This window comes from Isoptericola aurantiacus (assembly GCF_044769875.1).
GTDB lineage: Bacteria > Actinomycetota > Actinomycetes > Actinomycetales > Cellulomonadaceae > Isoptericola > Isoptericola aurantiacus.
In genome coordinates, this window is the sequence record NZ_JBJBAE010000001.1 from 1 (window position 1) to 910103 (window position 910103).

The following is a 910103-nucleotide window of genomic DNA, read 5'->3' on the forward strand; positions in this document are numbered from 1 at the left end:
GCCACGGACCCCACGACGAGGTGCCCGGCTCCTGGTTCCGCGTCCACCACTGGGCCGTGTACGTCACCCCGTCATGGACCACCACGTCACCCGCGGTGAAGATCCGCGACGGCGTCCACACCGCCACCCCGTCCGAGGTCTCGGCGATCTCCTGCCACGACGAGTACGGCGAAGCACCCGGCTCGTCGCCACGCGTCCACCACGTCGCCTCGAACACCGCACCCTCGAACGACACGCGGTCACCCGCGGTGTACACCGTCGAGGCGTCCCACACCGGATACTCCGGCGGGCACTCCTCACCCGAGTCACCCTTCGTCCACGTCCACGACTCCGGGTTCTTCGTCACCGACGGCTTGTCGCTCAGGACGTACCCCTCCAGCGGCGTCGCCACCACCTTCACCCCGCCATCCTTCTTGCGGGACTCGACGTACTCCACGCCCTCCACCTCAGGAAGCGGAGCACCCGTGACGTTCGCCGGACCACACTCATCGGTCCACGTCGGACGCACCGGCGTCACCTCCACCAGCGGTTCGGTGAGGTCCACCGGGTCCACGCTGGTCAGCGTCGGCACGACCGGCTCGATGAGCCCGTCCTCGCCGAACGTCAGCCGGTCGATCGTGGTCTCGCGGTGGGTGCCGTCGCCGCCCGGGATCGCGAACCGGTGGTAGGCGATGTACCAGTCGTCGGTGCCCGAGACGTTGAGGATCGAGCTGTGCCCCGTGCCGAGGAGACCCTGGGAGGTGTCCTTGGACAGGATCACGCCCTGGTAGGTCCACGGCCCGTCGACGCTCTCCGACGTCGCGTACCCGACCCGGTAGTTCTCCGACCCGGTGTCGTCGATCGAGTAGGTCAGGTGATACTGCCCGTCGCGGTAGTTGACGAACAGCCCCTCACGGAAGTTCTGCAGGCCCTCGATCCGGGTGATCGTGTCCGCCTTCACGGAGCGCATGTCGTCGCTCAGCTCGGCGTACACCGGCGACCCGTTGCCCCAGAACAGGTAGTACTTCCCGGTCTCGGGGTCCCGGAACGTCGCGGGGTCGATTGCCTGACCCGAGGTGACGTCCTCGGTGTTGGTGATCATCGCCTCGGGCTCGGCGGTGAACGGCCCGGCCGGGTCGTCCGCGACGGCGACGCCGATGGTCTTGTGCCCGTAGTCGGGGTTCTGACCCGAGAAGTAGAAGTAGTACTTCCCGTCCCGCTCCGTGATGGTCGGCGCCCAGGCGTTGCCCGTGGCCCACGGGACATCCCCGTCCGCCCCGTCCAGGGTCAGGAACGGTTCGTCCGACCGCTCCCAGTCCACGAGGTTCTGCGACGTCCACACGAAGAACTCCTGACCACCCCACCCGGAGTACCCGTCGGAGGTGGCGTAGAGGTAGAACGTGTCACCGAACTGGGCGATGTTCGGGTCCGCGTAGTACCCCGGGAGCACCGGGCTGCGCATCTCGACGGCGCGGAGCGTCCACGTCCGCTGCGACCCGTCCGGCCCGGTCAGGGTGTACTCGACCGGGTCGGTGAAGTCCTGCACCGACCCGTTCGACGGCGCCACCTCGGTCCCGTCCGCGACCTGCAGCGTCGGCGCGAGGGCCGACAGGTCGGTGCCCGGCACCACCGGGAGCGTCACCGTGCTGCTCGCGGCGTCGACGATCGCGTCGACCTTGAGCTCGTCGAGCCCGACCCCCGACACGCCCGTGTGGTCGACGCCGATCGACGCGACCTCCTCGGCGCTCAGCGCCCGGTCGTAGATCCGGAAGTCGGCGACGTCGCCGGACAGGGTGTTGTCGCCGGAGTACAGCGAGCGCCCGAGGTAGTTGGCGGCGGTCGAACCGTCGCCGATGTCGCCCGGATCGATCGTGACGCCGGTCTGCCGCGCGACCTCCACGCCGTCCTCGTAGAGGACCGCGGTGTCACCCTCGAGCGTGTACGCCAGGTGCTTCCACACCCCGCGGTCGAGGTTCGACCCCTTGGTCACCGTCTGCTCGGTGGTCCAGTTGCCCGTCGCGATCGAGGTCCGGTAGGCGTTCCCGGTGGTGAACAGGTACCCGTCGCCGGCCGAACCGCTGGAGTTCCCCAGGCCGTAGACGAAGTACGGCGAGGACTGCGAGTCGTCGATCCGCACGTCCAGGGCGACGGTCACGTCCTCGACGCCGGACAGCAGGTCGTCCGGCAGGTCGACGAAGTCGTCGGTCCCGTCGAGGGCCACGCCCTCGCCGGTGAACGACGCCCCGTTCTCGAGGCTCGCCGCGCCGAACGCACTGCCCGGCGCGGTGTTGGCCGCCGTCGTGCCGGTCGTCTCGTCCAGCGGGTACCGCACCACCAGCCCGGGGATGTCGGTGGTCACGGTGACCGGCACGTCCACGCTGAACGTGGAGTCCGCCGTCGTCGCCGTGACCACGGCCGAGCCGGCGGCGACCCCGGTGACGACGCCGTCCGCGTCGACCGTGGCGACCGACGTGTCCGCCGAGGTCCACGAGACCTGCCGGGCGCTCGCGTTCGCCGGGATCACGGTCGCCGTCATCGTCCGCTCACCACCGACGGCCAGCTCGAGAGCCTCCGGCGAGACCCGGAGGTCCTCGACGGCGACCGGCTCGTCGGTCACCGTCACCACGGCGCGGGCCGGGAGCGAGACGCCCTGGGCCAGGGTGCCGGCGACCTCGAACGTCCCGGCCGCCGCGTAGTCCGCCGGGTCGACGTCGTCCCAGGTCACGGCCAGCGAGCCGGCAGACCCGTCGGCGTAGGTGACGGACACCTGCGCGGGCAGCACCGGGGCGTCACCCACCTGCACGGTGAGCTCGACGTCGTCGACGGACTCCACGACGGCGTCCGGCTGGTACTGGCGCAGCAGCCGGTCGTACTCGTCCTGCGTCACCGGCAGCACGGTCCCGTGGCGCGGGCGCGACGGCATCTCGTAGTCGCTCGACCGGACCCACTCGGCGGCGTCCAGGTCGGTCGTCTCGAACGGGACGTAGCCCCGGCCGCCGAACTCGTCGATGAACAGGTACCACCTCTCCTCGGTGTTCGACTTGAAGATGGTGGGTCCTTCTCCGCGGTCGATGCCGTCGGAGAGCGAGTTGGCCTTGCCGATGCAGTCGGTGACGAACTCGTAGTCGCCTCCGCGCAGCTCGGTGGACTTCTCGGCGGTGATGAACTTCGAGCACGGCGTGGACGAGGTGTTGTTCCGCTCGTCCTTGGTGAAGCGGTAGTACTCGCCGTCGTGCAGCGTGACGGTGGAGTCGATGACGGAGTAGCCGGGGTCGATCCAGACCTGCGGCTCGGTGAACGTCACGAAGTCGCGCGTGGTGGCGTACATCATGCGGTTGTACGAGTCGCCGGTGTGGCCCGGGTCGTCCTCGGCGTAGAGCTTCGAGGCCCAGAACACGACGTAGGCGCCGATCGACTCGTCGTAGTACGCCTCGGGGGCCCAGGTGTTGCCGGCGGTCTCGGGCGAGACCTCGACGAGGCGCTGGTCGGTCCAGTGCACCAGGTCGGTGGACTCCCACACCATGATGGAGCGCGACCCCTGCCGCTGCGCCGCGTCCCAGCCGTTGCCGTCGTAGATCCGCAGGTCGGTGGCGATCTGGTAGAACTTGTCGCCCTCCGGGGAGCGGATGATGAACGGGTCCCGCAGGCCCTCCTCACCGAGCTCGGAGGTCAGCACGGGCTCGTTGTCGTTGAGGTTCTGGTACTTCAGGGGGTCGTTGCCCTGGCTGAGGCCGAAGTAGACCTGCTCGCCGTCGGCGTAGCCCTCGCCGATGAAGTAGGAGAACAGATAGCCCTCGTAGTCCTCGACCACGGGGAGCGCCGGGACGTGCGCCGCGAACGTGCGCTGCGCGGAAGCCTCCCCGACGGTGACGGTCGCCGTCAGCTCGACGTCCTGCGCGTCCTCGCCGTGGGCGGGACGCGTGACCTCGCCGGTGGGCGTGATGGTGTCCGACGCCGTGGCCCAGGTGACCTCGGCACCGCCGGCCCCGGAGGTGGGCAACGTGAGGTTGCCGCGCACGTCGTCGAGGTTCGTCACCTCCAGGGCGTCGGCCGCCGCCTGGGCGCGCTGGGCGTCGTCCGCCGGCGGCAGCACCGTGGCGGTGATGTCCTTCGTCGCCGTCGCACCGCGGCTGTCGAGCGTGGCCGTCAGGGTGACGTCCGTCGTCGTGTCCGGAGCGCCGTAGGTGCCGTCGGCACCGAGCACGGACGGGTCGGAGCTCGCCCAGGTCACCGCCGAGCCTCCGGGAGCGGTGTCGGGCAGGTCCAGGTCGTCCTGGACGGCCGAGACGTCACCCAGGTCGAGGGCCTCGACGTCGGCGGCCAGGACCGGGGCGGCGTCGGCGATGACCAGGTCGGTGACCTCGGTCCCGGTCAGCGCGCGGTCGTAGAGCCGGAAGTCCTTCATGCGGCCCTCGAAGAGGCCGTCGGCGTCGTAGGCGGACCGGCCCAGGGCGTTCCGCGTCGTCGACCCGGCGCCGAGGTCCGCCGGCGTCAGGGTGATGGCGTCGTTGGTCGCCACGACGTCGCCGTCCTGGTAGAGCGTGCCCGTGCCGTCGCTCAAGGTGAAGGCGACGTGGACCCAGCTCCCCCGCGGGAGCGCGGAGCCCGCGCGGGTGTTCTGCTCGGCGCCCCACGCGGCGTCGGAGATCGTGGCCCGGTAGGCGGAGTCGCCCGTGCTGAACAGGTAGCCGTCGCCGGACTGCGGGCTGCCGACGGCGGTGTTGCCGAAGGTGTAGAGGAAGTAGTTGCCGGACAGGGCCGGGTCGATCCAGACGTCGGCGGCGACGGTGACGTCGGTGAGGTCCGCGACCATGTCGTCGGGCAGGTCCACGGCCGTGCCGCCGTCGAAACCGAGGCCGAGGCCGTCCCAGTCGGCGGTGCCGTCGACCGTGCCGTCCAGGCCGTGGCCGCTGGCGTCGGCGGTGTCGCCGTCGAGCGGGTACCAGGCGACCAGCCCGTCGTCGCTGGGCTCGGCGGCGGTCGCTGCGGCGGGCACGAGCGCACCCAGGAGGGCGAGGCTCAGAGCTCCGGCGAGCGTGCGGTTCCTCAGCCGGCCCGGGGCCGGAGGGCGTCCTGGTGGTACGGGGCGTGAGGTCATCGGTGACTCCTCGTCGTCGTGGCCCGGCGGCCTGTGCCGGTACCTCGTGTCCGTCGTCGGACACTCGTTGTTAACGCTAACAGGGCCATTCGTGCGGCGGAAGCGATGATCAGAAGCGAACACACCCGCCGGGACAAGGAGCGTCGAGCGTCTCTGTTCCAGCCGGATCAGGTGCTGACCGGACGAGAACAGAGACGCTCGACGCTCCTCAGGACACGGTCAGTCCGCGGCGACCTCAAGCGTGAACTCGACGGTGGCGGTGTTGCCCGCCACGTCGTGGACCACGAGCGTGTTCTCCCCCTCGACTCCGCCGAACACGCCCGGCTTCACGAAGTTGAGATCCGACCACACGTTGTCGCTGAGGTTCTTCTCCGTGCCGTTGAGCACGACCTTGTCGATCTTGCCCTCGTCATGGAGCTTGAAGCTCACCAGCGAGTACGTGCCGTCCGCACCCACCGTGAACTTCTGGCCCGACTTCACGGTCGCCGTCGGCGCCGTCGTGTCCACCACGGCCCACGGACCCCCTTGGCCGGTGCCCGGCTCCTGGTTGCGGGTCCACCACTTGGCCGTGTAGGTCACCCCGTCGTGGACGACGACGTCACCCGCGGTGAAGATCCGCGACGGCGTCCACACCGCGACGCCCTCAGCGGTCTCGGCGATCTCCTGCCACGACGAGTACGGCGAAGCACCCGGCTCGTCGCCACGCGTCCACCAGGTCGCCTCGAACACCGACCCCTCGAACGTCACCCGGTCACCCGCGGTGTACACCGTCGAAGCGTCCCAGACCGGCAAGCACGCCTCGTCCGAGTCACCCTTGGTCCAGGTCCACGACTCCGGGTTCTTCGTCGACGACGGCTTGTCCGACAGGACGTAACCCGGCAGCGGCGTCGCCACCACCTTCACCCCGCCGTCGTTCTTGCGCGTCTCGACGTACTCGACGCCCTCGACGACGGGCAGCGGAGCACCCGTGACGTTCCCCGGACCGCACTCGTCGGTCCAGGTCGGCGCCACCGGCGTCACCTCGATCAGCTCGTCCTCGGCCTCGGCGAGACGCAGGAACGTCACCGAGGAGGCCGGGAAGTCGTAGGTGAACTGGTTCGCCCCGCCGTCCCACGACCGCTCGACCGGGACCACGTGGGTCTTGTCGGCCTTGGTGTTGGTCGCCGACGGGTCGGCGACGATCTCCGTGACCGCCACGTCGGCGCCCACCTCGAACGCGCCGGTGACGTCCACCGCGGTGCGAGCGACCGAAGCCCCCGGGTTGACGACCTTGACGATCAGCTCGCCCGTGTCGTCGTCGTGGGTGACGACCTGGTAGAGCGACTTCTCGGCCGGTTCGGTGTAGGTCATCTGCAGCTCGCCGTCGAGGTAGAGCTCGATGGTGCGACCGTCGACCACGACCTTGACGTGGTAGTCCTGCCCCGTGGCGACGGACTCGCCCTCGAGGGCCGCGACCTCGGCGGCGGACCCGCCGTCGGCCCGCTGGAGGACGGAACGCGAGTTGTTCCACCCCCCGAGGTTCCACCAGTAGTAGTCGTTGGCGCCCCCGGCGGCGAAGCCGACGAGGAAGCCCTCGTTCCCGCCAGTCTTCCGGGCGTCGAGCTCGAGGGTGTAGTTCGACCAGTCGACGTCGTAGGCGCCCGTGGGCACGCTGCGGGCGTCGTTCGCCGTGCCGGACTGGACGTACTCACCACCGGTGACGGCCCACGAGCCGGCCACGGGCGACCAGCCCGAGGCGTCCTCGAAGGAGTCGGAGAACAGCTCCTCGCCGGACTCGTTGTCCGTCACGACGACGTCGTCGTACGCCGCCTGGGTGGCCCAGGTCGACAGGAAGACGCCGCCGTCGAGCGGGCCGTTCCCCTCCGCCGTCGGGCCGGAGTGCGTGCTCGGCACCACCTCGTCACCGACGTTGTTCATGAACAGGTGCTGGTTCCAGTAGTTGACCGAGCCCCAGGACTCGTCGTTGTCGAACCACATCATGTCCGGGGACCACTGGACGTAGTCCTCGTTGGCGAACATCGGTGCGTAGGAGGCGAGCTCGACCAGGTCGGAGTTGCGCTCCAGACCCGTCATGTACGCCGCCTCGGCCAGGGCGTTGCCCCAGGTGTTGCCGCGCGAGGCGTACTCACCGAGGAACACGTGCGGACCCTCGCGGTCGTAGGAGTCGTACCGCTCGGTGTTCTGCAGGAACCACGACGGGTCGTTGTAGTAGTGCTCGTCGACCATGTCGACACCCTGCTCGCGGTTGAACTCCCACAGCTCGTCGAACCGGGCGCCGGTGTCGTCCGGACCCGAGTTCGAGATGATCGTGACGTCCCACCCGTGCTCGGCGCTGGCCGCCTCGACGGCGTCCCGGAAGGCCGGGAAGTTCGCCTGGAACGTGGCGGTGTTCTCCTCGTTGCCCAGACCGATGTACCGCAGGTCGAAGGGCTCGGGGTGACCGAGCTCGGCGCGCACGGCGCCCCATTCGGTGTCGAGGTCACCCTTGGCGAACTCCACGAGGTCCACGGTGTCCTGGACCCAGCGGTCGAAGTTGGCGTCACCCTCGACCATCTCGGGGATGGTCGAGCCGCACCCGTTGGCGCCCACGGACACCACGGGCAGCGGGGTGGCGCCGAGGTCCTCGGCCCACTCCATGTACTCGAGGTAGCCGATACCGTAGGACTGGTTGTAGCCCCAGAAGTTCCAGTTGGTCGGACGCTCCTCGACCGGTCCGATGGTCTCCTTCCACTGGTAGGTCCGGCGGCGGTCCTGACCGTCGGAGCCGACGTAGGTGTCGAACGTGCCGACGTTGGTGACGCAGCCGCCGGGGAACCGCAGGAACTGCGGGTTCAGCTCGGCGACCATCTCGGCCAGGTCCTTGCGCAGCGGGCTCCTGCCGTTGACCGGCCCGACCCAGGTGTCCTGCGGGAACAGCGACACCATGTCGAGGCGCAGCGTGCCCTCGGCACCGGAGACGACCTCGAAGCGGGCGTCGTTCGCCGTCCCCGTGACCGTCAGCTCGGTCTCGTACTGCTTCCACTCGTCGGAGCCGTCGACGGCGATCGTTCCGGTCGCGTACGTCGTCCCGCCGTCGGCGGAGACCACGCGGACCGTGAGGTCCTGTGCCGCCGCGGTGCGCGCCCAGACCGAGACGTCGTAGGACGCCCCGTCCTCGACCGCCACGCCCTCGTTGTACGAGGCGTTGGACACGCCGGTGGTGCCGTCGGAGTCGACCGTCAGGTAGAACCGGTTGGACTCGTTGAGCCACTCGGACTCCTGCGACTCCACGGCGATGCTGCCGCCGCCGACCTTCGACCAGCCGGTCAGTCCGGTGAACGAGCCGTTGTCCGAGCTGTTGAACTCGAACGACCGGTTGCGGACCAGCTCGGCGTACAGGCCGCCGTCCGCCGCGTAGTTGATGTCCTCGTAGAACGCGCCGTACAGGTCGTCGCTCATCTGCGTGCGCTCGGCGTCCGTGTCGATCGCCAGCTCGTGCTCGGTCACCGAGACGGGCACGACGACGAGCCGGGCCGCATCGGTGGCGTCACCGAGGGCGAGCACACCGTCGGCCGCCTCGACCAGCGCCTGGTCCCCGACCAGCACGGCGACCTTGCCGCCACCCACGTCGGAGAGCCGCACGACGGCGGCCTCGGCACCCTCGGCGCCGACCGTCAGCCGGTCGCCGTCCAGGACGAGCGGCAGGCCGGCCGGGGTGGCCAGCGTGACCGGTGACCCCTCGCCGTCGGCGGCGGTGGCCTCGAAGCTCGTCACGCTCAGCGGACGGTCCTCGACGAGCGCCAGCCCGCCGTCGTCGACCAGGTACCGGCCGTCGGCGCCCTGCAGGGTGAACTCGCCCTCGGGGACCAGGTCGGCGCCCTCCGGCTCGACGAGCGCGAAGTAGTCGAAGACGACCTCGTGGCTGGGCGCGCTGCCCGCGGCGAGTGCGTAGAGCCCGATCTGCGTGGTGTCCGGAGCGAGCGTCGTGGTGCTCACCTCGGTCCAGTCCACGTCGTCCCACACGGAGACGGTGAAGTCGTCGCCGGACCGCTCCATGCGGAGCGTCTCCCCGGTGGATCCCTCCCGGGCCGCGAACGTCGCCGCGTAGGCGGCGCCGGTCTCGGTACCCGTCTCGATCCCGACCGGGCCGTCGGCGAACACCGACGCGTGGGTCAACCCCGCACGCACGTAGTTGTCGTCGTCCTGCCAGGCCATGATGCCCGCGCCCTGGAAGTCGGCCGTCGGCGTGGCCTCCAGCGAGGTCTGGGCGACGAAGTCCCCGGCCGGGACGTCGACGAGGAAGATGTTCTCGTAGCTGTTGTCGCCCTGGTAGGTGTCCCCCGGCTGCGACTGCAGCGTCAGCGACCCGTCGCCGAGCGACCAGGCCGAGGCCTCCTCACGGTCGATGGTCCAGCGAGGGTCCAGGTCGGAACCGTCGAACTGGTCGACCCACGCACCGTCCGGCAGCGGTGCCGCCGTCGGCGTGGAGACCGTCACCGTCGCGCTCGCCGTGCCGTACGCCGACGTGGCCGTGATCGTGGCCGCACCGTCGGCGACGGCGGTGACCACGCCGGCGGCGTCGACCGTCGCCACCGCGTCGTCGTCGGACGACCAGGTCACCGAGCGGTCGTCGGCCGTGATCGGCGTGACGGTCGCCCGCAGCGTGCCCGTGCCGCCGACGCGGAGGTTCAGCGTGGAGCGGTCGAGCGTCACGCCCTCGGCGAGGAGGTCGGGCTGGTAGGCCTCCAGCAGCGCGGTCTGCTCGTCGCCGGTGATCGGCAGCACCGTGCCGTGGCGCGGGTTGCTCGGGAGCTCGACGTCGGGGACCGAGGACCAGTCGCCCGAGGCGAGGTCGTCGGTGTGGAAGAGCATGTAGCCCTCGCCCCCGTGGTAGGACGGCTGGTCGATCATCATGTACCAGCTGTCGTCCTCCAGGGACGGGAACAGCGTCGGACCCTCGCCGTTGGTGAAGGTGCCGCCCCAGGGGTTGGGTTCGCCGACGCCGACCTGCTCGGCGATCAGGTCCCAGCCGTCACCCTCGGTGACGCCCTGCGTGCGGAACAGGTCCGGCGAGGACTCCTCCCGCACTGTGTAGTCGGCCTCGTCCTTGGTGAAGCGGTAGTAGGTGCTCCCGCCGTCGCCGTCCGGCAGCTCGGCGACCGTGGAGTCGATCATGCCGCGGCCGTCGCCCCGGTCCATGTCGATCCACACCTGCGGCTCCGAGAAGCTGCCCTCGGTGAAGTCGGGCGTGGTCGCGTACATCATGCGCTGGTATGAGGTGTTGATGTCGCGGTCCGCGGGGTCGACGTCGTCCGGGTAGAGCGCGGAGGCCCAGTAGACGACGAACTGCTCGCTGTCGGCGTCCCAGTGCGCTTCCGGCGCCCACAGGTTCCCGGCGTTCTCCGGTGCCAGCTCGATCTCGGTCTGCTCCGACCACGTGATCAGGTCAGGCGAGGACCAGACCATCATCGACCGGCTGCCCGTCTCCTGGGCGTCACCGAAGTTGCCGCCGCCGTAGATCTGCAGGTCGGTGGCGATGAGGTAGTAGATGCCGGTCTCGGGGTGCCGGACGAGGAACGGGTCCCGCAGACCCTCGGTGCCCATCGTGGACTCGAGGATCGGCTCGCCGTCGTTGAGCGTCTGCCAGGCCGTCGGGTCGTCCGACTCGCTGACGGCCAGGTAGATCTTCTCGCCGTCGGCGCCCTCCCCGGCGAAGTACGGGAAGACGTAGGCGTCGTAGTCGGCGTCGTCGACCTCGACGGCGGACGGGACGACGGCGGAGCCCGCCGTCAGGGTCGGGGCGGCGACGGCTGCCGACGCGGGCAGTGCCAGCGCCAGGGCCAACGCCACGGGCGTTGATCGTCGTACTGCTCTGTACATCGTGACTACTCCTCGGTGAGCGTGTCTCGGTACCGGATCTCACGGCCCGGGCCGGTCGGCCCGCGTCCGTGCTGGACGGCGCGTCGTCGCGCCGGCTCTCGTCGACGAGGTCGACAGGGGTTGTTAGCGCTCACAATCTGTGAGCGTCGACCGGTGCTCCTCAGGTCGGGCGGACAGGGACAGGTCGTGCCCGCCGCACCGTGACGGACACGGCGGGCACGACCGGGATCCGGGACGCTAGGTGCGTCGCAGGGTGAGCACCCGCTGCAGCACCACGAAGATCAGCAGCAGGACGCCGATGAAGATCTTGGTCCACCACGAGCTCAGGGTGCCCTCGAAGGTGATGATCGTCTGGATCAGACCGAGCACGAGCACACCGAGCACGGAACCCAGGACGAACCCGGTCCCGCCCGTGAGCAGCGTGCCACCGATGACGACGGCGGCGATCGCGTCGAGCTCCATCGCCACACCGGTCAACGAGTACCCCGACCGCGAGTACATCGCGAAGAGCAGCCCGCCCAGCCCGGCGCAGGTGCCGGAGATGACGTAGACCAGCACCTTGGTGCGGGCCACCGGGAGACCCATGAGCCTCGCCGACTGCTCACCGCCGCCGATCGCGTACACCGTGCGGCCGAACTGCGTGTAGTGCAGCAGGTAGAACGCGACGGCCACGACCACCAGCGACAGGATCACGCTCGTGGTCATCCGCCACTGCCCGCCGATCCACGTGTCCCAGCCGGCGATCGCGACGAACGTCTCGTCGGTGATCGGGATCGACTCCGGGGCGATGATGAAGCACAGGCCACGGGCGAAGAACATCCCCGCCAGGGTCGCGATGAACGGCTGCACGTCGAAGACGTGGACCATGATCCCGATGAGGAACCCGATGATCGAGCCGATGAGGATCACGCCCGGCAGGACCACGGCCACCGGGACCCCGGCGTCGAGCAGGTAGGCCGCGCTGACCGCGGACAGCGCGAGCACCGCCCCCACCGACAGGTCGATGCCACCGGTGAGGATCACGAACGTCATGCCCACCGCGAGCACGATGAGGAACGAGTTGTTGATGAACAGGTTCGCCAGCACGCCGGTCGACAGGAAGTTGTCGTAGCGGGCACCGCCGATCGCCAGGATCAGCGCGAGCACCACGAACGTGCCCAGGACCGGCTGGTAGCGGCGGTCGATCCGCAGCCGGCGGGTGATCCCGCCGAGGCCACCGCGCTGAGGACGCGGCGTGCTGGGCCCGCCGGAGCGGGTCGACTTCTTCTCCGGGGTCGCCGTGGACATCAGGCGGTCACCTCCTCGGGACGGGCCGCGCGGGCTCGGGCCCGGGCGGCGAGCTTCTCACGCACCGTCGGCGACTGCAGCAGCGTCACCGCGATCACGACCAGCGCCTTGAACAGCGGGGTCACGAGCGGGGAGATGCCCACGATGGTGACGGTGAGGGTGAGGGTCGTGATGATCAGGACGCCGACGAACGTGCCGGCCAGGGAGAACTTGCCGCCCCGCAGCGACGTCCCGCCGATGACGACGGCGAGGATGGCGTCGAGCTCGATGAACAGGCCGGCGTTGTTGGCGTCGGCCGCCATGACGTTCGAGGCCAGGATGAGTCCGGCGAGGCCGGAGAACAGCCCGGACAGCGCGAAGACCGTCCACACGATGGTGCGGGACTTGACGCCCGCCAGCCGGCTGGCCGAGGGGTTGATGCCCACGGACTCCACGAGCATGCCCAGCGCCGTGCGCCGGGTGATCGCGGCGACGAGCGCGTACACGCCGAAGGCGATGATCGTCGCAGCCGGCAGCCCCAGCCAGAACCCGGCACCGAGCGTCTTGAACGGTGCGCTGGTGACGGTGGTGATCTGCCCCTCGGTGATGAGCATCGCGATGCCGCGGCCCGCCGTCATGAGGATCAGCGTGGCGATGATCGGCTGGATCCCCACGACGGAGACGAGGAACCCGTTCCACACCCCCAGCAGCAGAGAGAGTCCCAGCGCCAGGCCGATGGCGATCAGCACCGTCGACAGCGCCCCCGGGTCCGGCGACGTCGCGATGAAGCTGAGCGACAGCGCCCCGGCGATGGCCACGACCGCCCCGACCGAGAGGTCGATGCCGCGGGTGGCGATGACCAGCGTCATGCCCAGCGCCACCAGCATCAGCGGCGCCGAGTTGCGCAGGATGTCGATCGGCGCGCCGAAGAGGTGGTCGTTCAGCACCGAGACGGCCAGGAAGTCCGGGCTGTAGACCGTGTTGGCCACCAGCAGCGCGACGAGCGCCACGACCGGCCAGAAGAGTGCGTGATGGGTGAGGCGACGCAGCCCACCCTCGGTGGTGCGCGTCGGCGCCGCCGTGGACGTCGGCATCAGTGTCCCCCTCCGCTCGCGATGAGCTCGACGACGTCGGTGACCCCGACGTCCTCGGTGTTCTTGACCTCGGCGACCTTGGTGCGGTCGCGCATCACGGCGATCCGGTGGCTGAGGCGCAGGACCTCCTCGAGCTCGGCGGAGATGAACACGACGGCCATCCCCCGGCCCGCGAGGTCGGCGACCAGGCGCTGGATCTCGGCCTTGGCGCCGACGTCGATCCCTCGGGTCGGCTCGTCGAGGATCAGCAGCTCGGGCGCGGTGGCCAGCCAGCGTGCCAGCAGGACCTTCTGCTGGTTGCCGCCCGAGAGGTTGCGCAGCAGCGCGTCCGGGTTGGCGGGCCGGATGTTGAGCGCCGCGACGTACTTCTCGACGATCTCGTCGACCTGCTTGCCGGGCAGCCGCCGCATCCACCCCCGACCGGCCTGCAGGCCGAGGACGATGTTCTCGCGCACCGTCAGGTCGCCGACGACGCCCTCGAGCTTGCGGTCCTCCGAGGAGAACGCGATGCCGCGGTCGATCGCGGAGCGCGGGTTGCGCAACCGGGTCGGTGCGTCGTCGATCGTGATCGTCCCGGAGTCGGCGCGGTCGGCGCCGGCCAGCAGCCGCGCGACCTCGGTGCGCCCGGACCCGAGCAGACCGGCCAGACCGACGACCTCGCCGGCGTAGACGTCGAGGTCGAACGGCTGCACGCTCCCCTTGCGACCCAGGCCCACGGCCTGGAGGAACGGGGTGGCGCCCTGCTCGACGTCCACGGCGTGCTCCGTGGAGACCTGCAGGTCGTCGAGCACGTCCATCGAGCGCCCGATCATCGTCGAGACGAGCTCGAGCCGGTCGAGCTCCTTCGTGAGGTACTCGCCCACGCGCTGACCGTTGCGCAGCACCGTCATCCGGTCGGAGATCTCGTAGACCTGGTCGATGAAGTGGGAGACGAACAGCACGGCCACGCCCTGGTCGCGCAGACGCCGGACGACGGCGAAGAGCTGGGCGACCTCGTCGGCGTCGAGGCTGGAGGTCGGCTCGTCGAGGATGAGCACCTTGGCGTCCACGACCATGGCGCGGCTGATCGCCACGAGCTGCTGCACGGCGATGGAGTGCGAGCCGAGCGACGAGGCGGGGTCGATGTCCAGGCCCATGGTGGCCAGGTGGTGCGCGGCCGCACGCCGGGTGGCCCGCCAGTCGATCGCTCCGAACCGCCGCGGCTCGTGACCGAGCATGATGTTCTCGGCGACGGTGAGGTTCTCGCAGAGGTTGACCTCCTGGTAGACCGTCGCGACGCCCGCGTCCTGGGCCTCGCCCGGGCCGGAGAACCGGTGCTCCTCGCCGTCGACCACGATCTGGCCGGCGTCGATGCCGTAGACGCCGGTGAGCGCCTTGATGAGGGTGGACTTCCCGGCGCCGTTCTCGCCCATGAGGGCGTGCACCTCTCCCGGGAAGAGCCGGAAGTCGACCTGGTCGAGCGCCTTGACGCCCGGGAACTCGATGGAGATCCCCGTCATCTCGACGACCGGCCGGTCCGCACTCGCAGAGCTCGTCATCGTTGACCTTCCGTGGAACGCGGCGGGGTGCTCAGTCTCGCACCCCGCCGCGGGTCTGGTCCGTGGCGGGCCTCGCGGCCCGCCACGGAGGGTCGATCAGTACTGGCGGTCGGGCAGGGCCTCGACGGCGGCCTCCTGGTCGAACGCCTGGTCCTCGACCACGATGCGCTTCTCGACCTCCTCGCCGGCGACGACCTTCTGCGCGATCTCGGCCAGGTCCGGCCCGAGCAGCGGGTTGCACTCGACGATGTAGTTGATCTTGCCGTCGGCCAGGGCCTGCATGCCGTCCTTGACCGCGTCGATCGTGATGATCTTGATGTCCTCGCCCGGGGTCAGACCGGCGGCCTCGATCGCCTCGATGGCGCCCAGGCCCATGTCGTCGTTGTGCGCGAACACCAGGTCGATGTCGTCGTACTTCTGCAGGAAGCCCTCCATGACCTGCTTGCCCTCGGTCCGGGTGAAGTTGCCCGTCTGGGAGTCGAGCATCTCGATGTCGCTGCCCTCGATCGCGGAGGCGAAGCCCTCCTTGCGGTCGATCGCCGGGGCCGACCCCGTCGTGCCCTGCAGCTCGACCATCTTGTAGCCCTCGCCGTCGTACTGCTCGACGGCCCACTCGCCGGCCGTCTGGCCCTCGAGGACGAAGTCCGACCCGATGAAGGACTCGTAGAGCGAGTCGTCCTCGGAGTCCACGGCGCGGTCGGTGAGGATCACCGGGATGTCGGCGGCCTTGGCCTCCTCGAGCACGGCGTCCCAGCCGGTCTCGACGACCGGGGAGAACGCGAGGACGTCCACGCCCTGCTGGATGTACGAGCGCAGCGCCTGGATCTGGTTCTCCTGCTTCTGCTGCGCGTCGGAGAAGCTCAGCTCGAAGCCGTTCTCCTCGGTGAGGGTGTCCTGGATGGACTTGGTGTTCGCCGCGCGCCAGCCGGACTCGGCGCCGACCTGCGAGAAGCCGATGGCGATCGTCTCGTCGCCCTCGGCCATGTCGCCGCTGTCGTCGGTCGTGGTCTCACCGCTGTCGTCGGACGGGGCCTGCTCGCTGCTGCAGGCGCCGAGCGTGAACAGTGCTGCTGCCGAGAGCGCGGCGACCGTGCCCCGCACGAAGGTGCTGCGTGCCATGTTTTTCTCCTCCTCGAGACGCCGGGCGACCGGTGCTTCCGGTCGGCGGGTCGACGTCGACCCTCCGGCAAGACTTGCGTTGTGATCGGTAACATAGCGGAGATGTGACCGGTAACTAAAGTCCTGCGGTGAGATTGGACGTCACGATCCCGTAACACCGTCGCCCCGACAGACGGGCAGCGGGTATCAGCCCTGCTGACCGGGCCCGAACCCGTCCAGCTCGGCCGCGATCATCTCCACGATGGTGTCCACGGTGACGCCGGGACCGTTGCTCAGCTCGCCGATCTTCTCCCGGTCCTTGAGGACCACGATCCGGTCGCTGAGGCGCACGACCTCCTCGAGCTGCGACGAGATGAACACGACGGCGACCCCCTCGCCGGCCAGCTTCGCCACCCGGCGCTGGATGTCGAGCTTGGCCCCGATGTCGATGCCACGCGTCGGCTCGTCGAGGATCAGGACGTGGGGCCGCGTGGCCAGCAGGCGTGCCAGCATCACCTTCTGCTGGGTGCCCCCCGACAGCTCACCGGCGGGGCGGTCCAGATCCTCGTGCCGCAGGTGCAGCGCGTCGAGGTAGGTGTCGACCACCGCCTCCTGCTCGGCCCGGGACAGGGGCCGCGTCCAGCCGCGGAGCGCCTGCAGCGCCAGGACGATGTTCTCCCGCACCGTCAGCCCGGCGACGATGCCCTCGTGACGCAGGTTCTCGCTGGACACGGCGATCCGGTGCCGCAGCGCGGCCGAGGGACCGCGCAGCTGCACCCGGGCGCCGTCCAGCCAGAGCTCGCCCCGGTCGGCGCGCTCCACACCGCTCATGAGCCGCGCGAGCTCCGTCCGCCCGGAGCCGCGCAGGCCGGCGAACCCGACGACCTCGCCCCGGGTGAGGTCGAGATCCGTGGGCTCGAGCGTCCCGCGCCGCCCGATGGACGAGGCCCGCAGCGTCACCCGGCCCGACTCCGCGTAGTGGTGCGAGAGCCGCTCGGAGTGCAGCGCCTGGAGCGCGCCGATGTCCTCGCCGATCATCTTCGAGATCAGCTCGGCCCGCTCGACCTGCGCCGTGCGGTACTCCGCCACGACCCGACCGCCCCGCAGCACCGTCATGCGGTCGCTCACCTCGAAGACCTGCTCGAGGAAGTGCGAGACGAACAGCACCGCGACGCCCTGGTCACGCAGTCGGCGGACCACCCCGAGCAGGCGTGCGGCCTCGGCCTCGTCCAGGCTCGAGGTGGGCTCGTCGAGCACGAGCACCCGCGGTTCCAGGACGATCGCCCGGGCCACCGCGACCAGCTGCTTGGTGGCGGGCGACAGCTCCTCGACCGGCGTGCGCGGGTCGACGTCCTCGATCCCCAGGGTGGCCAGCGCCGTCGAGGCACGCTCCCGGTTCCGCGCCCACCTGATGCCGAACCGCCCACGCTCCTCGTGCCCGATCATGATGTTCTCGGCCACGGACAGGTGCGGGCTCAGGTGGGACTCCTGGAAGACGGTCGCGATGCCTTCCGCGCGGCTCCGGGCCACGCTCGCCGACGTCAGGGGGGCGCCGTCGAGCAGGATCTCCCCCGCCACGATCGGCACCGTCCCGGTCAGGGCGCCGATGAGCGTGGACTTGCCGGCGCCGTTCTCCCCCATGAGCGCGTGCACCTCACCGGGGCGCAGCGTCAGGTCCGCGCCGTCCAGGACCCGCACGCCCGAGTACTCCACGGTGATCCCGTGCATCTCGACGACCGGCCGCGCCACCTGACCCACCTGGTCCACCTGTCCCACCGGCGTGCCCATCAGTCGACCTTCCTCGGCGGCGCGCTCGAGGCGCGCGTGACGATCTCGGCGGGGATCCGCGTCACGTCGGGGATCTCGCGTTCCTCGATCGCCGCCCGCAGGACGTCCACGACGGCGACGCCGAGCGCGTCGAAGTTCTGCCGCACGGTGGTCAGGGGTGGGGTGATGTGACGCGCCAGCGGGATGTCGTCGAACCCGACGACGCTGAGCTCGTCCGGCACCGAGTACCCCCGCTCGTGCAGCCCGTGGATCAGTCCCACCGCCATGTCGTCGTTCGCGACGAAGATCGCCGTGTAGTCCGGGAGCTCGCGGATCCCGCGGGCGAAGTCGTAGGCGAAGTCCGCCGTCCAGTCGCCGACCACGATGGGGCGTTCGCGGATCCCCCACGACTTCGAGCGTGCGTGGAAGGCCCGCTCGCGCGTCCGGGCGTCCAGCCAGTCGAGCGGTCCGGCCAGGTGCAGGATGTCGCGGTGCCCGAGCGAGACGAGATGGTCGACGGCCAGCACCGTGCCCGCCTGCTGGTCGACGGTCACGGTGAGGAACGTCGGGTCCTTGTCGGGCTTGACGACGAGCACGGGCACACCGACGGCGATGCGGCGCAACGCCGCGATCGACGACGACCGGGGCGCGACGACGCACAGGGCGTCGATCCCCAGCGTGATCAGGTGGTCGACGGCCTCCTGCGGGCTGATCTCCTCGCCGGCGCGCAGGAGCACCGAGCTGACCTCGTAGCCCGAGGCCCGAGCGGCGGACTCGACGGCGTAGAGCGTGCTGGTCGGACCGAACGTGACCGCGCTCTCGACGAGGACGCCGATGCGACGGCTGCGCTGGGTGGCGAGGGCTCTGGCCGTCATGCTCGGGCGGTAGCCGAGCTCGGAGATGGCCTCCTCGACGCGACGCCGGGTGGCCTCCCGGATGTTCGGGTGGTCGTTGAGCACCCGCGACACGGTCATGTGCGACACGCCGGCGAGCTGTGCGACCTGCCGGATGTTCGGCTTGTCGGCACCGGGACTCGCCATGCAGGGCCTCCATCGGGATCCGCCGGCGGCCCCAGGGGCGGCGCGGCGACCTCAGACTACCGCCAGCCGACCCCGTCGCCTGTGGGTGCACGACGCGCCGTCGGACCACAAGGTCCGACGGCGCGTCGTGCACCCACAGGCATGGGCGGGCGGGCGGGGCGGGGCGGGGAAAGGGCAGCAGGGGTCAGAGCCCCTGGGCCACCCGGTAGTAGACCTGGTTCCAGCGGACCTGGTCGGCGAACCCGCGCCGCGTCGTGGCCTCGTCGATGACCAGCAGCTCGGTGCGGGCGATCTGGGCGAACACCTCGAACGCCTCGATGCCGGCCGCCGTCGACATCACCGTGTGGTGCGCACCGCCGGCGGTGAGCCACGCCTCCGCCGACGTCGCGAAGTCCGGACGCGGCGTCCACACGGCCCGCGCGACCGGCAGGTTCGGCAGCTCCTGGGTGGGCGGGACGACGTCGACGACGTTCGCAGTCAGACGGAACCGGTCGCGCATGTCGGCCAGCGACACGACGACGGCGCCCTCGGTGGCGTCGGCGTCGAAGACCATGCGCACCGGGTCCTCCTTGCCGCCGATGCCGAGCGGGTGGATCTCGATGCGCGGCGTCGACGTCGTCAGGGACGGGCAGATCTCGAGCATGTGCGCCCCGAGGATCAGCTCCGACCCCGGCGTGAGGTCGTAGGTGTAGTCCTCCATGAGGGAGGCACCGCCCGGCAGCCCCTCACCCATGACCTTCGCGGCACGGACCAGGACGGCCGTCTTCCAGTCGCCCTCGGCCCCGAACCCGTAGCCCTTGGCCATGAGCCGCTGCACGGCGAGACCCGGCAGCTGGCGCAGCGCACCGAGGTCCTCGAAGTTCGTGGTGAACGCCTTGGCGCCGCGCGCGACCAGGAACGCCTCCATGGCGAGCTCCTGGCGGGCGGCGTAGCGCAGCGACTCGTGCCGGTCTCCCCCCGCCACCAGCTCGGGCGCGACGTCGTACAGGTCGGCGTACTCCGCGACGAGCGCGTCGACGGCGTCCTCGGAGACCGCCTCCACGGCCTCGACCAGGTCGTTGACGCCCCAGGTGTTGACCGAGACGCCGAACTGCAGCTCGGCCTCGGTCTTGTCGCCCTCGGTCACGGCCACGTTGCGCATGTTGTCGCCGAACCGGACCAGCGTGAGCTCGTGCGTGGCGGCCCAGCCCGCGGCGCCACGGATCCAGGTGCCGACGCGGCGCTGCACGGCCGGGTTCGACACGTGGCCGACGACGGTGGTCCGGGCGACGCCGAGCCGGGCCAGCATGTAGCCGTACTCCCGGTCGCCGTGCGCGGCCTGGTTGAGGTTCATGAAGTCCATGTCGATGTCGGCCCAGGGGAGCTCGACGTTCGCCTGCGTGTGCAGGTGCAGCAGCGGCTTGCGCAGCGCGTCCAGGCCGGCGATCCACATCTTGGCCGGGCTGAAGGTGTGCATCCAGGTGATGACGCCGAGCACGCCGTCGTCGCTGTTCGCCTCGAGCATGGCGCGGCGGATCGAGGCCGAGTCCTTGAGGACCGGCTTCCAGACGACGTTCGCGGGGACGTCGCCCGACGCGTCGAGCGCGGCGGCGACCTCGCGGGACTGCTGGGCGACCTGCTCCAGCGTCTCGGGACCGTACAGGTCCTGGCTGCCGGTGAGGAACCAGACCTCGCGGTCGCCGTAGGGCTTGCTCATGGGTCTTCCTTTCGAGAGGGGGCGGTGCAGCGGCCGGAGGGCTCAGCGCTGCCCGTAGACGTTCTGGTAGCGGGCGTACAGGGCGTCGACGTGCTCCTGCGCGATGGTCTCCGGCTCACCGAGCTGCCGCGAGACGTGCACCGCGCGGGCCACCTCCTCGCACAGCACCGCCGCCTTGACGGCGGCCTTGGCGTCGCCGCCGATCGTGAACGGACCGTGGTTGGCCATGAGTACCGCCTTGGACCGCGAGCCCCGCAGGGTCTCGACGATCCCGCGGCCGATGGAGTCGTCCCCGATGATCGCGAACGGCCCGACGGGGATCGGCCCGCCGAACTCGTCGGCCATCATCGTCAGGACGCACGGGATCTCCTCGCCGCGGGCCGCCCAGGCCGTCGCGTACGTGGAGTGGGTGTGCACGACGCCGCCCACCTCGGGCAGGTGGGCGTACACGTAGGCGTGCGCGGCGGTGTCCGACGACGGCGACCGGTCGCCCTCGACGAGGTTGCCCTCCAGGTCGCACACGACCATGGCCTCGGGCGTGATGTCGTCGTAGGAGACGCCGGAGGGCTTGATGACCAGCAGGTCCGGGCCCTCGGGGTTCCTGACCCTTTCGGAGACGTTGCCGGCGGTCCACACGACGAGCTCCCAGCGGGGCAGCTCGGCGTGCAGGTCGGCGACCTTCTGCTTGGCGGCGTCGACGGCGGTGCGCAGGTGGGCGGGCACCTCGGTCAGGGGCGCGTCGTGCGGCATGGGTGGCTCCCGTTTCGTGAAGAGGTCGTCAGAGGGCTTCGGTGGCGGCACGCTCGACCGCGAGGCCGGCGGAGTACCGCTCCAGGTAGGTGGTGAACCCGGCGACGTCGTCCGCGTCCGGCTCCGCGACGTCGAGGGCGACGTCGGCGAAGACCCGTTCGGCGAGGTAGGCGTCGAGCTTCGGGACCTGGCCGTCCGGGGCGACGTCGTCGACCGCGCGGGCGTACGCGGCCAGGACGGCGATGCCCCAGGCACCGCCCTCACCCGCCGTGCGGCCCACGGCCACGGGGGCGTCCACGGCGGCGGCCAGCAGTCGCTGCGCCACGCCGGCCGTGCGGAACAGGCCGCCGTGGGCGAACATCGCGTCGATCTGGACGCCCTCGCCGTGCAGGACCTTCATACCCAGCGCCAGGGTGCCGAAGGCCCCGTAGATCTGGGTCCGCATGAAGTTCGCGAGCGTCAGGCGGCTGTCGGGCGTCCGGACGACCAGCGGCCGCCCCTCGTCCAGCCCGGTGATGGGCTCGCCGGCGAGGTAGTTGTACGCGAGCAGGCCACCGCCGTCGGGCGCGCCGTCCAGGGCGGACCGGAAGAGCGCTCCGAACACGTCGTCGGCGCCGCTCGGGTGGCCGAGGGCGGTGGCGAACTCGCCGAAGATCCCCGCCCAGGCGTCGAGCTCGCTGGCGCCGTTGTTGCAGTGCACCATGGCGACGAGGTCGCCGGCGGGGGTGGTGACGAGGTCCAGCTCGTGGTGGACGCTGCGCAGCGGCTGCTCCAGCACGACCATCGCGAAGATGGACGTGCCGGCGCTGATGTTGCCCGTGCGCGGAGCCACCGCGTTGGTGGCGACCATCCCGGTGCCGGCGTCGCCCTCGGGCGGGCAGAGCAGCACGCCGGGCTCCAGGGTGCCCGTCGGGTCGAGCAGTGCGGCGCCGGCGGCCGTGAGCCGGCCGGCGTCGGCGCCGGCCGGCAGGACCTGCGGCAGCAGGCCCTCGACCTGCAGCCCGGGGCGCTTGGCGGCCACGATGTGGCGGAACTGCCCGAGCAGGCGCTGGTCGTAGTCGCGCGTCGCCGGGTCGACGGGGAACATGCCCGAGGCGTCCCCGACACCGAGCACGTGCCGGCCGGTCAGCTCGCGGTGGACGTACCCCGCCAGGGTGGTGAACGCGGCGATCTGCGGCACGTGCGGTTCGTCGTCGAGGATCGCCTGGTACAGGTGGGCGATCGACCAGCGCAGGGGGATGTTGTGCCCGAACAGCTCGGAGAGCTCGCCGGCCGCGGGGCCGGTGCTGGTGTTGCGCCAGGTGCGGAACGGCACGAGCAGCTCGCCGTCGGCGTCGAACGGGAGGTAGCCGTGCATCATCGCCGAGACGCCGAGGGCGCCGTAGGTGGTGGGCCGCACGCCGTACCGCTGCTCGACGTCGGCCACGAGCGCGGCGTAGGCGCCCTGCAGGCCCGCACGGACGGCGTCGAGCGAGTACGTCCAGACCCCGTCGACGAGCTCGTTCTCCCACGCGTGGGAGCCGGCGGCCACGGGCGCGTGGTCGGGACCGACGAGGCTGGCCTTGATGTTGGTGGAGCCGAGCTCGATGCCGAGCGTCGTGCGGCCCGCGGTGATGGCGTCCCGGATCTCGGTCGCCTGGTCGTGCAGCGTCATCGCCGTGTCACTCCTTGAGTCTGTTCTCTCCTGGGATGTTAACGCTCACATGGGCGAGGATCCAACTCCGGCCGCCCCTGTACGCTCCGGCGCTCACGGCGGCGGCGCGGTCGAGGAGCGGATCACGAGCTCGGGCTCGATGCGCTCCAGCGCCACCGGCTCCCCGGCCAGGGCCGCGAGCACCATCGCGACGCTGCGAGCGCCCAGCTCGGCGAAGTGCTGCCGGACCGTCGTCAGCGGCGGGACGAAGTACGCGGCACCCGCGACGTCGTCGAACCCGATCACCGAGACGTCGTCGGGTACCCGCACGCCGCGCTCCCACAGCGCCCGCAGCAGACCCAGCGCCAGCTGGTCGTTGCCGGCGAGCACCGCCGTCGGCCCCTCCCCCGCCACCACCGCCTCGGCCAGGTCGCGGCCCGCGGCGTATCCGTCCCCCGCCGACCACGAGCACACCCGCGGCCGCGCGGGTGTGATGCCGCGGGCCACGAGCGCCTCGCGCCAGCCCGCCGCGCGCTCGCGCGCGTCGAACCAGGCCGACGGCCCGGCCAGGTGCACCACGTCCCGGTGCCCGAGGTCGAGCAGGTGCTCGGTGGCACGCCGGGCCCCCGCACGCTGGTCGACGGCGACCGACATCGTGCGCGGGCCGCGGTCCTGCTCCGACCCGCCGTCGCTCACGTCGGCGTCCAGCGCGGCCACGACGACCACGGGCACGGGCGCGCGGAACGACTCGACGGCGGCCGCGACCTCGTCGTGCGGCGCGATCACCACGATCCCGTCGACCCCCTGCGCCATGAAGTGCTCCAGCGCCTGGTGCATCGTGTCCGTGTCGTACGTGCTCAACGTCGCCACGGAGACGAAGTACCCGCGGTCGCGCGCCGCCGCCTCCACGGCCAGCAGCGTGCTGGTCGGGCCGAACAGCGCCGATCCCGTGGTCAGCACGCCCAGCGTGGCCGACCGCGAGGTCACCAGCGCGCGCGCCGCGCTGTTGCGCCGGTAGCCGAGCTCGTCGATCGCCGCCAGCACGCGGTCGCGCGTCGCGGCACGGACGCTGGGATGGTCGTTGAGCACCCGCGAGACCGTCTGGTGCGACACCCCGGCCACGGCGGCGACGTCGGCCATCGACGGGCGCCGCGACCGGGCAGGGGCGCTTCCGCTCACTGCCGTCCGGCGGGCGGGGACGCCGCCGACCGGTCCGACCGGCGGGAGTCGACGGCGTGCAGGACCCGGCGCAGGTAGGTGTAGGTGAGCTGGCCGGCTGCCTCGTCGTACTGGGCCTCGTAGCCGTGCTTGGCGTACAGGGCGAGGTTCTGCCGCGAGTCCTTGCCCGTGAAGGCCCAGATCTCGGAGATCTGCTCGGGCAGGAACTCCAGGATGGCGAAGAGCAGCGTGGTCCCCATGCCGCGGCCCTGCTGGTCCGGGGCGACGGCGAGACGGCCGAGCGTGGCCCGCTCCCCCGAGATCTCCACCCGGATCGACCCGACCAGCCGGTGGCCGTCCCACGCCCCGATCGTGACGACGTCGTCCCGGGCCATGTCCTCGCGGAGCTCCGGCAACGTCTGCGTCAGCGGCGGGATGTTCGGGTCGCCGTACACCTGCGCCTCGGAGACGAACGCCGCGCGCCGCAGCGTCAGCAGCTCGCCGGCGTGGTGGTCCTCGACGAGGGCGATGCGGGTGGACTGGTCGCCCGACGCGGCGGCGTCGGCGGTGCTGCCGGAGGTGGCGGTGCTGTCGCTCATGGCCCCATCGTGGCAGACGGTGGGCGACAATGGCGTGCGTGAGCACGCAGCCGAACCCTTCGTCGACCACCCGGCACCCGCACGGACGGCCCACCGAGTGGGTCCTGACGCTCTCGTGCCCCGACCGCCCGGGCATCGTGCACGCCGTGAGCGGGATGCTCGCGGACCACGACGGCAACATCACGGAGTCCCAGCAGTTCGGCAACCCGGGCTCGGGGCTGTTCTTCATGCGGGTCCAGGTCGAGTCGCACGCCTCGCGCGACGAGCTGGAGGCCGCGCTGGCCGGGCTCGGGGCCACGTTCGAGATGACGTGGCGGCTCGACGTCGTGGGCCGGCCGGTGCGGACCCTCGTCATGGTCTCGCGGGCCGCGCACTGCCTGGTGGACCTCCTCTACCGCGAGCGCGACCAGGGCCTGCCCGTCGAGATCGTCGGCGTCGTCGGCAACCACGACGACCTGCGCGACATCGCGGAGTTCTACGGCAAGCCGTTCCACCACGTCCCGGTCACCGCCGCCACCAAGGCGGAGGCCGAGGCCCGGCTCCGCGACCTCGTGACGGAGCTCGACGTCGAGCTCGTGGTCCTGGCCCGCTACATGCAGATCCTCTCGGACGAGCTGTGCCGCGACCTGTCCGGCCAGGTCATCAACATCCACCACTCGTTCCTGCCGTCCTTCAAGGGCGCACGGCCGTACGCCCAGGCCCACGAACGGGGGGTCAAGCTCATCGGGGCCACCTCGCACTACGTCACCGGCGACCTCGACGAGGGCCCGATCATCGAGCAGGACGTCGAGCGCGTGGACCACTCCCGCGCCGTGACGGACCTCGTCGCCCTCGGTGAGGACGTCGAGCGCCGCACCCTCGCGCGTGCGGTGCGGTGGCACGCCGAGCACCGGGTGCTGCTCGACGGTCACCGCACCGTCGTCTTCCACTGACCTGCCCCCGGGGCTCGTGGCGCGGGCTCAGCCCACCGCCACCTCGACCAGGGTGCTCCACGGGTCCTCGAAGCGCAGCGTGCGCCCGTCGTCGCGCACGGGGACCCGGACGTGCCGCAGGCGGTCCCGCAGGGCGTCGACGTCGTCCCGGCCGGGGACGGTGATCGACACCTGGCCGAGGCCCAGCGTCGCCGCCCGCGGCCCGGCCCCGGCGCTGTTCCATGTGTTCACCGCGAGGTGGTGGTGATACCCGCCGGCGGCGACGAACAGCGCCCCGGGCAGGTCCGCCGTGACCTCGAACCCGAGGGCGCCGACGTAGAACCGCCGCGCCACCGTGAGGTCGCCGACCTGCAGGTGCACGTGACCGACCCCGGCGCCCTGTCCGGCGGCACCTCGCATCGCGGTCTCGTCCAGGTGCCGGCGCAGGTAGGTGTTCGGGTCGAACCAGTCTGAACCCATCGCCACCCGGCCGCCGGACCACTGCCACGTGTCCCGCGGACGGTCCCAGTAGAGCTCGATGCCGTTGTCCTCGGGGTCGGTGAAGTAGAACGCCCGGGACACCCCGTGGTCGGCGTTGCCGACGAACCGGGACAGCGGGTGCCTCGCAGCGTGCGCCACGGCGGCGGCGAGCGCCTCCTCGGTGTCGAGGAGCACCGCGGTGTGGAACAGCCCGGCCTGGTTCCGGGAGGTCGCCGGCAGTCCTGGCGTGTGCCGGAGCACGACGACGGGGGTCCGGCCGCGCCCGAGCACGACCCGGTCGGGTCCCCCGGTGCCGCGCAGCTCGGTCAGCGCGAGGGCCTCGCGGTAGTAGGCGCTCATGGCGGCGAGGTCGCCGACGTGCAGCGTGACGGCCCCCATCGCGGTCTCCGCCGCGAGGAGGTCGTCGCGGCGGAGGTTCTGGGCCGCGGTCACAGCAGAGCGAAGCCGGTGGTCCACGAGGTCTTCTCGCCGGCGGCCAGGGTGAGCTGCAGGAAGCCCTGGGCCTCGAGCTCGCGGGCGCGCCGCAGGCCCCCGGCGTCGACGACCCGCACGGCCGAGCCGTCGAAGGCCGCGGCGAACGCGCCCTTGGCGTCGGCGTCGTCACCTGCGACGAGCACGGTGGTCGGGACCTCCCCGACCGTGCCGGTCGCGAGCGTGGCGGCGAAGTTGGTGTTGAAGGCCTTGAGGACGGACGCACCGGGGATCGCGGCCGCGAGCTCTGCGGCGGCCGAGGAGTCCGCCGGCACGACGAGAGCGTCGAAGGTCGTGAAGTCGAGCGGGTTGGTGATGTCGACGACGGTGCGCCCGGCGAGCTGGTCGCCGTAGGTCGCCACGACGTCGTCCAGGGCGGGGTACGGCAGCGCGAGCACGACGACGGCGCCGGTGAGCGGTGCGCCGAAGGCCGTGGCGGTGACGGCCGGGTCGACCCGACCGGCCGCGGCGGCGTCGCGGGCGACGACCTGGACCTGGCTGCCCGCGGCGAGCCCGAGCCGGGCGATGGCGGTTCCCATGGTCCCGGCGCCGATGATGCTGATGCTGCTGCTCATGAGGTTTCCTCTCGGACGGCCGTCAACCCTTTGATTGACGCTACAACCAATATAGGATCGGTATAGTTGTTCCGTCAACCAATACGGGGAGGACCCATGGACGACGGCGCGGCACCGCGCTGGCTCGACGACGAGCAGATGCGCAGCTGGTTGCGGCTGCAGGCGGTGATCAGCCTGCTGCCCGCCCTCCTCGACCAGCAGCTGCGCCGGGACGCCGACCTGACCCACTTCGAGTACCTGACGCTGGCGATGCTGTCCCAGACCGAGGGCCGCTCCCTGCGCATGAGCGACCTCGCCCGCCGGACCAGCGCCACCCTCCCCCGCCTCTCCCACGTCGCACGGCGTCTGGAGGACCGGGGCTTCCTCGTGCGCGGCCCGGCGCCGGACGACGGCCGCGCCACCGTGGCGCGGCTCACCGGGGCCGGCTGGGAGAAGGTCGTGGCCAGCGCGCCCGGCCACGCACGGGCCGTGCTGGAGAACGTCTACGACGACCTCGACCGCGACGACCTGCACGCGTTCACCCGGGTCCTCGACGCCGTGCTCGCCCACGTCGACCCGCACGACGCCTTCGGCCTCCACGCCGACGAGCGGCCCTGACGGACCGCGTCCTCGGGTCGACCTGCGGTCCGGCCCGGAGGTCAGGCGGCCCCGGTGATCGCCGCCAGGATCGACTCGTGGCTGGCCGACGCCGGGAACGACCCGTTGTTGCGTCCGTGCCGCAGCACCTCGATCCGGTCCGAGACGGCGCGGACGTCGTTGAGGTTGTGGCTGATGAGGATCACGCCCAGCCCCATGTCCCGCAGCCTCTCGATGTGCGTGAGGACCTCGCCGGTCTGCGCCACCGACAGGGCGGCCGTGGGCTCGTCCAGCACCACGATCCTGGGCCTGCCGATCAGGGTCCGTGCGATCGCGACGGCCTGGCGCTGGCCGGCCGAGAGCTGCCGCAGCGTGGTGCGGACCGAGGGGATGCGCACGGTCAGCCGGTCGAGCAACCGTCGCGTCTCGACCTCCATCTCGCCCTCGTGCATCAGGCCGACCCGGTTGCGCAGCTCCCGGCCCAGGAACAGGTTGGCCGTGACGTCCAGGTTCTCGCACACCGCCAGGTCCTGGAAGACGCTGGCGATGCCGAGCCGATTCGCCGCCGACGCCGATCCGAGCGTCACCGGCCGGCCCTCGATCTCGATCTCCCCGGCGTCCGGGGACAGCACGCCGGCCACGACCTGGGCCAGCGTGGACTTGCCGGCACCGTTGTCGCCGACCAGCGCCACGACCTCGTGGGCGTGCACCTCGAGGTCGACGCCGACCAGCGCCTCGACGGCGCCGAAGTACTTGCTGACCTCGTGCAGGGCGAGCAAGGGCGTGCGGGGTACGGCCGCGGTCGTCATCGTCCTGGCGTCTCCTCGTCGGTGCGTTCGGTGCGTCGGTCGCTGTCGGGTCGGTCGAACACGTCGGTGTGCTCCAGCGCGAGCGCGACGGCACCCACCAGCTCGGCGCGCAGACCCAGGGTGGCCGGCACGACCTCGGGACCGCCGGCCTGGTTGAGCAGCGTGCGGCGTTCGAGCGCCGCACGCAAGGGTGCCAGAAAGATCTCCCCGGCCTCGGCGAGCTCACCACCGACGACGACTCCCTGCGGCCCGAGCCCGGTCGCGAGGGTCGCCACGACCGCACCGACCCGCTCCCCGGCGTCGGCCACGATCTCACGGCAGCCCGGGTCGTCGTCCCGCGCGAGCCGGACCACGTCCCGCAGGGACAGGTTGCCGTGGCTGACGCGCAACGGCTCCAGCAGTGCGGGCAGCCCGACGACGGTGTTCAGGCAGCCCCGGCTGCCGCAGGTGCAGATGCGCCCCGCCGGATCGACCTGGACGTGCCCGATCTCCCCGGCCGTGCCGTCGACACCGCGGTGCACGCGGCCCCCGATGACGATCCCGGCACCCACACCGTGGGACACGCCGACGTACATCATGTCGCGCCAGGCGCGTCCGGCACCCACCGTGGACTCCGCCAGCGCGCCCAGGTTCGCGTCGTTGTCGACGAACACGGGCCGGGACAGCCGCTTCTCCAGCACCTGGGCGATCTGCACGGCGTCCCAGCCACGCAGGACCCCGCGGACGCTGAGCATGCCCGTGGTCGGGTTGACGGGTGCCGGGACGCCCAGACCGATGCCGAGCAGCTCGTCGAGCTGGGACCCCACCCGCTCCAGCAGGTCCACGATCAGCAGCGCGGCACGGTCGAGGCTGGTGTCGGAGCGATGGTCCGCCGGCAACGGCAGGGTGAGCTCGGCGAGCACCTCCTGGCCCACGTCGGCGAGCGCCACCCGCATGGACCGGTACCCGACCACGACGCCGGCGACCAGCCCGACCCGGTGGGCCAGCGTGACGAGCTGGGCGCGGCGTCCCGTGCGCACGGTGTTGCGGACCTCGACCACCTCGGCGGCGGCGAGCTCCTTGACGATCGTCGACACGGTCGCCGGGGAGAGGCCCGTGGCCCCGGTCAGCTCGACCTGGGTGAGGCTGCCGTGCTTCTTGACGGCGTCGACCACGCGGGCACGGTTGGCCTCACGCAACGACGACTGCGTCCGCGCCATCGCCTGCCGTCCCTTCACGCCCCGGAGTGTAGAGGGTATGCCGACGGGCGGGTGGGAGGCCCCACCCGCCCGTCGGCGGTGATCATCGCACTCAGCGGGCGACCGCGGCGCGCTTCTTGTTCCAGATGTCGAAGGCGACGGCGAGCAGCAGCACCAGGCCCTTGACGACCTGCTGCCACGGCTGCGGGATGCCCATGAGCTGCATGCCGTTCGACATGACGGCCATGATCAGGCCACCGATCATGGCGCCGCCGACGCGACCCACACCACCGGTGGTGGAGGCGCCGCCGATGAAGCAGGCGGCGATGGCGTCGAGCTCGAACATGTTGCCGGCGCCCGGCTGGGCGCTGTTCATCCGCGAGGAGAACACGATGCCGGCCACCGAGGCGAGCACGCCCATGTTGACGAAGACCCAGAAGTTGATCTTGCGCACGGACACGCCGGAGAGCTCGGCGGCGTGACGGTTGCCGCCGACCGCGTAGATGTGCCGGCCGAACACGGACTTCTGGGTGACCAGCGTGTAGGCGATGATCAGCACGGCCAGGATGATGAGGACGACCGGCAGCCCGCGCGAGGACGCGAGCTGGTAGCCGAACCACATGACCACCGCGGCGACGACCACGAGCTTGAGCACGAACAGCGGCAGGGACTCCACCGACTGCTGGTAGGCGAGCTTGCCCTGGCGCGAACGCCACTGCGACACGGCGTAGCCGACGACGGCGATGCCGAAGATCACCAGGGTGAAGACGTCGTACCCGTACCCGCCGAACAGCCCGTTGAGGAACCCGTTGGCGATGTCGTAGTAGGTGCCGCCGAAGGGCGAGAGCGAACGGTTGTCCAGCACCAGGAAGGTCAGGCCGCGGAAGAGCAGCATGCCGGCCAGGGTGACGATGAAGCCCGGGATACCGACGTAGGCGACCCAGAAGCCCTGCCAGATCCCGACCAGGAGACCGACGACCAGGGCGGCCAGCACACCCGCCCACCAGGGCATCCCCTCCCGGATCACGACGGCGGCCGAGACCGCTCCGGTGAGGGCCACCACCGAACCGACCGACAGGTCGATCTGCCCGGCGATGATCACCATGACCATCCCGATCGCGAGGATCAGGATGTAGGAGTACTGCAGGATCAGGTTCGTCAGGTTGGTCGGGGACAGGAAGCTCTCGTGCAAGGCGGCGAACAGCACCACGATCGCGACGAAGGCGATGAGGATGCCGCTCTGGCGCATGTTCCGGGTCAGGGCGTCCCGGACCGAGGCGATGGCGTTCATGAGGCAGTTCCGTTCGTGGGCAGGGGCTGGTCGCGCTCGAGGGTCATGAGCTCCATGAGGCGTTCCTGCGTCGCGTCGGCGACGGGGAGCTCACCGGTGATGCGACCGAAGGCGAGGGTGTAGACACGGTCGCAGATGCCGAGCAGCTCGGGCAGCTCGGAGGAGATGACGACGACCGCCTTCCCCTCCGCGACCATCTTGTTGATGATCGTGTAGATCTCGTACTTGGCGCCGACGTCGATGCCGCGGGTGGGCTCGTCGAGGATCAGCACGTCGGGATCGGTGTACAGCCACTTGGACAGCACGACCTTCTGCTGGTTGCCGCCCGAGAGCTTGCCGACGTCGACGAGGACGTTGGGCGTCTTGATGTTCAGCGAGCCGCGGTACTCCTCGGCGACCCGCAGCTCCTCGTTGCCGTTGACCCACCCGTGGGGGGCCAGCTGCCGCAGGCCGGCCGCGGAGATGTTGTGCCGGATGTCGTCGATGAGGTTGAGACCGTACTGCTTGCGGTCCTCGGTGGCGTAGGCGATGTGGTGCTTGATCGCCTCGGCGACCGTCCGGGTCTGGATCTCCTGGCCGTCCTTGAAGACCTTGCCGTGGATGTTGCGCCCGTAGGAGCGGCCGAAGATGCTCATCGCGAGCTCGGTCCGCCCTGCTCCCATCAGGCCCGCGATCCCGATGACCTCACCGGCCCGGACGTGGAACGAGGCGTCGGTGATGACCTGGCGACCCGCCTGGGTGGGGTGGTCGACGTGCCAGTTCTCCACCCGGAGCACCTCGTCGCCGACGACGCTGGAGCGTTCGGGGTAGCGGTGCTCGAGGTCGCGCCCCACCATGCCGCGGATGATGCGGTCCTGCGTGGCGCTCTCCTCGGACATGTCGATCGTCTCGATCGTGCGCCCGTCGCGGATGATCGTGGTGCGGTCCGCGATCTCCTCGATCTCGTTGAGCTTGTGCGAGATGATGATGCAGGTGATGCCCTCGCGCTGCAGCGCGCGCAGCAGCTCGAGCAGGTGCTCGGAGTCCGTGTCGTTCAGGGCGGCGGTCGGCTCGTCGAGGATGAGCAGCTTGACCTCCTTCGAGAGCGCCTTGGCGATCTCGATGAGCTGCTGCTTGCCGACTCCGAGCTGACCGATCGGGGTCGTCGGGTTCTCGTGCAGTCCGACCCGCCGGAGCAGCTCGGACGCCCGGTGGTTCGACTCGTTCCAGTCGATGAGTCCGAGGCGACCCCGCGTCTCGTTGCCGAGGAAGATGTTCTCGGCCACGGACAGGTACGGCACCAGGGCGAGCTCCTGGTGGATGATGACGATGCCCTGGTCCTCGGAGTCCGAGATCGACCCGAACTCGGCGGACTCGCCGTCGAAGACGATCTGGCCGTCGTACGTGCCGTGCGGGTAGACACCCGACAGCACCTTCATGAGCGTCGACTTGCCGGCACCGTTCTCACCGCAGATGGCGTGGATCTCGCCCTGCTCGACGGTGAGGGTGACGTCCGACAGCGCCTTGACGCCCGGGAACTCCTTGGTGATGGAGCGCATCTCCAGAATGGTGCTCATCTGCGCTCTCGTCCCTCCTTCGGTGAGGGGTGCCGACGCGGCGGCTGGCCGACGGCGGACCCGGGGCGGGCCGCCCGTCGTGGCGGGATCGCGCACGACGGACGGCCACGCCCGTGATGGGGCAGGTCAGGCCCCGTGGATCACTCCGCGGCCTGGCCCGACGCGACCTCGTCGGCGGTGTAGTAGCCGGAGTCGACGAGCACGGGCTCGATGTCGTCCTTGAACACGGTCTCGACCTCGAGCAGGTACGACGGCACGACCTTGACGCCGTTGTCGTACGTCTCGGTGTCGTTCGCCTCGGGGTCCTCACCCTCGACGAAGGACTGCGCCGCCGCGACGGCCTGGTCGGCGAGCAGACGCGTGTCCTTGAAGATCGTCGAGGACTGGACGCCCTGGTCGATCAGCGCGATGTTGGCGATCTCGGCGTCCTGGCCGGTCACGACCGGCAGGCCGTCGTCGAGGGTCGGGCCCATGCCCGCGCCCTTGAGCGCGTTGATGATGCCGCGGGAGAGCACGTCGGCCGGGGCGAGGACGCCGTCGAGCTTGGTGTCGTTGCCGGTGTAGGTGGAGGTCAGCAGGTCCTCCATGCGGCTCTGGGCGGTCTCCAGCTCCCAGCGCTGCGTGCTGACCTGGTCGAAGTCGGTCTGCTTGGACGGGACCGTGACGGTGCCGTCGTCCATGAGGGGCTGCAGGACGGACATCGCACCGTCGAAGAAGAAGTGCGAGTTGTTGTCGTCCGGGGAACCCGCGAAGAGCTCGATGTTGTACGGGCCCTCCTCACCGGTCTCCTCGTCGTTCTCGTCGAGGTAGCCGAGACCGCGCAGCAGGGCGTTGGCCTGGGCCACGCCGACGGCGAAGTTGTCGAACGTGGTGTAGAAGTCCACGTTCTCGCTGTCGCGGATGAGGCGGTCGTAGGCGATGACCGGGATGTTCGCGGCCGCGGCGGCCTCGAGCTGGCTGGTCAGCGCCGTGCCGTCGATGGACGCGATGATCAGGACGTCGACGCCCTCGGTGATCATCGAGTCGATCTGCTGGGTCTGGGTCGGGATGTCGTCGTTGGCGAACTGCAGGTCCACCGTGTACCCGAGGTCCTCGAGCCCGGCCTCGACGTTGCCGCCGTCCTGGATCCAGCGCTCGTAGGTCTGCGTCGGCATCGCGACGCCGACCTTCACGTCCTCGTCACCGTTGCCCGCAGCGTCGTCGGAACCGCCGGAGCCTGCACCTTCACCACCGCAGGCGGTGAGGGTCAGAGCCAGCGCCGCACCCGCGGCGACCATGCCCGTCTTCTTGCCGAGTCGCATCCTCGCGCTCCTTCTCGTCGTCGAGGGTCCGACCGGCGGCGACCTTCACCGCCGGCGCCCCCGCAGGAGCCGGACCAGCACCCCGTGGGGTGACCGAGGACTACTTTCCTGTCTTCGGGTCTCGAAGTCAAAGGGTGGTGGTTACGATTCCATCACGAAGACGCCACGGCAACATCGCCGTCAGACCGGGACACAACCGGCGATCTTGCCACCCATCGGTTCGGATCTCGAAGGCAATGCCCGGCCGACGACACGACGTGGCCGGGCCGGGGAAGCCCCGACCCGGCCACGTCCCGGCAGGTCAGCCCTGCGGCTCGACCAGCACCGCGACGGTCCGCGCGGGCACCGTCACGCTGCCGGAACCACCGTCCCAAGCCGTCTCCTGCACGACGGCGTCCCCGCCGCCGGCCTGCACCGGCGAGAGCGCGAAGTGGCGCCCGGCCAGGTCCGGCACGTCGATCGTGGCTGCCTCGGGCGAGGCGTTGAACACCACGAGCGCCCCGTCCAGCGCGGGGTCCACGTCCGCGGCGACCGTGTCGTCGATCGCCATGACGATGACCCCCGGCACGGCGTCGGGCCCCGACGCGGGGAAGGACACCTTCGCCTTGATGAGCTCCGCCGACCCGAGCCGCAACAGGTCCGTGGACGAGCGCAGCTCCAGCAGCTCCCGGGCCCGGTCCGACGCTTCGGCGATGTCCGCCGCGGTCGGCTTCAGCGCCGGGTCGGCCAGCCGCGGCGCCATCACCGGCCACGTGTCCTCGTTGTCGGCGGCCATCGGCAGGCCGCGGCCGAACCCGTTGTCCTGCCCCGACCAGTCGATGGCGTTGAACCAGTCGCCGGAGTCGTAGGAGTTGCGGTCCAGCGACTTCGAGCGGAGCAGGTCCGTGCCCGCGTGCCAGAACGAGGGCGTCTGCGCCAGCGCCGTCGTCGCGAGCGAGACGGTGTTCATCCGCACCCGGTCGTCCATCGACGTGGCCTGCGGCAGCTTGAGCGTGAGCAGGTCGAACAGCGTCTCGTTGTCGTGGGCGTCGACGTAGGTGATCACCTCCTCCGGGGAGTCGGCGTACCCGGCCGGGGAGCCGCGGTAGTCGAGGTCCTCGCCCCGGGTGATCTCGCCGTCGGACGTCAGGAACGTGAAGTCCCGCAGGTTGCCGGCCAGCCCCAGGCGGACCAGGTCCGTCTGGTGCGCCAGGTCCGCCGCCTCGTCCGCCCCGCCGTCGTTGACGGAGTCCGCGTCGCCGGCCGACGCCTCGCGCCCGTTCGGGTCGGTGAAGAGCCCGGTGCCGAACCCCTGGGTGAAGGTCGAGGCGCCGTCGACGGGCGAGCCGCCGTGCACGGCGTCGCGGAGCCGGTCGCTGAACGTCCCGATCCCGGTACCGCCGAGCTGGCCCTGCGTGGCCTGCGTGAACAGGGCGTTGTCCGCCACCTCCCCGAAGTTCCAGCCCTCGCCGTACAGGTACACCGCGGAGCCGTCCACGCCGTCGGCCTCGACCGTCAGCGCGTCGAGCGCATCGCGCACGGCGAGCATGGTGTCGCGCGAGTGGTGGCCCATGAGGTCGAACCGGAAGCCGTCCACCTTGTAGTCGCGGGCCCAGGTGACCACGGAGTCGACCATGAGCTGCTCGGCCATCGCGTGCTCGGTGGCGACGTTCTGGCAGCAGGTGCTGGTCTCCACGGCGCCCGTGGTCGGGTTCAGCCGGTGGTAGTAGCCCGGCACGACCTTGTCCAGCACCGACGTGTCGCCCTGGCCGCTGGCCGCGGTGTGGTTGAACACCTGGTCCAGGACCACCTGGAGACCGGCGTCGTGCAGGGAACCCACCATGGTGCGGAACTCGCCCACGCGGGCCCCGCCCTCACGATCGACGGCGTAGGAACCCTCCGGCGTCGTGAAGTGATACGGGTCGTAGCCCCAGTTGAAGGCGTCGGAGCCCTGCACCTCGGCCACGGCCGCCTGCTGCTCGGTGGAGTCGGGGGCGAACCCGCTGAGGTCGCCCGTCGTCTCCTGGTCCGCGGGGTCCTCAGGGATCGAGGCGATGTCGAACGTCGGCAGCAGGTGCACCGTCGTCATGCCGGCCTCAGCCAGCTCGCGCAGGTGCGTCATGCCGTCCGAGCCGGACTCGGCGAACGCCAGGTAGGTGCCCCGCACCTCCTCGGGCACGGTGGCGTCCGCGATCGAGAAGTCCCGCACGTGCAGCTCGTAGATCGTCTGGTCCACGGGCCGCTCGACCACCGGCTGCGGTGTGGTGCGCCACACCTTCGGCTGGAAGGCCTTGTCGTCCAGGGAGACGACGACGGAGTGGGTCGAGTCGGTGGTCAGCGCCACCGAGTACGGGCTGGTGACGACGTTCGTCTCCATCCTGCCCGGGGTGCCCCCGCCGCCCGGCACGTACACCTCGACGGCGTACTGGTAGCGCGCTCCGTACCAGGGGTACTTCTTGTCGGTGGCCTTGCCGTCGAGGACCCACGTGCCGTCGCCGGCCCGCGCGGCGTCGAACCGGTCGGGCTCGGCACCGAGGTCGCGGCCCTGCGGCCAGACCAGCAGGTCGACGTCCTGCGCGGTCGGTGCCCACAGGGCGAACGAGGCCCACTTGCGGTTCGGGTGCACGGTGACCCCGAACGTACGGTCCGCCGCGTCCTCGGCGTACAGATCGTCCAGCACGCCCGGCACCTGGACGCCCGTGGCGGCGGTGAGGGTGTCGCCGTCGCTGCGGGTCACCAGGAGCTGGCCGGTGAGCAGGTCCTCGACCGTCGCGCGGTCCAGAGCCTCCCCGTCCGACGTCGGCACGAGCGCCGTGTGGTCGGCGAGCGCCGGGAAGTCCGCGGCGACGTCGTCGGGCACGTCACCGCCGGACTCGAGACGGTGGGAGGCCGCGCCGTCGGGCAGCTCTCCGCCGTCGGGGCCGGTGACGACCGTCGCGCCGTCGCCGGACGTGGACGCCGAGACCTCGAGGCCACCCTCCGGGGCGGTCCACAACGTCCACTCGTCGCCGGTCCCGAGATCGCCCGGCGCGAGCAGCAGGTCGGTGCGCACCCAGTGCGCGGCCTGCTGACCGGTGCCCGCGAGCGGCGGGTTCTCGGTCCCGATCGTCAGCTCGTGGGTGGCGAGGTCGTAGGAGAACGTCACGGTCTCACCCTGCCCCACGGAGAAGGAGTAGTTCGCGCCGTCGGGCGCTCCCCCGACCCCGTAGTTCTCGGCCCAGCTCAGGCCGTGGGCCGCCTTGACCTCGTAGGCGCCGCCGGGCAGCGCGTCGGTGGACCAGGTGTACACGCCGTCGCCGTCCGGGTCCTTGGCCCAGGTGGCGAGGCACTCGGGCTGCCAGTCCCCGGGGCAGCCGGCCTCCTCCTGGTAGGAGCCGGGCAGGGTGACGATCGGACCCTGCGCGGTGGACGAGAAGTCGTGGCTCACCGGGTCCCAGTAGAACGTGACCTCGCCGCCGTCGTGGGTGTAGGTGGCGTTGGGGCCGCCCGGGACGCCGCCGGAGCCGTAGTTGAGGTCCCAGGAGCCATTGATCGCGACCTTGTACTCGTAGTCCCCGGCGGGCAGGTCGAACGTGCCGGACCAGACGCCGTCGGCCCGCTCGGTGAGGCGGGCACCCTCGCAGTCGGGCGTCCAGTCGCCGGCGCAGCCCATCTCGCTGTTGTGGCTGCCCGGCACGGTGACCATGTCGATGTCGGTCTCCGGCTCCTCCTCGCCGAGGGCGCCCGAGACGTCGACGCCCACGGAGGCGAACGTCGAGGCGGCCGCGCGGTCGCCGTCGGCGTCCGTGGTCACGGCGCGGTACTCGACGAGCGTGCCCTCGGGCAGACCGTCGGTGGTGTGGAAGACGCGCGGGGTGGTGTCCTCGGCGGTCCCGAGCGGCTGCCAGTCGGTGGTGCCCACCTCGCGCCAGGCGAAGGAGGTCTCGGCCCAGGCGTCGTCGATCGCGGCACGTACAGGGGCGGTGCCCGTGACGGCGGCGCCGGCGGCGGGCGCCTCGACGGCGATGCTCCCGTCGGTCGCGGCGCCCACGGTGCGGTCGGCGACCAGCACGACGGCGGACGTGCCCGGCACGGTCAGCGTCACCTCGCCGCCGGCGTCGGCGACGACCGGGGTGCCGCCGTCGGGCCCGTACAGGACGTCGTACGTCGCACCCGGCGTGAGCGTCGTGAACGTGGCCGAACGCTCACCGGCCGCGTTGTTGAGCGCGACGAGGTGCTCGACCTTCTCGTCGCGGTCGACGCGGCTGAAGGCGTAGACGCCCGCACCGTCCGCCGCGAACCGCTCGATCTGCGCCCCGGGCCCCAGCGCCGGCGTCGAGGACCGCAGCGCCGCGAGGTCGGCGATGTGCCGGTAGAGCGGGGCGTCGGTGTCGTAGCGGTCCTGGCTGCCGGCGGTCTCACCGGTGACCAGGTCCTGGTCCGCGTACTCGGCCACCTGGGTGGCGAACAGCGTCTGGCGGGCGTCCTTGTCCCCGCCGGTGCCGGCGAAGCCCTGCTCGTCGCCGTAGTAGACCACCGGCTGGCCGCGCGTGAGGTACATGAGCTCGTGGGCGAGCTCGTCGCGGGCGAGCGGGTCGTCGGTGTTCGCCAGCATGAAGCCGACCCGACCCATGTCGTGGTTGCCGAGGAACGTCGGCAGCGCCGCCGCCGAGGTGTCCGGCGTCGTGTACAGGTCGTCGCTCGCGAACAGGCCGGCCAGGCCCTGGGCGCTGTTCCCGCTCGCGTAGCTCGTCGCCGACGCCTGGAACGCGAAGTCGAGGACCGAGCTCATGTCCGTCTCGCGCACGTAGGGCGAGAGCAGCCTGGCGTCGGCGTCGTACACCTCGCCGAACATGAAGAAGTCGTCCTTGCCCTGGGCGTGGGCGTAGTCCATGACCTCGGTGGTCCAGGTGTCCCAGAACTCCCGGTTGACGTGCTTGACGGTGTCGATGCGGAAGCCGTCGATGCCGAGGTCGACCCAGTCCTGGTAGACCTTCACGAACCCGTTCACGACCGTGGGGTGCTCGGTCATGAGGTCGTCCAGGCCGTCGAAGTCGCCGTAGGTGACGGACTCACCGCTCCAGGTCGAGTTGCCCCGGTTGTGGTAGAGCGTGGGGTCGTTGAGCCAGGACGGGACCTTGACGTCGGCGTCCTCGTCCGCGACCACCGGCGTGTACGGGAAGGACGTCGCGGCGTCGAGCTCGGGGAAGTCGCCGGTGCCCGCGTGGTCGGCGGGGTCGAAGGCGTTGCCCGCGGCGTCCGTGTAGGGAGAGGTGGCCTGGTCGATGTACGAGTACTCGCCCTCGGCGTAGTCGACGACGTCGGCCGTGTGGTTGGTGATGATGTCGAAGTAGACCTTGATCCCGCGCGCGTGGGCGTCCTCGATGAGCGCCTCGAGCTCCGCGTTGGTGCCCAGGTGCGGGTCGATCCGCGTGAAGTCCGTGATCCAGTACCCGTGGTAGCCGGCGCTCACGTCGTCACCGGTGCCCTGGACGGGCCGGTTCATGAACGACGGCGTCAACCAGATGGCCGTGGTGCCCAGGCCCTCGATGTAGTCGAGGTTGCCGTGCAGGCCGGCCAGGTCGCCGCCCTGGTAGAACCCCTTGTTCGTGGGGTCGAACCCGGAGACGAGCGGGTCGTCGCCGAGGCCCGCGGTGTCGTTGGACGGGTCGCCGTCGGCGAACCGGTCGGTCATGACGAAGTAGAACTGCTCGTCGCCGCCCGCCTGGCGCGCGGGCGGGGCCACGATCGCGTCGTCCGTGGCGGCGTCGTACTCCCCCGCCAGGTCCAGCGGTGTCAGCGCGGTCAGGTGGGTGGCGTCGTCGTAGGTGACGCGCAACCGCGAGTCGCCGCCGAGCACGAGGGGGGCGTTGTCGCCGCCGCCGTCGCGCCCGTACGCCTCGTCCCAGGCGTCGTCGATCGCGACCTTGTACTCGTAGGTGCCGGCCGGGACGTCGAACTCGGCTGTGTAGGTGCCGTCACCGGCGGGGGTGAGCTCGGTGGCGTCGCAGGCCGGGTCCCAGTCGCCGCCGCAGCCCAGCTCGGACTGCAGGTCGCCGACGAGGGCGACGGTGCGGTCCGCTGCGCCGGCCGCGGAGGCTCCTGCGAGCGCGACGCCGCCGGCGACGGCCGGGACGGCGACGGCCAGCGCCGCCAGGGAGGCGACGGCGCGGCGTGGCGCCGCGGGGGCCGGCACCGCGTGCTGCGGCACCGCGGGGGCCGGCACCGCGTGCGGTGGCGCAGGGGGGCGGGGGGCACGGGCCATGGAGGACTCCTTCGTCGACCGGGCGCGGCGATCGCGACCACGACTGACTGTACCGTTGCTGCAAGTTTGCAGCAACGGTCTGACGACGCTCCGCCCGCCGTCGACCACGGGGGTCGGCAGCAGCGTCAGCCGGCCAGGTGCCCCCACCCCGACGCCAGCTCGTCCCACGGGCCGACCGCGGCGACCTCGCCCTCGACCAGCACCACCACCCGGTCCGCCCGCGCCAGGGCCGCACCCTTCGACGTCGCCCCCACCACGGTGGTGCCGCGCTCCCGCAGCGCCGCCCACAGCTCGATCTCCGTGGCGGCGTCCAACGCGCTGGACACGTCGTCCGCGAGCAGCAGCTCGGCGTCCGCCGCGAGAGCGCGCGCCAGCGCCAGGCGCTGCACCTGTCCGCCGGACAGCCGCACCCCGCGGTGGCCGACGAGCGCGTCGGGACCGCCCGCCTCCGCCACGTCCTGCTCCAGACGAGCCGCCGCGACCGGGCCGTGCACCTCGCGCTCCTGGTCGAGGCGCACGTTGTCCGCGAACGTGCCGGACAGCACCCGCGGGAGCTGCGCGACGTACGCCACCTGCCCCGGACGCAGGAACGTCTCGGGGTCGACGACGTCCGTCCCGTTCCAGCGGACCGCCCCGGTGTGCGGCACGAGCCCGGCGAGCGCGGCCAGCATGCTCGACTTGCCGGACCCGACCTGGCCTATCAGCAGCACGAGCTCACCGCGCCGCACCGTCAGGTCGACGCCCGCCACGCCGACCGTGCCGTCGTCGTGGAGGGCCGCCATGCCGGACAGCTCCAGGCGCTCCAGGGACTCCCGCGACCCGGCCACGGGGGCCGGGGCCTCCCCCGTGACCAGGTCGACGCCGTCGGGCAGGTCCACCAGGTCCGCGCCACCCGCGAACCGGCTCGTCGCCCGCTGCCAGGCCCGCGTCCCCGGCGCCTCGGTGACCACCGCGCCGGCGACCGTGCCGAACCAGCCGAAGCCGTTCACCGCGTTCGCGACGAGCAGCGCCGTGGCGAGCTCCCACGTCCCCGTGAGCAGCCCGGCCCAGGCGGCGACCACGCCGAGCTGGATCATGACCAGCGGCACCCCGTCGAGGGCCGCCTGCACCCGGTGCTCGAACACCGCCGCCTGCACGCGCCCGGCGTCGACCTGCCGCAGGTGCGCGTGCACCTGCGGGGTGCGGGCGGCGAGCTTGACCGTGCGGGCCGAGTCGAGCGCCGAGACCAGGGCCCGGCCGAACCGGGCGCGTGCCGCCGACGACCGCGTGGCCGAGCGGCCCGCGATGGGGCGGCCGACCGCCGACGCGCCGGCCGAGACCACCATGACCGCGAGCAGGACCGCCCCGGCGAGCCACGACCCGCTGATCAGGGCGGTCACCCCCGCGAAGACGAGGCCGTTGACGAAGTCGACCCAGCGGTCGGCGTACCGCACGAACCGGTCGGCGTCCATCGCCCGGGCGACGATCTCGCCCGGCGGCGTGGCGGCCAGCCGACGCTGGCGCGTCTGGCCGGCCATCACCGACATGCGCACGCGCAGCAGCACCTCGACCCACCACCGCGGGTAGAGGTAGATCGCGGCGGCCAGCGCCAGCGGCGCCGCCACGAGCAGCACCGCGAACGTGGCGAGCAGGACGGCGGGGAACCCGTCCTCGACCCCCTCGACGGCGCGGCCCCACAGGAAGCCGGTGACGGCGCCCTGGGCGGAGACCAGGCTCGCCACGAGGAACAGCACCCCGCCGAGCAGGCCCCACGCGGGACGGACCACCAGGGCGTGCAGGATGCCGCGCGCCAGGCTCGGCCCGTCGCCGGTCTCCCGCGCCGCCGGCGGCGCACCGCGACGGCGGCGCCCGCCCACCGTCGGGGGCCCCGAGACGTCGTGCGCACCGTGCGCGCTCCCGGCGGCACCCGCGACGGCGCCCGGACCGGCCGACCCCCCGCCCGGCGTGCCGTCGCCGGGCACCTCGTCACGGTGCTCGCCGCTCGCCAGGAGGAGGTCGCGGTAGCGCCCGGGCGTGCGCGCCAGCTCGGCACGCAGGCCCTGCTGCACGACGCGGCCGTGGTCGAGCACCGCCACGAGCCCGGCCCGCTCGATCGTGGTCAGGCGGTGCGCGACGAGCACGCCGGTACGTCCCGTGAGGAGCCGCTCGGCCGCCGCGACGACACGCGACTCGGTCAGCGGGTCCATCCGGGCGGTGGCCTCGTCTAGCACGACCACCTGGACGTCGCGGACCAGGAGGCGCGCGAACGCGACCAGCTGCTCCTCACCCGCGGACAGCGTGGTGCCTCCCGGGCCCAGCAGGGTGTCCAGCCCGTCCGGGAGCCCCGCCACCCAGTCGCCCAGCCGCAGCTCGCGCACCGCCGCCTCGACGTCGCCGCGCGGGACGTCCGCGAACAGCGCGATGTTCTCGGCGAGCGTGCCCGCCAGGATCTCGGTGCGCTGGGTGACGACGCCGACCGTGGCACGCAGGTGCTGCAGATCCAGGTCGCACACGTCCACCCCGGCCAGGAACACGCTGCCGCGCTCCGGCTCGACCGCGCGCGAGAGCAGCGACGCCAGGGTCGACTTTCCGGATCCGGTCCGGCCGACGAGGGCGATCGTCTGCCCCGCCGGGACGCGCAGGTCGACGCCCTGCAGGGCGAACGTGCCCTCCGCGTAGGCGAAGTGCAGGTCCCGCAGCTCGATCCCGACCGGTCCGGCGGGGACGGCGTCGCCACCGACCGGCTCGGGCACGACGGCGAGCATCTGCCGCAGCCGCGTCACCGCGCCGACGCCCTCCTGGATGTCCGGCAGGTGGTGGACGAGGCTGTCGATCTGACCGACGAACATCGCGGTCACGAGGAACAGCGTGACCAGCCGCGCCACCGACAGGTCGCCGTCGGCGGCGAGCGCCGCACCGGCCACCGCGGTTCCCGCCAGGAGGGCGGCCAGCACCAGACCCGCGCGGCGCAGCATGCGCGTCTCGACCGCCACCACGGACCGGAACCTGGCGTGCACCTCGGCCGAGCGCTGCGCCAGGCGGCGGACGGCGAACGCCTGGCCGAGGCTCGTGCGCAGGTCGTCGCGGGCGGCCACGGACTCCTCGAACGCGGCGGCGTGGTCGGTCCAGGCGGCCTCCTCGACGACCTTGCGTCGCGCGATCTCCCCCAGCATCGGCCGTACCAGCACGCCGGCGAGCGCGGCCAGCGCCGGGAAGAGGAACCAGGCCGGCCACCAGGTCACGCCCGCCACGACCCACATCGGCACGACGCCGACCAGGGTGCGCCCGGCGCCCCAGAGCTGGCGCCGCACCAGGGTGCCCACGGCGTGGGTGTCGTCGTCCACGCGGTCGAGCACCTCCCCCACCGCCTGCTCGGTGAGGGTGGCCAGCGGCTGGTGCAGCGCGGCCGTCAGCAGGTCTCCGCGCAGCGTGCCCTCGGCACGGTCGACGACGCCGGCCCAGACGACCTGACCCGCCGAGTCGAGCAGGGCGGCCCCGACGATGCAGAGCGCGAGCAGCAGCAGGGCGGACAGCGTCGGGTCCTGCGCCAGCCCACCGGCGATGACGGTGCCCAGAGCTGCTCCGACCGCCCCGACGACGAGCGCGAGCAGCGCGACGCCCGCCAGGGGCGCCCGCAGACGCCGCCAGTCGAGACGGCGGGCAGGATCGGTCGACGGCGTCGCGTCAGGTGCCCTGGGGGGCGCGTCGGTGGCAGGTGCCTCGGTCACGAATCGAGGCTAGGCCGCATCGCCGACACCGACCAGCGATTTGACCGTCCGGGCAGGGCCCGGCACCGACCGGGACCGCCCCGAACTCCACGGGCCGGCGTCAGAGCAGACCGAGCTCGCGCACCGCGTCCCGCTCGGCAGCCAGCTCGGCGACGCTCGCGTCGATGCGCTCGCGGGAGAACGCGTCGATCTCCAGGCCGTCGACCACGTGCCAGGCGCCGTCCGACGACGTCACGGGGAACGAGCAGACCAGCCCCTCGGGCACCCCGTACTCGCCGCGGGACACGATGCCCGCGCTGGTCCAGTCGCCCTCCGGTGTGCCGCGCACCCAGTCGTGGACGTGATCGATGGCCGCGTTGGCCGCCGACGCCGCCGACGACGCGCCGCGGGCGTCGATGATCGCCGCGCCCCGCTTGGCGACCGTCGGGACGAAGTCGTCGGTGAGCCAGGCGGTGTCCGCCGCGAGCGTCGCGCCCGGGGTACCCGCGACGTCGGCGTGGAAGAGGTCCGGGTACTGGGTGGCGGAGTGGTTGCCCCAGATCGTCAGGCGACGCACCCCGGCGACCGGCACCCCCGCCTTGTGCGCCACCTGGGACAGCGCCCGGTTGTGGTCCAGGCGCGTCATCGCGGTGAACCGGTCGGCCGGCACGTCGGGCGCGTGCGCGGCGGCGATGAGCGCGTTGGTGTTGGCGGGGTTGCCCACCACCAGGACGCGGACGTCGTCGGCGGCGCCCGCGTTGATCGCCCTGCCCTGCGGACCGAAGATACCGCCGTTGGCCTCCAGCAGGTCCGCGCGCTCCATGCCGGGGCCGCGCGGGCGGGCCCCGACGAGCAGCCCCACGTTCGCGCCGTCGAACGCGCGCGTGGCGTCGTCGTGGATGTCGATGCTGTCCAGGAGCGGGAACGCGCAGTCGTCGAGCTCCATCGCGGTGCCCTCCGCCGCCTTGACGCCCTGCGGGATCTCCAGGAGCCGGAGCCGGACGGGAGTGTCCGGGCCGAGCATCGCCCCGGAGGCGATGCGGAAGAGCAGTGCGTACCCGATCTGGCCGGCAGCCCCGGTCACGGTGACGTTCACAGGTGTCCTCATGAGCCCACTCTGGCGTACCCGGCCGCGTCCGTCATCCCCTCGACCGGCGTCACGTCGTCGCGCGACGCGCCCGATATCAGGCACGGACGCCCTGGTCCGCGATACCGTGCCCGCAGGCAACCGACCGTGCGCGCCGTCACAGGAACCGTTCAGGAACCGGTGCCAGCATCGCCGCCGCGCCCCTCGGGGTCGCACCGTGCCTCACCCGACGACCAGCAAAGGACCACCATGGCCGAGCAGACCGTGACCGCCGCCGAGCTCGAGGTGGCACCGCCCCCGCCTCGTCTCTTCACCCGCATGACCGCCGAGGCGTTCGGCACCTTCGTGCTGGTCCTCGGCATCGTCGGCACCGCGACGTTCAACGCCGCCAACGGCGGGTCGATCCTCACCGTCGCCCTCGCCGGCGGCATCGCCCTCATGGCGTCCATCGGCGCCGTCGGGCACCTGTCCGGCGGCCACTTCAACCCCGCCGTCACGTTCGGCCTGACCCTCGCCGGCCGGTCCTCGTGGGCCGACCTGGTGCCCTACTGGGTCTCTCAGTTCGTCGGCGCTGCGGCAGCGGGGGCCCTGATCCTGCTGATCATCCCCGACGGCTACGGCACGCTCGTGGGCCTCGGGTCCAAGGGCGAGGTCCTGGCGGCCACCGCCAACGGGTACGGCGACCACTCGCCGATGTTCACGGTCTCCCAGGGCGGGGCGACCTTCGACCTGGCGACGGCCGCCATCGTCGAGGTGCTCATCGCCGCGATCTTCGTCGGCGTCATCCTCGGTGTCACGAACCCGCGCGCCAAGATCACGTACCCGGCCGTCATCATCGGGCTCACCCTGGGTGCCCTGCACATCGTCTCCTGGCTGGTCACGAACACCTCGTTCAACCCGGCCCGTTCGCTGGCCTCGGTGATCTCGCCGGACGCGTGGGGTGACGGCGGCGTCGGCAAGCAGCTGTGGCTGTTCATCGTGGCGCCGCTGGCCGGTGGCGCGCTCGCCGCGCTCTTCGCCCGGGCGTTCGCCCCGGTCCCGGCCGTGGCCGAGCCCGTGGAGGGCTGGGAGGCCCAGCCGGGCACCGCCCCGGCCGCGGCCGAGGCCGCCACCGTGGCGGCCGTGGCCGCCGCGACGGCCACCGCGGTCGCGGAGAAGGAGGCCGAGGTGGCTGCCGAGCCCGTCGCACCGGCCGAACCGGTCGCACCCGCCGAACCGGCCAGCACGGCCGAGACGGCCGACGTCGCACCGGCCGAGCCGACCACCGGGACCACGGACGCCGAGCCCACCACCGGCGACACCGATGCCGACACCGACCCCGGGACCGAGCCGCCGGCCCGTCCCTGACGCCGGACACCGGCCCGGACCCGACAGGTCCGGCACCCCCTGGACGCCGGGAGCGACACGTTCGCTCCCGGCGTCCGCCGTGTCCGGGTGCTCCGCCGCTTGCCGGGGAGCGAGCGCCGTCCCGGGAGGGTGCGGGCGCCCCAGGCCGGTGCGGCGCCGGTGCGCGGGCCTCAGACGCCGGGCGCGGTGACGGCCAGGACCGCCACGACCGTCGCGGCCGCCCAGCACAGGAAGACGTCGAACCCGCGGCTGCGGATCGCGAACCCCGCCGGGCCGGACGTCGACACCGCGCGCCAGGTGCCCGCGACCGCGAGCGTGGCGGCGATCGTCAACGATCCCCAGCGCGCCCCGAGGGTCAGTCCGATCCCCACCGCCAGGGCGATCCCGCCGATCGCGACCAGGATCGCGGGCACCGGGCTGTGCACGGCGCGCGTGTCGCGCGGGGCGGCGTCGACGGAGTGCCAACGCGGTGGCACGGAGGGATCGGTGTCGGGAACCACGGCGTCGAGCCTACCCGCCGGGACGGTCCGTCGGACGGCGTAGCGTGGCCCCGTGCGCTCCGAGACCGACCCCGAGACGATCCGCTCCGTGTCCGGTCCGGCACCGCCGCGCTCCGTCGTCGTCGTCGGGGCGGGGCTCGCCGGGGCGCAGACCGCGGCCGCCCTGCGGGCGCACGGGTTCACGGGCCGGCTCACGCTGCTGGGCGACGAGGGCGTTCCCCCCTACGACCGGCCGCCGCTGTCCAAGGAGCTACTGACCCGGCCCGCGCCGGTCTGGTTGAGCGACGACCTCGGCGTCGACGTGGCGGTGCTCGCCGACGACTTCCGGCCTGACGACCCCGCCGTCGAGCTGCTGCCCGGCCCCGGGGTCCGCACCGCCTCGGGTGAGCGGCTCCTCGCGGACGCCGTCGTCCTGGCGTGCGGCTCGCGTCCGGTGCTCCCGGCCGGGTGGGACGCCGACGTGCTGCACACCGCCGCCGACGCCGACCGGCTGCGGCACGACCTGCGGCCCGGCGCCCGGACGGTCGTGGTGGGAGCCGGCTGGATCGGCGCGGAGATCGCCGGGGTGGCCGCCGGGGCCGGGGCGGACGTGACGGTCGTCGAGGCCGGCGCCGCCCCGCTGGTCCGCCAGCTCGGGGCCGACGTCGGGGCGCACCTGGTGCCGTGGTACGCCGCCGCCGGCGTCCGGTTGCGGCTGCGGTCGCCGGCGCAGGAGGTGGCGCCGGGAGGCGTCACGCTCGCCACGGGCGAGCGTCTCGCCGCCGACGTCGTGCTCGCGGCGGTCGGTGCCCGGCCCGCCACCGCCTGGGTGCGCCGGGCCGTCCCCGCCGCCCTGTTCGACGCCGCCGGCGGTCTGCTGGTGGACGACGACGGCGCGGTGCCCGGCGTCCCGGGGCTGTGGGCGGTGGGCGACGTCGCCACGCGGTCCCACCCGGTGTTCGGACCCGTGCCGGGCGGGCACTGGTCCGCCGCGCTGCACGACCCGGACGCGACCGCCCGGGCCATGCTCGGCCTGGAACCCGCCGCCGCGCAGGCGCCCTACGTGTTCTCCCGGCAGCTCGGGCACGACCTGGCGCTGTTCGGCCGGCCCGACGGCGCCCCGACGGCCTGGCGCGGCAGCCCCGGTGACGGGCCCTGGGCGGCGTTCTGGCCCCGCCATGACGTGGGCGACGGGCCGTCGGGCGACGGGTCGCCCGACGGCGCCACCGCGGTGGGTGCCGTCCTGCTGGTCGACTCCCCGCGGGAGGTGGGCGCGATGCGGAAGGCGATGAACCGCCCCCACCCCCTGCGGCTGGACCTGCGCCGGGCCACCGACCCGGCGGTCAGGCTCCGGGACGCCGTCGTCACCTGAGCGACGCGGCGTCAGTGCGCGAAGTGGCGCGTCCCCGTCAGGTACATCGTCACGCCCGCGGCCTGCGCGGCGGCCACGACCTCCTCGTCGCGGATCGACCCGCCCGGCTGCACGACGGCGCGGACCCCGGCGTCGAGCAGCACCTGGAGGCCGTCGGCGAACGGGAAGAACGCGTCCGACGCCGCGACGGAACCGCGGGCGCGCTCGGCACCCTCGGCCAGGGAGTTGGCCCGCTCCACCGACAGCCGGCACGAGTCCACGCGGTTGACCTGGCCCATGCCGATGCCGACCGCGGCGCCGTCGGCCGCGAGGAGGATCGCGTTCGACTTCGCCGCGCGCACGGCCCGCCAGGCGAACGTCAGGTCGGCCAGCGTCGCCTCGTCGGCGGGCTCCCCGGCGGCCAGCGTCCAGGAGGCCGGGTCGTCGCCGTCGGCCTGGAACCGGTCGACGGCCTGGACCAGCAGGCCCCCGGAGATCGGCCGGGTCTCCACCGGGGCGGACGGCGGCGCGTCCACCGTCAGGAGTCGGATGTTCTTCTTGACCTGCAGCACCTCGAGCGCCTCGGGCTCGAAGCCCGGGGCCACGACGACCTCGGTGAAGACCGGCGCGATCTGCTCGGCCGCAGCCTTCGTGACCGTCCGGTTGGCGGCGATCACCCCGCCGAAGGCGGAGACGGGGTCGGTGGCGTGGGCGCGGGCGTGGGCCTCGGCGACGTCGGCCCCGACGGCGATCCCGCACGGGTTGGCGTGCTTGATGATCGCGACGGCCGGCTCGGCGTGGTCGTGCGCGGCCCGCCAGGCGGCGTCGGCGTCGACGTAGTTGTTGTAGCTCATCGCCTTGCCGTGCAGCTGGGTGGCCTGCGCCAGCCCGGTCACGCCGTCGGCACGGGTGTACAGCGCGGCCTTCTGGTGCGGGTTCTCGCCGTAGCGCAGGACGTCGGACCGGTCGTAGGTGGCCCCGGTGACGTCCGGCAGCCCGGACTCGACGGCGGCCTCGTCCGGCGCGTAGACGTTGGCGAACCAGGCGGAGACCGCGACGTCGTACTGCGCCGTGTGCGCGAACGCGGCGGCGGCCAGGCGCTTGCGCGCGGCGAACGTGAAGCCGCCGGCCTGCGCCGCGGCGACCACGTCGTCGTACCGGGCGGGGTCCACGACGACGGCGACGCTCGGGTGGTTCTTGGCGGCGGCCCGGACCATGGACGGGCCACCGATGTCGATCTGCTCCACGACGGCGTCCGGTGCGGCACCGGAGGCGACCGTCTCGGCGAACGGGTACAGGTTCACCACGACGAGGTCGAAGGGCTCGATCTCGAGCTCGCGGAGCTGGTCGAGGTGGTCGGCCTTGCGGGTGTCCGCCAGGATCCCCGCGTGCACGCGCGGGTGCAGCGTCTTGACCCGGCCCTCGAGGCACTCCGGGAAGCCGGTGAGCTCCTCGACGCGGGTCACCGGGACGCCCGCGTCGGCGATCCGGGCGGCCGTCGAGCCCGTGGAGACGAGCTCCACGCCGGCGCCGTGCAGCGCGGTGGCGAGCTCGACCAGGCCGGTCTTGTCGTAGACGCTGAGCAACGCCCGGCGGACCGGGTGGCGTGCGTCGTCGGCGAGCTGGACGTCGGGGTTCGCGGGTACGGCGGGCTGGGCGGCCATGATGGTCTCCTCGCAGTGGTGTGTTCGCGGAAACCCTGGCACCCAGGCGGGCGGCGCGCACGGTGTGGCCCGTCCCGGGACGGCGCCGGGCCGACCGGGTCGAGGCGGCCGCTCCCCGGTGGTTGTCCACCTTCGCCAGTCACGGCCGCCCCGATCCTACCGGTCGGTCCCTGCCGCCGGGATCAGCCCTTCACCGCCCCGGCGGTGAGGCCTGCGGCCATCCGGGTCTGCACCGTCATGAACAGGGCGATCACCGGCAGGGCGATGAGCAGGGACCCCGCCATGATCCCGCCCCAGTTCGTGGCCTGGTTGGCACCGCTGAAGTACTGCAGCCACAGCGGCAGCGTCTGGTTTCCGTCGCTCATGACGACCAGCGCGAGGGTGTACTCGTTCCACGCGAGGATCGTGGCGAAGATGGCGCCGGTCACCAGCCCGGGCCCGAGCAGCGGCAGGGTGATCCGGACGAAGGCCTGCACGCGGGTGCACCCGTCGATCATCGCCGCCTGCTCCAGCTCCTGCGGCACCCCGTCCACGAACCCCTTCAGGATCCAGATGTTGAAGGGGATGATGATCCCGACGTAGAGCACGGACAGTCCGACGACGTTGTCCAGCAGGCCCCAGCCGTCGAGCATCTTGTACTGGGAGATGAACAACGCCTCCGCAGGGATCATCTGGATCACCAGGACGCATCCGATGACGGCCTTGCGGCCACGGAACCGGAACCTCGAGATGGCCACCGCCGCCAGGAAGGCGAGGGAGACGGCCACGACCACGGAGATCGCCGTGACCTGCATGCTCACGGTCATCGCCGACCAGAACCGCTCGTCGCCGAGCACGCCCGCGAAGTGCTCGGCGGTCGGGTGGGTGGTGACGAAGACCGGCGTCGAGGACCGGAACTGCTCGTTCGGCAGCAGCGCCGAGCTGATCATCCAGTAGATCGGGAAGAACCAGAGCAGCGAGGTCACGACGGCGAAGACGTTCGCCGCCCGGCGCACGCGCCGCCCTCGCACGGGCCGCCGTCGGTCGGGCGCCGTCGGTCGGGCGCCGTCCCGTCGGACCTCACCGGCTGTCGTCTGCGGCACCTGTGTCGTGGACGTCATCCCGAGAGCTCCTTGTCGTTCCTGAACAGCTGGTGCACGTAGGGGAGCGTGACGGCCACCGTCAGCAGGAGCACGATCATCGCGGTGGCGGAGGCCATCCCGAACTCCCCCTGGCCGATGCCGAGACGGAAGATGTACGTGCCGAGCACGTCGGTCTCGTCGAGGGGTGCACCGGCGTCCTGCAGGATCTTGATCTGGGTGAACACCCGCAGGTCCCAGATGATCTGCAGCAGACCGATGAGGAGCAGGACGGGGGCGACCACCGGCACCGTGACCCGGAAGAACCTGGCCCAGACGCCCGCGCCGTCGATCTCCGCCGCCTCGTGCACCTCCGCCGGCACCTGGCTCAGCCCGGAGTACGCCATGAAGGCCACGAGCGGGACGGACATCCAGATGATGATGAGCGAGGCGATCGTGAGCATCCCCGCGGCCTGGCCGAGCCAGTTGTAGTCGTGGGGCCACCACGGCACGAGACGCTCGAGGGTCCAGTTGACGACCCCGAAGCGGGTGTCGAACAGCAGCTGCCACACGGTCAGCGAGGAGACGATCGGGATCGACCAGACCAGCAGCAGGACGGTCTGCAGCAGCAGGCGGGCCCAGGTGGACATCCGCATCATGACCACGGCGAAGAACACGCCGACGACGATGGTGACGGCCGCCGTCACCAGGCAGAAGACGATGGACCGGACGAACACCGCCCAGGTGTACGGGTCGGAGAGCACCTCGGTGAAGTTGGCGAGGCCGACGAACTCGGCGGGGGCGCCGAACTGCTGCTCGAGGCCGTAGTCCTGGAACGCGAGGACGACCTGCCGCACGAGGGGGTAGCCGAGGGCGAGGAGCACGGCGACGGCGGCGCCGAGCAGCAACAGGTAGGGCAGGGAGGAACGCCCGGTCCGGCGGGTGGCCGGAGCGTCGGGGCGTGCTCCCGAGGACGTGGCGGGTGCAGCCACTGGAACCTCCCGGGAAGACGGGGGCGGGGCGGGAACCCGGAGGCTCCCGCCCCGCGGGGACGTCACTTGTTGAGCAGTTCGGCCATGCGGGCGTCGGCCGCGGCCGCCGTGGCGGCAGGGTCCTCGCCGGAGGCGATCGCCTTCCAGAAGTCCTTGTCGAGGTTCTCGCCCTCGACGAGCGCCCAGTACTGCGCGGGCGGGGTGAGCTGGGAGCTGGCCGCCACCTCGGCGAGCAGCGCCGCGTTGTCAGCGGTGCCCTGGGCGTCGGCGAAGGTGGTGTTGCCGGGGACCCAGCCGTTCTGCGCCATCATGATCTGGAACTCGTCGGAGTAGACGAGGTCCATGACCTCGGCGGCCAGCTCCTGGTTCCCGCTCTTGGCCGCGATCCCCAGGTTCGACCCGCCGGCGAACGTCTTGCCGAGGGTGCCGTCCTCGAGACCGGGGACGGCGAAGACGCTGACCTTGTCGTTCTCACGCAGCTCCTCGGCGATGTTGGGGTACGACCAGGTCAGCCCGGAGAACATGGCCACGCGACCCTCGTTGAAGTCGTTCCAGGGCTCCTGCGCGGCGTCCACGGAGTCCTGGGCGCCGAGCACACCGGCCTCGTACAGCGCGGCGACCTGCTCGATCGCGGCCATCGACTCGGGGCTGGAGAGGTTGCCGACCCACTCCTCGCCGTCCTGCACCGCGTACTGGCCACCGTTCGTGTAGAGCCAGGCCTCCAGGGTGTGCTGGTCGACACCGGCGATGTAGGCGCCCCGGAAGTCCTCGGTCCCCTCGGGATTCGCCTCGGTCAGGGTGGCGACGACGTCGGTGAAGTCGTCCAGCGAGGTGGGCGGTTCGACGCCGGCCTTCTCGAAGAGCTCGGTGTTGTAGTAGAAGATCCGCGAGCCGGCGTAGAACGGCACCGTGTAGACCGTGTCGCCGACCGAGCCGACGTCGATGAAGGACTGGATGAGGTCGTCCCCGCCCCACCCGTCGATCTCGTCGGTGACGTCGCTGAACGCGCCGACGGCCGTGTAGGTGGGCGACTGCGTGTTGCCGACCTCGACGACGTCGGGAGTCTGCGACTCGGAGGCCATCGCCGTCTGGATCTTCTCGACGATGCCGTCCCACTGCTGGATCTCGATGGTCAGGGTGGAGCCGGGGTGCTCGGCCTCGAACTCGTCGACGAGCCAGGCCTGAGCCTCCTCGGGGACGGATCCGTCCATGAACCACGCGGTCAGGTCACCCGTCGCGGCCTCGGACCCGGCGGCGTCGCCCTCGTCGGTCCCGGAGCAGGCGGTGAGGGTGAGAGCCGCGGCGGCGGTGGCGGCGGCCGCGCGGACGGTCGGGGTCAGCTTCACGTAGATCTCCTTCGAACACGCTCGGACGTCCGTCGTGGACGCCGCGCCTGACGGCGCAGCCCGGCGTCGGTGCCGGGCACGGCGCCACTCTGGCACATTGACAGGATGCCTTACTAACCATTCCGAACGAATGTTGCGCAACTGCAACCACACCGACGGCTCGCGGCACCGCGTCGGCGCGGTGCCCGCGCGGGGTCAGCGGGGTGCGGGGACGACGTCGTAGCCGAGCAGCCGCCAGGCACGGACCGCATACCGCTCGCGGTCCTCGGCGGGGCGACGTGTGAGCGCAGCGGCCACCATCTCCACGCCGAGCAGGACGTCCTCCACCGTCGTGCCGGGCCGGGCGTCCCCGGTGGCCACCGCGGCCTCGACACGCGGGGCGAGGACGTCGGCGATCCGCTCGCGCAGGTCGACGAGCCGGGGGTCCGGGCGCACCTCCGGCGTCCCGGCGGCGAGGTCGATGCTCACCACCGAGTCGATGGCGTGCCGGGTGACGGTCCCGAGGAGGTCGACGAGGGTGGTCCCGGGATCCTCGGCGAGCTCCTCGACGATCGCGACCTGCTCCTCGAAGAGCGCGAGCACGAGCGCGAGGCGGTCCGGGAAGTGCCGGTAGAGGCTGCCCTGGCCGACGCCGGCCCGGCGGGCGACGGCGTTCAGGGGCGCGTGCGCACCGTGCTCCGCGAAGACCTCCCGCGCGGCGGCCAGCAGGGCAGCGCGGTTGCGCGCCGCGGCCCGGGGCCCGGCGTTGGCCCTGCGCGAACGCTGAGGATCCGAGGTGGTCACGGTGCTACCTTAGAACCACGAGATCCGGACAACACTGTCCGGTATGTGCTGGAGGACGTCATGGCAGACCTGACCCTGAAGAACACCGTCGCGGAGTGGCTCGCGGACCCCGAGGGCAGGGCTGCCCTGGAGCGGATGCTCGCCGAGGCCGGGCAGACCACCCGGTCGCTCGCGCCCGTCAAGCGCATGAGCTTCGAGAAGCTCATCAAGCTCTCCCGGGGCAAGTTCCCCCGCGAGACGGCCGAGCAGCTCGTCGCGGAGGTCCGCGCCGCCAAGGCCGGCGGGACCTCGGCGCCCGCTGCCGGGCCCGAGACCGAGCCGGCGCAGAGCTCTGCGACGCAGGCCGCAGCCACCGCGGAGGCGGGGGCGCCGCAGCCCGCCGACTTCGGGGAGGCGATCACCCCGGGGCGCTTCACCGACCAGACCGTCGTCGTCACCGGTGCCGCCTCCGGTATCGGCCGGGCCACGGCCTCCCGCGTGGCGCGCGAGGGGGGCCGCGTCGTCGCCGTCGACATGTCCGCCGGCGGCCTGGACGAGCTGGCCGCCGAGCTCGCCGGGGCGCTGCCCGAGGGTGCCTCGATCGTGCCCGTCGTCGCGAACATCACCGACGACGCCGCGATCACGGCGATCGTCGAGGCAGCGGGCGGACCGATCCACGCCCTGGCGAACGTCGCGGGCGTGATGGACCGGTTCGCCCCGGTGCACACCCTCGACGACGCCACCTGGGAGCGGGCGTTCGCCGTGAACGTGACCGGCACCATGAAGCTGATGCGCGCCGTCGTGCCCGGCATGCTCGAGGCGGCCGAGGGCCGCGTCGTCAACGTCACCTCCGAGGCGGGTCTGCGCGGCTCCGCCGCCGGGGCCGCGTACACGGCGTCCAAGCACGCGGTGGTGGGCCTGACCAAGAACTCGGCCTACATGTACCTGAACACCGGGGTGCGGGTGAACGCCGTCGCGCCGGGCGGGGTGCTCACCGGGATGCAGCCGACCGACGTCGACCCGTTCGGCATGGGCCGCGTCCAGGCCGGCATGGGCGTCATGGCCGACATCGCGATGCCCGAGCAGCTCGCCGCCACGATCACGTTCCTGCTCTCGACCGACTCGACGAACATCAACGGTCAGATCCTGGCCTCCGACGGCGGCTGGTCCGCCGCCTGACCCCACCCCTCGTTGTGGGCATGAAAATGACCGTCCTGACTCGGTTCAGGACGGTCATTTTCATGCCCACAACGAGGGGCGGGCGCCGCAGGACGGGCCGTCCGGGCCGTCAGCCCAGGCTCGTCCGGCGGCCGTCGACGCGCAGCCCCTCCCGCGCCACCCGCCCCACGGTCTCGACCAGCAGCGACCGCTCGGCCACCTTGATGCGCTCGTGCAGCGAGGCCTCGTCGTCGCCGTCCAGCACCGGCACCGCGGCCTGGGCGACGATCGGGCCGGTGTCCACGCCGTCGTCCACCACGTGCACCGTGCAGCCGGTGACGCGCACGCCGTAGGCGAGCGCGTCACGCACCCCGTGCGCCCCCGGGAACGACGGCAGGAGCGCCGGGTGGGTGTTCACCACCCGGCCGGGGAACCGGGCCAGGAACTCCGGGGCGAGGATGCGCATGAACCCGGCGAGCACCACCCAGTCCGGCCGGAAGACCTCGACGGCCTCGGCCAGGCCGGCGTTCCAGGCGCCACGGTCGGGAAACTCGCCGGGCGCCACGGCCACGGACGCCACGCCGGCGTCGCGGGCGAGATCGAGCGCGCCGGCGTCCGGCTTGTCCGAGACGACGCCGACGACGCGGGCGCCGTAGGCGGCGTCGTCGTGCGCGGAAAGCAGAGCGGCGAGGTTCGAACCGCCGCCCGAGGCGAGCACCACCAGGCGCACGCCGGGCGCGGGATCGACGGGATGTCCGGAGGGGGTCTGCACGGCCACCACCCTACGACGACGTCGGGGACGCTCAGGCCTGCGCGCCCGGGCCCCGACGGGCCCACGCGTGGGCCCCGCCGACCACCACCGCCGCTCCCCCGCCGACCTCCGCGGCCACCAGGGCGCCGGTCAGCAGCGGGTCCGCCCCGACCTGGGACAACGCGTCGACACCCGCGCTGCCGCCGGCCAGCCACTGCAGCAGCATCGTCACGACGCCGGCCGCCACCGCCGTCCCGGCCATCACCCAGACCAGGTCACGCACGCGCACCAGGGCCGGGTCGAGCTGCCGCCAGACGAACCAGCCGGCGACGGCGCCGCAGCCCACGACCAGCACCGGCACCCAGACCGCGTACGGCGTCGACCAGGCCTCACCGGGCAGCGCCCCGAGCATCGGCAGCGCCGGCAGCGGTCCGGCCTCCGTCCCGGCCGGGGAGAAGGCGCTCGCGGCACCCACGGCGAACCCCGGCCCGGCCAGCCACGCCGTCGCCCACACCACCAGGTTGGGCACGAGTGCGGCCTGGCCCAGGAGCAGCAGAGCCGTGCCGAGCCAGTCCGCGCCCAGACCCGCGGTGATCTCGGCCGACGTCCCCCGGCCGAGCACCAGCCAGGTCCCGGCGAGGAGCGCACCCAGGCCGACGAGCAGCGCGACGCCGACGACGCCCGCGCGCAGCCCGAGCCGCGCCGTGTCCGGCAGGTAGCGGTCGAGCCGTGGTGTGATGCCCGCCAGCAGCGGACCGTCCGGCGCGGAGAACATCCCCAGCGCCTGCCCGCCCCCACCGATCACGAGGCCGCCCAGCAGCGCCGCTCCGACCTGGACGGCGATCTCGGCGGGGTCGGCCGTCGCCGCCGTGGAGCCCAGGTCGAGCGCGACGGCGAGCGCCACCGTGCCCGCGGCGTACGTCATCGTGCCGCCGATCCACGCCGCCAGCGTCGGCACCGCCGATCGTTTCGCGGCCACGTGCACGGTGAACAGGGCCAGCGCGGTGACGCCGAGGGGCACCACCGTCACGGTGGCGCCGGACGCCGCCAGCGGGACCCCGTGCCCGAGCAGCCACAACCCGGTGGCGACGGAGACGCCGGCACCGAGCCCGCCGTCCGACCCGGCGGCCGAGGGGGCGTCCAGCACGGCCGAGACCGCGAGCAGGGCGACCACGGCGTAGGACAGCACCCACGCCTGGGCGGCGGCCCACACGCCGGACGACGCCAGCGCGAAGCGCTCGCGCACGCGGCCGGTGCGGACCGGCTCGACGACCGGGGCGGAGGTGGTCCGGGAGGTGCTGCTCACCGTCCCATGGTCACCCGTGGCGCGACTGCCGTCGGCGATCCCACGCCGGGCTGCACCGGGCCGGGGACGACGGCGCCCGCCCGGCCCGGTGGTCCGGGCGGGGCGGGCGGCGGTCGGCCTGAGAGGCTCAGAGGCTCTGCAGGATCTCCCGCATGAGCTCGGCGGTCTCGGACGGCGTCTTGCCGACCTTGACGCCGACGGCCTCGAGGGCCTCCTTCTTGGCCTGCGCGGTGCCGGAGGAACCGGACACGATGGCCCCGGCGTGACCCATGGTCTTGCCCTCGGGCGCGGTGAAGCCCGCGACGTAGCCCACGACCGGCTTGGTGACGTGCTCGGCGATGTAGGCCGCGGCACGCTCCTCGGCGTCGCCACCGATCTCCCCGATCATGACGATCGCCTTCGTGTCGGGGTCCTGCTCGAACGCCTCGAGCGCGTCGATGTGCGTGGTGCCGATGACGGGGTCGCCGCCGATGCCGATGGCGGTGGAGAAGCCGAAGTCCCGCAGCTCGTACATCATCTGGTACGTCAACGTGCCGGACTTCGACACGAGGCCGACCGGCCCGGTCCCGGTGATGGTGTGCGGGGTGATGCCGGCCAGCGACTCGCCCGGCGTGATGATGCCGGGGCAGTTCGGGCCGATCATGCGGGTGGACTTGCCCTCGAGGTAGGCGAACACCTCGGCGGTGTCCTGGACGGGCACGCCCTCGGTGATGACCACGAGCAGGCCGATGCCGGCGTCGATGGCCTCGATGCAGGCGTCCTTGGTGAAGGCCGGGGGCACGAACACCACGGAGACGTCGGCGCCGGTGGCCTCCATGGCCTCGGTGACGGTGCCGAAGACGGGCAGGGTCACGGGGTTGCCCTCGTGGTCCGTGTGCTCGACCGTCTGGCCGGCCTTGCGGGCGTTCACGCCGCCGACGATGTTCGAGCCGGCGTCGAGCATCAGGGCGGTGTGCTTGGCACCCATGCCACCGGTGATGCCCTGGACGATGATCTTGGAGTCGGAGTTCAGGTAGATCGACATGTTGGTGAGTCTTCGCTTTCCGGGCTCAGGCGTTGGCCAGCTCGGCTGCCTTGTCGGCGCCGCCGTCCATGGTCTCGGCAAGGGTCACGAGGGGGTGGTTCGCCTCGTCGAGGATCGCCCGCCCCTTGTCCACGTTGTTGCCGTCCAGGCGGACGACCAGCGGCTTGGAGGCCTCGTCACCGAGGATCTCGAGCGCACCGACGATGCCCTTGGCGACCTCGTCGCAGGCGGTAATGCCACCGAAGACGTTGACGAACACGGACTTGACCTGCGCGTCGTTGAGGATGACGTCCAGACCGGCGGCCATGACCTGCGCGTTGGCGCCGCCACCGATGTCGAGGAAGTTCGCCGGCTTGACGCCGTCGTGCTTCTCGCCCGCGTAGGCCACGACGTCGAGCGTGGACATGACCAGGCCGGCGCCGTTGCCGATGATGCCGACCTCGCCGTCCAGCTTGACGTAGTTGAGGTCGTTCTCCTTGGCCTTGGCCTCGAGCGGGTCGGCGGCCGCGGCGTCCTCGAGCTCGGCGTGCTCGGGGTGGCGGAAGTCCGCGTTGGTGTCCAGCGTGACCTTGCCGTCGAGGGCGACGATCTCACCGTCGGCCGTCTTGACCAGCGGGTTGACCTCGACGAGGGTCGCGTCCTCCTCCGAGAACACCGTCCACAGCTGCTGGATGGCCTCGGCGACCTTGTCCTTGGTCTCGGCGTCGAACCCGGCGGCCTCGACGATCTCGGCGGCCTTGGCGGCGTCGATGCCCACGGCGGGGTCGACGGCGATGCGGGCCAGCGCCTCGGGGCGCTCGACGGCGAGCTCCTCGATCTCCATGCCGCCCTCCACCGAGCACATGGCGAGGTAGTTGCGGTTCGCGCGGTCCAGCAGGACCGAGAAGTAGTACTCCTCGGCGATCTGCGCGCCCGCCGCGATCATCACGCGGTGGACCGTGTGGCCCTTGATGTCCATGCCGAGGATCTCGGAGGCCTGCTGCGCGGCCTCGTCAGGAGAGTGCGCGAGCTTGACTCCGCCGGCCTTGCCCCGCCCACCGGTCTTGACCTGGGCCTTGACGACCACGGTCCCGCCGCCGAGCTTCTCTGCGCCCTCGCGGGCCTCGTCCGGCGTCGTCGCGACGACGCCGCCCAGCACGGGGACGCCGTGCTTCTCGAAGATGTCGCGCGCCTGGTATTCGAACAGGTCCACCCTGCTGCGTCCTTCCATCGGTTGAGCCCCTGGGTCGGCAGAGGCCGGCCTGAGCGGATGTCTCGACGTCAAGACATCCGCGTTCCAGAGTAGCCCTCCCATCCTCTCCGGTGGTACGCCCCGGGGCGAAAGGAGGGACGTCCGTGACCGATGACACACCCCCGGCGCAGGGTCCGGCGCGGGTCTCGACGAGCCTCGGGCGGTCAACTCAGGTTGACAAATGCCTCGGTGTCAACCATGGTTGACACATGACCGAACAGTCCCTCGTCGCCGCGGCCTCCGGCGACGATCCCACCCAGGGCCTGCGCGCCGTGCGGTCCCTGCGCGAGCTCGCCGACCGGCTCGAGACCCTCCAGGTCCGCCGGGCCCGCGAGCTCGGCTGGTCCTGGCAGCAGGTCGCCGACCAGCTCGGCGTCAGCAAGCAGGCCGTCAACAAGAAGCACGGGAGGCGATGACCATGTTCGAGAGGTTCAGCAAGCAGGCGCGCACCGTCGTCGTGGACGCGCAGTCCGTGGCCCGGGAGACCGGCGGCACGCAGATCGACACCCGTCACCTGGTGGTGGTTCTCGCAGGGTCCGCGGGTCCCGCACGGGACGCCCTGGGCTCCGCCGGGCTCGACCCGGACGCGCTGGCCACCGCCGTCCGGGCCGACCTGCGCACCGGCGGGCTCGACGCCGAGGCGCTGGCGTCGCTGGGCATCGACCTGGAGGCGGTGCGCCGCGAGACCGACGCCACCTTCGGTCCGGGCGCCCTGGACGACGCCGGAGCCCGGCCCGGCACCGGACATGTCCCGTTCGCACGCGACGCCAAGAAGGCCCTCGAGCTCGCACTGCGGGAGACGGTCCGCCTGGGCGCCCGGAGCATCGACGGGGGTCACCTGCTGCTCGGCGTCCTGCGCGCCGACTGCCCCGGCGGCCGCGCGCTGGAACGGGCCCTGCGCGGGGCCGGGCTCGACGTCGCCACGGTGCGCACCGCCGTCGAGCAGCAGCGCCGCGCCGCCTGACCCGTCCCGTCCCGGAACAACGCCCGACGCGCTCAACCGAGGCCGGCGAGAGCCGTCGACAGCACGTCGGCGTAGACGACGATCCCGGCCATGTTCGGGTGCGTCCGGTCGGCGTGGAGCAGCCCTGTCCGGCCCCGCACCGCGTCCGCCCACTCCGCCACGACCACGTTGTCGCGGTCCGCCGCGACGTCGTGGAGCTGCGCGTTCGCGTCCGGGACCCAGTAGCTGACGCCCACGGACGTCACGAGGACCACCTGCCGGTCCGGGCCGATGATGTCCAGCGTCTCGTCGAGCGCGTCCTCGGAGCCCGCGAACTGGAACCCGCCGTTGGTGCCGAACTGCAGGACCACCACGTCCCGGAGCTCGCCCGCGCGCTCCGAGCGACGGACCAGCTCCGGGACGTCCAGCCACTTGCGGATCGGTTCGGCGTCGATGGCGATGCCCGGCAGGGCCTCGAGGACCGCCGGGGCGGCACCGGACAGGACCGAGTCGCCGAACGCGGAGATCTCGGGGCCGGCCACGGCGCCGCTCCCCTCCTTCTGCGCCGGATCGCCCCGGCCGTCACCGTCCTCGTCCGTGCCCGTCGCCGCGTCCTTCGTCCCCCCGCCCTGCCTGCCGTCCTTCTCGTCCTTCGCGGTCACCCCGCCACCGCCGTCCCGCGTGGCGGCCTTCTCGCCCGTGGCGGTCCCCCCGCCGCCGTCCCGCGTGGCGGCTTTCTCGCCCGTCGCCGCGTTGCTCCCCGCCGCCGGCCCGGCCCCGTCGGCCGCGCCGTCGCCGTCCGCGGCCTGCGCCGCCAGCACGGCCGCACCCTGCTCGACGGCGAGCTGCGCCTGCGAGACGCGGGGCGCCGTGACGACCACGACGCCGGCTGCCAGCGCCACCACGCAGCAGGCTGCCAGGGCGCTGCGTGCCACCACCGGATGCGGCGCCACGGAGCGCATCGAACCCCCGAGGCGCGCGGCGGTCGCCCGGAACCCCTGGTGACGCACCGGTGTCTCGACCCAGCGGTACGACGCCGCCGCGAGAGCCACCGTGATCCCCAGCGCCGCGGCCGTCCCCCGCCACCACGCCACGGTGCCGGGCTGGGCCGCCACCACGGCGCCGACCAGCAGCAGCACAGGCCAGTGCCACAGGTACAGGCCGTAGGAACGCTCCCCGACCCAGACCACCGGCCGCAGCTCCAAAAGCCGGACGCCCCACGTCGGCGCCGCCCGATCCGTCACGTCGGCGCAGCGGGACACGAGCACCAGGGCCAGCAGCGAACCGAGCAGGATGCCGCCCCGGTAGGTCCACGGCGAGTCGCTGTGCAGCGTGCAGAACAGCGCGAGGAGGCCGGCCGTCGCGGCCGCCGGCGCCCAGCGCGAGACCCGCGGCGGGAGCAGCCTGCCCCGCGAGACGTGGAGCAGCGCCGCAGCGGCGCCGAGCAGGAGACCGAACAGGTGGGTGCCGGTGCCGTAGTAGACCCGGGTCGGGTCGGCGGTCGGGACGAACAGCACCGCCATGGCCACGGCGGAGGCCGCGGCCCCCGCCAGAGCGAGCACGCCCACGCCCCGGACCGTCGGCACCACGGCGAGGAGCACCAGGAGCAGGACCGGCCAGGCCAGGTAGAACTGCTCCTCCACGGCCAGCGACCAGAACGGCTGGAACAGCACGGGCGCGCCGGACTCGAAGTAGCTCCGGCCCGCCGCGATCTCGGTCCAGTTGCTGGTGAAGGTCGCCGCTCCGAGCACCTGCCGGCCGATGCTGACCAGCAGGTCGGGCTGGACGACCCGCGCTGCCAGGACCGAGACGAGCACGACGACGGCGAGGGCCGGCAGCAGCCGGCGCGCACGCCGGGCCCAGAACGCGCCGAGGCGTACCCGCCCGGTGCGCCGCAGCTCCCCCACCAGCAGCGTGGTGATGAGGAACCCGCTGACCACGAAGAACACGTCCACGCCGAGGAACCCGCCCGGTACGGCCACCGGGTCCACGTGGTAGGCGATCACCGCGGCCACGGCCAGCGCGCGCAGCCCGTCCAGCCCGCGGATCCGACGGCGGTGCGGCGGGAGCGCACGCCCGAGGCGGGACCGGCGGGTGCCGGTCGCTGCGGTCGGCGTCGACGGACCGTCGCTGGTCCGCAGGGCCGGCTCGGACAGGGCGTCCATGCGCACTCCCGCTGCCGCGGCCGGCGCGGCACCGGCCTGGCCACAGGCTAGCCCCGGGACGCCGCGGTGCCGCGCTGGACGCGCGGTGTCAGAGGCGAGTCACCGGGGAGAAGCGCAGCAGCAGGCGCTTCGTCCCGTCGGCACCGAAGTCGATCTTCGCCACGGAGTTGTGCCCCGAGCCCTCGAGCCCGACCACGGTCCCCAGGCCGTAGGCGTCGTGCGTGACCCGGTCGCCGACGCTCAGCGAGGGGATGTCGGCGTCCTGACGCGGGGAGGCCGAGCCGAAGGACGCCGCACCCGATGCGGTGCCCGCCCCGGGCTTCCTGCCCGACGACGGCGCTCGCGGTGCGCCACGACGCTCGGCGCCCGCGGGGGCGTGTCCGCCGCGGGCGGCCCGCGGACCGGCGTACGAACCCCAGGCGGAGCCGCCGCGTCGCAGCGTCTGGGTCGCGGACTCGGCGCGGCGCCAGTCCATGAGCTCGTCGGGGATATCGTCGAGGAACCGCGACGGCGGGAACTCGTTCGCCATCCCGAACGCCGAGCGGGTGCCCGCGCGGGACAGGTAGAGACGCTCACGCGCCCGGGTGATGCCCACGTAGGCGAGCCGGCGCTCCTCCGCCAGCTCGGCGTCGTCGTGCAGGGACCGCATGTGCGGGAACGTGCCGTCCTCCATGCCCGTGAGGAACACGACCGGGAACTCGAGCCCCTTGGCGGTGTGCAGGGTCATCAGGGTGACCACGCCCGGGTCCTCGGTCACGCCCTCCTCCTGCTCGGCCTCCGCCTCGCCGTCGGCGACGTCCTCGGCGGGGATCTGGTCGGCGTCGGCCACCAGGGAGACCCGTTCGAGGAAGTCCGCCAGATCGCCTTCCGGGTCGGCCTGGGTGAACTCCGCGGCCACGGCGTGCAACTCGGCGAGGTTCTCCACGCGCGAGGCGTCCTGCGGGTCGTCGCTGGCCCGCAGCTCGGCCAGGTACCCGGTGCGGTCCAGGACCGCGCCGAGGATCTCCGCCGGCGTGCCGCCGTCGTCCACGAGCGCGCGCAGCTCGGCCATCATCTCGGCGAAGGCGCGCAACGGGCGCAGGGTGCGGGTCGTCATCGCCGGGATCTCGTCGATCCGGTCCAGGGCCGCGCCGAACGAGATCCGGTGGGCGTCGGCGAACCCGGCGACCAGCGACTCCGCCTTGTCGCCCAGGCCGCGCTTGGGCACGTTCAGGACGCGGCGCAGCGAGACGTCGTCGTCGAGGTTGGCCAGCGCCCGCAGGTAGGCGACCGCGTCCTTCACCTCCCGGCGCTCGTAGAACCGGGTCCCGCCGACCACCTTGTACGGCAGCCCGACGCGGATGAGCACCTCCTCCAGCGCCCGCGACTGGGCGTTGGTGCGGTAGAAGACCGCGACGTCACCGGGGCGCACGCCCGCGGTGTCCCCGAGACGGTCGATCTCCTCCGCGACGAACCGGGCCTCGTGGTGCTCGTCGTCGGCGACGTACCCGACGATCTGCGCCCCCGCCCCGGCGTCCGTCCACAGGCGCTTCGGCCGGCGGCCCGTGTTGCGCGCGATGACGGCGTTGGCGGCCGTCAGGATGCTCTGCGTGGAGCGGTAGTTCTGCTCCAGCAGGATCGTGGTCGCGTCCGGGTAGTCCTCCTCGAACTCGACGATGTTGCGGATCGTCGCGCCGCGGAACGCGTAGATGGACTGGTCGGCGTCGCCCACGACGGTCAGCTCGGCCGGGTCGAGGACGTCGGCCGCGCCGTCCGGCGCCCGGTCTGCGGGGCTCGCCGGCTCGCTCCTCGCCGGGACGCCGGTGAGCTCGCGCACCAGCACGTACTGCGCGTGGTTCGTGTCCTGGTACTCGTCCACGAGGATGTGCCGGAACCGGCGGCGGTAGTGCTCGGCCACGTTCGGGAAGGCCTGCAGCAGGTTGACCGTGGTCATGATGATGTCGTCGAAGTCCAGCGCGTGCGCCTGCGCCAGGCGTGCCTGGTAGCGCCGGTAGACGTCCGCCAGGACCGCGTCGACCTCGATCTTCGCGGCGTCGGCGATCCCGCCCCCGGCCAGGGCCCGCTCGCGCCAGCCGTCGGCCGTGGTGTCCGAGCCGATCCGCTGCGCGTAGGTGTCCGGGTCGATCAGCTCGTTCTTCAGGTCGCTGATCTTGTGCGCGAGCGAGCGCGCCGGGTACTTCTTGATGTCCAGGTCGAGCTCGCGGCACACCAGCGTGATCAGGCGTTGGGAGTCGGCGGCGTCGTAGATCGAGAAGCTGGAGCGCAGCCCGAGCGTCTTGGACTCCCGGCGCAGGATGCGCACGCACGCCGAGTGGAACGTCGAGACCCACATGCGGTGCGCGGCCGGTCCCACCAGGTGCTCCACCCGCTCGCGCATCTCGGCGGCGGCCTTGTTCGTGAACGTGATCGCCAGGATCTGGCCCGGGTGCGCCCGGCGGGTGGCCAGCAGGTGAGCGATGCGGTGGGTGAGGACGCGAGTCTTGCCCGAGCCCGCCCCCGCGACGATCAGCAGGGGTGAGCCGGCGTGCACGACGGCGTCCCGCTGCGGCTCGTTGAGACCGTCCAGCAGCGCGGCGGCCGCCTCGTCCGACGCCGGGTCGCCGGACGGCCGCGTGCCCGGCGAGGGCTGCGGCACCCAGTCCGGGGCGGCGGCGTCGTCGTCCCACCGCGGCGCGGTGGTGGGCAGGCGGGCGGTCTCCCCGGCGGTCGGCGCGTCGAGACCGGGCAGGGAGAGGCTGTCGAAGAGCGAAGTCATGGCACGTCAAGGGTAGGCGTTGAGGCCGACACCCGGGGTTGCTCCGCACCGGCGGCGGCAGGTGCTCCCCGCCGCTATCGTCTCGCCATGAGCAGCCCCGCGCCCGGCAGCACCGGCGTCACCGGCCAGGCAGCCTCCGCGCAGGAGCTGCTGGCGCACCCCCGACGCCTGGTCAACCCCTCAACGGTGGGCGGGGCGGTGGCGCTCGTCATCGGCCTCGTCCTGCTCCTCGTGCCGGCCCTGTCCCACGACCTGACCGAGACGGTCGTCGGCCTCGGGCTGCTCGTCTCCGGCGCGAACGACCTGTGGGCCGCGGTGCGCCGTCGGGTGGGGGTCCCCGCTCGGGTCGCCGCCGCCCTGCGCGGGCTCGCCTCCCTGGCGATCGCGGCGATCTTCCTGTTCTCGGCGCAGACGGCGCTCGTGGTGTCGCTGCTCATCGGCGCCGTGTACCTGTTCTTCCGCAGCCTGGTCACCCTGGTCCTCGCGGTCGCCAGCCGGGACCGCAGCCGCCGGGCGCCGCGCTACGCCGCCGGCGGGGTCGGCCTGGCGTTCTCCGTGCTGGTCCTGGTCACGCCGGGCGCCTACGTGGACTGGATCGCGGCCGTCGTCGGTCTGTTCGCCACGTTCGCCGGGACCGTCACCCTCACCTACGGCTACCGCGTGGCCTCCGGCCGGTTGCCTCCGCCCGAGGGCACGTACCCGTCCTTCACCGAGATCCTGTGGACCTGGGTGGACCACGTCGACATCGGGACCAGACGGCGGACCCTGCTGGCCGAGCAGCTCTACCTGGAGCGCCCCGAGATGGCGGCGAAGCAGATCGCCTGGTGGACGATGCTGGTGCTGAGCGTGTGCATCGCCACGCTCGCCGTGCTGCAGGACTCCACCGCCGTCGTCATCGGGGCGATGCTGGTCGCACCACTGATGACGCCGATCCTGGGCCTCGCCGCCGCGCTGGTGAGCGGCTGGGCGTACCGTGCCGTCCGGTCGCTGGTGCTCATCCTGGCCGGTACCGCCGTCGCGGTCGCCATCGCCTACGCGATCGCCTCGTGGGTGCCGATCGTCGTGCCGTTCGACTCGAACAGCCAGATCAGCTCGCGCGTGGACCCGACCCTGCTCGACATGCTGGTCGCGGTGGCGGCGGGCGCGGCCGGGGCGTTCGCCACCGCGGACCGGCGCGTCGCGTCCTCCCTGGGCGGCGTCGCGATCGCGGTCGCGCTGGTGCCGCCGCTGTCCGTCGTCGGCGTCGCCCTGTCGAGCGGTCGGCCCGGGGACGCGGCCGGCGCGATGCTCCTGTTCGCCACGAACTTCGTCTCGATCGTCCTGGCCGCCGCCGTCGTCTTCGTGTTGGCCGGCGTGGCCGAGCCCCGGCAGCTGCGGCGCGGCGGGCGACGCATCCTGCTGACGCTGACGCCGTTCGTGACGTTGGCGCTGATCATCCTGCTGCCGCTGCTGCTGACCACGGACGGCCTGCTGAGCAGCTCCTCCGATGAGCGCGCCGCGCAGGGCGCCGTCGACGACTGGCTCGACGACGACGCCTCGCTCAGCCTCACCCAGGTCGACGTCGGCACGGACACCGTGCAGGTGTCCCTGGTCGGCTCCGCCGACGACCTGCCGGCGCTGGACCCGCTGCAGTCCGCGCTGGACGACGCCCTCGGTGGTTCGTACGCCGTCGAGGTGTCCGTGACCCCCGTGGAGATCCGACGGCTTCCGGCGGCCTCCCCCTCGCCGACGTCACGCCGCGGCTGAGCCACGCGGCCCGGCCGGGCGGTCAGCCGCCGACCGCGCGCCGCCGCATCGGGGTGTGCGGGATGCCGTCCTCGAGGTACTCGGCACCGTCGGGGGCGAACCCGAACCGTGCGTACCAGCCCACCAGCGGCGACTGCGCCCCGAGGACGACGTCCTGGTGCGGCGCCGCTTCTATGGCGACGTCGAGGGCGGCCCGCAGGAGCACCCCCGACGTCCCGGTACCGCGCACGTCGGGGTGGCAGACGACCCGGCCGATGCGTTGCGCGGCGCCGTCGTCGAGCACCCGGGCCGTGGCGACGACCCGGCCCGCGTCGAGGACCACGACGTGCCGGGTGCCGGGCGCGAGGTCCCGGTCGTCCAGGTCCGGGTACGCGCAGTCCTGCTCGACGACGAACACGTCCTGCCGCAGCCGGCACAGGCCGAAGACGGTTGCGGCGTCGAGGTCGGTCAGGGGGCGGGTGAGGATCTCCACCGCGCCATCATCGCGTACGGGGCGCCGTGCGCTCAGGTCAGGGTCAGCCCGACGACCCAGGTGAGCGTGGCCAGGACACCCCCCACGAGCTGGATGCCGATCGTGATGGCCGTGGCCTGCAGGGCCGCGACCGTCGCGCGCCACGCTGCGGCCCGGTCCCGGCGGCGCAGGTACTCCACGAGGAGCACGGCGACGGCGAAGAAGAGGAACAGCCCCACCACCGGGACGACGAAGAAGCCGACGATCCCGGCCACCCCGGCGACGGCGAGCGTGGACCAGGGCACGTCCGCCCGGCGCATGTGCCGGCCGGCGACCAGCCAGTTGCCCGTCTCGGCCAGGGCGACGATCAGGGCGGCGACGGCGAAGCAGACCCATGCCGTCGTCCCGCCGGTGCCCCAGGCCCACACGAGGATCGCGCCGATCACCAGCGCGTTGCCGGGAAGGACCTGGACGACGATGCCGACCAGCCCGACGGCGATCGCGAGCCCGACGAGGACCTCGGCCAGGACGCTCATCCCGTCCCGCCACGCGCGGTGGCGGTCGGTGATGCGGGGGCGATCACCAGAAGACGGCGATGAGGATGTTGACCAGCGTCAGGCCGCCGATCGAGTGCTTGAGGCCGGGGGCGACCGCGCCGGTCCCGTTGTCCCCCTTGCTCCCCTGCCGCTTGGCGACGAAGGCGAGCACGGCGATGACGACGGTGATGGCCAGCTTGACGCCGATCTTGGCCATGTCCGGCCCGCCGTCGTCCCACAGGCCGCTCGCCTCGGCGACGCCGACCATGCCCACGCCACCGACCAGCGCCGACAGCGCCCCGTGGAACACCCCGCGGTACAGGCCCGGGGAGCGCAGGGTGGCGAGGTAGCCGCCGAGGACGATCGCCCAGCCGACGAAGTGCAGGACGGCGAAGACGTTGTAGAGGAACTCCATGTGCGCAGCCTATCGAGGTGACGCCGGTGTCAGAAACTCGCGTCGAGCCACAGCTGTCCACCCCCGGCGCGTCTCACGGAGTGACATCCGTCCCATCAGGCGGACACAGGGTTTCGCCGCCCCGCGCTCCCGGGATAGATTCACTCCCATGACCACGGCTGCGCACCACCTCACGACCACCCGTCGTGAGATGTCGGCGCGCCCGATGCACATGTCCATGTGCAGCTGTCAGTGCTGCTGTCGCTGATCGCGCCCCACCTCAGCCCCCCTCCGCACCCGCGGACCTGAGCACCGGCGCGCGCCGTCGGTCTCGGCCCACCCCTGCTGAGCCTCCGTCGTCGCGCGTCCCGCCCCCGAGGACCCGAGGAACTCCCCCAGATGACGACGCAGACCACCACCCCCGTACCCGCCGAACGTCCCGCCCGGCCCGCGCGCGCCGCCCGGCCGAACGGCCAGTGGAAGATCGACGGCACCGCCCCGCTGAACCACAACGAGGAGTTCAAGCAGGCCGGCCCGCCGCTCGAGGTGCGCGAGCGCATCGAGTCCACCTACGCCAGCGAGGGCTTCGACTCGATCGCCGACGACGACCTCCACGGCCGTTTCCGCTGGTGGGGGCTCTACACCCAGCGCAAGCCCGGGATCGACGGCGGCCGCACCGCCACGCTCGAGCCGCACGAGCTCGAGGACCGCTACTTCATGCTGCGGGTGCGGACCGACGGCGCCGCCCTGTCCCCCCAGGCGCTGCGCGTCCTGGGCGGCATCTCGGACGACTTCGGGCGCGGGACCGCCGACATCTCCGACCGGCAGAACATCCAGTTCCACTGGATCGAGATCGAGAGCATGCCGGAGATCTGGCGGCGGCTGGACACCGTGGGCCTCGAGACCACGACGGCGTGCGGCGACTCCCCCCGCGCGTTCCTCGGCAGCCCGGTGGCCGGCGTCGCCGCCGACGAGATCCTCGACGCCACCGGCGTGATCGACGAGATCAAGCGCCGGTACATCGGCGACCCTGCGCTGGCGAACCTGCCCCGCAAGTTCAAGACCGCGATCTCCGGCCACCCCAGCCTCGACGTCGTGCACGAGATCAACGACATCTCGTTGGTCGGCGTGCAGCACCCCGAGCTCGGCGCCGGCTTCGACCTGTGGGTCGGCGGCGGGCTGTCGACCGCACCGCGCCTCGGCGAGCGCCTCGGTGCGTTCGTCACCGCCGAGCAGGCCCCCGACGTCTGGTACGGCGTCATCCAGATCTTCCGCGACTACGGCTACCGCCGGCTGCGCAACAAGGCCCGCCTGAAGTTCCTGCTCAAGGACTGGGGCCCCGAGAAGTTCCGTGCGGTTCTCGAGCAGGAGTACCTGGGCTACGAGCTGCCCGACGGCCCGGCGCCGGCGCCCGCCACGCGACCCGGCGACCACGTCGGCGTGCACGAGCAGAAGGACGGCCGGTTCTACGTCGGCGCCGCCCCGGTGGTCGGCCGGGTCGGCGGCGGCAGCCTCGCCGGGCTCGCGGACCTCATCGAGTCCGTCGGCGCCGAGTCGGCACGCCTCACCGCCCACCAGAAGGTCGTCGTCCTCGGGGTGCCCGCCGACCGTGTGGACGAGCTGGTCGACGGCCTCGAGCCGCTCGGCCTGACGGCCCGCCCGTCGCTGTTCCGCCGCAACACCATCGCGTGCACCGGCATCGAGTTCTGCAAGCTCGCGATCGTGGACACCAAGGACACCGCCGAGCGCGTCATTGGCCAGCTCGAGGAGCGGCTCGGCGACCTCACCGCGGACCTCGACAAGCCGATCTCGCTGAACGTCAACGGCTGCCCCAACTCCTGCGCTCGGATCCAGACGGCGGACATCGGGCTCAAGGGCCAGATCATCACCGTCGACGGCGAGCAGATGCCCGGCTTCCAGGTCCACCTCGGCGGCAGTCTCGCCGGCCGGGGCCAGGACGCCGGCGGGCTCGGCCGCACGGTGCGCGGCCTCAAGGTCCCGGCCGCCGAGCTGGGCGACTACGTCGAGCGCGTGGTGCGCCGGTACGCCACGGACCGCGTCGAGGACGAGTCGTTCGCCGAGTGGGCGCACCGCGCCGACGAGGAGGTGCTGTCATGACAGCCGTCTCCGTCGCCCTCGGGGTCGGACCGAACGCGTCGGCCGCGTCCGCGCCGGTGTCGACCCTGGCCGGTGCCGCCGAGGCCGCCAGACGGCGTAGCGCGGCGCGCGAGCGGTCACGGGCGCGCCGCAACGCGCGCGTCGACGGCCGCGAGCGCCGCCTGCGGTCGGCCGCCGAGCTGTGCGACATCGCCCGCCAGGGCCAGGCCGAGCTCGGCGGGTCCGGCATCGGCGCCCCGGACGAGGCCTCCGCGCAGGAGGTCATCGCGTGGGCCGTCGAGCAGTTCGGCGACTCGCTGGCCGTCGCCTCGTCGATGACCGACTCGGTGCTCGCCTACCTCGTCAGCCAGGAGCTGCCGTGGGTGGACGTGCTGTTCGGCGACACCGGCTACCACTTCGCCGAGACCCTGGGCACGCGCGACGCCGTCGAGCACTCGTTGGACGTGACCGTGGTGGACGTGCGCCCGCGGCTCAGCGTGGCCGAGCAGGACGAGGTCTACGGCGCGCGGCTCTACCGCCGCGACCCGGAGGCGTGCTGCCGGATGCGCAAGGTCGAGCCGATGCGCGAGGTGCTCGGCGGGTACGAGGCGTGGGCCACCGGCCTGCGCCGGGCGGACTCGGGCACGCGAGCGAAGGCCGAGCTGGTCTCGTTCGACCACGCGAACAACCTGGTCAAGATCAACCCGATCGCCGCGTGGAGCGACGACGAGCTGGTCGCGTTCGCCCTGCGCAACGGCCTGACCGTGAACCCCCTGCTGAACGACGGCTACCCGTCGGTCGGCTGCGAGCCCTGCACCCGGCGCGTGACCGCCGGTGAGGACGCCCGGGCCGGCCGCTGGGCCGGTCTGGACAAGTCCGAGTGCGGCCTGCACATCTGAGCCCGGGCTGCGCGAGGATCTCAGGGTGACCGACCTCTATCCCCTCGGCCTGCGCGTGCGCGGCCGGCTCGTCGTCGTCGTCGGCGGGGGGCCGGTCGCGGCGCGGCGTGTCCGCGGCCTCCTCGCCGCCGGGGCGCGCGTACGCCTGGTGGCTCCCGCCGTCGTGGACTCCCTGGCCGGGCCGGTCGCCGACGGCGCGGTGGAGCACGTGGCGCGCGGGTACGCCCCGGGCGACCTCGACGGCGCCTGGCTGGTGCACACCGCGACCGGCGACCCGGCCGTGGACCGGGCCGTCGCCACGGCGGCGGAGGAGGCGCGCACGTTCTGCGTGGTCGCCGCCGACGCCACCGCCGCCACGGCCTGGGTGCCCGCCACCGCCGGGCTCGCCGGGGACGGCGAGGTCCAGCTCTCCGTCCACGCGGCCCGCGACCCGCGGCGCGCCGTCCGCCTGCGCGACGCGGTCGCCGCGTCCCTGGACGCCGGGGAGCTGCCGGTGCGGCGCGTCCGCACGGCTGACGACGGCGGGTCGCGGACGGGCCGTGTCGCCCTCGTGGGCGGCGGCCCCGGCGACCCGGGGCTGATCACCGGACGAGGACGGCGGCTGCTGGCGAGCGCCGACGTCGTCGTGGTCGACCGACTGGGGCCTCGTTCCCTCCTGGACACCCTCGCGGACGACGTCGAGGTGGTCGACGTCGGCAAGACCGCCGGCAACCATCCCGTGCCGCAGGACCGCATCAACGAGCTGCTCGTGGAGCACGCCCGCGCGGGCCGCGACGTGGTGCGGCTCAAGGGCGGCGACCCGTACTTGTTCGGGCGTGGCGGCGAGGAGCTGGCCGCGTGCCGCGCCGCGGGCGTCGAGGTCGAGGTCGTGCCGGGCGTGACGTCCGCCGTCTCCGTGCCGGCGGCCGTGGGCATCCCGGTGACGCACCGTGGCGTGGCGGCCGGCTTCAGCGTGCTCACCGCGCACGAGGCGGTCCGGGACGTCCCCGGCGGCCCGGACCACACGGTGGTGCTGCTCATGGGCGTCACGCGGCTCGCCACCACCGCCGCGGCGCTGGTCGGGGCCGGCCGGCCCGCGGACACCCCCGTCGCCGTGGTCGAGGACGGGTTCGGACCGCGCCAGCGTGCGACCCTCGGCACCCTCGCGGACATCGCCGCGCGGGCCGCCGCCGCCGGCGTGCGGCCTCCGGCCGTCACGGTGGTGGGTGACGTCGTGCGGCTCAGCCCCGACTGGCCCCCTCCTCACAGCGACGACGACGGCGCCGTGAGCAGACCGTGACAGGCCGTCACCTCGGCGTCACGCCCGGGAACGATCCGGCGCGTAGCGTGACGGGCATGACCGCTCCGACCCTGCTGGCCATCTCCCACGGCACGTCGTCGGCGACGGGGGCGGCCGCCGTCGCCGGCCTGGTCGACGCCGTCGCGGCCCGCCTGGCCGACGAGGCGCCGGTCCGCGGCGGGTTCGTGGACGTCCAGCAGCCCGACGTCCCGACCTGCCTGGCCGCGCTGCGCGAGACCTCGACCGTGCTGGTGCCGCTGCTGCTCTCGGCGGGCTTCCACGTCCACGTCGACCTGCGCGAGGACGTCGAGGCGGCCCACGCCGACGGCATCGGCGTGCGGCTCGGCGGGGCGCTCGGCCCGGACACCCGGCTCGTCGACCTGCTCCAGCGGCGGCTGAAGGACGCCGGCCTCGCGGACGGGGACGTGATCGTGCTCGCCGCCGCCGGATCCTCGGACGCTCGCGCGGTGGCCGACTGCGAGCGCACGGGCGCCCTGCTGGCCGAGCGCACCGGGCACCCCGTCCGCGTCGGCTACATCGCCAACGCCACCCCCAGGCTGGGCGACGTCGTGGCCTCCGTGCGGTTCGAGAACCCGGGTGCCCGCGTCGTCACCGCGAGCTACCTCATCGCGCCCGGTTACTTCCAGACGTTGGCCGAGGGCGTCGGCGGGGACGTCACCACCGCTCCCCTGCTCCTGCCCGACGGCGAGGCGCCGGCCGAGCTGGTCGACATCGTCGTGGACCGGTACCGCGCCGCGCGGTGAGATCCGAGGAAGTTGGTCTGGTCACCTTGACCAGACCACATGACGCGCGCACGATGGAACCATGACCCTCGTGAACGTCCAGGAGGCGAAGACCCATCTGTCCCGGTTGATCGCGCGTGCGCAGCACGGCGAAGACATCGTGGTCGCGCGCGCCGGCAAGCCCGCGGTGCGGCTGACCGCGGTGGAGCCGGTCGCGGAACGCCGTTTCGGTACCGTGCCGATCTCGCTGCCTGACGACTTCTTCTTCACGCCGCTCGACGACGGGGAGCTGGCTGCGTGGGAGTGACCTATCTGCTGGACACCCACGCCTTCGTCTGGCTGCTCGGCTCGCCGGAGCGCCTGTCGGAATCTCTCCGACCAGAGCTCGCCTCCACCGCGAACCGACTCCTGGTCTCGTCGGTTTCGGCCATGGAGGTCGCCACCAAGGTCCGTCTCGGGAAGTTCCCCGAGGCGGCCGGCCTGGTCGGCGCATGGGACCGCCGCGTGGACGACCTCGACGCCGAGACCCTCGACCTCACCACGGCGCACGCCCTCAACGCCGGTTCGATGGCGTGGGAGCACCGCGACCCGTTCGACCGCCTCCTGGCGGCCCAGGCCGTGGTCGAGAACGTCACCCTGGTCACCGCGGACCCCGCCTTCGGTACGCTGCCCGGCCTGCGCACCGCCTGGTGAGCTCCGGCCACCGCCTCAGAGCAGCCGCCGCGCCGCCGCCCACCGCGTGAGCTCGTTGCGGTTGGAGAGCTGCAGCTTGCGCAGCACCGCGGAGACGTGGGTCTCGACGGTCTTGACGGAGATGAACAGCTCCGAGGCGACCTCGCGGTAGGTGTAGCCCCGGGCGATGAGCCGCATGACCTCCTGCTCGCGCTTCGAGAGCCGGTCGAGCTCGTCGTCGGCCACGGCCACGTCTCCGGCCGCGGTGCCGAACGCGTCGAGCACGAACCCGGCCAGGCGCGGCGAGAACACCGCGTCGCCGCCGGCCACGCGCACCACGGCCCCCGAGAGGTCGGACGCCGAGATGTTCTTCGTGACGTACCCGCGCGCCCCGGCGCGGATGACCGCCACGACGTCCTCGGCGGCGTCGGAGACGGACAGCGCGAGGAACCGCGTGCCGGCGAGCAGGTCGGCGCAACGGCGGACCACCTCGGCGCCCCCGCCCCCGTTGCCACCGGGCAGGTGGACGTCCAGCAGCACCACCGGCGGCTGCTCGGCGCGCACGACGGCGACGGCCTCCTCGACGTCCGCGGCCTCGCCCACGACGCGCACCCGCGCGTCCAGGCTGGCCCGCACCCCGGTGCGGAACATGTGGTGGTCGTCGACGAGGACCACCGGCACAGGGCCGTCGGTCCGGGGGCTCTCGGTCACGAGGAGGCTCCTTCGGTCTCGGGGGCGGACGACGGCGAGCCCGCCGACGCCGGGGTGGTGGCGGTCCGCGGCAGGTGCAACCGGACCTCGGTGCCCCAGCCCGGGCGGCTGGTCACCTCGGCGGTGCCGCCACGCCGGCGCACCCGGCCGAGGATGGACTCCCGCACCCCGAACCGGTCCGGGGCGATGTCGTCCAGGTCGAAGCCGTCGCCGCGGTCGCGCACGAACACGTCCACCGCGGCCTCGGCGACCTCGAGGTACACGGTCACGGGCGGCTCGCCGTGCACGACGGCGTTGACGAGCGCCTCGCGGGTGGCCTGCAGCAGCGCGGTGGTCGCCTCCGTGGGCGGGCAGTCGCCCACGACGACGTGCTCGATCTCCACGGCCCGGCCGTCCTCGACCTCGCCGACCAGCACGCGCAGCTCGGCGGCCAGCGACGTGCCCGCGGCCGGGCGGTCGTCGTACAACCACTCGCGCAGCTCGCGCTCCTGGGCGCGCGCCATCCGCGCGACCTCCTCGGCGTCTCCGGCGCGCGCCCGGATCAGGGAGAGGGTCTGCAGCACCGAGTCGTGCAGGTGTGCGGCGATGTCGGCACGCTCGGCCTCCCGGGCCCGCGCGGCCCGCTCGTCGCCCAGCTCCCGCACGAGCCGCAACCACCAGGGCGCCAGCACCAGGGCCACCCCGACCAGCACCGCCAGGGAGGCGAGGATGACGGTCAGCAGCTCCCCGGGCGGGGTGCCCTGCACGAACAGCAGCAGGACCCCCGCGGTGACGAGCACCAGCCCGCCGGCCAGCCGCAGCAGCAGGCCGGAGCGCGGCGTCGGGGCGTCCGCCGTGCGGGCGCGCTGCACGGCGTCGAGCTGGCTCCAGGCCAACGCGGCCCCGCCGGCGACGATGAGGATCGGCAGCCACGTCGAGGGCAGGTCCCATCCGGCGCGGACGGCGAGCAGCAGCGCGGCACCCACGAGCAGCGCCAGACCGATGCCGACGTCGCGACGGGACAGGCTCCGGACCGGGCCGCTGCGCCGCAGCCGGGGCGCGAGCCGCGCGACGGTTGGCGGCCGCGCCGCGGCGGCGACGTCGCGCGGGTCGCCGGCGGGGACCGTGACCCACCAGAAGACGTACAGCGCCAGGCCCATCCCGCCGAGCAGCGCCAGGACGACGAGGGCGACGCGCACGACCCATACCGGGACCGCCAGGTGCGCAGCCACCCCCGCGCACACCCCGCCGAGCCACCGCCCCTGCCGGGGGCGGCGCAACGGCAGGCGCGCGGTCTCGATCGTGCTCACCCCCCGATCGTGGCACGTCAGGGGAGCGCCGCGCCCCGGATCCGGGGCCCCGTGCCGGTGAATCAGGGTCCGTTCAGGGCGACACCCCATGTCCGCGGCGCCGCTGCGCGGCCAGGATGGAGCCATGACCACGAACGACACTCCCCCGCCCGACGGGCCGGACGCCGCCGGGGACGGCGCCGCGAGCTCGGGCGCCCCCGCCGCCGGCGACGCCGGGCAGGCACCACCGCGCCGACCGGCCGGTGACGGCTTTTTCGACTCCGTGCGCCGCGCGGGCGTGGCCCGCTCCGAGGACCGCTGGGTCGGCGGCGTCGCCGCCGGTGTGGCCGAACGGTTCCGGCTCGACCCGCTGCTGGTGCGCGGGCTGCTCATCCTCAGCTTCTTCGTCACCGGCGCCGGGCTCGTGCTGTACGGCGTCGCCTGGGCGCTGCTGCCCGAACGCTCGGACGGACGCATCCACCTGCAGGAGGCGATCCGCGGCAGCTTCGACGTCGCGATCCTCGGCGCGGGCCTGGCGATCGTCCTGGGCATCGGCGCGGGTGGCGGGTTCTGGCCCTGGTGGGGCGGCCCCGCCGAGTGGGTGGCGACCCTGCTGTGGATCGCCTTCTGGGTCGCCGTGGTGTGGCTGATCGTCAAGCTGGTCCGGTCCCGCCGGGGACGGCCCGGTCCCGACGCCGGCGCGCCCTACGCCGGCGCGCCCGAACACCGGCCGGACGCGGCGCCGTCGAGCACGACGACGTCGGCGGCCGGGGGGTTCACCCCCGCGCCGCGCGTGCACTACGCCGCACCGGCCGCCGGACCGTATGCCGCGCCGTCGCCGGCCGGTGCGACGGCCCCCCTGCCGTCCGCCACGTCGCCGGCAGCGCCGACCGCGCCGTCGGGGCACGGCGCACCCTCGGCGCCTGCCGGTCCCCCGGTCCCCCCTCCGCCGCCGCCACCCCGGCGCACCGCAGGCGGCGGGACGGTCGGCGCCGTGCTCGGCCTGACGCTCCTGATCGGCGCGGGCCTGCTGGCCGCCGACGTCGCGCTCGGCATCACCTGGCCGCTGTGGCCGCTCTGGCTGGGCCTCACCGTCGCCGTGCTCGGCGCCGCGATCATCGTCACCGGCCTGCGAGGGCTGCGCGGGGGATGGCTCACGGCGCTGGCCGTCCTGGCCCTCGTCGGCACGGCCATCACCTGGCCGTTCGCCGACCGGCAGAGCGACTGGCCGTTCGACGACTGGGCCTGGGACGACGGCGCCCAGGTCACCACGATGTCCGGCACCGTCCTGAGCTCGGGGCAGGTGACCCCGCGGTCCACCGCCTCCGCCGAGGCCGGTGTCCGGGTCCAGTTCGGCGAGGCCCGGGTGGACCTCACCGAGCTCGACCTGACCGACGTCAGCCCGGGTGACCCCGTGGTCGTCCCGATCGACATGACGGCGGGGAGCACCGTCGTCACCGTCCCGGCGGACACGGCCGTGCAGGCCGACGTCGACGTCAGCGCCGGGACCTTCACCTGGGACGTCGGCGGCGAGTACCGCCGCGTGGACGGCTTCAGCGGGGGCCCCGCCACCTACCGCACCGACGAGGTCGACGAGGACGGCGGCGCCGTCCTGCTGCTCGACGTCGACACCCGCGCCGGACAGTTCGTGATCGAGGAGGACCGATGAGCACCGATCAGCACCGCCCCTGGGACGAGCCGGAGGCCGGAGGGTCACCGACCACCGCGTCGGCCGGGACCCCTGGTGAGACCGACACCGACGCCGTGCCGCCGACGCAGCCGCTGGTCGGCGCCTCCTCGGCCGCCACGCCCGCGTCGGCGACGGCGTCGACACCCGGGCCGGGCCCCGGCCCCGAGATCCCCGGCGCGGCCCCCGAGGGTGCGGCCCCCGAGGGTGCGCCGGTCCGGTCCGCGCCCCTGGTACGCACGGGGCCCCGCACCAGCACGATCGTGTGGGGGCTGATCGTCCTGGTCGTGGGTTCCGGGCTGCTGGCCCGCACCGCGGGGGCCACCATCGACACCGAGCTGGCGGCCATCCTGCTGCTCACGGTGGCCGGTGCCCTGCTCCTGGTGGGCTCCCTGGTCGGGGCCGCGCGCCGCCGGCGCTCCTGACCGCACCGAGAACCGGCACCGCCCGGCAGCCACCCCTCAGGGGTCGCTGCCGGGCGGTGCCGGTCCCGTCCGCGCAGGCGGGGACGTCAGGCGCGCGTCGTGCCGCCCGGCTCGTCGGTGTGGCGGGGCTCCGGGCCGGGGTTGGTGTCGTCGACAGGTCGCGTCGGCGTCGTCGGGCCGGCGGCCGGCCCGGGGTTCGTGTCCTCGTCCAGGCGGGTCGACGGCGTCGGGTCGACGGCGGTCCCCGAGCCGGTCCCGGCGGCCGGGGTCGCGTGGGGTTCGGCCGCGTGGGCCCCGGTCACCGGACGTCGCTCGGGCCCCGGGTTGGTCGTCGGGGCGGGCTCGCCCGGGGTGCGGGACAGGTCCCCGCCCGAGGAGTAGGCCGGGGTGTCGACCGCGACCGAAGGGCCTCCTGCCAGCCGTCTCAGGGCGGCGCCGATGAGGATGAACATCAGCCCGAGCCCGATCACCAGGGCGCACACCCCGAAGGCGACCACCGAGGTGAACAGCGACGCCCGCAGGAACGAGGCGTCCATGACGGTCTCGCGGGTCGGGTCCTCCTGGTCGAGCTCGGCGTAGGTCATGCCGTCGGCCATCTCGAGCGCGTGCTTGTCGATGACCTCGGCCTGGGCGTACGCCGTGAACGGCCCGGCGACCTCCTGGCCGGCGAACATGTTCGCGTCGTCCGAGACGACGATCTTCTCGTCCGCGAGCGTCTGGGACACCACGACCCAGACGACGATGCCGGCCACCACGAGGACGATGCCGGCGATGATGGAAAACATCCCGATCCCGCGAACTCCCTTGGCGGGTCGGACGGTGACTGTGCTCGACATGGCTGCGCCTCTCCTCGGTCACGCTGTCGGTGTGACGGTCCTCACGCTCAACGTAGCCGAATCCGGAAGAGTCGTCGCGGCGAAACCGCAGGTGGCGCCCGCACTTCGCCCCTCAGGGCGTGGGCGTCACTCCCACTCGATGGTCCCCGGGGGCTTGCTCGTCACGTCGAGCACCACCCGGTTGACCTCGCTCACCTCGTTCGTGATGCGGGTGGAGATCACCGACAGGACGTCGTAGGGCATGCGGGTCCAGTCCGCCGTCATGGCGTCCTCGCTGGAGACGGGGCGCAGCACGATCGGGTGGCCGTAGGTGCGGCCGTCACCCTGGACCCCCACCGAGCGCACGTCCGCCAGGAGCACGACCGGGCACTGCCAGATCTCGCCGTCCAGGCCGGCCCTGGTCAGCTCCGCACGAGCGATGGCGTCGGCGCGGCGCAGGATCTCCAGCCGCTCGCCCGTGACCTCGCCGATGATGCGGATGCCCAGACCCGGGCCCGGGAACGGCTGCCGGGCCACGATCGGCTCGGGCACCCCCAGCTCGCGGCCCACGGCCCGCACCTCGTCCTTGAACAGGGTGCGCAGCGGCTCGACGAGCTCGAACTGCAGGTCGTCGGGCAGCCCGCCGACGTTGTGGTGGGACTTGATGTTGGCCGCGCCCTCGCCGCCGCCGGACTCCACGACGTCGGGGTACAAGGTGCCCTGGACGAGGAACTTCACCTGCTCGCCGTGCTCGCCCGCGTCCGCGACGACGTCGCGCGCGGCGTCCTCGAACACCCGGATGAACTCACGGCCGATGATCTTGCGCTTGGTCTCGGGGTCGCTGTGCCCCTCGAGCGCGTCGAGGAACCGCTGACGCTCGTCCCGCACCACGAGGTGGACGCCGGTGGCGGCGACGAAGTCGCGCTCGACCTGCTCCACCTCGCCCTCGCGGAGCAGCCCGTGGTCCACGAACACGCACGTGAGCTGGTCCCCGACGGCCTGCTGCACCAGCGCGGCCGCCACCGAGGAGTCGACGCCGCCGGACAGCCCGCAGATCACCCGGGCGTCGCCCACCTGGGCGCGGATGGCGGCGACCTGGTCGGCGATGACGTTGCCCGGCGTCCAGTCGGGCGCCAGCCCGGCGCCCTCGTAGAGGAAGTGCTCGAGGATCGTCTGGCCGTGCGCCGAGTGCTTGACCTCGGGGTGCCACTGCACCCCGTACAGCCGGCGCCCCGTGTCCTCGAACGCCGCGACCGGGGACCCGGACGACGTCGCCAGCACCTCGAAGCCCTCGGGCGCGGCGTGCACGGAGTCGCCGTGGCTCATCCACGTGGTCTGGGTGACGGGCGTGTCGGCGAGCAGCACGCCGGCGGAGCAGACCTCGACCTCGGTACCGCCGTACTCGCGCGCACCGGTCTGGGCGACCGTGCCGCCCAGCGCCTGCGCCATCGCCTGGAACCCGTAGCAGATGCCCAGCACCGGGACACCGGCGTCGAACAGGGCCGGGTCCACGAAGGGCGCGCCGGTCGCGTACACCGACGACGGCCCCCCGGACAGGATGATGGCGGCCGGGTCGCGGGCGAGCATCTGCTCCGGCGTCCACGTGTGCGGGACGATCTCGGAGTAGACGTTGGCCTCGCGCACACGACGCGCGATGAGCTGGGCGTACTGGGCGCCGAAGTCCACGACGAGCACAGGGCGCGGGGTCGCGGCGGCTTCGGAGGTCTCGGGGGCGGTGGCGGGGGTCGTCACCGCACCAGGATAGAGGCCTGCCGGCGCGGTCCGGGCGCACGTCCGGCGCTCAGGACGTCGGCTCGGTCACCCTCGGTCCCTCGGCGCCCGCCGCTCGTGCGGTCAGCCGTCGAGCCGCTCGCGCAGCTCCCGCGCCGCGCGCTGCGGATCAGCGGCCTCCGTGATCGCGCGCACGACGACGACGCGCCGCGCACCCGCCGCCAGCACCGCGTCGAGCCGCTCGGCGTCGATCCCCCCGATCGCGAACCACGGGGTGGTCGGTGCGGTCCCCGCGACCTCGCGCAGCAGGTCGAGCCCGACGGCGGCGCGGCCCGGCTTGGTGGGCGTCGCCCACAGCGGTCCGACGCAGAAGTAGTCGACGTCGTCGTCCGCCTCCGCGGCGGCCGCCTGCGCCGCCGTGTGCGTGGACCGGCCGAGCGCAGGACCAGGTCCGAGCAGCGACCGGACGGCGGGCACCGGGAGGTCGCCCTGGCCCATGTGGACCGCGGGGGCGCCGGTCAGGGAGGCGACGTCCGCGCGGTCGTTGACCGCCCACAGCGCCCCGTGCTCGGCGGCGACCCGCGCCACGAGCCGCTGCAGCTCCAGCTCGCGGGCCACGTCGAGGGTCTTGTCGCGGAGCTGGACCACGTCGACGCCACCCGCCAGCGCTGCGTGCAGGAAGGACTCGAGGTCACCGCGGTCCTGCCGGGCGTCGGTGCACAGGTAGAGACGGGCGTCGGCCAGACGGGCACGTGCTGCGGCGGGGTTCATCACGGGAGAGTCTAGGGACGGCCACGATCCGAGTAGGCTGTCCGGAGCACGGGAGCCTCGCAGGGGGGCTGAGAGGGCGCCGCGCGCCGACCGTCCCACCTGATCTGGATCATGCCAGCGAAGGGAGCACCGGTGGACAGTGCCACCACCCCGCCCGAGGGCGTCCGCGACCTCGTCGTCGTGGGCGCCGGCATCATCGGCCTCGCGGTGGCCTGGCGCGCCCTCGAGGCCGGCCTGACCGTGACCGTGCTCGACCCCGACCCGGGGGACGGCTCCACGCACGCCGCCGCCGGGATGCTCGCGCCCGCCACCGAGGCGGAGTTCACCGAGCACGCCGCGCTGCGCCTGCACCTCGCCGGCGCCGAGCGCTGGCTCACCTTCGCCGCCGACCTCGAGGCGGCCACCGGCACCGGCGTCGGCCTGCGCGAGTCCGGGACGCTGACCCTCGCCTACGACGAGACCGACGCCGCGCTGCTGCGGCGCGTGCTCGCGCTGCACGTCACCCACCAGGTGGACTCCACGGAGGTGGCCGTCGCCGACGCGCGACGGCGTGAACCGTTGCTCGGCCCCCGGCTGGCCGCGGCCGCCTGGGTCGCCGGCGACCACGCCGTCGACCCGCGTGCCGCGCACGGCGCCCTGCTGCGCGCCGTCGCGGGTCACCCCGACGGCGTCGTCGTGCCCCGCACGGCCGTGCACCTCGAGCAGCGCGACGGTCGGGTCGTCGGCGCCGTGGACGACGCCGAGCACCGGCACCGGGCGGGCGCCACCGTCGTCGCGGCCGGCTGGGCCTCGGCCCCGCTGCTCGCCGGGGTGCCCGGCGTCACGGTCCCCGTCCGGCCGGTCAAGGGTCAGACCCTGCGGCTGCAGGCCGACCCGTCGCTCACCCCCGGGTACGTCCTGCGGGGCCTGGTGCAGGGGCGCCCGGTGTACGTCGTGCCCCGCGCCCCCGCGACCGACGGACCGTGGGCCGGGCACTGCGAGCTCGTGATCGGGGCGACGACCGAGGAGAACCCGGACGACCGCCGCGCCAGCGCGGGCGGGGTGTACGCCCTGCTGCGCGACGCCCGGGTGCTGATCCCCGCCGTCGACGAGGCCGCGCTCGTCGAGGTGACTCCCCGGGCACGCCCCGCCACGCCCGACAACCTGCCGCTGCTGGGCCCGACGCACGTCCCGGGCCTCCACCTGGCCACCGGCCACCACCGCAACGGCATCCTCCTGGCGCCGCTGACCGCCGACGTCGTCGTCGCCGGCGTGACGGGCTCGTGGTTCGGCGTCGACGACGCCGGGACCGACCCGGGCGCCACCCTCGCCGCCCTGCGAGCCACCGACCCGCGACGGTTCAGCCCGTCCGCCCACGACCCGCGCACCCCGGACGGAGCACCCGGATGACCACCACCGACCTGCCCGCCCCGCCGCCGACCACCGCACACGTCAACGGCGAGCCGTACGACCTGGGGGCCACGGGCGCCGTGGCGCTGACCGAACTCGTCGTGGCGCTCCTGCCCGGCCACGTGGCCGACGGCGTCCCGCGCGGCGTGGCCGCCGCCGTCGACGACGCCGTGGTCCCCCGTGGCGCGTGGGACGCCACCGTGGTCCGCGCCGGGGACCGCGTCGAGATCGTCACGGCCGTCCAGGGCGGCTGAGGAGGACCATGCCCACCGCGACCACCCCCGAGGCCCGCACCGCAGGGGCCGCCGACCCGCTCGTCGTGGCCGGGACCGAGATCGGCTCCCGGCTGGTCATGGGCACCGGCGGCGCCCACCACCTGCTCACGCTGTCCGACGCGCTCGTCGCCTCCGGCACCGCCCTGACGACCGTCGCGATGCGTCGCGTCGCACCGCGGGCCGGCGGGGAGGCCGCCCACGACGCCGGGATCTGGGGCCTGCTGGAACGGCTCGGCATCCGTGCCCTGCCCAACACCGCGGGCTGCTTCTCGGTGCGCGAGGCGGTGCTGACCGCGCAGCTCGCCCGCGAGGCGTGCGGCACGCACTGGGTCAAGCTCGAGGTGATCGCCGACGACGTCACGCTGCTGCCGGACCCGGTCGGACTCGTCGAGGCCGCCGACGAGCTCGTGCGCGACGGGTTCGTGGTGCTGCCCTACACCAACGACGACCCGATCCTGGCGCGCCGGCTCCAGGACGTCGGCTGCGCCGCGGTCATGCCCCTCGGCGCCCCCATCGGCTCCGGGCTGGGCATCCTCAACCCGCGCAACATCGCGGCCATCAGCGCCGAGGCCCGCGTGCCCGTGATCCTCGACGCCGGGATCGGCACCGCCTCCGACGCCGCGGAGGCGATGGAGCTCGGGTGCGACGGCGTCCTGCTGGCCACGGCCGTCACCCGGGCCGAGGACCCGGTACGGATGGCGACGGCGATGCGCCTCGCCGTCGAGTCGGGCCGGCTCGCGGCCGGTGCCGGGCGGATCCCGCGGCGCGAGGGGGCGCTCGCGAGCTCTCCGGACGAGGGGCGGCTCGACCTCTCGCTGTAGCCGGTCACGCCGCGCACCGCGGGAGTCCGGGGCGGCCGAGCCCCTCAGGCCTCCCGCAGCGCGCGCGCCCCGCCGACGACGGACCGCGCGTCGATCCCGGCGGCGCGTGCCACCTGCGCCACCCGCAGCGACCGGGGACCGGCGGCGCACACGAGCAGCACCGGCCGGTCGGTGGGCAGCCCGTTCAGCGCGGCTCGAGCGGCGGCGTCCGGGCCCTCCGGCGTCGTGCCGAGGAACGTCCCGCTCGGCGCCAGCCGGGCACCCTCCACGGGGGCCAGGCGGGACTCCCACTCCTCGCGCACGTCCACCAGCGCCGCAGGACGCTCACCCGTCAGCAGCTCGCGGGCCCGCGCGGGCGAGACCTCCGGGTCGGCGCGCCCGGCGTCCTGGACGGACGTCGCGGGAGCGGACGTCGCGGGAGCCAGACCGCAGAACGCGGCGTAGGCGTCGTCGCCCGGCAGCAGCGCGATGACGGGCTCGCGGGTCGGGTCCGGCCGCACGGTGAGCTCGCGCCAGTCGGGTGCGAGCGCGTCGTACACGGCGAGCCGGCCGAGCAGGGACTGCCCGACGCCGGTGATCAGCTTGACCGCCTCGGTCGCCATCACCGACCCGACCGTCCCGCACATCGCGCCGAGCACGCCCCCGGTGGCGCAGTCGGGCACCACGCCGGGCGGCGGCGGCACGGGGAAGACGTCGCGGTAGGTGACCCCGCGGCGCGTCACGGTCCCCGCGGCGCGGCCGGTGCCGTCGTCGGGCACCGTGCACCGCGGGGCGCCCCAGAACACGCTGACCTGCCCGTCGAACCGGTCGATCGAGCCCCACACCACCGGCAGCCCGAGCACCTCCGCGGCGTCGGAGACCAGGTAGCGCGTGGGGAAGTTGTCGGCGCCGTCCAGCACGACGTCGTAGCCGCCCAGCACCTCCAGGACGGTGTCCGGGGTGAGGCGCACCGGGTGCTCGACCACCTCGACGTGCGGGTTGACCTCCGCGACCGTGGCACGCGCCGAGGCCACCTTGGGCCGCCCGAGGTCGGCCTGCCCGTGGGCCACCTGGCGCTGCAGGTTGGTGACGTCCACGACGTCGTCGTCGACGATGCCGAGCGTGCCCACCCCGGCAGCCGCCAGGTACAGCAGCGCGGGGCTGCCCAGGCCGCCCGCTCCGACCACGAGCACCCGCGCGGCGGCGAGGCGGCGCTGACCGTCCGGACCCAGTCCTGGCAGGGCCAGGTGGCGGGCGTACCGGGCCACCTCGGCGTCGGACAGCTCACGGTCCGGCGCGACGAGCGGTGCGAGCACCTCGCCCGCCCCGGTCCCCGCCGCTGCCGGAGCGCCCATCACGCCGCCGCGCACCGTCACGCCCCGTACTTCAGCGCGAGCGCCGCGAGCTTGGCGTCGGCGTCGGCGTGCACACGCTTCTCGAGGACGAAGGACATGACCGGGACGACGCCGGCGAACACCATCGTGGCCAGCCGCCCGAAGCCCCAGCGCATCTTGGCCCACAGGTCCAGCACGGTGACGAGGTAGACGACGTAGATCCACCCGTGCGCGAAGGGCACCCAGAACGCGTAGTCGATGACCGCCTGCACCGGGACGACGTACTTGAAGAACAGCTCGACGCACAGGATCAGCAGCATCACACCGGTGACGATCGCGAGCACCCGGTACCGGGTCAGCGCGCCGCGGGCCTTGCGGATGGCGGTGGCCGCCTGCTCGGTGGTGGCGGTCGGGGAGTTCTGCTCGGTGCTCACGCCACCCAGGATAGGCGCGGAAAATCCGGTGCCCGACGTCGGTGGCTCGACCTACGCTGACGACCGTGCGCCCCCTCCCCCTGCCCGACCCGGGCACCCCTCCGCGATCGTCCGCGACGCGCCTGCTCACCTGGCAGGCGTGGCGGCAGCGCGACGTCCTGACCAGGTCGCTCGCGGCCGGCATCGTGTCGCTGCTGGGGTCCGCCGCGGCCCCGCTGCTGCTCGGCGAGGCGGTCGACGCCGGTCTGGCCGCCGGGTTCGGCAGCGAGCTGCTGGTCTGGTGCGGGTGGATGCTCGTGGCCGCCGCGACCATCGTCGTCTCGGGTGTCTTCAGTCACACCTACGACGTCGAGAACTGGGTGCGTGCCGCCCTCGGCTTCACCGAGCTCGTCGGGGACAAGGCCTCGCGCGCCGGGCACGCCGTGACCCGGCGCCTGCCCACCGGGGAGGTCGTGGCCGCCGTCGCCAACGACGCCCTGCGCGTGGGCGACATGTTCGCCATGGCCGGGCGGTTCACCGGCGGCGTCGTGGCCTACCTCGTGGTCGCCGCGTACATGCTCACCCAGGACCTGCTGCTCGGGCTGGTGCTGACGCTCGGCATCCCGGTGGTCGCCGCGGTGCTCGCGCTGCTGGTGCGTCCTCTGCAGCGCCGTCAGCAGACCCACCGCGAGGCCACCGGCCGGCTCACCGCGCTCGGCGCCGACACCGTCTCCGGCCTGCGCATCCTGCGCGGCATCGGCGGCGAGGAGGTCTTCGCCGGGCGGTACGCGCAGCAGTCGCAGGACGTGCGCCACCGCGGCGTCCGGGTCGCCGCCGTGCAGTCCGTGCTCGACGGCCTGCAGGTGCTCCTGCCGGGCCTGCTCACCGCGCTCGTGCTCTGGCTCGGCGCCCGCGCCGTCGTGCGCGGCGACCTCACCAGCGGCCAGCTCGTCACGTTCTACGGCTATGCCGCCTTCCTGGCCTGGCCGGTGCAGATGGCCACGCAGATGCTGCAGATGACGACGAACGCCGTGGTCTCGGCCCGCAAGATCCTCGGTGTCCTGCGGGTCACCGAGGCGACGCCGCAGGCCGCCGCGCCCGCGGACGCCCCGCCGTCGGGCAGCGACCTGGTCGACCACGCCTCCGGGCTCATCCTGAGGCCGGGCCGCGTCGTCGCGCTCGTGTGCGCCGACCCGGACGTCTCGGCACGGCTGGCCACCCGGCTGGGCCGGATCGACGACGACGTGGAGGCCGGCACCCCGGTGACCCTCGGCGGCGTGCGCCTGGCCGACCTCGACAAGGCCGCGCTGCGGCACCGCGTCGTGGTCTCCGAGGCGACGCCGCACCTGTTCTCCGGCGTGCTCGGCGAGGCCCTGGACGCCCGCGGCCGCGCCGGCGAGGCCGAGCTCCTGGCCGCGATGCTGACCGCGGACGCCCACGACGTCCTCGACTCCGTGCCCGGCGGGCTGCACGGCGAGCTCCCCGAGCAGGGGCGGTCGTTGTCCGGCGGCCAGCGGCAGCGGGTCGCGCTGGCCCGGGCCCTGCTCACCGACCCCGAGATCCTCGTGCTCGTGGAGCCCACCAGCGCCGTGGACGCGCACACCGAGGCGCGCATCGCGGAACGGGTCGCCGAGGCCCGCCGCGGCCGCACCACCCTGATCGTCACCGCGAGCCCGCTCGTGCTCGACCACGTCGACGAGGTCACGCTGCTGGACACCGCCGGCCGCGTGGTGACCACCGGCACGCACGCCGGGCTGCTGGCCCGCCGCGACGACGACGGCGCCCGCTACCGCGCCGTCGTCGGGCGCAGCATGGCCGAGCCGGACGTCACCGACCCCACCGCCCCCGTCGGCACGCCCCCGCACCGCCGGACCGACGAGGCCGGCACGACCCTGGAAGGAGCCGCGCGATGAGCGCCCCCACCGCACCGCCGTCGCCGACGGACCCGAACCGGCTCCCGATCGCCGACCGGACCGAGGTCAAGCGCACCGTCGGGCGGCTCTTCCGCCGCCACCGGGGCCGACTCACCGGCGTCGCCGTCCTGCACACCCTGGCGGCCGTCGCCGGGCTCGCCGGGCCGTTCCTGCTGGGTCGGTTCATCGACGAGGTCACCGCCGGGACCACGCTGACCACCGTGAACCGGCTGGCCCTGCTGCTGGTGGGTGCCGTCGTCGTGCAGGCCGTCGTGACCCGGTACGCGCAGCGGCTGTCGATGGTCTTCGGCGAGGGCGTGTTCGCCGAGCTCCGCGAGGAGTTCATGGACACCGCCACCCGACTGCCGCTGTCGGTCGTGGAGAAGGCCGGGACCGGCGACCTCGTGGCGCGCACCACCAACGACGTCAACAAGCTGCAGCACGCCGTGCGCTTCGGCGTCCCGCGCGTGCTGGTCTGCGTCGTGACCATCTCGCTCACCCTCGTGGCGTCCTTCCTCACCGACCCCCTCGTCGCGCTCGGGCTGCTGGTGGGTGTGCCGATCATCGCGATCGCCACCCGCTGGTACCTGCGACGGGCCACGCCGGGCTACCTGCGCGAGTCCGCCGCGTACGCGGCCGTCAACGGCACCATCACCGAGGCCGTCGAGGGGGCCCGCACCACGGACACGCTGTGGCTCGGCTCCACGATCCGGCGGCGGCTGCGCCGGGACATCGCCGAGGCGTTCGACGCCGAGAGCTACACCCTCGGGCTGCGGCTGCGCCTCATCCCCGCCCTCGACACGGCGGTGGCGATCGCGCCGATCGCCGCGATCGTCTGGGGTGGCTGGCTGGCGTCCCAGGGCGCGACGACGGTGGGTGCCGTGGCGACCGTCGCCCTGTACGCGCACCAGATGGGCGGGCCGGTGTTCGACCTCGTGTTCTGGCTCGACGAGCTGCAGGTGGCCGCCGTGGCGCTCGCCCGCGTCGTCGGCGTCGGGCTCGTGGGGCCGGACCGCACCGCCTCCGGTGCGGTGCCGACGTCGGACGAGGTGCGCGCCCACGAGGTCCGGTACGCCTACCGGGAGGGTCACGACGTCCTGCACGGGGTGTCGCTGGACCTGCGGCCCGGCGAGCGGCTCGCCGTCGTCGGGCCCTCCGGGGCGGGCAAGTCCACGCTGGGGCGCATGCTCGCCGGCATCCACCCGCCCACCGGCGGCGCGGTGACGGTCGGCGGCGTACCGCTGGTCGACCTGCCGCTGGAGGACCTGCGCGGGCACGTCGCGCTGGTCACCCAGGAGCACCACGTGTTCGTGGGCACGCTGGCCGAGAACCTCCTGCTGGCCGACACCTCGGCCTCGGAGGCGGCGTTGTGGGACGCGCTGGAGGCGGTGGACGCCCGCGGGTGGGCCGCGGCGCTGCCCTCGGGGCTGGCCACCGAGGTCGGCTCGGGCGGGCACCCGCTCTCCCCCGCACAGGCGCAGCAGGTGGCCCTGGCGCGGCTCGTGCTCCTCGACCCGCACACCCTGGTGCTGGACGAGGCGACGTCCCTGCTCGACCCGCGGGCCGCGCGGCACCTGGAACGGTCGCTCAACGCGGTGCTCACCGGGCGGACGGTCGTCGCGATCGCGCACCGGCTGCACACCGCGCACGACGCGGACCGCGTGGCCGTCGTCGACGGCGGGCGGATCAGCGAGATCGGACCGCACGAGGAGCTGGTGGCGGCCGGCGGGGAGTATGCCCGGCTGTGGCACAGCTGGCAGCACGAGTAGCCCTCCCCCCTTACCGCGAGATCGACGCACCCGTACCGAGATCGACGGACGGTACGTCGATCTCGGTACGGGTACGTCGATCTCGCGGGTGGTTGTCCACAGATCCGTCGAGGGGTCCCCGTTCACCGCGCCCGCCTGCCACGGTCGTCCCCGTGATCACGACTTCCGCAGAACCACCCGCACGCCGGAGCTCGGGCCGTCCGGGAGACCGCCGGGGCCTGGTCCCGGCGACGGTCCCTGCCTCGACGCGGTTCAGTGAACGACGACGCGCGGCGATCCGACGCCGGTCCCGGGAAGGGACGCTGGAACGGGTGCGCAAGGGTGTCTACCTCCCGCCGGTCCAGGAAGACGGCATCGCCGCCCGACACCGCGCGGAGACACTGCGCCAGATCCGCGCGGTCGACGTCCGGCTCGACGTCGACCACTGGTTCTCCCACACGAGCGCCGCGGTGCTGCACGGCTGCTGGACGTGGCGGCTGACCGACGTCGTCCACCTGACCCAGCTTCGGCCTCCGAACCTGGAGCAGTCACGGGACCGGATGCTGCGGCGCCACTGGACCGATCTCCCGGTACGCGACCGCACCGAGGTGTCCGGGGTGCCCGTGACGACCCTGGAACGCACCGTCGTCGACTGCGCGCGGATCCTGCGACCGGCCCAGGGCCTGGTCGTCGCCGACTCGGCGCTCCGCGGCGGCGCCGACCCTGCGCTGATCGACGAGATCCTGCGCGAATGTGCCGGCAGGCGGGGCGTCGTGCGAGCGCGGGAGGTCCTCGGCCTGTCCGACGTCCGCGCGGAGTCGCCCGGCGAGTCGATCCTGCGGTGGATCGTCCACGACGAGGGGCTCCCGGCTCCCCGGCCTGGGCTCGACGTCGACACGGAGCGAGGGACGTTCTGGGTCGATCTGGCGTGGCCGGAATGGAAGGTCGCCGTCGAGTTCGACGGCGCGGTGAAGTACTCGGGCGGCGCCTACGGCGACCCGTCGGCACGAGTGGTGGCGGAGAAGGCCCGCCAGGACGCCCTGGAGGAGGCGGGGTGGATCGTCATTCGCGTCGTGTGGCGGGACCTCGATGACGCTGCCGGTACGGCCGGCCGGATCCGGCGCGCCCTGTGGAGCCGGGCGCGCCCGTGATGCAGCGTTACCGAGCCCCAGGCCGCAGTCGAGATCGACGTACCCGTATCGAGATCGACGGACGGTACGTCGATCTCGGTACGGGTACGTCGATCTCGCGGGAAGGGGGTCAGGGGGAGGGCAGACCCGCGATGCCGGAGCCGATGGGATCGTCGTCGCGACCGGCGCGGTGTCCCCGGCCGCCACCGCGGTCGCGGCGCCGGGAGGTGCGGCGCCCGCCGGCCATCTCGTCGCGCACCAGGCGGACCCACAGAGCCACCGCGAACAGACCGAACACCCACCACTGCAGCGCGTAGAAGAAGTTCTGCAGGTCGACGGACGTGCCGCCGTCCAGCACCGGCCGCGGCAGCAGCGCGGGGCCGCCCTCCTCCGCCGGCACCGGGGCCGGGTCCGACGACGTCAGCACGGCGTAGGCGGTGTAGATCGGCCCGTCCCAGGTGTTCGCCAGCGCGCTCGAGGCGATGTCCTGCGTGAGCGGCGGCCCGCCCGGGTTCGGCGGGACCTCACCGGTCCGGGAGGTGGACTCGGACGCCTGCAGCCATCCGTGCACCTGCACCTCGCCCGCGGGAACGGCGAGCGCCTCCGCCCCCGGCGTGGCGGAGTCGACCCAGCCGCGCACCACCGGCAGCACCGGCGCACCGGACAGCGACGCCCACGACGCCCCGTGGGTGCCGTCCTCGGACACGCGCAGGGGGGTGAGCACCAGATAGCCCTCGACGCCGTCCAGGGACCGTCCGGCCACGAGCAGCTGGCCGTCGGGCTCGTACGTCCCGGTCACCGCCACCTCGTGGCCGACGAGCTCACCGGGGAACGGCGACTGCGGGGCCAGCACCTCGCCGAGCTCGACGGGCGCGGCCGCCGCGGCCTCGGCCGCCTCCTGCTCGGCGGCCAGGTTCGCCCGCTCGTAGGCGCGGTCGATCTGCCACACCCCGAGCCGTCCGCAGACGGCGGCGGCGAGCAGCAGCAGGAACAGGATCGCGAGCATGCGGGGCTGCCGCGCCACCGCCCAGAACGAGCGGCGGACGGGCGGGCGGGCGTCGGGCACGGCACCACGGTAGACGGCGCACGGCCCCGGACCGGCATCGCGGGCACGAGATCCTCGCCTCACCGTCCCCGGTCCCCGGCGCACAGCGTCCGACCGACGCCGGGTTCGGGCTGCGCACCCTGTCGCTCTGCGGTGGAATGAGGGCGCGGCGTCCGACGACCGGACGGCGCGAACCGGCAGCCAGACCCCGAGCCGTAGGAGCGTGCGATGAGCACCGTGTCCGTCCCGTCCGTCGACTCCTCGCCGTGGCGTGCCACCGGCGTGGCCGAGCTCTCCGACACCGACGTCGAACGCCTCGACCAGTGGTGGCGAGCCGCCAACTACCTGTCGATCGGGCAGATCTACCTGCTGGACAACCCGCTGCTGCGGCGCACGCTGGAACGGGACGACGTCAAGCCCCGGCTGCTCGGCCACTGGGGCACCACGCCCGGGCTCAACTTCCTGTACGCCCACCTGAACCGGGCGATCCGCGAACGGGAGCAGTCCACCATCTACGTGGCCGGTCCCGGCCACGGCGGCCCCGGACTGGTGGCCAACACCTACCTCGAGGGCACCTACTCGGAGATCTACACCGACATCACCACCGACGACGAGGGCATGCGCCGGCTGTTCCGGCAGTTCTCGTTCCCGGGCGGCATCCCGAGCCACGTGGCGCCGGAGACGCCCGGGTCGATCCACGAGGGCGGCGAGCTCGGCTACGCGCTGTCCCACGCCTACGGCGCGGCGTTCGACAACCCGAACCTGCTGGTGGCGGCGGTCGTGGGCGACGGCGAGGCGGAGACGGGCCCGCTGGCCACGAGCTGGCACTCGAACAAGTTCGTCAACCCCCGCACCGACGGCGTGGTGCTGCCGATCCTGCACCTCAACGGCTACAAGATCGCCAACCCGACGGTGCTGAGCCGCATCAGCGACGACGAGCTGCGCGACCTGATGATCGGCTACGGCCACACGCCGTACTTCTTCACCGGCGGGTTCGACGGCGAGGACCACGCGGCGGTGCACCGCCGGTTCGCGAAGCTGCTGGACGAGGTGCTGGAGCACATCGCCCGGATCAAGGCGGAGGCCCAGGGCTCGTCCGACGGGGGCGACGACGAGCGGCCCGCGTGGCCGATGATCGTCTTCCGCACGCCGAAGGGCTGGACCTGCCCGCCCGAGATCGACGGGCACAAGACCGAGGACTCCTGGCGCGCCCACCAGGTGCCGCTGGCCAGCGCCCGGGACACGCCGGAGCACCTGGAGGTGCTGCGCGGCTGGATGGAGTCCTACCGGCCGCACGAGCTGTTCGACGACGCCGGCGCGTTGCACCCCGAGATCGCCGCCCAGGCGCCGTCGGGCGACCTGCGCATGAGCGCGAACCCGCACGCGAACGGTGGGCTGCTGCTGAAGGACCTGCGGATGCCCGACTTTCGGGACTTCGCCGTCGACGTGCCCGAACCGGGGGCCGCCGTCGCGGAGTCCACGCGGGTGCTGGGGACGTGGCTGACCGAGATCATCCGCCGCAACCCGGACAGCTTCCGGATCTTCGGACCCGACGAGACGGCGTCGAACCGTCTGCAGGCCGTCTACGAGGTGACCGACAAGCAGTGGAACGCTGAGTTCTACGGGCCCGACGTCGACGAGCACCTCGCCCGCGCCGGCCGCGTCATGGAGATGCTGAGCGAGCACCAGTGCCAGGGGTGGCTGGAGGGCTACCTGCTCACCGGGCGGCACGGGCTGTTCACCAGCTACGAGGCGTTCATCCACATCGTCGACTCGATGTTCAACCAGCACGCCAAGTGGCTCAAGGTCACGAACCACATCCCGTGGCGGCGCCCGATCGCGAGCCTCAACTACCTGCTCTCGAGCCACGTGTGGCGTCAGGACCACAACGGGTTCAGCCACCAGGACCCGGGATTCATCGACCACGTGGTGAACAAGAAGGCCGAGATCGTGCGGGTCTACCTGCCGCCGGACGCCAACACGCTGCTGAGCACCTACGACCACTGCCTGCGCAGCCGCCAGTACGTCAACGTCGTGGTGGCCGGCAAGCAGCCCGCCCCGCAGTTCCTGTCGATGGACGAGGCCATCGCGCACTGCACGCGGGGACTGGGCATCTGGGAGTGGGCCGGGACGGAGGTTCCCGGCGAGGACCCCGACGTCGTCCTCGGCTGCGCGGGCGACGTCCCGACCCTCGAGGTCCTGGCCGCCGCGGACATCCTGCGCAACGAGCTGCCCGACCTCAAGGTCCGCGTGGTCAACGTGGTCGACCTCATGCGCCTGCAGGACGAGCACGAGCACCCGCACGGGCTGTCCGACAAGGACTTCGACGGCCTGTTCACGCCGGACAAGCCCGTGATCTTCAACTACCACGGCTATCCGTGGCTGATCCACCGGCTCACCTACCGGCGCAACAACCACCCCAACATCCACGTGCGCGGGTACAAGGAGGAGGGCACCACCACGACGCCCTTCGACATGGCGATGCTCAACGACATCGACCGGTACCACCTGGTGCTCGACGTCGTCGACCGGGTGCCGGGGCTCGGTTCCAAGGTCGCCGGGTTCCGCCAGCGGATGGTGGACCAGCGGCTGGCGGCGCGCCAGTACACCCGCTCCCACGGTGAGGACATCCCCGAGGTGCGCGACTGGGTGTGGCCGGGAGCGCGCGAGGTCGTGGGTGAGAGCGTGGCAGGACTCGGGGACACCGGGGGTGACAACGAGTAGCCCGTGAGGTCGCCGTCCCGACCAGCGGTGCGGGCGTGACGAACCCGACGCCGCCGACCCGGTGCGTCGTCCGTCCCGATGCGGTGGAATGGGTGTGACCACCCGCCGGCACGGACGAACAGGCAGGCAGTGAGCACTCGCAGCATCTACATCGCGTCCCCCGAGGGGGACACCGGCAAGTCGACCGTGGCGCTGGGGGTGCTCGATCTCCTGGTCCGCCAGGTCCGCCGTGTCGGCGTGTTCCGCGCGGTCTCCCGGGTCCCGGAACGTCCTGCGGCCGACGGCGGAGCGGGCGTCCGCGACCACGTGCTGGAGCTGATGCTCGCTCACGACGGCGTCGACCTCGACTACACCGACGCCGTCGGGGTCACCTACGACGAGGTGCACGCCGACCCGGACGCCGCGCTCTCGCGCATCGTGGACCGCTACCACCGGGTGGCGGCGCGGTGCGACGCCGTCGTCGTGCTGGGCACCGACTACACGGACGTCTCCGGCGCCACCGAGCTGGCGTTCAACGCCCGCGTGGCCGCGAACCTCGACTCCCCCGTGCTGCTGGTGGTCTCCGGCCGCGACCGCGGCGTCGAGGACGTCACCACGTTGACGCGCCTCAGCCTGGCCGAGCTGCGTGCCAACCACGCCCAACCGCTCGGCGTCGTCGTCAACCGGGCCGAGGGCGTCGTGCGTGACGCCGACGCCCGCACACGGGCGACGTTCACCGGGGACGACCTGCCCACCTGGGTGATCGGCGAGGAGCCGTTCCTCGGCGCGCCCACCGTCGCCCAGCTCGCCGACGCCGTGGACGGCACGCTCCTGCTCGGCGACCGCGACCTGATGTCCCGCGAGGCGCTCGACGTGATCGTCGGGGCGATGACGTTCGAGCACCTGCTCGGTCACCTGACGGACGGCGCCGTCGTGATCACCCCCGGCGACCGCACCGACGTCGTGCTCGGGATGCTGGCCGTGCAGGCCGCCGACAGGTTCCCGTCCCTGGCCGGGATCATCCTCACCGGCGGTCTGCGCCCCTCCGGCCGGTCCGGCCAGCTCGCCGCGGCGTTGCAGCCGCACGTCCCGATCATCGCCACGGCGAAGGACACCTACGAGGTCGCCCGCGCCGCGTCGCGCACGCGTGGCGCCATGACCACCGACGCCCAGCGCAAGCACGACGTCGCCCGCGCCATGTTCGAGCAGAGCGTGGACGGCGACGCGCTGCTGGCCCGGCTCGCCGTCGAGCGCACGCCCGTGGTGACACCGCTGATGTTCGAGCACGAGCTGGTCGAACGGGCCCGCGGCGACCGCCGGCGCGTGGTGCTGCCCGAGGGCGACGACGACCGCATCCTGCGCGCCGCGTCCACGGTGCTGGCGCGCGGTATCGCCGACCTGGTGATCCTCGGCGACGAGACGGCGATCCGCCGCCGCGCGACCGAGCTCGGCCTCGACATCTCGGCCGCGACGGTGCTCTCCCCCACCGACCCGGAGCACGTCGAGCGGTTCGCCGCCGAGTACGCCCGGCTGCGGGCGCACAAGGGCATGACGGTCGAGCGGGCCCGCGAGATCGTCACCGACGTGTCGTACTTCGGCACGATGATGGCGCACCTCGGGCTGGCCGACGGCATGGTGTCCGGCGCCGCGCACACCACGGCGCACACGATCCGGCCGTCGTTCGAGATCATCAAGACCCGACCCGGGGTGTCCGTCGTCTCCTCGGTGTTCCTCATGTGCCTGCCGGACCGGGTGCTGGTCTACGGCGACTGCGCCGTCAACCCGGACCCGACGGCGGAGCAGCTCGCCGACATCGCGGCGTCCTCGGCGGCCACCGCCGACCAGTTCGGCGTCACCCCCCAGGTCGCGATGCTGTCCTACTCGACCGGCGCGTCCGGGTCGGGCGCCGACGTCGACAAGGTCCGCACCGCGACCGACCTGGTCCGCGAGCGCCACCCCGACCTGTCGGTGGAGGGCCCGATCCAGTACGACGCCGCGGTGGACGCCTCCGTGGCGGCCTCGAAGCTGCCGGACTCGGCGGTGGCGGGACGGGCGAGCGTCTTCATCTTCCCGGACCTCAACACGGGCAACAACACCTACAAGGCGGTCCAGCGCTCGGCCGGTGCGGTCGCCGTCGGGCCGGTGCTGCAGGGCCTGAACAAGCCGGTCAACGACCTGTCCCGCGGTGCCCTGGTGGCCGACATCGTCAACACGGTGGCGATCACCGCGATCCAGGCGCAGACGACGAACGGAGAGCCCGCATGAGCATCGTCCCCGAGTCCGAGCGACCGAACCTGTACAGCGCCTACGGCGCGCACGGGTCGGTGCTGGTGCTGAACTCGGGCTCGTCGTCGCTGAAGTACCAGCTCGTCAACCCGGTGGGCGGCGAGGCGATCGCGGCGGGGACGGTCGAGCGGATCGGCGAGCCCACCGGCGTGGTCACCCACACGTTCGCCGGCAACCGCACGCACCGCGAGCTGGAGGTGCCCGACCACGGGGAGGCGCTGCGCCTGGCGCTCGGCCTGTTCGACGAGGTCGGGCCCCGCCTGGCGGACGCGGGGATCTACGCCGTCGGGCACCGCGTGGTGCACGGTGGCGCCGAGTTCTCCGGGCCGGTGGTGGTCGACGACGCGATCATCGACCGCATCGAGGCGCTGGTGCCGCTGGCGCCCCTGCACAACCCGGCGAACGTGCAGGGCATCCGGGTGGCCCGTGAGCTGCTCGACGACGTCCCGCACGTGGCGGTGTTCGACACCGCGTTCTTCCAGGCGCTGCCCGCCGAGGCGTACACGTACGCGATCGACCGGGACGTGGCGCGCGAGCACGGGGTGCGTCGCTACGGGTTCCACGGCACCAGCCACCAGTACGTGGCCGGCAAGGTCGCGCGCGTGCTGGGCCGCCGGGTGCAGGACCTCAACACGATCGTGCTGCACCTGGGCAACGGGGCCTCGGCCTCCGCGGTGCGCGGCGGCGTCCCGATCGACACGTCGATGGGACTGACGCCGCTCGAGGGTCTGGTCATGGGCACCCGGTCGGGCGACGTCGACCCGGCGGTCGTGTTCCACCTGGCCCGCAACGCCGGGATGGGCGTGGACGAGCTGGACACGCTGCTGAACAAGCGCTCGGGGGTGCTGGGCCTCTCGGGCGTCAACGACTTCCGCGAGCTGCGTCGCCTCATCGACGACGGCGACGAGGACGCCGCGCTGGCGTTCGACGTGTACATCCACCGGCTGCGCAAGTACGTCGGTGCGTACGCGGCGCTGCTGGGGCGGGTGGACGTCATCGCGTTCACCGCGGGCGTCGGGGAGAACGACGTCGCGGTCCGGGCGGCGGTCTGCGCGGACCTGGAGGGCCTGGGCATCGCGGTGGACGACGACCGCAACGCCGCTCGTGGCGGTGAACGGATCATCTCCCCCGACTGGGCCAGGACCCTGGTCATGGTGGTCCCGACCCAGGAGGAGCTGGCCATCGCCCGTCAGTGCGTGGAGGCCGTCGACGGCCTGCACCCGCCGCGGGCGGTCACCGCCGGCTGAGCCGCAGCAGCGCAGGCTCAGGCGACTCCTTCGGTCGCCCGAGCCTGCGCTTCCGCTCCACGCGCGCGCCTCGTTCCTCGGCCCCCACGCTCCGCTGCAGCTCCGGTTCAGGCGACGGCGAACACCAGCCAGGCGATCGCGAACCCCATGACGCCGATGCCGGTCTCCATGACCGTCCAGGTCCGCAGGGTGGTGCGCACGTCCATGTCGAAGAACCGGCCGACCAGCCAGAACCCCGAGTCGTTGACGTGGCTGAGCACCACGGATCCGGCCGCGACGGCGACGACGATCGCGGCGAGCTCGACCGATCCGTAGCCCCCGGCCGCCACGGCCGGCGCGACGAGCCCGGCCGCCGTCGTCAGCGCGACCGTCGCGGAGCCCTGGGCCACGCGCAGCACGGCGGCGATGAGGAACCCGGCCACGATGACGGGCAGGCCGAGGTCGCCGAGCACGTCCGCCAGGGCGTCGCCGATCCCGGTGGCCCGCAGCACCCCGCCGAACATGCCGCCGGCTCCGGTGATGAGGATGACCGACGCGACGGGTCCGAGCGCCGAGTCCAGGGTCTTCTCCAGCGCCGTGCCCTCGATGCCGCGGCGACGACCGAGCACCCAGGCGGCCACGAGCACGGTGACGAGCAGCGCGACCGGGGTCGAACCGATCAGGCCCGCGACCGCCACCACGCCGGAGTCGGCGTCGACCCAGCCGGCGGACGCCGCGGTCTCCAGGCCGGTGTTGGCGAAGATGAGCAGCAGCGGCAGCAGCAGGATGCCGACGACCGCGCCGAAGCGGGGCGGGTTCGCGGTCTGGGCGTCGTCCGCCCGGCCGAGGATCTCGGGGACGGGGAGCTCGAACCGGCGTCCGGCGAACCGCCCGAACAGGTAGGCGGTGACGTACCACGTGGGGATCGCGGCCAGCAGCCCGACGATCAGGACGATGCCGACGTTCGCGCCCAGGAACTCCGAGGCGGCGACGGGCCCGGGGTGCGGCGGGACGAACACGTGCATCACCGAGAACGCACCGGCCACCGGCAGCCCGTAGAGGAGCACGGAGCCGCCGAGGCGCCGAGCGACGGCGAACACGATGGGCAGCATCACCACGAGCCCGGCGTCGAAGAAGATCGGGAAGCCGAACAGCAGCGACGCGATGCCGAGCGCCAACGGGGCGCGGCGTTCGCCGAACCGCGCGATGAGCACGTCGGTGAGCACGGTCGCACCGCCGCTGGTCTCGACGAGCCGGCCGAGCATCGCGCCCAGCCCGACGAGCAGCGCGACGGCGGCCAGGGTGGAGCCGAAGCCGTCCAGCAGCACGTCCACGATCCCGCCGGCGGGGAGCCCCGCGGCGACGGCGGTGAGCAGGCTGACCAGGATGAGCGCGACGAACGCGTGCAGCCTGACCTTGATGATGAGCAGCAGCAGGAGGGCGACGGCGCCGGCGGCGATGGCGAGCAGCGGCCCGGCCGTCAGGGTCTGGGTCCAGTCGTCTGGGGTCATGGTGTCCTCGTCGACAAGTCGTGGGGTGGGTCGGTCAGGTCGGACCCGTGCGGGACGGGTCCGGTCGGAAGGTGCTGGGCGAGTACGGGACGGATCGGTGCAGCCCGCCGCCGGCTCAGGTCAGGTGGAGCCGCCCGACGGCGGTGTCCACGATCTGTGCGGGGTCGGCGGTCACGTTGACGGTGATCCCGGCCTCGTCGTCCTCGAGCGGTTCGAGGGTGGCGAGCTGCGACGGCAGCAGCGAGGTGGGCATGAAGTGCCCGGACCGGCCGCCCATACGTTCGGCGAGCAGCTCGGGCGGCCCGTCGAGGTGCACGAACCGGACCTGTCCGGTGGCGGAGCGCAGCACGTCCCGGTAGGTCCGTCGGAGGGCCGAGCAGGTGACGACGCCGGGGCGGCCGGACTCGGCCTCGGCGCTGAGCCAGTCGCGGATGGCGGCGAGCCAGGGGGCGCGGTCGTCGTCGGTGAGCGCGGTGCCGGACCGCATCTTGGCGATATTGGCCTCGGAGTGGAACTGGTCGGCCTCGGCGTAGTCGACGCCGAGGCGTGCGGCCAGCAGGGTCGCGACGGTGGTCTTGCCGGAGCCGGCCACACCCATGACGACGACGTGCGTGACGGCGTCGGGGGTATGGCGGGCGGTGCCCGGCGGGTTGGCGGAGACGTCGGTGTCCATGGCTCGACTTCCGTGTCGGTGGTGTGCTTCACCCGAGCATGCATGATTGGTAGCACCTTTGGCAAGCGATTGGTGTCACCAATTGCGTGAGGTGGTGCCCTCGATAGGCTCGCCCCATGCCCCGCCCCGCTCTGCACAGCGCCGTCCTCGACGCCGTCGGGCGCTCCATCACCAGCGGCGACGTCGCCCCCGGCACACCGCTGACCCTCGAGTCCATCGGCACCCAGCACGGCGTCTCGCGCACGGTGGCCCGCGAGGTCATGCGCATGCTCGAAGGGCTGGGGCTCGTCCGGTCCCGCCGCCGGGTGGGGCTCGTGGTCCTGCCCCTGGCCGAGTGGAACGTGCTGGACCCCCGGGTCATCCGCTGGCGGCTCGCCGGCCCCGGACGCGACGACCAGCTGCGCACGCTGACCGAGCTGAGGCACGCCGTCGAACCGCTCGCCGCCGCCGGGGCCGCGCGGCACGCCGGACCCGCCGAGCGGTCCGAGCTGCTGGAGCTCGCCGCGCGGATGCGGGTGCTCGGGTCCCGCGGGGACCTCGAGGAGTTCCTCGGCCTGGACATCCGGCTGCACGAGCTCCTGCTGCGTGCCAGCGGCAACGAGATGTTCGGCGCCCTGGCCGACGTCGTCGCCGAGGTGCTCGCCGGCCGCACCCACCTGGGCCTCATGCCGGCCTCCCCCGAGCCCGAGGCGCTCGACCAGCACGAAGCCGTCGCCCGGGCCGTCGCCGACGGGGACCCCGCCGCCGCCGAGACCGCCATGTCGGCCCTGGTCGGCGAGGTCCGGCGCGCCCTCGACACCCTCGGCCCGGACCCGGCGGCCACGCCGTGAGCATCCTGATCGACCCGCCGGCCTGGCCCGCGCACGACCGCCTCTGGTCGCACCTCGTCTCCGACGCCTCCCTGCACGAGCTGCGGACCTTTGCCCGGGCGGCCGGGATCCCGGACCGCGCCCTCGACCACGACCACTACGACGTGCCCGCCGAGCGCTACGAGGGCCTCGTCGCCGCCGGAGCCCGCCCCGTCGACGGTCGCGACCTGGCCCGGCGGCTCGCCGCGTCAGGACTGCGCGTCCCCGGGCACGAACGGCGCCGGGCGAAGCGCGCCGTGCTCCTGGCGCGCTGGACCCGCCTGTGGTCCGACGACGGCGGCGCCCGCGGCGCACCCACGGCCTCGACGGCCGCCGCCCTCGCCGTCGGCGAGGACCTCGTGGACCGCTGGCGCGAGCCGCACCGGGTCTACCACTCCCGCCTGCACCTGGCGGACACGCTCGACGCGCTGGAGCTGCTCGCCGGGCCCACCGGTGCACGGCCGTCATGGCTCGCGGCCGTGGCGCTCTGGTTCCACGACGCGGTGCACGACGGCGCCACCCCGGACGACGAGGAGCGCTCGGCGGCGCTCGCCCGCGGCCTGCTCGGCGCGACGGTGGACGAGCGCGGCGGGGAGCACGGCCTCACGACCCCCGAGCTGGACGAGGTCGCGCGCCTGGTGCTGCTCACCGTCGATCACCGCCCCGAGACCGGGGACGTCACCGGCGCCCTGGTCAGCGACGCCGACCTGGCGATCCTCGGCGCGACGCCGGCCCGGTACGCCCGGTACGTGGCCCAGGTCCGGGCCGAGTACGGGCACCTGAACGACGCCGCGTTCCGCACCGGGCGCGCGGCGGTCCTCGAACGGCTGGTCGACCAGCACGCCACCCAGGGGTTGTTCCGCTCCGCCGGCGCCCGCGAGCGCTGGTCCGAGCAGGCCGGCACGAACCTGCGCGCCGAGCTCTCCCGGCTCCGCGCGGAGCGGTGATCAGGGCAGGCGGAGCCTGCGCATCACCCGCATCGCCCCGGTGAGCACCCGGCTCGGGACGTCGCCGCCCACCGCGTACAGGGTGTCCATCGACACCCCCGCGCGGAGCCCGCGCTGGGCGACGACGCTCTGCGCCTCGGTCATGGCCTCGATCGCCTCACGGCCGTGCCGGCGCCCGAGCCCGGAGGCCTTCATGCCGCCCATCGGAGCAGCGGCCGAGCCCCAGGCCTGCAGGTAGCCGTCGTTGATGACCACCGTCCCGGCCTCCACCCGGGCCGCGATCCGACGGGCGCGCGCCACGTCGGCCGACCAGATCGAGGCGTTGAGCCCGAGCTCGGTGTCGTTCATCGCGTGCACCGCTTCGTCGTCGCTGGCCACGCGGGAGACGGACACGACGGGTCCGAACGTCTCCTCGCGCAGGCAGACGGCGTCGTCGGGCAGGTGGTCCAGCACCGTGGGCGCGTAGAAGAACGGCCCGACGTCGGAACGGTGGACGGCGCCGGCCAGGGCCCGGGCCCCCTTGGCCAGGGCGTCGTCGACGTGCGCGGCCACCTTCTCGAGCTGCTGCGCCGAGACGAGCGAGCCGACGTCGGCGGTGTAGTCCAGGCCGCCGCCGAGCTTCAGCGCCCGCACGGCGGGCACGAACCGTTCGAGGAAGTCGTCGGCGATGCGTTCGTGCAGGACCAGTCGCTCGATCGACATGCACAGCTGGCCGGCGTTGGAGAAGCAGGCGCGCACCACTCCGGGGACCGCGGCGTCGAGGTCGGCGTCTGCGGCCACGTACAACGGGTTCTTGCCGCCCAGCTCGAGCGTGGCACCGATGAGGCGCTCACCCGCCTTCGCGGCGACCGTGCGGCCCGTGGCGGTGGAGCCGGTGAAGGCGATGTGGTCGACGTGCTCGACCAGCTCCGCACCGATCTGCCCGCCACCGGTCACGACGGCGAGCAGGTCGTCGGGCAGGCCGGCCTCCGCGAACAGCTCGGCGGCCCACAACGCCGACAGGCTGGTCTGCGGGTCGGGCTTGAGGACGACGGCGTTGCCGGCCAGCAGGGCCGGGATCGCCTCCGACAGGGCGAGCGTCAGGGGGAAGTTCCAAGGGGCGATCACGCCGACGACGCCCACGGGGCGGCGGTGCACGCGCACGCCGGTGAGCACGGACAGCGCACCGGGCTCGCGCCGGTCGGCCAGGTACCGCCGGCCGCGCACCACGTAGTGCCGGCACGTCTGCGCGATGTCGGCGACCTCCTCGAAGGCGCTGCGCCGCGACTTGCCGGACTCCATCTGGATCAGATCGAGGATCTCCGACTGACGTTCCAGCACGAGCACGCCGAGCCGGTCGAGGACCCTCGCCCGCTCGGCCAGGGGTGTCCCGGCCCAGTCGTGCTGGGCCGCGCGCGCCCGCTCCACGGCCGCGACGACGTCGGCGGGTGCCGAGAGCGGGACGGCGGCGAGCGGAGCGCCGGTGAACGGCAAGGTCGAGCGGTGGGTGCCGCCGTCGTGCGAGGTGACGATCCGCCGCACCAGGGGGGCGACCAGATCCGGTTCGAGGACGTAGGTGGAGGCCGGGAGCTCCGGGTCGATCACGTCGTCCAGAGCCCCGTCGCTCTCGTGCGCTGTTGCCATGGGCGACACCTTACGCGCGCCGGATGACGGGCCGGTACGGTCCGCGTCAGGATCGTGTGACGTTCGCCCAGAGCGTCACGCGTCGAGCGTGCGACCCAGGACCGTGCACTCCGAGTCCGCGTAGCCCAGCGCCTCGTAGAACCCCAGCGCGGCCGGGTTGGTCGTGCGCACCATCAGCCGGACCTTGCTCGCCCCGGCCGCGCGGAGCCACTCCTCGGCGGCAGCCACGAGCCGGCGGCCCAGGCCGGTGCCCTGCGACGACGGCGCCACGGCGACGTAGTAGAGCCACCCGCGGTGGCCCTCGTAACCGGCCATGACCGAACCGACGACGCCGGCCTCGTCGTGCGCGACGAGCACCGTGGACGTCGGGTTGCGCCGTGCCGCCGCGACGTCGGCGCGGGGGTCGTTCCACGGCCGGGTCAGGTCGCACGCCCGCCAGAGCGCCACGACCTGCTCGACGTCGGCGTCGGCGACCTCACGGATCTGCCCGCCCGGAGCCGCAGCGGTCCGCGCGGTGCCCGCCACGGGCCCGGACCGCGCCGTCGTCCCGCTCACCGCGGCTGATACGGGGACATGACGACCTCGACCCGCTGGAACTCCTTGAGGTCGGAGTAGCCGGTCGTGGCCATCGCCCGCCGCAGCGCCCCCACGAGGTTGGTGGTGCCGTCGGCCTGGCGTCCCGGCCCGAACAGGATCTCCTCCAGCGAGCCGCCTGTGCCCACCGAGACGCGCTCACCGCGCGGGAGCTGGGAGTGATGGGCCTCGGGGCCCCAGTGCCATCCCTGGCCGGGGGCCTCGGCGGCACGCGCCAGGGCGGCGCCCAGCATCACCGCGTCGGCGCCGCAGGCGACGGCCTTGACGATGTCGCCCGAGTGGCCCACCCCGCCGTCGGCGATGACGTGGACGTACCGTCCGCCCGACTCGTCCAGGTAGTCGCGGCGCGCGGCCGCGACGTCGGACACCGCCGTGGCCATGGGGGCGTGGATGCCGAGGCTGAGACGCGTGGTGTGCGCGGCCCCGCCGCCGAACCCGACGAGCACGCCCGCCGCGCCGGTGCGCATGAGGTGCAGCGCGGCGGTGTAGGTGGACGCTCCCCCGACGACGACGGGGACGTCCAGCTCGTAGATGAACCGCTTGAGGTTCAGCGGCTCGGCGTTGCCCGAGACGTGCTCCGCCGAGACGGTCGTGCCACGGATGACGAACAGGTCCACGCCGGCGTCGACCACCGTCTGGTAGTGCTCCTGGGTGCGCTGCGGGGACAGCGCCCCGGCGACGGTCACGCCCGCGGCACGGATCTCCTTGAGGCGCTGCGTGATGAGCTCGGCCTTGATCGGCTCGGCGTAGATCTCCTGCATGCGCCGCGTCGCGTCGGCGGCGGACAGCTCGCGGATCTCCGCCAGCAGCGGTTCCGGGGACTCGTAGCGCGTCCACAGACCCTCGAGGTCGAGCACGCCCAGCCCGCCCAGGTTCCCCAGGGCGACGGCCGTCTCGGGACTCATCACCGAGTCCATCGGTGCGGCGACGATCGGCAGGTCGAAGTGGTAGGCGTCGATCTGCCACCCCGTGGAGACGTCCTCCGGGTCGCGCGTGCGCCGGGACGGCACCACCGCGATGTCGTCGAAGGAGTACGCGCGGCGCCCGCGCTTGCCACGTCCGATCTCGATCTCGTTGCTCACGCGGGCCAGCCTACCGGCGCACGGTGGCGCGCACCGGACCGCTGCCCGCGGTGGACGACGGCGGTCGGCCCGGGGATGTCGGTGGCTCGTGGAATCGTCCGTCGCAGCAGACCACGAGGAAGGATCCATCATGGCGGACACGGGTTGGACGGGCGGGCCGCTGCTCGGCTTCGACACCGAGACGACGGGCGTGGACGTGCGCACCGACCGGATCGTGACCGCGGCGGTGGTGGTCCGCACGGCGACCACGACCGAGGTGCGCACCTGGCTCGTCGACCCCGGCGTGGAGATCCCCGCGGAGGCGGCCGCGATCCACGGGGTGACGACCGAGCACGCCCGTGCCCACGGCCGCGCTCCCCGCGAGGCCCTGGCCGAGATCGCCGACGTCCTGACCGAGCACGGACGCGCCGGGGTCCCCGTCGTGGCCTACAACGCCTCGTTCGACCTCACGCTGCTCGACGCCGAGCTGGCTCGGCACGGCCTGCCCACGCTGCCGGAACGCCTGGGCCGGCCCGTCGCCCCGGTGCTGGACCCGCTGGTGATCGACCGCTGGCAGGACCGCTACCGCCGGGGCAAGCGGCGGCTCGGGGACCTGTGCGACCTGTACGGCATCACCGGCGAGGGTGAGCTGCACAGCGCCGACGTCGACGTGCTGGCCACGCTCGACGTCCTGGACGCCCAGGTCCTGCGGTACCCCGAGCTGCGGTCGGTGGCCCTGGACGCCCTGCACTCGGCGCAGCGGGACGCCCACCGCAGCTGGGCGGAGAACTTCAACGCCTGGCGGCAGCGCGAGGGGCTGCCGGGTCCGGGCGCCTCGACGTCCTGGCCCGTGGAGCCGCGGCAGGCGGGCTGACGGTGCCGGTACCGGGGCGCCGGCCGCCCGGCAGCCTCAGCCCACCGCGTAGTTGGGCGCCTCGACGGTCATCTTGATGTCGTGCGGGTGGGACTCGGCCAGCGACGCGGAGGTGATCCGCACGAACCGCCCCTGCTGCTGCAGCTCGGGCACCGTGCGCGCCCCGACGTAGAACATCGTCTGGTGCAGGCCGCCGACGAGCTGGTGCGCCACGGTGGCCAGCGTGCCCTTGTAGGGCACCTGCCCCTCGACACCCTCGGGCACGATCATGTCGTCGCTGGTGACCTCGGCCTGGAAGTAGCGGTCCTTGGAGTAGGACTTCTTCCCGCGCGAGGACATGGCGCCCATGGAGCCCATCCCCCGGTAGGCCTTGAACTGCTTGCCGTTGATGAGGATGGTCTCGCCGGGCGCCTCCTCGGTTCCCGCGAGCATCGACCCGAGCATCACGGCCTCGGCACCGGCCACGATCGCCTTGCCGATCTCCCCGGAGAACTTCATGCCGCCGTCGGCGATGACCGGCACCCCGGCGGCACGAGCGGCCAGCGACGCCTCGTACACCGCGGTGATCTGCGGGACGCCGACGCCGGTGACCACGCGCGTCGTGCAGATCGAACCGGGCCCGACGCCGACCTTGATGCCGTCGGCACCGGCGTCGACGAACGACTGCGCACCCTCCTTCGTGGCGACGTTGCCGCCGATGACCTGGACGTGCCGGGTCGCCGGGTCGGACTTGAGCTTGCGCACCATGTCGACCAGCATGCGGACGTTCCCGTGCGCGGTGTCCGCGACCAGGACGTCCACGCCGGCCTCGACCAGCGTCGTCGCCCGCTCCCAGGCGTCACCGAAGTACCCGATCGCGGCCCCGACCAGGAGCCGCCCCTGGGAGTCCTTCGACGCGTCGGGGAACTGCTCCGACTTCACGAAGTCCTTGACGGTGATGAGCCCGGCGAGGTGACCGTCGTCGTCGACGAGCGGCAGACGCTCGAGCTTGTGCTTGCGCAGCAGTGCCGTGGCGTCCTCGCGCGATATCCCGGCCCGGCCGGTGATGAGGGGCTGCGGGGTCATGACCTGCGCCACGGTCGTGGTGGCCCACTGCGCCACGGGCGTGAACCGCAGGTCGCGGTTGGTCACGATGCCGACGAGCCGGCCGGCGTCGTCGAGCACGGGGAAGCCGGACACGCGGTACTCGCCGGCGCGCTGGTCGAGCTGCTCCAGCGTCGCGTCGGGACCGATGGTGACCGGGTTGGAGATGATGCCCGTCTGGGTGCGCTTGACCAGGTCCACCTGGTAGGCCTGGTCCGCGATCGACAGGTTGCGGTGCAGCACCCCGAGGCCGCCCTGACGCGCCATGGCGATCGCCATGCGCGACTCGGTGACGGTGTCCATCGCCGCCGAGACGAGCGGCACCTTGAGGGAGATCTCCCGCGTGAGGCGGGAGGTGGTGTCGATGTCCGTCGGCGCGAGGTCGGAGTACCCCGGCAGCAGCAGGACGTCGTCGTAGGTCAGGCCGAGGAATCCGAACGGGTCGTGCGCTGGCGAGGTCGTCTCCGTCATGTGCCGAGTCTACGGCGCGCGCAGCCCCGCCCCGAGGTGCGGTCCGTCACGCGACCACCCCGCCCGGCGACGTCGGAGCCGGGGCGGGGGCGGCCGCCGTGCCGGGTCGGCGACACCCCGGGGTCGGCTGCCGGACGGTCAGGACGACACGACGGCGAGCACCTCGTGCAGCAGGCCGGTGAACGACCGCACGCGCTGCACCTGCGGGGTGAGCGGGAGCTCGCTCGCGGCGTCGTCGCGCCGCAGGCCGACGAAGATCGGCAGGTCGGGGAACCCGTCGTGGACCGCGTGCACGAGGTCGAGGTCGGGCTTGCGCTGCGTCGTGGCCAGGACCATCGCGGCGGGCCGGACCATCGTGACGAGCTCGAGCGACCGGTGCGTGCTCGCGGGGCCGGTCACGATCCGGGCGGTCTTGCCCTTCGAGGTCAGCGCTGCGGCGAGCGTGTGGGCGGACAGCGGCACGGCCTCGTCCGGCGCGGCGAAGATCAGCACGATGTTGCGCATGCGGCTCGGGTGGTTCGCCGGCGGGCCACCGTTCTGCACGACCGCCTGCTCGAACGCCTCGGTGAACGCGCGCAACGCCTGCAGGGCGGCCGTGGCGAGCACGATCTCGGGCACGGCGCCCGGACCGGCGAGCACGGTGCGCTCCGCCACCCGGTTCCAGGCCGGCTCCAGCAGGTGGGCCCACCACACCGCCGGGTCGCTCCCGGCGGGGATGCGCAGCAGGTCGTCGCACCGCGCCTGGTCGTAGGACAGGGCGGCGTCGACGACGGCCGAGACCTTCCCGGAGGTGTTCTGGCCGGACGGGGACGACGGCGCGCCGGGGCGGGTGCCCTGGCCGCCGCCGGGCAGTGCTCGCAGGTGCGCCCGCGCCCCGCGCGGTCCCTCGTCGGCAGCGGCGCCGGACGACGTCGACGGATCCTGCTCGTCGTCCGGTGCGGGTTCCGGGGTGGGCGGGCCGGCCTTCTCGGCCTCGGCGAGCTCCTCGAGGTCGGCCTCGAGCGCGGCCTCGGCGGCGTCGACGGGTGCGACGCCCTCCAGCGTGAGCCGCCGCATGACGAGCAGCCGGGCGACGTCCTCCGGCGTGTACCGGCGGTGGGAGCCCGCGGTGCGGTCCGACGGGCCGAGCCCGTAGCGCCGGTCCCAGGTGCGCAGCGTCGCCGGAGCGACGCCGAGGCGCCGGGCGACGGCCGCGACGGCGAGGCCGGGGCTGGACAGGCGTGACCCACCCGATTCCTGAGCGGGTCGCGAGTTGGTCATGCCCCGATTCTGCCCAGGGCGCACCGGGCCCGCCACTGCGACCCGCGGCGCGTCAGGATCCGACGCGGGATCGTTCCCGAAAGCGCGCCACCTGCGACAACAACCGGTTCATGCCCTGGTCAACCGCCCGAGGCGACCCCCTTGCGACCAACTTCCCCCGAAGCCTTGAACAACTTCTGCACAACTTGTAGGTTGTTCGCCATGACGGAGATCTCAAGGCTTCCCGGCCCGGTGATGGAACTGTGGGAGTGGCAGTACCAGGGTTCCTGCCGCGACGCGGACGACACCCTGTTCTTCCACCCCGAGGGTGAGAGGGGTTCGACCCGCCGCCGACGGGCCGAGGCGGCCAAGGCGATCTGCCGATCCTGCCCCGTGATGATGGAGTGCCGCGAGCAGTCGCTGCGCGTCCGCGAGCCGTACGGGGTCTGGGGCGGGCTCAGCGAGGACGAGCGGTCGGCGGTCCTCGCGGGCCGCGAGCGCAAGGTCGGCTGAGCATCCAGGACACGACGAGGCCCCGCATCGATGACGATGCGGGGCCTCGTGCTCCGGGCGAGCGCCTCGTTCCTCGGCCCTCACCCTGCGCTTCGGCTTCGGTCAGCCGACGGTTCGGCTTCGGTCAGCCGACCACGACGGCGAGGATGTCGCGCGCCGAGAGGACCAGGTAGTCCTCACCGGAGTACTTGACCTCGGTGCCGCCGTACTTGCTGTAGATGACCTTGTCGCCGACCTTCACGTCGACCGGGACGCGGTTGCCCTGGTCGTCGAAACGGCCGTCGCCGACCGCCAGGACCTCGCCCTCCTGGGGCTTCTCCTTGGCGGTGTCCGGGATGACCAGGCCGGAAGCGGTCGTGGTCTCGGCCTCGACGGCCTTGACGACGATCCGGTCCTCGAGCGGCTTGATGGGGACCGACACGTCGGACCTCCTTGTTCGCGATGACTTGCTGGACTGGGACGCGCCCTGTCGCTGGCCGTCGTCGCGGGTGCCGGCTCAGCGTCGTGCGCTGGGACCAAATCTAGGCAGCCGTTAGCACTCTGACAAGTCGAGTGCCAGAGTTTCGCCGAGAGCCTGTCCCGCTCCCCGCCTGAGACGATGGCCCCATGGACGTGGCCTCCCTGACCAAGCTGCTCAGCCCCGAGGGCTGGGCGCTGCTCAACGCCCTGCCGCCCTACGACGAGTCGCAGGCGATGGCGCTGGCCACGCGGCTGCGCGACGGCGGGGTCGACCCCGACCTGGCCGCCGCCGCCCTCACCCAGTCCCGGCTGCGGGCGAAGGCGCGCACCAAGCTCGGTCCGTTCGCCGACGCCATGCTCTTCACGCCGGCCGGGCTCGAGCAGGCGACGCGGCTCGTCGTCGCCGCCCTGCACGCCCGCCGCTATCTCGCCGCCGGGGTCACGCGGGTCGCGGACCTGACGTGCGGCCTCGGTGCCGACGCCCTCGCCTTCGCCGGGGTGGGCCTCGACGTGCTGGCCACCGACGTCGACGAGGCCACCGCGGCGCTCGCCACGGTCAACCTCCGGGCCTTCCCCGAGGCCGTGGTCCGGCACGCCGACGGCCTGACGCTGGACCTCGCCGCCGAGGGCGTCGACGGCGTCTACGCCGACCCCGCCCGGCGCACGCGGGGCGGCAGGCGGGTCTTCGACCCCGCCGCCTACGCTCCCCCGCTCGACGCCGTGTGGGACCTGCGCAGCCAGGTCCCGGCGCTGGGCATCAAGGTGGGGCCCGGGATCCCCCACCACGGGTTGCCGGCGGACGCCGAGACGCAGTGGGTCTCCGTGGACGGTGACGTGGTCGAGGCCGGGCTGTGGTTCGGCCCCCTCGCCCCCGACGGCCCCGGACGGTCGGCGCTCGTGCTGCGCACCGACGACAACGGCACCCCGGCGGACGGCACCGCGACCGGCAGCGTCTCGCGCACCCTGCGCGCCGGGGACGACGCCGACCTGGTGCCCGACGTCGGTCCCGTGGGCGCCTACCTGTACGAACCGGACGGCGCCGTGGTCCGGGCCGGGCTGGTGGCGCACGCCGCCGCCGAGCTGGGCGGACGTCTCGTGGACCGCACCATCGCCTACGTGACGACGGACTCCCCCGCGCCCGCGCCGTCGTCGGGCACCGCCGCGCTGGCCACGGGCTACCGCGTGGTGGACGTCCTGCCGTTCAACCTCAAGAAGCTGAAGGCCTACCTGCGCGAACGCGACGTGGGGCGCCTGACCGTCAAGAAGCGCGGCACCGCGGTGACGCCGGAGCAGCTGCGCTCCCAGCTCGCCCTCAAGGGCGACGCCGCGGCCACGCTCGTGCTGACCCGCGTCGCGGGCCGTCAGCACGTCCTGGTCGTCGACCCCCTGCCGAGGTAGGCAACATCCCCGCGAGGTAGGCACGGAAGCGGCGAGGTAGGCACCACGCCCGACGGCACCGATCGCCCCCTCCCGGGAGCGCAGCACGCCCCAGGCGTGGAAGCATGGCGCCATGACGCTGGACTTCGCGCTGTCCCGCAGGTCGAGCGTCGGCCTGGAGTGGGAGCTCGCCCTGGTCGACGCCGACTCGGGCATCCTGCGCCAGGTGGCGCCCGCGGTGATGACCGAGCTCGGTCCCGACTCGCGGGCCCGTCACGTCAAACCCGAGTTCCTGCGCAACACCGTCGAGATCGTCTCCGACGTCAACGACACCGTCGCCGGCGCGATCGCCGACCTGCAGAGCGGCGTCGCCCGGGTCCAGGAGATCATCCGCCCCATGCGCGCCGAGCTCATGGGCGCGGGCACCCACCCGTTCGCCCCCTGGTCCCAGCAGCAGGTGACCGACAAGGAGCGCTACGCCACCGTCGTGGACCGCGCTCAGGTCTGGGGGCGCCAGCAGGTCGTCTACGGCGTCCACATGCACGTCGGCATCGAGGACCGGGACAAGGTGCTGCCGATCGTGCGCTCCCTGCTGGTCTACGTGGCCCATCTGCAGGCCCTGTCGGCGTCGTCGCCGTACTGGGACGCGGCCGACACGGGGTACGCCTCCATGCGCGCCCTGATCTTCCAGCAGCTGCCGACGGCGGGCCTGCCCTACCAGTTCACGGCCTGGGACGAGCTGGAGGGCTACGTCGCGGACATGCTCAAGACGGGCGTGATCGACGACTTCACCGAGGTGCGCTGGGACATCCGGCCGGCCCCGCACTTCGGCACCGTCGAGGTGCGGATCTGCGACGGCACCTCCAACGTCGCCGAGCTGGCCGCCCTCGGCGCGCTGGTGCACTGCCTCGTCGAGCACTTCTCCACCCTGCTCGACGAGGGCCGTGCGCTCCCGGTGATGCCGCGCTGGTACGTCCACGAGAACAAGTGGCGGGCCGCCCGCTACGGCATGGACGCCATCATCATCCTCGACGCCGACGGCAACGAGGAGCTGATCACCGACGCGCTGCCCCGCCTGCTCGACGACCTGGCGCCGGTGGCCGAACGGCTCGGCTGCGCGGCCGAGCTCGACGGGATCCGCGACATCGTGCGGCTCGGAGCCTCCTACCAGCGCCAGCGGGCGGTGTCGGCCGCGCACGGCGGCGGGCAGCGGGGGCTCGAGGCCGTCGTCGGGGCGCTGGTGGCCGAGCTGCATGCGGGCCGTCCGCTCGACCCGGCGGTGCTCGGGGCGGGATCCCCTAGACCGTGACGGTGGTCAGCGGCATCGAGGAGTCCACCCCGATGTCCAGGTCCGACGGCGGCAGCCCGGCGCGCACGACGGCGGACCCGAGCGCAGCGATCATCGCGCCGTTGTCGGTGCAGTAGCGGATCGGGGGGATGCGCAGGTCGATGCCGGCCTCGGCGCAGCGCTCGGCGGCCAGGTCACGGAGCTGGCTGTTGGCGGAGAAGCCCCCGCCGATGATCAGGGTGGAGACGTCGTGCGCCCGGCAGGCGGCGATGGTCTTGGCGGTGAGCACGTCCACGACGGCGGCGGCGAACGAGGCCGCGACGTCGGCCACGGGCACCTCCCGCCCGGCGTCCTGACACGACTCGACCCACCGCGCCACCGCCGTCTTGAGCCCGGAGAAGCTGAAGTCGTAGGCGTGCTTCTCCTGGTCCTTGCGCGCGGTGAGGCCGCGCGGGAAGCGGATCGCCTCGGGGTCGCCCTCGCGGGCCAGACGGTCGATGTGCGGGCCTCCGGGGTAAGGCAGCCCGAGCAGGCGGCCGACCTTGTCGAAGGCCTCCCCCGCCGCGTCGTCGAGCGTGGAGCCGAGCTCGGTGACCCCGGTGGCGATGTCGTCGACCAGCAGCAGCGAGCTGTGCCCGCCGGAGACGACGAGCGCCATCGACCGCTCGGTGAACGGCCCGTCCACGAGCTGGTTGACGGCGGCGTGCCCGATGATGTGGTTGACCCCGTACAACGGCTTGCCGAGGCCGATGGCGAGCGCCTTGGCCGCCGCGGCGCCGATGGTCAGCGGGCCGACGAGCCCCGGTCCGGCGGTGACGGCGATCGCGTCGACCTCGGACAGGTCGACGTCGGCCTCGCCCAGCGCGCGGCGGATCGTGGGGACCATGGCCTCGAGGTGAGCCCGGCTGGCCACCTCCGGGATGATCCCGCCGTAGCGCGCGTGGGCGTCCATGGAGCTGGCCACCGCGTCGAAGAGCAGCGTGTCGCCGCGCACGAGGGCGACGCCGGTCTCGTCGCAGGAGGTCTCGATGCCGAGCACCAGGGGTGCTCCGCCGGTCACGTCGGTCATGGGGACCATGATGGCATCGCCGTGGCCCGGCCGAGGCGAGCACGGGCATCGGCGGCGCGCTGACCTGGGTCGAAGCGGTAACACGACCGTTACGTCGTGCTGACGGCGGGGACACCTCGGCGTACTTAGGTTCATCTGAACCTAAATCCGGTCCCGGGCCCACCCGGACCCCGCCACGAACGGAGCACGTCATGCGTCTACGGACACACGCCGGCACGAGAAGTCTCGGCGTCCTCTCGCTCGCAGCACTGGCCGTCACCGCCCTGGCCGCCTGCGGCGCCCAGGTCGACTCCGTGGGCGCGGACCCCTCGGCGTCGGGCGGCGACTCCTGCGTCGACACCTCGGGCGACAGCGTCAAGATCGGCTTCCTCAACTCCCTGTCGGGGACGATGGCGATCTCCGAGCAGACCGTCCACGACTCGCTGCAGCTCGCGGCGAGCGAGATCAACGCCGACGGCGGGGTGCTCGGCAAGGAGCTCGAGATCGTCACCGAGGACGGTCAGTCCGAGCCCACCGTGTTCGCGGAGAAGGCCACCAAGCTCATCACCAGCGACTGCGTCGCCGCGGTGTTCGGCGGGTGGACGTCGGCGTCGCGCAAGGCGATGCTGCCGGTCTTCGAGTCCCAGGACTCGCTGCTGTTCTACCCGGTGCAGTACGAGGGCCTGGAGGCCTCGCCCAACATCTTCTACACGGGCGCCACCACGAACCAGCAGATCGTGCCGGCACTGGACTACCTGGCCGAGCAGGGTGTCGAGTCGCTGTTCCTCGTCGGTTCGGACTACGTGTTCCCGCGCACCGCGAACAAGATCATCAACGCCTACGCCGAGGCGCACGGCATCGAGGTCGTCGGCGAGGAGTACGCCCCGCTGGGCCACACCGACTTCTCGACGATCGTGAACAAGGTCAGGTCGGCCGACGCCGACGCGGTCTTCAACACCCTCAACGGCGACTCCAACGTGGCGTTCTTCAAGGAGTACTCCAACGCCGGGCTGAGCGCCGACGAGATGCCCGTGGTCTCGGTGTCCATCGCCGAGGAGGAGATCGGCGGCATCGGCGTCGAGAACGTCGAGGGCCAGCTCACCGCCTGGAACTACTACCAGACGGTCGACACCCCCGAGAACGCCGCCTTCGTGGAGGCGTTCAAGGCCGAGTACGGCGACGACCGCGTGACCTCCGACCCGATGGAGGCCGCCTACGACTCGCTCTACCTGTGGAAGGGCATGGTCGAGAAGGCCGAGTCGTTCGCGGTGGCGGACGTCCAGGAGGCCGCCGACGGCGTCTCGTTCGACGCCCCCGAGGGCACCGTGACGGTGAACGGGGACAACCACCACATCGCCAAGACCGCGCTCATCGGCCGCATCGGCGCCGACGGCCTCATCCACACCGAGTGGAGCTCCGACGGCCCGATCGAGCCGGACCCCTTCCTCGAGGGCTACGACTGGGCCGACGGCCTCTCCTGACCCGCATCGGACCGACGATCGGACACTGACGATGGACATCCTGCTGAACCAGCTCTTCGCGGGCCTGAGCCTGGGCTCGGTCCTCCTGCTGGCCGCCCTCGGCCTCGCGCTGACCTTCGGCCAGATGGGGGTCATCAACATGGCCCACGGCGAGTTCATGATGGCCGGCGCCTACACCGCGTTCGTGGTGCAGGGCGTCGTCGGCAGCGCCGGGGTGAGCCTGCTGGTCGCCCTGCCGCTGGGGTTCGTGGTCGGCGGTGTCCTCGGGCTGGTGCTCGAGGCGACGCTTATCCACCGGATGTACCACCGTCCGCTGGACACCCTGCTCGTCACCTGGGGTGTGGCCCTCGTGCTGCAGCAGGTGGCGCGCGACGTGTTCGGGGCGCCGAACGTCGACGTGACCGCACCGGAGTGGCTCTCCGGTGCGGTCACGCTCGGCGGGATCGACCTGCCGAAGACCCGCCTGTTCATCCTGGCGGTCGCGGTCACCTGCGTCGCCGCGCTGGCCTTCGCGCTGAAGGCCACCCCGCTGGGCCGCCGGATCCGGTCCGTCGTGCAGAACCGGGACCTCGCCGAGGCGTCCGGCATCAGCTCACGCGCCACGGACCGCACGACCTTCTTCATCGGGTCGGGTCTGGCCGGCATCGCCGGTGTCGCGCTCACCCTGCTCGGGTCGATCGGACCCACGCTCGGCACCAACTACATCGTCGACGCCTTCCTCGTGGTGGTCGCCGGGGGCATCGGGCAGATCAAGGGCACCGTGATCGCGGCGACCGCCCTGGGCCTGATGCAGGCCTTCTTCGAGTACTCCACGACGGCGTCCGTGGCCAAGGTGCTCGTGTTCGTCGTGATCGTCGCGTTCCTGCAGGTCCGCCCGCAGGGACTGGTCTCCATGAGGACGAGGAGCCTGGCATGAGCACCACCGCACTCACCGACCGCCTGTCCGCGCTGCTGCGCCCGGGCCGCACCCGTGCCCTGTCCGGGTTCGCGTTCGCCGCGATCCTGCTGTTCGCCGTGGCCCCCCTGCTGCTCAGCCCGTTCCGGCTGGGTCTGCTGGCGAAGTTCCTCTGCCTCGCGATGGTCGCCGTCGGCATCGGGCTCGCCTGGGGCCGCGGCGGCCTGCTCACCCTCGGCCAGGGGGTGTACTTCGGACTCGGCGCCTACGTCATGGCCATGCACCTGAAGCTGGCCGACGCCGGACCGGGCGGCGTGCCGGACTTCATGAGCCTGTACGGCACCGGTGAGGTGCCGTGGTGGTGGGAGCCCATGCGCTCACCGGTCGCCACGATCGCCCTGATCGTCCTGGTCCCGGCGGCCCTGGCCGGGCTGCTCGGCTGGGCCGTGTTCACCCGCCGGGTCCGCGGCGCCTACTTCGCGATCCTGTCCCAGGCGCTGGCCGCGGCGTTCGCGATCCTGCTCATCGGTCAGCAGCAGACCACGGGCGGCACCAACGGGCTCAACGGCTTCCGGGCCTTCTTCGGCTACGACCTCACCGACCCGGTCAACCAGCGCATGCTCTACCTCATCGCGGCCGGCGTGCTGCTCGCGATGGTCCTGGTGGCCCGCCAGCTCATGGTCTCCCGGTTCGGCGAGGTGCTGGTCGCCGTGCGCGACGCCGAGGACCGCGTGCGGTTCCTCGGCTACGACCCGGCCGCCGTCAAGACGGTGGTCTACGTGGTGGCCGCCGTGATGGCCGCGATCGGCGGCGCGCTGTTCGTACCGATCGTCGGCATCATCTCGCCCGCCGACGTCGGCGTGGTGCCTTCCATCGGGTTCCTCGTGGGCGTGGCGATCGGCGGCCGCGCCACGCTGCTCGGCCCGGTGCTCGGCTCGATCGCCGTCAGCTGGGCCCAGACGAGCATGTCCGAGCAGTTCCCCTCGGGGTGGATCTACTTCCAGGGCGCGCTGTTCATCGTCGTCATCGCCTTCCTGCCCGGGGGCCTCGCCTCCCTGGTCCGGCGACGGCGCCGCGGCAGCACCCCGCCGGGCGCACCGGCGGACGGCGGCGACGGCGGCTCACCACCGCCCGACGCGCCGGCCCCCGACCCGACCGAGCCCGTCCGCGCCGAGCACCACCCGACCGAGTCCGACCGCGAACGTGCCGGACAGCCCGAGGGGAGACCCGCATGACCAGGACCCCGGCTCCGATCGAGTCCGGCACCGAGTCCGAGGCCGCGGCCGACGCGCTGCTCGGCTCCGACACCCGCCGGTTCCGGCACGACTACCTCGAGGTGCGCGGCCTGCGCGTCACGTTCGGCGGGTTCGTCGCCGTGCGCGACGTCGATCTCACGGTCACCCAGGGCGACCTGCGGTTCCTCATCGGCCCCAACGGCGCCGGCAAGACGACGCTCATCGACGCGATCACGGGCCTGGTGTCAGGTTCCGGGTCGGCACGGTTCGGCGGCACGGAGCTGCTCGGCCGCGGCACCCACCGCATCGCGCGCCAGGGCGTGGGCCGCACCTTCCAGACCGCGAGCGTGTTCGAGGAGCTCACGGTCCTGCAGAACCTGGACATCGCGGCCGGCGCCCGACGCGGGCCGCTGACGATGCTGCGACGGCGGCACGACGTGCCCGAGGCGGTCGAGCACGCGCTCGAGCTCGTCGGGCTGGCGCACCTGCGCGACACCCCGGCAGGGGTGCTCGCCCACGGGCAGAAGCAGTGGCTCGAGATCGGGATGCTCCTGGTCCAGGACGCTCACCTGCTGCTGCTCGACGAGCCCGTGGCCGGCATGACGCACGCCGAGCGGGAGGCCACGGGTGAGCTCCTGCGCCGCATCGGCTCGCAACGGGTGGTCGTGGTGGTCGAGCACGACATGGAGTTCCTGCGCTCGTTCGCCGACTCCGTGACCGTCATGCACCAGGGCCGGGTCCTGGCCGAGGGGACCGTGGCCGAGGTGCAGAACGACCCCGCCGTGGTCGAGGTCTACCTCGGGGGCCCGACCGAACCCGCAGCACCGGCCCAGCAGCCCGCCACCGAGCGCACCCCGACCGCGAAGGAGGACGCCTGATGCTCGAGCTCACCGGCCTCAGCACCGGCTACGGACGGACCGCCGTCGTCCACGACGTCGACCTCACGGTGCCCGACGGCGGTCTTACGGCCGTCCTCGGTCACAACGGCGCCGGCAAGACGACACTGCTGCGCGCCGTGCTGGGCCTGCTGCCCGTCCGGTCCGGCACCGTGCGCCTCGCGGACGACGACGTCACGCGGTGGGCGCCGCACCGCCGCGTCCGACGCGGTGTCGCCTACGTCCCCCAGGGCCAGCAGTCGTTCGGCCAGCTCACCGCCAAGGAGAACCTGCAGGTCGTCGCCGACGCCCACGGCGCAGCCGGCCGCCGCCGCACCGCCGACGCATTGGCACTGTTCCCCGCGCTCGAACCCTTGCTGGGCCGCCAGGCCGGGCTGCTCTCCGGCGGCCAGCGCCAGCAGCTCGCGATCGCCCGGGCCCTGGTCACCGGACCGCGGCTGCTGGTGCTGGACGAACCCACCGAGGGCATCCAGCCGAACGTGGTGCGGGAGATCTACGCCGCGATCACCACGCTGCTGGGCACCGGAGACCTGTCCGTGCTGCTCGTCGAGCAGCACATCGGCTACGCCGTCGAGCACGCCGGCCAGTACGCGGTGATGACCTCCGGGCGGATCACGCACCGCGCGCCGGGCGGCGCCACGGCCGTGCCGGACGCCCGGGAGGCGATGGCCCTGTGAGCCCCCGTGAGGCCGGCCCGGCCCGACGGCGGGGGGCGCCGTGCACCTGACGCCCGCCGACACCGAGAAGCTGCTGCTCGCCGTGGCCGGCATGGTCGCCCGCGACCGGCTGGACCGTGGCGTCCGGCTCAACCATCCCGAGACCGTGGCCCTGTTGTCCTGCTGGGTGCTGGAGCGCGCCCGGGAGGGTGCCGACGTCGCCGCGCTGATGCGCGACGGCACGGCCGTCCTCACGCGCGACCAGGTGATGGACGGCGTGCCGGAGATGCTCACCGACGTCCAGGTCGAGGCCACCTTCCCCGACGGCCGCAAGCTCGTCACCCTCCACCACCCGATCCCGTAGGAGCACCCGTGAGCGCCCACAGCACCGCCGGCCCCGGCGCGGTCCGCGTCGTCCCCGGCCGGATCGAGCTCAACGCCGACCGCACCGCCACCGAACGACTGCGGCTGGTCGTCACGAACACCGGCGACCGGCCCGTCCAGATCGGCTCCCACCTCCACCTGCCCGACGCCAACGCCGCGCTCGACCTCGACCGCGCGGCCGCCCACGGCTACCGGCTCGACGTGCCGGCCGGGACGTCCCAGCGTTTCGAGCCGGGCGTCAGCCGGGAGGTCGACGCCGTCGCGCTGCGCGGCGCACGCCGCGTGCCCGGCGTCCAGCGGCACAAGCCCGACGACGGGCAGATCGAGCCCGTGGCCCCGGCACCGGCGGCCCCGTACGGGTCACCGTCCGACGGCGGCAGCGGCACTCCCGGCACCGGGCCGGTGCGCTGATGGTCTGGGTGGACCGCGAGCGCTACGCCGCCCTGTACGGCCCGACCGTCGGCGACCAGGTCCGGCTGGGCGACACCGACCTGTGGATCGAGATCGCGGAGGACCGCACCGCCGGCGGGGAGGAGGCGGTGTTCGGCGGCGGCAAGACCATCCGCGAGTCGATGGCACAGTCGACCCGGACCCGTGCCGAGGGTGCGCTCGACACGGTGATCACCAACGCCGTCGTGCTCGACTGGTGGGGTGTGGTGCGTGCCGACGTCGGGCTGCGCGACGGCCGCATCGTGGCGCTCGGGCGCTCCGGCAACCCGGACGTGGCCGACGGCGTGCACCCGGACCTGGTCATCGGTCCGTCCACGGACGTGATCTCCGGCGAGGGCCGGATCCTCACCGCCGGCGGGTTCGACCCGCACGTGCACCTGCTGTCCCCCTCGGCGCTGCACGAGGCGCTCGCCACCGGCATCACGACCGTCGCCGGCGGCGGCACCGGGCCCTCGGAGGGGTCCAAGGCCACGACCGTGACCCCGGGGGCGTGGCACCTGCGCAGGACGCTCCGGGCGCTGGACCCGGTCCCCCTCAACGTCCTGCTGCTCGGCAAGGGCAACACCGTCAGCGCCGAGGCCCTCGCGGAGCAGGCGCTGGCGGGTGCGGGCAGCTACAAGGTGCACGAGGACTGGGGGTCGACGCCGGCCGCGATCGACGCGTCGTTGCGCGCGGCCGACGAGTGGGGCGTCCAGGTCGCCCTGCACTCCGACTCGCTCAACGAGGCCGGGTACGTGCAGTCCACGATCGACGCCATCGACGGGCGCGGCATCCACGCGTACCACGTCGAGGGGGCCGGTGGCGGGCACGCCCCGGACATCCTGACCATCGCGTCCCTGGAGCACGTGATCCCGGGGTCGACCAACCCGACGCTGCCCCACACGGTGAACACGGTGGCCGAGCACCTCGACATGCTCATGGTCTGCCACCATCTCAACCCGGCCGTCCCCGAGGACCTGGCGTTCGCCGAGTCCCGGATCCGTGCCACCACCATCGCCGCCGAGGACGTGCTGCACGACATGGGCGCGATCTCGATCACCTCCTCGGACGCGCAGGCGATGGGGCGCATCGGCGAGGTGATCGCGCGGACCTGGCAGGTGGCCCACGTCATGAAGCACCGGCGCGGGTCGCTCGGGAACAGCGAGCCGGCCGACAACGAGCGGGCCCGGCGCTACGTGGCCAAGTACACGATCAACCCGGCGATCGCCCACGGGGTCGACGGCGAGATCGGCTCGGTGGAGCCCGGCAAGCTGGCCGACCTGGTGCTGTGGGACCCGCGGTTCTTCGGGATCCGGCCCGAGCTGGTGATCAAGGGCGGCGTCATCGCGTGGGCGGCGCTCGGCGACCCGAACGCCTCGATCCCCACCCCGCAGCCGGTGCTGCAGCGTCCCGCCTTCGGGGACGCGATCGCCGCCGACGTCTCGGTCGCCTTCGTCGCCCCCGCCGCGATCGAGGACGGCCTGGCCGACCGGCTCGGCCTGCGACGGCGGCTGGCGCCGATCACCTCGACGCGCGGCATCGGGAAGTCCGCGATGCGCAACAACGACGTCCTGCCCCGCATCGACATCCGGCCGGACACGTTCGAGATCCGCATCGACGGCGACGTCGTCGAGCCCGCACCCGCCGCGAGGCTGCCCCTGGCGCAGCTCTACTCGATGTTCTAGGCCCGCCCGTGACCTCCGCGACGCTCCTCCCCCTGCCGGGCACGCCCGTCGGTGCCCCGGTGAGCCCGACCGCGCCCGATCCCACGTCGGTCGCCCTGCTGCTGGCCGACGCCCGCCTGCCGGGTGGCGGGCACGCGCACTCGGCGAGCCTGGAACCCGCGCTCCTGGGTGGGCTGCCGGCGTCGCAGGTCCCGGCCTGGATGGTGGGCCGCGCGACGACGGTCAGCCTCGTCGAGGCGGGCACCGCCGTCGTCGCGGCCCATGCCCTGACCACCGGCGCGCGGGCGCCGCACGACGACCCCGACGCCGGCGCCGTCGCGCTCGCCGCCGTGGGCCGCGCCTGGGCCGCGCGGACACCGTCGGCCGCGCTGCGCGACGCCGCCCGCCTGCTCGGACGTGGCTACCTGCGCGTGGCCAGGGCGCTCTGGGGCGGCCATCCGGCCGTGGCCGCCGCGACGGCGCTCGCGGCCCGCGACGGCGGGATTCCCCGCGCCGTCGTGCTCGGCGCGGTCGCCGCGGCGTCCGGCCTGCCGCCCGCCGACGTCGTGCGCCTCACCGTGTACGACGACGCGCAGACGGCGGCCTCCGCCCTGCTCAAGCTCGAGCCGTCGGACCCCCTCGTCTCCGCGCGGTGGGTCCTGGACGCGTGCGCCGCCGCGGAACCTCACGTGCCCCGTGTCGCCACCTGTACCACCCCGGAGTCGATCCCCGCCTCCGGAGCCCCGCAGACCGAGGGCTGGGCCGAGACCCACGCCCTCCAGACCCAGAGGTTGTTCCGTGCCTGAGAACCCTGTGCCACCGACCGCCCCCGCCACCGCCGTCCCGCCGGCACCGTCGGCCCCTGCGCGCCCGCTACGCCTCGGCGTCGCCGGTCCCGTCGGGGTGGGCAAGTCGTCGCTGATCGCCACCGTGTGCCGTGCGCTGGCCGACGAGCTGGAGATCGGTGTCATCACCAACGACATCTACACCGACGAGGACGCCCGGTTCCTGCGGTCGGCCGGGGTCCTGGACCCGGAGCGCATCCGAGCCGTGGAGACGGGGGCGTGCCCGCACACCGCGATCCGGGACGACGTGACCGCGAACCTGCTGGCCGCCGAGGACCTGGCCGCCGACTTCGACCCGCTGGACCTCGTCGTCATCGAGTCCGGCGGCGACAACCTCACCGCGACCTTCTCCCCCGCGCTGGTGGACGCCCAGATCTTCGTGCTCGACGTCGCGGGCGGCGGGGACGTCGCCCGCAAGGGCGGCCCCGGGATCGGCCGGGCCGACCTGCTGGTGGTCAACAAGACGGACCTGGCGCCCTACGTGGGCGTCGACGTCGAGCAGATGGTCGACGACGCCACCGCCGCCCGCGAGGGACGCGCCGTCGTCGCCCTGTCCCGCACCGACGACGCCTCCGTCGCGGCCCTGCGCACCTGGGTTCTCGGTGTCCTGGCGGCCTACCGGGGCGGCGAGCACGTGGCCCAGGACCCGGGGCCGATGGCGCCCCACTTCCACGCCGACGAGGGCGACGGTGTGCTCCACAGCCACGCCGACGGCGACGACGCGCACCACCACGAGCCCGGGCACGCCCATGACCACGACCACGCCGCCACGGCCTGAGACCCGGGTGACGACCGCCGTCGGCGTCACCCGGCCGGAGCGGCCCGGGGCACCCGTGCGGGTCGTCGCCTCCGACGGTCTGCTCGCCGTGCGGACCGTCGGGCGGACGGCGGACCGCGCCGAGGTCGCCCTCGTGGCCACGGGGGCGATGCTGCTGGGCGGCGACCACGTCGTGGTCCGGGTCGACGTCGCCGCGGGATGCCGGCTGCGGATCACCGACGTCGGCGGGACCGTCGCCTACGACGGCGAGGGCGCGGCCTGCCGCTGGGACGTGGAGGTACGGCTCGGCGACGACGCACGGCTGGAGTGGTACGGGATGCCGTTCGTGGTGTCCGACGGCGCCGACGTGACCCGGTCGACCACGGTCGCGGCGGGTGCGCGGACGCGCCTGGTGCTGCGCGAGACCGTCGTGCTGGGCCGCCACGGTGAGCGCGGCGGGCGGGTCGTGCTGCGCAGCGACCTGCACGACGACGCCGGTCCGCTGCTGGTCGAGGAGGTGGTCGCCGCGGGCAGGAGTCCCGTCCCCGGCGTGCTCGGGGGCCACCGCGTCCTCGACACCCTGACGGTGCTGGACGGGACCGACGAGTCCGACCTCCCGGCCGGGTCTGCCTCCCGGGCAGCGGTCGCCGCCCCGGTCGACGGCGCGGTCACGCTGCGTCTGGACCGCGGCGGCGCCCTCACCCGGTGGCTCGGCCCGTCCGTCCACCTCAGCCCCGTCGAGCGTGCGCTCGACCCTCGACACCCCCTGGAGGAGAGATGACCACCACCGCCACCGAGCCGGTCCGCCGGCGCGTGACCGTCCCGGTCGTCGCGAGCCTGCACGCCGCCGGCGTCACCGGGCTGGCGGTCGTCGCCGTCCTGACGGGGGGCGAGACCGCCGTGCTGCTCACGCTCGGCCTCACCGCGTACGGGCTGGGCCTGCGGCACGCGTTCGACCCGGACCACATCGCCACGATCGACAACACCACCCGTCGGTTGGTCCGGACCGAGCGCGACGCGCGCGGTGTGGGGCTGTGGTTCTCCCTCGGGCACTCGACGGTCGTGCTGGTGGCGGCGCTGCTGCTCACGGCGGGCGTCCGAGCGCTGGCACCTCTGCTCGACGACGAGGGCTCGATGCTGCACCGCGTCACCGGTGTGTGGGGGCCGCTCGTCGCCGGCACGTTCCTGCTCGTCATCGGCACCGTCAACGTCGTGCTGCTGCGCCGGGCGCTGCGCCCCGCGGACCCCGGCACGGTCGGCCGCGCCGGGGTCCCGCCGTCGGACCGGCCGGTGGGCGGGGGCCCGGTCACCTGGCTGCTGCGTCGGGTCGAGTGGGCCACCGACCGGCCACGCCGGATGTACGGCGTCGGCCTGCTGTTCGGGCTCGGGTTCGACACCGCCACCTCGATCGGCCTGCTCTCGATCGCCGCCGCGACGACGCTGGACCACGACAGCTGGTACGCGGCGCTGCCGCTCGCGCTGCTCTTCGCCGCCGGGATGTCCCTGCTCGACTCCGCCCAGGGGGCGGTCGCCCGCCGCGTGTACACCTCGGCCCGCACCACGCCGCACGGGCGGCGGCGGGTGCGCTACGACGTCGTCGTCACCGCGGTGTCGGCACTGGCAGCGTTCGTCATCGCCACCGTCACGCTGCTCCAGACCCTGGCCGAGCACGTACCGGCGGCGGCTGCCGTCCCGGGGGCGGCAGCGAACCTCGACCCGTACGGCGTGGTGCTCACGGTCGTGCTGCTGGCGGCCTGGGGGACCGGGGCGCTAGTCCTGCGCCAGTCGCGCCGTGAGGCGTGACAGCACGTCCCGGCCGCGCGCGGAGAGGTAGACCCGGATCACCCGGCGGTCGAGGCCGTCGACCTCCCGGAAGACCAGGGCGTTGGTCGCCAGGGCGTCGACCCGGCGACCCAGGGTCGCCTTGTCGGTGACGGTGGCCTCCCGCAGCTCCGACATCGTCAGGCCGTCGGGCTCCCCGGTCGAGTCCAGCGTGTCGAGGACGAGCCACTCGTCGAGCGTGAACCCCTCGGAACGGAGCACCTCGCCGGCGCGGCGGGAGGCGCGGCGCGCACCCAGCACGGACTCGCGCAGCACGGCGGCAGCCAGCGCCGACTCGACGCCGGTGTCCCCGACCGTCTCGCGTGGTGTCCGCATGCTGATCACTTCCTCCGTGTGCTCGTAGAATACCCGCCAACACAGGCCGGGGCCTGCGGGTCCCCCGCATGGACGGGACGAGATGTCTGACTTCGTCGTCGGCGTCCTGCTGCACTTCCAGGGACCGGGAGGGATCTACGGCCCGTCGTGCCAGGCCGTCACCGAGCTCGCCGTCGCCGAGATCAACGCGACCGGCGGGGTCCTCGGCCGCCCGGTGCGCGCCGAGCTCATCGACGCCGGGCAGCCCACGAACAGCCTGCGGCACCAGCTCGGTAGGGCCCTCGACGCCGGCCGGCTCCACGCGCTGACCGGATGGCACACCTCGGCCGTGCGCAACGCCGTCGTGCCCGTGGTCCAGGAACGCGTGCCGTACGTCTACCCCGCGGCCTACGAGGGCGAGGAGACCCGGTCCGGCCTCTACGTGACCGGCGAGGTGCCCTCGGCCCAGCTCTTCCCGGCGATCCGCCGGCTCCGCGCCACCCGCGGGGTGCGGCGCTGGTTCGTCGTCGGCGACGACTACGCCTGGCCACGGGGGACGTTCCGCGTGCTCTCGCAGCAGATCGCCGAGCTCGACGCCCGGTTCGCGGGGGCGCGGTTCCTCCCGGCGACGGGCGCCTCGGCAGCGCAGCTCGCCGCGACGCTCGACGCGGTCGAGGCCGCCCGGGCGGACGGCGTCCTGCTGCTGATGGTGGGGCAGAACGGGATCCGCTTCAACCGCGGGTTCGCCCGCCGCGGCCTGCACGAGCGCGTGGTGCGGCTGAGCACGCTCATGGAGGAGAACATGCTGCTGGGCAGCGGGGCAGGAGCGACGGCGGACCTGTACTCGGCCGGCGGGTGGTTCCGGAGCCTGGCGACCGGGGAGGCGCTCGACCTGATCGGCCGCTACGTGGCCCATCACGGGAGTCACGCACCGGCGGTCGGGGCTGCCGCAGAGGCCTGCTACGAGGGGATCTTCGCGCTGCGCTCGATCGTGCAGCGAGCCGGGAGCGCGACGGTGGCCGCGACGGACCGCTCGGTGGACGGTCTGGTGTACGAGGGTCCGCGCGGTCCGATGCAGTTCGCCGGCAACCACGCCGACCAGCGGCTCTACCTGGCGCGTGCCGACGGCGTCGACTTCGAGCTGCTCACCGAGCTGTGACCTGTGGTGGACGTCACGGCACTTGCCGGAATCATCCGGTTGCATCGATCTGTTGCCCGGAGCATGACCGACACGCTTCTCGAGTCCACGCCCCTCGCCATCGACGAGGCGGCCGCGGACCGCATCTTCCGCACCGCTCGCACCACCTCGCAGTGGTCCGACGCCGAGGTGTCCGACGCCCGGCTCGAGGCCGCCTGGGACCTGGCCAAGCTCGGCCCGACGGCGATGAACACGCTGCCCCTGCGCTGGCTCGTCGTCCGGTCCCCGGAGGCCAAGCAGCGCCTGGTGGCGCACATGGCGGACGGCAACAAGCCGAAGGTCGAGGCGGCGCCCGTCTCCCTCGTGCTGGCGGCGGACCCGGCGTTCCACGAGCACCTGGACGAGCTCTTCCCCGTCTACCCGGGCATCCGCGAGCAGCTCGCCCCGGCCGCCGAGCAGCGCGGCGACATGGCGCGGTTCAACGCCCTGATCCAGGCGGGCTACGTCATCGTGGCGCTGCGCGCCGTCGGCCTGGCCGCGGGCCCGATGAACGGCATGGACACCGCCGGCATCGATGCTGAGTTCTTCGGCGAGTCCGGCTGGCAGTCGCTCATGGTCGTCAACGTCGGCGAGGCCGAGGGCGAGGGCTCGCCGTACCCCCGCAACCCGCGGCTGAGCTTCGAGCAGGTCGCCGAGGTTCTCTGACCGACCCCGCACGTTGTGGGTATGAAATCGACGGTCCTGGATCGATCCAGGGCCGTCGATTTCATACCCACAACATCCGTGCGGCGGTCAGCCGCCCGTGGCGACGGGGCGGTTCGGGTCGTTCGACCACTGCGACCACGAGCCCGGGTACAGCGCGGCGGTGACCCCGGTCGCGGCCAGCGCCGCGACCTCGTGCGCGGCCGTCACCCCCGAGCCGCAGTAGACGCCGACCTCGCCCCGGCCCGTCGCTCCCAGGCCGGCGAAGCGCTCGGCGAGCTCCGGCGTCGTGCGGAACGTCCCGTCGTCGGCGAGGTTGCCGGTCGTGGGCGCCGAGACCGCGCCGGGAACGTGCCCCGCGCGCGGGTCCACCGGCTCGACCTCGCCGCGGTAGCGTTCCGCCGCGCGCGCGTCGAGCAGCACCCCGGCCCGCGCCAGGTCCGCGGCGTCGTCGGCGTCCAGCACCGGCATCCCGCCGGGGTGGACGACGACGTCACCCGGCTCCCGGACCGTCTCCCCCGTCTCCAGGGGCAACCCGGCGCGCTCCCATGCGGCCAGGCCGCCGTCCAGCAGCCGGACCTCGCGGTGCCCGAACCACCGCAGCACCCACCAGGCGCGCGCCGCCGAGGTTCCGCCCACGGCGTCGTACACGACCACCCGGGAGTCCCGGCGCACGCCCCAGCGGCGGGCCGCCTGCTGGAGCTCGGCCGCCGAGGGCAGCGGGTGCCGCCCCTCGGCGGGCGACGGCGCGGACGCCAGCTCGGTCTCCAGATCCACGTACACCGCCCCCGGCAGGTGCCCGGCCGCGTAGCGCTCGCGCCCGTCCGTGCGCCCGAGCTCCCAGCGCACGTCGAGCAGCACGGGCGCTCCCCCGGCCGGGTCCTCGAGGCCGCCGAGCTGCAGGTCCGCCGCCACCGTGGCGACGTCCACCAGCACGTCGTGGCGGGCGTCCTCCGGTGCGCTCACGCCGCGTCCCCGCGGCCTTCCGTGCCGTCGCCCACCCCGTCGCCCGGCGTCGACCCGCCGGGTGCGTCCGGCGCGTCCGGGTCACCGGCAGCGGCGAGGTCCATCCGCATCGTCCAGGCGTCCTTGTCCTCGGGCTGGTAGTACCGCTTGCGGATCGTGAGCCGCTCGAACCCGAACTGCTCGTACAGCGCGATCGCGTGCGCGTTGTCCACCGCGACCTCCAGGAACAGCGCCCGGGCGCGCAGGGCGCGCGACCGGTCGACGAGGGCCTGCAGCAGCGCGCGCCCCACGCCGCGGCTCTGGTACTTGCGGGCGGTGCCGAGGGTCATCACCTGGGCGACCTCGCCGTCGAACCACAGCCCGGCGTAGCCGATCACGGGCCGCCGTCCGACGCCGTAGCGCTCGGCGGCGTCGGCGGGCTCCGCCACGACGTACCAGCGGCCGAGGCCGGCGAGCTCGTCCGCGAGCATCCCGTAGGTCCAGGCTCCCGGACCGAACAGCTCGTGCTCCAGCTCCAGCACGCGGTCGAAGTCGGCGCTGCCCAGGGGGCGCAGCCGCACCGCCAACGGGTTGTCCGTCATCGTGCACCCCCGAGCGCCCGCCGGGCGCCGGCCGGTTCCTGCACGTCCGGCCGGCGCAGGTAGAGCGGCTCGGTCGGCAGGTCCTCCCCCGCCGCCCGGCGCGCCAGGGCGAGCCGGGCCAGGACGGTGGCGTCCGGCAGCAGGGGGGCGTCCTCGTCCGGCGGCAGGTGGTCCGCGTACAGCGCGGCGCCCTCGCCGACGACGACGAGCCGGCCCCCGTCCGGTGCCGCACCGAGGTGGTTGGCCGCGACGTCGGCCGCCCGCCCGACGTCGGGGCCGAGCAGCGTCTCGACGACGGGCACACCGTGCGGGCCCTCGTGCGCGACGACGCGGTAGCGGGACCAGTACACCTCCTTGCGGCGGGCGTCGGAGGCCGCGAGGACCTCGTCGCCCGGCTGCAGGCCGAGGTCGGCGACCGCCTGGACGGCCAGCGCGTCGATGCTGGGCACCCCGAGGAGCTCGATGTCCAGGGCCAGGGCCAGGGTGCGCGCCGTGACCAGGCCGACCCGCAACCCGGTGAAGGGTGCGGGGCCGGTGCCGCCGACGACGGCGGTCAGGTCGGTGCGCTCCAGGCCGGCGTCGTCGAGGACCTGGGCGACCAGCGGGGCGAGGGACTCGGCGTGCCGCCGGCGTTCGTCGGACGTGCGTGCGGCGAGGCGACCGCCGTCGTCGTCCACGAGTGCGACGGCCACGGCCGCGGAGGTGTCGAGAGCGAGAACTGGCACGGTCCCAGCCTACGGCGCGCGGCACCCGATGCCGACGCGGCCACGGCGGGGCTCCGGCGGGATCAGCCCGGCAGCAGGGCCGCCAGGTCGACACCCGCCCAGCGCGGCCCGACGCCCCGCAGCACGGCGTGCCGGACCCCGGCCTCGGGGGCGTCCAGGTCCACGTCGCCGCCGCGGGGCCGCTCCAGGTCGATCTCCAGCCGGTCCTCGGTCAGCGCCTCGGCCAGGCCGCGGCCCCACTCGACGACGGTCACGGAGTCCGCCAGGGACGAGTCCAGGTCCAGGGCGTCCAGCTCGGACAGGTCCCCGAGCCGGTAGGCGTCCGCGTGCACCAGCGCGGGCCCCGACGTCCCGTCGGCGCGGGGTAGCGGCGGGTGCTCGCGCGCCACGATGAACGTCGGGGACGCCACCTGGCCGCGGATCCCCAGCGCGGCGCCGAGCCCCTGGGTCAGCGTGGTCTTCCCGGCACCGAGGTCCCCGGTGAGGATGACCAGGTCCCCGGCCCGCAGCACCCCGGCCAGGGCGGCGCCGAGCGCGCGGGTGGTCTCCGCGTCCGGCAGGTCGGTCTCGGTCTGCACGACGGCGTCGCTCACGGCTGCGCCTCTCCTTCGGTCGGTCGGTGGTCGCCCAGGTAGACCCGCGGGACGCGGGTGCCGAGACGGGTCACGATCTCGTAGCTGATGGTGCCGGCGGCGTCGGCCCAGTCCTGGGCGTTCGGCACGGTCGCCCCGTGGGCGACGCCGTCGGAGGAGCCGAACAGGGTCACGACGTCGCCCGCGCGCTCGGCCGCGCCCGGGCCGAGGTCCAGCACGAGCTGGTCCATGCACACCCGCCCGGCCACGCGCAGCACGCGGGCGTCGGTCCCCGTGCCGACGGCGACGGGTCCGCCCGGTCCCGCCGACCCGCCCGAGCCGTGGCGCGGCACGCCGTCGCCGTACCCGACCGGGACGAGCCCGACGGTGGTGTCCTGCGCGGTCGTGTACAGGTGGCCGTAGGAGACGCCCTCGCCGGCCGCGACCTGCTTGACGTTGGCCAACCGCGCCTGGAACGTCATCACGGGGCGCAACCCGTGCTCCCCCGGCGCGCCCAGCAGCGGACCCGGCGCCATGCCGTACATCGAGATGCCCGTGCGCACCAGGTCGTGGTGCAGGTCGGGTCGGGTCAGGGTCGCCGCGGAGTTCGCCAGGTGCCGCACCTCGGGCCGCAGGCCGGCGCCCTCGACCAGACCCAGCGCCGCGTCGAACGCGGCGGCCTGGCGCGCGATCGAGGGGTGGCCCGGCTCGTCCGCGCACGCCAGGTGGGAGAACACGCCGACCACCCGCAGCTCCCCGGACGCCTCGGCGGCGGCCGCGCGTCGCAGCACGCCCGGCAGGTCGCCCATCGTCACGCCGCCCCGGGACAGCCCGGTGTCGACCTTGAGCTGCACCCGTGCGGTCCGTCCGGCAGCGCGGGCACCGGCCACGGCCTCCTCGAGCGCCCACGGCGCCGCGACGGTCACGTCGACGTCCGCGCGGACCAGGTCCGCGAACGGCGCACCGGGGGCGAGCAGCCACACCAGCACCCGCGCGTCCACCCCGCCGAGCCCGGCACGCAGCGCCAGCGCCTCCTCCGCCGTCGCCACCCCGAGCCACGTCGCGCCGCCCGCGAGCGCCGCGCGGGCCACCGGGAGCATGCCGTGCCCGTACCCGTCGGCCTTGACGACGGCCATGAGGGCCGACGACGGCGCGTGGCCGCGCAGGGCGCGCACGTTGTCGGTGACGGCGTCGAGGTCGACGACGGCACGGGCGGGTGCACCGTCGGGGAAGGGCGGGAAGGTCACGCCCGCGATTCTCTCACTCGTCCCCGAGGGGACCCGCAGGCTCCGCGCGCGTGCCGGGCACGTCCGGTCGTCCGGGCGGCCCGGACCACTCGGCGAGCCGGCGCCGCGAGACGAACCGCCGGGGCTCTCCGGTCAGCGGGTCGTCGAACGCGAGCGAGCGCGCCAGGAGCTGCAGCGGACGCTCCGGGTCGTCCGGGGCGTCCGCGCGGAGCTCGGGCCAGAACGGGTCGTGCAGGATCGGCAGTCCCAGGGACGCCAGGTGCAGCCGGAGCTGGTGGGTCTTGCCGGTGCGGGGCTCCAGCCGGTACAGCCCGAGACCTCGCGTCTCGTCGCGGTCCACCAGGTCGATCCACGACTCGGCGTTCGCCTCGCCCGGCACCTCCTCGGCGCGCACGACGCCGCGGCGCTTGACGATGCGCGACCGCACCGTGCGGGGGAACGGCGGTGCGCCGTCGTCGTCCACGGCGCCGCCGTCCGGCAACGGAGCGACGGCCTCGTAGACCTTGCGGGCCCGGCGCTCCTGGAAGACGAGCTGGTAGGCGCCGCGCACCGCGGGCCGCACCGTGAGCACCAGGACGCCCGCCGTCGGGCGGTCGAGCCGGTGGGCGGGGACCAGGTCGGGCAGGTCGAGCGTGCGGCGCAGGTACGTCAGCACGGTCTGCGTGACCCACCGCCCGCGGGGCATCGTCGCCACGAGGTGCGGCTTGTCGACCACCAGCAGGTTCTCGTCGCGGTGCAGCACCTCGAGCTCGTCCAGCGCGGGGACGTCCGGCTCGTCGGACGGCGGGTCGCGGTACAGGTAGAGGAAACCGCGCGGCTCGTACGGGGTGTCGGCGGTGACCGGGGCGCCGTCGCCCGTGACGACCTCGCCGGCCGCGACCTTCTCGCGCAGGCGGGCGCCGTCGTCGGCGAACCGGGCCAGCAGGTAGCCGAGCGCCGTGGGATGCCGGGCCACCGTGGCGGCGTCGTGCGGCAGGACCAAGCGCGTGGGGTTGAGGCCGTCGCGCACCGGCAGCGGCGGGACGTGCTTGCGCGGGCCGCGACGCGGCGGCGTCGGGTCCGGGGAGGCAGGCACGCGTGGCATGCGGTCATTGTCCCGTGCCGTCACCACCCTGTAAGGCACGCGGGCCTGTGCGAGGCCGGGGCGGCGGACGAGACTGGAGGTATGAACCGCCGACCGCACCACACTGCCGTGGCCCTGGCCGCAGCCGCCACCCTCGCCCTCGCGGGATGCGCCGCCGACCCCGAGACCGCCGAGCCCGCCTCCGGGGCCGCCGAGGACACCGCCTCCGAGCCGATGGACGACGCGTCCGAGGACATGGCCGACGACGAGACGGCCGAGGACATGGCCGAGGACACGTCCACCGACGCCGTCTACGACTTCACCGCCACCACGCTGGACGGCGGCACGTTCGAGGGCTCGTCCCTGGAGGGCTCCCCCGCCGTGCTGTGGTTCTGGGCGCCCTGGTGCCCCACGTGCATCATGCAGATCCCCACCGTGACGGGGCTGGCCGAGGACTACGGCGACGACGTGGCGGTCGTGGGCGTCGGCGGGCTCGACGACGCCGCGGCGATCAGCGACATGGCCGAGAAGAACATCTCCGGCATCACGCACCTGGTGGACGACGCCGGCGAGGTCTGGCAGCACTTCGGCATGACCCAGCAGTCCACGTTCGTGGTCCTGGACGCCGACGGCGAGATCGTCGTCGAGGGCTCCGTGCCGGAGACCGAGCTCGAGTCCGTCGTCGCCGACCTCGCGGGCTGAGCGCGTGCTCGGCGACGGCGCCTTCGCGCTCGCCCTGGGCGCGGGTCTGGTGGCCGCGGTCAACCCCTGCGGGTTCGCCCTCCTGCCCGCCTACCTGGCCACCCTGGTGCGGCCCGACGACGGCCGGGCCGCCGCCGTCGGGCGCGCGCTGCGCTCCACGGCGGCGCTCACCCTCGGGTTCGTCGCCGTGTTCGGGGTCTTCGGGCTCGCCGTGGCCCCGGTCGCGAGCTCGGTGCAGCGGTACCTGCCGGCGTTCACGCTGGTCCTCGGCGTGGTGCTCGCCGCCGCGGGGGTCTGGGTGCTGGCCGGCCGGGAGCTGCCCGGCCTGCGCCTGCGGCGCACCGGGAGCGGCAGGCCGCTCACGGACCGCTGGTGGTCGGTGGTCGGGTTCGGCGCGTCCTACGCCCTGGCGTCGCTGACCTGCACGATCGCGCCGTTCCTCGCCGTCGTGGTGACGGCGTTCCGCGCCGGGTCGGTGCTCCAGGGGGTGGCCCTGTTCGCCACCTACGCCGCCGGGATGGCGCTGCTCGTGGGGACGGCCGCCGTCGTCGTCGCGACGGCCGGGGCGGGGGTCGTGGGACGGGCCCGGAGCGCCGGTCCGGTGCTCGCGCGCGTCGGCGGCGGCATCCTGCTGGTCGCCGGCCTGTACGTGGCCTGGTACGGGTTCTGGGAGCTGCGGGTGCTGGCCGGCGGCGCCGGGGGCGACCCGGTGGTGGCCGCCGCGTCCTCGGTGCAGCGCTGGCTCGCCTCGATCGCGCAGGACCTCGGCGGGGCGGGGCTCCTCGCGGTGCTCGTGGTGGTCCTGGGGCTCGCCGGCGCGTCCACCTGGTGGCGGCGGCACCGGTCGGGGCGCACCGGGCACGACGCCGCACCGGACCGGACCTAGCCGTCCGGTTCGCCAGGGGCGAGGATGGGGGCCATGGACATCTACGACATCCCCTTCGACCGCATGGACGGCACGACGGCCACGCTCGCCGAGCACCGCGAGGACGTCGTGCTGGTGGTCAACGTGGCCTCCCGCTGCGGGCTGACACCCCAGTACTCGGCGCTGGAGGAGCTGCAGAAGACCTACGCGGACCGCGGGTTCACCGTCGTCGGGTTCCCCTCCAACCAGTTCCTGCAGGAGCTGTCCACCGACGAGAAGATCGAAGAGTTCTGCTCGACCACCTACGGCGTCACGTTCCCGGTGGTCTCCAAGGTCAAGGTCAACGGCAGGAACGCCCACCCGCTGTACGCCGAGCTGACGAAGACGCCCGACGCCGGCGGGCACGACGGCCGGATCCGGTGGAACTTCGAGAAGTTCCTCGTGCTGCCCGGTGGCGAGGTGCGCCGGTACTCCCCCAAGACCGTCCCCGACGACCCGCAGATCGTCGAGGTCATCGAGAAGCACCTGCCGCGCTGAGGACGGGACCGGGTCAGCCGCCGGGGACGGGTGTCCGACCGGCGTCGTCGACGTGGCGGGCGGACGTGCGCGACGTCAGGAGCAGGCCGACCCCGCCCGCGAACCGCACCCGGTGGAACGACGGCGCGCGGGCCACCTCCTGGAAGCCCCAGCGACGGTGCAGGGCGATCGAGGCCGTGTTGCGGGCGTTCACCGTGTAGTGGACGCGGTCGGTGACCGGGCCGAGCCAGTCCAGGCGCACCGCCGTCAACGCGGTCCCGACGCCCCGTCGTCGCCACGCCGGGTGCACCGTCACCCCGCCGAGGTAGTGCCCCGCGGGGGCCACGCCGTCGGACCGGCCGAACAGGTGCGTCTTGGCCCAGCCGACGACGACGTCCCCGGCCCGGGCGACGACCACGAGGCGGTCCGGGTCGAGGACCGCCGCGCGCAGCCCCTCGACGTGCGTGGGCCTGCCGGCGGCGGCGTCGACCCGCGCGACCGCGGCGAGGTCGGCGATCGTCGCCTCGCGGATCTCGAGGCCATCGATGCCCCCGTCCGACGGTCCGCGGGGCGCCGGTTCGTCCATGGCCCGATCCCATCACAGGTCGGAGCCTTCGTGCCGGTCACCGGCTCACCGCAGGGACAGCAGCTCCGCCACGGTGCCGGGCACGGCCTCGGCCACGTCCAGGGCGGCCACCGGCCCGCCCGGGTTCGCCCGCTGGGCCGCGAGGCCGTGCACCACGGCGGCACCGGCGGCGACCTCGGCGGCCAGCGCCGGGTCCGCGACCACCTCGGCCGACCGTCCGGCGAGCATCGTGCCCAGGATCCCCGACAGGACGTCGCCCGCCCCGGCGGTGGACAGCCAGGCCGGTGCGTCGGCCTGCGCATAGGTGACGCCCGCCCCCACCACCACCGTGACGGCGCCCTTGAGCAGGATCGTCGCCCCGGTGAGCTCGTGCGCCCGCCGCGCCCACCGCATCGGTTCCGCCTCGATCTCGACCCGGTGGACGTCCTCACCGTGCCGCCGCAGCACCGTGCGCAGCTCCCCGGCGTGCGGCGTCAGGACGAACCACGGCGGGCACGACTCCGCCACGAGCCCCAGGCCCCCGGCGTCGACGACGGCGGGGACGGGACCGCGCGACAGCCCGGCCAGCTCGCCGCGCGCTGCGGCCAGCCCGGCCCGCCCACGGTCCGACTGACCGTCGTCCGCGTCGTCGGCCGCCGGCGGGACCCCCGGCCCGACGATCCACGACTGCACCCGGCCCGGCGCGGTGACCACCTCGGGCCGGGCGGAGAGCACCGCGCGGGCTACGGTCGCCGGACCGCGGTAGCGCACCATGCCGACGCCGGTGCGCACGGCGGACGAGGCCGCGAGCACGGCGGCCCCGGGGAACGTGGACGTCCCCGCCACGAGTCCGACGACGCCCCGGGTGTACTTGTGGTCGGCGGGGCCCGGGACCGGCCATCTCGACGCCACGTCGGCGGGATCGAGCCGGTGCACCTCGGGAGGCCGCTCGAGGCTCAGCCCGATGTCGACGACGGTCACCTCACCGGCCAGGTGGGCCGCCGGCGGGAGCAGCAGCCCCGGCTTGGCGGCGCCGAACGTCACCGTGCGGTCGGCGGCCAGCACGGGCCCGGGGACGGTCCCGTCGTCGACCCCGATGCCCGAGGGGGTGTCGACGGCGACGATCCACGGCCGCCCACCCGCGGCCGCCCCGCTGTTCGCCGCACCCACCCCCGCTGTGGGCATGAAATCTGCACGCATGGATCGTTCCATGCCTGCAGATTTCATGCCCACAGCGGGGGTGAGGGCGTCCACGGCGGTGACGATCTCGGCGGCGACTCCCCGCAGCGCCCCGGAGGCCCCGATCCCGACCAGTCCGTCGAGCACGACGTCGGCCCCGGCGACGTCCCGGGCCGCCGCCCCGAGCCGGTCAGGCGCCGCGGCGAGATCCACGACGCGACCGCCGGCCGACCGCAGGGCGTCCAGACCCCCTGCGTGCGTGCGCTGCCCGGTCAGCACCGCGTGGACGTGCAGGCCGCGCCCCGCGAGCACCGCACCCGCGTGCAGCGCGTCGCCCCCGTTGTTGCCCGACCCGGCCAGGACGGCGACGCGAGCGCCCCGCAGGGTCCGTCGTCGGGCACGCAGGTCGGCCAGGACCTGCACCGCCAGGGCGAAGGAGGCGCGTTGCATGAGCGGCACCCCCGCCCGCAGCAGCGGTTCCTCGGCGGCGCGGACGTCGGCAGCGGACCAGGCACGGATCATGTCTGGCATCCTCCCGCGACACGGGCGCGGGCGCAGCGAGAGGAATAGGCTCTGGCCATGCGATTCGGACTGTTCATCCCGCAAGGCTGGCGCATGTCCCTCACGGACGTCCCGCCGGAGCAGCACTGGGAGACGATGCTCTCCCTCCTGCACTACGCCGACAACGCGGCGGCCGGCGAGGCCGTCCCCGGCGGCGAGTGGGCCTGGGAGTCGGTGTGGGTCTACGACCACTTCCACACCGTCCCCGTGCCGAGCACCGAGGCCACGCACGAGGCCTGGTCGCTGATGGCGGCGTTCGCGGCGGCCTCGCAGCGCGTGCGGCTGGGGCAGATGTGCACGTGCATGGCCTACCGCGAGCCCACCTACCTGGCCAAGGTCGCCTCCACGGTGGATGCGATCTCCGGCGGCCGCGTCGAGATGGGCATCGGGGCCGGCTGGTACGAGCACGAGTGGCGGGCCTACGGCTACGGCTTCCCCCGTGCGGGCGAGCGACTGCGCGCCCTGGACGAGGGCGTGCAGATCATGGAGCGCATGTGGCGCACCGGGTCCTCCGGCACGTTCGACGGTCAGCGGTACCAGGTCGACGGCGCGCTGTGCTACCCGCAGCCGTTGCAGCAGCTCCCCGTGGGCGACGGCGGGGCGGAGGTGCCGAGCATCCCGCTGTGGATCGCCGGTGGCGGGGAGAAGAAGACCCTGCGCATCGCCGCGCAGCACGCCCAGTACACGAACTTCTCCGGCACCCCCGAGGAGTTCGACCACAAGTCGCGCATCCTCGAGCAGCACTGCGCCGACGTCGGGCGTGACTTCGGCGAGATCACGCGGTCGGCCAACTACAACGTGGTAATCGGCGAGAACCAGGCCGAGATCGACGACAAGCTGGCCTGGGTCGACGCCCACTTCGCGAAGTACGCACCCGGCGAGCAGGGGCACCGCGAGAGCTCGCTGTGGCGGCACGGGCTCATGGTGGGCACGCCCGAGCAGCTCGTGGAGAAGCTCACCGAGATGAAGTCCCGCGGCATGACGTACGCGATCACCTACTTCGCGGACGCCGCACGCGACCGGGACCAGATCGAGCTCTTCCAGCGGCAGGTCATCCCCGAGCTCCAGGACTGACCCCACCCCTGGTCCCCGAGCACGCCGTGGGGCCCGTCAGCGTGACCGGACGGGCCCCACGGCGTGCTCGGGGACGAGAGGGGATCAGCCCTCGGCGACGACCATCGCGGAGGAGATCCCGGCGTCGTGGGAGATCGAGAGGTGCCAGTGCGCCACGCCGAGCTCCTCGGCACGAGCGAGCACGGTGCCGCGCAGCTCGACCTGCGGCGGGCCGCCCACGATCCGGTGCACCGTCGCGTCGTGCCAGTGCATGTTCCCCGGGGCACCCAGCGCCTTGGCGATGGCTTCCTTGGCCGCGAACCGGGCGGCGAGCGACGACGGCGGCAGGTCGCGCTCTGCCTCCGTGAACAGCTTCTCCCGCAGCCGCGGCGTCCGCTCGAGCGTCGCCATGAACCGGTCGACGTCGACGACGTCGATCCCCACCCCGATGATCACGTGGTCACCGGCCTCACTCGACCGTGACGGACTTCGCCAGGTTGCGCGGCTGGTCGACGTCCAGCCCCTTGGCCGTGGCCAGGGCCATCGCGAAGATCTGCAGCGGGACGACGGCGAGCAGCGGCTGCATCAGCGTGGGGGCGCGCGGGATCCAGAAGACCTCGTCGGCGTGCTTGAGCACCTCGTCGTCGCCGTCCTCGGCGATCACCAGCGTGCGAGCGCCGCGCGCCCGGATCTCCTGGATGTTCGAGACCACCTTGGAGTGCAGCTGGTCGCGGCCGTGCGGGGACGGCACGACGACGAAGACCGGCTGCCCGGCGTCGACCAGGGCGATGGGTCCGTGCTTGAGCTCGCCGGCCGCGAACCCCTCGGCGTGGATGTAGGCGAGCTCCTTGAGCTTGAGCGCCCCCTCCATCGCCACGGGGTAGCCGACGTGCCGGCCGAGGAACAGCACCTTGTCGGCCGCGGACATGGACCGGGCGGTGGCCCGCACGTACTCGCCGCGCTCGATGACGGTCTGCACCTTGCGCGACATGTTCCGCAGCTCGTCGAAGAGGAGCGCGACCTCGTCGGGAAACTTGTTCCCCCGCAGCTGGGCCAGGTAGAGGCCCAGGATGTAGGCGGCCGTGATCTGGGCGAGGAAGGCCTTGGTCGAGGCGACGGCGATCTCGGGCCCGGCGTGGGTGTACAGCACGGCGTCGGACTCGCGCGGGATCGTGGACCCGTTGGTGTTGACGATCGCCACGACCTTGGCGCCCTGCTCCCGCGCGTGGCGCACGGCCATGAGGGTGTCCATGGTCTCGCCGGACTGGGAGATCGCCACCACCAGGGTGCGCTCGTCGACGATCGGGTCGCGGTAGCGGAACTCGTGGGCCAGCTCGACCTCGACGGGGATGCGGCACCAGTGCTCGATCGCGTACTTGGCCACGTGCCCCGCGTACGCGGCGGTGCCGCAGGCGATGACGATGATCTTGTCGACGCTGCGCAGCACGGACTCGTCGATGCGCAGGTCGTCCAGCACGATCCGCCCCGAGGCGTCGGTGCGGCCCAGCAGGGTGTCGGCCACCGCCTGCGGCTGGTCGTGGATCTCCTTGTCCATGAACGAGTCGAACCCGCCCTTCTCGGCGGCCGCGGCGTCCCAGTCCACGGTGAACCGCTTGCCCTCGGCGGGGCGGCCGGCGAAGTCCGTCACCGCGACGGCACCGGGGGTGATCGTCACCACCTGGTCCTGGGCGAGCTCCAGGGCCTCCTTGGTGTAGGCGACGAACGCCGCGACGTCGGACCCCAGGAAGTTCTCGCCCTCGCCCAGGCCCACGACCAGCGGGGAGTCGTGGCGGGCGCCGACGACCGTCTCGGGGGCGTCGGCGTGGACGGCCAGCAGCGTGAACGTGCCCTCGAGCGCACGGGCCGTGGCGGCCATCGCGGCGGTGAGGTCCCCGGCCGCGCGGTACTCGCGTGCCAGGAGCTGCGCGGCGACCTCCGTGTCGGTGTCGGACAGGAAGGAGACGCCGTCTCGCTCCAGCCCCTCGCGCAGCTCCCCGTAGTTCTCGATGATGCCGTTGTGGATCACGGCGAGGCGTCCGTCGTCCGCCAGGTGCGGATGGGCGTTGACGTCGGTCGGGCCGCCGTGCGTGGCCCAGCGGGTGTGCCCGACGGCGGCCGTCGCGGCCGGCAGGGGCGTCGCCTCGATCTCGGCGACGAGGTTCGCCAGCTTGCCCGCCTTCTTCGCGGAGGCCGCGGTGTCCCGGCCGGGACCGACCAGCGCGACACCGGCCGAGTCGTAGCCGCGGTACTCGAGCCGCTTGAGGCCTCCGAGGACCACCTCGAGGGGACGCTCCGAGGAGGCCGGCAGACCGGTCCCGCCCTGCCCCTCGGCACGAACCGAACCGGTGTATCCCACGATGCCGCACATGCGCGGGAGTCTACCCGCGGGCGTCCGGGAGCCCGTCCGGCCCGGTGGGGCGGATTGCGCCCTGCCCCCGGGACTCGGGCAGAATCGGCCAGGTGACCTCGACGAGCTCGCCCCACCCCGTACCCGGCGGCCCCGTGCCGCCGCACCCGTTGAGCGAGCACCTGTCCCGCTTCGCGCCGGCGTCGCCGTACGTGGACTTCGACCGCGCCACCTGGAGCCGGCTGTCGGAGCAGACGCCGCTGCCCCTGACGGACGAGGACGTCACCCGACTGCGCGGCCTGGGCGACCCGATCGACCTGGCGGAGGTGGACGCCGTCTACCGTCCGCTGTCGCGCCTGCTGAACCTGTACGTCACGGCGACGGCCGGGCTGCACCAGGCCACCTCGACGTTCCTGGGCGAGGATCCGCCCCGCACCCCGTTCGTCATCGGTGTCGCGGGTTCGGTGGCCGTCGGCAAGTCGACGACGGCGCGGCTGCTGCGCGAGATGATGGCCCGCTGGCCGGAGACGCCCCACGTCGAGCTGATCACGACCGACGGCTTCCTCTACCCGAACGCCGAGCTCGACCGCCGCGGGCTCATGGAGCGCAAGGGGTTCCCCGAGTCCTACGACCGCCGCGCGCTCATCCGGTTCCTGTCGAGGATCAAGGCCGGCCAGGCGGAGGTCCGCGCCCCGGTCTACTCGCACGTGGTGTACGACATCGTGCCGGACGCGGAGACGGTGGTGCACAAGCCGGACGTGCTCATCGTGGAGGGCCTGAACGTGCTGCAGCCGGCGCGCCCGTCGGCCTCCGACGGCTCCACCGTGGCCGTCAACGACTTCTTCGACTTCTCGATCTACGTCGACGCCCGCACGCGCAACATCCGCCAGTGGTACGTGGACCGCTTCCTCAAGCTGCGGCGGACGGCGTTCAGCCGGCCCGAGTCGTACTTCCGCCGCTACGCGGAGCTGTCCGACGCCGAGGCGACGCAGCGCGCGCTGAGCATCTGGGAGTCCATCAACGCGGTGAACCTGGAGCAGAACGTCCTGCCGACCCGCGGCCGCGCCACCCTGGTGATGACCAAGGGCGCCGACCACTCGGTGCAGCGGCTGCGGCTACGCAAGCTCTGAGGGCTCGGACTCCGGCGCGGTCGCCACGGGAGCGGCCTCGCGCATCTCGTCGAGCACCTCCTCGCGCGGGGTGAACCTCTGCACCACACGGTCCACGATCAGCCCGAGCAGACCGCCACCCACGACCCCGACGACCATCGCGAGCAGCGGGTCGTGTCCCAGCACCTCGGCGGCCGCGATCCCGATCAGCGTCGAGTACCCCGCCCACAGCACGGCCGCGACCCCGGAGAAGGTCATGAACCGCCGTTGCGGGTAGCCGAGCGCACCGGCGGTCATGTTGACCGCCACGCGACCCACCGGGACGTAGCGTGCCGCGATGATGAAGGCGGCACCGCGCCGCGCCAGCGCCCGGCGCGCCCAGGAGACGGTCTTGCGACCCCGTGCGCTGCGCATCCCCGCGAGGCGCTCAGTGCCGTACCGCCGTCCGATGAGGTAGGCCACCTGGTCACCCGACCAGGCTCCGACGGCCGCGACGGGCACGACGAGCCACAGCCACGGCAGGCCGGTCGCCTGGGCCGAGATCACGAGCGTGACGAGCACCGACTCGCTCGGGATCGGCGGGAAGAACCCGTCCACGAACGCCGAGACGAACATGGCCGGGTAGATCCACAGGGACGCGGCCATCTCGAGGATCCATCCCTCGAGCTGCTCCAGAAAGGCGGTGACGGCCGGCACGCGGTTCCTCGTTCGTCGGCCGGGCACGGCCCGGCGGCGGGCGGCACCGATCGGTGCCGTGCACCAGCGTAGAGGCCGGGTGGCTCCCGCGGCATCGGGGATGTCCCGGGGTGTCCCCTGAACGACGAACGTTCACAGCGGATTCACACCCGGCGCACGACGGCGCCACCGGAGAGGTCAGGGCAGGTCGAAACCGAGACCCTCGGCGGCGGGCGCCGGATCGGGTCCAGTGGCCCAGTACCGGGCGAGGTTGTCGTCGGAGGTCAGCGAGCGTGGCTCGGCGGAGTCGAGGTAGAGGCGCCCACCCAGGTGGTCCGTCTCGTGCTGGACGATGCGCGCGGGCCAGCCCGTCAGCACCTCGTCCACCGCGGAGCCCGTCTCGTCCCGGGCGACGAGCCGCACCGCCCGGGGGCGCGCCACCACGGCCTGCCAGCCGCGCACGGACAGGCATCCCTCGAAGTAGGCGACGCGCGCCGGAGCGGCACCGTCGGCTCCGAGCCCGCCGGTCGTCCCGCCGTCGGGCAGCGCCTCGTAACGAGGGTTGACCAGCACGCGGAACGGCAACGGGGTGCGCTCGCGTTCGTCCCCCGGCACCCCGGCGTCCTCGCAGACGGCGATCGCGAGCCCGATGCCGATCTGCGGAGCGGCCAACCCGACCCCGGGGGCCGCGTGCATGGTGCGGCGCATCGTCTCCAGCAGGCGGCCGAGCTGGTCGCCGAGCTGTCCGTCGTAGACGGCGGCCGGACGGCGGAGCACCGGGTCTCCGGCCTGCACGATCGGCAGCACCCCCGGTCGGTCCGGGTGCGCCCAGGCGATGTCGAGCAGCTCGGAGACCGACTCGACGAGCGCGGGGACCGGCTGCCCCGTCCAACCGGTCACAGCGCGAGCTGCTCCCGCACGACGGCGGCGAGGGTCTCGGCGACGCCGTCCGCCTGCGTCTGGGACGCCGCCTCGACCATGACGCGGACCACCGGCTCCGTGCCGGACGGGCGCAGGAGCACCCGCCCGGTCTCGCCGAGGAGCGACTCGGCGTGGGCGACGGCGGCGAGCAGGACCTCGTCGTCGTCCGCGCGACCCTTGTCGACGCCCTTGACGTTGACGAGGGTCTGCGGCAGGCGCGGGATCTCGTCGGCGAGGTCGGCCAGCCGACGCCCGGTGGCCTTGACGCGGGCGGCCAGGTGCAGGGCCGTCAGCACGCCGTCGCCCGTGGTGGCGTGCTCGGCGAGGATGATGTGCCCCGACTGCTCGCCCCCGAGCCCGTAGCCGCCGGACCGCATCTCCTCCAGCACGTAGCGGTCGCCCACGGCGGTCTGCAGCGTGGCGATCCCGGAGTCCTTCATGGCCAGCAGCAGGCCGAGGTTGCTCATCACGGTGACCACGAGCGTGTCACCGGGCAGCCGACCCTCGTCACGCAACGACCGCGCCAGGATGCCGAGGATCTGGTCGCCGTCCACCAGCACCCCGCCGTGGTCGACGGCGAGGCAGCGGTCGGCGTCGCCGTCGAACGCCACGCCGAAGTCCGCCTCCGCGGCCACGACGACGGCCTGCAGCTGCTCCGGGTGGGTGGAACCCGCCTTCTCGTTGATGTTGCGCCCGTCGGGGCTGGCGTTGATGACGACGACGTCGGCGCCGGCCTCACGCAGCGCCTCCGGGCCGACCTGGCTCGCCGCGCCGTTGGCGGCGTCGACGGCGATCCGCAACCCGTCGAGCGGCCGGTGGTCCGGCGTCGTGCCGACGCTGGCCGTCAGGTGCTGGACGTACTGCTGGGCGGCGATGCCGGAGTCGGACCGGATCCGGCCGACCTCGGCGCCGACCGGGCGCGTCCGCTCGGCACCGAGGTTCGCCGCGATCTCGTCCTCGACCCGGTCGTCGAGCTTGAGGCCGCCACGCGTGAAGAACTTGATGCCGTTGTCGGGCATCGGGTTGTGCGAGGCGGAGACCATGACGCCCAGGTCGGCCTGCATCGCGCTGACGAGGTGCGCGAGCGCCGGGGTGGGCACCACGCCCAGGTCCACGACGTCGACTCCCGAGCTCGCGAGGCCGGCCGTGACGGCGGCCGACAGGAACTCGCCGGAGGCGCGGGGGTCGCGCCCGATGACGGCCTTGGGCCGGTGGCCGGTGTCGGTCCGGGCGGCCAGCACGTGCGCGGCGGCGCTGCCGAGGTCGAGCGCGAGCTCGACCGTCACGTCACGGTTCGCCAGACCTCGGACACCGTCGGTGCCGAACAGTCGTCCCATCGCCTCGTCCTTCCTCGGTGACACTCGCTCGATCGTAGTGCGCCCCGGCCACGGCCGGTGACGGGGTACCCGACCGGCGCCGGAGATGCGGACGGCCCCGCCGGCAGGTGCCGACGGGGCCGTGCGCGGAAGCGACGGATCAGCGCTTCGAGTACTGCGGAGCCTTGCGGGCCTTCTTGAGACCGGCCTTCTTGCTCTCCACGGCGCGGGCGTCGCGCGTGAGGAAGCCGGCCTTCTTCAGGGCCGCACGGTTCGCGTCGCGGTCGATCGCGTCGAGCGCGCGCGAGATGCCCAGGCGCAGCGCGCCGGCCTGCCCGGACGGGCCGCCACCCGAGATGCGGGCGACGACGTCGAAGCGGCCCTCGACCTCGACCAGCTTCAGCGGGTCGTTGACGAGCTGCTGGTGCACCTTGTTCGGGAAGTAGTCCTCGAGGGTGCGGCCGTTGATCTTCCACTGGCCGGTGCCGGGGACGAGACGCACGCGCGCCACGGCCTCCTTGCGGCGACCCAGGGCCTGGCCCGGGGCAGTGATGGACTGACCGCCGTTGGCCACGGGGGCAGCGGTCTCGGTGGTGTAGTTGCTGGGCGTGTTCTCGTCCAGCTCGGTGTCGACGGTGGTGTCAGCCACGGTGTTTCCTTCGCTCGGCATCGGGCAGCGGCTCAGGCCTGCTGCGAAAGCTGGGTGATCTCGAAAGGCTGCGGGGTCTGGGCCGCGTGGGGGTGCTCCGCACCGCGGTAGACCTTCAGCTTCTTGAGCTGCTCGCTCCCGAGCGAGTTCTTGGGAAGCATGCCGCGGACGGCCTTCTCCACGGCCCGCTCCGGGTTCTTCTCCAGGAGCTCGCCGTACGGGACGGCGCGGAGGCCGCCCGGGTAGCCGGAGTGGCGGTAGGCGAGCTTGTCCTCGCGCTTGTTGCCGGAGAGGGCGACCTTGTCCGCGTTGATGACGATGACGAAGTCACCGCCGTCGACGTGCGGCGCGAAGGTCGGCTTGTGCTTCCCGCGCAGGAGCGTGGCGACCTGGCTGGCCAGGCGGCCCAGGACGACGTCGGTCGCGTCGACGACGTACCAGTCACGCTGGATGTCGCCGGGCTTCGGGGTGTACGTACGCACGGTTCGTAACCTTATTTCTGGTCGGTGTCCTCGGGCGAGAAGCGGCGCCCGATGAGTCTGGTGTTGTGCGCGGGGCTCCGATGGCGTCCTGGCCTTGCATCGTCCGACGGTGGGAACGCGGACGGTGCGGGACGCCGGAGGCATAGCACAACGACGGTTCAGTCTAGCGGCAAGGATTCACGCCGGTCAAAGCGACGTCGGTCACGCACCGCGCGGCGCCGCGCACGTCCGTGGTGCGCCGTCGGCGCCCCAGGTGCACGGTAGAGGCATGAGCGAGGACACATCGGCGACACGCCCCGACCCCGAGCGCGGGGCGGAGGGCGACGGCGACCAGCTCCCGGTCGAGGACACGCTCCTCGACCGGGGCACCCGGGACGTGTTGGACGAGGGCTACTCCCCTCCCGAGCGCCCCCGCAGCAACCACTGGGGCGAGACCGCCTGGGAGGAGTCGGCCGGCGAGCCGCTCGACCGGCGGCTCGCCGAGGAGGAGCCCGACCTCTGGGAGGACGGCGCGTCGGACCGCACCGACACCTCACGGGCCGGCCGGCTCGTGGCCGACGCCGACGCCGACCCGAACGAGGACGGCGGCCGGGACAACGACCTGTACGGGACGGACGCCGGCGTCGACGGCGCCGGCGCGACGGCGGAGGAGGCCGCCGTGCACTGGGTCGAGGAGCCCTGACCCCGGCCGGGCACGCGGACCGGGGTGGAGCTCGCGAGAGGGGTGCCCCTACCCCGCGGGCCGGGGGTCGACCTCCTCGGGCGACCGGCGGGCCCTGATCCGCGCGGCCCGGGCCGCGAGCTCGTCGTCGGCCGGGTAGTCGACGCTCTCGAGCGTCAGCCCGCGTGCGGGGGCGACGGCGGCCGCCGCGGACCGGTCACGACCGACCAGGACGCGCTGCGCCTCGTCGGTGCCGACGCGCCCCTCCCCCACAGCGAGCGACATCCCCACCAGGGCCCGCACCATCGAGTGGCAGAACGCGTCGGCGACGACGGTGGCCACCACCAGCCCGGCGTCCGGACCGTCGGCCGGACGCTCCCAGGTGAACCGGGTCAGCTCCCGGATCGTCGTCGCCCCCTCGCGGGGACGGCAGTAGGCGGCGAAGTCGTGCAGGCCGAGCAGCGGCCGCGCGGCCGCCTCCATGGCCGTCGTGTCCAGCCGGCGGCGGTGCCACAGCACCCACTCGCGCGTCAGCGGGTCGCGCAGCCCGTGGTCGTCCGCGATCCGGTACCGGTAGGTGCGCGCCGCCGCGGAGAACCGGGCGTCGAACCCGGCCGGCGCCTCGGCGGCCCCGTGCACGACGACGTCGGGCGGCAGCACGCCCGCCAGGCGGTCCACGAGCGCCCGGCCGGGGCTCCGGTCCGACCGGCCGGGCATGGCCGCCCACCGCGCGGCGGGCAGGTCGACGTGCGCCACCTGCCCGCGGGCGTGCACGCCCGCGTCCGTGCGCCCCGCCACCGTCAACCGGGGCCACGGCAGGCCGAGGGGCTCGCTGCGCACGATCGTGGCCAGCGCGTCCTCGAGCACGCCCTGCACCGTCCGCAGACGCGGTTGCGCCGCCCACCCCGCGAAGTGCGTGCCCGCGTAGGCGAGGTCGAGGCGTACGCGGACGGTGCCGCCGTCGGACGTCGGTGCCGGTGTCGTCGCGCTCACCGGTCCATTGTCCCTGGAAGATGGGGGCGTGACCGAACAGCTGACCCTCGCCGTCGACTGCGGCGGCAGCGGCATCAAGGCGAACGTGCTCGACGACGCCGGGACCGCGCACGCTCCCGCGCTGCGGGTCCCGACGCCGTACCCTCTGCCGCCCGAGCTCCTCGTGGACACGATCGCCGAGATCGCGACCCGGCTCCCGGGAGCGCACCGCGCCACGGTGGGCATGCCGGGGATGATCCGCCACGGCGTCGTCGTGCACACCCCGCACTACGTCACGCGCTCCGGACCCCGCAGCCGTGTCGACCCCGAGCTCGCCGAGCGCTGGCGGAGCACGGACATCCGCGCCGCGCTGCAGGCCAGGCTCGGGATGCCCACGCTCGTGCTCAACGACGCCGAGGTGCACGGCGCGGGTGTGATCTCCTCCTCCGGCGTCGAGCTCGTCCTCACGCTGGGCACCGGGCTGGGCGCGGCGATGTTCGACGGCGGACGTCTCGCCCCGCACCTGGAGTGGTCCCGCGCCCCCGTGCGGCGCGGCACCTCCTACGACACCTACCTGGGCGAGCCCGAACGCCGGCGGCTCGGTGACGGCCTCTGGTCGCGCCGTGTCGTCGCCGTCGTCGACGGGCTACGCCCTGTGTTCTGGTGGGACCGGCTCTACCTGGGTGGGGGCAACGCCCGGCGGCTCAGCCCGACGGCGCTGCACCGGCTCGGGGAGGACACCGTGATCGTGCCCAACTCCGCCGCCCTGGTGGGCGGCGTCCGGGCGTGGGACCTGCCGCTGCCCTGACCGTTCAGCGGGATCCGACGGCGGCACCGGCCGCCCGGCCGGCGGACACGGCGGCGTGGGCCTCCAGGACCGCACGGGTGAACGCGACCGGTGCGTCCAGGCTGACCAGGTGCCTCGCGCGGGGCACGACGACGATGCGGGCGTCCGCACCACCGGACCGGGCCGCCGCGAGCATCGAGCGCTCATGACCACGGAAGTGGTCCCACTGGCCGTTGACCAGCCGCACCGGGCTGTCGGACGCGGCGAGCGCCGCCCGGGCGTCGACCTGCGCCATCGCCTCCAGGATGTCGCCCATCGCGTCGAGGGCGAACCCGCCGGCGGCCAGGTCGTGGACCGAGTCGGCGTCGAGCGTGGACCGCACCAGCGCCTCGTTGAGGCGAGCCCCGCTGTCCGGCCATCGCTCGATCCGCCGGGCGATCCGCAACCAGGCCGCCCGCAGCGGCGTGTCGGGGCTCGTGCAGCAGGAGGCCGCCACCAGCCCGGCGCACTGCTCGGGATGCCGGGCACGGTGCTCGATCGCGACGTAGCCGCCCAGCGACAGTCCCACCACCAGGGCGCGGCCGCCGACGTCGTCGACGGCCGACCGCACCGCGGCGACGGCGTCGTCGAGACCGAACCGCACGCCGCGGCGGGTGCCATGCCCCGGCAGGTCCGGGGCGAGGGCCGGGATGCCGGCAGCATCGAGCGCGCGCAGCTGGCGGCGCCACATCGTGGCCGACGTGCGCGAGCCGTGCAGGAGCACCACCGGGAGCATGGCCCCACCGTAGGGACGCCGAGGGCCCCGCACCATCGGTGCGGGGCCCTCGGCGTCGTGCGCGGGAGCGGGAAGGACTCAGTCCTCCTTCGTCTCCTCGGTCTTCTCGGCCGGAGCCTCGGTCGCGGCGTCCGCGGTGGACTCCTCGACGGCGGGCTGCTCCTCGGCCGGCTTCTCCTCGGCGGGCTTGGCCTTCTTCGAGGACTTCGCCGACTTCTCGGTGGCCTTGGTCGCCTCGTTCACGACGGCCTGCTTCGGGCTCACCGGCTCGGTCACGAGCTCGATGACCGCCATCGGGGCGTTGTCGCCCTTGCGGTTGCCGACCTTCGTGATGCGGGTGTAGCCGCCGTTGCGCTCGGCCATGGCCGGGGCGATCTCGGTGAACAGCGTGTGCACGACGGACTTGTCGCGCACCACCGTCAGCACCCGGCGACGGGCGTGCAGGTCACCGCGCTTGGCGAAGGTGATCAGGCGCTCGGCCACCGGACGCAGGCGCTTGGCCTTCGTCTCGGTGGTGGTGATGCGGCCGTGCTCGAAGAGCGCCGTCGACAGGTTCGCGAGGATCAGGCGCTCGTGAGCGGGGCTGCCACCGAGCCGCGGACCCTTGGTGGGGGTAGGCATTTCTGGTTCTCCTTGAGGGTGGTTCCGCGCCGCGCGGCCCCGTCATGTCGAGCGGGGCCGCCGCGGGCGCGGTACGTCAGTACTGCTGCTCGTCGGTGTACGCGGCCTCGTCGTCCCCGCCGCCGAAGTACTGCGCGCCGGACGGGTCGAAGTCGAGCGGGGAGTCCTTGAGGGCGAGGCCCAGCTCCGCGAGCTTTTCCTTGACCTCGTTGATCGACTTCGCGCCGAAGTTGCGGATGTCCAGCAGGTCGGCCTCGCTGCGGGCCACGAGCTCGCCGACCTGGTGGATACCCTCACGCTTGAGGCAGTTGTACGACCGGATGGTGAGGTTGAGCTCCTCGATCGGCAGCGCCAGGTCCGCAGCCAGCGCGGAGTCCGTCGGCGACGGGCCGATCTCGATGCCCTCGGCCTCGACGTTGAGCTCCCGGGCGAGGCCGAAGAGCTCGACGAGCGTCTTGCCGGCCGACGCGAGGGCGTCGCGCGGCTCGATGGCCTGCTTGGTCTCCACGTCGACGACGAGCTTGTCGAAGTCCGTGCGCTGCTCGACACGGGTCGCCTCGACCTTGTAGGTGACCTTGAGGACCGGCGAGTAGATCGAGTCCACCGGGATACGGCCGATCTCGGCGTCCGCCGTCTTGTTCTGCGCCGCGGACACGTAGCCACGACCCCGCTCGACGGTGAGCTCGATCTCGAGCTTGCCCTCGTCGTTGAGCGTGGCGATGTGCAGGTCCGTGTTGTGGACCTCGACGCCCGCCGGCGGCACGATGTCCGCCGCGGTCGCCGCACCGGCGCCCTGCTTGCGCAGGTACATCACGACCGGCTCGTCGTTCTCCGAGGAGACCACGAGGTTCTTGATGTTGAGGATGATCTCGGTGACGTCCTCCTTCACCCCCGGCACGGTGGTGAACTCGTGGAGCACACCGTCGATGCGGATGGAGGTGACCGCGGCGCCCGGGATGGACGACAGCAGCGTGCGGCGCAGCGAGTTGCCGAGCGTGTAGCCGAAGCCCGGCTCGAGCGGCTCGATGGAGAAGCGCGAGCGGTACTCCGAGATGACCTCTTCGGTCAGCGTGGGGCGCTGTGCGATGAGCACTGTGTTGGTCCTTTCAGTGTGCGTCCGCCATATGACGCATCACGGATCCGCGTTCTGGCGCGGCCCCGGGCGGGACTCGGTCCACCCGACCCGGGGAGCCTCGACCGCCGGACCCGCGGCACGACGACCGACGGGAGCTGTGCAGGTGCTCCTCGCCGCCGGCGTGCCGCGGTCCCGGCCGGGCCGTGGCCGGGGTGGATCAGACGCGGCGACGCTTCGGGGGGCGGCAGCCGTTGTGCGCCTGGGGGGTGACGTCCTGGATCGAGCCGACCTCGATGCCGGTCGCCTGCAGGGAGCGGATCGCGGTCTCGCGACCGGAACCCGGGCCCTTGACGAAGACGTCGACCTTCTTGACGCCGTGCTCCTGGGCACGGCGCGCGGCCGACTCCGCAGCGAGCTGCGCGGCGTACGGCGTGGACTTGCGGGAGCCCTTGAAGCCGACGTGGCCGGCGGACGCCCACGAGATCACGGCGCCCGACGGGTCGGTGATCGAGACGATCGTGTTGTTGAAGGTGCTCTTGATGTGCGCCTGGCCGTGCGGGACGTTCTTCTTGTCCTTGCGGCGCGGCTTGCGCGCGGCGGTGGCGCGAGTCTTGGGAGGCATGTGTGTTGATACTCCTGGTCTGAGGTCGTCGGACCGGGGCGAAGGTCAGCCGGGCTGACCCGCTCCACGGACTGCTGACGTCAGCGGGCCTTCTTCTTGCCCGCGACGGTGCGCTTCTTGCCCTTGCGGGTACGCGCGTTGGTCTTGGTGCGCTGACCGCGCACCGGCAGCCCGCGACGGTGACGCAGACCCTGGTAGGTACCGATCTCCACCTTGCGGCGGATGTCGGCCGCAACCTCGCGGCGGAGGTCACCCTCGAGCTGGTAGGTACCCTCGAGGTGCTCCCGCAGCGCGACGAGCTCGGCGTCGCCGAGGTCCTTCACGCGCAGGTCCGGGGAGATCCCCGTGGCCGCGACGGTCTGCTCGGCTCGGGTACGCCCGACGCCGTAGATGTAGGTGAGCGCGACCACGACCCGCTTCTCGCGGGGGAGGTCGACGCCGACAAGACGTGCCATGTGCCTTCCGGCTCCCTGTACTTCGTCCAGAGGTCTTCCGCACCGCCTTCCCGCGAGATCGCGGGCCCCGGCCCCTGGACCGAGGGTTCCACCGCTGCGAGGCGGCTTCGTGGTGGTGCGCTGTCCCGTCGTGCCGCTAGGACGACGACGGGGTGGTGCTCGCGATCAGCCCTGGCGCTGCTTGTGGCGCTGGTTCTCGCAGATCACCATGACGCGACCGTGCCGGCGGATCACCTTGCACTTGTCGCAGATCTTCTTGACGCTCGGCTTGACCTTCATCAGTGTTCCTCCGCCACCTCCGAGCCGGTCCAGGACCGGCCGCACGGGCGGCGATGTCGATCGGGTGGGGGGATGACGACTACTTGTAGCGGTAGACGATCCGGCCACGGGACAGGTCGTACGGGCTCAGCTCGACCACCACGCGGTCCTCCGGGAGGATCCTGATGTAGTGCTGCCGCATCTTGCCCGAGATGTGCGCGAGAACCTTGTGCCCGTTGGCCAGCTCCACGCGGAACATCGCGTTCGGCAGGGCCTCGATCACGCTGCCCTCGATCTCGATGACACCGTCCTTCTTTGCCATGTCCTCCGCTAACTCTCGTCTGTGTCTTTCGACGGACTGCTGCCACGCACGAACACCCTGGCCGCGGCCGTGCCACGGAAGAGCGTCGGGGACGTGGATCGCGTGCTTCCGTTCGCCGACCGACGCCCCGGCCCCAGATCGGGAAGGCTCCCCGGACGGGGACCACCAGGACGGGCACACGAACGGACTACACCCGACTGATCATCCTACCCCTTGTGGACCGGACGGCAAACCTGACGTCCGTCACACCGCGTCGGGTCACCCCTCGACGGCCCCGGCGTCGAGGTCCACCGGCCGTACGCCGAACGGCGCCAGACCCGCGGCACCGAGATCGTGCGCGGTCAGCACCGCGATCCCCTCGTCCAGCACCGCCACCGTGTGCTCCCAGTGCGCCGCCCGCGAGCCGTCCACGGTGACCACGGTCCACCCGTCCGCCAGCTCACGCGTGGCGGGGCCACCCCGGGTGATCATCGGCTCCACGGCGAGGCACAACCCGGGGCGGACACGCGGCCCGCGGTCGGACGAGCGGAAGTTGAGCACGTCCGGCGGCTGGTGCATCGCCCTGCCGATGCCGTGGCCCGTGTACTCCTCGACGATCCCGTAGGGCACGCCGCCCAGCGCGGTCGCGGCCTCGACCGAGGCCTCCACCGCGGCACCGACGTCGCCCACCCGCCGGGCAGCGGCGAGCGCGGAGATCCCCGCCCACATCGCCGTGCGGGTCACCCGCGACAGCCGCGCGTCCGCGGGGTCGGCCAGGGCTGCCGTCGGTTCGGCGTCCACGTCCAGCGGCCCGTCCGACCCGAGGACGAACGTGAGCGCCGCGTCCCCGTGCCAGCCGTCGACGATCGCACCGCAGTCGACCGACACGACGTCGCCGGCCAGCAGGATGCGCTCCCCCGGGATGCCGTGCACGACCTCGTCGTCGACCGACGTGCAGATCGTCGCCGGGAACCCGTGGTAACCCAGGAACGACGGCGAGGCCCCGGCCGCCGCGATCGACCGTGCGGCGACGGCGTCCAGGTCGGCCGTCGACAGGCCGGGCCGTGCCGCGCTGCGCACCGCGTCGAGGGCGTCCGCCACGACGAGCCCCGCCCGGCGCATGAGCAGGATCTCCTCGCGGGACTTCAGCTCGACCCGGGGCTGGGAACGGAACACCCTGCGACGACTCCTCAGCCGAGCTGCTGCGCCAGCGCGGCGACGATGCGGTCGGTCACCTCGGAGATGTCACCGATCCCGTCGACCTGGGCCAGCAGACCTCGCTCGGCGTAGGCGGCGGTCAGCGGCGCGGTCTCGGCGTCGTAGATGTCCAGTCGCCGGGCGATCGCGTCCGGGGTGTCGTCCTCGCGGCCCTCGAGCTCGGCACGCCGGGCGATCCGTCCCAGCAGCTCGTCGCGGTCCGCGGTGAGCTCCACCACGCCGTCGAGCTCCCAGCCGAGAGCGTCCAGGATGCCGTCCAGCGCCTCGACCTGGTGGGCGTTGCGCGGATAGCCGTCCAGGAGGAAGCCGGTCTTGACGTCGTCCTCGGCGAGGCGGTCGCGCACCATCGAGTCCGTGACCTCGTCGGGCACGAGCTCACCCTTCGCGGAGTACTCCTGGGCCAGCCGGCCCAGCTCGGTGCCGCCCGCGATGTTGGCGCGGAAGATGTCACCCGTCGAGATCGCGGGAATGCCGAAGACCTCGGCCAGACGGGCCGCCTGCGTGCCCTTGCCCGCGCCCTGGGGGCCCATGATCACCAGGCGGGTCACCCGACCCTCCTCGCTCGGGGAGCCGTGCAGCTCGCGGCGGGTGGTCGGCGTGGTCGACTCGGTCAACGGAGGAACCCTTCGTAGTGTCGCTGCTGGAGCTGGGAGTTGACCTGCTTCACGAACTCCAGGCCGACGCCGACGATGATGAGGATCGACGTGCCGCCGAACGGGATGTTCGTGGTCACACCCAGGAGCACCAGCACCAGCGTCGGGATGAGAGCGACGATGGCGAGGTAGAGCGCACCGGCCGACGTGATGCGGGTGATCACGAAGTCCAGGTACTCGGCCGTGGGCCGGCCGGCGCGGATACCGGGGATGAAGCCCCCGTACTTCTTCATGTTGTCGGCGACCTCGTCCGGGTTGAACGTGATCGACGTGTAGAAGAAGGCGAAGAACACGATCATGAGGACGTACAGCGCGATGTACAGCGGCTGGTCCTGCTGGGCGAGGTTGTTCGAGATCCACACGACCCAGCCGGCCGTCTGGTCGCCGAACTGCGCCAGCAGTGCGGGGATCGCGAGGATCGACGCCGCGAAGATGACCGGGATGACGCCGGCCATGTTGATCTTGATCGGGATGTAGGTGCTCGTGCCGCCGTACATGCGGCGGCCCACCATGCGCTTGGCGTACTGCACGGGAATGCGCCGCTGCGACTGCTCGACGAACACGACCATGCCGATCACCAGGATGATCACGGCGATCATGACGATGAAGTTCAGCGGTCCGTTGGCGCCGCCGGCGATCGACCACAGCGCGGTCGGGAAGCTCGCCACGATCGAGGTGAAGATCAGCAGCGACATGCCGTTGCCGATGCCCTTCTCGGTGATGAGCTCGCCGAGCCACATCACGAGACCGGTACCCGCCGTCATGGTCACCACCATGAGGAACGCGGTCAGGAAGCGGTCGTCGACGACGACGTCGACGTTGCAGCCCGGGAAGAGCAGCCCGGTGCGGGCCGTGGTGATGATCGTGGTGGACTGCAGGATCGCCAGGGCGATGGTCAGGTAACGGGTGTACTGCGTCAGCTTCGCCTGACCCGACTGCCCTTCCTTGTGCAGCGCCTCGAACCGCGGGATCACCACGCGCAGCAGCTGCACGATGATGCTGGCCGTGATGTAGGGCATGATCCCGAGAGCGAAGACCGACAGCTGCAGGAGTGCTCCACCGCTGAAGGTGTTGACCAGTCCCAGGAGCGAGGTCTCGCCCTCCAGCACCGCCACGCACTGCTGGACGTTGCCGTAGTCCACCCCGGGCGTCGGGACGAAGGACCCGACACGGAAGAGCGACATGATCGCGATCGTGAACAGCAGCTTGCGCCGCAGGTCCGGTGTCCGGAAAGCCCGGCCGAATGCGCTGAGCACCTATCCTCCTGACCCGCCGCGGCGGGGGTTCTCGTTCCGCCGGTGTCCCGGCGAGGTATGGCACACGTCCGTCGTGGACGCTGTCCGCGACGTCGGTGGGCCGACTCGGTCGTGGTCCGCCGGCCTGCCCGGCGTCACCGCGCGCTCCGCGTGCGGTGCGGACCGTGACGGATTCTACGTGCCTCGAGGGGTGACCCGGGCCACGTTCGTCGGTCGAACGTAGCAGATACGGGCCACGCGCCCCTCGGACGTCCGGAGTCCCGGACCGCCGTCACCCGGCCCGGGACAGCACACAGGGCCGGCAGCGCGCAGCGCCACCGGCCCCATGTCCGGACTCAGTCCTCGGAGACCGAACCGCCGGCCGCCAGGATCTTGTCCTTGGCGGAGCCGGAGATCGCGTCGACCGCGACGTCCAGCTTGACGGTGATCTCACCCGTGCCGAGCACCTTCACCGGCTGACCCGCACGGACCGCGCCCTTGGCGGCGAGGTCCTCGACGGTGACGGAGCCACCCTCGGGGTACAGCGCGGCGAGCTTGTCCAGGTTCACGACCTGGAACTCGACGCGGAACGGGTTCTTGAAGCCACGCAGCTTCGGCAGGCGCATGTGCAGGGGAACCTGCCCGCCCTCGAAGCCCGCGGGCACCTGGTAGCGAGCCTTCGTACCCTTGGTACCGCGGCCCGCCGTCTTGCCCTTCGACGCCTCACCACGACCCACACGGGTCTTGGCCTTCTTGGCGCCGGGAGCCGGACGCAGGTGGTGGACCTTCAGCGGCTGCGCCGCCTTGTTCTCGGTGCTGTCGGCCATGCTCACTCGACCTCCTCGACGGTGACGAGGTGCGCCACCGTGGTGACCATGCCACGGATCTCCGGGCGGTCCTCCTTCACGGCGGTGTCGCCGATCCGCTTGAGGCCGAGGGTCCGCAGCGTGTCACGCTGGTTCTGCTTGCCGCCGATGGCGGACTTGACCTGGGTGACCTTCAGGCGAGCCATCACGCACCCACCTTCTCGTCGCCCTTGCCCGACTTCGCGGCGAGACCGGCGGCCTGCGCACGCAGCAGCGGGGCCGGAGCCACGTCCTCGAGCGGCAGCCCACGGCGCGCCGCGACGGCGGCCGGCTCCTCGAGACCCTTGAGGGCCGCGACGGTGGCGTGCACGATGTTGATCGCGTTCGAGGAACCGAGCGACTTGCTCAGCACGTCGTGGATACCGGCGCACTCCAGCACGGCGCGCACCGGACCGCCGGCGATCACACCGGTACCCGGAGAGGCGGGACGAAGGAAGACGACCCCCGCGGCCTCCTCACCCTGGATGGGGTGCGGGATGGTGCCCTGGATGCGCGGGACGCGGAAGAAGTTCTTCTTCGCCTCCTCGACACCCTTGGCGATCGCCGAGGGCACCTCCTTGGCCTTGCCGTAGCCGACACCGACGGTGCCGTCGCCGTCGCCCACCACGACCAGCGCGGTGAAGCTGAAGCGGCGGCCGCCCTTGACGACCTTGGAGACGCGGTTGATCGTGACGACGCGCTCGACGAACGCGTTCTTGTCGTCCCGCGGGTTGTTGCGGCGGTCGTCGCGCCGGTTCGAGCGGCGACCGTCGTTCTTGGACTCGTTGGCGCCCTGGGGGGCGCCGGTGTTGCGCTGCCCTGCAGCCATCAGAGGATCCTCATCTTCCGTGCGAACTCGGGGTGGTCGGCCATCACAGGTCCAGCCCCTTCTCCCGGGCGCCGTCGGCGACCGCAGCCACCCGACCGTGGTACTTGTTGCCGCCGCGGTCGAAGACCACGGCGTCGATCCCGGCGGCCTTCGCACGCTCGGCGACGAGCTCGCCGACCTTGCGGGCCTTGGCGGTCTTGTCGTCGTCCGACGCACGCAGGTCGGCCTCGAGGGTCGAGGCGGAGACGACGGTCTTGCCGACCGTGTCGTCCACGACCTGGGCGACCATGTGCCGCGACGACCGGGTCACGACGAGGCGCGGACGCTCCGTGGTGCCCTTGATCTTCTTGCGCAGGCGCAGGTGACGGCGCTGACGAGCGACGGTCTTGCCCTTGCCCAGAACCTTGAGAGCCATCACTTACCAGCCTTTCCGACCTTGCGACGGACGACCTCGTCGGCGTACCGCACACCCTTGCCCTTGTACGGCTCGGGCTTGCGGATCTTGCGGATGTTCGCAGCGACCTCGCCGACCTGCTGCTTGTCGATGCCGGCCACCGAGAACTTCGTCGGGCTCTCCACCGCGAAGGTGATGCCCTCCGGTGCGGAGACCTTCACCGGGTGCGAGAAGCCGAGGGCGAACTCGAGGTCCTGCCCCTTGGCCGCCACGCGGAAGCCGGTGCCGACGATCTCGAGCTTCTTTTCGTAGCCCGCGGTCACGCCGGTGATCATGTTGGCCAGCAGGGTGCGGGTCAGGCCGTGCAGGGCACGCGACTCGCGCTCGTCGTCAGGACGGCTGACCTTGAGGCTGCCGTCGTTCTGCTCGACGGTGATGGGGGCGGCGACCGTGTGCTCCAGGGACCCCTTGGGGCCCTTGACGGTCACGAGCGCGCCGCTGATGGTGATCTCCACGCCGGACGGGACCGGAACGGGGAGCTTGCCGATTCGAGACATGGCGTCTCTCCTTTCCGGATTACCAGACGTAGGCGAGGACCTCGCCGCCCACACCCTTGGCCTGGGCCTGACGGTCCGTCAGGAGGCCGGAAGAGGTGGACAGGATGGCCACGCCGAGGCCGCCGAGGACCTTGGGCAGGTTGGTGGACTTCGCGTAGACGCGCAGGCCGGGCTTCGACACGCGACGCACGCCGGTCAGGGCGCGCTCGCGGCTCGGGCCGTACTTGAGGTTGAGGGTCAGGTCCTTGCCCACCCTCGCGTCCTCGACGGTCCAGCCGGTGATGTAGCCCTCGCTCTGGAGGATCTCCGCGATGCGCGACTTCAGCTTCGAGAACGGCATGGTGACCGTGTCGTGGTGCGCCGAGTTCGCGTTGCGCAGACGCGTCAGCATGTCTGCGATCGGGTCGGTCATAGTCATTGGGCTCTTGCCCTTCCTCGCCGGGGTATCCGTGCGGTGCTCGACGAGCACCGCACGGACCTACGGCGTAGTGGTTTTACCAGCTGCTCTTGGTGACGCCGGGGAGCTCGCCACGGTGGGCCATCTCCCGCAGGCAGATCCGGCACAGGCCGAACTTGCGGTAGACCGAGTGCGGCCGGCCGCAGCGCTGGCACCGGGTGTAGGCGCGGACGGCGAACTTCGGCTTGGCGTTCGCCTTGTTGATCAGGGCCTTCTTCGCCATGTCAGCTGCCTTCCTTGAAGGGGAAACCGAGACGGCGCAGCAGGGAGCGGCCCTCGTCGTCGGTCGTCGCCGTGGTCACGACCGTGATGTCCATACCGCGGACGCGGTCGATCTTGTCCTGGTTGATCTCGTGGAACATCGACTGCTCCGTGAGACCGAACGTGTAGTTGCCGTGGCCGTCGAACTGCTTGGGCGACAGCCCGCGGAAGTCGCGGATGCGCGGCAGCGCGACCGACAGCAGACGGTCGAGGAACTCCCACATGCGGTCACCGCGCAGCGTGACGTGGGCGCCGATCGGCATGCCCTCGCGCAGCTTGAACTGGGCGATCGACTTCTTCGCCCGGTTGATCGCCGGCTTCTGACCGGTGATCGCGGTCAGGTCGCGGATCGCGCCCTCGATGAGCTTCGAGTCCTTGGCGGCGTCACCGACACCCATGTTGACGACGATCTTCGTCAGACCGGCGACCTGGTGGATGTTGGAGTGGCCGAACTCCTCCTGGAGCGCCGAGAGGATCTCCTCGCGGTACTTCTGCTTGAGGCGCGGCACGTCCGGGGCCACCGGGACGTCTTCGTGAGTCGTCGCAGCCATATCAGATGTCCTTCCCGGAACGCTTGGCGTAGCGGACGCGCACCGTGCGGGTGCGACCATCCTGCTCGACCTCCTCGAGGCGGAAGCCCACGCGGGTCGGCTTCTTGGTCTCGGGGTCGACCAGCATCACGTTGGACACGTGGATCGGCGCCTCGACGGTCTCGATGCCACCCGTGCGCGTCCCGCGCGCCGACTGGCCCGCCTTGACGTGCTTGGTCACGCGCTGGATGCCCTCGACCACGACACGGTCGGTGTCGGAGAGGACCTCGAGCACGCGGCCCGTCTTGCCCTTGTCGCGACCGGCGACGACGATCACCTGGTCGCCCTTCTTGATCTTCGCCATGGTCAGAGCACCTCCGGAGCCAGCGAGATGATCTTCATGAAGCGCTTGTCGCGCAGCTCACGGCCGACCGGGCCGAAGATGCGGGTGCCACGGGGCTCCCCGTCGTTCTTGAGGATCACGGCGGCGTTCTCGTCGAACTTGATGTAGGAACCGTCGGGACGACGGCGCTCCTTGACGGTCCGGACGATGACGGCCTTGACCACATCGCCCTTCTTCACGTTGCCGCCCGGGATCGCGTCCTTGACGGTGGCGACGATGGTGTCGCCGATACCGGCGTAGCGACGTCCGGATCCACCGAGAACGCGGATGCAGAGAATCTCCTTGGCACCCGTGTTGTCGGCGACCCGCAGTCGCGACTCCTGCTGGATCATCGATTGATCTCCTGTCGTCGAGCTGGTTCTCGGCCCGGGTGGTCCCGGGCGAGCCTGGCCGAACGGATAGTTTGCTGTGGCACGGGCCGGTGCATACGTGTGTCACACCGGTCCCGGCCGGGGAAGGTCAGGACTACTTGGCCTTCTCGAGGATCTCCACCAGACGCCACCGCTTGGTCGCGGACAGCGGGCGGGTCTCCATGATGACGACCAGGTCGCCGGTGCCGGCGGTGTTCTGCTCGTCGTGCACCTTGACCTTGTTGGTACGGCGCATGACCTTGCCGTAGAGCGGGTGCTTCACGCGGTCCTCGACCTCGACGACGATGGTCTTGGCCATCTTGTCGCTGACGACGTAGCCGCGACGCACCTTGCGGGATGCCCGCTCCTCGGTGGTCACCGTCTCGGTGTTGTCACTCATCAGTGCCTCACTCACTCACGCTCGGGGCCGTACGGATGCCGAGCTCGCGCTCGCGCAGGACCGTGTAGATCCGCGCGATGTCGCGCTTGACCGCCTTGAGGCGGCCGTGCGACTCGAGCTGGCCGGTGGCGGCCTGGAAGCGAAGGTTGAAGAGCTCTTCCTTCTGCTCCTTGAGCTTCGCCACGAGAGTCTCGTCGTCGAAGCCGTCGAGGTCGGCGGGGGCAAAGCCCTGGGTACCGATAGCCATCAGTTCGCACCACCTTCGCGCACCACGAAACGGCACTTCATGGGGAGCTTGTGCATCGCGCGGCGCAGGGCCTCGCGTGCCAAGTCCTCGGGGACACCGGCCAGCTCGAAGACGATACGGCCGGGCTTGACGTTGGCCACCCACCACTCGGGCGAGCCCTTGCCGGAACCCATGCGGGTCTCGGCGGGCTTCTTGGTGAGCGGGCGGTCCGGGTAGATGTTGATCCAGACCTTGCCGCCACGCTTGATGTGGCGGGTCATCGCGATACGAGCAGCCTCGATCTGCCGGTTGGTGACGTAGGCGGGCTCGAGAGCCTGGATGCCGTAGTCGCCGAACGAGATCGTGGTGCCACCCTTGGCCATGCCGGAGCGCTTCGGGTGGTGCTGCTTGCGGTGCTTGAGCCTGCGGGGGATCAGCATGACTCAGGCCTCCGTTCCGGACTCGGGGGCCGCGGCCTGCTCGGCCGGGGCCGGCGCGTCGGACGCTGCGGGCGCCTCGGCAGCGGACTGCTGCTTCGGCTGCGCCGGACGCTCGTTGCGGTCGTTGCGGCGAGGCCCACGACGCTCGCCACCACGGGCACCACGGCCCTGGCGCGGACCGGCGGCGGCCTGCTGCGCGGCGAACTCCTTCTCGGTGAGGTCGCCCTTGTAGATCCAGACCTTGACGCCGATACGACCGAAGGTCGTGCGGGCCTCGAAGAAGCCGTAGTCGATGTTCGCGCGCAGCGTGTGCAGCGGCACACGACCCTCGCGGTAGAACTCCGACCGGCTCATCTCGGCGCCGCCGAGACGACCGGCGACCTGGACGCGGATGCCCTTCGCCCCGGCGCGCTGCGCGGACTGGATGCCCTTGCGCATGGCACGGCGGAAGGAGACACGGCTCGCCAGCTGCTCGGCGATGCCCTGCGCGACGAGCTGAGCGTCGATCTCCGCGTTCTTGACCTCGAGGATGTTCAGCTGGACCTGCTTGCCCGTGAGCTTCTCGAGCTCGCCGCGGATGCGGTCGGCCTCGGCACCACGGCGACCGATGACGATGCCGGGACGCGCCGTGTGGATGTCCACGCGGACGCGGTCACGCGTGCGCTCGATCTCGACCTTGGAGATGCCGGCCCGCTCGAGGCCGGTGCTCATCAGCTTGCGGATCTCGACGTCCTCACGGACGTAGTCGCGGTACCGCTGACCAGGCTTGGTGCTGTCGGCGAACCAGCGCGACCGGTGGTCGGTGGTGATGCCGAGGCGGTACCCGTGCGGGTGAATCTTCTGCCCCACTATCGGGCCCCTTCCTTCTGCTCACGCGGTGCGACGACCACGGTGATGTGGCTGGTGCGCTTGAGGATCTGGCTCGCACGCCCCTGTGCCCGCGGCCGGAACCGCTTGAGCGTCGGCCCCTTGTCCACGTACGCCTCGGAGACCACGTACTCGGTCTCGTCGAAGCGCTCGCTCGCGCGGTCGGCCTTCACCCGGGCGTTCGCCACGGCAGACTCGACGACCTTGCGGACGGGCTCGCTCGCGGCCTGCGGCGCAAACTTCAGCACCGCGACGGCCTCGCCGGCCTGCTTGCCACGGATGAGGTCCACGACGCGCCGGGCCTTCTGGGGCGTGACACGGACGAACCGCGCCTGCGCCTTGGCTTCCATTGCTGTCCTGCTTCCTTTTCTCAGACCGTCGGGATCGACGCCGCTCAGCGGCGACGGCCCTTACGGTCGTCCTTCACGTGGCCGCGGAAGGTCCGCGTGGGGGCGAACTCGCCCAGCTTGTGGCCGACCATCGACTCGGTCACGAAGACCGGGACGTGCTTGCGACCGTCGTGCACGGCGAAGGTGTGACCGAGGAAGTCGGGCGTGATGACCGACCGACGGGACCAGGTCTTGATGACGTTCTTGGTCCCCTTCTCGTTCTGGACGTCCACCTTCTTCTGCAGGTGGTCGTCGACGAAGGGGCCCTTCTTCAGGCTACGAGGCATCTGTCAGGCTCCTTATCAGCGCTTCTTGCCGGTGCGACGACGGCGGACGATCAGCCGGTCGCTGGACTTGTTCGGACGGCGGGTCCGGCCCTCGGGCTGGCCCCACGGGCTGACCGGGTGGCGACCACCGGAGGTCTTGCCCTCACCACCACCGTGCGGGTGGTCGACCGGGTTCATGACGACACCGCGGACGGTCGGGCGGACGCCCTTCCAGCGCATGCGGCCGGCCTTGCCCCAGTTGATGTTCGACTGCTCGGCGTTGCCCACCTCGCCGACCGTGCCGCGGCAGCGGAGGTCGACGTTGCGGATCTCCCCGGACGGCATGCGCAGCTGCGCGTACGGGCCGTCCTTCGCGACGAGCTGCACCGAGGCGCCCGCGGAGCGGGCGATCTTGGCGCCGCCACCGGGGCGGAGCTCCACGGCGTGGATGACCGTACCGGTCGGGATGTTGCGCAGCGGCAGGTTGTTGCCGGGCTTGATGTCGGCGCCGGGGCCGGCCTCGACGGTGTCACCCTGCGACAGCTTGGTCGGCGCGATGATGTAGCGCTTCGTGCCGTCCGCGTAGTGCAGCAGCGCGATGCGCGCCGTGCGGTTCGGGTCGTACTCGATGTGCGCGACCTTCGCCGGCACGCCGTCCTTGTCGTGACGACGGAAGTCGATCACGCGGTAGGCGCGCTTGTGGCCACCGCCCTTGTGGCGGGTCGTGATCCGACCGGAGTTGTTGCGACCGCCCGTCTTCGACAGGGGACGGACCAGCGACTTCTCCGGCTCCGAGCGCGTGACCTCGACGAAGTCGGCGACGCTCGAGCCACGGCGGCCGGGCGTCGTCGGCTTGTGCTTACGGATTCCCATGGAAGTTGTCCTCGATCTGCTCTCGTCCGGCTCAGCCGACCGGACCACCGAAGATGTCGATCGAACCCTCGCGGAGGGTGACGATCGCACGCTTCGTGTCCTTGCGCTTGCCCAGGCCGTAGCGCGTGCGACGCGCCTTGCCCTTGCGGTTGATCGTGTTCACCGAGGCGACCTTCACGCCGAACACCTGCTCGACCGCGATCTTGATCTCGGTCTTGTTGGAGTCCGGCGCCACGACGAAGGTGTACTTGCCCTCGTCGAGGAGGTTGTAGGACTTCTCGGAGACGACCGGCGCGATCAAGATGTCGCGCGGGTCCTTCGTCACGGCGGTCACTTGGTGGCCTCCTTCTCGGACGCAGCCTCGGCGGCCTCGGTCTCCGTCGCGACGGCCTTCACCGACTTGCCCGTGGTCGGGCCCGCCAGGAACGCCTCGAGCGCGCCGGAGGTGAAGACGACGTCGTCGGAGACGAGCACGTCGTAGGTGTTGAGCTGGTCCGCGGTCAGCAGGTGGACCTGCTCGACGTTGCGGAGCGACTTGATGGTCAGCTCGTCGGAACGCTCGGTGACGACCAGCACGTGCGTGCGGTCGGTCAGCGCGGCGATCGTGGTCAGCGCCTTGCGGGTCGACGGCACGCCGTCGATCCCGAAGCCCGAGACCACGTGCACGCGGCCGGCGCGGGCCCGGTCGGAGAGGGCACCGCGCAGGGCGGCGGCCTTCATCTTCTTCGGGGTGCGCTGGTCGTACTTGCGCGGCTGCGGGCCGTGGACGGTGCCACCACCGGCGAACTGCGGGGCGCGGGTCGAACCCTGGCGGGCGCGGCCGGTGCCCTTCTGCTTGTACGGCTTCTTGCCACCACCGCGGACCTCGCCGCGGGTCTTGGTGGACGCGGTGCCCTGTCGCGACGCGGCGCGCTGGGCGACCACCACCTGGTGGATCAGCGGGACGTTCGTGGCGACGTCGAACACCTCGGCCGGGAGCTCGGCGGTGCCGGCCTTCTTGCCCGAGGCGTCGAGCACGTCGACAGTCTGGTCAGCCATCGGTCTCAGGCTCCCTTCGCGGCAGTACGGACGAGGACGACGCCGCCCTTGGGGCCGGGGACCGCGCCCTTGACGAGCAGCAGGCCCTTCTCCGCGTCGACCGCGTGGACGGTCAGGTTCTGGACGGTCTTGCGGGCGTGGCCCATCCGACCGGCCATGCGCATGCCCTTGAAGACGCGCGACGGCGTGGAGGCGCCACCGATCGAGCCGGGCTTGCGGTGGTTGCGGTGCGCACCGTGGGAGGCGCCGACGCCGGAGAAGCCGTGTCGCTTCATGACACCGGCCGTGCCCTTGCCCTTGGTGGTGCCGACGACGTCGACCACGGCACCGGCCTCGAACACGGCGGCGGTGATCTCCTGGCCGAGCGTGTACTCGCCGGCGGACTCGGTGCGGACCTCGGCCACGTGACGGCGCGGCGTGACGCCGGCCTTCTCGAAGTGGCCCTTGAGGGGCTTGGTCACCTTGCGCGGGTCGATCTGCCCGGCGGCGAGCTGGACGGCGGCGTAGCCGTCGGCCTCCGCGTCGCGCACCTGCGTCACCACGTTGGTGGGGACGGCCACGACGGTGACCGGGACGAGCTTGCCTGCCTCGTCCCACGTCTGCGTCATACCGAGCTTGGTGCCGAGCACCGCGGTCACGTTCTTCTGCTGGTTGCTCATATCTCTTCCAGCCTCAGAGCTTGATCTCGATGTTCACGTCCGCGGGCAGGTCGATACGCATCAGCGAGTCGACGGCCTTCGGCGTGGGGTCGATGATGTCGATGAGCCGCTTGTGCGTACGCATCTCGAAGTGCTCGCGGCTGTCCTTGTACTTGTGAGGCGACCGGATGACGGTGAAGACATTCTTCTCCGTCGGCAGCGGCACCGGACCCACGACCGTCGCACCAGCGCGAGTGACCGTGTCGACGATCTTGCGCGCCGAGCTGTCGATCACCTCGTGGTCGTAGGACTTGAGCCGGATGCGGATCTTCTGTCCCGCCATGGCGTCGTCTGACTCTCTCTCTCGAACCGCTACTGTCCGACCCCCGCGCTCGGGCGTGTCGTGTGTGACGACAGACCCGGGCGCACACCGAACCGGCGTGGGGCCGTTGGATGTGGTCCGCGGTGCGGACCACGACGTTGTGCAGAGCCTGTCGAGCCGTGTGTCTCGTGGGGCGCTCGTGCGTGTCGACAGCCGGCATCCCCACGTCCCCCTCACGCGGAGGGGGGCCGCTCCAGGTACCACCACCGACCGGAAGGCCGTGGCGTGTACCGCGGTGCTACACACTGTTCGACACGAGAAAGAACGCGCCCGTGACAGGCAACCTGACTAGTGTTGCACACCAGGCGCGCCGGGCCAAGTCCTCCCAGGTGTGACCTGCGCCGTATCACGGCCGCCTGCACGGCTCTCCCCTCCCACGAGGCGACGTCTCGCCGCCCCGCCCGCCGGCGCGACGCCGTCGGGCCGCCTTGTCGAGAGGAAGTGGTGGGCATGTCAGGCACCGACCGTCCCGCGGAAGGCTGGACGTACTGCGACGTCAGGCCGCGGTCCGCGCCGGACCTCGCGCCGGACCTCAACCCGCGTCGCGCATCGCTCATCCGGGTCGTCCGGGCCAAGTGGGTCAACGGCACCGTGCTGCACTACCGCCTGACACCTGCGGACGAGCAGGCAGGCGGTCCACCGCCCCAGCTCGACGCGGTGCGCGACGCCTTCGCCGCCTGGAAGGCACTGGGTATCGGTCTGGACTTCGTCGAGGTCGCCGACCCCGCGGCCGCCGAGGTCCGGGTGACCTTCGACCAGTCGGACGGCAGCTGGTCGTACGTGGGTCGCGACGTGCTCGGCATCGCCCACGACGAGCCGACCATGAACTTCGGCTGGGACCTGACCACGCCGTGGGGTCGCGTCACCGCGCTCCACGAGATCGGCCACACCCTGGGGTTCCCGCACGAGCACCAGAACCCGAACGCCGGCATCGTCTGGGACGAGCCCCGGGTGATCGCCGAGTTCTCGGCACCCCCCAACAGCTGGTCCGAGGCGCAGGTCCGGCACAACATCCTGCGCAAGCTCGACCCCGCCGAGGTCGAGGGCTCGACCTGGGACCCCGAGTCGGTCATGCACTACCCGTTCGACCCGGGTCTCATCCTGCAGCCGGAACGGTACGGTCGCGAGGGTGTCCCGGCCCCGGACGGCCTCTCCGAGGACGACGAGGCGTGGGTGCTGCGGTGGTACCCCGGCCTGGAGCCCGACCCTCCGCGCCTGGAACCCGGCAGGTCGGTCCCCCTGGAGCTCGCGGCCGGCGGCCAGGCCGACCTCGTCGTGGAGCCGGCCGCGACGCGCGACTACCGGATCGGCACCTTCGGCGACGCCGACACGTTGCTCGTCGTCTTCGAGGAGGTCGACGGCGAGCCGTCGTTCCTCGCCGGCGACGACGACAGCGGCCAGGACCGCAACGCGCTCGTCACCGTCCGGATGCGCGCGGGACGCCGCTACGTCGTCCGGGTCCGGCTCTACTCCGCGTGGACGTCGGGATCCACGGCGGTCATGCTCTGGTGAGCACGACGAAGGGGCCCAGGCGTCGTGCGACGCCTGGGCCCCTTCGTGCGCCGGTCGGCGGCGGGGCGGACCCCGTCACGCCGACCGGCAGGCGATCACTTGGTGATCTTGGTGACGCGACCCGAACCGACCGTGCGACCACCCTCACGGATGGCGAAGCCGAGGCCCTCCTCCATGGCGATCGGCTGGATCAGCTCGACCGACATCTCGGTGTTGTCGCCGGGCATGACCATCTCGGTGCCCTCGGGCAGCGTGATGACGCCGGTGACGTCCGTGGTCCGGAAGTAGAACTGCGGACGGTAGTTCGAGTAGAACGGGTTGTGACGGCCACCCTCGTCCTTGCCCAGGATGTAGACCTGCGCCTCGAAGTTCGTGTGCGGGGTGATCGAACCCGGCTTCACGACGACCTGGCCGCGCTCGACGTCCTCGCGCTTGAGACCACGCAGCAGCAGACCGGTGTTGTCGCCCGCCTGGGCCTGGTCCATCTGCTTGTGGAAGGTCTCGATACCGGTGACGGTCGTCTTCTGCGGGGAGCGGATGCCGACGATCTCGACCTCGGAGTTGATGTCGAGCGCGCCGCGCTCCACCTTGCCGGTGACGACGGTGCCGCGACCGGTGATGGTGAAGACGTCCTCGACGGGCATGAGGAACGGCTTGTCGAGGTCGCGCTGCGGCTCCGGGACGTTCTCGTCCACGGCCTCCATGAGCTCCACGATCTTCTGGGTCCACTCGGGGTCACCCTCGAGGGCCTTCAGACCGGAGACGCGGACGACCGGAGCGTTGTCGCCGTCGAACTCCTGCGACGACAGCAGCTCGCGGACCTCCATCTCGACGAGCTCGAGGAGCTCCTCGTCCTCGACCATGTCGGACTTGTTCAGCGCCACGAGCAGGTAGGGGACGCCCACCTGGCGGGCCAGGAGGACGTGCTCGCGCGTCTGGGCCATCGGGCCGTCCGTCGCGGCGACCACGAGGATGGCGCCGTCCATCTGCGCCGCACCCGTGATCATGTTCTTGATGTAGTCGGCGTGACCCGGGGCGTCGACGTGCGCGTAGTGACGGTTGGGCGTCTCGTACTCGATGTGCGCGATGTTGATCGTGATACCGCGCTGCTTCTCCTCGGGCGCGGCGTCGATCGTGTCGAAGGCCTGGGCGGTGTTCGCCGGCAGGTCCGGGTACGTCTCGGCGAGCGTCTTCGAGATCGCAGCCGTCAGCGTCGTCTTACCGTGGTCGACGTGACCGATGGTTCCGATGTTGACGTGCGGCTTGGTCCGCTCGAACTTGGCCTTAGCCACTGGGGTCCTCCTGGGACTTGGGTAGATGTTCCGAACGTTGCGAGTGTCGGCCGATCAAGCCTAACCCTCGGGGCGTTGCGGTTTCCTACAGGTTGATGGTTGTGCAGGTGTTCGACCTGTGGGGACTCACTCGCCCCGGGTCTTCTTGATGATCTCCTCAGCCACGGCCTTGGGAACCTCGCCATAGCTGTCGAACTGCATCGAGTACACGGCGCGGCCCTGCGTCTTGGAACGCAGGTCCCCGATGTACCCGAACATCTCGCTCAACGGTACCTGGGCGCGAACGACCTTGACGCCGGTCGCGTCCTCCATGGACTGGATCAGCCCACGCCGCGAGTTGATGTCGCCGATCACGTCGCCCATGTACTCCTCGGGCGTGCGCACCTCGACGGCCATGATGGGCTCCAGCAGCACCGGGTCGGCGCGTCGGACACCCTCCTTGAACACCATGGAGCCGGCGATCTTGAACGCCATCTCCGAGGAGTCGACGTCGTGGTACGCACCGTCGAGGAGCGTGGCCTTGACGCCGACGACCGGGAAGCCTGCCAGCACACCCTGCTGCATGGCCGCCTGGATACCGGCGTCCACCGACGGGATGTACTCGCGCGGGATCCGGCCACCGGTGACCGAGTTGTCGAACTCGTAGAGCTCGCCCTCGGTGGTCTCCAGCGGCTCGAAGGTCACCTGGACCTTCGCGAACTGGCCGGAACCGCCGGTCTGCTTCTTGTGCGTGTAGTCGATCTTCTCCGCCTTGCGACGGATCGTCTCGCGGTACGCGACCTGCGGCTTGCCCACGTTCGCCTCGACCTTGAACTCCCGCTTCATGCGGTCGACCAGGATGTCGAGGTGGAGCTCGCCCATACCGCCGATGACGGTCTGGCCGGTCTCCTCGTCCAGCTTGACGCGGAACGTCGGGTCCTCCTCGGCGAGCTTCTGGATCGCCGTGGAGAGCTTCTCCTGGTCCGCCTTGGTCTTCGGCTCGATCGCCACGTCGATGACCGGCTCCGGGAAGGTCATCGACTCGAGGATGACCGGCGAGTCCGGTGCGCTCAGGGTGTCACCCGTGGTGACGTCCTTGAGGCCGATGAAGGCGTAGATGTGGCCGGCCTGTGCCTCGGGGACCGGGTTCTCCTTGTTGGAGTGCATCTGGAAGAGCTTGCCGATGCGCTCCTTCTTGCCCTTGGTCGTGTTGAGGACCTGGGCGCCCTGCTCGACCCGGCCCGAGTACACGCGCACGTAGGTGAGCTTGCCGAAGAACGGGTGCGAGGCGACCTTGAACGCCAGCGCCGAGAACGGCTCGCCGGCGTCGGAGTGACGCTCGATGACCTGCTCCTCGTCCTTGACGTCGTGGCCCTGGACGGCCGGGACGTCGAGGGGCGAGGGGAGGTAGTCGATCACGGCGTCGAGCATGGGCTGCACGCCCTTGTTCTTGAACGCCGAGCCGCACAGGACCGGGAAGGCCTCCGAGTTGACGACCAGCTTGCGGATGCCGCCCTTGATCTCGTCGATCGTCAGCTCTTCGCCGCCCAGGTACTTCTCGAGCAGCTCCTCGTCGGACTCCGCGACGGCCTCGATGAGCTCGCTGCGGTACTCCTCGGCCTTGGCCTGGAGGTCCGCCGGGATCTCCTCGACGTCGTACGTCTCGCCCAGCTTGGTCTCGCCGTGCCAGACGAGCGCCTTCATCTGCAGCAGGTCGACGACGCCGGTGAAGTCGTTCTCGGCGCCGATCGGCAGCTGGATGACGAGCGGCTTCGCCTTGAGGCGCTCGACGATCGTCTTCACGGTGAAGTAGAAGTCGGCGCCCAGCTTGTCCATCTTGTTGACGAAGCAGATGCGCGGGACGTCGTACTTGTCGGCCTGGCGCCAGACGGTCTCCGACTGGGGCTCCACGCCCTCCTTGCCGTCGAAGACGGCGACGGCGCCGTCGAGGACGCGCAGCGAGCGCTCCACCTCGACGGTGAAGTCGACGTGACCCGGGGTGTCGATGATGTTGATCTGGTTGTCGTTCCAGTAGCAGGTCGTCGCGGCCGACGTGATCGTGATGCCGCGCTCCTGCTCCTGCTCCATCCAGTCCATCGTCGACGCACCGTCGTGCGTCTCACCGATCTTGTAGTTGACACCCGTGTAGTACAGGATGCGCTCGGTGGTGGTGGTCTTGCCGGCATCGATGTGGGCCATGATGCCGATGTTGCGGACCTTCTTCAGGTCGGTCAGCACGTCAAGTGCCACGGTGTCTTACCCCTCGGGTCAGTGGGACGTCGGAAACCGGGGCCGGAGGCCCGGCCCCCGGCCGGATCCGGATCCGCGGACGACCCCGGGGGTGACCCGGGGTCGTCCGTGCGCATCACCAGCGGTAGTGCGCGAAGGCCTTGTTCGACTCGGCCATCTTGTGCATGTCCTCGCGACGCTTCACCGCGGCACCGAGGCCGTTGGACGCGTCGAGGATCTCGTTCATCAGACGCTCGGTCATCGTCTTCTCGCGACGGGCGCGGGAGAAGTCGGTGAGCCAGCGCAGCGCGAGGGTCGTCGAGCGCGACGGGCGCACCTCGACCGGCACCTGGTAGGTGGCGCCACCGACACGGCGGGAGCGGACCTCGAGGGCCGGGCGGACGTTCTCCAGCGCGCGCTTGAGCACGACGACCGGGTCCTGGTCCGTCTTGGCACGGACACCCTCGAGGGCGCCGTAGACGATCGCCTCGGCGGTGGACTTCTTGCCGTCGAGCAGGACCTTGTTGATCATCTGCGTGACGACGGGCGACCCGTACACGGGGTCGACGATGAGCGGCCGCTTGGGGGCCGGACCCTTGCGGGGCATCAGGCCTTCTCCTTCTTCGCGCCGTACCGGGAACGCGCCTGCTGACGGCCCTTGACACCCTGGGTGTCGAGCGCGCCGCGCACGATCTTGTAGCGGACGCCGGGAAGGTCCTTCACACGGCCGCCGCGCACGAGCACGATCGAGTGCTCCTGGAGGTTGTGGCCCACACCGGGGATGTAGGCCGTGACCTCGATGCCGGAGGAGAGCTTCACGCGCGCCACCTTGCGGAGGGCGGAGTTCGGCTTCTTGGGGGTGGTGGTGTACACACGGGTGCACACGCCGCGCCGCTGCGGGGAACCCTTGAGGGCCGGGGTCTTCGACTTCCCGGCCTTCGAGGTCCGGCCCTTGCGGACGAGCTGCTGGATCGTAGGCACTACGTCTCCGTCGTCTCTCGAGCTCACGAGGGCCGGGGCCGGCCCTCGACGGTGGTCTGTCTGGCTTGTGCGTGCCGATCGCAGGCAGCACCCGCGGCCCTCGCGGACCGCAACGCCACTTACCACCGGCTCGATGGCCCGGGTCTGCTCCCCCGCCCTCTCAGGCGGTCCGAGCGTCGTTCCCGGGATGCCCGCGCGCACAGTCGGCGGTACCTCCGGCTGGCCTCCCGAGCACCAGTTCTCGGCTGCTCAGGGCTACCAGCGGGATGCACGGCACGACGGCACGGGCACGGCTTCCAAGACTACCCGCGGGAGCAAGCGGGGTCAAAGGATGAGACGACGACGCCGGTGTGACGTCGGTCGCCTGGTTGCCGGGGTAGGCGAGAACGCCGCGAGGTAGCACTCCGGCCCGGAACGGATCCGGGCCGGGAGGTGCTACCTCGCGGCGTTCTCGCCTACCTCGCAGGGACGATCAGCGGAAGTCGCCGAAGTCCAGGTCCTCCAGCGGGATCGCCTCGCCCGAGCCCATGCCGAGCGTCGGGAAGTCGATCTCGTCGTAGCCGAAGCTCGGGTAGAGCTCGGCCTTGGCCTGCTCGGTCGGCTCCACGTCGATGTTCCGGTAGCGGGACAGACCCGTGCCGGCCGGGATGAGCTTACCGATGATGACGTTCTCCTTGAGGCCCAGCAGCGGGTCACGGCGGCCGCTCATCGACGCCTCGGTGAGCACGCGGGTCGTCTCCTGGAAGGAGGCGGCCGAGAGCCACGAGTCGGTGGCGAGCGACGCCTTGGTGATACCCATCAGCTCCGGGCGGCCGGCGGCCGGCTGGCCACCCTCCGCCACGGCCTTGCGGTTCGCGTCCTCGAAGCGGGCACGCTCCGCGAGCTCACCCGGCAGCAGGTGGGCGTCACCGGCGTCGAGCACGGTCACACGACGCAGCATCTGCCGCACGATGACCTCGATGTGCTTGTCGTGGATGTCCACGCCCTGCGACCGGTAGGTCTCCTGCACCGCGTCCACGAGCTGCTTCTGGGCGGCTCGCGGGCCGAGGATGCGCAGCACCTTCTTCGGGTCGACCGCGCCCTGGACCAGCTGGGTGCCGACCGTGACGTGGTCGCCGTCGGCGATCAGCAGGCGGGCACGCTTGGTGACCGGGTAGCGGATCTCCTCACCGCCGTCGTCCGGGGTCAGCACGAGGTGACGCGTGCGCTCCGTGTCCTCGATGGCCACGGTGCCCGTGTACTCCGCGATGGGCGCCTCACCCTTCGGCGTGCGGGCCTCGAAGAGCTCGGTCACACGGGGCAGACCCTGCGTGATGTCCTCGGCCGAGGCCACACCACCGGTGTGGAAGGTCCGCATCGTCAGCTGGGTGCCGGGCTCACCGATCGACTGGGCCGCGATGATGCCCACGGCCTCACCGATGTCCACGAGCTTGCCCGTGGCCAGCGACCGGCCGTAGCACTTGGCGCACGTACCGACGCGCGACTCGCAGGTCAGGACCGAGCGGACCTTGACCTCCTCGATGCCGGCGGCGATGACCTCGTTGATGATGAGGTCGCCCGCGTCGGAGCCCGCCTCCGCGATGACCGTGCCGTCCTTCGCCACGACGTCCGTGGCGAACGTGCGCGAGTAGATCGACGTCTCCACGCGGGCGTCCGGCACGAGCTGGTCGCCGATGCGCTCGGCGACCGGCAGCGGCAGGCCGCGCTCGGTGCCGCAGTCCTCCTCGCGGACGATGACGTCCTGCGAGACGTCCACCAGACGACGGGTCAGGTAGCCGGAGTCCGCGGTCCGCAGCGCCGTGTCCGCCAGGCCCTTGCGGGCACCGTGCGAGGCGATGAAGTACTCGAGGACGGACAGGCCCTCGCGGTAGTTGGACTTGATCGGGCGCGGGATGATCTCGCCCTTCGGGTTCGCCACGAGGCCGCGCATACCGGCGATCTGACGGACCTGCATCCAGTTACCGCGGGCACCCGAGGAGACCATGCGGTACAGGGTGTTCCGCTGGTCGCTCTCGAGGTTCTCGCGCATGGCCGCGGCGATCTTGTCGGTCGCCTGGGTCCAGATCTCGATGAGCTCCTGACGGCGCTCGTCGTCGGTGATCAGACCCTTCTCGTACTGGCCCTGGACCTTCAGCGCACGAGCCTCGTGCTCGTCGATGATCTCGTCCTTGGCCAGCGGCATGGCGACGTCCGTGATCGAGATCGTCACGCCCGACCGGGTCGCCCACCGGTAGCCGGCGTCCTTCAGCGCGTCCAGCGCCGTGGCGACGTCGACCTTCGGGTAGCGCTCGGCGAGGTCGTTGACGATCGTCGAGAGCTCCTTCTTGCCGACGACCTCGTTCTGGTACGGGTAGTCGACCGGCAGCGCCTCGTTGAAGAGCGTGCGCCCCAGCGTGGTCTCGAACAGGAGCGTCCGACCGGGCTCCCAGCCCTCCGGCGCCTCGAAGCCGCGCAGCGGCGGCACGAGGTCCGACATCCGCATCTTGATCGTCGCGTTGATGTCGAGCTCGCGACGGTCGAACGCCATGAGCGCCTCGGCCTGCGACGAGAACACCCGGCCCTCGCCCAGCGCACCCGGGCGCTCGGCCGTCAGGTGGTGCAGACCGATGATCATGTCCTGCGAGGGCATGGTCACCGGACGACCGTCCGACGGCTTGAGGATGTTGTTGCTCGAGAGCATCAGGATGCGGGCCTCGGCCTGCGCCTCGGCGCTCAGCGGCAGGTGGACCGCCATCTGGTCGCCGTCGAAGTCCGCGTTGAAGGCGCCGCACACGAGCGGGTGCAGGTGGATGGCCTTGCCCTCGACGAGCTGCGGCTCGAACGCCTGGATGCCCAGACGGTGCAGCGTCGGCGCACGGTTGAGCAGCACGGGGTGCTCGGTGATGACCTCCTCGAGCACGTCCCACACCACGGCGCGGGTGCGCTCGACCATCCGCTTGGCGGACTTGATGTTCTGGGCGTGGTTGAGCTCGACGAGCCGCTTCATGACGAAGGGCTTGAACAGCTCCAGGGCCATCTGCTTGGGCAGACCGCACTGGTGCAGCTGCAGCTGCGGGCCGACGACGATGACCGAACGGCCCGAGTAGTCGACGCGCTTACCGAGCAGGTTCTGGCGGAAGCGCCCCTGCTTGCCCTTGAGCATGTCGGAGATCGACTTCAGCGGCCGGTTGCCCGGACCGGTGACGGGACGGCCGCGGCGGCCGTTGTCGAACAGCGAGTCCACGGCCTCCTGGAGCATCCGCTTCTCGTTGTTGACGATGATCTCCGGCGCGCCCAGGTCCAGCAGCCGCTTGAGGCGGTTGTTGCGGTTGATGACGCGGCGGTACAGGTCGTTGAGGTCCGACGTCGCGAAGCGGCCACCGTCGAGCTGCACCATCGGGCGCAGGTCCGGCGGGATGACCGGTACGGCGTCGAGCACCATGGCGGTCGGCGAGTTCGTCGTCGTCAGGAACGCGTTGACGACCTTGAGCCGCTTGAGAGCACGCGTCTTGCGCTGGCCCTTGCCGGTGCGGATGATCTCGCGCAGCGACTCGGCCTCGGCGTCCAGGTCGAAGCTCTCCAGACGCTTCTGGATCGCCGCGGCACCCATCGAGCCCTCGAAGTAGGTGCCGAACCGGTCGACGAGCTGGCGGTACAGCATCTCGTCGCCCTCGAGGTCGGCGACCTTGAGGTTCTTGAACCGGTCCCAGACCTGCTCGAGGCGGTCGAGCTCGGCGTCCGAGCGCTTGCGCAGCTGCGCCATCTCGCGCTCGGCGGAGTCGCGCACCTTGCGGCGCGCGTCGGCCTTGGCACCCTCGGCCTCCAGCTCGGCCAGGTCGGACTCGAGCCGGGTGGCGCGGATGTTGATGTCGTTGTCGCGCCGGTCGGTGATCTCCTTGCGCTCCACGTCGATCTCGTTCTGGAGGTTCGGGAGGTCCTCGGTGCGCGCCTCCTCGTCCACCCACGTGATCATGTAGGCGGCGAAGTAGATGACCTTCTCCAGGTCCTTGGGCGCCAGGTCGAGCAGGTAGCCCAGACGGGACGGCACACCCTTGAAGAACCAGATGTGGGTCACGGGCGCGGCGAGCTCGATGTGGCCCATGCGCTCACGGCGCACCTTGGAACGGGTCACCTCGACGCCGCAGCGCTCGCAGATGATGCCCTTGAAGCGCACGCGCTTGTACTTGCCGCAGTAGCACTCCCAGTCCCGGGTGGGGCCGAAGATCTTCTCGCAGAAGAGTCCGTCCTTCTCGGGCTTGAGGGTGCGGTAGTTGATGGTCTCGGGCTTCTTCACTTCACCGTGCGACCAGGAACGGATGTCCTCGGCCGTGGCCAGGCCGATGCGCAGCTCGTCGAAGACGTTGACGTCGAGCAAGATGTCCTACTTCCTCAAAGCTTTTCGGATGTTTTCCGGGGTTCAGCTGGTCGCTGGATCAGATCTCGTCGACCGTGGTCGCCGAGTTCGGGCGGCGGGAGAGGTCGATGCCGAGCTCCTCCGCGGCGCGGTAGACCTCGTCGTCGGACTCCTTCATCTCGATGGAGACGCCGTCGCTCGAGAGCACCTCGACGTTCAGGCACAGCGACTGCATCTCCTTGAGGAGCACCTTGAACGACTCCGGGATGCCCGAGTCGGGGATGTTCTCGCCCTTGACGATGGCCTCGTACACCTTGACGCGGCCCGGGATGTCGTCGGACTTGATCGTGAGCAGCTCCTGGAGCGTGTACGCGGCGCCGTACGCCTCGAGCGCCCACACCTCCATCTCGCCGAAGCGCTGACCACCGAACTGCGCCTTACCGCCCAGCGGCTGCTGGGTGATCATCGAGTACGGGCCGGTCGAGCGGGCGTGGATCTTGTCGTCGACCAGGTGGTGGAGCTTGAGGATGTACATGTAGCCCACGGCCACCGGGTCCGGGAACGGCTCGCCGGAACGGCCGTCGAACAGCGGCGCCTTGCCGTCGAGCCCGACCATGCGGTCGCCGTCACGGTTCGGCAGCGTCGTGGAGATCAGGCCGCGCAGGGCGTCCTCCTCCAGACCGTCGAACACCGGCGTGGCCACCGGGACGCCCGGCTCGGAGCTCTTGGCGTGCTCCGGCAGCTTGTCGCGCCACTCCAGGTCGTCGCCCTCGGCCAGCTCCACGTCCCAGCCCCGGCTGGCGACCCAGCCGAGGTGGGTCTCGAGCACCTGGCCGACGTTCATCCGGCCGGGCACACCGAGCGGGTTGAGCACGATGTCCACGGGCGTGCCGTCGGGAAGGAACGGCATGTCCTCCTGCGGCAGGATCTTGGAGATGACGCCCTTGTTGCCGTGGCGGCCGGCCAGCTTGTCGCCCACCGTGATCTTGCGGCGGTTGGCGATGTAGACGCGCACCAGCTGGTTGACACCGGCGGGCAGCTCGTCGCCGTCCTCGCGGTTGAACTCACGCACGCCGATGACCGTGCCGGACTCGCCGTGGGGCACCTTGAGGGACGTGTCGCGCACCTCGCGGGCCTTCTCGCCGAAGATGGCGCGCAGCAGGCGCTCCTCCGGGGTCAGCTCGGTCTCACCCTTGGGCGTCACCTTGCCGACCAGGACGTCGCCGGCGCCGACCTCGGCACCGATGCGGATGATGCCGCGCTCGTCGAGGTCCGCCAGGACCTCCTCGGAGACGTTCGGGATGTCCCGCGTGATCTCCTCGGGGCCGAGCTTGGTGTCGCGGGCGTCGACCTCGTGCTCCTCGATGTGGATCGAGGACAGGACGTCGTCCTCCACGAGGCGCTGCGACAGGATGATCGCGTCCTCGTAGTTGTGGCCCTCCCACGACATGAACGCCACGAGCAGGTTGCGGCCGAGCGCGAGGTCGCCCTCGTCGGTGGCCGGACCGTCGGCGAGCACGGAGCCCACCTCGACACGCTGACCGGCGTCGACCAGCACGCGCTGGTTGTAGCTGGTGCCCTGGTTCGAGCGGCGGAACTTCGCCACGCGGTAGGTCGACGTCGTCGCGTCGTCGTTCTCGACCACGATGAGGTCGGCCGAGACCTGCGTGACCACGCCGGGCTTGTCGGCGGCGATGACGTCACCGGCGTCGACGGCGGCACGGCGCTCCATGCCGGTACCGACCAGCGGCGCCTCGGACCGCACCAGCGGCACGGCCTGGCGCTGCATGTTCGCGCCCATGAGCGCGCGGTTGGCGTCGTCGTGCTCGAGGAACGGGATGAGCGCGGTGGCCACGGAGACCATCTGGCGCGGGGAGACGTCCATGAAGTCCACGTCGGCGGCCAGGACGTCGTCCGTCTCGCCGCCCTTGGTGCGGACCAGGACGCGGTCGAGCGCGAAGGAGCCGTCCGCGTTGAGCGACGTGTTCGCCTGCGCGATGACGTAGCTGTCCTCGTCGTCGGCCGTGAGGTAGACGACCTCGTCGGTCACGCGACCCGCCACGACCTTGCGGTACGGGGTCTCGATGAAGCCGAACGGGTTGATGCGGCCGAACGAGGCGAGCGAACCGATGAGACCGATGTTCGGGCCCTCGGGCGTCTCGATCGGGCACATGCGGCCGTAGTGCGACGGGTGGACGTCGCGGACCTCCATGCCGGCACGGTCCCGGGACAGACCGCCCGGACCCAGCGCGGACAGCCGGCGCTTGTGCGTCAGACCCGCCAGCGGGTTGTTCTGGTCCATGAACTGCGACAGCTGCGAGGTGCCGAAGAACTCGCGGATCGACGCCACGACGGGGCGGATGTTGATCAGCGTCTGCGGCGTGATGGCCTCGACGTCCTGCGTCGTCATCCGCTCGCGCACGACCCGCTCCATGCGGGACAGGCCGGTGCGCACCTGGTTCTGGATGAGCTCGCCGACCGCGCGGATGCGGCGGTTGCCGAAGTGGTCGATGTCGTCGGTCTCGACGCGCACGTCGTACGGCTGGCCGTCGCGGGTGCCGGCGATGGTGGTCTTGTCGGCGTGCAGCGCGGCCAGGTACTTGATGGTCGCGACGACGTCGGTCACCGACAGCGTGCTGTCGCTCAGCTCGGCGCTGACGCCGACCTTCTTGTTCAGCTTGTAGCGGCCGACCTTCGCCAGGTCGTAGCGCTTGGGGTTGAAGTAGAAGTTCTCGACCAGCGCGCGGCCCGCCTCGACCGTGGGCGGCTCGCCCGGGCGGATCTTGCGGTAGAGGTCCACCAGGGCCTCGTCCTGCGTGTGGACGTGGTCCTTCTCGAGGGTGTCGAGGATCGTCGGGAAGTCCGCGAACTCCTCGCGGATCTCCGACTCCGTCAGACCGAGGGCCTTGAGCAGGACGGTGACGGGCTGCTTGCGCTTGCGGTCGACGCGGACGCCGACGGCGTCGCGCTTGTCGATCTCGAACTCCAGCCAGGCGCCGCGCGACGGGATCATCTTCGCCGAGAAGACGTCCTTGTCGCTGGTCTTGTCCGGGGTGCGCTCGAAGTACACGCCCGGGGACCGGACGAGCTGCGAGACGACGACGCGCTCGGTGCCGTTGATGACGAAGGTGCCGCGGTCGGTCATGAGCGGGAAGTCGCCCATGAACACCGTCTGGCTCTTGATCTCACCGGTGGTGTAGTTGACGAACTCCGCCGTGACGAACAGCGGGGCCGCGTAGGTGAAGTCCTTCTCCTTGCACTCGTCGACCGTGTACTTCGGCGGCTCGAAGCGGTGGTTGGAGAACGACAAGGACATCGACTGACCGAAGTCCTCGATGGGGGAGATCTCCTCGAAGATCTCCTCGAGGCCGGAGGCGCCGGGGACGTCGTGGCGGCCGGCCTCGAGCGCGGCGGCCACGCGGGCCTGCCAGTCCTCGTTGCCCAGGAGCCAGTCGAAGCTCTCGACCTGGAGCCCGAGGAGGTCGGGGGCCTGGAGGGGCTCGAAGATCCTGGCGAAGGAGACGCGGCGGGAGGCGGTGCGGTTCGCGATGGCGTCGGCGGACGGAGCAGAAGGGGTGCGCGAGGCAGCCAAGAGGGGTCCTTCCCTGCAGTTCGGTGGCACGCTGTACGCTTCGTCGTGCGACGGGCGCCGGACCGCGGGATGACAGCACCGTCCCGAGGGGTCACCAGGGGCGACGAGAGCGGGGCGGTTGGTCGGCGGGAGGGCGTCAGGGCACAGGCGAGCGCAAAGCGCTAGCGTAGCCGAAGTCGTCGAACAAGTCCACCCGCGTGGGCGCGCGAGCAGACGTCCTCGGCTTCGTCGTGTTCTGAGGACGTTGTCTCGGTGGCCGCCATATGCCGCCCAAGAAACGGTACCCACCAACGTTACCCGCGCCGTCGGCCCCGCGCCACCGCCATCGGGGAGCCGTTGCTCACACTCCCCCGCTCCCACACCGTTCCCTCACCTGGCCACGCTCGCGCCGGCAGCGAGGACGACGAAGGCCCGCACCCCCGAGGGGTGCGGGCCTTCGTCGTCGATCCGCGCGCGGATCACCGGTGAGTGCGGCTCACGCCGCGCGACTCACTTGAGGGTGACGGAGGCCCCGGCGCCCTCGAGCGCCTCCTTGGCCTTCTCCGCGGCGTCCTTGTCGACGCCCTCCAGGACCGGCTTCGGCGCGCCGTCGACCAGGTCCTTGGCCTCCTTGAGACCGAGGGACGTGAGCGCGCGCACCTCCTTGATGACCTGGATCTTCTTGTCGCCGGCACCCTCGAGGATGACGTCGAACTCGGACTGCTCCTCGGCAGCCTCCTCGCCGCCACCGGCGGCGGGGGCACCCGCGACGGCCACGGCGGCCGGGGCGGCGGCGGTGACGTCGAACTTCTCCTCGAAGGCCTTCACGAACTCGGAGAGCTCGATGAGGGTCAGCTCCTCGAAGACGGACAGGAGCTCGTCGGTGCTGAGCTTCGCCATGATGGCGTTCCTTTCATTCAGCGCTTCGCGGGCCGGTCGGCCCGCCAGAAGCAGGGTGGTGTGTCGGCGCTGCGCCACTCAGGCGGCAGCGCCCGCCGATTCCTGCTTCTGGCGCAGGGCATCGATGACTCGGGCGACCTGGGTCGGCTTGGCGTTGAAGACGTAAGCGGCCTGGTTGACCTTGGCCTTCATCGCACCGGCCGCCTTGGCCAGCAGAACCTCGCGGGACTCGAGGTCCGCGAGCTTCGTGATCTCCGCAGCGGTCAGGGCGTTCCCGTCGAGGACACCGCCCTTGATGACCAGTGCAGGGTTCGCCTTGGCGAAGTCACGCAGTCCCTTCGCGGCCTCGACCGGGTCCCCGGTCACGAACGCGATCGCGGAAGGACCCTGGAGGTCGGCGTCGAGACCCTCGACTCCGGCCTCCTTGGCCGCGATGGTGGTCAGCGTGTTCTTCACCACGGCGTAGGTTGCGTTGCCGCGCAGCGACCGCCGCAGCTCCTGGAGCTGCGAGACGGAGAGCCCGCGGTACTCGGTCAGCACGGCCGCGCTGGAGTCACGAAGCTTGTTCGTGATCTCCGCGACGGCGGCTGCCTTGTCCGGCCTCGCCATGGCAATCCTTCCGGTGGTGGAGCCACCGGTCACCCCGGGAAAGAGAAAGAGCCCCGGCGCAGGCGCACGGGGCTCGGATGCTCATGGTCGAGACCGTGAGATCGTCATCGTGTCACCTGCGCAGGCCTCCGCTGCTCTCGCGGGACTTCGGTCTTCGGCTTCTCGGAACGAGTCCGGGCAGCCTGGGACGACCGGCGGTCTTGGGTTACCCCAGAACTGTACACGACCAGGACGGCGCTCCGGCACCCCGGGCGCCGAGGCGCGCGTCACACGGCGGCAGTGCGCCCGTCGACGGACAGTGGCCCGAAGCACACCAGCGGTACCGGCTCGGACTCCGCAGCGACGGCACGGGCGAGCGCCGCAGCAGGGTCGGTCCCCGCCCGCAGCTCGGCGTGCAGGTGCGGCATGACGCGCGCGGCGACGTCGTCCCGCAGCGGTGCGACGGCGCTCACCACGGCGCGGGCGCCGAGCCGCAGCAGCACGCTCGTCATGCCGAGCGGCTCTCCCCCGAGCCGCACCGAGGTACGTCCGGTCTCGCAGGCGGACAGGACGACGACGGCGCCCGAGAGGTCGACGCCGTCCAGCTCGTGCGCGTACAGCGGCCCGTCGGCGAGCCGGACGCAGGAGAACAACGGGTTGTCCGGCTCGTGCACGCCGTGCGCGGCGAGGTGGACCACGTCCGCCCCGGCGATCGCCGCCGTCGTGGCCGCACAGGTCGCCGCCGCCCCGGACAACGTCGTCGCCTCCCCCCACGTCGCAGCGACGAGGCGGGCCTCCAGCTCAGCGGCACGCAGGCCGGGCCCGGCGACGACGACGGCACGGGACGCGCCGGCACCGCACCGGGACTCGTGGTCACGCAAGGTCACCCAGGAGTCGACGCCCGTCGCCACGCCCGCCCGGGACGGGAGCGAGGCCCACGGCACCGAGAGCAGCTCGCGGCGTGCCGCGACCTGCAGCGGTCCGTCCACCCCGACCGGTCGCAGCAGCAGGTCGTCCAGGCGCGCCAGCGAACGGCGGGCCGAGGTCGCGGCGACCTCCCGCATCGGTGCCGGGATGAGCGAGTTGGCCAGCACCTCGACGTCTTGCCGCACCCGCCGGGCCAGCTCCGTCACCTCGGACAGCGACCCGAGCTCGAGCATCCGTGCACCCGTGGCATCGACACGCACCGCCCGCACCCGGTCGGTCAAGAGGTACGACACCACCGTCGTGCCCGACGACACCTCCCGCAACCGGGCGGCCACCGCCCGCGCCGTGGTCGGCTCCGGCACCAAACCGTCTCCCGGCCCCGAGAGCTGCCAGGACCGCCGGCGCGCCTGGTCCTGGAGCCGGCGTGCCTCCCTCGTGCCGCGATCGGCCGCCGCACGGTCCTTCGGGTCTGCACTGCCGGCCAGCTCGCGCGCCTCCTCGGCGGCGGTGCGTGCCCGGGTCAGCAGGTAGGCGAGCTCCTCGTCCTGAGGCGGTCGCACCCGGGCGGCCCCGGCGTACGCGGCACGCCCGCGCTCGGTGGCGTCGAACACCGCCGAAGCGCGGCCCGTGGCCAACGCTGCCTCGACGTCGACCCGTGCCAGTCGGGACCCGTGCGCGGCGGCGGCCGTGACGGCGTCCACCGAACCGAGGCGCGCCCGATGGTCCGCGAGCACCCGCAGACCGCGGCGCACGGCGAGCAGGCCCCGGCGACGGTCCCCCGCTGCGAAGGCGACCTGCGCACGGACCGACTCGTGGTGGATGCGCAGCGGGAGGGGGCAGGTGGTCAGACGCCGGACGCCCGCCACGATCGACTGCGCACGCTCGACGTCGCCCGCGAGGAGCGCCCACTCCGCCGCGAGCAGCCGGGCCGCAGCTCCCGCCTCACGACTCGCCAGGACGCTGCCGTCCACTGCGGTCAGGGCGAGCGTCTCCTCGCTGCGGCGACGCAGGGTCGACCGGCGCGGGCCGGCGCGGCGGTCCAGCTCCAGCCGCGCCTCGAGCGCGACGAGCTCCGACTGCAGAGCCCACCCGTCGTTCCCGACCCGGGCAAAGACGCGGCGGGCACCGCGCGCCCAACGCACCGCCTCCTCCGGTCGCTGCAGAAGGATCGCGCACCGCGCCCGGGCGAGCAGCGCGTCAGCCTTCTCACCGGTGAGATCCTCGGCCGACAGGAGGTCGGTCGAGTCGGCCAGGGCCTTCTCCGCTTCAGTGACGAGCCCGGCGTCTAGCAGCACGTGCGCCCGGCTCACCTCCGACCAGCCATCGGGCCCACCCGGCTGCGTCGCTGCCGCTTCCTCCATGATGCGCAACGCTGCCGGGAAGTCGCCCTGCCGGTACCGGACCCAGCCCAGGTTGTGTCGTGCGAAGGCCGCATACCGATCGCTCCCCGCCGCCTCGGCGTGCCGCAGAGCCTGCTCATGATCCCGCACCGCGGCGTCGAGCTCACCCAGCTCCAGAGCCGCGGCAGCACGGTTGATGTACAAGATCGCCAGGTCCCGGTGGTCGTCCGGCGCCGCCCAGGTCAACGCGCGATCGAAGGCCTGGACCGCGGCCGCTGCGTCCCCGGACCGCAGATGGACGAGCCCCGCCTGGCCGTAGGTGAGCGCAGCCAGTCGAGGCTCGTGAGCGTCGGTGGCGACGGAGAGCGCCTCGGCGAGCAACCTCTGAGGCTCCTCGGCTGCCCCGGTGAGGGCGTGCCGACAGGCGGCCTCACCCACCAGCGACCGCACGCGGATCTCGATCACCCATCTACCGTGCCGCGTCGGGTCGAGAGACTCCACGTCGCGCAGGAGCGACCGGTAGGCCCGCGAGGCAGGGCGCGGACGTGTCGCGGCGTTGAGTTCCTGTGCCAGTCTCAGCCGCTCGTCGAACGCTGCCCTCTCCGCGATCGCAATCTCCTACCCGCCGTGCCCACCCCGAACCGCCGGCGCGAGTCCGGTCGTGGAGGTCACAGCATCCCATGCCGAGTCGACCCCGCCGGTCGATACCGTTCCCCTGGCCAGACGCGCCCGCGCGATCTGGGCCGCGAGATACGGCGCGGCGAACGACGTGCCGCTCCAGGTCGCGTACCCCCCGGTGAAGTCGTCCGGGTCGACCGTGGCGCGCATCCCGATGCGCAGACGTTCGGGCACCTGGGCCTCGGGGGTCTCGGGCCCGTCGAGCGTCGTCGGCATCGTGGACAGGACGGCGGCACCCGGGCGGACGCACGTCACCCACGGGCCGTCGTTGCTGAAGATCGCCGTCGTCCCGTCCGGGTTGGAGGCCCCCGCCACCAGCAGCGGTGGGTGCTCCTCCGAGAGCTGACCGTCGTCGATCGCCGACGGAGCTCCTGGCCCATGGTGAAGGTGCGGAGCCCACGCGGCGGGGAACATGGCGTGCGTCGTGCCGTCGTTGCCGGAGGCGGTCACGACGACGACCCCCGCGCGCCGGAGGGCGCGCAACACCCGGCGCAGCGGCCCGTCGTAGCCGTAGTCGGCCGGCTGCTCGTGGTAGTACCCCATCGCGAGCACCACGACGTCCACCGGGTGACAACCCTCCTGACCAGCGACACCGCGCCGGTGGAAGCGAAGCAGGCGGTGCAGCGTGTGCAGGACCTCCCACTCGGGGATATCCCCGGAACCGCCGAACGCCCGTACCGCCATGATCACCGCGTCCGGACAGACCTGGTGGACGACACCGGCCATGAAGGTGCCGTGCCCCGCCACCGGGTCGAGAGGCCCGGTGAGCGGGTCGACGCTCAGCCCGCCGAAGTCGGCGTCCTCGCTGTCATAGCGCGGGACGGGGAAGGTCCCGACCGGGCGACCGTCGAGGGACGCGGTGCGGACCACGACGGCGCTGTCCTGCGGGTCGTGCGGGTCGTACTCGCCGAACCACGGGTGAGAGCCCACCCCCGTGTCCACGATCGCCACGACCGGACGACGCGTGCCGTCGGCGGCCTCCCACGGGGTCGGTCCATCGTCCAGGGTCCGCCGAGGCCTGCCACCGAGATAGCGCGCTGGTGTCAGACCGCCGGTGCCGGGACGTCCGTACTCGTCGACGGCGCTGACCGGCAACGGAGTGGAACGAGGCTTGGAGACCGGCACGAACGGCAGCGGGGTCGACCGGCCACCACGCTGCGCTCGCAAGAGGTGGTCCAGCCCGACTCGCGGAGTGCGCTCCGTCCCCTCGTCGTCGGCGTCCGGCGCGTCCAGGACGCCCAGCTCCGAGGTGATGCGCTCCAAGACCTGCCAGACGTCGACCTCCACATCGTCGTCGCGCACCGGGAGCAGCCGGAGGGCGTAACCGAAGGTCTCGTCGTCGACGTCGTCGACCGCCAGGTCACCGAGCGTCCCGTCGTAGCCCACCCGGTAGCCCATCTCGCCGGCGATCCGGCGGACACCGTCGAGCCAGGTGGCCGGCTCATCCGACGATGCTGCCCCCCACTCCTCGAGCGCCACCACGGCGCGCTGGCCACCGGCCGTCAACTTGCCCACGCTCGGCGCCAGGCGGTCGCGCAACTCTTCGGGCAACTCACCTCGGACGATGAGCCGGTCGGCGACGTAGACGGTGGGATCGACGCGGGTCGCCCCCGGGCTCCGGCGGACCCGCTCGGGATCAAGGTGCCGGACGGGCCGTCGGCCCCCCGCGGCGTCGGCGATGGTCGTCTCGCTCACGTGCTCCTCCTCGAGTCAGGGCACGACGCTCCGTCCCCGTCCGTGGTCGTGGGTGTGTCGTGGTGCGGCTAGAGCTCGACGACGGGCGTGGTCACCGGTGTCTCCCCCTGGCGCACCAGCAGGCTGGCCGGGCCGCGGGGGACGTCGTCGATGACGAAGCGCCCGTCCTCGTCGCACAGGGTCGTGCGGGGGTCGTCGTCCGGGCGGCGCAGCTCGATCTCGAGCGGCGCGGCCGGCGCGAGCCAGCCGTCCACCCGCACGGTGCCCTGCGTGCCGCCCGCGGACAGGGCGATCATGACGGTCAGCCGCTCGTGGGTGAACGTGATGGTGCGCGTCTCCACCGGGGCGTCGCTGCGCACGGAGCCGGCCGGCACCTCGAGGACCTGCAGCTCCATGACCTCCGCCTCCAGCCCGGCCACCGTCATGGCGAACCGCGACCGTTCGACCAGCCCCTCGGGCACGGGGTCGAGCTGCGCGTCCAGCGCCGCGACGCGGGCCAGCAGGGCCGCGTCCAGGTCGTCGAACGGCTCGCCGGCACCCGGCACGTCGTCGAACTCGGTCATGTCCATGAGGTCTCCCCTCGGTCGGTGAGGACGGCCCGCAGCTTGGCCAGGCACCGTCCTCGAGTGGCGCCGATGCTGCCGACCGGCATGCCGATCGCGGCGGAGATCGCCTTGTAGTCCGGACGGTCCGCGAGCGAGACGAGGCGCAGCAGCTCACGGCACCGCTCCGGCAGCTCGCCGAGGGCGGCCCACAGCGACCGGTCGCGCTCGGAACGCAGCAGCTCCGCCTCGGGGCCGGGTGCCGGGTCGGGCAGCGTCGCGGAGGTCTCGGCGTCGTCGTCCGGCAGCTCGGTCCGCCGCATGTCGTCGGTGCGGTCCTTGCGCACCGCCTCCCACGCGCCACGGCGCGCGGTGACCAGCAGCCACTTGAGCGTCGCCAGGGGTTCGGTGATCGTGTCCACGTGCCGGACGAGCGCCGCCCAGGTCTGCTGCACGACGTCGTCGGCGGCGTCACGTTCCACGCCCTGGGACCGCACGGTCCGCCAGAGCAGCGGCGTCGCCTCCCGGACGAAGTCCCCGAGCGCCTCGGGGCGTCCCTCCCGGTACTCCAGCAGCGCGAAGGCGGCGCGGTCGCCGAGGCTCGATGTGTCAGGGGGGCGGTTCATGGCAGGGTCCACCTCGTCGGGGTCCGGGGCGCTGTCCGCGCTGGGGGAACGCCACGAGCCTAGGGCGGGGCGTGACGCCCCGCGGCGTCCTCCGTCTCCACCCATGAGATTTCACCCTCCGCACCCGACCTGATGTGTCATCGGCAGGGAGGGCACCGGGTCCGCCCTGATACATCGGGCCCGACAGTTCGGAAAGTTCCGGGAACGACGACGGCCCGGCACCCTCGCGCGGAGGGTGCCGGGCCGTCGTGCGGACCGGAGCGGAGGCTCAGGCCTCGGTGAGCTTCGCCGTCTTCGACTGGTCGAGCGGGATGCCCGGGCCGAAGGTCGTGGCGAGCGTCGCCTTGGTGATGTAGCGGCCCTTCGAGGACGACGGCTTCAGGCGCAGGACCTCGTCCAGCGCGGCGCCGTAGTTCTCCACCAGCTGCTCCTCGGAGAACGAGGCCTTGCCGATGATGAAGTGGAGGTTCGCGTGCTTGTCGACGCGGAACTCGATCTTGCCGCCCTTGATGTCCGAGACGGCCTTGGTGACGTCCATGGTCACGGTGCCGGTCTTCGGGTTCGGCATGAGACCACGGGGGCCCAGGACCTTGCCCAGTCGACCGACCTTGCCCATGAGGTCCGGCGTCGCCACGGCGGCGTCGAAGTCGGTGTACCCACCGGCCACCTTGGTGATCAGCTCGTCGCCACCGACCTCGTCGGCGCCGGCCGCCCGGGCCTCCTCGGCCTTCGCCGCGTTCGCGAAGACGATGACGCGGGCGGTCTTGCCCGTGCCGTTCGGCAGGTTGACCGTGCCGCGGACCAGCTGGTCCGCCTTGCGCGGGTCCACGCCCAGGCGGAAGACGACCTCGAGAGTCGCGTCGGCCTTGGTCGACGCCGTCTCCTTGGCCAGCTTCACGGCCTCGAGCGGGGTGTACAGGGTGTCGCGGTCGATCTTCGCCGCGGCGGCGCGGTACGCCTTGCTGCGCTGTGCCATCTGCATTCTCCTTGCGTGCAGTCGTGGTCGTCGGGTCTGCGCGGACCCTCCCACGTGCCCGGCGACTGTCGCCGGGTCTTGGTGCCGTGCGGCCGGACGGTGGTCCGGCGCGCGATCAGCTCTGGACGGTGATGCCCATCGACCGGGCGGTGCCGGCGATGATCTTCTTCGCGGCCTCGAGGTCGTTCGCGTTGATGTCCGGCATCTTGGTCTGCGCGATCTCGGCGACCTGGTCCTGGGTGAGCTGCGCGACCTTCACGGTGTGCGGGGTCGAGGAGCCCTTGGCCACACCGGCGGCCTTCTTGATGAGCTCAGCGGCCGGCGGGGTCTTGGTGATGAAGGTGAAGGAGCGGTCCTCGTAGACCGTGATCTCCACCGGCACCACGTTGCCGCGCTGCGACTCGGTCGCCGCGTTGTAGGCCTTGCAGAACTCCATGATGTTCACGCCGTGCTGACCCAGCGCGGGGCCGATCGGCGGGGCGGGGTTCGCGGCCCCGGCCTGGATCTGGAGCTTGATGAGGCCGGCGACCTTCTTCTTGGGAGGCATGAGTCTCCTGCTTTCTGTTCGTGGGCCGACGCCGTGGGCGATGACCCGGTTGCAATGCTGCCGTGCGCGGCGCGCCGGAGGCCCGGCGCGGCGATCAGATCTTGGCGACCTGGTTGAACGACAGCTCGACCGGGGTCTCCCGGCCGAAGATGGACACGAGGACCTTGAGCTTCTGGGCCTCGGCGTTGATCTCGGAGATCGTGGCGGGCAGCGTGTCGAACGGGCCGTCCGTGACGGTGACCGACTCGCCGACCTCGAAGTCGACCTCGATGGACGGGCGCGCCGCCGCTCCCCCGGACGCGGCACCGCCACCGGCGGCGGCCGGCTGGGCGGGGGTCTCCTCGAGCATGGTCGGCGCCAGCATCCCGAAGACCTCGTCGATCGAGAGCGGGACGGGCTGGTGGGTGTGGCCGACGAACCCGGTGACACCCGGCGTGTGCCGCACGGCGCCCCACGACTCGTCGGTGAGGTCCATGCGCACCAGGACGTAACCGGGGATCCGGACGCGGCGGACGGTCTTCTTCTGCGCGTTCTTGATCTCGGTCACCTCCTCCATGGGGACCTCGACCTGGAAGATGTAGTCCTCCATGTTCAGGCTCTGGGTGCGGTTCTCCAGGTTGGCCTTCACACGGTTCTCGTACCCCGCGTAGGAGTGGATGACGTACCAGTCGCCGAGCTGGCCGCGCAGCGTGCGCTTCAGCTCCTCGGCCGGGTCCTCGATCTCCGCGGTGACGTCGGGCTCGGAGGCCGCGGCCTCCGGCTCGGTCCCCTCCGGCACGTCGGTCGCGTCGGCGTCCTCCGTCTCCGGGGCGTCGGTGGGCACGGTGGCGTCCGCGTCAGCGGGCACGTCGAGGTCGGCCTCGGCGCCGGTGGCGTCGGGCTGCGTGGGGTCGACGTTCTCCGTCTGCTCCAGAGGATCCTGGGACACGAACGAACCTGCTTTCTGACTTCGGGATGTGGGGGTGCGTTCCGGTGCTGCTCTCGACGCGGGTCGGCTCAGCCGTCCCCGAAGAGCCAGCCGGCTCCCTGCCCGAGGACGAGGTCGAGGGCGGTGACGAACAGCATCGCGACCGTGACGAAGACGATGACGACGATCGTGTAGTTGATCAGCTCCGAGCGGGTCGGTGTGACGACCTTGCGGAGCTCGCCCACCACCTGGCGCACGAACAACGCGATACGACCGAAGAACCCACGGCGCTCCGTGCCGGCGTCGTGCGTCCCAGCGGCCTCGGCCGACGACTCGCTCACTTCGACTACCCCGTTTCGATCGGCCGCGACCGCACCGCCTGTCGGCAGCGCGCCCACGGCACAGATTCCTGGCGTTCCGGGCCACGCGCTCACGCGACCCCGCTGCGCGCGGCCCCGCGGGGGATCACGCTGGCAGGGTAGACAGGACTCGAACCTGCAACCTGCGGTTTTGGAGACCGCTGCGCTACCAATTGCGCCACTACCCTTCGTGCTGACGCCCGAGCCGACCAGCCCGTGGGCGCGGTCCAGCATGGCGGCCGTCAACCACCGAGGGACAACTCTACGCGAACCTGCGCCGTGGGTCGAACCGCGAGCAGGCGTCGTCGCTCACAGCCCGTCCCGGGATCGACCGCACGGGTGGCCCATGCAGGTGGCCCACCCCCTCGACGGTGCCAGACTGACCCCGTGCGCGACCTGGCAGAGCTCCCGAAAGCCCACCTCCACCTGCACTTCACCGGATCGCTGCGGGTGTCCTCGCTGCGCGAGATGTCCGCCGCGCACGGGATGCGGCTGCCGTCCGCGCTGACCGACGGCGTCGCGCTGCGGGTCCCGGCCGACGAGCGCGGCTGGTTCCGGTTCCAACGGCTGTACGACGCCGCCCGGCACTGCGTGCGCTCCGAGGCGGACATGCGCCGCCTGGTCGACGAGGCGGCGGCGGACGACGCCGCCGAGGGGTCCGGCCGGCTCGAGATCCAGGTGGACCCGACGTCGTACGCCCCGTTCGTCGGCGGCATCACCCCGGCGGTCGAGATCGTGCTGGACGAGGCACGGGCCGCGAGCGCCCGGCACGGGGTCGAGGTCGCCGTCGTGGTCGCGGCCTCCCGCATGCGGCACCCCCTGGACGCGCGCACGCTGGCGCGGCTGGCGGCACGGTACGCCGGTGACGGTCCCGGCGAGGTGGTGGGTTTCGGTCTGAGCAACGACGAGCGGCGGGGCGACACCGGCGAGTTCGCGCACGCGTTCCGCATCGCGCGGCGGGCCGGGCTGGCGTCCGTGCCGCACGGCGGGGAGCTGCTCGGAGCCGGTCACGTGCGCGAGGTCGTGGGCGCGCTGGCGCCCGACCGGCTGGGTCACGGGGTGCGGTCCGTCGAGGACCGGAAGCTGCTGGACTCGCTGGTCGAGTCCGGGGTGGCGCTCGAGGTGTGCCCGGCCTCGAACGTGAGCCTCGGCGTGTACGAGCGTGACGAGGACGTCCCGTTGCGCGAGCTGGTGGACGCCGGGGCGCAGGTGGCGCTGGGCGCGGACGATCCGCTGCTCTTCGGGTCGAGGCTGCTGGCCCAGTACGAGTCGGCGCGGCACGTGCACGGGTTCTCCGACGAGGAGCTCGCCGACCTCGCCCGGTCCTCGATCCGGGCCTCGCGCGCCTCGGAGTCCTCGCAGGCCGCCCTGCTGGCGGGCGTCGACGACTGGCTCGCGGCGGCCTGACCGGTGCGGCCGGACGGCACCCGGGGAGGACGCCGGACGGTACCGGAGCAGGACGCGCCGCGGCAGCGCCCGGCGTACCGTGCCAGGCATGGACCGCCCTGACCTCGGCGGCACCGACCGGGGGCCCCTCGACCGGCGTCGACCCCGGATCTTCCTCGCGGTGGCGCTCGGCGTCGTCGTGACCGTCGGGACGGTCGGGGCCTCGCACTGGCGGCCGGGCGACCGCCCCCTGGACGTCCTCGGGGTCGGGCTCGTGCTGGTGTCCCCGGTCGCCGTGGCAGCGCTGGCGCGCCGGCCGGTCCCCGCGGTGCTGACCTCGACGGCGGCGGTGGGCGCCTACCTGGCGTTCGGCTACGCGTGGGGTCCCGTGCTGGCCGGTGCGGTCGGTGTGCTCGTCGCCGTCCTCCTCACCGGTCCGCCACGGCGCGCCCGGGCGCTGGCCTGGTCCGGCGCCGTGGTCTGCTGGGGCGCCGTCGTCGCAGCCGCCGGACTGCGCGCGGACGCCCCGAGCCCGGCCGTGCTGCTCGGCGGCGCCGCGTGGACCGCCGTCGCGCTCCTGCTGGCCGGCGCGATCCGCGAACGCTTCACCCGTGCCGCCGCGCAGCGGGCGGCCCGGGCCGAGCGCGAGCGCAGCGCCGTGGCCACCGAACGGCTGCGCATCGCCCGCGAGCTGCACGACGTGCTGGCCCACTCGCTCTCGGCGATCACCGTGCAGTCCGGCGTCGGCCTGCACCTGCTGGACAGGGACCCGGAACAGGCGCGGACGGCGCTGACCGCGATCCGAGCCACCAGCCGGGACGCGCTCGACGAGGTCCGCGCCGTGCTGCAGGTGGTCCGCGCGCAGGACGGCGCCGTCGAGGCCGGCGCGCCGGTGCCCGGCCCCACCTGGGACCTGTCGACCCTGCCGGGACTCGCCGACCCGCTGCGCGCCCGGGGCGTCGTGGTCACGTTCGACCTGCCGTCCGAAAACGACGTGCCGCCGCACGTGGCCGGGATCGTGTACCGCGTGGTGCAGGAGGCCCTGACCAACATCAGCCGGCACGCCCCGCGGGCCCGGTCCGTCGTCGTCCACGTGCGGGCCGACCCCGGCGGGGTGCAGGTGCGCGTGTCCGACGACGGCGCCGGTGCCCCGGGTGCCGAGGTCGCCGACGGCGACGCACCGGACCCCGGCACGCCGGACGGCACACCGGGCCACGGGCTGCTCGGCATGCGCGAGCGGGTCGAGGGCGCCGGCGGGACGCTGCGCACCGGCCGCGACGGCCACGGGTTCGTGGTCACGGCGAACATCCCCGGGGACCGGCCGTGATCCGCGTGCTGCTCGCCGACGACCAGGCGCTGGTGCGCGGCGGTTTCCGCGCACTGCTGGACGCCGAGGACGGCGTGTCGGTGGTGGGTGAGGCGGCGACCGGCGACGACGCGGTCCGCCTGGCGCTGGAGCTGCTGCCCGACGTCGTGCTCATGGACGTCCGGATGCCCGGTCTGGACGGTCTGGCGGCGACCCGGCGCATCGTGGCCGACCCCCGGGCGGGCGGGGTGCACGTCGTCGTGGTGACCACGTTCGAGCTGGACGAGTACGTCGCCGAGGCGATCCGTGGCGGGGCCACCGGGTTCCTGGTCAAGGACACCGAGCCGGCCGACCTGCTGCGCGCCGTCCGGGTCGCCGCGGCCGGGGACGCGTTGCTCTCCCCCGGCGTGACCCGGCGGCTGCTCGCGCGCGTGGCCGCCGCGACCCAGGACGTGGCGCCCCCGGCCGGGCTCGCCGAGCTGACCGCCCGCGAGCACGAGGTCCTCGTCGAGGTGGCCGGCGGGCTGTCGAACGCCGAGATCGCCGGACGCCTGTTCCTCTCGGAGTCCACGGTCAAGACGCACGTCTCGCGGGTGATGGCCAAGCTCGCCGCCCGCGACCGCGCCCAGCTCGTCGTGGCGGCGTACGAGGGCGGCGTCGTCCGCCCCGGCTGGTCCGGCTGACCCGCGGCGGTCCGCGCCCGGCACCCCGGGACGACGTGGTCCGGCACCGGTGGGGGACGACGACGGCACCGCGGTCCGGGAGCGTGGTCGCTACGGCCCGCACCCGGCGTGGCCACGACCTCGAAGGAGACCGCCATGATCACGACCCTGACCACCGCCGCCGCCCACCCCGTCGCCTGGAGCGGCGCCGGGCCCGGGTGGTGGATCGTGTTCCCGATCCTGTGGTTCCTGCTCGTCGCCGCCGTGGTGTTCCTCGTCGCCCGTCGCGCTCGCCGCGGCTGGGGACCGTGGGGCCGCGCCGGCTCCCCGGAGGCGGTCCTCGGCGAGCGCTACGCCCGCGGCGAGATCGACGAGTCCGAGTACCGGCACCGCCGGGAGGTGCTGCGCGGCGACCGCTGACCACCGACCCGGGGCGGCGGGCATCCCCTCGGTGACCGCGCCTCGGGCGGAGGCGCGATGTCACGGAAGGGTGTCGATCGTCGGGAGATCGGCCCCGTCGGCTCGCCGGGGGCCGAGCGACAGGGCACGGTAGGAGTTCGCGGTCGCGGCTCCTGCCGCCGGCGGCCGCCCCGGGGAGAGGTGGGAACCATGAGCACGACCCTGACCGCGCTGCGCCGACGCGCCGTCGTCGCAGCGTTCGGCGTCGGTCTGCTGGTCCTGTCCGGGTGCTCGACCCTGTCCGATCTCACCCGGGCCGAACCCGACCCGGGTGCCGCGCCGTCGCCGACGTCCGAGGCGTCCGCGTCCACGGAGGTCTCCACCGCACCGACGCCGTCGGCTCCCTCGCCGGAGCCGTCCGCCACGGAGACCGCGGAGCCGAGCCCGGAGCCGTCGCCGTCGGCCACCCCGTCCCCGGAACCGTCGCCCTCGCCCAGCGCGCCCGCGAAGCAGAAGAAGAAGCCGAAGCCGGACGACGCCGCGCAGGACGACGCCACCTCGGACCAGGAGAAGTCCACCGAGGAGGCCGAGCCCGCGCCCGGCTACCCCGAGGTCGGCGCGTCGGGCGCCGAGGTCCGCGCCGTGCAGCAACGCCTGGTCGACCTCGGGTACTACCTGCCGAGCGTCGACGGCTCGTTCGGCCCGATGACGCAGCAGGCCGTCTGGGCCTTTCAGAAGGCCGCCGGGCTCTACCGCGACGCCGTCGTCGGCCCGAAGACGCAGGACGCGCTGGACCGGGGGGTGACGCCGCAGCCCGTGTCGTCGTCGGGCAAGGTCGTCGAGATCGACCTGGACCGCCAGCTCCTGCTCGCCGTCGAGGACGGTCGCGTGGTGCGCACGGTCAACGCGTCCTCCGGCAACGGCGACACGTTCGAGGCCAAGGGCCGCACGTACCGGGCCACGACGCCGACCGGGACGTTCGCGGTGTACATGGAGCGCGACTACCTGCACGAGTCGACGTTGGAGCTCGGCTCGATGTACCGGCCCAAGTACTTCACGGGGGGCATCGCGGTGCACGGGTCGGGCTCGATCCCGCCGTACGCGGCCTCGCACGGGTGCATCCGGGTGTCGAACTCGGCGATGGACTGGCTCTGGGACTCCTGGGGGATGCCGCGCGGCACGACCGTCATCGTCCACTGACCTCCCCACCGCTGTGGGTGGACGACACGCCGCTGGATCGGGCGACCCTCAGGCGTGTCGTGCACCCACAGCGAGGGAGGGCGGCGGGCGTCAGAGGGCCAGGCCCACCAGCACCGGCTCGGGCTCGAGCGTGACGCCGAAGGTCTCGCGGACGCCGTCGCGGACCGCGCGCGCCAGCGAGACCAGGTCCTGCGCCGTCGCCCCGCCCCGGTTCGTCAGCGCGAGCGTGTGCCGCGTGGACAGCCGCGCCGGGGAGTGCTCGCCGGCCGGGCCGAATCCCTTGCCGAACCCCGCGCGGTCGATGAGCCAGGCGGCCGAGGTCTTGACCCGTCCGTCCCCGGCCGGGAACCGTGGCGCCTCGGCCGGCAGCGTCTCGGCCTCCGCCGCCGACAGGATCGGGTTGGTGAAGAACGAGCCCGCCGACCAGCGGTCGTGGTCGGGGGTAGCCGCTCCCCCGACGCCGTCGAGCAGCATGCCCTTGCCCCCGCGCAGCTCCAGCACGGCCGCGCGCACGTCCGACGACGGCGCACGCTGCCCGACCTCGACCCCGAGCCGGCGGGCCAGCTCGGGGTAGGTGACCGGGTCCGACAGGGAGCCGATGCGCATCTGCAGGTTCACCTCGAGCACCACGTACCGGGGCGTCGGGTACCAGACCGCGCCGTCGGGTGACGTGGACGCCCGCATCGACTGCTTGAGCACGCTGGTGCGGTAGCCGAAGCCGAGCTCGCTCAGGGTGAGCGTGCGCCGTCGACCCGTGGCCCGGTCCCAGGTCCGCACCGAGGCGACCACGCCCGACACCTCCTGACCGTAGGCACCGATGTTCTGCACCGGTGCCGCACCGACGGTCCCCGGGATCCCGGAGAGCGCCTCCACGCCGATCCACTCGTTCGCCACCGCCTGCGCCACGAAGGCGTCCCAGTCCTGGCCGGCGGGCAGCGTGAGGTTCGCGCCGCCGCACGCCGGGCCCTCCAGCTCGCAGGAGGCCGACAGGTCCGCGTCCAGCCCGGTGCGCACGTCGCGCACGACGACGCCGTCGAACCCCTCGTCGGCCGCCAGGAGGTTGGACCCGCCCCCGACCACCAGCAGCGGCGCACCGGCGTCGTCCGCCGCACGCACGGCGTCGACCAGCTCGGCCTCGGTGGTCGCCTCGACGTACCGGTCGACGGGTCCGCCGACGCGCAACGTGGTCAGCTCGGACAGGTTGGGCGTGGTGTCGAGCTCGCGGGCGGTGCTCCCGGCGGGCTGCGCAGCGGTCTGGCTCACGGTTCCAGCGTAGACGCCGCCCGTGCAACCCCGGGCTGGTCTCGCTCAGCCGTCGGCAACCCCTCAGGGCCTCGACCCCGTCCGGGGCCGGCGCCGAGGACGCCTTCACTTCCGGCCTAGGGTGGCCGGATGCCTCCCCTCGCTCCGACGACGATCATCCCCGGGTCTCTGGCACGGAACGTCCAGCCGACCTTGATCGCACGGGACGGGCTCGTGCTCCGCCCGTGGCGCGGGGACGACGCGCCCGTCGTCCGGTCCGTGTACGGCGATGCGGAGATCCGACGCTGGCACGTCCGCAGCGTCGAGTCGGACGCGGAGGCTGCGGCGATCATCGCCGGTTGGCAGGCGGGCTGGAGCGACGAGTCGCGCGCGGAGTGGGCCGTGACGGACGCCGCCGGCGTGGTGCTGGCCAGGGCAGCCCTCAAGACGGTCGATCTGCGCGACGGCGATGCCGAGGTGGCGTACTGGACGGTGCCGGCGTCCCGTGGGCGGGGTGCCGCTCCGAGAGCGGTGGAGGCCGTCTCGTCATGGGCGTTCGCGACGGGCTTCCGACGCCTCCACCTGGAGCACTCGACCCGGAACACGGCCTCGTGCCGCGTCGCGGCCAAGTCCGGGTTCGAGCTCGAGGGGACGCTCCGGGGATCGGCCCGGCACGCCGACGGATGGCACGACATGCACGTGCACGGACGTCTGGCCGGACCCTGACGCGCCGGACCTACGCGGCCACGCTCCGACCGTCGTCGTCCCCGCGCAGCGGCCGGGCCGCGCCCGCGACGAACAGCCCCACCACCACGGGCAGGGCGAGCACCAGCAGGGCGAGCCGGTAGCCGGTCAGGTGGGCCAGGAACCCGATGAGGGCCGGCCCGACGAAGAACGCCGAGTAGCCCACGGTGGAGACGACGGCGACGCGCAGGGCGGCGCGCCGCGGGTCGTCGGACGCGGCGGACATGCCCATCGGGAAGCCGAGGCCGGAGCCGACGCCCCACAGGAAGACGCCGGCCAGCGCCAGCGGCAGGTTCGGCACCAGGGCGAACAGCGCGACCCCGACGAGCGCCGCTCCGCCGCTGACCCGCAGCACGGGGACGCGGCCGTAGCGGTCGATGATCTCCGTGCCGACCAGCCGGGTGACCGTCATGGCGACGAGGAAGACGGCGAGCGCGACGGCACCGACGCCGTCACCGGTGCCGAACCCGTCGACGGTGGCCAGGCCGACCCAGTCGTTGGCCGCGCCCTCGGTGAGTGCCGCGGCGAGCACGATCAGCCCGATGAGGAGCGTGCGCGGTTCGCGCCAGGTGGCCAGGGTGTCCTGGAGGGAGTGCCCGTGGGACGGTTCGACGGCGGTGGCCGGGTCGGCGACCGAGTCCTGCGCGCCGGCTTCCGAGACGGACGGGCCGGCGTCGCGCGCCGGCAGGAACGCCCTCACGCACAGCGCCACGGCGAGCGCGTCGAGCACGACGACGGTGACGAGGTGGACGGTGAGCGGCACCTGCGCCCAGGCGGCGAGCGCCCCGACGCCGGCCCCGGCGACGGTGCCGAAGGAGAACGCGGCGTGGAAGCGGGGCATGATCGCCTTGCCGAGCCTCTGCTCGACGACGGCGCCCTCCAGGTTCATGGCGGCGTCCCACACGCCCATGCCCATGCCACCGAGGAACAGGCCGGCGCGCACGAGCCACGGCAGATCGACGTCGATGCCGACCGTCGCGACGGTGAAGCCGACGGCCGCGACGACGGCGAAGCCGAGGACGGTGCGTGCGGCGCCGAGGCGGGAGGCGATCATCCCGGAGAGCGGCAGGGCGCAGATGGAGCCGATCGACGCGGTCAGCAGCAGCACGCCCATCTGCGCCTCGGTGAAGCCGAGGCCGTCCCGGACGGCGGGGATGCGCGACGCCCAGGTGGCCATGCCGAAGCCGGCGGCGACGAAGACGCCGTAGACGGCGACGACGGCGCCGCGCAGCCGGCGTGCGCCGGCGAGGTCGGGGGTGCTCACGGCATGACGATCCCCGAGACCGACCGCGCGGTCAAATCGATTCGACACGAGCGCGCCGGTAGGCTGTCGCCCACCCGAGACCCGGAAGGAGCCGCATGGGTCGCACACCCGGCAGGCGCCCCACGTTGGCGCGCGTCGCCGAGCGCGCGGGCGTGTCCGTCTCCACCGCCTCCCTCGCGTTCTCCGGGTCGGGGCCCATCACCCCCGAGACCCGCGACAAGGTCCTGGCGGCCGCCGGTGCGCTCGGGTACACCGGACCCAACCCGCTGGGGCGCCAGCTCCGGCGCGGCCGCTCCGGGATCGTGGGCGTCGTCATCGGCGACCAGCCGGGCCGGGCGTTCCGCGACCCCGTGGCCGTCCAGGTACTCGACGGGCTGGTGGACGTCCTCGGCACCCAGGGCCTCGGCGTCCTGCTGATCCCCGGCGTGCGCGCCGCCGAGGGCGTCGACCCCCTGCTGGAGACCGCCGGGATGGACGTGGCCGTGCTCGTCTGGGGCATCCTCAGCGACGACCCGACGCTCGACGCGCTGCAGCGACGCAACGTGCCCGTCGTCGTCGGCGAGGGGCGGGCCGTGGACGGCGCTCCGCTGGTGGCCATCGAGGACCGCGCCGGTGCGGCGGAGGCCGTGCGGCACCTGCTCGACCTCGGGCACACGCGCATCGCCGAGATCGCGCTGCCCTTCGGGCACGACGAACGCTCCGGACCGGCCGACGCCGACCGGCTCGCCCAGGCCGACCGCACCCCCACCGTCAACCGGCTCGCGGGGGTGCGCGACGCCGTCGAGCCGGTGCTGACCTGGGAGACCCCGGCCTCGCTCGTGGAGCACGGACGCGACGCCGCCACCGAGATCCTCGGCACCTGGGTGCCCGCGGACGAACGCCCGACGGCGATCGTCGCGCACTCCGACCTCCTCGCCGCGGGCGCGGTCATCGCCGCCCGCGAGCTCGGCCTGCGCATCCCCGAGGACGTCTCGATCGCCGGCTTCGACGGCCTGGACCTGCCCTGGCTCTCCCCCGACGTGCTGACCAGCGTCCACCAGCCGCTGCGGGAGAAGGGGGCGGCACTGGGCCAGGCCGTCATCGACCTGCTCGCCGACCACGACCCGACGACGGTCACCCTGCCGGTCGGGCTGGTCCCCGGCACCACGACGGGCCCGGTACCCGCCCCGACCGCGCGGTAGACCTGCCCTCCCCCGGGCGCGGCGGGCTCTACCCGGCGGGGAGCGGGCGCAGCGCGGGGACCAGGGCCTCGGCCCGCTCCCGCGTCAGGAACGCCAGCATCGCGTCCTTGGGCCCGTGCGGGGAGTCGTAGCGGACCTCACCGGCCGGCTCGAACCCGAGGGCGACCATCCGCGCGAGCGCCGCACGGTGGCGCACGTCCGGCTCCACCACGACCCGCCGCACCGCGGGCGGCGCGAACGCGCACGCGAGCAGCGCCGGCCCGAGCTCCGCCCAGCCGGGCCGCCGCGACCCGAGGACGAAGTGCGCGCCGACGTCGCCCGGTCGCACGTCGTAGGCGGTGGCGACCGGGTCGTCCTCCGGGTGGTAGAGCTGCACCATCGCCACCGGTTCACCGGCCGAACGCACCAGGTAGGCATGGTGCGTCGGCAGGGACTCGACGAACTCGTAGGTCTCGCGCAGCTCGTCGGGCGTGAGCTCCGTCAGTCCGAAGAACCCGGCGCCGGGCCGCGTCACCCACTCGTGCAGGACGCCGGCGTCGGCCACCGGGTCGAGGACGTGGACCGTCACCCCGCCGCCGCGCCACACCTGCGCACCCCGCTCCCCCGTCAGCAGCCGGTCGGTCATGACGTCTCCCAGGTCTCGGGGCGCAGGCGCGCCCAGTCCGTCTCGATCTCGTGCGTGCCGGCCGCGGCCCACTCGGGGTGCTGGTCGGCGAAGTGCTCCGAGCGCGGGTCCCCGGCCGCGCCGAACGGCACGCCCCACCGGCTGCGGCGCCGGTCGGACAGGTCCCACACCCAGCGCGCCACCGACCCCCGCCAGGAGGCGGTGGAGACGCCCGGCACCGAGCCCGTGCAGCACACGGTGTCCGCGGAGCCACCCACCGGTGAGCGCAGGTGCCGCGGGACACGCGGCACGTCGGCCGGGTCGACGCCGGTCGCGTCGGCCAGCGCGTGCAGCGGCAGCACCGGGTGCAGCGCGCCCCAGGTGCCGCCGGGCCGAGCCCCGCGCCGTCGACGCACCCCGCCGGTCGCCGCGTCGGGCACCCCTGGAGCACCGGTCTCCCCGCCGCCGGTCGACGACGCCCGCCCGGACAGCAGGCGCCCGACCTCGACCAGCGCGGCCCGTGCCTCGGCCGCCGCGTCCAGGGGCGGATCCCACGACTCCCCGGCGGCCAGCACCCGCGCCAGGTCGTGCCCGACCGCGGCGCGCACGTCCAGCCAGGGCGCGAAGATCGCCGGCAGGCCGACCTCGGCGTGCAGCGGGTGCAGGGCCGGCGCGTCCGCCACGCGCCGTGTCAGGGCGTCGCGCCAGAGCGCGAACAGCGCGGCGTCGGCCGAGTCCGCCGCCATCGTCGCCCCGGAGGCCACCCACGTCCGCAGGCGTTCCGCGGCGGGCCCCACCCCGGCGCCCCGGACGCCGTCGAGCCACCGGACCAGCTCTGCCGCCCCGCCGTCGGACACGTCGCCGAAGACCCGTGACTGGCCGTCGGGCTGCTCGCCGGAGTCGGGTGGTGTGGCCAGCAGCGCCCGGATGCGCGCCGCGCGGTAGGGCGCGTACGCGTGGCCCAGGTCCGGCACCCGGTCGAGGTCCTCGGGGCGGTCGTTGGCGTCGACGACGGCGACGGCGATCTCGACCGCGGCGTCCGGCTCCCGCCATCGCGGTGGCCGCCACCCATGCACGACGGCGTGCGGCAGCACCCGCTCGTGCGGCGCCCGCTCGGGGACGCGCCCGGCCGTGAGGCTCAGCACCGTGCCCTCGGAGTCGGCGGTGAGCACCCTGTTGACGGGGTCCACCCAGCCCGACAGGGCCGCGGCGACGTCGTGCGCCGTCCGCGAGCGCAGCAGCCGCCGCCAGGACGCGACCCCGGCGTCGGCCTCGACGCGCACGGGCCATCGCACGGTGTGCCGGTCGGTGACCAGCGGGCCGCGCGGGGTCTCGGCCCAGGTGACCTCCACGGACGCCCCACCGCGCACGGGCACGGTCTCGGTGCCGGACTCCACGGGTCCGGCCGCGCCCGCGAGCGTCTCGGGCGTCTCGGTGAACAGCTCGACGTGGTGCGCCAGGGCGTTGGTGACGCCCCACGCCACCGAGCGGTCCTCGGCGCGGGCCGCGCCGTCGTCGGGCGTGGCGGTCCCGAGGGCGCCCGGTCCCCGGCGCGGGCCGGCGGCGGTCCCGGGTACCACCTGTCCGAAGTGCAGCACCCCGGGCACCCCGGGAAAGGCGAGGCCGACGACGTCGTAGGCGTCGCAGGCGAGCCGGACCTGCTGGTAGACGCCCGGGAGCTCGAGGAGGCGGTGCGGGTCGCCGGCGAGCAGGGGCGCGCCCGACGCCGTCCGCCACCCCGGGTGCGCCCAGGCGTTCGACCCGGAGGAGAGCCCTCGCTCCCCGGAACCGACCAGGACGTGGTCCTCGCCGAGAGCACGGGCGACGTGCTCGCGCATGAGCAGGTGCGGCCACCCGCTGAAGAGCACGTGGTTGGTCAGGAACACCCCGATCGGGGCCCAGTCGGGCCAGGGCGTGTGCTCGGTGAGCTCGCCGGGCACCGCGCCGCCGGTCGCCAGCGCGGCCATCTCCGGCGTGTCCCGCCCGCCGTCGGCCAGCCCGGCGTCGACCCCCGCGGTGTAGGCCGCCAGCCAGGCACGCTCGGGCTCCGCCAGCGCGGCGTGCACCCGGCGGGCGGTGTCGGCCAGGCGCACACGGACGGCGAACCGGTCCCACTCGAGCCCGCCCGGGCCGAACCGGGCCGCGAGCCGTCCCTCGGCCCGCCACCGGTCGGTCTCCAGCTGCCAGCCACGGTCCCGCGCGGTGACGTAGCCCTGGCCGCGGGCGAGGGAGAGCTCGTCGGCCGCGCGCACGTGCGGCACGCCCCAGGAGTCGCGCAGGATCTCGAAGCTCACCGGCGCGCCACCGGGTTCGCCATCGTGCCGGCGTAGATGAGCGAGCTCGACTGGTCGGCCAGGTCCACCATCTGCAGGGTGTTGCGCAGCTGGAGCCGGTTGAGGCACGAGTGCGCGAAGCGTGCGGCGCGCAGGTCCACCCCGGAGCGCAGGTCCGGGTGCTCGGCCTCGTGCCGGTCGAGGCACTCGCCGACCAGCGCCCAGAACCGGTCCTCGCCGAGCACGCCGTCGACGGCGAGGATGCCGGCCAGGTGCCGCAGCACGCCGTCGAACACGTCGGTGAAGATCGCCAACGCCTTCTCGGCGTCGTCCACGGGGGCGGCGACGCGCGCGACGTCGGCCGGCAACGCCCAGTCGGACAGCACCGCGACCTCCTCGCCGATGTCCTTCATGAAACTGCCCCGCACCACGCCGTCGCGCAGGACGAGCACCAGGTTCTCCCCGTGCGGCATGAACGCCAGGTCGTGGGCGCGCAGGCAGTGCACCAGCGGGTAGAGGTAGGCGTCCAGGTACGCGCGCACCCAGTCGTCCGCCGCGACGCCCGAGGTCCGCACCAGCGCCGTGACCAGCGCCCGACCCGCGGCGTCCCGGTGCAGCAGCGACGCCATGGTGGCCAGCCGCTCACCGGGCCGCGTCCGCGGCAGCGGCGACTCGCGCCACAGGGCGGCGAGCATCTTGCGGTGGGCGTTGGGCCGCGGGGTCCGGTGGTAGACGTCGCCGGTGTACCCGACCGACGCGAGCTCGCGCAGCACGCCGAACCCGGAGCCGGCCAGCGTCGGGTCCCCGGCGACCAGGTCCGCGACCCAGTCGTTGATGGCGGGCGTGGCCCGCATGTACGCCGGGCTGAGACCGCGCAGGAATCCCATGTTCTGGATCGCGAGGGCCACCTTGACGTAGTGCCGCTCCGGCCGGGTCCGGTTGAACATCGTGCGGATCGACTGCTGCGGGGTGTACTCGTCCGCGCCCGGTCCGAGCGGCACCAGGTCACCGCGCGCGACGTCGGCGGCGAACGTGACGGGCAGGCGGTGCTCGGCCTGCCAGGGGTGCAGCGGCAGGTACAGGTAGTCCGCCGGGTCCAGGCCACGGGCGGCCAGCCGGTCGGCGAACGCGGCCCGCTCCGCCCCGCCGAGCTCGGCGTCGTACAGCCCGTCCTCGGGCTGGTCGGACGCCAGCGCCAGGTGGGTGTGCGCCCGCCGGGCGGCGACCCACTGCAGCCGCAGCCGGCCCCCGCGCTCGGGGGCGAACGCCTCGTAGTCCGGCAGCGAGAAGCCGATGCGCCCGTTGTTGGCGAGGAATCCCGGGTGGCCCTCGGACATGGCGGCCTCGACCGCCTGGAAGGACTCGGCGGTCCGACGGCGGTCCTCGGCCCCGTCGGCCGGGTCCGGTACGGGCGCGGCTCCCGGGTCCGTGAGCCCGGCGGCCAGCCGTGCGACACCGGGCGTGAGCCCGGCCAGCTCGCGGTCCCGCTTGGCCATGGCGGCCGCCAGCGTCGAGGAGAGCTCCTCGAGATACGTGGCGAGCAGGTCGTCGGGGATCTGCAGCAAGGGCTGCAGCTCGGTGACGAGCTCCAGCACGTCGACCGGCAGCGGCCCCGTGGGGCCGGTCCGCCGGATCGAGCCCGGATCCACCACCCAGTGCTCCAGGGCGAACGTGCGGGCCGCGAAGGAGTACGTGCCGCCGTCCAGGGCGAGACGGTACCGGCCCGGCCCGGCCTCGACCGGCTCGAACAGGCGCTCGTGGGTCAGCTCGGCGAGCGCCTTGGCCACCAGGTGGCGGTGGGCGTGCTCGGCCAGGTCCGCGCGCAGATGGGGTGCGGGGTCGACGCCGGGGCCCAGGGGCGACGCCGCGAAGTCCTCCCGGGTGCACACGCTCAGCGCGGCGGTCTTGGCGTGCCCGTCGTCGACGACCTCGACCTCCCGCAGCACCCGGAAGCCGGCGGCGGCGTTCTTCGCCGCGATCGGGGCGTTGTGCACGTCGGGCTCGACCACGACCCTCGCTCCGCCCCGCCCGCCGGCCGCGGCGTCGGCGAGGCAGAACCGGACGACGGCCGCCATCACCGCGTCGGTCAGCCCGGGACGGCGCGCGGCCGGGTCGGCCGGCGCGGGCGCGACGAGCAGGTGCATGCCGACGTCGCCCGGCAGCGCGTCGTGGACGTCGGTGAGCAGCACGCGCGCCGGGTCGTAGGTCTCGGTGTAGACCACCGGCTCACCCGCGAGGCGCCCGAGCCAACCGTCCTGGGCGTCGTCGGCGACGACGGCGGCCAGGTAGTCGCGCACCGCGTCCACGTCGAGCCCGGTCATGTGCCACGCGGACGACGCCGGGTGGGTCAGCCAGGCCTGCACCGTGGCCGCGTCGCGCCCAGGCACCACCGGGGAGAAGGTGAGCTCACCCAGCCGGGTGGCGACGGTGAGCACGCTGGTCGGCTGCTCGGTCGTGGCGGTCACCGGACGACCTCCGGGTCCGCAGCCACCGTGGAGGCCGGGGCTCCGCCGTCGGGCACGCCCCCGGGCAGGCCGAACTGCTGGAACGCCGTACGCCGCTCGATCGGATAGGGCTCGCGTCCGGTGATCTTCGCGAGCACCACGGCGTTGCGCCACGGGCCGAACCCGAGGTCGGGCGCGGTGACGCCGTGGGAGTGCTCCTCGCCGTTGAGCGTGTGGACCCGCGCGTCGGCCGAGACCGAGTAGTCGCGCGTCGGGTCGAAGCGGCCACGGCCGTCGAGCCGCAGGCGCCCGCGCACCGGGTCGAGGAACCCCGGCACCCCGGACGCGTATCCCGTCGCCGCGACCACCGCGCGCGTCCGGTGCTCCGCCGTCGTGCCCAGCTGGCCGTGCCGGAGCGTCAGCACGTACTGCAACCCGCCGTCGTCGGCCGGCTCCGCCCGCGCGGCCACCACCTCGGTGTCGCTGAGCAGCGTCGTCGGCACCTCGCGGCCCAGCGCCGTGCGGCGGTAGAGGGTGTCGTGGATGTCGTCGACCAGGTCGCCGCTGATCCCCTTGTACAGGTTCCGCTGCTCGCGTCCCACGAGGTCCCGCAGCTCGGTCGGCAGCCCGTGGAAGTGGTCGGTGTACTCCGGCGAGGTCATCTCCAGGGTGAGCTTGGTGTACTCCATCGGGAAGAACCGCGGCGAACGCGTCACCCAGTCCAGCCGGTACTCCCCGGCGTCCTCGAGCAGGTCGCGGTACACCTCCGCCGCGGACTGACCCGACCCCACCACCGTCACGGCGCCGGACGCGCGCAGGGCGTCGCGGTGCGGCAGGTAGTCGGCCGTGTGGATCACCGGACCGGACGCGTCGGCCGCGGCGGCCGTCGTGGCCAGCTCCGCCAGCGGTGTCGGCAGGCGCGGCGAGGTCCCCACCCCGAGCACGACGTGACGCGCCCGGTACTGCTCGTGGCGCGTGCCGCCGTCGTCGGACACCTCGGCGGTGACGACGTACGTGTCGCTCGCGGCGTCGTGCTCGACGGCGACGACGCGGCGCCCCCAGCGCAGCGAGTCGAGGCGTGCGGCCACCCAGCGGCAGTACTCGTCGTACTCGGCGCGCAGCGGGTAGAACGACTCGCGCACGTAGAACGGGTACAGCCGCCCGACGTCCTTGAGGAAGGCCAGGAACGAGTACGGCGAGGTGGGGTCGGCCATCGTGACCAGGTCCGCCAGGAACGGCACCTGGATCGTGGCGCCCTCGATCATCATGCCGGGGTGCCAGCAGAACCCCTCGGCCTGGTCGAGGAAGACGGCGTGCACGTCCTCCAGCGGGTCCGCGAGCGCGGCCAGCCCCAGGTTGAACGGGCCGATGCCGATGCCGACGACGTCGTAGGTGGTCATCGCACGTCTCCCGTCGCCGTCCGGGCCAGGTGCGGGTGGACGTCCCGGCAGGGCGGTGCCGTCAGGTCCGCCAGCTCGCGGCCGGCAAGGATCCCGTGCGCGGCGTCGCGCACCAGGGTCAGGACCCGGCGCACGTCCACGACGGTGACGTCGGGGTTCAGGAGGGTGAGCTTGAGACAGGGCCGCCCGCCGACCACCGTCTTGGCGACGCTCGCGCGCCCGGAGTCGAACAGGACACGACGCACCGCCGGCACGAGGGCGTCCGCCTCGGAGTCGGTGACGCCCTCGGGCTGGTAGCGGAACAGGACGGTGGACAGGTCGGTACGGGCCACCAGGTGCAGCTCCGGGTCGGCGGCCAGGTCGGCGTGCACCGCGGCGGCCAGGTCGCACACGGCGTCGAGCATCGCACCGATGCCGTCCGGCCCGATCGCGCGCAGCGTCGTCCACAGCTTGAGGGCGTCGAACCGGCGGGTCGTCTGCAGCGACCGGTCCACCTGGTTGACCTCGGCGGTGTCCTCCGCCGGGTTGAGGTAGTCGGCGTGCCACGCCGTGCGGGCCAGGTCCGCGGGGTCGCGCACCAGCACCGCGCTGGCCGACACCGGCTGGAAGAACGTCTTGTGGAAGTCGACCGTGACGGAGCGGGCTCGCTCGATCCCGTCCAGCAGGTGGCGCCGCGTGGCGGAGACGAGCAGGCCACCGCCGTAGGCGGCGTCGACGTGGAGCCAGAGGTCCGCCGCGTCGCACCGTGCGGCGATCGCCTCCAGCGGGTCGACGCACCCGCGGTCGGTGGTGCCGGCCGTGGCGACGACCGCCATGACGACGCCGCCGTCCCGCTCGGTCGCGGCCACCGCGTCGTCCAGCGCCGCCGGGTCGAGGCGGCCGTCCTCGTCGGTGCCGACCGTGACCACCGCGTCGTCGGACAGGCCGAGGATCATCGCGGACTTGGCCACGGAGAAGTGGCTGCCCGACCCGGTCAGGATCCGGAGCCGGTCCTGGAGCCCGTGCCGCGCGACACCCGTCAGACGCCGGCCGTCCGGCCCGGTGAGCGACCGCTCCCGGGCCGCGAGCAGGGCGTGCAGGTTGGACTGCGTCCCGCCGGAGGTGAAGACGCCGTCACCGGCGGCGAAGCCGATCCGCTCCGTGGTCCAGGCGATCAGTCTCCGCTCCATGAGGGTGGCCACGGTGGACTGATCGTAGGTGTCGACCGAGGTGTTGATCGCCGCCAGCATCGCCTCGGCGCCGACGGCGGGGATCGCCACGGGGCAGTTGAGGTGCGCCGCGTAGGCCGGGTCGTGGAACCACACGGCGTGGGTGGCGTACAGCTCGCCCGCCTCGCGGAGGGCCTCGCGGGCGCCGACACCCGGGGTGTCGAGGTCGACGGCGTCCACCAGCGCGGTCAGCTCGGACCGGCTCGCGCCGCTCCACGGCTGGGACACCGCGGCGAGGCGGGTGGCGACGTCGTCGACGACGTGACGGACCGTGCGGGCGTAGGCATCGGCCGTACCGCTGGTCAGCAGTGCGTCGGTGCTGGTCAGCGTCGCGTCGGGCGGAGTGGTGGGCACGTCCGTGGGCTCCTCGCAGAGGGGATGGTTAAGTCAGGCTCGCCTAACTTAGCCTCGCCTAACCGCTGGGTCCAGACGGCGGCCACCATCCGAGACCCCGGGCCACCACCACCCTCGCGAGGTAGGCGACCTCCCGGCGAGATAGGCGGCCCGTCCGCGAGGTAAGCGACCCGACCGCGAGGTGGGCCGTCCGGAATTCCGGATGGCCTACCTCGCGGACGGGTCGCCTACCTCGCGGGGACCGTGGGGGTGGGCAGGTAGACCTCTCCCCCGGCGGCACGGAACTCGGCGGACTTCTCCGCCATGCCCGCCGCGGCCTCGGCGGCGGCGACCCGCTCCCCCTGGGCGGCGGCGTCGCCGAACTCGTCACGGATGTCCTGCGAGATCCGCATCGAGCAGAACTTGGGCCCGCACATCGAGCAGAAGTGCGCCGTCTTGGCCGCCTCGGCCGGCAACGTCTCGTCGTGGTAGGACTCCGCCAGCTCGGGGTCCAGCGACAGGTTGAACTGGTCGCGCCAGCGGAACTCGAACCGCGCCTTGCTCAACGCGTCGTCCCGCGCCGTCGCGCCCGGGTGCCCCTTGGCGACGTCGGCCGCGTGCGCGGCGATCTTGTAGGTGACCACGCCGGTGCGCACGTCGTCGCGGTTCGGCAGGCCCAGGTGCTCCTTGGGCGTGACGTAGCAGAGCATCGCTGTGCCGTACCGGGCGATCTCCGTCGCGCCGATCGCCGAGGTGATGTGGTCGTAGCCCGGCGCGATGTCGGTGACCAGCGGCCCGAGCGTGTAGAACGGCGCGCCGTCGCACAGCTCCTGCTGACGCTCCACGTTCTCGCGCACCAGGTGCAGCGGCACGTGACCGGGGCCTTCCACCATCACCTGGACGTCGTGCTCCCCGGCGCGCCGGGTCAGCTCGGCCAGGGTGTCGAGCTCGGCGAACTGGGCGGCGTCGTTGGCGTCGGCGATCGACCCGGGACGCAGGCCGTCCCCGAGGGAGAACGCGACGTCGTACGCGGCAAAGATCTCGCACAGCTCGTCGAAGTGGGTGTACAGGAAGTTCTCCTGGTGGTGCGCCAGGCACCAGCCGGCCATGATCGACCCACCCCGGCTCACGATGCCGGTCACCCGGTTCGCCGTCAGCGGCACGTACCGCAGCAGGACGCCGGCGTGCACGGTCATGTAGTCCACACCCTGCTCGCACTGCTCGATGACGGTGTCCCGGTAGATCTCCCACGTCATGCGCGACGCGTCGCCGTCGACCTTCTCCAGGGCCTGGTAGATCGGCACCGTGCCGATGGGCACCGGGGCGTTGCGCAGCAGCCACTCGCGGGTGGTGTGGATGTCGTCGCCGGTGGAGAGGTCCATCACCGTGTCGGCGCCCCAGCGGGTGGCCCACTGCAGCTTCTCGACCTCCTCCGCGATCGAGGAGTGCACGGCCGAGTTGCCGATGTTGGCGTTGACCTTCACCGTGAACGCCCGGCCGATGATCATCGGCTCGGACTCCGGGTGGTTGACGTTGTTCGGGATGATCGCCCGTCCCGCGGCGACCTCCGCACGCACCAGCTCGACGTCGATCCCCTCGCGCACGGCCACGAACCGCATCTCCGGGGTGATCTCGCCCCGGCGGGCGTAGTACCGCTGGGTGACGGTGCGGCCGGCGCGGGCGCGACGCGGCGGGCGTGCCACGCCCTGCCACTCGGCCGACGAGGCACCACGACGCCGGGCGCCACGACCGTCGTCGCCGAGGTCGCGCTCGCGTCCGACGTAGACCTCGGTGTCGCCGCGCTCGGCGACCCACGACTCCCGCAGCCCGGGGATGCCGCGGGTGAGGTCGCCCCCCGGTCCGTCGGTGCGGTAGACGCGCACGGGCGCGTTCGGAAGGCCGTCGGGCGAGTCGGCCAGGGTGATCTCGGTGACCGGGACCGTGATCCCGGAGGTGTCGTCGCGCTCGTACGCGAGCGCGCGGGCGGGGACGTCATCGTGCGACATGTGGACTCCTGCTTCCTACGCCGGCATGACCCGGTCAGGTTCGACGGTCCGAGCGGCCTCAGCTCGATCTCAGCCCTTGCCAGGGCTCCCGTGGGGATCGCACGACAACGTAGCACGCACGGCCCACCCCGCGCTGTGGGTATGAAATCTGCAGGATGACAGCGATATCGACCCGCAGATTTCATACCCACAGCGTGAGGGGTCAGTGGTGGCGGGCCCGGCGCAGCCCGTTGACCTGCATCGGGTTCACCCCCGCCGCGGCCATGAGGTACCACGACGTCGCACCGGTGTGCTGCACCTGGAAGTAGCCGAACCCGAACCCCGAGTCGAGCAGGCTCGATGCCGCGACCACCCCTGCCCGCGCCGGCAACGCCCGGCCGCCGACGGTCTGCCCGGCGCCGACCTCGGCCTGGGCCCGGCGGACCTGGGCCAGGAGAGCCTCGACGCGGCCGGCGTCGCGCCGTCCGCGGTCGCGGTCCGCGAACGCGCAGGCGAGCTGGGCGGTGCCCTCCAGCCATACCCCCTCGGGGTGCACCGGGATCCCGTTGTACGACGCCGTCGAGTCCAGGCTCGCGCTGGAGAACGTCACACCCGAGATGGTCACGCCGTCGGGCAGCTGCGAGCCGGCCGACCCCGCGCGGTCCGTCGCGGCCAGGTCGGACGCGGCCCAGTCCAGCGCCCGGCCGTAGCGGTTCTCCCGCAGGGCCAGCCAGCCCCAGGTCTGGGGGTCCAGCGGCAGGGGTTCGGGGTTGATCGCCTCGCCGTCGTTCGTGCCGGTGTAGAAGTACCCGCCGCGCGGCTCCCACATCCTGTCGACGAACCGCCGGGCATGGTCGGCAGCCCGCGCCCACCGCCGTCCACCCTCGAGGGCGCGCAACAGGCGGAAGAACGCGACGCAGTCGATGTTGTGCTCGGTGGACCCGTTGGGGACCGGGGTGTTCGCGCCGTCGACGCCGAACGAGAAGCCGCCCAGGGTGCGCTCGGACCAGGTGTTGGCCAGGATCCAGTCCCCGATGCGCACCGCCGCGTCCAGGTAGCGGCGCTCGCCGGTCGCGGCGTAGGTGTGCGCCAGGGCGATGCCAGGCCAGGCCATGTCGCCGACGGCGGTACCCAGGAACCCGAACTGCCAGCCGATGTTGGCCGTGCCGTCGGGCAGCTCGAGCCCGTACGGCTGCGGGTTGCCGTCGTAGAACGTGTACGGACCCGTGTTGTAGCCCTGCCGCAGCCGGCCGTCGTCGTAGACGGGGTCGTGCTCCTGGGCGAAGACCAGCCCGTCGGCCAGCACCCGTGCACGCTCGGTGCGACCGCCGGTCAGCGACGCGCAGATCGTCAGGGCGACGTCGTAGACGAACGCCGTGGAGAAGAGGCCGAGCTGGTCGGCGTAGGACTGGGCCATACGAGGACCGGGGTTGACGTCCGGGTAGGCGTCGGTCATGGCGTCGAGGAAGTCCTGGGCGCGCCGCACCGATCCGACGTGGTCCGGCGAGCCGCCGGCGTGGTGTCCGGGGCGCCGCCCGAGCGGACGGGCGGACGTCGCGGGGCCTGCCCAGGCCCCTCCGCCGGTGGCCACGGTCAGCGCGCCGGCGGCTCCGGCGACGAGAACGGTGCGCCGCCCGAGGGCGGGGAGCGACGGCGGTGGTGCGGAGGGCGGGTCGGCGACGGGGCCCGGCCGAGGGGTCTGGGTCATGAGCATCTCCTTTGATGTCGACGCTCCGCGTGGGAGCGCTACCAGCATCGTCAGGATACTCGTGTCACCAGACGGGGGGAAGTGCCCGGCCGACCCGGGCGGAGGGCTCAGGACAGACGGACGAGAGCCTGGGCGCGGCCCAGGACCTTGGCTCCGTCGTGGGTCACGGCCAGATCGATCCGGGCGGTGCCCGCCTCGGCGTCGAGGGCACCCACGGTGGCGGCCACCTCGACGACGGCGGTGCCGCGGGCCGGCACGGGCACCGGCTTGGTGAACCGGGTGCCGTAACGCACGATCGCCGCCGGGTCGCCGGCCCAGTCCTCGACCACGCCGATCACGGTGCCCATCGTGCACATCCCGTGCGCGATGACGCCGGGCAGCCCGACGTCGGTGGCGAAACCCTCGTCCCAGTGGATCGGGTTGAAGTCGCCGCTGGCGCCCGCGTAGCGGACCAGGGTGGAGCGGTCGAGCTCGACCGCGCGGGTGGCGACGACGTCGCCCACGGTGAGGTCGGCGAGGACGGGGCGGCTCATGCGGACTCCTCCGGACGGACCACGAGGCTGGACGTCACCGAGGCGACGTGCTCGCCCAGCTCGGCGCCCTCGCCCCCCGCGGCGTAGATCTCGCACCGGGTGCTGATCATGGAGATGCCGGCCCGCTGGGTGATCGAGTCGACGTGCAGGACCGTGCGCAGCTCGTCCCCGGCCACGATCGGGCGGTGGTGCGTGAAGCCCTCGTCGGCGTGCACCACGCGGGAGAAGTCGATCCCGGCCGCCGGGTCCGCGACGTACTGGGACTCGGCGCGCTGGGCGATCACGACGGCGAACGTGGGCGGAGCGACCAGGTCCGGATAGCCGAGACCCCGCGCCGCCACGATGTCGTGGTGCGCGGGGTGGTCGGCTCCGACGGCGGTCGAGAACTCGCGGAGCTTTTCCCGCCCGACGGCGTAGGCCTCGGTCGCGGGGTACTCGCGCCCGGCGTAGGCCGGGTCGGGAACGGTGCTCGCCACGTCGGTGTGGTCCTGCCGAGAGATCAGCGGGTCTCGCGGTGCGCGGTGTGCTTGCCGCAACGCGGGCAGAACTTCGCCATCTCCAGACGGTCCGGGTTGTTGCGCCGGTTCTTCTTCGTGATGTAGTTCCGCTCCTTGCAGTCCACGCAGGCGAGCGTGATCTTCGGGCGGACGTCCGCGCTCTTGGAAGCCATGGTGTGTCACCTCTCGCGCCCCCGGAAGGCGCAACGTGCGTCAAGGATCTGGGTGGTCCGACGCCGGCCGTCGAACCGTGTGGTGCTGTGTTCGGTAGCGAGGGCGGGGCTCGAACCCGCGACCTCACGATTATGAGTCGTGCGCTCTGACCAGCTGAGCTACCCCGCCGCGCGTGACGGAGCGCGAGACCAACCTCCGGTCGCCCGGAAGACGGTCCCGCGTCATGTCACAGAGCCCCGAAAGGGAATCGAACCCTTGACCTTCTCCTTACCATGGAGATGCTCTACCGACTGAGCTATCGGGGCGCGGGGAAGACTCTACACGGCTCCGTGCGCCCGGAGAAATCCGGGTCACGATGCCGCACCTGCGCCTTCCCCAGGTGCCGGAGGACCCTCACCGAGGTGAGGAACGCTCCGTGCGGTGGCAGGTGAGGGATTCGAACCCACGAAGTCGATGACGGCTGATTTACAGTCAGCTCCCTTTGGCCGCTCGGGCAACCTGCCGAGCGAGTTCGCGGACGAACTCGCGGAGACAACAATAGCGGGCCGAGGGGCCCGGGTGGTAATCGGCCCGAAGTGGCCCTCGTCACGCCATCCTGACAGCGCACGAGGGCCTCCCCGCGACCCCTCGGCACGGGTCTCCGTCCGACGCCCCGCCAGGACTATCCTTCACAGGTGACGGCACCTGCTGCCCCCGACCGCTGGGGCCTCCCGCTCGGGATCGGCGCCTACCTCCTCTGGGGCACGATGCCCCTGTACTTCCCGCTCCTGGAGCCGGCCGGGGCGGTGGAGATCATCGCCCACCGCATCGTGTGGTCGCTGGTCTTCTGCCTGGTCCTGCTGGCGGCCACCCGCACGCTGCGCAGCTACACCGACGTCCTGCGCCGCCCTCGCACCGTGGCCGTCCTGGCGGTCGCCGCCGTCCTCATCACGGTCAACTGGGTCACCTACGTCTACGCCGTGCTCAGCGGGCACGTGCTCGACGCCGCGCTCGGGTACTACATCAACCCTCTGGTCACCACGCTGCTCGGTGTGATCGCGCTGCGGGAGCGGCTGCGCCCGGCCCAGTGGGTCGCGCTCGGGTTCGGCGCCTCGGCCGTCGCCGTGATCGCGACCGGCGTCGGCGGGCTGCCCTGGATCTCCCTGACGCTCGCGTTCTCGTTCGGCCTGTACTCGCTGACCAAGAACCGCGTGGGTCGGACCGTCGGCGCCCTGCCGAGCCTCGCCGTCGAGACCTCGATCACCACACCGCTGGCGCTCGCCTACCTGGTCTGGCTGACCGCCACCGGCGCCTCGACGTTCGCGCAGGAGGGCGCCGGCCACCTGCTGCTGCTCGTCTCGGCGGGCGTCGCCACCGGGGTGCCGCTGCTCCTGTTCGGGGCCGCGGCCCGCCGCCTGCCGCTGTCGGTCGTGGGGATGCTGCAGTACCTCACGCCCACGCTGCAGTTCCTCGTCGCGCTGCTGGTCTTCGGCGAGCAGATGACACCGCAGCGCTGGGCCGGGTTCGTCCTGGTGTGGATCGCGCTCGTCGTCCTGACGGTCGACGCCACGCGGACGTCCCGCGCGACGAGGCTCGCCGCCCGGGCACCGGCGGCGGACCTCGACCCTGCAGGACCTCAGCAGGCCGGCCCGCGGCGCCCTCCCCGTCGCCGCTGAGGCACCGCTCCCCCACCGCGACAGGGGCCGCACGGACTACCGTGGGACCACACCCGAACACCGCACGCAAGGAGCAACCGTGGCCGACTCGTCCTTCGACATCGTCTCCAAGGTGGACCGCCAGGAGGTCGACAACGCCCTCAACCAGGCCGCCAAGGAGATCAACCAGCGCTACGACTTCCGCGGCGTCGGCGCCTCGATCTCCTGGAGCGGGGACGCGATCGTCCTGGTGGCGAACTCCGCCGAGCGGGTCAACGCGGTCCTCGACGTCTTCCAGACCAAGCTGATCCGGCGCGGCGTCTCCCTCAAGGCGATCGACACCGGTGAGGACGAGCCGCAGGCCTCGGGCAAGGAGTACCGCCTCCCGGCCACGCTCAAGGAGGGGCTGAGCAGCGAGAACGCCAAGAAGATCACCAAGCTGATCCGCGACGAGGGCCCCAAGGGCGTCAAGACGCAGATCACCGGCGACGAGGTGCGCGTGAGCTCCAAGAAGCGCGACGACCTGCAGGAGGTCATCGCCCTGCTCAAGGGCGCCGACCTGGACGTGGCCCTGCAGTTCACCAACTACCGGTGACCGCCGGCCGGCTTCCCCGGCTGGTCGCCTCGGACCTGGACGGCACGCTCCTGCGCTCGGACGGCACCGTCTCGGCGCGCACGCGGGCCGCGTTGCGCGCCGTCGAGGACGCCGGTGTCGAGGTCGTCCTGGTGACGGCCCGACCGCCCCGGTGGCTGGCCGGTCTGGCGGACTGCGTGGGTGGGCACGGACGCGTGGTCTGCCTGGGTGGTGCCGCCGTGTGGGACCTCGCCTCGGCGAGCGCGCTCGAGGTCGACGGGTTCGACGTCGACGACGTCCGCGCCCTCGTCGACGCGCTCCGTTCGGCCGTGCCCGGCGTCGCGCTGGCGCTCGAGCACGCCGACGGTCCCGTCTTCGACCCCTGGTTCCCGAAGGACGAGCCCGGGCTGCCGGCCTCGGTCCGCAGGCTCCCGGTGGAGCAGACGCTGCGTGCCACCGGCACGTCCCCGTCCCGGTCGCCGGTGGGCAAGCTCCTGGCCGTCCGTCCCGGGACCGGACTGTCCACGCGGGTCGGCGACGTCCAGCGGGGCGCCGTCGACGACGCGGCGCAGGACGCGTTCTTCGCCACCGTCCGCGCCGTCGTCGGGGACCGGGCCCACCTGGCGTTCTCGGGCGCGGCCGGTCTGGCCGAGCTGCTGGCGCCGGGGGTCACCAAGGACGCCGCCCTCGCGCGCTGGTGCGCCCGGCTCGGCATCGACGCCGACGACGTCTGGGCGTTCGGCGACATGCCGAACGACCTGCCCATGCTGCGCTGGGCGGGCCGCGGGCTCGCCGTCGCGAACGCCCACCCCGACGTGCTCGCCTGCGCGGACGAGGTGGTCGGCGGTCACGACGACGACGGCGTGGCGGCGGCGCTGGAGGGTGCGCTGCGCGCCGCCGCGGGCTGACCGGCCGCTCAGCCGGAGGGCCGCGCGGTCCGGTTCTCCTCGTGCATCCGGGAGACCTCCTCGCGCAGCGCCCGCACCTCGGCGACGAGTCCCTCGACGTCGCCGCGGCGGGCCCAGAGGTCGTCGGTGGAGTCCCGGCGCTCGGCCCGGCCCTCCTGCGCGGTCTCCTCGACGTTCTGCACGAGCCAGGACGACAACGTCGCCGTCACGACACCGAGGACGGCGATCCCGCCGAGCATCATGCCGACCGCCACGAAGCGCCCCGTGATCGTCACGGGGTAGGTGTCCCCGTAGCCGACCGTGGCCATCGTCACCAGCGCCCACCAGAACCCGTCGCCGACGTTCTGGATAGTGCTGCCCTCGGCGCCGCGCTCGGCCTCGGTGACCGCCAGCGCTCCGGCGAGCACGAGCAGGGCCGACCCGGCCACCGCATAGGTGACGACCCGGCCGCGCATCGCGTTGGCCCCCGCCCGGTTGAGCCGCTGGATCGCGGACACGAGCAGCAGCAGACGTAGCGGCCGCAGCATCGGCAGCGCGACGATCGCCAGGTCCAGCAGGTTGTGCCGCACGAAGTACCAGCGGTGGCGGGAGAGCAGCAGCCGCGCGACGTAGTCGACGGCGAAGACGAGCCACGTTCCCAGGACCGCGAACGAGCACGCCCGGCGGACCTCCGGCGCGACGTCGGGCCACACGATCGGGACGGCGTAGGCGACCAGGAAGAGGCCCGCCACGACGATCAGGGGCCACTCCATGCGCTGCTCCCAGGCGGCGACGCGGGGGTCCTCGTCGTGCTCGGGGCTCAGGGCGCGGGGCGGTGCGGAGTCGACGGTCATCCGGAGCAGCGTAGCGAAACCCCGGGGACGGCGACCGGCGCGGGGCGGGTCAGTACCGGGTGATGCCGCCCGGGCCGAAGCCGTCGCCGGCCATCCGCTCCAGGCGGGCGATGCGGTCGTCCATGGGCGGGTGGGTCGAGAACAGCTTGGCCATGCCGCCGCCGCGGAACGGGTTGGCGAGCATCAGGTGGGAGACGTTCTCCAGGTCCCGCGTCTGGGGCAGCGGGGCGGCCGCCGTCCCCCGCTCCAGCTTGCGCAGGGCCGAGGCGAGCGCCAGCGGGTCGCCGGTCAGCTTCGCGCCGTCCTCGTCGGCGTCGTACTCGCGGGTCCGCGAGATCGCCATCTGGATGAGCATCGCGGCGAACGGGGCGAGGATCGCCAGCGCGAGCGAGGCGAGCACGTTGCCGCCGTCCCGGCGGTCCCCGCCGCCGAAGATCAGCAGGAACTGGGCGAGCGACGTGACCACGCCGGCCAGGGCGGACGCCACCGACGAGGTGAGGATGTCGCGGTTGTAGACGTGCATGAGCTCGTGGCCGAGCACGCCGCCCAGCTCGCGCTCGTCCAGGATCCGCAGGATGCCCTCGGTGCAGCAGACGGCGGCGTTCTTGGGGTTGCGGCCCGTGGCGAACGCGTTGGGGGCCTGGGTCGGGGAGATGTAGAGCCGGGGCATGGGCTGACGGGCCACGGTGGAGAGCTCACGCACGATCCGGTACATCTCCGGCGCCTCGAGCTCGGTCACCGGGTAGGCGTGCATCGCCTTGATCGCGATCTTGTCGGAGTTCCAGTACCCGACGAACGTGCCGATGAGCCCGAAGGCCGTGAACAGCAGGAGCATGCCCTGGCTGCCACGGAAGAACACGGCCCACAGCCCCAGCAGGACGGCCCACAGCACGCCGAACAGCAGGACGGTCTTGAGACCGTTGAAATGGCGATGACCCACCGCTGATCTCCTTGGTTGACGACACCGGTGCAACGCGCAGGCTACGTCGCCGGTTCCCGTGCTGCCTCAGGCGGGCGTGCGCACCACGGGGTGCAGGGACAGCACGACGGCGTCGAACAGCCCCAGCATGGCCTCGCGCAGCGGGACGAACGGTGTCGTGAAGGACACGTTGAGCACCGGCTCCAGCCCGCGCCGGGCCGTCCAGTAGTCGGCCCGCAGCTCGGGCAGCAGCGGTGCGCCCTCGGCGTCGGTGCGCTCGACCTCCGTCTGCCGTACCGCGCGCAGCACCCAGCCGTCCTCGAGCTCCTGCCGGTCGACGTCCGCGCCGACCAGCGTCCCGGCCAGCCGGGCGACGAGCTCGTCGGTGCCGCCCGCCACGGCGCCCACGGGGAACACCGCCATCGTGCCCGTCAGCGCGACGTCGCCGACGTCCATCGCGAACACCGTGATCGCGGCCGCGCCCGCCTCGGCCGCGCCGCGGGCCGCCGCCGTCAGGTTGTCCCGCGCCTCCCGGCGGGCGCGCGCCCGGTCGTCGCGTCGGCCGAGGCGCTGCACGACGACGTCGCGCACCCGCGCGTCGATCGACGCCGGGTCGTCCAACGGGACGGGCCACCAGCCGTTCGGGTACACGAAGGCCCAGTGGGTCGCCGCCTCGGCGAGGTCGATCCGCTCGCTCCCCGGCTCCGGCAGGGTGTCGGCGGCACCGTCGTGCGCGGCCGGCAGGTCGGTGGGCAGCGCCACGACGTCGTTCATCCGGGGAACGCCTCGATCCAGCTCGCCCAGGCGTGCTGCTGCCGCGCGACCTCCCACCACAGGACCCCACCGTAGGCGAGGACCACCAGGGACCCGAGGCTCAACCGGAGAGCGACGACCTGCACCGCACGTCGTCCGGAGCCGTGACGCTGGAAGCCGTGGAGGACGTACCAGATCCCCCACAGGACGGCCGACGACGCGACGGCGAGCCCGAGCCATGCCACAGCGCCGATCCCCGCGGACGGCGGGACCGGGAAGTCGTCGGGGCGGCCCGCCGCCCACCAGACGTCGAACCCGTCCTGCTCGACGTCGCGCAGTGCGTCGGTCGCCATCTGGACCGCCAGCCACGCGCCGGCGGCAGCGAACATCGCCCAGGCGACCCCGATGCGGAACAGCCGCTCGGGGCCGTCGCCGGCCGCGGCGAGCACCACGGCCCGGACCGCCGGCACATGCGCCGGTCCCCGCAGGCAGAACCAGGCGAAGAAGACGACCACGGCGATCAGGAAGAGGCCGGCCACCGTCTGGGAGGGCCAGGGCGGGTCCGCGGGAAAGCTCACGACACCTCGAGCCGGGCGTAGGTCGAACCGTTCACCAGCTCGGAGATCTCGTCCTCGACGTGGTCCACGAGGTGTGAGTACGGCGTGTCGCACTCGATCTCGACGACCTCGTCGCGGGACAGGGGGAAGAGACTCAACCGCCAGGTGTGGAGCACCTGGCCGGTCGTCGCGTCGGAGGTGTCCACGACCTGCACGAGGAGCGGACCGCTGCCGGTCTCGACCGAGTCGGACGTGTAGCCGTCCACCACGACGCCAGGGATCCGCGGCACCCGTCGCGCGCCCTTGACCGCACGGCGGAACGCCTTGGTGACGTCCCCCCGCGCGCGGAAGGTCCGCACGAGAAGGCTCGCTGTCGGACGGTGGTCGTTCGCCGGATCGAACCAGATCCCCGCGCCCCAGGCGTCGCCCGCGCCCGCGGCCCGCTCGTCGACGGCCCGCACCGCGGCGATGACGGCGTCGTCGTTCTCGCCCCCCGGCACCTCGGCGGCGATGTCGCCCCAGCCGGCGGGGTTGAGCCCGGCCGGCCAGAAGATCCAGCCCGGGCGCGGCGGGAACGTGAACACCTCGTCCGCGCCGGGACGCGTCCCGTCATCCGTCATCGGTCACCACGTCTTCTGGTCACGGTAGAGCAGTGTGCCATTGCCGACGACGTCGCTGACGTACGGGGCGACGACGGTGCCCAGGGAGCCGACGGCGAGCGGGTTGAGGGAGCCCAGACGGTGCAGGGTGGCCGGGTACGCCGTCGCCCCCTGCGCGAACTGCCGGACGCCGTTCGCGTTGCTCAGCGCCTGGAAGGACCGTGCCGCGTCGGAGTGGCCCATGAAGTTCATGATCCAGGCGCGCCCCCGGAGTCCCGAGAACGATCGCACGCCCTGCTGGAACCATGTCACCGGGTTGTTCCAGCGCACGTCCGCGCTGCGGAACCCTGAGGTCGCACGGCTCCAGGTGCTCCGGACGACGTTGCGCGTCTGAGGGCTGCCGAAGCGGCTGATGTTCTGCGTGAGGCGGGTCTGCCGCGCCGCACCCTGCGCGACACCGCGGGCCCCCGTGGCCTTGAAGGCGGCGCCGGCGCCCCGGCCCACGCCGAACGTCGCCACGGCCACGACGCCGAGCAGGACGTTGACCCAGTCCCCCTCGCCGTGCAGGACGAGCGCGATGTCAGCGACCAGCGCCACGACCGTCGCCACGAGCGCGACGACCGCGAGGATCTGGCCCAGGATCGGTACCCAGCCCAGGACGAGCGCCGCGATGCCGGCCCACATGGCGATCTTCCCCGCCCACTTCGAGACGAAGCTCGCCAGGTCGGAGCCCCACTTCTCCCACCAGCCGTCGTTCAGGTCGCTGGCCTTGACGCCCTCGCGGATATCACCGGCGGCCGCTCGCGCCGCGGCGCGCCATGTCGACACGATGCCGTCGAGCTCGCCGACGGTGAGGCTCAGGGACGTGCGGGCGGTGTCGCGGGTGGAGACCTGCGTGCGCAGCATCCAGGTCGCCGCGGAGTCGACGGGCTCGCCCGTCGTGCGGGCGGTGGTGACGGCGTCGTCATAGTTGCCCTGAGCGGTGGTGACCGCCTGCTCGGCCTCGTCGAGGGCCCCCTGCGCCTCCTGCGCCCGCGTGAGGAGCGCCGCGGCGTCGTCCTGCGCCTGTCGGTGCGCCACCGCGTAGGTGGACAGCGCCGTGGCGACGGCCGAGTACCGGGTGCTCGCCTTCTGCAGCTCGGCACGGACGTCGTCCGTCTTCTCGCGCAGCGCGTCCACGGCGTCCGAGGTGAAGCCGTCCGTCTCCTCGATGACGCCGAGAGCCGCCCACGCGTCGTCCATGGCGGCGGCCACCTCGCCGTAGTAGGTCGCGGCGCTCGTCGAGACGTCGGGGTCCCCCGGCACGGGGTTCGCCGCCGCCAGCGGTTCCCAGCTCATGACTCCTCCAGCGACGTCGCGAGGTCGGAGTCCACGCCCTCGAACTGCTCGCCGACGGCACCGACGAGCTCGGCGACGTTCGCCACCGAGTCGCGCATCGTCGCGCGTCGTTCCTTCCAGTCCCCGGCGAACGAACGGATCGCCTCGGCCAGCTCGTCGTCGCCGACGGCGTCTGCGACCCGGCCTGCGTAGGTGTCCGCGGCGTCGAACTCCGCGGCGACCAGGTCGAGCTGGTCCCCGGTGTCGACCAGCAGCGCGGTGTCGAGCCTCAGATCGGTCATGTCTCCCTGCCGTCACGTGCCGGAACGAGCAGCGGGACGGCCCGCACTGGGCCGCCCCGCCGGTCGGATGTCGCCGTGCGTCAGCCGCGGATGCCCTGCGCGAGCTGGGTATCGACGTCGGACAGCGTCTGGGCCGTCTGCTCGAGGAACGAGGCCATGCCCTCCAGGCCCTCGATGGCCTGGGTGGTGCCCGTGGTGAACTCCTCGTAGGAGGTCTGGAAGGCGCCCGAGGCCTGGTCGGTGACGAACCCGGACGAGACCAGGTTGTTGACCTGGGTCTGCAGGTTCTGCAGGGTCTCGGTCAGCTGCTGCTGGCCGTTGCGCAGCTGACCGGCCTGGGACCGCAGCTCGTCGTAGGACACGTTGACGTTCGCCATGACATTGCTCCTCGTGAGTGGATGAACCCGACCCTCAGCGGTCGGTCCGTCGTCGTGACCGAGACTACTGAACCGCTGCCTCGGGCGTCGATGGGGAGTACTCCCCATCGCAGGGACACGCTACCGACCGGCGTCCGACCCGCGCCGCCTGGACGCCTGCGCGCGCCGCAGCTGGGCCAGCCTGTCCCGGCGTTCCTCGGGGCTCCACCGCGCGACCCCGTCGGCCGGCGTCACCCGGGGGGCGAACCGCGCCCGGAACGCGCGGACGCCCAGCACCGCCGACGTCGCCAGGAGGGCCGCGGCGACCGCACCGGCCGTCCATCGCGCCGCCGGGGGGACGCCGTCGAGCAGCGCGACCACGCCCGCCACCCAGGCGAGACCCGCCGGCAGCATGGCGAGGAACATGCGCCCGTCCGGGTTCCATCCCGCCGCGTAGAACCGCATCAGCACGTCGGTGAGACGACTGCGACGCACCGGCTGGAGCGACATCGCGACGCTGGTGACCGTCGGCGGGCCGAACGCCTCGCCGGGGCGCGCCCAGGTGGTGCGGGAGAGCCGCTCGGAGCGGTGGTCGGGCCGCAGCGACCGCCCCACGTACACCCACGACAGCACCATGAGGGGCCACGACGCCGTCGGCAGCAGCCAGAGCGCCGCCGGTCCCATCACCACCGCGACCAGGGGGACCAGGACGACCACCAGCACCGTCGCCTGCACGGGCGACGAGAGCATCTCGGACATGTTCCGGACCACGGCCGCCGGGTCGTCGACGGCGACGTACAGCATCGACCCCGGGTAGATCGCCAGGGCCGCCAGCCAGATGACCGTCCAGACCACACCCTGCAGCGCGTAGCCGAACGGGCGGAGCACCAACGACACCGTGGACGGCGGTCGTGCCGACGGAGACGTCGGGGCGGACGTCATGCGGGCACACCACCCGGGGCGGGCGCCAGGTAGCCTGGCCCGGCCGACCGCACGGTGGCGGTGGGCACGCACCGCGCCGACGACCCAGGGAGACGACGATGAACGACCACACGACACAGGGCGGCGACGGGGCCCGCAAGGTCCCCGGAACGTTCCTCGTCGTCGGGATCGCGGTGATCGTCGCGGGCGGCCTCCTCGCGGCGTTCGCCCCCGACCTGTTCTCGACCGTCGGCGGCTGGGTGACGGTCGCCGTCGTGGCGGTGGTGGCGTTCGGGATCGGCGTCGCCCAGCTCCTGCGCTTCATCCGCGGGGCGGCGGCGGGCGACGACGCTCACGGCTGATCCCCGGCGTCGACCGGCTCGAGGAACGTGATCGAGTCGACGATCTCGTCGAACAGCGTCGCGAAGGGCTCGGCGGAGGGCAGGTCCGGAACGTTCACCCGGACGTGCAGCAGCCTCGAACGGTCCGGGTAGGGCACGCGGTACTCGAGCCGCATCGACAGCACGTCCACCGCGTCGGCGGCGTCGCTGGTGCGCCCGCGCGTCATCTCGACGTCCCGGACGACGGGGCCGTTGCGCTGCACCGCGACCTCCCCGCCGGGGAACGCGGCCGCGAGCACCGGGCCGAGGTCCTCGGACGCCGAGGGGACCGGACCGGGCCAGGGCTCGTCGCGCATCATCATCGCCGCCGGGAACGGGACACCGGGCAGGAGCTCCAGCGAGACGAGGTAGGTGTGCACGCCGATGCCGACCGCGTCCCGCGCGGTGACGAGCAGCTCCTGGGACGCGTCCCGGCGCATCCGCGCGAGCCGGTCGGCGCCGCCGACCTGCCGGCGCACGAGCCTCTTGACGTAGGCCGCCGCCTTCGCCGGATCGTCCAGCGGGACGTTCGCCCAGGTGCCGGGCACGACGACCCGCAGGCCGACGGCCGAGGTGAGCGCCTTCGTCACGCGGCACCCCCGACGTCCACGCTGAGCCCCGCGAGCAGGTCCACGACCGCCTGCGGCATGTCGGCGAAGGTGCCGACGCTGCGGGCGACCGCGGTGACCTCGACCATGTCCCGGCAGCCGGGCGGGAACACCCCGAGCACCACCCGCTCCTCCAGCGCCGCCACGCCGTCCACCTCGTCGTCGACGTCGGCCAGCACGAGGTGCAGCCCGGCGAGGTCGCCGGCGTCCGCGACGGCGTCCACCGTTCCGGCGTGCACCACCTGACCGGGGGCGGAACCCTCGACCAGCGCCGCCAGGGACGCCTCGAACTCCCCGCGGCCGAGGTCCTCCTGCCCGACGAGCGTCACCATCGCGTCGACGACGCCGCGGGACGGCTCGTCCACGAGGGCCGCGGCCGTCAGCGCCGCGATACCGGTGCCGCGCACCGACTCCGCGACCGCGGCGAGCTGCTCGGCGAGCACGTCGAGCGTGTCGGCCCGGAGGGCCGGCTCCGACGCGGTCGCCGGGTCGTCGTCCAGGAGGGCGGACGCCGCTCCCCGCGCCCAGCCCGCGCCGTCGCCGACGTCGTCCGGCACCACCACCCAACGGGGTGGCAGCCGCAGCTCGAAGCCGTCGAGGGTCGTCATCGGACGATGTTCCTTCCGTGCGGGACGGTCAGCCGAACCATCCGGCGACCTTCATGGGAATACCCGAGATGCTGCCCCACGAGCCACCCGCCGGCTGGGAGACGACGGAGTTGCTGCTGGAGGCGACCCCCCACCCGTCACCGCCCGCGACCGACGTCCCGAACTTGTACGCGTTGTTCGTGAGGTTGACCGCCTGGTGGGTGACGGCGCCGACCGTCGCGAAGGCCGCTGCCCCGACGGTGGCGTTGTCCATCGCCAGCCCGGTGAACTTGCCGAAGTGGGTGTGCATGTCCATGACGTCGGCGTTCCCCAGGGCGAACCGTGCCGCCCCGTCCTTGTAGGGCAGCGGGAACTGCGCCGCGCGCCACGTCGACAGCGCCTTGCCGCGCTCGCCGTTCTTCAGCAGCCCGAAGACCGCCTTGTCCGTCGCGGAGCGGCCGAACGGGGACTTCAGCACGCCGGTGACCCGCTGCCCCCTGGACAGCGCGAGCGTGCGCCGGGAGCCCTTGATGAGCGCGCCGCCGAACTTCGCCTTCGCCGCGGTGCTCGACATCCTCCCGGCGGTCCGGACCACCGACCGCGCCTTGGCGTACTTGGCCACCGCGCCGATCGCCTTCCCGCCGAAGAGGCCCAGGACGCCCAGGCCGATGCCGGCCAGCGCACCCCAGCTGAACCCCTCCCGGGAGATCTTCACGATGCCCTCGACGATCGCCAGGAGGGAGCCGATCGCCGCCAGTGCGAGGAGGACCTGACCGAGGCCGGGCACCCAGGACAGGAAGATGGCCAGGATGCCCGCGACGTCGCAGATGATCTTGAAGACCTTGTAGACCGACGCCGCGACGTCCTTGATCTTGTCCCAGGTGCTGTCCTCGAGGCCGTTCACCTTCGAGCCGGTGACGACCTCGTCGATCTTGTCCTTCGCGGTCCCGGCCGCCGAGTCCTTGGCCGACTTGGCCTCCGTCCAGCGCGCCTGCCACGTGGCGAGGTCCTGCTCCAGACCGGCCACCCGGTCGTCCGCCGTCCGCAGGGCGTCGTTCGCGTCGGTCACGTCGGCGGGGGCGGCGTCGACCGCCTGCCAGTCCACGGTCTGCTGCGCCCGGAAGGCCGTCCACCGCGCCGGCCCGAGGTCGTCCTCGATCTCGGCGATCCGGGTCGCCGCGGTGTCCGAGTCGACGATCGCGGGATCCAGCGACCCCGCGTAGCCCACCAGCGCGTCACCGGTGTCCCGGTACCGCACGGTCGCCTTGGCGATGTCCTCGAGCACGTCGGAGGCGAGCCGGCGCGTCGCGTCCATCGACTGCGCCGTCGTACCGGTGTCGTCGACGATCGCCTGGAGCGTCGTCGTGGCCCGGTCGATCGCGTCGGCGATCTGGCGGTACTTCTCGCCCTTGGTGCGCACGAGCTCGGCATCGCCGTCGAGCTTGCGCCACTGCGTGTCCGTCATGGTCCTCAGGCCGCCTTCCCCGCCGACTCCTCGAGCGCCTTCGCCAGCTCGGCGTCGACCTGCGTGAACGTGTCCACGACCTGCTGGATGATGTCCTGCAGCTTCGTCACGTCGCCGGTCATCTCCTCGCGCTTGATGCGCCACTTGTCCGCGAAGTCCTGCACGACGTCGCGCAGGCCGTCGTGGCCGGTGGCGTCCGCCGCGACGTCCGCGCCGTCGCCCGCGCCCTCGAGCTCGTCCCTGATGGTCGCCAGGTCCGTCGCCAGCGTGCGCAGTTCCGCCATGTCGATCGACAGGTCGTAGCCCGCCATGACCGCCCTCTCCCTCGTGCCTTCCCGCGCGGAGCCCGGCTCGTCGCCGTCGGCCCGCTCGACCGTCGTCGCCCGAGGCTACCCAACGCCGGGCCGGGCCGGCGATGGGGAGCACTCCCCATCGCCGGCCGCTCGCTACCCCCCCTCGCCCAGGACGAGCGGGAGCTGGACGCGCGTGTGCTTGCCACGAGCCACCCACGCCCCGCGTCCGGGCGGGAACTCACCCTTGCCGGACCGCGGCAGCGACGTCTTGAGGATCGTGTCGCCGTCCAGGTTCTCCGGCTGGAGCAGCAGGCCGCGACGACCGTTCTTCACCTCGCCGAACAGCGGCCACGTCGCACCCCACGCCCCCGTCTCCGCCTCGGCGACGAGCAGGTGGTCGCTGCTGCGGATCGCCTTGGTGAGGTCCTGGATCGCCTTGTCGGCAGGGGTCTGGAGGTACTCGTTGATCGCCTCGACGACGACGACGATCCCGGGCGAGACGTCCTCGTCCTGGACGGCGGCGAGCAGGTCGGCGGCGAGCCCCTTGACCTTCTCGACGCCGGTGGCGACGTCCGCCCACGGGAGCTGGTCGGCGATGGTCGACCGGGTCTGCGCGAACAGGTAGAGCCGCGCGTCGGGAATCGCGCGCACGACGGCTCGACCGATCGTGACGAGCGCGTTGCTGCGCCCCGCCCCGGGCGGACCCGCGACGACCATCGTGCCGCGCGGCTCGAACGGCAGCGGCGCGATGCCCAGCGAGTCCAGACCGAGCACCGGCTGGCCGTCCACGGCGGGCGGCAGCTCCTCCTGGCGGTACTGCGTGGGCAGGACCCGCACCTGCGGTGCCGGCCGGACCCCGGCCTCCAGCATCGAGCGGCCCAGCTTCTCCGTGGCCGCCGCCTGCGCCGACACCGACGGCACGCCGCCGATGACGGCGACCTGGAGCTCCAGGCCGTCGAGCAGGGCCCGGCCGTTGGGCGAGTCCGCCGTGATGACGTCACGTGGAGCGTTGAACGCGAGGTATCCGTCGTCGGTCATCCGCAGCAGCAGGTTGCGCTGCACCATGGAGCGGACGTACGTGGGGACGGCGCCCGACCGGTCGGCGGTGAACACGACGTGGATGCCGAGCGCACGACCGTCGTTGAGGATGTCGCGGAACGCGTCGAACCACTCCGAGCGGCCCGCGCCCACCTCGAAGTCGTCGCGGAACGCCGGGAAGCCGTCCACCAGCAGCAGGATGCGGGGCACCCCGGGCCGCCCGGTGAGGCGCCGGTACTCGGTGACGCTGGAGGCCGACACCGCGGCGAACGCCTCACCGCGGCGCACGAGCTCGTCGCGCAGCATCCGCATCAGGCCGACGACCCTCTCGACGTCGTCGCCGCGCGCCACCGTGCCGACGTGCGGCAGGGAGGACAGCATCCGCAGCGCTCCGGCCGCGAAGTCCAGGCCGTAGACGTGCACCGGTCCGCCGCGCGGCGTGATGCCCGCGGCGGTGGCGATGCTGCGCAGCGCCGTCGACTTGCCCGCGCCGCCGGTGCCGTACACCCCGAGGTGACCGTCGATGTCGGGGTTGAAGTACACGGGCCGCTGCGCCTGCGCCTCGGGGACGTCGGCCACGCCGACGAGGATCTCCGTGTCCGTGCGCTGGTGCAGGCGGGTGAGGTCGTAGACGTCGGCGAGCGAGTCCAGCCACGGGCGCCGGGGCGCCGGCAGCCGCGCCGCCGAGAACGCCTCGGTGATGCGTGCCACCAGACGCTGCTGGTCGTTCGGTCCGAGGTCGACGTCCTCCTCGACGGCGTCGACGACGGGTTCCTCCCAGCGCTCCTCGCGCCCGAAGTGCAGGCCGGCGACGCGGATCGCGGCCCGTTCCGGCGAGCGGGTGCTCCACCCGCCGGCGTAGCCGGACTGGAACGCCTGGAGACGCCCCGGACCCGTCTTGACGACGCCGCGGCCGGGGATCGACGGGTCGATGTGCGCAGCGTCCTTGATGTCGACGACGTCGCTGGAGTCGGACTCGTCGGCCATGCGCAGCGCGACGCGCAGGTTGGTGTTGGCCCGCAGGTTGTCCTTGATGACGCCCGCGGGGCGCTGGGTCGCCATGATGAGGTGGATGCCCAGCGAGCGACCGCGCTGCGCGACGTCCACGACGCCGTCGACGAACTCCGGCACGTCCCCCACGAGGGCCGCGAACTCGTCGATGACGATGACCAGCGCGGGTGGCGTCTCCGGGTCGCCGCGCTTCTCCAGCTCCAGGAGGTCCTTGACCTTCTTGCGGTTGAACAGGTGCTCGCGGTGGTGCAGCTCGGCGCGCAGCGAGGTGAGCGCCCGCAGCACCAGGTGCGGGGACAGGTCGGTGACCAGGCCCACGCAGTGCGGGAGCTGGACGCAGTCGGCGAACGCCGAGCCACCCTTGTAGTCCACGAACAGGAACGTCACCCGGTCGGGGCTGTACTCGGCCGCCATGCCCAGCACCCACGCCTGGAGGAACTCCGACTTGCCGGCGCCCGTCGTGCCGCCCACCAGGGCGTGCGGGCCCTGGCTGCGCAGGTCGAGGTGCTGAGCGTCCAGGCCGGCCGACCCGACGATGGCGCGCAGCGACCCCGCGCGCTTGCGCGGGCTCACCTGGGTGCGGTCGTAGATCGACAGGTTCTGTCGCCAGCGCTCCACGACGGCGCCCGGGTCCTCGAACAGGTCGTGGCCCAGCAGCGCCGGCACCGACACCGACCGGGGCAGGTCGGAGGAGTCCTCGACGATCGCGCCCGCGTCGAAGACGGGCGCGAGGCGCCGGCCGTAGTCGAGCGCGGACGTGGGGTCCAGCTCCTCCAGCTCGACGTCGTCGACCCACCGGCCGAGACGGACCATGCCGACCCGCGGACCGGCCTCGCCGAGGTCGAGGAACGAGCGGCACGCCGCCGGGAGGTCCGCCGGGTCGGCGGCCAGCCACAGCGGGAAGACGCCCGCGTCGGGGCCCTGCTCCGCGAGCTGGACCAGCCGGGCCCGGTCGACGTCGATGTCGTCGGAGATGACGACCACGACGGCCGGCACGGGGGACGGCGTGCCCGCCTGCTGGGAGTCGGCGCCGACGTCGGCGCCGCGCTCCAGGGCGGCGTCGTCGGTGTCGACGGCCCCGCGGCGCCGGGCCCCCCGGGCGGCGCGCAGGCGCGTGGTGACGAGCTCCTCGAGCTCCGCGACGAGGCGGGCGGCGCCGCTGGCGGAGTCCGCGAGGTGGTGGCCTTCGATGGGGCTCTGCGGCGACGAGGTGTGCGGGATCCAGGTGAGCCACTGCAGGTGCTGCGTCCAGGCCGGGCTCACCATGCCCGTGACGACGACCTCGGCGGGCGAGTGCAGACCGGTGAGCTGCAGCAGGGCGGCGTTGACGCTGCCCACGACCCGCGCCGGCGGGCCCGCGAAGCCGACGGCGCCCGCGTCGTAGAGGTTCTCCACGACGGGAACGCCCGAGATGTCGCGGTAGGTGTCGATGACCTCGTCGAGCTTCTCGCGGTACTCCTTGATCATCGCGCCGCGGTCGGTGTCCTTGACCCGGTTGCGCGACGGCATCGTGCCGATGCCGAACCGGATGTTGAGGAAGCTCCAGTGCTCGGGGCGGCGCGTCCACAGCAGCGGGCCGTGGCGCATGGCCTCGACGAACACGTGCTGGGTGGCGGGCGCCTCGCGCAGCCGCACGGCCCGCTCGGTGTCCTCCTCACCCGCGAGCTCCTCGCGCAGCCCGTCGAGCCGTTCGGTGAAGCGCGCGATGTCGCGCTCCTTGCGCCGGCGGTCCTGACGGCCCCGGGTGAGGTAGTTGCCGGCCAGCATGAGCGGGGTCATCACGACGAAGAGCAGGGACAGGATCCTGCCGGTCGCCAGGAACATGGCCCCACCCATGAGCATCGGCGCGATCATCGCCAGCAGCGGGAACGGCTGCGGGTCGGTCTCCCTCGGCACCTCCGGCGCGTCGAACTCCGCACCGGCGTACCGGGCCTCGACCCGCGGCGAGCGCGTGAACGGCACCGGGCCCGCCTTCGGCGCGACCCCCGAGAGGTGCTGCGGGCGGCGCCGCTCGATCGTCATCGTCGTGTCGCCGACGACGACCCGCTGCGTGCCCTCGACGCGCAGGCGCTGCACGTGGTCGCCGTCCACGAGGATGCCGTTCGCCGACCCCAGGTCGACCACGTCCACGACGTCGCCGACGTCGAGGCGCAGGTGCCGCTTGGAGACCAGCGGGTCGTCGAGCACGACGTCGCTGCCCGCCGCGCGTCCCAGCACCCAGCTGCCCTCTGGCAGGTCGAGCACGGAGCCGTCGGCGAACCGCAGCGTGGCCCGGGTGTCCCGCGACGACGCGTACTCGAAGCCGGGTCGGTCGGTGTCCACCACGGCCACCTCGGCGCCCGACCCGATCCACGCCTCGCCCAGCGCGGCGTCGGCCGGCAGCCGGACCGGGGTGTCCTGCCCGGGCAGCCGCGCCTCCAGCGTGCGCGGCCGGTCCCTCGGCCCGCCGGCAGCGCCGGGGTCCACCCGGGCGATGGTCGTCGCGACCTCGCCGATCGTCGCACCGGCGTCCGCGGTGACGACCACGTCGTCGTGCGTGGTGTCCGGGCGCCGCAGCGTCACCTTGACGCGCATCGTTCTCCTCGGGTCGTGACGTCACGGGATGCAGGCAAGGGGCCCGCGGGCAGGTCGCGCCGCCAGGTCATCTGCTCCGGCCCCCCAGCAGGGCGGCGACGCCCCCGCCGACGGCGCCCACGAGGGCCCCGACGGCGGTGACGCGCCAGGTGGTCGGGTCGGTCAGCTCGCGGCCGACCGCCCGGTAGAAGTCCGCCGGGTCACCGGTGCCCGCGCCGTCCGAGACGACGCCGACGGCGTACGTCACGACGAACGCGATCGCCGCCCCGGCGACCGCGAGCACGACCACGAGCTGCCACCACGACAGGCGGGCGCCGCGGCTCACCGGGTGCCCCTCACGACGCGGCCTCGCCGTCGTCGGCGCCGTCGGCGTCGAGCAGCGGCAGGTCCTGCGCGGTCACCAGGCGGGACGCCACGGCGTACTCGACCAGCCGGGCGCGCCGGTTCGCCGCGGGCCCGCCGGTGCCACCCCGCAGGCCGCGCACGCCGATCCGGTCCAGCTTGGAGCACACGTTGTCGAGCTTGCGGTTGAAACGCGTCGTCGCCCACCCGAGCCGGGCCGCGGCGTCCGCCGAGGACGGGATCTGCGAGAGCCCCGTGCCGTCACGGCGCAGCATCGGCTCGCACAGCGCGACCACGAGCTGGCGCTGGCTGACGGTGAAGGGGATCATCCCGATCGTCGTCGCCCCGCCCTCGGGCTCCTCGGTGCGGATCTCCGCGTAGGGCGCGGGCGCCAGCCTGGCCAGCATCTCGTACGTCGTGGGTCCCGCGGTGAAGACGATCGAGGTCGCGGGGAACACGAGCGGGAGCGACGTCCCCGGCGACACCCAGGACTGCACGCCGCCCCCGGCGTCGCACACCGTCACGGCCAGGCGGGCGCCGACGTTCGCGAGCCACCACAGCCCGCCGTCGTGCGTGATCCGCAGGAACCGACGGTGCAGGTACGGGTTGTCGTCGAGCTCGAGGTCGCCCTCGCGCCCGATCTCGAACACGTCCTGCGGGTCGGGGTGGAACCACTCCCCCGCGAACTCCAGCGCCAGCTCAGCCATCGACGCACGCGATCTTCGGCTCGAACGACGGCGCGCCGTCGCGGTTGACGACCACCTCGACGCACGTCTCGCCGCCCTCGGCGCGGGGCACCGTGACCGTCGGGTCGGCCATCGTGGTGTAGGGGGAGCCCTCACCGATCGTCGGCACCCGCCACCCGTAGGTGTCGCCGTCCTGCGGCTCGGGGTTCGTCCACGTGAAGACCACGTCGTCACCCTTGACCTTGCCGGACAGCTCCCGCACGGCAGGCACGATCCCCCCGAGGTTGTCGGCCGGCGGTCCGCCGTCGTCGACCGCCGGCGCGGTGGTCTCCTGGGCCGACGGCTCGTCCTCGCCGTCCGGCCCCAGCAGGACCACCAGGAGCGCCACGACGGCCGCCACCGCCACGAGGGCCACCGCCACCAGGGCACCGACCGCCCCGCGGGACCGGCCGGCGGGCTCCGCGGCGGGCGCCGGGGCCGGCTCCGGGCTCGCGGCCGACGCGACCGCCCGGTGCACCGTGTCCCCGAGGTCGGGTGCCGGCTGCGCGGTCGCGACCGCGGCACCCTGCGGACCGGGCCGTGAGCCCGTGGCCGCCCAGCCGCCCCCGGTGGTGCCCGTCGCGCCGCCCGACGTCGGCCAGGACGTCGGGACGGAGGTCACCGACGTCGGCGACGACGCGGACGACGCACCGCCCGCCCCCGGGCCACGCGGGTCGACCGACACGACCTCCCGCAGGCGCGTGCCGACGTCGTCCTCGTCGTCCGCGCTGCCGCTCGAGGCCGCAGCGGTGTCCGTCTCGTGCACCAGCCCCGCGTCGTCCAGCAGGTCGATGGGCGTCACCGCGAACGACAGCTCCGTCTGCACCGCCTGGAGCGCGCGGGCGAACGCCAGCGCCGTCGGGTAGCGGGCGGCCGGGTTCTTCGCCATCGCCGTGCTCAGCACCCGCTCCAGCGACGCCGGGACGTCGGTGCGACCGGTGGGCTGCAGCGGCGCCGACTCGATCCGGGACACCAGGTCCGCGCTGGAGTTCGTGCCGCCCGGCACCTCGAACGGCGTCCGTGACGCCAGCAACGAGTACGTCGTCGCGGCCAGACCCCACACGTCCGTCCCGACGCCGGTGCCCGGAGGGTCGCCGAACGACTCCGGCGGGGACCAGGGGATGCTCATGCCCTCCGCGCGACCCGCGTCGTCGAGGGTCGAGGAGATGCCGAAGTCGGTCAGCGCCGGATGGCCGTACTCGGTGACCAGGATGTTCGCCGGTTTGATGTCACGGTGGAGGATGCCCGCCCGGTGCGACGTCTCCACCGCACCGGAGATCTGCACGGCGATGCGCAGCACGTCCGCGACGCTGAGCCGCTCGCCGCGGTAGCGCGACCCGAGGTTCGGCCGCGAGCAGTACTCCATCGCGAGGTAGGGGCGGCCGTCCTCCGCGACGTCCGCCTCGTACATCGTGACGATCGACGGGTGCGTGGACAGGGTGGCCATGAGGTCGGCCTCGGCGTCGAACGCCTCGCGCTGCCCCTCGTTCGTCCACTCGTGCAGCAGCACCTTGACCGCGACGCGGCGGCGTGGGCGCCGCTGCTGGTAGAGGAAGACGTCGGAGAACCCGCCCGACCCGACGAGCGAGAGGTACTCGAAGCCGTCGATCTGCGGCGGCGGCGACGGCGTGCGCTTGCTGCTCACTCAGAGGATCCCTTCGAACGTCAGCGTCACGCCGTCACCGAGGTCGACGACGTCGCCCGCGACCACGAGGACCGGCTCGCCCGGGTGCAGGCGCAGCGGCGGCTGGCCCGACCGGAGCAGGGTGGTCCCGTTGGTCGTGTTCATGTCGCTGACCAGCACGTGCCACCCCTCCAGGCGGATCTCGAGGTGCGAGCGGGAGATGTCCTGCTGCGGGCTCGGCACGGTGACCAGGCGGGGCAGGTCGTCGCCCGTGACGCGCGGCGAGCGCGGACGACGGCCCACGACGACGGGGCGGTCGAGCGCGACCCGCGGCCCGTCCGACACCACCAGCGTGCCCAACGACGGCCGCGACACCTGGCGGGCCTCGCCGTGCAGCGGCTGCGCGCACGTCGCGCAGCTGTCCCGCTGGGGCGGGTTCGGGTGCCCGAGCGGGCACTCGCGGGCGAGGATCGTGGGGCGGACCGGGGGCGGCGTGGACGCGAACCCCGGGCCGGGCGGCACCGCGTCGGTCCGGGGTGCCGCGGTGTCGGGGCCACCGCCGGGGATCGGTTCCGGGTCCGGGACCGCGGCGCGCAGGTCCGCGATCGCGGACGACAGCACGGTGCTCCCGTCGATGTCGTCCTCGGACCCGGCGGGGCCGGACGGGGCGGGCTCCGGCGCGGCGGGAGCGCCCGGGCCGGCGAACGGGGACGGCGGGGCGGCAGGGTCGCGGTGCGGCGGCGGCGTCAGCTCGACGGCCGGTGGCGCGTCCGGGGCAGAGGACGGCGCGTCGTCCTCCTGGTCCTCCTGGTCCTCCTCGTCCTCCTCCGGCGGGCGCACCGCCGCGTCCTCGACGCCGCGCATCACGGTGCGGCCCCACAGATGACCGAACCCGGTGGTCTCCTCCGGCAGCGCCTCCGCCGCCGCGCCCTGCGCCTGCGCGGCGTCGGCGGGCTCGTCGGCAGGCTCCGGCGAGGGCGACGACGCGGGGTCCGGCGTCGACGCCGACCCGGACGTGGCCGGCGCGATGGTCGCCTCCGGTGCGATCGTGGCCTCCGTGTCGACCGGCGCGAGGGGCACGTCGTGCACCGGGGCCGGCGCGGACGCCGCCGACGCTCCCACGGGGGGCGGCGCCGGGGCCGGAGACGCGGCGGACGACGGCCGGTGCCGCGGCTCCGCCTCCCAGGGCTCGTCGATGGGGAGGGGCCGCGGCGTCGCGGGCGCGGGCGCGGCGGAGTCCGTCAGGCGCCACCCCACCGACGCGGCCAGCACCACGCCGTCACCCAGCGGGAGGCCTCGCACGTCGACCAGGTCCTCGCGCGACTCCGTCACGCCGACCTGCACGGCCAGGTCCACGACGTCGTCGAACACCCGCTCCGCCCACGTCGTCACGCCGTCGCCGGACACGTGCGCGCGGCCGTCCTCGCGGGCGATCGTCACGGACGCGCCGCCCCGGGCCGCGACCTGCACGCGGCGCCCGTCGGTCACCGCCATCGCGAAGGGCGGGAGCGACGCCAGGGACGCCCCGAACGACCCCGTGAGGACCTCCAGCACCGCGACGACGCCGGAGCGCTCGCCCAGCACCGTCCACAGCTCGTCCACGAGCTCGGGCGTCACCTTCTCCGGCAGCAGCACCACGGCGCCGCCCCGCACGACGACGTAGGCCGGCCCCATCACGTACCGGGCGGTCATGTCAGTGTCTCCCTCCACGCCGCCGCGCGCGGCACCGTGTCCTCGTCGTCCCGCAGGTCGCGTGCGTCCCGCGGCGCCGTGCTCTCCAGGTCGTCGGCCAGGCCCGTCGCGTCCACCACGAGCACCGTGATGTTGTCCCGGCCGCCCGCGGCCAGCGCCTCGGCGACCAGCCGCTCGGCGGCGGTCTGCGGGTCGTGCTGCGTGAGCAGCAGGACGGCGATGCGCTCGTCCGTCAGCTCGCCCGTCAGCCCGTCGGAGCAGACCAGCAGCCGGTCGCCCGCGTGGACGGGCAGGAACCAGTAGTCCGCGTCCGGGGTCTCCGGGGCGCCCAGCGCCCGTGTCACCACGTGGCGGCGCGGGTGCGTGCTCGCCTCGGCCCGGGTGATCTCGCCCGCGTCGACGAGCTCCTGCACCTCGGAGTGGTCCACGCTCACCTGCTCGAGCTCGCCGTCGGCGAGGCGGTACGTCCGTGAGTCGCCCATGTTGACGACCAGCCAGTACGGTTCGCCGCCCTGCTCGGTCAGCACCGCCCCGGACAGGGTGGTCCCGGCACCGCGGCCGGGCGCGGTCGCGATCCCCCGCACGGCGTGGTGCGCGGCCCGGACCAGGCCACGGACCGCGTCGACGCCGACGATCGGTTCGTCCTGCAGGGGACGCAGGGCGTCCACCGCGGCCTCGCTGGCCACCTCGCCCGCGTCGTGGCCGCCCATGCCGTCCGCGACGAAGAACACCGACCCGCCGGCGAGGAACGAGTCCTCGTTGAGCGTGCGCCGGGCGCCCCGGTGCGTCGCCGCGCCCCAGAGCAGGCCCAGGTTCACCTCGACGCTCATGTGCCGGCGTCCGCCCCGAGCACGGTGAGACGCCGCTCCCCGAGCTGCACGGTCCAGCCCGCCGCGACCGTCACCGGCGTGCCGGCCGCGAGCTCGCGCACCGTCCCGTCCGGTGCGATGAGCGCGCTGCCGTTCGTCGACCGCAGGTCGGACACGGTCAGGCCGTCGGACGTGGGCAGCAGCTCCAGGTGCGTCTTGGACACCGAACGGGTCAGGTCCTCCAGACGCACGAGCTCGGCCGCGGCACCCCCGTCCTGCTGCGGGTTGCGGCCGACGAGGGTGCGCCGGGCCACGTGCACCCGGCGCTCGGTGTCGAGCTGCACCACGATGCGCGGCGGGGTACCGGTGCCACCGACCCCGCGGTGCGACGAGACGCTGAACCGGGTCTGCTCGAGATCGTCGTCGAGGTCGCCCGCCGCCGGGACCGGTGAGGCCACCGACGGCACGGGGGCGGTTCCCGGGTCGGCCGGAGCCGGGATCGCGGCCGGGGCAGGCGCCGGTGCCGGCTCGGTCGGAGCGGAGGTCGGGGTCGGAGCCGGGGCCGGGGCCGGGGCCGGGGCCGGGGCCGGGGCCGGCGACGATGCCCCGGGCACGCCGGTGATGACGCCGCCGACGGCGCGGTCGCCCGCCGGGAAGCCCCACGGGTCCCCTGCGGGCACGGCGGACGCGGCGGGCCCGCCGGGCGCGAAGCCCTGCGGTCCCCCCCCCGGCACGGGGGCGGGCGCGGGCGCGGGATGGACCGCCGAGGGCGGCCCGGCGGTGGCGCTCGCCGGGGCGAACGTCCGTGGCGGCACGTCCCGGACGTCCTGGACGACGGCGCGCGAGGCCTTGTCGTGCCAGCCCTGGCGCCGGCCCGAGGAGTCGAAGGTCGGCGACACCAGCACCAGCACCGTACCGACCACCGGCACGGAGCCGCAGAGGGCCAGCACGAGCCAGCGCAGCAGCCCCCGGCCCGCACCGATCGGCGCGCCGTCGACCGCCGACACCGTGCGCAGGCCGAGCAGCCGGCCGCCGATCGTGCGACCCGTCAGGCCGTCCGCCAGGCCGAGGCCCAGCCAGCCGAGGAGGCTCACCAGCCCGACCACGCCGTACACCACGACCAGCGTCCCGAGCAGCTCCGTGCTCGCCGCCTCCGCGCCGAGCGGGGTCGTCACCTCGGACAGCGCCGCGTACTGCTCCGGCAGGCCGGTCGCGAGACCCACCACGACCGCCACGACGAGGCCGACGAGCGAGAGCGCGAGGACGTCGAGCAGGTAGGCGCCCGCGCGGCGGCCGGTGCCCGCGAGCGGGACCTGCTGCGCCGCGGCGCCCGCCCGCAGCATGCCGACCGCGCCGTACCGGGTCTGCTCACGCACCTCCGGCTCCGTCGTCGCGTCGGTCCGCTCGGGCGGTCCCGGATTCCCGGCCGGCGCGCCCAGCGCCGTCCCGCACACGGTGCAGAACCGGCCGGCCTGTGCCTGGGCACCGCACGCGGTGCACGTCGTCGTCATCGTTCCTCCTGCTGCTGCGCACGCTGCGTGCGGCGACGCGTGCGGGCCATCCTGTCACGCACCCGGGCCGCCGCGGCACCGGTCCCGCGTCCGACGGCGCGCGGCCCGGCCGTCAGCGCCGCCCACGCGGCGGTGGGCAGCGGCGGGGCGTCCGCACCACGCACGGAGCGCAGCGAGAACCGGGCCCTGACGCGGCGACCCCACCGCGCCGAACGCTGCATGTCCCGCACCGCCGTGTCGACGTCCGCCCAGTAGGCAGCCGTCTCCGCGTCCGTCGGGGTGCCGGCGCCGAACACCACCTGGTCCGCCCGGTGGGCGAGCGCCGTCGTGGTGGTGCCGGCAGCCGCGGTGGCGGGCTGCTCGGCGAGCAGGCGTGCGCTCTCGCGCCGCGTCGCCGCCCCCGGGAGGACGGCCCCGAGGTCGGTGGCGGTGTCCAGCACCTGGCGCCAACCGCCGCTGACGCGGTCGGCGGCGACCGGGGCGGTGCGGCGGTGCCGCAGGCGGCGCGCCTTGAACAGCAGGATCGCGAGCAGCGGCGCCGCGAGCACGAGCAGCGGGACACCGACCGTCATCACGACGATCGCGACCTGCCGCCAGTCGACGGACTCCGCCTCGTCGTCGTCCTTGTCCTCGTCCTCGACCTCGCCGGCGTCCGCCTGCGGCGGCTCCTCCGGCGTCTCCGGGTCCTCCAGGACCGGCGGCTTGGGGACCTGCCGCGAGCGCGGCAGCGGCTCGACCTTGTTGTCCTCGTCCGGCACCACGTCGAACGGCACCCAGCCGTACCCCTCGAAGGGCACCTCGACCCAGGCGTGCACGTCGGCGCCGGTCACGACGTACGGCGTGCCGGGCTCCCACTCCCGGTCGTCCGGGTAGAAGCCCATGACGACGCGCGCCGGGATGCCGGCCTGCCGGGCGAGCAGCGCGAGCGCGGTGGCGAACTGCTCGTCGTCGCCCACCATCTCGTCCTGGGACAGCAGCGCGTCGATGCGGGCGGCCGAGTGGCCGGGCAGGGAGTGCGGCTGGTTGTCGAGGCCGCTGGAGTAGATGCCGGTCGCCACCAGGACGTCCCGGATGTTGGTGAGCTGCTCGAACGGGTCGGTCGCCTCCGCGGCGAACTGCGCCGCCTTCGTGGGCACGGCGTCGGCGACGTCCTTCGGATCGGGCAGGTCGACGTCCTCGATCGGTACCGTCGCGAGGTCCTCCTCGGCCGGCGGCGTCGTGACGATCGCATCCATCTCGTACGTGTCGCCAGGACGCAGACCGGTCGTGACGAGCCCGGTGCCGGAGGCTCCGTTGTAGTAGGTCGCGGCCTGGAGCGCCTCGGCCCGCTCACCGGTGAAGCGGATGCCGGCGAGCTCGCCGACATCCGGCAGCCACACGCCGTCGTAGCTCGCGATCTCGACCTCGACCTCGCTGCGGGTACCCGTGGCGACGGTGTCGATGACCTCGCCGGCCCGGTTGAACACGCCGGACGCTCCGCCGCTGGCGACGTCGTAGACGGTCCCGGCGTAGTCGTCGAGGGTGGCGAGCCGCACCCGGGCGCCCTCGGGCATCCCGGTGACGGTGAACAACGTCGTGTCGGCGTCGTCCTTGGTGTAGCCGCGGAAGCCCACCAGCGGGCTCGTGTACTGGTGCAGGTCGAACGGCGGGGTGACGACCTCGCGCAGCGCGACACGCTCCTCGCCCGCGACGGTGGCCGGGGCGACCAGGACGGCGACGACCCCGCCGAGCGCGAGCATGACGGCGCCGCCCCGGACCCGCTGCGCGCGCAGGCGCCGCGTCGCGTCACGGCTGGCGTCCGACAGCAGACGGTTCGCCTCCATGCGCGTCTCGACGGCCCGCCAGGAGGCCCACAGCAGGCCCACGACACCGACGACCAGCCCCTGGACGAGCGGGCGGGCCGGCAGGATCGTGCCGAGCAGCGCGACGCCGGCGAACGCGACGGCCACCGGCAGCAGCGCCCACGCCGCCTGGCGGGCGCGCCACGCCAGGGTGCCGGCCAGCACGCCGGTGACGGTCAGGAGCAGGTACGGCACCACCGCGAGCTCGGGGAACGAGGACAGCGGCGGCACGGTGGTGACGAACGCGTTCCACCCGCGCACCGACTCCACAGCGAGGACCTGCCACGTCTCGGGGGTGGGGACGACGCCCGCCACCGTCGTGGCCGGCAGGGCGAGCACCCCGCCGAGGACGAAGAACGCGACCACCGTGGCGCCCGCGGTGAGCAGCACGGGCCAGCGCAGCGCCGCGGCCGTCCAGGCGACGGCGAGCCCGACGGCGGCGCCGCCGAGGGCGGGCAGCAGGTAGCCGGTGGTCCCCCACGCCGGGCCGAAGCCGAGCGCGACGACGCCCAGCATCGCGGCGAGCACGACGCCGTCGACGGCACCGCCCGGCGTGAGGGCGCGGGGCCGGTCGTCGCGTCGGCGGCGGGCCCGTGTGGTCCCGGCCCGCAGCGAGGTGCGTGACGTCCCGCCGGTGCGCCCGGCCGAGCCCGTGCCCTCCGGCGGAGGGGTCGGCCGCGGGTCAGTCATAGATCCTCCGCAGGGCGCGGGGCAGGTCGGCGAGCTCGCCGAGCGTGAGCACCTGCATGTCGGCGACGCGACCGCGGCTCACGGAGCTGCCCGGCACGCAGCGCAGGGCCACGAGCCGAGCGTCCACGGGCAGCCGGACGGCGGCGGCGCGCAGGTCGGTGGGCGTGACGGTGCTGCCGACGAGCACGGAGACGACGGACGCGTCGGTCGCGGAGAGGGACGCGGCCCGCGCGACCTCGGTCAGGCTCGTGCGCGCCGGGGACAGCTCGAGCCGGGTGAGGTCGTCGAGCAGGCGCGTGCGGTGGTCGCCGCGGACACGGCCGGCCTGGACCATGACGGCCAGGCCGCCGTCCTCGCGGATGGCCTGGAGCCCGAGCGAGCCGCACACGGACACCGCGAGCTCGAACTCGTCGGGGTCGGCGTAGTCGTCGCTGCGGGTCGACAGGATGACGGCGAGCCGGGACCGGCGCGTCTCCTCGAACTGGCGCACCATGAGCTGGCCCGTGCGTGCCGTGGACTTCCAGTGGATGTGCCGGCGGTCGTCGCCCGGCACGTAGTCACGCAGGGCGTGGAACGACACGTCGGAGTCGGAGATGTCGGGGGTGACGCGACCCTCGAGGTCGTGCAGCAGGCCGGTGGACGAGCCGGACAGCGGCATGGTGCGCGGGTGGACCAGCAGCTCCTCCGGCTCCGTCCACTGCAGCTCGCGGCGCAGCAGGCCGAGGGGGTCGGCGCGCACGGACCGCACGGGCCCCAGGGGGATCACTGCCCGGCGGTGGGTCGGCACCGCGAAGATCTCCTCGTGCTCCGCGTCCGCGCGCAGCCGCGGCACCGGGAACGACGCCATCCCCTGGCCGACCTGGAGCTCCATGACCGCCGGGAGCATCGGGCGCGACGACCCGTTGCGGACCAGCAGACGGCCGACCGCGCGGTCCCCCACGACGACGCGGCGCGACGCGACGTCCAGCGTCACGTCGTAGCGCAGCCGCCCCAGCACGAACACGACGGCGGCCAGCAGCGCCACCGTCGCGGTCACCGCGACCAGTGCCCATTCCTCCCAGTGCAGCACCAGACCCGCCACCCAGGCGGCGGCGGTGAGCACCAGCACGGACCAGCCCAACGGGGAGACGACACCCAGCACCGGCCCGGCGTGCCGACGCACCGCGAGGAGACCGGACCGCGCCGACGCGGCCACGGGCGCCAGCGCGGCCCCCGCGCGGCCGCGGACCGACGCACGAGCCGCCGGTTCCGGCGCAGCCGCAGGTGCCGGGGGTGCGTCGACGTCGGCTGCCGCCGTCTCGGGGGCGGTCGTCGCCTCCGGCGCGGTGGTGGTGGTCATGGCTGCTCCGGTGAGGGGTTGGTGCGGTGCGGTCGAGGGACCCGCCTCAGGCGGTGCGGCGCTCCTGCGGCGCGGCGACGTCCGACATCAGGCGCGCGACGACCGTCTCCGCCGTGGCCCCGGCGAACTCCGCCTCCGGGTCCAGCACGAGCCGGTGCGCCCACGTCGGCAGGAGCAGGTCCTTCACGTCGTCGGGCAGCACGTAGTTGCGGCCGTGGGCGGCGGCCCACACCTTGACGCAGCGCACCAGGGCCAGCGCGCCGCGGACGGAGACGCCGACGTGGACGTCGGCGGCCTGGCGCGACTCCTCCGCGAGGCGGGAGACGTACTCCAGGATCGCGGGGTCGATGTGCGTCGAGGCCGACAAGGACGCCATCTCGACGACCGCCTGGCCGGTGATGACCGGCTGCAGGGCCGCGCTGCGGTCGCGCACCGCGGAGCCCGCCAGGATCTCGACGGTGGACACCAGGTCGGGGTAGCCGATCGACGTCTTCATGAGGAAGCGGTCGAGCTGCGCCTCGGGGAGCTTGTAGGTGCCCGCCTGCTCGATGGGGTTCTGGGTCGCGATCACCATGAACGGGGTGCCGACCGAGTGGGTGACGCCGTCGACGGTGACCTGCCCCTCCTCCATGACCTCCAGGAGCGCGGACTGCGTCTTCGGCGAGGCGCGGTTGATCTCGTCGGCCAGCACGATGTTGGCGAAGATCGGGCCCTGGTGGAAGTCGAAGCGGCCCGACTTCTGGTCGTAGATCGTCACGCCCGTGACGTCGGAGGGCAGGAGGTCCGGCGTGAACTGGATGCGGTGGTTCGTTCCCTGCACGCTCGCCGCCATCGCACGGGCGAGCGACGTCTTGCCGGTGCCGGGGGCGTCCTCCAGCAGGAGGTGCCCGTCGGCCAGCATGCACGTCAGCGCGAGCCGGATCTGGTCGTCCTTGCCGAGGAGCGCCTGGGCGACGTTGCCGACGATGCGGTCGAACGTCTGGGCGAACCAGGCGGCCTGCTCGGGGGTCATCGTGCTCATCGGTGGGTTCTCCAGATCAGGGTGCTCGGTCGGTGGCGGAGGTCGGTGGCCGTCATCGCGGCCAGGCCCGCTTCTCGAACGTCCAGTCCTTGCCGTCGACCGTCGCCCACACGTTGGCGCCGTTCATGATGCCGACGACGCAGTACAGGTCCGCGTAACCGCCGGCCTTCAGGTAGGCGGACTGGGTCGAGAAGTTGCTGGCTCCGTTCCGGTCGTTCCAGCAGCGGAAGCTGTACGTCCCGGACGGGACGTCGGCGTTGGCGTGGACACGCACGCGGGTGCAGTTGTTCGTGTTGCAGCCGTTCACCTTGTAGACGATGCCCGAGTCCGACGTCCAGATCCTGGGGTCCGGCGGGGCGTCCGTCTTGCCGGTGGCCGACCTCCAGGCCGAGCAGCCGGCGTCGTTGCAGGCGCGGGCCTGCATCGTGTACGACTTCCCGTACCCGCCGCTCACGCCGACGTTGCCGGTGCCCGTGCCGGACTTCGACTCGGAGCCGGACAGCTTCCAGGAGACCGTCCCGGACTGCCCGTTCCAGCTGCCCGGACCGCTCACGGTGAAGCGGCCGTCCGTCGCCGACGTCTTCGTCCAGCTCACGCTCGGCGTGCTCGGCGCGGAGAACGGCTTGACCGAGCTCGACGCCGGGCTCGCGTCCGAGGTGCCGCCCGCGTTCGTGGCGGTCACGGTGAAGCTGACGCTCTGACCGTCGGGGAGGCCGGTGAACGTCACGCTCCGGGCGCCCGACGTGGTCAGCCGCGAACCGTTCGAGGCCGTCACGGTGTACCCCGTGATCGGGGACCCGTTGCCGTCGGCGGCGGCCCACGTCACCACGACGTCACCGGCGTCGATCGAGGCGCTCGGGGCGGACGGCCGCAGCGGCTTGCCGTACGGGGTCACGCCCGCGCTCCGCGGGCTCTTGGCCCCCCAGCCGGCCTTGTTCTTCGCCTTCACGTCGAACGTGTAGGTCGACGTGGTGTTCAGCCCGGTGAAGGCGTAGCTGGTCGACGACGTCTCGACCGTCTGCACCTTGCTGCCGCCGGCGTAGACGTCCACCGAGTACGTGTTGATCGCGTCGCCGTTGTTGTACGGCGCAGCCCAGGACAGGTTGACCTGCCCGCCCAGCGGCGTGTCGACGCGCGTGGCGGTCGGGGCCGCCGGGGCGTCGGGCACGCCGGCCGGGATCTCGGAGGCGGACCAGGCGCCCCACTCCGAGGGGTCCGGCGCCAGGTTCTGGGCCTGCACGCGGATCTTGTAGGCGGTGCCGTTCTCCAGGCCCTCCCACACGATCCGGTTGCCCGTGAGACCCACCTTCTGCGTCTCGCCCGACGGCAGGGCCGGGGAGATCTCGAGGTTGACGGACTGGATCGGGGACCGGTCGGTGTAGGTCGCGTTCTCCCACGTCACCTCGAGCGAGGTGTCGCCGAAGACGAGCGTCGGCGCGGACGGCGGGTCCGGCTTCTCGTCGGGGCGTGCCTCGGCCGACGCCGGCGACGCCTCCGAGTCGCCGACCTCGTTCGTCGCGACCACGGTGAACGTGTACGTCACGTTGTTCGTCAGCCCGTCCAGGGTGCAGGTGGTCGTCGCGCACTGGAACGTGTCGCCCTGGCTGGAGGTCACCGTGTACCCGGTGATCTCCGCACCGTTGTTGACCGGCGGGGTCCACGACAGCACGACCGTCTCGGAGCGCACCTCCTCGACCTGCGGTGCGGCCGGCGCCTCGGGCACGCCGAGGACGGTGAGGGTGATGCGACCCTCGACCTGGCGGTCCGGGTCCTGGGTGACGTCCTGGATCCGGTACACCACGACCATCGTGCCGACGAAGCTCTTGTCGGGGCTGACGACGACCGTGTCGGCGCCGTCGAAGGTCGCCTCGCCGACGCCGGTCTCGACCGAGGTGCCGACGATCTCCAGACCTTCCGGCGCGAACGGGTCGACGTCGTTCTCCAGGACCGGCACCGTCACCGCGACGCCCTGGTGAGCGCCCTCGACGGTGTCGGGGTTGGCGCGCGGCAACGGCCGCGTCGAGGCGACCACCTCGACCGCGATCGTGCCGTCCACCGGCGGGTTCACGCCGTCGGAGACGGTGAACGGGATGGAGAAGGACGAGCCCTTGCTGATCTCCGGAGCCGCCTGGAAGGCCACCACGTCACCCGTGACGGAGGCCGAGAGCCCCTCGGGCACGGACCCGAGCGCGAAGGACAGCGCGTCCTCGGGGTTCGGGTCGGTCGCGTAGCGCGACAGGTCGACGCTGCTCTCCTCGCCGGCGGCCACCTGGCCGGACGGCGACCCCGGTTCCGGCGGCAGGTTCTCCGGCGGCAGGACGTCGATCGGCACCTGCACGAGCGCGGTGCGCGGCTCGCCGTCGGCGTCCTCCAGCCCGTCGGTGACCCGCACGCTCACGGCGGCCGGACCCACGTAGTCGGGGTCGGACACGTACGTCAGGTGCTGGGCGTCGACGATGTCGGCCGTACCGGCCACGGCGCTCGCGCTGCCCGCGTCGGCGATCGCGACGGCGCCGCCCTCGGCGACGACGACAGCGTCGGTGAGGTCGATCTTCAGGGTCTCCCCGGACAGGACCTCGAGGGCGACGAACCCGTCCTTGAGGCGCGGCGCCGGGCCGAGGTCTTCCGGCTCGTCGGCGGCCTGCGCCTCGGCGCGGTGCAGCGGCGGCACCTGGAGGAACGCCTTCGCGCTCAGGCCGTCCTGATCGGTCACGGTGTAGGTGAGCAGCTGACGCTCGTCGGTCAGGGTGACCGTGACGACGCCCTCGGCGTCCACGACGGCCCGCGGGGAGTCGACGGTGACGGTGAGATCGTCGGCCGAGCCGTCCGGGTCCTCGTCGTTCTCCAGCGCGACGATAGACACCTCGGTCGTCGAGGGCGTCACGTCGTCGGGCAGCACGACGTCGTCGCGCGCCACGGGTGCCAGCAGGGGCGCGTCCTCGGAGACCTGCACGGACACGGTGCCCATGGCCCGCGCGCCCCAGGAGTCCTCGACGGCGTAGTAGAAGCTGTAGGTGCCCTCGTCGCCCGGGGTCTCCAGGACGATGCGGTCCTGCGACACCTCGGGGTCGAGCGGGGGCTCGGCCTCGAGCGCACCCGGCACGAGGCCGATCTGGTCGCCGTCGGGGTCGGCGTCGTTGCGGAGGGCGGGCACCGCGACCCGGCGCTCGGGGCGCACGGTCACGGAGTCGTCCTCAAGAACGGGCGGGTGGTTCTTCGACGACGGCGCCGCGATGCCGATGCGGATCGTGCCGACGGCCGTCTCGCCGCGGGAGTCCTGCACGGCGTACGTCAGGGTGTCCTGGCCGGACGTGCCCCGCGTCGCGCGGAAGTCGACGTAACGGCCCTCGACGATCTCCGCGATGCCCTTCGTGGGCGGGCGCACCAGGTTGACCAGGCGCACCGAGTCGCCGTCGGGGTCGATGCCGTCGAGCGGCACCTGCACGCGGACGGTACCGCCGGAGATGACGCGCGCCTCGACGTCGTGCGGCACGGGGGCCGTGTTGTCCTCGCCACCGCGGATGTGGATCGTCACCTGGGCGGAGTCCTCCTGCCCGTTGGCGTCCGCCACCTTGTAGATCGCGTAGGCGGTGCCGTCCTCGGCGCCGGCCCGGAAGCGCAGCATGTCCTCGGCGACGAAGACCTCGCCGAGCGACGGGTCGACGCCCTGCTCCAGCTCGTCGTCGAGGATCAGCTCGAGGCCGTCCGGGTGGGTGTCGTTCGCCAGCACGGGGATGTTGACGTAGTCGCCCGTGTGCACGGTGACCTCGTCCGGCGCGGCGTGCGGCGGATGGAGCTCCTCCGGTGCGGGGACCGGCAGGATCCGCACCTGACCGGTCGCGGACTCCTCGCCGTTCGTCACCGTGTACTCCATGACGACCGGCTCGGAGATGCGCCGGGACTCCGTCACCCGGAGCATCTGGTGGCCCAGGACAGCCACCGTCACGCCGGCGTCCTCCGGCACCTCGACGGACTGCACGACGAGCACCCGGCCCGCCGGGTCGACGTCGTTCGCCAGGACGTCCACCAGCGTCGAGCCGCCCGCCGGGAGCAGGCCCGTGTCGGCCACGACCACGGGCGGTCCCGCGGCGTCGTCGGGGTCCAGGACGTCCACCCGGACGACACCCGTGGTCGAGCCCGGGCCGTCGGACACCTGGTAGAGGATGTCGTACGACCGTGGCTCGGACGCCACGAACGTGAACGTGCCGGCGTCGTAGTTCGGCGTGATCTCCGCCGGGGCGGCCTCGCTCACGGACGCGAGCCGCAGCGTGTCACCGTTCGGGTCGGAGTCGTTCTTCAGCGGCTCCACCGTCACCGGTTCGCCGGCGGGCACGACCACGTGGTCGCCCACGGCGACCGGCGGCTCCGGGGTGTCCCCGATGACGTCGACCCACAGCGTGCCGTCGACCGCGTCACCCTGGCCGTCGACCACGACGAGACTCACCTTCTTGCGGCCCGTGGCCGACCCGTCGTCCTGGAACTCGACCAGGCCGTCCGGGTAGGCGCGCACCTCGTCGCCCTTGACGGTCGAGGACGCGGTGGCCAGGTACGCGTCGTCGCCGTCCGGGTCTCGGAAGAACGGCAGGACGCGGATCTCCGCGGAGCCGCCCTGCTGCACCTTGAGCACCGGCTCGCCGGTCTGCTCGGGCGCGGAGTTCTCCTCCCACGGCACGACCTTCACCGCGACCTCGGCCGTGTCCTCGCCGCCGCGGCCGTCGCTGACGGTGTACCGGAAGCTCGCACGGCCCGTCGCGTCCTCCGGGACCACCGCCTGGAGCGCCTTGCCGCCCAGCACCTCCTGGATCGTCATGCCGTCCGGCTGGTCGCCGTCGAACGACGCCGTGATGACGTCGCCGTCGGGGTCGAGGTCGTTCGCGAGGACGTCGAGCATCGTCGCCCGCCCGGGGCGCACGCCGAACCGGTCGTCGTTGGCCTCGGGCGGGTCCTGCCGCTCACGGTCGACGATGGTGTTGTCGACCAGCTCGGGGGTGTCGTCGTCGGCGTTCTCGTCCTCGCCGTCACCCTCCTCGGGCCGTTGGACCTCCCAGTCGTCGACCTTCTCGTACTCGTCGAGCGCCATCCACAGGGTGCCCGCCGACAGGTCGTTGAGCACCACGGCGTCGCGGTTGACCCGGTACTCCAGGCGGGTGTCCGCGTCGATGCCGTCCAGCGTGCGGTCCAGGTCGGCGTCCGTGCCGGCGCAGTCGCGCAGGATCTGGCCCGTGCCGGACCACGCCCCGTACAGGCAGCCGCCGAGCTGCACCGGCGCCGCCGGGGTGCCCGATGCCCGGCGCGTCGTGGCGCTCCCACCGTCCAGCGGCTGCACGACCAGGGCCGACGCGGTCGCGTACGCGATCCCGTCGCTCTCGCGGCCCGGCTGCTGGAGTCGGGCGCCCTGCGCGTCGGTCACGGTGACGACGTCGCCGTTGGGGAGGCGCAGCCGCGCCCCCGTGCGGTCCAGCACGACCGCCTCGTCGCCGACGGTCGTCACCACGACGTCGTCGCCCGGGGCGAGGAGGCCGTCCAGCTCGATCGAGGCGGGGTCCTCATCGGGGGCGAAGGTCCACAGGGTGTCGGTCTCGGGCACGACCGCGAACGCCGTGCCGCCCTGGGCGACGACGATCTCGGCGTCGGCGTCGAGCTCGACCGTGGGGTCGGCCTCGGTCGCGTCGAAGCCGGGCAGTGCCTCGACCGTGGTGGTCCACAGCCGCCCGTCCTCGGGGTCGAGGATCGCGACCTGGCCGCCCCCGGACGCGACGGTTGCGCCCGCGGGCAGGAGTGTCGTGGACCCGTACTTGAGGCGGGCGACGTCGACGACGCTCGTGGAGCTGTTGCCGCCGTCCGCGACGAGGACGTCCCCGGCCTGCTGCTGCACGTCGAAGGACGCGCTGCCCGCCAGGAGGGTGCCGTCGAGCGCCTTCGCCTCGGTGTTGAAGCGGCCGACCAGCCCGGAGGACTCCTTGGTCACCCACACGCCGGAGTCGTCGAGGTCGACGGAGGCCGTGGCCTCGCCGTCGTAGAGCATCGCCGCCACGGCGACACCCCCGGAGACCGCCAGGACCGCCGCCGTCGAGATGCTGGTCCGACGGTCCGCGCGAAGGCGCGTCAGTATGCTCACTTCTCCCCCGAGGTGGTGGCGCGCGGTGACGTTCGCGTCAGCGACGACGAGCTCCGCGCGCACAGGATATCCATGCCCGGGTCACACGGTAGGCGACGTTCCGCCCCGTGGACAGGGGGAGTTCTCCCCATCCGGCTCGCCGGTGGGTCATCCGCCGGCAGTGTGGTGCCCACGCCGGACCGTGCCCGAGAGTTCCGCCGCCGCACGGTCCACGTCCTCGCCGACCATGCCGGCCGTGGCGCGCAACGGCCGGTAGGCGGGGACCAGGACGACGGCGGCGAGCCCGTCGTGCGCCCACACGGCCGGGACCTCCCGGTTGCCGTAGACGGCCCCGTTGGTGGTCACGCCGTCCGGCGTGCGCTGCACCACCCAGCGCGGCGAGGTGTCCTTGCGGCCCCAGACCTCCAGCTCGGTGGGCATGACCACGACGGCGACCGGGCTGCCGCCCATCGGCAGCCACCCACGGCCCGACGCACCCTGGTGACGCGCGATGTCGGGCATCTCCGCGGTGGTGAACCCTGGCACGACCACGGCCCCGGGGCGGTACCGGGCGGCGTTCGCGGCGCACCCGGCGACGCGTCGCGTGGCGGCGAGCAGCGCCAGCGCGACGATCGCCAGCACGGCCAGCAGCGCGCCCCAGAGCGTCGCAGCCTCCGATCGGCCCGACGCCAGGTCGACGGTGAGCCGCAGAGCCGACCAGAGGCCGATCACGACCAGGAGCCCGACGTACAGCGTGCGCTTGCTCCGTGCGTTCACAGGACGACCTCTCCGTCGGCGGCGGGACCGTCCCGGACCCTACCGCAGCGCTCGGCGGCACCGACCCGCCCCGCCCACAGGCTCCCGCGCGACGACGGGCCGGGACAGGACTCGCGTCCTGTCCCGGCCCGTCACGGCCCGTCCCGGCCCGCAGGTCCGGTGCGGCGCTCCGCTCAGCGGCGGCCCTTGGCGATGTCGAGCATCTCCTCGCGGGGCACGACCTTGATGCGCTGCCGGCCGTGCGGCTCGCCCAGCGCCTGCTCGTGCGCGTCGAGCAGCGAGAACTCGTCCCAGGTCACGACGTCCACGCCGCGCTCGGACAGGAAGTCCAGGATCTGCTGCGGCTCGCCGTGCGGTGCGGTGCGGCCCCCGTCGAGGTCGCCCTGCTCGTCGCCGTCCCCCGGGGCCCCGGTGACGTCCTCGACGAGGTGGCGGACCGTCTCCGAGGCGTCGGACTTGGTGTGACCGATGAGGCCCACCGGGCCACGCTTGATCCAGCCGGTGGTGTAGACGCCCGGCAGGTGCTCGCCGTCGAGGTCGACGACGCGGCCCTCACGGTTGGAGATGACGCCCTTGAGGTCGTCGAACGGGATCTCGGGCAGCGGGGACCCGAAGTAGCCGACCGCGCGGTAGACGGCCTGGACCGGCCAGTCGTGCAGCTCGCCGGTGCCCTTCACGGTGCCGTCGCCCTGCAGCGCGGTGCGCTCGGTACGCAGACCGACGACCTTGCCGTCGGCGCCGAGCACCTCGGACGGGGCCTGCAGGAAGTGCAGGTGGATCCGGCGCGACGCCGTCTGCTGCGACGGGTCGACCAGCGTCCAGTCCGTGAGCGTCTTGACGACCTGCTTGGTCTGGTTGGTCGCCTCGATGGCAGCCATCGAGCCCTCGTCGAAGTCGAAGTCCTCGGGGTAGACGACGACGTCGACGTCGGGCACGTGCCCGAGCTCGCGCAGCTCCAGCGGGGAGAACTTCACCTGGGCGGGACCGCGCCGGGCGAACACGTGCACGTCCGTGACCGGGGAGGCCTCGAGCCCCGCCTGGACGTTGGCCGGGATCTCGGTGGGCAGCAGGTCCTGCGGGTGCTTGGCCAGGATGCGCGCCACGTCGAGCGCGACGTTGCCGGCGCCGAGGACGGCGACCTGCTGAGCCTCCAGGGGCCAGGTGCGCGGCACGTCGGGGTGCCCGTCGAACCAGGAGACGAAGTCGGCGGCGCCGTAGGAGCCGTCCAGGTCGATGCCCGGGATCGGCAGCTCGGCGTCCTTGATGGCACCCGTGGAGAAGACCACGGCGTCGTAGTACTGGCGCAGGTCCTCGAGCTTGAGGTCCACGCCGTAGTTGACGTTCGCCAGCAGCCGGACGTCACCCTTGCTCAGGACCTTGTGCAGGGCGGTGACGATGCCCTTGATCCGCGGGTGGTCGGGGGCGACGCCGTAGCGCACCAGGCCGAAGGGCGCGGGCAGACGCTCGAAGAGGTCGATGCTGACGTCGAGGTCGGTCTTGGACAGGATGTCCGCGGCGTAGATGCCCGCGGGTCCTGCGCCGACGATCGCGACGCGCAGAGGTCGGGAGCTGCTCACTGCGAGGTACGCCTTCCGGATCGGGGCTTGCGTGGAGTTCGATTCTAGGAGGTTCCACCCGGTCGCAGGTGAGGGTTACCTCACTCCCGGGGCCTCGGCGACTCCAGGATGCCACATTCGTCTCGGGACCTGAACAGGCGATCTCACGATGCGGTCGCCCGGCGTTCGGGGTGTGACACCGGCCCGCACCCCGCCCCCCGCACCCCGCCCCGCGCACGGCCGCCGCGGGCGCGGCCTGCGTCAGCGCGCCAACCGCTCCACCACGGCCCCGTACAGACCCGGCGCCCGCGCGGCGGCCGGCACGACGGCCCGGCGCACCGGCGAGGTCGCGGCGGACACCAGCCCGGCCGTCAGCCACCGGTCGTCGCGCGTCAGGGCCCGCCACGCCCGCTCGTACGTGCCGCCGTCGTCCAGGTGCGCGACGGCGGCCCGTGCCTGGGCGAACCCGACCCGCAGGCCCTCACCCGTGAGCGCGTCGACGTACCCCGAGGCGTCCCCCACCAGCCGCACCCGCCCACGGGCCCGCGCCGTCGTGCGCACGCGCAGCGGCCCGGCCCCGCGCACGGGGCCGTCCGGCGCCACGCCGGCCAGACGTGCGGCGAGCTCGGGGATCGTGGCGAGCTCGCCGTCGACGTCCGTCCCGGGCGGGCCGAGCAGCGCGACACCCACCAGGTCGGGACCCACCGGGGTCACGTACGCCTCGGCGCGCGGACCCCAGTGCACCTCGACCAGGTCGGACCACGGAGCCACGCGGTAGTGGCGCCGCAGCCCGAACCGGCGCCGGCGCCCCGGACGCCGTCCGCCGGCAGGACGGGCGGGTGCCTCGAGCCCGAGCTCCCGGCGGACCCGGGAGTGCAGGCCGTCGCACCCCAGCAACCAGGCGGCCCGCACGCCGCCGGCGGTCACGCCGTCGTCGTCCTGCACGACGGCGCCCGCCCGCCGGGCCAGCACCGTGACGCCCGCCTCGAGCGCCGCGGCGTGCAGGGCGGCATGCAGGGCGGTGCGCCGCACCCCGCGCCCGGGGCCGTCGGCGAACCGGTGGTCGGCCACGCGCCCGTCCTGGCGGTAGGAGATGCCGGCCAGGTCCCACCCGGGCGGGTCGACGCCGAGGCGCCGGACGGCGGCCAGCGTGCCCGGCATGAGGCCCTCGCCGCAGGCCTTGTCGACCGGCGGCGTGCGCGGTTCGAGGACGACGACGTCGTGCCCGGCCCGCCGTGCCTCGATCGCGGCCGCGAGGCCGACCGGGCCGCCACCGACGACCAGCACGCCGACGTCGGCCATCAGCGCGGACCGGGGCCCGGGGGCGCCGTCGCGAGCCGGAGCGCGCGCTCCTCGGCCGGGATGCGGAACCCGAGCAGCAGCCACGCGTCGAGGACCGTGAACGCGACCGCGGTGATCCACGCCGAGTGCACCAGCGGCAGGGCGAACCCCTCGACCACGACGGCGACGTAGTTGGGGTGCGGGATCCACCGGTAGGGCCCCCGGCGCACCAGCGGCAGGCCCGGCACCACGATGACCCGCGTGTTCCACCGCGGCCCGAGCGTGGCGATGCACCACCAGCGCAGCGCCTGGCTCGCGACGACCAGGGCGAGCATCGGCCAGCCGAGCCACGGCAGGAACGGGCGGTCCAGGGCCACCACCTCGACCACGCAGGCCACCAGCAGCCCCGTGTGCAGGACCACCATCGGACCGAAGTGCCCGCGGCCGGACTCGATGCCGCCGCGGTCGAACGACCAGCGCGCGTGACGCGCCGAGACGATCAGCTCCGCCAGCCGCTCGAGTCCTGTCGCCAGCACGAGGGCGGCGTAGAGGGCGACGCTCATTCCTCACCCCGCAGCAGCACCAGCTCGGTCGCCACGCCAGGACCGAACGCCATGAGGACCGCCCACTCCCCCGGCGCCGGGCGCCCGGCGTCCAGCGTCGCGGCCAGCACGTGGAGCACGGACGACGACGACAGGTTGCCCTCGTCGGCGAGCACGTCCCGGGTGCGGGCGACGGCGGCCTCGGGCAGGTCGAGGGCGTCGCGGACGGCGTCGACGATCTTCGGACCGCCGGCGTGCACCACCCAGGTGCCGACGTCCCCGACCGTCAGGTCGTGCGCGGCGAGCAGGTCCTTGACGTCCCCGGCCAGGTGCGCGCGCAGCAGCGCGGGCACCTCGGGCGAGAGCATGATCGCGAAGCCGGTGTCGCGCACGTGCCAGCCGAGGTCGGTGGCCGTGCCGGGGTAGAGGCGGCTGCGGGTGCCGACCACGCGGGGCCGGGGCGGGGCGAGCGCGGCGGCGCGCGGCGCGGCGAGCGCGGCGGCGCGCGGCGCGGCGAGCGCGGCGGCGCGCGGCGCGGCGACACCGTCACCGCCCACGACGACGGCGCTCGCCCCGTCGCCGAACAGCCCGGAGGCGACGAGGTTGGCCACCGATGCGTCGTCGCGCTGGAACGTCAGGGAGCAGAGCTCGACCGAGACGAGCAGGGCGTGCCGGCCCGGATGGCCGGCGAGGTACTCGTGCGCGTGGGCCAGCCCGGCGGCGCCGCCCGCGCAGCCCAGGCCGAACGAGGGCATGCGCCGCACGTCCTCGCGCAGCCCCAGCCGGGACACGAGCGCCGCGTCGATCGACGGCGCCCCGATACCGGTGACGGACGTGAAGAGCAGCAGGTCGACGTCGGACGCCTCGATCCCGGCGTCCGCGAGCGCCCGGCGGGACGCCTGCTCGGCCAGGTCCGCCCCGCGGTCCAGGAAGTGGCCGTTGGCGGCGCCGAAGGAGATCGGGTCCGCGTACGCCTCGATCGGCAGCACGAGGTGCCGCCGCCGGACCCCCGCGGCAGCCTGCAGCCGGTGCGCCAGCAGGCGGCGGGGCCCGGACGTGGTGAGCATCGGCACGATGACCTCGGAGATCTCGTGCTGCGGGTAGGCGTCGGTCGGCAGGACGGGGGCGACGGCCAGCACACGCGACATGTCTCGCATCGTGGCACCGGGGAGCCGACGACGCGCGGCAAGGCCCCGAGCGTGCCTGCTGCACGGGCCCCGGGCGACGCCGGGCACTACGTTCGCGTCATGGCCGGACTCGGGACCCAGGTGCGCGGGATGCTGGCGTCGACCCATCCCGCGCCGGCCGCGGTGGTGACGCTGTTCGCCGGCGTGCTGGCGTTCGCGGTGCTGCCGTCCGTCGGGCGCGCGCTGCTGGTGACGGCCGCGGTCGGGGCCGGTCAGCTCTCCATCGGATGGAGCAACGACTGGCTGGACGCGGACCGCGACCGCCGCGTCGGCCGGACGGACAAGCCGGCCGTGCGCGGCGTCGTCGCCCCCGAGCAGCTCCGGACGGCCGCCCTGCTGGCCGTGGTGGGGTGTGCGGTCCTGTCCTTCGCGGCCGGGTGGGTCGCCGGGGCCCTGCACCTGGTGGCGGTCGCGAGCGGCTGGGCCTACAACCTGGGGCTGAAGTCGACGGTGTGGTCCTGGGTGCCCTACGCGGTGACGTTCGGGCTGCTGCCCGCGTTCGTCGTCGCCGGCGGCGGCGACGGGCGGGTCGTCGCCGGGTGGGCCGTGGCCGCCGCGGCGCTGCTCGGCGTCGGCGCCCACGTGGCCAACGTCCTGCCCGACCTCGAGGACGACGACGCCACCGGCGTGCGGGGCATGCCGCACCGGCTCGGCCGCCGTGCGGGCAGCGTCGTCGCGCCGCTCCTGCTGGCCTCCGGGTGCGTGGTCACCCTGGCGGGGCCACCGGGGGCACCGACCGTCGCGGCGTCGGTCCTCACCGGGGCCGCCTGCCTGCTGGCGGCGGCGGCCGGCGTCGTGGGCGTGCTCCGTCCGCGCAGCAGAGCACCCTTCGGGCTCAGCATGGCGGTCGCCGCGCTGTGCGTCGTCGAGGTGGCGCTGGCCGCGGGCGCCGTCGCGGTGTGAGGCCGCGCGGAGGACGTGGTCCCTCAGCCGTCACCCCGGGTGAGCCGCCGCGCGACCAGCCCGAGGCCGAGGAGCACGGCACCGAAGACGACGAAGAACACCCCGCCGCCCGCGCCCGAGGAGGCACCGTCGGCGTCCGCGACCCCGATCGACTCGACCCCCGGCCCCTCGCACGTCACCGTGCCGAGCATCGGGTCGAGGGCGGCCACCCGGGTCCAGGTCCCTCCGTCCGGGGCCTCGCGGACCGCGGAGCCGGCGGCGTCCGGCGCTCCGTCGACGTCGATCGACGCGTCGTCGGACACGCAGGTCATCGACCCCACGTCCACGCTGCCGGGAGCGGCCCAGAGCACCTGGGACTCGTCCAGGCCGAACACCTGCAACGCTTCGCCGGCGGCGACCTGGTCGGACGGCTCGAACGGACGCCCAGCCTCGGCCTGCGCCGACCACGGGCCCACGCCCGCCCACACGAGCACGCCGACGAGCACGATCAGCGGTGCGGCGACGAGAGCGATCCGGGAGAAGAGACGGACCGACGCCCGGCGGTTCTCCCGGGTGTGGGGTCCGCTCACGGCACCGACACCGCCTCGGGCACCCGGTGGGCACCGTCCTCGGCATCCGGAGCCACGACGACGGCGCCCGTCATCCGACCACAGGGATGTCGGTCAGGCGGAACGGCTCCGCGCCGAGGTTGTGGTTGAGCTGGACGGTGATCGTCTCGGCGTCCCCGACGCCGGGGTACACCGCGGTGAAGGTGACCGTCTCGCCGCCGTCGACCCGGCGCAGCGTGTCGAGCTCGCCCAGGGGGTTCCAGACCTCGGTCCCCGCGTCCTCGCGGACCCGGTAGTCGTACGGGTAGACGGCCGAGGAGCCGGACAGGACGGTCAGGCCCAGCATGTTCCTCGGGACCGTGACGTCGTCCCCGCGGTACGACCAGTAGCCGGCGAGGTTGCCCGGGCCGAACCCCGAGTCGACCTCGTCGTCCTCCGCCGTCACCTGCAGGTCGAGGACCAGCGACCCGTCCACCCGCCGGGCCTCCGGCGCGGTGAACCGCCAGGTGCGGACACCGCTCTCGATCACGACGCCCTCCGCGCCGGTCCCGACCGGGCCGTCCTCGAACGGGGGGAGCTTACCCTGGTCCGACACCTCCGTGCTGGTGGTCACCTCGGAGACGAGCGTCAGCTCGACCCGCCGGTTCAGCTGCCGGTTCGCGTCCGACGTGTTGGCGACCAACGGTTCGCTCTCCCCCTCGCCGGAGGCCTCCAGCGGATGGTCCGCCGTGTCGAGACGGTCGCCGAGGGCCTCGGTGACGGCGTCGGCGCGACGCTGCGACAGCTTCTGGTTGGACGCGGCGTCACCGACGTCGTCGGTGTGCCCGACCACCGACACGGTGCCCGGAGCACGGCCCTGGATCCGCCGGGCCGCAGCGTCGATCGCCTGCTGGGCGTCCGGACGCAGCGTGGCCGACGACGAGTCGAACAGGACGTCGCCGCCCAGGTTGACCGTGACCTCCTCGGTGGACTCCAGCACCGTGACCGCCCCGTCCAGCTCAGCGGTGAACGACTCCAGCGGGAGGACCGGCGCCTCCGCCACGTCGGTGGCGTCCGTGACCTCGAGCGGCCCGTCCTCCGGCTCCTCGGCCGTGGGGAGGGTCGGTGCGGGCACCTCGCCGTCCACCACGGGGACCTCGTCCAGGTAGCCGCCGGGCAGCAGCACGCCCATCGACGTCACCGAGGGCGAGGGAGCGGCATAGACGCGCTGCACCCGGAGCCCGTCGCTGCCCAGGCTGAGCAGACTCTCGCCCGCGCCCACCGGGTCGCCCTGGGCGTCCAGACCCAGGAGGTAGACCTGCTTCGACGCCAGGTCGGTCAGGCGGACGCCCCCACCCTCGACGGGCTGGTCCGCCACCTCTCCCCGGAACAGGTCGCCGATGAGGAGGTCCTCGGCGTCGGTGGTCAGGTCCATCGTCAGGACCACGTGGTCGCCCGAGCGGACCAGAGGGTGGACCGCCGCCTCCAGCTCGCCACCAGCTGCGACGAGGTCGAGCGTCTCAGCAGGGGTCGACAGGTCGGGAGCAGGAGTGCTGGGGCTCGAATCCGTGACGGCGGGTGCCGGGCCGGCGGTCTCCGTCCGGGAGTCGTCGCACGCCCCCGTCAGGCCGACCACGCACACCAGCATGACCGCCGACGGCCACCGTCCGGGACGGGGACGACGGTCCCTGACCATGACCGTCACTCGTCCGAACCATCCCACGGGCGGATTGTCGACCAGGTCGACGGCCGGTGTCCAGTCACGGGCGCTCACCCGTTCGCCGCCGACGCCGGATGCCTGGTCCGGAGCCCGCGGCGACCAGGTCCGGCCACGTTTCCCGTCCCACGATGAGAACACCCGCTCTCCACCGTCCCCGAGGGGTGAGAACGTTCCTGGCGGCGGTGGACGGAACGGTGGGAGCAGCGCATGGCAGGCCGCAGCACGCGTGTGCGGTGGTTGCCGCGCCTTCGCGACGAGATCGCTCCGCATCGTCGCGCGACCGCCGTCGGGGCCCTTCTCGCCCTCCCCTGGGCGTGGTGGGTCAGCGGGCCGGGGTGGTCCACAGCTGCCCTGCTGGTGGCGACGCTCGGCGCCGTGCCCCTGTTCGTCATCGACGTGCGCACGCACCGCCTGCCGAACGCCCTCACCTACCCGACGACCGCCGTCGTCGGCCTCCTCCTGCTCGCGGCGGGCGCCACGGGCGGCACCTGGGACGCCGTCTCACGATCCCTGCTCGGCGCCCTCGTCCTGGGGGCCGCCTACCTGCTCCTGCACCTGGTCAACCCGTCCGGCCTGGGGTTCGGTGACGTCAAGCTCTCCGTGCTACTGGGGATGCTCTCCGCCTGGTTCGGCTGGCCGGTGCTGTGGGCCACGGCGATGCTGCCGTTCCTGCTCGGCGGGGTCGTGGCACTCGGGCTGCTCGCCGCACGCCGTGCCACGCGCACGACCGCCATCGCCTTCGGCCCCTTCATGCTCGCCGGCACCGCGCTGGCGCTGACGACGGCCCGGCTGCTGGGCTGAACGCTCCTCAGACAGCCCGGTCGGCGAGAGCGGAGGCCAGGTCGGCGAACGCCGTCCGCACCGACCCCTCGGGCAGCGGCTCCAGCTCGGCGGCGGCCTCGCGCGCCCACCGGCCGGCGAGCTCACGCGTCTGCGCGAGCACCGGGTGGTCGCGCAGGTCCGCCACGACGGCGGCCAGCGCGGCGTCGTCGGAGAGATCGCCGTCCAGGCGGGCCAGGAGCTCGACGTCCGACGGCGCGGCCTCGCCCCGCGCGACCCGCCGGCGCAGCAGCAGCACCGGCATCGTGGGCACGTGCTCGCGCAGGTCGGTGCCGGGCGTCTTGCCGGACTCCGACGAGCTGGAGGCGACGTCCAGGACGTCGTCGGCGAGCTGGAACGCCACGCCGACCTTCTCGCCGTACGCGGTCACGGCGTCGACCAGCGCCGGCGGGCATCCGCCGAACATCGCCCCGAGGCGGGCCGACGTCGCCAGGAGCGAGGCCGTCTTGTCGGACAGCACCTGCAGGTAGTGCTCGACGGCGTCCTCGCCCTCGCGCGGTCCGATGGTCTCGTGCAGCTGGCCGAGGCACATCCGCTCGAACGTGCGCGACTGCAGCACGACGGCCTCCGGGCCGAGGCCGGCGACGAGCGCGGAGGCCCGGGCGAAGAGCAGGTCCCCCACCAGGATCGCGACCGTGTTGCCCCACACCGTGTGGGCCGACGGCGCCCCCCGCCGCACGGGCGCGGAGTCCATCACGTCGTCGTGGTAGAGCGAGGCGACCTGCGTCAGCTCGACGACGACGGCGGCGTCGACGAGCCGTGGGTCCGCACCGTCGCCGAGCTCCCCGGCGAGCAGGGTCAGCAGGGGTCGGAACCGCTTACCACCCGCCGCCACGAGATGCCGGCCGGCGTCGTGGGCGAGGGCGTCGGTGGAGGCGACGGCCTCGTCCAGGGTCGCGTCGACCTGAGCCATCCGGCCCGCGAGCCGGTCCGCCAGCTCCGGGTCGTTCAACGGGATGGCGGTCGGCTGGGGCGCGGTCGCTCCGGCCGAGGCGTCGGTTGCACGGGTCACGGTCCGAACCTATCTGCCCGGCCCGCACAGCAGCGAACCGAGCAGCGGGGCGTCACGGCGCGACGGGACGGAACACGGCGGCCTGGCCGACCCAGTCCAGTGCCGGACCGGGGACGATGCCGAGCAGCAGCACGCCGACGGCGCAGACCACGATCGCCACCGTCGCCGGTCCCCGGGAGGACACCACGACGACGGAGGCCCGCGTGAGGACCCGCTGCGTCACGGTGGTGGTCCCGGCCGGTGCGGGGGCGTCGGTCGGCACGTCGGTCGGTACGTCGGTGGGTGCGGAGGCGGCGGACCCGCTGCCGTCCCCGGTCGCCGCCACGTCCTGGCCCGCACCCGCGGAGCCGTCGGCGTCCGCGGCCCCCTCGGCGACGGGCGTGAGCACCATGAGCACGATGAGCCGCACGTAGAAGAAGACCGCCACGGCCGAGGCCAGCACGCCCAGCACGGCCAGCGGCCACGCCCCGGCGTCGACCGCCGCGGAGAACGCGCCGAACTTGGCGATGAACCCCGCCGTCAGCGGGATGCCCGCCATCGACAGCAGGAACAGCGAGAACGCGGCGGCGAGCCAGGGCGAGCGCCGGCCCAGCCCGGCCCACTGCGACAGGTGCGTGGCCTCGCCGAGGACGACGCCGTCGGCGTCCTGCTCACGCACCAGCGTCACGATCGCGAACGCGCCGAGCGTGGCGAGACCGTACGCCAGGACGTAGAAGAGGGACGCGCCGGCGCCCACCTCGGAGAACCCGACGAACGCCACCACCAGGAACCCGGCGTGCGCGATCGAGGAGTAGGCCAGCATCCGCTTGACGTCGGTCTGCACGGCACCGGCGACGGTCCCGATGAGCATCGTGAGGATCGCGACGGCCCACAACCCCGCCTCGAGGTCCCGGCGCAGCGGCTCGTCGAGTCCCGCCGCGAGCGTGAAGACGACGCGGATCAGCGCACCGACGGCGGCTGCCTTGACGCAGGCCGCCATGAACCCCGTGATCGGGGTGGGGGCGCCCTGGTAGACGTCCGGGGTCCAGGTGTGGAGCGGGGCGGCGCCGATCTTGAACAGCAGCCCCACGGTGACCAGCAGCACGCCCGCGACCACCAGGGCGGGCATGTCCTGCAGGACGGTGCTGTCGGGGTGCTGGAGCACGTACACGACCGACTCCAGGCTCACCGACGCGGAGAACCCGTAGATCAGCGCGATGCCGAAGAGCATCAGCGCGCTGGCGAACGAGCCGAGCAGGAAGTACTTGAAGGCCGCCTCCTGGCTGAGCAGCCGACGGCGGCGGGCCGTCGCGCACAGCACGTACAGCGGCAGGGACAGCACCTCGAGAGCGATGAACAGCACGATGAGGTTGTCGGTGGCCGGGAACAGCAGCATCCCGCCCGTGGCGAAGAGCATCAGCGGGTAGATCTCGGTCTGCTGCAGCCCCGCCTCGCGGGCGGCGTCCTCGTACGCCGTGCCGGGCACCGCCGCCGCGGTGGGCGCGAACGCGTCCTGGCCGGTGCGCGTGCGGTCGGCGACGACCAGCACCCCCAGCAGGGCGAGCAGCGCCACCACGGCCTGGATGCCCAGCGTGAACGGGGTGAGCAGGAAGGTGCCGTCGACGACGAAGGCGAACCCGTCGGTGGTCACGGTGTCCCACAGCAGCGCTACCGCGACCAGGGAACCGACCAGGGCGCCCAGCGTGAGGACGAGCTGGGTGGTGCGGCGGGCGCGCTCGGGGACGAACGCCTCGACCAGCACGCCGAGGGCACCCGCCGCGAGCACGACCAGGACCGGGCTCAGGATGCCCCAGTCGATCTCCGGTGCGACGAACTCGTTCACTGCTCGCTCCCCTCCTCAGCTCCGAGCACGGGTTCCGGGTCGGTGGCTCCGACGAGCTCGACGGAGACCTTCCCCGGCTCGCGCACGTAGTCCAGCGCAGGCCCCGGCACCAGCCCGAGCACCACCAGCGCGGCCACCAGCACGCCGGCGACCACCTTCTCCCGCGCACCGAGGTCCGTGGCGGTGGCGATCTCCGCCCGCACGTCGCCCGTGAACATGCGCTGATAGGTCAGCAGCACGTAGACGGCGGCGAGCACGACGGCCGGTACCGCGACGACCGCCGCGGCCGGCCAGCGGCCGAACGACCCCAGGAACACCATGATCTCCGAGACGAACGTCGCCAGGCCCGGCAGCGCCAGGGCGGACAGACCCGCCACGAGGAAGGTGCCGCCGAGCACCGGCGCGACCTTGCGCATGCCGCCGTAGTCGGCGATCTGCTGGCTGCGCCGGGGGTGGCGCGCGATCGCGAACCCGGCGATCAGGAACAGCGCCCCGGTCGAGATCCCGTGGTTGAGCATCATCAGGCTCGACCCCGAGACGCCCAGCGAGGTGAAGGTGAAGATGCCCAGGATGATGAACCCGAAGTGCGACACCGAGGTGTAGCCGATCAGCCGCAGCACGTCGGTCTGCCCGATGGCCAGGATCGCCCCGTACAGGATCGAGATCACGGCCAGCACCACGACGAACGGCGCCGCCCAGCGGCTCGCGTCCGGGAAGAGCGGCAGGCACAGCGTCAGCATCCCGAAGGTGCCGACCTTGTCCAGGACGCAGATGAGCAGCGTCGAGGTGCCCGGCGTCGCGTTCTGCGTGACGTCCGGCAACCAGGTGTGCACCGGGAACATCGGCGCCTTGATCGCGAACGCGAGGAAGAAGGCGCTGAACATCAGTCGTTCGGCCGTCGGGTCGAGGGGCGTGGCGGCGAGATTCGCCGTGAGATTCTCCGTGAGGAACGCGTCCTGCGGCCGCAGGCCCGTCGCGGCGTCGACCGGGACCTGCAGGTACAGCGCGATCACCGCCGCCAGCATCACGAGCCCGCCGGCCAGGGAGAAGATGAGGAACTTCACCGCGGCGTACCGTCGCTGCCCACCCTGGCCGAACCCGCCGATCAGGAAGTAGGCCGGGATCAGCATCGCCTCGAAGACGACGTAGAACAGGAAGACGTCGCGCGCCGTGAAGACCAGCACCATGAAGCTGAGCAGCACCAGCACGGTCGCCAGGTAGCGGCGCAGCCGGACGTGGTCGCCGCCCTGCTCGTGCCAGGCGGCGAGGATCACCAGCGGCACCAGCCCGACGCTGAGCCCGACCAGCAGCAGCGCCACGCCGTCGACCCCGAGCGCGTAGCTCGCGCCGAGGGCCGGGATCCAGGAGTACGTCTCGGTGAGCTGGTGCGTACCCGCGGCCCCGGTGTCGAAGGCGAGGAACGTCCCCACCAGCAGGACCACCTCGACCAGCGCACCCACCAGGGCCACCGTGCGCGCGGAGCCGGCGCGGAACGCCCCGCCGCCGCTGGCCGGGCCCGAGGCCGGGCGACCCCGCCCGACGCCCGTCAGCACCGTGGCCAGCGCCGCGACCAGCGGCCAGACCACCAGTGCCGTCAGCCAGGGAAATGTCGACATCGTCATCCCTTCCACGCCCTCAGCTCGCCGTGCCCGACACGAGCCAGATCACCAGCACGACGACGCCGAGACCACCGAGCGTCATCGCCGCGTACTGCCGCACGTACCCCGACTGCAGGCCCCGCAGGACACCGCCGAGCCGGCCGATGCCTCCCGCCAGGCCCAGCCACCCGGCGTCCACCGCCGTGCGGTCGGCGAACACCAGCGACCGGGTCAGCATGGCGCCGGGCAGCATGACGAGCGTCTCGTTGACGTCGTCCTGGTGCAGGTCCACCCGGGCCGCCCGGACCACGGCCGGTGCCGGCGGCGGCGTCGTCGGCACGCTGCGGGTGGCGAACTGCCACAGGGCCAGTGCCGCGCCGACGACCACGAGCGTCAGCGTGAGCGTCATGATCAGCCAGATCGGCAGCACCGGCTCGTGGTGCTCGGCGTGGCCCGTGACCGGCTCGAGCCACGTCACGAAGCGGTCCCCGGCGTTGAGCACGAACCCGAGCCCTGCCGAGCCGATCGCCAGGACGATCATGGGCAGGGTCATCAGCCACGGCGACTCGTGCGGGTGCCGCTCGACCAGGTCGTCCGTGGCGCGTCCGGCCTCGCTGGTCCACCGGCGCCGGCCCATGAACGTCATCGCGAACAGCCGCGACATGTAGTAGGCGGTGACACCCGCACCGACCAGCGCCGCCGTGCCGAACACCCAGGGCTGCCACCCCGAGCCCACGAACGCCGACTCGATGATCTTGTCCTTGGAGTAGAAGCCGGAGAAGGGCGGCACGCCGAGGATCGCCAGCCAACCCAGCCCCATCGTGATCGCGGTGATCGGCAGCACCCGGGCCAGGCCCCCGAAGCGGCGCATGTTCACGTCGTCGTCCATGCCGTGCATGACCGACCCGGCCCCCAGGAACAGCCCCGCCTTGAAGAAGCCGTGGGTGAGCAGGTGGAAGATCGCGAACGCGTACCCGACCGGCCCCAGCCCGGCGGCCAGCATCATGTAGCCGATCTGCGACATCGTGGAGGCGGCCAGCGTCTTCTTGATGTCGTCCTTCGCGCAGCCCACGATCGCCCCGAACAGCAGCGTGAGCGTCCCGACGATCGCGACGACGAGCTGGGCGTCGGGAGCGACCTCGAGGATCGGCCCCGACCGCACCAGCAGGTAGACGCCCGCCGTGACCATCGTGGCGGCGTGGATGAGGGCCGAGACCGGCGTCGGACCGGCCATCGCGTCCCCAAGCCACGCCTGCAGCGGCAGCTGGGCCGACTTGCCGCACGCCGCCAGCAGCAGCATCAGGCCGATCGCCGTCGTCGTGCCCTGGCCGGCGTCCCCCGCCGCGCCGAGCACGTCGCCGACGTCGAGCGTGCCGAACGTGGCGACCATGATCATCATCGCCACGATGAGCCCCATGTCACCGACGCGGTTCATCACGAACGCCTTCTTGCCGGCCACGGCGTTCGGCAGGTGGTGGTCCCAGAACCCGATGAGCAGGAACGAGGCGAGACCCACGCCCTCCCAGCCGACGAACAGCAGCAGGTAGGAGTCCGCGAGGACCAGCAGCAGCATCGCGGCGACGAACAGGTTGAGGTAGGCGAAGAACCGGCGACGGTCGCGGTCGTGGGACATGTAGGCCACCGAGTACAGGTGGATCAGCGACCCGACGAACGTGATCAGCATGACGAAGGTCATCGACAGGGGGTCCACCCGGAACCCCAGGTCGACCGTCAGCCCGCCGGCGTCGAGCCAGGTGCCGACCGTCTGCGTGCCGAGGCGTTCCTCGGCCGGCACGTCGAGCATCGCGAGCAGGACCACCAGGCCGATCACGAACGTCGCCGTCGAGGCGAGCACCCCGAGCCAGTGTCCCCACCGGTCGCTGAGGCGTCCGACCAGGAGCAGCAGCGCGGCACCGATCAACGGCGTGGCCACCAGCCACGGGACGAGGGAGAGAGTCTGCGTCGTCATCGAAGTCGTCGGCCCCTCAGCTCTTGAGCAGGTTGGCGTCGTCGACCGAGGCCGACCGGCGGGCACGGAAGATCGTCACGATGATCGCCAGGCCGACCACGACCTCCGCGGCGGCCACCACCATGACGAAGAACGCGAGGACCTGTCCGGTGATGTCACCGTGCATCCGGGCGAAGGTCACCAGCGCGAGGTTCGTGGCGTTGAGCATCAGCTCGACCCCCATGAACACCACGATCGCGTTGCGCCGCAGCAGCACCGTCGTCGCCCCGAGCGCGAACAGGATCACCGCGAGGTAGAGGTAGTTGGTCAGCTCCATCAGTGCCCCTCCTCCTCGGAGCCGTCCGCGCGGGAGGCGGGTGCACCGCGCTCCGGCCCGGGCGGCTCGTGCTCGACGAGCGTCTCCTCCGCGGTGAGCAGCTCGACGGCCGACCGCTCCTGGCCACGGATCCGCAGCACGCGCGAGACCGAGTGCTCCAGCGGGCGGCCCTGCGGGTCGAGCGCCGGGGCGTCCATCGCGTTGTGCTGGGCGTAGACGCCGGGCGCGGGCAGCGGGGTCAGCGTGCGGCCCTGCGGCAGCGCGGCCACCTTCGCCTCGGCCAGCGCCCGCTGCGTCGGCTTGCGGCCCAGCCGGCGCCGGTGGGTCAGCACCAGGCCGGCGAGCGCCGCGGTGACCAGCAGGATGCCGACCACCTCCATCGCGACCACGTAGTGCTCGAACAGCACGCGCGCGAGCGCCACGGGGTTGGTGACGGCGTTGGCCTCGGCGAGGCCCACGGGCTCGCGGAACGTGGCGCTCGCCACGACCGCGCACAGCACGGCGCCGAGCCCCAGGCCGAGCAGGACGCCGATCCAGCGCTGGCCCCGGATGGTCTCGGTCAGGGAGTCCGCGGAGTCGACCCCCACGAGCATGAGCACGAACAGGAACAGCATCATCACGGCGCCCGTGTAGACGACCACCTGCACGATGCCGAGGAACGGCGCCTCCTGGGCGACGTAGAGCACGGCCAGCCCGATCATGACGAACACGACGCACACCGCGGCGTGCACGGCCCGGCGGACCACGAGCAGCCCGGCCGCGGCGATCACCATGAGGGGGGCCAGCGCCCAGAACAGGACGGCCTCCCCGCCGGAGACGGTCATGGGCGGGCCTCCTCGGTCTGCACGGGCCGGGTGTCGACGCTGGACCGCGTCGCCGCGGCCTTCTCGGCGACGGCGCGGTCCTGGTCGGGTCGCAGCCGGTGCTGCTCCGGCGTGGGCGGCGGGGCGTCCCCGGCGACGACGGCGGCCGCGGCGTCCAGCGTCGGGTCGTCCGGACGCCGCTCGCGGACCCAGTCGACCTGGGCGGCCGTCGGGGCCGTGACCTCGCCGCGGTAGTACTCCGTGTCCGTCGTGCCCTCGACCATGGGGTGGGGGCCGGCGAGCATCCCCTCGGCCAGCGGGGCGAGGATGTCCTGCTTCTCGTAGATCATCCCGGCACGGGTGGGGCCGGCGATCTCGAAGTCGTTGCTCATCGTCAGCGCCCGCGTCGGGCAGGCCTCGATGCACAGCCCGCAGAAGATGCAGCGCAGGTAGTTGATCTGGTAGACGCTGCCGTACCGCTCACCGGGGCTGACGTGCGCCTCGGGCTCCCCCTCGACGGCGTCGGCGTTGTCCGACCCCTCGACGTAGATGGCGTCGGCCGGGCACGCCCAGGCGCACAGCTCGCACCCGATGCACTTCTCCAGCCCGTCGGCGTAGCGGTTGAGCTGGTGGCGTCCGTGGAACCGGTGCTGCGGCGGGGTCTTGCGACGCGGGTACTGCTCGGTGACGGTCGGCTTGAACATCGAGGCGAACGTCACCCCGAACCCGGCCACGGGCGCGAACAGCTCGCCCACCGGCCCCTTCGTGGGCCGCAGCGGCTCGTAGGGCTTGTCGGTCATCGCGTCTCCTCGTCGTCGACGGCGGTCGCGGTGGGATCGGGGGCGCCGGACGGATCGCCCCCCGCCGTGCCGGTGGCGACGACGGTGCGTCGTGCGCGCGGCGACGGCGGCAGCGCCTGGCCGGGCAGGGGTGGCACGGGGTAGCCGCCGGCAAAGGCGTCGAACTCCGCCGCTTCCTCCCCGCCGGCGCCGTCGACCGCCCGCCCCGGCGGCTTGCGCTCGGGCCAGAACCAGAGCACGGCGAGCACGACGGCGACGACGACCAGGATCCCGACGATCATCTGGGTGCGGGTGATGCCCGACTGCCCGGCCCACTGGAAGGAGCCCAGGACCACGACCCAGCCCAGCGCGAACGGGATGAGGACCTTCCACCCGAGGATCATGAACTGGTCGTAGCGCAGGCGCAGGAGCGTGCCGCGCACCCACACGAAGAAGAACATCAGCAGCCACACCTTGGCCAGGAACCACAGCAGCGGCCACCAGCCCGTGTTGAGCACGCCGTCACCGATGAGGGACAACGGCCACGGGGCGCGCCATCCGCCCAGGAACAGCGTGGTGGCCACGGCCGAGACGTTGATCATGGCGATGTACTCCGCCAGGAAGAACCAGGCGAACTTCATCGAGGAGTACTCGGTCATGTACCCGGAGACGAGCTCGCCCTCGGCCTCGGGCAGGTCGAACGGCAGGCGGTTGGTCTCCCCCACCATCGAGACGATGTAGATGACGAACGCCGGAGCCAGGGGGACGAACCACCAGAGGCTCGTCTGCGAGTCGACGATGGTCGAGGTCGACATCGACCCCGCCATGATGAACACGCTGACCAGGGACAGCCCCATCGCCAGCTCGTAGCTGATGACCTGGGCCGTGGAGCGCACCGCGCCGAGCAGCGGGTACGTCGAGCCGGAGGACCAGCCGCCCAGCACGATCCCGTAGACGCCGATGGACGCGCACGCCAGCACGTACAGCACCGCGACGGGGAAGTCGGTCAGCTGCAGCGGGGTGGAGAAGTCGGTGAACGGGATGGTCACGTTCGGCCCGAACGGGATGACGGCGAAGACCAGCAGCGCGCACAGCACCGAGATCATCGGCGCCAGGAGGTAGATCCGACGGTCGGCGTTCGTGACCGTCATGTCCTCCTTGAGCAGCAGCTTCATCGCGTCGCCGAGGGACTGCAGCAGGCCGAAGGGCCCGTGCCAGTTCGGCCCGGGCCGCAGCTGCATGCGGGCCACGACCTTGCGCTCGAACCAGATCGCCACCAGCACGCTCGTCAGCAGGAAGACGATGACGAGCACGGCCTTGACCAGCGTCACCCAGATGGTGTCCATGCTGAAGTCGGCCGCGACACCGGGGATCATGCGTCGACTCCCTTCTCGGCCGGGGTCACCCGGACCGGGTCGCCGGGACTCACGCCGAGCGCGTCGTGCACGCGGCACCCGCGGGAGGCCATCGGCAGCCACACCACGTGGTCGACCATCTCCGTGATGGCCACCGGCAGCGTGATCTCGCCGCGGTCCGTGGACACGGTGACCCGGTCGCCGTCGAACACGTCGAAGCCCGCGGCCGTGACCGCGCTCATCCGGGCGACCGGCGTCTTGGCGGTGCCGGCGAGGAACGGCTCGCCGTCCTGCATCCGGCCCTCGTCGAGCAGCAGGCGCCAGCTCGCCAGCACCGCGGTGCCGGTCGGCACCGACGGCGGGTCGGCGGTCGTGCCCTGGGGCGCCGGGGCGCGGTCCCCCCGCCACGGGCCCAGCGCACCGATCGCCCGGTGCGCCTGGAGGGGTTCCATGGCGCCGAGGTCGACGCCGAGGCGGGCGGCCAGCGCGTCCAGGACCCGGTGGTCCGGCAGCGCGGAGGAGTCGAGGGCCGGCCCGAAGGCCCGTACCCGGCCCTCCCAGTTCCAGTACGACCCGGCCCGCTCGGCCGGCGGGGCCACGGGGAGCACCACGTCGGCCAGGTCGGTGACCTCGGAGGCGCGCACCTCGAGCGAGACGACGAACCCGGCCGCGGCCAGCGCCCGGCGGGCGTGGTCCGGGTCCGGCAGGTCGGCGAGCTCGACCCCGCCGACCAGGGCCCCGGAGAGCTGGCCGACGCTCAGGGCGTCGAGGATGCCGGAGGTGTCGAGGCCGGGCGCCTGCGGCAGGTCGCCCTCGGCGACACCCCAGGCGGCGGCGACCTCGGCACGCGCCGCGGGGTCGGTCAGGGGACGTCCGCCGGGCAGCAGACCGGGCAGCAGACCCGCCTCGAGCCCGCCGCGCTCCCCGGCGCGACGCGGGATCCAGGCCAGCCGGGCCCCCGTCGCCCCGGCGAGCCGCAGCGCCGCGGCGCAGGCACCCGGGGAGCCGGCCAGCCGCTCCCCCACCAGCAGGACCGCGCCGTCCTGCGAGAGCGTCCCGGTGACGTCCTCGAGGGTGGACCGGTCGGCGTCCGCCGGCACCAGGTCACCCGCGGCCTGGGCGGCCAACGTGCCCAGCCACTCCGCCTCCGTGCCCGGTGCGGCCGGGAGCAGCGTGCCGTCCAGCCGGGCGAGCCCGCGGGTCGCGAACGGCGCCACCGAGAACACGCGGGTCCCCGACCGGACGCCCTTGCGCAGCCGCAGGAACGTCACCCCGGCCTCCTCCTCGGCCTCCAGGCCGACGAGCAGGACCGCGGGCGCGGCCTCGAGGTCGGAGAAGGTCACCCCGACGCCGGAGCCTGCCACCGCGTGCGCCAGCAGGTCGGCCTCCTCGACCGAGTGCACCCGGGCGCGCTGGTCGACGTCGTCGGTGTGCAGCGCCGTGCGGGCGAACCGGGACCAGGCGAAGGCGTCCTCCACCGTGAGCCGGCCTCCCGGCAGCACGCCCACACCGCCGTCGGAGGCGGCGGCGGCCAGCCCGCGGGCGGCGACCTCGAGCGCCTCGGCCCAGGACGCCACCCGCAGCTCGCCGTCGGAACGCACCAACGGTGTCGTCAGCCGGTCCGGAGCGGTCTGCCAGGTGAACGCGAACCGGTCCTTGTCGGTGATCCACTCCTCGTTGACCACCGGGTCGTTCCCCGACAGCCGGCGCATCACCTTGCCGCGCCGGTGGTCGATCCGGATCGCCGACCCGCACGCGTCGTGCTCGGAGATCCCCGGGGTCGAGACGAGGTCGAACGGGCGCGAGCGGAAGCGGTAGCGCGCACCGGTCAGGGCACCGACCGGGCAGATCTGCACGGTGTTGCCGGAGAAGTACGAGGCGAACGGCTGCCCGGAGGCGTCGGGCAGGGCGACGCCCTGCGGGATGTCGACCGGACCGGGAGCCCGGGCCGGGACGGGGTCGGCGACGGCGGAGTCCCCGTGCGTCCGCGACACCTCGGACGCGGCCGCCGCCGCACCCCGGGGCGGGGCGAAGTCGAGGATCTCCTCGTCGAACCGCCCGATCTGCTGGTCGGGTCCGCGTTCCTGGAGGTCGATGAACACGTCGCCGGCGATCTCCTCGGAGAACCGGGTGCACCGCTGGCACAGCACGCAGCGCTCCCGGTCCAGCAGGATCTGCGAGGACACCTCGATGGGCTTGGGGAAGGTCCGCTTGACGTCGGCGAACCGGGTGTCGCCCCGGCCGTTGGACATGGCCTGGTTCTGCAGGGGGCACTCGCCGCCCTTGTCGCACACCGGGCAGTCCAACGGGTGGTTCATGAGCAGCAGCTCCATGACCCCCTGCTGCGCCTTGTCCGCGACCGCCGAGGTGTGCTGGGTCCGCACCACCATGCCCGGGGTGACCGTCATGGTGCAGGACGCCTGCGGCTTCGGCATCGGGCGCAGGTTGCCCTCCCGGTCCGGCATCGAGACCTCGACCAGGCACTGGCGGCAGGCCCCGGCCGGCTCCAGCAGCGGGTGGTCGCAGAACCGCGGGATCTCGATGCCGACCCGCTCGGCCGCGCGGATCACGAGGGTGCCCTTCGGGACGGTGACCTCGACGTCGTCGATCGTGCAGGTCACCGTCTCCACCGGGGAGTCGGTCGGCTTGTCCGTGGTGGCGGTCATCAGTGGCCTCCCGCGCCCGCGAGCGCCGGCGGCGCCTGGGGCGTGTCGTCGAACAGGGTGGACCGGGCCGGGTCGAACGGGCATCCTCGCCCGTCGAGGTGCGCCTCGTACTCGTCCCGGAAGTACTCGATGCTCGACGTGATGGGCGACGTCGCGCCGTCCCCCAGCGCGCAGAACGCGCGGCCCAGGATGTTGTCGCACAGGTCGAGCAGCAGGTCGATGTCCGGGCCGGCGCCGTCGCCCGCCTCGATGCGGTGCAGGACCTGCTTGAGCCAGTAGGTGCCCTCGCGGCAGGGGGTGCACTTGCCGCAGGACTCGTGGGCGTAGAAGTCGGTCCACCGGCTCACGGCCCGGACCACGCAGGTGGTCTCGTCGAAGATCTGCAGCGCCCGCGTGCCGAGCATCGAGCCGGCGGCGCCGACGGACTCGTAGTCCAGCGGCACGTCCAGGTGCTCGGCGGTGAAGATCGGCGTCGACGAGCCGCCCGGGGTCCAGAACTTCAGCTCGTGTCCCTCGCGGACCCCGCCGGCCAGGTCGAGCAGCTCGCGCAGCGTGATCCCGAGCGGCGCCTCGAACTGGCCCGGCCGGGTGACGTGCCCGGACAACGAGAACAGCCCGTGGCCCTGCGACTTCTCGGTGCCCATCGAGGCGAACCAGTCGGCGCCGTTGACGACGATGCCCGGCACCGACGCGATGGACTCGACGTTGTTGACGACCGTCGGCCGCGAGTACAGCCCGGCGACCGCGGGGAACGGCGGCTTGAGCCGCGGCTGACCGCGCCGTCCCTCCAGCGAGTCGAGCAGCGCCGTCTCCTCGCCGCAGATGTACGCCCCGGCGCCGGCGTGCACGGTGACCTCGAGGTCGTAGCCGGACCCGTGGATGTCGGTGCCCAGGTGCCCGGCCTCGTACGCCTCGCGGACCGCGGCCAGCAGCCGGCGGTAGACGTGCAGCACCTCGCCGCGCACGTAGATGAAGGCGTGGTGGCAGCCGATGGCGTAGCTGGTGATCGCGACACCCTCGATCAGGTGCTGGGGGCTGGCGAGCATCAGGGGGATGTCCTTGCAGGTGCCCGGCTCGGACTCGTCGGCGTTCACCACCAGGTAGCGCGGGCCGCCGTCGGGCGCGGGCAGGAAGCCCCACTTCATGCCCGTGGGGAACCCGGCGCCGCCACGTCCCCGCAGGCCGGAGTCCTTGACGAGCTGGACCAGGTCGGCCGGGTCCTGCCGCAGGGCGGACCGCAGCCCGGCGTAGCCGCCGGCGGCCTCGTACGTGGCGAGCTTCCAGGAGTCCTCGGCGTCCCAGGTCGCGGTGAGCACCGGGGTGAGCAGGTCGGTCATCTCAGGCCTCCTTCCCGGTGGCGGCGTCCGGCGTGCCCGGCGTCTCGTCCGAGACGGTGCTCGGCTTGCGCTCCGCGCTGGACTGGGCGGTGCCCGTCTCGGGCGGGACCTCGGCGCCCGCCGAGTCCTCGGGGCCCACCTCGTCCGCCGTCGGGGCCGTCCAGCCCCGTTCCCGGGCGATGCGCAGCCCCTCCAGGGTGGGTCCCGCCGCCCCGACGCCCTCGTCGGCGCGGCCGTCGTCGAACCCCGCCAGGACCCGGCTCGTCTGCTTGAACGAGCACACGCTGGACGCGCCGCGCGTGGGCACGACGTCCTCGCCCGCCCGCAGCCGGTCGGCCAGGTCGGTGGCGGACTGCGGCGTCTGGTTGTCGAAGAACTCCCAGTTGACCATCACCACCGGGGCGAAGTCGCAGGCGGCGTTGCACTCGACGCGCTCCAGGGTGATGGACCCGTCCGGCGTCGTCTCGTCGTGCCCGACGTCCAGGTGCTCGCTGAGCCGGTCGAAGATGGCGTCCCCGCCCATCACCGCGCACAGCGTGTTGGTGCACACCCCGACGGTGTACTCCCCGTTGGGGTGCCGCTTGTACTGGGTGTAGAACGTGGCCACGGCCGAGACCTCGGCGGCCGTCAGCCCGAGCTGCTCGGCGCAGAACACGATCCCGTCACGGCTGACGTAGCCGTCCACCGACTGCACCAGGTGCAGCAGGGGCAGCAGCCCGGACCGCGGGTCCGGGTAGCGCGCCACGATCTGCTCGGCGTCGGCCGTCAGCGCGGCCAGCGTCTCGGCGTCGTACCCCGTGCGCGAACGCGCGCCCACCGGTTCGGCCGTCATCGGTCCACCCCTCCCAGCACCGGGTCCAGGGAGGCGACGGCGACGACGACGTCGGCCACCTGGCCGCCCTCGCACATCACCGACACCGCCTGGAGGTTGTTGAACGACGGGTCGCGGAAGTGCGCCCGGTACGGCCGCGTGCCGCCGTCGGACACCACGTGCACGCCCATCTCGCCGCGCGGGTGCTCGATCGTCTGCCACGCCTGACCGGCCGGCACGCCGAACCCCTCGGTGACCAGCTTGAAGTGGTGGATGAGGGCCTCCATCGAGGTCCCCATGATGTGGCGGATGTGGTCGAGCGAGTTGCCCTGCCCGTCCGGCCCGACGGCGAGCTGGGCGGGCCACGCGATCTTCTTGTCCGCCACCATGACCGGTGCGCCGACCGAGTCGTCGAGGCGCGTCAGGCACTGCTCGACGATCCGCAGCGACTGGTAGCACTCCTCGAGGCGCAGCACCACGCGGGCGTAGCAGTCCGCCGCGGTGTCGGTCGGGACGTCGAAGTCGTAGGTCTCGTACCCGCTGTAGGGGAACGCCTTGCGCACGTCGTACGGGTGCCCGGCCGAGCGCAGCACCGGACCGGTGACCCCGAGCGCGAAGCAGCCCGCCAGGTTGAGCACCCCCACGTCCTTGAGACGGGAGACGAAGATCGGGTTGGCGAGCATCAGGTCCCCGAGCATCGCCAGGTACTTGCGGATGCTCGGCAGCAGGGAGCGCACCTGGTCGGTGAAGTCGTCGGGCACGTCCTGCGCGACCCCGCCGGGACGCACGTACGCGTGGTTCATGCGCAGCCCCGTGACGGCCTCGAACAGACGCAGGATCTCCTCGCGGGCCGTGAAGGCCATGGTCATGATCGTCGTGGCGCCCATCTCGTTGCCGCCGGTGCCCAGGCAGACCAGGTGGGAGGCGACCCGGTTGAGCTCCATCATCAGCACCCGGATCACGTTCGCCCGTTCCGGGACGTCGTCGGTGATCCCCAGCAGCCGCTCCGTGCCGAGGCAGTACGCCGTCTCCTGGAACAGCGGCGCCAGGTAGTCCATCCGGGTGCAGAACGTGGTGCCCTGCGTCCAGGTGCGGAACTCCATGTTCTTCTCGATGCCGGTGTGCAGGTAGCCGATGCCGCACCGGGCCTCGGTGACCGTCTCGCCGTCGATCTCCAGCATGAGCCGCAGCACGCCGTGCGTCGACGGGTGCTGGGGTCCCATGTTGACGACGATGCGTTCCTCGCCGATCGCCTCCCGGGCGATCTCGTCCCAGTCGCCGCCGGAGGCCTCGAACCCTGCCACCCCGGGGCCGTAGTCCTCGGCGGCGGGTCGGGTCGAGTGCACCGGGTGCTCCTGCGCGGGCGCCGTCATGAGTACTCCCTCCTGGTGTCCGGCGGCGGGACCGTGGCGCCCTTGTACTCCACGGCGATGCCCCCGAGCGGGTAGTCCTTGCGCTGCGGGTGGCCCGGCCAGTCGTCCGGCATCTCGATGCGGGCCAGGCCGGGGTGCCCGTCGAACACGATCCCGAAGAAGTCCCACGTCTCGCGCTCGTGCCAGTCGTTCGTGGGGTACACGCCGGTGGTGGACGGCACGTGCGGGTCACCGTCCGGGCAGGCCACCTCCAGGCGGACCTGCCGACCGTGCGTCACCGACGTCAGGTGGTAGACGGCGTGCAGCTCGCGGCCGACGTCGTCCGGGTAGTGCACGCCCGACACCCCCAGCGACAGCTCGAAGCGCAGGTCCTGGTCGTCGCGCAACGCCCGGCACACCGCCACCAGGTGCTCGCGGGTCACGTACAGCGTCAGCTCCGCGTCCGCGCTGGGGCCCTCACCCTCGGCCCGACGGCGGTGGTCCGTGACCACCACGCGCTCGACGGCGTCGTCGAACCGGACGCCGGAGTCACCGAGCACCTCGGCGAGCACGTCGACGGCGTCGTCGAACCAGCTGCCGTAGGGCCGCGAGGCGGCCGCCGGCATCGTGACGGTCCGGACCAGGCCCCCGTAGCCGGAGGTGTCCCCCGAGCCGTGCACGCCGAACATCCCCGTGCGCTCGCCGACCACCTCCGCCGTCGTCCCGGGGCGTGGCCGGTCGACCTGCGACGCCGTGCCGGCCTCCCCGCCCGACCCGGTCCCCGCGACCTCCGCGCCGTCGCCCGCCGTCACCGCAGCAGCCCGATCATCTGGGACGTGGGGGTCGCCTCCAGCGCGGCCGCCTCGGCAGCCCTGGCCGCCTCGACCCGGTTGACGCCCATCGGCTCGTCCTTGATCTGCTGGTGCAGCGCCAGGATCGCGTTGATCAGCATCTCGGGGCGCGGCGGGCAGCCCGGGAGGTAGATGTCGACCGGCACGACGTGGTCGACACCCTGGACGATCGCGTAGTTGTTGAACATGCCGCCGCTGGAGGCGCACACGCCCATCGACAGCACCCACTTGGGCTCGCTCATCTGGTCGTAGACCTGCCGGACAACGGGCGCCATCTTCTGGCTCACGCGACCCGCGACGATCATGAGGTCCGCCTGACGCGGCGACGCGCGGAAGACCTCCATGCCGAACCGCGACAGGTCGAAGCGCGAGGCGCCCGCCGCCATCATCTCGATGGCGCAGCACGCCAGCCCGAACGTCACGGGCCACACGGACGACTTGCGCAGGTACCCCGCGAGATCCTCGATCGTCGTCAGCAGGAATCCCGACGGTGACTCCTCCAGTCCCATGTGCCCTCCCTCCTGGAGTTGCGGCGCCGAGGTCCCGGCGCCCTTGCCGAACGTGCTGTCAGACCCAGTCGAACCCGCCGCGCCGCCACTCGTAGACGAACGGGATGGTGATCAGCACCAGGAAGATCAGCACCGCCACCAGGCCGAACCCGGCCAGGACCGCGAAGTCCACCGCCCACGGGTAGAGGAAGACGACCTCGATGTCGAAGACGATGAACGTCATCGCCACCAGGTAGTACTTGATGGGCAGCCGGCCACCGCCGGTGGCGTGGGGGGTCGGCTCGATCCCGCACTCGTAGGCGTCGAGCTTGGCCCGGTTGTAGCGCTTCGGTCCGATGACGGCGCTCGCGCCCACGCCGCCGAGGGCCAGCACGGCCGCGATCCCCAGCAGGACCAGCACCGGGACGTACGGGTTGCTCATCGGGTCTCCTCGCCTGTCCTGCTCACGTCCGCGTCACTCCTTCGTGCCACCACGAGCCTCGTGCCGTGCGTCATGCCTTCGGAACCACCCTCGTCAGTCCGGCGATCACCCGGTCCACCCAGTCGCCGCCGCGTGGCTCGTAGCAGTCCGAGAGCAGCTTGAGCACGAACTGCATCACCACCGGCCGGGGCAGCCCGTACCGCACGCACGCCCGCATGATCGCCGGGTGCTCGATGAGCCGGACGAACCAGCGGCCCAGCGTGTAGTAGCCGCCGAGGTCGGCGCGCATCCGGTCCGCGTAGGTCGCCAGCGTGCGTTCGCGCGCGTCGTCGGTGACGCGGGTGCGGGCCTGGGCGACGGCGTCGGCCGCCACGCGCCCGGCCTGCAGCGCGTAGGCGATCCCCTCCCCGTTGAACGGGCTGACCATCCCGGCGGAGTCCCCGACGAGCACGACGCCGTCGCGGTACATCGGCGACCGGTTGAAGCCCATCGGCAGGGCCGCCCCACGGACGGGACCCACCTGGTTCTCGGGCGTGAAGCCCCACTCCTCGGGGGTGTTGCGCATCCACGCCGCCATGAGCGCGCGGTAGTCGTGCCCCGTCGCGGACTGCCGCGCCGGCGTCGAGCTCACCGAGCCGAGACCGACGTTCGCCGTGCCGTCGCCGAGGGCGAAGATCCAGCCGTAGCCCGGCAGCAGGTTGGACTCGCCGGGCACGCCGTCCCACAGCTCGAGGTGGGACTCCATGAAGGCGTCCTCGTGGCGCGAGGTGCCCTCCGTCCGGAAGTAGGTGCGCACGGCGGTGCCCATCGGGCGGTCGTCACGGCGGGTGATGCCGAGCGTCGTGGCGAACCGCGAGGACACGCCGTCGGCGGCGACCACCACGGGCGCGCGCAGGGTCCGGCCGGGACCGTCGGAGCGGCCGCGGCCGTCCAGGGGCTGGGCCGTCACACCGACGACGCGTCCGGTGTGCTCGTCCAGGACCGGCCCGGTGACCCGGGTCCGCTCCATCAGCTTGGCCCCCGAGGCCTGCGCGTGCTGCGCCAGCCGGTGGTCGAGCGAGGTGCGGGCACGGGCCAGGCCGTAGCCGGGGTACGTCGTGAGGTCGGGCCAGGCCAGCTCCCAGGACCGCCCGCCGGCCACGACGCGCAGACCCTCGTTGCGGATCCAGCCGTCGTCGGGCCGCGTGTCCAGGCCCATCCGGGCCAGCTCGGCCACCGCACGGGGGGTCAGGCCGTCCCCGCAGACCTTGTCGCGGGGGAAGGAGGCCTTCTCCAGCAGCAGGACGTCGAGCCCGGCGGCGGCGCACCAGTGCGCGGTGGCGGAACCGGCCGGACCTGCACCGACGACGATGACGTCGGCATCGTCACGCCGCTCTGCTCGCACTGCTCACCTCCGTGAAGTGAGACCCCGGCTCCCTCGCCGACGATCCTTGTGAACTCGATCACAACGTTCTGCGAGCACTCTAACCACGTTCACGGAGCCGTGTGTAGGAAGGCAAGCCTTTCCTGCGCTGCACGGGCCGGTTCCGGGCGGCTCTCCGGGCGGGTTCTCCCGGCAGGCTGGCGTCCCACCTGGTCACGACATACGGTCGACGCACGGAGCAGCACCCGCCCCTGTGAAACCGCCCGCACCGGAGGATTCCGACCATGAAGGCCATCACCGCACTCGCCGCAGGCATCGCACTGGGGTACTACCTCGGCACCGAGAAGGGCCGGGAGAAGCTCGACCAGGCCAAGAAGCTCGCGGTCGACACCTGGAACGACCCGCGCGTCCAGGAGAAGGTCGGCGAGGTCCAGGACAAGGTCAGCAAGAACTGACCGGACCCGCTGCGCCGCGCGGCCGTCAGCCGACCGGGCGGGTCGCGCGGTGCAGGGCCACGATGCCGCCCGACAGGTTGCGGTAGGACGCCTGCGCCCAGCCCGCCCGGAGCAGCAGCCGGCCCAGACCCTCCTGGTCGGGCCACGACCGGATCGACTCGGCCAGGTAGTCGTAGGAACCCTTGTCCCGTGTGACGGCACCCGCGACGGCCGGCAGCGCCCGCATGAGGTACTCGAGGTAGACCTGGCGGAACGGCGCCCACGTCGGGTGCGAGAACTCGCAGATCACGACCCGGCCGCCCGGCCGCGTCACCCGGAGCATCTCGCGCAGCGCCGCGGACGTGTCGACCACGTTGCGCAGCCCGAAGCTGATCGTCACCGCGTCGAACGCGCCGTCCGCGAACGGCAGGCGGGTCGCGTCCCCCGCCACGAACGGCAGGTCGCCCCGGCGCGACTTGCCCACCTGGAGCATGCCCAGCGAGAAGTCCGAGGGCACCACGACGGCACGCGAGTCGGCGAAGGGCTCGCTCGACGTCCCCGTCCCCGCCGCGAGGTCGAGCACCCGCTCCCCCGGCGCGGCGGCGACCGCCGCCACCGTGGCACGCCGCCACCGGCGGTCCTGACCCAGCGAGATCAGGTCGTTGGTCAGGTCGTAGCGCTCGGCGATGCCGTCGAACATCGAGGCGACCTCGGCGGGCTTCTTGTCCAGGCTGGCGCGGGGCATGGCGTCATCGTCCCACGACCCGGCCGGCACGTCCGGCCCGGTCGCCACGGTCCGCCACCGCACGGCGGCGGCGCCCCACCGGGTCCGGCACGGACCGCCTGCTTCCGGGAGGAAGGCGGCGTAGGCTGACGGCGATGTCCGCCACGCCTCACCCGGCGCCGGTCCCGCCGTCGGGCGAGCCCGCAGCAACGCCGTCGTCCGCCCCGCAGCCCCGCCCGCTCGTGGTCCGGACCACCCGGATCGACCGGCTGCCCGGCGGACCCGCCGCACTGGTCGACCTGCTCCCCGACACCCGCCCCCTGACGTGGGTCCGGCGTGGCGACGGGCTGGTCGGCTGGGGCGAGGCCCTGCGCCTCGACACCTACGGGCCCGGCCGGTTCGCCGACGCCGAGGAGGCGTGGCGCGCCACGCTCGCCCACGCCGTCGTCCGCGACGAGGTCGGCCTGCCCGGCACGGGCCCCGTCGCCTTCGGCACGTTCGCGTTCGACGACGGCGGCACCGGCGAGTCGTTCGACGGGGCCCGGCCGCAGGGGTCCCTCGTCGTGCCGCGCGTCGTCGTCGGCCGCCGCGGCGACGTCTGCTGGATGACGACGATCTCCACCGGCGGGACGCTCGACGCACCGGGGGACGACGTCCTGGCGCGCACGGCACGCGAGCCGGTGACGGCACCGGGCCGCGTCGAGATGCACGACGGCGCGGTGGACGCCCGCGACTGGCCCGCCGTCGTCGCCGAGGCCGTCGCCCGCATCCGCGCCGGCGAGCTCGACAAGGTGGTCCTGGCGCGCGACGTCGTGGCCACCACCGAGAATGCCGTGGACCCGCGCTGGCTGCTGCGCCGCCTGGCGGAGTCCTACACGTCGTGCTGGACCTTCTCCGTGGCGGGCATGGTCGGCGCCACCCCCGAGCTGCTGGTGCGCAGCGAGAAGGGGCTGGTCACCTCCCGCGTGCTCGCGGGGACCATCCGGCGCGAGGCCGGGATGAGCGACGACGACGCGCTGCTGCACGCCGCCCAGCTCGCGCGGTCCTCGAAGGACCTCGAGGAGCACGAGTTCGCGGTGAGCTCGGTCGCGGGCGCCCTCGACCCCTTCTGCTCGTCGATGAACGTCCCCGACGCGCCGTTCGTGCTGCACCTGCCGAACGTGATGCACCTCGCCTCGGACGTCACGGCCGTCCTGGAGCCGGCCTCGCGGGCCAGCTCGCTCACCCTCGCGGCCGCGCTGCACCCCTCCGCCGCCGTGTGCGGCACGCCCACGGTGACGGCCCGCGACCTCATCCGCGAGATCGAGGGCATGGACCGCGCCCGGTACGCGGGCCCGGTCGGCTGGGTGGGGGCCGACGGCGACGGCGAGTGGGGCATCGCGCTGCGGTCCGCCGAGCTCGCCGACGACCCGCACCACGTCCGGCTCTTCGCGGGATGCGGCATCGTGGCGGCGTCCGACCCGGCCGCCGAGCTGGCCGAGTCGGAGGCGAAGCTGGTCCCCATGCGGTTCGCGCTCGGCACCTGAGGACCTCGGCCCGCCCGGCGTCAGGTCAGTCCGACCAGACCTGCTCGCGGAACCCGCTCCACACCTGCTGGTCGGACGTCGCACCCAGGAACCCGATCGTCGGGTTCAGCAGCGCCAGCAGCCACCCGGTGAAGGTCGGCGGGTCCTCCGGGTCGATGATCAGCCGTTCGCCGTCCGGAAGACCGGCCGCGAGCGAGGTGATGTACATCGTGGCGTCCCCGTCGAGGCTGACCGACCCGGCGTCGGTGATGGTGCCCGCCGTGCCGTCGTCGGCGTAGGTCTTCAACCAGAACCCGTCGAGGACCACGTGGTCGGCGACGATCTTCAGCGCGGCACGCCGACCGCTCGGGGTCGACGCCGGGACGGTGACGATCGAGACCGACCGCAGCCCCTCGATGCTCAGGTCCTCGGACCGCAGCTCACCCGGCACCGAGAACACGTCGACGTCCTCGTGGCCGCCCCGGGTGATCGGTGGACCCGGTTCGTCGGGTGGCGGCAGGGCGTCGTCGGACGCCTCGCCGTCGGGCGAGCCGGCCTCGTCGTCGGCCGTGCCGCCGTCGCCGGCCGTGCGGTCGCCACCGGCCGCGCCGTCTGGCGACCCGGCGCCGTCGCCACCCGCGTCGTTCCCGGACCCGTCCGGCTCGCCGTCCGCGGGGTCCGCCGACGGCTCGGCCGTCGGGGCCTCCTCCGGCTCCGACGAGGGCTCCGACGAGGGGTCCGGCGAGGCGGACGGGTCGGGCGACGCCGCGCCGTCCGACGGTGCCGGCGTCGGCTCGGTCTCGTCGTCGCAGGTGACGGCGAACCAGTCGCACAGCAGCGGGCCCTGGGGCGTGGTACCCCCGCTCGGGGCGAGGGCGGGCTGCGAGGTCAGGGCCAGGGCGAGCGCCGCGGAGACCGCCGCCGAGCGCCGCGCCCGCCGTGAGGGTGCGGGCGGCGCCTCCGGCCCGTCGTCGTCGCGACCGACCACGGGCAGGGCGACCGTGTCGGGAACGGCAGAAGGAACGCTCGGCCCCGGCCCGACGTCGTCGGCCTCCGGACGGGGTTCGACGTCGGCGGCCGGCGTGCGCGGCACCTCGGCCCGCGGCATCCAGGACACCGCGAGGATGCCCCCCACGACGCCGAGGACCATGCCGATCCCGAAGCCGCCCAGGTTCACCCCGAGCAACGAGTACACCGACACCGCCAGCGTGAGGACCCCGTAGAACACGCGGTGCTGGGGCTGGGCGAGCAGCAACGCCCCGAGCGCGACCAGGGCGACGGGCAGCAGCGTGGACTGCATCCCCTCGATCCCGAGCTGGAGCTCGAGCCCGTCGAGGCGCAGCCGGCCCGAGAACCAGAGCGCGAGGCCGGCCAGGACCGTCAGGACGGCCCCGGCGAACGGCCGGGAGCGGCGCCACGCGGCGAACCGTTCCCGGCCGTCGCGCGGCGCCCCCGGTCCGCCCGGCGGGCGGCCCTGACGGCGGGTCAGAAGCACTCTGTGCCGTCGGTGATGCGCAGGTGCAGGTCGGACAGCTTGAACACGGCCGCCGAGGTGCTCAGGGACACCTGCTGGAGGTTCTGGATGTCGATCGAGTCGGAGTCCATGGCGAAGTCACCCTTGCTGCCCTTCGCCTTCGTGCCGACCGTCGAGGCGTCCACCCCGATGCGGATCTTGCCGAACGTCGCGGTACCGCGCAGGTCGCTCATGCCGATCTGCAGGTCGGTGGCCTCCACCGGCTTCTTCGGGTCGGTCCCGGCGGAGATGAGCAGCCCGACCGGCATGCCGGGGATCTTCACGGACTGGCACAGGTTGTCGAGCGTGGCGTCCTTGATGTTCGCGATCGCCACCGGGTGGCTCGCACCGTCGGCGTCCTGGGCGACACCGGCGTACTGGGAGAACCCGGTCCCCTCGAGCGAGTCGGCCGAGATCTTGAACTGCTGGCCGGACACCGTCATCGACACCGGGACGGCCCCCTGGGCGACGCCTCCCATCAGCACGCCGAGGACGGCGAGCGTGGGAACCGTCGCGAGGACCGCTCGGCCCCGACGGGTCCGGGTGAGTGCACTGATCTTCATCGTTCCTCCCGCAGACGTGGGGCGACCTCGTCGTCACCCGAGGGGTGACGCTACGACTCTATTGAGGGGACGTCAATAGGTAACTGAGGCCACCTCAACAAGACGCGCCCGTCCGGGACGCGTCATCGCGCACCGCCTCCCCGTCCCCGCGTGGCCCGCTCCGGGATGCCACCGCATCTATGCTCGGCACATGGCTGGATCCCGACGCACCCGTCTGAGTCCCGACGAGCGTCGCCAGCAGCTCCTCGCCCTCGGCGTCGGGGCGCTCGCCGATCACCGCCTCGAGGACGTCACGATCGAGGACCTGGCGGCCCGCGCCGGCGTCTCCCCCGGGCTGGTGCACTACTACTTCGGCAACCGCCAGGGACTGCACTCCGCCATCGTGCGGACCGCCCGCGACGCGATGCTGCACGCCACCGAGCCCCGCGCCGACCTCCCCCCGCGGGCGCGGCTGCGCGACACCCTCGACCGCTTCGTCGAGTTCGTGCGGGACCACGACGCCACGTTCTACTCCCTGGTCCGGGGTGCGGCCAGCGGCGACGAGAACGTCCGGACCACGATCCAGGAGGCCCGCGACGTCCTGGCCGGCCACCTGCGCGACGTCTTCGCCGAGATCGGCGTCGAGCCCGAGCCGCTGCTCGACGTCGCGCTGCACTCCTGGATCTCGTTCGCCGAGCAGGCGCTCGTCGACGCCGCCGACGCCCCGGACGTCCCCGCGGCCGAGCTGGCGGGCTTCCTCGAGCGCAGCGCGCTCGGGGTCGCGGCCGCCCTCGACCCCGACGCGTTCCCCGCGTCCTGACCGGCACGCGGACGGATCGCACGCTGCCGGACCACACCCCGCCGGCACGACGACGGACCCGGCGAGGCACGTCGGGTGCCTTGCCGGGTCCGGTGAACCGCGGCACGCGGCGGCACGGCCCGCTGGACCGCACCTCGCCGCGCCGGGATCCGCGGCGGCGGACCGGAAGGGGGGTGGGCCGCCGCCGCGGAGCTGTGGGGGTCAGTTGCCGAAGAGCTCCTGCAACCACCCCGGGATGTTGTCCGGCTGCGTCGAGTCGGACGATCCGCCGTCCTGCTCGGACCCGCCCTGGCCCTGCTGGCCCTGGTCCGACCCGTCGCCCTGCTGACCCGGCCAGGGAAGCTCACCCGAGTCGCCGGAGCCCTGCTGGTCCTGCGAGCCGGAGCCGGACTGCGCCGACTCGTCGCGCACGGCGAACGAGACGTCCACCGAGCTCGTCTGCCCGTCGCGGACGTAGGTGATCGTGGCCGACTCCCCCGCCGAGCGCTCACGCACGTAGGCGGTCAGCGACTCGGCGCCGTTGACGACGTCGTCGTCCACCGCGACGATCACGTCCCCGGACTGCAGACCGGCCTCGGCGGCCGGCGAGCCCGAGGTGACGTCCACGACCTCGGCGCCGCGGCGCGTGACGCCGTCGGCGGTGGCCGTGGTGTCGGTCAGCGAGACGCCCAGGAAGGCGTGCTCGGCGGTGCCGTCCTCGATGAGCTGGTCGGCGACGTCGGTGCCCAGGTTGACCGGGATGGCGAACCCGAGGCCGATCGAGCCCGACTGGCCGGCCCCGCTCGAGAGGGACGCGATGGACGACGTGATGCCGATGACGCGGCCCTGCGCGTCGAACAGCGGTCCCCCGGAGTTGCCGGGGTTCACGGCGGCGTCGATCTGGATCGCGTTGGTCACCACGACGTCGCTGCCGTCCTCGCCGGAGGCTGCGACCGGCCGGTCCAGCGCCGAGACGATGCCGGTCGTGGCGGTGTTCGCCAGGCCCAGCGGGTTGCCGACCGCCAGCACGGAGTCGCCCACCTGGACCGAGTCGGAGTCGCCGAAGGTGGCCGGCTGCAGGTCGTCCGGCGGGTCGACGAGCTCGACGACGGCCAGGTCGGTGGTCGGGTCGGTGCCGATGACGTTCGCCTCGTACAGGCGGCCGTCGCTGAGCGTCACCTGCACGGTGCCGTCCGCGGCGCCGGAGACGACGTGGTTGTTGGTGAGCACGTGGCCGGCGTCGTCCAGGACGACGCCGGAGCCCTCGGCCCCGCCGGACTGGCTCGTGACCTGGATCGCGACGACGGACGGCGCGACGGCGGCCGTGACGGCCTGCCAGTCGGGGTTCTCGCTGGTCGAGCTCGCCACCGGGGCGGCCTGGGTGTCCTGGGAGGCGCCGACCTCGGCGAGCGACGACGTCGTGGTGCCGTCGTCGAGCAGGCTCGTCAGGCCGACGGTCGCGCCGCTGGCCAGGACGGCCGCGCCGGCCGCCACGGCGACCATCGGCACCCAGCGCGGCCGCTGCCTGGTCCGCTCCGGCGCCTGGTCGGCCGGCTGGTAGCCGGAGGCCTGCTCGGCCGGCTGGTACGGGTAGCCGGACGGGTGGTCCGGGCGGTAGGTCGGCTGGTACGACGCCGGTCCGGACGTGGCGTACGCCGGGTAGGGCTGGTGCTGCGGGGCCGGGGCCGAGCCCGTCCCGTGCGGGTGGGGGCCCTGATACGGCTGCTGGCCCATGCCGGGCTGGGCGAAGGAGGCGGGCGGCACGTCCTGGCGCGGCGGCTCCTGCGGCCGCTCGGCCGACGGCTGCTGCGGCGGGGTCTGCGACGACGGGCCGGGGGCCGGCTGCCGCGCCTCGGTGGGCAGCGGCGCGGTCGGGTGCTCGACGGGGTGCTGCGGGTCCGACGGCGGCTGCTGCGGTGCGGGGTTGTTGTCGGTGCTCATGGTGCCCTCCTCGAAGTTCTGACCCCACTCAACACCGGGAGGCTGGGCCGACCCTTGGGTGAACCTGAGAATTCGCTGTCAATCACGAACCTGCAGGTCAGAGAGCTTCGATCGGCAGTTTGTGCTTCGATCGGCAGTTCGAGGTGCCGATCGAAACACAAACTGCCGAGTGAACGGCGCGCACACTCAGGAGCCGGCGTCCACGGACCGCGCGATCCGCGCCGCGAGCTCACGCGACTCCGCCCACCGGTCGGTACGCGGCACCCGCACCTCGACCACGCGCACCCCGCCGGCGGGCCGGGCCAGAGCGGCACGCAGAGCGGCGACTCCCTCGACGAGCCGGTGCGCCACGCCGTACCCCGCGCAGAGCGCACCGAGGTCGGCCCCGTGCGGGGTGCCGAAGACCCGTTCGAACGTCAGGTCCGCGTCCGGTCCGCTCGCCGCGAGCGCCCCGTGCTCCAGGGTGGCGAAGATCGAGCCGCCGTCGTCGTTGACGACCACGACGTCCAGGTCGACGGGCCGCTCGGAGGGGCCGCGCAGCAGTCCGCCGACGTCGTGCAGGAACGTGAGGTCGCCCACGAGCGCCCGCACCCGGCGCCCGGGACGTGCGGCAGCCAGCGCCACCCCGGTGGCCCAGGACAGCGTGCCGTCGATGCCCGCCAGCCCGCGGTTGGCCAGCACCTGCGGCGGCGGGCCGGAGGGCCCCGCGTCGATGCCGAGCACGAGGTCGAGGTCCCGGACCGGGTTGGACGCCCCGACCAGGAGCAGGTCGTCGGGGCCGCCGGCGGTCAGGACGGCCCGGGCGACGGCGAGCGCCGCGTACGGTCCCGGCTCCGCGTCCGCCGCAGGCCCGCCGGCCCCCTCGGCCGCTTCCGCCACGCACCGGGCCGCCACCCGTCCCGCCGTGCGCCACCGCTCGAGGAACGCCCCGCCGTCGGACGGCGCCGTGGGCTCCCACCAGCGCTCGGCGAGGCCGTCGACCACCCGCGCCGCATTGCGGGCGGCGTCGGGCCACGGCCCCCCGCCGGGTGCGACGACGGTGACGGTGACGCCGTCGCGCGCGAGCAGGCGTTGCACCGGTCGGGACAGCGTGGGGCGCCCGAGGACGACGGCGTGCTCGACGTCGGCGACCAGACCCGGTGCCCCGAGCACCGACCGCGCGGCGGCCACGGCGTTCGGTCCGCCGCAGGCACCGGAGGTGGGCTCGGCGAGCAGCGGCCAGCCGCGGGCCTCGGCGAGGCGTCGGGCGGCGGGACCCGCACCGTCCCCCGCCACGACGACGGTCCGCGCAGGGTCCCCGGGCAGCAGCGGGTCGGCCCCGGGCCCCGGCGCGGGTCGCACGACCTCCACGCCCGCCGCGGCCGGGGTCCGTTCGGCTCCCGCCGCACGGGAGCGGTGTGCCGGAGCGAGGGGCGCCAGCGGCGCCGAGGGGTGCAGGGGGTCGCGGAACGCGAGGTTGAGCTGGACCGGACCGGGGTGACGGTCGCGCAGCCCGAGGGCCGCAGCGACGGTCCGGCGCGCGGTGGCCAGCAGGTCGCGGACCTCGCCGTCGCGGCCGTCGGGCGCGGGGACGTCGACGGCGGCTCGCACCGCCGTGGCGAAGATGCCCACCTGGTCGGTGGTCTGGGAGGCACCGGTCCCCCGCAGCTCGTGCGGACGGTCGGCCGTCAGCAGGATCAACGGCAGCTCGGCGTGGTGGGCCTCCAGCACCGCCGGGTGCAGGTTGGCCACCGCCGTGCCCGACGTCGTCACCACCGCCACGGGAGCGGGTGCGGCCGGGGCGGCGCCGTCGGACGCGGCCGGGACCGCGGCGCCGCGGGACAGCCCGAGCGCGAGGAACCCGGCGGAACGCTCGTCGACACGCACGTGCAGGCGCAGCGTCCCGGCGTCGTCCGCGGCGGCCAGCGCGTAGGCCAGCGGAGCGGACCGCGACCCGGGTGCCAGGACGACGTCGCGCACGCCCTGGGCCGCGAGGTCGGCCACCAGGGCGCAGGCGGCGTCCACGGCCGGGCTGCCGGTACCGGACGCGGCGTGCCCGGGACCGGGGGGCGGTGCACCCGTCATGCGACGCGCTCCGCGGCGAGCAGGGCGTCCAGGCGGTCGTGCCGGTCGAACCAGCGCTGCTCGACCGCCGGCGGGGCCGCGACGGCGGCCAGGGCACCGGCGTCCGGGGCGGCACGTCGCACCGGCAGCACGCCGTCGACGGGCAGCAGCGGGTCGTCGGTGACGTCGTGCGCGAGGAGCTGCGAGGTGGCCAGCCCGCAGGCGAAGGGCAGCTCGGGCAGCGCCGCGGCGAGCGCCACCCCCGCCGCCAGCCCCACGGAGGACTCCAGCGCCGAGGACACCACCACGGGCAGCCCGACCTGCTCGGCGAGGTCGAGGCACGCCCGAACGCCCCCGAGGGGCTGCACCTTGAGCACGACGACGTCGGCGGCCTCGTCGCGCACGACCCGCAGCGGGTCGGCGGCGCGGCGGATCGACTCGTCGGCGGCGATGCGTACGTCGGCGCCGCGCCGTACGGCGGCCAGCTCGGCGACCGTGCGGCACGGCTGCTCGACGTACTCCAGGTCTCGCGCGGCTGCGGCGAGCCGGGGGATGCGCGCGCGGGCCTCGTCGACGGACCAGGCCCCGTTGGCGTCCACCCGGATCGCAGCGTCCGCCGTGCCGAGCTCGTCGAACGCCGCACGCACGGCGGCGACACGCTCGCGTTCGACGGCGGCGTCCTCCAGCAGCCCGTCGGCACCCCGCTGGGCCACCTTCACCTTGGCGGTGCGGCAACCGCCGGACCGCAGGACGATCTCCCGGGCCCGCTCCGGCCCGACCGCCGGGACGGTGACGTTGACGGGGACGACGTCACGGACCGGTGCGGGGAAGTCCTGATCGGCGGCCTCCCGGGCGGCGCGCAACCAGGCGAGCGACTCGGCGTCGTCGTACTCCCAGAACGGGCTGAGCTCACCCCAGCCGGCGTCGCCGCGCAGCAGCAGGCCGTCGCGGACCTCGAGGTCGCGGAAGCGGGTGCGCAGGGGCGTGGACCAGGCGAACCGGGTCTGGAGCGTCGCGGACAGGGTGGTGGCCACGTGCTCAGGGTAGGAGGTACCCGGCCGCGGAGCAGGTCTCGCGGCCGTCCGGGTACCGGCGAGCGGTGTCAGTCCGTGAACTCGTCCGGCGGCGCGGCGAACGACCACGCCCCCCGCGGTCGCACGGAGGCGACCGGCAGGGACTGCGTCGTGGCGGTGGCGCGGCGCACCTCGGCGGCGTCGTAGGCGATGAGCTCGTCGACGACCTCGTCCAGGTCGACGACCTCGGATCGATGCGGGTTCGTCGTGTCCATGGATCCATGGTGCGCTCACGATGTGCAGAACGTCGGGACGACGCGCAAGCCGGCTGTGATCGGTTGGTGGGAACCGAACTAGGCTGACCGGCGTGAGCCACCACGACGCCGCCGAGCCCGCAGTGCCGTCCCGCCCCGGGTCCCGCCCGCGCCGGGTCTCCGAGACCTTCGACGCGGAGCGCTGGCGCTCGGTGAGCGGGTTCGAGGACCTCACCGACCTCACCTATCACCGTGGCGTGGAGCGGACCGTGCACGACGACGGCACCGAGCGGGTGCGCGACCTGCCCGTCGTCCGGGTGGCGTTCGACCGTCCCGAGGTCCGCAACGCGTTCCGCCCGCACACCGTGGACGAGCTCTACCGCGTGCTGGACCACGCACGCATGACCTCCGACGTCGGCACCGTGCTGCTCACCGGCAACGGCCCGAGCCCGAAGGACGGCGGCTGGGCGTTCTGCTCCGGCGGCGACCAGCGGATCCGCGGCCGGTCGGGCTACCGGTACACGACGGCGGACGCCACCGGGCAGCTCGGCGCGGACTCCGACGCCGTCGACCCCGCGCGCGCCGGGCGCCTGCACATCCTGGAGGTGCAGCGCCTGATCCGCACCATGCCCAAGGTGGTGATCGCCGTCGTCGACGGCTGGGCCGCCGGCGGCGGGCACTCGTTGCACGTCGTGGCCGACCTGTCCATCGCCTGCCGCGAGCACGGGAAGTTCAAGCAGACCGACGCCGACGTCGGCTCGTTCGACGGCGGCTACGGCTCGGCGTACCTGGCCCGGCAGGTGGGCCAGAAGCGGGCCCGGGAGATCTTCTTCCTGGCCCGCGAGTACTCGGCCGACGACGCCGAGCGCTGGGGCGGGGTCAACGAGGTCGCCGAGCACGACGACCTGGAGGCGCTCGGGCTGGAGTACGCGCTGACGATCGCCGGCAAGTCGCCGCAGGCGATCCGGATGCTGAAGTTCGCGTTCAACCTGGCCGACGACGGCCTGATGGGTCAGCAGGTGTTCGCCGGGGAGGCGACGCGCCTGGCCTACCTCACCGACGAGGCCGTCGAGGGCCGCGACGCGTTCCTGGAGAAGCGGGACCCCGACTGGTCGCAGTTCCCCTACGCGTTCTGAGATCCCGCGCGGCGGTTCACGATCCGGTCGGTCGCGCCTTTCCACGCGCAGCGACCTACCGGCCCGCCGTCCCCGGACGGCGGCTCAGGAGGTCGACCAGGAACCGCTGCCCCGCGGCACGAGCTCGATCCAGGTGTTGCCCGGGGCCAGCTCGACCGGCTCCCCGCCCGCGGTGAGCACCACCGGGTCCTGCAGGGACTCCTTGGACCACTCGACCTCGAGGACCGACCCGCCCGAGGCGACGAGGCCGGACCCGGAGGCCACCAGCTGCGTCTCCGGGACCGCGGCACCGGAGGCGTCGCGGTAGGACGTGTCGACGACGTCGACGTCGAGCACGACCACGTTGGTCGCCGCGTGCCGCGCGCCCGAGGTGGACACCGACTCGGACGAGCCCTCGCTGCGCAGCCACGTGCCGGACTCCTCGTCCCAGTCCCAGCCGCTGGTCTGCGCCGGCGACATCACGACGTCCACCGAGCCGGCGGCCTTCCCGTCGGTCACGACCGTGCTCCGCGCCGCCGAACGCGCGAACGCGAACTGCGCCGGCGGCGGGACCGTGCGCTCGCCGTCGGCCTGGTCGAGGAACGTCTGCGGGTCGCCGACGACGTCGTGCGGCGCGAACCGCCCGGGGTCGCGGTGGAACCCGGCGTCCCCGGCGTCCATGATCACCGACTGCACCCCGGCGGCGGCGACGTCCTGGATGAAGGGCTGCTGCGCCCCGGAGTACGCGAGGATCCCGTCGAGCGGCGCGGCGATCGCGGGATCCATCGGGCGCACGGAGCGCACCGGCTCGACGGCGTCCGGGACCGTCGAGTGGAAGACCGCGACGAACCGCGTGATCCCGCCCTCGACGACCTCCTCCCACACCATGTCCGCGTCCTCGAGGCCGGTCTGCGGCCGGGCCTGCGGGGAGTTCTCGATCTTGACCGCCAGGGCGGGCCGCTCGGCCACCTTCTCGGTGGGCTCGCCCGTCAGCGGCCACACGATCGGCACGTCCGGGTCGGGAGGGTCGCCCTTGGCCTCCGCGAGCACGCTCGGCGCGACCGTCGTCGTCGGGGCGGGCTGCGGGTCCCCGGCGCTGCAGCCGGCCAGGACCAGGGCGAGCGCGGCCGCCCCGGATGCCAGGTACCCCCCGAGCCGTGGGGTCATCGTGTCCTCCAGCGTGTGTGCTGGCGCACACCCTATGTCACGGCGGCGAGCGGCCCGGGGCGGCCCGCCGGGACTCCGGCGCGGCGCACTATCGTGACCTCGTGCTCCCTGACGTCGCCGCACTCGTGGACCGCACGCGCCGCGCCCTGGACGGCGGCCCACCGGTCGTGCCGCTGCCTCTGCTGTCCGCGCAGGCCCCGCCGTCGGGCACCGCGCTGGTGGTGCGCACCTCCGGTTCGACGGGCGCGCCGCGGGAGGTGGCCCTCGGCGCGGCCGCGCTGCGGGCGTCGGCGGCCGCGACGCGCGAGCGCCTCGGCGCCGCCGGCCGCTGGGTGCTGACACTGCCGGCGACGCACGTCGCGGGGATGCAGGTCGTCGTCCGCTCCGTGCTCGCCGGGACGCCGCTGACGGCGGCCGACCCCGACGCGGCCTTCGCACCGGACGGACTGGCCTCGCTGCTCGCCGCACCCCTGGCCGGGGACGACCCCGTCTTCGTCTCGCTCGTGCCCACCCAGCTGCACCGCGTGATCGCCGCGGCCGACGCCGGTGCCCCGGCCGGGCTCCGAGCGCTCGCCCGGTGCGGCGGCGTCCTGCTGGGCGGGGCGGCCACGCCGCCGGGGCTGCTGGAGCGTGCCCGGGCGGCCGGGGTCCCGGTGGTGCGGACCTACGGCATGTCGGAGACGGCCGGCGGGTGCGTCTACGACGGCGTGCCCCTGCCCGGCGTCCGGCTGCGGCTCGCGCCGGGCCCGGCCGACGACGCATCGGGGGCGGGTGTGGTCGAGATCGCCGGCCCGACGCTGGCCACCGGCTACCTCGGGGCCGACGACGCCACCGCGGCGGCGTTCGTCGAGGGCCGGGACGGGCGGTGGTTGCGCACCAGCGACCTCGGCACCCTGACCGACGGGGTGCTGAGCGTGCTGGGACGCGCCGACGACGTCGTGGTCACGGGCGGCGTGAACGTCGCCCCGGCCGCCGTGGAGGCGGTGCTCGGCGAGCTGCTCGGCGCCGAGGTGTGCGTGGTCGGCGTCCCCGACGACGAGTGGGGGCAGGCCGTCGTCGCCGTCGTGGCCGTCCCTGCAGCGTCGGGCACGGCCCGTGGGGCGCGGCGTCCGGAGGCGTGGGGCAGGGTGCTGGACGACGACGAGCTGGCGCGGGTCCGGTCGGTCGTCGCGGATAGGGTAGGCCGGGCCGCCGCGCCCCGCCGCGTCCTGGAGGTACCCGCGCTCCCCCTGCGCGGACCCGGCAAGATCGACCGGGCCGCCGTCGTCGACCTCGTGCGCCGTGCCGGCGCCCCGCACTGAGAAGGAGCACGCATGGCCACCACCGCCGAGTGGGTCGCGGGAGCCCGGCCCCGGACCCTGCCCGCCGCGGCCGCCCCCGTGCTGATCGGCTCGGGCGCCGCCGCCCAGGTCGACGCGTTCGCCTGGCTGCCCGCCGTGCTGGCGCTCGGCGTCGCGCTCGCGCTGCAGATCGGCGTCAACTACGCCAACGACTACTCCGACGGCGTGCGCGGCACCGACCTGGACCGGGTGGGCCCGCTGCGCCTGACCGCGTCCGGCATCGCCCGGCCCCGGCAGGTCAAGGCCGCGGCGTTCGGATGCTTCGGGGTCGCAGGTCTGCTCGGGATCGCCCTGTGCGCCGTCAGCGGGCACTGGTGGCTCGTCGCCGTCGGCGCGCTGTGCATGGTCGCCGCCTGGTACTACACCGGGGGCACGCGGCCCTACGGATACTCCGGGTTCGGCGAGGTCGGCGTGTTCGTCTTCTTCGGGCTCGTGGCCACGCTCGGCACCACCTACACCCAGGCGGACCGGATCACGTGGCCCGCGGTGCTGGGCGCGGTCGGCGTGGGGCTGATCGCGTGCGCGCTGCTCATGGTCAACAACATCCGCGACATCCCCACCGACGTCGTCGCGGGCAAGCGGACCCTCGCCGTGCGGGTGGGCGACCACCGGGCCCGGCGGCTGTACGCGCTGTGGATCGTGCTGGCGGTGCTGCTCGGGCTGGCCTGTGCGCTCTGGAACCCGTGGGCGTTCGGCGTCGCCGTCCTGCTGCTGCCGGCCGTGCTGCTGGTGATCCCCGTGATCGCCGGGGCGCACGGGCGGGCGCTGGTCCCGGTGCTGGCCGGGACCGGGTTCTTCGAGCTCGCCTACGGTGTGCTGCTGGGGCTGGGTCTGGCGCTCTGAGCGACCCGGACCCCGGCGGCTGCCGGGGCTAGCGGCGGTCCGGGCTCCCGCCGTCGGAATCCACGGCGGCGTCCTCGGCAGCGGCGTCCTCGTCGATGACCTTGTTCAGGCCCTCCTTGCCCTGGGCGCGGCGCTGGGCCCGTTCGGCGATCCAGACGGCGGCGGCGTCCTTCTGCCGCGGCAGCGCCAGGTAGGCGACGGCGAACGCCACGACCACGCCGACCAGCACGAGCAGCAGGCCGCGCAGGCCGACCAGGTAACCGACGCCGAGCGCCCCGGCGAAGATCACGAGGCGCAGCACGGTGTAGATGACGAGAGGCACCCGACCAGGATAGGTCCGGTCGGGACCTGCCCGATTCGGTGGCGGGTCCCGCAGGTCCTACGCTGGGTGCATGTTCCGCGTCCTGGTGGGCCTCGTCGTCGTCGGCCTGATGGTCTACAGCCTCGCCGACCTGTCCTCGTCCGAGGAGGAGGACCGCGGCGGTCTGCCGACCTGGCTGTGGGTCGTGATCATCGTGCTGCTGCCCGTCTTCGGGCCGATCGCCTGGATCGTGACCAAGCGTGCGCGCCGCAACGGCGGTGGACGCACCGCGCGCCCGGGACGTGGACCCCGCCGACCCTCGGGACCGGTCGCGCCGGACGACGACCCGGACTTCCTGTGGCGCATCGAGCAGGAGAAGCGCCGCCAGCAGCGCCGTGACCGTGGTGAGGGAAGCCCGGACGACACCGGCGACCTCGGCTCGTCCTGACGGCTCCCGCCCTCCCCCGAGGTAGGCAACCCCTCCCCCGAGGTGGGCGACCTCCCGCCGAGGTAGGCGACCCGTGCGCCGAGGTAGGCGACCCGTGCGCCGAGTCGGCACGTTCCCCGGCCTACCTCGCGGCCACCGCGCCTACCTCGGCGAGGGGTTGCCTACCTCGCGGCCACCGCGCCTACCTCGGCGAGGGGTTGCCTACCTCGCGGGAATGCGGCCTACCTCGCGGGAGGGGTGGGTGCGCAGAGGGTGGGTGCGCAGAGGGGCGGGTGCGCGGAGGGGCGGAGGCGCTTAGGGCGGATCAGCTCAGGCCGGAGTAGGAGTGCTTGCCGTTGAAGACCAGGTTCACGCCGGTGAAGTTGAACAACACGCAGGCGTAGCCGACGACGACGAACCACGCCGCGCGGCGCCCCGACCAGCCGCGTGTGGTGCGGGCGTGCAGGTAGGCCGCGTACACGACCCAGATGACGAAGCTCCAGACCTCCTTGGGGTCCCAGCCCCAGTAGCGGCCCCAGGCGTCCTCGGCCCAGATCGCGCCGCCGATGATGGTGAACGTCCACAGCACGAACGCCACCGCGTTGAGCCGGAACGACATCGCCTCCAGGACGGTGGGCGTCGGCGTGCGGTCGAGCCACCGGAAGCCGGGGCGGGACAGGAACGGTGACCCCGCCTCGCGCGAGTCGCGCAGGAGCTGCAGCGCGGACATGACGAACGACACGGTGAAGATGCCGGTCGCGGTGATCGCCACCCCGACGTGCAGCACCAGCCAGTAGTTCTGCAACGCCGGCTGCACCCCGGTGGCGGCCACGTGGAAGACGTTGAGCCCCAGCACCAGGAACAGGGTGGCCAGGCCCGTGACGAAGGCGCCGAGGAACCGCACGTCCCGGCGCAGGTTCAGCAGGAGGAACACGGTCAGGGCGATGAACGAGCCCACCAGCGTGAACTCGTACATGTTGGCCCAGGGGGTGCGGCCGGCGGCCAGGCCGCGCAGCACGATCGCGACGAGCAGCAGCGCCGTCCCGAGCGAGGTCGTGGACATCGCGATGCCCGCGGCCCGACGGCGCGGCTCGGCCGGCGGGACCGCGCCGTCACCGGCGTCGCCGAGGGTGCTGCCCGGCGCGAGGCCCGGTGCCGCCGCCCCGACGGTGGCCCGCGAGGCGTCGCGCGCCTCGACACGCTCCCCCGTGCGGCGGCCCAGGTCGACGGCGAACGCGATCATCGCGATGGCGAGCGTGGTCGCCGCCGCCCAGACGAGCAGGTCGCTCAGCTCGGCGATTCCCATGGTCAGCCTTCCTCGGGTGGTTCGGTGGAGCGTCGGTCAGGTTCCGGTGCCGCCGCGGGTGCGGAGGCGCCCGGCGGTGCGTCGTCGTCGGTCACGATCCCGGGGACCGCGGCCAGCGCGCGGTCGACCTCGCCGTCCAGCCCGGCGTCGTCCCCGCGGGCCAGGCCGGCGACCTCGACGTGCGTGACGCCGTCGGACGTCCATGATCGCACCCAGACGCGCCGGCGGGGCAGGAACAGCGAGCCGGTCAGGCCGACCACGGCGAGCAGAGCGAAGGTGAGCACCCACGTCAGGGAGGGGTCGTGGCGCAGGTCGAGGGCGACGAACCGCGGCACGTCGCCGCCGGCCAGCGAGACCGTGCCGAGCCCGTCGGGCAGCTCGACGGTGTCACCGGGCTCGAGCAGCAGCTTGACGCGCTCGCCGTCGTCGTCGAGGGACGGGGTGAGGTTCGCGGTGTCGAGGCGGTACACGTTCTGCGGCACGCCGTCGTCCAGGCCGAGGTCGCCGCGATAGACCTCGAGGACCAGCAACGGGTCCGTGGGCAGCGGGAAGACGGACTCGGCGGAGCCGTCGTCGTTGATGACGGCGGTGGGCAGGAAGTACCCGATGAGCCCGATCTGCTCGTTGCCCGCCGAGACGTCGGGGACCTTGACCACGCCGCGGGAGGTGTACACCTGGTCCTCGGGCAGGAACGGCACGCGGCCGGAGAACGCGACCTCGCCGTCGGCGTCGGAGACCGTGATCTCCGGGGCGTAGCCGTTGCCCTGCAGGTACACCTTGGAGCCGTCGATGATCAGGGGGTGGTTGACCTTGATCGTCTCGGCGGACGCCGACCCGTCCGGCTCCGTGACCGTGACCGAGGCGGTGAAGTCGCGCGACTGCGCGAACGCGACGGTGTCGGTGGCGAACTCGGAGTCGAAGGAGTCGAGCGTCATGGAGAACGGGACGAGCGAGGCGGGATCGAACCACGCACCGGACTCGAACGTGTCGTAGTCCACGACGGCGTTGGCGAACCCGCGTCCCTCGGTGATGATCGCCTGCCCGCGGTAGTGCAGGAGCTGGCCGACCCCGACGGACACGACCAGCCCGACGAGCGCCAGGTGGAAGAGCAGGTTGCCGGTCTCGCGCAGGTAGCCGCGCTCGGCGGCCACGGTGCGGGCGGCGGGCCGGGCAGGGATCGTGCCGCGCGCCGGGCGGGCCTCCTCGGCGGCGGTGTCGACGCGGAACGTGGGCAGCCAGGCCCATCGGCCGCGCAGGTGTGCGGCGGCGGCCTCGACCGCCTCGTCCGGGTCGGCCGTCGTCGTCCCGGCCACGTGGGCGGGGAACCGTTCGAACCGGGCCGGGGTGCGCGGCGGGCGCTGCCGCAGCGCCTTGGCGTGCGCGACGGTGCGCGGCACGATGCAGCCCACCAGGGAGATCAGCAGCAGCAGGTAGATCGCCGAGAACCAGACCGAGCCGTAGACGTCGAAGAACCCGAGCCGGTCGAGCCAGTCGGAGGTGCCGGGGTGCTCGCCGATGTACTCCACCACGGCGGACGGGTCCTGGTCACGCTGCGGGAACACCGACCCGGGCACCGCGGCGACGGCGAGCAGCATGAGCAGCATGAGCGCCACCCGCATGCTGGTGAGCTGGCGCCAGGTCCAGCGCAGCGTGCCGCGCCAGCCGAGGCGGGGAGCCTGCGGGGTGCCCGACGGCGGCCGTCCGGCCGCGCCGCCGGCTCGGTCGGCGCCGGCCCGGTCGGCGGCGGTCTCCCCCGTGGTGAAGTCGTCCGCGATCCCCTCGGGGCGATAGGTCTGCCCGCTCATCACACCACCGTCGTGTATCCGCTGATCCAGCTCTGCAGCAGGCTGGTGAGAGAGCCCCACACCCCGGTGACCATCGCCAGGCCGATCGCGACCAGCAGGCCGCCCCCGATCCGCAGGATCGCCAGCCGGTGCCGCCGCAGGAACCCGAGCATCGCCTGCGAGGACTGCAGCCCCAGGGCGACGAGCAGGAACGGCACGCCCAGCCCGAGGCAGTAGGCGATGCCGAGCACCACGCCCCGCAGGGCCGACGCCTCGTCCAGCGCGAGGGACTGCACGGCGGCGAGCGTGGGCCCGAGGCAGGGGGTCCAGCCCAGGCCGAACACGACCCCGAGCAGGGGCGCGCCCCACAGCCCGGTCCGCGGGCTGACGTGCAGCCGCCGCTCGCGCTGCAGGAACCCGATGCCGCCGAGGAACGCGACACCCATGAGGATCACGACGACGCCGAGCACCCGGGTCAGCACGTCCTCGTAGCGCACCAGGACGGACCCGAGCGCGCCCGCGGCGGCCATGAGCGCCACGAACACCGCCGTGAAACCCAGCACGAACAGTCCCACGCCGGCCACGACCCGACCGCGCGCCGGTGCCGCCGGCCGGGCCGCCGTCGTCGTGCCGCCGCTTCCCGCCGGGGCCGGGCCGGCACCGGCCGCGGCCATGCCACCCACGTACCCGACGTACCCGGGCACCAGCGGCAGCACGCACGGGGAGGCGAACGAGACCACGCCCGCGACGATCGCGACGGGGACGGCGAGCAGCATCGAGCCGCTCATCGCCGTGCTCGCGAAGGCCTCCCCCATGTCAGGCGTCGTCCTGGACGCCGAGGGCGTCGTCGATGAGGCCGTCCAGGGTGGACCCGGCGACCTCGCCGACCACGCGGGAGGCGACCCGGCCCTGCGCGTCCAGGACCACGGTGGACGGCACGGCCTGCAGCGGCACGACGCCGGACAGCCCGGCCACGACCTGCCCGCTGCGGTCCTCGATGGACGGGTAGGGGATGTCGAACGTGCGCTGGAAGGCCAGCGCGGCCCCGGCGTCGTCCTCGGTGTTGATGCCCAGCAGGTGCACGCCGTCATCGGCGCGGTCCGTCGCGATCTCGACCAGGGAGGGGGCCTCGGCGCGGCAGGGCGCGCACCCGGCGTACCAGGTGTTGAGCACCACGACGTCGCCGGTCCAGTCGGCGGTGGAAACCTCGTCACCCTCGAACGTGGTGCCCTCGACGACCACGGGGTCCTCGCGCTCGTCGGGGTCCCACTGCTGCACGGTGCCGTCGCCGGAGACGAAACCCTGCCCGACGACGTCACCCGCCCCCGACTCCGCGGCGCAGCCGGTCAGGACGACGGCGGCGCTCGCGACCAGCACGGCGGCGGTGAGGCGACGCATCACGCGCCCGCCACGGGGTCCGCGCCGGCGAGGAGGTCACCCGCGGGCTCGGAGTAGTGCATCGCCACGAAGGTCTCGTCGTCGAACGTCAGGGACGTCAAGGACGCCAGGGAGCACTCGCGACGGCGCGGGTCGTGGGCGAGGCGGTGCCCGGTGTAGGACAGCCGGGTCACCCAGACGGGGAGCTGGTGGCTGACCAGCACCACCTCGTGGCCGGTGAACGCGCGGCGGGCGTCCTCGACGGCGGCGCGCATGCGAGCGGCCTGCTCGGTGTAGGCCTCGCCCCAGGAGGGACGCAGCGGGTTCCACAGCAGCGGCCAGTACTTCGGGTTGACCAGCTGGCCGGGGTTCTTGCCGATCGTGGTGCCCTCGAAGCGGTTGCCGGCCTCGATCAGGCGGTCATCGGTGGCGAGCTCGACGTCGAAGGCGGCGGCGACGGGGGTGGCCGTCTCCTGCGCACGCTGCAGCGGGCTCGCGACGACCGCGACGACGTCCCGTCCGGCGTCGGACAGGTGAGCGGCGACGCGGTGGGCCATCTGCTGCCCGCGCTCCGACAGGCGGTACCCGGGGAGGCGCCCGTACAGGACGCCGTCGGGGTTGTGGACCTCGCCGTGCCGCAGGAGATGGACGGTGGTGGTGGCCATGGCTCCCAGTGTCCCAGATGCCACGTGTGCGACCGACCGCCGAACATCCCGCGTGAGGCGAGTCACGGCGTCGTGCGCCGAACCGTCCCCGGTTGTGGACAGGGCGGCGCTGACGGCGGCGTTGCGCAGCCGCCAGGGAAGACCCGATCGGTCGACTCACCAGGGCTCCGCCAAAGTCATGAGACCAGAACGAGGTCGGTGGGCCTCTGAGGGTCTCTCGCGTGGTGGCGTAGGGCGGCGGCGATGTTGGTCCAGCCCTCGAGGCGCAGGATGTTGATCGTGGTGTTGCGCAGGCTGGCCATGACCTGTGGCGCGTTCCCGGTGCGGACGGTGGAGCAGTCCCCGTCGTAGGTGACGTCGCGGACCCAGTGCAGCCGGTTCTCGATCTGCCAGTGGTTCTGGATCCAGGTCGGTGACCGAGTCCGCGGTGCGGGCGTCGGCGCTGGTGATCAGGTAGGCGACCTCGACGGTCTTCTTCCCTGGCGGGTGATGGTGCGGCGCAGCTGTGCGACCTGGACGGCGCTGGGGAACTGGATCCAGTCCGGGATGTCGACGACCTTGATCGTGCGTGTCGCTCGGCGCTCATGCGTTGTCGTGGCCACCCGGTGGCCGGACACCCGCTCCCACGCCGACAAACCTGCAGGTCAAAGACCTAAACGGTGACTTTGCCGAAGCCCTGCCGAGCTTGGTGAGTCGACTGCGAAGTTCGCTGATGGTGACCGTCTGGTTCGCAAGCAGGACGGTGCCACGACCGTCTACCTGCCGGGCGGGCAAGAGCTCACCCTCACGGCCGGCGGGACGAAGACGGCGACGCGGTACTACAGCTTCGCTGGGCAGAGCATCGCGGTGCGTGACGGGGCCGGGTTCGACGACGTATCCACGTTGGTCTCGGATCATCACGGCACCGCAGGGCTGTCCATCACGAACGTCAGTGCCGAGGTGTCCTACCGGTACACCACACCCTTCGGCGACACCCGGGGGAGCACCCCGACGGCGTGGACCGGCGACCACGGCTTCCTCGACAAGCCCACCGACGCCACTGGGCTGACCGCCATCGGCGCCCGCTACTACGACGCTGTCCTGGGCCGGTTCATCTCCGTGGACCCCGTCATGGACCTGACCGATCCGCAGCAGTGGGCCGCCTATACCTACGGCAACCACAATCCGGCCACGTGGTCCGACCCCACGGGCCTGCTGCCCATCTTCAATACCATTCCGGGAGCCGGCGGCGGCGGCAAGCCGCACTTCAACACCCCGACCGGGCAGTACGTCCGACCTCCGGCTCCCGAGCCGGAGCCGGAGACGGTCGACCCTCCGGTCACGAACACCACCACGACGACACCGAGCACGACCCCGGACGAGCCGAGCGTTCTGGAGCAGGTCGAGACGTGGGTGCGTGACTTCGAGCACGAGCACCCGTTCTTGTCGGGTGTGCTGGGTGTCAGCGATGCCCTGGGGTGTCTGGCAGATGGTGAGTGGCAGTCGTGTGCCTGGCTGCTGGCGAACTTCATCCCGGCGGGCAAGCTCGCCAAGCTCGGCAAGACCGCGTTCGAGGCCGCGGACGTGGCCATCGCGGCCAGCAGGAGTGCTGACGAGGTCCTTGATGGCGCGACCGCGTTGTGTCGGCGCAACAGTTTTGATGCCGGCACGTTGGTGTTGATGGCCGACGGCACCCGGCGAGCCATCGAGGACGTCGGGCTCGGCGACGAAGTCATCGCCACCGATCCCGAGACCGGCGAGCAAGGCCCCCGTGAGGTCATCGACCTGATCCGCCACGGCGGCCTGCACACCATGGTCGACGTCGAACTCGCCGACGGCTCACAGGTCGACGCCACCAGTGAGCACCCCTTCTGGGTCGCCTCCGACAGCAAGTGGGTCGATGCCATCGACCTCGAGCCCGGCGACCAGCTCCGCACCCAGGCCGGCACCACCGTCACCATCGCGGACATCGACGTCACCCGCGTAGACTTGACCGCCTACAACCTCACCATCGCAGGCATCCACACCTACCACGTCGGCACCGACGAGGTACTCGTCCACAACTGTGGCCCCGCTCGCAACAAGAAGGGTCAGTTCACATCCGGTGAGAACGCCGACGCGGCCCGTGGACGAAAGACCCATTCGAACTACAGGAATGCACTAGGACCCGGGTACCGCACCGAAGACAAGCTTCCGAGCGGGCGTCGGCCCGATGCGATTGACTGGACAAACCGCGTCGTGCGCGAATTGAAGTCTGACGCCGCGAGCAGCCAGGCGACGGGCCGGCGTCAACTGCAGGGATATGTTGACGAACTTGAGAGCACTACCGGTCAGAGCTGGACTGGCTATCTGGATACGTACAGGAGGTTTGGCTGATGCCCAACTCGAACCTTGTGGAGGCATTCAAGCAAGCATTTAAGCCATTGGGATTTAAGAAAAAGGTGGCAAACTGGTATAGGTCGTCAGGAGATCTGTACACTGTAGTCGGCCTCCAAGATTCCAGTTGGGATGGGTCTAACTACGTAAATATCGGCTTCGCCCCTGTCGCCTATGCTAAATCAGGTTGGTTGGCGGATTCGAAGTGTCTTGTCAGGTTCAGAGCGGAATCGATCACCTCCATTTCTCGCGACAGTTTGATCTTGTTGTCTGGCAGGACGATGAAGGAGGTTGCAGGGGACGATCTCCGAGCGGCCGTCCTCGAACACATCGCGAATCCAGTCGCGCGAGTAGTTGACCCAGTCGAAGACATTCAGGACCTAAAGATGCTACTTCGCACCAAGGTTAGCGATCAGGTTTTCATTCATCGCGATATCAAGAAAGAACTAGACTGAAGATGCACTCAGGGCTTCGGCAAAGGCCGGCTTGTAGGAGTTTGAGGGCTCAACGCAGATGAGGGTGTAGCGCTGGCCGGCTGAGCCAGGGCTCCGGCAAAGTCGGTTGGGCGGGGCGTGAGGGGCAGCGTGACTGGCCTGGGGTAGCGGCGCGGGCGTGCTCTGACCTGGGAAGATGGGGTTTCCTACACCAATCCGTCTGCCAGGCTGGAGCACGCCCGCTTGTTCTCATGGGTCTGCCCAGAGTTTGGTTGACGCTCGGGGTGTGTGGTCATCAGGCCGCTTGTGCGGCCGCGTAGATGGTCTCAAACTCGACCGTGGTGAGGCGACCGAGGCGGCGTTGACGGCGGCGACGGTTGTACTTCGTCTCGATCCAGGTCACGATCGCCAGACGCAGGTCCTCGCGGGTGTCCCAGCGTCGGGTGTCCAGGACGTTCTTCTGCAGCAGGGAGAAGAAGCTCTCCATGCTGGCGTTGTCCCCGGCACCGTAGGAGCGTCCCATCGAGCCGACCAGGTGGTGGCTCTTCAGCAGGCTTTGGTGGCTCATGGGACATCCGGTAGGGGGCCCGTTTCGTTTGATCTCCTCGGACTCCTCGCTCGTGGTCCCCGGGCGGTCGCCGGAATCGACCTGCGCCTGGCGCACCGAGCGGCGCACGGTCTCCACGCTCAGCCCGGTCTGGCGGGCCACCGCCTCGCACGCCGCGGTCAACGACGGGTACTCCCCACGGTGCTCGGTCACCAGACGCACCGCCCGGGCCTTCACCTGCGGATCAATCTTCTTGGGCACGGGCCCATCCTTCCTGACTGTCGACTCAGAAAGGAACGGCATGAAACCTGGGGCGCTTCATCCACCTCAGCAACCGCGGGCCCACAGTCCAACGACACATCCGCGACAGCCGAGCCCGCCACCACCACCGAAGGTGCCACCAGAGCAACCACAGCAACCAGCGGAACCCCCACCCCAGACACCCTTGACCAAGAGAACCGCATAAAGCCGACCTTCCACCCTCATCAGATTGTTGTCCCGGTCAAACCTTGACCAAGACAACGCTGAAAACAACCCGAGGGATCAGTTCGTTATGCAACCGTGATCCTTGACCTCCGTCACACTCGGAATACTCCGGGACTGCCCCCGGTTCATGCATTTCGATGGACCTCGGCCGCCCCGGCGGCGGTCGGACCTGAGCACCACGACACCGACTCACAAGGAGCACCCATGGCTACGCCGCTGCCCTCGGGCCTGACCACCGGCACCTACGTCATCGACGCCGCGCACTCGACCGCGTCCTTCTCCGTCCGCCACGCGGGCATCTCGAAGGTCCGCGGCACCATCGGCATCACCTCCGGCACCATCGCCGTCGGCGAGGACCTCGAGTCCTCCTCGGTCACCGCCGAGCTCGACGCCGCCGCGGTCAGCACCGGTGACGAGAACCGTGACGGCCACCTCAAGAGCGCCGACTTCTGGCACGCCGAGGAGAAGCCCGTCTGGTCGTTCGCCTCGAAGGGCATCTCCGTGGACGGCGACGCCTACGTCATCACCGGCGACCTCACCATCAACGGCGTGACCAACACGGTGGACCTGCCGACCGAGTTCGCCGGCACCGCCACCGACCCGTTCGGCAACCCCCGCGCCGGGTTCGAGTCCGAGCTCGAGATCAACCGCAAGGACTACGGCCTCACCTGGAACGCGGCCCTGGAGACCGGCGGCATCCTGGTGGGCGAGAAGGTCAAGATCGCGCTCGACATCTCCGCCATCGCGCAGAACTGATCCGTCCGGCGTGACCGCCGCAGATCCCCGTGGGCCCGGCCCACGGGGATCTGCGCGTTCCAGGGCGTCCGCAGGCGGGAGACGGCCTACCGCGCGGAGGCCGGCGGAGCCACCACGCCGTCCGGGGCGGCGACGCCGTCGGCCCCGACGCGCTGGGCCTGCTGCGCGTTGCGTGCCGCCGCGTGGAACGCCAGGATCTGCAGCTCGCCGGCCACGTCCACGCTGCGCACCACGACGTCGTCGGGCAGCTGCAGCGCCACCGGGGAGAACGACAGGATCTCCCGCACCCCGCAGGCCACGATCCGCTCGGCCACCGGCTGTGCCGCCGAGCCGGGGGTGGCCAGGATGACCATCGACACGTCGCGGTCGGCCAGGATCGACTCCAGGTCGTCCACGTGCTCCACCGGCAGCCCGGCCGCCGTGCGCCCCACGACGGCGGGGTCGGCGTCGAGCAGCGCCACGAGCTGGAAGCCCCGGGCCGCGTAGCCGGAGTAGTTCGCCAGAGCGTGCCCCAGGTTGCCGACGCCGACGATCGCCAGGCGGTGCTCCGAGCCCAGCCCCAGCGCCGCCGCGATGTACGAGGACAGTGAGTCGACGTCGTACCCGACGCCCCGCGTGCCGAAGGAGCCCAGGTAGGAGAGGTCCTTTCGCAGCTGCGCGGGCCCCACGCCCGAGCGCTCGGCCAGCTCCGACGACGACGTCGTCGCCACGCCCTCGCGCGTCAGGTCGCGCAGGGCGCGCAGGTAGTACGGGAGCCGCGCCACCGTCGCCGCGGGCACCGTCACCTCACCGATCTCGATCACGTCCGCTCTCCTCCCGGGCGCCGGGCGAGCCGCCGCGCCAGCCGCGCGGCGTCGACACGCCAGAAACCCTGCTGCACGCCGTCCACCTCGACGACGGGCACGTAGTCGCCGTACCGCTCCACGAGCACCGGGTCGGCGTCGACGTCGACCTCCCGCCAGGCCTCCGACGCCTCGGTGCACACCGCGGCGACCACCGCCCGTGCGTCGTCGCACAGATGACAGTCCGACCTGGTGTACATCACCACCCGGCACGCTTCGTCGGGTGCGGTCTGGGGCGTGCTCACGGGGACAGCGTATCGGCGCGGATACAGTGGGCCGCATGCCGTCTCACGCCGTGCACCCGGACCGACCGCGGGCGGCCGCCTTCTTCGACGTCGACAACACGATCATCCGTGGCGCCAGCTCGTTCCACCTGGCCAGGGCGCTGTACCGACGGCGGTTCTTCGGCACCGCGGACCTGATCCGGTTCGGGTTCATCCAGGCCAAGTACCTGGTCTTCGGGGAGTCGCGCTCCCAGATCGAGACCGTGCGCAACAAGGCCCTCTCGCTGATCGGCGGGCGGTCCGTCGCCGAGATCACCGCCGTCGGCGAGGAGGTCTACGACACGGTGCTCGAGCTGCGGATCTTCCCCGGCACCAAGCGGCTGCTGGACGAGCACGTGGCCGCCGGCGACGAGGTGTGGCTGGTGACCGCCACGCCCGTGGAGATCGGGGGCCTCATCGCTCGCCGCCTGGGCGCCACGGGGTGCCTGGGCACCATCGCCGAGCACACCGACGGCTACTACACCGGGGCTCTGGTCGGCGACCTCATGCACGGGGAGGCCAAGGGCGCCGCGGTGCGCGAGCTCGCCGAGCGCGAGGGGCTCGACCTCGAGGCCTCCTACGCCTACGGCGACTCGCTCAACGACCTGCCGATGATGCGGTCGGTGGGCCACCCCTGCCCCATCAACCCCGACGTCCGCCTGCGCCGGTACGCCAAGGAGGTCGGCTGGCCGATCCGGGAGTTCCGGGGCCGCGGGCAGCGCGTGGCGGGCCGCGGCGTGCGCACCGCCTCGTGGGCGGGAGCGGCCTGGGTGGCCGGACTGGTGCTGCGCGCCGTGCAGCGCACCGTCCGGCGGCGCCTGCAGGGGCGCTGAGCCGCCCCGTCCCGGAACGCGACGAGCCCGGCACCCTGATCGGGGGCCGGGCTCGTGACGGGCGCCCGCGCGACGGCGGGCGGCGTCTCACTTCTTGTTGCGGCGCTGGTGACGCGTCTTGCGCAGCAGCTTGCGGTGCTTCTTCTTCGCCATACGCTTGCGGCGCTTCTTGATGACGGAGCCCATGAGGTCCTCACAATGCTGGTCGGTAGGTGGAGCACGGTTGGTCCGAGCTGTGCCGACCAACGCGAAAAAGTCCGTCTCTCAGAATACCCGATCACCACCGGTGCCCCGACCAGACCCCGACCGCGGCCGGGCCCGCCCCGTGACCTGTCGACCGGGAGCAGGGCGATCAGTCCAGGTAGGGGTCGCGGCCGATCTCCGGGAAGACGTGCCGGCGTGTGGCGAGGATCGCACGGTCGACGGCGTCGGACGGGTCGTAGCCGTCCTGCCAGGCGTGCCAGGCCACGTCGCCCGTGCCGAGCGTCGCCGCCGCCGGCAGGCCCGACATCTCCTCGGCGGCCTCCCGCCAGGCGGCCGGCAGCTCCATCCCCGCCGCCAACGGCACGTGCGCCGCTTCCGCCACCAGGGACGACCACACCAGCGGCACCACGTCGACGACGGCGTAGCCGCCCCCGCCGAGCGCCACCCACCGGCCGTCGCACAGCTCGTGGGCCAGGTCGTGCACCCACCGGGCCGCCTGCCGCTGCGCGTCGATACCCACGCGCAGATCGGTGAGCGGATCGTTGCCGTGGGCGTCGGCGCCGTGCTGGGAGACGATCGCGTCCGGCGCGAACTCCCGCAGCACCGTGGGCAGCACGGCGTCGACGGCGCGCAGCCACCGCGCCGAGTCGGTGCGGGGCGGCAGCGCCACGTTGACCGCGGCGCAGTGGTTCGCCCAGGGCCCCGTGTCTGCGGGGTTCCCCGTGCCCGGGAAGAGGGTGTGCCCGTCCTGGTGCACGGAGAACGTCAGCACGCGCGGCTCGTCCCAGAAGATCGCCTCCACGCCGTCGCCGTGGTGGGCGTCCAGGTCGACGTAGGCCACCCGCTCCGCGCCCGCGTCGAGCAGCCGCTGCACCGCCGCCGCGGCGTCGTTGTAGATGCAGAAGCCCGACGCCGCCCCGCGCTGCGCGTGGTGCATGCCGCCCGCGATGTTCAGCGCGTGCTCCACCTGCCCCGACCACACCGCGTCCGCCGCCGCCACCGAGGCCCCCACCAGGCGGGCCGCCGCCTCGTGCATCCCCGCGAAGACCGGGTCGTCCTCCGTGCCCAGCCCTCGCGCCAGGTCCGGTTCCCCCGTGGCCGCCGCCCGTCGCACGGCCGCGACGTACTCGGCGTCGTGCACGGACTGCACGACGGCGTCGCTCGCCGGGGCCGGGTCCACCACCTCCAGGGACGGGGAGTCGAGCAGCCCGAGCGCCTCGACGAGGCGCATCGTCAGGTCCAGCCGGGCCGGAGCCATCGGGTGCCCGTGGCCGAAGTCGTAGGTCAGGAGCTCGGGGCTCCACAGGAGCCGGGCGACGGACATCCCGCCACGGTAGCCGAACCCGTGGCAGGCTGGGCCGCACGTCTGGCGGACGGGCTGACGGACGGGACGGCGGACGAGACGAGGAGGGCGCGGCGCGTGGCACGATCGCTGCAGGACCGCGCCTCGTCGGTCCGCGAGTGGGTGGACCGCACGGCGCGCGAGTACCCCGCCCGCCTGGCGATGACGGTCTTCGCCGCCGTCATCACCCTCTTCACGCTCCTGCTGCTGCCGCCCTGGGCCACCACGTCGGACGTGGGCGCCCGGTTCGTCGACGCGCTGTTCACCGCGACGTCGGCCGTCTGCATCACGGGCCTGACGGTCGTGGACACCGCGACGTACTGGTCCGAGTACGGGCGCGCCGTCATCCTCGTCGGGATCAAGGTGGGCGGGCTCGGCGTCATGACGCTCGCCTCCCTGCTCGGCCTGGCCGTCTCGCGGCGGATCGGCCTGACCCAGAAGCTCCTCACGGCCTCCGAGACCAAGACGGGCACCACCCGGCTCGGCGAGGTCGGGTCCCTGATCCGGCTCATCATCGTGGTCTCGACGTCGATCGAGCTGGCTATCGCCGTAGTCCTGCTCCCCCGGTTCATCGCCCTGGACAGCAACCTCGGCCTGGCCGTGTGGCACTCGGTCTTCTACGGCGTCTCGGCGTTCAACAACGCCGGGTTCGTCCCGACGGCGGACGGCCTGCTGCCGTATGCGTCCGACTGGCTGGTCATCATCCCCATCACCCTGGGGGTGTTCGTCGGCGCCCTCGGGTTCCCCGTGATGCTGAACCTGCTGCAGGCCCGCCGGTACGGCCGCCGGTGGGCCCGCCACCTCTCGCTGCACACCAAGCTCACCTTCGCCACGAGCCTGGCCCTGCTGGTCGCCGGGTTCGTCACCATCGGCGCGATGGAGTGGGCCAACCCCGCGACGCTCGGCGGGCAGGACCTGCACACCAAGTTCCTGTCCGCGCTGACGGCCTCGGTGATGCCCCGCTCCGGCGGGTTCAGCACGTTCGACGTCGGCGCGATGCGCGAGGAGTCGTGGCTCGTCACCGACGCGCTGATGTTCGTGGGCGGCGGGTCGGCCTCGACCGCGGGCGGCATCAAGGTGACCACGCTGGCCGTCATGCTGCTCGCGATCGTCGCCGAGGCCCGCGGCGACCGGGACATCGACGTGTTCGGCCGCCGCATCCCGCGCGACACCATGCGGCTGTCCATCGCCGTGGTGTTCATCGGCGCGACGATGGTGCTGGCGTCCTGCATCGCCCTGGTCCGGATGACCGACTTCTCGCTGTCCCAGATCCTGTTCGAGGTGATCTCGGCGTTCGCGACCGTCGGCCTGTCCACGGGGATCACCGGCGACCTGCCCGACGCCGCCAAGTTCTGGCTGTGCGCCCTGATGTACCTCGGACGCGTGGGCACCATCTCCGTGCTCGGCGCCCTCGCCCTGCGGGACCGGCGGCGCGTCGTACGCTTCCCCGAGGAACGCCCCATCATCGGGTGAGCCGGATCGGGTGAGCCGGAGGTGGAGCAGAGGGTGGGTCCGAGGGACGAGGCCCCGCCCGTCGCGCAACCGCAGACTCACCCGACAATGGAACAGCGTGAGCCGGACAGCGTGAGCCGGAGGTGGAGCAGGACATCGAGAGGGAGACCGTGGCAGACAAGAAGGCGCAGGAGCGGGACGCAGGCGTGCTCGTCATCGGGCTGGGCCGCTTCGGCTCGTCGATCGCGACCACGCTGGACCGGCTCGGCCAGGACGTGCTGGCCGTCGAGACGGACGAGCGCCTGGTCAACCAGTGGTCGGGGCGCCTGCCCCTGGTGCAGGCCGACGCGTCCAACCCGGAGGCGCTCGAACAGCTCGGGGCCACGGACTTCGGCGTCGCCGTGGTGGGGGTCGGCACGCAGCTCGAGGCGTCCGTGCTCATCACGGGCAACCTCGTGGACCTCGGCACGCCGCAGATCTGGGCCAAGGCCGTCTCGGCCGAGCACGGCCGCATCCTGACCCGCATCGGCGCCCACCACGTCGTCTACCCCGAGTCCGACGCCGGGTCACGGGTGGCGCACCTGGTCAGCGGCAAGATGCTCGACTACATCGAGGTCGAGGACGGGTTCACCATCGTCAAGATGCGTCCGCCGCGGGAGATGCAGGGGTTCACGCTCGCGCAGTCCGACATCCGCAAGAAGTACGGGATCACGGTGATCGGCGTGAAGTCGCCCGGGATCGAGTTCACCTACGCGACGCCGGAGACGCGCGTCAGCGCCAACGACCTGCTGGTCTGCTCGGGGCACGCCGACCTGCTGGAGAGGTTCTCGGCGCGCCCCTGACGCGCCGGTCGTGTCAGCCGAGCTCGGCGGCGAGCTCGGCCGACCGGTCCCGAGCCGCCTCCAGGGCGGCCAGGAACGCCGCGCGCACCCCGCCGTCGTCGAGCCGCTTCAGCGCCTGGATGGTGGTGCCGCCGGGTGAGGAGACCTTCTCCCGCAGGATCGCGGGGTGCTCGCCGGTCTCGTCGAGCAGCCTGCCGGACCCGAGCACCGTCTGCACCGCCAGGCGCCGCGCGACGTCGCGGGTCAGCCCGAGCAGGACGCCCGCCTCGGCCATCGCGTCGACGACGTAGAACACGTACGCGGGTCCGGACCCGGCGAGCGCCCCGAAGGCGTCGATCTCCTTCTCGGTGATGCGCAGGGTCTCGCCGGTGCCGGCGAGCAGCGCCTCCACCAGCGCGACGTCGTCCTCCCCGGCGGTGGGGCCGGCGACGAGCGCGGTGACCCCGGCACCGACCTGCGCCGGGGTGTTGGGCATGGTCCGCACCACGGGCTGCCCGTCCGGCAGGTGCCGAGCATAGAGCGACAGCGGCAGCCCGACGGCGACGCTGACGACGACCGCGTCGGGTTCCAGCGAGCCCGCCACGGTGTCCAGGACGGCCGCGACGTCCTTGGGCTTGACGCCGACCAGGACGATGCGGGCCCCGGCGACGGCCTGCGCGTTGTCCGAGGTGGTGGCCACCCCGTAGCGGTCGGCGAGCTCGGCACCGCGCTCGGGACGCCGGACCGTGGCCACGACGTCGGAGGGTGCCAGCCCGGACGACAGCGCGCCCGCGAGGACGGCCTCGGCCATGGTTCCGGTGCCGAGGACGGCCACCCGGGTCCCGGCGATCTGCGTGCTCACGGGTCGTTCGCCTCCTAGAGGGGGAAGGTGCGGTAGAAGTCCTGGACGAGCTGGTCCGGCCCGGTCGCCCGGAAGACGGCGGTGCCGTTGCGCCAGGTCACGACCGACTCGCCCGCGGCGGTGCCGGGCGTGACGGCGTAGGTGCCGACGGTCTCGCCGCCGACGGTGACGTCGCCCTCGGCCGTGGGCTCACCGGCGGCCTTGAGCAGCGCGTCGAGCACCGCGGACGCGGCGTCGTCGTCGGCCCACTGCCCGGCCACGAGCGCCACCTGCTCGCCGCCGTCGGACCCGTCGGTGTACGTGACGTCCCACGCCTCGACCGCGTCGGAGTCCTCGGTCCACTCCGCGTCCTCCGTGACCTCCCCGCGCACGAGCTGGAGGGCCGAGTCCGGCATCGAGGACACGAACGCGGTCGCGCCGTCCGGCAGGGCGGCCGGCTCGGCCGTGGGCGTGGGTGCCGGTGCGGTGACGGTCACGGCGGGGAGCGGGTCGGGCTCCGGCCGGGCGAAGCCTGGCCAGACGAAGGCGGTCGCGACCGCGACCGCGACGACGACCACGAGGGCGAGGACCGCGAGGATCTTGCGGCGGCGCACGATCGCGGCCCGCGAGCTCTTGCGGTGCACCTGCTGCCCCGGGGTCCGGAACCCCGGCGACATGTACCCCGGCCTCTGGTCGACCATCGACGTCCTCCTGCTCGGCGTGCCGCCGGCCCCGCGGCGGCGTCGCGCAGCAGCCTACGGCCTCACGGACCCGCACCGGGGCTACGTCCGCGGCCCGTCGCGACACCGGTGCGTGACAGCACGGGCCCGACCGCGTGCCGACGGTCGGTGGGTGTCGGTGGCGCGCCGTAGCGTCACCGGGGTGAGCACCACGACCTCCGCGCGCTCCCGCGCCTCGAAGTCCGCCCGACCGGCGTTCCGCTGCAGCGAGTGCGGCTGGACCACCTCGAAGTGGGTGGGCCGCTGCGGGGAGTGCCAGACGTGGGGCTCGGTCGCGGAGGAGGGTCCGGCGTCGGCGGGTCCGCGCACGACGGCGGTCCATCCGGTGCGCTCCACGGCCCGGCCGATCGGTGAGATCGACGTCGACTCCGCCCGCGCCGCCCCGACGGGTGTGGCCGAGCTGGACCGGGTGCTCGGGGGTGGGCTGGTGCCGGGGGCCGTCGTGCTGCTCGCGGGCGAGCCCGGCGTCGGCAAGTCCACGCTGCTGCTGTCCGTCGCCTCGAACGCGGCCCGCGGGGTCGACGGCTCCGAGCCCCGCACGGTGCTGTACGTGACCGGCGAGGAGTCGGCAGGCCAGGTGCGGCTGCGCGCCGAGCGGATCGGGGCGGTGGCGCCGAGCCTGCTCCTGGCGGCCGAGACCGACCTGGCCACCGTGCTGGGGCATCTGGAGGCCGCCGACCCGGCGCTGCTGGTGGTCGACTCGGTGCAGACCATCTCCTCGGCCGAGGTGGACGGCGCACCGGGAGGGGTCAGCCAGGTGCGGGAGGTGGCCGGCGCGCTCATCGCCGCGGCGAAGGAGCGCCAGGTCCCCGTCCTCCTCGTCGGGCACGTGACGAAGGACGGCACCGTCGCCGGACCGCGCACCCTGGAGCACCTGGTCGACGTGGTGTGCCAGTTCGAGGGGGACCGGCACTCCCGCCTGCGCATGGTGCGCGCGATCAAGAACCGGTTCGGCCCCACGGACGAGGTCGGCTGCTTCGACCTGTCCGAGGCCGGCATCGTCGGCCTGAGCGATCCGAGCGGCCTGTTCCTGTCCCATCTCGGCGCGGGCGTGCCGGGCACCTGCGTCACGGTGACGCTCGAGGGCCGCCGCCCCCTGGCGCTCGAGATCCAGTCGCTGGTAGCTCCCTCTCCCCTGGCCAACCCACGGCGCGCCACGTCCGGCGTCGAGTCGCAGCGCCTGGCGATGATCCTGGCCGTGCTCCACCGGCACGCCGGCCTGCGCCTGGCCGACACCGACGTCTACGCCTCCACGATCGGCGGGGCCCGCGTGACCGAACCCGCCGCCGATCTCGCCACCGCCCTGGCGATCGTGTCGGCCCGCACCGGGGAGGCCCTGCCCGCGGGCACGATCGCCGTCGGGGAGGTCGGGCTGGCCGGTGACCTGCGGCCCGTCACCGGCCTGGAGCGGCGGCTGACCGAGGCGGCGCGGCTCGGCTTCACGCGCGCCGTCGTCCCCGCCGGGACGTCCGTCACCGCGCCCCGCGGACTGCGCGTCGCCGAGGCCCGGCACATCGCCGAGGCGGTCGAGCTCGCCTCGGGTGGCGGCGACCCGGCGCGTAACCGTGTCCAGGACGCCCCGGCACCGTAGAATCTCCCCGTGGCTCCCTCTTCCGCGCACCCCGACGCCCTGCTCCGGGAGACGCTGGCCGCCGTGGCGCCCGGCACCGAGCTCCGGGACGGCCTCGAACGCATCCTGCGCGGGCGCACCGGCGCCCTCATCGTCCTCGGGCTGGACAAGACGGTGGAGGAGATCTGCTCCGGCGGGTTCGTCCTGGACGTCGAGTTCTCCGCCACCCGGCTGCGCGAGCTGTCGAAGATGGACGGTGCGGTCGTGCTGGACCGCGACGCCACCCGCATCCGCCGCGCCGCCGTGCAGCTCCTGCCCGACCCCACGATCGAGACGAGCGAGTCCGGCACCCGCCACCGCACCGCCGAGCGCGTCGCCAAGCAGACCGGCCTCCCGATCGTCTCGGTGAGCCAGTCGATGCGCATCGTGGCGATCTACACCGGCAACGTGCGTCACGTGCTCGAGGACTCCGACACGATCCTGGGGCGCGCCAACCAGGCGCTCGCCACGCTCGAGCGGTACCGCTCCCGGCTCGACGAGGTCTCCGGGACGCTCTCCGCGCTCGAGATCGAGGACCTCGTGACCGTGCGCGACGTGTGCGCGGTGGTCCAGCGCCTCGAGATGGTGCGCCGCATCTCCGACGAGATCGACGGCTACGTCGTCGAGCTCGGCACCGACGGCCGCCTGCTGTCCCTGCAGCTCGACGAGCTGATCGGCGGCATCGGGTCGGATCGCGACTTCGTGGTGCGTGACTACGTGGACGTCGAGAAGACGGGGCGCACCATCGCCGGGGTTCACGCCGACCTGGCCACCCTGGACTCGACCCAGCTCCTCGACCTGTCCCAGATCGGCCGGGCCCTCGACCTGCCCGGCGCCGGTGTCGCGCTGGACGCCGCTGTGGCGCCGCGCGGGTACCGCCTGCTGTCCAAGGTGCCGCGCCTGCCGTCCGCCATCATCGACCGCCTGGTCGCCCACTTCGGCGGCCTGCAGAAGCTCCTCGCGGCCAGCGTCGACGACCTGATGGGCGTCGACGGCGTCGGTGAGCAGCGGGCGCGGGCGGTGCGGGAGGGCCTGTCCCGGCTCGCCGAGTCGAGCATCCTCGAACGCTACGTCTGACCCGGCTCGGCCGAGTCCGCGGCGCCGCCCTTCGCGCCGTCACCCTTCGACCCGCCGTCGTCCTTCGAGGACCCGTCGCTCTTCGCGTCGCCATCCTTCTCGGAACCGGCGTCCTTCGCGTCATCCTTCGCGCCGTCGCCCTTCTCGGAGCCGGCGTCCTTCGCGTCACCCTTCGATTCGTCACCCGTCGCGTCGTCGCCCTGGGCGTCCGGTTCCGGGTCCGGCGTCGGGGCGGCCTCGACCGTGACGTCGAACGGCTCGCTGTCGGCCTGGACGTCGGCCAGCGACAGCGTCGCGACGTAGTGGCCCGCGGGCAGCTTCTTGGCGGCCCCCTTGCAGCCGGGCTCGGAACGGGCCCCCGTCCATGTCGTCGTCGCCTCCCAGACGTCGTCCGGGCCGAGCAGGAGCAGCTCCTCGTCGGACTCCGCGCAGTCGGCGGAGGACCAGATCCTCGTGTCCCCTTCCGCGTCGGTGACCGTGACCTGCATGCTGGTGCGGTCCCCGTCCAGCAGGCAGGGGACGATCCCGACGTTGGTGACCCGCAGGGTGAACGGCATGGACGTGCCGAGCACGAGGGTGCTCGACGGGCTGCCGAGCTCCAGGGAGACCGCCTCCGGGCCGCAGGTCTCCGCGGGTCCGGCCGGGTCGAGCGGTGCGGGCGGCGCGGCCTTGTCCGCGGCGAGGTCGGGCCCCGGCTCGGGCCACGCCTCGCGCACGGCGTCCACCGCCCGCCCGAGCCCGAACCCGGCCGCCGACCCGGCACCGACCAGCAGACCCGTGACCAGGAGCACCAGCGCCGTGGTGCGGCGGAACCGGCGACGACGACGCAGCGCCGCCGCGGAGAGACGGGGGCGCGGCGTCGACCCGGGGGCGACGAGCCGCGACGTCGAGACGGTCCGGGCGCCCTTCGCGTGGTTCGATGCCTGCGACCGTCCCGGGCTCGCGGTGCGTCCGCGGGACGAACCGCCCCGCGCACCTCCCGAGCCGTTGCCGCCACGTCCCCCCGCCGGTGCCGACGTCGTGCGCCGGCGCGCCGACGACGAGGAGGCCCCCGATGCCCGGCCGGAGCCCGCCCCCGAACGCTTCGGGGCGGGCTTCGCAGCAGGCTTGCGGCCGGAAGTGGACGCCGGTGACCTCGTCGCGGCGGAGCTCTTCTTCGTCGAGGCCGATCCCTTGGCCGGGCGCGCCGGTGCCGTGCCCGACGACGCGCGGGAACCCGACCCCTTCGACCCGCCGGACGTACCGCCGGACCCGCGAGCCGCCGTCGACCGCCCGCCGGAACGCCCCGGCGCAGCCTTCGACGACGAGGTCCGGGGTGCGGACCGCGCGGCGGGCTTCCCCCCGCGCGGGGTGGCGCCCCGTCCTCGGTCCTTCGATGCCGCCACGACGCCCCCGACCGACTCGTCCCTTCCCTGTCGCAGGTCACGCTACGTGGGCCCGCCGCTCCCGTGACGCCGCCGCGCCGGGGCGTGGCGCACCCCGCCCGGCCAGGCACAATGGACCACCGTGGATCCACTGGTCGAGCAGGTGAGCGCCTGGTACGAGGATGCTGCGCGCGACCTGCCGTGGCGTCGCGCCGACCGCACCCCGTGGGGAGTGCTGGTCAGCGAGGTGATGCTGCAGCAGACGCCCGTCGTCCGGGTCGAGCCGGTCTGGCGCGCCTGGATGGAGCGCTGGCCCACGCCGTCCGCCCTCGCCGAGGCCCCGACGTCGGACGTGCTGCGCGCCTGGGGACGCCTCGGCTACCCGCGGCGCGCGCTGCGGCTGGCGGACTGCGCGCGGGCCGTGGTCGCGCGGCACGACGGCGCGGTGCCGGACGACGAGGACGCGCTGCGGGCCCTGCCGGGCATCGGCGAGTACACCGCCGCCGCGGTGCGTGCGTTCGCGTTCGGCCGGCGGTCCGTCGTGGTGGACACGAACGTGCGACGTGTCCAGGCGCGGACGGTGACGGGCGTCGCGCTGCCCGCGCCGTCGTACACCGCCGCCGAGCGACGGCTGGCCGCCTCCCTGGTCCCGGCCGACGACGCGGCGGCGGCACGCTGGGCGGCCGCCTCGATGGAGCTCGGGGCGGTGCTCTGCACCGCGCGGGCACCACGGTGCGGCCCGTGCCCGGTGGCGAGCCGCTGCGCCTGGCGGCTCGCCGGGTTCCCGGCGGACGAGCACGCGGCACGACGCCGGACCCAAGCCTGGCACGGGACCGACCGGCAGGTGCGGGGCCGGGTCATGGCGGCCCTGCGGGGTGCCGACGGGCCCGTGCCACGGGCGCTGCTGGCCGACGCGGGGCCGGAGCCCCAGCTCGACCGGTGCCTGGCGGGGCTGGTCGAGGACGGGCTGGCCGAGACCGACGACGTCGGTCGCTACCTCCTGCCCGCCTGACCCGGCACCCCGAGGTAGGCAAACTCTGCGCGAGGTGGGCGACCCCGACGCGAGGTAGGCAAACCTTGCGCGAGGTAGGCAAACTCTGCGCGAGGTAGGCGAACCGCGCGCGAGGTAGGGCACGCGTCCGTGCCCTACCCCGCCGCGGGATTGCCTACCCCGCGAGAAGTTGCCCTACCTCGCGAGAAGTTGGCCTACCTCGGGGCGATCAGTCGACCGGCTTCCACGGGCCGTGCTTGCCACCCGGCTCCTGGTTGCGGGTCCACCACTGCGCCTCGTACCGGGACCCGTCGTGCACCACGACGTCACCCGCGGTGAAGATCCGCGACGCCGTCCACACCGCCGTCCCGTCACCCGCCACCGCGATCTCCTGCCACGACCCCCACGGCGAGGCCCCGGGCGTCTCGGTCGTCCACCACGACGCCCGGAACACCGACCCCTCGAAGGACACCTCGTCCCCCGCGGTGTACACCCGACCCGCCACCCACGCGGGGGCGGCCAGGAGCGTGATCTCGTAGCCGGTCTCGGCGTCCCCGTCCTCCGAGGTCACCGTGACCGTCGCCGTGCCGGGCACGCCGTCGGCGTCGGTCACCGCCACCTCGGCGTACGGGTCGGTGGCCACGGCCTCGATCGCCGGCACCCCGTCGGCCACGACCTCGTAGGACGTCACCTCCGGGTCGAACCCGTCCAGGGGCTCGCCGTCGAGCGTCACCGCCGACGCCGTCGCGTCGGTGCCCGTCCCGGGAGCCTTCGCCAGCACCTCGATCTCGCTGACGATGAGGTGCGTCGCCTCGCGGGCCTCCATGACCACGCGCACCGACGCCGTCGCGACGTCGGCGGGCACCTCGACGACGGGCGCCGTGCTGCCGCCGGCGACGTCGACCGGGTCGCCGACCTGCTGCCACGTGCCGTCGACGAGCGCCTCGACCGTCAGGCTCCGCGGCCAGCTCTCCGCCGACCCGTCCCGGTAGAAGTGCGTCACCACACCGGTGACGTCGTGCTCGGCGGGCAGGGTGACCGTCAGCGTGTCGGAGGCGTTCTTGGTGCCCGAGCGCCAGTTCGACCAGCCCTTGTCCCCCAGGTCGCCGTTGACGACCCGTGACGCCGGGTAGCCCGGCTCGGTGTAGGTCGCCTCGGCGACCGTGCCCGGGGCGAGCGCCGCGTTCGTCGTCGCGGGCTCGGTGACCTGGACACGCACGGTGGCGTCCAGCTCCCGGCCCGCGCCGGCGTCGGCCGTGCCGGTCAGCTCGACCACACCGACGGCGTCGAACGCTCCGTCCGCGGCGTCGTCCCACGTCACCGGCCGCGGCACCTCGGTGCCGCCCTCGGCGACGGCCGTGACCGTCCCCGGGAGCTCGGGGGTGCCGCCCGCGTAGGCCTTGGCCCGCGCGGGGAGGGTCGCCACGAGGGTGTCGACGACGACGGTGGCCGACGCCTCGACGCTGCCGCCGCCCGGCAGGGCCACGGTGCCGGTGAGCTCCACGGTGCCGGCCTGCGCCCACGCGTCGTCCCCGGGCACGTCCCAGACCACGGGCAGCTCGCCGCGCGGCCCCTGCGGGTACACCGGGGTGACGGTGGCGGGCAGCTCGGGGGCGACGCCGGGCGTGGTGAACAGCTCGACGGGCTCGGCGCCGAGCACCGTGGCGTCGACGATCTCCCAGAGCTGGTTGGCGCCGCTGTTGGGTCCGTAGGTCCCCACCGACGAGCCGTCGGCGGTGGCCTGGCCACCCACCTCGAGCAGCGTCCCCGAGTCGGCGTTGACCAGCGTGTACTGCCCGCCGCCCGTGCTCGACAGGATCCAGCGGGCCGCCACCGGGGTGTCGGCCGCGTCGGCCGGGGCCGCCACCAGCACGGCGGAGGTGTCGCCGTCGACGGCGAGCAGCTCGCCGGTGCCCACGTTCGTCACGGCGTACCGCGCGCGGTGCGAGCCGGAGCCCTCGGGGGCGCCGAGGTCGGTGAGCGTCCACAGCTGGTCGGCCGCGGCGGCGTCGTCGGTGGAGATCTGCAGCCCGTCGGCGGCCGGTGCCAGCGAGCGGTCGGACTGGACGCCGTCGATCCGGTAGACGTGTCCGTCCTGCGCCAGCGGTGCGTCGTCGGATACCCCGGACACGCCGTCGACGACGAACGTCGTCACCGACTCGGCAGGGACCGTCAGCGTGGCGGAGGCCGCGCCGTCGTGCGTCGTGACCTCCACCGGCGAGCCCTCGGTGAGGTAGCCGTCGACGTCGGTGACCACCGGGGTGACGCTCGCGCCCTCGGCGACGTGCCCGAACCCGGACAGGTCGAGCGTGACGGACTCGGCCTGGGCCGCATCGTTGACGTGGACCACCGTCGCGCCGGTGCCGTCGCCGCGCACGGCGGCGGTGCTGCTCGTGTCGTCGACCCCGATCAGGCGGTCTCCCGGCGTGATGTAGTGCGTGAAGTTCTGCGTGACCCAGTACTTGGTGTTGGTGTAGATCGGGCAGGTCTCCAGCGTGTCCTCGGCGGTGCAGGAGAACGGGATCTGGATCTCGCCCCAGTTGGCGCCCTCGGCGCTCTCGCCGCCCGGCGCCATGTTGTCGTAGTCCTCGACCGGCTGCCAGAACACCCAGGCCGAGGGTTCGAGCTCGCGCAGGTCGTCCATGATGTGCTGCGCGCTGCCCAGGCCGGACTCCATCGACACGAAGTCCTGGCCGGTGCTGGACCAGGACCCGCCGACCTCGCTCATCCACAACGGCTTGTCCGCGGCCTTGGCCAGGTCGCGCACCGTGGTGCGCTGACCGGTGCCGTAGGTGTGGACGTTCAGCTGCGACACGAGGTCGCGCACGTCGTCCGGGTAGGCGTTCCAGTTCTGCGCGAACGTGCCCGGGTTGGTCTCGTCCATCGCCGAGATCACCGCGTCGGTGCTCGCGCCGTCGAGCGCCTCGGCCAGTGCCGGGATCACCTGGGTCTGCAGGGCGGGCGACATGTGCGCGCCCTCCTGCCGGCCACCGGTCGGGTCGCCGTCGTCGCCGAGCTGCGTCCCCCAGTAGCTGGTGTTCGGCTCGTTGAACGGGTCGATGGTGTCGACGTCGATGCCGTGGGCGTCCTCGAGCCGTTCGGTGACGCCGACGAGGTAGGCGGCGAAGTCGTCGATGCTGTCGGTCTTCAGCTGGTCCGCACCGGCGTCGAAGTTCCCCGAGACGTACCCGGACTCCGTCATGAACCAGGGCGGGGAGTTGCTGAACGTCTCCCAGTGCGTGACGTCGTCCTTGATGCGGTCCACCCACCAGCGCTGCGTGGCGTCGGCGTCCGCGTCCCAGTCGGACGCGTCCTCGGGGTCCCACCAGTCGACGTCGTCGCGCGTGGTGCCCTCGGGCGCGGACCACCAGCCGTCGACGGCGCCGCCCGCGCGCAGGTAGTCGGGCACGTCGGGGGCGTTGCCGCCGCCGATGTTGTACCGGGCGATGTTGAGGCCGAGGCCCTCGTCGCCGAAGACCATGTCGGCGAGCCGGTTCCTGATCTCGTCCGGGTAGTCACCCGTGGCGTTGGCGAACCACACGAGGCTGGTCCCCCAGCCCTCGAACGGCTCGCCCGCGTAGGACGGGTCGGGCCGCACGGTGACGGACGGCCCGCCGTCCGCGGCGGTCGGTGCGGAGGTGGGCGCGGCGGCCGGTGCGGTGGCCGCCGCCGCGGCGCCCGCGGGGCTCGCCGCCAGGCCGGCGGCCAGCAGGCCGCCCGTCAGGGACGCGACGACGCGTCGGTGTCGTGGTCGTGCCGTGTTCTGCCAGGAGCTCATCGATGAGCCTTCCTCTCGCCTCGGTGCGAATCGGTCTCGAACAGGTCGTGCAGGTCGTCGGGGTGGTGCCCGCGACCCCGCCTCGGCGGCGGGGCCGCGGGTGCTCTGGGGTGCTCAGGAACGCTCGCGGGGACGCGCCAGGACGACGACGCCGCGCGGCGCCAGCGTGTCCTGCGCGGCTGCCGTCCCGGCACCGTCGTCGGGCGTCGTGCTCACGAGCCGTTCGCCGGCCAGCCCGGTCAGGCCGACCGGCTCGTCGGTGCGGTTGACGAGGAACCAGTACTCGGCCTCGGCGGACCGGCGCACGGTGAGCTCGACACGGCCCCGCAGCGGCTCGGGCAGCTCGCTGCCGACCCCTGCGGCGTCGAGCAGCCGTCCGAGCAGCGGGCGGATCCCGGCGGCGCCGAGCCGGGTGGACACGTACGCCGCGGACCCGGCGTCGACGGGCCGCCGTGTCACCGCGGCCCGGCCCGCCTGCTGCCCGTCGAGGTAGCGCGCGAGCACCTCGGTGCCGGGCCGCACGTCGATCCGGTCGGACCACAGCGTGCCGACCGACCCGTCGTCGAGGCGCACCGCGTCACCGGCGTGCAGCGGGTTCAGCTCCTCGATGCGGATGCCGAGCAGGTCCCGCAGGGCACCGGGGTAGCCGCCCAGCCAGACGTGGTCGTCGCCGTCGACGATCCCGGAGAAGTACGTCGTCACGAGGTGCCCACCGGTGCGCACCCAGCGCTCCAGCCGGTCCGCCAGGGCGGTGGGGACCACGTGCAGCACCGGCGCGACGACGACGTCGTAGTCCGCGAGGTCCGTGCGGCCGTCGTCGAGCCCGGCCACCGTCACGACGTCGGCGCGCACCCCGGCGTCGAGGAACGCCTCGTACCAGTCGAGCGCCTCGGCGCGGTAGCGCAGGAGCTCGGTGGGGTGGGAGTCCAGCTCGGAGGCCCACCAGGAGTCCCAGTCGAACAGGATCGCTGCCCGCGCCGGGGCCCGGCGGGACCCGACGACGGGCGCCAGGTCCGCGAGGGTCCGTCCGAGGGCGACGACGTCGCGGAACAGCGCGGAGTCCTCACCGGCGTGCGGCACCATCGCCGAGTGGTACTTCTCGGCGCCGGCGGCGGACTGCCGCCACTGGAAGAAGCACACCGCGTCGGCGCCGTGGGCCACGTGGGTCAGCGAGTCCCGCGCGAGCTCACCGGGTCGCTTCGGGACGTTGACGGACTGCCAGTTGACGGCGCTCGTGGAGTGCTCCATGAGGAACCACGGGCGTCCGCCCGCCAGGCCGCTGGTCAGGTTCGCGGAGAAGGACATCTCCGCCCGGCCCTGCGGCCCGGGCTGCAGGTAGTGGTCGTTGGACACGAAGTCGATCTCGGGTGCCCACGAGGCGAAGTTCATGCCCTTCGTCTCGCCCATGACCATGAAGTTGGTGGTGACGGGGATCTGGGGGGTGTACCGCCGCAGCAGGTCACGCTCGGCGCGCAGGTGGTCGCGCAGCGCGTCCGACGAGAAGCGCTTGAAGTCGAGCTGCTGGGTCGGGTTGGGGTACGACGCCGCCAGGCGCGGGGGCAGGATCTGCTCCCAGTCCGTGTAGCGCTGGGACCAGAACGCCGTCCCCCAGGCGTCGTTGAGACCGTCCAGCGTCCCGTAGCGGTCCCGGAGCCAGGTCCGGAACGCGGCCGCGGCGTCGTCGGAGTAGTCCTCGACGTTGTGGCAGCCGAGCTCGTTGCTGACGTGCCAGGCGGCGAGCGCCGGGTGGTCGCCGTAGCGGTCGGCCATCGCCTCGACGAGGGCCAGCGCGTACCGGCGGTAGACCGGCGAGGTGGGCCGCCACTGCTGGCGGCCGCCGGGCCACAGGGTCTCGCCCGTACGCGTGACCGGCAGGATCTCGGGGTGCAGGGTGGTCAGCCACGGCGGCGGGGACGCGGTCGCGGTGGCGAGGTCCACGCTGATCCCGTGGGCGTGCATGAGGTCCATGACCTCGTCGAGCCAGCCGAAGTCCCAGGAGTCCGGGGCGGGCTGCAGGCGGGCCCAGGAGAAGATCGCGACGGAGACGACGTTGACGCCGGCGGCCTGCATGAGCCGCGCGTCCTGCGCCCAGACCTCGCGGGGCCACTGGTCCGGGTTGTAGTCCGCCCCGTAGGCGATCCGCGGCGAGACGGTCCGCTCGGGTCCGGCGAGCAGACGGCGTTCGTCGGTCATGGGTGCTCCTGGGTGCTGCGTGGTGGGTGAGGTGGGCCGGGCCCGGGGCGGACGGACCGCCCCGGGCCGCGGCGTCGGGTGCTGCTACCGGGTCACGGGTTGACGGTGAAACCCTGGTCGTTGCCGTAGGTCACGGACTTCTCCTGCCAGTCCGCGAGCCCCTCGTCGAGCGTCGTGCCGGAGACGTAGGCCTGGCCGACGGTGTCGTTGAAGATCGAGTTGGCGTAGACCTGGAAGGGCAGGTACTGCCAGCCGTCGACGACGTCGGCCGCGGACTGGGCGAGCACCTCGTTGACCTTCTGGCCGCCGAAGTAGTCGAACTCCTTGTCCTGGAACTCGTCCGACTCGAGCTCGGCGGTCGTGGCCGGGAATGCGCCGCCGTCCACGCGGGTGGCCACGCCGTCGCCCGCGTTGGCGTACTCGATGAACGCGTAGGCGAGCTCGGCGTTCTGGCTCGCGGCGGGCACAGCGAGGGAGGAACCGCCGTTCTCCGCCGTGGCGTGCGCACCGGCCTCCCACTGCGGCATCTCGGCCACGCGCCACTGGCCCGAGGCCTGCGGCACGCCGGACTCGAGGTTGGCGGGCATCCAGGCGCCGATGGTCAGCGTGGCGATGCTGCCGTCGCCCAGGCCCTGGTACCACTCGTCGCTCCAGGAGCTGACGGGGGCCAGGAGGTCCTCGTCGATGAGCTGCTGCCACACCTCGGTGAACCGCGTGGTGCCCTCGTCGGTGAAGTCGACGGTCACGTCGGTGCCGTCCACCTGGTAGGGCTGGCCGCCGGCCTGCCAGATCATCGAGGTGGTGAACCCGGCGTCACCGGTGTCGTTGGCGATGTACGCCTTCGGGTCGGCCTCGTGGATCGCGCGCGCGGCCTCGAGGTACTCGTCCCACGTGGTGGGGACGTCGACGCCGGCCTCGTCGAAGACGTCCTGGTTGTAGAACAGCGCCATGGGACCGGAGTCCATCGGCAGCCCGTAGACGCCCTCGCCGCTGTGCACCGCGTTCCACGGACCCGTGGTGAAGGTGCCGTCCAGGTCCGCGGCACCCAGCGGACCGAGGTCCGTCAGGTTCTCCGCGATCGCGAACTGCGGCACCGCGTAGTACTCGATCTGCGCCACGTCGGGCACGCCGTCGCCGGCGGCGATGGCGTTCTGCAGCGCCGTGTACTGGTCGTTGCCGGTGCCGACGTTCTCGAGGTTCACGGTGACGTTCGGGTTCTCGGCCTCGAAGTCCTCGACCACCTGCTCCAGCGTGGGCTCCCAGGCCCAGACGGTGATCTCGCCGCCGGTCTCCAGGACGGAGGCGGTGTCGACGGCCTCGGCGTCCGAGCCGGCGTCGTCGCCGCCCCCGGAGCAGGCGGCCAGGGCCAGGGAGGCCACGCCGAGCAGGGCTGTGGCCTGCAGGACGCGACGGTGCGGTGCGGTCATGAGTGTGTCCTCACTTCGTTGTTCGGTGCGAGTGGTACAGGGCGTGCGGGTGGTGCCGGTGGCCGTCATTCCTTGACGCTCCCGGCGGCCAGACCCGACTGCCAGTAGCGCTGCAGCAGCAGGAAGGCCGCCACGAGCGGCAGGATGGTCAGCAGCGACCCGGTGATCACGAGGTTGAAGATCGCCTCGCCGCCGGCGGTGGCGGCCTGCGCGTTCCAGGCGTTCAGGCCCAGCGTGAGCGGGTACCAGGTGCTGTCGCGGAGCATGATCAGCGGCAGGAAGTAGTTGTTCCAGGTCGCGACCATCGTGAACAGCAGCACGGTCACGATCCCCGGGGCGAGCAGGGGCAGGCTGATCCGGAAGAAGGTCCGGAACTCGCCGGAGCCGTCCATGCGGGCGGCCTCGAGCAGCTCGGTGGGGATCGCCTCGGCGGCGAACGTCCACATGAGGTAGAGCCCGAACGGCGAGATCAGCGACGGGATGATCACCGACCACGGGGTGTTGGTCAGGCCCATCTGGCTGAACATGAGGAACGTCGGCACGGCCAGGGCGGTGCCCGGCACGGCGACGGCGCCGATGACGACGGCGAACACCCAGCGCTTGCCCGGGAAGTCGAACTTGGCCAGCGCGTAGCCGCCGAGGATCGCCAGGAACGTCGCGCCACCGGCCCCGAGGACCACGTAGAGCAGCGTGTTGCCGAGCCAGCGCACGAAGATGCCGTCGTCGTAGGTCAGCGTGTCGGTGATGTTCTGCCACAGCGCGAAGTCGCCGCCGAACCACAGGCCGAACGAGGAGAACAGGTCGGCCTGGGTCTTGGTGGAGTTGACCAGGAGCCACGCGAGCGGGACCAGCGAGTAGAGCAGGACGACGCCGGTCAGGACGGTCAGCAGCGGGCTGCGACGCCGGCGTGGTCGATCGGGGCGCGGGGTCCGCAGGCGGGGCCCGGGGCGGCCGGAGGAGGTGACGGCAGCGGCGCCGGGGGTGCCGGGAGCAGCGGTGGGGTGCGTCATCGTCACGCCTCCTTGCGCATGCCGCGCAACTGCACCACGTAGGCGATCACCATGGTGATCAGGCCCATGATGATGGCGACGGTCGCGGAGTAGTTGTACTGCTGCCCGGAGAACGACAACGAGTAGGCGTACAGGTTCGGGGTGTACGACGTCGTGATGGCGTTCGGTGCCAGGCTCTGCAGGATGCTGGGCTCGTTGAAGAGCTGGAAGCTGCCGATGATCGAGAAGATCGTGGCGATGACCAGCGCGCCGCGGATCGCGGGGATCTTGATGGCCCGGATCACCTGCCACTGCGTGGCGCCGTCGATCTCCGCGGCCTCGTACAGCGAGTGCGGCACGACGCGCAGCGCGGCGTAGAAGATCAGCATGTTGTAGCCGACGAACTCCCAGGTCACGATGTTGCCGATCGCGGCGAGGATGAGGTCGGGCGACAGCGGGTCGGGGATCGACGTCCCGAGCAGGTCGTTGAGGTTGCCCACCAGCCCGAACCGGGTGCCGTACATGAACCCCCACATCAGCGAGGCGACGACGGCGGGGACCGCGTAGGGCATGAAGATCGAGATGCGGAAGAAGCTCGTGCCGTACAGGCGGCCGCCGTCCAGGGCGAGCGCCACCAGCAGGGCGATGCCGAGCATGATCGGGACCTGCACCACGAGGAACAGGGAGACCCGGCCCAGGCCCTCCCAGAACAGCGGGTCCTCCAGCGCACGCCGGTAGTTCTCCAGCCCGACGAAGGACGTGCCGCCCACCAGCTGGGTGCGGAACACCGACAGGTAGAGCGAGTACACGATCGGCGCGAGGAAGACCAGCGCGAACACGAGCATGAAGGGCCCGATGAACTGCCAGCCGGTCCACCGGCGCCGCCGGCGCCGCAGGGGGCGCTCCGTCGGCGCGGTGGCGGCGGCCACCGGTGGGGACGTCGTCATCTTCCTCTTCTCCCTCGAAGCAACCGCAGGTCGGCGGCCCGGGCGATGTTGACGTCAACATCGAGGACCCGAGCGACCGATGTTTACGTAAACATGGACTACGGTGATGGTGCACCCACCGGACGGCGGACGTCAACCCGGGACGGCGGGTACTCTCCGGGAGACCCGGGACACCGACGACAGGAGCCAGCACGTGAGCACGACGGCCGCCGACACCGCGGCGGCGGACGAGCCCGCCCGGCCTCGACGCGGCCGACCCGTGGGCAGGGTCCAGCGCGTCTCGATGGCCGACGTCGCGCGGCTGGCCGGCGTGTCCTCGCAGACCGTCTCGCGGGTGTCCAACGGCCACGCCGGCGTCGTCGAGTCCACCCGCCAACAGGTCCTCGACGCCATGGTGCAGCTCGGCTACCGGCCCAACAGCGCCGCCCGCGCGCTGCGCAGCGGACGGTTCCGCACCATCGGCGTCATCCTGTTCTCGCTGTCGACCACCGGCAACGTGCGCACGCTGGAGGCCGTGGCGACGTCGGCCGCCGCCCACGGCTACGCGATCACGATCCTGCCGGTCGAGGCCCCCACGGAGGGTGACGTCCGCGGCGCCTTCACCCGCCTCGGCGAGCTCGCCGTCGACGCCGTCGTCCTCCTCATGGAGGTCCACCTGCTCGACGCCGCGAACCTCACGCTGCCCACGGGAGTGCCCGTCGTCGTCGCCGACTCCGACGCCGACGAACGCTACCCCGTGGTCGACACCGACCAGGCCGACGGCAGCCGCACGGCCGTGCAGCACCTGCTCTCGCTCGGGCACCGCACCGTGGTGCACCTGGCCGGGCCGGCCGAGTCGTTCGCGAGCCAGCGCCGCGAGGACGCCTGGCGCCGCACGCTGCAGGAGGCCGGCCGGGAGGTGCCGGCGCCCTACCGGGGCGACTGGAGCGCGCAGTCCGGGTACGACGTCGGCCGCGAGATCGCCCGCACCGACGCCACCGCCGTCTTCGTCGCGAACGACCAGATGGCGCTCGGCCTGCTGCGCGCGCTCGCCGAGGCCGGCCGCGACGTCCCCGGCGACGTCAGCGTGGTCGGGTTCGACGACCTGCCCGACGCCGTGGCCTTCCGTCCGCCGTTGACGACCATCCACCAGGACTTCGCCGAGGTCGGACGGCGTTGCGTCGAGCTGGTGCTGCGCCGCCTCGCCGACGGGGGCTCCGACGGCGAGCACGGCGCCACGCTCGTGCCGACCCGCCTCGTCGAACGCGCCAGCACCGCTCCCCCGCCCGCCTGACGGGCCACCCAGCCGTTGTGGGCGTGAAATCTACCGCCCGGACGCCGTGCCAAGCGGCATATTTCACGCCCACAACGGGGGCGCGGGGGCGCGGTGCCGGGTTGTCGGCGGGTCAGAGCTCGAGCAGCATCCGGGTGTTGCCCAACGTGTTCGGCTTCACGCGGGCCAGGTCCAGGAACTCCGCCACGCCGTCGTCGTGCGAGCGCAGCAGCTCGGCGTAGACCTCCGGGGTGACCGGCGCGCCGTCGATCTCCCGGAAGCCGTGCGCGGCGAAGAAGTCCACCTCGAACGTCAGGCAGAACAGCCGCCGCAGGCCCATCCGGCGCGCCCGTAGGATCAGCTCCTCGACCAGCGCGTGCCCCAGGCCGCGTCCCGTCCACGTCGGGTCGACGGCCAGCGTACGGATCTCGGCCAGGTCCGCCCACATCACGTGCAGCGCACCGCACCCCACCACCCCGGCCTCCGCACCGGCGTCGGCCACGAGGAACTCCTGGACCGACTCGTAGTAGGCGACCCACTCCTTGGCCAGCAGGATGCGGCCGGCCGCGTAGGGCTCGACGAGGTCGTGCACGGCGCGCACGTCCGCCGGCACGGCGGGCCGGACGTGGAACGGCGCGGCGGGGTCCCCAGGCACGCCAGTACCCTACGCGGCGGGCCCGCCGACCCGGCGGAACCACGGTCCCGGACGTGTCACCGGGCGCCCGCCAGCCGTGCCGCGGTCAGCTCGTCGAGCACCAGGTCCGTGACCACCCCGGCGGCGAGCGCCGCCCGCAGCGGTGCGACCTTGTTGTCCCCGGCGGCGACGCACAGCCGGCGCGGGTAGCGCACGAGCTGGTCCGGCGTCGGTCCCGTGGCCCGGGCGTTGATCGCGATGTCCCGGAACGTGCCGTCCCCCCGCAGGAACACCGTGCACACGTCACCGGCGACGTCGTCGGCCTCGAGGGCCGCGACGTCCTCGGGGTCGAGGTAGCCGGCCGCGTACACGTGCGACGGCGTACCGCCCACGAGCGAGCCCACGGAGAAGACCGCGACGTCGGTGCGCGCCTGGACGTCCAGGACACGGCGCACGGATCGTTCCCGCCACATCGCCTCGCGGGTGGCGGCGTAGTCGAAGAACGCCGGCACCGGGAAGTAGTGCGGGTGCGCCTCGAACGGGCCGGCGAACCGGTCGAGGATCTCGCCGGCGTAGCCGACGCCGGAGGTCCGGGTGTTCGCGGCCCCGTTGAGCTGGACGACGGCGGCGCCCCGGGTGGGCTTGGCGGTCAGGTGGGCGGCGACGGCCGCGACGGTGGTCCCCCAGGCGACGCCGAGCACCATGTCCGAGTCGAACCAGCGTGTGACGAGCCGCGCGGCGGTGCGCGCCACCTGCTCCAGGCGTTCGGCCTCGTCCGCGCCGTCGGGCACCGGGACGACGTAGACCTCGACACCGTGCGCGTCGGCCAGCCGCCGCCCGAGCCCGGGTGCACGGGTGTGCGCCGGTCGCAGCGTGATCTCCACGACGCCGGTCTCCCGCGCCTGCTTGAGCAGCCGGGACACCGTGGACCGGGAGGTGCGCAGGTGGCGCGCGATGGTCTCCATCGTCATGTCCTGCAGGTAGTACATGGTCGCGGCCATCACGAGGTCGCGTTCGCGAGAGGTGGTCACGCCCCCAGTGTGACGTCCGCGACGTCGTCGTGCACGTTCGTGCACTCCGGTTGCGAGAACGTTCCCGTGATGTTCCCGTGGGGGAAGCCGAACGAAGGAGCACCACCGATGGCCAGCACCCGACTGACCGCCGAGTCGCGGTCCCGCGCGCTCGACGCGCTCGAGGCCTCGCAGACGTCGCGCAACGAGCTGGACGTGCTCGTCGTCGGCGGTGGCGTCACCGGCGCGGGCATCGCGCTGGACGCCGTCACCCGCGGCCTGTCCACCGCCGTCGTCGAGGCCCAGGACTGGTCCGCCGGCACCTCCAGCTGGTCCAGCAAGCTCGTCCACGGCGGTCTGCGCTACCTGCAGATGCTGGACTTCTCCCTGGTGCACGAGGCGTTGACTGAACGCGACCTGCTGCTCAAGGAGATCGCCCCGCACCTGGTCAAGCCCGTGCCGTTCCTCTACCCGCTCGAGCACCGGGTCTGGGAGCGGGCCTACGTCGGGGCCGGCATCGCCCTGTACGACACCCTGGCCTCCGTCGCGCCCGGCAAGCGGGCCATGCCGCTGCACCGCCACCTCTCACGTCGCCAGATCGCCCGCAAGTTCCCCGACCTGGCGCACGAGGCCGCCATCGGCGCCGTGCAGTACTGGGACGCGTCGGTCGACGACTCCCGGCTCGTCGCCACCCTGGTACGGACCGCCGTCGACTACGGCGCCCACGCCGCCTCCCGCACCCAGGTCGTCGAGCTCACCAAGAGCGGGACCGGGGCGGTCAACGGAGCCGTCGTCGTCGACCTGGAGACCGGCCGGGAGATCACCGTCCGGGCGCGCCACGTCATCAACGCGACCGGGGTGTGGACCGAGGACACCGAGGCCCTCGCCGGGGACGAGGGCGGGCTGCGCGTGCTGGCCTCCAAGGGCATCCACATCGTCGTGCCGCGCGAACGCATCAAGGGCAAGGTCGGCCTGATCCTGCAGACCGAGAAGTCGGTGCTGTTCATCATCCCGTGGTCGCGGTACTGGATCATCGGCACCACGGACACGCCGTGGGAGCAGGACCCGGTGCACCCGGTGGCCACCGCCGCCGACATCGACTACGTGCTCGACCACGCCAACGCCGTCCTGGCGCACCCGCTGTCCCGGGACGACATCATCGGCACCTACGCCGGGCTGCGCCCCCTGCTGCAGCCGGGCACCAAGGAGGGCACCGGGTCGGCCAAGGTCTCCCGCGAGCACACCGTCGCCTCCCCCGCGCCCGGGCTGACCGTGATCGCCGGCGGGAAGCTGACGACGTACCGCGTCATGGCCTCCGACGCCGTCGACTTCGCCATCGGCCAGCGCGCCAACGCGCTGCCGTCCGTGACCGCGCAGATCCCCCTGGTCGGGGCCGTCGGGCTGCAGGCGGTGCGCCGCCAGGCTCGCGCCTGGTCGCAGCGCTACGACTGGAGCCCCGCGATGGTCGACCACCTGCTGCACCGGTACGGGTCCGCGCTGCGCGAGATCGTCACGCTGTGCGAGGAGGACCCCTCGCTCGCGGAGCCGCTGGAGCACGCACCCGCCTACCTGCGCGCGGAGATCCACTACGCGGTGAGCCACGAGGGTGCGCTGCACCTGGAGGACCTGCTCCTGCGCCGTACCCGGCTCGTCTACGAGTCGGGTGACAAGGGCCGGGCCGCGCTGCCCGAGATCGCCGACATCGCCGCACCCCTGCTGGGGTGGGACGACACCGCCAAGCAGGGCGAGATCGACGCCTACCTGGCACGTGCCGACGCGGAGGACGCGGCCGCCGCCGAACCCGACGACGCCGCCGCAGGCGCTGCGCGCGGCCGGGCCGGCGACGTCGCCTCGATGCAGCCGCTGCGCACCTGACCAGACCCGGTGCGGGACCGACCCGCGCCGTCAGACGACCCGGTACACCCCGGGGAGACAACGAAGTCCGACCAGAAGGTGAGAACGACGATGTCAACGTGGGAGATCTTCGTCACCGAGTTCCTCGGGACCATGATCCTGCTGCTCGGTGGTGCCGGCGTGGTCGCCAACGCCATCCTGCCCAAGAACAAGGGCTTCAACGGCGGCTGGCTGATGATCAACTTCGGCTGGGGCCTCGCGGTGTTCGCGGGCGTGTACGTCGCCTTCGGATCAGGCGCGCACATCAACCCGGCCGTGACGTTCGGGATCTGGGCCAGCGGCGCCGAGGAGTTCGGCCCCGGGATCCCGGTCACGGCGTTCAACGGGTTCATCTACGTCACGGCCCAGATCGCCGGCGCCGCGATCGGTTCCGCACTCGCGTTCCTGGCGTACAAGAAGCACTTCGACGAGGAGGCGCCGCCCGAGGTCAAGCTCGGCGTGTTCTCGACCGGGCCGGAGATCCGCTCCTACGGCTGGAACTTCGTCACCGAGGTCATCGGCACGTTCTTCCTGGTGTTCCTCGTGCTCTCGTTCGGCAACTATCCCGGCGACCTGGGTCCGCTCGCCGTGGCCCTCATCGTGGTCGGTATCGGCGCCAGCCTCGGTGGCCCCACCGGGTACGCCATCAACCCGGCGCGTGACTTCGGCCCCCGGATCGCCCACGCGCTGCTGCCGATCAAGGGCAAGGGCTCCAGCGACTGGAGCTACTCCTGGGTCCCGGTCCTCGGACCGATCGTGGGCGGCGTCCTCGCCGGCCTCTTCGCCCCCCTGGTCGCCTTCGGCTGACCCGCACCGCCCCGGCGCCATGCCCGGCGGCGGCCGGCCGCCGACCGACCGCCGCCGGCCCGCACCGACACCGCAACGACGCACCGCAACGACGCACGAACGACACGAAGGATTGAGACCTCATGGCTGACTACGTCCTCGCCATCGACCAGGGCACCACCAGCTCGCGTGCCATCGTCTTCGACCACTCCGGCCGCATCGTCTCGACCGGTCAGCTCGAGCACGACCAGATCTTCCCGAAGGCCGGCTGGGTCGAGCACAACCCGGAGCAGATCTGGAGCAACGTCCGCGAGGTCGTCGGCCTCGCCCTGACCCGCGGCAACATCTCCCACGAGGACCTGGCCGCCGTCGGGATCACCAACCAGCGCGAGACCGCCGTCGTCTGGGACAAGAACACCGGCAAGCCGGTCTACAACGCCATCGTGTGGCAGGACACCCGCACCCAGGCGATCGTCGACGAGCTCGGCGGCGACGAGGGCCCCGAGAAGTACAAGTCCGTCGTCGGCCTCCCGCTGGCCACGTACTTCTCCGGCCCCAAGATCAAGTGGATCCTCGACAACGTCGAGGGTGCGCGGGCCGCCGCCGAGAACGGCGACCTGCTGTTCGGCAACACCGACACCTGGGTGCTGTGGAACATGACCGGCGGGACCGAGGGCGGCGTGCACGTCACCGACGTCACCAACGCCTCGCGCACCATGCTCATGGACCTGGAGACCCTGAGCTGGCGCGAGGACATCGCCGCGGACATGGGCATCCCGCTGTCGATGCTCCCGGAGATCCGGTCGTCGTCCGAGGTGTACGGCCGGGGCCGCCCCCGCGGGATGGTTCCCGGCGTCCCGATCGCCGGCATCCTCGGCGACCAGCAGGCCGCCACGTTCGGCCAGGCCTGCTTCGAGGTCGGCACCGCGAAGAACACCTACGGCACCGGCAACTTCATGCTGCTCAACACCGGCACCGAGAAGGTGCCCAGCGAGAACGGCCTGCTGACCACCGTCTGCTACAAGATCGGCCAGGCGGACCCGATCTACGCGCTCGAGGGTTCCATCGCCGTCACCGGGTCGCTGGTCCAGTGGCTGCGCGACAACCTCGGGCTGTTCGACGACGCGCCGGACATCGAGTACTTCGCGAACAAGGTCGAGGACAACGGCGGCGCCTACTTCGTCCCGGCGTTCTCGGGACTCTTCGCCCCGTACTGGCGGCCCGACGCCCGGGGCGCGCTCGTCGGCCTGACCCGGTACGTCAACCGCGACCACATCGCCCGGGCGGCGCTGGAGTCCGTCGCGTTCCAGACCCGCGAGGTCGTCGACGCGATGAACGCCGACTCCGGGGTGGACCTGACCGAGCTCAAGGTCGACGGCGGCATGGTCGCCAACAACCTGCTCATGCAGTTCCAGGCCGACCAGCTCGGCGTGGACGTCGTGCGGCCCGAGGTCGCCGAGACGACGGCGCTCGGCGCGGCCTACGCGGCCGGTATCGCCGTCGGGTTCTGGCAGGGCGAGCAGGACGTCCGCGACAACTGGGCCGAGGGGCAGCGCTGGACCCCGTCGATGGCCGACGACGAGCGCGAGCGGCTGTACCGGCAGTGGAAGAAGGCCGTGACGAAGACCTTCGAGTGGGTGGACGAGGACACCAAGTAGTCCGATGCACCTCACCCGGCGGCCCTGTCCACGCCGTCCCGCCCTGACGGGGGGATGACGTGGTCAGGGCCGTCGTCGTGGGTGGCGGTGTGGGCGGCCTGACGGCGGCAGTCGCCCTGCGCCGTCGGGGGTGGGACGTGCTCGTCCTGGAGCAGGCGGCGTCGCTGGAGCCGGTCGGCGCCGGGATCGCGCTGGCGCCCAACGCCGTCCGCGCACTGGGCGCGATCGACCTGGGCGACCGGCTGCGCGGTCTCGCCTCCCTGCAGGGCCAGGTCGGTATCCGCCGGCCCGACGGCGCCTGGTTGATGCGCGGCGACGCGGCGGCGGCCGGCCCGGACCCGACCCTCGTCCTGCACCGCGCGCAGCTCGTCGAGCTGCTCGTCGACGTGCTCGGTGAGGGGTCTCTGCGTCTCGGTACGCGGGTCACCGGCATCGAGACCGGCGGGACCGACGTCTCCGCCGTCGTCACCGCCGACGACCGGACCTGGGAGTGCGACCTCGTCGTCGCGGCGGACGGCATCGACTCCCCGACCCGGGCCGCGCTGTTCCCGGACCATCCCGGCCCGGTGTACGCCGGCGCCACCGCCTGGCGGTTCGTCACGCCCGGACCGGTCACCGTGGAGGCCGCCGAGACCTGGGGGCCCGGCTCCGTCGTCGGGACCGTCCCGCTGGCCGACGGCCGGGTCTACTGCTACCTGACCGCGACGCTGCCGCCGCGGACCCGGTTCGACGACGAGGCCGCGGAGCTGCGACGACGGTTCGCCGGGTGGCACGCGCCGTTGCCCGCGCTGCTCGCCGACCTCGATCCCTCCCAGGTGCTGCACCACGACCTGCGCCGGCTGCGCACCCCGCCGCCCCGGTTCGACGTCGGGCGCGTGGCGCTGCTCGGCGATGCCGCCCACGCCATGACGCCGAACCTCGGCCAGGGTGGCGCCCAGGCGATCGAGGACGGCGTCGTGCTGGCGACCGCGCTCGGCATCCCCGAGCGTGACGTCTGTCCGGGGCTGGCGTCGTACAGCGTCCAGCGCCACGACCGCACCCGACGGATCGCCCGGGCCTCGGCCCGCGTCGGGGCGGTGACCACCTGGCGCTCGCCGGCTGCCGTGGGCCTGCGGGAGCTGGGGCTGCGGACCGTGGGACGCCGGGCCATGTCCCGGGCGGCGGACCGGCTGGACTGGGTCCTGGGCTGGCAGCCGCCCGCCTGACGGCCGCGAGCCGTCCGTCTCTGCGGGGCGGCGCGCGATCCGTACCCTGGTCGGGTGAGCCCCACGAGCAGCCGCGAGTACACGATCCCCGGCGTCCACGTCACCGACCGCACCCTCACGGTCCCCCTCGACTGGACCGCACCCGCCGACGACCGCACGCTGAGCGTGTTCGTGCGCGAGCTGGTCGCGCCCACGAAGCGGTCCGAGGACCTGCCGCTGCTGGTGTTCCTCCAGGGCGGTCCGGGCGGCAAGGGGCCGCGTCCCACCGGCGCCGAGGGCTGGGTCGGCGAGGCCCTGAAGCGCTTCCGGGTGGTGCTGCTCGACCAGCGCGGCACGGGGCGGTCGACGGCGGTGCGGGCAGGGGCATTGCAGCGGCTCGGCTCCGCCGACGTGCAGGCGGAGTACCTGTCCCACTTCCGCGCCGACTCGATCGTGCGCGACGCCGAGCACGTGCGGCACACCGTGTACGGCGGACGACGCTGGTCCACGCTCGGGCAGTCCTACGGCGGATTCCTGACCCTCACCTACCTGTCGTCCGCACCCGACGGGGTGGCGGCGTCGTACGTCACGGGCGGTCTCGCGGGGCTCGACGCGAGCGCCGAGGAGGTCTACGAGCGCACCCAGACCCGCGTCGTCGTCAAGAACGGGCAGTACCGCGAGCGCTACCCGGCCGACGTCGAGCGGATCGGGCGGATCGCCGACCGGATCGCCGCGGGAGACGTGCGCCTGCCCGGTGGGGACCTGCTGAGCGTCGAACGGTTCCAGTCCCTCGGCATGGCGTTCGGGATGGGCCCCGGGTTCGAGCGGGTGCACTGGATCGTCGACGAGGCGTTCGACGACGGCACCCCGGACGAGCTGACGGACACGTTCCTCGCGGAGGTCGAAGCCGCGACGTCGTTCGCCACCAACCCGCTCTACGCCGTGCTGCACGAGTCGATCTATGCCCAGGGCCCGGGGCCGACGGCGTGGGCGGCCCAGCGCGTGCGCGACACCGACCCGGCGTTCGCCACGAGCGCCCGCCCGCTGCTGTTCACGGGAGAGATGATCTTCCCCTGGATGTTCGACCAGATCGCCGCGCTGCGACCGTTCCGCGAGGCGGCGCAGGCCCTCGCGGCCCGGGGCGACTGGCCGGACCTGTACGACACGGAAGTACTGGCGACCAACGAGGTGCCGCTGGAGGCCGCGGTGTACTTCGACGACATGTTCGTCGACTCCGGCCTCTCCCTGGACACCGCGGCCCGCGTGGGTGAGGCCCGCGCCTGGGTGACGAACCAGTTCGAGCACGACGGACTGCGCGCCGGCGACGTGTTCACCACGCTGCTGGACCGCCTCGACGCCCGCGGCGGTCCGCGCGCCGCCACGCCGAGCTGACTAAGCGCCGTCGAGCGTCTCTGTTCCCACGGAATCATCGGCTGTCGGCAACCACACAGAGACGCTCGACGCTCCTGACCTCTCCCTAGGCTCCCGAGCGACGCACTACCTCGCGGAACGGCTCCAGCCCCTCCGCGCCGAGCGCCGGGCCGACGACGTCGATCGCGGCGTCGGACGCCGCCACCACTTCCGCGCACGGCAGGCGGAACCCGGGCGGCCCCGGAGCCACGGCCCGGATGTCGGCTGCCGCCGTCCCGAACACGATCCGCCCGACGCCGGACCACACGAGCGCCGCCGCGCACATCGGGCACGGCTCACCGCTGGCGAACATCGTCGACCTTGCGACGGCGTCGCGATCCGCCGCGGCCACGGCCCGGACCGCGTCCAGCTCGGCGTGCGACGTCGGGTCACCGGTCTGCGCGGCGGCATTGCGGCCCGTGGCGAGCACGCGCCCGTCGGCGGCCACGAGCACCGCGCCGAACGGCTTGTTGCCCTCGGCCTGCGTCTCGCGGGCGATCTGCAGCGCCGCGGCCAGGTGCGCCCGGTCCACCGGGGACAGCTCCACCGCACTCATGCCGACAACTCTACGGAGAGCCCGCGCCCGGCCGCGCGAGCGGCGTCCACGAGCAGCCGACCGATCACGACGTCGAGCAGACCGAGGCCGACCGAGTTGAACAGGGTGATCTCCTCGGCGTGGCGCCGTCCGGGCGCCAGGCCGGCGACCACGGCCCCGAGCTCGAGCCCGAACGCCGACCGGTCCACCGCACCGTCCGCGATCGCCAGCAGCGCGTCCCCCGACTCGCCCAGCGCGGTGGACACCGAGTCCACGACGACCCGCGAGCGCGCCATCGCCTCGCCGTCGACCTCCCGGTGGTCCGGCCGCGGCGGCGCGCCGACGACGTTGACGTGCAGCCCGGGGTGGAACCACTCCCCCCGCACCACGGGTTCACGCGACGGCGTCAGCGTGCACACGACGTCGGCCGGCTCGACGGCACCGGCCGGCGAGTCCACGCGGGTCACCTTGATCTCCGGGTGGCGCGCGCCGACCCCGTCGACGAACGTCGCGGCCGTGGCGTCCGAGCGCGTCCAGAACAGCACCTGCTCCAGCGGACGCACCGTCGCGACGGCGCTGACGTGCTCGAGCGCCAGTCCTCCGGCACCCACCAGTCCCAGGACACGAGCCGACGGCGGGGCGAGCCAGCGCGTGGCGACGGCGCTGGCCGCGGCGGTGCGCAACCGGGTGGGCAGGCCGCCGTCGAGCACGGCGACCGGTGCGCCGTCGTCGGCGTCCGCCAGCACGAGCACCGAGCGCTGCGCGGGCAGCCCGCGGTCCCGGTTGGCGGGGATGTCGGCGAGCAGCTTCGACCCGGCGAGCCCGGCGCGGCGGGACACCGCCGTCATGGGCAGGAAGTGCGCGGCGTCGTCCACGGCGGCCACGGCGAGCGGGGCCTGGGACGCGGACCCCTCGGCGAGGTCGGCGAACGCCTGCTCGACGGCGTCGACGACGGCCGCGGGCGTCACCAGCCCGGCGAGGTCGGAACGGGTCAGGACGAGCGGCACGGGAGCTCCAGGGATCGGGCGGGAGGTGAAGGACGGCAGGGACGGGCCGCGAGCGGCGGTCACGCGGCCCTCCCCTGCCGCACGAACGCGGTGTTGAGCCCGGCGGGTGGCCGGCTGTGGCTGACGAACCCGGCCACGGCGAGCAGCGCCAGCACGTAGGGCAGCATCACGAGCAGGGCGAACGGCACGTCGACGCCGAGGGCCGGCAGCGTGAACTGCAGCGCCTGGGCGAGCCCGAACACGACGGCGGCGACGGCGACGCCCACGGGGCGCCAGCTGCCGGCGATGACGGCGACGACCGCGAGGTAGCCGGTCCCGGCGGTCATGTTGTCGGTGAAGGTGTGCACCTCGGACAGCGCGAGCTGCGTCCCCGCGAGGCCGGACAGCAGCCCGACCACGAGCACCGCGGCGAACCGCACCTGCAGCACCGGGATGCCGGAGCGGTCGGCGCTGGCGGCGTCCTCCCCCACGGCGTCCACGGCGAGGCCCCAGCCCGTGCGCCGCGAGGTGAGGATCGCGAGCAGGACGACGACGGCGATGAGCACGTAGGCGAGGCCGGTCTGGCGGAACAGCGCGGGCCCGAGGACGGGGATGTCGGCCAGCAGCGGGATCTCCACCCGGGAGAAGCCGGGCACCGGCGCGCCGCGCTCCAGCAGGAGGCGGGCGCCGAACGTGGTGCCGGCCAGGGCGAGGGCGTTGGCGGCCAGCCCGGTGACGATCTGGTCGGCCCGCAGGACGACGCTGAGCACGGCCTGCAGCACTCCGACGAGCAGCCCGGCGACGGCGCCGCAGGCGACGCCGTAGAGCGCCGAGCCGCTGGAGGTGGCTCCGACGACGGAGGCGAACGCGCCGGTGAGCATCATGCCCTCGACGCTCATGGTCAGGACGCCGGCGCGTTCGCCGACGAGCTCGCCGCTGGCGGCGACGAGGACGGGGACGGCCAGCGCGATGCTCGCGACCAGCAGGTCGGTCAGGGTGGGGATCACGGGGCGACCTCCGGTGCGGGGTGGGCGGCGGTACGGCCGATGGTGCGGGAGCGCCACCACGGACGACGGGTCCGGGTCGTGCGGCGCACGGTCCAGATGGCGGTACCGGCGACGCCGAGGATGATGAGGCTCTCGGCGATCTGGGTGATGGAGGCGGGCACGCCGGCGGCGAGCTGCAGGTTGATGCCGCCGGAGACGAGGAACCCGAGGGCAGCGGCGATCCCGACGGCGGCGGTGAAGGAGCCGCGGGCGAGCAGCCCGACGACGAGCCCGGAGAACCCGTACCCGGAGGCGAGCCCCTCGTCGAGCACGTAGGGCACGGAGGCCACGAGGACTCCCCCGGCGACGCCGGAGGTGGCGCCTGCCGTGGTCAGCGCGGAGAACCGCAGGCGGTCCACGGGCACGCCGAGCCGACGGGCGGCCGGTCGGGAGCGGCCGACGGCCTCGAGCCGGACGCCGGTGGCCGTGCGGCGCAGCACCACGGAGCCGACGACGGCGCCCGCGAGCGCCAGCACGACGGCGGCGGTGGCCGGGGAGTCCGGGAGGCCGAGCAGCGGGAGGTGGGCGGCCTCGACGAGCGGGGAGGACTGCGGCAGGGTCTCGGAGCTGGTGACGGGTTGGCGCAGGAGGGCTTCGGAGTGGATGGACAGCACGAGCACGGCGACGCCGACGAAGTTGAGCAGCAGCGTGGTGATGACCTCGCTGACGCCTCGGCGCACGGCGAGCCAGGCGGCGATCGACGCCCAGGCGGCGCCACCGGCCGCGGCGGCGAGGAGGAGCAGCGGCAGGGCGACGGCGGCGGGGACGCTCGGTGGCAGCGAGGTGCCGACGGCGGTCGCGGCCACGGCCCCCACCGCGATCTGCCCCTCGCCGCCGACGTTGACGAGGCCGGCGCGGTGCGCCACCAGGAACCCGGTGGCCACGAGCAGCAGCACGGCGGCGACGTTGAGCGAGGACCCGATGGCGTACGGGGTGCCGACCATGCCCTCCCACAGGGCGGTGGCGGCCTCGGCGGGGGTCGCCCCGGCGAGGGCGGCCAGTCCGGTGCTGACGGCGAGCGCCCCGAGCACCGCGGTGAGCGGGACGAGGACGGGTCGGGCGTCGAGGAGGCGGTCACGCCAGGTGGGACCCGAGGGCGCGGCCGGTGCGGGCGCCGCGGGGCCGCCGTCGTCGCCGGGTGGCGGGACGACGGCAGTGGTCGTGGAGGTCGGGGCGGTCATGCCGGGGCTCCCGTCATGAGGTGGGCGACGCGGTCGCGGGCGTCGGGGGCGTCGGTGGGTACGGGTCCGCGCAGGGCGCCCCGGTAGGCGACGTGCACCTGGTCGCACAGGACCAGCAGCTCCGACAGCTCGCTCGAGACGACGAGCACGCCGACGCCGGCGTCCGCCGCCGCGCGCAGGTGGGCGACGACGTCGTCCACCGCGCCGAGGTCGAGCCCTCGGGTCGGCTGGGCGGCGACGACGCAGCGCAGCGGGTCGAGGCTCAGCTCGCGGGCGAGGACGGCCTTCTGCTGGTTGCCGCCGGACAGCGAGGATATCGGGGCGTCGAGGCTCGCGGTGCGCACGTCGAAGCGCTCGGTCAGGTCGGCCGCGGCGGCGCGCAGGGCGCGGCGGTCGAGCAGGCCGAACCGGCGGAAGCGGTGCAGCCGGCCGAGCAGCAGGTTGGTGGTGACGCTGAGCCCGGTCACGACGGCCTCGTGGTGGCGGTCCTCCGGGACGACGCCGAGCCCGAGCGCCGTCCGGCGGCGTGGTCCCGCGCGGGTGACGTCGGCGCCGTCGAGCAGCACGGTCCCGGCCGAGGCGGGCAGCGCCCCGGACAGCGCGGCGACGAGCTCGCTCTGCCCGTTGCCCTCGACACCCGCGATGCCCACGATCTGGCCGGGGCGGATCTCCAGGTCGACGGCGTCGACGCGGCGTGCCCCGTCGGCGTCGTCCACCGTGAGCCCCTGGACCGTGAGGACAGGGTCCCCGGTCGCGGGGGCCCGCACCCGCGTGCCGGACCGTGCGGGTACCTGGGGTCCGCCGTCGTGCGACGGGCCGGCCGCGGGCACGACGCCGACGCTCGCGGCGAGCAGCGGGTCGAGGCTGGTGGCCTCCCGCCCGACCATGAGGCCCACGAGATCGGCCGACGTGAGCGCCGGTGCGCCCGGCGTCCCGGCACTCCCTTCGCGGGCCAGGGTCCCGCTGCCGGCGACCCGCCCGCCGCGCAGCACCGTCGCCCGGTCGCCGACGCGCATGACCTCGCCGAGCTTGTGGGTCACGAGCACGACGGCGGTCCCCGCGGCGGCGACGCGCCGGCACGTGGCGAGCAGGGTGTCCACCTCCTCAGGGCCCAGGACGGCCGTCGGCTCGTCGAGCAGCAGGATCATGGGGTCGTCGAGGAGGGCCTTGACGATCTCGACCCGCTGACGGGCCCCGACGCTGAGGGCCTCGGCCCGTGCGCCCAGGTCGACGTGCAGGTCGAGCGTGTCGGCGATCGCGGCGAGCCGTGCCGCGAGCCCTGCCCGGTCGGGGCGCAGGCGGCGCACGCCCCGACCGAGCAGCAGGTTCTCCTGGACCGTGAGGGTGGGGACCAGGGAGAAATGCTGGTGAACCATCGCGACCCCGCGGGCGAGCGCGTCGGCCGGGGAGGAGGGGGCGAACGTCTCCCCGTCGAGGAGCACCTCGCCGGTGGTGGGCGGCAGCGAGCCGAACACGATGTTGCACAGCGTGGACTTGCCGGCGCCGTTCTCGCCGAGCACACAGTGCACCTCCCCGGCGGCGATCTCGAGGTCGACGGCGTCGAGCGCGGTATGGGTCCCGAAGACACGGGTCACGCCCCGCAGGGCGAGCGCGGGTGACGCTGCCGTGCCGTCGTCGTGGTCGCGTGCCGGGGCCGGCGGCAGGGTCGTCGTCATGGTCGGCACCTCTCGGTCGTCCGGGTGGGTCGCGATCGTCCGGGTGACCGGATCAGTAGGGGGCGACCTCGCCGTCGGCGACCGACGCGGTGATCTCCTCGAGCGCGGCGACGGTGTCGGCGTCGTCGGTGCACAGCACGAACTCGGTGCCCTCACGGTCGGTCGTCAGGCCGAACGGCACCTGCGCGGCCTCCCAGGTGCCGTCGAGCACGGACTGCACGGCGTACTCGACCTCGGTGCCGATGTCGGTGCGGACGTAGCCGACGTACGGGCCGTCCGCGGCGCACTCACCGGGGATGGGGCCACCGATCATGGCGGCGTCGGCGTCCTGCGCGGCCTGCTCGATGCCCTGCTTGCCGAGGTTGACGATCTGACCGATCACGTCCACCCCGACGCCGTAGTTGGCGGCTGCTGCCTGCTTGGCCTTGGCGGGGTCGTTGAAGTCGCCGAGGTACTGCGGGGTGACGACCTCGGTGCCGGGCACGGCCGCCTCGGCGCCGTTCGCGAACGCGGCCGAGGCGTTGACGATGGCGGGCAGCTCGACGCCGCCGATGAAGCCGACCTTGCCGGTCTGCGAGGACAGCGCGGCGACGGCGCCGGAGAGGTACTCGGCCTCGGCCTGCTGCGGGTCGTAGTAGGCGAGGTTGTCCAGGGGTTCGGCGTCGGCCGGGCCGCCGATCTCGACGAACGTCACGTCGGGGAACTGCGGGGCGACCTTGCGCAGGTCGGCGTCCGTCTGCCCGCCCACGGAGATCACCAGGTCGGACGTGCTCGCGAACCGCACGAGGGTCTGCTCGTAGTCGGCGGCGTCGACCTCCTCGACGAACGTGAGGTCGACCTGGTCGCCGAGCTCCTCCTCCACGCGCTCGTAGCCGAGGTAGGCGGACTCCATGAACCCGGTGTCGGAGGTCGACCCGGGCAGGAACACGCCGACGGCCAGCGTCTCGTCGGCCGGGTCCTCGCCGTCGGTCTCGGCGTCGGCGGTGGCGGTGCTGCACGCGGTCAGCGCGACGAGCGCTCCGACGGTCAGTGCGCCGGCTGCGGCACGCCGGCGGAGGGTGGAGCGCCGGCGGGACGAGGGGGCCGTGGCGATGGCGGTGGGGCGGATGGTGCGCATGGTGTCCTCCTGGGCGAGTTAGCGGTATACCACTAATCGAGGAGTCTGCTGGCCCTGTGTTTCCGTCGCATCAATCAGCCGTAAATGCTGCGTGACCGTCCGGCCGCGCAGCCCCCTGCGCTCACGAGGTCTGACGCCCCCGGTTGCGCGTCCGCGTCGCTTCGACGGGGTCGATCGGCGCCGAGGCCCACGTCTGCGCGAGCGCCAGGCTGGGCTCCCGGCCGGACGTGACGTGCGCGTGCGCCAGATCGGCCACCGCGTCGGCGTCCTGGGCCTCGATCGCGGCGAGCATCGCCGCGTGCTCCTCGCACTGCTCATGGGTGTCGCGCCGCTTGGTGAGGTGGAAGAGCCAGCGCACCCGGGCGTCGAGCGGCGCGAGCATCGACTGCAGCAGAGGGTTGCCGCACGCCTGGACGACGACGGCGTGGAACCCGGCGTTGGCGGCCGCCGTCGCGGCGTCGTCCCGGCGCGCGAGCGCGTCCCGCGCGGAGTCGACCGCGGCGGACATCGCCGCGAGGTCGGCCGCCGAGCGGCGCAGCGCCGCGAGCCGGAACGCGAGCACCTCGACGCTCTCGCGCACCTCGAACAGGTGCTCCACGTCGTCCCGCGTGAACGGCGCCACCAGGGCACCCTGACGAGGCACCAGCACGACGAGCCCCTCGCTCTCGAGCTGGTGCAGCGCCTCGCGCAGCGGCACGCGGGAGACGCCCAGCTCGGTGGCGATGTCCCGCTCGACCAGACGCTGACCGGGGTGCAGGTCGAGCCCGATGATGCGCGACTTGAGCGTGGCGTACGCCGTCTCGCGCAACGAGGGGCGGGCGCCGTCGTGGGGTGCGGGGCTCAGGGTCACGTCCCGATCCTAGAGAGCCTCGGGCGCCCCGGCTCACCGCCCCCGGCGCCACGGCGTCGGCGCCACGGAACCACGCGACGGCCCGTAGCGTTGGTCGAGTCGTGGCCACCGTCCGGTGCCACCCGACCCGGAGGGAGATCGTGGACGCGGAGACGTGGCGCAACATCGCGCTGGTGCTGGGGTTCGTGCTGCTCGGAGGGGTGTTCGCCGGGACCGAGTTCGCCCTGGTGTCGCTGCGCGAGGGCCAGATCGACGAGATCGAGCGCCGCGGCCCCCGCGGTCGGCGCGTCGCCGGCGTCGCCCGGGACCCCAACCGGTTCCTGGCCGCCGTCCAGATCGGCGTCACGGTGGCGGGCTTCTTCTCGGCCGCCTACGGCGCCTCGACCCTCGCACCCGACGTCGCCCCGCTCCTGGAGGCGCTGGGGATGCCGGCCGGCCCGGCGTCCACCGCGGCGCTCGTCGGGCTCACCCTGCTCATCGCCTACGCCTCGCTGGTGCTCGGCGAGCTCGTGCCCAAGCGCATCGCGCTGCAGCGCGCCGCCCAGGTCGCGCTCGTCGTCGGGCCTCCCCTGGACCGTTTCTCCTGGCTGATGCGTCCGGTGATCTGGCTGCTCTCGGCGTCCACGAACGCCGTCGTCCGGCTGCTCGGCGGCGACCCCCAGGCGCGGGGGCAGGAGATGTCCGAGGACGAGCTGCGCAGCCTCGTGTCCCGGCATCCCGACCTGCCCCAGGAGGAGCGGGACATCCTCGCCGACGTGCTCGCCGCCGGCGACCGGACGCTCGCCGAGGTCATGCGCCCGCGCGCCGACGTCACGTTCCTGTCCGCGACGCTCACCGTCGCCGAGGCCGTCGCCGAGGTGCGTGACCTGCCGTACTCGCGCTACCCGGTGCTCGGCGAGGACTTCGACGACGTCCTCGGGTTCGTGCACCTGCGTGACCTGGTCCGCGTGCTGCACGGTGACGACGGCGGCGCCCGGCGCACCGTGCGCGACGTCGCCCGGCCCGTGCTGGAGCTGCCCGCCACCAACCGGGTGCTGCCGTCGATGTCGGCGATGCGGCGCGGCGGCACCCACCTCGCCGTCGTCCGCGACGAGTACGGCGGCACCGACGGGATCGCCACGCTCGAGGACATCGTCGAGGAGCTCGTCGGCGACATCCGCGACGAGCACGACCCCCGGCGCCGGTCGTTCGGCGACGGGGAGACCGACGCCGGCCTCACCCTCGAGGACTTCGAACGCGTGACCGGTGTCGCGCTGCCCGAGGGCCCCTACGAGACGGCGGCCGGGTACGTGCTGGCCGAGCTCGGTCGACTGGCCGAGCCCGGCGACGTCGTCGCGGTCGAGGACGGGACGCTGACGGTCACCGTGGTGGAGAAGCAGCGCATCCGCGCGGTCCGGTTCGACGGCGCTGCGGAGGCGGACGACACGGAGGCGGACGACGCGGCGAAGTCGGCCGGGCCCGACGCGGCGAAGTCGGCCGGGCCCGACGCGGCGGCCGAGGCGGACGAGGCCGAGCGCGCGACCCCGGCGGGGACCACGGGAACGGACGCCTCGCCCGCCAGGTAGGCATGGTCCTCGCGAGGTAGGCGACCGCCGAGTGCCTACCCCGCGGCAGGGTCGCCTACCTCGCGGAGGGGTCGCCTACCCCGCGGAGGGGTCGCCTACCCCGCGGTGGGGTCGCCTACTTCGCGGGGCCGGGGCGCGGGGCGTGGCGCTCCAGGAACTCGTAGACGTCGGTGTCGTCCACGCCGGGGAACACCCCGCGCGGCAGAGCCGCGAGGATCTGCTGGTGCATCCTGGCGCTGGGCCAGGAGGCCCCCTCCCACCGGTCGGCCAGGTCGGCGGGCGGACGCTGGCAGCACGCCGGGTCGGGGCAGGTCGAGGCGTGGCGCACGTGGGTGTCGCGGCCGCGGAACCACTTGGCGTGCGCGTAGGGCACCCCGACGGTGATGGAGAACTGCCGGCCGTCCGCCGCCGTCCCGGTCTGCATCGAGTCCCAGAAGGTGCCGGCCGGCGTGTCGGTGTACTGGTAGGACTCGGCGGCGCGGTCGCCGCGCGTGAAGGCCTCCCGGGCGGCCCACCACCGGCACACCGGCTGCCCCTCGATGGCGCCGGTGACGTCCTGCGGCAGGGGCAGCCCGTCGTTGGCGTACCCACGGAAGACGGCGCCGTCGTCGCCCACCCGCAGGAAGTGCAACGGGATGCCCAGGTGCACCGTGGCGAGGTTCGTCAGCCGCATGGCGGCGGCCTCGTGGGTGACGCCGAAGGTGTCGCGGAAGTCCTCGACGGCGAGGTCCTTCGCGCGCTTGCGCTCGGTGAGGAACTCCACGGCCACGGACTGCGGGATGAGGCAGGCCGCGGCGAAGTACGTGATCTCCACGCGCTGGCGGAGGAACTCGGCGTACGAGCGGGGGCGCTCGTGACCGAGCACGCGGTGGGCGATGGCCTGCAGCGCCAGCGAGCGCAGCCCGTGCCCGCCGGGGATCGAGGCGGGCGGCAGGTAGATGCGGCCGTTCTCCCAGTCGGTGACGGACCGGGCCGAACGGGGCAGGTCCCCGACGTGCAGGACCGTCAGCCCCAGGTCCTCGGCCATCCGCGCCACGGTCCGGTGGGTCAGCGCCCCGCGGGTGTAGCCGGCGCGGCGGGTCATCTCCTCGCCGAGCGCCTCGATCTGCGGCATGTGGTTGTCCCGCTCCTGGCGCTCGCGCCGGAGCATCGTGTTGGCCCGGCGCGCCTCCTCGGGGGTGGCGATCGCCTCCTCCTCGCGCCGGGCGATCTCGGCGTGCAGCCCGACGAGCTGCTCGAGGACCGGCACCGGCAGCTTCTGGCTGGGCCGGATGCCCGGCAGCCCGAGCCGCCCGAAGAGCGGGCCGCGCTGGGCACGCTCGAGGGCGATCTCGAGCTCGGCGCGCCGGGACGGCGGTTCCGCGGCCAGCAGGTCGGCGAGCTGGACCTCGAGAGCGCCGGCCAGCGCGCGCAGCAGCGACAGCCGGGGTTCACGGCGACCGTTCTCGACCAGGGAGAGCAGGCTGGGCGCGGCGTCGACGGCCCGCCCGAGAGCCTCCAGCGTCAACCCTCGGGTGGTGCGTGCGTGCCGGATGCGCCGGCCCAGGGTGATGAGATCCGGGGTGTCCGACGGCGTCGCTGCAGTCATGGCTTGACGATACGTGAAGATCCGTGATTCTTCACCCGCCGGATGATGGAAACCTGGCGCACGGAGGGCGCACGCTGTGAAGCAGGACCCGTCACCTGCAGCGGGAACACGACCACGGACGGAGCACCATGACCTTCACCGCGAATCCCCGCCGGACGCGACTCGCGCTCGCCGAGCTCGCACCCGACACGCTGACCCGCACCGGTGGCGCAGGGCTGCCCGCGACCCTCGACACGTCGTCGGACCGGGAGCCGGTCCGCGACCCGCGCGCCTGGGTGGCGCAGATCGCCGAGCTGACCCAGCCCGACGAGGTCGTGTGGTGCGACGGGTCGGCCGCGGAGAAGCAGCGCCTGATCGACGGCATGGTGGAGGCGGGCACGCTGATCCGGCTCGCCGAGGACAAGCGGCCGAACTCCTACCTCGCACGCTCGAACCCGGCGGACGTGGCCCGGGTCGAGTCGCGCACGTTCATCTGCTCCGAGCGCGAGGACGACGCCGGCCCCACCAACAACTGGCGCGACCCGGTGCCGATGCGTGCCGAGCTCGACGACGTCTTCCGCGGGTCCATGCGGGGTCGGACCCTGTACGTGGTGCCGTTCTCCATGGGCCCGGTGGGCGGACCCATCTCCCAGGTCGGCATCGAGCTCACCGACTCCCCCTACGTCGTCGTCTCCATGCACGTCATGACCCGGGTCTCCGAGCGCGTGCTCGACCTCATCGACGGCGGTCAGCAGTGGGTGCCCGCCGTGCACTCGGTGGGGTCCCCGCTGGTCGACGACGACGATACGCGGCACGAGGACGTCGCCTGGCCCTGCAACGACGACAAGTACATCGTCCACTTCCCCGAGACGCGCGAGATCTGGTCCTACGGCTCCGGCTACGGCGGCAACGCGCTGCTCGGCAAGAAGTGCTTCGCGCTGCGCATCGCCTCGGCGATGGCGCGGGACGAGGGCTGGCTGGCCGAGCACATGCTGCTCATCCAGGTCACCTCGCCCGAGCAGCGCCGGTACCACCTCGCCGCCGCGTTCCCCAGCGCGTGCGGCAAGACGAACCTCGCGATGCTCCAGCCCACGATCCCCGGCTGGACCGTCGAGACCCTCGGCGACGACATCGTCTGGATGCGGCCCGGCCCCGACGGCTCCCTGCGGGCCATCAACCCCGAGGCGGGGTTCTTCGGCGTCGCGCCCGGCACCGGCGTCGAGACCAACCCGACGGCGATCGAGACGCTCACCCACGACGTCATCTTCACCAACGTCGCCCTCACCGACGACGGCGACGTGTGGTGGGAGGGCCTCACCCCCGAGCCGCCCGCGCACCTCATCGACTGGCAGGGTCAGGACTGGACGCCCGCCTCCGGGACGCCGGCCGCGCACCCCAACTCGCGGTTCACCGTCGCGGCGGAGCAGTGCCCCTCCATCGCCGACGTCTGGGAGGACCCGGCGGGCGTCCCCGTGGACGCGATCGTGTTCGGCGGCCGCCGCGCCTCGAACGTGCCCCTGGTGGCCCAGGCCACGAGCTGGGACCACGGGGTGTTCATGGGTGCCACGATCAGCTCCGAGCGGACCGCCGCCGCCGAGGGCGCCGTCGGCGAGCTGCGCCGCGACCCCTTCGCGATGCTGCCGTTCTGCGGGTACAACATGGCCGACCACTGGTCGCACTGGCTCGACGTCGGCGCCGGGCTCGACGCCGCCAAGCGGCCCAAGGTGTTCCAGGTCAACTGGTTCCGCAAGGACGACGAGGGGACGTTCCTCTGGCCGGGCTTCGGCGAGAACTCCCGCGTCGTCAAGTGGATCGCCGAGCAGATCGACCGCGCGCGCGGCGTGCGGACCGACAGCGGCGCCACGCCGTCGGCGGTCGGGCTGCTGCCCGCGCCGGGAGCGCTCGACGTCGACGGCCTGGACGTGTCCGACGCCGACCTGACCGCCCTGTTCGACGTGCCGGCCGAGGCCTGGCGCGCCGAGGCCGCGCTCACCGAGGAGTTCTTCGACACCTTCGGTAACCGGACGCCGGACGAGCTGCGGGCCCAGCTCGCCCGGCTGACCGACCGGCTCGCCTGAGCCGGCATCGAGCGTGCCGGAATCTTCCTCACGCCGTCCGTGAGAGGGAGAATCCGGCACGCTCGATGCGCACCAGGGGTCAGTAGACCGTCCCCATGAGCTCGCGGACGTCGGTCAACGTGCCGGCCGCCAGCCGGTTCGCGCGCTCGGCCCCCCGTGCCAGCACCTCGCCGACGACGCCGGCACCGTCGGCCTGGAGCGCCCGCCGTCGGGCCCGCAACGGCCGCAGCCCCTCGACGACGGCCTCGGTCACGACCTCCTTGAGCCGCCCTGCACCGGCCGCACCGATCGACCCGGCCAGGACTTCCGGCGTCGTCCCCGCGAGGTGCGCACCGATCCGCAACAGGTTCGCGACCTCCGGCCGCTCCTCGGGCTCGTAGGTGATGTGCCGCAGCGAGTCGGTGCGCGCCCGCCGGAAGAACGCCGCCGTGTCGTCCTCCGAGGACCGCAGCTCGAGGCTGTTGCCGCGGGACGTGGACATCTTCGCGCCGTCGTGGCCCAGCACGGTCACGGACTCGGTCAGCAGGGCGTCCGGCTCGGCGAAGTAGGGCTGGGCGGCGGTGAAGCGCTGGTTGAACCGCCGCGCGACGGTCCGCGTGGTCTCCAGGTGCGGCAGCTGATCGGCACCCACGGGCACGAGGTTGCCGTGCATCGCGAGGATGTCGGCGGCCTGGTGCACCGGATAGGTCAGCAGCAGGCCGGACATGCTGCGCTGCTGGCGCCGCGCGGCGTCGACGGCCTCGGCCTTGACCGTCGGGTTGCGCTCCAGCTCGGCCACGGTCACCAGCGACAGGAACGGCAGCATGAGCTGGTGCAGGGCAGCCACTGCCGAGTGCGTGAAGATCGTGGTGCGGTCGGGGTCGATGCCGGCCGCGAGGTAGTCCAGCACCACCTCGCGCACGGTGCCGCGCAGGTCGCCGGTCTCGTCGCGGTCGGTGATCACCTGGTAGTCGGCGACCACGAGGACGACGTCGACCCCGGCGTCCTGCAGCCGCACCCGGTTGGCGAGCGTGGCCAGGTAGTGGCCCAGGTGCAGGGCGCCGGTGGGGCGGTCGCCCGTCAGGACGCGGAAGGCGGACGGGTCCTTGTCGATCCGGGCCTCGATCTCGGCGCTGCGCCGGCGCGCGGCCCGGACGGCGGGCGTCTCGGCGGTGGCGGCGGGCGTCGGTGGGGTGGCGGGGACGACGGTCATGGCGGGGCTCTCCTTCGGTGGGGAGCGGCCCACCGGTGCCCGACGTCGGCACCCACGTGGCGAGTCCCGGGCTGCGGTGGGCAGCTCGGGACTCGGGTGGCGCGGGGCGCGTCAGGTCACGGCTGCTGTCGCAGCCGCCACCAGTCGGTGCGCCTCGTCATGCCGCAACCTTAACCGTCCGCCCTCTGCGGGAACAGTGTTCGGCGGTAGATTGCCGTTCGGGGGCGAGCGCACCGGTGGGGGTCGCCGGGGAAGGAGGCGCACCGTGGAGCTGGTCGGACGCGACGACGAGCTGGCCCGGATCGACGCACTCCTGGCCGGGCGGACCGGCGAGTCGGCACTCGTCGTCGTGGGTGAGGCGGGACTGGGCAAGACGAGCCTGCTCGAGCACGCCGGACGGCGCGCACGGGACCACGGCCAGGCCGTCCGGGCGACCCGGGGCAACGTCGGCGAGCGCTCCCTGGCGTTCGCCGGTCTGCACCGCCTCCTGCACCCGCTGCTCGCGCACGTCGACAGGCTCCCCCGCCCGCAGCGCCGCGCGGTCGGCGGCGCGTTCGGGCTGACCGACTCCCGCGGTGTCCCCGACCGGCTCCACCTCGCGGCCGGGGTGCTCTCCCTCCTGGCGGATCTCGACCGCGCACCCGGCACCGGGGCGGACGGACCCCGGCGGCTCGTCGTCGTCGACGACCTCCAGTGGGTCGACGACGCCAGCCGGGACGTCCTGCTGTTCTGCGCCCGTCGACTCGTCCCGGAGTGCGGCACCGCCATGCTGCTGGCCACCCGGCCGACGGGCGCGCCGGCGGACCTGCCGACCCTCCGGCTCGCACCCCTCGCCGTCCCCGACGCCGAACGCCTGCTCGACCGCCAGCCCGTCCGGCCGACGAGCGACCGCCGGGCACTCGTCCTGGACCGCTCCGCCGGCAACCCCCTGGCGCTCCTCGAGCTCGCACGGCCCGACACCGCCACGGACGCCCTGCCCGCCTCGACGACGCTCGACGCGCGGATCGAGCACGACGTCGCCGCCCGCCTGGCTGACCTGCCGTCGCGCACCCGCGCGCTGCTCACGCTGGCCGCGGCCGCCGACGGCGACGACCTGGCGGTCGTGCTGGACGCGGCCCGTCGCTCGGGAACGGACACCACCGCGCACGACGGCGCACCCGACGTCGCGGACGTCCTGGCCGACTGGGCGCCGGCCGAGCTGGCCGGGCTGGTCCGCCTGGACGACGACAGGGTCCGCTTCCGCCACCCCCTGGTGCGCCGGGCCGTCTACGACGTCGCACCGCGGTCCGAGCGGCGGGGCGCGCACCTCGCCCTGGCCGCGGCCGCGCACGACCCCGACCGCCGGGCCTGGCACCTGGCCGCCGCGGCCGTGGGTCGCGACGGCCAGGTGGCCGACGCCCTGGAGGCCACCGCCGACCGGGCGCGGGACCGAGGCGGATGGGCCGCCGCCGCACGGGCGCTGGAGCGCGCGGGCGAGCTCAGCCCGCACCCGCAGGACGCCACCCGCCGGTTCCTCGCCGCCGCACCGGCCGCCATGTACACCGGTAGGACGGCATGGGTCGAGCAGGTCGCCGCCCGGGCCCGGGCGACCGCGGTCGACGAGACCGACCGTCTCGAGGCAGACCTCTACGCCGGGTGGGCGGTCGCGTCGTCGTACCGCCACGCCGACGCCGTCGAACGCCTCACGTCCGTGGCCCGACGAGCCGCCGGGGACGTCCCGTCGGCGCTCGCGGCGCTCGCGCCGGCCGGGGTGGCCGCCTACAACTCCGGTGACGACGCGCTCCTGGCCGCGGTGGGCGGTGCGCTGGGCCGGCTCGACGTCGACGACGACGAACCCGTGGCGGCCTGGCTCCACGGGGTCGTCGCACCGTTCGACCCGCGGTCCCGCGAGATCCTCGACCGAGCGGTCGCCGCGCACGCGGACCTCGGCATCGACGAGCTCAACGTGCTGGGCGGCGCTGCCTGGGTCCTCGACGAGTCCTCGCTCGCCGAACGCCTCCTCGCGCGGCTCCTCGAACTCTTCGCCGACGGCCCCACCCAGGGCGCGAACGCCCTGGTCACCGGGACGCTCGCCGCGGCGCGGCAGGAGCTCGGGCGGTGGGAGGAGGCGCGTGCGGGCGCGGAGGACGCGGTGGCGATCGCCGAGGAGACCGGGATGCCCGTGGTTCGTGACGCCGCCCGGACGACGTCGGCGCTGGTCGCGGCGTGCCAGGGACGCACCGAGCAGGCCCGGGAGCTCGCCGGAGCGGTGCTCGGCGGCGTGGACCCCGACGTGACACGAGCCGCCGGGATCCGCGCCCACCAGGCCCTCGGGCTGGCGGCCCTGGCCGACGGCGAGCCGGAGACCGCCTACGACTTCCTGCGCCGCGGCTTCGGGCCCGACGGGACGCCGCTGCACCGGCACGCCTCGGTGTACTCCGTCGTGCTGCTCGCCGGGGCGGCGGCCCGGAGCGAGCGGTCGGACGACGCCCGCACCGTCGTCGATGCCGTCGCCCGGGGGTGCGGCCCGCAGCCCGGCCCCCGGGTCGCCACGCTGCTGCAGCACGCGCGGGCGCTGCTGTGCGAACCCGACCGCTCCGTGCCGCTGCTCCGCGCCGCGCTCGCCGACGCCGCGGGTGCGACCTGGCCGTTCGAGCGCGCCCTGGCCCGGCTCGACCTCGGACGCGCGCTGCGCCGGGCGCGCCGCGTGAGCGAGGCCCGTACCGAGCTCAGCGCGGCGCTGGAGACGTTCGTGAGGCTGGGGGCCTCCCCCTTCGTCGAGCAGGCCGCGGGAGAGCTGCGGGCCTCCGGGGTCGCCGTGGCCGACCGCGCACCGGACGCGCTCGCGCAGCTGACCGCCCAGCAGCGCCGGATCGTGCACCTCGCGGCACGGGGGCGGACAAACCGGCAGATCGCCGAGGAGCTGTTCCTCTCCCCCCGCACCGTGGGTTTCCACCTGTATCGGGTGTTCCCCCTGCTGGGCGTGACGTCCCGGGCCCAGCTGCGCGACCTGGTGGAGCCGGCGAGCGGCTGAGCACGGACCGACGACCAGTCACCTGACAGAAGCGACGCGCCCACGGCCCGGGCGACGGTGGAGGCCCCGAGAGGACAGGACCCACCACCATGACCGAGTCGAGCACCTCCCGCCGCCCCGTGGTGTTCGTCCACGGGCTCTGGCTCCACGCCGATTCCTGGACGCCCTGGGCCGACCGCTTCGCCGAGGCGGGGTACGACCCCCACCAGCCGGGCTGGCCCGGCGACTCCGCCACCGTCGCCGAGACCCGGGAGAACCCCGAGCGCGTCGGCGGCCACGGCATCGACGACGTCGTGGAGCACTACGCGTCGTTCCTCGCCGCCCTGGCGGCCGACGGCGGGCCGTCGCCCGTCGTCGTCGGCCACTCGTTCGGCGGCCTGATCGTCCAACGGCTGCTCACCGAGGGCCACGCCGGGGCCGCCGTCGCCATCGACCCGGCGCCGATGCGCGGGAACATCCTGCTCCCGCCGAGCTCGCTGCGGGTGGCCTCCGTCGCCCTCAAGAACCCCGCTCACTTCAAGGGGTCGGTCGCCCTGACGCCCGAGGAGTTCCGGTACGGGTTCGCCAACGAGCTCTCCGACGAGGAGGCCGCCGCCCTGTTCGACCAGTGGACGATCCCCTCCCCGGGACGCCCCCTGTTCGAGGACGCCACCGCCAACCTGCTGCCGGGCTCCCCGGCACGCGTCGACACGCACAACGCCGAGCGCGGGCCCCTGCTCTTCATCGCCGGCGGCATGGACCACACGGCACCGGCCTCGCTCACCCGCACGTCCGCACGGATCTACCGCAAGCACTCCGACGCCGTGACGGACCTCGTCGAGTTCCCCGACCGCGGGCACTCGCTCACCATCGACCACGGCTGGGCCGAGGTCGCCGACGCCGCGCTCGCGTGGCTCAAGGACAAGGGACTGTGACCATGGCGTTCATCACGACCACCGACGGGATCGACCTCTTCTACAAGGACTGGGGCTCAGGGAGCCCCGTCGTGTTCAGCCACGGCTGGCCCCTGAACGCCGACGCCTGGGACCGCCAGATGTTCGCCGTCGTCGAGGCCGGGTTCCGGGCGGTCGCCCACGACCGGCGCGGCCACGGCCGGTCCACGCAGACCGCGGACGGCAACGACATGGACCACTACGCCGACGACCTCGCCGCGCTGCTCGACCAGCTCGACCTGACCGACGTCGTCCTGGTGGGGCACTCCACGGGCGGCGGCGAGGTGGCGCACTACCTCGGCCGGCACGGCTCGGCCCGGGTCCGCAAGGCGGTGCTGGTCGGCGCCGTGCCGCCGCTGATGCTGCAGACGCCGGACAACCCGGACGGGACGCCGATCGACGCCTTCGACGGGATCCGCGCGGGGCTGCTCGCGGACCGGTCGCAGTTCTACCGCGAGCTGTCGGTGCCGTTCTTCGGGGCGAACCGCGAGGGGTCCGAGGTGTCGGACGGGACGCGCGAGCAGTTCTGGCGTCTGTCGATGCAGGCCGGGCTGAAGCCCGCCTACGACTGCGTGGCGCAGTTCTCCGAGGTGGACTACACGGCCGACCTCGAGAAGATCGACGTCCCCGTGCTGGTCGCGCACGGCGACGACGACCAGATCGTGCCGATCAAGGCCGCCGGGCTGCGTTCCGCGGAGATCCTCAAGGACGCCACGCTCACGGTGTACCCGGGTGCGCCCCACGGCATCACCGGGAGCTACGAGGAGCAGCTCACCCGGGACCTCGTGGCCTTCCTGGCCCCCTGAGCGCGCTACGACGCCCCACCGGTGGGCGCCTCCTGCCGTGCGAGCACGTGCTCCAGGTCGGAGGCGTCCACGAGCGGGTCGTCCAGGTCCACGGTGATCTGCGAGTGCGCGAGCAGCCGCGCACCGCCGGTGATGGTCGAGTGCAGCGCCCCGAACTCACCGACCTGGGTGTCCTCCAGCACCGTCCCGACGAACCGGTTGCCGCGCGGAGAGATCGTCTCGAGCGACCCGCCCTCGGCGATCTGGCCGCGGCGGGACATCAGCGCCAGTCGCGCCGAGGTCCCGGTCCCCGTGGGGCTGCGGCACAGCACCCCGGGATGCACGTAGGTGGCCGACGGCGACTCGTAGCGTCCCGCACCGATCTCCCGGACGGGCCCCATGAAGTGGGCGAACGGCAGCGGACCCACGTGCCCCAGGTCGGGGTGCTCCTCGCGCAGCCCGGGCCGCGCGGCCCGCACGAACGCGTCGCCGAACGCGGTCAGCGCGATCTGGCTCTCGGCGTCGATGGTGAACCCGTACCGGCTCGCGTCGATCAGCGCGTAGTACGCGCCGGACCACACCAGGTCGAACTGGACCCGACCGTAGTGCGGCACGTCGACGGACAGCCCCTCGTCGGCCACGTAGGCGGGTTCGCCCTGGGTGGTGATCGAGGTGACCCGGCCGCCCGCCACCCGGGCGCTGATCCGCGCCAGCCCCGCCGGGGACTCCAGCACCACGTCCTGCAGCCCGTCCCCCTCGCGCAACGGGATCATCCCGCTGGTCAGCAGGGCCGTGGCGGTGCAGATCGTGTTGGACCCGGAGTACAGCGGGTAGCCCATCGCCTCCATGATGATGTAGCCCGCCTGCGCCTCGGGGTGGCTGGGCTCGACGACGAGGTCCACCGACATCGCCGGGTCCCCGTACGGCTCGGACAGCAGCAGGCGCCGCAGCCCGTCGCCCTCGTGCTGCAGGTAGCGGGCCTTCTCCAGCACGGTGGCGCCGGGCAGCGGTTCGACGCCGGCGGTGACGATCCGGCTGACGTCGCCGCCCGCCTGGGTGTCGATGAGGTGGAGCGTGCGCTCACGGTGCGACATGGGGTGCTCCTACGGTGTCCCAGTGCCGGTCGGGGACCACGACCAGCTTGCCGATGTACGTCTTGGCCATGAAGGTCCGCTGCGCCTCGTGGAAGTCGGACAGCCGGAAGGTGCGGTCCAGCAGCGGCTTGATGTCGCCGTTCTCGATGTACCGCACCAGGCGGCGGAACGCCGTGCGGGTGCCCTGGGAGGACCCGTGCAGCTCGAGCTGCTTGAGGTACATGGTGCGCAGGTCGAGGTCGACCACGGGTCCGCCGATCGCGCCGGCGGTGGTGTAGCGGCCCTCGGGTCGCAGGATGCGCAGCAGGTCGTTGAACATCGGCCCGGCCACGAGGTCCGCGACCACGTCGACCGGGGCGCCCACGACGCGCTCGGTCTCGGCCACCAGGTCGTCGGCGTCGCGCAGGATGACGTCCTCGGCGCCGATCTCGCGCAGGGCGTCCTCCTTGCCGGCGCTGGTCACGGCGTACGGGATCGCACCGCGGACCCGGGCGAGCTGCACGATCGCCGACCCGACCCCGCCGGAGGCCCCGGTGACGAGCACCCGCTCGCCGGAGGCCAGCCGTGCCCGGTCGAGCATCTGCTCGGCGGTCAGGTACGCACAGCAGAACGTGGCGAGCTCGGCGTCGGTGATGTCGCTGGTGATCTCGTAGGCGTTCTCGGCCGGCACCACCTGGTACTCGGCGTACCCGCCGTCGCGCCCGTGGCCGATGTAGTCGATGTCCGCCAGGGAGTCGTCTCCCTCGGGCCGGTTGTAGATCGAGAAGTCCACCATGACGCGTTCACCGACGCGTCCGGCGGGCACGCCCTCGCCGACGGCGACGATCACGCCGACGCTGTCGGTCCCCTGGATGCGGGGGAACTCCAGGGTGGACCGCCCCCGCCGCCAGGTGGACACCTCCGCGGCGTCGGTCTCGGTGCCGTAGGCCCCTTCCCGGACCCACACGTCGGTGTTGTTCATGCCGCAGGCGCGGACCTCGATCAGCACCTCACCCGGTGCGGGGCGGGGGGTGGGGACGTCGTCGCGGTGGACGAGCTGGTCGAGCCCCCCGTGCCCGACGAGCTGGACGGCCTGCATCTGGGCGGGTATCGGCTCCATCCGTCGAGCCTAGGGGCGGGACCGGGCCGCCGCCCCGTGAATCGCGGTCCGGTGGTGGGAGAATCGACGGCGTGTCCCAGCCAGCCCTGCCTCCTGTGCCATCCCGCGACCCGTTCGCGCACGTCGTCTACTACGAGCCGCGCATCCCGGGGAACACGGGCTCGGCGATCCGCCTGGCCGCGGTGACCGGCGCCCGGCTGCACCTGGTCGAGCCGCTCGGGTTCGACCTGTCCGAGGCCAAGCTCCGGCGGGCCGGGCTCGACTACCACGACCTGGCCGTCATGGACGTCCACGCGACCCTCGACGACGTGCTCGCCACGGTGCCCGAGGCGCGGGTCTTCGCCTTCACGGCCCACGCGACGACGACGTACACCGACGTCACGTACGCCCCCGGGGACGTGCTGCTCTTCGGCCCCGAACCCACCGGTCTGCCGGACTCGGCGCTCGACCACCCGCGGGTCACCGACCGCGTGAAGATCCCCATGCTGCCCGGACGCCGGTCGCTCAACCTCACCAACGCCGCCTCGATCGTCGTGTACGAGGCATGGCGGCAGACCGGGTTCGCCGGCGCCTGAGGAGCGCCGGCGAACCCGCCTCAGTCCGCGCCACCGCCCGGGCCGCGCCGCCGCCCGAGCCGCAGCGCCACCAGGACGCCCGCACCGGCCAGCAGCGCGACACCGACGACGATGCCGGCGAGCACCGGCGCGGACACGGCGTCCGACGACGCCTGGTCGGGCACGTCGGTCGCGGCGCCGGAGTCGCCGCTCCCCTCCGCGTCGTCGCCGGCGGACCCGGACACCCCACCGCAGACCGGTTCGGCGACACCGGCGTCCGGTGACGCCTCGTCAGCGGGCTCGTGGTCGAACGTGAAGTCACCCGAGATCGGGTGCCCGTCCGCCGAGACGACCCGCCAGGACACGGTGTACTCCCCCGCCGCGCCGAGCTCGACCGGGACGGAGACCTCGGGTCCGGAGATCACCGGGCAGTCGGTGGCGTAGTGCGAGCCGTCGGGACCGGTCACGTCGACGACGGTCGACTCCCCGCCCATGTCGAGCAGCACGTCGTTGAACGTCACCGAGACCTCGTCCACGGGGGAGGTCGCCGTCGCCCCGTCCTCCGGGTCCGTCCCCACCACGAAGTTGTGGGCCGACGCCGTCGGTGCGGCCGTCACGCAGAGCGCGACGGCCGCACCGACGAGAGCCGCGGACCGTGCCAGTCCGCGGGCGCTCATCGGGCCGAGCCGCCCGAGCGGGACCGGGACAGCGCGACGACGCCGGTGACGGCACCGACGAGCCCCAGGCCCAGGCCGACCGCACCGAGCCACGCCCCCGCGTCGCTCGAGGACGTGCCGTCGGACGCCGCACCCTGGGACGCGACGTCGTCGTCGGCAGCCGCCGCGTCGGTCGCCCCGCCGTCCGCGGCGCTCTCGGCCGTGACCGTCAGCGTCGGCGCGGGCTTCTCGGGCTCGGCGTCACCCTCGGCGACCTCCTCCCAGTCGACGACCGTGCCGTCGGAGTAGGTCTGGTGGGCCGGCAGCACGATGCTGTCGACCTCGGGCACCGGCCCGGCCGAGACGGTGAACCGCTGGAACTCCCCGGGCGCGATCGCCGCGGCGTCGTCGTCGGCGGTCCACGTGACCGTGTCGACGGCCTCGGTGATCTCGGCGCCGTGCACCTCGACCGGCTCGTCGAGCTCGGCGGTGGTGACCGTCGCGGTCCAGCCCGGGACGGGCTCCACGGACACGTGGCCGAACGGGGTGTCGGTGGGCAGGTCGACCTCGAGCTCGGTCGTCGAGGCGGTGTCGGACTCGGTGGGCACCCGGAAGGTCAGCAGCGTGTAGCTGCCGGCGGTGGCGTCGGTCGGGTCGACGGTGACGTGCGCGGAGGCCGCGCCCGCGCCGGCGACGGCGAACGTGAGGCCGAGCAGGCCCGTGCCGCCCGTGGTCAGGGCGCGGCGGAGGAAGGTGTGCATGGCAGTGGTGCTCCTGTGTGGTGCGGAGGTACGGCGGAGAGGACCCGCCCCCGGACAGGAGCGGGTCAGGCGGCGCCGGGGGCGAGGGTCGCGGCGGCGCGGCGGTCCGGCACCGGCGGACCGCGGAACCGCAGGCCGTGCCCGAGCAGGCGCCCGAGCACCCGGGAGACGACCAGGGCGTCGGCGACGACGGCGCAGGCCGGCCGCGACGGGACCGGCAGCGACGCGCGGCGCACCAGGAGGGCGACGGCCGACATCCAGGCGACGACCCAGCGTGCGGCGCGATCCCCGGACGCGAGCACGCCGGCGACCAGGGCGACCGCCACGACGTGCGCCGCGACCATGAGCAGACCACCGGAGTCGTGCACGGGGGCGGCGCTCGCCGCCGCGGCGGCGTCGGCGGAGAGGCGTCCGGCGAGGGCTGCCGGGTCCACGCCGTGCGCGGCGTGCCCGGTGAGGCCGCCCACCGACGACGCGGTGTGGGCGCCGTGCCCGACCAGGACGGACAGCTCGGCGTGCAGCAGCACCTGCAGCAGGCCGAGCACGGGCACGAGCCGCGGCAGCGTCAGCGCGCCGCGGGCCGCCCCCACGGCGGCGGGCAGCACGGAGGCCACCAGCACGCCGGCGGCCAGGGCGCTGCGCGGGACCCCGCCACCGGCGACCGCGTGCGCGGCCATGGCCATGGCCAGCGAGGTGCTGCCGACGAGCAGCGCGCGCACCAGCAGCACGGGGGTGGCCGGTGCGGTGCGCATGGCCACAGCCTAGGGCCGGGCGACCGCCGTACCGCCCCGGGACCCCGGCGTCGTGGGCGACGTCACGTCAGCAGCCAGGTCCCCGCCCGCAGCAGCAGGCGCAGGTACGACGGCGAGTCGTAGGCCCGCACGTCGTGCCCCAGCCCGCTGTAGAGGGTCCGGCCGCCGTGCTCCTCGGTGGTCCACAGGACCGGCTGCTGCTCACCGTCGTCGTCGGTGACCCACCCGAGCACCTCGGACGTCGGGGCGACCCGCAGCCCGCAGTAGCGTTCGTCCTCGACCTCCACCGTGCCGGCCCCGACGACGAGCGGGTGCCCGCCGGTGGCCAGCGTGAGCTCCGTGGGGCCGGACGGCGGATGGTAGGACTCCCCCGCCACCCAGCGGCCGCCCAGGACGTGCTCCCAGTCGGACGCGTCGCCGAACGTGTTCGCCGCCTGATGGAGCGCCAGGATGCTCCCCCCGGCGCGGGCCCACGCCGCGAGGCGTTCGTGGAACGACGACCACGCGCCGTCGTCCGGCCCGATCCCCGCCTCGAGGAAGCCCGGCCACGACGTACCGGAGTTCACCACGAGCAGGTCGACGCCGTCGAGGTCGTCCAGCGCGTCCGGGAACGTCGAGCGCACCTCGACGTCGCACCCGCGGCCTCCCACCTCCAGGTCGCCCAGCAGGTTCGCCAGGCGGTGGCTCGTCGCGGCGTGGTCGTGCCAGGGGTCCTCGTAGCGGCCGCGGCCGGTCAGGACCAGGACCCGGTGCGGGCTCTCGGCGGAGTCGTGGTGCGTCACACCACCGATCCTGTCACGGGTGCGCGCTCGCCCGCCGGACTCCGGGAGATCCGGTGACGATCGCGGTCCCGGGCAGCACGAAGCACCGCCGGCACAGCGCCTCGTAGGTGAACGTCCCGTCGTCGGGCAGCGGCTCGGAGGCCCCCAGCGGCTCGAGGAACGGGATGCCGTCACGCAGCACCTGGGTGAACGCGGCGTGCAGGTCCTGGCAGCGGTCGCACACGGCACGCCGGTAGCGCACGTCGGTGGGTCCCAGCTCGAGCAGCGCCCGGATCGTCGCGAACAGCTCGCCGCGGTGGTCCAGGTCGATGCCGCAGGCCAGCACGCGGGTGCCGCGCAGCACCAGCTCCTCGACCACCCGGACGTCGGTGGGGGTGAACATGTGGACCTCGTCGATCGCGACGACGTCCTCGGTGGTGTGCAGCAGCGGTTCGAGCGTCTCCAGCTTGATGGTCGGCACCGAAGCCCCGGTGCGGGAGACGATGCGGGCGTCGCGCACGTGCCGTGCCGACTGGACGACGGCACAGCTCAGCCGGGAGTAGGCCAGGGGCGCGACCTGCGCGATGAGGTCCAGCGACTTGCCGGATTTCATCGGGCCGAGCACCAACGACAGCTCCACCGTGGCACCCCCTGCCCTCCACGACGAGCCCCGCGCCCGTCGCACAGCACCCTAACCCTCGGACCGGGCGGGTTCCCCGGCCCGGTCGAGCCCGTTCTGGTCGAGCCCGTTCTGGTCGAGCCCGGCCCGCAGCAGCACGGACCGCGCGTGCGCGAGCAGCGGGGCGTCCACCATCCGTCCGTCCACCCGGGCGGCCCCGGTGGACGACGACGCCGCGGCCAGCACCGCGCGGGCTCGCTCCACCTCCACGGCCGACGGCGCATAGGCCTCCCGCACGACGGCGGCGTGGGTCGGGTGGACGCACATCGTGGCGGCGAATCCCACGGCGACGGCGTCGTCCGCCTCGGTGCGCACGCCGTCGAGGTCGTCGAGGTCCACGTGGACGGCGTCGAGGGCCGCCTTGCCGGCCGCCGCGGCGGCCAGCAGGACCGCCGAGCGCGCGTGGCGCGCCACGTCGCGGTAGGACCCGTCGGGCCAGCGGCTCGACGTCCCCCCGAAGGAGGCCACGAGGTCCTCGGCCCCCCACGCGAGCGCCACGACGTCGGGCCGCGCGGCGAGCGCCGGGGCGGCCAGCACGCCGGCTGCCGTCTCGCAGAGGGCGATCACGGCGTACGGTGCGCCGTCGGGCCGCAGCAACGGTCCGACGAACCGGCCGTCGGCCTTCGGCAGCATCACCATGCGGTAGGCCGTCCCGGCGAGGGCGTCGAGGTCGCGCTGCTGGTCGGCGGTGCCGACGGCGTTGACCCGCACCACCGTGCGGTCCGGGTCGAGCGGGTGCGCACGCAGGGCGTCGCGGGCCGCCGGGCGATCGGCGGGGGCGACGCCGTCCTCCAGGTCCAGCAGGACGGCGTCGGCCCGGTCGGCGGCCTTGGCGTACCGGTCGGGGCGGTCGGCGGGGCAGAACAGCAGCGCGGGACCGAGGGTGAACGGGTCGGGGCTCACGTGTCCTCCCGCGGCGTCGGGGCGTCGGCACCGGCCTGCTGGGCCTCGTAGGTCTCGTGGCCGGCGCGCGTCCAGACCAGGACCGACCGCCGGGCGCGGGCGACGACGACGTCGTCCTGGTTGCTGCCGACGTGCTCGAACGTGACGATCCCGGTCCCCGGGCGGGACGTCGAGGGCCGGCGGGCGAGCACCGTCGTCGCCCCGTACAGGGTGTCCCCGTGGAACATGGGGGCGGGGAACGTGATCTCCGTGAACCCGAGGTTCGCCACGATCGTGCCGCGCGTCAGGTGCGCCACGGACAGCCCCACCAGGGTGGCGAGCGTCAGCATGGAGTTCACCAGGGGTCGCCCGAACGGCTGGGTGGCGGCCCAGGCGGCGTCCAGGTGCAGCGCCTGGGGGTTCATCGTGACGGAGGTGAACAGCACGTCGTCGGCCTCGGTCATCGTGCGCCCCGGCCGGTGGACGTAGCGGACGTCCTCGGCGAGGTCGTCGAAGTAGAGGCCCTGCTGGATCTCGTCCCTCATGCGTCGCTCCTGCCCGTCATGACGCCAGCCCCAGGTCGCGCGCGATGACCATGAGCTGGACCTCCGTGGTGCCCTCACCCACCTCGAGGATCTTGGAGTCCCGGTAGTGGCGGGCCACGGTGTTCTCGTTGAGGAACCCGTACCCCCCGAAGATCTGGGAGGCGTCGCGGGCGTTGGCCATCGCCGCCTCGCCCGAGGTGAGCTTGGCCACGGAGGCCTCGGCCTTGAACGGCTTGCCGTGGGTGAGCTTGAGCGCGGCGTCGAGCCAGCACAGCCGGGCGGCGTGCACGCGGGCCTGCATCCGGGCGAGCGTGAAGGCGACGTGCTGGTTGGCACCGATGGCGTGCCCGAACACGTGCCGCTCCCCGGCGTACCGCAGGGCCTCCTCCAGGCAGCCCTGGGCGGCGCCGGTGGCCAAGGCGGCGAAGGCGATGCGGCCCTCGTCGAGCGCCCGCAGGAAGTTGGCGTACCCGCGTCCGCGCTCGCCGAGCAGGTGGTCCGCCGGGACCCGCACGCCGTCGAGCGTGAGCGGGTGGGTGTCGGAGGTGTGCCAGCCGACCTTGTCGTACGGCGCGCCCACCGTCAGTCCCGGCGTGCCCGCCGGCACCAGGATGGAGGACAGCTCCGGGCGCCCGTCGCCGTCGCGGTCGGTGACCGCCGTGACGGTGATGACGCTGGTGATCGGGGTCCCGGAGTTGGTGATGAACTGCTTGGAGCCGTCGATCACCCACTCGTCGCCGTCCCGCCGTGCGGTGGTGCGCGTGGCCCCGGCGTCGGACCCGGCGCCGGCCTCGGTGAGGCCGAACGCGGCGAGCGCCCGGCCGCTGGTCAGGTCGGGCAGCCACTGCTCGCGCTGGGCGGCGGTGCCGTGCCGGAAGATCGGCATGATGCCGAGCCCGACGCCGGCCTCGAGCGTGACGGCGATGGACTGGTCGACGCGGGCCAGCGCCTCGACGGCGAGGCACAGCGAGACGTAGTCCTCCCCCTGGCCGCCCACCTCGGTGGGGAACGGCAGCCCGAACAGCCCGAGCTCACCCATCTGGGCGATGATCTCCACCGGCAGGCGGCGCTCGGTGTCGTACCGGTAGGCGGCCGGTGCGACGACGTCGTCGGCGAACTCCCGGACGGTCTGGCTGAGCTTGCGCTGCCGGTCGGTCAGCGCGGTGGACGAGGTGTCGGCGATCATGACGCTCCTTCGGGTTCGACGACGGCGACCACCTGGTCGAGGCGGACCTGGTCGCCCGGGTGCACCAGGACGCGCAGGATCCCTGCGGCCGGTGCGGGCAGGGGGTGCTCCATCTTCATCGCCTCGACGACGACGGCGGCGGCGCCGGGCTCGACGGCGCCGGCGGCGTGGGTGGCGGTGACGGTGCCGGGCATCTGCGCGCGGATCTCGACCGGCCCGACGGCGGCGCCCCCGTCGCCCGGTCCGGCCGCGGCAGCGCGGTCGGCCCGGAGCATCGCACCCCGCTCAGCGCGGTCGAGCACGGTCCAGACGGTGGTGCGGCCCTCGACCGCGACCCACACGGTGTCGTGGTCGCCGGCCGCCTCCCGCACGGCCGTGACGGCCACCGTCCGCGCGCCGTCGGGCCGTGCGCCCGGCGTCACCGGTCCGATGCCCTCGGCCTCCGGCACCGGACCGACCGTGAGCAGCCGACGGTGGGCCGGGCCCGCGCCCGAGCGGCCCGGCGCGGTCAGCGACGCAAGCACTGGCATCCCGCCGTCGGCGGCGACGACGGCCCCCGAGCGAGACCCCGTCACCTCGACGTCGTGGACCGCACCGTCCGGGCCGCGCAGGCCGAGCCGCCGTGGCGCGTGCGGGGCGTTCAGGCGCCACCCGTCACCGGTCCACGGGCCGGACGCAGCGGACCCGTCGGCCTGCGGCGGTACGGCCAGCAGGGCCGCGACCACCAGGGACGCGTCCGGTGCCGCGCCGGACGCGGCGCGCGCAGGTCCCGGCGCGTCGGCAGCGACATCGGCCGCGAACCGGTCCACCAGCCCGGTGTCGAGCCGGCCGGCGCGCACGTCGTCGTCGCTGAGGAGGTCCCGCAGGAAGCCGATGTTGGTCTCGACGCCCAGCACGGCCAGTCGCGCCAGCAGCCCGTCGAGGCGGGCCAGCGCCTGAGCGCGGTCGGCGCCGTGCGCCACCGCCTTGCCGAGCATCGGGTCGTAGTCGCCGGACACCGTGTCACCGCCGGCGACGCCGGAGTCCAGGCGCAGCGGCATCGCGTCGGGACCGGCCGGCGTCCCGGCGTCGTCGACCACCAGCAGCCGGCCCACGGACGGCAGGAATCCGCGCTGCGGCGCCTCGGCGTACACGCGGGCCTCGATCGCGTGCCCGGTGAGGCGCACGTCGTCCTGGGAGAACCACAGCTTCTCCCCCGCGGCGACGCGGAGCTGGGCCTCGACCAGGTCGCGCCCGGTGACCATCTCGGTCACCGGGTGCTCCACCTGCAGACGCGTGTTCATCTCGATGAACGCGAACTCGGTGGGCGCGCCCGCGGGCACCAGGAACTCCACGGTGCCGACCCCGACGTAGCCCACCGACCGCGCCACCTCGCAGGCCGCGGCGCCCAGGCGCTCGCGGGTGGCGTCGTCGAGCGCCGGGGAGGGCGCCTCCTCGACGATCTTCTGGTGGCGACGCTGCAGCGTGCACTCGCGCTCGCCCAGGTGCACGACGCCGCCGTGCGCGTCGGCGAGCACCTGCACCTCGACGTGCCGCGGGGTGTCCACGAGCCGTTCGAGCAGCAGCCCGTCGTCGCCGAACGCGGACGTCGCCACCCGGCGGGCCGAGGCCAGCGCGGCCGGCAGGTCGGCCGGGGCGCGCACGACCTCCATGCCCTTGCCGCCGCCGCCCGCGACCGGCTTGACCAGCAGCGGGAACCCGACGTCGGCCGCCGCGGCGAGCAGCGCGTCGTCGTCCAGGGAGTCGTCGAGGGTGCCGGGCAGCACCGGGACCTCGTGCTGGGCGACGAGCCGCTTCGCGGCGACCTTGTCCCCCATGATCTCGATGGCCTGCGCGGTGGGGCCCACGAACGCGATGCCGGCCTCGGCGCACGCCCGGGCCAGGCGCGGGTTCTCCGACAGGAACCCGTAGCCGGGGTGGACGGCGTCGGCACCGGTGGCGACGGCGGCCGCGACGACGGCGTCGACGTCCAGGTAGGCGCGGGCGTCCCCGAGCGGCACCGCGACGTCGGCCTCGCGCACGTGGCGGGCGCCGGCGTCGGGGTCGGTGTGCACGGCCACGGAGCGGATGCCGAGGCGGCGCAGCGTGCCGATGACGCGGCAGGCGATCTCCCCGCGGTTGGCGACCAGCACGGTGGTGAACATGTCGTGGTGCACCCCTCTCACATCCGGTACAGCGCCGCGGCGCGGTCGGTCAGCGGGGTGCGCGCGCAGACGGCGAGCGCCAGGCCGAGCACCCGGCGGGTGTCGACGGGGTCGACGATGCCGTCGTCCCACATCCGCGCGGTCGCGTGGTACGGGTCGCCGGCCGCCTCGTAGGCGTCGCGGATCGTGGTGCGGAACGCGGCCTCGTCGTCGGTGTCCCACTCCTCGCCGCGGCCGGCGAGCTGATCCCGCTTGACGGTGGCGAGCACCGAGGAGGCCTGCTCGCCGCCCATCACGGAGATGCGGGACCCGGGCCAGGACCACAGGAACCGTGGCCCGTAGGCCCGCCCGCACATGGCGTAGTTGCCGGCGCCGAAGGAGCCGCCGACGATGACGGTCAGCTTCGGCACCCGCGCCGTCGAGACGGCGGTGACCATCTTGGCGCCGTCCTTGGCGATGCCGCCGGCCTCGGCGTCGGTGCCGACCATGAACCCGGAGATGTTCTGCAGGAACAGCAGCGGGATGCCGCGCTGGTCGCACAGCTCGACGAAGTGCGCGCCCTTGAGCGCCGACTCGCGCAGCAGCACCCCCTGGTTGGCGAGGATGCCCACGGGGTGGCCGTGGATCCGCGCGAACCCGCACACCAGCGTGGTGCCGTACTCGGCCTTGAACTCGTCCAGGCGGCTGCCGTCCACGAGCCGGGCGATCACCTCGCGCGGGTCGTACGGCTTCTGCACGTCAACGGGGACGACGTCGTACAGCCCGGCCGCGTCGAGCAGCGGCTCCCGGGCGGGCTGCACGTCCCAGGCGGGCTCCGGGTCCGGCGGGAGCGTGGCGACGATGCGGCGCACGCGGTCCAGGGCGTCGGCGTCGTCGTCGGCGAGGTGGTCGACGACGCCGGAGCGCCGCGCGTGCAGCGCGCCGCCGCCGAGCTCCTCGGCGGTGACGTCCTCACCGATGGCGGCCTTCACCAGGGGCGGACCGCCGAGGAAGATGGTGCCCTGGTCGCGCACGATCACCGTCTCGTCACTCATCGCCGGCACGTAGGCACCGCCCGCGGTGCAGGAGCCCAGCACGGCCGAGAGCTGCGGAATGCCGGCCGCGGACAGGCGGGCCTGCTGGTAGAAGATCCGCCCGAAGTGGTCACGGTCGGGGAACACCTCGTCCTGCCGGGGCAGGAACGCCCCGCCGGAGTCCACGAGGTACACGCACGGCAGCCGGTTCTCCAGCGCGATCTCCTGCGCGCGCAGGTGCTTCTTGACGGTCAGCGGGTGGTAGGTGCCGCCCTTGACCGTCGGGTCGTTGCAGACCACCATCACCTGCCGCCCGGCGACCAGCCCGATCCCCGCGACGACGCCCGCACCGGGCCACTCACCCGGGCCGTTCCCGGCGTCGTCCACGCCGTACGCCGCCAGCGGCGAGATCTCCAGGAACGGGCTGCCCTCGTCGAGCAGCCGCGCCACCCGGTCCCGCGGCAGCAGCTTGCCGCGCGCCACGTGCTTGTCCCGGGCCCGCTCCGGCCCGCCCGCCGCGGCAGCGGCCGTCCGTTCGCGCAGCGTGGCCGCGAGCGCCCGCTGCGCGTCGGCGTTCGCCCGGGCGGCGTCCGTGGCCGGGTCGACGGCGGAGGTCAGCGTGCTCATGCGGCACCGGACCCGTCGACGGCGGTCAGCCCGGTGCCGGTCGTCTCGTCCGCGGCGGCGCCCGCCGCGTCCGCGACGACGTCACGGCCGCCGAGCAGCAGCGCGAGCGCCGGGTCGGTGAGCAGCCCGCCGAGGTCGGCCAGGAACCGGGCGCCCTGCTCGCCGTCCACCACCCGGTGGTCGAACGTCAGGCTCAGGGTGACGACGTCGCGCAACGCGACCTCGCCGTCGTGCTCCCAGGGACGCCGGGCCACCTGCCCGATGCCGAGGATCGCCGACTCGCCCGGGTTGAGCAGCGGGCTGCCGGCGTCCACGCCGAACACCCCCACGTTGGTCAGCGTGAGCGTGCCGCCGGTCAGCCGCTCCGGGCGGGTGCGTCCGGCCCGGGCGGTCTCGGCCAGCTCGGCCAGCGCGCGGGCGAGCCCCACCAGCGAGAGCTCGTCGGCGTCCGGCACGTGCGGCACCACCAGGCCCCGGTCGGTCGCGACGGCGATGCCCAGGTGCACGTGAGCGGGACGCACCAGGTGGGCACCGCCGTCGGCCTCCTCCCAGCGCGTGACGAGCGCCGGGTGGTCCTCGACGAGGCCGCACACCACGCGGCCGATCACGGCGAGCAGCCCCACCTTGGTCCCGCCCGTGCGCCGGTGGGCGCGCAGCCGGTCGACCAGGGCGAGCGTGTCGGTGACGTCGCAGGTCAGGTGGACCGTGGCCTGCGGGATGGCCGCGCTGGCCGTCATCGCAGCAGCGGTGTGCTTGCGCACGCCGCGCACCGGCTCCCGGGTCTCGGCGGGCTCGGGCCGGGCGCCCGGGCGCCGTGCGCCCCGCGCGGCGGCGTCGACGTCGTCCCGCGTGATCCGCCCGTCGGGACCGGTGCCCCGGACGGCCGTGAGGTCCACACCCAGGCGCTTGGCCATCGCGCGCACCCCGGGGGCCGCCTGCCGCTCCGCCGTCGCGCGCGGGGCCACGCCGTCCGACGACGGCACGGGCGTGGGGGCGACGGGTCTGCGCGGGCGCCGGGTCGGGCGTCCCTTGCGGGCCGAGCGGGCCCCGTAACCCACCAGGTTCGGGCCGGAGCCGTCGTCGGCCGACGCCGGCTCGGGCTCCGGTGCGCCGTCGGCGGCCGGTTCCTCGGCCGGGGGGTGCTCGGCGGCCGGTTCCTCGACCGGGGGTCGCTCGGCGGCCCCCTCCTGGGCCGGGACGCCGCCGGCCGGCACGTCCGCGGGCTCGGCACCCTCCACGTCGAACGTGACCAGCGGCTCGCCGACCTCGACGACCTGCCCCTCCTCGGCATGCAGGGTCGTCACGGTCCCGGCGTAGGGCGAGGGGACCTCGACCAGCGCCTTGGCGGTCTCAACCTCGGCGATCACCTGGTTGAGCGTGACCACGTCCCCGGGGGCGACGCGCCACTCGACGATCTCGGACTCGGTCAGTCCCTCCCCGAGGTCGGGGAGCAGGAACTGCTGGGCGCTCATGCGGTGCTCCTCTCGCACGATCCCTGCGGTGCCTCGCTCCGGCAGCCCTCGTCCCTCGCGCTCCCTCCGCGGGGGCTCCTCGCGCTCATGCGGCGCTCCTCTCGGACGACCCCGGCATCGCCCGCTCGGGGCGGGCGGTCGGGACGTCCACGGGGACGCGCCCGAGCGCCTGGTCGATGCCGAAGCAGACACGGTCGAGGTCGGGCACGTGGTGGCCCTCCAGCTTCGCGGGCGGGTACGGGACGTCGTGGCCGGTGACGCGCACGGGCGGCGCCTGCAGGTGCTCGAAGCACCGCTCGGTGACGGTGGCGCAGATCTCCGCGCCGACCCCGGCCTGGCGCGGCCCCTCCTGGACGACCACCAGCCGTCCGGTGCGCCGCACGGACGCCACCACGGTGTCGGCGTCCCAGGGCGAGAGCGACCGCAGGTCGACCACCTCGACCGAGGCGCCGTCGTCGGCCATCGCCTCGGCCGCGTCGATCGCCGTGGACACGTGCGACCCCCAGGTGGCCACGGTGACGTCGGAGCCGCGGCGGACGACCTGCGCCGCACCCATCGGGCGCGTCGCGGCCAGGTCCTCGATCTCGACGGGCCCCTTGACGTGGTAGAGCCGTTTGGGCTCGAAGAAGATCACCGGGTCGTCGCTGGCGATCGCCTGGCGCAGCACCGTGCAGGCGTCCTGCGGGTTCGACACCGACACCACGCGCAGCCCGGCGGTGTGCACGAAGTACGCCTCCGGCGACTCCGAGTGGTGCTCGGCCGCGCCGATCCCGCCGGCCACGGGGATGCGGACGGTCAGCGGCATCGAGACCGCGCCACCGGTGCGGGCCCGCATCTTGGCGACCTGGCTGACGATCTGGTCGAACGCGACGTAGACGAACCCGTCGAACTGGATCTCCACCACCGGGCGGTAGCCGCGATAGGCCATCCCGATCGCGGTGCCCAGGATGCCGGACTCCGCCAACGGCGTGTCCATGACCCGCCGGGGGCCGAACTCCCGCTGCAGCCCGTCCGTCACCCGGAACACGCCGCCCAGCGCGCCGATGTCCTCCCCGAGCAGCACGACCTTCTCGTCGTCGGCGAGCGCCCGGCGCAACCCGGCGTTGAGCCCGCGGGCGAGCGTCATCGGCTCGGCCGTCATCGCGCACCTCCGCCCGCGGTCTCGAACCCGTCGAGGTACCGGGCGTACGCGTCCCGCTCGGCGGCCAGCTCGTGGTGCGGCTCGGCGTAGACGTCCGCGAAGATCGCCTCCCAGGACGGGTCCTCGATCCGGGTGATCCCGGCGCGCAGCTCGGCCGCCACCGCGTCCGCGGCCTCCTGGACGCGGGCCTCGACGGCGTCGTCGAGCACACCACGGGACCGCAGGTGGGCGGCGACCCGGGCGAGCGGGTCGCGCGCCTCCCAGTGCTCGATCTCCGCCGACGTGCGGTACCGGGTCGGGTCGTCGGCCGTCGTGTGCGGGCCGCGGCGGTACGTCACCGCCTCGATCAGGGTCGGGCCGCCACCGGTGCGGGCGCGGTGCAGCGCCTCGCGGGTGACGGCGAGCACGGCGAGCACGTCGTTGCCGTCCACGCGCACGCCCGGCATCCCGAACCCGCGGGCGCGCTCCACGAGCGGCACCTTGGACTGCAACGAGACGGGCTCGGAGATCGCCCACTGGTTGTTCTGGCAGAAGAACACCACCGGCGCGGACCAGGTCGAGGCGAACGTGAACGCCTCCGAGACGTCGCCCTGGCTGGTGGCGCCGTCACCGAAGTACGTCACCGCCACCTCGGTGTCGCCGGTGCGGCCGTCGCGCTCGGCGTCGGCGAGGATGCCCACGCCGTAGCCGACCGCCTGCACCGACTGCGCCCCGATGATGACCTGCATGGGTGCCATGCGGGCCTCGTGCGGGTTCCAGCCGGAGCCGACGGCGCCGCGCCACACGCGCAGCAGGTCCACCGGTGCCACGCCACGCACGTGCGCGACGGCGTGCTCGCGGTAGCTGGAGAACACGAAGTCGTCCTCCCGCAGGGCGCGCGCCGAGCCGACCTGCGCGGCCTCCTGCCCCAGCAGCGGCGGCCACAGGGCGAGCTGGCCCTGGCGCTGCAGCGCGGTGGCCTCGGTGTCGATACGCCGGACCACGACCAGGTCCTCGTACAGCCGCACCCACGCGGCGTCGTCGACGTCCTCGACCCACGAGTCGTAGCCGGCGTCGGGGGTGCGGATGCCGTCGGCGTCGATCAGGCGCACGGTCGCGTCGTCGCTCCCCCCGCCGCGCGGGGCACCGGCGCGGGCCGGGTGGCCGTTCGACGCCGCACGGTCGTGGGGGGCACGGTCGCGGGACGCACGGTCCCGCGCCCCGCCGTGGGCGCTGTCCGCCGAGGACGCCGACTCACCCGCTCGTGACAGGTCTCGAGTCCTCGGATCCGTGGTGCTGGGCATGGGTGGCCTCACCTCGCATCGAAGACGGCGCTCCTCGTCGAGCGCCGATGTGGCGAACGTAACGCCGCCAGGTCACACCGCACCACCGCCGTCGGACCTGCTGCGCACTGTGCTTGGTCGCATTCCTCTCGATCGAGCACTGTGCGCAACGGAGCCGACGTCGGGCTTCCTCACGCATCGGCGGCCGGAAGCGTGAGGAATCCCGACGTCGCCCGGTTAGGCTGGCAGCGTGCACAGCATCGACGCCGTGGACCTCGCACTGCTGAGGGCCCTCACGCAGGACCCGCGCGCCACCACGGTGGCCCTCGCCCAGCGGCTCGGCATCTCGCGCAACACCGTGGCCGCCCGGCTCACCCGGCTCGACGACGCCGGGGCCTTCCGCGAGTTCGACCGCTGCATCGACCCGGCCGTCCTCGGGCACCCGCTCACGGCCTTCATCGAGGTCACCGTGCACCAGCAGGAGCTCAGCCGGATCGTGGAGGAGCTCGCCCGGATCCCCGAGGTCGTCCAGGCCTACGGGCACAGCGGCCAGGCCGACCTGCGCGTGCACGTCGTGTGCCGGGACACCGACCACCTGTTCCGCATCGACGCCGCGATCCTGCGCATCGGCGGGGTGCAGCGCACCGAGACCGCGCTGTCGATGGGAGAGCTGGTGCCCTACCGCATCACGCCGCTGGTCGAGAAGTTGCGCCGCGGACTGTAGCCCGAGGCGATCGAGGGGCTATATTGTCCGTTGCTCAGTATGCTGTGTAACGGGAGGAGGCCCCGTGCCGGACCGCCGTCGATGGCTCGCACTGGTGACGGTCTCAGTGGCTGTCTCGCTCATCATCGTCGACTCGACGATCGTGAACGTCGCGATCCCCTCGATCGTCGCCGACCTGGGGATCGACTCCACCCAGGTGCAGTGGGTCCAGGAGTCCTACACGCTCGTCTTCGCCTCCCTGCTGCTGGTGTTCGGTGTCCTCGCCGACCGCTGGGGCCGACGGCGCACGATGCTGGCCGGCGTCGCGATCTTCGCCGCGTCGTCGCTGCTGGCGGCGACCGCCCCGGACGGGACCGTGCTCATCGGTGCCCGGCTCGTCCAGGGGCTGGGAGGCGCGATGATCCTCCCCACGACGCTGTCGATCATCAACGCGACCTTCCGCGGACGCGAACGCGGCATCGCCTTCGCCGTGTGGGGTTCGACCATCGGCGGCATGGCCGCCGTCGGTCCGCTGCTGGGCGGCTGGCTCACCACCGACTACTCGTGGCGCTGGGCCTTCGGCATCAACATCCCGCTGGGAGTCCTCATCCTGGTCGCCACCGTGCTCGTGGTGACCGAGTCCCGCGCCGAGGAACGGCGCGGCACCGACCTCGTGGCGGCCCTGCTGTCCGTGGTGACGTTCGGCGGGATCGTCTTCGGTCTCATCGAGGGCCGGTCGCTCGGCTGGTGGACCACCCTGGACGACGCCACCACGTGGTGGCCGTGGGACCTGTCGCCGGTACCGGTCGCACTCGGACTCGGCGTCGTCGCCGGAGCGCTGTTCGTCCGGCGAGGGCTGCGCCGCACCCGGCAGGGCCGGCCCACCCTCGTCCCCCTCGACCTGTTCACGATCGCCTCCTTCCGCAACGGCAACCTCGCCGCCCTCGTGGTCTCCCTCGGCGAGTTCGGCATCCTGCTGTCGCTGCCGATCTGGCTGCAGAACGTCCTCGGCTACGACGCCCTGGCCACCGGCTGGATCCTGGTCGCGCTCGCGGGCGGGTCCTTCCTCGCCAGCGGAGCTGCGCAGCCGCTCACCGTCCGTTTCGGCCCCGTACCGATCGTGCGCCTGGGTATCGCGGCAGAGGTCGTCGGCGTCGTCGGCCTCGGGGCGGTGATACGGCCCGAGGCGACGTGGGTCTCGTTGGTGCCGTTCCTGGTCGTATACGGCTTCGGCGTCGGCCTCGCCACGGCCCAGCTCACGGGCGTCGTGCTCGCCGACGTACCGGTGCAGGTCTCCGGCGCCGCCTCGGGGACCCAGAGCACCGCCCGCCAGGTGGGATCCGCGCTGGGCATCGCGATCCTCGGGACCGTCCTGTTCATGACCACCGCGGCGGACCTCGACGCCCGCCTCACGGACCAGGGCGTCCCCGAGGCCCAGCGGACCGCGACGGTGTCGGCGGTGGTGGACAGCGCCGGCGGCGCCATCGCCGGCCTGGAGCAGGATCCGTCCACCGCCTCGGTCGCCGACGACGCCCGTGCGGCCCTGACGCAGGGCACGCGCTACTCCGCCTGGGCGGCCGGCGGGTTCCTGCTTCTCGGGCTCGGGGCCACTCTGACCCTGGGGCGGCGCCCGCGGGAGGTGGCGGAGGTCCCGACCGGGGGCGACCGCACCTGACGGCCGATCAGCCGGTCTCGACCACCAGGTCGGCCGCGGCGCGTGTCGCGGCGACGAGCTCCGCGTTGACCTGGTCCGAGCCGCGTGCCCAGCGGGCCGCCTCGCGCGGGCTCTTGCCGAACGCCCGGTGCCGGGCCTCCAGCCGGGCGAGCCGGACGTCGTCGGGCACCTCGACGTACCAGACCTCCGCCATCCGGGCCCGGGCGGTCGGCCAGGCACCGGACGGCTGGAGCACGTAGTTCCCCTCGGTGATCACCAGGGGTACGTGGGAGGGTGCCTCGACGCCGGCCGCGACCGGCTCCTCGATCTCACGCCGGAACGCCGGGGCGTAGACCGGCGGGTCACCGGGCCGGGCGTCCGCGAGCCGGCCGATCAGCGCCGCGTACCCGGCGTCGTCGAACGTGTCGATCGCACCCTTGCGGTCCCGGGCCCCGTGCGCTGCGAGCACCGCGTCCGACAGGTGGAAGCCGTCCATACCGACGACGACGGCGAGGTCCGGTCCGAGCGCCTCGGCCAGCGCCGCCGCGAGGGTCGACTTCCCGGATCCCGGCGCGCCGACGATCCCGAGGATCGCCCGCTCTCCCGCGACCGCGAGCGCCCGCGCCCGCTCGACGAGCTCCGCCGTCGTCCCCGTCACCGGCGGGCCTCAGCGCGCACCGCGGCGAGCCACTCGCGTGGCCCGACGTGTGCCACGCGCATCGCAGCGACCTCGATCCCGGCCGCGCACGCGGCGGGCAGCGCGGCACCGTCGGCCAGCGCGACGGCGAGCGCCCCGTGGAAGGCGTCGCCGGCACCGAGGGTGTCGCGCGCCTCGACCGCCGGCACGTCCACGGTGCCGACGCCGTCGGGACCGGACCACTCGACCGGCCCGCCGCCGTGGGTGACCACCACACCGCGTGCGCCGCGGGTGTGCGCCCCGGTGGTGACGTCGTCGTACCCGGGCACCGTGAACCGGGCGGAGACCGCCGCGACGTCCGCGACGGGCAGCAGCTCGGCGAACAGCGGCCGCCAGCGACCGGCGTCGAGCAGCACCTGCGGCCGGCCAGGCAGGTCGGGCAGGTGCCCGACGGCGGCTCGCGCGATCGCGGGGTGGTGCCCGTCGAACAGGACGACGTCGGGCGCGGGCAGCGCGCCGAGCGCCGTCGGTGCCGGTGCGTCGGCCAGCGCGGCGTCGGCCGAGACGACGGACCGCTCACCGCTCGCGTCGTCGACCAGCACCGCCGAGACCGCGAGCGGGAAGTCCTCGCCGGCGACGACGTCGTGCACCTCGACCCCGCAGGCCTCCAGGTCGGCGCGGGCGGCCTGCGCGACGGGGCTGCCGCCGAGGGCGGTGACGAGCACGGCCCGGGCCCCCAGGGCGGCGGCGGTCACCGCCGCGTTGGCGGCCGGGCCGCCCGCGGCGACGTCCTGACGGGAGGCCGTGACCTTCTCGTCCCGGCCCGGGCGCCCGGCGGCGCGGTGCACGACGTCGAGCGTGGTCAGCCCGACGAACCAGCAGGTCCGCACCTGTTCACCGCCCCGTGCCGTCGACGGCGTACGGTTCGATCGCGGCGATCTCCTCCTCGGTGAGCGGGCCGGCGGCGAGCGCCCCGAGGTTGTCCTCGAGCTGGCGCACCGACGAGGCGCCGATCAGCGCGGAGGTGATGCGCGGGTCGCGCAGCACCCAGGACAGGGCGAGCTGGGCGAGGCTCTGACCGCGCCCGGCGGCGATCTCGTGCAGCGCCCGCGCCCGCTCCAGGTAGGTGCTGCTCAGGGCGTCGCTCGACAGGAACGGCGAGTCGCTGCGCGCCGCGCGCGAGCCGGCCGGCGCCTCGCCGGACAGGTACCGGCCGGTGAGCAGACCCTGCTGCAGCGGGGAGAACACGATGGTGCCCACGCCCAGGTCCTCCACGGCGTCGAGCAACGACTCGCTCTGCCGACCGTCGTACGGGTCCTCGCGGTGCGGATCCTCGATGTGCCGGTTGAACATCGAGTAGCTGGGCTGGTGGATGAGCATCGGCGTGCCGAGGTCCGCCAGGAGGCGCGCGGCGTCGCGCGTACGCGCCGGCGAGTAGTTGGAGACGCCGACGTACAGCGCCTTGCCCTGCTGCACCGCCGAGGCGAGCGCCCCCATGGTCTCCTCGAGCGGCGTGGAGGGGTCGGGACGGTGGTGGTAGAAGATGTCGACGTAGTCCAGCCCCATGCGCTCCAGCGACTGGTCGAGCGACGCCGTCAGGTACTTGCGCGAACCGTGGTCGCCGTAGGGGCCGGGCCACATGTTGTACCCGGCCTTGGTGGAGATCACCAGCTCGTCGCGGTAGGGCGCCAGGTCCCGCGCGAGGTGGCGGCCGAAGTTCTCCTCCGCCGAGCCGTAGGGCGGGCCGTAGTTGTTGGCCAGGTCGAAGTGGGTGACCCCCAGGTCGAACGCACGGCACAGGATGGCGCGCTGCGTCTCCAGCGGGTTCACGTGGCCGAAGTTGTGCCACAGGCCCAGCGACAGGGCGGGCAGGTCCAGTCCGGACCGGCCGGTGCGGCGGTAGGTCATCGAGTCGTAGCGGGTCTCGGCGGCGAGATAGCGCGGTGCGAGGGGCATGCCGCCATCCTGGCACGCAGGAGGAGCCTCGACCCTGGCACGGCGGCCGACGGGTGCACGGTGTGGCGTCCCCCCGACGGCCCCGTGGACGAGCGGCCCGCCGACGCGGCCCGGCTCCGGCTCGCCGGCGAGCCGACGTACGATTCTGGGGGGCCGGGATCGACATAGCGGGCAGAACGGGCCGGGGATCACGGCGGACGGGCGGCGAGATGGACGACGACGGCGGGGCTCGCCGGGGTGCACCGAGGTCGGTGGAGTGGGCGCTCGCCCTGGGCTTCGCGGCGCTGGTCTGCGCGCTGGTCCCGGTGATCGGCGACTGGGTCGCGGCGCCGCTCGGGCTCGCGGCGCTGGGCCTGGGGTCGCTGGGCAGCCACGTCGCCGACCGCGACGGGCGGCCCGGGATGTGGCGGGGGTTGATCGGCGCGCTGCTCGGGCTCGCCGCGCTCGCCTCCGTGCTGTTCTCCGTGGTGATCGGAGCCGTCGGCCCCTGACCCCCGTCGGCAAGCTGTGGGTGTACGACGCGCCGCTAGTTCGACGGGCATGACGGCGTGTCGTGCACCCACAGCGGAGCAGGTCAGAAGGCCGGCGGGATCGGGAAGTTCGCCCGGAACAGGTTGTCCGGGTCCCACTCGGCCTTGACCTCGCGCAGCCGCGACAACGTGGGCTCCGGGAAGGCCTCGGTCAGTCGCTCGGACCGGGTGTCCGTGTCGAAGGAGAGGTAGAGCCCCTCCGTGTGCGGCGCCATCACCTCGTCCCAGGCCGCGTCGATCCGCTCCTGGCTGGACGACATCGCCGACAGCAGGAAGTTCTGCCGCCGGTGCGCGTACGCCGTCGCGTCGTCGGGCACGTCGTGGGCGGCCCCGCCGGTGGCCCGGACCTGCAGGAAGTAGGCGTCGCCCGAGTGCGCGAGCCGCTCGAAAGCCCGGCTGGTCGCCGTGTCCAGGTGTGTCACCAGTCCCGACCGGACCGCCGGGTCTCCTCCGCCGGAGTGGTGCTTGTCCCCCGCCTGCACGACGCCGGAGTACGGCAGCAGGTACGCCTGGTGCCCGAGCAGCGGCCCGGCGTCGGCCAGCCGTTCGAGCTGCTCGACGGCGGCGTCGGTGTCGTGCCCGGCGTAGACGGTCATGAGCTGGGCCACCGGACCCTGCCCGCGGCGCGCCGGCGACAGGATGAGAAAGCTCGTCAGCTCGCGCGGGGCGGACTCGACGGCGGCGCCCCACCGTTCCAGCAGACCGGCAGTGTCGGTGGCGTCCAGCGCCATCTGGGAGAAGACCACGTTCTCCAGCGCCATGGCCTCGATCTCCACCCAGGTGACCACGCCGAGGTTGCCGCCGGCGCCGCGCAGCCCCCAGAACAGGTCGGGGTTCTCCTCGGTCGAGGCGTGGGCGACGCGGCCGTCGGCCGTGACGACCTCCGCGGCGACGACGTGGTCGATCGTCAGGCCGTAGGTCCGCCCGAGGAACCCGACCCCGCCCGCGGTGGCGAGCCCGCCGACCCCGACCCCGCCGTAGTCACCGGAGCTGATGGCCCAGCCCCGGGGTGCGAGGGCCTCGGCGACCTGCCCCCACGTAGCACCGGCGCCGAGCCGCACCCGCCGCGTCGCCTCGTCGACGACCTCGATCCCGTCGAGCGCGCCGAGGTCGATGACGATCCCGCCGTCGTTCGTGGAGCGGCCGCTGATGCCGTGCCCGCCCGAGCGGACGCCCAGCGGGACGTCCTGCGAGCGCGCCCAGCCGACGGCGTCGGCCACCTCGGCGGTGCTGCGCGGCCGCAGCACCAGGCCCGGTGCCCCGGAGCGCAGATAGTTGTGGCGCACGGTGTCGTAGGCGCGGTCGCCGGGTTCGACGGCGGTGCTCGCCAACGCGGCGGGCACCGAGTCGTACGCGATGCCCTCGCGGCGCAGCTCGATCGCGGCCCGTCCTCGGCGGGTCGCCGCGGGTGCCGTCCCGGCCGTGGCGCGCTCGCGCGCCACGAGCTCCCGGACGGCCGGGGCGATCTCCCCACCCAGGACGGCGAGCAGCTGCGGGTCGTCGGTCGCCGCGATGAAGGACCCGACGCCGTCGTCCAGGGCCAGCGCGGCCAGCTCCTCGACCCACTGGTCCACGGGGCCCTGCAGGAAGCCCCGGCGGTCCGCGACGACGGACCCCTGGATGTTCAGCAGCCGCCGGATCTCCGCCGGGTGCCGCCCGGCCTCCTCGGCCGCCTCGTCGATCACCGCGTTGCCGCGGGCCAGGTCGCCGTCCTTCAGATAGGCCAGCGAGGGCAGCCAGCCGTCGGCCTTCCGGGCGACGAGCCGCAGCAGGCGGGGCTTGTAGGCGCCCAGCCAGATCGGCACGTCGTGGGCCGGCGCGGGGCCCCGCTTGGCACCGGTGACCCGGTGGTGCTCACCCTCGGTGCGCAGCGCGCGGCGCTCGCCGGCGGCCCAGATGCCACGGATGATCTCGATCGCCTCGGACAACGCCTCGACGGACTGCCCGGGGGTGAGGCGGGTGCCGCCCATCGACTCGATGGCGTCCCAGAACCCGCCGGCGCCGAGCCCGAGGTCGATGCGTCCGCCGCTGAGCAGGTCGAGGCTGGCCACGGAGCGCGCGAGCACCGCGGGCTGGCGCAGCGGCAGGTTCAGCACGTTGCCGGCCAGGTGGATCGTCTCGGTGACGGCCGCCGCGTAGGAGATGAGTGTCCAGGTGTCGAGGAACCCCGGCTGGTACGGGTGGTCCTGGAACGTGACCAGGTCCAGTCCGGCGGTCTCGGCCGCTTGTGCCAGCCGCACCGGCTCGTGCGGGTCGCGGTTCGACGGCGTGAGGAACGCGCCGAAGACCAGGTCGTGGCCGTAGTCCGTCATGGTGGGGCCAACTCGGAGGACGACCGAACCATTCCGCACACCCCCAGCGCTGTGGGTGCACGACGCGCCGCTAGCTCTCGGGGCATGGCGGCGTGTCGTCCACCCACAACGGGGGAGTCAGGTGACGGCGCCGAGGTGCCAGGGGATGAACTCCTCCGCGCCGATGCCGAGCTCCTCGGAGACGGTCTGCTCGCCGGAGGCGACGGCCAGGATCATGGCGAGCAGCTCCGCGCCGACCTCCTCGAGGGACGCGATGCCGTCCACGATGCGCCCGGCGTTCAGGTCCATGTCCTCGCTCATGCGCTCGTACATCGGGGTGTTCGTGGCGACCTTGATCGACGGCGTCGGGCGGCAGCCGAACACCGACCCACGGCCCGTGGTGAACACGACGACGTTCGCGCCGCCGGCCACGATGCCCGTCACCGAGACGGGGTCGTAGCCGGGGGTGTCCATGAACGTGAACCCGCGGTCGGTGATCGCCTCGGCGTAGTCGTACACCGCGGTCAGGTCCGCCTGCCCGCCCTTGGCCACCGCGCCGAGCGACTTCTCGAGGATGGTCGTCAGCCCGCCGGCCTTGTTGCCCGGCGAGGGGTTGTTGTCGAGCGTGCCCTGCCCGGCGGCCATGTAGGAGCGCCACCACTCGAGCTGGTCGAGGAGCTTCTTGGCGACCTCCGGCCGCGTCGCACGCGCGGTCAGCAGATGCTCGGCGCCGTACACCTCGGGGGTCTCCGCGAGCACCGACGTGCCCCCGTAGGCCACGATCCGGTCCGACGCCCAGCCGAGCGCCGGGTTCGCGGTGATGCCGGAGTAGCCGTCGGACCCGCCGCAGTTCAGGCCCAGCACCAGCTCGGACACGTCGCACTCGGTGCGCTGCCGAGCGTTCACCGCGGGCAGCATCGCGCGGATCTCCTCGACACCGGCGCGCACGGTGGCACGGATGCCGCCGGTCTCCTGGATCGTCATCGAGCGGACCAGGGTGTCCTCGGGGATGCCGGCGAGCAGCCCCGAGCTCTCGGCCGGGTCGGGGGCGCCGATCCCCGGCATCCCGAGGTCGGCGACCGTCCCCGAGCGCGCTGCCAGCGCGGACCCGGGCACCATCTCGCAGCCCAGACCCAGCACGAGCACCGCCGCGACGTTCGGGTGCGCGGCGTACCCGCGCAGGGTCCGCAGCAGCACCTGGCCGCCCTCGGAGTCGGGGACCAGGCCGCAACCGGAGGTGTGCGTCAACGCGATGACGCCGTCGACGTTCTCGAACGCGTCCAGCTCGGACGGGGGGAACCGGTCGGCGATCATCTTCGCCGTCGACGCCGAGCAGTTCACGCTGGTCAGGATCGCCACGTAGTTGCGGGTGCCGACCCGGCCGTCGGCGCGCCGGTAGCCGCGGAACGTGGGGCGCGGGCCGTCGGGCACCGCGAGCTCCGTGTGCTCGCCGCCCAGCGGGGCCTCCCGCTCCCCCGGGTCGAACCCGAGGTTGTGGGCGTGCACGTGGTCGCCCACGGCGATGTCCACGGTGGCGACGCCGATGGTCTGCCCGTACTTGCGCACCGGGTCCCCGGCGGCCACGGCGTGCAACGCCAGCTTGTGCCCCCGCGGGACGTCGCCGTGCACGACGACGGCACTCCCGTCGGGCGCGACGGCCCGGTCGCCGGGGGTCAGGTCACGGGTCGCCACCGCGACGTCGTCTCCGTCGCGCAGCACCAGCAGGTCGCTCATCGGGTCATACCGTCCTCGCACATGGCTGCGCCCCGCCGGCGGCGGGGCGGTGGTCCACCCCCGTTCCCGGGGGCGGGTCCGTCGGGTGCGGGGCCGCCGGAGGTTCCGGTCGGCGGCCCCGCACCGTCAGGGTCAGGTGAGCTGAGGCATCAGCTCGTGGCCGAGGTGGCTCACTCGGAGGTCGCGTCGGCGACCTGCGTGAGGAAGGCGTCAGCGGCCTCGTCCGGCGTCATGGAGCCGAACAGCACCTCGGAGTTGAGGTTGATCATGATGTCCTGGACGTCACCGGCACCGTTCGGCGGGACGGCCGGGCCGTCCACGATCTCGTCCTCGAGGTCCTCCATGAACTCCGCCACGCGGGCGTCGGCGTCGGCGAGCTGGTCGGCGATGGACTCGCGGACGGTCAGGTTGGACGGCAGACCACGGTCGGTGAGCTGCATCTCCGCGACCTCCGGGTCGTTGAGCAGGAAGTCGACGAACTTGGCCGACTCCTCCGGGTGCTCGGTGGTGGCCGAGACGGAGTAGTACATGGCCGGCTTGAAGTACATGCCGGTGCGCTCGTACTCGGTCTCGCCCGGGACCCGCAGCAGCTCGAGCTCGTGACCCGAGGAGTCGCTCAGGGCGCCGAGCTGGTTGGACCACCAGATGCCCATACCGCCGGAGTTCGTGCCGAGGAGCGAGCCCTCCGGGCCGGCGTTCTGGAACTCGATGGTGCGCGACGCGTCCGGCGTGCCGCCGGACTCCTGCAGGTCCAGCCCGAGCTGGAAGAACTGCGCGACGGTCTCCTTGTCGACGCCGAGCGAGCCGTCCTCGTTGTAGAGCGCCTGGCCCTTCTGACGGGCGAGGATGCTGAGCCCGGCCTCGTTGAAGCCGATGTCCTGGGTGCCCCAGACGCCGTCACCGGCGGCCTCGGAGAGCTCCGAGGAGACCTTGACGAAGTCCTCCCAGGTCCAGGTCGTGTCGTCCGGCATCTCGACGCCGGCCTCGTCGAAGATCTGCGGGTCGGCGACCATGGCGTAGGCGTTCACACCGGTGGCCAGGCCGTAGAGCTCGCCGTCCACCCGGCCCGAGTCGACGATGGACTCGGGGATCTCGGAGGTGTCGATGTCGAGCGACTCCAGGTCGGCGAGCACGCCACGGTTGGCGTAGTCGGCGACGAACCGCTCCTCCTGGGTCATGACGTCGGGGGTGTCACCACCGGCCACCGTGGTGGCCAGCTTGTCCCAGTAGCCGCCCCAGTCGGTGTAGTCCGGGACCACCGTGATGCCGGGGTTCTTCTCCTCGAACAGGGCGATGATGTCCTGCGTGGTCTGGTGGCGGTCGTCCGAGCCCCACCACGAGAAGCGGATCTCGACGTCGCCGCTCTCGCTGCCGCCGTCGCCGTCGTCGCCGTCCCCGGCGATGCCCGAGTCGCCGGAGCAGGCGCCCAGAGCGAGGACTCCGGCCGTGGCGAAGGCCGCGATGAACGTGGCGCGGGACCGTCCGCGGCGTGTGGTCGTTGCTCGCATGATTCTCCTTGTGTGTGCGTGACGAAACGTCGTCGTTGTCATCTAGCAGCAGGCCCCACCGTCGGGACCCTGGGATCGAGCGGTTACTTGATGCCGGTCGTGGCGATCCCCTTGACCAGGTACTTCTGGCCGAAGAGGAAGATGAAGAAGATCGGGATGAGGGAGACGATCGACATCGCGAACAGCGGGCCCCACGAGCTGGAGCTCGTGGAGTCGATGAACGTCCGCAACGCGATCGGCACCGTGTACATCTCCGGATCGGTCAGGAAGATCAGCTGGCTGAAGAAGTCGTTCCAGGTCCAGATGAACGTGAAGATGGCCGTCGTGGCGAGCGCCGGCAGGGACAGCGGCAGCATGATCTGCAGGAAGATCCGCCCGTGCCCGCAGCCGTCCAGGCGCGCCGCCTCGTCCAGCTCCTTGGGCAGCCCGCGGAAGAACTGCACCATGAGGAAGATGAAGAACGCGTCCGTGGCCAGGAGCTTCGGCACGATGAGCGGCAGGAACGTGTTGATCCACTGCAGTTCGGAGAACAGGATGTACTGCGGCACGATGATCACGTGGATCGGCAGCATGATCGACATCAGCATGATGGCGAACCAGATCGGCCGGCCCCGGAACTTCAGCCGTGCGAAGGCGTAGGCCGCCATGGAGCAGGAGATCAGGTTGCCCAGCACCGACCCGAGCACGACGATCGCCGAGTTCATCAGGTAGTGGCCGAACGGGTGCAGCAGCGCGTTCCACCCGGCCGTGTAGTTGGTCAGGTCGAGCTCGGTCGGGATGAGGCCCGGCTCGCGGAAGATGATGTCGTTCGGCTTGAACGAGCTGGCCAGCATCCACAGCAGCGGGTACAGCATGATCAGGCCGAACCCGATGAGCAGCACGTGCTTGATCAGACGGCGGGCCCGCGGCCCCACCTTCCGCTTGCGCGGGACGTCGGGGACCTGGGCGGCGACCTCGGTCAGGGACCGGCGCTCGCGCACGGCCGTGTGCCGGGAGCTGTTCTCGGTGGGTGCGTCGGGGCGCACCGGGGTGTCAGTCATCGTAGAAGACCCAGTACTTGGAGGCGAAGAAGTTGACCGCGGTCATGCCCGCGACGATGAGGAGCAGCACCCAGGCCATCGCCGAGGCGTACCCCATGTCGAGGGAGCCGAACCCGCGCTGGTAGAGGTACAGCGTGTAGAACAGGGTGGAGTCGACGGGCCCGCCCGTGCCGTTCGAGATGACGAAGGCCTGGGTGAAGGTCTGGAACGCGCCGATGAGCTGGAGCACCAGGTTGAAGAAGATGATCGGGCTCAGCAGCGGGATCGTGATGTTGAAGAACTGGCGCACCTTGGAGGCGCCGTCGATGGAGGCCGCCTCGTAGTACATCGCCGGGATCTGCCGCAGGCCGGCGAGGAAGATGATCATCGGCGCGCCGAACGTCCACACGTTGAGGATGATCAGCGTGTCGAGGGCGTAGTCGGGGTGCGAGACCCAGCCGTAGCCCTGGATACCGAAGAAGCCCAGGACCTGGTTGACCAGACCGTCGGCGCCGAAGACCTGGCGCCACAGCAGCGCGATGGCCACCGAGCTGCCGAGCAGGGACGGCAGGTAGTAGACCGAGCGGTAGAAGGCCAGGCCGCGCAGGCCCCGGTCGAGCACCATCGCCAGCAGCAGCGCGGCGGCGAGCTGCAGGGGCACCGAGACGAAGACGTACCGCAGCGTCACCTTCAGCGACTGGATCCACTGCGGGTCGGAGAACATCTGCTGGTAGTTCTCCAGCCCGATCCAGCTCGGCGCCTCGAGCAGGCTGTAGTCGGTGAAAGACAGGTAGAGGGAGGCGAGCAGCGGGAACGCCGTGATGACGATCAGCCCGAGGAACCAGGGGGCGAGGAAGATCGCGGCAGCCTTGCCGTCCCCCTTGCGCAGCTCGCGGCTCGCGCCACGGGTCTTGGCGACCTCTTGGATCACAGACATGGCCGCACCTCCCCGTGCGGCGCCGTGATGGACACCATCGTCGTCCTCCCGATCGTCGTCGATCGCTAACCGCCGGCCGCCAGGACTCCGTGTCCTGAACCGGGAAACCGGTTGCTGTCGCAGAACGTATCACAGCAGGAACCGGTTTCCCATGGTGTACGGTCAGCACCTGGGACCGGAGAGCCACCAGGCGCCGGTTGTGATCAGGACGTGATCCACGCGTGATCCACGCGTGACCGAGGACGGAGGCAAAGATGCCCGGCGCGACAGTACGCCGTCCGACGGTGACGATCGCCGACGTCGCATCAGCGGCCGGCGTCTCCCGTGCGACGGTTTCCCGGGTGATGAACGGCCGGAGCACGGTCGACCCCGCCATCTCCGCACGCGTGCAGGAAGCCGCGATCGAGCTCAACTACCGGCCCAGCAACGTGGCGCGCAGCCTCTCGCTGGGCCGGACGACGACGGTCGCCCTCGTGGTGCCCGACCTCGGCAACCCCGCGTTCCAGCAGATCCTGCGCGGGGTGTCCTCCGCTGCGGGCGAGGACGGGTACCGCGTGCTCGTGGCCGACTCCGCCGAGGACCCGGCCACGGAGGCCGCGATCGCCCGCGAGGCGCGGACCCGCTGCGACGCGCTCATCCTCGTCTCGCCCCGGATGCCGGACTCGGCCCTCGACGCGCTGCTGCCCGACGTCACCCCCGCCGTCGTCGTCAACCGCGAGGTCGCCGGCGGCGCGCCCAGCCTGGTGGTGGACTACACCGACGCCATGCTGCAGGTCGTCGAGCACCTCGTGTCCCTGGGCCACCGCCGCATCGCCTACCTGGCCGGCCCGCAGGCCTCGGTCTCCGACGCCGCCCGGCGTCGCGGCCTCGCCGAGTCGTGCGCACGCCACCCGGAGCTCGAGGTCGTCGAGCTGCCCACCGGGTCCGACATCGCGGCCGGGCACGCCGCGGCACCCGCCGTCCTCGCCAGCCGGACCACCGCCGCCGTCGCCTTCAACGACCTCGTGTCGTTCGGCCTGCTCGCCGCCCTCAACGAGGCCGGCGTCGCGGTCCCCACCGACATCTCGGTGTGCGGCTTCGACGACATCGAACTCGCCCGGTACGCCACCCCGGGCCTGACCACCGTGGCGGTGCCCCAGGAGGACCTGGGGCGCCACGCCTGGAGGGAGCTCCACGCCGTGATCGACAACGCCGCGGGCGCCGCCGAGACCACCCGGTTCGGCGTCCGACTCCAAGAACGCGCGAGCACCGGGCCCGTGCCCCGCACCACCGTCAAGGCCGGGACGCCGGAGGCGGCCTCGCCCGCACCCGTGGTCGAGGCGCCCACCGAGCCCGCGTCGGAGCAGGTCCCGACCTGGACGGTCGAGCACGGCGTGCCCGTGCTGCGACGCGCGGCCGACCACGTGGCGCTGTCCCGCTACGACAGCGGCGACGCCCTGCCGACCATCCACTCCCCCCGGCCCTACCTCCACCCGGTCCACTCGCTCGCGGGCGTCCCGCTCACGGAGTCCGGCCCGGTGGACCACCGCCACCACTACGGCGTCAGCATGGCCGTGGCGGACGTCAACGGCACGAGCTTCTGGGGCGGGCGCACCTTCGTCCACGACGTCGGACCGACCCTGCTGCCCAACCACGGGCGCCAGACCTCGGTCGACACCACCATCGACCCGCTGTCCCCGAACGTCCTGCTGGACACCGTGGCATGGACCGACGAGCACGGCGGCCCGCTCCTCGACGAGCGCCGCCGCATCGGCGCCCGCCTCCTGGACGACGGCTGGGTGCTGGACTGGCGCTCCACCCTGCACGCCACGCACGGCCCGATCGAGGTCCGCTCCCCCGCCACCAACGGCCGGCCCGGCGCCGGCTACGGCGGGGTGTTCTGGCGGCTGCCGATCGCCGCCTCGACCCGCGTGCTCTCCGCCGACGGCGAGGGTCAGGACGTCGCGCACGGCTCGACGTCCCCCTGGGTCGCGTTCGTCCAGCTCCACCGCGACGCCCGCGGCGACGAGCGCACGACGACGACGCTGCTCACCCAGACCTCCCCCGCCCGGCACTGGTTCCTGCGGTCCGAGGAGTACCCGGGCGTCTGCCCGGCGCTCGCCTGGGACACGCCGCTGCAGATCCCCGCCGGTGGCACGGTGGAGACGGGCGTCGTCGCCGCGATCCTCGACCGCCCGCTCGACGCCACCGAGGCCGCCGCGCTGGCCACCGGTCTGCGCTGAGCCGCCGCCCACCCCGGAGACCCCATGAACAACGCTCGCATCGCCGTCGTCGGCATCCACGGGCACGGCGAGAAGCACGTGCAGCACGCCCTGGACCTGGCCCGCGGAACCCAGGACGCCCGTGCGCGGCTGTGCGCCGTCGTCGACCCGCACCGGCCCGCCGCCGGGCACGCCGCCCACGGCACCGGGACACCCTGGTTCCCGACCCTCGGCGACCTGCTGTCGTCGCCCGACCCCGACGTCCGCCCCGACGTCGTCGTGCTCAGCACCCCGATCCCCACCCACCTGCCTCTCGCCCGCGCGGCGATGGAGGCGGGCATGGACGTGCTGCTGGAGAAGCCGACGACGGCGTCGCTGGCGGAGCTCACCGAGCTGGTCGCCGTCACCGAGCGCACCGGGCGGCTCTGCCAGGTGGGCTTCCAGACGTTCGGCTCCCACGCCGTGCCGGCCGCCGCCGAGCTGGTCGCCCGCGGGGAGATCGGGACGGTGGTCGGCTACGGCGCCGTGGGCACCTGGGTGCGCGACGCCGCCTACTGGGGCCGCGCGCCCTGGGCCGGACGACGGCGGATGGACGGCCGCGACGTCGTCGACGGTGTGGTGACCAACCCGCTGGCCCACGCGGTGGCCACGGCGCTGCGGATCGGTGGCGCGACCCGCTCCGAGGACGTCGCCTGGGTCGACACCGACCTGTACCGGGCCAACCCGATCGAGTCCGACGACACGTCGTCCGTGCGGGTGACCGCCGCGGACGGCACCCGCTACGGGTTCGGCCTGACGCTCTGCGCCGCCGAGCGGCAGCCGGCCCGGGTGCTCGTGCTCGGCACGGCGGGAGAGGTCGAGCTCTTCTACGAGCACGACCGGCTGGTGCTGCGCAGCGAGCGCGTGACGATGGACAAGACCTACGGGCGCACCCCGCTGCTCGAGGACCTGCTCCAGGTGCGCTCCGACCCCGACCCCGAGCGCCGGCTGCTGTGCGACGTGCGCGACACGGGTGCGTTCATGCGCGTGCTCGAGGCCGTGCGCACCGGACCGGACCCGCGGCCCGTGCCGGACGGCGCCCTGACCTGGGTGGGCGAGGGTGACGCCCGGCGTCCGGTGATCCACGACGTCGAGCAGTGGTGCGAGCAGGTGGCGCGGACCCAGCAGACGTTCACGGAGCTGCACGCCCCCTGGACCGTCTGAGCCGTCGCCCCGACCCCCGCGAGGTAGACCGATGTCTCGCGAGGTAGGCAACCCCCTCCCGAGGTAGGCAACCCCCTCGCGAAAGGGTGGCCTACCTCGCGAGACATCGGTCTACGTCGCGGGCCGCCCGCCTACCTCGCGAGAGGTTGGCCTACCTCGCGGTCAGAGCGCGACGCCGAGGCTCCCGAGCGGGACCACCTGACCGGTCGCCAACGACCGGTTGCCCGCGATCCCCACGGCCACGGCACGGAGCCCGTCGCTCAGCCCCGCCCGCCGGTCCGGCCGGTGGTCCGCCGGTCCGGCGCCGGCCGTCGCGCCGCTCGCCGACCCGCGGAACAGCTCGCGCAGCATCGCGACGTCACCCTCGGCGTGCCCGGCCACCGCCGGCAGCGCCACCTCCTGGGCACGACCCCAGTGCTCCTGCACCACCAGCCGGCCCCCGCGGCGCCGCACCGCACAGCATCCGGAGGCCGCACCGTCGTGCGCACCACCGGTCGGCGCCGCGCCGGGCAGGCCCGCCTCAGAGTGGCACCGCTCGACGACGTCGAGCTCGGCGCGCCCCCGCGTGCCGTTGATCGCGACCCGGTACCCCTCCCAGGGGCTGTGGGCGGTCAGCGCGTAGGTCAGCGACGCGCCCGATCGGTACCCGACGAGCACGCTGAGCGTGTCCTCGATCGTGGCCCCCGGGCCGAACGGGTCCTGGTCGCGCCGGTAGCCGTCGGTGCGGGCCGAGTCGCCGTAGAGGGCGTCGAGCTCCGGGTCGGCGGCGAGGTCGAGCGCGTACCGCTCCCCGCCGTCGCCCGCGCCGTCGCCGTAGAACCGCCGGCCGCCCCGGGCGTGGACGGTCTCGGGGACGTCGCCGGTCCACCAGTTCACCAGGTCGAAGTGGTGGCTCGCCTTGTGCACGAGCAATCCCCCGGACACCGACTTGTCGCGGTGCCAGCGGCGGAAGTAGTCGGCGCCGTGCGCGGTGTCGAGCATCCACTCCAGGTGCACCGAGACGACGTCGCCGATCCGGCCGTCGGCCACGACCTCCCGCAGCGCGGTGTTCTGCGCCGCGTACCGGTAGTTGTGCGCGACGGTCAGGTTCCGTCCGCTGGTCCGCACGGCGTGCTGGACGGTGTACATCCCCTCGGCGTCGATGGTCAGCGGCTTCTCGACGACGACGTCGGCGCCGGCGTGGAGCGCGGCCGCGACGTGGGCGGCGTGGGCGCGGTCGGGCGAGGCGACGACCACGACGTCCGGGGCGGCGTCGTCGAGCAGGCGGGCGACGTCACCGCCGTCGTAGCCGGCCGGGTCGCACGTCCCGGCCCGGCGTGCCCGCTCGACGTGGAACGCGAGCCGGGCGGGGTTGGTGTCGCACAGGGCGACCAGCTCGGCCACGTCGGCGTGCTCGCCGCACAGCGCGTCCACGTAGAGGCGGGCGCGGTGGCCGGTGCCGACGACGGCGTAGCGGCGTCGCGCCGCGGGCTGCGGCTGCGCAGGGGTCGCCGCGGGGTTCGCCGCGGGCGAGGGCAGGGTGGACGTCATCGTCGGTCTCCTGGGTGGCGAGGAAGGGGGCCGCGGAGGGGTCAGACGAGGTCGACGCCGAGGCCGAGGTCGGCCAGGCGCACCGGGTCACCCGACTCCAGCGACAGGTTGCCGGCGTACCCGACCCCGGAGGCGCGCAGCCCGTCGAGGAACCCGGCGGCCCGGCCGAGCGGGTCGGCCTCGTCACGGCCCACGAACACGTCGCGGAGCAGCAACGCGTCCCCGCCCCCGTGCCCGCCGGCACCGAGCGCCACGATCTCGCGCTCCTGCGCCCGCTCCCAGTGCTTCTGGACCAGGAGGCGCTCGCCGGCCGGGCGCACGTCGTCGTCGGCGAAGGCGTCGGTGAGGCTCGGGTCGAGGATCGCCTTGCCGTCCCCGAACTCGACGGAGCCGCGCTCGACCACCTCGAGCTCGGCCCGCCCGCGCGAGCCGTTGACCACCACGCGGTAGCCCTCCCAGGGGGCCGACGCCGTCAGCGAGTAGGTGAGCATCGGCCCGCCGGCGTACTCCACGACCAGGCCGAGCGTGTCCTCCGTGGTGATCCCGGCGTCGAACACGGACCGGTTGCGGACGTACCCGTCGTGCGCCTGCGCCGCGGGGCCGTAGAGCTCGGAGAGGTAGTCGTCGGCCTCGACGTCCAGCGCCCACGGGTCGACGCCCTGCTCGCGCAGCGCCTGCTCCCCCGCGGTGGGCTCGTAACCGTGGGCGTGCGCGGCGTCGTCGCCGTAGAACCGGCGCCCGCCGCTCGCGAACACGCGGGTCGGGACGTCGTCGATCCACCAGTTGACCAGGTCGAAGTGGTGGCTGGACTTGTGCACCAGCAGCCCGCCGTTGTTGACCTTCTCGCGGTGCCAGCGGCGGAAGTAGTCGGCACCGTGCACGGTGTCCAGCGCCCAGTCGAAGTGGACCGAGAGCACCTGGCCGATCTCGCCGGAAGCGATGACCTCACGCAGCGCGGAGTTCCGCGGTGAGTAGCGGTAGTTGAACGTCATCGTCAGGTCGCGACCGGTCTCGGCGACGGCGTCGGCGATCTGGCGGGCCTCGGCGGCCGAGGCGGCGACGGGCTTCTCCACGACGACGTCGACGCCGGCCCGCAGCGCACGGGAGACCATGTCCGCGTGCGTGTTGTCGATGCTCGTGACGATGACGCGGTCGATGTCCTGCTCGGTGATCGCGCGCTCGAGGTCCGCGGGGACGTAGACGGGCCGGGTGCCGCCGAGCTTCGCGGCGACGCGGGACTCGTGGACGGCGGCGCGCACCGGGTTCGGCTCGACCCAGGCGACGATCTCGCCGTCGTCGGCGTGGTCGCCGACGAGCGCGGAGACGTACATCCCGGCACGGTGACCCGTGCCGACGACGGCGTAGCGGGTGCGGTCGGAGGGGGTGGAGGGCAACGTCGGACTCCTGTGTCTTCCGGCAGAAAGCGGTTTCCCACTACTGTACCCGACCGTCCGGCCCGGCGGCCGCCCGATCCGCTCAGCGCTGCGGGGTCAGCACCACCTGGCCGGCCCAGGTGAACCCGCCGCCGAACCCGAACAGCAGCGCCGGCACACCCGCGGGGATCCGGCCCGCGTGCCACCACTTCGACATCCCCAGGGGGATCGACGCGGCCGAGGTGTTGCCCGACTCCGTGATGTCGGTGACCACCACCCGGTCCTCGAGTCCCAACGACTTCGCCAGCGGCTCGATGATGCGCAGGTTCGCCTGGTGGGCCACCAGCACCTCGATGTCGTCCAGGGTGAGCCCGGCGGTCTCGACCACCCTCCGCGCACGCTCCCCGGCGCGGGTGATCGCCCACTTGAACACCGCGCGGCCGTCCTGCGCGAACCGCTCGGCCGGTGCCTCGATCCGCACCGCGGGGGTGATCTCCGGCTCCGACCCCCACACCACGGGACCGACGGCGGGCTCGTCCGCCGCCTGCAGCACCACCGCTCCCGCACCGTCGGCCGTGAGGATGCAGGTGGACCGGTCCGTCCAGTCGGTGACGGCCGTGAGCTTCTCCGAGCCGACGACGACGGCGGTACGGGCGGTCCCGGCACGGATGGCCTGGTCGGCCAGCCCGACGGCGTAGGCGAACCCCGAGCACGCCGTGTTCACGTCGATGACGCCCGGTCCGACGACGTCGCGCAGGTCCGGCTCCTCCTCGCCCTCGGGCGTGCTCGCCCCGGGCTGCACGCCGGTGCGCAGTGCGTAGGCGACGCGGCCCGCGGTGTTGGGCGAGCGGTCCATGGCCGTGGTGGTCGCCACGATCACCAGGTCGACGTCGTCGGAGGCCACCCCGGCGTCGGACAGCGCGTGCTCCGCCGCGGCGGTGGCCATGTCGGCGACCGTGACGTCGTCGGCGGCCACGTGGCGCGTGACGATGCCCGTGCGCGACCGGATCCACTCGTCGTTGGTCTCGACGAGCTGCGCGACGTCGTCGTTGGTCATGGTCCTCGCCGGCTGGTGGTGCCCGAGGCCGACGATGCGGGAGCCGGCGGCACCGGCAGGCAGGGTGAGCATGGCGTCGATCATTCCACGCCTGCCGGCCGGTGCGGGAGACGTCCCGCGTCTCAGGCCGTCAGGCGTGCAGCACCTCCACGTGGACGAACCGGCAGGTGCATCCGTCGGGTGCTCTCGGCCGGAAGTGCGGGTGACAGCCCGACCCGGGATGTCGGGCGGCGCACACCGCCCAGCACACCAGCGAAGGAGCTCGACGATGATCTCTCGACACGCACTCCGCGCGGTCGGCGGCGCCGTGGCCGCGGCCGCGGTCGGCCTGACGGCGACGCTCGCCGCCGCCCCGGCGGCCTCGGCAGCGCCGGACGACACGAGCCTCGCCGCCGTCCTCGCCCAGGACGGTGACACGTTCGACCGCAACTGGTACGACTTCGACATCCTCGACCAGGCGATCGCCACGGTCCTGGCGGCCAAGCCGGACAGCCCGGTGGCAGTCCTCGCGGACGGCGACACCGCGCTGACCGCGTTCCTGCCGAACGACCGCGCCTTCCAGCTGCTCGCCCTCGACCTCACCCACCGGTGGGAGCGGTCGGAACGGGGTGTGCTGGAGCGGATCGCCGGCGCCGTCGGCGTCGACGCCGTCGAGCAGGTGCTGCTCTACCACGTGGTCCCGGGTGCGACGATCACCTCCCGCCAGGCGCTGCGGTCCGACGATGCGGTGCTGACCACCGCCCAGGGCGCGACGTTCCGGGTGGACGTCCTCAGCCGCCGCCTCCCGCTGGTGCGGCTCGTGGACCAGGACCGCAACGACTTCAACCCGTTCCTCGTCCGGAGCAAGCTCGACATCAACAAGGGCAACCCGCAGATCGCGCACGGGATCAGCGCGGTGCTGCGGCCGCTCGACCTCTGACGGGCTCACCAGGGCCGGCGGCGTCGTGCCCGATCGGTCCCGACGCCGCCGGGACGGCCCCGTCATCCACCGGCCAGCTGGAGAACGCCGCGGCCGACGAGGATGCGGCCGGGGGCCGCCGTCGCGTGCGCAACGGCGGCCCCCGGCCGTTCCCCCGGTTCAGAGAGTGCTCAGCACTCCCCGGCCTTCTCCCACGGACCGTACTGCGACGCCCCCGGTTCCTGGTCGCGCGTCCACCACTGCGCTTCCCAGGACGCGCCGCCCCACACGACCCGGTCGCCGTCGTCGTACACCCCGGACGCCGTCCAGCCGGTGCCGCACTCGCCGGCGAACCCCGCCTCGACCCAGGGGCCGAAGGCAGAGCCCGGCTCCTGGCCGCGGGTCCACCACCGCGCCTCGTAGAGGGCGCCGCCGAACGCCACCTCGTCCCCCGCGGTGTAGGTGGCCGCCGGGTCGAACGTCGGTGCGTCGACGGGACGCTGGACGTAGAGGCGGTTCCCCTCCGGCCCCGTCCACTCCAGCTTCACCACGCCGGCCACCGCCGAGTCGGCGATCCGGGACGGGTCGGACCAGTAGCCACGGTTCGGGTTGCGGAAGAACGTCATCCACACCTGTCCGGACTCGTCGACGAACATGTTGTTGTGCCCGGAACCGACGCCGGCCGTGTAGCGCACCGAGTACGGACCCTCGAAGGAGTCGGCGACCGCGACGATCGCGTCGTACTGGTCCTGCACACCACCGGGGAGGTACGACGAGACCTGTTCGCCGTCCTCCTGCGAGGTCCGGGACCAGGCAGCCTGCATGAGGTAGTACCTGTCGCCGTACTTCGCCACCGTCGCGCCCTCCAGGTAGGGCTCGGGCTGGTACTTCTGCTGGTCGAACGACGGCAGGTCGGTCGGCGTGAGCAGGTTCTCCATGTCCTCCGTGAACTGCGCGTACTCGTGGTTGTGCAGCACCAGGTAGGCGGCGTCACCGTCGTCGAACAGTCCGCCGTCGATGTGGTAGCGCCGATCGTTGTCGGCCCGGACCGGGTCGCCGAGCGGCTTGTCGACGCTCGCCTCGATGTTGCGGTACGGCCCCTCCGGGCCACCCTCGCTGACCAGGACGAAGGACCCGATCTTGCGGGCGTCGTCACCCATCGTTCCCGCGAGGTACCAGGTGCCGTCGATGAGGTGCAGCTCGGGTGCCCAGGCCTGACCCCCGCGGGTGGCCGGGTCGTCCGCGTCGACGTACCGCTGCCAGTCGGCGACGACGGTACGGCCGGGAGCGTTCTCGTCGACGAACTCCGGTGACCACACCTTGCCCTTCGGCTGGTCCGGTCGGATGCCGGTGGTGTCCACGAGCTCCCACGGCCCGTCCATGGACGGTGAGGTCCAGACGTAGTAGCCGTCGTTCCACGGCGCCGCCTTGTCCAGGCCGGGGACCCGCGTCGTCCCGGTGGCGACGTACAGCGGCTCGCCGTCGACCTCGAACCGGTTGACGTACGTGTCCCGGATCCAGACCCGCCCCAGCTCCTCGTCCTGGGGCCGCAGCTCCAGGTCGAGAACCATCGAGTTGTCCTCGCGCGGCGTGATCTCGGACCGCTGGTCGGCGATGCCGTACGGTTCCGGGTCGGGCCAGTTCTCCGGGTAGTCCTCGACGGCGGTCAGGTCGGGCGTCGAGGTGTCCGACGGCGTCACCGCCGCGATCGCCGCCGTCCCTCCGGTGAGCGCCAGAGCGGTACCGAGGGCCAGCACCGTCGTCGTCCTCCAGGTCTTGCGCATGAGCGTCCCTTCGTCCACGGTCCGGCGCGGACGGGCGTCCACGCGACCGGCACGTCGTCGTGCCCGGCCATCGGACCGCGGCCCGATTTATCCGTCAAGAAGGCGTCATAAAGGTCGATGTTCTTCCGCGTCGGCCTGACGAAATGGCAAGGATTCGGCGTCCCGTTCCTGGCGGCTGCGTCACCGGGCACAGCGGAACCCGATGTGGGTCGTGGACGAGTCCGGTGTCTGGGGGGATCGCGCAGCGGGGCGGTAGCGCAGGCAGTACTCCGGGGCGCACAGGTGCGATCCCCCCTTGAGCACGAGGCGTTCCGGCGTCGGCGCCGCTTCTCGCGGCGCCGATCCGGGCGCGGACGCCGTGCGACCGTCGGCCGGGCTGCACCCGCAGGTGCAGGCGTGCGCAGGCTCCGCGGACGCCGCCGCGGTGAGGGCGGACACGTGGCCGTCGGTCCACGCCTCCGACGTCCACTCCCACACGTTCCCCGCCATGTCACGCAGGCCGAAGCCGTTGGGCGGGAAGGACCCCACCGGCGCCGTGCCCACCCAGCGCCCCGAGCCGGCGCCGGTGTTCCGGTACGGGAACCGGCCCTGCCAGGTGTTGGCCCGCATCCCGTCCTGCGGCTCCTCGCCCCAGGTGTACGTGGCGCCGTCGAGGCCGCCGCGGGCGGCGAGCTCCCACTCGGCCTCGGTCGGCAGGCGCAGTCCTGCCCACGCGGCGTACGCGGAGGCGTCCTCGAAGGACACCTGGACCACCGGGTGGTCGTCCAGACCGTCGACGGACGACGTCGGGCCGCTCGGTCGGTGCCAGCAGGCACCCGGCTGCCACCGCCACCACTGCCGCCAGTCGCGCAGGTCCACCGGCCCGGCAGTCGGGGTGAACACCAGCGAACCAGGCTCCAGCATCGCCGGGTCCACACCCGGCATCTCCGCAGGGTCCAGCGGGCGTTCGGCCGTGGTGACGTACCCGGTGTCCGCCACGAACCGCGCGAACTCGGCGTTGGTCACCTGGGTGCGGGCGATCTCGAACGAGGCGACCGACACCTCGACGACGGGGCCTTCCTCGGGGTAGAAGCGTTCCGAACCCATACGGAGAGTCCCGCCGTCGATCGGCACGAGCTCCGCCGTCGGGCCCCGCCCAGAACGTGCCGTCATCGCCAGTTCGCTCCCATCACGTAGACCGCGCAGGCCAGCCCGATCACCAGACCGGTCGCGGTCAGCAGCCCGAGTGCCGTCCCGTCCACCGGGAGGCGGTCTTCCGCCGTCAGACTGTCATGCGCGTGGTGGTAGCGACGAACCGCCACCAGGTAGGCGGCCGACGCCGTGCCGATCCCGACGGCGCCGAGCAGTGCGACCGACGGCCCCAGCACCTCCGCCGCGAAGCGCACCGCGATCGCCGCCGCCACCCCGAGGGCCAGGCAGGTGCGGCGCCAGGCGAGCAGGGTCCGTTCCGGCTGCAGCCCCGGGTCGTACGGGGTGTCGTCCACCGTCATACGAAGACACCCGCCACCAGGAGCAGCATCGCGATCCCGGCCCCCGAGCCCAGCACGACGCCCGTCGACGGCCCCGGCAGCCGCCGATCCTCCCGCAACGCCCGCTCGGTCCGCGCCCAACCACGCCAGGCCTGCACCAGGGCCGACAACCCCAGCAGCACGAACACCCCCGCCGATGCCGCCCGGAACCCCGGCGCCACCGGCACCTCCAACGCCTCCAACGCCACCCCTGCCGCGAACATCGCCAACGACGTGCGCACCCACGCCAGATACGTCCGCTCGTTCGCCAGGCTGAACCGTGGGTCCGGCTCGCTGCCCACCGAGTACACCGACCGGGGGAACCGCTCGCTCACGACGGCCGCCCGGCGATGTCGTCGCCACGTCCCGCCGGGACCGGCTGGCCGGGGTGCGGCTCGTCGCCGACGGCGGCCTGGGCGTCCCAGAGGGCGACCTCGAGGCGGGCGCGGACCTCGGCGTACGCGGGGTCGTCGGCGACGTTGTGCAGCTCGTCCGGGTCGCGCTCGGTGTCGTAGAGCTCCCACTCGCCGGGATACGTGAAGGCGCCGGTGCCCGCCAGGCCCAGGCCGTCGTTGTAGAAGTAGATGAGCTTGTACCGCTCGTCGCGGTAGCCGTAGTGCGCCGGGGCCTTGTGGAACCCGTCGTCGTGCTCCCAGTAGCGGTAGTAGAAGCCGTCGCGTGAAGGCCTGACCTCCCCCGCCAGTGTGCCGCCGTCGGCCGGGGCGCCGCCGTCGTCCCCGACCAGGTCGGGCCAGAAGGACCGGCCCTGCATGCGCGGGTGCGGCTCCACGCCCGCGGCCTCGAGGATCGTCCGCGCGAGGTCGACGTTGGTGACGATGCCGCCGTGCGCTCCCCCCGGGGGCAGGGCCCGGGGGTAGGAGAGCAGCAGCGGCATGCGGATGGACTCCTCGTACATGAACCGCTTGTCGAACCAGCCGTGGTCGCCGAGGAAGAAGCCCTGGTCGGAGCTGTACATCAGCAGCGTGTCGTCGTACTCGCCGCGCTCGCGCAGCCGGTCGACCACCCGGCCCACGTTGTCGTCCACCGAGGCCACGCAGCGCAGGTAGTCCTCCATGTACCGCTGGTACTTCCACAGCGCCAGCTCGTCGTAGGACAGCCCGGCGGGCGGGTCGACCTTGAGGTCCTCGACGGTGAGGTGCTCGGCGATACGCATCGCCGCTCGCCGGGCCGAGGAGCTCCGCGTGGCGTAGTCGTCGGTGAACGTCGCCGGCACCGGGATCGGGTCGGAGTACATCCCGGCATGGGCGTCGTCCGGCTCCCAGGGTCGGTGCGGCGCCTTGTGCCAGATCAGCAGGCACCAGGGGTCGTCACCCTCGAGCGTGTCCAACCAGCCGAGGGCGAGATCGGTGATGACGTCCGTGGCGTACCCGGGTTCGGTGCGCAGGCCGGACGCCGACAGGAACGTCGGGTCGTGGTACTCGCCCTGCTCGATGAGCACGTCCCAGTAGTCGAAGCCCTGCGGGTCGTGCCCCTCGCCGTGACCCATGTGCCACTTGCCGACGACGGCGGTGCGGTAGCCGGCAGCCCGCAGCTGCGTCACGAACGTCGGTTGCGACGCGTCGAGCGGGGTGTCCAAGGTGGTCACCCCGTTGACGTGCGAGTACGTGCCCGTCAGGATCGACGCCCGGCTCGGCGAGCACAGCGAGTTGGTCGCGTAGCAGCGGTCCAGCCGCCGGCCCGCCGAGCCGATCTCGTCGATCCGCGGGGTGGAGTTCACCACCGACCCGTACGCACCGATCGCGTGCGCGGCGTGGTCGTCGGTGAGGATCATCACCACGTTCGGCCTGGTCACGGCGCCGCCGGCTCCGCGCGGTACGTGGTCTCGTCGAGACCCGACTGGGTCGGGTCGTAGTCGACCTCGCCGACGTCGTACATGGTGGTCATCCAGTGGTAGAAGTTGTCCCCACGTTCGCGCAGCAGCTGGTAGAGCCTGCGCATCATCCGCGACCGTGTCCCGGACATCTCCGGGTGCTCGTAGACGTTCATGAGCTCGTCCGGGTCGATGTGCAGGTCGTACAGCTCGTTGGTCGAGTCCGGGTTGACCACCAGCTTGTACCGGTCCTCGCGGAGCATGCGCTGCGGGTACGGGAAGTGGTGACCGTGGAACTCGCAGACGATGTCCTCGGCCCATGGCACCTGCTCGCCCCGTGCCAGCGGTAGGAGGCTGCGCGAGTCCACGGCCGGGGCCGGGTCGATGCCCGCCAGCTCGAGGATGGTGGCCGTGCAGTCCAGCAGGCTGACGAACTCGGTGCGGACCTGTCCCGCCGGACCTCCGGGGACGCGCAGCAGCCCGGGGGTGCGGTAGATGTCCTCGTACATCGCCGGGCCCTTGTCGTGCAGCCGGTGGGCGCCGGTGAACTCGCCGTGGTCGCAGGTGAAGAACACCGCCGTGTCGTCCACCAGGCCGAGGCGTTCGAGTGCGTCCATCACGCGGCCGATCTCCCGGTCGATGAGCGCCACGTAGCCCCAGTAGACGGCGATGAGCTTGCGCGTCACCTCGATCGGCATGGTGTCGAACGTCCAGTGCGCACTGTAGTTCTGCTGCACCGGCGGCTTGCCCGCGAACGTCTCCGCGATGGACTTGGGCAGCTCCACGTCGGCCGGGTCGACCAGGTCGAAGTACTCGTCCGGCACGATGTAGGGCAGGTGCGGCCCGAAGAAGCTCAGCTCGAGGAAGAACGGCCGACGACCGGTGCGGAAGTCGTCCGCGTACCGTTCGAGCAGCTCGATGGTCCGTGTGGCCAGGTAGTGCTCGAACGTCGCCTCGACCGGCTGGTGCAACCGCGCGGCGAGCAGGTTGCCCGGGCCCCCGTTGGGCAGCGTGCCGCGGATGCGGTCGCTGATCTCGTACGGCGGCAGGCCGTGGTCCGCGAGGTACTTCAGGTAGTCGGCGTTGTCCACGGGGTTGTGCCAGCCGGGCAGGTCCGGACCGTCGAACCCGAAGTCGGCGGCGTCCTGCTCCGTCCCGGCGTGCCACTTGCCCACCAGGCCCGTGTTGTAACCCCGCTCGCGCAACGCCTCCACGAACGTGAACGTGCCCGCGGCGAGGTCCTCGCGGTAGCCCACGTTGCGCTCGTGGTTGGCGAGCACCCGGTGGCGGAAGGGTGCCTGCCCGGTCAGCAGGCTGGCGCGCGCCGGCGTGCAGATCGCCGTCGGCGTGTACCAGCGGTCGAACCGGGTGCCGGTGCGTGCCAGCTCGTCGAGCACGGGAGTCGACGCGTGCTGGTTGCCGTAGGCGCCCAGCGTGTCCACCCGGTGCTGGTCCGTCATGAGGAACAGGACGTTCCTCGGGGCGGCCTGCGCGGCGGAGCCGCTGCCGCGCAGGCCGTTCGTCGTCTCGGTCATCGCTCGATCACATACCCGCCTCGAGGAACAGGTCCCCGGTGTAGTACTCGCTCGGGTCCACGGCGCTCTCGAGCTTGCCGGCACCCACGAAGTAGTCGCCCATCACGGTGAGCCAGTCGTTCACCGTGCCGTCCTCGGTCATCGTGTCGATGTCCTCCAGCGACAGGATCTCGACGTTGGCGGCGTCGCCCTCGACGTCCTCGACGGCGAGGTCGTTGTACTCGGCCGTCGCGGCGATCGCCTCGTCCATGTTCTCGGCGCGGTACTCGATGGCCTCGCGCAGCACCGCGAGCACGCGGTCGACCTTCTCGGGGTCGTCGTCGACGAGGTCGTTGCTCGCCACGAACGCGGTCGGGAACGCCATCGTGTCCTCGAAGTCCTTGTTGGAGGCGATCTCGACGAGGTCGGGCACCTGCTCCTTGACGGTCGCCAGCGCCGGGTACCAGAAGCCCGCACCGTCGACCTGCCCGGAAGCCAGGGCCGCGACGATCGCCGACGGCTCCATCGGGACCAGCTCGATGTCGTCCTTGGTCATCCCCGCGGCGTCCAGGGCCAGGGTGAGGATCATGTCTCCCGACGTCCCCTCGGGCACGGCGACCTTCTTGCCCCGCAGGTCCTCCATCGACTCGATGCCGGGCTGGCCGACCACGCGGTCCGCCTGACCGAGCGTGTTCATGGCGACGATCTTGGCCTCGCCGGACGCGGGCAGCCAGAACGCGCCGGGCCCGATGTACCCGAAGTCGAGGTCGCCGGTCCCCAGCGCCTGGATCTGCAGGGGTCCGTTGGTGAAGCTCGGGGTGTTGGCCTCGATGCCGGCGTCCTCCCACATGCCCTGCTCCTCGGCGATGGCCAGCAGGCTCGTCCCGTTGAAGTCCGGGATGTACCCGAAGTTGACCTCGAGGGTCTCCTCGCCGGAGCCACCCTCGGCGGCACCGGTCTCGCCCGAGCACGCGGCGGTGCCCAGCGCGACGGTGGTGGCGACGACGGCGGCGCCCAGTGTCTTGACGGTGATACGCATGGTTGTCCTCTTCGTTGGGGTCGGTCAGGCCGACGGGGTGGGAGACGCGTCGGCGGCGGTGCCGGGCGTCTGGTGGTACACGGAGGTCCACACCCGGTTGCGCAGCTCGGCGAACTCCGGGCTGAGGCGTACGTCCTCGGTACGCGGGTACGGGAGGTCGACGTCGATGACGTCGTAGATCCGGCCCGGGCGGGCCGCCATCACCACCACGCGGTTGGCGAGGAACACGGCCTCGTCGACGTCGTGCGTGATGAACATGACCGTGCGCTTCTCCCGGCTCCACGTCTCCAGCAGCTGCTCCTGGAGCTTGACGCGGGTCAGTGCGTCGAGCGCTCCGAACGGCTCGTCCATGAGCAGGATGGAGGGGTTGACCGCGTAGGCCCGGGCGATGGCACAGCGTTGCTTCATCCCGCCGGAGAGCATCTTGGGCAGGGCGTCGGCGAACTGGTCCAGGCCGACCAGGCGGATGAAGTGGTCGGCCCGCTCGCGGCGCTCGGTCCTGCCGAGCCCGGCGACCTTGAGCCCGAACTCGATGTTCTTGCGGACGGTCAGCCAGGGGAACAGCGCGTACTGCTGGAAGATGACGCCACGTTCCGGGCTGGGCCCGGAGACCTCGCGGCCGTCCACCATCGCGTGCCCGGACGTGGTCTCGTCGAGGCCCGCGAGGATGTTCATCAGGGTGGACTTGCCGCACCCCGACGGTCCGACGACGGTCACGAACTCGTTGTCCGCGATGTCGAGGGAGACGCGGTCGAGGGCCACGAACTCCTCGTTCTTGAGCGGGAACGTCTTGCGGACCTCCTGCACGGAGATCTTGGCGGTCTCCCGCGAGGTGTCGAGGGTGGTCATCGTCGCTCCTGCCATCCGGTGAGCTTGGTCTCCGCCAGCAGCAGCAACCGGTCCATGATCAGACCGAGGATGCCGATGGCGATGATGCCGACGAAGATCGTCGCGAGGTCGTAGTAGAGCTGCGCCTGCTGCATGCGGTAGCCGAGGCCCGCCTGCGCCGCCAGGAGCTCTGCGGCGACGAGGGTCGCCCAGGCGGAGCCGAGACCGACGCGCATGCCGACGAGGATGAACGGGGTCGACGCCGGCACGACGACGCGGGCAAAGATGCGACCGTCCTTCGCACCGAGCACGCGGGCGGCGTTGATGAGCGTCCTGTCGACGCCGACCACGCCCTGGTAGGTCGAGATGACGCAGGCGAGGAACGCGGCGAGGAAGATGACGAAGATCTTCGGCAGCTCGCCGATACCCATGAGCACCAGCACCAGCGGCAGCAGCGCCAGCGGCGGGATGGTGCGGAAGAACTGGATCCAGGGTTCGAACAGGCCGCGGGCCACGGTGTACCAGCCCATGAGGAACCCGACCGGGATCGCGACGGCGGAGCCGATCAGGAAGCCGGTGAGCACCCGTCCGAGGCTGGCCAGGATGTCCTGCTGCAACAGCCCCTCCTGCCAGAGGTCGCCCGCCGTCGCGACGACCTCGGGCGGCGTGGGGAACTGGAAGCCGGCCAGGGCCAGCGCCCACCAGATCCCGATGCCGCCGACGATCGATGTCGCATTGAGCAGGCGGAGCCTGGTGCGCCGGTCGAGCCGGCGCCGTCCAGCGGGGCGGGGTGCTCCCGCCCCGGCCGGCACGGCGGCGTCGACGTCGGGTACCGCGGTGCCCGACGCGATCGCGGCACCGCCGTCCTCGGGACCGTTGCGGGCCACGACGTGTGGTGTGGATGTCGTCACTGTGCGCTCCTTCGCGTGTTGCGCTCATCGGAGGTCTCTGGTTCCGGATACCCGGCGAGCAGCGGGGACTGGTGGAAGATGGCAGCGAGGGCCCCCACGGCGCCGTCGCTGTCCCGGAGGCGTCCCGCACGGACCTGGCAAGGGCCGTCCACGGGGATCGAGTAGAGCTCGTAGCGCAGCGTGCGGGCCGCCTGCTCCACGATGGCGGGGGCGATGTGGGCGATCTCGCCACCGATGACGACCTCGACGGGGTCGAGCGTCATCGCCGCCGCACCCAGGACGTGCCCGACGACGGAACCGACGCGGCGCAGCACCGCGTCGACCACCGGATCGGCCCGCTCCACGGCGGCGGCCAGGTCGGCGAGGTCCGTGACGTCGGCCCCCTGGACCCGGCACGCCGCGAGGATGGCCGGCACCGAGGCGAGCGTCTCGAGGCAGCCGCGCTTGCCGCACCGGCAGACGGTCCCGGCCGGGTCGGCGGTCACGTGGCCGAGCTCGCCGGCGAAGCCGCGCGCGCCGCGGGTCAGGCGGCCGCCGACGACGAGACCTCCGCCCACGCCGTCGGACAACCGCACGTAGACCAGGTCGCTCGCGCCCTCCGGGCTGGACACGGCCTCGGCGAGCGCCGCGAGCCGGGTGTTGTTGTCGACGGTGACGGGTGCGTCGAAACGTGTCGCGAAGGAGCGGTCGACGCCGTCCGGTGTCGCGCCTCGGTTCCACGCGACGACGCTGTGGTCACCGTGACGGCCCGTGTAGGGGCCGGGGACACCGATGCCGACCGCCTGCAGGGCGTTGAGGTGGAGGCCGTGCTCGGAGCTCAGCCGATCGATCGTGTCGAACGCGAGCGAGACCCGTTCGTCCCAGGCGAGCCCGTCGTCGTAGCGTTCGAGGCCCGAGGCGAGGATCTCGTGGGAGGCGTCCGCGATGGCGACCTGGACACGTCGGTGCCCGAAGTCGACTCCCAGGTACTGCCCGGCAGACGGGTCGAGCGCGAGCCGCTCGGCGGGGCGGCCGCTGCCGCGCCGCACGGCGGCGTCGGTGTCGAGCACGACGATGGCGCCGCGGTCGAGGAGCTGTGCGGTGATCTCCGACAGCGTGGTCCGCGAGAGGCCCACGCGCTGGGCGAGCCCGGCCCGGCTGAGGGCGCCCTCGGCTCGCAGCGCGGCGAGCACCCGCTCTTCGTGGGTGCGTCGCACCAGTGCCTGCACCCCGGTCGTCGTCGACATGGCAGGGACTGTAGGCAGGCGGGAATTTTTCCGTCAACGAGGCGACAGAAAGATTCCCCTCCGAGTTCGATTCATTGCCAAAAAGAGATCGTCGGGAAACGGCCGGGGGCCGCCGTCGCGTGCGCGACGACGGCCCCCGGTCGGTCAGGACTGCTCAGGAAGCGCTCACCTCAGCACTCCCCGACCTCCTCCCACGGGCCCCACTCGGAGGCCCCGGGCTCGGAGTTGCGGGTCCACCACTTGGCCTGCCAGACGGTGCCGTCGTGCACGGCCTGGTCGCCCTCGGTGAAGATCCGGCTGGCGGTCCACAGCGCCGCGCACTGCGGCGCCGACCCGTCGGCCGGGCCCATGTCCTGCCAGGCACCCCACGGCGAGGCCCCGGGCACCTGGCCCCTGGTCCACCACAGCGCCTCGAAGACCGACCCGTCGTGCTCCACGACGTCACCCTCGGTGTAGACGGTGTCCTTCGACCACTGCGGGGCGACGACGCCGCCGTCGGATCCCTCGGTGGTGTACGCCAGGCGCGGCGCGTCCGGGGTCTCCATGCCCTCGCCGATGAAGTACGAGGTGTGCGGCGGCTGGTTGTATCCCGTGTTCTGCCAGGCCACGGCCAGGCGGTACTGGGAGTCCGACATGAGCGTGCGCAGGCGGTGCTCGGTCGGGATCACCGTGGTCGCGATCCGCAGCGCGGTCGAGTCCTCGGTGCGGGTGACGATCTCCTCGCGCCAGTCACCGAAGAGGTCCGCCTGGAGCGACGGGGTGCCCTTGGTGCTGTTGTTGGAGTAGGTGCCCTCGGCCCGGTAGATCTCGACCTCGGTCGAGCTCTCGTAGTCCCACTTGGAGATCGTCGGCACGCCGACGCCGGCGTCGGCGTCCCAGTCGTGGTCGCCGATCTCGGACAGCAGGTCGCCGTCCCACAGGGTCGTGAAGTTCGCCGCCGGGATGTCCGAGGCGATCTGCTCCCCCGCGGCCGACATCACCATGCCCACCGGCGAGTTCCAGGCGGCGTCGCCACCGATGACCCAGCCCTCGGCACCCTCGTACCGCGGGTCGATGTCGGCCATCGCGGCCCGGCCCGTGTCCACCTCGGCGGGCGTGGACCACAGGACCTCGCCCGTGGCGGCGTCGCGGAACGTGGACCCCGTACCACCGGAACGGCCGATGTCCTCGTGCGCCGAGTAGACCTCGAGGCCCGGACGCGACGGGTCGAAGTCGGAGACGTGCTGGGCGTCCCCGTGACCGAGCCCGGTGTTGTAGAGCACCGTGCCGTCGTCGTCGATGGTCTCCGACCCGAAGACGATCTCGTCCTTCTGGTCGGCGTCGACGTCCGCGATCGCGAGCGAGTGGTCGCCCTGGCCGCGGTACTCGTCCCCGGCCTCGTCGGTGTCGAACACCCAGCGCTGCTGGATCTCCTCGCCGTCGAAGTCGAAGGCGGCGATGACGATCCGCGTGTAGTAGCCACGGCTGAAGATCATCGACGGGTGCTCACCGTCCAGGTAGGCCGTCCCCGCGAGGAAGCGGTCCACCCGGTTGCCGTAGGTGTCGCCCCACGAACCGACGTCGCCGCGCGGCGGCACGTAGTCGATCGTGTCGAGCGCGACGCCGGAGGCGCCGTCGAACACCGTGAGGTACTCCGGCCCGGACAGCACGTAGCCGCCCGAGGAGCGGAAGTCGGCCCGCGCGTCGCCGATGACGGTCCCGGCGGCGTCGGTGGTGCCGTCGGCCGTCTTCATCGCCACCTCGGCCTTCCCGTCGCCGTCGTAGTCGAACACCTGGAACTGCGTGTAGTGCGCGCCGGAGCGGATGTTGACCCCGAGGTCGATGCGCCACAGCTGGGTGCCGTCGAGCTCGTAGGCGTCCAGGTAGGTGTTGCCCGTGTAGCCGCCCTGCGAGTTGTCCTTCGCGTTGGACGGGTACCACTTGACGACGTACTCGTAGTCGCCGTCCCCGTCGAGGTCCGCCACGGAGGCGTCGTTCGCGGAGTAGGTGTACGGCTGGCCGTCCTTGGTGTAGGCGTCCTCCGGCTTGTTCAGCGGGATGTCCAGCGTCTGGCCGTCCCACACGCCGAACTCGTCGGTGGCCCACCGCTCGGTGCCGTCGACGACGGCGGAGATCCGGTAGGTGGACTCCGCCGTGCCGTCCGCGTCCACCAGGTTGGTGGAGCCGGCCACCGGCTCGTCGGTGATCAGGTCGCCGTCCCGGTACACGTTGAAGACGACTGATTCGGGGTCGTCCCCGGTCATCCGCCAGCCCACGTAGATCCCGTCGGCGGACTGCGCCGCCACGGGCTGCCGGCCGATGCGCTCCGCCTGCCGCGACAGGTTCGTCACGGCGTCCGAGGTCACGGTCTCCGAGAGCTCGGAGACCCCGCCGGCGTTCACCGACGCCACCGCGTAGGTGTACCCGATCGTGGTGAGCACGTCGGTGTCGGTGTACTCCGGGTCGGCGGCGCGGTCGAGCAGCACCAGGTCGCCGTCGGAGTCCTCGCGGTACACGTGGTAGAACAGCGCGTCCTCGACGGGCTCCCAGGAGAGGTCGACGGAACGCTTCGCGATGTCGCCCACGGCCAGGCCCGACGGCGTCGCTGCGGTCGCGACGTCGTCGTCCACCGTGGTGAGCTCGACCGCGTTGGACGCGACCGACTCGTTGCCCGCCGCGTCGAGCCCGACGACGGTGTAGGTGTAGCGCAGGCCGACGTCCGCGGTGGTGTCCACGAACTCCGTCGTCGAGGCGTCCACGTCGCCGAACGCCGTCGGCTCCGCCGCACCCTCGGCGAGGCGGTACACCCGGTAGCCCTCGACCCCCTCGGCGGCGTCCCACGTCAGCGGCACGGACACGTCCGAGCCGTCGATCGTGACGTCACCGGAGGCCAGGTTCGTCGGCGCGTAGAGCAGCGCCGTGATCTCCAGGCCGTTGAGCCACCCCTCGGCCACGACGTCGAGCGTGCCGTCGGTGACGACGACCGGCTGGACGATCTTGCTGGAGGTGGCGCCCCGGCCGGCGTTCGAGGAACCGTAGTCGGTCCCCTCGATCGTCACGCCCAGGCGGGCGGTGCCGATGAGGTCACCCCAGATCACCTCGACGGCGTACGTGCCGTTCGGGACGTCGAAGCGCATCGGCTGGTCGGACCCCGGCAGCAGGAAGTCCCGCTGCAGGTCGTCGAGCGCGCCGTCGCCGGTGCCGCGGTCGCGGCCGCCCGGACCGGAGTCCGAGGTGAAGCCGTAGCCCTGCTCGGCGGTGTAGAGCGTGTTCTGGTCGAACGGCGTGTACCCGTCCTTGGTCGGGTTGCCGGCGAGCTGCATGTCGAACTTCATCAGCGGCGCCTTGGTGACCACGGTGACCGTCGCGGACGGCTCCGAGTCCCCGGCCCCGTTGACCGCCACGACCCGCAGGTCGTAGGAGGTGCCCTCCTCGAGCCCGGTGACGTCCGCCAGGCCGATCGTCGAGGTGGTGACCAGCTCGTAGTCCGCGGCGTCGGAGGCCTTGGCGAACACCTTGTAGATGTCCGCCCCCTCGACCTCGGTCCAGGTCAGCTGGACGCTCGACGCCGAGACGTTGCCCGCCACGACGCCGGCCGGCGGCTCCGGCACGTCGGCCGGCGGCTCGGCGTCCACGACCTCGTCCGCGAGCGGGATCTCCAGCTCGGCGGTGTCGAGGGCGACCAGGCGGGCCATCTGGATGGCGCCGTAGGTCTGGAAGTGGGTGTTGTCGGTCGTGCCGTCCGGCCGGTTCGGGTAGACCCCGGCCGGGACGTGCAGGAACACCGACTCGGCGGCCTCCGGCCCGATCTCGGTCAGGTACTCCCGCGAGGAGGCGGACAGGTCGACGAGCGGGGTGCCCGTCGCGGCGGCGACGTCGGTCGCGGCCTCGACGTAGTCGGGGAACGAGACGTCGAACTCACCCGTGGCCTCGTCGTACGCGAGCCGGGAGACCGGCGTGACGATGATCGGCTGGGCCCCGCGCTGCACGGCGCCCTCGATGTACGTCTGCAGGTAGTAGTAGTAGTCGCCCGCAGCGGCCCAGCGGTCGTCGACGCCGTAGCTGTTGTCGTTGTGACCGAACTGGACGTAGAGGTAGTCCCCCGGGCGGATCTGGTTCAGCACCGTGTCGAGGCGGCCCTGGCTGATGAAGTTCTTCGAGGAGCGCCCGCCGATCGCGTGGTTGTCCACCGTGACGTCGTCGGACAGGAAGCGGTCGATCATCTGACCCCAGCCGGCCTGCGGCGCCCAGTACTCGTCGTAGGTCTGCACCGTCGAGTCGCCGGTGACGAACACCGTCGGCCGGTCGCCCTCGGACCGCTCGTCCTGGCGGGTGATCGTCAGCGCGTTGACGTTCGCCGCGCTCCCGGCGATCTGCAGGTTGAGCTGGGAGTCGACGAGTGCGATGTCGAACGACATCTCCAGGTACTCCCCGGCGGCCTTCTCGGTCTGCTGGACCTTGGCCATCTGCTCGGCGGTGATCGCGACGTCGGTCGCGGCCTCCGCGTCGCCCGCGATGAGGTCGACGGTGTAGTCGCCGTTCGGCAGGTCGACGACGAGCTCGGCGCCACCGGCCGTGACGAGGTCGCCGCGCAGCGCGTTGTCGCCGCCGCGGTCGGTGGCCGTCACCGGCGTGGTGTCGACGAACCCGAGGCGGTTCTCGGCGTCGTAGGCGGTGTCGGCGTCGACGCCCACGGCGTCCGCGGCGACGTCACCCGAGCCCAGGTCGAGCTGCAGGGTGCCGGACTCCGGGAAGTCGGCCTCGCTCGCGAGCGTCCCGACCGCGGGTGCGGACGGATCGGTGGTGCCGTCGGCGGTGAGGGCCCGCACCCGGTAGTAGTTGACGACGGAGGTGTCCACGTCGGTGTCCGCGAAGTAGACCTGGCGGTCGCCGGTCTGCGCGATCTGCGTGTACTCGCCGTCGACGGCGTCGCTGCGGGACAGGACGTAGCCCGTGGCGCCGTCCACCTCGTTCCAGCGCATGACGATCTGGTCGTCGCTCGCGGAGGCGACGCGCAGGTTCGCGGGGCCGGCCGCGCCGGTCTCGTCGGGGTCGGTGGTGCCGCCGTCGTCCCCGCCGTCGCCGGACCCGTCGTCGCCGCCGTCGTCGCCGCCGTCGTCCGCGACCGCGGTGACGACGATGCCGTTCACGTAGCCGTAGCCCTTGCCGGTGATGCCCAGGTCGAGCCGGCCGTCGGAGACCTCTGCGGTCAGTGTGCCGCTGGCCGTCTGCTCGGCGTCTGCGGTGATGTTGGTGCCCTCACCGCCCTCGGGGGCGACGGTGGTGCGCACGGACGAGGTGCCGGCGAGGGTGTCGCCGGTCCAGACCTCGACCTCGTAGGTGCCGTTCGGCAGGTCGACCGCGAACTCCCAGTCGGCGCCGAGGACGAAGTCCCCGGTGAGGGGGTCGACGTCGGTGGAGCGGTCCCGGGAGGCCTGGTCGCCGGTGGTGATGCCGTAGCCGAGCTCCGCGGTGTAGGCCGTGCTCTCGGTCACCTGCTGGAAGCCCTCGGCCACGGGGCTGTCGGCCGTGCCGAAGTCGAAGGACCAGGTCTCGGGGTCCCCCTCGGCGGCGACCGCGGCACCCAGGGCCCCGGGCAGCAACGGCAGCACGAGGGCTGCGGCGGCGGCTCCGGCCACCACGGACCGGGCACGTCGTGGGGGTGGGGTGTCGGATCGGTGCTGGTAAGCGCTTACTCGCGTGGCACGCGAGCGCCTGCTGGGCTGCTGCACAGGTCACCTCGTCGTCTCGTCGTTGAGTCCGGCCGCGGGCCGGGTGACGCGCCCTCGTCGGTGAGGTTTGTTGTATGGATTTAATGAATGGATTCAATCACGCGTCGTCCGTCATCATGCCTGCTCTCGAGGTCGATGTCCAGGGCAGCTCCGCTCTCCCCGGCCGCTCCGGACCGGTAGCGTGAGCGCGACGCCGCAGGCAGAGGCTCGGAGAGGACATCGGTTTGCCGACACCATCACGCCCCACGCTGGCGGCGGTCGCCCGCGCCGCCGGCGTCAGCCTCAAGACGGCCTCCCGGGTCCTGAACGACGAGCCGCACGTGGCCGGCGCGACGCGCGCGAAGGTCCGCGCGGCCGCCCTCGAGCTCGGCTTCCGGCGCAACGCCGCCGCGGCGGACCTCGCCCGCGGTGGGGCCGCCCGGCTCGTCGGCTTCGTCACGGCGGACATCGCCAACCGCTTCTACGCCTCGATCGGCAGCGGCATCGAGCAGAGCCTCCACGGGGACGGCCTGCAGCTGATGTCGGCGAGCTCCCGGGAGGACCCCGCCCGGGAGCGGGACCTCGCCGAGGCGTTCGTCGAGCGCCGGGTCGCGGCGCTGGTCCTGGCTCCGACCGCCGCCGACCACACCTACCTCGCGCCGGAGGTGGCGGCAGGGCTGCCGCTCGTGCTGGTCGACCGCCCGGCCGAGGGCGTCGACGCCGACACCGTGGTCATCGACAACTCGGGCGGGGTCCGGCAGGCGGTCGACCACCTGGCCGCGCACGGCCACACCCGCATCGCGCTGGTCGGCGACCTGCCCCGGGTCTGGACGTTCCAGGAACGGCGCCGGGCCTTCCTCCGGGCGATGGCGGACCACGGCGTCGACGGTGCCGAACGGTGGGTCCGCGACGGGGCGCACGACCCGGCGACGGCGGCACGGTTCGTCACCGAGCTGCTCGCCTCCCCGGACCCGCCCACGGCGGTCCTGGCGGCCAACAACCTCATCACCCGGGGTGCCCTGCACGCGCTGCGGCGCATCGGCGAGCGGGCGGAAGCGCTCCCGGCGCTCGTCGGGTTCGACGACTTCGAGCTGGCGGACCTGCTGGACGTGACCGTCGTGGCCTACGACGCCGAGGAGATCGGCCGGCAGGCCGCACGGTTGGCGCTGGACCGCGCCGCGACCCCGGCGCGGCCGGTGCAGCACCGGGTCGTGCCCACGAGGCTCGTGGCCCGGGGCTCCGGCGAGCGCCCACCGGCCGCCTGACTCCCGCTCACCCGTCGGTCGCCAGCCCCGTCTCCCGGTAGAACCCCCAGATGTGGGCGCTCATGACGGCCTCGGCCCGTTCGACCTCGCCCGCCGCGACGGCGTCCAGGATGGCGCGGTGCTCGGTGCGCAGGCGCGCCGCGGTGTTCTCCCAGGACGGCAGCGCGTCGGCGCCGCGGCGCACGTAAGAGCCGACGGCGCTGCGCAGCCCGGTGAGGATCGCCTCGACGAGCTGGTTGCCGGCCCGCCGCACGATCTCCAGGTGGAACTCCTGGTCCAGCCGCACGAACTCCGCGCTGCTCAGCCCGGGCGTCTCCATCTGGACGACGAGCCGCTCCGCCTCGGCCAGAGCGCCCGGCACCGCGGGTTCCCCCGCGTCGCCGGTGCCCGCGCCGAGCGCCACCAGGGCGGCCGCCTCACGCACGGCCCAGGTCTCCAGCGTCGCGCGCGTGGCGACGACGTCGTGCACCGGCAGCGTCCCCGAGGCCACGTGGAGCCGGACGGCGGCACCCAGCCCGGCGGCCGGCCGGTCGACGACGACGGCCCCGGCGTCAGGCCCGGATCCCACGGAGGTGCGGATGATCCCCATCGCCTCGAGGATGCGGATGGCCTCGCGCACCGACGGGCGGGAGACGCCGAGCTCGTCCGCGAGCGCCCGCTCGGCGGGCAGCCGCTCGCCGAGGGACCAACGGCCGGCGGCCAGGTCGGACTCGATCCGGGCGAGGACCTTCTCGTGGGTGCGCACGCACCGATCCTAGACCGCCGTGGTCTGACCACAGCGGTCTCGTGGGCTACAGTGGTCGGACCACACCCCCGCCAGACCCACCGCCCCCGCCGAAGGAGCCGGACGTGCGCATCGCTCTCGCCGCGACCTGCATCGCGGACACCCTGTTCCCGGGCGCCCCGCGCGCCACCGTCCGACTGCTCGAACGCCTCGGTCACGAGGTGGTCTTCCCTCGGGACCAGGCGTGCTGCGGCCAGATGCACGTCAACACCGGCTACCTGGACGAGGCCGTCCCCGTGGTGCGCAACCACGTCGAGACCTTCGCACCGGTCGCGGACGGCGAGTGGGACGCCGTCGTCGTCCCGTCCGGCTCCTGCACCGGGTCGATACGCCACCAGCAGGCGATGGTCTGCCGCCGCGCCGGGCTCGACGACCTCGCCACCACCGCCGAGGCGGTGTCCGCCAGGACCTACGAGCTCTCCGAGCTGCTGGTCGACGTCCTGGGCGTGACCGACGTCGGCGCCTGGTTCCCGCACCGCGTCACGTACCACCCCACCTGCCACTCGCTGCGCATGCTGCGGGTCGGTGACAGGCCGCTGCAGCTGCTGCGCGCCGTGGCCGGCATCGACCTGGTCGAGCTCCCGGAGGCCGACTCCTGCTGCGGGTTCGGCGGCACGTTCGCCCTGAAGAACGCCGACACCTCCGCCGCGATGCTCGCCGACAAGACGGCGAACGTGCGCGCCACCGGCGCCGAGGTGGTCGCGGCGGGCGACTACTCCTGCCTGATGCACATCGGCGGAGGCCTCTCCCGGCAGCGCACCGGGGTGGGCACCCTGCACCTGGCGGAGGTGCTGGCCTCCACCCACGACGACCCGACGCCGCTCCCCCACGTCCGCTCCGGCGCGGACGCCACGGAGGTGGCCCGATGAGCACCTTCCTCGGCATCCCCGGTATCCGGCGGCGCGGCACGCACGACGACGGCGCCCCGGGCGGGCCCGCGGCCGCCGACCAGCCGTGGGGCCCGGTCCCGCACCCCGACGAGCCGCTGCGCTGGGGCGAGGCGTTCCCCGCCGCCGCGAAGCAGACGCTGCGCGACGACCAGCTGCGCCGCAACCTCGGCCACGCCACCCGCACGATCCGCGCCAAGCGGGCCGCCGTCGTCGGCGAGGTGCCCGACTGGGAGGCCCTGCGGGACACCGGCTCGGCGGTCAAGGAGCAGGTCATGGCGGACCTGCCCGACCTGCTCGCCCAGCTCGAGGAGAACGTCACCGCGCGCGGCGGCGTCGTGCACTGGGCCCGTGACGCCGCCGAGGCCAACCGCATCGTCGCCGACATCGCGAAGGCCAAGGAGGCCGACGAGGTCGTCAAGGTCAAGTCGATGGCCACCCAGGAGATCGGGCTCAACGAGTACCTGGCCGACGAGGGCATCGCCGCGATCGAGACGGACCTGGCCGAGCTCATCGTCCAGCTCGCCGACGACATGCCCTCCCACATCCTCGTGCCGGCGATCCACCGCAACCGGTCCGAGATCCGCGACATCTTCCTCGCCCGCATGGGCGACGCCCCCGAGAACCTCTCCGACGTGCCGCGCGAGCTCGCGATGGCGGCCCGCGCGCACCTGCGCCGCAAGTTCCTCTCGGCGAAGGTCGCCGTCAGCGGCGCCAACTTCGGCGTCGCGGACACCGGGACGCTCGCCGTCGTGGAGTCCGAGGGCAACGGGCGCATGTGCCTGACGCTGCCGGAGACGCTCGTGACGGTCATGGGCATCGAGAAGCTGATCCCCACCTACACCGACCTCGAGGTGTTCCTGCAGCTGCTCCCCCGGTCCTCCACCGGCGAGCGGATGAACCCGTACACCTCGCTGTGGACGGGCGTGACCCCGGGCGACGGCCCGCAGGAGTTCCACCTGGTGCTCCTCGACAACGGTCGCACCGACGTGCTGGCGGACGAGGTCGGGCGCTCTGCCCTGCACTGCATCCGCTGCTCGGCGTGCCTCAACGTGTGCCCGGTGTACGAGCGGGTCGGCGGGCACGCCTACGGCTCGGTCTACCCCGGCCCCATCGGCGCGATCCTCACCCCGCAGCTCACGGCGTCGTCCGGCGGCGTCTCGGGAACCGACGACGTCAACGCCGCCCTGCCGTACGCCTCGACGCTGTGCGGCGCCTGCTACGACGTGTGCCCCGTCAAGATCGACATCCCCTCCATCCTGGTGGACCTGCGGGCGCGCGAGGTCGACGCCGACCGCGGCAGGTCCGGCGTCGACCCGTGGAAGGCGGCCATGAAGGCCGCGTCCTGGGTGATGTCCGACGGCGGGCGGTTCGGCCTCGCCGGGCGTGCGGCCACGCTGGGCCACGGCCTGGGCGGGTCCGACGGCGTGATCTCGACGGCCCCGCCGCCGGCGTCGGCGTGGACCCGGTCGCGCGACCTGCCGGCGCCGCCGAAGCAGACCTTCCGGCAGTGGATGACCGCCCACGAGAAGGACGGAGGCGAGCGATGACCGCGCGCGAGGACGTGCTGAACCGGGTCCGGGCCGCGCTCGGTCGGCCGGGCGTCGGGACGACGGCGGCCGGTGCCGTGGGTGCGGCGCCCGCGGCGGTCGAGGTGCCCCGGGAGTACCGGTCCGCGGGCGCCGACGAGCCCGGGTCCGCTGCGGCCGTCGCACAGCTCGTGGACCGCCTGGTCGACTACCGGGCCCACGTGCACGAGGTGACCGCCGACGAGCTGCCCCGCACGATCGCGACGCTGCTGGGCGACGAGGCGTCCGTCGTCGTACCGCCCGGGATCGACGAGGGGTGGCTCGGCGCGCCGGCGGGCGACGTCGTCGTGCGCCGTGACCTGCCGGAGGCCCCGCTGTCCGCGCTCGCGCTGGACGAGGTGTCCGCCGTGCTCACCGCCGCCCGGGTGGCCTGCTCGGAGACGGGCACGATCGTGCTGGACGGCGAGCCGGACCAGGGCCGGCGCGCCATCTCCCTGGTGCCGGACGTCCACCTGTGCGTGGTGCGCACCGACCAGGTGGTCCAGACGCTGCCCGAGGCCGTGCGGATCCTGGCCGAGCACCCGGCCCGGCCGCAGACGTGGATCTCCGGGCCGAGCGCGACCAGCGACATCGAGCTCGATCGGGTCGAGGGCGTCCACGGCCCGCGCACCCTGCACGTGCTCCTCGTCTCCTGACCCGCCTGTGGGTGCACGACACGCCGTCGAATCCGTCGGCCTCGCGGCGTGTCGTGAGCCCACAGCGCGCGACGGCACAGAATGGACTCCTGTGACCGACAGCAGCCCCGCACCGCGCCCGCGCCCGCACGACGGCGAGCAGCCCGAGACCCTCTTCGACGTCCCGCCGGGCGCCCGGCGCCCGACCGCACGGATCGTGCTGCTCACCGGCCCCTCGGGCTGCGGCAAGTCGGCCCTCACCCGTCGGCTCGGGCTGCCGACGGTGGCCCTCGACGACTTCTACCGCGACCAGGACCACCCCGGGATGCCGCACCGGTACGGGATCGTCGACTGGGACGACCCGGAGAGCTGGGACGCCGACGCCGCCCTGGACGCGCTGCGCGAGCTGGCCACCGTCGGACGCGTCGAGGTCCCGGTGTACGACATCCCGACCTCGCGGCGCACCGGGACGACGGTGCTCGAGACGGCGGGCGCGCCGATCCTCCTGGCCGAGGGCGTCTTCGCCGCCGAGCTGGTGGAGCGCTGCCGCGGCGAGGGGATCCTCGCCGACGCGATCTGCCTCGTCCGCCCCCGCATCGTCACCTACTGGTTCCGCCTCCTGCGGGACGTCGCGGAGGCGCGCAAGCCCGTCCCGACGCTGGTCCGGCGCGGTCTCGGGCTGATGCGCGCCGAGCCGGCGCTCGTCCGGCGGTGGAGGGCGCTCGGTTGCCGGCCGCTGCCTCCCTCGCGCGCCGAGCGGGAGATCCGCGCGCTGGCCTGAGCCACCCTCGCGTCGAGCGTCTCTGCTTCTCCGCGATCAACGCCTGATTCCGGGAGCAACAGAGACGCTCGATCGAGAGTGAGCCGCGAAAGTGTCATGAAGACGTAACACGCAGGTCACCCGCTCCACATCACGCGGCCTCACTCTGAACTCAGGAGGTGGTCCGCATGTTCGAGCACAGCTCTCTTCGTGTCCTGTCCCTGTACGAGGGTTTCTTCTCCGGCGGTGCCCGGGTGCTGCACTCCACGGTCGTCGCCGGGCTGCACGCCCACGGCCACCAGCAGCACTCCGCCCTGAGCATCCACAGCGCCGTACGCCGGGAGACCATGCTGCAGCGGATGGAGGACGACCCGAGGTACCGCGCGCTGCGGGCCGCCGGTGTCCGCACCGCGACCCTGGGTCGCTCCACGGACGACGACCACGACCCGCGCACCTTCACCGACGCGGAGATGGAGATCGCGGCGCGGGAGGCCACCGGGGTCGACGTCGTCATGTCGCTCAAGGAGCAACCGCTCCGGCTGGCGAACCACCCCGGGTTCCCGGACCGCCCGGTCGTGGCGTGCCTGCACCGCAGCGACCCGGAGCACTCCGGCGCCGCGCTGGACGACCTGCGTACCGCCGCCGACACCGGCCGGCTGGTGGCCGCCGTCTGCTGCGCCGAGTCCACCAAGGACGCCTACGCCGCGGCGGGCGTGCCCGAGCACCTGCTGCGGGTGGTGCCCAACGGCATCGACCTGACCCGGTTCCACCCGCAGCGCCGGGTGCGCCGGATGGCGCTGCGCGGCAGCCACGGCATCCCTGCGGACGCCACGCTGGTCGCCTACGCGGCACGGTACGACGCCATGAAGAACCCCCGCCTCTTCCTGGCCGCCGCCCGGGCGTTCCTCGAGCGCGACCCGTCGGGGCAGGTCGTGATGTGCGGCGCCGGCATGACGCTCGACAACCCCGGGCTCGTGGCCGACCTGGACGAGACGTTCGGCGACCGGCCCGACCTGCTCGACCGCGTCCGGCCCTTCGGCGTCCGGCGGGACATGGAGACGGTGTTCGCCATGGCCGACGTCGTCGCCCTCACCTCGGCGTTCGGCGAGGCGGCCCCGCTGTGCCTCATCGAGGGTGCGATGTGCGGGGCGGTACCCGTGACGACGCCGGTCGGTGACAGCGCACGGATCGTGGAGGGCATCGGGTTCGTCACGAGCTTCGACGCCGTCGAGATCGCCGAGACCTGGATCGAGGCGGCCGCCCGGCGCGGTGAGCTGCGCGGGGCGTTGACGGCTGCCCGGCAGCGGTTCAGCCACGTGCGGATGCTGTCCGGTTACGCCCAGGTGCTCGAGCAGGCTTTCCGTGGGACGGGCCTGCGGGTCGCGGCGTAGTCCGTCCGGCACGACGTGGGCCCGAGGGTCCGGCGCGCGGTCGCGCTCACGGTCGCTGCGCGACCTGCGCTTCCCGTCTGACGACTGCGCGCCGGCCCTCCGGGCCCACGTCTGCTACGCCGAGTTCGTCCGTCAGCCTCGGCCCTTGCCGTGGCCACCACCGTGACCATGACCGTGGCCACCGCCGTGACCGTGCCCACCGCCGTGGCCGGGCCGGTCGTCGTCGCCGGCGTTCGGGGGCAGCGGCACCTCGGTGTAGTCGGTGTCCGAGGCCAGGTAGAAGCCCGGGTAGGACGGCTGGTTGTACGCCGTCTGCTGGCGGGCCACCTCGGCGCGGTACTGGGGGTCGTGCAGCAGCGTGTACATCTTGGTGTCGGTCACCTCCGTCGAGGCGTAGAGCCGGATCTCCGAGGAGTCGACCGACCGCACCAGGACCTCCTCCCGCCAGTCACCGAGGACGTCGGCGACGAGCCCCGCGTTGCCCTTGGTGTCGTTGTTGGTGAGGGTGCCGTCGAGCACCTTCTCCGTCCCGCTCGCCCAGTCCACGATCTTCGGCTGCCACTCGCGCACGTCCTCGGAGACGCGGTCGTAGTCGAAGATCTGGGTGGAGCCGTCGGCGGCCCAGCGCACCGACTGGTTGGTGCCCGGCGTCGACGCCGACAGGGTGTTCCAGTCGGAGTCCAGCAGCCCCGACGCGTCGGTGCCCCCGGGCATGGACGACCACATCTCGATCCCCGGCACGTCGGGGCGGACGTCACCGATCATCCCGCGGCCGGTGTCCCGGCCGGAGTACACACCCTGCAGCACCTCACCCGTGGCGGCGTCGAGCAGCGAGGTGCCGAACGGCGCCCACGTGCCGCCCTCGTGCACCATGAAGGCCTCCAGGCCGGGGCGGTCGGGCAGGATGTCCGTGACGTGCATGGCGTCACCGTGACCCAGCCCGGCCTGTGCACCGGGGTTCGACGACTCGGGCGGCAGCTCGGCGAACGCGGTCCACAGCAGCGAGCCGTCGTCGTCGATCGCGGCGGCGCCGTAGAGGATCTCCTGCTTGCCGTCGCCGTCGAGGTCGGCCGAGGACATCGAGTGCTGCCCCTGGGTGGTGATGAGCCCGAACTCGGGGTCCGTGCCGGGGGTTCCGTGCGGGCCGTCGTTGAACGGGTTGTCCATCGGGGTCCAGCCCGAGTCCACGTCCCAGCGCTTGGTCAGGTGGCGGCCGTCCCAGTCGTAGGCCACCAGCGTGGTGCGCGTGTAGTAGCCGCGGGCGAACACGGCGGACGGGTGCTCGCCGTCCAGGTAGCTCACGCCGGCGAGGAACCGGTCGACCCGGTTGCCCGGCTCGATGCGGGACATGGCGTAGTCGCCCCACCGCAGCCCGTCGTCGTACCGGGCGGGTTCGTAGTCGACGGTCTCGAGCGGCGTGCCGCTCGTGCCGTCGAACACGCTGAGGTACTCGGGCCCGGAGATGACGAAGCCCTCGAACGTGCGCAGGTCGTTGCGGCCGCTGCGCGCGGGGGCGTAGACGTCGACGAAGTACTCGGCCGTGGCCCGGGCGTCGGCCTCGGACAGCGGGTAGTCGTAGTCCGGGAGGTAGTCGGGGCTGTCCGGGTCGTCGATGCCGGGCATCGCGTCGGCGAACGCCTCCTTGAGGGTCGCGGGCCACTCGCCCGAGGCGACCTCGGGGTTCTCGGTCCAGCCGGCGAACATGTCGACCACGTGGTCGAAGTAGTCGTCCGCGCTCATGCGGTAGTCGTCGTCGTGGGTGACGCCGGCGCGGCGGTCGTCGCGCGGGATCGAGACGTACCGGGTGGACTTCTCCTTCCCGCTGCGCGTGTACCGGGTGACGTTGGTGCCGGGGGCGGTCTTGACCATGACCTCGGCCGCGCCGTCCCCGTCGAAGTCGTACACCGGGAACTGGGTGTAGTGGGCGCCGGAGCGGATGTTCACCCCGAGGTCGATGCGCCAGAGCTGGGTGCCGTCCATCTCGTAGGCGTCGAGGTAGGTGTTGCCGGTGTACCCCTTCTGGGACACGTCCTTGGCGTTGGAGGGGTACCACTTGACCACGAGCTCCAGCTCGGAGTCCCCGTCCAGGTCCGCCACGCTCAGGTCGTTCGCGGAGTAGGTGTAGTCCTCCCCGACGGGCGTCACGCCGTCGGCGGGCTTGGTCATGGGGATCGACAGGTGGTCCTCGTCCCACGGGGTGACGACGTCGGAGCGGTCGCGCCGCTGTTCCTTGCCGCCGACGACGGGCACCACGCGGTAGCGCGAGCCGGCCGCACCGTCGGTGTCGAGGTAGTTCGTGGAGTCGGTGACGGTGGCGATCCGTTCGCCGTCACGGTAGACGGCGAAGTCGGCGCCGGTCATGCCGGCCTCGGTGGCCCCGGTCACCTCGGTGCCGAGCAGGCGCCAGCCGAGGTAGTTGCCGTCCGCGGTGGGCACGGCGACGAGGCCTCGGTCGAGGTCCTCGAGCTGGGTGGTCGAGCCGGACGGCGTGTGCGCCGCGGTGTGCGCGACGGCGGCCGTCCCGGGGGTCAGGACCAGCGCGCAGGCCGCGGTCGCGGCCCCGAGCAAGGTCGTCCTGCGTGATCTCATCGGATGGCTCCCATGCATCTTTGCATCGATGGACGTGTCGCTCGGCCTGCACCCTCGCAGGACCGCCTCCTGCACCGTCACCGCAGGATGAAGCCGAGGAACCGATTTCTTGTATCGATTCATTCGTTACCCTAGGCCATCATCCGGGCGTCGTCCACGGCAGGGACGGTGGCGCGCTCAGCGCGCGGTGGACTCCCGCAGCACCACGTCGTGACCGACGGCGGCGCTCACCTCGGCGCCCTCCTCGGCCACGGCGGCGGCCACGGCCAGGCGCCCCATCTCCTCCAGCGGGATGGACACCGTGGTGACCCCCGGGACGTGGTCCCGCAGCGTGGGGATGTCGTCGAAGCCCGCCACGGGGACGTCCTGCGGCACCTGGAGCTCGAGGTCGCGCAGACGGGCCACGAGCCCGATGGCCATGACGTCACTGACGGCGAAGACGCAGGGCGGGTCCTCGCCCGCGGACCGCGCGGCCCGCGCGATCTCGGCCACCCGGTCCCCCGCCGCGTATCCGCCGTCGCGGGAGAACTGCTGCTCGACGACCTCGACGACCTCGCCGCCGCCGGAGGCCACGGCCCCGGCGAACGCCCCGGCGCGCTCCTGGGCGGTGACCACCCGTTCCGGCGAGCCGAGCACCACGAAGCGCCGGTGGCCCTGCTCCAGCAGCGCCGCGGCCAGCGCGGCGGCGCCCGCCACGTTCGGCGGACGGATCACGGTGGCGGTCCCGAGCGGCTGTCCGACGACGACGGCGCGCCCGCCGGAGGCCTGGAACGCGGCGAGCTCGTCGGCCACCGGGGCGTCCTCCGGCGCCGACCAGCGGGTGCCGGCCACGACGATGGCGTCCACCCGGTGGGCGGCGAACGCGGCGACGGCGTCCCTCTCGGCGGCCGGGTCGCGTTCGGTGGAGGCCAGCAGCACCATCCGGCCGTGCTCACGGGCCGCGGCCTGCGCCCCCGCGGCGATCGAGGAGAAGTAGGGGTCCGAGATGTCCTGCACCACGAGACCGAGCAGCCCGGTGCGCGACCTGGCCAACGCCTGGGCCTGCGCGTTGACGACGTAACCCAGCTCGGCGGCCGCGGCGCGTACGCGTTCGACCAGCTCCGCCCCGGGCTGGCGCGCGGAGCCGTTGAGCACCCGGGACGCCGTCGCCAGGGACACCCCCGCGCGGTCCGCCACGTCCTGCAGCCGTGCCCTGGCCATCTGCACCTCTTCGTCGATTCCGGTCCCGGCGCAGATCGTAGGTCGCACCGTCCGACGGCTGCTTGACGCAACGCCGCACACACCTTAACGTTAGGACGGAAAGCGCATTCCCCGCACGCCGAGCACGACCCGCACCACACCGGTGCCCTTGACGAAGGAGTCCCTCCGTGAGCACCACCCGCACCCTGCGCATCGCCATGAACGGCGTGACCGGTCGCATGGGCTACCGCCAGCACCTGCTGCGCTCGATCCTGCCGATCCGCGAGCAGGGCGGCGTCGAGCTCCCCGACGGCTCGCGCGTCCAGGTCGAGCCGATCCTCGTGGGCCGCAACGAGGCCAAGCTGGCCGACCTCGCCGCGAAGCACGACATCGCCGAGTACGCGACCGACCTCGACGGCGTCATCCACGCCGAGAGCACCGACATCGTGTTCGACGCCGCGATGACCAACCTGCGCGCCGCCACCCTCAGCACGGCCATGAAGGCCGGCAAGCACGTCTACACCGAGAAGCCGACGGCCGAGACGCTCGCGGAGGCGATCGACCTCGCCAAGCTGCGCGACGAGACCGGCGTCACCGCCGGCGTCGTGCACGACAAGCTCTACCTGCCCGGACTGGTCAAGCTGCGCCGCCTCGTGGACGAGGGCTTCTTCGGCCGCATCCTGTCCCTGCGCGGCGAGTTCGGCTACTGGGTGTTCGAGGGCGAGACCCAGCCCGCGCAGCGCCCGTCGTGGAACTACCGCGCCGAGGACGGCGGCGGCATGACCACCGACATGTTCTGCCACTGGAACTACGTGCTCGAGGGCATCCTCGGCACCGTCAAGACGGTCAACGCCCAGACGGTCACGCACATCCCCACCCGCTGGGACGAGCAGGGCAAGCCCTACGACGCCACCGCCGACGACGCCGCGTACGGCATCTTCGAGATCGCCACCCCCGACGGCGACCCCGTGGTCGCGCAGATCAACTCCTCCTGGGCCGTGCGCGTCCACCGCGACGAGCTCGTCGAGTTCCAGGTGGACGGCACGCACGGCTCGGCCGTCGCCGGGCTGTTCTCCTGCGTCTCCCAGCAGCGCGCCAACACCCCCAAGCCGGTGTGGAACCCGGACCTGCCCACCACCGAGAAGTTCCGCGACCAGTGGGCCGACGTCCCGGCCAACGCCGAGATCGAGAACGGCTTCAAGGCGCAGTGGGAGGAGTTCCTGCGCGACGTCGTCGCCGGGCGCGAGCACCGCTTCGACCTGCTCTCGGCCGCCCGCGGCGTCCAGCTCGCCGAGCTGGGCCTGCGGTCGTCGGCCCAGGGCCGCCGCCTGGACGTCCCGGAGATCTCGCTGTGAGCGCCGCGACCACCTTCCCCGGCGCCCCCGTCCTCGCGGGCTCCGGCGTCACGCTGAGGCTGCCGCGGTTCGACGACGGGGGTCGTCTCGTCGGCACCGAGGTCCGGGAGCTCAACGCACCCGGGCCCTGGCTCGCGCCGTCCGCCCCGATCAGCTCGCGCGTCGCGTTCGCCGCGGCGCACGTGGTCCCGCACGTCGGCGCCGAGAACGTCCCGGGCGCTCCCGCCGTCGTCGACTGGGACGCCACCCTGGCCTACCGGCACGAGATCTGGCGCTACGGGCTCGGCGTCGCCGACGCGATGGACACCGCCCAGCGCGGCATGGGTCTGGACTGGCCGGCCACGCAGGAGCTGATCCGCCGCTCGGCCACCGAGGCGAGGTCCGTCGGCGGGTCGATCGCCTGCGGCGCCGGTACGGACCAGCTCGACCCCGCCGTCGTCGCCGGCTGGCAGCCCGGTGACGAGGCGGCGCTGGCCGCCATCACGGACGCCTACCGCGAGCAGGTGCGCGTGGTCCAGGAGGCCGGCGCCCAAGTCATCGTCATGGCCTCCCGCGCCCTGGCGAAGGTGGCCCGCTCGGCCGAGGACTACGCCCGCGTCTACGACGCCGTGCTGGCCGAGGCCGACGAGCCCGTCGTCCTGCACTGGCTCGGCACCATGTTCGACCCGGCGCTGGCCGGGTACTGGGGCTCGGACTCCGTGGAGACGGCGACCGCCACGTTCCTGGACCTCATCAAGGCCCACCAGGACCAGGTGGACGGCGTGAAGGTCTCGCTGCTGGACGCCCAGCACGAGGTCGGGCTGCGCCGTGCGCTGGCCGCGCTCGACGGCTCGCCCGTGCGGCTGTACACCGGGGACGACTTCAACTACCCCGAGCTCATCGCGGGCGACTCCCAGGGCTACTCCGACGCGCTGCTCGGCATCTTCGCGGCGATCTACCCGGCGGCGTCCACCGCGCTGCAGGCGTTCGACGCCGGTGCCACGGGCGATCCCGAGGGCGCCGCGCGCGGGCACGCCATCCTGGCCTCCACCGAGAAGCTGGGCCGGCACATCTTCGCCGCGCCGACGTACTACTACAAGACGGGCGTGGCGTTCCTGAGCTGGCTCAACGGGTTCCAGCCGGGCTTCCAGCTCGTCGGGGGCCTGCACTCGGGGCGCTCGCTGGCACACCTGGTCACCCTGACCCGGCTGGCCGATGACTGCGGCATGCTGCTCGACCCGGACCTGGCCGCCCAGCGGCTGGGTGCGCTGCTCGTGACGAACGGGGTCGACTCGTGAGCGGGAGGAGCCGCCGCGGAGGGACGCCGAGGAACGAGGTGCACCGCAGCGAGGCACCGCAGCGGTCACGCCAGGAAGGCACATCATGAGCGACCTGAGCCGCTGCTCGCTGAACACCGCGACCGTCAAGCACGCCTCGCTGACCGAGGCCGTCGACGCCGCCGCGGCCGCCGGGATGGGCGGCGTCGGGCTGTGGCGCCACCAGGTCCAGGAGCACGGTGCCGAGGCGGCGCGCAGGATCGTCGAGGACGCCGGGCTGCGCGTGACGTCCCTGTGCCGCGGCGGGTTCCTCACGGCGTCCACCGACGAGGGCGTCCGCGATGCGATCGCGGAGAACACGCGCGCCATCGAGGAGGCCGCCGGGATCGGGACGCGCGAGCTCGTGTTCGTCGTCGGCGGCCTGCCCGGGTCCTCGCCCGAGCAGCCGCCGGCTGCCGGTACGGACCGCGACGTCGTGGCCGCACGGGGTCGGGTCGCCGACCGGCTCGCCGACCTCGCCCCGATCGCCGAGCAGCACGGGGTGCGGATCGTCCTGGAGGCGCTGCACCCGATGTTCGCGGCCGACCGCGCGGTGATCTCCACGCTCGGGCAGGCGCTGGACCTGGCCGCCCCGTTCGCGGCGTCCACCATCGGCGTCGTCGTGGACACCTACCACGTGTGGTGGGACCCGGCGCTGGAAGCATCCGTCCAGCGGGCCGGTCGTGAGGGCCGGATCGCGGGCTATCAGGTCTGCGACTGGAACCTGCCGTTCGCGACGTCCGCGCTGAACTCGCGGGGGCACGTCGGCGACGGCTACATCGACTTCGCGACCGTCTCGCGGTGGGTCGCCGAGGCCGGGTACACCGGCGACGTCGAGACCGAGATCTTCAACGAGGAGATCTGGGCGGTGGACCCGCACGAGACCGCGCGGACCGTCGCGGAGCGCTACGCGGAGCACGTGGCCCCGTACCTGTGAGCGGTGCTCCGGGAACCCTCTCGGACCGCTGTTCGTCGTACTGTGTGGCCCGCCGACGATCCCTTTCCCGTCGGCGGGCCACCAACGTTCCGAGCCGCGAGAAGGTCAGCCATGAGCTCCACCGACACCCCGATCCTGCGCGCCACCGGGCTCGCCGCCGGCTACGGCGGTCGCGACGTCGTGCACGGGATCGACCTCGAGCTGACCCACGGGGCGCCGCCGGTCGGGATCATCGGCTCCTCGGGCGCCGGCAAGTCCACGATCGTCCGGGCGCTCGTCGGGCTGGTGAAGCCGACCCAGGGGCACGTCACCTGGTCCGGCCGCACGGTCACGCGGGTCGGGCTGCGGGACAAGAAGGCGTTCCGGGCTCAGGTGCGCCGGGTCGCCCAGGAGGGCATCGCCGACGTCGATCCCCGGTCGACGGTGGACCGGGTGCTCGGCAAGGCGCTGACCGAGGCCCGTCGCGCCGGCACCCCGAACGGCAGCACCGTCACCGAGCTGCTGGCCGACGTCGCGCTCGAGGGGCGGTTCGCCCCTCGCCAGGTCGGCACGCTCGCCGGCGGGGAGAAGCAGCGGGTCGCTCTGGCGCTGGCGCTGGCCACCCGGCCGGCCGCGCTGCTGCTGGACGAGCCGCTCACCGCCGTCGACCCCGCCATGCGCGGCGAGGTAGTCCGCCGGCTCGGGGAGGCCACCGCCGCCCAGGGCACGGCCGTCCTGCTGGTCACGCACGACCTGGAGCTCGTGGAGCGCCTCTGCCCGACGGTGCACGTCCTGGCCGACGGCACGTTCGTGGCCTCCGGTCCGCTGTCCGCGGTGCTGGCCGACGCCGAGCACCCCGCGGTGCGCGGGCTGGCCGAGGCGGCGCCGCAGGCCGCGCAACGTTTTCGGTGACCACGGCGTCGCGCGGTGCCCGACTCCCCCGCGCGCCGCGGCACCCCGCCGGGTAGTCTCGATCCGGCCCTCGAAGACCCCGCGTCAGGAGTAGCGATGCTCGTCCGGCTTGGCGGTTCGATCACGGTGACCCCGTGACGCCCAGCCCCGGGGCCCCCACCGCAGCGCGCCTCGTGCGGAGCTGGACCTTCCACGACGCCGACGCGCTCGCCTGCGTGCGCGGCCACCTCCAGGAGACGCTGCGTGGGTCCACGGAGCCGTGGTGCGGCTGCAGTGCCGAGGACACGGTGCTCCAGGACATCGTCCTGGTGGCGAGCGAGCTGGCGGCCAACGCCCTCGAGCACGCCGGGACCACCGCCCGCCTGGAGCTGTGGTGCGACGGCACCACCGCGCTGATCTCGGTGACGGATCGGCTGCCGTCCGTGCCGCCCGTCCTCAGTCCCGACCGGGAGCTCGGCGAGGGCGGCTTCGGCCTGCAGCTCGCCCTGCGGGTGGCCGACGACGTCGGCTGGTACCGCACCGCCGGGGAGAAGCACGTCTGGGCGCGGTTCACGCCACGTGACTCGCGTCCGGTCGACCCCACGCTCTGACGAGCGCGGCGTGCCGACGGGGTGACGGGCACCGAGGTGGCGCCGTCGCGTCAGGGCTCGTACCGCACCAGGTCGGCCGAGCGCGCCACCACCCCGCGCAGGGCCGTCAGATCACCGCAGAGCGCGCCGACGGCCCGGGCCTGGACCACGATGTTGCCCAGCGCCGCACCCTCCACCGGCCCGGCGACGACGGGGAGCCCGGTCGCCTGCGCGGTGAGCCGGCACAGCAGCTCGTTCCGGGACCCCCCACCGACGACGTGCACGACGTCGACCTCCCGGCCGGACAGTCGTGTCACCTCGGCCAGGACCCGGCGGTAGGCGTCCGCGAGCGAGTCGAGGATGCACCGCACGATCTGCCCCACGCCGTCCGGGACGGGCTGCCCGGACGCCCGCGCGGCCTCGGCCAACCGGGCGGGCATGTCCCCCGGCGGCAGGAACTCGGGCGCGTCGATGTCGACGACGGTCCGTCCCGGTTCGGCTGCCTCCGCGGCGACGAGTGCGTCGGTGAGCGTGACCTCCTGCCCGGCCTCACGCCAGGTACGAAGGGTCTCGGACAGCACCCACAGCCCCATGACGTTCTTCAGGTACCGCACGGTGCCGTCGACGCCGAGCTCGTTGGTGACGTTCGCGATGCGGCTCTCCTCGGTCAGGACCGGGGAGTCCAGCTCGACGCCGACCAGCGACCAGGTGCCCGAGGAGACGTAGGCGAACCGCTCGTCCTGCGCCGGTACGCCGACGACGGCCGAGGCGGTGTCGTGGGACCCGACCGCCACCAGGGGGACGGCGTCGAGCCCCGTGGCGGCCTGCACGGTGTCGGTGAGGTGCCCGACGACGGTGCCCGGCTCGACCACGTCCGCCAGCCGGGAGCGCAGGTCGCCCAGCCCGGGGTACTCGCGCTGCAGGGCGTCGATCACCGGCTGCGACCACTGCCGCGTCGTGGCGTCCAGCAGCCCGGTGGTCGAGGCGTTGGTGACCTCGGCGACGTTCCTGCCCGTCAGCCACGAGCCGAGCAGGTCGGGGATGAGGCGGATCGACGCGGTGAGCGGCCACACGGCGTCGTCGCGCGCGGCCACGAGCTGGAACTCGGTGTTGAACGGCAGCGTCTGCAGCCCGTTGACCCGGTAGTGCTCGGCGGCGCCGAGGCGGTCGAGGACCTCCTCGGCGATCCCGGCCAGCCGGTGATCACGGTGGTGCCGGGGATTGCCGAGGAGCGCGCCGTCCGCCGCCACGAACCCGTGGTCCACCGCCCAGGAGTCGATCCCGATCGCCGCCACGGGCACGCCACGCTCCCGCGCGGCGAGCCCCGCCGCCCGCAGGCCGTCGAGGATCCCCCGCCACAGGTGCAGCAGGTCCCAGTGCAGGGCGGTACCCGCGCCGGCGGGGACCTCGACGGGTCCGTTGGTGAACCGTGCGACCTCGGACAGCTCGACGCGCTCCGCGCCGGCGTCGCCGTGCACGACGCCGAGCATCACCCGGCCGCTGGTGGCGCCGAGGTCCACCGCCACGAACGCTGTGGGTATGGAATCTGCAGGTTCGGATCGTTCCGAGGCTGCAGATTTCATGCCCACAGCATCGGGGGGTGCGGGGGTCACCGCAGGAACGCCTGCGCCACGCCCGCGTCGACGGGCACGTGCAAACCGGTCGTGTGCGAGAAGTCGGCCGTGCACAGCGCGAAGGCCACGTTGGCGATGTTCTCCGGCAGCACCTCGCGCTTGAGCAGGGTGCGCTGGGCGTAGAACTTGCCGAGGTCCTGCTCCTCGATGCCGTAGGTCTTGGCACGGTTGGCGCCCCACCCGGAGGCGAAGATGCCGGACCCGCGCACCACGCCGTCGGGGTTGATGCCGTTGACCTTGATGCCGTGCTCGCCGAGCTCGGCGGCCAGCAGGCGCACCTGGTGAGCCTGGTCGGCCTTGGTCGCGGAGTAGGCGATGTTGTTCGGCCCGGCGAACACCGAGTTCTTGGACGAGATGTAGATGACGTCGCCGCCGAGCTGCTGGTCCACGAGGATGCGCGCGGCGTTCTTCGCCACGAGGAACGAGCCCTTGGCCATGACGTCGTGCTGCAGGTCCCAGTCGGCCTCGGTGGTCTCGAACAGCGACTTGGACAGCGACAGCCCGGCGTTGTTGACGACGATGTCCACGCCGCCGAACGCGAGCACGGCCTCGTTCAGCGCGGCCTGGACGGCGGCCTCGTCGGCGACGTTCGCCGCGACGCCGATCGCGACGTCGGTGCTGCCGATCTCCGCGGCGACCCCCTGGGCCTTGGCGAGATCGAGGTCCGCCACGACGACGCAGGCGCCCTCGGCGGCCAGTCGCTCGGCGATGGCCTTGCCGATGCCGGACGCCGCGCCGGTGACGAACGCGATGCGCGTGGCCAGCGGCTTCGGCTTCGGCTTGCGCTGCAGCTTGGCCTCCTCCAGCGCCCAGTACTCGATGCGGAACTTCTCCGACTCGTCGATGGGGGCGTAGGTGGACAGGGCCTCGGCGCCACGCATCACGTTGATCGCGTTGACGTAGAACTCGCCGGCCACGCGGGCGGTCTGCTTGTCGGCCCCGTAGGAGAACATGCCGACGCCGGGCACCAGCACGATCAGGGGGTCCGCGCCCCGGATCGCCGGGGGCTCCTCGCCCTTCGCTCGCGCCTCGGCGGCGCCGCGCTCGTAGTAGGCGGTGTAGTCGGCCCGGTAGGCCTCGTGCAGCTCGGGCAGGCGCTCCACGATCTCCTCGACCGTGGCCGTGGCCGGCAGGTCGATCACCAGCGGCTTGACCTTGGTGCGCAGGAAGTGGTCGGGGCACGAGGTGCCCAGGGCGGCGAGCTCGGGGTGCCGCTCGGCGGCGAGGAAGTCCAGCACGACGTCGGAGTCGGTGAAGTGGCCGACCTGCGGCTTGTCCTGGCTCGCGACGGCGCGCAGGTGCGGGGCCAGCGCGGCGGCCTTGGCGCGGCGCTCGTCCTGCGGCAGGGCGCCGAAGCCGTCGAGCGTCGGGCCGAACGGCTCGGGCCGGCCGTGCTCGGCGATGTAGGCCGCCGCCGTGTCGATGATCCACAACGAGTTGGCCTCGGCCTCCTCCGCCGTGTCCCCCCACGCGGTGATGCCGTGGCCGCCCAGCACGGTGCCGATCGCCTCGGGATGCTGCGCCTTGATCTCGGCGATGTCGAGCCCGAGCTGGAAGCCGGGGCGGCGCCACGGCACCCAGACGACCTTGCCCCCGAAGATCTTCTGCGTCAGCTCCGGGCCGTCGGCGGCGGTGGCGATCGCGATCCCGGAGTCCGGGTGCAGGTGGTCCACGTGCTTGGCGTCCACCAGGCCGTGCATGGCGGTGTCGATGCTGGGGGCGGCGCCGCCCTTGCCGTGCAGGCAGTAGTCGAACGCGGCGACCATCTCGTCCTCGCGCTCGACGCCGGGGTAGACGTCCACGAGCGCCCGCATGCGGTCGAGCCGGAGCACGGCCAGGCCCTTCTCGGTCAGGGTGCCGAGGTCGCCCCCGGAGCCCTTGACCCACAGCAGCTCGACGTCCTGGCCGGTGACGGGGTCGGTCTCGACGCCCTTGGCGGACGTGTTGCCCCCGGCGTAGTTGGTGTTCTTCGGGTCGGCGCCCAGGCGGTTGGATCGGGCGACGAGGGATGCGACGGTCTCGTTCGTCATCGGTGGCTCCGGAGTGGTTCGGTTCGGTCGGGTTGCTCGCTGTGCGGCCTGCCGCGGACGGCGGACCGCTCAGGGGGGTGGTTCGTGCGCGGTGCCGACCAGGGCGTCGGCGGTGAGCCAGACGGCGATCCGCGCCAGGCTGCGCGCGCACCCGGGGTCGTCCGGCTGGTTGAGGTGGCCGTGCACGGTGCCGTCCTCGCGCACGACCAGCACGTCGGTGCCGGCGGCGGCGAGCTCGGCCGCGTACGTCTCCCCCGACGAACGCAGCGCGTCGCGGTCGGAGGTGACCACCAGGTGCGGCGGCAGCCCGCGCAGGTCCTGGCCGCCGGGGAACGCATACGGCGAGTCCGGCCCGCCGTCGTGCCCCAGGTAGTTGTCGTTCATGGCCCGCACTGCCGCCGGAGGAAAGTTCCGGTCCGGCGGCAGCGCGGAGATCTTGGCGGCCAGCTCGGGCCACGGGGTGGGCAGCTCGTAGTGCGCCACGGGGTAGGCGAGCACCACGCTGCGGGGCGCGCCCGGGCTGTCGGTGCACGACGGCGTCGCGGGCGTCGCGACGTCGTCCCCGCCGCGGTGGCCCGCCGCGGCGTCGCGCAGGCGCAGCGCCGCACCGGCGGCGAGGTTCCCGCCGGCGCTCGCCCCGCCGAGCGACCAGCGCTCCGCCGGGACGCCGAGGTCGGCCCCGACCGCCCAGCTGAACGCCCACGCCAACTCCTGCGAGGCGACGGGGAAGCGGGCCCCGTCGGCGTCGTCGAGGCCGTCGATGCCGGACGCCGCCCGGAGGCCCACCGGGGGCGCCAGCGCGTAGTCGACGCTGACGACCACCACACCTCGGCCGGCCAGGGTGCGCGCCACGTGGTCGGCCTCGGGCATGTCGAGGTCGCCGTGCACGAACGCCCCGCCGTGCGCCCACACCAGGCCCGCCACGACGGCGACGTCGTCGGCCTCGGGACGGTACACCCGCACGCGCAGATCACCGTGCGGACCGGCCAGCAGGCGGTCGGTCACGGCTGCGGCCGTGGTGGCGGTGCGGGGCATCGGCGGTGGGCTCCTGTGCGGTGGGTCAGAGGTTGGCGGGGATCTGCGTGGACTGCGGGACCTGGCCGCCGTAGCGCTCCGACTCGATCTCCTCGAGCGACCTGCCCTCGGTGTCCGGGGCGAAGATGGTCCCGATCAGCAGCGCAGCCACGAGCAGGCCCAGGATGATCAGCCCGACGCCCTGCAGGCCGATGCCGCTGAGCAGCACCGGGAAGACCAGGCTGAGCAGACCGACCATGACGCGGGCGAGCATGAACAGCACGCCCTGGGCGCTGGCCCGGTACCGGGTGGCGAAGAGCTCGGCCGTCCACAGGCCGTAGAAGGCCTGTGCGCCGAGGCCGGCCGACACGCCCCAGCCGACCGCGAAGAACAGCAGCGAGAACATCCCGGGCGGGGCGTAGATGAGGACGGCCCAGGCGACGACACCCAGCGCGGCACCGCCGAGGTACAGCCAGCGGCGGGACACCCGGTCGCCGTAGCGCATGAACCCGAAGTAGGTCGCCGCCGCGGTAAGAGTCCACACCAGCACCTGCAGGAGGTTCTGCTGGGTCGCGTCGTGCAGCCCGGCGGCGTCGTAGACGCGCGGCTGGAAGATGCCGGCCTGGCCCGCCACGGTGTTCCACAGGCCGTAGACGCCGAGCAGGAACGCCAGGGCGCCCCAGTTCCTGCGGTCGCGCAGGAGCTGGGAGATGCCGTGGAAGAACGACGGGCGCTGCCCGGCGGCGATCGACCTCTCCCGCTCGGACTTCCAGCGGCGGGACTCGGGGAGCCCGCGACGCACCCACCAGGTGATCGCCGCGATGACGAACAGGTGGGCGAAGATCAGCCGCGACCCCAGCAGCCCGAGCGGTTCGACGACGACGGCGAGCAGGAACCCCACGGCCGGACCGATGGACCACGCGAGCTGGGCGGTGCCCACGTGGGCGGCGCGGTGCTCGTTCGGCGCCTCCTCGGCGATGTAGGTCCACGACGCCGGGACACCGGCGCCGACCGCGATCCCCATGAGGATCACGCCGGCCAGCAGCAGGGCCAGGCCGCCGGAGAAGGTCACCAGCAGGCCGCCGACCATGAACACGATGAGGTCGTAGGTGTAGATGAACTTGCGTCCCAGCCGGTCGCACAGCGGACCGCCGATCGCGGCACCGATGGCTGCGCCGAACGCGTTCGCCGACAGGGCTGCGACGACGCCGACCACGCCGTCGTCGAAGCCGAAGGCCTCCTGCCACAGGGCGAGGCTCGTGGCGAGCGCGATGATGGCGCCGGCTTCGATGTAGTTCGACATGGCGACGGCGATCGTCGCCTTCCAGGCGGTGAGCGTGCGCTTCGGGGTGGTCATGCAGGGGTGTCCTTCACGTCGTCGTGCGACCCGGCCGCCGCACCCCGCAGGGGTGGCGCGGGGGCGGCGGGCAGGTCCGGGGTGCGGCGCGGCCGGGGCGTCGTCGGTCTCGGCCTGTCGTCGGGGTCAGGCCCCCCAGCCGGCCTGCTGGCCGCCGACGCGCTCGGCGGCGATCTTCGGCAGGTAGCCGGACTCGGCGAACGCCGCCATGGGGTCGGCGGGCAGGCCGCGCTTCTCGCGGTACTCGGCGAGCAGCGGGCGCACGTCGGTGTAGAAGGCGTCCATGTAGATCGCGTTGGCGGCGAGCACGTCGCCGGACTCCTGGGCCTTCGTCAGGGCGTCGCGGTCGAGCAGCAGCGCGCGGGCCGTCATCTCCTGGACGTTGAGCACCGAGCGGATCTGGCCGGGCACCTTGTCCTCGATGTTGTGGCACTGGTCGAGCATCAGCGCGACCTCGGAGCCCTCGTCGAGGCCGCCACCGCGGATCACCTCGGCCATGATGCGGAAGAGCTGGAACGGGTCGGCGGCGCCGACGATGAGGTCGTCGTCGGCGTAGAACCGCGAGTTGAAGTCGAACGAGCCGAGCTTCCCCAGGCGCAGCAGCTGGGCGACGATGAACTCGATGTTGGTGCCCGGCGCGTGGTGGCCGGTGTCCAGGCAGACGAACGCCTTCTCGCCGAGGGCGGCGACCTGGGCGTAGGAGGTGCCCCAGTCCGGGACGTCCGTGTGGTAGAACGCCGGCTCGAAGAACTTGTACTCGAGCACCATGCGCTGCTCGTCGCCGAGCCGGGCGTAGATCTCGGCGAGGGACTCGTGCAGCAGGTCCTGGCGGGTGCGGAGGTCGGCCTGGCCCGGGTAGTTGGAGCCGTCGGCGAGCCAGATCTTCAGGTCCTTGGACCCGGTGGCGTCCATGATCTCGAGGCACTCGAGGTGGTGGTCGATCGCCTGGCGGCGCACGGCGGGGTCGGTGTGCGTCAGGGAGCCGAACTTGTAGGCGTCGTCCTGGAACGTGTTCGAGTTGATGGTGCCGAGGTCGACGCCCTGGTCGTTCGCGTAGCGGCGCAGCGCGGCGTAGTCGTCGACCTTGTCCCACGGGATGTGCAGCGCGACGGTGGGCGCCAGGCCGGTCAGGCGGTGCACCTGGGCGGCGTCGGCGATCTTCTCCTCGGGGTCGCGGGGCGTGCCCGGCGTGGAGAACACCTTGAAGCGGGTGCCGGAGTTGCCGTAGGCCCAGGACGGGACCTCGATGGCGAGGCGGTCCAGGACGTCGGTGATGTCGTCGAAGCTGGGCATGGTTCCTTCTCTCAGTCCTGGTTCTCCGCGGCGTCGGCCGCGGCGAGCTGCGACTCCAGGTGGAAGACCTGGGTGAGCTCGGTCATGGTCTCGTCGGGGCCGTCGCCGTCGAAGAACTCGGCCATCTCGGCCTGCCAGCGAGCGTTGACCTCGGTCAGGCCCATCCGGGCCCGGGCGGCGTCGGGGTCGTCGCTCTCGAAGTAGCCGACGACCTGCCCGTCGGCGGAGGTGAAGATCGAGTAGTTCTCCCAGCCCGCGTCACGCAGGGCGCGCAGCATCTCGGGCCACACCTCGCCGTGGCGGCGGCCGTACTCCTCCAGCCGGTCGGGGTGGACCCGGAACCGGAACATGACCCGACGCTTGCCGTCGTCGTGCACTCGTCCTCCTCGCATCGTCATCGACGCGCGCGATGAATCGTTTCAACGTCACCAAGGTACCCGGGAGGCGCCGTGGTGCGCAAGATCCATCCTGCCCGACGGCGGGAAGCGGTTTCCACCCGGGCGGCGCGGCAGCCCGCAACCCGACCGACGAACCGATACGATCCCTGCACCGCCGCGCGTCCCGCGGCCACCCGCCCCGGGCCTGTCGACGAGGAGAGGAACCATGCCGCCGCGCACCAAGCGCAGGACGTCCATCGCCGACGTCGCGAAGCTCGCCGAGGTCTCGGTCGGCACGGTCTCCAACGTCCTCAACCGCCCCGACCGGGTCTCCCCCGCCACCCGCGAACGGGTCGAGTCCGCCATCGCCGAGCTGTCGTTCGTGCGCAACGGCTCCGCCCGCCAGCTCCGCGCCGGCACCATCACCACCGCCGGCGCCATCGTCCTCGACATCGCCAACCCGTTCTTCACCGACGTGGCCCGTGGCATCGAGGACCGCCTCGACGAGGCGGGTTACACGCTCATGCTCGCCAGCTCCGACGAGGACCCGGAGCGCGAGGCCCGCTACCTGCGCCTCTTCGAGGAGCACGGGGTCCAGGGACTGATGGTGGTCCCGTCCGGCCCGGACATCGACCACCTGCTCACCCTGCGCGAGCGCGGGCTACGGATCGTGCTCCTCGACCGCCCCTCCCCCGACCCGACCGTCTCCTCCGTCGCCGTCGACGACCGCGCCGGCGCCGCCGCGGCCGCCCGCCACCTGCTGGACCTCGGCCACGAGCACCTTGCGTTCCTCAACGGCCCGCACACCATCCGCCAGTGCGCCGACCGCTCCGCAGGACTCCGGGACGCCCTGACCGAGGCCGGGGTCGACGTCGACGAGGCGCTCGAGGAGATCACGATCACCGCGCTCAACGCCGACGGCGGCCAGGCCGGTACCGAGCAGATCCTGGCCATGGCCCACCGCCCCACGGCCACGATGTGCGTCAACGACCTCACCGCCCTGGGGGCGCTGCGCACCCTGCGCGCCGCCGAGGTCCCCGTCCCCTCCGGCATGGCCGTGGTCGGGTACGACGACGTCACGTTCGCCGGCGAGCTCGCCACGCCGCTGACGTCGGTGCGCCAGCCCATGCACCGACTCGGCCACCGCGCCGCCGACCTGCTCCTGGCCGAGTCCGAGGCACCCGAGCAGGTCGTCTTCCAGCCCGAGCTCGTGGTGCGCGAGTCCACCACCGGGACGGGCTGAGGCGATGCCGACGCGCCCTCCGGACCCCGCGGTCCTCGGCACGGCGAACGCACTGCCGACGCCGCTGTGGCGCGACCCCGTGCACGACGGCGCCACCGACCCGATCGTCGTCCGCCACCCGAGCGGCACCTGGCGCATGCTGTGGACGCAGCGCCGGCCGTCCGCCGTCGGACCGGGCGTGACCTGGGTGCACGGCACCGACCTGGGCGTGGCCGAGTCCGACGACGGCGGAGCCACGTGGCGCTACCTCGGCACCCTGGGCGCCGAGGACGGCCTGCCCGTGACCGGGACCGCGCCGCGGGACACCTACTGGGCGCCGGAGATCATCGAGGTCGACGGCACGTTCCACATGTTCCTGACCGTGGTGCCCGGCGTCCCTGACGGGTGGCCCGGACATCCCCGGTGGATCCACCACCTGACCAGCACCGACCTGGACCGCTGGACCGACCACGGCCCCCTGCCCCTGAGCTCCGAGCGCGCCATCGACGCGTGCGTGCACGCGCTGCCCGACGGCGGATGGCGGCTCTGGTACAAGGACGAGGCCGACGGGTCCACCACGTGGGCGGCCGACTCCGCCGACCTGTGGACCTGGATCGTCGGTGGGCAGGTGATCGGCGGGCGACCGCACGAGGGCGCGAAGGCCTTCCGGCTGTCCGGCTGGTACTGGATGGTGGTCGACGAGTGGCGCGGCCAGATGGTGTACCGGTCGAGCGACCTGGACGCCTGGGACCCGCAGGGCCTGATCCTCGACTCCTCCACGGACCGCCCCGACGACGTCGCACCCGGTCACCACGCGCACGTCGAGGTGCTGTCCTCCGACCCGGACGCCGACGACGCCGTCGCGTGGATCGTCTACTTCACGCACCCCGAGCGGGACACCGCGCCCGCCGAGTCCGCCGCGGCCCGCAGGTCCAGCGTGCTCGTTGCCGAGCTGCAGGTGCGGGACGGCCTGCTCGGGTGCCACCGCGGGGAGATCCGCACCCGGCTGCCGCGCTGAGGCAGCCCCGCACGGCACCACGGCCTGCCGACGACGAAGGGGCCCGCCCGGATCTCTCCGGGCGGGCCCCTTGCTCTTGCGTCAGCCGGTCAGGCCCGACGGCGCAGCCAGAGGACGGCTCCACCGGCACCGATCAGCACGAGGGCACCGATCGCGGCCCACACGACGTTCGAGCCCGTCTGCGGCAGGGCGTCGGTGTCCGCGGCGACCTGCTCCCCGACGACCGGGGACGGCGAGGTGTCGACGACGGTCTCCTGCTCGCGGACCTCGTCGTCCTCCGCCGCCGGGGGGTTGGCGCACTCCGGCGTCGCGTCCGGGTAGCTCAGGTCGACCTGAACCTCCGGGTTGACGACGAGCCGTGCGTCGATGTCGCCTCGGGTCCAGGCGTAGTTCTGGTCGGTCTGCGCCCAGGAGCCGTCGGCGAGCCGGGTCCAACCCGGCCATCCGGTCGCCGTCACGCCGTCCTCGGCCACCGAGGCGCCGGGCCACAGCGCCCGCCCGGTCAGCGTGGCGTCCTCGCCGAGCACACCGAGGGCGATCGTCGCCTCGTTCGTCCCGTCGGTCAGGACCAGGTAGACCGGGTACTGGCCGTTCTCGTCGGCGACCGCCTGGCCCTCGGGGTCGTCGAGGACGATCTCGTAGCCGATCCACGGGGCGTCGGCGACGCACTCCCCGACCGCGACGGAACCGGCGAGGGTGGCCGGCGTGGGCTCCACCGTCGGCTCCTCGGAGGGCTCCGGCGTCGGCTCCGGCTCGCACCCGCTCGGGTCGAGCGTGAAGGTGTACCACTTGACGGACTCGTCGTGCTGGGAGTGGTGGGTCAGGTAGTACCCCTCCTCGGCCACGACCTTCACGCGGACGTCACCGTTGGGCGCGTCCCACATCGAGTAGGTGAGGCCGACGACCTCGGGCAGGACCACCTCGTCGTCCTCGCTGCCGCAGACGTCGATCACCGTCGGCTCGACGGGGGTCGCGGACAGCTCCTCCCAGCAGTCCGCGAGAGGCGCGATCGTGAAGGCGTAGGTCACCGAGCCGTCGCCTACGGCCCAGCCCGCGGGGACGTCCTCGCCCCAGGCGAAGCCTTCCTCGAGCGTCACCTCGACCCGGTAGTCGCCCGCCGGCAGGTCCAGGGGGTCGGCGACGGTCTCACCGGAGGCGCCGGTGACGACGACCGTCAGGCCCTGGGCGTCGGCGACGACGACCCCGCCGGCGGTGGTCTGCTGCCCGAGATGCACGCCTTCCTGCGGCGTGCACTGCGCCTGCGTCACGTCGACCGAGGGCAGCGCGGCCGGCTGCAGGCCGCAGTCCTGCGGCGAGGCGATCGTGAAGTCCCACCGGTACTGGTCCTTGACGGTGCGCGAACCGTCGGAGACGACGCGGTAGTCACCTGGCGGGAGGTCGTCCAGGCTCAGCGTGGCTTCCTCGCCCGCACCGACGTTCGCGAAGACGACGATCTCGCCGGCGTCACCGGTCGTGCCGTCCGCGCGGTAGTAGGTCTCGGCCGTGCCGCCGGTCCCGTCACCGAGACCCTTCACCTGGAAGCTCCGGGTGCCGTGCTCGCTGCCGACGGTCACGGCGTAGGCGAAGGAGCCGCCCTGGATCTCGCCGTCGACGCAGACGGCCGGCTCGACGTCGGCCTCGAAGGACGCCTCGACAGGCTCCTCCACGGGCTCCTCGGGCGCGTCGCACCCGACCTCGACGTACCCCTCCCAGTGGTAGTTGGTGCCGGCGACCTGCGTCCACAGGATCGCCCACGACGTCCAGCCCGTCGGCCACTCGGGCTCGGTCGTCGGGTCGAAGACCTGCTGACCCGACCAGGTACCGCCCTCGCGGTGGATGTTGATCGTGGCGACCTCGCCCGACTCGAGGTTCTGGACCGTGATGTTCACGTCGTTGGCCTGGCCGCTGGGCAGGTCGTCCGGATACGTGACCGTGAGCGTGCCGTCGCAGGTGGGGGCGGGGTACTCCCAGTCCCAGTCGAAGTCGTCGGGCTCCTCGACGAGCGTCACGACGAGGTGGCTGATCGCCTGGGGCTTGCCGCTCTTGTTCGTGGCCGGCGTCTCGATCCGCACGGAGGGCGCGTCGGGGTCGACGTCCTGGGTGAGCTTCTCCCCGGACGCCTTCACGCAGTACGCGTCGATCAGGTAGCCGTCGGGCGCCGTGGCGACGACGGCGATCGGCTCGCCCTCACCCTTCGTCTCGACGACCTCGATCTCGACGTCGGGGCCGGACGAGCCCTCCTTGTGGAAGGTGCCGCCGCTCTCCTCGTACTTCACGCCGCCGGCGGTATCGCAGACGATGTCGTTGCTCGTGCCGCTCGCGACGGCACCGGGCACGCCGACGACGGCGCCGAGCATCAGGAGCGCGAACGCGGCGAGCATCGCCAGTGGGGCTCGCAGACGGGTGAGGGACATGTGGGTGGACTCGCTCTCACACGGGAGGATTCGGGTGGCCGCGGGCAGCCTAGAAGAGCCGTCGGTCCAGGTGGCGACCAGATTTCACCCTCAGGATGCGAGCCGCGGGCAACCGTGCTAGTCAGAACGGCACCAGGTCAACGATCGCGCGCCCAGGTCGATCGGAGACATCACGGACCCCGTGATACAAACGTGATCGAACTTCACCCGTCGCAGCAACCATGTTCCGCGTTTGAATCGGTTCATGCGACACTGGTCCGCATGCGACGACGCACCACCCCCGACTCCTTCGACGCCGCTGCGGTGCGGCCGTGGAACGCGCAGCTCGACGGCCTCGGCTTCGGCGGCGACTACAACCCCGAGCAGTGGCCGGCCGAGGTCCGCGAGGAGGACGTCCGGCTCCTGCAGGAGGCCGGGGTCAACGTGCTGTCCGTCGCCATCTTCTCCTGGGCCACCATCGAGCCCCGGGAGGGTGAGCTCGACTGGACCTTCCTGGACGAGACGATGGACCGCCTGCACGCCGCCGGCATCCGCGTCGCCCTCGCCACGGCCACCGCCTCGCCGCCGCCGTGGCTGACCCGCAAGTACCCGGAGATCCTGCCCCGGCTCGCGGACGGCACCGTCCTGCACCAGGGTGCCCGTCAGTCCTACGCCGTCACCCACCCGGTGCACCGGGAGTACGCCCTGCGCATGGCCGCCCGCATGGCCGAGCGATACGGCGACCACCCGGCGCTCGCGCTGTGGCACGTGGACAACGAGATCGGCTGCCACGTCCCGCGGGACTACTCCGACGCCGCGGCGGCAGCCTTCCGCACCTGGCTCGCCGACCGCTACGGCAGCGTCGAGCACCTCAACACCGCGTGGGGCACCGCCTTCTGGTCCCAGCGCTACGGCTCGTTCGACGACGTGCTGCCGCCGCTGACCGCACCGATGTTCGCCAACCCGACGCAGCAGCTCGACTTCGACCGGTTCAGCTCCGATGCGCTGCTCGAGTACTACCGAGACCTGCGCGACACCCTGCGCGAGATCACCCCGCGGGTGCCGACCACCACGAACCTGATGACGACGTCGGCCACCAAGGGCATGGACTACTTCTCGTGGGCGGACGACCTCGACGTCGTGGCCAACGACCACTACACGATCTCTGCCGATGCCGAGCGGCACGTCGAGCTCGCGCTGTCCGCGGACCTGGCCCGCGGCGTCGCCGGCGGCGAGCCGTGGATGCTCATGGAGCACTCGACGTCGGCGGTGAACTGGCAGCCGCGCAACCGGCCCAAGACCCCCGGGGAGATGCTGCGCAACTCCCTGCAGCACGTGGCCCGCGGGGCCGACGCCGTCATGTTCTTCCAGTGGCGGCAGTCGCAGGCCGGGGCCGAGAAGTACCACTCGGCGATGCTCCCCCACGCCGGCACGGACTCCGCGGTGTGGCGCAGCACCGTCGAGCTCGGGGCCACGCTGGGCCGTCTCGCCGAGGTCCGCGGCTCCCGCGTCGCCGCCCGCGCCGCCCTGGTCGTGGACTACCCCGCCTGGTGGGCGGCCGAGCTGGACTCGCACCCCACCCAGGACCTGCGCTACATGGACGAGGTCCGCGCCTGGTACACGGCGCTGTGGAACCGTGGGGTGACCGTGGACGTCGTGACCCCCCGCACCGACCTCGACGACTACGACCTCGTCGTCGTCCCCACCCTGTACCTCGTCGACGACGCCGGGGCCGCGAACCTCGCGAGCGCGGCCGAGCGGGGCGCCGTCGTCGTCGTCACGTTCTTCTCCGGGATCGTCGACGAGCACGACCACGTCCGCCTCGGGGGCTACCCCGGGGCGTTCCGCGCGCTGCTGGGCGTGCGCACCGAGGAGTTCGCCCCGCTGCAGGCCGGCGAACGGGTTGCCGTGGTCGGCAAGGCCGTCGGCGGTGATGCCACCGCCGACCTGTGGACCGAGCACACCCACGTCGCCGACGGCACGGAGGTCGTCGCCACCTACGACGACGGCACGCTGGCCGGCGGTGCGGCCGTGACCCGCCGCGACGTCGGCTCCGGGTCGGCCTGGTACGTGGGCACCCGCCTCGACCGGGCCGGCCTGGACGCTCTCGTCACGTGCCTGGTCGAGGAGTCGGGCCTCACGCCCGAGGTCGCGGCGCCGGCCGGGGTGGAGATCGTGCGCCGGCAGGCCGGCGACGGCACGACCTGGCTCTTCGCGATCAACCACACCGACGAGGCCGCAGTCCTCGACACGCCGTCCGGCACCGAGCTGCTCACGGGGAGCGCGGTGGACGGGCCGCTCGACGTCCCCGCGGGGGCCGTCCGGGTGCTGCGCACGACCGCCTGACCGCCGCAGGACGCCCGTCGGGGCCGATCGGGCCGTCGACCCTGGGCCGCTGCACCACCGATGAGGCTGACCTGAGCGCTGTGGGCGTGAAATCTACCGGTTTGGACGGGTCCAAGGCGGTAGATTTCACGCCCACAGCGCTCGGGGCGGGGCGGTGATCGGGGCGGGGCGGTGATCGGGGCGGCGCGGCGCTCGGGACCGGGCGGCGCTCGGGGACGCTAGAACGGCCAGGTCTGCAGGCGCCCGCACATCCCGTAGCGCCGGGGGCCGGGTGCGGCGTCGAGTGCCGCGACCCCGCCGTCGGCGAGGGTGACCGCCGAGGCGTCGGCCAGCGCCTCCAGGGCGGCGTCGGTCTGCCCGGAGGCCTGCACCACCGAGCCCTCCCAGGTCTCCCGCCACCCGGCCGTGCGCGGTGCCACCAGACGCGCCGCGGCATCGTACAGACCGTTCAGCGCCGCCGGGCCGTCCTGCTCGACGGCGGTCCGCAGCGCCGCGTACCCGTCCAGCGCGAGGTCCCGCCGCGCCCGGGCGGCCGCGGCGACCTCCGCGTCGGTGGCGCCGTCGTCGAGCCGGGGCAACGCCGCGGCGGACGCGTACCGCGTCGGGTCGCCGACGACGTCGGCCGGGAAGGTGATCACGGCGTCCCCGGCCTCGGGCAGCCCGGCGTTGGACATGAGCACCAGCACCTCGAGCCCCCCGTGGTTCACGGCACGGTGGATCACACCGGGCGAGAACCAGACGACGCGGCCGGGCGTCAGGGCGTGGACGGCGAACCCGTCCGGGCCGAGCGTCTCCACCTGGCCACGCCCGCCCAGCACCACGTAGGCCTCGGTCGAGGTGGTGTGCAGGTGCGGAGAACCGCTGCCGGAGGGGGCGTCGGGAGCGGGCCAGTCGTAGACCTGCAGATGACTGACGGACGTCCCGCCGGGGAACAGCGGTGGCGTCATCGCGCGGCGACGGGTTCGACGTGGCCGACCTCGACCACGTCCTCGCCGCGCAGCACGCGGCGCCCGAGCTCGGCCAGCGAGGCGCCGCGCGCGCCGTCGGAGGCACCGTCCGCGACGACGACGGCGTAGTCGAACGTCAGCGTCTGACCGGCCGCGAACGGGACCTCGGCGCTGAAGAACGGCGCCGGGCAGACGCAGGCGAACGGGTCCGAGCGCACGAACCACTGCGGCGTCCCACCCGGGTTCGTCCCCGGGTCCACCATGAGGACCGTCGACGCACGGGACCCGCCCTGCGGGCCGGGGGCTGCGCCGTCGTGGCGGCCCACGAACCCGAGCCAGTCGGCGCGCAGCCCGCGGGCGTCCTCCGCGTCGGCCAGCTGCCCCTCGCCGTCGGGCCCCGGCAGCAGCACGTCTCCCCCGGTGAAGGACCGCGGACCCCGCCAGAACAGGCCGCCGTACCCGGCGTTCTCCCGACCGTTGGTGGTGGGGCTGCCGATGTCGAGCGGGCCGTCGGAGACGTTCGTCATCACCGACCGGAACGTCAGCACCCAGGCCGTCGGATCGTCGTCGGGCACCACGACCTGCACGGTGCGCTCCTCGCGCACGACGACGTCGCCCGCCGTCCCGCCGGCGCCCGGCGGGGTGCGCCACACGAGGTCCTCGACGAACCCGCAGGGTCCGAGGGCGGTGAACTGGTCGTGCTCCATGGAACCGTCGTTGTCGAGGTCGACGTAGCCGCCCTCGGCGTGCACGTAGTTCGGCCCGCCCCAGAAGTTCCACGGACCGACGTGGGGCAGCGACCAGGCGATGCCCTTGTGCCACACGTGGTCCCACGGGCGGTACTCGCTCACCACGGAACCGGCCCGCGTGCGCAGCGGGTGCAGGTACGGGCGGGGACTCTCGTAGGGGACGTCGGACGGACGGTAGACGTAGGTGAACAGGTCGATGCCGCCACGCCGTCCGGTCATCGCCGCACCGTCGGAGTTCAGCGTCACAGCCACAGTCAGTTCCCCTCGCCGGTGTCCTTGACCGGGGGCCACGGCGCCCCCGTACCCCCCATACTGTCGTAGAACGGGTCATCGGGACAGATCTGTCCGCGGACGACCGGTTCCCCCGTGAAGGCCGACCGGTAGATCGCGGCCGCGAGCTCGAGGGTCCCGCGGGCGTCGGCCACCCCGATCGGCGGGGCCTGGCCCGCGACCAGGGCACGATACGTGGGCACGAGCTGGGCGAGGTGACCGGAGCGGCCCTCGTCGACGGCGTGATGACGCGCAGCGGCGACGTCGTCCGCCCACCACCGCGCGACCTCGTCGTGACCCGGTGCCGGCGTGACGGTCCAGTGCTCGTCGGCGTACCCGTACAGGTGGGTCAGCTCGATCGTGGCGGCCTCGGTGTCGAACCGGAGCGCGGACGTCTGGCGCGGGGACACCAGCGAGTTGGTGATGCTCGCCATCGCCCCGCCGGCGAACCGGACCATCGCCATCGAGACGTCCTCGGTATCGACGTCGCGGGCCAGGCGCCCGGCCATCGCCCGGACCTCGGTCCACTCCCCCAGGATCGACAGCATCAGGTCGAACTGGTGGATGCCGTGGCCCATGGTGGGGCCGCCCCCCTCGGTGTCGAACCGGCCCCGCCACGGCACGTCGAAGTACTCCGGCGGGCGGAACCACATCGTGTCGCAGGTGGCCACGAGCGCCCGGCCGAGTGCGCCGTCGGCGAGCATCCGCCGCAGGCGGATGGCACCCGGGCCGAACCGGTGCTGGACGATCTGCGTGAACGTGGCGCCGTCGGCGGCGGTCCGCTCGGCCTCGGCGAGCGCGTCGACCTGCGCGAGGGACAGCACCGCGGGCTTCTCGACGACGACGTGCACACCGGCCGCCAGCGCGGCACGCGCCTGGTCCAGGTGGAGGGACGGCGGTGTGCACACGTGGAGCACGTCGATCCCGCCGCCGTCGAGCAGCGCCGTCAGGTCGGTCCCGTGCTGGGCGACACCGTGCCGGGCGGCGAACTCCGCCGCACGGTCGGCGTCGATGTCGACGGCGGCGGTCAGCTCGACGTCGGCCAGCCCGTCGAACCCGGCCAGGGCGTTCACGGCGTCGGCGTGGGCGTGGGCGATGGCACCCGTGCCCAGGATGGCAACCTTCATGGGGACACTCTCTCCTGCTCGGACATCGTCAAGGTGAAGGTGGGATGAAGCGGAGCGACGTCGACCGGGCCCGACCGCACGATCACACGGTGCGGCGGCGCACCTCGACGCCGACCACGGCCAGCGCCAGCAGCCCGCCGACCACGAGCGCCAGCGGCACCAGCATCCAGACCAGCACGGCCGCCATCACGACGGCGCTGACCAGGAGCACGGAGCCGGACACGTCGGCCGAGGCGCGCTCCGACGCGACAGCGAGCACGGCGCGCGCCTGCCGCTCGGTGGCGGGCTCGCCGTCGTCGTCGGACCAGGCGCCGGCCGCCCGCAGGACGACGGCGCACGCGGCGGCCGCGCACAGCGCGACGACGAGCGCCACGATCTGCCCGCCCGGCAGGACTCCGGACGTGGCGAGCTGCCAGTCGCCGACGAGCAGCACCGCCAGCGCCGCCAGCCCCAGGCCCAGCGGCCACAGGTCGCGCGTCGCGGCCCACCACTCGGCGGCGAACCGGCGCACCGACGTCGGGCGGCCCGAGACGTCCCGGCGCAGGTGCGCGACGCCCGCCGCCAGGGCGGGGACCGACGTGACCACCGGCAGCGAGCCGATCGCGATCAGCACGCCCGTGATCGCGACCTCGGCGAAGAGGTGCAGGCTGCGCAGCAGGGAGCCGGAGGCGCCCCGGCCCGCCGACCGGGACGCCTGCCTGCCGTCGGTTCGGCGTGCCACGTCAGCCCTTGAGGCCCTGCGTGGCGACACCGTTGATGAGGAAGCGCTGGAACACGACGAAGAAGATCATCACCGGCAGCAGCGCGAGGACAGCCATGGCCATCTGCGCACCGTAGTCCGAGACGGACGTCTGGTCGATGTACTGCCGCAGCGCGATCGGCATCGTGTACAGGCTCGGGTCCTTCAGGTACAGCAGCGGGCCGAGGAAGTCGTTCCACGACCAGATGAAGGTGAAGATCGAGCTGGTCACGATCGCCGGCCGCATGAGGGGCAGGATGATCTTCCAGAACGTGCGCCAGTGCCCGCAGCCGTCGATCCTCGCCGCCTCGTCCAGCGACCGCGGGATACCGCGGATGAACTGGATCATCAGGAACACGAAGAAGGCCTCGGCCGCCAGGAACTTCGGGGCCAGCAGGGGGATGTAGGTGTCCACCAGGCCGAGATTGTTGAACAGGATGTACTGCGGGATGATCGTGACGTGGAACGGCAGCAGCAGCGTGCCGATCATCACGGCGAACAGGGCGTTGCGGCCCGGGAAGCTGATCCGCGCGAACGCGTAGGCCGCCACCGTCGAGGACAGCACCGTGCCGACCACGGACAGCACCGCGAGAAGCAGCGAGTTGTTGAAGAACGTCCAGAAGGACACGCCGCCGATGCCGCTCAGAGCGGTCGTGTAGTGCTCCATCGTCCAGACGTCGGGCAGCAGCTGGGTGTTGCCGATGATGTCGGAGTTCGGCTTCATGGACGCGAAGAGCATCCACGCGGCCGGGTAGAGCACCACGATCGTGGCCGCCACGGCGACCAGGTGGAAGATCGTCGACTTGACCTTCCGGCGGTTGCGCGCCGCGGCTCGCCGGGCGACGGCCGCGTCGTCCACGCGGGGGGTCGGGGTCTCGGTGAGCGTGGTCATCGTTCGTCTCCCGTGTAGTGGACCCAACCCTTGGAGGTGCGGAACAGCAGCAGCGTCAGCAGCGCCACCACCACCACCAGGACCCAGGCCATCGCGGAGGCGTACCCCATCTTGAAGTCCTGGAACCCGCGCAGGTACAGGTACAGCGTGTAGAACATGGTCGAGCCGGCCGGTCCACCGGTACCGCCGGAGATGATGTAGGCCGAGCTGAACACCTGGAAGGCGGCGATCGTCTCCAGCAGCAGGTTGAAGAACAGCACCGGGGACAGCATCGGCAGCGTGATCGCGCGGAACTTGCGCACCGCGCCCGCGCCGTCGCACTCCGCGGCCTCGTACAGCTCGGTCGGGATCTGCTTCAGGCCGGCCAGGAAGATCACCATGGGCGCCCCGAAGCCCCACACCCCGAGCAGGATCAGCATCGGCAGGGAGAAGGCCGGGTTGCCCACCCAGCCGCCGACGTCGATGCCGAAGAGCCGCTGGATGCGGTCCACGATGCCGTCGTCGATGAACATCACCTTCCACACGATCGCGATCGAGACCGAGGCCCCGATGAGCGACGGGGCGTAGAAGATGGAGCGGTAGGCGCCCTGCCCGCGGTGCTTCATGTTGAGCAGCATCGCGACCGCCAGCGCCGACGCGAGCTTGATCGGCGTGCCGAGCAGCACGTAGCCCGCCGTGACCTGGGCCGACTGGATGAACCGCGGGTCGTTGAACAGGTCGACGAAGTTGTCGAACCCGACCCACTCCGGCGCGGTGAAGAGGTTGTAGTCCGTGAACGCCAGGTAGAGCGAGGCGAGCATCGGGAAGGCCGTCAGGCCGACGAACCCGATGAGCCACGGGCTCAGGAAGGCGTAGCCGGCGCGTGTGTCCTCGCGCTTGTACCTGCGCTGGGGCCGGTCCTGCGGGGGGAGCCCGGTCTCGGCGTCCGTCCGCTGCAGATGCTGGGCGGGGACGGCCGGTCCGGGCGCGGCGACCGGCGCACCCGAGTCGATTGAAGCCATGGTGGAACCTCCGGGACGTGCGGTCCCGCGCCAGGAGCGCGGGACCGCACGGGGGACGGGATGCGTCAGGACTGGCCGACGGCGTCAGCGGCGAACGTGAACCACTGCTCGACGAACTCGTCGACGGTGATGTTGCCGTAGCCGAGCTCCTCGGCCAGGCGCTTGTACTCGGCCTCGATGGACCCGAAGCCCTCGACCGGCAGTGGCGCGGACTCGGTGACGTCGGCGGCGACGGACTCCTCGTAGGCGAGGACCGTCTCGTCGATCGAGCCCTCCTCGACGTTCATCGCGTCCCGCTGGGCGGCGACGGCGGGGACACCCTTCGAGGTGCCGAAGATCTCGCCGACGTCGGGGTCGTTCACGAGGAAGCTGATGAGCTCGGCGGCCTCCTCCGGGTGCTCGGAGTTGGCACCCGAGGACAGCAGCATCGACGGCTTCCAGAACTGCTGCGGGCCGCCGTCACCCGACGGCATCGGCAGCATGTGGATGTTCTCGGTGCCGGAGTCGGAGACGTACCCGGCCAGGAAGTTGTCCCAGCTGGCCTCGTTGCCGACCTCGTTGGAGGTGAAGCCGCTCAGCGGCGCGAGCTGCGTGGTCCGCTCCTGCGGGAAGAACTCACCGGCGTCGCGCAGCTCGGAGGCGAGGCCGAGGAACTCGGTCATCTGCGCCTCGTCGAAGTTCAGCGCGCCGTCCTCGGTGAACGGCTGGACGCCCTGCTGGAGCAGCCACTGCAGGAAGAACCAGAAGGTCCCGGTGTAGTCGGCGGAGCCGTAGATGGCGGGGTCCTCGCCGGCGCCGGCCGCGGACGCCTCCGCGATGAACGCGTTGAGGTCGTCCCAGGTGTAGCCCTCCTCCAGCGGCTCGACGCCGATCTTGTCGAGCACGTCGCCGTTGTAGAACATCGCCAGCGTGTTCTGGGAGGTCGGGATCCCGTACTGGGCGCCCTCGATCGCGCCGGAGCTCAGCAGCGCCTCCTCGAACCCGGAGGTGTCGATAGCGCTGCCGGTGTACTCGGACAGGTCGGCGAGCTGGCCGGTGCTGCCGTACTGGCGCAGGTAGGACAGGTCCATCTGGAACACGTCCGGCAGCGAGGAGCCGGCGGCCTCGGTGTTGCGGGCCACCCAGTAGTCGTCCCACGCCTGGAACTGGGTCTGGACGGTGATACCGGGGTTGGCCTCCTCGAAGAGGTCGATCGACTCCTCGTACTTGCTCGCCCGGTCGTCGTCGCCCCACCAGGCGATGGTCAGGGTGACGTCGCCACCGTCGTCACCGTCGCCGGAACCGGTGTCGCCCCCGCCGCACGCGGTCAGGACGAGTGCGATCGCGGCGGTCGCGGATGCCGCACCTGCGGCCTTGCGCGTGATCCTCATCGGAGCCTCCTTGCTCGGAACGTCGACGCCGAGGAGCCCCCTGTGGCTCCTCTGTCCCGCCGACTTGAAACGATACAATACAGGCTGAGGTCATCTTGTAAAGCCCCCGCGGAAAGCGCTTCATCACGATCCGGCAACAACGGGCCCGAGTGACGGGCCGTGACACGCATCACGGGGAGCGTGCGATGTGAGCGTTCACAAGTGGGGATGCTACGTCACCACGAAGCTCCCCGGCCGCCCGGGTAGTGCGAGCGACCTGCGGCGACGACCGCGTCGGGCCGGCCTCGGCCGGGGCGTCGTCCGCCCGGCGGTCGGCCCGGCCCGCCGGGCGGGCCAGGATCGCGACCTGACGATCCCGACGCTCCGCCAGGAGGGCCCCGGCGTCGCGACACGCCGAGGGCACGGCGCGCCGAGGGGTCCTCGCGACGCCGCGGGGCGCCTCAGCCCGCGGCCGGCACCCCGGCGAGCTGGTCGACCTCGGCGGCCACGGCGTCCAGGAGCCGCGGGTCCAGCCCGGATCCCCCGGGCAGCAGGCCCGGCAGCGCCGTGAGCGCGCGGGCCACGTCGGCCGGGGCCGCGTCGTCGACGGACCCCCGGCCCACCGCCCCGACCACACCGCGCAGCTCCTCGGCGCGCGGGTCGTCGACGAGCCGGCCCGCCACGGCCTCGCGGCGCACCACCTCCGACCAGCAGGCCAGCGCGTACGCCGCCCCGTGCGGCACCTCGTCGGCCGCCAGCCGGTCGGCGATCGTGCCGCCCCAGCGGTACGGGATCTTCTGCGTGCCGTCCATCGAGACCTGCACGGTGGTGTGCCCCGTGGCCGGGTTGGCGAACCGCTCCAGCAGCGACTCGCCGTACGCGCTCAGGTCGGCGCCCGCCGGGGCAGTGAGCGTCGGCAGCGCGTCGCTGAACAGCAGCTCGCGGGCCCGTGCGGCGATCGCGGGGTCGGTGACCGCCTCGGCCATCGTGACGTGCCCGGCCAGGCGGCCCGCGTAGGCCAGCAACGAGTGCGTGCCGTTGAGGAGTCGCAGCTTGGCCTGCTCCCACACCGCGACGTCGTCGGTGAGGGTCGCCCCGGCGTCCTCCCACGCGGGGCGCGGCCCGGCGAACCGGTCCTCGATGACCCACTGACGGAACGGCTCACCCACCACGAGACCCTCGTCGCGGACCCCGAGCTCGCGCTCGACGGCGTCGCGCTGCTCCGGCGTCGTGGCCGGAACGATGCGGTCGACCATCGAGCACGGGAACGTCACGTGGGCATCGATCCAGGCGCGCAGACCGGCATCGCCCGGCAGCGCCGCGTCCAGGGCGGCGAGCACGAGCCCCTCGAGCACGCGGCCGTTGTCGACCATGTTGTCGCAGGTCAGCACCGTCAGCGGCAGCGCCTCGCCCACCTCGCAGGCAGCGCGGTAGCGGGCGGCGAGTCCTCGCACGAGCAGACCGATCGCACTGGTCCCGGCCACCGACCCCACCGGACCGCCGTCCGGGTCCGCGGCCCGGCCCGGGGCCTGCTCGGCGACGAGGGCGTCCAGGTCCGGACGCACCCGGACCAGGTCCAGGTTCCCGGACCGGTCCCGGCAGTAGCCCTTCTCAGTGACGGTCAGGGTGACCAGGTGGGTGGTCGACGCCGCGATCGCGTCCAGGACGCGCGGCGTCTCCTCCGCCGGCCACGCCACGTCCAGCACGGAACCGACCAGGTCCAGCGACGACTCGTCGCGCCCCGCCGTGAGCACCGAGTACACCCCGCCCTGCGGCGCGAGCTGGTCGCGGACCGCCGCCGACCGCTGGGTGACACCGAGGATGCCCCAGCGCAGGTCGCCCCGCGAGCGGGCCGCGAGCTCGGTGAACACCGCCTGGTGCGCGCGGTGGAAGGCGCCGATCCCCAGGTGGACGATGCCCACGGACTCGGGGTTCATCGGCGCCCGGGCACCCTCGGGGACGGCGTAGCGGTGCAGACGGTCGGTCACGGGGGTCTCCTCCGGGGTGGCAGGGGTCATGGTGCCGGCGGGGGCGGTGCGGTGGACGACCGCACCACGAGCTCGACGTCGAGCGGCGGGACCGCCGGCACACCCGTGTCGGCCGCCGTGGCGACCAGGTGGTCCACGGCGGCCCGTCCCAGGGCGCGCAGGTCGACGCGGAGCGTGGTCAGGGGCGGGGTGACGAGCGCGGCGACGTAGGAGTCGTCGCAGCCGACGACGGACAGGTCCCGCGGGACCTCGAGGCCGCGGGCACGCAGGCGGTCGACCAGCCCGACGGCGACGAGGTCGTTGAAGGTGACGACGGCGGTGGCGCCGGAGGCGACGACCAGGTCGGCCGCGCTCTGCCCGCCCTCCACCTGCGGACGGAACGCCCCGAGCGGGACGATCTCGACGTCGTCGTACCCCGTCCCGGCGTCGGCGAGCCCGGCCCGACGACGCCGGTCGCTCCAGGAGCTGCGCGGACCGCCCACGTAGGCGACGCGGCGGTGCCCGAGCGCCCGCAGGTGCTCCAGGGCGCGCCGCATCCCGCCGCCGTGGTCGGCCTCCACGGCGGGGACGCCGTCGACCTGGTGGTTGACCAGGACGACCGGCCGCCCGTGCAGAGCCTCCAGCGCCCGGTCGACGGCGCGCGGCGAGCAGAGCACGACCCCGTCGGTCTGGGGGGCGAGGGCCCGCAGGGCCTCGGCCTCCAGGTCGGGGGCCTCGTCGGTGTCGACCACGAACAGACCGGCGCCGTGCTCGCGCGCCCGGGCCTGGGCGCCCTTGGCGACGGCGGCGAAGTAGGGGTTGGCGAGGTCGGGCACGACGAGGCCGTAGGCGCCGGAGCGCCCGGCACGCAGGAACGACGCGGCCCGGTTGGGCCGGTAGCCGAGGGCCCGGGCCGCAGCCTCGACCCGCTCGCGCGTGCCGACCGCGACCTTGTCCGGCGTGGCCAGTGCCCGCGAGACGGTGGAGATCGACACGCCGGCCGAACGCGCGACGTCGTGCACGGTGACCACGGGCGGACCCCCTTCTGCGAACGTTTGCAACCGGTCGATGTGCGACCAGCGTAGCGCCTTCGACGGCTGGCGCGAACGTCTGGACGGCCGTAGGATGCAAACGTTGTCATCTGACTCGACGAGGAGACGTACGTGAGCGAGCCCTGGACCCTGCACCCCGACCGGGCCCTGCCTGCGGACCCGACCACGCGCAACATCGCGCGGGAGGTGTACGGCGCGACCCGCGACCTGCCCGTCGTCTCGATGCACGGGCACGTGCCCGTGGAGTGGTTCGCCGAGGACACCCCGTTCGGCGATCCGGCGCAGCTCTTCGTCGTCCCCGACCACTACCTGACGCGGATGCTGGTCTCGCAGGGCGAGACCCTGCCGCGGCTCGGCGTCGGCTCGACGCCGGACGAGGCCGTCGAGCAGGACCCCCGCCAGATCTGGCGCCGGTTCTGCGCCGGCTGGCAGCACTTCCGCGGCACCCCCACCCGGTACTGGCTCGAGCACGCGTTCGTCGAGATCTTCGGCGTCACGCAGCGCCCGTCGGCCGAGACCGCCGACGCGATCTACGACCAGGTCGCCGCCCGCATCGCCGAGCCGGGGTTCCGCCCTCGTGCGCTGCTGGACACCTTCGGCATCGAGGTCATCGCCACCACCGACGCGGCCTGGGCCTCCCTGGAGGACCACACCCGGCTGGCCAAGGACGGCTACGGCGACCGCGTGCTGCCGACGTTCCGTCCGGACCCGCTGCTGCACCTCGACCGCGCCACCTGGCGGGACGAGGTCGCGCTGCTCGCCCGCGCCGCCGACGTCGAGGTGGACTCCTACGCGAGCTACCTGGAGGCGCTGCGCGTGCAGCGGCGTCGGTTCGTGGAGGCCGGCGCGCGGGCCACGGACCACGGCCACCTCGCCGCGGACACGACGCCGCTGGACGACGCCGAGGCGCGCCGGATCTTCGACGCCGCGCTGGCGGGCGAGGTCACGGCGGCCGAGGCCGAGGCGTTCAGCGGCCACATGCTCTTCGAGATGGCCCGCATGTCCTGCGAGGACGGTCTGGTGATGCAGCTGCACCCCGGGGTCCTGCGCAACCACGCCTCGGGGCCGTTCGCCGCGTTCGGTCCGGACAAGGGGTACGACATCCCCGCCGTCACGGAGTTCACGCGCTCGCTGCGTCCTGTCCTGGACGCGTTCGGGCACCACCCGGACTTCCGGTTCATCGTGTTCACGGTGGACGAGGACGTCTACTCGCGAGAGCTCGCCCCGCTGGCCGGCGTGTACCCCGCGATGAAGCTCGGCGCTCCGTGGTGGTTCCTCGACGCCCCGGACGCGATGCGCCGGTTCCGCGAGTCCGCGACGGAGACGGCCGGCTTCAGCAACATGAGCGGGTTCGTGGACGACACCCGCGCCTTCTGCTCCATCCCCGCCCGGCACGACCTGGCGCGCCGCATCGACGCCGGCTACCTCGCCCGCCTGGTGGCCGAGCACCGTCTGGAGCTGGACGAGGCGGTCGAGACCGCCGTCGACCTCGCCTACCGCTCCGCCCTGAACGCCTACCCTCGACCCTGACGCACGGTCGGTGCGCAGGAGCCGGGCGGGGGCCCGACCGTCCCCGCCCGGGTCCTGCGCCCGGCCCCTCGCTCGAAGGAGAGCACCCATGACCGGCACCCCGCTCGCGGACGGGCAGCTCCCGCCGTTCGAAAACGATTACCACCCCGCCTGGCTCCCGACGGCGGCGTTCGCGCCGGTCGGATGCCGGCGCCTCGCCCTGGCCGCCGAGGACCCCCACGACGACGCCGTGCTGCGCACGCTGGCCGCCGAGCTCGCCGAGGCCTGCGCGACCCACGGGGGCGCCGTCGTCGCGCCGCACGACGACCCCGACCTCCTCCTGCGTCTCGCCACCGGCAGGCTCGATGGCTACCGGGTGGTGCGGCGGCACGGCCGGGTCGTCGTCACGGCCGCCACACCGACCGCCCTGCTGCACGGGTGGTTCCACGTGGTGCGCACCGGCGAGGCGGCGTTCAGCGCCCCCGACGGCAGCCCTGCCGAGGACACCGACGAGCGCCACGCGCCGTCGTCGGACCTGCGGATGCTCGACCACTGGGACAACGTCGACGTCCACCCCGTCATGGGTCAGGTGGAGCGCGGGTACGCCGGCGGCTCGATCTTCTACGACGACGGCGTGGTGCGTGCCGACCTGTCCCGTGTCACCGCCTACGCCCGGCTCCTGGCAGCGATCGGCATCGACCGGGTCTGCCTCAACAACGTCAACGTGCACGCCCGCGAGGCGCGCCTGCTCACCGCCGACCTGCCCGACGTCGCCCGCCTCGCCGCCGCCCTGCGTCCCTACGGGGTGCGCGCCCACCTGGCCGTGAGCTTCGCGGCACCGATGACGCTCGGCGGGCCGGCGACATCGGACCCGCTGGACCCGGACGTGCGGGCCTGGTGGCGCGACGCCGCGGACCGGGTCTGGTCGGCCGTCCCCGACTTCGGCGGGTTCGTGGTCAAGGCCGACTCCGAGGGCCAGCTCGGTCCGTTCGCCTACGGCCGCGACCATGCCGACGGCGCGAACCTGCTGGCCGAGGCCGTCGCCCCTCACGGCGGGCTCGTCCACTGGCGGGCGTTCGTCTACGACCACACCCAGGACTGGCGCGACCGCAGCACCGACCGGGCCCGTGCCGCCCACGACCACTTCGCGCCGCTGGACGGCCGGTTCGCGCCCAACGTGATCGTGCAGGTCAAGCACGGCCCGCTGGACTTCCAGACGCGCGAGGCCGTCTCCCCCGTGCTCGCCGCGATGCCGCGCACCCGCCTCGCGCTCGAGCTCCAGGTCACCCAGGAGTACACCGGCCAGCAGCAGCACGTGTGCTACCTCGGGCCGTGGTGGAGCGAGATCCTGCGGTTCCGCCCGTGGGGCGAGGCTCCGGGGCCCGACGGCGGTGCTCCGGTCACGGTGGCCGACGCCGCCTCCGGGCGGGGGCCCGGCGGGCTGGGCGGCGGGTTCGCGGCGGTCTCCAACGTCGGCGACGACAGGTTCTGGACCGGGCACCCCCTGGCGCAGGCCAACCTGTACGCCTACGGCCGGCTCACGTGGGACCCGGAGCTGGACGCCACCGCGGTGCTGGACGAGTGGATCTCGCTGACCTTCCCGGCGTGCTCGCCACGGCTGCGAGCCGCCCTGCACGCGATCATGGACGACTCGTGGCGCACCTACGAGCGGTACACGGCGCCGCTGGGCGTCGGTTTCATGGTGAGTCCCCTGCGGGCGCACTACGGGCCGGACGTCGACGGCTACGAGTACTCGAAGTGGGGCACCTACCACTTCGCCGACCGCGACGGCGTGGGCGTCGACCGCACCCGGGCCACCGGCACCGGGTACACCGGCCAGTACCCGGCGCCGTGGCGGGACGTCTACGAGTCGCTCGGCACCTGCCCCGACGAGCTGCTCCTGTTCTTCCACCACGTGCCGTACTCCCACGTGCTGCACAGCGGGTCCACGGTGATCCAGCACATCTACGACACGCACTTCGCCGGTGTCGAGGAGGTCGAGGCGATGGCGGCGCGCTGGGAGGAGGTCGTCGACGAGGTGCCCGACGGCGTGGCCGCCCGGGTGCGCGAACGCCTGGCCGAGCAACGTCGGTCGGCCGTGGAGTGGCGCGACCAGGTCAACACCTACTTCTTCCGCAAGTCCGGGGTCCCCGACGCCCGCGGCCGCACGATCTACTGAGGCGGGCCGTCAGTCGGCGTCGACGAACCGCAGGCGCACCTCGGCGAGCATCGGCTTCTCGCAGCGCAGCACGACCGCCACCCACAGCACCCCGAGCAGCGCGAGGAGCGCCACGGAGCTCAGCAGGGCGAACAGCCCGGCCAGGACCACGGCGAGCAGGACCTGGAACGTCACCTTCGGCAGCCGGCCCAGGAAGTAGAGGGCCAGCCGCGCGGTGTCGCGCCCGCGGAACGCGAAGAACGAGGCGATGGCCGTCGCCTGCACCAGCCACAGCAGGATCAGCACGCTCAGGCCGAGGCCGAGGCCGACCACCCACGGGGACGCACCCTGGGCGGCGGCGTCGAGCACCGTGAACGCCACGACGGCGAGGACCAGCAGGGTGGGCACCCACAGCGTCAGCACGTCCAGGGCGTTGAGCCGGTAGCCGCGGCCGAACGCCGCCGCGGGGCCGAGGCCGTCGTCGCGGGCCTTCTCCCCGAGGGCGAAGAAGGCCGCCGAGAGCGCCGGGCCCACGAACACCGCCGCGAGCGTGCCGAGCGCGGCCGGGACCGCCCCGAACCCGAGCAGGGAGACCAGCACGGCGGTCGGGGAGACGGCGAGCGCCAGCAGCACACCCACGACGAGGAGCCGGAGGGCCGGGGAGGTCTCGCGACGCGGCGGGTCGTCGGGGTGCGGGCTGCCGGCGGTCGAGGTCACCCGCTCACGGTACCGGGGTGCGGGGTGCCGCCGGGGCGTCCCAGGGCCGCCCGTGGCTGCTCGCCGCGTCAGTCCTCGGCCAGGAGCACGACGTCGGTGGGCGCCAGGTGCAGCGGCTCGCCGCGGACGACGCGACGCCCCGTCAGCAGGTCGGTGCCCGTGGCGTGCGCCGTGACGGCGACGTCGCCGCCGGAGTGGTTGAGGACGAACGCGAACCGGCGCCCGTCCTTGACCCGCACCGCGAGCTCGACGTCGGGGGCGTCGGCGTAGGGGCCCACCAGCCCGTGGCGGTCCAGGACGCGCCGCACCACCCAGGCGATCCCGGCGTCGTCGAGGCCGGTCGCCACGTACCAGGCCTCACCGGACGTGCCGGCCCCGCCCGCTCCGCCGGGCTCGCGCGGCACGCGGTGCCGGGTCACGGCGGGCGTGCCCGCGTAGAACTCCGCACCGTAGGTACCGACCACCTCGGCCCCCTGCGGCACCAGCACCTCGAACACGAGCGAGCCACCGGCCTCGAGGACGTCGGCCCCGTCCGGGTCGGCCAGGCGCACCGGGTTGACCACCCCGGGCTCGGCCGAGTCCGTCTCCTCCACGCGGATCCCGAACAGGTCGCCGAGCGGGCCCGGGGCGTCCTGGAGCCAGGCGTTCGCGTCCTGGTCGGCGCGGCCGGACCAGAACGAGGTCACCACCGTGCCGCCGCGCGCCGCGACCGCCGCCAGCCGGTCGGCGACGTCGCCGGTCACCACGTGCAGCATCGGCGCGACGACGACGTCGTAGCCGCACAGGTCCGCCGAGGTCGCCACCACGTCGACCTGCGCGCCCGCCTGCCACAGCGCCCGGTAGTAGCCGAGCACGGTGTCCACGTACCGGGCGTGCCGGTTGAAGCCGTCGGTCATCTCGGCGACCCACCACGAGTCCCAGTCGAACAGCAGGGCGACGCGGGCCGGCGTGCGGGCGCCGACGACGGCGTCGCCCAGGTCGCGCAGCTCGGCGCCGAGGGCGGCCACCTCGCGGAACGCGCGGGTGTCGGTCCGCCCGGCGTGATCCAGGACCGCGCCGTGGTACCGCTCGCAGGCACCGCGGGACTGCCGCATCTGGAAGTACAGGACGGCGTCGGCGCCGTGCGCCACGGACTGCCAGGACCACAGCCGCAGCACCCCCGGCCGCTTGACGGGGTTGACGTCCCGCGAGGCGGTGATGGTCGGCGTCTGCTCCATGACCCAGAACGGCGCACCGTCCTTGAGCCCCCGCATCAGGTCGTGGGCGAGCGCCGTGCGGGCGTGCTCGCGCTGCCCGGGCGGGTAGTTGTCCCAGCTCGCGAAGTCCAGGTCGCCGGCCCACCGGTGGTAGTCGAGCGGCCGGAACATGCCCATGAAGTTGGTCGTGACGGGTGTGGCGGCGTCGTGGGCGCGGATCCGCGCCTTCTCGTCGCGGAAGTTCGTCAGCATGGCGTCGGACTGGAACCGCCGGTAGTCCAGCGTGATGCCCTGGAACGCCGTGTGGTCCGGTCCGCGCCAGTGCTCCGAGAGCATGTTGGGCGGGACGACCTGCTCCCAGTCGCTGAACGTGTGCGACCAGAACGTGCCGTTCCAGGCCTCGTTCAGTCGGTCGAGCGTCCGGTAGCGCTCGCGGAGCCAGACCTGGAACGCCGCACCGCAGCGCTCGCAGAAGCAGCCGCCGTCGAACCCGCCGTACTCGTTGCCCACGTGCCAGGCCACCAGGCCGGGCGTGCCGGCGTAGCGCTGCGCGAGCCGTCCGGCGAGCTCGGCGGACAGCCGCCGGTAGACCGGTGAGCTCGGGCAGGCGTTGTGCCGCTGGCCGTACAGGTGCCGGCGCCCCTGGAAGTCGGTGCGGTTGACCTCGGGGTGGGTGTGGGCGAGCCACGGCGGCAGGGCGCCCGTCGACGTCGCCAGCACGACGTCGCGACCGCCGGCCACGGCGCGCTCCACGACGTCGTCGAGCAGCGCGAAGTCGTAGACGTCCTCGGCGGGCTGCAGCGTCGCCCAGGAGAAGACGTTGAGCGTCAGCGTGTCGATCGATGCGAGGTCGAAGGCGGCGTAGTCGGCCTCCCAGACCTCGCGCGGCCACTGCTCGGGGTTGTAGTCGCCCCCGTAGCGGACGGCGGACGACGGCGGCAGGTGGGCGGGCGTGACGGGCATCGGTGTCCTCCGGGTCTCGGGTCAGGCGGTGAAGCGTCGGACGGCGTCGGCCACGACGGGGCGGGTGGTGCGGCGCAGGAAGCCCAGCCAGACGACGGCCAGGACGGCGAGCACCGCCTCGCCGGCGAACCACACGGTCCCGGCCGCCACGACCAGCAGGGCGAGGACGCCGACCGTCACCCCGGGGCGGCGCGCCAGGTAGTACAGCGCCAGCCGCGCGACGTCGCGGGTGCGCAACGAGAGCAGGGTGGCCAGCACCAGGGCCTCCAGGGCCCACAGCGCGACGCCGAGACCCACCGCACCGAGCACGACGGCGTAGGCGCCGCCGATGCCGGCGGCCTCGGGGTGCGCCATCGACGTGGCCACGACCCCCAGCACCGCCAGCGCGGGGACCCACAGCGCCAGCACGTCACGGGTGCCGAGCCGCAGCCCGCGGACGAACGCGCGCGCCGGGGCCGGTCCGTCCGCCGCCGCCCGGGCGTGCAGGGCGAACAGGCCGGCCGACCAGCAGGGCACGGCCGGGACCAGGCACAGCGGGACCAGCAGCGCGTTGCCCGACGACCGGTCCAGCAGCATCAGCAGCACCAGCGTCGGCGCCGTGCCCAGCGTGGTCAGCACACCGGTCGCCGCGTACCAGTACACCCGCTCCGCGACCCGGCTGAGCACGCCCTCGCCGAACCCGGCCCGGCCGGCCCGCGGCACGGAGCCGTCCGGGCCCTGCGCGTGCGCCGTCACGGCGCGGCCTCCCCGGTGGCACGTCCCACGATGCGCGCGTCGTCGATCCAGGCCGGCGTCTCGTCGCGCACGGGGTCCACCTCCACCAGCGTGACCTCGTGGCGCCGCAGCGTCAGCGTCAGCTCCACGCGCCCGTCGACCACGTCGGCGGAGCCGGTCTCGCGCACCGGCTCGGACGCCTCGTGCAGCAGGTCGAGCTGCCGCGCCGTCGGCGAGGCCGGCCGGCCCAGGTGCCGCCACGCCGCGTGCACGTCACCGGTCTCCTGCGCCACCCGCGACCGGTGCACGGACGCGCGCCGGCACGGCCCCCCGGCGGCGCCGGCGACGGGCACCGACAGCCGCAGCTCGTGCCGGTCCGGCTCCTGCGGGGCGTCCGTGCCGCCCACCGGCTGCCAGGCCAGGATCGCGACGCGACCGGCGTCGTCCCGGGTGACCAGGTGGTCCTCGCCGCGGCGCAGCACGTGCCTGCCCAGCCGGGCCATGAACGTGTACAGGTGGAAGACCGGCTTGCGCAGCTGCCGGTGCCCCAGCATGCCGAACCCGCCGTGCAGGATCGACGTGGGGATGCCCTCCTCCTCGAAGACGTCGCAGAACGTCCAGTACGAGAAGGAGTCCACGTGGTCCCCGCCGCCGGCGAGCACCGGCGCGAGCGACGCCGCCTGGTACGGGGTGTCGTGCACGGGGTTGTCCGGGCGGTAGCTGGTCGAGAACTCCGTGACGTGCGTCGGCAGACCCTCCAGGCGTGACCCGGCGAGGAGCCGGGCGGGAGCCGCGAACTGGTCGAGCAGCGCCCGCGGCGGACGCAACGTCTGGTACGTGCCGAACGGGACGGGCTGCGCCGGGCCGGTCGTGTACGCGTGGAAGGACAGGAAGTCGACCGGCACGTCCCGGTCGGTGACGAAGTCCGCGAACGGCACCCACCAGTCGTCCGCGCCCGGGGAGATCGCCGGTCCCCCCACCTGGAGGGAGGGGTCGATCTCCTTGATCGTCGACGCCGTCACCTCGTACAGCCGGAAGTACGCCTCGGCCGACGCGTCCTGCCAGAAGTGCGTGAGGTTCGGCTCGTTCCACACCTCGATCGGCCAGCGACGGACCTCGTCCAGGCCGTAGCGGTCGATCGCGTGCCGGACCACGGCCCGGACCAGGTCGGCCCACTCGCGATGGTCGCGGGGCGGCGTGACGTTGCCGTGCCACCAGAACACCGTCTGGTCGCCCGAAGCCAGCCCCGACGGCATGAAGCCGAGCTCCACGAAGGGCCGGATGCCCAGGTCGAGCCACGCGTCCAGGACCTGGTCGGCGTACGTGAACGCGTACCGCGTCCCGCGGTGCCCGGCGACGTCGTACGGGCGGTGGATGCCGACGTCGTCCGAGAGCAGGCCGTGACCCCGGACGAGGTCGAAGCCGATCTCGGACTGCACCTGGGCGAGCGACGCCTGGTGGTCGGCACGCAGCGCCAGGTTCACGCGGCCGGTGCCGACGCAGCGGCGCCAGGCGTCGGACAGGACGCCGACGGGTGCGGCGGGGACGACGGTCGTGGTCACGGGGGCGCTCCTCGGAGGCTGGTGGGTGGCGGTCGGGACGACGACGTCGCCGCCGGGCCGTAGCGGGCCCGACGGCGACGTCCGGGGATCACTGCTGCCGGTCGAGCGCGGTGTTGTACGTCTCGATCAGCTGCGTGGCGCCCATGCCCTCCATCTCGGCGACGTAGGCGTCCCACTCGTCGAGGGGTCGCTGACCGGTGATGAAGGCCGCGGTCGCCGCGAGCACGGCGTCCTTGAGCTGCGTGTCGAGCAGCGACGCCTGCTCGAGCTCCATCTCGTTCAGCCGCGCGGCCGGTGCCACGGGGGCGGTCTCCTTGCGGTCCAGGACCGCGCGGGTCCACTCCTTGACCTCGTCCGACATCACGGACTCGAGCAGGTCCTGCGTGGACCCGTTGGCCAGCAGGAACACACCGTTGAAGTACCCGAAGTCCGCGTTGAGCTGCTTCGGCGCGTCCGGGTTGAGGGCGTTCCAACCGATCTGCGGGTCGAGGGTCCGGGTGCCGTCGGCGTCCTTGGTGTACGTCTCGCCCTCGACCCCCCAGGCGGCGAACTCCATGCCCTCGTCGGAGTAGTACTGCCAGTCGACGTACTGCAGCAGCGCCTTGAAGTGCGGGTCCTCGGCGGCCTCGCTCGAGAGCATCAGGCCGGACGAGAGCCGGCTCGGGGCCAGGTAGTCGCCCGCCGGGCCGCCGGGGATGACGATCATGCGCAGGTCGGCGTCCTTGCCCGCCTCGTCGAACTTGGTGCGGTAGCTCGTGATCTCCTGCGTGTTGCCCGAGATCGCGGCCGACTTGCCCGAGACGAACTTCTGGATGGCCTGGTCGTCGCTCTGGGTGATCTCAGGATCCATGACACCGGCGTCGACCATGCCGGCGAGGGTCTCCACCATCTGGTGGTAGCCCTCGCGGGCGCCGTTGAACGTGAACTCGCCGGCGTCCTGGTCGTACCAGACGTTGTTGTAGCCCCATCCGCCGGCGGCGTCGAAGTTCGGGCCCATGACGTTCATCAGGGCGCCCAGAGGCTGGCTGTCGGTCCACCGGTCGGAGAACGCGTAGTCCAGGTCGGGATTCGCCTCCTGGACCGTGGCCAGGTCCGCGGCGAACTCGTCCCAGGTGGCCGGGTCCTCGGTGATGCCGGCGGCCTTCCACAGGTCGTCACGGATCACCACCGAGTACTGGACGTCGGGGATCTCCCGCACGCCGGGCAGCAGGTAGAACTTGCCGTCGTCCTGGCGCAGGTTGTCGATCTCCTCCTCCAGGCCCCAGTCCGCGATCTTCTGCTGGAAGTTCGGCATGTAGTCCAGGTAGTCGGAGACCGGGAGCAGCGCGCCGCCCGAGACGAACTGCGTCTCCTGGCCGGGATAGGTGACCGAGATGATCTCGGAGGCCTCCCCCGACCCGATGAGCAGCGACTTCTTCTGGTCCCAGTCGGCCAGCGGCACGTCCGTCCGGCTGAACGTGACGTTCTGGTTCTCCTCGAGCTGCTGGAAGATCGACCAGTCGTCCTGCACCTCGTAGTTGGGGTGGTCGCGGTACATCAGCGTGAAGTCCACCGGCTCGGTCGCCCGGAACGTGGTTCCGGCCCCGAAGTCCTCCATGGCGCCCACGGAGTGCTCGGCGTCGATGGTGGTGCCACCGCCGTCGGCCCCCTCCTCGCTGGGCTCGTCGCCGCCACCGCTGCACGCGGTCAGGGCGAGGGTCAGGGTCGTCAGGGACGCGACCGCCAGGGCGGTGCGCTGTCGGGTGTTCGTCATCTCTCTCCTCGGGTGAGCGTCATTGCTCTCGACGCACGGACTGGCAGGTTTCAGGGTTCGGGGCGGCGACGGGTGCGGGGTCGGGGTGGTGTGCCGGGCGGTCATCCCTTGACCGAGCCGAGCATCACGCCGGACACGAAGTACCTCTGGATGAACGGGTAGAAGCAGATGATCGGCAGCACCGTGAGCAGCATCGTCACCGACTGGATGTTGGCGGCGATCTGGATCGTGTCCTGCCCCGCCTCCGCCGTCGGCGAGGACGCCGCGGCGATCAGGTTGCGCAGGTAGACGGTGACGGGGAAGAGCTCCTTCTGGTCCAGGTACAGGAACGCCTGGAACCAGGAGTTCCACAGGGTGACCGCGTAGAAGAGGGTCATCGTCGCGATGACCGCCTTGGACAGGGGCAGCACGATCCGGAAGAAGATCCCGTACGTCGTCAGGCCGTCGATCGCGGCGGCCTCCTCGAGATCGGCGGGGAAGTTCTCGAAGAACGACTTCATCACCAGCAGGTTGAACACCGAGACGGCGTTGGGCAGGACGATCGCCCACATCGTGTTCCGCATCCCGAGGGTGTCCGCGACCAGGATGTAGTTCGGGATGAGCCCGCCGCTGAAGAACATGGTGAAGACGGCGATCCCGATGAACGCCGTGCGCCCCTTGAGGTGCCGGCGGCTCAGCGCGTAGGCGAACGTGGTGGTCAGGGCCATCGAGACGGCGGTGCCCACCACGGTGTACAGCACCGTGTTGCGGTAGTTGGTCCAGAACAGCGCGTCGCCCATCACCACGCGGAACGTGTCGATGTTGAACCCGCGGGGCAGGAGGTTGACCTCACCGGCAGCGATGAAACCCTCCGACGAGAACGCCTTGGCCACCAGGTTGACGAACGGGTAGAGCGTCACGGCGCAGACGCCCAGCAGGACGACCAGGTTGACCACGCGGAACGTCCGGTAGCCGGCCGTGTCCTTGACCGTGGTGGGTTCGGCGCGGACGCGCGCGAGGTCCGGGGTGGGGGTGTCGGTCACCACAGCGAGGCTCCAACCGTGCGGCGCGAGACGTAGTTCGCGGTCAGGACGAGGACGAGCCCGATGAGGGCTTCGAAGAGGCCGATGGCCGTGCCGTAGGAGAACTGCGCGGACTGGATCCCGACCCGGTAGAGGTAGGTCGAGATGACGTCGGCGGTGGAGTAGATCAGCGGGTTCTGCAGCAGCAGGACCTTCTCGAACCCGACGGCCATGAAGGTGCCGATGTTGAGGATGAGCAGGACCATCATGGTCGGGCGGATGCCGGGCAGGGTGATGTGCCAGGTCTGCTGCCAGCGGTTGGCGCCGTCGATGCGCGTGGCCTCGTAGAGCTGGTCGTCGATGGTGGTCAGCGCGGCGAGGTAGAGGATGGTCCCCCATCCGACGGTCTGCCAGACCTCCGAGCTGACGTAGATCGTGCGGAACCACTCCGGCAGCTGCATGAACGGGATGGCGTCGCCGCCGAACGCCTCGACGACCTGGTTGACGGTGCCGTTGAGCGCGGTGAGCTGCAGCACGAGCCCGGCGACGATGACGATCGACATGAAGTGGGGCAGGTAGGAGATCGTCTGCACGATCTTCTTGAACCGCCGGGACCGCAGCTCGTTGAGCATCAGGGCGAGCACGATCGGCAGCGGGAAGCAGATCGCCAGCGTGAGCAGCCCCAGCATCACGGTGTTCCAGAACACCTGCCAGAACTGCGCGTTGTGGATGAACATCTCGAAGTAGTAGAGGCCCACCCACTCGTCGCCGAACACGCTGCCGCCGGGGCGGAAGCGTCGGAACGCGATGACGTTGCCCGCCATCGGCAGGTACTTGAAGATCGCGAAGAACAGCAGCGGCAGCACGACGAACGTGTAGAGCCGCCAGTCCTTGCGGAGCGCCTGGGCCCAGCTCTGCCGGCCGTCGTTCCCGCCGCGGCGCCGACGCCGCCGGGTGCCCGGGGGCACGTCGCCCAGCCCGGTGAGCGAGGCGTCGGTCGCCGTCGCGTCCACGGGCGCGGTGGCGACCGTGCCGGTGTCTCGTGCCATGGGTGCTCCTGGTCCGTCACGTCGTCGTGCTCGGCGCGGCAGCCGTGCCGCGGTCGAAACTTTCGGCGTCGAAAACGTTTCCGACACTCGGAGGTTAGGACCTGGATCACACGGGGTCAAGCGGGGCGCAGATCACGGTCGGGTCTCATTTCCCGCGACGAGACGCCCGAGATGGTGGCGGTGAGGCGCGAGCCCGGGGCATCCGACCGGATGAAAACGTTGCGATCGCGCCGGTCACAGCCCCTTGGTGGAGTAGGGTCGGTGTCGAAAGTTGCGAAACCCACTCCTCAGCGACGGAACCTGGATGTCATCGATCGCAGGAACTCACCGACCGGACCGGCCCACCACCCCGGAGCGCGCCGGCTCGGCGCCGACCATCGCGCAGATCGCCGAGGAGCTCGGCGTCTCCGTGCCGACGGTCTCCAAGGTCCTCAACGGCCGGTCCGACGTCGCGCCCGCCACGCGCCGGCGGGTCGAGGAGGCGCTGGAGCGGCACCGGTACCGACGGCGGCGCCCCGGAGCGCCGCGTGACGGTGCGGCCCTGATCGACCTGGTCTTCCACCAGCTCGGCTCGACCTGGTCGATGGAGATCATCCGCGGTGTCGAGGAGGCCGCGGCGGCCGCGCGCACCAGCGTCATCCTCTCCGAGCTCGGGGGCCGCCACCGACCCCCGCGCGCATGGCTCGAGACGACCCTGGCCCGTCCCCCGGCGGGCGTGCTGCTGGTCGCCTCCCAGCTCACCGAGGCCCAGCGGCACCGGCTGGTGAGCCGGTCCATCCCGTTCGTCGTCATCGACACCGACGGAGACACCCCGGCGGACGTGCCCACCGTCGGCTCCGACAACTGGAGCGGCGGGCTGGCGGCCACCCGGCACCTGGTCGAGCTCGGGCACCGGCGGATCGCCGCCATCGGCGGCCCCTCCGACATGCTGTGCAGCCGGGCCCGGCTCGACGGCTACCGCAGCGCCCTGGCGGCCGGTGGCATCGCCGTCGACCCGGCGCTCCTCGACTCCGGCAACTTCTACGTCGAGCCGGGGTACGCGGCCGCCCGGCGCCTGCTCGACCGCCCCGACCGGCCGACGGCGATCTTCGCGGGGTCCGACATGCAGGCCATCGGCGTCCTGCGGGCCGCGCAGGAGCTCGGGCTGCGTGTCCCCCACGACGTCTCCGTGGTGGGGTACGACGACCTGCCGCTGGCCCAGTGGACGACGCCGGCGCTCACCACGGTCCGGCAGCCCCTGACGGAGATGGCCGCGACGGCGACCCGGATCCTGCTCGACCTCGCCGCCGGCCGGCAGCCAGAGCTGACCCGCGTGAACCTGGCGACGGAGCTCGTGGTCCGCGAGACCACGGCCCCGCCGCCCGCCCGGGGGTAGTGCCGGCCGGCCCTGCTCAGCGCTGCACGCGCGCGCTGCCGCCCGAGGCGAGCTTGGCCACCTCGGCCAGCGTCGCCGTCGTCGTGTCCCCGGGCGTGGTCATGGCGAGCGCACCGTGCGCGGCGCCGTACTCGACGGCCTCCTGCAGCGAGCCGAGCTCCAGGAGTCCGTAGGCGAGGCCGGAGGCGAACGAGTCGCCACCGCCGACGCGGTCGAAGATCTCGAGGCCCGGGCGGTGCGTGGCCTCGACGAACCCCTCGGCACGCGACCAGGCGACGGCTCCCCAGTCGTTCACCGAGGCGGACGTCACGCCGCGCAGGGTCGTCGCGATCACCTGGAAGTTCGGGTACTCGCCGGCAGCGGTCTCGATCATGGCCCGGAAGGCACCGGTGTCCAGGTCCGTCAGGTTCTCGTCCACGCCCTCGACCTCGAACCCGAGCGAGGCCGTGAAGTCCTCCTCGTTGCCGATCATGACGTCGACGTGGCGCGCGAGCCGGCGGTTGACCTCGCGCGCACGGTCGACTCCCCCGATGTCCTTCCACAGCGAGGGCCGGAAGTTCAGGTCGTAGGACACGATGGTGCCGTGCCGGCGCGCTGCGGACATCGCGGCCTCGGCCACGTCGGCGGCGGACTCGGACAGCGCGGCGAAGATGCCGCCGGTGTGCAGCCAACGGACGCCGGAGGAGAACAGCGCGTCCCAGTCGACGTCGTCGGGACGCATCTGCGAGATCGCCGTGTGCCCGCGGTCGCTGACGCCGGCCGCGCCGCGCACGCCGAACCCCCGCTCGGTGAAGTTCAGCCCGTTGCGCACCTCCCGGCCGATGCCGTCGAAGTCGCGCCACTGGACCCACGAGGTGTCCAGGCCGCCCGTGAGCATGCAGTCCTCGACGAGCCGACCGACGTCGTTGTTCGCCAGCGCCGTGACGATCGCGCCACGCAGGCCGAAGCAGCGACGCAGCCCGCGGGCCACGTTGTACTCGCCACCACCCTCCCAGACGTCGAAGCTGCGGGTGGTGCGGATGCGGCGGTCGCCCGGGTCGAGGCGCAGCATGACCTCGCCGAGGGCGACGACGTCGTAGCGGCAGTCCGCGGCGGGGCGGGTGGTGACGGACGGGTTGCTCATCGGTTCTCCTTCGTGGACGGCGCGGCCAGCGCCACGGCCTCGCCGGTGAGGCGGGTGATCTCGGCCCAGTCGCCGGCGTCGACCAGGGGCTTGGCGACCATCCAGGAGCCGCCGACGGCGAGCACGGGCTTCAGCGCGAGGTAGTCCGGCAGGTTGGTGGCGCTCACCCCGCCGGTGGGGACGAACCGCAGGGCCGGGAACGGCGCGGCGAAGGCCTTGAGCGCGGCGGGTCCACCGACGACGTTCGCCGGGAAGAGCTTGACCGTCTCGACGCCGAGGTCGAGCGCGGCCATGATCTCGGTGGGGGTGGCCACGCCGGGCAGCACGGGCAGCTCGTGGTGGCGTGCTCGCTCGACGACGGCGCGGGACAGGCCGGGCGAGACGACGTAGCGCGCCCCGGCGTCGGCGACGGCGTCCACCTGCGCAGCGGTGGTGACGGTGCCGGCGCCGACGACGACGTCGGGGCGGTCCCGGGCGACGGCCCGGATCGCGTCGAGCCCGCCGGCGGTGCGCAGCGTGATCTCGGCGACGGGCAGACCACCGGCGGTGAGGGCGTCGGCGAGCGCCAGGCCCTGGTCGGCGCCGTCGACGACGACGACGGGCACGAGCCGGTGACCTGCGAGGGTGTCGAGCACCGGGGATGACATACCTACTCCGTTTCGCTATAGTGAACGCCTGTTGTTCACTGCGAAATGCAGCCTACCGGAAGGGCCTCGTGGATCCCAGCCCGCTCGGCAGCGTCGACAAGGCGCTCCTGACCCTCGACGCCCTCGGACGGGCCGGCGCCGCCGGCGTCCCCCTCGCGGAGCTGTCCGCGGACGTCGGGGCCAACAAGTCCACCCTGCACCGCACCCTGGCCGCCCTGCGGCACCGCGGGTACGCCGAGCAGACCGACGACGGCGCCTACCGGCTCGGCCCCGCGATCCTCGCCCTCGGGAGCACCTTCCTCGCCGAGGAGAACCTGCCCGAGCTCCTGCGACCCGCCCTGGACGCCCTGCGCGACGACGTCGACGAGCTGGTCCACCTCGGGGTGCTCGCCGGCCGGGAGGTCGTCTACCTCGACAAGGTCGAGCCGCAGCGTCCCGTGCGGGTGTGGTCCGCCGTCGGGCGCCGGCGCCCGGCCGCCACCACCGCGCTGGGCCGGGCGCTGCTGGCGGCCGGGCCGCTGCGCGAGGTGCCCGACGCCGGTGCCTCCGGCGACGACGTGCTCGCCGGGTACCTGGCCCCCGGGACCACCGCGGACCGGCTGCGCGAGGCCCTGGCCGAGGCCCGCCGCACCGGGGTGGCCACCGAGACCGAGGAGAACGAGACCGGGATCGCGTGCGCGGCCGTCGCGGTGCTGCGGGCCGGCCGACCCGTCGCCGCGGTGTCGATCACCGCCCCGGTGGAACGGATGACCGGAGCCGCCCGCGCCGCGCGGACGCTGGCGCTGCGGGAGGTCGTCCCCCGGCACCTGCCACCCGGCCTGACGCTGGCCGGGCCGCCGGCGGCGTAGCGGTTCCTCAGCCTTCGCAGGCTCCAAGGGTGAGGATTCCCGACGACGCCGAGCGGCCGCGTCGCAGCTCCTCACGCATCAGCGCCCCGACGGCGCGGCCGGACGTCGGGCACGATGGCCTCATGACCCGCAACCCGCTCGACATCCTGTTCATCGGTGGCTCCGGCGTCATCAGCGCGCCGTCCGTGACCCGCGCCGTCGCCCAGGGCCACCGCGTCACCGTCCTCAACCGCGGCCGGTCGACCACCCGCGAGCTGCCCGACGCCGTCGAGCAGCTCACCGCGGACGCCGCCGACGCCGGAGCCGTCGACGCGGTGCTGTCCGGCCGCGACTTCGACGTCGTCGCCCAGTTCCGCGCCTTCTCCCCCGAGCACGTGGCCCGCGACGTCGCGCGGTTCACCGGGCGCACAGGTCAGTACGTGTTCATCTCCAGCGCCTCGGCCTACCAGACGCCGCCGTCGCGGCTGCCCGTCACCGAGTCCACCCCGCTGCGCAACCCGTTCTGGCAGTACTCCCGCGACAAGATCGCCGGGGAGGACCTGCTCGTGCGCGCCCACCGCGAGGACGCGTTCCCGGCCACGATCGTGCGGCCCAGCCACACCTACGACCGCACGCTCCTGCCCACCGCCGGCGGGTGGACCGACGTCGCCCGGATGCGCGCCGGGCGGCCCGTCGTCGTCCACGGGGACGGCACCAGCCTGTGGACGCTCACCCACAGCGAGGACTTCGCCGTCGGGTTCGTCGGGCTGCTCGGACACCCGCACGCCGTCGGCGACACCTTCCAGATCATGGGTACCCACGCCCCCACCTGGGACCAGGTCTACACCTGGCTCGGCGCCGCGGCCGGCGTGCCGGACCCGGAGATCGTGCACGTGCCCTCCGACACGATCGCCCGCGTGCTGCCCGACGTCGGGGACGGGCTGCTCGGGGACAAGGCCCACTCGATGGTCTTCGACTGCGCCAAGGTGCGCGCGCTCGTCCCCGAGTTCGCGCCCACCATCACCTACGACGACGCCGCGCACGAGCAGATCGCCTGGTACGACGCGAACCCCGCGGCACAGCAGGTCGATCCCGGGCTGGACGCGGCGTTCGACCGGCTCGTGGAGCACGCCCGGGCGCTGTGACGCGCCGCCGCGACGACCGTAGGCTCCGGGAGTGACCACACCCCTCGTGCTGCTCGACCTCGACGGCACCCTCATGGACTCCGCACCCGGCATCACCTCCTCGGCGGCGCACGCCTTCCGCGCGCTGGGGCTCCCGGTGCCCGACGCCGCGACGCTGCGCTCGTTCGTCGGCCCGCCGATCACCGACTCCTTCCCTGCCCACGGCGTGCCGCGAGAGCGTGTCGGCGAGGCCGTCGCGGCCTACCGGTCCGCGTTCACCGCCGGCGGCATGTTCGACAACGCCGTGTTCGACGGCGTGCCCGAGGTGCTGCGCTCGTTGCGTGCGGCCGGGTGCACCCTCGCGGTGGCGACGTCCAAGCCCGAGATGTTCGCCCAGCCCATCTGCGACCGCTTCGGCCTGACCGGGCTGGTCGACGCCGTGCACGGCGCCCCGCCGGACGAGGCGCGCTCCACCAAGGCCGACGTCATCGCCGCGGCCCTCGACGGCCTCGGGCGCCGGCCCCCCGGGGATGCGTCCGGAGGCCTCACCGGGTGGCCCGTGCTGATGGTCGGGGACCGCGAGCACGACGTCCACGGCGCCGCCGAGCACGGCATCGACTGCCTCGGGGTCTCGTGGGGTTACGCGGCACCGGGCGAGCTCGAGACGGCGGGCGCCGTCGAGCTGGTCGACGCGGTCCCGGACCTCACCGACGCCGTCCTGCGTCGCCTCGGCCTCGTCCGGGCCTGAGCGTCCGCCTATCCGCGGAAGGTCGGCCTACGCCGCGGAAGGTTCGCCTACGCCGCGGGAGATTGGCCTACCCCGCGGAAGGTTCGCCTGCCCCGCGAAAGGTTCGCCTACCCCGCGGGCACGACGAAGGCCCCGGAGCTCTTGTGAGGAGAGCTCCGGGGCCTTCGTCGTGGCTCAGCGCGAGCGGGTCACTCCGCGCCGGCCTGCATCTGCCCGGTGGGGGGCAGGTCGCTCACCGAGACGCCGGTGGGCGCGTCGAGCGCGGCGGACGCCCCGACGGAGACGGGTCCCCGCTCGTGCTCGGACTTCGGCACCCCGCGGAAGGTGAACTCCCCGAGGATGCCCTCGCCCTCGCCGTCGACCAGGACCATCTGCCCCGGCGACAGCTCGCCGAACAGGATCTTCTCGGACAGCTGGTCCTCGATCTCCCGCTGGATGGCGCGCTTGAGCGGCCGGGCGCCCAGGACCGGGTCGTAGCCCTTCTCCGCCAGCAGGTGCTTCGCGGCGTCGGTGAGCTCGATGGCCATGTCCTTGTCGCGCAGGCGCTTGTCGAGCTTGGCGACCTCCAGGTCGACGATCTCGATGATCTCCTGCTGCGAGAGCTGCGGGAAGACCACCGTGTCGTCGACGCGGTTGAGGAACTCGGGCCGGAAGTGCTGCTTGAGCTCCTCGTTGACCTTCGCCTTCATCCGCTGGTAGTCGGTCACCAGGTCGCCGCCGGCGTTGAAGCCGGTCTGCACGCCCTTGGCGATGTCCCGCGTCCCGAGGTTCGTCGTCATGATGATGACGGTGTTCTTGAAGTCGACCACACGACCCTGGGAGTCGGTGAGGCGACCGTCCTCGAGCACCTGCAGCAGCGAGTTGAAGATGTCCGCGTGGGCCTTCTCCACCTCGTCGAACAGGACCACGGAGAACGGCTTGCGGCGCACCTTCTCGGTGAGCTGGCCGCCCTCGTCGTACCCGACGTAGCCGGGGGGCGAGCCGAACAGCCGCGAGACCGTGTGCTTCTCCGAGAACTCCGACATGTCGAGCTGGATGAGCGCGTCCTCGTCCCCGAAGAGGAACTCGGCGAGCGCCTTGGCCAGCTCGGTCTTCCCGACGCCCGTGGGGCCGGCGAAGATGAACGAGCCACCGGGACGCTTGGGGTCCTTGAGCCCGGCACGGGTACGGCGGATCGCCTGCGAGAGCGCCTTGATCGCGGCCTCCTGGCCGACGACGCGCTTGTGCAGCTCGTCCTCCATGTGCAGGAGCTTGCTGGACTCCTCCTCGGTGAGCTTGACGACCGGGATACCGGTGGACATCGCCAGGACCTCGGCGATCAGCTCGTCGTCGACCTCGGCGACCGTGTCCAGGTCGCCCGACTTCCAGGCCTTCTCCTTGTCGGCGCGCTTCTGCGTGAGCTGCTTCTCGGTGTCACGCAGGCCCGCGGCCTTCTCGAAGTCCTGCTCGTCGATCGCCGACTCCTTCTCGCGGCGTGCCTCGGCGATCTCCTCGTCGAGCTCCTTGAGCTCCGGCGGGGCCGTCATGCGGCGGATCCGCAGGCGGGCACCCGCCTCGTCGATGAGGTCGATCGCCTTGTCCGGCAGGTACCGGTCGTTGATGTACCGGTCGGCGAGCTGGGCGGCCGAGACCAGCGCGGAGTCCGTGATGGACACCCGGTGGTGCGCCTCGTAGCGGTCGCGCAGACCCTTGAGGATCTCGATGGCGTGCTCGAGCGAGGGCTCGTTGACCTGGATCGGCTGGAAGCGACGCTCCAGGGCCGGGTCCTTCTCGACGTGCTTGCGGTACTCGTCGAGCGTGGTGGCACCGATGGTCTGCAGCTCGCCGCGGGCCAGCATCGGCTTGAGGATGCTGGCGGCGTCGATCGCGCCCTCGGCGGCGCCCGCACCGACGAGCGTGTGGATCTCGTCGATGAACAGGATGATGTCGCCGCGGGTGCGGATCTCCTTGAGGACCTTCTTGAGGCGTTCCTCGAAGTCGCCGCGGTAGCGCGAACCGGCCACCAGGGCGCCCAGGTCCAGCGTGTAGAGCTGCTTGTCCTTGAGCGTCTCGGGGACGTCCCCGCGCACGATGTCCTGCGCGAGGCCCTCGACGACGGCCGTCTTGCCGACGCCGGGCTCGCCGATCAGCACGGGGTTGTTCTTGGTGCGGCGCGACAGCACCTGCATGACCCGCTCGACCTCGAGCTTGCGCCCGATGACCGGGTCCAGCTTGCCCTCGCGGGCGGCCTGCGTCAGGTTGCGGCCGAACTGGTCCAGCACGGCCGAGCCGGAGGGCTGCCCCTCCTGCGGACCGCCGGCGGCCACGGGCTCCTTGCCCTGGTAGCCGCTCAGCAGCTGGATGACCTGCTGGCGCACCTTGTTGAGGTCGGCGCCCATCTTGGTGAGCACCTGGGCGGCGACGCCCTCACCCTCGCGGATGAGACCGAGCAGGATGTGCTCGGTGCCGATGTAGTTGTGGCCGAGCTGCAGCGCCTCGCGCAGCGACAGCTCCAGCACCTTCTTGGCGCGCGGCGTGAACGGGATGTGCCCGCTCGGGGCCTGCTGGCCCTCGCCGATGATCTCGGTGACCTGCGCGCGCACGCCGTCGAGCGAGATGCCCAACGACTCCAGCGCCTTGGCCGCCACGCCCTCGCCCTCGTGGATGAGGCCGAGGAGGATGTGCTCGGTGCCGATGTAGTTGTGGTTGAGCATCCGCGCTTCTTCTTGCGCGAGGACGACCACCCGACGGGCTCGGTCCGTAAATCTCTCGAACATGTGCTGCTCCCTCACGAGCGGCGATTCCTGCACCCCGTCGGTATGACGGCGACAGCCTGACCGCTACGACTCTATGCGGTCTGAACCGTCGCAACGGCCTCCGCATGCCCTTGTTCGCCAGGGGCGTGACGGCGCGCCCCGTTGCCGTGGTCCCGTCCGGAGGGGCATTGTCGGTGCAAGAGGTCGCCGCTCGATCGGGAGGACTCCCATGGACGACGTCGGACGCAGCACCGGTCAGGGCGAGCCCGGGGACGGTGAGGCGGTCCCGCACGGCCCCACCGCGGCCGAGCGCCACGGGCTGCCCTCTCCCGAGCACGACGACCACGGCCGGACTCCCGGCGAGAGTGCGGCGAGCGCCGAGGTCGACCCCCGCCTGGCCCAGTTCTCCGGCCACGTGGGTGAGGTCCGGGACCCGCTGACGTGGGGCCTCGACCTGGAGGACGAGGCGTTGACGGGGTGCGACGACGAGGCGGACCCGACGTCGGACCGGTTCGTGCGCACTTATCGCACGTTCGCCGGCGAGGCGTTCGAGGTGGAGACGCTGCGCCGCCGGGTGGCGGACGACGCCGTCGAGGACGTCGTGCGCGCCGCCGCCAGCGGTGCGCTGGCCGCTCCGCTGCACGCCGACATCGCCGCGCCGGTCGAGCCGGACGCCGACTCGGTGCCCCGGCTCGGGAACGACTTCGCGGACGACTACGCCGACTACCGCAGCGCGATGCGGGCGATCGTGGCCGAGGTGGACGCCGTGCCGCTCGAGCAGGCCGAGCTCGCCGTCGACGGCGACGCCCGGGTCGCGACCCGGGTCCGGGTCCGCGAGGTCACGGCGGTCCACGTCGACACGGGCGGCCGCGGCCTGGTCGTGACCGGGCCCACCGACCTCGTCGAGCGCGTGGACGTCGTCACCCGCCCGATCCGGTCCCTGCTCCACCCGCCCGGCCGGCGCTGACCGGCGTGGCGCCGACCGCCCTGCCGGTGCCCGAGGTCGGGCCTATCCTGCGCTCATGGACGGCATCGTGGTCGGCGTCAACGGCACCGTCGAGTCGGACGAGGCCCTGGACTGGGCGCTGGGCGAGGCGCGGGCACGGGAGCTGCCCCTGACCGTTGTGCACGTCGCGCCCGAGCACGACGAGGCCGCGCTCGCCGCGGTGGCCGAGGAACGCCGCGCGGTCGCGTCGGACAGCATCGAGCGGGCCCGGGCGCGCCACGGCCGCATCGTCGAGGTGACCTCCGCCGTCGTGCCCGGTCCGGCGCCCGACGGGCTGCTGGCCCTCGAGGACGGCGCGCAGATGCTCGTGCTGGGCCGACGACGGCGCAGCCGGCTGGGCCGCCGGGTCCTCGGCTCGGTCTCGACGAACGTCGTGGAGAACGCGCGGGTCCCCGTGACGGTGGTCCGGCGCCCGCACGACGGGCAGGCGCCGGGCGGCCCGCCGCCGGACGCCGTGCAGGACGCACCGCGGATCGTGGTGGGTGTGGACACCTCGGTGCCGTCGGTGGCGGCGCTGCGCCACGCGGCGACGATCGCGGCCGGGTCGACGACGGCGGTGGTCGAGCCGGTCTTCGCGTGGCAGATCACCACGCTCGCCCCGCTCCCGGGCTCGTGGGGGTGGGCACCGCCGATCGACGACTACGAGCGCTTCGCCCGCGAGCGCCTCGCCGCCGCCGTGCAGGAGGCCGGCGTCGACCTGCCTGGCGACCGGGTGCGACCGCTGGTGGTGCACGGTGCGGCGGCCAAGGTCCTCATCGAACGCTCCGCGGGCGCCGACCGGCTGGTGGTCGGCGCCCGCGGGCTGGGTGGGTTCGACCGGCTGGTGCTGGGTTCGGTGAGCCGGCAGGTGCTCGACTACGCGAGCTGCCCGGTCACGGTGCTGACCGGGTGACGGCGGGGTCCGGACCGGGCGCGTCCGGAGCAGAGCCGTCCGGAGCGGCGGGCGCCGGGTCCTCGATGCCCCGGTCGTCACGCATGAGCAGCCCGGCCATGGCGGTGACGGCCAGGATCACGGCGCCCATGATCAGGTAGGAGTGGCTGAACCCGATCGCGTCGTAGGACATGCCGAACACCCAGGAGAAGACGACGACGCCGATCTGCTTGGCCGTGTTGAAGCCGATCATGTAGGCCGTGGCGGAGATCCTGACGTCGAACATCCGGGTGAGGTACTTCCACACCGACACGAGCATCAGCGGCATCTCGAGCGCGGCCAGGAGTCGCCACAGGACGAGCAGCTCGGTCGAGGTGAACAGCGCCGACCCGACCACGCGCACCATGAGCACGAGCGCGTAGAGCTGCAGCCCACGCTTCGCGCCGATCTTGTTGATGAGGAACGGCATGGCCACCATGACCAGCGCCTCGAGCAGGATCTGGACGAACACCACCCGCGAGAAGAACACCTGCGGGTCGCCGGCGCCGGAGAAGAAGTCGGCGAAGTAGATCGCGTACTGCTGGTCGAAGACGTCGTAGAGCGCGGCGGTCCCGAACATCAGCACCATGAAGCCGACGAACGACCGGTCGCGCAGCAGCCGCCGCACTGTCGCCGTCGTCACGCGGGGCCTGTCCGGGCCGGCGGGGTCGTCACCGACGGCGGCGTCGTACGCCGCGTCGCCGGGCCTCGGGGTGCGCAGCGTGAACAGCAGGACGCCCAGGACGAGCGCGGAGAAGGTCCCGACCCACCAGACGTTGTCGGGGTTCGCCGCCCAGATGAAGCCGCCGACGAGCGAGGCGGTCGCACCGGCGACGGACCCGAAGAGGCGGACGTGCCCGTACTCGAACCGGTGGGCGCGCGCGGCACGTTCGTTGAACGCCTCGACCACCCCGACGCCGGAGTTCAGCACCAGGGAGAGGTAGATCCCGCCGACGACGGCACCGAGGACCTGGTCGAGGTTCACGATCGGCACGAACACGAACGCGAAGAAGGGCCCCATGAAGGCACCGACGAGGACGACGACGGCGAACAGGTGCTTGCGGAACCCGAGCCGGTCCTGCACGAACCCGTAGAACGGCTGCAGGCACAGCGCTGTCAGCGCCATCACTGAGTTGAGCAGCCCGATGTTCCCGGACGTCATCCCCGCCTGCTCCTCGAGCCAGGGGCCGAGGAACGTGAAGACGAGCTGCCAGATGGCGAAGTAGAAGAAGAACAGCCCACCGACGTTCCAGAAGGCCGTCTGCTTCAGCGAGGCGACGGCGCCGGACCGGGCCGGTCCGGTCTGCTCCTGCCGTGCGGTCGTGGTGGTGCTCACAGGACCGCCTCCTCGACGGCGTCCGCCAGGCCGGAGGGCGGCAGCACCTCGGTCGACGTGGGGGTGGGCCGGGTGTCGGGGACCGGGGTGCCCCAGACGGGGTCGCCGGCGGCGTCGAACGGGAGCACCTGCGCCCGGGCGTGCCGGTTCGGGTCCCACAGCGGGTCGCCGACGATCTCCGTGTAGGTGCGTGCGTGGTACACCAGCACCGTGTCGCCCTCGGGGGTCTCGGTGAACGAGTTGTGCCCCGGGCCGTACTGGCGCACGGACGGGTCGGAGACGAAGACCGGGTCGGCGGACTTGGTCCACGACGCCGGGTCGAGCAGGTCGGCGGCGGCGTCGGCGGTGAGCAGGCCCATCGCGTAGTCGATGCCCGTGGCCGCCCCGGAGTAGGTGAGGAAGACCCGGCCGCCACGGACCAGGACCGACGGGCCCTCGTTGACCCAGAAGCCCCTGGTCTCCCAGTCGTGCTCGGGCCGGGTGAGCTCGACGGCGGGGCCGGCCAGGGTCCAGGGGTTCGCCATCGGCGCGATGTAGAGGTTGGAGTGCCCCCGCACGGCCAGGTCCTGCTGCGCCCAGACCAGGTACTGCTGACCGTCGAGGACGAACGTGGTGGCGTCGAGGGCGAACGACTCCCAGCCGGTGTCGACCTGACCGCGCTCGCGCCACGACCCGGCCAGCGGGTCCTCGTCCGTGCACTCCAGCACGAAGACGCGGTGGTTGAACGTCTCGTCGGCGCCGGGGGCGTCGGCCGTGCCGTGGTCGACCGGCGCGGCGGCGTAGTAGAGGTACCAGGCGCCGCCGACGCGGTGGATCTCGGGGGCCCAGATCAGGTGGGACTGGGGACCGGTGGCGTGGTGCGTCCAGACCGTCACCTCCTCGGCCTGCTGGAGGTCGGCGAGCCGCGCGGCACGGCGCAGCACGATCCGGTCGTAGGCCGGGTACGACCCGGTGAAGTAGTACTGGCCGTCGTGGCGCAGCACGTGCGGGTCCGCGCGCTGCAGGACGATCGGGTTCGGCGCCACCTGAGCGTGGTCCGTCATCGGTGCTCCTCGGGTTTGCTGGCACAGGTGCGCCCGTCCGTCCGGCCGCGCCCGTCGACTCAGGGTAAACGATGTAATCACGTCCTCGGGCATCCGGCCCCGCCGCCCGGAAAACGCTGACCAGGCCCGACGGCACCGGTGACCAACCTCACCGGACGCCGGCGTCCGGCCACCCGCGCCCGCCGCTCCCCGCAGGCCGCCCCTCGCCGGACGAGCTACGCCGTCGTGCACGACACTGGGCGCATGCCCACCACTCCTGCCGGCCTGCTGCTCACCCCCGGCGCCGGGGCCGACCGCGACCACCGCACCCTGAAGGCCGTCGAGGAACGGCTCCGCCTGGCCGAGCCGCCCGTCCCCGTGGAACGCGTCGACTTCCCCTACCGCCAGGCGGGCAAGAAGATCCCCGACCGCGCGCCCGTGGCGGTCGCGTACGTGCGCCAGCAGGCGGAACAGCTCGCCGACCGGCTCGGCGTCGGCACCGAGCGCCTCCTGCTCGGCGGCCGTTCCTACGGCGGGCGCATGTGCTCGATGGCAGTGGCCGACGGTCTGCCCGCGGCCGGGCTGGTGCTGCTCAGCTACCCCCTGCACCCCCCGGGCAAGCCGGAGAAGCTCCGCACGGAGCACCTCCCCGACCTCGACCTCCCGGTGCTGTTCGTCTCCGGCGCCCGCGACCCCTTCGGCACCCCCGACGAGCTGGCCGCGCACACCGCGGCGATCCCCGGCCCCGTCACCCGCATCACGCTGCCCGGGACCCACGAGGTCAAGGACGACGACGCCGTGGCCGCGGCCGTCGCCGACTGGGTCGCCGCGCTCTGAGCCGGCGTCCGGCGCCACGTCCGCGGGGGGCGGCGCCGCAACGGGTGATCCCGACCGGACGAGGTGCCGCCGTCGGGCCCGGGTCGCCTAGCATGTGGTCCGACCGGCCGGACCCGGCCGGCACCTCCGCGTCGGAAGGCCCTGCGTGCCCGTCCCCCACCGTGCCGCCCGAGCCCTGCTGGCCGGCGTCCTGGGATGCGGCACCCTCGTGTGCGGCGCCGGCGCCGCCGTCGCGGACGACGACGACCTGACCGTCACCTCCGACGGCGTCTCCTACTCCGGGCGGGACGACGACCGGGACCGGTGGGACCGGGTCGGCTACTCGATCCGCAGCCTCGAGGGCTGGCAGTTCGAGTGGCTCACCGAGCCGATGGGGCGGGGCCGTGCCGGCCACGTGAGCTTCACCGAGGCGACCGCCGTCATGCCCGACGGGTACTGCGTGGTGTACGTGACCGTGCCGGGTGTCGGCGACTGGTCCGCGGAGGGCGCCGGGCCGCAGTGCACCGGTTCCCCCTCCGACGGCGCGACGCCGTCCCCCGACGACACCGCCGCGAGCAGCCCGACGCCGTCAGCCGACCCGACACCGCACCGCACGCGCCGCCCGAGCCCGTCACCGAGCGCCACGGCCTCCGCCACGCCCGAACCGGCCGAGACCGCCGCCGCGGAGCCCACGCCGACCCCGACGCCGTCCGCGTCCCCCTCGCCGTCACCCTCGGCGTCGCCGTCCCCGTCGCCCTCGCCGTCGGCCACGCCGTCGCCGAAGGCCTCCCCCACGCCGCCGCGGACGGCCGCGGCCGGCAGCGGCGACGAGGATGCCGTCGGCGCGGCCCCGGTCTCCCTCGACGACACCGGAGGCAGCCCGCAGGACGCGATCTTCCACGGCGACACCTGGGCGGCCGTCGGGCTCGTGCTCGCGGCGGCCGGACTCACCGCCGGCGGTGTCGTCGCCTGGCGGGCACGCCGCCCGGTGGGCTGAGCCTCAACGGCCGCCCGCGGGGCGTTCCGGGTAGTCGGCCGGCTTCTTGTCCAGCTCGATAGCGATCTCGCGTCGCTCGGCCAGCACACCCGCACGCTCCTCGTCGCGCTGGCGCAGGGCGTCCCGCTGGTCCTCGGCCGACAGGTGGTCCCAGTACAGCGTGCCGTCCAGGTGCTGGCTCTCGTGGGTCAGGGCCCGGGCGAAGTAGCCCTGCGCCTCGAGCTGCACCGGTCCGCCGTGCTGGTCCACGCCCCGGACCGTCACGGCCGTGCGGCGGGCGAGCGGGACGTACGCGCCGGGGACGGACAGACAGCCCTCCTCGTCGGTGACCGCCTCGCTGGACTCGTCGATCGTCAGGACAGGGTTGACCACGTGACCCACGTGCCGGTCGCCGCGCTCGTCGGTGACGTCGTAGACGAACACCCGCAGGTCCACGCCGATCTGCGGCGCGGCGAGACCCACCCCCTGGGCCACCTCCATGGTGGCGAACAGGTCGTCCACCAGACGGGTCAGCTCCGGCGTCGAGAACCGCTCGACGGCGCGCGCCGGCGTGTGCAGGACGGGCTCGCCGATCTCCGTGATGCGCCGGACGCGGCCGCGCCGCGCCTCCGGCACCTGGGCCGGGTACGGGTCCGCCACCTCGCCGAGGAGGTACGTCGTGGGGCGCCGGCGGCCGAAGGTCCAACCCATGCTCCCGAGGGTACCCGGGCGGGCGTTCATCCCATGGGGGCGATGTGCGCACCCCGGGACGCCTCCACGATGGCCGGGTCCGCCGTCGACCCCCTCAGGAGGAACCATGGCCGAGGCCCCGGACCGGCACGCTCGAGCGATGCTCCCGATCCCCGACCGGGTCGCGCCCGGCCTGACCACCTACGACGCCAAGGACCCCGACACCTCGTACCCGCCGATCCGGGCCCTGCTCCCGCCGTCCGGAGCCCCCAACGTCCTGGTCGTCCTGCTCGACGACGTCGGCTTCGGCGCCCCGAGCGCGTTCGGAGGGCCGTGCCACACCCCGACCGCCGAACGGCTGGCCTCGGGTGGGCTGCGGTACAACCGGTTCCACACGACCGCGCTCTGCGCCCCCACGCGCCAGGCGCTGCTCACCGGCCGCAACCACCACTCGGTCGGGATGGGGAGCATCACCGAGACCGCGACGTCGGCCCCCGGGAACAACGCGCTGCGGCCCAACACCAAGGCCCCGCTGCCGCTGACCCTGCGGCTCAACGGCTACTCGACCGCCCAGTTCGGCAAGTGCCACGAGGTCCCTCCGTGGCAGGCCTCACCGCTCGGCCCGTTCGACGCGTGGCCGTCGGCGGGCGGCGGCTTCGAGAAGTTCTACGGGTTCATCGGCGGCGAGAACAACCAGTGGGACCCGGCGCTGTACGACGGGACCACGCCCATCGACCCGCCGGCGACCCCGGAGGAGGGTTACCACCTCACCGAGGACCTCGTGGACCACACGATCGGCTGGATCCGCCAGCAGAAGGCGTTGATGCCCGATCGGCCGTTCTTCGTCTACCTCGCCCCGGGCGCCACCCACGCACCGCACCACGTCCCCCGCGAGTGGGCCGACAAGTACGCGGGAGCCTTCGACGACGGCTGGGACGTCCAGCGGGAGCGCACCTTCGCCCGGCAGAAGGAGCTCGGGATCATCCCTGCCGACGCCGGGCTGACGGCTCGCCACGAGGAGATCACCGCCTGGGACGACATGCCGGACGACCTCAGACCGGTGCTCGCGCGGGAGATGGAGGTCTACGCCGGCTTCCTGGAGCACACCGACCACCACGTGGGCCGGGTCGTGGACGCGATCGAGGACCTCGGCATCCTCGAGGACACCCTGATCTTCTACATCACGGGCGACAACGGCGCCTCCGCCGAGGGCACGATGAACGGCGCCTTCAACGAGATGGCCAACTTCAACGGCATGGCCGCGCTCGAGACCGCGGAGTTCCTGCGCTCCAAGATGGACGAGTTCGGCTCCCCCACGTCCTACAACCACTACTCGGTGGGCTGGGCGTGGGCGATGAACACCCCGTTCCAGTGGACCAAGCAGGTCGCCTCGCACTGGGGCGGCACCCGCAACGGCACGATCGTGCACTGGCCCCGCACCATCACCGAGCGCGGTGGGCTCCGAGAGCAGTTCACCCACGTCATCGACGTGGCACCCACCATCCTCGAGGCCGTCGGGCTCCCCGAGCCGACGATGGTCAACGGCGTGCTCCAGTCCCCGATGGAGGGCACGAGCATGCTGTACACCTTCGACGAGACCGAGGCACCCGAGCGCCACGACCTGCAGTACTTCGAGATGTTCGGGAACCGGGGCGTCTACCACAAGGGGTGGAGCGCCGTCACCAAGCACAAGACCCCGTGGGACCTGCTCGGCGGAGCGCTCCCCGCCTTCGACGACGACGTCTGGGAGCTCTACGACGGGTCGGACGACTACAGCCAGGCCCACGACCTCGCGGCGCAGCATCCCGACCGGCTGCGTCAGCTCCAGCGGCTGTGGTTGATCGAGGCCGCCAAGTACAACGTGCTGCCGATGGACGACCGCAGCGGCGAGCGTCTCGACCCCGAGCAGGCGGGACGACCCGTCCTCGTCCGGGGCAGCTCGCAGCTGTTCTTCCCGGGGATGGGCAGGCTGTCCGAGAACAGCGTCCTGAACATCAAGAACAAGTCCTTCTCCGTCACCGCCGAGGTGGAGGTGCCGCGGGCCGGCCTCGAGGGCGTCGTCATCGCCCAGGGCGGCGGCTTCGGGGGCTGGGCCGTGTACGCCAAGGACGGCGTGCTGACGTTCGCCTACAACGTGCTCGGGATCCGGGAGTTCGTCGTCAAGGCCGACGGGCCGGTCCCGAGCGGCACCCACCAGGTCCGCATGGAGTTCGCCTACGACGGCGGCGGGCTCGGCAAGGGCGGGACGGTCACGCTGTACCTCGACGGCACCCCCGGCGGCTCCGGCCGCGTCGACGCCACCCAGCCGATGGTCTTCTCCGCGGACGAGACCACCGACATCGGCTACGAGTCCGGCACGACGGTGTCCTCCGAGTACGACACGAGGAGCAGCCGGTGCACGGGGAAGATCCGCTGGGTCCAGCTCGACACCGGGACCGACGACCACGACCACTTCATCGAGCCGGCGGAGCGGCTGCGGGTGGCGATGTCCCGGCAGTAGCCACGTGGTGGCGCCGGGGCCCCCGACCCTTCGTGCCATCAGGGTGATGCGGCGCCACGGACGCGGCGGGATCGTGGCCGGGCGGCCTCGGTCGAGCGAGGTCGTCCGCGACGAGGCACAGGAGGTTTCGCAGATGACCGGCGACACGCACCGGAGGAGCTGGACATGAGTGACCTGCAGGAGGCATCCGCCGGCGACGACGTGACGATGGGCCCGATCGACTACCTCGTCGTCGAGTTCCCCGGCAACCGGATGACCGGTGAGGGCTGGCCGCTCCTCGTCGACCTCGTCGACCGCAGGATCATCCGGGTCCTCGACCTGGCGTTCCTCCGCAAGGACGAGGACGGCTCGGTGACCGGGATCAGCCTGCAGGACCTCGGTGAGGACGGGGCCGAGCTCACCGTCTTCGAGGGCGCCAGGTCCGGCCTGCTCGACGACGACGACCTGGCCGAGGCCGCCGCGGCCGTCGAGCCGGGCTGCTCGGCCGGTGTGCTCCTGTACGAGAACACCTGGGCGGCGCCCTTCGCCGCGGCGATGCGCCGCAGCGGGGCGGAGCTGGTCGCCTTCGGCCGCATCCCCATCAACGCGCTCCTCGCCGCCCTGGACACCGAGGACGACGAGTAGGACGACCCTGAGGAGGACCACCATGCCAGGACTGCTCCGCGGAGTGGCACGGACGGCGGCCATCGCCGGAACCGCCACCGCCGTGTCCAACCGGGTGTCCCGCCGGCAGGCCAACCGGTGGGCCGGACAGGCGGCGGCCGAGCAGCCGCCCCCGCAGTACTACGCCCCACCGCCACCGGCACCGGCCCCCGCAGCCCCCGCGGCTCCTGCCGACGACGTCCTCGCGAGGCTCGAGCGGCTCGGTCAGCTGCGGGATTCCGGCGTCCTGACCGACGCGGAGTTCGCCGCGCAGAAGGCCAGGATCCTCGCCGGCTGACGCGGGCCACGGGTCGCCGGCGGGTGCGTCAGGGCTTCCGGTCGGGCCGCTCGGCCCGGCGGCCCGACCGGTCCGGCCCGTCCGACCGGTCCGGCCCGTCCGGCTCCGGCCGCTCCTGGCGGCGGTCGTGCCGGCGTTCCACGCCGTGCGCGACGGCCGCCACGGTGCCCACCGTGACGGCGGACCGGACCACGGGTGCGCGCACGACGCCGCGCCTGGCGGATCGAGCAGGGCGCAGCGGCATCCGTCATCCCTCCTGCGGTTCCGCGTCCAGCGACGCGGCGATGTCCTGGAACGGGATCCGACCGGTGGCGATGACCTGGCCGCCGGCCCGGCGGGCCGCCGACGCCAACGGCGCGGCCCACAGGTTCTCCCACACCACGACCCCCGCCACGCTGCCCGGCTCCATCGCCGCGGCCAGGTGCTCGACGTCCTCGGCCGCCAGGACCTCGGCGACCTCGGCCTCCAGCCCCCGGGTGCCGTCCACCTCGAAGTCGTCGATCTCGAAGCCCTCCACCGAGCCGTCGTCCGCCTTCTGCAGGACCAGCAGGTCGAGGACACGGACGATCCCCTCGTCCGCGAGCCTGCTCAGCTCCGAGGCCGTCTCGCCGTCGAACGTGCTGCGCCCCGCGGGGAACTCGACGAGGAGGAAGTCGACAGGGCCCATCTCGTCGATCTCGCCGGTCGTCTGGCCCATGTCTGCTCCTGGTCGCTGGTGCGGGTCGGCTTCCTCCCAGCGTGCGCCCCGCGTGCCGGGCGGCGCGTCACCCCGATCGGCCGATACCTGCGGGCCCGCGCACCCGGCCGGCACGGGTCGCTCAGCCGTCGGCAGCGGTCACGCGACCGTGGGACGCCGCCTCCTGCAGGAGGTGGAAGTCCGCCTCGTTCTGGTCCGCGTACCCGGTGGCGAAGTCGGCCAGGGCGCGGTCGAAACGGTCGCTCGACCCCAGGTAGCCCGTGATCGCCGGCGCGTCCCCGGAACGGGCATGGGCCCGGGCCAGCGTCCAGCCGCAGATCTCGGCGTAGACGCCGAACCCGCTGCGGTCCATCTTCTCCAGGTCGGCCGAGACCTTGCCGTCCCACATCTGCCGGACGTAGAAGTCGTGGGGCTCGCCGTCCAGGCCGGTGGCCCGGTTCCAGCCGAGGAGGACGTCCGACGCCTCCTGGATGAGCCGCTGGCCCTCGACGACCCGGCGCCCGTCGTTGTCGTAGACGCTCGCCCCGAGGAAGGGCTCCAGCACGGACGGTCCCGCCTCCTTGATCTGGAGCACCAGGTCGTCCATCGCGTCCTGCCTGCCGACGAGCAGCAGGATCCAGCACCGCGTCCCGACGCTGCCGACGCCGACCACCTTGCGCGCCACTCCGGCGATGCGGTACGCGGACAGCAGGTACCGCTTGTCGTCCGACAGGGTGGCGAGGTAGCGCTCGTAGGCGCCGACGATCGTCTCCCGCCCCCGGGCGAGGCCCGGACCGTCCAGGAGATCCTCGAGCGGGACCACGAGCGGGGGGTCGCTGAGCGGGCGCAGCCGACCGTCCGGTCCCGTCTCGGTGTACCGGGAGAACGCGCGGGCACCGGTCTTGCGCCGGGCCTTGCGCAGGGTCTTGTGGAACCGTGCCAGGGTGTCCCCGCCCGCCGCCCGGCCCCAGCGACGCTCCAGCTCTGCCGCGTCGAGCCGCGCGTACCAGAGGTCGAGGCGCGGCATCCGGGCGAAGTCGGCGATGCTGGTGCGGTAGCTGCGGGCCGCCGACCGCGCCAGGTCCGCGTCGGTGCCCGGTGCGAGGCCCCGGTCACGGGCGGCCACGGCGAAGCTCGCGACGAGACGCTTGACGTCCCACTCGAACGGACCGGGCAGCGTCTCGTCGAAGTCGTTGATGTCGAAGACGATGTTCCGGTCCGGCGCCGCGAAACCGCCGAAGTTGGCCAGGTGCGCGTCCCCGCAGAGCTGCACGGTCAGCCCGGTGGGAGGGACCGTGGCCAGGTCCGCGGCCATGACCGCGGCCGCACCCCGGAAGAAGGCGAACGCGGACCGCAGCATCCGTCCGTACCGGATCGGGACGAGCTCTTGGACACGGTCCGCGGCCTGCCGGTCGAGGATCTCCACCGGGTCCCGGTCCGCGGCGTCCCTCGTCCGCCAGCCGGCGTGCGTGCTGCGGGGGACCCGGGCCCGGACGTCGCGCCCCCGGGCGTGCGCGGCTCGCCAGCCGTCGTCCTCACCCGGGTCGCCCGGAGTCCCGTCCCGTGCCATGCCCTCCAGTAGCGGCCTGCCGGCCCCCGGCGTCATCACCCCGCCGGGGTGAACTCCGGCACGGCGCGCGCAGGGACGGGATCCGACGGCGGCCGTCAGCCGGGCGGCAGCAGGCCGGCCCGCCGCGCCCGCTCGATCGCCTCGCTGCGCGTGTGCACGCCCAGCTTGCGGTAGACGGACATGGCCTGGGTCTTCACCGTGTGCCGGGAGACCACCAGCTCCGCCGCGATCTGCGGGAAGGACAGGTGGGTCGGCAGGTACTGCAGCACGCGCACCTCGGCGCTGGTCAGCGACGACGCCCCGGACACGTGGGTCGCGACCCGGGAGAGCAGGTCCTCCGTCTCGGCCTGCATGCGGTCGATCACCGACGAGGCCGTCGCCGGCGTCCGGGCGTCACCGGCCTCCTCCAGGAGCACGCGCGCCCGTTGCGGGTCGCCGAGGGTCAGGTTGACCCGGGCCAGGGTGAGCCTGCCGACGACGGCCTGGCAGGGGGCCGTGTCGCCCAGGAGGGCGAGGTGACGCAGGGCGCGCGCCGCCTCCCGGCGGGCGTCGGCGTAGCGACCCTCGGCGACGTACCCGGCGGTCGACGTCACGAAGACCGGCGCGGCCGTCACCACGCTGTCGAGCCGGTAGGTGGAGACGATCTCTCGCAGCTCCCGGACGTAGGAGAGCGCCCGGTGCTGGTCGCCCCGCTGCAGGGCGTCGTCGGCGAGGCCGGTCAGGCACAGCGCCCGCACCACGGGGTCGTCGAGGGCCTCGGCCCGTCGCCGTCCGGCGTCGAAGGACGTCACGCCGTCCTGCGACCGGCCGCGCAGGACGAGCGCCAGGCCGAGGTGGTAGCAGGCCAGGGCCTGCCACCGGTCGTCCGTCGCGGTGGTGGCGAGGAACGACCGTGCGACGGCCTCCACGCCCTCGAGACCGTCGCCCCCGATCGTGGCCCGCAGGAGGTCCGCGTGCGGGCGCAGTGCCGCGTTCCGGTCGGCGGCCTCCGAGGCCGCGAGCGCCAGCCGGTTCGCCGTCGTGCCGTCCCCGGACTGGATCGCGGCCCACGCCGCGCTCAGCGCGAGCCCGCAGCTGCCGCGCAGACGCTCCTCGTCGAGGCCCGCCAGCCACCGCGCCACGACGGCCCTGCGTCCGTGGCCGAGCTCCGCGACGACGTGCGGCCACACGAGATCGCCCAGCCGGTCGTCGTCGCCCGCGAGCTTGGCGTGGAGGACCGCGCCGTCGAGGTCGCCCCGCCGCTCCTCCACGAGGCTGGCCGCACGGTGCGCCGCCCGCCAGCCGGCCGGGTCGCGCTCCCGCAGGTCGTCGCCGAGGAACTGGGCGAGCAACCGGTGCATGCGGAACCGGCGCCGGCTCAGGTCCTGCGGGGCGAGGAGATGGTTGCCCGACACGAGTCTCCGCAGGCGGCCCAGGGACTCCTGCTCCCCCGTCAACGCGTCGCATCCCTCGGCGTCGAGGGACGACAGCACGGAGACCCGTCGGAGGAACCTCGCGTCGTCCGGGGACATCCGCCCGAGGATCTCCGTGCGCAGGTATTCCTCGAGGCCGGCCCCACCGGTGGCGTCCGGCATGCCCGTACGGCCGGTCAGGACGGCCAGACCTCCGAGGTAGACGGCCACGGCCCACCCCTCGGTGGTGCGGGCCAGCCGATCGAGCTGGTCGCGCGGCAACCGCACCCCGAGGAGCTCCATCAGCCGTGCGGTCTCCTCGTCGTCGAACGCCAGGACCTCCGGGCCGACGAACCGCACCTGGCCCCGTGCGTGCAGGCGCCAGAGGGTGGTCGGGACGGCTTCCCGCGTGCCGATGGCGAGCGTGGAGCCGTCCGGGAGAGAGGTGGCCAGCGACTCCACGAGACACTCCCACGGGCTGCCGGACAGGGATCCCGCGTCGTCGATGACGACGACGAGAGGCTCGGTCGCCGACGACACCGTCGCCTCGACGACGGGCAGGGTGTGCAGGTGCCACCCGACGGTGTCGACCTGCCCCGGCAGCGGCTCCGACCGTCGGCACAGCCCGGCGTCGTCCAACGCTGCGAGGAGCGTCTGGGCGAGCCAGTGGGGGTCGGCCGCGGCGCGACGCACCCCGAGCCAGACCACGGGGCGGGCCTCGCGGGCCGCCCACTGCGCGAGCGCCGTCGTCTTGCCGTAACCACCCGGGGCCTGCAGGCACAGCACGGCGGCCGGTCCCGTGCCGTCGAGGGCCGCCAGCACGCGAGGGCGGTCCAGCAGACCCCGGGTGGCCGGAGGAGGTGGCAGCATGCGTCCGGTGCGAGGAGCCGCTTCGACCACGTGGCACTCCCTTCGCCACCGATCGACACTAGCGCGGACGCCGCCACCTCACCCGGAGGGGCGGAGGGCTCCTCGGGTGAAAGTGGCCCGGCCCGGGCCACCGGACGACGAAGCCCCCCACCCGCGTCTCCGCTGGTGGGGGGCTTCGTGTGGAGCCGCCTGTCGGAATCGAACCGACGACCTGTTCATTACGAGTGAACCGCTCTACCGACTGAGCTAAGGCGGCGACGCCCGCGCGCGACCGAGCGGATGCTCGTTCAACGGGCGCGCCTACAGTACCCGACGCCGGGCCGGGACTCCAAAAGCCCGGGCCGGGCGCCGTCGTCGGTTCGGTCACAGCCGCTGAGCGCCCCCGCTGGCGGGCACGGCGCGCTCAGCAGGTGAGCCCGTCCTCCGGCACCGTGCCCTCGACGAGGTAGTCCTCGACCGCCGTCACGATGCACCCGTTGCCGTTGAGGTAGGCGGTGTGCCCCTCCCCCTCGTACGTGACCAGCACGGCGGAGTCGAGCGCGTCGGCCATCCCCTCGGCCCAGACGAACGGGGTCGCCGGGTCGTTGGTCGTCCCGATGACGACGATGGGGTCGGCGCCGGGGGCGGCCACGTCGTAGTCCCGCTCGACGGGCGGGTAGGGCCAGTCCGCGCAGGTGATCCCGCCGTAGCCGAAGAACGAGCCGAGCGTCGGCGCCTCGGCCTCGATCTCGGCCGCCTCCTTGCGCATCGTCTCGACGTCGTCGGAGCTGCGCCCGTCGAGGCAGTTCACCGCGGTGAAGACCTCGTTCGAGTTGTCCGCGAACGTGCCGTCGTTGTTGCGGCCGTTGTAGGCGTCGGCGATGTAGAGCAGCATCGTGCCGGTGCCCTGGTCGATGGCCTCGTCGAGGGCCTGCGTCAGCGCCGGCCAGTCCCGCTGGTTGTACAGCGGGTAGATCACGCCGTAGAACGCCAGCGACCGCGTGACGACCCGGTCGCCGTCGGTCGGGTACGGCCGGTCGTAGGCGGCGTCGAGCACGTCCCGCACCTGCTGCATCCCGTCGTCCACCGAACCGGTCAGCGGGCAGTCGGCCCCGCCGAGGCAGTCGGCCACGTACGCCCGCAGCGCGTTCTCGAAGCCGACGGCCTGCCCGGCGGACTGCTCGGCGGCGTCGATCGTCGGGTCGATCGCGCCGTCCAGGACGAGCCGGCCCGCACGCTCGGGGAACAGGCCCGCGTAGGTCGCCCCGAGCGACGTCCCGTACGACATCCCCAGGTAGTACAGCTCGTCGTCGCCCAGGGCGGCGCGGAGCATGTCCATGTCCCGTGCCGCGCTCTGGGTCCCGACCTCGCCGAGCAGCTCGCCGGTGTTGTCCGCGCATGCCTGCGCGTAGGCCGCGGCCCCCTCGCGCGCGTCGGCGATCCCCTCGTCCGTGGACAGGTCGTAGTCCTGGGCGAGGTAGGCGTCCTTCGCGGCGTCGTCCAGGCACGTGACCGGCGTCGAGTCCTCGACGCCGCGCGGGTCGAACCCCACGACGTCGAACGACTCCAGCACCCGGTCACCGAGGATCTCGGCGGCCGAGGCGAGGAAGTCGACGCCGGACCCCCCGGGGCCGCCCGGGTTCACCAGCAGCGACCCGGTCCGCTCGCCCGTGGCCCGGGTCCGCATGACCGAGAGCTCGATGCTGCCCGACTCCGGGTCGCTCCACGACTCCGGCGCGGTCACCGTGGCGCACTCGAACTCGCCGCGGCAGTCGGTCCACGCGATGTCCTGGGTGTAGTAGCTCTCGAAACCCTCCGGTGCGCCGGCGGCGTCCGCCGCCCCCGCGCCGCCGGTCGCGTCCTCGACCGGGGTCGAGACCTTGCCCGGGGCGTCGCCGGTGCAGGCCGACACGGTGAGCAGCAGGGCGGCCACCGCGGCCAGGGCCCCGGTGCGCCTGGCCTGCGGACGGACGGGGAGGGGGCGCGCGCGACGAGCGGGTGAAATCACCCGCTCAACCTACCGGTCTCGCCCGGCCCGGCCGCGCACCCTTCACCGAACCTCCCCGGGCCCGGCGGACGGAGCCCAGGACGGGGTCACGTCAGCCCTGCGGGCGCAGCGCCACCGTCATGGCCTCCAGGGCGAGCAGCGGCGCGACGTTGCCCTCGAGCCGCTCGCGCGCCAGCCCGACGGCGTCCATGCGGCGCACCGTCTGCTGCGGCGTCGAGTCCCGCGCCAGTGCCTCCACCGCGCCGGACTGCTCGTGGTTGACGAGCTCGACGTCGGCCCCGAGCTGGACCACCAGCACGTCGCGGTACAGCGACAGCAGGTCGACCATGGCCCGGTCCAGGACGTCCCGCTGCCGCCGGGTGGCGCGGCGCTTCTGGTCGTCCTCGAGCTGACGCAACTGCGAGCGCAGCTTGGGGGGCAACGTGTCTCCCTCCCCGACGCCCAGCGCCCGCAGCAGCTCGGCCTTCTCGGCGGCGTCCCGCTCGACGGTCGCGGCCGCCGCCTCCGCCTTGGCGACGTCGACCAGCTCGGCGGCGGCGAGCACCGCGTCCGGCACGCCCCGGATGCGGCGGGCGACGTCGAGCACCTCGGCCCGCCGCGCCCTCGCCTCGGGGTCGCGCGCCAGGCGCCGCGCGAGACCGACGTGGGACTGCGCGGCCCGGGCCGCCTGCAGCGCCACGTCGGCGTCGACGGCGTCGCGGCGCACGAGCAGGTCGGCCACGTCCCGCGCCGGCGGCACGCGCAGCACCACGCCCCGGCACCGCGAGCGGATGGTCGGCAGCACGTCCTGGACGCTCGGGGCGCACAGCACCCACACCGTGTGCGACGGCGGCTCCTCGATGGCCTTGAGCAGCACGTTGGTGGTCCGCTCGGCCATCCGGTCGGCGTCCTCGACGACGATGACGCGGTACCGGCCCACCGACGGGGTCCGTGCGGCGGCGGTGATGAGGTCACGCACCTCGTCGATGGCGATGACCACCTTCTCCGTGGCCACGACCGTCAGGTCCGGGTGGGTCCCGGCCAGCGTCGTCGTGCACGCCGGGCACCGCCCGCACCCCGTGCCGGGCGCGCCGCCGTCGGGGTCACCGGTGCACTGCAGCGCGGCGGCGAACGCCCGCGCCGCCACGGACCGCCCCGAGCCCGGGGGGCCGGTCAGCAGCCAGGCGTGCGTCATCGCCTCCGGGTGGGCCGCGGCCCGCTGCAGCAGCGCCACGGCGTCGGGCTGGCCGACGACGTCGTCCCACACGTTCATCGGGACTCCCTGCGAGGCGCGTCGCCCGCGGTCCGCACCGCTTCGGAGACCACGGGCGTGAGGTCGAGGCGGGAGGCGAGGTCGACCCGGATCTGCGCCTGGACGTCGTCGACGTCCCCCGATCCGTCGACGACGAGCCAGCGCCCGGGATCCGCCGCGGCACGGCGCAGGAAGGCGTCCCGGACCCGGCGGTGGAAGTCGTCGCCGGCGCGCTCGAGCCGGTCCGGCTCCCCGCCCCGCCGGGAGGCGGCGACGTCGGGCGGCAGGTCGAGCAGCACGGTGACGTCGGGCAGCAGTCCGTCCGTGCCCCACCGCGACAGGCGTTCGACGTCGTCCTCGGCCAGCTCGCGCCCGCCCGCCTGGTAGGCCACCGACGAGTCGAGGTAGCGGTCCGTGACGACCACGGCGCCGCGTTCGAGGGCGGGTCGGACCAGGGTGGCGACGTGGTGGGCGCGGTCGGCGGCGTAGAGCAGCGCCTCGGCCCGGGGGGCCACGTGGTCGCCGTGCAGGACGAGGCGCCGGATCTCCCGGCCCAGGTCCGTCCCGCCGGGCTCGCGGGTGACGACCACCTCGCGCCCGGTCACGGCGCCCAGCCAGTCGGCGAGCAGGCGGGCCTGCGTCGTCTTGCCGGCGCCGTCGCCGCCCTCGAACGACACGAAGAACCCGGGTGCTGTGCTCACGGCGCCACCCTAGCCGCGGGCGCCCACACGTGATCGCCCGGGGGACCGCGCCGTCGGGCCGCTGTGGTGTTCGTCGCACCGGCCGTGCTCGGCGGGCACGGGGTGCCCGACGGCGGGACGATGGGCTCAGGAGCACGACGAGCCGAGGAGACGACGATGACCGGCGAGGCGACCACGACCACGCTCACCGACGACGAGTGCTGGGAGGTGCTCGCCGCGCAGCCCGTCGGCCGGCTGGCCACGGCCGTCGCGGGCGAGCCCGACATCTTCCCCGTCTCGTTCGCCGTCGCCGAGGGTGCGGTGTTCCTCCTGACCCGGCCCGGCAGCAAGCTCGCCGAGGTCGCCGTGAACGCCCGCGTCGCGTTCGAGACCGACGAGTGGTCCGAGGAGGTCGCCGCGAGCGTGGTGCTCCACGGCACCGCCGAGATCCTCGAGCGGTCCGCCGACGTCGCCGTCGCCGAGGCCACCGGCCTGGTGCCCTACCTCGACGACGGCAAGAACGTCTGGGTGCGCATCACGCCCACCGACATCAGCGGCCGGCGCCTGATCCGCTGAGCGGCCACGCCCGGCGCGCTCACTCGCCGGGGTAGACGACCCCCAGCTCGGCGCGCACGACGTCGAGGATGCCCATCACCTCGAGCGTGTCCGACCACGGCATGCGCGGGCTCTGCGTCGCCCCCGAGGCGAGGAGCCGGGCCACCTCGGCGGCCTCGTAGGCCTTGCCCTCCCCCGCAGGCGAGGTGAAGGTCCAGGAGCTGCCGTCGGCCCGGACGACCTCGATGTCCGCGGGCCCGTTGAAGCCGCGGGGGATCTCGATCCGGCCCCGGGTGCCGATGATGCGCGCTCCCACGCTGCCCGAGGCCCCCGACGAGGTGTGCAGGATCGCCTGCGCACCGCCGTCGTAGGCGAGGATCATGCTGACGTGGTCGTCGACGCCGGTCTCGGCGAGCGTGCCGTGCGCCAGCACGGTGTCCGGGGCGCCCAGCAGGTCGTGGGCGAGCGTGATCGGGTAGATCCCCAGGTCCAGCAGGGCACCGCCGGCCAGCTCGGGGGCGAACAGCCGGTGGGACGGGTCGTAGGCGAACGGGACGTCGAACTCGGCGATCACGGTGCGCACCTCGCCGATCTCTCCGCGGGCGATCGCGCCCCGGATCGCGGCGATGTGCGGCAGGAACCGCGTCCAGACCGCCTCCATGCAGAAGACTCCGGCGGCCTCCGCGGCGTCCAGCAGCGTGCGGGACTCGGTGACCGACCGGGTCAGCGGCTTCTCCACGAGCACGTGCTTGCCCGCCTCGATCGCCAGCAGCGCGTGCTCCAGGTGGTGCGAGTGCGGCGTGGCGACGTAGACGACGTCGATCTCGTCGTCGGTCACCAGGTCCTCGTAGGAGCCGTGCGCCCGGGCTCCGGGGGCGTGGGCGTCGGCGAACGCCTGGGCCTTGTCCACCGAGCGGGACCCGACGGCGGTGACGGACGACGCCGTCCGTTCGCGGACGCCGTCGGCGAAGGAACCGGCGATGTTCCCGGCCCCGAGCACGCCCCAGCGGATCGCCGGCGCGTCCATCAGGTCGGGCACCGAACCGTCCAGGTCGGCGGTGGTCAGGCGGGCGGCGTAGGCGGCCGGGTCGACGGCGGCGGTGTCGGTCATGGGGCCACCGTATCCGTGCCGTCGGAGTAGGCCGCCGCGATGACGGCGTCGGACGCCGTCCGGACGCGTTCGAGCTCCTCCAGGCTCAGGCCGGAGGCCGCGACCACGCGTCCCGGCACCTCGACGGCCTCGGCACGCAGCGCCACCCCGTCGCTGGTGAGGTGCACCTCGACGACGCGACCGTCCGTGGCGGACCGGCGTCGTTCCAGGAGCCCCTGCCGCTCCAGGCGGCTCAGCAGCGGCGAGAGCGTGCCGGGGTCGAGGCGCAGCCGGTCGGCCAGCCCGGTCGCCGTCGTCGTCCGCCCGGCCCCCTGGTCCTGCCACAGCCCGAGCAGGACGAGGTACTGCGGATGGGTGATCCCGAGCGGCTCGAGGACCGGGCGGTAGAGCGCCACCATGGCCCGGGACGCGGCGGACAGGGCGAAGCAGACCTGCGCCTCGAGCGCGAGGGGGTCCTCCGGTCGGTCCATGCGCACAGCCTAGGTCGGCAGCCTCGGAGGACATATAGTTGGTGCACCAAGCATTTCCAGGATCGCTGCCCGAGGAGTCACCCGTGGGACTGTTCCGCCGCCGCCCCGACGACGACCGCACCTGGGGGATGCGGTTCACCGAGACGTTCCTGCCCGTGCTCGGACCCGCCTCGATCCGTCGCACGCCGCCGTCGCCACCGCGACCCGAGGACCTGGCGCGCGAGGCCCACCTGCACCACAGCTACCGGCGCGTCACCGGCGCCGACGGGCACCCCTACGTCGTCGAGCGCCGCCCCGACTGACGTCCCGCCGGCCGGTCGCGACGCCCTCTTCGCGGCGGTCCTACTTCTTGGCCGCCGGCTTCTTCGCCGCCGGCTTCTTGGCCGGGGCCTTCTTCGCGGGGGCCTTGCGCTTCTTCGGACCCTGCGCCCGCTTCTCGGCGAGCAGCTCGATCGCCCGCTCGGCGGTGATCGACTCCGGGGTCGCGTCGCGCGGCAGCGTGCGGTTGGTCTCGCCGTCGGTCACGTACGGGCCGAAGCGGCCGTCCTTGACCACGATCGGCTTGCCGCTGGTCGGGTCGTCGCCCAGCTCACGCAGCGGCGGGGCGGCCGTCCGCCCGCGGCCCCGCTTGGGCTGGGCGTAGAGCTTCAGCGCCTCCTCCAGCGTGATGGTGAAGAGCTGCTCCTCCGACTCGATCGAGCGCGAGTCCGTGCCCTTCTTCAGGTACGGGCCGTAGCGGCCGTTCTGGGCGGTGATCTCGTCGCCGGACTCGGGGTCGGTCCCGACCACGCGCGGCAGGGACAGGATCTTCAGGGCGTCCTCGAGCGTGACCGTGTCCAGCGCCATCGACTTCAGCAGCGACCCGGTGCGCGGCTTCGGCTGGGCGGCCTTGGCCTTCTTCTTCGCCGCGGCAGAGAGCTCCGGGTCGATCTCGGGCAGGTCGAGCACCTCGGTCACGAACGGTCCGTACCGGCCGTTCTTCGCGATGATCTCGTTCCCGGAGGCGGGGTCGACGCCGAGCACGCGGCCGTCGTCGGCGCCCGCGGCCAGGATCTCGCGAGCCTTGGCCACCGTGAGCTCGTCGGGGGCGATGTCCTCGGGCACGGACGCGCGGGGCGCCTTGCCCTCGGAGTCCGGCTCGGCACGCAGGTCCTCCAGGTACGGCCCGTAGCGGCCGACCCGCAGCCGGATCCCCTCCCCGATCTCGACGGAGTTGATCGTCACCGGGTCGATCTCGCCGAGGTCGGCCACGAGGTCGCGCAGCCCCCAGCCCTCGGACTCCCCCGAGCCGTCACCGAAGTAGAACCGCGTCAGCCAGGCGATGCGCTCGCGCTCGCCGGCCGCGATCTGGTCGAGGTCGGCCTCCATCTCGGCGGTGAAGTCGTAGTCGATGAGCCACGTGAAGTGCTCCTCGAGCAGCCGAACCACGGCGAACGCGAGCCAGGTGGGCACCATCGCCTGACCCTTGGTCCGCACGTACCCGCGGTCCTGGACGGTGGAGATCGTCGCCGCGTACGTCGACGGCCGGCCGATCCCGCGCTCCTCGAGCGCCTTGACCAGCGAGGCCTCCGTGTAGCGGGCCGGCGGCGAGGTCGAGTGCCCGTCGGCCGTCAGGTCGTCGCCCGTCAGCGCCTCGCCCTCGGCCATCCGTGGCAGGCGGGTCTCCTTCGGACCCGACGGCGCCGCGCCGCCGCCCTCGGGAGTCTCGACGTCCTTGGACTCCTCGTACGCCGCGAGGAACCCGCGGAACGTGATCACGGTGCCGGAGGCGGAGAACACGGCGTCGGACCCGGCCCGCTCCCCCGCGCCCGAGCCGAGAGTCGCGCCGAGCCGCACGGACGCCGTCGACCCCTTGGCGTCGGCCATCTGCGAGGCGACCGTGCGCTTCCAGATGAGCTCGTAGAGCTTGAACTGGTCGCCGGAGATCTCGCCCGCGACCTGGGCCGGGGTGCGGAACGAGTCACCGGCGGGGCGGATCGCCTCGTGCGCCTCCTGGGCGCCCTTGCTCTTCGAGGCGTACAGCCGGGGCGCGCCGGGGACGTACTCGGGGCCGTACAGCTCGGCGGCCTGGCGACGCGCGGCGTCGGTCGCCTCGGACGACAGCGCCGGCGAGTCGGTCCGCATGTAGGTGATGTAGCCGTTCTCGTACAGCGCCTGCGCGGTCCGCATGGTGGCCCGGGAGGCCATGCGCAGCTTGCGCGACGCCTCCTGCTGCAGCGTCGAGGTGGTGAACGGCGCGGCGGGCTTGCGCGAGTACGGCTTGGTCTCCAGGGAGCGGACCGTGAAGTCGGCCGCGTCCAGGCCGGCGACGACGGCGGTCGCGGCGGCCTCGTCGAGGTGCACGACGCCGGTGCGCACCTTGAGGCGGCCCAGGTCGTCGAAGTCGCGGCCCGCGGCGACCCGGTCACCGCCCAGGCCCGTCAGGCGCGCGCCGAAGGACTGTCCGGCGTCGTCACCGTCCGTGGGCGCGAAGGTGCCCGTGACGTCCCAGTAGTCCGCCGTGACGAACGCCATGCGCTCCCGCTCGCGCTCCACCACCAGACGCGTCGCCACCGACTGCACGCGCCCGGCGGACAGGCCCTGGCGGACCTTGCGCCACAGCACCGGGGAGACCTCGTAGCCGTACAGCCGGTCGAGGATCCGGCGCGTCTCCTGGGCGTCGACCAGGTCCGAGTCCAGCTCGCGCGTGTTCTCCAGCGCCCGGGTGATGGCCTCACGGGTGATCTCGTGGAACACCATGCGGTGCACCGGGACCTTCGGCTTGAGCGCCTCGATGAGGTGCCACGCGATGGCCTCGCCCTCACGGTCCTCGTCCGTGGCGAGGAAGAGCTCGTCGGCGCCCTTGAGCGCCGCCTTGAGCTCGCGCACCTTGGACTTCTTGTCCGCGTAGACCTCGTAGTAGGGATCGAACCCGTTGTCGACGTCGACGGCGAACTTCTTGTACGGCCCCTTCTTCATCTCCGCGGGCAGGTCCGACGGCTGCGGCAGGTCGCGGATGTGGCCCACGCTCGCCTCGACGACGTAGTCGTCGCCGAGGTAGCCCTGGATCTTGCGAGCCTTGGTGGGAGACTCCACGATCACGAGCTTGCGGGCCTGAGGCATCCGTTCCTGCTTTCCGACGGTGTTGGGGGTGCGGCGTCCTGTCACGGTACGACACGGACGCCGACGGCGGCACTCTACTCAGGAGTGCCGCCGTCGGCGCGTGGTCGTCCACAGCCGCTCGCCCCTCCTTCTCAGCTGGTGCGGTACAGCTTGACGTCGTCGACGTTGAGCCAGCTGCCCGCAGCGGCGTCGTCGTAGATCCCGACCTCGACGGTCCCCGAGGTGACCTCGATCCCCTCGATCGTCACGTACTGCCAGTCGTCGGTGCTCACGGGCAGGTCCGCCTGGAGCTCGGACCCGCCATGGTTCTTCGCGTACAGGTAGGCCGCGTCCTGGCCACCCCCGTTGAGCACCCATGCGGACAGGGTGTACGTGCCGTCCGGCACCCCCGAGACGACCTGGTACGCCGAGGTGGTGTACGCCGTCGCCTTCCAGTGGTTCAGGGTGAAGGAGCCGTGCGGCGACCAGGAGTCCGAGGTGAACGTGGCATCCGCGTCGGCCGGGTCCGAGGACCAGACGCCCCAGCCGGTGGGGTCGTTCGTGTAGCCGTCGTCCTCGAAGCTGCCGTTCGTCAGCAGGTTGGTGCGCCCCGGCGCCTCCCCGAAGACGTCGAGCGTCGCGAGCGCGTTCCCGTCCCAGTCGAACAACGTCTGGTTGTCCCACGGGTTGCTCAGCGTCCCGCCGTCGTCGTTGTCCTCCTTGCCGGCCTGGGTCCCCCAGTTCGCCCCGTCCACGGGGAGCCACGTCGGCTCCCACCAGATCAGCCCTCGGCCGCGCTCGTCCGGGACGTCACCGACCAGCTCGCGCAGGTCGCGCAGGTAGTCGGTCTGCCCGGCGACCGAGGCCGGGTAGCCGCCGACCGACTCCTCGGTGAAATAGAACGAATTCCCGAGCCCGTCCCCGTCCCCGGTCGTCCACCCGTACGCCGTCTCGACGATGAGGACGTCCTTGTCGTAGCGCTGGCTGATGTCGTTGAGGTTGGCCTTCAGCTCGCCCATCGTGCCGTGCCAGAACGGGTAGTACGACAGGGCGATGATGTCGAAGTCGACCCCCGCGCCGGTCACGCCGTCGAACCACCACCGGTACAGGGCGTTGTCCCCGCCCATGTCGAGGTGCAGCGCCGTCTCGATGCCGGAGGCCGCGTCGTGGACACCGTCGATACCCGCCGACAGCAGCCCTGCGAGCTGCGTGAAGTCGTCGACGCCGTCGCCGACCTTGCCGTCGTCCCACAGCACGCCCGACGAGATCTCGTTGCCGATCTGGACGATGCTGGGCGTGACGCCGGCCGCCTCCATCGCGTCCACCGAGTCCTCGACGTAGTCGTGGACCGCGTCGACGAGGTCGGCATAGCCCAGGGACTGCCACGCCTTGGGCTTCGTCTGCGTCCCCGGGTCGGCCCACCAGTCCGACAGGTGGATGTCGAGGAGGATGTCCATCCCCTGCGCCTTGGCGCGCTGCGCGACGGCGATGGTCCGGGCGAGGTCGTTCGTCCCGCCTCCGTACGGGTTGCCGTCGGCGTCGTACGGGTCGTTCCACAGCCGCAGACGCACCGTGTCGACCCCGCCGTCCGCGAGGATCTCCAGGGCGTCGCCCTCGACGCCGCCGTCGGAGAACGTCCCGCCGAGGTCCTCGACCTCCGCGAGCATCCCGACGTCGGCGCCCATGATGAAGTCGTCCCGCTCCGCCGAGGCGGGCGCGGCGACCGCGACCGTCCCGGCAACCGCTGCGAGGGCCACGAACCCTGCGATCGTGCGTCTCATGCTGCGCTCCTTTGCGTCGTTGACAGAGAGGTGGTGGTGCGGTCAGGAGGGTCGGCCGGAACTGCCGCCGAGCACCCGCAGCGACTCCAGCGCGGTCCCCGAGAAGTCGAACAGCCCGAGGTTCGCCCAGGGGTTGCCGCCGACCGCGACGTCGTCGCCGTAGGCCATCCCGGCCGGGGAGGCCCAGCTCGTGCCCGCCACGGGCAGCCAGGCCGGTTCCCAGTAGACGAGGCCGAGCCCGCGGTCCTGCGGCACGTCGGCGACCACCTGGGCCAGGTCGGCCAGGAACGCCGACTGGCCCCGGACGTCCGGCGGGTACCCGCCGGCCTCGGCCAGCTCGGCCGAGAAGATGGGGTGGTGCCCCCGCGGCGCCTCGGCGGTGAAGGCGTACGCGGTCTCGGCCACGAGCACGTCCTTGCCGTACCGGTGGCTGATGTCGGCGAGATTGTCCGCGAGCTCTGCGAGGCTTCCGTGCCAGAACGGGTAGTAGGAGAGCGCGATGACGTCGAGGTCGACGTCGCGGGCCGTCATCCGGTCGAACCAGCCGCGGTACAGCGCACCGGCGCCACCGAAGTCCAGGTGCAGCGCCACGCGGGCGTCGGTGGACGCGCGGACGGCGGACGTGCCGGCGCCGAGCAGTGCGGCCAACCGGTCGTCCGCGGCGGGGTCGGCGGGACCGAAGCTCCGCGTCGCGTCGTCGAACCGCACCACGCGCCCCTCGGGCCACAGCAGCCCGTTGGTGATCTCGTTGCCCACCTGGACCATCGACGGAGCCACGTCGGCGGCGGCGAGGGTGTCCAGGACCGACACGGTGTAGGTGTGGACCTGATCGGTGAGCCGGGAGCCCGACATGCCGCGCCAAGCCTTCGGCATCGCCTGCTTCTTCGGGTCGGTCCAGAAGTCGGAGTAGTGCAGGTCCAGCAGCAGGTCGAGACCGGCGTCCCGCGCCCGGCGGGCCAGCCGCACCGTGGTGGCCAGGTCGTTCGTCCCGCCCAGATACGGCCGGCCCTGCTCGTCGTACGGGTCGACCCAGAGCCGCAGGCGCACCGTGTCGAGGCCGGCACCGGCGAGGATCTCGAACAGGTCGCCGGGTGCGCCGTCGGCGTCCCGGTAGAGACCGCCGAGCCGCTCGACCTCCTCGGTCATGGAGACGTCGGCCCCGCGGACCGGGAGGCGCGGGTGCGGACCGGTCATGCTCACTCCTTCTCGGCGCCGGCGGCGGCGCCCGTGATGAGGTACTTCTGCAGCACGATGTAGAGGATCGTGATGGGGACGGCGAGGAACACCGCGCCGGCGGCGAACGTGGTGAAGTCGTTCGAGTACGGGTCGCTGATCATCTGGAAGAGCCCGAGCGCCACGGTCTTCTTCTCGGCGCTCTGCAACAGCAGCGAGGGCAGGATGAAGTCCATCCAGGGGACGGTGAACTGGGTGATGGCGACGAAGGTCAGCATCGGCGTCATGAGCGGCAGGATGATCCGCCGGAAGATCGTCCAGCGGCCGGCGCCGTCGAGCATCGCGGCCTCGTCGAGGCTCGTCGGCAGGTTGTCGGCGTACCCCTTCATCAGCCAGATGTTGTAGGGCAGCGCCGCCGCCACTCCGACCAGCACCAGCCCGGTCAGGGAGTCGAGCAGCCCGAAGTTCAGGAAGAGCATGTACACGGCGATCGCCGTGAGGAAGGTGGGGAACATCTGCAGGATGAGGATCGTCAGCAACCCGGCCTTGCGACCGCGGAACCGCATGCGGGCGAAGACGTAGCCGGTGAGGCTCGCGAGCACGACGCCGCCGATCATGGTCCCGACCGCGACGTAGAAGGTGTTGAGGTACCACCGGCCGTAGTCGGTGTCGGCGAAGAGCGTGACGTAGTTCGTCAGGCTCGCGTCCTCGGGGATCGGGGAGGCGTTGGCCAGCCCGCCGGTGGGGCCCAACGAGGCACCGACGATCCACACGAGCGGGAAGATGACGACCGCGGCCACGGCGGCGAGCTCGAGGTGGACCAGGACGGAGACCCCGCGGCGACGCGCACGGGACGACGCGCTGGACACCTGGCGGGACGCGGTGGTGAGGGCCATGGGTCACAGCTCCCTGATCGCTGTGGAGCGCCGCAGGTTCCAGACCGAGAACGAGGCGACGATGACGAAGATGACCATGCTCATCACGGCACCGATGTTGTAGAGGCGGTTGTCCAGCGTGAGCTTGAACAGCCAGGTGATGAGCAGGTCGGTGCTGCCGGCGAACCGGAAGTCGGGGTTGTCGGGTCCGCCCTCGGTCAGGAAGTAGATGACTCCGAAGTTGTTGAAGTTGTTCACGAAGGCCAGCACCAGCAAGGGGGCGACCGTCTTGTGCACGATCGGCAGGGTGATGTGCCGCAGCCGGTTGAACGCACCGGCACCGTCGAGCCTGGCCGCCTCGTAGTAGCTGGGCGAGATGCTGGTGAGCACACCACCGATCAGCGCCATGAAGAAGGGGAACCCGAGCCACAGGTTGACCAGCAGCGCCACCGCCCGGGCGAGGTTCGGCTGGCTCGGGTCGGTGAACCAGTAGATGCGCTCGTCGGTCAGACCGTGCTCCACGAGGAACGAGCTGATGGGCCCGAACTGACCGTTGAACATGGACCGGAAGACCAGCGCCGACACGATGGCCGGCACGGCCCACGGCAGCAGGTAGATGCTGCGCCAGACCCGGGGGAACCGGACCGTCGGGCTCGCCAGGATCACGGCCTGCAGGAACCCGGCGGCGTAGGTGGTGGCCGTCGCGAGCAGCGCCCAGACGACGGTCCAGGCCAGGACGCCCAGGAACGTCTGTGCCCAGCTCGACACGGAGAAGAGCGTGGCGAAGTTGTCGAACCCCACCCACGACACGAGGTTCTTGGGGGGCAGGTTGTCGCGGTTGTAGTCGGTGAAGGCCACCAGGACGCCGAAGAGGACCGGCAGGACCGACATGAACACGATGAGGACGATCGCGGGCGACAGGGCGATGTACGCGAACGCCGACTGCCAGAGCTCGCGGAAGTACTCGCCCGAACGCTGCGGCGGCAGCCCGGCGTCAAGACGCCGGCGGTAGACCACCGCGTCCCGGACGGACCAGACCCAGACGACCGCGAGCAGCACCAGCACGAGCAGGGCGATGATGCCGTTCGCCATGAGGACGACGGAGTTGTCGCCCTCGGACAGCCCCGTGATGCCCATCGTGCGTGGCTGGGTACCGAGGGTCACCAGTCCCCACAGTCCCTTGACGAAGAACCCGCCGTCCTCCCGCGCGGAGAAGTCCGCCGTCGGGTACCGCCCGGTGGCGAGCTCTCCGGTGACGGTCGCGGCGAAGAACGCGAAGAAGAAGGCCGCCTTGCCCGGCTGCCTGTTGATCAGCTGCCCCGCCCCCCACACCAGTGCCGAGGCGATGCCCGGCACCGGTGCGGGGAGGGGTGCGCGTCGTGCGGTTCTCATCCGGCGCGGCTCACAGGTTTCCGAGGTCCTGGTAGCCGTCGACCGCCTTCTGCGCGGCCTCGTCGGCACCGAGCAGGCCGTCCCAGACGTCGACCACCATCGTGTTGCCCGTCTCCCAGAAGTACTCCGGCACCTGCGGCAGCAGGTCGGCGTTCGCCGACTGGCTGACGATGCCGGCCACGCGATCGTCGTCGGCGAGGCCGGGGATCTGCGCGAGGTACTCCTCGTTCAGCGCCGGGATCTGGCCGGTCGAGGCGTTGATGGCCGCCGCACCCTCCGGGGTGGCGAGGAAGTTCGCGAACACCCGGGCTGCTGCCGGGTACTCGGTGTAGCCCGAGACCGCCGCGACCTGCAGCCCGGCCAGGGACGCGGCGTCGTCCCCGCCCTCGACCCGCGGCAGGGTCGTGACGCCGTACTCGAAGCCCTCGGCCTCGGCGCCCTCGTCGAACGTGCTGAAGCTCCAGGGCCCCGTGATCACGTACGGGGTCCTCCCCTTGGCGAACTCGAGCTCGATCGTGTCCCAGGTGCCGTCGGCGCTGGGCACGTCCCACAGGTCCCGCAGCCCGGCGTAGTACTCCAGGCCCGAGGTCAGCTCCGGCGACTCGAAACCCGGGTCGGCGACGTCGCCGTCCGGGTAGGCGTGCCAACCGAGCGAGGACAGCACCGAGTAGGCGTAGTAGATCTCGCCCGCCAGGAACCGGATGGTCCAGCGGTTGTTCCCCGGGTCGTTGTAGTCCTCGGCGAGGTCGGCGATCTCCTCCCACGTGGTGGCCGGCTCGTCCGACCCGGTCAGCTCCTCGAGCAGCGTCTTGTTGTAGAAGAGCGCGATCGACTCGGTGGTGATCGGCACGCCGAACATCGTGTCGTCGGCGCTGACCACGCCCGTGAACGTCGGGCTCATGCGTTCCTCGAGGCCCGCCTGGTACTCGCCCAGCGGCGCTGCGGTGCCGTCGTCGATGGCTCGGGAGAGCTGGTCGTACGGCGTGACGAACACGTCCGCCCCGTTGCCCGCCTCGCCGGCGAGCGACATCTTCTCGACGGAGTCGACCTTCGCCACGATCTCGTACTCGACGCCGGCATCGGGGTACTTCTCGTGGAACGCCTTGATGACCGCCTTGGCCTCGGCCTCCTCCTCGAACCAGACCTTCAGCGAGTCCGTGCCGGAGGCGATCGCCTCCTCCATGACGTACTCACCCGAGTCGTCGTCCCAGACGACGTCGGACTCCGCCGAGCCCTCGTCCGTCGGCTCCGCCTCCGTGTCGGCGCTGCAACCCGCCAGCAGCAGGGTGGATGCCGCGACCAGTGCTGCCGCCTTGCGACTCGTGGTGGTTCTCATCGTTCCTCCTCGTCGAAGGTCGTCGCATCGGCGCGACGACGTGATTCCGTGGTTCGGGGCTCCGGGCCGGACGGGCCACCGGCTCCGGCCGCTGCCGGCCCGGGTCCCATCCGGACGACGGCGACGTCGCCGGCGGGGACCTTGAGGTCGGGACCGACCGCGCCGCCGTGCAGCAGGTCGGTCCCCTCGACCCCGGACACCGTGGCCGCGGCCTCGGTGTGGTTGATCGCCAGGACGTAGTCCGCGTCGTGGCCGTGCCGTACCACGACCTCGACGTCCTCGGCCGTGTCCGACGGCGCGATCCCGGCGTCCGCGCAGGCGGCGGCGAGGACCGGCGCGAGTCCGTCGACGTCGAGGGGCACGGAGACGTACCACGCGACGCCGTCGCCGTGCTCGTGGCGGGTGACGGCGGGACCGCCCGCGGCACGACCGTCGGCGTGGTGCGCGGCGACCTCCGCGCCGTCCAGGGCGAGGTCCTCGGCCCAGACGGGCGCACCCAGCGCGGTCGTGGCGCCGTCGTACGTCCACGTCACGGTGCCCGACTCCCCCGCGCGCAGCGGCAGGAACTCCTCGACCCGCAGCCCGAGCACGTCGCGCAGCGGGGCGCCGTAGCCGCCCGGGTGCACGGCGTCGTGCTCGTCGACCACGGCGGCGAAGCAGGAGACGACGAGCGTGCCGCCGGCGGCGACGTACCGCGTGAGGTTCGCGGCGGCGTCGGCGGTCAGCAGGTACGACGCCGGTGCCACGACCAGCGCGTAGCGCGAGAGGTCCGCCGTCGGGTGGGCGAAGTCGACCGTCATGCCGTCGCGCCAGAGCCGCTCGTAGTAGGCGCGGGTGCGCTCGCGGTGGCGCAGGTCGTCCGAGGGCCGCCAGGGCAGGTCCTGGGCCCAGAACGACTCGGTGTCCCAGAGCAGCGCCACGCGGGCCTGCACGGTGGAACCCTGCAGCTCGGCCAGGGCGCCCACGTCGGCGCCCAGGGACACCACCTCCTGCCACACCCGCGAGCCGGTACCCGCGTGCGGCAGCATCGCGGAGTGGAACTTCTCGGCGCCGTACCGGGAGGCGCGCCACTGGAAGAACCCGACGACGTCGGCACCCCGGGCGACGTGGGCCAGCGAGTTGCGGGCCATCTCGCCCGGGCGCTTGGCGACGTTGCGACCCTGCCAGTTCACCGCCGAGGTGGAGTGCTCCATGAGGATCCAGGGCCGACCGCCGGCGACGGACCGGGTCAGGTCGGCGGCCAGGGACAGGCCGACGTGGCCGCGGGGGTCGGCGGCGGTCAGGTAGTGGTCGTTGGAGACGACGTCGACCTCGCGTGCCCACGCCCACAGGTCGGTGGTCGGGCACTCGTTGGCCATGAAGTTGGTGGTGACCGGCTTGTCGGAGTGCTCGCGGATCGCGTCCCGCTCGGCCACGAAGAGCGCCCGGAGCTGGTGGTCGGTGAACCGTGCGTAGTCGAGCTGCTGGGCCTGGTTGACGGTGGCCGGCGTCGGGCCCGGCGCCTGCACGTGCTCCCACTCGCCGTAGACCTGGCCCCAGAACCGGGTGCCCCAGGCGTCGTTGAGGGCGTCGAGCGTGCCGTAGCGGTCCGCGAGCCAGGTGCGCCAGGCGGCGACGGCGGCGTCCGAGTAGTCCTCGCCCACCGGGGCGCCGTACTCGTTGTGCACGTGCCACATGACGACGGCGGGGTGGTCGGCGTACCGCTCGGCGATCCGGCTCGCGATGTTCCGTGCGGCCGCCCGGTAGGCGGGGTGCGACGGCGAGCAGGCGCCGCGCGACCCCGGCCCCAGAGGCACGCCGTCGCGGGTCACGACGCGCGCCTCGGGGTAGGTGGCGTAGAACCAGGCGGGCGGGGCGGCGGTCGGGGTGGCGAGGTCGACCGCGATGCCGGCCGCGTGCAGCAGATCGAGCAGCTCGTCCATCCAGGCGAAGTCGTACTCCCCCTCACGGGGCTCCAGCAGGGCCCAGGAGAAGATCCCCACGCTGACGAAGTTCACTCCGGCCTCGGCCATGAGGCGCACGTCCTCGTCCCGGGTCTCGCGGGGCCACTGCTCGGGGTTGTAGTCACCCCCGTAGCCGAGGGTGCGGCCGGTGGGCCAGGTGCCGGTGTCGGCCATGGTGCTGCGTCGCCTCCGTTCGCGCCGCCGTGGCGCGGGTCGTGCTGTGAACGGTCACAGCATAGCGCGCACCGTGACCGGTCCCACAAGGCTGTCCTGGTGTCGTTACGAGACTGTGACCGCGCACGGCCGGTTGGCCGGGAGCGACACAGCCCGCGATCCGCGGTAACTACCGCCGGGTTGCCGGACACTACCTGTCGTGACCACCTCCGCCGGGACGCCCCCGGCCGCCCGCCTCGACGCCCTCTGGGACGCCTGCGCCGGTCGCGTGCAGGCGTACGCCCTGCGGCACACCGATCCGGACACCGCCCAGGACGTCGTCTCCGACACGTTCCTGGTCGCCTGGCGCCGCCTGGACGAGGTACCCGATCCCCCGCTGCCCTGGCTGCTCGTCGTGGCCCGCAACCACCTGCGCAACGCCGAGCGAGCGCACCGGCGCCGCCGGCACCTGGCCGAGACCCTCACCCGCCTCGAGACCGCCACCGCCCAGGGCGTCGGGGTGGACGCCCTGGCAGCCGAGCGGGACGGCCTCCTGCGGGCGCTCGCCACCCTGACCACCCCCGAACGTGAGGCGCTGCTGCTGGTGGCATGGGACGGGCTGACCGCGGCCGAGGCAGCGCAGGTTTCCGGGTGCTCCCGCGCCACCTTCGCCGTCCGCCTGCACCGCGCCCGACGGCGCATGGCAGCCGCGGAGAACAGCGCGGACGAACCCGGCCTCTCGGCACCCGGTCGCGACGGCGCCATCCACCCTGGACGCCGTGGTCAGGCCGACGGCCGCGTCGCCGGTCCCACCCCTTCCCGGAGGTCATCATGAGCACCTCGGACATCGACCGGCGGCTCGCCCGGATCGCCCCGGCCGCCCCGCCCGATCCCGCCCGACTCACGGCGGCACACGCCGAGCTCACCCGGCTCACCCGCCACGAGGCGACCACCGCGATCACGGACCCCCGCGAGGCACACGAGGGAGACGACGTCGGGCCGGACGAGCCGCACGACAGGTTCTCCGTCGTGGTCCCGCTTCCCGGGCCGCGACGACGCCGCCGTCCCGTGCTCGTGGCGGCCGCCGCCGGACTCGTGGTCGTGGCCGCGAGCGTCGTGCTGCCGGGCACGCGGGACGATCGGCCTGTCCCGGTCGAGCAGCCGGACACCGGTGCCGCGGCCGTCGAGGCGTGTCGCACCCGCATCGACGAGGCGTGGCCCGAGGACTCCGGCGCCGCGTACACCACGTCGGCGGTCGAGGTCCGTGGGGACGTCGTCCTGGTGTTCCTCGCCGTCGGTGACGACCCGGACCGGGTCGCCCTGTGCGACGTCGACCTGACCGGCCGCGACATCCCCGGACTCATCGGCATGAGCGACATCGCCCGCCTGCCCGTCCGCGACGACATGATCGACCATGTCGGCTCCGGCGGCGGAGGCACCCGCGGGTATCTCACCGACTGGGGCTACGTCGGCGACGACGTCGTCGGCGTCGAGGTGACCGCCGACGGCGGGACGACTGCGGCGGCCCAGGTGGTGGACGGGTACTGGGTGGCGTCCTGGTCGCCTCAGGACGACGACGACAAGGTCAGCGAGGTCACCTGGCGGCTGAGCGACGGAACCACACGCACAGAACGGGCCGATGATCTGGGCGAGCCGGCGAGCGACGGCCGACGCGACCGCGCCGACCGCGGCTGACGGGCGCGCCCCAGCGGGCTCCGCTCAGCCCCGGGGCCGCGCCGTCGCCTGCCGCAGCAGCAGGAGCAGCGCGAAGGTCACCGCCGTCGCCGCCAGCACGGCGAGCGCCCCCGCGGCGTAGGCACCGACGTCGGGCGCGATCCCGACCGAGCCCGAACCGACGAGCCGCACCCCGGCCGCGGCGGCGACCCCGCCGGCGATGACGGCGGCCAGCAGCAGCAGCCCGGCCACGACGGAGGACCCCGGGGACGCGAAAGCGCCGACCTGCGGAGAACCGGAGGCGGTCCGGTGCCGGCGGGGGGCGACGTCGAGCGAGCTCGCCGGCGTCATCGCGCACACCAGCGCACCCCAGGCCAGCACGACGAGCAGCGCGGCGACGACGTCCGAGGGCCGGTGCCACTGACCGATCAGCGTGGAGACGCCCGTCGCCGCGGTGTACGCCGCACCGGCCAGCGCCACCACCGGCCGCCAGGCCCGCGGTGTGGCCAGCAGCAGCGCCACCGAGACGGAGGCCGCGACCGTGGTGTGCCCGCTGGGCAGCGTGTTGGGGCCGTTCCAACCCTCCAGCAGGTCCGGGCGGTCGAGGATCTGGTGCTTGAGCAGCTGCGTGGTGAGGTTGGCGCCGGCCACCAGGACGACGACCTGCAGCGCGAGGACCCAGCGGCGGCGCACCACCGCGACCGCGACGGCCGCCCCGAGCCCGACGACGACGAACGCGACGGAGACGACGTCGAGCACCGGCTCGGCCACCTGCCACAGCCGGCCCTGCCCGTACTCCGCGCCCGTGAAGGCCAGCTCGTCGAGCCGCTGGCCCACGACGGTCGTGACGAAGAACCGGTACGTGGCCCACACGCCCAGCGCTGCGAGGACCGCGACGACGGCTGCCAGCGCCTGCGCACCGGCCCGGACCTGCTGGCGCGGGGGCGCCGAGACCGACGCGACCCGTCGGCTCCCGGACCGGGCGGGCGCCGGGGCGGACTCGGTGCCGGTCGGGACCTGTTCCGCGCTGCCGGGTGCGGGCCCGTCCGACGGCGGGATCGACGCAGGCCGGACCGGCGCGACACCCGGAGCGGGGACCGCGAGCGGGTTCTCACGAGTGTCGCCGTTCACGCAGGTCACCGTACCCACTCCGTGTGACGTTCAGGTGGACGAGCCGTGGGATCCGAGCGCGAGTCTGCGTCCGGACGGTCCACGCCGCCCCGTCCGGCTCAGCGCGCCAGCTCGTCCGGCAGCCCCGAGGCCCCCACCAGTGCGGGATCGTGCAGGTGGCAGGCCACCCGCCGGGCCGCCTCGACGTCGTCGCGGCCGGCCAGCGCCGTCGGGGTCAGCCCGGGGTGCACCTGGCGGCACACGTCCGTCGCGTGCGGGCAGCGCGGCGCGAACGGGCAGCCGGGCGGCATCTTCTGCATGTCCGGCGGCGCACCCGGGATGCCCGTCAGCTCGCGCCGCTCCCCGCGCAGCGGCGGGAACGAGTGCAGCAGCGCCGACGAGTACGGGTGGCGCGGGCGGCGGTAGACGTCCTGGGCACGGGCGTCCTCGACGATGTCGCCGGCGTACATGATCGCGATCCGGTCGGCGATCTCGATGAGCAGCGACACGTCGTGGGTGATGAAGATGACCGAGAACCCGAGCCGCTCGCGCAGCTCCGCGATCTCCTCGACGATCTGGCGCTGCATCACCACGTCCAGCGCCGTGGTGGGCTCGTCCATGATGAGCACCTGCGGGTCCAGCGCGAGCGCCATGGCGATCATGACCCGCTGCCGCATCCCGCCGGAGAGCTGGTGCGGGTAGTCCCGCAGCCGGTCGGCGTTGATGCCGACCATCTCCAGCAGCGCCGCGGCCTGGTCCAGCGCGTCACGCCGGCTGGTGCGCGGCTGGTGGGCGAGGATGCCGTCCGCGATCTGCCGCCCGATCCGGTACACCGGGTTCAGGGAGTTCATGGCGCCCTGGAACACGATGGCCATGTCCTGCCACCGCGAGGCCCGGAGCTCGGCGTCGGACTGGCGCAGCACGTCGGTGCGCACGCCGTCGCGGCCCGTGAACTGCACGCTGCCGGAGGTGATGAGCCCGGGGGGCGGCAGCAGCCGGGTCGCGGCGTAGGCCAGGGTGGACTTGCCGCAGCCGGACTCCCCCGCCAGACCCAGCACCTCACCGCGGTGCAGGGTCAGCGAGACGTCGCGCAGCACGTGCGTGGCGTCGTCGGTGTAGCCGTAGTCCACGGACAGGTTCTCGATCTCGAGGACCGGTTCCCCGACGCCGGGGCCGGCCTGCGGGACGTGAAGGGTGGAGGCGGTCATGAGCGCTCCTCGGAAGTCGGTCGGGCCATCGGGACGCAGCGGCTCGCGGCGGTCATGAGCGCTCCCCCCGGGTCGGACGGTCGGGATCACCCGGAGGTGTGCGGTGGGCCCCGCCCAGCACCGGGGTGAAGCCGATGCGGGGGCGGATGCGCTTGCGGCGCAGGATCCGGGCGTTCATCCCGGTGCTGCGCAGGCGCGGGTTGACGAACTCGTCGATGCCGAAGTTGACGAGCGTCAGGGCCATGCCGAGCAGCGCGATGCACAGCCCCGCGGGCACGAACCACCACCAGGCACCCCGCTGCAGGGCGAGGTTGTTCTGCGCCCAGAACAGGATCGTGCCCCAGTTCCAGTCGGAGACGGGCGTGATGCCGATGAAGGCCAGCGTCACCTGGGACAGCACGGCGAACGTGACCGTCCCGACGAACCCGGCCGCGATGATGGCGGTGAGGTTGGGCAGCACCTCGGCGAGCACGAGCCGCCAGGTGCGCTCGCCGTTGGCGCGGGCCGCCTCGACGAAGTCACGTTTGCGCAGCGAGAGCGTCTGGGCGCGCAGCACACGCGCGCCCCACGCCCAGCCCGTGATGCCGATGACCAGCGCGACGGTGATGCCCCCGGCCGTCGGGAGCTGGCCCGCGATGATGATGATGAGCGGCAGCTGCGGGATGACGAGGAACACGTTCGACAGCGCCGAGAGCGTCTCGTCGCCCGCGCCCCCGACAAACCCGGCGGTGACACCGATGATCACGCCGAGGATCGTGGCCGAGACACCCGCGATCATGCCCACCACGATCACGCCGCGGGTGCCCACGACGATCTGGGACAGGATGTCGCGACCGGTGTGGTCGGTGCCGAGCCAGTGCGCCGTCGACGGCGGCTGGAGCAGGTCGGTGGAGACCTGGTTCGGGTCGTACGGGGCGATCCAGGGCCCGATCACGGCGAGCACGCCGAAGAACAGCAGGATGCCCAGACCGGTGAGGGCCTTGCCGTTGCGCAGGAAGAGGAACTTCTTGGCCTTGCGGGGGTCGTCGTCGTGCTCGACCGCCATCTCGGCCACGGACTCGGCCTCGGTCAGCGAGGTGTCTTGCGTCATCGGATCAGCCCTCCTGACGGGTGCGCGGGTCGAGCGCCGCGTAGACGAAGTCGGCGATGATGTTGGCCCCGAGCACGGCGAGCGTGATCACCAGGAAGCAGCCCTGCATCAGCGGGTAGTCCTGGGTGTTGACGGCCTGGAAGAGCGTGTAGCCGATGCCCTGGTAGGAGAAGACCATCTCCATGATCAGCGTCCCGCCGACGACGAACCCGAGCGACAGCGCGAAGCTGGACACCTGGGGCAGGATCGCGTTGCGGGCGGCGTAGCCCACCATGACCTTGCGCTCGGGCAGGCCCTTGGCGTGCGCGACGGTGACGTAGTCCTCCGAGGAGACCGTCACCATCATGTTCCGCATCCCGAGGATCCAGCCCGCGATCGAGGACAGCACGACGGTCAGCGCGGGCAGGAACCCGTAGTAGATCACCGAGCCCACGAACTCCCACGACCAGGTGGGCACGAGGCCGCGGTCGTAGCTGCCCGAGGACGGGAACCAGCCGAGCATCACCGAGAAGACGGTGATCGCGATCAGGCCCAGCCAGAAGTACGGCACGGCGGAGAAGAACGTGGTGATGGGCAGCAGGGAGTCCGCCCAGGTGCCGCGCCGCCAGCCGATGGCGGTGCCGATCCCGGTACCGAGCGTGAAGGCGATGATCGTGGCGATGCCGACCAGCCCGACGGTCCACGGCAGCGCCTGCTGCACGATCTCCGTCACCGGCGTCGGGAAGAACGTGAAGGACAGCCCGAGGTCGCCGTGCAGCAGCAGGCCCCAGTAGTCCACGTACTGCTGCCAGATCGAGCTGTCCGTGTCGAGCCCGAACAGCACGCGGATGGACTGCTCCGCGTTGGAGTCGATCCGGCCCTGCATCCGCCCCATGAGCGCGGTGACCGGGTCACCGGGCATCAGCCGCGGGATGAGGAAGTTGATGGTCACGGCGGCCCACGCCGTGATCGCGTAGAAGATGGTGCGTCGGATCGCGAACCTCACCGCGGGCCCTCCTGGTCGGTCGTGGTGCCGTGCGGCGTGGCGCCCTCCGGCGCGCGCGTGCCCGGCGTGGCGCCGGCGCGCTCGCCGTAGGCGTCGAGCACGTCCCCGAGACGGGGCCGGTCCGGGCGGTCGGCGTACCCCCAGCAGGCGACGCCGCGACCGGCGCCGACCTGGATGAGCTCCGGCGTCTCGGTCCGGCACACGTCGGTCGCGAACGGGCAGCGCGGGTTGAACCGGCAGCCGGCGGGCGGGTCGACGAGGCTCGGGGCCTCGCCCCGCGCCCCCCGCGCCCGCGCCTCCAGGTCGTCGGGGTCCGGGGCGGAGCCGATCAGCAGCTGGGTGTACGGGTGCTTGGGGTCCTGCGTCACGGACTCGCTGTCCCCGGTCTCCACGACCCGTCCCGCGTACATGACCGCGGTCCGGTCGGCGAAGTAGCGGGCCGAGGCGATGTCGTGCGTGATGTACAGGATCGCGATGTCGAGGCGGTCGCGCAGGTCCTGCAGCAGGTTGAGGATGCCCAGGCGGATCGACACGTCGAGCATCGAGATCGGTTCGTCCGCGAGCAGCACCTCGGGGTCCGCGGCGAGCGCCCGCGCGATGGCGACGCGCTGGCGCTGACCGCCGGAGAGCTCGTGCGGGAACTTGTCGATGTACCGGTCGGTGGGCGACAGGTGCACCCGCTCCAGCACGCGCCGGATCGCCGCGTCGAGCTCGTCGCCCTTGAGCCGGCCCTGGTGGATGCGCACGCTGCGCGACAGCGTGTACCGCACGGTGTGCACGGGGTTCAGGGAGCCGAAGGGGTCCTGGAAGATCATCTGGACGCGCTTGACGTAGGAGCGGAAGGCCCGCCGGCCGCGGACGGTCGAGTCCTGGCCGTGCAGGCGCAGGTCTCCGCTCGTGCGCGGCATCAGCTGGGCCAGCAGCCGGGCGATGGTCGACTTGCCGGAGCCGGACTCGCCGACGAGCGCGACGACCTCGCCGCGGTGGATCTCGAGGTCGACGCCGTCGACGGCGTGCACGACGGCGCCCCGGCGGCCGCGCACGGGGAAGTGCTTGGTCAGGCCGGCGGTCTGCAGGACGGGCGCTCCGTCCGGCGCGCCGTGGCCGGATCCGTCCGACGGCGGCGCCGTGGCGGGTGAGCCGAGGGCTGGGGTACTCATGCGATCACCTGGGGGTCTGGGGCGGGTGCCGGGCGCCCGCCACCGGTGCGGTGGCGGCGGACGCCCGGCGGGACGGGCCGGGTCGGGTCAGTCCGAGGCCGGCTCGAGGTTCAGCAGGATCTGCGCGGCCTGCGAACCGGTCGGCTGCGGCTGGTTGTACGGGTCCTCCTCGGAGGGCCAGCCGACGTAGTTGAGCGACGAGTACTGCGCCGTCGCGGGACGGGCCCAGACGGCGATCGCCGGGACGTCCTCGACGAAGTGCTGCTGGATGGTGCCCAGCGCCTCGCTGCGCTCCGCGTCGTCGGTCGTCGCGGCATAGGTCGCCAGCGCCTCGGTGACGTCCTCGTCCTGGTACCGGCCGAAGTTCCAGGTGGCCGGCTCACCCAGGGGCTTGTACTGCGCCCCGTCCATGATGTTGGAGTACAGGTCCCAGGGGGTGGCTCCGCCGTCGGTCCAGTGCAGGGTGGCGTCGAAGTTCCCCGGCGGGATGATGTCGGCGAACCAGCCGTCGGCGTTCGCCGGCTGCACGGTGGCCTCGGCGCCGAGCTCGGCCGCCGCGTTCTTGATGAGGTCGAGCGCGGTGAGGTAGTCGTTCCACCCGGCCGGGTTGGTCAGCTCGAACGTGACGGGGTCGCCGTCCGGGTCCATGAGCTTGTCACCCACACCGGTGTACCCGGCGTCGGTGAGCAGCTGCTTGGCGCCCTCGACGTCCACCGAGTACTCCTGCCCGGCGTACTCGTCGGACACGAACTCCTCGCCGGCCGGCAGCGGCAGGCCGGTGACGCTGGTGATGGGCGGGTTCACGCCGGACGTCGCGACGTCGGTGATCGACTGGCGGTCGATCGCCATGTTCAGCGCCTGCCGGAAGGCCAGGTCGTCGAACGGCTTCTCCTCGAGGTTGAGGAAGAGCGCGTCGATGCCGAGCCCCGCGGCCGCGTACTGGTGGTAGTGGTCCGGGTCCTGGGCGATGTAGACGTTCTCGTAGTCGGCGATGAACGTCCAGCCCCACTGCGCCTCACCGGTGGTCAGGGCGGTGGTCAGGGCGTTGTTGTCGTTGTAGGACGAGTACCGCAGCTCCGGCACGGCCAGGTCACCGCCCCAGTAGTCGTCGCGCGCCACGAGGGTGGCCGCCTGCGGGGTCCAGGAGTCCAGGGTGTACGGGCCGGTGCCGACGGGGTCGGTGTTGGTGTACGTCGTCGGGTCCTCGACGTCCGCCCACAGGTGCTCCGGCACGATCAGCATGTCCGCGAGCTTGGCCTGGTTGACGAACTGCGGGGAGTCGAACGTCACGGTGACGGTGGAGCCGTCGGTGTCGACCTTCTTGATCGGCAGGGCGGAGGTGTTGATGCCCTCGAAGTCCTTGCGGAGCTGGATCGAGAACGCGATGTCCTCGGCGTCGAACGCCTCGCCGTCGGACCAGGTGATGCCCTCGTGCGGGGTGATGACGGCCTCGGTGTAGTCCTCGCTCCACTCGATGGAGTCGGCGAGCCACGGGGTGGGCTCCTCGGACGGCCGGGCGTCGTTGAGCATCATCAGCGGCTCGTAGATCACGAACGCGTAGCCCAGGGACAGCGCCGCCGACCCGGTCGCGAACGGCGACTGGTTCTCCGTCTGCGTCCCGTTCGGCATGCCGACGGTCAGGGTCTCCGTGCCGACCGCACCGCCGCTGCTCTCCGCAGCCGGTGTGCCGTCGTCGCCGGACGACTCCGTCCCCCCGCTGCAGCCTGCAGCGAGCAGGGTCACGACGGCGGCGCTCGCCGCCAGCGTGGTGAGCCGGTTCTTCCTCATGGTGTGCCTCCTTGCACTCCCGCACCGCTGCGGGAAGAGTGACGTGGTCAGTATCGGTGGATGGTCAATGCGGTTCGGTCCACGTGCTGTTCACCGGCCGGGGCCGGCGGGTGTCATGCGGGGATCACGAGCTCGACACCTCCCCGCAGGTCGCTCACCGACCGTCCGGCGCGCAGCCGGTACGTGCCGGGCGGCGTCGTCCAGCCCTGCGCGGCGGCGTCCCACACCTGCAGGGCGCGTCGCGGCACGACGACGTCGGCGGTCGCGGTCGCTCCGGGCTCGGCGTCGACGACGGCGAAGCCGCCGAGCCAGCGCACCGGCCGGGAGGGGTCCTGGGCGAGCGCGTCCGCGTCGGGCTCGACGTAGACCTGCACCACCTCGCGGCCGGTCCGGCGGCCGGTGTTGCGCACGCTCACTCGCACGCGCAGGTCCTCGGCGGGCCCACCGCCGTCGGGCGCGGTGCCCGACGCGGCGAGCGTGACGTCCTCGTAGTCCCAGGTGGTCCAGCCCAGCCCGTGGCCGAAAGGGGCGGCCGGCGCCGGCTCGCCGGACCGCCGCAGCCATCCGCGGTAGCCGACGTCCAGTCCTTCGGCGTAGTCGACGACGCCGCCGACGGGGACGGCGTGCGGCACCGGCACGTCCGCGGCGCGGGCGGGCAACGTCCACGGGAGGCGGCCGGAGGGCTCGGTGGCACCGGTGAGGATGTCCGCGAGCGCGTGACCGGTCTCCTGGCCGGCGAGCCAGCCCCACACCACGGTGGGGACGTCGTCGAGCCACGGCAGCAGCACGGGTGCGCCGGCGTTGACGACGACGACGGTGCGCGGGTTGGCGGCGACGACGCGCCGCACGAGCTCGTCCTGGTTGCCGGGCAGGTGCAGGTCGGAGCGGTCGAAGCCCTCGGACTCCACCTCGTGGGTGGTGCCGACCACGACGACCGCGACGTCGGCGGCGCGCGCGGCGTCCTCGGCGGCGGCGAGCTCGGCCTCGGGTGCCGCACCGGGACGGCGGTGCACGAGCTCGGCGCGCACGAACCGGTCGTAGCCGACGGGGTGGACGACCTGGAGCTCGGCGACGAGGCGTGCCGTCGCGCCGTCGACCGGGCGGGTGGCGGCGACGGGGTGGTTGTGGGTCGAGGCGAGGATGACGTCCTCGGTGGCGACGACGTCCCCGGTGGAGACGAGCTCGCCGTCGACGCGGACCCGGTGCACCCCGACGGTGCCGACACCGAGCTCGTGCGTGCCCGGCTCGGGGGTGTCGACGTCGACGCTGATGCGCAGCGTGGCGTCCTGGGCGCCGACCTCGTGGTACCAGCCGTCCCAGGTGGTCGCCGTCATGGTGCGCAGCACCGTTCCGCCGGCGTCGAGGACCTCGACGTGCAGGCCGGGCGCCCCCGTGAGCGGGTCGGTGCAGCGGGACAGGTCCAGCGCGGGCGGGTTGCGCCGGGCCCGCGACCCGGTGACGACGTCGACGGTGGAGCCGGCGGGCAAGGCCTCGGCGAGCGCGTCGGCCGGGTACGACAGGCTGTCCGGCAGCACGAACGACGATCCGCCGCCCTGGAAGAAGGGGTCCACGGCCGAGGCTCCGAGGAGCGCCACCCGCACGGGCTCGCCGGTCTCGGTGCCGGGGAGCGGCAGCAGGTCGGCGGCGTCCTTGAGGACGACGGCGGAGCGCGCGGCCAGGTCGCGCAGCAGGGCGGCGCGGTCCTCGGCGGCGTCGAACGGTCCCGCGGCCGACGCCGTCCCCGTCGCCGCGGCCGACGGGTCGGCCGACTCCGTGGGGAGCTCCAGCCGGCCGACACGGTGCGCGAGGCGCAGGATGCGCCGGACCTTGTCGTCGAGCTCGGCCTCGGTCACCTCGCCTGCGGCGATCGCGGGGAGCAGGCCGTCGCCCCAGGCGCCGTCCGGGCCGGGCATCTGCAGGTCGAGGCCACCGCGGACGGCGGGCGCGACGGACTGCGTGGCGACCCAGTCGGACACGACGAGGCCGTCGAACCCCCATTCCTCCTTGAGCACCCCGGTCAGCAGGGGGCGGTGCTCGAGCGCCGGAGCCGCGGTCTCGCCGTCGTCGACGCCGCTGTAGGCGCCCATCACGCTCCAGGCGCCGGCCTCGACGAGGCGCTCGAACGGGGCGAGGTAGACCTCGCGCAGCGTGCGCGCGTCGACGCGGGCCAGGTAGCGGGTGCGGTCGGTCTCGGAGTCGTTGGCGACGTAGTGCTTGACGCACATCGCCACCCCGTCGCGCTGGGCGGCGGTCACCAGGGCGACGGCGAGCTCCGCCGTGAGGTGCGGGTCCTCGCTGTAGCACTCGAAGTGCCGGCCGCCCACGGGGGTGCGCTGCAGGTTGACCTGGGGCGCCAGGACCATGTGGACACCGTGCCGGCGGGCCTCCGCGGCGAACAGCTCCCCGACGCGCCGGGCGAGCCGGGTGTCCCAGGTGGCGCCGAGCGCGGAGGGCGCGGGCAGCATCGCCGAGGGGCCGCCGTCGTAGGGGTCCCGCACTCCGACCGGACCGTCGGACATCACGACGCGACCGAGCCCGATCCGGGGCACCGCCCGCGTGGCCCACATGTCGCCACCCACCACGAGGGCGGCCTTCTCGTCGAGCGTGAGGGATGCGACGAGCCCGTCGAGCGTGGACTCGACGGCGGTGTCGCGGGGGGCGGTCTGCGTTGACACGCGGTGTCTCCTGTCTGGCGCGGCTGTGCGTCGGCTCACAGTGAACCACACTTACTGACATGTCAGTAAGTGCGGCAGATCACAGTATGGTGACAACATGACGAACGCCCCGCAGCCCCTCCGGGCCCGCCGAGTCTCCCGAGCCGAACGCCGGGAGGAGATCATCGCGGCCGCCGCCCGGGTGTTCGGATCCAAGGGCTACCGCGCCGGCTCGCTCACCGAGGTCGCCGAACAGGTCGGCATCACGCACGCCGGGGTCCTGCACCACTTCGGCAGCAAGGACAAGCTGCTGTGGGAGGTGCTGGAGTACCGCGACCGCGTCGACGTCGAGCACCTGGAGGGTCAGCACATCCCCGGCGGCGCCGACCTCTTCCGCCACCTGCTGCGGACCGCCCGGCTCAACGCCGACCGGCGCGGGATCGTGCAGGCCTACACCGTCATGACCGGCGAGTCCGTCACGGACGGGCACCCGGCGGCCGAGCGGGCCCGACGACGGTTCGAGGTCCTGCGCGGCGACATCACGGCGGCGATCCACGCCGTCGGCGCCGACCGCGGCGTGACCGTCACCGACACCGCCGCGAGCCTCGCCGCGAGCGCCATCATCGGCGTCATGGACGGCCTGCAGACCCAGTGGCTGCTCGAGCCCGAGGTGGTCGACCTGCCCGAGGCGACGACGTTCGCCATCGAGTCGATCCTGGCGACCGCGCTGGGCGGGGTGGAGCACCTTCCCTCCGGTGTGTGAGGGTCGGAGGCGTGAGCGACGTCGCCGCCCTCCTGGAGTCCACCGCCCTGCGAGCCACCCGCCGCCGCGTCGGTCTCGCCCTGGGCTACACCGCGCCGGACGGGCGGGTCACGACGTCCGCGGCCGGGCGCCTGCACCTGCCCGACGGCGCCACCCCGGACGCCGGCAGCCGGTTCGAGATCGGGTCGATCACCAAGACCTTCACCGCCCTGGCCCTGGCTCGCGCCGTGGTGGACGGTGACGTCACGCTCGACACCCCGGTCGGAGAGCTCGTCCCGGAGGTCGCCGGCCTGGGACGCGACGGGCACCCGGTCACGCTCGGCCACCTGGCCACCCACACCTCCGGGCTGCCGCGGGTGCACCTCTCCGCCCTGCGGGGCACCGTGGACGCGCTGCGCGGCATCGACCCGTACCGCGCCCACACCGAGGAGGTGTTCCTGGCCGCCGTCGCCGCAGGTCGCCTGCGACGCACCCCGGGCACCGGTCGGCCCGCCTACTCCAACAGCGGCTTCGGGCTGCTCGGCCTCGCCCTGGCCCGGAGGGCCGGCACGCCGTACGCCGGGCTGATCGGGTCGACGGTGACCGGACCGCTCGGCCTCACCGACACCGGCACCCGGGCCGAGGCGTCGCCGGAGCAGACGGCACGGACCGCCGTCGGGCACTTCCGGCGGCGCACCCCCGCGGCCGCGTGGAACCTCGACGCTCTCCCCGGTGCGGGTGCGCTGCTGTCGACCGTCACCAATCAGCTCACCTGGGCCCGCGCGCACCTGGACCCGCCCTCGGGCGAGCTCGGTGAGGCCGTGCGGCTCGCCCTCACCCCGCACGGCCGGCGCATCGGACTCGCCTGGCAGCTCACCTCGACGGCGACCGAGACGCCGGTCGGCACGGACCACGTCGTCTGGCACAGCGGCGGCACCGGCGGCTTCCGCACGATGCTCTGCCTGCGGCCCGACGTCGGGGACGCCCTGGTGCTGCTGAGCAACCACACCCGCAGCGTCGCGCTCCTCGGCTTCCGGCTGCTCGCCGCGATCCGCTGAGACGGTGGCGGTGGGCCCGGAACTAGGTCGGGCGGGTCGCGGACAGCAGTCGGCAAAGCGTCCGAGCACGTCAGACGAGCCGGGTCTCCAGGAGCGCGCCGGAGTCGTCGCAGGTGAGGTGCCCGAGCGCGCCGTTGACCAGGCTCATGTGCGGCGGGACGTGGCCGCAGTCGACGTCGGCGAGGATCGGCACACCGAGATGCCCGAGCGCGTCGAGCACCGCGGCGTCCTGGGTCAACGTGTCCGCGTCGGGCGCGGTGGTCCGGCCGACGAGGATCGCCGACGCCCCGTCGAAGAACCCGTTCAGCCGCATCCCGTGCAGGCTGCGACAGGTATCGAAGGCGTCGGCCTCGGCCGCCTCCACGTAGACGATCAGTGGCTCGTCCCCCCGGGGCCCCCGCAGGACGGACGTGTCCGCGTAGCGCGTGCCGGCCAGGTGGCACAGGGTCTCGAGGCATCCCCCGACGAGACGCCCCTTGACGTCGACGTCGCCCCCGCCGTCGAGCCGCCGCCAGGGTCCCTCGCCGTTCCAGACGTACCGGGTCGGGGTGGGGTCGTCCTCCCAGCGGTCCCAGGCCGCGACCCGATGCACACCGGCGGGTCGCTGGTGGAAATCACGAGGGGTGCGATCGCTCGCGGTCATGACCTCGAGCGGATGCACCAGGCCGCTCGCCTGCTCGTACGGGAGGTCCATGAGGTTCGGGCCGTGCACCGTCGCCCACCCCGACACCAGCGTCAGCGGGGTCAGCAGCGTGGAGATGTCCGAGAAGCCCACGACCCACGTCGGCTCGACCTCTCGCAAGGCGTCGAGGTCGAGGAGCGGGACCAGGTCGATCGCCGTCTCGCCGCCCCACGGCGGGACGACGGCCCGGACCTGCGGGTCGAGCAGCATGGCCATCAGCTCGTCCGCGCGCTCCCGCGCCGTGCCGCTGACGTGCGACGCCCCGTCCATGCACCGACCCACCTGGACGTCGAAGCCCCGGTCCGCGAGCCACGACACCACGAACCGCAGACGGCCCACCAGGGGCGCGGGGACGCCGCTCGAGGGTGCGTTCACACCGATCCGGTCTCCGGGCTGCAGAGGTCGTGGGTAGCGCATGCGCGCCAGGCTCCCACAGGCCGACGCCCGCGGTGCCCACCAGCACGGCGGGCCGGGAGGACCCGCACGCCCAGCAGTGCCAGACTGTGGACTCGTGCCTCTGCCGTCCCCACGCGACCGGGCGCGCCGCCTCCTGGCAGGTGGGCGCCGGGCCCCCAGCGCCAGCCCGCGCCGCCCCGCTCAGCTCGTCGCGCTCGGGTTCCTCGCGGCCATCGCCGCCGGGACCCTCCTGCTGCTGCTGCCCGTGGCGGCCACGGGCCGGCCCGCCTCGTTCGTCGAGGCGCTCTTCACGGCCGCGTCTGCCGCCTGCGTGACGGGCCTGGTCGTCGTCGACACCGCGACGTTCTGGTCCCCGTTCGGCCAGGGCGTCATCCTGGTGCTGATCCAGATCGGCGGGTTCGGCGTCATGACCGTCGCCTCCCTGCTGGGCCTGGTCCTCACGCGTCGGCTCGGGCTGCGTTCCCGGCTGGTCGCCGCCGAGTCCACGCACGCCGTCGGGCTGGGCGACGTGCGGCGGGTGATGCTCGGCGCCCTGACGTTCACGCTCGTGGCCGAGACGGTCCTCGCCGTCGTGCTGGCCACCCGGTTCCTGGTCACCTACGGCACCGGCCTGCGCGACGCCGTGTGGTCCGGCGTCTTCCACTCGCTGTCCGCGTTCAACAACGCCGGGTTCTCCCTGTACAGCGACTCGTTGATGCAGTTCGTGGGAGACCCCTGGATCTGCCTGCCGATCTGCGCGGCGGTGGTCCTCGGCGGCATCGGCTTCCCGGTGCTGCTCGAGCTGGTGCGCCTGGCCCGTCGCGAGCGGGTCTCCGGCCAGCGCCACCCCCTGCTCGTCCTGCGGCGGTGGAGCGTGCACGCCCGGCTGACCGTCGTCACGACGGCGGTGCTGCTCGTGGTCGGCACCGTCGTCTTCCTCACCGTGGAGTGGGCGAACCCCCGGACCTTCGGGCCGTTGGACGTCCCCGAGAAGGCCCTGGCGGCGTTCACCCAGTCCGTCATGCCCCGCACCGCAGGGTTCAACTCCGTCGACACGTCGGCTCTCAACCACGGCAGCTGGTTCTTCACCGACATCCTCATGTTCATCGGGGGCGGCACGGCCGGGACCGCCGGCGGCGTCAAGGTGGGCACCTTCGCCCTGCTCGCCTTCATCATCTGGGCCGAGCTGCGCGGCGACGCCGACGTCACCGTGTTCGACCGCCGGGTGCGCAGCGCCACGCTGCGCAGCGCGCTGACCGTCGCCCTGCTGGCCCTCGCGCTCGTGGTGCTGGCGACGTTCGCCATCGCTGTCTCGACCTCCCCGGAACGCCTCCCGCTCGATCGCGTCCTGTTCGAGGTGGTCTCGGCGTTCACCACGACCGGTCTGTCGACGGGGATCACCGCCCAGCTCGACTCCTGGCACCAGTGCCTGCTCGCGGCGCTGATGTTCCTGGGCCGCCTGGGCCCGATCACGCTGGCCACCGGCCTGGCCCTGCGCAACCGTCAGCGGGTCTACCGGCGGCCGGAGTCCGCCGTCCTCATCGGCTGAGGCCCGACGGCGCGCGGTCGCGGCGCCCGTCGGACGGCGCCGGTCACCGTCCGAAGACCTGCGTCCACCAGGGCCCGCCGGCACCGTGCACGACGCCGAGGCCGTGCCGGGTGGAGCTGCACGACAGGATGTTGGCCCGGTGCCCCGGGCTGTCCATCCAGGCCCGGACCACCCCCTCGGCGTCCGCCTGCCCGCGCGCGATGTTCTCGGCGGCCAGACCGTCCACGCCGGCGGCCTCCGCACGGTCCCACGGCGTCGCGCCGTCGGGGTCGGTGTGGTCGAAGTACCCCCGCTCGGCCATGTCGGCGGAGTGGCCCTGTGCCAGGGCGTCCAGGGAGGGATCCGCGACCAGCGCGGGGCAGCCGGCCGCGGCGCGCTCGGCGTTCACCAGCTCCAGGACCCGCGCGGCGGCGGTCCCGGCGGCATCGGCAGCACCCGGGTCGCCGACGTCGCCCGTGGGCGTGTCCGCGCCGGACGCCGAGGTCCCGTCGCCGTCACCCGCACCGCCACCGGTCCGCCCGGCCGCGCCCGTCGATCCGGCCTCGGGTGCCGGCTCGACGGCGCCCGCGCGGGCTTCGTCGTCCACGGAGCGTTCGCCCTCGACGACGATTTCGCCGCGGGTGTCGGCGTCGTCCGCGCCCGGGCTGTCGCCGTCCGGGGCCGCCGAGTCGTCGGTGTCGGTCCACGCCACGGCGATCTCGTCGGCGGGAGCCGCCGCCGCGGCACCCGCACGGTCCGGCGGTTCGGCCGGGGTGATCCGCAGCGCCCCGGGCGCGACCAGGACGACCAGGACCACCAGGGCCAGCCCCGCCCCGAACACGCCGAGGAGCACGCCGACCTGGCGCAGCCCCGCGGTCACCTCCCGACGATCCGTCACCCGCGGCACGCTACCGAGACGCGCCGCGACGCGCCCGGGGACACCGACGGATCAGGACGCGGCGCCCGTGGCACGGTCGACGACGGCGGGGTCCACCCCGGCGGCCAGGTACCGCTCGTAGGCTGGCGTGCGGTGCACCGCCTCCGCGTGCGCGTCCAGGGCGGCGCGCCGCACGGCGTCGACGTCGAGGCGGTCGACGGCGTCGCGCCGCCACCCGACGTACTGGGTCCACGACAGCGGCTCACCCTCCAGCGCGACGGGCCGGACGCCGGGCGCGTCCAGCAGCAGCGGCTGGACCAGTCCGACGGCGTGGCCGCCCCGGACCTGCTCGATGGCCGCGGCCCGCTCGGTCTCGCTGACCTCGCGGGGGGTGAACCCCGACCGGACGCAGGCGGCGACGAAGCATCGCTCGAAGCAGCCCTCGCCCGGCGCCGACAACCAGTACTCGTGGGCGAGCTCGCCGAGCGGGACGACGTCGTGGTCGGCGAGCCAGTGGTCGTCGGCGAGGAGCACGAACACGGGGTCGGTGAACAGGCGGCTCCACACGACGTCGCCGTCGGTGGGCAGCACCTCGTTCTCGCAGGCCCCGACCAGGGCCAGGTCGAGCGCACCGCTGGCCAGCCGCCGGGCCGCCTCGTCCGCCGACCACGCGGTGAACGAGGTCAGGGCCACCCCGGGCAGGTCGGCCCGCAACCGATTGAGGAAGATCCCGCCCAGCACGGTCGCCACCGTCCCCACCCGCAGCGAGGTCACGGCGTCGTCCCTGCCGGCGACGTGCCGCCGGACGTCCTCGGCGAACGCGTCCATCGCCGGGAGCAGGACGCGGGCGTGCCGCAGGACCAGGTCCCCCAGCGGGGTGGGCCGCGCGCCGCGGCGGTCCCGGACGAAGACCGAGCCCCCGAGCGCGGCGTCGATCCGGTTGAGCTGAGCGGTGAGCGCGGGCTGGGCCATGCCCAGCGCCGAGGCGGCGCGGGTGACGCTGCCGTGCTCGGCGACGGCCGTCACGAGCCGCAGGTGCCGCAGGTCGATCTCCATATCGAGATGGTATCGCCGTCATCACCTCGGGAGGATGGGTTGCAGCATCCGGGCCGACGCCGTCCGGGTGACGGACCGACCTGCGCGCGAAACACTGCACCTGGGACCAATGGTGCCTCAGGACGGCGAGAGGAGCCACCATGACCGAGCGTGTGACGTTCACCGGCAGCACCGGCCCGCGGCTGGCCGGGATCATCGACGAGCCCGTCGGCGAGGTGCGCGGCTGGGGCGTGTTCGTGCACGGGTTCACGCTGGGCAAGGACTCCCCCGCCGCGGCGCGGATCTGCAAGCAGCTCGCCGCCGAGGGCGTGGGGATGCTGCGGTACGACAACCTGGGCCTCGGCGACTCCGAGGGCGACTGGGGCGACGGGTCGTTCACCGTCAAGGTCGCCGACACCGTCCTGGCGGCCGAGCTGATGGCCGAGCGCGGCACCCCCGTCGACCTGGTGGCCGGTCATTCCTGGGGCGGGGCCGCCGCCATCGCCGCGGCGCCCGGGATCGCCACCGCTCGGGCCGTCGCGACCGTGTGCGCACCCTTCGACCCGAGCCACGCCGAGCACCACTACGACGACCTGGTCGACCAGGTCCTGCAGGAGGGCAACGCCGTGTGGCAGGTGGGAGGCAAGCGGCTCAACCTCAAGCGCGGGATGGTCGAGGACGTGCGTGCCGCGGACCTGGAGCACCGGATCTCCGAGCTCGGCAAGCCGTTGCTGGTCATGCACTCCCCGACCGACAACACCGTGGGGATCGACAACGCCAGCGCGATCTTCCGGGCGGCACGGCACCCGCGCAGCTTCGTGTCCCTGGAGGGCTCCGACCACCTGCTGACACGTCCGGGTCAGGCGCAGCGGGCCGGGCGGATCATCAGCGCGTGGGCGGACCAGTACCTCACGCAGGACTGACGCGCCGGACGACGGCGGCCGCGTGCGCTCAGGACGCGGGGGCGAGGAACCCGTCGCGGACCAGCCCGCGCACCGCGGGCAGCAGCTCAGCCGCGAGGTCCTCGGCGGGCACGGCCAGCAACGCCCCGAGCGCGCCGACGATCTGGCCGGCCGTGAGCTCGCCGTCGCAGGCCCCGACGAACGCCGCCAGCCCGGTCGACGCCTGGATCCCGCGACCGAGGCCGTCGCCCTGCCGCACGATCACCACGTTCGGGTCCGCGGCGCCGGGCGTGAGGTAGCGCTCCTCGGTGACGTCGGCGGCCGCGACGAGGCGTTCGGCGGCCAGCGCGCCGTCCGTGCGCGCAGCCAGCCAGTCGTGCGCGGCCAGCGACGCCGCCAGGTGCGTCCCCAGCGGCTGGCGCAGCGACCCGTGGTGCTCCTCGAGGCGCCGCAGGGTCGCCGAACCCGTGACCGGCCGGCGCAGCGTGACGATGCCGAAGCCGATCGCCTCGACGTCGCGCGAGGCGAAGTCGTCGAGCCAGGCACCGTAGGCGGACCCCCACGCCTCGGGTTCCCGCTCGGCGGTGGTACCGCCGTCGCGGATCCAGGTCTCGGCGTACTCGGCCGGGTCGAGCAGCTCCCGCTCGATCACCCAGCCGTCCAGGCCGGAGGCGTCCAGCCAGGCCCCGACCCTCTCGGTCCACGCCTCGCCGCGCCGGTGCTCCCAGTTGCCCAGGAGCTGCGCGACACCGCCGGGTGCCAGCACCGCCCCGACGCCGGTGATCAGGTCGCGCACGAGGTCGTCGCCGGCACGGCCCCCGTCGCGGTACTCGAACGCGCCGAGCGCCTCGGTCACGGCCGCCCCTGGCGCACCGGTGCGCGGCGTGATGACGAACGGCGGGTTCGAGACCACGAGGTCGAACCGGTCGTCGGACACCGGCTCGAGCAGGGAGCCGTACCGGAGGTCGACGTCCGCGTCCGGGGCGTTGAGCGCCGCGTTGAAGCGGGCGAACTCCAGCGCCCGGCGCGACACGTCGGTGCCGACGACGGCGTCGGCGTGCCGCGCGGCGTGCAGCGCCTGGATGCCGCAGCCGGTGCCGAGGTCCAGGACCCGGCCCACCTGCGGCCGCACGGTGATCTGCGCCAGAGTCGTGGAGGCGCCCCCGGCGCCGAGGACGTGGTCGTTCGCCAGGCGGCGTCCGGTCGCGACCTCCCCCAGGTCGCTGGCCACCCACCACTCGACGGGGCCGCCCGCGTCCGTCGCGGCGTAGGGGCGCAGGTCGACGACGGCACGCACCTCGTCGCCGTCGTCGGCGCCGGCGGCGTCCACCAGCCCGAGGGCGGAGGCGCCGGCCGTGCCGATCCCGGGGAGCGCGGCGTCGAGAGCGCCACGCGACACCGTGTCGCCCAGCAGGAAGAGCCCCGTCAGGGTCGCTCGCGCGTCGTGCCCGTGGGCCGCGACGGCGCGACGGACGGGCACGGTCTGCTCACGCAGCAGCGCGGCCGAGGCGACGTCGCCCAGCAGGTCGGACACGCCGTCGACGGTGTACCCCGCGGCCGACAGGGCCGACCGCAGCGCGGCCGCCCGACCCGCGGGCGCCGCGGGCGGCGGCTGCGGGGCCGAGGATCTCAGCCGCGGCATCCGGACTCGACGTACTCGGTGATCTGGGCGTGCGCCGTCGCCGCCTGCACCGTGTCCGCCTCGGAGAAGGTCAGCGTCATCACGGAGGCGACCTCGTCGGCGTCGTCGCTGTCGACGTCGGCGAGCGCCCCGACCGCCGCGTCCAGGTAGTCGCCCATCTCGGTCCAGCCGTCGACGTCCTCGGGGGCATCGACCGACGTGAACGCTCGCTGCGCCTCCCGGAACCCGGTGACCAGCACCCGGGGGTGGGTCTCGTCGATCGCGGCGAGAGACCGGTTCGTCTCGGCCCACGCCTCCTGCAGCTCGAGGCACGTCTTGCTGATCTGCGGCGACGGGGCGGGACCGTCGCCGTCGCCGTCGCTCATCACGAGCCCGGAGTCGATGGAGATCGCCGGCTGCGGTTCGGTGGCGGCCTCGGTGGTCCCCTCGTCCGCGCTGCACGCGCCGACCGCTGCCGCGCCGACGGCCAGCGCCACGGCGGTGGCGGCTCGGCGGACGCGCAGACGGGTGCTCGGCATCCCACCATGGTGACCCACGTCCGGCGCGGTCGGGAAATCGAGCCGTGCGGGCGTGGCCGATCTCACGGGCGGACCTGCGGACCGGTCAGGGCCGGCAGTCCTCGGCCAGATAGTGCGTGACCTGCTCGGACGCGGTGGTCATCGCGGCGGTGTCCATCCTTGCCAGAGCCGTCGCGATCGCGGACTCGACCTCCCCCTTGCCGGCACCCTCGGCGGCGTCCGCGGCGGCCGTCACGTAGGTCGCCACGGTGTCCCACTCGGCGGCGACGGCGTCCGGCGGCTCGACGGCGGTCAGTGCGGCGCGCGCGGTGGTGAAGCCGGTCCTGAGGGTGGCCGGGGACTCGACGTCCATCTCGACCTGGGCCGCCGCGGCCCGGGACCAGGCGACCTGCGCGGCGGCGCAGGACTCGGGGGAGGCGGTGGCGACCGCCGTGGCGCTCGACGCGTCCGCGCCGGCCCGGGACCCGAGGGTGTCGACGGCCGCACCGGCACCGACGCCCACGACCAGCGCGACGGCTGCCGCGCCGAGCAGGGTGGTGCGGCGGGCCCAGATCCCGGGGGCCGGGCGCCGGGCGATGCCGACGGCGGTGGAACCCGCGGCGAGGCCGGCGGCCCGCAGGTCCGCGGCGCGGGAGGCCATGGCCCGCGGGGTCGAGGCGCGCGGGGCCGAGGCACCGCGGCGCGTGCGGCGGGAACTGCGCTGGAGGGTCCCGGGCGCCGTGGCCCCGGGCGCCGGGGGCACGGGGGACGAGCCGTCGGGTGGGGAGGGCTCGGAGGTACCGGGCTCGGAGGTACCGGGCTGCGGGGCCTCACCGCTCCCGCGCGCCCGCCGGCGCCCCGCACCGGGCCGACGCAGCCCCCGGCCCTTCGTCCTGCGGGTCGCGCGGTCCTTGTCGCGGAAGGTCCCGGGAACGTCGACGCTCCCGTCGATGACGGCGTCCAGCGCCGGGACCTCGGTGCCCACCGCGGGTGGCGCCCAGGGTGCCGCTCCGGCCGTCGCGCCCCATCCCGCAGCGGGGGGAAAACCGTCCGCGGCGTGCGGGTCGGGGCCGGCGCCGTCGTCGGGGGCGTCCCAGGGAAAGCCGTGCCGACCGACCGGACCGCCCGCACCGGCGTCGGGGGGCGACGCGTCGGGACGCGCTGCGGTCGGCCTCATGGGCGAGAAGGGTACCCGGACCAGGTCCGGAAGTGTCCAGATCGTTGCCTTCCTGACCTTGACCTGAGCCGTGATTGACCGCCACATTGTGCACGTGAGCTCGATGACGGCAGGCATGTGGGTAGCGCCCGAGAAGGACCCCCGGACGACCGGAGCAGACCCGGTCGGTGAGAAGGAGACCCTCTGGGAGTACCTGTGCCGCTACCGCATGACGCTCGTCATGAAGTGCGAGGGGCTCGACGCCGAGCAGCTCGCGCGCCGCAGCGTGCCGCCGTCGACGCTGTCCCTGCTGGGCCTGGTCCGGCACCTCGCGAACTCCGAGCACCACTGGTTCGCGCGCGTGCTCGGCGGCTCGTCGGACCTCGGCCCGTTCGAGCGCCCGGGCGTGGACGACCTCGACTTCGAGGACGCCGTCGGCACCGACGACTGCGTCGCCGAGGCGTGGCGCTCCTGGCACGCCGCCGTGGACACCGCCGACGAGATCATGGCGGACGAGCACCTGGACCGAGAGGTGCCGTTCGAGGACGGCACCGTCGAGGTGCGCGACGTCGTCATCCACCTGGTCGAGGAGTACGCCCGGCACATGGGGCACGCCGACCTGCTGCGCGAGTGCCTCGACGGGCGCACCGGCCTCTGATCCGGTAGCGGGCGGGGCCGGCGGTCGCCGCTCCGACCCCGGGCTCCACCCGCGCCGGCCCGTCCCGGAACGTCCCCGCATCGACCGCGAGGCTCTGCGTTCGGGCAGGTCAGCGGATCGGCAGCAGGCGAGGCGGACCGCACACCCTCGGGACGCCGATCCTTCGAAAACGATTGCTACCGCCGCCCATCGCCGCTAGGGTCTCCGTTGAAAACCTTTTCGAAACGACGGACCAACGGCGGTCCGTCGGGGAGGAGCAGGATCAACGATGACCCGAGCACGACTCTCGAGAAGCAGGACCGCACGGAGCACCGCCGCCCTGACCGCCCTCGCTGCCCTGGCGATGACCGCCGGCATCGGCACCGGCCCGGCCCAGGCGGCCGGCTCCACCCTGCAGGACGCCGCGGCCGAGTCCGGCCGCTACTTCGGCACCGCGATCGCGGGCTACAAGCTCTCCGACTCGCAGTACACGACCATCGCGAACCGCGAGTTCGACATGATCACGGCCGAGAACGAGATGAAGCTCGACGCCCTCGAGCCCCAGCAGAACCAGTTCAACTACAGCGGCGGCGACCAGATCGTGAACTGGGCGATCAGCAACGGCAAGCAGGTCAGAGGGCACACGCTGGCGTGGCACTCCCAGCAGCCGGGCTGGATGCAGAACATGGAGGGCTCCCAGCTTCGCCAGGCGATGCTGAACCACGTCACCCAGGTGGCGACGCACTACCGCGGCAAGATCCACACGTGGGACGTGGTCAACGAGGCGTTCGCCGACGGCAGCTCCGGTGCCCGGCGCAACTCCAACCTGCAGCGCACCGGCAACGACTGGATCGAGGCGGCGTTCCGCGCCGCCCGGGCCGCCGACCCGAACGCCCAGCTCTGCTACAACGACTACAACACCGACAACTGGAGCCACGCCAAGACGCGCGCTGTGTACAACATGGTCGCCGACTTCAAGGCCCGCGGCGTGCCCATCGACTGCGTCGGGTTCCAGGCCCACTTCAACTCGGGCAACCCGGTGCCGAGCAACTACCACGAGACCCTGCAGCACTTCGCCGACCTCGGCGTGGACGTGCAGATCACCGAGCTCGACATCGCCGGCTCGGGCACCTCGCAGGCCGACCAGTTCCGCGGCGTGGTCCAGGCCTGCATGGCCGTCGCGCGGTGCCAGGGCATCTCCGTGTGGGGCGTGCGGGACAGCGACTCCTGGCGCGCGTCCGACACGCCGCTGCTGTTCGACGGCAACGGCACCAAGAAGGCCGCCTACTCCGCCGTGCTCGACCAGCTCAACAGCGGCGGCGGCAACGACAACGGCGGCGGGGACGACGGCGGCACCACGGACCCGGGCGACGGCACCTGCTCGGTGGCGGTGACCACAACCGATTCCTGGGGCGACCGGTTCAACACGACGTTCACCGTCAGCGGCGCCGACGACTGGGTCGTGACCATCGCCACCGGCTCCGGCCAGTCGGTGCAGAACTCCTGGAACGCCGACGTCTCCGGCACCTCCGGGACCCTCACGGCCACCCCGAACGGCAACGGCAACAGCTTCGGGATCACGCTGTACTCCCACGGCAACACCGCCACCCCCACGGCCACGTGCTCGTCGTCGTCCGGGGGCGGCACGACCGGCGCCTGCTCGGTCACGGTGACGCGGGGCGAGCAGTGGGGCGACCGGTTCAACGTCACGCTCTCGGTGTCCGGCAGCTCGAGCTGGCGGGTCCGGATCGGCCTGAACGGCTCCCAGAGCCTGCAGAACTCGTGGAACGCCTCGGTCTCGGGGACCACGGGCACGCTGACGGCCACGCCGAACGGGAACGGCAGCTCCTTCGGGATCACCCTGTACTCGAACGGCTCGACCGCGCTGCCGACCGCGAGCTGCACGAGCGCCTGACCCCCGCCCCCCGCTGTGGGTGCACGACACGCCGCTACGTGCCGAACGAGCACGGCGTGTCGTGCACCCACAGCGTGGAGGGGTGGCACGTTCAGCTCGAGGCCCGCACCACCAGGGCCGGTTCCAGCACCTCGTGGACGTCCTCGGTCCGGCCGCCGAGCCGCTCGCGCAGCAGCGCGACCGCCCGTGAGCCCATGACCTCGCGCTGCTGCTGCACGGTGGTCAGGCGGGGCCGCGACCGACGGGCCAGCACCGTGTCGTCGTAGCCGACGACGGCGAGATCGGCCGGGACCCGTAGACCCGCGTCGAGCGCGTGGTCGAGCACGTCGCACGCCTCGACGTCGTTGCGCGCGAACACGGCCGTGGCGCCGGTGGCGGAGAGCTCCGCGAGGTCGGCGGGTGCGGCGACGACCTGCGCGTGGTCGCCGAGCCCGGCCGCTCGCATCGCCTCCTCGTACCCGCGGCGTCGCGCGAGACCCGCCGGGCGCCGCGAGCCGTTGACGTGGGCGATGCGTTCGTGCCCGCGCGCCACCAGGTGCTCGACGACGAGCGCGGCGCCCCGCTCGTCGTCGTTGTTGACCGAGTCGATGCCGGCCACCGGCTCGGCGGTGCGGCCCACCATGACCACGGGTGCCCGGCGCGCAGCGGCGGTCAGCACCTCCTCCGGCACCCAGGACGAGACGACCACCAGCCCGTCGACGCCGAGGTCCCCGAGCTGCTGCACGCGCTCGGCGAGCCGGCCCCGGTCGCGCGAGCCGTGCGCGAGGACGACGGACAGTCCCACGGCCTCGGCCGCCTCCTCCACCGAGGCCACGATCTCGGTGTGGTACGGGTTGTCGAGGCTGGAGATCACCGCCCCGAGCAGCATGGAGCGCCCCTGCTTGAGCGTGCGAGCACTGAGCGAGGGCCGGTAGCCGACCTGGTCGGCGACGGCCACGACACGTTCCCGCGTCCGCGGGGAGACCCCCGGGTCCCCGCGCAGCGCCAGCGACACGAGCGACTTGGACACCCCGGCCGCGGCGGCGACGTCGAGCAGGGTGGGCCGGCGGGACGGGGCGGGAGGCACGGGCTCATCCTGCCCAACCACGGGCTGCGACGCGAGGCGCGGCCGCGAGCGTCACCGCGGCATCGACCGCCCGATCTGGAACGTTCCAGACGTTCCGTCCGCGTTCACCGCCCGGCCACCTCCCGGTCGTCGCCGCGTCGCCGCACCTCCCTACCGTCACCGTCGTGACGATCGCCCCGAACCTCGCGGCGCCGAGCCCCGCGACCACCGCCCCGCTGCCCGGCACCCTCGCCGACGACGACGGCGCCGCCGCCCTGCGGACCCGGCCGGCCGCGCTGCTGCTCGACTTCGGCGGCGTCGTGCTCACCACCCGCAAGCGCCCCGGCGGCATGGAGGCGATGACGCAGCACGTCGCCGACGTCCTGGCGCGCGCCGGGCACCACCGCACCACGGCCGAGCTGCTGCCCGTGCTGCGGGGCGGCAGGACGGCGCTCGCGGACTGGAAGAACGCCTCCTCGCGGCTCCTGGAGCCCGCCGAGCTGGACCATCGCACCATCTGGCGCGAGTTCTACGGCTCCCCGTTGACGGCCCCCGAGCGCGAGGTCCTCGCCGGGTCGGCCGGGTTCCTGCAGGAGACGATGACCCGCACGCTGACCGCGCACAGCGTCCGCCCGGGCGTGCGCGACGTGCTGGCGCAGGCCGCTGCGCTCGGCGTGCGCGTCGGCATCGTGTCCAACGCGCACTCCGGACGCGCGCACCGCGCGATCCTCGCCGAGCACGGCCTGGCCGACGCCTTCGCCGTGCAGGTCTACTCCGACGAGGTCGGCATCCGTAAACCCCATCCCGGCATGATCGAGCTCGCCGCCCGCGCCCTCGGCACGACGCCGGGACGCTGCTGGTACGTCGGCGACACCCTCGACCGCGACGTCGTCGCCGGGCGCCGCGTCGGTGTCGGCGCCGTCGTCCTCACCCGGGACCACCACACCGACCGCCCGCCGTTCCCGGTGGCCGAGCGGCCCGACGTCGTCCTCGACGACCCCCGCGGCCTCGTCGACCTCCTGCGCGACGCCGTCCCGCCGTCGTCCACGACCGAGCCGCCGGCACCCGGGGCGAGCCGTGCCCGCGGCCGGGCCGTCAGCGCGCTGCTGCTCGACCACGGCGGCGTGATCGCCACGTCCCGCCCCGACGAGGACGTCCGCCGCGGCTTCGCGGCCCAGCTCGCGACCCGGCTCACCGCCGCCGGCTACCCCACCGGAGCCGACGAGGCCCTCGACGTCCTCACCGCCGCCCGCGCTGCGCACAAGACGTGGAAGGCCGCGCACGAGGCGGGCACGGCGTCCGACGACGGCACCACCGTCCCCGAGATCGACGCACCGACGTTCTGGGTCGAGCTGGTGGGGCCGCAGCTCGCCCACCACGGCCCCGGCGTCCGCCACTGGCTGCGCGCCGAGGCCCACGCCCTCATGGTCGGGTACGCCCGCACCAAGTCCGTGCCCACCGTCCGGCCGGGCGTCCGCGAGCTGCTCGTCACCGCGAGCGACGCCGGCGTCCCCGTGGGGGTCGTCTCCAACACCGTCTGCGGACGCGCCGTGCGCGAGGAGCTGGTCGAGGCGGGCCTGGACGACCTGATCGGCGCGCACGTCTACTCCGACGAGCTCGGCCGCCGCAAGCCCGACCCCACCACCGTCCGCACCGCCCTGGCCGCCCTCGGCGCCGAGGCCGCGAGCGCCGTGTTCGTCGGCGACAAGCCGCAGCGCGACGTCGCCGCGGCACGCACGGTCGGCGTCGGCACCGTCGTGCTGGTGCGCGGTGGGTCGACGCCGGACGACGTCCTGGACGCGCTGCCGGCCGGCGGCGAGCACACCCCCGACCACCTGCTCGACACCATGACCGACGTCGCCGCCCTGCTGGGCGTACGCGTCGACGTCGTGCAGGGAACCCCCGCCGGCTCCGGCCGGTAGCCCGAGCGAGACCCCACCTCAGGAAGGTCCTCATGTCCAGCGACGTCACCGCGGCGGGTGCGCTCCGCACCCGGCTCGCCGACCCTCGTCCGTTGTCCGGTTCGCAGAAGCTCATGATCCTCGTGCTGTCCATGACCCTGTACGGGGTGGGCGACATCGTCGCCAGCGTGGTGCCGGAGTTCCAGGTCGGGCCGCTCGAGCTGGGCGTGTCCTACTTCTCCTTCATCGCCGTGGTGCTCGCCGCGCTGCTGAACCCGTTCTGGGTCGCCGTCGGCGCACCGCTCGGCGAGCTCGTCTTCTCCGACATGCTGCTCGGCGACTTCTCCGGGTTCGGCGAGCTCGAAGGGTTCCTGCAGACGGCCCTGGCGATCTACGTCGCCGGCTGCCTGGTGCGCAACCCGCTCAACCGCGTCCAGGTCGCCCTGGCCCCGGTCGTCATGGTGCTGGTCGACAAGGTCTCCGGCGGGATCGTCGACATCACCAAGGTCCTCGTCGGGATCGACCCCGAGACCCTCGACGAGGCGGACGGCCTGGTGGGCGCGTTCCTCGTCGCCGAGGGGCTGGACGTCGTGGTGACCGTGGTGTTCTCCGGCATCCTGTTCGGCGCCCTGCCCGCGTTGTGGCTGACGCCGCGCCTGTACGGCAAGCTCGAGCCGATCATGGGGCTGCGTCCGCGCGACCCGGAGCACCCGCCCCGGCTCACGGGCCCGAAGGGGACGCGCTTCTGGCCGGTCGCGGTGCTGGCGCTGGTCGCCGCCGCGGCGCTGGCCCTGCTGTCCCAGTGGGAGGAGTTCGTCGGCCGCGAGGGCGGCATCTCCACGATCGGCGCGTTCGAGCCGGACTTCGTCGACCGGTACGGTGACGTGTGGCTGTGGATCGCCGCCGCGGTCGCGCTGGTCGTCGGTCTCGGCGTCGTCGTGATCGTCGCGGTCGTGCGCCGTCGCCGTGCCGCCGACGCGGCCGACGCCGACACCACCGCCGGCACGCGTCGCTCGGACGACGACGAGGCGTCCTTCTGATGCCCGGCCGCGACGGAGCGCCGGCCGTCGAGGTCCGCGACCTGACGTTCCGGTACCCGGGTGCCTCGCAGGACTCCCTGCGCGGGGTGGACCTGACGATCGAGGCCGGTGACTTCGTCGCGGTCGTGGGCGGCAACGGGTCCGGCAAGACGACTCTGTGCAAGACGTTCAACGGCCTGGTGCCGCACTTCTGGGACGGTGACATCTCCGGGCGGGTCAAGGTGGCCGGGCGATCCACCGCCCGCCGCACGGTCGGCGAGATCGCGCACGACGTGGGCTACGTCTTCCAGGACTTCGGCAACCAGCTCGTGCGGCCCACGGTGCGCGACGACGTCGCCTTCGGGCCGCTGAACTTCGGGCTCGAGGACTGGGAGCCGCGCACGGACGCGGCGCTGCGCGCCCTGGAGATCGACGACGTCGCCGGCACCCACACCTGGCAGCTCTCCGGCGGTCAGCAGCACCTGACGGCGCTGGCGGGCGCGCTCGCCCTGGCCCCGTCGATCCTCGTCGTGGACGAGCCCGCCGCGGAGGTCGACCCGCGCCGGGCCACCCAGGTGTATGAGCACCTGACCCGCCTCAACTCCCAGGGCGTCACGGTGGTCGTCATCGAGCACCACGCCGATCTCATCGCCCGCTACGCGCGCAGCGTCGTGCTGATGGACGCCGGACGGGTGCGCTGGCACCTTCCGGTGGACGAGGCACTGGCCCGCACCGCCGACCTCGCCGAGGCCCACATCCCGGCCCCGCAGGTGGTGGCGCTCGCCCAGGGACTGGTCCCGGACGTGGCCGCCGGACGACGGCGTCCACCGCTGACCGTCGAGGGCTGCGCCGCGCTGCTGCAGGAGGCGGGGCGCTCGGAGCAGCCAGGTGCCGCGCTCCTGCGCACCCCGGAGCACGCCGAGGACGACGGGTCGCCGGCCCCGGACGTGACCCGCGGACGTGCCGACCGGTCCGACGTCGTCGCGCGGCTGGACGACGTGCGGTACGGCTACCGCACGATCTCCGGCGGCAAGCACACCGTGCTCGACGGCTTCGACCTGACGCTGCGCGCCGACGAACGCATCGCCCTGGTCGGCTCCAACGGCGCCGGCAAGTCCACGCTGCTCTCGCTGCTGTCCGGGCTGGCCGTGCCGGAGACCGGCACCGTCGAGGTGGACGGCCGCGACACGGGGAGCGTCAGCGCGGCCGAGCTCTCCTCCCACGTCTGCTATCTGCTGCAGCGCCCCGAGGAGATGTTCCTGACCGACTCCGTGCGGTCCGACGTCGCCATGCACCCGCTCGGACGGCAGGTCCCGGACGCCGACGCACTGGTCGACCAGGTCCTCGACCGCACCCGGCTGACCCACCTGGCCGACCGGGACGGCCGCCTGCTCTCCGGCGGGCAGCAGCGCCGGGCGACGCTCGCCGTCGGGCTGGCGATGCGGCCCCGCCTGCTCCTGCTCGACGAGCCGACGTCGAGCCTGGACCTGCGCTCGCGCGACGACGTCATCGAGATGCTCGCCGCGCTCGCCGAGCACATCCGCTGCACCGTGGTGGCCACCCACGACATGCACCTGGTGGCCGAGTGGGCCGATCGCGTCGTCGTGCTCGACCAGGGCCGGGTGGTCGCCGACACCGACCCCGCGACCCTGTTCGACTCCCCCGACGTGCTGCGTCGCGCCCGCCTCGTGCCGCCGCAGGTCACGCAGGTCGGCCACGCACTCGGGATGGACCCGCTGCCGCTGTCGGTCGGCGAGATGCACCGACGCCTGGCCCCGCTACCGACCGAGGAGCTCGCATGACGACCGTCGACGTCACCGCCCCACCGGCCGGCGCCACCTCCGGTGCCGGCAGCACCACGACCCGCAGGCGCTCCGGCCTGGACCGGATGTCCGTCGAGTGGGTCAAGCTCGAGCTGATGCGCGTCGCGTACGCCACGCGTGGCGGGTTCCTGGCCCGCCGCGACCCGCGGGCGGTGCTCGGCTGGTACGTGCTGTGCGCCCTGGCCCCGTGGTTCACCTACTCCACGCCGATCCTCCTCGCGCTGTTCGTCCTCGCGCTGGGCTGCGCGCTGGCCGCGCGGATCGGCCCGCTGCTGCTGGGGCTGTTCACGCTCGGTCTGGTGGGGCAGGCGGCGTACGTCCTGGTGCTCGTGCTGGTCCTCGGCGGGGACACGACGGCGCTGGACGGCCTGCTGCAGATCTCGCTCAAGCTCGGGGCGGTGTCGCTGGCCAGCATGGCGGCCTTCGTCTCCCTGGATCCGGAGAAGCTGTCCGACGGGCTCCAGGCGATGCGGGCGCCGGCCGTGCTCGGGTTCGCGATCAGCTACGGGTACCGGATGGTGCCGCTGCTCATCGACGAGTTCCACGACATCGTGGACGGGCACCGCCTGCGGGGCGCGCCGCACCGGGGGCACGGGTTCCTCGGCCGGCGGACGATCGGCCGGATCGGCCGGATCGCCGTCCAGGCGTTCTATCCCCTGTTCCTCAACACCGCCCAGCGCACCCGCACCACGGTCGAGGCCATGGAGACCCGCGGGTTCACGAGCGCCGGGCCGTCGGCCGCGGGACGTCGTCTCCGGCTGGCCCACCTGCGCTGGACCGTCGGCGACACGCTGCTGATCGTCGCGACGGCCGCGACGATCGCCGCGGTGTATACCCTCCTGCCGCCACGCTGACACCTCCCGCTGTGGGTGCACGACGCGCCGTCTTCGCCTGGCGAATGACGGCGCGTCGTGCACCCACAGCGGGAGAGGGGGCGGGGACCGTCAGTCGCCGGAGGCGGCCCAGAACGAGGCTGGACGTTTCGCGGATGTGACCTGCGCCACCCGGTCGTGTTGCGTAGCTCAGCGCACCGGTACCGACTCCGCGGGAGACTCCTCGTCGACGCGTGCTGCCCGCAGGCGGGACCACACCACGGCACCCATCGCGATCGCGGCGGCCGCGCAGGCGATGGCGATGCGCAGCACGTGGTTGGCGTCCTGCGGCACGCTGAGCATCACCACGGCCGGCGCGATGAGCAGCGAGACGAGGTTCATCACCTTGATCAGCGGGTTGATCGCCGGCCCCGCGGTGTCCTTGAACGGGTCGCCGACGGTGTCGCCGATGATGGTCGCCTCGTGCGCGGCGGACCCCTTGCCCCCGAACGCGCCGTCCTCGACGATCTTCTTCGCGTTGTCCCAGGCGCCGCCCGAGTTCGCGAGGAAGATCGCCATGAGCACACCCGCGCCGATGGTGCCCGCCAGGAACCCGGCCAGCGGCCCGACGCCGAGACCGAAGCCCACGGCGATCGGTGCGAACGCCGCCAGCAGACCCGGCGTCGCGAGCTCGCGCAACGAGTCCTTGGTGCAGATGTCCACGACCCGCCCGTACTCGGGCCGCTCGTCGAACGTCATGATGCCCGGGTGCTCGCGGAACTGGCGGCGCACCTCGTAGACGATCGCCCCGGCCGCGCGCGTGACGGCGTCGATCGCCAGACCCGAGAAGAGGAACACCGTGGCGGCGCCGAGGATGACGCCGACCAGCGTGATCGGCGAGATGATCTCGTAGCTGAGCATCGCGCCCACGAGCCCGCTGCCGACGGTCGCGACGTCGGCCACCGCCGTCTCGACCGCGTCCGCGTAGGAGCCGAACAGCGCCGTCGCGGCGAGCACCGCCGTCGCGATCGCGATGCCCTTGGTGATCGCCTTGGTGGTGTTCCCGACGGCGTCGAGGTCGGTGAGGATCTGCGCGGCCTCGGGGTCGGCACCCTCGGCGTGCGACATCTCGTAGATGCCCTGGGCGTTGTCGCTGACCGGGCCGAAGGTGTCCATCGCGACGATCACGCCCACGGTGGTCAGCAGACCGCAGCCGGCGAGCGCCACCAGGAACAGCGACAGCCAGATGGACCCGCCCGCCAGGAGGAAGACGCCGCAGATCGCGGCCGCGATGACGCCCGCGGTGTAGACGGCGGACTCGAACCCGACGCCGACGCCGGAGAGCACCACGGTCGCGGCCCCGGTGCGTGACGTCGCGGCGACGTGCTTGGTCGGCTTGGACTCGGTCCCGGTGAAGTAGCCGGTGATCCACAGGATGATGCCGGCCAGGACGATGCCGATGAGCACGGCGAGCGAGGCGACGACGCGCGGGTCGGAGGTGACGCCGTCCAGGTCGGCGGTGCCGCCCATCTCGGCGAACGAGGCGGGCAGGTAGACGAACGCGGCGATCGCGGCGAGGACCGCACCGACGACGGCGGAGACGTAGAAGCCGCGGTTGATCGCGGTGAGTCCGGACTCGCCGGCGCGCGTCCGGGTGATGACGACGCCGAGCAGCGCGACGAACGCTCCGACGGCGGTCACCACGAGGGGGAAGACGAGTCCCTGCTCCCCCATGACGGCCTTGCCGAGGATGAGGGCCGCGACGAGCGTCACCGCGTAGGACTCGAAGAGGTCGGCCGCCATGCCGGCGCAGTCGCCGACGTTGTCGCCCACGTTGTCCGCGATCGTGGCGGCGTTGCGGGGGTCGTCCTCGGGGATGCCCTGCTCCACCTTGCCGACCAGGTCGGCGCCGACGTCGGCGGCCTTGGTGAAGATGCCGCCGCCGACCCGCATGAACATCGCGAGCAGCGCGGCCCCGAACCCGAAGCCCTCGAGCACGGCGGGTGCGTCGCCCTTGTAGACGAGGACGACGCCCGCGGCACCGAGCAGGCCCAGCCCCACCACGGACATGCCGACGACGCCGCCGGTGCGGAACGCGATGCGCGCCCCGGCCCGGCGTCCGTCCGCCTGGGTGGCCGCCGCCGCGACGCGCACGTTGGCGCGCACGGCGAGCCACATCCCCAGGTAGCCGATCGCGGCGGAGAACCCGGCCCCGACGAGGAACGCGATCGACCGTCCGATCCGGACGCCGCCGTCGCCGGGCAGCAGGAAGAGCAGCGCGAACACGACGACGGCGAACAGCGCGAGCGTGCGGAACTGACGGCTGAGGTAGGCCGAGGCCCCCTCCTGGACGCCGCGGGCGATGTCCTGCATCCCGGCGGTGCCCTCGTCGGCGGCCAGGACCTGACGGCGCAGGGTTCCCGCGCAGATCAGGGCGGCCAGGGCGATCACGGCGATGACCGCGACGATCGTGATGCTGTCGGAACCGAGTGTGAGCATCCGTCCTCCTCGACGTGTGCCACGCACCGCGTCCCGGGTCGCCGTCGAACCGGGCGGAGCGCCTGCTGGATGACCCCGCCGTCGCCGTTGACGACGGGATGCGCGTGATTCTACTCACGTGTGACGGGTGTCACGAACCGACGGGTGCCCTGGGCACCGGCCCGGCGTCCCGGGACTGCCACGGACGGGTCGTAGACTCCCCGGGCACGACGTCGACGACGACTGGAACGGAGCGGACCGTGAACTCCCTGGTGCTGATGCTGGTGGGCCTGGCCATGGTGCTGGCCGGGTACTTCCTCTACTCGAAGTTCCTGGCCCAGCGCATCTACCGGCTCGACGCGGACTTCCGGACCCCCTCGCACGAGATGCGCGACGGCGTCGACTACGTGCCGACCAACAAGTTCGTCCTGTGGGGCCACCACTTCACCTCCGTGGCGGGCGCGGCGCCGATCGTCGGCCCGGCGGTCGCGGTGATCTGGGGGTGGCTGCCCGCGTTCCTGTGGGTCACGCTCGGCACCGTCTTCTTCGCCGGGATGCACGACCTGGGCGCCCTGTGGGCCTCCGTGCGCAACAAGGGGCGCTCGATGGGGATGCTCTCGGGCCGCTACATCGGCGCTCGCGGGCGGGCCCTGTTCCTCGTGGTGATCTTCCTGCTGCTGCTCATGGTGATCGCCGCGTTCGCGACCGTCATCAAGAACCTGCTGATCTCGACGCCGTCGAGCGTCATCCCCGTGTGGGGCGCGATCCTCGTGGCCCTGGTGATCGGCCAGATGATCTACCGCTGGAAGATCAATCTGCTGGTCACCACCGTCATCGGCGTGGTCGCACTGTACGCGCTGATCATCGTCGGCGACCGGTTCCCGGTCGAGCTGCCCGACCCGATCCTCGGGATGTCGCCCGCGACGTTCTGGATCGTGGCCCTGTTCGTGTACGCCGGGATCGCCTCGCTGCTGCCGGTGTGGGTGCTGCTGCAGCCGCGCGACTACATCAACGGCGTCCAGCTCTTCATCGGGCTGGGCATCCTGTACGTCTCCGTGCTCCTGGCGAGCCCCTCCGTCGTCGCCCCCGCGATCAACCACGACGTCCCCGCCGGGACGCCGAGCATGGTGCCCCTGCTGTTCGTGACGATCGCGTGCGGCGCCATCTCCGGGTTCCACGGCATGGTCGCCTCCGGCACCTCGGCCAAGCAGCTCGACCGCGAGACCGACGCCCGGTTCGTCGGCTACTTCGGCGCCGTCGGCGAGGGCATGCTGGCCCTCGGCGCGATCATCGCCGCGACCGCCGGCTACCGGACCCTGGCCGACTGGGAGGCCGTCTACTCGGCGTTCAACGAGGGCGGCGTCACCGCGTTCATCGACGGTGGTGCCACGATCGTCAACGACGGCCTGGGGATCCCGGCGTCGCTGTCCGCCACGATCCTCGCCACGATGGCCGTCCTCTTCGCCGCGACGACGATGGACACCGGCGTGCGGCTGCAGCGGTTCGTGGTCCAGGAGGCTGGGGAGATCATGGGCGTCACCGTCCGCAAGGGCCTCGCCACGGTGATCGTGCTGGTGGTGGCCGTGGGCCTGACCTTCAGCGCGGGGGGCGACGGCGCCGGCGGGCTGCTCATCTGGCCGCTGTTCGGCACCACCAACCAGCTCCTGGCCTCGCTCACCCTGTCGATCGTGGCCGTCATGCTGCTGCGCCGCCGGCGCAACCCCGTCGTGGTGCTCGTCCCGCTGGTGTTCGTACTGGTGATGTCCGTGTACGCGCTGATCGTGCAGCTCGGCACGTTCTACAGCGACCAGAACTGGTTCCTGCTGGCGCTCGACCTCGTCATCCTGGTGGCCTCCGCCTGGGTCGCCGTCGAGGCTGCTGCCGCGATGAACGCCGCCCGCAAGGGCACGTTCGACCCCGAGACCGACGAACCCGTGCCCAGCGGGTCCGCGGGCCGCGGAGCGGACGCCACGACCTCCACGGAACCGTGACGGGCGGCGTCGCGAGCGCCCTGACGGCCCTGTCGGCCGGGCTGCGCGAGCTCTACGAGGCGCCCTACCGGCGCACGATGGCTCGCGCCCGGCGCGACGAGGACGACCTGTTCACCCTCGTCGTCCTGGCCGAGGCGCTCGGGGTGCCCAACCCCGCCTCCTACTACACCGTGGAGATGCTCCCCCTGGTGGCCGACCGCGTGCACGAGTGGCACACCCGCCTGGGCATGGACCGGTCCCCGCTGGAGCACGTGTCGTGCTGCTAGACCTCGCCGCCCGACGCCGCGTCCTCTTCCTCGGGGGCAAGGGCGGGGTGGGCAAGACGACGGTCGCCTCCGCCGTCGCGCTGGACCAGGCCCGTGCCGGGCGGCGGGTGCTCGTGGTCTCCACGGACCCGGCCCACAACCTGGGCCACCTGTGGCAGCGCTCCGTGGGGGACGACGTCGTGCGGCTCGCGGGTGCGCCCGGCAGCGGGTCCGGCAGCTCCGGGGCCGACGACGGCGCGTGGCCCGGTGCCGGCCACGTCGACGGCGTCGAGGTGGATCCGGAGCGCACGACGGCGGCCCACCTGGCCGCGGTCCGGGCCACCCTGCGCCGGCTGATGCCGGAGCACCTGGGCGGTGAGGTCGACAAGCATCTCGACCTGGCCCGCGACGCGCCGGGCATGCACGAGGCGGCGGTGCTCGAGCGCGTGGCCGACCTGGTCGTCCTCGGCACCACGGAGTACGACCTGGTCGTGCTCGACACGGCGCCGTCGGGCCACACCGCCCGGCTGCTCTCCCTGCCGGAGACCATGAGCGCCTGGACGGACGGGCTGCTGCGCCGGCGCGACCGGTCGGAGCGGTTCGGCGGCGCCGCGCAGATGCTCGGCGGCCGGGCCGAGGCCACCGCCCGCCGCGACGCCGAGATCCGGTCGGTGCTGACCCGGCGCCAGGAACGCTTCACGCTGCTGCGCGAGGTGCTCACCGACGCCGGTCGCTGCTCGTTCGTCATCGTGCTCGCCGCCGAACGGCTGCCCGTGCTGGAGTCGATCGAGCTGGCCGGGCAGCTCGGCACGCTCGGGATCGACGTCGGGGGGCTGGTGGTCAACAAGCGCTCCCCCGCGGACGCCGGGGAGCTGCTGGCGTCCCGGCACGCCGCCGAGACCGGACACCTGACCGCGCTGCGGACGGCGCTCGGGCACCTGGACGTCGACGAGGTGCCGCTGGTGCCGGGGGACGTCGTCGGCGCCGCGGCCCTGGGCCGGTTCGCCGACCACCTGTCCTGACGCGCCGTCCCGACCCCCCGCGGCGGCTCCGTGCGAGGATTCCCCCATGCCGGAGCACACCCCCGCCACCGCTGCCCCGTCCCGCACCGAGGTGCCTGCCGCGGCCCGGGACCACACCGAGGACCTGGGCCGGTTCGTCACCGCCGCGCCGTCGTCGTACCACGCGGCCGCCGAGCTGGCCCGCCGCGCCGAGGCCGTCGGCTTCGTGCGGCTGGACGAGACCGACGCGTGGGACGTCGCCCCCGGTGGGCGCTACGTCGTCGTGCGCGACGGCTCGGCCATCGCGTTCGCCGTCCCGCCGTCGGCCGGGCCGACCACGCCGTTCACGGTGCTCGGCACCCACACCGACTCCCCCGGGTTCAAGCTCAAGCCGCGGCCCACCACCGGCCGCGACGGCTGGGTCCAGGCCGGCGTCGAGGTCTACGGCGGTCCGCTGCTCAACTCCTGGCTCGACCGCGAGCTCGAGCTCGCCGGCCGTCTCGTGCTGCGCGACGGCTCCGAGCACCTCGTGCGCACCGGACCGTTCGCGCGCATCCCGCAGCTCGCCGTCCACCTCGACCGCGCCGTCAACGACGGCCTCACGCTCGACAAGCAGCGGCACACGCAACCTGTCATCGGTCTGGGCGAGGTCAGCGACGCCGACGTGCTCGCCGAGCTCGCTGCACCGCTCGACCCTGCCGACGTCGTCGGCTACGACGTCGTCGTCGCGGACACCCAGGCACCGCGGGCCTTCGGCGTCGGCGGGGCGCTGTGGGCCTCCGGCCGCCTGGACAACCTGCTGTCCACGCACGCGGCCCTGACCGCGCTGCTCGCCGCCGACGCGGACGCCCTGACCGGGACCGCCGTCGTGGCTGCGTTCGACCACGAGGAGATCGGCTCGGCGTCCCGCTCGGGGGCCGAGGGCACGTTCCTGCCCGACGTCATCGGGCGTGTCTCCCGAGCGCTCGGCGCCGGGGGCGAGGACCGTCGCCGGGCACTGGCCGCGTCGCTGTGCGTCAGCTCCGACGTCGGGCACGCCGTGCACCCGAACTACCCCGAGCGTCACGACCCGGCCAACCACCCGGTGGCGGGCGGTGGACCGATCCTCAAGATCAACGCCAACCAGCGCTACGCCACCGACGCCCACGGCGCGGCCGCATGGCAGGCGGCCTGCGCGGCGGCCGGCGTGCCGAGCCAGGAGTTCGTCTCGAACAACGCGATCCCGTGCGGGTCGACGATCGGCCCGGCCACCGCCACACGGCTCGGGATGCGCGTCGTCGACGTCGGCGTGCCGATCCTGTCGATGCACTCCGCGCGCGAGCTGACCACCGTCGTCGACCCCTGGTACCTGACGCGGGCGATGGGCGCTGCGCTGGTGCGCTGAGGCGCGAGCCGGTCAGCGCAGGCCGAGCTTGCTGGTGCAGTGGGGCCACTGCCCCCAGCCGGCGCGGGCCTGCAGGATCTGCGCGCGCTTGGTCTGCTCCCGGGCGCCGTGGTGGTGCGGCAGCCCGGACCCGCCGACGGCGCGCCAGGTGCTCGCCGTGAACTGGTACATGCCGTAGTACCCGTTGCCGGTGGCGATGTGGACGCGCCCACCGGACTCGCACTGCGCGAGCTGACCCCACACGTCACGCGTGGTCAGGCGCTTCGCGGCGACCCAGCCGGTGCGGCCGCCGGGCAGCTTGACCTTCACCTTCGTGGTGGGGCGTTCCGTGGTGCGCGCGAGCCGCTTCGTCGTGGTGCCCAGCGCGGCGTAGGCGACCGTCCTCGACGAGGCGTTGATCCCCGCCGTCACGCGGACGCGCTGGGTGGTGTGACGCGTGCCGGTGAGGTCCCGCAGCGGGACGCCGGTCACCTTCTGCTTCGACACCCAGCCCTTGCGCCCACCGGGCAGGCGGACCTTCAGCCGGTTCGGTGACCGGTCGAGCACGACCAGCCGCGTGCCGTCGTCGGGCCGCGCCACCGTGCGGCTCGTCGCGAAGCGCTTGGTGACGCGGGCCCGGTCCGCCTTGACCCACCGCACGGCGGGCGACGTGCCGGTGCGCACGGCCCCGCCCAGCGCCGAGGTGGACACGGTGGCCGTCGTACCGGCCGCCGTCGGCGCCGGTGCGGCGCTCGCGGGCGCGACGGTCAGGGGGAGGATCGCGGCGGCAGCGACGGCCGCGACGACGGCATGCAGCCGCCGGGAAGAGGTGAGGGGCATGTCCCCAGGGAACGATGTCACGGAATGATCACGGAACCCGCGCCGGAGAGTTTCACGGAACATCCATCGGTGCTCGACGGCTTGCGCAGACCATTCCTGGCATCGCTCCCAAGCCCGCCGAACGGTCGATCGTGCGCGAACGCGGTCACGTGGGGTCAAGCCAGGCAGGGGCGTCCTCGCGGCCCCGCCGCGAGTCCCCGCGACGCCGGTGCGACACTGTCCGACGTGCCCGCCAGCCCCGCCCCGCCCACCGACCCGGACGGCCCCCACCCGCTGCTCGACGTGCTGACCGCGCACGGGGCGCGCGCGGACCGGCTGACGCACGTGCGCACCCTGCCCGCCCGCGTCGCGGAGCACGCCGACTGGCCGGCCTGGGCCGACCCGGACCTCGTCGCCGGTGCCCGCGCGCTCGGGGCGGACCGCCCGTGGACGCACCAGGTCGTCGCGGCCGAGGCCGTCCGCCGCGGCGACCACGTCGCCCTGGCCAGCTCCACCGGGTCGGGCAAGTCCCTCGCGTTCTGGCTGCCCGCCCTCACCACGGTCCGTGAGACGAGCGCCGCGCGGTCGGTCTCCCGGCAGGAGGCCGGGCGCATCGAGTCCGTCGGCCGGCACGGCACCGTGCTGTACCTGTCCCCCACCAAGGCTCTGGCCGCCGACCAGCTCACCGCGCTGACCCGCCTCCTGGATGCGTCCGGGGTCCGTGACGTGCGCGCCGCGACGTGCGACGGCGACACCCCCGCCGAGGAACGTCGCTGGATCGTCGACCACGCCGACGTCGTCCTGACGAACCCCGACTTCCTGCACTTCGCGCTCCTGCCGGGCCACCGGCGCTGGGCGCGGCTGCTGCGCGGGCTGCGCCACGTCGTCGTCGACGAGGGGCACGCCTACCGCGGCGTCTTCGGCGCCCACGTCTCGCTCGTGCTGCGACGGCTGACCCGGCTGGTCGAGCACCACGGGGGCGCCGCGCCGAGCGTCGTGGTGGCCAGCGCGACCAGTGCGGAACCCGCTGCCAGCGCCGCGCGGCTCATCGGCACCACGCCCGACGCCGTCACCGCGGTCACGCAGGACACCTCGCCGTCGGGCCGGCGCACCGTCGCCCTGTGGCGGCCGCCCGAGATCGCGTCGTACGGCCTGGAACGGCTCGGGAGCGACGACGTCGGGCCCGGTGGAGCACGCGGTGCCGCCGAGGACCCGTGGATGCTGCCCGACCCGCTGGAGCCGCACGCCGCCGAGGACGACCAGGTCCTGACCGTCGCGGGCGCCGCCGACCACCCCCGCCGGTCGGCGACGGCCGAGGTGGCCGACCTGCTCGCCGACCTGGCCGCGCAGGGTGCGCGCACCCTCGCCTTCACCCGGTCGCGCCGGGGTGCGGAGTCCGTGGCGCAGCAGGCGCGCGACCACCTGCGGCCCGTGGCCGGCGAGCTGGTCGGGCGCATCGCCGCCTACCGGGGCGGCTACCTGCCCGAGGAGCGGCGCGCCCTGGAGCAGGCGCTGCGCAGCGGGGAGCTGCTGGGCCTGGCCACCACCAACGCGCTCGAGCTCGGCGTCGACATCTCCGGCCTGGACGCCGTGCTCGTGGCGGGGTGGCCCGGGACCCGGATGTCCCTGTGGCAGCAGGCCGGGCGGGCCGGGCGGGCGGGGGCCGACGGCCTGGTCGCCTTCGTGGCCCGCGAGGACCCGCTGGACACCTACCTGGTGACGCATCCCGAGGCCGTGTTCGACGCGCCGCTGGAGGCGATCGTCTTCGACCCCACCAACCCCTACGTGCTCGCGCCCCAGCTCTGTGCGGCGGCCCAGGAGATCCCGCTGCGCACCGAGGACCTGGCCCGGTTCGGCTCCCCGGAGCAGGTGCGCGACGTGCTGGGCGTCCTGGTCGCCCGCGGCCTGCTGCGCCGTCGCCCGTCGGGCTGGTACTGGACGCACGCGCAGCCGGCGGCCGGGATGGCCGACCTGCGCGGTGCGGGCGGGCAGCCGGTCCGCGTCGTGGAGGCCACCACGGGCAGGCTGCTCGGGACCGTCGACGCCGGGTCCGCGGACGGGCAGGTGCACGACGGCGCGGTGTACGTCCACCAGGGTGTCACGTTCGTCGTGGACCGGCTCGACCTGGCCGACCACGTCGCCCTCGTGGTGCGGCGCGACGTCGACCACGCCACCTGGTCGCGCGAGGTCATGGAGATCGGCGTGGCCCGGCCGGGCGACGACGAGCACCCCGCGCCCGAGGGCTCGGCGCCGCCCCGCGAGCGCGAGTGGGGTCCCGTGACCTGGGGGCTCGGGCCGGTGGAGGTCACCAGCCAGGTCGTCAGCTTCCAGCGCCGCCGGATCCCCGACATGCAGGTGCTGGACACCGAGGCCCTGGATCTTCCCGCCCGGACGCTCGGGACCACCGCCGTGTGGTGGTCGGTGCCGGACCACGTGCTGCGGGCCGCCGGGGTCGACGCCGACGCGGCGCCGGGCGCGCTGCACGCCGCGGAGCACGCCGCCATCGGCATGCTGCCGCTGCTGGCGACGTGCGACCGGTGGGACCTGGGCGGGGTCTCCACCGATCTGCACCCCGACACCGGCGAGGCCACCGTCTTCGTCTACGACGCCTACCCGGGCGGGGCGGGCTTCGCCGAGCGGGGCTACGAGCTGGGCGAGAGCTGGCTGCGGGCGGTCCGGGACGCGGTGCAGGCCTGCGGCTGCGCCGACGGGTGCCCCGCCTGCGTCCAGTCGCCCAAGTGCGGCAACGACAACTCCCCGCTGGACAAGGCCGGTGCGGTGCGCGTCCTGGACGCGGTGCTCGCCCACGCGCCCACGGCTTCGGAGGTCACGGGGTCCTAGGATCGGGGAGTGACCATCGAGGACGACATCACCACGCTCCGCAGCACCCGCGAGTCCGCCCGTGTGGACCCCGCCAACGCCCGCTCCTGGCTGCTGCTGTCGGCCCTGCGCAGCGCCGACTTCGACGCCGCCCAGCTCTCCCGGGCCGACCAGCTCGTGCTCGACTGCGAGGACGCCGTCGACGACTCCCGCAAGGACGAGGCGCGCCGGCTGGTGCTGGACTGGTTCTCCACGGGCGGCCGCGCCTGGGTACGCATCAACGAGCGCACCGCGGACGCGTGGGCCGACGACGTCGAGGCGTTCCGGGGCGCGGCCGGCCTCCTCGGGGTCGTCCTCGCCAAGACCGAGACGCCGGAGCAGGTCGTGGACACCGTGCAGCGCCTCGGCGGGAACGTACCGGTGATCCCGCTGGTCGAGTCCGCGCTGGGCATCGAGGAGGCCGTGCGGATCGCCGCCGCACCGGGCGCCTTCCGGCTGGCGTTCGGCTCGGGCGACTACCGCCGCGACACGGGCGCCGCCAACGAGCCGCTCGCGATGGCCTACCCGCGCTCGCGGCTCGTGGTGGCCAGCCGCATCGGAGGACTGCCGGGTCCGATCGACGGACCGACGGTCGGGTCGGCCCACCCGCTGCTGCGCGAGCAGTCGAGCGACGCCGTCGCGCTCGGCATGACCGGACGGATCTGCCTGGACCTGGAGCAGCCGGCCGTCGTCAACGAGGTGCTCTCCCCCGCGCCGGCCGACGTCGCCTGGGCGCTGGACTTCCTGGCCGAGTTCGAGGCGGCCGGTGCGGTGATCCGTGACGGTTCGGACAAGCCCCGGCTGGCGCGCGCCCGGCTCATCACCGAACGCTCGAGGCTGTTCCGCGTCGAGCCCTCCTGAGGTGCCGGCGGGCCGGTCGAGCTGACCCGCCGAGCCGTCCCGGGTGGTGCACTCGCTTGACGCCAGTGCAACACCAGGGGTATGCCCACGAGCCTGCACCGGCATCAGGTGACCGAGACCGACGAGGTACACGATGCCTTGGAGGTGGCGCGCGCCGTGTCCTGGCGTCGGCTGCGGCGACCGGCTCGCCGGTGCTGACGTTGGACGAGCGGGTCACCCGGGTAGCCCAGGCCCTGAACCTGTCGGTGGCGGACCTCGTCGAACCGGAGTAGTTCTCGTCGACCTGTTCGCCGGCGACCCGGTATGCACCGAAGGCCGGAAGTGTCCTGATGCTGGACGAACCCTGGACGCCGCAGTCCGCAGCCGCTACGTTGCTCCTCGACAAAAGGTCATACGACCGTCAATCTCACGTCAAGGATAGTGACAGCACATGTGGTACCTGCCTGACCTCTTCGACGCCGACCCCGTCTTCGCGGCCTATCTGGTCGGCCTGATCCTGGCGGGTCTCGCCACGGTCGTGACCGCGGTGGTCACGACCGCCATGAAGGTCTGGGTCCGACTCCTGTCGACGCTGGCCGGGATCGCGTTGCTCGGTTACGGCATCTACCTCTACCTCTTCCTGCCCGTGGAGTACATCTTCTTCTGGTACGTCGTCCTGCTGCCCGTGGCGCTGCTCAGCCAGGCGATCAAGCTCACGCTCGCGCGACGTCGTGAAGCCGCCGAGACCGCCGAGACCGCCGGGACCGCCGGGACCGCCGCACCGGAGGCGACGGCGTCGACGGGGACGGCGACCACGGCGTCGACGGGGACGGCGAGCACGGCGTCGACGGGCACGGCGACCACGGCCGGCACCGGCGCACAGGCCGAGGCCGACCCGCCCGGCATCACCTCCGGGCGCTGACCCACGGCACGGCGGGCCTGCCGCAGGGCCGACCCGCTCCACGGCCGGCCTGCGACCTCGCCCGACCGGTCACACCGTCACTCGCGCACCCCGGCGGGCCCGGCGCGGGCCGTGGCCTCGGCGTCCCCCACCGCCGGGGGATGCCCGACGGTGCCGGTCAGGGCCCGAGCCACGGTGACCGTCACGACGCCACCGTCACCGGCCTCGCACGCCACCAGCCGAGCACCGTTGCGCTCGACGGCGCGCTGCGCCGTCGGACACGGCTCGAGGCCCCACCGCGCCGCCGAGGCTCCGGCGAGCGCGCCCAGGTCCGCGGCCGTGCGGGCGGAGGCGCGGGCCTGCTGCGCGGCGCCGAGCGTCGCGAGCGCCGTGCAGCAGAGCACGACCACCGCCGCGACGGCGAGCACGAGGACGGTCCCGGCCCCTCGCTCGCCGTCGCGGCGTCCTGTGCTCACGGCTCGACCCAGGCGACCGCCTCGGCCGAGGCCCGCAACGGCAGGTCGCTGAACCACCCGCCGGCCACCGGACGCGTGACGGTCACCCGGACCCACTCCCCCTCGTGCACCACGGTGGCGTCGGCGTCGGACCCGCCGACCCGGACCACCGCGGCCCGGATCGCGGCCGAGTCCTCGCCGACGGCCACCTGACGCGCCCCCGCCCGGGCCGCGTCCGCCGCGCGCAGCTGCGCGGAGGACGCGGCCACGAGCGTGAGCACCGCGACCAGGAGCAGGACCACCACCGGCATCCCGACGGCCAGCTCGGCCGTCACCGATCCCCGGTCCGACCGGTCGCGGCCGGTCACACCGACAGCGCCGAGCCGATGATCGACTCCAGCATCCCGCGCACGGTGTCGCTCTGGAGCACCAGGATCAGCAGCCCGGCGAACCCGACCGCGGCGATCGTGGCGATCGCGTACTCGGCCGTCGCCATGCCGGCCTCCGGGTCCCGGTCCACCGTCTGCGCGCTGACCTCCGTCTGCGCGGCACCCGTCGGCTCCTCGCACACCTCTCGTCCCTGGTCGTCGTTCATGCGATCTCCTCTCCTGACCGGGCCTGCGCCCGGTGACGAACCGCGACCGGTCGGCCACGGTGTTCCCCGGCGCGAGCGCCGGAGGCACGCTCACCCGGACAGCAGGTCCAGGCCGAGCGCGAGCAGCACGGGCGCGAGCCCGACCAGCACGAAGGCCGGCAGATAGCAGAGGCCCAGGGGAAGCACGAGGCGGACCGCGAGGCGCGCCGCGGCGGTCCGGCCGGCGGCCCGCCGTTCGTGCAGCAGGTCGGCGCCGGCCGCACGCAGGGCCTCGCCGGGGGACGCGCCGTCGGACCAGGCTCCGCGCAGCGCGCGTCGCACCGGGTCCAGGTGGGCCCCGCCCGGCCCGGCCGCCTCGTCCCACGCCGACTCCCAGTCGGCGCCGAGCCGCAGGCCGGCCGACACGGCGCCCAGCGCCCGGCCGTCGTCCCCGCCGACGGCCGACCCGACCGCGTCCAGGGCGCGCGGGACGCCCGCTCCGGAGCGCACGGCGGCCGCGACGAGCTCCAGGAGCACGACGACGTCGACCCGGTCTCCCGCGGACGACGCCGAACCGGGCCCCGCGGCCGGTGCGCTCCCCGGGTGCGTCGCACCCAGACGGCGTCGTGCTGCGGCGTGCGCCCACCACCAGGGCAGCCCGGCGAGCAGAACGAGCCCGGTCACCAGCACGAAGGTCATGGCACCTCCCCTGCCGCGCGTGCCGCGGTGACGAGCCGGCCCGTCCACCAGCGTCCGGCCAGCAGAGCCATCAGACCCAGGACGACGGCCGCCGTGCCGAACCCACCGTCCGTGGCCGTGGCCAGCGGGTCGGCACCGAGCGCCGCGCCGAACACCACACCCAGGGCCGGCAGCCACAGCAGGACCCTCGCCGTCGCGCGCGGACCGGCGAGGGAGGCCTCGCGGTCGGCACGGGCCTCGGCCCGGGCGACCAGCGCGGCACCGACGGCCTCGAGCACACCCCCGAGCGGTGCGCCGACGTCCCGGGACAGCCGCGCGGCCGCCACCACGGCCGCTGCGCCGGACCGGTCACCCACGACGCGGGTGAGCGTCTCGATCTCCGGGACGCCGTCGTGCGCGGTGGGCACCCGCAGCGCCCGGGACCACGCCGCCCCGGGCGGTGTGCCCGACCGCAGCAGACCCACGACGAGGGCGACGGCGACGCGCACCGGGTCCTCGCCGCCGCGGCGGTTCCCCCGCTTCCGCCACGTGGGCAGGCGGCGTCGGACGACGGGTCGGGCCGAGCGGTCCGCGAGCTCCTCGGCCCTGCGCCCGGGAGGCGCGGTGGCGCACCAGACCGCAGCCCCGACCAGCGCTCCCGCGGCGAGCACGCTCATGGCGCCCACCGCGCCTCGGTCCGCTCCCACGCCGGACCGGCAGAGGGCGGCGGCCCGAGCGGCCCCTCCCAGGTCGCGACGGGGCGCACCTCGAGCTCTCCCTCGTCCGACCGGTCCACGGTGGCGATCTGCGCCAGGTGCCGGACGTCCCGACGGCGCCGCAGGTGGAGCACGACGTCGAGCGCGGCCGCTGCCTGCCCGGCGACGGCCTGGCGCGGCATCCCCGCGAGCGCCGCCAGGGCCTCGAGGCGGGCCGGGACGTGCTCGGCGGCGTTCGCGTGCACGGTGGCCATCCCGCCGTCGTGCCCGGTGTTGAGCGCGAGGAGGAGCTCGCGCACCTCGGCCCCGCGGCACTCGCCGAGCACGATGCGGTCGGGGCGCATCCGCAGGGCGCCCCGGACGAGGTCGGTCAGCGTGACCTCCCCGACCCCCTCGACGTTGGCCCGACGGGCGGCGAGTCCCACGACGTGGGGATGCCGCGGCGCCAGCTCGCGCGCCTCCTCGACGGTCAGCAGACGCTCGTCCGGGGGCACGAGTGCGAGCAGAGCGGCCAGGAGCGTGGTCTTGCCGGTCCCGGTCCCACCCGTGATCAGCACGTTGGCCCGCCCCTGGACCAGTCCGTGCAGGAGCGGCGTCCATACGGGCGGGACCGCGCCGCCCGCGGTCAACGCGGCCAGGTCGAGCGTGGCCTGACGCAGCACGCGCAGGGCGACGACGGCGCCGCACGGGGCGACGGGCTCGACGGCGGCGTGCAGGCGTGTCCCGTCGGGCAACCGGGCGTCGACGACAGGGCTCGCGTCGTCGAGCCGCTGCCCGGTCACGGCCGCCATCCGCACGGCCAGTGCTCGCACGTCGGCCGGGGTCCCCAGGTGCAGATCGACCCGGTGCAAGCCGTCGCCCTGGTCGACCCAGACCTGGTCCGGGGCGTTGACGAGCACGTCGGTCACGCCGGGGAGCTCGAGCAGGGGTTGCAGCGGTCCGGCGCCGGTGAGCTCGGCGCGGGCGGCGCGGGTCAGGTCGGCCAGGGCGTCCGAGCCGAGCACCCGTCCGCTGGCCCGCAGCGCCTCGGCGACGTCCGCGTCGTCGGGCGCCTCGGCCGCGCCGACCGAGCGCAGCCGGGCCCGGACCCCGTCGAGGAGGGCAGGGTCGACGGCCGTCATGCGTCAGCCCCGACGCCGGCTCCGACCGTGGCACCAGCCGTGGCGCGCCGGGCGCTCGCCGGGGTGCCGGGTACGGCGGGCAGGGCGGCGAGCACCTGCGCCGCGGCGCGGCCCGCCGCGGTACGACGGCCGGTGCGCGGGCCGTCCCCGCGCTCGACGGCGGTGGGCTGCCGGGCGTCGCGGGCCACGGTGGCCACGACCGGGCGGCCCAGCGCCCGGCCGACCTCGGCGGCGTCGACCCGGCCCGGCCCCGGGGGCCCCGCCACGAGGTGCACGTCCGCAACGTCGAGGGCCGCGAGCGTCCCGAGGCAGGCGAGCGCACCGGCGACGCCGCAGGCGGACGGCGGCACGAGGAGCACGACGGCGTCGCACGCGGCCAGCAGGGACCGGATGGCCGGCCCCCATGCCGGGGCGCCGGGCAGATCGACCACCACGCGTTGCCCGGCCCGGACGAGCGCGGTGGTGACGTCGAGGACGACGGCGTCCTGCGGCGGGGTCGGGGCGTGCCGGGAGGCGGACAGCACGGGCACGGCCGACCAGCGGGGCAGCGCCGCCAGCAGGCCGGCGCCCTCCACCGTCCCGCGGGCGTCGGAGAGATCGGGCCAGCGGGCGCCGGGCATCCCCTCGACGCCGAGCAGCACGTCGATCCCCGGACCCGGCACGTCGAGGTCGACCAGGGTGGCCTCGCCGGTGGTCCGCCGCAGCGTGCGGGCCAGGGCCGCGGCGAACGTCGAGCTCCCGCACCCGCCGGTGGCTCCGACGACGGCGATCATCCGTGCGGGCCGCGGCGCCGCCGTCGTGCCCTGCTGCGAGGTGTGCATGCCGGCCACCCTGGCCCGACCGTGCCGGGCCGTGGAGCAGGTGACGTGCGCCCTGTGGACGGCTGCCCTCTGGGGGTGGCCGAGCACGCGGTCATTGCGCCGCGACGCCCTGTCCGGCCGTGCTACTAGGCTCGTCGTCGTGACTGTCTCACCGCAGGGCTCGTCGCGGCCCGCCGAGGAGCCGGTGGCCCGTACCAGGCAGCGGGTCGCGGCGTTCTTCGACCTCGACAAGACGATCATCGCGACGAGCTCGACCGCCGCGTTCTCCCAGTCCTTCCTCGCCGGGGGCCTCATCACCCGCGGGGACGTGCTGCGCAGCGCGTACGCGCACTTCCTCTACCTGATGGGCAACGCCGACGCCGACCAGACGGAGCGGATGCGTCAGCACCTCTCGGAGCTGGCCACCGGGTGGGACGTGGCCAGGGTCAGCGAGATCGTGGCCGAGACGTTGCACCAGCACATCGACCCGTACGTGTACGCCGAGGCGGTGGACCTGATCGCCGAGCACCACGCGCAGGGCCACGACGTGGTGGTGGTCTCGGCGTCGGGCACGGAGCTGGTGGAGCCGATCGCGGCGATGCTCGGTGCGGACCACGTGGTGGCCACCCGGATGTCGGTGGTCGAGGGGCGGTTCACCGGCGAGATCGACTTCTACGCCTACGGGGAGAACAAGGCGACGGCGATCCGTGACCTGGCCGCCGCGCGCGGGTACGACCTGGAGCGGTGCTACGCGTACTCGGACTCGATCACGGACGCACCGATGCTCGCGGCGGTGGGGCACGGCCACGCCGTCAACCCGGACCGAGCGCTGCGGCGGCTGGCCGCCGAGAACGGGTGGAGCACCCTGACGTTCGACCGGCCCGTGGCGCTGCGCCCCACCCTGCGCCCGGTCCCGGTGCTCGCCGTCGTGGGCACGCTCGCCGCGGCGGGGTCCGCCTGGCTCCTGTGGCGCCGGTGGCGGGCCCGCCTGCGGGCGGCGGAGGCCGGCACGGCGACCTGACCGGCGGCGTCGTGCGGACACCGCGGTCCTCTTGCGCACGGGCGCCGGCGGGCGTTCCATGGAAGCACGAGGACGGGACACGGGACCCACGCACAGACAGTCCACTGAGGACTCGTCGAGCGGGCTGGACCCGGTACGACGACGCGAGGACCACGCGCCTGCTACCCGCGCACCGTCCGGCGAGGACGGCGCTCGGTGGCAGGTTCCCGGGCGCCGGTCTCGTGTCCGCGAACGGCGTCGTCCACGCGTCCCCCTCCGGCGTCGCCGACCGCCGGGGCGGCGGTCGCGACCGTTCGGCCGGGCGAACCCACCGCCCGCGGGACGACGGGTTCCGGGCTGCCGTCGAGGCGGTTTGTCATCTCCCCTTACTATGACTCCTGGCGGCGTGATCCGGCTCACGGTCCGGGTCTAGACTCGCCACGGAGCGGCCCCTGCGGCACGCCCGACGGACGGAACGCGACGACGCGGAGGAACCAGTGACCGACAACCAGTCCACCAGCCCGAGCCTGGAGAACCTGCTCCACGAGACCCGGACCTTCCCGCCGAGTCCCGAGTTCGCCGCCCAGGCCAACGCCCAGGCCTCGCTGTACGACGAGGCCTCCGCGGACCGACTGGAGTTCTGGGCCCGCCAGGCCCGCGAGCTCGTGTCGTGGAAGACCCCGTTCACCGAGACGCTCGACTGGTCCGGCGCCCCCGTCGCCCGGTGGTTCGCCGACGGCACGCTCAACGCCGCCTACAACGCCGTCGACCGCCACGTCGAGGCCGGTCGGGGCGACCGCGTCGCGATCCACTTCGAGGGCGAGCCCGGCGACACCCGCACGGTGACGTACGCCGACCTGCAGCGCGAGGTTTCCCGGGCCGCCAACGCCCTGGCCTCGCTCGGCGTCGCCTCCGGGGACCGTGTGGTCATCTACCTGCCGATGCTCGTCGAGTCGGTCGTGGCCATGCTCGCCTGCGCCCGCCTCGGCGCGGCGCACTCCGTCGTCTTCGGCGGCTTCAGCGCGGACGCCCTGCGCAGCCGGATCGCCGACGCCGAGGCCAAGCTGGTCATCACGGCCGACGGCGGCTACCGGCGCGGTGCGCCCAGCGCGCTCAAGCCCGCCGTCGACGAGGCCCTCGCCCCGAAGGAGGGCGCCCCCGCCACCACCGTCGAGCACGTGCTCGTGGTGCGCCGCACCGAGCAGGACGTCGAGTGGACCGAGGGCCGCGACGTCTGGTGGCACGACGCCGTCGAGGGCGCGGACACCTTCCACGAGCCCGAGTGGGTCGAGGCGGAGCACCCGCTGTTCATCCTCTACACCTCCGGCACCACCGGGAAGCCGAAGGGCATCCTGCACACCACCGGCGGCTACCTCACCCAGGCCGCCTACACGCACAAGAACGTGTTCGACCTCAAGGCCGAGTCCGACGTCTACTGGTGCTCCGCCGACATCGGCTGGGTCACCGGCCACACCTACATCGTCTACGGTCCGCTGCTCAACGGCGCCACCCAGGTGATCTACGAGGGCACACCCGACTCGCCGCACAAGGGCCGCTGGTGGGAGATCGTCGAGAAGTACCAGGTGTCGATCTTCTACACGGCGCCGACGGCCATCCGGGCCTGCATGAAGTGGGGCGAGGAGATCCCCGCGAAGTTCGACCTGTCGTCGCTGCGCGTCCTCGGCTCCGTGGGCGAACCCATCAACCCCGAGGCGTGGATGTGGTACCGCCGGGTCATCGGTGGCGACCGCACGCCGATCGTCGACACCTGGTGGCAGACCGAGACCGGAGCCATCATGATCAGCCCGCTGCCGGGTGTCACGGAGGCCAAGCCCGGCTCCGCCCAGGTGCCGCTGCCCGGCATCAGCGCCGACGTCGTCGACGACGAGGCCCACCCCGTGCCCGACGGCGGTGGCGGATACCTGGTGCTCTCGGAGCCGTGGCCGTCCATGCTGCGCGGCATCTGGGGCGACCTGCAGCGGTTCAAGGACACCTACTGGTCCCGGTTCGAGGGGCTGTACTTCGCCGGCGACGGCGCCAAGAAGGACGACGACGGCGACATCTGGCTGCTCGGGCGCGTGGACGACGTCATGAACGTCTCCGGCCACCGGCTGTCCACCACCGAGATCGAGTCGGCCCTGGTCTCCAACGACCTGGTGGCCGAGGCCGCCGTCGTCGGCGCCGCCGACGAGGTCTCCGGGCAGGCCGTCGTCGCGTTCGTCATCCTCCGCGGCGAGCACGCCGACGAGGCGTCGACCGACGAGGGGTCGGCGCGCATCGAGAAGACGTTGCGCGACCACGTCGCCAAGGAGATCGGCCCGATCGCCAAGCCGCGCAAGATCCTCGTGGTGGCCGAGCTGCCCAAGACGCGGTCCGGCAAGATCATGCGCCGCCTGCTGCGCGACGTCGCCGAGAACCGTGAGGTCGGGGACGCCACGACGCTGGCGGACTCGTCGGTGATGAACCTGATCCAGGCGGGCCTGTCCTCCGGGAAGTCGGAGGACTGACCCGCAGCGAGCCCGCGAGCGCACCCTCGCCGAGATCGACCCACCCGTACCGAGATCGACGTACCGTCCGTCGATCTCGGTACGGGTGGGTCGATCTCGCGGTCGTGACGGAGAGTCAGTCGGCGGCGAGCGCCCGCCCCTTGCGCCGGTAGACGGACGGCGTCTCCCCCGTGAGGCGGACGAACGTGCGGGTGAAGGACGGCTGGTCGTAGAACCCCGACCGCACCGCCACCTCGGCGAGCGCCAGGTCGCTCCGGGTCAGCAGGGTGGTGGCGTGGTCAACCCGGGCCCGCAGCACGAACTGCTTGGGCGTCAGGCCGAAGACCCGCCGCATCCGCCGTTCGAGCGACCCGGTGGCGCAGCCCGCGGCGGCGGCCATGTCGGCGAGGGTCACCGCACCGTCCAGGTGACCCTCGACGAGCTGGACGACGCGCGCGAGCGAGCCGATGACCTGGTCGTCGACGTCCTGGGTGGCGAGGTCGCGGGAGGTGGAGACCAGCCCGACCACGACGCCGTCGCGCTGCACCGGGAGCTTGGTGGTCAGGTACCACCCCGGCGCACCGCCGTGCCGGCGGATGAGCTCGAGCTCGTTGCGCAGCGGCCACACCTTCTGCAGCACGTAGTCGTCCTGCTCCTCGTACCGCTCGGCGAGCTCCGGGGCGAAGAGCTCGGCAGAGGTCCGGCCGACGACGTCGCGCGGGGAGCGACGGTGGGCCCGGTCGACGAACGTGCGGTTGACCAGCACGTAGCGTCCGGTGACGTCCTTGGCGCAGAACATCGTGGTGGACAGGTCGTCCAGCAGGGCGACGAGCTCGGGAGAGAGCGCGTCCAGCAGCCGCTCCCCCTCCGGCCACAGGTCGACGGCGGACGTCGCCCGTCCTGTGCCTCGCGCCGCTGTCGCCATGGCGCGGGACGCTATCACCCGCCGGGGGCCACAATGGGAGCCGTGCGCCCTGACCTCCCGATCCAGATCGGCCCCCTGTCCCCGTCCGCCCAGGACGCCGTGCGCTCCCTCGCGGAGGCCGCCGCGGCGTCCGACGGCGTCGCCCCGTTGTCCGAGGAGCCGCTGCTGCACCTGGGCGACGCCGGTGCGGACCGCACCCACGTCGTCGTGCGCGCCACCGACGGCGCGGCGGCCGGGTACCTGCAGGTCGACCGTAGCGGCGACGTCGCGAGCGCCGAGCTGGTGGTCCACCCCGAGCACCGCCGCACCGGCGTCGGCACCCTGCTGCTGGGCACCGCCGAGCGGGACGCCCGTCTGCCCGAGCGGTCCGGCGCCCCGGACCAGCGCGGCAAGGCGCTGCGCCTGTGGGCGCACGGCGACCTGCCGGCGGCTCGCGCGTTCGCTGCCGCGCGCGGACTGCACAGCGTGCGCGAGCTGCTGTTCCTGGCGCGCCCCCTGACCGACGACGCCGCCGCGGTGGCCGCCCTCGAGGGGCTCGTGCTGCGCCCGTTCCGGCCGGGGGACGACGACGAGGCGTGGGTCGCGCTCAACGCCCGCGCGTTCGCCACCCACCCCGAGCAGGGTCGGCTCACGGTGGCCGACCTGCACGCGCGGATGCGGGAGCCGTGGTTCGACGCGGCGGGGCTCCTGCTGCTGGCGGACCCGCAGGGCCGGCTCGTCGGCTCGGTGTGGACCAAGATCGAGACCGACCAGCCGGACGGCACCCGCGACGGCGAGATCTACGCCGTCGGCATCGACCCCGACGCCCGGGGGCAGGGGCTGGGGCGGCTGCTCACCGAGGTCGGTCTGGCGCACCTCGCGGAGGCGGGCTGCACCAGGGCGGTGCTCTACGTCGACGGCGACAACGCCGCGGCACTGGCCACCTACGAGCGGACCGGGTTCACCCGGGCGGCGGTCGACGTCCAGTACGCCCGGGACTGAGGCGCGGGCGGGCGCCAGGACGGGGCCCGTGGATGTCGCGCACGTCACCCACCGTTCACCTTTCGGTGCCAGGATGGGCGCATGACGTCGTCCAGCACCGACCGGTCGGCACCGGCCCGGCCCCGCTCCGCCCGCCAGCGTGACGACCGCGGCCGGTTCGTCGCCGCCGCGACCACCACCACGTCCGAGACGCGCGCGACCGCCAAGGCGACGCCGCGCCGCATGGATCCCGAGCTCGCCGCGCACATCGCCGAGCACATCGCGGAGGACGTCGGCGACCGGCAGGTCGTGGCCGCCCCGGCCGACCTGGAGCCGCTGCCCCGGGACCGGTTCGCCGACCGGGAGCTGAGCTGGCTGACGTTCAACGAGCGGGTGCTCGAGCTGGCCGAGGACACCCGCCTGCCGCTGCTGGAGCGGGTGCGGTTCCTGGCGATCTTCGCCTCGAACCTGGACGAGTTCTTCATGGTGCGGGTCGCCGGGCTCAAGCGGCGCATGGCCACCGGCATCGCCGTCACGGCGGCCTCGGGCCTCAGCCCGCGCCGGGTGCTCGAGGGCATCGGTGAGGGCGCGCAGAACCTCATGGCGCGGCACGCCGAGGTCTTCCACCGCGACGTGCAGCCGCAGCTCGCCGACGAGGGCATCACGATCGTGCACTGGGACGAGCTGGCGGACAAGGAGCAGCAGCGCCTGCACAAGTTCTTCCGCAAGCAGATCTTCCCGGTGCTGACGCCGCTCGCCGTGGACCCGGCGCACCCGTTCCCGTACATCTCGGGGCTCTCGCTCAACCTGGCGGTGGTGGTGCTCAACCCGATCACGGGCAAGGAGCACTTCGCGCGGGTCAAGGTGCCGCCGCTGCTGCCGCGGTTCATCGCGGTGGACGACCGCGGCCGGCCCAGCGCGCCGACGCCGACCCAGAAGGGTGGGACCCAGAAGTCCTTCGTGCCGCTGGAGGAGGTCATCGCACAGCACCTGGACCACCTCTTCCCCGGGATGGAGGTGCGCGAGCACCACACCTTCCGCGTGACCCGCAACGAGGACGTGGAGGTCGAGGAGGACGACGCCGAGAACCTCCTGCAGGCCATGGAGAAGGAGCTGCTGCGCCGTCGCTTCGGCCCGCCGGTGCGGCTCGAGCTGGCCGAGGGGATCTCCCCGCGCATCCGCGAGCTCCTCGTGCGCGAGCTCGGCGTCGTCGAGGAGGAGGTCTACGAGCTGCCGGCGCCCCTGGACCTGACCGGCCTCAACGTCATCGCGGACATCGACCGGGCCGAGCTCCACTACCCGCCGTTCGTCCCGACGACGCACCGCCAGCTCGCCGAGGTGGAGTCCGCGATGCCGGGCGACGTCTTCGCGGCGATCCGCGAGCGCGACGTGCTGCTGCACCACCCGTACGACTCGTTCTCCACCTCGGTGCAGACCTTCCTCGAGCAGGCCGCCACCGACCCGAAGGTGCTCGCGATCAAGCAGACGCTGTACCGCACCTCGGGCGACTCCCCGATCGTGGACGCCCTCATCGACGCCGCGGACGCCGGCAAGCAGGTGCTGGCCCTGGTGGAGATCAAGGCGCGGTTCGACGAGCAGGCGAACATCTCCTGGGCGCGCAAGCTCGAGGAGGCGGGCGTGCACGTCGTCTACGGCATCGTCGGGCTCAAGACCCACTGCAAGCTCTCGCTGGTGGTGCGCCAGGAGAGCGACGGCCTGCGCCGCTACTGCCACGTCGGCACGGGCAACTACCACCCGAAGACGGCGCGCCTGTACACCGACCACGGCCTGCTGACCTGCGACCCGGACGTCGGCCAGGACCTGACCCGCCTGTTCAACCAGCTGTCCGGGTACGCGCCGCAGTCGCGGTTCCACCGGCTGCTGGTCGCGCCCCGCACCGTGCGCAGCGGGCTGGTCGAACGGATCGACCGGGAGGCGGCCGCGGCCCGCGCCGGGCACGAGGCGTGGGTCAAGATCAAGGTGAACTCCGCCGTCGACGAGGCCACGATCGACGCCCTGTACCGCGCCTCGCAGGCGGGCGTGTCCGTCGATCTCGTGGTCCGCGGCATCTGCGCGCTGCGCCCCGGTGTCCCCGGCCTGAGCGAGAACATCCGGGTGCGGTCGATCCTGGGCCGGTTCCTGGAGCACTCGCGCATCTACGCGTTCGCCAACTCGGCCGGTCCGGCCATCGGCGAGGGGCCCGAGACCGGTCCGGAGGTGTTCATCGGTTCGGCCGACCTCATGCACCGCAACCTCGACCGCCGGGTCGAGGCGCTGGTCCGCATCGTCGACCCCGGTCAGATCGCCGAGCTGCTGGACCTCGTCGACGCCTCGATGTCCCCGGACACCGCGACCTGGATCCTGCAGCCCGACGGCACCTGGGAGCGTCACGACGTCACCGCCGACGGCGAGCCGGCGGCGGACCTGCAGGCGGTGCTCGTGGATCGTCACCGGCGTCGTCCCCCGGGTGCCGGCGCACAGGTATGACCTCGACCCCGTCCTCGCCGCGCCCGCTGCGGACCGCCACGCCGTTCGTCGACCCGCTCGGCGCGACGTCCGTACAGCACACCCCGGTCATCGAGACCGCGGGTGCGCTGGTGTGGCGCGTGCGGCACTCCCGGCTGCAGGTGCAGCTCGTGCACCGTCCGCGGTACGACGACTGGTCATGGCCCAAGGGCAAGCACGAGACCGGCGAGTCGCTGGCCGCCACGGCGGTGCGCGAGGTCGCCGAGGAGACCGGCAAGCCGATCGTGCTCGGGCTGCCGCTGCCCGGGCTGCAGTACCTCACGCCCGAGGGCCGCGTGAAGCGGGTGCACTACTGGGCGGCGCGCCGTGCGTCGGCGACGCGGGACGCCCGCGCGCTGGCGGCCCGGTCGCCCGTGGCGCCGGTGGACAAGAAGGAGATCGACCGGTGCGAGTGGCTCGACGTGGAGGACGCGGCGGAACGCCTCACCCGCGCCACCGACCGCGGCCCGCTCGACGCGCTCGTCGAGGCCCACCGTGACGACCTGCTGGGCACGCACGCCGTGACCATCGTCCGGCACGGCCGCGCGCTGAGCCGCAGCACCTGGCACGGCGCCGAGCAGGACCGTCCCCTGACCCCGCTCGGCCACGCCGAGGCCGCGGCGCTCGTACCGGTGCTGGCGGCGTACGGCGTCGGGACCGTCGTCTCCAGCCGGTGGGAGCGGTGCGCGACGACGATGGACCCGTTCGTCCGGGCGGCCGGCCTGCGCCCGGAGTACAGCGACAACCTGGGTGAGGCCCAGCACGAGCGGTCCCCCGCCCGGGTCGCCGCCGCGGTGCGCGACCTGCTGGAGGCCCCCCGCGCGTCCGTGCTGTGCACCCACCGCCCGGTGCTGCCCACCGTGCTCGACGTGCTCGGCCAGCACTCGCGACGGAGCGTGGCCACGGCCCTGCCCCGCCGGGACCCCTACCTGGAGACGGGTGAGGCCCTCGTCGCGCACGTCGCGCCGACGCCCAGGGGCCCGCGCGTCGTGGCCGCCGAGCGGGTCGCTCCCCCGGTCTTCTGAGGCGCCGCGCCCCCACCCGGCAGGACGACGGCGCGACGGCGCGACCGCGGTGGCCGGCGTGGAGCCGGCTGACCGGTCAGCCGGCCAGCGGGAGCAGCAGGAGCGTCACGACCGCGGCGACGGCGGCCGCCGCCGGGGCGGTGAGCACCCAGAAGACGGCGATGCTGCGGGCCACGCCCCAGCGCACGGCCGACATCCGCCGCGTGGCGCCGACGCCCACGATCGCCGAGGTGATGGTGTGGGTGGTGGACACCGGGGCGTACAGGACGATCGCGTTGGCGTACAGCACCAGCGAGGCCACGGTCTCGGCGACGAACCCGCGGGCCGGGTCGAGCTCGATGATCCGCCGGCCGAGGGTGCGCACGATCCGCCAGCCTCCCGCGTACGTGCCGGCGGCCATCGCCGCGGCGGCCGAGATCTTCACCCACCACGGGATGCCGGCGTCGGCTGCCACGGCCCCGACGGTGAGCAGCGCGAGCCAGACGACGCCCATCGTCTTCTGGGCCGCCTGCAGCCCGTGACCGAGCGCCATCGCGGCGGCCGACGCCGTCTGCGCGATCCGGAAGCGGCGGTTGACGCGCGCCGGGGCGGCGTTCCGGAAGGCCCACAGCAGCGCCACCATCAGGACGAACGCCAGGGCGAACCCGACGACGGGCGAGACGAGCATCGGCAGCACGACCTTGTCGACGATCTCACCGCCGTCGACGGTCGCCCCACCGGCGAGCCCGGCCCCGAGCAGCCCACCGATGAGGGAGTGCGTGGAGGACGACGGCATGCCGAACGACCACGCCAGCAGGTTCCAGGCGATGGCACCCACCAGGGCGCCGAGCAGCACGATCAGCGCCTGGACCGGCCCCTCGCCGTCGAGGTTCACGATGGAGGTCGCGATGGTCTCGGCCACGGCGGTCCCGAGGAGCGCTCCGACGAAGTTCATCACCGCCGCCATCGCGACGGCGATCCGCGGGGTCAGGGCGCGGGTCGAGACCGAGGTCGCCACCGCGTTCGCCGCGTCGAGGAAGCCGTTGGTGCCGGCGAACGCGAGGGCCAGCGCCACGACCACGACGAGGAGCGCGAACTCCACGGTCAGGACTCCTTGAGGGCGATCGTCTCGACGAGGTTGGCGACCCGCTCGAAGGCGTCCGTGGCCTCCTCCAGGACGTCCACGACCTCCTTGAGCTTGATGAGCGTGACGGGGTCGGTGACCCGGTCGAAGAGGTGCCCGAGCAGGGAGCGGTGCAGCGTGTCGCCCTGGTTCTCGAGGCGGTTGATCTCGACGCAGTACTCGGAGAGCTGTTCGAGCCGGCGCAGCCGCGGCATGGCGTCGGCGGTGAGCTCGGCGCACCGCTGCAGGACCTGCACCTGCTCGGAGACCGCCATCGGCAGCTCCTCGATCCGGTACAGCACGATGAGCTGGCCGGCCTCGTCCATGGCGTCCATGCAGTCGTCGAGCGCCGAGGCCAGACCGTAGATGTCGTCCCGGTCGAACGGGGTCACGAACGACCTGTTGAGCCGCTTCATGATCGAGTGGGCGACGTCGTCGGCCAGGTGCTCGACCTCGGTCAGCCGCGTGACCACGCCCTCCCGCTCGAGGCGCGTGGCCCCGAGGAGCTCGGCGAGGAGGCTCGCGCCGGTGACCGTGTGACGGGCCAGCGCCGCCAGCAGGTCGAAGTAGGTCGAGTCGCGCGGGGTCAGACGCAGGCGCACGTGGGGCTCCCGAGGAGGAAGGACGGCAAGTCAGTCACAGGGTAGGGCCCGGGCGGGCCCACTCGGTGAATCCGTTCACGGAGCGGCACGTCCTTCGGGCTCGGGCACGAGGTGCGACGCCGGACCGGGAGCGCCTCTCGGCGCGTGGCCGCTCGTAGCGGCTGAAGATGGAGCCCGGGGCTACCGCGGCCCGACGCCGCGCCACCATCGTAAGGGCGGGGAGGCTAGTCGAGCGAACCCGCACGCCACAGCGCGGCGGCGTGCTCGAGCTCCCCGGCGGTGCCGACCAGGTCGGCCGCGCCCCGGGTCATCCGGGCGGCCGACCCGGGGTCGGCGACCTCGCGGGCATCGGCGTCGTAGGCGGCGCCGGTCGCGAGGATGCGGCAGAACGCGCCGGCCCGCTCCAGGGCGACGTCGAGGTCCGCGGAGTAGACGCCCGAGAGGACGGTGTCGGCGAGCGCCCGCAGGTCCTCGGGCGTGGGGGGCCGCGGGACCCCGGCCACGACCTCGTCCACGGGTGCGGCATCGACGCCCAGGCGGTAGCGCAGGCCCACGGTGCGCGGGTCCCGGCGGACCCACTCCCGCAGGGCGTACAGCCGCCACAGGGCACCGGGCAGCGTCGCGGGGGCGGCGTCGGCCCACAGCCCCGCGACGACGTCGAGCCCTTCGTCCTCGACGAGCCGCACGAGGCGGCCGACGATCTCCGGGTCCTCGGCCGCACGGGCGGCGTGGACGACGGCGTGCGCCGTGGTGTGCGCGATCTCGTCGCGCCGGGCAGGGTCGATCGAACCCGGGATCTGCTCCACGTCGCGCGGGTCGAGCATGGCCGGGCGCCGGTAACGGGGACGGTCGTTCACCCCACCAGTCTCGCAGGCCGACCGCGCGACCTGGTGCTCGCCGTGCCCGGACCGACGAGCGGACCTAGCATCGCCGACAGACGTCCCCCCGCGGGACACCTGACGGAAGGACCTGGCATGACACCCACCGGACCCAGCACGACCGGGGCGCGTGCGGCGCACCGCAAGGCGATCGGCCTGGCGGTCGCCGCCGCCGTCGGCGGCTTCCTCTTCGGCTTCGACTCGTCCGTGATCAACGGCGCCGTCGATGCCGTCGAGGGGCAGTTCGACCTGAGCTCCACGGTCACGGGGCTCGTGGTCGCGATCGCCCTGCTGGGCTGTGCCCTGGGCGCCTGGGGCGGGGGGCGGCTGGCCGACCACTGGGGCCGCACCCGGGTCATGGTGCTCGGCGCGGGCCTGTTCTTCGTCTCCTCGATCCTGTCGGCGGCGGCATGGAGCGCCCTGGACCTGGCCGCGTGGCGGTTCATGGCCGGCGTCGGGATCGGCATCGCCTCCGTGATCGCGCCGGCGTACATCGCCGAGATCTCTCCCGCCGCGATCCGTGGCCGCCTGGGGTCGCTGCAGCAGCTCGCGATCACCATCGGCATCTTCGCCGCGCTGCTGTCCGACCAGCTCATCGCCGAGGGCGCCGGCGGCGCGGACGGCACGCTGTGGTTCGGCTGGGACGCGTGGCGGTGGATGTTCCTGGTGGCCGTGGTGCCGGCGGCGGTCTACGGCCTCCTCGCGCTGGCCATGCCGGAGTCGCCGCGCTACCTGGTGGGCAAGGGCCGTGAGGACGACGCCCTGCGGGTCCTCGACTCCGTCCTGGGACCGGAGGAGTCCGCCGAGGACCGGCTGGCCGACATCAAGCGCCGCATCGCCGAGGACGCGAAGGACGAGGCCCACGGCTCGCTCAAGGGTTCGGCCCTCGGACTCAAGCCGATCGTGTGGGTCGGCGTGTTCCTCGCGATCTTCCAGCAGTTCGTCGGGATCAACGTGATCTTCTACTACTCGACGACGCTGTGGCAGGCGGTCGGGTTCGACGAGTCGCAGGCGTTCCTGGTGTCCACCATCACGTCCGTGACGAACATCGCGGTGACGTTCATCGCGATCGCCCTGATCGACAAGGTCGGACGGCGGCCGCTGCTGCTCATCGGCTCGGTCGGGATGGCGGTGACCCTGCTGCTCATGGCGCTGGCCTTCACCCAGGGGCACACCGTCACGGACTCCTCCGGCGCCGAGACCCTCGCCCTCGACGGCGCGTGGGCGACGATCGCCCTGATCTGCGCCAACCTGTTCGTGGTGTTCTTCGGCGCCACCTGGGGCCCGCTGATGTGGGTGATGCTCGGGGAGATGTTCCCCAACTCGATCCGGGCCGCCGCTCTCGGCGTGGCCGCGGCCGTGAACTGGCTGGCGAACTTCGCGATCACCCTGACGTTCCCGCCGATGCTGGACACGTTCGGCCCCTCGATCCCGTACCTCTTCTACGGGATCTGCGCGGCGCTGTCCTTCTTCTTCGTGCTGTGGAAGGTCGACGAGACCAACGGCAAGCAGCTCGAGGACATGAGCGAGGCCGTGCGGCACCGCTCCTGAGGGGGCTCACCCCTCCGGTCCGACGGCGGTCCGCCCCCTGCCCGGGGCGGGCCGCCGTCGTCGTGGGCGTGTGACCGAGACCACCGCCCGGACATTTGCTTGATGCAAGCATCTACCCTATCGTTGCGCAGAGCAACGAAAGGGAGTCGTCGTGTCCGAAGCCGCAGCCGCGCTGGTCGGCGCCCTCGAGTCCCTGTCCCGGGCGCAGCGCGACGCCGCGAGCCGCGTGGCACGCGAGCTCGACTGGCCGCGGTCCGGGCTCGGCATCGTCCGGACGCTCCGCTCGCGCGGCGCCGTCCAGCTCTGCGAGGTGTCGGAGACCCTGCGGGTCGACGCCTCCGTCGCCAGCCGGCAGGTCAGCGCGCTGGTCGACGCCGGCTACGTCCGCCGCACCGTCGACGAGACGGACCGGCGGGCACGCACGCTCGAGCTCACCGAGGCCGGGGAGCGGCTCGCCACCGAGTCCGACCGGTACTTCGACGACTTCCTCGGCGAGGCGTTCGCGGACTGGTCCGCCGACGCCCTCGACGACGCCATCGCCCAGATCCGCAACGTCGCGGCCGCCATCAGCTCCGTCCACCAGGAGGCCACGCACCGATGACCGACACCACCAGATCCCGCCAGGACACCGCGGGCTCCCCCGCCGCGGCGGTCGCCGCCGTCCCGGCCGAGCCGCTCGCCGCGTCCGGGACGCCCGACACCAAGCCCGCCATGACGCGCCGCGAGACCCTCGAGGCGCTGTCCGGCATCCTGCTCGGCGTCCTCGTCTCCCTGCTCGCCACGACCATCGTCTCCACGTCGCTGCCCCGCATCGTCGCCGACCTCGAGGGCTCGCAGCACTCCTACACGTGGGTCGTCACCGCGATGCTGCTGACGATGACCATCTCCACCCCGCTGTGGGGCAAGCTCGCCGACCTGACGAACCGCAAGGTCCTCATGCAGGTCGCCCTGATCATCACCGTGCTGTCCGCCGCGGCGGCCGGGCTGTCCCAGGACATCGAGTGGCTCATCGCCTGCCGCGCCCTGCAGGGCATCGGCGCCGGCGGCGTCATGTCGATGGCCACCGTCCTCATGGCCGACATCATCAGCCCGCGCGAGCGCGGCAAGTACATGGGCCTCATGGGTGCGGTCATGGCCGTCGCCCAGATCGGCGGCCCCCTGCTGGGCGGCGTCATCACCGACGCGGCCAGCTGGCGCTGGACGTTCTTCGTCGGCGTGCCGTTCGGCATCGCCGCGCTCATCACGCTGCAGCGCACCCTGCACCTGCCGAAGCGCGAGCGCCGCGACGTCAAGATCGACTACTGGGGCGCCTCGCTCATCGCCGTCGCGGTGGCCCTGCTGCTGCTGTGGGTCACGTTCGCCGGCGACCAGTTCGACTGGGCCTCCTGGCAGACCGCCGCGATGGTCGGCGGTGCCGTCCTCGCCCTGGTCGCCGTGATCTTCGTCGAGCGGGCCGTGTCCGAGCCGATCCTCCCGCTGCACCTATTCCGCAACCGCACGTTCGTGCTGGCCATCGTCGCCTCCGCCTCCGTCGGCGTGGCCATGTTCGGTACCGCCGTGTTCCTGGCCCAGTACTTCCAGCTCGCCCGCGGCAAGACGCCGACCGAGTCGGGTCTGCTCACCATCCCGATGGTCGTGGGCACGATGCTCGCCGGCGTCGTGCTGGGCCGCATCATCAGCGCGACCGGCCGGTACAAGGCGATCATGATCGGCGGGGCCGCGGTGCTGTCCCTGTCGCTGTTCGGTCTGTCCACCATCGCGGTCGACACCAGCTTCGTGGTGATCGGGGCCTACCTGTTCGGGCTGGGTCTGTCCGTGGGTGCGCTCATGCAGAACCTCGTGCTCGCCACGCAGAACACCCTGGACGTCCGCGAGATGGGCGCCGGCACCTCCGGCGTCGCGTTCTTCCGCTCGCTCGGTGGCGCGATCGGCGTCTCCGTGCTCGGCGCGATCATGGCCTCCACGGTCAAGACCGACCTGGCGTCCGGGCTCGCCGACCTCGGCGTCCCCGCCTCGGCGCTCGGCGGGAGCACCGGCTCGGTCCCGGACCTGTCCCAGGTCCCCGAGCCCGTGCGCGCGGTCATCGAGCAGTCCTACTCGAACGGGATCACGGAGATCTTCCTGTACGCCGTCCCCATGGCCGTCGTCTCGCTGATCGCCGTGCTGTTCATCAAGGAGATCCCGCTCGGCGAGCGGTCCGGCATCGAGCAGGCCCGCGACGTCGTGGCGCAGAACCCCAGCGCCCCCGCCGCCACGGAGATCGCCCTGGAGGCGGACGAGGCCCTGGTCGGCAGCGCCGGAGCGGGCGCCTCGGAGCGGCCGCGGGAGGTCACCCCGGAGCGCGACAACGCCTGAGGCTCCTGAGAGCTCCGCTGCCCGGCCCCGCAGGCCTGGCCCGACGCCGGTCACGCGCCGTCGAGCCAGGCCTGCGGGCCGGGCAGCAGCATCAGGACCGTCTCGATGGCGGTGGCGCCGTCGTCACCGTCATCAAATGACCCCAGCGGGCGGTTTTCACCCGCTCTGAGGCCCGGATCACCCACATTGTGACCCCGGAAGGGTCCCGGAAAGTTCTCGGGGCGACCATCATGGGTCCATGTACGCCGATGCTTCCCGCTCCACGTCACCGGACCCGCAGACCGACCCGTTCGGTGCGCTCGAACGCGAGGTGCGGGTCCTCATCCGCCGTGCGCAGTCGACCTCGGCGCAGACGGCACGCATCATCCATCCGGAGCTCGACGCGTCGGCCTACCCCCTGCTGGCGCACATCGCCGCGAACCCCGGCACGCGCGGGTCCGACCTCGCCGCGCACTTCGGCGTCGGGCGCGCCACCGTCTCGCGGCAGCTCAGCAGGCTCCACGAGCTCGGCCTGGTGCACCGCGAGACGGACCCGGAGGACACGCGCGGCCAGCAGATCACCCTCACCGAGCACGGGGCGAGCCGGTTCCGCCACGCCCGCGACGCCCGCATCACGATGCTCGAGGGGGCGCTGTCCGACTGGGAGAAGGACGACGTCGCCGAGCTCGCCCGGCTGCTCCACCACTACTCCGCCGACGTGGTGACGTGGCTCGGGTCCCAGCACGGGACCGAGGCGGTCAGCGCAGCAGCCGGTCCCGCAACGACCTGAGCGTCGCCACGTCACCGCCGTGGGCGGTGAACCAGCCGGCCGCGCCGCCGTCGTGCGCCGCCAACGCGGCCAGCACCGCCTCAATCGCGTGCGCCGGCGCCGTCAGCAGCTCCGGGGGCAGCGCGGCGACCACGTGCGCGTCCTTCCGGGGCGTCCGCGCCGTGGCCCGCGCCCGGACGATCACCGCCGGCATGTTCGCGTCGGTCCGCACGTAGTCGGCGACGATGTCGCGACGGTCCACCCCGACCAGCGCCAGCACGACGGCGACGAGCACCCCCGTGCGGTCCTTCCCGGCGGTGCAGTGCACCAGCACGGGTGCTGGGTCGGAGGCGACCGCCTCCGCACCGGCGACCAGGTGCCGCGCCCCCGGGCCGTCGAGCATCTCCAGGTAGAGGCGGCCGAGGTCGAAGGGGACGACGTCGCCCCCGGACCCTGCGCGCGTCGTCGCGCCCGTCAGGACCGGCAACGAGCGGACCTCGGCCTCCCCGGCCAGCGGGTGGGCCTCGGCGCCCTCGTCGGGGTCCCGCAGGTCCAGGACCGTCCGTGGCGGCCACGCGACGCCGTCGGGTTCGACGTCGCCCGCGCGCGGCGCGTCGGAGCGCAGGAGCACGTCCGTGCGCAGCAGGGCCGACGCCGCACCGACGTCGCGCAGGTTGACGAGGTGGTCCGGCACGGCAGAGGTCTCGACGCTCATGGGGTGACCGTAGCGGTGGTCCGCGCCGTGCGAGGGCCGGACCCGGTGTCAGGACGCCGCGGGCTCGAACGCCAGGCTCACCGAGTTCATGCAGAACCGGTCCCCGGTCGGGGTCTGCGGGGCGTCCTTGAACACGTGCCCGAGGTGGGATCCGCAGCGGGCGCATCGCACCTCGGTGCGCACCATGCCCAGCGACCGGTCCTCGATCAGCTCGACACGGTCCCCGGCCAGCGGCGTGAAGAACGACGGCCAGCCGCAGTGCGAGTCGAACTTGGTGTCGCTGCGGAACAGCTCGTTGCTGCACGCCCGGCACCGGTAGACACCCTCGCGCCGCTCGTCCAGCAGCTCACCGGTCCAGGCGCGTTCGGTGCCCGCCTGGCGCAGCACGCTGAACTCCTGCGGCGACAGCTCGACCCGCCACTCGTCCTCGCTCTTCGCGACCTCGTACGTCATGGCCACGGCAACGCCCGGCGTCCGGATGCTGTTCCCGGACGCCGGGCGTGATGGTCGGTGAGGCTCAGCGCTGGCCACGGGCCGACGGCTGGCGTCCACCCTGCGAGCGGCCGCCCTGCTGGCCCGCGCGCGCGCCGCCGGTGCCCTGACCGCCGCCCTGGCCGCCCCGGCCGCGACGACGGCGGTTGCGCCCGCCACCCGAACCCGCGGCGCCGCCGCCCTGCGAGCCGCCCTGGGAGCCCCGGCCACCCTGGCCCTGACCGCCGGAGCGCTGGCCCTGCGGCTTCTTGCGCGCAGGCTGCTGCTGCTGGACGACGGGCGCCGGCTTCACGTACGGCGCGACCTCGCCCACCAGCCCGGTCACGACCGCGTCACCCGGCGCGACCTGCTGCGGGCGCGCGGTGATCCGGGCCTTGCGGGTCAGGTCACGCACGTCGCCGCGCTCCTCGGGGAGCATGACGGTGACGACGTCGCCGACCGATCCGGCCCGCGCGGTGCGACCCGACCGGTGCAGGTACGCCTTGTGCTCGGCCGGCGGGTCGACGTGGACCACGAGCTCGACCTCGTCGACGTGGATGCCGCGGGCCGCGATGTCGGTCGCGACCATGACCTTGACGTCGCCGGAGGAGAACGCCGCGAGGTTGCGCTCGCGCGCGCCCTGGCCGAGGTTGCCGTGCAGGTCGACGGCGGGCACCCCGGCGGCGGTGAGCTGCTTGGCCAGCTTCTTGGCCTGGTGCTTGGTGCGCATGAACAGCACGCGGCGGCCGGTGCCCTGGGCGAGCTGGTGCACGACCTGCTTCTTCGCCTCCTTGTCGGCGACGGCGAGGATGTGGTGCGTCATCTGCGGCGGCGGGGCCGCGGCGTCGTCCACCGAGTGCGTGACCGGGTTCTTCAGGTAGCGCTTGACCAGCACGTCCACGCCGTTGTCCAGCGTGGCCGAGAAGAGCAGCCGCTGCCCGGTGCGCGGGGTGCGGTCCATGATCCGCTTCACGCCGGGCAGGAACCCGAGGTCGGCCATGTGGTCGGCCTCGTCGAGGATCGTGATCGCCACGTCGTCGAGCGTGAGGAGCTTCTGGTTGAGCAGGTCCTCGAGGCGGCCGGGGCAGGCGATGACGATGTCCACGCCCTGGTTGAGCGCAGTCACCTGACGCGACTGCGCGACGCCGCCGAAGATCGTCGTCGTCCGCAGGCCGAGGGCCTCGGCGAGCGGCTTCATGGTGGCGTCGATCTGGTTGGCGAGCTCACGGGTGGGGCAGAGCACCAGGGCCCGCGGGGCGGCGGCGCGCAGCGCGCGCCGGCCGGCGGCCTTGGCCGCGGCCTTCTGCCGGGCGAGCTCGGTGACGGTCGGCAGGGAGAACGCGAGGGTCTTGCCCGATCCGGTGCGGCCGCGGCCGAGCACGTCCTTGCCGGCGAGCGTGTCCGGCAGCGACGCGGACTGGATCGGGAAGGGGGTGGTGATGCCGGCGTCCGTCAGGTGCTTCACGACAGGGGCGGGCAGGCCGAAATCGGCGAAGGAAGTCAAGGAAGTGCCTCTCTGGGACGTCGGACGACGCCCTGGTCGGGGTCCGCCGCACGCAATCCGGGGGGATCTCCACGACGTGGGGCGCGCGGGATCGCGCTGCCCTCTCCCGGACATTCTCGCACGTCCGGGGCCGCGGGGGCCGCGGAGTGCCCAGCGTCACATGGTGGAATGGCCCGCGTGGACGACTTCTTCGCGACCGCCGGTGACGTGCTCGGGCAGATCTGGACGGCGGCCACCACCCCGGTGGACCCGCCCGACCAGACCGTCGTGCTCGCCGTCGCACTGGTCGCCCTGGCCGTCGTCGTGGTCACCCCCGTGTGGCGGGTGGCCCGGCACGTCGTCACGATCGCGCACGAGGGGGCGCACGCCGTCGTCGCGATGCTCACCGGCCGGCGCCTCGACGGCATCCGGCTGCACTCGGACACCTCCGGCCTGACCGTGACGGCCGGCCGTCCCCGCGGGCTCGGCATGATCCTCACGGCGTTCGCCGGCTACGTGGGGCCGGGGATCGTGGGTCTCGGGGCCGCCTGGTTGCTGCGCGCGGGCTACGCCGTCGGGCTGCTGTGGCTCCTGGTCGTGCTGCTGGCGCTGCTCCTGCTGAAGATCCGCAACTGGTTCGGCCTGTGGTCGGTGCTGGTCAGCGGCGCCGCCCTGGTCGGGGTCTCCTGGTGGCTGGACCCCGCGGCGCAGTCCGCCGTGGCGTACACCGTGACGTGGTTCCTGCTCCTGGGCGCCGTGCGCCCGGTCGTCGAGCTGCAGTCGCAGCGTGCCCGCGGCCGGGCCGGCACGTCCGACGCCGACCAGCTCGGCCGGCTCACCGGCGTGCCGGGACTCGTGTGGGTCGTGGTCTTCTTCCTGGTGACCGTGGGCTGCCTCGTGCTCGGCGCCGGGTGGATCGTCGGTCCGGTGCCCGCCTGACGACCCACCCGGGACGGCACCTCAGAGCCGGGCGTACCGGGCCCGGGCGAACGAGTACACGCCGTAGGCGGCGATGCCCACGCCGGTGACGACGAGCAGAACCGTGCCGAACGGCTGCTCCCGGATGGTGTGCAACGCGTCGTCGAGGCCTCCGGCCTTGTCGGCGTCGTGGGTGACGGCCGCGGCGACGAACAGTCCGCCGAGCACCGCGAGCGCCAGCCCCTTGGCGACGTAGCCCACCTGGCCGAGGCGCACGACGGCGGTGCCCACCGCCCCGCCGCCGGTGCCCTGCAGGTCCTCGAGGAACTTCTTGCGCCACCCCTTGACGACGTGGAAGACGCCCACACCCACGATGACGAGGCCGACGGCCCCGACCAGCCACTGGCCCGCCGTCGACTTCATGACGTCCGCGGTGAGGCTCTCCTGCTGGTTGCCGCCGCCCCCGGACCCGCCGCCGACGGCGAACTGCGCGGCGGTCCAGGCGAGCACCCCGTAGAGCACCGCCTTCGCGGCAGCCTTGAGACGGGCACCGACCTCCTTGGCGGAGTCCGTGCCGGGCACCCCGAGCAGGGCCTCGAGGAGCTGCCAGAGCGCCAGCGCGGCGAACCCGATCGTGACGACCCACAGGATGGCCGCACCGCCGGGAGCCTGTGCCAGCTGCCGGAAGGCACCGGACTGGTCGGCGCTGCCGGAGGACGAGCCGAACGCCAGCTGCACGGCGAGCACGCCGATCAGCAGGTGCAGGACGCCGGACGCCACGTAGCCCGCTCGGGCCAGCAGCTGCAGCGCGGTGCTGTGGCGTGCGCTGCGGGCTGCTCCCTCGGCCATGTGGGTCGGTGTGGAAGACAAGTGGTCACCTCCGTGTGCGCCACGACCGTCGCGGCGTGCCGGACACCATCCCGCAGATCCCACTTCTGCGCCACAGGGCGCGCAGCACGCCGTCCGGCGCGACACTGGAGTCCGGCCCGAGCGCAGGAGACCGTCATGTCATTCGTCACCCGAGGGTTCGGCGGGCGTCGTCCCGGCGGCGACCGTCCGTTGCCACCCGGGCAGTACCTCACCGAGGACTTCCCGGTGCTGTCGTTCGGCCCCACCCCGCAGGTCGACACCGCGGGCTGGGAGCTCACGGTGCGGACCGAGTCCGGCGCGGACCACCGCTGGGACTGGGCGGAGCTGCAGGCCATGGAGGCGCAGGACGTGACGGTGGACATCCACTGCGTGACACGCTGGTCCAAGCAGGACACCCGGTGGCGGGGCGTCCCGGTGGACGCGTTCCTCGAGGAGGTCGAGACCGCCGCGGACTTCGTCGTCGCCCACTCCTACGGTGGGTACACGACGAACCTGCCGCTCGACGACCTCCTCGACGGGCGGGCGTGGGTCGCATTCGCGTACGAGGACGAGCCGTTGGCGCCCGTCCACGGCGGCCCGGTCCGGCTGCTGGTCCCGCACCTGTACTTCTGGAAGTCGGCCAAGTGGTTGCGCGGTCTGACGCTGCACCTCGAGGACGAGCCGGGCTTCTGGGAGCAGAACGGCTACCACCTCTACGGCGACCCCTGGTCCGAGCAGCGGTACTCGTGAGCGCCTGGCACGCCGCCCAGGTGGTCGCGACCGAGCGCGTCACCGCGAGCGCCCGGGCCCTGACCCTCGCGGCGCCGGGGTTCGCCGGCGCGCTCGCGGGGCAGCACGTCGACCTCCGGCTCACGGCCCCGGACGGCTACCAGGCGGTGCGGTCCTACTCGCTGGCGCGGGTCGGCCGGGACGAGGTCGTGGAGATCGCGGTCGACGAGGTGCCCGGCGGCGAGGTGTCGCCGTACCTGGTCCGGGAGGCCCGGCCGGGCGACCGGATGGAGGTGCGCGGGCCGCTCGGCGGGTTCTTCGTGTGGCGTCCGGCGGACGCCGGTCCGGTCCAGCTCGTCGCCGGCGGGTCCGGGATCGTCCCCCTGGCCGCGATGGCGCGGGCGCGGGGGGCGTCGCCGTCGACGGCGGAGTTCCGCCTGCTGGCGTCGGTCCGCACACCTGCCGACGCGTTCTGGGCGGACGAGCTGGCCGCGACCGACGGCCTGACGACGACCTGGCTCTACAGCCGTGAGGCTCCGGCCGGTGCCGCCCGTCCGCCGGGTCGCCTGACGCGCGACGACGTGGTCGCCCACGCCGTCGGGCCCGACGCCGGGGCACGGGTGTTCGTGTGCGGACCCACCGGGTTCGTGGAGGCGGCCGCGGGACTCCTGCTCGACGTCGGCCACGACCCGGCGCACGTCCTGACCGAACGCTTCGGAGGTGGCTGATGGGCGCCGACGCCGATCCCGTGCCGCTCGACGGCAACTGCCTGGCCGGGCCGCTGGCCGGGCTCCTCGCGGTGGACGTCACCACGACGGCGGGGCGCTGCACGCACTGCGGTGACGTGGCGATGCTGGCACGTGCCGCGGTGTGGGCCCACCCGATGGGGTACGTGGGGCGGTGCCGCGTCTGCGGGCAGGTGCTGCTCGTCGTCGTCGAGCACCCGGACGGTGTCCGGGTCGCCGCCCGGGGGCTGTCCTGGTGGGGGCTCGGTGGCGGGGACGACGACGGCGGGCCGCCCTCGTGAGAGGACGACCCGCCGTCGGAAAGCTGTGGGGGCTGCTCAGGCCTGCTGGGGCGTGAGCACGAATCCCGGGCCCTCGGTGGAGGGCTCGGCGTCGAGCTGCAGCGTCGCCAGGGCGGTGGCTGCCTCGTTGTCGACGAAGACCTTGGTCTCGCCGGAGTCGTCGACGACGGAGTCGTCGGGCTGCGGGGCGGGGACGAGCGCGAGCTCGAAGTTCCCCGGCTGACCGGAGGACTGGGCGATGCGCAGGCCTCCCTCGCTGGGGACACCGGCCTGCTGGACCAGCGATTCGACGGCGGTGCGGGCGTTGTCCGTCACGGTGAGCACGATTGCTCCTCTCGTCGGGTACGCGACCAGTCCACCGAAACAGCACGCGGGGGCGCCGCGCAACGGTGAGACGGAATCTTCCCCATACCTCTCGCCCTTTGAGACGGCGCATGACACGGGGAGACGATCCGGCGTAGTTTGCCCTCCGGGCAGCCCGGGGAGGGGCGCAGGTCACAGCACGCTCCCCGGAGCCACCGGCACCCGTGCGGCCCCGCCCGCGTAGGCTGGCCCGCAGCCCCGTGCCCTCGTCGGGACGGCGGCGGGCCTCTAGCTCAACTGGCAGAGCAGCGGACTTTTAATCCGCGGGTTCCGGGTTCGATCCCCGGGGGGCCCACCTCGCTCGTCGAACCCGGTCAGCCATCTTGCCGGCCGGGCGCGGACACCGGTGCCGGCTCCGGCCGGTGGACGCCCCGCGGCCGGAAGCCGAGCTCCTCGCTCACTCCCACGAGGTCCGCGAGGTACCAGACGATGGCCAGCCACATCTCGGTCCCCTGCAGCCCGGGGGACGTCCCGCGGGCTCCGGCGGTGGTGGCGTGCGGGGCCCGGAAGGCGAACCCCTCGCCCGGTGTCCAGCACCGCAGCACGTCACCGAGGAGCCCCCGCGCGACGTCGACCACCTCGTCGCCGCGGTGCCCGCAGCGCCGGGTCAGCCAGAGCGGATGGGCGACGTCGAGCACGGTGCAGGCGTCCCGACGCTCGGGCCGGAACCAGCGCGGGTCGCGGACGTGCTCCAGGACGGTGTCCACGACCCGGTCGGCGTACGGCACCGGCACCCCGTGCTGGGCGAAGGTGCCGCGCGTGGTGCGGTAGTACCCGTTGACGGTCCGCAGCAGTCCCCCGGTCGGGTCGGGGGCGCCCCACATCCCGGTGCGGGGGTCGGCGTTCGTCAGCAGCCAGCCGAACAGCGCCTCGCCGGCCCCGGGGCGCCCGGGGCTCCCGAGCCGGCGGTTCTGGAGCAGCGCGGTCCCCAGGGCGTCGACGAGGTGTCCGCACGCCCAGGCGTCGCCCTGCCAGTCGAGGCCCGCGAGCAGCTCGACCACCCCGTCGGCGCCCGTCTGCGCCGCGACGGCGACCAGGTGCTCGAACCGGCTGCCCAGCAGGTCGAGGGCATAGCCGACGGCGAGCACGTGGTACGCGGCGACCGGGTCGTGCAGCGACGGCCCCGGTGCGGTGGGCAGGCCGTCGGGTCCCAGCTCACCGACGAGCCCCGTGCCCGGGTCCTGCCAGGACCGCAGCAGGGCGGCGAGGTCGTCGCCCGGCCGCTGCGGCGGCGGCCCGCCGAGGAGCAGGTCGGCGATCTCGACGGCGTCGCACTGCGCCCGGACGGTCGCCGCCGCGCCCGGGGAGTCGACGAAGAGTCCCGCACCGGCGTCCCAGCACCGGTCCAGGACGTCACCCACCTGCTCCCGCGCCGTGTCGGCGAGCTCGGCCACGGCTCCCGCCAGGTCCCGCGGGTGCCCGGTCCCCCTCGCGGCGGGTCCGGTCCGCCAGCGGATCACGCGTGCCGGGTTGCCGCCGACGACGGCCCCGGCCGGCACGTCCTTGGTGACCACCGCCCCGGCCGCCAGGACCGCGCCGTCGCCCACCTCGACGCCGTCGAGCACCACGACGTGCGAACCGATCCAGACGTCGTCGCCCACGGTGATCCCCTCGCTGACGAGCGGCTGGCGGAAGATCTCCACGGTCGGGTCGTCCATCGTGTGGTTGAAGCCCAGCAACGACGTGTGGGCGCCGATACGCACCGCGGCCCCGAGCCGGACGTCTCCCCGCACCACCGTGTACGGGTTGATCGAACAGTCCCGGCCGGTGACGAGGGTGCCGGTCAGGTAGGCGCCCGCGGCCACGTAGGACCGGTCGCCGAGCTCGAGGTGCTCGTCGGTCACCGACGCGAGCTCCGAGAGGAAGCAGTCCTGCCCGAACCGGAACCCCCGTCCGGTGGCCAACCCTTCCTGGAGCACGCGCTGACGCTCCCGCTGCTCCGGCGTCGCCGACGCGACGTAGATCCAGGGGGTGTGGTCGACCGCGGTCGGGTCCGGTCCGGTCGTCGCCTCGTGGCCCATCGCTCTCCTTCGTGGTGGGGACCTCGAGTCTCGAGCACCGCGGACGGACCGCCCACCCGGGCCACGCGGACGATCAGAACCGGTCAGGTCGGCCCCGCGGCGGCGAGCACCCGCTGGTGGCCGTGCCGCCGTCCCCGCGCCAGGATGGCCGGGTGACCACGCTCCTGCCCGCCAGCCCGGATCCCGACCACCCCGTCGTCGTCGCCCACCGCGGTTACGGCGCCGTGGCGCCGCAGAACACCCTCGCGGCGTTCGAGGCGGCGTGGCGTGCCGGGGCGCCGGCCGTCGAGCTCGACCTCCGGCTCACGCGCGACGGCACGGCGGTGGTGATCCACGACCCCGACGTCGACCAGGTCACCGACGGCTCGGGGGCCGTGGCGGACCTCGACGCCGCCACCGTGCGCGGCCTCGACGCCGGAGCGCGCTTCTCCCCCGCGTTCGCCGGACAGCGCGTCCCCGTCCTCGACGAGGTGCTGGACCTGCTCGCCGCCCGCCCCGGCACCGACCTGCTGTGCGAGTACAAGGGGGTCTGGTCGCCCGAGCAGGTCGCGAGGACGACGGCGGCGCTCGACGCCGCGGGGCTGGCCGGCCGCGTGCTGGTCCAGGGGTTCTCCCGCGAGACGGTCGCGGCCCAGCGCGAGGCCGCTCCCCACCTGCCGCGCGGGCTCCTGTGCGATGCGGCACCGGACGACCTCCTCGAGGCCGCCGGGGCGCTCGGCGCCGTGACCGTGAACCCCGCGGTGGCCGCGGTCCTGGCCGACCCCGGGCTCGTGGACCGGGCGCACGACCTCGGCCTGCGCGTCATGCCCTGGACGGCGAACGAACCGGCCGTGTGGGCGCCGCTCGTGGACGCCGGCGTGGACGCGATCATCACCGACAGGCCGGGTGAGCTCCGCGGCTGGCTGGCCGGACGCTCCGGCACCGGTCTGCGCTGACCGGCTAGAACCCGCTGTCACCACCGCCGCCGTCGCCGTGGCCACCGTCACCGGTCGGCCCGCCGTCGCCGGAGTCGGGTGCCAACCGGTGGCGGCTCGCCCCCTGCTTCTCCCGCTCCGCGGCGGACTCCTCGTCGTCGACGGCCACCTCCCCGGTCAGCCGGCGCTCGGCCCACTCCTCGCGTTCCTCGATGGCGTCCTGCCCCGGACCCTCGAAGTTCTCGCGGCGGGCCTCGGCCTCCTCGCTGCCGGTGTAGAGGCCGGCCGGCTGGACGACGGGCGGGGCGTCGGGCCGGCCGTCGGGCTCGGCGGCGGGCACCAGCACGGTCTCGTCCGCTCCGCGCCGCGGTGCGGGGACGTCACCGAGCACGACGGTCGCGTCCTGGGTCCCTGCCCCGGTCTCCGCGCCGGTCCGCCGGGACTGCCGCCCCAGCACCGACGGACGGCGGGGCCGGCCGATGCGGGAACGGCCCGGCACCACCACGGGCTCGTCCTCGGGCCGGTCGGCCCGCGGTCCCGAGGCGGAGGCCGCGGACGCGGCCGACGTGGCGCTCGACGGCGGCTCGACGGCCACGGACGGCTTCCTGCGTGCGCTGCCCGCGGGTTCGGGCTCGGCCGGCGACTCCACGGCCGGCGACTCCACGGCCGGTTCCTGCGTCGGAACCGCGCCGCCGCCCTCCGGGAGCGCGGCGGCCCGGTCGTACCGGCGCACCGGCATGGCGTACGGGGCCTCGTGCTGCAGCCAGGCCACCAGCCCCTCACGGACGTGGCAGCGCAGGTCCCACAGCGTGCCGGCGTCGGCCGCGCTGACGAGCGCCCGCGCCTGGATCCTGCCACCCGTCGCGTCCGTCACCTGCAGGATGCCGAGACGTTCGTCCCACAGCGGCGACGCGGCCAGGAGCCGGTCGAGCTCGGCACGCATCGCCGGCAGGGGGACGGTGAAGTCGACGTCGACCTCGACGGTCCCCAGCAGGTCCGCGGCCCGGCGGGTCCAGTTCTCGAACGGCGTGGTGGTGAAGTAGGTGCTGGGCAGGATGAGGCGGCGGTCGTCCCAGGCGTGCACGACGACGTAGGTGAGGGTGATCTCCTCGATGCGGCCGAACTCGCCGTCCAGCACCACGACGTCGTCCACGCGGATCGCGTCGGTGAACGCGATCTGCATCCCGGCGAACATGTTCGCCAGGCTCGACTGCGCCGCGAGCCCGGCCACGATCGACACCAGACCGGCCGAGGCCAGGATGGAGGCACCGGCCGTGCGCATCGCGGGGAAGGTGAGCAGCACGGCCGCGATCGCGATGACCACGATGACCGCGACCGTGACCCGCCGGACGATGGAGATCTGCGTCTGGACCCGGCGGGCGTGCCGGTCGTCGGCCGCGCCGGCCATCCGGGCGAGCGTGCGGTCCTCGACGACGAACGCCATGGCGCCGATCAGCCACGCCCCCGCGATGATCGTCGCGATGAGCAGGCAGTGCTCCAGGAACCCGTACCAGGCCTCGCCCTTGTGCGCCGAGAGCCGGAACGCCACCCAGACCGCGACGGTCATGACGAGGACGCGCAGGGGGTGCCGCAGCCGGGTGGCCATGTCGCTGAGCAGCGGCCGGCGGCGGGCCAGCCTGCGGACGAGGACCGAGATCAACGTGACCACGACGTAGGCAGCGACGAGCGCCGCCGCGGCCCAGACGAGCGTGACGGTCAGGGACACGGTCGACTCGACCGTGTTCGGATCGATCGTGGGGTCCTCGCCGTCCAGGAACATGCCTCCACCCTAGGGTCGCCGACCTGGGTGTGCGCTGGGTGCTCGAGCGGGACCGGCTACCCGGCGCGGCGCGGCGGGGCGTGCAGCCAGCTCCGCAGCCGGCCGGTGACGAACGGCAGCACCCAGAACGACATGATCGGCGTCAGCACCAGCGTGGAGACCAGGACGCCGAGCACCAGGGGCAGGTCGTCGAACGCGGGCAGCAGCCAGGCCACCAGTGCCGTGAAGGTCAGGTTCACCGGGAAGAAGCCCAGCCAGATCGCGACGGACTGCTTCCAGCGGGGCGGCGCGGGCAGCAGCGACGTCCCGTCGGGCTCGTCCTGGCGCACCGGCGGGTCGAACCAGCCCTCGATGCCGGTGCGCCGCGTCACGCCGTGCTCGGCCACCAGCCCCTCGCCGCGGGCCAACCAGTCGCGCCGCTCGGCCGACGTCTCCCAGGCCTCCAGACGCCCGGCGTCGGCGAAACGGTAGAGCATCACCCAGTCGGCGGACCCCTCGGCCGCGCGGATCCAGCCGGAGCCCAGGAATCCCGGCCACCGGTTCGCCAGCCGCACGCCGGCCTGCACCCAGGCCGTCACCTCGACCTCGTTCTCGGGCTCGACGACGCGATGGATCGACACGGTCACGGGTGGCGGGTTCATGCCTGCCAGTGTTGGGGGCGCAGCGCCGGCGTGCTGGCGGGGCGGCCACGCCGGGACCCGGCGTCCCACCATCCGGACCGGCGTCAGCCCCGTGCCCGCACCCACGATGTCCGGTCTTCACGGGCTGGTCGCGAACCCTCCGCCGGATGCCTGTCCGATCGGCGCGCCGTCGTCAGGGGACGCCCACATCCGCCGGTCATCCTGGACGACGGCCCCGAGACCCGAGGACTCCCCTGTGAACCGACCCCGCTTCGTGCTGCCCCGGCACCGCCAGACCCGGCCCGCCGACGGCACATCCCCCGCCCCGCGCCGCACCGGCAGGAGCCGCCGCGGCGCGCACGCGGCCGAGCGTGCACCCCGCGCGACCTCCGTGCGCGGCCCCCGTGCCGCCGTCGCCGGTGCCATGGCCCTGCTGACGATCACGGCCGGCGCCGCGACCGCCCTGTCCCCCGACGTCGCCGACGCGGAGACGTCGGCCACCGCCACGGCCGACCCGGAACCCGTCGCGACACTCGCCGCCGAGGCGGTGATGTCCGCCGACCCCGCCGTCGTCCGGGCGGCCAGCGCGCTCCAGGCGGCCGAGCAGGTGACGTCCGAGTCCACGACGATCACCCGCTCCGAGCGGCGCAGAATCGAGCAGAAGGCCGACGACGTCGTGGCGATCATGGACGCGCGGGACGACGCCCCGGCATCCCGCGCGTCGGACCGCACCCCGCTGGTGGAGGAGACCGCCGAGGCGCTCTCCGACGACGACGACGACGCCGACGCCGACGCCGACGGGCAGGGTGCGGACACGTCCGAGGAGGCCTCGCTCGCCCGCGCCACCAAGCAGCTCGACCGGCTCGTGACCCGCGCCGGGTCCGCGCCGATCGACGTCGAGGCCGCGCCGGACACGCCGGCCGAGATCACCGCCGCCGAGGCGGCCGAGGCTGCCGACGCCGCCGATCACCTGGCCGACGAGGCCGACTCGGTGGACGCCTACGCCAACGGCCAGATCCCGTCCGACGCGCTGTGCGAGCTGTCCTTCGCGCCGGGCGAGACCCTGCGGTGCGACGCCGGCGAGCAGCTCGAGCGTCTCGACGTCGCCTACCGTGCGCAGTTCGGCGAGCACCTGGATCTCACCGACTCCTACCGGTCCTACGCCTCGCAGGTCGCCACGCGGGCCACCAGGGGCTACCTGGCCGCCGTGCCCGGGTACTCCAACCACGGTCTGGGCGTGGCCGTGGACCTGGGCGGCGGGGTCGAGTCGTTCGGGACGGCCCGCTACGACTGGCTGCGTGCGAACGCCCCGAAGTTCGGTTGGGACAACCCCGGCTGGGCGCGCTCGGACGGTTCCAAGCCTGAGGCCTGGCACTGGGAGTACGACGGCCTGTAGTCCCCCCCCCCCCCCCCGGACCGACGCCTTCGGCCCCGGCGGGCGAGTCCCCGGGGACCGGCGGTCGTGAGGCTCTCCCACGGTCACACCCTCAGGTCTGGGGCGAGGGCCTGAGGACAGGGGCGAGCGCTTCCCGCAGCCCATCGGCGGAGCGATACAGCACCGTCGTCATGCCGAGCTCGGCTGCCGCTCCGACGTTCTCCTCCCGGTCGTCCACGAAGAGGCAACGGTCGGCGGGGACGCCGGCCCGTTCGGCCGCAACCTCGTAGATGCGACGGTCCGGCTTGGCCGCACCGACCAGCGCGCTGTTGACGACGTCGATCGCGAGGTCGCCCAGGCCGAGGAGCTCCAGGTCGTCGTCCAGCCACGCCGTCGCATTGCTCACGAGGACGAGCGGACAGCGCGACCGGACCTGGCGAAGAAGACCGACGACGGCCTCGTCGGCCCGGGACCCCCTTTCGGCGAACGCCACGGCCAGCTCCTGCGCCACGGCGAGGGACACCTCGGGGACCAAGCCCTGGACGATCGAGTCCGCCCACTGCTGCCTGGTGATCTGCCCGAGCAGCAGCGGCAGGTCGTTCTCCGGCGCGAACCCGATGGCCGCCGTGGTGCCCGTCGGCAGACCGGCCCGCTCCTCCAGGGAGGACACCAGGTCGTCGTCGTAGAAGCGGATCACGCCGTCGATGTCGCACAGGACGGCGTCGAAGGACCGGCCGTGGATGTCTGCTGCGGACGTCACACGCCATCACTACCACTGCCGCGCCGTGAGCACCCACGCCCACGCTGGGCCACCGGCCCGGTCCCTGCTCCACGCGCCGAGCCCGGGGCGTCCGGGCCCGGCGCGGCCCGGTGGCCGGCAGGTCAGCCCCAGCCGAGCTCGTGCAGCCGGTCGTCCTCGATGCCGAAGTGGTGGGCGATCTCGTGCACCACGGTGATCGCCACCTCCTCGGCGACCTCGTCGGTGGAGTCGCAGATCGCCAGCGTCGGGTGCCGGTAGATGGTGATGCGGTCCGGGAGCGACCCGGCCGCCCAGGCGTCTCCGCGCTCGGTGAGGGGGACGCCCTCGTACAGGCCCAGCAGGTCCGGGTCGTCGGTGGGCGCGACGTCCTCCACGAGCACGACGACGTTGTCCATCAACCGCGTCAGCTCGGCGGGCACCCTGTCGAGGCCGTCGGACACGGCCGCCTCGAACTCCTCGCGCGACATCTCCACCACGCGGCCCATCCTCTCCCACGGGCGGCGCGGCCCGGGGCGCTCCCCGGGCCGCGGACCCCACCGGTTGGGGGATGCTCGCGGCGGGCCGGTATGCTGGCCCGGCCCGCCCCCATCGTCTAGCGGCCTAGGACCCCGCCCTTTCACGGCGGTAGCACGGGTTCGAATCCCGTTGGGGGTACTGCACGGTCGCACTGCCGGATCGCGACCGTTCCGGGACGACGACGGCGCGCGGACGTCGCTCGTTCCGCCCGGGTATCGCCCTGACGCCTCGGGACGAGGTATCGCTGCTGGTCAGGAGACGATTTCAGGATCAGGCCCAGCATGAGGTACGCTTCTTCTCGGCTCGAAACGAGCCTCTCGGTCGGGAGATCCACCGATCATGGCCCTGTAGCGCAGTTGGTTAGCGCGCCGCCCTGTCACGGCGGAGGTCGCGGGTTCAAGTCCCGTCAGGGTCGCGCATGAAGCGCCCGGTTCGTCGGCAACGGCGCCCCGGGCTTTCGTGTCACGGCACGGCTCTGTAGCTCAGTTGGTAGAGCGTTCGACTGAAAATCGAAAGGTCACCGGATCGACGCCGGTCGGAGCCACTCCCTCGGAAGACCCCTGGACCACGGTCCGGGGGTCTTCTGCGTGTCCCACCGGCGGCGCCGCGACGACTCGCCGGGCCTCTGGAATTGCCTGGACCGGCGCAGACGGGTTGAGTGGGGGCACACAGACTTCGTCGAGGATCGGAGCATCCGATGACCGACTGGGACGACGGGCGGACACCGCCTGCCGATCGACCCCCCAGCATGGGCCGGCTCATGGAGCAGGTCTCCGAGCAGGCCACCCGCCTGGCGCGCGCCGAGATCGCCCTCGCCAAGGCCGAGCTGGCCGAGAAGGCCAAGAGATCCGGAGCAGGGGTCGGGCTGCTCTTCGGGGCGCTCGTCATCGTGCTCTACGCGGTGGGAGTCCTGATCTGGGCGGCCGTCTTCGGCCTGGCCGACATCTTCGGCCCGTCCGTGGCCTGGATGTGGCTCTCGGCGGTGATCATCGGCGTCGCGATGCTGCTGCTCGCCGGCCTGCTCGTGTGGGTCGCCGTCGGCCAGCTCAAGAAGGCGGCCGCGAAGCCGGAGACGATCGACCGGGTGAAGGACGACGTCGCCACGGTCAAGGAGGGGATGAAGCGGTGAGCCAGTCCACGACGAACGCGGCCTCGCCCGAGGGCGGTCCCGCCCCCACGAAGCGCGAGCTTGAGGCCGAGGTCACCCGGGCGCGCCGCGAGCTGTCCGAGGCGCTCGACGAGCTGAGCACCCGACTCTCCCCCGCCTACCAGGCGTCCCAGCTGGCTCGCGGCACCAAGCAGGCGGCGGCGGACGCCGGCGGGCTGCTCAGCGGCCAGGGCGTGCCGGACGACGGGACCCACCGGGCGCGGAACGCGAAGATTCTCCTGGGTGCGGTGCTCACGGGAGTCGTCGTGGCGACGGTGGTCGTGGTGCGCGCCGTGCGGCACTGAGCCACGACGACGCCGGTCCGGTCACCGTCGGAGGGCGCGCCCCGTCCGTCGGTGGTGTCCGGTCCGGTGCCAGGCACCACCGCGGGACGGCGGAGCCTAGTGCCGGCTCCCCGGACGCTCCGGGTCGTGGGCCGCGGCGTTCGCGGCGGCCTCGACCTCGGCGGCCTCGGACGCGGCACCGAGCAGCGCTCGGACCTCCGACTCCTTGTAGCGGCGGTGGCCGCCGAGCGTCCGGATGGACGAGAGCTTGCCTGCCTTGGCCCAACGCGTCACCGTCTTCGGGTCCACGCGAAAGAGGCTCGCCACCTCGGCAGGCGTCAACAGGACCTCGGAGTCACTGTGGAACGACATCCCCTGCACCTCCTGGCACGCGACCGCTCCGGACGGCTCCGGAGACGTGACGGCCGTGTCCTGCCATTGTGTGCAGAAATGGGGATTGAGGCGACTTGAACCGGCAGGCCCGCCCGTGAGCGGGACGCCCGGCGCGCGCAACGCCACACCGAGCCGAGTAGAGGGAATACCGCTGCAGCATGTACCGTTAGAGCCTGAACAGACGAAACTTCACCCGGGGCCGCACGTTCGCGACGTCGCCGCCCCGCTCTTACGTTGAGGGGGTCGAGCCATGGGCCGGGGCCGTCAGAAGGCTAAGCACACCAAGGTTGCTCGCGAGCTGAAGTACTACAGCCCCGAGACGAACTACCACGCCCTCGAACAAGAGCTCAAGGGCAACCAGACCGACGTCGTCACCGAGGACCGCTGGTCGGACAGTGCGGACTCCGCGTACGACAACACCTACAGCCGTTGGGACGACGACTCCCAGCGCTGACGGTCCCGGCCTGGCACGGTCGCAGGCTCAGCACCAGCTCCGAAGGGCCGGACGGCAACTGCCGTCCGGCCCTTCGTCGTGCCATGACCGGCGCGCAGCGGTCACGCCGGTTCAGCGGTAGTCGCCCACCAGGCGCACGGCGCCCGCGTGCACACCCTTGGTGCCCACCACGAGGTCGGCACCGGCGTCGGCCGGGTCGAGGTCGGCGACGCCTCCCAGCGTCCACGCCTCCACGCCCCGCGCGCGCAGCGCCGCCAGGGTCGCGTCCGCGCCCTCGGCCCCGACCACGGCGACCATCCCGACACCGAGGTTGAGGGTGTTCTCCAGGTCCCCGCGGGGCACGCCGCCCAGGTCCCGGACCGTGCGGAACACCGGCGGGACCTCCCAGGAGGACCGGTCCACCGTCGCCACGACGCCGGCCGGCAGCACCCGGGCGAGGTTCGCGGCCAGCCCGCCACCGGTGACGTGCGTGAAGGCGTGCACCTGCGCAGCCTCGTCCCGGGCCAGCGCCAGGCAGTCGGCGGCGTAGACACGGGTCGGCTCCAGCAGCTCCTCGCCGAGGGTGCGGCCGAACTCCTCGACGTGGCGGTCCAGCTCCCACCCGGCGTGCCGCACGACCGCACGCACCAGCGAGTACCCGTTGGAGTGGATGCCGCTGGAGGCCATCGCGATCAGCACGTCCCCCGCACGCACCTTGTCCGGACCCAGGACGTCGTCGGCCTCGACGATGCCCGTCGCGGCGCCGGCGACGTCGTACTCGTCCGGTGCGAGCAGCCCGGGGTGCTCCGCGGTCTCCCCGCCCACCAGGGCGGTGCCGGCCACCTCGCAGGCCTGCGCGATGCCCCGCACGATGTCGGCCACGCGCTCGGGCACCACCTTGCCGGTGGCGATGTAGTCGGTCATGAACAGCGGCTCGGCGCCGACCACGACGATGTCGTCGACCACCATGCCGACCAGGTCGAACCCGATCGTGTCGTGCATGTCGAGCGCCTGGGCGATCGCCACCTTGGTGCCGACGCCGTCGGTCGAGGTGGCCAGCAGCGGCCTGCGGTACCGCTGGAACGCGGAGACGTCGTAGAGCCCGGCGAACCCTCCGACGCCGCCCAGCACGGCCGGCCCCTGGGTGCGCCGGACCGCGTCCTTCATCAGCTCGACCGCCTTGTCGCCGGCCTCGGTGTCGACGCCGGCAGCGGCATACGTCAGGGGTTCGCTCACAGGTGGTGCTCCAGGTGGTCCGGGCGCGACGGCGTGCGCCGCAGGGGGTGGATCAGGGGTGGTCGAGCGCCGTCTGGCCGCCGACGCCGACGGAGAGCTGGGACAGCCCGTCCTCGGGCGCGCCCAGCGGCAGCTCGGCCTGCTCCAGCAGGTGCTTGCCCAGGCGCTCCTCCTCGGGCAGCTCGATCGGGTACTCGCCGGTGAAGCAGGCCGCGCAGAGCTGCGAGGCGGGCTGCTCGGTCGCGGCGATCATGCCCTCGGTGGAGATGTAGCCGAGCGAGTCGGCGCCGAGGGACTGGCCGATCTCCTCCGGCGTCAGGCCGTTGGCGATGAGCTCGGCCCGCGAGGCGAAGTCGATGCCGTAGAAGCAGGGCCACTTCACCGGGGGCGAGGAGATCCGCACGTGCACCTCGGCCGCGCCGGCCTCGCGCAGCATGCGGATGAGGGCGCGCTGGGTGTTGCCCCGCACGATCGAGTCGTCCACGACGACGAGCCGCTTGCCGCGGATGACCTCCCGCAGCGGGTTGAGCTTGAGCCGGATGCCGAGCTGGCGCAGGGTGTCCGAGGGCTGGATGAACGTGCGCCCCACGTAGGCGTTCTTCATCAGCCCCTGGCCGAACGGGATCCCCGACTCCGCGGCGTAGCCGGTGGCGGCCGGGGTGCCCGACTCCGGGACCGGCATGACCATGTCGGCGTCCACCGGGTGCTCGCGAGCGAGCTGGCGGCCCATCTCGACACGGGCGGCGTGCACCGGCCGACCCTTGATCGACGTGTCCGGGCGGGCGAGGTAGACGTACTCGAACACGCACCCGGCCCGCTCGACCGGTGCGAACCGGGTGGAGCGCAGGCCGTCGTCGTCGATGCAGATCAGCTCACCCGGCTCGACCTCGCGGACGTACGAGGCGCCGACGATGTCGAGCGCCGGCGTCTCGGAGGCGACGACCCAGCCACGCTGCGTCCTGCCGAGCACCAACGGACGCACGCCCTGCGGGTCGCGGGCGGCGTACAGCGTGCGCTCGTCCATGAAGACCAGGGAGAAGGCGCCGCGCAGCTGCGGCAGCACCTCCAGCGCGGTCTGCTCGAGCGTGTGGTCGTCGTCCCCGGTCAGGAGCGCCGTCACCAGCGCCGTGTCCGTCGTGTTGCCCCGGGCGAGCTCGCCGCGGCGCTGCGCCCCGTAGCGCTCGGCGACGAGGTCGACCAGGTCGGCGGAGTTCGTCAGGTTGCCGTTGTGCCCCAGGGCGACGGTGCCGCCGGCGGTCGCGCCGAGGGTCGGCTGCGCGTTCTCCCACGTCACGCCGCCCGTGGTCGAGTAACGGCAGTGCCCGACGGCGAGGTGTCCGGTCAGGGCGTTGAGGGCGGTCTCGTCGAAGACCTGCGAGACCAGACCCATGTCCTTGTAGACGAGGATCTGCTCACCGTTGCTGGTGGCGATGCCGGCGGACTCCTGGCCCCGGTGCTGCAGGGCGTAGAGGCCGAAGTACGCGAGCTTCGCGACCTCCTCGCCGGGGGCCCAGACCCCGAAGACGCCGCAGGCGTCCTGGGGCCCCTTCTCGCCGGGCATCAGGTCGTGGTTGAGACGGCCGTCAGGACGCAGGGGCATGCCCCGAGTATCCCACAGTGCCGCGACGACGACGGGCGCGGACCGCTGCGGTCAGCGCCGCCGCAGGCTCCGCCGGTCGGCCCAGACCGCGAGCGCCCCGGCGAGCAGGACGGTCAGGGTCGTGGTGCCCAGCGTGATCACCGAGACGAACACGCCCGGCTTGAGCAGGACGGGGCCGTCCTGGGAGGCGATGCCGGAGAGCCAGCTGCCGAGCCACAGACCGGCGACGACGCCGACGACGGCCCCCACGGTGAAGAAGGCCCGCAGCTTGGGCGCACGACGCACCCGCGTCGGGTCGACCAGCAGGTGCTCCTCGGGCTCGGTCGGGGGATCCGTCTCCGTCCCGTTCCCTGCCGGCGACTCGGCGGACTGCTCGTGCTGGGTGCTGCTCACCCGCCGAGCCTACCGTTCCTGCCCGAGGTGACGGTCGGCGGTGATCCGCCGGGACGACGCCGGGGGTGCCCGCGAGGTCGGTCTCGCGGGCACCCCCGGGGTGTCAGGTCAGCCGAGCTGCTCCCACGGCCCGTACGGGTCGCCCGGGGCCTGGTTGCGGGTCCACCAGCGCGCCCGCCACAGCTCGCCGTCGTGGACCACCGTCTCGCCGCCGGTGTACACGGTCGACGCCGTCCAGGCGCGGAACGTGCCCTCCGGCGTCGAGACCTCGGCGCCGATCTCGGCCCAGGCGCCCCACGGGCTCGCCCCCGGCACCTCACCTCGGGTCCACCACAGCGCCTCGAAGGTGCGTCCGTCGGACGTCACCACGTCACCCGCGGTGTAGACCACGTCCCGCTCCCACGGCGCGGCCGACGGCTCCTCCGTCAGCTCCAGGCCGACGAGGATCGGGTCGTGGTCGGAGGACCGGAACGGCGTCGTGTCGTACAGGTCCGTGACGTTGTAGTCGTACCGGCTGTACTCGTTCGCCACCGGCTCGTAGGCGTTGATGTTCCAGATGTCGACGCCGGACACGGCCTCCGCGGCGGCCGTGGAGGCGAGCACGTGGTCGAGCGAACCGACCTGGCCGCCGTAGGAGTACGTGTACTCCCCCGTGGTCGGGCCGAGGTCGGTGTACCCGGCATCGGTCAGCACGACGATCGGGTCCTCCTGCTCGTAGGCGTTGAAGTCGCCGACCAGCAGCACCTTGTCCGTCCCGGCCTCGGCCGCGACGTCGTCGGCGAACTCCACCAGCGCCGTCGCCTGGCGCACCCGGGACTCGTTGGAGCTCCCCTGCCCGTCGCCGGCGTCCTCGTCGCCGGGCCACGGCCCCGCCGAGCCCTTCGACTTGAAGTGGTTGGACACCACGACGACGTCGTCACCCGCGCCGTCGACGTCCCCGCCGGCGGGCTGGAACACCTGCGCGAGCGGCTCGCGGGCGTTGCCGAACGCCTCCGACCCGAGCAGGATCTGCGAGGCTCCCACCGGTTCGGCCGTGGCCGTGCGGTAGACGAACGCGTTGCGGATCACGTCCTCGTCGGACGGGACCTGCGCCGGGGAGTCCACGAACGCCCACGTGCCGGCGCCGTCCGCGTCGTTCAGGGCGTCGACCAGGTCGGACAGCGCCTGGTCGCGGTCCTTGCCGAACGCCGCCGAGTTCTCGATCTCCTCCAGCGACACGACGTCGGCGCCCAGCGCGCTGATCGCGGCGACGATCTTGGTCTCCTGCCGCTGAAGGTTCTCGGCGTCGGCGGCGCCGCGTGCCAGGCAGCCGCCACTCACGCTGATCGGGTCGCCGTCGCGGTCCGTGTAGTACGAGCAGCCCTCGAGCTGGTCACCGGTGGTGGTGAAGTAGTTGAGCACGTTGAACGTCGCGACCGTGAGGTCGCCGCCGACGTCCTGCGGGGCGGCCTCGCGCGTGTCCTCGAACGTGGCCGGCTGGGTCTCGCCGGCGTTCGACCCGGTGAGCTGGGTGGTCGGCTGGAAGCCCCAGGCGCTGTAGCGGTAGTCGAGCACCACCGGGCCGGTGAACGTCACCGAGGCGCCGACCCGTACGGGGTCGGTGCCGTTCAGCCAGGGCAGCGGGGTGCTCGAGCGCGACGCGGAGGTGTAGTCCCAGGACGACCCGTCGTCGAGCAGCACACCGCGGGCCGCGTTGTCGGCCTCCTGGGCGGCCGCCTCGTCCGACCCGGGCCGTCCCGCCGTCGTCGGCTGGACGAGCGGCGTGTCCCCGGACGCGAGCCCGACGGTCCCGTAGCGGTTGGTGGAGTAGGTGTCGGTGACGGTGAAGTCTCCGGTCGGCGCCAGGAGCATGTTCTCCAGCGCCTCACGCTCCGGCTCGGTCGCCGGCCAGGAGGTCGTGGTGGGCTTCACGGCCGGGGCGGGCTCGTCCAGCACCGTCCAGGAGGCGGCGGAGACCTCGGTGAGGCCGTAGTACTCGGTGACCTCACCCGTGACCTCGACGTGGTCGCCGACGGCGACCTCCTGCGCCGCGGCCGCGGAGTAGACGAACACGGCGTCGGACGCTCCCGGGGTGGCGTCGTCGGCCGGGTCCCCGCCGGTCCCGGCGGTCTGCAGCACGAACCCGTCGAACCCGCCGGTCGGGTAGGTGGCCGTCACCACACCGCGCGTGGTGACGTCCTGGCCGGCCAGCGGCGAGGCGTCGCCGGTGCCCTGGATCTCGGCGATCGTCGCGGTCGCGGGCTCCGGGTCCTCGGACGGCGACGGGGTCGGGGTGGGCGTCGGGGTCGGCGCCGCACCGCTGTTGGTCGGCGTGGGAGCCCCGGCCACGAAGTCCGCGGCGTTGTCGACGGTGTGGGCGTGGTCGACGCGCGCGACCGACGTGGCGTTGCCCGTGCCCGGCGCCGGACCCGATCCGAGGAACGTGTTCGTCGAGGAACCCCACCCGACGAGGTCGACGACGTCGGCGGCCGTCGCGCAGTCGGCGCCCAGGCAGGTCAGGCGGTCGGTGGAGGACACGAGCGCGACCTTGGCCCCGGAGCCCGACATGAAGATGCCGCCCTCGACGTCGGGCGTCGGCAGGTCGGGCTGGTCGGTGTCGCTGCCGTACGCCTGGGCCACGAGGAAGGAGCCCCCGGCAGGGATCTGGCCGGTGAGGTCCGTCTGGCTCGACCACGTGCTGCCGCCCGCGGAGCCGTACTGCACCGACCAGCCGTCCAGGGAGACCGCCTCGGGACCGGGGTTGTACAGCTCGACGAAGTCGCGGTCGTACGCCCCGCCGTTGTTGCCCCCTCCCCCGTAGACCTCGTCGACGAGCACGGTGGCGTCCACGGACGGCGCGGCGGCGGCGGGGGCGGCCGGCATCGCGGCCGCCGGGACGAGCAACGCCGCCAGTGCCGCGGTGTACGCGGCCGGCCGGCGGCGCGGGGTCGGTGACGTGGTGGTCACGCTGGTCCTCCTCGATCAGGGTCGACAGGGTGTGCCCAGCCAAGCACCACCGTGTGAACCACGGTTGAACCGCAGGTCACGAACGTGCTGCCGGCGCGAGGCCGCTGCGCGCGACGCTAGCCGCACCCACCGACGGGCGCACCAGGAGCGTGCGTCAGACGTCCCGCAGGAGTCCGACGACGCCGAGGATGCTCCCCCAGAACGCCAACGAGACGCCCAGGGCGATCGCCAGGCCGTGAGCGCCGGTCGCCGATCCCGCCCGGCGTGCCGTCCACGCCGCCCGGACCGCGAGCCCCGATCCCACCGCCACGAGGACGCACCCCCACCACTGCATCGGTCCATGCTGCGCGACAACCGTTGCCCGTGCCATTCGTCGCCCCGGGACATGGTTCGCGCAGCGCGTCCGCACCGTCAGCGAGGTCGCGCCGCCTGCAGGGGGAGCCAGCCGGACAGGTCGGCCCGTTCCCCCGAGGCGTGGACCCGGCCCGCGTCGACGGCGGCGGACCACGTCAGCGCGCCGGTGGCGAGCCCCAGCCAGGTCTCGACGTCCGTCTCGACCACGTTCGGCGGCGTGCCGCGGGTGTGCCGCGGTCCGGAGACCGCCTGCACGGCGCCCGCCGGGGGCACGCGCACCTCCACGGCGTTGCCGGGGGCGACGTCGGCCAGCTCCTCCAGCGTGAAGCGGACCGCCGTGGTCGTGGCCGCCCTGTCGGCGTCGCCGGCGACCCATGCGGCCACCGCGGCACGACCGGCCGCCGGATCCGTCCGTCGTCTCCCAGGCATGGGACCAGGCTAGGCGCCGCGATCAGGGGAGGGTGAACAGCACCCTGCGCTCGGCCACCGACGCCGCGGAGAGCGTCACCTTGACCCGCTCCCCCAGCGGCAGCGGCGAGCCCTCGACCCGCGCCCGCACCGCCGGCTCCCGCAGCATCACCTCGCCGCGCTGCACGCCGTCCGGCCCCGGGTCCGAGGCGTCGACCACGACACCCTCGAACCGCCGTCCGACCTTCGACGCCAGCAGCGCCGCCTCGACGATGTCGACGCACGCCCGCTCGAACGCGGCCGCCCGTGCGCTCGCCGCATGCATCGTGGCCGGCAGTCCCGGGAGCGCCGCCAGGACCCAGGCCGGCACGTCCCGGCCCGCCGACTGCGCCAGGCAGATCTCGGTGGCGTACCGGTCGGCGAGCCGGCGCAGCGGCGCGGTCACATGGGCGTACTCGGCCCCGACCGCGGCGTGCCGGGCGTCCGCCGGGACCGGCACCCGCGCGCCGCCGCCGGGCCCGGGCACGCCGAACGCGAGGTAGCCCGCCCCCCGGAACAGCGTCGTCGCCTCGCTCAGGAACGCGGCGTGGGCAGCGCGACGCGACTCGACGTGGCCGAGCAGATCGGCGTAGGAGACGTCGTCGGCCCAGTCGATGCCCAGCGCCGCGGCCGTGCGCCGCAACCGGTCCACGTCGGCCTGCTCCGGCGGCGGCAGCGTCCGCAGGATGCCCACCCCCGCGTCGCGCATCAGCCGCGCCGCCGCGATGCCGGTCAGCTGCGAGATCTGGGCGTTCCACGACTCGATCGGCAGCGTCCGGCGCAGCTCCAGCGTGAAGGTCCCGTCGGGATGGCGCAGCACCTCCTGCTCGGGGACCGCGAGCGAGATCCCGCCCCGCTCCAGCTCCCGGGCCTGCCGCAGCCTGCCGACGTCGGCCAGCAGCATCAGCGGCTCCGGGGCCGCGCCGGAGTCGAGCGCCGTCTGGGCCTCCCCGTACGTGAGCCGTGCCCTCGAGCGCACGACGGCGCGGGTCACGGCCACGCTGGTCAGCTCGCCCGAGGAGTCGAGCGACATCGTCCACAGCACAGCGGGGCGGTCCTGGTCCGGCAGCAGGCTGGCGGCGCCCTCGCCGAGCACCGCGGGGTGCAGCGGGGTCCGCGTGTCCGGGCCGTAGAACGTCACCCCGCGCCGGTGCACCTCGGCGTCCAGCGGTCCGCCCGGGGAGACGAACGACGCGACGTCCGCGATGGCGTAGCGCACCACGTACCCGTGGCCCGACGTCGTCACGTGCACGGCCTGGTCGAGGTCCATCGACCCCGGCGGGTCGATCGTGACGAAGTCGAGGTCGCGGCGGTCCTGACGGAAGTCCTTGAGGTCGCCGAGGGAGGCCACCTGCGCCTCGGCCCGGGCCTCGGCCGGGTACATCGCCGGGATGCCGATCTCGGCGCGCAGGGAGGCGAGCGCACCCGCGACGTCCTCCGGCGCTGCCGGGGCGAGGCGAAGATCTCGGATGGGCACGCCACGACCGTAGTTGCGCCAGGTCCGGGGCGCGCGGGGAGCGTGACGCGGGGCCACTCGGCCGCGGCCGACCGGGGGTGGCGCGTGCGCCGGCGCCGACGACGCGAGACGCTGTTTCGACAGGGCCGCGCACGGCAAAGTATCTTGATATCAAACCATCTTGGCGTCCTCTTCCGTCGTCCCATCTCGTCGTCCACAGGAGCACCCGCGCATGACCACCGAGTCCCGTCCCGCCGCCGGCAAGATCGTCTACACCTACACCGACGAGGCGCCGCTGCTGGCGACCTACTCGTTCCTCCCGATCGTCCAGGCGTACGCGAAGCAGGCCGGCGTCGAGGTCGGCACGCGGGACATCTCCCTGGCCGGACGCATCCTCGCCCAGTTCCCGGACCACCTCACGGAGTCCCAGCGGATCGACGACGACCTCGCCGAGCTCGGCCGGCTCGCGACCACCCCCGAGGCGAACATCATCAAGCTGCCGAACATCTCGGCGTCCGTGCCGCAGCTCAAGGCCGCGATCGCCGAGCTCCAGGCCGCCGGCTACGCCGTCCCGGACTACGTCGAGGAGCCCACCACCGACGCCGAGCGCGAGGCCCGCGCCCGGTACGACAAGGTCAAGGGCTCGGCCGTCAACCCCGTCCTGCGGGAGGGCAACTCCGACCGCCGCGCTCCGGCGCCCGTGAAGAACTACGCCAAGGCCCACCCGCACCGCATGGGCGAGTGGACCGCCGACTCGAAGACCCAGGTCGCCACCATGGGCGCCGACGACTTCTTCTCCAACGAGAAGTCCGTGACGATGCCCGCCGCCGACACCCTGACGATCCGTCTGCGCACCGCCGAGGGCACCACGGTGCTCAAGGACGGGCTGGCCGTCGAGGCCGGTGAGGTCGTGGACGCCACCTACCTCTCCGTCTCCGCCCTGCACACGTTCCTCGCCGAGCAGATCGAGCGGGCCAAGGCCGAGGGCGTGCTGTTCTCGGCACACCTCAAGGCCACGATGATGAAGGTCTCCGACCCGATCATCTTCGGCCACGTCGTCGAGGCGTTCCTGCCCCAGGTGTTCGAGCGCTACGGCGCCCGCCTCAAGGCCGCCGGGCTGTCCACCCGCGACGGGCTGGGCGGCATCCTCGCAGGGCTGGACGCTCTCGACGACGGCGCCGAGATCAAGGCCGCGATCACCCAGGGCCTCCAGGACGGTCCCGCCCTGGCGATGGTGGACTCCGACAAGGGCATCACCAACCTGCACGTGCCCTCCGACGTGATCATCGACGCCTCGATGCCGGCGATGATCCGCAACGGCGGGCACATGTGGGGTCCGGACGGCGCCGAGCACGACACCCTCGCCGTCATCCCCGACTCCTCCTACGCCGGCGTCTACCAGGCCGTCGTCGACGACTGCCGCACCAAGGGTGCCCTCGACCCCGCCACGATGGGCTCGGTGCCGAACGTGGGCCTCATGGCCCGCAAGGCCGAGGAGTACGGCTCGCACGACAAGACCTTCGAGATCCCGGCGGACGGCACCGTCGAGGTCGTCGACGGCGCCGGCGAGGTCCTGATCTCCCACGACGTCGCGGCCGGCGACATCTGGCGTGCCTGCCAGACCAAGGACGCCCCGATCCGTGACTGGGTGGCCCTCGCCGTGCGCCGCGCCCGCGAGTCCGGGACGCCCGCGGTGTTCTGGCTGGACGCCCGCCGTGCCCACGACGCCCAGCTCATCGCCAAGGTCGAGCAGTACCTGCCCGAGCACGACACGGACGGGCTCGAGATCCTGGTGATGGCACCCGCCGAGGCCACGCGGTACTCCCTGGACCGCATCCGCGAGGGACTGGACACCATCTCGGTCACGGGCAACGTGCTGCGGGACTACAACACCGACCTGTTCCCCATCCTCGAGGTCGGCACGTCGGCCAAGATGCTCTCGATCGTGCCGCTCATGAACGGCGGCGGTCTGTTCGAGACCGGCGCCGGCGGGTCCGCCCCGAAGCACGTCCAGCAGCTCCTGGCGGAGAACTACCTGCGCTGGGACTCCCTGGGCGAGTTCTTCGCGCTGGCCGCCTCGTTCGAGCACCTGGCCCGCGTCGAGGACAACGCCCGCGCGACGGTGCTGGCCGAGACCCTGGACCGCGCCACGGAGACGTTCCTCAACGAGGACAAGTCCCCGACCCGTCGCATCGGCGGGATCGACAACCGCGGCTCGCACTTCTACCTGGCTCTCTACTGGGCCCAGGAGCTGGCCGCCCAGTCCCAGGACGCCGAGCTGGCCGCGGTGTTCGGTCCGCTGGCCGAGAAGCTCACGGCCGAGGAGTCCGTGATCGTCGACGAGCTCCTGGCCGCCCAGGGCAACCCGGTCGACGTCGGCGGGTACTACTGGCCGGACGGGGACAAGGCCGCGGCCGTCATGCGGCCCTCGAAGACGCTGAACGCCGCGATCGACTCGCTCTGACCCTCCCCGTCACGCGAGGTAGGCAACCTTCCCGCGAGGTAGGCCACGGCATCGTGGCCTACCTCGCGCCGTTGTTGCCTACCTCGCGGGAAGGTTGCCTACCTCGCGGGACTCACCAGTTCCAGCCGCGCGAGCTCAGCTCGAGCTCCTCGCGCAGCCGCTCGTCCTCGCTGACGTGCGCGTCGGCGGTGAGCGGCGCGTCGGCGACGGCGAGCCCGGCGACGCGGCACGCGTCCCGCAGCATCGCGTCGTACGCGCCCTGCACCGCACGCCAGTGGTGCGCCCGGGCGTAGAGGGACGGGTCGTCGTCGACGGCGCGCAGCTCGTGGGCGAGCTGACCGAGTCGGATCTGGATCGCCAGGGTCTCCAGGGGGTCCGGGCCCGCCCGGCGACGACGTCGGCGCGCGACCGCCTCCCGGTGGGCGTCCGAGCGCAGCCAGGACCGGACGGCCAGGCCGGCCACGACCAGCCCGATCGCCGACAGGTACACCGCAAGCCACGACATCGTGCCCCCTCGGCACCATTCTAGTGACCTGCGTCACTGTCCGGCGACCCGTCCCGCACGACCGGACGAGCGGTGGGACGAAGGTTCGCCTGGCCTTGCTGGCGGGACCGCGCGCGACTCCCTAGAATGGAACTATTCCAGACAAGCACCACGGAAGACCCGCGGTGACCGCCACCGGGCGATCCCCGAGAGAGCGAGGAGCACCATGACCACCACCCCCAGCATCCACCGCAGCACCGAGCGAGCCGTCGCCTCGGAGACGCTCCACGCGAACCTGCAGCGTGTCCTCGTCGCGCTCGTCGACCTGCACCTCCAGGGCAAGCAGGCCCACTGGAACGTGACCGGCCGCGGGTTCCGCGACCTGCACCTCCAGCTCGACGAGCTCGTCGACGCCGCGCGCGAGCACAGCGACACGATCGCGGAGCGCCTCCGCGCCCTCCAGGTCGTGCCCGACGGGCGCGCCGAGACCGTCGCCACCAAGACCGACCTGTCCCCGTACCCGGACGGGCTCGTCACCGTCGGCGACACCGTGGACGCGATCGTCGAGCGCACCGCGCAGACCGTCGAGGTCGTCCGCACGGTGCACGACGACGTCGACGCCGAGGACCCGACGTCCGCGGACCTCCTGCACGAGATCATCCACGACCTCGAGAAGCAGGCCTGGATGATCTCCTCGGAGAACACCGAGGCCTGAGCGCCCCGGCCACGCACGACGACGGCGCCCCCTCCCGCGGGAGGGGGCGCCGTCGTCGTCTCCGGTCCCCGTCCACCGCTCCGGCGGCGGACAGGGACGTGCGGCGTCAGCCGAAGAGGCGGGGCAGGGTGCCCTCGTGGGCCTCGCGGGCCTCGTCGAGCGAGACCTCGAACGACTCCTGGCCGAACGCGACCGCGACGCTGTCGCCTCCGGTCTCGCCGACCGGCACGACCGGCACGCCGGCCCGGGTCGCCGCGGCGACCACCTCGGCCGCGCGGGCCGGCTCGACGGCCACGAGCGCCCGCGCCGTCGACTCGCTGAAGAGCGCCGCGAACGGGGTCACCCCGTCGCGGGACGTCATGCCGTCGAGCGACACGGACACGCCGACCCCGTAGCGCAGCGACGCCTCGAGCAGGGACTGCACCAGACCGCCCTCGGAGAGGTCGTGGGCGGCGACGGCGGCACCCGAACGCCGGGCCTCGACCAGCACGCCGGCCAGCGCACGCTCGGCGGCCAGGTCGACGCGCGGCGGCAGACCGCCCAGGTGCTGGTGCTCGACCTCGGCCCACGCCGACCCGTCCAGCTCGTCGGCCGTGGCACCGAGGAGCAGCACCGTCAGCCCGTCCGCCCGCCAGCCGGAGGGCAGTGCCGTGCGCACGTCCTCGATGACGCCGAGCACGCCCACCACCGGCGTCGGGTGGATCGAGGAGTCGATCTGACCCGGCTCCCCCGAGCCGTTGTACAACGAGACGTTGCCGCCGGTCACGGGCACGCCGAGCTCCTGGCAGGCGTCCGCCAGACCTTCGATCGCCTCGACGAGCTGCCACATCGAGTCGGGGTGCTCCGGGGAGCCGAAGTTGAGGCAGTCGGTCACCGCGAGCGGCGTCGCGCCCGTCGTGGCCACGTTGCGGTAGGCCTCCGCCAGGGCGAGCTGCGCCCCGGTGCGCGGGTCGAGCTTGCCGAAGCGGCCGTTGGCGTCCGTGGCCAGGGCCACGCCGAGCCCGGTGGACTCGTCGACGCGCACCACACCGCCGTCGTCGGGCTGGGACAGCGCCGTGTTGCCCTGGACGTACCGGTCGTACTGGTCGGTGACCCAGGCCGCGGAGGCGAGGTTGGGCGAGGCGAGCAGTCGGAGCGCGGTGCCGCGCAGCTCGGCCGCCGACGCCGGTCGTCCCAGCGCCAGTCCGTCGACGGAGGCGCGCTGCAGCTCGTCCTGCCAGGCCGGCCGGGCGTAGGGACGGTCGTAGACGGGGCCCTCGTGCGCGACAGTCTTCGGGTCGACGTCGACGATGCGCTGGCCGTGGTGGTCGATGGTCAGGCGGCCGGAGCCGTTGACCTCGCCGATGACGGAGGTCTCGACGTCCCAGCGGTCGGTGATCGCGAGGAACGCGTCGAGCTTGTCGGGCGTGACGACCGCCATCATGCGCTCCTGCGACTCCGACATGAGGATCTCGCCCGCGTTGAGCGACGGGTCGCGCAGCAGGACGTCGTCGAGGTCCACGTGCATGCCGCCGTCGCCGTTGGAGGCAAGCTCGGAGGTGGCGCAGGAGATGCCGGCCGCCCCGAGGTCCTGGATCCCCTCGACGACCTTCGCGGCGTACAGGTCGAGGCAGCACTCGATGAGCACCTTCTCCATGAACGGGTCGCCGACCTGCACCGACGGGCGCTTGGCGGGCACGCCGTCCTCGAAGGTCTCCGAGGCGAGGATGGAGGCGCCGCCGATCCCGTCGCCGCCGGTGCGCGCCCCGAAGAGGATCACCTTGTTGCCGGTGCCCGAGGCGTTGGCCAGGTGGATGTCCTCGTGCCGCAGCACGCCGAGGCAGAGGGCGTTGACCAGCGGGTTGCCCTGGTAGCAGGAGTCGAAGACGAGCTCGCCGCCGATGTTCGGCAGGCCGAGGGAGTTGCCGTAGCCGCCGACGCCGGACACGACGCCGTGCACGACGCGTGCGGTGTCCGGGTGGTCCACGGCGCCGAAGCGGAGCTGGTCCATGACGGCCACGGGGCGCGCACCCATCGAGATGATGTCGCGCACGATGCCGCCGACGCCGGTCGCGGCGCCCTGGTACGGCTCGACGTAGCTGGGGTGGTTGTGCGACTCGACCTTGAACGTCACGGCCCAGCCGTCGCCGATGTCGACGACCCCCGCGTTCTCCCCGATGCCCACGAGCAGGTGCTCGGTCATCTCGGGGGTGACGCGCTCCCCGAACCGGCGCAGGTGGTTCTTCGAGGACTTGTAGGAGCAGTGCTCGGACCACATCACGGAGTACATCGCGAGCTCCGCGGCCGTCGGACGGCGCCCGAGGATGTCGCGGATGCGCTGGTACTCGTCCGGCTTGAGCCCGAGCGCCGCGTACGGCTGGGTCTCGTCGGGGGTCGAGGCGGCGTTCTCGACGGTGTCGAGGGTCGGGCGCGGGGTCGGCACGGTCTCGGCGCGGTCGGCAGCGGCGGTCATCAGGTTCCCTCGGGTCGCACGGGGTGCCGGACCGGGTGATCACCGCGCGTGCGGCGGCCGCCGCACACCCGCAGCATCCGGCGTCGGTCCGGGCCAGGTTCGCACGCGACCCCGGTGCCCGACGTCGCGGGCCGGGCGGGGTGGCGCGCGGTCAGTCTACCGGGGCGGGGCGGGCGCCGGACCACCCGCGGCGGGGTCGGCGGCGTCGTCGACGGCGACCGTGCCCGCGGCGCCGTCGGGGGTCTCCTCGACGGAGTCGGCCATCGCGAGCAGGAACGCGCGCACGGCAGGTCGGCAGTGCTCGGGGACCTCGCGGGCGACGGCGAGCATGCGGTCGTGCACCCCGGTCAGGCGCTCGCGCACCTCGGCGTGCGCGGCGTCGGTGGCGACGACGACGACGGAGCGTCGGTCGCGCGGGTGGGGACGCCGCTCGAGCCGCCCGGAGTCGCTGAGCCGGTCCAGGAGCTTGGTGGTCGAGGCGGTGGAGATCTCGAGGTCGCTCGCCAGGCTGCGGGGGGTGACCGCCTCCCCGTGGCGCTGCGCGGCGATGACGTGGCGCAGGGCGCGCAGGTCGGTGAGGTTCATGTCCATGTCGCGCCCGGCGCGGCGTCGCATCGTCTCGTCGGCGCGGCGGAACGTCCGCAGCGCCTGCAGGAGGCGCCGCGGCCCCTCGTCGTCCTGCTCCTCGTACCAGTAGGGCTCCCCCGCCCGGTCGCTGTCGTCCGCCACGTCCGCCATGATACCTAGTTAGGCGAACTAGTTGCTTGCTAGGCTAGATATATCCAGAAGGAGGTTGGCGTGGAGGGCTCGAACGAACCAGCACGGCCACAGCACGGCGCGACGCTGCGCGAGGCGGCGAACGAGGCCTCGGGAGGCGGCAAGCGCGTCCGCCCACGCCTCCTGCTCGCCACCTACGACGCCCTCGCGGGACCGGGCTCCCCCGAGCCGCGGGAGGTCGCCGCCGTCCTCGCGGACGCCGTCGAGATGCTGCACACGGCGTTCCTGGCGCACGACGACGTCATCGACGACGACCAGACCCGGCGCGGCCGACCCAACGTGGCCGGCGTCTACGCCGCGAGCGCCCGCGAGTCCGGCGCACCGGCCACCGCCGCGCACGGCTACGGAGCCGCCGCCGGGCTGCTCGCCGGCGACCTCGCGCTGGCCTCCGCCTTCCGGGACGTGGCCCTGTGCGGCGCCACGACCGCCACGACCGCCCGCCTGCTCGACCTGTTCGACGACTCCCTGCTCGTCACCGCGGAGGGTGAGCTGCGCGACGTCTGGCACAGCATCCACCGCTCGGCCGAGCTGGACGACGTCCTGGTCACCGCCGAGCTCAAGACGGCCGCCTACTCGTTCGGGCTCCCCCTGCGCGTCGCCGCGCTGCTCGCCGGACGTGACGACCTCGACGAGCCGCTGTCCCGGCTCGGCCGCAGCCTGGGCGTGGCGTTCCAGCTCCGCGACGACGTCCTCGGCACCTTCGGCGACCCCGCGGTGACCGGCAAGCCCGTCACCTCCGACCTGCGCGCCGGTCGGTGCACGGCGCTCGTGGCGTTCGCCCGCACCACGTCCGCCTGGACCCGGATCGCCCCCCTCCTGGGGCGCCCCGACGTCGACGAGGACGACCTCGAGCGGGTCCGGGAGCTGCTGGAGGCCTGCGGTGCGCGCCAGGAGACCGAGGACCTCGCGGCGCGGTTCGAGCTCGAGGCGGTCGAGCTCGCCGAGCAGGTCGGCCTCGCCGAGCTGGTCGAGCACGTGCTCGCCCTCGGCGACGCCTCCGGTCGCCGGGACGACGCGACGAGGGCAGCATGACGCTCGTGCGGAACACGCCATCGGGCACCGGCGCCCCCTCGGCGAGCGCCTACGACGTCGCGGCGACGCGCAGCGCCGCGACCGTCGTCGACGAGTACTCCACGTCGTTCGGATGGGCCTGCCGGCTCCTCGGGCCGGAGATCCGCGACCACGTCCGCGCCGTGTACGCCCTCGTGCGGATCGCCGACGAGATCGTCGACGACATGGCGGCCGACCTGTCGACCGCCGAGCGGGACCGCGTGCTCACCGAGCTCGAGCAGGAGACGGGCGCCGCCCTGCGGCGCGGCCGCAGCGCCAACCTCGTGGTGCACGCGTTCGCCCGCACGGCCCGCCGCTTCGGCATCGGGCACGAGCTCGTGGACCCGTTCTTCGCCTCCATGCGCGCCGACCTGTCGGTGACCGAGCACGACGAGGCCAGCTTCCGCACGTACGTGCACGGCTCGGCCGAGGTGGTCGGCCTGATGTGCCTGCGCGTCTTCACCGGCGGGGACGAGGCCGCCTACGCCCGGCTGAGCCCCGGCGCCGCCCGGCTCGGTGCGGCGTTCCAGAAGGTCAACTTCCTGCGGGACCTGGCCGACGACGTCGACGAGCGCGGCCGGTCCTACTTCCCCGGTCTCGACGTCGCCACGTTCGGCGACGCCGAGCGGGACGCGCTCCTGGACGACATCGACGCCGACCTCGCGGCGGCGTCGGCCGCGATCGCGGTGCTGCCCCGCAGCAGCCGGGTCGCGGTGCGGACGGCCCACGACCTGTTCGCGGAGCTGTCGCGGCGCCTGCGCGCCACCCCCGCCGAGCGGCTGCGCCAGGAGCGCGTGCGCGTGCCCGACCCCGTCAAGGTCCGCCTGGTGCTCGCCGCCGTGGCGCGGGAGACCGCCGCCCGGAGGTGGTCATGAGGGTCGTCGTCGTCGGCGGCGGGATCGCCGGGCTGGCCACCGCCGGGCTGCTGGCGCGCGACGGGCACGAGGTCGAGCTGCTCGAGCGGCACGAGGCCCTCGGCGGCCGCGCCGGGTCCTGGGAGCATGCCGGGTTCCGGTTCGACACCGGCCCGTCCTGGTACCTCATGCCGGAGGTCTTCGACCACTGGTTCCGTCTCATGGGCACCTCGGCGGCCGCCGAGCTCGACCTGGTGCCGCCGGAGCCGGCCTACCGGGTGTTCTTCGAGGGGCACGCCGGGGCGTTGGACGTCGCCCGCTCCCGCGCCGCGAACGTCGCCGCCTTCGAGGCGATCGAGCCCGGAGCGGGCCGGCGCCTCGAGGCGTACCTGGACTCCTCCCGCGAGGCGTACGACCTGGCGCTGCGGCACTTCCTGTACACGTCCTTCGACTCCCTGCGCCCGCTCGCGCGCCGGGAGATTCTCGCGCGAGTCCACCGGCTCGCCCCCCTGCTGACGCGGTCCCTGGCGGCCCACACGGCGTCCCGGTTCGCCGACCGGCGGCTGCGCCAGCTCCTCGGGTACCCGGCGGTGTTCCTGGGCTCCTCCCCCGACCGCGCACCGGCCCTGTACCACCTCATGAGCTCGCTGGACCTCGACGACGGCGTGCGCTACCCGATGGGCGGGTTCACCCACCTCGTCGACCGCGTCGCCCGGCTCGCCGAGCAGGCGGGCGCCACGCTGCGCACCTCGGCCCGGGTGACGTCGATCAGCACCACCGGGGCCGCCGCGGGCTCCCGTGGTGCGGACGACGGCGGGGCGCGGGTCCCCGGACCGCGCCGCCCGCGCGCACGGGTCACCGGGGTGCGCTGGGAGGACGCCGACGGCACGCCGCACCGCAGCGCGGCCGACGTCGTGGTGACCGCGGCCGACCTGCACCACGTCGAGACCGAGCTGCTGTCGCCCCGCCTGCGCAGCCACGGCGCCGACCGGTGGGACCGCCTCGACCCCGGTCCGGGGGGCGTGCTGGCCATGCTGGGCGTGCGCGGCCGGGTCCCCCAGCTCGCCCACCACTCGCTGTTCTTCACCGCCGACTGGGACCGCAACTTCGGCGACATCGCGGCCGGCCGCGTGCCGGACCCGGCGTCGCTGTACGTCTGCGCCCCCTCACGCACCGATCCTTCGGTGGCGCCCGCCGGCCACGAGAACCTGTTCCTCCTGGTCCCCGTGCCCGCCGACCCGTCCCTGGGCCGCGGGGGCACGGACGGACGCGGTGACGTCGCCGTGGAGCGGGTCGTGGACGCCGCGATCGACCGCGTGGCGTCCGCCGCCGGCGTGCCGGACCTGGCCGAGCGGGTCGTCGTGCGCCGCAGCGTGGGGCCGGGCGACTTCGCCGCCGACCTGTCCGCCTTCTCCGGCAGCATGCTGGGGCCGGCGCACACGCTGCGCCAGAGCGCCATGTTCCGCGACGGCAACCTCTCGCGCCGGGTGACGGGCCTGCTGCACGCCGGCGGATCCACCGTCCCGGGCGTCGGCCTGCCGATGTGCCTCATCAGCGCCGAGCTGGTGGCCAAGCGCCTGCGCGGGGACACGAGCGCGGACCCGCTGCCCGTCCGCTCCGGTGCGGCTCTCGACCCGACGGCGTCCGACGTCGCATGATCGAGTCGTGACCTCCTTCCTCTACCTCGGGCTCCTGGTCGGCGCCCTGGCCTGCATGGCGCTGGTCGACCACCGGGCCCGGCTCGTGCTGTGGTCCGGCCGGCCGTGGCGCGCCGCGGTGGTCCTGGTGGTGGGCGCCGCGCTGTTCCTCGGGTGGGACGTCGTCGCGATCGGCGCGGGTTTCTACTCCCGCGGCGGCGCGGCCATGACCGGCGTCGAGCTGCGGCCGCACCTGCCCCTCGAGGAGCTGTTCTTCATCGTCTTCCTCTGCTACGTCACCCTCGTCCTGCACGGCGTGGCCGGCCACCTCCTCGGGCGCCGGCAGGGCGGCGCCCGCGCCCGGGACGACGCCGCGGCACCGCTGGAGGCGCCATGACGTACGCGGGCCTGGGGGTCGCCGTCGTCGCCGCGTCGGTGCTGCTCGCCGTCGTGGCCGCCGTCGTGCGGCGTCCCGGCGGGCGGTGGTGGGCGACGACGGCCGTGACCGCCCTCGTGCTGGTGGTCCTGACGGTGGTCTTCGACTCCCTGATGATCGCCGCGGACCTGTTCCGCTACGACGACGCCGAGCTGCTGGGGGTCCACCTGTGGCTGACCCCGGTGGAGGACCTCGCCTGGTCCGTCGTGGCCGCGCTGGCGCTGCCGGCGCTGTGGCTGCTGCTCACCCCGCCCGCCGCGACCGTGGAGACCGCATGACCACGTCCGAACGGTCCGGGGTGCGCACCGCCGTCGGGCAGCTGGTGGGTTCCTCCCGCCCCGTGAGCTGGATCAACACGGCCTACCCGTTCGCCGCGGCGTATCTCCTGGCCGGCGGGCTCGCCGACGACGACGGCCCCGGCCTGGTGGGGCTCGTGCTGGGCACGCTGTACTTCCTGATCCCCTACAACCTGCTCATGTACGGGCTCAACGACGTCTGGGACTACGAGTCGGACCTGCGCAACCCTCGCAAGGGCGGTATCGAGGGCGTGGTGCTGTCGCGGCGCTGGCACCGCCTGACCGTGTGGTCGGCCGTGCTGACCAACGTCCCGTTCCTGGTCTACCTCGTCGCGGTCGGCGACCCGGCGTCGACGGCGGTGCTCGCCGTGAGCGTGTTCGCCGTCGTGGCCTACTCGGCGCCGCGGCTGCGGTTCAAGGAGCGCCCTCTGCTGGACTCCGCGACGTCCAGCACCCACTTCGTCAGCCCGGCCGTGTTCGGCCTGGTGCTGGCCGACGGCCGGCTCACCGGTGCGGTGCTGGCCGCCCTGGTGGCGTTCTTCTGCTGGGGCATGGCCTCGCAGGCCTTCGGTGCCGTGCAGGACGTCGAGGCCGACCGCGCGGCGGGCATCGGGTCGGTCGCCACCCGGCTGGGCGCCGCGCGGACCGTCCGGGCGGCCATGGTCTTCTACGCCCTGGCCGGGGTGGTCCTCCTGCTCGCGGGCCCGCCCGCGGCGCTGGCGGCGGTGCTGGTGGTCCCGTACATCATCAACATCGCGAGGTTCCGCCACCTGGACGACGCCGACTGCGAGCGGGCGAACGCGGGGTGGCGGCGGTTCCTCTGGCTGAACCTCGTCACCGGCTTCCTCGTGACCCAGCTGTTCATCGCCCTGTGGATGACCGGCTGAGCACAGGCTGCCTGGCGGCCGTTGAACAAGGCTTGGACCGAGTGACCCCGGCCCGTGAAACGGGTCACATGTTGTTCACCTGGGACGCGGGGTTCCACTTATCTGTCGACCGTGCTTTGATGCGCGCGTGGAACACCTCCGACCTTTCGACCCCGGCTCCTTCTCCTACGGGCTGGCGGCATGGTCGTGGCTGGACCTGGCCGGGAAGACCCCGCGGTTCGCGACGGTCTTCGGCGACGTCATCCTGGAGTCGCTGGAGGGGTGGTGGTTCCTCGACACCGTCGAGGGCACGCTCGAGGCCCGGTGGCCCACCGCCGTCGACCTCTCCGCCGAGCTCGACTCGCCCGAGGGACGCCAGGACCTCCTGCTCGAGGACCTCGTGCTGGAGGTGGCCCGCCGCGGCGGGCTGCCCGCGGCGGACGAGGTGCTGACCTTCATGCCGCACCCCGCCCTCGGCGGCCGTCTCAGCGCCGAGACCGCCGTCCCTGTCCGCCTCGAGCTGGCCCTGCGTCTCAGCGGTGAGGTGCACCGCCAGATCGCGTCGCGACCGCAGCAGCCGCCGTCGCCCCTGCTCCTCGGTCACAGCCTGGCCGGGTACACGCCGTCCCACGCCCGCTGAGACGCCGCGACCGCTTCGTCGCGGCACCGCCGGCGCACCCGGGCGGGGCCGGCGCCGGGTTGAGCGCGCCCTGAGGTTCCGACCCAGTCGGTATCGAGTTGTGACCCGATCCGCGGCTCCTGCGGATGCGACACGGCCGTCGATGACGTGTGCTGGAAGCAACACGGAAGAGGCGGACCGTGGAGGTCACCACATGAGACGAGTACTCCTGGCGGGCGGGGCCGTCGCCCTCGGCGACGGCATGCTGCTCGGCACCACCGTCGCGCTCGGCTGGACGCTGCTGGCGGTCGTCACCGTCGTCGTCGGCGCCGCGGGCGCGGCGCTGGTCGCCGTGGCGGTCCCCGCCCCGCGGGCGCCCGCCCGCGGCGCCATGGTCACGCTGGGCCTGCCCCTGCGCGAGATCACGACGGTCGTCGACCCGGACGACCGGGCCGAGCCGCCGGTCGAGGCACGGCCCGGCACCGACCCGGACCGGGCCAGGCTGTCCGGCGTCGAACCCGACACCGGACAGCCGGCACCCGCCGCGGCCTGAGGTCCCTCAGCGGCGCGACGCCCGCAGCGACTTCTCGCTGACCGGGGCGTCGCCCGACGCCCGCAGCGCGGCGTAGTACGCCCGGGCCTCGTCCTGCCGCTCGGCCTCGGCGCCCGTGGCGATCTTGGCCCGCAGGTGCTCGGGGCCGTAACCCCAGGCGTCGACCAGGTCGAGGGCGTGCGGGCGCAGGCGGCGCAGCAGCCGGTCCACGTAGCCGGTCACGGTCCGCGCCCGCTGGTCGGACAACCGGCCGTGCAGCAGGTACCAGGCCAGGTTCCGCTCGATGACCGTCAGCCCGTAGACGTCGCGCACCCACGTCATGACCAGGCGCGTGCCCGTGTCCTCGATCTCGGCGATGGCGTCGGTGAACGCCTCCCAGCGCAGCAGGTCGGCGTGGGCCTTCGCGGCCTCCACCAGCGCCACCTGGTTCTCGTCGAGGATCCGTGCGGCGACGGCGGGCTCGGCCTTCAGCGCCGGTCGCATCGCCGTCGCGACCTCCTCGACCATCGTCGCGACCCGGTCGGCGAGCAGCTCACGCTGCGTCTCGGCGTCCCGCAGGTGCCCGGCGGCGCGGCGCGGGTCGCCGACGTCGGCGATCGCCTGGGTGACCCGGCGCAGCCCCGTGCGGTGCAGCGCGGCGTCGGTGGCGCGCTCGACGACGAACCGCGCCATCCCGGCAGGCGTCCTCGTGGCGCCCTTGACCTCGCGGCCGTAGTCGGCCACGAGCCGCCGGGCCACCAGCTGCTGCAGCACCGTGTTGTCGCCCTCGAAGGTCGCGTACACGTCCATGTCGGCACGCAGGGAGGTGATGCGGTTCTCCGTGAGGAAGCCCGCACCGCCGCACGCCTCCCGGCACTCCTGCAGCGTGTCCAGCGCGAACGCCGTAGACGTCGACTTCAGGGCGGCCGCCGTCGTCTCCAGGTCCTCGCGCCGCTCCGGGGTGTCCTGCTCGCCGGAGAAGACGTCGTCGAACAGGTCGAGCAGGCGCTCGTTGGCGAAGTGCCCCGCGTAGGCCTCCGCGATGCGCGGGAAGAGGCGGCGCCGGTGCGTCGCGTAGTCCAGCACGACCATCTCGTCGACACCCGGCCCGCCGAACTGACGGCGCTCCGCGGCGTACCTCACCGCGATGGCCAGACCGATCTTGGCGGAGTTCACCGCCGAGCCGTCCAGGGACACGCGCCCCTGCACGAGGGAGCCGAGCATCGTGAAGAACCGCCGGCCCGGGCTCTCGATCGGCGAGCTGTAGGTGCCGTCGGCGGCCACCGAACCGTAGCGGGCCAGGAGATCGGCCCGCGGGACCCGCACGCCGGTGAAGTGCAGGCGCCCGTTGTCGATGCCGCGCAGGCCGCCCTTGAGGCCGTCGTCCTCGCCGCCGACGCCGGGCAGGAAGTCCCCCGCCGTGCCGTCCGGCAGCGTCTCGCGGATCGGCACGTAGAAGCAGTGCACGCCGTGGTCCACGCCGTTCGTGACGAGCCGGGCGAACACCGTCGCCGCGGTCGCGTGCTGGGCGGCGTTGCCCAGGTAGTCCTTCCAGGCCCCCCGGAACGGGGTGTCGATGACGAACTCCTCGGTGTCCGGGTCGTACGTGGCCGTGGTGCCGATGGACTGCACGTCGGAGCCGTGCCCCGTCTCGGTCATCGCGAACGCACCCGGCACCGTGAGGTCCATCGCGCCGGGGAGCAGGCGGTCCTGCTGCTCGGGCGTGCCCAGGTGCAGGATCGCCGCGCCGAACAGGCCCCACTGGACGCCGGACTTGATCTGCAGCGACGGGTCGGCCGCCACCAGCTCGGAGAAGCACGCGAGGTTCGCACCCGGCTGGTCGCCACCGCCCAGCCGCTCGGGGTAGGCGAGCCACGCGATCTTGTCGTCGCCGGCGACCATCTGGCGCATCTGCTCGAGCGTGCGCTCGCGGTGCTCGGCCGGGGTGAGGGACTCGTCCTTGTGGTACTGCGCCTCACCGGCACGGGCGCGTGCGGTGCGCCGCAGCTCGGGCCACCGGCCCAGCAGCAGCTCGGACAGGGCGGGCACGTCGACGTGCGCGGTCGCGGCGTCGTCGGCCGAGGGCACGGACGTGGCGGTGCCGTCGGGGGAGGTCGTCGTCATCGGGACTCCTGATTCTCGGGGGTGCCAGGGGTGTCGGGGTGCCGGCCGGCCGGCGTCGCGTCGTGGTGGAGCACGCCGACCGGGCCGTTCCAGAGCCAGGTGGTCACCTGGTCGGTGAGCTCGTCGCGGGTCAGTCCCTCGGCGCGGGTGTGGCCGAGCCACCACTCGCCGGTGCCCCGCACGAACCCGACGGCGCCGGCCGCCCAGGCGGCGGCGGTTCGGGCGGGGACGTGCACGGCCTGGGCGAACGGCTCGGCCACCAGCGTGATGACCGAGTCGAGGTACGCGCCGAGCGCCTCCACCCGGCCGGGAGCGGCGTCGTCGGGGCCGTTGCCGCCGATGGCGGTGCGGGTGACGAACCAGTACACCTGCGGCGAGCTCTCGATGGTGTGCAGGTAGGTCCGCACCATGGCGCGCAGCGCGGCGTGCGGCGTGGGCGCGTCGTGCGCGGCCTCCGCGAGCCGGCGGTGCATGCCGCGGACCACGTTCTCGGCCACCGCCAGCCGCAGCCCCGACTTGTCGTCGAAGTAGCGGTAGTAGATGGACTTGGACGTGCCGGCGACGGCGGCGATCTCGTCCATGGAGGCGCCGGGGCCCAGCTCGTGGATGGCCCGGCGCGCGTCGCGGACGAGCGACGCCCGCCGTTGCGCGCGATGATCGTCCCAGCGGGTCGACCGGCCGTCCGGCCTCGCGCGGGCGCTCTCGGGGTTCGTCGTGGCCGTCATCGGCCACCACCTGCGGCTCGTCTCACGAGACTCAGAGTATCAGGTACTGTGAGTACTACCTGAAGTTCCCTCGATGTGTAAGGAAGCACGCAGTGGCCACTCGTCAGACCACCCGCACCGCAGCGGCTGCCGGCACGGCAGCAGGCCGGCAGGGCGTCCGGGACGCCGTCGTCGTCGGCGGCAACCGCATCCCCTTCTCCCGTGCCGGCAAGAAGTACGCCGACGCGTCCAACTCCGAGATGTTCACCGCCGCCCTCGACGGGCTCGTCGCCCGGTTCGGGCTGCAGGGCGAGCGCCTCGGCGAGGTCGTCGGCGGCGCCGTGCTCAAGCACTCGCGCGACTTCAACCTCGTCCGCGAGGCCGTCCTCGGCTCCTCGCTGGCCCCCACGACCCCGGCGTTCGACCTCCAGCAGGCCTGCGCCACCGGGCTCGAGGCCACCATCACCGTGGCGAACAAGATCCGGCTCGGCCAGATCGACTCCGGCGTCGCCGGCGGCACCGACACGATCTCCGACGCGCCGATCGCCGTCGGCGAGGGCCTGCGCCGCGCCCTGCTCGAGGCGCAGCACGCCAAGACCTGGCAGGCGCGCGCCAAGGCGCTCGCCAAGGTCCGCCCCGCCGACCTCAAGCCGCTGACGCCCGCCACCGACGAGCCCCGCACCGGCCTGTCCATGGGTGAGCACCAGGCGATCACGACCGCGCGCTGGGACATCAGCCGCGAGGCGCAGGACGAGCTGGCGCTGGCCAGCCACCAGCACCTCGCCGCCGCCTGGGAGGCCGGGTTCTTCGACGACCTGGTCACGCCGTTCCGCGGCCTGACCCGCGACGACAACCTGCGTCCCGACACCTCGCTGGAGAAGCTCGCCGGGCTCAAGCCCGTCTTCGGCCGCTCGCTCGGCACCCCGGCCACCATGACCGCCGGCAACTCCACCCCGCTCACCGACGGCGCCTCGACGGTCCTGCTCGGCTCGGCCGAGTGGGCCGAGTCCCACGACCTGCCGGTCCTGGCGCGGTTCGTCGACGCCGAGACCGCGGCCGTGGACTTCGTGCACGGTCACGAGGGGCTGCTGATGGCCCCCGTGCACGCCGTGCCCCGGCTGCTCGCGCGCAACGGTCTGACGCTGGAGGACTTCGACTTCTTCGAGATCCACGAGGCGTTCGCCGCCACGGTGCTCAGCGCGCTGGCCGCCTGGGAGGACGTCGACTACGGCAAGAACGAGCTCGGGCTGCCCGGCGCGTTCGGCAGCGTCGACCGCGCCAAGATCAACGTCAACGGCTCCTCGGTCGCGGCCGGTCACCCGTTCGCCGCCACCGGCGGGCGCATCGTGGCCACGGCCGCCAAGCTCGTCGCCGCCCGCGCCGCCGAGACCGGCAAGCCGTCCCGCGCCCTCATCTCCGTGTGCGCCGCCGGGGGCCTCGGGGCCACCGCCGTCGTCGAGTCCGTCTGAACGCCGAAGGGATCCTGATGACCGACCGCTACACCCAGGCCGTCAACTCCGGGTTCACCAAGACCCTCGCGACCAGGCTCGGCCTGCCCCGGCCCGCCCTGCTGCGCCGCTACCGCGCCGGCGACCCGCTCACCGTCGGGCCGGTGCTGGTGCTGTCCGACGGCGCGTCCAAGGCCGACGCCGACGAGCTCGCCCAGGTGCTCCTCGGCTGGGACGTCGACGTGCGCCGCGAGCCCTCGGGCGACCACCGTTGGGGCGCCGTCCTGCTCGTGCTCACGGAGGCCGCGCAGCCCACCGACGTCGCCGAGCCCGTGCTCGCCGCAGGGTCGGTGCTGCGGCGCCTGGCCGGCAACGGCCGCGTCGTGACGGTCTCGCGGGCCGCCGCCGACGGCGACTCCCCCGCGCTGGCCGCGACCCGGAACGGCGTCGACGGGTTCCTGCGTTCCGTGGCCAAGGAGCTGCGCGCCGGGGCCACCGGCAACGGCGTCGTCCTCAACGACGGCGTCGCCGTCAGCCACCCCTCCGCGCTCGCGACGCTGCGGTTCTTCCTGTCCGCCAAGAGCGCCTACGTCGACGGTCAGCTGCTGCCCGTCGGCGGCGCGGACACGGCGGTCGTGGACGGTCCCGGCTCCTGGGAGCGCCCGCTGGCGGGCAAGGTCGCCGTCGTCACCGGTGCCGCCCGCGGCATCGGCGCGGCCATCGCGAAGACCCTGGCACGCGACGGCGCCACCGTGGTCTGCGTCGACGTCCCCGCCGCCGGCGAGGGGCTGGCCGCCACCGCCAACGCGATCGGCGGCACCGCCCTGCAGCTGGACGTCACCGCGCCGGACGCCGGGCAGCGGATCCTGGACCACGCCCGCACCCGGCACGGCGGCCTCGACGTCGTCGTGCACAACGCGGGCATCCTGCGCGACAAGCTGCTGGCCAACATGAAGCCGGCGCAGTGGGAGGCCGTGGTCGCGGTGAACCTCGCCGCCCAGCTGCGGATCAACGAGACGCTGCTGGCAGCCGGCCTCGACGGACTGCACATCGTCTCGCTGGCCTCGACGTCGGGCATCGCCGGGAACAAGGGCCAGTCCAACTACGCGTTCTCCAAGGCCGGCGTCATCGGCCACACCCGGGCCACGGCGGCACTGCTGGCGCCGCAGGGCGGCACCGCGAACGCCGTCGCGCCGGGCTTCATCGAGACCGACATGACGTCGTCCATCCCGTTCGCGACCCGCGAGGTGGCGCGGCGCCTGCCCACGCTCGCCCAGGGCGGGCAGCCGATCGACGTGGCCGAGGCGATCGCGTTCCTCGCCTCCCCCTCCGCGACCGGTGTCAACGGTCAGGTCCTGCGGGTGTGCGGTCAGCACATGGTGGGCCGATGACGGCGGTCCCGCTGCGCACCAGCGACGGCACGACGCTCCGCGTCGAGACCCGGACGAGCCTCCCGGCGCTCGGCGGGCTGTACGCGCGCGGGGCGGCGTCGTCGGGCCGGATCGCCGCGGGGCGCGCCCTGCCGTCGCTGCCGGTGGTGGGCTCCGGACGCTCCGGCGGCACGGAGGAACCGGCCGCTGACCAGGTCCTGACGCTTCCCGACGTCGCGTACCGCGTGACGGGGGTGGCGACGGACGGCCTCGGGCGGCACCTGCACGACTACCAGCGGCTGCTGCACGAGCCCGTCGGCGACGTGCTGCCCGCCGGCTACCTGCACGTCCTGGCGTTCCCCCTGGCCACCGCCGTCATGGTGCGCCCCGACTTCCCGCTGCCGCTGCTCGGGCTGGTGCACCTGGCCAACGCCGTCGAGCTGCGCGGCCCCGTCCGGCTCGGTGACACCCTCGAGGTGCGCGCCTGGGCCGAGAACCTGCGCCCCCACCGGCGCGGCGTCCAGGTGGACCTGGTCGCCGAGGTGCGGGCCGACCGGCCAGGCTTCGACGGGTCGCCGACGACGCCGCTGTGGCGGGGCGTGTCGACCTACCTCGCCAAGGGGTTCAGCCTGTCCGTCTCCGAGGACGTCCCCGGCGGGGACGACGCCGCGGCGGAGGCGACGGCCTCCCGGTCGCAGGACTGGCAGCCGCCGCTGCCGACCGGCCGCTGGGCGCTCGGCCCGGGCACCGGCCGTGCCTACGGGGCGGTCTCGGGGGACCGCAACCCGATCCACCTGTCGGCGCTGTCAGCCAAGGCCTTCGGCTTCCCCCGCGCGATCGCGCACGGGATGTACACCGCCGCGCGGGCGCTGGCGGACGTCGGGCATGCCCGCGGCGACGCCTACCGCTGGACCGTCGAGTTCGCCAAGCCGGTGCTGCTGCCCGGCACGGTGGACGTCGCGGTGACACCCGCAGGGGCCGACGGGGGCGGCTTCGCCTACGTGGGCTGGAACGGCCGGCGGTCGCAGCGACACTTCTCCGGGGCGGTCACCCCGCTCTGAGCTCTCGGCCCACCACCGCGGACCGGGTCCCGCGGCGTAGCCTCGGGGCCATGGACGCCCTGCACGAGCTGACCGCCCTCGAGCTCCGGGACAGGCTTCGTTCCGGAGACCTCACCCCGACCGAGGTGACCGAGCACTTCCTGAGCCGCATCGCCGAGCGCAACGACGAGCTGGGGGCGTTCAGCACGGTGACCCCGGACCTCGCCCGCGCCCGCGCCGCGACGCTCGGACCGCCGTCGGGCCTCCTGTGGGGCGTGCCCACGGGCGACAAGGACCTGTGGAACCGGGCCGGGGTGCCGACGGGCTTCGGGTCGCGCGCGATGCAGGGGTTCGTCCCCGAGGAGTCCGACGAGGTGGTCCAGCACCTCGACGCCGCCGGCGTGGTCAGCCTCGGCAAGACCAACGCCCCCGAGCTCGGGTTCCCGGCCTACACCGAGCCGGTCGTCGGCCCGGTCACGCGCAACCCGTGGGACCTGACGCGTGGCGCCGGCGGGTCGAGCGGCGGGGCGGCCGCGGCGGTCGCGGCCGGGCTGGTGCCGTTCGCCGCCGGGTCCGACGGCGGTGGTTCCGTCCGGATCCCGGCCGCCGCGTGCGGCGTGGTCGGGCTGAAGCCGTCGCGCGGGCTGCTGCCGGCCGGGTCCGGGATCGAGGCGCCCGGAGGGCTGGTCGTCGACGGGCCGCTGGCCCGCACCACGGCCGACACGGCGCTGCTGCTGGAGGGGATGCTCGCGCGGCACCGCGACGGGAGCGCGCGGCACCCGTACACCCTGCGCACCCCCGTCGCGCCGGAGGGGGCGTACCTGGCGGCCGCGCAGCGCGGGGCGGCCCCGGGGCGGGACAGCGGGCGGTTCCGGATCGGCGTCACCACCTGGTCCGCCTGGGAGGACTACTACGACATCACCGTCGCTCCCGAGGCCCGCGCCGCCCTGGACGCCGGGATGTCGGCGCTGGCGGGGCTCGGCCACGACGTCGAGGACCACACCTGGGCGCCGGCGCCCGAGTACGGCGACGCGTTCCGCAGCCTGTGGATGGCGGGGGCCTCGGCGGTGCCGATCGACGACGACGACGTGCTGGACCGGCTGGAGCCGCTCACGTCCTGGCTGATCCGCCGCGGCCGGCAGGTGCCGGCCCGCGAGCTGGTCGAGGCGCTGCGCACCCTGACCGCGTTCGAGCGGCGCCTCATCGCCGGGTTCGGCGACCTCGACGTCGTCGTCACGCCGGCGCTCGCGATGACGCCGCGGCCGCTGGGCTGGTTCGACGCCGAGGACCCGGACCACAACTTCGCCCAGCAGTGCCGGTACACACCGTTCACGTCGTGGCTCAACGTGGCGGGGCTGCCGGCGATCACGGTACCGACGCACTGGACGGACGACGGCCTGCCGATGGGGATCCAGGTCATCGGGCGCCCGGGCGGTGAGCTCACGCTGCTGGCGGTCGCCGCGCAGCTCGAGGACGTGCTGCGCTGGCCGGACCGGCGCCCCCCGGTCTGGTGACTCTGGGGCGGGCGCTTCGGCAGCTCCGTGACAGCGCGCGTCGACATGTCAGCCAGCCGCGTCGTCGATCTCGCCGACGAGCCAGAGCTGGTCGACTGCGGATCCCTCGGACCAGACGTCCTCGCCGAGCGCGTATTCGCCGCCGGTCACCGAGTAGGCAGAACCCACCGACGCCACGAGGTCCCCGGACGCATCGAGGACCCCCTCACCATCCTGCGTGGCGGACCAGCCGGAGGGAAAGACCAGCCCGGTGACGAAACCGTCGCCCTCGTCGAGCGTGAAGTGGACCGGGCCGTCGCTGACGGGCGTCTCGGCCTGGAGGGTGCCCACGATCTCAGCGGTGGCCATGTCGGTCATCTCGTGGGACGTCGTGGCCGTCGGGCGGCCAGGATCGCCGTTCCCGCACCCGCTCAGCGTCGCGAGGAGCACCAGGGGAAGGAGGCAGTTCCGCATGTACTTCATGGTTTCATCCGATTTGAGGGTGTAGCAGCGGTCTGAAGCCACCGGCCGCAGCGGAGCATCGCGACCACAGTGGTCGCCGCGACGGCGAAGGGAGCGGCTCAGGCGCCCTCGGGCAGGCAGCCGAAGACCTCGTCGCCGCCCGGGCCGGCGGTGGCGAGCAGGCCGTCCAGGCCGGAGCCCTCGGGCACGGGGCGCGGGTCGTCGACGACGATCCACAGCCCGTCGACGACGTCGTACCGCGCCCGCGGGCCGTCGGCCACCAGGGCCGCGACGGCCTCGACCAGGCGCTCGACCTCCTCGCCGGAGGTCCCGACGCCCACCGAGGAGCGCACCGCGCCGGCGCCGTACCCCAGCCGCGCGAGCAGCGGGTGGGCGCAGAACCGTCCGTCGCGCACCCCGATGCCGTGCTCGGCGGACAGGTAGGCGGCGACCTGGCCCGGCTCGTACCCGGCCACGGCGAAGGTCACGACCCCGACGGCGTCGGCGGCGTCGGCCCAGAGCTGGACGACCTGGACGCCGTCGATCTCCCCGAGGCCGTCGACGAGCCGGCGTCGCAGCGCGTCCTCGTGCTCGCGCAGCGCCACCGGGTCGATCCCGGCGAGCGTCTCACAGGCGGCCGCGAGCGCCACCGCGCCGAGCACGTTGGGCGACCCGGCCTCGTGCCGGGCGGGGCCGTCGTGCCAGTCGGTGTGGTCGGTGCGCACGCTGCGCACGGCCCCGCCACCGGCGAGGTAGGGCGTGCCGGCGTCGAGCCAGTCGCGCCGGCCGACGAGCGCGCCGGCCCCGAACGGGGCGTAGGTCTTGTGCCCGGAGAACGCCAGGTAGTCGATGCCGGTCGCGGCCAGCGACACGCGGCGGTGCGGCACGAGCTGGGCGCCGTCGACGAGGATCCGGGCGCCGGCGGCGTGCGCCGTCGCGACCAGGTCGTCCAGGGGCAGCGACTCCCCCGTGACGTTCGAGGCGCCGGTCACGGCGAGCAGCGCGTAGGGGCGACCGGCGGCACGGGCCGCGGCGAGCTCGTCGCGCAGCGCGGTCACGGTCGCGGCCGCGGTGGCCCGGCCGACGACGACGGTCGCGTCGGCGGAGCGCTGCCAGGGCAGGAGGTTCGCGTGGTGCTCGACGTCGAGGACGAGCACGCGCCCGGGGGTGCCGTCGTCGGACGCGGGCACGCAGCCGGCCAGGAGGTTGAGCGCGTCGGTGGTGTTGCGCACGACGAGCGTGACGTCGTCGTCGCGGGCCCCGACGAACTCGCCGATGGAGCGCCGCGCCGTCTCGTACAGGGAGGTGGACACCTGGGAGAGGTAGCCGGCTCCCCGGTGCACGGAGGCGTACAGCGGCAGGGTGCGGGTGATCGCGTCGGCGACGCTCTGCAGCGCGGGGGCGGAGGCCGCGACGTCGAGGTTCGCGTAGGGCACGCGGCGGCCGTCGACGAGCGGTGCCGGGGTGTCGTGCCCGACCACGGGCAGCACGGGCGCGAGGGCGGCCACGGTGCCGGCCGGACAGGCAGGGGTCTCGGTGATGGCGGTCATGCGGTCCTCCTCAGTGTCCCGGGGAGGCTGCTCCCCGCGCTTGCCCGACGCCGGACGGCGCGGGGCCAGGTCGTCACCCGGGGCACCCCGCCGCGAGGGGAGGGTTGCCGGCCAGCGAGCCGGGGCTTCGCGCTGGCGCTCATGACCTGGGCACCATGCTGCGGTCGACCCCCGCCGCCGTCAAGTTCTGGGACGGTGGTCTCACGATGCGGTCAGAGCTGTCCGGATGGACGCGAACTGCTCACTGGTCGAGACGGCCGTCCCGTTCCGCGGACGCCGTGTCGTACGATCGCGGTGACCATCCCGAGCGGCCGAGTGACGTGGCACGTCGACGCCGCAGCAACCCCGCGGGACCGGGCCGCCGTCGTCGGGCAACCGCACGACGTCGCGGCACGGGACCGGGCGCGGGTGCTACCGCCACGACCGATGGGAGGAGCGACATGACCGCACCCGTGCAGGCCGCACCCGCCGAGGGCTACGCCGGAGACCTGACCCCGCAGCAGGCGTGGGACCTGCTCGCCGCCGATCCCGACGCCGTCCTGGTGGACGTGCGCACCGACGGCGAGTGGCGCGCCGTCGGCGTCCCCGACGTCGCGGAGCTCGGCAAGGACGCCGTGCTCACCCCGTGGGTGACCTCCGACGGCCGTCCCAACCCCGCGTTCCTCGCCGAGATCCAGGCCGCCGGCGTGACCACGGGCCGCCCCGTGGTCTTCCTGTGCCGGTCCGGGCAGCGCTCGATCGGTGCCGCCCGGCTCGCCACCTCGGCCGGGATCGGCCCCTCGTACAACGTGCTCGAGGGCTTCGAGGGCGCGCCCGGGTTCGGTGGCGTCCGCGACCAGGCCGGCTGGAAGGTCCGGGGCCTGCCGTGCACCACCTGGGCGGAGCGCAGCGCGTGACCCGCGCGGAGATCCCCACCGGCCCCGGCGCGAACCCCGAGCTGCTCGGCGGGGCCGGCCGCGGCCCGCTGCCCGCCACGGCCCGTCCGGCCACGCTCGCCGTGCGCGGCGGGCACCGCCGCTCCGACTTCAACGAGACCTCCGAGGGCCTGTTCCTCACCCAGGGCTACACCTACGACTCCGCGGCCGACGCCGAGGCGGCGTTCACGGGCGAGCACTCCCGGTTCGTGTACTCCCGCTACGGCAACCCCACGGTGCGGACCTTCGAGGAGCGGCTGCGCCTCGTCGAGGGGGCCGAGGCCTGCTACGCCACCACCACCGGCATGTCGGCCGTGTTCACCACCCTGGCCGCGCTGGTGCGCAGCGGCTCGCGCATCGTCTCCGCCCGCGCGCTGTTCGGCTCCACCAACGTCATCTACGACGAGATCCTGGCCAAGTGGGACGTGCAGGTCGACCTCGTGGACGGCCACCACCTGGATCAGTGGGAGGCAGCCCTCGCCACGCCCGCGGACGTCGTCTTCTTCGAGACGCCGTCCAACCCCATGCAGGACCTCGTCGACGTGCGCCGCGTGTGCGAGCTCGCCCACGCCGCGGGCGCCGTCGTCGTCGTGGACAACGTGTTCGCCACGCCGATCCTGCAGAAGCCGCTCGAGCTCGGCGCCGACGTCGTCGTGTACTCGGCCACCAAGCACATCGACGGCCAGGGCCGCGTGCTGGGCGGAGCGATCCTGGGCCCGCAGGAGTTCCTGTCCGGGCCCGTCGAGACGTTCCTGCGGCACACCGGCCCGTCGCTCAGCCCGTTCAACGCCTGGGTCCTGCTCAAGGGGCTGGAGACCCTCGACGTGCGGGTCCGTGCGCAGAACGCCGCGGCGCTGCAGGTCGCGCAGTTCCTCGAGACCGCCGACGGCGTGACCGGGGTCCGCTACCCGTTCCTGACCTCCCACCCCCAGCACGAGCTGGCGCTGTCCCAGCAGAGCGGCGGCGGCACCGTCGTCACGTTCGACCTGTTCGCCGACGACGGCGCGGGTCCCCACGAGGCCAAGAAGCGCACCTTCGCGTTCCTCGACGCCCTGCAGATCGTGGACATCTCCAACAACCTCGGTGACGCGAAGTCGCTGATCACCCATCCGGCCACGACCACCCACCGCCGGCTGGGCCCCGAACGACGGGCAGCCATCGGGATCAACGAGACCACCGTGCGGCTCTCGGTCGGGCTCGAGGACCCGCTGGACCTCGTCGAGGACGTGGCCCAGGCGCTGCACGCCTGACGGCGACCGGGCCACCGGGGGTACCGGGCCGACGGCCGGAGCCCGTCCCGACGGGCGGGAGGTGCCGAACCTCGCTACGTTCGTGTCCGACAGAGCCGACATTCGTGATCGGAGCGCCTGATGGCCATGGACCGTCCTCGACACGTCAGCGGCACGGCGCTCCGGGTGCGGCCCCGGGCCTGGATCGGCATCGCCCTCTGGGTGGTGTACGTCGCCGTCATCCTCCTGGTGCAGGGCACCAGCGGTGTGCCGTACACCGAGCTCGCCGACACCGTCGGGAACATCTGGCGCAACGGCGTGCTGTCGATCGTGCTCGCCGCGGCGGCGGTCGTCCTCATCGGCTGGCGCCTCGGCTGGCTGCGTGCCGCGATCGTGGAGCGTCCCCGGTCCCGCGCCCGGTGGACCCTCCTGGCCCCGCTGCTGTACCTGGCGATCGCGATCGGCAACGCCGTCGCCACCGACTGGTCGGCGCTCTCGGTCGGATTCGTCCTGTCCGCAGTCGTGCTCGGGGTGGTCGTCGGCTTCGGTGAGGAGATCACGTGCCGCGGTCTGCTGCTCGTCGGGTTGCGCGGCAGCACCCGCGAGGTGTTCGTGTGGCTCCTCACGTGCGTGCTCTTCGGCCTCATGCACGGGCTGAACATCGTGCTCGGCGCGGCCGTGGGAGACACGGTCCAACAAGTCGTGCTCGCCGCGATGCAGGGCAGCGCCTTCTACGTGCTGCGCCGCGTGACCGGCTCGCTCGTCTGGGCCATGGCGCTGCACGGGTTCTGGGACTTCTCGATCTTCACGCAGTCGACCTCCGGTGCCGACCAGTCGTCCCTCGGCATCCTGATGGTCCCGGCGGCCCTGCTCTCCGTGGTCGCCGCGTTCTTCGTGACCCGGGACGCCGGGCGGGAACGGGACCGGGACGAGGCGCTGACGGGCGGCTGACGTCGTCGAGGAGGAGGCCACCCCGGCCGGCGGATGAAACGTCGCGGCCGGGTGGTTGCCCACGGCGATGACTACCTCACCGCACCTCTCCGTCCTCGACCTGGTGCCGGTGCGCACCGGCCAGTCCAGCGCCCAGGCCCTCGCCTCCTCGATGGCGCTGGTGCAGCGCGCCGACGAGCTCGGGTACCGCCGCTACTGGTTCGCCGAGCACCACAACATGCCGGCGGTGGCGGCGTCGACCCCTCCGGTGATGATCGCCGCCGCCGCCGCACGCACCTCCCGCATCCGCATCGGCTCGGGCGGGGTCATGCTGCCGAACCACGCCCCGCTCGTCGTGGCCGAGCAGTTCGCCGCCCTCGAGGCGCTCGCCCCCGGCCGGATCGACCTCGGGCTGGGCCGCGCCCCGGGGTCCGACCCCGTGGTCACGGCACTGCTGCGCTCGTCCGGCCCGACGTCGGACGTGGAACGATTCCCCCAGCACGTGCGCGACATCACGGCCCTGATGCAGCCCGACGGCGCCCGCCTGCGGCTGACCGACGGCCAGGTCTACGACGTCCGGGCCACCCCCGCCGCCACGGCGCCCCCGACGGTGTGGCTGCTCGGGTCGAGCGACTACTCGGCGCGGCTGGCCGCCGAGCTCGGGCTGCCGTACGTGTTCGCGAACCACTTCTCGGGCGCCGGCATCGACCAGGTGCTCGCCCTGTACCGCGACGGTTACACCCCGAGCGAGGCCCACCCCGAGCCCCGCACGTTCCTCACCGTCAACGCCGTCGTCGCACCGACCGCCACGGAGGCCGAGGAGCGGGCGCTGCCCCAGCTCCGGGCGATGGCGCGCCTACGTACCGGCAAACCGATGGGCCGCTCCGAGACGGTCGAGGAGGCGCTGGCGAGCCCGCTCGACAGCCTGGGCGGCCAGATGGTCGCCGACATGCGCTCCCGGTGGCTGATCGGCGAGCCCGACGAGGCCCGCGCCGAGGTGGCGCGCCTCGCGGCACGCCACGACGTCGACGAGGTGATGGTGGTCCCCGTCGCCGGCACCTACGCCGGGGAGCCGCTCGAGGAGACGCCGGGCCGGGTGCAGACCCTGGAGCTGCTCGCCGGCTGACGGGCGCAGGCTCCGCCCCGGAGTGCTGCGAGGATGCCCCCATGTCCGCCGTACGCCTGGTGCGTTCCTCGAACCTGTCCCCCGCCGTCGACTACGCGTACGCGTCCGTGGTGCCCGCGGGCACGCGGCTGATCCACCTGGCGGGTGCGTGCCCGCTCGACGCGGACGGCCGGACGGTCGCACCCGGCGATACCGTCGCGCAGTCGCGCCAGGCGGTGGCGAACCTCGTGCAGGCACTGGCCGACGCCGGGGCGAGGCTCCAGGACGTGGCGTACACGCGGGTGCTGGTGGCCTCGACGGACCGGGAGGACCTGGTGGCGGCGTGGCGCGTGGTGCGGGACGCGTTCGCGGACCACGACGTGCCGAGCACGCTGCTGGGCGTGACGGTGCTGGGCTACCCCGAGCTCGTCGAGGTGGAGGCCGTCGCCGCGGTGCCGGAGGCAGTGGACGACTGACGTCGTCGTCGCTGCTCCTGGACCCGGTGGACTGGACGGCCCTGGGGCCGATCCGGCTCGTGGGCCGACCGTGCCAGGATGACGGCATGACGCCACACCCGTTGACCGCGTCGGTGTCCGTCCTGCGGGCGGACAACCCCGGGCCGATGACGCTCGACGGCACCCGCTCGGCGGTGCTTCGCGCGCCGGGCGCGCCGTCGTGCGTGGTGGTGGACCCCGGGCCGGACGACGCCGCGCACCTGGACGCGCTGGCCGCGGCCGGTCCGGTGGGCCTCGTTCTGATCACCCACCGGCACGCGGACCACACCGCCGGGTCGCCCGGGCTGCGGGATCGGACCGGAGCCCCGGTACGGGCCGCCGACCCGGAGCACTGCCACGGTGGCGACCCGCTGCGCGACGGCGAGGTGATCGAGGCGGCCGGGGTGCGGATCGAGGTGCTGGCGACCCCGGGACACACCGCGGACTCGGTCTCCCTGGTGGTCACCGCCCCCGGGGAGAACCCCGTGGTGCTGACCGGGGACACCGTGCTGGGCCGGGGCACCACCGTCATCGCGGCGCCGGACGGTTCCCTGCGCGACTACCTGGCCGCGCTGGACACGCTCGAACGGGTCGGCGGCGGCCGGCTCGGCGTCCCCGCCCACGGCCCGGAGATCCCCGACCTCGGCGTGGCGGTCCGCGGCTACCGGGCGCACCGGCTGGAACGGCTCGACCAGGTGCGCGTCGCCCTCGCGGTGCTCGGTGACGACGCCGGTACCGACGCCGTCGTCGCGCACGTGTACGCCGACGTCGACCCGTCGGTGCGGGGTGCGGCCGGCCAGTCCGTGGCGGCCCAGCTCGCCTACCTGCGCGACGACGCGCCCTGACGCCCTGGCCCGGGCGGCGGCCCCACCGGGCATGATGCCCCTATGACCGACCTCCGCCTGGGCGTGGCCCACGTACCCACCCACCCGCCCGAGAGCCTGCGCACGCTCGCGACGGCCGCCGAGGAGGCCGGCCTGGACGACCTGTGGGTCTGGGAGGACTGCTTCAAGCAGAGCGGGCTCGCCGCGGCGGCGGCCGCCCTGGCCTGGACGAGCACGATCCGGGTCGGGCTCGGGCTCATGCCCGCTCCCCTGCGCAGCACGGCGATCACCGCGATGGAGATCGCCACGCTCGCCCGGCTCTTCCCCGACCGGTTCGTCCCCGCCATCGGGCACGGCGTCCAGGAGTGGATGGCGCAGTCCGGGGTCCGGGCCGACTCCCCCCTGACCCTGCTGCGCGAGCACACGGTCGCGCTGCGCACCCTGCTCGCGGGCGAGGAGGCGACGACGTCGGGCCGCTACGTCACCCTGGACGCCGTCCGCCTCGACTGGCCGCCGCTGACCCCGGTACCGCTCTGGGTGGGCGGCGTCGGGCCGCGCACGCTCGCCCTGGCCGGCGAGCTGGGCGACGGGCTCATCCTCGCCAACGCCCTGACGCCCACCGACGTCCGCGCCGCCGTCGCCACGGCCCGCGACGCCGCCCGCGTCGCGGGCCGGGACCTGACCGACGTCCACGCCACGCTCGTCGTGGCGACGGGCCCGCGGGCGCAGGAGCGGCTCGACGCCGAGCTCCCGCAGTGGGGTGCGGAGACCGGGCGGGGCATCGGTGCGGCCGGTGACGCCGAGACGGTCGCGGCCGGGGTGCGGGCCCTGGCGGACGCCGGCGCCACCGCCGTCGCGGTCCAGCCGACGGCGGACGAGCCGGACCTGGCCGGCCTGGTGGCGTTCCTCGGCTCGGAGGTCCGGCCCCTCCTGCGCTGACCGCCCGGGCCGCCGGCAGCGCGACCTGCAGCGGCGGTGTCGGTGGCTCGATCTAGCGTGGGCGATGTCCACCCGTCGCCGAGGGAGGCCGTCATGGACTGGAAGATCGAGCTCGTCTTCGTCCCCGTCACGGACGTCGACCGTGCCAAGGAGTTCTACGAGCGGATCGGCTTCCACGCCGACCACGACCAGCGGGTCGGCGCCGACCTGCGGTTCGTACAGATGACGCCGCCCGGGTCGGCCTGCTCGATCGCCTTCGGCGAGGGCCTGGGCGTCGACCTCGAGCCCGGACGGCAGAACACGATCCAGGTGGTCGTGCCGGACGCGGACGAGGCGCTGGCGCACCTGCACGCGGTCGGTGCCGCGGCGGAGGGGGTGGACGAGCAGGCGTGGGGCCGGTTCGTCACGTTCCGGGACCCGGACGGCAACCGCTGGACGCTGCAGCAGCTCCCGCCGCGCCCCTGAACGGGACGGGACGGTCGGGCCGTCAGAGGCGCTTGCCGAAGCAGCGCTGATCGTCCTCGGCCGCGTACCGACCGTAGGACTCGATCGGCTCGTACCCGAGCGCGGCGTACATCGCCATCGCCTCGGGCTGCTCCGTGCCCGTCTCCAGCACGAACCGGCGGAACCCGACCTGGCGCGCGACCCGTTCGAGCTCACCCATGAGCCGGCGGGCGACGCCGCGGCCGCGGTACTCCTCGGCGACCCAGACCCGCTTGACCTCCGCCGTCGCGGCCGGGTGCGCGCTGCCGCGGCCCCGGCCGTCGTCGACGCCGGAGACGTCCCGCACGCTGCCGCAGCCGACCGGCACCCCGCCGACGCGCGCCACCAGCGTCACGACCACCGTCGCGGGGTCGATGACCTCCTGGGCGTCCGCGTCCCCGCCGTAGCGGCGTCCGAGCTCGGCCACCGCCTCGGCCCGCAACGCCACCGCGTCGGCGTCCTCCCAGGGCACCTCCACCACCTCGGCGGCGGCCGGCGCGTCGGTGTCCGCGACGGTGTGCAGGTCGATGCTCATGCGGCCACGAGCGAGGCGAGCACCGACGTGAAGAAGCCGAGCCCGTCCGTGCCGGCGCGCTGCCCTGCGGCGCTGTCCGGGCCGAACCCGGCCTCGACGGCGTGCTCGGGGTGCGGCATGAGCCCGACGACGTTGCCGGCGGCGTTGGTGATGCCGGCGATGTCGCGGCGCGACCCGTTCGGGTTGGTGCCGACGTAGCGGAAGGCCACCCGGCCCTCGCCCTCGAGCTCGTCGAGGGTGCGCTCGTCCGCGACGAACTGACCGTCCTGGTTCTTCAGCGGGATCGTGATGTGCTGACCCTGCTCGTACCGGTTGGTCCAGGCGGTGCCGGCGTTCTCCACCGCGAGCACCTGCTCGCGGCAGACGAAGTGCAGGTGCTCGTTCTTGATCATCGAGCCCGGCAGCAGGTGCGCCTCGGTGAGGACCTGGAACCCGTTGCAGATGCCGAGCACCGGCATCCCGCCCTTCGCGGCATCGATCACCGCGTCCATCGCGGGAGCGAACCGGGAGATCGCGCCGGCGCGCAGGTAGTCGCCGTAGGAGAACCCGCCGGGCAGCACGACGGCGTCGACGCCCTGCAGGTCGCCGTCGGCGTGGAAGAGGGCGACGGGCTCGCCGCCGGCGAGCCGGACGGCCCGCGCTGCGTCGCGGTCGTCCAGCGTGCCCGGGAAGGTGATGACGCCGATCCGCGCGGAGCTCAGCGTGGCGCTGGAGGGGCCGGCGCTCATCAGGCCACCGCTCCGGCCGACTCCTCGGAGGCGTCCGCGACCCGCACGACGTCCTCGATGATCGGGTTGGACAGCAGCGTCTCGGCGGCCTGGCGGGCGGCCTCGAGCACCTCGGGCGTCACCTCGCCGTCGACCTCGAGCTCGAACCGCTTGCCCTGACGGGCCCCGGTGAACTGGGTGAAGCCGAGGCGCGGCAGCGCCCCGACCACGGCCTTGCCCTGGGGGTCCAGGATCTCGGGCTTCGGCATGACCTCGACGACGACGCGTCCCACTTCGGGCTCCTCGGGTGCTGGGCAGCGGGCCGTCGCTCCGGGTTCCCGCTGCCGACGGCGGCACGACGGACGCGCGGGGGCAGCAGGCGGGAGCACGACGGCGGGATTCCGTCGCCGAGTCTACCGGCGTCCGGCGGTGGACCCGTCGTCCTGACCAGTTCGTGGCGCAGGCCTTCCTCGGTGTTGGTCCCGGCCGCTAGTCTGCCTCCACCACACCAAGACTGCCTGCAGGAGCACCCGTGACGTCGCCGACGCCTCCCCCCGACCCGTACCAGCCGCCCGCCTCTCCTGCCGCTCCGGCCGGGGTGGCGCCGCCCGTCCCTCCGGAGCCGGGTTCCGCGCCGTCCCCGTACGCCGAACCGGGCGCCGAGACACCGCCGGGCCCGTACCTCGGGCCGCCCGGGCAGGCCGACCCGTCGAACCCCTACGGCCTGCCGCAGGACCCCGGGACCGACGGCGTCTCGATCGCGGCGCTGGTCACGGGCATCCTCACGCTCGGCCCGGTCGCCCTCGGCCTGGGGATCGCCGGCGTCGTGCGGACCAGGAGGTCCGGCCGCCGCGGCACGGGGTTCGCCGTCACGGGGATCGTGCTCGGCACGCTGTCGACCCTGTGCTGGGCCGGCCTGATCGGCCTGATCGCGTTCGCCGTGAACAGCGACGAGTTCCAGGAAAGCTTCCAGGAGAGCTTCAACGACAGCTACAACGACTCGATGGGCCTCGACATGACGGTGGGCCAGTGCTTCGACACCCCCGAGGACCTGGTCGGCGGCGAGCCCATGGTGCCCGCAGATTGCGCCGAGCCCCACGACTCCGAGGTCTTCGCCGTCCAGGACTTCGACGACGAGCAGTACCCGGGTGACGTCGCCGTCCAGACCCGCTCCCGGGACCTGTGCATGGACGCCTTCGCCGAGTACGTCGGCACCCCGTACGCCGACTCCGAGCTGGACTTCATCTACTTCTACCCGACGGCGCCGTCGTGGAAGCTGGGCGACCGTCAGATGCTCTGCAGCGTGACCACCCTGGACGGCTCCCCGCTCACCGGCAGCATGGCCGGCGCCGGGATCTAGGACCGCTCGAGCGCCGTGCCCGTGATCCGTTCGTACGCCTCGAGGTAGCGCTCGCGGGTGCGGCGCACGACGTCGGCCGGGAGCGCGGGCGGGGGTTCCTCGCCCGCGCGGTCCCAGCCGGAGGCGTCCGAGGTGAGCCAGTCCCGCACGAACTGCTTGTCGAAGCTCGGCTGGGCCCGGCCCGGCTCCCAGTCGTCGGCGGGCCAGAAGCGCGAGCTGTCCGGGGTGAGGACCTCGTCGCCGAGCACGATGCGCCCGGTGCCCGGGCTGCCGTCGGCCGCGGCGTGGGGCACCACGCCGAACTCCAGCTTGGTGTCCGCGAGGATCACGCCGCGCTCGCGCGCGATCTCCTCGGCGCGTGCGTACACGGCCAGCGTGAGGTCGCGCAGCCGCGCGGCGTCGTCGTCCCCGAGGCGGCGCGCCACCTCCTCGAACGTGACGTTCTCGTCGTGCTCGCCCACCTCCGCCTTGGTGGCCGGGGTGAAGATCGGCTCCGGGAGCCGGGAGCCGTCCACGAGTCCGGCGGGCAGCGGGATGCCCGTGACCTCGCCGCCGGCCCGGTACTCCGCGAGCCCGGAGCCGGTGAGGTAGCCGCGCGCGACGCACTCGACCGGGAACATGTCCAGCCGTCGGCAGATCATCGCCCGGCCGGCCACGACGTCGGGCACCAGGCCGTCACCCGGCTCGGCGCTCGGCTCGACGGACACCACGTGGTTGTCCACGAGGTCCGCGAGCTGGTCGAACCACCACAGGCTGAGCTGGGTGAGCACCACGCCCTTGTCCGGGATGCCGGGGCTGAGCACGTGATCGTAGGCGGACACCCGGTCCGAGGCGACGACGAGGACGACGTCGCCCAGCGGGTGCACGCCACCGAGCGTCGGCAGGTCCGGGGCGTACAGGTCGCGGACCTTGCCGGAGTAGACGTGCCGCCAGCCGGGCAGGTCGAGCGGGCCGCCGGCGAAGGCGTCGGGCGTGAGGTCGGGGGCGTCGGTCACGGCACCTGCACCTCGCCCCGCTCGGCAGCCAGCGCGATGTCGCTGCGGTGGTGGGACCCGGGCAGGTGGATCTCGGCGACGCCCGCGTACGACGCCGCCCGTGCGGCCGCGAGGTCCGCCCCGCGGCCCACCACGGACAGGACCCGTCCTCCGGCGCTCACCAGACCGCCGTCGGACTCCGCCGTCCCGGCGTGCAGGACGTGCACGCCGTCGAGGGCCTCGGCGGCCTCGATCCCCGTGACCGGGTCGCCCCGGCGCGGCGAGGCCGGGTAGCCCTGCGAGGCGACCACGACGTTGACGACGGCGTCGTCGGACCAGTGCAACGGGGGCAGGTCGCTCAGCTCGCCCCGCGCCGCGGCGAGCAGCACCCCGGACAACGGGGTCCGCAGGCGGGCCAGCACGGCCTGGATCTCCGGGTCGCCGAACCGGACGTTGAACTCGACGACGCGCGTGCCGCGCGACGTCAGCGCGAGCCCCACGTACAGCACCCCGGAGAACGGGGTGCCTCGCCGCGCCATCTCGTCGACGGTGGGCTGGGCGATCCGGTCGACGACCTCGCCGACCAGCCCGGCCGGCGCCCACTCCAGCGGCGTGTAGGCGCCCATGCCGCCCGTGTTGGGGCCGGCGTCGTCGTCGCCCACCCGTTTGAAGTCCTGGGCCGCGACCAGCGGCACCACCGTGGTGCCGTCGCAGATGCAGAACAGCGAGACCTCGGGTCCGTCGAGGAACTCCTCGACCACCACGCGGCCGTCGGCGCCCCGGGCCTCCAGTGCGGCGGCGGCGTGGTCCAGCGCGGCGTCGCGGTCCGAGGTCACCACGACGCCCTTGCCCGCCGCGAGGCCGTCGTCCTTGACCACGTGGGGCGGGCCGAACGCGTCGAGCGCCGCCGCGACCTCGTCGGTGGTGGTGCACACGTGCGCCATCGCGGTGGGGACGCCGGCCTGCGCCATGACCTCCTTGGCGAACGCCTTCGACCCCTCGAGGCGGGCGGCCTCGGCCGACGGCCCGAACACGGGGACACCGGCGGCCCGCACCGCGTCGGCCACGCCGGCCACCAGCGGGGCCTCGGGGCCGACGACGACCAGGTCGACGCCGAGCGCCGTCGCCAGGGCGGCCACCGCCGCGCCGTCCTCGGCGTCGACGCGGTGCAGGACCGCCTGCCGCGCGATACCCGGGTTGCCGGGGGCCGCGTGCAGCTCGTGCAGCGGGGCGTCCTGCGGCCCACCGCCCGTCTCCGCGGCCAGGGAGTGGACGATGGCGTGCTCGCGAGCACCGTTCCCGACGACGAGGATCTTCACGGTCCCACAGTCTAGGCGTCCCCGGCCCGGACGCGGCGGCGTCTCAGGCCGGGACGGTGGCGTCCTGGCCCGAGGCGGCCAGGGACGTGGCGACGAACCCGGTGGTCACCAGCTCGGCGACGGTCTCGCGCAGCCAGTCCACGGCGCGCGGCGCGCGGTCCCGCCCGGTCGCGACGGCCTGGCGGATCTCGGTGAACCGCGGCTCGACGACGCGTACACCGCCGCGCTCGGCGGCCCAGCGGGTCAGGGGCTGGCGGATGCCTGCCGCCACCTCGAGCCTCTGGGCGTCGAACACGGCCGTGCCCTCGGTCCCGCGCACGACCTCGGCGTGCCGCAGGGTGCGGCTGAGGTAGAGGTCGTACGCCGACCCCTCCTTGACGCCGATCCGCACGCCGGGCGCGTCGACGTCGTCGGCGGCCCGCAGCGACGAGGCCTCCGGCACGGCGAAGACCCCCTCGATGAGCACGTACGGGTCGGTGAACGCCACCTGCTCGGCACGCTGCGGCTCCACGGCGAGGAACCCGACGTCGGCCCGGCCCTCGGCGAGCGCCGCGAAGGAGTCGCGGGCCGCGTCCACGCACGTCAGCCCGGCCGGGACACCGAGCCGGTCGGCGAGCTCCCGGGCGAGGTCGACGGTCACGCCGGCGGGCGCGTCGGGCGTGCCCTGCGCCAGCACCGGGTTGCCCAGGTTGACCACCGCCCGCAGCACCCCCGTCGGGGCCAGCGCGGCGACGACGCCCGGCGCCGTCATGCGCGCGGGTGGACCAGGTCGTGGATCGGGATGATCTCGTCGCGGCGCGGCCCGACGCCGACCGCGGAGATCCGGCAGCCGGACAGCTCCTCGAGGGCCTCGAGGTAGGACCGCGCGTTCGCGGGGAGCTCCTCGATCGTGCGGCAGCCGGAGATGTCCTCCCACCAGCCGGGGAACTCCTCGTAGATCGGCGTCGCGTGGTGGAAGGCCGACTGGTCGTCCGGCATCTCGTCGTACCGGGTGCCGTCGACGTCGTAGGCCACGCACACCGGCACCTTCTCCAGGCCGGTGAGCACGTCGAGCTTGGTCACCACCAGGTCGGTCAGGCCGTTCACCCGCGCCGAGTAGCGCGCGATCACCGCGTCGTACCAGCCGCAGCGCCGGGCCCGGCCGGTCGTGACGCCGTACTCGCCGCCGGTCTTGAGCAGGTACTCGCCGTTCGCGTCGAACAGCTCGGTGGGGAACGGTCCCTCCCCCACGCGGGTCGTGTAGGCCTTGATGACGCCGATGATCGAGTCGATCCGGGTCGGACCGACGCCGGATCCCGTCACGGCCCCACCGGCGGTGGCGTTCGACGACGTCACGAACGGGTAGGTGCCGTGGTCGACGTCGAGCATGGTCGCCTGGCCGCCCTCGAACAGCACCGTGTCCCCGGCGTCCAGGGCCCGGTTCAGCGCCAGCCCGGTGTCCGCCACCATCGGCTGCAGCCGCTCGGCGTGCGCGAGCAGCTCGTCGACGACCTCGTCGACCTCGACGGCGCGGCGGTTGTAGACCTTGACCAGCAGGTGGTTCTTCTGGTCCAGCGCCCCTTCGACCTTCTCCCGCAGGATCTTGGGGTCGAACAGGTCGGCGACGCGGATGCCGACCCGGTTGATCTTGTCGGCGTACGCCGGGCCGATACCGCGGCCGGTGGTCCCGATGCGGCGCTTGCCGAGGAACCGCTCGGTGACCTTGTCGACCGTGCGGTGGTAGCTGGCGATGACGTGAGCCCCCGACGAGACGAGCAGCCTGGACGTGTCCACGCCGCGGGCGTCCAGCGCGTCCAGCTCCTCGAACAGCACGTCGATGTCGACGACGACGCCGTTGGCGATCACCGGGGTCACGCCGGACGAGAGGATCCCCGACGGCAGCAGGTGCAGGGCGTACTTCTCGTCACCGATGACGACGGTGTGCCCGGCGTTGTTCCCGCCGTTGAACTTGACCACGTAGTCGACACGGTCGCCGAGGAGGTCCGTCGCCTTCCCCTTGCCCTCATCGCCCCACTGGGCGCCGACGAGCACCACGGCTGGCATGGATCAACTCTCCTCGTATCTGGGTGGGACCGGCACAGCCGCCGGGCCACGCCAGAGTTTACCCGGCCATGACCTGGCGCTTCGAACGGCGTGCCGGGTCGGTCCGTTCCGGGAGACGCCGGCTCAGGCGGGTCGGGGCCGCTGGGGCAGCTGCACGGGCGTGGCCCCCGACGTCGGCGAGGACTGCTCGCAGCGGTGGTCGGTGTCCACCCGGAACAGGTCGAGCGCCCCGCACACCTCCAGGACGAACAGGTCGCGCTCGTCCGCGCCCCGCAGCACCGTCGCGCCCCCACGCTTGCGCCCGGAGTCGGCCAGGGAGATGAGGAACGCCGCGCCCGTGGAGTCCATGAACGTCACCCGGCACATGTCGATGACGAGCAGCTGCCGGCGCAGCCCGACCACGCGCGCCGCGATCTCTGGAAACTGGTCCCGCTCGGCGAGGTCGAGATCACCCGCGACCACGAGCGTCGTCGTCGTCGAGGACGTCGCGATCTCGATCATGCGCACGAGCCTACCCGCGCACGGACGCCGGTGGGCGCCGATCCGGCGCAGCGGGGGTGCGCGGGACGCGCCACCTGGGAGGATGTCCCCATGACGCCCACCTCACCCGGGGAGAACCTGCTCGGCGGCCCCCCGCCCACCCTCCTGCCCGACGACCACGCGGAGGCCCGCGAGGGCCTCGAGACCGGCCAGGACCCCGCGCGCCTGGCCGCCGACCACCCCTCGGCCAGCCTCGTGTGGGCCGTGCTCGCCGAGCAGACGCTGACCGGCGAGGACGACGTCGTGCACTCCGTGACCGCGTACGCCTACGCCCGCACCGGGTACCACCGCGGCCTGGACGCGTTGCGCCGCGCCGGCTGGCGGGGCCAGGGCCCGGTGCCTGCCGACCACGTGCCGAACCAGGGGTTCCTGCGCGCGGTGCTCGCACTGTCCGAGGCGGCGCGGCGCATCGCCGAGGACGCCGAGGCCGAGCGCTGCCGGCAGCTCCTCGTGGACTCGGGCACGTCGTCCGAGGCGGTGGCCGCGCTGCGCTGACCGCCGCCGCGCGCTCACTCCTCGGCAGGGTTCGGCCGCAGCCGCGCCCAGACCAGCTTGCCGGTGCCCGAGGGACGCCATCCCCAGTCCGCCAGCCGTTCCACGATCTGCATGCCGAACCCGCCCAGGCGGTTCGGGTGTCCGTCCGTGGCCACCGGCGGCGCCGGGTTGGCGTCCTCCACCTCGATGCGCAGGCCGTCCCCGGTGTCGAAGAGGCGCAGCGCGATGTTGCCCCAGCCGTGCAGCACGCCGTTGGCCACGAGCTCGGACACGACGAGCTCGGCCGCGGCCGAGTCCGTCAGCCCCCAGGCCTGGCAGGTGCGCAGCACCGCGTGCCGCGCCCGACCGATCGAGGCCGGCTCGCTCGGCAGCAGCCAGCGGCGCGAGCGCGGGCTCAGGGCCGTCACCTGGTGGTCGGCCTCCGGATCGGGGACCCGCACGACGACGATCGCGACGTCGTCCTCCGGGGCGTCGGCGAGCCGGGAGAGCAGCTCCTCCCCCACTCCCGCCGCGTCGCGGGCGGTGATGCGCCCCGAGATCTCCACCAGGGTGTCGAGACCCTTCTTGAGCGACCGGTCGCGCCGCTCGATGAGACCGTCGGTGTAGAAGAGCAGGACGTCGCCGCGGCGCAGCACCTCGCGACTGGTGGCCCGCGGGTCGGAGCCGAACCCGACCAGCGACCCGCCCGCCCCGGAGAGCTGGTGCGCGGCGCCGTCGCGCAGCAGCAGCGCCGGCAGGTGGCCGGCACGCGTGTACTCCACCGACCAGGTGTCGTCCTCGGTCACGTGGTGCAGCGTGGCGTAGACCATCGACGCCGGCCGCGGCACCCGCATCCCCGCCACGAGCTGGTCGACACGGTCCAGGACGGTGCCGGGGGTGGTGAGCTCGTAGGCGTAGGCGCGCACCACGGACCGCAGCTGGCCCATCGCGGCCGCGGCCTCGACGTCGTGCCCGACCACGTCGCCGATCACCAGGCCCACCGTGCCGTCGGAGATCTGCAGGACGTCGTACCAGTCCCCGCCGACCTGCGCGTGCTCGGCGTTGGGGGCGTAGTACGTCCACACGTCCAGGCCGGTGACGTCGGCCTGCTCGGGGAGCATGGCGCGCTGCAGCGCCTCGGCGAGCCGGTGCTCGCGGGCGTACAGCCGGGCGTTGTCGACCGCGGTGCCGGCGCGGCGCGCGACGACCTCCACCACCGTCTCGACGTGCTCGGGGTCCGGCTGCGGCGGTGGCTCGCCCAGGTCGCCGCCCGCGTCCCCGTGCCAGGTCACCAGCAGCCCCAGCACACGGCGGCGTCCCGCGACGGCGTGCACCACGACCGAGCGTGGGATCGCTCCCGACTCGTCCACGACCCGGCGGACCAGGTCGCGGCGGAGCCAGCCCGAGGCCGACTGCGCCGGGTACACCCGCTCCAGGTCCAGGCGGACCGGGCCGTCCACCGTGCCGTCGAGCAGGTCCTGGACGTGGTCGGAGCCCACGCCGACCCCCTCGAGCCCGAGGTCGTCGACCAGGTCGCCCTCGAGCCGGTCCCCCTGCCAGGCCTCGGGCACGTAGCGGGCGTGCCGACGGCCGCGGCCCGAGGGCGGGGAGGCCACGTCGACGCCCTCGGCGTAGAGCAGCCCGTCGTCGTTCAGGTAGAACCCCGACCACGGCACCAGCGACCGCAGCAGGTCGGCGATGTCCCGCAGCGCGAGCGGGTACTCCAGGTCACCGAGGAGCTCGGTGGTCTGGGCGATGAGGTCCAGGTCCGCGCGCTGCTGCCGCTCGATCTCCAGCGACGCCAGCTGGGCGGCCTGCCGGTCGACGTACTCGGAGACGTCCGTGGTCAGGCCCACCCAGTAGGTCGGCTCGCCCTCCCCGGCGGGCAGCGGGTTGAAGTCCACCTGGAGCCAGGTGATCCCGCCGTCACGCCGGCGGGCGCTGACGATCCGCTGCATCGACCGACCGGCGACGATGTCCGCCTGCGCCTCCGCCCGGCTCGGGTCGTCGTTCACCAGCGCGAGCAGGGAGTGCGGGCCGAGCAGCGCGAGGTCGTCGACGCCGACCCCACCGAGCCGCTCGAACGCGGCGTTGACCCAGAGCACCGGCATGCCCTGCTCCCAGGGGCCGGTGATGAACGCCGGCACCGTCGTCGAGGCGAGACCTGCCGCCAGCTGCGTCGCCGAGACCGGCATGACGGTCGGCGACGGAGGCGGCAAATCGGTCATAACCCCTCCATCTTCGTCCAGTCTCGGCCAGGTTGGTGCAATCGCTGCACATTCAACCGTAGATTGGTGTCCGCCGAGATACGAGGTGAGCATCGAGCTCGAGGAAGGAGCACCGTGCAGGACGGATCGAACACGGCCCCGCACCGCCCGACGAACGGGGACGGCGCGGACCCCACGGCGCCCCGGATCGGTGACCCCGCCAGCGTCCACGTCATCCAGGGGACCTCGCGCGCCCGCGTCGTGCTCTCGGGAGAGATCGACGCGGACATCAGCGCGGAGCTCGGCGACGCGATCTCCGACGCCGAGGCCTCGGGGCTCCCGGTCGAGATCGACGCCCACCACGTCACCTTCATGGACTCGTCCGGGGTCGCGTTCCTCGCACGCCTGGCCACCCGCAGCCCGCACCGGGTCCGGGTGCTGCGCGCGCCGCCCACGGTCCGGTTCCTCCTCGAGGTCACGCGCATCGGCGAGCTGCTGGAGATCGTCGACGAGGACCCCGGCGTCGACCTGGACGTCACGACCACGCAGAACTGACGACGCCCCCCGGCCCGGCAGGGCAGGAGGGCGTCGCGTCGGCGCGGAGCGCTGATCACATCTGGTGACCGGCCGAGCGCAGCCACTGGCAGGCCTCGACGATGCGGGCGGCCATGCCGGCCTCGGCCAGCTTGCCCCAGGCGCGCGGGTCGTAGGCCTTCTTGTTGCCGACCTCGCCGTCGACCTTCAGGACGCCGTCGTAGTTGGTGAAGAAGTGCCCGGCGACCGGACGCGAGAACGCGTACTGGGTGTCGGTGTCGATGTTCATCTTGATCACGCCGTTGTCGACCGCCTCGGCGACCTCCTCGGCGGTGGAGCCGGAGCCACCGTGGAACACGAGGTCGAACGGGTTCTCCTGGCCGATCTCGTCACCGACGGCCTTCTGGATCTCACCGAGGATCGCCGGGCGCAGCTTGACGGCGCCGGGCTTGTAGACACCGTGCACGTTGCCGAAGGTGAGCGCCGTCAGGTAGCGGCCCTTCTCCCCCGCGCCGAGCGCGCGGACGGTCTTCAGGCCGTCCTCGGGCGTGGTGTACAGCTTCTCGTTGATCTCGGCGACGTGGCCGTCCTCCTCGCCGCCGACGACGCCGATCTCGACCTCGAGGAGGGTGCGGGCGGCCTGCGAGAGCTCGAGCAGCTCCTCGGCGATGACGAGGTTCTCCTCCAGCGGGATGTCCGAGCCGTCGAACATGTGCGACTGGAAGGTCGGGTTCTTGCCGGCCTTGACCTGCTCGGCCTCGAGGGCCAGCAGCGGGCGGACCCAGGAGTCCAGGTTCTTCTTGACGCAGTGGTCGGTGTGGATCGCGATGTTGACCGGGTAGTTCTTCGCGACCTCGGTGGCGTACGCGGCCAGCGCGAGCGAGCCGGACACGCGGTCCTTGATCGTGGACCCCGAGGCGTACTCCCCGCCGCCCACGGAGACCTGGATGATGCCGTCCGACTCGGCCTCGGCGAAGCCCTGCAGGGCGGCGGTGACGGTCTGCGACGACGTGATGTTGACGGCGGGGTAGGCGAACTTGCCGGCCTTCGCCCGGTCGATCATCTCGGCGTAGACCTCGGGGGTTGCGATAGGCATCTGCGGTACTCCAATGAGGGGACGTACGAGGGACGCAGCGGGCGGCGACGTCGCACGGGCGGGTCGGCCCGCATGCACCCGGATTTTCTCACGTCCGGGTCATGGCCGTCACATCTCGGCGCCACAGAGTGAGACGGCCGGGTGCTCGCCGTCGGCCCGGTGCGCTCCTCACAGGTGCTGCAGGCCCCAGGTGTGCATCGCGATCGCGGCCGCCGCGCCCGCGTTCAGCGAGCGGGTGGACCCGTGCTGCGTGATGTGCACGACGACGTCGCTCGCCTCCTGGGCGGCCGGGGTCAGCCCGCTGGACTCCTGCCCGAACAGCAGCACGCACCGGGCCGGCAGCTCCCGGCGCTCCAGCGGGACGGAACCGGGCACGTTGTCGACGCCGACGATCGGCAGGCGGGCACCGTCGTCGTCCCCGCCGGCCGCGGCCCACGCCGCCAGGGCCGCCGCGTCGGGATGGTGGTGGACGTGCAGGTAGCGGTCGGTGACCATCGCGCCGCGGCGGTTCCACCGCCGTCGTCCGACCACGTGCACGCCGGCGGCGTTGAACGCGTTGGCGGTGCGCACCACGGAGCCGATGTTGAGGTCGTGGGCCCAGTTCTCGACGGCCACGTGCAGCACCCGGCCGGGCGGGCGGCGCGCGTCCATGTCGGCGACCACCGCCCCGACGGTCCAGTACCGGTAGCGGTCGACGACGTTGCGCCGGTCCCCGTGCTCCAGCAGCTCGGGGTCGTAGCGCGGGTCGAGCCCGCCGTCGTCCCCGCGCGGCCAGGACCCGGCGCCGCCCGGCCAGGGACCGACCCCCACCTCGGGCGCCGGTGGCTCACTCATCGAGCTCGGCGCTCCGTGACGCCTCCCACCAGATCGCGGCGCCGACGACGGCGGCACCCGCCACCGCGAGCAGCAGCGGCCCGACGACGCCGACCGCGTCCGGCGGTGCCTGCAGGACGTGGTCGTCGTCCTGCCAGGGCCACAACGCCCGCAGGGAGCCGAGCATCAGGCCGGCCAGGGCCGCCATCGTCACCTGGCGGCGATGGTCGAGCAGCCAGTGCAGGAGCTTGACGAACGAGGCGAGCCCCGCGACGGCACCGAGCGCGAACGTGCCCAGGAACACCAGGTCGCGGTCGCTGACCGCCTCCTGGACCGGGATGTACAGGCCCATCACGACGAGCAGCGTGGAGCCGGAGACTCCCGGGAGCACCAGGGCGTTGATGGCGATCGCAGCGCCGACCAGCACCAGGAGCAGCGGCGGGTCGCTCGACTCGGCGGGCGGCAGGCCGACCAGGAAGAACGCGGCCACGGCGCCCGCGGCGAGCACGAGCAGGTCCAGCGGCCGGACGCGGTGCGGCAGCATGCGCAGCGGGACGATCACCGAGACCGCGATCATGCCGAAGAAGATCGAGCGCATGGTCACGGGCTCGGACTCCAGCAGCGGGGCGACGACGCTGAGGGAGGCGAACAGCACCACCACCATGCCCAGCAGGACCGGCACCAGGAACCGCCACTCGACGGCCCGCAGGGCGCGGAGGGCAGGGCGCAGACCGCGCCGCTGCGCCACGCCCTGGACCAGCTCGCGGCCGGAGTGCACCACCTGGTTCGCGGCGTTCAGGAGCCGGTCGTAGAGCCCGACGACCAGCGCGACGGTGCCCCCCGAGATGCCGGGGACCGACTCGGCCATGCCGACCAGCCCGCCCCGCAGCGCCAGTCCGAGGGTCTGCGACCACGGCTGCCTGCGGCGCGGCGGCGCGTGGCGGCGGACCGCCCCGGTGTTCGTCGTCGGTTCGGGTGGCTCGTGGGTCACGGGTGGCAGCCTACGACGCCGGTCACGTGCGGTGGCGGGCCGTCCGCCGCGATGTTGCACGGGCCCTGCGGGGGCCGTGTGGCGATACCGTGTGCACCGTGACGGAGCGCAGGATCGAGTGCTGGCTGACCGACATGGACGGCGTCCTGGTGCACGAGGACGAGGCCGTCCCGGGCGCGGCCGAGTTCGTCGCGGCGCTGCGCGCGGCGGGCCGGCCCTTCCTGGTCCTGACGAACAACTCGATCTTCACGGCCCGCGACCTCTCCGCACGGCTGGCGCGCTCCGGCATCGACGTCCCCGAGGGGTCGATCTGGACCTCCGCCCTCGCGACGGCGACCTTCCTCACCGAGCAGGTGCCGGGCGGGTCCGCGTACGTCATCGGCGAGGCGGGCCTGACCACCGCGATGCACGAGGCGGGGTACACGCTCACGGAGACGGACCCGGACTACGTGGTCCTGGGTGAGACCCGCACCTACTCGTTCGAGGCGATCACCAAGGCGATCCGCCTCATCAAGGCCGGGGCGCGGTTCATCGCGACCAACCCGGACACGACCGGGCCCTCGGCCGAGGGCCCGCTGCCCGCCACCGGGTCGGTCGCGGCGATGATCACCGCCGCCACGGGCCGCTCCCCCTACTACGTGGGCAAGCCCAACCCGATGATGTTCCGCTCGGCGCTCAACCGGATCGACGCGCACTCGGAGACGACGGCGATGATCGGCGACCGCATGGACACCGACGTCGTGGCGGGGATCGAGGCGGGCCTGGAGACGTTCCTGGTGCTCACCGGCTCGACGGCGCCCGACGAGGTGGACCACCACCCGTTCCGCCCCTCGCACGTGGTCGACTCGGTCGCGGACCTCGTCGAGCGCATCTGAGGACCGCCGCACACCCTCCGCCCGACCCGACCCGCCGTTGTGGGCGTGAAATATGCCGCCCCGAACCGCGCAGACCTGCAGATTTCATGCCCACAACGGGCACGGTTCGCGTCAGGGGGCACGGTTCGCGTCAGGGGGCACGGTTCGCGTCAGGGGGCACGGTTCGCGTCAGGGGGCGCGGTTCGCGTCAGGCGAGGCCGAGGTCGTCCAGGTCGAAGAGGTAGTGGTACGGCACCCCGAGGGCCTCGATCTTCTCCCCCGCCCCCGTGGCGCGGTCGACGATGGTGGCGCAGCCGAGCACCTCGGCGCCGGCGGCGCGCAGCGCCTCGATGGCGGTGATCGGTGACCCGCCCGTGGTGGTGGTGTCCTCGAGCACGACGACCTTGCGCCCCGTGACGTCGGGCCCCTCGATCTGGCGCTGCATGCCGTGCGCCTTGGCCGCCTTGCGGACCACGAACGCGTCGAGGTCCTGCCCGCGCGAGGCCGCGGCGTGCAGGAGCGCGTCGGCGATGGGGTCGGCGCCGAGCGTGAGCCCGCCGACGGCGTCGACCTCGGCCGTGCCGAGCCCCGCCTCCTCGAGGTGGTCCAGCAGCACGTGCCCGACCAGCGGCGCGGCGCGGTGGTGCAGCGTGATGCGCCGCAGGTCGACGTAGTAGTCGGCCTCCTTGCCGGAGGAGAGCGTCACCCTCCCGTGCACGACGGCGAGCTCCTTGACGAGCTCGAGCAGCTGCTCACGGGGGGTCGGGGAGAAGTCGGCGTGGGTCACGGGGTCAGCCTACGGCGCGCACCGGACGGGTGCGTGGAGCGCCCGCGACCGCTCAGCGGTAGTGGCCGATCGCCCGGACGGCGGACCGCGGCAGGGCCCGCAGCAGCGCCGAGCCCGCCTTGTACCGCAGCGAGGGTGTGGACAGCACGACGCCGCGGCGGACGTCGGCGAGCGCCTGGGAGACCACGAACGGGGCGTCCAGCCACCCGATCTCCGGGACGGACGTCATGTCCAGCCCTGCGCGGTCGTGGAACTCGGTGTGGACGAACCCCGGGCAGAGCGCGGTGGCGGTGACCCCCGTGCCCTTCAGCTCGACGGCGAGCGCCTCGGTGAAGGTGCGCACGTAGGCCTTGGCGGCGGCGTAGGTACCGCCGGCGGTGAGCGCCGCCACGGAGGCGACGTTGAGGACGGCCCCGCGCCCGCGGGCCGTCATCTGCCCGGTGGCGGCGTGCGTGAGCTGGACGACGGCGCGCACCATGACGTCGACCGCGGCGAGCTCCACGTCGAGCTCGCCCCCGACGAACCGTTGCGCGGTGGCGAACCCGGCGTTGTTGACCAGGAGGCCCACGGGGCGGCGCGCCTCGCCGGGCTCGTCACCGGCCACCGCCAGGCGTTCGGCGACCACGGCGACGTCGTCGGCCACCGCGAGGTCGGCCGGCAGCACCTCGACCCTCACCCCTGCGGCGGCGCGGACCTGGCCCGCGACCTGGTCGAGCCGCTCGGCGTCGCGCGCCACGAGCACGAGGTCGTGGCGGGCGGTCGCGAGCTGCCAGACGAACTCCAGTCCGAGGCCGGCGGTGGCGCCGGTGACGAGCGCGGTTCCCATGACGGCACTCTATGGCCCTAGGGTGCTTCGCGTGCGCATCGCCACGTGGAACGTGAACTCGATCCGGAGCCGGCTCGACCGGGTGCTCGCCTTCCTGGAACGCTCCGGGACCGACGTGCTGGCGATCCAGGAGACCAAGTGCCGTCAGGACCAGTTCCCGGTGGCGGCGTTCGAGGCCGCCGGGTACGAGGTGGCCGCGTCCGGCTACCACCAGTGGAACGGCGTGGCGATCGTCTCGCGCGCCGGGATCGACGACGTCGAGACGCAGTTCGCGGGCCAGCCGGCGTTCGGCACGCCGGACCAGGAGCCGCGCGTCGAGGCCCGCGCGCTGGGCGCCGTCTGCGGCGGGGTGCGCGTGTGGTCGCTGTACGTGCCGCACGGCCGGGCGCTGGACGACCCGCACTACGCCTACAAGCTGGCCTGGCTCGAGGCGCTGCGTGCCGACGCCGCCGCGCGGCTGCGGGCGGAGCCCGGTGCCCAGATCGCGCTCCTCGGGGACTGGAACGTCATCCCCCGCGACTCCGACGTCTGGGACGTGACGGCGTTCGAGGGCAGGACGCACGTCTCGACGCCCGAGCGGGAGGCGTTCGCCGCGTTCGAGCAGGCGGGGTTCGTCGAGGTGACGCGCGAGCACCTCCCGGCACCCGGCACGTACACCTACTGGGACTACCAGCAACTCGCGTTCCCGCGGGACAAGGGGCTGCGGATCGACTTCGCGTACGCCTCACCCGCCCTGGCGGACCGGGTCACCGGCGCCGCCGTCGACCGCGAGGAGCGCAAGGGCAAGGGAGCGAGCGACCACGTGCCGGTCGTGCTCGACCTCGCCTGAACCCTGTCACGACCCTGCCGTCCGGCGCCGAGAGGTTGACCCCCATGACCGACCGTCCCGAGGATCCCGAGGACCTGTCGTTCGCCACGCCCGGTCCGGGTGCGGACCCGCACGCCCGGGACGGCGTCGACGGTACGCAGCGTCCGTCCTCCGCCGCCGGAGCGCACGGCGCACGGCCGACGGCGGACGTCCGGCCGGCGGGCGACGGCGTCGCCGCTCCCGTGGACGACCCGGCGGTCTACGGGGCCCGCTGGGGAGCGCCGGGCGGGCCGACCCCGGCCGAACGCGCCGAGGCGCGACGTCGCGCGCGACGGTGGGTGGCGGGGACGCTGGGCGCGATCGTGCTGGTGGTGGCCGTCGCCGCAGGCGTCTCGTCCGTGACGACGCGGGCGCACGACGACGCCTGGGTCCCGCTGGCCGCGGACGTCACCGAACCGACCACCGCCAACGCGGTCCAGCTCGTGCTGGGTTCGTGCGTCGCCGAGGTGCCGCCCGACGCCGAGGTGGGGGTGGTGCAGGTGGTCCCGTGCACCTCCGAGCACTCGGCGCAGGTCGTGGGACGCACGGACTCCGCCCCGGACGAGGTCTGGCCCGGCGACGACGTCGTGGCCGCGCGCGCGGCACGGATCTGCACGCCGGACCTCCTGGGACCCCGGGCCGCGGGGGCGGGCGACGGCGTGGCGCTGGTCGTCTGGGCCCCCAGCGAGGCGTCCTGGGAGGCCGGCGACCGGACCGGGCTCTGCGTGGCGACCACCACAGCGCCGGCCACGGGTTCGCTGCTGGAGTGAGCCCGGTCACCCCGGTTGTGAAGGAAGCCGCGCGACCTGCACGGACGTCCCGCTCGGGCGCCTCGGTGCGCACGCTCCCATCGCACTTTCCGGGACACATCGGACAGCGTTTCCGGGCCTGATATCCGTGTTTCACCGGATATCACCGTGCAGTCGGACATCGTCTCGCCGACGAGATCCTCCACACCTCCTTCACCAGGAGGTCCGGGACTCGCCGTTATCTGATTGTGATCAGCCGTCGGGGCGCCGTTAACGTCGCTCCGTCGCCGGGAGACTCTCGGTGGCGGCCGGTCCGCAGCCGAGTGCTGCCGGCGGACCGGCGTCCTGATCAGCACCACGGCAGCAGCGGGAGAACCACTTTCGGGCGACACCATCGTCGTCCTCGGGGTTAAGCCGCCACCTGGCGGCGGGCCACTACTTCTCGGCCTCATCCGACAGCTCATCTCGCAGGCTCGAGAGGTACCCGATGCACTCCACCTCGATCGATCCTGCGCGCCCCGGCGCGGCAGTCGTCGCGAAAGCACCCTTCGTGCGCCGAGCGGTCGTCGCGATGACCCTCACCGGCGCGCTCGCCGGCGGCACCCTCGTCGCCGGTGCCGGCGCCGCCTCGGCGACGACCGACACAGCCACCACGACCACGACGGGCACGGTCGCCGCCGAGCAGACGCCGACGGTCCGCCTCGATCGGACCCGCAACAGTGCCCGCCAGGGCAAGGGCAGCACCAAGCCGAAGTTCACCGTCACCGTCCGCTCGGACGGCGCTGCGGTGAAGGGCAGAGCGGCCCTCTACATCCACGGCAGCAAGGTCGCCGCCAAGAAGCTCGGCGCCGACGGGACGACCAGCTTCCGGCCGCTGCTGAGGAACTACAAGCTCGGCCGGAACAAGGTCGTCGTCAAGGTCGCCCCGGCAGCCGTCACCGGGCTCGGCGACGTGACCAAGGTGCGCTTCGTCCAGCTCAAGGCCAAGGCAGCGCCGAACGTCGCCATTAAGCAGTCCCGCAAGTCCGGGACCAAGGGCAAGAGCGCGACCCGCCCCAAGTTCACCGTCAAGGCCGCCCGGTGGGGTGACCCCGTGCGCGGCCGGGTCGCGATCTCCGTCAAGGGCAAGCACGTCGCGACGAGGAAGCTCCACCACGGCAAGGCCACGTTCCGCCCCGGGTGGAACCACTACCGCGTCGGGAGGAACAAGGTCCGCGTCGCCGTCCTGCCGGCAGGCGGACAGGGTCTGCACAAGGTCGCCAAGGCCCGCTGGGTGAAGGCCAAGAAGAAGATCACCCGCGGGCAGAAGGTCGTTCGCGTCGCCAACCGCTACGTGGGCTACCGCTACACCTACGGCGGCACCTCGCCCAGCAGCGGGTTCGACTGCTCGGGCTTCACGTCCTATGTGTACAAGAAGGCGATCGGCAAGACACTGCCGCGCTCGTCCTCCGCGCAGCGGTCGGTCGGGCACCGCGTCGCCCGCAGCCACGCCAAGAAGGGCGACATCGTCTACACGCCCGGCCACGTGGCCATCTACGCCGGCAACGGTCGGGTCATCGAGGCGGCTCGCCCCGGCGTCGGCGTCGTCAAGCGCAGCATGTGGCAGGACAGCCCGACGTTCATCCGCGTCTGATCCGTCCCGCACCACCACGAGCGGCCCGCCCGTACCTGTCCGGTACGGGCGGGTCGCTCTCGTTCAGGAGAGCTCGAGCCCCTCGCCGCCGTCGGCGCGGTCGACGACGACCGTGCCGCCGTCGGGCACCTCCCCCGCCAGCAGCTTCCGGGCGAGCCGGTCGCCGATCTCGCGCTGCACGAGCCGCCGCAGCGGCCGCGCCCCGTAGGCGGGGTCGAATCCCTCGAGCGCCAACCACTCGCGTGCGGCGTCGGTGACGTCGAGCGTGATCCGTCGGTCGGCGAGCCGCCGTGCGAGCGCCTCGACCTGCAGGTCGACGATGCGTCCCAGCTCGGCGACGCTCAGCGCGTCGAACAGCACGACGTCGTCGAGCCGGTTGAGGAACTCCGGCTTGAAGGCGGCACGCACCGCCGTCATCACGCTCTCGCGCCGGGCCGCCTCGTCCAGCGTCGGGTCCACCAGGAACTGCGAACCCAGGTTCGAGGTCAGCACCAGGATGGTGTTGCGGAAGTCCACGGTGCGGCCCTGGCCGTCGGTGAGCCGGCCGTCGTCGAGCACCTGCAGCAGGATGTCGAAGACCTCGGGGTGGGCCTTCTCGACCTCGTCGAGCAGCACCACGGTGTAGGGCCGACGGCGGACCGCCTCGGTGAGCTGGCCGCCCTCCTCGTAGCCCACGTACCCCGGAGGAGCACCGACCAGCCGCGCCACCGAGTGCTTCTCGGAGTACTCGGACATGTCGATGCGCACCATGGCCCGCTCGTCGTCGAAGAGGAACTCCGCGAGCGACTTGGCGAGCTCGGTCTTGCCGACGCCGGTCGGTCCGAGGAACAGGAACGACCCGGTGGGCCGGTCGGGGTCGGCGACGCCGGCCCGCGAGCGCCGCACCGCGTCGGACACGGAGCGCACGGCGGCCTGCTGGCCGATGAGGCGGTGCCCGAGCATGTCCTCCATGCCGAGCAGCTTCTCGGTCTCGCCCTGCAGCATCCGGCCGGCGGGGATGCCGGTCCAGGCCGAGACGACCTCGGCCACCTCGTCCGCCCCGACCTTGTCGGCGATCATCGGTGCCTCCTGGGCGGTCTCCTCGGCGGCAGCCTCGGAGGCCTCGGCCTGCTCGGCCTCGACGAGCTCGCGCTCGACCGACGGGATCTCCCCGTACAGGAGCCGGGCGGCGGCCTCGAGGTCGCCCTCGCGCTGCAGGCGGTCGGCCTCGGTGCGCAGCTCGTCGATGCGGGCGCGCAGTTCACCGACGCGGTTGTGGCCGGCCTTCTCGGCCTCCCAGCGGGCCGTGAGCGCGGCGAGCTCCTCGCGGCGGTCGGCGAGGTCGGCGCGCAGCTTCTCGAGCCGCTCGCGCGCGGCGGCGTCCGCCGAACCCTCGGCGTCCTTGAGCACGACCTCCTCCATCTCGAGGCGTGTCACGGCACGCTGCAGCTCGTCGATCTCGACGGGTGAGGAGTCCATCTCCATGCGCAGCCGCGAGGCGGCCTCGTCGACGAGGTCGATGGCCTTGTCGGGGAGCTGGCGGCCGGTGATGTACCGGTCGGACAGCGCCGCGGCCGCCACGAGCGCGGAGTCGGCGATGGTCACCTTGTGGTGCGCCTCGTACCGCTCCTTGAGCCCGCGCAGGATCGCGACGGTGTCCTCCACGGACGGCTCGCCGACGAACACCTGCTGGAAGCGGCGCTCGAGGGCCGGGTCCTTCTCGATGTTCTCGCGGAACTCGTCGAGCGTCGTGGCGCCCACCATGCGCAGCTCGCCGCGGGCGAGCATGGGCTTGAGCATGTTGCCGGCGTCCATGGCGCCCTCGCTGCCCGCTCCGGCCCCGACGACGGTGTGCAGCTCGTCGATGAAGGTGATGACCTCGCCGTCGGAGGCGGTGATCTCCTCCAGGACGGCCTTGAGGCGCTCCTCGAACTCGCCGCGGTACTTGGCGCCGGCGACCATGCCGGCCAGGTCGAGGGCGACGAGCCGCTTGCCCTGCAGGGAGGTGGGCACGTCCCCGGCGACGATGCGCTGGGCGAGACCTTCGACGACGGCGGTCTTGCCGACGCCGGGCTCGCCGATGAGCACGGGGTTGTTCTTGGTGCGCCGGGACAGCACCTGCACGACGCGCCGGATCTCGGCGTCGCGGCCGATCACGGGGTCCAGGCGACCGTCGCGGGCCCGCTGGGTGAGGTCGCTGCCGTACTGCTCCAGCGCCTTGTAGGTGCCCTCGGGGTTCGGGCTGGCGACCCGGCCGTTCCCGCGGACGGCGGGCAGCGCGGAGCGGAGCGCGTCGGCGGTGGCGCCCGCGGCGGTCAGGGCCTGCGCGGCGGCGGACTGCCCGGCGGCGATCGCGATGAGCAGGTGCTCGGTGGAGACGTACTCGTCGCCGAGGGCTTCGGCCTCCTGGCCCGCGGCGGTCAGCACGGTCTGCATGGCGCGGGACGGCGTCGGCTGGGCGACGCCGCCACCGCTGGCCGCGGGCAGCGCCACGAGCGCGGCCCGCGTCTTCTGCCCGACCTGCTGGGGGTCGGCACCCACGGCCTCGAGCAGCCCGACGGCGACGCCCCCGGTCTGCTGCAGCAGCGCGGCCAGGAGGTGGACGGGTTCGAGCTGGGGGTTACCGGCCGCCGACGCCGACTGCACGGCGTCGCCGATGGCCTGCTGCGACATGGTCGTGAACTTGGTGTCCATGGATCCTCCGGGTCCGTCTGTGGGGTCTGACCGTGCCAACCTCGGCAAAGTTGAGTCTATTCCACTCAACTTCGGGCTGCCAGCCTGCGGGGTGCCAGGATCCGCGCGGTGGGTGATGCTGGTGGGGTGACCACCATCACGGACCTCCAGCCGCGGGCCCCGCAGCAGCCGGCCGACCGGCGGCACCGCCGGCCACGCGCCGTCGCTGCCGCGCTCGCGGCCCTCGTCGTGCTCGCGCTGGCGGGCTGCATGAAGATCGACATGGAGTTCACGCTGTCCGAGGAGGACACGGTCTCCGGGTCGATCGTCATGGCGATCTCGAACGACTTCGCCGACTCCGTCGGCATGGACCCGCAGGACCTGTGGGACTCGGCGAACCAGGGTGACGACTCGCTCACCGACGAGCTGCCCGAGGGATCGAGCGAGGAGCCGTACTCCGACGGCGAGTACACCGGCACGAGGATCACCTACGCCGACCAGCCGATCGAGTCGATGAGCACCGGCACCGACGAGCTCTCGATCACGCGCGAGGGGGACGAGTACGTCGTCCAGGGCGTCATGGACATGTCCGGGGCGGCGGAGGACGCCGAGGAGCTGGGCGACATGCCCGCCGACATGATGGAGGGCTTCGACATCCGCATCGCCGTGACCTTCCCCGGTGAGGTCGGCGAGACCAACGGCGAGGTCGACGGCACCACGGTGTCCTGGCACCCGCAGTTCGGTGAGAGCACCGAGATCCTCGCCCGGGGATCGGCCGTGGCCGGCGCCTCCGCGGGAGGGTCCGAGGACACCGACGAGGCCGCACCCGGCCAGGACGAGGCGACCGGCGGGAGCGCGGACGGCGACGACACCTCGGCCACCGACACGGCCGAGGTGTCCGACGAGTCAGGTTTTCCCTGGTGGATGGTCGGCCTGGTCCTCGGCCTGGCGATCCTCGGCGGCATCGTCGCGCTCGTGGTGCGCAACAACCGCGACCCGCGCCCGCCGTCGTCGGACCCGCAGGACGTGTTCGGACCGGGCGCACCCCGGGCGGACTACGGCCAGCCGCAGTCGCCCGCACCGCCGGTGATCCCGCCCCAGCAAGGACCTGCCGACCCGTACCGGCCGCCCGCCGACCCGAACAGCACCCCGCACGAACCGCGCTGACGTCCGGGTCGGTAGCCTCCCACCATGACGCAGCAGGACGCCGGCACCGACGCCGCGCCGAGCACCCCCTGGCACGACGACCTCCTCGGCCCGGGCTTCGAGGCCCGCACCCTCGACCTGCCCGACGGCGCGGAGGCCACCCTGGTGCGCCTCGCGCCGTCCGTCGCTCCGGGCGGTGAACCCGCACGGGTCGCGGTCCTGGCCGTCCACGGGTTTGTGGACTACTTCTTCCACCCGCACGTGGCGCACACGCTGGCCGACGCCGGGTACGCCTCCTACGCCGTCGACCTGCGTGGGCACGGACGCTCGTGGGACGCCCACGTCGCCGCGGACCGTGACCCGAACCAGGTGCCCGACATCTCCGTCTACGCCCAGGACCTCGACGTGGCGGCCGCGACGATCCGTGCCGCGGGCCACGAGCGCCTCGTCGTCCTGGGCCACTCCACGGGCGGCCTCGTCGCTCCCCTGTGGGCCGCGGGCCGCCCGGGGCGGGCCGACGCCCTGGTCCTCAACAGCCCGTGGTTCCGGCTCAACGAGCCCCGCCTCACGCGCTGGGCGGCGACCGCGCTGGTGGAGGCCGTCGCGCCCGTGGCCCCTCGCGCCGTCGTGAGCCACCTCGGCCCCGACTACGCGGCGGCCCTGCACGCCGACCACGGCGGGGAGTGGCAGTTCGACCCCGCGTGGAAGTGGCACACGCCGTTCGCGGTCCACGCCGCGTGGCTGCGCTCGGTCCTGCGGTCGCAACGTCGGCTGGCCCGCGGGTTGGACCTCGAGGTACCGGTGCTGGTGCTCGCCTCGGACCGGTCCAGCCGCGACGAGCACCTGGCCACGGACAGCGTGCTCGACGTGGCGGACATCCGCGCGCTGGCTCCGCGGCTCGGTGACGACGTCAGCTTCGTCACGATCCGCGGGGGCGTGCACGACCTGGCGCTGTCCCCCGCCGCCGCGCGCGCCGAGTACCTGCGGGCCGTGACGGACTGGCTGGGTGCGAGCGTCTGACGCCGCCCGCACCGCCGTGTCCGATTCCCGCTAGGCGCCGCTCGCCGCACGGTCCAGGATGGGTGGCATGACCACGACCGCCCCGATCGCCACGGAGCCCCGGCGCGCGCGGCGCCCGGCGCCCGTGCGACCCGGCCCGGCCGACGCCGCGTTCACCGAGCGCTACCGCGCCATCGCCGCCCGGGACACCCGGTTCGACGGCCAGTTCGTCACGGCCGTGCGCAGCACCGGCATCTACTGCCGCCCGTCCTGCCCCGCCCGCACCCCGAAGCCCGAGAACGTCACGTTCTTCCTGACCGGTGCCGCCGCCCACGACGCCGGGTACCGGGCGTGCAAGCGCTGCCTGCCGGAGGCCACGCCCGGGACCCCCGCGTGGGACCTGCGCGGTGACGTCACCGGCCGCGCGATGCGCCTCGTCACCGACGGCGTCGTGGACCGCGAGGGCGTCGACGGGCTCGCCCGTCGTCTCGGGTACAGCCCGCGTCACCTGCACCGGCTGCTCCGCGACGAGCTCGGTGCCGGTCCCCTGGCCCTGGCCCGCGCGCACCGGGCCCAGACGGCCCGCACCCTGCTGACCGGGACCGACCTGTCGGTGGCCGACGTCGCGTTCGCCGCCGGGTTCGGCAGCATCCGCCAGCTCAACGACACCGTGCGCGCCGTCTTCGCCACCACCCCGACGGAGCTGCGGTCCCGGCGTCAGGGCGGCTCCCGCGACGGTGCTCACCGGGTCGCCGGCGGCTCCACGGTCCGGCCGTCGGGGGTGCCGCACGGTGACGGTGCCGGCCCGACGCCGGAGGGGCCCGTGCGCCTCGACGTCACGCTGCCGGTGCGCGAACCGTTCGACGCGCGCGGCACCGTGGCGTTCCTCGCGGCCCGCGCCGTCGAGGGGGTGGAGACCGCGAACCTGCGGGACCCCGACGTCGTGCGATATGCGCGCACCCTCCGCCTGCCCCACGGCCCCGGCGCCGTCGAGCTGCGCGCCGGTGCCGGCGTCGGGCCCGGTCGGGTGGCCCTGCACCTGGAGCTCGCCGCGCTGCAGGACGTCGCCACCGCCGTCGCGCGCGTGCGGCGGCTGCTGGACCTCGACGCGGACCCCGTCGCCGTCGACGAGACGCTCGGCACCGACCCTGTGCTCGGCCCTCTCGTCAGGGCCACCCCCGGGCTGCGCATGCCCGGCACCGTGGACCCCCACGAGCTCGTGACGCGGGCGATCGTCGGCCAGCAGATCGCCGTCGCCGCGGCACGCACCCACCTGTCCCGCCTGACAGCGAGCGCCGGTGAGCCGTACACCGGCGGCATCGTCGGCCTGAGCCGGCTCTTCCCCACGGCGGACCGGACCGCCGACGCCGCACCCACGGTGCGGCTGCCGTCCCGGCAGCGGGCCGCGCTCGGCGCGGTCGCACGAGCCCTGGCCGACGGCGACCTCCTGGTCGACGTGGCCCAGGACGCGGAGGCACTGAGCGCCGCCCTGACGGCCTTCCGCGGCATCGGCCCGTGGACCGCCGCGTACGTGCGGATGCGCGTCCTGGGCGACCCCGACGTCTGGCTGCCCGGCGACGCCGCGCTGCGCCCCTGCACCCCCGACGACGCCGCAGCCTGGGCGCCCTGGCGGTCCTACGCCGTCGGGCACCTGTGGCGTCGCACCACCCGCACCGAGAGGACCGCACCATGAGCTCCGCCGTCACGATTGACACCCCGGACGGACCGTTCACGATCGTCGCCGAGGACGGCGTGGTGCTCGCCTCCGGGTGGACCGACGACGTCGCCGGGCTGGTCGCGCTGGTCCACCCCGACCTGCGGCCGGCCGGCCCGGTACCCGCGGTGGAGCCCGACGACGAGGACGTGGCCGGGCCCGTGCGGGCGGTGCGCGCCTACTACGCGGGCGAGGTGTCCGCCGTCGGGCAGGTCCCCGTGCGCCAGCGGTCCGGCCCGTTCCGGGAGCATGCCTGGCAGGTGCTGCGCGACGTCGCCCCCGGCGACCCGGTCACGTACGCCGAGTACGCCGACCGGGCGGGCCGGCCGGCCGCCGTCCGCGCCGCCGCCGGGGCGTGCGCCCGCAACGCGGCGGCGCTGTTCGTGCCGTGCCACCGGGTGCTGCGCAGCGACGGCACGCTGGGCGGCTTCCGCTACGGGATCGAGGTCAAGGCGTCCCTGCTGGACCGGGAGCGCGCGGCCTGAGCGTGCCGGTCGGCGTCGGGCCCGGCACCGGGCCCGACGCCGGACTCAGCGCAGGTCTTCCGGGGCGAGCAGGAACTCGGCCTCGTCGGCGATCTCACCGCCCACGGCCGCGTGGATCGCCGCCGCCGCGCGACCCACCAGGTCGGCGGCCCGCTTGCGCGCCACCACCAGGGCCGGCTGGGGGAACTCCCGCTGCGCCTCGTGCTGGTCCGGCGGGTCCCAGACGACCCGGTAGCAGATCGCTCCGCCGGCGGCCCAGGGCAGCTCCTTGACCAGCAGCGGCAGCACCTCGTCGCCGTTGACCTCGACCGTCACGTAGCCGTCGTGGCCGAGGTCGATCGTCAGCCCGTAGCCGTCCAGCACGACCGGCGCCTGCAGCGCCGCGATGTCGTAGTCGTCGGCGCGGGCGTGCAGCTCGCGCCGCAGCGCGGGATCCATCGTCTCGCCGGGGTAGAGCGGCTTCTCCGCGATGCCCTCCGGCGGCCCCTGGTAGTCGGCGCCCTGCGTGGCCAGCACGACGCGCGGGTGCACCCCCTGCAGCACGCGGTGGGCCGCCTGCGGGTCGAGCCAGACGTCGGACCAGACGGTCAGGTCGACGGCGGCACCCGGGTCGGGGCTCAGCACGACGCCGGCCCCCGCCCCGCGGCGCTCCGCCTCCGCCGGGTCCCACAGACCGGCGACGTCGAACCGGGCCGACCCGCCGAGGCGACGGGCCGCGGCGATCAGCCACCGCACGACCCGCTCCTCCTCCCGGTTCGGCAGCCCGCCCGGGAAGGACCGTGCCAGGCCGTCGCGGTCCCCGCCGTCGGGCGGCGGCGGGTCCGGCCAGCGCTCCCGCGGCGTGACGACGTCGAACACCATCGCCGTGCCAGACGGGAGACCGAGGTCGAACCCGTCCCCGGCCGGCGCGTACGGGCCGTGGACATGGCTGTGCCGCGTCAGCCGCAGCACGCCGGGCTCCCCCGGGCCGGCGATCCGACCTGCGGGCAGGTCCGCACCGGGCAGGTCCGTCGGGACGACGTCCCATCGGGTCCCGCCGAACCGGGACAGGGCCAGCACCTCCACCTCGTCGACGACGACGTCGTCCGGGACGGCGAGCAGGTGGCGCGCCTGGTGCCCCTTCGTGGTGGCGCGCGGCAGCCGTGGCAGGCGCGGGGGCGTGGTCTGGGCCATCTGGCGCAGCTCCTTCCGGGTCCGTGGCGCGGCAGGAGGGGACCCCGTGCCGTCGCGGCGGGACCGAGCGTACCGACGTCGCCCCCCGCGGTCGTCGGGGCTCATACCTCGGTGCGGTGGAAGGACTGCCAGGACCGGCTCGCCGTGGGCCCGCGCTGGCCCTGGTAGCGCGACCCGTACGTCGAGGACCCGTAGGGGTGCTCCGCCGGGGAGGAGAGCCGGAAGAAGCAGAGCTGACCGATCTTCATCCCCGGCCACAGCGTGATGGGCAGGGTGGCGACGTTGCTCAGCTCGAGCGTGACGTGGCCCGAGAAGCCCGGGTCGATGAACCCCGCCGTGCTGTGCGTCAGCAGGCCCAACCGTCCCAGGGACGACTTGCCCTCCAGTCGCGCGGCGACGTCGTCGGGCAGCGTGACCGTCTCGTAGGTGGACCCGAGGACGAACTCGCCGGGGTGCAGCACCAGGGGCTCGGCGCCGTCGACCTCGACCAGCCGGGTGAGCTCGGGCTGCTCCTGCGACGGGTCGATGAACGGGTAGCGGTGGTTGTCGAACAGCCGGAAGTAACGGTCCAGGCGCACGTCGATGCTCGACGGCTGGATCATCACCGGCTCGTACGGGTCCAGGACGACGCGTCCGGCGTCCACCTCGGCGCGGATGTCGCGGTCGGAGAGCAGCACCAGCACACGGTAGCCCGCCGACGGCGCTCGCGCGGTCCCGCCCGACCGGCTCGGCGCCCTCCAGGGGCCGGTTTCGGCATGGGCGGGTGAGTTCGGTATGATCGGCAGCGCGTCGACGCGAACGGCCCCCTCAGGGGGCCGCGAGCACGATCGTGCGGGTGTAGTTCAATGGTAGAACTTCAGCTTCCCAAGCTGACAGCGCGGGTTCGATTCCCGTCACCCGCTCCACAGCACGAAGGGCCCGGCCGATCATGCGGCCGGGCCCTTCGCCGTTCACCCTCCACCGGTGGTCTTCGGCCGGACGCTGCTCCCTCCTCGCGCGCTCCGGGCAACCGCTGGTTAGGCTCCGGAGAAGGTCGACGCCGACAGCCCGGGGGCCCTGCATGTCGTTCCGAACTCCCCTCGTCGCCGCGATGGTCGGCGCCCTGCTCATGGTGGACGCCACCGCGGCCGTCGCCGCACCCGACCCCGTCGACCGCGACGACACGGTCGGCTGGCAGTCCACCGTGGACTCTCCCGACCCGGCGCGTTCCGTCGTGGACGGCAGGTTGCGTACGGCGACGTCCTCGGTCGCCGCACGGAAGAAGGTCCACACCGTGCAGGTCGTGGTGGCCACACCCCGAGGCGTCTCCGAGGCCCGGGTCCGCCGGTGGATCCGTGACCGCGACGTCGACAAGCTGCTGCGCCGTGTCTCGGGCTACTGGTCGGAACAGTCCGGCGGGAAGATCACCGTGGTCCGGTCGGGCGCGGTCCGGCGCAGCACGATCTCCGACCCCGCGTGCCGCACGACGAAGCAGACGATCCGACAGGTCAAGAGGGCCGGGTCGAAGCACTACGGCGCCGGTTGGTACCACGCCGCGGACCGGGGACCGGGCCCCCGGTCCCACCTCGTCGTGCTGCACCCGTACGTCAAGGGTGACTATCCCGGCGGGAAGCGCTGGGGCACCACCTGCGACGGGACGATCGGGCTGGGCTCGCTGCCGTCGAAGGCCGGACGCAATTCTCCCGGCGGATGGACGTTCTCGTTGTTCGGAGGGCCGAACGGCTCTGCGAAGGCGGACCGTTGGACGAACGCCCAGTACCGGCGCGGCGTGGCCACGCTCGCGCACGAGCTCGGGCACAACATGGGTCTCGAGCACTCGGGGGCCGGCTGGTGCGCGGACAAGCGGGACGGCTACTTCCGCAGCTCGCGCTGCCATGCCCTCGAGGGCATGGACCAGCTCGACCTCATGGGTGCCGACTTCGTCTCCCGCGGCGTGACGTCCCTGTCCGGGGCGCAGAAGCGCCGCCTCGGAGTCCTGCCGTCGTCGAAGCAGCGCTACGTCACGGCGAAGGGCGGCGCCCGCACGGTGTGGATCTCCGCAAGGGACCGCACGTCGTCCCGTCCGACCCTTCTGAGGGTGCGCGACCCGCGCAGCAACCAGGTCTACTTCGTGGAGCTGCGGCGCAACGAGCCCGGGGTCAGCTACCCGTGGGCCCCGCTGCCGTTCCGCGCGGCCTCGGGCTTCACGATGCACTACGGGGTGACGGTGAGCCGGGTCGCCGGCGGCCGGTCGACCTGGGCCTACCGCGGCGAGCACCTGATCGTCCCGCTGGGGACGTCGACCAGACGGCGGTCGACGCTCCGGGAGGGCGCGAGCTTCACCACGCGCACGGGTCGGCTGCGCATCAAGGTCGTCGACGTGACGGCCGGCAAGAAGAGCGCCAAGATCCGCATCACGTTCCCGCGCCGCTGACCGACGGGCGCAGGCCGCCGGGAGGACCGGGCCGACGACGCCCGGAGGCGCTTCAGCGGCCGGGCCGGCGCCGGGGTCGCAACCGGACGTCGGGCAGCTCCGGGGCCCGCAGCGGTCCCGTCGCGTACCCCTCGACCTGCCCGAACCGGCGCCCGGCGGCGCCACGGGCGTACGCCGTCGTACCGTCGGCCTGCTCGGCGACCTGCTCCGTCCACGCCCGTCGCGCGGCGACGATCTCCTCGTGGTCGCGGCCCACGAAGTTCCACCACATCACGACGTCCTCGTCGAACGGGACACCGCCGATCAGCAGGGCCCGCACGGGCGCGGCGCCGGCGGTGAGGCGCAGGCCCCTGCGGCCCGCCGGGACGTAGGCGAGGTCCGACGGCGGGACGGGGGTCCCGGCGACGGTCGCCTCGCCGCTGTCGACGAGCACGCCGTGCTCGAAGCCGGGGTCGGTCTCCAGGTCGAGGACGGTGTGCGGCGGGAGGTCGAGCTGGGCACCGACGAGCGGGCTGAAGGTCCGCGCCGGGGACGCGAGCCGGGTGCCGGCCACGCGCAGGGAACCCATCAGCACTCGGACCCGCGCACCGTCGAGGACGGCCGTGGGCAGCTCGCCGTGGTGCTCGAACTCGGGGCGCGCGTCCTTCGCGGCGGCGGGCAGCACGGTCCACAGCTGGACGCCGTGCAGGGTCGGGGGCCGCGGGTGGGCCGCCGTGTCCGCGGGGGACTCCTCGGAGTGCGAGATCCCGTGGCCCGCGGTCATGAGGTTCAGCTCCCCGGGCCGGACCCGCTGGGAGGTCCCCAGGGAGTCGCGGTGCAGGATCTCGCCGGCGAACAGCCACGTCACGGTCTGCAGTCCGATGTGCGGGTGCGGCGGGACCTGCATGCCGCCCGCCGCCGCGACGTCGTCGGGTCCGTAGTGGTCGCAGAAGCACCAGGCTCCGATCAGCGAGCGGCGCCGCTGCGGGACGGTGCGCCGCACGGTCAGGGCGCGCGGCCCGCCGAGCGGGACCTCCCGGGAGCCGAGCAGCTCCACCCCGGTGCCGGAGCCGGCGCCGCAGACCTGTTCGGAGGGCCGGGTCTCGAGGTTGCTCATGGGCGGAGCGTAGGACGAACGGGCCCGGTACGCCGCCGAGGCCCCCCGGGGCGGCCGGGGGGCCTCGGCGTCACCGCGTTCCCCACGCGATCGCTGGCGGGGCGCCGTGTCGACGTCACGGCTCCGGACGCTCCTGTCGGGTCGGTGGGGCCTGGTGCGTCGTCACCCCGACCGGCCCGTTCTCCCCAGGAGCCCCGGACGCGGGTGGTCTTCCGGCCCCGCCGAACACCCGCGTCGTCACCCGCGGCCCGTACGTCGGTACGGATCGGTCCGTCGTTCTCCGGTCGACCGTCGTCCTGCCGTCGCGTCGTCGCGACCCGCTTCTCCGCGTGCCGGTGGCTCCCCGACGTCAAGACTGTTACCGACGTTTCTAGACCTGCATCCCGACGACTGCAAGGGGTTCGCAGGAGGTCTTGGTCGGCCACAGGTTCGTCCACAACTCGATCCGCGGAATCCCCACACCGTCCACAACGCTGTGGACAAAATCTGTGGACAGTACTCGCCTCGTGACGTTTCGCACACGAGTCCGACGAGGTCCCGCCCGGCCAGGTGGATCGGGTGCGAACACCGGGAGAACCGCCGAGAATCCGCAGGATTCCGCGGATCCTCTCCCCGGGCATCCGTCGACGGGCGCGTCACGCACGGCTGCCGACCATGCCGGACACCGGCGGTTCACCGGGATCGTCGCAGGTCGGCGGCACCGCGAGCCGCGATCCACACACCTGTGGACAACTCTGACGACGCCCCGGCCCCCTCGCCCCGGGCGACGCCCCTCAGACCCAGGCGCGCGCCGTCGTGCGGCGCTCGTCCGTCCGCCCCTCGATCTCCGCCGTCGAGGCCACGAACGCGCCGTCGTCGACCACCACGCCGCCGAGCCGCGTCTGGAGCAGCAGCATGAGACGGGCGACGAGCGCCCGCATCCTGGACCGGGCGATGACGTGGACGCCCGAGGCCTGCTCGAGCTGCAGCTCCACGGGGTCCTGCGGCGACCAGCCGACGCGGAACGCGTGCGGGCCGTACTCCCTCCAGTCGAGCCCTGCCAGGGCGCGCGGCACCCGGTCCACCCGCTCGGCGTCGACGGTGATGGCGCCGTCGTACGGGGTGGCGGCCACGAGCCGGTACGCGCCGTCGGCGGCACCCGGGGACGGCGCGTCAGCGGTGGCCACCAGGGACCTCAGGAGTCCGAGCAGGTCCGCCGACGCCATCGGCTGCGGCGAGTAGAGCGTGAGATCGACGGCGGAGGCCGGGTCGGGCCGCAGGAGCTGGCGGCCGTCCGCGAGCAGCGCGCCGGCCCGCTTGCGGGCGACCGCGACGCCGAACTGCACCAGGCGCAGCTCCTCCCCCTCGGGAAGGCCGGCGGCGAAGGCACGGGCGATCCCGTCGCGGTCCTCGAGGGACGCCGGGCGTGCGCCGCGCCGGTCGAACATGCCGTCCACGCGACCCAGGGCGTAGGCGGACGCGGGACCTTCGATGCCGACCTGCGGCGCGACCTGCGCAGCCACCGGGAACGGACCGGCCGCACCGTGCTCGGTACCGATGCCCAGCACGCCGGGCCCGGGCCGCAGGTCCTCCTGGGGGGCGGCCATGCCCCGGAACCGGGCGCCCCGCATCGGGCGCGCGGCCGCCGCGGCCTGCGGTTCCTTGAGCCACCGCACGTCCGCGAACCATGCCTCGGCCTGCTCCGTCAGCGGAGGGTGCCCGGGAGCCTCCGGCAGCACCAGCACATGGTTCGAGGCGTGCTCCGAGGGGACGAGCGCCTGCACGTACGACATGTCGCGCAACGTACTCCTCCCGGTGGCACGGGGGCACCCTCCCGTGTTACGGGCGTGTGACAGAGCCCGCGCGGCGCCTCCCGGAGCGGCTCAGGCGCCGACGTCGTGGAGGTGGTGGACGACGTCGTGCACGAAGTACCGCCCGAACGTCCGCACCGTGAACCGCGAGCCGTTCGAACGCACGCCGGTACGCCCGAGCTGCGCGGCCCCGACGGTGTCGAAGCGGGCGGAGACGATCACCCCGGCGTCGACCAGCTCGCCGGCGACGGTCGAGGGGTCCAGCCGGGCGTAGCCGCCCTCGAGGGCGGCGGCGTCCTGGTCCCAGTTCGCGAACTCGGCACCGTCGTTGCTCAGCATCAGGGACAGCCGGGCGTCGAAGACACGGAACACGTCCCGCACGTGCGCCCCGTACTCCAGCGTCGACCACACCTGCGGTGCGGGACGACGGCGGGCGTCCGGCCGCATCAGCGCGGCCCGCCACCGGGGCAGCGTGGCACGGACGGCATCGCCCACGGCGAGAGGGTCGAGCCCGTCCGGCTCGAACCCGCACTCGGGGCAGGGGCGCTCGATCACCCAGGTCCAGTCCTTGGTGTCGGGTGCGACGGCCTCGGGGACGACGCCGTCAGGCCCTGCGGACGGCGTCTCGCGCGCGGTGTCATCAGTCACACGGCGACGATACCGGCGAGTGTCCTGACAGGGGCTGCCTATGATGTCAGCATGCCCAAGATCATCGGCAACAGTTTGCACGAGCACCGCCAGATGACCCGGCACAAGCTGTTCGCGGCCCTCTCCACGCTCATGGCCGAGCGCGGGTTCGACTCGATCACGCTGGCCGACATCGCCCAGGCGGCCGACGTCGGCCGCACGGCCGTGTACAACCACTTCTCCGACAAGGAGACCCTCCTGCTCGGGTTCATCACCCACGAGACGGAGCAGTACGCCCTCACGCTGGAGCGGGCGCTGGCCGAGGTCGACGACCCCGTCGGTCAGCTGCGCACCTACATCCGCCAGCAGGCCCAGCTCACCCGCGTCTTCCACCTGGCCCCCGGCCCGGACCTGCGCACGGTGCTGTCCCGCTCGACCCAGGCACGACTGCGGGAGCACGCCGAGATCGTCGAGTCGATCCTCAAGCGCATCCTGCTCGAGGGCATCGACCGGGGCTCGTTCCCGCCCCAGGACATCGAGCCCACCGTGCAGCTCGTCAACGCCTGCCTGTCCGGGCGGCTCGTGCCCGACGAGCCCGAGGAGCGCGAACGCGTGGTCCGCGCCGCCGAGACGTTCGTCCTGCGGGCCGTCGGCGCCCGGCCCTCGATGGCGGCCTGAGTCCCGAGGGCTGCGTGCCCTCGGTCCCGGCCGAACAGCTCACCAGGCGTCGGCGGGCAGGTGGTGGTGCTCAGGCGCCGGCGGCAGGTACGGGACGGGGACCGGGGCGAGGTAGGCCCGCGCGAACTCGAGGGCGGCCACGAGGTCGCTGTGGCGCTCGTGGGCGTCCCGCGCCTTGCGCGTCGAGATCTCCAGCACGACGTCGCCGGTGAACCCGCTGTGGACGAGCTCGGTCAGCACCTTGTCGCAGTGCATGTCTCCCCGACCGGGCACCAGGTGCTCGTCGCGGACGTTGAACGTGCCGTCGGCGAGGTGGAGGTGACGCAGCCGGTCGCCGAACTCGTGCACCAGGTCGAGGCCGTCCTGCTGCGCGATGGCGGCGTGCGACAGGTCGAGCGTGACGGCGTCGTAGCCGTGCTCGGACGGGTCCCAGCCGGGCAGGTACGCCTTGAGCTCACGGTCCAGCCGGGAGTGGGGACGCCACGGGTACATGTTCTCCACCGCGACCGTGACCTCACCCTGCTGGTTGAGCTCACGCACCTGCTCCTCGAACCCGCGCGCGTACTTGTACTGCCAGCGGAACGGGGGGTGGACGACGACGGTCCTCGCGCCGAGCTCCCCGGCCATGTCCACGGCACGCGCCAGCTTGTCCGCGGGCGATCGCCCCCACACCCGTTGGCTGACCAGCAGCGTGGGGGCGTGGATGGAGCGGATGGGCATGCCGGTGTCGGAGGCCAGCCGCGAGAGCGCCTTCGGGTCCTGCGTCACCGGGTCGGACCAGACCATGACCTCGACGCCGTCGTAACCGATCTCAGCAGCCGCCTCGAAGGCGAACGCCGCGCGGCGCGGGTACACGGACGCGGTCGACAGGGTCACGGGTATCGCCGATTCGGCCATGCCACCACCTTAGTTCTCGGACCTGAACGGACGCTGAACACGCTACCCCTGGCGCCCGACCAGCGCCCGTCCCTGCGATGCGGGCCGGGCAGTCCAGGCAGTCCGGACGGGCAGTCCGGGCAGGCAACCCGGGCGTCGAAGCAAGGCCGTCGGGCAGAGCCGCCGGACAGAGCCGTCGGGCACGGACGTGCACCCCGTCGAGCACGAGGACGCTATAGAACACATGTTCGATTTCTGCTAGGGTCGGGGGCATGGCGACGGCGACGGACAGCGAGACGCGGCAGGCTCCTGCCCCGGGCGGCGCCACGAGTCGCGCGGCCGCCCCGGGTCGGACCCGTGTCCGCGTCGCGGAAGGCGCCGTGGGCGCCCTCGGCCCCGGGGACGTCCTCGCGCAGATCGACGTGCTGCTGGACGCACTCGCCGAGGTGCAGGCGGCGATCGGTGCGCTGGAGGGGCGGCGGGCCGCAGTGCTGGCGCAGCTCGTCGATGCAGCCGAGCGTTCCGAGAGCGCCGTGCTCGCCCCGACCGACCCGAGGGTTCGGCGCACCTCGTCCGCACGCCGTCGCGAGCTGGCGCGGCGCGCGGTCGTGGCGGAGGTGGCCACCACGCTGCACGTGGGTGAGCACGCGGCGGGCACGTTGTGCGACCACGCGCAGACGCTGACCACCAAGGCGCCGCAGTCGTTGGCGGCGCTGGCTCAGGGGCGTTGCTCGTGGGCGCACGCGTCCCGGGTCGCGCGTCAGGTGGCCGACCTGGCACCGCAGGACGCCCGGCGGGTGGACGCCACCGTGGCCACCGAGCTCGCTGCCGCCACTCCGGGACAGGTCGAGGCCCGGGTACGACGAACGCGCGAGTCCGTCCACCCCGAGCCGTTGGAGGTGCGCCACGAGCGTGCGGCGTCCGAGCGGGCGGTCTTCCTGGACGACGACCGCGACGGCATGGCCTGGCTCTCGGCCCGTCTGCCCGCCTCGCTCGCCCACGCCGCCTACGACCGGCTGTGCCGCGCGGCGGTCTCGCTGCGCACCACCGGCGACCCGCGCACCGCGGGCCAGGGCCGGGCCGATGCGATGGCCGCGCTGCTCCTCGACGACGGGACGCTGGAGCGATCGACCCCGCCCGCAGCCCTCCGGGGCGCCGCCGACCCGACCGGACAGGCCTCACCGACAGGTTCGGCACCTGCCGCCGTCGGCGAGGATTTCCCCACGGTTCCCGTCCCCGGCGCCGGTCTGGGCAGTCTCGCCGTGCTGGCGCGATCGCTCCGTCCGCGGGTGACCGTGACGGTGCCCGTCCTGACCCTGCTGGGCGGAGCGGACATCCCGGCAGACCTCGAGGGTTACGGGCCCGTGGACGCAAACACCGCCCGCGAGCTGGTCGCGCTGGCACCCTCGCTGCGTCGCGTCCTGACGCATCCCGAGACTGGCGTGGTGCTCTCGGTGGGCCGCGACTCCTACACGGTCCCGTCGTCGTTGAAGGCAGCGCTCGTCCGCCGCGACGCGACGTGCCGGTTCCCCGGCTGCACCGCTCCGGCCCGACGCGCCGACCTGGACCACACCCGCGCCTGGGCCGACGGAGGCAGGACGGACGCCGACAACCTCGCCCACCTGTGCCGGCACCATCACGTGCTCAAGCATCAGTCGGCCTGGACGGTGCGGACCGCCCCTCGGACACCTCCCGCACGGGGCGGCCCGACGGGCGAGCCTCCGTGGGGCGGCACCCTCGAATGGACCTCTCCGACCGGCAGGCGTCACCTCACCACCCCCGACGGCTCGCTACCCGCGAGCCTGCACCGGGAGCTGCCCGAGTCGCCCCTGCCCGCCGGCCGGGCTGGTGTCGGCTCCGATCCCCCGGACGGCGACCCGCCCTTCTGACCCGCCAGTCCGCACCACTTCTGGCCGAGGGTCGTGGCACGCGCATGCCTCGACCGGACCAGGAGCGACTCAGACCAGGATCTGCCAGACCAGGAACGACTCGCTCCTGGCAACGCGTCCCTCCGTCACCGCGACGGCGGGCCGGGTCACCCGGCTACAGTCGCCCCATGGTGCGCGCGGTGGTGTTCGACGTCGGAGAGACCCTGATCGACGAGACCCGGATCTTCTCCCGCTGGGCCGACCGCCTGGGCGTCCCGCGGGGCACGTTCCTCGGTCTGATCGGAGCCTGCGCCGCCACCGACCGCCCCCTGAGCGACGCGTTCCGCATCGCCCGCCCCGGCATCGACCTCGACGTCGAGATCCCCCGATGGGCGGCCGAGGACCCCCACGGGCTGCGGGAGAACTTCGACGTCGACGATCTCTACCCCGATGTCCGCCCGGCCCTGGCCGCGCTGCGCGACGTCGGGCTCGCCGTCGTCGTCGCCGGCAACCAGCCCCCGCAGGCCCGCGCGGCCCTGGAGGCGATGGACCTGCCGGTCGACGCGATCCGCACCTCCGACGAGTGGGGGGTCGAGAAGCCCGACCCCGCGTTCTTCGCACGCGTCGCCGACCTCACCGGGCTGGCACCGTCGGACACGGCCTACGTGGGCGACCGTCTCGACAATGACGTGCTGCCCGCCGCCGACGCCGGGATGCGGCCCGTGCTGATCCGCCGCGGTCCGTGGGGCTTCCTGCACGCCGAGCGGCCCGAGGCCGCGCGCACCGACGTCGTCGACTCCCTGCTCGAGCTGCCCGCGCTGCTCGCGTGACCGGCGCGCGCAGACGGCAGGGGCCCGGTGTCACGGCCGGCGGCACCGGCGGCTGCGGGCGGCCCCGTCATCCGAGCCGGCCGAGGGCGTCGAGCGCCAGCAGCACGCCGACGATCCCCAGGACCCATCCCGTCATCTCCTCCGCGTTCCTGGACAACCAACCCTCCAGCCGGCGCAGCACCGGGTCCACGCGGCGCGCCGCCACCAGTCGCGCGCCGAGCAGGAGCAGCGCGGGCAGCACCATGACCACGCAGTAGGCGGCCAGGACGGCCACCGATGACGCCGCGGGCAGACCCGTCGCTGTCAGCAGACCGATCGCCGCGAGATACGGCAGCATGGTGGCCACCTCGAGGGCGACCGCACCGAGCGCGAGGCCCACGACCGGCAGCGCCGAGGTGGCCGTGCCGGCCGCCGGCGCGGTGCCGCCGGCCGGTGACGCGGGACCCAGCACACGCTCGCGCCACCGGACGAGCCGACCCGGTCGGCCCCCCGGACGCTCGGCGCGGCGCGCCGCCTGTTTGCCGCCGAACCGGAAGCTGAGGACGAGCAGGCCGACCCCGACCACGAGCTGGGCCACCACCACCGGCCGCGCGTCGAGCACCTCGCCGAAGCGGTCGAGGACCGCCCCCGCCCCCAGCAGCACCGCCACACCCACCACCAGGTACGCACCGGCCACCGTCCCGAGGTAGGCCAGGAGGCGGCCGGGCCGAGGTCGGCCGGCAGCGAGCAGCAGCCAGACGGGGATCAGCAACGTGCCGAAGCTGGTGGAGTCCACCAGCGCCAGCACGACGAGCACCCCGGCCAGCGCCGGCAGTCCGCCGTCGAGGGTCGACGGGTCGACGGGGAGGTCCATGGGACGAGTCTTGCCGGGAACGGGCGGCCGGACATCCGCCACACGGATGACTCCGGCGCCACGCGGACGGTCAGCGGTCCGGGTCTGCGGGGTCTTCCGAGCCGGGAGGTCGTTCCAGGGCCGCGGGCTCGTCCTGGCCGGCCTGCTCGTCGGCGGGATCCATCTGGTTCGGGGCCAGCTCGGACTCGTCGACCTTGCCGGTGCGGAACCCCGCCCGGCTGACCAGGTGCGCGGCCACCGGCGCAGTGGCGAGCTGGAAGACCACGACCAGCGCGAGCATCGCCACGGCCTGCCAGCTCCGCACCCGCAGGGCAAGGCCGATCAGCAGCAGCACCAGGCCCAGGACCTGCGGCTTGGTCACCGCGTGCATGCGGGCGAGCAACGAGCCGAACCGCACCGCTCCGACGCCCGCGGCGAAGGTCAGGAACGCCCCCGCGAGCAGGCAGACGGCAGCCACCACGTCGGCGACGGAGGTCCAGAAGCCGGGGTCGACGCCGTTCATCGCTCCCCCTCACGGCCGGGCCGGTCGGCAGGCCCGTCGTCGGGCGCAGGGTCGTGCGCGGGGCGATCTGTCGGGCCCTGCGCGGTGCCGTCAGCGGGGCCGTCAGCGGGGCCGCCCCGTGGGGCGGTGTCCCCGGAGAGCGGCGCGGGCAACGACTCCGGCGCGGGCGGCGGGTCGTCCCGGTCCGACGGCGCGACACCGGGCTCGCCGGGGGCGTCGTCGCGACGGCGCGGCGCCGCGGGCTCCCGGGCGGCGAACCGCGCGATCGCCACCGACCCCACGAACCCGACCAGGGACAGCGCCACGAGGATCGGTATCGTCTCGGTCCGACGCAGCCAGGCGGCCTCGATCGCGATCACCCCGACCAGGGCGGCGGCAAGCAGGTCCAGGCCGATGGCACGGTCCAGCATCGACGGGCCGCGCTCGACCCGCACGAGCGCGAGCACCGCCGCGGCGGCGACCAGCACGGCCGCCGCGGCGACCACGACCGTCATCACGACGTCCATCACCCCTCCTCCCCCGTGGCCCGGGAGACCCCCGGCGCTCCCCGGCGCGCCGTCAGGCCGCACCGGGCCAGCACGTCCGCCGGGGCCAGCGCACGCAGCACCCGCTCCTCCAGGTCGAGCACGTCCGCCCGCACAGCCTCCGGACCACCGGAGTGCTCGATGTCCAGCACGTGCAGGAAGACCTGCCCGGTCCGGCGTCGCGCCTCCACGACGAGCGACCCGGGGACGAGCGTGGACAGCACCGCGGTCAGCGTGAGGAACACGTCGTCGGGGTTGCGCAGCCGGACCTCGACCACGGCGCCCCGGGGCAGCGGGCCAGGACGCAGGGCCATCCACGCGACCTCGAACGAGGCGACGACCAGGTCCGTGACGAACCGCCGCATCAACGCCGCCAGCGCCAGGGGCCGCAGCGTGGCGCGGGTCTCGATGCGGGGCAGCGGGAACACCAGGACCACGAGCGCCGCCAGCAGCGCACCGCCGACGACGTTCCCCCAGCTGAGGTCCCCCCACAGCAGCACCCACACCACGGTCAGGGCGACGACGGCGGGCCACTGCCAGGTGAACCGGTGCAGGCGGCGTCCGAGACGGCGTCGTCGGGTGTCGCTCACGGCTGCCCCCCTCCTGCGGCGTCGCCGTCGCCGGCGTCCTCGGTGACGTCGACGGACTCACCGGTGCCACGGTCCGAACCGCCGGGGAAGACGGCCTCGATGTACGTGTACCCGTCCATCGTGGTGGCCGCGGACCGTTCGGCGTACCCGTACAGCGGTCCGGCGGCCACGGTCAGCCCGAGTCCGAAGGCGACGAGCGCCCCGGCGGGCCAGGCCATGTTCCGCGGCAGCCGCATCTCCGGCTCGATCTCCGGCGGCGCCGTCTGCCAGAACGCCTTGTTCCACGCCTTGACCACGGCGTACAGGGTCAGCAACGACGTCAGCACGGCGCCGACCACGAGCGCCCAGGCCAGCGCGGAGCCGTCCTCCACCCCGGCGGTCAGCAGGCCCACCTTGCCCAGGAACCCCGACAGCGGCGGGATGCCGGCCAGGTTGATCGCGGGGACGAAGAACAGCACGGCGAGCACGGGCGCGAGCCGGGCCAGCCCGCCCAGCCGGTCCAACGACGTTGATCCGCCCCGCCACTCCACCAGCCCGACCACCAGGAACAACGCCGTCTGGACGGAGATGTGGTGGACCACGTAGAAGACGGCAGCGGCGGTGCCGGCCTCGGAGGCGAGCGAGACACCGAAGATCATGAACCCGATGTGACTGACCAGCGTGAACGACAGCAGCCGTTTGACGTCGTTCTGCGCCACGGCGCCCAGGATGCCGATCACCATCGTGGCGAGCGCGACGACGGCCAGGATCCGGTCGACCCGCACGTCGTCGGGGAAGATCAACGTCTGGGTGCGCAGGATCGAGTAGACGCCGACCTTCGTGAGCAGGCCGGCGAACACGGCGGTGACCGGGGCGGGGGCCGTCGGGTAGGAGTCCGGCAGCCAGAAGGACAGCGGGAAGATCGCCGCCTTGATCCCGAACGCCAGCAGGAGCAGCAGCTGCAGGGAGAGCCGGACCGTGGGGTCGATCTCGCCCAGCCGCACGGCGAGCTGGGCCATGTTGACGGTGCCCGTGGCGGCGTAGATCAGGGCGATCGCCGACAGGAACAGTACCGAGGAGGCCAGCGCCATGATCACGTAGACCGACCCGGCGCGGATCCGTTCGGCGGTGCCGCCCAGGGTGAGCAGCACGGCCGAGGCCGCGAGCAGGATCTCGAACCCCACGTAGAGGTTGAACAGGTCGCCGGTCAGGAACGCGTTGGCCACGCCCGCGGCGAGCACCAGGTAGGTGGGGTGGAAGATCGCCACGGGGATCGCCCCGCCGACGCGCGCCTCGTCGGAGTCGAGCTCGGCGGTGGACTCGGCTTCCCCCTCGGGGATGCCCTGGCCGAGCGAGTACAGCAGGACGCACAGCAGCATGACGCCGCTGACGGTGAGCATCAGGGCCGCGAGCCGGTCCGCCACGAGCGGGATGCCGACGGGCGCGGCCCACCCCCCGACGTCCACGACGACGGGACCCGACTCCGCGGCGACCATCAGCCCGGCCGAGGCGGCGGTCGTGGCCACGAGCGCCACGACGCTGATGATGCGCTGCGCGGTGGCGTACCTGTGCAGAGCGAGGGTGAGCCCGGCCGCGAAGAGCGGCAGCAGGACGGGCAGCGGGACGAGGGTCTCCGCGGACCACAGCGTGGGACCGGTCATCCGTCCGCCCTCCGTCCCGGCTCGGTGTCGTCGGAGTCGACCTCGTCGTGCACCTCGGCGGCCTGCTCGTCGAGCGTCTCGTCGGTCTCGTCGGCGTCGGTGTCGGTGTAGGCGGGGGCGTTGAGCGCGGCGGCGCGGGCCACCCGACGGTCCTCGACGTCGTCGGCGACCTCGTCGTGCCCGTGCAGCTGCCACGACCGGTAGGACAGCGCGAGGATGAACGCCGTCAGCCCGAGCGTGATGACGATCGAGGTGAGGATCATGGCCTGCGCCAGCGGGTCGCTCATCGGCTCGTCGGCCGGGGCGCTGCCGACGATCGGCGACGCGCCCGCCCGGCCCCCGGCCACGAGCAGCATGAGGTTGACGCCGTTGCTGAGCAGGATGAACCCCAGCAGGATCCGGGTCAGCGGCCGTTCCAGCATGAGGTAGACGCCCGTCCCGCTCAGGACCCCGACGGCGAGCACGAGGACCGCCGAGGGGACGTTCTCCAGGACGATCACCGGTCCTCACCCCCGGAGGCCGCGGCGCTCAGCTCGCGCTCGGAGAGCTCGCCCTGACGGTCGATCTCGGCGCCGAGGGTGCGCAGCACGTCGAGCACGAGGCCCACGACCAGCAGCATCACCCCGACGTCGAAGAACAGCGACGTCACGAGGTGGACGTCCCCCAGCAGCGGGACGTGGACGTCGTACGTGAAGCTCTGCAGCACCTGGTTCCCCGTGAGCAGCGCGACCAGTCCGACGCCGGCCGACAGGAACAGCCCCGTGCCGAGCAGCAGACCCGGCGGGACGGGCATCGCCTCGCCCAGCTCGTACCGGCCGCCGGCCAGGTAGCGCACCGCCAGCGCGATGCCCACCATGAGACCCGCGGCGAACCCCCCGCCGGGGGCGTTGTGCCCGCTGAACAGCAGGAAGAGCGCGAACAGCACCATGGCGTGGAAGACCAGCCGCGTCACCACCTCGAACATCACCGAGCGGCGCTCCGGGGCGAGGGTCCGCCCCGCGACCAGCCACACGCGGCCGCGCGGCGCCTGCTGCTGCTCGGACGGCGCCCGGGACATCCGCAGCACCTCGCCGCTGCGCTGCCGCAGGAACACCAGGGAGGCGACGCCGGTCGCCGCCACGAGCAGCACGGACAGCTCGCCGACGGTGTCCCACGCGCGGATGTCCACCAGCGTGACGTTGACGATGTTGCGCCCGCTGCCGTAGTCGACGGACTCGGCCGGGAAGTCGACGCTGATGGGGTCGTGCACGCGCGCCAGCGGTGCGGCCAGGGTCAGGGCCATCATCGCCACCCCGGTGGTGACGCCGACGCCGAGCCGCACCCACCGGCTGGCGGCCAGCGGGCGGTCGGTGAAGTAGGGCGGCAGCCTCCGCAGGACGAGCACCAGCACGACGATCGTCACGGTCTCGCACAGCACCTGGGTCAGCGCCAGGTCCGGGGCGCCGTGCAGCAGGAACAGCGCGCCGTTGCCGTACCCGGCCACACCGACCAGCACGACGGCCTTCAGCCGCCGCCGGGCACGCGCGGCCAGCACCGCGGCGACGGCGACGATCAGCACCACGGCCGCCTGGGCCGGCTCGTCCCACGGGACGGCGTCGGGGGCGACCGTGGTGCCGCCAAGCAGCCCGGAGAACATCACGGCGCCGGGAGCCACCGCGAGGACCACCAGGACGATGCCGAGGTAGAAGGGCAGCGAACCGCGTTGCGTGGCGGCGGTGACGTCGGCGGCCAGGTCGTCCAGGCGACGCATCCCGCGCCGGTAGACCTGGTCGGCACCGCGTGGCGACCACCGTGCCGCCTGCCACCGCTCCACGCGGACCCGCTGCTGGAACAGCAGCGCGCCGGACAGCAGGATCAGCGCGGACAGGCCGAGAGCCGGGGTGAGACCGGCCCAGAGCGTCAGGTGCCCGGCGTCGCCCGCCGGGTAGGTGTCGGCGTACGGGGCGAGCAGGCGCTCGCCGACCGACGGCGCCACCGCCACCGCGAGGCCGCCCAGGGCCAGGACCGCGGGCGGCGCGACCAGGAGCAGCGGCTGGCGGCGGACGTGCGTGACCGGGGCGACGCCGTCGGGCAGGTCGCTCTTGGTGGCGAACGCGCCCCAGACGAACCGCAGGCCGTAGGTGACCGTGAGGGCGGAGCCGACGACGACGGCCACCAGCGTCACGATCTCCAGCGCGCCCGCGCCGTGGGTGACGTCGTGCCAGAGGCCCTCCAGAGCGGCCTCCTTGGCCACGTAGCCGGCCAGCGGCGGCAGGCCGATCATGGAGGCGGTCGCCAGCGCGCCGGCGGCCGCGGTCACCGGCATGGTCCGCCACAGCCCGGACAGCCGCCGCAGGTCACGCGTCCCGGTGGCGACGTCGATCGCACCGACCACGAGGAACAGCGCCGCCTTGAACATCGCGTGGGCGCCGAGCAGCGCCAGCCCGGCCAGGGCCGCGGCACGGCTGCCCAGCCCGAGCAGGAGCACCAGCAGGCCGAGCTGGGAGACGGTGCCGAAGGCGAGCACGAGCTTGAGGTCGTGCTGTCGCAGCGCCCGGTACCCGCCGAGCAGCAGGGTGCCGCTGCCGAGCAGGACGACGATCCAGCGCCACACGGGCAGGTCGGACAGCCCGGGCGCGAACCGCGCCACGAGGTAGACCCCGGCCTTCACCATCGCGGCCGCGTGCAGGTAGGCGGAGACCGGCGTCGGGGCCGCCATGGCGGCCGGCAGCCAGAAGTGGAACGGGATCAGCGCCGACTTCGTGGCGGCCCCGGCGAGCAGGCACACGGCGGCGACGACGGCGGGGGTCCCGCTGGGCGGGTCGGCCACGACCTGGGAGACCTGCCACGTGCCCGTGGAGACCCCGAGCACGATCAGCCCGACGAGCATCACCAGGCCGCCGGCCGTGGTCACGACGATGGCCTGCATCGCGGCCCGGCGCGAGGCCTTGCGGTCGGCGTAGTGGCCGATGAGCAGGTAGGAGAAGACCGTGGTCAGCTCCCAGAACACGAAGAGCAGCAGCAGGTCGTCGGCGGTGACGAGGCCGATCATCGCGCCGGCGAACGCGGTCAGGACGCCCGCGAACCGGCCGGTCCCGGCGGCGCCGTGCTTGAAGTACGCCGAGCAGTACAGCAGCACCAGCGCCCCGATGCCGCCGACCACGAGCAGCATGAGCCACGACAGCGTGTCCAGGCGCAGGTCGATCGAGAGCTCGAGCCCCGGCACCCAGGGGATGCGGGTGACCGGGTCCGCACCGTCCAGGACCGTCGACGTGCTCGCCAGGGCGTACCCGACCGCTGCCGCGGGGCCGAGCGCGAGGACCCAGAAGGCGCGCCGACCGAGCCAGACCACCAGCGCCGGCGCCGCGAGGGCCAGCGTGAAGGTGAGGAGCAGGATCGGCAGCACGGCACTCCGTCCGGTCGACAGGCTGGGCGGGTGGAGGCCTTACTCTATCCGGCCGGTCGGGATGCGCGGGGCGAGACGCTCCGACGCTCCGGTGTGATCTCCGCCGGTCAGCCGCGCAGGGGCAGCGTCAGGCTCGTGGCGCCGTCGGCGGTGACACGGACCGGGATCCCCCAGTCCTGCTGGGCCAGGTGGCAGGCGGGGAACACCTCCGGGTCCGGCGCGCCGTCCGGGCCCAGGGGCACCTGGTCGCACGAGGCCGCCTTGGCGGTCACGTGCAGCACGCCCTCGCCGTCGCCGGGCGCGAGCCGCAGGGTCCGGGACAGGTCGGTGCCCGTGCCGCCGCCGTCGAGCAGCAGCTCGGCGGGGGTCGCGCTGATCGTGAGCTCGGTCGACGGACCGAACCGGTCGTCGAGCTTCTGGCCGGGCGCCGGCGTGAACGGCACCTCGAGGCGCAGCGTGCCGGGAGCGACGTCGGTGGCCGAGCGGACGACGCGGTGGGCCCCGGCGTCGAGCACCTCGCCCGCGAGGTCGCCGGGCAGCGCGACGCGCGTGAGGCGGTGGGCGGCGGACTCGACGACGAGCAGGTGGACCGCACCGGAGGCGGCGTCGGCCTGCACGACGACGTCGCTCGGCTCGGCCAGGCCCGTCGCCAGGGTGGTGACCTCGCCGGCCGCCCCCGAGGGGCCGGGGGTGAAGCGGCGCAGCGCGCCGTTGTAGGTGTCGGCCACGACGACGGATCCGTCGGGCAGCGTGGCCACGCCCAACGGGTGCTGCAGCAGCGCCTGGTCAGCTGTCCCGTCCCGGTGCCCGAAGTCGTACAGACCCTGGCCGACGGCGGTGCTCACGGTGAACCCGGCCGGTCCGGCCTGGACGTGACGCAGCGCCGAGGTCTCGGCGTCGGCGAGCCAGAGACAGCCGTCGGGGGTGCCGTCCGCGCCGAGCGAGGCGGTCAGACCCGAGGGCTGGGCGAACCAGGCGATGGCGCCGTCGCCGTCCTCCAGGCCCTCGTTCATGGTGCCGGCCAGCAGCCGCAGCTCGGCCCCGACCGGGTCGAACGCCCACAGGGCGTGGTGACCCGCCATCGCGACGACGAACGCGGACAGCGGCTCGGACCAGGCCACGTCCCACGGGGAGGAGAGGTTGACCCCGGTGGCCGGGTAGGTGCGGTCCGGACCGAACGGCGCGCTCGTGCCCGCCACGTTGTCCGCGGCCCCGACCATGAACTGCTCGCCCGTCCCCGCCACGGTGTACACCTGGCCGGAGTCCAGGTGTACACCGCGCAGCGCGTGGTTCACGGTGTCCGCGACGAGCACGTCGTAGCCGAGTCGCTCGCGCAGGGCCGCCGGCACCAGGCACAGTCCGTTCGGCTCGCTGAACCGCGCCTCGTGCTCGCCCGGGGACGCCGGTCCGCCGTCGACCGGCCCGCCGTCGCGCAACCCGCGCTCGCCGGAGCCGATCCGCCGGACCAGCGTCTCGCCGTCGGGCGCCAGCTCCGCCAGCGAGTGGTGCCCGGCGTCCGCGACCAGCAGGTTGCCTCCCGGCAGCGCCACGGCCTTGGCCGGGAACCGCAGGGTGCCCGACGACGGTTCCGGCGGGACGTACGGCCCCTCGCCCCGGTGCAGGGTCCCCTTCGCCTCGTGCTCGGCCACCAGCTCGGCCACCAGCGCCGCGAGCGCCGAGGCGTGCCCCTCGCCGGCCATCTGCGCCACGACGTACCCCTCCGGGTCGATCACCACGAGCGTGGGCCAGGCGCGCGCGGTGTAGGCGTCCCAGGTGACCAGGTCGGGGTCGTCGAGCACCGGGTGGCGCACGTCGTACCGTTCCACGGCGGCGGCCAACGCGTCGGGGTCGGCCTCGTGCGCGAACTTCGGGGAGTGCACCCCGACGATCACGAGCTCGTCGCGGTGCGCCTCCTCCAGCTCGCGCAGCTCGTCGAGGACGTGCAGACAGTTGATGCAGCAGAACGTCCAGAAGTCGAGGACGACGACACGGCCGCGCAGGTCGGCCAGCGACAGGTCGCGGTCGCCCGTGTTCAGCCAGCCCCGGCCGGTCAGGGCGGACGCGCGGACCTTGGGCAGCGAGGAGAGGGTGCTCACCGCACCATTCTCACAGCGCCTCGACGGCGCCCACGACGCGGACCGTGACGGGGACGCCCTCGACGGCGGGCGGCACGTCCTTGCGCGCCTGGACGCTGGCCACGTTGACCTGCAGCACCCAGTCGCGCGCGTCGCCGCGCTGCGTCAGACCGACGCCCTGCACGCCGTCGACGTGCTCCAGAGTCCGGCGCAGCGCGCTCTTGGCGGACCGCGCCTCGTCCCTCGTGACCATCGCCATGACCTCCCGGGTGCTGCTTCCATTGTGCCCCCGCCGTCCAGGGGCCGCCGCGACGTGGATCACCGCCCGCCGGGGTCGCGCCCGGCGGGCAGGTGTGGTCACGATGGGGAGATGAGCACCGAGACAGTCCCGAACCTTCTCCTCAACAGCGGCGTGTCGATCCCGCAGCTCGGCTTCGGCACGTTCCAGATCCCGCCGGAGCAGACGCGGGAGACGGTCGCCCGGGCCCTCGACGTCGGCTACCGGCACATCGACACCGCGCAGATGTACCGCAACGAGCGTCAGGTCGGCGAGGCGCTGGCCGAGTCCGGCCTGGACCGCGACGACGTGTTCGTCACGAGCAAGCTCAACAACGCGTTCCACGCGCACGACGACGCGCTGGCGGCGTTCGACCAGACGCTCAAGGAGCTGCACCTCGACCACGTGGACCTGTTCCTCATCCACTGGCCCCTGCCGGCGGTGGACAAGTACGTCGAGGCATGGGGTGCGCTGGAGGAGATCTACCGCTCCGGTCGCGCGCGGGCGATCGGGGTGTCGAACTTCGAGCCGCACCACCTGCGACGCCTCCTGGACTCCAGCACCGTGGTGCCGGCGGTCAATCAGATCGAGGTGCACCCGTGGCTCGGCAACGAGGAGGTCCGCGCCGTGGACGCCGAGCACGGCATCGTCACCGAGGCGTGGTCGCCGCTCGGCCGCGGCCAGGTCCTCGAGGACCCGACCGTGGTCCGCATCGCCGGCAACCTCGGCAGGACGCCCGCCCAGGTGGTGCTGCGCTGGCACCTCGAGCGAGGGGACGTCATCTTCCCCAAGTCGGTCACCCCGGCCCGCATCCAGGAGAATTTCGAGCTGTTCGACTTCGAGCTCTCCGAGGCGGACATGGCCGACATCACCGCCCTGGACCGCGGCGAGCGCATCGGTTCGCACCCGGACGAGATGAACGACACCGGGCGCTGACGGCCCACCACCCCGCGTTGTGGGTATGAGATCGACGGCTATGAACCGGTACAGGGCCGTCGATTTCATACCCACAACGCATGCGCCGCGCCCGCACCCGCTGCCGTGTCCGCGGGAGCGACGGTTGGCAGAATGTCGTCATGGAACGCCACACCGTGGTCGCGATCCCCGAGGGGCTGCACGCGCGCACCGCCGCCCGCTTCGCACGCCTCGCCGCCGACCAGCCCGTCGCCGTCCGCATCTCCCGCGAGGGCGCCGACCCCGTCGACGCCGCCAGCATCCTGGCGGTCATGACGCTCGGTGCCGACGCCGGCACGCCCGTCACGCTGCACGCCGGCGGCGCAGCGGGTGCCGACGGCGACGATCAGACGGACGACGCCGCCGCGAGCGCCGCGCTCGACGTCCTGGAGGAGTTCCTCACAGACCCAGGTCGGTGAGCACCGGCCGGATCGCGTCGCGGACGGCGGAACGGGCCGCGATCGGGTCGTCCTCGCTCAGGGCGAGACGGGCCAGCTCCTGACACTCGTCGAGGTCCACGCGGGCCAGCACCGCGGCGACGTCGGCCAGCGCGCGCGGGGTCATCGACAGCGACCGCACCCCGAGCCCGACCAGCACGGGCGCCAGGGTGGCGTCGGCGGCGGCCTCACCGCACACCCCGACCGGCCGGTCGTGGACGGCGGCACCGCGGCAGGTGGCGCGCACCAGCTCCAGCACCGCCGGCTGCCACGGGGTGGAGAGCGTCGCGAGCTCGCCGAGCATGCGGTCCGCGGCCATCGTGTACTGGATGAGGTCGTTGGTGCCGATGCTGCCGAAGGCCGCGTGGGCGAAGACCTCCTCGGCCCGCAGGGCCGCGGCGGGCACCTCGATCATCACGCCCGCGGTGCGCAGCCCGTGCCGGGCGCAGGAGGCCACGAACTCCGCGGTCTCCCCGGCCGTGGCGACCATCGGCGCCATGACCCACACGTCGGCGTTCTCCGCCTCGGCGGCGCGGGCGATCGCCTGGAGCTGGCGGTCCAGCACCCCGGGGCGCAGGGTCGCGGTCCGCAGCCCGCGCACGCCGAGCGCCGGGTTGGGCTCGCTGTCCGAGGTGACGAACGGCAGGGGCTTGTCGGCGCCGGCGTCGAGGGTGCGCACCACCACCTTGCGGCCCGGGAACGCCGCGAGCACCCGGCGGTAGGCCGCGACCTGTTCGGAGACGGCGGGCTCGTTCGCCCGGCCGAGGAACGAGAACTCCGTGCGGAACAGCCCCACGCCCTCCGCGGCGGCCTCGATCGCCGCCTGGGCACCGGCGGGGTCCGCCACGTTCGCCAGCAGCTCCACCCGCGTGCCGTCGGCGGTCCGCCCCGTGCCGTCGAAGGCCCGCCGCGTGGACTCGTGCTGCTGGGCGGCGGCCACCGTCTCGGGATCCGGGTCGCGCACCACGATCCCGGCCCCGCCGTCGAGCAGCACGGTCTCCCCGTCGGTGATGTCGGCCGCGCCCCGCACCGCGACGACGGCGGGGATGCCGAGCGCCCGCGCGAGGATGGCCGTGTGCGACGTCGGGCCCCCGCCGCTGGTCACGATCCCCAGGACCACCGCCGGGTCGAGCGATGCCGTGTCGGCGGGGGCGAGGTCGTCGGCGACCAGGACGAACGGATGGTCGGGGCTCGGCACGCCGGGCGGGCGCACGCCGATGAGCTCGGCGACGATCCGGTCGCGGACGTCGCGCACGTCCCGCGCACGCTCCGACAGGGGCGGGCCGATCTTCTCGAGCTGGCGCGCCATCGTCCGGGCGGCGTCCCAGATGGCCCGCTCCGGGGTGAGCCGGTCGCTGCGGATGCGGCGCTCCGCGTCGGAGGTCAGGGCCGGGTCGGCCGCCATCGCGGCCGTGACGGCGAGGAGGTCCGCGGCCGTCCCGGCCGCCCGGCCGGCGCGGTCGGTGAGCTCGTCGCGCACGGAGGCCGCAGCGCGCGTGAGCTGGACGACGGCGTCCTCGACGTCGTCACCCGCCAGCCGTGTGGTGCGCGGTTCCGGCACGCGGTCCGGCATGGTGACGGCCGGACCTGCGGCGCGCCCCGGGCTGACCGGTGCCCCGGTGAGTGTCGTGCTCATGGCTCTCGACCTCCGTACCCTGCGTACCACGTAGCCTGGGCACCACGCATCGACACGCACCGAACCGTTCGTCGCAGACTGGTGGATGCACCCGGTGGTGTCAACATCCGCCACGCGCCCGACCTGCAAGGAGACCCGATGCCGCTGACCGTCGTCGCCCCCGTGGCCGGACGGGTGGTCGCCGTGACCGACGTCCCCGACCCGGTGTTCGCCGAGGGGATCGTGGGCCCCGGCACCGCCGTGGAGCCGACGGGCTCCGACGCCGTCGCCCCGGTGGCGGGGCGACTGGTCAAGCTGCACCCGCACGCCTTCGTGGTGCAGGCGTCCGAGGGTCCGGCGGTGCTGGTGCACCTGGGCATCGACACCGTCGAGCTGCGCGGCACGGGGTTCACCCTGCACGCGGCCGAGGGCGACCAGGTCCGCACCGGTCAGCGGATCGTCTCGTGGGACCCGCAGGCGGTGCGGGACGGCGGGCGGTCGGCGGTGTGCCCTGTCGTCGTCCTGGAGGCGTCCCCGGACGCCGTCGCACTCCTCGCCGACCCCGGCACCGACGTCGGACCGGGCACGCCGCTGCTCAGCGCAGGCTGACCCCGAACGTGGCGAGCACGGCGTCGATCGGGTTGACGTAGGTCAGGCCGCTGCCGTCCGCCCCGCCCGTCTCCGAGCCGGCGAACAGCAGGCCGACCGCCACGCCGTCGGACCGGTAGACCAGTGAGCCCGAGTCGCCCCCGCGGGAGAACGGGCCGGGCGCCGTGGACTCCACCTCGATCTGCCCGTCGAAGGCCAGGACGCCGAGCTCGGGGCCGTAGCCGACCAGGACGTCGTCCATCTCGATCGCGGAGACCCGGCCGTGCGTGTGCCCGGTGGTGCGGCCGATCTTCTCCACCGTGTCGCCGGGCGCGGCCTCCGCGGTGGTCGTCACTCGCCCGACGGGGTACTCGAGGTCCACCTGCGGGTCGTCGAGCAGCGCGACGGCGGCGTCGACGGTCGCGCGCTCCCCCGCCGTCAACGGCACCACGGCCGCGACCGTCCCCACCCTGTCGGCGGGGTCCGTCCCGCCGTCCGCGGGCCCCGGCTGCAGGACGCCGTCCCCCGGGACGCCGTCGAGCACGTGGCGGTTCGACAGGGCGTACAGGGCGTCGGGGCCGCCGGGCAGGTCGTGTCCCTCCGAGCGGGCGGGGTCGACGACGACGAACCCGCCCAGGGTCCCGGCCGTGACGTCCACGTGCGCGATCGAGACGCCGGGACGCAGCGGGCGGACCCGGCCCGTCTCGCCGGCGGCCTGCGCGGTCGCCACCGGGGGCTGCGGTTCCAGCATCCCCCCGGCGGTGCTCCCGCGGCGGCCGGGTCCGAGCCGGCGGATGCGCCCCGTGCGGCGGACGTCGGGCGAGGATCCCGCCTCCGCGGCGACCCGGCGCACGACGGCACGCGCGGCGGGGACGCCGAGCCGGTAGCGCACCGCGATCTGGTAGCCGCCCGGTTCGTCCGACGGCGCCAGACCGATCGCCAGGGTGGGGGCCCGCACCGCCTCGGCGGGGGCGCACGGTGCGGCCGCAGCCTGCGGGGTGACGGCGACGCCGTAGCGTTCGGCCAGGTCACGGGCGTACGTGGCGAGGTGCGCCTTGGTCTCGCGGGCTTGCGTCAGATCCATGCGGCGAGTCTGACGGACCCGTCGGAGATCGGCGCGGCGGCACGCGGCGGCCGGACGAACCGGCGGCTCCCCCGGATCTGAGCAGGCTCTGAGCAAGACGCCGGATCCGGGGCGGTGGCCACGTCACGATCCCGGGCCGGCGGCCTCCCCACCGGCGATGAGGAATCCGACGGTCGACGACACGCGCGCCGCGGTCCGGTGGGCCCTGAACCACGACCTGCCGGCGCTGCTGGACTATCGCCAGGTGGCCCATCTCGACAGAGGCGGGCGCCGGCAGGCGGACGCGACCCTCGTCGCGCGCTGGCAGGCCGCCACCGGCCGGCGCGTACGGCCGCCCCTCGCGACGGAGCACAGCACGCCGCTCCCGCGGCGGGTGCGGGCCTGAGCCGGCCGACCCGGGGCCGGCCGACCCGGAGCCGGCCGACCCGCTGCGCCGTCGTCAGGCCCGCAGCAGCGCACCGACCCGGGTGCGGCGGGCCCGGGCCGCGGCGCCGACGCCGAGGCCGATCCCGACCAGACCCCACAGCACGACCCACGTCAGCGCCCCGGCGAGCCCACCCACCTCCGGCACGACGGCGGCGGTCAGCGCGTCGCGCGCGGCCCCGGTGGGCAGCAGGTCGCCCACGGAGACGAGCACCTGCGGGACCGTCGCGACCACACCGGTGCCGATCATGAGCACGGCGACCAGGATGCTGATCGCGCGCCCGACGTTCCCGAGCCAGGCCAGGAAGCCGAGGTGCACGGCGACGAACGAGACGGAGACCAGCGCACCGAGCAGGATCGTGCCGACCCACCCGAGGGGTGACATCCCCTCGACACCGGCGAGGATCGCGCCGACCGCGGCGCCGGTGCCGGCACCGACCGCCGCGGGGGTGGCGAGCACGGCGAGGGTCTGCCGCAGCGCCGAACGGGTCGAGCCGAGGGCCCGGGCGGCGACCGGCGGGAAGAGGGTCAGCAGCCCGAGCGCGCCGAGCCACAGCGCCACGACGGCGAACAGCGGCCCGGTGGCCCCCGTGGACAGCCCGTCCACGCCCGGCGCGGCGACCGGGTCGGACACCACGGAGGAGAGGTTCTCCCGCTGACCCTGGGTGTAGGTCGGGATCTGGTCCACGGCGTCGTCGAGGCCGCCCGCGAGGTCGTCCGCGCCGCCGGCGAGCTGCTGCACGCCGTCGGCCAGCCCGTCGGTGCCGTCAACCAGGCCGTCCGCCCCGGTGCGGAGCTGCTGCGCCCCCGTGTCGAGCCCGCCGACGCCGTCGGCCAGCGCGGAGACCCCGGACGCGAGCTCGTCCGCCCCGGAGTCGAGCCGGTCGACACCGTCCGCGAACGTGGAGACGCCGTCCGCGAGACCCGCCGCACCGTCGGCGAGGTCGCCGGCGCCACCGGCCAGTTCGGCGGTGCCGTCGGCCACGCCGTCGGCTCCGGTGGCGACCTGGTCGTTGCCGGTCGCGAGCGTCCGCAGACCGTCGGCGAGCTCCGCGTTGCCGTCGGCGATGCCGTGGGTCCCGGTGGCGACCTTCCCGGCGGCGTCGGCGAGGTCCGCGGTCCCGTCCGCGAGCGCGGTCAGCTGGCCACGCGCCGTCAACAGGTCCTCGGAGACCTGCGCGAAACCGGCCGTGAGGTCGGTGTCCGCACCCGCCAGCGTGTCCTCGACGGCGGCGAGCTGTCGGCAGGCCTCGGTGTCCGGGTCGGCGTCGCACCCGAGCGCCGCGGAGGCGTCGCCGAGGGCCGCGGCGACGGCCTCCTGGTTCTGCGTGAAACCGGCCGCGACGTCGTCCAGGCCTGCCTGGATCTCGTCCTGCGTGGGCGCCTGCGCGTCGATCTCGCCGGCCTGGTCGGCGAGCACCTGGACGCCCGCGGCGACCTGGTCCGCGCCGTCGGCCAGTTCCTCGCCGCTGTCGGCGAGGTCGTCGGCGCCGTCGGCGCTCTCCCGGATACCGGCGGAGACCCCCGTGACACCGTCGGCGACCTGACGGGCGCCGTCGGCGAGCGGCTCCGCGCCGTCGGCCACGCCGGCCGCACCGTCGGCGACCTGACGGGCGCCGCTCACCAGGGCGTCCGTCCCGGCCGCGGCCGCACCGACGCCGTCGGCGACCTGGGCGGCACCGGTGCGCAGCTCGGACGCCCCGGCCGCCGCCTCGCCCACGCCGTCGGCGTACTGCTCGACGCCGGTGGCGTACTGCCCGGCACCGGCGGCCAGGTCGTCCGCGCCGTCTGCGGCGTCGCCGGCGCCGGAGGCGAGCTCGTCCGCGCCGTCGGCAGCCTGGCCGACGCCGTCGGCGATGGTGTTGAAGCCGACCAGGACGTTGTCCACGTAGGTCTCGGTGAGGGTGGCACCCATCACGGAGGTCGCCGTGGTCGCCACGACCCGGGCCAGGGCGTCGTCGACCACGCGGCCGCCGGGCGGCGTGGCGATGTCGATCGTGGCCTGCTCGGCGTCGGCCGGGTCGTCAGCACCGGCGGAGGTGGCCGCCGCGGAGAACCCCTCGGGGATCGTCACCACGGCCGCGTAGGTGCCGTCGGCCAGGCCGTCGGCGGCGTGGTCGGCGTCCGTGACCGTCCAGTCGTAGTTGACGTCGGATCCCTCGGCACCCTCGACCAGCCCGGCGGCCAGCTGCCGCCCCAGGGGCGCCGTCTGACCGTTCACCTGGACGGGCTCGTCGTCGTTCACGATCGCCGCGGGCACGGTGTCCAGGCGGTCCAGGGGGTTCCACAGGGCGGCCAGCAGGATGCCGAGCACCAGCACGGGCAGCAGGGCGACCGCGACGATCGCCCAGGGGTTCTGGCGGACGCGGTTCATGCCCGCACCTCCGTCGAGGAGTCGTGGGTGGGTTCGGTGGGGGTCGCCGCGGAGCCGTCCGCCGCGGAGTCCTCGGGAGCGGAGTCCTCGGGAGTGGCGGTCCCGTGGTCCGCGGCCCCGGGGTCACCGGGTGGCGCGTGCTCGGGCACCGGGGGCGGCACCTCGCCCCCGTGCAGCGCGGCCGGGGCGCCCCACCCGGCGCCCACGTCGAGCACCGGGGTGCCCTGCGGCAGCAGGTCCGTGGCGGCGACGCCGGTCGCCCCGACGAGCAGCGTGACGCCGGTGGCGTGCGCGGTGGCGAAGGCCCCGGCCAGCGCCTCCCGGTCGGATCGGTCGGCCACCACGTCGGTGCGGTCGACCACCACGACGGTCGCGCCCTGGCGCACCGCGTCGGTCACGGCGCCGGCCGGGTGGCCGCCTTCGGTGACGGCGTCGACGACGGCCACCCGGGAGCGCACGGAGGCCGCACGCTCGGGCAGCACCAGACCGGTGACCTTCACCGCGCCGGCGTCCGGCGGGATCCGGCCGGCCAGGGCCAGCAGCACGGCGTTGACCGGGGCCGCGGAGTCGCCGTGGACGGCCAGCGCACCGCCGTCGGGCAGGCGCACGCTCAGCGGGCCGACCAGCGGCGGCTCACCGAGACCGGGCCCGCGCGGGCCGGCCACCTCCAGGTCGCGGGCCACGACGGCGTCGGCCCGGCCGTCGGACCGGTGGCCGGGCCACGCGGCGAGGCGCAGCTCCTTGGCGAGCCCCTCCCCCTCGACGTCGAACGTCGGCAGGAGCCGGTCCAACCAGCGCGGCATCCACCAGGCGTGGTCGCCGAGCAGCGCGAGGACGGCGGGCACCAGCACCATGCGGACGACGAAGGCGTCCACGGCGACGCCGACGGCGAGCCCGAGCGCGATGGGTTTGAGCGTCATGTCGCCCTCGGGCACGAACGCCACGAAGACGCTGAACATGATGACGGCGGCCGCGGTGACGACCTTCGCCGACCCCTGGAAGCCCGTGAGGATCGCCTGGCGGGCGCGACCGCCGTTGTGGACGTAGTCCTCCCGGATGCGGGAGACGAGGAACACCTCGTAGTCCATCGCGAGCCCGAAGAGCACACCCATGAGGATGATCGGCATGAAACTGATGACGGGGCCGAGCCGGGTGACGTTCAGCGCGTCGGCGAAAACACCGTCCTCGAAGACCAGGGTCACGGCACCGAACGCCGCCCCCACGCTCAGCAGGTAGCCGAGCGTCGCCTTGACCGGCACCCAGACCGACCGGAACACCATCGTCAGCAGCACCAACGAGAGGCCCACGACGACGAGCCCGAACGGCAGCAGCGCCGCGCCGAGCTTGTCCGAGACGTCGATCCCCACGGCGGTGAACCCGGTGACGGACAGGTCCACCCCGTAGGTGTCGAGGAAGTGGTCGTGCATGCTGCGCAGCTCGGTGACCAGCGCCTTGGTCTCCTCGGAGTCGGGTGCGCCGGTGGGGATCACCTGGATGATGCCGGTGTCGGCGGTCGCGTTCGGCGTGGCCAGCGGCACGTCGGCGACGCCGGGCAGGTCCGCGATCTCCTTCTTCAGGTCGTTCATCAGCCCGACGGGGTCGTCGCTGGTGATGATCGACCCGGTGACGATGAGGGGCCCGTTGAAGCCCTCCCCGAAGTGCTCGCTGACCAGGTCGTACGTCTGCCGCGCGGACGAGTCCTCGGGCAACGACCCGGCGTCGGGCAGCGCGAGACGCAGGTTCGTGGCGGGCAGCGCCAGGGCCCCCAGGGCGATGACCACGACCGCGATCGTCACGGCCGGTGCCCTGGTGACGCCCCGGACCCAGCCGGCGAAGAATCGGTTGCGGTGGGTGGCCGCCTCGGGCGCGGAAGGTGCCGCAGCGGCGCCGGCCGCACGCCGGCCGCGGGTGCGAGCCCGCCCCCGGCGTCGTCGCTCGCGCGGCCGCAGCCGCTCCCCGGCGATCGCCAGCAGCGCGGGCAGGAGGGTGAGCGAGACGAGGACGGCGACGCCGACGGCGCCCGCGGCGGCCACGCCCATGACCGTGAGGAACGGGATGCCCGCGACGCCGAGGCCGACCAGCGCGATCATGACGGTGAGCCCGGCGAAGATCACCGCGGACCCGGCGGTGCCCGTCGCGCGGGCGATGGACTCGCGCACCTCGATGCCCTCGCGCAGCTGCTCCTGGTGCCGCGAGACGATGAACAGGGCGTAGTCGATGCCCACGGCGAGGCCGAGCATGAGCCCGAGCATCGGCGTCGTGGAGTTGATGGGACCGAACACCGTGGCCGCCAGCAGCAGCAGCATCGAGACCCCGACCCCGAGCAGGGCGTTGACCAGCGGGAGCCCCGCGGCCACGAACGAGCCCAGGGTGAAGAGCAGCACGACCAGCGCGACGACGACGCCGACCGCCTCGACGAGGCTCAGGTGCGGGAGCTCGGTGGCGAAGAGCTCGCCGCCGAGGGACGCCTGGGAGCCCGCGGGCAGAGCCTGCGCGAGCTCGTCGGTGATCTCGGCGAGGTCGTCCTTGGTCGCGTCGCTGATCGACATCGAGTCGCCGTCGAGCTGGACCGTCACGATGGCGGCGGTGTCGTCGTCGCTGACCGGCGAGGCGCCCTGGTCGTCGTAGGGCGTGGCGACGGCAGCGACCTCGTCCAGGTCGCCGATCCGGTCGGCCGCGTCCTCGACGGGCTCGCGGACCGCGTCGTCGGTGACGACGGCGCCGTCGGGAGCGACGACCACGATCTGCGCGGAGGAACCGCTCACCTCGGGGAACGTGGCCGAGAGCTGGTCCAGGGCGTTCTGCGACTCGGTGCCGGGGATGGTGATCGAGTTGTCGAAGCCCTGGAACACGAAGGCGCCGGCCGCTCCGGTGACCACCAGGATGCCGAGCCACGCGATGACGACGAGGCGGCGCGCGGCGACGGCCCAGCGGCCGAGCGAGTACAGGACGGAGGACACGGGGGCTCCTGAGGGAGGACGACGGGCGGGAGGACTGCCGATACGTCACTGTATCCGATACAGCAATGTATCGGATCCGCCGCGACCTGGCTAGAGTGAGGTCACCGACCGACCCAGGAGGACCCCGTGACCACCGACGTGACCGCCGCTCACGCCACCAGCGTGCGCTCCCCGCGCCGGGAACGCACGCGCGAGCGCCTCCTGGACGCCGCCTTCGGGCTCTTCTCCGCCCACGGCATCCAGGGCACGTCGATCGAGGCCATCTGCGAGGCCGCCGGGTTCACGCGTGGCGCCTTCTACTCGAACTTCGAGTCCAAGGAAGAGCTCTTCCACGCCCTCGTGGACCGCAAGGCCCGCGGTCACCTGGCGGCGATCGAGTCGGCGGGGACCGGCATCGACGCCGCGGCCGTCGCCACCCCGGAAGGGCTGCGCGACGCCGTCCGCGGCATCGTGTCCTCGGTGGGTCTGGACGGGCCCGACCACCGCGACTGGTGCCTGATGCACGCCGAGTTCGAGCTGCTCGCCATGCGTGACCCGCAGGTGGCACCGCGGTACCGCGCCGAGCAGGAACGGCTGCGCCGGGAGGTGGGTCGCGTGCTCGAGGCGCTGCTGGACCGTGTCGGCCTGCGCTTCACGGTGGACACCCCCACCGCGGTCGAGCTGCTCATGGAGGTCGAGTCCGCCGGCACGCGCGACGCGGTGCTCAGCGGTCAGGACGAGGCACCGGCGCTGCGACGCATCGAGCGGGTCGTCGACCTCCTCGTCGTGGCCCGCTGACCACGACGTCGGCACCTTCTCCGCGAGGTAGGCCCGGGCCCTGCCTACCTCGCGGAGAAGCTGCCTACCTCGCGGAGAGGTGGCCTACCTCACGGGACGGGGTCAGCCGAGCACCTCGGGCAGCACCGTGTCACCCTCGCCGGCCGGCACCTCCAGCACGTGCTCGGCCAGGAACGCCAGCACCCCGGCGTACCAGACCTTCGCGTGCTGCGGCGTGAGCACCCAGTGGTTCTCCTCGGGGAAGTACAGGAACCGGTGCACCGTCGTGCCGTCGTCGGCGGCGGGCAGCCCCGAGTCGCTCAGCAGCTCGCGCCACAGGCGCAGGCCCTCCCCGATCGGCACCCGGTAGTCCTTGTCGCCGTGGACCACCAGCATCGGCGTGCGGATCTGGCCCACGAACCGGTGCGGGCTGTTGGCCGCGGCCATCTCGGCCGTCATCTCGCGCGCCCAGTACCAGGCCGCGTCCGTCGTCGGGCCGAACTGGTCCAGCGCCCACAGCGAGGCGTGGGTGACGATCGCGCGGAACCGGTCGGTGTGCCCGGCCACCCAGTTGGCCATGTACCCGCCGAACGATCCGCCCATCGCCGCCGTGCGGGTCGCGTCGATCTCCTCGCGCGCCTCGGCGGCGTCGGTGATCGCCAGGAGGTCGGTGTAGGGCGCGTCGCCCCAGGCACCCCACCCGCGCTGGACGAACTCCTGGCCGTACCCGGTGGACAACGCCGGGTCCGGCAGCAGCACCGCGTACCCGCGGGCCACCATCAGCCACGGGTTCCAGCGCCACGACCAGGCGTTCCACGAGCCGAGCGGGCCGCCGTGGATCCACAGCAGCAGCGGGGCCGGGTCCGACGGCGAGGCGTCCGCGGGCAGCGCCAGCCAGGCGCGCACGCGGGTCCCGTCGGACGCCGTGGTCTCCACCTCGGTCAGGGTGCCGGGCAGCTCCGGGGCCGCCACCGGCGAGGGCAGCACGACGGCGGGCACCGGCTCGCGCTCTCCGGGCGCCCCGGAGGCGACGAACGCCGCCAGGTCGACGCGCACGGGCTCCGACGGCGCCGCGTACGAGGTGCGCAGCGCGTACAGCGCCGCACCGTCCGGGGCGACGGCGACGTCGGTGAACGTCGCGTCGTCGGCCGTGACCTGCTCGACCGTCACCGGCCCCCGCCCGGAGCCGCCGTCGAGGGTGAGCAGGAAGACCGGGCCGCGGCCGTCGTCGTCCGCCGTCACCAGCAGCCCGGAGGAGTCCGGGAGCCAGGTCAGCGCGGAGGGCCAGCGGTCCCAGTCGTCCGCCACGACCTCGGGCTCCCCCGAGCCGTCCAGGGCGACCAGGCCGGTGCGGACCACCGGCGCCTCGTCGGGCGAGGTGATCGTCTCGGTGACGTAGGCGACGTGGCGACCGTCCGGGGAGACCACGGGCCCGGCGACCTCGGCGTCCGGGTCGTCCACCAGCGTGCGCCGCTCCCCCGTGGCGGTGTCGACCGCCACGAGGATCGTGCGGCGCGCCGCGCCGGGGTCGGCCACGCCCCACGTCGTCACGAGGGTGGCGCCGTCGGGCGACAGCGCGGCCTCGTGCTCGTCGAGCTGGCGGCCGGGGCCGGTGAGGCCGCGCAGCTCGGCCCGCTCGGACTCGCCCAGGCCGGCGAGGCTCGTGGCGAACCGGCGGTCGGCGTCCGGGCCCAGGTCGTGGTCCCAGTGCCGCACCGGGTACCCGGTGTGCCAGATGGCGTTCACCGTGCGGTCCTTGCGGGTCTTGCGCAGCGCGGCGTCGGCCTCGAGGTCGGCCGCGGACGGCAGCAGCGGCGCCGCGACCGACACGACGTCGGCGTCGCGTGCGGTGAGGATGCCGCCCAGACCCCCCGGCGCCGTCGCGACCGGGCGGGCCTCGCCACCGGGCGGCAGCAGCCACAGCGCGGACCTCGGTTCACCGGCGTCGGCGGTGGCGTCCGGGTCCGGACGGGCCGAGGTGAACAGCAGGTCACCGTCCGCGGTGAACGCCGCGGACGACTCGCCCTTGGCGCTGCGGGTCAGGCGGCGCGCGGGGGCCGACCCGGTGGGGTCCACCTCCCACAGCGCGGAGACGTAGCCCGTGCGCTCGGGATCGAGCGTCTGCACGGTGGTCACCAGCCGGGTGCCGTCGCGGCTCAGCGCCAGTCCGCCGAGGCGTCCGAGGGCGATGTAGTCGTCGAGGTCGTGGAACGGGGTGGGCGGGTTCGGGGTGGGTCCCGCGGCCGTGTCGTCAGTCACCCGTCCGGGTCTACCACACCGTGCCGGGACGAGCCTCGCCGGAGCCCGGCACGACCCCTCGGGAACGCCGGGCCGAACCGCAGGTGAACAGTGGCCGAACACCTCGTCCACAGGCAATCCTCGCCTTGAACAGAGTCTCGGGACTGCGGCAGATTCTGGACGTGAACCACCGCAGCGCCCCGACGCCCCTGCCCGCGAAGGCCGACCTCGTCGTCGTCGGCGCCGGTGCGGTCGGGCTGGGGCACGCCGTCGAGGCCCACGCCCGGGGCCTGTCGGTGCTCGTCGTGGACGCCGCGGAACGCCCCGACGGCGCCACCGCCCGGCGCGGCGGGCACGTCGCCGTCACCACGCAGGACTCGACCGCGCTCGCCTGCGCGCTGGCCGCCCGGGAGCGCTGGCTCAAGCTCGGCCGCGACGCCGGGTTCGGCGTCCACGAGACCGGTGCTGTCGTCGTGGCCCGGCACGCCGACGAGCTCGCCGTCCTCGACGACCTCGTGGCCGCCCGCGCCGGCGACGCCGTCCTGCTCGACGCCCGCAACGTCGCCGACCGCACGGCCGTCCCCGACGCCGTCGGCGGAGCCTTCCTGCCCCTGGACCTGCGGGTGCACCCCGCCTCCGCCCTCACCGCGATCGCCGACTGGCTCGGGTCCCGGCCGCAGGCCCGGGTGGCCTGGCGCACCGCCGCCCAGACCTTCGACGCCGGCAGCGGCTGCACCCTGGTGCGCACCACCCGCGGCGAGGTCGTCGCCAAGAAGGTCGTGGTGGCGGTGGGACACACCGTCGGCCGCCTCTTCGACGACGTCGGCGCGCAGCTCGTCCGGGTCGACCGGCAGATGCTGCGGGTCGCCGCACCGCGGCCCGACGACGTCGGTGCGGACCTGCGGCTGGGCTCCGGACCCGTCGTGGTGGGCCCCAGCACGGTGCTGCGTGACGCCGCCTACCGCCACTCCCGCGCGCTCGGGCAGGTCCGCGAACGCCTGCGCGCCACCCGCCCGGACCTGCTGGCCGCCGACGTACACCTCACGCTCGTGGCCCAGCCCGACGGATCCGTGATCGTCGGGGACGGCCGCGCGCCCGCACCCGGTCCGGGGCGCGCGGAGACCGTCGACGAGGGCCTCCTCGCCGAGGCGCGCGAGCTGCTGGGGGTCGAGCGGCTGACCGTCCTGGGGCGGTGGACGGCGCCCGAGGTCGTCCGGGTGCCGGGCCCGGACGCGGGTTCGCCGTTCCTGGTCCGCGAGCCGCTGCCCGGGGTGCGCACGGTGACGGTGGCCGACGGTCTGGCGACGACGACGGCGCTCGGGCTGGCGCCGCGGGTGCTCGACGAGCTGCTCTGAGCCGGACGGGCACCTCGGCGCCGCCCGGTCACCGCGCCGCGACGTGCTCCTGCTGACGCCGCCGCAGCAGCGTGTCGATGGAGACGGCGGCCGCGAGGACCACGCCGGTGACGATGTTGCGGGTCGCCGCGTCCAGGTCGAGCAGCGTGAGGCCGTTGGCGATGGACTGGATGACCAGCACGCCCAGCAGCGCCGACCAGGCCGAGCCGCGGCCGCCGTAGAGGCTGGTCCCGCCGATCACGGCGGCGGCGATGGCCGTGAGGAACAGCTCGCCACCGCCCGTGCCCTGGTTCGCCGCGGCGAGCCGGCCCGCGGCGAGCACCCCGCCGAGCGCGGCGAGCGTCGAGCAGGCGACGAACACGCTGGTCAGGACGGCACGCACGGGGACGCCGGCGAGCCGGGCGGTGCGCGCGCTGCCGCCCACGGCCCGCACGCCGCGTCCCCACCGGGTGCGGCGCAGCAGGATGTCCGCGACGGCGACCAGTGCCACCAGGAGCACCACGGACCACCCGATGCCGCGGGCCTGACCGAGGTAGGCCACCGCGCCCCCGAGCACCACGGCGGGGACGGCCGCCCGCAGCGCGACGACGGCGTAGGTCGGGGCGGGCAGGTCGGCGTGCAGGCGGCGTGCCCGCTCCACGAGCCCGACGGCGGCGGTCGCCACCACGATCAGCCCGACGCCGGCCCACGCGAGCGGTGCGGGGACGAACCAGGCCTGGGCGAACTTCACGAGCCAGGACTCGAAGGGCAGGTTGACCGAACCGTCCGGCCCGAGGACGCGCCACTGGATGCCGGCGATGACGAGCAGCCCGGCGAGCGTGAGGATGAACGCGGGCAGCCCGGCCCGCGCCACGAGCAGCCCGTACAGCAGCCCGACGGCGGCGCCCGCCGCGAGCGCCACCAGCACGCACACGGCGACCGGCAGGCCGCCGTTGACCGACCCGACGGCGACGATCGCCGCCGCGAGCCCGCCGACCGACCCCACCGACAGGTCGATCTGGCCGGCCATGAGCACCAGCACGACGCCGAGCGCGATGACGCCGATCGCGACGGACTGCAGGGACAGGTTGACGAGGTTCTCCGGGGAGAAGAACGTGGGGTCGGCCAGCCCGAACGCCACCCAGATGACGACGAGGGCGGCGACGATCGCGAGCAGCGGGTGCTCCCCGGCGCGGACGGACCGCCACAGGTCGGCGACGGTCATGGTCGGCTCCTTCGCGCGGAGATCCCGCTGACGGGTCCGGCACCGGTGATGGCGGCGAGCAGGTCCTCGGAGGTGGCGGTGGTCGCGTCGAACTCGCCGACGACGTGCCCCAGCCGGAGCACCACGATGCGGTCGGCGACGGCCTGGACGTCAGTGATGGAGTGGCTGATCAGCACCACGGCGTGATCGCCGGCCCGCAGCCGGCCGATGAGCTTGAGCACCTGGGCGGTCTGCCGCACCCCGAGCGCGGCGGTGGGTTCGTCGAGCACGACGACGCGGGGGTCGCCGAGCAGCACGCGGGCGATGGCGACGGCCCGGCGCTGCCCGCCGGACAGGGCGTGCACCGGCAGGCGGACGCTGGGGACGCGCGCGCCGAGCCGGTCGAGCAGCTCCCATGCCTGGCGTTCCATCGTGACCTCGTCGAGGAACGGCCCGATCCGGGGCTCGTGGCCGAGGAACAGGTTCTCCACGACGTCGAGGTTCTCGGCGAGCGCCAGCTCCTGCTGGACGCCCGCGATGCCGAGGGCCCGGGCGGCGGCCGGGGAGGTCAGGGTCACGGCGTCGCCGTCCACCCGCACCTGCCCGGCGTCGGGCAGGTGCACCCCGGTCAGGACCCCGGCCAGCGTGGACTTGCCGGCCCCGTTGTCGCCGACGACGGCGACCACCTCCCCGGGGTGCAGGTCGAGGTCGATGTCGGCGAGGGCCTGGGCGGCGCCGAAGCTCTTGGCGACGCCGGCGAGACGGACGACGGCTGTCACGGCGCTCCTTCCTCGGTGAGGCCGAGCCGCGCGCACGACGCGGCGTAGGCGGGGGTGCAGATCTCCTCGACCGTGTGGACCCGGCCGTCGACGATGACGCGCTGGACGTCGTCGGCCCACACGGGGGTGGGGGCGAGCACGAAGCTCTTGATGCCCCCGATGGTCGACGACGCCACGGGGGTCTCGCCGCGCAGCAGTCGCACGGCCACCTCTGCGGCGGTGCGGGCCTGCTGGTCGTGGGCCTTGGCGACGGTCATGAGCTGGTCACCGTCGACGACGCGCTGCACGGCCGCGAGCTCGGCGTCCTGCCCGGTGACCGGGGGGACCGGGTCGGCACCCGCCGCCTTGAGCGCGGCGATCGCGCCGCCGGCCAGGGCGTCGTTGGCGGCCGCGACCCCGTGCACGTGGCCGCCGAACTGGGTGTACTGCCCGCTGACCCACTCCTGGGCGCGGGTCGGGCTCCAGCCGGGGGTGTCGTACTCGGCGAGGATCTCGACGTCGGTGCCGTCCAGCGCACGGTGCACCCCGGCGGAGAGCTCGGCGGCGTTGGGGTCGGTGGGCGAGCCGTTGACGAGCAGGATCCCCGGCCTCGATGCCGACCCGGGGCCGAGGTCGGGCTCGTCCCCGTCGTCCACGAGCGATGCGAGCAGGGCGCGGCCCTGCTGGTAGCCGATCACCTCGTAGTCGAAGGTGACGTAGTAGTCGACGCGCGGGTCGTCGATGAACCGGTCGTAGGCGACGACGCCGACGCCGTGGCGCTCGGCCTCCGCGACGATGCTCACCGCGGCCGTCGCGTCGACGGCGTCCAGGACGAGCACGTCGGCACCCCGGGCGATCATGGCGTCCGCCTGCTCCTGCTGGCGGGCGGCGTCCTCGCCGGCGTTGGCGTACAGCAGCGTGCAGCCCGGGCAGCGGCGGCCGGCGACGTCCTCGAACGTCGGCCGGTCGGTGGTCTCGTACCGCGCCGTCTGCGCCTCCGGCAGCAGCAGGGCGACGGTGCCGTCGGCGTCGGCGTCGTCGGCGCCGGTGGTGCCGCACGCGGTCAGGACGGCGGCGAGCACGCCCGCAGCGACGACGGCGGACGCGGCCCGGCGGGACCGGATGCTCATGCGCCCACCCCCAGCAGCCCGGCGGCCCGGGCGTGGTCGAGCGCGACGGCGAGCGCTCCGCGCAGCTCGGCCTCGGCGCCGAACTCGGCGACGGCGACCAGGGGCGGTCCGGCCTCCGAGGGGACGGTACGCTGCTCGACCGCGGCCCGCAGCGGACCCAGCAGGATCTCCCCGGCGTCGGCGAGCCGACCCCCCACGACCAGCACCTCGGGGTCGACGAGGTTGGCGAGGTTGGCCGCGGCGGCGCCCAGGTGCGCCCCGGCGTCGGACAGCACCCGGCGGCACCCCGGGTCGCCGTCGTGCGCCCGGGCGATGACATCGGCCAGGGTGAGGTGACCGTGGCTGGCGCTCAGCATCCCGAGCAGCACCGTCGCGCCCACGAACGTCTCGAGGCAGCCTCGGTTGCCGCACCGGCAGATCGGGCCGTTCTCGTCGATGGTGACGTGGCCGATCTCCCCGGCGGCCCCGCCGCGGCCGTGCAGCACGCGCCCGCCGAGAACGATCCCGCCGCCGAGGCCGTGGGACGCGCGGACGTAGACCACCGGGTCGTGGCCGACCCCGGCGCCGTACCGGGCCTCGGCCAGGGCTCCGAGGTTGGCGTCGTTGTCGACGGTCACGGGGACGTCCAGGGCGGCGGTCAGGGCGGCGGCGACGGCGGCCCCGTCCCACCCGCGCAGCAACCCGGAGGAGGTGACGGCGCCCGAGGCGACGTCGACCGGCGCGGGCACGCCGACGCCCACGGCCAGCAGCTCACCGGCCTCGGCCCCGACGGAGGCCGCCATCTCCTGGATGAGCAGCGCGGCACGGTGCAGACCCATGTCGGCGCGGTGGTCGGGAGCGAGCGGGAGCTCCTCGCTGGCGATGATCTGCAGGGAGGCGTCGGCCAGGGCCACCCGCAGGGTCCGCGCGGAGAAGTCGACGCCGCCCACGAGCCCGAGGCTGCGGGCGAGGGTCACGAGCCGGGCACGACGTCCCGAGCGGGTGGAGGGGCTCGTGTCGAGCACCCCGGCGGCCGTGAGCTCCTTGACGATGTTGGAGACGCTGGCGGGAGACAGGCCGGTGATGCCCGCCAGCTCGACCTGGGTCAGCGAGCCGTGCTGCTGGACCGCGTTGACGATGCGGGCGCGGTTGGCCTCACGCAGTGAAGTCTGAGACCCCGGAGTCTCCCGCGTCGCTCGCACGTGACGAAGGATACCGCCCGGCATTCGGCCCGAGTCGGGCCCGCTGGTCCGCGGAAAACGGTCTCTGCGTTCACGAGATAACGCAACGGTTACGGTTCGCCGGTTCTTGAGTTCATTTCTTGACACCAAGTCCGCAGGCGCCGTTGGATGTGCTGCAGGGAGGACGGGTGCACCGACGCACCCGGTCGCGGGACGGACCGCGATCCCACATCACGGCAACGAAGGCGATGGGGAGCATGCGCAACTCACGACTCATGGCAGCGACGGCGGCAGCGGCCGTCCTGGCGCTCGGGCTGACAGCCTGCAGCGGCGACGACTCCGAGGGATCCGGCGACGACAGCACCATGTCCGAGGGCGACGGCGGCGGCGAGGTCGAGGTCTTCACCTGGTGGGCCGCCGGCTCCGAGAAGGCCGGTCTGGACGCGCTCGTCGGCGTGTTCGACGAGCAGAACCCGGACTACACGTTCGTCAACGGCGCGGTCGCCGGTGGCGCCGGGTCCGCGGCCAAGGACCTGCTGCAGTCCCGCCTGCAGGCCGGCGACCCGCCGGACACGTTCCAGGCGCACGCCGGTGCCGAGCTCCAGGACTACATCGACGCCGCACAGATCGAGGACGTCTCCGACCTGTACGACGAGTTCGGGCTCACCGAGGCGTTCCCGTCCGACCTGGTCGACCGCCTCAGCACCGAGGACGGCGCGATCTACTCCGTCCCGTCGAACATCCACCGGGCGAACGTCGTCTGGGCCAACCCGACCGTGCTCGAGGACGCCGGGCTCGACCCCGAGGCCGAGTACGCCGACATGGACGCCTGGTTCGAGGCGCTCGACGCCGTCGAGGAGTCGGGCAAGACGGCCCTGTCGATCGCCACCACGTGGACCCAGGTCCACCTGCTGGAGACCGTGCTCCTCTCCGACCTGGGTGCCGAGGCCTACAACGGTCTGTGGGACGGGTCCACCGACTGGGAGGGCGCCGAGGTCACGGCCGCCCTCGAGGACTTCGAGAAGCTGATGGGCTACACCAACACCGACCGTGACGGTCTGGACTGGCCCGACGCCACCCAGCAGGTCATCGACGGCCAGGCGGCGTTCAACGTCATGGGCGACTGGGCCGAGGCCGCGTTCCAGGAGGCCGGTTCCGAGGCCCCCGGGGACTACATCTACTTCCCGGTGCCCGGCACGGACGGCACGTTCGACTTCCTGGCCGACTCGTTCACCATGCCGGTCGGTGCCCCGAACCCCGACGGCACCAAGGCGTGGCTCGAGACCGTCGGCTCCGCCGAGGGTCAGGAGGCCTTCAACAAGGCCAAGGGCTCCATCCCGGCCCGCACGGACGCCGACACCTCGGACTTCTCCGAGTACCAGCAGACGGCCGTCGAGTCGTTCGCGAACGACACGATCGTCTCGTCCCTCGCCCACGGCGCCGCGGCCCCGGTCGCGACGCTGAACTCCATCTCGGACGCCACCAGCAAGTTCACCACCGGCGCCTCGGACCTGGCCACGTTCCAGTCCGAGCTCGCCGCGGCGAACATGTGATCGACCGGCACGACGAGGGGCCGGCCCGCCACGGGCCGGCCCCCTGCCGTGGCCGGGCCGCGCGCCCGGCCGGACCACCGCCGCCCACGCTTCCCGGAGCACCCCGGAGGGACCCATGAGACACCGCCTGCGACGGCTCGGACCGCCGCTCCTGCTCCTCGCCCCGTCGCTGATCCTGCTCGCCGTGTTCGTCTACGGCCTGATCGCGGCGAACTTCCAGACCTCGATCACGGACAACCACACCGCCGCGCAGGCGACCGGTCAGCAGCCCGTGGTGGTCGTGTGGTTCGACAACTACGTCGACCTGCTCGCCAGCGACGACTTCCAGCACTCGCTGATCAACCTGCTGCTGTTCACCGTCGTGTTCCTCGGCGGGACGATGATCATGGGCTTCGGCTGGGCCTGGCTGCTCGACAAGCCGTCCCGCGGCGAGGGCGTGTTCCGCTCGATCTACCTGTTCCCCATGGCGGTGTCGTTCGTGGCCTCCGGCGTGGTGTGGCGGTGGCTGCTCAACTCGAACCAGGGCGAGAGCGCCAGCGGCCTCAACCGGCTGTTCCAGATGATCGGCCTGGACTTCCTGCAGAACAACTGGTGGAACAACATCACGTTCGGCATCGTGGCCATCGCCATCCCGGCGATCTGGCAGCTGTCCGGCTACGTGATGGCGCTGTTCCTCGCCGGGTTCCGCGGCATCCCCGAGGAGCTGCGCGAGGCCGCGCGCATGGACGGCGCCAGCGAGTGGAAGCTCTACCGGCACGTGCTGTTCCCCCAGCTCACCCCGATCGCGCTCTCGGCGCTGATCATCATCGGCCACATGTCGTTGAAGTCGTTCGACCTCATCATGTCGATCTCCAAGCCGGCCAACTACCAGACGAAGGTCCCGGCGGTGGACATGTACCTGTTCAAGTCGAGCTTCGACTACGCGAGCGCCGCCGCGGTGGGCACGATCCTGCTGGTGATCGTCGCCGTCGTCGTCGTGCCCTACCTGGTCCGCACCAACAAGGGGAGCCACCGATGAGCGCCCACGTGGGCACCCCGGTGCCCCCCACCGACGTGGCCGGCGAACCCGTCGAGCTGCGCCGCGACACCCGGTCCCGCTTCACCGTCGGCAGGACCACCCGCTACGCCGTGATGATCCTGTTCGTCCTGATCGTGCTGGTCCCGGTCTACGTGCTGTTCGTGACGAGCTTCAAGGGTGCCGGCGACGCCTCCCCCGCCCGCGCGTGGAACCTGCCCACGGACTGGACCCTGGACAACTGGGTGGGTGCCTGGGAGGCGCTGTCGCCGTCCATCTGGCGCACGTTCCAGATGGTGATCCCCGCGGCGATCATCTCGGCCGTGCTGGGCTCCATGAACGGGTTCGTGCTGTCGCGCTGGTCCTTCCGCGGGGCCGACGTGGTGTTCACGCTGATCCTGTTCGGCATGTTCATCCCGTACCAGGCGGTGATGATCCCGCTGCTCGAGCTGATGCTGGGCGCCGGCGTCCCCAGCGGCGTGCCGTCGCTGATCATCCTGCACGTGATCTACGGGATCCCGATCACGACGCTGATCTTCCGCAACTACTACCAGACGATTCCGCACGAGCTCATCGAGGCCGGTCGCGTCGACGGTGCGGGCATGCTGCGCACCTACTGGTCGATCATCCTGCCGATCTCCGTGCCGAGCTTCGTCGTCGTGCTCATCTGGCAGTTCACGAACGCCTGGAACGACTACCTGTTCGCCGTGTTCTTCTCCTCGAGCCAGAACGGCCCGGTCACCCTGGCGCTGAACAACCTGGCCAACGGTGCCCTGCTGCAGGACTACGGCGTCTCGATGGCCGGCGCGCTGCTGGCCTCCCTGCCGCCGCTGCTGGTGTACATCCTGCTCGGCAAGTACTTCGTCGGCGGTCTGATGTCCGGCTCCGTCAAGGGCTGAGCCGGGCCGGGGGCAGCGACTCAGTCCGCCGGAGCGGGCCGGGTCGCTGCCCCGTCCAGCCAGAGCGTGTCGGACGCGTCGCGGTGCGAGCCGCTCGACCCGACGTGCTTGTCGCCGATCTGCGGCCCCTTCGTGACCACGTGCACCATCGCCATGCCGTGCCCGCGGCCGAGGCCGTAGTCCGCCTTCAGCCACTCGAGGATCGGCGCCGCCTTCGTGCCCGGACCGAACCCCCGCCCGGTCGCCTCGTCGAGCAGCTCGCGGGGCGTCTTGCCGGTCTTGCGCTCGACGGCGTCGAGATAGGCCTGGAACGACACGGGTACCTCCGTCTCCCGGACCGCCTCGTGCGGTCACGGCAGGTCAGACGGCGCGCACGCCGCGAACTCATCGCCGGCCGGGGCCCTCGCGCTCGGCCATCTTCGCGAGCATGTCGTTGTACGCGGTGAGCTCGGCGTCCCCGTCGCGCGCGGCCTGCCGGTCGCGCCGTCGGGCCTCCCGCTCGTCGGAGCGGGTCCACTGGATCGCGACGGTGATGGCCAGCGCGAGGGTGGGCAGCTCGCCGATCCCCCAGGCGATGCCGCCGCCGTGCTGCTGGTCCGCGATGGCGCTCAGGCCCCACACCCGACCCATGTTGCCGAACCAGTCGGCCACCAGCAGCGACGTGCCCGTGGTGAGCACGACGCCGAAGAACGCGTGGAACACCATGGTGGCGAACAGCAGCACCAGCCGCATCGGGTAGGTGGGTCGCTGCGGGCCGGGGTCGATGCCGACCAGGGCGTTGGCGAAGAGGTACCCCACGAGCGTGAAGTGCACGATCATCCACATGTGCCCGAGGTGGTTGGTCAGCGCGAACCCGAACAGCGGCGTGTAGTAGAACGCGATCATCCCGCCGGCGAACAGGACGGCGGCGATCACGGGCCGGGCGAGCAGCTCACCCACCCGCGAGTGCACGAGCGCCAGCACCCACTCGCGCGGCCCGCGCGAGCCGTCCTTGCGGGCCGGCACCGCGCGCAGCAGCAGCGTCACCGGCGCGGCGAGGACGAGCAGCAGCGGCACCAGCATCGCCAGCGTCATGTGCTGGACCATGTGCCCGCTGAAGGTCACGCGTCCGTAGACCGCCGCGGCGCCGTTCGTGGTCCACAGCAGCACCAGCATGCCCGCGCACCAGGACAGCGTCCGGCCGACGGGCCAGCGGTCGCCGCGACGGCGCAGCCGCACCGCCCAGCGTACGTAGACGACGATGCCCGCCAGGCAGGCGAGGCCGAACACCGGCTCCAGCGCCCACTCGGTGAGCCATCGCGACGCCGTCGGCTCCGGCGGCATCGGGTACCCGGTGAGGCGGAAGGCCGGCGAGGCGTCCACCGGGACGTCGTCGGGCACCGGCGGCGCGCTGGAACCGAGGCCCACGGCGACGCCGGAGACGGCGCCGATGACCAGCAGCTCCACGGCCAGCAGCTGCCAGAACAGGCGGCGGGCGAGCGACGGCTGCGCCGGGCCGGCGGGGGTGCTGCGCCCGGTCCCCTGCAACCTGTCGATCACCCAGGTCCGATAGCCCCAGCCGATCAGGCCGAGCACGCCCAGCAGGACCGTCTTGGTCAGGACCAGCACCCCGTAGGGCGTCAGCAGGTCGGACAGGTGCTCCATGCGGATCCACGTGTTCGCCACCCCGGACAGGGCCACCGTCACCAGGCACCAGGCGGCGATCGGCGAGTACCGCCGGACCGCGCGGGCCGCGACGTCGTCGAACCGGCCCACCACCAGCACGAACAGCGCGGCCAGCCCGCCGACCCACAGCGCGGCGCCGACCAGGTGCAGCCACATCGCACCCATCGCCAGGTAGTGGTCGGCGGCGCCCGACGCGTGGCCCGTCGTCGACTGGGCCGTCAGGGCCGCCACGGGGAGCAGCGCGGTCCACATCGCCCCCACCGGGCCGCGCACCGCCAGCGCGACCCCCGAGGTCAGCGCGGCCAGGGCGACGATGGCCACGAGGATCTTGCCGAGATCGACGTCCGCGACGAACTGCCCCAGCCCCGTGCCGAACGAGTCGGCGGCCGGGGACAACGCCGAGACCACCGAGTACTGCAGCACCAGCTCCACCACCGCCGCGACCGCCCATGCCGCCGCGGCCCACCCGGCGACGTCGAGCAGACGCCGCTGCGCCGCCCCGGGCGGGACCAGGCAGGCCGCCGCCACGAGGCAGCCGAGGGTGACCGAGACGCCGACCTCCGCCAGGACCGTGGCGACGGGCAGGCCCCAGCGGGCGAGGGCGCCCGGGTCGGAGAACGTGCCCAGCGCGTCGAACGCGTCCGAGAACGTCCCCGCGGCGAGGAGCGCGAGCACGGCGACGACGACGGCGCCCGGTCCGGCGGCCACGACCCACCAGGGGCGTGGTTCCGCGGAGACGGGCGCGGCGTCCCGGGCGCGCGGCGCGGTGGCTGTCACGTCATCCAGGGTAGGCGTCGCTCGGCGGTGCCCCGACCCCGGGGGCTGTGAGGTACGCGGCGCGCCACCGGTCAGGCGGTGGTCGCCAGGTGCTCGGCCCGGACCGGGTGGGCGACCTCCAGACCAGCGGCGAGACGTTCGAGCTCGGCGACGGCGCTGGCACCCAGGCGGTACAGCTCGTTGCCGAGCGACCCGGCGACGTGCGGTGTCAGCAGGACGCCCTCGGCGGAGTAGAGGGGGTGGCCGTGGGGCAGCGGCTCGGGGTCCGTGACGTCGAGGACCGCCCGCAACCGCCCGGTGAGGATCTCGGCCGTCAGGGCCGCGGTGTCCACGAGGGCGCCGCGGGCGGTGTTCAGCAGGGTGCTGCCGTCGGCCATGAGCGCGAGCTCGCGAGCACCGATCATGCGGTAGGTCTCCGGCAGAGAGGGGGCGTGCAGCGAGACGACGTCGGAGTCCCGCAGGAGGTCGTCCAGGGCGACCTTCACGGCACCGAGGGCCCCGGCGCCCGCCCTGTCCACGAAGGGGTCGTGGAGCAGGACGTCGACGTCGAAGGGCCGCAGCAGCTCGATCACCTGCCGACCGGTCCGCGAGGCACCGACGATCCCCACCGTCAGCCCGTTGTTGCCGCAGGCCGACGCCGGTGCTGCGGCGGCCAGGGACCCGAGGCGTCGGTAGGCGGCGGTCGCCTCGAAGACCCTCTTGCCGGCCAGGAGCACCATCGCGAGGGTGTACTCGGCCACGGGTCGGGCGTTGGCCTCGGCCGCGCTGGAGACCTGGATGCCGCGGGACCAGACCGCCTCCGTGACGAACGACTTCACGGTGCCCGCGGTGTGCACCACGGCACGCAGCCGGGGTGCGTGGGCCAGCGTCGCCTCGTCGAGGCGGGGTGCCCCCCACCCGGTGATCAGGACCTCCACCTCGCCCAGCGCGCGGAGCCCGCGGCCGTCGTCCAGATCGGTCACGACCTCGGGGTCGAGGTCGACCAGCTCCTCCAGGCGTGCCCGTGCGGGCCCGTCGAACAGCCGGTCGAGCAGGGCGGGGTCGTGCAGCGCGAACGCCGCCCGCAGCCGGTTCATGCGCCGGCCCCCGCCCGGTCCTGCGCCACGACGTCGACCTGCCCGTCACGCCAGACGACCCGGACCTGCGAGCCCTGCGGGCCGACGTCGTGCGCGACCTCCGTGACCGCGTCCACGTCCCGGACCCACGCGGATCCGCGTCCGCACAGCACCACGAGCGCCGCGACCACGTCCCCCGGGGCCAGCGCCGCCTGGCCGCGCGCCCACGGGATCACCGAGGACACGCCGAACGGGTCCGCCCCGGTGCGCCACGTCGTGCCGGCCCGCTCGAGGCCGCGCAGCCCGCGGACCAGGGACGTCAGACCGTCGGAACGGACGATCCGGACCCAGTCCGCGTCGGTCTCGACGTGGAGCGCGCGCGCATCCTGGCCCGCGAGCGCCCATCCGCCGACGTGCGCGGTCCAGGGCCCCGGGTCGGCGGGCCAGGCGGCCTCGGCGTCGAGCACCTCGGGCTCGGCGTCGCGCGCGCCCGCCGGCGGCCCGTCCGGCACCCCGGGGGCCGGCTCCCACCAGGCGAGCCTGACCTCGAACCGCCCGCGGACCACCGACGCCGTCGTGAGGACCGGACCGCGGCGGAGCGCCGACCAGCCGGCAGCGTCGGCGCTCGACGCGCCGCCTGCGGCGTCGAGCCAGTGCACCCGGGAGCGGGAGACGGCCGTGTGCCCGCCGGCGTGGACGCGGGTGATCCCGTCGCGGTGGGACGGTGCGCCGGAGCCGTCGAGCAGCGCGACGTGCGAGTCGACCGGAGCGGCGACGTCGGGACCGGACAGCTGGGGCGAGGTGACGTTGGAGTATCCGACCCTGCGGTAGAAGGGGTCGTCGGCGCGGGGGGCGACGGCGGGGTCGAGGAGCCGGTCCGAGCCGTGGTTCAGGACGCGGACGACGCCGTCACCCGTGGTGGCGGCGACGACCCAGCCCGGTGCGGGCAGGCAGGTCACGGCGTCCTCGGTCCACGCGGTCGGCACCTCGGGCGGGTCCGTCCACACCGGGTGGTCGGGGGGCAGGAGAAGTCCGAGAAAGCCCTTGCTCGCCCAGTACGGGGAGGACCCTCCGCTGTAGAGCTGTCGCACGCGGTCGAACCGGCCGTGCCAGCCCGTGGGCAGCAGGCCCTGCTCGTCGACCGCGCCCGCACGGGCGAAGTGGTCCGCGACGGCCGACGTCAGCGACCGGGTCTGGCCCGGACGCAGGGGTGTGACCCCGGCGAGAGCGCCCGCCCAGAACGGGGCCAGCATGGCGAACCGATAGGTGACCGACCGTCCCTGCAGCACCGGCGCGCCGTCGGACCCGACGAGGTGCTGGGCCTGCTCGAGGTACGCGCGGAGCCGGTCCGCGTGCCGGGTCTCGAGCGGGCGCCCGGCGATCCGGGCGCGCAGCAGCGGGTAGAGGTGCCACGCCCAGCCGGTGTAGTAGTCGTACGACTGGAGCCGACCGTCCCGGCCCCGTCCGTCGGAGTACCAGCCGTCCCCGACGTAGAGCGCCTCGGTCAGCTCGTCGTTGCGGTCGAGGTCCGCCTGGTCCCAGGGGCCGCCGACGGAGGCGAGGAAGGCTTCGACGACGTTCTGGAACCAGATCCAGTTGTTGCGGTAACCCGTCGTCCCGACGATCTCGGACAGCCAGTCCACGACACGCGCCTGGACCGCACCGTCGAGGCGGTCCCACAGCCACGGCCGGGTCTCGGCGAGCCCGATCGCGACCGAGGCCGACTCGACGACGGCCTGCCGACGCTCACCGATCCGCGGCCAGCGCTCCGGGCTGCGCGGGTCCGTCCCGTGGCGCAGGCCCTCGGCGTACCGCTCGAGCAGACCGGCCGGGTCGTCGCCCTGCTGGCCCCGGACCCGGAACGCGGCGAGCAGGAAGGTCCGGGCGAACCCTTCGAGGCCGTCGCTCCAGGCTCCGGACGCGCTGACCGGGCCCGGCAGGCGGAGCAGGCTCTGTCCGGGCGACGCGTACGGCCGGGTCGCGGCGAGCAGGTCGTCGGCGGACCTCAGCCAGTCGTCACGGCTCCAACGCCGTGTCACCTCGAGCAGGTCCGGAGGGGCAGCGGTGCACGTCACCCGTGCATCCTCGCGGGTGCCCCGCACGATCCGGCACGATCAGACATTTTCGATCATCGGCGGACGGGCTCGGTTAGGGTCGCGTCGATGGAGGTCGACGACGACGGGATCATGATGCCTCTTCCCCGAGCACGCCACGAGTACCTCCTGCGCGAGGTCGAGCTGCGCGGCAGCGTGCGCTCCGCCGAGGTGGCGGCCCACCTGGGCGTCTCGGAGGTCACGGTCCGCCGGGACATCATCGAGCTCGAGCGCGCCGGCCGGCTGGGACGCGTGCACGGAGGTGCCATCGCCCTCGGCGGAGCGCGCGGTCCGCAGGCGGCGAACGCACTCGTCGGGCTCGTGGTCCCCAGCACCGCCACCCACTTCCCGCAGGTCGTCCGCGGGATGGAGGCGCTGGCACCGTCGCTGCGCGTCCGGCTGGTCCTGGGGGTCTCGCACTACCGGCCCGACGTCGAGGTCGCCCAGGTCGACCGTCTGGTCGCCCTCGGCGTGCAGGGTCTGGTCGTCGCGCCGACGATGCGCGACCGCACGCCGGCGGAGCTGTCCGACTGGCTGCGGTCGATCCCCGTCCCGGTCGTCCTCGTGGAACGCCGCATGGACGCCACGTCACGGCTCCACGAGCTCGACGTGGCCCGGACCGACCACGCGCACGGCGCGGTCCTGGCCGTGGAGCACCTGTACGGGCTGGGCCACCGCAGGATCGCGCTCGCTGTCTACGACAGGACCCCGACGGCACGCCACGTGCGCGAGGGCTTCGCGACCGCCGTCGGACGTCTCGGGCTGGACCCGGGACCCGACGTCTCCCTGTCCAAGGGGGAGGACGACCCCGACCGGCTCGCCGCCGAGCTCGGCGAGCTCCTGGACCGGTGCCTCGCCACCGGGACGCGCGCCGTCCTCGCGCACACCGACGACCACGCGGCGCGGCTGGTCGAGGCGGCGCTCGACCACGGGCTGTCGGTCCCGGACGACCTGGCCGTGGTCGCGTACGACGACGAGAACGCCGACCTCGCCGTCGTCCCCCTGACGTCGGTCACACCGCCGCGGCGCGAGCTGGGGCGCGAGGCGCTGCGGATGCTCGTGGACCGGGTCGCCGACGGCGTCGACGGCAACGACCGGTCGCGACCTCCCCGTCACGTCGACCTGCTGCCGCGGTTGACCGTCCGCGCGTCGTGCGGCGCCTCGGGCTGACCGGTGGTCGGTCGGGACGAGGAGGACCCCGGCCGGCGGGATCAGGGCCCGCCGACCGGGGCAGGGCGACCCGGGCTGTCCGTGCCGGCTACTCCATGAGGTCGGCGGCGTTCGTGAAGAACAGCTCGACACCCTCGTCCAGGGTCGTGGCGCCGAACGCGATGTCCTGCGCGATGCGCGTGAACTCCGCCTCCACGGACCCGGCGCCCTCGGGCGGCGGCGCCGGGGCGTCGATCGCGATCTCCTCGACCTGTTCCCAGTACTCGAGGATCTCGGCGTCCATGCCCTCCGCCTGGACCGCGTCCCGGGCCGACTCGGACGTCGGCACGCCGCGCGACATGCCGAAGATCTCCCCGACCTGCGGGTCGTTGGTGATGAAGTCGATGAACTCCGCGGCTTCCTCGGGGTGCTCGCTCTGTGCGGACATCGACAGCTGCAGGCCGGGCTTGAGGTAGAGACCTCGCTGGTCCGCGGAGTCGGCGGGCGGCATGACCATCGAGAACTCGTCACCCCCGGACCCCTCGGAGAACCGCACCAAGAAGTTGTAGAAGCTGATCTCGCTGGCGCTGTAGCGGGCGCTCAGCGCGTCGCTCTCGAGCGACTCGGCCCGGTCCGGCGCCAGGAAGCCGCCGTCCTCGAACAACGGCGTCGCCCGCTCCCACCAGGCCGTCAGGTCGGCCTCGGTGAAGCCGAGCCCGCCGTCCGGGCCGTAGAGGGACTTGCCCTGCTGCAGCAACCAGATCTCGAAGACCGACCAGATCTGGGTGTACTGGTTCGACCCGCTCACGGCGGGATCGTGGTCCGCGCCCGCGGCGCCCACCTCGGACAGGAAGGCGTCGTACTCGTCCCAGGTCTGCGCCTCGGTCGGCGGTTCCACACCGATCTCGGCGAGCAGGTCGTCGTTGAAGAACGTGCCGAAGGTGGTCGTCTGCGTCGGGACGCCGAAGGTCTGCCCGTCGATCTGCGTGGCCGGCAGGATCGACTCGGGGAACGACGAGATGTCGATCGTGTCGCCGAGGTAGTCGTCGAGGGGCTGGATCTGTCCCGACGCGCCGTACTGGCGCAGGTAGGCGACGTCCATCTGGAAGACGTCCGGCAGCGAACCGCCGGCGGCCTCGGTGTTGCGCGCCGTCCAGTAGTCGCCCCAGCCGCCGTAGGAGGACTGGATCGTGACCCCGGGGTTCTGGTCCTCGTAGAGGGCGATGACCTGCTCGTAGCGGTCGGCACGGCTGGCGTCGCCCCACCAGGCGAACGTCAGGGTGACGTCTCCGTCCGCGCCCCCGGACCCGGTGCCCCCGGAGCACCCCGTGAGCACCAGGGCGGCCGCGGCCACGACCGCACCCGCGGCGCGTCGTCGCGTCCTCGTCGTCGAATTCATGTGAGCCTCCTCGCGCACGTGTACCGCCGGTCGACGGCCTGCTACCGGCAGATGCTGCCAGCGCACGGACATGCGCGAGGACGAACGGACAAAAACGTGCAACGGCTGCCGCGCGCCGGGCGTCAGCCCCAGACCAGCCCGCGTGCGGGATCCTCCAGCACCGTGGCGACGTCGGCGAGGAACTGCGAGCCGAGAGCGCCGTCGACCAGTCGGTGGTCGAAGCTCAGGGCGAGCTGGGTGACCCAGCGCGGCTTGATCTTGCCCTGGTGCACCCAGGGCTGCTGCCGGATCGCCCCGAACGCGAGGATCCCGGCCTCGCCGGGGTTGAGGATCGGGGTACCGGTGTCGATGCCGAACACGCCCACGTTCGTGATCGTGAACGTGCCGCCCGACATGGCGGCCGGCGTGGTCCGGCCGGCCCGTGCCGTCGCGGTGAGCTCCCCGAGGGCCTCGGCCAGGCCGAGCAGCTCGAGCCGGTGGGCGTCCTTGACGTTGGGGACCACGAGCCCGCGCGGCGTCGCGGCGGCGATCCCCAGGTTCACGTAGTGGTGGTAGACGATCTCCTGGGCGGCGTCGTCCCACGCGGCGTTGATCTCCGGGTGCCGCTTGATGGCCAGCAGCGCGGCCTTGGCGGCGATCAGCAGCGGCGTGACCCGCACGTCGGCGAAGTCCCGGTCGCCCTTGAGCCGGTCGACGAGCTTCATGGTCCGCGTGACGTCGACCGTGTGGAAGACGGTGACGTGGGGCGCCGTGAACGCGCTCGCCACCATCGCCTCGGCCGTGCGCTTGCGCACGCTCTTGACCGGCACGCGGGTGGTGCGGCCGTCGTCGGACACGCTGCCCGACGCCAGCCACGGCTGGTCGTCGTCCGGGTAGGTGGCCAGCGCGCGCGGTTCGGCCGAGGCCGCGTGGGCGGTCACGTCCTCGCGGGTGACGATGCCGCCCGGTCCCGTGGGATGCACCGAGGCGAGGTCGACGCCGAGGTCCTTGGCGAGCTTGCGCACCGGCGGCTTGGCCAGGACCCGCACCCGCCGGCCCGATCCGCCGCCCGACGTCGGCGCGTCCGCCGGCGAGGCGGCCGTGGGCACGCTCACCATCGGCTTGGCGAGGGACGGGCGCGCTGCGGGCTCGGGCGCAGCGGGGGCAGCGGGTGCAGCGGGCGTCGCAGGCCCGGGCGCGGCGGGCGTCGCGGGAGCGTCGGCCGGGGCCGCTGGGACCGCTGGGGCCGCCGGTTCGGAGTTCGCGGACCGGCGACGACGGCGGCACCCGCCGGCCGCCTCGCCGGCGGTGCCGTAGCCCACCAGCACCGACCCGGAGCCGGAGCTCGTCCCGTCCTGGGCCGCGGTGTCCGCGGCCGGTGCGGCGTCCTGCTCCGGCGCGGAGACCTCCCCCGGGACGGGCGCGTCCGCCCCGTCACCGGACCCGCCGATCTCGATGATCGGGGTGCCGACGTCGACGGTCGTGCCCTCCTCGGCGAGCAGCCCCGTCACGGTGCCCGCCCAGGGCGAGGGCAGCTCCACCAGGGACTTGGCGGTCTCGATCTCGACGATGACCTGGTTGACCGCGACGGAGTCGCCGACGGCGACCCGCCACTCGACGATCTCGGCCTCGGTCAGCCCCTCGCCGACGTCCGGGAGAGGGAAACGCTGGGTGCTCATTCGATCCTCCGGGTCAGTGGGCCAGCACGCGGTCGACGGCGTCGCAGACCCGGTCGACGTTCGGCAGGTAGTCGTGCTCGATCTTCGCCACCGGGTACGGCGCGTGGAACCCGCCGACCCGCAGCACCGGAGCCTCCAGGGAGTAGAAGCACTCCTCGGTCACCCGGGCGGCGAGCTCGCCGCCCGCGCCCAGGAACGTCGGCGCCTCGTGCACGACGACGCAGCGCCCGGTGCGGCGCACCGAGGCGGCCACGGTCGGCACGTCCAGCGGGGACACCGACCGCAGGTCGACGACCTCGGCGCTGGTGCCCTCGGCGGCCAGGGCGTCGGCCGCCGACAGCGCGGTGGCGACCGTCGGCCCGTAGGCGACCAGGGTCACGTCCGTGCCGGCCCGTGCGACGCGGGCCGTGCCCAGCGGGTCCGGTGCTCCGGCGTCGGACAGGATGGGTACCGGGCTGCTCAGGTCCACCTCGCCCTTGGACCAGTAGCGGCCCTTGGGCTCGAAGAAGATCACCGGGTCCGGTGAGACGACGGCCGCGCGGATCATGTCGTAGGCGTCCTGCGGCGTCGACGGCGAGACGACGCGCAGGCCGGGGGTGTGCGCGAACAGCGCCTCGGGCGACTCGGAGTGGTGCTCGATCGCGCCGATGCCGCCGCCGTAGGGGATGCGGATCACCACGGGGACCTGCACCGTCCCGCGGGAGCGGTAGTGCAGCCGGGAGAGCTGGGTGGTGATCTGGTCGTAGGCCGGGAACACGAACCCGTCGAACTGGATCTCGCACACCGGCCGGTAGCCGCGCATCGCCAGGCCGATCGCGGTGCCGACGATCCCCGACTCCGCGAGCGGGGTGTCCACCACGCGGTGCTCGCCGAAGTCCTTCTGCAGGCCGTCGGTCACGCGGAACACGCCACCCAGGCGGCCGATGTCCTCGCCCATGAGCAGGACCTTGTCGTCGGCGTCCAGCGCCGAGCGCAGACCCTCGGTGAGCGCCTTGGCGAACGGCATCGTCTGCGTGCTCATCGGGTGGCCTCCACGGTCTCGGAGCTCTGGGCGGTCTCGTCCTGGAAGGAACGGAACCACTCGCGGTCGGCCGCCACCTGCGCCTGCGGCGTGGCGTACACGTGGTCGAACATCGACTCGGCGGGCGGGGCGCCCAGGTCCCGGACCCCGGCGCGCAGCGACTCGCCGAGCGCCTCGGCCTCTGCGTCGACGCCCGCGGCCCAGGCGTCGTCCCAGCGGCCCTCGGCACGCAGCAGCGCCGCGAGGCGGTCGATCGGGTCACGCTGCCGCCAGTACTCCTCCTCGGCGCGCTCGCGGTAGCGCGTCGGGTCGTCGGAGGTGGTGTGGGCGCCCATCCGGTAGGTGTACGCCTCGACGAACGTGGGGCCGTGCCCGGCGTGCGCCCGCTCGAGCGCCTCCGCCATGACGGCGTAGCAGGCCAGCACGTCGTTGCCGTCCACGCGCACGCTCGGGATGCCGAACCCCTCGCCGCGGCGGTACAGCGGGACGCGCGACTGGCGGGTGGTGGGCTCGGAGATCGCCCACTGGTTGTTCTGGCACCAGAAGACGACCGGGGCGTCGTTGACGCCGGCGAACACCAGCGCCTCGTTGACGTCGCCCTGGCTGGTGGCCCCGTCGCCGAAGCAGGTCACGACGGCGGTGTCCCGCTCCGGGTCGCCGGTCCCGACCGCACCGTCGCGCTGGATGCCCATCGCGTACCCGGTGGCGTGCAGCGTGTGGGAGCCGATGACCAGGGTGTAGAGGTTCACGCGGTGCTCGGCCGGGTCCCAGCCGCCGTGGTCGGTGCCGCGGTAGAGCCGCAGCCGGTCCACCGGGTCGACGCCGCGGACGTGCAGCATGCCGTGCTCACGGTAGGAGGGGAAGATCCAGTCCTGCGGGGCCAGCGCGTGGGCCGGACCGACCTGGGCGGCCTCCTGACCCGTCGACTGCGCGTAGAGGCCGAGCTCGCCCTGGCGCTGCAGCGCGGTGGCCTCGTCGTCGAACCGGCGGGTCAGCACCATGTCGCGGTACATCAGGCGCAGCGCGTCGGTGCCGAGGTGACCCACCCGGTCGCGGTACGCGGCGGTCTGCGGGCCGTCGGTACGGCTGCCGTCCGGGGCGACGAGCTGCACGAGGTCCTCGACGGCTGCGCCCGCCGTCCGCGAGCTCGGGTCCGTCTGCGGACCCTGGTCCGTCCGGAGGCCCTGCTCCTGGTCCGGGGCGTCGGTGTGCACACGGTCTCCTTCCCTGCCGGGCGGCTGCGCCACGTCGAGGTCCGGTGCCCGGGTCTCGGGCGGGGAGCCGAACCTACGCCTTCGTAGCCTACGCAAGCGTAGGTTGACGGCACCCCGTCCTGGCCCCCGGCGCGGCGGCCAACACTCGACGCCGCCTTTTGGAGGATTCCTCCAACGGGGTGGATCGCGCCGCTCAGCCCGGGTAGCCGACCCCGCGGCCGCTGCGCAGCGTGTCCCGCTCACGCAGCACCGGCCAGCGGGAGAACGCGAAGACGAAGAACATGACCACGTTGACGATCGGGACCAGCCCGATGAGCACCCACCAGCCGGAGTACCCGGCCTTCTGGATGATCCGGACGTAGGCGATGAGCACGAGCAGCGCGAACAGCAGGTAGACCACGAGTGCGGCGCCGCCCACGAGCCATCCGTAGTCGTCGGCGAGCTGGTCGTAGGAGACGTCGTCCATGATCAGCAGTGTCCTCCGCCGGGTCGCCCCGGCAACCGGAGGACGGACCGACCGGTGGCGCCGTCGACGTCGCGACTACCGCCGCGCGGCCAGGAACTCCGCGATCCGGCCGATCGCCTCCTCCAGGACCTCGACGTCGGGCAGCGTGACGAGCCGGAAGTGGTCCGGCGCCGTCCAGTTGAAGCCCGTGCCGTGGGTGACCAGGATCTTCTTGGCCCGCAGCAGCTCGATGACGAACTCCTCGTCGTCGTCGATGGGGTACACCTCGGGGTCGAGGCGCGGGAAGCAGTACAGGGCACCGCGGGGCCGCACCGACGTGACCCCGGGGATCTCGTTGAGGAGCCGGTCGGCGAGCACCGTCTGCTCGTAGAACCGTCCACCGGGCACGATGAGCTCGTCGATCGACTGGTAGCCGCCGAGCGCCGTCTGGATCGCGTGCTGCGCCGGCACGTTGGAGCACATGCGCATGTTGGCCAGCAGCGTCAGCCCCTCGAGGAACTCGGAGGCGGTGTCCTTGGGCCCGGAGACCATCACCCAGCCGGCGCGGTACCCGCACACCCGATAGGCCTTCGACAGGCCGCTGAACGTCAGGCACAGCACGTCGTCGCCGGCGGCCGTGGCCGCGTGATGGTGCTCGGCGCCGTCGTACAGGATCTTCTCGTAGATCTCGTCCGCCATGATCACCAGGTCGTGGCGGCGCGCGATGTCGACCAGCGCCTCGACCATCTCCTTGCTGTACACCGCGCCCGTGGGGTTGTTCGGGTTGATGAGCACCAGGGCGTGGGTGTTCTCGGTGATCTTGGACTCGATGTCCGCCAGGTCCGGCATCCACCCGTTCGACTCGTCGCAGGCGTAGTGCACGGCCGTGCCGCCGCACAGCGTCACCGCGCCGGTCCACAGGGGGTAGTCCGGCGTGGGCACCAGGATCTCGTTGCCGTCGTCGACGAACGCCTGCAGCACCATCGAGATGAGCTCGGAGACGCCGTTGCCGATGAACACGTCCTCGACCATGACGTCGCGCAACCCGTGGGACTGGTAGTACTGCGCCACCGCGGTGCGCGCCTCGTAGATCCCGCGCGAGTCGCTGTACCCCTGCGCCTCCGGCAGGTGGTGGATGACGTCGGCCTGGATCGCCTCGGGTGCGGCGAACCCGAACGGGGCGGTGTTGCCCACGTTCAGCTTGAGGATGCGGTGCCCCTCCGCCTCGAGGCGCTGGGCCTCGACGAGGATGGGGCCGCGGACGTCGTAGCGGACGCCGCGGAGCTTCTGGGACTGCCGGATGGTGCGCACCGCCACATCCTCTCAGGGAGCGGCGGCGGGCGACACGGCCGATCCGCGACGAATGGCCCTCTGCTGCAGCCGGGAGACCGCGGCCAGGACCGACGGCGGGACGGGAGCGCCGATCGACAGCGGGCTGGGCTCGGGGTCGCCGGCCGTGACCGCCAGCGGCAGCACGCCCGCCCACACGCCGTGGTCCTCGCCGTCCCCCGGGTCCTCGCCCGCCCCGCCGGCGCGCACCTTGACGCTGACCCGGTCGAGCGGGACCTGCAGCACCTGCGTGGCGGCGACCTCCTTGGCCGTCATCTCGCGCACCTCGGCGCGGCGTCCGGGCATGAGGTGGTCGCCGATCTGCCACAGCGCCTCCGTCCGGAGCGCGCGGGGCACCACGGTGGCGCGACCGGCGATCATCACCGAGCGGTAGTCGGCCGAGCTGTCGTGCAGCGACCGGGCGTAGACGAGCGCGTCGAGGTGGGTGATCGCCACCGACACCGGTACGCCGTCGGCCCCGGCGTCGAGGAACAGCCCGCCGCCCGTGGAGCCGTGCAGCAGCAGGCGCCGGCCGAGCCCGTCGCCCAGGTCCCCGACCCCGTAGAGGTACGGCAGCACCACCGGGAAGCCGTCGCGGACCAGCGCGACGTGGGCCACGGCCCCGTCGGCGAGGATGCCGTCGAGGACGGCGGCGTCGTCCGTCTGCCGCTCCGGCTTGCGGCGCACGGCCAGGCTCGGTCCGGTCGGGTGCTGCGGGTCGAAGGCGGCGGACGCCGCGGTCTCGATGCTCACGGCACCGACCGTAGGGACCCCACTGGACTATCCTGTAGTCCAGTTCGGAGCAGATGGGATGGACCAGTTTGAGGACGGGGCAGCAGACCAAGGTGGCACGCGTCGCCGACCTGGTCCGCGGCACGATCCACGACGGCCATCTGCGCGAGGGCGACCCGCTGCGCTCGACCCGCGCGCTGGCCGCCGAGCTCGGCGTGTCGCGCGGCACCGTCACCGCGGCCTACGAACAGCTCGACGGCGAGGGATACGTGGTGCTGCGGCACGGCGCCGTGCCCCGGGTCGCGGCCACCCTGACCACCGGGCCGCCCGGCAGCACCCGGCGCGTGCCCGACGGCGCCCGGCCCGGACGCGCGGACCGGGCCGGCGTCGTCGTCGACCTGCGCCCCGGTGTCCCGTCGGTCGCCACCGTGTCGGGACGCGACTGGCGGGCCGCCTGGCGGCACGCGGCCGCCGCCCCGCTCGAGGCCCGCTACCCCGATCCCGCCGGCGAGTCGGCCCTGCGCGGCCAGGTCGCGGCCCAGCTCGCATTGAGCCGGGGGTTCGGCCCCGACGCCGCACGCGTCGTGATCACCGGCGGCACGGCCGAGGCTCTCTCGCTCGTGACCGAGTCGCTGGGACCCCGCGCGAGGGTCGCCGTCGAGAACCCCGGCTACCGTGCGGGCCGAGCCGCCGTCACGTCCGCGGGCGGCGCCGTCGTCCCCGTGCCCGTCGGGGACCGCGGCCTGGACCTCGACGCCCTGCGGTCCGCGCACGCCCTCGGCCGGCTCGACGCGGTGCTCGTCACGCCGTCCCACCAGTACCCGCTGGGCGGGGCGATGCCGGTGGCCCGGCGGCACGAGCTCCTCGCCTGGGCCGCCGCCGAGGGGGTGCTGGTGGTCGAGGACGACTACGACTCCGAGTTCCGCCACCGCGGCGACCCCCTGCCCGCCCTGGCGGCGCTGGACGCGGCCGGCGTCGTCGTGCACGTCGGGTCGTTCTCCAAGGTGCTCGACCCGCGGTTGCGCTGCGGCTACCTCGTGCTGCCCGCGGGGGCCGCGGGCGGGAGTCCGGGCGGTGCGTCCGACGGCGGCACCCCGGCGGGAGCGGCCGTCCTGGCGGCACGGCGGGCCCGCGGGGCGAGCGTGGCGACGGTGACCCAGCTCGCGCTGGCCCACCTGATGTCGACCGGGGCGCTGCGGCGGCACGTGGCCCGCTGCCGCCGCGACTACCGGGTCAAGCGCCGCCTGGTGGCCGAGACCTTCGCCGACCTGCCCGGGGTGCGGGTCCGCGGCCTGGACGGCGGGCTCCACGCGGTGCTGGAGCTCGAGGACATGACGGGCGCGAACCTGGTCACGCGGGCGGCCGCTCGCGGCGTCGGGATCAGCGACCTGCAGGACTACGTGGTCGACGGGTCCGGGCTGCGGCTGGACGGCGTCGTGCTCGGGTACGCCCCGCCGTCGGCCACGGTGCTGCGCGACGCGCTGCGCACCGTCCGGGGCGCGCTGACCACGGCCGAGGAGCGGCCGACGTCGCAGAACCTCACGCTTGGGACGCCTCATGCGTGAGGTTCCGCGACACGGGACGGCTCACGCGGCGAGCAGCGTGCGGACCCGCCCGCGCACCCCGGCGGCGTCGAGCCCGTGGGCGGCCGCATGGTCGCGCGGCGTGCCGTAACGACGCAGCTCGGCGTCCCGCGGCACACCCACGTGCTCCACCCGGGCCGGGCGGTCCCCCAGAGCCGCCGCCACGGCCGCGGCGCTGGTGCCCTCGAGGTACGGCTCGACGACGGCGAGCCGCGGCGTCGGACCGGCCAGCGCCCGCAGCCCGTCGGCGTCGAGCGGGTGCGGGGTGGAGGTGTGGGCCACGCGCACCGGCAGGTCGCGCGTGGCGTCCAGGACGACGTCGAGCATCGGTCCGACGGCGAGCACGAGGGGTGCACCCGCGGCACCGTCCCGCTCCAGGTGGATCCGCCCGTCCACGGGACGCGGCCTGTCGTTGCGCTGCGTGGACAGCCGCACGTAGACGCGCCGGCCGGTGGCCGCCTCGGCGTGCAGGATCGCCGTGACCTCGTCGGCATGGCCCGGCACGTGCACGGTCCAGCCGGGCAGCGCGGCGACGAGCCCGACGTCCGCCGGCGCCTGGTGGGTGCGGCCCTCGGCGCTCGCGTCGTAGGAGGCGCCGATGCTGACGAGGATCGCCCCCACGTCCTGGTGGCCGAGCGAGATCTTGAGCTGCTCGTAGGGCCGTTCCACGAGGAACGGCGCGTAGGAGTGCAGGATCGGCCGACGACCGGTCAGGGCGAGCCCGCCGGCGACGCCGACCATCGCCTGCTCGCGGATCCCGACGTCGATCACGCGGCCGGGGTGCCGGGCGGTCGCGGCGGCCACCGGGGCGGTGCCGATCGCGGCGAGCACGACATCGACGTCCGGGTGGGCGTCGAGCACGGGGCCGAGCTCGGCGTAGAACCGCGTACGCAGGTCGAGGCTGTGCAGGCCGGGGCTGCGACGGTCCGGGCCGCTCATGCCGCCACCTCCCGGTCCGTCGTGATGGGAGCCTCGTCGGCGGCCCGGAGCGTGGGGTCGACGACGACGGCGCTCGGTCGGCCCGGTGCGATGCGCCCGAGCGCCGCGGCGAGGCGGTCGTCGGAGCGCGTGTCGACCTCCGCCGTCGCCCACCCCTCGACGCCGAGGCGTGCGGCGATGCCGCCGGGCCATCCGTGACCGTCGCTGTGGTTGTCCACGACGACGCACGTCAGGGTGTCCAGCCCGAACCGGCCGGCGACCTGGATCGCCTCGGCGTTGCTGCCCTCGTCCAGCTCGGCGTCGCCCGCGAGCACCACGACGCGGGCCGGCGAGCGCCCGCGCAGACCGAGGGCCATGCCGACGGCGAGCGGCAACCCGTGGCCGAGGGACCCGCTGCCGATCTCGATCCCCGGCACCAGGACCCGGTCGGGATGGTGGCCGAGCGGGGAACCCCAGGAGGCGAGGTCGTCGAGCCAGGCGGGCGGGAAGAACCCGTGGGCGGCCAGGACGGCATAGGTGGACGCGGGCCCGTGGCCCTTCGACAGCACGAACCGGTCCCGGTCCGGGTCGGTGGGATCTGTCGGGTCGACGCGCAGCACCCGGTCGTACAGCACGCGCACGACGTCGAGGGTGGAGTGGGCGCTGGGATCGTGCTTCTCGTCCCCGGTGACGCGAGCGACGAGGGTGCGCACGGTCTCCCGGTCGAGGGCTGTCGTCGTCATGCGACCAGCATGTAAGTTGAAGTTCACTTGAGGTCAAGGGAGGCCGGGATGGCTGTCGAGCGGTACCTGACGATCGGCGAGGTGGCACGCCGCAGCGGGGTGGCGCCGTCGGCCCTGCGCTTCTACGAGCAGCGCGGGCTGATCGAGGCACAGCGCACCGGCGGCAACCAGCGCCGCTACGAGCGCACCGTGCTGCGCCGGGTCGCGTTCGTCCGGACCGCGTCGCGGCTGGGCCTCACCCTCGAGCAGATCGCCGCCGCCCTGGCCACGCTGCCCGACGCGCGCACACCGACCGCCGAGGACTGGCGCCGGCTGTCGCAGTCGTGGCGCGGCCTGCTGGACGAGCGCATCTCCGTCCTCGAACGTCTCCGCGACGACCTCGAGGACTGCATCGGCTGCGGCTGCCTGTCCCTGGAGCGCTGCACGCTGCAGAACCCGGAGGACCGCGCCGCCGCCCTGGGACCCGGACCCCGCTACCTCGAGGGGGACAGCCCGTCCGACGTCGTCGGCCGGCCCTGACGCCTCACTCCGGGGTGTGCTGGTGGACCAGGAGGTGCCACCCGCCGACGGCCGTCACGTACGTGCTGGCCAGGGTCGCGGTGTAGGTCTCCTGGCCGCGGCGCCCCGTGAACGGGTAGACGACGGTGGCCGTGTCCTTGCTGCGCACGAGCCGCGCGTCGCCGAGGTCCACCTCGTCCCAGCCCGGTGAGGAGTCCATCGCCGCCACGCACCCGGCCTTGTCCAGGACCGCGCCGGGGACGACGACGACGGCGTCCTCGTGCAGCACCTCGGCGTAGTCGTCCCCGCTGCCGTTCGCGAGGACCTCCTCGATCGTCATGAGCTCGTCGATGATCGGGTCCATGCCTCGACCGTAGACGGGTGTGATCTCCCGCGCAGGACTGGCACCGGGACGCTCGGTGCGCGACGGTGGAGGGAGCATCCCCGACGTCACGGAGGTCCGTCATGAAGGTCGTCGTCATCGGCGCGCTCGGCAGGGTCGCCCAGCTCCTCGTCCCGCTCCTGGCCGACGGCGGCAGCGGCCCGGCCGTCGACGTGGTCGGCGCCGTGCGCAAGCCCGAGCAGGTCGACCGCGTGGCCGACCTCGGCGGCGAGCCCCTGCTGCTCGACGTCGAGAACGCCACCACCGACGAGATCGCCACGGCACTCGACGGCGCGGACGCCGTGGTGTGGGCCGCCGGGGCCGGGGGCGGGAACCCCGACCGCACCTACGCCGTCGACCGGGACGCCGCGTCGCGGTCCATGGACGCCGCCGCGCTCGCCGGCGTGCGGCGGTACGTCATGGTGTCGTGGATCGGGTCCGTCCCGGACCACGGTGTCCCGACCGACTCGAGCTTCTACCCGTACGCGGACGCCAAGCTGGCCGCCGACGACCACCTGCGCGGCACCGACCTGGACTGGACGATCCTCGGTCCGGGGACGCTCACCGACGGCCCGCCGACCGGGCGCATCCGGGTCCTCGGCGCGGACGAGTCGGTCGAGCGCGGCGGACCGTCCGAGGTCCCCCGCGCCGACGTCGCGCAGGCCGCGGCCGCGGCCCTGCGGATCGACGAGACGATCGGGCAGTTCGTGCGCTTCACGAGCGGCGACGAGACGATCCCGGCGGCGCTGCGGGCGTAGCCACTGGTCATCCGGCCAGGCACCCTCGACCGGGCGCAGCAGTACTGTCGGATCACCACCGGGGGCTCGGGGCGGTGCAGTCATCCAGATCGTCCGGTCGCGCAGGATCTCTACCGCGGCCCTATCCGACCGACGGTCACCGACAGCGCCGCGACTCCGGCCGCAGGGAGGGTCGAACCTGCGCCCCACGATCCGCTCGCCCCCGGGTTGATCGTGCTGGACCCGGGAGTTCGCACGGCAGTCGATCGACTCGACGAAGAGCGCTGAAGCTGCCGCGCAGAGGTGCTCGTCGAGCAGGAGCACGTCGTATCGCCAGTTCAGTCCGACGTGGACCCCGCTGCCCGTCGCGAGCAGTGTCGAACTCGTAGCCGGCTGGTCGTGCAGTCCTACCGCCGGCGGGCGACGAGATCGAGGTGATGGCGCGTCCCGGGATCGGCACGGCGACGGTGTCCGACGACGTCGAACCCGGCCGCTTCCAGCCGCGAGACCGCACCGTCCACCGACCACGTGAAGGCGGGTGCGACCTGGTGGTCGAACATGGACAGATCGGCGCCGTCGAACAAGCCCAGCAGAAGGCTGCCACCCTCGGCCAGGCACCGTGCGAACTCGGCCAGCACACCGTCGATCTCGGCCGGGGGCAGATGAATGAGCGAGTACCAGGCGAGGATGCCGTCGAGACTCCCGTCTGGCATACCGAGGGAGTCGAGCATCGCGACCCGGAACGGCACCTCGGGCCAGGTAGCCCTCGCATGCTCGACGAACCTCTCCGCGCCGTCGACCCCCTCGATGACGTTCCCCCGCGATGCCAACCACGCCGTCCAGTGCCCTGGTCCGCAACCGGCGTCGAGCAACGGCCCACGCCGCTCGTCTGCCCAACGAGCCACGAGCGCGCGGTCTTGCACGTGGGTCGCCGCCATCGCCCCGAACCGCTCGATGTATTCCGCGGACCTTCGTCCGTAGGCAGCAGCCGCACCACCGGCCTTCGCCTGTGCCGCGACCACCTCGACCTTGAACCCGGCGGCGTTCTCGAGCCAGCCGGCGTAGTGGTCCGGTCCCCCGGCGTGCGGGTAGCGCTCCGCGTAGAGCGGGGCCCAGCCGTGCGCGGGGGCTGCGTCCATCAGGGCGTCCACGTCGGCGGGGGCGCCGCCGTCGAACGCCACGTGGTTCATGCCGGCACGACGGCGGTCGTGGCGGCCCGATGTCAGGTTCGGCGAGGCGGTCAGCGTCAGGTAGGTGCCGCCGTCGGACCAGGTGCGCCCCTCGGGCCACTCCTGGACGAGCCGGAAGCCGAGACGGGGCAGCAGCCATCCCCAGTCCGCGGCTGTCTCCCCGTCCTCCGCGACCCAGATCTCGAGGTGGTGGATGCCCGGCATCCGCTCATCCCACCACACCGTGACGCGCCCCACCGCCGCCCGGCGCGCGGCCGCGGACCACCTGGGGCAGCATCGCAAGGGACCGACGTCCCCACCCGCAGGAGGTCCCCGCCATGGCTCGCACCGTCGCCGAACACCTGGTCGACCAGCTCGTCGCCGCCGGCGTCGAACGCGTCTACGGCATCGTCGGGGACTCGCTGAACCCCGTCGTCGACGCCGTCCGCCGCACCGACGGCATCGACTGGGTGCACGTGCGCCACGAGGAGGCGGCCGCCTTCGCCGCGGCCGCCGAGGCGGAGGTGACCGGGAAGCTCGCGGTGTGCGCCGGGTCGTGCGGGCCGGGCAACCTGCACCTCATCAACGGCCTGTACGACGCGAACCGCTCCGGCGTCCCGGTCCTGGCGATCGCCTCGCACATCCCCAGCGCGCAGATCGGGACCAGGTTCTTCCAGGAGACGCACCCGGACCGCCTGTTCAACGAGGCGTCGGTCTTCTCGGAGATGATCTCCACGGCCGCCCAGCTCCCCCGCGTCACCCGCTCGGCGATCCAGCACGCCCTGGCCGCTCCCGGCGTGGCGGTGCTCACGCTGCCCGGCGACGTGGCGGACGAGCACGTGCCCGACGACGACGCGCCCATCCTCATCCCCGGTGCCTGCCCGGCGCGCGTCGTCCCGCACGACGCCGACGTCGCCGCGCTGGCCGAGGCGATCAACAGCGCCCGCAAGGTCACGCTGTTCGTCGGGGCCGGTGCCCGCGACGCCCGCGCCGAGGTGCTGGAGCTCGCCGACCTCGCGGCGGCACCGGTCGGCCACTCGCTGCGCGGCAAGGAGATCATCCAGTACGACAATCCCCACGACGTCGGTATGTCCGGGCTCCTCGGGTACGGCGCCTGCCACGAGGCGATCCACGACGCCGACCTGCTGATCCTGGTGGGCACCGACTTCCCCTACGACTCGTTCCTGCCCGACGACGTCCCCACCGCGCAGATCGACATCGACGCCTCGCACCTGGGCCGGCGCACCCGCCTCGACATCCCGGTGCACGGCGACGTCGGGGAGACGCTGCGGCTGCTCACACCGCGCGTCGAGCGCAAGGACGACCGCAGATTCCTGCGATCGATGGTCGACAAGCACGCGAAGCTCATGAACAAGGTCGTGGGCGCCTACACCCGCAAGGTGGAGAAGTACACCCCGATCCACCCCGAGTACGCGGCCGTGCAGCTCGACGAGGCCGCGGCCGACGACGCCGTGTTCACCGTGGACACCGGCATGAACAACGTGTGGGCGGCGCGCTACCTCACGCCGAACGGCAAGCGCCGCGTCATCGGGTCCTTCATCCACGGCTCGATGGCGAACGCGCTGCCGCACGCGATCGGCGTCGCGTTCTCGCAGCCGGAGCGGCAGGTCGTGGCCCTGGCCGGCGACGGCGGCCTGTCGATGCTGCTCGGCGAGCTCATCACCGTGCGTGCCTACGACCTGCCGGTCAAGGTCGTCGTGTTCAACAACGCCACGCTCGGCATGGTCAAGCTGGAGATGATCGTCGAGGGCCTGCCCTCGCACGGCACCGACTCCCCCGAGGTCGACTACAGCGCGATCGGCACCGCCGTCGGCATCCCGTCACAGCGGGTGACCCGGCCCAAGGACCTGGCCAAGGCCTTCTCGACCGCCCTGGACGCCGAGGGGCCGGCGCTGGTGGAGGTCATGACCGACCCGAACGCGCTGTCGATCCCGCCGTCGATCACCTCCGGTCAGATCCGCGGCTTCACCACGGCCATGACGAAGGAGATCTTCGGCGGCGGCATGGGCGAGGTCATGTCGATGGCCCGCTCGAACCTGCGCAACCTGCCGCGCTGACGGCGCCCACGGCCGACCGACGCCGTCAGCGCCAGTCGGCGGCCAGCCCGAGGAACGCGTCGTTGGCCGCCACCTCGCCGATGCTGACCCGCATGCCCTCGGCGCCGAACGGCCGCACGAGGACCCCGGCGGCCGCGGCCTGCGCGGCCAGCTCGGCGGTCCGGTCCCCCGTGGCCAGCCAGACGAAGTTGGCGTGCGTGTCCGGCACCTGCCAGCCCTGCTCGCGCAGCGCGTCGACGACCCGGGTGCGCTCGGCGACGAGCGCGTCCACGTGCTCGAGCAGCTCGGCCTGCACCGCGGGTTGCAGCGTGGCCACGGCCGCCCGCTGGGCGAGGTGGTTGACGCCGAACGGTGTGGACGTCGAGCGGATGCCGGCAGCCAGGCGCGGCGCGGCGACGGCGTAGCCGACACGCAGCCCCGCGAGGCCGGACGCCTTGGACAGCGTGCGCACGACGACGGCGTTGGGGTACCGGCGCAGCACGTCGAGCGCGTCGGGCACCTCCGGGTCGCGGACGAACTCGAGGTAGGCCTCGTCGATCACCACGAGGACGTCCTTCGGCACGTCGGCCAGGAAGGTCTCGAGCTCACCGGAGCGGACCACGGGCCCGGTGGGGTTGTTCGGGGTGCACACCAGCACCGCGCGGGTCCGCGGCGTGACGGCGGCCGCCATGGCCGGCAGGTCGAGCCGACCGTCGTCGCGCACCGGCACGGTGACGGCGGCACCACCGGCCACGGCCACGACGATCGGGTACGCCTCGAAGGAGCGCCACGGGAAGACGACCTCGTCCCCCGGTTCGACGACGGCCTCCAGCACGTGCTGCAGCACCGCGACCGACCCGTTGCCCACCACGACCTGGTCCGCCGCCACGCCGTTGTGCTCCGCCAGCGCCGTGACGAGCTCGGTGGCGTACATGTCGGGGTACCGGTTGACCTCCCGCGCGGCCTCGGTGATCGCCGAGACCACGGCCGCGGCCGGCGGGAACGGGTTCTCGTTGGAGGAGAGCTTCCATGCCTGGCCGTCCGGTCGGGCGCCCGGCACGTATGCGGGCAGGGCGGCGACGGCGGCACGCAGCGGGACGGTGGTCTCGGCAGGCGGGGTGGTGTTCGACGTGTTCGGCACGGCCCCAGGATCTCATCACGCCGGGCCGTCGCCCGCTCTGTCCCTGGCGGGGCCGACGTGCCACGATGTCGGCCATGACCTTCTTCCTGCGGTTCGTCGTGACGTCGCTGGCCCTGTGGATCTGTGACCTCATCTTCTCCAGCTTCGAGATCTTCGGCGGGGACGACGCCCTCGGGCGCATCCTCGCCATCGCCGGCGTGGGCCTGATCTTCACGCTGGTGAGCTCGATTGTGAAGCCGATCGTCAGCTTCCTGTCGATCCCGCTGCTCATCCTCACGCTCGGCCTGTTCTACCTGATCATCAACGCGGCGATGCTGTGGCTGACCGAGTGGCTGACCAGCCAGAACTGGCTGGGCGACTGGGGGCTGGAGATCACCGGCGGCTTCTGGTGGTACCTGTGGATCGCGCTGATCCTCGCGATCCTGCAGGCCCTCATCGGCTGGGTCGTGCCGGGCGACAAGAAGTAGCTCACCCCGCTGCGTCGCTCTGGCCCGAGGGTCGCCGCACCGTGTAGTAGCGCGTCTCGGCGTGCTCGCCGGCCAGGAGGTCGTCCAGCCGGTCCACCACGCCGTCCACCTGCACGCTGCCGAGCGCCGTGGCCTGCTCCAGCGTCCGCAGGTGCGTGGGGACGGAGTGGGCGCGCGCGATGCTGCTCGATGCCGCGCGGTCGGCCGGGTCCCGCGAGTCGCCCAGGTCGCGGCTGACGGTGACCCGGTCGGCGGTGGCCGGGTTCTCCGCGCCGGACCGCCCGTCGAGCGGCGAGACCAGCTCCTCGGTGTTCTCCAGGTGCAGGACCGGGACGCCGGGCGGGGTGCGGAAGGTCGCCGTCGGCGCCCCCGCGGTAACGACGCCCCCCACAGGGTGACGACGGCGGAACACGGGTGAGCACGCGAGCGCCGTCGCCGTGAGGCCGCCGAGGGAGTGGCCCACCAGCACCACGGGCTCGCCGGGAGCGGCACCGGCGGCGGCCAGCGCCTGGACCACGCCCTCGGCGACGTCCGCCGTCGCGCCCGCCATGAGGTCGAGGTCGGTGGAACCGTCGAACGGGTTGGTCCGGGACAGCAGGGCCTGCGTGCCGGGGACGAGCACCGTCCAGGAGGTGCTCCCGTCGGCGTGCGTGACCTCCTGCACCGCGATGGTGCCGGCCGGCGGGGCCGGGGCGGGCCGTCCGGGGACCCCGCTGCCGTGGGGGTACAGGTCCGCGGTGGCGGCGAGCGCCTCGGCGACGTCGCCGGCCGGCCGGTCGTCCCAGGGAGGGGTGCCGCCGGCGAACCCGGCGGGGTCGATCTGCTCCACGAGCACCTGCCGGGTGCCGAGCACGGCCCGCACCACCTCGGAGAGCACCCGGGCGCCACCGGTCACGGACAGGTCGCCCCCGGAGAGCAACGGCGCCCCGAGCGCCACCCCGGTCCCGGCACCGGCCACGGCCTCGTCGGCGTACGGCGAGACGGTGCGCCACAGCCACCCGACCGGGCCGCCGTCGTCCCCCGGGGGTGCGCCGAGCGGGACCGGTGCCGGAGCGTCCCGCGGTGCGTCCGGGTCCGGACCGCCGTCGGCCACCGCGGCGACGCCGAACCGGAGGCTCTGGGCGACCGGCCACCCCGCGGGCGACCCCACGAACGAGGTGAGGCCGAACCCCAGGACACCGGCGGTCACGCCGACGCCCGCGCCGACCGCCCGTTCGACGATCGACTCCACCTGCGTGTAGAGCCCGGCGGCCCGCAGCAACCGGTCCCCCACCCCCGCACCGTCGTCCGCGGCGCGCCCCAGCACCTGTGCGACGTCCTCGGCCAGGGCCAGGGCCCACCGCACGCGGGTGTGCCACCCCGGGTCGAGCTCCCCGAGCGGGGCGGGCGACCACCGGGCGCGGTCGAGCGCGAGCCGTGCCGCGGCACACCCGCCCCCGGCGGCCCGCAGCCGGTCGGCCGCTGCCGCGAGGCGCGCCGCTGCGGCGCGCACGGAGTCCGCGTCGACCGACGTCACGGAGCGGCCGCCGACGATGACGAGGGTGTTGCGCGGGTCGGCGCCGCGCGGGTCGGCGCTGCTCGGGATCGTGCTCACGACTCCTCGCACCCCGTGGCGACCAGCACCGCCTGGTCCACCGTGGCCGCGGCGGAGTCGAGCGTGCCGAGCAGCGCGGCGACGTCGGCGCGACCCGCCTCGGCGGCGGCCGAGTCCCAGTCGACGCGACTGGCGAGGCGGAGCTGGGCGACGGCGTCGTCCAGGGCGGTGCGGGCGGACCGCAGGTGGTCGGTGGCGACGGCGACGTCGGAGAGGGGCAGGCGCATGGCCGGGACGCTAGGCGCGGGTCGCCCCGGGCCGTCGGCTGCCCGCCGGGGCCTGTGGAGAGCGCGTCGCTGTGGGCGGGTCCCGGACCCTGGGCGCCCGGCCGCGCGACCCGGCGCCCGTGGGAGAATGCGAGGCGTGACCTCCACCGCGCAGCCCCACGTGACCGACCAGCCCGACGCGCCCCGTGTGAACCTCGCCGACGTCACCCCGCCGATCGCGCTGGGACCGCTCGACGGGCGCTACCGCGGGGCCGTGGCACCGCTGGTGGACCACCTCAGCGAGGCGGCGCTCAACCGGGCGCGCCTCCACGTCGAGGTGGAGTGGCTGATCGTGCTGTGCAACGGCACGGGTGACGTCGCCGGTCCCGTCGTCCCGGGCGCGCCCACCCTGACCGCCGCGGAGGTCGCCTACCTGCGGCAGATCCCCGCCACCTTCGGCGCGGACGAGATCGCCGAGCTCGGCGCCATCGAGCGCGAGACGGTGCACGACGTCAAGGCCGTCGAGTACTTCATCAAGCGCCGCCTCGCCGCCGACGTCGCGGCGCCCGTCCTCGGCGACACCTCGCTGCCCGCGGCGAGCGAGCTCGTGCACTTCGCCTGCACGTCCGAGGACGTCAACAACCTGTCGTACGCGCTCATGGTGCGCGGCGCCGTCGTCGACGTGTGGCAGCCCGCCGCCGAGGCGCTGTCGGACCAGCTCGCCGACATGGCCCGCGAGCACGCCGCCGTGCCGATGCTCAGCCGCACCCACGGCCAGCCCGCGACACCCACCACGATGGGCAAGGAGCTCGCGGTGCTCGCCCACCGCCTGCGCCGGCAGCTGCGCCGCATCGGCGGGGCGGAGTTCCTCGGCAAGCTGAACGGCGCCACCGGCACCTACGGCGCGCACAGCGTGGCCGTCCCCGGTGCCGACTGGCCGGCCGTCTCCCGCGCGTTCGTGGAGCACCTCGGCCTGACCTGGAACCCGCTGACCACCCAGATCGAGTCGCACGACTGGCAGGCCGAGGTCTACGCGGACGTCGCCCGGTTCAACCGGATCCTGCACAACCTCGCCACCGACGTGTGGACGTACATCTCGCTCGGGTTCTTCCGGCAGATCCCCGTCGCGGGCGCCACCGGGTCCTCCACGATGCCGCACAAGGTCAACCCGATCCGGTTCGAGAACGCCGAGGCCAACCTCGAGATCTCCTGCTCCCTGCTCGACACCCTGTCGGCGACCCTGGTCACCAGCCGCCTGCAGCGCGACCTCACCGACTCGACCACGCAGCGCAACATCGGCCCCGCGTTCGGTCACTCGCTGCTCGCGATCGACAACGTGCGCCGCGGGCTGCGGGCCCTGGCGGTGGACGCCGACCTCATGGCCGACGACCTCGACCACAACTGGGAGGTCCTCGGCGAGCCGGTGCAGTCGGCCATGCGGGCCGCGTCCGTGGCCGGCGTCGAGGGCATGGAGAACCCGTACGAGCGCCTCAAGGAGCTCACCCGCGGCCAGCGCGTCGACGGGCCGGCCATGCGGGAGTTCGTCGCCGGGCTCGGCCTGCCCGACGACGTCGCGGCGCGGCTGGCCGAGCTGACCCCGGCGTCGTACGTGGGACTCGCCGAGAGCCTCGTCGCGACGTACCTGGACTGATCGCCGGGGCCGGGCGCCGCCGCACGCCCGGCCCCGGCGACGTCGTCTACGTCGACGACCGCAGATAGCTCGCGGCGACGTACCCCGTCCGGCCGTCGTGGCGCACCTTGACCCAGCCGTTCGTCACCCGTGACAGCTGCCGGACACGTTCGTCCCGGCGCAGCTTCAGCTTCACCGACGTCGAGGTCGACGGGCCCTTGCGCAGGTTGAGCGTGGAGGTGTCGACCCACGCGTAGGTGGGCCGCGAGGACCACGGCACCACCTGGGCGCCGTCCCGCGTCAGCGCGATGTACCGGGCCGAGACCCAGCCGTTCGTCCCGCCGTACCGCACCCGCTGCCAGACGCCGTCGAGCTCGCCGCGCAGCACCATGAGACGCGCGTCGCGCGGCAGGGAACGCCGCACGCTCGACGACGTCGACGCCTTCGAGCGCAGGTTCAGCGACCCGGGCAGCACGTACCGCGTGCCCTTCGAGGTGTAGCCGGGCGAGACGTAGTTCCGGTGGATCCACCCGGTCCGCCCCGACCGGGTGACCTTGCGCCACTCACGGGTCCCGGCGCCCGGCTTCGCCGTGAGCTTCACGTTCGGCTGGAGGGTGCGGATCCTGCTGTAGCTCGTACCGGGCCCCGTACGGAAGTTGACCTTGTCGGTGGTGTAGTACGTGCACGACGACGGCACCGTGCGCGCGTAGTTCCGCGCCGACCGCGCCTTGAGGTCGACCCCGCGGTTGCGCAGGAACGTCAGCGGGTCCACCGTCGACCCGCTGCCGTAGCCGCCCTTCCAGATCTCCAGGTGCAGGTGCGGGCTCGTGGACGTGCCGGACGAGCCGACGTCGGCGATGTGCTGCCCCTTCTTGACTTTCTGCCCCTTCTTGACCCGCTGGTCACCGTCGATCACGTGGGCGTAGAGCGAGGAGAACGTCACGCCGTCGACCCGGTGGTCGATCACCACCCACTGGCCGAACCCGGACACCGCGCCGGCGGCCCGGACCGTGCCACCGGCGACGGCACGGACGTCCGTACCGCGCGCGGCGCCCATGTCCTGGCCGAGATGGAAGGCCGACGACGCGCGTACCGGCATGCACCGGGGCCCGTAGTAGGACGAGAGCACGTACGTGTCGTTCTTCAACGGCGCGGCCAGGCGTGTCGCGGCCGCGGCCGGCGGTGCGGACGCCACCTGCACGAACGTCGGTGCGAGGACGACGGCGGCGGCCACCAGCACCGCCACGAGCACTCGTCCGACCCGACCCCTGCTGCTTGCTCCGAGCTGTTCCATGCGATCCGTCCCCCCACGACCCGTCACGGTGCGAGCGTCGTCACCCGCCTCCACGACGGTAAGTCGCCTCGCGCAACAGCGCGCGCCGGGATGCCGGGAGACCCGCACCGCCCTACCGTCGGTCCCACCGTCGCGACACCGGAGGCGAGCCGTGACCGAGAGCTATCCGATCCTCACGCTGGTCCCGCCCGTGCTCGCGATCGCGCTGGTCATCGCGACCAAGAAGGTGCTGATCAGCCTCGGCGCCGGGGTGCTCGCCGCCGCGCTGCTGGTGGCGGACCTCGACCCGGTCGAGACGCTGCGGCTCGTGGGGGACTCGTTCGCCGCGATCTTCTGGACCGAGGGCGCGGTCAACACCTGGTACGTGTACATCCTGGCGTTCACGCTCATGCTGGGCGTCATCGCGGCGTTCATCATGATGTCCGGCGGCACGGGGGCGTTCGCCGACTGGGCCGTCGAACGGATCCGCACCCGCCGCGGCGCGCAGGTCCTGCCCGCCGTGATGGGCATCGTCATCTTCATCGACGACTACTTCAACGCGCTCGCCGTCGGTCAGGTCGCACGGCCGGTGACCGACCGGCACCGGGTCTCGCGCGCCAAGCTGGCCTACATCATCGACTCCACCTCGGCCCCCGTGGCGGTGCTGGCACCGTTCTCGAGCTGGGGCGCCTACATCATGGGGATCCTGGCGCCGATCGTCGCGGCGTCGACCCTGGGGATCTCCAGCGTCCAGGCGTTCCTGGGTGCCGCGGCGTCGAACTACTACGCGATCGCCGCCGCGCTCGCCGTCTGGTTCGCGGTGCTCCTGCGGCTCGACGTCGGTCCCATGCGCCGCGAGGAACGGCGCGCCGTGCACGACGGGCGGACCTACGCCGAGGACGCCACGGTGCCCGGACAGCTCGCCGACGACCTGCCCGTGCACGAGCCCGGGGCCAAGCGGGCGCTCTTCGTGCCGTTCGCGCTGCTCGTCCTGGGGGTGTTCGCGGGCATCGTGTGGACGGGGTACGCGGCCGCGGGCACCTGGTCGGTGGTGGACATCCTGGCCGCGACCGACACCAGCGCCGCTCTCATGGTGGGCGGCACGCTGGGGCTCGTCGCGGCCGTCTACTACTACCTGCGGTACACGTCCTCGAACCCCCGGTTCTCCGCCGGGCACTTCGGCCGCGGCTGGGTCGAGGGGGTGCGAGCCATGTGGCCGGCCGTCAGCATCCTCGTCCTGGCCTGGATGCTCACCGGCCTGATCGAGCAGCTCGGTACCGGGGAGTACCTCGGCGGGCTGGTGCAGGACACCGACCTGTCCCCCGCCTGGCTGATCCCCGTGACGTTCGTGCTGGCCGGCGCCATGGCGTTCTCCACCGGCACCTCGTGGGGCTCCTTCGCCCTCCTGCTGCCCCTGGTGGGCGGCATCATGAACAGCGTCGGCGAGCCCGACCTGCTGCTGCCCGCACTCGGCGCGGTCCTCGCCGGGGCCGTCCTGGGGGACCACATCAGCCCCATCTCCGACACGACGATCCTGTCCTCGACGGGGGCCGGATCGGACGTCATCGTGCACGTCGTCACCCAGCTGCCGTACGCGGGGGCGGCGGCCGTAGCAGCGCTCGTCGGCTACGTGGCGGTCGCCCTGGGTGCGGGCACCGCGCTCGGGCTCCTGGTCACGCTCGTCGTGCTCGTGGGGGTCGCGTTCGCGGCGCGGGTCTCGAGCCGGTCCGTCGAGGAGGACGTGCCCGCGGCGGGGTAGCGGCCGACCCGAGGCTCAGTCGAACAGCCGCTGGGTGAGCGCGTGCCAGGTGATCGGCCCGATCACGCCGTCCGACGGCGGGGCGAACATCGACTGGAACTCCCGCGTGGCCGCGTCGGTCAGGGGCCCGAAGCTCCCGTCGACGGCCAGCCCGCCGGGCAGCAGGATCTGGGCGGCACGCACCGCCTGCCCCGTGTCCCCCAGGCGCACCGTGACGATCAGCTCGGGCCAGTCGAGCTGGCCCACCGTGGTGCTGATGAAGCGGGCGCGCAGGGTCTGCTGGAAGGTCCGGATCGCGTCACCGCTGAGCGGGCCGAACACGCCGTCGACGGTGAGGGTCGCACCGTGCGCGCGCAGCAGGTGCTGCGCGGCGCGCACGCGCCAGTTGTCCGACTGACGCGCACCCACCTTCACCAGCGGCCAGGGCCGCGGGTGCGCCGACGACCCGCTGAGGAACGACCAGGTCTCCCGACCCGCGATCCCGTCGATGGTCAGTCCCCAGGACTCCTGGAAGAACCGCACCCGCTCGGCGGTGAGGGGACCGTACGCGCCGTCGACCACGAGCGCCGGGTCCCCCGGGAACCGGACGAGGCCGAACTGCTGCACGGCCCGCACCGCCTCGCCGCTGTCGCCCTGGCGCGTGGTCACCACGAGGTGCGGCCACGTCTGCGGGCCGACGACGCCGTCGCTGGTCAGGCCCTCGGCGGTCTGGAGCGACGCGACGGCGGCCGCGGTGACCGTGCCGTACACGCCGTCGGCGGCCAGGACGTGGCCGCGGTGCCGCAGCAGGTGCTGGATGCCCGTCACGATCGGTCCGGTGTCCCCGGTCCCGTGCGTGCGCCACGCCTCGACGTTCATGGTCCGCTCCCTCGCGTCGTCGCGGTGCCGACCGCCCGGTCCGGCGCCGACCCTCCCGCACCTGCAGGGAGCGCCGAGCAGTTCCCTCTGATACCGCGCGACGGGGGCGACACACCCCGCAGGTGCTGGCAGGATCGAGGTATGCACCCCCGCGCCGGCCAGGTAGCCCTCCCCGAAGACCTCATCGACGTCGACCAGGTGGTCGGCGCCTACTACGACCGCACCCCCGACGTGGACGATCCCTCCCAGCAGGTCGTCTTCGGTACCTCGGGGCACCGCGGCTCGTCCCTGGACTCCGCGTTCAACGAGGCCCACATCGCGGCGATCACGCAGGCCATCGTCGAGTACCGGGCCGCGCAGGGAACGGACGGCCCGCTGTTCATCGGCCGCGACACGCACGCGCTGTCGCTGCCGGCCTGGCAGACCGCGCTGGAGGTGCTCGCCGGGGCCGGCGTCACCGTGATGATCGACGCCCGGGACTCCTTCACCCCGACGCCGGCGGTCTCGCAGTCGATCCTCATCCACAACGGTGCCGCCTCCGAGGAGGGCGTGCGCACCTCGGGGCCGGGGGTCGCGGACGGCATCGTCGTCACGCCGTCGCACAACCCCCCGCGGGACGGGGGCTTCAAGTACAACCCGCCGCACGGCGGCCCGGCCGGGTCCGAGGCCACGGGCTGGATCGCGGACCGCGCCAACGAGATCCTGCGCGACGGCGGTCTGAGCCGCGTCCACCGCGTCTCGCTCGAGAACGCGCTCGCGGCCGGCACCACCCACAAGCACGACTACCTGTCCACCTACGTGGACGACCTGGCGAACGTCCTCGACCTGGAGGCGATCCGCACCTCCGGCGTCCGCATCGGCGCGGACCCGCTGGGCGGTGCGTCCGTCGAGTACTGGGGAGCGATCGGCGAGCGCTACGGGCTCGACCTGACCGTGGTGAACCCGCAGGTGGACCCGCGCTGGGCGTTCATGACGCTGGACTGGGACGGCAAGATCCGCATGGACTGCTCGTCCCCGCACGCGATGGCCTCGCTCGTCACGGCGATGCGGGCGGACGGCGGCAGCGCACCGTACGACGTCGCCACGGGCAACGACGCCGACTCCGACCGGCACGGCATCGTCACCCCGGACGCGGGGCTGATGAACCCGAACCACTACCTCGCCGTGGCCATCCAGTACCTGTGCTCGGGCGCCCGGCCCGCCTGGCCGGACACGGCGGCGATCGGCAAGACGCTCGTGTCCTCCGCCCTCATCGACCGTGTGGCGGCCGGCCTGGGCCGCCGCCTCACGGAGGTCCCGGTGGGCTTCAAGTGGTTCGTGCCGGGGCTGCTCACCGGAGACGTGGTGTTCGGCGGCGAGGAGTCCGCCGGTGCGTCGTTCCTCCGCCAGGACGGCCGGGTGTGGTCCACCGACAAGGACGGCATCCTCCTGGCTCTGCTGGCCTCCGAGATCCTCGCGACCACGGGCAGGTCCCCGTCGCAGCACCACGCCGAGCTCGTCGCACAGCACGGCGAGTCCTGGTACGCCCGGGTCGACGCCCCGGCCACCCGTGAGGAGAAGGCCCGCCTCGCGGCGCTGTCGCCGGAGCAGGTGTCCTCGACGACGCTGGCGGGCTCCGACATCACGGCCAAGCTCACGGAGGCCCCGGGCAACGGGGCGAAGATCGGCGGCCTGAAGGTGACGACGGCGGACGCCTGGTTCGCGGCGCGCCCCTCCGGCACCGAGGACGTCTACAAGATCTACGCCGAGTCGTTCGTCTCCGCCGAGCACCTGAGCCAGGTGCAGGCCGCCGCGAAGGACGTCGTGGGTGACGCGCTGGCCTGAAGCGCGCCGTCAGGCGATCAGGTCCTGGTACTCGGGGTGCCGGGCGAGGTACGCCTCGACGAACGGGCACTGCGCCACGACCCGGTCGCCGTCGGCCCGCACCTGCTGCAGCGCACCGGCGACGAGCGCGGAGCCGACGCCCCGGCCCTCGAACTCGGGCGAGACCTCGGTGTGCGTGAAGGTCACCGTGCCGTCCTCGGCGCGGTAGTAGGCCCCGCCGGCCTCGACGGTCCCGCCGTCGCCGTCGTCGACGAGGGCGAGAAAGACGTGCCTGCCGGTGTCGTCCCGGACGGTGACGGGAAGAGGTGCGTCGCTCATCGGTCCATCGTGGCGCCCGACGGCGGTGCCTGCCATCGCAGGTCCGCGTACTGCGGGTGGTCGGCGATCCACTCGCTGACGTACCAGCAGCGCGGTTCGACCCGCAGCCCCTCGGCCCGCACGTCGTCGAGCGCTCGCCGCACCAGGGCGGAGGCCACGCCACGGTGGCGGTGCGCCGGCAGGACGACGGTGCTGGTGACCTGCACGACGTCGCCGTGCCGCTCGTACCGCAGGACGCCGACGACGGCGGCCTCGTGCGCGGTCACGACTCGCGCCTCGTAGCGGCTCTGCCCGAGGTCGCGGGTGATCTCGAGATCGAGGGGGTCGGACACCCGAGGGAATCTACCCGATGGTCGCCGCGGGCACCCGGAAAGATCTGCCGTCCGCGCGGCAACCGAGCCCCCTGCGCCCTGCTGCCGCGACCGCACCTCGACATTGACGGCAGCGCCGCGCCGCGGCAAGCCACCGGGGGCGATTTCACCCCGCCCGCGACCGGGCCGACGCCTCTCCGCTGCGGCCCCGGTCAGGCGATCGAGGTCCCGAAGGCCAGCCCGAGAAGATAGGTCACGCCCGCCGCTCCGAACCCGATGAGGAGCTGGCGCAGGGCCCGCGTCACGGGAGAGGTGCCGGACAGCAGACCCGTCACCGCCCCGGTCACCGCGAGGCAGACGCCGACCAGGGCACAGGCGACGACGACCGCGACGGCGCCGCTCATGCCGACCAGGTACGGCAGGACCGGCACGATCGCCCCGGAGGCGAAGAAGCAGAAGCTCGAGATCGCCGCGCCCCAGGCGGTCCCGTGGGACTCGAGCTCGTCGACCTCCGGCGCGTCCGCGGAGGCGGCGCCCCCGAGCCCGTCGCCCGGGACCGCCCCGTCACCCGCGACGACCGGACCGCCGGCGGTCCGTAGCCGAGCGAGGACACCGTCCGCCCGTTCCTCGGCGGCGTCGGCGTCCATGCCGCGCGCCCGGTAGACCAGGGCCAGCTCGTTCGCGTCCACGTCCAGGTGCGGCAGAGCCTTGACGGCCTCCGGGTCGGGTGTGGAGGCATCGAGCAGCTCCCGCTGGGAGCGCACCGACACGTACTCCCCCGCTCCCATCGACAGGGCGCCCGCCAGCAGGCCGGCGACGCCGGTGACCAGGATGGTCCCGGTCGCGACGCCGGAGGCGCCGATGCCGAGCACGAGGGCGAGGTTGGACACCAGACCGTCGTTCGCCCCGAAGACGGCGGCCCGGAAGGAGCCCGACAGGCGGTTGCGGCCGCGGGTGGCCAGGCTGCGCACGACCTCCTCGTGGATCTGCTCGTCGGCAGCCATCCGGGCGGTGGCGTGCTCGTCGCTGTCGTAGTCGGACCGGGACTCCGCCCGCTGCACGAGCGCCAGGACGAACACCCCGCCGAACCGCCGCGCGAGGAACGCCAGGAAGCGGGTCCGCAGGTCTCCCTGGAGCGGCATCCCGACGTCGTCGCCGAGCAGGTCGACCCAGTGCTGCTCGTGGCGCTTCTCCGCCGCGGCGAGCGCCAGCAGGATCGACCGCTCCTCGCCGGTGCGGCGGGAGGCGAGGTCCCGGTAGACGGCGGCCTCGGCGCGCTCGGCCGCGAGGTGGCGGCGCCACCGACGGATCTGGGCGGGCGTGCGGGCGGAAGGGGGCGCGTCCATGCGCTCATCATCGCGTCCGACGGCGGGCTGCGGGTTCCGGGACGCGGCCAGGACGGTTCCGGGAGCCGGGAGACGAGGTTTCGCAGATCCGTATGCTGCGGGTTCACCCGAATGTCACCGGTACAGGGCACAATGTTCCCGTCGCCCCCTGTGGCGAGGCGAGAATCCGCGGACTCCGAGGGACAACCGGCGTGATCATTGTCAGCACCGACGGCTCCAGCCTGAGCGACTCCGGCGGAGCGATCGGCTGGGCGTGGGTCGCCCACGGCTCCGGTCGCTTCGACGCCGGGGGCGCGGCCGACGGCTCGGCGCAGGTCGCCGAGCTGACGGCGCTGCGTCGCGCCGTCGAGGCCCACCCGGGCGACGAGCCGCTCTTCGTCGAGTCCGGTTCGCAGTACGCGATCCGCTGCGCCTCGGAGTGGCTGGACGCCTGGAAGGCCAACGGCTGGCGGACGGCGACGGGTGGCGCGGTGCAGCACCTCGACGCCGTGCAGAGCCTGGACCGCGTGATCGAGGGCCGCTCAGGTCCCGTGCGCTTCCGGTGGGTGCGTGGACATGTGGACAGCCCGTTCACCGAACGCGCCCGTGAGCTGGCCTGGCTGGCCGCCGAGGACTGGGCCGCCGGACGCGGCGAGACGGACGGTCAGCTGCTCGAGGAGCCGGACGCCGGCGAGCAGACCGGCGCCCGGCACCCCGAGGCCGGTGAGCCGGAGCCCGTCGGCGCCCGCCGTCATCAGCCCGTGCCGACCAGCGGCCCCGGCTGGGAGCTCGACACCCTCTTCGACTGAACCCGGACCCGGGCCCCGCGCGCCGGCGGGGCCCCGCGGCATGGAGCCGCGGGGCCGCCGACCCTTCGTCAGTTCGCCGTGCTGCCGTGGGTGACCGAAGCGCCCTTCACCGCACCCGGCTGCTCCGTCAGGCCGGCGATGAGCTGGTTGATGTCGATGCCGGTCAGCTCCTTGACGACGGCCTGCCCCTCGCCGAGGACGCTGCTGACGTTCTTGGTGATCGCGGACGCGCCGTCGGTGGAGACCACCGTCATGCCCTGGATCGAGGCGATCGGCTCGGCGGCGGCACGCACGATCTCGGGCAGACGCTCGATGAGCTCCTGGACGAGCGCGGCCTCGCCGTACTTCTTGAGCGCCTCGGCCTTGGCGTCGGTGGCCGACGCCTCGGCGCGACCCTCGGCCTCGGTCGCGGCCGCGCGGGCCTCACCCTCGGCCCGGATGCCGGCGGCGAGCGCCACCTGGCGGTCGCGCTCGGCCTCACCGGCGCGGCGCACGCTCTCGGCCGCGGCCTCGGCGTCCTGGATCGCGGCGGTCTTGTTGGCCTCGGCGATCGTCTTGCGCTTGAACGCCTCCGCCTCGGTGGCGGCGTTCTCGGAGTCGCGCCGCGCGGTGGCCTCCTGGACCTCGGCGTAGGCCTTGGCCTCGGAGGGCTTGCGGACCTCGATGTCGAGCCGCTCCTGCTCCACGCGCGCCTTCTCGGACAGCGCCTCGCGCTCCTGCTGGGCGACGATGCGGTCCTGCTCGGCCCGGGCGAGCTGGCCCGAGGCGTCCGCCTCGGCCTGGGCCCGGTCCGTCTCCGCCTTGATCGACGCCTTCTTGAGGTCGAGCGCCTTCTGCCGCTCGGCGATCTGTTCCGCGGCCTCGATGACGGCGAACTCCGAGGCGCGCTGCGCCTCGGCCTCGGAGACCTCGGCGACCTGCCGGGCGCGGGCCGACTCGGCGCGACCGAGGTTGGCGAGGTAGTCCGACCCCGGTGTCGAGATGTCGGAGATGTTGAGGATGTCGACCTGCAGACCCTGCTCGGCGAGGTCCTTCTTGGTGGACTCCACGACCCGGTCGGACAGGCCCTTGCGGTCGGAGATGATCTCCTCGATCGACATGTCGCCGACGATGGAGCGCAGCGACCCCTCCAGCGACTCCGCGATGATCTCGGTGAGGAGCTCCTGCTGGGACAGGAAGCGCTGCGCGGCCCGGCGCACGCCCTCCTCGTCACCGCGGACCTTGAAGTTGATCGACGCCTTGATGGCGATCTTGATCCGGTTGGAGTCCACGCCCTCGACGGTCATGCCGATCTGGCGCTGCTCCAGGGAGATCGCGAAGCCCTGCTGCAGGATGGGCCAGACGAACGTGCGGCCGCCGATGACGACCTTCTGGCCGGAGACGTCCTTGCGTCCGGCGCCCCGGCCGACGATGACGAGGGCCTGGTTCGGCGGGACCCGGCGGATGCGCTGGGCGACGAAGATCCCGACCGCGAGGAACGCGATCACGACGGCGACCACGGCGAGGGTGGTCACGAAGCTGGGGTTGTCCATGATGTGCGCCGGAGCGCCGATCCCTTCGGGTTGGTGTGCTGGTGCTAGTCGACCGGGCGGTACGGCCCGACCCGGACGCTGTGGGGCTGGTGCTCGAGCACGACGATGCGGGTCCCGGCCTCGATCGGCTCGAGGGACCACGCCAGGCGGCGCTCGAGCTCGCTCACGGCGTCGAGCGACACCTCGCCCGAGGCCGACGAGATGTCGGTCGTGGCGGTGCCCTGCACCCCGACGAGGTCGACGCTCGCGTTGTCCTCGGTGGCACTGAGGCGTCGGATCATGAGCTGGGCCACCAGGGCGGCCAGGAGACCGACGGCGGCCGAGGCGACGTACGCGACCCAGACCGGAAGGTCGTTGACCACGACGATCGCACCGACGGCGCCGAACACGACCGCGCCGACGCCGAGGGACGTCCCCGACAGGGCGCCGTCACCGAGGTCGACCATCTCTCCCACGACGAGCGAGATCAGCAGCAGGACGAGACCGGCGGCACCGATCAGGGCGAAGACGAGCACGACGGCCTCCGGGGTCAAAGCGTGACGAACGTGTGAAGAATGCCATATCTCGCACCCCCGCGGCGGAGCCGGCCGTCCTGCGGGACGATCGACGCATGGAGCTGCCCGCCACCGACTCGCCGCGACTCGTGCTGCTCCGGCACGGCGACACCGCCTGGGCCGCCGCGGGACGTCACACGGGCCGCACCGACGTCCCGCTCACCGACGCCGGCGAGGCCGAGGCTCGTCGCGCGGGCCGGCGGCTCGCCGGCCTCGACCCGGCCGTCGTGCTCTGCTCACCCCTGGCGCGGGCCCGCCGCACCGCGGAGCTCGCGGGGTTCGGTGAGGTCGTGGTCGACGACGACCTCGTGGAGTGGGACTACGGACCGGCCGAGGGACGCACCTCGGCCGAGATCGGCGCCGTGCTGGGCCGGCCCTACGAGATCTTCCGCGACGGCGTCGACGTCCCTCGGCCCGACGGCGCCGACCCGGGTCCGCCGGGCGAGACGCTTGCCGCCGTCCGCGCCCGCGCCGACGCGGTCGTCACCCGGGTGCAGCCGGTGATGGCCGACGGCGGGACCGTCCTCGCCGTCGCCCACGGCCACCTGCTGCGGGTCCTGGCGACCGCGTGGCTCGACGTCGACCCGACGTTCGGGGCCCACCTGGAGCTCGGCTGCGCCGCGATCTGCGCCCTGGGGTACTCCCATCAGCTGCCGACGATCCACGCCTGGAACATGGTGGACCCCGGCTGAGCGGGTGCGAGGATGGCCGCATGGCGCTGAACGAGCGGAACCTCACCGACGGCGAGCACGTCGTCCTCGAGCTGCACGAGCACCCGAAGGCCCTCGTCTGGCCCACCGTGCTCCTGGTCGCGCTGCTGGTCGGCGCCGTCGCCGTGATGATGCTCGTCCCCGAGGGCCCCGCCCGCTGGGCCGGCCTCGGACTGCTCGCCCTGGTCGGTGTGGTGTGGGTGCTCCTGCCGTGGATGCGGTGGCGGTCCACGTCGTTCTCCGTCACCAACCAGCGCATCGCGATGCGCACCGGGCTGGTGACGCGGGTCGGCCGGGACATCCCGCTGTACCGCATCAACGACATCGGCATCGAGATGGGCCTCGTGGACCGGATGTTCGGCTGCGGCACCCTCATCGTCTCCGACGCCACCGAGAAGGCGGGCATGCGGCTGCCGGACGTCCCCGACGTCGACGCGGTCCACCGGACGATCCAGGAGCTGCTGTTCGACGCCGACGACGGGTCGGACGACGGCGAGTGGCCGCCCACCGAGCCGCCTCGCGTCGGGCGCCGTTCCCCGCGCCGGTAGCCGGCTCGGGTCAGAACGGGGGCGGACCGCCGTCCCGGCGCGGTGAGAGCGACGGGTCCGCGATGCACGGCGGGCGCTCGTACCGCCCGCCGCTCGGCGCGGTCCACCGTGTCGTCCCGGTCGCCGCGTCCCGGGACACCGACCAGCCGCCGAGGGTCTTGGCCCGATGGTGGGTGCGGCAGAGGGCCTGCAGGTTGTCGCCGTGGGTCTGTGGACCCGACGCCGCCGGGTCGTAGGGCTCGACGTGGTCGAGGTCCGCACGCCGCGCCGGTACCTGACATCCGGGGAAGGTGCAGGTCACGTCGCGGGCCACCACGGCGGCGCGCAGCCGCGGGCTCGGCCGGTAGGAACGCGACGAGCGGTCCGTCAGGACGCCCGTGACCGGGTCGGTGAGGATGCGCTGCCACGTGGCGTCGGGATCGGTCGCCAGGCACCGCGCCATCGGTGCGGGTATCGGTCCGTGCCCGGCGAGGATCGCCGGCAGGTCGTCCGTGCCGAGCAAGGTCGAGGCGGCGATGGTGACCTGCACGGGCGCCGGTGCGACCGGGACCGCGGGACTCGACGTTCCGTCGCACTCGCACGCGGGGATCCCAGCGCGCGGCGTCAGCCTCAGGTCCCGCTCAGCGGTCACGTTCCGCTCAGCGGTCACGTTCCGCTCGGCGGTCAGGTCCCGCTCGGCGGTCAGGTCCCGCCGCGCGCTGCCCGTCGCCAGGCGGCCCTGCACCAGGGCCACGAGCGCGTCGGCCCGGCACTCGTCGAGCCGGCGATCCTCGCCGGGAACCCGATGCTGCGCCGCCGCGACGCCGTCGATCACGGCGAACGCCAGCGCGGCATCGTCCGCGGGCAGGTACGCCGTCAGGTAGGCCATCGCGTCGTCCACCGGCTCGAGGACGACGGACCGTCCGCGCCGCGCCTCCCGGTGCCGCTCCTGCGCCCCCTGCGGGTCGGCAGCGATCTCGGCGCGGCGCAACCGCTCACGGATCTGCCGGACCGTGAGCCGTTCGAGCTCGGGTCGCAGGTCGGCCACCACACCCCGCCGGACGGCGTCGGGCATCCGCCCCGTGGAGACCAGGGCCTCGGCCTTGCGTCGGTCCACCACCCCGGCCACCATCGCGTCGGCGACCTCGGGCATCGATCGGGCACCGTGGGCAACGGTGACGTGCTGCGCGGCCGCGTGCCGGCTCAGGCCCAGGCGTGCGGCGACCTCGTCGACGACGAACTCGTGCTCCGCCGATCCGCGCGCACGCTCCAGGAGCTCACCGAGCACCTCGGCCGACCGCGCCTGAGCCCACGCCGCCGTGCGCTCCCAGGCCGCCAGGAGGTCCACGAGGTCCCCGACGTCCAGGTCGGCCGGTTCCAGGCCGGCCAGCCCCGACACGGCATCCGGTCCCGGGGTGGCGTCCAGCAGCGCGTCGTGCTGGTCACGCGACCGCGGGACGGGCCGCGCGGCACGTGGTGCGTCGGGCACCGCGGCACGTGGTGCGTCGGGCACCGCGCGCGCCGAGGACGAGGGACGTGATCGCGAGTGCTCCGCCACCACCGCCCGGTGGTCCTGCTCGTGGCCGACGAGCCCCGTCCAGCGCGCCACGGTCCTCGCCGCGAGCGCCAGGAAGGTGCGCTCCAACGGACTCCCGTGGTCAGCCGTCGGCGACCCTGGCCGAAGCCCGGGGAAGGCCGGGTCCGGTGCGGCCGGGGCACTGGCCGCACCGGATCCCGAGGTCCGAGCACGACGAGGCCCGGCGGCGTGCGTCGCCGGGTGGGAAGCGTCGGTCTCGAACATGTGTTCGACAGTAGCGGTCGCCGCCGGACCGCGCAACGGGTTCCGGCGACGGATCGGCCGGCACCGGGCGAGCGGTGGACGACCGGCGTCAGGACGTGGCTGTGGGCGGGCGGAGGAGGAACCGTGGCCACGGCCCCGCCAGGCACCGCCAGGCACCGCCAGGCACCGCCAGGCACCGCCAGGCACCGCCAGGGAGATGCTCGCCCCGGCCCTCAGCCGCGGGGCCGGTCCAACCCCAGCGCGTCGGTCAGGACCCGGGCGCCGTCGGTGCGCTGCGCGGCCGGCACCGCCGCGACATCGGCGAGCTGACGCACCATCCACGGGCTGAACGCCCACGGGGTCGCCTCCACCGCGGCACGGACGCGGTCCGCCGGCGCCCACACGTGCTCGGAGACCTCGTCCGGGTTCGGCGCCACGTCACCGACCACCCGCGCGACGAACACGGGGCAGATCTCGTTCTCCACGACCCCGGAGGCGTCCACGGCCCGGTACCGGAACTCCGGGAGCACGACCTGGATGTCCGACACCTCGGCCCCCAGCTCGTGCTCCGCGTGCCGTACCAGCGAGTCCGGCTCGGACTCGGTCCACCGCAGGTGCCCGCAGAACGAGTTCGTCCACACCCCGGGCCAGGTGCGCTTGACCAGGGCGCGCCGCGTGACGAGGAGTCGGTCCTCGGCGTCGAGCAGGTAGCAGGAGAACGCCAGGTGCAGGGGGGTGTCCGTCGTGTGGACCTCGGCCCGCGGGACCGTGCCGAGCCGGTTCCCGGCCTCGTCGCAGGTCACCACGTGGTCGGCGACGGCGGGGATGTGCTCGCTCATCGAGTCATCGTGTCATGGTCCGGCCGGGCGGAGGACCGGACCGGACCACGCGCCCCGCGCGGGCGCCGTCAGGACGAGGCGGCGGTCCGGGCGACGGCCTTCTCGGCGCGGGACCGCATGTCCGTGCTCAGGTCGAGCTCGCCGTCGTCGGCGGACCGCACCAGCGCGGCGCCGAGCCGCGCGCCCTCGGCGAACCCCGAGGGTCCGGCGTTCCAGGCCCGGAACCAGCCGGCCACCGAGACGCCGTGGGACGGCCGTGCCACGACCTCGACGGCGTCGCCGGCCGCGAGGTCGCCCGGCTCGACGACCCGCAGGTAGGCGCCGGTCCGTCCGACCTCGGTGAACCGCCGCACCCAGCGGGGCGGGGAGCCGAGCCGGCGGGCGAAGGTGCCACAGGGCGTACGCGGCTGCGTCACCTCCAGCACGGCCGAACCGACCCGCCAGCGCTCCCCGATGAGTGCCCCCGAGACGTCCAGGCCCCCGGTGCGCAGGTTCTCCCCGAAGAGCCCCGGGGTGACCTCCCGCTCGAGCTCCGGCTCGAAGAACGCCGCGTCCTCGGCGGCGTAGGCGTAGACCGCCTGCTCCTCGCCGCCGTGGTTCTGGCGGTCGGCCTGGACGTCGGCGTAGAGGCCGTACCGCCCGGCCCGCACGCGGCCGTCGACGGGCCGCTTGTCGATGGCGGTGATCCCGACGGTCCCGGCGTCGGGCAGCAGCTGGTGGACACGGCACACGGCGAGGAGCTCTCCCATGGCGCTCATGCTCCCACCTGCGGGCCGGCGACGGCGGCGCGCCGAGCAGCCATGCGCCGCCGGACGAGGTAGGCGCCCAGGATGACGACCACCAGACCTGCCGTCGCCAGGAGCTGGGCGCGAGCCGCGGCGTCGGACAGCATGAGCACGGCCAGGCCGACGAGCGCAGCGAGCGTGGCCCAGGTGAGCCACGGGTAGGCCCACATCCGCAACCGCATCGGTTCGCCCGTCCGGGCGGCCGCTGCCTCCAGACGGGGCCGCAGCCGCAGCTGCGAGACGGCGATGAGGAACCAGACCACGATCAGCGCGGAGCCGACGGCGTTGAGCAGCACCGACAGCAGCGCGTCGGGCAGCAGCCAGTTGAGCAGCACCGCCACGACCCCGAAGAACACCGACACCAGCACCGACACCCACGGCACGTCGCGCCGCGACACCCACGTCACCGGTGCGGGTGCGTCACGCCGCTCGCCGAGGGAGAACAGCATCCGCGAGGTGCCGTAGACCTGCGCGTTGAAGGCGCTCAGCAGCGCCAGCACCACCACGACCTCCATCAGCCGCGCGGCGCCGTCCAGCCCGGCCAGCTCCAGCACCGCGACGAACGGCGACGTCAGCGCGTCGGCGTCGTCCCACGGGACGAGCGCCACGACGACCGCGACGGACCCGAGGTAGAAGAACAGGATGCGCCACAGGATGGTGCGGGTGGCGCGCGCGACGGCGTCGCGCGGGTCGTGCGCCTCGGCGGCGGCGATCGCCACGATCTCGACGCCGCCGAACGCGAAGGCGACGGCGAGCAGGCCGGCGGCCACCCCGGGGACGCCCGCGGGGGCGAACCCGCCGTGCGCGGCCCAGTCCCCCAGCACCGACCCCGCGACGGGGATCACGCCCAGGACGATGAGCAGCCCGACGGCGAGGAACGCCACGATGGCGCCGACCTTGACCAGGGCGAACCAGAACTCTGCCTCGCCGAACTGCCGCACACCGACCAGGTTGATACCGCCGAGCACCGCCACGACCGCCGCGGCGACGGCCCACTGCGGCACGACCGGCCACCAGCCGGACACGATCTCCGCGACGCCGGTGACCTCCACGCCGAGCACCATGATGAGCATGAACCAGTACAGCCAGCCCAGCAGGAACCCGGCCCAGCGGCCGAGCGCCATCTCGGCGTAGACGGAGAACGAGCCGGAGGCGGGCGTGGCCGACGCCATCTCGGCGAGCATGCGCATCACGGCCACCACGATCGCGCCGGCGACGGCGTAGCTGACGAGGACCGCGGGCCCGGCGGTGGCGATCGCCTCGCCCGAGCCGAGGAACAACCCCGCACCGATCGCCGAGCCGAGCCCCATCATCGTCAGGTGGCGGGGCCGGAGCCCGTGGGCGAGCGGCTCGGCGGGAGCCGTGACGGCGTCGCGGGGACCGTCGTCGGGAGTCGTGGTCACCGGGTCACGCTAGCCCGCGTCCGACGACGGCGCCCCGGGCGGGACGGCACCGAGGGCCGGGACGGACCCGGCGGGCGGCGCGAGCCCGCGCAGGCAGAGCGCGACCGTGGCGTCGAGGACCTCGCGGACGTCGGCGCCGTCGAGGAGATCGCCGGCGGCGAGCTGGACGACCCCGTGCACGGCGGCGAAGAGCACCGTCCCCAGCTCGTCCGCGTCACCCTCGACCACCTCTCCGGCCCGCTGACCGGAGCGCAGGGTGTCGCGCAGCAGCGTCCGGCCGCGGCCGGCTTCGGCCCGCAGCGCCTCGGTGGCGTCGGGGTGGTGCTTGACGTCGTACATCGCGGCAAGCAGGGCGGGGTGCGCGGTAGCGAAGTCGACGTAGGTGCGCGCCAGCCCGCGCAGCCGCTCCTGCCACGTGCCGCCGGTGGTGGCCAGCGCCGCGTCGAGCCGCTCGAACCCGCGCAGCGCCAGGGCGTCCAGGAGCGCCTGCCGGTCGCGGAAGTGTCGCGCCGGCGCGCCGTGGCTGACGCCGAGGTCACGGGCCAGGGCCCGCAACGACAGCCCGTCGACGCCGTCGTCGGCCAGCACCTCCTCCGCGCGGTCGAGCAGGGAGGCACGGAGGTTGCCGTGGTGGTAGGCGCGGGTCACCCACCCAGGGTACCGCCGATGTAGGCGTTGACAACATCGGTAGGCACTGCCTACATTGAGACCCCGGCACCTCGACCCAGGAGAACGCCATGACTCTCGGCCTGCACGGATCGTCCGCCGTGGTGACCGGCGCCAGCTCCGGCATCGGCGCCGTCGTCGCCGCCCGCCTCGCCGCCCGGGGCGCCGACCTCGTGCTCGTGGCACGCCGGACCGACCGCCTCGAGGAGCTCGCCACCCGCCTGCGTGCCGAGCACGGCGTCGCGGCCGACGTCGTCCCGGCCGACCTGACCACGCCCGACGGCGTCACCGAGGTCGTCAAGGCCGCCCGCGCGGCCACGAAGCCTGTCGGGACCCTCGTGAACAACGCCGGGTTCGGCACCCACGGAGTGTTCCTCGAGGAGGACCCCGGACGCGTCGACGCCGAGATCGCCCTCAACGTGGCGGCCCTGACGAACCTGACCCGCGCCCTGCTGCCCGACCTGCTCGAGCACGGCAGCGGCGCCGTCGTGAACGTGGCGAGCGTGGCCGGCTTTGCCCCGATCCCCCGCATGGCCGTCTACGGCGCCACCAAGGCGTACGTCCTCAGCTTCACCGAGGCCCTGTCGGTCGAGCTGCGCGGCACCGGCGTGCACGCGATCACGCTGTGCCCCGGGCCGACCCGCACCGAGTTCTTCGACGTCGTCGGCACCGACGACGCCGCCGTCGGGCGTTTCGAGACCCCCGAGCAGGTCGCCGACACGCTCTTCCGCGCGCTGGACCGCCGCCGGCCGCCGGCCACGGTCGTCTCGGGCCAGGGCAACCGAGCGACGGCGGCCCTGGCCGGGATCGCGCCCCGACGCCTGGTGCTCGCCGCAGCGGCCCGCCTCACGGCCGGCTGAGGCGGACCGGGGCGGTCCGGCTGGTCAGGCTGCCCCGGCCGAGCCGCTACCCCGTGGCGAGGTCGCGGCGGCGGAACCCGACGAACCCCAGGACCCCGAGCGCGACGGCGACCGCCCACAGGATCGCGACGTCACCGGCGTACGGCTCGCTCGAGAACACCTCCGGCACCCAGTCGAACGGCGAGACGCGGTAGACCCAGTCCGGCAGGTCGAAGACCTGGCCGAACATCCCGACGACGAAGGTGTAGGCCACCAGGGCCCACCCGAGACCGGCGAGACGCGGCGCCCAGCCGTACAGCGCGACGACGAGCCCGAGGAACACCGCGAGCGCCGGCAGGTGCGTCCACACGACCACGCTGTAGTCGCCGAAGCCCTGGTCGTCCCACCCGGCGACCACGGCGCCGAGCCACAGCCCGTAGACGCTGACGGCGAGCAGGACAGCGGTGCCGAGCCCGGCGACGGCGAGCTGCGCACCGAGCCAGCCGTGCCGGGAGACGGGGTGAGAAAAGACCACCTCGGCGCGCCCCGAGGACTCCTCGGCCTTGGGCCGCTGCGCCATGACGACGGCGTAGGCGGCGCAGCACACCGCGGCGTACAGCACCAGCACGCTGATGAACCCGACGGCGAGCTGGGACGGGTCGGCCCCGAAGAGCTGGGCGAGCACCGGGTTGTCGACGACCATGTCGCCGATCATGTCGCCGATGCCCGGCAGCATGGTGCCGGAGGCGAACCACATCAGTCCCAGTCCGAGGCAGCTCCACAGCAGCGCCCAGCGTTGCTGCAGCCACGCCATCGCCAGGGGTCCGCGCAGCGTGACGGCGGCGTCGGCACGGCCGGCACGGGTCTGGACCATGCTCCCGCCGAAGTCCCGGCGGGAGGCGAGCACCGCCGCCAGCACGAGGAGGGCGATGATCGCGAAGACGCTCAGCGTGACGGGCCACCAGCGCAGGTCGACGAAGGCACGCATCTGCTGGGCCCACGCGATCGGCGAGAACCAGGACAGCGTCGACCCGCCGAGCTCGCGGATGTCCCCGACGGCCCGGACGACGAACGCGGCGCCGAAGAAGGCGAGGCTGATCCCGGTCGCGGTGCGGGCGTGCCCGACCACCTGGCACACGACGAGCGCGAGGGCCCCGAAGACGAGCGCGCTGAGACCTGACCCGACGGTCATGGCGAACGAGTCCGCCACGGCGAGGTCGCCCACGGCCACCATGGCCAGGGCCGACAGCACGGCGATGACCGCCTGCACGAGCACGAGCGTGATCATCGCCGCCACGGCCGGGGCGTGGCGGCCGACGACGGCAGCCCGCACCAGCTCCGAGCGGCTCGACTCCTCCTCGGCACGGGTGTGGCGCACCACGTGCAGGATCGACAGGATCGCGAGCGCGAGCACCATCCAGGTGATGCCCTCGTTCGACATGGCGACCCCGGTCGAGTAGTCGTCCAGGCCGTACCCGGGGCCGCCCATGACGATGCCGGCGGGCGTCTCCATGAGCGCGGCCCGTCCCTGCATCGCGGCGGTGTCGTCGAAGAACAGGTTCAGCGCGAAGGTGAAGTAGGTGTAGAAGAACACGACCGAGGCCGTCCACACGGTCAGACGTACCCGGTCCTGACGCAGCATGAACCGCACGAGCGCCCCGGTGCCGGTCAGGGTCGCCCCGCGGGCGGGCCCCGCGGTCCGGACGGCGGGCGGAGCGACGGCGGTGCTCATCGCACACCCGCCTCGCTCGTCGTGGCCGCGGCGTGCCGTCCGGCGCCGGTCCGGCCGGCCACCTGGCCGTCGTCGGACACGTCGTCGCCGTAGTGGCGCAGGAAGAGCTCCTCCAGCGACGGCGGCGCCGCCGTGAAGGAACGCACGCCGAGACCGGAGAGGGTCGTCAGCACGTCGCCCATCGCGGTGTTGTCGACGTCGAAGGTGAGCCGGGTGCCCTCGGGATCCCCGGCGGTGACGGCGTCGTGCACCCCGTCGATCCGGGCCACGGCAGCCGGGTCGCCCTCGACGACGGCGGTCACGCTGGAGCGGGTCAGGTGCCGGAGCTCGTCGAGGGTGCCGGACTCCACGGCGCGCCCCGCGCGGATGATCGTCACGGTGTCGCAGACCTTCTCGACCTCAGACAGGATGTGGCTGCTCAGCAGCACCGAGGTCCCGTTCGCCGCGGCCTCGCGCACCCGCTCGGTGAAGACGGCCTCCATGAGCGGGTCGAGCCCGGAGGTCGGCTCGTCCAGGATGAGCAGCGGCACCTCCGCGCAGAAGGCGGCGACGAGGGCCACCTTCTGCCGGTTGCCCTTGGAGTAGGTACGGGCTTTCTTGGTGGGATCGAGCTCGAAGGCCTCCAGCAGCTCGGCCTTGCGCCGCGGATCCGGCCTGCCGCGCAGCCGGGACAGGAAGTCGATCGCCTCGCCGCCGGTGAGGTGGGGCCACAGCGTCACGTCCCCGGGGACGTAGGCGAGCCGGCGGTGCAGCGCGACGGCGTCGGACCAGGGGTCGGCGCCGAACAGCCGCGCGGTGCCGGACGTCGCGCGCAGCAGGCCGAGCAGCACCCGGATCGCGGTGGACTTCCCGGCGCCGTTGGGGCCGAGGAACCCGGCGACCTCGCCCTCGTGGACGGTCAGGTCCAGACCGTCCAGGGCGCGGGTGGAGCCGAAGTGCTTGTGCAGGTCACGGATCTCGATGGGGAGCGTCCCGGCACTGCGGGTGCCGGTCGGTGCGGTGGTGGTCATGGTTCCTCGTTCGTCGTGGCGAGTGGGTCGTCGGGCGCGGCTGCGGTGCCGTCCGACGGCGGCGGGTCGCCGACGTAGAGCAGGTAGTCGTCGAGCATGCGGCGGCTCGTGAGGAACCCCTGGCTGAAGAGCTCGATCATCGGCAGGTACTGCCGGGTGAGGAACGACTGCACGGTGGCGTGGAAGTCGTCGGGGTCGTCCGGGGGGTCGAGCGTGAGGGACAGGGACAGCGTCCCGAGCGCCGACAGCGTGAGGTAGCGGACCCGTGCGGGCTCGTCCACGGACGGTTTGGCGATGCCGGCCGCGACGGCCTCGCGGGTGTAGACCTCGGCGTCGGCGACCATGTGCTCGACGAACGCGCGGGCGACGTCGCCGCCGGCCTGCAGCGACCGCATGACGTAGCCGAGCAGCGGCGCGTACTCCTCGACCTCGGCCATCACCTGGAGAAGCTGCCCGCCGGTGGCGCGGCCCATGTTCTGACGCTTGGAGGCCACGATCCAGGCGAGCACGTGCTCGTCACAGGCACGGTGCAGCGCGCCCTTGGAGCCGAAGTGGTGGATGACCAGCGCTGCGCTCACGTCGGCGTCGGCGGCGATGGTGCGCACGGACGCGGTGAAGCCGGAACGTGCGAACCGCAGCACCGCGGCGTCGCGGATGCGGTCGCGGGTGCTGCCGTCCGACGCCGGACGAGCGGCCGGCAGCTCCGTCCCGGACTCGACTGAACTCATGTTCAACAGACTAAACAGGTGTTCAGTCGGTGCGCAAGAGGCCACCGGCTGGACGGCTGCATCGATATCTATCTATATTGAAGAGGATCGATCTACCGAGGAGACCCGTGTCGCCCACCCCGACGGACGCCCCCGTCCGCGCCCGTCTGTCCACCCTCGACCGCTGGCTCCCGCTGTGGATCGGCCTGGCGATGGTGGGCGGCCTGCTGCTCGGCCGGTTCGTCCCCGGGCTGGGCGGCGCGCTCGAGGCGCTCGAGGTCGGCGGCATCTCGCTGCCCATCGCCCTAGGCCTCCTGGTGATGATGTACCCCGTGCTCGCCGGCGTGCGCTACGACCGCCTGGCCGCCGTCACCGGCGACGCCCGGCTGCTCGTCAGCTCGCTGCTGCTCAACTGGGTCCTCGGCCCCGCGCTGATGTTCGCCCTCGCCTGGATCTTCCTGCCCGACCTGCCCGCGTACCGCACCGGGCTCGTCGTCGTCGGGCTGGCCCGCTGCATCGCCATGGTCGTCATCTGGAACGACCTCGCCTGCGGTGACCGCGAGGCCGCCGCCGTGCTCGTGGCGATCAACTCCGTGTTCCAGGTCGTCATGTTCGCCGTGCTCGGCTGGTTCTACCTGGTCGCCCTGCCGCAGTGGCTCGGGCTCGGCGACGGCACCGGGCTCGGGGTGTCCACCGGACTGATCGCCCTCAACGTGCTCGTCTTCCTCGGCATCCCGCTGGCCGCCGGGTTCGCCTCCCGCGCCGTCGGCGAGCGCACCCGCGGCCGCGACTGGTACGAGGGCACGTTCCTGCCGCGCGTCGGCCCCTGGGCGCTGTACGGCCTGCTGTTCACCATCGCGCTGCTCTTCGCGCTCCAGGGCGAGCAGATCGCCGACAACCCCGCGGACGTGGCCCGGATCGCCCTCCCGCTCCTGGTCTACTTCGCCGTCATGTGGGGTCTCGGCATGGTCGTCGGCAAGGCGCTCGGCCTCGGCTACGCCCGGACCACGACGCTCGCGTTCACGGGAGCCGGCAACAACTTCGAGCTGGCCATCGCCGTCGCCGTCGCGACCTTCGGCGCCACCTCCGGCGAGGCCCTCGCCGGCGTCGTCGGGCCACTCATCGAGGTCCCCGTCCTGGTGGGCCTCGTCTACGTCACCCTGTGGACCGGCCGCCGGTGGTTCGGCGTCGACCCGCGCGCCGACCCGCCCGGACAGGAGCCGCACCCATGACCGTCTCCCCCGCACCCCTCCCGGCGGACCGGCGCGCCCTGGGACCCGACGTGGCCGAGGCCGTCGCCGCCGTCCTGAAGTCGCTCGCCGACCCGCTGCGGCTGCGCATGCTGTCCGCCATCGCGACCGCGCCGGCCGGCGAGGCGCACGTCGGCGACCTGGCCGAGCTCGCCGAGGTCTCCCAGCCGACCGTCTCCCACCACCTCAAGGTGCTGCGCGACGTCGGGGTCCTGCGTGCCGACCGCCGGGGCACGTCGGTCTTCTACCGGGTCTCTCCGGTGTACCGCACGGCCGTCACCACGCTGCTCGACCGGTTCGCCCCCGCCGTCGCCGACGCCGGGACGCCCGCCGCCCCCACGCCGGGCGACCCGGGAGCGGGTCGACCGACCGACCTGCACGGCCTGGCCGACGTCGACCGCGAGCTGGGCCGGCTCGCCACGTCGCTCGCCGCACGCGTCCCGGACACCACGGAGGCCGAGGCGCTGCGAGTGGTGCGCGAGTCCTACACCGCGCTCGCCCGCCGCGGTGGGATCCCCGTGCACCTCGTCGGGCTCACCGAGCACTTCGCCCGCCAGCGCCTGGTCGACGCCGCCAAGAACCGCGACGCGGGCGTGGCGGAGGACCGCGCCGGCCACGCCCCGCAGGTCTTGTTCGTCTGCGTCGGCAACGCCGGCCGGTCCCAGCTCGCCGCGGCGCTGCTGGCCCGCCACGCCGGGGACCGCGTCGTCGTGCGCTCGGCCGGGTCCGTCCCGGCAGGCGACGTGCACGACGCCGTCCGCCCGCTGCTCGAGGAGCTCGGCGCGGCCGACGACGTCTTCTACCCCAAGCCCCTGACCGACGACGCCGTGCGCGCCGCGGACGTCGTGGTGACCATGGGCTGCGGCGACTCGGTCCCCGTGCTGCCCGGAACGCGGTACGAGGACTGGGTCGTGGGCGACCCGGCGCTCGCCTCCCCGGCGGGCGTGCGGGCCATCCGCGACGAGCTCGACGCCCGTGTCCACCGCCTGCTCGCCGAGATCCTCTGAGAGGAACGCCCCCATGCCGATGCCCACACCCACGGTCCTGTTCGTCTGCGTCCACAACGCCGGCCGCTCCCAGATGGCCGCCGGGTTCCTGCGCGCCCTCGGCGGCGGCGCCGTCGAGGTGCGCTCCGCGGGTTCCGCACCGAAGGACTCGATCAACCCCGTGGCCGTCGAGGCGATGGCCGAGCGCGGGATCGACATCGCGTCCGAGCAGCCCAAGGTGCTCACCGACGACGCCGTCCAGGCGTCGGACGTCGTGATCACCATGGGATGCGGCGACGCCTGCCCGATCTACCCCGGCACGCGCTACGAGGACTGGGAGCTCGACGACCCGGCAGGCCAGGGCATCGAGGCGGTCCGGCCCATCCGGGACCAGATCGAGCGGCGCGTGCGCGCCCTGCTGGCCTCGCTCGACGTCGAGGCGGTGGCCTGATGGCCGAGCGGCTCAAGATCGTCGTCGTCGGGTCGGTGGCCGCCGGGACGTCGGCCGCGGCCAAGGCCCGCCGCGGGTCGGAGGACGCCGAGATCGTCGTCTACGAGCGCGACACCGACATCTCCTACTCCGGCTGCGGCCTGCCGTACTACCTGGGCGGGCAGGTCGAGACGATCGACGAGCTCACCCCGCGCGACGCCGCCTGGTTCGCGCAGCGCTACGGCATCGACGTGCGCACGGGGCACGAGGTCACCGCCGTGGACGCCGCGGCCCGGACCGTCACCGTGCGCGACCTCGCCTCGGGCGAGATCTTCGACGACGACTACGACGAGCTCGTCCTCGCCACCGGGGTCTCCCCCGTCGTGCCCCCGCTGCCCGGCGCCGACGCCGACGGCGTGTTCACGCTGCGCACCCCGTCGGACGCGACCGCGATCCGGGGGTGGATCGAGACCCGGGACGCCCGGCGGGCGGTGATCGTCGGCGCCGGGTACATCGGCCTGGAGACCGCCGAGCAGCTCACCCAGCGCGGCCTCGACGTCACCGTGGTGGAGAGGGAGGCGCACTCCATGCCCCGGATGGACGCCGACGTCGCCGACCGGGTCGACGACGAGCTGCGCGCCCACGGCGTCGACCTGCTCACCGGCACCCGGGTCACCGCGATCGAGACGTCCGACGACGGCGCGGCGCGGGCCGTGCGCGTCGAGGCCGGCGCCGGGCCGGGGTCGGGGTCGGGTGACGCTGAACGCACCGTGGAGACCGACCTCGTGGTCGTGGCCGTGGGGGTCCGGCCGAACCTGGACCTGGCCCGGGCCGCCGGGGTGCGCGTCGGCCGGACCGGCGCGATCGCCGTCGACCGGGCGGGCCGCACCTCCGTGGCGCACGTGTGGGCCGTCGGGGACGTCGCCGAGAGCTTCGACCTGATCACCGGCGAGCCGGCCTGGGTGCCGCTCGGGTCCACGGCCAACAAGATGGGCCGCATCGCCGGGGACGCGCTGACCGGCGGGGACCTGGAGCACCGCGGGATCCTCGGCACCTCGATCGTGCGGGTCTTCGACCTGGCCGTCGCCCAGACCGGGCTCACCGAGGACCGGGCCCGAGCGGCCGGGTTCGACCCCGTCGTCGTGCACCACCTCAAGCCCGACCGCCCCGCCTACCTCGGTGGGCAGGAGATGCTCATCAAGGCCGTCGCCGACCGGGGCACCGGGCGCCTGCTCGGGGCGCAGATCGTCGGGCCGTCGGGCGTCGACAAGCGGATCGACGTGCTCGCCACCGCCATCACCTTCGGGGCGAAGGCCTCCGACCTGTTCCACCTCGACCTCGCCTACGCCCCCACCTACGCGACCACCAAGGACCCGGTGCACTACACGGGGATGGCGCTCGACGGCGCGATCAGCGGCCGAGCGGCGCTCGTCTCCGCCGCCGAGCTGGATCGCCGCCGCGACGGTGGGGAACAGGTCCAGGTCGTGGACGTGCGGTCGGCCAAGGACCGCGCGAAGTCCGCCGTCGACGACTCCGTCCACATCCCCCTGGCCGAGCTGCGGGCCCGCGCCGACGAGCTCGACCCCGCCCTGCCCACGGTGACCTACTGCAACAAGGGCGTCACCGGCAACGCCGGGCAGAACGTGCTGCGGGGCCGCGGGTTCGCCGACGTCGCGAACCTCTCCGGCGGGAACACGACCTACCAGCGTCACGTGCGGGGCCGCGCGGCGGAGGGTCGATGACGCAGCTCGCCCGCCGGCTCGGCACGCGGGACGCCGTCGCGATCGGGCTCGGCTCGATGGTCGGCGCCGGCGTCTTCGCCGCCTTCTCCCCCGCCGCACGGGCCGTGCTCCCCGCCGGGACGGGCTGGGCGCTGCTCGGGGCGCTGGCGCTGGCCGCGTTCGTGGCGTACGCCAACGCGACGTCGTCGGCGCAGCTCGCCGCGCAGTACCCGGTGGCCGGCGGCACCTACGTCTACGGTCGCGAACGACTCGGGCCCTGGTGGGGGTACCTCGCCGGGTGGGGTTTCGTGATCGGCAAGACGGCGAGCTGTGCCGCGATGGCGCTGACCTTCGCCGCCTACGCCGCACCACCCGGATGGGAGCGTCCGGTCGCGGCGTCGGCGGTCGTGGCGTTGGCGGCGGTGAACTACCGGGGCGTGACGCGCACCGCGCGGCTGACCCGGTGGATCGTGGCGCTCGTCCTGCTCGTGCTGGCGACGTGGACGGCGGTGGTGTGGTCGGGTGCGGCCGGCGCGGGGATGTCGGCGTCCGGGTCCGACGGCGGCCCGTCCGCCGCGGTGGCCGGGTCCGGGTGGGCCGTGGGGTACGGGGTGCTGCAGGCCGCCGGGCTGCTGTTCTTCGCGTTCGCCGGGTACGCGCGCATCGCCACGATGGGCGAGGAGGTCCGCGACCCGCGGCGGACGATCCCGCGGGCGATCCTGCTCGCGCTCGCGGGCGCCGTCGTCGTGTACACGCTGGTCGCGGTGACGCTGCTGGCGTCGCTGGGACTGGACGGGATCGCGGGGACGACGGCGCCGCTCGCGGCGGTCGTCGAGGGCTCGGCCTGGGCCGGGGTCGTCGTGCGGGTGGGCGCGGCGGCCGCCTCGCTCGGGGCGCTCCTGGCCCTGGTGGCGGGGATCGGGCGGACGTCGTTGGCGATGGCCCGGGAGGGTGACCTGCCGCGGTGGCTGTCCGCGGTGCACCCGCGGTTCGGCGTGCCGCACCGGGCGGAGGTGACGCTCGCCGCGGTCCTGGTGGTGCTCGTGCTGACCGTCGACCTGCGGGGTGCGATCGGGTTCTCGAGCGTGGGGGTGCTGGTGTACTACGCGGTCGCGAACGCCGCGGCGTGGACGCAGCAGGGGGCGGACCGGCTCTACCCGCGGGCGCTGCAGGCGTTCGGGCTGACGGCCTGCCTGCTGCTCGTCGTCACGCTGCCGGTGGCTGCCGTGCTGACCGGGCTCGGCGTGCTCGCGCTGGGGGTGCTCGTCCGGGTGGTGCGACGGAGCCGGGACGGGGAGCGCCACCGCCGCGCGCGGTAGGAGTGCCCAGCCCGGCGCGGTAGTGCACTGCCCCCCCCCCGCGGCAGGCGCCCCGCGTCAGCGTCGCGCGCGGCTGGCGCCGAACGGCCCGCCGAACACCAGCGAGATCCCCAGCACGTACCCGACGTCGTACCAGTTGCCGCTGTTGTGCACCTCGTAGACCGACACGGAGTCGGTGAACAGCGAGATCACGAACGTGACGGGCAGGATCATCCCCTGCCACAGCCCGTACCAGAATCCGGCCGGTTCGGACAGGCCGGGCGGCGCGGTGTCGAGGCCCGGGTTCGGGCCCGCCGCGCACGCCGTCAGCGCCAGGAGCACGACGGCCGCGGCGAGCCACGCCGTCGTGCGCCGCCGGGCCGGCGTGCGCCGGGCCGAGGTCCGAGGAGCCGCGGTCGAGGCCATGCCACCACTGTGGCACCGCCGCGGGGGCGTGGCGCGCGGAGGGCTGCGTTGGCGCGCGGATGCCTCAGACGTCGCCGGCGCGCGCACCGACGAGCGTCACCGGCTGAGGTCCCGACGACCCTCCGCAGCAGGAGCCGGCGTCGTCCTCCAGGTCGGTCGAGCAGACCCCCGTCTCCGGCAGCGCGAGCTCCACGGCGTCGGCCGCCGCGCGGTCGCCCGCCAGCGCGGCCGCGATCGAGCGGACCTGCTCGTAGCCGGTGGCCAGCAGGAAGGTCGGCGCACGGCCGTAGGACTTCATGCCCGCCAGGTAGAACCCGGTGTCCGGGTGAGCCAGGACCGCCTCCCCGTGCGGCTCCACGGTGCCGCACGAGTGCAGGTTCGGGTCGATGAGCGGCGCCAACCGGGCGGGAGCCTCGACGACGGGGTCGAGGTCGAGCCGGACCTCGCGCAGCATCTCCAGGTCGGGCCGGAACCCGGTCGCGGCGGAGACCACGGCGACGTCCACGTCGAACGGGCCCTCGGTCCGGGCGCCCGGCGCCCGCCCGAAGCCCGTGACCCGGACCCCGCCCCCGACGACGTCGAGCCGCTCGATCCCCACCCGGGTCCACAGGTCCAGGCGGCCGGCGTCGACCGCCTCGCGCAGCCGGGTCCCGAGCAAGCCACGGGCAGGGAGCTCGTCGTCGGCGCCACCGCCGAAGAGGCGGCGCGGGGAGCCACCCCGGATCGCCCAGACGATCCGGGTGCCGGGCGCGTCCTCGGCCAGTCGGGTGAGCGCCAGCAGCGTGTTCGCCGCCGAGTGGCCCATCCCGACCACGAGCACACGGCGACCGGCGAACCGCTCGCGGTCACGCCCCAGCACGTCGGGCAGGGGCCCCGCGAGGTGCGGTGCCGCGTCCGCCTCCCCGAGCGCGGGAAGCCCGCTGCCGCCGAGCGGGTTGGGCTGTCCGTAGGTGCCCGAGGCATCGACGACCGCAGCGGCCCGCAGGTCGCGCGTCCCGGCGTCGGACTCCGTGCGGACCAGCCAGCCCCGGCGTTCCCTGCCCAGGGAGCGGGTGCGGTCGGCGCCGTCGCGGGCGACGGCGGTCACGCGGGTGCCGTAGCGCACGCGATCGCGCACGGCGAGGGTCCCGGCGAGCGGGGTGAGGTAGTCACGCACCAGGTCGGCGCCCGTCGGCAACGCGTCCAGGTCGGGCACCTGCCAGGTTCCGGTGGACTCGAGGAGGTGCCGGGCGGCGGCGTCGAGGCAGTACCGCCAGGGCGAGAAGAGCCGGACGTGACCCCAGTCGGCGACGGCGGCGCCCGGGCCGGGCCCGGCCTCCAGGACGAGCGGCTCGAGGCCGCGCTCGAGCAGATGGGCGGCGGCCGCGAGGCCCACCGGCCCCGCCCCGATCACCACGACCGGTGGTGGCGTCGTCGGCTCCATGCCGAATCTCCTATCGAAGTTCTTCGATGCGTGAGGGCCAACGTATCCACAAACTTCGATGCGTGACAAGATGGCGGCATGACGACCACGCGTCCCGACGCGGCAGCCGACTGCTGCGGCCCGCAGCCGGCCGCGCTGGACGGCGTCGAGGCGCAGCAGATCGCCCGCACCTTCAAGGCGCTCGGCGACCCCACGCGCGTCACCCTGCTCTCCACCGTCATGGCAGCACCCCAGGGCGAGGCGTGCGTCTGCGACCTCACCGCGCCGGTCGGCCTCAGCCAGCCGACCGTCAGCCACCACCTGAAGATCCTCGTCGAGGCCGGGCTGCTCACCCGGACCCAGCGGGGACGGTGGGCGTACTACGCCGCGGTGCCCGGAGCGCTCGAGGCGCTCGCGGACACCGTGCGCAGGCAGGCACGCCCGGCCCGGGCCTGAGCAGCGGCCCGGACCCGAGCCGAGCGTGGTGCGGTCGTGGGGCGCCCCCCTGCGACGCCCCACGACCGCGCCTCAGCGGTTCCTGCCGTCAGCCGGCACGGGGCACCGCGAGGGCGCCGACCCGAGCACGGCGACGCACGCCCACCAGGACCAGCCCCGCCGCCACGAGCAGCGCCGCCAGGCCACCGAGCAGCATGTCCTCGGCGCCGGTCGCCGCCAGGGAGCCGACCGACGAGGAGCCGAAGATCGGACCGGAGGTCCAGGACGTCCAGCCCGGGGCCCCGCCCTGGGTGGTCATCGGGCCGTCGACCCCGCCACCGGCGGGACCGGAGACCGTGCCGCCGCCGGAGCCGCCGCCGGTCCCCGGCGCACCGGGTCCGCCGGCACCGTCGGTGCCGTCGGTGCCGTCGGTGCCGTCGGTGCCGTCGCTACCGTCCGAGCCGTCCGACCCGTCCGAGCCGTCAGACCCGTCGCTACCGTCCGAGCCGTCCGAGCCGTCCGACCCGTCCGAGCCGTCCGAGCCGTCAGACCCGTCCGAGCCGTCCGAGCCGTCGGAACCGTCCGAACCGTCTCCGTCGCCGTCTCCGTCGCCGTCGCCGCCGTTCTCGAGCACGTCGTCGACGATGCCGTCCTCGGCCAGGACCGAGTCGACGACGCCGACCAGGTCACCCTCGAGCACCTCGGTGACCGTCTCGTTCAGGTCGTTGCGCAGCTCGTCGAGGAGGCCGTCGGTGACGCCGTCCTCCGGCTCGTCCGGACCGACGACGTCGTCGACCAGCCCGTCCTCACCGAGCAGCCCGTCCACGGTGCCCCCCACGGTGTCGCCCGTGCCGAGCAGGTCGTCGACGGCGTCGGTCGCGTCGACCACGTCGGCCACGACCGTGTCGACGCCGCCGTTCTCGAGCACGTCGTCGACCACACCGTCCTCGTCGAGGACGTCCCGGACGACGCCGTCGAGGTCTCCGGCCAGGACGTCGTCGGTCGTGGTGTCCACGTCGTCGAGCACGACCTCGACGACCTCGTCGGTGACGCCGTCCGAGGGCTCGTCCGCCCCCACGACGTCGTCCACCACGCCGTCGGCGCCGACCAGCACGTCGGCCGTCCCGGCCAGCGCACCGTCCGTGCCCAGCGTGCCGTCGAGCTCGGTCAGGATGGCGTCGACCTCGTCGAGTGCGGCGTCCACGCCACGGTCCTCGAGCGCGTCGTCCACCACCCCCTCGTCGGCCACGACGTCGTCCACGGCTGCGTCGACGTCACCGGACAGGGCGTCGTCGACCGTCTTCTCGACGTCGTCGAGGGCTTCCTGCACGACGTCGTCGGTGACGCCGTCCGAGGGCTCGTCCGCCCCCAGCACGTCGTCCACCACGCCGTCCTCACCGAGGACGCCCGTCACCACGGAATCGGCCGCGCCGCCCGGCACGGCGTCGTCCACGGCCTCCTCGGCTCCTCCACCGGCGCCTTCTGCCGGCTCGGCGGGCGTCTCCGCCGGCTCGGCGGGCTCGGCGTCGCCGTTCCCGCCGTCCTCGATCACGTCGTCGACGATCCCGTCGTCACCGGCGACGTCCTCCACGACCGCCTCGACGTCACCGGAGGTGGCGTCCTCGACGGTCTGGCTGACGTCCTCGGCCACCGTGTCCACGACGTCGTCCGTGGTGGTCGCGGTCGGCTCGTCCGCACCGAGGACGTCGTCCACCGGCCCGTCCTCGCCGACGAGGTCGTCGACGAGCTGCTCGACCGGCTCGGTGTCGACCTCGGGCAGGTCGACCGGGGTGTCGAGCGAGGCGTCGGACGCCTCCTCGGTGACCTCGGACAGGTTCAGCTCGACCGAGGTGTCCTCGCCGAGGTCGACGTCGACGACGTCCCCCTCGGCAGCGTGGGCCGCGAAGGCCCCGGCGACCACCAGGCCGCCCGTGGCGAGTGCCGTCTGCAGCACTCTGCGCGCGTTGATACGCATGATGTCTCTCCTGTTGTCTGACGTGGTGGGCGGGCGGCTTCTGCAGCCCGCGGCATGTCGCGCTCAGCGGCGCGACGCGGCCACGTCAGGCAGGAGAGACAGGAATCTCGAAGTCCGGCACCGGGAGCGGTGCGTCGAGGTCGTGGGCCGGCACCAGCCAGAGGCGGGCCGAGGCGTGAGGTCCGGCGGGGAAGGCGGCAGCGAGGTCGCCCGAGCCGGAGGCGGTCCGCACCGTGCTCGTGGCGGCCGGCGCGCCGGTGGAGGCCACGGCGGGGCTGTTCGAGGGAGCCGACGACGACGTCGCGCTCGCGAGGTCCTCCACCGGGGCCGAGACGGCGCTCAGGGTCTCGGTGGTCCCGGTGCCGAGGGCACCGTCGGCGGCGGGTGCGAGCGGTGCGCGGGGCGCGGCCACGGCATCCGTCGCTGCGGGCGAGCCGCCCGCAGCGGGCTTCTCCGCTGCCTCCGTCGCCGATCCACCGGCAGGACGTCCCGCACCGGGTGCCGGAGCGCCGCCACGCGGGTCCAGGACCGGCGGGGCGACGGTCGGGTCCGCGGTGCCTCCCTGTCCGCCGGAGCCGTCAGGGGTCTGGTCCGGGCCCGGGGGCGCGTCCGGCAGGACCGGGTCCAGCACTCCGGGCAGCGCCGGGTCCAGGACGTCGATCACCGGGTCGGTCACCGGACTCACAGCGTCCAGGACGGGGCCCGTCACCGGATCCAGCGCGCCGAGCACCGGGTCCGTCACCGGTCGGAGGGAGTCGGTGACCGGCCGCAGCACCGGCCCGACGGCGCCGGTCACCGGCGCGAGGACCGGGTCGAGCACGTCGGTCACGGGCGTGAGCACCGGAGACACGCCGTCCGCCACGGGTGCGAGCCCGGCGGCCACCGGTTCGAGGACGGGGCCGACGGCGCCCGTCACCGGTTCGACGGCTTCGGCGACCGGTCCGAGCAGGCCTCCGACCGCACCGGTGACCGGCTCGACCGCGGTGGCGACCTGCTCGGTCACCCCGCCGAGGGGCCGGGAGGGCGTGTCCGCGTCGTCGGCGGGCGCGTCCGCGGTCTGGTCGGACGACGGGGCGGGCTTCTCGGAGCCCTTCGAGTGCTTTCCGGAGGCCTGGTCGCGCTTCGTCGCGGGGGCGGTGGACGTCGTGGGTTCCTGCACCGGCTCGGCAGGCTTCGTGTCGGGCTTCTCGGCCGGCGCGGGCTTCGACGGCTCGTCGGCCGGCTCCGGCGCGGGCTTGGTCGGCTTCTCGGCGGGCTCCGATGCAGGCTTGGCCGGCTCCGGCGCGGGCTTGGTCGGCTTCTCGGCGGGCTCCGGCGCGGGCTTGGCGGGCTCCGGCGCAGGCTTCTGCGCCTCGGCGGTTCGGTCCGCCGTCTTCTCGACGACCTTCGCGACGGGCTCGGTGACCTTCTCCACCGTCTCGACCACGGGGTCGGTCACCTTCTGCACGACCTTCCCGGTCGTCGAGAGCACCGGGTCGGTGACCTTCCCGGCGGTCTCGACCACGCCGGACAGCAGCCCACCGCGCGCCTCGTCGTCGCCGGCGCCACCGCCGTCGTCCGCGGCCGCGCCGGTGGCCAGGCAGATGCTGGTGGCGGCGGTCCCGAGGAAGAGCGCCAGGGAGCGCCAGGCGGCACGCCGGAGGTTGCCCTCCGTGCCGCTGCTCCCCCGCGTCATGTCTCCCCCTGGATCGTCCGACGCGCCGTCGGGCGCCTGCCCTGTGACCTGTACCACTGTGGAACAGTTGCCTGGGGAGCGCAACCGGAGGAGCGGTCGCGATGTCAGCGGGTCATCAGCGGCGCCCGTTCCGGCAGCGAGGCCACACGGTTCGCCGTGGTGATGGCGCAGCCCGCGAGCTCACGGGCGATCTGCTGACTGAGCCCCAGGTAGGCGGCCGGGTCGATGAGGCCGCGCAGCTCGTCCACGGTGAAGGCGCCGCCCACCACCGGGTCGGCCCGGAGCATCTGCAGGAACGGCACCCCGCTGGCCGGCGCGGCCTGCGCGACCTCGAAGACGACGTCGTGCGCCTTCTGCCGCCCGATCTTCTCCCCGAGCGCGAGCATCAGCGCCTCCGAGCCGATCATGCCCTCGGACAGCTTGATGTTCTCCCGCATGCGCGCCGGGTTCAGCTCGAGCCCGGACATGATGACCTCGAGCCGGGCCAGCATGTCGCCCGCCAGCACCGCTGCCGACGCCGACACGTCCTCCAGCAGCGCCGTCATCGCGCCGTTCGCCTCCTGGTCGTGCAGCATCGACTCCAGTGCGGGGGCCGCCAGGGCCCGCAGCTCGGCCGACATGGTCAGCATGTCCAGCGCGAGCTGCGGGTTGCGCTTGTGCGGCATGGTCGACGACCCGACCGTGCCCTCGGGGACCGGCTCGAACGCCTCGGCGAACTCCGGCTGCATCAGGGCGTAGACGTCCTTGCCGATCTTGCCGATGGTCCCGGCGAGCTGGGCCAGCACGAGCACCAGCTCGACGATCCCGTCGTTGACCGACCGTGACGGCACGCGCATGGGGTGCAGCCCGAGGCGGTGCGCCACGCCCGCCTCGATGACGCGCCCCGCGTCGCCGAAGGAGGCGAACGTGCCGGCGGCGCCGCCCATGAGCACGCAGAACAGGCGGTCGTCGAGCCGTTCGAGCCGTTCGGTGTGCGCGACGAGCTGGTCGATCCACACGGCCACCTTGAAGCCGAACGTCACCGGCACGGCGTGCTGGGAGTGCGTCCGGCCCGCCATCGGCAGGTCGGCGGAGTCGTCGGCGAGCACGGCGGCCGCCCGCAGCACCCGCCCGAGCTGCTGCAGGATCGTCCGGTGGGCGTCGCGCAGCACCAGCACGTCCGCGGTCTGGGTGATGTTCTGGGTGGTCGCACCCCAGTGCACCCAGCCGCCGTGCTTGGACCCCACGGTGCGGGCGAACTCCTCGATCAGCGGGACCAAGGGGTGGCTCGCCGACGCCGTCGCGGTGAGCACCCGCTTGATGTCCAGCTTCTCGATCCGGGCCGTCAGGGCGATGGCGCGGGCGGACTCCTTGGGGATGAGGCCGGCGTCGGCCTCGGCGAGGGCCAGGGCGGCCTCGACGTCGAGCCTGGCCTGCCAGCGGTTCTCGCGCGTGAACAGCGCGGCGATGCCGGGGTCGGGCACGCGACCCTCGGTGAAGCGTCCGAACGGGGCGACGATCATGCGACCTCCCGGGTGCACGAGGCAGTGCCCAGCATTGTGCCGCAGCCATGTTGCGGCCGTGTTCACAGGCCGGTTCCCCGGCCGGTGTCGGTGTCCCACGTCACACTGGAACGGTCCGACGCAGGACCGGGACCACCGACAGGAGCACCACCATGACCGACGACGTCTCGCCCGGCGACGAGTCCGCCGGCGTCCCCCGCGTGGCGGTGCTGGACGCCCTCGTGCTGGACACCCCCGATCCCCGCGCCTCCGCCACGTTCTGGCGCGAGCTGACCGGCGCGACCGTCGAGCAGGACGACGACGACGGCTGGATCACCCTCGACCTGCCCGGCGGCTGGTCGCTGGCCTTCCAGCCCGCACCGGACCTCGTGCCCCCGCAGTGGCCCGGGCAGGAGCACCCGCAGCAGCTGCACCTGGACCTGCGCGTGCCCGACGTCGCGGCGTCCGTCGAGCGCGCCGTCGCCCTCGGCGCGTCCGTGCTGCGCGGCAACGAGGCCTGGACCACGCTCGCCGACCCGGCCGGGCACCCGTTCGACCTGTGCCGCGCCCCCGACGTGGAGTCGCTGACCGTGATGGGCGTGACCTTCGACGTGCCCGACGCCTCGGCGGCGGCCGCCTTCTGGGCGCGCCTCCTCGGCGAGGAGGTCACCTACGACGCCGACGGCATGGCGATGCTCGGTGGTGACCGCCCGCTGCTGTTCCAGCAGGTGGAGAACTACCGCCCGCCGAGCTGGCCGGACCCGGCCGAGCCCCAGCAGGGCCACCTGGACCTGGCGATCGGGCCGCAGAGCCTCGACGAGGCGGAGGCCGCAGCGCTCGCGGTCGGCGCCACGCGGCTGCCGGGCCAGGGCGAGTCGTTCCGGGTGTTCGCCGACCCGGCCGGGCACCCGTTCTGCCTCTGCCGGTTCTGAGATCCCGCCGGACCGGTCCTGGCGAGGCTCGTCACTGCCGCAGCAGCGCCGGGCGGTCGGGGTGGTCGAGGCGGACGACGACGTCGGCGCGCCGCTCCGGAGCGGCCTCGCGCCGGTAGCGGCCGTACGCGGCGAGCTGCCAGGCGTCCGTCAGGTCGGTGCGGCGCGTCTCGGTCGCGGGGCTCAGGGCGAGGTGCACCACCAGGTCGACGTCGAGCCCGCGGCCGACGGCGAGCGAACCGTCGAGCAGGGCGACGGTGCCGGGCGGCGCATCCCGGTAGGGCGCGCGGGTCGACCGCCCGGTGTCGGGGTCGCGCAGGCTCGGGAGCCAGCGGCCGCGGTCCACGACGGAGCGCAGCACCTCGCGATTGAGTCCACCGACGTCGATCCAGGTGTCCAGCAGGGCGTCGGGGTCGCGTCGACCGGTCTCGAGGCGCAGCGACCGCGCCAGCAGGAAGTCGCGGACGGCGACCCGGGCGACCGGTCGGCCGGCCACCCGCAGCGGGCCGGCCACCGCGTCGGCGAACCGTCCGGGTCCGGCGGAGGGGTGGCCGTCGACCAGCACCCGCACGGTGCCGTCGGTGGTCAGCACCCGCTCGACGACGTGCGCGACCGCGCCGTCGTAGGTCACCGGCTCCACCCGCATCCGCCCATGCTCACACGGCGCCATCGGATGTTCACCGAGGGTTTCGTTCGGGGTACGGCGGTCTCGTAATTCGCGGACACCTGGGCGCGGTGTGATTCCGGCATCGCCAGTCGCGATACCTCGTCCCGCCCTCGCGGCACCCGTTCGAAAGGACCCGCCATGCGCGCCCGCGCCCTGCCCGCCCTCGTCCTCCTCGGCCTCGGATCCCTGGTCCTGACCGCCTGCTCGGCCGACGCCGAGGCCGACGACGCCGTCGCGGCGTCGGATCCCGACGCGCCGATCACGTTCGCGACGACGCCGCTCGGGGACGACCCGGGCGCGGAGAACCCCATCGACGCGTTCGCCGAGCTCGTCACCGCCGAGACCGGCCGCGAGGTCGAGATCGTCGACGTCCCCGACTACACGGCCGTGGTGGAGGCGCTGCGCAACCACCACGTCGACATCGGCTTCATGAGCGGCTTCCCCTCGGCGCTGGCCGTGAACACCGGCGAGGTCGACTCCCTGGTCGCCTGGCCCGGCAACGACGACCCGGTCTCCACCTGCCTGGTGATGGACGACTCCGCGCTGCAGTCCCTGGAGGACGTCACGCCGGAGACGGTCGTGGCCTTCGCCGACCCGGCGTCGAGCTCCGGGTACTTCATGCCCGTGGCGATGCTCGACGCGGCCGGTCTGGAGAAGGACGTCGACTACACGTCGATGTTCTCCGGCGGGCACGACATGAGCTTCGTGGCGCTGCAGGAGGGTCAGGTCGACGTGGCCTGCACCTCGACGATCTTCCCGACGATGGCCGGGCAGGACAACCCGATGTTCCCGTTCGACGAGGGCGAGACCCGGTCCATCGGCGTCAGCGACTCGATGCCCGTCGCCGTCACCGTGCTCGCCGACCAGCAGCTCGCGGACGACAAGCGCGCCGAGCTGCTCGACGCGCTGCCGACCGTGTTCACCGAGGAGAACGCCGACCAGCTCGGCGCCATGCTCGAGGCGATGCAGGGCACCGACCCGATCCTCGAGCCCGACGACGAGATCTTCCAGCCGTTCGTGGACATCGCCGCGATCGCCGGCGTCGACATCTCGGACCTGGGCTGATGACCACGACGATCCACCGACCCGGCAGGACCACCGCGCCTCCGGGGCTCGTTGCCACCACCGCGAGCGCGGCGTCGTCGGCCGACTCCCTCGTCACCGTCCGCGGGCTGCGCGTCGCCTACGGCGACGGACCGGTGGTGCTCGACGGCGTCGACCTCGACCTCGCCCCCGGCGAGACGGTCGCGCTGCTCGGGTCCTCGGGCTCCGGCAAGTCGACCCTCATGCGGGCGCTGACGGGCTTCGCGCCGGTCGTCGCGGGCAGCGTCGACGTCGCCGGTCACGACCTGACCCGGCTGCGCCGGGGCGAGCTGCGGCGCGTGCGTGCCGACGTCGGGCAGGTGTTCCAGCAGTTCAACCTGGTCGGGCGGCTGTCCGTGCTCACCAACGTGCTCACCGGCGCCCTGCACGACGCCGGTCCCCTGAACTGGGTGGGCGGGTTCGGCTCGGCGCACCGCCGGCGGGCGATGGCCCTGCTCGACCGCGTCGGCATCGCGCACAAGGCGAACGACCAGGCCCGCACCCTCTCCGGCGGGCAGCAGCAGCGCGTGGCGATCGCCCGCGCGCTGATGCAGCAGCCGCGGGTCGTCCTCGCCGACGAACCGGTCGCGTCCCTCGACCCCAGGATGTCGCACTCGGTGCTCGAGCTGCTGCAGGAGATCGCGCGCGAGGACGGCATCCCCGTGCTGGTGAGCCTGCACGTGCTGCCGCTCGCGCTGGAGCACTCCGACCGCGTCGTCGGGCTGCGCCACGGCGAGGTCCTCGTCTCCGCCCCGACGGCGTCCCTGGACGCCGAGGCGCTCGCCGTCGTCTACGAGGGCGTCGAGGAGGCGACCGATGACCAGCACTGACACCCGCCCGCGCCCCGGTGGCGGGCACCGCGAGCACGCCGCCGAACCGTTGTCAACGGCGGAGCGGGACCGGCTCGAGCGGGCGTTCACCGTCCCCCGCGCCCGGTTCCTGCTGGGCGTGCCGGTCGCCCTGGCGATCCTGTACTGGTCCGCCGTCGGCGCCCAGTTCGACGTCGCGAAGCTCGGCGAGGGCGCGGCCAACATGGCCGAGTTCCTCGCCCGGATGTTCCCGCCGTCCTGGGACAAGCTCGACGTGATCGTCGACCAGCTCGTCGAGACGTTGCAGATGGCGATCGTCGGCACCGCCCTGGGAGCTGTGCTCTCGCTGTTCATGGCGTTCGGCGCGGCGTCGAACATCGCCCCGCGCTGGGTGTACTACCCGTGCCGCTGGACCATGAACGTCATCCGGTCCCTGCCGGACCTGGTGTTCGCCCTCATGTTCGTCTCCGCCGTCGGGCTCGGGCCGTTCGCCGGCATCCTCGCCATGACGATCGGCTCGGTCGGATCCATCGGCAAGGTGTTCGCCGAGGCCATGGAGGCCGTCGACACCGGCCCCGTCACCGCCATGCAGTCCGTCGGCGCCTCGAAGCGCCAGATCGTGCAGTACGGGATCTTGCCGCAGGCCGGCCCGCTGCTCGTGTCCTACACGCTCCTGCTGTTCGAGGGCAACGTCCGCGGCGCCACCATCCTGGGGATGGTAGGCGCGGGCGGCATCGGCCTCGAGCTCACCACCGCCATGAAGATGTACGACTACGGACACCTGTCCGCGATCGTCATCTGCATCATCGTGCTGGTCACGGTCATCGACCAGATCAGCGCCGTCATCCGGAGGAAGATCACGTGACCACGCTCGACACCACCCTGCCCGACTCCCCCACCGCCCCGCGGATCCCCCTGACCGTGCCGGTCAATCTGCGCGACCTCGGCGGGATCGCCGTCGACGGCGGCGTGGTGCGCACCGGCGTCGCCCTGCGGGCCGACGACCTGTCCACCGCGGACCAGCACACCGTCGACGCGCTGGTGGCCGGCGGGCTGCGCGCCGTCGTCGACCTGCGCTCCGCCGACGAGGTCGCCGTCACCGGCCGCGGCCCGCTCGCCACGCGATCCGAGGTGACCTACCACCACGTGCCGTTCCTGGCCGACATCGGCCACGCCGCCGTCGGTGCCGACGGCACCGACGGTGCACTCGACCCGGCCGAGATGATGGACCAGTCCCGGTTCGGTGCGATGTACCTGCGGATGTTCGAGGGCGCCGCGGCACAGATCGTCACCGCGCTGGCCGTCGTCGCCCACTCCCCCGGGGCGGTCGCGTTCCACTGCGCGGCCGGGCAGGACCGCACCGGCGTCCTCGCCGCCGCCCTGCTGCTCGCCCTCGGCGCGGACGAGGCGGCGATCGTGGCGGACTACGCCCGCACGGGCGAGAGCTCCGGCGCGATCCAGGAGCGGCTCGCGCCGGTCATGGGTCCGCTGCTGGCGAGGTTCGGGTTCGACCTCGACGACGCCGCCCGGGCCGCGCTGCGCACCGGGTTCTCCCGCGAGCCGATGCGCGAGCTGCTCGCCGCGCTGGCCGAGCGGCACGGCGACCCGCTCACCCCGCTGCGCGCGGCCGGGCTGACCGACGGCCTCGTGGCGCGGTTGCGCGAGCGTGCCCTGGTCGGCCCGGGGGCGGCGTGACGACCACGACCACCCGGCCTGCGCCGCCGGCCGGTGCCGTGCAGCGTCGCGGCACCGGCCGGCGGCCCGGTCGTCCCCGGGCCGCCGGGCACGACGAGAAGATCCTCGCCGCCGCCGTGGAGCTGCTGGAGCGCGGCCAGGACGTCACCGTGTCCCGCGTCGTCGAGGTCAGCGGGGTGTCACGGGCCGCGATCTACCGGCGCTGGCCGTCGATGACGGACCTCGTCGCCGCCGCGCTGGACGTGGGGCGCGAGCCGTACACCATCTCGCTCGAGGGCGACCTGCTCACGAACCTCCTGGCCGCTCTGTCCCCCGACACGAGGGCGGCCGGCCGGGACTACCCGGAACGGCGCTTCCGCCTGCGGCTGCGCCTGGCCCTGTCCGACCGGCGGCTCGCCCAGGCGTACTGGCGCTCCCACGTGGCCCGACGCCGGTCCGGGCTCGTCGCCGTGCTGCGCGAGGGCATCGCACGGGGCGAGCTGCGCGAGAACCTGGACCTCGAGGCGAGCATGGACCTGATCACCGGCGTCTTCTACTACCAGTACGTGGTGCGCGGGGAGTCCCTCACCGACCCCGTGGTAGTCGACCGGTGCCGGGAAGCGGTGCGGACGGCCTGGCGAGGGATGACGCGGGGGACGACAGCACCGCGGACCTGAGGGGAGCCTCAACCCTCCCCGACCATCTGTCGAGCAGAGACCCGGCTGCTTGCCAGATAGAAGTGTCGCTATTTGTTAGATAGAGAGGCGGCCATCTGTTCGATCCGCGACCTGAACTGGTTGCACGATCAGCTCGGCGACCGTGTCCTCGAACGTGTCGTGGTCACGACGGGACCGTACGCCTACTGCCACAGGGACGGCGTCGCCGTCGTGCCGCTGGCGCCGCTCGGGCCGTAGCACCCGCTCTCTCAGCCCGTGTGCTCGACGCACCTGGTGGCGGTCGGCCGAGCCTCCAACCGCGCAGCCGGGATGGCACGCCCGCACGCCTCGCACCGGCCGTAGGTGCCGGCGTCGACCCGGTCCAGCGCGGCACGCACCGCGTCGCGTTCCGCCTGCGCCTCGGCGAGCAGCGCCCCGGCCTGCTGCCGTTCCCACGCGAGCGTCGCCCCTTCGGGATCGTGCTCGTCGTCCACGTTCTCGCCCCGTACCGAGTCGACGATCCCGTCGACGACGGCGCGCTGCCGGGCGATCCGCTCGTCCGCCGCTGCCAAGCGCTCCCGCAGCGTGGCCAGCGGACCGGCACCACCGTCGTCGGACACCTCTGATCCTCCTGTCGGGACACCCTGGGACACGGAACCCTCGTCTATCTGCATAATAACGGCCCGGCAGTTTGCCTAGTAGAAGCGCGGCAGGCTTCCTAGTAGAATCTCGGCGATCTGCTAGATTGACGATCATGGTCTACCGACGGCGCCTCGTCGACGACGCGCTCGACGAGCTCTTCCCGCACCTCGCTGCGATCGCGCTGGAGGGCGCCAAGGGGGTCGGCAAGACCGCGACCGCGAGCCAGCGCGCCACGACGGTCGTGTCCCTGAACGTCCCCCGGCAACGTGAGATCCTCGCCGGTGACCTCGACTACGTCGTCCAGGTAGAGCCACCGGTACTGATCGACGAGTGGCAGCTCGAGCCGTCAGTCTGGGATCGCGTACGCACAGCGGTTGACGACGACCGCACCGGTGGCAGATTCCTCCTGGCAGGTTCGGCCGACGTCGCACCCGGCGTCCGTATCCATTCGGGCGCCGGTCGCATCGTCAGCCTCACGATGCGACCGCTCTCGATGGCCGAACGTGGGCTGAGCGAGCCGACCGTCTCGCTCAGCAAACTGCTGTCCGGGAGCAGACCGACCATCGGGGGACGGTCTGACGTCAGGCTCGCGGCGTACACCGACGAGATCCTGAGATCCGGATTCCCTGGCATCCGAGACCTTCCGGACCGAGCGCGCAGAGTCCAGCTCGACAGCTACCTCACCCGGATCGTCAACAAGGAACTGCCGGAGAACGGCGCGGTCGTCCGCCGCCCCGAGACGGTGCGAAGCTGGTTGGCGGCCTACGGATCAGCCACCTCGACCGACGCCGCATACACGAAGATCCTCACCGCCGCGACGGCGGAGCACGTGAACAAGCCCGCCCGCGCGACGGTGGACGGCTACCGGGACCACCTGTCGCGGATCTTCGTCCTCGATCCGATCGAGGCATGGGTCCCGGTCTTCAATCCGCTCAAGCGCCTCACCCACGCACCCAAGCACCACCTCGTCGATCCTGCGCTGGCAGCTCGGCTGGTCGGCGTGGGCAAGCAGGGCCTGCTGCGGGGCGACGGCAACCGGGTCGCCGGAGCAACCGGAACGTGGCTCGGCGCCCTGTTCGAGTCTCTCGCCGCACAGAGCGTGCGGGTCTACGCCGAGGCTGCCTTCGCACGAGTCGGACACCTCCGGACGAGGGACACGGAACGCGAGATCGACCTGATCGTCGAAGGCGAGGACCGCCGCGTCGTCGCGATCGAGGTCAAGTTGAGCGAGACCGTCTCTGACAAGGACGTTCGCCACCTCAACTGGCTGCACGACAAGCTGGGAGTCCGCCTGGCCGACCGTGTCCTGATCACGACCGGCGAGTTCGCCTATCGGCGCAAGGACGGGGTTGCCGTCGTCCCGCTGGCGCTGCTCGGTCCGTGACACCGTTCCCGGCGTGCGTGCGCCGAGTTCGACGTCATGTGCTTCGAACGGCTCGTCGACTACTGACGACGCCGCTCAGAGCTCCCGGTGCGTCCACCGGCCGGCCACGAGCGTCCCGGCCACCGGCAGGTCGCGCAGCGCCTCGGCGAGCGTCGCCGCCCCGGCCGGGGTGCCGTCGTCGGACAGCGACAGCGGGTCGACGTCGAGCACCGCCAGGTCCGCGGGCCCACCCGGCCGCACCTGCGTGCCCCGTCCGTCGGTGGAGGCCGCGAGCGCCGTCGCGACGTCGATGCGCTGCTCGGGGTGCCACGGGTCGCGGCCGTCGCGGCACCGGGTGACGGCCGAGGCGATGGCGAACCAGGGGTCGAGCGGCGCGACGGGCGCGTCGGACCCGAGAGCGAGCGGCACCCCGGCGGCGTGCAGGTCGGCGAGACGGAAGGCCCGGTCGGTGCGGCCCGCCCACAGCTCGTCGGAGGCGTCGCGGTCGTCCATGGCGTGCTCGGGCTGCACGCTGGCGGTGATGCCGAGCGCGGCGAACCGGGCGACGTCGGCGGCGTGCAGCATCTGGGCGTGCTCCATGGAGCCGCGGGCGCCGGACGCGGCGAAGGCGTCGAGGGCGAGGGCGTTGGCGTGGTCGCCGATGGCGTGGATGGCGCACCGCAGCCCGACCTCGTGCGCGCGGGACATCAGCGGCACGAGCTGGTCGGTGGCGACGTTGAGGATGCCGTGCGCGTCGGGCCCGTGGAAGCCGACGTAGTCGTCGAAGCAGAACGCGGTGAGCGTGTTGAGGGAGCCGTCCGAGATGACCTTGAGCGGGCCCTGGGTGACGAGGGCCGGGTCGTGCCCGGCGAGCGCGTCGCCGTGCCGCAGTCCGGCGTCGATCACGGCGTCCAGGTGCTGCTCCCACACGGCGGCGCGCACCCGCAGGCCGTCCCAGCCGGCAGCGGCGCGGCGGCGCCAGGAGGTGAGGTTGTCGGCGACCTCGAAGTCGACGACGCCGACCACGCCCCGGGCGGCCGCGGCTCCGGCGGCGTCGGCGACGAGCTCGTCGGTCTCGGCGTCGGTGGCGGTGACGATCGCGGGCGAGGCAGGCATCCACTCCTCCTCGCGCAGCAGCCCGCTGGGGTGGTACTGGATCCCCAGGTAGCGCAGGCCGGCGGTGGAGGCCCAGGCGGAGTGCAGGTCCCCGGAGAGCAGGATGACCGGGATCTCGCCGGCGACGGCGTCCAGCACGTCGGAGGTGGGTTCGTCGTCCCAGGTGGCCCAGCGGAAGCCGAACCCGACGAACGGGCGTCCGGGCGCCGGGTGGCGGGCAGGGTCCATGAGCGCGGCACCGACCAGGGCGGCGGCGTGCGCCGGGCTGGTGGCCGCCGAGACGTCGAGGCGGCGGCGCACCATCGCCCACTGCGTGAGGTGGGTGTGCGCGTCCCACAGCCCGGGGATCAGGGTGCGGCCGTCCAGGTCGACCCGTTCGAGGGCGCCCGACGGCGTGGCTGCGGCGTCCAGGGCCGCGCCGGCGGGTCCCACGGCCGCCACCCGGCCGGCATCGAGCAGCACGTCGACCGGACGGTCGGGGCGCCCGGCCAGGCGGGCGTTCGCGAGGTGCAGGACGGTCACGACCACACCGTAATCGGTGGGGCCACGGGCGGTCAGACGTTCTGCCCCGCGAACGCGCGCAGCGCCTCGACGACGAGGGCGTGGTCGTCGCCCTGCGCGAGCCCCGAGACGACGGCGGCACCGACGATCCCCACGCCGGCGACCCGGATCGGGAACGCGCCGCCGTGGGCGGCGTACTCCTGCAGGGGCAGCTGGTGCGCGTCGTTGAAGTCGCGACCCCTCGCGGCCGCCCGCAGGCCCACCAGGTACGAGGACGCCCCGAAGCGGTACACGACCCGCACCTTGCGCTCCACCCAGGAGTCGTTGTCCGACGTCGTGCCCTCCCGGGCGGCGTGGAACACCTGCTGGCTCGCCTTGCGCACGTCGATCGTGACGGGCAGCTCCCGCTCGGTCGCGAGCTCGACGAGCAGGCAGCCGAGACGCCAGGCGTCGTCGTGGGTGAAGCGGGGCAGCACGAGCGCACGCTCCTGCTCCTCGATCTCGGCGACCAGTGCGGCGGCGTCCTCAGGTGTCATGGGGACAGCCTGGCACGCCGCGGCCGCGGACGGGTGTCGTCGCTCACAGCGGGAATACCGCCGTCGACCGTTTCCGTTGCCGCCCCTGAGCATCGTGACCATCGATGCGACCGATCGATCTGGCCGATACGTCCAGCCGGGTCGTCCACGCCTGCGGCACACACCGCCGTCGGGCACGCGCACCACACAGGAGATCCCGCATGCGACGCCACCGCGCCCTGCTCACCATCGCCACGGCCACCCTGACCGCACTGGCGCTCGCGGCGTGCGGCACGTCCGACGACGGCACGAGCGACGCCACCTCCGCCGACGGTTCCGGAGACCTGAACCTGGTCAGCGACGGCACCCTGACCGTCGCCACCGAGGGCACCTATCGGCCGTTCACCTTCCACGACTCCACGGGCGAGCTGGTCGGGTACGACGTGGAGGTCGCCGAGGCCGTCGCCGACGAGCTCGGTCTGGAGATCGAGTTCGCCGAGACCCAGTGGGACGCCATCTTCGCCGGGCTGGACGCCGGCCGCTTCGACACCATCGCCAACCAGGTGTCCATGACTCCGGAGCGCCTCGAGGACTACGAGTTCTCCCAGCCGTACACCGTCTCCCGCGGCGCCGTCGTCGTGCCCGAGGGCGACACCTCGATCACGAGCTTCGCCGACCTGGACGGCAAGACCGCCGCGCAGTCGCTGACCAGCAACTGGCGCACGCTCGCCGAGGAGTCCGGCGCGCAGATCGAGGCCGTCGAGGGCTGGGCCCAGTCCGTCGAGCTGCTCGGCACCGGCCGCGTCGACGCCACGATCAACGACACGCTGACCGTGCTCGACTACCAGGCCGAGCACCCGGACGCGCCGATCGAGATCGCCGCCGAGACCGAGGAGACCTCCGAGATGGGGTTCGTCGTCACCCCCGAGCGGGCGGCGCTGGCCGAGGCGATCGACGGCGCGCTGGACACCCTGCGTGAGGACGGCACGCTCGCCGAGCTGTCCGAGAAGTACTTCGGGGCCGACGTCACGAGCTGATGGATCTTCAGCTCTTCGCCGACTCGTTCTGGCCCCTCGTCCGCGGGGGGCTCACCGGAACGATCCCGCTCGCGCTCTCCTCGTTCGCGATCGGGCTCGTCCTCGCCCTCGGCGTCGCGATGCTGCGCCTCTCGGCCCACCCGGTGCTCGCCTGGGTGGGCCGGGCGTACGTCTCGGCGATCCGCGGCACGCCCCTGCTCGTGCAGCTCTTCGTCATCTTCTACGGGCTGCCGTCGATCGGGCTCACCATCGACCCGTGGCCGAGCGCCGTCGTCGCGTTCTCGCTCAACGTCGGCGGGTACGCCGCCGAGGTGATCCGCGCCGCGATCCTCTCGGTGCCCACGGGCCAGTGGGAGGCCGGGTACGTCGTCGGGATGTCCCGCCGTCGGACGCTGCGACGCATCATCCTGCCGCAGGCCGCCCGCGTGTCCGTGCCGCCGCTGTCCAACACGTTCATCTCCCTGGTCAAGGACACCTCGCTCGCCTCGCTGATCCTGGTCACCGAGCTGTTCCGCGAGGCCCAGGAGATCGCCGCGTTCACCAACGACTTCCTGCTGATCTACACCGAGGCGGCGCTCGTGTACTGGATCTTCTGTACGGTGCTGTCGTTCGGACAGTCCCGCCTCGAGAGGAAGCTGGAGCAGTATGTCTGAGGCCCCGCTGCTGTCCGCCACCGGGATCCACCTGTCCTTCGGCGACAACCACGTGCTGCGCGGCGTCGACCTGTCGGTGCGCCGCGGCGAGGTCGTCGCGCTCATCGGCCCCTCCGGGTCCGGCAAGACCACCCTGCTGCGCTCGCTGAACGGCCTGGCCACGCCCGACGCCGGCACGGTCGCGTTCGACGGCGGCCCGTCCGTCACGTTCGACGGCGGCCCGCGGCGTGCGTGGGGCCGCGCGGGACGGCGCGCCCTGGCCGAGCGGGAGTCGCTGCGCGACCGGTCCGCGATGGTGTTCCAGCACCACCACCTGTTCCCGCACCTGACCGTGCTGCAGAACGTCGTCGAGGGACCGGTGCAGACCCGGGGCGTGCCGCGCGCCGAGGCCGAGTCCCGGGCGCTGGCCCTGCTGGACCGGGTGGGGCTCGCCGACAAGCGCGACGCCTACCCCCGCGAGCTGTCCGGCGGGCAGCAGCAGCGTGTCGGGATCGTGCGGGCGCTCGCCCTGCAGCCCGACCTGCTGCTCTTCGACGAGCCCACGTCGTCTCTCGACCCGGAGCTCGTCGGCGAGGTGCTGGGCGTGATGAAGGAGCTCGCCGAGGAGGGCTGGACGATGGTCGTGGTGACCCACGAGCTCGAGTTCGCCCGCGCCGTGGCCGACGAGGTGCTGTTCCTCGACGGTGGCGTGGTGGCCGAGCGCGGGGCGCCGTCGCAGATGTTCTCCGCGCCGCGCGAGGCCCGGACCCGGGAGTTCCTGCACCGGATCCTGCACCCGCTCGACTGAGGCGGAGGTGCAGCGCAGGGTGGGAGCCGCACCCGAGCGATCCTCCGGAGCGAGCGTGCGAGCGCAGGAGGATCGCGACCGAAGACACCGAGCAAGGCACCCGCCCGCAGCGGAACCGCAGCCTCGGTCGACGACAACTCGACTGAGGCGGAGGTGCAGCGCAGGGTGGGGGCGGATCCAACACCGGGACGCTGCGAATCCACCACCAGAGAGCTTCTGGCAGACTCGCGCGCATGGCGGACGTGACGGTGGTCGGGGCCGGGGTCATGGGTCTGACCTGCGCGGTCCGGCTCCTCGAGGCCGGGCACCGGGTCGAGATCCTCGCCCGCGACCTGCCGCAAGACACCACCTCGGCGGTCTCGGCCGCCCTCTGGTATCCGTACCTCGCGTTCCCGCAGGACCGGGTCACCGCCTGGTCGGCCCGCTCGTTCGAGGTCTTCGCGGAACTCGCCGCGACGGATCCCGGCATCGGAGTCCGGATGCGTGCCGGCACCGAGGTCTTCACGGAGCGACCGACCGACCCGTGGTGGCGCGACGCCGTCGGTGAGCTGACGCGCACGGCCGACGTGCCGCCGTCGTACACCGACGGCTGGACCTTCACGGCGCCGGTGGTCGACATGCCCGTCTACCTGGCCTGGCTGACCGAGCGTGTCGCCGCGTCGGGCGGCACCATCACCCAGCGCGACCTGGCCGCGTTGCCCGCCGGCGTCGTGGTCAACACGACGGGCCTCGGGTCGCGGGACCTGGTCGGCGACCACACCGTGCACCCGGTCCGCGGGCAGGTCGTGGTGCTGGAGCAGTGGGGGCTGGACCGCTGGTGGCTCGACGCGGCCGGGCCGACCTACGTGGTGCCCCGGCTGGGTGAGGTGGTGGTCGGCGGCACCGACGACGACGGCGCCTGGTCGCGCGAGCCGTCGCCGGCCACGGCGTCGGACATCCTCGACCGCGCCGCCCGGCTCGTCCCCGCGGTGCGCGACGCGCGGGTGCTGCGGCACGCCGTCGGGCTGCGGCCGGCACGTCCGGCCGTGCGCGTCGAGCGGGACGGCGGCGTGGTGCACTGCTACGGGCACGGCGGCGCGGGCCTCACGCTGAGCTGGGGCTGCGCCGACGAGGTGGCCGACCTGGTGGGTGCCGCATGACGAACCTGGTCCTGCTGCACGGCCGGGACGCCGGCGGACGCGACCCCGAGGCGGCCGAGGCGCGCTGGCTCGACGCCTTGAACGCCGGGCTGGCCGCCGCCGGGTCGGCACGCCGGCTCGGCGACGACGACGCCACGTTCGTGTTCTACGGCGACGCGCTCGACGCCGTCGTCGGCGGGGTCGATCCGCCGCCGATCACCACGCACGGCCTGCCCGGGATGACCGAGGACGCCGGGCGGTTCGCGCTCGGTGTGGCACGCGAGGTGCTCGGCGGCGCCGGAGCGCAGACCGCACCGCCCGCCGTCGCGCCCGCGGCACTCGGCGGCGGGTCGTTGTGGGCGGCGCTCGCCGCCGCGCTGGCCGCGATCGACCGGTTCGTGCCCGGGCTCAGCAGCGCGGTGCTGCTGCTGTTCGTGCGGGACGTGTACGTCTACCTGCACGACGCCGAGGCTCGGGCCGCGCTCGACGCCGGCGTGGCCGCGGGGTTCCGCGGCGACGGACCGGCCGTCGTCGTCGCGCACTCGTTGGGATCGGTGATCGCCTACGACGTGCTGCGGTCCGCGAACCCGGGCGCCGACGACGTCCCCCTGCTGGCCACGCTCGGCTCGCCGCTGGCGATCACGGCGGTCCGCGACGCGGTCGAGGCGATCGCCCCGTTGACCTGGCCGGCGCCCGTGCAGCGCTGGGTAGCGCTGCGCGATCCTCGCGATCTGCTGACGCTGCGGGACCTCGACGCCGACGGGTTCCCGCTGCCGGGGCCGCTGACCATCGAGAACGCGCACGTGGACAACCCGGTCCCCGGACACCACGCCGCGGCGACGGTGCTCGACGGCGTGCCCGCGGGCTACGCCGCCGTCGTCGAGGTCGGGCGGCTGCTCGACGAGGCGCTGCGACCGTGAGGACGTTCGCGCGCCACGAAGTCACCGTGGCGGACGGCACGACGATCAGCTACCTCGACTCCGGCGGCGCCGGCTCCCCCGTGGTCGTACTGCACGGGCTGGCGGGCAGCAGCACCGAGCTCCTGCCGACGGCCGAGGCGCTGGGCGGTCACCGGGTGGTGCTCGTCGACCAGCGTGGCCACGGCCACAGCACGCGGCGCCCCGCCGACACCTCACGCGAGGCCTTCGTCGGGGACGTCGTCGCGCTGCTGGAGACGCTGGACCGCGGCCCGGCGGTCCTGGTGGGCCAGTCGATGGGCGCCCACACGGCGATGCTCGTCGCCGCGGCGCGTCCCGACCTGGTGGAGCGACTGGTGCTGCTCGAGTGCGACGCCGGCAGCGGGACGCCGCAGGAGCACCGCCGGCTCGGCGAGTTCTTCACGTCCTGGCCGGTGCCGTTCCCCGACCGGGAGGCGGCAGCGCAGTTCCTCGGCGACTCCCCGCTCGCGACGGCCTGGGTGGCCGATCTCGAGGAGACGCCGGACGGCCTGAACCCGCGCTTCGACCCGGACGTCCTGGTCGCGACGATCGCGACCGTAGCCACGCCCCGGTGGCACGAGTGGGAGAACCTGCAGGTCCCGGCCGTCGTGGTCTACGCCGCCCACGGGATGTTCGGCGAGGCGCAGCGGGCCGAGTTCGTCGCACGCGGTCGCGACGTCGTCCGGATCGATCTTCCCCGGGGCTCGCACGACGCGCACCTGGACGCGTTCGAGGACTGGATCGCCGTCCTCCGCGACTCTCTGGGACCACGACGCATCAGGTGATACCACGCAGAGGTATCGTAGTGGCGTGGCACACCGAGAACTGCGCGAGGACTACGGGGCATGGGTGCGCGCCCGGCGCACCCTGCTCGGGATGTCCCAGCGCGACCTCGCCCGGGATTCCGGGGTCCCGCAACCACACGTGTCCGCGATCGAGTCGGGCAAGCGTCCGGCCGGTGCGTCCGTGCGAGCACGCCTCGACGAGGCACTCGCGATGTACCCGTCCTACGCTCTCGAACGGCGCCGGGCCGACGTCGTCGGCGCCTTCACGCGGCGTGGCCACCAGTCGCCGCGGGTCTTCGGCTCGATCGCCCGCGGCGAGGACACCAAGACGTCGGACGTCGACCTCATCGCGGAGCTGCGGCACCCGTTCGGCTACCTGGCCCTGAGTGAGCTGCTGGACGAGCTCGAAGCGCTCCTGACGTTTCCTGTGGACGTCGCCGACGACTCACCCCGCGTCTCCTCCCGCACCCTTGATCAAGCCCGGCGCGAGGCGGTTCCGCTGTGAACGACACCGATCCTCGGGAACGCCGCGGACGGTTCGAGCACGCCGCTGCACCGGTCGCTGCTGACGCCGGCACGGACGCCGAGCAACGACGCACCGACCGCTACCTGCACGACCTCGCCGAACGGGCCGAGGACGCCGCGTTCACCGCGTCCATGGGCAGGGAAGCCTTCCTCGCCGAGGGCACGGCAGGACGACAGACCCGCCGAAGCGCACGGATGCTGATCGTCGAGGTCTCGACGATCCTCAACGAGAGACTGCCGCAGACGTATCGCGACGCCCACCCCGACGTGCCGTGGCGGGAGATCGCAGGCATGCGCAACCGGGCCACCCACGTCTATGACGGCATCGACGACGAGATCGTCTGGGACGTCCTCACCGTGGAGATCCCGGCGCTCGTGCGACTACTAGGAATCCCCGGCTGAACCCTGCAGAGCGTCCCAGCCGGGCAGCAACCGCTCCAGGGCGTCGACCAGGTCGATCGAGTCCCCGTCCTTGCCCCCGGCACCGAGCACCAGCGGCGGACGCTTCACCGCGGGGCGCACCCCGCGGACCCGGTCGAGCAGACTCAGCGGCGCGGTGAGGACGAAGAAGTCGCCGTCGGTGGACACCGCCGCCGTGCGGTCCGCCCGGAGATACCAGCCGTGCAGCGGAGTCCGGGCGGTCCCGCGGCCTCCGTAGCCCTTGACCTGCAACGCCTCGGCCGGCAGGTCCGCGGCGCCGGCCGCCTCGACGAACCGCGCGAGCAGCTCCTCGGCCTGCCGGTGCTCGGCGTCCTGCCGGGCGGCCAGCCGGGCGGCGTGCTCGTGGGCGGCCTCGGTGCGCTGCCGGGCCCAGTCGTCGTTCATCCCGGCCAGTCTCACACGTCGTTCGATCGGCACCCGCGGTCTCGGTCGGCACCTCGGGAGTGCCGACCGAGACCGGGGGTGCCGATCGAGGTTCGCGACGCCGCTACAGCTCGCGCTCGGCGTAGGCCGTCAGCGCGTCGCGCACGAACGTCGCACCCTCGACGCCGCCGTAGTTCGCGGCGAACCGTTCGTCGGCGACGTACATCTCCGCCAGCCCGACGACGTACTCCCGAGGTGGACGGCCGACGTCGGACCCGGGCGTCCCGGGGATCGACCCGAGCCACTCGGCGTGCCGCGCCGCCAGCGCCTGGGCCTCGTCCGACGTCGGGTCCACGCCGCGCCCGGCGGCCTCCGCCCAGGCCCGGCTCAGCGCGGAGGTGCGGGCCTTCCAGTCGGCCTGCCCCTCGGCGCCGAGCCCGCGCCACCAGACGTCGCCGCGCGCGTAGGCTTCGGCGCCCCAGCGCTCGGTGACCTCGTCCTCGTACCGGGTGTGGTCGAACCCGTCGAGCATCTCCTCGGCCATGATCTGTTTCCCTTCGGTCAGTGCGGTCAGCGTGCGTTCCACCGAGGCCAGCAGCCGGTCGAGCCGTCCTCGCTCGGCACGCAGCACCTCGAGGTGCCGGCGCAGCGCGGCGGCCTCGTCGGTCTGGGCGTCGAGCACACGGGCGATCTCGTCCAGCGGCATGCCGAGGTCACGGAGCAGCAGGATGCGCTGCAGCCGGCGCACCGCGGCGTCGTCGTACCGGCGCAGCCCGCCGCTGCCGGTGTCCGACGGCGGGAGGAGGCCGATCTGGTCGTAGTGCCGCAGGGTGCGGCTCGTGACACCCGCGAGGCGGGCGACGTCGACGATGGAACGGGTCATGACATCGACGGTAGGGGTTGACGTCGCGTCAAGCGCAAGGCCGACGCGAGGTCAGGTCCGCCCGGTCGGCTCAGGCGGTGGCCGGGACCACGTCCGGGAGGCCGACCGGAGCGACGCGGCGCAGCCACAGGTCCGACGCCGTCCCGAAGGGTTCGACGCGGCAGGTCAGGTCGCGCTCGACGTCGCCCCACGCCTCCCACGCGAGGTCCACCCAGGGCCGGGGATACGCGGGGGCTCGCCGCACGAAGTCCTCGCGGTCGAGGAGCCTGACGACGCCGCGGGCGTCGCGCTCCACGTCGAGGTCGAGGTCCACGAACGAGCTGACCGGCGCGGCGACCAGCACGTCCGTGGCGACGTCGACGCGGACCGAGCCGTCGGCGCGGAACCCTGCGACCCACGGGTCGGCGACGGGCATCAGCAGCACCCCGCCGTCGTCCGGCAGCGCGAACCAGTCGCCCCACACGTCGTGGCCCAGGGGCCGGGCGGCCCACCGTCGCCGCACGCTGCCGCACGGCTTGCGCTTCTCGATCCAGACCGAGGACACGGACCACCTCCGGCACGACGTCGGCCACCGCCCGTGGGGGACGGGAGTCCTGGGATCGTCCCGGACGCCGGTGGCGACGACCCGTCCGGGAGGTGACGGTCGAGGGTCTCCCGGGTGAACTCCAGGTGGCGGGATCCGCGCGGGTGGACCCGGGGCGATGATGGTGCCATGGCCGCTCCCCTGGACACCGACTACCTCGTGATCGGCGCGGGCGCGTCCGGGATGGCCTTCACCGACGCCCTGCTGGACCACAGCGACGCGCACGTCACCCTCGTGGACCGCCGCACCGCCGTCGGCGGCCACTGGGTCGACGCCTACCCGTTCGTCCGGCTGCACCAGGCCTCGCCGTTCTACGGCGTGGCGTCCACACCCCTCGGAGGCGCGATCCAGGCCTCCGGGCCCGAGGCCGGCCTGCACGAGCGCGCCACCGGCCCCGAGGTGTGCGCCTACTACGACCGGGTGCTGCGCGAGCGGTTCGAGGCGAGCGGGCGGGTCACGTTCCTCGGCGGTCACGAGGTGGACGACGGCGGCACGGTGGTCGCGCTCGACGGCGGCGGCACGCGGCAGGTGCGGGCGCGGCGCCGGGTGGTGGACGCCCGCTACCTGTCCCCCGAGATCCCCGCCCTGACGCCGCCGCCCTTCGACGTGGCCGACGGCGTCGCGTGCGTCCCGGTGGGTGGGTTGCCCGCCGTGGCGGACGCCGACGCGTTCGTGATCGTCGGGTCCGGCAAGACGGCCACCGACGCGATCGTGTGGTTGCTGAGCCGCGGCACCGATCCGGAGGCCATCACGTGGGTGCGGCCACGGGACCCGTGGATGCTGGACCGCGCCACCGTGCAGCCCGACCCGGCGGTGTTCCTGTCGATGGCGGCGGCCCTCATGGAGTCGGCCGCCTCGGCGCGGACGGTGGACGCGTTCTTCCACCGGCTCGAGGACGACGGCGTGATGCTGCGCCTGGACCCCGCCGTCACGCCGACGATGGCGCGGGTGCCGACGCTCGGACGCTGGGAGCTGGACCTGCTGCGCACCGTGACCGACGTGGTGCGCGCCGGGCACCTGCGGCGCGCCCTGCCGGGCCGGCTCGTCCTCGACGGCGGAGACGTGCGCGTGCCGCAGGACGCCGTCGTCGTGCACTGCGCGGCCGCAGGGCTGCGGATGCGTCCTGCCGTGCCGATCTGGTCGCCGGGCCGGATGGTGCTGCAGCCCGTACGGGCCGGGTTCCCGTGCTTCGGGGCGGCGCTGACCGGATTCGTGGAGGCCACGCGCGCCGACGTCCCGGACGCGGCGAAGAACGCGCTGTGCCCGGCCACCCCCCTGTTCTCGACGCCGCGGGACTGGGTCGGTGCCCAGGCCGAGGGCGCCCGGGCGGGCAGGGCGTTCATGGCCGACCCCGACGTCGCCCGCTGGTCGCACACGACGTCGTTGAACCCGAGCCGGGTCACGCCGCAGGACCGGGAGCGGCCGGAGGTGCAGGAGGCGGTCGGCCGCCTGCGCTCGGTGACCGACGCGGGGGTGCGCGGACTCACCCGGCTCGCCGCGGCGCCGGGCTGACCGGGCGGACCGCGACTGACCGGGCGGCCGGCGGCGGACCGCGGCGCCGGGCGGCGCGGAGCGCCTCGACACGCCCCCCGGGACCCGCATGTACATCGCGGCGCCGGGCCGCCACAATCGGGCCATGACCGCACGCCTCTCCCGCCGTTCCGGCGCACCCGCCCTGGCCCTGACCGTCGCGCTCCTCCTCACCGGCTGCACCGGCGACGCTCCCGAGGAGTCGTCCGACGGCTCGAGCACCTCCGCGTCGCAGGACCCGGCTGCGGACGCGAGCGACTCACCGTCCGGGTCGGGCGACGAGGACACGGGTTCCGGGGACGGGGAGTCCGGGGACGCCGCGGAGGGCGGATCCGACGACGGCGGGTCGGACGACGAGGCGTCCGACGACGGCACGGAAGGTGGCCCGGCCCTGGACGAACGCACCACCGCGGGCTTCTCGGCCATCGCGATCTCCGAGTCGGAGGCCGGCGGGTCCGCCTACGCCCTCGAGTCGGAGGACGGCGGCACCTGGACGGTGGATGTCGCCGTCGACGGCGCGACGGTCGAGGTGACGGTCGCCGCGGACGGGACGTCCGTCGAGGGCACCTCGGACGGTGACCTGGACGCCGCGGACACCGACGCCGTCGACGGGGCGAAGGTCCAGATGATCGAGGCCGTCCAGCGGGTCCTGGCGGAGGCCGGCGGGTCCGTGGCCGGCGTCGAGCTCGAGACCGAGGACGGCGGGGCGGCGTGGGCGGTCACGGTCCTGCCCGGGTCCGGGGACGCGACGCAGGAGTACCGGGTCGACGCGGGCTCGGGCGAGGTCACCGAGGACTGACGGCGCCCCTGGCTCAGGCGCGCAGCGCGGGCAGCTCGTCCTGCGCCGTGGGGAAGGACGGCTGGGCGCCCGGCGTCGCCACCGAGAACGCGCCGACCCGCACGGCGACGCGGGCGGCGTCCACGAGCGAGTCCCCGACCGCGATCCGGTAGGCCAGCGCACCGACGAACGCGTCCCCTGCGCCCGTGGTGTCCACGGCCTCGACGTGCGGCGTCGGCACGACGACGGGCTGGCCGAGGACGCCCGGACCCGACGTGGTGCCCCCGGCCGGGGCACCGCCGTCGTGCCCGGGCTCAAGGACGACGGCGCCGGCCGCGCCGAGCGTCAGCACGACGGAGCGCGGACCGAGGGCCTGCAGCTCCAGGGCGACGGCGAGCGGCGAGTCGGACACGGGCCGGTCCGCCTCGGCCAGCAACCGCTCGGCCTCGCCACCGTTGACCACGAGCGGGTCGGCGAGCGCCAGCACGTCCGCCGGGACGGGGACGACGGGGGCCAGGTTGAGCAGCACCCGGCCGCGCGCCGCCCGCGCGGCCGCCGTGGAGCCGGGCACGGGGATCTCGCCCTGCACGACCACGACGTCCGCTCCCGCGACCAGGTCGCGGTGGCGCTCCACGGCGTCGGCGTCGACGGCGGCGTTGGCGCCGGGGACCACCACGATCGTGTTCTCGCCGTCGTCGTCCACCGAGATGAGCGCGACGCCCGTGGGCCCGGGGACGGTCGCGACGGCGGACAGGTCCACGCCGGCCGCCCGCAGGCCGGGCAGCGCGGCGGCGGCGAACGCGTCGGACCCGATGGCTCCCACCAGGGCCACGTCACCCCCGAGCCGAGCGGCCACGACCGCCTGGTTCGCGCCCTTGCCGCCGGCCAGCACGGTCATGGAGTCGGCGAGCACCGTCTCCCCCGGCTCCGGCTGGGCGGGGACACGAGCGACGAGGTCGGCGTTGACGGAGCCGACGACCACGATCGACGTCATGTCTCGGGAACCTCCACGGGGACGGCACGGGTGCGGGTCCCCATGATCGCGCATCGGCGGGTCCGGTGGCGCATCGGGGCGCACTGCCGACCTCGGCTCAGCAGGCCAGGACCTCGCGCAGGCGGGCCGCGAACGCCGCCGGGTCGTTGTCCGGGGACCACTCGGAGCGCGCGAACCCGCCGTGGTCGCCGGGGAACACGACGGGCCGCGTCCCCAGGGCCGTGGCGAGCGCCACCGCGCCGCGCGACGCGAGGGCGCCGGGCGGGGAGGCGGCGCCGAGGGCCGGCAGGACGCGCAGGGCGCCGCCGCCGATCAGGTCGCGCAGCGTGTCCAGGGGCGGTTCCCACAGGGGCATCGACGCCAGGGACCGGCCGAGCATGAGGTCGTCGCGCCGGCCGTCGTCCTCGACCGGCAGTCCGAGCCGGGCCGGGTCGGGGTCGGGACGCTGCAGGTACTCCTCGGTCAGCGGCTCGGTGGCGAAGACGAGCTGGAGGAACTTCGCCATCGCGGGGCCGAACCCGGAACGCTGGTAGGTGGCCACGATGTCGGCCTGGGCCCGCACCGCGACGTCGCGGTCCGCCAGCAGGGACGTCAGCGGCGGCTCGTGCGAGACCAGGCAGCGCACGTCGGCGGGGTGGGCGGCGGCCCAGGCGAGCGCGGTGACGCCGCCGCCCGAGGACCCGAGGACGTCCACCGGCCCCAAGAGGTCGTGGTGAGCGGCGGCGTCCTCGGCGATCGCGTGCAGGTCCGCGGCGTGGTGCGCCACGGTGGTCCCGCCGTCGTCGTGCAGCACGGACCGGTCGGTGCCGCGCGGGTCGTACGTGATCACCGTCCGGTCGGCGAGCTGCGCGACGAGCTGCGCGAAACCCGCCGCCTCCATCGGGTTGCCCACCACGAACAGCGGGGTGTGGCCGCCCGCGGCGTCGGGGCGGTGGACGTCGTAGGTCAGCACGGCGCCGGGCACCTTCAGGGTGCGGGTGGTCGTGGCCGCGGTGGCGGCGGGGTTCGTCGCGTTCATGCCGGGTAGACGCCGGGGCGCGGGCGAACTCATCGCGCGGGCGGACCGCCGGCGCTACCGGCTACTCGTCGTCGTCCCAGTCGTCGGGCTCCTCGATGGTGAACGACCCGCCGAAGTGCACCGAGTCCGGGTCGACGCCGAGGCCCTCGGCGATCTGGCGGCGCATCTTCTCGGCCATCGCGACGTCCTGCGAGGTGTCCCGCATCGAGCGGTAGGTCTCGGAGTCGACGCCGAACTCGTGCCGGGTCCAGGCGTCGAACGCCTGCTCGAAGGCCGGGCTGGGGTCCTCCAGGACGTATTCAGCGATCTCGGTGAGCGGGAAGTGGCGGGTGCGCCGCGGCACGTCCCCGGAGGGAGCGAGGGTCACCGACAGCACACCGTCGCTCACCTCGTGCCGCTCCAGCTCGGGGCGGCGGAAGAACTCGGTGTCACGGCCCTTGAGGTGCACCACCAGGAGCTCGTCGCTCACCGGCTCGCCGGACGGGGTCTGCGGATAGGTGCGCGGAGCGGGTCGCGTGGTCTCAGACATCACGTCCGAGCATGCGCCGTCGTCGCCCACTTGTCACGCCCGTTCTCCCGCGGCGCAACGGCGCAGGGCCGTCCACCGGTCCGGTTCGTCCACAGGCGCGCCGTGATGTCCGACGGCGGTGGTCCGGTTCGCGCGACGGTGGCCGCGGTCCGCCGGCCACCGGCACCCACCGACGATCAGGAGGCCCCCGTGCCCGCACCGACCGCCCGACCCGACCCCGACCTCCCCGTGACACCAGCGCGGCGTCGCTTCACCCACCCCGAGCTCGTGGATCTGCGGACCGCCTGGCTGGCCGAGGAGCGGCTCGCCACGGCCGATCCGGAAGGCCACCACTGGTGTCCAGGGCAGCACGGCTGGCTGCTGCGTGCCGGCCTCGACGAGGTCGTCGAACGGGTGGTGGAGCCGGACACCTGGGGCTCGGCGTCCTTCTACCGCTTCACCACGCTGGACGCTCCCGTCGCGGTCGGGCTCCTGGAGCGGCTGTCCGCCGAGTACCTGGAGACCGAACGACAGAACGACGGACCGAGCATCGGGGCGGTCCTGCGTGCCGTCGTCGCGCACCCGGACCGCCTGCGGGCGCACGGCTACGTCGTCGGGCCGGGACGGTGCGACGAGCGGATCACCGTCGAGGGGGTGCTCGTCCGCACCGACCACGAGATCGTCGTCGGCGAGCACCACGGACCGGGCTGCCAGTGCGACGAGCTGGAGCGGTACGTGGCCGCCCTGGGGGTGGACGACGCCCGGGTGGCGCCCCACGAGGTGACGCGCTGGTGGCCCGGGGCGGTGGCGTGGCACGTCCCCGGGCAGGAGCCCGGGGCGGTGCGCGACGACGGGCCGTGGTACCGGCTGTGGTGGGACTGAGGGGCCGCGCGACCAGGCCGGACGCGGCCGTCCACAGGGCTGTGGACGGCCGCGGCGGCGGCCCGCTCCCGGTCGTTAGCGTCCGGGTCATGCCCCTTCTCGACATCGACACCGGCGACCTCGTGGCCGCCGGGCACCAGGCCGGAGCGGCGGCGTCACACCTGGCCGGCCTCACGCCAGCGCACCTCTCCCCCGCCGCCGTCGCGCACGCGGCCGGCGACCCGGTGCTGACGCAGGCCCTCGTCGCGTTCCTCGACGCCTGGGCGCCCGCGCACCGTGATCTCGTGGCGGTGCTCGACGAGCTCGGCGGCCGGCTCGCCGACGCGGCCGAGACGTTCGCGGGCGCCGAGGGGGCGGCTGCCGAGCGGTTGGCCCGGCTGATCCTGCCCGCCGGTCCGGACGGGACGCCGTGAGCACCGGCGTCGAGCCGGGACCGCTGGCGGGGTCGCCGTCGGGGATCGCGGACATCGCCTCGACCGCGGCCCGCGGGGCCGCGGCGCTGTCGGCCACGCGTGCCGACCTGGTCCGCCTCGACCGGGCACTGCAGCGCCACCGGTCCCGCGCCGTGGATGCCGCCCGGGACGCCGTCGTGCGGCTCGTCGCCCGGACGGACCTCAGCCAGGAGGTGCTCCGTGCCGTCGCGGCGGCGCTGTCGGACCGCGCCACCGCGCTGGCCGGCGAGCAGCAGGACGCCCAGCGTGCCCTCCAGCTCCGCGCCGACGCCCGGGGGCGGCTCCACGAGGCCGAGGCGGACGAGGCCGCGGCGTGGCGCGAGGCGGCGCTCCACCCCGAGCTCACCGACGGGGTCCACCGCGTGTGGGAGGCCCGCACCCGGGCCGCGCAGGCCCGGGCCGACGTCGCGGCGGCCGAGGCCGACTGGTGCCGGGCCCGGGACGCCCACGAGTCCGGGTCGCGGCGCACCGCCGCCCGGCTGGGCGGGCTCGACCGCGTCGAGGCGCTGCGGCTGGCCGCTGCTCACGGCCTGCACGTGCCGCAGTTCGGCACGTCGTGGCAGCGGGGGGTCGAGCTGGCCGTGCGGCTGCAGGCGGTCCGCCCCGACGCCGGGCGGTCGGACCGGGAGCGGGCACGCGCCGACCTCGAGGCGGCGATCCGGGAGGCCGGGGACGACCCGGCGCTGTGGACGGCGTTCTGGGAGCACGCCACTCCCGCGCAGCTCTACCGCGCGTTCGGCGTCGACGCGGCCGACCCGGCGACCGTCGCCGCGCTGCGGGACGGCCTGGACTCCTGGGCCGGTGCGGCCACCCCGGCCGAGCAACGGGCGATGGGACGCACCCTCGTCGACGACCTCGGCCACTCCCTGCTCGGGCTCCGCGTGCGGTCCGATCTCCTGGGCAGGCTGCTCGCGGCCGACCTCCCGGCCGCGCTGTACACCGGCGCCGCGGATGCCGTCGTCGACCGGCGGGCGCCGGGCGGGTACGACGCCGTCGACCTGGACGCCGTCGGTCCCGCCGTCGTGGGGATCGCCGCCGGGCTGTCGGACCATCCGGACGCGGCCCTGGACCACCTGGCGGGGCCCGACACCGACGTGGCGCAGCAGCGCGCGCACGTCTGGTTCGGGATGGCCCCACCGGACGGGTGGCCCGACGGCGGTGAGGCCGTGACAGGGCTGCTTGCGGCCGCCGTCACCGCCGGCGCCTCGTCACCCACGGACACGGACCAGCGCCGCGCGGCCGTGCTCGTCACCCGGGCCACCCCCGAGCTTGCCGGGACGCACGGGTTGCTGTCCGGCCGCGTCCCGGTCTCCGACGAGGCCTCCCGTCGGACCGCGCTGGCCTACGAGCCGTACATCCCCTACTTCGAGGAGACGCTGAAGGAGTTCACGGCCCAGGTCCGGCCGCAGGGCACCACCGCGCGACCCGTCCTGGACTCGCACGACCTCGCCCAGGTCATCGGGACGACCTCCCGGACACCCTGGGCGGCCGAGCACTGGCTCCTCGCGACGGACCGGTACGTCGAGCGGGTGGCCGACGAGATCCGGACGATGCCCACGACGGACCGGGCACCGCGCAACGAGCTGGCGCGCGCCACCCTCGGCGACGCCGGGTTCGTCGGCGGGGCCACCGGGTCCTCGGTCATCTTCGAGGCGCGCAGCCGTGAGGAGCGGGAGGCCGCCGCCGCGGCGGTCCTGTCGACCGGGCTGGGTGTGGCGACGCTCCCGGCCGGCCCGGTCGCGGGGGCCGCGGCGGCCGGGACCGGCGTCCTCCTGCCGCAGCTGCTGCCCGACCACGTGACCGGTGCTCGTGAGCTCGTGCTCCACGCCGAACCCGTCCTGCGAGATCGGTTCGTCGCACCCCTCGAGCTGGCGGCGCAGGACGCCGACGTCGCCGCCGGGTACAGCGCCGAGAAGGCCCTGGAACGTTCGACCTCCCTCGACGACAACTCCGGCGACAGCACCGGTCGCTTCGGACAGTCCTTCAACGACAGCGCAGACCTGCGCCGAGAGAACGGAGAGATCACATGAACCGCCTGAAGGCTGCGCTGCGACGCCCGGAGGTCTTCCTCCCGGGGGTGATCGTCGGCGTCCTGCTGCTGATCGTCGCGACCCTGCTGTGGTGGGGTCCTGCGGCCTCGACGGCCTACCACGAGTACAGCAAGCAGCGCGAGCTGCGGTGGACGCCCGGACCGTGGGCCCTGACCGTGGACGACTTCCCCGACGGCGCCGCCCAGGAGATCCCCGTGCAGGAGGAGTGGCTGGAGCACAGCGCACCGCTGGACGACACCTCCCCGCGGATCCCGGTACCGAACCGTGTCCCGGGCCTGGAGCTGACCTCGGCACGCTACGCCGTCGAGGGGGCGCTGGCGGTCGCGTGGAACAGGGCCGCGGTCCGGGACGTCGCGACGCTCTCCGGAGTCCGCCTCGGCGAGCTCGAGGTGTACTCGGCGCCGCTCCACACCGAGATGCTGACCAGCTCCGACGATCTGGCCGAGGTGCTGGCGGTGCGCGCCGAGCAGAGGGCGCCGGACCCGACCTCCTTCCGCGCCGTCGACTCCTGGCCGGAGCTGCTCCTCGACGACGATCCCGGGCTGGAGGACGCCGCGGCGCTCGGCGACCGGATCGTCACGACGCCGACGGACTTCGGGACGGTCCGCGTCAGCTTCGAGGGCGATCGCGGGTGGGTCGGCGTGGCCGGGCGGCTGCCGGCCGGCGGGACCGAGGACGCCCGGCAGGCCGCGGCCGTGGTGATGCCCACGGACGGCGACCTCGTGCTGCTGGGCCTCACCGCGCCCCCGGACGCGTCGGTGGACTGGGAGGCCGAGATCGAACCGCTGCTCGCGATCCTCGAGCAGAAGATGGCCGCCACCCCGTACGAGGGCACCCCGGGATGATCCGGTTCGCCTCCGACTGCACGGCGGATGCCACGGTCCTAGTCTGGCGACGTGCCCGACCACCCGACCGCGGGGGGCGTCGCCGACGCAGGCGTCGACGCCCGCCCGGGCCGCGCCCCCGGGCCGCCGCCCTGGGTCGCCGACGTCGTGCTGGCGGGCGCCCAGACGTCGGTGCTGATCCTGGCGGTCGCCGTCGGGCCGGACGGTGCCGCACCCACCCCCGGTGACGATCCGTGGGCCGTCCTGTTCGCCGTCGTCGTCGGTGCCCTGGTGCTGCTCCGGCGCCGGGCGCCGGTCGGGATGCTCGGCCTGACGGTGCTGGTGGTGGTGCCCGCGGACGCGCTGGCACTCGTCCCGATCAGCGCCGCGCTGCCGGCCGTCGCCGCGCTGGCCTCGGCCGCGGAGCAGGACCGGACGCGGTGGGCAGCGGGTGCCGGGGCGGTGCTCGTCGTCGTCCCCGGCGTCGTGCGCCTCGTGGACGGCGACCCGTCGTCCGTCCCGACGGTCGCGACCCTCGTCACCGACGCCGCGCTGGTCACGGCCGCGGTCGCGCTCGGCGTCGCGGCTCGACTGACGCGGACGGCACGCCGGCACGCCGACGAGGTGCGGGCGCTGGGCTCCGCGCAGGAGACCCAGGCCGCCGAGCTGCACCGGCAGGCCGAGCGGATGCGCCTGGCGGGCGACCTGCACGACGTCGTCGGCCACCACCTGTCCATGGTCATGCTGCACACCGAGGTCGCCGCGGAGGCCCTGGGGCGCGACGACGACGGCGCCCGCACCGCGCTGCGCCACGTGCGGGAGGCCACCTCGGCGACGCTCCACGAGCTGCGGGCGACCACGAGGCTGCTGCGCCGACCACCGCGACCCGGAGACGCGGCGCCGGACGGCGGGACGCCCCGCGAGACCCTGCCCGCGGCGACGGGCCCGGCCGGGCTGGCCCGGCTCGTGGAGCCGGCGCGCACCGCGGGGCTGGTGGTCTCGACGCGGGTGGACGTGCCCGCACGGTCGATCGACGCCACGGTCGACGCGGCCGCCTACCGGATCGTGCAGGAGGCCCTCGCCAACGTGCTGCGGCACTCCGGGGCGCGGCACGTGCTCGTGCGGCTCGCCGTCGTCGAGGGCCGGCTGCGGGTCACGGTGTCCGACGACGGCGCGGGGTCGAGCGGCCCTGCTGCGGCGCACCGGTGGATCCGCCCCTCCGACCCACGGTCGAGCATTGCTCCGGCAGCCCGAGCACAGGCCGCCGCGGGCGCCGGCATCGCCGGGATGGTCGAGCGGGCAGCGCTGCTCGGCGGGACCCTCATCGCGGCCGACGGCCCGGACGGCGGGTTCCGTGTGGCCGCGGATCTCCCGGCACACCTCGAGGACTGACGCTCCGCTCAGACGAGCCCGAGCTCCCTGGCCCGCACCCCCGCCTGGAACCGTGACGCAGCACCGAGGGCGTCCATCAGCTCCGCCACCCGCCGGCGGTAGGTCCGCACGCCCAACCCCAACGTGCGGGCGGCCGCCTCGTCCTTGACGCCCTGGCCGAGCAGGTCGAGCACCTGCGGTGCGATCCGGCGGATCTCGGCGATCCGCGCGTCGAAGGCGTCCAGGTCCGTGGCCGAGCGCCACACCGCCTCGAAGAGCGAGGTGACGCCCTGCACCGCCTCGGGCTGGGTGAGCACGGAGTAGCTGCGCCGTCCGGCGCTGACGTCGCCCGCCAGGACCGCCACCCGCCGGTCGAACACGAGCGTCTCGTTGACCTCGTCGGTGGTGATGCGGATCTGAGCCCCGTGCAGGTCACGGACCCGCACCACGCCCCGCGCCGCGACGGGGTCGAGCAGCACGCCGGGCCGGTAGACCTTCCGGACCCGGACGTGGCCGCGGCGTGCCAGGGCCAGGGAGTCGAGCTCGTCGGACGCATGGGCGAGGGCCCAGGCGCCGAGGTCGTTCGCCAGGCACATGATCTCCGTCGCCGTGGCGAAGAGGTGTGACGTCCGGGTGAGGAGCTCCTCGTCGCCCCGGACGATCGTGACGGGCGCTCCGGTCTGCATGCGTCGATTCTGCTCCGGGTGGCACGGTCCTGCCACGGGCGGCAACAACCTGCCATCAGGACCGACCCTGGCCGGACAGGGCCGACGCTGATGGCATGACGACACACACCACCAGCACCGACGCCACGCCCGCACCCACGACGCCCACGCCCGACGCCGCCGCAGCAGGCACGTGGCAGCTCGGCGACCGGACGGTCCGTCGGGTCGGCTTCGGCGCGATGCGGCTCATCGGCACGCTCGGCGACCCGGTCCCCCGGGAACGGGAGGACTCGATCGCCGTCCTGAGGCGCGCCGTCGAGCTCGGCGTGAACCACCTCGACACCGCCGCCTTCTACTTCTTCCCGACCCGTTCGGCCAACGAGCTCATCAGCACCGCGTTGCAGCCGTACGCGGACGACCTCGTGATCACCACCAAGATCGGCGCCTCGCAGTCGCGCGACGGGAGGTTCGAGCCGTACGCCCGGCCCGACCAGCTCCGCAGCCACGTCGAGGAGAACATCCGCCAGCTCGGCCTCGACCACCTCGACGTGGTCAACCTCCGCTGGGGGACGGGGCTGTTCCCCGAGCCCGGTTCCGTCGCCGAGCACGTGGGCGCGCTCGCGGACCTGCGCACCGAGGGCCTGGTCCGGAACATCGGCATCTCGAACGTCCTGCCGGAACAGCTCGACGAGGCGGTGGAGATCGCACCGATCGTGTGCGTGCAGAACCGCTACGGCCTGACCGAACGCACCGACGACGACCTGCTGGCCCGCTGCGGTGAGCTCGGCATCGCGTTCGTCCCGTTCTTCTCCGTCGGCGCGTCGGTGCCCGGGGCCGTGCCCGGGGCGGAGGTGGACGACGCCGGCCGTGCGGACGTCGAGTCGGTCGCGGCGGCGCACGGGGCCACCCCGGCACAGGTCCGGCTCGCCTGGACCCTCCACCAGGGTCCGCACGTGCTGGCGATCCCGGGGACCGGCAGCGTGGAACACCTGGAGCAGAACGTCGCCGCGGGTGCGCTACGACTCACCGACGCCGAGCTCGCGGTGCTCGACGGGATCTCGCCGGCCGGCGCGTAGCGATCACGGGCGCGGCACGACCAGCGCCTCGAACCTGTCGAAGGCCGCGTCGAGCCTCGTGACGAGCCGGTCGTCGCCCGGAACCCCGCCGGCGGTCCCGGCGACCCACTCGTCGAACGCGACCCGGAACACGGCGACGCCCGTCTCGACGACGAGCGCGGCGTCGGCGACACCGCGCTCCGAGAGCACCGCGGTGAGCTCGGCACCGAGGCGGGACATCTTGAGCAGCTCGCGTTCCTGCAGGGCGGGATGGGCGGCGATGACGGCGGCACGCCGGGCGGCGAACTCCCGGCGTTCGTCGAGGAGCGCGGCACCGGCCAGGAGCGCCGTGCGCACCGTCCGGAGCGCCGACGCCGCGTCGACGGTCCCGGGGACGGCGCCCACGACGGCGGCGTCGAGGCTGCCCGAGGCGTCGAACAGCACCTCGCGCTTGTCGGGGAAGTATCGGAAGAACGTCCGCTCGGTCACCCCGGCGCGCTCGGCGACGTCGGCCGCCGTCGCCGCGTCGAAACCGCGCTCGGCGTACAGGTCGAGCGCCGCCAGGACGAGGCGGCCCCGCGCGTCAGGTTCCCAGCGAGCCATCCGGACAGTCTAGGTGATGACAGGTACTGACATCGCTGCTACCTTTGATGTCTGTCACTGACATCACTCTGGTGTCCGAAGAAAGGACCATGCGATGCGCATCTTCATGACCGGAGCCTCCGGATGGATCGGATCCGCCGTCGTCCCGGAACTGCTCGCCTCGGGGCACGAGGTCGTCGGGCTCGCCCGCTCGGAGGCGGCGGCCACCCGGTTGCGGACGCTCGGGGTCACGGCCCACCCGGGCTCGCTCGAGGACGTCGACAGCCTGCGCTCCGGCGCCAGGTCCGCCGACGGCGTCGTCCACCTCGCGTTCGGCCACGACTTCACCCGGTACGCGGAGGCGGGACGCACCGAACGCGCCGTGGTCACGGCGCTGGGTGCGGAGCTCGCCGGCTCGGAGCGGGCGCTGGTGATCGCCGCCGGCATCTTCCCCGTCGGCACGGGGCGCCCCCTCACGGAGGACGACCGCCTGCCGCAGTCGGGCCCGGACACCGCGCGGGGCGGCAGCGAGCAGGTCGCGCTCGACCTGGCCGAGCGCGGGGTGCGCTCGGTGAGCGTCCGGCTCGCCCCCACCGTGCACGGACCCGGGGACCAGGGGTTCACGTCCATGCTCGTCGACATCGCGCACCAGCAGGGCGCAGCGCTCTACCCCGGCGCGGGCGCGAACCGCTGGACCGCGGTGCACCGCCTCGACGCCGCCCGCGTCGTGGCCCGCGCTCTCGACGCCGCGACGGCCGGGTCCGCCGTGCACGCCGTGGCGGAGGAGTCCGTGACGACGCGTGAGATCGCCGAGACGATCGGGCACCGCTTCGGGCTGCCCACCGCCTCGTTCCCGCCCGAGGAGGCGACCGAACGCCTGGGGTTCGCCGGGAACCTGCTGACGCTGGACGCCCCGGCGTCGAGCGGGCGGACGCGCGCCTCGCTGGGCTGGACGCCTCGGGAACCGGGACTGCTCGAGGACATCTCCTCCGGCGCCTACGACCCCCCGACGGCATAGGCACCGGTTCCCTCGCCGCCGGCGCAGGTGGGAGGGTGAGGGCATGGATCTCGCCCCGACGCGCGCCGACGTCGCCTACGCCTCCGACTCCCCCAGCCAGCGTCTGGACCTGTGGCTACCGGCGGACGCCACCACGGGTCCGGAGCTCCCGGCCGTGCTGTTCGTGCACGGCGGGGGCTGGTACTACGGGTCGCGGACGATGGCGGCACCGAAGGTCGCCCCGCTGGTGGAGGCGGGCTTCGTGGTGGCGAGCCTCGACTACCGGCTCTCGGCGGAGGCACCGTTCCCGGCCGCGGTCGACGACGTGAGCGCGGCGGTCCGGTTCCTGCGGTCGGTCCCGGAGATCGACGCCGACCGGGTGGTGCTGTGGGGCGAGTCCGCGGGGGCCAACATCGCGTGCGTGGTGGGGGCCCTGGCCGGCCGGGTCGCCCCCTGGGAGGTGCCCGACGGCGGCGCCCCGGAGGACGGCGAGCCTGCGGTGACGCCGCGGGTGGCGGCCGTCGTCGACTGGTACGGGCCGACGGACCTGGCGCTGATGGACTCCCACGCCGAGGAGATCGGCTGCGCCCCGAGCTCGCACTCGGCGGACGACTCCCCGGAGTCCCGGTACCTCGGCTCGCCCCTGCGGACGGCACCGGACCTGGCGGCCCAGGCGGGACCGCTCGTTCACCTGGAGTCGGCCGGCGAGGCCCCGCTGCCGGCGTTCGCGATCGCGCACGGCACGGCGGACTGCACCGTCGCGCCGGGGCAGGCGCAGCTCCTGGTGGACGCGCTCGAGCGCCGCGGCGAGAGCCCCTGGGTCACGTGGCTGGACGGCGCCGAGCACTCCGACACCCGGTTCGACGCGGAGCTGCTGGCCCCGACGATCGACTGGCTGCGCGAGGTGCTCGCCCGACTCTAGCCTCAGTACAGGTTCGCGTGTACCGTCGGGGCCATGGCCACGCTGACGCACACGGACGCCCTCGCCCGGATCGCGCACGCCCTCGGCGACCCCACCCGCGCCCGCATCCTGCTCACCCTGCGCGAGGCGCCGGCCTACCCCAGCGACATCGCGGACCGCCTCGGCGTGACCCGTCAGGTCGTGTCCAACCAGCTCGCCTGCCTGCGCGGCTGCGGGCTGGTGTCCACCCGCCCGGACGGGCGCCGCACCGAGTACAGGCTCTCCGACCCGCGGCTCGCCCACGCCCTCGGCGACCTGCTCGACCTCACGCTCGTCGTCGATCCGGACTGTTGCGGACCGGACTGCACGTGCGCGGTCGGCACCGCGCCGTCGTCCACCGCGCCGTCGGACACCGCGCCGCAGGACGGCGAGGCCGCCGCGTGAGCGCGCCTGCCTCCGCGCCGCTCACCCGCCGCGGGCTCCGGCTGGCGCAGCTCACGGTCGCCTACAACGTCGTCGAGGGCGTCCTCGCCATCGGTGCTGGACTGGCTGCGGGACTCGTCTCGGTGATCGGGTTCGGCATCGACTCCGGGATCGAGACCGCGGCAGCCGTCCTCGTCGCCTTGCGGCTGGCCACGCGCCTGCGCACCGGCCGGCTCGAGGCAGCCGACCGGGACGAGGCCCGCGAACGCCGCACGCTGCGGGCGGTGGCCGTGACCTTCTTCCTGCTCGCCGCCTGGGTGACCGTCGAGGGGGTGCGCGCCCTGGTCACGGGCGACCGTCCCGAGGCGTCCCCGCTGGCGCTGGGCGTGCTCATCGCCTCCTTGGTGGTCATGCCGTTGCTGGCCCGGGCGAAGTCCCGCGTGGGCCGTGCGCTGGGAGACCCCCTGGTCCTGGCCGACGCCGCCGAGACCCGCGTGTGCGTGTGGCTGTCGGTCGCGACCCTCGCCGGGCTGGTGGCGTTCCGGCTCACCGGCGCGGCCTGGTTCGACCCGCTCGCCGGGTTCGTCGTGGCCGCCTTCGCCGTCCACGAGGGGCGCGAGGCGTGGGAGGGCGAGCTGGTGCACGACCACGACCACGCCGAACCGCACGAGGACCTCGCCGCGCCCGACCACCGGACGGGGAGGCACTAGATGGCGCACGACCACGGCAAGGCCGAGACGCACCGCGGCCGCCTGGCGGTCGCGCTCGGCATCACGAGCGCCGTCGTCGTCGCGCAGGTGGTGGGGGCGCTCGTCACCGGCAGCCTCGCGCTGCTCGCCGACACGGTGCACCTGCTCGTGGACGCCTCGGGGCTCGCCCTCGCGCTGTTCGCCGCGCACGTCGCGCTCCGGCCGCCGACGGCGCGGCGCACCTGGGGCTTCCGGCGCGCGGAGGTCCTGGCCGCGCTGGCACAGGCCGCGGTCCTGCTCGCGGTCGGGGTGTTCGTCCTGGTCGAGGCCGTGCAGCGGCTGCGGACCCCGCCGGACATCCCCGGCACCGAGCTGGTGGTGTTCGGCGCCGTCGGGCTGGTGGGCAACCTCGCGGCCATGGCCGTGCTGATGGGCCGCCGAGACGCCAACCTCAATCTCCGTGCCGCGTTCCTCGAGGTCGTCAACGACGCCCTGGGGTCGTTGGCCGTCATCGTGGCCGCCGTCGTCATCGCCACCACCGGCTGGCAGTACGCCGACACGGTCGCCGCTCTCGCCATCGGGGCGCTGATCCTGCCGCGGGCCGTGCGGCTGCTGCGCGACGCCTCCGCGGTGCTCCTGGAGTCGACGCCCGTGGGCCTCGATCTCGACGAGGTCCGCGTCCACCTGCTCCGGGTGGAGCACGTCAGCGAGATCCACGACGTGCACGCCTCGCTCATCGCCACGGGCCTGCCGCAGCTGTCCGCCCACGTCGTGGTGGAGTCCGGGTGCTTCCGCGACGGGCACGCCGGGCGGATCCTCGACGAGCTCCAGGACTGCGTGCGCGACCACTTCGGGGTGGAGCACACGACCTTCCAGGTCGAGCCCGAGACGCATCCGGGGCACGAGCACCCGACGCACGCCTGACGCACCGGGGAGGCCGGGACCGGGGCCAGGTCAGGGAGCGGAGGCCCGCACCACGAGCTCGGGCGGGAAGACGACGTCCCGCGGCGAGCGCCCCGGGTCGGCGATCTCGTCGAGCAGCAGTCGTGCGGCCGCCCGTCCCATCTCGGCGATGGGCTGGCGCACCGTCGTCAGCGGGACGGCGGCGCGCGCCGCGAACGGGATGTCGTCGTACCCGACGACCGCGACGTCGTCGGGCACCCGCAGACCGGCCGAGACCAACGCCTCCACGAGGCCGATCGCGTGCAGGTCGTTCCCGGCGAACACGGCGTCGGGGCGCTCGGCGGGGTCGAGGGTGGCGATCCATCGCCCCGTCTCCTCGCCGACGGCCAGGTCGAGATCGTCGGAGCGGACCACCTCGAGCCGGACGTCCGCCCGCTCGGCGACCACCTCGCGGCAGCCCTCCAGCCGCCGGGCCACCTGGCGCACGCCCTCGTGGCCCGCCGCGAACAGCAACCGCCGCCGACCGGTCGCCACCAGGTGCCGGGCCGCGAGCCGACCCCCCTCGCGGTGGTCCAGGGAGACGGACGACAATCGGCCGTCCGGGTCCTCGTGGTCGACCAGCACCACGGGCGTGCCGCGGTCGCGCCGGCGGCGCAGCGGCTCGAGCTCGTCGTCCGACGGCGTCACGACCACGCCGTCGAACCGGAGCTGCTCGAACAGGGTCAGGAACTTCTCCTGCTGCGCGGCCGACTCCCGGGACGATCCCACCACCACCGACAGGTTGGCGTCCTCCGCCACCCGCTCCACCGCCGTCGCGAGGCCCGCGAAGAACGGGTTCGAGGCGTTGACGACGCTGACACCGACGATGCCGCTGTGCTGGCGGCGCAGCTGCCGTGCCGGCATGTTGGGCACGAAGCCGAGCTCGGTCACGGCGCTCTCGACGCGCTCCTTCATCCGGACGGACAGCTTGTCCGGCCAGTTGAAGAAGTTCGACACGGTGGCGGCGGACACGCCCGCGTGCCGCGCGACGTCGTGGATCGTCACGGTCGGTTCAGGCACGGCGGATCACGTCCGGGAGATTAGCAGCGGCTGCGACGACGTCGCCGGGCCGGTTCACCCGTAGACCCGGTCCACCACGTGCTCGGCGATCGCCAGGCTGGAGGTGGCGGCAGGCGAGGGCGCGTTGCGGACGCTCGTCACGCCGTCGGAGGTGGTGATGACGAAGTCGTCCACGAGCGACCCGTCCCGCTCCACCGCCTGGGCCCGCAGCCCGGCTCGCCCGCGCACGACGTCGGCGCTGCCGATCTCGGGGACGTACCGGCGGGCGGTCTCCATGTAGGCCGACTTCACGGCGGAACCGAACATCTCTTTGGCGCCCGTGGCCCAGTGCCGCGCCGCCATCCGCCAGAACCCCGGCCAGCCGAGGATCGCGGCGGTGTCCCGCGGGCTCACGGCGAGCCGCCGGTAGCTGCCGCGGTCCAGGGCCAGGACCGCGTTGGGACCCACCTCGAGCTCCCCGGCCACCGTCCGCGTGAAGTGCACGCCCAGGAACGGGTACCGCGGGTCCGGCACGGGGTAGACCATGCCGCGCACCAGGTCCCGCTTCGCGGCGCGCACCGTCATGTACTCCCCGCGGAACGGGACGATCGCCGGGCTGCGCGGAGCCCCGACCATGCCGGCGAGCCGGTCGGACTGCAGTCCGCCGCAGACGACGAGCCGGTCGACGGTGTGCCAGGTGCCCCCGGTGGACACCACGACGCGCCCGCCGCTGCGCTCGACGGCCGACACCTCGGCCCCGAGCAGCACCTGCCCGCCGGCGGCCTCGACGTCGGCCCCCAGCCGGCGGGCGACGGCTCCGAAGTCCGTGATGGCGGTGCGGGGCGAGTGCAGGGCCGCGAGCCCCGCGGCGTGCGGCTCCACCTCCTGGATCTGCGCGCCGTCGAGCCGCCGCAGGCCCGGCACCCCGTTCTGCCGGGCCGTCTTCTCGAGCGCGTCGAACCGGCCGCGCTCGGACTCCGACACGGCGACGACGAGCTTGCCGACCTCGTCGAACGGCAGCCCGTGCTCGGCGCAGTACTCCCGCAGCAGGTCGCGACCACGGGTGCACAACGTCGCCTTGAGGCTGCCGGGGCGGTAGTAGATCCCCGCGTGCACGACGCCGGAGTTGTGTCCCGTCTGGTGCGCGCCCAGCCGGTCCTCGGCCTCGAGCACCGTCAGCGAGGTCCCCGGCCGGCGGCTCAGGATCTCGCGGGCCACGGCCAGGCCGACGATCCCGCCGCCGACGACGCCGACTGTCTCGGTGGTGCTCATGGGGCTGCTCCGGTGCTCGGTCACGGACTTCGGCTCCCCACGTTAGGCCGCCCGCGACTCCCGCGGGGCACCGGGAGCGGGTGATCCTGGGGAGGGCGGCGCGCGCCGTGGTCGTTGTGGAACACCCCGGAAGCAGGTTGTGTAGGGCGATGAGCCATTCCGACGCCGAACACCGCCCGCCCGGAGAACCGCTGCGCATGACCCGGATCGTGCTCCGCCCGACCGGCAACCCGCTACCCCTGGGGTTCATGGCCCTGGCCGTCGCCACCGCCGGGTTCAGCAGCCTGCAGCTCGGCGTCGTCGGCCCCGACGAGGGCACGACCGTGGCCCTGGCGGTGCTGGTGCTCACCGTCCCCCTGCAGCTGCTGTCGGCCGTCATCGGGTTCGGCGCCCGCGACCCCATCGCCGGGACCGGGATGGCGATGGTCTCCGGGGTGTGGGCGATGATCGCCGTCACGACGCTGACCTCGCCGCCGGGTTCGACGAGCCCGGCCCTGGGCGTCCTGCTGGTCACGGCGTCGCTCGCGATGCTCGCGCCGGCGGCCGCGGCGCACGGCAAGCTGCTCGCCGCGGCCGTCATGGTCGGGTCCGCCGCCCGGTTCGCCGTGACCGGCATCAGCGAGGTCACCGGCTCCGGGGCGTGGGAGGTCGCCGCCGGGGCCCTCGGGCTCGCCCTCGCCGCCCTGGCGCTCTACGCGGCCCTGGGGTTCGTGCTCGAGGAGGTCGACCACCCGGTGCGGCTCCCGGTGCTGCGGCGCGGCGACGGGATCAAGCCGCTGCGTGACGACATGGACGAGCAGGTCGAGGGCATCGCCCGGGCGGCGGGGGTGCGCCAACAGCTCTGAGTCCCGCCCGCCGGGGCGCGCGGCCCGGGATCGACGTCGACCGTCGGCACCCGGTCAGCTGCCGTCCTCGCGACGGTTCTCCAAGGCGTTCTTGAGCATGACGGCGGGCAGCAGGAACGTGGCCAGCATCGTGACCAGCCAGACGATGATCGGACCGACGATCCAGCCCTGCCAGCCGCCGATCTCGAGGCCGTCGGGTGCGACCAGCGCCGCGACCGCCAGCGCCACGTAGGTGCTGACGAGCCCCACCGCACCGACGAGCGTCGGGGCGTTGTTCTGCGCCATCTTCGCCAGGAACGGGGACAGGACCGCCTGGGCGAGGGCGAAGATGACGACGGCCAGCACGAACGCGAGCGGGTTGCCCCACACCACATGGAAGGTCTGCCAGTCGAGGGCCCCGAAGAGGATGTCGGTCAGGACGATGCCGATCGCCGCCCCGAGCAGGAAGATCGCCGTGCGTGCCAGAAGTCGGATCATGGAGGCAGGGTGACACAGGTCACCTCGGAGCGCGCGGGATGCTCAAGATCTGCTCAACACCCCGTGACCTGCACACACCCGTGCGCCGATGATGTGGGCAGGCTGAGAGAACCATGGGGGACGCGATGCGGGTCCTGGTCACCGGCGGGGCCGGCTACCTGGGATGTCACGTCGTGCTGGCACTGCTGACCGCCGGTCACGACGTGGACGTCGTCGACGACTTCACCCGCGGGACGCCGGCGTCGCTGTCGCGGGTGGAGGCCCTGGCGCACCGCCAGGTGACCAGCCACGCCGCCGACGTCGCCGACCTCGACGCGATGGAACGCATCTTCGCCACCGCCCGGTTCGACGCCGTCGTCCACCTGGCCGGGCTGCGCTCGGCCGTCGAGTGCACGGACCGGGTCCTGGACGCCTACGAGACGAACCTGGCCACCACCTTCGCCCTGCTGCGCTGCATGGCGTGGTACGGCGTCCAGCGGTTCGTGATGTCCTCGTCCGCCGCGGTCTACGGCGCGTCCGACGACGACGCCCCGCTGGCGGAGACGGCGCCGCTCGCGCCGGTCTCACCGCTGGGCCGCACCCTGGTCACCAACGAGAACCTGCTGGCCGACCTGGCCCGCACCGGTGCGGTCCGGGTCGCCGTGGTGCGGTGCTTCAGCACCGCCGGGGCGCACCGGTCCGGCCGCATCGGCGAGGTCGCCAAGGCGCCGGGGGCAGGGCTCCTCGCCCGGATCGGTCACGTCGCCGCGGGTCACCGGCCGCACCTGACCGTGCACGGCGGCGACCACCCCACGCCGGACGGGAGCGCGGTGCGGGACTTCGTGCACGTCGACGACGTCGCCGAGGGTCACGTCGCCGCGCTCGAGGCGCTGGACGCCACCTCGCAGCCCGTGAGCACGTGGAACCTCGGGACCGGCCGGGCCTCCAGCGTCCTGGACGTCGTGCGCACCTTCGAGCGCGTCTCCGGGCGGACGGTCCCGCACCGGATCATCGACGGCCCCGCGCGGACGGTGTCCCGGACGATCGCCGACACCACCCGGTCGACGGCGGACCTGGGCTGGTCGGCACGTCGGGACCTCGAGCAGATCTGCCAGGACCACTGGCGGTGGCAGCAGGCCAACCCGCAGGGCTATCCGCCGACGATGACCCCGGAGATGCCGTGGCGCGGCGGCGTCGGGCACCGCCTCCGCCTGGTCCCGCCGCTGCCCACCCGGCCGAGCGCGCCGGCGTCCTCCGGGCCCTGAAGAGCACCGAGAGGCACCGGGCGTCAGGACTTCGTGTCCCGGTAGTACCGCAGCGCGCCGGGGTGCAGCTCGGTCGGCGCCGTGTAGATGGCACGCGCACGATCCAGCAGGGCCGCCGAGTCGACGGTCTCCACCAGCTCCGCACGGGCGTCGAACAGCAGGGCCGTCAGGCCGTAGGCGACGTCGTCGGGCAGGTCGGCGCCGACCAGCAGCATGTTGGGCACCGCGAGCGTCTCGACATCCGCCGGCCCGCCGTACACGCCCTCCCGCACGACGCCGTGCCGGTACCCGTGCCCGAACTCGTCGCGCATCTCGTCCACCACCTCCTGCAGGGGCACGAGGCGGACGTCCATCTCCTCGGACAGCTCCACCAGGCCCGGTGTCCGCAGGCCGCCGGACCAGAAGAACGCGTCGACACGGCCGCGGCGCAGGGCGTCGATCGACTCCGTGATGCCCAGCTCGGAGACACGCAGGTCCGCCTCGGCCACGTCCGCCGCGGCCAGCACCCGGCGTGCGATGAGCGAGGTCCCGGACCCCTGGGCCCCCACGGAGACCCGCAGCCCGCGCAGGTCCTCGATCGTCGTCACCGGCGAGGACGCGGGCACCACCAGGTGCTCGAAGTCGTCGTACACCCGGGCCACGGCCCGCACGTCCACCGGGTGGTCGAAGTCGCCCGTCCCGGCCACCGCGTCACCGGCGGCGTCGGCCGCGCTGAACCCGATCTGGGCGGTGCCGTCGTCGAGCAGGTGCAGGTTGTCCACCGACCCGCTGGTCTCCAGCACCTCGGCGTCCACCCCGTACCGCTGCGTCAGCACGTCGGCGAGCGCCCGCCCGTACGCGTAGTAGATCCCGGTCGTGCCGCCCGTCGCGATCGTGACGGTCGAGGGCAGCTCGTCGGCCCAGGCCTCGTCGTCGGCGGCGGAGCAGCCCGTCAGGACCAGCGACCCGAGCAGGACGGCGAGCAGTGTCGTGGCGAGCCGCCTCATGCCTCGTCCTCCCAGCGCCGGACCTGCAGCCGCACGCGCAGGCCGCCGTCGTCGGGCAGCTCGAGGCGCAGCTCCCCGCCGGTGGCGGCCAGCAGCTCGGACGCGATCGCCAGGCCCAGCCCGGAACCCCGCACCGCACTGTGCCCGGGGCTGCGCCAGAAGCGTTCGGTGAGTCGGTCGAGCTGGTCGGGCGGGACGCCGGACCCGTGGTCGCGCACGACGATCTCCACGGTGCGCGCGCCGGACGCCACCGACACCTCGAGGGGTTCGTCCGCCGGCGAGAACTTCCACGCGTTGTCCACCACCGTGTCGAACGCCGCCTCGAGGGCGGTGGGGTCGACGGCGGCCCACACCTCCGGTGCGGTGTGCTCGAACGTGATCACGCGGTCGGGGTCCACGGCCCGACGCACCTCGAGGCGCATCGCCACGAGCTCGGTGACGTCGACGGGCTGGGCGGGACCGAGGTTGGCGTCGTCCGCGAGGAGCAGGAGCGCGTCCAGGATCTGCGCCATGTGCTCGGCCTCCGTCCGGACGTGCTCGACCTCCTCCGCGTCCTCCGCCGGGACGGTCAGGGCCAGGCCCTCGATGCGCAGCATGAGCGCGTTGAGCGGGTTGCGCAGCTCGTGCGAGGCGTTGGCCACGAACTCCTGCTGACGGCGCATCTGGTGCTCGACGCGCTCGGCCATCTCGTTGAACCGCTCGACGACCTGACGCAGCTCGGGCGGCCCGGCGGACTCCGGGATCCGTTCGTCGAGGCGGCCGCCCCCCATGTTCGCCATGGCCCGCTCCACCGCGCGCACGGGCCGCAGCACCCAGCCCGCGGTCCGGTCCGCGAGCACCATCGCCAGCATGGCCAGCACCAGGCCCGAGACGCCGATCAGGGCCCAGCTGTACCAGATGCCCTGGCGGACGTCCCCGGCGTCGGAGGACGTCAGGAGGGCGCCGATGACGTCACCGCCGTCGAACACGGGTTCCGCGACGACGATCTGCTCGACCTCCCACGGCCACAGGCTCTCCCGCATGTCGGCCTGACGGCCCGCGACGGCCGCGTGCCGTTCCGGGACGTCCTCCACGTCCAGCCCGGTGCTCGCGACCGTCATGCCGGCCTGGTCGACGACCGCGGACTCCACCCCGTACACGTCCCGGTAGCGCTCGAGGTCGACGGCGACCAGCTCGGGATCGTCGGTCAGGATCGCCTGCCGCGCGGCGATGACGAGGTACTGGGCGTCCCGCGCACGGTCGAGGAAGATCTCCTGCTGGTGCGCCCGGGTGACGCTGCCCGCGTAGAGCGTGCCGAGCAGCAGCAGGACGAGGGCGATCGGGACGAACAGCAGCGCCACCAGGCGGGGCCGCACCTCAGGACTGCCCGAGGACGCGGTAGCCGACGCCGCGGACCGTCCGGACCACCGACGGGTCACCGATCTTGCGACGCAGCGACGCGACGTGGACCTCGAGCGTGCGGCCCAGTCCCTTCCAGCTCGATCCCCAGACCTCGCGCAGGATCCGCTCCCGGGCCAGCGCCGTCCCGCGGTGCCGCACCAGGAGGGCGAGCAGGTCGTACTCCTTGCGTGTCAGGGACACGACGGAGCCGTCGGCGCGACGCACCTCGCGCGCCGCGAGGTCGACCCGCACGGTGCCGACCTCGACCCGGGCGACGTCCGTCCGGCCGTCCCACTCGCGGGGCCGCCCCCGGCGCAGCACGGCGTCGATCCGGGCGAGGACCTCACGGATGTCGTAGGGCTTGGTCACGTAGTCGTCGGCCCCGAGCTCGAGGCCCCGCACGCGGGACTCGAGGTGGGTGCGCGCGGTGACCATGATGATCGGGGTGTCGGAGACCTTGCGGATGCGGCGGCAGACCTCGAAGCCGTCCATGTCCGGCAGGGCGAGGTCCAGCAGGACGAGGTCGGTGTGCTGGCTCAGGGCGTCCAGCGCGCTCGAGCCGTCGGCGGCGCGGATCACCTCGTACCCGTGCTTGCCCAGGACGGACACGAGCGCCCCGGCGACATGCTCGTTGTCCTCCACGACCAGCAGCTGCACGCCTCCGACCGTAGCGGAGCGGAGGACTCCGCGACAGGTCACCTCGGCCCACGGCCCGGGTGAGACGTCAGTCGACGACCGTGATCCCGAGGTTGGCGGCGAGCGTCGGCGCGAGCTCGGCCAGCTGCCGGCCGGTGATGGTCGTGCCCCGCAGGGCGTCGGTGCCGACGAGCTCGGTCAGCAGCGCACCGCGCAGGTCGACGTGGGACAGCGTGGCGGCCTGCAGGTCCAGCCGGCGCACCCGGGTGTCCTCGAACGCCACCCGGGTGGCCTCGGCCTGCACGAGGTCCAGCTCGTCCACGGTGCAGTCGGTGAACAGCACGTCCTGCAGGCGGGCGCCGCGCAGGTTGACGTACCCGAGCTTGCATCCCACGAACCGCACCGACTGCCAGGTCGACTCGTACAGCTCGGCCGAGCCGACCCGGGCGTCACGGAGCTCGACGTCGCGCCAGCGGCCCCGGATCCCCTGGACCACCGGGACGTCGACCCGCTCCATGACGACCTCGGTGAGGGTGAGGTGACGCAGGTCGGCCTCGCGGGCGCGCAGCCCGTCGAGACGCGATCCGTAGACCCTGGCGTCCCGCAGCTCGAGCCGGTCGACGTCGAGGTCGACGTGCTCGACGCCCTCGAGCACGGCGCGGGACACCAGGGCGGCGGGATCGCCGCGTTCCAGGTCGCTCAGGACGACCGGGTCGACGACGGGGGCTGCGGGACTCCTCCGGGCTGCGGGCACGGCACCAGGCTAGAAGATCAGACGCTCGCGGCGTCCGACCTCAGGCCTCGCCGTACGTCGCGAGCAGATCGTCGAACGCCTCCGGGGTGAGCGTGTCCGAGAACCCCATCGTGGTCACCTTGACCACCGGGATCGCGGCGAACATGGCGGCGTGCGCGGGGTCCCCCTGCGCGGCGTCGAACATCTGCGCCGCCGGCCCGATGGCGGACACCAGCGCCTCCCAGGCCTCGGGGTGCTGCTGCCACTCGGCCACGGTGGAGTACCGGTGCAGCGGCGTCGGCAGCGGCGGGGCCACCAGCTCGACCGTGGTGACGAGCGGCAGGTCGCGCGACGAGGCGCCGACGGCGACCTCGAGCGCACCGGGCTCCACGACCCAGCCGTGCGTGACGGTGTCCCAGTGGGACACGCCGCGGCGGGACACGGTGAGCTCGACCCGGCGGGACTCGCCGGGCTCGAGCGCGACGGCCTCGAACCCCCGCAGCTCGCGCGGGGCCCGGGCGACGGCGGACGCCGGCCGGCCCAGGTAGAGCTGCGGCACGGCGACGCCGGCCCGCTCCCCCGTGTTCGTCACGGTGACGGCGACGCGCACGACGGCGTCCTGCGCCGCCGTCGACGCCGTCACCTCGTCGACGTCCACGGCCAGGTCGGAGTGGTCGAACGTCGTGTACGTCAGACCGTGCCCGAACGGGTAGGACACGTCCGCGCCGGTGGCGTCGAGCCCCCGGTAGCCGATGAACAGCCCCTCGCCGTAGCGGACGGTGCCGTTCTCACCCGGGAAGTTGAGCTGGGCGGGCACGTCGGACAGCGCCACCGGGATCGACTCCGCGAGACGGCCCGACGGCGCGGCCTCGCCGAGCAGGAGCGCGACGGCGGCGCTTCCGGAGGCCTGCCCGCCGAGCCAGGTCTCGAGGATCGCGTCGACGCCGTCCTGCCAGCCGGACACGGTGACGGCCGATCCGTTGGACAGCACGACGACGGTGCGGCGCGCCACGGCGGAGACCTCGCGGACGAGCGCGACGTGCGCCTCCGGCAGCTCCATGTGGTCGCGGTCGTACCCCTCGGACTCGGCCACGGCCGGGAGCCCGACGAACAGCACGGCGGTCCTGCCGGCGGCGGCGGCCACGGCCTCGGCGCGCAGGGTCGCGTCGGCGTCGGCGTCGTCCCGGTCCTGGCCCGGCTTGCCGGCGGCCTCCGCCAGCAGGTAGCCCGGGTGGAACGGGACGTCGAGGTCCCGCTCCGCGAGGGCGTCCAGGGCGCTGACGAGCCGGGTCGGGTTGACCTGGGAGGAGCCGGCACCCTGGTAGCGGGGGGTGCGGGCCATCTCGCCGATCACCACGAGGTCCCCGGCGCGCGCCGGGTCGAGCGGGAGCACGGCGTGGTCGTTCTTGAGCAGCACCGCGGTGCGCGTGGCGGCCTCGTGGGCGAGCGCGTGGTGCGCCGCGACGTCGTAGGTGCCGGGCTCGGCGACGGCCTCGGCGGCACGGGCGACCATCGTCAGCACGCGGGTGGCGGCGAGGTCGACGACCGACTCGTCGAGCTCCCCGGCCTCCACGGCCGCGACGATGCGGGCGTCGTTGACACCGGCGGACGACGGCATCTCGAGGTCGAGCCCGGCGGCGAGCCCCGTGACGCGGTCGTCGACGGCGCCCCAGTCGGAGACGACGAGCCCCTCGAAGCCCCAGTCGCCGCGCAGCACGTCGGTGAGCAGCCACGGGTCCTGCGAGGCGTAGGTGCCGTTGATCTTGTTGTACGAGCACATGACGGTCCAGGGCTGGGCACCGGTGACCACCCGCTCGAACGCCGGCAGGTAGATCTCCCGCAGCGTGCGCTCGTCGATCTCGGCGGAGACGCGCATGCGGTCCGTCTCCTGGTTGTTGGCCGCGAAGTGCTTGAGCGAGGTGCCCACCCCGCGCGACTGGATACCGTCCACGAGGTCGGTCGCGAGCTCACCGGCCAGGAACGGGTCCTCGCTGAAGTACTCGAAGTTGCGCCCGCACAGGGGGCTGCGCTTCATGTTGACGCCGGGGCCGAGCAGCACCCCGACGGCGTTGCCACGCGTCTCGGCACCGAGCGCCTCGCCGACACGGCGGATGACGCCGCGGTCCCAGGTGGAGGCGAGGCCGGCCGCGGGCGGGAAGCACGTGGCCGGGACGGACTCGTTGAGGCCGACGTGGTCGGACGCCCCGGCCTGCTTGCGCAGCCCGTGCGGACCGTCGGTCACCATCACGGCCGGGATCCCGAGCCGGTCCACGGGCTGGGTGGTCCAGAAGTCCTGGCCGGAGCACAGCGCGGCCTTCTCGGCGAGCGTGAGCCCGGCGACGAGGCGGGGGACGTCGGCGACCGTCAGGGGCGTCGTCGCGGTCGGTGCAGTCATCAGTTCCTCCATCGGATGCGTCCGAGCACCGTAGCAGACTTATTTACCATGCGGTAGGTAAACGTCGACTACAGTGCTTGCGTGCCGACCACTTCCCCCCGACGGCCCGGACGCCCGCGCGCCGGCAGCGAGGACAAGCACGCCCGCATCCTGCGCGAGGCCGTGACCCTGTTCGCCGAGAAGGGGTTCGCCGCGACCTCGCTCGGCGACGTCGCCGCGGCCTCCGACATCTCCAAGGCCGGGCTGCTGCACCACTTCGGGTCCAAGGAAGGGCTCTACGGCGCCGTCCTCGAGCACCGCGACGACGTCGACTTCGTCGGCATGACCGACGTCGGCGACGACGTCTGGGCCTACCTGCACCAGTGGGTCGGCCTCATGGCGGCCAACGCCCGGACCCCCGAGATGGTGCGGCTCTACAGCGCCATGGCCGTGGACGGCGTCGAGGCGGACCATCCGGCCCACCCCTGGCTGCACCAGCACTTCCTGCGGACCGTGCAGGCGACCGCCGAGGCCTTCGAGCGCGGCAAGGCCGCCGGCGTCGTCCACCCCGACGCCCCCTCGCGCGAGCTCGCCCGCACGGTCGTGGCCGTCTCCGACGGCGTACAGCTCCAGTGGCTGTGCGCACGGGCCGACGCCGCGGCGGCGGGCGAGGAGGTCACCGCGACCCCGGAGCACGCGGGCGTCCCGCTGGACATGGCGGCCCAGATGCGCGTCGTCGTCGAGCTGATCGAGGCGCGCTGGCGCAGCGCCTGAGCCGGTGATCGCCTCGCCCCGTCGGCGTCGGCGATCATGGACCCATGCCCCTTCCCCCGACCCCCGCCCTGGCCGACGTGCGCCTGGTCGTCACCGACATGGACGGCACGCTGCTCGACGCCGACGGTCGCGTCCCCGACGACGTCTGGCCGGTGCTGGCCGCGCTGCACGACGCCGGGATCGTCGTCGTGCCCGCCTCCGGACGTCAGCACGCGACCATCGCCGCCGACTTCCCGGCCGAGCGCACGCCCGGCCACGGTGAGCTGGTGATCATCGCCGAGAACGGCACCCTGGTCACGCGCGGCGGCCGCGAGATCTTCTCCGACGCCATGACCCCGCAGGACGTGGCCGCCGTCGTGCACGCCGTCCGCAGCATCGACCCCGTCCGGGGCGGCGCCGTCGTCGCCGGCCGGCGCAGTGCCTACGTCGAACGCGCCGACGCCGCGTTCGTCGACCACGTGCGCACCTACTACGCCGAGCTCGAGGTCGTCGACGACCTGACGCGCGTCGACGACCAGGTCCTCAAGGTCGCGGTGCACGACGACGTCGACTCGGCCACCGGCACGTTCCCGGCGCTGGCCCACCTGCAGGAGTCCCTGCAGGTGGCGGTCTCCAGCCCGCACTGGGTCGACGTCATGAACCCCGGCGTGACCAAGGGCGTCGCGCTGCGCCGGCTGCAGGAGCTGGCCGGGATCGGACCCGAGCAGACGATGGTGTTCGGCGACTACCTCAACGACCTGGAGATGCTGGACGCCGCCCACTGGTCCTACGCGATGGCCGGCGCGCACCCGGACGTCATCGCCCGTGCCCGGTACGTCGCGCCATCGAACGCCGAGCACGGCGTCGTGCAGGTCCTGCGGGCCATGCTGCGAGCACCGCTGGACTGATCAGCCGAGGGTCCGACGGCGCACCGCGCGCAGGCCGAACCCGCCGAGCAGGAACGCCCCTGCCAGACCCAGCAGGATCGCCACCGACTGCGGTCCGGTGACGGGCAGGGACCCGCCGCCGTCCGGGGTGTCGCCCTCGGCGATCCAGAACGTCTGTGCCGCGTCGTCGATGTCCGAGTGGGTCGCGACCAGGTCGTCGTCCACGTAGAGGCCCTCGAAGACCACCTGGTACTCGCCGGGATGCTCGGCCGCCTCGGCGGCCGTGACCTCGTACGCGACCTCCACCGAGCCGTCGGGCGCCGTGGGCGTGAAGCGCACGCCGCCGACGACGCCGGTGCCCGACAGGTCCGTGTGCATCGTCGACCCCGAGACCACGTACTCCACGCCGGGCGTCAGCCCGGTGTAGGTGATCGTGTCGACGACGGTCGCGCCCTCGGGCGGCACCACCCTGCTGTCGCCGGAGCCCACCACGGACGCGGACGTGCGGATCGTCGGCGCCTGCGGGGCCACGGTGAACGACTGGTCGGCGTCGCGGACGTTCTCGTGGCTCGCGACCTCCTCGCCGGCGCGGGTCAGCACCTGGAAGGCCACCAGGCGGTCACCCGCGAACTCCGCGGCGTCGGTGTCGGTGAGCTCGAACTCCACCTCCACGGTCCCGTCGGGGCTGTTCGGGGTGAAGCGCGTCGAGCCCGTGATCCCGGTCTCGATCGCCGTCGGCGCCACCACGAGCTCGCCGGTGACCCGGTACGCCGCACCCGGGACCAACCCGGTGTAGCTGATCGTGTCCACGACCGTCGCACCGTCGCGCCCCACGACCCCGGAGCCGGACCCGACGACCGCCACCGCCGAGTCGATCCGCGGCGCCGGAACGTCGGCCACCGAGAACGTCTGGTCGGCGTCGTCGAGGTCGACGTGCGCGGCCACGAAGCGCCCGTCCAGCGTGAGCCACTGGAACGCCACGAGGTCTCGCCCGGCGTAGTCCGCCACGTCGGCGGCGTTGAGCGTGAACTCGACCTGCACCTGCCCGTCGGGCTGCGCCGGCGTGAACGTCGTGGCACCGCGCAACGCCGTGCGCTCGCCGCCGGCCGTGCGCAGGACCCCGTGGATCGTGTACTCCTGGCCGGGCACCAGTCCGGTGTACGTGAGGGTGTCGGTGAGCGTGCCGCCGTCCGCCGGCAGGGTCTTCCCGCCCGTGTCGGTCACGACGATCTCGCTGTCCAGGGTGGGCGCGACCTCGGCGGTGTTCGTGACGGTGACGTCGACGACGCCGGTCGTCGCGTCGAGCGTGAGGGTCTCGGGGTCGATGGTCACGTCGCCCCACTCGACGCCGTCCACGTCGGGCGGCGTGTCCTCGCTGAAGGTCACGACGTCGCCCTGCAGCAGGTCCGGGCCGTCGACGACGGTGCCGTCGGCCGGCAGCCCGAGCGTGCCGGTCGCGCCGGTCGAGGGCCCGTCGGTGACCTCGTACCGCAGGTCGAAGGTCGCGTCGTCGGGCACCAGGTCGGCGCCGCTGCCGGTGACCTCCTTGTGCGCCTGGAAGGTGGCCGTCGCCAGGTCGTAGGTGTTGGTCGCGGTGAACTGCGCCGCGGCGGGTTCGCTCGAGTCGATGACGACCGTGTCCGGAGTGACGGTCAGCCCGCTGAAGTCCACGCCGGGGACGTCCGGCGGGTCCACCTCCGTGATCCGCACGACGTCGCCGTCCTGGAGGTCCTGCGGCCCGTTGGTGGCCGAACCGTCGGCGGTCACGACGAGCTGGCCCGAGTCCGGTGCGGACGGTCCGTCCATGATCTCCCACTGCACCGTGAACTCGGCGTCGTCGGGCACCAGGGCGGCCCCGGTGCCGGAGACGACCTTGAGCACGGAGAAACCTGTGGCGATCCGGTTCTCCAGCGCGGCCGTGTTGACCACGGCGACGTCCACCGTCTCGCCCGCGGTCAGGACGAGCGGGTCCGGCACGATGGCCGGCGCGCCCCAGATGACGTCGTCGACCGCCGGGAAGGTGGGCTCGGAGAACGCCACGACGTCCCCCACCGTCAGCTCGGGGCCGTCGACGACGGTGCCGTCCGCCGGGATCGTCAGCGTGCCCGTGGTGCCGGCGTCCGCACCGGAGGTGACCTCGTAGTCGACGGTGAACTCGGTGTCGTCCGGCACCAGGGCGGCGCCGTCCCCGACGATCTCCTTGTGGATCTGGAACGTGGCGGGACCCAGGTCGTAGGTGTTCGTCACCGTGACGACGGGCACCACGTCCTCGGCGAGGGTGATCGACTCGGGGTCGATCGTGACCCCGGAGAACACGACCCCGTCGACCTCGACGCCGTCCTCGTCGAACGTGATCACGTCCCCGGCGTACAGGTCCCCGGGCCAGGTGACGGCCGTCCCGTCGGCCGGCACCTCGAGCTGCCCGGTCTGCCCCGCCGAGGGCCCGGCCGTGACCTCGAAGGACACCGTGAACACGGTGTCCGGCGGCACCTGCGCGGCGCCCGAGCCGTCGACCTGCTTGACGACCGTGAACGTGGCCGGCGTGAGGTCCGCGACCGGGAAGGTCTGCTCCGCGTCGTCGACGTCCTCGTGGGTGGCCACGACGTCGCCGTCGAGCGTGAGCACCTGGAACGCGACGAGGTCCTGCCCGGCGTACGTCACCGCGTCCTGCGCGCTGACCGTGAACGTCACGTCCACGGTGCCGTCGGGCTCGGTCGGGGTGAACGTGGTGCTGCCGGTGATTCCCGTGTCCGTGCCGCCGGCGGCCGTGACCAGGGCGCCGTCCACCACGTACTCCTGGCCCGGCGTGAGCCCGGAGTAGGTGATCGTGTCGACCACCGTCCCGCCGCCCTGCGGCAGCGCGCCGCCGTCCGGGTCGGTCACGGCGACCGAGGAGTCGATCGCCGGCGCGTCGTCGTCGCAGAGCAGCTGCCCGAGGAACGTGTGGTGGTGGATCTCGCCGCCGCCGGTGGTGACGACGTCGTCGGCGAACCACTGGCCGTTCGTGGAGCGCGACCCGGTGAAGACCAGGTCGACGCCCGGGGCCCAGACCGCACCCATCTCCAGACCGTCGATCGTGACCGGTCCGGTCACCTCGGACAGGTCGAGCATGATGTAGCGGGCATAGGACTGCTGCTCGTCGGCGTTGGCCGACCAGCCCTCCACGTTGATCGGCCCGATGGTGGTGGTGGGGTCGGTGACCTTGACGACGAAGGGCGCCTGGGCCGTGGGGACGTACCCCTCGCCCCCCGGCTTGATGACGGCACCGGCGATGTCGTCGTAGTAGACGTAGTTGGGCTTGGTGAAGTCGAACCCGGACAGGGTGACCAGGCCCGCGTCGCCGGTGACCGTCACCTCGTTCGCCAGCGCAGGGTCGGTGTACATCTGGGCGAGGCACTGGTTCGTCCGGTCGATCTGCTCGTCGGCGTCCGGGAAGTAGTCCTCCACGGCCGGGCGGTTCGTCGTCACCCTGTCCCGCCAGGTCGCCGGGTCCCAGGCCAGCGTCTCGAGGTCGAGGATGCCGCCGGTGGGGTTGGTGACCCGGGTGAAGCCCGATCCCCGCTCCTGCCCGCTGAGGTCGGCGGTGTCGGCGAACTTCGCGATGGCGGTGGCCTCGTCGGAGTCCGGGTCGATCGTGCCGGTGTCGTCGCGGTTGGTGAGGTCGATGCCGCCGCTGCCGGAGAAGTCGTTCCCCAGCAGGCGCACGGGATCGCCGTCGATGCTCGGCACGGTGTAGTCGGGCACGTCCGCCGAGGTGTGCAGCACCGGGTAGTTGCCGATGGTGCTGGACAGGCTGCCCCAGGCGGCCGCCGACCCCTCGAGCTCCCCGTTGCCCAGCGCCAGGTCACCGGTGGCGACCCAGGTGAACCCCTGGTTGACCTCGAACGGGTCGTAGGTGGTGACGGCGGCCTGCGCCGGCGCGACCGCGGAGGTCCCGACCAGACCGAGCGTCAGCAGGACCGCCCCGGCCCTGCTGACAGCGCGGTCAGAACGGCTCCGGCGGGACGAGCGGACAATCGGCACGGCACTCCCCTGGCGTTCGACAGCACGACCCGTCGCCGCCGAGATGCCATCGTCACCGCCAGGTCCCCTACCAGGGCAACGTAGCCTGGGCCCTGCCGGACCGCGCCCCGAACGCTCGCATCGTGACCGGTCCGTGACGCGCGGCTCAGCGGCCCCCGGCACCGCCGCCGGTCGTACCGCCGTCGCCCGTCGCAGCCGTCTCGGCGTGCGGGTGCCGACGCTCGAGCGCGGCCCCCTCGACGTCGACGTCCGGAAGGATCCTGTCGAGCCAGCGCGGCAGCCACCAGGCGCTGTCGCCCAGCAGGTGCATGAGGGCGGGCACCACGAGCATCCGCACCACGAACGCGTCCACGAGCACGCCGAACGCGAGGGCGAACCCGATGGGCCGGATCATCGCGTCGTGGGAGAACACGAACCCGCCGAACACCGAGATCATGATGATCGCGGCCGCGGTGACCACGGAGCGACCGGCCCGGAAGCCCTGGGCCACCGCCGTCCGCGCCGGGGCGCCGTGGGCGTAGGCCTCGCGCATCCCCGACCCGAGGAACAGCATGTAGTCCATCGCCAGGCCGAAGAGGATGCCCACGAGGATGGTGGGCAGGAAGTTCAGCACCGGCCCGGGGTTGTCCACGCCGAAGAGCCCGGACAGCCAACCCCACTGGTAGATGGCGACGACGCCGCCCAGCGCGGCGAAGTAGCTGAGGATGAACCCGAGCGTCGCGATCACCGGCACCAGGATCGAGCGGAACACGATGATCAGGATGATCAGCGACAGCCCGACCACCACGGCCAGGTAGACCGGCAGGGCCTCGGACAGCTTGTCCGAGATGTCGATATTCCCCGAGGCCGCGCCGGCGACGCCGATCTCGGTGCCGTCGTCCAGCGGGGACAGGTCGCGCAGGTGGTGCACGAGCTGCTCGGTGGACTCCGTGGTGGGCCCCTCGGCGGGGATCACCTGGAACGCGATGAGCGTGCCGTCCTCGGACGTGCCGGCCGGGGCCACGGCCACGACGTCGTCCACCGCCGCGAGCTGCTCGCCGATCGCGAGCTGGGTGGCCGCCTCGGTGTCCTCGGTCACGGGGTCGGTGGGCTCGGCCGTGACCAGGAGCGGCCCGTTGGTCCCGGGACCGAACTTCTCGGCCACGGTGGAGTAGGCCTGGTACTGCGTGGAGTCCGGCGACTCCGAGGAGCCGTCGGGCAGGTTGATCCGCAGGTCGAGCGCCGGGATCGCCACGACCGCGAGCAGGGCCACCCCGACCAGGACGCGACCGACGGCGACGAGCGTCGACATCGGACGCAGCGGCTTCTTCCCCGGGGTGCCCGACGTCGCGTGCTCGCCCGGGTGCGGGTGCGCGGCCTCGCGGGCGGCCTGCTCCGTACGGGACAGGATGCGCAGCCCGATCGCCGACAGCAGCGCCGGCGTGAGCGTCACGGCCACCAGCACGGCGATCGCCACGGCGACGGCGCCGACGGTGCCCATGAGCCCGAGGAACGGCACGCCGGTGACGTTGAGCGCGAGCAGGGCGATGACCACGGTCGTCCCGGCGAAGACGACGGCGTTGCCGGAGGTGCCGTTCGCCAGCGCGATCGACTCGGGGACGTCGTAGCCCTCCTTGAGCTGCGTCCGGTGCCGGTTCACGATGAACAGCGCGTAGTCGATCCCGACGGCGAGCCCGAGCATGACGCCGAGCACGGGGGTGACCGCCGACATGTCGACGATCGAGGAGAAGGCCAGGGACCCGAGCGCGGCGATCCCGACGCCGACGATCGCGGTGAGCAGCGGCAGGCCGGCACCGATCAGGGTGCCGAGCATGACGAAGAGGGCGATCGCGGCGACGACCAGGCCGACGGCCTCGCCCGGTCCGAAGACCTGCGGGGTGGCGAGCGAGATGTCCGAGCCGAAGTCCACCTGCACGCCGTCGATCTCGGCGATGCCGTCGTCGAAGGCCGCGACCACCGCGTCCTTGGTCTCCTGCTGCACGTCGAACTGCTCGTCGTCGAACAGCACGGTGGCCACGGCGGCGGAGCCGTCCTCGGAGACCGTGCGGATCCCGGAGGCCAGGTCGAGCAGCTCCTGGCCCTGCTCGACCTGCTCGGCCTGCTCGTCGAGCCGGTCGGACTGCTCCTCCAGCTCGGCGGCACCCTGCTCGAGCTCGGCCTGCTGCTCCTCGATCTTCTCGAGCCCGGCGTCGATCTCCTCCTGCTGGGCGTCGAGCTGGGGAGCCGCGGCGTCCGCCTGGCCGGCGGCCTCCGCCTGCTCCCGGGCGGCGTCGAGCTGCTCCTGCCCCGCCTCCAGCTCGGCGCGCGCCGCGTCGAGCTGTTCCTGCCCGGACTCGATCTCGTCGCGGCCGTCGGCGATCTGGTCGCGGCCGTCCGCGATCTGGTCCACCCCGTCGGCCAGGTCGGCCGCCTGCTGCTCGCGCTCCGCCTCGGTGGCGAACGGGTCGACGACGGTCTCGACGTCGGCCACGTCCGCCGCGTTGGCCGCGACGTCGGAGATCTGGGACCGCTGGTCGTCGGTGAACGCCTGCCCGTCGGTCGTGGAGATCACGACCGTGCCCGTACCGCCGGCCGCCTCAGGCATCTGGTCGGCGAGCTGGTCGGTCACCTCCTGGGTGGGGGTGCCCGGGATGGTGAAGCTGTCGGACAGGGTGCCCGCGCCGACGACGTACCCGGCACCGGCCAGCACGAGGACCGCCACCCAGGCCGCGACGACGACCCGCACGTGGTGGGCCGCTCCGCGGCCGAGGCGGTAGAGGAGCTCTGCCATGGTGTCCTTCCGGTCAGTGCTCGCCGGGGCGAGGCTGGGGGGTGAGGTGGTCGAGGAGGCCGTCCCACACGGCGACGGACGCGGCGTCGGTGGCCCCGCCCGTCTCGGCGAGCCAGTACCCGACGAGCACCACGAGCTGGCTGACGAGCGCGGCGACGGTCAGGTCCACGTCCATCCTCGCGGCGTCGGGGTGGCGGCGGGCGAGACGGTCGGCGAGGTCGTTGCTGACGTCGGCCAGCGAGCGCAGCAGCAGCATCGTGACCCGCTGGGGCACGGCGTCGTCCGGGGTGAGCCGGCGGACGGCACGGCCGGGAGGGGCGTCGGGGCCGGTGAGCCCGAACGCGCGGCACAGCAGCGCCGTCGGGTGCACGAGGTCGGTGCCGCGCAGCGTGGCCACGAGGTCCGCCAGCACCCCCTGGCGCGCCTCCGCGGCCGAACGGTCGTGCTCGGCCGCGGCGAGCCGACCCTCCGCGTCGAGACGTTCGAGGGTGTCCACCAGGGACCGGAACGCGTCGGCGCCGACCGCCGCCACGACGTCGTCCAGCGAGTCGAAGTGGTTGAACACCGTGCGGCGGGCGACGTCGGCCCCTGCGGCCAGCTCGTCCACGGAGAAGGTGGCCCCCCGGGACCCCATGAGGTCGGCTGCCGCGTCCACGATGGCGCGCCGCGTCCTGCTCTTGGCGGCGGCTCGGCGGTCGATCGGCACGCCATGACACTAGGTGCACGGTTGCACCGGGTGCAACGAGGGGCGGTGTGAGCCGCCCCACTCCCGGGGGCTCAGACGTCCAGCGCGCCCCGGACCACCGAGTCGCCGGAGTGCGCCGGGTCCCCGTCGAACTGCTCCTCGGAGACGTCCACGACCGGGAACGCCGCGATGTCGAGGCCCTCCGGGATGTCGAACCTCCCCTCGGAGCCCTCCAGCACGCCGAGGCTCACGAGTCCGCTGACGTCGGGGGCCAGGAGCCACACCTCGCGGTACGTCCCCTCCGGCACCGGGGCGTCGACGGACACCACCACCTGCCGCGTGCCGTCGGCGGCCTCCTCGACCGCGGCGGCGCCGGCGGCACCATCCCAGCCCGGCAGCGCGTCCAGCTCGGCGGAGGCGATCGTCGTCTCGGCCGGCTCGATGCTGCGGCGCTCCCACAGGACCCCGCCGGTCACACCGAGCACCAGCGCGGTGCAGGCCGCGACGAGGGCCGGCACCCAGCGCCGGCGGCGGCGTCCGGCGAGCTCGACGACGTCCGCACCGGCTTCGCGGGCGGCCTCGGAGCCGAGCGTCCGCGGGGCCGTGGTGAGCCCGAGCTCGTCGTGCACCCGCTCCCAGACGGCGGGCGGGGGCGCCACGAGGTCGTCGGCGTCGGCCGCCGCACCGGGCACGGGACGGGCGCCGACGGCCGCACGCTCGAGCTCGTCCGCGCACCGCCGGCACGGCGGGCACGCCGCGAGGTGGGCGCGCTGGTCGTCGTCGAGCACGTCCTCGCCCAGGGCGAGGAGCGCGAGGGTCTCCTCATCGATATGCACCGTCCACCTCCTCCAAGCGGTCGCGCAGCCTGATCAGGCTCCGTCGGACATGACTCTTGACCGTACCGAGCGGCAGGTCCAGCTCCTGCGCGATCTGCACGTGCGTCAGGTCACGGAAGAACGCGAGCTGCAGGATCGTGCGTCCCGGATCCCCCAGCCGCCGCAGCTCGTCGGCGACCAGCACCCGGTCCGTGACCCGGTCCGCGTCGGGCGGCGTGGCCACGGGTGCCTCCGCCTCGACGGCGGCCGCCTCCTGCGAGCGCCGGGTCCGGGCCCGGGACTCGTGCATGTCGGCGATCGTGTGGCGGGTGATCCCCACCAGCCAGGCGGGCAGCCGGGCCCGGTCCGGGTCGAACCGCGCGCGACCGCGCCAGGCGGCGACGAACACCTGCTGGGTCACGTCCTCGGCGTCCGCGTGCGAGCCGAGCGAGCGCAGGGCCAGCGTGTGCACCAGGCTCGACCAGTTCCGGTAGGCCGCGGCGAGCGCGTCCTCGTCCCCGGCCGCGAAGTCGCGGCCGAGCCCGTGCACGTCGACCTCGGGGGCGTCGGTGTCGGTGGCGTCCAGTGCAGGTCCTCACGGTGGGCGGCACCCGTCCAGGCGCCGTCGGGCTGGTATGCAGAGGGTAGGAGACGGGGCCCCGCGGGGCAACGGCCGGGTCGGCCGTCCGGGCCGGTCGTCCGGGTCAGTCGGCCGGGTCCGCGGTGACGACGACGTTGTCGGTGTACGACCCGACCTCGGCGTCCCACCGCCCCCCGCAGGTCACCAGGACGAGCCGGGGCGCTCCGGACCGGTCGAAGATCTCCGCCAGCGGCGTCCTGGCCTTCTCCACGCTGCGTACGTCGGTCACTGTGTAGTTGTAGGTGGTGCCGTCGGCGGTGTCGACGGTCAGCTCGTCACCCTGCCGGGCGTCGGTCAGGCGGGCGAACGGTCCGACGCTGTCGGCGTCGTCGACGTGCGCCGCGACGACGGTGGCCCCGTTCTCGCTGCCGGGCGCGGGGCCGAACCGGTACCAGCCCGCCTCGTCGGCCGAGTCGGGCAGCGCCATCGTCCCGTCGGGACCGGCGCCGGTCGGCCGGACCGGGACGTCGATCCCCAGGGCACCGACCCGGACACGCACCGGGGCCGGGGGCTTGGTGGTGGCGACGGCGTCCGTGGCCGGCCGGACGGGGACGTCCGGCACGGCGCGGGCCCGCTGGGCGCCCGCGCCCCGGGAGCCTGACGGCCCGGCGGCCGACGGCGGCGCGGCGTCCGACGGCGCGGTGTCCGACGGCGCGGTGTCCGACGGCGCGGTGTCCGCGCTGTCGGCGACGCCGCCCGCGGCGGCCGGCTGGGGGGACGAGGCCGCCTGGGGGTCTCCGGCGGGGCCGGTGCCGCACCCGCCCAGGGCGAGCGCGACACCGACGATCCCCGCTGCCGCAGCGGGGACGGCCCGTCGCCGGGCCGCCCGCCGCCACGTCGTGGTGAGGTCGATCGTCATCCGCGCGGTGCCTCCACGGCCGCCCGGCGGTGCCGGATGCCGAGCAGCACCGCGGTGGACGCCAGCAGGAGCGCGCCGAGCGCAACCAGGCCGACCGTCGTGCCGCCGTCGTCCTGCGCGGCGGCCAGACCCGAGACGCCCGCCGGGACGCCGCCCGGGGCCGAGTGCATCCCCTCGACCGTCTGGGTGGCCAGGGCGAGGTTGTCGTCGTCCAGGCTGCCCCAGGCGTACGCGATGGTGGTCACGCCCTCGGCGACGTCGACGTCCGCCGGCCCGATCACCGGGTCGGTGGTGCCGGCGGCGGCGACGGAGGCCGAGACGGTGCCGGCCGGGAGGTCGAGCGTCTCCTCGTCGGGGTTCTCCAGCCCGGTGATCACGGCGTCACCACCGGCCAGGACGTCCACGGCGGGCGCCGCGGCGACGTGGCGGACGGTGAGCCGGCCCTCTCCCGCGGCGATCGACGAGGTGTCGTTGGTGAACAGCGTCGCCGTCGGTCCGCCGTCGGCGTCCAGGTGGGCGACCGCGGTGTAGTTCATGCCGCCCTCGAGCTCCAGGTCGACGGGGCCGATGACCGGGTCGCTCGCGTCCTGGGCGTCGGCTCCCGTGATGGCGACCGTGTAGGTGCCGCCGGGCAGCTCGAGGGGTCCGGCGAGGTCGCCGGGCTCGAAGTCGTCGAGCGTGAGCTCGTCGTCGACGTAGACGTCCACGGTGGTGTCCGGGACGCCGTGCAGGACCGACAGCATGGCGTCGTCGGACGAGGCGGCGGACGCCGGTCCGGCCAGGCCGACGGCGGCGAGGGTGGCTGCGCCCGCGAGCGCGGCGCTGCGTCGAACGGTGCGGTGCATGGTTCTCCTCCAGGGGTGGAGCCCGGTCCTGCCGGGCCGCTGAGGTGCTGACACCCCCTCTTCCCCCGGGGAGGTCCATCCGGATGCACCGATCTGGAAGAACTTCTGCGCCGTGGCGGGACCGTCGCCCGGCCCCGCCACGGCGCCGGTCCTCAGCGGCGCCGACGCCCGCCTGCCAGCAGGGAGACGCCGACGGCGGCGAGCCCGACCTGCAGCGCGAGCTCGATCCAGTCGATGCCGCCGGTGTCGCGCACGCCGATCTGGCTCGCGATCCACGTACCCACCAGCGCCGCGACGATCCCCACGAGGATCGTCGCGATGATCGAGATGCGCTGCTTGCCCCGCAGCACGAGCCGCCCCAGGGCGCCGATGATCGCGCCGATGATGATGGCCGAGATGATGCCGCCTGCGGTCATGGTGCCTCTTTCCTTCGTCCGATGTGGTGCGGTACGGCGCGAATCTAGCCGAACCCGGGCAGGACGCCCAGAGGGGGCAGGGCGTCCGGACGCGTCCGGAACGGCACTGACCGCACGACGGCGTAGCGTGCGGCCATGCACCGCTCCAGCCGCCGCACCACCGGTCGCGCCGCCGTCGGGCACGTCGTCGCCCACGCCACCGGGGCCGCCCTGCTCGTCAACGCCGTGCCCCACACGGTGCACGCACTGTCCGGGCGTCCGTTCCCGACGCCGTTCGCCGACCCGCCCGGCGAGGGCGACTCGACGCCCGCCGCGAACGTCCTCTGGGGCGGGATCAACGCCGTCGCCGGTGCGAGCCTGCTGCTGGGTGTGGGCCGCTTCCGGTGCGGCCGGGACCTCGACACCGCCGTCACGTCCGCGGCCGCGCTGCTGGCGGCCTACGGCATCTCGCGCCACTTCAGCGGGGTGCGCGCACGGCGCGACGCCGCCGTCGCGCCGGCCCCCGTCACATCCGTTCCTTGACCCCCGCGCGGATCAGGTACCAGTTGACCGGGTAGCTCGTGGCGAAACCCACCACCATGGCGACCTGCATCGCGGCCCAGAACACCGGCGTCGTCACGGCAGCCCGGCCACCCAGCAGGTCGGGCAGGATCCACAGCTGGACCAGCGCCATCGTGCCGTACATCCCGACCTGCCACGCCGTGATGGACAGCGCGTCGGCCTTGACGGCGGCGCGCAGCCCCGCCCTCAGACCCAGACCGCGCATCGGGGCGATCGCGTAGTACTGGAAGGCGATGCCGATGGCGAACGCGGCGACGTAGTCGAGCACCCAGACGGCGAAGATCTTGTCGGTGAACAGCCAGTCGTAGCCGCCGAGGATCGCGACCGCGGGCAGCAGGACCACGAGCCACTCGACCAGCAGGTCGCCCAGCATGCAGCCGGCCCCGCAGTGCGAGGTCCCCGTGAACACCGAGACCGCCATCGGGGGGCCGTCGCCGTCGTGGTGGTGACCCCCGCCCTGCTCGGCACGCCGGGCGGCGCGACCCCACCGCAGGTAGGCGGCCGTCCACACCAGCGACCCGAACAGGGCCGTCACCGGCCACACCACGTTCATGACGCCCATCGGCTGCGGCCGACGTGCGACGTCGACGGCGATCCACGCCGCGCACAGCAGGCCGAGCGCCACCAGGACGCTCGCGACGGCGACGAGACCGGAGGGCAGGTCGGAGGTCGTCAGCTCGGTCATGCGCTCCACCGTGCGTCGAGGCCGCGAGCGGCGCAATCGCGCACGTCGCGCTCCCCTTGCCGCGAGCGGCCTCCCGCGCCAGGCTCGACGCGTGCGCCTGACGAACGCCGGGCTCGGCCGCGCCACGCTCGCCCGCCAGCTCCTGCTCGCGCGGGAGCCGCTGACCGTGCCCGACGCCGTCCGGCGGGTGGGCGCGGTACAGGCCCAGGAGCCGGCGTCGCCGTACCTGGCCCTGTGGAACCGGGTCGCCGGGTTCGACCCGGCGGACCTCGACACGGCCTTCACAGCCGGCGACGTCGTGCGGTCGACGCTGCTGCGCCTCACGCTGCACGCCGTGCACCGCGACGACTGGGCCCGGTTCCACCACGCGATGACGCACCCGCTGCGCGGCTCGCGGCTGAACGACCGCCGCTTCACCCCGGCGCAGCTCACCGCCGCCGAGGCCGACGACGTGCGCGACGCGCTGCTCGCGTTCTGCGCCGCACCGCGCACCCAGGCCGAGATCCTCACCGAGCTGACCCGGATCCTCGACGCCGACCGCGCGCCGGCCGCCTGGTTCGCGCTGCGCACCCTGGCCCCTCTGCACCACGTCCCCACCGGGCCGCCCTGGTCGTACAGCCCGCGCGAACGGGTCTACCGCGCCGGGGCCCGGACGGCGGCGAGCACGCCACCGGCCGGTGAGGACCCCGCCGTCGTGCACCTGCTGCGCCGCTACCTCGCGGCGTTCGGGCCGGCGTCGGAGGCCGACTTCGGCCAGTTCACGATGCTGCGACGGCCGTTCACCGGACCCGCGGTCGCCGCGCTGCACGAGGAGCTCGAGACCGTCGAGGGACCGCACGGACCCCTGCTGGACCTGCCCGGGGCGCCGCGACCGGCGGCGGACGCCCCGGCGCCCCCGCGTCTGCTGGGCATGTGGGACAGCGTCCTGCTGGCGCACCGGGACCGCAGCCGCGTCCTGCCCGAGGAGTACCGGTCCCACGTGATCCGGCGCAACGGCGACACGCTCCCGGCGGTGCTGGTGGACGGCCGCGTGGTGGGGGTCTGGCGCACCACCGACAGCGGGGTCGACGCCGCGGCGTTCGAGCCGCTGCCGCGCGCGGCCTGGGCCGGCCTCGAGGCGGAGGCGGCCTCGCTGCAGGCGTTGCTCGCCGACCGCGAGCCCGTGGTCTACGGACGCTACCGGCGCTGGTGGGAGCAGCTCCCGGCCGACGACGTGCGCCGGCTCGCCGGGCGCTGAGGGGTCAGCAGGCCGTGCAGGGCACCTCGGCGCCCCGGCGGCGGACCGCCCCGGGCACGCCGGCGGGCCACGCGGACGGACGCCGGGGGGCGCGGTCCGCGAGCGCCGTGACGGCGACCTCCCACCAGGGACGACGGCGCGGCGTGAGCCGGAACGTCGTGGCGGCCGCGACGTCGGACACCACGGCCGAGACCTTCTCCGGGGTGCACCGGCCGTACTTGGCGCGGTAGGCGTCGTCGAGCAGGTCGTGGACCTCCGGGGCCACCTCGGCGAGCGTCACGTGGTGCTCGACCCCGGCCACCCGCACGACGGCGCGCCCGCCGCTGGTGCGGGGCGTGCCCGATCCCGGCGCGGACCGCACGTACAGCTCGTGGCCCAGCTCGACCGTCCAGGCGGGCGTCCCGGGTCCCTCCCCGGTGACGAGGTGGGCGGACGGGAGCGTCGCGAGGTCCTGCAGGCTGGGGGTGGTCATGGAAGGCTCCTCGCGGTCGGGGCGGGCGGGCGGTGCGGGATGCGTGAGGTGGATGCTCGGGGTCCTCGGTCGGCGGTGGGGTGCGAACTGTCCAACTTCTCCACCCTGACCGCTATTCCCGGCGGACCGGTGACCACGGCGGGCGGAGCGTGTGCCGGGACCGCGCGAGCAGCCGCGGCGCCGTCGTCGTACGCTCCCGGCAGGTCACGAAGGAGGCGACATGGCCCGACTCGATCTCACCCGCCGGCTGCGCACCGACACCGGTGCGGCCGTGCTGCTGCTGTCGGTCACGCTGTTCGCCCTGCTGTGGGCCAACTCCCCCTTCTCGGAGTCCTACACGCACCTGTGGGAGATCCCGGTCGACGTCGACATCGGTGACCTCGGCTTCGACATGGACCTGCACCACTGGGTCAACGACGGGCTGATGGTGCTGTTCTTCTTCGTCGTCGGGCTCGAGGTGCGTCAGGAGCTGACGGTCGGGTCGCTGCGGCGGCGCAGCCAGCGCCTGGTGCCGCTCGTGGCGGGCACGGCCGGGGTCGTGGTGCCCGCGGTGATCTACCTGGCGATCGCCGGCGGCACCGCTCCGCACGGCTGGGGCGCCGTCGTCGGCACGGACACGGCGTTCCTGCTCGGCGTGCTGGCGCTGGTGGGGCCGCGCATGTCCAACCAGCTGCGCGTGTTCCTGCTGACCCTGTCCGTGGTGGACGACTTCCTCGCGGTGACGATCATCGGCGTCGTCTACTCCGAGGACGTCCGGATCGTCCCCCTGCTGGTCGCCGCCGCCTGCCTCGGCGTGCTGTGGCTGCTCGGGCGGATGCGCGAGTGGCGCAGCGCCCCCTACGTCCTCGTGGTCGTGGTGCTGTGGGGCGCGACGGTGCAGGCCGGCGTCCACCCGTCGATCGCCGGCATGCTGGCCGGGCTGCTGGTGCCGGCCGCCCTGACCCGGCGCGACGACGTCGTGCGCACCAAGAGCCTGTACCGGGCCTACTGGCAGTCGCCGAGCGCGGGCGTGGCCCGGGAGGTGCACCTCGGCCTGTCCCGCTCGATCTCGGTCAACCACCGGCTCCACGAGGTGCTCAACACCCCGGTCAACGTGGTCGTCGTGCCCCTGTTCGCCCTCGCCAACGCCGGGATCGACCTGCGCGGCGGGGCGCTCGGCGAGGCGTTGGCCTCGTCGATCACGTGGGGCGTGGTCGCGGGGCTCGTGGTCGGCAAGCTGGTCGGCATCAGCCTCGGCACCTGGGCGGCGGTCAAGGCGGGGCTCGGGACGCTGCCCGACGGCGTCGGGCACGGCAGCGTGCTCGGCGGCGCGGCGTTGTGCGGGATCGGGTTCACCGTGTCGCTGCTGGTGATCGACCTGGCGTTCGACGACGAGTCGCAGGTGCAGGCCGCCACGGTCGGCGTGCTGCTCGCGCTCGTGCTCGCCTCCGCGGTCGCATGGGCGCTGTTCCGGCTGGCCCGGGTGCGATGGGGCGAGGAGAGCGCCGACCTGCCGACGATGCTCGATCCGCCGGTCGACGTGCGCCTCGACCACCTGCGCGGCAACCCGGACGCGCCGCACACGATCGTGGAGTACCTGGACTTCGAGTGCCCCTTCTGCATGCGCGCCACGGGCATGTGGCGCGAGCTGCAGGCCGAGCTCGACGGACGCGTCCGCTACGTGGTGCGGCACCTGCCGCTGGACGACGTGCACCCGCACGCCCGCCTCGCGGCGGTGGCCGCCGAGGCGGCCGCCCGCCAGGACCGCTTCTGGGAGATGCACGACCTGCTGTTCGCGAACCAGTCGGCGCTCGAGGCCGAGGACCTGCGGGGTTACGCGGACCAGCTCGGGCTGGACCCGGAGCAGTTCGACGCCGACCTCGTCGACGAGGCCCTGCACGCCCGCGTCGCCGACCACGCCGAGAGCGCGCGGGCGAGCGGGGCCCAGGGCACCCCGACGTTCTTCCTCGACGGGCAGCGCCACCAGGGACCGCACGACGCCGCCACGCTGATCGGCGCCATCGAGGCGCTGGAGGCCGCGGAGCCGGACGGGGCACGGTAGGCGGTGCGCGGGCCCGTCAGGCGGCGGGGCTCCCGAGCGCGCCACCGGGGTGGATCCGGCCACGGCGCGCGTGCTCCTCGGCGACCCGCTCGATGCGCCGCGCGATGGCGGCCGAGGGCACGACACGGCCGGTGAGGTACGTCGACAGCCGGGAGGGCGACGTGCCGACGGCCACCGCGAGGTCCTGGGCCGTGAGCCCGGACCGGCGGAGGTGCTCGCGAAGTCCCCGGGCGACGGCCGCCCGGTCGCTCTCCCGGGCCTGCACGAGCACGTCCGACAGCAGGGCGGTGGCACCGTTCGGCTCGACGACGGTGAGCGCCGTCTCGAGCTGACGAGCCACGGCGCCGTACGGCTCGGCGCGGACCGCACGTGCGATGCGTTGCCAGTGCGGCAGGTACCCCCGCTCCAGGGCGGTGGCCAGCCCCTCGACCCCCCAGGTCGACACCGGGTCCTCCGGGCTGGCGTCGATGTTGCGGAACCGGAGCATGTGAGCCTCCTTATCAGATACGATAAGTGTATGCCATCTGCCAGGGACGCCACCGACCCGCAGGACGTCCCGACCCTCGAAGAGCTCGTGGAATCGGCCGCGAGACTGCGGGAGATCGTCCCCGACGCCGTCCTCGTCGGCGGCACCGCCGCGGCGCTGCACGCGCGGCACCGACTCTCCGTCGACCATGACCATGTGCTCGTCGACCTGCGCGACCGCTTCGACATCATCCTCGACGCCCTCGAACGGGAAGGTGAGTGGCTGACCAACCGGGTCCGTCCCGGAAAGATCATCCTCGGCGAGCTCGGCGGCATCGAGTCCGGACTACGCCAGCTCATCCGCACCCGGCCGCTCGAGACCGAACAGGTCCGACTGCCCTCGGGTCGCACCCTGAACGCTCCGACGTTCGAGGAGATCCTGCGCATCAAGGCCTTCCTCGTCGTCAAGCGGAACCAGGTGCGCGACTACCTCGACGTCGCGGCGCTCGCCGCAGCGGCCGGAACCGATCATGCCGCCCGCGTGCTGATCGGGATCGACGACTACTACGCCGACCTGCTGCACGACGAGTCCCCCGTCGCCACCCAGGTCGCCGCTCAGCTCGCCGCTCCGGAGCCGAAGGACGCTGCCGTCATCCCCGAGCTCCCTCGCTACAAGGGCCTGGCGAAGCGGTGGTGGAAGTGGGACGACGTGACGGCGACATGCGCCGAGCTGGCGCGCGCCATGGTGGCCTGAGGCTCGGCTGCGATGACGGGTCCGGGGACACCGAGGAGCCCTTCGAGATCACCGCCGCGAGGCTGGTCCCCGGACGCCGCTCCGGTCAGTCGAGCGGGTCCCGCACGATCGGGCACGTCATGCAGTGCCCGCCCCCACGCCCCCGGCCGAGCTCCGCACCCACGATCGTGATGACCTCCACCCCGGCTCTCCGCAGCGCCGCGTTGGTCTGGGTGTTGCGGTCGTAGGTGAACACCACCCCCGGCTCGAGCGCGACGGCGTTGTTGCCGGAGTCCCACTGCTGGCGCTCCGAGGCGTAGACGTCGCCCGCGGTCTCGACGACGCGCAGGCGCGGGAGCCCCATGGCCTCCGCGACCACGGCGACGAAGGACTTGCCGCGGGCGTCGACCACCTCGACGCCGGGCGACCGGTCGCTCGGGTAGAGCACGTAGGGGTGGATGCCGTCCACGATCTGCGGGTGCACCGTGACGAGGTCGCGGTCGGCGAACGTGAACACCGTGTCCAGGTGCATCGCGGCGCGCAGCCGGGGCATGCCGGCCACGACCACCTGCCGGGCCGCTCCGGCGTCGAACAACGCCTTGGCGAGCTGGCTGATGGCCTGCCGCGAGGTGCGCTCGCTCATCCCGACGAGGACGACGCCGCCCCCGACGGGCATGACGTCGCCGCCCTCCAGGGAGGCCTGCGCCCACTCGACCTCCGGGTCGCCCCACCACACCGTGGCGTCCCGGTAGTCGGGGTGGAAGGAGTAGATCGCCTTCATCAGCAGCGTCTCCTCCTTGCGCGCCGGCCAGTACAGCGGGTTGAGCGTGAGCCCGCCGTAGATCCAGCACGTGGTGTCCCGGGTGTACAGGGTGTTGGGCAAGGGCGGCAGCAGGTACTCGCGGGCGTCCGGCGACTGGTGCGCCAGGGAGACGTAGCCGGTGCGGTAGTCGTCGGGCAGGTCGGCGGTGGACAGCCCGCCGAGAAGGAACCGGGCCAGCTCCCCGGGCGGGAGCGAGTCGAGGTACTCGCGCGTGCCGTCCACCAGGCCCAGGCCGACGCGGTTGGGGATCACCTTGCGGTCCAGCAACCAGCCGCGCGCCTCGGGGATGGCCATCGTCCCGGCCAGCAGGTCGTGCAGCTCCACGACCTCGACGCCGCGGTTCGTCAGCTTGTTCACGAAGTCCAGGTGGTCGCGCTGGGCCGCCTCCACCCACATGACGTCGTCGAACAGCAGGTCGTCGCTGTTCGACGGCGTGAGGCGCTCGTGCGCGAGGCCCGGCGAGCACACCAGCACCTTGCGCAGCCGGCCCACCTCCGAGTGGACCCCGGGGCTCACCGTTCCGGTCGCTTCCGTCACCGTCGTTCTCCTCTCACAGGGTGATCCAGCCGGTCGACAGCCCGACGACGCCGACCACCGCTCCGGCCGTCACGGCCAGGAACAGCACGAGCTCGGCGGGCGAGAACACCCGCCGGCCCCGCTCGCGGCGGGTCATCGCGAACAGGATCGTGGCCGGCGCGTAGAAGATGAAGGAGACCAGCAGGAACTCGACGCCGGCGGCGAACACGAGGAACAGCGTGTACACCGTGGCCAGCACGGCGACGGCGAGGTCACGGCCGAGCGTGCCGCGGCCGGCGTCGTCGTAGGTCTCCCGGGTGACCCGCAGCTTGAGCGCGTAGGCCGCCGCCAGCAGGAAGGGGATGATCGACATGGCGGCCGTGAGGTCGAGCGCGAAGTCGAACGCGTCCGCGCTGAACAGCGTCACCACGAGCACCACCTGCGACAGCACCGTGGTCAGCACCAGGGCGGCCACCGGCACGTCACGGTCCGTCGAGCGGGCCAGGAACCGGGGCATGTCGCGGTCCTTCGCGGCGACGTACAGCACCTCTGCGGCCATGAGCGTCCAGGCCAAGTAGGCGCCGAGCACCGAGACGATCAGCCCGACGCTGACGAACACCGTGCCCCACTCGCCGACGGCGGCGTCGAGCACGCCGGCCATGGACGGCTGGCGCAGCGCGGCGATCTGCTCGGCCGGCAGGATCCCGTAGGACACGATCGTCACCGAGGCGAAGACCGCCAGGACGCTGAGGAAGCCGAGCAGCGTCGCACGGCCCACGTCCTCGCGCCGGCGCGCGTGCCGCGAGTAGACGCTGGCACCTTCCACGCCGAGGAACACGAAGACGGTGACGAGCATCGTGTCGCGGACCTGGTCGAAGAGCGACCCGTAGGACCGGACCTCCCAGTTGCCGGCGAACACCGACGGGTCCATGACGAACAGCGCGAGCAGGACGAAGACGACGATGGGGATGAGCTTGGCCACCGTGACGATCCTGTTGATCGCCGTGGCCTCGTGGATCCCGCGCCGGACCAGCAGGAAGAACAGCCACAGCCCGACCGACGAGAGCCCGACGGCGAGCACCGTGTCCCCCGCACCGAGCGCCGGGACCCACTCGCCCAGCGTGGACATGATCAGCACCCAGTAGGTGACGTTGCCGACGCACGCGCTGGCCCAGTACCCGGCCGCGGAGAAGAAGCCCGTGTACTCGCCGAACCCGGCCTTGGCGTAGGCGAAGACGCCGGCGTCCAGCTCGGGCCTGCGCACCGCGAGCCGCTGGAAGACCAGCGCGAGCATGAGCATCCCGGTGCCGGCCACGGCCCAGGCGATGAGGGCGCCGGACACCCCCGTCTCCTGCGCGAAGCGGCGCGGCAGGGAGAACACGCCGGCGCCGACCATCGACCCGACCACCATCGCGGTCAGCGTCAGGACGCCGACCGTGCCCGCGGCGGGCGCGGACCTCTGCTCCTGCTGCTGTGCCACGTGGACCCCCGCGACGGGCGATCAGGGACGGATCGGCGGACGGACCCACCTTGGCACGGGTACCGGGGGCGTGCCCGACGATGGTCCGGGTCGGCAGGTCCGGCCCGCGCCGGCACCGTCACCACCAGGGGCGACCCCCGGCGTGCAGGCCCGCGGCGTCCAGTGCCGGGACGACCTCCTGCAGGAACAACCGCAGCGAGTCGACCGATCCGCCCGGCAGCGCGATGACGCCGTCGAGCGCACCGGCGGCCGCCCGGTCCGCGATCTGCTCGGCCGCGTCGTCCGGCGTCCCGACGACGGTCCAGTGAGCGGCACCGCGCCGTCCGGCGCTGCGCTCGAACAGCTCACGAGCGGCGGGCCTGGTGCCGGCGAGGAAGAGGCTCAGCCCGGGCAGCACGGCGACGGCGTCGGCGTCGCGACCGTGGGCGACGGCTCGCGTGGCGAGGTCCCGGCGCAGCGCCACGCCGTCGTCGGCGTCCGGCGTCGCGGCGAACACGCCGTCGGCGACCCGGGCGGCGAGGTCCCGCCCGGCCGGGGAACCTCCGGCCTGGAGCAGAGGCAACCGGCCGCGGGCCGGCGTCGTCAGCGGACCCGCGACCCGGAAGTGATCACCGTCGTGATCGATCCTCCGGATCAGCCCGACGTCGGCGTACCGGCCCTGCTCCCGGTCCACGATCACTGCCTCGGGCGGGAAGCTCTCGCCGAGCCGTTGCACGACGTCGACGAGCTCGAGCGCCCGGGCGTAGCGCTCGGACGAGCTCGGCATCTCGCCGCGCAGGTACTGCTCGTGCCCGCCGAGCGCGGTGACGGCGTTCCAGCCGACCCGCCCGCCGCTGAGCTGGTCGAGCGAGTACAGCGTCCGCGCGGTGGCGTACGGGTGCGCGAACGTCGTCGAGACCGTCGTGACCAGGCCGATCCGCGACGTCACGGCGGCGACGGCGGTGAGCAGCACCGTGGGTTCCGGCCCGCTGAAGCCGGGGTCGCCGGCGAGCGCCGCGACGTCGAGCGAGGGCGCGTCGGGCTTGAAGACGAAGTCGACGCCTGCGGCCTCCGCGTCGACGGCGGCGCGGACGAGGTCGCGGGCGGTGTAGAGGTCCTCGACGCGGCTGTCCTCGCGACGCCACGCGGCGCCGCGCAGCCAGGTCGGTGACAGGGAGAGGCCGAGGCGCAGGACGGGGCGGGGCATATGACTCCGGGTCTCAGATGGTGGGCGGCCCTGGCCCGGGTGGGACACCGACGGGCAAGGTAAGGCAAGGAGAACCTCAGTGAGGTTTACCTCACCTCACTAAGGCTAGGCAAACCTTGGTCGGCGCCCTAGTCTCGGAGCGTCGCCATCCCGACCATCCCGACCACCGATCTCCAGGAGACGCCCCCGTGACCGTCCCGACGTCGACGCCCACCACCCACCGGACCCTGCAGCCGCTGCACGTCCGCACCCTGACGGTCACCGCGGTCACGGACCTGTCGGCGACCATGCGGCGGATCGACCTCGCGCTCGCCGACGGCGATGCCGACGTCCCGGCGGTGCCGATGGCGCCCACCGACCACGTCAAGCTCGCGTTCCCCGACGACGCCGGGGTCCTGCGCGTCCCCACGGTGATCGACGACCGGCCCGTGCGACCCGACGGCCCGGCGCCGATCCTGCGCGACTACACCGTGCGCGCCGCCGGCCCCGGCACCCTGACGATCGACATGGTCACCCACGAGCACGGCACCGCCGGCCGCTGGGCGGCCGCCGCCGCGCCGGGCGACCGCATCGCCTCCCTCGGCCCCCGCGGGTCGATCCACTTCCCGGTCGGCTACCGCCGGTACGTGCTCGGTGCCGACGACACGGCGATCCCCGCCGTCGCACGGTTCCTCGAGGAGCTGCCCGCCGACGTCGAGGTCGAGGCGGTCGTCGAGGTCGCGGACCGCTCGTCCGAGCAGCCGCTGCCCGCCCGGGAGAACCTCGCGCTGCGCTGGGTGCACCGCACCGCCGGCGAGACGCTCGCCGAGGCGCTGCGCACGGCCCGCGTCACCGCGGACACGTTCGTCTTCGTGGCCGGCGAGGCCCGGCAGCTCGTCGCGGCCCGCCGCCACCTGATCCGCACGCTCGGCGTCGAGAAGGCCCGGGTCGACGTCGACGGCTACTGGAAGGCCTGCGTCGCGGACCTCGACCACCACGCGCCCCTCGACCCCGACGAGGACTGACCCACCCGACGACGCGACCGTCGCCGTCGTCGACACCCGAGAGGAAACCCATGCACCGCACCCTCACCCGTGCCGCCGCGCTCGTCGGCGCAGCCGCCCTGACGCTCGGCCTGGCCGCCTGCGGAGCGGACGAGCCGGCCGCCGATCCCGCCGGGAGCGCCGACTCCACCGCGGACGCCGGCGAGTGGCCCCGAACCGTCGAGCACGAGGCCGGATCGACCGAGCTCGAGGCGGCACCCGAGCGCATCGTGTCCACCTCGATCACGCTGACCGGCACCCTGCTGGCGATCGACGCCCCCGTCGTCGCCTCCGCCGCGACCACGGCGAGCGACGACGGCCTGACCGACGCGAACGGCTTCTTCACCCAGTGGGCCGACGTCGCCGCCGAGCGCGGGGTCGAGGTCGCCTACCCGGACCTCGAGCTGGACCTCGAGGCCGTCATCGCCGCCGACCCCGACCTCATCGTCGCGTCGTCCACCGGCGCCGACGCCACGATCGAGGCCTACGACCAGCTCTCCGAGATCGCCCCGACCATCGTGGTCGACTACTCGGACAAGTCCTGGCAGGAGGTCGCGACCTACCTCGGTGACGCCACCGGCCTGGCCGACCAGGCCGAGGCCACCATCGCCGAGTACGACTCGTACGTCGCCGACGCCGCCGCATCGATCACCGTGCCCGAGGGCGAGACCAACCTCGTCGTCTACAACGGCAGCACCGAGGACGCCGCGATCGGCAAGCCGGGCGGTCCGCACGCCGAGATCCTCACCGCGCTCGGGTTCGACGTCGTCGGCGTCCCGGACGACGTCGACACGGCCGAGGGGGCCCGCGAGGACTGGGCCTTCGTGTCCATCGAGAACACCGTCGAGCACCTCACCGCCCCGACCGTCCTGGTCGTGTTCGGCGACGAGGACACCGCCGAGGACCTGCGCACCGAGCCCCTGTTCGCCTCCGCCCCGGCCGTCACCGACGGCGTGATCGAGCCGCTCGGTGTCACGTCCTTCCGCATCGACTACTACTCCGCGCTCGGCGTGGTCGACGCCGTCACCGAGGCCTTCGGCGCCTGACCGGCGCCGCGCCCGCCACGAAGGAGGACGAGCAGCATGCTCAGCACCGCGACCAGGACCCCGCCCCCGGCAGTCCGCCGGCGCTGGGTGGTGGCCGGTGCCGTGGTCCTGCTGCTCGTCCTCGTCGTCGCGTCCGTGGCGCTCGGCTCGCGCTCCATCGCGCCGGGCACCGTGCTCGACGCGGTGCTGCACCCCGACCCCACCGACGACGAGCACCGGACCGTGCAGATCCTGCGGATCCCGCGGACCGTCCTGATCCTCGTGGTCGGCGCGGCCCTCGGTGCCGCCGGCACCGTCATGCAGGCGATGACCCGCAACCCGCTCGCCGAGCCCGGCCTGCTCGGGATCAACGCCGGGGCCGCGGCGGGCGTGGTCACGGGTGCCGTGCTCACCGGCGCGCTCACGGACTGGTCGTTCCTGTTCGCCCTGGCGGGCGCGGCGGTCGCGGCCGTCGCGGTCCACACGCTGGGGGGTGCGTCCGGCGGGGGCGGCAACCCCGTCCGCCTCGTGCTGGCGGGCGTCGCACTGACGGCCGTGCTCGGCGCCTACACCTCGGCGCTGCTGGTCAGCTACCCGCGGATCTTCGAGCGGTTTCGCTTCTGGGACGCCGGATCCTTCCAGGGGCCGGCCGCCGACGTCCTGGCGCCCACGGTGGCCCTCGTCGGCGTCGGGCTCGTCCTGGCCCTCGGTCTGACCCGCTCGCTGAACGCGCTCGCGCTCGGTGGTGACCTCGGCCGTGCGCTCGGCGTGCACCCGCGGCGCGCCTGGCTCGCCGCCGGTGCCGCCGTCGTCCTGCTCGCCGGCACCGCCACCGCCGCGGCCGGACCCATCGCCTTCGTCGGGCTCGTCGCCCCGCTGACCGCCCGTGCGATCGTCGGGCCGGACTACCGTCGCATCCTGCCGCTCGGGATCGTCCTGGCGATGGCCGTCCTCCTGGCGGCCGACGTCGTGGGGCGGCTCGTCGTGCTGCCGAGCGAGCTCGAGGCCTCCATCGTCTGCGCCCTCCTCGGCGCCCCCGTCTTCGTCGGCATCGTGCGGCGACGCCGCGTGCCCCGGCTGTGAGGTACCTGTGACCGCCATCCTGTCCCCGGCCGCACCGGCGGACGCCGTCGCCCCGCGCTCCCGCCGAAGGTCCCGCCGCGCCGTCGTGACCGGCGTCGTCGGCGGGACGCTGCTGGCCGGCCTCGTCCTGCTCGGTCTGATGACCGGCTCCACCCCGCTGGGCGTCGGTGAGGTGCTCACCGCGCTCGGCGGCGGCGACGGCGCCCAGATCCTGTGGCGCGTCCGCCTGCCGCGGGTGGTCGCCGCCGTCGTCATCGGTGCCGCCCTCGGCCTGTCCGGTGCGGTCTTCCAGTCGATCTCCCGCAACCCGCTGGGCTCTCCCGACCTCATCGGGTTCGTCACGGGTGCCGCCACGGGCGCCGTGGTCGCCCTGACGCTCTTCGACGCCCGGCCCGGTGCCGTCTCCGTCGCGGCCGTGGTGGGTGGCCTGGTCACCGCCGTGGCCGTCCTGCTGCTGTCCCGGCGTGCCGACGGGTCCGCGGGCTACCGGCTCGTCCTCGTCGGGATCGGCGCCGGGGCGTTCCTGCAGGCCGTGAACTCGCTGGTACTCACCCGCGTGGACGGGCAGGAGGCGATCGCCGCCCAGCTCTGGCTCGTCGGGTCGCTCACGGCCATCGGCTGGTCGGACACGCTCGTGGCCGTCGTCGGGCTGGCCGCGATGGTGCCCGTCATCGCCGTGCTGTCCCGCCATCTCGTGGTCATGGAGCTCGGGGACGACTTCGCCGGCCAGGTCGGGGTGCGGGTCCAGGGGGTCCGCATCGTCGCGATGATGGCCGCGACCGGGCTCGCCGCCGCGGCGACGGCCGCGGCCGGACCCATCTCCTTCGTCGCGCTGGCCGCCCCCCACCTGGTCCGGCGGATCGCCCGCACCCCGGCGACGCCGTTCGCGCTGTCCGCACTGAGCGGCGCGGTCCTGCTGCTCGCCGCCGACCTCGCCGCGCAGTCCCTCCCCCTCGGGCTCCGTGTGCCGGTCGCCCTCATGACGGGCGTCCTCGGTGGCGTCTACCTCCTCTGGCTCCTCACACGAAGCAGGTGGCGATGACCACGTACACCCGACCCGACGCACGTGCCGGCGCACCGGCAGCCGTCGCCCCCGCGCCGCCGCGCCTCACCGGCACCCGCCTCACCCTGCGCTACGGCGACCGGACCGTGACACGTGACCTCGACGTCGCGATCCCCGACGGGAAGGTCACGGCGATCGTCGGGCCCAACGCCTGCGGCAAGTCGACCCTGCTGCGGGCGCTGAGCCGCGTGCTCGCCCCGACCTCCGGCGTCGTGAGGCTGGACGGCACCCCGTTGGGCGACCTCGGTACCAAGGAGGTCGCGCGGCGGATCGCGCTGCTCCCCCAGGGCGCCGAGGCGCCCGAGGGGATCACCGTGGCCGACCTCGTCGGGCGCGGCCGGTTCCCGCACCAGACCTTCTTCCGCCCGTGGTCCGACGCCGACGCCGCCGCGGTGCGGCGCGCGCTGGACGCGGCCGGGGTGGCCGACCTGGCGGACCGGCAGCTCGACGAGCTCTCCGGCGGGCAGCGCCAGCGGGTGTGGATCGCCACGGTGCTCGCCCAGGACACCCCGATCCTGCTGCTCGACGAGCCGACCACGTTCCTCGACATCGGCCACCAGTTCGAGGTGCTCGAGCTCTGCCGGGAGCTGAACGAGGACCACGGCGTCACCGTCGTCGCGGTGCTGCACGACCTGCAGCAGGCGGCCCGGTACGCCGACCACCTCGTCGTGATGCACGACGGCGCGGTCGTCGCCGAAGGGGGCCCGTCCGAGGTGCTGGACGCCGCGCTCGTCGAGCGGGTGTTCGGTCTGCCCTGCCGGGTGGTTCCGGACCCGGTGGCCGGCACGCCGATGGTCGTGGCACTGGGACGGAGGACGCGATGATCGTGCGGGAGACGACGGCGGCACCCCGCGTCGGTGACGCCCCGGCGCGGGTGGACGTCGGGTGGGTCGCAGCGGACGCCCGCCGTCCGCGGTTCTGGGAGTCCCTGGGGACGACGCCGGTGGTCGGCCCGGCGGAGACGCTCGACGGGCAGCAGGTCCGCCCGGTGACCTTCCTCGCACAGGTTCCGGCGGGCCACGAGGCGCTGGTGCACGTCAACTCGCTCACCGACCGGCACCGCACCGACCTGGAGCCGGCGCTGCTCGAACGCGTGCCGGGCACCGACGTCACCCACGTCACCTACCTGCTGCCGGACGACCTGGTGGCCAGCTACCGGTTCGTCGTCGCGCCGTCGATCGACCGGGACGCCGGCACCACGCGGTCCGGCTGGTTCGGGATCCACGAGGCCGGGCGTCCCGACCCACGCTGCCCCGAGGAGCTGTTCCACCCCCACGGCGCGGCGTCCAGCGTGCTGCGGATGCCTGCCGCGCGGTCGCACCCGGCGTGGGCCGCGGCACGGTCGACCACCCGGACCGGCGGCACCGCGGCCGGACCTGCGGCACCCGGCGGGAGGGTCGCGCGCCAGGAGACCCGGGTGGCCGGCCGCCCCGTGGTGCTGCTGGGCGACGTCGCGGCACCGCACGCGCTCGTGCTGTTCGACGGCGCGATGTGGGAGTCCGCCGGGCTGCGGACAGCGCTGGCCCACCGGGACGGCGAGCTCGCCGTCGTCCTCGTGGACAGCGGCTCCGGTCAGGAGCGCGCCGACCTGCTCCCCCACCCCGAGCGGGTGGGCGCGTTCGTCGAGCGCGTGCGGGACCGGCTCGGCGCGACGGTCCCTGCGCTGGGCGACCCGTCCCGGGTGACGGCCGCCGGGGTGAGCTTCGGCGGACTGGCCGCCGCGGGGCTCGCGGTCACCCGTCCGGACCTGGTGGGCTCGGCCGTCGTGCAGTCCGGGTCCTTCCAGTTCCGGGCCGCCGAGGAGCTGCGGCGCGACACCGACCGGCCCGGCGATCTGTTGCGCTCGCTGGCGGGGCGGACGCTGCGGACCCGGCTGCACGTCCAGGTCGGCGCCGAGGAGGACATGCTGGCCCACCAGGCGCGCAGGTTCGTCGAGCGGGCGCGCGAAGCCGGCGCCGACGTGACGTTCGACCTGTGGGCGGGCGGCCACGACTTCGCCTGGTGGACCGACGCGCTCCTCGACGGGCTGGACCGGCTGTGACCCGGATGCGGGCGGGCGCCCCGGGGAGGAACCCCGAGGCGCCCGCCACGACCTGTCGTGTCCTCAGTAGCGCAGCGTCGAGAGGTACTCGAAGCTGTCCTGCGCGAACTCGGCGCTGTTCGGGGCGCCGTCCCGCTCCAGGATGTAGTAGTCGATCTTGCCGTGGGCGGCCCGCAGGATCGGGGCCCAGTCGATGTCGCCCTCGCCGACGTCGGTGATGTCGCCGCGGCCGTACGGGGCCACGCCGTCCTTGATGTGCAGCAGGTCGATGCGGTCGCCGTACTCCTCGAGCAGCTCGACCACGTCGACGCCCGCCGCCGTCGCCCAGTAGACGTCGACCTCGAACGCCACGTACCGCGGGTCGGTGTGCTCCTCGAGGATGTGCCAGGCGCTCTTCATCTCGCCCGTGTCGGGGTCGGCGTACATCGTCTGGAACTCGCCGGCGTGGTTGTGGCCGAAGAACTTGCCGGTACCGTTCTTCACCGACCGCTCGCCGAGGCGGTTCATCGTCTCGGCCGTGGCGACGACGTTCTCGTACCCGCCGCTGATCCCCGGCGCGGCGAACCCGCCGGACCCGACGAACTTCTGCCCCAGGTCCTTGGCGTACTGGAGCGTGACGTCGAACGTCGCCTCGTCCGTGCTGCCGTGCGAGCTGGGCGCCTTCATGCCGTGGTCGTGCAGCTCGGTGCGGAACTGCGCCGGGCTGTAGTCCTCGTACGAGCCGAACCCGCCCGGGGTCCCGAACGGCTCCACGTTGCGCAGGCCGACCTCCTCGAGCTCGTCGATGACGCCGTCGATGCCGATCTCGTTCTGCCAGCCGAGGTAGCTGTACAGCTGGATCCCGATCTTCTTCTCGGGGACCGTGCGGCCGTCCTTGCACTTGCCGTGGTGGTGGCCCTTGCCGTGGCCGTGGCCCTTGCCGTGCTGGTGGCCCTTGCCGTGGTCGTGGCCGTGGCCGCGCTGCTGCTGGTGGTTCGCTCGGGAGTCGCCACCGCCGTGTGCGGTCGCGGGCCCGGCGCCGAGCAGCCCGAAGGCGAGCAGGGCGGTCGCCGTCGCCGCGAGAGTGCGGCGGTGGGTCGTGGTGCGGTTCACAGGTACCTCCTGGGTCGTGCGACGTCGTCGTCGCGGGGTTCGTGCCGGTGGGTCGGAACGCTGGGCGGTCGCTGCCGCCCGAGGGGCCGGTGGGGTGGGGGCCCGCCCACCCCACCGGCATGCGGTCAGCGGAGGCTCTCCTTGAGGGCCTTCGCGTCCCGGATCAGGACGTCGTCGTCGGCGAAGCGCTGGAAACGGTCGAGGGCGCGCACCGCCTGCTTGTCTCGTCCGCGGTCGGCGTGGAGCTCGGCGATCCTCAGGTTGACCTTGAGGACGACGAACTCCGCGAACCGCAGGTCGCGGTCCTCCCGCAGCCGGTGGAGGTGGGCGCCGAGGTCGTCGAACGACGTCGTGACGGTGAACGTCACGACCGTCTCGGTCTCGTTGCCCGCCGCGTCGGTGGCGACGACGACCAGCTCGTGCTCGCCGAGGTCGATCGTCCACAGGTCGAGCTCGCCCGGCTCGACGGCCTCACCGTCGAGCGTCACGCTGCTCGCGTCGACCCCCGACGTCGCGTCGGTCGCCTCGACGCCGATCTCGACGGTCTGCGAGGATCCGAGCGCGTCGCCGTCGGCCACACCGGTCACCGCGACCTCGGGGGCCGTGGTGTCGATGCGGACGGTCACGGAGCCGACCTCGGAGACGTTGCCCCCGGTGTCGGTCGCCCGGAACAGCACCTCGTGCACGCCGTCGGAGTCGAGGGTGACGGGCTGGAGGGTGCCGAACCACGGGTGCCGGACGCTCTCCCAGGTCTCGCCGCCGTCGTAGGAGACCTCGCCGTCGCCGATCGCACCGTTGTCGGTGGCGTCGAGCGTCAGCGTGACGGGGCCCGTGTACCAGCCGTTCGCGCCGGTCGGCTCGGCCGGGTCGAGCGTGGCCGAGACCTCGGGCGGGGTGACGTCGGTGACGCCCGGCCCCTGGAAGGTCAGGGTGTCGAGCTCGACGCCGCCCGTGGAGGTCACGAACAGCTCGCCGGTGCCCTCGGGGAACGTCGTGACGTCGGCGGCCACCGCGGACCAGCCGCCGGAGGAGAAGTCCGCCGTGGCGAACGGCTCGGCGTCGGACGCGCCCCAGCGGAGTGCGATCGTGCCGTCTCCGGACCCGCGGACCTCGACGCCCTCGATCCCGGCGAAGTTCACCGGGTCCCAGGCGAGGTGGTCGCCCGCGTCGAACGAGGCGACCTTGGACAGCGCTCCTGCCGTGTCGTCCGCGACGACCTCGACGCCGTCGAGCGTGTCGGCGTGCTCCGCCTCCTGGACGAACGGGTTGAGCAGGAGCGACACCTCGTCCTGCGCGGGCGGGATGTCTCCGTTGCCCTGGTCGGTGTAGGTCGCGACGACGACGCCGAAGAGCTTCTCCGTCTCGCCGTGCTCCGGGGCGTCGGCCGGCGTGGCCCAGGCACCCGAGCAGCCGCTGCCGAGCACCTCGGGGTGGGCGTGCGTGTCATGGCCCAGACCGAAGGTCCAGCTGAGGTTCGAGCACACCGTCTCGTCCCCGTCCTCCGGGTCCGTGGTGCTGAACGCGTACGGCACGGCGTCGCCCCAGGAGAAGAACCCGCCGTCCGGCGGGAACTCCGCGGTGAGCGTGGGTGCCACGTTGCCGACGGTGATCAGCTCCGAGGTCAGACCGATGCGCCCCCCGGGGTCGGTCACCCGCAGGCGGACCGTGTACTGGCCGAGCTCGGTGTAGGTCGTGCTGACCTCGACGCCCGTCTCGTCGAACGTGCCGTCACCGTCGAGGTCCCACTCGTAGGTGAGCTCGCCGCCCTCGGGGTCGCTCGATCCGGACCCGTCCAGCGTGACGGTCAGCGGTGCCTCGGACGAGGAGATCGGGTCGGCCTCGATGTGCGCGGTCGGCGCCTTGTTCCCCTCGGCGTAGTCGACCCGGTACAGGCCCGCCTCCGGGTTCTGCCGGAAGAAGCCGTTGCCGTAGTCGAGGATGTACAGCGACCCGTCGGGACCGAACTCCATGTCGATCGGGCCGTCCGTGATGGCCTGGACGTTGTCGGTCAGCGCCGCGTTGGGCAGCACGTGCTCGACGTGCGTCACGGGACCGTCGCGGTCCGGGACGGTCAGCGCGGCGATGTAGTCCTGGGAGAACTCGTACATGAACGCCTTGCCGTCCCAGTACTCCGGCCACTGCGTCTCCGGGCCCTCCGGGTCGTAGGCGAACGTGGGTCCGCCCATCGGTCCCTGACCGCCCTGGACGTCGAACTCGACGAACTCGTCGAACGGCTGGTCACCCGGGTTGTCCCCGTAGTAGACCTGTGGAGCCGTGGCCGGCGGCAGGACGTCGAGCCCGGTGTTCCAGGTGGAGTTGTTCTCGGCGCCGGCCTCGCAGTCGAACCAGGGCCCCGGCGTCGCCGTGGCGTAGTCCCACTCGTTGTAGTTGGCGTTCGGGCCGTGGCAGTAGGGCCACCCGCCGTTGAGCGGCTGGGTGGTGCTCTGCCACTCCACGTACCCCATCGGGCCGCGCTCGTCGCTCGCGACGCCGGAGTCCGGGCCGTAGTCGCCCCAGCTCACCGCACCGGTGACGTCGTCGACGTCGATGCGGAACGGGTTGCGCAGCCCCATGACGAAGATCTCCGGCCGGGTGCCCTCCGTGCCGGGCTCGAACAGGTTGCCCTCGGGGATCGTGTAGCTGCCGTCCTCCTCGACGTGCACCCGCAGGATCGCGCCCCGCAGGTCGTTCGTGCTGCCGGCGCCGCGCCGCGAGTCGAACCCGGGGTTCATGCCCGGCGCGTTGTTGTTGGGCGCGAACCCGTTGGCGCCGGGCGTCCCCGCCGGGGTGTTGTCGCCGGTCGACAGATAGACGTTGCCGTCCGCGTCGAAGTCGATGTCACCACCCACGTGGCAGCACTGCCCGCGCTGGACCTCGACCTGCAGGATGTCCTGCTCGCTGCTCATGTCGAGCGCCCCGGCCTCGGCGTCCCACTGCACGCGGGAGAGCTGGTTGTAGCCCTTCCACTGGTCCCAGTAGGACTCGTCCTCGCCGGCGGGCAGGGAGTTGGGTGCCGATCCGGTCGGCGTGGTCTCGGGGTAGTCCTCCCCCTCCATGACGCGCGGCGCGTAGTAGAGGTAGACCCAGCCGGACTCCTCGAAGTCCGGGGCCAGGGCGATGCCCTGCATCCCGTCCTCGGAGTTGGCGTACACGTCGACGGTGTTGATCACGTCGGTGACGCCGGTGGCGGGGTCGGTGTGCCGGATCGAACCGTCGCGCGCCGTGTGCAGAACGCTGCCGTCGGGCATGACGGCCAGGGCGATGGGTTCGCCGGTGTTCTCGGAGAGGAGGATCTTCTCGTAGTTGGACCAGTCGAGCGCCGCCTCGGCGCCGTCCTCGGACCCGTGATCGACGCCGTCGTGGGCCGAGGCCGCCGTCGGCAGTGCCAGGGCGAACGTCGCGGCCAGTGCCGCGACGACGCGTGAACGCCTAGAATTCACTTCGCACTTTCCTTCCGTGGATGAGTGCGTGAGGACCCCGCCGCACGCCCCCGTCGCTGCCACGACGGACCCGGGCACACGGCGGGGTTCCTCACGTTCGCGCCCGGTGCCGCACTGCGAGCCGGGGGCGACAGAGGGGACTGCGGTCGAGGCGGCGTCGAACCCCGTGACGTCCGCCGGTCCGGTGTGCCGAGAGCTCTGCGGGGCTCGGCGCGCGACGAGCCGGGCGTCCCGGCTCCCGTGAGGAGGCGGGAGCCGCGCCGGCGGCCCCGCGATCCCTGATCCGCAGCACCTGTGCTGCGCGGTCTGCTCTGACCATGGGCACGACAGTAGGACCACTTCTGCCAAGCGTCAACCAAAAGTTGAATTCACCCGACGGAACTTCTGCCGAGGGCTGCGTGAACTGTGGTTGACTGGGCTGATGACGACGGCGTCCGCCCCGGAAGAGCTCGCCCCCGTGCTGCGCCTGCTTCGCGACGGGTCGCCCCGGACCCGGGCCGAGCTGGCGCGGATCACCGGGGTGTCCCGGTCCACGATGGCCACCCGCATCGACGACCTGCTCGCCCTCGGCCTGGCTCGGCCGGCGGGCGACGCCGCGTCCACGGGCGGACGCCCCGCGGCCACCTTCTCCTGGGCGCCTGACGCCCGGCTCGTCGCCGGGGTCGACCTCGGCGCCACCCACGCCCGCGTGCTGCTGGCCGACCTCGCGGTCCGGTCCCTCGGCCAGCGGGTCGTGCCGCTGTGCATCTCCGAGGGCCCGCAGCCCGTCCTCGACCGTGTGGTCGCCCTGGTCCACGAGCTCCTCGCCGCCGCGGGGCGCGGCGCGTCGGACCTGGTCGGTGTCGGCGTCGGCCTGCCCGGCCCGGTCGACCACGCCACGGGACGCCCCACGAAACCGCCGATCATGCCCGGATGGGACGGTGCGGACGTCGTGGGAGCGCTCCTACCACGCCTCGGCGGCGCTCCGGTGATCGTCGACAACGACGTCAACCTCATGGCGCTCGGCGAGCACGCCACCGCGCTGCCCGACGTCGGCCACCTGCTCTACGTCAAGGTCGCGACCGGCATCGGGTCCGGGATCATCGCCGAGGGCAGGATCCACCGCGGCGCCCAGGGCAGCGCCGGCGACCTCGGCCACGTCGCGGTCCCCGGTGGAGACCCCGAGCCCTGCTCCTGCGGGAACACCGGTTGCCTCGAGGCGGTGGCGGGGGCCGGTGCCGTGGCCCGCCGCCTCACCGCCGCCGGGGTGGAAGCACGGACGGCGGCCGACGTCGTCGAGCTCGTCCGCCACGGCGACCGCCGGGCCGCGGCCGCCGTCCGGGAGGCCGGGCGCGCCGTCGGCGCCGTCCTCGCCGGCTGCGTGAGCATCCTCAACCCGTCGGCGATCGTGATCGGCGGGTCCCTGTCCGGGGCCGGCGAGCACCTCATGGCGGGCATCCGCGAGGTCGTCTACGCCCGGCCGCTCCCCCTGGCGACGCAGCACCTGCGCGTGCTGCCCAGCAGCACCGGCCCCCTGGCCGGCGTGCTCGGCGGCGCCTGCGCCGCGGTGGACCACGCCCTGTCCGCCCCGGGCCTGTTCACCCTCCGGGACACCCCGCCTGCTCCCGCCGCCGCCGGTCTCAGGCCGGAACCCGCGCGCCCAGTGCCAGCCTGACGAGCAGGTCCCGGACCTCGGTGGCCGCCACCTGAGGCGGCGCGGCGCCCGGTACCGAGCAGAGCAGCACCGGACCGTCCGCCGGGTCCGCGGGCAGCCGGCCGTGGGTACCCGAGACCGGGGCCGGGTCGAGCGGCACCACCCGCATCGTCGAGCGCAGCCCGGTCTTCTTGCGCAGCACGTGCAGCAGCGCCCGTCCCTTGACCCAGCGGTCGCCCGGGTCCCAGAAGAGCTCCGCCGGGTCGAACCCCGGCTTCTTGTGGATCTCGACGGACCGCGCGAAGTCCGGGGCCAGCGCGTCGTCCAGCCAGTAGTAGTAGGTGAACCAGGCGTCCGGCTCCGCCACCAGCACCAGGTCCCCGGCGCGGTCGTGGTCCAGACCCGCGGCCCGCCGCCCCGCGGCGTCCAGCACCTGGTCGACGCCGGGCAGCTCGGTCAGCAGCTCCGCCACCTCGGCCACGTCGTCGGGATCGTGCACGTAGACGTGCGCGACCTGGTGGTCCGCGACGGCGAACGCCCGCGACGTCCACGGGTCCAGGAGCTCGCCGGTGGCGTTGGTGTGGACATGGAGCAGTCCCGCGCGGCGCAGCGCCCGGTTGACGTCCACCGGCCGGCGGGCCGCTGTGATCCCGTACTCGCTGAGCGCCACGACGGTGGTCCCGGTGCGTTCCGCGTCCTCCAGCAGCGGGGCCAGCACCTCGTCGACGGCGCGGGCCGCCGCCACCGCCTCCGGACCGTCGGGCCCGAACCGCTGCAGGTCGTAGTCGAGGTGCGGGACGTAGACGAGCGTCATGTCGTGGTCCGGCAGGAGGCGGCGGGCGGCCGCCACGATCCACCGCGACGACGCGATCCCCGCCGTCGGGCCCCAGTAGGTGAACAGCGGGAACGGGCCGATCTCCGCCTCGAGCTCGTCGTGCAGCTCCGGCGGCCAGGTCCAGCAGTCCGGGTCCTTGCGGCCGTCCGCGTGGTAGACGGGCCGGGGCGTGATCGTGGTGTCCGCCGTCGACCCCATCGCGTACCACCAGCAGACGTTGGCCACCCGGTAGCCGGGGCGCTCGCGGCGGATCGTCTCCCACACCTTCTCCCCCGCCACGAGCCGGTGGTGCTGGCGCCACAGCAACGGTTCGCCCAGGTCGCGGAAGAACCAGCCGTTGCCGACCACCCCGTGCTCCTGCGGCAGCAGGCCCGTCAGGAACGTCGACTGCACGGAGCACGTCACGGCGGGCAGGACGGTGCCCAGGGTGGACCGCCCTCCCTGCTCCGCGACGCGGCGCAGCCGCGGCATGTGCTCCAGCAGGCGCGGGGTCAGCCCGACGACGTCGAGCACCAGCATCCGGGTCACAGGACCTCCATCCCGCGGTCCACCAGCCGGGACCGCGTCCAGTCGAGCTCGGCCGCGATGCCCGCGACCAGGCCGTCGTCGTCACGCGGGCGCAGGTGCTCCGGCAGCACCGACCACGTGTAGGTCTCCGTCTCGAGGTGGTCCACCAGCGGGTGCTCCCCGCCGACCAGGAGGTCCAGGGCCTCGGTGAGGACGTCGCGCGTGCTGCGCAGGGGTGGGCGCGGGTCGGCGTGCAGCGGCACGTGCACGTGCACGCGCCACGGGTCGCTGCCCGGCAGGCCCGCCACGCCCTCGGCCCGGCCCAGCGCGTCCGGGAGGTCGTCACGCCGCAGCACCCCCGCCGTCGACCGCTCCCGTGTCTGGTGCAGGAACCGCGCCTCGACGAACTCCTCCAGCGCGGCCAGCGCCGCCGGGTCGGTCGGGTCCTCGCAGTGCAGCGCCGCGGAGACCTGCGTCTTGACCACCGGGAGCCCGGCGTCCCGCAGTGCGTCGAGCGCGGCGGCCGGCTCCTCGAACTCGCACGCCAGGTGGCACAGGTCGAGGCAGGCGCCCAGGCGGTCCGCATCGACGCCGCGCAGGTGCTCCGCGACGCCGGCCGCGGTCTCGCCCACGCAGCCCGGCTCGGGCTCCACCGCGACCCGCACGGTGCGGCCCGTGGACTCCTCGAGCGCGGCGAGACCGGCGGCGAGACGGTCGAGGCGGTCGCGTGCCGCGGCCGACCGCTCGGCGTCCCACGGTTCGCGCCAGCCCAGCGGGAGCGTGCTGATGCTGCCGCGGGCGACGTCGTCGGGCAGCAGCTCGGCCAGCACCCGGGCGCAGTCGAGCGTGTAGTCGAGGCGGGCATCCTCGGTCCAGTCGGGCCGGTAGACGGCCTTCTTGACCACGGGAGCGTGGAAGTTGCCGTACGGGAAGGCGTTGACCGTCACGACCTCGAGCCCCTCGTGGTCGAGGGCCTTGCGCAGGAGCCCGACGGCCGCCGGGTCCGCGGCGAGCTCGCGGGTGGCGCGGGCGGGCAGCCAGAGGCCGAGACCGAGGCGGTCCGCGCCGAGGCGCCGGCGGACCGGCCCGGCGTAGCGGCCGAGCTGGTCGACCAGGCCGTCGACGTCCTGGGCCGGGTGGACGTTGGTGCCGTAGGACACGTGCAGGACGGTCCCGTCGGGATGGCGCAGACGCATCGCTCAGACCCCCGCGCCGGTGGCCGCCGGAGCGACAGGTTCGCCCCGCAGCACCGAGTTGCCCTCGAAGGTGCCCGCACCGGCCTGGCCGTCCGGCTCCGCGTCGTCGAGCAGCAGGCGCCCGCTCTGGCCGTAGAACGCCACCGGGTTGCGCCACAGCACGCGGTCGACGGCGTCGTCGTCGAACCCGTCGGCGAGCATCGCCTGCCCGGTGCGGTACGTCTTGAGGGGGTCGGACCGCCCCCAGTCCGCCGCGGAGTTCACCAGCACCCGCTCCAGCCCGCGGCGTCGCAGGATCGCGACCATCCGCTGCTCGTCCATCTTGGTGTCGGGGTACACCGAGAACCCGGCCCAGCACCCGGCGTCGTCCACGAGGTCCACGGTGGTCTCGTTGAGGTGGTCGACGACGACCCGCTCCGGCGCGACGCCGACCTCCCGGACGATCTCGAGCGTGCGTCGCGTGCCCGCCACCTTGTCCCGGTGCGGGGTGTGGACGAGCACCGGCAGATCGTGCTCCCCGGCGAGCTCGAGCTGGCGCACGAACACCGTCTCCTCGTCGTCGGTCATGGAGTCGAACCCGACCTCGCCCACGGCGACGACGCCGTCCTTCTCCAGGTAGCGCGGCAGCAGGTCCAGCACGCCGTGGCAGCGCCGGTCGTTCGCCTCCTTGGGGTTCAGGGCGATGGTGGCGTGGTGGGCGATGCCGAACTGCGAGGCCCGGAACCGCTCCCAGCCGAGCAGCCCGTCGAAGTAGTCGACGAACGACCCGACCGACGTGCGCGGCTGCCCGAGCCAGAACGCCGGCTCGACGAGGGCGCGGACGCCCGCCGCGTGCATCGCCTCGTAGTCGTCGGTGGTCCGGGACGTCATGTGGATGTGGGGGTCGAAGATCCGCACGGGCACTCCTCGGGTCGGTCCGCGCCGTCGCGGACGGGGTGGTCGGGGTCGGTCCGGTCAGGGGGCGCTCGTGCGCGTGGCGAGCAGGCGTTCGGCGTCGGCAGGCACCTCGCGGCCGGCCGCCTTCCGCTCGGCCGCGTAGTCGGCGACCATGCGGTCGAGCTCGGCGTCCCGTCGCACGTCGAGGCCGGCGACGGCGGACAGCGGGATACCGGTGAACAGGCACTTGAGGACGCCGTGCCGCCAGTGCTCGGCGGGCAGGTGCGCGGCCGCGTAGGGGCCCATCGCGGCGGCGACGAGGCGCAGGTCGTTGGTCCGCAGCGCATCGAGCACGATCGGCACGGCCGCGTCGGCGACGTCGACGTCCGCCAGGGCGAGCAGGACGGCCCGGCGCTCGTCGGCGTCACCGTCGTCCCAGGCCCCGGTCAGGACGGCGGTGGCGTCGGCGGACCGTTCGCACGCCGCCACGACCAGGCGGGCCCGGGCGACGTCCTCGACGCGCAGGCCTTCGGGTCCGGGGCCGCGCCCGACGACGCGGGACGCGCGGGCGACGGCGCGCGGCAGGGCGGCCGGGTCGTCGCACACCTGGGCCAGCAGGGGGGCGAGGCGCTCCTCGGCGTCCGGGTCGAGCACGGTGCGGGTCACGGTCATCGGGACTCCTGGGGTTCTCGGGCGGGCGCGTCGGCAGGGACGGGTGCGGGCGGCCCCGAGCGCTCGGCGGGAGGTCCTGCGGGCCGCACCGGCACGCCGACCGACGTCGCGGCGTCCCGCAGGGCACGGATGCTGGTCGCGGCGAGCCGCGCGGCGGCGTGCGAGTGCCGGGGCAGCTCGACGGAGGCGAGCCCGTCGTAGCCGACCTGGTGCAGGGCGGCGAGCACGGCGGGGAGGTCGACCTCCCCGGTCCCCAGCTCCAGGTGCTCGTGGACCCCGCGAACCATGTCGTCCACCTGGACGTGGGCGACCAGGTCCCCGACGCGCCGTACGACGTCCGCCCCCGGCTCGTCCTCGACGCACGTCAGGTGGCCGACGTCGAGCGTGAGGCGCAGGGCCGCGGGGTCGCCGAGGTCGCCGCGCAGCCGCAGCACGTCGTCCACCCGCTCGACGAGCATGCCGGGCTCGGGCTCGAACGCCAGCACGACGCCGGCCGCGTCCGCGAGGGTCAGGACCTCCTCCAGACCGGCCCGCAGCCGCTCGTGGCCGGTCCCCGGCGCCGTGCCGGGCGGCAGGACGCCCGACCAGAGGTGCACCACGTCGGAGCCCAGGTCTTGCGCGACGCGCACGGCCGTGCGCAGCAGGTCGACGCGCCGCTCCCGTCCGGCGTCGGACACCAGGGTCGGTTCGTGCTTGCGCCGCGGGTCCAGCACGTAACGGGCCCCGGTCTCGACCACGACGTCGAGACCGTGCCGGTCGAGCAGCCGCGCGACGTGAGCGGTGCGGCGGGCCAGGTCGGGTGCGGCCGGGTCCAGGTGCATGTGGTCGAGCGTGAGGGCCACGCCCCCGTACCCGAGATCGGCCAGCAGGGCGAGGCAGTCCGCGAGCCGGTGGTCGGCGAACCCGTTGGTGCCGTAGGCGAGCGTGATCACGTAGCACTCACCCGCCGCATGCCGGCGCGGGCGATCGGCACCGCGGCCAGCAGTCCGGCCGCGACGCCCGCGGCGCCCCGTCCGGCGGCGAGCGCCGCCTGGAGCGGCACCATCCCGCGGATCCCGACACCCGTGGCGCGGCGCACACGTCCGGCGTCGGGCCGCCGGGCGGCGTCGAGCTGCGCGGGCAGGACGGCGGCGGCGTAGGCGACGGCGAGCCCGGCGGCGAGGACGACGTCGCGGGGACGCCTGCGCCCCGTGGCCACCGCGCCCGCCGCGACGCCGACCGTCGCGGCGACGGCGGTCCAGGCCTGCGTCGACGTAGCGCCGTGCACCTCGCCCCGGCTGAGGACGGTGACCGCGAGCGTGTGCACGCCGACGAGGGCGGCGGGACCGACGGCGGCACGGTCCCCGGCCGCGCCGAGCAGCACGTCGAGGACCCGCGTCGAAGCCATCACGACTGGGCCCGCAAGCGTGGGCTTCGCGACGACGTCGTACGTCCAGACGGCGGCCGCCAGCGCGGCGGCCACGGCGAGGGGGCGGCGCCCCGCGACGGCGGCGCAGGCCAGCCCGGCGCCGGTCAGGCCGGCGGCGACGGCGAGCGCCTCCGACGGCGTGACGCGGCCCGACGGGATCGGGCGCTCGGGACGCTCGACGGCGTCCAGGTCGCGGTCGGCCCAGTCGTTGAGGGCCATCCCCGCCCAGTAGAACGCGGCCGAGGCGAACGGGAGGGCCGCCGTGCGCGCGCCGCAGGGCCAGCCCGCCGCCGCGGCACCGGCGAGCGAGTCGCCCGGCACGGTCAGCGCGGCGGGGAGCCGGACGAGCTCGACGACGTCGGCCGCCCTCATGGAGCGAGGTCGGGACGGACCGGCGCGGCGGGCTCGGGTCCTTCGGCGAGGATCCCGCACCACCGGACGAGAGCCTGCCACTGGTCGGCCAGGGCGTGGACGGTGCCGCCCAGCGGCTCCTTGAAGAAGAACCCGAGGGGGGCCAGCGGGCCCGAGGCCCCGACCTCGTGCGCGCGGGCGGTCAGCCGGGCGAGGTCGAGCACCAGCGGCGCGGCCAGCGCCGAGTCGCAGCCCTCCCAGGTGACCTGCATCCGCATCCGGGTGCCGAGGAAGCCCTCGAAGGAGACGTGGTCCCAGGCCGTCTTCCAGTCGCCCATGTCCGCCACGTGGTCGATGCGGACCGGGCCGTCGACGGGGTAGCCGAGGATCGCCTCGACGGCCATGGCCTTGGTCGCCGTCTTGCTCGCGGCCGCGGCGGGGTCGGCGAGGGTGCGCCCGTCGCCGCCCCCGAGGATGTTGAAGGCCGACCAGGAGCGCACCGCGAGCGCCCGCGTGGCGAACATGGGGGCCAGGGTGGTCTTGAGCAGGGTCTCGCCGGTCTTGCCGTCGCGCCCGGCCCAGGGCAGGTGCTGGGTCTTGGCGAGCTCCTCGAGCGCGGGGGTCCGCGGTCCGGTGGACGGGGTGAACTCGACGAACGGGCAGCCGGCGCGGAACGCGGCGTAGGCGTAGAGCGAGGACGGCGGCAGGGGTGCGGTGCCGGCGTCGAGGAGCTGGTCGAGCTCGGCGAGGGATCCCACGAGGTCCGCCTCGGGGGCCGGCGGCTCGGTGCTGGAGACGTCGACGACGACGACCCGGTCGAGATCGTGCGCGGTGCGGAACTCGCGCAGGTCCTGCTCGAGACGGTCGACGGTGGCCCGGTCGCCGTGGCCGTCGGTGCCGGGGCGGACCCGCGCGTCGGCGGCGGCGAGGCCGTCGACGACGGCGTCGACCGCAGCGGCGGGGATCACTCCGGAGGCGGCCAGCTCGTGCGCCCGGTCCGTCATGCTGCCGGCGACGTCGTGCCCGCCGACGACGAGGCTGCTCAGGGGGACGAGGCTCGCCCGGGCGACCTCGGGGAGCTCGCTCACGAGCCCCGTCGTCGCGGAGCCGCCGCGGGCCAGGTGCAGGGCGCCCACGGTGGCGGTGGTGGCGACCGATCCGCGGGCTCCCACGAACCACAGTCCGGTGCGCGGTGAGGGGCGGTTGACGTCATCGTCAGAGACCATGCACCGCACGCTACGCCACTTCTGCTCACTGTCAAGCAAATGTCCCGCTCTGCTCGACGGAAGCCCGCACCGGCCGCCTCGAGGACGGACCCCAGCAACGGCGCCGTGACCCGTGCCGCCGGGCGGCATTGCTCAGGATCGGTGGTCGAACTCGTCCTCGATGACGGCCGCGAGCTCTGCCGCGCTGGGCAGTACGCCGCGGGCGTCTGCCGGCAGTCCTTGGTAGTCCGCGACGGCGACGGGCGCGCTGGTGCTGGCCAGCGCGTACCGCACCGTCGGACCGGACTTTCCGGTGCACAGCAGGATCCCGATCGTGGGCGCGTGGATCTCGGGGCGACGGAACTGGTCGTCGACGATCGCGACGTAGGTGCCCAGCTGGCCGATGTGGGCGGGTTCGAAGGGTCCGATCTTGAGCTCGACCACGACGTAGCGCAGCTGCTCGACGTGGAAGAACAGCAGGTCGACGAAGAACTCGTCGACGCGGTCGCTGGCGTCGTCCGGCACGCTCAGGCGCACCTGCCGGCCGACGAACGCCATGCCGCGCCCCAGCTCGAGCATCGTCTCCTGCAGCCGGTCCATCAGCGCCTGCTCGACGTCCCGTTCGGCCACGAGCTCGACCATCGCCAGGTGCCCGAAGACATAGGGGTCCTTGACCAGCTGCTGCGCCAGCTCGGAGTCCGGGGCCTCCAGGGCAGCGGTGAAGTTCGTCGGCGCCGCTCCGACGGCGCCGCGAAGATCCGCCTTGATCTGGTGCTCCAGCACCGCGCGTGACCAACCGTCCTCCACGGCCCGTGCGGCGTACCAGTCGCGCTCCTCACGGCTCTTGAGGCGGTCGAGCAGCACCGTCACGTGCCCCCACGGCAAACGTCCAACGGGTTGTTGGACGAACTCCTCCTCGGTGGGCCAGGTCTCCGCGGCCCGCCGCATGTACAGCAGGTTCGACCGTGACCAGCCACGCTGGTCAGGGAACTCACGCTGCAGGTCCGCCGCCAACGACGTGACGACCTTGCTCCCCCAGCCCGCAGATTGCTGCCGCTCCAGGATGTCGCACCCCACCGACCAGTACAGGCGCAGGACCTCGGTGTTCGCCGCCCGAGCCGCCCGAAACCGCGTCGCGCGCACCCGCGCCTTCAGATCAGCCAACAGCTCGGCGTACCCAGCCGGCTCGAGCTCGTTCCCCGGAGACGTCATGCGCGACATCCTGCCCCGGACGACCGACACCGATCCTGGCGGACAGGCCAGGTCCGTCCGCGCACCCGCGCTCAGGTCGACGGTGAGCCCGAGGGCGGGTCGTTGACGAACCGGAACTTCACGCGCACGTCGTCGAGCGGCACCAGGAAGGTCGACCCGTGCTCCGTCCACCGCTCCGGGACCAGGAACAGCGCGCCGTCCCCCTCCGCCAGCAGCCGCAGCCCGCGGTACCGGTAGCGCAGCTCGCCCGGCTCACCGTCGGGCAGCGCCGTCTCCACCACCGTGTCGTCCCCCGGGGCGAGGCGCTCGCGGGTGTCCACGACGACGGCGGGCAGGTCCGTCAGGTCGCGGGCGAGCACCTTGGCACGCGCGGTCCCCGACCACGCGGCGACGGTCGCCGTCGCCCAGAACATCGCGGCCACGACGGTCAGGACGAGCAGGACGACGGCGGCCCGTCCCGGATCGGGTCGCAGCGAGGAGCGATCGGCCCCTTGTTCTTCCGTCGTGTCCCCGGAGTCCTCCGGTCCGCCCGCGTCCTGGGGCGCCGTCCGTGGGTGCCGCCGTACCCACGACAGCCCGTAGGCCAGCAGCGCTGCGCCCGCACCCAGCACCGCGGGCGTGACGAGCTCCGCCCAGTCGCCGAGCATCGGGGTGGCGAGCACCAGCACGACGCCGCCGGCGAGCGCCGTCGCGCCGACCGCGACCAGGCCGCGCACCCACCGCCGGGTCGTCGCGCCGGCCGATCCGGCGAGCCGTCGCCGCAGGGCGGCGTCCAGCAGCACCAGGGCCGCACCGACGACCAGGACCAGGAGCATCGGGACCAGCAGGGGCTGCGGGCTGCGCATGACGAACTCCTGGGTGCTGTACCCGAGCACGTCCACGTCGACCCCGAAGTAGAGGAACTGCGACCGCGAGGAGACGTAGCCGAAGTAGAACAGGATCGCCGTGACCAGGGTGGCGGGTGCCACCACCGAGCCGACGACCGACCAGACCCGGCCCAGCGTGCCGCCGGGGGCGGATGCGGCGTCGGTCACGGCGCGTCCTCCGCGCCGGAGCCGTCGTCCGCGCCGGAGCCGGAGGTCCCGCCGTCGTCACCCGTGTCCGGCGACCCGCCGTCCGTCCCGTCGTCCGTCTCGCCCACCGTGCCGCCGTCGTCGGAACCGCCGCTGCCGTCACCCGACTCGTCGTCGCCGTCGGTGCTCTCGCCCGGATCGTCGGTGGACCCGCTGGTGGCGTCGCCCGGTGCGTCGTCGGTGGACGACGCCGCGTCCGGGTCGGGGTTCGGCATCGCCCAGGTCTCCGGCGACACGGAGTCGCGGTAGTCGACGCAGTCCTGCGCCACCGTGCACCCGACCCGCACGACGAGGTCCACGCCGACGGACTCCGCCGTCGGGTCAGGCGGGACGAGGCCGACGACGCAGGTCGTGTGGGCATCGTCCAGCGTCGTGCCGAGGCAGGCCGGCTGCTGCGGGCAGGCCACGCCGGTGTCGAGGCCCGCAGGGATCGTGCGGATCTCGGTGACGACCAGCCAGACGCCGGCCGGCGGCGTCGCGTTGTTGCTCACCGCGCCGCACCACCCGTCCCCGACGAGGTCGCTGGTGGCCCCGCCCGCGGGCAGCCCGACGATCGTGACCTCCGGCCCCGCGTCCTTCGGTGGCTGCGCCGGTTCCTCGTCGCCCTCGGCCTCGGGCTCGCCGCCCGCGTCCGGATCCACCGGGACCTCACCGCTGCGGGAGGCCGACGGCGTGGGCTCGGCCGACACGTCGTCGGCGGCGGTGGTCCCGCCCCCCGAACAGGCCGCGGTGGCGGCGAGCAGCACCCCGGCGAGGATCGCCGTCGTCCGTCTCATGACGCACCCGGTCTCCCGGCGGCCGCGTCGCGGTCGTCGCGCAACGACCGGGGCCTTCCGCCCCGGCCTCCTGCCCTTCCCTCTCTAGAGATCGCGGGGTCGCCCCGGTGATACAGGGCGGGTGCGGGGTCAGCGGGCCGGCACCTCGGGCGGCAGGACGAGCAGCAGGGCGGGTGGCGCGTCCGCACGCTGCCAGTCGAACCGCGCCTCCCCGACCACCTCCCACCCGAGGTGACGGTAGACGCGGGCCGCGACGCCGTCGCGGTCGTTGACGTCGAGCACGGGTGTGCGCCCCTCGGCACGCAGGTGCGCGACCGCCGCGTCCAGCAGCCGCCTCCCGACGCCGCGCCCCTGGGCCGCCGGAGCCAGGAAGAACACCGAGACGCAGCCGAGCTCGCCGACCGGCCGGCCGGCACCGGCCGACCAGATCGCCCCGTGCCGGTCGTCCGCCACGTCGGTGACGCTGACGTGCCCGACCACGACGCCCTCGACCTCGGCGACCCACGCCGCGCGTTCGCCGTCGCGCACCACGAACTCCTCGACGGCGTACGGCAGCGGCCACTGGTGGGGGTAGCCCGAGATCGGCTGCTGCGCGCCGAGCGCCTCGGCGAGGGCCGGGAGGTCGTCGTGGCGGCGTGGCCGGACGGTGACGACCGGGTCGACCACCCCGTCGCCGCCGGTCGAGGTCGTGCTCACTCGACCGTGACCGACTTGGCCAGGTTCCGCGGCCGGTCGACGTCCTCGCCCAGCGCGACGGCGGCGTGGTAGCCGAGGAGCTGGGTGGGGACGGTGAGCAGGATCGGGTCCAGCTCGACCTCGTTGCGCGGCACCTCGAGGCGCGACGTCGCGGCGTCGCCCAGCTCGACCCCCGGGTGCGTGATCGCGACGACGGCGCCGCCGCGGGCACGGATCTCCTGCGCGGCGGTGATGTTGCGCTCCACCAGGTCGTCGTCCGGGATGATCGCCACCGAGGGCAGCTCCGGGCTGATGAGGGCGAGCGGCCCGTGCTTCAGCTCGCTCGTCGGGTAGGCCTCCGCGTGCCGGTAGGTGATCTCCTTGAACTTCTGCGCCCCCTCGCGGGCCACCGGGTAGCCGCGCACCCGCCCGACGAAGAACAGGCTGCGGGCCGTCGCGAGCTCCTGCGCCGCGGCGACGAGTGCCTCCTCGCCGGCGAGGATCTCGGCGATCTGCCCCGGGATCGCGCGCAGACCGGCGATGATGCGCCGGCCGTCGGCGTACGAGAGGTCGTGCACCCGCCCGAGCGCCAGGGCGAGCAGCGCGAAGCCGACGGACATGTGCGTCAGCGCCTTGGTGGAGGCGACGGCGACCTCCGGGCCGGCGTGCAGGTAGATCCCGCCGTCGACCTCGCGGGCGATGGACGAGCCGACGGCGTTGACCAGCCCGACGACGGTGCCGCCCTTGCGCCGGACCTCGCGGACGGCGAACAGGGTATCGGCCGTCTCGCCCGACTGGCTGACCACGATGTACAGGGTGCTCGGCTCGATGATGGGGTTGCGGTAGCGGAACTCGCTGGCGGGTTCGGCGTCGGCGGGGATGCGGGCCAGGTCCTCGATCATGGCGGCCCCGAGCTGGCCGACGTAGTAGGCGGACCCGCAGCCGAGGACCTTGACGCGCTCGAACCGTCGCAGGTCGCGCGGCTCGAGGTTGAGTCCGGCGAGCTTGGCGGTGCCGAACCGGTCGTCGAGGCGGCCGGTGAGCATGCGCTCGACGGACTCGGGCTGCTCGTGGATCTCCTTGTGCATGAAGTGCTCGTGCCCGTCGAGCTCGAGCTCCTCGACGGTGAGGTCGATGGTGACGGCGGCCCGGGCGGTCCGGTCCTCGCCGGCGGTGAAGCTGTGGAAGCCGTCGGCGGTGACGGTGGCGAAGTCGCCGTCGTCGAGCAGCACGACCTGGCTGGTGTGCCGCACGATGGCGGCGGGGTCGGACGCGACGAACATCTCGCCGTCGCCCACGCCCAGCAGCAGCGGGGAGCCGTTGCGGGCCACCACGACCCGGTCGGGCGCCTCGACGTCGAGCACGGCGAGGGCGTAGGTGCCCACCACCTGCCCGACGGCGGCACGCACCGCGTCCTCGAGGCTCGCCCCCGCGGCGAGCTCGCGGGCGACGAGGTGCGCGACGACCTCCGTGTCGGTGTCCGAGGTCAGCGTGACGCCGTCGTCGGCGAGGCGGCCGCGCAGGGCGGCGAAGTTGTCGATGATCCCGTTGTGCACCACGTGCACCCGGCCGTCGGCCGACGTGTGGGGGTGCGCGTTGCGCTCGCTCGGCTCGCCGTGGGTGGCCCACCGGGTGTGGCCGATGCCGGTGGTGCCGGTCAGGCGTGCGGGCAGGGCGGCCTCGAGGTCGCGGACCCGGCCCTGGGAGCGGACGACGCGCGAGGGGTGCGCCGTCGACCGCGGGTTGAGCACGGCGACACCGGCCGAGTCGTAGCCGCGGTACTCCAGCCGGGTCAGGCCCTCGACGAGGACGGGGGCGGCCTGCTGGGGGCCGACGTAGCCGACGATTCCGCACATGGGAGATGCTCCTGGGGATGGGTAGGGACGGTGGGGTCAGCCGTAGACGACGCGGCGGACCTGACGCTCGGTGAGCGCCGGAGCTGCGACGACACGCTCGCGCAGCTCGGCGGCGACGGCGGCGTAGATCTCGGCGTTGCGGTGCCCGGAGGCCTGCAGCGTGGCGTGCCGACGGCGCACGTAGTCCTCGACGGGTTCGGCGTACCAGGCGACGACGTCCTCGGCCACGCGCGCGGCCTCGGACGTGCTCAGTCCCGTGGTGGCGGCCAGGCGGGCGACCAGCTCGGCGTCGATCACCGGTTCATCATGGACCTTTCACTTCCGAGTGTCCATAATCTGCCCGAATTCGGGCAGATCCAGGCTTCAGGTTGCTTCGAGGTCAGAGCATGCCGCGGTCGCGTGCGGCGGCAGCGGCTGCGGTGCGTGACTGGGTGCCGAGCTTTGTGTTGATGTGGGCCAGGTGCGACTTGATGGTGGCGACGGAGACGAAGAGCTCGCGCGCGATGGCGTCGTTGGAGCGTCCTGCCGCGACCAGGCGCAGGACCTCGAGCTCGCGTGAGCTGAGGTTCTCGCTCGGGCTGCGCATCCGGCCGAGGAGTCGGCGCTGTACGTCCGGTCCGAGCGCGACCTCTCCTGCGGCGGCCGACCGGATGGCGCGGGCGAGCTCTTCGGTGGGTGCGTCCTTGAGGAGGTAGCCGGTGGCGCCGGCCTCGATGGCGGCGAGGATGTCGGCGTCGGTGCCGTAGGTGGTGACGACGAGCACCGGCGAGCGGCGCCGGCGCACGATGGCTCCGGTGGCCGTAGCACCGCCCATCCGGGCGTCGCCGAAGCGCAGGTCGAGGAGGATGACGTCGGCCTGGCCGCCGTCGTCGAGCCAGGCGAGCAGGTCTTCGGCGGTCGAGGTCTCGTGGACGACCTGCATGTCCGGCTGGCTGTCGACGACGGCGCGCAGCCCGGCGCGGACCACCGGGTGGTCGTCGGCGAGGACGACGTCGATCATCGGGCGCCCTCCGCTCCTCGGGTGGGCAGGGTGACAGCGACGGCGGTCCCGCTGCCGGGGCTGGTCTCCAGTGCGAGGGAACCACCGAGCTCGCGGACGCGCGAGCGGATGGCGGGGATGCCGAAGCCTCGTCCGCGGGCTCGGTCGTCGTCCAGGCGTGCGGCGTCGAACCCCGCGCCGTCGTCGACGACGTCGAGGGTGACGGTGTCGTCGTCATAGGTCAGCGTCATCTGGGCATGGGTAGCGCCCGCGTGCTCGGTGACGTTGGCGAGTGCGGACTGGGCGATGCGCAGCAGCGCGGTCTCCAGCGGAACCGGCAGGGGGCGGGGCGTGCCGGCCGTCCGGACCGAGACCGCCAACGGTCTCCGCCGTCCGCCGTCGGCGTCGTCGTCGGTGGTAGCGGCGCGCTCGGCGACCCGGCGCAGCGCCGCGACGAGGGTGGTGCGTTCGAGGTCACCGGGGGTGAGGTCCTCGACGACGCGCCGCGCCTCGGCGAGGCTGTCGCGCGCCGCGGCGCGTGCCTGTTCGATCAGCGTCTGTGCCTTGTCGTCGTCGGTGCCGAGGGCGTCGTCCGCCGCGCGGAGCAGCAGCTCGATCGCGGACAGGGACTGCGCCAGGGTGTCGTGGATGTCTCGCGCGAGGCGGGCACGCTCGTCGGTGACGGCCCGCTCCCGCTCGGCCTGGGCGAGGTGCTGGCGCACCTGGGTCAGCTCGTCGACGGTGCGCTGGCGCGACTGGGACTCGCGGACGAACGCCTCGATGCCGCTGACCACGCCCACGGCGACGGCCGCTCCGAGTACCGGCCCGAGCACGAACCCGGTCCAGGGGTCGCCGGCGCCGGCCTGTACCAGCAGGCCGTCGGCGACGGCGAGCACCGTGGTGAGAACGACCGCGATGACGCCGCGGTGGGGGCCGAGAGCGTGCATCTGCAGCAGCATGAGGGGGAACGCGAGCCAGAGCGCCGCCGGGGACAGCCACAGCAGCGCGGCCCAGGGGACCAGAAGTGCGGCGATCCACGCGACGTCGGGCCACCAGCGTCCCCGCGGGGTGTCCACGGACCGTTCGTGCACCCGCACGACCAGACGACCCCAGACGTAGAGCCCGGCGAACGCTGCCGCGACGAGCAGCACAGGCCAGCCGACGCCCGAGGGCGCTTGCACCACGGCGACCACGACGAGGGCCGCGAACAGGACATCCAGTCCCTGGATGACGCCGCGGGTCGCCGACGGCAGGGGGTGACGGATCACCCGTCCACGGTAGCCAGGCCAGGCGACGGCGCATCGTCCGAAAGGTTGATCGGCGGACCACACCTTCGGCTCCGAAGGATCACCCCGGATCGCGATGACCGCACGCCTGCCGACACGGAGGCTGGAAGCAGTCCCAGCAAACGTGTGTGGAGGTTCCCCGTGTTCGTCGCCCTGCGCGATCTGCAGCATGCCCGAGGCCGCTTCGTCCTGATGTCCGTGGTGATCGTGCTCATCACCTTCCTCGTCACGTTCCTCGCGTCCCTCACCGCAGGCCTGGCCCGAGAGTCGACGTCGGCCGTCACCGACCTGCCCGCAGACCACATCGCGTTCGCCATGCCCGCCGAGGACGACGCCCCCGAGTTCACCGCCTCGCGCGTCGATGCCGACCAGTGGGGCGCATGGGCCGACATCGAGGGCGTCGAGTCCGCCGCACCGCTGGGCGTGGCGACCACTCGTGCCGAGACGAACGGCACCACGGCGTCCGTGACCGCGCTCGGCGTCGAGGAGGGCACGAACCTGGTGCCCGGTTCCGACGGCGAGGGTGACGGCGGCGAGGCCGGGGACGTCGAGCCGGACACCGTCGTGCTCACCCCGGGAGCCGCCCACGCCCTCGACGCGCGGACCGGTGACACCGTGACGCTCGGCGGGACCGCCCTCACCGTCGCCGAGATCGTGGTGGCCGACCAGTCGTTCTCCCACACCCCCGTCGTGTGGACCTCGCTCGACGACTGGCAGGACATCGGCGCCCGCGGCTCCGCGACCGCCGGCAGCGATGCCGACCCTGTGGCGACCGTCGTCGCCCTCACCACGACCGACGACGTCGACCTCGCCGCGGCGGACGACGCGCTCGGCACCACGACCGTCACCACCTCGGACGCCCGCTCGGCCGTGTCGTCCTTCGCCGGCGAGAACACGTCGCTGACCACGATGCAGGCGTTCCTCCTGGTCATCTCCGCCCTCGTGGTGGGCGCGTTCTTCACCGTCTGGACCATCAGCCGCTCCGGTGACATCGCCGTGCTGAAGGCCCTCGGTGGTTCCACCGGGTACCTGCTGCGCGACGCCCTCGGACAGGCCGCGGTGCTGCTGGTCGGTGGCGTCGCGGTCGGCACCGGGCTGTCTGTGGCCGCCGCGGCCCTGCTGCCGAACGCGGTCCCCGTCGTCGTCACCACCGAGACGACCCTCGTGCCCGCCGCGGGCCTGGTCCTCCTCGGCCTCATCGGCGCCGGCGTCTCGGTCGCGCGCATCACCCGGATCGACCCGCACGCGGCCCTCGCCGCCCGCTGACCTCCCGACCTCCCCGACAACCTGATCGCCCGCGAAGGAGACACCGTGGACCTGCATCTGGAGCACATCACCCTCATCTACCCCGACGGGGACAGCACCCTCACCGCGGTCGACGACGTCGACCTCACCGTCCCTGCCGGGACGACCACCGCCCTGCTGGGCCCGTCAGGGGCCGGCAAGTCCAGCCTCCTGGCCGTCGCAGCCGGACTGACCCGGCCCAGCCGCGGCACGGTCACCATCGGTGCTGACGTCGTGTTCACGCCCGACACCTCGGTGGCCGACTCGACGCGCGTACGGCTCGAGCGCATCGGCATGGTGTTCCAGTCGCCGCAGCTGCTCGGGTCGTTGACGGCGCTGGAGCAGCTCGAGCTGCATGCCCACCTGCGCGGGGAGCGCCCGGCCGGCGTGCGCGCGCGCGGCATGGAGCTGCTCGACGCCGTCGGCGTGGCCGACCACGCGCACAAGCGGCCCGCGCAGCTGTCCGGCGGCCAGCGGCAGCGCGTCGCGATCGCACGCGCCCTCGCCGGGCGGCCCGAGGTGCTGCTCGTCGACGAGCCGACCTCCGCGCTCGACCACGAGCGCGGTATGAAGGTGGTCGAGCTGATCACGGGACTGGCCAGCGAGATGGCGGCGGCGACGCTGCTGGTGTCGCACGACGCCTCGACCCTCGCGACCGTCGACGCCACCGTGCGCATGCTCGACGCGCGCCTGGAGGAGTCCCTGCCGCTCGCCGCGGTCCCACCCTTCTGACCGGCCGACCCGCGCCCGCGTCGACGTCTGCGCCGCGGAACCGCACACAGCGAGCGCTCAAGACTCGAGCAGGTCGAGTGCGGCGTCCAACGCGGCCAGGGCACCGTCCGGGTCGACCCGGACGGTGGCGAACGCGCTGACCACCAGCGCTGTGCACACCTCGGCGAGCCGGTCGTGCTCCGTCGCGGGGCGATCGGGGAACCGGGCGGCGGCTCCGCGCCCGAGCGCAGCCCGCAGCTCCGCCCGGTAGTCCACGACGACTCGCCGGACCGCGGCGTCGCGCGCGATGGGTGCCCCGGAGGCGTTGACGAGCAGACAGCCGGCCTCGGCCTGGATCTCACCGGCGCGGCCGAGGGCGTCCCGGAGCCCGGTGACGTAGTCCACGATCGCGTCGGGCGCGACCGGGTCGGCACGCAGGGGCGCGAGACGCGGCCGGACGACGCCGTCGAGGTAGGCGCCCACGGCGGCGTCGAACAGGCCGCGCTTGGAACCGAAGGCGTGGTAGATACTCGACCGGTTCAGGCCGGTCGCCGCCTCCAGCGCCGGGACCGAGGCGCCTTCGTACCCGGAGCGCCAGAACACGCCGAGGGCCGCCCGCACCACACGGTCGGTCTCGAAGGTCTGTGCCCTGCCCATCTCGCGCCCCCCGGTTGTTGCAACGGTCGTTCCACTATAGATTGTGGACCGAGCGTTGCAGAAAGGCACGCCGTCGAGAGGGGAGCACGGGTTGATCGTCGCCGGACTGGTCCTGGCCGGGCTCGCAGCCCTGCTGCACGTCTACATCTTCTGGCTGGAGTCGTATGCGTGGACCACCCGCGCCCGCGCCGTGTTCGGCACGACGGCGGAGGAAGCGGCCGCGACGAGGGAGCTCGCGTTCAACCAGGGGTTCTACAACCTCTTCCTCGCGATCATCACCGCCGTCGGCATCGTCCTGACGCTCCTGACGACGAGTCCCGACAGCCCCCGGCCGGGCCTCGCCGGCGCCGCGCTGGTCCTCGCGGGCACCGGCGCGATGCTGGCCGCGGCCCTCGTGCTGCTCGTCTCGTCGCCGGACAAGCGCCGCGCCGCCGTCGTGCAGGGAACCCTGCCGCTGCTCGCCGTCGCCGCCGTCACCGCGACGCTGATCCCCTGAACCGATCGACCGACGTCCCCCATCACCCCTCGGGAGGAACCACCATGTCCGACGCCGTCTCCACCCAGGTCCAGCTCGCCGAGCGCCCCACCGGCTGGCCCACCGCCGAGACCTTCCGCACCGTCCAGGTCACCTACGGCGACCTGGAACCGGGCCAGGTGCGCGTGGTCAACGAGTTCGTCTCCGTCGACCCGTACATGCGCGGCCGGATGAACGACGTCAAGAGCTACGTCCCGCCGTTCGCCGTCGGGGAGACCATGACGGGCGGCGCCGTCGGTCGCGTCGTCGAGTCCGCGTCCGACGACGTCCCGGTCGGCGCCGTGGTCCAGCACCAGTACGGCTGGCGTGACGTCACCCAGGAGGACGCGAGGGCGTTCCAGGTGGTGCCCGAGATCCCCGGCGCGCCGCTGTCGCTGCACCTGAGCATCTTCGGCCTGACCGGCCTGACCGCCTACGTGGGCCTGACGGCGATCGCCGACCTGCGCGAGGGCGACACGGTGTTCGTCTCGGGCGCGGCGGGCGCCGTGGGCACCGCCGTCGGCCAGATCGCACGGCTCCTGGGCGCGGGGCGCGTCGTCGGCTCGGCGGGGTCGGCCGAGAAGGTCGAGCTGCTCACCGGCAAGTACGGCTACGACGCCGCGTTCAACTACAAGGACGCCCCCGTGCGCCGCCAGCTGCGCGAGATCACGCCCGACGGCGTCGACGTGTTCTTCGACAACGTCGGTGGCGACCACCTCGAGGCCGCCCTCGACCGCATGAACACCGGTGGCCGCATCGCGCTGTGCGGCGCCATCTCGCAGTACAACGACACCGAGCGCACCCCCGGGCCGGACAACCTGGCCAACGTCGTCACGCGCAGCCTGACCCTCCAGGGCTTCACGCTGCCGAGCTACATGGACCACGCCCCGCGGTTCGCCGAGCTGATGAGCGGCTGGTTCGCCGAGGGCAGGATCGCCTACGACGAGACTGTCGTGGACGGGATCGAGAACGCCCCGCAGGCGTTCCTGGAGATGATGCGGGGCGGCAACATCGGCAAGATGGTGGTGCGCACCGGTGGCGCGGCCTGAGGTGTCCGCGCGTCGGCGTGCTCAGGCCGCGACGTCGGACGTCGTCGCAGAAGGCACCCGGCCGCCGGCACGGTGGTCCCGCACCAGGACGTAGACCACCGCGGGCACCGCCAGGAGCAGCCCGAGGTCGCCGAGCGCGGTACCCACCGCGGCGTCCGACCCGCTCGAGAGCACCACGAGCTGGCCGAAGTCCCACAGGCAGTGGGCGGCCATGGCCCACACGAGCGCACCCGTGACGCGCCGGACGACGTAGAACGCCGAGCCACCCACGAAGGCGGCCACCATCTGCCCCGCGGTGGCTCCGACCTCCTGGCCGGAGAGCGCGTTGATCGCGTGGAGCAGCCCGAAGAGCAGACAGGTCGTGAACCAGACCACGAGCTCACGCCAGGCGCTGCGCAGCGCGGTGAGCACCACGCCACGGACCAGCAGCTCCTCGGCGAACCCGACCACGGCCGTGGACACGAGCAGCATCACCAGCAGCGAACCGTCGACGGACCCCAGGTCCGACTCGGCCACGGACACGACGCCGCTGGCGAGGACGAGCACCGGGACCACCCACAGCCACCAGGGACCGACCGGCACGCGCTCGCGCAGCGCCGGCCGCCACCACCCCAGCGCCGTCGTCGTGATCGCGAGCAGGACCGCCGCGGTGCCGATCGGCAGGACGATGCCCCCCAGCGCGTTCGGCACGGAGTCCTGGAGCTCGTCGTAGTCGACGCCGCCGACCTGGGTGAGGACCACGACCACCAGGGTGTAGGCGACGAAGACGGTGAACCCGATCCACGCTCGCGGTGCGACTCTCATCGGTGCGGCCACCTCTCGCTCGCCGTCGGGCACCCGGGCGGCGCCGCGTCCCACGCTAGCGAGGATGTCGCAGGTCAGCGCGTCGACACCGTCGCGACTGGAAACTAATACCCCCCGGGGTATATGGTCGCTCTCATGAGAATCGTCATCGTGGGTGGAGTCGGCGGCGGCATGAGTGCCGCCGCCCGGGCCCGGCGCCTGGACGAGAGCGCCGAGATCGTGGTCCTGGACCGCGGCGAGCACGTGTCGTTCGCGGGCTGCGGGCTGCCTTACCACGTCGGTGGGGAGATCCCCGACGCGGACGACCTGCTGGTCCAGACGCCGGAGTCCCTGCGGGCCGCGCTCGATCTCGACGTGCGCACCCGGCACGACGTCGTCGGCCTCGACGCCGGGACCCGGACGCTGACCGTGTGGACCGACGCCGGGACCGAGACCGTGGGCTACGACGCGCTCGTGCTCTCCCCCGGTGCGCAGGCGGTCCGCCCGCCGGTCCCGGGCCTCGACTCGCCGCGGGTGCGCACGCTGCGGACCGTCGCGGACGCCACCGCGCTGCGCGAGCAGGTCGACGGCGGCGCCCGCCGCGCCGTCGTGCTCGGCGCCGGCTTCATCGGGCTCGAGGCCGCCGAGGCGCTCGCCCAGCGGGGGCTCGACGTGACCGTCGTCGAGCTCGCCGACCACGTCCTGCCGCCCCTCGAACCCGAGCTCGCCTCGCTCGTGGACGACGAGCTCGCCGACCTCGGCGTGACCGTCCGTTCCGGCGTCGCCGCCACCGCCGTGGAACCGGGGTCGGCGAGCGACGTCGTCGTGCTGGCCGACGGCACCCGCGTGGCGGCCGACCTCGTGGTGCTGGCCGCCGGCGTGCGCCCCGACACCGAGGTGTTCGCCGCCGCGGGCGTCGAGACCGAGCGCGGCGCGATCGTCGTCGACGCCCACGGCCGCACCAACCTGCCCGGCGTCTGGGCGATCGGCGACGCGACCGTCAGCACCGACGCCGTCACCGGGGCGCGGCGCCCGGTCGCCCTGGCCGGGCCGGCGAACCGCGCGGGCCGCCAGGTGGCCGACGCGATCCTGCGTCCCGAGACGGCGCGACCGCTGCCCGCGGCGCTCGGCACCGCCGTCGTCCGCGTCGGCGGGCTGACCGCCGCCACCACCGGGGCGAACCGGGCCGCGCTCACCGCCACCGGCATCGGCTTCCACACCCTGCACCTGCACCCGGCCCACCATGTCGGATGGTTCCCCGGGGCCGAGCAGGTCCACCTCGTGGTGCACGTCCGGCACGACGACGGGCTGCTGCTCGGCGCCCAGGCCGTCGGCCGCGCCGGGGTCGACAAGCGCATCGACGTCCTCGCGACGGCGCTCCGCGCGGGCATGACGGCGGGCGACCTCGTCGACCTCGACCTCGCGTACGCCCCGCCGTACGGCGCGGCCAAGGACCCGGTGAACCTCGCCGGGATGGCGGCGAGCAACGTGCTCGACGGCACGCTGCGGATCTGGCACGCGGACGAGCTCGACGCGGTGCGCGAGGACGCCCTCGTGCTGGACGTGCGCAGCCGCTCCGAGTTCGCCTCCGGCCACGTGCCCGGTGCCCTCAACGTCCCGCACACCGAGCTCCGCGGCCGCCTCGACGAGGTCCGCGCGGCCGCCGCCGGACGCCCCGTCCGCGCGTTGTGCGGCTCCGGCGTGCGCTCCCACGTCGCCCACCGGGTCCTGACCCAGGCCGGGTTCGACTCCGCGTCGCTCTCCGGAGGGATGCTCACCCTGCGAGCGGCCCTCGGCCCGGCCGCCGACGACCTGCTCGTGGTCGACGAGCCCGCGCTCACCCCCTGACCCACCGCTCCTCCGCCCGGAAGGACCCACCATGGCCACCCCCGACCCCGCCGCGCAGCGCAAGATCGCCAACCGGCTCAAGCGCGCCCGCGGCCAGCTCGACGCCCTCATCACGGCGGTCGAGGCCGGCAAGCCGTGCCGCGACGTCGTCACCCAGCTCTCCGCCGTCTCCAGCGCGCTCGACAAGGCGGGCTACGCCGTCGTCGCCACCGCGATGCAGGACTGCCTCTCCGACCCCGACCAGAGGACCGAGGACGGCCTGACGCCGGCCGAGCTCGAGAAGCTCTTCCTCAGCCTCGCCTGACCCTGACCCTGACCCGACCGATCGAGACCCGCCCGACCGAAGGAGAACGACCATGTGCCAGCCCGTCACCTGCCGCACCTGCGGCAAGACCACCTGGAGCGGCTGCGGCCAGCACGTCGAGGACGTGCGCCGCTCGGTGCCCGCCGGCCAGTGGTGCGGCGGCCACGACGACGCCCCCGCGAGCGGCGGCGGGTTCTTCGGCCGGCTCTTCGGACGCTGAGCCGGGCGTCGGGCTCACGGCGTCGGTCTCGACGCCGTGCGCCGGCCCTGCAGCGTGACGCCGGCGACGACGATCGCCAGCCCCGCGACGGGGAGCACGAGCAGGCCGACCCGCAGCTCGGTGGCGTCGGAGAGGAGCCCGACCAGGGGCGGCGTGGCCAGGAAGCCGAGGCGCATGAGCCAGGTGACGACCGTCAGCCCCGTCCCGGCGCGCAGCCCGGGCAGCTCGTCGGCAGCGTGCATCGCCGCCGGGACGATGGTGGCCACCCCGAACCCGGCGGCCGCGAACCCCACCACGGTGCCCGGGACGGACGGGAAGGCGAGCATCAGCCCGGTCGCGACGGCGACCAGCGCTCCCCCGGCACGCGCGACGGCACGCTGGCCGAACCGGTCGACGAACCGGTCGCCGGTGGCCCGGCCCACGAACTGCGCGGCCATGAAGGCCACGAACGCGGCGGCCGCCACCGCGCCGGGTGCGTCGAGCGCGTCGGCGAGGTAGACCGCGGCCCACGAGTTGGTCGCCTCCTCCACGACCGCGCCGGAGATCGCGACGACGACGAACGCCACGAGGAGGAACAGCGTGCGCCGGCGGACGGCGGCGGACCGCACACCGGTCGGCTCGGCGGGGTGCGCCGGGTCGGCGTCCACCGCGCGCTCCGCACCGTCCAGGCCCGGCAGGCAGGACCGCAGCGCCACCAGGGCGACCGCCGAGAACAGCGCGCCCGAGACGGCCAGGTGCACCCCCAGGGGGACCTGCAGCGCGATCGCCGCGGCCGCCATCGCCCCGCCGACGACGCAGCCGACGGACCACAGGGCGTGCAGCGAGTTGAAGATCGACCGGCCGTAGCGCCGCTGCACCCGGAGCCCGTGCGCGTTCTGCCCGACGTCGGTCAGCGCGTCCATCGCCCCGCCGAACAGCAGCGCGAGCACGAACAGCCACAGGGTCGGGGCCACGCCCGCCACGAGCACGCCGAGGCTGGTCAGCAGCGTGCCGTACGCGGCCGTCCGGGCCGATCCGATGCGCCGGACGACGGCGCCGGCCGCCAGCCCCGAGACGATCGCCCCGGCGGGGAACGCGATGACGGACAGCCCGTAGGTGGTGTTGCTGAGCTCGAGCGCGTCCTTGATCTCCGGGTAGCGCGGCAGCAGGTTGGCCATCAGCGCGCCGTTGGTCAGGAACAGGGCCGAGACGGCGGCACGGGCGCGGCGCTCGACCGGCCCGGGGAACGGGGTGGGGACGGGATCGCTCACGCGTCACCCCCCGTCAGTCGCGCGACGGCGACGCGCACGTCGGCGTCGTCGGCCGGCACCGTGTCCAGGGCGCGGTGGATCGTGGCGCCCTCGATGTACGCGTCGAGCACCCGCGCGGTGGCGGGGTCGAAGTGGCGTTCGAGCGCCCGGCGGCTGCGCCGCATCCAGGCGTTCGTCAGGGTCCGGAAGGCGGGCTCGCGCGCCGCGAGCGTGTAGAGCTCGTGGGTCAGCACGAGGTCGCGCTGGGTGGCGAACACGTCCTGGGTGATGAGCCGCACGACGGCGTCCCGCGCCTCCGCGGTGTCCCGCGCCCCGGCCATGCGCCGTTCGAACGCGGCGGCGGCCCGCTCGGCGAACCGGCCGAAGGCCGCGTGCAGCAGGTCGTCCATGCCGGCGAAGTGGTAGGTCGTCGAACCGAGGGGGACGTCGGCGGCGGCGGCGACCCGCCGGTGGGAGGTCCCCGCGACGCCGTGCTCGGCCAGGACGTCGAGGCACGCCTCGACGATGCGGTCGCGCCGTTCCGGGTCGTGCCGACGACGGCGGGGGCGCGGTGCGACGGCGCCCGCCTGCCGGCCGGCCTCCGCGGGGGTGGCGTTCACCGGTCGATGTCCTCGCGGATCACGCGTGCGGGGTTGCCGACGGCCACGACGTTCGCCGGCAGGTCACGGGTCACGACGGAGCCCGCACCGACCACGGTGTTGTCGCCGATCGTCACGCCCGGGCAGACGATGACCCCGCCGCCGAGCCAGACGTTGTCCCCCAGCGTGATGGGCCGGGCGGCCTCGAGCTTGTCGCGGCGCGGCTGCGGGTCCACCGGGTGCGTCGGGGTGAGGAGCTGGACGTTCGGCCCGAGCAGGCAGTCCGCGCCGATCGTGATCTCGGCGACGTCCAGGGCGGTGAGCCCGAAGTTGACGAACGTGCGGGGCCCCAGGCGCAGGCGGGAGCCCAGGTCGACGTACAGCGGCGCGCGCACCTCGGCGCCCTCGCCGAGCTCGCCGAGGAGCTCGGCCAGGATCGACCGGGCTTCCCGGGGATCGTCGACGACGGCCCGCGCGTAGGCGGCGGTGAGCTGCTGGGCCCGGCGGACGGCCCGCTCGATCTCCGGGTCGCCCTCGGCGACGTAGAGGTCGCCGGCGAGCATGCGCTCGTGCTGCGTGCGGGGGTCGTCGGGAAGGTACTCGGTCGTCATGCGTACGATCGTACGCATCATGTGGACGATCGTCCACATCGCGCGACCGACGCCTCAACAGGCGTTGACCTACGATGGGTGCGTGGCGAGCACAGGCACACGGACCGGCCGGCCGAGCGGCGGCGACGGCAGCAACCGGGAGCGGATCCTGGCCGCCGCACGCCGGGAGTTCGCCGCCCACGGCTACCGCGGGGCGACGCTGCGCTCCATCGCCGCCGCGGCGGGGTTCGACATCGCGCTCATCGCGCACTACTTCGGGAACAAGGACGGGCTGTTCGCCGCGACGATGGCCTTCCCGGACGGCGCACCCGACGTCGTGGCGGCCGCGCTGTCCGGCCCGCTCGCAGAGCAGGGCGAACGACTCAGCCGCGCCTACCTGGGCCTCTGGGAGGACCCTGCGACGAGCGGGCAGATGCACGCCCTGACCCGCTCGGCGCTCGGCCACGAGCAGTCGGCCGAGCGGCTCGGCGCGCTGGTCACCGGGATCACCGCGGACAGCCGTGTCGGCGACCGCCTCGACGGCCGTCGCACCGGGTTCGTCCTGGCCATGTCGCACCTGGCCGGCACCGCGTTCGCGCGCTATCTCCTCAAGGTCCCGCTGCTGGCGGACCTGGACCTCGACACCGTCGTGGCCCGGACCGCGCCCGCGGTCCAGGTGCACCTGACCACTCCCGACGACCCGCCCTGAGCGACCGCGGCGAGCCACGTTTCATGATCACCTGTTGACATCAACACTTGATGAGACGACGATGAGGTCGTCCGCGATCCACCGGCACCGGAGGCCACCGTGCGAGCCATGATCCTCAAGGAGTTCCGTGAGCTGCGGCGGGACAAGCGCACGATGGCGATGCTGGTGGCGCTGCCGCTGCTGCTGCTCATCGTCTTCGGCTACGCCGCGAACTTCACCGTCGACACCCTCCAGGTCGCCGTCGTGGGCTCGCAGGCCGACCGCGCCGAGCAGATGATCGGTCAGCAGCCGGACGCGTCCGAGAAGCTCGACCTCACCACCGTCGACGCGGACGCCACCGAGGCCGACGCCCGCACCCTGCTCGCCGACGACGAGGTCGACATGGCGATCCTCACGGGGGACGCCTCCGAGGCCGAGGGCGGCCGGCCCACCGTGCTGGTGGACGGGTCCAACCTGTTCGCCGCGCAGACCGCGCAGGTGCTCGTCGCCCAGCTCGGCGACGCCGTCGACTCCGAGATCCTCTACAACCCGGACCTCGAGACCTCCTGGGTCATGGTCCCGGCGATCATCGGCCTCATCCTGACGTTCATCGGCACCATCATCACCAGCATCGGGCTGGTGCGGGAGCGCGAGGCGGGCACTCTCGAACAGCTCGCCGTGATGCCCCTGTCCCCCACCGCGGTGATCATGGGCAAGGTCACGCCGTACTTCCTGCTGGCGTCCCTGGACATGGTGATCATCACCGTGCTCGGGATGGTGGTGTTCGGCGTGCCGTTCAACGGCTCCGTCGTCGCGTTCACGCTGGGGGCCGCGCTCTTCCTCTTCGCCGTGCTCGGCATCGGCGTGCTCATCTCGACCGTCTCCCAGACCTCCGGGCAGGCGGTCCAGCTCGCGCTCATGACGCTGCTGCCGCAGGTGCTGCTGTCCGGCATGATCTTCCCGCTGGAGGCGATGGCCGCCGGGGTGCGCTGGATCGGCTACCTCCTGCCGCTGACCTGGTTCACCAAGATCTCCCAGGGCGTCATGCTGCGCGACGCCGGGTGGGAGTACCTCTGGCTGCCCCTGACGGTGCTGGCGGTCATGGCCGTGGTGATCTTCGGCGTCGCGGTGCTGCGCCTGCGCCGCGAGATCGCCCCGGCCGCGGCCCGGCAGGAGTCCCGCTGATGCCCGGCGCGCGCGACGTCGTCGTCCGCCTCGGCGCCACCACCGCGCTCGACGGCGTGAGCCTCGACCTGCGGCCGGGCGAGGTGACCGCCGTCGTCGGGGGCGACGGTGCCGGCAAGACCACGCTGCTGCGCGCGCTGCTGCGGCGTGTCCCGCTCGACGGCGGGACGGTCGACGTGCCGCCCGCCGAGCGGATCGGCTACGAACCCTCGACGTCCGGCGTCTGGCCGAACCTCACCGTGGCGCAGAACGTCGAGTTCGTCGGCACCTCCTACGGCATGTCCGACGACGACGTCGCCCGCCGCGGCACCGAGCTGCTCGACGCCGCCGCGCTCACCGGGGCGCGCGACCGCCTGGGCCGCCACCTCTCCGGCGGCATGCGGCAGAAGCTGGGGTTCTGCCTGGCGATGCTGCACTCCCCCGCCCTGCTGCTCCTCGACGAGCCCTCCACCGGCGTCGACCCCGTCAGCCGCATCGAGCTGTGGCGGCTCGTCACCGCCGCGGCCCAGGGCGGCGCCGCGGTGCTGATGACCACCACCTACCTGGACGAGGCCGAGCGGGCCACCACCGTGGTGGCGCTCGACGCCGGCCACGTCCTGGCGGCGGGCGACCCGGCGGCGGTGGTCGGCGACGTCCCCGGCCGCGTCACGTCGTCGAGCACCCACCCCGGCGGTGAGCGCACCTGGCGCCGCGGCACGAGCTTCCGCACGTGGGTCCCCGACGGCGCGGCGGGCGACGGCGGCGGTGCGGACCTCGGTGAACCGATCGCCCCGGACCTGGAGGACACGCTCATCGCCCTCACGCTCGCCCGGACGGAGGCGGCCCGGTGACCGCGCTGGTGCACGCCGACGGCGTGACCAAGACGTTCGGCGACCTCACCGCCGTGGACGACATGTCGCTGTCGGTGGGACCCGGGGAGATCGTCGGGCTGCTCGGCGCCAACGGGGCCGGCAAGACGACGTTCCTGCGCGTGCTGCTCGGGCTCGAGGTCGCGACCTCGGGCCGGGTGCAGGTGCTCGGGTCCGCGCCGGCGGTCTCGGACCGGCACGCCCTGGGGTACGTGCCGCAGGGGCTGGGGCTCTCCCAGGCCCTGACCGTGCGGCAGAACGTCGAGTTCGTCGCGGACACGTTCGGCGTGCGGGAGGTGCCCGCGCTGCCGACGGCGCTGGCGGACGTGGCGGACGCCCCCGTCGCCCGGGTCGGCCTGGGACGCCAGCGTCAGCTCGCGTTCCACTGCGCGCTGCTGCACGCGCCCCGGCTGCTCGTCCTCGACGAGCCGACGTCCGGCGTCGACCCCCTGGCCCGAGCCCGGCTGTGGGACACGATCCACGCCCAGGCCGAGTCCGGCGTCGGGGTCCTGGTGACCACGCACTACATGCAGGAGGCCGAGCAGTGCGGTCGCCTCGTGATCATGTCGCAGGGGCGCGAGGTCGCCCACGGGACGTCGGACGACATCACCGCCGGGACGCGGGCCGTCGTCGTGCACGCCGAGGACTGGGCGGCGGCGTTCGCCGCCCTCGACGCCGCCGGGCTGCCCGTGGTGCTGTCCGGGCGCACCAGCCGGGTGGCGGGGACGCCGGTCGACGACGTGCGTGCGGCGCTGTCCACCGGCGGTGTGGACGGGCGGGTCGAGGAGGTCGGCGCGACGCTCGAGGAGACGATGGTGCTCGTCGAGCGGGCGGCGCGGCGGTCGACGGACTGACCGTCACGGGGGTCGTTCGAGAAGCGGATCGCGCGATCACTCAGCACACTGAGGGGCAGCCGTCCCGAGGAGTGCCATGTCCGAGACCGCGATCGTCACGCGAGCGATCGAACGCCGCTTCGGTGACAACCTGGCCGTCGCCGGCGTCGACCTGACCGTCGCCGACGGCGAGATGTACGGGTTCCTGGGACCGAACGGTGCCGGGAAGTCGACGCTGACCCGCGTGCTGTGCACGCTGCTGGCACCGACCGGCGGCTCGGCGACCGTCGCGGGGCACGACGTCGTGCACGAGGCCACCGCCGTCCGGCTGCGCATCGGCGTCGCGCTCCAGGAGGCGGCGCTCGACGACAAGCAGACCGGCGTCGAGATGCTCCGCCTGCAGGGCCGCTTCTACGGCCTCACCGCGCGGGAGACCACCCGTCGCGTGGGTGAGCTCCGCGAGCTCATCGACATCGGCGACGCGCTCGACGACCGGGTGGGCACCTACTCCGGCGGCATGAAGCGCCGCCTGGACCTCGCGCTCGCGCTGGTCCACAACCCGCGGATCCTGTTCCTGGACGAACCCACCACCGGGCTCGACCCCATCAGCCGCGCCACCGTCTGGGCCGAGGTGCGGCGGCTCAACCGCGAGCTCGGCGTCACCGTGTTCCTCACGACCCAGTACCTCGAGGAGGCGGACGCCCTCGCGGACCGCGTCGGCATCATCAACCGGGGTGAGCTGGTCGCCGAGGGCACCCCGGGTGAGCTCAAGCGATCCATCGGCACCGACGTCCTGGTGGTGGAGGTGGGTGACCAGGTCGATCAGGCCCGCACGACGCTGGAGTCCCTCGACGGGGACGCGGCGATCGGCGCGGTCGAGACGGACGGCACCTCGCTCATGGTCTCGGTGGACGACGGCGCACGGGCCGTGACCCCCGTGACCCTCGCGCTCGACCGCGCGGGCGTCGCCGTGCACGAGCTCGCGCTGCGCCGCCCGACCCTCGACGACGTCTTCTTCCGGGTGACCGGTCAGCGCATCCAGGACGACGAAGGAAGGGCCTCATGAGCACCGACACCAGCGCGCGGCAGGAATCGGTCGCGGCCCGACCCGCCGGGTTCTGGCGAGACCTCACCTCGGTCGCGATCCGCGCGCTCCGGCAGATCCCCCGGGAGCCCGAGGCGATCATCCCCGCCCTGGTCATCCCGCTGTTCTTCTTCGTGGTCAACGTCGGCGCACTCGGCGACGTCGCGACGTTCACCGGCGTGGACGACTTCAAGGCCTTCCAGATCCCGGTGGCCATCATCTTCGCGGTCACCGGCGTGTCCCGGGCCAGCGCGCTGGTCACCGACATCACCGGCGGCTACTTCGACCGGCTGCTGGTCACCCCCATGCACCGCACCTCGCTCCTGCTGGGGCTGATGGTCGCCGACCTCGCACTCGTCATCGCCCTGTCCGTGCCGGTGCTCGTCCTCGGCTTCGTCCTCGGCGTCCAGTTCGTCACCGGGGCCGCGGGCGTGCTCGTGTTCCTGCTGCTCGCGGGCCTGTGGGGGCTGGCCTTCACCGGCTTCCCCTACGCCATCGCGCTGCGCACCGGGAATCCGGCGGCGGTGAACTCCAGCTTCCTGCTGTTCTTCCCGTTCGCGTTCCTCACCACCACGTTCCTGCCGCTGGACGCGCTGACCGGGTGGCTCGCCACCATCGCCGAGTTCAACCCCGTGACGTACCTCCTGGCCGCGCTGCGGTCCCTCATCATGGACGGCTGGGACGCGACCGCCCTCTGGCAGGGAGTCGCCGCCATCGCCGTCGTCGGCACCCTGAGCTTCGTGCTCGCGTTCCGCGCGCTGCAGGGCCGTACCGCCCGCACGTGACGCGCCGGCGGTCCGCGGCCGGAGGGGCTCAGCCCTCCTCGCCACCCGGCTCGTCCGCCATCGCGTGCGCGGCCTCGCCGAAGGACCTGCCGTACCGCTCGAGCAGCTCGACGAACCGGTCGGCATCCTCGCCGAGGTCGGCGAGCGCCCGCTCGTAGGCACCGAAGCTGCTGGCGACGTCGGCCTCGAAGGTGCGCATGCCGGCGTCGGTGGCCTCGACGAGCCAGGCGGACCGCCCGGGCTCGCGGTAGCGGCGCAGGATCCCCTCGGCGAGCGCGCCGTTGACCTGGCGGTTGACGGTGGACTGCTCCAGACCCAGCGTCTCGGCGATCTGCCGCAGCGTGCGGGGCCGGCCGTCGGTGAACATCCACAGCAGCCGGATGTCGGCGACCCCCAGCGTCACGCTCTGCTCGGCGACCCGGCGGCTGCGGTCCAGCCGGGCCAGGGCGGTGGCGATCGCCCGCCCGCGTCCCGTCCCGGGTGCCGTCCAGCCCGGCGCGTCCTTGCGCTCGTCCCCCACGTCGTCCTCCTCGTCACGCGATGGTGTATGGTGCATACATTACCTCATGTGTAAGTTACACAAGCACCTGTTCCGAGAGGTTCCCATGAGCTCCACACCCCCCAGAGGCACCGCGCCCACCGCGGTGCGAGCGGTGCCCGTGATCGTCGTGCTCTGCTTCGGCAGCCTGTGCGCAGCGCTGATGCAGTCGCTCGTCATCCCGATCCAGTCCGAGCTGCCCACCCTGCTGGGGGCCGACCCCTCGACGACCTCCTGGATCGTGACCGCCACGCTCCTCGGCGCCGCCGTCGCGATGCCCGTCACCGGCCGGCTCGCGGACCTGCGCGGCAAGAAGCCCGTCCTGGTGTCCTCCGCCGTGATCCTGCTCGTCGGGTCGCTGATCTGCGCCGTCTCCGACACCGCCGGTCCGATGATCGTCGGCCGCGTGCTGCAGGGCGTCGCGATGGGCTACATCCCCGTCGCGATCAGCCTCGTGCGGGAGATCGCCCCGCCGCACCTGCGCAACACCGCCGTCGCCGGAGTCAGCGCCACGCTCGGCGTCGGCGGCGCCCTCGGGCTGCCCCTCGCCGCGTGGATCGCCCAGGACTTCGAGTGGCACCTGCTCTTCTGGGTCTCGACGGGCCTGGCCGCCGTCATGACCGTCGCCTCCCTGATCGTCCTGCCGCGCGCGCAGGTCAGCCACCCCGCCCGCCTCGACTGGACCGGCGCCGTCGGCCTGGCCGTCGGCCTCGTCGCCGTGCTGGTCGGCGTCTCCAAGGGCAACGACTGGGGCTGGGGCGAGGCTTCCACGCTCGGCCTCGTCGTCGGCGGCGTCGTCGTCCTGCTCGTCTGGGGCTGGTACGAGCTGCGCCACCACGACCCGCTGGTGGACCTGCGCACCACCGCTCGCCGCCCGGTGCTGCTCACCAACATCGGCGCCGTGCTCATCGGCTTCGGCATGATGGCCCAGTCCATCGTGGTGCCGCAGCTCCTGCAGATGCCGGCGGCCACCGGCTACGGCCTCGACCAGAGCATCCTGGCCGCCGGGCTGTGGATGGCGCCCGGCGGCGTCATGATGATGCTCTTCACGCCCCTGTCCGCCCGCCTGCTCACCCGGTTCGGCGGCCGGCTCACCCTCGCCCTCGGCGCCACCGTGCTGGCCGCGGGCTACGTCGTCGCCGTCTTCCTCACCGGAGCGCCGTGGCAGCTCATGCTCGCGTCCTGCGTCGCCACCGCCGGCGTCGGGATCGGGTACGCCGCCATGCCCACCCTCATCCTGACCAACGTCCCCGCCGAGGAGGGCTCGGCCAGCGTGGGCGTCAACACCCTCATGCGGTCCATCGGCACCACCGTCGCCGGTGCCGTCATGGCGATGATCCTCACCAGCCAGACCATGACGCTCGCGCCGGGCACGCCGGCGATCCCCACCGAGAGCGCCTTCACCTGGTGCTTCGCCATCGGCGCGGTGGCGGCGCTCGCCGGTGCCGCCGTCGTGCTGCTCATCCCGCGGCAGCGTCCCGACGCCGGTCCCGACGGGGCGGTGCCCGCCACGCAGACCGCGCACGCCGACGGCGGTGCGGCCCGTGAGGGCGCACCCGTCGGGGCGTGAGGCTCAGCCGAGCTGCCGGTGCACCGCTCGCTCGACGCCGCGCAGCTCGGCCAGCCCCTTGAGCCGGCCGACCAGCGAGTAGCCGGGCACCGCCGCGGCGCGCTCCGAGGTCTGCTCGGCGAGCAGCAGGTGGCCGTGGTCGGGCCGCATCGGGATGCGGGCGCCGCCGTGGTCCGCACGGCGGCGCTCCTCGCGCGCCAGCGCCTCGATCACGCCCACCATGTCCACGTCGCCGTCCAGGTGCGGCGCCTCGTGGAAGCTGCGGCCGTCGCCCTCGCGCCGGGTGGACCGCAGGTGCGCGAAGTGGATGCGCGGCGCGAACTCCTCGACCATCGCGACCAGGTCGTTGTCGGCGCGCACGCCGAACGACCCCGTGCAGAACGTCAGCCCGCTGGCCTCCTGCGGCACGGCGTCCAGCAGCCAGCGGGCGTCGGCGGCCGTGGACATGATCCGCGGCAGCCCGAGCACGGGGCGCGGCGGGTCGTCGGGGTGGATGCCCAGACGGACACCGCACTCCGCGGCCACCGGGACCACCGCCTCGAGGAACTCCACCAGCGCGGACCGCAGCGCGGCGTCGTCCACCGCGGCGTACGCCTCGAGCTCGGCGCGCAGCGCGTCGAGCGTCCACACCTCCTCCGAACCCGGGAGCCCGGCGGCGAGCGTGGCCACGAGCCGGTCCACCTCCGGCGGGGTCATGGACTCGAGATGCCGGTGCGCCCGCTCCGTCTCGGCGGCGGTGTAGTCCGCCTCGGCGCCGGGGCGCTGGAGCAGGAACAGGTCGAACGCGGCGAAGGCGTCCTGGTCGAACCGCAGCGCCAGCGCGCCGTCGGGCATCGGGTACGCGAGGTCGGTGCGGACCCAGTCCAGGACGGGCATGAAGTTGTAGCAGACGACGTCGATGCCGCAGGCGGCGAGGTTGCGCACGCTCTGCGCCCACGACTCCAGCCAACGCTCGTACCCCGGGGCGCGGCGCTTGACGTCGTCGTGCACCGGGATCGACTCCACGACCGACCACGTGAGCCCGGCCGCCTCGATCGCCTCCCGGCGCTCGGTGATCGCCTCGACCGTCCACACCGCGCCGTTGGGGACCTCGTGCAGCGCTGTGACCACGCCGGTCGCCCCGGTCTGGCGGACGTCCGCGAGGGTGATGGGGTCCTTCGGGCCGAACCAGCGCCAGGTGTGCTCCATCTGGCAAACGTTGTCATGCGTGGTGAACAACGTCAATGCATGCGTGATTCATCGGCTAGCAAACGTTTGCAGTGCCGAGGAGCGCGACGACGCGGCGCCGGGAAGACCTGGACTCCGGGCGGTGGAGCGCTAGCGTGATCCCATGACGTTCAGTCACTCCCGGGGAACCCACGGGGCGCGCATCCCCGGCTGGCTCTTCCGCACCGTCAACAAGTTCGTGTCGGGCCCGATCAAGCGATCCTCCGGATCCTTCATGGGCATGGACACGCTGGTCCTGACGACGATCGGACGCAAGAGCGGGGAGCCTCGATCGGCTCCCGTGGCCTGGTTCGACGACGGCGACGGCCGCTGGCTGATCGTGGCGTCCAAGGGCGGGGCCGCGAGCAACCCCGCCTGGTACCTCAACCTCGCCGCGCACCCCGACCAGGTGACTATCGAACGCGCCGGCACGTCGACCCCGGTGACGGCCACCGAGCTGCACGGCGAGGAACGCGAGGCCGCCTGGTCGCGCATCAAGGCGGAGGCCAAGCAGTTCGCCGGCTACGAGACCAAGACCGACCGGGTGATCCCGGTCATCCGGCTGACGGCCCGCGCCGACTGAGCAGGCGCCGACGCACCGCCCGGCGCGGTCCGGGCCGGCCGCACCAGTTCAGTCGCCGTCGACCTGGTGGCGCCGCAGGAGACCCACGACGGCGTCGGCCACCTCGTCCGGGTGCGTCAGGGCCAGGTCGTGGCCGGCGCCGGGCACGATCACGTCGTCCGCCTGCGGCAGCAGGTCCAGCACCCACCGGCGGACCTGGGCGAACCACTCGCCGCTGTCCGCGCCGCCCACGTACCGCACCGGGCACGTGATCCGCGGGGCGTCGGCGTCGCGCCACTCCCACTCGCGCAGCGCCTGCAGGTCGGCGGAGAAGAACGTGCCCGCGTCGCGCAGCACCGCCTCGGCGCCGCCGGGGAGCTGGTCGAGGTCCGTGCGCCACGACGGGCCGCCCAGTCGTTCGAGGAAGCGCTCGGCGGCGGCCCGGGCCCCGACGCGGCGGGCGTCGTCGGCCAGGTCGGCGCACGCCGCTCGGAACTCGCCGGCGGCGGGGACGTGCGCCGGCGGAGGTTCGATCAGGCAGAGGGTGGCGACACGGTCGGGTGCCTCGGCGGCGAGCCGGAGGGCGATCGCGGCGCTGTAGGAGACGCCGACCACGTGCGCCCGGGCGATCCCGAGCACGTCGAGCAACGCGGCGGCGTCGGCGGCGTCACGGTCGATCGACCCGTGGTCGGACGGGCTGCTGCTGCCGTAGCCGCGTCGGCGGTACGTGATCGAGCGGTAGGGGCGGGCATCGACGACGCGTCGCGCCACGGGGAGGAGCTCGTCGGCGGCCAGGGCCGTGGGGAGCCACAGGACCGGTTCCCCCGTGCCGAGCACGGTGGTCTCGAGGTCGACCTCCCCGACGCGCACCTCGCCGCGACCTCAGGCCACCCCGTGCCGCGCGTCGTAGGCCTCGCGCGCCGCGAGCACGGCGCCGGCGTGCTCACGCGCCCAGCCCTCCAGGGCTCGCAGCGGCTCGTACGCAGCACGTCCCGCCTCGGTGAGCTCGTACTCGACGCGGGGCGGGACCTCCGCGTGCACGGTGCGGGTGACGAGGCCGTCGCGCTCCAGCCCGCGCAGCGTCTGCGTGAGCATCTTCTGCGAGACGCCGTCGACCCGGCGGGCGAGGTGCGAGAAGCGTTGCGGGCCTCCGGCGAGCGCGCCGACGACGAGCACGCTCCAGCGGTCGGCCACCTGGTCGAGCACGGTGCGGCTCGGGCACGCCCGCTGGTACGGGTCGAACGGGATCTGCGTCACGGCGCCACCTCCTTGCACGGTCCGATCCTACGACCTATGGTCTCTCCTGGAAACCTACTCTCCACAAGAGAGTATGAAACGAAGGAGCATCCCATGGCACGCATCACCGTGATCGGCGGCACCGGCTACGCCGGTGGCCACATCGTCCGCGAGGCCGCCCGGCGCGGGCACGACGTGACCTCGGTCAGCCGGTCGCTGCCCGCCGAGCAGGCCGAGGGCGTCCGGTACACGACCGGGTCCGTGCTCGACGACGCCACGCGGGCGTCGGCACTCCAGGACGCGGACGTCGTCGTCGCGACGGTGTCCCCCCGCGGCGACATGGCCGGTCAGGTCCGCCCCGCCTACGCCGAGCTCGCCGCCGAGGCGCACGAGCGCGACGTCCGCCTCGCCGTCGTCGGCGGAGCCGGGTCGCTGCGCGTCGTACCCGATGGACCACTGCTCGTCGACACCCCCGAGTTCCCCGCCGCGTTCCAGGACGAGGCGCGCGAGTTCACCGCGATCCTCGAGGACCTGCGCGAGGCGCCGGCCGGCCTCGACTGGGTCTACCTGAGCCCCGCCGCGACGTTCGGCGCCTACGCGCCCGGCGAGGCCACCGGCAGCTACCGCACCGGCGGTGACGTCCTGGTGACCGACGACGACGGCGGCTCCGCGATCTCCGGACCGGACCTCGCGCTCGCCCTCGTGGACGAGATCGAGGACCCGTCCCACCGCCGCGAGCGCTTCACGGTCGCGAACTGACCGCCGAGCGTCTCTGTTCGGGTCGGATCGAGGGTTGATCCGACCCGAACAGAGACGCTCGTCGCGACGACCAGGGTCAGTGCTTGCCGTGACCCCGACCGTGACCCCGGCCGTGGCCGTGACCGGCGGAGTCCGCCGCCTCGACGGAGTCGAGGATCCAGGCCATCGCCTCGGGCACGTCGTAGTTCCCGGCATGGCCGGTGTCCCAGGCCATCCGGTAGTCGACGTCCTCGACCTCACGGTCGTCCTCGAGCGCGAGCGCGAGGTTCAGCGACACGGTGAACGAGGTGTCGCGGTCCTTGGCGCCCACCCGCACGTACCAGTACGGCGCGGTGTCCGCCCCCGTGTCGACGTAGTGCAACGGGTCGACCTGCTCGATCTGCTCGTCGACGACGGTGCTGCGCTGGCGCAGGAGCTTCTTCCACGTCAGGCCCGTGTCGTCCAGGCCGATGCCGTCATCCGCGATGTTGTTGGCGTTCCAGGAGTAGGCGGTGAAGTTCGAGTACTCCTGGTCCGCGGTGCCGAAGAGGTTCGACTCGCCGGTGCCCGGTCCACCACCGGCACCGGGCGCGTCGGTGCCGGTCTGGTCGAACGCCGGTGCCGGCTTGAGCTCGCGCTCGGTGGCGACGTACTCGAGGTAGCCCTCGGCGTCGACGGACTCGACGACGTCGGCGTCGTTGTCGACGACGATCCAGTCGAGGCCCTCGATGACGTGGGCCGGGTCGGAGGTCATGTAGAACTCCGCGGACACGGTGACCTGATGGACGATCTCGTCGAGCATCGTGGCGGCCGTGAGCCGCGACCCGTCGGACGCACGCAGGCCGAGGCTCTTGAGGTAGGACGGGTACTCCGCTGCCAGCTCGGCGGAGACCTCGGGAGCGGGGTCCTGACCGACGGTCTCGCGGGTGTCGAGGACGTCGTAGAGCCACTCGTAGGCGATGTCGGCGTTGCCGAGGTCGGTGATCGGGCAGTAGGCGTTGACCGCGAAGATGTCGTCGCGGATCGTGCTGCGCCCCGTGGCGTCGATGCCGGCGGCACCCACGTCGGCGAGGTACGGCAGGTAGTCCTTGCTGTTCCCCGAGGCGCCGAGCGCGACGACGGCGGCGCCGCCTCCGCTGGTGCCGTTGGCGATGATCCGCTCGGCGTCGCCCGCCATCACGTCGTCGTTGAGCCGCAGGTAGCGCACCGCGGCCTTCTGGTCGACGACGACGGCGGGTGCCTTGCCGGGGAAGGTGCCGTCGGGTGCCACCAGACCGCGGCTCCGCGTCCCCAGGTCGGTGACGACCATCCCGGCATGGAGCGCCGCCGCCACGTTGTCGGTGGTGCTGTCGAGCACGTCGCCGTCGTCGAACGGGGTGGAGACGTGGCTGGCGAACCAGCCCCCGTTGTGGACGGCCAGGTAGATCGGGGCGGAGTCCGCGGCCGCCGTCTCGGGGACGTAGACGTTCATGCTCTGGTACCCGCAGCCGGAGTCACCGGCGACCGCGACAGGGTCGGCCACGTAGCAGACCTCCTGGTACCAGCGCACGGTGACGGGCTCGCCGTCGATCGTCACGGTGATGGTCGTGGAGCTGTCGGCATCGAACGCCAGGGCGGCGTCCTCCGCGTCGACCGCCCCGTGCCGCCCGTGCTGCGAGGCCGCAGCCGCCGTGGCGGGAACCGCACCGAGAAGCAGTGCAGCGGCCGCCCCGAGGGCGATGCCGCGACGCCTCCGGCTGCCTCGAGAACCGCCGGCGTGCCGCACCGCCTGGTCGGTCCGCGCGTCCTTGCGTGGAGTCACGATGGTTCCTCTCCGTCGTGCCCGCTCTCCGGTGAGCGGGTCCGGTGGACCCAGTAGAGCAGATTGTCGCCAATCGTGCACGCATTTTTGTCATCAGAATTATCGACGACGGCATCCGTCGCGTATTGTTGACAAAATTGTCGGTGTAGCAGCACGAGACGAAGGGGTTTCCATGGCGACCGATGTCCGGGTCCAGGACGAGCTGCGGGCGGCGGTGCTGCGGGGTGAGTTCGCACCACGCCAGCGGCTGGTCGAGGTCGAGCTCTGCGAGCAGTTCGACGCCAGCCGCTTCGCCGTCCGCGCCGCGCTGCTGGCGCTCGAGTCCGAGGGGCTCGTCGAGCGCCAGCCCAACCGGGGGGCGCGCATCCGCGAGATCAGCCTGGACGAGGCGATCGAGATCTCCGAGATCCGCCGCGTCGTCGAAGGGCTGGTAGCGGCGCGCGCGGCCGAGCTCGTCGACGACGACGCCGCCGAGCGGCTGCAGGAGATCGGCCGCCAGATGCACGCCGCCCTGGCCGCCGGCGAACCCACCGTCTACAGCGACCTCAACGCGACGCTGCACCAGAGCCTGCGGGACATCGCGGGCCACGACACGGCCAACCGGATCATCGCCCAGCTCCACGGCCAGATGGTGCGCCACCAGTTCGCGCTGTCCCGGGTGCCGGGCCGGACCGCGGTGTCGATCCAGCAGCACCAGCGCATCATCGACACCGTCTGCGCCCGCGACCCCGCGGCGGCCGAGGCGGCGATGCGCGACCACATCTCCTCGGTCATCGAGGCGCTGCGAACGCTCGCGTAGAGCGCTGACCTGCACCGACACCGTAACCTTCCGGCCGTGACCAATCCGTAGCCTTCATGGGCTCCAATATTGTCAACAATCCTGTTAACGTCTCTCCTGTCAGCTCTCGACGACGAGGGCACTCTCGAGGAGGAGAACCATGCACGGATCGACACGTGGTCACGCGGGGACCCGACGCCGCATCGCCGGCGCCGTCGGCGTCCTGGGAATGCTCGCTGCACTCACCGCCTGCAGCGGGAGCGACGAACCGTCCGACGACGGCAGCGCCATGAGCGAGGACGGCGGCACCACGGCCGTCACGGTCGGCGTCATCCCCATCGTCGACGTCGCACCCATCTACCTCGGCGTCGACCAGGGCTTCTTCACCGACCAGGGGCTCGACGTCACGCTCGAGACCGCACAGGGCGGCGCCGCCATCGTCCCCGCCGTCGTCTCGGGCCAGTACCAGTTCGGCTTCAGCAACTCGACCTCGCTGCTGCTGGCCACCTCCAGTGACCTCGCCCTGCAGGCCGTCACGGCCGGCGTCGCCACCACCGGCGAGGAGGGCGCCGACTTCGGGGGCGTCGTCGTCCCGGCCGACAGCGACATCGAGTCCGTGGCCGACCTCGCCGGCAAGACCGTCGCGGTGAACACGCTCAACAACATCAACACCACGACCATCAACCAGGCGGTGCGCGACGCCGGCGGCGACCCGTCGACGATCACCTACACCGAGCTCGGTTTCCCCGACATCGTCCCCGCCGTCGCGCAGGGCGACGTCGACGCCGGCCAGGTCGTCGAGCCCTTCCTGTCCGCGGCCGAGGCGCAGGACATGCGCCAGATCGTGTCGAACTATGCCGCCGCGGACCCGGACCTGACGATCAGCATGTACTTCACCTCCGACCAGTTCGCCCAGGAGGACCCCGACACCGTCGAGCAGTTCACCGCCGCGATGAACGAGTCCCTGGAGTACGCCGACGCCCACCCGGACGAGGTGCGCGAGATCCTCGGCACCTACACCGACATGGACGCCGCGACGCTGGACGCCCTGACGCTTCCGCGGTGGCCCACCGAGATCGACACCGACTCGATCCAGCTGCTCGCCGACCTGGCCGTCACCGACGGCGTCCTCGACGAGGCCCCCGACCTGGACGCGCTGCTGCCCTGACCCCGCCGCGCCGGGGGTCGCGACGTCGCGACCCCCGGCCGAGCTCCTCGCGCCCACGGCGCGAGGCGGAGAGGAAGTACCGGATGACCACCACAGTCCCCGCGGCCCCGCCACCGACGGCGGCGGCGCGTCCGGCGCCGCGACGCCGGTCCGTCGCCTCGGGGCGGCTGCGCGACGCCGCGCTCGGCACGGGCGGAGTCCTCGCCGTCGTCCTCCTCGAGGAGCTCCTGACCCGCACCGGGGTGATCGACCCGGACTACCTGCCCCCGTTCACCGTGATGCTGGGTGCGCTCGCCGAGGAGCTGGGCCGGCCCGACTTCTGGACCGCCCTGCTGGACACCCTGGGCGGGTGGGCGATCGGCCTGACGCTCGCCATGGTGCTCGGCACCGTCGGCGGCATCGTCATCGGCAGCCTGCCCCTCGTGCGGGAGCTCACCGCCTCCACCATCGAGTTCCTGCGGCCCATCCCGTCGGTGGCGCTCATCCCGCTGGTGGTGCTGCTGTTCGGCACCGAGCCGGCGTCGGCCATCACCCTGGTGGTGTACGCCGCCTTCTGGCAGGTGCTCGTCCAGGTGCTCTACGGCGTGGCCGACGTCGACCCCGTGGCCCGCGACACCGCACGCTCCTACCGCTTCTCCCGCGTGCGCGTCGCGCGGTCCGTCATCTGGCCCACCGCCCTGCCCTACGTGGTGACCGGCTTCCGGCTGGCCGCCTCGGTCGCGCTGATCCTCGAGATCACCGCCGAGCTGGTGATCGGCGTCCCCGGCCTCGGTCGGGAGATCGGCGTCGCCCAGAGCTCGGGCGCCGTGCCCAAGACCTATGCCCTCGTCCTCGTCGTGGGCCTGATCGGAGTCGCCGTGAACCTCCTCGCTCGCGCGGTCGAGAACCGCGTCCTCGCCTGGCACCCCTCGGTGCGGATGGCGGCGGCATGAGGCCCGACCAGCTCCCGCGCCGCGTCCTGGCGGCCGTCGCCCTGCCGCTCGTCCTGCTCGCCGCGTGGTGGGTCGCCAGCGCCGGCTCCACCAGCATCTACTGGCCGTCGCTGCAGACCATCCTGCAGACCTTCCCCGAGACCTGGACCTGGGAACGGATCACCCACGACGTGCTGCCCAGCCTCGGACGGCTCGGCACCGGCTACCTCGTGGCCCTCGCGGCCGGGGTCGTCGCCGGCACGGCGATCGGCCTGACCCGCACGCTGCGGGTCGCCGCCGAACCCACCCTGGAGTTCTTCCGTGCGATCCCCCCGCCCGTCCTGGTGCCCGTCATCGCGCTGTTCGCCGGGTACACGGGATCGACGTCGAAGATCATCACCATCGCGCTCGGCTGCCTGTGGCCGATCCTGCTCAACACCGTCGAGGGCGTGCGCGGACTGGAGCCCGTGCTCCTCGACACCGCGCGCAGCTACCGGCTCGGCACCCGTCGCCGGCTGCAGTACGTCGTGCTGCCGGGTGCCGCCCCGCGCATCGTCACCGGCGCGCGCCAGGCCCTGTCGATCGGCGTGATCCTCATGGTCATCAGCGAGCTGTTCGGTGCCACCCGGGGACTGGGCGCCGCGGTCGTCCAGTTCCAGCGCAGCTTCGCCATCCCGCAGATGTGGACGGGCATCATCCTGCTCGGCCTCATCGGGGTGGTCCTGTCCCTGATCTTCCGCGTCGTCGAGAACCGCGTGCTGGCCTGGTACCAGGGCCAGCGCGCCATGGAACGAGGAGCCTGACCATGCCGCTGACCCGACCCGTGCGCGACGCCGCCACGACCGGCGGTCCCGCCGCACCCGACACCGTCGCCGCCCTGGACGTGCGCGGTGTGCGCAAGACGTACGAGAGCCCGCAGCGCACCGTCGAGGCCATCCACGACCTGACGTTCGACGTCGGGCCCGGCGAGCTCGTCTGCGTCGTCGGCCCCTCCGGCGCCGGCAAGACGACCCTGCTGCGCTGCATCGCCGGCCTCCTGGGTGTCAGCGCGGGCGAGGTGCGTCTGGACGGCCGGTCCGTGACCGGGCCGCCCGCCGACATGGCGGTCGTCTTCCAGGAGTACGGTCGCAGCCTCTTCCCGTGGATGACCGTGGCGCAGAACGTCGAGCTCCCCCTGAAGGAGAAGGGGCTCTCGCGCTCCGACCGGCGCGCGAAGACCCGCGAGGCCCTCGAGGCCGTCGGCCTGTCGGACAGCGCGGACGCCCACCCGTGGCAGCTCTCGGGCGGGATGCAGCAGCGCGTCGCCATCGCCCGCGCCATCGCCTACGAGCCCACGGTGCTGCTCATGGACGAGCCGTTCGCCGCCGTCGACGCCCAGACGCGGGCCGACCTGGAGGACCTCGTGCGGTCGCTGTGGAAGCGGCTCGGCGTCACGGTCCTGTTCGTCACCCACGACATCGACGAGGCGGTCTACCTCGGCCAGCGGGTGCTCGTGCTGTCCAATCGACCGACGGTCCTGATGGAGGACGTCCGCATCGACCTGCCGGCCGAGCGCGACCAGCTCACCACCCGTTCCGACGCCCGGTTCGGCGAGCTGCGCGGCCAGGTCTACACCCTCATCCAGCAGGCCAAGCAGGGGGTCCGGCCCGACGACGGCGGTGCCGCATGAGCGCGGGGACCGCGCCGTCCGCACGGCCCGGGCGGGCCCGGGCCCAGGCGCGCGGCCTGGTGCTGACCGATGCGCCGCGCGCCGACGCGGAGCTCGTCGCCGAGCTCGGCCGGCACGGGGTGGCCACGGTGCACGAGGCGCTGGGCCGCACCGGCAGTCTCGGCGCCGAGCTGCGCCCGATCCAGCAGGACGTGCGGGTCTCCGGCACCGCGGTGACCGTGCTGTGCTGGCCCGGCGACAACCTCATGATCCACGCGGCCGTGGAGCAGTGCCGTCCCGGCGACCTGCTCGTCGTCGCGGCGGCCGCACCGTCCACGCACGGCATGTTCGGCGAGCTGTTCGCCACGGCACTGGCCCGGCGCGGCGTCGTCGGCCTCGTCATCGACGCGGGCGTGCGCGACACCGCCGAGCTGCGGCAGATGGGCTTCCCGGTGTGGGCCCGCCACGTCTCGGCCGAGGGCACCGTGAAGTCCACCGCCGGCTCGGTGAACGTCCCGGTGGTGATCGCGGGCCAGGTGATCGAGGCGGGCGACGTCGTCGTGGCCGACGACGACGGCGTCGTCGTGGTCGGGCGGGACGAGGCCGCGCGCGCCGTGGCCGCCACCCGGGCCCGCGTGGCCAAGGAGGAGGCCAGCCGCACCGCGTTCGAGGCCGGGCAGCTCGGTCTGGACCGCTACGGCCTGCGCCCGCTGCTGGCCGACCTGGGCGTGACCTATCAGCGCTACGACGACGCGGCCCCGGGTGCGTCGTGACCGGCGTCCCGCTGGCCCTCATGCGGGGCGGCACCTCCAAGGGGATCGTCGTGCTGGCCGACGACGTCCCGGCAGACCCTGCCGCCCGCGACGACCTGCTGCTGCGACTCCTGGGCAGCCCCGACGCGCGCCAGATCGACGGGCTCGGCGGTGCCCATCCCCTGACCAGCAAGGTCGCCGTGGTGTCCTCGTCCGCCCACGACGACGCCGACGTCGACTACCTGTTCCTGCAGGTGGCCGTCGACGAACCGGTCGTCTCGACCTCGCAGACGTGCGGGAACATGCTGGCCGCCGTCGGCCCGTTCGCGGTGCTGCGCGGGCTCGTCCCGGCGGGCGGCAGCGCCACCGAGGTACGTGTCCGCCTCGTCAACACCGGGGCGCTCGCGACCCTGACGCTGCGCACCCCCGGCGGCCGGGTCACGTTCGAGGGCACGACGGCGATCTCCGGGGTGCCCGGGACGGCCGCACCGGTGGAGGTCGCCCTCGCGCCGTCGTCAGCCCCGCTGCTGCCGACCGGTGCGGTCGTGGACAGGGTGGCGGGCGCTCCCGTGACGCTGATCGACGCCGGCATGCCGTCCGTGCTGATCCGCGCGGACGACCTGGGCGTGCGGGGCGACGAGCCCCCGGAGGCCCTGGAGTCGGACGACGGTCTGGTGGCCCGGGTGGCCGCGATCCGGGCCGAGGCGTTCGAGCGCCTGGGCCTGACCGGGACGCCGGCGTCGACCACGACGCCCAAGATCGTGCTCGTCTCCTCCCCCGCCGACCGCGGATCGGTCCGCACCCGCAGCTTCATCCCGCACCGCGTGCACGAGGCGATCGGGGTGCTGGGCGCCGCGAGCGTCGCCGCCGCGGTGCGCCTGCCCGGCACCGTCGCCGCCGACGTCGCCGACGTGCCGGCGTCGTCCGACCCGGTGCGGGTCGAGCACCCGACGGGCTACCTCGACCTGTACGTCGACACCTCGCCCGGCGACCCGCCCGGCATCGCCGCGGTCCGCGTCGTGCGGACCGCCCGCCTGCTGGCCGAGGCCACCGCCTACCCGCGACCCTGAGCAGCACGGCACACCGCCCCGCGGACCACATCGACCCCAGCACGAGCACCGCCTGCAGCAGCGACCCGGAGGAACCCACCGTGACGACGTCGTTCGGACAACTCGCCCACCTCGGCCACGCCGAGCTCCTCACCCCCGACCTGGACGCCACCGTCTGGTTCTGCACCGAGATCCTCGGCATGACCGAGACGGCGCGCGACGGCGACGCCGCGATGCTGCGCACCTGGGACGACTACGAGCAGACCAGCGTCGTCGTGCGGGCGGCACCCCACGCGGGGGTCGGACGCGTGGGCCTGCGCACGTCGTCGCCCGAGGCGCTGGAGGCGCGGGCCGCGGCGCTGCTGGCCGCCGGTCACGAGGGCCGGTGGGAGGACGGCGTGGCCGGTACCGGCCGCACGTTCGTCACCCGCGACCCCGACGGCCACGAGATCGGCCTCTACCACGACACCACCTGGTACACCGCGCCCGACCACCTGCGGCCCGGGCTGAAGAACCAGCCGCAGGCCAAGCCGGGACGTGGCGTCGCCGTGCGGCGGTTCGACCACGTCAACTACCTGGCCGCCGACGTGCAGGCCAACGCCGAGTTCCACGCCGACCTGCTGGGGGCCCGGGCCACCGAGGAGATCCGCATGGACGACGGCCACGTCGCGGCGCGGTGGCTGACCTACACGAACAAGTCCTACGACGTGGTCTACACCGAGGACTGGACCGGGGCCTCGGGGCGCCTGCACCACCTGGCGTTCGCGACCGACACCCGTGAGGACATCCTGCGTGCCGCCGACCTGTGCCTCGACCAGGGCGTGCCGATCGAGACCGGACCGCACAAGCACGCGATCCAACAGACGTTCTTCCTCTACGTGTTCGAGCCGGGCGGCAACCGCATCGAGCTCTGCAACCCCGTCACCCGACTCGTGCTGGCGCCGGACTGGCCGCTGATCACGTGGACCGAGCCGGAGCGGGCCAAGGGACAGGCCTGGGGTCTGAAGACCATCGAGTCCTTCCACACCCACGGCACCCCGGCCGCCGCGGGCACGGACGACCGGCGGTACCGGCCGGCGGCGCTCGCCCGCCGGGGGGACGCATGAGACGGGTCGCGCTGCTCGGTCTCGGCGAGGCCGGCCGGGTGCTGGCCGAGGATCTGCTCGCGCTCGGCGACGTCGAGGTCGCGGCGTGGGACGTCGCGTTCGGCGACGCGGGCAGCCCGGCCGCCCGGAACGGCTCGGAGCTGGAGGTCCGGAGGGCGTCGTCGGCCGCCGAGGCGGTCGCGGACGCCGAGCTGGTGCTCGGTGCGGTCACCGCCGACCAGACGGACCACGCGGCGCAGGACGCCGCCACCGGACTGGCTCCGGACGCGTTCTACCTCGACATCTCCTCCAGCTCGCCGGGCCGCAAGGCGCACGCCGCCCGCACGGTGGACGACGCCGGGGCCTGCTACGTCGAGGCGGCCCTCATGGCGTCGATCGGCCCTCGACGGTGCGCGTCGCCGTTCCTGCTGGGCGGTCCGCACGCGGCCGCGTTCGCCGCTGTCGCGGCGTCGTGGGGCCTGACCGACGTGACCGTGGTCGGCGCCGTCGTGGGACGCGCCGCCGCGACCAAGCTGTGCCGCTCGGTGATCGTCAAGGGCATGGAGGCCCTGTTCACCGAGTCGCTGCTGGCGGCACGGCGGTACGGCGTCGGGCAGGAGGTGCTGGACTCCCTGCCCACCGCCCTGCCCGCCGGGGACTGGGAGCGGCTCGCCGGCTACCTCGTCACCCGGTCCGTGCAGCACGGCGAGCGACGGGCAGAGGAGATGGCCGAGGCCGCCCGCACGGTCGCCGCGACCGGGGTCGAGCCCTGGATGTCCCGGGCCACCGTGGAGCGGCAGCGCTGGGCCGGACGGTTCGGGCAGGTGCTGTCCGTCGAGGGGACCACGGAGCTCGTCGACGCCCTGCTCGAAGCGGCGGCGCTGGACGACTCACGGCCGGACGGCACGCGAGCGGGGGGCGGCAGCGCATGATCATCGACTGCCACGGCCACTACACCACCGCGCCCGCCGCGCACACCGCCTGGCGCGAGCAGCAGCTCGACGCCTGGCACGCGGGTGCGTCCGCCCCGGCGTACCCGCAGATCTCCGACGACGAGATCCGCGAGTCGATCGAGTCGAACCAGCTCCGGCTGCTGCGCGAGCGCGGCGCGGACGCCACGCTGTTCTCCCCGCGGGCCTCGGCGATGGCCCACCACCGCGGCGACCTGGCGACCAGCACCGCCTGGGCTCAGGCCTGCAACGACCTGGTGGCGCGGGTGGCAGGCCTGTATCCCGGCACGTTCGTGCCCGTGTGCCAGCTCCCGCAGGCCGTCGGCGCCGGCTCGGAGGCCGCCGTCGACGAGCTGGAACGCTGCGTCGCGGCGGGGTTCGTCGGCTGCAACCTCAACCCGGACCCCAGCGGCGGCCACTGGACCGCTCCCCCGCTGACCGACCGCTCCTGGTACCCGCTGTACGAGCGGATGGTCGAGCTCGACGTCCCCGCGATGATCCACGTCTCGGCCAGCGACAACCCTGCGTTTCACGCCACCGGGGCGCACTACCTCGCCGCGGACACCACGGCGTTCATGCAGCTCGTGCAGGGGGACCTCTTCGCCGACTTCCCCACGCTGCGCCTGGTGATCCCGCACGGCGGGGGCGCCGTGCCCTACCACTGGGGCCGCTACCGCGGGCTGGCCGACATGCTCGGCACGCCGGACCTGGCCACGCACGTGATGCGCAACGTCTTCTTCGACACCTGCGTCTACCACCAGCCGGGCATCGACCTGCTGCTGTCGGTGATCGACCCGGTCAACGTGCTCTTCGGCTCGGAGATGGTGGGGGCGGTGCGCGGGGTCGACCCGACGACGGGCCACCCCTTCGACGACACCCTGCGCTACGTCCGGGCGGCCGGGCTCCCCGCGGCCGACCTCGAGGCGGTCCTGGCCGGGAACGCGCTGCGGGTCTACCCCCGGCTCGCCGCGGCGCTGCGGTCGCGGGGCGCCGGGGTCGCGAACTGACCGCCGAGCGTCTCCGTTCGGGTCGGATCGAGGGTTGACCCGACCCGAACAGAGACGCTCGGCGGACCGGTCACCCCACCGGGACGGCCAGGATCCGGTCGTCCTCGGGCGCCGGCGACCCGCGCCCGTCGGTGTTGTTCGTGACGAACCACAGGTCGCCGTCGGGGCCGGGCAGGACGTCGCGCAGGCGACCGTACTCCCCGGCGTAGAGCTCGGTCGCGGTCGAGGGGTCGCCGACGGGGACGGCGCGCAGCACCTGCCCGCGCAGGTTCGCGAGGTACAGCGTGCCCTCCAGGTACGCCATCCCGCTGGGGCTCGCCTCCGACGGCTCCCACTGCTGCACCGGGTCCACGTACTCGCCGACCTCGGCGATCCCCTCGACCTCGGGCCAGCCGTAGTTCGCACCCGGGGCGATGACGTTCAGCTCGTCCCAGGTGTCCTGGCCGAACTCCGTGGCGAACAGCGTGCCGTCGTCGGACCACGCCAGGCCCTGGACGTTGCGGTGGCCGTAGCTGTACACGAGCGAGCCGTCGAACGGGTTGTCGTCGGGGACTCCTCCGTCCAGGGTCATGCGCAGGATCTTCCCGCCGAGCGAGTCCAGGTCCTGCGCGCTGTCCCGGTCCCCCGCGTCACCGACGGTCGCGTAGAGCATCCCGTCCGGCCCGACGGCGAGCCGGCCGCCGTCGTGGAAGCTCGCCGAGGGCAGCCCGTCCAGGATCGTCGTCGGCTCCCCCAGCCGGAGCGAACCCGGCCCTCCCGACAGCCCGTAGCGCTGGATGCGGTTGCCGTCCGGTCCCGTGGAGTAGACGAACAACCGGCCGGCGTCGTCCAGCGCCAGGCCGAGCAGCCCGCCCTCCCCCGCGGTGTCCACGCCCTCCACGGTCCCGACCTCGCGCGCGGTGCCGTCGAGGTCCAGCGCGAGGATGCGGGCGCTGTCCCGCTCGCTGACCAGGGGCGTGCCGTCGAGCAGCACCACCGACCACGGCGCGGCCAGCCCCGTCGCCACGACCGTCGGCTCGCCGGAGGGTGCCGGGCCGTCGTCGGGCTCGGCGTCCGGGGACGACGGCGGCACGGACGCCGCGTCCGAGGCTCCGGCCGGCGCGGTGGCCGGCTCGGGACTCGGGCTCGCGGCCGGTCCGCTGCCCGGGGTGCACCCGGCCAGCAACGCCCCGGCCGCGGCCAGGAGCACGAGCCGCAGCGTCAGGTCAGAGCCCCGGGTGCCCGTCATCGATCTGGCGCGTCACCCGGCGGCGCCGCGGCGACGCAGCGCGAGCACGGGGATCGTCCGGGTGGTCCGCCGCTCGTAGTCGGCGAACCCCGAGCTGTGTCGCGTGAAGCGCGCCCAGGCCGCGTCTCGCTCGGCGCCGGTCAGGTCGGTCGCGTGCACCGGGACCGTGCCGTCGTCGGGCGTCTCGATGTCGACGTCCGGGTGGGCGAGGAGGTTGTGGTACCAGTCCGGGTTGTCGGGGGCGCCCGCCTTCGAGGCGGCGACCAACCACGTGTCCGTGCCGTCGGGGAGGCCCATCACGGGCGTGACCCGCTCGGTCCCGCTCTTCGCCCCCACGTGGTGCAGCAGGACGAGGTGGCGGCCGAACCCGGCCGTCGTGACCGTCCCGCCGTGGGCTCGGAACTCGTCGATGATCGTCTGGTTGAAGTCCGGCACCGAGGCTCCCTGGGTCGGATGGGTGTCTGACCGTCCCAGCATGCCGCCTGCCGTCGTGGTCGACGACTCGGACCCGGCCGGACCTGCCAGGATGACCTGCATGGCAGCCTACTTCCGCCGGACCGGCCCGACGGCGTTCGACCCGTCCCCCGACGTCGGCGGCGCCTGGAACACCGCCGAGCAGCACGTCGCGCCGACGTTCGGACTGCTCACGCACCTGGTCGAGTCCGACCGCCTCGCGCGCGGCCGCGAGGACCTGGCCCCCACACGGCTGTCGTTCGACGTCTGGGGCCCCTACCCCCTGGCCCGCATGGACACCACGGTCCGGGTGCTGCGCCCGGGCCGCGGCGTCGAGCTCGTCGAGGCCGCGGTCTCCTGCGGCGGCCGCCAGGTCGCCACGCTGCGCGCCTGGCTCAGCGCGTCCGGGGACACCTCGGCGCTGGCCGCCGGCATCCCGGCGCCGGTGCCCGGACCGCAGGACACGCCGGCCTGGGACCCGACGACGGACTGGCCCGGCGGGTTCGTCGCGTCCATCGAGGTGCGCCGCGAGCTGGCCGAACCCGGCCGGGGCCGGGTGTGGGCGCGCACGGACGTGCCGCTGCTCCAGGACGAGGAGGTCGGGCCCCTGGCCCGGACCGCGGGCCTGCTGGACGTGGCCAACGGGATGACGGTGCGCGCCGATCCGCGCCGGGTCGCCTTCCCCAACCTCGACCTGACGGCGCACCTGTTCCGGGTGCCGGTGGGTGGCTGGCTCGGCCTGGACACCAGCGTCACCTTCGGGCCCGCCGGCGCGGGCCTGACGTCCGCCGTCCTGCACGACACCACCGGGCCGTTCGGCCTGCTGGCGCAGTCGCTGGTGGTGCGCCCGCTCGGCTGAGCTCCCGGACGGCCCCGCCCGACGCAGTCGCCCCGGGCGACGAACCGTCGCGTCCGGCGTACGGTCGGTCGGGCACCACCCGACCGCACGAGGAGGACCCGATGACCGCCGCCCCCAACGACCCGCTGACCCTGCCCCGGATCGGGTTCGGCACCGCCGCCCTGCACGGTCAGGACGGCGTCCGCGCGATCTCGACGGCGCTCGAGGCGGGGTACCGCCTGATCGACTCGGCGTTCAACTACGAGAACGAGGGGGCCGTGGGCGCCGCCGTGCGCGCCGCCGGCGTGCCGCGCGACGAGGTGCTCGTCACCTCCAAGCTGCCCGGCCGGCACCACGCCCACGACGCCGCGGTCGCGACCGTCGAGGAGAGCGTCTACCGCACCGGCCTGGACCACCTCGACCTGTACCTCATCCACTGGCCCAACCCCTCCCGCGACCAGTACGTCGAGGCCTGGCAGGCCCTGATCGAGGCGCGCGACCGCGGGCTGGTGCGCGCGATCGGCGTGTCCAACTTCCTGCCGGAGCACATCGACCGGCTGGTGGCCGAGACGGGCGTGACGCCGGCGGTGAACCAGGTCGAGCTGCACCCCTACTTCCCGCAGGACGACCAGCTCGCCTACGACGCCGACCACGGCATCGTCACGCAGGCCTGGAGCCCCATCGGACGCGCGAACGAGATGCTGCAGGACCCGGTGCTGACCGGCATCGCCCGGGACCACGGCATCAGCGTGGCGCAGGTGATCCTGGCCTGGCACGCCCGCCGTGGCGTCCTGCCGCTGCCGAAGGCGAGCACGCCGGAGCGGCAGCAGCAGAACCTGGCCGCGATCGACCTGGAGCTCTCGGACGCCGACATGGCGGCGATCGCGGGGCTCGCCCGGCCCGACGGCCGCAACAACGACCAGGACCCGGCGGCCTACGAGGAGCTCTGAGCGGCGGCCCGCACGAGCTCGCGCGCCAGGGCGGCGCTGTCCTCGCCGGTGTCGAGCGGGAGCGGCCGGGTGGCCAGCGTCCCCTCGTGCAGCACCAGGAGGCGCCTCGCCAGGGCGGCGGGCCGGACGCACCCGGCCGCGGTGGCGAGCTGTTCGAAGAGCCTCAGCAGCCAGAGCTTCTGGTCCGTGGCGATCCGGTGGGCGGGGTGCGCGGGATCCGGCAGCTCGGCCAGTGCGTTGATGAAGGCGCAGCCGCGGCCGTCCGGGGTGCTCCACGTCCGCAGGGCGTCGAACGGAGCGGTGACGGCGGCGACCTGGTCGTCGTGGGCGTCGACGGCGGCGCGGACGTGGGCCCTCCAGCGCTCGTCGCGTGCGGACAGGTACGCCGCCACGAGGTTGTCCTTGGAGCCGAACTGGTTGTAGAGCGTCCGCTTGGTGACTCCTGAACGCTCGGCGACGAGGTCCACGCCGACCGCGGTGAGTCCCCGCTCGTAGAACAGCTCCTCGGCGGCCTCCAGGATGCGGTGCCCGGCCGCCGTCATGGGTCGTGCTCGCTCCACCGCCGCCCTCCTTCACAGATCGGTGTACCGTGGTCGATGTTTACCGATCAGTGTACGTCGAGGAGGTCCCAGCGATGAGTATCCCCACCACGATGCGTGCGGTCCGGATCACCGAGCACGGGAGCCCCGAGGTCCTCGAGCACGTCGAGGTCCCGGTGCCTGCCCTCCGGGCGGACGAGGTGCTGGTCTCGGTCCGTGCGGTCGCGCTCAACAACACCGACCTGTGGACACGGGAGGGCGCCTACGGCCGCGCCGGTGACCCCACGGCCCTCTCGGGCTGGCGGGGCCCCGTGGACTTCCCCCGCATCCAGGGCGCCGACGTCGCCGGACGGGTCGTGGCCGTCGGCGACGGCGCGGATCCCGGCCTCGTCGGACGCCGCGTCGTCGTCGACCCCGCGATCTACGACGGCGCCGGTCCCGAAGCGAACCCGATCGGCCTCATGGGCAGCGAGCGCGACGGCGGCTACGCCGAGCTCGTGACCGCGCCGGCGGCGCGGGCGCACGACGTGACGGACTCCGCCCTGACCGACGACCAGCTCGCCTCGCTGCCAACCGCCTACGGCACGGCGCTGGGCATGATCGAGCGCGGTCGGCTGCGCCAGGGCGAGACCGTGCTGGTCTCCGGCGCCTCCGGCGGCGTGGGCCTGGCCCTGGTGCAGCTCGCCCGCGCGCGCGGCGCCCGCGTGGTCGCGATCAGCAGCGGGTCCAAGATCGACGCCGTCCGCGAGGCCGGCGCGCACGAGGTCGTCGACCGCGCGCAGGACGTCGTCGCGCAGGTCCGCGCCGCGGCACCCGAGGGGATCGACGTCGGGCTGGACGTCGTCGCCGGTGACCTGGTGAGCGACGGGCTGCCGCTGCTGCGCGAAGGGGGTCGGTGGGTGATCGCCGGCGCGCTCGGCGGCTACGCCGTCGACCTCGACGTACGCCGCCTGTACCTGCACAACGCGCAGGTGATCGGGTCGGCGATGCACACGCCTCGGCACTTCGAGCTGCTCATGGACCTCGCCCGCGAAGCGGCGGTCCGGCCCGTCGTCGCCGCGGCGTTCCCGCTGGACCAGGCCGCCCGCGCCCAGGAGGAGCTCGCCCGCCGGCGGCACGTCGGCAAGATCGTCCTGCACCCGTAACCGCCTGCTCCGCCCGGCCCGGGCGGGTGGCGCGACCTGGCGGCGACTCCGTGAAGACCTCGTGCAGACATCGGAAGACGATCACAATCTGTTGACTTTCGATAGGTGCGTCCGGGAGTCTCGGCCCATGTCCAGGACACATCGCCTCGTCGTCCCGCTCCGGGTCCTGCTCGCCGCCGTCCTCGGCACGCTCGTCGTCGCCCAGGTCGCCGTCCTGCCGTCGGTCTTCGCCCGCATGGCCGAGCAGTCCCCCGACCTCGCCGGCCTGCGCTGGCCGCTGCTGGTGCTCGGCGTCGTCGTGCTCGCCTGCGTCGAGGTGGTCCTGGTGTGCGCCTGGCGTCTGCTGACGCTGGTGGGTGACGGCCGGATCTTCTCCGACGCCGCGTTCGGCTGGGTCGACGCGATCCTCGGCGCGGTCGGGGTCGCCTGGGTGCTGGTGCTCGTCGCGTGCGTCCTGACCGCCGCGGCCGAGGGGCTCTCCGGGATCGCGGCCCTGCTGCTCGTGGTGCTGCTGGTGGGTGCCGCCGTCGGGCTCCTCATGGTGGTGCTGCGCGCCCTGCTCGTGCAGGCCACCACGCTGCGCACCGACCTGGACGCGGTGATCTGATGCCGATCGTCGTGCGCATCGACGTCGAGCTCGCCCGCCGCAAGATGAGCGTCGGCGAGTTCGCCGAACGGGTCGGGCTCACTCCCGCCAATGTGGCCGTCCTGAAGAACGGCCGCGCCAAGGCCGTGCGGTTCTCCACGCTCGAGGCGATGTGCCGCGTGCTCGGCTGCCAGCCCGGCGACCTCCTCGAGTGGGTCGACGACGAGCCCGACGACGGCGCCGGCCGGCGGCGGCACGCGGCACCCCGAGACACGGCGGGGTCCTGACCGTGCCCGCCGGACGCGTCCCCGGGACGGACGTCCTCGTCGTCGGCGGCGGGCTGGCCGGGCTGCACACCGCCACCGCGCTCGCCCGCCGCGGCCACGACGTCGTCCTCGCCGAGCGCCGCACGCGCCTCGACGGCACCGTGCGGACCACCGGCATCTTCGTGCGCCGCACCCTGACGGACTTCGACCTGCCGCCGCAGCACCTGGGTCCCGCGATCCGCCGCATGGTCCTCTACCCGCCGTCGCACCGCCGCCCCGTCGTCCTGGACAGCGCCCACGACGAGTACCGCGTGGGCGACATGGCCCCGCTCTACCGCACACTGGCGCAGGACGCCGCCGCCGCCGGCGTGCGGGTCCTGCTGGGCACCCGGTTCGCGGGGCGCCGGGACGGCCGGCACGCGCTGCACGGCCCGGACGGCACCACCGAGATCCGCGCCCGGTTCGTCGTGGGGGCCGACGGCGCACGGTCGGCCGTCGCACGCGAGCTCGGCCTCGACCGCAACCGCGAGCTGCTCGTCGGTGCCGAGGAGGTCTACCCCGCCGGCGGCCGCGACGTCGTCCCCGCCTTCCACTGCGTGGTGGACCCCCGCCTCGCTCCGGGCTACCTCGCCTGGGTGCTCGACGACGGCGAGCACGTGCACGTCGGGGTGGCCGGGTACGCCGACCGGTACCCGCGCGGGATGCGGCAGGCGCTGCGGGAGTTCGCCGCCACGGCGCCCGGGCTCGACGGCGTCCCCCGGCCGGACGGCGGAGGCGTTCCCCCGGGCGGCGCGGTGCCCGACGACGGCGCGCGGCCGGGCGCCGTCGGGCCGGCACCGGTGGAGCGGCGTGGCGGGCCGATCCCCGTGGGCGGACTGCTGCGCCGGATCGCGAGCCCGCACGGGCTGCTGGTCGGCGACGCGGCCGGCGCCGTCTCCCCGCTGACGGCCGGCGGCCTGGACCCGTGCCTGCGGCTGTCCGAGCATGCCGTCGACGTCCTCGACGAGGCGTTGCGCACCGGACGCCGGGACGCCCTGCGCCGGTACGACGGCGCCGCCCTGCGGGCGCGGTTCCGGGGGCGGCTGACGATGCGCCGCGGGCTGGCGATGGTACGCACCCCGGCGACCGCCGCCGTCGGGGTCGCACTGCTCCGCACGCCGCCGGGCCGGGCCGCCGCCCGGCGGATCCTGTTCGGGAGCGGGTCGTTCCCGGACCCGTAGCGGGCGTCGCCGGCAATGGACGTGACCACCGGCGTCGACGGCGGCACCATGGAGGCATGCCCGCTCCCGTCCGGTCCGGCCTCGCCGTCAGCCCCGCCCTCACCATCCCCCGGGCGGAGCTCTCCGAGCGGTTCTCCCGGTCCTCCGGTCCCGGCGGCCAGGGCGTGAACACCACCGACTCCCGGGTGGAGCTCTCCTGGGACGTGGAACGGTCCGCCGTGCTGGGCAGCAGCCAACGGCGCCGCCTCACCGAGCGGCTCGGCGACCGCCTCGTCGCCGGCGTCCTGACCGTCACCGCCTCGGAGCACCGGGAGCAGCGCCGGAACCGGGACGCGGCCGCCCGGCGCCTGGCGGCCCTGGTCGCCGACGGGCTCGCCGCTCCCCCGCGGCCGCGCCGGCCGACCCGCCGCACCCGCGGCTCGCAGGAGCGCCGGCTGGCGGCCAAGAAGCAGCGCTCGGCGACCAAGCGGCTGCGCTCGTCCGGGCGCGGGTCCGACGACTGACGGGACGAGCCCGTCGTGGACCACCTCGATCGGACGGACCGACCCGGCGCGACGGCGGGCGCGCCCTCGAGCGACCCGCCCCCGCCCGTCCGGGTGTTCCTGCTCTGCGGCCCGGCGGGATCCGGCAAGTCCACGCGGGCACGCGCCCTGGAGGCGAAGGGCTGGGCCCGGCTGTCCCTCGACGTCGCCGCCTGGCGCGAGGGATACCGGGACCACCCGCTGCCCGACGACGTCACCGTGCGGCTGAAGGCCCGGCTCCGCCAGGAGTGCGTCGAGCTCGTGCGCGCCGGGCGCGACGTCGTCGTCGACCTGTCGTTCTGGTCGCGCGCCATGCGGGACGACTACCGCGCCCTGCTGCGCCCGCTCGGGGTGGTCCCGGTGACGATCTACCTGCCCACCCCCCGCGAGGTGGTCCTCGCCCGCCTCGCCCGGCGCGCCGGCACCGGTCCCGACGACGTCGTCGTCACGCCGGAGACGGCGTCGCGCTACCTCGACGGGTTCGAGCCGCCGACGCCGGACGAGGGCCCGCTCGAGGTGCTCGAGCACCACCACGGGGCCGCGCCCGCGAGGCCTCCGGAGTGGCGCGATCACGCCGGCGACCACAGGATCGACGAATGACCCACCACGCACCCGCCCGCCCGAGGCCCACCGCCGGGACCCCCGCATGACCGGCGCCGTCCTGCTGGACGTCGACGGCACACTGGTGGACTCCAACTACCTCCAGGTCACCGCCTGGGTGCGCGCCTTCCGCGACGTCGGGATCGAGGTCGACGCCTGGCGCGTGCACCGCACGCTCGGGATGGCCGGGTCGCAGCTCGTGCCCCGCGTCGCGGAGCACAGCGGCGCCGAGCTGGCGGCCGGGGTCGCCGAGCAGGTCGAGGAGGCGCACTCCCGGCACGCCACGGAGGCGGTGCCGCTCATGCGGGTGTTCGACGGCGCACGCGAGCTGGTGCACGCGATCCGCGAGCGCGGCGCCCGCCCGGTGCTGGCGACGTCGGCGTCACCCGACATGCTCGAGCACCTGCGCGAGCTGCTCGACGTCGACGAGCCGTTGCACGCGGTGACGTCGGCGCAGGACGTCGAGGCGTCCAAGCCGGAGCCGGAGCTCGTGCAGGTCGCCCTCGACGCCGCGGGCGTCCCGCCCTCGCGGGCCGTCTTCCTGGGCGACTCCGTGTGGGACGTCCTGGCCGCCGAGCGGGCCGGGGTGCCGTGCGTCGGGCTGCTCAGCGGCGGGATCGGCGCGGACGAGCTCACCGAGGCGGGCGCCGTCGAGATCCGGACCGACGCCGCCGAGCTGCTCGCGCACCTGGACGGGAGCGCCCTGGCCGCGGTCTTCGGGGACTCCTAGCCGGCCGCTGCGCCGAACTCCTGCTCCCGCAACGAGGCCAGGTGGCTGTGGACGAGCGGGAGCACGGAGGCACCCTCGCCGGCGGCGGACGCGACCCGCTTCATCGACCCGGCCCGCACGTCGCCGACGGCGAACACGCCCCGCACGGTGGTCTCCAGGCTCGCGGGTGGTCGCCCGTCGGCCCAGGACTCCCGGGGCACGTCACGCCCGGTGAGGACGTATCCCTGGTCGTCGAGCGCGAGGTCGTCGGGCAGCCACCCGCAGTCCGGCTCCGCCCCGAGGAGGCAGAACAGCGCGTCGGCCGGGACCGTCGTCGTGTCCTGCGTGTCGAGGTCGGCGAGCCGCAGCCACTCCAGCCGGCCGTCGCCGCCGCCATCGTCCACGACCGTGCGCGCACGGGCGTCGATGTTCGGCGTGGCGTCGATCTCCCGCACCAGGTAGTCCGACATCGTCTCCGCGAGCCCGGCCCGCCGGACGAGGATCGTCACCGAGCGGGCGAACCGCGCCAGGTGGGCGGCGGCCTGCCCCGCCGAGTTCCCGCCCCCGACGACGTAGACGTCCCGGCCGGCCATCTCGCGCGCCATCGACGTCGCCGCGCCGTAGTACACGCCGGCGCCCACCAGGTCGTCCACACCGGGCACCCCGAGGCGCCGGTAGGACACCCCGGTCGCCAGGACCACCGTCCGGGCGCACATCTCGGCGCCGTCCACGGAGACGTGGTGGTGCTCCGGCTCGTGGGCCGGTCCCGGCCCGATGTGCACGGCCGCGCGCCCCGTGAAGAACCGGGCGCCGAACCGGCCCGCCTGCACCCGCGAGCGCTGCGCGAGGCGCATGCCGGAGATCCCGCGGGGGAACCCGAGGTAGTTGCGGATCATCGAGCTCGATCCCGCCTGCCCGCCGATCGCGTCCTGCTCGAGCACGATGGTGGCCAGGCCCTCGGACGCCGCGTAGACGGCCGCGGCGAGACCCGCGGGGCCGGCACCCACGACGACGACGTCGGCGACGGAGCCGGCGGGGATGGTGTCGAAGCCGCCGTACATCGCCTCGGCGACGGCGGACGGCGTCGCGGCGGTGATGATGCGGCCGTTGTAGGCGCGGGCCACCGGGAGCTGCGCACCGGGGCCGGCGGCCTCGAGCAGGGCGCGACCCTCGTCGTCGTCGGGCGCGAGCCGCCGGTTGGGGATCCCGAGACGTTCGAGCAGGTCGTGCACCGCCGCGGCCTGCCGGTCGCCCTCGGCGGCGACCACGTCCGTCGCGGTCACCGTCGGGCGCGCCACCGACCAGCCCCACTCGGACAGCAGCTCGACCAGCGCGATGTGGAACTCCTCGTCGCGGGCGCCGCGCGGGATCCCGACGAACGTGTCCATGTCCCGTCGCAGCGCGGCGGCGCGCATCTCGTCCAGGGCGTCGGAGTACTCGGCACCCGGCACCAGGGCGACCCGGCGCGCCGTCGCCACCACTCGCGGGACCTGGTGCAGCAGCTCGACCGCGGTGCCGTCGGGGAGCTGGCGCTCGGCGGCGACCATCGCGACGTCCGCGGCGGCGGCCACGAGCGCGCGCAGCCGGTCGAGCGCGGCGGCGACCGATCCGGCGCACTCGATCCGGTAGTCGCGGTCGTAGCGCGCCCGGAACTCGGCCTCGACCTCGGCCGCATGGTCACCGGCCACCAGCAGGATCACCGGACGCTCGTCCATGCGCTCAGGGTAGGCGGGGGGCGACGTCGCGGCGCGGGCTCGGCGTCGCGCGGGCTCGGCGTCGCGCGGGCCGGCGGCGTCGCGCGGGCCGGGCGACGGCGGCGTAGCGTTCGACCTGCTGGCCCCCGCGGCGGAAGGACCGGAGATGACCACCGTCTGTGCGCACTTCGACGCGCTCGTCCCGGCCGAGCCCGAGATCCGCGGGCAGTGCCCGGAGTGCGTCGCCTCCGGAAGCACCTGGGTGCACCTGCGCAGCTGCCTGACGTGCGGGCACGTGGGGTGCTGCGACTCCTCGCCCCACCGCCACGCCACCGCGCACGCCCGGCTCCGCGAGCACGTGCTCGTGCAGTCGATCGAACCCGGCGAGAGCTGGGCCTACTGCTACGCGGACGACCTGCTCGTGCCGGGCCGCGACGTCCCCCGGCGCTGACCGGGGGACGTCGCGGACGGCGTCGCCGTCAGCGAGGGTCGATCCGTCCTTCCCGCACCGCGCGTGCCAGGCGCGGCGGGACCTGGACGCTCTCCCCGTCGACGACGACCGGCACGAGCGCCGGCTCGACGCCCTTCCACCGCGCCCGCCGGTGACGCGTCCGCGAGCGGGACGTCTTGCGCTTCGGGACTGCCATGGTGACTCCTCCGCTCAGCCTTGACGCGCTTTCCAGCGCGGGTTCTGCTTGTTGATGACGAAGGTCGTGCCGCGGCGCCGCACGACCTTCGCACCGGGCTTGTGCTTCAGGGACCGCAGCGAGGCGCGGACCTTCATCGCGCACCACCGTTCCCGCCGGAGCCGTAGCGGCGACGGAACTTCTCGACCCGACCGGCGGTGTCGACCACGCGGGACGCGCCGGTCCAGAACGGGTGGCTCTCGCTGGAGATGTCGACGTCGACCACGGGGTAGGTGTTGCCGTCCTCCCACTCGATGGTCGTCCGGGGACGCCCCGGACCGGACAAGGTCTCGCCGGCGAGCGTGGAGCGCGTCAGGAACGCGAACCCGGCACTGCTGTCGCGGAAGACGACGGGGCCGTAGGTGGGGTGGATGGATTGCTTCATGGGTTCCTCCTCTGGGTCACCAGCTGGACTTGGTCACGCCGGGCAGCTCGCCGCGGTGCGCCATCTCGCGCATGCGGATGCGGGACAGCCCGAACGTGCCGAGATGGCCGCGGGGGCGGCCGTCGACGGCGTCGCGGTTGCGCAGGCGGGTGGCGCTCGCGTCGCGGGGCTGACGCTGCAGCTCCATCACGGCGACGGCGCGCTGCTCGGGCGTGCTCTCCGGTGCGGCGACGACCCGCTTGAGCTCCGCGCGGCGCTCGGCGTACTGCGCCACGACCTCGCGCCGTCGGGCATCCGCGACGATCTTGGACTTCTTGGCCATCAGCGGGTCTCCTTGAACTCGACGTGGCGCCGGACCACCGGGTCGTACTTGCGCAGCACCATGCGGTCGGGGCTGTTGCGGCGGTTCTTGCGGGTGGCGTAGGTGAAGCCGGTGCCCGCCGCGGACCGCAGCGTGACGATCGGACGCAGGTCGGCCTTGGAAGCCATCAGACCTTCTCCCCTCTGGCCCGGATGCGGGCCACGACGACGTCGATCCCGTCCCGGTCGATCGTCTTGATGCCCCGGGCGCTGACGCGCAGGGTGACGGTCCGACCCAGGGAGGGGACCCAGTAGCGCTTCCTGTGGATGTTGGGGTCGAACCGGCGCTTCGTCCGCACGTGGGAGTGCGAGATCGAGTGGCCGAACCCCGGGACGGTGCCGAGCACCTGGCAGCGGGCGGACATGATGCCCTTCCTCTTGATGCGAATGGTTCTCATCTAGCGGGTAGAGTGTCGCACGACTGATAATGGTTCTCAACTACACGGAGGCCCCGTTGATTCCCCGCCCCCGCAACACGCCTGCCCTGTGCGTGCTCGTCAGCTCCGACCCAGTGCTGCGGGACACGGCAGCCGCGAGCCTCACGCTCACCTCGCCCGGCGTCGCCGTCGTCCGCCACGACCTGCTGCCCGACGCCGGAGCGCTGCGCCGCGTCGTCGTCGACGCGACCGGCGTGGTCGAGGAGGTCACGGTGGGGCTCGCGCACCCGTGCGTGTCCTGCAGCGTCCGCGAGGACGCCGTGCCCACGCTGGCCCGGCTCGCCGCCGCCGGACGCTGGACCGACCTCGTGCTGGCGCTGCCCGTCACCGCCGAGCCGCTGCCCGTCGCGCGCGCACTGTCCGCACACGCTTCTCCCGGTGAGATGCTCGATGGCCTTCGACTCACGGCGACGGTGGCCGTGGTCGACCTCGACCAGGTCGAGGCGGACCTGCTCGGCGACGACCTCGTCGACGAACGCGGACTCGCCCTGACCGACACCGACGAACGCCCGCTCGGCGAAGCCCTCGCCGCACAGCTCGAACAGGTCGACGTCGTCGTCACCACCGGCGACGACCCGACCGGTGACGGGCTCACCGACCGCCTGCGCGCCCGGGACAGCCGGCGCATCGACGGCCTGCACGAGCTCGACGTCGCCGCGCTCGCCACCCACCGGCACGACAGCGCCGCCGCCGAGGGCCGGGCGCACCCTCTCGGCGCCCGCGACGCCCGGCGCGACCCCACGAACCCCCACGACCGCAGCTGGAGCCTGCTGCTGAAGTCTCCGCGACCGTTCCACCCCGAGCGCCTGCTCGCGCACATCGAGCACCTCGGGACCGGTCCGGTGCGCAGCCGTGGGGTCTTCCATGTCCCCGACCGTCCCGACTCGCTCTGCCTGTGGGACGGCGCCGGCGGTGCGCTGTGCGTCGCCGACCTCGGCACCTGGCAGGAGGTCGCCGCCGGACGCCCTCCGGTCACCCGCATCCTCGTCGTCGGAGCCGGCGAGCCGGCGGAGTCCGAGAAGGTTCGAGACCTGATCCTCGATGCCTTCGGCGAGTCGCTCGCCACCGGGGCGGAGGTCGACGACGGCGGCCTGCACTGGCTCGGACGGGAGGACGTGCTCGCGCCCTGGCTCGGCGCCCGCGCGGTGTGACGGCACGGGCCGGCGGCCGCCGAGCTCGAGGAAGAGGACCGGTGCGCGACGGCCTCCACAGGGTCCGCCTCGCGTTGCGGACAGCGCCGACCGCGCAGAGTCTGGTGGTCCCGACGGCACCTGGAGGGTCGATGACCGACAGCGAGCAGCACGAGGCCCGCGGGACGCGGCAGGACCAGCGCACACCCGACTCCCCCGAGGATCTGCACCGCCCGCACTGGGGCCTGGCGTTCAAGGGCGCGTTCCGCGAGTTCGGCGACGACCAGTGCACCGACCTCGCCGCCGCGCTCACCTACTACGCCGTGCTCGCCTCGGCGCCCGCGCTGCTGGCGCTGATCTCCGTCCTGGGGCTGGTCGCCGACGCCGAGGCGGCCGTGGACTCGGTGATGAACACCGTGGCGGACTTCCTGCCCGAGGAGACCCTGGGCGTCGTCGAACCGCTCGTGGACAACGCGGCGAGCTCCACGGGCGCGGGCCTCACCCTGATCCTCGGCGTCGTGCTGGCCCTCTGGTCGGCCTCCGGCTACGTGGGAGCCTTCGCACGGGCCATGAACCGCATCTACGAGGTGGACGAGGGCCGCCCGATCTGGAAGCTGCGGCCCGTCATGCTCGGCGTCACGGTGATCACCGTCCTGCTCGCGGCCCTGATCGTGGCCAGCCTCGTGCTGTCCGGCCCCGTCGCCACGGCCGTCGGCAGCGCCGTCGGGCTCGGCGACGTCGCGCTGACGGTCTGGAGCATCGCCAAGTGGCCGGTGGCGCTGCTCCTCGTCGTCATCGTGGTCGCGCTGCTCTACCACCTCACGCCGAACGTGAGGCAGCCGAAGTTCCGCTGGATCAGCGTCGGCGCCGCCGTCGCCATCCTCGTCTGGATCCTCGCGTCGGCCGCCTTCGGGTTCTACGTCAGCGCGTTCGGCAGCTACGGCTCCACGTACGGCACCCTGGGCGGCGTCATCGTGTTCCTGCTCTGGCTGTGGATCACCAACCTCGCCCTGCTCTTCGGGGCCGAGCTGGACGCCGAGCTCGAGCGCAGCCGCGAGCTGCAGGGCGGCATCGCCGCCGAGGAGACCATCCAGCTCCCCCCGCGGGACACCCGTGCCAGCGACAAGAAGGCGGCCAAGCGGGCCGACGCCGTCGCCGAGGCACGCGCGCTCCGCGGCGGCGCGGACGAGGCACGGCACCGCGACGACGCCTGACGGCGGCGACCGCACGCGCGAGGTGGCCGGCAGCGCTACCGGGCCGCGCTGCCGGCGGGGACCTGCCCGGTCGACGCCCGGACCACGAGGCTGGTCGCCAGCTCCGTGCGCAGGGTGTGCCCGCTCGCCGTGCGCGACCGGTGCACCAGGTCGACGGCGGTGGCCCCCATCTCCGCGAGCGGCTGACGCACCGTGGTGAGCGGGGGGTCGATCCACGGCGCCACCGGGAGGTCGTCGAACCCGACCAGCGAGACGTCGTCGGGCACGCTGCGACCCAGCTCGCGCAGCGCGTGCAGCGCGCCGAGCGCCGTGTCGTCGCTGCTGGCGAAGATCGCCGTCGGCGGCTCGGCGAGCGCCATGAGGCGCTGCGCGCCGTCGTACCCCGACGTCACCCCGTACGCCCCGGTGAACACCAGGTCGTCGTCCACCGGGACGTCGGCCTGCAGCAGGGCGGCGCGGTATCCGGCCAGCCGGGCGATCGCGTTGTCCTGCTCCAGCGCACCGGCGATCGTGGCGATCCGTCGGTGGCCGAGGGACAGCAGGTGGGCGGTGGCCTCCATCCCGCCCTGGAAGTTGGTGGCGCTCACGCTGAGCATGCCCTCGGGGGGCCGCTGCCGCGGGTCGACGACGACGAGCGGCGTCTCGGACTCCGCGAGCGCCTGCCGGGCGTCGGCGTCCGGGACCGCGACGATGCTGACGAGCCCGTCGGTGCCGCGGTCCAGGGCGTGTCGCACCCAGGTGGAGCAGTCGTCGGGGTCGGGCTCGACGGCGAGCACGACGTCGAGCCCGAGCTGGCGGGCACCGGCGACGGCGCCGCGGACCACCGCCTCGGACCACGTCCCCTCGAGGTCGACGATCCGGACGTCGATCATGCGGGTCGCCTTGCGCCGGCGGGGACGGACGGTGATCCCGTGCCGTTCCAGGGCGGCGGCGACCCGGCTGCGGGTGGGCGCGGAGACGTCGGCCCGCGAGTTGAGGACCTTGGACACGGTGGGGACCGACACCCCGGCCTCGTGCGCCACGACGGCCAGCGGCACCTCGGGTCGTTCGGTGGGCACGGCGTTCTCCTCGCTGCTCGGCACAGGTTTCCGAAACATCGATGGTAGCCCATCGGCTCATTCCCGTTGACACGGCTCAAAGACCGGCCTACTGTCGCTGGGCAATTTCGAACCTGTGTTTCGAAATTTCGACGGATCGACAAAGGAGTGACCGTGAACAGGACACCGCGCCGCGCCGCCGCGGCGGCAGCATCGACGCTCGTGATCGCCGTGGCCCTCACCGCCTGCGGGCGGGACACCGGCGAGGGCGGCGAGGCCGCCACCGACGACGTCGTCCCGGACGGTCCCGCCACCGGCACCGTGGAGGTCTGGGCGATGGGCACCGAGGGCGAGCTGCTGCCCGAGCTCGCCGAGCAGTTCGAGGCCGACAACCCCGACGTGACCGTCGAGGTCACCCCCATCCCGTGGGAGTCGGCCACCCAGAAGATCAACACGGCCCTGGCCACCGGCGAGGTCCCCGACGTCCTCCAGGTCGGCACCACGCTGATGAGCGGGTTCGTCGACCAGGGCGGACTGGCCCCCACCCCGGACAGCATCGACTCCGACGCGTTCTTCCCCGGGGCCTGGGACACCACCGTCGTGGACGGCACCTCCTACGGCGTCCCCTGGTACGTCGAGACCCGCGTGCTCTACTACCGCACCGACCTCGCCGAGAAGGCCGGGCTCGACGAGCCGACGTCGTGGGAGGAGCTGACCGAGTTCGCCGCCGGGATGCAGGACGCCGGCGCCGACCACGGCATCGCGCTGCAGACCCAGGGCGATGCCACGAACCTCATGTACTTCCCGTTCTTCTGGCAGGCGGGCGGCGAGATCATGAACGAGGACTCCTCGGAGTTCACGCTCGACGGCGACGCCCAGGTCAAGGCCCTCGACTACTACTCGTCCTTCATGGCCGACGGCCTGGCCCCGCAGGTCCTTGTCGAGGACGAGAAGGTGCAGAGCTTCATCGACGGCGAGCTCGGCTCGTTCGTCTCCGGCCCCTGGGAGCGGGCGAACCTCCTGGCCACCGCGGGCGACGACTTCGCCGGGAAGTTCGACGTCACCGCCCTGCCGCCCGACGAGCAGGACGCCTCGTTCATCGGCGGCGCCAACCTGGCCGTGACGGCCGACGCCGCCAACCCCGACGCCGCGTGGAAGTTCGTCGACTTCACCACCGACCCGGACGTCCAGGTGGACTGGTTCGGCATCTCCAACGACCTGCCTGCCGTCGAGGCGTCGTGGGACGACGCGACGCTGGCCGACGACGAGGCCCTCGCCGTCTACGGCACCGCCCTCGAGACGGCCCGCTCCACGCCCGCCATCCCCACCTGGTCCGAGATCGGGCACGAGCTCGACCTCATCCTGGAGCAGGTCATCGCCGGGAAGCTGTCCCCCGAGGAGGCCGCCCAGCAGATGCAGGACGCCGCCTCCTCCATCGGCACCGGGCTGGGCTGAGCCATGACGCTCGCCGACGTGCGGCCCACGCAGGGCGGCCCCGCGACCACGCGGGGCCGCCGGCCCCAGAGCGCCCGACGCCGCCGCCGAGGGTTCGCGGCCTGGGGGTTCGCCCTGCCGTTCACCCTGCTGTTCGCCCTGTTCATGCTCGTGCCGGTGGTCTCCTCGCTGTACATGGCGTTCACCGACATGCGCGGCGCCGACCTGCGCTCGCCGCTGGCGGTGAACTTCATCGGGCTGGAGAACTTCGCCGAGGCCCTCACCGACCCGAAGTTCCAGCAGGCGGCGGGCAACACGCTCTACTTCGTGGGCGTGGCGATGCCCCTGACGCTGATCATCGCGCTGCTCCTGGCGACGCTGCTCAACTCGGGCCTGACGTGGTTCCGCTCGGTCTTCCGTGTGGGGTTCTACGCCCCCGTCGTGACGTCCATCGTGGCCGTGGCCGTCGTGTGGCGGTTCCTGCTCCAGCCGGACTTCGGGCTCGTCAACTCGGCGCTCGGCGTCGTCGGCATCGACGGGCCCGACTGGCTCACCGACCCGACCTGGGCGATGCCGTCGCTCATCATCCTGGCGGTCTGGCGCAACGTCGGGTTCTCCATGGTGATCCTGCTCGCCGGGATGCAGGGCATCCCCCGCGACCTGTACGAGGCGGCCTCGCTCGACGGCGCCGGCGCCGTGCGCACCTTCCGCTCGATCATCGTGCCCCTGCTGCGCCCCACGCTGCTGTTCTGCGCCGTGATCGCCGGCATCGGCTACCTGCAGTTCTTCGAGGAGCCGTTCGTCATGACGCAGGGCGGCCCGCTCGGCGCCACGAACTCGGTGGCGTACGAGATCTACAACCAGTTCGGCTTCGGCAGCTACGGGCTGTCCGCCGCGATGAGCTACCTGCTGTTCGTCGCCATCGTGATCCTCTCCTTCCTCCAGTTCCGACTGCTGCGGCCCAAGAGCTGAGCGGCAGCGCGAAAGGAGCTCCCATGACGACGACGTCCCCGGCGCCGACCACCACGGCGCCCGCACCCCAGCCCACCCGTCGGGACCGCCGACGGCGGACCCGCCCGCGAGCGCTGCTGCTCAACGGCGCGCTGCTGGTCGGTCTCGTGGCCTCGATCGGGCCGCTGGTCTGGATGATGCTGTCCTCGATCAAGCCCGAGGGCGAGATCCGCCAGTTCCCCCCCACCCTCGTGCCCGAGCAGGTCACGCTGTCCAACTACAGCCGGCTGTTCGACACGCTCAACTTCCCGCAGTTCTTCCTCAACTCCGTGGTGGTCGCGGTCGCGGTCACCGCCGGCTCGGTGCTGTTCAGCGCCATGGTCGGCTACGCCCTGGCCAAGATCGACTTCCCGGGGCGGCGGCTGCTTTTCCTGCTGATCATGGGCACGCTCATGGTCCCCGGCACCATCACGTTCGTGCCGCTGTTCGTCCTCGTGGCCAACCTGGACCTCATCAACACCTACGCGGCGCTGATCCTGCCGTTCCTGGCCGCCCCGTTCGGCGTGTTCCTCATGCGGCAGTTCATGCTGGACATCCCGGACGAGCTGCTCGACGCGGCCCGGGTCGACGGCGCCGGCGAGTTCCGCACGTTCTTCCGCATCGTGCTGCCGCAGACCGGCCCGGCGCTCGCGACGCTGAGCATCCTGACGTTCCTCGGCTCCTGGAACAACTTCCTGTGGCCGCTCGTGGCCGTGCAGTCGGCGGACATGTACACGCTGCCCGTCGCGCTCGCCCTGTACTCCACCGGGCAGAACACCGTGCAGTACGGGCTCCTCATGGCCGGGGCCACCGTGATCGTCCTGCCGATCCTCGTCGTCTTCCTGCTCCTGCAGCGCCACATCGTCCAGGGCGTGTCCACCACCGGCCTGAAGTAGCGCCCGGCGCCCCGCACGTCCCGCCGTCGGGCCCCCGCGCCCGCCGATCGAACCAGCACCACCAAGGAGTCCACCGTGACCGCACCCCGCACGCTGCCCACCGCGCCGGAGTTCCTCTGGGGAGCCTCCACCGCCGCGCACCAGATCGAGGGCGGCAACGTCAACAGCGACTGGTGGGCCAAGGAGCACCAGCCCGGCACCCTGTGCGCCGAGAGCTCCGGCGACGCCGTCGACAGCTACCACCGCTACCCCGAGGACGTGCGGCTGCTGGCCGACGCCGGGCTGAACGCCTACCGCTTCTCGGTGGAGTGGGCGCGCATCGAGCCGGCCGAGGGCGAGATCTCCCGGGCCCAGCTCGCCCACTACCGGCGCATGATCGACACCTGCCTCGAGGCCGGCGTGACCCCGCTGGTCACGCTGCTGCACTTCACGCTCCCGCGCTGGTTCGCCGAGCGCGGCGGGTGGCTCGCCCAGGACGCCGTCGACACCTACCTGCGCTACGTCGAGACCGTCTCGACCATCCTCGACGACGTCACCCACGTCGTGACGATCAACGAACCCAACATCACCTCGATGATGCTGGGTGCCAGCCGCCGCACCAACCTCGACGCCGCCGGCCTGGCCGCCCCCGACCAGGAGGCCTCCGACGTCCAGGCCAAGGCGCACCGCCGCGCCGTCGAGCTCCTGCACGGGCTCGGCCACGTGCGTGCCGGCTGGTCGATCGCCAACCAGGTCTTCCAGGCCGCGCCCGGCGCCCAGGAGGCGCGCGACGCCTACGCCTGGCCGCGCGAGGACTTCTTCCTGGAGGTCGCGCGCGACGACGACTTCGTGGGCGTGCAGAGCTACCTGCGCACGATCATCGGGCCCGACGGCGAACCCGTCCCGTTCGGCGACGACGTCGAGAAGACGCTGACCGGCTGGGAGTACTACCCCCAGGCCCTCGGCGAGGCGCTCGAGTACACCCACCGGATCACCGGCGGCGTACCGATGCTCGTGACCGAGAACGGCATGGCCACCGACGACGACGCCCGGCGCATCGACTACACCCGTGAGGCGCTCGCGGGGATGGGCCGTGCGATGGACGCCGGCTGCCGGCTCGAGGGGTACCTGCACTGGTCGCTGCTCGACAACTACGAGTGGATGTCCGGGTTCCGCCCGACGTTCGGGCTGATCGCCGTGGACCGCACCACGTTCGTCCGCACCCCCAAGCCGAGCCTCGCCTGGCTCGGCAGGGTGGCCCGGACGGGAAGCCTCCCGGCCGCCTGACCGGGGACCGGGAGAGGGTGCCGCCGCCGCACCCGGCGGCGGCACCCGCACGTTTCGCACGACGACGATGTTGAGGAGACGACCCATGACCACACGACGGACCACCGTGGCCGCGCTCGCGGCCGCGGGCGTGGCGCTCGCCGGGATCCCCGCGGCCGCCGACGCCGGAGCGGACGCCGGTGCCGACCGCAGCCACGAGCGCGACGGCGGCGACCGGCGCGGTCAGGAGCGCGGCAAGCACGGCGCGCAGCAGCGCCTGCTGGAGCAGTGGACCGAGGACACCTGGACGTCGTTCGAGGCGCTCGTGGTGGACTCCACCGGCCTGCCGGACGACAACATCGGCGGCGACCTCAGCCCCGACAGCCGCGGCGGGTACACCTCCCCGACCAACATCGGCGCCTACCTGTGGAGCACCGTCGTCGCCCGCGACACCGGGCTGATCGACGACGCCGAGGCCCGCGACCGCATGGCCACCACGCTGGACTCCGTGGCCGGCATGGCTCGGCACGACGCCAGCGGCATGTTCTACAACTGGTACGACCCGGCCACGGGCGCCAAGCTCGACGCGCTCGGCGAGGGCGACCCGGTCGAGCCGTTCCTGTCCAGCGTGGACAACGGCTGGCTCGCCACCGGCCTGCTGCTGGCCGCGAGCGCCGAGCCGTCGCTGGCCGACGAGGCCGACGCGATCCGCGACGAGATGGACTTCGGCTGCTTCTACGACCCGGAGGTCAACCAGCTCCGCGGCGGGTTCTGGGACACCCCGCAGGACGACCCGGCGCTGCCCACCGGCGACTACTGCGGCATGGGCACCGACGTCTGGTACACGGGCCACCACTACGGGGCCTTCAACACCGAGCCGCGGATCGCGTCCTACCTGGGCATCGCCGAGGGGCAGATCCCGGCCGAGCACTACTTCGGCCCGGTGCGCACGTTCGAGCCGACCTGCGACTGGTCGTGGACGGAGACGAACGCGTCCGGGGAGTGGAAGAGCTATCTCGGTGTCGACGTCTTCGAGGGGACGCTCCCCTACCGTGGCATGGACATCGTGCCGACCTGGGGCGGCAGCATGTTCGAGGCGCTGATGGTGCCGTTGTTCGTCCCCGAGGAGGAGTGGGGCCCCGACTCCTGGGCCGTCAACCACCCGCTGTACGTCCAGGGCCAGATCGAGCACGGCCTGAAGGAGGCCGACTACGGCTACTGGGGCTTCTCGCCGTCGAACGACCCGGCGGGCGGCTACCGCGAGTACGGCGTCGACCAGCTGGGCATGGACGGCCCCGGCTACACGTCCGACCAGGAGCGCACCGACGTGGACCAGCCGTACGAGGGCTGCCGCGAGGGGTCCGAGGCGCCGACGGAGTACGGCGACGGCGTCGTCACCCCGCACGCCTCGTTCCTCGCGCTGCGGTACGCGCCGCAGGAAGCGGTCAAGAACCTGCGCAGGATCGCCCGTGACTTCGACGCGTACGGCCCGGGCGGGTTCTACGACGCCGTCGCGGTGCGCAGCGGCCAGGTCTCCGAGCGCTACCTGGCGCTGGACCAGGGCATGATCATGGCGGCGCTCGGCAACGCGCTGGCCGACGACGCCGTGCGGGACTACGTCTCCGACGGGGCCATCGAGGACGCGCTGCGGCCGCTGATGGAGTCCGAGGAGTTCGGCTCCTCCGGACGGGGTCCGTCGCACGGGAAGTGACGACGGCGGTCCGCCGTCTGCGGGCGGTCCCCGGGGAGGTGCGCCTCCCCGGGGACCGCCCGTCGCGTCAGGAGACCTCGGGTCCGGGTGTCGTCCTGCTCCTGCGCCGCAACGGAGGCACGACCAGCTCGGGTATCGCACGCTTCATGAACTGATCGAAGTGAGGCACGGTGAACTCCGCGAACCCGTGCTGGGGGGTGAAGAGCAGGCCCATGTCGATCAGTTCCGCTCTCGTCGGGCCGAGCTGGGTTGACTCGCGGCCCAGCAACGACGCGACGTCGGCAGCCTTCTGCGGGTCGGGACCGAGCTCAGCCATCGCCCGGAGATAGGCGGTCTGCAGCTCAGTGGCTCTGTCGAGGCGTACCCGGAAGAAGGACGAGTCGAGCTTTGCCTCGTAGAGATCGACGGCGTCGGTCACGTCGGCCCGTCTGATCGGGCTGCCCTGCGCCGCGCCCCACACCGCGTAGCCCAGCTCCTGGATGAAGTATGGATAGCCGCCCGTCACCTCCACGGCAAGCTGCAGCGCGTCCTGGTCGAAGCTGACGTCTTCTGCACTCGCCGGCACTTCCAGAGCCTGGCGAGCGTCATCGACCGAGAGGTTGCCGATCCGCGGGAACTTGAACAGCCGCTCGGCATACGACTTGGCGTCGCCTGCCAGTTCGGCGATCTGCGGCAGGCCGGCACCCACCATGGTGATCGGGAGACTGCGCTGTACGGTCTTGTGCAGGGCGATGATCAGGGCATCCAGCTGTGACCGGCTCAGAAACTGCACCTCGTCGAGCAGCAGTACGACTCCGCTCCCCTTCTCCTTGGCGGCCTCTCCAAGCTCGACGAGGACATCTGTCAGGTCCATCGAAAGATCCCCATGATCGCCCAGCCCCTCGACGGCGTCGACGTCGAGTCCAGCCTGAAACTGCCCAGCAGCGTCGACGCTGACCGTGAAGGACGAGAGTGCCGCCGCCGCGCGCCGGAATCGAGCCGTCCACCTCGCCCGCGGCGCGAGCTCCAACAGCGCCGTACGGAGTCGCATGGCGATGTCCATCCTGAATGCCTGGTCGTCATGCTTGACCACCTCGTAGTCGAGCACGCTCCAGTCCTGCGCCTGAGCCTTCTCTCGGAAGCGGCCCAGCAGGACCGTCTTGCCGACACCGCGAAGTCCGGTGATGATCATCGACTGCTCCGCGCGACCTCGGGCAAGTCGCTTCAAGAGGACGTCGAAGGTGCTCAACTGGTCATCGCGGCCGACGAGAGCGTCAGGACGCGCTCCGGCATTCGGCGTGTAGGGGTTGAGCACGGGGTCCATGGAGAGACTTTAGCAGGCTTACTACACTTTATTGGATCTAGATAAAGCCTCCTAAGGTCGGTAAGACCGCAGGGTCGTTCAGCGCCGCACGACACCCGCCGGCACGGGCTGACCGGGGTGGGGCTCGTCGCCGACGGCGGCCTGGGCGTCCCAGAGGGCGACCTCGAGGCGGGCCCGGACCTCGGCGTACGCGGGGTCGTCGGCCACGTTGTGCAGCTCGTCCGGGTCGCGCTCGGTGTCGTAGAGCTCCCACTCGCCGGGGAACCGGGCCCAGCTCGCGCCGGGTACCCCCAGACCGTCGTTGTAGAAGTAGATGAGCTTGTACCGCTCGTCGCGGTAGCCGTAGTGCGCGGGGACGTGGTGGATGCCGTCGTGGTGCTCCCAGTACCGGTAGTAGAAGCCGTCGCGCGGCGGAGCCGGGGGCCCGCCCGCGGCCGGTGTCGCGCCGTCGGGCATCGCACCGCCGGGCACCACGCCGTCGGCCGGGCTGCCGCCGTCGTCCCCGACCAGGTCGGGCCAGAACGACCGGCCCTGCATGCGTGGGTGCGGCTCCACGCCCGCGGCCTCGAGGATCGTCCGCGCGAGGTCGACGTTGGTGACGATGCCGCCGTGCGCTCCCCCCGGGGGCAGGGCCCGGGGGTAGGAGAGCAGCAGCGGCATGCGGATGGACTCCTCGTACATGAACCGCTTGTCGAACCAGCCGTGGTCCCCGAGAAAGAACCCCTGGTCCGAGGAGTACACGACCAGCGTGTCGTCGTCCTCGCCCCGCTCCCGCAGCCAGTCGGTCACGCGGCCCACGTTGTCGTCCACCGAGGCCACGCACCGCAGGTAGTCCTCCATGTACCGCTGGTACTTCCACAGCGCCAGGTCCTCGTAGGACAGCCCCGCCGGCGGGTCGACCTTGAGGTCGTCGAGCGTCAGGTCGTCCGCCACGCGCATGGCCGCGCGCCGAGCCGAGGACGTGCGGGTGGCGTAGTCATCGGTGAACGTCGCCGGCACCGGGATCGGGGCGCTGTACATCTGCGCGTGCGCCTCGTCGGGTTCCCACGACCGGTGCGGCGCCTTGTGCCAGATCAGCAGGCACCAGGGCTCCTCGCCGTCCTGCTCCTCGGCCCACCGCAGCGCCAGGTCGGTGATGACGTCCGTGGCGTACCCGGGTTCGGTGCGCCGGCCCGACGCCGACAGGAACGTCGGGTCGAAGTACTCCCCCTGGTCCACCAGCACGTCCCAGTAGTCGAACCCCTGCGGGTCGTGCCCCTCCCCGTGACCCATGTGCCACTTGCCGACGACGGCGGTGCGGTATCCGGCGCCGCGCAGCTGCGAGACGAAGGTGGGTTGCGAGGAGTCCAGGGGCGTCGACAGGGTCGTCACCCCGTTGACGTGCGAGTACGTGCCCGTCAGGATCGACGCCCGGCTCGGCGTGCACAGCGAGTTGGTGACGTAGCAGCGGTCCATCCGCACCCCCCGCTCGGCGACCTCGTCGATCCGCGGGGTGGAGTTCACCACCGACCCGTACGCACCGATCGCGTGGGCGGCGTGGTCGTCGGTGAGGATCAGGACGATGTTCGGACGGCGGTCGGCACGGGGCATCAGGCGCTGGCTCCTGTCTTCTCGGTGGCATCGATCGGTCCGCCCACGACGGGCGGGCAACCGCACGACTCCCGGACGACCGTCCAGGTCTCCAGGACGTGGCTGTCGGGTCGCGGCGGAGGGCCGTCCGGTGCGAGCGCGAGGCGCGCGGCCGTGGCACCGATCTCGAAGACCGGCTGGTGCACGGTCGTCAGCATGGGCGAGGCGAGCCCGGCGAGGGCGTTGTCGTCGAACCCGACGACGGCGACCTCGCCGGGGATGGCGTGCCCCAGCCCGGGCAGGGTGGCGAGCAGCCCGACGGCGAGCTCGTCGTTGGCGCAGACCAGCGCGTCGGGCAGGTCGCCCCGTGCGTGCAGCTCCCGCGCCGCGAGCGCCCCCGACGTCGCCTCGAACCCGAAGCGCAGCGGTCCGCCCGACTCCACCAGGCCGTGCTCGGCCAGAGCGCGGCGGAATCCCTCGTAGCGGGAGGTCGGGTCGGGCGAACCGTCCGGCGTCCCGACGAAGCGCAGCCGGCGGTAGCCGTGGACCTGAAGCAGGTGGGCGGTGATCTCGTGCGCGGCCGCCGCCCCGTCGGTGCGGACCGTGGTGAGCCGCCGCGAGGTACCGGCGACCACGACGACGGGCAGCGACGCGGCGATCGTGTCCAGCAGCTCGTCCTCGACCGTCCCGGCCTGGACGATCAGTGCGTCCGTCCGTTGGGCGAGCTGCCGGACCGCTCGGTCGGCGTCAGGCCGCAGGTGCGTGCCGAGCACCGTGACGGCCAGGCCCGTGCCGACGGCGACGGACTCGATCCCCTGCACGAGCTCGGCGAAGTAGGGCCCACCCAGGCCGGGCAGGACGATGCCGAGGGCGTGGTGCCGCTGGATCGCGAGCCCGAGCCCGAGTGCCGACGGCGTGTATCCGAGCGCGTCGATGCTCTGCCGGACCCGGGCACGCGTCTCGGGGCGAACCTTGGGGTCGTCCCGAGACACGCGCGAGACGGTGGCCACGGAGACGCCGGCGTGCCGGGCGATGTCGCGGACCGTGGGGCGGCGGGCTCCGGCCATGGGGCGCCTCCTCCTCGGGCTCGGCGATCTGGTGTGGATGTAACCGGTTACATTCCCTACTGTGGAGGCTGCCGCCGACGACGCGCAAGTCCCGGCGAGACACCGAGACCCCTCCGGAGGTGCCCGATGACCGCCGTGACCGACCTGGCCGACCGCCTCGACCGCGCCGTGCTCTACCAGATCTACCCGCAGAGCTTCGCGGACGCCGACGGCGACGGGATCGGCGACCTGCGCGGCGTGGCCGAGCGTCTCGACTACCTCGCCTGGCTGGGCGTCGACGCGATCTGGCTCAGCCCGTGCTTCGCCTCCCCGTTCGCCGACGCCGGGTACGACGTCTCCGACTTCCTGCAGATCGCCCCGCGGTACGGCACGAACGCCGAACTGGAGCGCCTCACCACGGAGGCCGGACGGCGCGGGATCGCCGTGCTCCTGGACCTGGTCGCCGGCCACACCTCCGACCAGCACCCCTGGTTCCGCGCCTCGGCGGACGATCCCGGCGACGACCGGTACGTGTGGAGCGACGTCCCTGCCGAGGGGTTCCAGCCGGGGCCGGGGCGCCGCGGGGGCTGGTACCGACCGAACTTCTTCCCCGTGCAGCCGGCGCTGAACTACGGGTACGCCCGCCTCGACCCGGCCGAGCCCTGGCGGCAGCCCGTCGACGCGCCCGGCCCGCGGGCCAACCGCGCCGCGCTGCGGGAGATCATGGCGTTCTGGTTCGACCGCGGGGTCGCCGGGTTCCGCGTCGACATGGCGGCCTCGCTCGTCAAGGACGACCCGGGGCACGTCGAGACGCGACGCCTGTGGCGCGAGACCCGCGACTGGCTCGACCGCTCCTACCCCGGCCGGGTCCTGATCAGCGAGTGGGGCGACCCGAAGGTCGCGGTCCCGGCCGGCTTCCACGCCGACTTCCTGCTGCAGTTCGGCGGGGACGACGACGGCCTGCCGCTGCGCTCCCTGTGGAACAACGGCGCCGGCACCACTCAGCCCACCTGGGGTGACGTGCCCGCATGGGCCGACGCCGCGGGCCGGGGCGACGCCGCCACGTTCGTGCAGGAGTGGACGGCGGCGAGCGAGTCGATCGCCGCCGCCGGCCGCGGAGGGGTCGTCGGGCTGCCGACGTCGAACCACGACTTCACGCGGCTCGTCGCGGGAGCGCGGGACGCCGAGCAGGCCCGCGCCGCGCACGTGCTCGTCATGACGTGGCCGGCGATGCCGTCGCTCTACTACGGCGACGAGATCGGCATGCGCTACGTCCCGGACACCCCCACGACCGAGGGGTCCCGGCTCGGGCCCACCTACGACCGCGCCGGGTCGCGCACGCCCATGCAGTGGGGCGACCTGCCGTCCGACCCGCTCGGCCCGGGCTCCCCCGCGACGTCGTCGTACCTGCCGCCGGACCCCGACCCGGACCGGCCCACCGTGGCCGACCAGGTCGCCGACCCGGGCTCCCTGCTGCACCTCGTCCGCGAGCTGATCGCGCTGCGGCACCACGACCGCCGGCTCGACGTCGGAGCGCCCGTCGAGGTGCTGGCCACCGGCTATCCGATGGCCTACCTGCGCGGCGGCAGCCTCGCCGTCGTCCTCAACCCCGGCCGGGCGGCCGTGACCCAGCCGCTGCCCGGCGCCGGCGCCGCGTCACCGCTGCTGGCGCGCGGCTGCCGGCTGGACGCCGACGCCGTGCACCTCGACGGCCACGGCTACGCCGTGCTCGACCTCCTGCCCTGAGACCCCGACAGCCGGCCGCGCTCGCTGCCGTGTCCGGACGGACGCCTGCCCCCGGCACCCGTATCCTGACCGGGACGGCAAACGGCAGGGACGGACAGGGGGTGGGCGTGACCGACCAGGACTTCCTCGCGCCCGGCGAGGCCGTCGACCTCGACAACTGCGCCCGCGAGCCGATCCACGTCCCGGGCCGCATCCAGCCGCGCGGGGCGCTGCTGGCGCTGCGGACCGACGACACCCTCGTCACGCAGTGCTCCAAGAACGTCGGTGCGGTGCTCGGCGTCGCACCGGAGGCCGTCCTGGGCCGCCCGCTCGCCGCGGCGCTGGGGGTGGACGCCGCCGACCGGCTCCTGGCCCACGTCGCGCAGGTGGACGACCCCCGGCAGCGCAACCCCCTCGACCTCGAGCTGGTGGTGCAGGGCGTGCCCGAGCGGTTCGAGGCGGTGCTGCACCACGCCCCCGGGACGGCGACGCCGAACCGCCCTCCGGCCCTGGTGCTCGAGCTGGAGCCGTTCTCCAGCGACACCACCCTGAGCTACACGAGCACGTTCGAGCCGGTGCGGGACGCCCTCACCGAGCTCGACCACGCCACCTCCCTGCAGGAGCTCTACGACGTCGCGGTGCGCCGGGTGCGCCGGCTCACGGGGTTCGACCGCGTGATGCTCTACCGCTTCGACGCGGACTACAACGGCGAGGTGGTCGCCGAGGCCCGCCGCGAGGACCTCAATGCGTTCCTCGGGCTGCACTACCCGGCCTCGGACATCCCCCCGCAGGCCCGGGCCCTGTACGAGAAGAACTGGATCCGGCTCATCTCCGACGTCGGCTACACGCCGGCGGAGATCCTGCCCACCGACGACCCGGTCTCCGCCCAGCCCCTCGACCTGACCTACGGCACCCTGCGCAGCGTCTCGCCCATCCACATCGAGTACCTGCAGAACATGGGGGTCGGCGCCTCGATGTCGATCTCCCTGCTGCGCGAGGGCCGCCTGTGGGGACTGATCGCGTGCCACCACTACGCGGGCGCCCACGCGCCGTCGTACGCCGCGCGCGCCGCCGCCGAGTTCCTCGGCTCGACCCTGTCCGCCCGGCTCGTCACCCAGGCGGAGGACGACCGCGCCTCGGCCGCCCGGCGTTCCGCCGGGGTCCTGGCACGCCTCGCCGCGCTCACCCGGGACGACGACGTCACGCTCACCACCGCGCTGACCGGCACGCCCGGGCTGCTGGACCTCGTCCCGGCCGACGGCGCGTTCGTCGTCGCCGAGGGCCGCATCGACCGCCTGGGCGAGACGCCCGACGAGCAGACGTGCCTGCGGCTGGGCCGGGCGCTCGCCGAGCTGGACGTCGAGGTGCTGGTCACCGACCGCCTCGCCCACGACGAGCCCGAGCTCGCCGGGATCGTGCCCGACGCCGCGGGCCTGCTCGCGCTCGTCGTCCCCGGCGGCGGGGTCACGGTGTGGCTGCGGCGGGAGGTGGTGCAGAGCGTCGACTGGGGCGGCGACCCGCACAACAAGGCCATCGCCCGCCGCGAGGGCGACACCGTGCGCCTGTCCCCGCGCAGGTCGTTCGCGCGCTGGCGCGAGGTGGTGCGGGGCACGAGCGAGCCGTGGGCCGAGGACCAGGTCGACGTCGCGACGTCGTTGCGCTCCTACCTGGCCGAGGGGCTGCTGCTGCGCGGCCGCCGCGACATCCGCGCCGCCACCGTGCTGCAGCGCAGCCTCCTGCCGACGTCGCTGCCGGAGGTCCCGGGCTGGCAGGTCGACGCGCGGTACGAACCCTCGGGCGGCGGACTCGCCGGCGGTGACTGGTACGACGCCCTGGTCCTCGACGACGGCCGGGTGGCCGTCGTCGTCGGTGACGTCACCGGCCACGGGCTCGCAGCGGCCGCCACCATGGGCCAGCTCCGCAACGCCCTGCGTGCGCTGCTCGTCAGCGGGTCCTCCGCGGTCCGGGCGGTGGAGCAGGTCGACCACCTGCTGCGCACCACCCTGCCCGGGCAGGTCGCCACCCTCGTCGTGGCCGTCGTCTCCCCGGGGTCCGGCGAGGTCGAGTACGTCACCGCCGGTCACCCACCGCCGGTGCTGGTGGGGTCCGACGGCGCCACGATGGTCGCCGCGCTCGGCACGCCGCCGCTGGGGGTGGGCCGCCGGGAGGCCCGCTCGGGCGCCGCCGCCGTCCCGGCGGGGGGCGCCGTCGTGCTGTTCAGCGACGGACTGGTGGAGCGCCGCGACGAGTCGATCGTCGACGGCCTGGGACGGCTGCGGGCCGCCGCCGTCGAGACGCTCGACCCGGGCGAGCTCGTGGCGCGGGTGCGGGACCCGGACTCGGAGGACGACGCCACCGTCGTGGTCGTGCGGCGCGACTGACCGCGCGACGGCCCGTCCTCAGCCGGTCGAGCGGTCGGTCGGTCACGCCGTCAGGCTCGGTGCCCTGCTCGGCGTCCTGCTGCGCACGGTGAACCGCGCCCAGACGTGCTTGCCGTTCGGCGTGGGGTACCACCCGATCGCGTCGGCGAGCCGGGACGCCAGCCGCAACCCGAACCCGCCGCCGCCGACCGGCCGGGCGGCGGCGATCTGCGGTGCGGAGTCGGGCGCGCGGTCGACGACGTCGAGCAGGTACTCGCCCGCCCGTTCGAAGAGGCGGACCGTCACCGGCCCGCCACCGTGCAGGAGCGCGTTCGTCGCCAGCTCGCTCGCCACCAGGACCACGGACTCCGGGACGTCCTCGAGGCTCGCGCCCGGGACGCCGGGGAGGGTCGTGCCGAGGTCCTGGCGGACCAGGGCGAGATCGTCGATCGTCAGGAGCGGCCAGGCCCGCATCTCACGGAAGCCCCGAGGGGCTCGCGCGGCGGGGATGATCTGATCTGCGATCGTCGTCACCTCCTCAGTCGGCCAGGACGAACATCGTATCGACACCGCTCAGTCTCAGCAGGTCGAGGACCCGGGTGGGCGCGTCCACCAGGACCGGCGGGGTCGGCTTGGTCTCGGCGGCGGTGTACAGCAGGCGCAGCCCGCCGGAGTCGATGAACGTGACCTTGCCCAGGTCGACCGTCAGCGTCTCGTCGGCCGTGGCCTCCAGGTGCCGGACCAGCTCGTCGGCCACGTC

At 73.4% G+C, this 910103-nt stretch carries 826 protein-coding genes, 10 tRNA genes, 2 pseudogenes and 4 riboswitches (1 of these 842 running past the window's edge); of the genes and pseudogenes, 325 read left to right on the forward strand and 513 right to left on the reverse strand.

Annotated elements, in window-relative coordinates; all coding sequences use genetic code 11:
• The 13 genes from ACIQLL_RS00005 to ACIQLL_RS00065 all read right to left on the reverse strand — a co-directional run.
• A partial coding sequence (locus ACIQLL_RS00005; RefSeq protein WP_402461516.1) for a family 43 glycosylhydrolase occupies positions 1–5077 on the reverse strand: 5077 nt, incomplete at its 3' end.
• A gap of 219 nt (positions 5078–5296) precedes the next feature.
• Positions 5297–10906: an alpha-L-arabinofuranosidase C-terminal domain-containing protein gene (locus ACIQLL_RS00010; protein WP_402461518.1), complete on the reverse strand. Its 5610-nt coding sequence runs from the start codon at positions 10904–10906 to the stop codon at positions 5297–5299.
• Between the two features lie 267 nt (positions 10907–11173).
• Positions 11174–12223, reverse strand: coding sequence for a galactofuranose ABC transporter, permease protein YjfF (gene yjfF / locus ACIQLL_RS00015; protein WP_402461520.1), 1050 nt, complete (start codon positions 12221–12223; stop codon positions 11174–11176).
• Positions 12223–13296, reverse strand: a complete 1074-nt coding sequence (locus tag ACIQLL_RS00020; protein WP_402461523.1) for an ABC transporter permease — start codon at positions 13294–13296, stop codon at positions 12223–12225. Before ACIQLL_RS00020 ends, yjfF begins: the two co-directional genes overlap by 1 nt.
• Positions 13296–14834: a sugar ABC transporter ATP-binding protein gene (locus ACIQLL_RS00025; RefSeq protein WP_402461526.1), complete on the reverse strand. Its 1539-nt coding sequence runs from the start codon at positions 14832–14834 to the stop codon at positions 13296–13298. The genes ACIQLL_RS00020 and ACIQLL_RS00025 overlap by 1 nt, the downstream gene beginning before the upstream one ends.
• Positions 14835–14930: 96 nt before the next feature.
• Entirely contained in the window at positions 14931–15953 is a 1023-nt protein-coding gene (locus ACIQLL_RS00030) for an ABC transporter substrate-binding protein (RefSeq protein WP_402461529.1), read from the reverse strand.
• Positions 15954–16139: 186 nt separating this feature from the next.
• Positions 16140–17720 carry a sugar ABC transporter ATP-binding protein gene (locus ACIQLL_RS00035; RefSeq protein WP_402461532.1) on the reverse strand — a complete coding sequence of 527 codons (1581 nt, stop codon included), beginning with the start codon at positions 17718–17720 and terminating at the stop codon, positions 16140–16142.
• Entirely contained in the window at positions 17720–18739 is a 1020-nt protein-coding gene (locus ACIQLL_RS00040; protein ID WP_402461534.1) for a LacI family DNA-binding transcriptional regulator, read from the reverse strand. The genes ACIQLL_RS00035 and ACIQLL_RS00040 overlap by 1 nt, the downstream gene beginning before the upstream one ends.
• A gap of 184 nt (positions 18740–18923) precedes the next feature.
• The gene (araA, locus tag ACIQLL_RS00045; protein ID WP_402461536.1) at positions 18924–20435 is read right to left on the reverse strand and encodes an L-arabinose isomerase; all 1512 of its coding nucleotides are present in this window, start codon (positions 20433–20435) and stop codon (positions 18924–18926) included.
• A gap of 42 nt (positions 20436–20477) precedes the next feature.
• Positions 20478–21185 (reverse strand): L-ribulose-5-phosphate 4-epimerase, encoded by a 708-nt coding sequence (locus ACIQLL_RS00050; RefSeq protein ID WP_402461539.1) that lies wholly within the window; start codon positions 21183–21185, stop codon positions 20478–20480.
• A gap of 28 nt (positions 21186–21213) precedes the next feature.
• Positions 21214–22839, reverse strand: a complete 1626-nt coding sequence (locus ACIQLL_RS00055) for a xylulokinase (RefSeq protein ID WP_402461542.1) — start codon at positions 22837–22839, stop codon at positions 21214–21216.
• Between the two features lie 93 nt (positions 22840–22932).
• Positions 22933–23958 (reverse strand): LacI family DNA-binding transcriptional regulator, encoded by a 1026-nt coding sequence (locus tag ACIQLL_RS00060; protein WP_402461544.1) that lies wholly within the window; start codon positions 23956–23958, stop codon positions 22933–22935.
• Between the two features lie 35 nt (positions 23959–23993).
• Positions 23994–24575, reverse strand: a complete 582-nt coding sequence (locus ACIQLL_RS00065) for a GNAT family N-acetyltransferase (protein WP_402461547.1) — start codon at positions 24573–24575, stop codon at positions 23994–23996.
• A gap of 29 nt (positions 24576–24604) precedes the next feature.
• On the opposite strand from ACIQLL_RS00065, the gene purU reads away from it, so the two are divergent.
• Positions 24605–25507, forward strand: coding sequence for a formyltetrahydrofolate deformylase (purU, locus tag ACIQLL_RS00070; protein WP_402461550.1), 903 nt, complete (start codon positions 24605–24607; stop codon positions 25505–25507).
• Between the two features lie 27 nt (positions 25508–25534).
• Here the strand turns inward: purU and ACIQLL_RS00075 are convergent, their stop codons facing one another.
• A complete protein-coding gene (locus ACIQLL_RS00075) occupies positions 25535–26365 on the reverse strand; it encodes a VOC family protein (protein WP_402464572.1) in 831 nt (276 codons plus the stop codon).
• A 50-nt stretch (positions 26366–26415) separates the two neighbouring features.
• Entirely contained in the window at positions 26416–27033 is a 618-nt protein-coding gene (locus ACIQLL_RS00080) for an NADPH-dependent F420 reductase (protein ID WP_402461552.1), read from the reverse strand.
• A gap of 96 nt (positions 27034–27129) precedes the next feature.
• On the opposite strand from ACIQLL_RS00080, the gene ACIQLL_RS00085 reads away from it, so the two are divergent.
• Positions 27130–27630, forward strand: a complete 501-nt coding sequence (locus tag ACIQLL_RS00085; protein ID WP_402461555.1) for a MarR family winged helix-turn-helix transcriptional regulator — start codon at positions 27130–27132, stop codon at positions 27628–27630.
• Between the two features lie 41 nt (positions 27631–27671).
• On the opposite strand, the gene ACIQLL_RS00090 is transcribed toward ACIQLL_RS00085, so the two are convergent.
• From ACIQLL_RS00090 to ACIQLL_RS00125, 8 genes are all read right to left on the reverse strand, one after another.
• Positions 27672–28418, reverse strand: coding sequence for an ATP-binding cassette domain-containing protein (locus tag ACIQLL_RS00090; protein ID WP_402461558.1), 747 nt, complete (start codon positions 28416–28418; stop codon positions 27672–27674).
• On the reverse strand, positions 28415–29617 hold the full coding sequence (locus ACIQLL_RS00095) for an ROK family transcriptional regulator (protein WP_402464574.1): 1203 nt from the start codon (positions 29615–29617) through the stop codon (positions 28415–28417). Before ACIQLL_RS00095 ends, ACIQLL_RS00090 begins: the two co-directional genes overlap by 4 nt.
• A gap of 91 nt (positions 29618–29708) precedes the next feature.
• Positions 29709–30887, reverse strand: a complete 1179-nt coding sequence (gene mmsB, locus ACIQLL_RS00100) for a multiple monosaccharide ABC transporter permease (protein ID WP_402461560.1) — start codon at positions 30885–30887, stop codon at positions 29709–29711.
• Entirely contained in the window at positions 30884–32443 is a 1560-nt protein-coding gene (gene mmsA / locus ACIQLL_RS00105; protein WP_402461563.1) for a multiple monosaccharide ABC transporter ATP-binding protein, read from the reverse strand. Before mmsA ends, mmsB begins: the two co-directional genes overlap by 4 nt.
• A 140-nt stretch (positions 32444–32583) precedes the next feature.
• Positions 32584–33744, reverse strand: coding sequence for a multiple monosaccharide ABC transporter substrate-binding protein (gene chvE, locus ACIQLL_RS00110; protein ID WP_402461565.1), 1161 nt, complete (start codon positions 33742–33744; stop codon positions 32584–32586).
• Positions 33745–34045: 301 nt separating this feature from the next.
• The gene (pulA, locus tag ACIQLL_RS00115) at positions 34046–39967 is read right to left on the reverse strand and encodes a pullulanase-type alpha-1,6-glucosidase (RefSeq protein WP_402461568.1); all 5922 of its coding nucleotides are present in this window, start codon (positions 39965–39967) and stop codon (positions 34046–34048) included.
• Positions 39968–40092: 125 nt separating this feature from the next.
• Positions 40093–43674, reverse strand: a complete 3582-nt coding sequence (locus ACIQLL_RS00120) for an ATP-binding cassette domain-containing protein (protein ID WP_402461571.1) — start codon at positions 43672–43674, stop codon at positions 40093–40095.
• Between the two features lie 100 nt (positions 43675–43774).
• Entirely contained in the window at positions 43775–44761 is a 987-nt protein-coding gene (locus ACIQLL_RS00125) for a malate dehydrogenase (RefSeq protein ID WP_402461573.1), read from the reverse strand.
• 228 nt (positions 44762–44989) lie between these two features.
• Here ACIQLL_RS00125 and ACIQLL_RS00130 point away from each other — a divergent pair, with 228 nt between their 5' ends.
• Positions 44990–46087 (forward strand): aquaporin, encoded by a 1098-nt coding sequence (locus tag ACIQLL_RS00130; protein WP_402461576.1) that lies wholly within the window; start codon positions 44990–44992, stop codon positions 46085–46087.
• Positions 46088–46257: 170 nt separating this feature from the next.
• Here ACIQLL_RS00130 and ACIQLL_RS00135 read toward each other — a convergent pair whose 3' ends face one another.
• On the reverse strand, positions 46258–46587 hold the full coding sequence (locus ACIQLL_RS00135) for a DUF3017 domain-containing protein (protein WP_402461579.1): 330 nt from the start codon (positions 46585–46587) through the stop codon (positions 46258–46260).
• Between the two features lie 52 nt (positions 46588–46639).
• On the opposite strand from ACIQLL_RS00135, the gene ACIQLL_RS00140 reads away from it, so the two are divergent.
• Entirely contained in the window at positions 46640–47938 is a 1299-nt protein-coding gene (locus tag ACIQLL_RS00140) for an NAD(P)/FAD-dependent oxidoreductase (protein ID WP_402461580.1), read from the forward strand.
• Between the two features lie 11 nt (positions 47939–47949).
• Here ACIQLL_RS00140 and purH read toward each other — a convergent pair whose 3' ends face one another.
• From purH to ACIQLL_RS00165, 5 genes are all read right to left on the reverse strand, one after another.
• Positions 47950–49581: a bifunctional phosphoribosylaminoimidazolecarboxamide formyltransferase/IMP cyclohydrolase gene (gene purH / locus ACIQLL_RS00145; RefSeq protein WP_402461582.1), complete on the reverse strand. Its 1632-nt coding sequence runs from the start codon at positions 49579–49581 to the stop codon at positions 47950–47952.
• A 182-nt stretch (positions 49582–49763) separates the two neighbouring features.
• Entirely contained in the window at positions 49764–50681 is a 918-nt protein-coding gene (locus tag ACIQLL_RS00150) for a carbohydrate ABC transporter permease (protein WP_402461585.1), read from the reverse strand.
• A complete protein-coding gene (locus ACIQLL_RS00155; RefSeq protein WP_402461588.1) occupies positions 50678–51631 on the reverse strand; it encodes a carbohydrate ABC transporter permease in 954 nt (317 codons plus the stop codon). Before ACIQLL_RS00155 ends, ACIQLL_RS00150 begins: the two co-directional genes overlap by 4 nt.
• A gap of 62 nt (positions 51632–51693) precedes the next feature.
• A complete protein-coding gene (locus ACIQLL_RS00160; RefSeq protein WP_402461591.1) occupies positions 51694–52977 on the reverse strand; it encodes an extracellular solute-binding protein in 1284 nt (427 codons plus the stop codon).
• 195 nt (positions 52978–53172) lie between these two features.
• Positions 53173–53760, reverse strand: a complete 588-nt coding sequence (locus tag ACIQLL_RS00165; RefSeq protein ID WP_402461594.1) for a TetR family transcriptional regulator — start codon at positions 53758–53760, stop codon at positions 53173–53175.
• A gap of 60 nt (positions 53761–53820) precedes the next feature.
• On the opposite strand from ACIQLL_RS00165, the gene ACIQLL_RS00170 reads away from it, so the two are divergent.
• Positions 53821–54918 carry an SDR family NAD(P)-dependent oxidoreductase gene (locus ACIQLL_RS00170; RefSeq protein WP_402461596.1) on the forward strand — a complete coding sequence of 366 codons (1098 nt, stop codon included), beginning with the start codon at positions 53821–53823 and terminating at the stop codon, positions 54916–54918.
• A 109-nt stretch (positions 54919–55027) separates the two neighbouring features.
• Here ACIQLL_RS00170 and purN read toward each other — a convergent pair whose 3' ends face one another.
• From purN to sucC, 4 genes are all read right to left on the reverse strand, one after another.
• The gene (gene purN / locus ACIQLL_RS00175; RefSeq protein ID WP_402461598.1) at positions 55028–55669 is read right to left on the reverse strand and encodes a phosphoribosylglycinamide formyltransferase; all 642 of its coding nucleotides are present in this window, start codon (positions 55667–55669) and stop codon (positions 55028–55030) included.
• A gap of 31 nt (positions 55670–55700) precedes the next feature.
• Positions 55701–56954 carry a cell division protein PerM gene (locus ACIQLL_RS00180; RefSeq protein WP_402461601.1) on the reverse strand — a complete coding sequence of 418 codons (1254 nt, stop codon included), beginning with the start codon at positions 56952–56954 and terminating at the stop codon, positions 55701–55703.
• A gap of 127 nt (positions 56955–57081) precedes the next feature.
• Positions 57082–57978: a succinate--CoA ligase subunit alpha gene (sucD, locus tag ACIQLL_RS00185; protein WP_402461604.1), complete on the reverse strand. Its 897-nt coding sequence runs from the start codon at positions 57976–57978 to the stop codon at positions 57082–57084.
• A 25-nt stretch (positions 57979–58003) separates the two neighbouring features.
• The gene (sucC, locus tag ACIQLL_RS00190; RefSeq protein ID WP_402461607.1) at positions 58004–59170 is read right to left on the reverse strand and encodes an ADP-forming succinate--CoA ligase subunit beta; all 1167 of its coding nucleotides are present in this window, start codon (positions 59168–59170) and stop codon (positions 58004–58006) included.
• A 248-nt stretch (positions 59171–59418) separates the two neighbouring features.
• Between sucC and ACIQLL_RS00195 the strand changes: the two genes are divergently transcribed.
• On the forward strand, positions 59419–59625 hold the full coding sequence (locus ACIQLL_RS00195; protein ID WP_402461610.1) for a helix-turn-helix domain-containing protein: 207 nt from the start codon (positions 59419–59421) through the stop codon (positions 59623–59625).
• Positions 59626–59627: 2 nt separating this feature from the next.
• The gene (locus ACIQLL_RS00200) at positions 59628–60173 is read left to right on the forward strand and encodes a Clp protease N-terminal domain-containing protein (RefSeq protein ID WP_402461612.1); all 546 of its coding nucleotides are present in this window, start codon (positions 59628–59630) and stop codon (positions 60171–60173) included.
• A 32-nt stretch (positions 60174–60205) separates the two neighbouring features.
• Here ACIQLL_RS00200 and ACIQLL_RS00205 read toward each other — a convergent pair whose 3' ends face one another.
• Positions 60206–62317: an acyltransferase family protein gene (locus tag ACIQLL_RS00205; protein ID WP_402461613.1), complete on the reverse strand. Its 2112-nt coding sequence runs from the start codon at positions 62315–62317 to the stop codon at positions 60206–60208.
• An 88-nt stretch (positions 62318–62405) separates the two neighbouring features.
• Entirely contained in the window at positions 62406–65072 is a 2667-nt protein-coding gene (gene pcrA / locus ACIQLL_RS00210) for a DNA helicase PcrA (RefSeq protein WP_402461615.1), read from the reverse strand.
• An 87-nt stretch (positions 65073–65159) separates the two neighbouring features.
• Here pcrA and ACIQLL_RS00215 point away from each other — a divergent pair, with 87 nt between their 5' ends.
• Positions 65160–66818 carry a DUF389 domain-containing protein gene (locus ACIQLL_RS00215; RefSeq protein ID WP_402461617.1) on the forward strand — a complete coding sequence of 553 codons (1659 nt, stop codon included), beginning with the start codon at positions 65160–65162 and terminating at the stop codon, positions 66816–66818.
• Between the two features lie 22 nt (positions 66819–66840).
• On the opposite strand, the gene ACIQLL_RS00220 is transcribed toward ACIQLL_RS00215, so the two are convergent.
• Genes ACIQLL_RS00220 through ACIQLL_RS00230 form a run of 3 tightly spaced genes read right to left on the reverse strand, consistent with a single transcriptional unit; the run spans position 66841 to position 68220 of the window.
• On the reverse strand, positions 66841–67290 hold the full coding sequence (locus ACIQLL_RS00220; RefSeq protein WP_402461620.1) for a GNAT family N-acetyltransferase: 450 nt from the start codon (positions 67288–67290) through the stop codon (positions 66841–66843).
• A 32-nt stretch (positions 67291–67322) separates the two neighbouring features.
• Entirely contained in the window at positions 67323–67805 is a 483-nt protein-coding gene (locus ACIQLL_RS00225) for a DUF456 domain-containing protein (protein ID WP_402461623.1), read from the reverse strand.
• Positions 67806–67848: 43 nt separating this feature from the next.
• Positions 67849–68220, reverse strand: a complete 372-nt coding sequence (locus ACIQLL_RS00230; protein WP_402461625.1) for a hypothetical protein — start codon at positions 68218–68220, stop codon at positions 67849–67851.
• 378 nt (positions 68221–68598) lie between these two features.
• Here ACIQLL_RS00230 and ACIQLL_RS00235 point away from each other — a divergent pair, with 378 nt between their 5' ends.
• From ACIQLL_RS00235 to ACIQLL_RS00260, 6 genes are all read left to right on the forward strand, one after another.
• Positions 68599–70317 carry a nitrite/sulfite reductase gene (locus ACIQLL_RS00235; RefSeq protein WP_402461628.1) on the forward strand — a complete coding sequence of 573 codons (1719 nt, stop codon included), beginning with the start codon at positions 68599–68601 and terminating at the stop codon, positions 70315–70317.
• Positions 70314–71195, forward strand: a complete 882-nt coding sequence (locus ACIQLL_RS00240) for a phosphoadenylyl-sulfate reductase (RefSeq protein ID WP_402461631.1) — start codon at positions 70314–70316, stop codon at positions 71193–71195. The genes ACIQLL_RS00235 and ACIQLL_RS00240 overlap by 4 nt, the downstream gene beginning before the upstream one ends.
• Before the next feature lie 25 nt (positions 71196–71220).
• On the forward strand, positions 71221–72474 hold the full coding sequence (cobA, locus tag ACIQLL_RS00245) for a uroporphyrinogen-III C-methyltransferase (RefSeq protein WP_402461633.1): 1254 nt from the start codon (positions 71221–71223) through the stop codon (positions 72472–72474).
• A 56-nt stretch (positions 72475–72530) separates the two neighbouring features.
• A complete protein-coding gene (locus tag ACIQLL_RS00250; RefSeq protein ID WP_402461636.1) occupies positions 72531–73238 on the forward strand; it encodes a sirohydrochlorin chelatase in 708 nt (235 codons plus the stop codon).
• Positions 73239–73299: 61 nt separating this feature from the next.
• Positions 73300–73524, forward strand: coding sequence for a type II toxin-antitoxin system Phd/YefM family antitoxin (locus ACIQLL_RS00255; RefSeq protein WP_402461639.1), 225 nt, complete (start codon positions 73300–73302; stop codon positions 73522–73524).
• Complete coding sequence (locus ACIQLL_RS00260; protein WP_402461642.1) at positions 73515–73910, forward strand: type II toxin-antitoxin system VapC family toxin; 396 nt, start codon at positions 73515–73517, stop codon at positions 73908–73910. The genes ACIQLL_RS00255 and ACIQLL_RS00260 overlap by 10 nt, the downstream gene beginning before the upstream one ends.
• 15 nt (positions 73911–73925) lie before the next feature.
• On the opposite strand, the gene ACIQLL_RS00265 is transcribed toward ACIQLL_RS00260, so the two are convergent.
• Positions 73926–74540 carry a LuxR C-terminal-related transcriptional regulator gene (locus ACIQLL_RS00265; protein ID WP_402464576.1) on the reverse strand — a complete coding sequence of 205 codons (615 nt, stop codon included), beginning with the start codon at positions 74538–74540 and terminating at the stop codon, positions 73926–73928.
• Between the two features lie 56 nt (positions 74541–74596).
• On the reverse strand, positions 74597–75889 hold the full coding sequence (locus tag ACIQLL_RS00270) for a PspC domain-containing protein (protein WP_402461644.1): 1293 nt from the start codon (positions 75887–75889) through the stop codon (positions 74597–74599).
• Positions 75890–76013: 124 nt separating this feature from the next.
• Between ACIQLL_RS00270 and ACIQLL_RS00275 the strand changes: the two genes are divergently transcribed.
• Together ACIQLL_RS00275 and ACIQLL_RS00280 are read left to right on the forward strand one after the other, a co-directional pair.
• Positions 76014–77537, forward strand: a complete 1524-nt coding sequence (locus ACIQLL_RS00275; protein WP_402461647.1) for a PspC domain-containing protein — start codon at positions 76014–76016, stop codon at positions 77535–77537.
• Positions 77534–77980: a hypothetical protein gene (locus ACIQLL_RS00280; protein WP_402461650.1), complete on the forward strand. Its 447-nt coding sequence runs from the start codon at positions 77534–77536 to the stop codon at positions 77978–77980. Before ACIQLL_RS00275 ends, ACIQLL_RS00280 begins: the two co-directional genes overlap by 4 nt.
• A gap of 86 nt (positions 77981–78066) precedes the next feature.
• Here ACIQLL_RS00280 and ACIQLL_RS00285 read toward each other — a convergent pair whose 3' ends face one another.
• From ACIQLL_RS00285 to thiE, 3 genes are all read right to left on the reverse strand, one after another.
• Positions 78067–78765: a hypothetical protein gene (locus ACIQLL_RS00285; RefSeq protein ID WP_402461653.1), complete on the reverse strand. Its 699-nt coding sequence runs from the start codon at positions 78763–78765 to the stop codon at positions 78067–78069.
• A gap of 177 nt (positions 78766–78942) precedes the next feature.
• Positions 78943–80547 (reverse strand): glutamine-hydrolyzing GMP synthase, encoded by a 1605-nt coding sequence (guaA, locus tag ACIQLL_RS00290; RefSeq protein ID WP_402461656.1) that lies wholly within the window; start codon positions 80545–80547, stop codon positions 78943–78945.
• 102 nt (positions 80548–80649) lie between these two features.
• The gene (gene thiE / locus ACIQLL_RS00295; protein ID WP_402461659.1) at positions 80650–81297 is read right to left on the reverse strand and encodes a thiamine phosphate synthase; all 648 of its coding nucleotides are present in this window, start codon (positions 81295–81297) and stop codon (positions 80650–80652) included.
• Positions 81298–81335: 38 nt separating this feature from the next.
• A riboswitch (TPP riboswitch) is annotated at positions 81336–81440 on the forward strand.
• On the opposite strand from thiE, the gene thiO reads away from it, so the two are divergent.
• The 3 genes from thiO to ACIQLL_RS00310 all read left to right on the forward strand — a co-directional run bounded on the left by thiO (position 81430) and on the right by ACIQLL_RS00310 (position 83782).
• A complete protein-coding gene (thiO, locus tag ACIQLL_RS00300) occupies positions 81430–82686 on the forward strand; it encodes a glycine oxidase ThiO (protein ID WP_402461662.1) in 1257 nt (418 codons plus the stop codon). It overlaps the preceding riboswitch by 11 nt.
• On the forward strand, positions 82683–82940 hold the full coding sequence (gene thiS / locus ACIQLL_RS00305; RefSeq protein ID WP_402461665.1) for a sulfur carrier protein ThiS: 258 nt from the start codon (positions 82683–82685) through the stop codon (positions 82938–82940). Before thiO ends, thiS begins: the two co-directional genes overlap by 4 nt.
• A gap of 8 nt (positions 82941–82948) precedes the next feature.
• Positions 82949–83782: a thiazole synthase gene (locus ACIQLL_RS00310; protein WP_402461668.1), complete on the forward strand. Its 834-nt coding sequence runs from the start codon at positions 82949–82951 to the stop codon at positions 83780–83782.
• Between the two features lie 44 nt (positions 83783–83826).
• On the opposite strand, the gene ACIQLL_RS00315 is transcribed toward ACIQLL_RS00310, so the two are convergent.
• Both ACIQLL_RS00315 and ACIQLL_RS00320 read right to left on the reverse strand, forming a co-directional pair.
• Entirely contained in the window at positions 83827–85116 is a 1290-nt protein-coding gene (locus ACIQLL_RS00315; protein ID WP_402464578.1) for a ThiF family adenylyltransferase, read from the reverse strand.
• Positions 85117–85133: 17 nt separating this feature from the next.
• A complete protein-coding gene (locus ACIQLL_RS00320) occupies positions 85134–85529 on the reverse strand; it encodes a DUF3817 domain-containing protein (RefSeq protein ID WP_402461671.1) in 396 nt (131 codons plus the stop codon).
• A 65-nt stretch (positions 85530–85594) separates the two neighbouring features.
• On the opposite strand from ACIQLL_RS00320, the gene ACIQLL_RS00325 reads away from it, so the two are divergent.
• The 3 genes from ACIQLL_RS00325 (at position 85595) to ACIQLL_RS00335 (ending at position 90320) form a co-directional block, all read left to right on the forward strand.
• Complete coding sequence (locus tag ACIQLL_RS00325) at positions 85595–87421, forward strand: ABC transporter ATP-binding protein (RefSeq protein ID WP_402461674.1); 1827 nt, start codon at positions 85595–85597, stop codon at positions 87419–87421.
• Positions 87418–89190, forward strand: a complete 1773-nt coding sequence (locus tag ACIQLL_RS00330) for an ABC transporter ATP-binding protein (RefSeq protein ID WP_402461677.1) — start codon at positions 87418–87420, stop codon at positions 89188–89190. The genes ACIQLL_RS00325 and ACIQLL_RS00330 overlap by 4 nt, the downstream gene beginning before the upstream one ends.
• A 311-nt stretch (positions 89191–89501) precedes the next feature.
• Entirely contained in the window at positions 89502–90320 is an 819-nt protein-coding gene (locus ACIQLL_RS00335) for a hypothetical protein (RefSeq protein WP_402461680.1), read from the forward strand.
• Positions 90321–90429: 109 nt separating this feature from the next.
• Here the strand turns inward: ACIQLL_RS00335 and ACIQLL_RS00340 are convergent, their stop codons facing one another.
• Positions 90430–91365 carry an SURF1 family protein gene (locus ACIQLL_RS00340; RefSeq protein WP_402461683.1) on the reverse strand — a complete coding sequence of 312 codons (936 nt, stop codon included), beginning with the start codon at positions 91363–91365 and terminating at the stop codon, positions 90430–90432.
• Between the two features lie 207 nt (positions 91366–91572).
• On the opposite strand from ACIQLL_RS00340, the gene ACIQLL_RS00345 reads away from it, so the two are divergent.
• The 3 genes from ACIQLL_RS00345 to ACIQLL_RS00355 all read left to right on the forward strand — a co-directional run bounded on the left by ACIQLL_RS00345 (position 91573) and on the right by ACIQLL_RS00355 (position 97580).
• The gene (locus ACIQLL_RS00345) at positions 91573–94068 is read left to right on the forward strand and encodes a phosphoketolase family protein (RefSeq protein ID WP_402461686.1); all 2496 of its coding nucleotides are present in this window, start codon (positions 91573–91575) and stop codon (positions 94066–94068) included.
• Between the two features lie 78 nt (positions 94069–94146).
• Positions 94147–96312 carry a phosphate acetyltransferase gene (gene pta / locus ACIQLL_RS00350; protein ID WP_449768902.1) on the forward strand — a complete coding sequence of 722 codons (2166 nt, stop codon included), beginning with the start codon at positions 94147–94149 and terminating at the stop codon, positions 96310–96312.
• The gene (locus ACIQLL_RS00355; RefSeq protein ID WP_402461692.1) at positions 96309–97580 is read left to right on the forward strand and encodes an acetate/propionate family kinase; all 1272 of its coding nucleotides are present in this window, start codon (positions 96309–96311) and stop codon (positions 97578–97580) included. The genes pta and ACIQLL_RS00355 overlap by 4 nt, the downstream gene beginning before the upstream one ends.
• Positions 97581–97687: 107 nt before the next feature.
• On the opposite strand, the gene ACIQLL_RS00360 is transcribed toward ACIQLL_RS00355, so the two are convergent.
• A complete protein-coding gene (locus tag ACIQLL_RS00360) occupies positions 97688–99070 on the reverse strand; it encodes a GntP family permease (RefSeq protein ID WP_402461695.1) in 1383 nt (460 codons plus the stop codon).
• Between the two features lie 115 nt (positions 99071–99185).
• Positions 99186–99743: a gluconokinase gene (locus tag ACIQLL_RS00365; protein WP_402461698.1), complete on the reverse strand. Its 558-nt coding sequence runs from the start codon at positions 99741–99743 to the stop codon at positions 99186–99188.
• Positions 99744–99859: 116 nt separating this feature from the next.
• On the opposite strand from ACIQLL_RS00365, the gene ACIQLL_RS00370 reads away from it, so the two are divergent.
• The gene (locus ACIQLL_RS00370; protein ID WP_402461701.1) at positions 99860–100573 is read left to right on the forward strand and encodes a FadR/GntR family transcriptional regulator; all 714 of its coding nucleotides are present in this window, start codon (positions 99860–99862) and stop codon (positions 100571–100573) included.
• Entirely contained in the window at positions 100570–101538 is a 969-nt protein-coding gene (locus tag ACIQLL_RS00375) for a DUF4031 domain-containing protein (RefSeq protein ID WP_402461704.1), read from the forward strand. The genes ACIQLL_RS00370 and ACIQLL_RS00375 overlap by 4 nt, the downstream gene beginning before the upstream one ends.
• On the opposite strand, the gene ACIQLL_RS00380 is transcribed toward ACIQLL_RS00375, so the two are convergent.
• The 3 genes from ACIQLL_RS00380 to ACIQLL_RS00390 form a co-directional block, all read right to left on the reverse strand.
• Positions 101539–103161 (reverse strand): succinic semialdehyde dehydrogenase, encoded by a 1623-nt coding sequence (locus tag ACIQLL_RS00380; RefSeq protein ID WP_402461707.1) that lies wholly within the window; start codon positions 103159–103161, stop codon positions 101539–101541.
• 75 nt (positions 103162–103236) lie between these two features.
• Positions 103237–103716: a GNAT family acetyltransferase gene (locus ACIQLL_RS00385; RefSeq protein ID WP_402461710.1), complete on the reverse strand. Its 480-nt coding sequence runs from the start codon at positions 103714–103716 to the stop codon at positions 103237–103239.
• On the reverse strand, positions 103713–104837 hold the full coding sequence (locus tag ACIQLL_RS00390; protein ID WP_402461713.1) for a GuaB3 family IMP dehydrogenase-related protein: 1125 nt from the start codon (positions 104835–104837) through the stop codon (positions 103713–103715). The genes ACIQLL_RS00385 and ACIQLL_RS00390 overlap by 4 nt, the downstream gene beginning before the upstream one ends.
• Positions 104838–104967: 130 nt before the next feature.
• Here ACIQLL_RS00390 and ACIQLL_RS00395 point away from each other — a divergent pair, with 130 nt between their 5' ends.
• Positions 104968–105690 carry an exonuclease domain-containing protein gene (locus tag ACIQLL_RS00395; RefSeq protein ID WP_402461716.1) on the forward strand — a complete coding sequence of 241 codons (723 nt, stop codon included), beginning with the start codon at positions 104968–104970 and terminating at the stop codon, positions 105688–105690.
• A 36-nt stretch (positions 105691–105726) separates the two neighbouring features.
• Here the strand turns inward: ACIQLL_RS00395 and guaB are convergent, their stop codons facing one another.
• The gene (guaB, locus tag ACIQLL_RS00400; protein WP_402461719.1) at positions 105727–107244 is read right to left on the reverse strand and encodes an IMP dehydrogenase; all 1518 of its coding nucleotides are present in this window, start codon (positions 107242–107244) and stop codon (positions 105727–105729) included.
• 138 nt (positions 107245–107382) lie between these two features.
• Complete coding sequence (locus tag ACIQLL_RS00405; protein WP_402461722.1) at positions 107383–108504, reverse strand: MerR family transcriptional regulator; 1122 nt, start codon at positions 108502–108504, stop codon at positions 107383–107385.
• 201 nt (positions 108505–108705) lie between these two features.
• Between ACIQLL_RS00405 and ACIQLL_RS00410 the strand changes: the two genes are divergently transcribed.
• Entirely contained in the window at positions 108706–108996 is a 291-nt protein-coding gene (locus ACIQLL_RS00410) for a WhiB family transcriptional regulator (RefSeq protein WP_402461725.1), read from the forward strand.
• Between the two features lie 124 nt (positions 108997–109120).
• On the opposite strand, the gene groES is transcribed toward ACIQLL_RS00410, so the two are convergent.
• Positions 109121–109417 carry a co-chaperone GroES gene (gene groES, locus ACIQLL_RS00415; protein ID WP_402461728.1) on the reverse strand — a complete coding sequence of 99 codons (297 nt, stop codon included), beginning with the start codon at positions 109415–109417 and terminating at the stop codon, positions 109121–109123.
• A 185-nt stretch (positions 109418–109602) separates the two neighbouring features.
• On the opposite strand from groES, the gene ACIQLL_RS00420 reads away from it, so the two are divergent.
• Together ACIQLL_RS00420 and ACIQLL_RS00425 are read left to right on the forward strand one after the other, a co-directional pair.
• Complete coding sequence (locus ACIQLL_RS00420) at positions 109603–110853, forward strand: class I SAM-dependent methyltransferase (RefSeq protein ID WP_402461731.1); 1251 nt, start codon at positions 109603–109605, stop codon at positions 110851–110853.
• Between the two features lie 112 nt (positions 110854–110965).
• Positions 110966–112141 carry a glutamate--cysteine ligase gene (locus ACIQLL_RS00425; protein ID WP_402461734.1) on the forward strand — a complete coding sequence of 392 codons (1176 nt, stop codon included), beginning with the start codon at positions 110966–110968 and terminating at the stop codon, positions 112139–112141.
• On the opposite strand, the gene tsaD is transcribed toward ACIQLL_RS00425, so the two are convergent.
• Complete coding sequence (gene tsaD / locus ACIQLL_RS00430) at positions 112131–113189, reverse strand: tRNA (adenosine(37)-N6)-threonylcarbamoyltransferase complex transferase subunit TsaD (protein ID WP_402461737.1); 1059 nt, start codon at positions 113187–113189, stop codon at positions 112131–112133. The two genes, ACIQLL_RS00425 and tsaD, sit on opposite strands and share 11 nt — an antisense overlap.
• A gap of 191 nt (positions 113190–113380) precedes the next feature.
• Here tsaD and urtA point away from each other — a divergent pair, with 191 nt between their 5' ends.
• From urtA to ACIQLL_RS00490, 12 genes are read left to right on the forward strand one after another with little or no spacing between them, the layout of a single operon-like run.
• The gene (gene urtA / locus ACIQLL_RS00435) at positions 113381–114649 is read left to right on the forward strand and encodes an urea ABC transporter substrate-binding protein (protein ID WP_402461740.1); all 1269 of its coding nucleotides are present in this window, start codon (positions 113381–113383) and stop codon (positions 114647–114649) included.
• A gap of 31 nt (positions 114650–114680) precedes the next feature.
• Positions 114681–115565 (forward strand): urea ABC transporter permease subunit UrtB, encoded by an 885-nt coding sequence (gene urtB / locus ACIQLL_RS00440; protein ID WP_402461743.1) that lies wholly within the window; start codon positions 114681–114683, stop codon positions 115563–115565.
• The gene (gene urtC, locus ACIQLL_RS00445) at positions 115562–116779 is read left to right on the forward strand and encodes an urea ABC transporter permease subunit UrtC (RefSeq protein ID WP_402461746.1); all 1218 of its coding nucleotides are present in this window, start codon (positions 115562–115564) and stop codon (positions 116777–116779) included. The genes urtB and urtC overlap by 4 nt, the downstream gene beginning before the upstream one ends.
• Complete coding sequence (gene urtD, locus ACIQLL_RS00450; protein ID WP_402461749.1) at positions 116776–117657, forward strand: urea ABC transporter ATP-binding protein UrtD; 882 nt, start codon at positions 116776–116778, stop codon at positions 117655–117657. The genes urtC and urtD overlap by 4 nt, the downstream gene beginning before the upstream one ends.
• A complete protein-coding gene (locus ACIQLL_RS00455) occupies positions 117657–118352 on the forward strand; it encodes an ATP-binding cassette domain-containing protein (RefSeq protein ID WP_402461752.1) in 696 nt (231 codons plus the stop codon). The genes urtD and ACIQLL_RS00455 overlap by 1 nt, the downstream gene beginning before the upstream one ends.
• 40 nt (positions 118353–118392) lie before the next feature.
• Positions 118393–118695 (forward strand): urease subunit gamma, encoded by a 303-nt coding sequence (locus ACIQLL_RS00460; RefSeq protein ID WP_402461754.1) that lies wholly within the window; start codon positions 118393–118395, stop codon positions 118693–118695.
• An 8-nt stretch (positions 118696–118703) separates the two neighbouring features.
• Positions 118704–119126, forward strand: coding sequence for an urease subunit beta (gene ureB, locus ACIQLL_RS00465; protein ID WP_402461757.1), 423 nt, complete (start codon positions 118704–118706; stop codon positions 119124–119126).
• A complete protein-coding gene (locus tag ACIQLL_RS00470; protein WP_402461760.1) occupies positions 119126–120829 on the forward strand; it encodes an urease subunit alpha in 1704 nt (567 codons plus the stop codon). The genes ureB and ACIQLL_RS00470 overlap by 1 nt, the downstream gene beginning before the upstream one ends.
• Before the next feature lie 8 nt (positions 120830–120837).
• On the forward strand, positions 120838–121614 hold the full coding sequence (locus ACIQLL_RS00475; RefSeq protein WP_402461763.1) for an urease accessory protein UreF: 777 nt from the start codon (positions 120838–120840) through the stop codon (positions 121612–121614).
• Positions 121607–122431, forward strand: a complete 825-nt coding sequence (gene ureG / locus ACIQLL_RS00480) for an urease accessory protein UreG (RefSeq protein ID WP_402461766.1) — start codon at positions 121607–121609, stop codon at positions 122429–122431. Before ACIQLL_RS00475 ends, ureG begins: the two co-directional genes overlap by 8 nt.
• Before the next feature lie 7 nt (positions 122432–122438).
• A complete protein-coding gene (locus ACIQLL_RS00485; protein WP_402461769.1) occupies positions 122439–123191 on the forward strand; it encodes an urease accessory protein UreD in 753 nt (250 codons plus the stop codon).
• Positions 123188–124213 (forward strand): HoxN/HupN/NixA family nickel/cobalt transporter, encoded by a 1026-nt coding sequence (locus ACIQLL_RS00490; protein ID WP_402461772.1) that lies wholly within the window; start codon positions 123188–123190, stop codon positions 124211–124213. Before ACIQLL_RS00485 ends, ACIQLL_RS00490 begins: the two co-directional genes overlap by 4 nt.
• Here ACIQLL_RS00490 and ACIQLL_RS00495 read toward each other — a convergent pair.
• Positions 124181–124567, reverse strand: a complete 387-nt coding sequence (locus ACIQLL_RS00495) for a MarR family transcriptional regulator (protein WP_402461775.1) — start codon at positions 124565–124567, stop codon at positions 124181–124183. The genes ACIQLL_RS00490 and ACIQLL_RS00495 overlap by 33 nt on opposite strands.
• A gap of 82 nt (positions 124568–124649) precedes the next feature.
• On the opposite strand from ACIQLL_RS00495, the gene ACIQLL_RS00500 reads away from it, so the two are divergent.
• Both ACIQLL_RS00500 and ACIQLL_RS00505 read left to right on the forward strand, forming a co-directional pair.
• Positions 124650–125705 carry a substrate-binding domain-containing protein gene (locus tag ACIQLL_RS00500; protein WP_402461778.1) on the forward strand — a complete coding sequence of 352 codons (1056 nt, stop codon included), beginning with the start codon at positions 124650–124652 and terminating at the stop codon, positions 125703–125705.
• A gap of 63 nt (positions 125706–125768) precedes the next feature.
• Complete coding sequence (locus ACIQLL_RS00505; RefSeq protein ID WP_402461781.1) at positions 125769–126389, forward strand: malonic semialdehyde reductase; 621 nt, start codon at positions 125769–125771, stop codon at positions 126387–126389.
• Between the two features lie 87 nt (positions 126390–126476).
• Here the strand turns inward: ACIQLL_RS00505 and ACIQLL_RS00510 are convergent, their stop codons facing one another.
• From ACIQLL_RS00510 to ACIQLL_RS00535, 6 genes are all read right to left on the reverse strand, one after another.
• On the reverse strand, positions 126477–127352 hold the full coding sequence (locus ACIQLL_RS00510; protein ID WP_402461783.1) for a sulfurtransferase: 876 nt from the start codon (positions 127350–127352) through the stop codon (positions 126477–126479).
• Entirely contained in the window at positions 127349–127933 is a 585-nt protein-coding gene (gene rimI, locus ACIQLL_RS00515) for a ribosomal protein S18-alanine N-acetyltransferase (RefSeq protein ID WP_402461786.1), read from the reverse strand. The genes ACIQLL_RS00510 and rimI overlap by 4 nt, the downstream gene beginning before the upstream one ends.
• Positions 127930–128658, reverse strand: a complete 729-nt coding sequence (gene tsaB, locus ACIQLL_RS00520; protein ID WP_402461788.1) for a tRNA (adenosine(37)-N6)-threonylcarbamoyltransferase complex dimerization subunit type 1 TsaB — start codon at positions 128656–128658, stop codon at positions 127930–127932. The genes rimI and tsaB overlap by 4 nt, the downstream gene beginning before the upstream one ends.
• Positions 128659–128720: 62 nt before the next feature.
• The gene (gene tsaE / locus ACIQLL_RS00525; RefSeq protein ID WP_402461791.1) at positions 128721–129251 is read right to left on the reverse strand and encodes a tRNA (adenosine(37)-N6)-threonylcarbamoyltransferase complex ATPase subunit type 1 TsaE; all 531 of its coding nucleotides are present in this window, start codon (positions 129249–129251) and stop codon (positions 128721–128723) included.
• Positions 129248–130486, reverse strand: coding sequence for an alanine racemase (gene alr, locus ACIQLL_RS00530; RefSeq protein WP_402464580.1), 1239 nt, complete (start codon positions 130484–130486; stop codon positions 129248–129250). The genes tsaE and alr overlap by 4 nt, the downstream gene beginning before the upstream one ends.
• Positions 130487–130490: 4 nt before the next feature.
• Positions 130491–131561, reverse strand: coding sequence for a pseudouridine synthase (locus ACIQLL_RS00535; protein WP_402461793.1), 1071 nt, complete (start codon positions 131559–131561; stop codon positions 130491–130493).
• A gap of 81 nt (positions 131562–131642) precedes the next feature.
• Here ACIQLL_RS00535 and ACIQLL_RS00540 point away from each other — a divergent pair, with 81 nt between their 5' ends.
• The 3 genes from ACIQLL_RS00540 to ACIQLL_RS00550 are packed head-to-tail and all read left to right on the forward strand — an operon-like array spanning position 131643 to position 133644.
• Positions 131643–132242, forward strand: a complete 600-nt coding sequence (locus ACIQLL_RS00540; RefSeq protein ID WP_402461795.1) for a TlpA family protein disulfide reductase — start codon at positions 131643–131645, stop codon at positions 132240–132242.
• A gap of 4 nt (positions 132243–132246) precedes the next feature.
• The gene (locus ACIQLL_RS00545) at positions 132247–133128 is read left to right on the forward strand and encodes a cytochrome c biogenesis CcdA family protein (RefSeq protein WP_402461798.1); all 882 of its coding nucleotides are present in this window, start codon (positions 132247–132249) and stop codon (positions 133126–133128) included.
• Positions 133129–133161: 33 nt separating this feature from the next.
• The gene (locus ACIQLL_RS00550; RefSeq protein WP_402461801.1) at positions 133162–133644 is read left to right on the forward strand and encodes a glutathione peroxidase; all 483 of its coding nucleotides are present in this window, start codon (positions 133162–133164) and stop codon (positions 133642–133644) included.
• Positions 133645–133657: 13 nt separating this feature from the next.
• Here ACIQLL_RS00550 and ACIQLL_RS00555 read toward each other — a convergent pair whose 3' ends face one another.
• Both ACIQLL_RS00555 and ACIQLL_RS00560 read right to left on the reverse strand, forming a co-directional pair.
• Complete coding sequence (locus ACIQLL_RS00555) at positions 133658–134209, reverse strand: GNAT family N-acetyltransferase (protein WP_402461804.1); 552 nt, start codon at positions 134207–134209, stop codon at positions 133658–133660.
• Positions 134210–134254: 45 nt separating this feature from the next.
• Positions 134255–135889 carry a bifunctional ADP-dependent NAD(P)H-hydrate dehydratase/NAD(P)H-hydrate epimerase gene (locus tag ACIQLL_RS00560; protein WP_402461806.1) on the reverse strand — a complete coding sequence of 545 codons (1635 nt, stop codon included), beginning with the start codon at positions 135887–135889 and terminating at the stop codon, positions 134255–134257.
• Between the two features lie 57 nt (positions 135890–135946).
• Between ACIQLL_RS00560 and ACIQLL_RS00565 the strand changes: the two genes are divergently transcribed.
• Positions 135947–137002: an LLM class F420-dependent oxidoreductase gene (locus tag ACIQLL_RS00565; RefSeq protein ID WP_402461809.1), complete on the forward strand. Its 1056-nt coding sequence runs from the start codon at positions 135947–135949 to the stop codon at positions 137000–137002.
• Positions 137003–137086: 84 nt separating this feature from the next.
• Here ACIQLL_RS00565 and ACIQLL_RS00570 read toward each other — a convergent pair whose 3' ends face one another.
• Together ACIQLL_RS00570 and glmS (ACIQLL_RS00575) are read right to left on the reverse strand one after the other, a co-directional pair.
• Positions 137087–137437: a holo-ACP synthase gene (locus ACIQLL_RS00570; protein WP_402461812.1), complete on the reverse strand. Its 351-nt coding sequence runs from the start codon at positions 137435–137437 to the stop codon at positions 137087–137089.
• A gap of 13 nt (positions 137438–137450) precedes the next feature.
• Positions 137451–139349: a glutamine--fructose-6-phosphate transaminase (isomerizing) gene (glmS, locus tag ACIQLL_RS00575; RefSeq protein WP_402461814.1), complete on the reverse strand. Its 1899-nt coding sequence runs from the start codon at positions 139347–139349 to the stop codon at positions 137451–137453.
• Positions 139350–139498: 149 nt separating this feature from the next.
• On the opposite strand from glmS (ACIQLL_RS00575), the gene coaA reads away from it, so the two are divergent.
• Positions 139499–140458, forward strand: coding sequence for a type I pantothenate kinase (gene coaA, locus ACIQLL_RS00580; protein WP_402464582.1), 960 nt, complete (start codon positions 139499–139501; stop codon positions 140456–140458).
• On the opposite strand, the gene ACIQLL_RS00585 is transcribed toward coaA, so the two are convergent.
• From ACIQLL_RS00585 to rplM, 5 genes are all read right to left on the reverse strand, one after another.
• Positions 140444–141133: a DedA family protein gene (locus ACIQLL_RS00585; protein ID WP_402461817.1), complete on the reverse strand. Its 690-nt coding sequence runs from the start codon at positions 141131–141133 to the stop codon at positions 140444–140446. The genes coaA and ACIQLL_RS00585 overlap by 15 nt on opposite strands.
• A gap of 177 nt (positions 141134–141310) precedes the next feature.
• Positions 141311–142012 (reverse strand): peptide deformylase, encoded by a 702-nt coding sequence (locus tag ACIQLL_RS00590; RefSeq protein WP_402461820.1) that lies wholly within the window; start codon positions 142010–142012, stop codon positions 141311–141313.
• A complete protein-coding gene (gene glmM, locus ACIQLL_RS00595) occupies positions 142009–143370 on the reverse strand; it encodes a phosphoglucosamine mutase (RefSeq protein ID WP_402464584.1) in 1362 nt (453 codons plus the stop codon). Before glmM ends, ACIQLL_RS00590 begins: the two co-directional genes overlap by 4 nt.
• 139 nt (positions 143371–143509) lie before the next feature.
• Positions 143510–143998: a 30S ribosomal protein S9 gene (gene rpsI, locus ACIQLL_RS00600; protein ID WP_402461823.1), complete on the reverse strand. Its 489-nt coding sequence runs from the start codon at positions 143996–143998 to the stop codon at positions 143510–143512.
• Positions 143999–144030: 32 nt separating this feature from the next.
• Positions 144031–144480: a 50S ribosomal protein L13 gene (gene rplM, locus ACIQLL_RS00605; RefSeq protein ID WP_402461826.1), complete on the reverse strand. Its 450-nt coding sequence runs from the start codon at positions 144478–144480 to the stop codon at positions 144031–144033.
• Between the two features lie 268 nt (positions 144481–144748).
• Between rplM and ACIQLL_RS00610 the strand changes: the two genes are divergently transcribed.
• Positions 144749–145162 carry a DUF5709 domain-containing protein gene (locus tag ACIQLL_RS00610; RefSeq protein ID WP_402461829.1) on the forward strand — a complete coding sequence of 138 codons (414 nt, stop codon included), beginning with the start codon at positions 144749–144751 and terminating at the stop codon, positions 145160–145162.
• A 48-nt stretch (positions 145163–145210) separates the two neighbouring features.
• Here the strand turns inward: ACIQLL_RS00610 and truA are convergent, their stop codons facing one another.
• Positions 145211–146134 carry a tRNA pseudouridine(38-40) synthase TruA gene (truA, locus tag ACIQLL_RS00615; RefSeq protein WP_402461831.1) on the reverse strand — a complete coding sequence of 308 codons (924 nt, stop codon included), beginning with the start codon at positions 146132–146134 and terminating at the stop codon, positions 145211–145213.
• Between the two features lie 28 nt (positions 146135–146162).
• Here truA and ACIQLL_RS00620 point away from each other — a divergent pair, with 28 nt between their 5' ends.
• Positions 146163–146921 (forward strand): ROK family protein, encoded by a 759-nt coding sequence (locus ACIQLL_RS00620; protein WP_402461834.1) that lies wholly within the window; start codon positions 146163–146165, stop codon positions 146919–146921.
• Positions 146922–146925: 4 nt separating this feature from the next.
• Here the strand turns inward: ACIQLL_RS00620 and ACIQLL_RS00625 are convergent, their stop codons facing one another.
• The 31 genes from ACIQLL_RS00625 to rpsJ form a co-directional block, all read right to left on the reverse strand.
• Positions 146926–147675, reverse strand: coding sequence for an alpha/beta fold hydrolase (locus tag ACIQLL_RS00625; RefSeq protein ID WP_402461837.1), 750 nt, complete (start codon positions 147673–147675; stop codon positions 146926–146928).
• Positions 147676–147753: 78 nt separating this feature from the next.
• Entirely contained in the window at positions 147754–148296 is a 543-nt protein-coding gene (gene rplQ, locus ACIQLL_RS00630) for a 50S ribosomal protein L17 (protein WP_402461840.1), read from the reverse strand.
• 76 nt (positions 148297–148372) lie between these two features.
• Positions 148373–149389, reverse strand: coding sequence for a DNA-directed RNA polymerase subunit alpha (locus ACIQLL_RS00635; RefSeq protein WP_402461842.1), 1017 nt, complete (start codon positions 149387–149389; stop codon positions 148373–148375).
• A gap of 199 nt (positions 149390–149588) precedes the next feature.
• The gene (gene rpsK / locus ACIQLL_RS00640) at positions 149589–149993 is read right to left on the reverse strand and encodes a 30S ribosomal protein S11 (RefSeq protein ID WP_402461844.1); all 405 of its coding nucleotides are present in this window, start codon (positions 149991–149993) and stop codon (positions 149589–149591) included.
• A gap of 80 nt (positions 149994–150073) precedes the next feature.
• The gene (gene rpsM / locus ACIQLL_RS00645; RefSeq protein WP_402461847.1) at positions 150074–150448 is read right to left on the reverse strand and encodes a 30S ribosomal protein S13; all 375 of its coding nucleotides are present in this window, start codon (positions 150446–150448) and stop codon (positions 150074–150076) included.
• Between the two features lie 165 nt (positions 150449–150613).
• The gene (gene rpmJ, locus ACIQLL_RS00650) at positions 150614–150727 is read right to left on the reverse strand and encodes a 50S ribosomal protein L36 (protein WP_088289657.1); all 114 of its coding nucleotides are present in this window, start codon (positions 150725–150727) and stop codon (positions 150614–150616) included.
• Between the two features lie 79 nt (positions 150728–150806).
• The gene (gene infA, locus ACIQLL_RS00655) at positions 150807–151028 is read right to left on the reverse strand and encodes a translation initiation factor IF-1 (RefSeq protein WP_012877432.1); all 222 of its coding nucleotides are present in this window, start codon (positions 151026–151028) and stop codon (positions 150807–150809) included.
• 258 nt (positions 151029–151286) lie between these two features.
• Positions 151287–152183: a type I methionyl aminopeptidase gene (gene map / locus ACIQLL_RS00660; RefSeq protein WP_402461850.1), complete on the reverse strand. Its 897-nt coding sequence runs from the start codon at positions 152181–152183 to the stop codon at positions 151287–151289.
• A gap of 14 nt (positions 152184–152197) precedes the next feature.
• Complete coding sequence (locus tag ACIQLL_RS00665) at positions 152198–152755, reverse strand: adenylate kinase (RefSeq protein WP_402464586.1); 558 nt, start codon at positions 152753–152755, stop codon at positions 152198–152200.
• A gap of 80 nt (positions 152756–152835) precedes the next feature.
• Positions 152836–154134 carry a preprotein translocase subunit SecY gene (secY, locus tag ACIQLL_RS00670; RefSeq protein ID WP_402461853.1) on the reverse strand — a complete coding sequence of 433 codons (1299 nt, stop codon included), beginning with the start codon at positions 154132–154134 and terminating at the stop codon, positions 152836–152838.
• Positions 154135–154469: 335 nt separating this feature from the next.
• Positions 154470–154940, reverse strand: coding sequence for a 50S ribosomal protein L15 (rplO, locus tag ACIQLL_RS00675; RefSeq protein WP_402461856.1), 471 nt, complete (start codon positions 154938–154940; stop codon positions 154470–154472).
• Between the two features lie 2 nt (positions 154941–154942).
• The gene (gene rpmD, locus ACIQLL_RS00680; protein WP_106267288.1) at positions 154943–155125 is read right to left on the reverse strand and encodes a 50S ribosomal protein L30; all 183 of its coding nucleotides are present in this window, start codon (positions 155123–155125) and stop codon (positions 154943–154945) included.
• Positions 155125–155787, reverse strand: coding sequence for a 30S ribosomal protein S5 (rpsE, locus tag ACIQLL_RS00685; protein WP_402461859.1), 663 nt, complete (start codon positions 155785–155787; stop codon positions 155125–155127). Before rpsE ends, rpmD begins: the two co-directional genes overlap by 1 nt.
• Positions 155788–155830: 43 nt before the next feature.
• Positions 155831–156202, reverse strand: coding sequence for a 50S ribosomal protein L18 (gene rplR, locus ACIQLL_RS00690; RefSeq protein WP_402461862.1), 372 nt, complete (start codon positions 156200–156202; stop codon positions 155831–155833).
• Positions 156202–156738 (reverse strand): 50S ribosomal protein L6, encoded by a 537-nt coding sequence (gene rplF / locus ACIQLL_RS00695; protein ID WP_402461864.1) that lies wholly within the window; start codon positions 156736–156738, stop codon positions 156202–156204. The genes rplR and rplF overlap by 1 nt, the downstream gene beginning before the upstream one ends.
• A 19-nt stretch (positions 156739–156757) precedes the next feature.
• Complete coding sequence (gene rpsH, locus ACIQLL_RS00700) at positions 156758–157156, reverse strand: 30S ribosomal protein S8 (RefSeq protein WP_402464588.1); 399 nt, start codon at positions 157154–157156, stop codon at positions 156758–156760.
• A 76-nt stretch (positions 157157–157232) separates the two neighbouring features.
• A complete protein-coding gene (locus ACIQLL_RS00705) occupies positions 157233–157418 on the reverse strand; it encodes a type Z 30S ribosomal protein S14 (protein WP_013837851.1) in 186 nt (61 codons plus the stop codon).
• A 1-nt stretch (position 157419) separates the two neighbouring features.
• On the reverse strand, positions 157420–158007 hold the full coding sequence (gene rplE / locus ACIQLL_RS00710) for a 50S ribosomal protein L5 (RefSeq protein WP_402461866.1): 588 nt from the start codon (positions 158005–158007) through the stop codon (positions 157420–157422).
• A gap of 1 nt (position 158008) precedes the next feature.
• Positions 158009–158350, reverse strand: coding sequence for a 50S ribosomal protein L24 (rplX, locus tag ACIQLL_RS00715; protein WP_402461869.1), 342 nt, complete (start codon positions 158348–158350; stop codon positions 158009–158011).
• Between the two features lie 2 nt (positions 158351–158352).
• Positions 158353–158721 carry a 50S ribosomal protein L14 gene (rplN, locus tag ACIQLL_RS00720; protein ID WP_172152867.1) on the reverse strand — a complete coding sequence of 123 codons (369 nt, stop codon included), beginning with the start codon at positions 158719–158721 and terminating at the stop codon, positions 158353–158355.
• A gap of 133 nt (positions 158722–158854) precedes the next feature.
• Positions 158855–159139 carry a 30S ribosomal protein S17 gene (gene rpsQ / locus ACIQLL_RS00725; protein WP_402461872.1) on the reverse strand — a complete coding sequence of 95 codons (285 nt, stop codon included), beginning with the start codon at positions 159137–159139 and terminating at the stop codon, positions 158855–158857.
• Positions 159140–159146: 7 nt separating this feature from the next.
• Positions 159147–159386, reverse strand: coding sequence for a 50S ribosomal protein L29 (gene rpmC, locus ACIQLL_RS00730; protein ID WP_402461875.1), 240 nt, complete (start codon positions 159384–159386; stop codon positions 159147–159149).
• Positions 159386–159805 (reverse strand): 50S ribosomal protein L16, encoded by a 420-nt coding sequence (rplP, locus tag ACIQLL_RS00735; RefSeq protein ID WP_402461878.1) that lies wholly within the window; start codon positions 159803–159805, stop codon positions 159386–159388. Before rplP ends, rpmC begins: the two co-directional genes overlap by 1 nt.
• 3 nt (positions 159806–159808) lie before the next feature.
• Positions 159809–160654, reverse strand: coding sequence for a 30S ribosomal protein S3 (rpsC, locus tag ACIQLL_RS00740; RefSeq protein ID WP_402461881.1), 846 nt, complete (start codon positions 160652–160654; stop codon positions 159809–159811).
• The gene (gene rplV, locus ACIQLL_RS00745; RefSeq protein ID WP_402461884.1) at positions 160654–161022 is read right to left on the reverse strand and encodes a 50S ribosomal protein L22; all 369 of its coding nucleotides are present in this window, start codon (positions 161020–161022) and stop codon (positions 160654–160656) included. Before rplV ends, rpsC begins: the two co-directional genes overlap by 1 nt.
• A 44-nt stretch (positions 161023–161066) precedes the next feature.
• Complete coding sequence (rpsS, locus tag ACIQLL_RS00750; protein ID WP_402461887.1) at positions 161067–161348, reverse strand: 30S ribosomal protein S19; 282 nt, start codon at positions 161346–161348, stop codon at positions 161067–161069.
• Positions 161349–161363: 15 nt separating this feature from the next.
• Positions 161364–162200, reverse strand: a complete 837-nt coding sequence (gene rplB / locus ACIQLL_RS00755) for a 50S ribosomal protein L2 (RefSeq protein WP_402461889.1) — start codon at positions 162198–162200, stop codon at positions 161364–161366.
• Positions 162201–162231: 31 nt separating this feature from the next.
• Positions 162232–162534, reverse strand: a complete 303-nt coding sequence (gene rplW, locus ACIQLL_RS00760) for a 50S ribosomal protein L23 (protein WP_402461892.1) — start codon at positions 162532–162534, stop codon at positions 162232–162234.
• Positions 162531–163238, reverse strand: coding sequence for a 50S ribosomal protein L4 (rplD, locus tag ACIQLL_RS00765; RefSeq protein ID WP_402461894.1), 708 nt, complete (start codon positions 163236–163238; stop codon positions 162531–162533). The genes rplW and rplD overlap by 4 nt, the downstream gene beginning before the upstream one ends.
• Positions 163239–163243: 5 nt before the next feature.
• Entirely contained in the window at positions 163244–163897 is a 654-nt protein-coding gene (gene rplC / locus ACIQLL_RS00770) for a 50S ribosomal protein L3 (protein ID WP_402461897.1), read from the reverse strand.
• A 13-nt stretch (positions 163898–163910) separates the two neighbouring features.
• Positions 163911–164219, reverse strand: a complete 309-nt coding sequence (gene rpsJ, locus ACIQLL_RS00775) for a 30S ribosomal protein S10 (RefSeq protein WP_013837837.1) — start codon at positions 164217–164219, stop codon at positions 163911–163913.
• A gap of 489 nt (positions 164220–164708) precedes the next feature.
• Here rpsJ and ACIQLL_RS00780 point away from each other — a divergent pair, with 489 nt between their 5' ends.
• Positions 164709–165770: a M12 family metallopeptidase gene (locus ACIQLL_RS00780; RefSeq protein ID WP_402461900.1), complete on the forward strand. Its 1062-nt coding sequence runs from the start codon at positions 164709–164711 to the stop codon at positions 165768–165770.
• A 95-nt stretch (positions 165771–165865) separates the two neighbouring features.
• Here the strand turns inward: ACIQLL_RS00780 and tuf are convergent, their stop codons facing one another.
• The 17 genes from tuf to ACIQLL_RS00865 all read right to left on the reverse strand — a co-directional run bounded on the left by tuf (position 165866) and on the right by ACIQLL_RS00865 (position 188428).
• On the reverse strand, positions 165866–167062 hold the full coding sequence (gene tuf / locus ACIQLL_RS00785; RefSeq protein ID WP_402461903.1) for an elongation factor Tu: 1197 nt from the start codon (positions 167060–167062) through the stop codon (positions 165866–165868).
• Between the two features lie 126 nt (positions 167063–167188).
• The gene (gene fusA / locus ACIQLL_RS00790; RefSeq protein WP_402461906.1) at positions 167189–169291 is read right to left on the reverse strand and encodes an elongation factor G; all 2103 of its coding nucleotides are present in this window, start codon (positions 169289–169291) and stop codon (positions 167189–167191) included.
• 115 nt (positions 169292–169406) lie between these two features.
• Positions 169407–169877: a 30S ribosomal protein S7 gene (rpsG, locus tag ACIQLL_RS00795; protein ID WP_402461908.1), complete on the reverse strand. Its 471-nt coding sequence runs from the start codon at positions 169875–169877 to the stop codon at positions 169407–169409.
• Positions 169877–170251, reverse strand: a complete 375-nt coding sequence (gene rpsL / locus ACIQLL_RS00800; RefSeq protein WP_106267324.1) for a 30S ribosomal protein S12 — start codon at positions 170249–170251, stop codon at positions 169877–169879. The genes rpsG and rpsL overlap by 1 nt, the downstream gene beginning before the upstream one ends.
• A 472-nt stretch (positions 170252–170723) precedes the next feature.
• Positions 170724–174605 carry a DNA-directed RNA polymerase subunit beta' gene (locus ACIQLL_RS00805; protein ID WP_402461911.1) on the reverse strand — a complete coding sequence of 1294 codons (3882 nt, stop codon included), beginning with the start codon at positions 174603–174605 and terminating at the stop codon, positions 170724–170726.
• A 58-nt stretch (positions 174606–174663) separates the two neighbouring features.
• Positions 174664–178176 (reverse strand): DNA-directed RNA polymerase subunit beta, encoded by a 3513-nt coding sequence (gene rpoB, locus ACIQLL_RS00810; RefSeq protein WP_402461914.1) that lies wholly within the window; start codon positions 178174–178176, stop codon positions 174664–174666.
• A gap of 489 nt (positions 178177–178665) precedes the next feature.
• The gene (gene rplL / locus ACIQLL_RS00815; RefSeq protein ID WP_402461917.1) at positions 178666–179055 is read right to left on the reverse strand and encodes a 50S ribosomal protein L7/L12; all 390 of its coding nucleotides are present in this window, start codon (positions 179053–179055) and stop codon (positions 178666–178668) included.
• Positions 179056–179133: 78 nt separating this feature from the next.
• Positions 179134–179664, reverse strand: a complete 531-nt coding sequence (gene rplJ / locus ACIQLL_RS00820) for a 50S ribosomal protein L10 (RefSeq protein WP_402461920.1) — start codon at positions 179662–179664, stop codon at positions 179134–179136.
• A 266-nt stretch (positions 179665–179930) separates the two neighbouring features.
• Positions 179931–182375, reverse strand: coding sequence for a CHAT domain-containing protein (locus ACIQLL_RS00825; RefSeq protein ID WP_402461922.1), 2445 nt, complete (start codon positions 182373–182375; stop codon positions 179931–179933).
• A gap of 153 nt (positions 182376–182528) precedes the next feature.
• Complete coding sequence (locus tag ACIQLL_RS00830) at positions 182529–184283, reverse strand: S8 family serine peptidase (RefSeq protein ID WP_402461925.1); 1755 nt, start codon at positions 184281–184283, stop codon at positions 182529–182531.
• A gap of 68 nt (positions 184284–184351) precedes the next feature.
• A complete protein-coding gene (locus tag ACIQLL_RS00835) occupies positions 184352–184852 on the reverse strand; it encodes a hypothetical protein (RefSeq protein WP_402461927.1) in 501 nt (166 codons plus the stop codon).
• Positions 184843–185451 (reverse strand): RNA polymerase sigma factor, encoded by a 609-nt coding sequence (locus ACIQLL_RS00840; RefSeq protein WP_402461929.1) that lies wholly within the window; start codon positions 185449–185451, stop codon positions 184843–184845. The genes ACIQLL_RS00835 and ACIQLL_RS00840 overlap by 10 nt, the downstream gene beginning before the upstream one ends.
• A 268-nt stretch (positions 185452–185719) precedes the next feature.
• A complete protein-coding gene (gene rplA, locus ACIQLL_RS00845; RefSeq protein WP_402461932.1) occupies positions 185720–186427 on the reverse strand; it encodes a 50S ribosomal protein L1 in 708 nt (235 codons plus the stop codon).
• 115 nt (positions 186428–186542) lie between these two features.
• A complete protein-coding gene (rplK, locus tag ACIQLL_RS00850) occupies positions 186543–186974 on the reverse strand; it encodes a 50S ribosomal protein L11 (RefSeq protein WP_402461935.1) in 432 nt (143 codons plus the stop codon).
• 94 nt (positions 186975–187068) lie between these two features.
• On the reverse strand, positions 187069–187902 hold the full coding sequence (gene nusG, locus ACIQLL_RS00855; protein WP_402461937.1) for a transcription termination/antitermination protein NusG: 834 nt from the start codon (positions 187900–187902) through the stop codon (positions 187069–187071).
• Positions 187903–187970: 68 nt separating this feature from the next.
• Complete coding sequence (gene secE, locus ACIQLL_RS00860; protein WP_402461940.1) at positions 187971–188222, reverse strand: preprotein translocase subunit SecE; 252 nt, start codon at positions 188220–188222, stop codon at positions 187971–187973.
• A gap of 130 nt (positions 188223–188352) precedes the next feature.
• Positions 188353–188428: transfer RNA gene (locus ACIQLL_RS00865), tRNA-Trp, on the reverse strand.
• A gap of 199 nt (positions 188429–188627) precedes the next feature.
• On the opposite strand from ACIQLL_RS00865, the gene ACIQLL_RS00870 reads away from it, so the two are divergent.
• The 5 genes from ACIQLL_RS00870 (at position 188628) to ACIQLL_RS00890 (ending at position 193193) form a co-directional block, all read left to right on the forward strand.
• Positions 188628–189647, forward strand: coding sequence for an adenosine deaminase (locus ACIQLL_RS00870; RefSeq protein WP_402461943.1), 1020 nt, complete (start codon positions 188628–188630; stop codon positions 189645–189647).
• 88 nt (positions 189648–189735) lie between these two features.
• Positions 189736–190953: a sensor histidine kinase gene (locus tag ACIQLL_RS00875; RefSeq protein ID WP_402461945.1), complete on the forward strand. Its 1218-nt coding sequence runs from the start codon at positions 189736–189738 to the stop codon at positions 190951–190953.
• A complete protein-coding gene (locus tag ACIQLL_RS00880; RefSeq protein WP_402461948.1) occupies positions 190950–191615 on the forward strand; it encodes a response regulator in 666 nt (221 codons plus the stop codon). The genes ACIQLL_RS00875 and ACIQLL_RS00880 overlap by 4 nt, the downstream gene beginning before the upstream one ends.
• Before the next feature lie 135 nt (positions 191616–191750).
• Positions 191751–192014 (forward strand): SHOCT domain-containing protein, encoded by a 264-nt coding sequence (locus ACIQLL_RS00885; RefSeq protein ID WP_402461951.1) that lies wholly within the window; start codon positions 191751–191753, stop codon positions 192012–192014.
• Between the two features lie 189 nt (positions 192015–192203).
• A complete protein-coding gene (locus ACIQLL_RS00890; protein WP_402461953.1) occupies positions 192204–193193 on the forward strand; it encodes a L,D-transpeptidase family protein in 990 nt (329 codons plus the stop codon).
• Between the two features lie 90 nt (positions 193194–193283).
• Here the strand turns inward: ACIQLL_RS00890 and ACIQLL_RS00895 are convergent, their stop codons facing one another.
• Positions 193284–194456, reverse strand: coding sequence for a UDP-N-acetylmuramate dehydrogenase (locus ACIQLL_RS00895; RefSeq protein ID WP_402461956.1), 1173 nt, complete (start codon positions 194454–194456; stop codon positions 193284–193286).
• 129 nt (positions 194457–194585) lie between these two features.
• Here ACIQLL_RS00895 and ACIQLL_RS00900 point away from each other — a divergent pair, with 129 nt between their 5' ends.
• Positions 194586–195161: a GNAT family N-acetyltransferase gene (locus ACIQLL_RS00900; protein ID WP_402461959.1), complete on the forward strand. Its 576-nt coding sequence runs from the start codon at positions 194586–194588 to the stop codon at positions 195159–195161.
• A 10-nt stretch (positions 195162–195171) separates the two neighbouring features.
• Here the strand turns inward: ACIQLL_RS00900 and ACIQLL_RS00905 are convergent, their stop codons facing one another.
• Complete coding sequence (locus ACIQLL_RS00905) at positions 195172–196443, reverse strand: MFS transporter (protein ID WP_402461962.1); 1272 nt, start codon at positions 196441–196443, stop codon at positions 195172–195174.
• A 95-nt stretch (positions 196444–196538) separates the two neighbouring features.
• Between ACIQLL_RS00905 and ACIQLL_RS00910 the strand changes: the two genes are divergently transcribed.
• Positions 196539–197624, forward strand: a complete 1086-nt coding sequence (locus ACIQLL_RS00910) for a LacI family DNA-binding transcriptional regulator (protein ID WP_402461965.1) — start codon at positions 196539–196541, stop codon at positions 197622–197624.
• A 28-nt stretch (positions 197625–197652) separates the two neighbouring features.
• Here ACIQLL_RS00910 and ACIQLL_RS00915 read toward each other — a convergent pair whose 3' ends face one another.
• The 13 genes from ACIQLL_RS00915 to ACIQLL_RS00975 all read right to left on the reverse strand — a co-directional run bounded on the left by ACIQLL_RS00915 (position 197653) and on the right by ACIQLL_RS00975 (position 211286).
• Positions 197653–198249 (reverse strand): GNAT family N-acetyltransferase, encoded by a 597-nt coding sequence (locus ACIQLL_RS00915; protein ID WP_402461967.1) that lies wholly within the window; start codon positions 198247–198249, stop codon positions 197653–197655.
• Complete coding sequence (locus tag ACIQLL_RS00920; protein WP_402461969.1) at positions 198246–200522, reverse strand: penicillin acylase family protein; 2277 nt, start codon at positions 200520–200522, stop codon at positions 198246–198248. Before ACIQLL_RS00920 ends, ACIQLL_RS00915 begins: the two co-directional genes overlap by 4 nt.
• On the reverse strand, positions 200519–202966 hold the full coding sequence (locus tag ACIQLL_RS00925; RefSeq protein ID WP_402461972.1) for a GNAT family N-acetyltransferase: 2448 nt from the start codon (positions 202964–202966) through the stop codon (positions 200519–200521). Before ACIQLL_RS00925 ends, ACIQLL_RS00920 begins: the two co-directional genes overlap by 4 nt.
• Complete coding sequence (locus ACIQLL_RS00930; protein WP_402461974.1) at positions 202963–204345, reverse strand: lysine N(6)-hydroxylase/L-ornithine N(5)-oxygenase family protein; 1383 nt, start codon at positions 204343–204345, stop codon at positions 202963–202965. Before ACIQLL_RS00930 ends, ACIQLL_RS00925 begins: the two co-directional genes overlap by 4 nt.
• Positions 204342–205907 carry a pyridoxal phosphate-dependent decarboxylase family protein gene (locus ACIQLL_RS00935; RefSeq protein WP_402461977.1) on the reverse strand — a complete coding sequence of 522 codons (1566 nt, stop codon included), beginning with the start codon at positions 205905–205907 and terminating at the stop codon, positions 204342–204344. The genes ACIQLL_RS00930 and ACIQLL_RS00935 overlap by 4 nt, the downstream gene beginning before the upstream one ends.
• A 227-nt stretch (positions 205908–206134) precedes the next feature.
• Positions 206135–207892 (reverse strand): phosphomethylpyrimidine synthase ThiC, encoded by a 1758-nt coding sequence (thiC, locus tag ACIQLL_RS00940; protein ID WP_402461980.1) that lies wholly within the window; start codon positions 207890–207892, stop codon positions 206135–206137.
• Positions 207888–207994: riboswitch (TPP riboswitch) on the reverse strand. It overlaps the preceding gene by 5 nt.
• A 100-nt stretch (positions 207995–208094) precedes the next feature.
• Positions 208095–209579: a Tat pathway signal sequence domain protein gene (locus ACIQLL_RS00945; RefSeq protein WP_402461982.1), complete on the reverse strand. Its 1485-nt coding sequence runs from the start codon at positions 209577–209579 to the stop codon at positions 208095–208097.
• A 107-nt stretch (positions 209580–209686) separates the two neighbouring features.
• Positions 209687–210112 (reverse strand): MaoC family dehydratase, encoded by a 426-nt coding sequence (locus ACIQLL_RS00950; protein WP_402461985.1) that lies wholly within the window; start codon positions 210110–210112, stop codon positions 209687–209689.
• Positions 210109–210588, reverse strand: a complete 480-nt coding sequence (locus ACIQLL_RS00955; protein ID WP_402461987.1) for an FAS1-like dehydratase domain-containing protein — start codon at positions 210586–210588, stop codon at positions 210109–210111. The genes ACIQLL_RS00950 and ACIQLL_RS00955 overlap by 4 nt, the downstream gene beginning before the upstream one ends.
• Positions 210589–210611: 23 nt before the next feature.
• A complete protein-coding gene (gene rpmG / locus ACIQLL_RS00960; protein WP_106267369.1) occupies positions 210612–210782 on the reverse strand; it encodes a 50S ribosomal protein L33 in 171 nt (56 codons plus the stop codon).
• A gap of 95 nt (positions 210783–210877) precedes the next feature.
• A tRNA-Met gene (locus ACIQLL_RS00965) sits at positions 210878–210951 on the reverse strand.
• Positions 210952–211015: 64 nt separating this feature from the next.
• Positions 211016–211088: transfer RNA gene (locus ACIQLL_RS00970), tRNA-Thr, on the reverse strand.
• A 116-nt stretch (positions 211089–211204) separates the two neighbouring features.
• Positions 211205–211286 (reverse strand) — tRNA-Tyr (locus ACIQLL_RS00975).
• Between the two features lie 171 nt (positions 211287–211457).
• On the opposite strand from ACIQLL_RS00975, the gene rarD reads away from it, so the two are divergent.
• The 3 genes from rarD (at position 211458) to ACIQLL_RS00990 (ending at position 213899) form a co-directional block, all read left to right on the forward strand.
• A complete protein-coding gene (gene rarD, locus ACIQLL_RS00980; RefSeq protein WP_402461989.1) occupies positions 211458–212438 on the forward strand; it encodes an EamA family transporter RarD in 981 nt (326 codons plus the stop codon).
• Between the two features lie 79 nt (positions 212439–212517).
• Positions 212518–213012, forward strand: coding sequence for a YajQ family cyclic di-GMP-binding protein (locus ACIQLL_RS00985; RefSeq protein WP_402461992.1), 495 nt, complete (start codon positions 212518–212520; stop codon positions 213010–213012).
• On the forward strand, positions 213009–213899 hold the full coding sequence (locus ACIQLL_RS00990; RefSeq protein WP_402461995.1) for an HAD family hydrolase: 891 nt from the start codon (positions 213009–213011) through the stop codon (positions 213897–213899). Before ACIQLL_RS00985 ends, ACIQLL_RS00990 begins: the two co-directional genes overlap by 4 nt.
• Positions 213900–213907: 8 nt before the next feature.
• On the opposite strand, the gene ACIQLL_RS00995 is transcribed toward ACIQLL_RS00990, so the two are convergent.
• From ACIQLL_RS00995 to ACIQLL_RS01035, 9 genes are all read right to left on the reverse strand, one after another.
• Positions 213908–214732, reverse strand: a complete 825-nt coding sequence (locus tag ACIQLL_RS00995) for a potassium channel family protein (RefSeq protein ID WP_402461997.1) — start codon at positions 214730–214732, stop codon at positions 213908–213910.
• A 49-nt stretch (positions 214733–214781) separates the two neighbouring features.
• The gene (gene htpX / locus ACIQLL_RS01000; RefSeq protein WP_402462000.1) at positions 214782–215672 is read right to left on the reverse strand and encodes a zinc metalloprotease HtpX; all 891 of its coding nucleotides are present in this window, start codon (positions 215670–215672) and stop codon (positions 214782–214784) included.
• A gap of 66 nt (positions 215673–215738) precedes the next feature.
• A complete protein-coding gene (locus tag ACIQLL_RS01005; protein ID WP_402462002.1) occupies positions 215739–216425 on the reverse strand; it encodes a hypothetical protein in 687 nt (228 codons plus the stop codon).
• A complete protein-coding gene (locus ACIQLL_RS01010) occupies positions 216422–216982 on the reverse strand; it encodes a hypothetical protein (protein ID WP_402462004.1) in 561 nt (186 codons plus the stop codon). The genes ACIQLL_RS01005 and ACIQLL_RS01010 overlap by 4 nt, the downstream gene beginning before the upstream one ends.
• On the reverse strand, positions 216979–217581 hold the full coding sequence (locus tag ACIQLL_RS01015) for a hypothetical protein (protein WP_402462007.1): 603 nt from the start codon (positions 217579–217581) through the stop codon (positions 216979–216981). Before ACIQLL_RS01015 ends, ACIQLL_RS01010 begins: the two co-directional genes overlap by 4 nt.
• Positions 217582–217584: 3 nt before the next feature.
• On the reverse strand, positions 217585–218898 hold the full coding sequence (locus ACIQLL_RS01020; protein WP_402462008.1) for a hypothetical protein: 1314 nt from the start codon (positions 218896–218898) through the stop codon (positions 217585–217587).
• On the reverse strand, positions 218895–219179 hold the full coding sequence (locus tag ACIQLL_RS01025) for a hypothetical protein (protein ID WP_402462011.1): 285 nt from the start codon (positions 219177–219179) through the stop codon (positions 218895–218897). The genes ACIQLL_RS01020 and ACIQLL_RS01025 overlap by 4 nt, the downstream gene beginning before the upstream one ends.
• Positions 219180–219259: 80 nt before the next feature.
• Positions 219260–219556, reverse strand: a complete 297-nt coding sequence (locus tag ACIQLL_RS01030) for a WXG100 family type VII secretion target (RefSeq protein WP_402462014.1) — start codon at positions 219554–219556, stop codon at positions 219260–219262.
• Between the two features lie 120 nt (positions 219557–219676).
• The gene (locus tag ACIQLL_RS01035; protein WP_402462017.1) at positions 219677–220423 is read right to left on the reverse strand and encodes a hypothetical protein; all 747 of its coding nucleotides are present in this window, start codon (positions 220421–220423) and stop codon (positions 219677–219679) included.
• Between the two features lie 152 nt (positions 220424–220575).
• Between ACIQLL_RS01035 and ACIQLL_RS01040 the strand changes: the two genes are divergently transcribed.
• A complete protein-coding gene (locus tag ACIQLL_RS01040) occupies positions 220576–220818 on the forward strand; it encodes a hypothetical protein (protein ID WP_402462019.1) in 243 nt (80 codons plus the stop codon).
• On the opposite strand, the gene ACIQLL_RS01045 is transcribed toward ACIQLL_RS01040, so the two are convergent.
• From ACIQLL_RS01045 to ACIQLL_RS01140, 20 genes are all read right to left on the reverse strand, one after another.
• Positions 220809–221426, reverse strand: a complete 618-nt coding sequence (locus ACIQLL_RS01045; protein ID WP_402462021.1) for a hypothetical protein — start codon at positions 221424–221426, stop codon at positions 220809–220811. The two genes, ACIQLL_RS01040 and ACIQLL_RS01045, sit on opposite strands and share 10 nt — an antisense overlap.
• The gene (locus tag ACIQLL_RS01050) at positions 221423–222052 is read right to left on the reverse strand and encodes a hypothetical protein (protein ID WP_402462024.1); all 630 of its coding nucleotides are present in this window, start codon (positions 222050–222052) and stop codon (positions 221423–221425) included. Before ACIQLL_RS01050 ends, ACIQLL_RS01045 begins: the two co-directional genes overlap by 4 nt.
• 28 nt (positions 222053–222080) lie before the next feature.
• Positions 222081–223496, reverse strand: coding sequence for a hypothetical protein (locus ACIQLL_RS01055; RefSeq protein ID WP_402462027.1), 1416 nt, complete (start codon positions 223494–223496; stop codon positions 222081–222083).
• Between the two features lie 5 nt (positions 223497–223501).
• A complete protein-coding gene (locus ACIQLL_RS01060) occupies positions 223502–223807 on the reverse strand; it encodes a hypothetical protein (RefSeq protein WP_402462030.1) in 306 nt (101 codons plus the stop codon).
• Positions 223808–223942: 135 nt separating this feature from the next.
• Positions 223943–228412, reverse strand: a complete 4470-nt coding sequence (locus ACIQLL_RS01065; RefSeq protein ID WP_402462032.1) for an FtsK/SpoIIIE domain-containing protein — start codon at positions 228410–228412, stop codon at positions 223943–223945.
• A gap of 67 nt (positions 228413–228479) precedes the next feature.
• Positions 228480–228737 (reverse strand): hypothetical protein, encoded by a 258-nt coding sequence (locus ACIQLL_RS01070; protein ID WP_402462034.1) that lies wholly within the window; start codon positions 228735–228737, stop codon positions 228480–228482.
• A gap of 10 nt (positions 228738–228747) precedes the next feature.
• Positions 228748–229461 (reverse strand): FHA domain-containing protein, encoded by a 714-nt coding sequence (locus tag ACIQLL_RS01075; RefSeq protein ID WP_402462036.1) that lies wholly within the window; start codon positions 229459–229461, stop codon positions 228748–228750.
• Entirely contained in the window at positions 229454–231124 is a 1671-nt protein-coding gene (locus ACIQLL_RS01080) for a serine/threonine-protein kinase (protein WP_402462038.1), read from the reverse strand. Before ACIQLL_RS01080 ends, ACIQLL_RS01075 begins: the two co-directional genes overlap by 8 nt.
• Positions 231125–232795 carry an FHA domain-containing protein gene (locus ACIQLL_RS01085; RefSeq protein ID WP_402462041.1) on the reverse strand — a complete coding sequence of 557 codons (1671 nt, stop codon included), beginning with the start codon at positions 232793–232795 and terminating at the stop codon, positions 231125–231127.
• The gene (locus ACIQLL_RS01090) at positions 232792–233625 is read right to left on the reverse strand and encodes a PP2C family protein-serine/threonine phosphatase (RefSeq protein WP_402462044.1); all 834 of its coding nucleotides are present in this window, start codon (positions 233623–233625) and stop codon (positions 232792–232794) included. The genes ACIQLL_RS01085 and ACIQLL_RS01090 overlap by 4 nt, the downstream gene beginning before the upstream one ends.
• A complete protein-coding gene (locus ACIQLL_RS01095) occupies positions 233622–235115 on the reverse strand; it encodes an RDD family protein (RefSeq protein WP_402462047.1) in 1494 nt (497 codons plus the stop codon). The genes ACIQLL_RS01090 and ACIQLL_RS01095 overlap by 4 nt, the downstream gene beginning before the upstream one ends.
• Positions 235112–237646: a transglutaminase-like domain-containing protein gene (locus tag ACIQLL_RS01100; protein WP_402462049.1), complete on the reverse strand. Its 2535-nt coding sequence runs from the start codon at positions 237644–237646 to the stop codon at positions 235112–235114. The genes ACIQLL_RS01095 and ACIQLL_RS01100 overlap by 4 nt, the downstream gene beginning before the upstream one ends.
• Positions 237639–238985, reverse strand: coding sequence for a DUF58 domain-containing protein (locus tag ACIQLL_RS01105; RefSeq protein WP_402462052.1), 1347 nt, complete (start codon positions 238983–238985; stop codon positions 237639–237641). The genes ACIQLL_RS01100 and ACIQLL_RS01105 overlap by 8 nt, the downstream gene beginning before the upstream one ends.
• Before the next feature lie 46 nt (positions 238986–239031).
• Positions 239032–240006 (reverse strand): AAA family ATPase, encoded by a 975-nt coding sequence (locus ACIQLL_RS01110; RefSeq protein WP_402462055.1) that lies wholly within the window; start codon positions 240004–240006, stop codon positions 239032–239034.
• A gap of 52 nt (positions 240007–240058) precedes the next feature.
• Positions 240059–246124: an Ig-like domain-containing protein gene (locus tag ACIQLL_RS01115; protein ID WP_402462058.1), complete on the reverse strand. Its 6066-nt coding sequence runs from the start codon at positions 246122–246124 to the stop codon at positions 240059–240061.
• A gap of 147 nt (positions 246125–246271) precedes the next feature.
• The gene (locus tag ACIQLL_RS01120; RefSeq protein ID WP_402462061.1) at positions 246272–246880 is read right to left on the reverse strand and encodes a hypothetical protein; all 609 of its coding nucleotides are present in this window, start codon (positions 246878–246880) and stop codon (positions 246272–246274) included.
• A 173-nt stretch (positions 246881–247053) separates the two neighbouring features.
• The gene (locus tag ACIQLL_RS01125) at positions 247054–248457 is read right to left on the reverse strand and encodes an FAD-dependent oxidoreductase (RefSeq protein ID WP_402462063.1); all 1404 of its coding nucleotides are present in this window, start codon (positions 248455–248457) and stop codon (positions 247054–247056) included.
• 240 nt (positions 248458–248697) lie between these two features.
• Entirely contained in the window at positions 248698–249738 is a 1041-nt protein-coding gene (locus ACIQLL_RS01130; RefSeq protein WP_402462065.1) for an NAD(P)/FAD-dependent oxidoreductase, read from the reverse strand.
• The gene (locus tag ACIQLL_RS01135; protein WP_402462068.1) at positions 249738–250280 is read right to left on the reverse strand and encodes an isoprenylcysteine carboxyl methyltransferase family protein; all 543 of its coding nucleotides are present in this window, start codon (positions 250278–250280) and stop codon (positions 249738–249740) included. The genes ACIQLL_RS01130 and ACIQLL_RS01135 overlap by 1 nt, the downstream gene beginning before the upstream one ends.
• Positions 250277–251407: a type III polyketide synthase gene (locus ACIQLL_RS01140; RefSeq protein ID WP_402462070.1), complete on the reverse strand. Its 1131-nt coding sequence runs from the start codon at positions 251405–251407 to the stop codon at positions 250277–250279. Before ACIQLL_RS01140 ends, ACIQLL_RS01135 begins: the two co-directional genes overlap by 4 nt.
• A 99-nt stretch (positions 251408–251506) precedes the next feature.
• On the opposite strand from ACIQLL_RS01140, the gene ACIQLL_RS01145 reads away from it, so the two are divergent.
• Entirely contained in the window at positions 251507–252349 is an 843-nt protein-coding gene (locus ACIQLL_RS01145; RefSeq protein WP_402462072.1) for a UbiA family prenyltransferase, read from the forward strand.
• 23 nt (positions 252350–252372) lie between these two features.
• On the opposite strand, the gene ACIQLL_RS01150 is transcribed toward ACIQLL_RS01145, so the two are convergent.
• The gene (locus tag ACIQLL_RS01150) at positions 252373–252918 is read right to left on the reverse strand and encodes a hypothetical protein (protein ID WP_402462074.1); all 546 of its coding nucleotides are present in this window, start codon (positions 252916–252918) and stop codon (positions 252373–252375) included.
• A gap of 70 nt (positions 252919–252988) precedes the next feature.
• Positions 252989–254512: an OmpA family protein gene (locus tag ACIQLL_RS01155; RefSeq protein ID WP_402462077.1), complete on the reverse strand. Its 1524-nt coding sequence runs from the start codon at positions 254510–254512 to the stop codon at positions 252989–252991.
• 459 nt (positions 254513–254971) lie between these two features.
• Between ACIQLL_RS01155 and ACIQLL_RS01160 the strand changes: the two genes are divergently transcribed.
• Positions 254972–255397, forward strand: a complete 426-nt coding sequence (locus ACIQLL_RS01160; RefSeq protein WP_402462079.1) for a prepilin peptidase — start codon at positions 254972–254974, stop codon at positions 255395–255397.
• Between the two features lie 7 nt (positions 255398–255404).
• Here ACIQLL_RS01160 and ACIQLL_RS01165 read toward each other — a convergent pair whose 3' ends face one another.
• The 16 genes from ACIQLL_RS01165 to ACIQLL_RS01240 form a co-directional block, all read right to left on the reverse strand.
• Positions 255405–256448: a polyprenyl synthetase family protein gene (locus ACIQLL_RS01165; RefSeq protein ID WP_402462082.1), complete on the reverse strand. Its 1044-nt coding sequence runs from the start codon at positions 256446–256448 to the stop codon at positions 255405–255407.
• A gap of 52 nt (positions 256449–256500) precedes the next feature.
• On the reverse strand, positions 256501–258270 hold the full coding sequence (gene nuoN, locus ACIQLL_RS01170) for an NADH-quinone oxidoreductase subunit NuoN (RefSeq protein WP_402462085.1): 1770 nt from the start codon (positions 258268–258270) through the stop codon (positions 256501–256503).
• A complete protein-coding gene (locus ACIQLL_RS01175) occupies positions 258267–259892 on the reverse strand; it encodes an NADH-quinone oxidoreductase subunit M (protein ID WP_402464590.1) in 1626 nt (541 codons plus the stop codon). Before ACIQLL_RS01175 ends, nuoN begins: the two co-directional genes overlap by 4 nt.
• A 13-nt stretch (positions 259893–259905) precedes the next feature.
• A complete protein-coding gene (gene nuoL / locus ACIQLL_RS01180; protein WP_402462088.1) occupies positions 259906–261837 on the reverse strand; it encodes an NADH-quinone oxidoreductase subunit L in 1932 nt (643 codons plus the stop codon).
• A 16-nt stretch (positions 261838–261853) separates the two neighbouring features.
• On the reverse strand, positions 261854–262153 hold the full coding sequence (nuoK, locus tag ACIQLL_RS01185) for an NADH-quinone oxidoreductase subunit NuoK (protein ID WP_402462091.1): 300 nt from the start codon (positions 262151–262153) through the stop codon (positions 261854–261856).
• Positions 262153–262977 (reverse strand): NADH-quinone oxidoreductase subunit J, encoded by an 825-nt coding sequence (locus ACIQLL_RS01190; protein WP_402462093.1) that lies wholly within the window; start codon positions 262975–262977, stop codon positions 262153–262155. The genes nuoK and ACIQLL_RS01190 overlap by 1 nt, the downstream gene beginning before the upstream one ends.
• Positions 262974–263756, reverse strand: a complete 783-nt coding sequence (nuoI, locus tag ACIQLL_RS01195) for an NADH-quinone oxidoreductase subunit NuoI (RefSeq protein ID WP_402462095.1) — start codon at positions 263754–263756, stop codon at positions 262974–262976. The genes ACIQLL_RS01190 and nuoI overlap by 4 nt, the downstream gene beginning before the upstream one ends.
• Positions 263753–265111, reverse strand: a complete 1359-nt coding sequence (nuoH, locus tag ACIQLL_RS01200) for an NADH-quinone oxidoreductase subunit NuoH (RefSeq protein ID WP_402462098.1) — start codon at positions 265109–265111, stop codon at positions 263753–263755. The genes nuoI and nuoH overlap by 4 nt, the downstream gene beginning before the upstream one ends.
• Positions 265108–267756, reverse strand: a complete 2649-nt coding sequence (locus ACIQLL_RS01205; protein WP_402462101.1) for an NADH-quinone oxidoreductase subunit G — start codon at positions 267754–267756, stop codon at positions 265108–265110. The genes nuoH and ACIQLL_RS01205 overlap by 4 nt, the downstream gene beginning before the upstream one ends.
• Entirely contained in the window at positions 267756–269093 is a 1338-nt protein-coding gene (nuoF, locus tag ACIQLL_RS01210) for an NADH-quinone oxidoreductase subunit NuoF (protein WP_402462104.1), read from the reverse strand. The genes ACIQLL_RS01205 and nuoF overlap by 1 nt, the downstream gene beginning before the upstream one ends.
• A gap of 1 nt (position 269094) precedes the next feature.
• A complete protein-coding gene (nuoE, locus tag ACIQLL_RS01215; protein ID WP_402462107.1) occupies positions 269095–269925 on the reverse strand; it encodes an NADH-quinone oxidoreductase subunit NuoE in 831 nt (276 codons plus the stop codon).
• Positions 269922–271277 (reverse strand): NADH-quinone oxidoreductase subunit D, encoded by a 1356-nt coding sequence (locus ACIQLL_RS01220; RefSeq protein ID WP_402462110.1) that lies wholly within the window; start codon positions 271275–271277, stop codon positions 269922–269924. The genes nuoE and ACIQLL_RS01220 overlap by 4 nt, the downstream gene beginning before the upstream one ends.
• Positions 271274–272068: an NADH-quinone oxidoreductase subunit C gene (locus ACIQLL_RS01225; protein ID WP_402462113.1), complete on the reverse strand. Its 795-nt coding sequence runs from the start codon at positions 272066–272068 to the stop codon at positions 271274–271276. Before ACIQLL_RS01225 ends, ACIQLL_RS01220 begins: the two co-directional genes overlap by 4 nt.
• Positions 272065–272616, reverse strand: a complete 552-nt coding sequence (locus tag ACIQLL_RS01230) for a NuoB/complex I 20 kDa subunit family protein (RefSeq protein ID WP_402462115.1) — start codon at positions 272614–272616, stop codon at positions 272065–272067. The genes ACIQLL_RS01225 and ACIQLL_RS01230 overlap by 4 nt, the downstream gene beginning before the upstream one ends.
• A 58-nt stretch (positions 272617–272674) precedes the next feature.
• Complete coding sequence (locus tag ACIQLL_RS01235; RefSeq protein ID WP_402462118.1) at positions 272675–273037, reverse strand: NADH-quinone oxidoreductase subunit A; 363 nt, start codon at positions 273035–273037, stop codon at positions 272675–272677.
• Positions 273038–273107: 70 nt separating this feature from the next.
• Positions 273108–274421 carry a geranylgeranyl reductase family protein gene (locus ACIQLL_RS01240; protein WP_402462120.1) on the reverse strand — a complete coding sequence of 438 codons (1314 nt, stop codon included), beginning with the start codon at positions 274419–274421 and terminating at the stop codon, positions 273108–273110.
• Positions 274422–274684: 263 nt separating this feature from the next.
• On the opposite strand from ACIQLL_RS01240, the gene ACIQLL_RS01245 reads away from it, so the two are divergent.
• Positions 274685–274855 (forward strand): hypothetical protein, encoded by a 171-nt coding sequence (locus ACIQLL_RS01245; RefSeq protein WP_402462123.1) that lies wholly within the window; start codon positions 274685–274687, stop codon positions 274853–274855.
• A 25-nt stretch (positions 274856–274880) separates the two neighbouring features.
• Here the strand turns inward: ACIQLL_RS01245 and ACIQLL_RS01250 are convergent, their stop codons facing one another.
• Positions 274881–275579, reverse strand: a complete 699-nt coding sequence (locus ACIQLL_RS01250) for a demethylmenaquinone methyltransferase (RefSeq protein WP_402462126.1) — start codon at positions 275577–275579, stop codon at positions 274881–274883.
• A 134-nt stretch (positions 275580–275713) separates the two neighbouring features.
• Here ACIQLL_RS01250 and ACIQLL_RS01255 point away from each other — a divergent pair, with 134 nt between their 5' ends.
• Positions 275714–277084 carry an isochorismate synthase gene (locus tag ACIQLL_RS01255; protein WP_402462129.1) on the forward strand — a complete coding sequence of 457 codons (1371 nt, stop codon included), beginning with the start codon at positions 275714–275716 and terminating at the stop codon, positions 277082–277084.
• 25 nt (positions 277085–277109) lie between these two features.
• Here the strand turns inward: ACIQLL_RS01255 and ACIQLL_RS01260 are convergent, their stop codons facing one another.
• Together ACIQLL_RS01260 and ACIQLL_RS01265 are read right to left on the reverse strand one after the other, a co-directional pair.
• A complete protein-coding gene (locus tag ACIQLL_RS01260) occupies positions 277110–278558 on the reverse strand; it encodes a DUF6114 domain-containing protein (RefSeq protein ID WP_402462132.1) in 1449 nt (482 codons plus the stop codon).
• Complete coding sequence (locus tag ACIQLL_RS01265; protein WP_402462135.1) at positions 278549–279139, reverse strand: DUF6230 family protein; 591 nt, start codon at positions 279137–279139, stop codon at positions 278549–278551. Before ACIQLL_RS01265 ends, ACIQLL_RS01260 begins: the two co-directional genes overlap by 10 nt.
• 190 nt (positions 279140–279329) lie before the next feature.
• Between ACIQLL_RS01265 and ACIQLL_RS01270 the strand changes: the two genes are divergently transcribed.
• Positions 279330–279938, forward strand: a complete 609-nt coding sequence (locus ACIQLL_RS01270) for a TetR/AcrR family transcriptional regulator (protein ID WP_402462137.1) — start codon at positions 279330–279332, stop codon at positions 279936–279938.
• A gap of 201 nt (positions 279939–280139) precedes the next feature.
• Here the strand turns inward: ACIQLL_RS01270 and ACIQLL_RS01275 are convergent, their stop codons facing one another.
• The 4 genes from ACIQLL_RS01275 to ACIQLL_RS01290 all read right to left on the reverse strand — a co-directional run bounded on the left by ACIQLL_RS01275 (position 280140) and on the right by ACIQLL_RS01290 (position 285189).
• The gene (locus ACIQLL_RS01275; RefSeq protein ID WP_402462140.1) at positions 280140–281858 is read right to left on the reverse strand and encodes a S1C family serine protease; all 1719 of its coding nucleotides are present in this window, start codon (positions 281856–281858) and stop codon (positions 280140–280142) included.
• Positions 281859–282044: 186 nt separating this feature from the next.
• Complete coding sequence (menD, locus tag ACIQLL_RS01280; protein ID WP_402462142.1) at positions 282045–283922, reverse strand: 2-succinyl-5-enolpyruvyl-6-hydroxy-3-cyclohexene-1-carboxylic-acid synthase; 1878 nt, start codon at positions 283920–283922, stop codon at positions 282045–282047.
• Positions 283919–284935 carry an o-succinylbenzoate synthase gene (locus tag ACIQLL_RS01285; RefSeq protein ID WP_402462145.1) on the reverse strand — a complete coding sequence of 339 codons (1017 nt, stop codon included), beginning with the start codon at positions 284933–284935 and terminating at the stop codon, positions 283919–283921. Before ACIQLL_RS01285 ends, menD begins: the two co-directional genes overlap by 4 nt.
• Before the next feature lie 68 nt (positions 284936–285003).
• Positions 285004–285189, reverse strand: a complete 186-nt coding sequence (locus ACIQLL_RS01290) for a hypothetical protein (protein ID WP_402462148.1) — start codon at positions 285187–285189, stop codon at positions 285004–285006.
• Between the two features lie 92 nt (positions 285190–285281).
• On the opposite strand from ACIQLL_RS01290, the gene ACIQLL_RS01295 reads away from it, so the two are divergent.
• Complete coding sequence (locus ACIQLL_RS01295; protein WP_402462150.1) at positions 285282–286304, forward strand: 1,4-dihydroxy-2-naphthoyl-CoA synthase; 1023 nt, start codon at positions 285282–285284, stop codon at positions 286302–286304.
• Positions 286305–286388: 84 nt separating this feature from the next.
• Here ACIQLL_RS01295 and ACIQLL_RS01300 read toward each other — a convergent pair whose 3' ends face one another.
• Positions 286389–287450 (reverse strand): DUF3048 domain-containing protein, encoded by a 1062-nt coding sequence (locus tag ACIQLL_RS01300; RefSeq protein ID WP_402462153.1) that lies wholly within the window; start codon positions 287448–287450, stop codon positions 286389–286391.
• Between the two features lie 101 nt (positions 287451–287551).
• Between ACIQLL_RS01300 and ACIQLL_RS01305 the strand changes: the two genes are divergently transcribed.
• Positions 287552–288751, forward strand: a complete 1200-nt coding sequence (locus ACIQLL_RS01305) for an AMP-binding protein (protein WP_402462156.1) — start codon at positions 287552–287554, stop codon at positions 288749–288751.
• Between the two features lie 12 nt (positions 288752–288763).
• On the forward strand, positions 288764–289633 hold the full coding sequence (locus ACIQLL_RS01310) for a 1,4-dihydroxy-2-naphthoate polyprenyltransferase (RefSeq protein WP_402462159.1): 870 nt from the start codon (positions 288764–288766) through the stop codon (positions 289631–289633).
• A gap of 28 nt (positions 289634–289661) precedes the next feature.
• Here ACIQLL_RS01310 and ACIQLL_RS01315 read toward each other — a convergent pair whose 3' ends face one another.
• The gene (locus ACIQLL_RS01315; protein WP_402462162.1) at positions 289662–289955 is read right to left on the reverse strand and encodes a DUF4229 domain-containing protein; all 294 of its coding nucleotides are present in this window, start codon (positions 289953–289955) and stop codon (positions 289662–289664) included.
• Between the two features lie 70 nt (positions 289956–290025).
• Between ACIQLL_RS01315 and ACIQLL_RS01320 the strand changes: the two genes are divergently transcribed.
• Positions 290026–290382: a PLD nuclease N-terminal domain-containing protein gene (locus tag ACIQLL_RS01320; protein ID WP_402462164.1), complete on the forward strand. Its 357-nt coding sequence runs from the start codon at positions 290026–290028 to the stop codon at positions 290380–290382.
• A gap of 304 nt (positions 290383–290686) precedes the next feature.
• On the opposite strand, the gene ccsB is transcribed toward ACIQLL_RS01320, so the two are convergent.
• The 5 genes from ccsB to ACIQLL_RS01345 are packed head-to-tail and all read right to left on the reverse strand — an operon-like array spanning position 290687 to position 295493.
• A complete protein-coding gene (ccsB, locus tag ACIQLL_RS01325; RefSeq protein WP_402462167.1) occupies positions 290687–291667 on the reverse strand; it encodes a c-type cytochrome biogenesis protein CcsB in 981 nt (326 codons plus the stop codon).
• Positions 291668–291669: 2 nt separating this feature from the next.
• On the reverse strand, positions 291670–293472 hold the full coding sequence (gene resB, locus ACIQLL_RS01330) for a cytochrome c biogenesis protein ResB (RefSeq protein ID WP_402462170.1): 1803 nt from the start codon (positions 293470–293472) through the stop codon (positions 291670–291672).
• A complete protein-coding gene (locus tag ACIQLL_RS01335; protein WP_402462173.1) occupies positions 293472–294266 on the reverse strand; it encodes a cytochrome c biogenesis CcdA family protein in 795 nt (264 codons plus the stop codon). The genes resB and ACIQLL_RS01335 overlap by 1 nt, the downstream gene beginning before the upstream one ends.
• A gap of 1 nt (position 294267) precedes the next feature.
• Positions 294268–294849 (reverse strand): TlpA family protein disulfide reductase, encoded by a 582-nt coding sequence (locus tag ACIQLL_RS01340; protein ID WP_402462176.1) that lies wholly within the window; start codon positions 294847–294849, stop codon positions 294268–294270.
• Positions 294849–295493, reverse strand: coding sequence for a histidine phosphatase family protein (locus ACIQLL_RS01345; RefSeq protein ID WP_402462178.1), 645 nt, complete (start codon positions 295491–295493; stop codon positions 294849–294851). The genes ACIQLL_RS01340 and ACIQLL_RS01345 overlap by 1 nt, the downstream gene beginning before the upstream one ends.
• Positions 295494–296339: 846 nt before the next feature.
• On the opposite strand from ACIQLL_RS01345, the gene ACIQLL_RS01350 reads away from it, so the two are divergent.
• Both ACIQLL_RS01350 and ACIQLL_RS01355 read left to right on the forward strand, forming a co-directional pair.
• Positions 296340–297848 (forward strand): polymorphic toxin-type HINT domain-containing protein, encoded by a 1509-nt coding sequence (locus ACIQLL_RS01350; protein WP_402462181.1) that lies wholly within the window; start codon positions 296340–296342, stop codon positions 297846–297848.
• The gene (locus ACIQLL_RS01355) at positions 297848–298303 is read left to right on the forward strand and encodes a DUF4304 domain-containing protein (protein WP_402462183.1); all 456 of its coding nucleotides are present in this window, start codon (positions 297848–297850) and stop codon (positions 298301–298303) included. Before ACIQLL_RS01350 ends, ACIQLL_RS01355 begins: the two co-directional genes overlap by 1 nt.
• Positions 298304–298577: 274 nt before the next feature.
• Here the strand turns inward: ACIQLL_RS01355 and ACIQLL_RS01360 are convergent.
• Positions 298578–298832 (reverse strand): annotated as a pseudogene (locus ACIQLL_RS01360) (IS3 family transposase); the annotation flags it as partial.
• 687 nt (positions 298833–299519) lie between these two features.
• Here ACIQLL_RS01360 and ACIQLL_RS01365 point away from each other — a divergent pair.
• Complete coding sequence (locus tag ACIQLL_RS01365; RefSeq protein WP_402462186.1) at positions 299520–300071, forward strand: YceI family protein; 552 nt, start codon at positions 299520–299522, stop codon at positions 300069–300071.
• A gap of 86 nt (positions 300072–300157) precedes the next feature.
• Here the strand turns inward: ACIQLL_RS01365 and ACIQLL_RS01370 are convergent, their stop codons facing one another.
• Positions 300158–300874, reverse strand: coding sequence for a redox-sensing transcriptional repressor Rex (locus ACIQLL_RS01370; protein ID WP_402462189.1), 717 nt, complete (start codon positions 300872–300874; stop codon positions 300158–300160).
• On the reverse strand, positions 300871–301158 hold the full coding sequence (locus ACIQLL_RS01375) for a glutaredoxin family protein (RefSeq protein ID WP_402462191.1): 288 nt from the start codon (positions 301156–301158) through the stop codon (positions 300871–300873). Before ACIQLL_RS01375 ends, ACIQLL_RS01370 begins: the two co-directional genes overlap by 4 nt.
• Positions 301159–301193: 35 nt before the next feature.
• Between ACIQLL_RS01375 and ACIQLL_RS01380 the strand changes: the two genes are divergently transcribed.
• Positions 301194–302009: an HAD family hydrolase gene (locus tag ACIQLL_RS01380; RefSeq protein WP_402462193.1), complete on the forward strand. Its 816-nt coding sequence runs from the start codon at positions 301194–301196 to the stop codon at positions 302007–302009.
• Positions 302010–302096: 87 nt separating this feature from the next.
• Here the strand turns inward: ACIQLL_RS01380 and ACIQLL_RS01385 are convergent, their stop codons facing one another.
• Positions 302097–302195 (reverse strand): 30S ribosomal protein bS22, encoded by a 99-nt coding sequence (locus tag ACIQLL_RS01385; RefSeq protein ID WP_003792170.1) that lies wholly within the window; start codon positions 302193–302195, stop codon positions 302097–302099.
• A 166-nt stretch (positions 302196–302361) separates the two neighbouring features.
• Complete coding sequence (locus ACIQLL_RS01390; protein ID WP_402462196.1) at positions 302362–303537, reverse strand: acetoin utilization protein AcuC; 1176 nt, start codon at positions 303535–303537, stop codon at positions 302362–302364.
• A gap of 96 nt (positions 303538–303633) precedes the next feature.
• Here ACIQLL_RS01390 and ACIQLL_RS01395 point away from each other — a divergent pair, with 96 nt between their 5' ends.
• Positions 303634–305028, forward strand: coding sequence for a TrkH family potassium uptake protein (locus tag ACIQLL_RS01395; protein WP_402462199.1), 1395 nt, complete (start codon positions 303634–303636; stop codon positions 305026–305028).
• 149 nt (positions 305029–305177) lie between these two features.
• Entirely contained in the window at positions 305178–305849 is a 672-nt protein-coding gene (locus ACIQLL_RS01400; protein ID WP_402462202.1) for a potassium channel family protein, read from the forward strand.
• A gap of 13 nt (positions 305850–305862) precedes the next feature.
• Here the strand turns inward: ACIQLL_RS01400 and proC are convergent, their stop codons facing one another.
• Together proC and ACIQLL_RS01410 are read right to left on the reverse strand one after the other, a co-directional pair.
• Entirely contained in the window at positions 305863–306690 is an 828-nt protein-coding gene (gene proC, locus ACIQLL_RS01405) for a pyrroline-5-carboxylate reductase (RefSeq protein ID WP_402462205.1), read from the reverse strand.
• Positions 306691–306704: 14 nt separating this feature from the next.
• Positions 306705–307370: a hypothetical protein gene (locus ACIQLL_RS01410; protein WP_402462208.1), complete on the reverse strand. Its 666-nt coding sequence runs from the start codon at positions 307368–307370 to the stop codon at positions 306705–306707.
• Positions 307371–307551: 181 nt separating this feature from the next.
• On the opposite strand from ACIQLL_RS01410, the gene radA reads away from it, so the two are divergent.
• Together radA and disA are read left to right on the forward strand one after the other, a co-directional pair.
• On the forward strand, positions 307552–309000 hold the full coding sequence (gene radA / locus ACIQLL_RS01415; protein WP_402462210.1) for a DNA repair protein RadA: 1449 nt from the start codon (positions 307552–307554) through the stop codon (positions 308998–309000).
• Between the two features lie 9 nt (positions 309001–309009).
• On the forward strand, positions 309010–310095 hold the full coding sequence (gene disA / locus ACIQLL_RS01420) for a DNA integrity scanning diadenylate cyclase DisA (protein WP_402462213.1): 1086 nt from the start codon (positions 309010–309012) through the stop codon (positions 310093–310095).
• Here disA and ACIQLL_RS01425 read toward each other — a convergent pair.
• On the reverse strand, positions 310086–310886 hold the full coding sequence (locus ACIQLL_RS01425) for a hypothetical protein (protein ID WP_402462216.1): 801 nt from the start codon (positions 310884–310886) through the stop codon (positions 310086–310088). The two genes, disA and ACIQLL_RS01425, sit on opposite strands and share 10 nt — an antisense overlap.
• Here ACIQLL_RS01425 and ACIQLL_RS01430 point away from each other — a divergent pair.
• Complete coding sequence (locus tag ACIQLL_RS01430) at positions 310873–311547, forward strand: hypothetical protein (RefSeq protein ID WP_402462219.1); 675 nt, start codon at positions 310873–310875, stop codon at positions 311545–311547. The two genes, ACIQLL_RS01425 and ACIQLL_RS01430, sit on opposite strands and share 14 nt — an antisense overlap.
• 54 nt (positions 311548–311601) lie before the next feature.
• Complete coding sequence (locus tag ACIQLL_RS01435; RefSeq protein WP_402462221.1) at positions 311602–312471, forward strand: HhH-GPD family protein; 870 nt, start codon at positions 311602–311604, stop codon at positions 312469–312471.
• A gap of 208 nt (positions 312472–312679) precedes the next feature.
• Here the strand turns inward: ACIQLL_RS01435 and ACIQLL_RS01440 are convergent, their stop codons facing one another.
• From ACIQLL_RS01440 to ACIQLL_RS01460, 5 genes are all read right to left on the reverse strand, one after another.
• On the reverse strand, positions 312680–316228 hold the full coding sequence (locus ACIQLL_RS01440) for an RICIN domain-containing protein (protein WP_402462224.1): 3549 nt from the start codon (positions 316226–316228) through the stop codon (positions 312680–312682).
• A gap of 114 nt (positions 316229–316342) precedes the next feature.
• Positions 316343–318421 carry a beta-galactosidase gene (locus ACIQLL_RS01445; protein WP_402462227.1) on the reverse strand — a complete coding sequence of 693 codons (2079 nt, stop codon included), beginning with the start codon at positions 318419–318421 and terminating at the stop codon, positions 316343–316345.
• A gap of 92 nt (positions 318422–318513) precedes the next feature.
• A complete protein-coding gene (locus ACIQLL_RS01450; RefSeq protein ID WP_402462230.1) occupies positions 318514–319848 on the reverse strand; it encodes an ABC transporter substrate-binding protein in 1335 nt (444 codons plus the stop codon).
• Between the two features lie 65 nt (positions 319849–319913).
• A complete protein-coding gene (locus ACIQLL_RS01455; RefSeq protein WP_402462233.1) occupies positions 319914–320858 on the reverse strand; it encodes a carbohydrate ABC transporter permease in 945 nt (314 codons plus the stop codon).
• Between the two features lie 2 nt (positions 320859–320860).
• Positions 320861–321784, reverse strand: coding sequence for a carbohydrate ABC transporter permease (locus tag ACIQLL_RS01460; protein WP_402462236.1), 924 nt, complete (start codon positions 321782–321784; stop codon positions 320861–320863).
• A 193-nt stretch (positions 321785–321977) separates the two neighbouring features.
• Between ACIQLL_RS01460 and ACIQLL_RS01465 the strand changes: the two genes are divergently transcribed.
• Positions 321978–323057, forward strand: coding sequence for a LacI family DNA-binding transcriptional regulator (locus ACIQLL_RS01465; RefSeq protein WP_449768903.1), 1080 nt, complete (start codon positions 321978–321980; stop codon positions 323055–323057).
• Positions 323058–323169: 112 nt separating this feature from the next.
• On the opposite strand, the gene ACIQLL_RS01470 is transcribed toward ACIQLL_RS01465, so the two are convergent.
• Positions 323170–323691 (reverse strand): amino-acid N-acetyltransferase, encoded by a 522-nt coding sequence (locus ACIQLL_RS01470; RefSeq protein WP_402462239.1) that lies wholly within the window; start codon positions 323689–323691, stop codon positions 323170–323172.
• Positions 323692–323747: 56 nt separating this feature from the next.
• Positions 323748–324701, reverse strand: coding sequence for a sugar-binding transcriptional regulator (locus tag ACIQLL_RS01475; RefSeq protein ID WP_402462241.1), 954 nt, complete (start codon positions 324699–324701; stop codon positions 323748–323750).
• Positions 324702–324809: 108 nt separating this feature from the next.
• Here ACIQLL_RS01475 and ACIQLL_RS01480 point away from each other — a divergent pair, with 108 nt between their 5' ends.
• From ACIQLL_RS01480 to ACIQLL_RS01500, 5 genes are all read left to right on the forward strand, one after another.
• On the forward strand, positions 324810–326555 hold the full coding sequence (locus ACIQLL_RS01480; protein ID WP_402462244.1) for a glycerol-3-phosphate dehydrogenase/oxidase: 1746 nt from the start codon (positions 324810–324812) through the stop codon (positions 326553–326555).
• Positions 326556–326645: 90 nt separating this feature from the next.
• Complete coding sequence (locus ACIQLL_RS01485; protein ID WP_402462247.1) at positions 326646–327380, forward strand: MIP/aquaporin family protein; 735 nt, start codon at positions 326646–326648, stop codon at positions 327378–327380.
• Positions 327381–327502: 122 nt separating this feature from the next.
• Complete coding sequence (glpK, locus tag ACIQLL_RS01490) at positions 327503–329017, forward strand: glycerol kinase GlpK (RefSeq protein WP_402462250.1); 1515 nt, start codon at positions 327503–327505, stop codon at positions 329015–329017.
• Between the two features lie 59 nt (positions 329018–329076).
• Positions 329077–330222, forward strand: coding sequence for an FAD-dependent monooxygenase (locus ACIQLL_RS01495; RefSeq protein ID WP_402462253.1), 1146 nt, complete (start codon positions 329077–329079; stop codon positions 330220–330222).
• A gap of 54 nt (positions 330223–330276) precedes the next feature.
• Positions 330277–331593 carry an alpha/beta fold hydrolase gene (locus ACIQLL_RS01500; protein ID WP_402462256.1) on the forward strand — a complete coding sequence of 439 codons (1317 nt, stop codon included), beginning with the start codon at positions 330277–330279 and terminating at the stop codon, positions 331591–331593.
• Positions 331594–331678: 85 nt separating this feature from the next.
• Here ACIQLL_RS01500 and ACIQLL_RS01505 read toward each other — a convergent pair whose 3' ends face one another.
• The 7 genes from ACIQLL_RS01505 to ACIQLL_RS01535 form a co-directional block, all read right to left on the reverse strand.
• Positions 331679–332167, reverse strand: a complete 489-nt coding sequence (locus tag ACIQLL_RS01505) for a nucleoside deaminase (RefSeq protein WP_402462259.1) — start codon at positions 332165–332167, stop codon at positions 331679–331681.
• Positions 332164–333216: an ornithine cyclodeaminase family protein gene (locus tag ACIQLL_RS01510; RefSeq protein WP_402462262.1), complete on the reverse strand. Its 1053-nt coding sequence runs from the start codon at positions 333214–333216 to the stop codon at positions 332164–332166. The genes ACIQLL_RS01505 and ACIQLL_RS01510 overlap by 4 nt, the downstream gene beginning before the upstream one ends.
• Entirely contained in the window at positions 333213–334139 is a 927-nt protein-coding gene (locus tag ACIQLL_RS01515) for an ABC transporter permease subunit (protein ID WP_172153328.1), read from the reverse strand. Before ACIQLL_RS01515 ends, ACIQLL_RS01510 begins: the two co-directional genes overlap by 4 nt.
• Positions 334136–335359 carry an ABC transporter permease gene (locus ACIQLL_RS01520; RefSeq protein WP_402462266.1) on the reverse strand — a complete coding sequence of 408 codons (1224 nt, stop codon included), beginning with the start codon at positions 335357–335359 and terminating at the stop codon, positions 334136–334138. The genes ACIQLL_RS01515 and ACIQLL_RS01520 overlap by 4 nt, the downstream gene beginning before the upstream one ends.
• The gene (locus ACIQLL_RS01525) at positions 335356–337035 is read right to left on the reverse strand and encodes an ABC transporter ATP-binding protein (protein ID WP_402462269.1); all 1680 of its coding nucleotides are present in this window, start codon (positions 337033–337035) and stop codon (positions 335356–335358) included. The genes ACIQLL_RS01520 and ACIQLL_RS01525 overlap by 4 nt, the downstream gene beginning before the upstream one ends.
• A 52-nt stretch (positions 337036–337087) precedes the next feature.
• Positions 337088–338152, reverse strand: coding sequence for a BMP family ABC transporter substrate-binding protein (locus ACIQLL_RS01530; RefSeq protein WP_402462272.1), 1065 nt, complete (start codon positions 338150–338152; stop codon positions 337088–337090).
• A gap of 121 nt (positions 338153–338273) precedes the next feature.
• A complete protein-coding gene (locus tag ACIQLL_RS01535) occupies positions 338274–339002 on the reverse strand; it encodes a GntR family transcriptional regulator (protein WP_402462275.1) in 729 nt (242 codons plus the stop codon).
• Positions 339003–339142: 140 nt separating this feature from the next.
• On the opposite strand from ACIQLL_RS01535, the gene ACIQLL_RS01540 reads away from it, so the two are divergent.
• Positions 339143–340567 (forward strand): hemolysin family protein, encoded by a 1425-nt coding sequence (locus ACIQLL_RS01540; protein WP_402464594.1) that lies wholly within the window; start codon positions 339143–339145, stop codon positions 340565–340567.
• A 115-nt stretch (positions 340568–340682) separates the two neighbouring features.
• On the opposite strand, the gene ACIQLL_RS01545 is transcribed toward ACIQLL_RS01540, so the two are convergent.
• On the reverse strand, positions 340683–342155 hold the full coding sequence (locus ACIQLL_RS01545; RefSeq protein WP_402462277.1) for a helix-turn-helix domain-containing protein: 1473 nt from the start codon (positions 342153–342155) through the stop codon (positions 340683–340685).
• A 128-nt stretch (positions 342156–342283) separates the two neighbouring features.
• Between ACIQLL_RS01545 and ACIQLL_RS01550 the strand changes: the two genes are divergently transcribed.
• Positions 342284–344212, forward strand: coding sequence for a phosphoenolpyruvate carboxykinase (GTP) (locus tag ACIQLL_RS01550; RefSeq protein ID WP_402462280.1), 1929 nt, complete (start codon positions 342284–342286; stop codon positions 344210–344212).
• A 79-nt stretch (positions 344213–344291) separates the two neighbouring features.
• Here the strand turns inward: ACIQLL_RS01550 and trpS are convergent, their stop codons facing one another.
• Positions 344292–345404 carry a tryptophan--tRNA ligase gene (gene trpS, locus ACIQLL_RS01555; protein ID WP_402462283.1) on the reverse strand — a complete coding sequence of 371 codons (1113 nt, stop codon included), beginning with the start codon at positions 345402–345404 and terminating at the stop codon, positions 344292–344294.
• 265 nt (positions 345405–345669) lie between these two features.
• On the opposite strand from trpS, the gene ACIQLL_RS01560 reads away from it, so the two are divergent.
• From ACIQLL_RS01560 to ACIQLL_RS01570, 3 genes are all read left to right on the forward strand, one after another.
• Positions 345670–348417 (forward strand): AAA family ATPase, encoded by a 2748-nt coding sequence (locus ACIQLL_RS01560; protein WP_402462286.1) that lies wholly within the window; start codon positions 345670–345672, stop codon positions 348415–348417.
• A gap of 89 nt (positions 348418–348506) precedes the next feature.
• Positions 348507–349331 carry an alpha/beta hydrolase gene (locus ACIQLL_RS01565; protein WP_402462289.1) on the forward strand — a complete coding sequence of 275 codons (825 nt, stop codon included), beginning with the start codon at positions 348507–348509 and terminating at the stop codon, positions 349329–349331.
• 2 nt (positions 349332–349333) lie between these two features.
• Complete coding sequence (locus ACIQLL_RS01570; protein ID WP_402462292.1) at positions 349334–350155, forward strand: alpha/beta fold hydrolase; 822 nt, start codon at positions 349334–349336, stop codon at positions 350153–350155.
• A gap of 5 nt (positions 350156–350160) precedes the next feature.
• Here the strand turns inward: ACIQLL_RS01570 and ACIQLL_RS01575 are convergent, their stop codons facing one another.
• Together ACIQLL_RS01575 and ACIQLL_RS01580 are read right to left on the reverse strand one after the other, a co-directional pair.
• On the reverse strand, positions 350161–351228 hold the full coding sequence (locus ACIQLL_RS01575; protein ID WP_402462295.1) for a proline racemase family protein: 1068 nt from the start codon (positions 351226–351228) through the stop codon (positions 350161–350163).
• Complete coding sequence (locus tag ACIQLL_RS01580; protein WP_402462298.1) at positions 351215–352327, reverse strand: alcohol dehydrogenase family protein; 1113 nt, start codon at positions 352325–352327, stop codon at positions 351215–351217. The genes ACIQLL_RS01575 and ACIQLL_RS01580 overlap by 14 nt, the downstream gene beginning before the upstream one ends.
• Before the next feature lie 95 nt (positions 352328–352422).
• Between ACIQLL_RS01580 and ACIQLL_RS01585 the strand changes: the two genes are divergently transcribed.
• Positions 352423–352902 carry a tRNA (cytidine(34)-2'-O)-methyltransferase gene (locus ACIQLL_RS01585; RefSeq protein ID WP_402464596.1) on the forward strand — a complete coding sequence of 160 codons (480 nt, stop codon included), beginning with the start codon at positions 352423–352425 and terminating at the stop codon, positions 352900–352902.
• Between the two features lie 20 nt (positions 352903–352922).
• Here the strand turns inward: ACIQLL_RS01585 and ACIQLL_RS01590 are convergent, their stop codons facing one another.
• The 13 genes from ACIQLL_RS01590 to pdhA (ACIQLL_RS01650) all read right to left on the reverse strand — a co-directional run bounded on the left by ACIQLL_RS01590 (position 352923) and on the right by pdhA (ACIQLL_RS01650) (position 366783).
• A complete protein-coding gene (locus tag ACIQLL_RS01590) occupies positions 352923–353558 on the reverse strand; it encodes a copper resistance CopC family protein (protein ID WP_402462301.1) in 636 nt (211 codons plus the stop codon).
• Positions 353555–354298 carry a YcnI family copper-binding membrane protein gene (locus tag ACIQLL_RS01595; protein WP_402462304.1) on the reverse strand — a complete coding sequence of 248 codons (744 nt, stop codon included), beginning with the start codon at positions 354296–354298 and terminating at the stop codon, positions 353555–353557. The genes ACIQLL_RS01590 and ACIQLL_RS01595 overlap by 4 nt, the downstream gene beginning before the upstream one ends.
• 65 nt (positions 354299–354363) lie before the next feature.
• Positions 354364–355050 carry a hypothetical protein gene (locus ACIQLL_RS01600; protein WP_402462306.1) on the reverse strand — a complete coding sequence of 229 codons (687 nt, stop codon included), beginning with the start codon at positions 355048–355050 and terminating at the stop codon, positions 354364–354366.
• Between the two features lie 62 nt (positions 355051–355112).
• Positions 355113–355832, reverse strand: a complete 720-nt coding sequence (locus ACIQLL_RS01605; protein WP_402462309.1) for a ThuA domain-containing protein — start codon at positions 355830–355832, stop codon at positions 355113–355115.
• A 13-nt stretch (positions 355833–355845) separates the two neighbouring features.
• Positions 355846–356451 carry a thymidine kinase gene (locus ACIQLL_RS01610; RefSeq protein ID WP_402462312.1) on the reverse strand — a complete coding sequence of 202 codons (606 nt, stop codon included), beginning with the start codon at positions 356449–356451 and terminating at the stop codon, positions 355846–355848.
• 51 nt (positions 356452–356502) lie between these two features.
• Complete coding sequence (locus tag ACIQLL_RS01615; protein ID WP_402462315.1) at positions 356503–357393, reverse strand: HpcH/HpaI aldolase/citrate lyase family protein; 891 nt, start codon at positions 357391–357393, stop codon at positions 356503–356505.
• A complete protein-coding gene (locus ACIQLL_RS01620) occupies positions 357390–357917 on the reverse strand; it encodes a MaoC family dehydratase (protein ID WP_402462317.1) in 528 nt (175 codons plus the stop codon). The genes ACIQLL_RS01615 and ACIQLL_RS01620 overlap by 4 nt, the downstream gene beginning before the upstream one ends.
• A 16-nt stretch (positions 357918–357933) precedes the next feature.
• A complete protein-coding gene (locus tag ACIQLL_RS01625) occupies positions 357934–359103 on the reverse strand; it encodes an acyl-CoA dehydrogenase family protein (protein ID WP_402462319.1) in 1170 nt (389 codons plus the stop codon).
• Positions 359100–361247 carry an ATP-binding protein gene (locus ACIQLL_RS01630; protein WP_402462322.1) on the reverse strand — a complete coding sequence of 716 codons (2148 nt, stop codon included), beginning with the start codon at positions 361245–361247 and terminating at the stop codon, positions 359100–359102. The genes ACIQLL_RS01625 and ACIQLL_RS01630 overlap by 4 nt, the downstream gene beginning before the upstream one ends.
• 17 nt (positions 361248–361264) lie before the next feature.
• Positions 361265–362887 (reverse strand): carboxyl transferase domain-containing protein, encoded by a 1623-nt coding sequence (locus tag ACIQLL_RS01635; RefSeq protein ID WP_402462324.1) that lies wholly within the window; start codon positions 362885–362887, stop codon positions 361265–361267.
• Positions 362884–364359 carry a dihydrolipoamide acetyltransferase family protein gene (locus ACIQLL_RS01640; protein ID WP_402462327.1) on the reverse strand — a complete coding sequence of 492 codons (1476 nt, stop codon included), beginning with the start codon at positions 364357–364359 and terminating at the stop codon, positions 362884–362886. The genes ACIQLL_RS01635 and ACIQLL_RS01640 overlap by 4 nt, the downstream gene beginning before the upstream one ends.
• An 85-nt stretch (positions 364360–364444) precedes the next feature.
• Positions 364445–365500: an alpha-ketoacid dehydrogenase subunit beta gene (locus ACIQLL_RS01645; RefSeq protein ID WP_402462330.1), complete on the reverse strand. Its 1056-nt coding sequence runs from the start codon at positions 365498–365500 to the stop codon at positions 364445–364447.
• Positions 365497–366783 (reverse strand): pyruvate dehydrogenase (acetyl-transferring) E1 component subunit alpha, encoded by a 1287-nt coding sequence (gene pdhA, locus ACIQLL_RS01650; protein ID WP_402462333.1) that lies wholly within the window; start codon positions 366781–366783, stop codon positions 365497–365499. The genes ACIQLL_RS01645 and pdhA (ACIQLL_RS01650) overlap by 4 nt, the downstream gene beginning before the upstream one ends.
• Before the next feature lie 229 nt (positions 366784–367012).
• Between pdhA (ACIQLL_RS01650) and ACIQLL_RS01655 the strand changes: the two genes are divergently transcribed.
• Both ACIQLL_RS01655 and ACIQLL_RS01660 read left to right on the forward strand, forming a co-directional pair.
• Entirely contained in the window at positions 367013–367486 is a 474-nt protein-coding gene (locus tag ACIQLL_RS01655) for an Lrp/AsnC family transcriptional regulator (RefSeq protein ID WP_402462336.1), read from the forward strand.
• A gap of 94 nt (positions 367487–367580) precedes the next feature.
• Entirely contained in the window at positions 367581–369140 is a 1560-nt protein-coding gene (locus tag ACIQLL_RS01660; RefSeq protein WP_402462339.1) for an MFS transporter, read from the forward strand.
• Between the two features lie 7 nt (positions 369141–369147).
• Here ACIQLL_RS01660 and ACIQLL_RS01665 read toward each other — a convergent pair whose 3' ends face one another.
• The 3 genes from ACIQLL_RS01665 to mgrA are packed head-to-tail and all read right to left on the reverse strand — an operon-like array spanning position 369148 to position 371712.
• Positions 369148–369777, reverse strand: a complete 630-nt coding sequence (locus ACIQLL_RS01665) for a nucleoside/nucleotide kinase family protein (protein WP_402462341.1) — start codon at positions 369775–369777, stop codon at positions 369148–369150.
• Positions 369774–370646 (reverse strand): PfkB family carbohydrate kinase, encoded by an 873-nt coding sequence (locus tag ACIQLL_RS01670; RefSeq protein WP_402462344.1) that lies wholly within the window; start codon positions 370644–370646, stop codon positions 369774–369776. Before ACIQLL_RS01670 ends, ACIQLL_RS01665 begins: the two co-directional genes overlap by 4 nt.
• 4 nt (positions 370647–370650) lie before the next feature.
• A complete protein-coding gene (gene mgrA / locus ACIQLL_RS01675) occupies positions 370651–371712 on the reverse strand; it encodes an L-glyceraldehyde 3-phosphate reductase (RefSeq protein WP_402462345.1) in 1062 nt (353 codons plus the stop codon).
• A 209-nt stretch (positions 371713–371921) separates the two neighbouring features.
• Between mgrA and ACIQLL_RS01680 the strand changes: the two genes are divergently transcribed.
• Positions 371922–372203 carry a hypothetical protein gene (locus tag ACIQLL_RS01680; protein WP_402462348.1) on the forward strand — a complete coding sequence of 94 codons (282 nt, stop codon included), beginning with the start codon at positions 371922–371924 and terminating at the stop codon, positions 372201–372203.
• Positions 372204–372286: 83 nt separating this feature from the next.
• Here ACIQLL_RS01680 and ACIQLL_RS01685 read toward each other — a convergent pair whose 3' ends face one another.
• From ACIQLL_RS01685 to ACIQLL_RS01705, 5 genes are all read right to left on the reverse strand, one after another.
• Positions 372287–374554, reverse strand: coding sequence for an LLM class flavin-dependent oxidoreductase (locus tag ACIQLL_RS01685; protein ID WP_402462351.1), 2268 nt, complete (start codon positions 374552–374554; stop codon positions 372287–372289).
• Positions 374555–374671: 117 nt separating this feature from the next.
• Positions 374672–376267, reverse strand: a complete 1596-nt coding sequence (locus tag ACIQLL_RS01690; protein ID WP_402462354.1) for a UxaA family hydrolase — start codon at positions 376265–376267, stop codon at positions 374672–374674.
• A gap of 170 nt (positions 376268–376437) precedes the next feature.
• Positions 376438–377775, reverse strand: coding sequence for an ABC transporter substrate-binding protein (locus ACIQLL_RS01695; RefSeq protein WP_402462356.1), 1338 nt, complete (start codon positions 377773–377775; stop codon positions 376438–376440).
• Between the two features lie 83 nt (positions 377776–377858).
• Entirely contained in the window at positions 377859–378815 is a 957-nt protein-coding gene (locus ACIQLL_RS01700) for a carbohydrate ABC transporter permease (RefSeq protein ID WP_402462359.1), read from the reverse strand.
• Positions 378808–379731, reverse strand: a complete 924-nt coding sequence (locus ACIQLL_RS01705) for a carbohydrate ABC transporter permease (RefSeq protein WP_402462362.1) — start codon at positions 379729–379731, stop codon at positions 378808–378810. Before ACIQLL_RS01705 ends, ACIQLL_RS01700 begins: the two co-directional genes overlap by 8 nt.
• A 254-nt stretch (positions 379732–379985) precedes the next feature.
• On the opposite strand from ACIQLL_RS01705, the gene ACIQLL_RS01710 reads away from it, so the two are divergent.
• Together ACIQLL_RS01710 and ACIQLL_RS01715 are read left to right on the forward strand one after the other, a co-directional pair.
• On the forward strand, positions 379986–381953 hold the full coding sequence (locus tag ACIQLL_RS01710) for a DUF6807 family protein (protein ID WP_402462365.1): 1968 nt from the start codon (positions 379986–379988) through the stop codon (positions 381951–381953).
• Between the two features lie 24 nt (positions 381954–381977).
• Entirely contained in the window at positions 381978–383135 is a 1158-nt protein-coding gene (locus tag ACIQLL_RS01715) for a Gfo/Idh/MocA family protein (protein ID WP_402462367.1), read from the forward strand.
• A gap of 162 nt (positions 383136–383297) precedes the next feature.
• Here the strand turns inward: ACIQLL_RS01715 and ACIQLL_RS01720 are convergent, their stop codons facing one another.
• The 3 genes from ACIQLL_RS01720 to ACIQLL_RS01730 form a co-directional block, all read right to left on the reverse strand.
• Entirely contained in the window at positions 383298–384665 is a 1368-nt protein-coding gene (locus ACIQLL_RS01720) for a Gfo/Idh/MocA family protein (RefSeq protein ID WP_402462370.1), read from the reverse strand.
• Positions 384666–384706: 41 nt separating this feature from the next.
• Positions 384707–386059, reverse strand: a complete 1353-nt coding sequence (locus tag ACIQLL_RS01725) for a Gfo/Idh/MocA family protein (RefSeq protein ID WP_402462373.1) — start codon at positions 386057–386059, stop codon at positions 384707–384709.
• 82 nt (positions 386060–386141) lie between these two features.
• Positions 386142–387167: a beta-ketoacyl-ACP synthase III gene (locus tag ACIQLL_RS01730; protein ID WP_402462376.1), complete on the reverse strand. Its 1026-nt coding sequence runs from the start codon at positions 387165–387167 to the stop codon at positions 386142–386144.
• Between the two features lie 196 nt (positions 387168–387363).
• On the opposite strand from ACIQLL_RS01730, the gene ACIQLL_RS01735 reads away from it, so the two are divergent.
• Positions 387364–388014, forward strand: a complete 651-nt coding sequence (locus ACIQLL_RS01735) for a fasciclin domain-containing protein (protein ID WP_402462379.1) — start codon at positions 387364–387366, stop codon at positions 388012–388014.
• Positions 388015–388184: 170 nt separating this feature from the next.
• On the opposite strand, the gene ACIQLL_RS01740 is transcribed toward ACIQLL_RS01735, so the two are convergent.
• The 11 genes from ACIQLL_RS01740 to ACIQLL_RS01790 form a co-directional block, all read right to left on the reverse strand.
• Complete coding sequence (locus ACIQLL_RS01740) at positions 388185–389777, reverse strand: family 43 glycosylhydrolase (protein ID WP_402462382.1); 1593 nt, start codon at positions 389775–389777, stop codon at positions 388185–388187.
• Between the two features lie 180 nt (positions 389778–389957).
• Positions 389958–390929 carry a formylglycine-generating enzyme family protein gene (locus tag ACIQLL_RS01745; protein ID WP_402462385.1) on the reverse strand — a complete coding sequence of 324 codons (972 nt, stop codon included), beginning with the start codon at positions 390927–390929 and terminating at the stop codon, positions 389958–389960.
• The gene (locus tag ACIQLL_RS01750) at positions 390926–391261 is read right to left on the reverse strand and encodes a DUF202 domain-containing protein (RefSeq protein WP_402462388.1); all 336 of its coding nucleotides are present in this window, start codon (positions 391259–391261) and stop codon (positions 390926–390928) included. Before ACIQLL_RS01750 ends, ACIQLL_RS01745 begins: the two co-directional genes overlap by 4 nt.
• Positions 391262–391263: 2 nt before the next feature.
• A complete protein-coding gene (locus ACIQLL_RS01755; protein WP_402462391.1) occupies positions 391264–391620 on the reverse strand; it encodes a YidH family protein in 357 nt (118 codons plus the stop codon).
• On the reverse strand, positions 391617–393098 hold the full coding sequence (locus tag ACIQLL_RS01760; protein WP_402462394.1) for a sulfatase family protein: 1482 nt from the start codon (positions 393096–393098) through the stop codon (positions 391617–391619). Before ACIQLL_RS01760 ends, ACIQLL_RS01755 begins: the two co-directional genes overlap by 4 nt.
• Entirely contained in the window at positions 393095–394651 is a 1557-nt protein-coding gene (locus ACIQLL_RS01765) for a sulfatase-like hydrolase/transferase (RefSeq protein WP_402462396.1), read from the reverse strand. Before ACIQLL_RS01765 ends, ACIQLL_RS01760 begins: the two co-directional genes overlap by 4 nt.
• A 7-nt stretch (positions 394652–394658) precedes the next feature.
• The gene (locus ACIQLL_RS01770; RefSeq protein WP_402462399.1) at positions 394659–395669 is read right to left on the reverse strand and encodes an aliphatic sulfonate ABC transporter substrate-binding protein; all 1011 of its coding nucleotides are present in this window, start codon (positions 395667–395669) and stop codon (positions 394659–394661) included.
• Between the two features lie 24 nt (positions 395670–395693).
• Positions 395694–396518 carry an ABC transporter ATP-binding protein gene (locus ACIQLL_RS01775; protein ID WP_402462402.1) on the reverse strand — a complete coding sequence of 275 codons (825 nt, stop codon included), beginning with the start codon at positions 396516–396518 and terminating at the stop codon, positions 395694–395696.
• Positions 396515–397408, reverse strand: a complete 894-nt coding sequence (locus tag ACIQLL_RS01780; RefSeq protein WP_402462405.1) for an ABC transporter permease — start codon at positions 397406–397408, stop codon at positions 396515–396517. Before ACIQLL_RS01780 ends, ACIQLL_RS01775 begins: the two co-directional genes overlap by 4 nt.
• Complete coding sequence (locus ACIQLL_RS01785) at positions 397405–398634, reverse strand: ROK family transcriptional regulator (protein WP_402462408.1); 1230 nt, start codon at positions 398632–398634, stop codon at positions 397405–397407. The genes ACIQLL_RS01780 and ACIQLL_RS01785 overlap by 4 nt, the downstream gene beginning before the upstream one ends.
• 170 nt (positions 398635–398804) lie before the next feature.
• Positions 398805–404255 (reverse strand): rhamnogalacturonan lyase family protein, encoded by a 5451-nt coding sequence (locus ACIQLL_RS01790; RefSeq protein WP_402462411.1) that lies wholly within the window; start codon positions 404253–404255, stop codon positions 398805–398807.
• Positions 404256–404569: 314 nt separating this feature from the next.
• Between ACIQLL_RS01790 and ACIQLL_RS01795 the strand changes: the two genes are divergently transcribed.
• Positions 404570–405589, forward strand: a complete 1020-nt coding sequence (locus tag ACIQLL_RS01795) for a LacI family DNA-binding transcriptional regulator (RefSeq protein WP_402462414.1) — start codon at positions 404570–404572, stop codon at positions 405587–405589.
• A 7-nt stretch (positions 405590–405596) separates the two neighbouring features.
• Here ACIQLL_RS01795 and ACIQLL_RS01800 read toward each other — a convergent pair whose 3' ends face one another.
• A complete protein-coding gene (locus ACIQLL_RS01800; RefSeq protein WP_402462417.1) occupies positions 405597–406334 on the reverse strand; it encodes a FadR/GntR family transcriptional regulator in 738 nt (245 codons plus the stop codon).
• A 104-nt stretch (positions 406335–406438) separates the two neighbouring features.
• Between ACIQLL_RS01800 and ACIQLL_RS01805 the strand changes: the two genes are divergently transcribed.
• The 5 genes from ACIQLL_RS01805 (at position 406439) to ACIQLL_RS01825 (ending at position 411614) form a co-directional block, all read left to right on the forward strand.
• Positions 406439–407242, forward strand: a complete 804-nt coding sequence (locus ACIQLL_RS01805; protein ID WP_402462419.1) for a (Fe-S)-binding protein — start codon at positions 406439–406441, stop codon at positions 407240–407242.
• Positions 407239–408810 carry a LutB/LldF family L-lactate oxidation iron-sulfur protein gene (locus tag ACIQLL_RS01810; protein ID WP_402462422.1) on the forward strand — a complete coding sequence of 524 codons (1572 nt, stop codon included), beginning with the start codon at positions 407239–407241 and terminating at the stop codon, positions 408808–408810. The genes ACIQLL_RS01805 and ACIQLL_RS01810 overlap by 4 nt, the downstream gene beginning before the upstream one ends.
• Positions 408807–409484 carry a LutC/YkgG family protein gene (locus tag ACIQLL_RS01815; RefSeq protein ID WP_402462425.1) on the forward strand — a complete coding sequence of 226 codons (678 nt, stop codon included), beginning with the start codon at positions 408807–408809 and terminating at the stop codon, positions 409482–409484. Before ACIQLL_RS01810 ends, ACIQLL_RS01815 begins: the two co-directional genes overlap by 4 nt.
• 91 nt (positions 409485–409575) lie before the next feature.
• The gene (locus ACIQLL_RS01820) at positions 409576–410244 is read left to right on the forward strand and encodes a uridine kinase family protein (protein ID WP_402462428.1); all 669 of its coding nucleotides are present in this window, start codon (positions 409576–409578) and stop codon (positions 410242–410244) included.
• A gap of 167 nt (positions 410245–410411) precedes the next feature.
• Entirely contained in the window at positions 410412–411614 is a 1203-nt protein-coding gene (locus tag ACIQLL_RS01825; protein ID WP_402462431.1) for a glycosyltransferase, read from the forward strand.
• A gap of 132 nt (positions 411615–411746) precedes the next feature.
• On the opposite strand, the gene ACIQLL_RS01830 is transcribed toward ACIQLL_RS01825, so the two are convergent.
• Positions 411747–414203, reverse strand: coding sequence for a rhamnogalacturonan lyase (locus ACIQLL_RS01830; RefSeq protein ID WP_402462433.1), 2457 nt, complete (start codon positions 414201–414203; stop codon positions 411747–411749).
• 177 nt (positions 414204–414380) lie between these two features.
• Positions 414381–415403: a LacI family DNA-binding transcriptional regulator gene (locus ACIQLL_RS01835; RefSeq protein ID WP_402462436.1), complete on the reverse strand. Its 1023-nt coding sequence runs from the start codon at positions 415401–415403 to the stop codon at positions 414381–414383.
• 197 nt (positions 415404–415600) lie between these two features.
• Here ACIQLL_RS01835 and ACIQLL_RS01840 point away from each other — a divergent pair, with 197 nt between their 5' ends.
• The 5 genes from ACIQLL_RS01840 to ACIQLL_RS01860 all read left to right on the forward strand — a co-directional run bounded on the left by ACIQLL_RS01840 (position 415601) and on the right by ACIQLL_RS01860 (position 420450).
• A complete protein-coding gene (locus ACIQLL_RS01840) occupies positions 415601–416737 on the forward strand; it encodes a Gfo/Idh/MocA family protein (RefSeq protein ID WP_402464598.1) in 1137 nt (378 codons plus the stop codon).
• A 59-nt stretch (positions 416738–416796) separates the two neighbouring features.
• On the forward strand, positions 416797–418014 hold the full coding sequence (locus ACIQLL_RS01845) for a dihydrodipicolinate synthase family protein (RefSeq protein ID WP_402464600.1): 1218 nt from the start codon (positions 416797–416799) through the stop codon (positions 418012–418014).
• A gap of 85 nt (positions 418015–418099) precedes the next feature.
• Positions 418100–418969 (forward strand): sugar phosphate isomerase/epimerase family protein, encoded by an 870-nt coding sequence (locus ACIQLL_RS01850; RefSeq protein WP_402462439.1) that lies wholly within the window; start codon positions 418100–418102, stop codon positions 418967–418969.
• Between the two features lie 111 nt (positions 418970–419080).
• Complete coding sequence (locus ACIQLL_RS01855) at positions 419081–419860, forward strand: ABC transporter ATP-binding protein (protein WP_402462442.1); 780 nt, start codon at positions 419081–419083, stop codon at positions 419858–419860.
• Positions 419861–419994: 134 nt separating this feature from the next.
• Entirely contained in the window at positions 419995–420450 is a 456-nt protein-coding gene (locus tag ACIQLL_RS01860; RefSeq protein WP_402462445.1) for an ATP-binding protein, read from the forward strand.
• A gap of 50 nt (positions 420451–420500) precedes the next feature.
• Here ACIQLL_RS01860 and ACIQLL_RS01865 read toward each other — a convergent pair whose 3' ends face one another.
• The 6 genes from ACIQLL_RS01865 to ACIQLL_RS01890 all read right to left on the reverse strand — a co-directional run bounded on the left by ACIQLL_RS01865 (position 420501) and on the right by ACIQLL_RS01890 (position 428107).
• Complete coding sequence (locus ACIQLL_RS01865; RefSeq protein WP_402462447.1) at positions 420501–422012, reverse strand: rhamnulokinase; 1512 nt, start codon at positions 422010–422012, stop codon at positions 420501–420503.
• 26 nt (positions 422013–422038) lie between these two features.
• On the reverse strand, positions 422039–424093 hold the full coding sequence (locus ACIQLL_RS01870; RefSeq protein ID WP_402462450.1) for a bifunctional aldolase/short-chain dehydrogenase: 2055 nt from the start codon (positions 424091–424093) through the stop codon (positions 422039–422041).
• 69 nt (positions 424094–424162) lie between these two features.
• A complete protein-coding gene (locus tag ACIQLL_RS01875; RefSeq protein ID WP_402462453.1) occupies positions 424163–425128 on the reverse strand; it encodes an alpha/beta hydrolase fold domain-containing protein in 966 nt (321 codons plus the stop codon).
• Between the two features lie 25 nt (positions 425129–425153).
• Positions 425154–426464 carry an MFS transporter gene (locus ACIQLL_RS01880; RefSeq protein WP_402462456.1) on the reverse strand — a complete coding sequence of 437 codons (1311 nt, stop codon included), beginning with the start codon at positions 426462–426464 and terminating at the stop codon, positions 425154–425156.
• Positions 426465–426590: 126 nt separating this feature from the next.
• Positions 426591–427757 (reverse strand): L-rhamnose isomerase, encoded by a 1167-nt coding sequence (gene rhaI, locus ACIQLL_RS01885; RefSeq protein ID WP_402462459.1) that lies wholly within the window; start codon positions 427755–427757, stop codon positions 426591–426593.
• An 11-nt stretch (positions 427758–427768) separates the two neighbouring features.
• Positions 427769–428107 (reverse strand): L-rhamnose mutarotase, encoded by a 339-nt coding sequence (locus ACIQLL_RS01890; RefSeq protein WP_402464602.1) that lies wholly within the window; start codon positions 428105–428107, stop codon positions 427769–427771.
• A 253-nt stretch (positions 428108–428360) separates the two neighbouring features.
• On the opposite strand from ACIQLL_RS01890, the gene ACIQLL_RS01895 reads away from it, so the two are divergent.
• Both ACIQLL_RS01895 and ACIQLL_RS01900 read left to right on the forward strand, forming a co-directional pair.
• Positions 428361–429377: a LacI family DNA-binding transcriptional regulator gene (locus ACIQLL_RS01895; protein WP_402462462.1), complete on the forward strand. Its 1017-nt coding sequence runs from the start codon at positions 428361–428363 to the stop codon at positions 429375–429377.
• Positions 429378–429381: 4 nt separating this feature from the next.
• A complete protein-coding gene (locus tag ACIQLL_RS01900) occupies positions 429382–430374 on the forward strand; it encodes a family 43 glycosylhydrolase (RefSeq protein WP_402462465.1) in 993 nt (330 codons plus the stop codon).
• Positions 430375–430463: 89 nt separating this feature from the next.
• Here the strand turns inward: ACIQLL_RS01900 and ACIQLL_RS01905 are convergent, their stop codons facing one another.
• The gene (locus ACIQLL_RS01905) at positions 430464–432788 is read right to left on the reverse strand and encodes an LPXTG cell wall anchor domain-containing protein (RefSeq protein ID WP_402462468.1); all 2325 of its coding nucleotides are present in this window, start codon (positions 432786–432788) and stop codon (positions 430464–430466) included.
• A 261-nt stretch (positions 432789–433049) separates the two neighbouring features.
• Here ACIQLL_RS01905 and ACIQLL_RS01910 point away from each other — a divergent pair, with 261 nt between their 5' ends.
• Positions 433050–435113: a beta-galactosidase gene (locus ACIQLL_RS01910; RefSeq protein ID WP_402462471.1), complete on the forward strand. Its 2064-nt coding sequence runs from the start codon at positions 433050–433052 to the stop codon at positions 435111–435113.
• Positions 435114–435331: 218 nt separating this feature from the next.
• Here ACIQLL_RS01910 and ACIQLL_RS01915 read toward each other — a convergent pair whose 3' ends face one another.
• The 9 genes from ACIQLL_RS01915 to ACIQLL_RS01955 form a co-directional block, all read right to left on the reverse strand.
• Positions 435332–436060 (reverse strand): cupin domain-containing protein, encoded by a 729-nt coding sequence (locus tag ACIQLL_RS01915; protein ID WP_402462474.1) that lies wholly within the window; start codon positions 436058–436060, stop codon positions 435332–435334.
• Positions 436057–437061, reverse strand: a complete 1005-nt coding sequence (locus ACIQLL_RS01920; RefSeq protein ID WP_402462477.1) for a DUF6807 domain-containing protein — start codon at positions 437059–437061, stop codon at positions 436057–436059. The genes ACIQLL_RS01915 and ACIQLL_RS01920 overlap by 4 nt, the downstream gene beginning before the upstream one ends.
• Before the next feature lie 2 nt (positions 437062–437063).
• Complete coding sequence (locus tag ACIQLL_RS01925; protein ID WP_402462480.1) at positions 437064–438206, reverse strand: Gfo/Idh/MocA family protein; 1143 nt, start codon at positions 438204–438206, stop codon at positions 437064–437066.
• Positions 438207–438288: 82 nt separating this feature from the next.
• On the reverse strand, positions 438289–438927 hold the full coding sequence (locus tag ACIQLL_RS01930) for a Poxvirus protein I5 (RefSeq protein ID WP_402462483.1): 639 nt from the start codon (positions 438925–438927) through the stop codon (positions 438289–438291).
• Position 438928: 1 nt separating this feature from the next.
• Positions 438929–439837, reverse strand: a complete 909-nt coding sequence (locus ACIQLL_RS01935; RefSeq protein ID WP_402462486.1) for a carbohydrate ABC transporter permease — start codon at positions 439835–439837, stop codon at positions 438929–438931.
• The gene (locus ACIQLL_RS01940) at positions 439834–440838 is read right to left on the reverse strand and encodes a carbohydrate ABC transporter permease (protein WP_402462489.1); all 1005 of its coding nucleotides are present in this window, start codon (positions 440836–440838) and stop codon (positions 439834–439836) included. The genes ACIQLL_RS01935 and ACIQLL_RS01940 overlap by 4 nt, the downstream gene beginning before the upstream one ends.
• 65 nt (positions 440839–440903) lie before the next feature.
• Positions 440904–442208: an ABC transporter substrate-binding protein gene (locus ACIQLL_RS01945; RefSeq protein ID WP_402462492.1), complete on the reverse strand. Its 1305-nt coding sequence runs from the start codon at positions 442206–442208 to the stop codon at positions 440904–440906.
• A 440-nt stretch (positions 442209–442648) separates the two neighbouring features.
• A complete protein-coding gene (locus ACIQLL_RS01950; RefSeq protein ID WP_402462495.1) occupies positions 442649–444175 on the reverse strand; it encodes a mannitol dehydrogenase family protein in 1527 nt (508 codons plus the stop codon).
• Positions 444176–444201: 26 nt separating this feature from the next.
• The gene (locus ACIQLL_RS01955) at positions 444202–445185 is read right to left on the reverse strand and encodes a LacI family DNA-binding transcriptional regulator (protein ID WP_402462498.1); all 984 of its coding nucleotides are present in this window, start codon (positions 445183–445185) and stop codon (positions 444202–444204) included.
• Between the two features lie 132 nt (positions 445186–445317).
• On the opposite strand from ACIQLL_RS01955, the gene uxaC reads away from it, so the two are divergent.
• Positions 445318–446736, forward strand: a complete 1419-nt coding sequence (gene uxaC, locus ACIQLL_RS01960) for a glucuronate isomerase (protein ID WP_402462502.1) — start codon at positions 445318–445320, stop codon at positions 446734–446736.
• Positions 446737–446824: 88 nt separating this feature from the next.
• Complete coding sequence (locus ACIQLL_RS01965; protein ID WP_402462505.1) at positions 446825–448894, forward strand: alpha-glucuronidase; 2070 nt, start codon at positions 446825–446827, stop codon at positions 448892–448894.
• A 9-nt stretch (positions 448895–448903) separates the two neighbouring features.
• Here ACIQLL_RS01965 and ACIQLL_RS01970 read toward each other — a convergent pair whose 3' ends face one another.
• The 7 genes from ACIQLL_RS01970 to ACIQLL_RS02000 form a co-directional block, all read right to left on the reverse strand.
• Complete coding sequence (locus ACIQLL_RS01970; RefSeq protein ID WP_402462506.1) at positions 448904–449590, reverse strand: glycosyltransferase; 687 nt, start codon at positions 449588–449590, stop codon at positions 448904–448906.
• A 68-nt stretch (positions 449591–449658) separates the two neighbouring features.
• A complete protein-coding gene (locus ACIQLL_RS01975) occupies positions 449659–451749 on the reverse strand; it encodes a beta-galactosidase (protein ID WP_402462509.1) in 2091 nt (696 codons plus the stop codon).
• Positions 451750–451770: 21 nt separating this feature from the next.
• Complete coding sequence (locus tag ACIQLL_RS01980) at positions 451771–452484, reverse strand: glycosyltransferase (RefSeq protein WP_402462512.1); 714 nt, start codon at positions 452482–452484, stop codon at positions 451771–451773.
• Positions 452481–454025 carry a GH39 family glycosyl hydrolase gene (locus ACIQLL_RS01985; RefSeq protein WP_402462515.1) on the reverse strand — a complete coding sequence of 515 codons (1545 nt, stop codon included), beginning with the start codon at positions 454023–454025 and terminating at the stop codon, positions 452481–452483. Before ACIQLL_RS01985 ends, ACIQLL_RS01980 begins: the two co-directional genes overlap by 4 nt.
• A gap of 88 nt (positions 454026–454113) precedes the next feature.
• Positions 454114–455778, reverse strand: coding sequence for an ABC transporter substrate-binding protein (locus ACIQLL_RS01990; protein WP_402462518.1), 1665 nt, complete (start codon positions 455776–455778; stop codon positions 454114–454116).
• A 101-nt stretch (positions 455779–455879) separates the two neighbouring features.
• The gene (locus ACIQLL_RS01995; RefSeq protein WP_402462521.1) at positions 455880–456803 is read right to left on the reverse strand and encodes a carbohydrate ABC transporter permease; all 924 of its coding nucleotides are present in this window, start codon (positions 456801–456803) and stop codon (positions 455880–455882) included.
• The gene (locus ACIQLL_RS02000) at positions 456797–457828 is read right to left on the reverse strand and encodes an ABC transporter permease (RefSeq protein ID WP_402462524.1); all 1032 of its coding nucleotides are present in this window, start codon (positions 457826–457828) and stop codon (positions 456797–456799) included. Before ACIQLL_RS02000 ends, ACIQLL_RS01995 begins: the two co-directional genes overlap by 7 nt.
• 304 nt (positions 457829–458132) lie before the next feature.
• Here ACIQLL_RS02000 and ACIQLL_RS02005 point away from each other — a divergent pair, with 304 nt between their 5' ends.
• Positions 458133–459203, forward strand: coding sequence for a LacI family DNA-binding transcriptional regulator (locus ACIQLL_RS02005; RefSeq protein ID WP_402462527.1), 1071 nt, complete (start codon positions 458133–458135; stop codon positions 459201–459203).
• Between the two features lie 16 nt (positions 459204–459219).
• Here the strand turns inward: ACIQLL_RS02005 and ACIQLL_RS02010 are convergent, their stop codons facing one another.
• Both ACIQLL_RS02010 and eda read right to left on the reverse strand, forming a co-directional pair.
• Complete coding sequence (locus ACIQLL_RS02010; protein ID WP_402462530.1) at positions 459220–460326, reverse strand: sugar kinase; 1107 nt, start codon at positions 460324–460326, stop codon at positions 459220–459222.
• Complete coding sequence (gene eda / locus ACIQLL_RS02015; RefSeq protein WP_402462533.1) at positions 460323–460973, reverse strand: bifunctional 4-hydroxy-2-oxoglutarate aldolase/2-dehydro-3-deoxy-phosphogluconate aldolase; 651 nt, start codon at positions 460971–460973, stop codon at positions 460323–460325. The genes ACIQLL_RS02010 and eda overlap by 4 nt, the downstream gene beginning before the upstream one ends.
• 68 nt (positions 460974–461041) lie before the next feature.
• On the opposite strand from eda, the gene ACIQLL_RS02020 reads away from it, so the two are divergent.
• From ACIQLL_RS02020 to ACIQLL_RS02030, 3 genes are all read left to right on the forward strand, one after another.
• Entirely contained in the window at positions 461042–461821 is a 780-nt protein-coding gene (locus ACIQLL_RS02020; protein WP_402462535.1) for an IclR family transcriptional regulator, read from the forward strand.
• Between the two features lie 122 nt (positions 461822–461943).
• On the forward strand, positions 461944–462945 hold the full coding sequence (locus ACIQLL_RS02025; RefSeq protein WP_402462538.1) for an NAD-dependent epimerase/dehydratase family protein: 1002 nt from the start codon (positions 461944–461946) through the stop codon (positions 462943–462945).
• A gap of 31 nt (positions 462946–462976) precedes the next feature.
• Positions 462977–463672 (forward strand): HAD hydrolase-like protein, encoded by a 696-nt coding sequence (locus tag ACIQLL_RS02030; protein ID WP_402462541.1) that lies wholly within the window; start codon positions 462977–462979, stop codon positions 463670–463672.
• 188 nt (positions 463673–463860) lie between these two features.
• On the opposite strand, the gene ACIQLL_RS02035 is transcribed toward ACIQLL_RS02030, so the two are convergent.
• Positions 463861–466428: an ATP-dependent Clp protease ATP-binding subunit gene (locus tag ACIQLL_RS02035; RefSeq protein WP_402462544.1), complete on the reverse strand. Its 2568-nt coding sequence runs from the start codon at positions 466426–466428 to the stop codon at positions 463861–463863.
• Between the two features lie 208 nt (positions 466429–466636).
• On the opposite strand from ACIQLL_RS02035, the gene ACIQLL_RS02040 reads away from it, so the two are divergent.
• Both ACIQLL_RS02040 and ACIQLL_RS02045 read left to right on the forward strand, forming a co-directional pair.
• Positions 466637–467374, forward strand: a complete 738-nt coding sequence (locus ACIQLL_RS02040; protein WP_402462547.1) for a hypothetical protein — start codon at positions 466637–466639, stop codon at positions 467372–467374.
• 55 nt (positions 467375–467429) lie between these two features.
• Positions 467430–468305 carry a universal stress protein gene (locus ACIQLL_RS02045; protein ID WP_402462550.1) on the forward strand — a complete coding sequence of 292 codons (876 nt, stop codon included), beginning with the start codon at positions 467430–467432 and terminating at the stop codon, positions 468303–468305.
• Here the strand turns inward: ACIQLL_RS02045 and ACIQLL_RS02050 are convergent.
• The gene (locus tag ACIQLL_RS02050; protein ID WP_402462553.1) at positions 468286–469659 is read right to left on the reverse strand and encodes an oligosaccharide MFS transporter; all 1374 of its coding nucleotides are present in this window, start codon (positions 469657–469659) and stop codon (positions 468286–468288) included. The genes ACIQLL_RS02045 and ACIQLL_RS02050 overlap by 20 nt on opposite strands.
• On the reverse strand, positions 469656–470702 hold the full coding sequence (locus ACIQLL_RS02055) for a glycoside hydrolase family 43 protein (RefSeq protein WP_402462556.1): 1047 nt from the start codon (positions 470700–470702) through the stop codon (positions 469656–469658). Before ACIQLL_RS02055 ends, ACIQLL_RS02050 begins: the two co-directional genes overlap by 4 nt.
• A gap of 243 nt (positions 470703–470945) precedes the next feature.
• Between ACIQLL_RS02055 and ACIQLL_RS02060 the strand changes: the two genes are divergently transcribed.
• A complete protein-coding gene (locus ACIQLL_RS02060; RefSeq protein ID WP_402462559.1) occupies positions 470946–471518 on the forward strand; it encodes an alpha/beta hydrolase family protein in 573 nt (190 codons plus the stop codon).
• Between the two features lie 145 nt (positions 471519–471663).
• Positions 471664–472494 carry a hypothetical protein gene (locus ACIQLL_RS02065; protein ID WP_402462562.1) on the forward strand — a complete coding sequence of 277 codons (831 nt, stop codon included), beginning with the start codon at positions 471664–471666 and terminating at the stop codon, positions 472492–472494.
• Positions 472495–472497: 3 nt separating this feature from the next.
• Here ACIQLL_RS02065 and def read toward each other — a convergent pair whose 3' ends face one another.
• On the reverse strand, positions 472498–473184 hold the full coding sequence (gene def / locus ACIQLL_RS02070) for a peptide deformylase (RefSeq protein WP_402462565.1): 687 nt from the start codon (positions 473182–473184) through the stop codon (positions 472498–472500).
• Between the two features lie 139 nt (positions 473185–473323).
• Here def and ACIQLL_RS02075 point away from each other — a divergent pair, with 139 nt between their 5' ends.
• The 3 genes from ACIQLL_RS02075 to ACIQLL_RS02085 all read left to right on the forward strand — a co-directional run bounded on the left by ACIQLL_RS02075 (position 473324) and on the right by ACIQLL_RS02085 (position 476603).
• Positions 473324–475663 (forward strand): arylsulfatase, encoded by a 2340-nt coding sequence (locus ACIQLL_RS02075; protein ID WP_402462568.1) that lies wholly within the window; start codon positions 473324–473326, stop codon positions 475661–475663.
• Positions 475664–475828: 165 nt separating this feature from the next.
• Positions 475829–476287 (forward strand): DUF6325 family protein, encoded by a 459-nt coding sequence (locus ACIQLL_RS02080; protein WP_402462571.1) that lies wholly within the window; start codon positions 475829–475831, stop codon positions 476285–476287.
• A 22-nt stretch (positions 476288–476309) separates the two neighbouring features.
• Positions 476310–476603 (forward strand): SHOCT domain-containing protein, encoded by a 294-nt coding sequence (locus ACIQLL_RS02085; protein WP_402462574.1) that lies wholly within the window; start codon positions 476310–476312, stop codon positions 476601–476603.
• A gap of 28 nt (positions 476604–476631) precedes the next feature.
• Here ACIQLL_RS02085 and ACIQLL_RS02090 read toward each other — a convergent pair whose 3' ends face one another.
• The 8 genes from ACIQLL_RS02090 to tmk form a co-directional block, all read right to left on the reverse strand.
• On the reverse strand, positions 476632–476808 hold the full coding sequence (locus ACIQLL_RS02090) for a hypothetical protein (protein WP_402462577.1): 177 nt from the start codon (positions 476806–476808) through the stop codon (positions 476632–476634).
• 42 nt (positions 476809–476850) lie between these two features.
• Entirely contained in the window at positions 476851–477300 is a 450-nt protein-coding gene (locus ACIQLL_RS02095) for a DUF6325 family protein (protein WP_402462579.1), read from the reverse strand.
• A 121-nt stretch (positions 477301–477421) separates the two neighbouring features.
• Entirely contained in the window at positions 477422–478849 is a 1428-nt protein-coding gene (locus ACIQLL_RS02100; protein ID WP_402462582.1) for a DUF2252 domain-containing protein, read from the reverse strand.
• Positions 478850–478944: 95 nt separating this feature from the next.
• Positions 478945–481110, reverse strand: a complete 2166-nt coding sequence (locus ACIQLL_RS02105) for a helix-turn-helix transcriptional regulator (RefSeq protein WP_402462585.1) — start codon at positions 481108–481110, stop codon at positions 478945–478947.
• 180 nt (positions 481111–481290) lie between these two features.
• Positions 481291–481366, reverse strand: a tRNA-Thr gene (locus ACIQLL_RS02110).
• A gap of 147 nt (positions 481367–481513) precedes the next feature.
• Positions 481514–483097, reverse strand: coding sequence for an alpha/beta hydrolase (locus ACIQLL_RS02115; RefSeq protein ID WP_402462588.1), 1584 nt, complete (start codon positions 483095–483097; stop codon positions 481514–481516).
• A 91-nt stretch (positions 483098–483188) separates the two neighbouring features.
• Positions 483189–484349: a DNA polymerase III subunit delta' gene (locus tag ACIQLL_RS02120; protein WP_402462591.1), complete on the reverse strand. Its 1161-nt coding sequence runs from the start codon at positions 484347–484349 to the stop codon at positions 483189–483191.
• Positions 484346–485029 carry a dTMP kinase gene (tmk, locus tag ACIQLL_RS02125; RefSeq protein WP_402462594.1) on the reverse strand — a complete coding sequence of 228 codons (684 nt, stop codon included), beginning with the start codon at positions 485027–485029 and terminating at the stop codon, positions 484346–484348. The genes ACIQLL_RS02120 and tmk overlap by 4 nt, the downstream gene beginning before the upstream one ends.
• A 66-nt stretch (positions 485030–485095) precedes the next feature.
• Here tmk and ACIQLL_RS02130 point away from each other — a divergent pair, with 66 nt between their 5' ends.
• Positions 485096–485584 carry a pyridoxamine 5'-phosphate oxidase family protein gene (locus ACIQLL_RS02130; protein WP_402462597.1) on the forward strand — a complete coding sequence of 163 codons (489 nt, stop codon included), beginning with the start codon at positions 485096–485098 and terminating at the stop codon, positions 485582–485584.
• A gap of 19 nt (positions 485585–485603) precedes the next feature.
• On the opposite strand, the gene ACIQLL_RS02135 is transcribed toward ACIQLL_RS02130, so the two are convergent.
• Both ACIQLL_RS02135 and ACIQLL_RS02140 read right to left on the reverse strand, forming a co-directional pair.
• The gene (locus ACIQLL_RS02135; protein ID WP_402462599.1) at positions 485604–486674 is read right to left on the reverse strand and encodes a Gfo/Idh/MocA family protein; all 1071 of its coding nucleotides are present in this window, start codon (positions 486672–486674) and stop codon (positions 485604–485606) included.
• Positions 486671–487144 (reverse strand): MarR family winged helix-turn-helix transcriptional regulator, encoded by a 474-nt coding sequence (locus ACIQLL_RS02140; protein WP_402462602.1) that lies wholly within the window; start codon positions 487142–487144, stop codon positions 486671–486673. The genes ACIQLL_RS02135 and ACIQLL_RS02140 overlap by 4 nt, the downstream gene beginning before the upstream one ends.
• A gap of 83 nt (positions 487145–487227) precedes the next feature.
• Between ACIQLL_RS02140 and ACIQLL_RS02145 the strand changes: the two genes are divergently transcribed.
• Positions 487228–487446 (forward strand): hypothetical protein, encoded by a 219-nt coding sequence (locus ACIQLL_RS02145; protein WP_402462605.1) that lies wholly within the window; start codon positions 487228–487230, stop codon positions 487444–487446.
• A gap of 40 nt (positions 487447–487486) precedes the next feature.
• Here the strand turns inward: ACIQLL_RS02145 and topA are convergent, their stop codons facing one another.
• The 7 genes from topA to ACIQLL_RS02180 all read right to left on the reverse strand — a co-directional run bounded on the left by topA (position 487487) and on the right by ACIQLL_RS02180 (position 498899).
• Positions 487487–490246 carry a type I DNA topoisomerase gene (gene topA, locus ACIQLL_RS02150; protein ID WP_402462608.1) on the reverse strand — a complete coding sequence of 920 codons (2760 nt, stop codon included), beginning with the start codon at positions 490244–490246 and terminating at the stop codon, positions 487487–487489.
• Between the two features lie 131 nt (positions 490247–490377).
• Positions 490378–492006 carry a glycoside hydrolase family 53 protein gene (locus ACIQLL_RS02155; RefSeq protein WP_402462611.1) on the reverse strand — a complete coding sequence of 543 codons (1629 nt, stop codon included), beginning with the start codon at positions 492004–492006 and terminating at the stop codon, positions 490378–490380.
• A 42-nt stretch (positions 492007–492048) separates the two neighbouring features.
• The gene (locus tag ACIQLL_RS02160; protein WP_402462613.1) at positions 492049–493200 is read right to left on the reverse strand and encodes a glycoside hydrolase family 53 protein; all 1152 of its coding nucleotides are present in this window, start codon (positions 493198–493200) and stop codon (positions 492049–492051) included.
• Positions 493201–493202: 2 nt separating this feature from the next.
• The gene (locus ACIQLL_RS02165; protein ID WP_402462615.1) at positions 493203–494075 is read right to left on the reverse strand and encodes a sugar ABC transporter permease; all 873 of its coding nucleotides are present in this window, start codon (positions 494073–494075) and stop codon (positions 493203–493205) included.
• A gap of 3 nt (positions 494076–494078) precedes the next feature.
• The gene (locus tag ACIQLL_RS02170; RefSeq protein WP_402462618.1) at positions 494079–495446 is read right to left on the reverse strand and encodes a carbohydrate ABC transporter permease; all 1368 of its coding nucleotides are present in this window, start codon (positions 495444–495446) and stop codon (positions 494079–494081) included.
• Between the two features lie 10 nt (positions 495447–495456).
• The gene (locus ACIQLL_RS02175) at positions 495457–496782 is read right to left on the reverse strand and encodes an extracellular solute-binding protein (RefSeq protein ID WP_402462621.1); all 1326 of its coding nucleotides are present in this window, start codon (positions 496780–496782) and stop codon (positions 495457–495459) included.
• Positions 496779–498899: a beta-galactosidase gene (locus tag ACIQLL_RS02180; protein ID WP_402462624.1), complete on the reverse strand. Its 2121-nt coding sequence runs from the start codon at positions 498897–498899 to the stop codon at positions 496779–496781. The genes ACIQLL_RS02175 and ACIQLL_RS02180 overlap by 4 nt, the downstream gene beginning before the upstream one ends.
• A gap of 199 nt (positions 498900–499098) precedes the next feature.
• Between ACIQLL_RS02180 and ACIQLL_RS02185 the strand changes: the two genes are divergently transcribed.
• Together ACIQLL_RS02185 and ACIQLL_RS02190 are read left to right on the forward strand one after the other, a co-directional pair.
• Positions 499099–499713, forward strand: a complete 615-nt coding sequence (locus ACIQLL_RS02185) for an RNA polymerase sigma factor (RefSeq protein WP_402462627.1) — start codon at positions 499099–499101, stop codon at positions 499711–499713.
• Positions 499710–500573: a hypothetical protein gene (locus ACIQLL_RS02190; RefSeq protein ID WP_402462630.1), complete on the forward strand. Its 864-nt coding sequence runs from the start codon at positions 499710–499712 to the stop codon at positions 500571–500573. The genes ACIQLL_RS02185 and ACIQLL_RS02190 overlap by 4 nt, the downstream gene beginning before the upstream one ends.
• Before the next feature lie 24 nt (positions 500574–500597).
• Here ACIQLL_RS02190 and ACIQLL_RS02195 read toward each other — a convergent pair whose 3' ends face one another.
• The 7 genes from ACIQLL_RS02195 to ACIQLL_RS02225 all read right to left on the reverse strand — a co-directional run bounded on the left by ACIQLL_RS02195 (position 500598) and on the right by ACIQLL_RS02225 (position 510568).
• On the reverse strand, positions 500598–501683 hold the full coding sequence (locus tag ACIQLL_RS02195) for a phosphatase PAP2 family protein (protein WP_402462633.1): 1086 nt from the start codon (positions 501681–501683) through the stop codon (positions 500598–500600).
• Between the two features lie 98 nt (positions 501684–501781).
• Positions 501782–502870 carry an ABC transporter ATP-binding protein gene (locus tag ACIQLL_RS02200; RefSeq protein ID WP_402462636.1) on the reverse strand — a complete coding sequence of 363 codons (1089 nt, stop codon included), beginning with the start codon at positions 502868–502870 and terminating at the stop codon, positions 501782–501784.
• 52 nt (positions 502871–502922) lie between these two features.
• Complete coding sequence (locus ACIQLL_RS02205) at positions 502923–503960, reverse strand: ABC transporter permease (RefSeq protein WP_402462639.1); 1038 nt, start codon at positions 503958–503960, stop codon at positions 502923–502925.
• Positions 503961–503964: 4 nt separating this feature from the next.
• A complete protein-coding gene (locus ACIQLL_RS02210; RefSeq protein ID WP_402462641.1) occupies positions 503965–504945 on the reverse strand; it encodes an ABC transporter permease in 981 nt (326 codons plus the stop codon).
• Complete coding sequence (locus ACIQLL_RS02215) at positions 504942–506105, reverse strand: ABC transporter ATP-binding protein (RefSeq protein WP_402462644.1); 1164 nt, start codon at positions 506103–506105, stop codon at positions 504942–504944. The genes ACIQLL_RS02210 and ACIQLL_RS02215 overlap by 4 nt, the downstream gene beginning before the upstream one ends.
• 87 nt (positions 506106–506192) lie before the next feature.
• On the reverse strand, positions 506193–507893 hold the full coding sequence (locus tag ACIQLL_RS02220) for an ABC transporter substrate-binding protein (RefSeq protein WP_402462646.1): 1701 nt from the start codon (positions 507891–507893) through the stop codon (positions 506193–506195).
• Between the two features lie 113 nt (positions 507894–508006).
• Positions 508007–510568 carry a beta-d-glucosidase gene (locus tag ACIQLL_RS02225; protein WP_402462649.1) on the reverse strand — a complete coding sequence of 854 codons (2562 nt, stop codon included), beginning with the start codon at positions 510566–510568 and terminating at the stop codon, positions 508007–508009.
• 97 nt (positions 510569–510665) lie between these two features.
• On the opposite strand from ACIQLL_RS02225, the gene ACIQLL_RS02230 reads away from it, so the two are divergent.
• Positions 510666–511310, forward strand: coding sequence for a TetR/AcrR family transcriptional regulator (locus tag ACIQLL_RS02230; RefSeq protein WP_402462652.1), 645 nt, complete (start codon positions 510666–510668; stop codon positions 511308–511310).
• Positions 511311–511321: 11 nt separating this feature from the next.
• Positions 511322–512347, forward strand: coding sequence for a serine hydrolase domain-containing protein (locus tag ACIQLL_RS02235; protein ID WP_402462655.1), 1026 nt, complete (start codon positions 511322–511324; stop codon positions 512345–512347).
• A gap of 70 nt (positions 512348–512417) precedes the next feature.
• Here the strand turns inward: ACIQLL_RS02235 and ACIQLL_RS02240 are convergent, their stop codons facing one another.
• The gene (locus tag ACIQLL_RS02240) at positions 512418–513404 is read right to left on the reverse strand and encodes a S66 family peptidase (protein ID WP_402462657.1); all 987 of its coding nucleotides are present in this window, start codon (positions 513402–513404) and stop codon (positions 512418–512420) included.
• A gap of 136 nt (positions 513405–513540) precedes the next feature.
• On the opposite strand from ACIQLL_RS02240, the gene ACIQLL_RS02245 reads away from it, so the two are divergent.
• Positions 513541–514974 (forward strand): TrkH family potassium uptake protein, encoded by a 1434-nt coding sequence (locus ACIQLL_RS02245; RefSeq protein ID WP_402462659.1) that lies wholly within the window; start codon positions 513541–513543, stop codon positions 514972–514974.
• 43 nt (positions 514975–515017) lie between these two features.
• Here ACIQLL_RS02245 and ACIQLL_RS02250 read toward each other — a convergent pair whose 3' ends face one another.
• Positions 515018–515851, reverse strand: a complete 834-nt coding sequence (locus ACIQLL_RS02250) for a CAP domain-containing protein (protein WP_402462662.1) — start codon at positions 515849–515851, stop codon at positions 515018–515020.
• Positions 515852–515902: 51 nt separating this feature from the next.
• Positions 515903–516886, reverse strand: coding sequence for a LysR family transcriptional regulator (locus tag ACIQLL_RS02255; RefSeq protein WP_402462665.1), 984 nt, complete (start codon positions 516884–516886; stop codon positions 515903–515905).
• 140 nt (positions 516887–517026) lie between these two features.
• On the opposite strand from ACIQLL_RS02255, the gene ACIQLL_RS02260 reads away from it, so the two are divergent.
• Positions 517027–517788 (forward strand): alpha/beta hydrolase family protein, encoded by a 762-nt coding sequence (locus tag ACIQLL_RS02260; protein ID WP_402462668.1) that lies wholly within the window; start codon positions 517027–517029, stop codon positions 517786–517788.
• 28 nt (positions 517789–517816) lie between these two features.
• Here ACIQLL_RS02260 and ACIQLL_RS02265 read toward each other — a convergent pair whose 3' ends face one another.
• The 3 genes from ACIQLL_RS02265 to ACIQLL_RS02275 all read right to left on the reverse strand — a co-directional run bounded on the left by ACIQLL_RS02265 (position 517817) and on the right by ACIQLL_RS02275 (position 521083).
• A complete protein-coding gene (locus tag ACIQLL_RS02265) occupies positions 517817–519409 on the reverse strand; it encodes a DUF7059 domain-containing protein (protein WP_402462671.1) in 1593 nt (530 codons plus the stop codon).
• A complete protein-coding gene (locus tag ACIQLL_RS02270) occupies positions 519397–519927 on the reverse strand; it encodes a hypothetical protein (protein WP_402462673.1) in 531 nt (176 codons plus the stop codon). Before ACIQLL_RS02270 ends, ACIQLL_RS02265 begins: the two co-directional genes overlap by 13 nt.
• Positions 519928–520012: 85 nt before the next feature.
• Positions 520013–521083 (reverse strand): hypothetical protein, encoded by a 1071-nt coding sequence (locus tag ACIQLL_RS02275; RefSeq protein ID WP_402462676.1) that lies wholly within the window; start codon positions 521081–521083, stop codon positions 520013–520015.
• Positions 521084–521186: 103 nt separating this feature from the next.
• Here ACIQLL_RS02275 and ACIQLL_RS02280 point away from each other — a divergent pair, with 103 nt between their 5' ends.
• Together ACIQLL_RS02280 and ACIQLL_RS02285 are read left to right on the forward strand one after the other, a co-directional pair.
• Entirely contained in the window at positions 521187–521720 is a 534-nt protein-coding gene (locus ACIQLL_RS02280; RefSeq protein WP_402464604.1) for a DinB family protein, read from the forward strand.
• A gap of 268 nt (positions 521721–521988) precedes the next feature.
• Positions 521989–523614 carry an endo-1,4-beta-xylanase gene (locus ACIQLL_RS02285; RefSeq protein ID WP_402462678.1) on the forward strand — a complete coding sequence of 542 codons (1626 nt, stop codon included), beginning with the start codon at positions 521989–521991 and terminating at the stop codon, positions 523612–523614.
• A gap of 91 nt (positions 523615–523705) precedes the next feature.
• Here the strand turns inward: ACIQLL_RS02285 and ACIQLL_RS02290 are convergent, their stop codons facing one another.
• Entirely contained in the window at positions 523706–524680 is a 975-nt protein-coding gene (locus ACIQLL_RS02290) for a LacI family DNA-binding transcriptional regulator (RefSeq protein WP_402462681.1), read from the reverse strand.
• A gap of 164 nt (positions 524681–524844) precedes the next feature.
• Here ACIQLL_RS02290 and ACIQLL_RS02295 point away from each other — a divergent pair, with 164 nt between their 5' ends.
• The 4 genes from ACIQLL_RS02295 to ACIQLL_RS02310 are packed head-to-tail and all read left to right on the forward strand — an operon-like array spanning position 524845 to position 530256.
• The gene (locus ACIQLL_RS02295; protein ID WP_402462684.1) at positions 524845–526581 is read left to right on the forward strand and encodes an HAD family hydrolase; all 1737 of its coding nucleotides are present in this window, start codon (positions 524845–524847) and stop codon (positions 526579–526581) included.
• 32 nt (positions 526582–526613) lie between these two features.
• Positions 526614–527600, forward strand: a complete 987-nt coding sequence (locus ACIQLL_RS02300) for a cell division protein FtsQ (RefSeq protein ID WP_402462686.1) — start codon at positions 526614–526616, stop codon at positions 527598–527600.
• On the forward strand, positions 527600–529381 hold the full coding sequence (locus ACIQLL_RS02305; protein ID WP_402462689.1) for an ABC transporter ATP-binding protein: 1782 nt from the start codon (positions 527600–527602) through the stop codon (positions 529379–529381). The genes ACIQLL_RS02300 and ACIQLL_RS02305 overlap by 1 nt, the downstream gene beginning before the upstream one ends.
• Positions 529378–530256 carry an energy-coupling factor transporter transmembrane component T family protein gene (locus tag ACIQLL_RS02310; protein WP_402462692.1) on the forward strand — a complete coding sequence of 293 codons (879 nt, stop codon included), beginning with the start codon at positions 529378–529380 and terminating at the stop codon, positions 530254–530256. The genes ACIQLL_RS02305 and ACIQLL_RS02310 overlap by 4 nt, the downstream gene beginning before the upstream one ends.
• Positions 530257–530424: 168 nt before the next feature.
• Here the strand turns inward: ACIQLL_RS02310 and ACIQLL_RS02315 are convergent, their stop codons facing one another.
• Positions 530425–532713 (reverse strand): sodium-translocating pyrophosphatase, encoded by a 2289-nt coding sequence (locus tag ACIQLL_RS02315; protein WP_402462695.1) that lies wholly within the window; start codon positions 532711–532713, stop codon positions 530425–530427.
• 239 nt (positions 532714–532952) lie between these two features.
• Between ACIQLL_RS02315 and ACIQLL_RS02320 the strand changes: the two genes are divergently transcribed.
• The 4 genes from ACIQLL_RS02320 to ACIQLL_RS02335 are packed head-to-tail and all read left to right on the forward strand — an operon-like array spanning position 532953 to position 537313.
• Positions 532953–534683, forward strand: a complete 1731-nt coding sequence (locus tag ACIQLL_RS02320) for a carbon starvation CstA family protein (RefSeq protein ID WP_402462698.1) — start codon at positions 532953–532955, stop codon at positions 534681–534683.
• A complete protein-coding gene (locus ACIQLL_RS02325) occupies positions 534680–534949 on the forward strand; it encodes a cory-CC-star protein (protein WP_402462701.1) in 270 nt (89 codons plus the stop codon). Before ACIQLL_RS02320 ends, ACIQLL_RS02325 begins: the two co-directional genes overlap by 4 nt.
• Positions 534940–535950, forward strand: a complete 1011-nt coding sequence (locus tag ACIQLL_RS02330) for an ArsA family ATPase (protein WP_402462703.1) — start codon at positions 534940–534942, stop codon at positions 535948–535950. Before ACIQLL_RS02325 ends, ACIQLL_RS02330 begins: the two co-directional genes overlap by 10 nt.
• A gap of 46 nt (positions 535951–535996) precedes the next feature.
• Positions 535997–537313 carry a M18 family aminopeptidase gene (locus tag ACIQLL_RS02335; RefSeq protein WP_402462706.1) on the forward strand — a complete coding sequence of 439 codons (1317 nt, stop codon included), beginning with the start codon at positions 535997–535999 and terminating at the stop codon, positions 537311–537313.
• 12 nt (positions 537314–537325) lie between these two features.
• Here the strand turns inward: ACIQLL_RS02335 and ACIQLL_RS02340 are convergent, their stop codons facing one another.
• Positions 537326–538132: a transglycosylase family protein gene (locus ACIQLL_RS02340; RefSeq protein ID WP_402462708.1), complete on the reverse strand. Its 807-nt coding sequence runs from the start codon at positions 538130–538132 to the stop codon at positions 537326–537328.
• A gap of 225 nt (positions 538133–538357) precedes the next feature.
• On the opposite strand from ACIQLL_RS02340, the gene ACIQLL_RS02345 reads away from it, so the two are divergent.
• The 3 genes from ACIQLL_RS02345 (at position 538358) to ACIQLL_RS02355 (ending at position 542732) form a co-directional block, all read left to right on the forward strand.
• Positions 538358–540952 (forward strand): DEAD/DEAH box helicase, encoded by a 2595-nt coding sequence (locus ACIQLL_RS02345; protein ID WP_402462711.1) that lies wholly within the window; start codon positions 538358–538360, stop codon positions 540950–540952.
• Between the two features lie 9 nt (positions 540953–540961).
• The gene (locus tag ACIQLL_RS02350) at positions 540962–541831 is read left to right on the forward strand and encodes an HpcH/HpaI aldolase/citrate lyase family protein (RefSeq protein WP_402462714.1); all 870 of its coding nucleotides are present in this window, start codon (positions 540962–540964) and stop codon (positions 541829–541831) included.
• A 430-nt stretch (positions 541832–542261) separates the two neighbouring features.
• Positions 542262–542732, forward strand: coding sequence for a hypothetical protein (locus ACIQLL_RS02355; protein WP_402462717.1), 471 nt, complete (start codon positions 542262–542264; stop codon positions 542730–542732).
• Positions 542733–542809: 77 nt separating this feature from the next.
• Here the strand turns inward: ACIQLL_RS02355 and ACIQLL_RS02360 are convergent, their stop codons facing one another.
• The 7 genes from ACIQLL_RS02360 to ACIQLL_RS02390 all read right to left on the reverse strand — a co-directional run bounded on the left by ACIQLL_RS02360 (position 542810) and on the right by ACIQLL_RS02390 (position 547076).
• Positions 542810–543187 (reverse strand): Rv3654c family TadE-like protein, encoded by a 378-nt coding sequence (locus tag ACIQLL_RS02360; RefSeq protein ID WP_402462720.1) that lies wholly within the window; start codon positions 543185–543187, stop codon positions 542810–542812.
• A complete protein-coding gene (locus tag ACIQLL_RS02365; RefSeq protein WP_402462723.1) occupies positions 543184–543501 on the reverse strand; it encodes a TadE family type IV pilus minor pilin in 318 nt (105 codons plus the stop codon). The genes ACIQLL_RS02360 and ACIQLL_RS02365 overlap by 4 nt, the downstream gene beginning before the upstream one ends.
• Before the next feature lie 29 nt (positions 543502–543530).
• A complete protein-coding gene (locus ACIQLL_RS02370; protein ID WP_402462726.1) occupies positions 543531–543761 on the reverse strand; it encodes a DUF4244 domain-containing protein in 231 nt (76 codons plus the stop codon).
• A gap of 90 nt (positions 543762–543851) precedes the next feature.
• Positions 543852–544439, reverse strand: coding sequence for a type II secretion system F family protein (locus ACIQLL_RS02375; RefSeq protein WP_402462729.1), 588 nt, complete (start codon positions 544437–544439; stop codon positions 543852–543854).
• Positions 544436–545095, reverse strand: coding sequence for a type II secretion system F family protein (locus tag ACIQLL_RS02380; protein WP_402462731.1), 660 nt, complete (start codon positions 545093–545095; stop codon positions 544436–544438). Before ACIQLL_RS02380 ends, ACIQLL_RS02375 begins: the two co-directional genes overlap by 4 nt.
• Complete coding sequence (locus ACIQLL_RS02385; protein WP_402462734.1) at positions 545092–546255, reverse strand: TadA family conjugal transfer-associated ATPase; 1164 nt, start codon at positions 546253–546255, stop codon at positions 545092–545094. Before ACIQLL_RS02385 ends, ACIQLL_RS02380 begins: the two co-directional genes overlap by 4 nt.
• Entirely contained in the window at positions 546252–547076 is an 825-nt protein-coding gene (locus tag ACIQLL_RS02390) for a P-loop NTPase (RefSeq protein WP_402462737.1), read from the reverse strand. The genes ACIQLL_RS02385 and ACIQLL_RS02390 overlap by 4 nt, the downstream gene beginning before the upstream one ends.
• A 139-nt stretch (positions 547077–547215) precedes the next feature.
• On the opposite strand from ACIQLL_RS02390, the gene ACIQLL_RS02395 reads away from it, so the two are divergent.
• Together ACIQLL_RS02395 and acs are read left to right on the forward strand one after the other, a co-directional pair.
• The gene (locus ACIQLL_RS02395; protein WP_402462740.1) at positions 547216–548076 is read left to right on the forward strand and encodes an HAD family hydrolase; all 861 of its coding nucleotides are present in this window, start codon (positions 547216–547218) and stop codon (positions 548074–548076) included.
• 476 nt (positions 548077–548552) lie between these two features.
• The gene (gene acs / locus ACIQLL_RS02400) at positions 548553–550562 is read left to right on the forward strand and encodes an acetate--CoA ligase (RefSeq protein WP_402462742.1); all 2010 of its coding nucleotides are present in this window, start codon (positions 548553–548555) and stop codon (positions 550560–550562) included.
• 115 nt (positions 550563–550677) lie between these two features.
• Here the strand turns inward: acs and ACIQLL_RS02405 are convergent, their stop codons facing one another.
• Entirely contained in the window at positions 550678–551466 is a 789-nt protein-coding gene (locus ACIQLL_RS02405; RefSeq protein ID WP_402462745.1) for an AraC family transcriptional regulator, read from the reverse strand.
• A 42-nt stretch (positions 551467–551508) separates the two neighbouring features.
• Between ACIQLL_RS02405 and mshD the strand changes: the two genes are divergently transcribed.
• The 3 genes from mshD to ACIQLL_RS02420 all read left to right on the forward strand — a co-directional run bounded on the left by mshD (position 551509) and on the right by ACIQLL_RS02420 (position 555956).
• Positions 551509–552447: a mycothiol synthase gene (mshD, locus tag ACIQLL_RS02410; protein ID WP_402462747.1), complete on the forward strand. Its 939-nt coding sequence runs from the start codon at positions 551509–551511 to the stop codon at positions 552445–552447.
• Positions 552448–552528: 81 nt separating this feature from the next.
• On the forward strand, positions 552529–554913 hold the full coding sequence (locus tag ACIQLL_RS02415) for an RNA degradosome polyphosphate kinase (RefSeq protein WP_402462750.1): 2385 nt from the start codon (positions 552529–552531) through the stop codon (positions 554911–554913).
• Positions 554910–555956, forward strand: coding sequence for an NUDIX hydrolase (locus ACIQLL_RS02420; protein WP_402462753.1), 1047 nt, complete (start codon positions 554910–554912; stop codon positions 555954–555956). The genes ACIQLL_RS02415 and ACIQLL_RS02420 overlap by 4 nt, the downstream gene beginning before the upstream one ends.
• A gap of 76 nt (positions 555957–556032) precedes the next feature.
• Here the strand turns inward: ACIQLL_RS02420 and ACIQLL_RS02425 are convergent, their stop codons facing one another.
• The 3 genes from ACIQLL_RS02425 to ACIQLL_RS02435 all read right to left on the reverse strand — a co-directional run bounded on the left by ACIQLL_RS02425 (position 556033) and on the right by ACIQLL_RS02435 (position 558484).
• Positions 556033–557037, reverse strand: coding sequence for an inorganic phosphate transporter (locus ACIQLL_RS02425; RefSeq protein ID WP_402462756.1), 1005 nt, complete (start codon positions 557035–557037; stop codon positions 556033–556035).
• A 2-nt stretch (positions 557038–557039) separates the two neighbouring features.
• Entirely contained in the window at positions 557040–557660 is a 621-nt protein-coding gene (locus ACIQLL_RS02430; protein ID WP_402462759.1) for a DUF47 domain-containing protein, read from the reverse strand.
• Between the two features lie 224 nt (positions 557661–557884).
• Entirely contained in the window at positions 557885–558484 is a 600-nt protein-coding gene (locus ACIQLL_RS02435) for a hypothetical protein (protein WP_402464606.1), read from the reverse strand.
• A gap of 150 nt (positions 558485–558634) precedes the next feature.
• Here ACIQLL_RS02435 and ACIQLL_RS02440 point away from each other — a divergent pair, with 150 nt between their 5' ends.
• The 4 genes from ACIQLL_RS02440 to ACIQLL_RS02455 all read left to right on the forward strand — a co-directional run bounded on the left by ACIQLL_RS02440 (position 558635) and on the right by ACIQLL_RS02455 (position 563213).
• Entirely contained in the window at positions 558635–560089 is a 1455-nt protein-coding gene (locus tag ACIQLL_RS02440; RefSeq protein ID WP_402462762.1) for a sugar porter family MFS transporter, read from the forward strand.
• Between the two features lie 151 nt (positions 560090–560240).
• A complete protein-coding gene (locus ACIQLL_RS02445) occupies positions 560241–560690 on the forward strand; it encodes a MarR family winged helix-turn-helix transcriptional regulator (RefSeq protein ID WP_402462765.1) in 450 nt (149 codons plus the stop codon).
• Between the two features lie 110 nt (positions 560691–560800).
• Positions 560801–562444: an MDR family MFS transporter gene (locus ACIQLL_RS02450; protein ID WP_402464608.1), complete on the forward strand. Its 1644-nt coding sequence runs from the start codon at positions 560801–560803 to the stop codon at positions 562442–562444.
• A 238-nt stretch (positions 562445–562682) separates the two neighbouring features.
• Positions 562683–563213: a MarR family winged helix-turn-helix transcriptional regulator gene (locus ACIQLL_RS02455; RefSeq protein ID WP_402462767.1), complete on the forward strand. Its 531-nt coding sequence runs from the start codon at positions 562683–562685 to the stop codon at positions 563211–563213.
• Here ACIQLL_RS02455 and ACIQLL_RS02460 read toward each other — a convergent pair.
• The 3 genes from ACIQLL_RS02460 to ACIQLL_RS02470 all read right to left on the reverse strand — a co-directional run bounded on the left by ACIQLL_RS02460 (position 563182) and on the right by ACIQLL_RS02470 (position 565882).
• Entirely contained in the window at positions 563182–563907 is a 726-nt protein-coding gene (locus tag ACIQLL_RS02460) for a tyrosine-protein phosphatase (protein ID WP_402462769.1), read from the reverse strand. The genes ACIQLL_RS02455 and ACIQLL_RS02460 overlap by 32 nt on opposite strands.
• Positions 563908–563955: 48 nt before the next feature.
• Positions 563956–564360, reverse strand: a complete 405-nt coding sequence (gene msrB / locus ACIQLL_RS02465; RefSeq protein WP_402462772.1) for a peptide-methionine (R)-S-oxide reductase MsrB — start codon at positions 564358–564360, stop codon at positions 563956–563958.
• Between the two features lie 64 nt (positions 564361–564424).
• Positions 564425–565882 carry a DEAD/DEAH box helicase gene (locus tag ACIQLL_RS02470; protein ID WP_402462775.1) on the reverse strand — a complete coding sequence of 486 codons (1458 nt, stop codon included), beginning with the start codon at positions 565880–565882 and terminating at the stop codon, positions 564425–564427.
• 168 nt (positions 565883–566050) lie between these two features.
• On the opposite strand from ACIQLL_RS02470, the gene ACIQLL_RS02475 reads away from it, so the two are divergent.
• Entirely contained in the window at positions 566051–566800 is a 750-nt protein-coding gene (locus ACIQLL_RS02475) for a M50 family metallopeptidase (protein ID WP_402462778.1), read from the forward strand.
• 21 nt (positions 566801–566821) lie between these two features.
• Here the strand turns inward: ACIQLL_RS02475 and ACIQLL_RS02480 are convergent, their stop codons facing one another.
• Entirely contained in the window at positions 566822–567649 is an 828-nt protein-coding gene (locus tag ACIQLL_RS02480; RefSeq protein ID WP_402462781.1) for a DUF1206 domain-containing protein, read from the reverse strand.
• 135 nt (positions 567650–567784) lie between these two features.
• Here ACIQLL_RS02480 and ACIQLL_RS02485 point away from each other — a divergent pair, with 135 nt between their 5' ends.
• The 3 genes from ACIQLL_RS02485 to ACIQLL_RS02495 are packed head-to-tail and all read left to right on the forward strand — an operon-like array spanning position 567785 to position 569384.
• The gene (locus ACIQLL_RS02485; RefSeq protein WP_402462784.1) at positions 567785–568378 is read left to right on the forward strand and encodes a sulfite oxidase-like oxidoreductase; all 594 of its coding nucleotides are present in this window, start codon (positions 567785–567787) and stop codon (positions 568376–568378) included.
• A complete protein-coding gene (locus tag ACIQLL_RS02490) occupies positions 568375–569085 on the forward strand; it encodes an FAD-binding oxidoreductase (protein WP_402462787.1) in 711 nt (236 codons plus the stop codon). Before ACIQLL_RS02485 ends, ACIQLL_RS02490 begins: the two co-directional genes overlap by 4 nt.
• Positions 569085–569384: a DUF6510 family protein gene (locus ACIQLL_RS02495; protein ID WP_402462790.1), complete on the forward strand. Its 300-nt coding sequence runs from the start codon at positions 569085–569087 to the stop codon at positions 569382–569384. Before ACIQLL_RS02490 ends, ACIQLL_RS02495 begins: the two co-directional genes overlap by 1 nt.
• Before the next feature lie 36 nt (positions 569385–569420).
• Here ACIQLL_RS02495 and ACIQLL_RS02500 read toward each other — a convergent pair whose 3' ends face one another.
• Positions 569421–569708, reverse strand: a complete 288-nt coding sequence (locus ACIQLL_RS02500) for an iron-sulfur cluster biosynthesis family protein (RefSeq protein ID WP_402462793.1) — start codon at positions 569706–569708, stop codon at positions 569421–569423.
• Between the two features lie 261 nt (positions 569709–569969).
• Here ACIQLL_RS02500 and ACIQLL_RS02505 point away from each other — a divergent pair.
• A tRNA-Lys gene (locus tag ACIQLL_RS02505) sits at positions 569970–570042 on the forward strand.
• 19 nt (positions 570043–570061) lie between these two features.
• Here ACIQLL_RS02505 and ACIQLL_RS02510 read toward each other — a convergent pair.
• On the reverse strand, positions 570062–571768 hold the full coding sequence (locus ACIQLL_RS02510) for an acyltransferase (protein ID WP_402462795.1): 1707 nt from the start codon (positions 571766–571768) through the stop codon (positions 570062–570064).
• Positions 571769–571920: 152 nt separating this feature from the next.
• Here ACIQLL_RS02510 and ACIQLL_RS02515 point away from each other — a divergent pair, with 152 nt between their 5' ends.
• Positions 571921–572703: a glycerophosphodiester phosphodiesterase gene (locus ACIQLL_RS02515; RefSeq protein ID WP_402462798.1), complete on the forward strand. Its 783-nt coding sequence runs from the start codon at positions 571921–571923 to the stop codon at positions 572701–572703.
• A 4-nt stretch (positions 572704–572707) separates the two neighbouring features.
• Here the strand turns inward: ACIQLL_RS02515 and ACIQLL_RS02520 are convergent, their stop codons facing one another.
• The gene (locus tag ACIQLL_RS02520) at positions 572708–574462 is read right to left on the reverse strand and encodes a mechanosensitive ion channel domain-containing protein (protein WP_402462800.1); all 1755 of its coding nucleotides are present in this window, start codon (positions 574460–574462) and stop codon (positions 572708–572710) included.
• 56 nt (positions 574463–574518) lie between these two features.
• Positions 574519–575103 (reverse strand): antibiotic biosynthesis monooxygenase, encoded by a 585-nt coding sequence (locus ACIQLL_RS02525; RefSeq protein WP_402462803.1) that lies wholly within the window; start codon positions 575101–575103, stop codon positions 574519–574521.
• Positions 575104–575338: 235 nt separating this feature from the next.
• Here ACIQLL_RS02525 and ACIQLL_RS02530 point away from each other — a divergent pair, with 235 nt between their 5' ends.
• Positions 575339–576478, forward strand: coding sequence for a D-alanyl-D-alanine carboxypeptidase family protein (locus tag ACIQLL_RS02530; protein WP_402462805.1), 1140 nt, complete (start codon positions 575339–575341; stop codon positions 576476–576478).
• A gap of 91 nt (positions 576479–576569) precedes the next feature.
• Here ACIQLL_RS02530 and ACIQLL_RS02535 read toward each other — a convergent pair whose 3' ends face one another.
• Together ACIQLL_RS02535 and ACIQLL_RS02540 are read right to left on the reverse strand one after the other, a co-directional pair.
• On the reverse strand, positions 576570–577217 hold the full coding sequence (locus ACIQLL_RS02535) for an HAD-IA family hydrolase (protein ID WP_402462808.1): 648 nt from the start codon (positions 577215–577217) through the stop codon (positions 576570–576572).
• A gap of 122 nt (positions 577218–577339) precedes the next feature.
• Positions 577340–577702, reverse strand: a complete 363-nt coding sequence (locus ACIQLL_RS02540) for a metallopeptidase family protein (RefSeq protein ID WP_402462811.1) — start codon at positions 577700–577702, stop codon at positions 577340–577342.
• A gap of 96 nt (positions 577703–577798) precedes the next feature.
• Between ACIQLL_RS02540 and ACIQLL_RS02545 the strand changes: the two genes are divergently transcribed.
• The 5 genes from ACIQLL_RS02545 (at position 577799) to ACIQLL_RS02565 (ending at position 579185) form a co-directional block, all read left to right on the forward strand.
• Positions 577799–577871, forward strand: a tRNA-Glu gene (locus tag ACIQLL_RS02545).
• Between the two features lie 203 nt (positions 577872–578074).
• Positions 578075–578148 (forward strand) — tRNA-Asp (locus tag ACIQLL_RS02550).
• Between the two features lie 56 nt (positions 578149–578204).
• Positions 578205–578277 (forward strand) — tRNA-Phe (locus ACIQLL_RS02555).
• Positions 578278–578430: 153 nt separating this feature from the next.
• A complete protein-coding gene (locus ACIQLL_RS02560; RefSeq protein ID WP_402462813.1) occupies positions 578431–578862 on the forward strand; it encodes a phage holin family protein in 432 nt (143 codons plus the stop codon).
• Positions 578859–579185: a DUF3618 domain-containing protein gene (locus tag ACIQLL_RS02565; protein WP_402462816.1), complete on the forward strand. Its 327-nt coding sequence runs from the start codon at positions 578859–578861 to the stop codon at positions 579183–579185. Before ACIQLL_RS02560 ends, ACIQLL_RS02565 begins: the two co-directional genes overlap by 4 nt.
• A 96-nt stretch (positions 579186–579281) precedes the next feature.
• Here ACIQLL_RS02565 and ACIQLL_RS02570 read toward each other — a convergent pair whose 3' ends face one another.
• Positions 579282–579536 carry a BldC family transcriptional regulator gene (locus ACIQLL_RS02570; RefSeq protein WP_402462819.1) on the reverse strand — a complete coding sequence of 85 codons (255 nt, stop codon included), beginning with the start codon at positions 579534–579536 and terminating at the stop codon, positions 579282–579284.
• 271 nt (positions 579537–579807) lie between these two features.
• Between ACIQLL_RS02570 and ACIQLL_RS02575 the strand changes: the two genes are divergently transcribed.
• Positions 579808–580011 carry a DUF3073 domain-containing protein gene (locus ACIQLL_RS02575; RefSeq protein ID WP_402462821.1) on the forward strand — a complete coding sequence of 68 codons (204 nt, stop codon included), beginning with the start codon at positions 579808–579810 and terminating at the stop codon, positions 580009–580011.
• Positions 580012–580122: 111 nt separating this feature from the next.
• On the opposite strand, the gene purM is transcribed toward ACIQLL_RS02575, so the two are convergent.
• From purM to ACIQLL_RS02610, 7 genes are all read right to left on the reverse strand, one after another.
• Positions 580123–581226 carry a phosphoribosylformylglycinamidine cyclo-ligase gene (purM, locus tag ACIQLL_RS02580; protein WP_402462824.1) on the reverse strand — a complete coding sequence of 368 codons (1104 nt, stop codon included), beginning with the start codon at positions 581224–581226 and terminating at the stop codon, positions 580123–580125.
• Between the two features lie 52 nt (positions 581227–581278).
• Positions 581279–582826 carry an amidophosphoribosyltransferase gene (gene purF / locus ACIQLL_RS02585; protein ID WP_402462827.1) on the reverse strand — a complete coding sequence of 516 codons (1548 nt, stop codon included), beginning with the start codon at positions 582824–582826 and terminating at the stop codon, positions 581279–581281.
• Between the two features lie 51 nt (positions 582827–582877).
• Positions 582878–583219, reverse strand: coding sequence for a hypothetical protein (locus ACIQLL_RS02590; RefSeq protein WP_402462829.1), 342 nt, complete (start codon positions 583217–583219; stop codon positions 582878–582880).
• Between the two features lie 108 nt (positions 583220–583327).
• The gene (locus tag ACIQLL_RS02595) at positions 583328–586165 is read right to left on the reverse strand and encodes an ExeM/NucH family extracellular endonuclease (RefSeq protein ID WP_402462832.1); all 2838 of its coding nucleotides are present in this window, start codon (positions 586163–586165) and stop codon (positions 583328–583330) included.
• Positions 586166–586319: 154 nt separating this feature from the next.
• Positions 586320–586499 (reverse strand): hypothetical protein, encoded by a 180-nt coding sequence (locus tag ACIQLL_RS02600; protein WP_402462834.1) that lies wholly within the window; start codon positions 586497–586499, stop codon positions 586320–586322.
• 77 nt (positions 586500–586576) lie between these two features.
• Positions 586577–586948: a sterol carrier family protein gene (locus ACIQLL_RS02605; RefSeq protein ID WP_402462838.1), complete on the reverse strand. Its 372-nt coding sequence runs from the start codon at positions 586946–586948 to the stop codon at positions 586577–586579.
• 22 nt (positions 586949–586970) lie between these two features.
• The gene (locus tag ACIQLL_RS02610; protein WP_402462839.1) at positions 586971–588443 is read right to left on the reverse strand and encodes an RNB domain-containing ribonuclease; all 1473 of its coding nucleotides are present in this window, start codon (positions 588441–588443) and stop codon (positions 586971–586973) included.
• Positions 588444–588654: 211 nt separating this feature from the next.
• Between ACIQLL_RS02610 and ACIQLL_RS02615 the strand changes: the two genes are divergently transcribed.
• Entirely contained in the window at positions 588655–590886 is a 2232-nt protein-coding gene (locus ACIQLL_RS02615; RefSeq protein WP_402462841.1) for an NADP-dependent isocitrate dehydrogenase, read from the forward strand.
• A 112-nt stretch (positions 590887–590998) separates the two neighbouring features.
• Here ACIQLL_RS02615 and ACIQLL_RS02620 read toward each other — a convergent pair whose 3' ends face one another.
• Positions 590999–591391: a hypothetical protein gene (locus tag ACIQLL_RS02620; RefSeq protein ID WP_402462844.1), complete on the reverse strand. Its 393-nt coding sequence runs from the start codon at positions 591389–591391 to the stop codon at positions 590999–591001.
• 205 nt (positions 591392–591596) lie between these two features.
• Between ACIQLL_RS02620 and ACIQLL_RS02625 the strand changes: the two genes are divergently transcribed.
• The gene (locus ACIQLL_RS02625; RefSeq protein WP_402462847.1) at positions 591597–592085 is read left to right on the forward strand and encodes a Dps family protein; all 489 of its coding nucleotides are present in this window, start codon (positions 591597–591599) and stop codon (positions 592083–592085) included.
• Between the two features lie 106 nt (positions 592086–592191).
• Here ACIQLL_RS02625 and purL read toward each other — a convergent pair whose 3' ends face one another.
• Both purL and ACIQLL_RS02635 read right to left on the reverse strand, forming a co-directional pair.
• Entirely contained in the window at positions 592192–594537 is a 2346-nt protein-coding gene (gene purL, locus ACIQLL_RS02630; RefSeq protein ID WP_402462850.1) for a phosphoribosylformylglycinamidine synthase subunit PurL, read from the reverse strand.
• Positions 594538–594693: 156 nt separating this feature from the next.
• Positions 594694–595266 (reverse strand): MarR family winged helix-turn-helix transcriptional regulator, encoded by a 573-nt coding sequence (locus tag ACIQLL_RS02635; protein WP_402462852.1) that lies wholly within the window; start codon positions 595264–595266, stop codon positions 594694–594696.
• A 69-nt stretch (positions 595267–595335) separates the two neighbouring features.
• On the opposite strand from ACIQLL_RS02635, the gene ACIQLL_RS02640 reads away from it, so the two are divergent.
• The 8 genes from ACIQLL_RS02640 (at position 595336) to ACIQLL_RS02675 (ending at position 601625) form a co-directional block, all read left to right on the forward strand.
• The gene (locus ACIQLL_RS02640; RefSeq protein WP_402462855.1) at positions 595336–596346 is read left to right on the forward strand and encodes a polyprenyl synthetase family protein; all 1011 of its coding nucleotides are present in this window, start codon (positions 595336–595338) and stop codon (positions 596344–596346) included.
• On the forward strand, positions 596343–597239 hold the full coding sequence (locus ACIQLL_RS02645; RefSeq protein WP_402462858.1) for a phytoene/squalene synthase family protein: 897 nt from the start codon (positions 596343–596345) through the stop codon (positions 597237–597239). Before ACIQLL_RS02640 ends, ACIQLL_RS02645 begins: the two co-directional genes overlap by 4 nt.
• On the forward strand, positions 597236–598876 hold the full coding sequence (gene crtI / locus ACIQLL_RS02650) for a phytoene desaturase family protein (RefSeq protein WP_402462861.1): 1641 nt from the start codon (positions 597236–597238) through the stop codon (positions 598874–598876). The genes ACIQLL_RS02645 and crtI overlap by 4 nt, the downstream gene beginning before the upstream one ends.
• Positions 598877–598883: 7 nt before the next feature.
• A complete protein-coding gene (locus ACIQLL_RS02655; RefSeq protein WP_402462864.1) occupies positions 598884–599252 on the forward strand; it encodes a lycopene cyclase domain-containing protein in 369 nt (122 codons plus the stop codon).
• Positions 599249–599569 (forward strand): lycopene cyclase domain-containing protein, encoded by a 321-nt coding sequence (locus ACIQLL_RS02660; protein ID WP_402462866.1) that lies wholly within the window; start codon positions 599249–599251, stop codon positions 599567–599569. Before ACIQLL_RS02655 ends, ACIQLL_RS02660 begins: the two co-directional genes overlap by 4 nt.
• On the forward strand, positions 599566–600474 hold the full coding sequence (locus tag ACIQLL_RS02665; RefSeq protein WP_402462869.1) for a prenyltransferase: 909 nt from the start codon (positions 599566–599568) through the stop codon (positions 600472–600474). Before ACIQLL_RS02660 ends, ACIQLL_RS02665 begins: the two co-directional genes overlap by 4 nt.
• A 127-nt stretch (positions 600475–600601) precedes the next feature.
• A complete protein-coding gene (locus ACIQLL_RS02670; RefSeq protein WP_402462872.1) occupies positions 600602–601093 on the forward strand; it encodes a hypothetical protein in 492 nt (163 codons plus the stop codon).
• 193 nt (positions 601094–601286) lie between these two features.
• Positions 601287–601625 carry a hypothetical protein gene (locus ACIQLL_RS02675; RefSeq protein ID WP_402462874.1) on the forward strand — a complete coding sequence of 113 codons (339 nt, stop codon included), beginning with the start codon at positions 601287–601289 and terminating at the stop codon, positions 601623–601625.
• Positions 601626–601631: 6 nt separating this feature from the next.
• Here ACIQLL_RS02675 and ACIQLL_RS02680 read toward each other — a convergent pair whose 3' ends face one another.
• Positions 601632–603728: an acyl-CoA dehydrogenase family protein gene (locus ACIQLL_RS02680; RefSeq protein WP_402462877.1), complete on the reverse strand. Its 2097-nt coding sequence runs from the start codon at positions 603726–603728 to the stop codon at positions 601632–601634.
• Entirely contained in the window at positions 603725–604453 is a 729-nt protein-coding gene (locus ACIQLL_RS02685; protein WP_402462879.1) for a TetR/AcrR family transcriptional regulator, read from the reverse strand. Before ACIQLL_RS02685 ends, ACIQLL_RS02680 begins: the two co-directional genes overlap by 4 nt.
• Positions 604454–604545: 92 nt before the next feature.
• Between ACIQLL_RS02685 and ACIQLL_RS02690 the strand changes: the two genes are divergently transcribed.
• The 4 genes from ACIQLL_RS02690 to ACIQLL_RS02705 are packed head-to-tail and all read left to right on the forward strand — an operon-like array spanning position 604546 to position 609804.
• Positions 604546–605901: an acetyl-CoA C-acetyltransferase gene (locus ACIQLL_RS02690; protein WP_402462880.1), complete on the forward strand. Its 1356-nt coding sequence runs from the start codon at positions 604546–604548 to the stop codon at positions 605899–605901.
• Positions 605902–605918: 17 nt separating this feature from the next.
• Positions 605919–607271: a 3-oxoacyl-ACP reductase gene (locus ACIQLL_RS02695; protein WP_402462882.1), complete on the forward strand. Its 1353-nt coding sequence runs from the start codon at positions 605919–605921 to the stop codon at positions 607269–607271.
• Positions 607268–608311 carry a MaoC family dehydratase gene (locus ACIQLL_RS02700; protein WP_402462884.1) on the forward strand — a complete coding sequence of 348 codons (1044 nt, stop codon included), beginning with the start codon at positions 607268–607270 and terminating at the stop codon, positions 608309–608311. The genes ACIQLL_RS02695 and ACIQLL_RS02700 overlap by 4 nt, the downstream gene beginning before the upstream one ends.
• Before the next feature lie 50 nt (positions 608312–608361).
• The gene (locus ACIQLL_RS02705; RefSeq protein WP_402462887.1) at positions 608362–609804 is read left to right on the forward strand and encodes an amidase; all 1443 of its coding nucleotides are present in this window, start codon (positions 608362–608364) and stop codon (positions 609802–609804) included.
• A 48-nt stretch (positions 609805–609852) separates the two neighbouring features.
• Here ACIQLL_RS02705 and ACIQLL_RS02710 read toward each other — a convergent pair whose 3' ends face one another.
• The gene (locus ACIQLL_RS02710; protein WP_402462889.1) at positions 609853–610308 is read right to left on the reverse strand and encodes a hypothetical protein; all 456 of its coding nucleotides are present in this window, start codon (positions 610306–610308) and stop codon (positions 609853–609855) included.
• Between the two features lie 56 nt (positions 610309–610364).
• Entirely contained in the window at positions 610365–611795 is a 1431-nt protein-coding gene (locus tag ACIQLL_RS02715; protein ID WP_402462892.1) for an aminotransferase class V-fold PLP-dependent enzyme, read from the reverse strand.
• A gap of 31 nt (positions 611796–611826) precedes the next feature.
• A riboswitch (SAM riboswitch) is annotated at positions 611827–611942 on the reverse strand.
• Between the two features lie 293 nt (positions 611943–612235).
• On the opposite strand from ACIQLL_RS02715, the gene ACIQLL_RS02720 reads away from it, so the two are divergent.
• The 8 genes from ACIQLL_RS02720 (at position 612236) to ACIQLL_RS02755 (ending at position 618695) form a co-directional block, all read left to right on the forward strand.
• Positions 612236–612691, forward strand: a complete 456-nt coding sequence (locus ACIQLL_RS02720; RefSeq protein ID WP_402462895.1) for a rhodanese-like domain-containing protein — start codon at positions 612236–612238, stop codon at positions 612689–612691.
• A gap of 41 nt (positions 612692–612732) precedes the next feature.
• Positions 612733–613959, forward strand: coding sequence for an O-succinylhomoserine sulfhydrylase (locus tag ACIQLL_RS02725; protein WP_402464610.1), 1227 nt, complete (start codon positions 612733–612735; stop codon positions 613957–613959).
• A 126-nt stretch (positions 613960–614085) separates the two neighbouring features.
• Positions 614086–614889, forward strand: coding sequence for a CPBP family intramembrane glutamic endopeptidase (locus tag ACIQLL_RS02730; RefSeq protein WP_402462897.1), 804 nt, complete (start codon positions 614086–614088; stop codon positions 614887–614889).
• A 67-nt stretch (positions 614890–614956) separates the two neighbouring features.
• Complete coding sequence (locus tag ACIQLL_RS02735; protein ID WP_402462900.1) at positions 614957–615994, forward strand: LLM class flavin-dependent oxidoreductase; 1038 nt, start codon at positions 614957–614959, stop codon at positions 615992–615994.
• 41 nt (positions 615995–616035) lie between these two features.
• A complete protein-coding gene (locus tag ACIQLL_RS02740) occupies positions 616036–616449 on the forward strand; it encodes a RidA family protein (protein ID WP_402462903.1) in 414 nt (137 codons plus the stop codon).
• An 86-nt stretch (positions 616450–616535) separates the two neighbouring features.
• Positions 616536–617312, forward strand: a complete 777-nt coding sequence (locus ACIQLL_RS02745; protein WP_402462906.1) for an MBL fold metallo-hydrolase — start codon at positions 616536–616538, stop codon at positions 617310–617312.
• 42 nt (positions 617313–617354) lie between these two features.
• A complete protein-coding gene (locus ACIQLL_RS02750) occupies positions 617355–618230 on the forward strand; it encodes an LLM class flavin-dependent oxidoreductase (protein WP_402462909.1) in 876 nt (291 codons plus the stop codon).
• Between the two features lie 93 nt (positions 618231–618323).
• Positions 618324–618695 (forward strand): VOC family protein, encoded by a 372-nt coding sequence (locus ACIQLL_RS02755; RefSeq protein WP_402462911.1) that lies wholly within the window; start codon positions 618324–618326, stop codon positions 618693–618695.
• Between the two features lie 22 nt (positions 618696–618717).
• On the opposite strand, the gene ACIQLL_RS02760 is transcribed toward ACIQLL_RS02755, so the two are convergent.
• From ACIQLL_RS02760 to purS, 3 genes are read right to left on the reverse strand one after another with little or no spacing between them, the layout of a single operon-like run.
• Complete coding sequence (locus tag ACIQLL_RS02760) at positions 618718–619248, reverse strand: GNAT family N-acetyltransferase (RefSeq protein WP_402462912.1); 531 nt, start codon at positions 619246–619248, stop codon at positions 618718–618720.
• The gene (gene purQ / locus ACIQLL_RS02765; protein WP_402462915.1) at positions 619245–619976 is read right to left on the reverse strand and encodes a phosphoribosylformylglycinamidine synthase subunit PurQ; all 732 of its coding nucleotides are present in this window, start codon (positions 619974–619976) and stop codon (positions 619245–619247) included. Before purQ ends, ACIQLL_RS02760 begins: the two co-directional genes overlap by 4 nt.
• A complete protein-coding gene (gene purS / locus ACIQLL_RS02770; protein WP_402462917.1) occupies positions 619976–620248 on the reverse strand; it encodes a phosphoribosylformylglycinamidine synthase subunit PurS in 273 nt (90 codons plus the stop codon). The genes purQ and purS overlap by 1 nt, the downstream gene beginning before the upstream one ends.
• A 239-nt stretch (positions 620249–620487) precedes the next feature.
• Between purS and ACIQLL_RS02775 the strand changes: the two genes are divergently transcribed.
• On the forward strand, positions 620488–621315 hold the full coding sequence (locus ACIQLL_RS02775; RefSeq protein ID WP_402462920.1) for a DUF4190 domain-containing protein: 828 nt from the start codon (positions 620488–620490) through the stop codon (positions 621313–621315).
• Here ACIQLL_RS02775 and ACIQLL_RS02780 read toward each other — a convergent pair.
• The 5 genes from ACIQLL_RS02780 to ACIQLL_RS02800 form a co-directional block, all read right to left on the reverse strand.
• On the reverse strand, positions 621312–622310 hold the full coding sequence (locus ACIQLL_RS02780) for a phosphoribosylaminoimidazolesuccinocarboxamide synthase (protein WP_402462922.1): 999 nt from the start codon (positions 622308–622310) through the stop codon (positions 621312–621314). The two genes, ACIQLL_RS02775 and ACIQLL_RS02780, sit on opposite strands and share 4 nt — an antisense overlap.
• Complete coding sequence (gene purD, locus ACIQLL_RS02785) at positions 622307–623608, reverse strand: phosphoribosylamine--glycine ligase (RefSeq protein ID WP_402462925.1); 1302 nt, start codon at positions 623606–623608, stop codon at positions 622307–622309. The genes ACIQLL_RS02780 and purD overlap by 4 nt, the downstream gene beginning before the upstream one ends.
• A gap of 43 nt (positions 623609–623651) precedes the next feature.
• The gene (locus tag ACIQLL_RS02790) at positions 623652–624359 is read right to left on the reverse strand and encodes a transporter substrate-binding domain-containing protein (protein ID WP_402462930.1); all 708 of its coding nucleotides are present in this window, start codon (positions 624357–624359) and stop codon (positions 623652–623654) included.
• Positions 624356–625651 carry an adenylosuccinate synthase gene (locus tag ACIQLL_RS02795; RefSeq protein ID WP_402462933.1) on the reverse strand — a complete coding sequence of 432 codons (1296 nt, stop codon included), beginning with the start codon at positions 625649–625651 and terminating at the stop codon, positions 624356–624358. The genes ACIQLL_RS02790 and ACIQLL_RS02795 overlap by 4 nt, the downstream gene beginning before the upstream one ends.
• A 123-nt stretch (positions 625652–625774) precedes the next feature.
• Positions 625775–626152 (reverse strand): STAS domain-containing protein, encoded by a 378-nt coding sequence (locus ACIQLL_RS02800; protein WP_402462936.1) that lies wholly within the window; start codon positions 626150–626152, stop codon positions 625775–625777.
• Positions 626153–626242: 90 nt separating this feature from the next.
• Here ACIQLL_RS02800 and ACIQLL_RS02805 point away from each other — a divergent pair, with 90 nt between their 5' ends.
• The gene (locus ACIQLL_RS02805) at positions 626243–626686 is read left to right on the forward strand and encodes a DUF3151 domain-containing protein (protein WP_402462939.1); all 444 of its coding nucleotides are present in this window, start codon (positions 626243–626245) and stop codon (positions 626684–626686) included.
• Positions 626687–626700: 14 nt separating this feature from the next.
• Here ACIQLL_RS02805 and ACIQLL_RS02810 read toward each other — a convergent pair whose 3' ends face one another.
• Positions 626701–628893 (reverse strand): ATP-binding SpoIIE family protein phosphatase, encoded by a 2193-nt coding sequence (locus ACIQLL_RS02810; RefSeq protein ID WP_402462941.1) that lies wholly within the window; start codon positions 628891–628893, stop codon positions 626701–626703.
• 114 nt (positions 628894–629007) lie between these two features.
• Between ACIQLL_RS02810 and ACIQLL_RS02815 the strand changes: the two genes are divergently transcribed.
• A complete protein-coding gene (locus ACIQLL_RS02815) occupies positions 629008–629427 on the forward strand; it encodes an STAS domain-containing protein (RefSeq protein ID WP_402462944.1) in 420 nt (139 codons plus the stop codon).
• Between the two features lie 55 nt (positions 629428–629482).
• Here ACIQLL_RS02815 and fbaA read toward each other — a convergent pair whose 3' ends face one another.
• From fbaA to ACIQLL_RS02830, 3 genes are all read right to left on the reverse strand, one after another.
• Positions 629483–630502, reverse strand: coding sequence for a class II fructose-bisphosphate aldolase (gene fbaA, locus ACIQLL_RS02820; RefSeq protein ID WP_402462946.1), 1020 nt, complete (start codon positions 630500–630502; stop codon positions 629483–629485).
• Positions 630503–630670: 168 nt separating this feature from the next.
• Positions 630671–631336: a TrmH family RNA methyltransferase gene (locus ACIQLL_RS02825; RefSeq protein ID WP_402462949.1), complete on the reverse strand. Its 666-nt coding sequence runs from the start codon at positions 631334–631336 to the stop codon at positions 630671–630673.
• A complete protein-coding gene (locus ACIQLL_RS02830; RefSeq protein WP_402462952.1) occupies positions 631329–632306 on the reverse strand; it encodes a DUF368 domain-containing protein in 978 nt (325 codons plus the stop codon). The genes ACIQLL_RS02825 and ACIQLL_RS02830 overlap by 8 nt, the downstream gene beginning before the upstream one ends.
• 134 nt (positions 632307–632440) lie before the next feature.
• Here ACIQLL_RS02830 and ACIQLL_RS02835 point away from each other — a divergent pair, with 134 nt between their 5' ends.
• Positions 632441–633181: an HAD-IIA family hydrolase gene (locus ACIQLL_RS02835; RefSeq protein ID WP_402464612.1), complete on the forward strand. Its 741-nt coding sequence runs from the start codon at positions 632441–632443 to the stop codon at positions 633179–633181.
• 187 nt (positions 633182–633368) lie between these two features.
• On the opposite strand, the gene pyrE is transcribed toward ACIQLL_RS02835, so the two are convergent.
• The gene (gene pyrE / locus ACIQLL_RS02840) at positions 633369–633947 is read right to left on the reverse strand and encodes an orotate phosphoribosyltransferase (protein ID WP_402462955.1); all 579 of its coding nucleotides are present in this window, start codon (positions 633945–633947) and stop codon (positions 633369–633371) included.
• 52 nt (positions 633948–633999) lie between these two features.
• A complete protein-coding gene (locus ACIQLL_RS02845) occupies positions 634000–634773 on the reverse strand; it encodes an SDR family NAD(P)-dependent oxidoreductase (RefSeq protein WP_402462958.1) in 774 nt (257 codons plus the stop codon).
• A 31-nt stretch (positions 634774–634804) separates the two neighbouring features.
• Here ACIQLL_RS02845 and ACIQLL_RS02850 point away from each other — a divergent pair, with 31 nt between their 5' ends.
• The 3 genes from ACIQLL_RS02850 (at position 634805) to ACIQLL_RS02860 (ending at position 638002) form a co-directional block, all read left to right on the forward strand.
• The gene (locus ACIQLL_RS02850) at positions 634805–635602 is read left to right on the forward strand and encodes an exodeoxyribonuclease III (protein WP_402462961.1); all 798 of its coding nucleotides are present in this window, start codon (positions 634805–634807) and stop codon (positions 635600–635602) included.
• A gap of 44 nt (positions 635603–635646) precedes the next feature.
• Positions 635647–636390, forward strand: coding sequence for a septum formation family protein (locus tag ACIQLL_RS02855; protein ID WP_402462964.1), 744 nt, complete (start codon positions 635647–635649; stop codon positions 636388–636390).
• Positions 636391–636710: 320 nt separating this feature from the next.
• Positions 636711–636854, forward strand: a riboswitch (cyclic di-AMP (ydaO/yuaA leader).
• A 2-nt stretch (positions 636855–636856) separates the two neighbouring features.
• A complete protein-coding gene (locus ACIQLL_RS02860) occupies positions 636857–638002 on the forward strand; it encodes a C40 family peptidase (RefSeq protein WP_402462967.1) in 1146 nt (381 codons plus the stop codon).
• Between the two features lie 63 nt (positions 638003–638065).
• On the opposite strand, the gene clpB is transcribed toward ACIQLL_RS02860, so the two are convergent.
• Positions 638066–640675, reverse strand: coding sequence for an ATP-dependent chaperone ClpB (gene clpB / locus ACIQLL_RS02865; RefSeq protein WP_402462970.1), 2610 nt, complete (start codon positions 640673–640675; stop codon positions 638066–638068).
• 126 nt (positions 640676–640801) lie between these two features.
• Between clpB and ACIQLL_RS02870 the strand changes: the two genes are divergently transcribed.
• The 4 genes from ACIQLL_RS02870 (at position 640802) to ACIQLL_RS02885 (ending at position 644998) form a co-directional block, all read left to right on the forward strand.
• A complete protein-coding gene (locus tag ACIQLL_RS02870) occupies positions 640802–641821 on the forward strand; it encodes an LppM family (lipo)protein (protein ID WP_402462972.1) in 1020 nt (339 codons plus the stop codon).
• 24 nt (positions 641822–641845) lie between these two features.
• Complete coding sequence (locus tag ACIQLL_RS02875; RefSeq protein ID WP_402462975.1) at positions 641846–642820, forward strand: alpha/beta hydrolase; 975 nt, start codon at positions 641846–641848, stop codon at positions 642818–642820.
• Between the two features lie 67 nt (positions 642821–642887).
• The gene (locus ACIQLL_RS02880; protein WP_402462977.1) at positions 642888–644492 is read left to right on the forward strand and encodes an AlkA N-terminal domain-containing protein; all 1605 of its coding nucleotides are present in this window, start codon (positions 642888–642890) and stop codon (positions 644490–644492) included.
• Positions 644489–644998, forward strand: coding sequence for a methylated-DNA--[protein]-cysteine S-methyltransferase (locus ACIQLL_RS02885; protein WP_402462980.1), 510 nt, complete (start codon positions 644489–644491; stop codon positions 644996–644998). Before ACIQLL_RS02880 ends, ACIQLL_RS02885 begins: the two co-directional genes overlap by 4 nt.
• A 45-nt stretch (positions 644999–645043) precedes the next feature.
• Here ACIQLL_RS02885 and ACIQLL_RS02890 read toward each other — a convergent pair whose 3' ends face one another.
• Positions 645044–646171 (reverse strand): hypothetical protein, encoded by a 1128-nt coding sequence (locus ACIQLL_RS02890; RefSeq protein ID WP_402462983.1) that lies wholly within the window; start codon positions 646169–646171, stop codon positions 645044–645046.
• Between the two features lie 101 nt (positions 646172–646272).
• Entirely contained in the window at positions 646273–646848 is a 576-nt protein-coding gene (gene dcd, locus ACIQLL_RS02895; protein WP_402462985.1) for a dCTP deaminase, read from the reverse strand.
• Between the two features lie 154 nt (positions 646849–647002).
• On the opposite strand from dcd, the gene ACIQLL_RS02900 reads away from it, so the two are divergent.
• Both ACIQLL_RS02900 and ACIQLL_RS02905 read left to right on the forward strand, forming a co-directional pair.
• Positions 647003–647076 (forward strand) — tRNA-Gly (locus ACIQLL_RS02900).
• Positions 647077–647231: 155 nt separating this feature from the next.
• Positions 647232–648584 carry a zinc metalloprotease gene (locus ACIQLL_RS02905; RefSeq protein ID WP_402462988.1) on the forward strand — a complete coding sequence of 451 codons (1353 nt, stop codon included), beginning with the start codon at positions 647232–647234 and terminating at the stop codon, positions 648582–648584.
• 52 nt (positions 648585–648636) lie between these two features.
• Here ACIQLL_RS02905 and ACIQLL_RS02910 read toward each other — a convergent pair whose 3' ends face one another.
• From ACIQLL_RS02910 to ACIQLL_RS02920, 3 genes are all read right to left on the reverse strand, one after another.
• Positions 648637–649680 carry a pirin family protein gene (locus ACIQLL_RS02910; protein WP_402462990.1) on the reverse strand — a complete coding sequence of 348 codons (1044 nt, stop codon included), beginning with the start codon at positions 649678–649680 and terminating at the stop codon, positions 648637–648639.
• Positions 649681–650453: 773 nt separating this feature from the next.
• Positions 650454–651452: a hypothetical protein gene (locus ACIQLL_RS02915; RefSeq protein ID WP_402462993.1), complete on the reverse strand. Its 999-nt coding sequence runs from the start codon at positions 651450–651452 to the stop codon at positions 650454–650456.
• A 90-nt stretch (positions 651453–651542) separates the two neighbouring features.
• Entirely contained in the window at positions 651543–652118 is a 576-nt protein-coding gene (locus ACIQLL_RS02920; protein WP_402462996.1) for a DinB family protein, read from the reverse strand.
• Between the two features lie 51 nt (positions 652119–652169).
• Between ACIQLL_RS02920 and ACIQLL_RS02925 the strand changes: the two genes are divergently transcribed.
• Positions 652170–652775 (forward strand): TetR/AcrR family transcriptional regulator, encoded by a 606-nt coding sequence (locus ACIQLL_RS02925; protein WP_402462999.1) that lies wholly within the window; start codon positions 652170–652172, stop codon positions 652773–652775.
• Positions 652776–652814: 39 nt separating this feature from the next.
• On the opposite strand, the gene ACIQLL_RS02930 is transcribed toward ACIQLL_RS02925, so the two are convergent.
• On the reverse strand, positions 652815–653672 hold the full coding sequence (locus tag ACIQLL_RS02930; RefSeq protein ID WP_402463001.1) for a sugar phosphate isomerase/epimerase family protein: 858 nt from the start codon (positions 653670–653672) through the stop codon (positions 652815–652817).
• Between the two features lie 251 nt (positions 653673–653923).
• On the opposite strand from ACIQLL_RS02930, the gene ACIQLL_RS02935 reads away from it, so the two are divergent.
• Together ACIQLL_RS02935 and ACIQLL_RS02940 are read left to right on the forward strand one after the other, a co-directional pair.
• Positions 653924–655540 (forward strand): HNH endonuclease signature motif containing protein, encoded by a 1617-nt coding sequence (locus tag ACIQLL_RS02935; RefSeq protein ID WP_402463004.1) that lies wholly within the window; start codon positions 653924–653926, stop codon positions 655538–655540.
• 167 nt (positions 655541–655707) lie between these two features.
• A complete protein-coding gene (locus ACIQLL_RS02940) occupies positions 655708–656349 on the forward strand; it encodes an HAD family hydrolase (RefSeq protein ID WP_402463007.1) in 642 nt (213 codons plus the stop codon).
• A gap of 67 nt (positions 656350–656416) precedes the next feature.
• Here the strand turns inward: ACIQLL_RS02940 and ACIQLL_RS02945 are convergent, their stop codons facing one another.
• The 9 genes from ACIQLL_RS02945 to ACIQLL_RS02985 form a co-directional block, all read right to left on the reverse strand.
• Positions 656417–657202, reverse strand: coding sequence for a GAP family protein (locus tag ACIQLL_RS02945; protein WP_402463010.1), 786 nt, complete (start codon positions 657200–657202; stop codon positions 656417–656419).
• Positions 657203–657272: 70 nt separating this feature from the next.
• Positions 657273–657704, reverse strand: a complete 432-nt coding sequence (gene mnhG, locus ACIQLL_RS02950) for a monovalent cation/H(+) antiporter subunit G (protein WP_402463013.1) — start codon at positions 657702–657704, stop codon at positions 657273–657275.
• Positions 657701–658210, reverse strand: a complete 510-nt coding sequence (locus tag ACIQLL_RS02955; protein WP_402463016.1) for a monovalent cation/H+ antiporter complex subunit F — start codon at positions 658208–658210, stop codon at positions 657701–657703. The genes mnhG and ACIQLL_RS02955 overlap by 4 nt, the downstream gene beginning before the upstream one ends.
• Complete coding sequence (locus ACIQLL_RS02960; protein ID WP_402463019.1) at positions 658210–658818, reverse strand: Na+/H+ antiporter subunit E; 609 nt, start codon at positions 658816–658818, stop codon at positions 658210–658212. Before ACIQLL_RS02960 ends, ACIQLL_RS02955 begins: the two co-directional genes overlap by 1 nt.
• A complete protein-coding gene (locus ACIQLL_RS02965) occupies positions 658815–660458 on the reverse strand; it encodes a Na+/H+ antiporter subunit D (protein ID WP_402463021.1) in 1644 nt (547 codons plus the stop codon). The genes ACIQLL_RS02960 and ACIQLL_RS02965 overlap by 4 nt, the downstream gene beginning before the upstream one ends.
• A complete protein-coding gene (locus ACIQLL_RS02970) occupies positions 660455–660958 on the reverse strand; it encodes a Na(+)/H(+) antiporter subunit C (RefSeq protein WP_402463024.1) in 504 nt (167 codons plus the stop codon). Before ACIQLL_RS02970 ends, ACIQLL_RS02965 begins: the two co-directional genes overlap by 4 nt.
• Positions 660955–663843 carry a Na+/H+ antiporter subunit A gene (locus ACIQLL_RS02975; RefSeq protein ID WP_402463027.1) on the reverse strand — a complete coding sequence of 963 codons (2889 nt, stop codon included), beginning with the start codon at positions 663841–663843 and terminating at the stop codon, positions 660955–660957. Before ACIQLL_RS02975 ends, ACIQLL_RS02970 begins: the two co-directional genes overlap by 4 nt.
• Before the next feature lie 107 nt (positions 663844–663950).
• Positions 663951–665939: an NHL domain-containing thioredoxin family protein gene (locus ACIQLL_RS02980; protein ID WP_402463030.1), complete on the reverse strand. Its 1989-nt coding sequence runs from the start codon at positions 665937–665939 to the stop codon at positions 663951–663953.
• Between the two features lie 10 nt (positions 665940–665949).
• On the reverse strand, positions 665950–666171 hold the full coding sequence (locus ACIQLL_RS02985) for a hypothetical protein (RefSeq protein WP_402463033.1): 222 nt from the start codon (positions 666169–666171) through the stop codon (positions 665950–665952).
• A 117-nt stretch (positions 666172–666288) separates the two neighbouring features.
• Here ACIQLL_RS02985 and ACIQLL_RS02990 point away from each other — a divergent pair, with 117 nt between their 5' ends.
• Positions 666289–667131 (forward strand): aldo/keto reductase, encoded by an 843-nt coding sequence (locus ACIQLL_RS02990; protein ID WP_402463036.1) that lies wholly within the window; start codon positions 666289–666291, stop codon positions 667129–667131.
• Positions 667132–667271: 140 nt separating this feature from the next.
• Positions 667272–667568 (forward strand): HPr family phosphocarrier protein, encoded by a 297-nt coding sequence (locus ACIQLL_RS02995; RefSeq protein WP_402463038.1) that lies wholly within the window; start codon positions 667272–667274, stop codon positions 667566–667568.
• On the opposite strand, the gene ptsP is transcribed toward ACIQLL_RS02995, so the two are convergent.
• Positions 667549–669222, reverse strand: coding sequence for a phosphoenolpyruvate--protein phosphotransferase (ptsP, locus tag ACIQLL_RS03000; RefSeq protein ID WP_402463041.1), 1674 nt, complete (start codon positions 669220–669222; stop codon positions 667549–667551). The genes ACIQLL_RS02995 and ptsP overlap by 20 nt on opposite strands.
• 138 nt (positions 669223–669360) lie before the next feature.
• Between ptsP and ACIQLL_RS03005 the strand changes: the two genes are divergently transcribed.
• Positions 669361–669810, forward strand: a complete 450-nt coding sequence (locus tag ACIQLL_RS03005) for a PTS sugar transporter subunit IIA (protein ID WP_402463044.1) — start codon at positions 669361–669363, stop codon at positions 669808–669810.
• Here the strand turns inward: ACIQLL_RS03005 and ACIQLL_RS03010 are convergent.
• Positions 669797–670873, reverse strand: a complete 1077-nt coding sequence (locus tag ACIQLL_RS03010) for a chymotrypsin family serine protease (protein WP_402463046.1) — start codon at positions 670871–670873, stop codon at positions 669797–669799. The genes ACIQLL_RS03005 and ACIQLL_RS03010 overlap by 14 nt on opposite strands.
• A 157-nt stretch (positions 670874–671030) precedes the next feature.
• Here ACIQLL_RS03010 and ACIQLL_RS03015 point away from each other — a divergent pair, with 157 nt between their 5' ends.
• Complete coding sequence (locus tag ACIQLL_RS03015; RefSeq protein WP_402463049.1) at positions 671031–671258, forward strand: hypothetical protein; 228 nt, start codon at positions 671031–671033, stop codon at positions 671256–671258.
• A 54-nt stretch (positions 671259–671312) separates the two neighbouring features.
• Here ACIQLL_RS03015 and ACIQLL_RS03020 read toward each other — a convergent pair whose 3' ends face one another.
• Positions 671313–673670: a YhgE/Pip family protein gene (locus ACIQLL_RS03020; protein WP_402463052.1), complete on the reverse strand. Its 2358-nt coding sequence runs from the start codon at positions 673668–673670 to the stop codon at positions 671313–671315.
• Complete coding sequence (locus tag ACIQLL_RS03025; RefSeq protein WP_402463055.1) at positions 673667–676630, reverse strand: MMPL family transporter; 2964 nt, start codon at positions 676628–676630, stop codon at positions 673667–673669. The genes ACIQLL_RS03020 and ACIQLL_RS03025 overlap by 4 nt, the downstream gene beginning before the upstream one ends.
• Before the next feature lie 126 nt (positions 676631–676756).
• Between ACIQLL_RS03025 and ACIQLL_RS03030 the strand changes: the two genes are divergently transcribed.
• Positions 676757–677407, forward strand: a complete 651-nt coding sequence (locus tag ACIQLL_RS03030) for a TetR/AcrR family transcriptional regulator (RefSeq protein ID WP_402463058.1) — start codon at positions 676757–676759, stop codon at positions 677405–677407.
• A gap of 102 nt (positions 677408–677509) precedes the next feature.
• Here the strand turns inward: ACIQLL_RS03030 and ACIQLL_RS03035 are convergent, their stop codons facing one another.
• A complete protein-coding gene (locus ACIQLL_RS03035; protein WP_402463060.1) occupies positions 677510–679645 on the reverse strand; it encodes a S9 family peptidase in 2136 nt (711 codons plus the stop codon).
• A gap of 161 nt (positions 679646–679806) precedes the next feature.
• Here ACIQLL_RS03035 and ACIQLL_RS03040 point away from each other — a divergent pair, with 161 nt between their 5' ends.
• Positions 679807–680979, forward strand: coding sequence for an NAD(P)/FAD-dependent oxidoreductase (locus tag ACIQLL_RS03040; protein WP_402463063.1), 1173 nt, complete (start codon positions 679807–679809; stop codon positions 680977–680979).
• Between the two features lie 28 nt (positions 680980–681007).
• Here ACIQLL_RS03040 and ACIQLL_RS03045 read toward each other — a convergent pair whose 3' ends face one another.
• The 4 genes from ACIQLL_RS03045 to ACIQLL_RS03060 are packed head-to-tail and all read right to left on the reverse strand — an operon-like array spanning position 681008 to position 685231.
• A complete protein-coding gene (locus ACIQLL_RS03045) occupies positions 681008–682183 on the reverse strand; it encodes a sugar ABC transporter permease (RefSeq protein ID WP_402463066.1) in 1176 nt (391 codons plus the stop codon).
• On the reverse strand, positions 682180–682941 hold the full coding sequence (locus ACIQLL_RS03050) for an ATP-binding cassette domain-containing protein (RefSeq protein WP_402463069.1): 762 nt from the start codon (positions 682939–682941) through the stop codon (positions 682180–682182). Before ACIQLL_RS03050 ends, ACIQLL_RS03045 begins: the two co-directional genes overlap by 4 nt.
• The gene (locus tag ACIQLL_RS03055; RefSeq protein WP_402463072.1) at positions 682938–684050 is read right to left on the reverse strand and encodes a substrate-binding domain-containing protein; all 1113 of its coding nucleotides are present in this window, start codon (positions 684048–684050) and stop codon (positions 682938–682940) included. The genes ACIQLL_RS03050 and ACIQLL_RS03055 overlap by 4 nt, the downstream gene beginning before the upstream one ends.
• Positions 684047–685231: an ROK family transcriptional regulator gene (locus ACIQLL_RS03060; protein ID WP_402463075.1), complete on the reverse strand. Its 1185-nt coding sequence runs from the start codon at positions 685229–685231 to the stop codon at positions 684047–684049. Before ACIQLL_RS03060 ends, ACIQLL_RS03055 begins: the two co-directional genes overlap by 4 nt.
• A gap of 236 nt (positions 685232–685467) precedes the next feature.
• Between ACIQLL_RS03060 and ACIQLL_RS03065 the strand changes: the two genes are divergently transcribed.
• From ACIQLL_RS03065 to ACIQLL_RS03075, 3 genes are all read left to right on the forward strand, one after another.
• A complete protein-coding gene (locus ACIQLL_RS03065) occupies positions 685468–686763 on the forward strand; it encodes an ABC transporter substrate-binding protein (protein WP_402463078.1) in 1296 nt (431 codons plus the stop codon).
• A gap of 115 nt (positions 686764–686878) precedes the next feature.
• The gene (locus ACIQLL_RS03070; RefSeq protein ID WP_402463081.1) at positions 686879–687781 is read left to right on the forward strand and encodes a carbohydrate ABC transporter permease; all 903 of its coding nucleotides are present in this window, start codon (positions 686879–686881) and stop codon (positions 687779–687781) included.
• On the forward strand, positions 687778–688677 hold the full coding sequence (locus ACIQLL_RS03075; RefSeq protein WP_402463084.1) for a carbohydrate ABC transporter permease: 900 nt from the start codon (positions 687778–687780) through the stop codon (positions 688675–688677). The genes ACIQLL_RS03070 and ACIQLL_RS03075 overlap by 4 nt, the downstream gene beginning before the upstream one ends.
• A 20-nt stretch (positions 688678–688697) precedes the next feature.
• Here the strand turns inward: ACIQLL_RS03075 and ACIQLL_RS03080 are convergent, their stop codons facing one another.
• The 4 genes from ACIQLL_RS03080 to ACIQLL_RS03095 form a co-directional block, all read right to left on the reverse strand.
• Positions 688698–688994, reverse strand: coding sequence for a DUF4287 domain-containing protein (locus ACIQLL_RS03080; RefSeq protein WP_402463087.1), 297 nt, complete (start codon positions 688992–688994; stop codon positions 688698–688700).
• A gap of 67 nt (positions 688995–689061) precedes the next feature.
• A complete protein-coding gene (locus ACIQLL_RS03085) occupies positions 689062–691119 on the reverse strand; it encodes a cytochrome c oxidase assembly protein (RefSeq protein ID WP_402463090.1) in 2058 nt (685 codons plus the stop codon).
• A 71-nt stretch (positions 691120–691190) separates the two neighbouring features.
• Positions 691191–692195 (reverse strand): hydroxyacid dehydrogenase, encoded by a 1005-nt coding sequence (locus tag ACIQLL_RS03090; protein WP_402463092.1) that lies wholly within the window; start codon positions 692193–692195, stop codon positions 691191–691193.
• Positions 692192–694249, reverse strand: a complete 2058-nt coding sequence (locus ACIQLL_RS03095) for a DUF2264 domain-containing protein (protein WP_402463094.1) — start codon at positions 694247–694249, stop codon at positions 692192–692194. Before ACIQLL_RS03095 ends, ACIQLL_RS03090 begins: the two co-directional genes overlap by 4 nt.
• An 87-nt stretch (positions 694250–694336) precedes the next feature.
• Here ACIQLL_RS03095 and ACIQLL_RS03100 point away from each other — a divergent pair, with 87 nt between their 5' ends.
• Positions 694337–695437 carry a LacI family DNA-binding transcriptional regulator gene (locus ACIQLL_RS03100; RefSeq protein ID WP_402463097.1) on the forward strand — a complete coding sequence of 367 codons (1101 nt, stop codon included), beginning with the start codon at positions 694337–694339 and terminating at the stop codon, positions 695435–695437.
• Between the two features lie 88 nt (positions 695438–695525).
• Here ACIQLL_RS03100 and ACIQLL_RS03105 read toward each other — a convergent pair whose 3' ends face one another.
• From ACIQLL_RS03105 to ACIQLL_RS03135, 7 genes are all read right to left on the reverse strand, one after another.
• Complete coding sequence (locus tag ACIQLL_RS03105) at positions 695526–696815, reverse strand: ABC transporter substrate-binding protein (protein ID WP_402463100.1); 1290 nt, start codon at positions 696813–696815, stop codon at positions 695526–695528.
• 122 nt (positions 696816–696937) lie between these two features.
• Positions 696938–698473, reverse strand: a complete 1536-nt coding sequence (locus ACIQLL_RS03110; RefSeq protein WP_402463103.1) for a dihydrolipoamide acetyltransferase family protein — start codon at positions 698471–698473, stop codon at positions 696938–696940.
• A gap of 13 nt (positions 698474–698486) precedes the next feature.
• Complete coding sequence (locus tag ACIQLL_RS03115) at positions 698487–699494, reverse strand: alpha-ketoacid dehydrogenase subunit beta (RefSeq protein WP_402463105.1); 1008 nt, start codon at positions 699492–699494, stop codon at positions 698487–698489.
• Complete coding sequence (pdhA, locus tag ACIQLL_RS03120) at positions 699491–700708, reverse strand: pyruvate dehydrogenase (acetyl-transferring) E1 component subunit alpha (RefSeq protein ID WP_402463108.1); 1218 nt, start codon at positions 700706–700708, stop codon at positions 699491–699493. The genes ACIQLL_RS03115 and pdhA (ACIQLL_RS03120) overlap by 4 nt, the downstream gene beginning before the upstream one ends.
• Before the next feature lie 193 nt (positions 700709–700901).
• Complete coding sequence (locus tag ACIQLL_RS03125) at positions 700902–701174, reverse strand: DUF805 domain-containing protein (RefSeq protein WP_402463111.1); 273 nt, start codon at positions 701172–701174, stop codon at positions 700902–700904.
• 75 nt (positions 701175–701249) lie between these two features.
• Positions 701250–702464, reverse strand: a complete 1215-nt coding sequence (locus ACIQLL_RS03130; protein ID WP_402463114.1) for a pyridoxal phosphate-dependent aminotransferase — start codon at positions 702462–702464, stop codon at positions 701250–701252.
• Between the two features lie 12 nt (positions 702465–702476).
• Positions 702477–703235 carry a pyridoxamine 5'-phosphate oxidase family protein gene (locus tag ACIQLL_RS03135; RefSeq protein ID WP_402463117.1) on the reverse strand — a complete coding sequence of 253 codons (759 nt, stop codon included), beginning with the start codon at positions 703233–703235 and terminating at the stop codon, positions 702477–702479.
• A gap of 92 nt (positions 703236–703327) precedes the next feature.
• On the opposite strand from ACIQLL_RS03135, the gene pdxR reads away from it, so the two are divergent.
• A complete protein-coding gene (gene pdxR / locus ACIQLL_RS03140) occupies positions 703328–704779 on the forward strand; it encodes a MocR-like pyridoxine biosynthesis transcription factor PdxR (RefSeq protein ID WP_402463120.1) in 1452 nt (483 codons plus the stop codon).
• A 21-nt stretch (positions 704780–704800) separates the two neighbouring features.
• On the opposite strand, the gene ACIQLL_RS03145 is transcribed toward pdxR, so the two are convergent.
• Together ACIQLL_RS03145 and ACIQLL_RS03150 are read right to left on the reverse strand one after the other, a co-directional pair.
• Positions 704801–705736, reverse strand: a complete 936-nt coding sequence (locus ACIQLL_RS03145; protein WP_402463123.1) for a transketolase family protein — start codon at positions 705734–705736, stop codon at positions 704801–704803.
• Positions 705733–706458 carry a thiamine pyrophosphate-dependent enzyme gene (locus ACIQLL_RS03150; protein ID WP_402463126.1) on the reverse strand — a complete coding sequence of 242 codons (726 nt, stop codon included), beginning with the start codon at positions 706456–706458 and terminating at the stop codon, positions 705733–705735. The genes ACIQLL_RS03145 and ACIQLL_RS03150 overlap by 4 nt, the downstream gene beginning before the upstream one ends.
• Before the next feature lie 48 nt (positions 706459–706506).
• Here ACIQLL_RS03150 and soxR point away from each other — a divergent pair, with 48 nt between their 5' ends.
• The gene (gene soxR / locus ACIQLL_RS03155) at positions 706507–706977 is read left to right on the forward strand and encodes a redox-sensitive transcriptional activator SoxR (protein WP_402463129.1); all 471 of its coding nucleotides are present in this window, start codon (positions 706507–706509) and stop codon (positions 706975–706977) included.
• 4 nt (positions 706978–706981) lie between these two features.
• Here the strand turns inward: soxR and ACIQLL_RS03160 are convergent, their stop codons facing one another.
• Entirely contained in the window at positions 706982–707320 is a 339-nt protein-coding gene (locus ACIQLL_RS03160; protein WP_402463131.1) for a nuclear transport factor 2 family protein, read from the reverse strand.
• Positions 707321–707421: 101 nt separating this feature from the next.
• Between ACIQLL_RS03160 and ACIQLL_RS03165 the strand changes: the two genes are divergently transcribed.
• Positions 707422–708096: an SDR family oxidoreductase gene (locus ACIQLL_RS03165; protein ID WP_402463134.1), complete on the forward strand. Its 675-nt coding sequence runs from the start codon at positions 707422–707424 to the stop codon at positions 708094–708096.
• Between the two features lie 386 nt (positions 708097–708482).
• Here the strand turns inward: ACIQLL_RS03165 and ACIQLL_RS03170 are convergent, their stop codons facing one another.
• Both ACIQLL_RS03170 and ACIQLL_RS03175 read right to left on the reverse strand, forming a co-directional pair.
• Positions 708483–709013, reverse strand: a complete 531-nt coding sequence (locus tag ACIQLL_RS03170; protein ID WP_402464614.1) for a class I SAM-dependent DNA methyltransferase — start codon at positions 709011–709013, stop codon at positions 708483–708485.
• A 75-nt stretch (positions 709014–709088) separates the two neighbouring features.
• Positions 709089–709469: pseudogene (locus tag ACIQLL_RS03175) on the reverse strand (VOC family protein); the annotation flags it as partial.
• Between the two features lie 113 nt (positions 709470–709582).
• On the opposite strand from ACIQLL_RS03175, the gene ACIQLL_RS03180 reads away from it, so the two are divergent.
• Positions 709583–711322: a pyruvate dehydrogenase gene (locus ACIQLL_RS03180; RefSeq protein WP_402463137.1), complete on the forward strand. Its 1740-nt coding sequence runs from the start codon at positions 709583–709585 to the stop codon at positions 711320–711322.
• A 25-nt stretch (positions 711323–711347) separates the two neighbouring features.
• Here ACIQLL_RS03180 and hisC read toward each other — a convergent pair whose 3' ends face one another.
• Positions 711348–712442, reverse strand: a complete 1095-nt coding sequence (hisC, locus tag ACIQLL_RS03185; protein ID WP_402463140.1) for a histidinol-phosphate transaminase — start codon at positions 712440–712442, stop codon at positions 711348–711350.
• Positions 712443–712516: 74 nt separating this feature from the next.
• Here hisC and ACIQLL_RS03190 point away from each other — a divergent pair, with 74 nt between their 5' ends.
• On the forward strand, positions 712517–712909 hold the full coding sequence (locus ACIQLL_RS03190) for a phage holin family protein (protein WP_402463143.1): 393 nt from the start codon (positions 712517–712519) through the stop codon (positions 712907–712909).
• A gap of 1 nt (position 712910) precedes the next feature.
• Here the strand turns inward: ACIQLL_RS03190 and ACIQLL_RS03195 are convergent, their stop codons facing one another.
• Positions 712911–714503, reverse strand: coding sequence for a hypothetical protein (locus tag ACIQLL_RS03195; protein WP_402463146.1), 1593 nt, complete (start codon positions 714501–714503; stop codon positions 712911–712913).
• Entirely contained in the window at positions 714500–714730 is a 231-nt protein-coding gene (locus tag ACIQLL_RS03200) for a hypothetical protein (protein WP_402463149.1), read from the reverse strand. Before ACIQLL_RS03200 ends, ACIQLL_RS03195 begins: the two co-directional genes overlap by 4 nt.
• A gap of 127 nt (positions 714731–714857) precedes the next feature.
• Here ACIQLL_RS03200 and purB point away from each other — a divergent pair, with 127 nt between their 5' ends.
• A complete protein-coding gene (gene purB / locus ACIQLL_RS03205; protein WP_402463150.1) occupies positions 714858–716360 on the forward strand; it encodes an adenylosuccinate lyase in 1503 nt (500 codons plus the stop codon).
• Between the two features lie 46 nt (positions 716361–716406).
• Here the strand turns inward: purB and ACIQLL_RS03210 are convergent, their stop codons facing one another.
• Entirely contained in the window at positions 716407–717585 is a 1179-nt protein-coding gene (locus tag ACIQLL_RS03210; protein ID WP_402463153.1) for an SH3 domain-containing protein, read from the reverse strand.
• 199 nt (positions 717586–717784) lie between these two features.
• Here ACIQLL_RS03210 and ACIQLL_RS03215 point away from each other — a divergent pair, with 199 nt between their 5' ends.
• Entirely contained in the window at positions 717785–719371 is a 1587-nt protein-coding gene (locus ACIQLL_RS03215) for a Na+/H+ antiporter NhaC family protein (protein WP_402463156.1), read from the forward strand.
• A gap of 15 nt (positions 719372–719386) precedes the next feature.
• Here ACIQLL_RS03215 and ACIQLL_RS03220 read toward each other — a convergent pair whose 3' ends face one another.
• The gene (locus ACIQLL_RS03220; protein WP_402463158.1) at positions 719387–720229 is read right to left on the reverse strand and encodes a peptidoglycan-binding domain-containing protein; all 843 of its coding nucleotides are present in this window, start codon (positions 720227–720229) and stop codon (positions 719387–719389) included.
• A gap of 141 nt (positions 720230–720370) precedes the next feature.
• On the opposite strand from ACIQLL_RS03220, the gene pgm reads away from it, so the two are divergent.
• A complete protein-coding gene (gene pgm, locus ACIQLL_RS03225) occupies positions 720371–722053 on the forward strand; it encodes a phosphoglucomutase (alpha-D-glucose-1,6-bisphosphate-dependent) (RefSeq protein ID WP_402463160.1) in 1683 nt (560 codons plus the stop codon).
• A gap of 9 nt (positions 722054–722062) precedes the next feature.
• Here the strand turns inward: pgm and ACIQLL_RS03230 are convergent, their stop codons facing one another.
• From ACIQLL_RS03230 to ACIQLL_RS03240, 3 genes are all read right to left on the reverse strand, one after another.
• Complete coding sequence (locus tag ACIQLL_RS03230; RefSeq protein WP_402463163.1) at positions 722063–722371, reverse strand: GNAT family N-acetyltransferase; 309 nt, start codon at positions 722369–722371, stop codon at positions 722063–722065.
• A complete protein-coding gene (locus tag ACIQLL_RS03235) occupies positions 722368–722703 on the reverse strand; it encodes a GNAT family N-acetyltransferase (RefSeq protein ID WP_402463165.1) in 336 nt (111 codons plus the stop codon). The genes ACIQLL_RS03230 and ACIQLL_RS03235 overlap by 4 nt, the downstream gene beginning before the upstream one ends.
• Positions 722704–722894: 191 nt before the next feature.
• Positions 722895–724028, reverse strand: a complete 1134-nt coding sequence (locus ACIQLL_RS03240) for a VIT1/CCC1 transporter family protein (protein WP_402463168.1) — start codon at positions 724026–724028, stop codon at positions 722895–722897.
• A 191-nt stretch (positions 724029–724219) separates the two neighbouring features.
• Here ACIQLL_RS03240 and ACIQLL_RS03245 point away from each other — a divergent pair, with 191 nt between their 5' ends.
• A complete protein-coding gene (locus ACIQLL_RS03245) occupies positions 724220–724816 on the forward strand; it encodes an RNase H family protein (protein ID WP_402463170.1) in 597 nt (198 codons plus the stop codon).
• Between the two features lie 68 nt (positions 724817–724884).
• Here the strand turns inward: ACIQLL_RS03245 and ACIQLL_RS03250 are convergent, their stop codons facing one another.
• Both ACIQLL_RS03250 and ACIQLL_RS03255 read right to left on the reverse strand, forming a co-directional pair.
• Entirely contained in the window at positions 724885–726348 is a 1464-nt protein-coding gene (locus ACIQLL_RS03250) for a flotillin family protein (RefSeq protein ID WP_402463173.1), read from the reverse strand.
• 44 nt (positions 726349–726392) lie between these two features.
• Positions 726393–726863: an NfeD family protein gene (locus tag ACIQLL_RS03255; RefSeq protein ID WP_402463175.1), complete on the reverse strand. Its 471-nt coding sequence runs from the start codon at positions 726861–726863 to the stop codon at positions 726393–726395.
• A gap of 95 nt (positions 726864–726958) precedes the next feature.
• Between ACIQLL_RS03255 and ACIQLL_RS03260 the strand changes: the two genes are divergently transcribed.
• Both ACIQLL_RS03260 and ACIQLL_RS03265 read left to right on the forward strand, forming a co-directional pair.
• Positions 726959–727594 (forward strand): histidine phosphatase family protein, encoded by a 636-nt coding sequence (locus ACIQLL_RS03260; protein WP_402463178.1) that lies wholly within the window; start codon positions 726959–726961, stop codon positions 727592–727594.
• Positions 727595–727614: 20 nt separating this feature from the next.
• The gene (locus tag ACIQLL_RS03265; RefSeq protein WP_402463180.1) at positions 727615–728160 is read left to right on the forward strand and encodes a PH domain-containing protein; all 546 of its coding nucleotides are present in this window, start codon (positions 727615–727617) and stop codon (positions 728158–728160) included.
• 10 nt (positions 728161–728170) lie between these two features.
• Here ACIQLL_RS03265 and ACIQLL_RS03270 read toward each other — a convergent pair whose 3' ends face one another.
• From ACIQLL_RS03270 to ACIQLL_RS03290, 5 genes are all read right to left on the reverse strand, one after another.
• Complete coding sequence (locus ACIQLL_RS03270) at positions 728171–729784, reverse strand: HNH endonuclease signature motif containing protein (RefSeq protein WP_402463183.1); 1614 nt, start codon at positions 729782–729784, stop codon at positions 728171–728173.
• 368 nt (positions 729785–730152) lie between these two features.
• Positions 730153–730758, reverse strand: a complete 606-nt coding sequence (gene idi / locus ACIQLL_RS03275; protein WP_402463185.1) for an isopentenyl-diphosphate Delta-isomerase — start codon at positions 730756–730758, stop codon at positions 730153–730155.
• A 68-nt stretch (positions 730759–730826) separates the two neighbouring features.
• Complete coding sequence (locus ACIQLL_RS03280; RefSeq protein ID WP_402464616.1) at positions 730827–731507, reverse strand: MOSC domain-containing protein; 681 nt, start codon at positions 731505–731507, stop codon at positions 730827–730829.
• A 5-nt stretch (positions 731508–731512) separates the two neighbouring features.
• Positions 731513–732946 carry an amino acid permease gene (locus ACIQLL_RS03285; RefSeq protein ID WP_402463187.1) on the reverse strand — a complete coding sequence of 478 codons (1434 nt, stop codon included), beginning with the start codon at positions 732944–732946 and terminating at the stop codon, positions 731513–731515.
• A 9-nt stretch (positions 732947–732955) separates the two neighbouring features.
• Positions 732956–733594 (reverse strand): TetR/AcrR family transcriptional regulator, encoded by a 639-nt coding sequence (locus tag ACIQLL_RS03290; RefSeq protein WP_402463190.1) that lies wholly within the window; start codon positions 733592–733594, stop codon positions 732956–732958.
• Between the two features lie 89 nt (positions 733595–733683).
• Between ACIQLL_RS03290 and ACIQLL_RS03295 the strand changes: the two genes are divergently transcribed.
• On the forward strand, positions 733684–734472 hold the full coding sequence (locus tag ACIQLL_RS03295; protein WP_402463192.1) for an SDR family NAD(P)-dependent oxidoreductase: 789 nt from the start codon (positions 733684–733686) through the stop codon (positions 734470–734472).
• 46 nt (positions 734473–734518) lie between these two features.
• On the opposite strand, the gene ACIQLL_RS03300 is transcribed toward ACIQLL_RS03295, so the two are convergent.
• Genes ACIQLL_RS03300 through ACIQLL_RS03310 form a run of 3 tightly spaced genes read right to left on the reverse strand, consistent with a single transcriptional unit; the run spans position 734519 to position 737921 of the window.
• Positions 734519–736183: an ABC transporter permease gene (locus ACIQLL_RS03300; protein WP_402463195.1), complete on the reverse strand. Its 1665-nt coding sequence runs from the start codon at positions 736181–736183 to the stop codon at positions 734519–734521.
• Positions 736180–737193 carry an ABC transporter ATP-binding protein gene (locus tag ACIQLL_RS03305; protein ID WP_402463198.1) on the reverse strand — a complete coding sequence of 338 codons (1014 nt, stop codon included), beginning with the start codon at positions 737191–737193 and terminating at the stop codon, positions 736180–736182. Before ACIQLL_RS03305 ends, ACIQLL_RS03300 begins: the two co-directional genes overlap by 4 nt.
• The gene (locus ACIQLL_RS03310; RefSeq protein WP_402463201.1) at positions 737190–737921 is read right to left on the reverse strand and encodes a TetR/AcrR family transcriptional regulator; all 732 of its coding nucleotides are present in this window, start codon (positions 737919–737921) and stop codon (positions 737190–737192) included. The genes ACIQLL_RS03305 and ACIQLL_RS03310 overlap by 4 nt, the downstream gene beginning before the upstream one ends.
• 107 nt (positions 737922–738028) lie before the next feature.
• Between ACIQLL_RS03310 and arsB the strand changes: the two genes are divergently transcribed.
• Genes arsB through ACIQLL_RS03335 form a run of 5 tightly spaced genes read left to right on the forward strand, consistent with a single transcriptional unit; the run spans position 738029 to position 743606 of the window.
• The gene (arsB, locus tag ACIQLL_RS03315) at positions 738029–739132 is read left to right on the forward strand and encodes an ACR3 family arsenite efflux transporter (RefSeq protein WP_402463204.1); all 1104 of its coding nucleotides are present in this window, start codon (positions 738029–738031) and stop codon (positions 739130–739132) included.
• Positions 739129–740157, forward strand: a complete 1029-nt coding sequence (locus ACIQLL_RS03320; RefSeq protein WP_402463207.1) for a metalloregulator ArsR/SmtB family transcription factor — start codon at positions 739129–739131, stop codon at positions 740155–740157. Before arsB ends, ACIQLL_RS03320 begins: the two co-directional genes overlap by 4 nt.
• 13 nt (positions 740158–740170) lie before the next feature.
• Positions 740171–740587, forward strand: coding sequence for an arsenate reductase ArsC (locus tag ACIQLL_RS03325; protein ID WP_402463209.1), 417 nt, complete (start codon positions 740171–740173; stop codon positions 740585–740587).
• Complete coding sequence (locus tag ACIQLL_RS03330; protein WP_402463212.1) at positions 740587–742308, forward strand: FAD-dependent oxidoreductase; 1722 nt, start codon at positions 740587–740589, stop codon at positions 742306–742308. Before ACIQLL_RS03325 ends, ACIQLL_RS03330 begins: the two co-directional genes overlap by 1 nt.
• Complete coding sequence (locus tag ACIQLL_RS03335; protein WP_402463215.1) at positions 742305–743606, forward strand: APC family permease; 1302 nt, start codon at positions 742305–742307, stop codon at positions 743604–743606. Before ACIQLL_RS03330 ends, ACIQLL_RS03335 begins: the two co-directional genes overlap by 4 nt.
• Before the next feature lie 57 nt (positions 743607–743663).
• Here ACIQLL_RS03335 and ACIQLL_RS03340 read toward each other — a convergent pair whose 3' ends face one another.
• Complete coding sequence (locus ACIQLL_RS03340) at positions 743664–744011, reverse strand: hypothetical protein (protein ID WP_402463218.1); 348 nt, start codon at positions 744009–744011, stop codon at positions 743664–743666.
• A 64-nt stretch (positions 744012–744075) separates the two neighbouring features.
• The gene (locus tag ACIQLL_RS03345) at positions 744076–745434 is read right to left on the reverse strand and encodes an FAD-dependent oxidoreductase (RefSeq protein ID WP_402463221.1); all 1359 of its coding nucleotides are present in this window, start codon (positions 745432–745434) and stop codon (positions 744076–744078) included.
• A 78-nt stretch (positions 745435–745512) separates the two neighbouring features.
• Here ACIQLL_RS03345 and ACIQLL_RS03350 point away from each other — a divergent pair, with 78 nt between their 5' ends.
• The gene (locus ACIQLL_RS03350; protein ID WP_402463224.1) at positions 745513–745869 is read left to right on the forward strand and encodes an ArsR/SmtB family transcription factor; all 357 of its coding nucleotides are present in this window, start codon (positions 745513–745515) and stop codon (positions 745867–745869) included.
• 88 nt (positions 745870–745957) lie between these two features.
• On the opposite strand, the gene ACIQLL_RS03355 is transcribed toward ACIQLL_RS03350, so the two are convergent.
• The 3 genes from ACIQLL_RS03355 to ACIQLL_RS03365 all read right to left on the reverse strand — a co-directional run bounded on the left by ACIQLL_RS03355 (position 745958) and on the right by ACIQLL_RS03365 (position 751000).
• Positions 745958–747823 (reverse strand): hypothetical protein, encoded by a 1866-nt coding sequence (locus tag ACIQLL_RS03355; RefSeq protein WP_402463227.1) that lies wholly within the window; start codon positions 747821–747823, stop codon positions 745958–745960.
• An 85-nt stretch (positions 747824–747908) separates the two neighbouring features.
• Complete coding sequence (locus ACIQLL_RS03360) at positions 747909–749498, reverse strand: hypothetical protein (protein ID WP_402463230.1); 1590 nt, start codon at positions 749496–749498, stop codon at positions 747909–747911.
• Between the two features lie 104 nt (positions 749499–749602).
• The gene (locus ACIQLL_RS03365; RefSeq protein ID WP_402463233.1) at positions 749603–751000 is read right to left on the reverse strand and encodes a class-II fumarase/aspartase family protein; all 1398 of its coding nucleotides are present in this window, start codon (positions 750998–751000) and stop codon (positions 749603–749605) included.
• Between the two features lie 152 nt (positions 751001–751152).
• Between ACIQLL_RS03365 and ACIQLL_RS03370 the strand changes: the two genes are divergently transcribed.
• Positions 751153–751911 (forward strand): VOC family protein, encoded by a 759-nt coding sequence (locus tag ACIQLL_RS03370; protein WP_402463236.1) that lies wholly within the window; start codon positions 751153–751155, stop codon positions 751909–751911.
• Positions 751912–751942: 31 nt separating this feature from the next.
• Here the strand turns inward: ACIQLL_RS03370 and ACIQLL_RS03375 are convergent, their stop codons facing one another.
• Positions 751943–752557 (reverse strand): nucleoside/nucleotide kinase family protein, encoded by a 615-nt coding sequence (locus ACIQLL_RS03375; RefSeq protein WP_402463239.1) that lies wholly within the window; start codon positions 752555–752557, stop codon positions 751943–751945.
• Between the two features lie 159 nt (positions 752558–752716).
• On the opposite strand from ACIQLL_RS03375, the gene phnD reads away from it, so the two are divergent.
• From phnD to ACIQLL_RS03400, 5 genes are read left to right on the forward strand one after another with little or no spacing between them, the layout of a single operon-like run.
• Positions 752717–753643: a phosphate/phosphite/phosphonate ABC transporter substrate-binding protein gene (gene phnD, locus ACIQLL_RS03380; protein ID WP_402463242.1), complete on the forward strand. Its 927-nt coding sequence runs from the start codon at positions 752717–752719 to the stop codon at positions 753641–753643.
• Positions 753643–754491, forward strand: coding sequence for a phosphonate ABC transporter ATP-binding protein (locus tag ACIQLL_RS03385; protein ID WP_402463245.1), 849 nt, complete (start codon positions 753643–753645; stop codon positions 754489–754491). The genes phnD and ACIQLL_RS03385 overlap by 1 nt, the downstream gene beginning before the upstream one ends.
• Positions 754478–755335 carry a phosphonate ABC transporter, permease protein PhnE gene (gene phnE / locus ACIQLL_RS03390; protein WP_402463248.1) on the forward strand — a complete coding sequence of 286 codons (858 nt, stop codon included), beginning with the start codon at positions 754478–754480 and terminating at the stop codon, positions 755333–755335. The genes ACIQLL_RS03385 and phnE overlap by 14 nt, the downstream gene beginning before the upstream one ends.
• On the forward strand, positions 755332–756165 hold the full coding sequence (locus ACIQLL_RS03395) for a tyrosine-protein phosphatase (RefSeq protein WP_402463251.1): 834 nt from the start codon (positions 755332–755334) through the stop codon (positions 756163–756165). Before phnE ends, ACIQLL_RS03395 begins: the two co-directional genes overlap by 4 nt.
• On the forward strand, positions 756162–756821 hold the full coding sequence (locus ACIQLL_RS03400; protein WP_402463254.1) for a TetR/AcrR family transcriptional regulator: 660 nt from the start codon (positions 756162–756164) through the stop codon (positions 756819–756821). Before ACIQLL_RS03395 ends, ACIQLL_RS03400 begins: the two co-directional genes overlap by 4 nt.
• Positions 756822–757069: 248 nt before the next feature.
• Here ACIQLL_RS03400 and ACIQLL_RS03405 read toward each other — a convergent pair whose 3' ends face one another.
• On the reverse strand, positions 757070–757420 hold the full coding sequence (locus ACIQLL_RS03405; RefSeq protein ID WP_402463257.1) for a TraR/DksA family transcriptional regulator: 351 nt from the start codon (positions 757418–757420) through the stop codon (positions 757070–757072).
• Between the two features lie 134 nt (positions 757421–757554).
• On the opposite strand from ACIQLL_RS03405, the gene ACIQLL_RS03410 reads away from it, so the two are divergent.
• Positions 757555–758826: an ATP-binding protein gene (locus tag ACIQLL_RS03410; protein ID WP_402463260.1), complete on the forward strand. Its 1272-nt coding sequence runs from the start codon at positions 757555–757557 to the stop codon at positions 758824–758826.
• A 75-nt stretch (positions 758827–758901) separates the two neighbouring features.
• Here ACIQLL_RS03410 and ACIQLL_RS03415 read toward each other — a convergent pair whose 3' ends face one another.
• The gene (locus tag ACIQLL_RS03415; RefSeq protein WP_402463263.1) at positions 758902–760443 is read right to left on the reverse strand and encodes an amidohydrolase; all 1542 of its coding nucleotides are present in this window, start codon (positions 760441–760443) and stop codon (positions 758902–758904) included.
• Positions 760444–760475: 32 nt separating this feature from the next.
• Entirely contained in the window at positions 760476–760958 is a 483-nt protein-coding gene (locus tag ACIQLL_RS03420) for a heme-degrading domain-containing protein (RefSeq protein ID WP_402463265.1), read from the reverse strand.
• Between the two features lie 200 nt (positions 760959–761158).
• Between ACIQLL_RS03420 and ACIQLL_RS03425 the strand changes: the two genes are divergently transcribed.
• The 8 genes from ACIQLL_RS03425 to ACIQLL_RS03460 all read left to right on the forward strand — a co-directional run bounded on the left by ACIQLL_RS03425 (position 761159) and on the right by ACIQLL_RS03460 (position 767182).
• The gene (locus ACIQLL_RS03425) at positions 761159–761974 is read left to right on the forward strand and encodes an amino acid ABC transporter substrate-binding protein (protein WP_402463268.1); all 816 of its coding nucleotides are present in this window, start codon (positions 761159–761161) and stop codon (positions 761972–761974) included.
• Complete coding sequence (locus ACIQLL_RS03430; RefSeq protein WP_402463271.1) at positions 761974–762627, forward strand: amino acid ABC transporter permease; 654 nt, start codon at positions 761974–761976, stop codon at positions 762625–762627. The genes ACIQLL_RS03425 and ACIQLL_RS03430 overlap by 1 nt, the downstream gene beginning before the upstream one ends.
• Positions 762620–763414 (forward strand): amino acid ABC transporter ATP-binding protein, encoded by a 795-nt coding sequence (locus tag ACIQLL_RS03435; RefSeq protein WP_402463274.1) that lies wholly within the window; start codon positions 762620–762622, stop codon positions 763412–763414. The genes ACIQLL_RS03430 and ACIQLL_RS03435 overlap by 8 nt, the downstream gene beginning before the upstream one ends.
• A 233-nt stretch (positions 763415–763647) precedes the next feature.
• Positions 763648–764553, forward strand: coding sequence for an FAD-dependent oxidoreductase (locus ACIQLL_RS03440; RefSeq protein WP_402463277.1), 906 nt, complete (start codon positions 763648–763650; stop codon positions 764551–764553).
• Positions 764550–765452: a hypothetical protein gene (locus tag ACIQLL_RS03445; protein WP_402463280.1), complete on the forward strand. Its 903-nt coding sequence runs from the start codon at positions 764550–764552 to the stop codon at positions 765450–765452. Before ACIQLL_RS03440 ends, ACIQLL_RS03445 begins: the two co-directional genes overlap by 4 nt.
• A complete protein-coding gene (locus ACIQLL_RS03450) occupies positions 765449–766255 on the forward strand; it encodes an alpha/beta fold hydrolase (protein WP_402463283.1) in 807 nt (268 codons plus the stop codon). The genes ACIQLL_RS03445 and ACIQLL_RS03450 overlap by 4 nt, the downstream gene beginning before the upstream one ends.
• A gap of 25 nt (positions 766256–766280) precedes the next feature.
• On the forward strand, positions 766281–766760 hold the full coding sequence (locus ACIQLL_RS03455) for a helix-turn-helix domain-containing protein (protein ID WP_402463286.1): 480 nt from the start codon (positions 766281–766283) through the stop codon (positions 766758–766760).
• Positions 766757–767182: a HepT-like ribonuclease domain-containing protein gene (locus ACIQLL_RS03460; RefSeq protein ID WP_402463289.1), complete on the forward strand. Its 426-nt coding sequence runs from the start codon at positions 766757–766759 to the stop codon at positions 767180–767182. Before ACIQLL_RS03455 ends, ACIQLL_RS03460 begins: the two co-directional genes overlap by 4 nt.
• On the opposite strand, the gene ACIQLL_RS03465 is transcribed toward ACIQLL_RS03460, so the two are convergent.
• The 3 genes from ACIQLL_RS03465 to ACIQLL_RS03475 form a co-directional block, all read right to left on the reverse strand.
• Positions 767165–767605 (reverse strand): hypothetical protein, encoded by a 441-nt coding sequence (locus ACIQLL_RS03465; RefSeq protein WP_402463292.1) that lies wholly within the window; start codon positions 767603–767605, stop codon positions 767165–767167. The genes ACIQLL_RS03460 and ACIQLL_RS03465 overlap by 18 nt on opposite strands.
• A gap of 103 nt (positions 767606–767708) precedes the next feature.
• Positions 767709–768467 (reverse strand): MerR family transcriptional regulator, encoded by a 759-nt coding sequence (locus ACIQLL_RS03470; RefSeq protein WP_402463294.1) that lies wholly within the window; start codon positions 768465–768467, stop codon positions 767709–767711.
• Positions 768468–768537: 70 nt separating this feature from the next.
• Positions 768538–769011, reverse strand: a complete 474-nt coding sequence (locus tag ACIQLL_RS03475; protein WP_402463296.1) for a hypothetical protein — start codon at positions 769009–769011, stop codon at positions 768538–768540.
• A 168-nt stretch (positions 769012–769179) separates the two neighbouring features.
• Here ACIQLL_RS03475 and ACIQLL_RS03480 point away from each other — a divergent pair, with 168 nt between their 5' ends.
• Entirely contained in the window at positions 769180–770562 is a 1383-nt protein-coding gene (locus tag ACIQLL_RS03480) for an NAD(P)-binding protein (RefSeq protein ID WP_402463299.1), read from the forward strand.
• Between the two features lie 124 nt (positions 770563–770686).
• A complete protein-coding gene (locus tag ACIQLL_RS03485) occupies positions 770687–771379 on the forward strand; it encodes a PepSY domain-containing protein (protein WP_402463301.1) in 693 nt (230 codons plus the stop codon).
• 13 nt (positions 771380–771392) lie between these two features.
• Here ACIQLL_RS03485 and ACIQLL_RS03490 read toward each other — a convergent pair whose 3' ends face one another.
• The 3 genes from ACIQLL_RS03490 to ACIQLL_RS03500 all read right to left on the reverse strand — a co-directional run bounded on the left by ACIQLL_RS03490 (position 771393) and on the right by ACIQLL_RS03500 (position 773899).
• Entirely contained in the window at positions 771393–772352 is a 960-nt protein-coding gene (locus tag ACIQLL_RS03490) for a ribokinase (RefSeq protein WP_402463304.1), read from the reverse strand.
• A gap of 97 nt (positions 772353–772449) precedes the next feature.
• Positions 772450–773370 (reverse strand): alpha/beta fold hydrolase, encoded by a 921-nt coding sequence (locus tag ACIQLL_RS03495; RefSeq protein WP_402463307.1) that lies wholly within the window; start codon positions 773368–773370, stop codon positions 772450–772452.
• A gap of 61 nt (positions 773371–773431) precedes the next feature.
• The gene (locus tag ACIQLL_RS03500) at positions 773432–773899 is read right to left on the reverse strand and encodes a hypothetical protein (RefSeq protein WP_402463310.1); all 468 of its coding nucleotides are present in this window, start codon (positions 773897–773899) and stop codon (positions 773432–773434) included.
• 189 nt (positions 773900–774088) lie between these two features.
• Here ACIQLL_RS03500 and ACIQLL_RS03505 point away from each other — a divergent pair, with 189 nt between their 5' ends.
• The 5 genes from ACIQLL_RS03505 to ACIQLL_RS03525 all read left to right on the forward strand — a co-directional run bounded on the left by ACIQLL_RS03505 (position 774089) and on the right by ACIQLL_RS03525 (position 779479).
• Positions 774089–774760 carry a hypothetical protein gene (locus ACIQLL_RS03505; RefSeq protein ID WP_402463313.1) on the forward strand — a complete coding sequence of 224 codons (672 nt, stop codon included), beginning with the start codon at positions 774089–774091 and terminating at the stop codon, positions 774758–774760.
• 89 nt (positions 774761–774849) lie between these two features.
• Entirely contained in the window at positions 774850–775173 is a 324-nt protein-coding gene (locus ACIQLL_RS03510) for a hypothetical protein (RefSeq protein WP_402463315.1), read from the forward strand.
• On the forward strand, positions 775170–777242 hold the full coding sequence (locus ACIQLL_RS03515; RefSeq protein WP_402463318.1) for a hypothetical protein: 2073 nt from the start codon (positions 775170–775172) through the stop codon (positions 777240–777242). Before ACIQLL_RS03510 ends, ACIQLL_RS03515 begins: the two co-directional genes overlap by 4 nt.
• Positions 777239–778108, forward strand: a complete 870-nt coding sequence (locus ACIQLL_RS03520; RefSeq protein ID WP_402463320.1) for a hypothetical protein — start codon at positions 777239–777241, stop codon at positions 778106–778108. The genes ACIQLL_RS03515 and ACIQLL_RS03520 overlap by 4 nt, the downstream gene beginning before the upstream one ends.
• Positions 778109–778159: 51 nt before the next feature.
• Complete coding sequence (locus tag ACIQLL_RS03525) at positions 778160–779479, forward strand: sensor histidine kinase (RefSeq protein WP_402463323.1); 1320 nt, start codon at positions 778160–778162, stop codon at positions 779477–779479.
• Between the two features lie 8 nt (positions 779480–779487).
• Here the strand turns inward: ACIQLL_RS03525 and ACIQLL_RS03530 are convergent, their stop codons facing one another.
• Positions 779488–780144, reverse strand: a complete 657-nt coding sequence (locus ACIQLL_RS03530) for a DNA-binding response regulator (protein ID WP_402463325.1) — start codon at positions 780142–780144, stop codon at positions 779488–779490.
• Between the two features lie 95 nt (positions 780145–780239).
• Here ACIQLL_RS03530 and ACIQLL_RS03535 point away from each other — a divergent pair, with 95 nt between their 5' ends.
• Positions 780240–781199 (forward strand): oxidoreductase, encoded by a 960-nt coding sequence (locus ACIQLL_RS03535; RefSeq protein WP_402463328.1) that lies wholly within the window; start codon positions 780240–780242, stop codon positions 781197–781199.
• Between the two features lie 3 nt (positions 781200–781202).
• On the opposite strand, the gene ACIQLL_RS03540 is transcribed toward ACIQLL_RS03535, so the two are convergent.
• Positions 781203–781781 (reverse strand): TetR family transcriptional regulator, encoded by a 579-nt coding sequence (locus ACIQLL_RS03540; RefSeq protein ID WP_402463330.1) that lies wholly within the window; start codon positions 781779–781781, stop codon positions 781203–781205.
• Between the two features lie 94 nt (positions 781782–781875).
• On the opposite strand from ACIQLL_RS03540, the gene ACIQLL_RS03545 reads away from it, so the two are divergent.
• From ACIQLL_RS03545 to ACIQLL_RS03565, 5 genes are read left to right on the forward strand one after another with little or no spacing between them, the layout of a single operon-like run.
• On the forward strand, positions 781876–782778 hold the full coding sequence (locus ACIQLL_RS03545) for an SDR family oxidoreductase (RefSeq protein ID WP_402463332.1): 903 nt from the start codon (positions 781876–781878) through the stop codon (positions 782776–782778).
• Between the two features lie 43 nt (positions 782779–782821).
• Complete coding sequence (locus tag ACIQLL_RS03550) at positions 782822–783679, forward strand: alpha/beta hydrolase fold domain-containing protein (RefSeq protein WP_402463335.1); 858 nt, start codon at positions 782822–782824, stop codon at positions 783677–783679.
• A gap of 33 nt (positions 783680–783712) precedes the next feature.
• The gene (locus ACIQLL_RS03555; RefSeq protein WP_402463338.1) at positions 783713–784102 is read left to right on the forward strand and encodes an ArsR/SmtB family transcription factor; all 390 of its coding nucleotides are present in this window, start codon (positions 783713–783715) and stop codon (positions 784100–784102) included.
• A complete protein-coding gene (locus ACIQLL_RS03560) occupies positions 784099–784791 on the forward strand; it encodes a cation diffusion facilitator family transporter (protein ID WP_402463341.1) in 693 nt (230 codons plus the stop codon). The genes ACIQLL_RS03555 and ACIQLL_RS03560 overlap by 4 nt, the downstream gene beginning before the upstream one ends.
• Positions 784792–785694, forward strand: coding sequence for a cation diffusion facilitator family transporter (locus tag ACIQLL_RS03565; protein WP_402463344.1), 903 nt, complete (start codon positions 784792–784794; stop codon positions 785692–785694).
• Positions 785695–785724: 30 nt separating this feature from the next.
• Here ACIQLL_RS03565 and ACIQLL_RS03570 read toward each other — a convergent pair whose 3' ends face one another.
• Both ACIQLL_RS03570 and lhgO read right to left on the reverse strand, forming a co-directional pair.
• Positions 785725–786732 (reverse strand): LacI family DNA-binding transcriptional regulator, encoded by a 1008-nt coding sequence (locus tag ACIQLL_RS03570; protein WP_402463347.1) that lies wholly within the window; start codon positions 786730–786732, stop codon positions 785725–785727.
• Positions 786733–786786: 54 nt separating this feature from the next.
• Positions 786787–787983 carry an L-2-hydroxyglutarate oxidase gene (gene lhgO / locus ACIQLL_RS03575; protein WP_402463350.1) on the reverse strand — a complete coding sequence of 399 codons (1197 nt, stop codon included), beginning with the start codon at positions 787981–787983 and terminating at the stop codon, positions 786787–786789.
• A gap of 149 nt (positions 787984–788132) precedes the next feature.
• Between lhgO and ACIQLL_RS03580 the strand changes: the two genes are divergently transcribed.
• Entirely contained in the window at positions 788133–788828 is a 696-nt protein-coding gene (locus ACIQLL_RS03580) for a hypothetical protein (RefSeq protein WP_402463352.1), read from the forward strand.
• A gap of 54 nt (positions 788829–788882) precedes the next feature.
• Here ACIQLL_RS03580 and ACIQLL_RS03585 read toward each other — a convergent pair whose 3' ends face one another.
• Complete coding sequence (locus ACIQLL_RS03585; RefSeq protein ID WP_402463355.1) at positions 788883–789305, reverse strand: hypothetical protein; 423 nt, start codon at positions 789303–789305, stop codon at positions 788883–788885.
• Positions 789306–789418: 113 nt separating this feature from the next.
• Here ACIQLL_RS03585 and galE point away from each other — a divergent pair, with 113 nt between their 5' ends.
• Positions 789419–790549, forward strand: coding sequence for a UDP-glucose 4-epimerase GalE (gene galE, locus ACIQLL_RS03590; RefSeq protein WP_402463358.1), 1131 nt, complete (start codon positions 789419–789421; stop codon positions 790547–790549).
• 23 nt (positions 790550–790572) lie between these two features.
• On the opposite strand, the gene ACIQLL_RS03595 is transcribed toward galE, so the two are convergent.
• The 5 genes from ACIQLL_RS03595 to ACIQLL_RS03615 all read right to left on the reverse strand — a co-directional run bounded on the left by ACIQLL_RS03595 (position 790573) and on the right by ACIQLL_RS03615 (position 796679).
• The gene (locus tag ACIQLL_RS03595; protein WP_402463361.1) at positions 790573–791535 is read right to left on the reverse strand and encodes a TAXI family TRAP transporter solute-binding subunit; all 963 of its coding nucleotides are present in this window, start codon (positions 791533–791535) and stop codon (positions 790573–790575) included.
• Positions 791532–792890, reverse strand: coding sequence for a sensor histidine kinase (locus ACIQLL_RS03600; RefSeq protein ID WP_402463363.1), 1359 nt, complete (start codon positions 792888–792890; stop codon positions 791532–791534). Before ACIQLL_RS03600 ends, ACIQLL_RS03595 begins: the two co-directional genes overlap by 4 nt.
• Before the next feature lies 1 nt (position 792891).
• Positions 792892–793572, reverse strand: coding sequence for a response regulator transcription factor (locus tag ACIQLL_RS03605; RefSeq protein WP_402463366.1), 681 nt, complete (start codon positions 793570–793572; stop codon positions 792892–792894).
• 67 nt (positions 793573–793639) lie between these two features.
• On the reverse strand, positions 793640–794305 hold the full coding sequence (locus ACIQLL_RS03610; protein ID WP_402463368.1) for a pentapeptide repeat-containing protein: 666 nt from the start codon (positions 794303–794305) through the stop codon (positions 793640–793642).
• Between the two features lie 40 nt (positions 794306–794345).
• Positions 794346–796679: a glycoside hydrolase family 3 C-terminal domain-containing protein gene (locus tag ACIQLL_RS03615; RefSeq protein WP_402463370.1), complete on the reverse strand. Its 2334-nt coding sequence runs from the start codon at positions 796677–796679 to the stop codon at positions 794346–794348.
• Positions 796680–796760: 81 nt separating this feature from the next.
• Between ACIQLL_RS03615 and ACIQLL_RS03620 the strand changes: the two genes are divergently transcribed.
• Positions 796761–797432 carry a TetR/AcrR family transcriptional regulator gene (locus tag ACIQLL_RS03620; protein WP_402463372.1) on the forward strand — a complete coding sequence of 224 codons (672 nt, stop codon included), beginning with the start codon at positions 796761–796763 and terminating at the stop codon, positions 797430–797432.
• 44 nt (positions 797433–797476) lie between these two features.
• Complete coding sequence (locus tag ACIQLL_RS03625; protein WP_402463374.1) at positions 797477–798319, forward strand: HAD family hydrolase; 843 nt, start codon at positions 797477–797479, stop codon at positions 798317–798319.
• Here ACIQLL_RS03625 and ACIQLL_RS03630 read toward each other — a convergent pair whose 3' ends face one another.
• The 8 genes from ACIQLL_RS03630 to ACIQLL_RS03665 form a co-directional block, all read right to left on the reverse strand.
• On the reverse strand, positions 798320–802321 hold the full coding sequence (locus ACIQLL_RS03630) for a VaFE repeat-containing surface-anchored protein (protein WP_402463377.1): 4002 nt from the start codon (positions 802319–802321) through the stop codon (positions 798320–798322). It lies immediately after the preceding gene.
• Positions 802322–802466: 145 nt separating this feature from the next.
• On the reverse strand, positions 802467–805091 hold the full coding sequence (locus ACIQLL_RS03635) for an MMPL family transporter (RefSeq protein ID WP_402463380.1): 2625 nt from the start codon (positions 805089–805091) through the stop codon (positions 802467–802469).
• Between the two features lie 13 nt (positions 805092–805104).
• On the reverse strand, positions 805105–805797 hold the full coding sequence (locus tag ACIQLL_RS03640) for a TetR/AcrR family transcriptional regulator (protein WP_402463383.1): 693 nt from the start codon (positions 805795–805797) through the stop codon (positions 805105–805107).
• Positions 805798–805868: 71 nt separating this feature from the next.
• Positions 805869–806612 carry an anti-sigma factor gene (locus ACIQLL_RS03645; protein WP_402463386.1) on the reverse strand — a complete coding sequence of 248 codons (744 nt, stop codon included), beginning with the start codon at positions 806610–806612 and terminating at the stop codon, positions 805869–805871.
• Complete coding sequence (locus ACIQLL_RS03650) at positions 806599–807141, reverse strand: RNA polymerase sigma factor (protein ID WP_402463389.1); 543 nt, start codon at positions 807139–807141, stop codon at positions 806599–806601. The genes ACIQLL_RS03645 and ACIQLL_RS03650 overlap by 14 nt, the downstream gene beginning before the upstream one ends.
• 154 nt (positions 807142–807295) lie before the next feature.
• Positions 807296–808090: a class F sortase gene (locus tag ACIQLL_RS03655; RefSeq protein ID WP_402463392.1), complete on the reverse strand. Its 795-nt coding sequence runs from the start codon at positions 808088–808090 to the stop codon at positions 807296–807298.
• Positions 808087–808935 carry a DUF4397 domain-containing protein gene (locus tag ACIQLL_RS03660; RefSeq protein WP_402463395.1) on the reverse strand — a complete coding sequence of 283 codons (849 nt, stop codon included), beginning with the start codon at positions 808933–808935 and terminating at the stop codon, positions 808087–808089. The genes ACIQLL_RS03655 and ACIQLL_RS03660 overlap by 4 nt, the downstream gene beginning before the upstream one ends.
• Positions 808936–809087: 152 nt before the next feature.
• Positions 809088–809351, reverse strand: coding sequence for a GlsB/YeaQ/YmgE family stress response membrane protein (locus ACIQLL_RS03665; protein ID WP_402463398.1), 264 nt, complete (start codon positions 809349–809351; stop codon positions 809088–809090).
• 135 nt (positions 809352–809486) lie between these two features.
• Here ACIQLL_RS03665 and ACIQLL_RS03670 point away from each other — a divergent pair, with 135 nt between their 5' ends.
• Complete coding sequence (locus ACIQLL_RS03670; protein ID WP_402463400.1) at positions 809487–809873, forward strand: hypothetical protein; 387 nt, start codon at positions 809487–809489, stop codon at positions 809871–809873.
• Here the strand turns inward: ACIQLL_RS03670 and ACIQLL_RS03675 are convergent.
• Positions 809857–810597: a DUF4396 domain-containing protein gene (locus ACIQLL_RS03675; RefSeq protein WP_402463403.1), complete on the reverse strand. Its 741-nt coding sequence runs from the start codon at positions 810595–810597 to the stop codon at positions 809857–809859. The genes ACIQLL_RS03670 and ACIQLL_RS03675 overlap by 17 nt on opposite strands.
• Before the next feature lie 91 nt (positions 810598–810688).
• On the opposite strand from ACIQLL_RS03675, the gene ACIQLL_RS03680 reads away from it, so the two are divergent.
• Positions 810689–811834, forward strand: a complete 1146-nt coding sequence (locus ACIQLL_RS03680; protein WP_402463406.1) for a winged helix DNA-binding domain-containing protein — start codon at positions 810689–810691, stop codon at positions 811832–811834.
• Positions 811835–811838: 4 nt separating this feature from the next.
• On the opposite strand, the gene ACIQLL_RS03685 is transcribed toward ACIQLL_RS03680, so the two are convergent.
• Entirely contained in the window at positions 811839–812306 is a 468-nt protein-coding gene (locus ACIQLL_RS03685; protein WP_402463409.1) for a DUF2255 family protein, read from the reverse strand.
• Positions 812307–812526: 220 nt separating this feature from the next.
• Between ACIQLL_RS03685 and nhaA the strand changes: the two genes are divergently transcribed.
• A complete protein-coding gene (gene nhaA, locus ACIQLL_RS03690; RefSeq protein ID WP_402463412.1) occupies positions 812527–814347 on the forward strand; it encodes a Na+/H+ antiporter NhaA in 1821 nt (606 codons plus the stop codon).
• 16 nt (positions 814348–814363) lie between these two features.
• Here nhaA and ACIQLL_RS03695 read toward each other — a convergent pair whose 3' ends face one another.
• Positions 814364–814834 (reverse strand): helix-turn-helix domain-containing protein, encoded by a 471-nt coding sequence (locus tag ACIQLL_RS03695; protein WP_402463416.1) that lies wholly within the window; start codon positions 814832–814834, stop codon positions 814364–814366.
• Positions 814835–814864: 30 nt separating this feature from the next.
• On the opposite strand from ACIQLL_RS03695, the gene ACIQLL_RS03700 reads away from it, so the two are divergent.
• A complete protein-coding gene (locus tag ACIQLL_RS03700; protein ID WP_402463419.1) occupies positions 814865–815566 on the forward strand; it encodes a hypothetical protein in 702 nt (233 codons plus the stop codon).
• A gap of 85 nt (positions 815567–815651) precedes the next feature.
• Here the strand turns inward: ACIQLL_RS03700 and ACIQLL_RS03705 are convergent, their stop codons facing one another.
• The 3 genes from ACIQLL_RS03705 to ACIQLL_RS03715 all read right to left on the reverse strand — a co-directional run bounded on the left by ACIQLL_RS03705 (position 815652) and on the right by ACIQLL_RS03715 (position 819550).
• The gene (locus ACIQLL_RS03705; RefSeq protein WP_402463421.1) at positions 815652–816905 is read right to left on the reverse strand and encodes an arginine deiminase; all 1254 of its coding nucleotides are present in this window, start codon (positions 816903–816905) and stop codon (positions 815652–815654) included.
• A 13-nt stretch (positions 816906–816918) separates the two neighbouring features.
• Complete coding sequence (locus ACIQLL_RS03710; protein WP_402463424.1) at positions 816919–818364, reverse strand: basic amino acid/polyamine antiporter; 1446 nt, start codon at positions 818362–818364, stop codon at positions 816919–816921.
• A gap of 118 nt (positions 818365–818482) precedes the next feature.
• Positions 818483–819550, reverse strand: a complete 1068-nt coding sequence (locus ACIQLL_RS03715) for an LLM class flavin-dependent oxidoreductase (protein WP_402463427.1) — start codon at positions 819548–819550, stop codon at positions 818483–818485.
• A 188-nt stretch (positions 819551–819738) separates the two neighbouring features.
• On the opposite strand from ACIQLL_RS03715, the gene ACIQLL_RS03720 reads away from it, so the two are divergent.
• Genes ACIQLL_RS03720 through ACIQLL_RS03745 form a run of 6 tightly spaced genes read left to right on the forward strand, consistent with a single transcriptional unit; the run spans position 819739 to position 825784 of the window.
• Positions 819739–820554, forward strand: a complete 816-nt coding sequence (locus ACIQLL_RS03720; protein WP_402463430.1) for a siderophore-interacting protein — start codon at positions 819739–819741, stop codon at positions 820552–820554.
• Between the two features lie 50 nt (positions 820555–820604).
• Positions 820605–821618, forward strand: a complete 1014-nt coding sequence (fepB, locus tag ACIQLL_RS03725; RefSeq protein WP_402463432.1) for a Fe2+-enterobactin ABC transporter substrate-binding protein — start codon at positions 820605–820607, stop codon at positions 821616–821618.
• A 36-nt stretch (positions 821619–821654) separates the two neighbouring features.
• Complete coding sequence (locus ACIQLL_RS03730) at positions 821655–822680, forward strand: FecCD family ABC transporter permease (RefSeq protein ID WP_402463435.1); 1026 nt, start codon at positions 821655–821657, stop codon at positions 822678–822680.
• A gap of 7 nt (positions 822681–822687) precedes the next feature.
• Positions 822688–823722 (forward strand): FecCD family ABC transporter permease, encoded by a 1035-nt coding sequence (locus ACIQLL_RS03735; protein ID WP_402463438.1) that lies wholly within the window; start codon positions 822688–822690, stop codon positions 823720–823722.
• Entirely contained in the window at positions 823719–824567 is an 849-nt protein-coding gene (locus ACIQLL_RS03740) for an ABC transporter ATP-binding protein (protein ID WP_402463441.1), read from the forward strand. The genes ACIQLL_RS03735 and ACIQLL_RS03740 overlap by 4 nt, the downstream gene beginning before the upstream one ends.
• A complete protein-coding gene (locus tag ACIQLL_RS03745) occupies positions 824564–825784 on the forward strand; it encodes an enterochelin esterase domain-containing protein (protein WP_402463444.1) in 1221 nt (406 codons plus the stop codon). The genes ACIQLL_RS03740 and ACIQLL_RS03745 overlap by 4 nt, the downstream gene beginning before the upstream one ends.
• 63 nt (positions 825785–825847) lie before the next feature.
• Here ACIQLL_RS03745 and ACIQLL_RS03750 read toward each other — a convergent pair whose 3' ends face one another.
• The gene (locus ACIQLL_RS03750) at positions 825848–826876 is read right to left on the reverse strand and encodes a sugar phosphate isomerase/epimerase family protein (protein ID WP_402463447.1); all 1029 of its coding nucleotides are present in this window, start codon (positions 826874–826876) and stop codon (positions 825848–825850) included.
• Between the two features lie 125 nt (positions 826877–827001).
• Complete coding sequence (locus ACIQLL_RS03755) at positions 827002–830316, reverse strand: PQQ-dependent sugar dehydrogenase (protein WP_402463450.1); 3315 nt, start codon at positions 830314–830316, stop codon at positions 827002–827004.
• A 421-nt stretch (positions 830317–830737) separates the two neighbouring features.
• Here ACIQLL_RS03755 and ACIQLL_RS03760 point away from each other — a divergent pair, with 421 nt between their 5' ends.
• Entirely contained in the window at positions 830738–831970 is a 1233-nt protein-coding gene (locus ACIQLL_RS03760) for an ROK family protein (protein ID WP_402463453.1), read from the forward strand.
• Here the strand turns inward: ACIQLL_RS03760 and ACIQLL_RS03765 are convergent.
• The 15 genes from ACIQLL_RS03765 to ACIQLL_RS03835 all read right to left on the reverse strand — a co-directional run bounded on the left by ACIQLL_RS03765 (position 831936) and on the right by ACIQLL_RS03835 (position 846838).
• Positions 831936–833303 carry an alkaline phosphatase family protein gene (locus ACIQLL_RS03765; RefSeq protein WP_402464618.1) on the reverse strand — a complete coding sequence of 456 codons (1368 nt, stop codon included), beginning with the start codon at positions 833301–833303 and terminating at the stop codon, positions 831936–831938. The two genes, ACIQLL_RS03760 and ACIQLL_RS03765, sit on opposite strands and share 35 nt — an antisense overlap.
• Positions 833304–833308: 5 nt before the next feature.
• Positions 833309–834487 (reverse strand): metabolite traffic protein EboE, encoded by a 1179-nt coding sequence (gene eboE, locus ACIQLL_RS03770; protein WP_402463456.1) that lies wholly within the window; start codon positions 834485–834487, stop codon positions 833309–833311.
• 3 nt (positions 834488–834490) lie between these two features.
• Entirely contained in the window at positions 834491–835384 is an 894-nt protein-coding gene (locus tag ACIQLL_RS03775; RefSeq protein WP_402463458.1) for a TatD family hydrolase, read from the reverse strand.
• Positions 835385–835441: 57 nt separating this feature from the next.
• Positions 835442–836035: an EboA domain-containing protein gene (locus ACIQLL_RS03780; RefSeq protein WP_402463461.1), complete on the reverse strand. Its 594-nt coding sequence runs from the start codon at positions 836033–836035 to the stop codon at positions 835442–835444.
• A complete protein-coding gene (locus ACIQLL_RS03785) occupies positions 836032–836967 on the reverse strand; it encodes a sugar phosphate isomerase/epimerase family protein (RefSeq protein ID WP_402463464.1) in 936 nt (311 codons plus the stop codon). The genes ACIQLL_RS03780 and ACIQLL_RS03785 overlap by 4 nt, the downstream gene beginning before the upstream one ends.
• Positions 836964–837815: an SCO3242 family prenyltransferase gene (locus tag ACIQLL_RS03790; protein WP_402463467.1), complete on the reverse strand. Its 852-nt coding sequence runs from the start codon at positions 837813–837815 to the stop codon at positions 836964–836966. Before ACIQLL_RS03790 ends, ACIQLL_RS03785 begins: the two co-directional genes overlap by 4 nt.
• Complete coding sequence (locus tag ACIQLL_RS03795; RefSeq protein ID WP_402463470.1) at positions 837812–839020, reverse strand: inositol-3-phosphate synthase; 1209 nt, start codon at positions 839018–839020, stop codon at positions 837812–837814. Before ACIQLL_RS03795 ends, ACIQLL_RS03790 begins: the two co-directional genes overlap by 4 nt.
• Before the next feature lie 132 nt (positions 839021–839152).
• A complete protein-coding gene (locus ACIQLL_RS03800; RefSeq protein WP_402463473.1) occupies positions 839153–840211 on the reverse strand; it encodes a PDDEXK nuclease domain-containing protein in 1059 nt (352 codons plus the stop codon).
• A gap of 71 nt (positions 840212–840282) precedes the next feature.
• A complete protein-coding gene (locus ACIQLL_RS03805) occupies positions 840283–841245 on the reverse strand; it encodes a hypothetical protein (protein ID WP_402463476.1) in 963 nt (320 codons plus the stop codon).
• The gene (locus ACIQLL_RS03810; protein ID WP_402463479.1) at positions 841242–842060 is read right to left on the reverse strand and encodes a hypothetical protein; all 819 of its coding nucleotides are present in this window, start codon (positions 842058–842060) and stop codon (positions 841242–841244) included. Before ACIQLL_RS03810 ends, ACIQLL_RS03805 begins: the two co-directional genes overlap by 4 nt.
• A gap of 129 nt (positions 842061–842189) precedes the next feature.
• On the reverse strand, positions 842190–842756 hold the full coding sequence (locus tag ACIQLL_RS03815; protein WP_402463482.1) for a GNAT family N-acetyltransferase: 567 nt from the start codon (positions 842754–842756) through the stop codon (positions 842190–842192).
• Entirely contained in the window at positions 842753–844591 is a 1839-nt protein-coding gene (gene glmS / locus ACIQLL_RS03820) for a glutamine--fructose-6-phosphate transaminase (isomerizing) (protein ID WP_402463485.1), read from the reverse strand. Before glmS (ACIQLL_RS03820) ends, ACIQLL_RS03815 begins: the two co-directional genes overlap by 4 nt.
• 36 nt (positions 844592–844627) lie before the next feature.
• Positions 844628–844888 carry a hypothetical protein gene (locus ACIQLL_RS03825; RefSeq protein WP_402463488.1) on the reverse strand — a complete coding sequence of 87 codons (261 nt, stop codon included), beginning with the start codon at positions 844886–844888 and terminating at the stop codon, positions 844628–844630.
• 82 nt (positions 844889–844970) lie between these two features.
• A complete protein-coding gene (locus ACIQLL_RS03830; protein WP_402463491.1) occupies positions 844971–845591 on the reverse strand; it encodes a response regulator transcription factor in 621 nt (206 codons plus the stop codon).
• A complete protein-coding gene (locus ACIQLL_RS03835) occupies positions 845588–846838 on the reverse strand; it encodes a sensor histidine kinase (protein WP_402463494.1) in 1251 nt (416 codons plus the stop codon). Before ACIQLL_RS03835 ends, ACIQLL_RS03830 begins: the two co-directional genes overlap by 4 nt.
• Positions 846839–846997: 159 nt before the next feature.
• Here ACIQLL_RS03835 and ACIQLL_RS03840 point away from each other — a divergent pair, with 159 nt between their 5' ends.
• Positions 846998–848122 carry an ABC transporter permease gene (locus tag ACIQLL_RS03840; protein ID WP_402463497.1) on the forward strand — a complete coding sequence of 375 codons (1125 nt, stop codon included), beginning with the start codon at positions 846998–847000 and terminating at the stop codon, positions 848120–848122.
• A gap of 45 nt (positions 848123–848167) precedes the next feature.
• Positions 848168–848872 carry an ABC transporter ATP-binding protein gene (locus tag ACIQLL_RS03845; protein WP_402463500.1) on the forward strand — a complete coding sequence of 235 codons (705 nt, stop codon included), beginning with the start codon at positions 848168–848170 and terminating at the stop codon, positions 848870–848872.
• A gap of 57 nt (positions 848873–848929) precedes the next feature.
• Here ACIQLL_RS03845 and ACIQLL_RS03850 read toward each other — a convergent pair whose 3' ends face one another.
• Complete coding sequence (locus ACIQLL_RS03850) at positions 848930–849508, reverse strand: TetR/AcrR family transcriptional regulator (RefSeq protein ID WP_402463503.1); 579 nt, start codon at positions 849506–849508, stop codon at positions 848930–848932.
• 91 nt (positions 849509–849599) lie between these two features.
• On the opposite strand from ACIQLL_RS03850, the gene ACIQLL_RS03855 reads away from it, so the two are divergent.
• Positions 849600–850004 (forward strand): DUF1304 domain-containing protein, encoded by a 405-nt coding sequence (locus ACIQLL_RS03855; RefSeq protein WP_402463505.1) that lies wholly within the window; start codon positions 849600–849602, stop codon positions 850002–850004.
• 44 nt (positions 850005–850048) lie between these two features.
• Entirely contained in the window at positions 850049–851071 is a 1023-nt protein-coding gene (locus ACIQLL_RS03860) for an NADP-dependent oxidoreductase (protein ID WP_402463508.1), read from the forward strand.
• A gap of 21 nt (positions 851072–851092) precedes the next feature.
• On the opposite strand, the gene ACIQLL_RS03865 is transcribed toward ACIQLL_RS03860, so the two are convergent.
• Complete coding sequence (locus ACIQLL_RS03865; protein WP_402463511.1) at positions 851093–851875, reverse strand: CPBP family intramembrane glutamic endopeptidase; 783 nt, start codon at positions 851873–851875, stop codon at positions 851093–851095.
• Between the two features lie 135 nt (positions 851876–852010).
• On the opposite strand from ACIQLL_RS03865, the gene ACIQLL_RS03870 reads away from it, so the two are divergent.
• The 3 genes from ACIQLL_RS03870 to ACIQLL_RS03880 are packed head-to-tail and all read left to right on the forward strand — an operon-like array spanning position 852011 to position 854226.
• Complete coding sequence (locus tag ACIQLL_RS03870) at positions 852011–853702, forward strand: FAD-dependent oxidoreductase (RefSeq protein ID WP_402463514.1); 1692 nt, start codon at positions 852011–852013, stop codon at positions 853700–853702.
• Between the two features lie 31 nt (positions 853703–853733).
• A complete protein-coding gene (locus ACIQLL_RS03875) occupies positions 853734–854006 on the forward strand; it encodes a metal-sensitive transcriptional regulator (RefSeq protein WP_402463517.1) in 273 nt (90 codons plus the stop codon).
• 52 nt (positions 854007–854058) lie between these two features.
• A complete protein-coding gene (locus tag ACIQLL_RS03880; protein WP_402463520.1) occupies positions 854059–854226 on the forward strand; it encodes a hypothetical protein in 168 nt (55 codons plus the stop codon).
• Positions 854227–854240: 14 nt separating this feature from the next.
• On the opposite strand, the gene ACIQLL_RS03885 is transcribed toward ACIQLL_RS03880, so the two are convergent.
• From ACIQLL_RS03885 to ACIQLL_RS03895, 3 genes are read right to left on the reverse strand one after another with little or no spacing between them, the layout of a single operon-like run.
• The gene (locus ACIQLL_RS03885; protein ID WP_402463523.1) at positions 854241–855476 is read right to left on the reverse strand and encodes an MFS transporter; all 1236 of its coding nucleotides are present in this window, start codon (positions 855474–855476) and stop codon (positions 854241–854243) included.
• Positions 855473–856075: a TetR/AcrR family transcriptional regulator gene (locus tag ACIQLL_RS03890; RefSeq protein WP_402463526.1), complete on the reverse strand. Its 603-nt coding sequence runs from the start codon at positions 856073–856075 to the stop codon at positions 855473–855475. Before ACIQLL_RS03890 ends, ACIQLL_RS03885 begins: the two co-directional genes overlap by 4 nt.
• Entirely contained in the window at positions 856072–856665 is a 594-nt protein-coding gene (locus ACIQLL_RS03895) for a sugar O-acetyltransferase (protein WP_402463529.1), read from the reverse strand. The genes ACIQLL_RS03890 and ACIQLL_RS03895 overlap by 4 nt, the downstream gene beginning before the upstream one ends.
• An 82-nt stretch (positions 856666–856747) precedes the next feature.
• Between ACIQLL_RS03895 and ACIQLL_RS03900 the strand changes: the two genes are divergently transcribed.
• From ACIQLL_RS03900 to ACIQLL_RS03925, 6 genes are all read left to right on the forward strand, one after another.
• Entirely contained in the window at positions 856748–857353 is a 606-nt protein-coding gene (locus ACIQLL_RS03900; protein WP_402463532.1) for a TetR/AcrR family transcriptional regulator, read from the forward strand.
• A 108-nt stretch (positions 857354–857461) separates the two neighbouring features.
• A complete protein-coding gene (locus ACIQLL_RS03905) occupies positions 857462–858517 on the forward strand; it encodes an ABC transporter permease (protein WP_402463535.1) in 1056 nt (351 codons plus the stop codon).
• Positions 858517–859347: an ABC transporter ATP-binding protein gene (locus ACIQLL_RS03910; RefSeq protein WP_402463538.1), complete on the forward strand. Its 831-nt coding sequence runs from the start codon at positions 858517–858519 to the stop codon at positions 859345–859347. The genes ACIQLL_RS03905 and ACIQLL_RS03910 overlap by 1 nt, the downstream gene beginning before the upstream one ends.
• Positions 859344–860219, forward strand: coding sequence for an ABC transporter ATP-binding protein (locus tag ACIQLL_RS03915; protein WP_402463540.1), 876 nt, complete (start codon positions 859344–859346; stop codon positions 860217–860219). The genes ACIQLL_RS03910 and ACIQLL_RS03915 overlap by 4 nt, the downstream gene beginning before the upstream one ends.
• 76 nt (positions 860220–860295) lie before the next feature.
• Positions 860296–861264, forward strand: a complete 969-nt coding sequence (locus tag ACIQLL_RS03920) for an ATP-binding cassette domain-containing protein (RefSeq protein WP_402463543.1) — start codon at positions 860296–860298, stop codon at positions 861262–861264.
• Complete coding sequence (locus tag ACIQLL_RS03925; RefSeq protein ID WP_402463546.1) at positions 861261–862067, forward strand: ABC transporter permease; 807 nt, start codon at positions 861261–861263, stop codon at positions 862065–862067. The genes ACIQLL_RS03920 and ACIQLL_RS03925 overlap by 4 nt, the downstream gene beginning before the upstream one ends.
• Before the next feature lie 28 nt (positions 862068–862095).
• Here the strand turns inward: ACIQLL_RS03925 and ACIQLL_RS03930 are convergent, their stop codons facing one another.
• Positions 862096–862623, reverse strand: coding sequence for a MarR family winged helix-turn-helix transcriptional regulator (locus ACIQLL_RS03930; RefSeq protein WP_402463549.1), 528 nt, complete (start codon positions 862621–862623; stop codon positions 862096–862098).
• A 49-nt stretch (positions 862624–862672) separates the two neighbouring features.
• On the opposite strand from ACIQLL_RS03930, the gene ACIQLL_RS03935 reads away from it, so the two are divergent.
• On the forward strand, positions 862673–864175 hold the full coding sequence (locus ACIQLL_RS03935) for an MFS transporter (RefSeq protein WP_402463551.1): 1503 nt from the start codon (positions 862673–862675) through the stop codon (positions 864173–864175).
• A gap of 3 nt (positions 864176–864178) precedes the next feature.
• On the opposite strand, the gene uxuA is transcribed toward ACIQLL_RS03935, so the two are convergent.
• Complete coding sequence (gene uxuA / locus ACIQLL_RS03940) at positions 864179–865363, reverse strand: mannonate dehydratase (RefSeq protein ID WP_402463554.1); 1185 nt, start codon at positions 865361–865363, stop codon at positions 864179–864181.
• 142 nt (positions 865364–865505) lie between these two features.
• Between uxuA and ACIQLL_RS03945 the strand changes: the two genes are divergently transcribed.
• Complete coding sequence (locus tag ACIQLL_RS03945; protein WP_402463557.1) at positions 865506–865964, forward strand: nitroreductase/quinone reductase family protein; 459 nt, start codon at positions 865506–865508, stop codon at positions 865962–865964.
• Between the two features lie 48 nt (positions 865965–866012).
• Here the strand turns inward: ACIQLL_RS03945 and ACIQLL_RS03950 are convergent, their stop codons facing one another.
• Together ACIQLL_RS03950 and ACIQLL_RS03955 are read right to left on the reverse strand one after the other, a co-directional pair.
• On the reverse strand, positions 866013–866813 hold the full coding sequence (locus tag ACIQLL_RS03950; RefSeq protein WP_402463560.1) for an alpha/beta fold hydrolase: 801 nt from the start codon (positions 866811–866813) through the stop codon (positions 866013–866015).
• 12 nt (positions 866814–866825) lie between these two features.
• Positions 866826–867200 (reverse strand): winged helix-turn-helix transcriptional regulator, encoded by a 375-nt coding sequence (locus tag ACIQLL_RS03955; RefSeq protein ID WP_402463563.1) that lies wholly within the window; start codon positions 867198–867200, stop codon positions 866826–866828.
• A 93-nt stretch (positions 867201–867293) separates the two neighbouring features.
• Here ACIQLL_RS03955 and ACIQLL_RS03960 point away from each other — a divergent pair, with 93 nt between their 5' ends.
• Complete coding sequence (locus tag ACIQLL_RS03960) at positions 867294–867938, forward strand: NAD(P)-dependent oxidoreductase (protein WP_402463566.1); 645 nt, start codon at positions 867294–867296, stop codon at positions 867936–867938.
• Positions 867939–868014: 76 nt separating this feature from the next.
• Here the strand turns inward: ACIQLL_RS03960 and ACIQLL_RS03965 are convergent, their stop codons facing one another.
• On the reverse strand, positions 868015–869718 hold the full coding sequence (locus tag ACIQLL_RS03965) for a subtype B tannase (protein WP_402463569.1): 1704 nt from the start codon (positions 869716–869718) through the stop codon (positions 868015–868017).
• Positions 869719–869890: 172 nt separating this feature from the next.
• Between ACIQLL_RS03965 and ACIQLL_RS03970 the strand changes: the two genes are divergently transcribed.
• The 10 genes from ACIQLL_RS03970 (at position 869891) to ACIQLL_RS04015 (ending at position 879066) form a co-directional block, all read left to right on the forward strand.
• Positions 869891–870517: a GntR family transcriptional regulator gene (locus ACIQLL_RS03970; protein WP_402463571.1), complete on the forward strand. Its 627-nt coding sequence runs from the start codon at positions 869891–869893 to the stop codon at positions 870515–870517.
• A gap of 139 nt (positions 870518–870656) precedes the next feature.
• Positions 870657–871664, forward strand: coding sequence for an ABC transporter substrate-binding protein (locus tag ACIQLL_RS03975; RefSeq protein ID WP_402463574.1), 1008 nt, complete (start codon positions 870657–870659; stop codon positions 871662–871664).
• An 83-nt stretch (positions 871665–871747) separates the two neighbouring features.
• Positions 871748–872596, forward strand: a complete 849-nt coding sequence (locus tag ACIQLL_RS03980; RefSeq protein ID WP_402463577.1) for an ABC transporter permease — start codon at positions 871748–871750, stop codon at positions 872594–872596.
• Entirely contained in the window at positions 872593–873378 is a 786-nt protein-coding gene (locus ACIQLL_RS03985; RefSeq protein ID WP_402463580.1) for an ABC transporter permease, read from the forward strand. The genes ACIQLL_RS03980 and ACIQLL_RS03985 overlap by 4 nt, the downstream gene beginning before the upstream one ends.
• A gap of 2 nt (positions 873379–873380) precedes the next feature.
• Positions 873381–874244, forward strand: a complete 864-nt coding sequence (locus ACIQLL_RS03990) for an ABC transporter ATP-binding protein (protein ID WP_402463583.1) — start codon at positions 873381–873383, stop codon at positions 874242–874244.
• A complete protein-coding gene (locus ACIQLL_RS03995; RefSeq protein ID WP_402463586.1) occupies positions 874241–874996 on the forward strand; it encodes a 4-carboxy-4-hydroxy-2-oxoadipate aldolase/oxaloacetate decarboxylase in 756 nt (251 codons plus the stop codon). Before ACIQLL_RS03990 ends, ACIQLL_RS03995 begins: the two co-directional genes overlap by 4 nt.
• Positions 874993–876045: a PrpF domain-containing protein gene (locus tag ACIQLL_RS04000; RefSeq protein ID WP_402463589.1), complete on the forward strand. Its 1053-nt coding sequence runs from the start codon at positions 874993–874995 to the stop codon at positions 876043–876045. Before ACIQLL_RS03995 ends, ACIQLL_RS04000 begins: the two co-directional genes overlap by 4 nt.
• An 80-nt stretch (positions 876046–876125) precedes the next feature.
• Complete coding sequence (locus ACIQLL_RS04005; RefSeq protein ID WP_402463591.1) at positions 876126–877130, forward strand: VOC family protein; 1005 nt, start codon at positions 876126–876128, stop codon at positions 877128–877130.
• Positions 877127–878041: a DUF1932 domain-containing protein gene (locus ACIQLL_RS04010; RefSeq protein ID WP_402463594.1), complete on the forward strand. Its 915-nt coding sequence runs from the start codon at positions 877127–877129 to the stop codon at positions 878039–878041. Before ACIQLL_RS04005 ends, ACIQLL_RS04010 begins: the two co-directional genes overlap by 4 nt.
• A complete protein-coding gene (locus ACIQLL_RS04015) occupies positions 878038–879066 on the forward strand; it encodes an amidohydrolase family protein (protein ID WP_402463596.1) in 1029 nt (342 codons plus the stop codon). Before ACIQLL_RS04010 ends, ACIQLL_RS04015 begins: the two co-directional genes overlap by 4 nt.
• 70 nt (positions 879067–879136) lie before the next feature.
• On the opposite strand, the gene ACIQLL_RS04020 is transcribed toward ACIQLL_RS04015, so the two are convergent.
• Both ACIQLL_RS04020 and ACIQLL_RS04025 read right to left on the reverse strand, forming a co-directional pair.
• On the reverse strand, positions 879137–880294 hold the full coding sequence (locus ACIQLL_RS04020) for a PQQ-dependent sugar dehydrogenase (protein ID WP_402463598.1): 1158 nt from the start codon (positions 880292–880294) through the stop codon (positions 879137–879139).
• A gap of 12 nt (positions 880295–880306) precedes the next feature.
• Positions 880307–880831: a nitroreductase/quinone reductase family protein gene (locus ACIQLL_RS04025; protein ID WP_402463600.1), complete on the reverse strand. Its 525-nt coding sequence runs from the start codon at positions 880829–880831 to the stop codon at positions 880307–880309.
• Between ACIQLL_RS04025 and ACIQLL_RS04030 the strand changes: the two genes are divergently transcribed.
• Both ACIQLL_RS04030 and ACIQLL_RS04035 read left to right on the forward strand, forming a co-directional pair.
• Complete coding sequence (locus ACIQLL_RS04030) at positions 880830–881606, forward strand: thioesterase family protein (protein WP_402463602.1); 777 nt, start codon at positions 880830–880832, stop codon at positions 881604–881606. The two genes, ACIQLL_RS04025 and ACIQLL_RS04030, sit on opposite strands and share 2 nt — an antisense overlap.
• Positions 881607–881707: 101 nt before the next feature.
• Positions 881708–882535, forward strand: coding sequence for an aldo/keto reductase (locus ACIQLL_RS04035; protein ID WP_402463604.1), 828 nt, complete (start codon positions 881708–881710; stop codon positions 882533–882535).
• Here the strand turns inward: ACIQLL_RS04035 and ACIQLL_RS04040 are convergent.
• Positions 882520–883095 (reverse strand): TetR/AcrR family transcriptional regulator, encoded by a 576-nt coding sequence (locus ACIQLL_RS04040; protein WP_402463605.1) that lies wholly within the window; start codon positions 883093–883095, stop codon positions 882520–882522. The two genes, ACIQLL_RS04035 and ACIQLL_RS04040, sit on opposite strands and share 16 nt — an antisense overlap.
• A gap of 74 nt (positions 883096–883169) precedes the next feature.
• Between ACIQLL_RS04040 and ACIQLL_RS04045 the strand changes: the two genes are divergently transcribed.
• The 7 genes from ACIQLL_RS04045 (at position 883170) to ACIQLL_RS04075 (ending at position 888142) form a co-directional block, all read left to right on the forward strand.
• Positions 883170–884219, forward strand: coding sequence for a zinc-binding dehydrogenase (locus ACIQLL_RS04045; protein ID WP_402463607.1), 1050 nt, complete (start codon positions 883170–883172; stop codon positions 884217–884219).
• Positions 884220–884346: 127 nt separating this feature from the next.
• On the forward strand, positions 884347–884826 hold the full coding sequence (locus tag ACIQLL_RS04050; RefSeq protein ID WP_402463609.1) for a DUF2975 domain-containing protein: 480 nt from the start codon (positions 884347–884349) through the stop codon (positions 884824–884826).
• A complete protein-coding gene (locus ACIQLL_RS04055; RefSeq protein ID WP_402463611.1) occupies positions 884826–885092 on the forward strand; it encodes a helix-turn-helix domain-containing protein in 267 nt (88 codons plus the stop codon). Before ACIQLL_RS04050 ends, ACIQLL_RS04055 begins: the two co-directional genes overlap by 1 nt.
• A 2-nt stretch (positions 885093–885094) precedes the next feature.
• Positions 885095–886291 (forward strand): NAD(P)/FAD-dependent oxidoreductase, encoded by a 1197-nt coding sequence (locus tag ACIQLL_RS04060; protein WP_402463613.1) that lies wholly within the window; start codon positions 885095–885097, stop codon positions 886289–886291.
• Between the two features lie 56 nt (positions 886292–886347).
• Entirely contained in the window at positions 886348–886794 is a 447-nt protein-coding gene (gene arfB, locus ACIQLL_RS04065) for an alternative ribosome rescue aminoacyl-tRNA hydrolase ArfB (protein ID WP_402463615.1), read from the forward strand.
• A gap of 15 nt (positions 886795–886809) precedes the next feature.
• Entirely contained in the window at positions 886810–887412 is a 603-nt protein-coding gene (locus tag ACIQLL_RS04070; protein ID WP_402463617.1) for an AAA family ATPase, read from the forward strand.
• A gap of 46 nt (positions 887413–887458) precedes the next feature.
• A complete protein-coding gene (locus tag ACIQLL_RS04075; protein WP_402463619.1) occupies positions 887459–888142 on the forward strand; it encodes an HAD family hydrolase in 684 nt (227 codons plus the stop codon).
• Here ACIQLL_RS04075 and ACIQLL_RS04080 read toward each other — a convergent pair.
• Positions 888139–889836 carry an FAD-dependent oxidoreductase gene (locus tag ACIQLL_RS04080; RefSeq protein WP_402463621.1) on the reverse strand — a complete coding sequence of 566 codons (1698 nt, stop codon included), beginning with the start codon at positions 889834–889836 and terminating at the stop codon, positions 888139–888141. The genes ACIQLL_RS04075 and ACIQLL_RS04080 overlap by 4 nt on opposite strands.
• Before the next feature lie 145 nt (positions 889837–889981).
• Here ACIQLL_RS04080 and ACIQLL_RS04085 point away from each other — a divergent pair, with 145 nt between their 5' ends.
• Complete coding sequence (locus ACIQLL_RS04085; RefSeq protein WP_402463623.1) at positions 889982–890266, forward strand: UBP-type zinc finger domain-containing protein; 285 nt, start codon at positions 889982–889984, stop codon at positions 890264–890266.
• Between the two features lie 28 nt (positions 890267–890294).
• On the opposite strand, the gene rpmF is transcribed toward ACIQLL_RS04085, so the two are convergent.
• From rpmF to rpmB, 6 genes are read right to left on the reverse strand one after another with little or no spacing between them, the layout of a single operon-like run.
• Entirely contained in the window at positions 890295–890462 is a 168-nt protein-coding gene (gene rpmF, locus ACIQLL_RS04090; RefSeq protein ID WP_402463625.1) for a 50S ribosomal protein L32, read from the reverse strand.
• 14 nt (positions 890463–890476) lie between these two features.
• Positions 890477–890599 carry a type B 50S ribosomal protein L36 gene (gene ykgO, locus ACIQLL_RS04095; protein ID WP_402463627.1) on the reverse strand — a complete coding sequence of 41 codons (123 nt, stop codon included), beginning with the start codon at positions 890597–890599 and terminating at the stop codon, positions 890477–890479.
• Positions 890596–890886: a type B 50S ribosomal protein L31 gene (locus tag ACIQLL_RS04100; protein ID WP_402463629.1), complete on the reverse strand. Its 291-nt coding sequence runs from the start codon at positions 890884–890886 to the stop codon at positions 890596–890598. The genes ykgO and ACIQLL_RS04100 overlap by 4 nt, the downstream gene beginning before the upstream one ends.
• Before the next feature lie 16 nt (positions 890887–890902).
• Positions 890903–891208, reverse strand: a complete 306-nt coding sequence (rpsN, locus tag ACIQLL_RS04105) for a 30S ribosomal protein S14 (RefSeq protein WP_402463631.1) — start codon at positions 891206–891208, stop codon at positions 890903–890905.
• Positions 891208–891375, reverse strand: coding sequence for a 50S ribosomal protein L33 (gene rpmG / locus ACIQLL_RS04110; protein ID WP_402463633.1), 168 nt, complete (start codon positions 891373–891375; stop codon positions 891208–891210). Before rpmG (ACIQLL_RS04110) ends, rpsN begins: the two co-directional genes overlap by 1 nt.
• Entirely contained in the window at positions 891375–891611 is a 237-nt protein-coding gene (gene rpmB / locus ACIQLL_RS04115) for a 50S ribosomal protein L28 (RefSeq protein WP_402464620.1), read from the reverse strand. The genes rpmG (ACIQLL_RS04110) and rpmB overlap by 1 nt, the downstream gene beginning before the upstream one ends.
• A gap of 62 nt (positions 891612–891673) precedes the next feature.
• On the opposite strand from rpmB, the gene ACIQLL_RS04120 reads away from it, so the two are divergent.
• On the forward strand, positions 891674–892834 hold the full coding sequence (locus ACIQLL_RS04120) for a GTP-binding protein (protein ID WP_402463635.1): 1161 nt from the start codon (positions 891674–891676) through the stop codon (positions 892832–892834).
• 131 nt (positions 892835–892965) lie between these two features.
• On the forward strand, positions 892966–894027 hold the full coding sequence (locus ACIQLL_RS04125) for a YihY/virulence factor BrkB family protein (protein ID WP_402463637.1): 1062 nt from the start codon (positions 892966–892968) through the stop codon (positions 894025–894027).
• Between the two features lie 35 nt (positions 894028–894062).
• On the opposite strand, the gene ACIQLL_RS04130 is transcribed toward ACIQLL_RS04125, so the two are convergent.
• Entirely contained in the window at positions 894063–895085 is a 1023-nt protein-coding gene (locus ACIQLL_RS04130; RefSeq protein WP_402463639.1) for a LacI family DNA-binding transcriptional regulator, read from the reverse strand.
• A 153-nt stretch (positions 895086–895238) separates the two neighbouring features.
• Between ACIQLL_RS04130 and ACIQLL_RS04135 the strand changes: the two genes are divergently transcribed.
• The 5 genes from ACIQLL_RS04135 to ACIQLL_RS04155 all read left to right on the forward strand — a co-directional run bounded on the left by ACIQLL_RS04135 (position 895239) and on the right by ACIQLL_RS04155 (position 901340).
• Positions 895239–896519 carry a sugar ABC transporter substrate-binding protein gene (locus tag ACIQLL_RS04135; RefSeq protein WP_402463641.1) on the forward strand — a complete coding sequence of 427 codons (1281 nt, stop codon included), beginning with the start codon at positions 895239–895241 and terminating at the stop codon, positions 896517–896519.
• Between the two features lie 3 nt (positions 896520–896522).
• Positions 896523–897470 (forward strand): carbohydrate ABC transporter permease, encoded by a 948-nt coding sequence (locus tag ACIQLL_RS04140; RefSeq protein ID WP_402463642.1) that lies wholly within the window; start codon positions 896523–896525, stop codon positions 897468–897470.
• A 23-nt stretch (positions 897471–897493) separates the two neighbouring features.
• The gene (locus ACIQLL_RS04145) at positions 897494–898384 is read left to right on the forward strand and encodes a carbohydrate ABC transporter permease (protein WP_402463644.1); all 891 of its coding nucleotides are present in this window, start codon (positions 897494–897496) and stop codon (positions 898382–898384) included.
• Between the two features lie 75 nt (positions 898385–898459).
• Positions 898460–899650, forward strand: coding sequence for a glycoside hydrolase family 1 protein (locus tag ACIQLL_RS04150; protein WP_402463646.1), 1191 nt, complete (start codon positions 898460–898462; stop codon positions 899648–899650).
• 85 nt (positions 899651–899735) lie between these two features.
• The gene (locus ACIQLL_RS04155; RefSeq protein ID WP_402463648.1) at positions 899736–901340 is read left to right on the forward strand and encodes a glucoamylase family protein; all 1605 of its coding nucleotides are present in this window, start codon (positions 899736–899738) and stop codon (positions 901338–901340) included.
• 67 nt (positions 901341–901407) lie between these two features.
• Here ACIQLL_RS04155 and ACIQLL_RS04160 read toward each other — a convergent pair whose 3' ends face one another.
• The 3 genes from ACIQLL_RS04160 to ACIQLL_RS04170 form a co-directional block, all read right to left on the reverse strand.
• Positions 901408–902643 (reverse strand): AAA family ATPase, encoded by a 1236-nt coding sequence (locus ACIQLL_RS04160; RefSeq protein WP_402463650.1) that lies wholly within the window; start codon positions 902641–902643, stop codon positions 901408–901410.
• A 78-nt stretch (positions 902644–902721) separates the two neighbouring features.
• Positions 902722–904233, reverse strand: a complete 1512-nt coding sequence (locus tag ACIQLL_RS04165; protein WP_402463652.1) for a sulfatase family protein — start codon at positions 904231–904233, stop codon at positions 902722–902724.
• Entirely contained in the window at positions 904233–905279 is a 1047-nt protein-coding gene (locus ACIQLL_RS04170) for a LacI family DNA-binding transcriptional regulator (RefSeq protein WP_402463654.1), read from the reverse strand. The genes ACIQLL_RS04165 and ACIQLL_RS04170 overlap by 1 nt, the downstream gene beginning before the upstream one ends.
• 126 nt (positions 905280–905405) lie before the next feature.
• Between ACIQLL_RS04170 and ACIQLL_RS04175 the strand changes: the two genes are divergently transcribed.
• Both ACIQLL_RS04175 and ACIQLL_RS04180 read left to right on the forward strand, forming a co-directional pair.
• Complete coding sequence (locus ACIQLL_RS04175) at positions 905406–907004, forward strand: alpha-amylase family glycosyl hydrolase (RefSeq protein WP_402463656.1); 1599 nt, start codon at positions 905406–905408, stop codon at positions 907002–907004.
• A 107-nt stretch (positions 907005–907111) separates the two neighbouring features.
• Positions 907112–909364 carry a SpoIIE family protein phosphatase gene (locus ACIQLL_RS04180; protein ID WP_402463658.1) on the forward strand — a complete coding sequence of 751 codons (2253 nt, stop codon included), beginning with the start codon at positions 907112–907114 and terminating at the stop codon, positions 909362–909364.
• 42 nt (positions 909365–909406) lie between these two features.
• Here ACIQLL_RS04180 and ACIQLL_RS04185 read toward each other — a convergent pair whose 3' ends face one another.
• Both ACIQLL_RS04185 and ACIQLL_RS04190 read right to left on the reverse strand, forming a co-directional pair.
• Positions 909407–909877, reverse strand: a complete 471-nt coding sequence (locus tag ACIQLL_RS04185) for an ATP-binding protein (protein WP_402463660.1) — start codon at positions 909875–909877, stop codon at positions 909407–909409.
• Between the two features lie 4 nt (positions 909878–909881).
• Positions 909882–910103 carry the 3' portion of an STAS domain-containing protein gene (locus ACIQLL_RS04190; RefSeq protein ID WP_402463662.1) on the reverse strand. 99 nt of this gene lie beyond the right edge of the window, so the window shows 222 of its 321 coding nt (coding positions 100–321); the start codon falls outside the window, past its right edge; it ends in the stop codon at positions 909882–909884.

Excerpts from the sequence above, each read along its gene's own strand:
- yjfF (WP_402461520.1), bottom strand. The coding sequence starts at position 12,223 with ATGTCCACGGCGACCCCGGAGAAGAAGTCGACCCGCTCCGGCGGGCCC.
- ACIQLL_RS00020 (WP_402461523.1), bottom strand. The coding sequence starts at position 13,296 with ATGCCGACGTCCACGGCGGCGCCGACGCGCACCACCGAGGGTGGGCTG.
- ACIQLL_RS00025 (WP_402461526.1), bottom strand. The coding sequence starts at position 14,834 with ATGACGAGCTCTGCGAGTGCGGACCGGCCGGTCGTCGAGATGACGGGG.
- ACIQLL_RS00030 (WP_402461529.1), bottom strand. The coding sequence starts at position 15,953 with ATGGCACGCAGCACCTTCGTGCGGGGCACGGTCGCCGCGCTCTCGGCA.
- ACIQLL_RS00035 (WP_402461532.1), bottom strand. The coding sequence starts at position 17,720 with ATGGGCACGCCGGTGGGACAGGTGGACCAGGTGGGTCAGGTGGCGCGG.
- ACIQLL_RS00040 (WP_402461534.1), bottom strand. The coding sequence starts at position 18,739 with ATGGCGAGTCCCGGTGCCGACAAGCCGAACATCCGGCAGGTCGCACAG.
- araA (WP_402461536.1), bottom strand. The coding sequence starts at position 20,435 with ATGAGCAAGCCCTACGGCGACCGCGAGGTCTGGTTCCTCACCGGCAGC.
- ACIQLL_RS00050 (WP_402461539.1), bottom strand. The coding sequence starts at position 21,185 with ATGCCGCACGACGCGCCCCTGACCGAGGTGCCCGCCCACCTGCGCACC.
- ACIQLL_RS00055 (WP_402461542.1), bottom strand. The coding sequence starts at position 22,839 with ATGACGCTGCACGACCAGGCGACCGAGATCCGGGACGCCATCACCGCG.
- ACIQLL_RS00060 (WP_402461544.1), bottom strand. The coding sequence starts at position 23,958 with ATGGCCGACGTCGCCGCCGTGGCCGGGGTGTCGCACCAGACGGTCTCG.
- ACIQLL_RS00065 (WP_402461547.1), bottom strand. The coding sequence starts at position 24,575 with ATGAGCGACAGCACCGCCACCTCCGGCAGCACCGCCGACGCCGCCGCG.
- purU (WP_402461550.1), top strand. The coding sequence starts at position 24,605 with ATGGCGTGCGTGAGCACGCAGCCGAACCCTTCGTCGACCACCCGGCAC.
- ACIQLL_RS00075 (WP_402464572.1), bottom strand. The coding sequence starts at position 26,365 with ATGGGGGCCGTCACGCTGCACGTCGGCGACCTCGCCGCCATGAGCGCC.
- ACIQLL_RS00080 (WP_402461552.1), bottom strand. The coding sequence starts at position 27,033 with ATGAGCAGCAGCATCAGCATCATCGGCGCCGGGACCATGGGAACCGCC.
- ACIQLL_RS00085 (WP_402461555.1), top strand. The coding sequence starts at position 27,130 with ATGGACGACGGCGCGGCACCGCGCTGGCTCGACGACGAGCAGATGCGC.
- ACIQLL_RS00090 (WP_402461558.1), bottom strand. The coding sequence starts at position 28,418 with ATGACGACCGCGGCCGTACCCCGCACGCCCTTGCTCGCCCTGCACGAG.
- ACIQLL_RS00095 (WP_402464574.1), bottom strand. The coding sequence starts at position 29,617 with ATGGCGCGGACGCAGTCGTCGTTGCGTGAGGCCAACCGTGCCCGCGTG.
- mmsB (WP_402461560.1), bottom strand. The coding sequence starts at position 30,887 with ATGAACGCCATCGCCTCGGTCCGGGACGCCCTGACCCGGAACATGCGC.
- mmsA (WP_402461563.1), bottom strand. The coding sequence starts at position 32,443 with ATGAGCACCATTCTGGAGATGCGCTCCATCACCAAGGAGTTCCCGGGC.
- chvE (WP_402461565.1), bottom strand. The coding sequence starts at position 33,744 with ATGCGACTCGGCAAGAAGACGGGCATGGTCGCCGCGGGTGCGGCGCTG.
- pulA (WP_402461568.1), bottom strand. The coding sequence starts at position 39,967 with ATGGCCCGTGCCCCCCGCCCCCCTGCGCCACCGCACGCGGTGCCGGCC.
- ACIQLL_RS00125 (WP_402461573.1), bottom strand. The coding sequence starts at position 44,761 with ATGAGGACACCTGTGAACGTCACCGTGACCGGGGCTGCCGGCCAGATC.
- ACIQLL_RS00130 (WP_402461576.1), top strand. The coding sequence starts at position 44,990 with ATGGCCGAGCAGACCGTGACCGCCGCCGAGCTCGAGGTGGCACCGCCC.
- purH (WP_402461582.1), bottom strand. The coding sequence starts at position 49,581 with ATGGCCGCCCAGCCCGCCGTACCCGCGAACCCCGACGTCCAGCTCGCC.
- ACIQLL_RS00150 (WP_402461585.1), bottom strand. The coding sequence starts at position 50,681 with ATGACGTCCACGACACAGGTGCCGCAGACGACAGCCGGTGAGGTCCGA.
- ACIQLL_RS00170 (WP_402461596.1), top strand. The coding sequence starts at position 53,821 with ATGGCAGACCTGACCCTGAAGAACACCGTCGCGGAGTGGCTCGCGGAC.
- sucD (WP_402461604.1), bottom strand. The coding sequence starts at position 57,978 with ATGTCGATCTACCTGAACTCCGACTCCAAGATCATCGTCCAGGGCATC.
- ACIQLL_RS00195 (WP_402461610.1), top strand. The coding sequence starts at position 59,419 with ATGACCGAACAGTCCCTCGTCGCCGCGGCCTCCGGCGACGATCCCACC.
- ACIQLL_RS00200 (WP_402461612.1), top strand. The coding sequence starts at position 59,628 with ATGTTCGAGAGGTTCAGCAAGCAGGCGCGCACCGTCGTCGTGGACGCG.
- ACIQLL_RS00205 (WP_402461613.1), bottom strand. The coding sequence starts at position 62,317 with ATGGACGCCCTGTCCGAGCCGGCCCTGCGGACCAGCGACGGTCCGTCG.
- pcrA (WP_402461615.1), bottom strand. The coding sequence starts at position 65,072 with ATGACTTCGCTCTTCGACAGCCTCTCCCTGCCCGGTCTCGACGCGCCG.
- ACIQLL_RS00215 (WP_402461617.1), top strand. The coding sequence starts at position 65,160 with ATGAGCAGCCCCGCGCCCGGCAGCACCGGCGTCACCGGCCAGGCAGCC.
- ACIQLL_RS00225 (WP_402461623.1), bottom strand. The coding sequence starts at position 67,805 with ATGAGCGTCCTGGCCGAGGTCCTCGTCGGGCTCGCGATCGCCGTCGGG.
- ACIQLL_RS00230 (WP_402461625.1), bottom strand. The coding sequence starts at position 68,220 with ATGGAGTTCCTCTACAACGTCTTCGCCGTCCTGCACTTCGTCGGCTGG.
- ACIQLL_RS00235 (WP_402461628.1), top strand. The coding sequence starts at position 68,599 with ATGACGACGCAGACCACCACCCCCGTACCCGCCGAACGTCCCGCCCGG.
- ACIQLL_RS00240 (WP_402461631.1), top strand. The coding sequence starts at position 70,314 with ATGACAGCCGTCTCCGTCGCCCTCGGGGTCGGACCGAACGCGTCGGCC.
- ACIQLL_RS00250 (WP_402461636.1), top strand. The coding sequence starts at position 72,531 with ATGACCGCTCCGACCCTGCTGGCCATCTCCCACGGCACGTCGTCGGCG.
- ACIQLL_RS00255 (WP_402461639.1), top strand. The coding sequence starts at position 73,300 with ATGACCCTCGTGAACGTCCAGGAGGCGAAGACCCATCTGTCCCGGTTG.
- ACIQLL_RS00265 (WP_402464576.1), bottom strand. The coding sequence starts at position 74,540 with ATGTTCCGCACCGGGGTGCGGGCCAGCCTGGACGCGCGGGTGCGCGTC.
- ACIQLL_RS00275 (WP_402461647.1), top strand. The coding sequence starts at position 76,014 with ATGACCACGAACGACACTCCCCCGCCCGACGGGCCGGACGCCGCCGGG.
- ACIQLL_RS00280 (WP_402461650.1), top strand. The coding sequence starts at position 77,534 with ATGAGCACCGATCAGCACCGCCCCTGGGACGAGCCGGAGGCCGGAGGG.
- ACIQLL_RS00285 (WP_402461653.1), bottom strand. The coding sequence starts at position 78,765 with ATGTTTTCCATCATCGCCGGCATCGTCCTCGTGGTGGCCGGCATCGTC.
- thiE (WP_402461659.1), bottom strand. The coding sequence starts at position 81,297 with ATGAACCCCGCCGCAGCACGTGCCCGTCTGGCCGACGCCCGTCTCTAC.
- thiS (WP_402461665.1), top strand. The coding sequence starts at position 82,683 with ATGACCACCACCGACCTGCCCGCCCCGCCGCCGACCACCGCACACGTC.
- ACIQLL_RS00310 (WP_402461668.1), top strand. The coding sequence starts at position 82,949 with ATGCCCACCGCGACCACCCCCGAGGCCCGCACCGCAGGGGCCGCCGAC.
- ACIQLL_RS00315 (WP_402464578.1), bottom strand. The coding sequence starts at position 85,116 with ATGGGCGCTCCGGCAGCGGCGGGGACCGGGGCGGGCGAGGTGCTCGCA.
- ACIQLL_RS00330 (WP_402461677.1), top strand. The coding sequence starts at position 87,418 with ATGAGCGCCCCCACCGCACCGCCGTCGCCGACGGACCCGAACCGGCTC.
- ACIQLL_RS00345 (WP_402461686.1), top strand. The coding sequence starts at position 91,573 with ATGAGCACCGTGTCCGTCCCGTCCGTCGACTCCTCGCCGTGGCGTGCC.
- pta (WP_449768902.1), top strand. The coding sequence starts at position 94,147 with ATGCGGTGGAATGGGTGTGACCACCCGCCGGCACGGACGAACAGGCAG.
- ACIQLL_RS00355 (WP_402461692.1), top strand. The coding sequence starts at position 96,309 with ATGAGCATCGTCCCCGAGTCCGAGCGACCGAACCTGTACAGCGCCTAC.
- ACIQLL_RS00360 (WP_402461695.1), bottom strand. The coding sequence starts at position 99,070 with ATGACCCCAGACGACTGGACCCAGACCCTGACGGCCGGGCCGCTGCTC.
- ACIQLL_RS00365 (WP_402461698.1), bottom strand. The coding sequence starts at position 99,743 with ATGGACACCGACGTCTCCGCCAACCCGCCGGGCACCGCCCGCCATACC.
- ACIQLL_RS00370 (WP_402461701.1), top strand. The coding sequence starts at position 99,860 with ATGCCCCGCCCCGCTCTGCACAGCGCCGTCCTCGACGCCGTCGGGCGC.
- ACIQLL_RS00380 (WP_402461707.1), bottom strand. The coding sequence starts at position 103,161 with ATGGCAACAGCGCACGAGAGCGACGGGGCTCTGGACGACGTGATCGAC.
- ACIQLL_RS00395 (WP_402461716.1), top strand. The coding sequence starts at position 104,968 with ATGGCGGACACGGGTTGGACGGGCGGGCCGCTGCTCGGCTTCGACACC.
- guaB (WP_402461719.1), bottom strand. The coding sequence starts at position 107,244 with ATGACGGAGACGACCTCGCCAGCGCACGACCCGTTCGGATTCCTCGGC.
- ACIQLL_RS00405 (WP_402461722.1), bottom strand. The coding sequence starts at position 108,504 with ATGACCAACTCGCGACCCGCTCAGGAATCGGGTGGGTCACGCCTGTCC.
- ACIQLL_RS00410 (WP_402461725.1), top strand. The coding sequence starts at position 108,706 with ATGACGGAGATCTCAAGGCTTCCCGGCCCGGTGATGGAACTGTGGGAG.
- ACIQLL_RS00420 (WP_402461731.1), top strand. The coding sequence starts at position 109,603 with ATGGACGTGGCCTCCCTGACCAAGCTGCTCAGCCCCGAGGGCTGGGCG.
- ACIQLL_RS00425 (WP_402461734.1), top strand. The coding sequence starts at position 110,966 with ATGACGCTGGACTTCGCGCTGTCCCGCAGGTCGAGCGTCGGCCTGGAG.
- tsaD (WP_402461737.1), bottom strand. The coding sequence starts at position 113,189 with ATGACCGACGTGACCGGCGGAGCACCCCTGGTGCTCGGCATCGAGACC.
- urtA (WP_402461740.1), top strand. The coding sequence starts at position 113,381 with ATGCGTCTACGGACACACGCCGGCACGAGAAGTCTCGGCGTCCTCTCG.
- urtB (WP_402461743.1), top strand. The coding sequence starts at position 114,681 with ATGGACATCCTGCTGAACCAGCTCTTCGCGGGCCTGAGCCTGGGCTCG.
- urtC (WP_402461746.1), top strand. The coding sequence starts at position 115,562 with ATGAGCACCACCGCACTCACCGACCGCCTGTCCGCGCTGCTGCGCCCG.
- urtD (WP_402461749.1), top strand. The coding sequence starts at position 116,776 with ATGACCAGGACCCCGGCTCCGATCGAGTCCGGCACCGAGTCCGAGGCC.
- ACIQLL_RS00455 (WP_402461752.1), top strand. The coding sequence starts at position 117,657 with ATGCTCGAGCTCACCGGCCTCAGCACCGGCTACGGACGGACCGCCGTC.
- ACIQLL_RS00470 (WP_402461760.1), top strand. The coding sequence starts at position 119,126 with ATGGTCTGGGTGGACCGCGAGCGCTACGCCGCCCTGTACGGCCCGACC.
- ACIQLL_RS00490 (WP_402461772.1), top strand. The coding sequence starts at position 123,188 with ATGACCACCACCGCCACCGAGCCGGTCCGCCGGCGCGTGACCGTCCCG.
- ACIQLL_RS00495 (WP_402461775.1), bottom strand. The coding sequence starts at position 124,567 with ATGCGGACACCACGCGAGACGGTCGGGGACACCGGCGTCGAGTCGGCG.
- ACIQLL_RS00500 (WP_402461778.1), top strand. The coding sequence starts at position 124,650 with ATGTCTGACTTCGTCGTCGGCGTCCTGCTGCACTTCCAGGGACCGGGA.
- ACIQLL_RS00505 (WP_402461781.1), top strand. The coding sequence starts at position 125,769 with ATGACCGACACGCTTCTCGAGTCCACGCCCCTCGCCATCGACGAGGCG.
- rimI (WP_402461786.1), bottom strand. The coding sequence starts at position 127,933 with ATGACGGACAACCCGTTGGCGGTGCGGCTGCGCCCCCTGGGCAGCGCC.
- ACIQLL_RS00535 (WP_402461793.1), bottom strand. The coding sequence starts at position 131,561 with ATGCCACGCGTGCCTGCCTCCCCGGACCCGACGCCGCCGCGTCGCGGC.
- ACIQLL_RS00540 (WP_402461795.1), top strand. The coding sequence starts at position 131,643 with ATGAACCGCCGACCGCACCACACTGCCGTGGCCCTGGCCGCAGCCGCC.
- ACIQLL_RS00550 (WP_402461801.1), top strand. The coding sequence starts at position 133,162 with ATGGACATCTACGACATCCCCTTCGACCGCATGGACGGCACGACGGCC.
- ACIQLL_RS00555 (WP_402461804.1), bottom strand. The coding sequence starts at position 134,209 with ATGGACGAACCGGCGCCCCGCGGACCGTCGGACGGGGGCATCGATGGC.
- ACIQLL_RS00560 (WP_402461806.1), bottom strand. The coding sequence starts at position 135,889 with ATGATCCGTGCCTGGTCCGCTGCCGACGTCCGCGCCGCCGAGGAACCG.
- ACIQLL_RS00565 (WP_402461809.1), top strand. The coding sequence starts at position 135,947 with ATGCGATTCGGACTGTTCATCCCGCAAGGCTGGCGCATGTCCCTCACG.
- glmS (WP_402461814.1), bottom strand. The coding sequence starts at position 139,349 with ATGTGCGGCATCGTGGGATACACCGGTTCGGTTCGTGCCGAGGGGCAG.
- glmM (WP_402464584.1), bottom strand. The coding sequence starts at position 143,370 with ATGGGACGACTGTTCGGCACCGACGGTGTCCGAGGTCTGGCGAACCGT.
- ACIQLL_RS00610 (WP_402461829.1), top strand. The coding sequence starts at position 144,749 with ATGAGCGAGGACACATCGGCGACACGCCCCGACCCCGAGCGCGGGGCG.
- ACIQLL_RS00625 (WP_402461837.1), bottom strand. The coding sequence starts at position 147,675 with ATGCTCCCGGTGGTGCTCCTGCACGGCTCGCGCACGTCGGCCACGATG.
- rplQ (WP_402461840.1), bottom strand. The coding sequence starts at position 148,296 with ATGCCTACCCCCACCAAGGGTCCGCGGCTCGGTGGCAGCCCCGCTCAC.
- rpsK (WP_402461844.1), bottom strand. The coding sequence starts at position 149,993 with ATGCCTCCCAAGACTCGCGCCACCGCCGCGCGCAAGCCGCGCCGCAAG.
- rpsM (WP_402461847.1), bottom strand. The coding sequence starts at position 150,448 with ATGGCACGTCTTGTCGGCGTCGACCTCCCCCGCGAGAAGCGGGTCGTG.
- rpmJ (WP_088289657.1), bottom strand. The coding sequence starts at position 150,727 with ATGAAGGTCAAGCCGAGCGTCAAGAAGATCTGCGACAAGTGCAAGGTG.
- infA (WP_012877432.1), bottom strand. The coding sequence starts at position 151,028 with ATGGCAAAGAAGGACGGTGTCATCGAGATCGAGGGCAGCGTGATCGAG.
- ACIQLL_RS00665 (WP_402464586.1), bottom strand. The coding sequence starts at position 152,755 with ATGGGCCCCCAGGGCGCGGGCAAGGGCACGCAGGCGGCCCGTCTGGCC.
- rplO (WP_402461856.1), bottom strand. The coding sequence starts at position 154,940 with ATGGCCGACAGCACCGAGAACAAGGCGGCGCAGCCGCTGAAGGTCCAC.
- rpmD (WP_106267288.1), bottom strand. The coding sequence starts at position 155,125 with ATGGCTCGCCTGAAGGTCACCCAGGTCAAGTCCGCCATCGGCGGCAAG.
- rpsE (WP_402461859.1), bottom strand. The coding sequence starts at position 155,787 with ATGGCTGCAGGGCAGCGCAACACCGGCGCCCCCCAGGGCGCCAACGAG.
- rplR (WP_402461862.1), bottom strand. The coding sequence starts at position 156,202 with ATGGCTCTCAAGGTTCTGGGCAAGGGCAAGACCGTCGCTCGTCAGCGC.
- rplF (WP_402461864.1), bottom strand. The coding sequence starts at position 156,738 with ATGTCTCGAATCGGCAAGCTCCCCGTTCCGGTCCCGTCCGGCGTGGAG.
- rpsH (WP_402464588.1), bottom strand. The coding sequence starts at position 157,156 with ATGACTATGACCGACCCGATCGCAGACATGCTGACGCGTCTGCGCAAC.
- ACIQLL_RS00705 (WP_013837851.1), bottom strand. The coding sequence starts at position 157,418 with ATGGCGAAGAAGGCCCTGATCAACAAGGCGAACGCCAAGCCGAAGTTC.
- rplE (WP_402461866.1), bottom strand. The coding sequence starts at position 158,007 with ATGGCTGCGACGACTCACGAAGACGTCCCGGTGGCCCCGGACGTGCCG.
- rplX (WP_402461869.1), bottom strand. The coding sequence starts at position 158,350 with ATGGCGAAGATCAAGAAGGGCGACCAGGTGATCGTCGTCGCCGGTCGC.
- rplN (WP_172152867.1), bottom strand. The coding sequence starts at position 158,721 with ATGATCCAGCAGGAGTCGCGACTGCGGGTCGCCGACAACACGGGTGCC.
- rpsQ (WP_402461872.1), bottom strand. The coding sequence starts at position 159,139 with ATGAGTGACAACACCGAGACGGTGACCACCGAGGAGCGGGCATCCCGC.
- rpmC (WP_402461875.1), bottom strand. The coding sequence starts at position 159,386 with ATGGCTATCGGTACCCAGGGCTTTGCCCCCGCCGACCTCGACGGCTTC.
- rplP (WP_402461878.1), bottom strand. The coding sequence starts at position 159,805 with ATGCTGATCCCCCGCAGGCTCAAGCACCGCAAGCAGCACCACCCGAAG.
- rplV (WP_402461884.1), bottom strand. The coding sequence starts at position 161,022 with ATGGAAGCCAAGGCGCAGGCGCGGTTCGTCCGTGTCACGCCCCAGAAG.
- rpsS (WP_402461887.1), bottom strand. The coding sequence starts at position 161,348 with ATGCCTCGTAGCCTGAAGAAGGGCCCCTTCGTCGACGACCACCTGCAG.
- rplB (WP_402461889.1), bottom strand. The coding sequence starts at position 162,200 with ATGGGAATCCGTAAGCACAAGCCGACGACGCCCGGCCGCCGTGGCTCG.
- rplD (WP_402461894.1), bottom strand. The coding sequence starts at position 163,238 with ATGGCTGACCAGACTGTCGACGTGCTCGACGCCTCGGGCAAGAAGGCC.
- rplC (WP_402461897.1), bottom strand. The coding sequence starts at position 163,897 with ATGAGCAACCAGCAGAAGAACGTGACCGCGGTGCTCGGCACCAAGCTC.
- rpsJ (WP_013837837.1), bottom strand. The coding sequence starts at position 164,219 with ATGGCGGGACAGAAGATCCGCATCCGGCTCAAGTCCTACGACCACGAG.
- ACIQLL_RS00780 (WP_402461900.1), top strand. The coding sequence starts at position 164,709 with ATGTCAGGCACCGACCGTCCCGCGGAAGGCTGGACGTACTGCGACGTC.
- rpsG (WP_402461908.1), bottom strand. The coding sequence starts at position 169,877 with ATGCCCCGCAAGGGTCCGGCCCCCAAGCGGCCGCTCATCGTCGACCCC.
- rplL (WP_402461917.1), bottom strand. The coding sequence starts at position 179,055 with ATGGCGAAGCTCAGCACCGACGAGCTCCTGTCCGTCTTCGAGGAGCTG.
- rplJ (WP_402461920.1), bottom strand. The coding sequence starts at position 179,664 with ATGGCGAGGCCGGACAAGGCAGCCGCCGTCGCGGAGATCACGAACAAG.
- ACIQLL_RS00835 (WP_402461927.1), bottom strand. The coding sequence starts at position 184,852 with ATGGACATGACCGAGTTCGACGACGTGCCGGGTGCCGGCGAGCCGTTC.
- ACIQLL_RS00840 (WP_402461929.1), bottom strand. The coding sequence starts at position 185,451 with ATGAACCGCCCCCCTGACACATCGAGCCTCGGCGACCGCGCCGCCTTC.
- rplA (WP_402461932.1), bottom strand. The coding sequence starts at position 186,427 with ATGGCACAGCGCAGCAAGGCGTACCGCGCCGCCGCGGCGAAGATCGAC.
- rplK (WP_402461935.1), bottom strand. The coding sequence starts at position 186,974 with ATGCCTCCCAAGAAGAAGGTCGCCGGCCTCATCAAGCTCCAGATCCAG.
- ACIQLL_RS00875 (WP_402461945.1), top strand. The coding sequence starts at position 189,736 with ATGGACCGCCCTGACCTCGGCGGCACCGACCGGGGGCCCCTCGACCGG.
- ACIQLL_RS00885 (WP_402461951.1), top strand. The coding sequence starts at position 191,751 with ATGATCACGACCCTGACCACCGCCGCCGCCCACCCCGTCGCCTGGAGC.
- ACIQLL_RS00890 (WP_402461953.1), top strand. The coding sequence starts at position 192,204 with ATGAGCACGACCCTGACCGCGCTGCGCCGACGCGCCGTCGTCGCAGCG.
- ACIQLL_RS00900 (WP_402461959.1), top strand. The coding sequence starts at position 194,586 with ATGCCTCCCCTCGCTCCGACGACGATCATCCCCGGGTCTCTGGCACGG.
- ACIQLL_RS00910 (WP_402461965.1), top strand. The coding sequence starts at position 196,539 with ATGGGTCGCACACCCGGCAGGCGCCCCACGTTGGCGCGCGTCGCCGAG.
- ACIQLL_RS00915 (WP_402461967.1), bottom strand. The coding sequence starts at position 198,249 with ATGACCGACCGGCTGCTGACGGGGGAGCGGGGTGCGCAGGTGTGGCGC.
- ACIQLL_RS00930 (WP_402461974.1), bottom strand. The coding sequence starts at position 204,345 with ATGACCACCTACGACGTCGTCGGCATCGGCATCGGCCCGTTCAACCTG.
- thiC (WP_402461980.1), bottom strand. The coding sequence starts at position 207,892 with ATGTCGCACGATGACGTCCCCGCCCGCGCGCTCGCGTACGAGCGCGAC.
- ACIQLL_RS00945 (WP_402461982.1), bottom strand. The coding sequence starts at position 209,579 with ATGACCCAGACCCCTCGGCCGGGCCCCGTCGCCGACCCGCCCTCCGCA.
- ACIQLL_RS00950 (WP_402461985.1), bottom strand. The coding sequence starts at position 210,112 with ATGAGCCGCCCCGTCCTCGCCGACCTCACCGTGGGCGACGTCGTCGCC.
- rpmG (WP_106267369.1), bottom strand. The coding sequence starts at position 210,782 with ATGGCTTCCAAGAGCGCGGACGTCCGCCCGAAGATCACGCTCGCCTGC.
- ACIQLL_RS00995 (WP_402461997.1), bottom strand. The coding sequence starts at position 214,732 with ATGACCGTCGACTCCGCACCGCCCCGCGCCCTGAGCCCCGAGCACGAC.
- ACIQLL_RS01005 (WP_402462002.1), bottom strand. The coding sequence starts at position 216,425 with ATGAACGACGTCGTGGCGCTGCCCACCGACCTGCCGGCCGCGCACGAC.
- ACIQLL_RS01015 (WP_402462007.1), bottom strand. The coding sequence starts at position 217,581 with ATGACGGATGACGGGACGCGTCCCGGCGCGGACGAGGTGTTCACGTTC.
- ACIQLL_RS01020 (WP_402462008.1), bottom strand. The coding sequence starts at position 218,898 with ATGAGCTGGGAACCGCTGGCGGCGGCGAACCCCGTGCCGGGGGACCCC.
- ACIQLL_RS01025 (WP_402462011.1), bottom strand. The coding sequence starts at position 219,179 with ATGACCGATCTGAGGCTCGACACCGCGCTGCTGGTCGACACCGGGGAC.
- ACIQLL_RS01030 (WP_402462014.1), bottom strand. The coding sequence starts at position 219,556 with ATGGCGAACGTCAACGTGTCCTACGACGAGCTGCGGTCCCAGGCCGGT.
- ACIQLL_RS01040 (WP_402462019.1), top strand. The coding sequence starts at position 220,576 with ATGAACGACCACACGACACAGGGCGGCGACGGGGCCCGCAAGGTCCCC.
- ACIQLL_RS01050 (WP_402462024.1), bottom strand. The coding sequence starts at position 222,052 with ATGACGACCCTCGACGGCTTCGAGCTGCGGCTGCCACCCCGTTGGGTG.
- ACIQLL_RS01055 (WP_402462027.1), bottom strand. The coding sequence starts at position 223,496 with ATGACGGACACGCAGTGGCGCAAGCTCGACGGCGATGCCGAGCTCGTG.
- ACIQLL_RS01060 (WP_402462030.1), bottom strand. The coding sequence starts at position 223,807 with ATGGCGGGCTACGACCTGTCGATCGACATGGCGGAACTGCGCACGCTG.
- ACIQLL_RS01065 (WP_402462032.1), bottom strand. The coding sequence starts at position 228,412 with ATGCGCGTCAAGGTGACGCTGCGGCGCCCGGACACCACGCACGACGAC.
- ACIQLL_RS01075 (WP_402462036.1), bottom strand. The coding sequence starts at position 229,461 with ATGGCTGAGCTGGCGCTGGAGTTCGCGGGGGAGTGGTTCCACCCCGAC.
- ACIQLL_RS01085 (WP_402462041.1), bottom strand. The coding sequence starts at position 232,795 with ATGACCGCCCGGTACGTGATGGGGCCGGCCTACGTCGTCGTGCGGGGC.
- ACIQLL_RS01090 (WP_402462044.1), bottom strand. The coding sequence starts at position 233,625 with ATGAGCGTCGAGGTGAACCTGGGCCTGCTCTGGGGCGCGGCGACGCAC.
- ACIQLL_RS01095 (WP_402462047.1), bottom strand. The coding sequence starts at position 235,115 with ATGACGACGACGTGCACCGCGTGCGGTGCCCAGGCACAGGCCGGCCGG.
- ACIQLL_RS01100 (WP_402462049.1), bottom strand. The coding sequence starts at position 237,646 with ATGACTGACCCGCGGCCGACCCCTCCGCCGGAGGGCACGGGCTCGGCC.
- ACIQLL_RS01105 (WP_402462052.1), bottom strand. The coding sequence starts at position 238,985 with ATGACCACCACCACCGCGCCGGAGGCGACGACCGCCCCCGAGACGGCG.
- ACIQLL_RS01110 (WP_402462055.1), bottom strand. The coding sequence starts at position 240,006 with ATGAGCACGATGACCCCCGAGCAGGCCGCCTGGTTCGCCCAGACGTTC.
- ACIQLL_RS01130 (WP_402462065.1), bottom strand. The coding sequence starts at position 249,738 with ATGGCCGACGTCGGCGTGCTGGTCGTCGGTGGCGGCCCGGTCGGCCTC.
- ACIQLL_RS01135 (WP_402462068.1), bottom strand. The coding sequence starts at position 250,280 with ATGAGCGTCGCCCTCTACGCCGCCCTCGTGCTGGCGACAGGACTCGAG.
- ACIQLL_RS01140 (WP_402462070.1), bottom strand. The coding sequence starts at position 251,407 with ATGTCGCGTGTGCTGGCCGTCGCCCCCGTCCTGCCGACCGACGCCTAC.
- ACIQLL_RS01145 (WP_402462072.1), top strand. The coding sequence starts at position 251,507 with ATGGCCGGACTCGGGACCCAGGTGCGCGGGATGCTGGCGTCGACCCAT.
- ACIQLL_RS01175 (WP_402464590.1), bottom strand. The coding sequence starts at position 259,892 with ATGACGATGTCGACATTTCCCTGGCTGACGGCACTGGTGGTCTGGCCG.
- nuoL (WP_402462088.1), bottom strand. The coding sequence starts at position 261,837 with ATGACGACGCAGACTCTCTCCCTCGTCCCGTGGCTGGTGGCCACGCCG.
- nuoK (WP_402462091.1), bottom strand. The coding sequence starts at position 262,153 with ATGGAGCTGACCAACTACCTCTACCTCGCGGTGATCCTGTTCGCGCTC.
- ACIQLL_RS01190 (WP_402462093.1), bottom strand. The coding sequence starts at position 262,977 with ATGACCGTCTCCGGCGGGGAGGCCGTCCTGTTCTGGGCGCTGGCCCCC.
- nuoI (WP_402462095.1), bottom strand. The coding sequence starts at position 263,756 with ATGACCGACAAGCCCTACGAGCCGCTGCGGCCCACGAAGGGGCCGGTG.
- nuoH (WP_402462098.1), bottom strand. The coding sequence starts at position 265,111 with ATGATCCCCGGTGTCGCGGCCGACTTCAGCATGGACACCATCTGGGTG.
- ACIQLL_RS01205 (WP_402462101.1), bottom strand. The coding sequence starts at position 267,756 with ATGACCGCCACCACGGACAAGCCGACCGACTCCCCGGTGGAGACGGTG.
- nuoF (WP_402462104.1), bottom strand. The coding sequence starts at position 269,093 with ATGACCGACCTGCTCACCCCGGTGCTCACCGCGACCTGGGACGCCGAG.
- nuoE (WP_402462107.1), bottom strand. The coding sequence starts at position 269,925 with ATGACGGCCGAACCGGTGGGCGCGCGTTCGCGCACGGGGTACGACGCC.
- ACIQLL_RS01220 (WP_402462110.1), bottom strand. The coding sequence starts at position 271,277 with ATGACGGCGCCCGCGCAGGAGCACCCGGTGCACTCGACCCGACCCGCC.
- ACIQLL_RS01230 (WP_402462115.1), bottom strand. The coding sequence starts at position 272,616 with ATGGGACTGGAGGAGTCACCGTCGGGATTCCTGCTGACGACGATCGAG.
- ACIQLL_RS01235 (WP_402462118.1), bottom strand. The coding sequence starts at position 273,037 with ATGAGCAACCCGTACGTCCCGGTGCTGGTCCTGCTGGGGATCGCGGCC.
- ACIQLL_RS01245 (WP_402462123.1), top strand. The coding sequence starts at position 274,685 with ATGAAGGCCATCACCGCACTCGCCGCAGGCATCGCACTGGGGTACTAC.
- ACIQLL_RS01250 (WP_402462126.1), bottom strand. The coding sequence starts at position 275,579 with ATGCCCCGCGCCAGCCTGGACAAGAAGCCCGCCGAGGTCGCCTCGATG.
- ACIQLL_RS01255 (WP_402462129.1), top strand. The coding sequence starts at position 275,714 with ATGTCCGCCACGCCTCACCCGGCGCCGGTCCCGCCGTCGGGCGAGCCC.
- ACIQLL_RS01265 (WP_402462135.1), bottom strand. The coding sequence starts at position 279,139 with ATGAAGATCAGTGCACTCACCCGGACCCGTCGGGGCCGAGCGGTCCTC.
- ACIQLL_RS01270 (WP_402462137.1), top strand. The coding sequence starts at position 279,330 with ATGGCTGGATCCCGACGCACCCGTCTGAGTCCCGACGAGCGTCGCCAG.
- ACIQLL_RS01275 (WP_402462140.1), bottom strand. The coding sequence starts at position 281,858 with ATGAGCACCGACAACAACCCCGCACCGCAGCAGCCGCCGTCGGACCCG.
- menD (WP_402462142.1), bottom strand. The coding sequence starts at position 283,922 with ATGACGGGTGCACCGCCCCCCGGTCCCGGGCACGCCGCGTCCGGTACC.
- ACIQLL_RS01290 (WP_402462148.1), bottom strand. The coding sequence starts at position 285,189 with ATGGACACGACGAACCCGCATCGATCCGAGGTCGTCGACCTGGACGAG.
- ACIQLL_RS01300 (WP_402462153.1), bottom strand. The coding sequence starts at position 287,450 with ATGACCCCACGGCTCGGGGGGTACCTGGCATCCGGGGCGGCCGCGCTC.
- ACIQLL_RS01310 (WP_402462159.1), top strand. The coding sequence starts at position 288,764 with ATGGCCACCACCGCCGAGTGGGTCGCGGGAGCCCGGCCCCGGACCCTG.
- ACIQLL_RS01320 (WP_402462164.1), top strand. The coding sequence starts at position 290,026 with ATGTTCCGCGTCCTGGTGGGCCTCGTCGTCGTCGGCCTGATGGTCTAC.
- ccsB (WP_402462167.1), bottom strand. The coding sequence starts at position 291,667 with ATGGGAATCGCCGAGCTGAGCGACCTGCTCGTCTGGGCGGCGGCGACC.
- resB (WP_402462170.1), bottom strand. The coding sequence starts at position 293,472 with ATGAGCGGGCAGACCTATCGCCCCGAGGGGATCGCGGACGACTTCACC.
- ACIQLL_RS01335 (WP_402462173.1), bottom strand. The coding sequence starts at position 294,266 with ATGGGGGAGGCCTTCGCGAGCACGGCGATGAGCGGCTCGATGCTGCTC.
- ACIQLL_RS01340 (WP_402462176.1), bottom strand. The coding sequence starts at position 294,849 with ATGCGTCGCCTCACCGCCGCCGTGCTGGTCGCGAGCGCCGCCGTCGTC.
- ACIQLL_RS01345 (WP_402462178.1), bottom strand. The coding sequence starts at position 295,493 with ATGGCCACCACCACCGTCCATCTCCTGCGGCACGGCGAGGTCCACAAC.
- ACIQLL_RS01355 (WP_402462183.1), top strand. The coding sequence starts at position 297,848 with ATGCCCAACTCGAACCTTGTGGAGGCATTCAAGCAAGCATTTAAGCCA.
- ACIQLL_RS01365 (WP_402462186.1), top strand. The coding sequence starts at position 299,520 with ATGGCTACGCCGCTGCCCTCGGGCCTGACCACCGGCACCTACGTCATC.
- ACIQLL_RS01380 (WP_402462193.1), top strand. The coding sequence starts at position 301,194 with ATGCCGTCTCACGCCGTGCACCCGGACCGACCGCGGGCGGCCGCCTTC.
- ACIQLL_RS01385 (WP_003792170.1), bottom strand. The coding sequence starts at position 302,195 with ATGGGCTCCGTCATCAAGAAGCGCCGCAAGCGTATGGCGAAGAAGAAG.
- ACIQLL_RS01390 (WP_402462196.1), bottom strand. The coding sequence starts at position 303,537 with ATGTCCGTCGCCCGGCTCCTGTGGAGCCCCGAGCTCCTGACCTACGAC.
- ACIQLL_RS01410 (WP_402462208.1), bottom strand. The coding sequence starts at position 307,370 with ATGGTCGACCAGAGGCCGGGGTACATGTCGCCGGGGTTCCGGACCCCG.
- ACIQLL_RS01440 (WP_402462224.1), bottom strand. The coding sequence starts at position 316,228 with ATGAGCTCCTGGCAGAACACGGCACGACCACGACACCGACGCGTCGTC.
- ACIQLL_RS01445 (WP_402462227.1), bottom strand. The coding sequence starts at position 318,421 with ATGACCGACGAACGCCGTCTGCTCGCCGGACCCGAGCGGACCGTCTCG.
- ACIQLL_RS01450 (WP_402462230.1), bottom strand. The coding sequence starts at position 319,848 with ATGACCGCACCGCACCGTCGCGTCCTGCAGGCCACAGCCCTGCTCGGC.
- ACIQLL_RS01455 (WP_402462233.1), bottom strand. The coding sequence starts at position 320,858 with ATGACGCACCCCACCGCTGCTCCCGGCACCCCCGGCGCCGCTGCCGTC.
- ACIQLL_RS01460 (WP_402462236.1), bottom strand. The coding sequence starts at position 321,784 with ATGACGACGTCCCCACCGGTGGCCGCCGCCACCGCGCCGACGGAGCGC.
- ACIQLL_RS01480 (WP_402462244.1), top strand. The coding sequence starts at position 324,810 with ATGGCCAGCACCCGACTGACCGCCGAGTCGCGGTCCCGCGCGCTCGAC.
- ACIQLL_RS01485 (WP_402462247.1), top strand. The coding sequence starts at position 326,646 with ATGTCAACGTGGGAGATCTTCGTCACCGAGTTCCTCGGGACCATGATC.
- glpK (WP_402462250.1), top strand. The coding sequence starts at position 327,503 with ATGGCTGACTACGTCCTCGCCATCGACCAGGGCACCACCAGCTCGCGT.
- ACIQLL_RS01505 (WP_402462259.1), bottom strand. The coding sequence starts at position 332,167 with ATGAGTGCGGTGGAGCTGTCCCCGGTGGACCGGGCGCACCTGGCCGCG.
- ACIQLL_RS01520 (WP_402462266.1), bottom strand. The coding sequence starts at position 335,359 with ATGACCGCCCCGACCTCCACGACCACTGCCGTCGTCCCGCCACCCGGC.
- ACIQLL_RS01525 (WP_402462269.1), bottom strand. The coding sequence starts at position 337,035 with ATGACGACGACCCTGCCGCCGGCCCCGGCACGCGACCACGACGACGGC.
- ACIQLL_RS01530 (WP_402462272.1), bottom strand. The coding sequence starts at position 338,152 with ATGCGCACCATCCGCCCCACCGCCATCGCCACGGCCCCCTCGTCCCGC.
- ACIQLL_RS01545 (WP_402462277.1), bottom strand. The coding sequence starts at position 342,155 with ATGACTGCAGCGACGCCGTCGGACACCCCGGATCTCATCACCCTGGGC.
- ACIQLL_RS01550 (WP_402462280.1), top strand. The coding sequence starts at position 342,284 with ATGACCTTCACCGCGAATCCCCGCCGGACGCGACTCGCGCTCGCCGAG.
- trpS (WP_402462283.1), bottom strand. The coding sequence starts at position 345,404 with ATGACCGTCGTCCCCGCCACCCCACCGACGCCCGCCGCCACCGCCGAG.
- ACIQLL_RS01565 (WP_402462289.1), top strand. The coding sequence starts at position 348,507 with ATGACCGAGTCGAGCACCTCCCGCCGCCCCGTGGTGTTCGTCCACGGG.
- ACIQLL_RS01570 (WP_402462292.1), top strand. The coding sequence starts at position 349,334 with ATGGCGTTCATCACGACCACCGACGGGATCGACCTCTTCTACAAGGAC.
- ACIQLL_RS01575 (WP_402462295.1), bottom strand. The coding sequence starts at position 351,228 with ATGTCGCACCGTGAGCGCACGCTCCACCTCATCGACACCCAGGCGGGC.
- ACIQLL_RS01580 (WP_402462298.1), bottom strand. The coding sequence starts at position 352,327 with ATGGAGCCGATACCCGCCCAGATGCAGGCCGTCCAGCTCGTCGGGCAC.
- ACIQLL_RS01590 (WP_402462301.1), bottom strand. The coding sequence starts at position 353,558 with ATGAGCGCCCGCGGACTGGCACGGTCCGCGGCTCTCGTCGGTGCGGCC.
- ACIQLL_RS01595 (WP_402462304.1), bottom strand. The coding sequence starts at position 354,298 with ATGCACACCTTCCTCCGCCGCGCCCTGACCACGGGCGGCACGGGCCTG.
- ACIQLL_RS01600 (WP_402462306.1), bottom strand. The coding sequence starts at position 355,050 with ATGCGCACCGCACCGGCCACCCCCGTGCTGCTGGTGCGCGCGCTGCTC.
- ACIQLL_RS01620 (WP_402462317.1), bottom strand. The coding sequence starts at position 357,917 with ATGAGGGACGAGATCCAGCAGGGCCTCTACTTCGACGACCTCGCCGAG.
- ACIQLL_RS01625 (WP_402462319.1), bottom strand. The coding sequence starts at position 359,103 with ATGATCGCCGACACCTCGTCCACCGCGCTGACCGACCGGCAGCGCAAG.
- ACIQLL_RS01630 (WP_402462322.1), bottom strand. The coding sequence starts at position 361,247 with ATGTTCACCACCGTGCTGGTCGCCAACCGCGGGGAGATCGCCTGCCGC.
- ACIQLL_RS01635 (WP_402462324.1), bottom strand. The coding sequence starts at position 362,887 with ATGAGCACGCTGACCTCCGCCGTCGACCCGGCCACGGACGCCGCCCGG.
- ACIQLL_RS01640 (WP_402462327.1), bottom strand. The coding sequence starts at position 364,359 with ATGAGCGCCCAGCAGTTCCTGCTCCCCGACCTCGGGGAGGGACTGACC.
- ACIQLL_RS01645 (WP_402462330.1), bottom strand. The coding sequence starts at position 365,500 with ATGACGGCCGAGCCGATGACGCTCGCCCGCGGGCTCAACGCCGGGTTG.
- pdhA (WP_402462333.1), bottom strand. The coding sequence starts at position 366,783 with ATGCCCAGCACCACGGATCCGAGGACTCGAGACCTGTCACGAGCGGGT.
- mgrA (WP_402462345.1), bottom strand. The coding sequence starts at position 371,712 with ATGCCCCTCGCACCGCGCTATCTCGCCGCCGAGACCCGCTACGACTCG.
- ACIQLL_RS01680 (WP_402462348.1), top strand. The coding sequence starts at position 371,922 with ATGGACGACGACGGCGGGGCTCGCCGGGGTGCACCGAGGTCGGTGGAG.
- ACIQLL_RS01685 (WP_402462351.1), bottom strand. The coding sequence starts at position 374,554 with ATGACGGACTACGGCCACGACCTGGTCTTCGGCGCGTTCCTCACGCCG.
- ACIQLL_RS01690 (WP_402462354.1), bottom strand. The coding sequence starts at position 376,267 with ATGAGCGACCTGCTGGTGCTGCGCGACGGAGACGACGTCGCGGTGGCG.
- ACIQLL_RS01695 (WP_402462356.1), bottom strand. The coding sequence starts at position 377,775 with ATGCGAGCAACGACCACACGCCGCGGACGGTCCCGCGCCACGTTCATC.
- ACIQLL_RS01700 (WP_402462359.1), bottom strand. The coding sequence starts at position 378,815 with ATGACTGACACCCCGGTGCGCCCCGACGCACCCACCGAGAACAGCTCC.
- ACIQLL_RS01705 (WP_402462362.1), bottom strand. The coding sequence starts at position 379,731 with ATGTCTGTGATCCAAGAGGTCGCCAAGACCCGTGGCGCGAGCCGCGAG.
- ACIQLL_RS01710 (WP_402462365.1), top strand. The coding sequence starts at position 379,986 with ATGCCCGGCGCGACAGTACGCCGTCCGACGGTGACGATCGCCGACGTC.
- ACIQLL_RS01715 (WP_402462367.1), top strand. The coding sequence starts at position 381,978 with ATGAACAACGCTCGCATCGCCGTCGTCGGCATCCACGGGCACGGCGAG.
- ACIQLL_RS01720 (WP_402462370.1), bottom strand. The coding sequence starts at position 384,665 with ATGACGTCCACCCTGCCCTCGCCCGCGGCGAACCCCGCGGCGACCCCT.
- ACIQLL_RS01730 (WP_402462376.1), bottom strand. The coding sequence starts at position 387,167 with ATGCTCACCCTGCCTGCCGGTGCCGCCGGCTCCCGCATCGTCGGCCTC.
- ACIQLL_RS01735 (WP_402462379.1), top strand. The coding sequence starts at position 387,364 with ATGATCTCTCGACACGCACTCCGCGCGGTCGGCGGCGCCGTGGCCGCG.
- ACIQLL_RS01740 (WP_402462382.1), bottom strand. The coding sequence starts at position 389,777 with ATGCGCAAGACCTGGAGGACGACGACGGTGCTGGCCCTCGGTACCGCT.
- ACIQLL_RS01745 (WP_402462385.1), bottom strand. The coding sequence starts at position 390,929 with ATGACGGCACGTTCTGGGCGGGGCCCGACGGCGGAGCTCGTGCCGATC.
- ACIQLL_RS01765 (WP_402462396.1), bottom strand. The coding sequence starts at position 394,651 with ATGACCGAGACGACGAACGGCCTGCGCGGCAGCGGCTCCGCCGCGCAG.
- ACIQLL_RS01770 (WP_402462399.1), bottom strand. The coding sequence starts at position 395,669 with ATGCGTATCACCGTCAAGACACTGGGCGCCGCCGTCGTCGCCACCACC.
- ACIQLL_RS01775 (WP_402462402.1), bottom strand. The coding sequence starts at position 396,518 with ATGACCACCCTCGACACCTCGCGGGAGACCGCCAAGATCTCCGTGCAG.
- ACIQLL_RS01785 (WP_402462408.1), bottom strand. The coding sequence starts at position 398,634 with ATGTCGACGACGACCGGGGTGCAGGCACTGGTGCGACGCACCCACGAA.
- ACIQLL_RS01810 (WP_402462422.1), top strand. The coding sequence starts at position 407,239 with ATGAGCACCTTCCTCGGCATCCCCGGTATCCGGCGGCGCGGCACGCAC.
- ACIQLL_RS01815 (WP_402462425.1), top strand. The coding sequence starts at position 408,807 with ATGACCGCGCGCGAGGACGTGCTGAACCGGGTCCGGGCCGCGCTCGGT.
- ACIQLL_RS01825 (WP_402462431.1), top strand. The coding sequence starts at position 410,412 with ATGTTCGAGCACAGCTCTCTTCGTGTCCTGTCCCTGTACGAGGGTTTC.
- ACIQLL_RS01830 (WP_402462433.1), bottom strand. The coding sequence starts at position 414,203 with ATGAGATCACGCAGGACGACCTTGCTCGGGGCCGCGACCGCGGCCTGC.
- ACIQLL_RS01835 (WP_402462436.1), bottom strand. The coding sequence starts at position 415,403 with ATGGCCAGGGCACGGCTGCAGGACGTGGCGGACCGCGCGGGGGTGTCC.
- ACIQLL_RS01840 (WP_402464598.1), top strand. The coding sequence starts at position 415,601 with ATGAACGGCGTGACCGGTCGCATGGGCTACCGCCAGCACCTGCTGCGC.
- ACIQLL_RS01850 (WP_402462439.1), top strand. The coding sequence starts at position 418,100 with ATGAGCGACCTGAGCCGCTGCTCGCTGAACACCGCGACCGTCAAGCAC.
- ACIQLL_RS01855 (WP_402462442.1), top strand. The coding sequence starts at position 419,081 with ATGAGCTCCACCGACACCCCGATCCTGCGCGCCACCGGGCTCGCCGCC.
- ACIQLL_RS01865 (WP_402462447.1), bottom strand. The coding sequence starts at position 422,012 with ATGAAATCTGCAGCCTCGGAACGATCCGAACCTGCAGATTCCATACCC.
- ACIQLL_RS01870 (WP_402462450.1), bottom strand. The coding sequence starts at position 424,093 with ATGACGAACGAGACCGTCGCATCCCTCGTCGCCCGATCCAACCGCCTG.
- ACIQLL_RS01875 (WP_402462453.1), bottom strand. The coding sequence starts at position 425,128 with ATGCCCCGCACCGCCACCACGGCCGCAGCCGTGACCGACCGCCTGCTG.
- ACIQLL_RS01880 (WP_402462456.1), bottom strand. The coding sequence starts at position 426,464 with ATGACCACCCCGAAGCGCACGCTCACCGCCTGGAAGGCGACGATCGCC.
- rhaI (WP_402462459.1), bottom strand. The coding sequence starts at position 427,757 with ATGCCCAGCTTCGACGACATCACCGACGTCCTGGACCGCCTCGCCATC.
- ACIQLL_RS01890 (WP_402464602.1), bottom strand. The coding sequence starts at position 428,107 with ATGTTCCGGTTCCGGGTCCACCCCGACCGGCTGGAGGAGTACGGCCGC.
- ACIQLL_RS01895 (WP_402462462.1), top strand. The coding sequence starts at position 428,361 with ATGCCGCCGCGCACCAAGCGCAGGACGTCCATCGCCGACGTCGCGAAG.
- ACIQLL_RS01900 (WP_402462465.1), top strand. The coding sequence starts at position 429,382 with ATGCCGACGCGCCCTCCGGACCCCGCGGTCCTCGGCACGGCGAACGCA.
- ACIQLL_RS01905 (WP_402462468.1), bottom strand. The coding sequence starts at position 432,788 with ATGTCCCTCACCCGTCTGCGAGCCCCACTGGCGATGCTCGCCGCGTTC.
- ACIQLL_RS01910 (WP_402462471.1), top strand. The coding sequence starts at position 433,050 with ATGCGACGACGCACCACCCCCGACTCCTTCGACGCCGCTGCGGTGCGG.
- ACIQLL_RS01915 (WP_402462474.1), bottom strand. The coding sequence starts at position 436,060 with ATGACGCCACCGCTGTTCCCCGGCGGGACGTCCGTCAGTCATCTGCAG.
- ACIQLL_RS01925 (WP_402462480.1), bottom strand. The coding sequence starts at position 438,206 with ATGAAGGTTGCCATCCTGGGCACGGGTGCCATCGCCCACGCCCACGCC.
- ACIQLL_RS01935 (WP_402462486.1), bottom strand. The coding sequence starts at position 439,837 with ATGACCACGCTCACCGAGACCCCGACCCCCCGCGTGGACGACGCGGCC.
- ACIQLL_RS01940 (WP_402462489.1), bottom strand. The coding sequence starts at position 440,838 with ATGGCTTCAATCGACTCGGGTGCGCCGGTCGCCGCGCCCGGACCGGCC.
- ACIQLL_RS01945 (WP_402462492.1), bottom strand. The coding sequence starts at position 442,208 with ATGAGGATCACGCGCAAGGCCGCAGGTGCGGCATCCGCGACCGCCGCG.
- ACIQLL_RS01965 (WP_402462505.1), top strand. The coding sequence starts at position 446,825 with ATGACCGGCACCCCGCTCGCGGACGGGCAGCTCCCGCCGTTCGAAAAC.
- ACIQLL_RS01975 (WP_402462509.1), bottom strand. The coding sequence starts at position 451,749 with ATGCCCGTCACGCCCGCCCACCTGCCGCCGTCGTCCGCCGTCCGCTAC.
- ACIQLL_RS01990 (WP_402462518.1), bottom strand. The coding sequence starts at position 455,778 with ATGACGAACACCCGACAGCGCACCGCCCTGGCGGTCGCGTCCCTGACG.
- ACIQLL_RS02000 (WP_402462524.1), bottom strand. The coding sequence starts at position 457,828 with ATGGCACGAGACACCGGCACGGTCGCCACCGCGCCCGTGGACGCGACG.
- ACIQLL_RS02005 (WP_402462527.1), top strand. The coding sequence starts at position 458,133 with ATGTCATCGATCGCAGGAACTCACCGACCGGACCGGCCCACCACCCCG.
- ACIQLL_RS02010 (WP_402462530.1), bottom strand. The coding sequence starts at position 460,326 with ATGAGCAACCCGTCCGTCACCACCCGCCCCGCCGCGGACTGCCGCTAC.
- eda (WP_402462533.1), bottom strand. The coding sequence starts at position 460,973 with ATGTCATCCCCGGTGCTCGACACCCTCGCAGGTCACCGGCTCGTGCCC.
- ACIQLL_RS02025 (WP_402462538.1), top strand. The coding sequence starts at position 461,944 with ATGACCCGCAACCCGCTCGACATCCTGTTCATCGGTGGCTCCGGCGTC.
- ACIQLL_RS02035 (WP_402462544.1), bottom strand. The coding sequence starts at position 466,428 with ATGTTCGAGAGATTTACGGACCGAGCCCGTCGGGTGGTCGTCCTCGCG.
- ACIQLL_RS02040 (WP_402462547.1), top strand. The coding sequence starts at position 466,637 with ATGGACGACGTCGGACGCAGCACCGGTCAGGGCGAGCCCGGGGACGGT.
- ACIQLL_RS02045 (WP_402462550.1), top strand. The coding sequence starts at position 467,430 with ATGGACGGCATCGTGGTCGGCGTCAACGGCACCGTCGAGTCGGACGAG.
- ACIQLL_RS02055 (WP_402462556.1), bottom strand. The coding sequence starts at position 470,702 with ATGACGGACCACGCTCAGGTGGCGCCGAACCCGATCGTCCTGCAGCGC.
- ACIQLL_RS02060 (WP_402462559.1), top strand. The coding sequence starts at position 470,946 with ATGCCCACCACTCCTGCCGGCCTGCTGCTCACCCCCGGCGCCGGGGCC.
- def (WP_402462565.1), bottom strand. The coding sequence starts at position 473,184 with ATGGGTTGGACCTTCGGCCGCCGGCGCCCCACGACGTACCTCCTCGGC.
- ACIQLL_RS02075 (WP_402462568.1), top strand. The coding sequence starts at position 473,324 with ATGCTCCCGATCCCCGACCGGGTCGCGCCCGGCCTGACCACCTACGAC.
- ACIQLL_RS02080 (WP_402462571.1), top strand. The coding sequence starts at position 475,829 with ATGAGTGACCTGCAGGAGGCATCCGCCGGCGACGACGTGACGATGGGC.
- ACIQLL_RS02085 (WP_402462574.1), top strand. The coding sequence starts at position 476,310 with ATGCCAGGACTGCTCCGCGGAGTGGCACGGACGGCGGCCATCGCCGGA.
- ACIQLL_RS02095 (WP_402462579.1), bottom strand. The coding sequence starts at position 477,300 with ATGGGCCAGACGACCGGCGAGATCGACGAGATGGGCCCTGTCGACTTC.
- ACIQLL_RS02100 (WP_402462582.1), bottom strand. The coding sequence starts at position 478,849 with ATGGCACGGGACGGGACTCCGGGCGACCCGGGTGAGGACGACGGCTGG.
- ACIQLL_RS02105 (WP_402462585.1), bottom strand. The coding sequence starts at position 481,110 with ATGCTGCCACCTCCTCCGGCCACCCGGGGTCTGCTGGACCGCCCTCGC.
- ACIQLL_RS02120 (WP_402462591.1), bottom strand. The coding sequence starts at position 484,349 with ATGAACGTGTGGGACGACGTCGTCGGCCAGCCCGACGCCGTGGCGCTG.
- ACIQLL_RS02135 (WP_402462599.1), bottom strand. The coding sequence starts at position 486,674 with ATGACCGACACCGCCGCCGTCGACCCGGCCGCCTACGCCGCCCGCCTG.
- ACIQLL_RS02140 (WP_402462602.1), bottom strand. The coding sequence starts at position 487,144 with ATGGACCGACCGGAGGACCCCCTCGCGCTCGAGGCGCAGGTCTGCTTC.
- topA (WP_402462608.1), bottom strand. The coding sequence starts at position 490,246 with ATGCCTCAGGCCCGCAAGCTCGTGATCGTGGAGTCTCCCACCAAGGCT.
- ACIQLL_RS02155 (WP_402462611.1), bottom strand. The coding sequence starts at position 492,006 with ATGAGACGCACGATCGCAGGGTTCGTGGCCCTCGCAGCGGTTGCCGGG.
- ACIQLL_RS02160 (WP_402462613.1), bottom strand. The coding sequence starts at position 493,200 with ATGACCGGTCCGCACCCGCGCCTCCCGGTCCGCGGGGCCGACGTCTCC.
- ACIQLL_RS02165 (WP_402462615.1), bottom strand. The coding sequence starts at position 494,075 with ATGGCCCTCACCACCGCGTCCCGCCAGGTGTCCAGCGCGTCGTCCCGT.
- ACIQLL_RS02170 (WP_402462618.1), bottom strand. The coding sequence starts at position 495,446 with ATGAGAACCGCACGACGCGCACCCCTCCCCGCACCGGTGCCGGGCATC.
- ACIQLL_RS02175 (WP_402462621.1), bottom strand. The coding sequence starts at position 496,782 with ATGAGAACCACCACGAGTCGCAAGGCGGCAGCACTGGTCGCGGCATCC.
- ACIQLL_RS02180 (WP_402462624.1), bottom strand. The coding sequence starts at position 498,899 with ATGGCCGACACCGGCACCTGGCCCACCGGCCGCACCCTCGGCTACGGG.
- ACIQLL_RS02190 (WP_402462630.1), top strand. The coding sequence starts at position 499,710 with ATGAGCACCTCGGACATCGACCGGCGGCTCGCCCGGATCGCCCCGGCC.
- ACIQLL_RS02200 (WP_402462636.1), bottom strand. The coding sequence starts at position 502,870 with ATGACCGCCTCCACCCTTCACGTCCCGCAGGCCGGCCCCGGCGTCGGG.
- ACIQLL_RS02205 (WP_402462639.1), bottom strand. The coding sequence starts at position 503,960 with ATGACGCAAGACACCTCGCTGACCGAGGCCGAGTCCGTGGCCGAGATG.
- ACIQLL_RS02215 (WP_402462644.1), bottom strand. The coding sequence starts at position 506,105 with ATGAGTACCCCAGCCCTCGGCTCACCCGCCACGGCGCCGCCGTCGGAC.
- ACIQLL_RS02220 (WP_402462646.1), bottom strand. The coding sequence starts at position 507,893 with ATGAGGAAGAACCGGCTCACCACGCTGGCGGCGAGCGCCGCCGTCGTG.
- ACIQLL_RS02230 (WP_402462652.1), top strand. The coding sequence starts at position 510,666 with ATGACGAACGCCCCGCAGCCCCTCCGGGCCCGCCGAGTCTCCCGAGCC.
- ACIQLL_RS02255 (WP_402462665.1), bottom strand. The coding sequence starts at position 516,886 with ATGGAGATCGACCTGCGGCACCTGCGGCTCGTGACGGCCGTCGCCGAG.
- ACIQLL_RS02260 (WP_402462668.1), top strand. The coding sequence starts at position 517,027 with ATGACCGAGCGTGTGACGTTCACCGGCAGCACCGGCCCGCGGCTGGCC.
- ACIQLL_RS02265 (WP_402462671.1), bottom strand. The coding sequence starts at position 519,409 with ATGCCGCGGCTGAGATCCTCGGCCCCGCAGCCGCCGCCCGCGGCGCCC.
- ACIQLL_RS02270 (WP_402462673.1), bottom strand. The coding sequence starts at position 519,927 with ATGCCGAGCACCCGTCTGCGCGTCCGCCGAGCCGCCACCGCCGTGGCG.
- ACIQLL_RS02275 (WP_402462676.1), bottom strand. The coding sequence starts at position 521,083 with ATGAGGCCGACCGCAGCGCGTCCCGACGCGTCGCCCCCCGACGCCGGT.
- ACIQLL_RS02280 (WP_402464604.1), top strand. The coding sequence starts at position 521,187 with ATGACGGCAGGCATGTGGGTAGCGCCCGAGAAGGACCCCCGGACGACC.
- ACIQLL_RS02285 (WP_402462678.1), top strand. The coding sequence starts at position 521,989 with ATGACCCGAGCACGACTCTCGAGAAGCAGGACCGCACGGAGCACCGCC.
- ACIQLL_RS02300 (WP_402462686.1), top strand. The coding sequence starts at position 526,614 with ATGTCCAGCGACGTCACCGCGGCGGGTGCGCTCCGCACCCGGCTCGCC.
- ACIQLL_RS02305 (WP_402462689.1), top strand. The coding sequence starts at position 527,600 with ATGCCCGGCCGCGACGGAGCGCCGGCCGTCGAGGTCCGCGACCTGACG.
- ACIQLL_RS02310 (WP_402462692.1), top strand. The coding sequence starts at position 529,378 with ATGACGACCGTCGACGTCACCGCCCCACCGGCCGGCGCCACCTCCGGT.
- ACIQLL_RS02315 (WP_402462695.1), bottom strand. The coding sequence starts at position 532,713 with ATGCTCACACTCGGTTCCGACAGCATCACGATCGTCGCGGTCATCGCC.
- ACIQLL_RS02335 (WP_402462706.1), top strand. The coding sequence starts at position 535,997 with ATGCCGGAGCACACCCCCGCCACCGCTGCCCCGTCCCGCACCGAGGTG.
- ACIQLL_RS02340 (WP_402462708.1), bottom strand. The coding sequence starts at position 538,132 with ATGCCCCTCACCTCTTCCCGGCGGCTGCATGCCGTCGTCGCGGCCGTC.
- ACIQLL_RS02355 (WP_402462717.1), top strand. The coding sequence starts at position 542,262 with ATGTGGTACCTGCCTGACCTCTTCGACGCCGACCCCGTCTTCGCGGCC.
- ACIQLL_RS02370 (WP_402462726.1), bottom strand. The coding sequence starts at position 543,761 with ATGAACGACGACCAGGGACGAGAGGTGTGCGAGGAGCCGACGGGTGCC.
- ACIQLL_RS02375 (WP_402462729.1), bottom strand. The coding sequence starts at position 544,439 with ATGACCTTCGTGCTGGTGACCGGGCTCGTTCTGCTCGCCGGGCTGCCC.
- ACIQLL_RS02380 (WP_402462731.1), bottom strand. The coding sequence starts at position 545,095 with ATGAGCGTGCTCGCCGCGGGAGCGCTGGTCGGGGCTGCGGTCTGGTGC.
- ACIQLL_RS02385 (WP_402462734.1), bottom strand. The coding sequence starts at position 546,255 with ATGACGGCCGTCGACCCTGCCCTCCTCGACGGGGTCCGGGCCCGGCTG.
- ACIQLL_RS02390 (WP_402462737.1), bottom strand. The coding sequence starts at position 547,076 with ATGCACACCTCGCAGCAGGGCACGACGGCGGCGCCGCGGCCCGCACGG.
- ACIQLL_RS02405 (WP_402462745.1), bottom strand. The coding sequence starts at position 551,466 with ATGGCGACAGCGGCGCGAGGCACAGGACGGGCGACGTCCGCCGTCGAC.
- ACIQLL_RS02415 (WP_402462750.1), top strand. The coding sequence starts at position 552,529 with ATGACGTCGTCCAGCACCGACCGGTCGGCACCGGCCCGGCCCCGCTCC.
- ACIQLL_RS02420 (WP_402462753.1), top strand. The coding sequence starts at position 554,910 with ATGACCTCGACCCCGTCCTCGCCGCGCCCGCTGCGGACCGCCACGCCG.
- ACIQLL_RS02435 (WP_402464606.1), bottom strand. The coding sequence starts at position 558,484 with ATGCTCGACCCGCGCGACGTGGAGCAGATCCCGGGTTCGATCGACCCT.
- ACIQLL_RS02440 (WP_402462762.1), top strand. The coding sequence starts at position 558,635 with ATGACACCCACCGGACCCAGCACGACCGGGGCGCGTGCGGCGCACCGC.
- ACIQLL_RS02450 (WP_402464608.1), top strand. The coding sequence starts at position 560,801 with ATGACGCGCCGCGAGACCCTCGAGGCGCTGTCCGGCATCCTGCTCGGC.
- ACIQLL_RS02455 (WP_402462767.1), top strand. The coding sequence starts at position 562,683 with ATGTACGCCGATGCTTCCCGCTCCACGTCACCGGACCCGCAGACCGAC.
- ACIQLL_RS02460 (WP_402462769.1), bottom strand. The coding sequence starts at position 563,907 with ATGAGCGTCGAGACCTCTGCCGTGCCGGACCACCTCGTCAACCTGCGC.
- msrB (WP_402462772.1), bottom strand. The coding sequence starts at position 564,360 with ATGACGTACGAGGTCGCGAAGAGCGAGGACGAGTGGCGGGTCGAGCTG.
- ACIQLL_RS02475 (WP_402462778.1), top strand. The coding sequence starts at position 566,051 with ATGGCCCGCGTGGACGACTTCTTCGCGACCGCCGGTGACGTGCTCGGG.
- ACIQLL_RS02485 (WP_402462784.1), top strand. The coding sequence starts at position 567,785 with ATGTCATTCGTCACCCGAGGGTTCGGCGGGCGTCGTCCCGGCGGCGAC.
- ACIQLL_RS02495 (WP_402462790.1), top strand. The coding sequence starts at position 569,085 with ATGGGCGCCGACGCCGATCCCGTGCCGCTCGACGGCAACTGCCTGGCC.
- ACIQLL_RS02510 (WP_402462795.1), bottom strand. The coding sequence starts at position 571,768 with ATGGGCCACGAGGCGACGACCGGACCGGACCCGACCGCGGTCGACCAC.
- ACIQLL_RS02520 (WP_402462800.1), bottom strand. The coding sequence starts at position 574,462 with ATGTTCCTGGACGGCGAGGACCCCACGATCGATCCGAACACGGTCGAG.
- ACIQLL_RS02525 (WP_402462803.1), bottom strand. The coding sequence starts at position 575,103 with ATGAACCCGCCACCCGTGACCGTGTCGATCCATCGCGTCGTCGAGCCC.
- ACIQLL_RS02540 (WP_402462811.1), bottom strand. The coding sequence starts at position 577,702 with ATGGGCCGCGTGGTGGAGATGTCGCGCGAGGAGTTCGAGGCGGCCGTG.
- ACIQLL_RS02560 (WP_402462813.1), top strand. The coding sequence starts at position 578,431 with ATGACCGACTGGGACGACGGGCGGACACCGCCTGCCGATCGACCCCCC.
- ACIQLL_RS02570 (WP_402462819.1), bottom strand. The coding sequence starts at position 579,536 with ATGTCGTTCCACAGTGACTCCGAGGTCCTGTTGACGCCTGCCGAGGTG.
- ACIQLL_RS02575 (WP_402462821.1), top strand. The coding sequence starts at position 579,808 with ATGGGCCGGGGCCGTCAGAAGGCTAAGCACACCAAGGTTGCTCGCGAG.
- purF (WP_402462827.1), bottom strand. The coding sequence starts at position 582,826 with ATGCCCCTGCGTCCTGACGGCCGTCTCAACCACGACCTGATGCCCGGC.
- ACIQLL_RS02600 (WP_402462834.1), bottom strand. The coding sequence starts at position 586,499 with ATGCAGTGGTGGGGGTGCGTCCTCGTGGCGGTGGGATCGGGGCTCGCG.
- ACIQLL_RS02605 (WP_402462838.1), bottom strand. The coding sequence starts at position 586,948 with ATGCCTGGGAGACGACGGACGGATCCGGCGGCCGGTCGTGCCGCGGTG.
- ACIQLL_RS02615 (WP_402462841.1), top strand. The coding sequence starts at position 588,655 with ATGACCACCGAGTCCCGTCCCGCCGCCGGCAAGATCGTCTACACCTAC.
- ACIQLL_RS02620 (WP_402462844.1), bottom strand. The coding sequence starts at position 591,391 with ATGTCGTGGCTTGCGGTGTACCTGTCGGCGATCGGGCTGGTCGTGGCC.
- ACIQLL_RS02625 (WP_402462847.1), top strand. The coding sequence starts at position 591,597 with ATGACCACCACCCCCAGCATCCACCGCAGCACCGAGCGAGCCGTCGCC.
- purL (WP_402462850.1), bottom strand. The coding sequence starts at position 594,537 with ATGACCGCCGCTGCCGACCGCGCCGAGACCGTGCCGACCCCGCGCCCG.
- ACIQLL_RS02645 (WP_402462858.1), top strand. The coding sequence starts at position 596,343 with ATGACGCTCGTGCGGAACACGCCATCGGGCACCGGCGCCCCCTCGGCG.
- crtI (WP_402462861.1), top strand. The coding sequence starts at position 597,236 with ATGAGGGTCGTCGTCGTCGGCGGCGGGATCGCCGGGCTGGCCACCGCC.
- ACIQLL_RS02660 (WP_402462866.1), top strand. The coding sequence starts at position 599,249 with ATGACGTACGCGGGCCTGGGGGTCGCCGTCGTCGCCGCGTCGGTGCTG.
- ACIQLL_RS02665 (WP_402462869.1), top strand. The coding sequence starts at position 599,566 with ATGACCACGTCCGAACGGTCCGGGGTGCGCACCGCCGTCGGGCAGCTG.
- ACIQLL_RS02675 (WP_402462874.1), top strand. The coding sequence starts at position 601,287 with ATGAGACGAGTACTCCTGGCGGGCGGGGCCGTCGCCCTCGGCGACGGC.
- ACIQLL_RS02680 (WP_402462877.1), bottom strand. The coding sequence starts at position 603,728 with ATGACGACGACCTCCCCCGACGGCACCGCCACGTCCGTGCCCTCGGCC.
- ACIQLL_RS02685 (WP_402462879.1), bottom strand. The coding sequence starts at position 604,453 with ATGACGGCCACGACGAACCCCGAGAGCGCCCGCGCGAGGCCGGACGGC.
- ACIQLL_RS02695 (WP_402462882.1), top strand. The coding sequence starts at position 605,919 with ATGACCGACCGCTACACCCAGGCCGTCAACTCCGGGTTCACCAAGACC.
- ACIQLL_RS02700 (WP_402462884.1), top strand. The coding sequence starts at position 607,268 with ATGACGGCGGTCCCGCTGCGCACCAGCGACGGCACGACGCTCCGCGTC.
- ACIQLL_RS02705 (WP_402462887.1), top strand. The coding sequence starts at position 608,362 with ATGGACGCCCTGCACGAGCTGACCGCCCTCGAGCTCCGGGACAGGCTT.
- ACIQLL_RS02715 (WP_402462892.1), bottom strand. The coding sequence starts at position 611,795 with ATGACCGCCATCACCGAGACCCCTGCCTGTCCGGCCGGCACCGTGGCC.
- ACIQLL_RS02720 (WP_402462895.1), top strand. The coding sequence starts at position 612,236 with ATGACCGCACCCGTGCAGGCCGCACCCGCCGAGGGCTACGCCGGAGAC.
- ACIQLL_RS02730 (WP_402462897.1), top strand. The coding sequence starts at position 614,086 with ATGGACCGTCCTCGACACGTCAGCGGCACGGCGCTCCGGGTGCGGCCC.
- ACIQLL_RS02735 (WP_402462900.1), top strand. The coding sequence starts at position 614,957 with ATGACTACCTCACCGCACCTCTCCGTCCTCGACCTGGTGCCGGTGCGC.
- ACIQLL_RS02740 (WP_402462903.1), top strand. The coding sequence starts at position 616,036 with ATGTCCGCCGTACGCCTGGTGCGTTCCTCGAACCTGTCCCCCGCCGTC.
- ACIQLL_RS02745 (WP_402462906.1), top strand. The coding sequence starts at position 616,536 with ATGACGCCACACCCGTTGACCGCGTCGGTGTCCGTCCTGCGGGCGGAC.
- ACIQLL_RS02750 (WP_402462909.1), top strand. The coding sequence starts at position 617,355 with ATGACCGACCTCCGCCTGGGCGTGGCCCACGTACCCACCCACCCGCCC.
- ACIQLL_RS02755 (WP_402462911.1), top strand. The coding sequence starts at position 618,324 with ATGGACTGGAAGATCGAGCTCGTCTTCGTCCCCGTCACGGACGTCGAC.
- ACIQLL_RS02760 (WP_402462912.1), bottom strand. The coding sequence starts at position 619,248 with ATGAGCATCGACCTGCACACCGTCGCGGACACCGACGCGCCGGCCGCC.
- purQ (WP_402462915.1), bottom strand. The coding sequence starts at position 619,976 with ATGAGCGCCGGCCCCTCCAGCGCCACGCTGAGCTCCGCGCGGATCGGC.
- ACIQLL_RS02790 (WP_402462930.1), bottom strand. The coding sequence starts at position 624,359 with ATGACGGCGCCGGGCGTCGTCGCCGCGCTGGCCCCGACGGGGGTGCTG.
- ACIQLL_RS02795 (WP_402462933.1), bottom strand. The coding sequence starts at position 625,651 with ATGCCAGCCGTGGTGCTCGTCGGCGCCCAGTGGGGCGATGAGGGCAAG.
- ACIQLL_RS02800 (WP_402462936.1), bottom strand. The coding sequence starts at position 626,152 with ATGATCGAGATCGCGACGTCCTCGACGACGACGACGCTCGTGGTCGCG.
- ACIQLL_RS02805 (WP_402462939.1), top strand. The coding sequence starts at position 626,243 with ATGACGCCCACCTCACCCGGGGAGAACCTGCTCGGCGGCCCCCCGCCC.
- ACIQLL_RS02810 (WP_402462941.1), bottom strand. The coding sequence starts at position 628,893 with ATGACCGATTTGCCGCCTCCGTCGCCGACCGTCATGCCGGTCTCGGCG.
- fbaA (WP_402462946.1), bottom strand. The coding sequence starts at position 630,502 with ATGCCTATCGCAACCCCCGAGGTCTACGCCGAGATGATCGACCGGGCG.
- ACIQLL_RS02825 (WP_402462949.1), bottom strand. The coding sequence starts at position 631,336 with ATGAGTGAGCCACCGGCGCCCGAGGTGGGGGTCGGTCCCTGGCCGGGC.
- ACIQLL_RS02835 (WP_402464612.1), top strand. The coding sequence starts at position 632,441 with ATGGACGGCGTCCTGGTGCACGAGGACGAGGCCGTCCCGGGCGCGGCC.
- ACIQLL_RS02845 (WP_402462958.1), bottom strand. The coding sequence starts at position 634,773 with ATGGGAACCGCGCTCGTCACCGGCGCCACCGCCGGCCTCGGACTGGAG.
- ACIQLL_RS02855 (WP_402462964.1), top strand. The coding sequence starts at position 635,647 with ATGACCGACCGTCCCGAGGATCCCGAGGACCTGTCGTTCGCCACGCCC.
- ACIQLL_RS02860 (WP_402462967.1), top strand. The coding sequence starts at position 636,857 with ATGCACTCCACCTCGATCGATCCTGCGCGCCCCGGCGCGGCAGTCGTC.
- clpB (WP_402462970.1), bottom strand. The coding sequence starts at position 640,675 with ATGGACACCAAGTTCACGACCATGTCGCAGCAGGCCATCGGCGACGCC.
- ACIQLL_RS02875 (WP_402462975.1), top strand. The coding sequence starts at position 641,846 with ATGACGCAGCAGGACGCCGGCACCGACGCCGCGCCGAGCACCCCCTGG.
- ACIQLL_RS02880 (WP_402462977.1), top strand. The coding sequence starts at position 642,888 with ATGACCACGACCGCCCCGATCGCCACGGAGCCCCGGCGCGCGCGGCGC.
- ACIQLL_RS02885 (WP_402462980.1), top strand. The coding sequence starts at position 644,489 with ATGAGCTCCGCCGTCACGATTGACACCCCGGACGGACCGTTCACGATC.
- ACIQLL_RS02890 (WP_402462983.1), bottom strand. The coding sequence starts at position 646,171 with ATGGCCCAGACCACGCCCCCGCGCCTGCCACGGCTGCCGCGCGCCACC.
- ACIQLL_RS02905 (WP_402462988.1), top strand. The coding sequence starts at position 647,232 with ATGTCGTTCCGAACTCCCCTCGTCGCCGCGATGGTCGGCGCCCTGCTC.
- ACIQLL_RS02910 (WP_402462990.1), bottom strand. The coding sequence starts at position 649,680 with ATGAGCAACCTCGAGACCCGGCCCTCCGAACAGGTCTGCGGCGCCGGC.
- ACIQLL_RS02915 (WP_402462993.1), bottom strand. The coding sequence starts at position 651,452 with ATGTCGTACGTGCAGGCGCTCGTCCCCTCGGAGCACGCCTCGAACCAT.
- ACIQLL_RS02925 (WP_402462999.1), top strand. The coding sequence starts at position 652,170 with ATGCCCAAGATCATCGGCAACAGTTTGCACGAGCACCGCCAGATGACC.
- ACIQLL_RS02930 (WP_402463001.1), bottom strand. The coding sequence starts at position 653,672 with ATGGCCGAATCGGCGATACCCGTGACCCTGTCGACCGCGTCCGTGTAC.
- ACIQLL_RS02935 (WP_402463004.1), top strand. The coding sequence starts at position 653,924 with ATGGCGACGGCGACGGACAGCGAGACGCGGCAGGCTCCTGCCCCGGGC.
- ACIQLL_RS02940 (WP_402463007.1), top strand. The coding sequence starts at position 655,708 with ATGGTGCGCGCGGTGGTGTTCGACGTCGGAGAGACCCTGATCGACGAG.
- ACIQLL_RS02945 (WP_402463010.1), bottom strand. The coding sequence starts at position 657,202 with ATGGACCTCCCCGTCGACCCGTCGACCCTCGACGGCGGACTGCCGGCG.
- mnhG (WP_402463013.1), bottom strand. The coding sequence starts at position 657,704 with ATGAACGGCGTCGACCCCGGCTTCTGGACCTCCGTCGCCGACGTGGTG.
- ACIQLL_RS02955 (WP_402463016.1), bottom strand. The coding sequence starts at position 658,210 with ATGGACGTCGTGATGACGGTCGTGGTCGCCGCGGCGGCCGTGCTGGTC.
- ACIQLL_RS02965 (WP_402463021.1), bottom strand. The coding sequence starts at position 660,458 with ATGACCGGTCCCACGCTGTGGTCCGCGGAGACCCTCGTCCCGCTGCCC.
- ACIQLL_RS02985 (WP_402463033.1), bottom strand. The coding sequence starts at position 666,171 with ATGGTCACGAGGGACGAGGCGCGGTCCGCCAAGAGCGCGCTGCGCCGG.
- ACIQLL_RS02990 (WP_402463036.1), top strand. The coding sequence starts at position 666,289 with ATGAGCACCGAGACAGTCCCGAACCTTCTCCTCAACAGCGGCGTGTCG.
- ACIQLL_RS02995 (WP_402463038.1), top strand. The coding sequence starts at position 667,272 with ATGGAACGCCACACCGTGGTCGCGATCCCCGAGGGGCTGCACGCGCGC.
- ptsP (WP_402463041.1), bottom strand. The coding sequence starts at position 669,222 with ATGAGCACGACACTCACCGGGGCACCGGTCAGCCCGGGGCGCGCCGCA.
- ACIQLL_RS03005 (WP_402463044.1), top strand. The coding sequence starts at position 669,361 with ATGCCGCTGACCGTCGTCGCCCCCGTGGCCGGACGGGTGGTCGCCGTG.
- ACIQLL_RS03010 (WP_402463046.1), bottom strand. The coding sequence starts at position 670,873 with ATGGATCTGACGCAAGCCCGCGAGACCAAGGCGCACCTCGCCACGTAC.
- ACIQLL_RS03015 (WP_402463049.1), top strand. The coding sequence starts at position 671,031 with ATGAGGAATCCGACGGTCGACGACACGCGCGCCGCGGTCCGGTGGGCC.
- ACIQLL_RS03020 (WP_402463052.1), bottom strand. The coding sequence starts at position 673,670 with ATGAACCGCGTCCGCCAGAACCCCTGGGCGATCGTCGCGGTCGCCCTG.
- ACIQLL_RS03045 (WP_402463066.1), bottom strand. The coding sequence starts at position 682,183 with ATGACCGTCGCCGACCTGTGGCGGTCCGTCCGCGCCGGGGAGCACCCG.
- ACIQLL_RS03055 (WP_402463072.1), bottom strand. The coding sequence starts at position 684,050 with ATGAGCATCCGGTCCCGCCGGGCCGCGTCCGCCGTCGTCGCTGCGGGC.
- ACIQLL_RS03065 (WP_402463078.1), top strand. The coding sequence starts at position 685,468 with ATGCGCAACTCACGACTCATGGCAGCGACGGCGGCAGCGGCCGTCCTG.
- ACIQLL_RS03070 (WP_402463081.1), top strand. The coding sequence starts at position 686,879 with ATGAGACACCGCCTGCGACGGCTCGGACCGCCGCTCCTGCTCCTCGCC.
- ACIQLL_RS03075 (WP_402463084.1), top strand. The coding sequence starts at position 687,778 with ATGAGCGCCCACGTGGGCACCCCGGTGCCCCCCACCGACGTGGCCGGC.
- ACIQLL_RS03090 (WP_402463092.1), bottom strand. The coding sequence starts at position 692,195 with ATGAACCGGCTGCGGGCGGCGTTCGCGCTGCACGACCCCGCCCTGCTC.
- ACIQLL_RS03100 (WP_402463097.1), top strand. The coding sequence starts at position 694,337 with ATGGAGGTCGACGACGACGGGATCATGATGCCTCTTCCCCGAGCACGC.
- ACIQLL_RS03105 (WP_402463100.1), bottom strand. The coding sequence starts at position 696,815 with ATGAATTCGACGACGAGGACGCGACGACGCGCCGCGGGTGCGGTCGTG.
- ACIQLL_RS03110 (WP_402463103.1), bottom strand. The coding sequence starts at position 698,473 with ATGAGCACCCAGCGTTTCCCTCTCCCGGACGTCGGCGAGGGGCTGACC.
- ACIQLL_RS03115 (WP_402463105.1), bottom strand. The coding sequence starts at position 699,494 with ATGAGCACGCAGACGATGCCGTTCGCCAAGGCGCTCACCGAGGGTCTG.
- ACIQLL_RS03125 (WP_402463111.1), bottom strand. The coding sequence starts at position 701,174 with ATGGACGACGTCTCCTACGACCAGCTCGCCGACGACTACGGATGGCTC.
- ACIQLL_RS03145 (WP_402463123.1), bottom strand. The coding sequence starts at position 705,736 with ATGAGCGGCCCGGACCGTCGCAGCCCCGGCCTGCACAGCCTCGACCTG.
- ACIQLL_RS03150 (WP_402463126.1), bottom strand. The coding sequence starts at position 706,458 with ATGACGACGACAGCCCTCGACCGGGAGACCGTGCGCACCCTCGTCGCT.
- soxR (WP_402463129.1), top strand. The coding sequence starts at position 706,507 with ATGGCTGTCGAGCGGTACCTGACGATCGGCGAGGTGGCACGCCGCAGC.
- ACIQLL_RS03160 (WP_402463131.1), bottom strand. The coding sequence starts at position 707,320 with ATGGACCCGATCATCGACGAGCTCATGACGATCGAGGAGGTCCTCGCG.
- ACIQLL_RS03165 (WP_402463134.1), top strand. The coding sequence starts at position 707,422 with ATGAAGGTCGTCGTCATCGGCGCGCTCGGCAGGGTCGCCCAGCTCCTC.
- ACIQLL_RS03170 (WP_402464614.1), bottom strand. The coding sequence starts at position 709,013 with ATGGCGGCGACCCACGTGCAAGACCGCGCGCTCGTGGCTCGTTGGGCA.
- ACIQLL_RS03180 (WP_402463137.1), top strand. The coding sequence starts at position 709,583 with ATGGCTCGCACCGTCGCCGAACACCTGGTCGACCAGCTCGTCGCCGCC.
- ACIQLL_RS03190 (WP_402463143.1), top strand. The coding sequence starts at position 712,517 with ATGACCTTCTTCCTGCGGTTCGTCGTGACGTCGCTGGCCCTGTGGATC.
- ACIQLL_RS03200 (WP_402463149.1), bottom strand. The coding sequence starts at position 714,730 with ATGCGCCTGCCCCTCTCCGACGTCGCCGTCGCCACCGACCACCTGCGG.
- purB (WP_402463150.1), top strand. The coding sequence starts at position 714,858 with ATGCGAGGCGTGACCTCCACCGCGCAGCCCCACGTGACCGACCAGCCC.
- ACIQLL_RS03220 (WP_402463158.1), bottom strand. The coding sequence starts at position 720,229 with ATGAACGTCGAGGCGTGGCGCACGCACGGGACCGGGGACACCGGACCG.
- pgm (WP_402463160.1), top strand. The coding sequence starts at position 720,371 with ATGCACCCCCGCGCCGGCCAGGTAGCCCTCCCCGAAGACCTCATCGAC.
- ACIQLL_RS03230 (WP_402463163.1), bottom strand. The coding sequence starts at position 722,371 with ATGAGCGACGCACCTCTTCCCGTCACCGTCCGGGACGACACCGGCAGG.
- ACIQLL_RS03240 (WP_402463168.1), bottom strand. The coding sequence starts at position 724,028 with ATGGACGCGCCCCCTTCCGCCCGCACGCCCGCCCAGATCCGTCGGTGG.
- ACIQLL_RS03250 (WP_402463173.1), bottom strand. The coding sequence starts at position 726,348 with ATGGACAACCCCAGCTTCGTGACCACCCTCGCCGTGGTCGCCGTCGTG.
- ACIQLL_RS03260 (WP_402463178.1), top strand. The coding sequence starts at position 726,959 with ATGGAGCTGCCCGCCACCGACTCGCCGCGACTCGTGCTGCTCCGGCAC.
- ACIQLL_RS03265 (WP_402463180.1), top strand. The coding sequence starts at position 727,615 with ATGGCGCTGAACGAGCGGAACCTCACCGACGGCGAGCACGTCGTCCTC.
- idi (WP_402463185.1), bottom strand. The coding sequence starts at position 730,758 with ATGAGCGAGCACATCCCCGCCGTCGCCGACCACGTGGTGACCTGCGAC.
- ACIQLL_RS03280 (WP_402464616.1), bottom strand. The coding sequence starts at position 731,507 with ATGGGAGAGCTCCTCGCCGTGTGCCGTGTCCACCAGCTGCTGCCCGAC.
- ACIQLL_RS03295 (WP_402463192.1), top strand. The coding sequence starts at position 733,684 with ATGACTCTCGGCCTGCACGGATCGTCCGCCGTGGTGACCGGCGCCAGC.
- ACIQLL_RS03300 (WP_402463195.1), bottom strand. The coding sequence starts at position 736,183 with ATGAGCACCGCCGTCGCTCCGCCCGCCGTCCGGACCGCGGGGCCCGCC.
- ACIQLL_RS03305 (WP_402463198.1), bottom strand. The coding sequence starts at position 737,193 with ATGACCACCACCGCACCGACCGGCACCCGCAGTGCCGGGACGCTCCCC.
- ACIQLL_RS03310 (WP_402463201.1), bottom strand. The coding sequence starts at position 737,921 with ATGAGTTCAGTCGAGTCCGGGACGGAGCTGCCGGCCGCTCGTCCGGCG.
- ACIQLL_RS03320 (WP_402463207.1), top strand. The coding sequence starts at position 739,129 with ATGACCGTCTCCCCCGCACCCCTCCCGGCGGACCGGCGCGCCCTGGGA.
- ACIQLL_RS03325 (WP_402463209.1), top strand. The coding sequence starts at position 740,171 with ATGCCGATGCCCACACCCACGGTCCTGTTCGTCTGCGTCCACAACGCC.
- ACIQLL_RS03330 (WP_402463212.1), top strand. The coding sequence starts at position 740,587 with ATGGCCGAGCGGCTCAAGATCGTCGTCGTCGGGTCGGTGGCCGCCGGG.
- ACIQLL_RS03335 (WP_402463215.1), top strand. The coding sequence starts at position 742,305 with ATGACGCAGCTCGCCCGCCGGCTCGGCACGCGGGACGCCGTCGCGATC.
- ACIQLL_RS03340 (WP_402463218.1), bottom strand. The coding sequence starts at position 744,011 with ATGGCCTCGACCGCGGCTCCTCGGACCTCGGCCCGGCGCACGCCGGCC.
- ACIQLL_RS03345 (WP_402463221.1), bottom strand. The coding sequence starts at position 745,434 with ATGGAGCCGACGACGCCACCACCGGTCGTGGTGATCGGGGCGGGGCCG.
- ACIQLL_RS03350 (WP_402463224.1), top strand. The coding sequence starts at position 745,513 with ATGACGACCACGCGTCCCGACGCGGCAGCCGACTGCTGCGGCCCGCAG.
- ACIQLL_RS03355 (WP_402463227.1), bottom strand. The coding sequence starts at position 747,823 with ATGCGTATCAACGCGCGCAGAGTGCTGCAGACGGCACTCGCCACGGGC.
- ACIQLL_RS03360 (WP_402463230.1), bottom strand. The coding sequence starts at position 749,498 with ATGACGCGGGGGAGCAGCGGCACGGAGGGCAACCTCCGGCGTGCCGCC.
- ACIQLL_RS03365 (WP_402463233.1), bottom strand. The coding sequence starts at position 751,000 with ATGATCGTCGCCCCGTTCGGACGCTTCACCGAGGGTCGCGTGCCCGAC.
- ACIQLL_RS03370 (WP_402463236.1), top strand. The coding sequence starts at position 751,153 with ATGACCGACGACGTCTCGCCCGGCGACGAGTCCGCCGGCGTCCCCCGC.
- ACIQLL_RS03375 (WP_402463239.1), bottom strand. The coding sequence starts at position 752,557 with ATGCGGGTGGAGCCGGTGACCTACGACGGCGCGGTCGCGCACGTCGTC.
- phnD (WP_402463242.1), top strand. The coding sequence starts at position 752,717 with ATGCGCGCCCGCGCCCTGCCCGCCCTCGTCCTCCTCGGCCTCGGATCC.
- ACIQLL_RS03385 (WP_402463245.1), top strand. The coding sequence starts at position 753,643 with ATGACCACGACGATCCACCGACCCGGCAGGACCACCGCGCCTCCGGGG.
- phnE (WP_402463248.1), top strand. The coding sequence starts at position 754,478 with ATGACCAGCACTGACACCCGCCCGCGCCCCGGTGGCGGGCACCGCGAG.
- ACIQLL_RS03410 (WP_402463260.1), top strand. The coding sequence starts at position 757,555 with ATGGTCTACCGACGGCGCCTCGTCGACGACGCGCTCGACGAGCTCTTC.
- ACIQLL_RS03420 (WP_402463265.1), bottom strand. The coding sequence starts at position 760,958 with ATGACACCTGAGGACGCCGCCGCACTGGTCGCCGAGATCGAGGAGCAG.
- ACIQLL_RS03425 (WP_402463268.1), top strand. The coding sequence starts at position 761,159 with ATGCGACGCCACCGCGCCCTGCTCACCATCGCCACGGCCACCCTGACC.
- ACIQLL_RS03430 (WP_402463271.1), top strand. The coding sequence starts at position 761,974 with ATGGATCTTCAGCTCTTCGCCGACTCGTTCTGGCCCCTCGTCCGCGGG.
- ACIQLL_RS03435 (WP_402463274.1), top strand. The coding sequence starts at position 762,620 with ATGTCTGAGGCCCCGCTGCTGTCCGCCACCGGGATCCACCTGTCCTTC.
- ACIQLL_RS03440 (WP_402463277.1), top strand. The coding sequence starts at position 763,648 with ATGGCGGACGTGACGGTGGTCGGGGCCGGGGTCATGGGTCTGACCTGC.
- ACIQLL_RS03445 (WP_402463280.1), top strand. The coding sequence starts at position 764,550 with ATGACGAACCTGGTCCTGCTGCACGGCCGGGACGCCGGCGGACGCGAC.
- ACIQLL_RS03465 (WP_402463292.1), bottom strand. The coding sequence starts at position 767,605 with ATGAACGACGACTGGGCCCGGCAGCGCACCGAGGCCGCCCACGAGCAC.
- ACIQLL_RS03470 (WP_402463294.1), bottom strand. The coding sequence starts at position 768,467 with ATGACCCGTTCCATCGTCGACGTCGCCCGCCTCGCGGGTGTCACGAGC.
- ACIQLL_RS03480 (WP_402463299.1), top strand. The coding sequence starts at position 769,180 with ATGGCCGCTCCCCTGGACACCGACTACCTCGTGATCGGCGCGGGCGCG.
- ACIQLL_RS03485 (WP_402463301.1), top strand. The coding sequence starts at position 770,687 with ATGACCGCACGCCTCTCCCGCCGTTCCGGCGCACCCGCCCTGGCCCTG.
- ACIQLL_RS03490 (WP_402463304.1), bottom strand. The coding sequence starts at position 772,352 with ATGACGTCGATCGTGGTCGTCGGCTCCGTCAACGCCGACCTCGTCGCT.
- ACIQLL_RS03495 (WP_402463307.1), bottom strand. The coding sequence starts at position 773,370 with ATGAACGCGACGAACCCCGCCGCCACCGCGGCCACGACCACCCGCACC.
- ACIQLL_RS03500 (WP_402463310.1), bottom strand. The coding sequence starts at position 773,899 with ATGTCTGAGACCACGCGACCCGCTCCGCGCACCTATCCGCAGACCCCG.
- ACIQLL_RS03510 (WP_402463315.1), top strand. The coding sequence starts at position 774,850 with ATGCCCCTTCTCGACATCGACACCGGCGACCTCGTGGCCGCCGGGCAC.
- ACIQLL_RS03520 (WP_402463320.1), top strand. The coding sequence starts at position 777,239 with ATGAACCGCCTGAAGGCTGCGCTGCGACGCCCGGAGGTCTTCCTCCCG.
- ACIQLL_RS03530 (WP_402463325.1), bottom strand. The coding sequence starts at position 780,144 with ATGCAGACCGGAGCGCCCGTCACGATCGTCCGGGGCGACGAGGAGCTC.
- ACIQLL_RS03535 (WP_402463328.1), top strand. The coding sequence starts at position 780,240 with ATGACGACACACACCACCAGCACCGACGCCACGCCCGCACCCACGACG.
- ACIQLL_RS03540 (WP_402463330.1), bottom strand. The coding sequence starts at position 781,781 with ATGGCTCGCTGGGAACCTGACGCGCGGGGCCGCCTCGTCCTGGCGGCG.
- ACIQLL_RS03545 (WP_402463332.1), top strand. The coding sequence starts at position 781,876 with ATGCGCATCTTCATGACCGGAGCCTCCGGATGGATCGGATCCGCCGTC.
- ACIQLL_RS03550 (WP_402463335.1), top strand. The coding sequence starts at position 782,822 with ATGGATCTCGCCCCGACGCGCGCCGACGTCGCCTACGCCTCCGACTCC.
- ACIQLL_RS03555 (WP_402463338.1), top strand. The coding sequence starts at position 783,713 with ATGGCCACGCTGACGCACACGGACGCCCTCGCCCGGATCGCGCACGCC.
- ACIQLL_RS03565 (WP_402463344.1), top strand. The coding sequence starts at position 784,792 with ATGGCGCACGACCACGGCAAGGCCGAGACGCACCGCGGCCGCCTGGCG.
- lhgO (WP_402463350.1), bottom strand. The coding sequence starts at position 787,983 with ATGAGCACCACCGAGACAGTCGGCGTCGTCGGCGGCGGGATCGTCGGC.
- ACIQLL_RS03580 (WP_402463352.1), top strand. The coding sequence starts at position 788,133 with ATGAGCCATTCCGACGCCGAACACCGCCCGCCCGGAGAACCGCTGCGC.
- ACIQLL_RS03585 (WP_402463355.1), bottom strand. The coding sequence starts at position 789,305 with ATGATCCGACTTCTGGCACGCACGGCGATCTTCCTGCTCGGGGCGGCG.
- galE (WP_402463358.1), top strand. The coding sequence starts at position 789,419 with ATGGGGGACGCGATGCGGGTCCTGGTCACCGGCGGGGCCGGCTACCTG.
- ACIQLL_RS03595 (WP_402463361.1), bottom strand. The coding sequence starts at position 791,535 with ATGAGGCGGCTCGCCACGACACTGCTCGCCGTCCTGCTCGGGTCGCTG.
- ACIQLL_RS03615 (WP_402463370.1), bottom strand. The coding sequence starts at position 796,679 with ATGACTGCACCGACCGCGACGACGCCCCTGACGGTCGCCGACGTCCCC.
- ACIQLL_RS03625 (WP_402463374.1), top strand. The coding sequence starts at position 797,477 with ATGCCCCTTCCCCCGACCCCCGCCCTGGCCGACGTGCGCCTGGTCGTC.
- ACIQLL_RS03635 (WP_402463380.1), bottom strand. The coding sequence starts at position 805,091 with ATGGCAGAGCTCCTCTACCGCCTCGGCCGCGGAGCGGCCCACCACGTG.
- ACIQLL_RS03655 (WP_402463392.1), bottom strand. The coding sequence starts at position 808,090 with ATGACGATCGACCTCACCACGACGTGGCGGCGGGCGGCCCGGCGACGG.
- ACIQLL_RS03660 (WP_402463395.1), bottom strand. The coding sequence starts at position 808,935 with ATGCACCGCACCGTTCGACGCAGCGCCGCGCTCGCGGGCGCAGCCACC.
- ACIQLL_RS03665 (WP_402463398.1), bottom strand. The coding sequence starts at position 809,351 with ATGACCGCAGGCGGCATCATCTCGGCCATCATCATCGGCGCGATCATC.
- ACIQLL_RS03670 (WP_402463400.1), top strand. The coding sequence starts at position 809,487 with ATGCACCGCTCCAGCCGCCGCACCACCGGTCGCGCCGCCGTCGGGCAC.
- ACIQLL_RS03675 (WP_402463403.1), bottom strand. The coding sequence starts at position 810,597 with ATGACCGAGCTGACGACCTCCGACCTGCCCTCCGGTCTCGTCGCCGTC.
- ACIQLL_RS03685 (WP_402463409.1), bottom strand. The coding sequence starts at position 812,306 with ATGACCACCCCCAGCCTGCAGGACCTCGCGACGCTCCCGTCCGCCCAC.
- nhaA (WP_402463412.1), top strand. The coding sequence starts at position 812,527 with ATGGCCCGACTCGATCTCACCCGCCGGCTGCGCACCGACACCGGTGCG.
- ACIQLL_RS03695 (WP_402463416.1), bottom strand. The coding sequence starts at position 814,834 with ATGCTCCGGTTCCGCAACATCGACGCCAGCCCGGAGGACCCGGTGTCG.
- ACIQLL_RS03700 (WP_402463419.1), top strand. The coding sequence starts at position 814,865 with ATGCCATCTGCCAGGGACGCCACCGACCCGCAGGACGTCCCGACCCTC.
- ACIQLL_RS03715 (WP_402463427.1), bottom strand. The coding sequence starts at position 819,550 with ATGCCCCGCCCCGTCCTGCGCCTCGGCCTCTCCCTGTCACCGACCTGG.
- fepB (WP_402463432.1), top strand. The coding sequence starts at position 820,605 with ATGCACCGCACCCTCACCCGTGCCGCCGCGCTCGTCGGCGCAGCCGCC.
- ACIQLL_RS03730 (WP_402463435.1), top strand. The coding sequence starts at position 821,655 with ATGCTCAGCACCGCGACCAGGACCCCGCCCCCGGCAGTCCGCCGGCGC.
- ACIQLL_RS03740 (WP_402463441.1), top strand. The coding sequence starts at position 823,719 with ATGACCACGTACACCCGACCCGACGCACGTGCCGGCGCACCGGCAGCC.
- ACIQLL_RS03745 (WP_402463444.1), top strand. The coding sequence starts at position 824,564 with ATGATCGTGCGGGAGACGACGGCGGCACCCCGCGTCGGTGACGCCCCG.
- ACIQLL_RS03760 (WP_402463453.1), top strand. The coding sequence starts at position 830,738 with ATGACGACGGCGTCCGCCCCGGAAGAGCTCGCCCCCGTGCTGCGCCTG.
- ACIQLL_RS03765 (WP_402464618.1), bottom strand. The coding sequence starts at position 833,303 with ATGCTGGTGCTCGACGTCGTCGGGCTGACCCCGCGCCTGCTGGAGCAC.
- eboE (WP_402463456.1), bottom strand. The coding sequence starts at position 834,487 with ATGCGTCTGCGCCATCCCGACGGGACCGTCCTGCACGTGTCCTACGGC.
- ACIQLL_RS03780 (WP_402463461.1), bottom strand. The coding sequence starts at position 836,035 with ATGACCGTGACCCGCACCGTGCTCGACCCGGACGCCGAGGAGCGCCTC.
- ACIQLL_RS03790 (WP_402463467.1), bottom strand. The coding sequence starts at position 837,815 with ATGAGGGCGGCCGACGTCGTCGAGCTCGTCCGGCTCCCCGCCGCGCTG.
- ACIQLL_RS03795 (WP_402463470.1), bottom strand. The coding sequence starts at position 839,020 with ATGGTCTCTGACGATGACGTCAACCGCCCCTCACCGCGCACCGGACTG.
- ACIQLL_RS03800 (WP_402463473.1), bottom strand. The coding sequence starts at position 840,211 with ATGACGTCTCCGGGGAACGAGCTCGAGCCGGCTGGGTACGCCGAGCTG.
- ACIQLL_RS03810 (WP_402463479.1), bottom strand. The coding sequence starts at position 842,060 with ATGAGACGGACGACGGCGATCCTCGCCGGGGTGCTGCTCGCCGCCACC.
- glmS (WP_402463485.1), bottom strand. The coding sequence starts at position 844,591 with ATGTGCGGAATCGTCGGCTACGTCGGCCCCCAGCAGGCCGCCCCCGTC.
- ACIQLL_RS03830 (WP_402463491.1), bottom strand. The coding sequence starts at position 845,591 with ATGATCGACGTCGTCCTCGCCGACGACCACCCGGTGGTCCGCGCCGGG.
- ACIQLL_RS03850 (WP_402463503.1), bottom strand. The coding sequence starts at position 849,508 with ATGGGCAGGGCACAGACCTTCGAGACCGACCGTGTGGTGCGGGCGGCC.
- ACIQLL_RS03860 (WP_402463508.1), top strand. The coding sequence starts at position 850,049 with ATGTCCGACGCCGTCTCCACCCAGGTCCAGCTCGCCGAGCGCCCCACC.
- ACIQLL_RS03865 (WP_402463511.1), bottom strand. The coding sequence starts at position 851,875 with ATGAGAGTCGCACCGCGAGCGTGGATCGGGTTCACCGTCTTCGTCGCC.
- ACIQLL_RS03870 (WP_402463514.1), top strand. The coding sequence starts at position 852,011 with ATGAGAATCGTCATCGTGGGTGGAGTCGGCGGCGGCATGAGTGCCGCC.
- ACIQLL_RS03875 (WP_402463517.1), top strand. The coding sequence starts at position 853,734 with ATGGCCACCCCCGACCCCGCCGCGCAGCGCAAGATCGCCAACCGGCTC.
- ACIQLL_RS03880 (WP_402463520.1), top strand. The coding sequence starts at position 854,059 with ATGTGCCAGCCCGTCACCTGCCGCACCTGCGGCAAGACCACCTGGAGC.
- ACIQLL_RS03895 (WP_402463529.1), bottom strand. The coding sequence starts at position 856,665 with ATGACGACCGAGTACCTTCCCGACGACCCCCGCACGCAGCACGAGCGC.
- ACIQLL_RS03905 (WP_402463535.1), top strand. The coding sequence starts at position 857,462 with ATGATCCTCAAGGAGTTCCGTGAGCTGCGGCGGGACAAGCGCACGATG.
- ACIQLL_RS03910 (WP_402463538.1), top strand. The coding sequence starts at position 858,517 with ATGCCCGGCGCGCGCGACGTCGTCGTCCGCCTCGGCGCCACCACCGCG.
- ACIQLL_RS03920 (WP_402463543.1), top strand. The coding sequence starts at position 860,296 with ATGTCCGAGACCGCGATCGTCACGCGAGCGATCGAACGCCGCTTCGGT.
- ACIQLL_RS03925 (WP_402463546.1), top strand. The coding sequence starts at position 861,261 with ATGAGCACCGACACCAGCGCGCGGCAGGAATCGGTCGCGGCCCGACCC.
- ACIQLL_RS03930 (WP_402463549.1), bottom strand. The coding sequence starts at position 862,623 with ATGCACCATACACCATCGCGTGACGAGGAGGACGACGTGGGGGACGAG.
- ACIQLL_RS03935 (WP_402463551.1), top strand. The coding sequence starts at position 862,673 with ATGAGCTCCACACCCCCCAGAGGCACCGCGCCCACCGCGGTGCGAGCG.
- uxuA (WP_402463554.1), bottom strand. The coding sequence starts at position 865,363 with ATGGAGCACACCTGGCGCTGGTTCGGCCCGAAGGACCCCATCACCCTC.
- ACIQLL_RS03945 (WP_402463557.1), top strand. The coding sequence starts at position 865,506 with ATGACGTTCAGTCACTCCCGGGGAACCCACGGGGCGCGCATCCCCGGC.
- ACIQLL_RS03960 (WP_402463566.1), top strand. The coding sequence starts at position 867,294 with ATGGCACGCATCACCGTGATCGGCGGCACCGGCTACGCCGGTGGCCAC.
- ACIQLL_RS03970 (WP_402463571.1), top strand. The coding sequence starts at position 869,891 with ATGGCGACCGATGTCCGGGTCCAGGACGAGCTGCGGGCGGCGGTGCTG.
- ACIQLL_RS03975 (WP_402463574.1), top strand. The coding sequence starts at position 870,657 with ATGCACGGATCGACACGTGGTCACGCGGGGACCCGACGCCGCATCGCC.
- ACIQLL_RS03980 (WP_402463577.1), top strand. The coding sequence starts at position 871,748 with ATGACCACCACAGTCCCCGCGGCCCCGCCACCGACGGCGGCGGCGCGT.
- ACIQLL_RS03985 (WP_402463580.1), top strand. The coding sequence starts at position 872,593 with ATGAGGCCCGACCAGCTCCCGCGCCGCGTCCTGGCGGCCGTCGCCCTG.
- ACIQLL_RS03990 (WP_402463583.1), top strand. The coding sequence starts at position 873,381 with ATGCCGCTGACCCGACCCGTGCGCGACGCCGCCACGACCGGCGGTCCC.
- ACIQLL_RS03995 (WP_402463586.1), top strand. The coding sequence starts at position 874,241 with ATGAGCGCGGGGACCGCGCCGTCCGCACGGCCCGGGCGGGCCCGGGCC.
- ACIQLL_RS04010 (WP_402463594.1), top strand. The coding sequence starts at position 877,127 with ATGAGACGGGTCGCGCTGCTCGGTCTCGGCGAGGCCGGCCGGGTGCTG.
- ACIQLL_RS04015 (WP_402463596.1), top strand. The coding sequence starts at position 878,038 with ATGATCATCGACTGCCACGGCCACTACACCACCGCGCCCGCCGCGCAC.
- ACIQLL_RS04020 (WP_402463598.1), bottom strand. The coding sequence starts at position 880,294 with ATGACGGGCACCCGGGGCTCTGACCTGACGCTGCGGCTCGTGCTCCTG.
- ACIQLL_RS04030 (WP_402463602.1), top strand. The coding sequence starts at position 880,830 with ATGGCAGCCTACTTCCGCCGGACCGGCCCGACGGCGTTCGACCCGTCC.
- ACIQLL_RS04025 (WP_402463600.1), bottom strand. The coding sequence starts at position 880,831 with ATGCAGGTCATCCTGGCAGGTCCGGCCGGGTCCGAGTCGTCGACCACG.
- ACIQLL_RS04035 (WP_402463604.1), top strand. The coding sequence starts at position 881,708 with ATGACCGCCGCCCCCAACGACCCGCTGACCCTGCCCCGGATCGGGTTC.
- ACIQLL_RS04045 (WP_402463607.1), top strand. The coding sequence starts at position 883,170 with ATGAGTATCCCCACCACGATGCGTGCGGTCCGGATCACCGAGCACGGG.
- ACIQLL_RS04050 (WP_402463609.1), top strand. The coding sequence starts at position 884,347 with ATGTCCAGGACACATCGCCTCGTCGTCCCGCTCCGGGTCCTGCTCGCC.
- ACIQLL_RS04055 (WP_402463611.1), top strand. The coding sequence starts at position 884,826 with ATGCCGATCGTCGTGCGCATCGACGTCGAGCTCGCCCGCCGCAAGATG.
- arfB (WP_402463615.1), top strand. The coding sequence starts at position 886,348 with ATGCCCGCTCCCGTCCGGTCCGGCCTCGCCGTCAGCCCCGCCCTCACC.
- ACIQLL_RS04075 (WP_402463619.1), top strand. The coding sequence starts at position 887,459 with ATGACCGGCGCCGTCCTGCTGGACGTCGACGGCACACTGGTGGACTCC.
- ACIQLL_RS04080 (WP_402463621.1), bottom strand. The coding sequence starts at position 889,836 with ATGGACGAGCGTCCGGTGATCCTGCTGGTGGCCGGTGACCATGCGGCC.
- ACIQLL_RS04085 (WP_402463623.1), top strand. The coding sequence starts at position 889,982 with ATGACCACCGTCTGTGCGCACTTCGACGCGCTCGTCCCGGCCGAGCCC.
- rpmF (WP_402463625.1), bottom strand. The coding sequence starts at position 890,462 with ATGGCAGTCCCGAAGCGCAAGACGTCCCGCTCGCGGACGCGTCACCGG.
- ykgO (WP_402463627.1), bottom strand. The coding sequence starts at position 890,599 with ATGAAGGTCCGCGCCTCGCTGCGGTCCCTGAAGCACAAGCCCGGTGCG.
- ACIQLL_RS04100 (WP_402463629.1), bottom strand. The coding sequence starts at position 890,886 with ATGAAGCAATCCATCCACCCCACCTACGGCCCCGTCGTCTTCCGCGAC.
- rpsN (WP_402463631.1), bottom strand. The coding sequence starts at position 891,208 with ATGGCCAAGAAGTCCAAGATCGTCGCGGATGCCCGACGGCGCGAGGTC.
- rpmG (WP_402463633.1), bottom strand. The coding sequence starts at position 891,375 with ATGGCTTCCAAGGCCGACCTGCGTCCGATCGTCACGCTGCGGTCCGCG.
- rpmB (WP_402464620.1), bottom strand. The coding sequence starts at position 891,611 with ATGTCCGCCCGCTGCCAGGTGCTCGGCACCGTCCCGGGGTTCGGCCAC.
- ACIQLL_RS04120 (WP_402463635.1), top strand. The coding sequence starts at position 891,674 with ATGGTTCTCAACTACACGGAGGCCCCGTTGATTCCCCGCCCCCGCAAC.
- ACIQLL_RS04125 (WP_402463637.1), top strand. The coding sequence starts at position 892,966 with ATGACCGACAGCGAGCAGCACGAGGCCCGCGGGACGCGGCAGGACCAG.
- ACIQLL_RS04140 (WP_402463642.1), top strand. The coding sequence starts at position 896,523 with ATGACGCTCGCCGACGTGCGGCCCACGCAGGGCGGCCCCGCGACCACG.
- ACIQLL_RS04145 (WP_402463644.1), top strand. The coding sequence starts at position 897,494 with ATGACGACGACGTCCCCGGCGCCGACCACCACGGCGCCCGCACCCCAG.
- ACIQLL_RS04155 (WP_402463648.1), top strand. The coding sequence starts at position 899,736 with ATGACCACACGACGGACCACCGTGGCCGCGCTCGCGGCCGCGGGCGTG.
- ACIQLL_RS04160 (WP_402463650.1), bottom strand. The coding sequence starts at position 902,643 with ATGGACCCCGTGCTCAACCCCTACACGCCGAATGCCGGAGCGCGTCCT.
- ACIQLL_RS04165 (WP_402463652.1), bottom strand. The coding sequence starts at position 904,233 with ATGCCCCGTGCCGACCGCCGTCCGAACATCGTCCTGATCCTCACCGAC.
- ACIQLL_RS04170 (WP_402463654.1), bottom strand. The coding sequence starts at position 905,279 with ATGGCCGGAGCCCGCCGCCCCACGGTCCGCGACATCGCCCGGCACGCC.
- ACIQLL_RS04175 (WP_402463656.1), top strand. The coding sequence starts at position 905,406 with ATGACCGCCGTGACCGACCTGGCCGACCGCCTCGACCGCGCCGTGCTC.